At 58.9% G+C, this 677415-nt stretch carries 601 protein-coding genes, 7 tRNA genes and 3 pseudogenes (1 of these 611 running past the window's edge); 328 read left to right on the top strand and 283 right to left on the bottom strand.

Annotation, left to right across the window (positions count from 1 at the left end; translation table 11 throughout):
- Positions 1–77: 77 nt before the first annotated feature.
- The 5 genes from ACYVIT_RS17750 to ACYVIT_RS17730 are packed head-to-tail and all read right to left on the bottom strand — an operon-like array spanning position 78 to position 5363.
- Entirely contained in the window at positions 78–881 is an 804-nt protein-coding gene (locus ACYVIT_RS17750; RefSeq protein ID WP_415808297.1) for a crotonase/enoyl-CoA hydratase family protein, read from the bottom strand.
- A gap of 13 nt (positions 882–894) precedes the next feature.
- Entirely contained in the window at positions 895–1989 is a 1095-nt protein-coding gene (locus tag ACYVIT_RS17745; RefSeq protein ID WP_415808298.1) for an acyl-CoA dehydrogenase family protein, read from the bottom strand.
- 2 nt (positions 1990–1991) lie between these two features.
- Positions 1992–3140: an acyl-CoA dehydrogenase family protein gene (locus tag ACYVIT_RS17740; RefSeq protein ID WP_415808299.1), complete on the bottom strand. Its 1149-nt coding sequence runs from the start codon at positions 3138–3140 to the stop codon at positions 1992–1994.
- Between the two features lies 1 nt (position 3141).
- Positions 3142–4365 carry a CaiB/BaiF CoA transferase family protein gene (locus tag ACYVIT_RS17735; RefSeq protein ID WP_415808300.1) on the bottom strand — a complete coding sequence of 408 codons (1224 nt, stop codon included), beginning with the start codon at positions 4363–4365 and terminating at the stop codon, positions 3142–3144.
- A gap of 32 nt (positions 4366–4397) precedes the next feature.
- Complete coding sequence (locus ACYVIT_RS17730) at positions 4398–5363, bottom strand: tripartite tricarboxylate transporter substrate binding protein (protein ID WP_415808301.1); 966 nt, start codon at positions 5361–5363, stop codon at positions 4398–4400.
- A 127-nt stretch (positions 5364–5490) separates the two neighbouring features.
- Here ACYVIT_RS17730 and ACYVIT_RS17725 point away from each other — a divergent pair, with 127 nt between their 5' ends.
- A complete protein-coding gene (locus ACYVIT_RS17725; protein ID WP_415808302.1) occupies positions 5491–6399 on the top strand; it encodes a LysR family transcriptional regulator in 909 nt (302 codons plus the stop codon).
- A 35-nt stretch (positions 6400–6434) separates the two neighbouring features.
- Here the strand turns inward: ACYVIT_RS17725 and ACYVIT_RS17720 are convergent, their stop codons facing one another.
- On the bottom strand, positions 6435–7376 hold the full coding sequence (locus ACYVIT_RS17720; protein ID WP_415808303.1) for a LysR family transcriptional regulator: 942 nt from the start codon (positions 7374–7376) through the stop codon (positions 6435–6437).
- A 110-nt stretch (positions 7377–7486) separates the two neighbouring features.
- Here ACYVIT_RS17720 and ACYVIT_RS17715 point away from each other — a divergent pair, with 110 nt between their 5' ends.
- Together ACYVIT_RS17715 and ACYVIT_RS17710 are read left to right on the top strand one after the other, a co-directional pair.
- Positions 7487–8461, top strand: coding sequence for a Bug family tripartite tricarboxylate transporter substrate binding protein (locus tag ACYVIT_RS17715; protein WP_415808304.1), 975 nt, complete (start codon positions 7487–7489; stop codon positions 8459–8461).
- 32 nt (positions 8462–8493) lie between these two features.
- Positions 8494–9504: a 4-hydroxythreonine-4-phosphate dehydrogenase PdxA gene (locus ACYVIT_RS17710; protein ID WP_415808305.1), complete on the top strand. Its 1011-nt coding sequence runs from the start codon at positions 8494–8496 to the stop codon at positions 9502–9504.
- 121 nt (positions 9505–9625) lie between these two features.
- Here ACYVIT_RS17710 and ACYVIT_RS17705 read toward each other — a convergent pair whose 3' ends face one another.
- Both ACYVIT_RS17705 and ACYVIT_RS17700 read right to left on the bottom strand, forming a co-directional pair.
- Positions 9626–10615, bottom strand: a complete 990-nt coding sequence (locus tag ACYVIT_RS17705) for a Bug family tripartite tricarboxylate transporter substrate binding protein (protein ID WP_415808306.1) — start codon at positions 10613–10615, stop codon at positions 9626–9628.
- Between the two features lie 57 nt (positions 10616–10672).
- On the bottom strand, positions 10673–11479 hold the full coding sequence (locus ACYVIT_RS17700; RefSeq protein WP_415808307.1) for a class II aldolase/adducin family protein: 807 nt from the start codon (positions 11477–11479) through the stop codon (positions 10673–10675).
- Positions 11480–11648: 169 nt separating this feature from the next.
- Between ACYVIT_RS17700 and ACYVIT_RS17695 the strand changes: the two genes are divergently transcribed.
- Both ACYVIT_RS17695 and ACYVIT_RS17690 read left to right on the top strand, forming a co-directional pair.
- Positions 11649–12533, top strand: a complete 885-nt coding sequence (locus tag ACYVIT_RS17695; protein WP_415808308.1) for a LysR family transcriptional regulator — start codon at positions 11649–11651, stop codon at positions 12531–12533.
- A gap of 65 nt (positions 12534–12598) precedes the next feature.
- Positions 12599–13042, top strand: a complete 444-nt coding sequence (locus ACYVIT_RS17690; RefSeq protein ID WP_415808309.1) for an acyl-CoA thioesterase — start codon at positions 12599–12601, stop codon at positions 13040–13042.
- Between the two features lie 69 nt (positions 13043–13111).
- Here ACYVIT_RS17690 and ACYVIT_RS17685 read toward each other — a convergent pair whose 3' ends face one another.
- The 5 genes from ACYVIT_RS17685 to ACYVIT_RS17665 all read right to left on the bottom strand — a co-directional run bounded on the left by ACYVIT_RS17685 (position 13112) and on the right by ACYVIT_RS17665 (position 19415).
- On the bottom strand, positions 13112–14875 hold the full coding sequence (locus ACYVIT_RS17685; RefSeq protein WP_415808310.1) for a gamma-glutamyltransferase family protein: 1764 nt from the start codon (positions 14873–14875) through the stop codon (positions 13112–13114).
- A 65-nt stretch (positions 14876–14940) separates the two neighbouring features.
- Positions 14941–15960, bottom strand: coding sequence for a Bug family tripartite tricarboxylate transporter substrate binding protein (locus tag ACYVIT_RS17680; RefSeq protein WP_415808311.1), 1020 nt, complete (start codon positions 15958–15960; stop codon positions 14941–14943).
- A gap of 32 nt (positions 15961–15992) precedes the next feature.
- A complete protein-coding gene (locus ACYVIT_RS17675) occupies positions 15993–17009 on the bottom strand; it encodes a tripartite tricarboxylate transporter substrate binding protein (protein WP_415808312.1) in 1017 nt (338 codons plus the stop codon).
- A 17-nt stretch (positions 17010–17026) separates the two neighbouring features.
- Entirely contained in the window at positions 17027–18049 is a 1023-nt protein-coding gene (locus ACYVIT_RS17670; RefSeq protein ID WP_415808313.1) for a dipeptidase, read from the bottom strand.
- An 82-nt stretch (positions 18050–18131) separates the two neighbouring features.
- A complete protein-coding gene (locus ACYVIT_RS17665) occupies positions 18132–19415 on the bottom strand; it encodes an NAD(P)/FAD-dependent oxidoreductase (RefSeq protein ID WP_415808314.1) in 1284 nt (427 codons plus the stop codon).
- A 176-nt stretch (positions 19416–19591) separates the two neighbouring features.
- Between ACYVIT_RS17665 and ACYVIT_RS17660 the strand changes: the two genes are divergently transcribed.
- Positions 19592–20356, top strand: coding sequence for an IclR family transcriptional regulator (locus ACYVIT_RS17660; RefSeq protein WP_415808315.1), 765 nt, complete (start codon positions 19592–19594; stop codon positions 20354–20356).
- Positions 20357–20425: 69 nt separating this feature from the next.
- On the opposite strand, the gene ACYVIT_RS17655 is transcribed toward ACYVIT_RS17660, so the two are convergent.
- The gene (locus ACYVIT_RS17655) at positions 20426–21157 is read right to left on the bottom strand and encodes a GntR family transcriptional regulator (RefSeq protein ID WP_415808316.1); all 732 of its coding nucleotides are present in this window, start codon (positions 21155–21157) and stop codon (positions 20426–20428) included.
- Positions 21158–21305: 148 nt separating this feature from the next.
- Here ACYVIT_RS17655 and ACYVIT_RS17650 point away from each other — a divergent pair, with 148 nt between their 5' ends.
- The 4 genes from ACYVIT_RS17650 (at position 21306) to ACYVIT_RS17635 (ending at position 24972) form a co-directional block, all read left to right on the top strand.
- Positions 21306–22196, top strand: a complete 891-nt coding sequence (locus ACYVIT_RS17650) for a dihydrodipicolinate synthase family protein (protein ID WP_415808317.1) — start codon at positions 21306–21308, stop codon at positions 22194–22196.
- Between the two features lie 33 nt (positions 22197–22229).
- A complete protein-coding gene (locus ACYVIT_RS17645) occupies positions 22230–23210 on the top strand; it encodes a Bug family tripartite tricarboxylate transporter substrate binding protein (RefSeq protein ID WP_415808318.1) in 981 nt (326 codons plus the stop codon).
- A gap of 140 nt (positions 23211–23350) precedes the next feature.
- On the top strand, positions 23351–24349 hold the full coding sequence (locus ACYVIT_RS17640) for a dihydroxyacetone kinase subunit DhaK (RefSeq protein ID WP_415808319.1): 999 nt from the start codon (positions 23351–23353) through the stop codon (positions 24347–24349).
- On the top strand, positions 24349–24972 hold the full coding sequence (locus ACYVIT_RS17635) for a dihydroxyacetone kinase subunit L (RefSeq protein WP_415808320.1): 624 nt from the start codon (positions 24349–24351) through the stop codon (positions 24970–24972). The genes ACYVIT_RS17640 and ACYVIT_RS17635 overlap by 1 nt, the downstream gene beginning before the upstream one ends.
- 46 nt (positions 24973–25018) lie before the next feature.
- On the opposite strand, the gene ACYVIT_RS17630 is transcribed toward ACYVIT_RS17635, so the two are convergent.
- The 8 genes from ACYVIT_RS17630 to ACYVIT_RS17595 all read right to left on the bottom strand — a co-directional run bounded on the left by ACYVIT_RS17630 (position 25019) and on the right by ACYVIT_RS17595 (position 31937).
- The gene (locus ACYVIT_RS17630; RefSeq protein ID WP_415808321.1) at positions 25019–25345 is read right to left on the bottom strand and encodes a putative signal transducing protein; all 327 of its coding nucleotides are present in this window, start codon (positions 25343–25345) and stop codon (positions 25019–25021) included.
- 71 nt (positions 25346–25416) lie between these two features.
- The gene (locus ACYVIT_RS17625; RefSeq protein WP_415808322.1) at positions 25417–26058 is read right to left on the bottom strand and encodes a fumarate hydratase C-terminal domain-containing protein; all 642 of its coding nucleotides are present in this window, start codon (positions 26056–26058) and stop codon (positions 25417–25419) included.
- Positions 26055–26924: a fumarate hydratase gene (locus tag ACYVIT_RS17620; RefSeq protein ID WP_415808323.1), complete on the bottom strand. Its 870-nt coding sequence runs from the start codon at positions 26922–26924 to the stop codon at positions 26055–26057. Before ACYVIT_RS17620 ends, ACYVIT_RS17625 begins: the two co-directional genes overlap by 4 nt.
- A gap of 37 nt (positions 26925–26961) precedes the next feature.
- Complete coding sequence (locus tag ACYVIT_RS17615; protein ID WP_415808324.1) at positions 26962–27981, bottom strand: phosphoglycerate dehydrogenase; 1020 nt, start codon at positions 27979–27981, stop codon at positions 26962–26964.
- Between the two features lie 2 nt (positions 27982–27983).
- Positions 27984–28988 carry a Bug family tripartite tricarboxylate transporter substrate binding protein gene (locus ACYVIT_RS17610; RefSeq protein ID WP_415808325.1) on the bottom strand — a complete coding sequence of 335 codons (1005 nt, stop codon included), beginning with the start codon at positions 28986–28988 and terminating at the stop codon, positions 27984–27986.
- A 53-nt stretch (positions 28989–29041) separates the two neighbouring features.
- Positions 29042–29560 (bottom strand): 3-isopropylmalate dehydratase small subunit, encoded by a 519-nt coding sequence (locus ACYVIT_RS17605; protein WP_415808326.1) that lies wholly within the window; start codon positions 29558–29560, stop codon positions 29042–29044.
- A 1-nt stretch (position 29561) separates the two neighbouring features.
- A complete protein-coding gene (locus ACYVIT_RS17600) occupies positions 29562–30905 on the bottom strand; it encodes a 3-isopropylmalate dehydratase large subunit (protein ID WP_415808327.1) in 1344 nt (447 codons plus the stop codon).
- Between the two features lie 114 nt (positions 30906–31019).
- Positions 31020–31937 (bottom strand): LysR family transcriptional regulator, encoded by a 918-nt coding sequence (locus tag ACYVIT_RS17595; RefSeq protein ID WP_415808328.1) that lies wholly within the window; start codon positions 31935–31937, stop codon positions 31020–31022.
- A 263-nt stretch (positions 31938–32200) separates the two neighbouring features.
- Between ACYVIT_RS17595 and ACYVIT_RS17590 the strand changes: the two genes are divergently transcribed.
- Both ACYVIT_RS17590 and ACYVIT_RS17585 read left to right on the top strand, forming a co-directional pair.
- Complete coding sequence (locus tag ACYVIT_RS17590; RefSeq protein WP_415808329.1) at positions 32201–32854, top strand: DsbA family oxidoreductase; 654 nt, start codon at positions 32201–32203, stop codon at positions 32852–32854.
- A gap of 227 nt (positions 32855–33081) precedes the next feature.
- Positions 33082–34071: a Bug family tripartite tricarboxylate transporter substrate binding protein gene (locus ACYVIT_RS17585; protein ID WP_415808330.1), complete on the top strand. Its 990-nt coding sequence runs from the start codon at positions 33082–33084 to the stop codon at positions 34069–34071.
- A gap of 85 nt (positions 34072–34156) precedes the next feature.
- Here ACYVIT_RS17585 and ACYVIT_RS17580 read toward each other — a convergent pair whose 3' ends face one another.
- From ACYVIT_RS17580 to ACYVIT_RS17550, 7 genes are all read right to left on the bottom strand, one after another.
- Positions 34157–34786, bottom strand: a complete 630-nt coding sequence (locus tag ACYVIT_RS17580; protein WP_415808331.1) for a Maf family protein — start codon at positions 34784–34786, stop codon at positions 34157–34159.
- 32 nt (positions 34787–34818) lie between these two features.
- Entirely contained in the window at positions 34819–35289 is a 471-nt protein-coding gene (gene rlmH, locus ACYVIT_RS17575) for a 23S rRNA (pseudouridine(1915)-N(3))-methyltransferase RlmH (RefSeq protein WP_415808332.1), read from the bottom strand.
- Positions 35290–35441: 152 nt separating this feature from the next.
- Positions 35442–35846, bottom strand: a complete 405-nt coding sequence (gene rsfS / locus ACYVIT_RS17570; protein WP_415808333.1) for a ribosome silencing factor — start codon at positions 35844–35846, stop codon at positions 35442–35444.
- Between the two features lie 84 nt (positions 35847–35930).
- Positions 35931–36557: a nicotinate (nicotinamide) nucleotide adenylyltransferase gene (gene nadD / locus ACYVIT_RS17565; protein ID WP_415808334.1), complete on the bottom strand. Its 627-nt coding sequence runs from the start codon at positions 36555–36557 to the stop codon at positions 35931–35933.
- A gap of 20 nt (positions 36558–36577) precedes the next feature.
- Positions 36578–37489: an oxygen-dependent coproporphyrinogen oxidase gene (gene hemF / locus ACYVIT_RS17560; RefSeq protein WP_415808335.1), complete on the bottom strand. Its 912-nt coding sequence runs from the start codon at positions 37487–37489 to the stop codon at positions 36578–36580.
- 121 nt (positions 37490–37610) lie between these two features.
- Positions 37611–38912 (bottom strand): phosphoribosylamine--glycine ligase, encoded by a 1302-nt coding sequence (purD, locus tag ACYVIT_RS17555; RefSeq protein ID WP_415808336.1) that lies wholly within the window; start codon positions 38910–38912, stop codon positions 37611–37613.
- Between the two features lie 139 nt (positions 38913–39051).
- Positions 39052–39783 carry a YebC/PmpR family DNA-binding transcriptional regulator gene (locus ACYVIT_RS17550; protein WP_415808337.1) on the bottom strand — a complete coding sequence of 244 codons (732 nt, stop codon included), beginning with the start codon at positions 39781–39783 and terminating at the stop codon, positions 39052–39054.
- A 267-nt stretch (positions 39784–40050) separates the two neighbouring features.
- Here ACYVIT_RS17550 and ACYVIT_RS17545 point away from each other — a divergent pair, with 267 nt between their 5' ends.
- Together ACYVIT_RS17545 and ACYVIT_RS17540 are read left to right on the top strand one after the other, a co-directional pair.
- The gene (locus ACYVIT_RS17545; RefSeq protein WP_415808338.1) at positions 40051–41580 is read left to right on the top strand and encodes a helicase HerA-like C-terminal domain-containing protein; all 1530 of its coding nucleotides are present in this window, start codon (positions 40051–40053) and stop codon (positions 41578–41580) included.
- Between the two features lie 187 nt (positions 41581–41767).
- Positions 41768–42700 carry a 2-hydroxyacid dehydrogenase gene (locus ACYVIT_RS17540; RefSeq protein ID WP_415808339.1) on the top strand — a complete coding sequence of 311 codons (933 nt, stop codon included), beginning with the start codon at positions 41768–41770 and terminating at the stop codon, positions 42698–42700.
- Positions 42701–42880: 180 nt separating this feature from the next.
- Here the strand turns inward: ACYVIT_RS17540 and ACYVIT_RS17535 are convergent, their stop codons facing one another.
- The 6 genes from ACYVIT_RS17535 to ACYVIT_RS17510 form a co-directional block, all read right to left on the bottom strand.
- The gene (locus tag ACYVIT_RS17535; RefSeq protein ID WP_415808340.1) at positions 42881–43954 is read right to left on the bottom strand and encodes a tartrate dehydrogenase; all 1074 of its coding nucleotides are present in this window, start codon (positions 43952–43954) and stop codon (positions 42881–42883) included.
- 153 nt (positions 43955–44107) lie between these two features.
- Positions 44108–45697 (bottom strand): DHA2 family efflux MFS transporter permease subunit, encoded by a 1590-nt coding sequence (locus ACYVIT_RS17530; RefSeq protein ID WP_415808341.1) that lies wholly within the window; start codon positions 45695–45697, stop codon positions 44108–44110.
- Complete coding sequence (locus ACYVIT_RS17525; RefSeq protein WP_415808342.1) at positions 45694–46887, bottom strand: HlyD family secretion protein; 1194 nt, start codon at positions 46885–46887, stop codon at positions 45694–45696. The genes ACYVIT_RS17530 and ACYVIT_RS17525 overlap by 4 nt, the downstream gene beginning before the upstream one ends.
- Before the next feature lie 20 nt (positions 46888–46907).
- On the bottom strand, positions 46908–48326 hold the full coding sequence (locus tag ACYVIT_RS17520) for an efflux transporter outer membrane subunit (RefSeq protein ID WP_415808344.1): 1419 nt from the start codon (positions 48324–48326) through the stop codon (positions 46908–46910).
- 141 nt (positions 48327–48467) lie between these two features.
- Complete coding sequence (locus tag ACYVIT_RS17515) at positions 48468–48971, bottom strand: MarR family winged helix-turn-helix transcriptional regulator (protein ID WP_415808345.1); 504 nt, start codon at positions 48969–48971, stop codon at positions 48468–48470.
- A gap of 77 nt (positions 48972–49048) precedes the next feature.
- The gene (locus tag ACYVIT_RS17510; protein WP_415808346.1) at positions 49049–49906 is read right to left on the bottom strand and encodes a DMT family transporter; all 858 of its coding nucleotides are present in this window, start codon (positions 49904–49906) and stop codon (positions 49049–49051) included.
- A 154-nt stretch (positions 49907–50060) separates the two neighbouring features.
- Here ACYVIT_RS17510 and ACYVIT_RS17505 point away from each other — a divergent pair, with 154 nt between their 5' ends.
- Together ACYVIT_RS17505 and ACYVIT_RS17500 are read left to right on the top strand one after the other, a co-directional pair.
- Positions 50061–51011: a DMT family transporter gene (locus tag ACYVIT_RS17505; protein ID WP_415808347.1), complete on the top strand. Its 951-nt coding sequence runs from the start codon at positions 50061–50063 to the stop codon at positions 51009–51011.
- Between the two features lie 55 nt (positions 51012–51066).
- Complete coding sequence (locus tag ACYVIT_RS17500; protein WP_415808348.1) at positions 51067–52056, top strand: quinone oxidoreductase family protein; 990 nt, start codon at positions 51067–51069, stop codon at positions 52054–52056.
- Positions 52057–52219: 163 nt separating this feature from the next.
- Here the strand turns inward: ACYVIT_RS17500 and htpX are convergent, their stop codons facing one another.
- The gene (gene htpX / locus ACYVIT_RS17495; RefSeq protein WP_415808349.1) at positions 52220–53101 is read right to left on the bottom strand and encodes a protease HtpX; all 882 of its coding nucleotides are present in this window, start codon (positions 53099–53101) and stop codon (positions 52220–52222) included.
- 145 nt (positions 53102–53246) lie between these two features.
- On the opposite strand from htpX, the gene ACYVIT_RS17490 reads away from it, so the two are divergent.
- Together ACYVIT_RS17490 and ACYVIT_RS17485 are read left to right on the top strand one after the other, a co-directional pair.
- Positions 53247–54101 (top strand): DMT family transporter, encoded by an 855-nt coding sequence (locus ACYVIT_RS17490; protein ID WP_415808350.1) that lies wholly within the window; start codon positions 53247–53249, stop codon positions 54099–54101.
- Positions 54102–54194: 93 nt separating this feature from the next.
- Positions 54195–55070: a sulfurtransferase gene (locus ACYVIT_RS17485; protein WP_415808351.1), complete on the top strand. Its 876-nt coding sequence runs from the start codon at positions 54195–54197 to the stop codon at positions 55068–55070.
- Positions 55071–55094: 24 nt separating this feature from the next.
- On the opposite strand, the gene ACYVIT_RS17480 is transcribed toward ACYVIT_RS17485, so the two are convergent.
- Positions 55095–55958, bottom strand: a complete 864-nt coding sequence (locus tag ACYVIT_RS17480) for a LysR family transcriptional regulator (protein WP_415808352.1) — start codon at positions 55956–55958, stop codon at positions 55095–55097.
- Between the two features lie 216 nt (positions 55959–56174).
- On the opposite strand from ACYVIT_RS17480, the gene ACYVIT_RS17475 reads away from it, so the two are divergent.
- From ACYVIT_RS17475 to ACYVIT_RS17455, 5 genes are all read left to right on the top strand, one after another.
- The gene (locus tag ACYVIT_RS17475; RefSeq protein WP_415808353.1) at positions 56175–57248 is read left to right on the top strand and encodes a putative 2-aminoethylphosphonate ABC transporter ATP-binding protein; all 1074 of its coding nucleotides are present in this window, start codon (positions 56175–56177) and stop codon (positions 57246–57248) included.
- A gap of 112 nt (positions 57249–57360) precedes the next feature.
- The gene (locus ACYVIT_RS17470) at positions 57361–59043 is read left to right on the top strand and encodes a putative 2-aminoethylphosphonate ABC transporter permease subunit (protein WP_415808354.1); all 1683 of its coding nucleotides are present in this window, start codon (positions 57361–57363) and stop codon (positions 59041–59043) included.
- Positions 59044–59062: 19 nt separating this feature from the next.
- Positions 59063–59884, top strand: a complete 822-nt coding sequence (gene phnX, locus ACYVIT_RS17465) for a phosphonoacetaldehyde hydrolase (protein ID WP_460478239.1) — start codon at positions 59063–59065, stop codon at positions 59882–59884.
- A gap of 150 nt (positions 59885–60034) precedes the next feature.
- A complete protein-coding gene (locus tag ACYVIT_RS17460) occupies positions 60035–61057 on the top strand; it encodes a putative 2-aminoethylphosphonate ABC transporter substrate-binding protein (protein ID WP_415808356.1) in 1023 nt (340 codons plus the stop codon).
- A 16-nt stretch (positions 61058–61073) separates the two neighbouring features.
- Entirely contained in the window at positions 61074–62204 is a 1131-nt protein-coding gene (locus tag ACYVIT_RS17455) for a TIGR03364 family FAD-dependent oxidoreductase (protein WP_415808357.1), read from the top strand.
- 524 nt (positions 62205–62728) lie between these two features.
- Here ACYVIT_RS17455 and ACYVIT_RS17450 read toward each other — a convergent pair.
- From ACYVIT_RS17450 to ACYVIT_RS17440, 3 genes are all read right to left on the bottom strand, one after another.
- Complete coding sequence (locus tag ACYVIT_RS17450; protein ID WP_415806027.1) at positions 62729–65341, bottom strand: TRAP transporter permease; 2613 nt, start codon at positions 65339–65341, stop codon at positions 62729–62731.
- A 132-nt stretch (positions 65342–65473) separates the two neighbouring features.
- Positions 65474–66481 carry a TAXI family TRAP transporter solute-binding subunit gene (locus tag ACYVIT_RS17445; protein ID WP_415806026.1) on the bottom strand — a complete coding sequence of 336 codons (1008 nt, stop codon included), beginning with the start codon at positions 66479–66481 and terminating at the stop codon, positions 65474–65476.
- A 115-nt stretch (positions 66482–66596) separates the two neighbouring features.
- Entirely contained in the window at positions 66597–67538 is a 942-nt protein-coding gene (locus ACYVIT_RS17440; RefSeq protein ID WP_415806025.1) for a MurR/RpiR family transcriptional regulator, read from the bottom strand.
- Positions 67539–67904: 366 nt separating this feature from the next.
- Here ACYVIT_RS17440 and ACYVIT_RS17435 point away from each other — a divergent pair, with 366 nt between their 5' ends.
- The 5 genes from ACYVIT_RS17435 (at position 67905) to thpD (ending at position 71860) form a co-directional block, all read left to right on the top strand.
- On the top strand, positions 67905–68450 hold the full coding sequence (locus ACYVIT_RS17435) for a MarR family winged helix-turn-helix transcriptional regulator (protein WP_460478238.1): 546 nt from the start codon (positions 67905–67907) through the stop codon (positions 68448–68450).
- Complete coding sequence (ectA, locus tag ACYVIT_RS17430; RefSeq protein WP_415806024.1) at positions 68447–69007, top strand: diaminobutyrate acetyltransferase; 561 nt, start codon at positions 68447–68449, stop codon at positions 69005–69007. Before ACYVIT_RS17435 ends, ectA begins: the two co-directional genes overlap by 4 nt.
- A gap of 108 nt (positions 69008–69115) precedes the next feature.
- Complete coding sequence (gene ectB / locus ACYVIT_RS17425; RefSeq protein WP_094822031.1) at positions 69116–70423, top strand: diaminobutyrate--2-oxoglutarate transaminase; 1308 nt, start codon at positions 69116–69118, stop codon at positions 70421–70423.
- A complete protein-coding gene (locus ACYVIT_RS17420) occupies positions 70420–70821 on the top strand; it encodes an ectoine synthase (RefSeq protein ID WP_415806023.1) in 402 nt (133 codons plus the stop codon). Before ectB ends, ACYVIT_RS17420 begins: the two co-directional genes overlap by 4 nt.
- A 112-nt stretch (positions 70822–70933) precedes the next feature.
- On the top strand, positions 70934–71860 hold the full coding sequence (gene thpD / locus ACYVIT_RS17415) for an ectoine hydroxylase (protein WP_415806038.1): 927 nt from the start codon (positions 70934–70936) through the stop codon (positions 71858–71860).
- Positions 71861–72077: 217 nt separating this feature from the next.
- Here thpD and ACYVIT_RS17410 read toward each other — a convergent pair whose 3' ends face one another.
- Complete coding sequence (locus ACYVIT_RS17410; RefSeq protein WP_415806022.1) at positions 72078–72407, bottom strand: DUF4148 domain-containing protein; 330 nt, start codon at positions 72405–72407, stop codon at positions 72078–72080.
- 359 nt (positions 72408–72766) lie between these two features.
- On the opposite strand from ACYVIT_RS17410, the gene ACYVIT_RS17405 reads away from it, so the two are divergent.
- The 5 genes from ACYVIT_RS17405 to ACYVIT_RS17385 all read left to right on the top strand — a co-directional run bounded on the left by ACYVIT_RS17405 (position 72767) and on the right by ACYVIT_RS17385 (position 78097).
- Positions 72767–73795 (top strand): 2-keto-3-deoxygluconate permease, encoded by a 1029-nt coding sequence (locus ACYVIT_RS17405; protein WP_415806021.1) that lies wholly within the window; start codon positions 72767–72769, stop codon positions 73793–73795.
- Positions 73796–73797: 2 nt separating this feature from the next.
- The gene (locus ACYVIT_RS17400) at positions 73798–75171 is read left to right on the top strand and encodes a four-carbon acid sugar kinase family protein (RefSeq protein WP_415806020.1); all 1374 of its coding nucleotides are present in this window, start codon (positions 73798–73800) and stop codon (positions 75169–75171) included.
- Between the two features lie 2 nt (positions 75172–75173).
- On the top strand, positions 75174–76229 hold the full coding sequence (gene pdxA / locus ACYVIT_RS17395; protein WP_415806018.1) for a 4-hydroxythreonine-4-phosphate dehydrogenase PdxA: 1056 nt from the start codon (positions 75174–75176) through the stop codon (positions 76227–76229).
- Between the two features lie 4 nt (positions 76230–76233).
- Complete coding sequence (locus ACYVIT_RS17390) at positions 76234–77139, top strand: GntR family transcriptional regulator (RefSeq protein ID WP_415806016.1); 906 nt, start codon at positions 76234–76236, stop codon at positions 77137–77139.
- A gap of 85 nt (positions 77140–77224) precedes the next feature.
- The gene (locus ACYVIT_RS17385) at positions 77225–78097 is read left to right on the top strand and encodes an MOSC domain-containing protein (RefSeq protein ID WP_415806015.1); all 873 of its coding nucleotides are present in this window, start codon (positions 77225–77227) and stop codon (positions 78095–78097) included.
- A gap of 80 nt (positions 78098–78177) precedes the next feature.
- Here the strand turns inward: ACYVIT_RS17385 and ACYVIT_RS17380 are convergent, their stop codons facing one another.
- Together ACYVIT_RS17380 and ACYVIT_RS17375 are read right to left on the bottom strand one after the other, a co-directional pair.
- Entirely contained in the window at positions 78178–79323 is a 1146-nt protein-coding gene (locus ACYVIT_RS17380) for an aromatic ring-hydroxylating oxygenase subunit alpha (protein WP_415806014.1), read from the bottom strand.
- A 204-nt stretch (positions 79324–79527) separates the two neighbouring features.
- Positions 79528–80589, bottom strand: coding sequence for an acyltransferase (locus ACYVIT_RS17375; protein WP_415806013.1), 1062 nt, complete (start codon positions 80587–80589; stop codon positions 79528–79530).
- Positions 80590–80855: 266 nt separating this feature from the next.
- Here ACYVIT_RS17375 and ACYVIT_RS17370 point away from each other — a divergent pair, with 266 nt between their 5' ends.
- The 11 genes from ACYVIT_RS17370 (at position 80856) to ACYVIT_RS17320 (ending at position 90409) form a co-directional block, all read left to right on the top strand.
- Complete coding sequence (locus ACYVIT_RS17370) at positions 80856–81122, top strand: exodeoxyribonuclease VII small subunit (protein WP_415806012.1); 267 nt, start codon at positions 80856–80858, stop codon at positions 81120–81122.
- A gap of 6 nt (positions 81123–81128) precedes the next feature.
- Positions 81129–82040 carry a polyprenyl synthetase family protein gene (locus ACYVIT_RS17365; RefSeq protein WP_415806011.1) on the top strand — a complete coding sequence of 304 codons (912 nt, stop codon included), beginning with the start codon at positions 81129–81131 and terminating at the stop codon, positions 82038–82040.
- 7 nt (positions 82041–82047) lie between these two features.
- The gene (gene dxs / locus ACYVIT_RS17360) at positions 82048–83940 is read left to right on the top strand and encodes a 1-deoxy-D-xylulose-5-phosphate synthase (RefSeq protein WP_415806010.1); all 1893 of its coding nucleotides are present in this window, start codon (positions 82048–82050) and stop codon (positions 83938–83940) included.
- A gap of 199 nt (positions 83941–84139) precedes the next feature.
- Positions 84140–84934 (top strand): GTP cyclohydrolase FolE2, encoded by a 795-nt coding sequence (gene folE2, locus ACYVIT_RS17355; protein ID WP_415806009.1) that lies wholly within the window; start codon positions 84140–84142, stop codon positions 84932–84934.
- An 8-nt stretch (positions 84935–84942) separates the two neighbouring features.
- Positions 84943–85929, top strand: coding sequence for a DUF817 domain-containing protein (locus tag ACYVIT_RS17350; protein WP_415806008.1), 987 nt, complete (start codon positions 84943–84945; stop codon positions 85927–85929).
- A 131-nt stretch (positions 85930–86060) separates the two neighbouring features.
- Positions 86061–86438 (top strand): 30S ribosomal protein S6, encoded by a 378-nt coding sequence (gene rpsF / locus ACYVIT_RS17345; protein ID WP_094822015.1) that lies wholly within the window; start codon positions 86061–86063, stop codon positions 86436–86438.
- 35 nt (positions 86439–86473) lie between these two features.
- Positions 86474–86797 carry a primosomal replication protein N gene (gene priB, locus ACYVIT_RS17340; RefSeq protein ID WP_415806007.1) on the top strand — a complete coding sequence of 108 codons (324 nt, stop codon included), beginning with the start codon at positions 86474–86476 and terminating at the stop codon, positions 86795–86797.
- Positions 86798–86874: 77 nt separating this feature from the next.
- Entirely contained in the window at positions 86875–87147 is a 273-nt protein-coding gene (rpsR, locus tag ACYVIT_RS17335; RefSeq protein WP_415806006.1) for a 30S ribosomal protein S18, read from the top strand.
- 14 nt (positions 87148–87161) lie between these two features.
- Entirely contained in the window at positions 87162–87617 is a 456-nt protein-coding gene (gene rplI, locus ACYVIT_RS17330) for a 50S ribosomal protein L9 (RefSeq protein ID WP_415806005.1), read from the top strand.
- A gap of 410 nt (positions 87618–88027) precedes the next feature.
- Positions 88028–88867: a BUD32 family EKC/KEOPS complex subunit gene (locus ACYVIT_RS17325; RefSeq protein ID WP_415806004.1), complete on the top strand. Its 840-nt coding sequence runs from the start codon at positions 88028–88030 to the stop codon at positions 88865–88867.
- Between the two features lie 171 nt (positions 88868–89038).
- Positions 89039–90409, top strand: a complete 1371-nt coding sequence (locus ACYVIT_RS17320; RefSeq protein WP_415806003.1) for a replicative DNA helicase — start codon at positions 89039–89041, stop codon at positions 90407–90409.
- Positions 90410–90454: 45 nt separating this feature from the next.
- Here the strand turns inward: ACYVIT_RS17320 and ACYVIT_RS17315 are convergent, their stop codons facing one another.
- Positions 90455–91270, bottom strand: coding sequence for a BPSS1780 family membrane protein (locus ACYVIT_RS17315; RefSeq protein ID WP_415806002.1), 816 nt, complete (start codon positions 91268–91270; stop codon positions 90455–90457).
- Between the two features lie 137 nt (positions 91271–91407).
- Positions 91408–92376, bottom strand: coding sequence for a homoserine kinase (locus ACYVIT_RS17310; protein WP_415806001.1), 969 nt, complete (start codon positions 92374–92376; stop codon positions 91408–91410).
- A gap of 160 nt (positions 92377–92536) precedes the next feature.
- On the opposite strand from ACYVIT_RS17310, the gene dusA reads away from it, so the two are divergent.
- Positions 92537–93544 carry a tRNA dihydrouridine(20/20a) synthase DusA gene (gene dusA / locus ACYVIT_RS17305; protein WP_415806037.1) on the top strand — a complete coding sequence of 336 codons (1008 nt, stop codon included), beginning with the start codon at positions 92537–92539 and terminating at the stop codon, positions 93542–93544.
- Positions 93545–93688: 144 nt separating this feature from the next.
- On the opposite strand, the gene ACYVIT_RS17300 is transcribed toward dusA, so the two are convergent.
- Entirely contained in the window at positions 93689–94159 is a 471-nt protein-coding gene (locus ACYVIT_RS17300; protein WP_415806000.1) for a CBS domain-containing protein, read from the bottom strand.
- The gene (locus tag ACYVIT_RS17295; protein WP_415805999.1) at positions 94143–95504 is read right to left on the bottom strand and encodes a YihY family inner membrane protein; all 1362 of its coding nucleotides are present in this window, start codon (positions 95502–95504) and stop codon (positions 94143–94145) included. The genes ACYVIT_RS17300 and ACYVIT_RS17295 overlap by 17 nt, the downstream gene beginning before the upstream one ends.
- Positions 95505–95631: 127 nt before the next feature.
- Between ACYVIT_RS17295 and ACYVIT_RS17290 the strand changes: the two genes are divergently transcribed.
- The 16 genes from ACYVIT_RS17290 to ACYVIT_RS17215 all read left to right on the top strand — a co-directional run bounded on the left by ACYVIT_RS17290 (position 95632) and on the right by ACYVIT_RS17215 (position 113336).
- Positions 95632–96018, top strand: coding sequence for a DUF2069 domain-containing protein (locus ACYVIT_RS17290; protein WP_415805998.1), 387 nt, complete (start codon positions 95632–95634; stop codon positions 96016–96018).
- 125 nt (positions 96019–96143) lie between these two features.
- Positions 96144–97742, top strand: coding sequence for a protein adenylyltransferase SelO (locus ACYVIT_RS17285; RefSeq protein WP_415805997.1), 1599 nt, complete (start codon positions 96144–96146; stop codon positions 97740–97742).
- A 91-nt stretch (positions 97743–97833) separates the two neighbouring features.
- Positions 97834–98892 carry a chorismate synthase gene (gene aroC, locus ACYVIT_RS17280; RefSeq protein ID WP_415805996.1) on the top strand — a complete coding sequence of 353 codons (1059 nt, stop codon included), beginning with the start codon at positions 97834–97836 and terminating at the stop codon, positions 98890–98892.
- Between the two features lie 125 nt (positions 98893–99017).
- Positions 99018–99854 (top strand): M48 family metallopeptidase, encoded by an 837-nt coding sequence (locus ACYVIT_RS17275; RefSeq protein ID WP_415805995.1) that lies wholly within the window; start codon positions 99018–99020, stop codon positions 99852–99854.
- Positions 99855–100111: 257 nt separating this feature from the next.
- A complete protein-coding gene (gene leuC, locus ACYVIT_RS17270) occupies positions 100112–101515 on the top strand; it encodes a 3-isopropylmalate dehydratase large subunit (RefSeq protein ID WP_415805994.1) in 1404 nt (467 codons plus the stop codon).
- 13 nt (positions 101516–101528) lie between these two features.
- Entirely contained in the window at positions 101529–102179 is a 651-nt protein-coding gene (leuD, locus tag ACYVIT_RS17265; RefSeq protein WP_415805993.1) for a 3-isopropylmalate dehydratase small subunit, read from the top strand.
- 38 nt (positions 102180–102217) lie between these two features.
- Positions 102218–103294, top strand: a complete 1077-nt coding sequence (gene leuB / locus ACYVIT_RS17260; protein ID WP_415805992.1) for a 3-isopropylmalate dehydrogenase — start codon at positions 102218–102220, stop codon at positions 103292–103294.
- Positions 103295–103550: 256 nt separating this feature from the next.
- Entirely contained in the window at positions 103551–104681 is a 1131-nt protein-coding gene (asd, locus tag ACYVIT_RS17255; RefSeq protein WP_415805991.1) for an aspartate-semialdehyde dehydrogenase, read from the top strand.
- A gap of 218 nt (positions 104682–104899) precedes the next feature.
- Complete coding sequence (locus tag ACYVIT_RS17250) at positions 104900–106597, top strand: type IV pilus assembly protein FimV (protein ID WP_415805990.1); 1698 nt, start codon at positions 104900–104902, stop codon at positions 106595–106597.
- A gap of 5 nt (positions 106598–106602) precedes the next feature.
- The gene (gene truA, locus ACYVIT_RS17245; RefSeq protein WP_415805989.1) at positions 106603–107409 is read left to right on the top strand and encodes a tRNA pseudouridine(38-40) synthase TruA; all 807 of its coding nucleotides are present in this window, start codon (positions 106603–106605) and stop codon (positions 107407–107409) included.
- A 206-nt stretch (positions 107410–107615) separates the two neighbouring features.
- Positions 107616–108710, top strand: a complete 1095-nt coding sequence (locus ACYVIT_RS17240) for a TRAP transporter substrate-binding protein (RefSeq protein WP_415805988.1) — start codon at positions 107616–107618, stop codon at positions 108708–108710.
- A 213-nt stretch (positions 108711–108923) separates the two neighbouring features.
- Positions 108924–109547, top strand: a complete 624-nt coding sequence (locus ACYVIT_RS17235) for a TRAP transporter small permease subunit (protein WP_415805987.1) — start codon at positions 108924–108926, stop codon at positions 109545–109547.
- A gap of 2 nt (positions 109548–109549) precedes the next feature.
- Positions 109550–111217 (top strand): TRAP transporter large permease, encoded by a 1668-nt coding sequence (locus tag ACYVIT_RS17230; RefSeq protein ID WP_415805986.1) that lies wholly within the window; start codon positions 109550–109552, stop codon positions 111215–111217.
- 29 nt (positions 111218–111246) lie between these two features.
- Complete coding sequence (locus ACYVIT_RS17225) at positions 111247–111897, top strand: phosphoribosylanthranilate isomerase (RefSeq protein ID WP_415805985.1); 651 nt, start codon at positions 111247–111249, stop codon at positions 111895–111897.
- Between the two features lie 359 nt (positions 111898–112256).
- Positions 112257–113222 (top strand): glycosyltransferase family 9 protein, encoded by a 966-nt coding sequence (locus ACYVIT_RS17220; protein WP_415805984.1) that lies wholly within the window; start codon positions 112257–112259, stop codon positions 113220–113222.
- Between the two features lie 37 nt (positions 113223–113259).
- A tRNA-Val gene (locus ACYVIT_RS17215) sits at positions 113260–113336 on the top strand.
- 43 nt (positions 113337–113379) lie between these two features.
- Here the strand turns inward: ACYVIT_RS17215 and ACYVIT_RS17210 are convergent.
- The 5 genes from ACYVIT_RS17210 to ACYVIT_RS17190 all read right to left on the bottom strand — a co-directional run bounded on the left by ACYVIT_RS17210 (position 113380) and on the right by ACYVIT_RS17190 (position 116010).
- Positions 113380–113775 carry a pyrimidine dimer DNA glycosylase/endonuclease V gene (locus ACYVIT_RS17210; RefSeq protein ID WP_415805983.1) on the bottom strand — a complete coding sequence of 132 codons (396 nt, stop codon included), beginning with the start codon at positions 113773–113775 and terminating at the stop codon, positions 113380–113382.
- Between the two features lie 161 nt (positions 113776–113936).
- A complete protein-coding gene (locus ACYVIT_RS17205; RefSeq protein WP_415805982.1) occupies positions 113937–114176 on the bottom strand; it encodes a hypothetical protein in 240 nt (79 codons plus the stop codon).
- 116 nt (positions 114177–114292) lie between these two features.
- Positions 114293–114658, bottom strand: coding sequence for a hypothetical protein (locus ACYVIT_RS17200; RefSeq protein WP_415805981.1), 366 nt, complete (start codon positions 114656–114658; stop codon positions 114293–114295).
- A gap of 168 nt (positions 114659–114826) precedes the next feature.
- Entirely contained in the window at positions 114827–115258 is a 432-nt protein-coding gene (locus ACYVIT_RS17195) for a hypothetical protein (RefSeq protein ID WP_415805980.1), read from the bottom strand.
- A gap of 20 nt (positions 115259–115278) precedes the next feature.
- Entirely contained in the window at positions 115279–116010 is a 732-nt protein-coding gene (locus tag ACYVIT_RS17190) for a response regulator transcription factor (RefSeq protein ID WP_415805979.1), read from the bottom strand.
- Between the two features lie 381 nt (positions 116011–116391).
- On the opposite strand from ACYVIT_RS17190, the gene thrS reads away from it, so the two are divergent.
- The 12 genes from thrS to ehuA all read left to right on the top strand — a co-directional run bounded on the left by thrS (position 116392) and on the right by ehuA (position 127464).
- Complete coding sequence (gene thrS / locus ACYVIT_RS17185; RefSeq protein ID WP_415805978.1) at positions 116392–118344, top strand: threonine--tRNA ligase; 1953 nt, start codon at positions 116392–116394, stop codon at positions 118342–118344.
- A 20-nt stretch (positions 118345–118364) separates the two neighbouring features.
- The gene (gene infC, locus ACYVIT_RS17180; protein WP_415806036.1) at positions 118365–118910 is read left to right on the top strand and encodes a translation initiation factor IF-3; all 546 of its coding nucleotides are present in this window, start codon (positions 118365–118367) and stop codon (positions 118908–118910) included.
- Positions 118911–119059: 149 nt separating this feature from the next.
- On the top strand, positions 119060–120016 hold the full coding sequence (gene gshB, locus ACYVIT_RS17175) for a glutathione synthase (RefSeq protein ID WP_415805977.1): 957 nt from the start codon (positions 119060–119062) through the stop codon (positions 120014–120016).
- Positions 120017–120026: 10 nt separating this feature from the next.
- Positions 120027–120425 (top strand): PTS sugar transporter subunit IIA, encoded by a 399-nt coding sequence (locus tag ACYVIT_RS17170; protein ID WP_415805976.1) that lies wholly within the window; start codon positions 120027–120029, stop codon positions 120423–120425.
- A gap of 4 nt (positions 120426–120429) precedes the next feature.
- Positions 120430–120699 (top strand): HPr family phosphocarrier protein, encoded by a 270-nt coding sequence (locus tag ACYVIT_RS17165; protein WP_094821983.1) that lies wholly within the window; start codon positions 120430–120432, stop codon positions 120697–120699.
- Between the two features lie 19 nt (positions 120700–120718).
- The gene (ptsP, locus tag ACYVIT_RS17160; RefSeq protein WP_415805975.1) at positions 120719–122464 is read left to right on the top strand and encodes a phosphoenolpyruvate--protein phosphotransferase; all 1746 of its coding nucleotides are present in this window, start codon (positions 120719–120721) and stop codon (positions 122462–122464) included.
- Positions 122465–122617: 153 nt separating this feature from the next.
- Complete coding sequence (locus tag ACYVIT_RS17155) at positions 122618–122803, top strand: hypothetical protein (RefSeq protein ID WP_141217691.1); 186 nt, start codon at positions 122618–122620, stop codon at positions 122801–122803.
- A gap of 252 nt (positions 122804–123055) precedes the next feature.
- Complete coding sequence (locus ACYVIT_RS17150) at positions 123056–124216, top strand: ABC transporter substrate-binding protein (protein ID WP_415805974.1); 1161 nt, start codon at positions 123056–123058, stop codon at positions 124214–124216.
- Positions 124217–124433: 217 nt separating this feature from the next.
- Positions 124434–125372 carry an ectoine/hydroxyectoine ABC transporter substrate-binding protein EhuB gene (ehuB, locus tag ACYVIT_RS17145; RefSeq protein ID WP_415805973.1) on the top strand — a complete coding sequence of 313 codons (939 nt, stop codon included), beginning with the start codon at positions 124434–124436 and terminating at the stop codon, positions 125370–125372.
- Between the two features lie 15 nt (positions 125373–125387).
- Positions 125388–126029 (top strand): ectoine/hydroxyectoine ABC transporter permease subunit EhuC, encoded by a 642-nt coding sequence (gene ehuC, locus ACYVIT_RS17140; RefSeq protein WP_415805972.1) that lies wholly within the window; start codon positions 125388–125390, stop codon positions 126027–126029.
- On the top strand, positions 126026–126697 hold the full coding sequence (gene ehuD, locus ACYVIT_RS17135; RefSeq protein ID WP_415805971.1) for an ectoine/hydroxyectoine ABC transporter permease subunit EhuD: 672 nt from the start codon (positions 126026–126028) through the stop codon (positions 126695–126697). Before ehuC ends, ehuD begins: the two co-directional genes overlap by 4 nt.
- Positions 126694–127464 carry an ectoine/hydroxyectoine ABC transporter ATP-binding protein EhuA gene (gene ehuA, locus ACYVIT_RS17130; RefSeq protein ID WP_415805970.1) on the top strand — a complete coding sequence of 257 codons (771 nt, stop codon included), beginning with the start codon at positions 126694–126696 and terminating at the stop codon, positions 127462–127464. Before ehuD ends, ehuA begins: the two co-directional genes overlap by 4 nt.
- 159 nt (positions 127465–127623) lie before the next feature.
- Here ehuA and ACYVIT_RS17125 read toward each other — a convergent pair whose 3' ends face one another.
- Together ACYVIT_RS17125 and ACYVIT_RS17120 are read right to left on the bottom strand one after the other, a co-directional pair.
- Positions 127624–128256: a dUTP diphosphatase gene (locus tag ACYVIT_RS17125; protein ID WP_415806035.1), complete on the bottom strand. Its 633-nt coding sequence runs from the start codon at positions 128254–128256 to the stop codon at positions 127624–127626.
- Positions 128257–128392: 136 nt separating this feature from the next.
- Positions 128393–128953 carry a hypothetical protein gene (locus ACYVIT_RS17120; protein WP_415805969.1) on the bottom strand — a complete coding sequence of 187 codons (561 nt, stop codon included), beginning with the start codon at positions 128951–128953 and terminating at the stop codon, positions 128393–128395.
- A gap of 122 nt (positions 128954–129075) precedes the next feature.
- Between ACYVIT_RS17120 and ACYVIT_RS17115 the strand changes: the two genes are divergently transcribed.
- Positions 129076–130131, top strand: a complete 1056-nt coding sequence (locus tag ACYVIT_RS17115; RefSeq protein ID WP_415805968.1) for a metal-dependent hydrolase — start codon at positions 129076–129078, stop codon at positions 130129–130131.
- A gap of 98 nt (positions 130132–130229) precedes the next feature.
- Here the strand turns inward: ACYVIT_RS17115 and coaBC are convergent, their stop codons facing one another.
- From coaBC to ACYVIT_RS17085, 6 genes are all read right to left on the bottom strand, one after another.
- On the bottom strand, positions 130230–131435 hold the full coding sequence (coaBC, locus tag ACYVIT_RS17110) for a bifunctional phosphopantothenoylcysteine decarboxylase/phosphopantothenate--cysteine ligase CoaBC (protein ID WP_415805967.1): 1206 nt from the start codon (positions 131433–131435) through the stop codon (positions 130230–130232).
- An 83-nt stretch (positions 131436–131518) separates the two neighbouring features.
- Entirely contained in the window at positions 131519–132661 is a 1143-nt protein-coding gene (locus tag ACYVIT_RS17105; RefSeq protein ID WP_415805966.1) for a mandelate racemase/muconate lactonizing enzyme family protein, read from the bottom strand.
- 8 nt (positions 132662–132669) lie between these two features.
- Positions 132670–133644 (bottom strand): NAD(P)-dependent oxidoreductase, encoded by a 975-nt coding sequence (locus tag ACYVIT_RS17100; protein WP_415805965.1) that lies wholly within the window; start codon positions 133642–133644, stop codon positions 132670–132672.
- On the bottom strand, positions 133634–134545 hold the full coding sequence (locus ACYVIT_RS17095; RefSeq protein ID WP_415805964.1) for a fumarylacetoacetate hydrolase family protein: 912 nt from the start codon (positions 134543–134545) through the stop codon (positions 133634–133636). Before ACYVIT_RS17095 ends, ACYVIT_RS17100 begins: the two co-directional genes overlap by 11 nt.
- A 5-nt stretch (positions 134546–134550) precedes the next feature.
- A complete protein-coding gene (locus ACYVIT_RS17090; RefSeq protein ID WP_415805963.1) occupies positions 134551–135693 on the bottom strand; it encodes a mandelate racemase/muconate lactonizing enzyme family protein in 1143 nt (380 codons plus the stop codon).
- A gap of 8 nt (positions 135694–135701) precedes the next feature.
- Positions 135702–136667, bottom strand: a complete 966-nt coding sequence (locus tag ACYVIT_RS17085) for a Bug family tripartite tricarboxylate transporter substrate binding protein (protein WP_415805962.1) — start codon at positions 136665–136667, stop codon at positions 135702–135704.
- A 162-nt stretch (positions 136668–136829) separates the two neighbouring features.
- Between ACYVIT_RS17085 and ACYVIT_RS17080 the strand changes: the two genes are divergently transcribed.
- Entirely contained in the window at positions 136830–137534 is a 705-nt protein-coding gene (locus tag ACYVIT_RS17080) for a GntR family transcriptional regulator (protein WP_415805961.1), read from the top strand.
- A gap of 21 nt (positions 137535–137555) precedes the next feature.
- Here the strand turns inward: ACYVIT_RS17080 and lspA are convergent, their stop codons facing one another.
- Genes lspA through ACYVIT_RS17065 form a run of 3 tightly spaced genes read right to left on the bottom strand, consistent with a single transcriptional unit; the run spans position 137556 to position 141943 of the window.
- Positions 137556–138089 (bottom strand): signal peptidase II, encoded by a 534-nt coding sequence (gene lspA / locus ACYVIT_RS17075; protein ID WP_415805960.1) that lies wholly within the window; start codon positions 138087–138089, stop codon positions 137556–137558.
- 43 nt (positions 138090–138132) lie between these two features.
- Positions 138133–140988: an isoleucine--tRNA ligase gene (ileS, locus tag ACYVIT_RS17070; RefSeq protein WP_415806034.1), complete on the bottom strand. Its 2856-nt coding sequence runs from the start codon at positions 140986–140988 to the stop codon at positions 138133–138135.
- Entirely contained in the window at positions 140978–141943 is a 966-nt protein-coding gene (locus tag ACYVIT_RS17065) for a bifunctional riboflavin kinase/FAD synthetase (RefSeq protein WP_415805959.1), read from the bottom strand. The genes ileS and ACYVIT_RS17065 overlap by 11 nt, the downstream gene beginning before the upstream one ends.
- A gap of 48 nt (positions 141944–141991) precedes the next feature.
- On the opposite strand from ACYVIT_RS17065, the gene purN reads away from it, so the two are divergent.
- The 4 genes from purN to ACYVIT_RS17045 all read left to right on the top strand — a co-directional run bounded on the left by purN (position 141992) and on the right by ACYVIT_RS17045 (position 148311).
- Entirely contained in the window at positions 141992–142654 is a 663-nt protein-coding gene (gene purN / locus ACYVIT_RS17060; RefSeq protein WP_415805958.1) for a phosphoribosylglycinamide formyltransferase, read from the top strand.
- A gap of 446 nt (positions 142655–143100) precedes the next feature.
- The gene (locus ACYVIT_RS17055; RefSeq protein WP_415805957.1) at positions 143101–144564 is read left to right on the top strand and encodes an RsmB/NOP family class I SAM-dependent RNA methyltransferase; all 1464 of its coding nucleotides are present in this window, start codon (positions 143101–143103) and stop codon (positions 144562–144564) included.
- A gap of 256 nt (positions 144565–144820) precedes the next feature.
- A complete protein-coding gene (locus ACYVIT_RS17050) occupies positions 144821–146017 on the top strand; it encodes a DesA family fatty acid desaturase (RefSeq protein ID WP_415805956.1) in 1197 nt (398 codons plus the stop codon).
- The gene (locus ACYVIT_RS17045; protein WP_415805955.1) at positions 146014–148311 is read left to right on the top strand and encodes a UvrD-helicase domain-containing protein; all 2298 of its coding nucleotides are present in this window, start codon (positions 146014–146016) and stop codon (positions 148309–148311) included. Before ACYVIT_RS17050 ends, ACYVIT_RS17045 begins: the two co-directional genes overlap by 4 nt.
- A gap of 32 nt (positions 148312–148343) precedes the next feature.
- On the opposite strand, the gene ACYVIT_RS17040 is transcribed toward ACYVIT_RS17045, so the two are convergent.
- Positions 148344–149042 (bottom strand): GntR family transcriptional regulator, encoded by a 699-nt coding sequence (locus ACYVIT_RS17040; RefSeq protein WP_415805954.1) that lies wholly within the window; start codon positions 149040–149042, stop codon positions 148344–148346.
- Positions 149043–149337: 295 nt separating this feature from the next.
- Here ACYVIT_RS17040 and ACYVIT_RS17035 point away from each other — a divergent pair, with 295 nt between their 5' ends.
- Genes ACYVIT_RS17035 through ACYVIT_RS17025 form a run of 3 tightly spaced genes read left to right on the top strand, consistent with a single transcriptional unit; the run spans position 149338 to position 152144 of the window.
- A complete protein-coding gene (locus tag ACYVIT_RS17035; RefSeq protein ID WP_415805953.1) occupies positions 149338–149826 on the top strand; it encodes a TRAP transporter small permease in 489 nt (162 codons plus the stop codon).
- A 16-nt stretch (positions 149827–149842) separates the two neighbouring features.
- On the top strand, positions 149843–151120 hold the full coding sequence (locus ACYVIT_RS17030; RefSeq protein WP_415805952.1) for a TRAP transporter large permease subunit: 1278 nt from the start codon (positions 149843–149845) through the stop codon (positions 151118–151120).
- A 43-nt stretch (positions 151121–151163) separates the two neighbouring features.
- Complete coding sequence (locus ACYVIT_RS17025) at positions 151164–152144, top strand: TRAP transporter substrate-binding protein (RefSeq protein WP_415805951.1); 981 nt, start codon at positions 151164–151166, stop codon at positions 152142–152144.
- Between the two features lie 9 nt (positions 152145–152153).
- Here the strand turns inward: ACYVIT_RS17025 and ACYVIT_RS17020 are convergent, their stop codons facing one another.
- Positions 152154–154181, bottom strand: coding sequence for a TRAP transporter permease (locus ACYVIT_RS17020; protein WP_415805950.1), 2028 nt, complete (start codon positions 154179–154181; stop codon positions 152154–152156).
- A gap of 89 nt (positions 154182–154270) precedes the next feature.
- A complete protein-coding gene (locus ACYVIT_RS17015; protein WP_415805948.1) occupies positions 154271–155233 on the bottom strand; it encodes a TAXI family TRAP transporter solute-binding subunit in 963 nt (320 codons plus the stop codon).
- A gap of 291 nt (positions 155234–155524) precedes the next feature.
- Between ACYVIT_RS17015 and ACYVIT_RS17010 the strand changes: the two genes are divergently transcribed.
- Both ACYVIT_RS17010 and ACYVIT_RS17005 read left to right on the top strand, forming a co-directional pair.
- A complete protein-coding gene (locus tag ACYVIT_RS17010) occupies positions 155525–156271 on the top strand; it encodes an SDR family oxidoreductase (RefSeq protein ID WP_415805947.1) in 747 nt (248 codons plus the stop codon).
- A 39-nt stretch (positions 156272–156310) separates the two neighbouring features.
- Positions 156311–157168, top strand: coding sequence for a fumarylacetoacetate hydrolase family protein (locus tag ACYVIT_RS17005; protein WP_415805946.1), 858 nt, complete (start codon positions 156311–156313; stop codon positions 157166–157168).
- 129 nt (positions 157169–157297) lie between these two features.
- On the opposite strand, the gene ACYVIT_RS17000 is transcribed toward ACYVIT_RS17005, so the two are convergent.
- Positions 157298–158203 (bottom strand): LysR substrate-binding domain-containing protein, encoded by a 906-nt coding sequence (locus ACYVIT_RS17000; RefSeq protein ID WP_415805945.1) that lies wholly within the window; start codon positions 158201–158203, stop codon positions 157298–157300.
- Positions 158204–158317: 114 nt separating this feature from the next.
- On the opposite strand from ACYVIT_RS17000, the gene ACYVIT_RS16995 reads away from it, so the two are divergent.
- The 4 genes from ACYVIT_RS16995 (at position 158318) to ACYVIT_RS16980 (ending at position 165962) form a co-directional block, all read left to right on the top strand.
- Positions 158318–161812: an indolepyruvate ferredoxin oxidoreductase family protein gene (locus ACYVIT_RS16995; RefSeq protein ID WP_415805944.1), complete on the top strand. Its 3495-nt coding sequence runs from the start codon at positions 158318–158320 to the stop codon at positions 161810–161812.
- A 170-nt stretch (positions 161813–161982) separates the two neighbouring features.
- Positions 161983–162885: a LysR family transcriptional regulator gene (locus ACYVIT_RS16990; RefSeq protein ID WP_415805943.1), complete on the top strand. Its 903-nt coding sequence runs from the start codon at positions 161983–161985 to the stop codon at positions 162883–162885.
- 117 nt (positions 162886–163002) lie between these two features.
- Complete coding sequence (locus ACYVIT_RS16985) at positions 163003–163977, top strand: Bug family tripartite tricarboxylate transporter substrate binding protein (RefSeq protein WP_415805942.1); 975 nt, start codon at positions 163003–163005, stop codon at positions 163975–163977.
- A gap of 8 nt (positions 163978–163985) precedes the next feature.
- A complete protein-coding gene (locus tag ACYVIT_RS16980; protein ID WP_415805941.1) occupies positions 163986–165962 on the top strand; it encodes an aconitase family protein in 1977 nt (658 codons plus the stop codon).
- 134 nt (positions 165963–166096) lie between these two features.
- Here the strand turns inward: ACYVIT_RS16980 and ACYVIT_RS16975 are convergent, their stop codons facing one another.
- The 5 genes from ACYVIT_RS16975 to dapC are packed head-to-tail and all read right to left on the bottom strand — an operon-like array spanning position 166097 to position 172131.
- A complete protein-coding gene (locus tag ACYVIT_RS16975) occupies positions 166097–168052 on the bottom strand; it encodes an ABC-F family ATP-binding cassette domain-containing protein (RefSeq protein WP_415805940.1) in 1956 nt (651 codons plus the stop codon).
- Positions 168049–168939 (bottom strand): 50S ribosomal protein L3 N(5)-glutamine methyltransferase, encoded by an 891-nt coding sequence (prmB, locus tag ACYVIT_RS16970; protein WP_415805939.1) that lies wholly within the window; start codon positions 168937–168939, stop codon positions 168049–168051. The genes ACYVIT_RS16975 and prmB overlap by 4 nt, the downstream gene beginning before the upstream one ends.
- Positions 168940–168945: 6 nt before the next feature.
- Positions 168946–170085, bottom strand: a complete 1140-nt coding sequence (dapE, locus tag ACYVIT_RS16965; RefSeq protein ID WP_415805938.1) for a succinyl-diaminopimelate desuccinylase — start codon at positions 170083–170085, stop codon at positions 168946–168948.
- Entirely contained in the window at positions 170085–170906 is an 822-nt protein-coding gene (gene dapD / locus ACYVIT_RS16960; RefSeq protein WP_415805937.1) for a 2,3,4,5-tetrahydropyridine-2,6-dicarboxylate N-succinyltransferase, read from the bottom strand. Before dapD ends, dapE begins: the two co-directional genes overlap by 1 nt.
- A gap of 28 nt (positions 170907–170934) precedes the next feature.
- Entirely contained in the window at positions 170935–172131 is a 1197-nt protein-coding gene (dapC, locus tag ACYVIT_RS16955) for a succinyldiaminopimelate transaminase (RefSeq protein WP_415805936.1), read from the bottom strand.
- A 44-nt stretch (positions 172132–172175) separates the two neighbouring features.
- Here dapC and ACYVIT_RS16950 point away from each other — a divergent pair.
- Positions 172176–172262 (top strand) — tRNA-Leu (locus ACYVIT_RS16950).
- A gap of 231 nt (positions 172263–172493) precedes the next feature.
- Here ACYVIT_RS16950 and ACYVIT_RS16945 read toward each other — a convergent pair.
- On the bottom strand, positions 172494–173045 hold the full coding sequence (locus tag ACYVIT_RS16945) for a TIGR00645 family protein (protein WP_415805935.1): 552 nt from the start codon (positions 173043–173045) through the stop codon (positions 172494–172496).
- Between the two features lie 172 nt (positions 173046–173217).
- Here ACYVIT_RS16945 and ACYVIT_RS16940 point away from each other — a divergent pair, with 172 nt between their 5' ends.
- Positions 173218–173754 (top strand): PaaI family thioesterase, encoded by a 537-nt coding sequence (locus ACYVIT_RS16940; protein WP_415805934.1) that lies wholly within the window; start codon positions 173218–173220, stop codon positions 173752–173754.
- A 32-nt stretch (positions 173755–173786) separates the two neighbouring features.
- Here the strand turns inward: ACYVIT_RS16940 and ACYVIT_RS16935 are convergent, their stop codons facing one another.
- Positions 173787–174665, bottom strand: coding sequence for an NAD(P)-dependent oxidoreductase (locus ACYVIT_RS16935; RefSeq protein ID WP_415805933.1), 879 nt, complete (start codon positions 174663–174665; stop codon positions 173787–173789).
- A gap of 28 nt (positions 174666–174693) precedes the next feature.
- Positions 174694–175275 (bottom strand): TetR/AcrR family transcriptional regulator, encoded by a 582-nt coding sequence (locus ACYVIT_RS16930; protein WP_415805932.1) that lies wholly within the window; start codon positions 175273–175275, stop codon positions 174694–174696.
- Between the two features lie 175 nt (positions 175276–175450).
- Here ACYVIT_RS16930 and ACYVIT_RS16925 point away from each other — a divergent pair, with 175 nt between their 5' ends.
- The gene (locus ACYVIT_RS16925; protein WP_415805931.1) at positions 175451–175759 is read left to right on the top strand and encodes a hypothetical protein; all 309 of its coding nucleotides are present in this window, start codon (positions 175451–175453) and stop codon (positions 175757–175759) included.
- 64 nt (positions 175760–175823) lie between these two features.
- On the opposite strand, the gene ACYVIT_RS16920 is transcribed toward ACYVIT_RS16925, so the two are convergent.
- Positions 175824–176141, bottom strand: coding sequence for a DUF2513 domain-containing protein (locus ACYVIT_RS16920; protein ID WP_415805930.1), 318 nt, complete (start codon positions 176139–176141; stop codon positions 175824–175826).
- Between the two features lie 215 nt (positions 176142–176356).
- Between ACYVIT_RS16920 and ACYVIT_RS16915 the strand changes: the two genes are divergently transcribed.
- From ACYVIT_RS16915 to lon, 7 genes are all read left to right on the top strand, one after another.
- Positions 176357–176674: a hypothetical protein gene (locus tag ACYVIT_RS16915; protein ID WP_415805929.1), complete on the top strand. Its 318-nt coding sequence runs from the start codon at positions 176357–176359 to the stop codon at positions 176672–176674.
- Positions 176675–176942: 268 nt separating this feature from the next.
- On the top strand, positions 176943–177146 hold the full coding sequence (locus ACYVIT_RS16910; protein WP_012249703.1) for a cold-shock protein: 204 nt from the start codon (positions 176943–176945) through the stop codon (positions 177144–177146).
- A 291-nt stretch (positions 177147–177437) separates the two neighbouring features.
- Positions 177438–177644, top strand: coding sequence for a cold-shock protein (locus ACYVIT_RS16905; protein ID WP_094821944.1), 207 nt, complete (start codon positions 177438–177440; stop codon positions 177642–177644).
- Positions 177645–177871: 227 nt separating this feature from the next.
- Positions 177872–179182 (top strand): trigger factor, encoded by a 1311-nt coding sequence (gene tig, locus ACYVIT_RS16900; protein ID WP_415805928.1) that lies wholly within the window; start codon positions 177872–177874, stop codon positions 179180–179182.
- Positions 179183–179184: 2 nt separating this feature from the next.
- Positions 179185–179838, top strand: coding sequence for an ATP-dependent Clp endopeptidase proteolytic subunit ClpP (gene clpP, locus ACYVIT_RS16895; RefSeq protein WP_415805927.1), 654 nt, complete (start codon positions 179185–179187; stop codon positions 179836–179838).
- Between the two features lie 103 nt (positions 179839–179941).
- On the top strand, positions 179942–181240 hold the full coding sequence (gene clpX / locus ACYVIT_RS16890) for an ATP-dependent Clp protease ATP-binding subunit ClpX (protein ID WP_415805926.1): 1299 nt from the start codon (positions 179942–179944) through the stop codon (positions 181238–181240).
- Positions 181241–181439: 199 nt separating this feature from the next.
- Positions 181440–183899 (top strand): endopeptidase La, encoded by a 2460-nt coding sequence (gene lon / locus ACYVIT_RS16885; RefSeq protein ID WP_415805925.1) that lies wholly within the window; start codon positions 181440–181442, stop codon positions 183897–183899.
- A 114-nt stretch (positions 183900–184013) separates the two neighbouring features.
- On the opposite strand, the gene lexA is transcribed toward lon, so the two are convergent.
- Together lexA and ACYVIT_RS16875 are read right to left on the bottom strand one after the other, a co-directional pair.
- Complete coding sequence (gene lexA / locus ACYVIT_RS16880) at positions 184014–184715, bottom strand: transcriptional repressor LexA (RefSeq protein ID WP_415805924.1); 702 nt, start codon at positions 184713–184715, stop codon at positions 184014–184016.
- Between the two features lie 299 nt (positions 184716–185014).
- Positions 185015–186217, bottom strand: a complete 1203-nt coding sequence (locus ACYVIT_RS16875) for an amino acid aminotransferase (protein ID WP_415805923.1) — start codon at positions 186215–186217, stop codon at positions 185015–185017.
- Positions 186218–186293: 76 nt separating this feature from the next.
- Here ACYVIT_RS16875 and uvrB point away from each other — a divergent pair, with 76 nt between their 5' ends.
- From uvrB to iscX, 10 genes are all read left to right on the top strand, one after another.
- Positions 186294–188321, top strand: coding sequence for an excinuclease ABC subunit UvrB (gene uvrB / locus ACYVIT_RS16870; RefSeq protein WP_415805922.1), 2028 nt, complete (start codon positions 186294–186296; stop codon positions 188319–188321).
- A 326-nt stretch (positions 188322–188647) separates the two neighbouring features.
- Entirely contained in the window at positions 188648–189139 is a 492-nt protein-coding gene (locus ACYVIT_RS16865) for a low molecular weight protein-tyrosine-phosphatase (protein ID WP_094821936.1), read from the top strand.
- Positions 189140–189433: 294 nt separating this feature from the next.
- Positions 189434–189967, top strand: a complete 534-nt coding sequence (gene iscR, locus ACYVIT_RS16860; RefSeq protein ID WP_415805921.1) for a Fe-S cluster assembly transcriptional regulator IscR — start codon at positions 189434–189436, stop codon at positions 189965–189967.
- A 16-nt stretch (positions 189968–189983) separates the two neighbouring features.
- Positions 189984–191195 carry an IscS subfamily cysteine desulfurase gene (locus ACYVIT_RS16855; RefSeq protein WP_415805920.1) on the top strand — a complete coding sequence of 404 codons (1212 nt, stop codon included), beginning with the start codon at positions 189984–189986 and terminating at the stop codon, positions 191193–191195.
- A 31-nt stretch (positions 191196–191226) separates the two neighbouring features.
- A complete protein-coding gene (gene iscU / locus ACYVIT_RS16850; protein ID WP_415805919.1) occupies positions 191227–191649 on the top strand; it encodes a Fe-S cluster assembly scaffold IscU in 423 nt (140 codons plus the stop codon).
- Between the two features lie 3 nt (positions 191650–191652).
- Complete coding sequence (gene iscA, locus ACYVIT_RS16845; RefSeq protein WP_415805918.1) at positions 191653–191976, top strand: iron-sulfur cluster assembly protein IscA; 324 nt, start codon at positions 191653–191655, stop codon at positions 191974–191976.
- 2 nt (positions 191977–191978) lie between these two features.
- The gene (hscB, locus tag ACYVIT_RS16840; protein WP_415805917.1) at positions 191979–192491 is read left to right on the top strand and encodes a Fe-S protein assembly co-chaperone HscB; all 513 of its coding nucleotides are present in this window, start codon (positions 191979–191981) and stop codon (positions 192489–192491) included.
- A 64-nt stretch (positions 192492–192555) separates the two neighbouring features.
- Positions 192556–194472, top strand: a complete 1917-nt coding sequence (gene hscA, locus ACYVIT_RS16835; protein ID WP_415805916.1) for a Fe-S protein assembly chaperone HscA — start codon at positions 192556–192558, stop codon at positions 194470–194472.
- Positions 194473–194475: 3 nt separating this feature from the next.
- A complete protein-coding gene (gene fdx, locus ACYVIT_RS16830; protein WP_415805915.1) occupies positions 194476–194817 on the top strand; it encodes an ISC system 2Fe-2S type ferredoxin in 342 nt (113 codons plus the stop codon).
- On the top strand, positions 194817–195011 hold the full coding sequence (gene iscX / locus ACYVIT_RS16825) for a Fe-S cluster assembly protein IscX (RefSeq protein ID WP_415805914.1): 195 nt from the start codon (positions 194817–194819) through the stop codon (positions 195009–195011). The genes fdx and iscX overlap by 1 nt, the downstream gene beginning before the upstream one ends.
- A 167-nt stretch (positions 195012–195178) precedes the next feature.
- Here iscX and ACYVIT_RS16820 read toward each other — a convergent pair whose 3' ends face one another.
- The gene (locus ACYVIT_RS16820; protein ID WP_415805913.1) at positions 195179–196108 is read right to left on the bottom strand and encodes a LysR family transcriptional regulator; all 930 of its coding nucleotides are present in this window, start codon (positions 196106–196108) and stop codon (positions 195179–195181) included.
- A 116-nt stretch (positions 196109–196224) separates the two neighbouring features.
- Here ACYVIT_RS16820 and ACYVIT_RS16815 point away from each other — a divergent pair, with 116 nt between their 5' ends.
- From ACYVIT_RS16815 to ACYVIT_RS16805, 3 genes are all read left to right on the top strand, one after another.
- Positions 196225–196989 carry a 3-oxoacyl-ACP reductase family protein gene (locus ACYVIT_RS16815; protein WP_415805912.1) on the top strand — a complete coding sequence of 255 codons (765 nt, stop codon included), beginning with the start codon at positions 196225–196227 and terminating at the stop codon, positions 196987–196989.
- A gap of 96 nt (positions 196990–197085) precedes the next feature.
- Positions 197086–197700, top strand: a complete 615-nt coding sequence (locus ACYVIT_RS16810; protein ID WP_415805911.1) for an NADPH-dependent F420 reductase — start codon at positions 197086–197088, stop codon at positions 197698–197700.
- 35 nt (positions 197701–197735) lie between these two features.
- Complete coding sequence (locus tag ACYVIT_RS16805) at positions 197736–198947, top strand: MFS transporter (protein WP_415805910.1); 1212 nt, start codon at positions 197736–197738, stop codon at positions 198945–198947.
- 240 nt (positions 198948–199187) lie between these two features.
- Here the strand turns inward: ACYVIT_RS16805 and gudD are convergent, their stop codons facing one another.
- Positions 199188–200537, bottom strand: a complete 1350-nt coding sequence (gene gudD / locus ACYVIT_RS16800) for a glucarate dehydratase (protein WP_415805909.1) — start codon at positions 200535–200537, stop codon at positions 199188–199190.
- Positions 200538–200766: 229 nt separating this feature from the next.
- Positions 200767–201738: a Bug family tripartite tricarboxylate transporter substrate binding protein gene (locus ACYVIT_RS16795; protein WP_415805908.1), complete on the bottom strand. Its 972-nt coding sequence runs from the start codon at positions 201736–201738 to the stop codon at positions 200767–200769.
- Positions 201739–201946: 208 nt separating this feature from the next.
- On the opposite strand from ACYVIT_RS16795, the gene ACYVIT_RS16790 reads away from it, so the two are divergent.
- Both ACYVIT_RS16790 and ACYVIT_RS16785 read left to right on the top strand, forming a co-directional pair.
- Entirely contained in the window at positions 201947–202975 is a 1029-nt protein-coding gene (locus tag ACYVIT_RS16790) for a LacI family DNA-binding transcriptional regulator (protein WP_415805907.1), read from the top strand.
- Positions 202976–203103: 128 nt separating this feature from the next.
- Positions 203104–203991 carry a methylglyoxal synthase gene (locus tag ACYVIT_RS16785; RefSeq protein WP_415805906.1) on the top strand — a complete coding sequence of 296 codons (888 nt, stop codon included), beginning with the start codon at positions 203104–203106 and terminating at the stop codon, positions 203989–203991.
- Between the two features lie 723 nt (positions 203992–204714).
- Here the strand turns inward: ACYVIT_RS16785 and ACYVIT_RS16780 are convergent.
- The 6 genes from ACYVIT_RS16780 to ACYVIT_RS16755 form a co-directional block, all read right to left on the bottom strand.
- Positions 204715–205032, bottom strand: coding sequence for a hypothetical protein (locus ACYVIT_RS16780; RefSeq protein WP_415805905.1), 318 nt, complete (start codon positions 205030–205032; stop codon positions 204715–204717).
- Between the two features lie 15 nt (positions 205033–205047).
- Positions 205048–206571, bottom strand: a complete 1524-nt coding sequence (gene lysS / locus ACYVIT_RS16775) for a lysine--tRNA ligase (RefSeq protein ID WP_415805904.1) — start codon at positions 206569–206571, stop codon at positions 205048–205050.
- A gap of 5 nt (positions 206572–206576) precedes the next feature.
- Positions 206577–207332 (bottom strand): SDR family oxidoreductase, encoded by a 756-nt coding sequence (locus ACYVIT_RS16770; protein WP_415805903.1) that lies wholly within the window; start codon positions 207330–207332, stop codon positions 206577–206579.
- A gap of 57 nt (positions 207333–207389) precedes the next feature.
- Positions 207390–208494 (bottom strand): peptide chain release factor 2 gene (gene prfB / locus ACYVIT_RS16765; protein WP_141217689.1). Its coding sequence is split into 2 segments (ribosomal slippage): positions 207390–208412 and positions 208414–208494, totalling 1104 coding nucleotides; the frame shifts between segments, so codons are not numbered across the junction.
- 46 nt (positions 208495–208540) lie between these two features.
- Positions 208541–210241, bottom strand: coding sequence for a single-stranded-DNA-specific exonuclease RecJ (gene recJ, locus ACYVIT_RS16760; protein WP_415805902.1), 1701 nt, complete (start codon positions 210239–210241; stop codon positions 208541–208543).
- Complete coding sequence (locus ACYVIT_RS16755) at positions 210223–211203, bottom strand: hypothetical protein (protein ID WP_415805901.1); 981 nt, start codon at positions 211201–211203, stop codon at positions 210223–210225. Before ACYVIT_RS16755 ends, recJ begins: the two co-directional genes overlap by 19 nt.
- Positions 211204–211398: 195 nt before the next feature.
- Between ACYVIT_RS16755 and ACYVIT_RS16750 the strand changes: the two genes are divergently transcribed.
- Genes ACYVIT_RS16750 through ACYVIT_RS16740 form a run of 3 tightly spaced genes read left to right on the top strand, consistent with a single transcriptional unit; the run spans position 211399 to position 214156 of the window.
- Positions 211399–212631 (top strand): lipoprotein-releasing ABC transporter permease subunit, encoded by a 1233-nt coding sequence (locus ACYVIT_RS16750; RefSeq protein ID WP_415806033.1) that lies wholly within the window; start codon positions 211399–211401, stop codon positions 212629–212631.
- Entirely contained in the window at positions 212624–213331 is a 708-nt protein-coding gene (gene lolD, locus ACYVIT_RS16745) for a lipoprotein-releasing ABC transporter ATP-binding protein LolD (protein WP_415805900.1), read from the top strand. Before ACYVIT_RS16750 ends, lolD begins: the two co-directional genes overlap by 8 nt.
- 24 nt (positions 213332–213355) lie before the next feature.
- The gene (locus tag ACYVIT_RS16740; RefSeq protein WP_415805899.1) at positions 213356–214156 is read left to right on the top strand and encodes a TatD family hydrolase; all 801 of its coding nucleotides are present in this window, start codon (positions 213356–213358) and stop codon (positions 214154–214156) included.
- Positions 214157–214248: 92 nt separating this feature from the next.
- Here ACYVIT_RS16740 and ACYVIT_RS16735 read toward each other — a convergent pair whose 3' ends face one another.
- Entirely contained in the window at positions 214249–214932 is a 684-nt protein-coding gene (locus ACYVIT_RS16735; protein ID WP_415805898.1) for a GntR family transcriptional regulator, read from the bottom strand.
- 123 nt (positions 214933–215055) lie between these two features.
- On the opposite strand from ACYVIT_RS16735, the gene ACYVIT_RS16730 reads away from it, so the two are divergent.
- Positions 215056–216183, top strand: a complete 1128-nt coding sequence (locus tag ACYVIT_RS16730) for a phosphotransferase (RefSeq protein WP_415805897.1) — start codon at positions 215056–215058, stop codon at positions 216181–216183.
- Positions 216184–216193: 10 nt separating this feature from the next.
- Complete coding sequence (locus ACYVIT_RS16725; protein WP_415805896.1) at positions 216194–217489, top strand: aspartate aminotransferase family protein; 1296 nt, start codon at positions 216194–216196, stop codon at positions 217487–217489.
- Positions 217490–217526: 37 nt separating this feature from the next.
- On the opposite strand, the gene ACYVIT_RS16720 is transcribed toward ACYVIT_RS16725, so the two are convergent.
- The 16 genes from ACYVIT_RS16720 to ACYVIT_RS16645 form a co-directional block, all read right to left on the bottom strand.
- Complete coding sequence (locus tag ACYVIT_RS16720) at positions 217527–218552, bottom strand: histone deacetylase family protein (RefSeq protein ID WP_415805895.1); 1026 nt, start codon at positions 218550–218552, stop codon at positions 217527–217529.
- On the bottom strand, positions 218549–219334 hold the full coding sequence (locus ACYVIT_RS16715; RefSeq protein ID WP_415805894.1) for a GntR family transcriptional regulator: 786 nt from the start codon (positions 219332–219334) through the stop codon (positions 218549–218551). The genes ACYVIT_RS16720 and ACYVIT_RS16715 overlap by 4 nt, the downstream gene beginning before the upstream one ends.
- 78 nt (positions 219335–219412) lie before the next feature.
- Positions 219413–220465, bottom strand: coding sequence for a histone deacetylase family protein (locus ACYVIT_RS16710; protein WP_415805893.1), 1053 nt, complete (start codon positions 220463–220465; stop codon positions 219413–219415).
- Between the two features lie 5 nt (positions 220466–220470).
- Positions 220471–221844 (bottom strand): aspartate aminotransferase family protein, encoded by a 1374-nt coding sequence (locus ACYVIT_RS16705; protein ID WP_415805892.1) that lies wholly within the window; start codon positions 221842–221844, stop codon positions 220471–220473.
- A 59-nt stretch (positions 221845–221903) separates the two neighbouring features.
- Positions 221904–222899, bottom strand: coding sequence for a 2-hydroxyacid dehydrogenase (locus ACYVIT_RS16700; RefSeq protein WP_415805891.1), 996 nt, complete (start codon positions 222897–222899; stop codon positions 221904–221906).
- A gap of 30 nt (positions 222900–222929) precedes the next feature.
- Entirely contained in the window at positions 222930–224621 is a 1692-nt protein-coding gene (locus ACYVIT_RS16695) for an ABC transporter ATP-binding protein (protein ID WP_415805890.1), read from the bottom strand.
- Complete coding sequence (locus ACYVIT_RS16690; protein ID WP_415805889.1) at positions 224618–225517, bottom strand: ABC transporter permease; 900 nt, start codon at positions 225515–225517, stop codon at positions 224618–224620. Before ACYVIT_RS16690 ends, ACYVIT_RS16695 begins: the two co-directional genes overlap by 4 nt.
- Positions 225518–225529: 12 nt before the next feature.
- Positions 225530–226504: an ABC transporter permease gene (locus ACYVIT_RS16685; protein WP_415805888.1), complete on the bottom strand. Its 975-nt coding sequence runs from the start codon at positions 226502–226504 to the stop codon at positions 225530–225532.
- Between the two features lie 90 nt (positions 226505–226594).
- Complete coding sequence (locus tag ACYVIT_RS16680) at positions 226595–228157, bottom strand: ABC transporter substrate-binding protein (protein WP_415806032.1); 1563 nt, start codon at positions 228155–228157, stop codon at positions 226595–226597.
- 96 nt (positions 228158–228253) lie between these two features.
- Positions 228254–229066, bottom strand: coding sequence for a class II aldolase/adducin family protein (locus ACYVIT_RS16675; RefSeq protein WP_415805887.1), 813 nt, complete (start codon positions 229064–229066; stop codon positions 228254–228256).
- Between the two features lie 127 nt (positions 229067–229193).
- Positions 229194–229991, bottom strand: coding sequence for an SDR family NAD(P)-dependent oxidoreductase (locus tag ACYVIT_RS16670; RefSeq protein WP_415805886.1), 798 nt, complete (start codon positions 229989–229991; stop codon positions 229194–229196).
- A gap of 49 nt (positions 229992–230040) precedes the next feature.
- Positions 230041–230439 carry a PPC domain-containing DNA-binding protein gene (locus ACYVIT_RS16665; protein ID WP_415805885.1) on the bottom strand — a complete coding sequence of 133 codons (399 nt, stop codon included), beginning with the start codon at positions 230437–230439 and terminating at the stop codon, positions 230041–230043.
- A 1-nt stretch (position 230440) separates the two neighbouring features.
- Positions 230441–230974 (bottom strand): PPC domain-containing DNA-binding protein, encoded by a 534-nt coding sequence (locus ACYVIT_RS16660; RefSeq protein ID WP_415805884.1) that lies wholly within the window; start codon positions 230972–230974, stop codon positions 230441–230443.
- A gap of 38 nt (positions 230975–231012) precedes the next feature.
- Positions 231013–232662 (bottom strand): acyl-CoA synthetase, encoded by a 1650-nt coding sequence (locus tag ACYVIT_RS16655; RefSeq protein WP_415805883.1) that lies wholly within the window; start codon positions 232660–232662, stop codon positions 231013–231015.
- Positions 232659–233828, bottom strand: a complete 1170-nt coding sequence (locus ACYVIT_RS16650) for an acetyl-CoA acetyltransferase (protein ID WP_415805882.1) — start codon at positions 233826–233828, stop codon at positions 232659–232661. The genes ACYVIT_RS16655 and ACYVIT_RS16650 overlap by 4 nt, the downstream gene beginning before the upstream one ends.
- 54 nt (positions 233829–233882) lie before the next feature.
- Positions 233883–234689: an IclR family transcriptional regulator gene (locus tag ACYVIT_RS16645; protein ID WP_460478232.1), complete on the bottom strand. Its 807-nt coding sequence runs from the start codon at positions 234687–234689 to the stop codon at positions 233883–233885.
- Positions 234690–234898: 209 nt separating this feature from the next.
- Here ACYVIT_RS16645 and ACYVIT_RS16640 point away from each other — a divergent pair, with 209 nt between their 5' ends.
- From ACYVIT_RS16640 to ACYVIT_RS16615, 6 genes are all read left to right on the top strand, one after another.
- Positions 234899–235918: a TRAP transporter substrate-binding protein gene (locus ACYVIT_RS16640; protein ID WP_415805880.1), complete on the top strand. Its 1020-nt coding sequence runs from the start codon at positions 234899–234901 to the stop codon at positions 235916–235918.
- A gap of 9 nt (positions 235919–235927) precedes the next feature.
- Positions 235928–237814, top strand: a complete 1887-nt coding sequence (locus tag ACYVIT_RS16635) for a TRAP transporter large permease (RefSeq protein ID WP_415805879.1) — start codon at positions 235928–235930, stop codon at positions 237812–237814.
- A gap of 56 nt (positions 237815–237870) precedes the next feature.
- Entirely contained in the window at positions 237871–238668 is a 798-nt protein-coding gene (locus ACYVIT_RS16630) for an SDR family NAD(P)-dependent oxidoreductase (RefSeq protein WP_415805878.1), read from the top strand.
- Positions 238669–238769: 101 nt separating this feature from the next.
- Positions 238770–239387, top strand: coding sequence for a glutathione S-transferase family protein (locus tag ACYVIT_RS16625; RefSeq protein ID WP_415805877.1), 618 nt, complete (start codon positions 238770–238772; stop codon positions 239385–239387).
- Positions 239388–239412: 25 nt separating this feature from the next.
- Complete coding sequence (locus ACYVIT_RS16620) at positions 239413–240027, top strand: carboxymuconolactone decarboxylase family protein (protein WP_415805876.1); 615 nt, start codon at positions 239413–239415, stop codon at positions 240025–240027.
- On the top strand, positions 240024–240926 hold the full coding sequence (locus tag ACYVIT_RS16615; RefSeq protein WP_415805875.1) for an amidohydrolase family protein: 903 nt from the start codon (positions 240024–240026) through the stop codon (positions 240924–240926). Before ACYVIT_RS16620 ends, ACYVIT_RS16615 begins: the two co-directional genes overlap by 4 nt.
- Here ACYVIT_RS16615 and ACYVIT_RS16610 read toward each other — a convergent pair.
- From ACYVIT_RS16610 to ACYVIT_RS16585, 6 genes are all read right to left on the bottom strand, one after another.
- On the bottom strand, positions 240923–241912 hold the full coding sequence (locus ACYVIT_RS16610) for a LysR family transcriptional regulator (protein ID WP_415805874.1): 990 nt from the start codon (positions 241910–241912) through the stop codon (positions 240923–240925). The two genes, ACYVIT_RS16615 and ACYVIT_RS16610, sit on opposite strands and share 4 nt — an antisense overlap.
- Positions 241913–242007: 95 nt before the next feature.
- Positions 242008–242985, bottom strand: coding sequence for a Bug family tripartite tricarboxylate transporter substrate binding protein (locus tag ACYVIT_RS16605; protein ID WP_415805873.1), 978 nt, complete (start codon positions 242983–242985; stop codon positions 242008–242010).
- A gap of 33 nt (positions 242986–243018) precedes the next feature.
- Positions 243019–245349: an acyl-CoA dehydrogenase gene (locus ACYVIT_RS16600; protein ID WP_415805872.1), complete on the bottom strand. Its 2331-nt coding sequence runs from the start codon at positions 245347–245349 to the stop codon at positions 243019–243021.
- Positions 245346–246569 (bottom strand): CaiB/BaiF CoA transferase family protein, encoded by a 1224-nt coding sequence (locus ACYVIT_RS16595; protein WP_415805871.1) that lies wholly within the window; start codon positions 246567–246569, stop codon positions 245346–245348. Before ACYVIT_RS16595 ends, ACYVIT_RS16600 begins: the two co-directional genes overlap by 4 nt.
- 97 nt (positions 246570–246666) lie before the next feature.
- A complete protein-coding gene (locus tag ACYVIT_RS16590; RefSeq protein WP_415806031.1) occupies positions 246667–247458 on the bottom strand; it encodes an enoyl-CoA hydratase/isomerase family protein in 792 nt (263 codons plus the stop codon).
- Between the two features lie 26 nt (positions 247459–247484).
- Entirely contained in the window at positions 247485–248705 is a 1221-nt protein-coding gene (locus tag ACYVIT_RS16585; RefSeq protein ID WP_415805870.1) for a CaiB/BaiF CoA transferase family protein, read from the bottom strand.
- Positions 248706–248983: 278 nt separating this feature from the next.
- Between ACYVIT_RS16585 and ACYVIT_RS16580 the strand changes: the two genes are divergently transcribed.
- Positions 248984–249700 (top strand): 2OG-Fe(II) oxygenase, encoded by a 717-nt coding sequence (locus tag ACYVIT_RS16580; RefSeq protein ID WP_415805869.1) that lies wholly within the window; start codon positions 248984–248986, stop codon positions 249698–249700.
- Here ACYVIT_RS16580 and ACYVIT_RS16575 read toward each other — a convergent pair.
- Positions 249685–250260, bottom strand: coding sequence for a GNAT family N-acetyltransferase (locus ACYVIT_RS16575; RefSeq protein WP_415805868.1), 576 nt, complete (start codon positions 250258–250260; stop codon positions 249685–249687). The two genes, ACYVIT_RS16580 and ACYVIT_RS16575, sit on opposite strands and share 16 nt — an antisense overlap.
- Complete coding sequence (locus tag ACYVIT_RS16570) at positions 250257–250865, bottom strand: helix-turn-helix domain-containing protein (RefSeq protein ID WP_415805867.1); 609 nt, start codon at positions 250863–250865, stop codon at positions 250257–250259. The genes ACYVIT_RS16575 and ACYVIT_RS16570 overlap by 4 nt, the downstream gene beginning before the upstream one ends.
- A 295-nt stretch (positions 250866–251160) precedes the next feature.
- Between ACYVIT_RS16570 and ACYVIT_RS16565 the strand changes: the two genes are divergently transcribed.
- The gene (locus tag ACYVIT_RS16565) at positions 251161–253614 is read left to right on the top strand and encodes a DNA internalization-related competence protein ComEC/Rec2 (protein WP_415805866.1); all 2454 of its coding nucleotides are present in this window, start codon (positions 251161–251163) and stop codon (positions 253612–253614) included.
- A gap of 44 nt (positions 253615–253658) precedes the next feature.
- Here the strand turns inward: ACYVIT_RS16565 and ACYVIT_RS16560 are convergent, their stop codons facing one another.
- The 7 genes from ACYVIT_RS16560 to ACYVIT_RS16530 all read right to left on the bottom strand — a co-directional run bounded on the left by ACYVIT_RS16560 (position 253659) and on the right by ACYVIT_RS16530 (position 258942).
- The gene (locus tag ACYVIT_RS16560) at positions 253659–254453 is read right to left on the bottom strand and encodes an SDR family NAD(P)-dependent oxidoreductase (RefSeq protein WP_415805865.1); all 795 of its coding nucleotides are present in this window, start codon (positions 254451–254453) and stop codon (positions 253659–253661) included.
- A gap of 41 nt (positions 254454–254494) precedes the next feature.
- Positions 254495–255001: a 2,4'-dihydroxyacetophenone dioxygenase family protein gene (locus ACYVIT_RS16555; protein WP_415805864.1), complete on the bottom strand. Its 507-nt coding sequence runs from the start codon at positions 254999–255001 to the stop codon at positions 254495–254497.
- Between the two features lie 17 nt (positions 255002–255018).
- On the bottom strand, positions 255019–256041 hold the full coding sequence (locus ACYVIT_RS16550; RefSeq protein ID WP_415805863.1) for a LacI family DNA-binding transcriptional regulator: 1023 nt from the start codon (positions 256039–256041) through the stop codon (positions 255019–255021).
- A gap of 61 nt (positions 256042–256102) precedes the next feature.
- Complete coding sequence (locus tag ACYVIT_RS16545) at positions 256103–256633, bottom strand: VOC family protein (protein ID WP_415805862.1); 531 nt, start codon at positions 256631–256633, stop codon at positions 256103–256105.
- 12 nt (positions 256634–256645) lie between these two features.
- A complete protein-coding gene (locus ACYVIT_RS16540; RefSeq protein WP_460478255.1) occupies positions 256646–257410 on the bottom strand; it encodes an SDR family NAD(P)-dependent oxidoreductase in 765 nt (254 codons plus the stop codon).
- A gap of 25 nt (positions 257411–257435) precedes the next feature.
- Positions 257436–258392 carry a Bug family tripartite tricarboxylate transporter substrate binding protein gene (locus tag ACYVIT_RS16535; protein ID WP_415805860.1) on the bottom strand — a complete coding sequence of 319 codons (957 nt, stop codon included), beginning with the start codon at positions 258390–258392 and terminating at the stop codon, positions 257436–257438.
- 109 nt (positions 258393–258501) lie between these two features.
- Positions 258502–258942, bottom strand: coding sequence for an ester cyclase (locus ACYVIT_RS16530; protein ID WP_415805859.1), 441 nt, complete (start codon positions 258940–258942; stop codon positions 258502–258504).
- Between the two features lie 224 nt (positions 258943–259166).
- Here ACYVIT_RS16530 and ACYVIT_RS16525 point away from each other — a divergent pair, with 224 nt between their 5' ends.
- A complete protein-coding gene (locus ACYVIT_RS16525; RefSeq protein WP_415805858.1) occupies positions 259167–260105 on the top strand; it encodes an alpha/beta fold hydrolase in 939 nt (312 codons plus the stop codon).
- A gap of 74 nt (positions 260106–260179) precedes the next feature.
- Here the strand turns inward: ACYVIT_RS16525 and ACYVIT_RS16520 are convergent, their stop codons facing one another.
- Positions 260180–260875 carry an NUDIX hydrolase gene (locus ACYVIT_RS16520; protein WP_415805857.1) on the bottom strand — a complete coding sequence of 232 codons (696 nt, stop codon included), beginning with the start codon at positions 260873–260875 and terminating at the stop codon, positions 260180–260182.
- A 153-nt stretch (positions 260876–261028) separates the two neighbouring features.
- On the opposite strand from ACYVIT_RS16520, the gene ACYVIT_RS16515 reads away from it, so the two are divergent.
- The 6 genes from ACYVIT_RS16515 to greB all read left to right on the top strand — a co-directional run bounded on the left by ACYVIT_RS16515 (position 261029) and on the right by greB (position 268652).
- Positions 261029–261886, top strand: coding sequence for a cysteine hydrolase family protein (locus ACYVIT_RS16515; protein WP_415805856.1), 858 nt, complete (start codon positions 261029–261031; stop codon positions 261884–261886).
- Positions 261887–261916: 30 nt separating this feature from the next.
- Positions 261917–263116 carry a nicotinate phosphoribosyltransferase gene (pncB, locus tag ACYVIT_RS16510; protein WP_415805855.1) on the top strand — a complete coding sequence of 400 codons (1200 nt, stop codon included), beginning with the start codon at positions 261917–261919 and terminating at the stop codon, positions 263114–263116.
- Positions 263117–263144: 28 nt separating this feature from the next.
- Positions 263145–264866 carry an NAD+ synthase gene (locus tag ACYVIT_RS16505; protein ID WP_415805854.1) on the top strand — a complete coding sequence of 574 codons (1722 nt, stop codon included), beginning with the start codon at positions 263145–263147 and terminating at the stop codon, positions 264864–264866.
- A gap of 89 nt (positions 264867–264955) precedes the next feature.
- Positions 264956–265978 carry an NUDIX domain-containing protein gene (locus tag ACYVIT_RS16500; RefSeq protein ID WP_415805853.1) on the top strand — a complete coding sequence of 341 codons (1023 nt, stop codon included), beginning with the start codon at positions 264956–264958 and terminating at the stop codon, positions 265976–265978.
- 1270 nt (positions 265979–267248) lie between these two features.
- A complete protein-coding gene (locus tag ACYVIT_RS16495) occupies positions 267249–268094 on the top strand; it encodes a 3',5'-nucleoside bisphosphate phosphatase (protein WP_415805852.1) in 846 nt (281 codons plus the stop codon).
- 6 nt (positions 268095–268100) lie between these two features.
- Positions 268101–268652, top strand: a complete 552-nt coding sequence (gene greB, locus ACYVIT_RS16490; protein ID WP_415805851.1) for a transcription elongation factor GreB — start codon at positions 268101–268103, stop codon at positions 268650–268652.
- Positions 268653–268681: 29 nt separating this feature from the next.
- On the opposite strand, the gene ACYVIT_RS16485 is transcribed toward greB, so the two are convergent.
- From ACYVIT_RS16485 to ACYVIT_RS16470, 4 genes are all read right to left on the bottom strand, one after another.
- On the bottom strand, positions 268682–269101 hold the full coding sequence (locus ACYVIT_RS16485) for a barstar family protein (protein WP_415805850.1): 420 nt from the start codon (positions 269099–269101) through the stop codon (positions 268682–268684).
- Between the two features lie 142 nt (positions 269102–269243).
- Complete coding sequence (locus ACYVIT_RS16480; protein WP_415805849.1) at positions 269244–270272, bottom strand: DctP family TRAP transporter solute-binding subunit; 1029 nt, start codon at positions 270270–270272, stop codon at positions 269244–269246.
- A 62-nt stretch (positions 270273–270334) separates the two neighbouring features.
- On the bottom strand, positions 270335–271633 hold the full coding sequence (locus ACYVIT_RS16475) for a TRAP transporter large permease (protein WP_415805848.1): 1299 nt from the start codon (positions 271631–271633) through the stop codon (positions 270335–270337).
- On the bottom strand, positions 271630–272169 hold the full coding sequence (locus ACYVIT_RS16470; RefSeq protein ID WP_415805847.1) for a TRAP transporter small permease: 540 nt from the start codon (positions 272167–272169) through the stop codon (positions 271630–271632). The genes ACYVIT_RS16475 and ACYVIT_RS16470 overlap by 4 nt, the downstream gene beginning before the upstream one ends.
- 450 nt (positions 272170–272619) lie before the next feature.
- Here ACYVIT_RS16470 and purL point away from each other — a divergent pair, with 450 nt between their 5' ends.
- The gene (gene purL / locus ACYVIT_RS16465; RefSeq protein ID WP_415805846.1) at positions 272620–276702 is read left to right on the top strand and encodes a phosphoribosylformylglycinamidine synthase; all 4083 of its coding nucleotides are present in this window, start codon (positions 272620–272622) and stop codon (positions 276700–276702) included.
- A 478-nt stretch (positions 276703–277180) separates the two neighbouring features.
- Here the strand turns inward: purL and ACYVIT_RS16460 are convergent, their stop codons facing one another.
- Positions 277181–278377 carry an ABC transporter substrate-binding protein gene (locus ACYVIT_RS16460; RefSeq protein WP_415805845.1) on the bottom strand — a complete coding sequence of 399 codons (1197 nt, stop codon included), beginning with the start codon at positions 278375–278377 and terminating at the stop codon, positions 277181–277183.
- A 257-nt stretch (positions 278378–278634) separates the two neighbouring features.
- On the opposite strand from ACYVIT_RS16460, the gene ACYVIT_RS16455 reads away from it, so the two are divergent.
- The 7 genes from ACYVIT_RS16455 to ACYVIT_RS16425 all read left to right on the top strand — a co-directional run bounded on the left by ACYVIT_RS16455 (position 278635) and on the right by ACYVIT_RS16425 (position 285848).
- A complete protein-coding gene (locus ACYVIT_RS16455; protein ID WP_415805844.1) occupies positions 278635–279975 on the top strand; it encodes an aromatic ring-hydroxylating dioxygenase subunit alpha in 1341 nt (446 codons plus the stop codon).
- A complete protein-coding gene (locus tag ACYVIT_RS16450; RefSeq protein ID WP_415805843.1) occupies positions 279962–280498 on the top strand; it encodes an aromatic-ring-hydroxylating dioxygenase subunit beta in 537 nt (178 codons plus the stop codon). Before ACYVIT_RS16455 ends, ACYVIT_RS16450 begins: the two co-directional genes overlap by 14 nt.
- Positions 280495–281097 (top strand): cysteine hydrolase family protein, encoded by a 603-nt coding sequence (locus tag ACYVIT_RS16445; protein ID WP_415805842.1) that lies wholly within the window; start codon positions 280495–280497, stop codon positions 281095–281097. Before ACYVIT_RS16450 ends, ACYVIT_RS16445 begins: the two co-directional genes overlap by 4 nt.
- Positions 281098–281099: 2 nt before the next feature.
- Positions 281100–281945, top strand: a complete 846-nt coding sequence (locus tag ACYVIT_RS16440) for an SDR family oxidoreductase (protein WP_415805841.1) — start codon at positions 281100–281102, stop codon at positions 281943–281945.
- A gap of 99 nt (positions 281946–282044) precedes the next feature.
- Positions 282045–283238: an AraC family transcriptional regulator gene (locus ACYVIT_RS16435; RefSeq protein ID WP_415805840.1), complete on the top strand. Its 1194-nt coding sequence runs from the start codon at positions 282045–282047 to the stop codon at positions 283236–283238.
- A 147-nt stretch (positions 283239–283385) separates the two neighbouring features.
- On the top strand, positions 283386–284981 hold the full coding sequence (locus ACYVIT_RS16430; protein WP_415805839.1) for a phytoene desaturase family protein: 1596 nt from the start codon (positions 283386–283388) through the stop codon (positions 284979–284981).
- 84 nt (positions 284982–285065) lie between these two features.
- On the top strand, positions 285066–285848 hold the full coding sequence (locus ACYVIT_RS16425; RefSeq protein ID WP_415805838.1) for a cyclase family protein: 783 nt from the start codon (positions 285066–285068) through the stop codon (positions 285846–285848).
- 75 nt (positions 285849–285923) lie between these two features.
- Here ACYVIT_RS16425 and ACYVIT_RS16420 read toward each other — a convergent pair whose 3' ends face one another.
- The gene (locus ACYVIT_RS16420; protein ID WP_415805837.1) at positions 285924–286847 is read right to left on the bottom strand and encodes a LysR family transcriptional regulator; all 924 of its coding nucleotides are present in this window, start codon (positions 286845–286847) and stop codon (positions 285924–285926) included.
- 114 nt (positions 286848–286961) lie between these two features.
- Here ACYVIT_RS16420 and ACYVIT_RS16415 point away from each other — a divergent pair, with 114 nt between their 5' ends.
- The 3 genes from ACYVIT_RS16415 to ACYVIT_RS16405 all read left to right on the top strand — a co-directional run bounded on the left by ACYVIT_RS16415 (position 286962) and on the right by ACYVIT_RS16405 (position 290538).
- Entirely contained in the window at positions 286962–288017 is a 1056-nt protein-coding gene (locus tag ACYVIT_RS16415; RefSeq protein ID WP_415805836.1) for a hydroxymethylglutaryl-CoA lyase, read from the top strand.
- A gap of 217 nt (positions 288018–288234) precedes the next feature.
- A complete protein-coding gene (locus ACYVIT_RS16410; protein ID WP_415806030.1) occupies positions 288235–289374 on the top strand; it encodes a CaiB/BaiF CoA transferase family protein in 1140 nt (379 codons plus the stop codon).
- 105 nt (positions 289375–289479) lie between these two features.
- Complete coding sequence (locus ACYVIT_RS16405) at positions 289480–290538, top strand: tripartite tricarboxylate transporter substrate binding protein (protein ID WP_415805835.1); 1059 nt, start codon at positions 289480–289482, stop codon at positions 290536–290538.
- 88 nt (positions 290539–290626) lie between these two features.
- On the opposite strand, the gene ACYVIT_RS16400 is transcribed toward ACYVIT_RS16405, so the two are convergent.
- From ACYVIT_RS16400 to ACYVIT_RS16355, 10 genes are all read right to left on the bottom strand, one after another.
- Entirely contained in the window at positions 290627–292012 is a 1386-nt protein-coding gene (locus ACYVIT_RS16400) for an amidase (protein ID WP_415805834.1), read from the bottom strand.
- 40 nt (positions 292013–292052) lie between these two features.
- Positions 292053–292778: an ABC transporter ATP-binding protein gene (locus ACYVIT_RS16395; protein ID WP_415805833.1), complete on the bottom strand. Its 726-nt coding sequence runs from the start codon at positions 292776–292778 to the stop codon at positions 292053–292055.
- Positions 292779–292783: 5 nt separating this feature from the next.
- Entirely contained in the window at positions 292784–293500 is a 717-nt protein-coding gene (locus ACYVIT_RS16390) for an ABC transporter ATP-binding protein (RefSeq protein ID WP_415805832.1), read from the bottom strand.
- Positions 293478–294431, bottom strand: coding sequence for a branched-chain amino acid ABC transporter permease (locus ACYVIT_RS16385; RefSeq protein ID WP_415805831.1), 954 nt, complete (start codon positions 294429–294431; stop codon positions 293478–293480). The genes ACYVIT_RS16390 and ACYVIT_RS16385 overlap by 23 nt, the downstream gene beginning before the upstream one ends.
- On the bottom strand, positions 294428–295312 hold the full coding sequence (locus ACYVIT_RS16380; RefSeq protein WP_415805830.1) for a branched-chain amino acid ABC transporter permease: 885 nt from the start codon (positions 295310–295312) through the stop codon (positions 294428–294430). Before ACYVIT_RS16380 ends, ACYVIT_RS16385 begins: the two co-directional genes overlap by 4 nt.
- 119 nt (positions 295313–295431) lie before the next feature.
- Positions 295432–296538 carry an ABC transporter substrate-binding protein gene (locus ACYVIT_RS16375; RefSeq protein ID WP_415806029.1) on the bottom strand — a complete coding sequence of 369 codons (1107 nt, stop codon included), beginning with the start codon at positions 296536–296538 and terminating at the stop codon, positions 295432–295434.
- Positions 296539–296918: 380 nt separating this feature from the next.
- Positions 296919–297770, bottom strand: a complete 852-nt coding sequence (locus ACYVIT_RS16370; RefSeq protein WP_415805829.1) for an alpha/beta fold hydrolase — start codon at positions 297768–297770, stop codon at positions 296919–296921.
- Positions 297767–298153, bottom strand: a complete 387-nt coding sequence (locus tag ACYVIT_RS16365) for a hypothetical protein (protein WP_415805828.1) — start codon at positions 298151–298153, stop codon at positions 297767–297769. Before ACYVIT_RS16365 ends, ACYVIT_RS16370 begins: the two co-directional genes overlap by 4 nt.
- Before the next feature lie 152 nt (positions 298154–298305).
- Positions 298306–299520 (bottom strand): ABC transporter substrate-binding protein, encoded by a 1215-nt coding sequence (locus tag ACYVIT_RS16360; RefSeq protein WP_415805827.1) that lies wholly within the window; start codon positions 299518–299520, stop codon positions 298306–298308.
- 87 nt (positions 299521–299607) lie between these two features.
- Positions 299608–300501, bottom strand: coding sequence for an NAD(P)-dependent oxidoreductase (locus tag ACYVIT_RS16355; RefSeq protein WP_415805826.1), 894 nt, complete (start codon positions 300499–300501; stop codon positions 299608–299610).
- A gap of 266 nt (positions 300502–300767) precedes the next feature.
- On the opposite strand from ACYVIT_RS16355, the gene ACYVIT_RS16350 reads away from it, so the two are divergent.
- The 3 genes from ACYVIT_RS16350 to ACYVIT_RS16340 are packed head-to-tail and all read left to right on the top strand — an operon-like array spanning position 300768 to position 304091.
- The gene (locus ACYVIT_RS16350; RefSeq protein ID WP_415805825.1) at positions 300768–301757 is read left to right on the top strand and encodes a Bug family tripartite tricarboxylate transporter substrate binding protein; all 990 of its coding nucleotides are present in this window, start codon (positions 300768–300770) and stop codon (positions 301755–301757) included.
- A 16-nt stretch (positions 301758–301773) separates the two neighbouring features.
- Positions 301774–303204: an NAD-dependent succinate-semialdehyde dehydrogenase gene (locus ACYVIT_RS16345; RefSeq protein ID WP_415805824.1), complete on the top strand. Its 1431-nt coding sequence runs from the start codon at positions 301774–301776 to the stop codon at positions 303202–303204.
- Positions 303201–304091, top strand: coding sequence for an NAD(P)-dependent oxidoreductase (locus ACYVIT_RS16340; RefSeq protein ID WP_415805823.1), 891 nt, complete (start codon positions 303201–303203; stop codon positions 304089–304091). Before ACYVIT_RS16345 ends, ACYVIT_RS16340 begins: the two co-directional genes overlap by 4 nt.
- Here ACYVIT_RS16340 and ACYVIT_RS16335 read toward each other — a convergent pair.
- Positions 304088–305056 (bottom strand): LysR substrate-binding domain-containing protein, encoded by a 969-nt coding sequence (locus ACYVIT_RS16335; protein ID WP_415805822.1) that lies wholly within the window; start codon positions 305054–305056, stop codon positions 304088–304090. The two genes, ACYVIT_RS16340 and ACYVIT_RS16335, sit on opposite strands and share 4 nt — an antisense overlap.
- Before the next feature lie 139 nt (positions 305057–305195).
- Here ACYVIT_RS16335 and ACYVIT_RS16330 point away from each other — a divergent pair, with 139 nt between their 5' ends.
- Both ACYVIT_RS16330 and ACYVIT_RS16325 read left to right on the top strand, forming a co-directional pair.
- Entirely contained in the window at positions 305196–306662 is a 1467-nt protein-coding gene (locus ACYVIT_RS16330) for a M20 family metallopeptidase (protein WP_415805821.1), read from the top strand.
- A gap of 24 nt (positions 306663–306686) precedes the next feature.
- Positions 306687–307244 (top strand): DUF1415 domain-containing protein, encoded by a 558-nt coding sequence (locus ACYVIT_RS16325; RefSeq protein WP_415805819.1) that lies wholly within the window; start codon positions 306687–306689, stop codon positions 307242–307244.
- Positions 307245–307344: 100 nt separating this feature from the next.
- Here the strand turns inward: ACYVIT_RS16325 and ACYVIT_RS16320 are convergent, their stop codons facing one another.
- The 6 genes from ACYVIT_RS16320 to ACYVIT_RS16295 form a co-directional block, all read right to left on the bottom strand.
- A complete protein-coding gene (locus ACYVIT_RS16320) occupies positions 307345–308337 on the bottom strand; it encodes a bile acid:sodium symporter family protein (protein ID WP_415805818.1) in 993 nt (330 codons plus the stop codon).
- A 109-nt stretch (positions 308338–308446) separates the two neighbouring features.
- Positions 308447–309433, bottom strand: a complete 987-nt coding sequence (locus ACYVIT_RS16315) for a tripartite tricarboxylate transporter substrate binding protein (protein ID WP_415805817.1) — start codon at positions 309431–309433, stop codon at positions 308447–308449.
- Positions 309434–309681: 248 nt separating this feature from the next.
- Positions 309682–310830 carry a mandelate racemase/muconate lactonizing enzyme family protein gene (locus ACYVIT_RS16310; RefSeq protein ID WP_415805816.1) on the bottom strand — a complete coding sequence of 383 codons (1149 nt, stop codon included), beginning with the start codon at positions 310828–310830 and terminating at the stop codon, positions 309682–309684.
- A 130-nt stretch (positions 310831–310960) separates the two neighbouring features.
- Positions 310961–311863: an NAD(P)-dependent oxidoreductase gene (locus ACYVIT_RS16305; protein ID WP_415805815.1), complete on the bottom strand. Its 903-nt coding sequence runs from the start codon at positions 311861–311863 to the stop codon at positions 310961–310963.
- A 141-nt stretch (positions 311864–312004) separates the two neighbouring features.
- Positions 312005–313465: an NAD-dependent succinate-semialdehyde dehydrogenase gene (locus tag ACYVIT_RS16300; protein WP_415805814.1), complete on the bottom strand. Its 1461-nt coding sequence runs from the start codon at positions 313463–313465 to the stop codon at positions 312005–312007.
- A gap of 26 nt (positions 313466–313491) precedes the next feature.
- A complete protein-coding gene (locus ACYVIT_RS16295) occupies positions 313492–314472 on the bottom strand; it encodes a 2-hydroxyacid dehydrogenase (protein WP_415805813.1) in 981 nt (326 codons plus the stop codon).
- An 84-nt stretch (positions 314473–314556) separates the two neighbouring features.
- Between ACYVIT_RS16295 and ACYVIT_RS16290 the strand changes: the two genes are divergently transcribed.
- Complete coding sequence (locus ACYVIT_RS16290) at positions 314557–315345, top strand: FadR/GntR family transcriptional regulator (RefSeq protein ID WP_415805812.1); 789 nt, start codon at positions 314557–314559, stop codon at positions 315343–315345.
- Between the two features lie 157 nt (positions 315346–315502).
- Here the strand turns inward: ACYVIT_RS16290 and pdxA (ACYVIT_RS16285) are convergent, their stop codons facing one another.
- From pdxA (ACYVIT_RS16285) to ACYVIT_RS16270, 4 genes are all read right to left on the bottom strand, one after another.
- On the bottom strand, positions 315503–316483 hold the full coding sequence (gene pdxA / locus ACYVIT_RS16285) for a 4-hydroxythreonine-4-phosphate dehydrogenase PdxA (RefSeq protein ID WP_415805811.1): 981 nt from the start codon (positions 316481–316483) through the stop codon (positions 315503–315505).
- A 206-nt stretch (positions 316484–316689) separates the two neighbouring features.
- Positions 316690–318366 carry a PhoH family protein gene (locus tag ACYVIT_RS16280; RefSeq protein ID WP_415805810.1) on the bottom strand — a complete coding sequence of 559 codons (1677 nt, stop codon included), beginning with the start codon at positions 318364–318366 and terminating at the stop codon, positions 316690–316692.
- 57 nt (positions 318367–318423) lie between these two features.
- On the bottom strand, positions 318424–318888 hold the full coding sequence (locus ACYVIT_RS16275; protein WP_415805809.1) for a peroxiredoxin: 465 nt from the start codon (positions 318886–318888) through the stop codon (positions 318424–318426).
- Complete coding sequence (locus ACYVIT_RS16270) at positions 318885–319343, bottom strand: Mth938-like domain-containing protein (protein ID WP_415805808.1); 459 nt, start codon at positions 319341–319343, stop codon at positions 318885–318887. The genes ACYVIT_RS16275 and ACYVIT_RS16270 overlap by 4 nt, the downstream gene beginning before the upstream one ends.
- A 182-nt stretch (positions 319344–319525) precedes the next feature.
- Between ACYVIT_RS16270 and alaC the strand changes: the two genes are divergently transcribed.
- The 4 genes from alaC to ACYVIT_RS16250 all read left to right on the top strand — a co-directional run bounded on the left by alaC (position 319526) and on the right by ACYVIT_RS16250 (position 323961).
- Positions 319526–320713 (top strand): alanine transaminase, encoded by a 1188-nt coding sequence (gene alaC, locus ACYVIT_RS16265; protein ID WP_415805807.1) that lies wholly within the window; start codon positions 319526–319528, stop codon positions 320711–320713.
- 115 nt (positions 320714–320828) lie between these two features.
- The gene (locus tag ACYVIT_RS16260; protein ID WP_415806028.1) at positions 320829–322133 is read left to right on the top strand and encodes a homoserine dehydrogenase; all 1305 of its coding nucleotides are present in this window, start codon (positions 320829–320831) and stop codon (positions 322131–322133) included.
- Between the two features lie 52 nt (positions 322134–322185).
- Positions 322186–323595 (top strand): threonine synthase, encoded by a 1410-nt coding sequence (gene thrC / locus ACYVIT_RS16255; protein WP_415805806.1) that lies wholly within the window; start codon positions 322186–322188, stop codon positions 323593–323595.
- A gap of 144 nt (positions 323596–323739) precedes the next feature.
- Positions 323740–323961 (top strand): YgdI/YgdR family lipoprotein, encoded by a 222-nt coding sequence (locus tag ACYVIT_RS16250; RefSeq protein ID WP_094821814.1) that lies wholly within the window; start codon positions 323740–323742, stop codon positions 323959–323961.
- Positions 323962–324534: 573 nt separating this feature from the next.
- Here the strand turns inward: ACYVIT_RS16250 and ACYVIT_RS16245 are convergent.
- Positions 324535–325560, bottom strand: a complete 1026-nt coding sequence (locus tag ACYVIT_RS16245) for a class 1 fructose-bisphosphatase (RefSeq protein ID WP_415808035.1) — start codon at positions 325558–325560, stop codon at positions 324535–324537.
- A 111-nt stretch (positions 325561–325671) separates the two neighbouring features.
- A complete protein-coding gene (pepN, locus tag ACYVIT_RS16240; protein ID WP_415808036.1) occupies positions 325672–328383 on the bottom strand; it encodes an aminopeptidase N in 2712 nt (903 codons plus the stop codon).
- A gap of 195 nt (positions 328384–328578) precedes the next feature.
- Here pepN and ACYVIT_RS16235 point away from each other — a divergent pair, with 195 nt between their 5' ends.
- Positions 328579–329214 carry a DUF4136 domain-containing protein gene (locus tag ACYVIT_RS16235; protein WP_415808037.1) on the top strand — a complete coding sequence of 212 codons (636 nt, stop codon included), beginning with the start codon at positions 328579–328581 and terminating at the stop codon, positions 329212–329214.
- 177 nt (positions 329215–329391) lie between these two features.
- Here the strand turns inward: ACYVIT_RS16235 and ACYVIT_RS16230 are convergent, their stop codons facing one another.
- On the bottom strand, positions 329392–329760 hold the full coding sequence (locus ACYVIT_RS16230) for an H-NS histone family protein (protein ID WP_415808038.1): 369 nt from the start codon (positions 329758–329760) through the stop codon (positions 329392–329394).
- Positions 329761–329908: 148 nt separating this feature from the next.
- Here ACYVIT_RS16230 and ACYVIT_RS16225 point away from each other — a divergent pair, with 148 nt between their 5' ends.
- From ACYVIT_RS16225 to ACYVIT_RS16185, 9 genes are all read left to right on the top strand, one after another.
- Positions 329909–330727 (top strand): carbon-nitrogen hydrolase family protein, encoded by an 819-nt coding sequence (locus ACYVIT_RS16225; protein ID WP_415808039.1) that lies wholly within the window; start codon positions 329909–329911, stop codon positions 330725–330727.
- Between the two features lie 12 nt (positions 330728–330739).
- Positions 330740–332200, top strand: coding sequence for a metalloprotease TldD (gene tldD, locus ACYVIT_RS16220; protein ID WP_415808040.1), 1461 nt, complete (start codon positions 330740–330742; stop codon positions 332198–332200).
- A gap of 285 nt (positions 332201–332485) precedes the next feature.
- The gene (aroG, locus tag ACYVIT_RS16215; protein WP_415808105.1) at positions 332486–333559 is read left to right on the top strand and encodes a 3-deoxy-7-phosphoheptulonate synthase AroG; all 1074 of its coding nucleotides are present in this window, start codon (positions 332486–332488) and stop codon (positions 333557–333559) included.
- A gap of 51 nt (positions 333560–333610) precedes the next feature.
- Positions 333611–335020 (top strand): FAD-binding oxidoreductase, encoded by a 1410-nt coding sequence (locus ACYVIT_RS16210; protein ID WP_415808041.1) that lies wholly within the window; start codon positions 333611–333613, stop codon positions 335018–335020.
- Between the two features lie 107 nt (positions 335021–335127).
- Positions 335128–336627: an FAD-linked oxidase C-terminal domain-containing protein gene (locus ACYVIT_RS16205; protein ID WP_415808106.1), complete on the top strand. Its 1500-nt coding sequence runs from the start codon at positions 335128–335130 to the stop codon at positions 336625–336627.
- An 11-nt stretch (positions 336628–336638) separates the two neighbouring features.
- Positions 336639–337838, top strand: a complete 1200-nt coding sequence (gene glcE, locus ACYVIT_RS16200) for a glycolate oxidase subunit GlcE (RefSeq protein ID WP_415808042.1) — start codon at positions 336639–336641, stop codon at positions 337836–337838.
- A gap of 6 nt (positions 337839–337844) precedes the next feature.
- On the top strand, positions 337845–339074 hold the full coding sequence (glcF, locus tag ACYVIT_RS16195) for a glycolate oxidase subunit GlcF (RefSeq protein WP_415808043.1): 1230 nt from the start codon (positions 337845–337847) through the stop codon (positions 339072–339074).
- A gap of 405 nt (positions 339075–339479) precedes the next feature.
- Positions 339480–340616, top strand: a complete 1137-nt coding sequence (gene mnmA, locus ACYVIT_RS16190) for a tRNA 2-thiouridine(34) synthase MnmA (protein ID WP_415808044.1) — start codon at positions 339480–339482, stop codon at positions 340614–340616.
- Between the two features lie 273 nt (positions 340617–340889).
- Positions 340890–341714: a sulfite exporter TauE/SafE family protein gene (locus tag ACYVIT_RS16185; protein ID WP_415808045.1), complete on the top strand. Its 825-nt coding sequence runs from the start codon at positions 340890–340892 to the stop codon at positions 341712–341714.
- A 163-nt stretch (positions 341715–341877) separates the two neighbouring features.
- Here ACYVIT_RS16185 and ACYVIT_RS16180 read toward each other — a convergent pair whose 3' ends face one another.
- On the bottom strand, positions 341878–342495 hold the full coding sequence (locus tag ACYVIT_RS16180; protein ID WP_415808046.1) for a glutathione S-transferase N-terminal domain-containing protein: 618 nt from the start codon (positions 342493–342495) through the stop codon (positions 341878–341880).
- 156 nt (positions 342496–342651) lie between these two features.
- Here ACYVIT_RS16180 and purB point away from each other — a divergent pair, with 156 nt between their 5' ends.
- From purB to ACYVIT_RS16165, 3 genes are all read left to right on the top strand, one after another.
- Positions 342652–344028 carry an adenylosuccinate lyase gene (gene purB, locus ACYVIT_RS16175; RefSeq protein WP_415808047.1) on the top strand — a complete coding sequence of 459 codons (1377 nt, stop codon included), beginning with the start codon at positions 342652–342654 and terminating at the stop codon, positions 344026–344028.
- Positions 344029–344081: 53 nt separating this feature from the next.
- Complete coding sequence (locus tag ACYVIT_RS16170; protein ID WP_094838177.1) at positions 344082–344540, top strand: c-type cytochrome; 459 nt, start codon at positions 344082–344084, stop codon at positions 344538–344540.
- A 235-nt stretch (positions 344541–344775) separates the two neighbouring features.
- The gene (locus ACYVIT_RS16165) at positions 344776–345987 is read left to right on the top strand and encodes a tyrosine-type recombinase/integrase (protein ID WP_415808107.1); all 1212 of its coding nucleotides are present in this window, start codon (positions 344776–344778) and stop codon (positions 345985–345987) included.
- A 263-nt stretch (positions 345988–346250) separates the two neighbouring features.
- On the opposite strand, the gene ACYVIT_RS16160 is transcribed toward ACYVIT_RS16165, so the two are convergent.
- The 7 genes from ACYVIT_RS16160 to ACYVIT_RS16130 all read right to left on the bottom strand — a co-directional run bounded on the left by ACYVIT_RS16160 (position 346251) and on the right by ACYVIT_RS16130 (position 353927).
- Positions 346251–347738, bottom strand: a complete 1488-nt coding sequence (locus tag ACYVIT_RS16160; protein WP_415808048.1) for an efflux transporter outer membrane subunit — start codon at positions 347736–347738, stop codon at positions 346251–346253.
- Positions 347739–347748: 10 nt separating this feature from the next.
- On the bottom strand, positions 347749–348678 hold the full coding sequence (locus ACYVIT_RS16155) for an efflux RND transporter periplasmic adaptor subunit (RefSeq protein WP_415808049.1): 930 nt from the start codon (positions 348676–348678) through the stop codon (positions 347749–347751).
- Positions 348671–348865, bottom strand: a complete 195-nt coding sequence (locus ACYVIT_RS16150; protein ID WP_415808050.1) for a DUF1656 domain-containing protein — start codon at positions 348863–348865, stop codon at positions 348671–348673. Before ACYVIT_RS16150 ends, ACYVIT_RS16155 begins: the two co-directional genes overlap by 8 nt.
- Positions 348855–350990, bottom strand: a complete 2136-nt coding sequence (locus tag ACYVIT_RS16145) for an FUSC family protein (protein ID WP_415808051.1) — start codon at positions 350988–350990, stop codon at positions 348855–348857. The genes ACYVIT_RS16150 and ACYVIT_RS16145 overlap by 11 nt, the downstream gene beginning before the upstream one ends.
- Positions 350991–351110: 120 nt before the next feature.
- Positions 351111–352043, bottom strand: a complete 933-nt coding sequence (locus tag ACYVIT_RS16140) for a LysR family transcriptional regulator (protein ID WP_415808052.1) — start codon at positions 352041–352043, stop codon at positions 351111–351113.
- A gap of 131 nt (positions 352044–352174) precedes the next feature.
- A complete protein-coding gene (locus tag ACYVIT_RS16135) occupies positions 352175–353035 on the bottom strand; it encodes an EamA family transporter (protein WP_415808053.1) in 861 nt (286 codons plus the stop codon).
- A gap of 7 nt (positions 353036–353042) precedes the next feature.
- The gene (locus ACYVIT_RS16130; protein WP_415808054.1) at positions 353043–353927 is read right to left on the bottom strand and encodes a MurR/RpiR family transcriptional regulator; all 885 of its coding nucleotides are present in this window, start codon (positions 353925–353927) and stop codon (positions 353043–353045) included.
- Between the two features lie 75 nt (positions 353928–354002).
- Between ACYVIT_RS16130 and ACYVIT_RS16125 the strand changes: the two genes are divergently transcribed.
- A complete protein-coding gene (locus tag ACYVIT_RS16125) occupies positions 354003–354893 on the top strand; it encodes an oxidoreductase (RefSeq protein ID WP_415808055.1) in 891 nt (296 codons plus the stop codon).
- Positions 354894–355063: 170 nt separating this feature from the next.
- Here the strand turns inward: ACYVIT_RS16125 and ACYVIT_RS16120 are convergent, their stop codons facing one another.
- The 3 genes from ACYVIT_RS16120 to ACYVIT_RS16110 all read right to left on the bottom strand — a co-directional run bounded on the left by ACYVIT_RS16120 (position 355064) and on the right by ACYVIT_RS16110 (position 357016).
- Positions 355064–355756: a cytochrome b/b6 domain-containing protein gene (locus ACYVIT_RS16120; RefSeq protein WP_415808056.1), complete on the bottom strand. Its 693-nt coding sequence runs from the start codon at positions 355754–355756 to the stop codon at positions 355064–355066.
- Positions 355757–355931: 175 nt separating this feature from the next.
- Entirely contained in the window at positions 355932–356219 is a 288-nt protein-coding gene (locus ACYVIT_RS16115; protein WP_415808057.1) for a hypothetical protein, read from the bottom strand.
- Positions 356220–356629: 410 nt separating this feature from the next.
- Positions 356630–357016, bottom strand: coding sequence for a hypothetical protein (locus ACYVIT_RS16110; protein ID WP_415808058.1), 387 nt, complete (start codon positions 357014–357016; stop codon positions 356630–356632).
- 95 nt (positions 357017–357111) lie between these two features.
- Between ACYVIT_RS16110 and ACYVIT_RS16105 the strand changes: the two genes are divergently transcribed.
- From ACYVIT_RS16105 to ACYVIT_RS16095, 3 genes and pseudogenes are all read left to right on the top strand, one after another.
- Entirely contained in the window at positions 357112–357804 is a 693-nt protein-coding gene (locus tag ACYVIT_RS16105; protein ID WP_415808059.1) for a DUF3053 family protein, read from the top strand.
- A gap of 58 nt (positions 357805–357862) precedes the next feature.
- Positions 357863–358894 (top strand): annotated as a pseudogene (locus ACYVIT_RS16100) (AI-2E family transporter); the annotation flags it as partial.
- Positions 358895–359293: 399 nt separating this feature from the next.
- The gene (locus ACYVIT_RS16095; RefSeq protein WP_415808060.1) at positions 359294–359665 is read left to right on the top strand and encodes a hypothetical protein; all 372 of its coding nucleotides are present in this window, start codon (positions 359294–359296) and stop codon (positions 359663–359665) included.
- 17 nt (positions 359666–359682) lie between these two features.
- Here ACYVIT_RS16095 and ACYVIT_RS16090 read toward each other — a convergent pair whose 3' ends face one another.
- From ACYVIT_RS16090 to ACYVIT_RS16060, 7 genes are all read right to left on the bottom strand, one after another.
- Positions 359683–360648 carry a Bug family tripartite tricarboxylate transporter substrate binding protein gene (locus ACYVIT_RS16090; protein ID WP_415808061.1) on the bottom strand — a complete coding sequence of 322 codons (966 nt, stop codon included), beginning with the start codon at positions 360646–360648 and terminating at the stop codon, positions 359683–359685.
- Positions 360649–360744: 96 nt separating this feature from the next.
- Positions 360745–361923 carry a CaiB/BaiF CoA transferase family protein gene (locus tag ACYVIT_RS16085; protein ID WP_415808062.1) on the bottom strand — a complete coding sequence of 393 codons (1179 nt, stop codon included), beginning with the start codon at positions 361921–361923 and terminating at the stop codon, positions 360745–360747.
- A 30-nt stretch (positions 361924–361953) separates the two neighbouring features.
- Positions 361954–363234, bottom strand: coding sequence for a TRAP transporter large permease (locus ACYVIT_RS16080; RefSeq protein WP_415808063.1), 1281 nt, complete (start codon positions 363232–363234; stop codon positions 361954–361956).
- A complete protein-coding gene (locus ACYVIT_RS16075) occupies positions 363231–363833 on the bottom strand; it encodes a TRAP transporter small permease (protein ID WP_415808064.1) in 603 nt (200 codons plus the stop codon). The genes ACYVIT_RS16080 and ACYVIT_RS16075 overlap by 4 nt, the downstream gene beginning before the upstream one ends.
- A gap of 3 nt (positions 363834–363836) precedes the next feature.
- Entirely contained in the window at positions 363837–364865 is a 1029-nt protein-coding gene (locus ACYVIT_RS16070; RefSeq protein WP_415808065.1) for a TRAP transporter substrate-binding protein, read from the bottom strand.
- Positions 364866–364939: 74 nt separating this feature from the next.
- The gene (locus tag ACYVIT_RS16065) at positions 364940–365911 is read right to left on the bottom strand and encodes an SMP-30/gluconolactonase/LRE family protein (RefSeq protein ID WP_415808066.1); all 972 of its coding nucleotides are present in this window, start codon (positions 365909–365911) and stop codon (positions 364940–364942) included.
- A 15-nt stretch (positions 365912–365926) separates the two neighbouring features.
- Positions 365927–366865: a hydroxymethylglutaryl-CoA lyase gene (locus ACYVIT_RS16060; protein ID WP_415808067.1), complete on the bottom strand. Its 939-nt coding sequence runs from the start codon at positions 366863–366865 to the stop codon at positions 365927–365929.
- A 254-nt stretch (positions 366866–367119) separates the two neighbouring features.
- Between ACYVIT_RS16060 and ACYVIT_RS16055 the strand changes: the two genes are divergently transcribed.
- A complete protein-coding gene (locus tag ACYVIT_RS16055; RefSeq protein ID WP_415808068.1) occupies positions 367120–368004 on the top strand; it encodes a LysR substrate-binding domain-containing protein in 885 nt (294 codons plus the stop codon).
- Between the two features lie 112 nt (positions 368005–368116).
- Here the strand turns inward: ACYVIT_RS16055 and ACYVIT_RS16050 are convergent, their stop codons facing one another.
- Complete coding sequence (locus ACYVIT_RS16050; RefSeq protein ID WP_415808069.1) at positions 368117–369022, bottom strand: LysR family transcriptional regulator; 906 nt, start codon at positions 369020–369022, stop codon at positions 368117–368119.
- A gap of 84 nt (positions 369023–369106) precedes the next feature.
- The gene (locus ACYVIT_RS16045; RefSeq protein ID WP_415808108.1) at positions 369107–369922 is read right to left on the bottom strand and encodes a prohibitin family protein; all 816 of its coding nucleotides are present in this window, start codon (positions 369920–369922) and stop codon (positions 369107–369109) included.
- A 321-nt stretch (positions 369923–370243) separates the two neighbouring features.
- Here ACYVIT_RS16045 and ACYVIT_RS16040 point away from each other — a divergent pair, with 321 nt between their 5' ends.
- The 8 genes from ACYVIT_RS16040 to rhuM all read left to right on the top strand — a co-directional run bounded on the left by ACYVIT_RS16040 (position 370244) and on the right by rhuM (position 380526).
- Positions 370244–371278 (top strand): DNA/RNA non-specific endonuclease, encoded by a 1035-nt coding sequence (locus tag ACYVIT_RS16040; protein ID WP_415808070.1) that lies wholly within the window; start codon positions 370244–370246, stop codon positions 371276–371278.
- 170 nt (positions 371279–371448) lie between these two features.
- Positions 371449–373821, top strand: coding sequence for a type VI secretion system Vgr family protein (locus ACYVIT_RS16035; protein WP_415808071.1), 2373 nt, complete (start codon positions 371449–371451; stop codon positions 373819–373821).
- Between the two features lie 14 nt (positions 373822–373835).
- Positions 373836–376448, top strand: coding sequence for a DUF2169 family type VI secretion system accessory protein (locus ACYVIT_RS16030; RefSeq protein WP_415808072.1), 2613 nt, complete (start codon positions 373836–373838; stop codon positions 376446–376448).
- Between the two features lie 3 nt (positions 376449–376451).
- Entirely contained in the window at positions 376452–377510 is a 1059-nt protein-coding gene (locus ACYVIT_RS16025) for a pentapeptide repeat-containing protein (protein WP_415808073.1), read from the top strand.
- Positions 377510–378250, top strand: a complete 741-nt coding sequence (locus ACYVIT_RS16020) for a DUF3540 domain-containing protein (RefSeq protein WP_415808074.1) — start codon at positions 377510–377512, stop codon at positions 378248–378250. The genes ACYVIT_RS16025 and ACYVIT_RS16020 overlap by 1 nt, the downstream gene beginning before the upstream one ends.
- A 24-nt stretch (positions 378251–378274) precedes the next feature.
- Complete coding sequence (locus ACYVIT_RS16015; RefSeq protein ID WP_415808075.1) at positions 378275–378661, top strand: PAAR-like domain-containing protein; 387 nt, start codon at positions 378275–378277, stop codon at positions 378659–378661.
- A gap of 42 nt (positions 378662–378703) precedes the next feature.
- Positions 378704–379213, top strand: coding sequence for a hypothetical protein (locus tag ACYVIT_RS16010; RefSeq protein WP_415808076.1), 510 nt, complete (start codon positions 378704–378706; stop codon positions 379211–379213).
- 317 nt (positions 379214–379530) lie between these two features.
- On the top strand, positions 379531–380526 hold the full coding sequence (rhuM, locus tag ACYVIT_RS16005) for a RhuM family protein (RefSeq protein ID WP_415808077.1): 996 nt from the start codon (positions 379531–379533) through the stop codon (positions 380524–380526).
- Positions 380527–380579: 53 nt separating this feature from the next.
- On the opposite strand, the gene ACYVIT_RS16000 is transcribed toward rhuM, so the two are convergent.
- Positions 380580–380656: transfer RNA gene (locus ACYVIT_RS16000), tRNA-Met, on the bottom strand.
- A 225-nt stretch (positions 380657–380881) separates the two neighbouring features.
- Between ACYVIT_RS16000 and ACYVIT_RS15995 the strand changes: the two genes are divergently transcribed.
- Positions 380882–381040 carry a hypothetical protein gene (locus ACYVIT_RS15995; RefSeq protein ID WP_415808078.1) on the top strand — a complete coding sequence of 53 codons (159 nt, stop codon included), beginning with the start codon at positions 380882–380884 and terminating at the stop codon, positions 381038–381040.
- Between the two features lie 26 nt (positions 381041–381066).
- On the opposite strand, the gene egtB is transcribed toward ACYVIT_RS15995, so the two are convergent.
- The 5 genes from egtB to ACYVIT_RS15970 all read right to left on the bottom strand — a co-directional run bounded on the left by egtB (position 381067) and on the right by ACYVIT_RS15970 (position 387747).
- Positions 381067–382374, bottom strand: a complete 1308-nt coding sequence (egtB, locus tag ACYVIT_RS15990; RefSeq protein WP_415808079.1) for an ergothioneine biosynthesis protein EgtB — start codon at positions 382372–382374, stop codon at positions 381067–381069.
- Between the two features lie 43 nt (positions 382375–382417).
- Positions 382418–383395, bottom strand: a complete 978-nt coding sequence (gene egtD, locus ACYVIT_RS15985) for an L-histidine N(alpha)-methyltransferase (RefSeq protein WP_415808080.1) — start codon at positions 383393–383395, stop codon at positions 382418–382420.
- 218 nt (positions 383396–383613) lie between these two features.
- The gene (locus ACYVIT_RS15980) at positions 383614–385320 is read right to left on the bottom strand and encodes an FMN-binding glutamate synthase family protein (RefSeq protein WP_415808081.1); all 1707 of its coding nucleotides are present in this window, start codon (positions 385318–385320) and stop codon (positions 383614–383616) included.
- A 111-nt stretch (positions 385321–385431) separates the two neighbouring features.
- Entirely contained in the window at positions 385432–386712 is a 1281-nt protein-coding gene (locus ACYVIT_RS15975; protein ID WP_415808082.1) for an arsenic transporter, read from the bottom strand.
- A gap of 93 nt (positions 386713–386805) precedes the next feature.
- Positions 386806–387747, bottom strand: a complete 942-nt coding sequence (locus ACYVIT_RS15970; protein ID WP_415808083.1) for an AEC family transporter — start codon at positions 387745–387747, stop codon at positions 386806–386808.
- Positions 387748–387854: 107 nt separating this feature from the next.
- Here ACYVIT_RS15970 and ACYVIT_RS15965 point away from each other — a divergent pair, with 107 nt between their 5' ends.
- Entirely contained in the window at positions 387855–388295 is a 441-nt protein-coding gene (locus ACYVIT_RS15965) for a GNAT family N-acetyltransferase (protein WP_415808084.1), read from the top strand.
- A gap of 76 nt (positions 388296–388371) precedes the next feature.
- On the opposite strand, the gene ACYVIT_RS15960 is transcribed toward ACYVIT_RS15965, so the two are convergent.
- A tRNA-Leu gene (locus ACYVIT_RS15960) sits at positions 388372–388456 on the bottom strand.
- A gap of 153 nt (positions 388457–388609) precedes the next feature.
- Here ACYVIT_RS15960 and ACYVIT_RS15955 point away from each other — a divergent pair.
- Complete coding sequence (locus tag ACYVIT_RS15955) at positions 388610–389464, top strand: tRNA-uridine aminocarboxypropyltransferase (RefSeq protein WP_415808085.1); 855 nt, start codon at positions 388610–388612, stop codon at positions 389462–389464.
- Between the two features lie 41 nt (positions 389465–389505).
- Here ACYVIT_RS15955 and ACYVIT_RS15950 read toward each other — a convergent pair.
- Positions 389506–389590 (bottom strand) — tRNA-Leu (locus ACYVIT_RS15950).
- Between the two features lie 171 nt (positions 389591–389761).
- Here ACYVIT_RS15950 and rnr point away from each other — a divergent pair.
- The 4 genes from rnr to ACYVIT_RS15930 all read left to right on the top strand — a co-directional run bounded on the left by rnr (position 389762) and on the right by ACYVIT_RS15930 (position 395223).
- Entirely contained in the window at positions 389762–392239 is a 2478-nt protein-coding gene (rnr, locus tag ACYVIT_RS15945; protein ID WP_415808086.1) for a ribonuclease R, read from the top strand.
- A gap of 242 nt (positions 392240–392481) precedes the next feature.
- On the top strand, positions 392482–393219 hold the full coding sequence (gene rlmB / locus ACYVIT_RS15940; protein WP_415808087.1) for a 23S rRNA (guanosine(2251)-2'-O)-methyltransferase RlmB: 738 nt from the start codon (positions 392482–392484) through the stop codon (positions 393217–393219).
- Between the two features lie 123 nt (positions 393220–393342).
- Positions 393343–394584 (top strand): cystathionine gamma-synthase family protein, encoded by a 1242-nt coding sequence (locus tag ACYVIT_RS15935; protein ID WP_415808088.1) that lies wholly within the window; start codon positions 393343–393345, stop codon positions 394582–394584.
- Positions 394585–394950: 366 nt separating this feature from the next.
- Positions 394951–395223: an HU family DNA-binding protein gene (locus ACYVIT_RS15930; protein ID WP_003812968.1), complete on the top strand. Its 273-nt coding sequence runs from the start codon at positions 394951–394953 to the stop codon at positions 395221–395223.
- Between the two features lie 226 nt (positions 395224–395449).
- On the opposite strand, the gene ACYVIT_RS15925 is transcribed toward ACYVIT_RS15930, so the two are convergent.
- Positions 395450–395815 carry a MerR family transcriptional regulator gene (locus tag ACYVIT_RS15925; protein WP_415808089.1) on the bottom strand — a complete coding sequence of 122 codons (366 nt, stop codon included), beginning with the start codon at positions 395813–395815 and terminating at the stop codon, positions 395450–395452.
- A gap of 89 nt (positions 395816–395904) precedes the next feature.
- Between ACYVIT_RS15925 and ACYVIT_RS15920 the strand changes: the two genes are divergently transcribed.
- Positions 395905–396813: an alpha/beta fold hydrolase gene (locus ACYVIT_RS15920; protein ID WP_415808090.1), complete on the top strand. Its 909-nt coding sequence runs from the start codon at positions 395905–395907 to the stop codon at positions 396811–396813.
- A 120-nt stretch (positions 396814–396933) separates the two neighbouring features.
- Here the strand turns inward: ACYVIT_RS15920 and ACYVIT_RS15915 are convergent.
- The 7 genes from ACYVIT_RS15915 to ACYVIT_RS15885 form a co-directional block, all read right to left on the bottom strand.
- Positions 396934–397009 (bottom strand) — tRNA-Val (locus ACYVIT_RS15915).
- A gap of 118 nt (positions 397010–397127) precedes the next feature.
- Positions 397128–397502, bottom strand: coding sequence for a cytochrome o ubiquinol oxidase subunit IV (gene cyoD / locus ACYVIT_RS15910; protein WP_415808091.1), 375 nt, complete (start codon positions 397500–397502; stop codon positions 397128–397130).
- On the bottom strand, positions 397502–398128 hold the full coding sequence (gene cyoC, locus ACYVIT_RS15905; RefSeq protein ID WP_415808092.1) for a cytochrome o ubiquinol oxidase subunit III: 627 nt from the start codon (positions 398126–398128) through the stop codon (positions 397502–397504). The genes cyoD and cyoC overlap by 1 nt, the downstream gene beginning before the upstream one ends.
- A gap of 3 nt (positions 398129–398131) precedes the next feature.
- A complete protein-coding gene (gene cyoB / locus ACYVIT_RS15900) occupies positions 398132–400108 on the bottom strand; it encodes a cytochrome o ubiquinol oxidase subunit I (protein ID WP_415808093.1) in 1977 nt (658 codons plus the stop codon).
- Positions 400108–401016 carry a ubiquinol oxidase subunit II gene (gene cyoA / locus ACYVIT_RS15895; RefSeq protein ID WP_415808094.1) on the bottom strand — a complete coding sequence of 303 codons (909 nt, stop codon included), beginning with the start codon at positions 401014–401016 and terminating at the stop codon, positions 400108–400110. Before cyoA ends, cyoB begins: the two co-directional genes overlap by 1 nt.
- A gap of 361 nt (positions 401017–401377) precedes the next feature.
- On the bottom strand, positions 401378–401929 hold the full coding sequence (locus ACYVIT_RS15890; protein WP_415808095.1) for a response regulator transcription factor: 552 nt from the start codon (positions 401927–401929) through the stop codon (positions 401378–401380).
- The gene (locus ACYVIT_RS15885) at positions 401926–403152 is read right to left on the bottom strand and encodes an ATP-binding protein (RefSeq protein WP_415808096.1); all 1227 of its coding nucleotides are present in this window, start codon (positions 403150–403152) and stop codon (positions 401926–401928) included. The genes ACYVIT_RS15890 and ACYVIT_RS15885 overlap by 4 nt, the downstream gene beginning before the upstream one ends.
- 247 nt (positions 403153–403399) lie before the next feature.
- On the opposite strand from ACYVIT_RS15885, the gene ACYVIT_RS15880 reads away from it, so the two are divergent.
- The 7 genes from ACYVIT_RS15880 to ACYVIT_RS15850 all read left to right on the top strand — a co-directional run bounded on the left by ACYVIT_RS15880 (position 403400) and on the right by ACYVIT_RS15850 (position 410287).
- Positions 403400–403687, top strand: coding sequence for an Rdx family protein (locus ACYVIT_RS15880; RefSeq protein ID WP_415808097.1), 288 nt, complete (start codon positions 403400–403402; stop codon positions 403685–403687).
- A gap of 149 nt (positions 403688–403836) precedes the next feature.
- A complete protein-coding gene (locus ACYVIT_RS15875) occupies positions 403837–404670 on the top strand; it encodes an energy transducer TonB (RefSeq protein WP_415808098.1) in 834 nt (277 codons plus the stop codon).
- Between the two features lies 1 nt (position 404671).
- Positions 404672–405658: a MotA/TolQ/ExbB proton channel family protein gene (locus tag ACYVIT_RS15870; RefSeq protein WP_415808099.1), complete on the top strand. Its 987-nt coding sequence runs from the start codon at positions 404672–404674 to the stop codon at positions 405656–405658.
- Positions 405658–406197 carry an ExbD/TolR family protein gene (locus ACYVIT_RS15865; protein ID WP_415808100.1) on the top strand — a complete coding sequence of 180 codons (540 nt, stop codon included), beginning with the start codon at positions 405658–405660 and terminating at the stop codon, positions 406195–406197. The genes ACYVIT_RS15870 and ACYVIT_RS15865 overlap by 1 nt, the downstream gene beginning before the upstream one ends.
- A 327-nt stretch (positions 406198–406524) precedes the next feature.
- The gene (locus tag ACYVIT_RS15860) at positions 406525–407196 is read left to right on the top strand and encodes a response regulator transcription factor (RefSeq protein WP_415808101.1); all 672 of its coding nucleotides are present in this window, start codon (positions 406525–406527) and stop codon (positions 407194–407196) included.
- A 50-nt stretch (positions 407197–407246) separates the two neighbouring features.
- A complete protein-coding gene (locus tag ACYVIT_RS15855) occupies positions 407247–408368 on the top strand; it encodes an ATP-binding protein (RefSeq protein WP_415808102.1) in 1122 nt (373 codons plus the stop codon).
- A 17-nt stretch (positions 408369–408385) separates the two neighbouring features.
- Complete coding sequence (locus ACYVIT_RS15850) at positions 408386–410287, top strand: potassium transporter Kup (protein WP_415808103.1); 1902 nt, start codon at positions 408386–408388, stop codon at positions 410285–410287.
- Between the two features lie 146 nt (positions 410288–410433).
- On the opposite strand, the gene argG is transcribed toward ACYVIT_RS15850, so the two are convergent.
- Together argG and argF are read right to left on the bottom strand one after the other, a co-directional pair.
- The gene (gene argG, locus ACYVIT_RS15845; protein ID WP_415808104.1) at positions 410434–411771 is read right to left on the bottom strand and encodes an argininosuccinate synthase; all 1338 of its coding nucleotides are present in this window, start codon (positions 411769–411771) and stop codon (positions 410434–410436) included.
- A 518-nt stretch (positions 411772–412289) separates the two neighbouring features.
- Positions 412290–413231, bottom strand: a complete 942-nt coding sequence (gene argF / locus ACYVIT_RS15840; protein ID WP_415808599.1) for an ornithine carbamoyltransferase — start codon at positions 413229–413231, stop codon at positions 412290–412292.
- A 111-nt stretch (positions 413232–413342) separates the two neighbouring features.
- Between argF and ACYVIT_RS15835 the strand changes: the two genes are divergently transcribed.
- Entirely contained in the window at positions 413343–413633 is a 291-nt protein-coding gene (locus ACYVIT_RS15835) for a DUF3579 domain-containing protein (RefSeq protein ID WP_415808600.1), read from the top strand.
- A gap of 9 nt (positions 413634–413642) precedes the next feature.
- Here the strand turns inward: ACYVIT_RS15835 and ACYVIT_RS15830 are convergent, their stop codons facing one another.
- The 3 genes from ACYVIT_RS15830 to ACYVIT_RS15820 form a co-directional block, all read right to left on the bottom strand.
- Positions 413643–415751: a TonB-dependent siderophore receptor gene (locus ACYVIT_RS15830; protein ID WP_415808601.1), complete on the bottom strand. Its 2109-nt coding sequence runs from the start codon at positions 415749–415751 to the stop codon at positions 413643–413645.
- Positions 415752–416035: 284 nt separating this feature from the next.
- On the bottom strand, positions 416036–416992 hold the full coding sequence (locus tag ACYVIT_RS15825; RefSeq protein WP_415808602.1) for a 2-hydroxyacid dehydrogenase: 957 nt from the start codon (positions 416990–416992) through the stop codon (positions 416036–416038).
- A 42-nt stretch (positions 416993–417034) separates the two neighbouring features.
- The gene (locus ACYVIT_RS15820; RefSeq protein WP_415808603.1) at positions 417035–418006 is read right to left on the bottom strand and encodes a Bug family tripartite tricarboxylate transporter substrate binding protein; all 972 of its coding nucleotides are present in this window, start codon (positions 418004–418006) and stop codon (positions 417035–417037) included.
- Between the two features lie 200 nt (positions 418007–418206).
- Between ACYVIT_RS15820 and ACYVIT_RS15815 the strand changes: the two genes are divergently transcribed.
- The 4 genes from ACYVIT_RS15815 (at position 418207) to garL (ending at position 422267) form a co-directional block, all read left to right on the top strand.
- On the top strand, positions 418207–419292 hold the full coding sequence (locus tag ACYVIT_RS15815) for an SMP-30/gluconolactonase/LRE family protein (protein WP_415808604.1): 1086 nt from the start codon (positions 418207–418209) through the stop codon (positions 419290–419292).
- Positions 419293–419442: 150 nt separating this feature from the next.
- Entirely contained in the window at positions 419443–420150 is a 708-nt protein-coding gene (locus ACYVIT_RS15810) for a FadR/GntR family transcriptional regulator (protein ID WP_415808625.1), read from the top strand.
- Between the two features lie 107 nt (positions 420151–420257).
- The gene (locus ACYVIT_RS15805) at positions 420258–421379 is read left to right on the top strand and encodes an Ldh family oxidoreductase (RefSeq protein ID WP_415808605.1); all 1122 of its coding nucleotides are present in this window, start codon (positions 420258–420260) and stop codon (positions 421377–421379) included.
- Positions 421380–421499: 120 nt separating this feature from the next.
- The gene (gene garL, locus ACYVIT_RS15800) at positions 421500–422267 is read left to right on the top strand and encodes a 2-dehydro-3-deoxyglucarate aldolase (protein WP_415808606.1); all 768 of its coding nucleotides are present in this window, start codon (positions 421500–421502) and stop codon (positions 422265–422267) included.
- A 190-nt stretch (positions 422268–422457) separates the two neighbouring features.
- Here the strand turns inward: garL and rpsT are convergent, their stop codons facing one another.
- From rpsT to ACYVIT_RS15750, 10 genes are all read right to left on the bottom strand, one after another.
- On the bottom strand, positions 422458–422721 hold the full coding sequence (gene rpsT, locus ACYVIT_RS15795) for a 30S ribosomal protein S20 (RefSeq protein WP_094821746.1): 264 nt from the start codon (positions 422719–422721) through the stop codon (positions 422458–422460).
- A gap of 144 nt (positions 422722–422865) precedes the next feature.
- Complete coding sequence (locus ACYVIT_RS15790; protein ID WP_415808626.1) at positions 422866–423816, bottom strand: DUF4880 domain-containing protein; 951 nt, start codon at positions 423814–423816, stop codon at positions 422866–422868.
- A 133-nt stretch (positions 423817–423949) separates the two neighbouring features.
- A complete protein-coding gene (murJ, locus tag ACYVIT_RS15785; RefSeq protein ID WP_415808607.1) occupies positions 423950–425509 on the bottom strand; it encodes a murein biosynthesis integral membrane protein MurJ in 1560 nt (519 codons plus the stop codon).
- A 201-nt stretch (positions 425510–425710) separates the two neighbouring features.
- On the bottom strand, positions 425711–426469 hold the full coding sequence (locus ACYVIT_RS15780) for a 3-hydroxyacyl-CoA dehydrogenase (RefSeq protein ID WP_415808608.1): 759 nt from the start codon (positions 426467–426469) through the stop codon (positions 425711–425713).
- 74 nt (positions 426470–426543) lie between these two features.
- Entirely contained in the window at positions 426544–427200 is a 657-nt protein-coding gene (gene adk, locus ACYVIT_RS15775) for a nucleoside monophosphate kinase (RefSeq protein WP_460478228.1), read from the bottom strand.
- A 96-nt stretch (positions 427201–427296) separates the two neighbouring features.
- A complete protein-coding gene (gene kdsB, locus ACYVIT_RS15770) occupies positions 427297–428064 on the bottom strand; it encodes a 3-deoxy-manno-octulosonate cytidylyltransferase (protein ID WP_415808610.1) in 768 nt (255 codons plus the stop codon).
- On the bottom strand, positions 428061–428252 hold the full coding sequence (locus tag ACYVIT_RS15765) for a Trm112 family protein (protein ID WP_415808611.1): 192 nt from the start codon (positions 428250–428252) through the stop codon (positions 428061–428063). The genes kdsB and ACYVIT_RS15765 overlap by 4 nt, the downstream gene beginning before the upstream one ends.
- A 96-nt stretch (positions 428253–428348) precedes the next feature.
- Complete coding sequence (gene lpxK, locus ACYVIT_RS15760; protein ID WP_415808627.1) at positions 428349–429494, bottom strand: tetraacyldisaccharide 4'-kinase; 1146 nt, start codon at positions 429492–429494, stop codon at positions 428349–428351.
- A gap of 53 nt (positions 429495–429547) precedes the next feature.
- Complete coding sequence (locus tag ACYVIT_RS15755; RefSeq protein WP_094821739.1) at positions 429548–429961, bottom strand: ExbD/TolR family protein; 414 nt, start codon at positions 429959–429961, stop codon at positions 429548–429550.
- Entirely contained in the window at positions 429958–430578 is a 621-nt protein-coding gene (locus ACYVIT_RS15750) for a MotA/TolQ/ExbB proton channel family protein (RefSeq protein WP_415808612.1), read from the bottom strand. The genes ACYVIT_RS15755 and ACYVIT_RS15750 overlap by 4 nt, the downstream gene beginning before the upstream one ends.
- A gap of 355 nt (positions 430579–430933) precedes the next feature.
- On the opposite strand from ACYVIT_RS15750, the gene xseA reads away from it, so the two are divergent.
- From xseA to pcaF, 4 genes are all read left to right on the top strand, one after another.
- Positions 430934–432289, top strand: a complete 1356-nt coding sequence (gene xseA / locus ACYVIT_RS15745; protein ID WP_415808613.1) for an exodeoxyribonuclease VII large subunit — start codon at positions 430934–430936, stop codon at positions 432287–432289.
- A gap of 151 nt (positions 432290–432440) precedes the next feature.
- The gene (gene sodB, locus ACYVIT_RS15740; protein WP_094821736.1) at positions 432441–433019 is read left to right on the top strand and encodes a superoxide dismutase [Fe]; all 579 of its coding nucleotides are present in this window, start codon (positions 432441–432443) and stop codon (positions 433017–433019) included.
- A gap of 172 nt (positions 433020–433191) precedes the next feature.
- Positions 433192–434574, top strand: a complete 1383-nt coding sequence (locus ACYVIT_RS15735; protein WP_415808614.1) for a chloride channel protein — start codon at positions 433192–433194, stop codon at positions 434572–434574.
- A 144-nt stretch (positions 434575–434718) separates the two neighbouring features.
- Positions 434719–435924 (top strand): 3-oxoadipyl-CoA thiolase, encoded by a 1206-nt coding sequence (gene pcaF / locus ACYVIT_RS15730; RefSeq protein ID WP_415808615.1) that lies wholly within the window; start codon positions 434719–434721, stop codon positions 435922–435924.
- Positions 435925–436063: 139 nt separating this feature from the next.
- On the opposite strand, the gene ACYVIT_RS15725 is transcribed toward pcaF, so the two are convergent.
- Both ACYVIT_RS15725 and ACYVIT_RS15720 read right to left on the bottom strand, forming a co-directional pair.
- The gene (locus ACYVIT_RS15725) at positions 436064–436486 is read right to left on the bottom strand and encodes a DUF192 domain-containing protein (RefSeq protein WP_415808629.1); all 423 of its coding nucleotides are present in this window, start codon (positions 436484–436486) and stop codon (positions 436064–436066) included.
- Between the two features lie 246 nt (positions 436487–436732).
- The gene (locus ACYVIT_RS15720; RefSeq protein ID WP_006220277.1) at positions 436733–436978 is read right to left on the bottom strand and encodes a cold-shock protein; all 246 of its coding nucleotides are present in this window, start codon (positions 436976–436978) and stop codon (positions 436733–436735) included.
- Positions 436979–437198: 220 nt separating this feature from the next.
- Here ACYVIT_RS15720 and clpS point away from each other — a divergent pair, with 220 nt between their 5' ends.
- The 13 genes from clpS (at position 437199) to ACYVIT_RS15655 (ending at position 460226) form a co-directional block, all read left to right on the top strand.
- On the top strand, positions 437199–437513 hold the full coding sequence (gene clpS, locus ACYVIT_RS15715; protein WP_415808616.1) for an ATP-dependent Clp protease adapter ClpS: 315 nt from the start codon (positions 437199–437201) through the stop codon (positions 437511–437513).
- Between the two features lie 222 nt (positions 437514–437735).
- A complete protein-coding gene (locus ACYVIT_RS15710) occupies positions 437736–442931 on the top strand; it encodes an alpha-2-macroglobulin family protein (protein ID WP_415808617.1) in 5196 nt (1731 codons plus the stop codon).
- A gap of 43 nt (positions 442932–442974) precedes the next feature.
- The gene (gene pbpC / locus ACYVIT_RS15705; protein ID WP_460478253.1) at positions 442975–445107 is read left to right on the top strand and encodes a penicillin-binding protein 1C; all 2133 of its coding nucleotides are present in this window, start codon (positions 442975–442977) and stop codon (positions 445105–445107) included.
- 56 nt (positions 445108–445163) lie between these two features.
- Positions 445164–447473 carry an ATP-dependent Clp protease ATP-binding subunit ClpA gene (gene clpA, locus ACYVIT_RS15700; protein WP_415808618.1) on the top strand — a complete coding sequence of 770 codons (2310 nt, stop codon included), beginning with the start codon at positions 445164–445166 and terminating at the stop codon, positions 447471–447473.
- A 2-nt stretch (positions 447474–447475) separates the two neighbouring features.
- Positions 447476–448858 (top strand): paraquat-inducible protein A, encoded by a 1383-nt coding sequence (locus ACYVIT_RS15695; protein ID WP_415808630.1) that lies wholly within the window; start codon positions 447476–447478, stop codon positions 448856–448858.
- Positions 448859–448885: 27 nt separating this feature from the next.
- Entirely contained in the window at positions 448886–450535 is a 1650-nt protein-coding gene (locus ACYVIT_RS15690; protein ID WP_415808619.1) for a PqiB family protein, read from the top strand.
- Between the two features lie 3 nt (positions 450536–450538).
- Positions 450539–451192, top strand: coding sequence for a PqiC family protein (locus tag ACYVIT_RS15685; protein WP_415808620.1), 654 nt, complete (start codon positions 450539–450541; stop codon positions 451190–451192).
- Between the two features lie 142 nt (positions 451193–451334).
- A complete protein-coding gene (putA, locus tag ACYVIT_RS15680; protein ID WP_415808621.1) occupies positions 451335–455147 on the top strand; it encodes a trifunctional transcriptional regulator/proline dehydrogenase/L-glutamate gamma-semialdehyde dehydrogenase in 3813 nt (1270 codons plus the stop codon).
- A gap of 243 nt (positions 455148–455390) precedes the next feature.
- Positions 455391–456536: a branched-chain amino acid ABC transporter substrate-binding protein gene (locus ACYVIT_RS15675; protein ID WP_415808622.1), complete on the top strand. Its 1146-nt coding sequence runs from the start codon at positions 455391–455393 to the stop codon at positions 456534–456536.
- A gap of 57 nt (positions 456537–456593) precedes the next feature.
- The gene (locus ACYVIT_RS15670) at positions 456594–457583 is read left to right on the top strand and encodes a branched-chain amino acid ABC transporter permease (protein ID WP_460478227.1); all 990 of its coding nucleotides are present in this window, start codon (positions 456594–456596) and stop codon (positions 457581–457583) included.
- Between the two features lie 32 nt (positions 457584–457615).
- On the top strand, positions 457616–458701 hold the full coding sequence (locus ACYVIT_RS15665; protein WP_415808632.1) for an ABC transporter permease subunit: 1086 nt from the start codon (positions 457616–457618) through the stop codon (positions 458699–458701).
- On the top strand, positions 458698–459504 hold the full coding sequence (locus ACYVIT_RS15660; RefSeq protein ID WP_415808623.1) for an ABC transporter ATP-binding protein: 807 nt from the start codon (positions 458698–458700) through the stop codon (positions 459502–459504). The genes ACYVIT_RS15665 and ACYVIT_RS15660 overlap by 4 nt, the downstream gene beginning before the upstream one ends.
- A complete protein-coding gene (locus tag ACYVIT_RS15655) occupies positions 459501–460226 on the top strand; it encodes an ABC transporter ATP-binding protein (RefSeq protein ID WP_415808624.1) in 726 nt (241 codons plus the stop codon). Before ACYVIT_RS15660 ends, ACYVIT_RS15655 begins: the two co-directional genes overlap by 4 nt.
- 481 nt (positions 460227–460707) lie before the next feature.
- Here ACYVIT_RS15655 and ACYVIT_RS15650 read toward each other — a convergent pair whose 3' ends face one another.
- The 3 genes from ACYVIT_RS15650 to ACYVIT_RS15640 all read right to left on the bottom strand — a co-directional run bounded on the left by ACYVIT_RS15650 (position 460708) and on the right by ACYVIT_RS15640 (position 463921).
- A complete protein-coding gene (locus ACYVIT_RS15650) occupies positions 460708–461967 on the bottom strand; it encodes a CaiB/BaiF CoA transferase family protein (RefSeq protein ID WP_415808241.1) in 1260 nt (419 codons plus the stop codon).
- Positions 461968–461986: 19 nt separating this feature from the next.
- Positions 461987–462796 (bottom strand): enoyl-CoA hydratase/isomerase family protein, encoded by an 810-nt coding sequence (locus tag ACYVIT_RS15645; RefSeq protein WP_415808242.1) that lies wholly within the window; start codon positions 462794–462796, stop codon positions 461987–461989.
- Between the two features lie 129 nt (positions 462797–462925).
- On the bottom strand, positions 462926–463921 hold the full coding sequence (locus tag ACYVIT_RS15640) for a Bug family tripartite tricarboxylate transporter substrate binding protein (RefSeq protein ID WP_415808243.1): 996 nt from the start codon (positions 463919–463921) through the stop codon (positions 462926–462928).
- A gap of 130 nt (positions 463922–464051) precedes the next feature.
- Here ACYVIT_RS15640 and ACYVIT_RS15635 point away from each other — a divergent pair, with 130 nt between their 5' ends.
- Positions 464052–464762 carry a GntR family transcriptional regulator gene (locus tag ACYVIT_RS15635; protein WP_415808244.1) on the top strand — a complete coding sequence of 237 codons (711 nt, stop codon included), beginning with the start codon at positions 464052–464054 and terminating at the stop codon, positions 464760–464762.
- A gap of 118 nt (positions 464763–464880) precedes the next feature.
- Here ACYVIT_RS15635 and ACYVIT_RS15630 read toward each other — a convergent pair whose 3' ends face one another.
- A complete protein-coding gene (locus ACYVIT_RS15630) occupies positions 464881–465057 on the bottom strand; it encodes a hypothetical protein (RefSeq protein WP_415808296.1) in 177 nt (58 codons plus the stop codon).
- Here ACYVIT_RS15630 and ACYVIT_RS15625 point away from each other — a divergent pair.
- Both ACYVIT_RS15625 and ACYVIT_RS15620 read left to right on the top strand, forming a co-directional pair.
- Positions 465017–467743: an autotransporter domain-containing protein gene (locus ACYVIT_RS15625; protein ID WP_415808295.1), complete on the top strand. Its 2727-nt coding sequence runs from the start codon at positions 465017–465019 to the stop codon at positions 467741–467743. The two genes, ACYVIT_RS15630 and ACYVIT_RS15625, sit on opposite strands and share 41 nt — an antisense overlap.
- 327 nt (positions 467744–468070) lie before the next feature.
- Positions 468071–470149: an autotransporter family protein gene (locus tag ACYVIT_RS15620; protein ID WP_415808245.1), complete on the top strand. Its 2079-nt coding sequence runs from the start codon at positions 468071–468073 to the stop codon at positions 470147–470149.
- Positions 470150–470156: 7 nt separating this feature from the next.
- On the opposite strand, the gene ACYVIT_RS15615 is transcribed toward ACYVIT_RS15620, so the two are convergent.
- On the bottom strand, positions 470157–471455 hold the full coding sequence (locus ACYVIT_RS15615; protein ID WP_415808246.1) for an MFS transporter: 1299 nt from the start codon (positions 471453–471455) through the stop codon (positions 470157–470159).
- 95 nt (positions 471456–471550) lie between these two features.
- On the opposite strand from ACYVIT_RS15615, the gene ACYVIT_RS15610 reads away from it, so the two are divergent.
- Positions 471551–472258, top strand: a complete 708-nt coding sequence (locus ACYVIT_RS15610; RefSeq protein ID WP_415808247.1) for a TetR/AcrR family transcriptional regulator — start codon at positions 471551–471553, stop codon at positions 472256–472258.
- 24 nt (positions 472259–472282) lie between these two features.
- Here ACYVIT_RS15610 and ACYVIT_RS15605 read toward each other — a convergent pair whose 3' ends face one another.
- The 6 genes from ACYVIT_RS15605 to glnK form a co-directional block, all read right to left on the bottom strand.
- On the bottom strand, positions 472283–472618 hold the full coding sequence (locus ACYVIT_RS15605; RefSeq protein WP_094821715.1) for a ribbon-helix-helix domain-containing protein: 336 nt from the start codon (positions 472616–472618) through the stop codon (positions 472283–472285).
- A 161-nt stretch (positions 472619–472779) separates the two neighbouring features.
- A complete protein-coding gene (locus ACYVIT_RS15600; RefSeq protein WP_415808249.1) occupies positions 472780–474378 on the bottom strand; it encodes a GMC family oxidoreductase in 1599 nt (532 codons plus the stop codon).
- Between the two features lie 19 nt (positions 474379–474397).
- Positions 474398–475009 carry a tat (twin-arginine translocation) pathway signal sequence gene (locus ACYVIT_RS15595; protein ID WP_415808250.1) on the bottom strand — a complete coding sequence of 204 codons (612 nt, stop codon included), beginning with the start codon at positions 475007–475009 and terminating at the stop codon, positions 474398–474400.
- 79 nt (positions 475010–475088) lie between these two features.
- Positions 475089–475487, bottom strand: a complete 399-nt coding sequence (locus ACYVIT_RS15590; RefSeq protein ID WP_415808251.1) for a VOC family protein — start codon at positions 475485–475487, stop codon at positions 475089–475091.
- A gap of 207 nt (positions 475488–475694) precedes the next feature.
- Positions 475695–476930: an ammonium transporter gene (gene amt, locus ACYVIT_RS15585; RefSeq protein ID WP_415808252.1), complete on the bottom strand. Its 1236-nt coding sequence runs from the start codon at positions 476928–476930 to the stop codon at positions 475695–475697.
- 37 nt (positions 476931–476967) lie between these two features.
- On the bottom strand, positions 476968–477306 hold the full coding sequence (glnK, locus tag ACYVIT_RS15580; protein WP_012249555.1) for a P-II family nitrogen regulator: 339 nt from the start codon (positions 477304–477306) through the stop codon (positions 476968–476970).
- A 610-nt stretch (positions 477307–477916) separates the two neighbouring features.
- On the opposite strand from glnK, the gene ACYVIT_RS15575 reads away from it, so the two are divergent.
- Positions 477917–478174 carry an accessory factor UbiK family protein gene (locus tag ACYVIT_RS15575; protein WP_415808253.1) on the top strand — a complete coding sequence of 86 codons (258 nt, stop codon included), beginning with the start codon at positions 477917–477919 and terminating at the stop codon, positions 478172–478174.
- Between the two features lie 102 nt (positions 478175–478276).
- On the opposite strand, the gene ACYVIT_RS15570 is transcribed toward ACYVIT_RS15575, so the two are convergent.
- From ACYVIT_RS15570 to ACYVIT_RS15550, 5 genes are all read right to left on the bottom strand, one after another.
- Complete coding sequence (locus ACYVIT_RS15570; RefSeq protein ID WP_415808255.1) at positions 478277–479881, bottom strand: AMP-binding protein; 1605 nt, start codon at positions 479879–479881, stop codon at positions 478277–478279.
- 196 nt (positions 479882–480077) lie between these two features.
- Complete coding sequence (locus ACYVIT_RS15565) at positions 480078–480773, bottom strand: response regulator transcription factor (protein WP_415808256.1); 696 nt, start codon at positions 480771–480773, stop codon at positions 480078–480080.
- Entirely contained in the window at positions 480766–482343 is a 1578-nt protein-coding gene (locus ACYVIT_RS15560) for a sensor histidine kinase (RefSeq protein ID WP_415808257.1), read from the bottom strand. Before ACYVIT_RS15560 ends, ACYVIT_RS15565 begins: the two co-directional genes overlap by 8 nt.
- Before the next feature lie 77 nt (positions 482344–482420).
- The gene (locus tag ACYVIT_RS15555) at positions 482421–484103 is read right to left on the bottom strand and encodes an ATP-binding cassette domain-containing protein (protein ID WP_415808258.1); all 1683 of its coding nucleotides are present in this window, start codon (positions 484101–484103) and stop codon (positions 482421–482423) included.
- A complete protein-coding gene (locus ACYVIT_RS15550; RefSeq protein ID WP_460478226.1) occupies positions 484100–485146 on the bottom strand; it encodes a DUF1611 domain-containing protein in 1047 nt (348 codons plus the stop codon). The genes ACYVIT_RS15555 and ACYVIT_RS15550 overlap by 4 nt, the downstream gene beginning before the upstream one ends.
- Before the next feature lie 208 nt (positions 485147–485354).
- On the opposite strand from ACYVIT_RS15550, the gene ACYVIT_RS15545 reads away from it, so the two are divergent.
- From ACYVIT_RS15545 to ACYVIT_RS15505, 9 genes are all read left to right on the top strand, one after another.
- A complete protein-coding gene (locus ACYVIT_RS15545; RefSeq protein ID WP_415808259.1) occupies positions 485355–486329 on the top strand; it encodes an alpha/beta hydrolase in 975 nt (324 codons plus the stop codon).
- Positions 486330–486510: 181 nt separating this feature from the next.
- Positions 486511–488031: a YifB family Mg chelatase-like AAA ATPase gene (locus tag ACYVIT_RS15540; RefSeq protein ID WP_460478225.1), complete on the top strand. Its 1521-nt coding sequence runs from the start codon at positions 486511–486513 to the stop codon at positions 488029–488031.
- 273 nt (positions 488032–488304) lie between these two features.
- The gene (gene rpmI / locus ACYVIT_RS15535) at positions 488305–488502 is read left to right on the top strand and encodes a 50S ribosomal protein L35 (protein ID WP_012249552.1); all 198 of its coding nucleotides are present in this window, start codon (positions 488305–488307) and stop codon (positions 488500–488502) included.
- A 15-nt stretch (positions 488503–488517) separates the two neighbouring features.
- A complete protein-coding gene (rplT, locus tag ACYVIT_RS15530; protein ID WP_415808261.1) occupies positions 488518–488877 on the top strand; it encodes a 50S ribosomal protein L20 in 360 nt (119 codons plus the stop codon).
- Positions 488878–489154: 277 nt separating this feature from the next.
- Positions 489155–490177 (top strand): phenylalanine--tRNA ligase subunit alpha, encoded by a 1023-nt coding sequence (gene pheS, locus ACYVIT_RS15525; RefSeq protein ID WP_415808262.1) that lies wholly within the window; start codon positions 489155–489157, stop codon positions 490175–490177.
- Positions 490178–490190: 13 nt separating this feature from the next.
- Complete coding sequence (gene pheT, locus ACYVIT_RS15520) at positions 490191–492608, top strand: phenylalanine--tRNA ligase subunit beta (protein ID WP_415808263.1); 2418 nt, start codon at positions 490191–490193, stop codon at positions 492606–492608.
- 2 nt (positions 492609–492610) lie between these two features.
- Positions 492611–492952 (top strand): integration host factor subunit alpha, encoded by a 342-nt coding sequence (locus tag ACYVIT_RS15515; RefSeq protein ID WP_415808264.1) that lies wholly within the window; start codon positions 492611–492613, stop codon positions 492950–492952.
- Between the two features lie 57 nt (positions 492953–493009).
- Complete coding sequence (locus tag ACYVIT_RS15510) at positions 493010–493447, top strand: MerR family transcriptional regulator (RefSeq protein ID WP_415808265.1); 438 nt, start codon at positions 493010–493012, stop codon at positions 493445–493447.
- A 127-nt stretch (positions 493448–493574) separates the two neighbouring features.
- Positions 493575–493651: transfer RNA gene (locus tag ACYVIT_RS15505), tRNA-Pro, on the top strand.
- 73 nt (positions 493652–493724) lie between these two features.
- Here the strand turns inward: ACYVIT_RS15505 and ACYVIT_RS15500 are convergent.
- Positions 493725–493946, bottom strand: coding sequence for a hypothetical protein (locus tag ACYVIT_RS15500; RefSeq protein ID WP_415808266.1), 222 nt, complete (start codon positions 493944–493946; stop codon positions 493725–493727).
- Positions 493947–494164: 218 nt separating this feature from the next.
- On the opposite strand from ACYVIT_RS15500, the gene ACYVIT_RS15495 reads away from it, so the two are divergent.
- Positions 494165–495166, top strand: coding sequence for a Bug family tripartite tricarboxylate transporter substrate binding protein (locus tag ACYVIT_RS15495; protein WP_415808267.1), 1002 nt, complete (start codon positions 494165–494167; stop codon positions 495164–495166).
- A gap of 418 nt (positions 495167–495584) precedes the next feature.
- Here ACYVIT_RS15495 and ACYVIT_RS15490 read toward each other — a convergent pair whose 3' ends face one another.
- Entirely contained in the window at positions 495585–496346 is a 762-nt protein-coding gene (locus tag ACYVIT_RS15490; RefSeq protein ID WP_415808268.1) for an IclR family transcriptional regulator, read from the bottom strand.
- A 173-nt stretch (positions 496347–496519) separates the two neighbouring features.
- Between ACYVIT_RS15490 and ACYVIT_RS15485 the strand changes: the two genes are divergently transcribed.
- Genes ACYVIT_RS15485 through ACYVIT_RS15460 form a run of 6 tightly spaced genes read left to right on the top strand, consistent with a single transcriptional unit; the run spans position 496520 to position 504360 of the window.
- Positions 496520–497842 (top strand): ArgE/DapE family deacylase, encoded by a 1323-nt coding sequence (locus ACYVIT_RS15485; protein ID WP_415808269.1) that lies wholly within the window; start codon positions 496520–496522, stop codon positions 497840–497842.
- Between the two features lie 37 nt (positions 497843–497879).
- A complete protein-coding gene (locus ACYVIT_RS15480; protein ID WP_415808270.1) occupies positions 497880–499487 on the top strand; it encodes an ABC transporter substrate-binding protein in 1608 nt (535 codons plus the stop codon).
- Positions 499484–500461: an ABC transporter permease gene (locus tag ACYVIT_RS15475; protein WP_415808271.1), complete on the top strand. Its 978-nt coding sequence runs from the start codon at positions 499484–499486 to the stop codon at positions 500459–500461. The genes ACYVIT_RS15480 and ACYVIT_RS15475 overlap by 4 nt, the downstream gene beginning before the upstream one ends.
- Positions 500458–501297, top strand: coding sequence for an ABC transporter permease (locus tag ACYVIT_RS15470; protein WP_415808272.1), 840 nt, complete (start codon positions 500458–500460; stop codon positions 501295–501297). The genes ACYVIT_RS15475 and ACYVIT_RS15470 overlap by 4 nt, the downstream gene beginning before the upstream one ends.
- Positions 501297–502937, top strand: coding sequence for an ABC transporter ATP-binding protein (locus tag ACYVIT_RS15465; protein ID WP_415808273.1), 1641 nt, complete (start codon positions 501297–501299; stop codon positions 502935–502937). Before ACYVIT_RS15470 ends, ACYVIT_RS15465 begins: the two co-directional genes overlap by 1 nt.
- The gene (locus ACYVIT_RS15460) at positions 502927–504360 is read left to right on the top strand and encodes an amidase (protein ID WP_415808274.1); all 1434 of its coding nucleotides are present in this window, start codon (positions 502927–502929) and stop codon (positions 504358–504360) included. The genes ACYVIT_RS15465 and ACYVIT_RS15460 overlap by 11 nt, the downstream gene beginning before the upstream one ends.
- 26 nt (positions 504361–504386) lie before the next feature.
- On the opposite strand, the gene ACYVIT_RS15455 is transcribed toward ACYVIT_RS15460, so the two are convergent.
- From ACYVIT_RS15455 to ACYVIT_RS15445, 3 genes are all read right to left on the bottom strand, one after another.
- Positions 504387–505313 carry a 2-hydroxyacid dehydrogenase gene (locus ACYVIT_RS15455; protein ID WP_415808275.1) on the bottom strand — a complete coding sequence of 309 codons (927 nt, stop codon included), beginning with the start codon at positions 505311–505313 and terminating at the stop codon, positions 504387–504389.
- Positions 505314–505380: 67 nt separating this feature from the next.
- Entirely contained in the window at positions 505381–506688 is a 1308-nt protein-coding gene (locus ACYVIT_RS15450; RefSeq protein WP_415808276.1) for an NAD(P)/FAD-dependent oxidoreductase, read from the bottom strand.
- A 29-nt stretch (positions 506689–506717) separates the two neighbouring features.
- A complete protein-coding gene (locus tag ACYVIT_RS15445; protein WP_415808277.1) occupies positions 506718–507347 on the bottom strand; it encodes a cupin domain-containing protein in 630 nt (209 codons plus the stop codon).
- 173 nt (positions 507348–507520) lie between these two features.
- Here ACYVIT_RS15445 and ACYVIT_RS15440 point away from each other — a divergent pair, with 173 nt between their 5' ends.
- From ACYVIT_RS15440 to ACYVIT_RS15425, 4 genes are read left to right on the top strand one after another with little or no spacing between them, the layout of a single operon-like run.
- Positions 507521–509176, top strand: coding sequence for an ABC transporter ATP-binding protein (locus ACYVIT_RS15440; RefSeq protein ID WP_415808278.1), 1656 nt, complete (start codon positions 507521–507523; stop codon positions 509174–509176).
- The gene (locus ACYVIT_RS15435) at positions 509169–510830 is read left to right on the top strand and encodes a peptide ABC transporter substrate-binding protein (RefSeq protein WP_415808279.1); all 1662 of its coding nucleotides are present in this window, start codon (positions 509169–509171) and stop codon (positions 510828–510830) included. Before ACYVIT_RS15440 ends, ACYVIT_RS15435 begins: the two co-directional genes overlap by 8 nt.
- 46 nt (positions 510831–510876) lie before the next feature.
- Positions 510877–511827 carry an ABC transporter permease gene (locus ACYVIT_RS15430; protein WP_415808280.1) on the top strand — a complete coding sequence of 317 codons (951 nt, stop codon included), beginning with the start codon at positions 510877–510879 and terminating at the stop codon, positions 511825–511827.
- 23 nt (positions 511828–511850) lie between these two features.
- Entirely contained in the window at positions 511851–512729 is an 879-nt protein-coding gene (locus tag ACYVIT_RS15425) for an ABC transporter permease (RefSeq protein ID WP_415808281.1), read from the top strand.
- A 6-nt stretch (positions 512730–512735) separates the two neighbouring features.
- Here ACYVIT_RS15425 and ACYVIT_RS15420 read toward each other — a convergent pair whose 3' ends face one another.
- Both ACYVIT_RS15420 and ACYVIT_RS15415 read right to left on the bottom strand, forming a co-directional pair.
- A complete protein-coding gene (locus ACYVIT_RS15420; protein ID WP_415808282.1) occupies positions 512736–513617 on the bottom strand; it encodes a DUF2242 domain-containing protein in 882 nt (293 codons plus the stop codon).
- Between the two features lie 269 nt (positions 513618–513886).
- Complete coding sequence (locus ACYVIT_RS15415; RefSeq protein ID WP_415808283.1) at positions 513887–514567, bottom strand: S24 family peptidase; 681 nt, start codon at positions 514565–514567, stop codon at positions 513887–513889.
- Between the two features lie 898 nt (positions 514568–515465).
- Between ACYVIT_RS15415 and ACYVIT_RS15410 the strand changes: the two genes are divergently transcribed.
- The 4 genes from ACYVIT_RS15410 to ACYVIT_RS15395 all read left to right on the top strand — a co-directional run bounded on the left by ACYVIT_RS15410 (position 515466) and on the right by ACYVIT_RS15395 (position 517763).
- A complete protein-coding gene (locus tag ACYVIT_RS15410) occupies positions 515466–515690 on the top strand; it encodes a hypothetical protein (RefSeq protein WP_415808284.1) in 225 nt (74 codons plus the stop codon).
- 223 nt (positions 515691–515913) lie between these two features.
- The gene (locus tag ACYVIT_RS15405; protein ID WP_094821683.1) at positions 515914–516126 is read left to right on the top strand and encodes a hypothetical protein; all 213 of its coding nucleotides are present in this window, start codon (positions 515914–515916) and stop codon (positions 516124–516126) included.
- A 138-nt stretch (positions 516127–516264) separates the two neighbouring features.
- Complete coding sequence (locus ACYVIT_RS15400) at positions 516265–517371, top strand: AGE family epimerase/isomerase (protein ID WP_415808285.1); 1107 nt, start codon at positions 516265–516267, stop codon at positions 517369–517371.
- Between the two features lie 176 nt (positions 517372–517547).
- Entirely contained in the window at positions 517548–517763 is a 216-nt protein-coding gene (locus tag ACYVIT_RS15395) for a hypothetical protein (RefSeq protein WP_415808286.1), read from the top strand.
- A gap of 114 nt (positions 517764–517877) precedes the next feature.
- Here the strand turns inward: ACYVIT_RS15395 and ACYVIT_RS15390 are convergent, their stop codons facing one another.
- From ACYVIT_RS15390 to ACYVIT_RS15370, 5 genes are all read right to left on the bottom strand, one after another.
- Positions 517878–519758: an ABCB family ABC transporter ATP-binding protein/permease gene (locus ACYVIT_RS15390; protein ID WP_415808287.1), complete on the bottom strand. Its 1881-nt coding sequence runs from the start codon at positions 519756–519758 to the stop codon at positions 517878–517880.
- Positions 519759–519798: 40 nt separating this feature from the next.
- Positions 519799–520002: a hypothetical protein gene (locus tag ACYVIT_RS15385; RefSeq protein WP_415808288.1), complete on the bottom strand. Its 204-nt coding sequence runs from the start codon at positions 520000–520002 to the stop codon at positions 519799–519801.
- Positions 519999–521171 carry a PepSY-associated TM helix domain-containing protein gene (locus ACYVIT_RS15380; RefSeq protein WP_415808289.1) on the bottom strand — a complete coding sequence of 391 codons (1173 nt, stop codon included), beginning with the start codon at positions 521169–521171 and terminating at the stop codon, positions 519999–520001. The genes ACYVIT_RS15385 and ACYVIT_RS15380 overlap by 4 nt, the downstream gene beginning before the upstream one ends.
- Before the next feature lie 61 nt (positions 521172–521232).
- A complete protein-coding gene (locus tag ACYVIT_RS15375; RefSeq protein WP_415808290.1) occupies positions 521233–523899 on the bottom strand; it encodes a penicillin-binding protein 1A in 2667 nt (888 codons plus the stop codon).
- Between the two features lie 148 nt (positions 523900–524047).
- A complete protein-coding gene (locus ACYVIT_RS15370; protein ID WP_415808291.1) occupies positions 524048–525907 on the bottom strand; it encodes an alpha/beta hydrolase family protein in 1860 nt (619 codons plus the stop codon).
- A gap of 133 nt (positions 525908–526040) precedes the next feature.
- Here ACYVIT_RS15370 and ACYVIT_RS15365 point away from each other — a divergent pair, with 133 nt between their 5' ends.
- Entirely contained in the window at positions 526041–526478 is a 438-nt protein-coding gene (locus ACYVIT_RS15365; protein WP_415808292.1) for a BPTD_2524 family lipoprotein, read from the top strand.
- A 130-nt stretch (positions 526479–526608) separates the two neighbouring features.
- On the opposite strand, the gene ACYVIT_RS15360 is transcribed toward ACYVIT_RS15365, so the two are convergent.
- The gene (locus tag ACYVIT_RS15360; RefSeq protein WP_415808293.1) at positions 526609–527022 is read right to left on the bottom strand and encodes a PaaI family thioesterase; all 414 of its coding nucleotides are present in this window, start codon (positions 527020–527022) and stop codon (positions 526609–526611) included.
- A 248-nt stretch (positions 527023–527270) separates the two neighbouring features.
- Here ACYVIT_RS15360 and dinB point away from each other — a divergent pair, with 248 nt between their 5' ends.
- Entirely contained in the window at positions 527271–528362 is a 1092-nt protein-coding gene (gene dinB / locus ACYVIT_RS15355) for a DNA polymerase IV (RefSeq protein WP_415808294.1), read from the top strand.
- Positions 528363–528368: 6 nt separating this feature from the next.
- Here the strand turns inward: dinB and ACYVIT_RS15350 are convergent, their stop codons facing one another.
- The gene (locus ACYVIT_RS15350; protein WP_094821674.1) at positions 528369–528833 is read right to left on the bottom strand and encodes a GatB/YqeY domain-containing protein; all 465 of its coding nucleotides are present in this window, start codon (positions 528831–528833) and stop codon (positions 528369–528371) included.
- 1044 nt (positions 528834–529877) lie between these two features.
- On the opposite strand from ACYVIT_RS15350, the gene hmpA reads away from it, so the two are divergent.
- The 3 genes from hmpA to ACYVIT_RS15335 all read left to right on the top strand — a co-directional run bounded on the left by hmpA (position 529878) and on the right by ACYVIT_RS15335 (position 532917).
- Complete coding sequence (gene hmpA, locus ACYVIT_RS15345; RefSeq protein ID WP_415807331.1) at positions 529878–531098, top strand: NO-inducible flavohemoprotein; 1221 nt, start codon at positions 529878–529880, stop codon at positions 531096–531098.
- 18 nt (positions 531099–531116) lie between these two features.
- Positions 531117–531554 (top strand): RrF2 family transcriptional regulator, encoded by a 438-nt coding sequence (locus tag ACYVIT_RS15340; protein WP_415807330.1) that lies wholly within the window; start codon positions 531117–531119, stop codon positions 531552–531554.
- A gap of 115 nt (positions 531555–531669) precedes the next feature.
- Positions 531670–532917 carry a D-amino acid dehydrogenase gene (locus ACYVIT_RS15335; RefSeq protein ID WP_415807329.1) on the top strand — a complete coding sequence of 416 codons (1248 nt, stop codon included), beginning with the start codon at positions 531670–531672 and terminating at the stop codon, positions 532915–532917.
- 87 nt (positions 532918–533004) lie between these two features.
- Here the strand turns inward: ACYVIT_RS15335 and ACYVIT_RS15330 are convergent, their stop codons facing one another.
- The 3 genes from ACYVIT_RS15330 to imuA are packed head-to-tail and all read right to left on the bottom strand — an operon-like array spanning position 533005 to position 538595.
- A complete protein-coding gene (locus tag ACYVIT_RS15330) occupies positions 533005–536352 on the bottom strand; it encodes an error-prone DNA polymerase (protein ID WP_415807328.1) in 3348 nt (1115 codons plus the stop codon).
- The gene (locus tag ACYVIT_RS15325; protein WP_415807327.1) at positions 536336–537844 is read right to left on the bottom strand and encodes a Y-family DNA polymerase; all 1509 of its coding nucleotides are present in this window, start codon (positions 537842–537844) and stop codon (positions 536336–536338) included. Before ACYVIT_RS15325 ends, ACYVIT_RS15330 begins: the two co-directional genes overlap by 17 nt.
- Positions 537774–538595, bottom strand: a complete 822-nt coding sequence (gene imuA, locus ACYVIT_RS15320; RefSeq protein WP_415807326.1) for a translesion DNA synthesis-associated protein ImuA — start codon at positions 538593–538595, stop codon at positions 537774–537776. Before imuA ends, ACYVIT_RS15325 begins: the two co-directional genes overlap by 71 nt.
- A 94-nt stretch (positions 538596–538689) precedes the next feature.
- Here imuA and ypfH point away from each other — a divergent pair, with 94 nt between their 5' ends.
- A complete protein-coding gene (gene ypfH / locus ACYVIT_RS15315; RefSeq protein ID WP_415807325.1) occupies positions 538690–539394 on the top strand; it encodes an esterase in 705 nt (234 codons plus the stop codon).
- Positions 539395–539661: 267 nt separating this feature from the next.
- On the opposite strand, the gene ACYVIT_RS15310 is transcribed toward ypfH, so the two are convergent.
- Both ACYVIT_RS15310 and ACYVIT_RS15305 read right to left on the bottom strand, forming a co-directional pair.
- Entirely contained in the window at positions 539662–540900 is a 1239-nt protein-coding gene (locus tag ACYVIT_RS15310) for a PrpF domain-containing protein (RefSeq protein ID WP_415807323.1), read from the bottom strand.
- Positions 540901–540976: 76 nt separating this feature from the next.
- Entirely contained in the window at positions 540977–541693 is a 717-nt protein-coding gene (locus ACYVIT_RS15305) for a GntR family transcriptional regulator (RefSeq protein WP_415807322.1), read from the bottom strand.
- A gap of 149 nt (positions 541694–541842) precedes the next feature.
- On the opposite strand from ACYVIT_RS15305, the gene ACYVIT_RS15300 reads away from it, so the two are divergent.
- The 3 genes from ACYVIT_RS15300 to ACYVIT_RS15290 are packed head-to-tail and all read left to right on the top strand — an operon-like array spanning position 541843 to position 544507.
- Positions 541843–542811 (top strand): Bug family tripartite tricarboxylate transporter substrate binding protein, encoded by a 969-nt coding sequence (locus ACYVIT_RS15300; protein ID WP_415807321.1) that lies wholly within the window; start codon positions 541843–541845, stop codon positions 542809–542811.
- Positions 542808–543632, top strand: a complete 825-nt coding sequence (locus ACYVIT_RS15295; RefSeq protein ID WP_415807320.1) for an alpha/beta fold hydrolase — start codon at positions 542808–542810, stop codon at positions 543630–543632. Before ACYVIT_RS15300 ends, ACYVIT_RS15295 begins: the two co-directional genes overlap by 4 nt.
- Before the next feature lie 23 nt (positions 543633–543655).
- The gene (locus tag ACYVIT_RS15290; RefSeq protein ID WP_415807319.1) at positions 543656–544507 is read left to right on the top strand and encodes an amidohydrolase family protein; all 852 of its coding nucleotides are present in this window, start codon (positions 543656–543658) and stop codon (positions 544505–544507) included.
- 5 nt (positions 544508–544512) lie between these two features.
- Here the strand turns inward: ACYVIT_RS15290 and ACYVIT_RS15285 are convergent, their stop codons facing one another.
- Genes ACYVIT_RS15285 through ACYVIT_RS15265 form a run of 5 tightly spaced genes read right to left on the bottom strand, consistent with a single transcriptional unit; the run spans position 544513 to position 549544 of the window.
- Complete coding sequence (locus tag ACYVIT_RS15285; RefSeq protein ID WP_415807335.1) at positions 544513–545952, bottom strand: efflux transporter outer membrane subunit; 1440 nt, start codon at positions 545950–545952, stop codon at positions 544513–544515.
- Positions 545952–546830, bottom strand: a complete 879-nt coding sequence (locus ACYVIT_RS15280) for an efflux RND transporter periplasmic adaptor subunit (RefSeq protein WP_415807318.1) — start codon at positions 546828–546830, stop codon at positions 545952–545954. Before ACYVIT_RS15280 ends, ACYVIT_RS15285 begins: the two co-directional genes overlap by 1 nt.
- Positions 546831–546834: 4 nt before the next feature.
- Positions 546835–547047, bottom strand: coding sequence for a DUF1656 domain-containing protein (locus ACYVIT_RS15275; RefSeq protein WP_415807317.1), 213 nt, complete (start codon positions 547045–547047; stop codon positions 546835–546837).
- Positions 547044–549098, bottom strand: a complete 2055-nt coding sequence (locus tag ACYVIT_RS15270; protein WP_415807316.1) for an FUSC family protein — start codon at positions 549096–549098, stop codon at positions 547044–547046. The genes ACYVIT_RS15275 and ACYVIT_RS15270 overlap by 4 nt, the downstream gene beginning before the upstream one ends.
- Positions 549095–549544, bottom strand: a complete 450-nt coding sequence (locus ACYVIT_RS15265; RefSeq protein ID WP_415807315.1) for a MarR family winged helix-turn-helix transcriptional regulator — start codon at positions 549542–549544, stop codon at positions 549095–549097. The genes ACYVIT_RS15270 and ACYVIT_RS15265 overlap by 4 nt, the downstream gene beginning before the upstream one ends.
- A gap of 108 nt (positions 549545–549652) precedes the next feature.
- Between ACYVIT_RS15265 and ACYVIT_RS15260 the strand changes: the two genes are divergently transcribed.
- On the top strand, positions 549653–549973 hold the full coding sequence (locus ACYVIT_RS15260) for a 4a-hydroxytetrahydrobiopterin dehydratase (protein WP_415807314.1): 321 nt from the start codon (positions 549653–549655) through the stop codon (positions 549971–549973).
- A gap of 92 nt (positions 549974–550065) precedes the next feature.
- On the opposite strand, the gene ACYVIT_RS15255 is transcribed toward ACYVIT_RS15260, so the two are convergent.
- The gene (locus tag ACYVIT_RS15255; RefSeq protein ID WP_415807313.1) at positions 550066–550662 is read right to left on the bottom strand and encodes a helix-turn-helix domain-containing protein; all 597 of its coding nucleotides are present in this window, start codon (positions 550660–550662) and stop codon (positions 550066–550068) included.
- Positions 550663–550857: 195 nt separating this feature from the next.
- Between ACYVIT_RS15255 and ACYVIT_RS15250 the strand changes: the two genes are divergently transcribed.
- Both ACYVIT_RS15250 and ACYVIT_RS15245 read left to right on the top strand, forming a co-directional pair.
- Positions 550858–551646, top strand: a complete 789-nt coding sequence (locus tag ACYVIT_RS15250) for an aldolase (RefSeq protein WP_415807312.1) — start codon at positions 550858–550860, stop codon at positions 551644–551646.
- A gap of 13 nt (positions 551647–551659) precedes the next feature.
- On the top strand, positions 551660–552745 hold the full coding sequence (locus ACYVIT_RS15245) for a TRAP transporter substrate-binding protein (RefSeq protein ID WP_415807311.1): 1086 nt from the start codon (positions 551660–551662) through the stop codon (positions 552743–552745).
- A gap of 10 nt (positions 552746–552755) precedes the next feature.
- On the opposite strand, the gene queD is transcribed toward ACYVIT_RS15245, so the two are convergent.
- Genes queD through ACYVIT_RS15230 form a run of 3 tightly spaced genes read right to left on the bottom strand, consistent with a single transcriptional unit; the run spans position 552756 to position 555020 of the window.
- On the bottom strand, positions 552756–553199 hold the full coding sequence (gene queD / locus ACYVIT_RS15240) for a 6-carboxytetrahydropterin synthase QueD (protein ID WP_415807310.1): 444 nt from the start codon (positions 553197–553199) through the stop codon (positions 552756–552758).
- Positions 553200–553230: 31 nt separating this feature from the next.
- Positions 553231–553863 carry a 7-carboxy-7-deazaguanine synthase gene (gene queE / locus ACYVIT_RS15235; RefSeq protein WP_415807309.1) on the bottom strand — a complete coding sequence of 211 codons (633 nt, stop codon included), beginning with the start codon at positions 553861–553863 and terminating at the stop codon, positions 553231–553233.
- 38 nt (positions 553864–553901) lie between these two features.
- A complete protein-coding gene (locus tag ACYVIT_RS15230; protein WP_415807308.1) occupies positions 553902–555020 on the bottom strand; it encodes a LacI family DNA-binding transcriptional regulator in 1119 nt (372 codons plus the stop codon).
- A 126-nt stretch (positions 555021–555146) separates the two neighbouring features.
- Here ACYVIT_RS15230 and ACYVIT_RS15225 point away from each other — a divergent pair, with 126 nt between their 5' ends.
- The 4 genes from ACYVIT_RS15225 (at position 555147) to arfB (ending at position 559296) form a co-directional block, all read left to right on the top strand.
- Positions 555147–556121, top strand: a complete 975-nt coding sequence (locus tag ACYVIT_RS15225) for a Bug family tripartite tricarboxylate transporter substrate binding protein (RefSeq protein ID WP_415807307.1) — start codon at positions 555147–555149, stop codon at positions 556119–556121.
- Between the two features lie 15 nt (positions 556122–556136).
- Positions 556137–556937, top strand: coding sequence for an HpcH/HpaI aldolase family protein (locus ACYVIT_RS15220; protein ID WP_415807306.1), 801 nt, complete (start codon positions 556137–556139; stop codon positions 556935–556937).
- A gap of 31 nt (positions 556938–556968) precedes the next feature.
- Positions 556969–558729, top strand: a complete 1761-nt coding sequence (locus tag ACYVIT_RS15215) for an IlvD/Edd family dehydratase (RefSeq protein WP_415807305.1) — start codon at positions 556969–556971, stop codon at positions 558727–558729.
- Positions 558730–558879: 150 nt separating this feature from the next.
- Entirely contained in the window at positions 558880–559296 is a 417-nt protein-coding gene (gene arfB, locus ACYVIT_RS15210; RefSeq protein WP_415807304.1) for an alternative ribosome rescue aminoacyl-tRNA hydrolase ArfB, read from the top strand.
- 14 nt (positions 559297–559310) lie between these two features.
- Here arfB and ACYVIT_RS15205 read toward each other — a convergent pair whose 3' ends face one another.
- Genes ACYVIT_RS15205 through ACYVIT_RS15195 form a run of 3 tightly spaced genes read right to left on the bottom strand, consistent with a single transcriptional unit; the run spans position 559311 to position 561568 of the window.
- The gene (locus tag ACYVIT_RS15205) at positions 559311–560081 is read right to left on the bottom strand and encodes an NRDE family protein (RefSeq protein WP_415807303.1); all 771 of its coding nucleotides are present in this window, start codon (positions 560079–560081) and stop codon (positions 559311–559313) included.
- Between the two features lie 38 nt (positions 560082–560119).
- Positions 560120–560602 (bottom strand): YbaK/prolyl-tRNA synthetase associated domain-containing protein, encoded by a 483-nt coding sequence (locus tag ACYVIT_RS15200; protein WP_415807302.1) that lies wholly within the window; start codon positions 560600–560602, stop codon positions 560120–560122.
- Positions 560603–560647: 45 nt separating this feature from the next.
- A complete protein-coding gene (locus ACYVIT_RS15195; protein ID WP_415807301.1) occupies positions 560648–561568 on the bottom strand; it encodes a LysR family transcriptional regulator in 921 nt (306 codons plus the stop codon).
- Between the two features lie 149 nt (positions 561569–561717).
- On the opposite strand from ACYVIT_RS15195, the gene ACYVIT_RS15190 reads away from it, so the two are divergent.
- On the top strand, positions 561718–562569 hold the full coding sequence (locus ACYVIT_RS15190) for an isocitrate lyase/PEP mutase family protein (RefSeq protein ID WP_460478224.1): 852 nt from the start codon (positions 561718–561720) through the stop codon (positions 562567–562569).
- 168 nt (positions 562570–562737) lie between these two features.
- Here ACYVIT_RS15190 and ACYVIT_RS15185 read toward each other — a convergent pair whose 3' ends face one another.
- Together ACYVIT_RS15185 and ACYVIT_RS15180 are read right to left on the bottom strand one after the other, a co-directional pair.
- Complete coding sequence (locus ACYVIT_RS15185; RefSeq protein WP_415807299.1) at positions 562738–564456, bottom strand: glycerol-3-phosphate dehydrogenase/oxidase; 1719 nt, start codon at positions 564454–564456, stop codon at positions 562738–562740.
- A gap of 236 nt (positions 564457–564692) precedes the next feature.
- A pseudogene (locus ACYVIT_RS15180) lies at positions 564693–565478 on the bottom strand (DeoR/GlpR family DNA-binding transcription regulator); the annotation flags it as partial.
- A 134-nt stretch (positions 565479–565612) separates the two neighbouring features.
- Here ACYVIT_RS15180 and ACYVIT_RS15175 point away from each other — a divergent pair.
- From ACYVIT_RS15175 to ACYVIT_RS15150, 6 genes are all read left to right on the top strand, one after another.
- Positions 565613–566812, top strand: a complete 1200-nt coding sequence (locus ACYVIT_RS15175) for an ABC transporter ATP-binding protein (RefSeq protein WP_415807297.1) — start codon at positions 565613–565615, stop codon at positions 566810–566812.
- Entirely contained in the window at positions 566812–567909 is a 1098-nt protein-coding gene (locus ACYVIT_RS15170) for an ABC transporter ATP-binding protein (protein WP_415807296.1), read from the top strand. Before ACYVIT_RS15175 ends, ACYVIT_RS15170 begins: the two co-directional genes overlap by 1 nt.
- A complete protein-coding gene (locus ACYVIT_RS15165; protein ID WP_415807295.1) occupies positions 567906–568787 on the top strand; it encodes a carbohydrate ABC transporter permease in 882 nt (293 codons plus the stop codon). The genes ACYVIT_RS15170 and ACYVIT_RS15165 overlap by 4 nt, the downstream gene beginning before the upstream one ends.
- Positions 568780–569592: a carbohydrate ABC transporter permease gene (locus ACYVIT_RS15160; protein ID WP_415807294.1), complete on the top strand. Its 813-nt coding sequence runs from the start codon at positions 568780–568782 to the stop codon at positions 569590–569592. Before ACYVIT_RS15165 ends, ACYVIT_RS15160 begins: the two co-directional genes overlap by 8 nt.
- Positions 569593–569605: 13 nt before the next feature.
- The gene (locus ACYVIT_RS15155) at positions 569606–569914 is read left to right on the top strand and encodes a DUF2160 domain-containing protein (RefSeq protein WP_415807293.1); all 309 of its coding nucleotides are present in this window, start codon (positions 569606–569608) and stop codon (positions 569912–569914) included.
- A gap of 89 nt (positions 569915–570003) precedes the next feature.
- Positions 570004–571734, top strand: a complete 1731-nt coding sequence (locus tag ACYVIT_RS15150) for an ABC transporter substrate-binding protein (protein WP_415807292.1) — start codon at positions 570004–570006, stop codon at positions 571732–571734.
- A 295-nt stretch (positions 571735–572029) separates the two neighbouring features.
- On the opposite strand, the gene ACYVIT_RS15145 is transcribed toward ACYVIT_RS15150, so the two are convergent.
- The 4 genes from ACYVIT_RS15145 to ACYVIT_RS15130 all read right to left on the bottom strand — a co-directional run bounded on the left by ACYVIT_RS15145 (position 572030) and on the right by ACYVIT_RS15130 (position 575084).
- Positions 572030–573172: a hypothetical protein gene (locus ACYVIT_RS15145; protein ID WP_415807290.1), complete on the bottom strand. Its 1143-nt coding sequence runs from the start codon at positions 573170–573172 to the stop codon at positions 572030–572032.
- Positions 573173–573291: 119 nt separating this feature from the next.
- On the bottom strand, positions 573292–573867 hold the full coding sequence (locus ACYVIT_RS15140; RefSeq protein ID WP_415807289.1) for a restriction endonuclease: 576 nt from the start codon (positions 573865–573867) through the stop codon (positions 573292–573294).
- Complete coding sequence (locus tag ACYVIT_RS15135) at positions 573864–574580, bottom strand: DUF502 domain-containing protein (RefSeq protein ID WP_415807334.1); 717 nt, start codon at positions 574578–574580, stop codon at positions 573864–573866. The genes ACYVIT_RS15140 and ACYVIT_RS15135 overlap by 4 nt, the downstream gene beginning before the upstream one ends.
- A 33-nt stretch (positions 574581–574613) precedes the next feature.
- Positions 574614–575084: a winged helix-turn-helix transcriptional regulator gene (locus ACYVIT_RS15130; protein WP_415807288.1), complete on the bottom strand. Its 471-nt coding sequence runs from the start codon at positions 575082–575084 to the stop codon at positions 574614–574616.
- A gap of 139 nt (positions 575085–575223) precedes the next feature.
- On the opposite strand from ACYVIT_RS15130, the gene ACYVIT_RS15125 reads away from it, so the two are divergent.
- From ACYVIT_RS15125 to ACYVIT_RS15055, 15 genes are all read left to right on the top strand, one after another.
- Positions 575224–576531 (top strand): D-amino acid dehydrogenase, encoded by a 1308-nt coding sequence (locus ACYVIT_RS15125; RefSeq protein WP_415807287.1) that lies wholly within the window; start codon positions 575224–575226, stop codon positions 576529–576531.
- Between the two features lie 96 nt (positions 576532–576627).
- Positions 576628–577743, top strand: coding sequence for a metallophosphoesterase family protein (locus ACYVIT_RS15120; protein WP_415807286.1), 1116 nt, complete (start codon positions 576628–576630; stop codon positions 577741–577743).
- Between the two features lie 67 nt (positions 577744–577810).
- Positions 577811–580441, top strand: a complete 2631-nt coding sequence (locus ACYVIT_RS15115) for an AAA family ATPase (protein WP_415807285.1) — start codon at positions 577811–577813, stop codon at positions 580439–580441.
- A gap of 285 nt (positions 580442–580726) precedes the next feature.
- Positions 580727–583630 carry a monovalent cation/H+ antiporter subunit A gene (locus tag ACYVIT_RS15110; protein ID WP_415807284.1) on the top strand — a complete coding sequence of 968 codons (2904 nt, stop codon included), beginning with the start codon at positions 580727–580729 and terminating at the stop codon, positions 583628–583630.
- A complete protein-coding gene (locus tag ACYVIT_RS15105; protein WP_415807283.1) occupies positions 583630–583974 on the top strand; it encodes a Na+/H+ antiporter subunit C in 345 nt (114 codons plus the stop codon). The genes ACYVIT_RS15110 and ACYVIT_RS15105 overlap by 1 nt, the downstream gene beginning before the upstream one ends.
- The gene (locus ACYVIT_RS15100; RefSeq protein WP_415807282.1) at positions 583971–585596 is read left to right on the top strand and encodes a monovalent cation/H+ antiporter subunit D; all 1626 of its coding nucleotides are present in this window, start codon (positions 583971–583973) and stop codon (positions 585594–585596) included. Before ACYVIT_RS15105 ends, ACYVIT_RS15100 begins: the two co-directional genes overlap by 4 nt.
- Positions 585596–586072: a Na+/H+ antiporter subunit E gene (locus ACYVIT_RS15095; protein ID WP_415807281.1), complete on the top strand. Its 477-nt coding sequence runs from the start codon at positions 585596–585598 to the stop codon at positions 586070–586072. Before ACYVIT_RS15100 ends, ACYVIT_RS15095 begins: the two co-directional genes overlap by 1 nt.
- A complete protein-coding gene (locus tag ACYVIT_RS15090; protein WP_415807280.1) occupies positions 586069–586350 on the top strand; it encodes a K+/H+ antiporter subunit F in 282 nt (93 codons plus the stop codon). The genes ACYVIT_RS15095 and ACYVIT_RS15090 overlap by 4 nt, the downstream gene beginning before the upstream one ends.
- A complete protein-coding gene (mnhG, locus tag ACYVIT_RS15085; protein ID WP_415807279.1) occupies positions 586347–586679 on the top strand; it encodes a monovalent cation/H(+) antiporter subunit G in 333 nt (110 codons plus the stop codon). Before ACYVIT_RS15090 ends, mnhG begins: the two co-directional genes overlap by 4 nt.
- A gap of 126 nt (positions 586680–586805) precedes the next feature.
- Positions 586806–587372 carry a hypothetical protein gene (locus ACYVIT_RS15080; RefSeq protein WP_415807278.1) on the top strand — a complete coding sequence of 189 codons (567 nt, stop codon included), beginning with the start codon at positions 586806–586808 and terminating at the stop codon, positions 587370–587372.
- 57 nt (positions 587373–587429) lie between these two features.
- Complete coding sequence (locus ACYVIT_RS15075; protein ID WP_415807277.1) at positions 587430–588278, top strand: HAD family hydrolase; 849 nt, start codon at positions 587430–587432, stop codon at positions 588276–588278.
- Positions 588271–588765: a tRNA adenosine(34) deaminase TadA gene (tadA, locus tag ACYVIT_RS15070; RefSeq protein WP_415807276.1), complete on the top strand. Its 495-nt coding sequence runs from the start codon at positions 588271–588273 to the stop codon at positions 588763–588765. Before ACYVIT_RS15075 ends, tadA begins: the two co-directional genes overlap by 8 nt.
- The gene (locus ACYVIT_RS15065; RefSeq protein ID WP_415807275.1) at positions 588762–589754 is read left to right on the top strand and encodes an LD-carboxypeptidase; all 993 of its coding nucleotides are present in this window, start codon (positions 588762–588764) and stop codon (positions 589752–589754) included. Before tadA ends, ACYVIT_RS15065 begins: the two co-directional genes overlap by 4 nt.
- A gap of 85 nt (positions 589755–589839) precedes the next feature.
- Positions 589840–591114: a YcxB family protein gene (locus tag ACYVIT_RS15060; protein WP_415807274.1), complete on the top strand. Its 1275-nt coding sequence runs from the start codon at positions 589840–589842 to the stop codon at positions 591112–591114.
- A gap of 29 nt (positions 591115–591143) precedes the next feature.
- Entirely contained in the window at positions 591144–591698 is a 555-nt protein-coding gene (locus ACYVIT_RS15055) for a hypothetical protein (RefSeq protein WP_415807273.1), read from the top strand.
- 386 nt (positions 591699–592084) lie between these two features.
- Here ACYVIT_RS15055 and ACYVIT_RS15050 read toward each other — a convergent pair whose 3' ends face one another.
- The 5 genes and pseudogenes from ACYVIT_RS15050 to ACYVIT_RS15030 all read right to left on the bottom strand — a co-directional run bounded on the left by ACYVIT_RS15050 (position 592085) and on the right by ACYVIT_RS15030 (position 598402).
- Positions 592085–592882, bottom strand: a complete 798-nt coding sequence (locus ACYVIT_RS15050) for an enoyl-CoA hydratase/isomerase family protein (RefSeq protein WP_460478223.1) — start codon at positions 592880–592882, stop codon at positions 592085–592087.
- 79 nt (positions 592883–592961) lie between these two features.
- Complete coding sequence (locus tag ACYVIT_RS15045) at positions 592962–595034, bottom strand: TRAP transporter large permease subunit (protein ID WP_415807271.1); 2073 nt, start codon at positions 595032–595034, stop codon at positions 592962–592964.
- Positions 595035–595126: 92 nt separating this feature from the next.
- A pseudogene (locus ACYVIT_RS15040) lies at positions 595127–595726 on the bottom strand (TRAP transporter small permease subunit); the annotation flags it as partial.
- A 257-nt stretch (positions 595727–595983) separates the two neighbouring features.
- Complete coding sequence (locus tag ACYVIT_RS15035; RefSeq protein ID WP_415807270.1) at positions 595984–597108, bottom strand: TRAP transporter substrate-binding protein; 1125 nt, start codon at positions 597106–597108, stop codon at positions 595984–595986.
- Between the two features lie 211 nt (positions 597109–597319).
- Complete coding sequence (locus ACYVIT_RS15030) at positions 597320–598402, bottom strand: glycosyltransferase family protein (protein WP_415807269.1); 1083 nt, start codon at positions 598400–598402, stop codon at positions 597320–597322.
- 108 nt (positions 598403–598510) lie between these two features.
- Here ACYVIT_RS15030 and rfbB point away from each other — a divergent pair, with 108 nt between their 5' ends.
- The 22 genes from rfbB to ACYVIT_RS14920 all read left to right on the top strand — a co-directional run bounded on the left by rfbB (position 598511) and on the right by ACYVIT_RS14920 (position 627199).
- Positions 598511–599587 carry a dTDP-glucose 4,6-dehydratase gene (gene rfbB / locus ACYVIT_RS15025; protein WP_415807268.1) on the top strand — a complete coding sequence of 359 codons (1077 nt, stop codon included), beginning with the start codon at positions 598511–598513 and terminating at the stop codon, positions 599585–599587.
- Positions 599584–600483 carry a dTDP-4-dehydrorhamnose reductase gene (rfbD, locus tag ACYVIT_RS15020; RefSeq protein WP_415807266.1) on the top strand — a complete coding sequence of 300 codons (900 nt, stop codon included), beginning with the start codon at positions 599584–599586 and terminating at the stop codon, positions 600481–600483. Before rfbB ends, rfbD begins: the two co-directional genes overlap by 4 nt.
- 21 nt (positions 600484–600504) lie before the next feature.
- The gene (gene rfbA, locus ACYVIT_RS15015; protein ID WP_415807265.1) at positions 600505–601383 is read left to right on the top strand and encodes a glucose-1-phosphate thymidylyltransferase RfbA; all 879 of its coding nucleotides are present in this window, start codon (positions 600505–600507) and stop codon (positions 601381–601383) included.
- A 6-nt stretch (positions 601384–601389) separates the two neighbouring features.
- Positions 601390–601941 carry a dTDP-4-dehydrorhamnose 3,5-epimerase gene (gene rfbC, locus ACYVIT_RS15010; RefSeq protein ID WP_415807264.1) on the top strand — a complete coding sequence of 184 codons (552 nt, stop codon included), beginning with the start codon at positions 601390–601392 and terminating at the stop codon, positions 601939–601941.
- A 9-nt stretch (positions 601942–601950) separates the two neighbouring features.
- The gene (locus ACYVIT_RS15005; RefSeq protein ID WP_415807263.1) at positions 601951–603951 is read left to right on the top strand and encodes a capsular polysaccharide biosynthesis protein; all 2001 of its coding nucleotides are present in this window, start codon (positions 601951–601953) and stop codon (positions 603949–603951) included.
- Positions 603952–604153: 202 nt separating this feature from the next.
- Positions 604154–604990, top strand: coding sequence for a UTP--glucose-1-phosphate uridylyltransferase GalU (gene galU, locus ACYVIT_RS15000; protein WP_415807262.1), 837 nt, complete (start codon positions 604154–604156; stop codon positions 604988–604990).
- Between the two features lie 51 nt (positions 604991–605041).
- Positions 605042–605956 (top strand): glycosyltransferase family 2 protein, encoded by a 915-nt coding sequence (locus ACYVIT_RS14995; RefSeq protein WP_415807261.1) that lies wholly within the window; start codon positions 605042–605044, stop codon positions 605954–605956.
- Positions 605957–605963: 7 nt separating this feature from the next.
- The gene (locus ACYVIT_RS14990; protein ID WP_415807260.1) at positions 605964–608105 is read left to right on the top strand and encodes a glycosyltransferase family 2 protein; all 2142 of its coding nucleotides are present in this window, start codon (positions 605964–605966) and stop codon (positions 608103–608105) included.
- A 120-nt stretch (positions 608106–608225) separates the two neighbouring features.
- Complete coding sequence (locus tag ACYVIT_RS14985) at positions 608226–609023, top strand: ABC transporter permease (protein WP_415807259.1); 798 nt, start codon at positions 608226–608228, stop codon at positions 609021–609023.
- A gap of 3 nt (positions 609024–609026) precedes the next feature.
- Positions 609027–609683 carry an ABC transporter ATP-binding protein gene (locus tag ACYVIT_RS14980; RefSeq protein WP_415807258.1) on the top strand — a complete coding sequence of 219 codons (657 nt, stop codon included), beginning with the start codon at positions 609027–609029 and terminating at the stop codon, positions 609681–609683.
- Between the two features lie 15 nt (positions 609684–609698).
- On the top strand, positions 609699–610814 hold the full coding sequence (locus tag ACYVIT_RS14975; protein ID WP_415807257.1) for an ABC transporter permease: 1116 nt from the start codon (positions 609699–609701) through the stop codon (positions 610812–610814).
- A gap of 106 nt (positions 610815–610920) precedes the next feature.
- Complete coding sequence (locus ACYVIT_RS14970; protein WP_415807256.1) at positions 610921–611919, top strand: polysaccharide biosynthesis/export family protein; 999 nt, start codon at positions 610921–610923, stop codon at positions 611917–611919.
- Positions 611920–612082: 163 nt separating this feature from the next.
- On the top strand, positions 612083–614068 hold the full coding sequence (locus ACYVIT_RS14965) for a glycosyltransferase (RefSeq protein ID WP_415807255.1): 1986 nt from the start codon (positions 612083–612085) through the stop codon (positions 614066–614068).
- 138 nt (positions 614069–614206) lie between these two features.
- Positions 614207–615373 carry a nucleotide sugar dehydrogenase gene (locus ACYVIT_RS14960; RefSeq protein ID WP_415807254.1) on the top strand — a complete coding sequence of 389 codons (1167 nt, stop codon included), beginning with the start codon at positions 614207–614209 and terminating at the stop codon, positions 615371–615373.
- A gap of 31 nt (positions 615374–615404) precedes the next feature.
- Positions 615405–615977 (top strand): hypothetical protein, encoded by a 573-nt coding sequence (locus tag ACYVIT_RS14955; RefSeq protein ID WP_415807253.1) that lies wholly within the window; start codon positions 615405–615407, stop codon positions 615975–615977.
- Positions 615978–616002: 25 nt separating this feature from the next.
- On the top strand, positions 616003–618816 hold the full coding sequence (locus ACYVIT_RS14950; protein ID WP_415807252.1) for a glycosyltransferase family 2 protein: 2814 nt from the start codon (positions 616003–616005) through the stop codon (positions 618814–618816).
- A 58-nt stretch (positions 618817–618874) separates the two neighbouring features.
- On the top strand, positions 618875–619678 hold the full coding sequence (locus tag ACYVIT_RS14945) for a glycosyltransferase (protein ID WP_415807251.1): 804 nt from the start codon (positions 618875–618877) through the stop codon (positions 619676–619678).
- A gap of 313 nt (positions 619679–619991) precedes the next feature.
- Positions 619992–620900, top strand: a complete 909-nt coding sequence (locus tag ACYVIT_RS14940; protein WP_415807250.1) for a hypothetical protein — start codon at positions 619992–619994, stop codon at positions 620898–620900.
- 103 nt (positions 620901–621003) lie between these two features.
- Positions 621004–621270, top strand: a complete 267-nt coding sequence (locus ACYVIT_RS14935) for a hypothetical protein (protein WP_415807249.1) — start codon at positions 621004–621006, stop codon at positions 621268–621270.
- A gap of 115 nt (positions 621271–621385) precedes the next feature.
- A complete protein-coding gene (locus ACYVIT_RS14930; RefSeq protein ID WP_415807248.1) occupies positions 621386–622474 on the top strand; it encodes an SGNH/GDSL hydrolase family protein in 1089 nt (362 codons plus the stop codon).
- 421 nt (positions 622475–622895) lie between these two features.
- Positions 622896–625892 (top strand): polysaccharide pyruvyl transferase family protein, encoded by a 2997-nt coding sequence (locus tag ACYVIT_RS14925; RefSeq protein WP_415807247.1) that lies wholly within the window; start codon positions 622896–622898, stop codon positions 625890–625892.
- Positions 625893–626302: 410 nt separating this feature from the next.
- Positions 626303–627199, top strand: a complete 897-nt coding sequence (locus ACYVIT_RS14920; protein ID WP_415807246.1) for an alginate lyase family protein — start codon at positions 626303–626305, stop codon at positions 627197–627199.
- Between the two features lie 232 nt (positions 627200–627431).
- Here the strand turns inward: ACYVIT_RS14920 and ACYVIT_RS14915 are convergent, their stop codons facing one another.
- Positions 627432–628769, bottom strand: a complete 1338-nt coding sequence (locus ACYVIT_RS14915; RefSeq protein WP_415807245.1) for a hypothetical protein — start codon at positions 628767–628769, stop codon at positions 627432–627434.
- A 761-nt stretch (positions 628770–629530) separates the two neighbouring features.
- Here ACYVIT_RS14915 and gmd point away from each other — a divergent pair.
- From gmd to ACYVIT_RS14895, 4 genes are all read left to right on the top strand, one after another.
- Entirely contained in the window at positions 629531–630652 is a 1122-nt protein-coding gene (gmd, locus tag ACYVIT_RS14910) for a GDP-mannose 4,6-dehydratase (protein ID WP_415807244.1), read from the top strand.
- Between the two features lie 18 nt (positions 630653–630670).
- A complete protein-coding gene (locus ACYVIT_RS14905; protein ID WP_415807243.1) occupies positions 630671–631597 on the top strand; it encodes an NAD-dependent epimerase/dehydratase family protein in 927 nt (308 codons plus the stop codon).
- Positions 631594–632760, top strand: coding sequence for a DegT/DnrJ/EryC1/StrS family aminotransferase (locus ACYVIT_RS14900; protein ID WP_415807242.1), 1167 nt, complete (start codon positions 631594–631596; stop codon positions 632758–632760). The genes ACYVIT_RS14905 and ACYVIT_RS14900 overlap by 4 nt, the downstream gene beginning before the upstream one ends.
- Positions 632761–633229: 469 nt before the next feature.
- A complete protein-coding gene (locus tag ACYVIT_RS14895; RefSeq protein WP_415807240.1) occupies positions 633230–634636 on the top strand; it encodes a hypothetical protein in 1407 nt (468 codons plus the stop codon).
- 237 nt (positions 634637–634873) lie between these two features.
- Here ACYVIT_RS14895 and ACYVIT_RS14890 read toward each other — a convergent pair whose 3' ends face one another.
- Together ACYVIT_RS14890 and pgi are read right to left on the bottom strand one after the other, a co-directional pair.
- On the bottom strand, positions 634874–635797 hold the full coding sequence (locus ACYVIT_RS14890; RefSeq protein WP_415807239.1) for a glycosyltransferase family 2 protein: 924 nt from the start codon (positions 635795–635797) through the stop codon (positions 634874–634876).
- A gap of 50 nt (positions 635798–635847) precedes the next feature.
- Entirely contained in the window at positions 635848–637464 is a 1617-nt protein-coding gene (pgi, locus tag ACYVIT_RS14885; RefSeq protein WP_415807238.1) for a glucose-6-phosphate isomerase, read from the bottom strand.
- 376 nt (positions 637465–637840) lie between these two features.
- On the opposite strand from pgi, the gene ACYVIT_RS14880 reads away from it, so the two are divergent.
- The gene (locus ACYVIT_RS14880) at positions 637841–639208 is read left to right on the top strand and encodes a capsule biosynthesis protein (RefSeq protein WP_415807237.1); all 1368 of its coding nucleotides are present in this window, start codon (positions 637841–637843) and stop codon (positions 639206–639208) included.
- Positions 639209–639306: 98 nt separating this feature from the next.
- Positions 639307–640728 (top strand): glycosyltransferase, encoded by a 1422-nt coding sequence (locus ACYVIT_RS14875; RefSeq protein WP_415807236.1) that lies wholly within the window; start codon positions 639307–639309, stop codon positions 640726–640728.
- Between the two features lie 106 nt (positions 640729–640834).
- Here ACYVIT_RS14875 and ACYVIT_RS14870 read toward each other — a convergent pair whose 3' ends face one another.
- The 4 genes from ACYVIT_RS14870 to ACYVIT_RS14855 all read right to left on the bottom strand — a co-directional run bounded on the left by ACYVIT_RS14870 (position 640835) and on the right by ACYVIT_RS14855 (position 646843).
- Entirely contained in the window at positions 640835–641782 is a 948-nt protein-coding gene (locus ACYVIT_RS14870) for a Hint domain-containing protein (protein WP_415807235.1), read from the bottom strand.
- Positions 641783–642166: 384 nt separating this feature from the next.
- The gene (locus ACYVIT_RS14865) at positions 642167–642391 is read right to left on the bottom strand and encodes a hypothetical protein (RefSeq protein ID WP_415807233.1); all 225 of its coding nucleotides are present in this window, start codon (positions 642389–642391) and stop codon (positions 642167–642169) included.
- A 134-nt stretch (positions 642392–642525) separates the two neighbouring features.
- Positions 642526–644817 (bottom strand): glycosyl hydrolase family 28-related protein, encoded by a 2292-nt coding sequence (locus tag ACYVIT_RS14860; protein ID WP_415807232.1) that lies wholly within the window; start codon positions 644815–644817, stop codon positions 642526–642528.
- A gap of 415 nt (positions 644818–645232) precedes the next feature.
- On the bottom strand, positions 645233–646843 hold the full coding sequence (locus ACYVIT_RS14855) for a hypothetical protein (protein ID WP_415807231.1): 1611 nt from the start codon (positions 646841–646843) through the stop codon (positions 645233–645235).
- Positions 646844–647143: 300 nt separating this feature from the next.
- On the opposite strand from ACYVIT_RS14855, the gene ACYVIT_RS14850 reads away from it, so the two are divergent.
- The 3 genes from ACYVIT_RS14850 (at position 647144) to ACYVIT_RS14840 (ending at position 649525) form a co-directional block, all read left to right on the top strand.
- Entirely contained in the window at positions 647144–647413 is a 270-nt protein-coding gene (locus ACYVIT_RS14850; protein ID WP_415807230.1) for a hypothetical protein, read from the top strand.
- A gap of 245 nt (positions 647414–647658) precedes the next feature.
- Positions 647659–648045, top strand: coding sequence for a hypothetical protein (locus ACYVIT_RS14845; RefSeq protein WP_415807229.1), 387 nt, complete (start codon positions 647659–647661; stop codon positions 648043–648045).
- Entirely contained in the window at positions 648014–649525 is a 1512-nt protein-coding gene (locus ACYVIT_RS14840) for a hypothetical protein (protein ID WP_415807228.1), read from the top strand. Before ACYVIT_RS14845 ends, ACYVIT_RS14840 begins: the two co-directional genes overlap by 32 nt.
- Positions 649526–649682: 157 nt before the next feature.
- Here ACYVIT_RS14840 and ACYVIT_RS14835 read toward each other — a convergent pair whose 3' ends face one another.
- Entirely contained in the window at positions 649683–651506 is a 1824-nt protein-coding gene (locus ACYVIT_RS14835; RefSeq protein ID WP_415807227.1) for a hypothetical protein, read from the bottom strand.
- 298 nt (positions 651507–651804) lie between these two features.
- Between ACYVIT_RS14835 and ACYVIT_RS14830 the strand changes: the two genes are divergently transcribed.
- A complete protein-coding gene (locus tag ACYVIT_RS14830) occupies positions 651805–652257 on the top strand; it encodes a glycoside hydrolase family 19 protein (RefSeq protein ID WP_415807226.1) in 453 nt (150 codons plus the stop codon).
- A 162-nt stretch (positions 652258–652419) separates the two neighbouring features.
- Entirely contained in the window at positions 652420–653034 is a 615-nt protein-coding gene (locus ACYVIT_RS14825; RefSeq protein WP_415807225.1) for a hypothetical protein, read from the top strand.
- Positions 653035–653065: 31 nt separating this feature from the next.
- Here the strand turns inward: ACYVIT_RS14825 and ACYVIT_RS14820 are convergent, their stop codons facing one another.
- The 5 genes from ACYVIT_RS14820 to ACYVIT_RS14800 all read right to left on the bottom strand — a co-directional run bounded on the left by ACYVIT_RS14820 (position 653066) and on the right by ACYVIT_RS14800 (position 657050).
- The gene (locus ACYVIT_RS14820; protein WP_415807224.1) at positions 653066–653860 is read right to left on the bottom strand and encodes an aminoglycoside 6-adenylyltransferase; all 795 of its coding nucleotides are present in this window, start codon (positions 653858–653860) and stop codon (positions 653066–653068) included.
- A 203-nt stretch (positions 653861–654063) separates the two neighbouring features.
- Positions 654064–655041 carry a Bug family tripartite tricarboxylate transporter substrate binding protein gene (locus ACYVIT_RS14815; RefSeq protein ID WP_415807223.1) on the bottom strand — a complete coding sequence of 326 codons (978 nt, stop codon included), beginning with the start codon at positions 655039–655041 and terminating at the stop codon, positions 654064–654066.
- Between the two features lie 90 nt (positions 655042–655131).
- A complete protein-coding gene (locus ACYVIT_RS14810) occupies positions 655132–656049 on the bottom strand; it encodes an NAD(P)-dependent oxidoreductase (protein WP_415807222.1) in 918 nt (305 codons plus the stop codon).
- Between the two features lie 36 nt (positions 656050–656085).
- The gene (locus ACYVIT_RS14805) at positions 656086–656877 is read right to left on the bottom strand and encodes an SDR family oxidoreductase (RefSeq protein ID WP_415807221.1); all 792 of its coding nucleotides are present in this window, start codon (positions 656875–656877) and stop codon (positions 656086–656088) included.
- A complete protein-coding gene (locus ACYVIT_RS14800) occupies positions 656874–657050 on the bottom strand; it encodes a hypothetical protein (RefSeq protein WP_415807220.1) in 177 nt (58 codons plus the stop codon). The genes ACYVIT_RS14805 and ACYVIT_RS14800 overlap by 4 nt, the downstream gene beginning before the upstream one ends.
- A 127-nt stretch (positions 657051–657177) precedes the next feature.
- On the opposite strand from ACYVIT_RS14800, the gene pcaC reads away from it, so the two are divergent.
- Together pcaC and yihU are read left to right on the top strand one after the other, a co-directional pair.
- Positions 657178–657588, top strand: a complete 411-nt coding sequence (pcaC, locus tag ACYVIT_RS14795) for a 4-carboxymuconolactone decarboxylase (RefSeq protein ID WP_415807219.1) — start codon at positions 657178–657180, stop codon at positions 657586–657588.
- 84 nt (positions 657589–657672) lie between these two features.
- Positions 657673–658626, top strand: a complete 954-nt coding sequence (gene yihU, locus ACYVIT_RS14790) for a sulfolactaldehyde 3-reductase (RefSeq protein ID WP_460478222.1) — start codon at positions 657673–657675, stop codon at positions 658624–658626.
- A gap of 72 nt (positions 658627–658698) precedes the next feature.
- Here yihU and ACYVIT_RS14785 read toward each other — a convergent pair whose 3' ends face one another.
- Both ACYVIT_RS14785 and ACYVIT_RS14780 read right to left on the bottom strand, forming a co-directional pair.
- Positions 658699–659406: a GntR family transcriptional regulator gene (locus tag ACYVIT_RS14785; RefSeq protein ID WP_415807217.1), complete on the bottom strand. Its 708-nt coding sequence runs from the start codon at positions 659404–659406 to the stop codon at positions 658699–658701.
- Between the two features lie 68 nt (positions 659407–659474).
- Entirely contained in the window at positions 659475–660512 is a 1038-nt protein-coding gene (locus ACYVIT_RS14780) for a TRAP transporter substrate-binding protein (RefSeq protein WP_415807216.1), read from the bottom strand.
- A 150-nt stretch (positions 660513–660662) separates the two neighbouring features.
- Between ACYVIT_RS14780 and ACYVIT_RS14775 the strand changes: the two genes are divergently transcribed.
- From ACYVIT_RS14775 to ACYVIT_RS14755, 5 genes are all read left to right on the top strand, one after another.
- The gene (locus ACYVIT_RS14775; protein ID WP_415807215.1) at positions 660663–662759 is read left to right on the top strand and encodes a TRAP transporter large permease subunit; all 2097 of its coding nucleotides are present in this window, start codon (positions 660663–660665) and stop codon (positions 662757–662759) included.
- Between the two features lie 4 nt (positions 662760–662763).
- On the top strand, positions 662764–664140 hold the full coding sequence (locus ACYVIT_RS14770; protein WP_415807214.1) for an MmgE/PrpD family protein: 1377 nt from the start codon (positions 662764–662766) through the stop codon (positions 664138–664140).
- A gap of 10 nt (positions 664141–664150) precedes the next feature.
- Entirely contained in the window at positions 664151–665104 is a 954-nt protein-coding gene (locus ACYVIT_RS14765) for a tripartite tricarboxylate transporter substrate binding protein (protein ID WP_415807213.1), read from the top strand.
- Between the two features lie 124 nt (positions 665105–665228).
- On the top strand, positions 665229–665588 hold the full coding sequence (locus tag ACYVIT_RS14760; protein ID WP_415807212.1) for a type II toxin-antitoxin system RelE/ParE family toxin: 360 nt from the start codon (positions 665229–665231) through the stop codon (positions 665586–665588).
- On the top strand, positions 665585–665872 hold the full coding sequence (locus tag ACYVIT_RS14755) for a helix-turn-helix domain-containing protein (protein ID WP_415807211.1): 288 nt from the start codon (positions 665585–665587) through the stop codon (positions 665870–665872). Before ACYVIT_RS14760 ends, ACYVIT_RS14755 begins: the two co-directional genes overlap by 4 nt.
- Positions 665873–665922: 50 nt before the next feature.
- Here the strand turns inward: ACYVIT_RS14755 and ACYVIT_RS14750 are convergent, their stop codons facing one another.
- Positions 665923–666849 (bottom strand): LysR family transcriptional regulator, encoded by a 927-nt coding sequence (locus tag ACYVIT_RS14750; RefSeq protein ID WP_415807210.1) that lies wholly within the window; start codon positions 666847–666849, stop codon positions 665923–665925.
- Between the two features lie 280 nt (positions 666850–667129).
- On the opposite strand from ACYVIT_RS14750, the gene ACYVIT_RS14745 reads away from it, so the two are divergent.
- From ACYVIT_RS14745 to ACYVIT_RS14730, 4 genes are all read left to right on the top strand, one after another.
- Positions 667130–667819: a hydrolase gene (locus ACYVIT_RS14745; RefSeq protein ID WP_415807209.1), complete on the top strand. Its 690-nt coding sequence runs from the start codon at positions 667130–667132 to the stop codon at positions 667817–667819.
- A gap of 232 nt (positions 667820–668051) precedes the next feature.
- Positions 668052–669956 carry an amidohydrolase gene (locus ACYVIT_RS14740; protein WP_415807333.1) on the top strand — a complete coding sequence of 635 codons (1905 nt, stop codon included), beginning with the start codon at positions 668052–668054 and terminating at the stop codon, positions 669954–669956.
- 20 nt (positions 669957–669976) lie between these two features.
- Positions 669977–670420 (top strand): DoxX family protein, encoded by a 444-nt coding sequence (locus ACYVIT_RS14735; protein WP_415807208.1) that lies wholly within the window; start codon positions 669977–669979, stop codon positions 670418–670420.
- Positions 670417–672024 carry an MFS transporter gene (locus ACYVIT_RS14730; RefSeq protein WP_415807207.1) on the top strand — a complete coding sequence of 536 codons (1608 nt, stop codon included), beginning with the start codon at positions 670417–670419 and terminating at the stop codon, positions 672022–672024. Before ACYVIT_RS14735 ends, ACYVIT_RS14730 begins: the two co-directional genes overlap by 4 nt.
- A 62-nt stretch (positions 672025–672086) precedes the next feature.
- Here the strand turns inward: ACYVIT_RS14730 and ACYVIT_RS14725 are convergent, their stop codons facing one another.
- The 6 genes from ACYVIT_RS14725 to ACYVIT_RS14700 form a co-directional block, all read right to left on the bottom strand.
- The gene (locus ACYVIT_RS14725; RefSeq protein WP_415807206.1) at positions 672087–672845 is read right to left on the bottom strand and encodes a LamB/YcsF family protein; all 759 of its coding nucleotides are present in this window, start codon (positions 672843–672845) and stop codon (positions 672087–672089) included.
- A gap of 10 nt (positions 672846–672855) precedes the next feature.
- Positions 672856–673869: a 5-oxoprolinase subunit C family protein gene (locus ACYVIT_RS14720; protein ID WP_415807205.1), complete on the bottom strand. Its 1014-nt coding sequence runs from the start codon at positions 673867–673869 to the stop codon at positions 672856–672858.
- Positions 673866–674543 carry a 5-oxoprolinase subunit PxpB gene (gene pxpB / locus ACYVIT_RS14715; protein WP_415807203.1) on the bottom strand — a complete coding sequence of 226 codons (678 nt, stop codon included), beginning with the start codon at positions 674541–674543 and terminating at the stop codon, positions 673866–673868. The genes ACYVIT_RS14720 and pxpB overlap by 4 nt, the downstream gene beginning before the upstream one ends.
- A complete protein-coding gene (locus tag ACYVIT_RS14710) occupies positions 674540–675940 on the bottom strand; it encodes an amidase (RefSeq protein ID WP_460478220.1) in 1401 nt (466 codons plus the stop codon). The genes pxpB and ACYVIT_RS14710 overlap by 4 nt, the downstream gene beginning before the upstream one ends.
- Positions 675941–675956: 16 nt before the next feature.
- A complete protein-coding gene (locus ACYVIT_RS14705) occupies positions 675957–676625 on the bottom strand; it encodes an RraA family protein (RefSeq protein ID WP_415807201.1) in 669 nt (222 codons plus the stop codon).
- Positions 676626–676694: 69 nt separating this feature from the next.
- Positions 676695–677415: the 3' portion of a TRAP transporter large permease gene (locus ACYVIT_RS14700; RefSeq protein WP_415807200.1), read on the bottom strand. The gene runs 554 nt beyond the window's last position; only the last 721 of its 1275 coding nucleotides appear in the window; its start codon lies beyond the right edge, outside the window; it ends in the stop codon at positions 676695–676697.

Here is a 677415-nt window from a genome sequence, read left to right as displayed (position 1 = left end):
GGTCATCGTCAGGCTCTTATCCTCAAAACCCCTCCAGCTAGCGCTGCGAGGGGTTTTGTCTTTGTGGCGGCGAGCTCTTATTGCGCGTGATAGCTCGGCGAGCGTTTTTCTAGAAATGCCGCTACCGCTTCGTCGTGGTCTTTTGTATGGTGGGCCAGTGCCTGATAAGCCGCAGCAAGTTCTAATGACGATTGCAGTGATGCAAACTGGCTTTCTCGCAGCAAACGCTTCGTCAGGCGCAGCGTCAGCGGCGGTTGTTGAGCAACGCGTCGTGCGAGCGCATGCGCCTCGGTAAGCAAATCATTGCTTGCGACCACGCGTGTGATTAGGCCGATTTTTTGGGCTTCATCAGCATTGATGCGATCTCCGGTGAGCATCAGTTCCAATGCTTTAGGCGCGCCTAGCACGCGCGACAGTAGCCAGGCGCCGCCGTCGGCAGGGACTATGCCCAGCTTGATGAAGCTCGCCGCAAACAGCGCACTATCTGACCCGATGCGTATGTCACACATGCAGGCCAGGTCCAAGCCGGCACCGATGGCAGGGCCGTTGATGGCAGCAATCGTTGGAACATTCAGATGATAAAGCGCCAATGGGATTTGCTGGATACCACGGCGGTACGCATCGCAAACCTGTATCGGTGATCCTGCAGAGAAGCTTTTCTTATCGCGCATGTGTTTGACATTGCCGCCAGCAGAAAACGCAGACCCAGCACCGGTAAGCACGACAGCGCGTACCGTGTCATCGCGTTCTAGACGATGGCAGGTTTGCACAAACTCCAACATTTCGTGTTCTTCGGACAACGCATTGCGTTGTTCGGGGCGGTTCATGGTCAGGGTGACGATACCGTGCTCGTCACGTTGTTCTATCAGAAAATCTGTCATCGATAGCCTCCAGTTAGAGATTGAGTGCGAATTCATCAGACGTCGCGATGGGCCACCACGATTCGGGCGTGGCGGCACATATTGCTTGTCCTAATCTGAGTGCCCACCAGCCTTGCGAGCCGAATTCGCTGCGCCATGACCACAAGCGACGTGTGGCATATTGCAGGCTGTGCTCATAGGTAAAGCCGATCGCGCCATGGACCGCGTGAGCCAAGGACGCCGCTTTGCCTGCAGCCCGGCCAGCGCGGATTTTGGCCGCGGCAATAGCGAGATCCGCTGTGCCGTGATCGGCTCGTTCAAAGGCGTAGGCGGCTGCGCTAGCAACGGCTGCGGCTTCGCAGCCCAGTTCTGCAATGTGATGCTGGATCGCTTGAAATTTCGCCAAAGGCCTGCCGAATTGAATGCGCTCGCTGGCGTAATTGACGGTTTGATCCAGAATGCGCTCGATGGCTCCGGCCATTTGAGCTGCGCGCAGCATGGCGCCATAACGCATGGTGGCGGCACGCCCGAGGCAAGGAGCCGCACGCCATTCCTGTATGGGTAGGTTTTGTAATTGCAGGGTGTCACGAGGCTCGCGTGCGATATTCAATTCTGTCTGCGTGAGTGGGGCAGAGGTGTTCGATCCTGGCGTATTGCTCATGTCTATCCATCCTATGTAAGGCACGCCTTGGATCTCGGTGTTCAGAACGATGCGCTGAGCTTGATGTGCGAAAGGAATGTCCGTCAGCGATGCTGTGATGGTTGTCGTATTGTGTAGGGGCTTGATGGCATCGACGGGTACCGACGCAATCGTCATGACCATTTCTCCATCGGTCTCGGCACATCCCGCTGTTTCCAGAAGATAATTGGCCAACAGCGTCTCGGCTAATGGCACAGGCAACGCATATCGGCCGGCAGCGTGCAGCAGCGGATACACCTGTGCCCATGACATGGCGCTGCCCCCTCTTTGCTCGGAACACATCGCCAACGTGAACCCTTGGCTGACGACGGCGTTCCACAGCTCTTGCTGGAATTCACCCGATTCCGCGCGTTCGAGGGCAACTGCCGTGACCATGTCGTTGAACAAAGCGTTCGCGCTGTCTTGCAGCATGGATTGAATGTCGTCCATGATTATCTAGCTCCCAGTCCGCGAGCGATGATGCCGCGCAGGATTTCGCGAGTACCACCGCGTAGAGAAAAGGAAGGTGTGACTTGTGTGAGATAAGCCAGTACCTGTGCACCCTCGGAGCCACTGCCGACACGGGGTTCGATATCGAATAGGGCGTGCGCGGCTTCGGGTAGCGCTTGTTCAAACAGCGTGCCCAGGTCTTTGACGCAGGCGGCTTCGACTTGTGGATCCTCGCCGCGCTCCAGGCGGCTGGCAATCGTCAACGACATCTGACGCAGCGTTACGACATCCGCCATGAGTTTGCCTATGGTTTCCATCGCGCGTGAATCGCCGTGTTTGGCAGCCCATCCAATCATGACCGTCAACAGAGCTGCCCCGCTTAAATATCGCTCTGGACCGCTGCGTTCAAACGATAGCTCCGCCATCACCTGGGCCCATCCATCGCCAGCTGTGCCGATGAGCTGATCGTTGGCAACGAAGACATCCTGGAAGACCACTTCGTTGAAGTGTGCATCGCCTGCCAGGTCGCGGATAGGGCGAACGGTGACGCCAGGCGCCCTTAGGTCGATGATGATCTGAGACAGACCCTCGTGTCTTTCGCTTCCTGGCGTTGTTCTGACGAGGGCGATCATCCATTGGCAACGATGGGCGTTGGTCGTCCAGAGCTTGGTACCGTTGATGCGCCAACCACCCACCACCGCCTGGGCTCGTGTGCGGGTAGCCGCGAGGTCCGAGCCTGAGTCGGGTTCCGACATCCCGATGCAGAAGTACGATTCGCCTCGCGTGATGGGCGGCAGGAATCGTTGTTTTTGAGCTTCGGTGCCATACCGCAAAATCAATGGGCCGCTTTGGCGATCTGCTGTCCAGTGGGCAAGTACCGGCGCACCTGCAGCCATCAGTTCTTCGGCCAATACATAGCGGTCCAGTGCACTGCGAGCCTGTCCGCCGTATTCGCGAGGCCATGTCATGCCGATCCAGCCTTTGCGGCCCAGAGCGCGAGTGAATTCCGCATCGAAACCCATCCAGGACATCATGCGAGAGGTTGGGCGAAATTGGGCGCCCAAGGTTTCATGAAGAAACTCGCGTACTTCTTCGCGCAACGTCTCGCTTGCCGGCGGCAGGCCGATGGGCATGAATCTGTTGGACCACATGCTAGAGCACCCCTTGAGAACGAAGATGATCGACTTCGGCATTCGACATGCCCAGCACATCCATAAGTACCGCGTCGGTGTGCTGGCCCAGTAGGGGCGGGGCATCTCCATACTCGATCGGATGGGCGCGAAATCGTATGGGATTGGCAACCAGCGGGACGGTTGCCCCTACCGGATGGCGCATGTTCATACGCATGCCGCGATGCAGGACTTGCTCGTCGTTGAAGGTCTGGTCGAGCTGGTTGATGGGGCCGCACGGCACAGCATGGCGTCCGAGGATTTCACACCAGGATGCAGTCGTGCGCCCGCGCATGGCATCGGCAATTAGCGGCGCCAGTTCATCACGGTGGGTGACGCGGTCGGCATTGGTACGAAAGCGGGCGTCAGTGGCCAAATGATCGAGTCCCGCCAAGCCACAGAATCGTTGAAACTGTCCATCGTTGCCGATCGCCAGGATGATATGGCCGTCCGCGCTGGGAAAAGACTGATAGGGCACCACGTTGGGATGGGCGTTGCCATAGCGCTTGGGCACGCGTCCCGAAATCAAGTAGTTTTGCGCTTGATTCGAAAGCATGGCGACCTGGCAGTCGAGTAGCGCCATGTCGATGTGTTCGCCTGTACCCTCGCGATCGCGACGGGCAAGCGCGGCGAGAATAGCGACGCACGCGTACATGCCTGTCATCAGATCTGCTACAGGAACGCCGACTTTTTTAGGCCCGCCGCCAGGTACATCGTCAGCGTCTCCGGTGAGGCTCATCAACCCGCCCATGCCCTGGATCATGAAGTCGTAGCCTGCATGACCGCTCATTGTCCCGGTTTGCCCGAAGCCCGTGATCGAGCAGTACACGAGGTCTGGTTTGATCGCGCAAAGCGAGGCGTAATCCAACCCATAGCGTGCCAGATCGCCCACTTTGAAGTTTTCAATGACTACATCAGCTGTGGCGACCAGGCGGCGAATAATTTCCTGACCCTTGGGCGTGGCAATATCGATGGTGACTGATCGTTTGCCGCGGTTGGCGCATAGAAAATACGCGGTTTCAGAGGTGTCCCGGCCATGGTCATCCTGCAGGAAAGGCGGCCCCCATCCCCTGGTGTCATCCCCATAGCCTGGACGTTCGACCTTGATGACTTCTGCGCCGAGATCGGCCAGCGTTTGTGCGGCCCACGGGCCCGCCAGGATTCGAGAAAGATCAATGACTCGCAAATGAGAAAGCGCTCCGGACATCAAGCGGCTCCTACGAAAAAAAGATTAGAGGTCTATTGCTGAACTGCGTCGGCTTGCTTGCGATAGCGTTCTCGTTCTTCGGTGATGCGTTTTTCCCACTCGTCGCCCGGTAAGAAAGCGAGAAACGGCGCATCGACCTTGGCGGCTTGCAGATACTCGGGATCTGACATGGCTTCTTTGATGCTTTTTTGCAGGCGCGCAATGATTGCAGGAGGAACTCCCTGAGGCATGGCAAAGCCACGCTCGGCCGTCATTTCCACCTGTAGTCCGCTTTCGAACGTGGTCGGTACCTGAGGCAGCGAGCGCAGGCGTTGCGGGACGAATTGCGCCAAGAGCTGCAGGGGCACCGCCTCGGCGTCGGGCGTCTGCACTTCCGAGGCTGAAACAAAAGCCAAATCGATATGGCCGCCTCCGAGATTCACTTTTTGTTCTGCCGTGCCTTTGAAGGGAATGGCATTGAATCGCACCTCTGCGGCATCCTGCATGCTCAGCATGGCCAGATGACCATTGGTGCCGATGCCGTTATGGCCAGCCGACAATGTCCCCGGCTGTGCAGACAATTGCTGGATCATTTGTTTAAGGTCATGCGGGCCCTTGTCCTTGCGCGCGACTAGCACGGTGGGGTCGGATACGATGCGGGCGACCAACTCGATTTGATCGGGGTCGTAGGCCGCCTTCCGGTACATGGGCAGAAAGAAGTATCCAGGAAGGTTGACGACGGCCATGGTGTAGCCGTCGGGATTGGCGCGTTGCATATGGGACACCGCCAGCTCGCCCGATGCGCCTGGGCGATTGACGATCACCAGTTGGGATTTCCCGCCCAGATGTTTTTGAATATAAGGCGCCAAGGTGCGCGTCATGACATCGGTGGTTCCACCGGCAGCAAATCCCACCAAGATTTCGATCGGGCGATCATCCGGCCAGGCGGCGAGGGCCGTACTCTGAACAACCGCCAGACTCAGGGCCGCCAATAAGCAATGCCATCGGTGCTTTTTCATTTGTCTCTCCATTGTCGTTTTATGTGCCGGTGTTTCCGGCTCGCAAAGAGTAGGCAGTTGCATGTCGCAAGAAAAGCGATTATTTTTAAATTCGATATATTCAAAAACCGAATGTGTTGAGCCGGGAATGACGCTGAAACAGATCGAGGCCTTTTATTGGGCCGCCACGTTGGGCAGTTTTGGTATCGCCGCAGGCCGGTTGCATATCACCCAATCCTCTTTGTCCAAACGTATTGCGGATCTGGAAAGTGAGCTGGATCGCGACTTGTTTGACCGGAGCGCAAAAAAAGCGGTGCTGACCGAGGCTGGACAACGGCTGTTGCCGCGTTGCCGGGCCGCGTTGGATGTAATTGAGACTATCGGTCGTAGCGATGATGCGTTCGATGAGCGGGCGCTGACGGGCACATGCAAGTTCGGTATCAGCGAGCTCTCCGCCTCGACATGGCTGCCGCGCTTTGTTGATAGAGTGCGCGCGTCGTACCCTAAACTGGTGCTCGAACCTCAGGTCGTGCTGACCCGTCAGCTGGAACGCCTGGTTCAGCGCGGCGAGCTGGATTTTGCGGTCATTGCGGGCACACCGGTCAGTTCGTCCATCGATAGCCAGGTAGTCGCCCAGGTCCCGTTTTCATGGGTGGCGTCGCCAAGGTTCGTCCGGGCAGGCCAAAGGCTGGTGGGTGAGGATTTCGGCCGCCTGGATATTCTGACGCATCCTCCGGAGTCTGGATTGGCTACGGTGTTCAACAGTTGGTTGACTGTACATAACCTGAAAGTCCAACGAGCCATCGTTTGCAACAGCCTGACGACGATCACCGGTCTGACGGTGTCAAACATGGGGCTGAGTTTTCTGCCGAGCGAGTACGTGCAACCGCTCGTCGAACGCGGCAAGCTGGTCACGCTGTCTAGTGAGCCGGCGCTGCCGGCGCTGGACTACAACTTCATCTGGCTGCGTGATGATATACGCCCCATGACGCACTTAATGAAGACGCTCATCTTGCCTGCGATCGACTTTTCGATTCCGAATGAGTTGTGGCTGTAGTCCGACCAGTACAAAAGATAACCCCTGCCTGCGACTCAGTTCAGGCCTTCCTGTGCCAATGCTCTGACCAGCGGAGCAAAATGGGCGGCCGCGGCGCTCAAAGGTCTGCCCGCTGGCGTGATAAGGCTGATGGCCGGCAAGCGCATGGGCGTGTTCAGCGGCAATGCGCGCAATGCGCCGAGTCGCCCATAATGCGCGGCTAACGACGTGGGCATCACGGCCACCATGTCGGAGATCTGCAGCAAGGCCGTCGTCAAGACCGTCGACGAGGTCTCGGTGATATTGAGTTGTCGCGTGATGCCGGCCTCGCGCAGTGCCGCGTCCAAGCGGGTGCGCTGGGGTGCGCCTGGCGGCTGCATGATCCAGTTGGCAGAGATCAGTTCCTTGAGTGAGACGCTGCTCTGGGCAAGCAAGGGATGGCCTTGACGGACGACCACCACTAAGGCTTCCTCCGACAACGGGCTGACGTCATAGCCGCCGGCCACATGCTGGTCGGTGAGACGTCCTAACACCAGGTCGACTTCGCCGCGTTCCAGCAGATGCACGATAACGTTGCTGGTGTCTTCGATCACCCCTACTTGCACGTTTGGGTGCCGGCGTTTGTACTCGATCAGGGCCGGTGCCACGAGAGAGGGAACAGCCCCGGGTACGCTGCCGATGCGCAAATGACCTTTTAGCCCGGAGGTAAGGGCGGCCAGTTCCTCGCGCATGATTCCGAAATCGCTGAATAGCGTGCGCACATAGCGCACGACAACTTCGCCGGCGGTCGTGGGCAGCATGCCGCGTGCGCTTCGCTGAAATAGGCGAACGCCGAGCGTCTCTTCCGCCTGTTGCAGCAGCTTGGTGGCTGCAGGCTGGCTGATGTTCAGTGCAATGGCCGCACGGCCAAGGTGGTGTTCGACGTCCAGCAGGCGAATCAACAGCAATTGGCGGGTACGCAGACGCAGCAGCAGTTGGGCATCGGTGAGGGCAGTCATGCCCGTCATGATATACAAAAATATATGGCCAGGCGCTAAAAAGCGATTGGATTGGGAATGTTGCGGCTTGCTATTCTGCGCGGCATACCAATGACGATATCGAGACAAACATGAATGTATTCTCCCGTGCGGCGGTCGCATGTGCTGCCGTCGTGTCAATGTGGTCCTGTCATGTTGCTGCGGCAGAAAACTACCCCTCCCAACCGGTACGCATCCTGGTCGGCTCTCCCCCTGGCGGTGGCACGGATATCTTGGCTCGTCTCTTGGCCGAACGCTTTGGCAAGGATTTCGATCAGTCGGTTGTGGTGGAGAACCGTCCTGGTGCGTCTAACACCATCGCCGCCGACGTTGCCGCGCGTGCGGACAAGGATGGACTGACGTTGCTGCTGGCAACGACAACGGCGCAAGCCATTGCACCGCATATCCTCAAGCTGAAATATGACCCGCTACGAGACTTGCAACCTATCGGTTTGGTCGCCGTCATGCCGAGCGTGCTGGTGGTGTCTGCGAGTTCGCCTTATAAGAATGTCGATGGCCTGTTGCAGGCCATGCGTCAGCAGTCTCAGCCTTTTCGATATGGTTCATCGGGCATGGGCAGCACCCAGCATGTGAGTGGCGTAGCCTTTGCTGCGGCGACGGGTTTACGTCTGGACCACGTGCCTTACAAGGGCAGCGCCCAGGCTCAGATCGACCTGATAGGCGGACAGATCGAGATGATCTTCGACAGTTCATCCTCGGCAATGCCTCAGATCCGATCCGGCAAGCTGCGTCCGTTGGCTGTCAGCGCGCAGAGCCGAGCGGCCGAGTTGCCCGATGTTCCGACCCTGACCGAGCAGGGTGTTAAAGGCGCCGATGTAAGCATATGGTATGCGCTCTATACGACGGCAGGTACGCCGGCACCTATTGTCCAGAAGTTGAGCGATGCGCTGCAGGCTGTTCTTCAGACGCCCGAGGCACGCGAGCGTATTGCTGCCTTGGGCGGTGAGATCCGTCCGATGAGCATCGAGCAGTTTGCTCAGTTCAACAAAGAAGAATTCGACCGCTATGGCAAACTCGTCGCCAATGCGGGCCTCAAAGCGCAATAACCCTAAAGCCTCATTCTATGTCCGCAAATTCTATGTCTGCTGTTCCGCCTCTCGCCGTACTGCTCGGTGACCCCGCCGGTGTCGGCCCTGAGATGGCCGCTCGACTGCTATCCAATCCTGACAACCTGAATCGTTTTCCGCTGTTTATCGTCGGAGACGCATGCGTTTGGGAGGATGCGCAGCGTGTGGCTGGCGTTCGTATCGACACCACGATAGTCCGTGATATCAAAGACATCCGTCCGGTTTCGGGTCAAGTTGCACTGCTGGAAATTGACGCATTGGGCGGCCGGCTTCCCGAGCGTGGCCAGTCGACCGAGCTCGCCGGGAGAGCCGCCTTTCTGGCGTTGGAGCGTGCCATCGAGCTGGTGTCGGCCGGCCAGGCATCAGGTATTCTGTTTGCGCCGCTGAACAAGCATTCCCTGAAGTTGGGCGGGCTCGAGGCAGAGGACGAACTCCGTCATATGCAAGAGCGTTTTGGTGTTTCTGAGTTCGTCTGCGAATTCAATATTACCGATGCCTTGTGGACCTCACGCGTCACATCTCATGTTCCGTTGCGTGAGGTGGCTGATCATCTCAGTACCGAAGGGGTGATCGAAGCGATCAACCTGATTGACGATGCGTTGCGTCGCAGTGGGCTGTCCGAACCGCGTATCGCGGTGTGTGGACTGAACCCGCATGCGGGGGATGGCGGTTCTATTGGCAGAGAAGAGATCGATCTCATCGGCCCCGCAGTGAGCGAAGCGGCGGCGCGGGGTTTGATCGCATCCGGACCTTATCCGTCTGATACCGTGTTCATCCGCGCGCGGCGAGGCGATTTTGATGCTGTCGTTTGCATGTATCACGACCAGGGGCAGATCGCCATGAAGCTCATGGGCTTTGATCATGGTGTCACTTTGCATGGCGGCCTGCCTGTGCCGGTGGCGACTTCAGCTAGCGGTAGTGCTTTTGATATTGCCGGTAAAGGTGTCGCCAACGTACAGGGTTTACAGCGCGCTTTTGATTTGTGTGTGCGTATGGCCAGCGCGCCGCGATCGCTGCAATAGCATCCGCACATTCTCGGCGTTCACGTTGGATCAGCGTTTCGGTCAACATTCCTTGTATCGGGCGTGTTGACCGAAACGAACCTGATGCGGGCCCGCCATATTACGTGGATAGCGCCATGCATTACTGCGCCGGAAGGCGGCCGCTTTGTTTGAGTTCGGCTGCCAGCCGGTTCAACGAAGGTTTCGCTGCATTGATATCCTCTTGCCATGCTTGTCCGGCTTTATAGGCGAGGATGGCTGAGAACGCTTTTGCCGATTCGAGAAAACCTGGGTCTTTCAATGCCGCTTCCAATGCGGTCTGCAATTGATCCCGAATATCGGATGGCACGCCTTTATCTACGGCCAAGCCGCGATCCGAGGGAACAACGACATCGAATCCTTCTTCTTTCGCGGTAGGTACGTTTGGCAGCATGGGGGCACGGTCCTGCACGAACTGCGCCAGGATGCGCAGTTTGGTCTGCTCTCCTGCCGGATCAGGCACAGCAGTATGGCTGGCGAAAATCATGTCTACATGTTTGCCCATCAACGCGATCTTTGATTGGCCGGTGCCGCCGAATGGCACCTCGGTAAACGACGCGCCGCTTTCCAGCATCAGGACATTCAGTGCGACACCGCCGTTGCTGCCGAGTCCGTTCTGGCCGATCGAGACGCTCTCTGGTTTGGTTTTCACCGCTGCGACAAGCGCTTTGAGAGAGGTATAGGGACTGTCGTCACGTACCACTAACAATGTGGGATCACTGACGACGCGGCCGATCAATGCAAACTGGTCTGGATCGTAGGGCGTAGATTGCACCAAGGGCATGAAGTTCATCGGTGGCGTATTGACCATCGCCACTGTGTAGCCATCCTTCGGTGCGCGCTGCACGTAGGAATTCGCTATTGCTCCGGATGCACCAGGCTTGTTGACGACGACGATGTTGGCCGCATTGGACAAATGCTTTTGCATGAACGGTGCCAGCGTGCGTGCCAATACGTCCGTCTCTCCGCCCGCGGCGAAGCCTACGACGAGTTCGATGGGTTTATCGTTGGGCCATGCTGCCCAGGCAGGTGTACAGAGGCCTGCTCCGGCGAGTATTGCGACGAACAGCGTTGAGCGGCTGGGGAATGCCATGGTTATTCTCCTTTGTTTCATTTATTGTTGTTCGGGGCCCACTTCGAGGGCCCGTGATTACAGCAGGCAATCGGGCTGTTCGCGCACGATGGCATCGTAGATAGGCTGAAAGTACAGCCATGCCATAAAAGGCGTCGCCAAGTGATTTTTCGAGTGCAAGGCCGCTTCGCGATTGATCATTTTTAGCGGCTTGCCGGTGGCCTCCGCTTTGAGCTGAATTTCGCAGGCGCGCTCTGCGGCAATAAACCACCAGGCCGCTTCTTCGATCGTTTCCCGTCCCGCTGAAAAGAGACCGTGATTTTGGTGGATCGCGATTTTGGCGTTGCCGAAGGCATGCGCGACAGCATGACCCTTGGCATCCTCCACCACCACTGCGCCAGCTTCCTCGGTAATCAGGGCCTGGTCTTCGTAGAATCCGCAAGCGGTCTGAGTGATCGGGTCCAATGGCCGTCCCAACGCGGCCCATGCCATGCCGTTAGTGGTGTGGGCATGGCATGAGGCCATCACATCCGGGTTGGCTTCGTGAATGGCGGAGTGCAGGACAAAGCCCGCCCGGTTGACCGCCCATGTACCTTCCAGGACGGTGCCAGCATGGTCTACCAACATCATGTCGCTGGCGCGCACACGTCCGAAGTCCATGGCAAAGGGGTTGGTCCAATACAGGTTGGGATGTTCCGGATCTCTGACCGTGACATGGCCTGCAAAACCGTATTCGTAGCGGAACTTCGCAAATACGCGACAGACCGCAGCCAGACGCTGACGGCGGTGCCAGCGCTCTGCCTCGATGGAGTCGAATGTCGGATATTTCGGGAAATACAGGTTCTCTTGCTTGGGACGGTAGACGGTTTCCTGTGTTGAGGACATGAGGGCTCCTGGTAGGTCTGTGGCAGAGGCCGGGCAACGCGCTGTGGGTTGTGCCGTCCGTCTGCTGAGGCTGATGAATGCCTGGATTCTAGGCAGTGCTCTAAGATAGTGACCAATCACATAAATAGTGCCGGTCATAAACGTGGCTTATGGAGACGTCGGGTTCGCTATGCTTGCTCGCATTCAATTACGCCATTTAGAGGCGTTTCATGCTGTCATGATGTCCGGGTCGATCACGGGCGCGGCGGCGTTGTTACACGTGACGCAGCCTGCAGTCAGTGCGACGATCAAACACTTTGAGCAGCGCCTGGGATTCACGTTGTTTCGGCGTCAAGGAGGCCGACTGGTCCCGACTCCGGAGGCGCGCGCGCTTTTGCCGGAGGTGCAGGATATTTTCGGGCGTGTTGCCGGTTTGGAACGCTTTAGCCAGGATCTTGCCGAAGGCATTCGGGGATCGCTGTCTATCGCAGCCAGCTCGCCGATTGCCAATGCATGGTTGGCGCAGGCCGTCGTCGAGTTCGTCAAGATACGTCCAAAGGTTCGCATTTCGCTGCAATCGATGGACTCGAATCTGATTACAGAAAAGCTCATTAATGAGCAGATAGATCTCGGTGTCGCTTTCGCACCGGGAGAGCACGAGGGCGTGCAGTCGCTGCCCATGGGGCATGCGGAGCTCAGCTGTATTTTCCCTGAGACGCATCCGCTGGCCGCACTCGAGTCGATTGCTGTTGAGGATCTGTCTCCTTATCCGGTGATTACTTATGTGCCTCAAGCATTGCTGCGCCGTTGTCTGGCTGAATTCTTGAATCCGCCTCCGAACATACAGGTCGAAGTCGCGACGTCGATGACGGGCATAGTGCTGGCCTTTCACGGTGCAGGCGTCGCGCTGGTCGAATCGAGTCTGTTGAACGCGTTGCCGGTGCCGGGGCTGACAAGCCGGCCATTGACGCCTGAGGTTCAGGTGCATAGCTATCTGCTGTGGAGTACGCTGCGGCCACAGACCGAGCTCGCGCGCACGTTTATGCTGCATCTGAAAAGCTCGCCGGTCGCGTAGCGACGACGTGACGCCGGCGTTTTGGCAGGCATCTTTTTTACTTTCCCCTCATTGAGCCAGATAGTATGAGCAGACCACAACCCACCAGCCGTAACGACTATCCGGTCTTTGTCCCGATCCAGACGCGATGGATGGACAACGACGTGTATGGTCATGTCAATAACGTGACCTACTATTCATACTTCGACACGGCGGTCAATCACTACCTGATCCAGCGTGGCGTGCTCGACTTTACATCGGGCAGTACGATTGGTCTGGTCGTTGAAACTGGTTGCCAGTATTTCGCATCGGTGTCCTTTCCCGATGCGCTCGAGGCAGGCCTGCGTGTGGCGCATATTGGGCGATCGAGTGTTCGATACGAGGTTGGTATCTTTAAAGTAGGCGACACAGAGACGCGTGCGGCGGGGCACTTTGTGCATGTCTATGTCGACAAGGAAACTCGTCGGCCAGCATCGATTCCGGCTGATTTTCTGGCTGCGCTTGAGCCATTGTTGAAGGTTGGCGTTTGAGTTGGCTCACATCCATTTTCTGATTTGAATAGCGCTGCTGTTTGATCCGCCGTTTAAGTTTTTTTTACGTCACCAACCACTGGCATACGCCGGTCTGCGCGGGTCCGCCGCGCCCCATCGAATGCCTGTCTGTTGGTCATATTTCACCGCGCACATGGCGCCGGCGCGCCAACTGCGGTCCGCCCACCACTGCACGGCGTGGCCTAGCGCCGTCAGTTCATCGCCGACGCTGCGGTCCACGATGTCCTCGATCATGAGACGGCCGGGCATGGCGTTATGGGGTTCAAACGACGACGGAAAACTGAATGTTGCAAAGCGGGGGGCTTCGATAGCCTGTTGCAGTTCCATGCCGAATACTTCGATATTCAGGAAGGTTTGCAACATCGCTTGGCACTGCACATCTCCGCCGGGCGTGCCAAAGGGCATGACATATTGTCCCGGCCTGATTGCCAAGGATGGATTGGGGGTCAGGCGAGGGCGGCGTCCCGCAGCGACCTGGCAAGGGTGCTGCGGGTCTGCCCAGGACTGGCTGCCGCGGCCGGAGGCGCATAACCCTGTGCCAGGAATAATCGGTGTGTTGTACGAACCATCACTGGGTGTGGCGGAAAATGCATTGCCTTCTTTGTCTACGACGGCGACATACGATGTATCCAGTCGCGGATCGGTACGGGCCGTATCGTCCGCCGTTGCCGGCTGCATATTGATCGGACGATTGTGTGGCAGGCTGCCGGCCGCCGGCATGTCGGGGCCGGCACGATCCATTGCAATCATGGCAAGACGTTCAGCGGCATAGGCTTTGGACAGGAGGTCCTGTTGCGGCACAGTGGCGAAACGCGGGTCGGCATAATGGACTTCCCGATCTGCAAATGCCAGCTTGATGGCTTCGGTCAGCAGGTGTATGTACGGCGCCGAGTTATGACCGAGCGCCCGCAAGTCTCGCGATTCCAGGATGTTCAGCATCTGCAGCAGCGATGGGCCCTGGCACCAGAATCCACAGCTATGTATCTGCGTGCCTCGAAAATCGATGCTCAGCGCGGGGTCGACTTCGACGGAGAAGTCGCGCAAGTCCTCACGGGTCAGCCAACCGCCTTCCTGCTTGTGATAGTTCACCATCGCGGTTGCGATATCGCCTTCGTAAAAAGCGCGGCGTGCGGCTGCGAGACCTGCCAGACGCCCGTTGCCTTGGCAGGTGCGCTCTTCGTCCGCCATGTATTGGAGGCTGGCCGCGAGATCTGTCTGGCGGAAGATAGACCCGGCGACAGGAGGCTTTCCGCCAGGCAGGTAGACGGCAGCGCTCGAGGCCCAGCGGGCGTAGTTCCTGGCGTTGTCGGCTATCACCTCTGCCATCAGGGGATACATGACAAAGCCCTCACGAGCCAGCCGTATGGCGCCGGCGGCGACCTCGCCAAAGCGCATTGTGCCAAAACGCTCCAGCGCCGTGATCCACGCGTCCGGGGCGGCGGGAATGACTGTACGCAAAACGCCAGCGGGAATGGTCCCGCCGAATTTCTGCATGAATGTTTCCAGGCGGGTAGCGCGAGGCCAATATCCCAGACCGGAAATGCTCCACACTTTATTTGATTTGGCTTCGTAAACCAGGATGGGCGCCACGCCGCCAACGTTGACGATATCGCTCTGGACTACCCCTAGCGCAATGCCTGCTGCGACACCGGCATCGATGGCGTTGCCGCCTTGCTGTAGAACATCCATACCCGCCTGCGTGGCGAGATAGTGGCCGGCCGATATCATGTGGTTCAGGCCAGCCAGGGTGGGGCGCATCGATGAGGGGGCGCTGCCGGCAGTGAGGTCGGGAGCGTATGTCGTCGTGGACATGGCAATCTCTAGTAGGTAGTCAAGCGTTATCGTCTTCGGCAAGTACAGACGGTATCAATGTGCGGCTATTGCGGCGTGATGCCGAGTTTTTGCGTGACCGATTTCCAACGGTCGAATTCCGCGGTCAGGTATTTCCGAAACTCCTCTGGCGAGCTGCCCTCGATAATGACGTCACGATCCATCATTGTGCGCCGGACTTCGGGATTCTGCAGTGCACGCTTGGTGGCTTTGTACAAGGCATCGACGATTTCAGGAGGCGTGCCTTTCGTTACGAGCAGGCCGTACCACGAGCCGCCTACCAACTGTGGAAAGCCGCTTTCTTTTGCTGTCGGAATGTCTGGCGCTCGATCCAGGCGTTGTTCGCTGAATACGGCCAGCGCCTTGAGTTTGCCGTTTTTGATCAGAGGCAATGTCGTGCCCGGGGTATCCAGGGTGTATTGCACCTGACCCGCCATGGTGTCGTTCAACAGGGCTGAACTGCCTTTATAGGGAACGTGCACGGTTTGAATGCCCGCGTCCATATTCAGTTGTTCGGAAAAGAAATAATTGGCGGTCATGATGCCCGGCGAGGCGTAGTTCACCACGCCGGGATGCGCTTTGGCGTAGTCGACCAGTTCGCGCAGATTATTGGGCGGAAATTTCGGGTTCGCGACCAGGATGAATGGGCCTCCGCCGATGCGTGTGACGGGCACGAGATCATTCATCGGATCATAAGTAAGCCCTTTTACGGTCAGCGGCGCGCCTGTCAATGGCGATGCGGTGGCGAACATCACGGTATAGCCATCGGGCGCGGACCTGACGACTTGCTGGGCGGCGATGGTTCCACTGGCGCCGCCCCGGTTCTCGACCACGACGGTCTGGTTGAGCTCTTTGCCCAACTGTTGTGCCAAGACGCGCGCCACGGTGTCGGTGCCTCCACCGGGCGGGTAGCCGACGATCAGGCGTATCGGTTGCTCAGGCCAGGATTCGGCTGCCTGGATGGTGGCTGGCAGGCATGTCGTCAATAGCGCTGCAAATGCGGTGAGCCATGCGGTGCGACGGATACTGGATGGCAGTTTCAAGAACACAGCTGAACGAGTCGTCATGGTGATCTCCTGAATGCGTGGGGGGCAGGCGGCTATTTCGAAGCCAATCCCAGTTTCTGAACAATCTCGGCTTCTTGCTGATACTGCTCTTTCGCATAGGCAGCGTAATCCTCGCCATTCATATAGACCAGTTCCTGTCCATACTGCGTCAGGATTTGTTTGAAGGCATCAGATTCTGCGATGTCTTTGAATACGGCATTGAGCTTGGCGACTGTTTCGGGCGGCATGCCTTTGGGTCCTGCAATACCAAAAGGCGCATTGGCAGGCGGGGTGCCATCCAGTTCGTGCAAGGTGGGAGTCTGGGGGTATTGCGCACTGCGCTGCGTGCCCCAGGTCACCAACATACGCATTTTTCCAGCCTGCACCAAGGGCTGTACCGTTGTTGATCCGGCGTATGCAGTGACTTGGCCGCCCAGTACTGCCGTGATGACATCGGACTCGCCCTTGTATGGTATGTGACGCCACGTCAAGCTGTTGCGGGTCGCGATTTGTTCCATCATGACATTCGAGGCGCTGCCCACGCTCGCCGTGCCGTACGTGATCTCGTTCGGATGCTGTTGGGCAAAGCTGATGAATTCGCCCCATGTCTTATGAGGCGATGCCGTAGGTACCGCAACACCCAATGTATACCCGCTGAGCATCATGATATAGGTGAAGTCGCGAGTGGGGTCATAGCCCATATCCTGGATGTGCGGCATGCGATATACGGGGCTGGGCAGGATAGCGAGCGTGTAGCCGTTGGGTTCTGCAGTTTTGATGGCGCGCGCGCCGAGTGTGGCGCCTGCACCGCCCCGATTCTCGATAACGATGGATTGCCCCAGTTTGGGCGCAGCCAGCTCGGCAAATTTGCGGATGACGGTATCCGTCGATCCGCCCGCTTGATAAGGCACGATGATATGCACCGGGCGCGTGGGGTAGTTATCCGCTGCGAACCCCGTGATAGGGGCGAGTGCAGCCATAGTGGCGACCAAGGCGGCGGTAATGCTGGCGCAACGGGCGCTGGACTGTTGTGGCGCCGCATGGCGAATGCTGCTGACGAGCGATGTCATGTTGATCTCCGCAAGTTTCAGTTGGCAGCCCAGGCTTGCGCAAATGCGCGGGCGAAATTGCCGCCCAGCACGCCCAGAATCTGGCTGTCCGTCAACCCGGCCTGATGCAGCGCTTCGGTAAAGGCGGGAAACTGTGCCGGGGTAGGCATCTCGACGGGGTATCGTGCTTCCATCACATCGCCGAAGGCATCAGAGAAGTCTCCACCGGATCTGGCGTATTTGGTACGCGACATCACCATCACGTGACGCACGGCCTCATACGTGTCGACGGACGGATAGTCGGTGCCTATGCCCACATGCTCGTAGCCGACCAGGTCTCCGATATATTTGACGTTCGCGACGAAGTCCGACAGCAATGGTTGTTTTTTTGGATCGCCATTCCAATTGAGGTAGGCGTGAATGCTGCAGCCGATCACGCCGCCCGTGGATGCTACTGCCTTGATGACGTCGTCCGATTTATTGCGCGGGCGCTTGATCACTGCGTTGGCGTTGGCATGGGTCAGAAAGACGGGCCGAGTGCTGCGTGCCGCGGCGTCGAGGCAAGTCTGGGGCGCACAATGACTCAGGTCGATCGCTATGCCGACGCGGTTCATCTCGTCGACCATATTCAGTCCCAGGTCGCTCAAGCCTGCATTACGTTTTTCGAGGCATCCGTCGCCGATCAGGTTTGCCTCGTTGTAGGTCAGCTGAATGACACGAATACCGAGTGTGTGAAAAAGCGCGACACGATCGATCTGATCGCCGAGAGGCTTGGCATTTTGCCAACCCATGATCAGGCCGAGTTTGCCAGTCTGCTTGGCGCGTGCAATGTCTGCGGCATTTTCGACAAGCAGCCAGGGGCTATCAAGCGCCGCACAACGTTGCCGCCATAACATGGCGTCCTTGAGTGCCTGCTCGAAATCGGCGCCCATGTCGCTGATCGTGACATTGATGGCGCTCACGCCGCCGGTCAACATGTCGCGGGTACTGCCATCACTGAAGAAAACCAGGCCATCGACAATGGTGGCTTGACGGTGCAAATCGGCGGTGTGGCTGACCATGAACTAATTCCCTTGCTATTGAGATGATTATTTGGACTGAACGAATGAGGGCGGGGCGCCAGCATGGCGCTAAACGTATGGGCTAGTGACGGTATCGGTCATAGCGGAATGGCTTCAAGTCAACGGTGGTCTGTTTGCCTTGAATGAGCTGCGCCATGGCCTCGCCAGCGGCGGGTCCGATACCAAAGCCATGACCGGAAAACCCCGATGCCAGAAACAGGCCGGGCACATTGGGAACGGCGTCCATGACGGGCATCGCATCGGGTGTGACATCGATGTAGCCCGCCCAGGATTGCGCGATGCGAGCGTTGTGGAACGCCGGAAAGGCGTCAGTCAATTTTTTCCAGGCATGGGCGTTACCTCGCATCGACGGATGCGGGTCCAGTAGGCGATGGCGTTCGAATGGCGACTCGCGATCCGCGGGGTAACGACGAGGCAGGGACAGTTCTTCGAAAAAACGTTTGCCGAATCTCAACCGCACAAAGCTGCGATTGGCCAGCCACGTGCGCATGAAATAGCGCATCAACCTGAAACTATCGGGCACGACATCTGCCATCGACGCGCCGAATTGCGACACCGTGTAGCCGCCGTCCGCACGTTTGCGGCAGGTAAAGTCCTTGCCGTTGATCGCCGCAGTCGAACCAGTATCGATGGGTGTGGTGCGCAGTACCGAGCCGCGCACCTTTAGCTGGGGAAAGTCAGCACCGAGGTTCCCGCAAAACAACCTGGACCAGGCGCCGGCGGCGATCAATACCGTGGCGGTTTCGACGCGCCCCTTTTCGGTGAGCAGGGCGGATACTCGCCCCGCGGACTGCTCCACGCCACGCACGGCGCAGTCCTCCAGAATTTGAGCGCCTGCGGCGCGCGCCAACGCGGCGATTCCGTTGGTCGCCAGTTGGGGTTCGGCAACGCCGTCAGTGGCGCTGTACATGGCCCCGGTCCAGGCCCGGGCAGTTTGGGGCAGCAGGCGTTTGGCTGCCGCACTATCGAGCAGGCGCGCGTCGGTGCCATAGGCTCGTGCGTTGTCGATCCAGGTTTGGTGCGAGGAGGCGTCCGCCTCACTGTCCTGCAAGTACAGCATGCCTGTACGGCGAAATCCTACGTCGATTTGTTCCTGGATTTCGCCCCAAATCCGGTTCGAACGTATCGCCAGCGGGACCTCTGGCAAATCGCGTCCCAGCGTTCTGACCCATCCCCAATTGCGGGACGACTGTTCACAGCCTAGCGCCGCTTTTTCAAATACCGCTGTCCGGACGCCCGCGCGGGCGAGGGCGTAGGCGGCACTGATTCCGATGATGCCGCCGCCCACAATGGCGACCTCGACATGATCCGGAAATGCGGCTGAATGACTGCTGTTGTGCTGCAACGCTCACCCCTTGTTCTGCTGTTAATTATCGTTATTCGATAAATAAAAGCGTATAGCGATATAATGCTTGGAATTTATACTGCAAGCCCGCGGCTGCGGCAACGTCTGGGTTTCCCTAGGAAAGGCGATGGCCGGGGCTGGCTACTATCTGCGTCTCGCCATTTTTTGGAGTTTGAATGTCTGAGCCTTCCGCGCTGATGATTCAGTCATTGGAGAAAGGACTGTTGGTACTCGAGTCGTTTCGAGCCCATGCCTCGCTGAGTTTGCAGGAGATCGCCCAGATCAACGGCATCACGATGGGTTCGGCGCAGCGCGTGGCGTACACGCTGGAGCGCACAGGCTATTTATCGAAGGACGCGCGCAGCAAGCGTTACAGCGTGACCGTCAAAGGCGTCGGGCTGGGGTACAGCTATCTGTATCGGCAGCCGTTGTTCCAACACGCGCATGCCGTGTTGCATCAGCTGAATCAGGAATGCGGAGAAATCGTCAACCTGAGCGTCCCCGATGACGGGGATAACATGGTCTTTGTGATGCGGGTCGCCCCGGCTCGCCATATCCCGGAGTACATGCCCGTCGGCACGAGTATTCCTTGCATATCCTCTGCGTCGGGGCGTGCTTTATGGGCGCATTTATCGCCCGCGGAACTCGATCAGAAGCTGAGGACCGTCACACCGGTCAAGCACACGCCACGCACCACCACCGACATGGCTGCGTTGCGAGCGTTGATTGAGCAAGCTCGCCATGATCAGTATGGCTATGCGGATGAGGAGTTTTATGCGGGGGACGTGAACGTCGCGTCTGCCATCTATGACGAAACGGGTACGCCGATAGGAGCCGTGAATATTTCCGTACCCAAGCCGCGTTGGTCATTGGATCGCGCGCGGCAAGAACTGGGGCCGTTGGTCATGCGTGCGGCGAGGGTCATCAGCAAGCGCAAATAGAGCGGTGTCGCGATTGAGCGATCAAGGCGTTGCGTTTTCCTCACCGCAGGACAGCCCGATATCTGTTTATCATGCCTCGCGTTCTAGTCCGAACATGCCCTCCAGCACACGGTGTTTCGATTGCTCGATGTGCTGCATCATGTTCGCAAGCGCGCGTTCGTGATCGCCGGCAGCCAGGGCTCTCAGGAACCCCAGATGTTCTTCCATGGCGGGTACGACTTGGACGGGCCTCATCGACTGGGCGTCGTAGCGAATCAACCGCACGTGCAGGCTGTTGACCCGATAGATCTCCGAGAGGATTTCATTGCCGATGGCGTCGACCATCTGGTCGTGCAGCCCCCAGTCGACGGATTGGGCATCGCGCTCCAGTGCGTCGTCCGGTGTGGACGCAAGGGCGCGCTTGAGGATCGCCTCGTGGCTTTCGATGAGCTCGTTGATCGAGTTCTGATTCACGACTCTGCAGAAATTGATCACCGCCTCGCGCTCGATCATGGTGCGGACTTGCCAGGCATTGCGGATCAGCTTCATATCGACCGTAGCGATCTGCAGGCCTCTTTGCGGAACGGTCTTGATCAACCCCGCCGCTTCTAGACGTGGAATGAGTTCCCTGACCGCAGCAAGCGGCATTTCCAGCATTTCCATCAGTTCGCGTTGAGAGACGAACTGGCCCGGCAGGATGCGGGCGTCGATGATCTGCTGGCGAAACCCTTGGTAGGCGAGGGCGCGCTGGCTGAGCGATGGCGTGGCAGCAGTGCCGCTGGATGCCTTTGCCGGGCGGGGTTTAACAGAGGTTGTGTTCATGGTTCGAATACAGCAAGCCGGATATAAATTTGATTGTGCCTGATCTACGGGTTATTACTAACATCTAACTAACATGTTAGTTGGTGTATAGTTCGAGCTCAGCGAAGGGATAGTACCCCTATTGATTGTTTTTGCAAACGGAGTGTGTATGGGATTGGATCTCACCGGCGTTATTCCGCCGCTCGTTACCCCTTTTACGGCAGATGGCAGCATTGACGAGGCTGCATTGCGCAAGGTCATTCGGTTCAATCTCGACAAGCAGGTACATGGTGTCTGCCCTGGTGGGAGCACCGGCGAGGGCCACACGCTGACGATTGACGAGTTCAAGCGCGTGATGGAAATCACGGCTGCCGAGGTGGCCGGACAAGTGCCTGTCGTGGCGGGGATTATTTCCAATAGCACCCGGGACGCCATCAATCGCGCCAAGGCCATCGAGCATCTGTCGGTCGCTGCCTTACAGGTGACTCCGGTGCATTATCTGTTCAAGCCGGATGAGCAGGCTACGCACAATCATTTCAAAGCGTTGACGCAAGCCGTGGATACGCCGGTCATTATCTACAACGTGGTGCCGTGGAATTATCTGAATCCTGCTCAGATGATTCGGTTGATGACTGATTTGCCGGGGGTTCAAGGCATCAAGCAGAGCCAGGGCGATCTGAAGCTGATGGCTGATCTGCTGCTGGGCGTGCCCGACGGGTGCAAGGTGTATTCCGCTGTGGACGCGTTGCTTTATTCGTCGTTCGCGCTCGGTGCGCATGGCACTATCGCTGCAACGCCGGCTGCGTTGCCTGGTGTATGCGTCAATCTGTGGAACACCGTCAAGACCGGTGATCACGTGAAGGCTGTCGAGATGCATGCCGCCATGCTGGCATTTTGGAACGCGCTGGTGGGTGACAACTTGCCCGCGAATATCAAGACGTCGATTGCGCTCCAAGGCTGCGAAGCAGGGCTGCCACGTGCGCCGATGCCGGCGACGTCGCCCGAGCAACGCCAACGTATCGAAGCGGCGATGGCGGCAGTGCTGCGCTTTGACCGTTAAACCATACGCGTTCAATAAGAGAGGAGACGACAGATGAATATTCAACGCCGCAGCATGATCAAGCTCGGGGCGGGTTTATGTGTGGGCGCCGCGATTGGTCGGCCTGCCTGGGCGCAGTCTTATCCGAGCCGGCCTGTTACGCTGGTCGTGCCGTTTGCACCGGGTGGAAATACTGACATTGTGGGGCGGACGATTGCAACTGCATTGGCAAAAGTGCTTGGCCAATCTGTGGTGGTGGACAATAGGGGCGGCGCTGGCGGATCAATAGGAGCGTCGCAGGTCGCGCGCTCTGATCCGGATGGTTATACCTTGCTGTTATGCGGGGCAGGGGTCATTGTCACCGTTCCGCAGATGGTCAAGACCAGTTATAGCCGCGACAGTTTTACCCCGTTGGGCTTGGTGAACAAGAGTTCAATGGTGTTGCTGGTCCGGGGAAATGACGAGCGTTTTAAAACCCTGAAGGATTTCGCCGAATATGCCCGCGCGGAACCGCGGCGGGTCAATGCGGCGCACTCGGGGCCCGGAACGCCGAATCATTTGGCGTTGCTGCAGACCGAAAGCGCATTGAAAGCGCAGTTCACGGTACTCAGCTACAAGGGCGCGAACCCTGCATTGATCAGTCTGCTGGGCGGGCAGATCGATGCCATGTTCGATCAGGTGCCCAGCTGCTTGCCGCACATAAAGAGCGGTGCACTGAAAGCGTTGGCGGTGTTGGGCCCAGAGCGGGATCCGATTATTCCCGATGTGCCGACGATCGCCGAATTGGGATTCGGCAATGTCGATGGCACGACGTACGTGGGCATATTGGGGCCGAGCGGTATGCCCAAGGCGCTGCAGGATCAATTGGCGAATCTGATCGCGCAGGCAGTCAAAGATCCACAAGCCATCAAGAGCGCAACTGAGCTTGGCAGTGTGGCTTATTCCAGCACGCCGCAGGAATTCACCGAGGTGTTGAATGCGGAGTATGCCGTCGCGGCGCAGGCGGCAAAAGACGGCCGTCTGAAAGTCGATTGAGGTTGCGTCACATCGGCGGTGATTGAGGCAGGCTGTGTCCGCGGCCTGTCTCAAGCCGTAATCCAGCGCGATGCTGCGATCTTGCGCTCATGATTGCTGGTGCCACCCAGTGTTCACACTACATCCATATTGAATATCCCGTGAAGAAAATTCTCAACAATCCTCAACACTATGTCGACGAAATGCTGGAGGGGCTGTGTGCTGCGCATCCTGAATTGCAACGGATGGGTGAAGACGGGCGAGTGATCGCACGCAGCCAAGGCGCCGTTGACGGAAAAGTCGGTATCGTGACCGGAGGCGGCTCAGGGCATTTGCCTGTATTTCTTGGTTATGTCGGCGAGGGCTTGCTGGACAGTTGCGCTGTGGGCAATGTCTTTGCCGGTCCTCGGATGGCGGATTGCATGGAGGCAGCACGTGCTGCGGATGGGGGCGCGGGGGTCTTGCAGCTATACGGCAATTACGGTGGCGACCGTATGAATTTCGATATGGCGGCAGAGATGCTTGAGCTGGAGGGGATTGCTACGGCGTCTGTGCGTGTGACAGATGATGTGGCGAGCGCGCCAGCCGATCAGAAAGACAAGCGTCGCGGCGTGGCGGGGCTGGTGTTGGTCTACAAGGTGGTTGGCGCGAAAGCTGCCGAGGGGGCGTCGCTGGAGGAGGTAACCCGGCTTGCGCGTAAGGCAAATGAGGCTTGCCGTTCTATCGGTGTGGCGATTACGCCGTGCGTGGTGCCAGAATCGGGCAAGCCGTCGTTCACGATTCAGGATGGCGAGATGGAGTTCGGCATGGGGATCCACGGAGAGCCGGGACTCTGGCGTGGACCTCTGAAGACTGCCGATGAGCTGGCCGATGAGATGCTCAGCCGTTTGATGCCTGAGTTGGACCTTCGTCAGGGGGATCAGGTTGGCGTCGTCGTCAACAGTCTGGGTGCGACTCCTGCAGAAGAACTGTATATCTTGTTCCGGCGTGTGGCTGCCGTGATGCGACAAAAGGGGATTGATATCGTGCAGCCGTTGGTCGGCCGATATGCAACATCTATGGAAATGACGGGTGCGTCGTTGACGCTGATGAAGCTGGACGATGAGCTCGAGCGGTTATTGACGGCGCCGGCGGATTGTCCCTTCTGGAGGGTGTATTGATGATGTTGTCTCAGCCTGAGTTGAAATCGTCCATGGCCGGTTGGTGCGTCGCGATGCGTGCGGCCGCGCCGGAGTTGAATGAATTGGATGGCAGGTTGGGTGATGCCGATCTCGGGGCTACGCTGGAGAAATGTGCCGTTCTAATTGAGCAGGAACTAGGCAGTCTCCCTGATGATTTGGAGGGGGCATTTAAAAAGCTGGCGCAGGCCTGCGCGAGAGCGTCAGGCTCGAGTTTCGGGACGCTTTTGACAGTGGCGTTTATGACCGCGGCGAAATATAGCCGCAATAAAACGAGCCTGAGCCGACAAGATATCGTGGACCTGCTCAACACCGTGATTGAGACGCTGTCTGCCAGAGGAGGCGCTAGTCTGGGAGACAAAACAGTTCTGGACGGGCTCCAGGCGATTTATGTGGCCTTGCAAACATCGGCTGACGAGGGCTGTCTATTGCCGCTCGCCCGTGATGCTGTGCAGCGGGCGCTCGATGAATTCCGTGGCAAGCCGAATCGGATCGGGCGCGCTCGTATGTTTGCCGAGCGCACTGTCGGCATGGATGATCCAGGAATGGTGGCACTGTTGAGGATGGTGGAGGGGATTTGTGTAAAGCGTGATGTGCTTGGTTAAAGCACGCACGACTTTAACGCCCACGCCGTTCTTGGATGAATCCGAACTACTCGTCACCCGGCGGGCGTGCCGCGCCGCATTGCCAGCAAGTCGTGAATTGCGGCTCCAGCCATTCTCCGCAATCGTCGCACTGCCAGTTGAATCTCGCGCCGAATAGTTCGTTCTTTACAGGCCCCTCGACAATCTGCATGGCGGCTGCTTTGTCGTGCTCGTTCTCCAGCCAGATGTCTGGGCCGCACTGATCCACAGGGATTTCCCCGGCGCCGCCTTGCATGTAGCGGTTTGTGAGATGGCAGGGGATGCCGGCTTGGGTCAATAGATTGACCCAGTGTTGAGCCAGCATTAAATCGGGGGCCCGCATTAGTCGAATCATGGGTGCGTCCGGATGATGGCAGACGCGTCAATCATAAAGCAAGCGAGGTCTGATTCAAGGGGGCATGCAGACTAGGGGTGGTTCTTGCAGAATTCAGCACGGCCGGCGTCCAGCTCCGACAGGATGGCATCCATGGAGGTGCTGGCCTGCGTTTGTGCATCGGCATAGCAACTATTTCCGTGCGCATCTATGGCTACGGTGACTGGCCCTAGCCCTTCGACCCGTAGGCGCACTACACGGTAATGGGTCAGCATATCAGGCCAGCCGATTTCCACTACGCCGCGCAGCGCTTGAGACAGCAGCGTGCAACCTCCTCCTAGAAAGGAAAGATAAACGCAGCCGGTTTCTTTCATCGCCTCGACTGACGCCGCATCCAGCCCGCCCTTGCCGCCCACGGCATGCAAACCCAGCTGGCGGATCAGCGTAGGCATGTACGGATTGAAGCGGGTGCTCGTGGTGGGATTGATATAGAGCACCTGGAAACCGCCGTCGGCTGCCTCCTGGCTGTAGCTGCCGATGTGAAACAGGCAGCCGTCGTGCAATTCCAGCGGTAGCGGTTCGGCCCCGTCGAGCGTTTTTAGCAGGCGCTGGTGCGTGGGCAGGCCGGCCGTTACTACTATTTCGCCATCCAAGATCAATTGGTCACCGGCACGAAGCGAGCGTGCGTCCTCGGCCGACAGCGGGAAATTCATACGATGCGTGCGTATGCTCATTCTACGATTTCCACTCGGTTGTCGTTGTAGATCCGCGCGCGGGTGCGCCGGTTGATCCAGCAGTTGAAAGCCACGGCCACCGGGGTAAAACCATGGCCGGCACAGTAGTTCACGTTGACTGATAGGGCGGTACTGTCGCCGCCCGTCCCCATGGGGCCGAAACCGGTTTTGTTGATGGCTGCAGCCAATCGACGTTCCATGTCGGCGACCAGTGGTTCGGCATGGCGCTCTCCGATGGGGCGCAAAGTGGCCTCTTTTGCCATCTTGGCGGCGTAGTCGAAAGAGCCGCCCACGCCTACGCCGATGACCACTGGCGGGCAGGGCTGCGAACCCGCCTTGCAGACGGTGTCGATGACGTATCGCTCGATAGTCGCCAGATCGGGAAAACTGAAGATTTCCAACGCTTCCCACCGTCCCGAACCCAGCGCCTTGGGGCTACAGGTGATGTCCACGCAGTCGCTGCCATCGACGAGGTCAAAGGTAGTGATCGGCATGCCCTTGCCAGCATGGCCCCGCTCTAGCGTGAGCGGGTGGGTGACGTGGGGCAGCAGGGGAGGTTGGATGTTGCCTACCAGGTCCGCAAAGCCGTCGGTGATGGCCTGGCGGACATCACCCGCGAAGCGCGCCTGGGTGCCGACCCGCACAAAGAACACCGGCACACCGGCGTCCGAGCAAATGAAGTGATTGTCGCGTGCCGCCGCGTCTGCGCTTTCTACCATGATGCGCAGCGTGTGCCTGGCGGTTTCGCTGCGATCAGTGGCTTCCAGTGCGAGGAGGGCTGAACGGGTATCGGACGGAATTCCGCGCAGCGAGCGGTCGTAGAGCGTTGCTGTGACACGGCGAATGGTTTCGGGTTGGATGGACATTATGCTGCCTTGACCGAAAAAGATGGATGAGCTCGCCTCACGGCATTGACTCCTCGAGTACGGATCGATCCCACGCTGTGGGATTGATCACATGGCGCGGCATTCTGCCGGCTAGTGCGGTGATGACGCTCTCAGCCACGGACATCGCCACCCGCTCTATGGATTCGTGCGTAAAGGTGGCCATGTGGGGCGTGACGGTGATGCCTTCGACACCGATCAGGCAACTAGGACTGCCTACCCCCTGTTGCTGCAGGACATCGACGGCTACACCTGCCAGGTGGCCACTGCGGATGGCTTGCACAACGGCTTCTTCGTCCAGTAAACCGCCGCGCGAGGTGTTGATCAGATAAGCACCCCGTTTCATCTGTGCCAGCGTACGGGCGTTGATCATGTGTCGGGTGGCGTGATCGAGAGGCAGATGCAGCGTCACGATGTCTGCTTGCGCCAACGCGTCATCGAGCGAGCAGAAACGTACACCGTGTTCCCGGCCGAACTCCAGGTCCAGCCGCGGACAGACGGCGAGCACCTCCATGTCGAAGCCGCGAGCGCGTTTGACCACACCTCGGCCAATGCGGCCCAGACCCACGACGCAGATTTTCTTGCGCCAGGCCTCGGTTCCTGTGAACCGCTCCCATCCATGTGCTCGCACGCTCGTCGACGCGCGGGAAACGCCGCGCATAGCTTCCAGCATCAGGGAAAAGGTGAAATCGGCGACACTCTGGTCGTTGGTCCCGGCCGCGATGCTGACGATCACGCCTTTGCGGGTCGCGGCCTCCAGATCCACGTTGTCGTAGCCGACACCCGGCCGGGCGATCAGTTTGAGCCGGTTGGCTGCTCCGATTACGGCTGCGTCCATGGGCTCCATGGCGAACACCAGCGCGTCGATGTCCCGTACCTGTTCTACCAGCCAGGCCTGATCGATTGGGGCCGGCGTGTTTTGGACGATGACTTCATGGCCCGCTTCACGCATTAAAGCGATGGCTTTCGGGGACTGGGCCACGCTCTTGGCTGTGACGAGTACCCGGCCGGGGGCGCCATTGCCGATTTGCTTTTGCATGATCACTCCATCTTGATGTCGAGACGTTTGAGCACGGGCTTGAGACGCTGCTCTTCCGAGTCGATGTACTGGGCCAGCGCTGCCGCATCGGTCACCCGCAATTCGACGCCGGCCGCCGCCAGCCGCTCTCGACGGGCCGGGTCGGCGGCGGCAGCCTGCATGCCCTGCAGCAGCTTGGCACGGATGTCCGCAGGCGTGCCGGCGGGGACAGCCACGCCGTACCAGGACTCGGAAATGAACCCGGGCATTCCGGCCTCGGCAGTGGTGGGAACGTCAGGTAACAAGGGGGAGCGCTGGGGCGTAGACACCGCCAGGGGCCTGATCTTTCCGTTCTTCACGAAGGGCACTTGCGGCGGGATGTTGACGAACGACACCTGGACCTCGTTACTGACCAGAGCCATCACGGCCGGCGATGCCCCCTTGTACGGAATATGGGTGATGCGAGCCCCGGTGAGGTCCTTGAACATCTCGCCAGCCAGGTGTGGGCCGGTTCCCGCGCCTGCGCTCGAATAATTCAAGCTGCCAGGATTTTTCTGGGAATAGTCGATCAGTTCCTTCAGCGAATGTACGGGCGTTTCGGCATTTACAGAGACCATGCTGCCGATGACGCTCCACATGCCCACCAGCTCGAAATCCTTCTTGGCGTTGTAGGGGATCTTGGGATTGATAAGGGGCATGATCACATGTGTGGCCGGACCGATCATCAATACGGTGTAGCCGTCCGGCGCCGAATTGACCACTGCGACGGCGCCTACGATGGTGCCGCCACCTGGTTTGTTGTCGGTAATGACGGCTGCGCCGTTGAAAGCCGTCTTCAGGCCGTCAGCAAGTTCGCGAGTCAGCAGGTCGCCCGCGCCGCCTGCTGCATAAGGGTGCACGAGACGGATCACCTTGTCCGGGTATTCTGCGCGTGCCAATAATGGCGAGGCCGCCACGGCGCCACATAGCAGTGCGGCAGCGACACGCCGCACGCTGGCTGGCAAAAATGCCGAGTACTTGATTTGCATATTGTCTCCATGGATATTATTGATAGGGTCCATGCAATCGCAGATGAGAGCCTTCAGTGTTGTTGAAATTCGTTTTGAAGGGCTCGGACCAGGCCGCCTGCTCGCCAGATGGCCAGCATTCGCTCAGAAAATGGTTGCGCCGACAGTGTCGTACCGTCGGCCAGGGTGATCAGGCCACTGGCCGGATCGACCTCGATGATGTCTGCGTCGCTGACTTGAGCCGTGATGCCGGGGACGGTCAATATCGGCAAGCCTTGGGATAAGGCACGTCTGACAAACCCGGATTCGCAGGATTCCACGATAACCACTGAAATACCGGAGAGTTTGATGGCTGCACTGACTTCGATATGGTTATGGTGGGCAAAATTCTTGCCGGCCACCACGATGTCGCCCTCTTGTACTTCCGATGGAAACCGTGGATTGAGCCTGCGAAAACACATGGACCGCAGTAGTGGCGCATCGAAAGGCTTGCCAAAGCCATCACGCACAGCGGAAAAGTCAATGATCCCGTCGTCGCCGGAGACCTGATCGCCGAATTTCCAGACTCGTCCCTTCAGTTGGGTGTCTTGCATATCAGCTCACTTTCATCAGTGTGTTCGAGGGATGTGCTTCTCCCAACAAAATGCGTGGGTCTACGATTTCCCCGCAGACCGCGGAGGCGGCTACGGTCAGAGGTGAGGCCAGAAAAATGCGGGCGGTTTCCGCGCCATTTCTGCCCTGGTAGTTGAATTGATGGGTGGATATGGAGTTTTCGTTCTCGTTCAACACGCCGAGATAACCCCAGCAGGTATTACAGCCAGGGGAGAGTACGGTTGCGCCAGCGGTGGCAAACACTTCCAGCAGCCCTTCGCGGGCAGCCTGTGCGTACACGTTCTGACTACCTGGCGAGATGTACAGGGCGATTTTTCGGGCAATCGTGCGGCCGCTCAGGATGGTGGCCGCGTCACGCATGTCCTGCAGCCGATTGCCGGCGCACGATCCAATGGTTGCCTGATGGATAGGGGTACCGGCGAGCGCGGACACCGGTTGAGCTCCGGTGAGTTCGGGCGGTACAGTGACTAATGGCTGAATGCAGGACAGGTCGATGTCGATGATGCGTTCGTACTGCGCATCGGGATCGCTGAAAATGGTTTCGTAGGGGCGGCCGTTTGCGCGTTCCTCGACATAGGCGAGTGCCATATCGTCCACTTCCATGATAGCGGTGTCCGACATCGTGTGAAAGGTCGAGGCCAGAATCGTCTGGCGGTCGTCAAGCGTGAGGCCCTGCAGCCCGGGACCGCCATATTCAACACAGCATTGAAGGAATTCCCCGCTGCCATAATCTCGGATGATGGATTGAACGACATCGCGGGCAGAGACGCCGAATGCCAGCTGACCGGAAAGATTGATACGAACGGTCTTCGGAACGCGAAGCCAGTTCTCATCCTTTAGCAAGGGCACGAGAATATCGGCGGATGTCGGTATGTTCAATGCGCCGACAGCGCCAATGCTGGCGATATTTCCTTCGTCAGAGAACACCAGCGAGCCGGGTCTGGCAAATCCCCGTTCCACGAGCACCAGATGGCGCAGGCCGGTATTGGGTCCAAAGAAATTCTCGATGCCGAATTTCTCGGTGAGTTCCTTGAGCAGCTTGTGGGTTGCGGCGTGCCGAGAGCCTACGGCGGCTGCAGAGGTATGGTCGATGACGATAATGGCCTTGTCGGGTCGAGCAAATCTTTGGATGCCGATTTTTTCGAGGTTCTCTTTATGCGTGGGCCAATAAAGTTCCTGCGTTACTACATGGTCTGGAACGCAGCTGAGATACTCGCCCACCGCGACGTGGTCGCGCCCGGCATGGCGTGCGATGATTTTCTGTGCGATGGTTTGTCCGCGGCGCGCAATAGGGGCGGCAGGCGGTTCGCCGACGTGAGGGGGCATGGGGCAGTCTCCGTTATCGGCTGCGGCTGGCAGCCGGTTCCGCACAGGCGGATTTGTTCGGGAGAAAGTCTAGATATGCCCCTCAGTAAGATCAAATGAATAGTTGTGCGCTATTCATGCATACGAATCATCTTCTTTCGTTGTCAGATGCATCTTCAATAGAGCCATTGCCTGATTGCGCAGCCATTGCTCCTGTGTGCTCGGCGTATCGTTTCCGCGGGACAGCAGACACAGCGTCCGTTTGACGATCGGCGCCCTGATAGGCACGACAGCGACGCCGGAGTTGGGCGGGACGAAGAGACGCGGCACGATGGCTAGTCCCAGACCGGCGCGCACCATATCCAGGGCCATGGCGTTATGGAGCGCTTCATAACGCCAACGCAAGCGCTCACGCAGGCGGCCGAGTGCGCTGTCGATGGTCGCGCTGTTACCCGAAGTCAGGCTGATGCGAATCATGGGCTCGTTTTCCAGGGTGGAACAATCGACGTTCGGTTGTTGGGCAAACCGGTGCTGCGGCGGACACGCGAGTACGAAATGTTCGTCGCCTATCGGCTCGACCTGTAAATCACCATAGCCCTGTTGCAGCACCGACACTCCAAACGACACGACGCGTGACTCGAGTAGCTCGACTATCTCTCGGACCGAGGTATCGAAGACTCTGACGAGTGCGTCCGGCCAACGGTCTTTGGCTGCCAGGAGTAAAGGACTTACCAGTCCGTGGCTCAGGCTAGGGAGGCAAGCAAACGCCAGCCAATCGGGCGCATTTTGACCGTGTTTGCGGATGGCGTCGCAAGACATCCCAAGCTCCTTCACCGCACTGCGCGCGGTGGGAAGCAACGCGCGGCCAGCTTCGGTGAGCGTGACGTCGCGTGTCGTACGGGCAATCAACTTGACGCCGAGTGTTTCTTCCAGCTTCCGCATACGGTGGCTGACCGCTGTTTGGGACAAGCTGAGTTCTGTTGCGGCCAGTTGAAAGCTGCCAGTTTCAACAATTGCCAAGAACGCTTGAATGCCAAGGAAGTCGATATGCATATTCTTTGTCGTCCACGTGAGCCACAAGCATTGTGAATCGCTCGCAGGCGGGTCGTGAGCATCGATGGGCGGCGTTTTTGCGTACCTCGGCGTGTTGTCTTTGGGGAAAACTGCCGCCTTCTGTCTCAATTATCCGTACCTTCAACGTTAACAACTTTTTACTGTGCCTGGAATCTCGGCAGAGTCCTTATATACTGGTCAAGCTCGTTTCTTGGTATGTGATGCCGAGATTTACTCCATCAGCGCATTGTCCGGAGCCATTCATGTCCCAAAAAATCAAAATCGATTTCGTATCCGATGTCGCCTGTCCATGGTGCGCTGTAGGGCTGGGCGGGTTGTTGATCGCTATCGACCGCATTGGCTCCGAGGCGCAGTTCGACATTCATATGCAGCCGTTCGAGCTGAATCCGGATATGCCCAAGGGCGGGCAGAATACGGGCGAGCGTTTGATGAAAAAGTACGGCTTTGACCAGGCGCGTTTGCAAGAGAACCGCAAGGTGATCGCAGAGCGCGCGGCGGCGGTGGGGATGCCGATGCATCAGACCGAAGAGAGCCGTTCCTACAATACGTTCGGCGCGCACCGATTGCTGTATTGGGCAGGCACGCTGGGGCAGGAGCAGCAAGTCGCGCTCAAACGGCAACTGCTGAAGGTCTATCACTTTGATAACTACGACACCAGCGAGACCGAGGTATTGGTGCAAGCCGCACAAGACGCGGGGCTGGATGCAGAGGCCGCTCGCGATGTCGTGGCGTCTGGACGCTATACGGATGAAGTCCGTGCGGAGCAGGCGAAATGGCGGGACTTGGGGATTACCTCTGTGCCGTCAGTGATCATTAATGATAAGTATCTGGTGTCTGGCGGGCAGCCGCCCGAGGCGTTCGAGCAGGCGTTGCGCCAGGTCGCGTCGGAGACGTGAGGGCTAGCGCTTCGTCTTTAACGACGTAATACGTGATTTGATGGTGTCGTAGTCAGACCGGCTGGTATCGCTACGCGTCTGTGGTTTGCTTGCGTCAGTGTGATGTCGTGGCGCAATGCTGCTGACATTGTCAGCTCATCGTGGCGACCGTACGCCGCTGGGGGATTGCGCTATCGTAGCGATCCTTTCTGTTCCCATTTCGGTTTTTCTGATCAGGCATTTTTACTATGACCACACTATTGCGTCGTTATAAACAGGTTGCATTGGCACTTGCTCTCGGTCTGTCCGCTTTGTCCGCTCAGGCAGAGTCGGTGGACAGCTATCCGAGCAGACCCGTCACGATGATTATCGGTTGGGCGGCTGGCGGGCCGGCGGACGGCGTAGGCCGCATGGTGGCGGCCGAAATGGGCAAGCATTTGGGCCAGTCCATTGTCGTGGACAACAAAGGGGGGGCAGGCGGCAATATTGGCTCGGTGGCTGCTGCGCGCGCTCAGCCTGATGGCTACACCATCATGCTGGCGACTGTCGCCTCGCATGGACTGAATTCGGCGCTCTACGACAATATCGGGTATGACCCGATCAAGGATTTTGCGCCGGTAGGGTTGATCAATACCTCGCCTTCGACGATGTTGGTGCCGCTGGATTCCCCGTTCAAAACGGTTCAGGATTATGTGGCTTATGCGAAAGCGAATCCGGGGAAATTGACCTACGGCTCCGGCGGAGTGGGCTCGTCGCAGCATCTGGCGGGAGCGAGTTTCAAGACACGTACCGGGATCGATATTTTGCATGTACCGTTCAAGGGCACTGCGCCCGCGTTGACGGATGTGATGGCGGGCCGTATCGATATGATCATCACTACGGGTGCGATGGCGCCGATCGCCTCGGGCAAAGTGCGTCCGCTGGCGATCACAGCGAAATCGCGGATCGCCGCGTTGCCGGATGTGCCGACGTTTGATGAAGCAGGCGTCAAAGGGTTTTACATGGATTCCTGGTATGGGCTCGTGGCGCCTGCCGGGACGCCGCGTCCGGTCTTGATCAAGTTGAATGAAGCCTTGACCAAAGCGCTGCAAGATCCCGAACTGCGTAAGAAGTTCGTAGATCTAGGTTCGGTGCCGGCTGAACCTATGTCGATCGATGCGTATTGGGACATGGTGCAAAAGGGAATGGTGGAGGCAGCGGAACTGGTGCAGATTTCCGGGGCGAAAGCGGAAAAGTAATTCTGCTGCGGTTATCTGAACAAAAAATGGCCAGCCTGCGGATCGCGCAGGCTGGCCATTTTTGATTGGGACGGCTCTGATGAGGCTACGGCAGCAATATGCCCACGCGGCGCAGCAGGTTCGCCGTTTCAAATACGGGCAAGCCCATGACGCCGGTGTAGCTGCCGGAGAGATGGGCGATGAATGTGCCTGCCAGGCCCTGGATGCCGTACGCACCCGCTTTGCCAAAGGGTTCGCCGCTGTCGCAGTAGCGGGCGATATCGTCGGCGCTCAATGTCCGCATATGGACTTCGGAGATTGATACGTCTTCGTGCAGTTGGCCGTTGTGCCACAGTACGACGGCGGTATGAACGTGATGAGTGGTACCGGACAGGCGGCTCAGCATGTCGATGGCGTGGGCGCGGTCGGTGGGTTTGCCCAAGACCTCGTCGCGCAGGATGACAGTGGTATCGGCCGCCAGGATGGGCAGCGCTGGTAGTGATTGGGATGTCATCCATTGCTGTCCGCGCTCAGCTTTTTCGCGTGCCGTGCGTTTGACGTAGTCCGCTGCCGCTTCGCCGGTATGCTGCGGCTCGTCTTCCCCTGGAGGCGCGGGGACTTGTAATACTGTGTGGGCTACTCCGATCTGGGTCAACAGTTCGCGGCGGCGCGGGCTGGCCGAGGCTAGATAGATCTGCGGGGTCATGGTGTTGGGAGTCGGGCCAGGGTTGGCCATGAGTGCGTCGGATGATCTGGCGCCAGGCAATTTCAAGCTCGATGATAGGGGTGATTGGTCATGATGGCCCAGGCGCGATATAGCTGTTCTGCCAGTACGACACGTACCATGGGGTGTGGCAAGGTCAGCGAAGACAGGCGTATTTGCCCGTCGCTGGCGGCCTTGAGCGAGGCGTCCAGGCCATCCGGGCCGCCTACCAGGAACACCACGTCCCGGCCGTCACCGCGCCATTGCTCAAGGCGTTGCGACAGTGCCATGGTGGTCAGGTCGCGCCCGCGCTCATCCAGTGCGAGTTTCAGGGCGCCAGGGGGAATGGCCGCCTCGATACGGCGGGCTTCTGCCGCCATCATTTGTGCTGGCGTTTTACCCGTCGTGCGCGGCTCGGGTTTGATTTCCCGCAGTTCGAGGGCGCAGTCGGCAGGCAAGCGTTTCGCGTAGTCGTCCCAGGCGGTTTCGACCCAGTCGGGCATGCGGTTGCCGACGGCAATGACGATGAGTTTCACGTGATGGCCTCTGGCTGGAGAGAACTCACACGATGCCGTTCGACGAGCGGTGAGTTCGGGCTACGGCAGATTCAGTTTACGGCTACGGTGGGTTCGGGCACGAGCATCAGGCTGTGGCGAGGCGCGCCGTAACGAGCAGGCTAACGAGGATTTCAGCCCTCGTCGACGTCGCCGGTATCGCGGTCAGCGGCATGTACGGGGGCGCCTGACCCCGGCAGCAGTTTGACACGAACGGGCTTGTCGCCCCAGATTTCCTCGAGGTTGTAGTACTGCCGGATGGCCGGCTGCATGACGTGGATGACGATGTCGCCCAAGTCGACGACGACCCACTCGCCGGTGTCTTCGCCTTCGACGGTGATGCCGGTCAGGTCCAGGGCACGGCCGCAATTGGCTACGCTGGAGGCCAGGGCGCGGGTTTGCCGGTTGGACGTCCCGCTGGCAATAACGACACGGTCGAACAGGCTGGTCAGGTGCGTCGTGTTAAAGACTTTGATGTCTTGGGCTTTGACGTCTTCGAGGGCGTCAATGACGGCGCGTTGTAGTTTTTGAATATCCATGGATGTAAATATAACCCGCGAGGGGAACTGGTGGAGCCGGGCGAGGGCAGCAAGGAGGCTGGTTGCTGTGCCGGACTATTGGAATCAGCGATAGAGGCCGTGAGCGGCGATGTAACTGGCTACCGGCGAGGGCAGAAGGCCCTCCGTTGCGTCGCCGCGAGCCAGTCTGGCACGGATGTCAGAGGCGGAGATCGCCATGGGGGTAAAGGGCAGGGTGGTCAGCTGGCGTGTTGGGCGGTCTTGGCGGTCCTGACTGGCTAGCCAATGCGTCAGTTCGTCGGGGGGAATCAACGGCGTGCCGGGGCGTGTGGCGACGGCCAGGTCTACTCGGGCCGATATCTCTTGCCATTCATGCCACGTGCAGAAATTAGTCAGCTGATCGGCGCCGAGGATCCAGACGTAACGGGCGCCAGCCGGCAGGGCGCGTAGGGTATCGACGGTGTAGGTAGCGCCGCCGCGTTCGATTTCGATGGGATTGACGGCCATGCCGGGCTCGCCCTCGATCGCCAGCTCGATCATGCGCAGACGATGCTCGGGCGCGGCGTTAAGGGGCGCGCGCTGCCATGGGTTGGCAGCGGGGATGAATTGCACCTGTGTGAGGTGCAGTTCACGCAGGGCGGCTCTAGCCAACGCCAGGTGCGCGAGGTGAATGGGGTCGAAACTGCCGCCCAGCAGGCCAATACGGGGTTCGCGTTCTGGATGGACAGGCATGATGGACGGTGGCGCCGGGATTACACCCAGTCTCGGGGTTTCAGGAAGGCAGCGAGCTCGGATTCTGGTGTGCCGGGCTCGGGATGCCAGTCATAGCGCCACTGTGCCATGGGCGGCATCGAAAGCAAAATCGACTCGGTGCGGCCACCGGATTGGAGTCCGAATAGCGTGCCGCGGTCAAACACGAGATTGAACTCGACATACCGTCCGCGCCGATAGGCCTGAAAATCGCGTTGGGCCTGTTCGTAGGGGGTATGACGGCGGCGTTCGACGATGGGCAGGTAGGCAGGCAAAAGCGCGTCGCCAACCGAGCGCAGCAACGCGAACGAGGCGTCAAAACCAGGCTCGTTGAGGTCGTCGAAGAACACGCCGCCAATGCCGCGGCTTTCCTGGCGGTGTTTCAGGAAAAAGTACTCGTCACACCAGCGTTTGTAGCGGGGATAGTACGTATCGCCGTGGGGCGCCAGCGCATCGTGGCAGACCTGATGGAAATGCCGTGCATCGTCTTCGAACGGGTAGTAGGGCGTCAGATCCATGCCGCCGCCGAACCAGAATACGTCGTCTTCGTCTTGGCCAGGCCGTGCCGCGGCCGTGAACATGCGCACATTCATGTGTACGGTGGGCACGTAGGGGTTGCGCGGATGCAGCACCATCGACACGCCCATGGCTTGCCACGGGCGGCCAGCCAGCTCGGGGCGATGTGCGCTGGCGGAGGGGGGCAACTGGGTGCCCTCGACATGACTGAACAACACGCCGCCTCTTTCGAGCAATTGACCGCCTTCGATCAAGCGAGATACGCCGCCGCCGCCCTCGGCACGCTGCCAGGCGTCGGTGCGAAAATCCTCGCCGCCGGCTTGCTCGAGCGCTTGCACGATGCGCGCTTGCAGGCCGGTCAGGTAGTCTCGTACGTCGGAAACGGGGATATTGCTCATGCGGTGTCCAGATGGGATTCAGGCTGATTGCTGACGACGATCGTCAGCGGTGTGGGACGCGGCGGTCGCCGCGTGACCTGGATAGCTTAAGCCTGTGGGGTCACCAATGCTTTGCGTTTGATTAAGGTTTGGCCTTTTGCTGGGACGGCTTCAGTGCGCGCCAACCGATGTCCGTCCGGTATTGGCGGCCATCGAATTGCACGCCGTCCACGGCGGCATAGGCACGCTCGCGCGCCATGCGGACGGAGTCGCCCAAGGCGGTGACGCAAAGCACGCGGCCGCCGGAGGTTTTCAATTGGCCATTTTCCAGGCGGGTGCCCGCGTGGAAAACGGCGCAGTCTTCGGTCTCTGCCGGCAGCGCCGCAATGGTGTCGCCGTTACGCGGTGTGCCAGGATAGTTGTGGGCAGCCAGGACGACGCCCAGGGCGGTACGGCGATCCCAGGTGATGTCGGCCTGGTCGAGCGTGCCCTCGACGGCGTGTTCCAGCGCATCGAGCAGGTCGCTTTTGACGCGCATCATGATGGGCTGGGTTTCGGGGTCGCCCATGCGGCAATTGAATTCCAGCGTCTTGATAGCGCGATCCGGATCGTCGCCCGGAGCAATCATCAGGCCGGCGTACAGGAAACCCGTGTAGGGAATGCCGTCGCGCGCCATGCCCTGAACGGTGGGCAGAATGATTTCGCGCATGATGCGGTGATGCAGTTCCGGCGTGACGATGGGGGCGGGGGAATAGGCGCCCATGCCGCCCGTATTGGGGCCGGCATCGCCGTCTTTCAGGCGCTTGTGGTCCTGGCTGGTGGCCAGCGCCAGGACGTTGCGGCCATCGCACATGACGATGAAGCTGGCTTCTTCGCCGACCAGGCATTCTTCGATGACGACGCGGGCGCCGGCCTCGCCCATGCTGCCGTCGCCGAGCATGGCGTCAATGGCGGCGTGGGCCTCGGCCAGATCGGCGGCCACGACGACGCCTTTGCCGGCGGCCAGGCCGTCTGCCTTGATCACGATGGGGGCGCCTTCCTGGTCGACGTAGGCGTGGGCCTTGGCCGGATCAGTGAAGGTTTCGTAGCGGGCCGTAGGAATCCCGTGGCGCACCATGAAGGCCTTGGCGTAGTCTTTGGAGCTTTCCAGCTGTGCCGCGGCCTTGGTCGGGCCGAAGATTTTCAGTTTGCGTTCACGAAAAACATCGACGACGCCGGCCGCCAGGGGCGCCTCGGGGCCGACGACCGTCAGAGAAACCCCTTCGCGCTCGACGAAGTCAGCCAGATCCTTAGGGCTGGTGAGGGGCACGTTTTGCAGCAGGTCACCCTGCTCGGTGCCGCCATTGCCGGGCGCGACATAGACCTTGTGGACACGGGGCGAGCGGGCCAGGCGCCAAGCCAAGGCGTGTTCGCGGCCGCCAGAGCCGATTACCAGGAGTTTCATTTTTCGATGACTTCTTAAAGAGGCCAGGGCGTTGCCGCCACAGGCTTGGCACAAAAGGCTGACGGGTCGCCCCGTTTCGCCGGTCGGTTTTTACTGCAGACCCGCCCGGGGACGCATGTCCCTGGGGGCATGGCGGTTACTACTGGGCTTCGTCAAACACAACGGTGGTATAGACTTCCTGCACGTCGTCCAGGCCCTCCAGCGCGTCGAGCAGTTTTTGCATCTTGACGGCGTCGTCCCCGGTGAGCTCGGTCTCGTTTTGCGGCTTCATGATGATGCCGTCGACCTCGGCCTTCAGGCCGGCCGATTCGAATGCCTGGCGCACGGCAGCGTAGTCTGTCGGGGCGCAGATGACTTCGATGACGCCTTCGTCATCGGTGGTGATGTCTTCGGCGCCGGCTTCGAGGGCGGCTTCCATGACGGTGTCCTCGGGGGTGCCCGGGGCGAACACGAATTGACCGCAGTGTTTGAACATGAAGGCAACGGAGCCTTCCTGGCCGAGGTTGCCGCCGTTTTTAGAGAATGCGTGGCGGACTTCGGCAACGGTACGGGTGCGGTTGTCGGTCATGCAGTCGACGATGACGGCAGCGCCGCCGATGCCGTAGCCCTCGTAGCGGACTTCTTCGTAGTTGGCGCCATCGGCACCGCCTGCGCCGCGCTGGATGGCGCGTTGGATGTTGTCCTTGGGCATATTGGCGTCGGTGGCCTTGTCCCAGGCCATCCGCAGGCGCGGATTGCTGTCAGGATCCGGGCCGCCGGCACGTGCCGCGACGGTGATCTCACGAATGATTTTGGTCCAGAGCTTTCCGCGTTTGGCGTCTTGGCGGCCTTTGCGGTGCTGAATATTGGCCCATTTACTGTGTCCGGCCATGGTGTCCCAGATGAAAATGTCGGCAAAACCGGCATTTTACCGTGGTTGACGAACAGACGGAGCGGCCAGATGTGCCTTCTTTGCCCATGCCAGACCAATGCACGGCCGGTGATTGACAATTCCTGCCGTTTTCCCACCTCCGAAGTCCGCACAAGACGTGGCGAACGCTCTACACTTGCGTCACTGTTTTTGTGCCGCCAGCGCCCCTGCGGGCAGTGAGCCGAAGGCGCGGTGCGGTGCCCTAGTTTTGCTTGCCGGAGAGCACGGATGCCTGATCCCATTGTCATTGCAAAAAATAACGAGACTCAACTGGCCTTGTTGCCCGCGCTGGCGAATCGCCATGGTTGCATTACCGGGGCGACAGGAACGGGCAAGACCGTCACCTTGCAGGTACTGGCCGAGGCCTTTTCCCGCATGGGTACGCCGGTGTTCCTGGCTGATATCAAGGGCGATCTGACGGGGGTTTCCCAGGCAGGGGGGGCGTCGCCCAAGCTGCAGGAACGCTTGAAGAACAACGATCTGCCCGAGCCGGTCTGGGGGGCGAACCCCGCCGTGCTATGGGATGTGTTTGGCGAGCAGGGCTTGCCCGTGCGCGCCACGATCTCTGACATGGGGCCGCTGCTGTTGTCGCGCATGCTCGAGCTGAACGACACCCAAGAGGGCGTGTTGACCTTGGTGTTCCGCGTGGCCGACGACGAAGGACAGTTGCTGCTGGATCTGAAGGACCTGCGCGCCATGCTGCAAAACGTGGCCGATCGGGCCGCGGAGCTGAAGACCAAATATGGCAACGTGTCCTCGGCATCGGTGGGCGCGATCCAGCGCAGCCTGCTGACCCTGGAATCGCAAGGCGCCGAGCTGTTTTTTGGCGAACCGATGCTGGACGTGGCAGATCTGATGCGCACCGACGCGCAGGGGCGCGGCATCATCAATATTCTGGCAGCCGACAAGTTGATGCAGGCGCCACGTCTGTACAGCGTATTCCTGTTGTGGATGTTGGCCGATCTGTACGAAAAACTGCCCGAAGTCGGTGACGTGGAACAACCCAAGCTGGTGTTTTTCTTTGATGAAGCGCATTTGCTGTTTAACGATGCGCCCAAGGCGCTGTTGGACAAAATCGAGCAGGTTGTGCGTCTGGTGCGGTCCAAGGGGGTAGGCGTGTATTTCGTGACGCAGAATCCCTTGGATATTCCGGATACGGTATTGGGGCAGTTGGGCAATCGTGTGCAGCATGCGCTGCGGGCATTTACGCCACGTGACCAGAAGGCCGTCAAAACCGCGGCAGAAACCATGCGTCCGAATCCGGGACTGGATATCGAAGCGGCCATTACGGAACTGGGCGTGGGCGAAGCCCTGGTGTCGCTGCTCGATGCCAAGGGCCGGCCGGAACCCACGCAGCGCGCATGGATCATGCCGCCGGGCAGCCGTATCGGCCCGGCCACGGATGCGGAGCGTCAGGCGCTGCGTCAGGATCCCACCATGTCTGCCAAATATGCCAAAGCGATCGACCGCGAGTCGGCGTACGAGGTCTTGACGGCCCGTGCCAGCACCGATGTCGCAGATGCTGCGGCGGGATCTGCGGCGGACAAGACTGCCGGCGCTCAGAAAGGGTCGGCTGACCAGAGTGAGTCTGGCGGCGTGATGGACGGCTTGAACGAGCTGCTGTTTGGTTCTACCGGCCCACGTGGTGGCAAGCGCGACGGCGTGGTGCAGTCGGTGGTCAAGAGCACAGCACGTTCTATGGCTCGGCAGTTGGTGCGCGGGGTGCTAGGGTCGTTGCTGGGATCGAAGCGGCGTTGATTGCGGGGGCCGAGCGCTGCGCTGACGCGTGGCGCCGGCGTGATTTGTGCCCGCGGACAAGATTCGCCTGCGTGGGGATCCATGCTCAGCGGGGCCAGATTTGCCTGCGCGAGGATCCATGCTCAGCCGGGTCGTATTGCAAGACTATGGCAGCATAGAGGGTTGATGCTGATACGAGGGCCTTGCAATGAAAGTTCTGGTTGTTTCGACGAATAGTGCCGCGCAGGAAAAATGGGTCCAGCCGCTGGCTGCGGCGATGCCGCATGCCGAGGTGGCGCTGTGGCACGCCGGTTTGCCGCCACAGGATGCCGACGTTGCGGTGGTGTGGTCGCCGCCAGCCGAGTTTTTTGAGCGTGAGCGCAAACTGCGAGTGGTATTTAACCTGGGCGCGGGCGTTGATGGGCTGCTGAAACTGCCCTCGCTGCCGGCCGATCTGCCTCTCGTTCGCCTCGAAGACGCCGGCATGGCCGTGCAGATGGCAGAGTATGCCGTCTGGGCGGTGACACGTGCGAGCCGGCAGTTCGATGATTATGTCGCGCAGCAACGTGCGCTCGTGTGGCAACCGTTGCCCGAATTGCGGCGTGAAGCATGGCCGATTGGCGTGTTGGGCACCGGGGTCATGGGAACCAAGGTCGCGCAGACGCTGGCCGCGTTGGACTATCCCGTGGCAGGATGGTCGCGCAGCGGCAAAGTGCCCGCAGGAGTAGAAAGCTTTGCGGGACTGGAGCAATTGCCCGCCTTTCTGGCGCGTACGCGGGTGTTGATCAACACCTTGCCGCTGACGCCCGATACGCGAGATATCTTGCGCCGCGAGACGCTAGAGCAGTTGTTGCCGCAGGCGCACATCGTCAACATGGGGCGCGGCGATCATCTCGTCGAAGAGGATCTGCTTGAACTGCTGAAGACGGGGCATGTACAGGGAGCGACGTTGGATGTGTTCCGCCAAGAGCCTTTGCCTGCCGATCATCCGTTCTGGACGCATCCTGCAGTCACCATGACGCCGCATGTTTCGGCAATCACCTTGCAACATGAGACGCTAGCGCAGGTGGTCGACAAGATCGAGCGCTTTTTCAAGGGTCAACCATTGACGGGCTTGATTGCGCGCGAGCGCGGTTATTGACCGTAGCGTTCGTGATCGCCGCTGGGCGGTGACGATTGGAAGCCCGGACGAGGGCGATGAAACGCCTCGGGCACGTGGATGAGGTGTCCTCCGGAAATGGAACGTCATTCCAATTTCTGCGAGACGTTTTATCCACGTGCCCGAGGCGTACGCATGGCCGGATATCCGGCCTGATGCGGTTTATTTGCCAGCAGCGATGATCGCGGCGATGGCTTTGCCGACTTCTTCCGTGGACGCGGTACCCTGCATGTCGCGGGTGCGCGGGCCTTCGGCGAGTACGGTTTCAATGGCGCTGACCACGGCCTTGGAAGCGTCCGGGTAGCCCAGGAAATCGAGCATCAGCGCGCCGCTCCAGATCTGGCCGATCGGGTTGGCGATGCCTTTGCCGTAGATGTCGGGGGCCGAACCGTGCACGGGCTCGAACAAGGACGGGAATTTGCGTTCCGGGTTCAGGTTCGCTGACGGTGCGATGCCGATGGTGCCGGTGCAGGCCGGGCCCAGGTCAGACAGGATGTCGCCAAACAGATTCGAGGCGACGACCACGTCGAACCAGTCCGGGTGCTGCACGAAGTGTGCGCACAGGATGTCGATGTGATATTTGTCCCAACGCACGTCAGGGTACTGGGTAGCGATGTCTGCGACGCGCTCGTCCCACCAGGGCATGGAAATCGAAATGCCGTTGGACTTGGTGGCTGCGGTGAGGTGTTTGCCGCGCTTTTGCGCCAGGTCAAAGGCGAATTTCAAGACGCGATCGGCGCCGATGCGGGTAAAGACGCTTTCCTGGATGACGACTTCGCGCTCGGTGCCGGCAAACAGGCGGCCGCCGCTATTGGAGTATTCGCCTTCGGTGTTTTCGCGGACGATAAAGAAATCGATATCACCGGGCTTGCGATTGGCCAGGGGCGAGGGCACGCCGGGCATCAGGCGCACGGGGCGCAGGTTGATGTATTGGTCGAAATGGCGGCGGAACTGGAATAACGAGCCCCACAGCGCCTCGTGATCCGGGACAGTGGCGGGCCAGCCAATGGCGCCAAAGAAAATCGCTTCGTGCCCGCCGATCTGGGTCGCCCAGTCGTCAGGCATCATTTTGCCGTGCTTGGCGTAGTAGTCGCAGCTCCAGTCGAAATGATCCCACTGAAAATCAATGCCAAAGCGCGTTGCCACCGCGTCCAGGACACGCAATCCCTCAGGAACGACTTCTTTGCCGATGCCGTCGCCGGCGATGACTGCGATTTTGTGCTTGGTTCCTGCCACCACTGTTCTCCAGATGTTGTTCGACTGATGGGGTGTGCGAGCGGGAGTCTACAGCGGGCCAGAGGTTTCTGGCCCCGCCCGTTGTGTTCCACGTTTTATGCACACAAAGATGGCAGTTTATCGCTGTCGGGCTTCTGTGTGTCGTTCGGGACCTCAGTGAGCGCCTGCGGCCGCTTCGGCAGCCCCGCCGTCGCCACCTGCCGCGGTTTTCTTGCGGCCGTGCGCAAACCACACCAGTCCGGTCAGCAGAATGAAAATCACGCCCGAGGCGTAGAACACATCCACGGCAGACATGGTGAACGCCTGTGTATTGATCAGACCGTCCAATCGAGCGAGGGCGGCTTGATGCGACATCCCTACGCCGTTTTGCAGCGTATCGAGCGCTTGGTCAAACGGCTGATGGCCAGGGCTGGCGATTTCGGTCAAACGAGCATGGTGTTGCGTGGCGCGATTTTCCCATAGCGTCGTGGCGATCGACGTGCCGAACGCGCCGGCGGTCAGCCGGGCGAAATTCGATAGCCCGGATGCAGCAGGAATGCGCCATGGTTCCAGGCCTGACAAGGTAATCGAGGTCAATGGCACAAAGAACGCAGCCATCGCGGCCCCCTGGATGACCGTCGGAATCATCAAGGTGCGTATGTCGACATCGGTGTTGAAGTTCGAGCGCATGAAGCACACGAGCGCGAATACGATGAACGCAACGGTGACGATGAGCCGGGCATCCCGGGTCGCCAGCATTTTGCCCACGAATGGCGTCAGTAAAATCGCCAGAATACCGACGGGAGCGGTCACCAGGCCCGCGTAGGTCGCGGTATAGCCCATATTGCTTTGCAGCCAGAGCGGCAACAGCACGACGTTGCCAAAGAACACGCCATAGGCCACCGCCAGCGTCACCGCCCCGACGGTGAAGTTGCGTTCTTTGAACAAGCGTAAATCGACAATGGGGTGCGCGTCGGTGAGCTCCCAGATCAAAAAGAAGACGAATGCGACAACTGCCACTAAGGCAAGCAACTGGATGGTCTGACTGGCAAACCAATCGAGCTCTTTGCCCTTGTCCAGCATGATTTGCAGGGATCCCACCCAGATCACCAGCAACACCAGGCCGAGCTTGTCGATGGGGAGTTTTCTCGTGGGGGATTCGCGGTCGCGGTATATCCGCCAACTGATCCATGCGGCCAGCAATCCCACGGGAACGTTGATATAGAAAATCCACGGCCACGTGTAGTTATCCGAGATCCAGCCGCCCAACAGTGGCCCCGCGACAGGGGCGACGAGGGTGGTCATAGACCAGATGGCCAACGCCATGCCGGCTTTGGATTTCGGGAAACTGGACAGCATCAGCGCTTGCGACAGCGGGATCATGGGCCCGGCGACCGCGCCTTGCAATACGCGAAAGGCGATCAATGCCTCCAGTGATGGCGAGAACCCGCACAGCCATGACGAGAGTACGAACAGCAAGGTGGAAATGATGAATAAGCGGACTTGGCCGAACCGCTGCGTCAACCAACCTGTGAGTGGTACCGTGATGGCGTTGGCGACTGCGAACGAGGTAATGACCCACGTGCCCTGGCTGGAGCTGACCCCCAGATCCCCGGAAATCGTCGGGATCGAGACGTTGGCGATCGAGGTGTCCAGCACGTTCATGAACACCGCAGTCGACAGCGCGATGGAGCCAATGATGCGGGTAGCCCCCTCCAAAGGGGGCGGCGCGCTGGGCTGTCCAGAGGAACGGGGAGCGCTCATGGTTCTAGATTGGCCTTGATGATTTTGTCGATCAATGCGTCTGCACCAGCCTGGGTATCGGTGAATACATGGGTTGACCAGGCGGGTTCGTGGCGCGGCTTGGCTTGTGCGCCGGATGACGTCTCTTTCTGGCTGATGTCCACCTCTACGTCCATCGACAGTCCGACGCGCAAGGGATGGGCTTTGAGCTCCTCGGGATCGAGTTCGATACGTACCGGTACGCGTTGCACGACTTTGATCCAGTTGCCCGTGGCGTTCTGTGCGGGCAGCAGCGAGAACGCGCTGCCCGTGCCAGCATCCAGACCGACGATGGTGCCGTGATAGACGACGTCGTCACCGTACAGATCGGAGATCAGCGTGGCGCTTTGGCCTGGGTGCATGTGGCGCAATTGGCCTTCTTTGAAGTTGGCCTCAACCCAGACTTGGTCGAGGGGGACGACATTCATCAGGGTATTGCCAGGGGCGACGCGCTGGCCGACCTGGACACTGCGGCGGGCGATCAGGCCATCGACGGGGGCAGGCAGGACCGTGCGGGCGTGGGCGAGCCATGCGTCACGCAGCTTGGCAGCGGCTTGCCGGACATCTGGATGATCGGTGACGGTCGTGCCGTTGGTCAGCGCTTGGTTGGTGGCCAATCGGGCCTGAGCGGCGGCCAGTGTGGCCTGAGCTTGCGCCAGGCCGGATTGTGCGGATTTCAGTTCGGTCTGTGCGTGCAGCAGTTCTTCGCCGCTGACGCCACCCGATTTGGCCAGCGTCTGGCGTCGCTGCAGATCGCTTTGCGCGCGTTTCAGGTCAGCCTGCGCGCGCTCGATGTTGGCGCGTTGAACGTTGACATCGGCCGCCAGGGAGTCATTTTGCACGTACAGGGTGCGGACCTGGCGCACGGTCTGGGCCAGTTGGGCCTGGGCTTGTTGCAGGGCGATTTCGGCATCGGCCGGGTCCAGCCGGATCACGGCCTGGCCGGCCGAGACGTGTTCGGTGTCGCCCGCCTCGATAGCGATAACGGTTCCCGGAACCTGCGGGGTGATTTGCACCAGGTTGCCGTGCACATAGGCATCGTCGGTGCTTTCCACATGAGAGCCAAACAAGACCCACCAGATGGCATACAGAACGGCCAGCACAATGAACACGCCAGCGGCGATCAACAGCAGGCGTTTGCGGGCAGGATGAGTTACAGGAGTTGCGGTCATGACGTCGGGGTCCGGGTCGGTCAATGAGAAGAAGAGGCTGCCGGTGTGTCGGCGGTGGGCGCGTAGCCCCCACCCAGGGCATAGGCCAGGTCGGCATCGAGCTGGTAGGCGCGAAAGCGCACGTCGGTATCCAGCCGGGTCTGGGTGAGTACGCCGGTCTGAGCGATCAGCACCGTGAGGTAGTTGCCCATGCCTGCCCGGTAGCGCTGCACGGCCAGGTCATAGGCGGCATCGATGGCTTCGCGGGCCTGGTGTTGCTGGTCGATTTCGCGGTCGATCAGGCGCAGGCCATCGATAGCATTGGCGGTCTGATGCACGGCGTCCAGCACGGTCTGGTTGTAATCCGAGACCGCCACGTCCGCGTCTGCCTTGCGGCCCGCCAGGTTGGCATTGAGTTCGCCGCCATGGAAAATCGGCAACGTGATGGCAGGGCCAATGCCGGCGGTGCGGCTGCCGGCGTCCAGCAGATTGCCGGTCCCGAGGGCTTGAAATCCGGCAAAAGCCACTAGATTGATGTTCGGGTAGAACTCGGCGCGGGCGGCCTCGATCTGGCGTTGGGCCGCCTCGGCGCGCCAACGTGCAGCGGTGATGTCCGGGCGATGGCCCAGTAAGTCGAGCGGTACGTTCTCTGGTATGACACCCGCACGAGCCGACAGGACGACAGGTTGCAAGGACTGGCCACGTATCGGACCAGCGCCGGCCAGCGCGGCGACCTGGTTGCGCAGTTGGGCCAGATTGCTTTCTGTCTGCGTCAGATCGACCTTGGCTGCGGCGACCGATGATTCGGCCTGCTTGACTTCGACTTGTGTGTCCAGGCCTGCGCGTTGGCGATCGCGCGTCAGTTGCAGAACATCGGTACGTTGCTGCAGGATGCGCTGCAGGACTTGTCGCTGCGCAAATGCATTCTGCAAATTCAAATAGCTGCGCACCATAGCGCGGGCGAGCACGTTTCGCGCTGCCTGAGTGTCAGCTTCGGCGGCCGCGCGTTGTGAAATCGCGGCATTGAGCCGGGCGCGGTTTTTGCCCCAGAAATCCAGCTCATAGCTAAAGTCCAGCGCAAGCCGGTTATCCGAAACGACAGATCCCGCCATGGGCGCCTGGTAAATGTAGTTTTCGGGTAAGTGCTCGCGGCTGAGGGAGTAGTTCGCATCGACGCGCGGCATCAACGGCGCGCGTGCGCCGCGCACGACTGCATTCGCCTGAGCCAGGCGGGCCTGCGCCGATGTCATGGACGGGCTGTTGGCCAAGGCCTCATCAACCAGCGTATTCAATTGCGCATCGCCATAGCGGTGCCACCACTGGGTGTCAGGCCAAGACACAGACGCGTTCTGCAAGCCGAGCTGTGTGGCCTCGAGCGGGGCCACGGGCTCGGTGGTCGGGTCCATTGATGCGCAGCCTGCCAGGACCAGCAGCAGCGCCACGGGGAGTAGAGGTTTCATCAGTTGTCGGGAGTAGTCAATCTGACGTTTTGCTGAATATTGTTGATTAAACTGTATTTGCCTAGGCAAGTATTATGGCGTAAAAAAAACCTGGTGAGAGGAATATCCCCATTTCGATCCAGGGTTTGGTGTTGCGTGAAATCAGGGTTCGGGGGATTTTCCGTCCGAGCCGTTGGCCAGCATTCGGCAGAGCAAGTGCCGCAATTGCGAGTGCTCCTCGTTGGAAAAGCCTCGCAGATGATGGTTCAACACGCGGGCAATACAGGCAGGAATGGCTTTTGCCGTTTCATGGCCCAGTTCGGTGAGCTCGATCTTGACGACCCGGCGATCCTCGTGACTGCGTATCCGGCGCAGCAGCCCTTTGCTTTCCAGGCGGTCCAGGGTGCGAGTCATTGCGCCGGTATCGACACCGTTCAAGCGCGCCAGCTCGGCCGGCGTGTCGGCAGTGCCGCGCGCAATCAAGGCGATGGGGCGCCATTGGATGGCTGTCAGCCCCAACGGAGCGGTTTCCATGTCCAGCAGGCGGGTCAGCGAGTGATAGACCTGCTTGATCATGAAACCGACATTGTCGTCAGAGGTACAGCGCGACGTAGCGCGGTAGTGCACAGGCGTGCCGTCATCGGGGGCGGAGCGGGGGGCGTTCATGGAGCGTATTTTATTGCCTAGGCAATAATTGTCAATGCAGAAAATGGCGGCGTTAACAGGCCAAGGCGTATAAGGGTCTAATGCGCCGCCTTGCGCAGCCCCGACCACACGATCGCCGTTACGATCAGTATGGCTCCCGCGATCATGCGCAGGCTGGGTTGTTGCGAGAACAATACCCAGGCAAAGGCGATGGCGTACACCGGTTCCAGTGCAATCACGAGGCCCGCAGTGCGTGCATTGAGCTTTGTCAGGCTGGACACGAACAAATAGTGCGACAGGCCGGTGCAGAAAACGCCCAGCAAGACAATCCAGAACAGATCTATGCCGGCGAGATGCGGCAACTGGCTGGCAGCAAAAGGCAACATGGCCAGCACCACGACGATGTTCTGGCCGCAGGCGACCTGCATGGCGTCCAGCCCGACGGTGGAGCGCCGGTTGCTGAGCGCCAGTAGCGCGAACGACAGGCCGGACAGAATGCCCCAGGCCAAGCCCACCGTGCCCTGGTCAGCGAAATCGAACGACGGCGTCACCAGGACGAGCCCGAGCGTGACCAACCCGAGCACCAGCCATTCCGCCAAGCGGACTTTTTCACGAAACAGCAGGCCCTCGAACAGCGTGATGAACGCTGGAAAACTGGCAAAGCCCAACGTGGCTACCGCAATACCGCCGACCTTGACCGAGATGAAGAACGTCACCCAATGGCCCGCCAGCAGGCAGCCGGCGATAATCAACATGAATAATTGCACGGGAGTCAGCGACGTGAACAGGGGCTTGCGCTGCAACCGCGAAAAGCCGAGCAAAGCGACGACCGCAAACAAGGCGCGGCCCAGCGTAATGAGGGCAGCGCTGGCCTGGATGAGTTCGCCGAAAACGCCTGTCAGGCCGAACAGCACAGCGGCAATGTGGATATAAACTAGGGCGCGTTGACGGGTCATGCGTGAGTCGTGAGGAGCGGGGACCGGATTGGCTTGGTTGTCGCCGTTCCTAGGAACCGACGATTATAGCGGTGTGACTTCGGCCGTTTTGCTGCAGGCGCCGTGCGGGATCTGTTCGTCTTCGCCGTAATGCCGTGGCTTCTTAAAGTCTCTGATGAACCTTCCTCCTCAATTGCGCTTTACTACGATTGTTTCGCCTCGCGTCCTTGGGTTCTTCCTGGCGACGGTGGGAGCCGTGCTCTTTGCCGCCAAGGCCATCGTCGTGAAATTCACCTATCGCTACGGCATCGACGCGGTCACATTGATTGCTTTTCGCATGCTGTTTTCCTTGCCGTTCTTTGCCGCGGTGGCGTGGCGCGAGTCCCGTCGGGCCGCCCAGGGCGAACTGCCCGTTTTGACTGGGCGAGAGCGGGTTGTGCTGTGTTTGCTGGGATTGCTGGGGTATTACTTGTCCAGCTTTCTGGATTTTCTGGGCTTGCAGTACGTGACGGCCAGCCTGGAGCGTCTGATTTTGTTTTTGTCTCCTACGCTGGTGGTGCTGTTGTCGGCCTGGTGGCTCAAGCGTCCGGTTTCGCCCCGGCAATGGGTGGCCATGGTGGTTTCGTATCTGGGCGTGATCCTGGTGTTCGCGCAGGATCTGGCGCATGGCTCCGGTTCCCATGTGGCGCTTGGGGCTTTGTTTATTTTTGGCTCGGCGCTCAGCTATGCTGTGTACCTGATTTGTTCGGGCGAACTCGTCAAGCGCGTGGGGGCAACGCGGCTGGTGGCTTATGCCATGACGGTATCGTGCATCGCCTGTATCGTGCAGTTCTTTGTCGTCCACCCGCCATCCATGTTGATCCAGCCCTTGGGCGTATATGGCTACTCGTTTGTACACGCCACGTTCAACACGGTGATGCCGGTGTTCATGCTGATGTGGGCGGTCGCGCTGATTGGCGCGCCGACCGCGTCGCTGTTGGGTATGGTGGGACCGGTGTCGGTCTTGTTTCTGGCTGCGTGGTTGTTGGACGAGCCGATTACGCTATGGCAGCTGGGAGGAACCGCGCTGGTGTTATGTGGAATATTGGTACTCATGGGCGGCCGCCGTCCAGAGCCAAAGCAATGACGCGGTATGTCGCCGCAGGGCAGTTTGGAAATTCATCACAACATAGGAGGCTGGTATGACCAGCAATGTCGTCAAGGCAATCCGTATTGAGCAACATGGCGGACCCGAAGTCCTGAAACTCGTGGACGTCGAGGTCCCGCCGCCCGCTGCCAACGAGATCACGATCCGCCAACATGCGGTCGGATTGAATTTCATCGATATCTATTACCGTACGGGCTTGTATCCGCATCCCTTGCCGCATGGCCTGGGTTTTGAGGCCGCGGGCGTGGTCGAGGCCGTGGGCGCGGACGTCAAGCACCTGAAAGTCGGCGATCGCGTGGCCTATGGCCAGAGCCCGATCGGCGCCTATGCGCAAGCGCGCAACGTGCCGGCGGCACAGGTCGTCAAGCTGCCCAAGGGCGTTGATTTCGACGATGCGGCTGCGCTGATGCTCAAGGGTCTGACCGTGCAGTACCTGTTTCGCCAGACCTATCGCCTGCAGGGTAATGAAACCATCTTGTTCCACGCGGCAGCGGGCGGCGTGGGCCTGATTGCCTGCCAGTGGGCCAAGGCGCTGGGCGTCAAGCTGATCGGCACGGTGTCCAGCCCCGAAAAGGCCGAGTTGGCCCGGGCCAACGGCGCATGGGAAACCATCGATTATTCGCGTGAAAACGTGGCCGAGCGCGTGCTGGAGCTGACCAACGGCAAGAAAGTCCCGGTGGTGTATGACGGCGTGGGCAAGGATACCTGGGAAACCTCGCTGGACTGCATCGAGCCGCGCGGGCTGATGGTCAGCTTTGGCAATGCGTCGGGACCCGTGTCGGGCGTGAATCTGGCGACGCTGAATCAAAAGGGCTGCCTATATGTGACGCGTCCGTCGCTGGGGCTGCACGTCAATACGCACGAGAAACTGAATGCCGCAGCCAAGGAGATGTTCGACCTGGTCTTGAAGAAAAAGATCAAGGTACGCATCGACCAGCGCTATCGCCTGGAGGATGCAGGCGAGGCGCAGACGGCGTTGGCCGCGCGCAAGACGACTGGGGCGACGGTCCTGACCTTGGATTAAGGGGTAGGCAGTCACAGACCCTCGCGCAGCGCCTGCGGCCTGGCGCGAGGGCCGTGGGGTCTTGCAGTGCCTCATCAATAAAAAACCGGCTTGACGATTTTGACGTCAAGCCGGTTTTTTGCTGGTGGTCAGCGAGCGTTACTGACCACCTTGACGAGCCGTTTCAGGCCACGCGCATTTGCTGCAAAGCGGCGATACGGGCCTGAATGGGCGGGTGCGAGGCAAAAATAGCAGCCAGACCGCCTTTGCCGGCGATACCCGAGGCCTCGAAGCTCTTGGGCAATTCGCCTGGCTCCAGGCCCCCCAAACGGGCCAAGGCGCGCATCATGGGTTCGCGCGAGCCCATCAGTTGAGCGGAACCCGCATCGGCACGGTATTCGCGTTGGCGCGAGAACCAGGCCACGATGATCGAGGCCAGGATGCCGAAGACGATCTCACAGACAATGACGGTGACGTAATAGCCGATGCCGACGCCGCGTTCGTTTTTGAACACCACGCGGTCGATGAAATAGCCGACCAGGCGCGCCAGGAATACGACGAAGGTGTTGACCACGCCCTGGATCAGGGTCAGCGTGATCATGTCGCCGTTGGCCACGTGCGCCACTTCGTGGCCGAGGACGGCGGCGACTTCTTCTTCGGTCATGCTGTCGAGCAGCCCGGTGGACACGGCCACGAGCGAATCGTTTTTAAAGGCGCCCGTCGCAAAGGCGTTGGGCGCACCCTCGTAGATGGCGACCTCGGGCCGGCCGATACCGGCGCGGTCGGCCAACTGGTGCACCGTATCGATGAGCCACGCCTCGCGGGGGCCCCCGGGAGCATTAGGGTCGATCACCTGAGCGCCCGTGCTCCATTTGGCCATGGGCTTGCTCATCAGCAGCGAGATGATGGCGCCCGTAAAGCCCACCACCACCGAAAAAATCAGCAGCGCCTGGACGTTGAGGCCTTGGGCCGTGATCATGCGGTCCACGCCCAGGATGCGGAGCGTGGCCGATAGCACCACCATGACGGCTAAGTTGGTGACGATAAACAGAAAAATGCGTTTCATGCTTGGGGTATTCCTCTGCGAGCGATGAGGGCCTTTTGGACTGGGAAAAAGCACGGCAGTTCCCGTCCGGCCAACGTTGATTTTCCGGACCCGGAGTATAGTAGCGCTTTCCCCTATTTTTCTTCATTTTCATCGCGTAGCCCCCATGCAGGCTCTTTGGATGTTGGTGGCGTCGGCCATGTTTGCCCTCATGGGGTCATTTGTGAAAATGGCCACGGAGTACGGCGCGTCGCTGCCCCAGATCGTCCTTTTCCGTGGATTCCCGTCGGTTGTACTGCTGTTGATCTGGGCTCGTGCCGGACGCCAGTCCATTGTGCCGACCAGTTGGCGCCTGCACGTGTGGCGCAACGTGGCTGGGGTGGCGTCCATGTGGCTGGGCTTTTTTGCGATCTCGCATCTGCCGTTGGCGACCGCGACCAGCCTGAATTACACGGCGCCGCTGTTTATTGCCTGCTGGATGCTGGGATGGGGCGGATCGCAACGCGACCCGGTACGGATCCTGGCCGTGGCGCTGGGGTTTGCCGGGGTGATTTCCATATTGCGTCCCAGCATCAACCCCGACCAATGGATGGCGGCGTTGTTTGGTTTGTGCGCCGGGGCGACGTCTGCCGTGGCGATGATGCAGATCCGCCTGCTCGGCCGCGTCGGTGAGCCCGAATGGCGCACTGTCCTGTTTTTCTCGCTGGCGGTGTGCCTGAGCAGCGCGCTGGGCCTGACGCTCGAGGGTTGGGGGCAAGTCGGTTGGGAGGGCTACGCATCGCTGGTCGGGATCGGCGTGGCGGGCCTGTTCGGGCAACTGACGATGACGCGGGCCTTTGGTGTCGGCTCGGCGCTGTTGACGGCTGCCTTGCAATACACCACGATCATTTTTGCCGCCTTGCTGGGCATGGGGTTCTGGGGCGATCAACCCGACGGTCTGGCATGGGCGGGGATGGGCCTCATCATCGCCGCGGGGCTATTGTCAGTGTGGCGTACCATGCGCATGCCCGCCGGGTCGTGAGACGGGCAGTGGCGACTTTTCGTCGCCGGGCAACAAGCCGAAGGCGCAGCGTGGGGGCTTTGTTATTTTTTTAATTTGCCGGAGCGAAGACGGATGACTACGACCTTGATTTCCGCGACCGAGCTCGCTGCTCGCCTGGATTCTTCCGATCTGCGGGTGTTCGATGTGCGCCACGACCTGATGGATCATGCCGCGGGGCGGCACGCATATGAGCAGGGGCATATCCCGGGGGCGCGCTATCTGAATCACGAAACGGAACTCGCCGCGCCGCGCACGGGCAAAAATGGCCGTCATCCTTTGCCTACGCGCGAGGCGCTGGCCGCGTTGCTGAGCGCGCATGGCGTGGGGCCGGATACCTTCGTCGTCGCCTATGACGCCAGTGGCGGCATGTTTGCCGCCCATTTGTGGTGGATGCTGCGCTGGCTGGGGCACGAGCGGGTAGCCGTGCTGGACGGCGGCTGGCAGGGATGGACGGCGGCGGGCCTGCCTACGAGCACTGAGGGTCAAGCCGCCGGCAGCACCGCGTCGTCTCACGCCGAGCAGACCGAAAATGCCTCGCTGTTGGGCCAGCCATTGGCCGATACGGTTGATGCCGATGCGGTACTGGCAAACCTGGCTGCGCCGGCTTTTACCGTGCTGGATGCCCGGGCGGCGAACCGCTATCGCGGCGAAGTCGAGCCCATGGACCCCGTGGCGGGCCATATTCCGGGAGCCTTGAATCGTCCCAATGGCCAAAACCTGCAGGCAGATGGGCGGTTCAAGGACGCGGCTCAGCTGCGCGCCGAGTTCACAGCGCTGCTAGGCGATCGCGACGCCGCGACGATCGTGCATCAGTGCGGCTCGGGGATTACGGCTTGCCACAATCTGCTGGCCATGGAGGTCGCGGGATTGACCGGGTCGCGTCTGTATCCGGGCTCGTGGAGCGAGTGGTGCAGTGATTCGGCCCGCCCCGTGGCGCGCGACGTGTGACGATTCGGGGAACGGCGCGGTCTCTCAGCCCGCCGTGGGCGCCATTTCCAGAAACCGTGCAATCAATTGCACGGGCTGGCGTTCGCGCAGGCAATAGAGGTATTCATTCATCACGATGGTCGCGTCGGTAATTTCCAGCGTGACCAGGTCGGGGTGTGTCGGCGCTTCACGGGAAGGAATCAGGCTGATACCCAGGTCGCACAGAATGGCCTGGCGTATCGATTCGCGGCTGCCGATTTCCAGGATGCGGCCGACAGTGACGCCGGCGGCCTCCAGCGCGCTCTCTGTCAATTTCCGCGTCATCGAGCCCGGTTCGCGCAGCAGCAGGGCGTAGTGGGACAGGTCGGATAACTGGACCTGGCTGCGGCGGGCAAGGGGATGCTCGCGATGCGTCACGATGCGCAATGGGTCGGCGGCGATCATTCGGCGATAGAAGTGTTTTTCTTCGCTCAGATACGATGAGGTGGCAACCTCGATACGGTAATCCTGCAGGGCTTGCAACATGGCCTGCGAGTTGCCGATCGTGAGCGTCAAATCAATACCCGGGTACCGCTGGCTGTACCGTTGCACCGTATCCATGATGTAAAACGGCCCGGTGGCGCCGACGCGCAAGTGGCCTTCACGCAGCTCGCTGGCGTCACGCAGCCAAAAATCGATCTCGGTTTCCTGTTGAACCAGTTTTTCAGCCAGCGGCATCAGGCGCTGGCCGGCATCGGACAGGTGCATGCTGCGCCCATGGCGATAAAACAGCTCGATGCCATAGCGGGACTCCAGCTGGCGTAGCTGGCCGGTGACGGTAGGCTGGCTGATGCCCAGTTGCGCAGCGGCCTTGGTGACAGTGCCCCAGCGGGCGACAGCGTAAAAAGATTTGAGTTCGGCGACGAGCACAGTGTCCTGAATATCAATGAGGCAAAAGCCCGCACGTTGAGCCCGGGGGCTGCTGCCCCGCAGAGGGGAGGCAACCCGGTGGCTAAAAAGGGACGTGAGGCCAACCCCTAAGTAAACCAAAATTATTTGATATTTCTATTACGACATTTTTGCGTAGTGTCATAAACACACAATACGCGGTTCTCATACTGCCTCTGTCTTTTACGCGGAGGCACTATGCCCCAACCCGGCCAAGCATTTCTTTCTGTCAGGCACCTCGTCAAGCGATTCGGCGCGCATACGGCTTTGGCCGATGTGTCGCTCGATATCCGCGCAGGCGAGCTGGTCTGCCTGCTGGGGCCGTCGGGCTGCGGCAAAACGACCTTGCTGCGCGCCATCGCGGGCCTGGAGCGGCAGGATAGTGGCACGATCGTGTTGTCGGGGCGCGATATTTCTCACGTTCCGCCCCAGGAGCGCGATTACGGCATCCTGTTTCAGTCGTATGCCCTGTTTCCCAATCTGACTGTTGCGCAGAACGTGGCCTATGGCCTCAGCGGTAAACGCGCGCATCGCAAACACGTAGAGCACCGTGTCGAGGAGATGCTGACGCTGGTTGGGCTGGAGGGGGCGGCAAAGAAATATCCCGGGCAGATTTCAGGCGGGCAGCAACAGCGCGTCGCGATGGCTCGCGCCCTGGCGCCGTCGCCGTCGTTATTGCTGCTGGACGAGCCCATGTCCGCGCTGGATGCCCGCGTCCGTGAGCATCTGCGCGTTGAACTGCGCGCATTGCAAAAACGTTTGTCGATCACCACGCTGATGGTGACCCATGACCAGGAGGAAGCCATGGTCATGGCCGATCGTATTGCGGTCATGAATGGCGGCGTGATCGAGCAGTATGGAACGCCGCGCGATCTCTATCGCCAGCCCGGTTCGGCATTCATTGCGGATTTCGTGGGCGAGGCCAACTGGCTGCCGTTCCAGCGCGTCAATGCGCATCGTGCGAGGGTAGGGCGCCAGGAGCTGGCCGTGGAATCGGCGCTGGACTTCGAAGCCGGCAAACTCTTTGTGCGTCCAGAGGCCGTGCGCGTCAGTACGGTCCGTCCCGACGAGTCCAACGCCGTGTTGGCCCAGGTGCTGGATGGTGTGTTCCTGGGCCGCAGCTACCGTCTGGCGCTCCGTCTGGACGGCGTGCCCGGTACGACGTTGCACTCCATCGTTTCCCCTGAAATCGGAGACGCCCTGCTGGGCCCTCACGCTGCCAGCCGTTGCTGGGTGGAGCTGCCTCGCCATGCGATACGCGCCTACGCTTGAGTCTGCGACGACTGAGCCGTCTATGGCGAAGCCGCTTGCGACAGGGACGAGAGTTGTGCCTGACCATCATTTCGCTTCACAGGGAACTCTGGATGCGTTGGGCAGACGCCCCATGCCCGCATGGATTGGTACCTGGGGCCTGAACGCGGGGCAGGGAGCCCTGGTGCTTGGGCTGCTGATTTTCCTGGCACTGCCGTTGCTGGGAATTCTGGCCAAGTCAGTCATGGACAGCGAGGGCAATTGGACGGGATTGTCGGTATTGGCCGGCATCATCGGAGCCGACGGCTTCCTGGCGATGGTGGCGCGCAGTCTGGCCGTGGGCGTGGTGACGATGGCGGTGGTAGTGCCCTGCGCGTACGCGTTTGCCTATGCGCTGACTCGCACGCGCATCGTGGGCAAAAGCCTGTTGCGTACGATCGCGCTGCTGCCATTGCTGGCACCGTCGTTGTTGCCGGGAATTGCGTTGGTGTACTTGCTGGGCAACCAGGGTTTGTTGAAAGAGTTGTTGGGCGGCGTCACGATTTACGGGTTCTGGGGCATTGTCCTCGGCGAGGCGTTTTACACGTTCCCCCATGCGCTCATGATTCTGTTGACCGGCTTGGCGCTGGCCGACGGCCGGCTCTATGACGCAACCCGTGCGATGGGGGCGGGCGCGCTGCGCACGTTCTGGACGGTCACGTTGCCAGGGACGCGCTACGCGGTGTTTTCCGCCTGCTGCGTGGTTTTTACCCTGACTGTGACGGATTTTGGCGTGCCCAAGGTCGTCGGCGGTGACTATAACGTCCTCGCCATGGAGGCCTATAAAGCGGTCGTCGGTCAGCAGAATTTCCCGAAGGGCGCGGCCATCGGCATCATGCTGTTGTTGCCCGCGATCCTGACCTTTGTGCTGGATCGCCGCTTGCGTGCCCGCCAAGGGGCACAAATGAGTGGCCGTGCGCAGCCCTACGTGGCCGAAACGAATCGCAAGCGCGATACCGTGTTCTTGGCGCTGGCCGGCATTGTGGCGGCGTTCCTGCTGCTGATCATCGGTGTGGCGGTCTGGGCGTCGTTCGTCAAGATGTGGCCGTACAACTTGTCCATGTCGCTGCGTTCATATGATTTCAACAATATGGATGGAGGCGGTTGGTTGGCGTGGCGCAATAGTCTGCAGTTGGCGTTCTGCACGGCAGTCGTGGGCACCATGGTGGTTTTCGTCGGTGCGTGGATGATGGAAAAGGTCCCCGCTCGCGGCGTGGTGGCGCGCGGCTTACGCGGCCTGGCCGGCATGCTGGCGCTCATGCCGATGGCAGTGCCGGGGTTGGTGTTGGGGCTGGGCTATATCTTCTTTTTCAATAGTCCGTCGAACCCCTTGAATGTGTTGTACGGGACGATGCCGTTGCTGGTGCTGTGCACGGTGGTGCATTTCTATACCAGCGCCCACTTGACTGCGGCCACGGCGCTGAATGCGTTGGATCCTGAATTCGAGGCGGCCTCTGCATCGCTGAAAGTCCCGCGCGTCACCACCTTTTTGCGGGTGACGCTGCCGATGTGCTTGCCCGCTGCGCTGGATATTGCTCGTTATCTATTCGTGTCGTCGATGACGACCGTCTCTGCGGTGGTGTTTTTGTATAGCCCGTCTACGGTGTTGGCGGCCGTGGCGGTGTTGAACATGGATGATGCTGGATTCATAGGCCCTGCTGCGGCGATGTGCACGGTGATCATGGCCAGCTCCGCCATCGCGGCTTTGGTGATGCATGTGGCCAGCCGCACCCTGGTGGCTCGCACGCAAGCGTGGCGTCGTCCGGTCTCCGTCTAATTTTTCTGGAATAACTATCATGACAGTACCGTCATTGCCCGTCCGCCTGGAGGCGGTGATTTTTGACTGGGCCGGCACCTTGGTCGATTTCGGTTCCTTTGCGCCGACCAAGGTCTTTGTCGAAGCGTTTGCGCAGTTCGGCATGAATGTTTCGCTGGAGCAGGCGCGTGGCCCGATGGGGATGGGCAAATGGGATCACATTCGCACGCTGTGCGACGAGCCTGCAATTGCGAGCCAGTACGAGGCAACGTTTGGCCGCCTGCCCACGGACGATGATGTGACGGCCATCTACGAACGTTTCTTGCCGATGCAGTTGGAAAAGGTGGCGCAGTATTCCGCCGCCATTCCCGGTGCTGTCGAGGTGTTGAATACGTTGCGTGACCGGGGTTTGAAAATCGGTTCCTGCTCGGGCTATCCCCGCAGCGTGATGGATCGCGTCATCGAGCGCGCCGCTACAGAAGGCATCGCACCGGAATACATCGTTGCCAGCGACGAAGTGCCGCGCGCCCGTCCTGCGCCTGCGATGGCGCTGAAGAATGTCGTGGAACTGGGCCTCGCAGACGTAGCCGGCTGCATCAAAGTTGACGATACCGCGCCGGGGATCGAAGAAGGGCGTCGAGCGGGCATGTGGACGGTTGGCCTGCTGCTCTCTGGCAATGCCGCCGGTTTGACGTTGGAAGAATATCGGAATCTGGATGCAGCCGGCCGAGATGCGGCACGTGCACGCGCCAATCAAGAGCTGTCTGGCGTTGCTCCGCATTTTGTGATCGACACCATTGCCGATTTGCCGGCCATCATCACCGAAATCGAGTCGCGTCTGGCCGCAGGCCAGCGTCCCTGAGTGTCTGGGCTGCATTAGGGATGACTTAGGCGCTGTTCACAGCACCAGGCCCTGTTCAACGCGCTCAACCTGAATCAGATCAATCCTGCAGCCTCGCGGCTGCGCCTGTTTTCTGTGCGGCATGAATGCCGGAATCTATCGGAGCAAAAGATGAAACACTACACGCTACTCGCCCTGGCTGCTGCACTGACCGGTGTCATGGGCACCGCCTCGGCTGCGACCACGCTGACCGTTTACACCGCGCTTGAAGCCGACCAGATCAAGGCCTATCAAGCCGCATTCGAAAAGGCCAATCCCGATATCAAGATTCAATGGGTGCGTGATTCCACCGGCATCATCACCGCGAAATTACTGGCCGAGAAAGCCAATCCGAAAGCGGATGTAGTCTGGGGCCTGGCGGGAACGTCGCTGGGCTTGATGGACAGCCAAGGCATGTTGCTGCCGTATGCGCCCAAAGGTCTGGATCAGATCGCCGCCAACATGCGCGATGCCAAGGCCGAGCCGAGCTGGGTCGGCATGGATGGTTTCGCCGCCGCGATCTGCTTTAACACCATCGAGGCGGAAAAGCAGAAACTGCCCAAGCCCGCGTCATGGCAAGACCTGACCAAGCCTGAGTACGCCGGCAAAATCGTGATGCCGAATCCGGCCTCGTCGGGGACGGGCTTTTTGGATGTGAGCGCCTGGCTGCAGATGTTTGGCGAAGAAAAAGGCTGGGCATTCATGGATGCCTTGCACAAAAACATCGGCTCGTACACGCACTCGGGCTCCAAGCCTTGCAACATGGCGGCTGCCGGCGAATTTCCTATCGGCATCTCGTTTGACTATCGCGCCGCCAAGCTGAAAGCCGATGGCGCGCCTGTCGAGGCCGTATTCCCGTCGGAAGGCCTGGGCTGGGAAGTCGAGGCAACGGCGATCATCAAGGGCACCAAGAATCTGGATGCTGCGAAAAAACTGGCGGATTTCTCGGCCAGCCGCGAAGCCAACGAGTTGTACAAAACGAACTTTGCCGTGTTGGCGATCCCATCCGTCGCCACGGCAAATCCCAATCTGCCGGCAGACCTGAGCTCGCGCATGATCAAAAACGATTTCACGTGGGCTGCCACCAATCGCGATCGCATCATCGCGGAATGGACCAAGCGCTATGACGGCAAGTCCGAAGCCAAGAAAAAATAAGTTGGGTTCTTTAGAAATGAAAAACTTCGACGTCATCGTGGTCGGCGCCGGTATGCTCGGCGTCGCTCACGCCTGGGCCGCGGCCAAACGTGGTCTGTCTGTGGCCGTCATCGAACGCAGCCGTCAAGCGCATGGGGCCACCGTCCGCAATTTTGGCCAAGTCATCGTCACGGGGCAACCTCCCGGCATGATGTTGTCGCATGCGCAGCAGGCGCGCGAGCTCTGGTTGGAACTGGCTGCAAAGGCCGGGTTTCATGTACGTGCCAACGGTGCGCTCGTGCTGGCGCGTAATGCCGACGAGGCGGACGTATTGCAGGAATTTGCGGATACGCGATTGCACCAGGAAGGCTATCGTGCGCAGCTATTGTCCAGCCGCGAGCTCGCTCGCCTGTATGGCGGCAGGCTTGCACACCATTGCGCTGCGATACAAGGACACGACGATCTGCAGATCTATTCGCGCGAAGCGTTGCCGGCGATCACCCGCTATCTGGCGGAATCGTTGGGCGTGACGTTCATTACCGGCACGTTGGCGCGTGCAGTGCAGGGCGGTCTTGTCAGTACGACGGCGGGGGATTTTCAGGGCGGGCATGTATTTGTATGCCCGGGGCATGATTATCTGACCTTGATGCCCGAGTTGTTCGCACCGATGGACCTGGAGGTGACGCGGCTGCAAATGCTGCGTGCAGTATTCGAGTCCAATCCTATCGAGCAACTGGACCGTCCGGTGTTGACGGGGCTGTCATGTGTGCACTATGGGGCGTTTTCGGATCTGCCCTCGGCGCAGGTGCTGCGTGACATCATCCAGGAGCGTTCGCCGTATTTGCTCGAGAATGGGATTCATCTTTTGATCAGCCCTACGCCTTATGGGGAATTGATCATTGGAGACTCGCATCGCTATGGGCAGGATGCGCCGCCGTTCAATGATGAGGCAGTGGATAACGCGATGCTCGAGCTGGCCTCGCAGGCGTTGGGGGCACGGTTGCGGGTTGTCGAACGCTGGCAAGGGGTTTATGGGGCGCATGGGCCGGCGCCGTTTTCTGTGATGCCGGTTGATGAGGCTACCACTGTGGCGGTGATGCATTCGGGGGTCGGGATGACGGTGGGATTGGCGATTGGGGAACGGACTGTTGCGGGGCGTTTGGGGTAGTGGGGGTGTTGTTGGCTGTTTGCCGGTGAAGGGTAAGGTTCTTTTGGCGCCAGGCCTCGCCGTGTAAAAGGGGCACCGGGCCTATCGCACGGACTCGGCCCATGACCAGGGGCCTCGGCCTCGCTGCGCGAGGCTGAGTCCGCGCTCTACGGCCCGGTGCCCCTTTTACACGGCGAGGCCTGGCTCGCAGCGTCTCTTATTCACGGCAGCTTTCAACATCTACATGCTCGGCACGTCATCAGCATTTGTGGCAAGCCCTTCGGTAGCGTTGGCGTGCAATTGACAGACGTGGAGTTTTACTAGTTGCTTCGGCTTGAGTCCAGCATTCGTGGTTCATCTCTACTGTGAGTTCCTGCCGGGGGCAAAACGCCACGCGGGCCTTTTGAGCGACGGGCAGTCCCCGAAGGGGACCTCGGCGCCTGGTGTTGCGCCGAGCCGTTGCGATTAGGCCCGCGTGGCGTTTTGCCCCCGGCAGGAACGTGTTCACAGAGAACGTCCCCGCAAGCACAAGATCAACTCTTCAACTACGCCACAGAAGGCGTTAACTCCCGACGCTGCCGACGCCCCTGCAATCCCCACACGGCTGCCAGCAGCGCCAACGCCGGGATATACACCCAGAACTCCGACGGCCGATGCGGATTCGGAATCTGGACGCTGACGACATCCCATCCTTGCTCCCATCCTGCCTTGCGCGCGCGGCTGCCGAATTGCACAGCGCCGATTTGGACTTGGTCGCCCAAGGCTGTGACCATGAGACCCGCGTCGCTGAGACGCTTGCGTCCTGCGGCGACACCGGTGCTGGTATCGCCTTCGGGCAATGGCGATAGCGTCACGGCCACAGTTTTCGTGAGTTCGTCGCCCTCGATGTTCATGCCGTGCAATACTGCGACCAGCCGACCGCTGTCAGGCAGTTCGGATGCGACCTGATTGATCTGGGATGCCGGCAGGCTTTCGTATTTGCCATAGAGATGGTTCATGAACCAGTCCGGCCGGAACAGCATGAACGTCACCAGCAGCAGAACCGCGATCTCGACAGCTGAGCAGCGCACACGGAACCAACCCAGCGTCGCTGCAGCAAAGGTCAGGGACGCCAGGGTCGCGCCAGAAATCACCAACAACAACTCCCACCATCCGTGCACATCGATCAGCAGCAGCAGCGGGTTGAATACAAACATAAAGGGCAGCACGGCTGTGCGTAATGCATAAGTCGCACCCTTGATGCCGGTTTTGATTGGGTCTTCCCCTGAAATCGCCGCCGCGGCGAAGGTAGCCAACCCCACCGGCGGTGTGATGTCAGCCATGATCCCGTAATAGAACACGAACATGTGCACGGCGATGAGCGGGATCACGAGCCCGTTCTGCGCACCGAGTTCGACAACTACAGGAGCCATCAAGGTGGCCATCAAAATGTAGTTGGCGGTGGTCGGCATGCCCAGACCCAGGATCAGGCACACGATGGCGGTAAAGATCAGCATCAGCAGCACGTTGCCCATCGAAACCAATTCGACGAACGCAGTCATGCGCAAGCCCAGGCCGGTGAGCGTAATGGCGCCTACGATCAGTCCTGCCGTACCGCAGGCGATGGCGATGCCGATCATGTTGCGGGCGCCGTCTTCCAGTCCGCCGATAGCCTCGCGCCAGCCACGCCGCAAGGCAGGCGCGACCGGTTGTTGCCGAAACCAGGCCGTGAGCGGGCGCTGCGTGATCATCTGCACCACCATCGCGATGGCGGCCCAGAATGCTGACAGTCCGGCAGAGAGTTCCTCGATACTCAGGCACCATACGAGAATGCCGATGGGGATCAGGAAATGCAGGCCTGCGCGTACGGTGGGCCAGGGTTCGGGACGCACCGGGTTTGTGACGTTGATTTCCTCGGATAAATCCGGATAGCGTGCCGCAACGCGCAGCAGCCAGACGTTCAGGATGACCAGCAGCGCCAGCAGTATCCAGACCGCAGAGGCGCCTGCTACCGCTTTGACACCCATCCCGATCCAGTACACCAATCCCATGACGATCAGTGTGCCGCAAATCCCCATGCCCCAGCCTGCGAGCTTTTGCAATGGCGTACGGGGTTTGCCGCCAGCCATCATCGGCTGGATGCCGAGCTTGAGGGCCTCCAGATGGACGATGTAGAACAGGGCGATGTACGAGATCGAGGCCGGCAGAATCGCGTGGCGAATGATGTCGGTGTAGGGGATGCCGACATATTCGATCATCAGGAATGCCGCTGCACCCATGACCGGGGGCATGATCTGTCCATTGACCGATGATGCGGTTTCGATAGCGCCTGCACGAATGCCGCCATAGCCGGCTTTTTTCATCAGCGGGATCGTGAAGATCCCGCCAGTGACGACGTTGGCGACCGACGACGCAGATACCAACCCATTAACCGCCGACGAGACGACGGCGACTTTGGCGGGACCGCCACGCAGGTGACCCAGCAGCGCGAACGAGACTTGCATCATGTAGTTGCCCGCGCCGCATTTGTCCAGCAGCGAACCCAGCAAGACAAAAATAAAGATGTACGACACAGACACGCCCAGCGCGACGCCGTAGACGCCTTCTGTCGTCAGCCACATATGCGAGGCGAGTCGCTCAATGGAGGCGCCGCGGTGCGCGAGCACGTCGGGCAGCCAGGGGCCAGCCAGTACGTACAGTACGAACACGGCGCCGAGCACCGTCATGGGCAGGCCTAGCGAGCGGCGTGTGACCTCCAGCAGCAGCACCAGGCCGATGGCCGCGGTGGCCACATCCATCGTGGTGGGCTGGCCAGGCCGGCCTGCTAATTCTTTGTAGAACAAAAACAAATACGCACCGCAAAAGGCTGCGACGATTGCGAGTATCCAGTCGTGCCACGGCATGCGATCGCGCGGCGAGCTCTTGCGTGCGGGATAGGCCAGATAGCCTAAAAACATGGCGATGCCCAGGTGCAGTGCGCGCGCCTCGGTGTCGTTGAAAATGCCCCAGCGCAACGAGAACGGCAGCGGCGAGGCATACCAGAGCTGGAACAGCGACCATAGCAGCGCACCTATTGCCAGCGTGGCGCCGGCGATGCCGCCTGCTTGGCGTCCGCCGCGATCGACGTCCGCAACCAACTGCTCTAGATCAGCGGTTGTGGTGGACGGCTCAGTTTTCATCGGATTCCCCTACATGGTTGATCAGCCTGGCAAGCATGCGCGATGTGATAGGTCTTTGACGCAGCCAGGCGAATTGCTGAATACGGTCTCGGGGCGATGCGTTGAGCACGCGCTCCGAGACCGTATCCGTATTTACAGCAGGCCTTTTTCTTTGAAGTACTTCTGGGCGCCGGGATGCAACGGCGCCGACAGGCCATTCTTGGCCATGTCTTCGGCCTTCAGGTGGGCAAAGGCAGGGTGCAGTTTCTTGAAGTCTTCCAGATTATCGAAGACGGCTTTGACGATCACGTACACCGTTTCTTCCGGCACGTCGGCGGAGGTCACAAAGGTCGCGGTGACGCCATAGGTCTTGGTGTCATTGGGATTGCCTGGGTAGAGTCCGCCTGGGATGGTGGCATGCGCGTAATAGGCGTATTTATCGACCAGTTTGTCCACGGCAGGGCCGGTCAGAGACACCAGTTGCGCGCCGCAGGTCGTCGCGGGATCCTGGATGTTGGCAGACGGGTGGCCGACGCCGTAGAAGAAGCCGTCGATCTTGCCGTCGCACAGTGCCGAGCCATGCTCATCGGGCCGCAGCTCAGACGCCAGCGAGAAATCTTTCAGGGTCCAGCCCATCGTGGCCAGCAGTTCCTCCATGGACGCGCGTGTACCCGAGCCCGGATTGCCGACGTTGAAGCGCTTGCCTTTGAAGTCTTCAAACGATTTGATGTTGGCGTCTTTGCGAGCGACGACAGTAAACGGCTCGGGGTGGATCGAAAACACCGAGCGCAGCTTGTCGAATTTGCCGGCGTCTTTGAATTGGCCGACGCCGTTGTAGGCGTTGTAGCCCACATCCGACTGCACGACGCCCAGATCCAGCTCGCCAGCTTTGATGGTGTTGACGTTGAATACCGATCCGCCGGTGGACTCGACAGAGCAGCGCACGCCGTGCGATGAACGGTCCTTGTTGACGAGACGGCAAATCGAACCGCCGGCGGCGTAATACACCCCCGTCACGCCGCCGGTGCCGATGCTGACGAACTTCTGTTGTGCCGAGGCGGGCGATGGCGCGGCAAATGCCAAGGCCATGGCGGCGCACATGGCCGCGAGAGCCCCCGTTTTTCTCTTGTTGTCCAAAGCGGGTTTGACGAACTGACGCATACAAACTCCTTTTGAGGATTTTCCCCGTGAAAACCGCCGGTGTTCCGGCAAATAATGCACCCGAGCCAGGGTGCGTGATGGGTGCGGCGCCTGATGTTCCGAGGCCGCGTGATAGTTAGCGATCCGGTGTTGCGGCAGAAGCCGACCAAAACACTTTGTCGGCATGCATACGTGCTTCGATTTCACTCAGTCGATTCAATACTGCTTCACCGCCTCGGGCAGTGAGGCGGGCAATGAGGTGTTCGGCCAATCCCAGCAATCCTGCCGTCGTATGGAAAAACGATCCGGGACCTCGTCGCGCGGGCCGCTGTCCGACCTGCTCGCGATCCGCGCGATCAAACGTCAGGACGTGTCGGGCATCCGCGGCCAGGGGAGACAAGGGGGTGTCGGTCAAGGCAACGATGGCAACGCGTTGCTGAGCCGCCAGGCGCGCTAGACGAACCGTGGCAGATGGGTAGGGCGCCTGTGAAATGGCAATCAACGCATCGCCTTCGCGCAGGTTGTCGATGGCCTCGGCCTGCAAACCTCCCAGTCCATCGATCAATATGCTGTTGGGTCGTACCAGTTGATAGGCATAGTGCATTTGAAACGCAATGCCAAAGGCCGAGCGCGTGCCTAAAAATCCGACGTGACGCGCCGTGAGCAAGGTTTTGACCGCGGCATCGAATGTCGCCGGGCTGTTTACCGAGACGATAGATCCGATGGCATTGGCTTGTATTTCGGTCAGCCTGTCGTGGCCTGGCACATTGCTTTGGTCTTGAGTCGCCTGCAGTTCTGCAGCGCGTTCACGCAGTGTGCTGGGACGTTCGCCGGCCAAGGCTGCCTGAAACGGCGCCCGAAATGCCTCGTAGCTGTCGTATCCCGTCGCGCGCGCCAGTCGCAGCATCGTGGCTGGCGCAACACCCAAGACCTGGGCTTGGCGCCGCATGGACCACAGGCTGACCTCGGCGGGGTGATCCACCACCCAATGCGCTGCCCGCCGCAGCTCTGGCGGCAATTGATCCAAGAGGTTTTGCAGGCGCTGCAATACCAACGGTGGAGCAGAAGGAGGAGGCATGGAAGAACGGCAGTCCGCTACGAAAAAACATATGAGAACGGATGTGAAATGTAGAAAACGTTTGTTTTTTAGGCAATCAGGGTATTCCTGAGGGAACGCAGATAGCCTTCTGGCGTCGGGCTTCGTTTGATGCCCCTGAATCGCACGTCTTTTGCGGTGGCAATCAGGGCCTCAAGGCGTCCGATTCGTCCGGAGGCTTTTCCCCGGGAAAAATAAAAAAGTTCATATTTTTCTTTATCTTCTGTAAATATGAGCTTATTTATTCATTTTTTCTGGATAACACGGGTTGACCATAGCGGCTCATCCGCATATTATCTGGGTAGAATCATTTGAGTAGAAATTAATCCTGCTGAACTATTTTCAGTCATGAACACCATACCTACGCCCGATCCGTCACAGCAGTACGACCTGCGCATTCTGCGTGCCTTGCGCCGCATCACGCGCTCGATTGCGCTGCATTCGCGCCAACTGGCCGCAGTGAGCCACATCACTGCGCCGCAGTTGATGTGCCTGCGCACGGTCATTGCCAATGGCCCTATGACGGCGACGGCGATCAGCCGAGAAATCCACGTCAGCCCCAGTACCGTGGTGGGCATTCTGGACCGCCTCGAGGACAAGGGATTCGTCCGCCGCGAACGCGGCCGCGAAGACCGCCGCATTGTTTTCGTGACTGCGACCGACGCTGGCCGCGATCTCGCGGCCGGGGCGCCGTCGCCATTGCAAAAGCATCTGGCTGACGGCCTGAATGCCTTGCCCGAACTGGAGCAGGCCACTATTACGCTAGCGCTGGAGCGCATTGTGAATCTAATGGAACAAGAAGGCCATGTGACTGAAGCACATGGCGATGTGTCCTCGCCCATTCTCGAGGTCCCCACTGGCGGTGCGCCGCCCGAGTCGGGGTTGGTCGTATGAGGGGGCAGGACCTGACCCCCTCTCTGCCAGCCTCGGCCGCTCAGCCGGCCAATTCATCATCGCGTCTGCAGTTCAGGCAGCCGCGCCGCACCGACGGTGCCGCATTGCACCGTCTGGTCTCCGAGTGCCCGCCACTCGATGTCAACTCTTTATATGCCTATCTGTTGCTGTGCGAGCACTTCAGCGCCACGTGTGTGGTGGCCGAGAGTGCCGGCGGCCGCATTGATGGGTTCATATCCGCATATGTGCCGCCAACCCGGCCCGACGTGATTTTCGTCTGGCAGGTTGCCGTGCACGCCCGAGCACGCGGCCAACGGTTAGGCCGCGCCATGCTTCGAGAGCTCTTGCAACGCGATGAGCTCAAGCATGTTCGTCATCTTGAAACCACGGTAGGCCCTGATAACCAGGCCTCGCGCCGCACGTTCACCGGCTTGGCCGGCGAACTGGGTGCGCACGTCTCCGAGCAGCCGTTCTTCGATCGGCAGTTGTTCGGCGGCGCAGACCATGACGACGAGATGTTGTTGAAGATAGGCCCTTTCACACTGCCGCCCCAATAGGGGAGTGTGTTTGCGGTCTATTGGAACCGGGACGCAGTGTTGCCCGAATGCCCTCTATGGCATCGGTGTGGCTGTGTCTGTCAATTCACGAGATGAAGGGAGGATTCTATGGACTTGAAAATTTTTGACCGGATGGAGTCGGAGGTGCGTGGCTACATCCGGTCGTTTCCGGTCATATTCAGCCAGGCGCGCGGCTCGCTCCTGATCGACGAAGAGGGGGGTGAATACATCGACTTCTTCAGCGGTGCAGGGACGCTGAACTACGGGCATAACAACCCTGTCTTCAAAGAGAAACTGCTCGAGTATCTGGAATCGGATGGCGTCGTGCATGGCCTGGACATGGCCACCAGCGCCAAGAAACAGTTTCTCGAGACCGTCGATCGCGTGTTGCTCAAGCCGCGCAATTGGCAATACACCTTGCAGTTCACCGGCCCCACCGGTACCAACGCGGTTGAGGCGGCGCTGAAGATTGCCCGCCAAGTCAAAGGCCGATCCAACATCATTTCGTTCACCCATGGGTTCCATGGCGTCAGCGGCGGCTCATTGGCGGCGACCGCCAATATGAAGTTCCGCGATGCGGCCGGCTATGCCTTGGGCAATACGACGTTCATGCCTTATGACGGTTATTTTGGTCCCGACGTCGACACCATCGCTTACCTCGAACGCATGCTTGATGATCCCAGCAGCGGCTTGGACAAGCCGGCTGGCGTGATTGTCGAAACGGTACAGGGCGAGGGCGGTGTCAACGTCGCTACCCTGCGTTGGCTGAAAGAGCTGGAAAAACTCTGCCGCCGTCATGACATGCTGCTGATCGTCGACGACATTCAAGTCGGTTGCGGCCGTACGGGCAACTTCTTCAGCTTTGAGTCGGCGGGGATTCGCCCCGACATCATCACGCTGTCGAAGTCGCTGTCGGGCTTTGGCCTGCCGATGTCACTGGTCCTGATGCGTCCTGAACTGGATATCTGGAAACCCGGTGCGCACAGCGGCACGTTCCGCGGCAACAACCTGGCATTCGTCACGGCGACGCAGGCGCTGGATTCCTACTGGGCCAGCGATGCGTTTGCCAGCGAAGTCCAACGCAAAGAACGCCTGGTGCGTGATTGGCTGGAAAACCTGGCACACAGTTATCCCAACGCGGGTCTGGCCGTACGCGGCCGTGGCCTGATCCAGGGTCTGGTCGCCACTGCCGAGCCGGCACTGGCCAACCGTATCGCGCAGCAAGCCTTTAAACGGGGTGTCGTGATCGAGACCTCGGGGGCGCAGGACGAAGTCCTGAAGCTGTTGCCGGCGCTGACGATCGAAGACGAGCTGCTGACGCGCGGTCTCGAAACGATCGAGGCCTCTGTGGCCGAAGCGCTGGGCGAGTCTGGGCAATCTGCCCGTGTTCTGAAATTTGGAGGAAAACGTCGATGATCGTACGCAATGTGAAAGATGTGATCGGAACCCAAGACGAAGTCCGGACCGACACCTGGGTCAGCCGCCGTGTGCTGCTGAAGAAGGACGGAATGGGGTTTTCGTTTCACGAGACCACCATTTTTCCGGGCGGACGGACCCACATCCACTACAAGAACCATCTTGAAGCGGTGTGGTGCATCGAGGGCGATGGCTCTATCGAAACCATCGCCGACGGCAAAAAATACGACTTGGGCCCTGGTGTGGTCTACGCCCTGAACGAAAACGACGAGCACTGGCTGTGCGGTGGCAAAGAGCCGCTGCGCGTCATCTGCGTTTTCAATCCGCCGCTGACCGGCCAGGAAGTGCACGACGCCGAAGGTGTGTACGCATTGCCCGCAACAGCAGAAGCGGCGTAATCGATCGATCGCCCGACGGTCACCAGCTCGTAGTCCAGGCTCTGATGTCTACGGCAGGTGACTCGAGGGCGCAGCGATCAATCCAGTGATTAACGAATTAAGGAGGCTAATGATGATCTCACCTGCACAGGATCCGTACGCCTCACGTACGGATCGCAGCTCAGCCATCATCGCCCGCCAAGACCCTGTGGTGTATGGCGATGGTACTTATGCCGACGCGTTGTCGGCCGAACAAGTTGAAAGCTATGACCGCGATGGTTTCCTCTTGCTGGAAAACGTGTTTTCCGACGCCGAGGTCCAGGCGCTGATTGCCGAGGTCGATCGCATGACGCGCGATCCGGCGATCGTGCGCCGCGAGGAATCCATCACCGAGCCAGGCAGCAACGCCGTGCGTTCGATCTTTCGTGTCCACGTGCTCAACGCCATGTTGGGACGTCTGACCCGCGATCCGCGTCTGGCCAATGTCGCGCGCCAATTGTTGGGTTCCGAGGTATATATCCACCAGTCTCGCGCCAATATGAAGCCCGGCTTCAAAGGCAAAGAGTTCTACTGGCATTCGGATTTCGAAACCTGGCACGTCGAGGATGGCATGCCGTCGATGCGTGCGTTGAGTTGCTCGGTGCTGTTGAGCGACAACAATGAATGCAATGGCCCGCTGATGCTCGTGCCAGGATCGCATCGCCATTTCATTTCATGCGTGGGCGAAACGCCGAAAGAGCACTACAAGCACTCGCTGAAAAAACAGGAGTACGGTGTGCCTGATGCGGTCAGTCTGCAGTTACTGGTCGAGCAGGGCGGCATCCGTACCATGACGGCCAAGGCTGGCTCGGTGGTGTTCTTCGATTGCAATACCATGCATGGCTCGAACAGCAATATCTCGCCGTGGCCGCGTGCGAACGTGTTCATGGTCTACAACAGCATGGAAAACACGCTGAATCCGCCGAAGTATGGATTGGATCCACGGCCAGAGCATATTGCGACCCGCCAGGCATTCAAGGCGGTGACGCCGTTGGATGCGCTGAAGCTCGTCGAGTCGTAAATTTAATGCGCGGAGGCGGCACCTAGCCATGCCGTCGACCGCCTGCACAGTCTTTTTGCTAAAGACGGCGCGAGTCAATCAATTCTAATCATCGACTAGCGCGCAGGTCTCCGAGCACCGGGATGCAAAAAACCCTGCCATGCGCAACGCAGGCAGGGTTTTTTTTTGCTGCTACCACTTACTTAAACGCGCCTTTTGGGGGCGTTATTGCTCGTGCTTAGCGAACAACCGGATAGTCCAGGTCGCCGAAGGAGTACTCGCCATTGGCCTTGGCTTGAGCCAGCTCGGCAACGACTTGGCCGCGGCTCTTGTTCGAGTGGCTGGCGATTGCTACGGGGTACTCTTGTTCGCCGTAGGTCACCAGGCCAGCAGCCTTGGCTTGGGCCAGGTCGGCCACGACTTGGGCGCGGGTCGGGGCGTTGGCATCGACTTGGCCATAAACGCCTTGGAAAGGTACGTTGTTAGGTTCGATATTGGGGGAGGCGGCGTAGGCGCCGGCGCTCAACAGGCTCATCGAAACTAGCAGGGCAGAAGTTAGGGTTTTCATGATAAGACCTCCATTTGTCTGTGAATTTGGGATGGAATCCGGCGGCCTTCCGTCGTGGTTCGTGTTTGTTTCCCAGTGACTGCATTCTGCGCTTGCCAATACCTGGGATAAACCCGTATTTGTTGGAAATATATTTCCATTTTTACGTGTAATAGGTTTTATTAGAGCGATTTTTGTCGTAAATCGGGATAAATGTCGGGATTCGGGACGTCGCTTTACGTAGTCGCCGCGTGTTAGTTATTTACAAATTCTGTACGTACAGCCTGTACGTATCAGTTGTACACTACGCGTTTTCCGCACCCGGCATCCGGTTTACAGTGGACGAGCCGGCCTATGACAAAAGCGTTGGAGACGCCTCTATGAACCCCGAAGTTTCCCGTTTCCCCATGTTCTCGGCGATGATGAAGGTGCCGGGCGGGTTGATGCTGCTACCGCTGATTCTTGGCTCCCTGATCGGCACGTTTGCGCCTGACGCGCTGGCGGTGGGGGGCTTTACCACGGCGTTGTTCAAGAACAGCGCCATGCCCCTGATTGCGTTGCTGATTTTCGCGACGGGTACACAGGTCAATATGCGTACCGGTGGCCCGATTCTGGCGACGGCGGGCACGATCTTGTTGATGAAGACCATCGTGCCGGCCTCATTGATCATCCTGCTGGGCAGTTTTGTCGGGCTGGACGGGATATGGGGCGTGTCGATCCTGGCCCTGCTGGCCGCTTTCGATAACAGCAACGGCGGCCTGTGGCTGGCCTATACCGGGCAATACGGCGACAGCCGCGACCGCGGTGCGTACGTTGCCAGTGCCGTGAATGATGGCCCGTTCTTCAGCCTGTTGTTTCTCGGTGCCTCGGGGCTGGCTGACATTCCCGTCACCGCTTTGATAGCCGCCCTGGTGCCATTTCTGTTGGGCGTGGTGGTCGGCAACCTGGACGTGCAATGGCGTAATGTGCTCAAGCCGGTGCCGAATATCGTGATTCCGTTTTTTGCGTTCGCATTGGGAACCGGGATCAACCTCGGTTCGGTGGTGTCAGGCGGGATGACCGGCTTGGTCCTGGGGCTGTTGATCAGCCCGGTGACCGGCTTCCTGGTGTACCTGGGCTATCGCTATATTCTGCGCCGTGGCGGCAAGAGCGGTATCGGCTTTGCTGCCGGCACGACCGCAGGTAATGCGATCGCGACTCCCGCCGTTGTTGCTGCTGCCGATCCATCGCTGCAGCATTATGTCGGGACGGCGACTGCGCAGGTGGCTGCATGCGTGCTGATCAGTTCGATCCTGGCTCCGTTGTTGGCATCGTATTTCCTGAAGCGTGCGGGTGAATTGAAACCCGCTGATGATGTGGCGGTCATGCTCGGCGAAAACACGCCGGCGGTTGCCGACGCAAAGGTGTAATCGTGACGTTGTTCATCGCTATCGTTGCGGATGACCTGACTGGCTCTGGCGACACCGCTGTGCAATTTGTGCGGGCCGGGTGGCCCACGCAGCTGTCGGTCGGCCGAGCCGAGCAGGCGTTGGCCGATCCCGCTGCCAGCCAGGCCGAGGTGGTCGCCGTCACGACGCATAGCCGCGCGTTGCCGGCCGAGCAGGCCGCGGCTGTCGTGCGCGAGGATGTGGCGGCCCTGCGGGCCGCTGGCGTAAAACGTCTGTACAAAAAGGTCGACTCGACTTTGCGCGGCGCCTTCAAGGCCGAGATCGATGCTGCCCGCCAGGCATGGCGTGACGATGCGATCGCCGTGGTCTGTCCGGCGTTTCCCGATACGGGCCGTACGGTGCGCGGCGGTGTGCTTTATGTGAACGACAAGCCGGTGACGGAGACTTCGGCGGCGACGGATCCCGTGACCCCCGTGACCGAAAGCCATATCCCCACGCTGTTGGGCGGGGCACAGGTCGAGATCGTGGCGGACGAAACGCCCCGTTCATTGGCCGATCGGATTCTGACCGCCGGCGATGTCGTCGTAGTTGATGCCGCGACGGCGCAGGATATGGATCGCCTGGCCCGCGCGCTTGCGTTGATCGGTGAACGTGCGTTGCCCGTCGGTTCCGGCGGCTTGGCTGCGCCGTTGGCCCGTTTGTGGGCCGGTGCTGAAACCCAGGGTTCGGTGGTTGTCGTGGTGACGTCGCAGCACAGTGCCGCACGTCGCCAGGCTGCGGCGCTGCAGGCCGATGGCGCACACACATGGTCCCCGACGCTGGCGCAGTTGGCCGATGATGCGGCTTGGGCGGAGTGGTCTGCCGAAGTTTGCCAATCCGCCGCCTCGACGTCAGCACAAGCAACTTTATTATTACTGGCGCCCGAAGGCCGCTTGGCGGGACTGGATTCGGATGCCGTTGCCGCTCGCCTGGGAGAATTGGCGGGTCAACTGATTCGGCGCGGTTTAAGCACCGATGGAGACAGGTGCGCGAGCGAGGCGGTGGTCAGTCATGTGGACGAGGGCAATGCCCGTCCGGCAGGCGATGGCGCCATCACGCACGCCGAGGGCAGTGCAGCCCGCCTGGGCCGCGACGCGACAATCGCTGCTGCCGCGGATGGCAGTGCCGGCAAAGTCGCAGGTGTGGTCGCCACGGGCGGCGATGGCGCCAGCGCGGTGCTGGCTGCGCTGCAGGCTGGCGGCATCGCATTGGTAGACGAAGTCACCGGAGGCGTGCCGCTGGGCACGTTGACCGGCGGGCCGGCCGCAGGGCTGCCCATTGTGACCAAGGCCGGTGGCTTTGGCACTGACGATGTATTGATCCGGGCCGCGCGTGCGGTCCGCGAACGGAGATTCTGAATATGACGCAAGACGCAACCCCCAACCGTATTCCCACCCTGGCGGTCACGCTGGGTGATGTTGCAGGTATTGGGCCGGAGATCACCGCCAAAATGCTGTTGGGCCATGACGATCTGCGTCAACGTGCGCGCCTGGTCGCGGTGGGCGACGCTGCTGCCTTGCGTAAAGCCGCCCAGGCGTTGGGCGCCGACGCTTCTCGCGTGGTCGTCGTCGACGGCCCGGAGCAGGTGAAAAACGCACCCGGGATGATCGAAGTCATTCAGGCAGGCCCCTCGTTGGAGCATGTTCCCTCTGGTCAGTTGAGCGCCGATGCGGGCGCGGGCTCGGTGCGTTTCGTCACAACCGCCTGCGAGCTGGCCCGCCAGGGCCGTATCGACGGCATTGTGACGGCGCCGTTGAACAAGGCCGCTATGCACCTGGGTGGCCACAAGTGGCCGGGCCACACCGAATTGCTGGCCCACGAATTCGGTGTGAAGACTTTCTCGCTCGTATTGTCCGCCGGCGATTTGTACATTTTCCATGCCACGACGCATGTGTCCTTGCGCCAGGCCATTGACGATGTGACGCCGCAGCGTATGCGCGCCGTATTGCGTCTGGCGGGTTCGTTTGCAAAAGCGCTGGGTCGCAGCGACGAGCCGGTTGCCGTCGCGGGCCTGAATCCGCACGCCGGCGAGAACGGCATTTTCGGTACCGAAGACGCCGATATTCTGGTGCCCGCAGTGGTCGAGGCCAATGCTGCCGGTATTCTCGCCGCTGGCCCAATTCCTGCCGACGCCTTGTTCCCGCAGGCGGTGCGCGGCAAATGGAAGTTCGTGATTGCCTGCTATCACGACCAGGGGCATGCGCCGTTCAAGTCGGTCTATGGTGACGATGGTGTGAACATCACGGTCGGCCTGCCGGTGGTGCGGGTGTCCGTGGATCACGGCACCGCCTTTGATATCGCCGGCAAAGGCATCGCACGTGAAGACAGCCTGGTATTGGCTGCCGAGCGTGCAGCGCATCTCGCCCCGGGTTGGTCGCAAGTATGGGAAACTGCGCGCTCCACCACCGGAGGCTGATTCCATGGCGTTGAGCGCCAACCCCGGGGCATCGCTGGATCGATCCAGCGATGCCCCTCTGCATGTACAAGTTGCCCAGGCGCTGCGCCATGATATTCAGGCGCGGCAATTGGCGCCGGGGACGGCGTTGCCGAGTGAGGCAGGATTGTGTCGTCAGTTTGGCGTGGCGCGCAGTGTGGTGCGCCAGGCGCTGGCGGCGTTGGTGGCCGAGGGCCTGATTCGGCGTGAACCTGGCCGGGCTCCCACGGTGGCGCCGCCGGTAGAGCACCATCGTATGGTGCAACGTTCCACGGGATTGTTCGAGCAGTTTGCCAGTACGGGGACGACCCTGCGTACGCGGGTATTGCGGCTGGAGCCGGCGGCACCTCCTCCCGAGGTGGCGGCGTTTTTTGGTTCTGAAGATACGTTGTTGTTAGAGCGTCTGCGTCGTGTGGATGACGAACCCCTGGCGTTTGTCCGCACATGGCTGCCACGTACGCGCCTAGCGGGGTTGATGGCCGATCACTTGCAGGACGCGTCGTTGCATCGCATCCTGGTTCAACGCTTTGGTTTGCACCCTGGTCGTGGCCGTAACCGTATCCGGGCAGTGGGCGCCGATGCGGCGTTGGCCGATGCGTTAGAGGTCAAGAAGGGCAGTCCATTGCTCATGCTCGAAGGCCAAGGGCACGACCAGCATGGCCAGGCGCTCGAGTGGTTCACGACCTGGCATCGCGGCGAAAAACTGGTGTTCGACGTCGATGTGACGCCCGTCGGTGAGCGTATTCATGCGGCCTTGCCCGACAGCGTCAAACATTCCGCGGCTGGCTCGTCGGCCGAGGCTGTGCCGCCGAGCGCTGCATCACTGGCTGCTGCGGAGGCTGCACTGCAAACCGCGTTGGAAGTGCTGCGTCAATTGCGCGAAGGTAAATAGCCGGAGCGCTGGCTTGCCCGTCATCCTGCGAGATGCGCGCCGATGCTAAGCTTGGCGCATTCCTCTTCGCTCATGGGCCTCCGTCATGACTGCTCGCATACTCAGCCTGCATATCTATCCCATCAAGTCTTGCGCCGCTATTGATTTGTCCGCGTCGTCGATCGACCGAGCGGGTCTGCTCGGTGATCGCCGTTGGATGATCCTGACCGCCGACGGTCAGTTCATGACGCAGCGCCAGTGGCCCGCGATGGCGCGGATTCGGCCGGCGCTCACTGATACTCATCTCGAGCTGCAGGCGCCCGATCAGCCCTCCCTGCAAATTCCGCTCGACGGTTCGCAATTGAGTGACAACGTGCGCGATGTGGTCGTCTGGAAAGACACCGTCCTGGCCCGCGAGGAGAGCTCCGACGCGGCCGCATGGCTCAGTCAGGCGCTAGGCGTGAACTGCGTGCTGGTCAAGGTCGATGTACAAGCGCAACGGCCTGCCAAAACCGACTGGGTTGATCGTTGGCGAGAGGCTCACCCAGAGTTTGCCGAGGCCTTTGCCGGCGATCACGTGTTCGGATTCGCAGATGGCTTTCCACTCTTGATTGCCAATCAGGCTTCGCTCGATGATCTGAATGCCCGGTTGGTTGCCAAAGGTCAATCTCCTGTGCCTATGGATCGATTCCGGCCCAATATCGTCATCGAGGGCGAATGGGAGGCCTTTGACGAGGATGTCACCGCGTTGGTGTCGGTCGGCGATGTGCGCCTGGCCTTGGTCAAGCCTTGCACGCGTTGCCCTATGCCCAATATCGATCAACTGACAGGCGAGCGCTACGAGGAGCCTGGTCGCACGTTGGCGACTTATCGCCAATTGGAAATCGGCGTCGTCTTTGGTCAGAATGCGATTGTGAGTGCGCCAGAGGGCGGGCGATTGAGCGTGGGCGATGAGGTGGAAATCGAGCTCGATTTTTAGCGGTTCTAAAAAACAAAGGGCACCTCTATCGAGATGCCCTCTGCAAACAATAACGCTATAGCGGTTCACCGCAAGAAGGCTCACCCTTCTTGCATCACCCGCCGATACCACTCATGGAAATGCTGCATGCCATCTTCCATTGGTGATTGATAAGGCCCAGTCTCGTTAACGCCACGCAGCATCAAGGCCTTGCGCCCGGCATCCATGCGTTCGGCAATCTCGTCATCCTCGACCGCCGTTTCCATATATGCCGCACGTTGCGCCTCGACGAACTCGCGTTCGAAAGCCGCGATCTCCTCGGGGTAGTAGAACTCCACCACGTTCACGGTTTCTTGCGGGCTCTTTGGATACAGCGTCGACAGTACCAGCACATGCGGGTACAGCTCGATCATGTGCGTCGGGAAATACGTCACCCACACTGCGCCAAAATCCGGTGCATCGCCCTCGCGGAACGATAGCAAGCGATCATGCCATTGCTTGTAGACGTCCGAGCCGGGTTGCGCCAACGCATTGTGTACGCCGACCTTTTGCAGGCTGTACCAGTCGTTGAACTCCCACGTCAGGTCGTCGCACGTCACAAAGCGGCCCAAGCCCGGATGGAACGGGCCGACGTGATAGTCCTCGAGATAGACCTCGATAAAGGTCTTCCAGTTGTAATTGCACTGGTGGATCTCGACATGGTCCAGCACGTAATCGCCAAAGTCGAACTCGGGACGCGAAAACAGCGGCGCCATATCCGAAGCCGGGTCACGAGGACCCTCGAAGAGCAGGCCATGGCAATCGCGCAAACGGTATTTCTGCAAATTCATGCAGGGCGTTTGTTCGAACTGAGGCGCGCCCAACAACTCGCCTTGGTTGTTGTACGTCCAACGGTGCAGGGGGCAGACAATATTGCCGCCTGTGGATTTCAGGTTGCCTTTCGTGTTGCAGTTGCCTGCGACATTTCCGGCCTCGCCGCCGAGCATCAATGCCTGACGGTGACGGCAGACATTTGAGATGAGTTCAACGCTTTGCTGGTTGCGAACCAGCACGCGCCCTCCGTTTTCTTGAGGCAACGTACGCCAGTCGCCGACCTCGGGTACCAATTTCTGGTTGCCGACGTATAGAGATGACTGGTTGAAAATGAGTTCTTGCTCGCGCTTGAAGCGGGCTTCGTCAAAATACGCGTTGACGGGTAGCTGGGTGCGAGCCGGCACAACATGCGCCATCCGACCAATGTCGGTCATGATTCCCTCCGCTCGGATAAAAAAGCCAGGACGGCAGGGTTTCCGTTCTGGCGCGAAGAAAAATCGGTCCGGCCGATCAAACGTTGGAGTTTACCCTATTCAAGGAATCCAGGGGGTAAAAACGGCAGCGAAATGCGAATCAACTCAGAAAAAATGACAAAAGTTAGAGGGGGTTAGGTCAGAAACGTGTCATAAATCACAATATCACACCAGTTTTCGTGTAGCCGGGTGACGCCGCAACAGCCAGCAGCTCGCCGCCGACAGGGCGAATACGGTGACGGTTTGCACCGGCAGACTCCAGGCGGCGCTGGGCGTGATGACCGGTCCTGTGCGGTCTGCCAGATCCAAAAACAGGGGGTGGATCAAATAGACCCCGAATGTCAGCGGCGCCAACGTCGAAAGCGACGGCAGCCGGGGGCTATTCATGATCCATTGGAATGCCGCCAGCGACATGAACGGCACGGTAATGCTGAAATAGTCATAGAAGTACAGGTTCAGCTTGCCTGAATCCGACAAGGTGAAGACCCCCCAGGCGGTAGCCAGCACGCTGAGCACCAGCATCAAGCCGGGGCGCGGAATACGCAGCTCACCGTCGTAGATCATGCGGCCGGCGACAAAATAGCCGAGGTAAGGCAGGAACCATGTCAGGAAAAAGCCCTGTCCGGTGTCCAGCGCCTGCCGATATAACGCGTCCAGAATCGCCACGCCTAAAATACCGACCACCCAGAGGCGCCGCACAGCAGGCTGGCTGCGATGGTAGAGCGCCTTGATCATCGGGGTAAAGAGATACAGCCCGACGATCATGTACAGATACCATAGGTGGTAATAGGGGGCGCCTTCTGCGATTTTGCGTGGCCAGAACGACAAATCCATGCGGCCGTCGTCCCACCAGTCGAGCAGGCTGCGCCATGCCAGATAAAACAAGGTCCAGAAAATCAAGGGCGCGCAGATGCGCGCGGCGCGGCGCGCATAAAACTGCCGGGCATCCAGGGGCTTGTCGTGATTGAGCAGCAGAGCGCCGCTGATCATGACGAATACCGGCACACACCAGCGCACCGCCGAGTCATAGAGATTGGCTGCCAGCCAGTCTTTGGTGCCATACGCATTCGCATCCGATACCGCCTGCGCGGCACAGTGCAGTAACACGACGGCCAGTGCGGCCAGCCAGCGTGCGGCATCCAGCCGATCCAGGCGGTCGTTGAGAGCGGAAGGGGAAAGCGCCTGGGCGGCGGTAGACGCAGAAGAAGCGTTCAGACGTTGATGCATGCGGTCACCATAGCAGTGCCGCCGTGAGGCAGTGTTTCCAGCCGTTAATCGTGGCATATAAATGCAAATACAGGCCCGGGCATGGCGGTTGCTGGCGCGTTTTTTTACAAAGCGTCTCAGGATGAAAAGGGCGTTGAGTGCGAACAGCAGGCCGCAGTTGCGGTATAGAGGCTTTATTTATTTCACACGTCCGTATACGAACGGGCAGGGTTCGCGATCTCGTACAATTCACAAATTAATGACTCTTTTTGCGCTCGGAGCCCCGTTTGGCCATTTCCTCGCACACCGATATTCCTCAAGACGACCGTCCTCTGCCTCAGGATTTCGAGACGGCGTTGGCCGAGCTCGAAACGCTGGTCGCCACGATGGAGGGGGGATCGCTGCCGCTAGAGCAATCGCTGGCAGCCTATCGCCGCGGCGTCGAGCTTACCCGTATTTGCCAAGAGCGCCTGGCGCAGGCGGAGCAGCAGGTCAAAGTCCTCGAGGACGGTCTGCTGCGGCCCCTGGACCCCCATGCGCTGGACGAAGAATAAAATCGAATGACTCAACAACATCTTGCGTTCGCGGATTGGCTGCAGGGCCGCGCACAGCATATTGAAACCGTGCTGGACGACTGTCTGCCGTCGGTGGATACGCAACCCGCACGCTTGCATGCTGCCATGCGTTATGCCGTGCTGGGCGGTGGCAAACGGGTGCGTGCTGCGCTCGTCTATGCGGCAGGCCAGGCGTGCCCGGTCAATGGCAGTACTGTCGCTGTACAGGCCTCGATGGATCGCGCCGCTGCGGCGGTCGAGCTCATTCACGCGTATTCTTTGATCCACGACGATTTGCCGTGCATGGACGACGATGTGCTGCGTCGCGGCCGTCCTACGACGCATGTGCAGTTTGACGAGGCTACGGCTATGCTGGCGGGCGATGCGCTGCAGCCTCTGGCGTTTGAGCTGTTGGCCGAAATGCCCATCGCACCTGCCCTCGTCGTGCAGGCTACGCGCGCACTGGCCCAGGCCGCCGGTAGCCTGGGAATGGCGGGCGGGCAAGCTATCGATCTAGATAGTGTGGGCCGCTCGCTGTCGCGCGATGAGCTGCAAACCATGCACACGATGAAAACCGGCGCTATGCTGGCATGCAGTGTGGCATTGGGCGGCATTGTGGCTGGCGCCAGTTCGGCGACGCGCGAGGCGCTCGACGACTACGCCCATGCCATTGGCCTGGCGTTTCAGGTAGTCGATGATATTCTCGATGTGACTGCCGACACCGCCAGTCTGGGCAAGACCGCGGGCAAGGACGCCGCGGGCAACAAGCCCACTTATGTTTCTTTATTGGGGCTGGACAATGCCCGTGCGCTGGCCGAAGAGCTACGCGCTGCGGCCCATGCGGCACTGGTCCCGCTAGGGGATTCCGCCTCGATGTTGGGCCGTCTGGCCGACTACATCGTACTCAGAGATCGCTGAACCGAGCATGACGACAGAAATACTGGACCGTATCCACACCCCGGCGGACCTGCGCCAACTAGATCGCCGTGAACTCAAGGTTCTGGCGCAGGAGTTGCGCGGCTTTGTGCTGGAATCGGTATCCAAGACGGGCGGCCATTTGTCGTCGAACCTGGGTACCATCGAGCTGACATTGGCGCTGCATCGCGTTTTCGACACACCGCATGATCGCATCGTGTGGGATGTGGGCCATCAGTCTTATCCGCACAAGATCCTGACGGGCCGGCGCGCCGGCATGGCGCATCTGCGCCAGGCGGGCGGCATTTCAGGCTTTCCCAAACGCAGCGAGTCCGAATACGACGCGTTTGGCACGGCGCACTCGTCCACCTCGATTTCGGCCGCGCTGGGCATGGCGGTCGCCTCGCGCAACGCTGGCATCCAACGTCAGCATATCGCCGTGATCGGTGATGGGGCGATGTCGGCCGGGATGGCCTTTGAGGCAATGAACAACGCCGGCGTCACGCCGGATATCAATTTGCTGGTGGTGCTCAACGACAACGATATGTCGATCTCGCCGCCGGTGGGCGCGTTGAATCGCTATCTGGCGCGTCTGATGTCCGGACGCTTTTATGCGACCGCAAAAAATGTCGGGCGGGCAGTGTTGCAACATGTGCCGCCTGTGCTCGAGTTGGCACGCCGCTTCGAAGGGCATGCCAAGGGCATGGTCACACCGGCCACCTTGTTCGAAGAATTCGGCTTCAACTACGTCGGCCCCATTGACGGCCACGACCTGGATGCCCTCATTCCGACCTTGCAAAACCTCAAGGCCTTGCAAGGCCTGCAGTTCGTGCACGTGGTCACGCGCAAAGGGCAGGGGTACAAGCTGGCCGAAGCCGATCCGGTGCTGTATCACGGCCCCGGAAAATTCGACCCGACCGTAGGCATCCAGCAGGGCAAGCCGTCGTCGCGCAAGACCTTTACTCAGGTGTTCGGGCAATGGCTCTGCGACATGGCCGAGAAAGACGAACGCCTGGTGGGAATCACGCCTGCGATGCGTGAGGGCAGTGGTTTGGTCGAGTTCGAGAAACGTTTTCCGCGCCGTTATTTCGACGTGGGCATCGCCGAGCAGCATGCGGTGACGTTTGGCGCAGGCCTGGCGTGTGAGGGTCAAAAGCCGGTGGTGGCGATTTATTCGACCTTTTTGCAGCGTGGTTACGATCAACTCGTGCACGATGTGGCGTTGCAGAACCTGGATGTGACCTTCGCGCTGGATCGCGCCGGTCTGGTCGGGGCCGACGGGGCGACGCATGCCGGCAATTACGATATTGCCTATCTGCGTTGCATTCCCAATATGGTGGTGGCGACGCCTTCTGACGAGAACGAGGCACGGCTGCTGCTGTCGACCTGTTACCAATATCCCGGCCCGGCGTCGGTGCGCTATCCCCGCGGCGCCGGATGCGGTGCCGAGATTACCTCCAGCCTGGATACGGTGCCGGTCGGTAAAGGCTTGGTCCGGCGCGAGGGCAAGGGCATTGCCATTCTGGCGTTCGGCACCCTGTTGCACGCCGCGCTGGCTGCCGCCGAGTCGCTCGATGCGACGGTGGCAGACATGCGTTTCGTCAAGCCTATCGATCGTGAACTGATCCTCGATCTGGCTGCGCGCCACGATGCGCTGGTCACGCTCGAAGAAGCTGCCATCATGGGCGGAGCAGGCAGTGCCGTGACAGAACTGCTCAACCAAGAGGGCGTGCAGGTGCCGGTCTTGCAATTGGGGTTGCCCGATCAGTTCATCGACCATGGCGATCAGGCGGCCTTGCTGGCTGGCGTCGGCTTGGACGCAACGGGCATCGAGAATGCCATCCGCGCCCGTTTTGTGCGGCAAGACGCCACTGCGGACGCCGTGCCGGCCTCGCAGTCATAACCTCCGGAATGGCCGCTTGGCGCCACATGCCGTGGTGCCTGTGCGCCGTCTCGGCGTAAACTCCGGGCTGCCAGTCGGGTGGGCTAACCTACTGGCAAGAGGGTTTTCCCGGCCCTAACGCCATGTTTTCGGTAATAATGGCCCCCTTGACATATTTCAGGGCAGTGGATTTTTCTTTTTTGCCCTGACAGGTAATCCTATGAATTCTCCGATCGATTCCGCCCTCGTGATGCCCGATGTCCAGAGCTCGGCTGATACGCGGCACATCCCGATTCAGCGCGTAGGCATCCGTGGCGTGCGCCATCCCATGCTGGTGGCGACGGCCGACGGCCCGCAGCCTACCGTGGCCAACTGGACCCTGACGGTGGCTCTGCCCGCCGAGGAAAAGGGCACGCATATGTCGCGTTTCGTGGCATTGTTGGAAAAATACCGCACCGTCCCGATGACGCCGGCGCTGTTCTCCGAAATGGCGCGCGACATGTTGCCCTTGTTGCATGCCGAACGTGGCGACATTACGGCAGCTTTCCCGTATTTCATCAACAAATCCGCTCCGGTATCGGGCGTGCAAAGCCTGCTCGATTACGAGGTGCAATGGATCGCGCGTGCTGCTGGTGATCAGGTCGAATTCGAGTTGGTCGTGCAGGTGCCTGTGACCAGCCTGTGCCCGTGTTCCAAGGCCATTTCCGAATACGGCGCGCACAACCAGCGCTCGCACGTAACGGTATCGGCCGTATTGAATGGCGACGTTGCGATGGATCGCATCATTCGCCTGGTCGAAGACGAAGGCTCCTGCGAGCTGTGGGGACTGCTCAAGCGGCCCGACGAGAAATACGTCACCGAGCGCGCCTACGACAATCCCAAATTCGTCGAAGACCTGGTCCGTGACGTGGCTGCGCGCGTGGCGGCCTATCCCGGTGTGGCGCGTTACCGCGTCGAGGCCGAAAACTTCGAATCCATTCACAACCATTCCGCTTACGCTGTTGTAGAAGGCTAAGCGCGCGAATGAGCGGCTCGTCCGCCTCTGGCTCGCCGCCTGTCGGCCAGCCTGCACAGGGGGCGGTAGCCGCAGCTCCGTCTCGCCTAGACTCGGTCGAGGCGGACCCTGCCGCGCGTGACTGGCCGCTGATCGCGCGGCTCGAAGGCTGGGAAACCGGATTGGCTCAGCGCTGGGCTGGCCACAGCCGTGTACGTACGGCTCTCTATGAGTTTTTCCGCTTCGGTGTCAAACAGGCCTGGGCTTGCCTGTTTGGCGGGTTGATGTGCGCTCTGCTGCTGGCCACGCATTGGTGGTATCCAACGGACGCTGCGCTGGCGCGCTATGATTTTCTGACCTTGGCGGCGCTAGGCATTCAGGCCGTGTTGTTGATGCTGCGCATGGAAACCTGGGCCGAGGCCCGGGTGATTTTGATGTTCCATGTGGTGGGCACGATCATGGAGCTGTTCAAAACCTCGGTGGGGTCCTGGATCTATCCAGAGGCCAGTGTCCTGCGCCTGGGCGGTGTGCCGCTCTTTACCGGTTTCATGTACGCCGCCGTCGGCAGCTATCTGGCGCGGGTCTGGCGCCTGTTTGATTTCCAGTTCACTTCTCATCCGCCGCTGGCAGCCACGCTGTTGTTGTCGGCGCTGATCTACGCCAATTTTTTCACGCATCATTACATCGTCGATCTGCGGGTCGTTCTGTTCGCGTTGACTGGCGTGCTGTTTGCGCGCACGTGGGTGTATTACCGTATCTGGCGGGTCCACCGGCGTATGCCTCTGCTGGTGGGTTTCGCACTGGTGGCATTGTTTATCTGGTTTGCCGAAAATATCGGTACCTTTGCGCGGGCCTGGAGTTATCCGAACCAACAGCATGGCTGGGATTGGGTGTCGCCTGCGAAGCTGGGGTCCTGGTTTCTGCTGATGATCATCAGCTACGTCATGGTGAGCATTGTCAACCGTCCTGTCCGCTACCGCTGTGGCGGGGGCGCAGGGCTGCATATTGCTTCATGACAAAAAATCGGCGATAATTAAAAGCTTTCTTGCTCGATTGCCCATGTTTTTTGGGTGGCGGGCTGCCCCTTGGCGGGGAACGGCGTGTTCAGCGTCGCTTTTCGTCAGGACATCCTCAAGGAGTTTTACCTATGCGTCACTACGAAGTAGTGTTCATCGTCCATCCGGACCAAAGCGAGCAAGTGCCCGCCATGGTCGAGCGCTACCAAGCGCTGGTTACTGGCCAAGGCGGCACCGTGCATCGCCTGGAAGACTGGGGCCGTCGCCAACTGGCTTACCCCATTCAAAAGCTCGTCAAGGCCCATTACGTCTGCATCAACATCGAGTGCGGCCAAGCCACGCTGGATGAGCTCGAGCACTCGTTCCGCTACAACGACGCTGTTCTGCGCCACCTGGTCATCAAGACCAAGAAAGCCCAGACCACGCCCTCGATCATGATGAAATCGGTCGAGCGTGAAGAGGCCCGCAAGGCCAGCGCCGAAGCCGCGGCTCCTGCTCAGGCTCAATAACCCGACGATACTGTTTTTTCACCACGATCTGGCGGATGAATACCCTGGAACTCAGCGCCCGCGTTCTCGAATGCGAGCCTTTGCGCCACACTCCCGCCGGCGTGCCAGCGCTGGAAATGCTGCTGGCCCACGAATCGGAAGTCATCGAGGCAGGCCATCCGCGCCGCGTCGAGCTCACGATTACCGCTGTGGCCTTGGGCGATCTGGCACAACTGCTGGCCGGCACCCCTCTGGGGACCGAGTTGCTGATACAGGGCTTTCTGGCCGCTGCTCGCAAAGACTCGGTAAAGGTCAAGCTGCATATGCAGCAGGTCCGTAAAGTCGGTGGTAGTGCAGGGCATGACCCGTTGGTGGCTTAACAGAAACATCGGATTCAGACATCAGATTTTGGGCAAGGCTAAACAACACCTGGCCCAGCTAGACTAAGAGGCACATCATGGCTTTCTTCGGAAAACGCAAAGAAAAACGTAAATTCACGCAGCAGAACCCGCTGTTCAAGCGTCGTAAGTTCTGCCGCTTCAGCGCCGCTGGCGTCGAAGAGATCGATTACAAAGATCTGGACACGCTGCGCGACTTCGTGCAAGAAAACGGCAAGATCATCCCGGCTCGTTTGACCGGCACCAAGGCTCACTACCAGCGCCAGCTGGACAGCGCCATCAAGCGTGCGCGCTTCCTGGCCCTGTTGCCTTACACCGACAACCACAACTAATCCGGGGCACTGAAATGCAAGTTATCCTGCTCGAAAAAGTCGTCAACCTCGGCAACCTGGGCGAAGTCGTCCGTGTTCGCGATGGTTACGCTCGTAACTTCCTGATCCCTCAGAAAAAGGCTCGTCGTGCTACCGACGCCGCCCTGAAGGAATTCGAAGCCCGCCGCGCCGAACTGGAAAAAGTCCAGGCTGAAAAGCTGGCTGCTGCCGAGGCTCTGGGTGCCCGCCTGAACGGCTACCAACTCAAGATCCAACAAAAGGCCGGCGTTGACGGTCGCTTGTTCGGTTCCGTGACCAACGGCGACGTGGCCGAAGGCCTGAAGAAAGCCGGCTTTGACGCCGTCGAAAAGGCTCAAGTCCGCTTGCCCAACGGTCCGTTGAAGGCCGTCGGCGAATACCCCATCCAAGTCGCGCTGCACGCGGATGTGTTGGTGGACGTGAACGTGCTGGTCGAAGGCGACATCTCCTAAGCACCACTCGGTTCACACCTGCAAAAAAGCCGGCGGTGCCGGCTTTTTTGTTGCCGGGCCGTCCCAAGACAAAAAACGCCCCCTCGGGGGGGGGGCAGCAAGCCGAAGGCGCAGCGTGGGGGCTTTTTTTGTTGCCGGGCCGCCCCAAGACAAAAAACGCCCCCTCGGGGGGCAGCAAGCCGAAGGCGCAGCGCGGGGGCTTTTTTTCTTGCCGGGCCGCCCCAAGACAAAGTGCGGCATAGGGCTCTCGATATTGTTTTGTTTGAGAATGGTAGCCTATGGTTTCAGCTGATCGATTACTCGATCTCATGCCCGTCCCATCTCTTTCGACCTATTCCGCGACGCCGGATCCGCATTGGCATACCTGTTGCGGCCTGTGTTCATTTATCTGAGTCCCTCTGAGCCGACCTTTGTCTAATCATCCTGCGACGTCCCCTCATCATCATGCCCCCGCTGGCCTGCAAGCCTGGCTGGACAGCGTCGACGCTGCGCGTGAGCCCTCTGTGCGTGAAGTCGAGATAGATGGCGTGGCGTGCGTGGTAAAGCGCCGCCGGGCGAGCGTGATGCAGGGCCTGAGCTATGGCCTGCGCTATCTGCGGGCGCTGGGTCTGGCAGTGGGCTGCAAAGTGTTTTTGGGCGAGTTTCCGAACCCCAGTGTGCTCTTGCGTAATGGCTTGGCTTACGAGGCCGAACGCCTGCGTCGATTGTCCGAGGCTGGATGCCGCGTCCCCGACGTGTGGATGGAGGCCCCCGGATTGTTGGTGCTGGAGCATGTCGGCGAGGATTTTGCCAATCTGATCCGGCATGCAGATCCTGAACAGCGCCGGCAATGGGTGCGTGATCTGGCCGTGGACCTGGCTCAGTTTCATGCGCAGGGACACTGGCATGGCGGTGCCCAGATTCGTAATGTGACATTGCGCGACGGCCTGCTATGGCGCATCGACTTCGAAGAAAACACCGGCGGGGCGTTGTCGCTGCCGCTCGCCCAGGCCTATGATCTGTACCAGTTATTGTCGTCTCTGCTCGGCTTGCGCAAGTTGGACGATGCAGACCCCGTAGGGCTTGGCAAACTGATGCTGGCTGCGTACTTCGCCGCCTATCCTGCCCCTGAGGTCCGTGCCCGTCTGAAACGCCTGGCGCGCGTCATTTGCGGCAGCACGGCCGTACTGCGTCCTGTGGCAGGACGTCTGCCGGGACGTGATATCCGGGGTTTTTTCCAGGTAGCGGACACGTTGCGTACCTTGTTCTAGCCGTACCGCTGGCGACTACGTGATTTCTCGCGAGAAATCCAGTCGTAAGTGACTTATTATTGACACTGTCTTTCGCCGCCGCCTCAGAGCAGTCGATCCTATCGGGTGTTGAAATACCGAGGATCATTCGGCTTCCCGCGATGCTTCGCCGCCCGCATTCTTGCCTTGCTTATGAATACTCCTGCCGATCCCCAATTAGATTATCTACGTGTCCCGCCACATTCGATCGAGGCCGAGCAGTCGGTCCTAGGTGGATTGTTGTTGGACAACACCACCTGGGATCGCATCGCCGATGTACTGGATGAACAGGATTTCTATCGCCATGATCATCGTCTGATTTGGCATCATGTTGCACGCCTGATTGGTCTGGCGCGGCCTGCCGACGTGATCACGGTCAACGAGTCCCTGGTCAGCGCGGGCAAGGCCGAGGACACCGGCGGCCTGGCCTACTTGAACGCTTTGGCCCACAACACGCCGTCAGCGGCCAACATCCGCCGCTATGCGGAAATCGTGCGCGAGCGCTCCATGCTGCGCAAGCTGGTGTCCATCGCTGACGAAATTTCTGCTGCGGCATTCAATCCGCAGGGCAAAGAGGCACGCCAGCTGCTGGACGAAGCCGAGTCCAAGGTCTTCAAGATCGCCCAGGAGGGGGAAAAGGGCTCTGCCGGGTTCCAGGAGATCCAGCCGCTGCTGACGCAGGTGGTGGAGCGCATCGACGAGTTGTACCACCGCGACTCGGATTCTGACGTGACGGGTGTGCCGACAGGTTTCGCCGATCTCGACAAAATGACTTCGGGCCTGCAGCCCGGCGATCTGGTGATCGTGGCGGGGCGCCCGTCGATGGGTAAAACCTCGTTCTCAATGAACATCGGCGAGCACGTCGCGATCGAGCAGGGGCTGCCTGTCGCCGTGTTCTCGATGGAAATGGGCGCGGTGCAATTGGCCATGCGTATGCTGGGTTCGGTGGGGATGCTCGATCAGCACCGTATGCGGACCGGGAAACTGGTCGCGGACGATTGGCCCCGCGTGACACATGCCGTGCAATTGATGCAGGACGCGCAGGTCTATATCGACGAGACCCCGGCGCTCAGCGCCATGGAAGTCCGGGCCCGTGCACGCCGCCTGGCGCGCCAGTGCGGGCAATTGGGCCTCATCATCATCGACTATATGCAGCTGATGGCAGGCAGCGGCGGGGAAAACCGTGCGACCGAAATTTCGGAAATCAGCCGCTCGCTTAAAGGTCTGGCGAAAGAGCTGGGTTGCCCCTTGATTGCGCTGTCGCAGTTGAACCGCAGTCTGGAACAGCGTCCCAACAAGCGTCCCGTGATGAGTGACTTGCGTGAATCGGGCGCTATCGAACAGGATGCTGACCTGATTCTGTTCATTTATCGCGACGAGGTTTACAACCCCGATTCGCCCGACAAAGGGACGGCCGAGATCATTATCGGCAAGCAGCGTAACGGCCCGATCGGTACCGTCCGCTTGACGTTCCAGGGGTCGAGCACGCGCTTCTTGAATTTCACTGGCGCGCAGAGCTATTGAGCGCTATCAGCGCGGCGGCAGATATCTGCCTCGCCGCGCTTTATCTCATGTTTCCGACTGTGGCCTGTCGTTCGATTGATGGTCGGGGTGGGCATGGGTGTCTTCGATCCCGAACACCGACGTGTAGACGGGATAAAAGCTGCAGTACAGCACGCCGCCGGCCGCGATATTGAAGGGAATCTGCAGCGTGCCGGCTATCTGTGGAGATAGTCCGATGCTGACCAGGATCCCCGCGCACAGGTCGATGAGCAGAAATGCCAGGATCCAGGTGATGCCATACACCACGAACGGCCATTTATTGCGCCAGCACGCCACGCCGGAAAAGAATAGCGCCTGACCCAAGCGCAAGCCGTGCCAGGCCACCAGCGCAGGCGCATGCCAGAATAGTGCCGCGATGATGACGTACAAGATGCCGAACAGTGTCAGCGGGACGGTCATGGCGCTGAGAAAGGGCGTCAAATTCTGCTCGATCGACGCGATGCGCAACCCTTCGGTCAACTCCGCCGAAAAAGGCAAAAAGGTAATCAAGCCCGCTGTAATGCTGAGCCCCGCATACACCGCGCCCATGATCAGCAGTTTTTTAAACACGCCGGGCCGCATCAGCGGCTGAGGCCACATCGAGGGCAGCATGATGCGGCCCGCCTCGATATGTTTGCACGCAGACAGTGTCATCAAGGTCACGACGGGCATCAGCGCGACAAAGAGCAGTGGGCCCACTGGCGGGGTAAAACTGGCAAACATCACCAGCAGACTGATAGCCAAGGCCCAGGTAAAGACCGCGAGCGGTTGCTTCATGAACAACTTCAGGCCGTCTCGTACCCATTGCCAGCCATAGGATGCGGGTAAGGATGCTGCTTGCATAAGTCTCGATTAGCGTTAGATGGATGTCCCCGCAGTCAGGCTTGGCCTGGACTATCCTCAACATGAGGGCGAGGACGTTCGGAATGGCCCAGATTTTCCCGGGCGCACGTTACATTCTATTATGCGGGCCTGTTCATTTAGGGCAAGGCGGGCAGCGCCTCGCGGTGGCGCGCTTGCAACACTCGTTCAAAATGGCGCGGATCGTGCGGCTTGAGTGTCTGGGCCGGGCGAGGCAGATAGTAGTCGTACAGGCGCGAGAGCCAGAAGCGCAGCGCGGCGGCGCGCAGCATGGTCGGCCAGGCCTGCCGCTCGGCGTCGGTGAAGGGGCGCACGTCGGCATAAGCCTGCAGCCATGCCTGTACCAGCTCGGGGATGAAACTGCCCGTCTCGCGCTCGATACACCAGTCATTGACGCTGACGGCCACGTCGAACAGCCAGGTATCGCAGCCCGCAAAGTAGAAATCGATGAAACCGCCCATGAGCGGGCTATCAAAAGTGCCCGCAAACAGGACGTTATCGCGAAACAGGTCGCAATGTGCCGGCCCGGCGGGCATGCTTTGCCACGCGGGGCTCTGGGCAGCCTGTTGCTGAGCCGACAATTCCTGGGTCAGCAACTGAGTTTGGGCCGGGTCCAGAAAAGGCAGGACTTTGGGGGCAGTCTCGACCCACCAGGCTAGACCGCGCAGATTGGGCTGCTGCAGGGGGAAATCCTGGGCGGCCAGATGCGCGCGGGCCAGGGTGGCGCCGGTCAACGCGCAATGAGCCGCACCCGGTGCGGGCTCATAGCCGCCGGGCAGGCGCGTGACGATGGAACACGGCTTGCCATGCAGTGTGGTCAGGCGGCTGCCGTCACGCAATGTCTGAGGCTGCGGCACGGGTACGCCGCGCGATGCCAGATGGTGCATCAGCTCGATGTAAAAGGGCAGCTGCGCCTGAGTCAGCACCTCGAATATCGTCAATACGTACTCGCCACGTGTCGTGACCAGAAAATAATTGGTGTTTTCGATGCCGGCGGTGATGCCGCGCAGCGACACCAGGTCGCCTAGGTCAAAATGCGCCAGCAAGGCTCGGGCGTCGTTATCGGAAACAGGGGTAAAAACGGCCATGGATCAGCGAGTAAGGGTGGACGTGGGGCAGCAGCCCGGCGGGGCGCTGCCTGGAGCGGCGCCACAATTTTAGTCTACGCGCCAACCGGGCCGCCGGGCGATGCGGCCGATTTTGGCGAACGCCGTAAAATACGGCATTCCTCTTGTGCGTTACGTAATGTTGAACCCCTCTGACTGGCGGCTCTGTGTCGCCCCCATGATCGATGTGACAGACCGGCACTGCCGTTATTTCCACCGGCTGCTGGCGCCGCGCGCGCGTCTCTATACCGAGATGATCACGACCGGCGCGCTGATGCACGGCAACGTCGAGCGTCATCTGGATTTTGACAAGGCCGAGCATCCCGTGGCCCTGCAGGTCGGGGGCAGCGAGCCCGACGCACTGGCGCAGGCGGCGCGGTTGGGGCGCCAATGGGGATACGACGAGATCAACCTGAATTGCGGTTGCCCGTCAGAGCGCGTGCAACGGGGCGCGTTCGGGGCGTGCCTGATGGCTGAGCCGGCCCTGGTTGCCGATTGCATCAAGGCGATGCAGGACGCGGTCGATATCCCGGTGACGGTAAAGCATCGTCTGGGTCTCGATTACGACGAGTCTTATGCCTTTGTACGGGATTTCGTGGGCAAGATTCACGACACCGGTTGTCGGGTATTTGTCGTGCACGCGCGCAATGCCGTGCTGAAGGGCCTGTCGCCGAAAGACAATCGCGAGATCCCTCCGTTGCGCTATGACGTCGCAAAGCAGCTCAAGGCGGATTTTCCCGACAGCATTTTTGTGCTCAATGGCGGCTTGGCGGATGCGGATCAGTCGGTAGCGGCTGCGAATGAGTTCGATGGCGTGATGTTGGGGCGCGCCGCCTGGCACACGCCGCGCGTGTTGTCCGAGGTGTCATTGCGGCTTTGGCCGTCCGGACGTTTGCCCACGGACGCACAAGTCGTTGACGCCATGGTGCGTTACGCGGCGGAGCAGGTGAGCCGTGGCGTGCCGCTGCGTGTGATGACGCGCCCTATGCTGGGATTGGTCAATGGCCAGTCGGGAGCGCGGCGCTGGCGGCGCATGTTGTCCGATCCGGCGCGTCTGGCGGGCAATGAACCAGGGTTGATTTACGAAGCGTGGCGCAGTCTGCAGAGCTCATCGCATGTGCCGGCCGCCGTCGCGATGCCGGCCGGCTAGGCGGATAGACCAGTGCTGATGGCGTAATCCGTTCACAGTATCAGGCGCACACAGCCTGGCTGCGTCAGCCCCGGGGGCTGTCTGCAATCAATTTTGATGACAGCCTGGTCCGTACAGGTTGCCTGTACGGACCGCATATGCCGCTCAGGCGGGCTCTGCAGAGGCGTTGTTGCCGTCAACGGGCCAATCGCGGATATAGGCCTTCAGCATGTTGTTTTCAAATTGCTGCGCGGCCACGATGGCCTGGGCCATGTCGTAGAACGAAATCACCCCCATCAGCATGGGGCCGTCCATCACGGGGATATAACGCGCATGCTTTTCCAGCATCAGGCGCTGGACCTCGTCGGCGCTGGTGTTGGGGGACACGCTGACCGGCGCGTCGTCCATGATGGCGCGGATAGTGGTCTTGCCCCATTCGCCGTCCGTGTGGTCATGCAGGTGGCGGATGATTTCGCGAAAGGTCAGCATGCCCGTCAGCATGCCGGACTCCATGATGACCAGCGAGCCGATGTCTTGCTCGCTCATGGTTTGGACGGCCAGGGCCACGGACATATCGGGCGAGGCCGTATAAAGCGTGTCGCCCTTTACTCGTAGGATTTCACTGACTTTCAACATGATGCTTCTCCTGGGGACTGTTGCCCCGATTTGTATTCTGGCTTGCGAGCGGCGGCACGGGCGCAGCCGCGTCCATAGGCGTATTGTGCGCCAGCTGAGAGAGTTCTTCCAGTGTGGGGGTGTCACGTCTGGCCAGGGCGGCCGCTGCGACGTCCAAAATGTGCGGATCGTCCTGCAGCCTGGGCTGTTGCCGATCGAGCAGAAAATGGTCAACCACGGGCGATAGCGGGATCTTGCGCGGATCGCAGGCCAGTATCCAGCGTTGTTCGGACGTGCGGGCGATGATGTCCAGCTGTTCGAGTTTTTCCAGGACGGCATTCAACTCGTCGTGGTGCAGATGCAGGCGCTTGGCCAAGGAGCTGGTGCTGCGGCCGGCGGGCCTGCGTCCCTGGGCAGCATGCAGTGAGCGCAGGACGGCCATGGCGTCGATGTACGGCGCACCGGGACTGCGGTTGATTTCCCAGCGGCCCAGACGGATCAACGGCACGCTGGCCGCCACGGTGGCGCCAAACAGCACCGCCAGCCACGACAGATAAATCCACAGCAGAAAAATCGGCAGTGTGGCAAACGCACCGTAAATCACCGTGTATGTTGGAAAACGTGTCAGATAGTACGCAAACGCGGCTTTCATGAGCTCGAGCACAATTGCCGTCCCGAAACCCCCTGCCATGGCGTCGCGCCAAAACACCTGGCGATTGGGTACCACCACAAACAAGGCCGCAAAGCCCAGCCCCGTCAGGATGACGGGGACAAACGAAATGATCAGGCTCAGGATTTCCGGCACATCGCGCACCAGGCCCATGGATTCGCGAGTCACGAAAGAGGTCGCCCACAGGCTGGCACCTGCCACTACCGGCCCCAGTGTCACGACGGCCCAGTACACCAGGGCGCGCTGCGGAATCGGGCGTTGACGCGTCACATGCCAGATATCGTTAAAAGTCTTGTCGATCGTCATGATGAGCAGGATCGACGTGACCACCAGAAAAGCCCCGCCAATCGCGGTGAGGCGCGTGGCCTGGAGGGCGAACTGATTCAGGTAGTTCATGATGTTGTCGGACACGGCCGGCGGCATCAAGCTGTGCGTGAGAAAATCCTCGAGCGCCAGCCGAAAATCCTGGAACACCGGAAAGGCCGTGAACAGCGACAGCACCACTGCCAACATGGGGACCAGCCCTAACACGGTGGTGAAAGTCAGACTGGACGCCACCTGCAGCAGCCGTTCCTCGTCAGCCCGTTGAGCGGCGAAACGGAACACTCGGCCGACACGCGTGATCCAGGGGGTACGCGTGCGCGTGACTGGGGGCGGCTCCGGCGCAGCGGTAGCGGGCTCGGCAGAGGGGCTCATCGGGCGATAATAGCAGTTTGGGCGTTTCTTTCCCGGCATCTTCCTGGCCTGCGTGCCGGGATGCTTGGGGCAGGTGTAGACGGCTTCGCACAGGATTGAGCCGGGACCTTACTTCTCGAGACCACTGATGAACGTTGAGTTGAATCCCAATCTGCGGCGTCTGGCGTCGGCAGCCTTGCTGGCCCTGATTGTCTTGTGCGTGGCATGGGAAACGGTGCTGGCGCCGATCCGGCCGGGCGGTTCGTGGCTGTTTCTCAAGGCGCTGCCATTGGCCTTTCCGTTGCGCGGCGTATTGCGGGGCAATCTCTATACCTATCAATGGGCGTCAATGCTGGTATTGCTGTATTTGATGGAGGGCGTCGTGCGGGCCATGTCCGACCCCGCGCCGATGTCGGCTGCCCTGGCAGGCCTGGAAATTGCGCTGTCGCTGGTGTTTTTCATCGCTGCTATCCTGTATGTACGGCCTGCCAAGCGCGCGGCACGTGCCCGGGCGCGTGCCGGTGTGCCGCGATGACGTACCTGCTCGGACCCGCGTGTCGCATCGCGGGCCACCCTTGATCCCGCTTCGCGCGTGGATCTCCGTCCACGGGCCGAGATACCACGGCAGCCTCTGCGATTCCTGACGATTCATTTTTCACTATGACCGATTCACCGACCTTGCTGCATCAACTGGACGACTTACGGCTGGACAATTCCTTTGCCGCGCTGCCGCCTGCGTTTTACACACGGCTGGCGGCGCAGCCGTTGACTGCGCCCAGGCTGTTGCATGCTAACGAGCAGGCCGCTGAGTTGATCGGCCTGGCACCCGAGGCCCTGCAATCCGAGACGTTTCTGCGTGTCTGTTCAGGCCAGCAGCCTCTGCCGGGCGGCGACACGCTGGCTGCCGTATATAGCGGTCATCAATTCGGCGTATGGGCCGGGCAATTGGGCGATGGCCGTGCGCATCTGCTGGGCGAAGTGGCAGGACCCCACGGCAATTGGGAATTACAGCTGAAAGGCGCCGGGATGACGCCATATTCCCGCATGGGCGACGGACGGGCCGTGCTGCGTTCGTCCGTGCGCGAATATCTGGCCAGCGAGGCCATGCACGGCCTGGGAATCCCTACCACGCGCGCCTTGGCGCTGGTCGTCTCTGATGATCCCGTCAGACGCGAAACGATGGAAACGGCGGCGATCGTCACCCGCATGTCTCCCAGTTTTGTTCGATTCGGGTCGTTTGAGCACTGGTCCTCGCGTCGCCAGCCGGATGAGTTGCGGGTGTTGACCGACTATGTCATTGACAAGTTTTATCCCCCTTGCCGTGACGCCGAAACGGGCGGCGCATCGGGGGCTGACGGTGCGATATTGCGTCTGCTGGCCGAAGTGACCCGCCGCACGGCATTGCTCATGGCGGACTGGCAGGCCGTAGGCTTTTGCCATGGGGTGATGAACACCGACAACATGTCCATTCTGGGTCTGACGCTGGATTATGGCCCGTATGGATTCATGGACACTTTCAGACTGGATCACGTCTGCAACCATTCAGACACCGAAGGCCGCTATTCCTGGAACCGGCAACCCTCGGTGGCGCTGTGGAATCTCTATCGTCTGGCGGGCAGCTTGCATACCCTGGTGGCCGACGTCGAGGCATTGCGTGGGGTGTTGGATGGCTACGAGGCGATTTTTATCCAGGCCTTTCATCAACGCATGGCCGCGAAACTCGGGCTCTATCGCTGGCAGGCAGACGACGAGGCGCTCCTGGATGCGCTGCTCAAGCTCATGCACGATCAACGAGCCGATTTCACCCTGACATTCCGTCGCTTGGCCGACGCCGTTCGGGGCCGCCCGCAGGGTTTTCAGGATCTCTTCATTGACCGTGAGGCGGCCCGCGCGTGGTACGAGCGCTTGGCGGCACGCCATGTGCAGGATCCCATTGACCGAGATAACGCATCTGGCGGCTCAACGGGCCAGACAACTCGCGAGTCAACCCCTGAGGCCGCTCCCTCGATCGGGGCGAGCCAGCCGGATGCTGCGGCCCAGGCACGGGCCCAGGCGATGGACGCCGTCAACCCGCTCTATGTGCTGCGCAATCACTTGGCCGAGCAGGCGATCCGTGCGGCGAAAACCGGCGACGCCGGCGAAATTGATACCTTGCTGCACTTGCTGCGCGACCCCTATACCGAGAAAGCCGGCTACGAAGCCTACGCGGGACTGCCACCGGATTGGGCGGGGGGAATCGAAGTCAGTTGCTCGTCATAAACGCGTCTTTTGCATCGTCCCGCGCAGGCAGCCGCCCGTCAATGTCATAATCAGGCCTGCCTTCTAATGCTTTTCTGATTCCTTAACGTCCATGTCCGGCAATACTCTCGGTACTCTTTTCTGCGTCACAAATTTTGGCGAATCCCATGGCCCCGCCATCGGCTGTGTGGTGGATGGTTGCCCGCCGGGCCTGGCGCTGGAGGCTGCCGATATCCAGGCCGAACTGGATCGCCGCCGTCCGGGCACCTCGCGCCACGTGACACAGCGCCAGGAGGCCGACCAGGTCGAGATTCTGTCCGGGGTGTACCAGGGCGTGACGACCGGCACGCCCATCGCGCTGCTGATTCGCAATACCGATGCGCGCAGCAAGGACTATTCCAATATTGCCGATACCTTTCGCCCCGGGCATGCCGATTTCACCTATACCCACAAATACGGCCTGCGCGATCCGCGTGGCGGTGGGCGTTCCTCCGCGCGTCTGACGGCGCCTACCGTCGCCGCCGGAGCGATTGCCAAAAAATGGCTGGCCGAGCAGTACGGTATTCGTGTGCGCGGTTACATGAGCCAGTTGGGGCCCATTCCGATTCCATTCGTGTCCTGGGACGAGGTGCCCAACAATGCCTTTTACGCGCCGAATGCCGGCATTGTGCCCGAGCTCGAAGCCTATATGGATCAGCTGCGCCGCGATGGGGATTCGATCGGCGCACGTGTCGAGGTCGTCGCGGAAAACGTACCGGTCGGCTGGGGAGAACCCATTTACGACCGTCTGGACGCCGATATCGCGCACGTCATGATGGGCCTGAATGCCGTCAAAGGCGTGTCGATCGGGGCGGGTTTTGGTTCTATTACGCAGCGTGGTTCCGAACATGGCGACGAGATAACGCCCGAGGGTTTTATCGGCAACAACGCGGGCGGTGTGCTGGGGGGGATTTCCACCGGGCAGCCGGTGACGGTATCTCTGGCGATCAAGCCGACCTCGAGCATTCGCGTCGAGCGCCACTCGATCAATAGCGAGGGCGAACCCATCATGGTGCAAACGCTGGGCCGCCACGATCCTTGCGTCGGCATCCGTGCCACGCCTATTGTCGAGGCGATGTTGGCGCTGGTGCTGATGGACCATGCTTTGCGCCATCGGGCGCAATGCGGCTGATGGCACAAAGGCCATGCAGCGGTGATGCTGATACGTCTGTCCTGCACCTCTGGTCCGGGACGATAGATCGGTCGCCTTCGCGGCGCGTTGCGTTGGTCCGACAACATTGATGAGGAGGAGCACACATGAACACAGGATTTCGAACGGTGTGGCGCAAGCTGCTCGGAGCCATCGCCGTGGCGGGCACCATGGCCGTGACCGGTTGCGCCAGCGTGCAGACCACACAATCCGGCACAGTGGGCGTTGAACGCACACAGTACATGTCCAGCATGGTGCCGGAAAAAGAGCTCGAGCAAGAAGCCAACCAGCAGTATTCCGACCTCATCCAGCAGGCCAAGGCTCAGGGCGCGTTGGATCGCAATGCCGACCAGGTATCGCGAGTGCGTGCAATTTCCAAACGGTTGATTGCACAGGTAGGGGCGTTCCGACCCGATGCGGCCAATTGGGCTTGGGAAGTGCACGTCTTGTCTTCTGACGAGGTCAACGCATGGTGCATGCCGGGTGGAAAAATAGCCGTCTATACCGGACTGTTGACGCAAATCAAGCCCACTGATGCTGAGCTGGCAGCCGTCATGGGGCATGAAATTGCGCACGCTTTGCGAGAACACGCACGCGAGCGTATGTCGCAGCAGATGGTCACCAACGTTGGCCTGTCTGTGCTGTCGATTGCCACCGGCGTATCGACGGATCTGGGCAGCAAGCTTACCGACGTCATGTTTACCCTGCCCAACAGCCGGACTCACGAGAGCGAGGCCGACATGATGGGTGTAGAGCTCGCTGCGCGGGCCGGATATGATCCCCGTGCCGCGGTGACGCTATGGCAAAAAATGGGGGCCGCCAGCAATGGCGCACCGCCAGAATTCCTGTCCACGCACCCCTCTGCGGCGACGCGCATCAGCGAATTGCAGGCTGCGTCGGAACGGGTGATGCCGCTATACGAGCAGGCCAAGGGCAAAAAGTAGCGGTGCGATGACGAGTGCGTCACGCAGGTACCCCCGACTTACGGCCTCGGATCCTTGGCTATTGATAAAAAACCGCCCCTTTTGATGGGGCGGTTTTGTCTGGGACGGCAGCTTTTCCTCTATCGTCGCGTGGGAAAGGGTGGTGCTTCCAATACTAGGATAAATGCTGCCGTTGTACTAGGTTGAGAGCATGGGCATAATGAGACATCGATTCTGATGTCCCTACCGGCCCAGCCGGATATTCCGCGAGTCTATTCATGGCCCAAACCCTCTACGACAAACTCTGGAACGCGCACGTCGTGAACCAGGAATCCGACGGCACCTGTTTGCTCTACATTGACCGGCACCTGTTGCATGAGGTGACCAGTCCGCAGGCCTTCGAAGGCCTGACCATCGCTGGCCGCAAGCCCTGGCGCATCAGTGCCAACCTGGCAGTGGCCGATCACAACGTGCCCACGATCAACCGCAATCGCGGCATCGACGATCCGATTTCGAAACTGCAGGTCGACACGCTGGATGCCAACTGCGACAAATACGGGATCACCGAATTCCGCATGGCCGATCTGCGCCAAGGCATCGTGCACGTCATCGGGCCGGAGCAGGGCGCGACGCTGCCGGGCATGACAGTGGTGTGCGGCGACTCGCACACCAGCACGCACGGCGCCATGGGGGCATTGGCCTTCGGTATCGGCACCTCCGAGGTCGAGCACGTGCTCGCCACGCAGACGCTGCTGATGAAAAAGAACAAGAGCATGCTGATCAAGGTCGAGGGCGAGTTGCCCTTCGGCTGTACGGCCAAGGATGTCGTGCTGCATATCATCGGCATCATCGGCACGGCAGGCGGCACCGGCCACGCGATCGAATTCGCCGGCAGCACCATTCGTGGCTTGTCCATGGAAGGCCGCATGACGGTCTGCAACATGGCCATCGAGGCCGGTGCACGTTCCGGCATGGTCGCCGTTGATGACAAGACCATCGAGTATTTCCGTGGCCGTCCGTTCTCGCCCACGGGCGTGTTGTGGGATCAGGCGGTTGCCTACTGGCGCACCTTGCATAGCGACGCGGGCGCCAAGTTCGACCGCGTCGTCGAGGTCAATGCGAAAGACATCAAGCCGCAAGTCACCTGGGGCACCTCGCCCGAGATGGTCTTGTCGGTGGATTCCCGTGTACCCGATCCCGATCGCGAAAAAGACGATGTACGCCGCAGCGGCATGGAGCGTGCCTTGCAATACATGGGCCTCAAGCCCAACACTCCGTTGACCGACATCCGCGTGGATCGCGTGTTCATCGGATCGTGCACGAACTCTCGCATCGAAGACCTGCGCGAGGCCGCCGCCGTCGCCCGTGGCAAACACGTGGCCTCCAATGTCAAGCAAGCCATGGTGGTGCCGGGCTCGGGCCTGGTCAAACAGCAAGCCGAACGCGAAGGCCTGGACAAGATCTTTATCGAGGCCGGTTTCGAATGGCGTGAACCGGGCTGCTCGATGTGCCTGGCGATGAACGCCGACCGCCTCGAGCCCGAAGAGCGCTGCGCATCGACCTCGAACCGCAACTTCGAGGGCCGCCAAGGGCAGGGTGGCCGCACCCATCTGGTCAGCCCTGCGATGGCAGCAGCTGCTGCTGTAGCCGGCCATTTCGTCGACGTCCGCAACTTCCGCTAAGAGCTCAGACATCATGCAAGCATTTACCACTCACGAAGGCCTGGTGGCCCCGCTCGATCGCGAGAACGTCGACACCGACCTCATCATCCCGAAGCAATTCCTGAAGTCCATCAAGCGCACCGGCTTTGGTCCGAACCTGTTCGACGAACTGCGTTACCTGGATCACGGCGAGCCCGGCATGGACAACAGCAAGCGTCCGTTGAATCCGGATTTCGTGCTGAACCAGCCGCGCTACCGGGGCGCTTCGGTATTGTTGGCGCGCAAAAATTTCGGCTGCGGCTCCAGCCGTGAGCACGCACCGTGGGCGCTGACGCAGTTCGGTTTTCGCGCCATCATCGCGCCGTCCTACGCCGATATCTTCTTTAACAACAGCTTCAAGAATGGCCTCTTGCCTATCGTGCTGTCCGAACTGGAAGTTGCGCGTTTGTTCGATGAGGTCAAGGCATTCCCCGGCTACAAGCTGCGCATCGATCTCGAACGCCAGGTCGTGATCGCGGCGGACAACCGCGAAATGTCGTTCGATATCGAGCCGTTCCGCAAATACTGTTTGATCAATGGTTTCGATGACATCGGCCTGACCTTGCGTCAGTCCGACAAGATCCGTGCGTTCGAGGCAGAACGCCTGGCCCGTTATCCCTGGCTGGAAAGCCGCCCCATTGCTTAAGCCTTGAGGCTCAGTTTCACCACATATAGGTTTTTTTCATGACACATAACATTGCAGTGCTGCCGGGTGATGGCATTGGTCCAGAGATTGTCGAGCAGGCTGTGCGCGTACTGAGTGCACTGAATTTGCCGCTCGATATTCAACAAGCCCCCGTGGGCGGCGCCGCCTATGACCAATTCGAGCATCCGCTGCCGCCAGCGACACTGGAGCTCGCGCGCAAATCGCATGCCGTGTTGTTCGGTGCCGTAGGCGACTGGAAATACGACAGCCTGCCGCGTGAATTCCGTCCCGAGCAAGCCATCCTGGGCCTGCGCAAGGCGCTCGGCCTGTTTGCGAATCTGCGTCCTGCGATCCTGTATCCCGAGCTGGCCAGCGCCTCCTCGCTCAAGCCCGAGATCGTGTCGGGCCTGGATATCCTGATCATTCGCGAACTGACCGGTGATATTTACTTCGGCACTCCGCGCGGTGTGCGTACTGCCGAAGACGGTGTTTTCGCCGGCGAACGCGAGGGTTTTGACACCATGCGCTACGCCGATTCCGAAGTGCGCCGTATCGCGCGCATCGGTTTCGAATCGGCTCGCAAACGCGGCAAGAAACTGTGCAGCGTGGACAAGGCCAACGTGCTGGAAACCTCGCAGTTCTGGCGCGACATCGTCATCGAAGTCGCACGCGACTATCCCGATGTCGAACTCTCGCACATGTACGTCGACAACGCCGCGATGCAACTGGTACGCAACCCGCGCCAGTTCGACGTTATCGTGACCGGCAACCTGTTCGGTGACATCCTGTCGGACGAGGCCGCCATGTTGACGGGCTCGATCGGCATGCTGCCCTCGGCTGCGTTGAATGAGTCGGGGCAGGGCCTGTACGAGCCCAGCCACGGCTCGGCGCCGGACATCGCGGGCCAAGGCATTGCCAATCCCCTGGCGACGATTCTGTCGGCTGCCATGTTGCTGCGTTATTCGCTGAACCAGAACGCCCAAGCGGATCGTATCGAAGCCGCCGTGCGCAAGGTGTTGGCCGATGGCCTGCGCACCGCCGATATTTACGAAGCAGGCACCACCAAAGTGTCTACCTCGCAAATGGGCGATGCCGTGGTGAAAGCACTGGGTTGATTATTTCCCGCTTGATTGAATCGCCCCTGGCATGATGTCGTGCCGGGGGCGGTGCATTATTATACGCAGCGCAGCGGGGTCGAGATTTCTCGCGCGCATTGCATGCTGCTGCCGTCTCGGTGGTGCTTTCACAACGCCAATAGGGGCCATGGTTTGTCCCTAATATCATCGCAGTGCAACATAGTCCCGCTTATTCTGATAAATTGTCGGGATCGTTAGCTTTTTTTCTTATTTATCAACCTCAAGAGCATTGAACATGACGCAAGCAGTAGGCCTGGTCGGCTGGCGCGGCATGGTCGGTTCCGTTCTCATGCAGCGCATGCGTGACGAAAACGACTTCGCCCTGATCGATCCCGTATTCTTTTCCACCAGCAACGCTGGCGGTGCCGCGCCCACGTGGGCTGAGGGCGCTGGTCCGTTGCAGAATGCCTACGACATCGATGCTCTGAAAAAACTGCCGATTATCGTGACCGCCCAGGGCGGTGATTACACGACCGAGGTCTATCCCAAGCTGCGCGGCGCGGGCTGGAATGGTATCTGGATCGATGCCGCCAGCACCCTGCGCATGAAAGACGACGCCATCATCGTGCTCGATCCGGTCAACCGTCCGGTAATCGACGCGGCGCTCAAGCGCGGCGTGCGTAATTTCGTCGGTGGCAACTGCACCGTCAGCTGCATGCTGATGGGTCTGGCCGGCCTGTTCAACAACGACCTGGTGGAATGGATGACCTCCATGACCTACCAGGCCGCATCGGGCGGCGGCGCGCAGCACATGCGCGAACTGCTGACGCAATTCGGTTTGCTGAACCAGGCTGTGAAGCCTCTGCTGGACGATCCGGCTTCGGCCATTCTCGAAATCGATCGTGGCGTGTTGACCGCGCAACAAGACCCGGCTCTGCCGCAAGAGCACTTCGGCGTGCCGCTGGGCGGCAACCTGATCCCCTGGATCGACAAGGACCTCGGTAACGGCATGTCGCGCGAGGAATGGAAAGCCGAAGCCGAGACCAACAAGATCCTGGGCCGCGGCGAGGCTTTTGGTACGCCCGCCACGCCGATCGACGGCCTGTGCGTGCGTATTGGCGCCATGCGTTGCCACAGCCAGGCACTGACCATCAAACTCAAGCGTGATGTGCCGCTGGATGAAATCGAAGGCCTGATTGCCGAAGGCACCCAATGGGCCAAGGTCATCCCCAACACCAAGGAAGACACCGTGCGTGCGCTCACGCCGGTGGCGGTGACGGGAACCCTGGATATCCCGGTTGGCCGTTTGCGCAAGCTGTCCATGGGTTCCCAGTACCTGGGTGCGTTCACGGTAGGCGACCAATTGTTGTGGGGTGCGGCCGAGCCGTTGCGCCGCATGTTGCGCATCGCATTGTCCGAGGCCTGAACGTCATAGGCAACGGCGCCGGCTGCTTGGGCGGCAGCGCCGTTGCGCATTCAGGCTGGCCCGGTTTTGGCCGGGCCAGGTAAAGGCACCTGCGGGTGCCTTTCTGCTATTTTGTCCTTGCCGCAGCCTTGATGGCAGGTTTGTGAATCAAGGTCGATCTATTACACTTTCGCCCAGCATTGGCCGGTAACCCGATTCGTCCAGCAGGATTTCCCAATATGACATTGCGTTCACGTCGTTTTTCGCCGACCCACCGTATCAAAGCTTCGCAATGGGCCATCGCGCTTGCATTCGGTGTCTCGATGGGCGGGGCGGTGCATGCCGCGACTGTGGGGCATTCGCGTGTGGTTTCCGCGCCGGGGGCGCCTTTGCAAGTCGTGGTGCCGCTCGAGAATATTACGGCCGAGGAGCTGGCCTCACTCAAGGTATCGCTGGCCGATGCCGCCGCGTGGCAACGCGCCGGGATGCAGCCTCCTGTGCCCCTGAATACCGCGCGTGTGAGTGTTCAGGATGGCCCGCAGGCCTCAGGCAAAAATATCCGTATTGAGTCCTCGCAGCCCCTGACGACATCGGCTGTGGATCTGTTGCTCGATTTGCAATCCAGCTCGGGCCATCGCCAGGTCCAGGTCACCATTCTGGTGCCGCAGCGTGCGGCCGCTGCGCCGGTTCAGTCGGCGCGTATTGGGTCCGTCAGCGCAGACCGTGCGGCGCCTGCCTCGGCAGAGACGGTGCGTGCGGGCGACAACCTGTTCCGCATTGCCCGTCGTAATGACGTGTCGGACGCCAGTGTCTATCAGATGCTGGTAGCCATATGGCGCGCCAATCCGCAGGCATTTATCCAGAACAATATGAACCTGGTGCGCGCGGGAGAAACGCTGACGATTCCCGACGCTGCCACGGTACGTGCGATTGATCCCGCCGAGGCGCGTCGCATCTATGTCGAACAGGCTGAAGCGTTTGCACGTTATCGGGGCCGCGCTGGCGCAGCCGTCGCGGGTGCGGCTGCGGTTGGCGAGGGCGTCAATGCCGGTGGTGGTCATGTGAGCGCGGCGTCGCCATCGGGCGGCAGCGCGGGTGCGAGCTCGCAAGACCGTTTGCGTCTCAGTTCTGCGGATGCGGCGGGCGCCCAGGCCGATGCACAAGCGGATGCACGTACGTCCGAACAACATGCTTTGCAGGATGCACAGCAGCGCGTTGAGACCCTGCAAGGTAACGTCGAGGCCCTGAACCAGGCCGCGGCTGGCGGTACGGCGGGGAGTGCAGCCAACCAGAATGACGCGGCAGGCACTGGCGCCGCCGGCGCTGACGGTACCTCGGGCAGTGGCGCGACGGGCGCAGGCGCGGGGGCTGCCGGCAGTGGTGCGGCAGGTGCAGGAACGGCTGTTGGCGGCAGCGGTGCTGCGGGCGCCGGAACAGGTACCACGGGTGGCGCAGCCGCGGGCGCAGGAACAGACGCTGCAGGTGCCGGAACGGCCGCAGGCGCAAATACAGGCGCTGCCGGCGGCCCCGATGGTGCGGCGGCTGGATCCAGTGGCGCAGGCGCAGCAGGTGCCGGTACATCAGGCTCGAACGCAACGGGCGCGCCCAACATCGCCGGAACCGAAGCCGCCGCTCAGGATCTCGCTGCTGCTTCGGGCACCAATACCGGGGGGGCCACATCCACCACAGGCAATTGGCTGACCGACAATCTCTTGGTGGTCGTGACCGCCATACTGGCATTGATCGTATTGATCATCGCGTGGCTGCTACGCCGTGCCGGTGCTCGCCGTGCAGATGAAAACGAGGACGAAGACGCGTCCTATGGCGGAGAACCCGTTCTGGACACCACCTTGCTCACTCGCAAGCTGGACGGCATCGATCTGGATCTGAATAAACCTCCCACCGACGAGCCGCCCGCTCGCGGACCGCGCGTCTGACACTCATGGCGCGTATGGCATTGGGGCTGGCTTATGACGGCTCCCCCTGGCAAGGCTGGCAGACACAACCTCATCGTCAAACGGTGCAAGATACGCTGGAAGCGGCGCTGGGCCGTTTCAGCGGGATCGATGGCATCGTACCCACGATTTGCGCGGGCCGTACAGATACAGGCGTGCATGCAGCCATGCAAGTCGTGCATCTGGATACGCCGCTCACGCGCCGCGACGAATCCTGGGTGCGCGGCGTCAACGCCTTTCTGCCGCCCAGCATTGCCGTCCAGTGGGCGCAATCGGTCCCTGATGATTTTCACGCGCGCTTTTCGGCACGCTCGCGCACCTACATCTATTTGCTATGGCGCGGCCGCGTGCGGCCGCCGCTGTGGGCCGCGCGGGCAGGCTGGTGTTTTCAGCCGTTGGATGTGGACGCAATGAGGCAAGCGTCTTCGACGCTGCTCGGCGAACACGATTTTTCCAGCTTCCGCTCCTCGCAGTGTCAGGCTCGCCATCCCGTGCGCACGCTGCATCAACTCGACATCCAGGAGCGCGGTCCTTTTCTTGTATTCACATTGCGCGCGAATGCTTTTTTGCATCACATGGTGCGCAATCTGATCGGAGCATTGCTGCAAATCGGACAAGGCCGCGAATCCGTTTCCTGGATGCCTGCGCTGTTGGCGGCGCGAGACCGCCGTTTGGCCGCACCTACCTTTTCTCCTGATGGACTTTACCTGTCCGCGATCGAATACCCTCCTGAATTCCAGCTGAAAGAATTGGACGGTGGCGCGCATTTATTGTCGCCTTTTACCTCTGCTTAGGGTTATCAGCAGGGGGGCAGCGATCAATTGTCACTATATGATTGCGGACGCAAAAGGCCGACGTTTGCTGCGATGCGGCGACGTTCTGACAAGGCCCCAGCATTACACACAAACAACGGCAGCCCTTACATGAGCTGCCACAATGCGCGGCAGCTCCACACGAGCGGCCTGCGTTTGCAGCGTTGTCCAATCAGGAGACTCCCTTCATGCAACGTCGTTCGTTCCTCAAAAAGGCCACGTTAGGTGCCGCCGCTGGCGGTGCAGCGCTCGCCGCACCCGTTCTCGCACAAGAATCCCCCACACTCAATTGGCGCCTGGCGTCCAGTTTTCCCCGTAGCGCCGACGCGATCTTCAGCGGCGGTGAGAATCTGGCCAAGTACGTTGCCGAGGCAACGGACGGCAAATTCAATATTCGAGCCTTTCCCGCCGGCGAAATCGTGCCGGCGCTGCAGGTGCTCGACGCTGTGCAGAACAACACCATCGAATGCGGCCACACGGCGTCGTACTACTACTACGGCAAAGACCCCGCGCTGTGTTTTGACGGCGCCGTGCCTTTCGGCCTGAATACGCGCCAAATGAACGCGTGGATGCGCCATGGCAATGGCCTGAAGCTCACGCGCGAGCTCTTTCAAAAGTACAACATCGTGAATTTCCCATGCGGCTACACCGGCACCCAGATGGGCGGCTGGTTCCGCAACGAAATCAAAACGGTCGATGACCTCAAGGGGCTGAAATTCCGCGCCAGCGCATTTGCCGGCGCCGTGTTGTCCCGCTTGGGCGTGGTGCCGCAGCAGATTGCGGGCGGCGACATCTATCCGTCATTGGAAAAAGGCACGATCGACGCCGCCGAATGGATCGGCCCGTACGACGACGAAAAGCTCGGTTTCCACAAGGTCGCCAAAAACTATTATTTCCCGGGTTGGTGGGAAGGCACGCTGCAGGTTTCGTTGTATGTGAACCAAGAGGTCTACAACAAGCTGCCCAAACATTATCAGGCCGTCTTGGCGCAGGCTGCCGCGGCTGCCACCAACGACATGATCGCCACCTACGATGCCGAAAACCCGGCTGCGCTGCGCCGCCTGGTCTCGCAGGGCGCCCAGCTCAAGGCTTTCCCCAAGCCGGTCATGGAGGCCTGCTACGCCGAGGCCGTCAAGGTTTACGAAGAGTTGTCCGCCAAGGACCCCACCTTCAAAAAGATCTACGACGACATGGTGGCGTTCCGTGACAACGAGATCCCGTGGTTCCGCGTGGCCGAGGGCAGCTTCGATGGCTTTATGGGGACCATTGGCCGGGGTAAGTAACTCGGCCCTCCAGGGCTGGGCGGCAGGGGAACGAGCGTAACGTTATAAAATCTCAGGTTTCCGCTCGTTTTCGTGTCCGCCAAAAGCTGGGGCGACAGGAGTGGCGCATTGCCGAAGTCTGTCGCCCGGCCACCCCGGGCGAGGCCCCGCATGCTCGTGCGCTATGCCGTATTTGGCTAGTTGCGACCTTCTATCTAGCTCATTATTCCCATCATGAAAGCATTACTCGCTTTATCGCGCGCCATCGACGCGCTGAATGTGCGGGTTGGAAAAGCCGTGACATGGGTCACCCTGTTGGTGGTGCTGGTCAGTGCCGGCAATGCGGTGGTCCGCAAGGTATTCGGAACCAGTTCGAATGCCTGGCTGGAACTGCAGTGGTACATGTTTGGTGCCATGTTCCTGCTGACCGCCGGCTACACCCTGCTCAAGAACGAACACGTCCGGGTGGACATCCTGTCCTCCCAGCTTTCCAAGCGTACGCAGATTTACATCGAGATTTTCGGGGTGCTGTTTTTCCTGCTCCCTATGGCAATCTTGATCATGTACCTGTCTTGGCCGATGTTCATGGATTCGTATATTTCCAACGAACAGTCGTCCAACTCCGGCGGTTTGGTCCGCTGGCCGGTCAAACTGTTGATCCCGATTGGCTTCGCGCTGCTCGTTCTCGCGGGGATATCGCGCTTGATCAAATGCGTAGGCTACTTGCGCGGCCAGGCGCCGGATCCGCTGGCGCGCGCCGAAGGCAAGAGCGCCGAAGAGCAATTGGCAGCTGAGATCGCCCGCGAAGCGCAAGATCGCGAAGCGGCGGCCCTGCAACAACAGAACAAGGGCCAATGATCATGGAGTTTTTCATCGCAAATATGGCGCCGATCATGTTCGGCACCTTGGTGGTGTTCTTGCTGCTGGGCTTTCCGGTGGCATTTGCATTGGCCGCGAACGGCATTCTGTACGGCTTGATCGGTATGGAATTGAACCTGTTCAGCGCGTCGCTGTTTCAGGCCTTGCCTCAGCGGGTGTTCGGTATTGTGTCCAACGATACCTTGCTGGCGGTGCCGTTCTTTACGCTGATGGGGTTGGTGCTCGAACGATCGGGGATGGCGGAAGACTTGCTCGAGACCATCGGTCAGGTGTTCGGGCCGCTGCGTGGCGGCTTGGCGATTGCCGTGGTGCTGGTGGGGGCGATGCTGGCCGCGACAACCGGCGTGGTGTCCGCCTCGGTCATTTCGATGGGCTTGATCTCGCTGCCCATCATGCTGCGTTACGGTTATGACAGGCGCCTGGCCTCTGGCGTTATCGCGGCATCCGGCACGCTGTCACAGATCGTTCCGCCGTCGCTGGTGCTGATCATTCTGGCTGACCAGTTGGGCCGTTCGATCGGAGACATGTACCGTGCCGCGATGGTGCCGGGGTTTCTGCTGGCGGGCTCCTATATCGCCTACATCGTATTGATGTCTTTCATCAAGCCGTCTTCGGCTCCTGCTTTGCCCGAAGAAGCGCGCACCTTTCGTGAGCCGAATGGCTCCCGCGGCGGACGTTCGTTATTGGTGCTGATGTTGATTTCGGCCGTGTCGGCGTATTTGCTGACGCAATGGCTGGAAAAAGACGCTGCACCGGTTGATGAGAAAGTCGTTCTCAGCCTGCTGCTGTGGGGCCTGACCGCCTTCATCATCGCCATGGTCAACAAGGTGTTCCGCCTGAAAATGCTTTCCGCATTGGCCGAGCGCGTCACCTTCGTGATGATCCCGCCGCTGTTCCTGATTTTCCTCGTGCTCGGGACGATCTTCATCGGTATCGCGACGCCCACAGAGGGTGGTGCCATGGGTGCTGTGGGTGCCATCGTCATGGCGTTGATCCGCGGACGGCTGACCCTGGATCTGTTGCGCCAAGCCATGGATACGACCACCAAGCTGTCCTGCTTCGTGGTGTTCATCCTGGTGGGCTCGACGGTATTCGGCTTGACCTTCCGGGGCGTCAGCGGTGACTTGTGGGTCGAGCATCTGCTGATCGGCTTGCCTGGCGGAGAATGGGGCTTCCTGATCGTAGTCAGCGTGCTCACGTTCGTGTTGGCGTTCTTCCTGGACTTCTTCGAGTTGGCATTCATCATCGTGCCGCTCTTGGGGCCGGTCGCCGACAAGCTGGGGATCGATCTGATCTGGTTCGGCGTCATCCTGGCCGTGAACATGCAGACCTCGTTCATGCATCCGCCGTTCGGTTTCGCGCTGTTCTACTTGCGCTCGGTGGCGCCCAAAGACGCCTATCGTGACAAGGTCACAGGTCAGCGTATCGAGCCGGTCACGACGGGGCAGATCTATTGGGGTTCGGTGCCTTTCATCATCATCCAATTGGTCATGGTCGCAGCTGTTATGATTTTCCCTGGTATGGTGATGCACTATAAGGCGGGCCAGTCCACGGTGGATCCCAGCAGCGTCAAGATCGAAATCGACACGACCTATGGCACCAGCATTTACGGTGACGAGAGCGGTGACCCTGCCGCCGCATTCAAGTAACCTTGCTCAACCGGTTTTCAAATAGCGTTATGCGTACTCGCGTCAAAATCTGCGGCTTGACCCGCGAAGCAGACATCGCCTCGGCCGTGCAGGCCGGGGCGGACGCGATCGGTTTCGTGTTCTATCCGCGCAGCAAGCGTTACGTTACCCCTGCGCAGGCGGCAGTCTTGCGCCGCACTGTGCCGGCATTTGTCGACGTGGTGGCCTTGTTTGTGGATCCGGACCCTGCCGACGTTCGCGCCGTGCTGGAGCAAGTCGGTCCCGATCTGCTCCAATTCCACGGTAACGAATCCGTCCAGGATTGCACGCGTTACGGCACGCGCTTTTTGCGGGCCTTCCGTGTCGGCGCCCCTGGGCTCGATACATCCGACGGTCTGGCCGAGACGTGCCGCGCCTACGGCGAGGCGGCAGGGTGGTTATTCGACAGCTACAGTGCGGCCTATGGCGGCAGTGGTCAGGCTTTTGACCATGCATTGCTATCGACCGTCCGGGCTGATACGGCCGCACGGCCCATTGTCCTGTCAGGGGGGCTCAATGCCGATAATGTGGCTGCGGCCATCCGGGGCTTGCGCCCTTGGGCAATCGACTTGAGCAGCGGAGTGGAAACCGCCCCTGGTGTGAAGTCGGCAGACAAGATCGACGCCCTGATGCGTGTCGTTCGGCAGGCGGACGACTGCTGACGCCAATAGCGCATCGTGCCGTTCGCTGGGCAATAGCTGCGGCGCTGATCACTGAGCATCACAATACATTTACCGGCTGCCAGCCGGTTTTTTCGTCTGGGGCTGTTTCATTGTAAAAATGCCTGCCCCCATGGTCAGTCGCCAATGCAGTGCGAACGTTTTTTGCTGACGCGAAGGATTTTGTAACAGTGCTGGATCTTGATGGAATCATTGGCGATGCTGGCTGTCCCTGTAGGGGAATTGTGCTTTTTTTACATCTCCGTGCTGTAATGTAACCAAACAGATCTGCAGGGGTCCTATTTTGTCTGTTCTCTGACCGGTTTTGGCCGCTCCTGGCTTGGTAGAGGTATTTTCAACGCATGGCAACGCTTCTTTCCGGCGCATCTTGTTATCTGGCTGCCGAACATCAGCAGCATTTAAAGCAAGCCACCAGAGTAGCCATACTCATGGCGCCGCGCCTCGGGGATACGTTGCTCATGATGACCATGGCGCAAAACCTGGCCATCAACGGACGTGGCGTGACAGTCTTTGGTGACTATGCGCACCAATTGCGCACCTGGTTTCCTGATATCGATGTTCGTCCGTCTCTGCCAGAGTCTGAGGCCGCTCAGGTTTTGTCCGAATACGACTGCGTGGCTCAAATGCATGTGGGATGGCCTTATGCGCTGCACCGCTATGCCCGGCGTTATTTTTACTATGACGCCCATGTCGTCATCACAGGCAGGGGTTTCGTCAAGCTGAATCAAATCCGGGATTACTGTCGCGATCAGCTGGGTTTGAAAAATAGCGAGGTCGGCAACGGCCTGGTGCCGATGATGGGGCTGCGTCATCGGCAGTACGCCAGACGGGTTGCCGTACATCCTTCATCAACGAGTGAACAACGATGCTGGGCAGCGTCGCACTTCGTCGAGCTTGGCCTGCGTCTGAAGCGTTCTGGCTATGATCCGGTTTATATCCTGGCGGAGCACGAGAGAGCGCAGTGGCGCTGCCTCGAAGACAACGGTCTGGCGATTTTTCAATCGGAATCCCTCTCCGATGTCGCGAAGTTCATTCATGAATGTGGCTGGTTCATCGGCAATGAATCCGGGGTAGGGCATCTCGCCTCCAATCTGGGGATTCCGACATTGACGGTGACCGGCAGGCCGACGCGTACACGCGCCTGGCGTCCCGGCTGGTCGCCATCGCAGATTGTGTATCCCGCATACATTCCCGGAGGCCGATGGCGCGACCTGCTTTGGCGTCGTTGGCTACGGCCGGGACAGGTGTTGACGGCTTTTCGGCGGTTGATGATTCAGTACGAAAGACAAGCCGACTTGCACAGGTAAAAAAACTCGTGCATAATCTCGTTTCTTCGCAGTTCGCAGGCGGTTAGCTCAGATGGTTAGAGCGCTACGTTGACATCGTAGAGGTCGTTGGTTCGATTCCAATACCGCCTACCAGGATTCTGGTAGTTCATCACTACCCTCCAAAAAAGCCGCCAAATCACAACTTGGCGGCTTTGTTGTTTTCGGCGTCTTGGCGCCGCTCTTGGATTCGTTCACGGTTCAGGCGCTGGGCTTCTGCCGTGGGTTTCCAGCTTCCCCAGCAATCGTCTGGAATGGCCGGAAAGTCTTCGCGCCGTATACCGGTAAAGGTCGGTTTGTAGCCCCGGCGCCGCATCTCCTCGATCAGATCGGCATGTCGGCGGGCCAGATAATCCAGCCGCGTGTAAAAGAAAAGCAGGTGGCCTTTTCCGAGCGTATAAGTGCAGGGTTGAGCCTTTATGCCGCGAGCGGCTGCCTTTTGCGCCAGCGCAAAAACGCGGGGCAATTCTCGGTATTCCGCAACCAGGTGGGGGCCGCTGAGTTCTTGTACTGGAACGCAATTGATACGAGTCATAGGTTTATTCAAATCGAAATGGCAGCGATATTTAACTGCGTCATTTTTCGATGATGATCCCATGGATTCGTATGGCCGGAATATAAAAAAGCCGCCATCGATAACCATGGCGGCTTGTTTATTCGGCCGGGTTTGCAATCGCTGCGGCTATCAGCTTTTCGCTATCGCGATTTTCCATATAGCCGGCTTAGCAGGGCGCCCGCATGGCCATAGCGTGTCAGGCTCATTTCCTGCATGTATTCGCGCAATTGATGTTCTGCAGAGGCAGCAGCCGCGGCGGGGGCCGCGGGGGTGGGCTTGGCCAGGAGACGCTCAGCAGCCTGCAGGGTGCGTTGCGCTCGCGCTTCAGCGGAGGTAGATAGGTCGTCTGTCCAGCCAGGATTGGCGCTTGCGATACTCATGGGCGGCTCTCCTTTGCAACTCAATCAAACAGGTTATTTACTGCTTACGACCCTTATTATACTCAGAATATTTCAATCTGTAAGATTGGAAATGGGAGTTTTTATCATTTTGCTGATTAAGCGACTGCTCGCAGATGTTTGCGCGTCGATGGAGCGTTAACCGGGCGGCGAATTAAAAATGCCGGAATGCTGTCCAGTTCGTGACGGCCCGCATGGTTGTCGCTGAGACTGTCGCATAACAACTGCGAGCGTATGCCAACGCGTTGCGAAGCCATACGAATCTGCTTGGCGAGGCCCAATGCTTGCCGCTCTGCCAAGTCTCGGGATGCTGCGGTATTTGTGCAGTATTCGGATTTGGAGGAGGCGGGTACGCCGGCTTGGCGTTCTCGAATATCTACATACCCACGAAACAGACCCGTATCGATTTCGAGTACGCGGGGGCGCAGGGTTTGAATACGATCGGTGCGATTAAATGGTTTCATGTGACTAGCCAAGTGAATATCGACCTGACGAGTCTAGTAAAGGAAAAATATTACGTAAGCATCGAGTTGAAATGAGATGATGCCCAGATACCCGAGATGACACAGAACGTGTCTGAATCGCAAAGATTTCTTGATACTTGACTATCCTTTAGATTTTCAGCGTTTTGATTATTCGCTACGGGCGCCGGTTTTGTTGTTTTCCAGCGTCTTGACCAGGGCCTGTATCGATATTTCCAGGCTCAGCAAAATTGATTCTACGGCTTTGAATGCGCGCCGGACGGTGGCAGGCATCGGTTCGACAGTATGCGGCTGTCCGGACGTATCCCCATGCAGGGCGGTATCAGGCTGGTCGCCATTTGCATTTTTCAAGGCCTGCGTCAGTTGATCGAATTGCTGCAAGGCCTGCTTGTCAGCGCCGAGAAAACTGGCCGTGCCCTTGGCCTTGTGGGTATGGTCCAGGGCCGCCTTTCGATCGCCGGTTTTGATGGCATCGCGCAGCGAACTCAGGTCGGCTTGTGTGTGGGCCAGTGCCTGCGACAGCAGCAACAACCGGGTGGCATCATCCGGATATAGCGACAGGACGGTGTCTATGTGCAGCATGGATCGGCGCTGATAGCGGGTCAGGGGCCGGCAGGCTGATCGAATTTCTCTTTCAGGTACAAGGCCAAAGACAGGTCGTCCGCGACGCCCAGCTTGGCCATGGCGCGGCGTTTGTGTGTGCTGACGGTTTTTTTGCTGCGTAGCAGACGGGCGGAGACCTGTGTGACTGACAGCCCTCGGGAGATGAGGCGCAGGACTTCGATTTCCGCGAGAGTCAGTCGCGTATCGGGGTGGCGAGGCGGCGTCATGTTTAGCGCGCCGTTTTTGTGCGTGATGAAACCGTCGATATTGGCATTGCACGAGGCGCGGATGACCTCGACCAGTGTGGGCAGCGGGGCGGATTTGGGCAGATACCCCGTCGCGCCAGCCCGAAACGCTGCGTATTCGGTTTCGTCAGCAGCACCCGCGGAAAAAGTGATGATCGCCATTTTGGGGTGGTGACGGCGCAGGCGCCGGATGAAATCCACGCCATCCACGGTCTGTCTGGGGAGGTAGAAGTCGACCAGTGCGACGTCGCAAGGATGCTCATGCAAGTTTCGCAGCAGAGCCTCGGATGAGGTGTCGGTATGGACGATATCAAAATCGGGTTGTGCCCGCAGATAGGCAGCGACGCCCAGCGTGATGACCGGGTGGTCGTCCAGTATGGCGATACGGACTCGATGGTTGGTGCCGGATAGCAGCAGGTAACGCCGCTCCACGTATGGCGAGGTCGCAGCGTGCTCGGGGGAGGTCGAAGGCGTAATGGCTGACATAGTCCTGGTGTGTGGCCAGAGGTGGAGAAACGTTCCATTGCGGACCTTATCTAAAACGACGCGGGCGTTGAGGCGCAGGACCTGAATTGACCGATAAATAAGACCTATCTGAAGTTAAGTATTGTTGGGTGTCGAGTGATACAATAGAGGAATCCAGGCACGCGCCCGATGATTGTTGTTCCCGTTTTTGCGTGCCAGCCTCAGGTGGCCAGCACATGATTATTCGCCCGACACGAACTACGACCGGAAACTTCCGCCCCATGCCGCGTTAGTTTTATCCAGCGTCGGGTTCTCGTCAGGTAGACGGCAGGCCCCAACAAGCAACCAGACAAAACGCGGCCGATAGCCGCGTTTGTTGTTTCTTCCCCCAGGAAATTTTCGATGGTACAGATCACATTGCCCGATGGTTCGCAGCGTCAGTTCCCGGCACCGGTCACGGTGGCCGAGGTTGCGCAGTCCATCGGCACCGGGCTGGCCAAGGCCGCGCTGGGCGGCCGTGTCACGCTGCCTGGCAATGAAGCCAAACTGGTCGACACGAGTTTTCGCATCGATCAGGATGCCCAACTGGCCATCGTGACGGCCAAGGATCCCGACGGCCTGGATTTGATCCGTCACTCGACAGCGCACTTGCTGGCCTATGCGGTCAAGTCCTTGTTCCCCGATGCGCAGGTCACGATCGGTCCGGTCATCGAGAACGGTTTTTATTACGACTTTTCCTACAAGCGTCCCTTTACGCCCGAGGATCTGGCGGCTATCGAGAAAAAGATGACCGAACTCGCCCGCAAGGACGAGATCGTGACGCGCGAGGAATGGACGCGCGACGACGCGGTGGCTTTTTTCAAGAGCATCGGCGAGGCCTATAAGGCCGAGATCATCGCCTCGATCCCGTCCAACGAGACGCTCAGCCTCTACCGCGAGGGCGAATTCATCGATCTGTGCCGCGGGCCTCACGTCCCGTCCACGGGCAAGCTGAAAGTCTTCAAGCTCATGAAGGTCGCTGGCGCCTATTGGCGCGGCGATAGCAACAACGAGATGCTTCAGCGCATCTACGGCACTGCCTGGGCGACGAAAGACGAGCAAGACGCGTATCTGCATATGCTCGAAGAAGCCGAGCGCCGCGACCATCGCAAGATCGGCCGCGAGCTGGATCTGTTCCATTTCCAGGACGAGGCGCCGGGCCTGATTTTCTGGCACCCCAAGGGCTGGTCACTGTGGCAGCAGGTCGAGCAATACATGCGCAAGGTCTATCAGGACAACGGCTACCAAGAAGTCAAGGCCCCGCAGATTCTCGACATTTCGCTCTGGAAAAAGACCGGCCATTGGGACAACTATCGTGAAAACATGTTCACGACCGAGTCCGAAAACCGCGTGTATGGCCTCAAGCCCATGAACTGTCCGGGCCACGTGCAGATCTTCAACGCCGGCCTGCATTCCTATCGCGAACTGCCTTTGCGCTACGGCGAGTTTGGCCAATGCCATCGCAATGAGCCTTCGGGCTCGTTGCACGGCATGATGCGCGTGCGTGGCTTTACGCAGGATGACGGCCATATTTTCTGTACCGAAGACCAATTGCAGGACGAATGTGCCGATTTCACGGCGCTCTTGCAAAAGGTGTACCGCGATTTCGGTTTTACCGAGGTGCTGTACAAGGTCGCGACGCGTCCCGAAAAACGCATCGGCACTGACGAAGTCTGGGACAAGGCGGAAACGGCGCTCATGGAGAGCCTGCGCCGCACGGGTTGCGAGTTCGAGGTTTCCCCCGGGGAAGGCGCATTCTATGGTCCCAAGATCGAATACACGCTGAAAGACGCGATCGGCCGTCATTGGCAGTGCGGCACGATTCAGGTCGACTTTTCCATGCCCGTCCGCTTGGGCGCTGAATATGTCGACCAGCAGGATCAGCGTCGTCCGCCGGTGATGCTGCACCGGGCGATCCTCGGTTCACTCGAGCGTTTTATCGGCATGTTGATCGAAAACCATGCCGGTGCGATGCCGCCCTGGCTGGCGCCCGTGCAGGCCGTGGTGTGTTGTATTTCCGAGCCGTCGGCCGAATATGCGGCGGAAATCACGCAAAACCTTAAAAAACAAGGCTTTAGGGTACAGTCCGATTTGCGTGGTGAAAAAATCACCCGTAAAATCCGCGAGCACAGCCTGCAAAAGGTGCCATATATCCTTGTCGTGGGCGACAAGGAAAAGCAGAATGGCACTGTAGCGGTGCGTGGTTTGGGCGGGCTGGACCTCGGCGTCATCACGCTGGAGGCCTTCTCTGACCGCCTGACCCTGGACGTCGCCGCTCGCCGGGACGTCGTCAATACCGATAGCAGTGCTGCTTAAATCTTTTAGGAGTTGTCAACATCGCCACTGAAAAAGCCAATCGCATCAACGGTGAGATCCGTGTCCCCGAGGTGCGCCTGATAGGTCTGGACGGAGAACAGCTGGGCATCGTAAAGCTCGCCGACGCGTTCCGTCTTTCCGAACAAGCCGACGTGGATCTGGTCGAAATCGCGCCCAACGCGGATCCTCCAGTCTGCCGTCTGATGGACTACGGTAAGTTCAAGTACCAGGAACAAAAGCGCCAAGCCGAAGCTCGCGCCAAACAAAAGGTCATCCAGGTCAAGGAAGTCAAATTCCGTCCGGCGACCGACGAAGGCGACTACCAGGTCAAGCTGCGCAACTTGCGCCGCTTCCTGGAAGAAGGCGACAAGGCCAAGGTCACGCTGCGGTTCCGCGGCCGCGAAATGGCTCACCAGGAGCTCGGCATGCGCGTTCTCGAACGTGTCCGCGACGATCTGACCGAGTTGGCCCAGGTCGAAGCCATGCCCAAGCTCGAGGGCCGTCAAATGGTCATGGTGCTTGCTCCTCGCAAGAAAAGCACGCCCGGCAAGGCTGACGCCGCCTGAGGATGCTTTGGGGCATGGCGAGTCGTGCGTGGCGCGACTCGCCATGTTGCCAAAAAGGTCACCATGCCGCCCGGCGCGGGCGGGTCATTTACGCTACGATGGCGGTATGACGCGTGGGGTTGTGTTCCACGCGCGACCGGGATATCTTTATGCATGTCTTATTCGTTATTGACCCCTTGCCGCGCCTGAAGGCCTACAAGGATAGTTCGGTTGCCATGATGCGCGCGCTGGTCGCGCGCGGCCATACGCTGAGCGTGGCATTACAGGGCGATCTGTTCATCGACGCGGGCGTTGTGCTGGCGCGCAGTACCGCGATCGAGCTGGTCGAAGGCGCCGATCTGCACGGCCATGATTGGTGGCGTGACAGCGGCGAGGCTCGTGACGTGCCGCTGTCGCAGTTCGGCGCTGTGCTGATGCGCAAGGACCCTCCATTCGACATGGAGTACGTCTATTCGACGCACATGCTCGAGTATGCCCAGGCCCAGGGCGCCAAGGTCTTTAACGACGCGGCAGCGATCCGCAATCATCCAGAAAAATTGGCGATTACCGAATTCGCCGATCTGGCAGCGCCCACGCTGGTGACGCGCGACATGGAGCGGATCAAGGCTTTTCATGCCAAGCATCAGGACGTCATCGTCAAGCCGCTGGATGGCATGGGCGGCACGGGTATATTCCGCCTGCAGGCCATTGAGCCCAATTTGAACGCCATCCTGGAAACACTCACCGACAATGGCGAGCGCACCATCATGGCGCAGCGCTACATTCCCGAGATCGTCCAAGGGGACAAGCGCATTTTGCTGATCGGTGGTGAGGCGGTGCCGTATTCGCTGGCGCGCATTCCTTTGGCGGGCGAAACGCGCGGCAATCTGGCCGCCGGCGGCCGAGGCGTGGCACAGCCGCTGTCGGCCCGCGACGCAGAGATCGCCGCACAGGTGGCTCCCAAGCTAGCCGCACGTGGCCTGCTCTTGGTGGGGTTGGACGTCATCGGCGATTATGTGACCGAGGTCAACGTCACCAGTCCGACCTGTTTCGTCGAGATCGCCGAGCAAACCGGTTTTGATGTGGCCGACATGTTTGCGGCGGCCCTCGAACGCGCGGTGGCATAGAGGCTCGGTCATGACGGGTATAGTCATTGTCGTGCACGCGCCATTGGGCGAGGCGATGCGTGAATTCGCCGTCCACGTGCTGGGCGAGGCGGGCAACCGCATGTCGGTGCATGATATCCAGCCCGAGGATATGCCCGATGAACAGGTGCCCTCCCTATTGCGCGACATCCGGGCTGCCGACGAGGGGCAGGGGGTGTTGGTGCTGACCGATTTGATTGGCGCCACCCCAGCCAATATCGCAAAGCGTGCCGTGGCAGAGGCCCAGGCGTTGGGCACGCAATGCTGTGTGGTGGCGGGATTGAATACTTCGATGTTGTTGCGGGCCTTGACCTCGCGTGATCAAGGCTTGGCGCAGGCGCGAGCCAAGGCATTGGCCGGCGGCGTGCAAGGCTGTTTACAGGTAGACTGACTCTATGCCTATTTCTGACATCACCATCTCCAACAAGCTGGGCCTGCACGCACGAGCTGCTGCCAAATTGACGCAATTGGCCAGCAAGTTCGGCAGTGAAATCTTCATCTCCCGTGGTGCTCAGCGTGTCAACGCCAAAAGCATCATGGGCGTCATGATGCTGGCTGCTGGCAAGGGGATTACCGTACGTCTAGAGGCCTCAGGAGGCGATGCCGACCAGGCGCTTTCTGAAATTCAGAACTTGTTCGACAGCAAATTCGGTGAGCACGAATAACACCAGCCTGGAATGTCCCATGACGGCGCCTCCTGCTGCCGAGATCAGTGCCGTGGTCGCGTTGCAGGGCAAGGGTGTGGCGCGGGGATACGCGATAGGGCGTGCAGTAGTGATGGGCGCCGCCTCGCTTGAGGTCGCTCACTATCGTATTGCTCCGGAAGACGTCGCCTCAGAAAGCGAACGCCTGACGCAAGCGCTGACCGTCGCGCTGGCAGATCTGCAGAAAATGGCCGATAGCCTGCCGGCGGATGCGCCGCGCGAACTGGGCGCCATGTTGAACGTGCACTGCCTGTTGTTGGCCGATCCGTTGTTGGCCGAGCAGACCCGTGCACTGATCAGCGAGCGCCATTACAACGCCGAATGGGCGTTGGCCGCGCAAGGTCAGATTCTGGGCGAGCAATTCGAGGCCATGGAGGACGAGTATCTGCGCGAGCGTGGCGCCGATGTGCGTCAGGTGATCGAGCGGGTGCTGCAAGTCTTGTCGGGCAATCCTGTGATCCTGCCTGACGCAGGGGCTCTGGATGGCGACGATCCTTTGATCGTCGTGGCGCACGACATTTCTCCGGCTGATATGCTGCGTTTGCGGGGCGGCCGTTTTGCGGCGTTTGTGACGGACCTGGGTGGGCCGACATCGCATACCGCGATCGTGGCGCGCAGCATGGGTGTGCCGGCAGTCGTTGCATTGGGTCATGTGCGCGAGCTGGTGCGCGATGGTGACACGGTGGTGGTGGACGGCGCCACGGGCGCGGTGTTGGTCAATCCTTCGCCACGCATGCTGCAGGAATACCGCGACCGTCAAGTGGCTTACGCTGCCGAGCGCGCCGCGTTGGCGCTGTTGCGCGATGAACCCTCCGTCACGCTGGACGGTATCGAAATTGTGCTTCATGCCAATATCGAATTACCCGATGAGGCCGAGGCTGCCTTGGCGGCCGGCGCCCATGGCATCGGCCTGTTCCGCAGCGAATTTCTGTTCATGGGACGCCAGACGCTGCCCAACGAAGAAGAACAGTACCGGGCTTATTCCTCTGTCGTGCAGACCATGGCGGGGCGGCCGGTGACGATCCGCACGCTGGACATTGGCGCCGACAAAACCCTGGATGACGAAGCTACTGTCGCGATGAATCCTGCGCTCGGGCTACGGGCGATTCGCTACTGCCTGGCGCATCCGGATATGTTTGCGACGCAACTGCGCGCCATTTTGCGGGCGTCGGCGCATGGTCATGTCCGGCTGCTGCTGCCCATGGTGGCGCATATGCACGAGGTCCGGGCAGCGTTCGCCGCGATCGAGGCGGCCAAACGGGAACTGGACGCACGCGGCCAGTCCTACGCCGAACGGATCGAGGTCGGCGCCATGGTCGAGGTCCCTGCCACCGCGATTGCGATTGAGCCCTTTGCGGAGGCCCTGGATTTCCTGTCCATCGGCACCAACGACTTGATTCAGTACACCCTGGCCGTTGACCGGGGGGATCATGACGTGGCGAGTCTGTATGACCCCCTCCATCCTGCCGTATTGCGGCTGGTCGCTAATACGATCAACGTCGGTGCCCGTATGGGCAAGCCTGTGGCCGTGTGCGGCGAAATGGCCGGAGACGCCCGTCTGACGCGCCTCTTGCTGGGACTCGGCCTGACCGAGTTTTCCATGCATTCCCAGCAAATACTGGACGTCAAGCGCGAGATTCTGCGTGCCCATACCAATGACCTCCGGGTCAAGGTCGCGACGCCGTTGAATCGCGCGTTGCGCGTCGATCTGGATCGTCTGGAATAACGAAGCGGCCTGTTTTGCTGCGCCGCAAAAAATCGTAATTCACCGTGCTGTTGCTCGTTTGCCATAGTGCAATACAGTTTATGTTGTGCTGCAACAAAACCCGGCGTAAGATGACTCTTGTGGTTCCCTTTCATTCTTCTCAAGGAGTAGGTCATGGAAGTTTCCACAAGCAGGGCTACGCCGCCGGGCAAACCGGCCGGTGGGGCACCAGGCGGTTGGCGTGGTTTTCGAGATGGCGTGACCCATTTCCTGGAAGCCATCGGAGAAATACTGCACGGTATGGATGAGGCCCGCCAGGCGCATCCGATCATCTCCTCTTGCCGCGTTATACGCCGCTGATCTGGCTTATCTGCCAGCCAGACAAAATGCCAGCGCCAGCGCTGGCATTTTGCTTTTGAGCGGCCTGAGACCAGTTACGGCCGCTGGCAACCCCGATTTCCGCCCAGCCTTCAATGCGTCTTAATTAACTATTTAACGGGGCGTGTCGGCGCGACGACCAGGTTCCGGCAAAATAATGGTTTGTTTTGGATATCATCCGTGGCACGGATGCGCATCCATTCATTATTTTTCACTACTCTGCCGGACTCCCTCATGCCTAACCCTTTATTGCGCCTGGCTGCGTTGGCCACTACTATTGCGCCTTTGCTGTCTTGGTCCGCTCAAGCCGAAGTCGTCATCGGGGTCGATATCTCGTCGACCGGACCCGCCGCTGCGATTGGTATTCAAACCAATAATGCGGTGCGCCTGTGGCCGGCCACATTGGGGGGAGAGCCCGCACGGTATGTCATTCTGGATGACGGCACTGACGTGAGCCGCGCGGTAAAGAATTTCCGCAAGCTGACTTCCGAAGACAAGGTCGACGCGATTGTCGGCCCCAACATTACGGCATCGGCGCTGGCTGGCCTGGATGTCCTGGCTGAGACCGGCACTCCCATGATTGCCCTGGCTGCCTCGGCGGTCATCGTCGAGCCTGCCGATGATCCCAAGCGTCGCTGGGCCTTCAAGATGCCGCAAAACGACTCGCTGATGGCGTCGGCGCTAGTGGATGATATGCGTACGAAAGGCATCAAGAATGTGGCCTTTATCGGATTTGCCGATTCCTACGGCGATAGCTGGTGGGCCGAATTCAACAAGGCCGCCGGCAACGATATCAAAGTCGTCGCCCAAGAGCGCTTCCAGCGCACTGATGCGTCGGTGATGGGGCAGGTGCTCAAGGCCATGGCGGCAAAGCCCGATGCGATCCTGATCGCTGGTTCGGGGACGCCCGCGGCCTTGCCGCAAAAAACCTTGATCGAGCGCGGCTACAAAGGCCCCATTTATCAGACCCATGGCATCGGCACGCTGGAGTTCCTGCAAGTGGGCGGTAAAGACGTCGAAGGCACGTTGTTCCCCACGGGGCCTGGCGTGGTGGCGCGAGAACTGCCGGACAGCAACCCTGTTAAATCGGTGGCAGTCGCTTTTGCGGACAAGTACGAGGCTCAGCACGGCCCCCACAGCCTGACGCAGTTTGCGGGGGATGCCTATGGGGCATGGATGCTGTTGGATTCCGCGGTGGGCCGCGCCCTGAAAACGGGCGCCAAGCCGGGGACCCCCGAGTTTCGGGCGGTTTTGCGCGATGCGTTGGAAACCACGCGGGATTTGGTGGTGCCCAATGGGGTGCTGAATATTTCCAAGACCGATCACCAGGGCTTTGACGAGCGCGCCCGCGTGATGGGGGTGATTCGCGACGGGCGTTTTTCTTACGCTCAATAGGCGATAGGCAGTGTCCTGCCGCTGACAGGCGGCTTAATGGTTTTTGCCCATTGAACACGGCAGCGAGCAATCGCTGCCGTGTTTTTTGTTTTGCCGAGTTCAAGACGTCAAGCGTGCTCGATTTTTGTCATCATATACTTTGTGTTGAAATGATTAATTGACGTACTATTTCGTGTGAATTAGTTCTGTCTATAAATATTTTGAAAGGGAGCCTCGCATGACACACATTCTGAAGACGACCAAATGGGCTGTATTGGCGCTCAGTCTGGGATTGATGGCGGCATGCTCCGATTCGGACTCCGATGACTCTGCCGCGAAACCCTCCGCCGCCAATAATCCCCCAGCGGCACAAAGCACGCTGGAGGCCGCCAAAGCCGCGGGCACCATACGCATCGGCTACGCGAACGAAGCGCCTTATGCATATATGGACAGCAATTCCAATCGCATTACTGGCGAAGCGGTGGAGATCGCGCGCGTTGTCCTCAAGCGCATGGGCATCAACGAGGTCGAGGGCGTGTTGACCGAATTCGGCTCGTTGATCCCTGGGTTGCAGGCCAAGCGTTTCGACATCATTGCCGCGGGCATGTACGTCACCCCAGAGCGTTGCCAGCAGGCGGCTTTTTCGAATCCCACCTATGGCGTGGGTGAATCGTTCCTGGTGCAAAAAGGGAATCCCAAAGCGCTGCACAGCTATGAAGACATCGCCAAAAAAGACGATACGAAATTGGGTGTAGTGGTGGGGGCTATCGAAAGCGAGTACGCCCGCAAGATGGATATTCCGCTTGATCGCGTTGTGGTGTTTCCGGATGTGGTGAGTGCGTTGTCCGGTGTGCAGGCCGGCCGAGCCGACGCCTACGCGGCGACTGCGATGACGGTGAACGACCTGATGAATAAGTCGGCGACTGGCGACCTGGAAAAGGCCGAGCCATTCACGGACCCTGTCATCGACGGCAAGAGCGTGCGGGGCTACGGGGCTTTTGCGTTCCGCAAAGACGATCAGGCGTTTGTGGATGCCTTTAACGCCGAGCTGGCCAAGTTCATCGGTACCGAAGAGCACGCCAAGACCGTTGAGCCGTTCGGTTTCACCAAAGCGGAACTGCCCGGCGACGTGACGGCAGCCAAGCTCTGCGCTGGTGAACCGGCCGCTGGTAAATAAGGCGTGGCTTTTTCAATGGAAGGGTTCGCCACGCTATTGCCGCCGCTGCTCGACGGCTTATGGATGACGTTGCGTATCACGGCAGGGGCGGCGTTGCTGGCCGTCCCGTTGGCGCTTGCAGCTGGCCTGGCGCGGTTGTCTACGCATCGTATCGTCAGCGCCATTGCGCTGGTCTATGTCGAGATATTCCGGGGGACTTCTGCCTTGGTGCAGTTGTTCTGGTTTTATTACGTGCTGCCGTTGTTCGGGTTGAAATTGCCCGCTGTGACGGTGGGCATTGTGGTGCTGGCGGCGAATGCGGGCGCCTATGGCGCCGAGGTGGTTCGTGGGGCGATTTTGGCGGTGGCGCCTGGCCAGCGCGAGGCCGCGGTTGCATTGAATATGACGTCTGCGCAATCCCTGCGCCGTATCGTGCTGCCGCAGGCGTTTCCCGCGATGTTGCCGCCTGCAGGCAATTTGCTGATCGAACTGCTGAAAAATACGGCGCTGGTGTCGTTGATCACCATTACCGATCTCACTTTTCGCGGTCAGATGTTGCGTGCAGAGACGTTGCGCACGACTGAGATATTTCTTTTGCTGCTGCTGTTGTATTTTGCCGTGGCGCTGGTGATCACGGCGGGCATCCGCTTGCTGGAGCAGAGGTTTCGCGTCCGATGACTCCTATTTTCGATTGGGCATTTGCCTGGGAAATTCTGCCGGCCTTGGGCTCGGCATTGATCATCACGATACAAGCGACCGTACTCGGCATGGCCTTGGCCATCGTGCTCGGGCTGGTGCTGGCCATGTTGCGGCGTATGCGTTCGCGCTGGATCTCGGTGCCGGTTGCGGTGTTGATCGAGTTCGTGCGCAGCACACCGTTGCTGGTGCAGATGTATTTTCTGTTTTATGTGTTGCCGCAAAGCGGCCTGCAACTGTCTCCGTTGGTCACAGGCATTCTGGCGCTGGGCTTGCATTACGCGGCCTATTGCGCCGAGGTCTACCGTGCTGGTATCGAGTCGGTGCCGCGTGGGCAGGTCGAGGCGGCGACCGCGTTGAATCTATCGCCGTGGCGCACGGCGGTCGGGGTAGTGCTGCCGCAGGCGATTCCTCCTGTCGTGCCTGCGCTGGGAAATTATCTCGTCGCGATGTTTAAAGACACCCCGCTGTTGTCGGCAATCACAGTGGTCGAGTTGTTGCAGCAAAGCAAGATCATTGGATCAGCGACGTTTCGCTATACCGAGCCGTTGACGCTGGTCGGGGTGCTGTTTTTGCTGTTGAGCCTGATTGCCGCCTGGGGTGTCCGGCGCCTGGAGGCGTGGTTGAAAAAATTCGGAGGATCAAGATGAGCGCGAGCATTCGCCTGAATCAGCTATGCAAACGTTATGGCGAGTTGGAGGTGTTGCGTGGCATCGATCTGGAGATTCCTGCCGGGCAGACCGTGTCGGTCATCGGGCCTTCAGGCTCGGGAAAATCGACTTTGCTGCGATTGTTGATGACGCTGGATCGCCCCACCAGTGGCGAAATTCTGATCGATGATGAGTCGATGTGGAGCGATGCCCAAGGACGTGAGATGGGGCCGAATTCGGCGCATGTGCGGCGGGTGCGTGGCAAGATCGGTATGGTGTTTCAGCACTTCAATCTATTCCCGCACAAGACCGCGCTGGGTAACGTCATGGAGGCGCCTATTCATGTGTCCGGCGTGCCTCGTGACGAGGCTGCGCAACGCGCAAAGGAATACCTGGAACTCGTGGGTCTCGGTGACAAACTCGATGCCTATCCTGCCCAGCTCTCTGGCGGGCAGAAGCAACGCGTGGGAATTGCCCGTGCCCTGGCCATGCATCCGGAAATCATGCTGTTCGACGAAGTCACGTCGGCGCTGGATCCAGAGCTGGTGGGCGGGATTTTGCAGATTTTGCGAGACCTCGCCGCCAAGCGCACCATGACCATGATCATCGTGACGCACCAGATGGGTTTTGCCGAACGCAGCTCGGATCGCACGTTGTTTTTCGATCAGGGCAACATCGTCGAGGACGCAGAATCCAGCGTGCTGTTTTCCAGCCCCAAAGAAGAACGCACGCAGCAATTTCTGCAAACGGTGATTGAGGCGGATTGATCCGGAGCGATTCCGGCCAGTATGACCCGAACGAGCGGGGCGAGACTGCCTGAAACTGCCTTTGCGCGAGGGCGTTGTGGATCGAAGGATGCCGGTGTTCCCAGCATGCGCTGGGACCGGCCGGCATAGCCGGATGTTTTTACGGCACTGATCTAGTGATCAGCGAGTCGCTTCTGCGTAGGCCTGTTGTAGACCCGCATGCAGCGCGTCGGCGAAATCCGGACGGGCCGGGTCCAGCGCCGACATCAAACGAGCGAGGACGACGTTGTCTTCTTCGCCTTGCCAGATCTTGACGTAGGTGCCGGTCTTGTAGCCATTTTCCTGGCGGAACAGGTTCAGCACGTTCTTTGATACGTATTGCGTAAAGGCGTCCTGCCACGTCAATTCGCAGCGCGCCATGGTGTGTTCCAGCGTTTTATAGCTGGCGCGGCCGCAGACGGCCAGGCCGCCGATCAGCTCCAGCAATTGGGGCACATCCAGATCGGGCAGGCGATAGGTGTGGCCGTCCAGCGCAATCGCCTCGGGGGAGGCCAGGTCCGCGACCAGCATGAGCGTGGCATCCGGGGCGGAGCCTGCTGCGGATACGAGAGTGTGCGACAAATAGAAATGCAGGATGTCGATCAACTCCATCTGCACCTGGGGCAGATCGATCGTCTGTTTTTTCCACCATTTCCAGCCGTGGTGTTCGAGGGCTTCGGCGGACTCGACAAAGGCCGCCCGCAGAAAACGTGCGCCTCCGTTCACCCAGTCAGGGTTGATGATGCTGTTGAGGCGGTCTTGCAGGGTCAGCATCGTTGCTGCCTGGGCAGCGGTCAATCCGGCTGGGGTGTGGCTCACGTTCGCTCCGTAAAATCAACTGGCCTGGCGGCCATAGGCCCGAAATGTTAGCACCAACTGTTTGGGCGCCGAACCCCTGTGCCCGATCCGGCTATTTCCCCGGTTTCCGGCCCATGTGGACGGTCGTGAGCGGCGGCAGCTTGACCAGAGGCTTGTTCTGTTTCCGGCGTGCGCCGCGGGCGCCTTTGAACAGCATCCAGGCGCATATCGATAGAAAAACGATCGGCACCATGCTGTCGAGGTCGAGGCTGCGGGTATTGATAGCCGTGATCAGTCTGTGTACGGCGTTCCACAGCGCGATCGCGCCCGCGATGCCCAGGCCTAGCGACAGATGCCGCTGACCGCTGCGCGCCGCCAAAGTGGTCTCTGACTCGTCGTCGTTATCTCTCGTTGCGCCGGGGGACGCATTGCGCGTATAGGCGGTTGACGAGGTATCTGAATCCGGCGAATAGCTCGGCGTCGTCGACTTATTCCGTGGCGCATAGGTATAGACCGATTCCGGCGTGTCGGCTTGTGTCGTCTCGGCAGGCCGTGCGTTCGGCTTGGCATTGCGCTGGCGTGGCAAGACCTGGCCAGGACTGCCGGTCTGCCGATTCAGCGTCTCGATATAGCGTACGAAATCGCCGTTCTTGGGTTCGCCGTAAATGGCCATGGGATTTGTCCGGTGAAAACAGGCGGAAGGATCTGTGCGGTATCTTAACGCTTGTTGCCCCGGGATGGTCTGGGCGAGTCGGCGCGCGGGCGCTGCGTTTTTTAGAACAATATCCTGAAAATATGGATTCGATTACTCAAGCAGTATTGGGCGCGGGCATTCAGGGCGCATTACTGGGCCGCAGTCAGGGCCGCAAGGCTTTGCTGTACGGCGCTTTGCTGGGCACGTTGCCGGATATGGACGTGTTGGTGCGTTATGCCGATCCGGTGTCGCAAATGACGTTTCACCGAGGGTTTTCTCATTCGGTGTTTGTCCTGACGGCCTTGGCCTTGGTGTTGGCGTGGCTGATACGTAAAAAGTGGCCCGATGCGCCCTATAGTGGCGGGCGCTTGTTGCTCACGCTCTGGCTGGTGCTGGTGACACATCCCGTGCTGGATGCATTCACCGTGTATGGCACTCAGCTGTTTTGGCCGTTGGCGCGTATTCCCGAAAGCTGGTCGGCGGTGTTCATCATTGACCCGGTATATACGGTGCCATTGGTCGTGACGGTGCTGGCGGCAGCAGTCGTCGGATGCACGCCGCGAGCCCGGACGGCGCTGGCTGCTGCATTGGTGTTCAGTACGGCCTATCTCGGTATATCGCTGGCGGGGCGTTGGCATGCCGAGACTCGGGTCGAACAAGCGTTGCGGGAGCAGGGGGTGCAGCCGACGGCGGTGTTGGCAACGCCGATGCCTTTTAATACGCTGTTGTGGCGTGTCATCGCCAAGGACGGTGCGAACAACTACTACGAGGCCGTCAGTGGCTGGTTCGATCGCGATCGCCCCGAGATGGTGCGCTTGCCGCTGCATGTGTCACAGGCAGGTGTCCTGGACGGCGTGCCCCTGCATGAGCGCTTGCGTTGGTTCACGAATGACTGGCTGCGCTACGACGAGCTCGGAGATCGATTGGTCGTGACGGATCTGCGCATGGGAATGGCAGGCTATTACACCTTTCGTTTTGTCATGGCCGAGCGAGCCGCCGATGGTGTTTGGCACCCCGTCACGCCGTACATCTGGCCGAGTGAGCGTGGCGGATGGGCCCAAATGAAAATCGTGCTGGCCCGTATCGTCGATAGCGCGACGCCGCTGCCATTGGCGCAATGGGCCGAGCGTGCGATCCAGCCTGCCTTGGCGCAGTAACGTGTCGTCCACACTGGCGTGCGGCGCCTTGTTCTTTCCAGCCGAGCGAGCATCTGACCGCTCGGCGGTTGGCACGTCGCGTGCTGTGTGAGACGCTCTTATCGCCGGGCCGCAGGCAGCCGCGCGGCGATTTCCGCGATGAGCCGGCGCGCGGCGTCCAGCTTGGATCCCGCCGGCATGGGGTGAGACCCGTGGGCGTCAAAAAGCACCAGTTCTGTCGTGTCGGCGTCCATGACTTTGTGCGCGAGATTGCCGACCAGCAGGGGAATGCCTTTACGTACTCGCTTGGCCTCGGCGTGTTCCGCGAGCTTTTCTGTTTCGGCGGCAAATCCCACGCACCAGGGACCCTTGGGTAGCTTGGCCACCTCGGCCAGAATATCGGGATTGGGCTCGAACTCCATGACCGGCGCGCCGCCGCCTTCGCTGGTTTTCTTCAGCTTTTGATCGCTGACATTTTTGACCCGCCAATCCGCTACTGCGGCGACGGCGATAAAGACGTCGGCGTCGTGCACATTGGCCATGACGGCATCATGCATTTGGCGCGCGGTGTTGACCGACAGAGCCGTCACGCCCCGCGGCAAGGGCAGGGCGGTCGCCCCTGTCACCAGGGTGACGCGCGCACCGGCTTCGCGCGCCGCGCGGGCCAAGGCATAACCCGTCTTGCCGGACGAACGGTTGCTCAATACACGTACGGGATCGACGGGCTCCGATGTCGGCCCGGCGGTCAACAGGATATGGCGTCCTGCCAGGACTTTAGGCTGGAAAAAGGCCACCAGGTCGGTCAAGAGCTCGTTGGCCTCGAGCATGCGGCCGTCTCCGGTCTCGCCGCAGGCCTGTTCGCCCGATGCCGGGCCCAGCACACTGACGCCGTCGGCGCGCAACTGGGCCACATTGCGCTGCGTCGCTGGATTTGCCCACATCTCGCGATTCATGGCGGGCGCCACCAGTAGCGGACAGGCACGCGCCAGACACAGTGTCGAGAGCAGATCGTCGGCCAGGCCGTGCACCAGCTTGGCCATGAAATCGGCGCTGGCGGGGGCGATCAAGACCGCATCCGCACCGCGCGTCAGTTCGATGTGCGCCATGTTGTTGCCAATGCGGGCATCCCACGCATCCACAAACACCGGACGCCCCGACAGCGCCTGCATGGTGACAGGCGTGATGAAGTGCGTGGCTGCTTCGGTCATGACGACGTCGACGACGGCGCCTTGTTCGGTCAGGCGCCGCACCAATTCGGCGATCTTGTAGCAAGCAATACCGCCGGTCAGGCCGAGGACGATGCGTTTGCGGGCGAGGTCGAGCATGGGGATATATGAAAATTCCGAATTTCGCCATTATGCGGCAAAAAACCTCCGGCTCGCCCGGCAGCCCCTGGGACGGGTGGGGCTTAGACGTAGCAAGGCCCCTCGATAAGCGGATGTTTGGCGAGGAAATCCGGGTCGGGACGCAAGCCTATGCCCGCGCCGGCCAGCGGTTGTACGCAGCCTTGGGCGTCCAGGCGATAGGGCAGCACGTCCGCCAGATGGTCGCGAAACGGATTCAACTGGGTCACGTCGGCCTCGAAATAGCCCGGATTGTCGACCGCGCACAGATAGTGGATCGAGGTCGCCATATTGATGGCGGTCGCCGATGTATGGGGGTTGACCGTCAGTTTCTGTGCGGACGCCATGGCGGCGATGCGCATGCCCTCTGTGATTCCTCCGGTCTTGGACAGGTCCGGTTGCAGGAACCCGACGCTGCCGTCTTCTAACAACGGGCCGAATTCGTAACGGGTGTAGTGGTTTTCGCCTGCTGCCAACGGGACGCGGCCCAGCCGGGCGGCGTTGGCGTAGGCGTGCCTGTCCCAGGCGGGAAAGGGTTCCTCGAGCCAACTGACGCCGAGTTCTTCGTAGGCCGGCATGACGCGGCGTACGTCATCCAGGGTATAGCCCGTGTTGGCGTCTACCAGCAGATCGATGTCGTCGCCCAGCGCTTGCCGTACAGCACGTACGCGTTCCACGTCGCGGCCTGCCGTGTCGCCCACACGCAGTTTTAACGCGCGAAAGCCCAGTTCCACCAAGGCGCGAGCCTCGTCAACGAGGGATTCCGGCGCCTGCCATCCCAATGCGATACCGCCCGCATAGGCTTTGATCGGCTTGGGCGTGCCGCCGAGTAACTGGCACAGCGGCCATTGGGTCGCCTGGCAGCGGATGTCCCACAACGCCAGGTCCAGTCCACTGAGCGCCAGCGCCGCTGCGGCGCCCATGCCATGGCTGGCCAGTTGCATTTTGTAGACGCGATGCCAGACGCCCGCAACATCCGTTGCGTCCATGCCCAGCACCAGTTCGCGCAGGGTGGTGTCGATGAGGCGTGCAATGGCGCCAGGGCAACGACCGTGATGGGCTTCGCCCCAGCCCACCAGGCCGTCGTCGGTTTCGACGCGCACCAGCACCGCATCGCGCTTGACGCTGCGGCCGATGCCCAGACGTACCGATTTTTCAGCAGGAACAGGAAAGGAGATGGGTACGGCGCGTATGTCGGCAATTCGCATGACGGATCTCACGAGATGGATTGAGGGGAAGACAACACATGAGGGTTGACGATGTTGGGCGCGACGTCGCCGCGCAAGAGCGCCAATAGATTGGCAATCGCGCCTTCGCTCATGCGCCTCATGCTGGAGTCGGTGATCCCTGCAATGTGCGGCGTCAACAGCAGATTCGGGGCGTCGAGAGCCGGGCTGTCTGCAGGCAGCGGTTGAATGTCATGGACATCCAGTGCCGCGCCGCCTAAATGGCCGCGACGCAAGGCATCCAGCAACGCAGCGGTCTGCACGACGGGGCCGCGCGACACATTGATGAGGATTGCGCCAGGCTTCATGCTGTTGATCATGTCGGCATTCGCCAGGCCGCGCGTCTCATCAGTCAACGGGCAGCACAGCACAATGATGTCAGCGTTGGCGAACAAAGCCTCCCGCGTAGCGGGCTGTACGCCCGGCGGCAAGGATTCCGGACGGCGTGTCAGGCCTAGCACCGACATCCCGAGGCCGGCAGCGGCCTGCGCCAGCCGGCTGCCGATTGCGCCCACACCTACGATGCCGCACGTCATGCCGTCCAGTTCGGCGGTGTGATCCGCCAATGGCCGTGCGGCGCTCCAGCCGGCATGGCGCAGCTCGGCGTCGATAGCAGCGAGCGGCCGGCGCAGGTTGAGCATGGCCGCCAGGCAATACTCGACCACGGCAGACGTGTTCGATCCGGGAACATTGGCGACGGGGATTCGATGTTGATTGGCCGCATCCATGGGGATCATGTCCAGTCCGACACCATGCCGAACCACGGCTCGCAAGTGGGGCGCATGATCGAAAATATCGGCGGGCAATTGGGTGCGGACGACGAGACCATGTACGTCCGCAACGTATCGCCGCAGCGTGTCCGCGGACGTGTCGGGCGCGACAATCAGATCCACCTGCGCCGCGAGTTTCGGTTGGATATCGGGATGAATAGGATTGGTGAGCAGAACGCGAGGCTTAGCGGTCATCTGATGCTCCGGCGGCGACGGGATTACTTAATGTGCCCAGTTTGCTGAGCGATATCGACACGCTATTGCCGGCTTTCAGCCATGCCGGGGGCTGATGGGCACCCGCAACGCCGGCTGGTGTGCCCGTGGCAATGATGTCGCCCGGATCCAAGGGCATGCGTGCCGAGGCATACTCAATCAGTTCGGCAATGTTGAACAGCATGCTGCGCGTGCTGGACCGTTGCAGCACACGTCCGTCGACGTCCAGGTGGATATCCAGGGCATAGGGATCCGGGATCTCATCGGGCGTTACGAGCCATGGTCCCAGCGGGCCGGACGTCGGTTGATTTTTCCCCCGTACAAAGCCCCCGTCGGCTTTGACCAGTGTTGTGGCGCTGACATCGTTGATGATGGTGTAGGCGGCCACGTATTCCATCGCCTGTTCACGCGACACGCGCAAAGCGGGTTTGCCGATGATGGCGGCGAGTTCGGCTTCGTAGGTGACATTGCCCGCATCGGGGAGCACGCGAATGACATCATTGGGGCCGATGACAGTGCGCCCCGATTTGACAAAGATCACCGGTTCCGCAGGCGGCGCCATGTCGCGCTCGGCTAACGCGTCATGGTAGTTGAACGCGGCGCCGACGATCTTGCCGGGGCGGGGCAAGGGTGCCGCCAGGCGCAACGTGGACAACGGCAATCGTGCGCTTTTGTCGACAGGTGCAGCGGCTGCAAAACGCTGAGCGATGTTGATCAGCCCATATTCGACCCAGCCCATCAGCGTGTCCGGCAAGTCCGCATAATCGGCCGAGCAGGCGGGATGCCGGACATCGGCCACCCAGGCTTCCGGGGCTGTGGGATCACCTGGCAATATGCCGGGCACGATACGTCCGGCTGCGTCATAGTAGGAAACGAAGCGCATAGTCGTCAGGCCACGCGATATTGGTCGAGGATTTCACGCCGTATATCGATACCCAGCCCCGCGCCGGTCGGCACCTGTACGATGCCTGCTTGTTGCACGATGGGCTCGGTCGACAAATGATCGCGAAACGGGTTCTCGCACTGTTCGAACTCGAGCAGTGGCGGCATGGGGCGAAAGCTCGGCGGTTGATCCGGCAACGCTGCTAAAAAGTGCAACGTTGCTGCCAGCCCGATGGCCGAACCCCATGCATGCGGCACGCATTCGACGCCATGCGCGGCCGCCAGCGTGGCGATCTTGCGGCATTCGCTGATGCCACCGGCAGCACATACGTCGGGCTGCACGATATCCATGGCCTTACGCACGACCAGATCACGAAAACCCCATCGGGTGAATTCGTTTTCGCCGCCCGCGACTGCCATATCCAGCGCGCGCGTGACTTCGACATAGCCATCGACGTCTTCGGGCGAAATGGGCTCTTCGAACCATTCCACATTCAGCTGTTCCAGCTCGCGTCCCAGGCGTATGGCCGCGGGCACGGTGAAACAATGATTGGCATCCACCATCAACCGCACATCATCCCCGATGGCTTTGCGCACGGCGGCCACGCGCTCGATGTCCAGCTTGGGCGAGCCCAGGCCGATTTTCATCTTGATGGCGGTGAAGCCTTCTTCCACGTAGCCGCGCGCTTCGTCGACGGCTTCGTCGATGAGCCGGTCCATATCGATGAAATACAGGCCGGTCGCGTAGGCGGAAACTTCGGTCCGGTAAGCACCGCCAATGAGTTTATGAATGGGCTTGCCGCATACCTTGCCGATGATGTCCCACAGCGCAATGTCGATACCGCTCAGTGCAGAAATCGCCATGCCCTTGGATCCGTAGTCTTTGATACGGTTGTAGAGGTCTTCCCAGATCACCTCTACATCGAAGGCATCGCGTCCGACAATACGAGGGCCGTATTGCGAGTCGATGTAGGCGCGTGCGACCTGGGCGGGACCATAGCATTCACCCCAGCCGACTACGCCGTCCGTGGTTTCGATTTCGACAATGCATGAGCCGCGCGTTTTGTACAACCATCCGCGCGACGAGGTAAAGGGACGCTCGACAGGCGCGCTGACAACATGGCAAGTGACTTTCTTGATGGTGCTCACATCCGACCTCATTTTGCTTTGAAGACTTTGGTTCCAACGTCATCCAGTGTTTTCTGGACGGCCAATACTTCTTTCTCGAGTTGATCTCCTGCCAGGCCATCCACCAGAAAACCGTTCTGTTCGGAAAAAGTCTTGAACGTGGGGCTCAAGATCGCTTTTTCGAAAGCCTGAATGAGCTTGTCGCGTACCGGCCCTGGCAGACCGGCGGGGCCGACTACATAGGCCATCTGTACCAGCGGACCGTAGGGAAAGACGTCATAGCCTTTTTCTTTGAAGGTCGGCACATCCGGCCAGACTTGCAAACGTTGGGTATCGAACACCGCGATGGGTTTGACGTAACCGGCCTCGATCTGGCCGCGACTTTCCGAGGGTTTCAGCACAGCGGCCTGGATTTGCTTGCCGGACAAGTCCGCGATCACTTTGGAGCCGCCGGGGTAGGGCACATTGACGTAAGGCACGCCGGCAACACGGGCCGTCATCTCGGCAAAAATATGGTTCAGGTTATTGGTGCCCGGTGTGCCGATAGAAACCTTACCCGGGTTCTTTTTCATGTAATCGAGGAATTCTTCCAGCGTCTGGGCGGGGCCGGACGCGGGCACCAACAAGATGAGCGGGTCGGTCGAAACCCGAGCAATGTGGGTGAACTGGTCATTGCGCAGGGGCGTCATTTTCTGGGCAATCTGAGCCAGCGTCGAACTCGTGCCCATGCCAATGACATAGCCATCTGGCGGAGCATTGGCGACCTTGGTCAGGCCTATGGCGCCGGTAGCGCCCGGGGCGTTTTCCACCACGATGTTGAACCCGTCTTTTGCCAAAATCTGCTGCAGTGCGCGGGCGGCAATGTCGTTCGAGCCGCCTGCATTCCAGGGCACGATAAATCGAATCTCCCTGGACGGATAAGCATCGGCAGACCAGGCCGGCAGGGATGCAGCAGTCAGTGCAACGGCAAAAAACGCTTTCTTTATCAAGGACATGGTTGTCTCCTCCTTGGGGTTGGCCGATTTTTCGGCTTGCGGTTTTGCTGTGATGCTAGCATTCGTTATAACAAACAACAATAGGGAGGTTGGCAATTTGCCAAGCGAGGCAGACAGTGCGAACATCCCGGTTCGCTATTCGTTGTAACAAAGGGGTTTTACGTGGGCGCAACCGGCCTGAAGCAAATCGAGAAATACACGCTGTGGGACCGGGCGTATGCGGAATTACGGGGCGCGTTGCTGGCGGGACGTTTCGTACCGGGCCAGCGCATATTGCTGCGCGACGTGGCCGGCGAGTTGGGAATCAGCCTGACGCCTGTACGCGATGCTGTGAATCATCTGATCGCGGAGCGCGTGCTCGAGCGTGGTACCGGGGGGCAGGGAGGCGGCGCAATCGTGCCGCCTATCGATCCAGATCAATTCCGGCAGTTGACCATCATGCGTGCGGATCTGGAGTCACGTGCCGCCTACGAGGCCGCGGCTCATGCGACTGACTCGGATATCGCGTTATTGCGCCAGCACCTGGTGCAGATGACGGATCACATCAATGAAGAACGGCGAGATCATTATCTGGAGATGCATCGCCGCTTTCATTTCGGTATTTATGCACTGGCGCGCATGCCGATCATTCAGGATGCCATCGAGACGCTGTGGCTGCGTTGTGGCCCGGTCTTGACCATCGTCTTGCCGGAATATGTACCGTATTTGAAAAAGACGGACTACCATGCCGCGGCGTTGGATGCGTTGCAGCGCAAGGATGCGCAGGGCGTGGCGGACGCCATTCGGCGCGACATCTCCGAGGCGGGGACCTATATCCATCAATTATTGTGCCGCCGGGAGGCCACGGCAGACACACAGGCGGGGTAACAGCCGCCGCCTGTGCAGGCCTCAGTTGCGCGGCTTGCGTGCGCGCAACAGTTCGTCCAGTACCAGCAGCACTGCGCCACAGGTGATGCAGACATCGGCAATGTTAAAGGCGGGGTAGTACCAGTCGTTCCAGTAGAACAACAGAAAATCGATGACGTGGCCGTAGACCACGCGATCGATCACATTGCCGAGCGCGCCGCCCAGTATCAGCGTGAGCGCCAGGCAAAAGCGCGGCTGCGCCGTATTGCGGCGTAGCAGCCAGACAATGACGACAGACGCGACGACGCCCAGCGCGGTGAACAGCCACCGTTGCCACCCGGCTTCGGAGGCCAGGAAACTGAACGCCGCGCCGCGGTTGTACACCAACGTGAAATCAAAGATCGGCAGCACGTTGACGCGTTGGCCGTACGTGTAAGCCGAGTCGAAGTACAGCTTGGTGACTTGGTCCAGGACGATCAGCAGCAGGGCGATCGATAACCAGCGCCCGGTGGTACGCGGCGCTGGTTGGACAGGCTGTCCTGGCTCACGGCCCGGCTGCCGGCTCGCGTTGTTCACGGAGCCTGCCGAGGATTGGCTTGGTACCTCATGCGACATGGTGTCAGGCCTTGTCGCGTGGCTCGCCCGAGCCAAACAAGTTGGACACGCAACGGCCGCAGATCTCGGGATGGTCCGCATCGCTGCCTACATCCAGACGCCAGTGCCAGCAGCGCTCGCATTTCTTGTTCGTGGACGGCGTGATCTCGATGCGCAAATCGCCCGTACCTGCATGGACCGTGGCACGAGAGACGATCAACACGAATCGCAGGTCGTCGCCCAGGCTTTCCAGGATGGCGCGATCGTCACCGTCGGCATGCAGATCGACTTCGGCCTGCAACGACGAGCCGATACCGCCTGCCGTGCGGACCTCTTCGAGTTTGCGTTGCACGTCGGCACGGATGGCGCGCAGACGCGCCCATTTCCCAGTCAACCCCTCGGCGTACGGCGGCAGCGTGTGAAACACCTCGGTGAAAATCGTGACGCGCGGCGCATCGGCTTGGTGCTTCAGTGCGGAATCGGCCAGGACTTTCCAGGCCTCTTCTGCCGTGAACGACAGAATGGGGGACATCAGCTTGAGCAGCGTCTGCGTGATTTCCAGCAGAGCTGTCTGTGCCGAACGTCGCGCCACGCTGTCGGTGGCAGTGGTGTACAGACGGTCCTTGAGAATATCCAGATAGAACGCGCCCAGATCCTCGGAGCAGAACGTCTGCAGACGCGAGACGGCAGGGTGGAAATCATAGCGCTCGTATTGCGCGATGACTTCAGCCTGCATTTGCGCCGTCATAGCCAATGCATAGCGGTCGATCTCGAACAGCTCGTCATATGGCACGGCCTGACTGACAGCGTCGAAGTCGGCCAGGTTGGCCAGCAAGAAGCGCAGCGTGTTGCGAATGCGGCGGTAGCCTTCGACCACGCGCTTGAGGATCTCGTCGGAAATCGACAGCTCGCCGGAGTAGTCTGTCGATGCGACCCACAAGCGCAAGATCTCGGCGCCGAGCGAGTCGGACACTTTTTGCGGGGCGATGACGTTGCCCACCGACTTGCTCATCTTGCGGCCTTGGCCGTCGACCACGAAACCGTGCGTCAACAGGGCCTTGTACGGCGGTTGACCATACAGCATGCAGCCGGTCAGCAGCGACGAGTGGAACCAGCCGCGATGCTGGTCGGAACCCTCGAGGTACAGATCAGCCGGCCAGGCCAGCTCGGCGCCGTGCGAGCCGCCCAGAGCCTGGTCTTTGCCGCCCAGCACGGTAGCGTGCGTGGTGCCCGAGTCGAACCAGACATCGAGCGTGTCGCGATTCTTTTCGTACTGATCTGCTTCGTCACCCAGCAGCTCGCGCGGGTCCAGCGACTGCCAGGCCTCGATGCCGTGTTGTTCAACGCGCTGTGCGACCTGTTCCAGCAATTCGACCGTACGCGGATGCAGGGCGCCGGTTTCCTTGTGCACAAAGAACGCCATGGGCACGCCCCATTGGCGTTGGCGCGACAAGGTCCAGTCGGGCCGGTTGGCGATCATGGCATGCAGGCGGGCGCGGCCCCAGGAGGGATAGAACGCCGTTGCATCAATGCCGGCCAAGGCGCTTTCGCGCAACGTGGGGCCGCCATCGGCGGGCTTGACGTCCATGCCGGCGAACCATTGGCTGGTGGCGCGGTAAATGACCGGGGTCTTGTGGCGCCAGCAATGCATGTAGCTGTGCGACAGTTTTTGCACGTCCATCAGCGACCCGGCGGCCTTCAGGGCCTCGACAATGCGCGGATTGGCGTCCCAGATGGACAGGCCGCCGAACAGCGGCAGGCTCTCGGCATATTTGCCATCGCCCAGCACGGGATTCAGGATCTGGTCGTCGGGCAGATCGTGCGCCTTGCACGACACAAAGTCCTCGATACCGTAGGCGGGAGCCGAGTGCACGACACCGGTGCCGGTGTCGATGGTGACGTAGTCGCCCAGGTAGATCGGCGAGGTGCGCGCATAGCCGGCATCGGCCGACGCCAGCGGATGATGGAAACGCAATCCGTCGAGCGCTGCACCCGCGGTGGTGGCGATGATTTCGCCTTGCAGGTTCCAGGCTTTCAGGCAGGCTTCCACGCGCTCGCTGGCCAACAGCAGCAGTGATCCATGCGCCGTTGCCGGGGTGACGCGCACCAGCGCGTATTCCAGTTCAGGATGCACGTTCAGGGCCTGGTTGGCCGGAATCGTCCACGGCGTCGTGGTCCAGATCACCACCGCGCCATCGTCGACCGCATCCAGGCCGAAGGCCTTCGCCACGCCCGGCTTGTCTGCGAACGGAAACGCCACATCGATGGCCGGATCCACGCGATCAGCGTATTCGACCTCGGCCTCGGCCAAGGCCGAGCCGCAGTCGAAACACCAATTCACGGGCTTCAGACCACGGAATACGTAGCCCTTTTGCAGGATGCCACCCAGCGCACGGATCTCGTTCGCCTCGTTGCTGTAGTTCATGGTCAGGTAGGGGCGATCCCACTCGCCCAACACACCCAGACGCTTGAAGTCCTGGCGTTGACGATCAATCTGTTCCAGTGCGTACGCCCGCGCCTTGGACTGGACTTCCGTCACGGGCAGGTGCTTGCCGAATTTCTTTTCGATCTGGATCTCGATCGGCATGCCGTGACAGTCCCAGCCCGGCACATAATGCGCGTCGTAGCCCGCCATGTTGCGGCTCTTGACGATGATGTCCTTCAGGATCTTGTTGACCGCGTGGCCAATGTGGATGTCGCCGTTGGCATAGGGCGGTCCGTCGTGCAGCACAAAACGCGGCCGGCCACGGCTGGCAGCGCGTATGGCTTGATACACGTGGTTTTCTTCCCACTGGGTGACCCAGGCAGGTTCGCGTTTGGCAAGATCACCTCGCATCGGAAAGGAGGTGTCGGGCAGATTGAGGGTTTTTTTATAGTCCATGAACGGCAAAATAGGCACGCGCGTTTTGCGCGTCGTCGGCGATGGCGGCTGTCAGGGAAGGCAGATCGGGAAATTTTTCTTCGTCCCGCAACTTGTGCAGGAACTCAACGCGTATGAGTTTACCGTATGCGTCAGCCGGGCCATCGAGCAGGTGTGACTCTAATAGCACACGTCCGTGATCCTCGACGGTGGGGCGCACTCCCAGGCTGGCGACGGCGCGGCGCGGTTGCTCGCCCAACCCATGGACTCGTACTACATAAATCCCCGAGCGCGCGGCACAGCGTGGCGCAACGCGCAGATTCAAGGTGGGAAAACCCAGCGTACGGCCGAGTTTCTGGCCGTGGATCACGTGTCCGCTGATCTGGAACGGGCGCCCCAGCAGATGTTCGGCGCGAGCCAGATCTCCCACGGCAAGCGCGGTGCGGACCTCCGAGCTCGATACGCGATGCCCTTGGCGGTCGGTCACGTCAGCGATCGTCTGTACCTCGAACCCGTGCACCATGCCCGCCTCGCGTAGCAGGTCGACGTCGCCGCTGCGCTTGCGGCCAAAGCGGAAATCTTCTCCCACGAGCAGCCAACGCGTCTGCAGGCCGCCCACCAAGAGTTCCTCGATGAAGGCATTGGCAGACATATCCGCGAATCGCGCGTTGAATCGCTCGATGACGATCTGCGCCATGTCCTGGCTGGCAAGCGCTTCGAGTTTGTCGCGCAAACCAGAGATACGCGTCGGCGCGAGTTCCGGCCGCTGGTTCAGCGTGGCGAAATATTCACGGGGATGCGGCTCGAATGTCAGCACCGAGGGCAGCAGCCCGCGTTCGCGGGCCGCCTGCCGCACGCGCGCCAGAATGGCCTGATGACCGCGATGGACGCCGTCAAAATTGCCGATTGTCAGCGCGCAGGGGGATCGCCGCGCAGGCGGCGGGACCGATCGATAGAGTTGCAGCAAGGTTTTCACGACCGAGAGTTTACAATTTTAGGTTGGTTTGCCTTGGAATATCTCATCTTGCCGGAATCCTCACCTTTAAAACGTCGCCTGGTTATCCTTATTTCGGGACGTGGCAGCAATATGCAAGCCCTGGTTCACGCCTGTCGCGACCAGGCATGGCCCGCCGAGGTCTGCGCCGTCATTGCCAGCCGCCCCGATGCGGCGGGATTGTCGTGGGCGCGCGAACAGGGCATCGCCGCCGGCGCGCTGTATCACAAGGATTTCCCTAGCCGGGAAGCTTTCGATACGGCGCTGGCCGAGGAAATCGACCGGTACCAGCCCGATTATGTGTTGCTGGCTGGTTTCATGCGCGTCTTGACGCCGGGATTCGTGAATCACTACGCGGGCCGGTTGGTGAACATTCATCCGTCGTTGCTGCCCATGTTCCCCGGTCTGCATACGCACGCTCAGGCGTTGGCGACAGGGGTGCAGTTGCACGGATGTACGGTGCATTTCGTGACGCCGGTACTGGATCACGGCCCCATCATCGCGCAGGGCTGCGTTCCTGTCCGTGCAGGTGACACACCTGATATCCTGGCTGACCGCGTGCTGGCCGTGGAGCACCAGGCCTATCCCGCAGCGGTTCGCTGGCTGGTCGAGGGCAGGGTGCGCCTGACGGTCGATCATCGTGTCGAGGTCGATGGCGATCCGCAACGTCTGTTTATCGAGGGCGAGGTCTGACGGCCAGGCCGTATCCCCATCGCAACCTCTCGTTATCATCCGCCGAGGCAGTTTGTCTCGGCCCTGAATTTTGACCGGTCAAGGCGCAGCCTCGGCCTTATGGAAAAACAATGAGCAAGAATCCCGCCTCTCGGCAGCGTCCCGCAGGCGCTTTTTCCACGAACCGATCTGAAACCGGTCCGCGTGGTGGAGCCCGTCGCACATCCAGCGGGCCATTTCGGTCCGAAGGGCGATCAGGCTATTCGGACCGGTCTCGGCCCGAAGGGCGCTCGGGTGACTCGGATCGGTCCAGGCCCCAGGGACGATCGGGCTATCCGGATCAGCCTCGCTCCGAGAGGCGATCGGGGTACTCGGAGTCGTCCCGGCCTCAGGGTCGCTCCAGCCAATCTCGGTCGCCCGGTCAATCGCGGTCTCAGGCCGACTCCCAACCGCGCACGCCGCGTGCCGTGATCCGCATTGATCAGGTCCAGCGTGTTTTGGGCGAAATCCTGCAATGGACCTACCCGGCCGATGCCACCTTGTCGCACTGGTTCCGTGCTCACCCCACGCTGGGTGGTCGTGACCGTGGCGAGGTTGCCGAGGCCGTGTACGACGTATTGCGCCACCTGCGCCGTTACCGTCAGCTCGCCGAAAGCGGCAGCGGTCCGGCGTCGCGCCGCCTGGCGATCCTGGGCCTGACTGCCACCTTGGGTGCGGCGTTTTTAGAAGACGGCCTGGACCCCTCCGAGCGCGATTGGCTGGAACGCGTCAGCCGCATAAATCCCGCTACATTGCCCCGTGCTGTTCGTACCAGCATGCCTGACTGGCTGGACGAGCGCCTGGGCACGCTGGACGATCCGGAATCTTTGATGTCGGCGCTGAATCGTCCGGCTGCACTCGATCTGCGAGTCAATCCCCTCAAGGTGGAACGCGACGCGGCGCTGGCTGCCTTGGGCGACGGTCCCGCGGCGCGTTTTGAGCCTCAGCCTACCCCGTATTCCCCGTGGGGTATCCGGCTGGCCGGCCGGCCAGCGGTCAATCGCTGGCCCCTGTTCGAGAACGGCAGTCTCGAGGTCCAGGACGAGGGCAGTCAATTGTTGGCCTTGCTGGTCGGCCCGCGCCGCGGCGAGATGATCATTGATTTCTGCGCAGGGGCGGGTGGGAAAACGCTACTCCTGGGCGCGCTGATGCGTTCTACCGGGCGTTTGTACGCCTTTGACGTCTCGGCTGCCCGGTTGGCGCGTGCCAAACCCCGTTTTGCCCGTAGCGGGCTATCCAACGTGGTGCCGGTGGCCATCGAAAGCGAAAATGACGCGCGCGTCAAACGCCTGGCGGGCAAAGCGCAGCGCGTACTGGTCGATGCTCCTTGCAGCGGAATCGGCACATTGCGCCGCAATCCCGATCTGAAATGGCGCCAGCATCCCGAGGCCCTGGCAGAATTGGGGGCGCTACAGACGCGTATCCTGAATAGCGCCGCGCGGTGTGTTGCCCCGGGCGGGCGCCTGGTGTATGCCACCTGCAGCCTGCTGGCCGAGGAAAACGAGGTCCAGGTTCAGCAGTTCCTCGACACGCACCCCGATTTCGAGCGTCTGGATGCGGCGGAAATTCTGGCCAGCCGCTGCCCGGAACTCGATCTCGAGGGCCCCTACGTCCAGTTGCGCCCAGACGTACACGGCACCGATGGATTTTTTGCCGCAGTGTTGGAACGTAAAAAGGCGAGTGCTGTGGCACCCGTGTCCGATGAGGCTGCGTCCACGTCTGATGGGGCAGAGTCTGCCTCCTCGGATAATGAATCCTTGGCTATAGAGAACGAGGTCGCCGCCGATAACGGGCCCGCTACCGCTCAGACCGAGCCTGCCTCTGTTGACACAGGCTCGACACCCGCAGGAGGCAAACTTGCTGCTCCCGACACCAAGCCGTCCGCGGAATAACCCTGTCACCGAGACGGAAAAGCCACAGTTCGTCCGGTAGTTTGTTGCAAAATGTGTTTTTAGTGGGGCATCATTGACATGCCGCCTCGCCCCGGGGCAGAACCCCTCAGGGGGTCGAAATTCTCCCTCCGGGCCGAGGCGCCGCTGCTTAGTCCTTGATTTATCACAAAAACTATTTTGAAATCCCGCTGTCATAAGCAAGTCAGGTACGCTAAACTGCGTTCCATTCCTTTATGCGAGGGTCGCAAAAAGCTTTATGGATCAATTCCTTTCCTTCCTCTCCGGCGGATTTACCCAAGCCAGCTGGTGGCAGATTGTTCTGTTCACCCTGGGGATGACGCACGTCACCATCGTGGCTGTCACGATCTTCCTGCACCGCAGCCAGACGCACCGCGGTCTCGACTTACACCCCGCAGTAATGCATTTCTTCCGGTTCTGGCTCTGGATGACGACGGGCATGGTCACAAAGGAATGGGTCGCCATTCACCGTAAACACCACGCCAAATGCGAAAAAGAGGGCGATCCTCATTCGCCGATGCTGTTCGGTGTCTGGAAGGTATTGTTCCGTGGCGCTGATCTGTATCGCGTAGAGTCTGCCAACAAGGAAACCATGGCTAAATTCGGCCACGGTACGCCGGACGACTGGCTCGAGCAGAACGTCTATGCCAAGCACAGCCTGTGGGGCGTGCTCACCATGCTGGCCATCGACGTGGCCCTGTTTGGCGCGATCGGCCTGACGGTCTGGGCGGTGCAAATGGCCTGGATTCCGTTCTGGGCGGCCGGTGTGGTCAATGGTATCGGCCACTTCTGGGGCTATCGCAACTACAACAGCCCGGACACCAGCACCAACGTATTCCCGTGGGGCATCGTGATCGGTGGCGAAGAGCTGCACAACAACCACCACGCTCATGGCACGTCGGCCAAGTTCTCCGCCAAATGGTATGAGATCGATATCGGCTGGGGTTACATCCAGGTCCTGAAATTCTTCGGCCTGGCCAAGGTCCGCAAGGTCGCGCCCAAGCTCAAGCTCGAAACGAACACCAAGGCCATCGATCTGCGTACGCTGCAAGGCGTGATCACGCACCGCTACGAGGTCATGGCCCGTTACGGCGAGATCATCAAGACCACGCTGCGCGAAGAGCTCGGCAAGATCAAGCCGGCCCATGACGACCACAGCGCGTCGCGCTTGCAGCGTGTGCGCCGTTGGCTGCACCGCAACGAGGATGTCCTGCATCCCGAGCAGCGCGCCGAGGTCGATCAGGCCATCGCACACAACAAGTCCTTGTCCACCCTGGTGCAAATGCGCCGTGAGTTGGGCCGCTTGTGGGAAAGCTCCAGCGCCAGCAGCGAGCAACTTTTACATGACCTGCAGGCCTGGTGCCAGCGCGCCCAGCAAAGCGGCATCGCCGGGCTCGAGCAATTTGCACAACGTCTCAGCCGCTACGCGGCATGATGCTAGAGCAACTCAATCCCGAACAACGCGCCGCAGTAACGCTTGATCCGCAGCACGCCCTGGTTCTCGCCGGGGCGGGCAGCGGCAAGACACGGGTCTTGACGACCCGCATGGCCTGGCTGATTCAAACCGGCCAGGCCAGTCCATTTGGGCTGCTGGCTGTCACGTTTACCAACAAGGCTGCGCGCGAGATGCTGTCGCGCATGTCGGCGATCCTGCCGATCGATACGCGCGGCCTGTGGATCGGCACCTTTCACGGGCTGTGCAATCGCATGCTGCGTGCACATCATCGTGATGCCGGTCTGCCGCAATCCTTTCAGATTCTCGATACCTCCGATCAATTGGCGGCCATCAAGCGCCTCTTGAAGGCCAACGGTATCGACGACGAAAAATACCCCCCTCGCGACGTCCAGCGTTTTATCAGCGGCGCCAAAGAGGCGGGTGAGCGTCCCGGCGATATCGAGGCCTACGATAGCCATCGACGCCGCTTGATCGAGATCTATCAGCTCTACGAGGCGCAGTGCCAGCGCGAGGGCGTGGTCGATTTTGCCGAGCTGCTATTGCGTGCGTACGAGCTGTTGACACGCAACGCTCCCGTGCGCGAACACTACCAGCGGCGTTTCCGCCACATCCTGGTCGACGAGTTTCAGGACACCAACACCCTGCAGTACAAATGGCTCAAACTGTTGGCCGGGGGTGGGGCAGCCATTTTTGCGGTGGGCGACGACGATCAGTCGATTTATGCCTTTCGTGGCGCCAACGTGGGCAACATGGCGGATTTCGAGCGCGACTATGCGCGCGGCACCGTCATTCGGCTGGAACAAAACTACCGGTCCTATGGCCACATCCTGGACTCGGCCAATGCGCTCATCGGCCACAATAGTGGCCGCCTGGGCAAGAACCTCTGGACCGAACAGGGCGAGGGCGAGCCCATCCGCGTCATCGAGCAACCCTCGGATGGCATGGAGGCCCAATGGCTGGTCGATGAGGTACGCTCGCTCATCAACGAGGGCAGCCTGCGCCGCGAAATCGCCGTTCTGTATCGCAGTAACGCGCAATCCCGTGTGATCGAGCATGCGTTGTTTTCGGCTGGTATTCCCTACAAGGTCTACGGCGGTCTGCGCTTTTTCGAACGCCAGGAAATCAAGCACGCCTTGGCCTATTTGCGTCTGATGGCCAATCCCCATGACGACACGTCGTGGATGCGCGTTGTCAATTTCCCCACGCGCGGCATTGGCGCGCGCACGCTGGAACAGTTGGCCGATGCGGCCCGCACGCTCGATACCAGTCTGTATGGTGCCGTGGCCCGCGTGCCTGGAAAAGGCGGCGCCAACCTGGCGCAGTTTGCGCAACTGATTGGCCGTTTGACTGACGAAACCCGCGAACTGCCGCTGCCAGAGCTGGTCGAGCACATGCTGGAGACCAGCGGCCTCGTCGAGCACTACAAGGCCGACCGCGACGGTGCCGAGCGTCTCGAAAACTTGAACGAACTGATCACGGCCGCGGCAGTGTTCGCCTCGGAGGAAAACTTCGACGGCTTGCCCGCCGGTATCGTGCCCGAAGGCGCCGTCGATAGTACTTTGATGCCCGGTGTGGTCGATGCGCCAGCCGAGATCCCGACCGGCATGACGCCGTTGGCCGCGTTCCTGTCGCACGCCTCGCTGGAGGCCGGTGACAACCAGGCGCAGGCTGGTCAGGACGCCGTGCAATTGATGACCGTACACGCCGCCAAGGGCTTGGAGTTCGACGCGGTGTTCATCACCGGTCTCGAAGAAGGCTTATTCCCCCACGAGAACAGCATTCTCGAGGACTCCGGGCTCGAGGAAGAACGCCGTCTGATGTACGTCGCCATTACGCGCGCACGCGAGCGTCTTTACCTCACTTTGGCACAGAGCCGCATGCTGCACGGCCAGACTCGCTACGCTATGCGTTCGCGGTTCCTGGACGAGATTCCGGAGCAACACCTGAAATGGTTGACCCCGCGGGGTGGGGTGGGTCATGCGCACGCCGGCTTTGGCGAATCGGCGGCTCGTGTCAGCCATGGCGACGCGTTCGGGCGCCGTTCGACCGGAACGATCTCACCGCGTACGCCACGCGGCGTGACCTCTGGCGTGACCGTGGGCGACAAGCAATTCCGCATCGGCCAGGGCGTTCGCCATGCTCGATTTGGTGACGGCACCATCATCGGCCTGAGCGGTTCCGGTCAGGATGCCCAGGCGCAAATCCAGTTTCGCGATGTGGGCGCCAAAACATTGGCGCTGGGCATAGCCAAGCTGGATATCGTCCAAGGCTGAGCTCGCCGTCTCTGCCAACCCAGAAGCAACAGTCAGGTCGACGCGGGAGCCGCATTCCGCGTCGGAATCTGCCCGCGCGAGGCGACGAGATAGGCGTCGCGGGTGCTCTGGATATGGCCTCGCAAAATCGTTTGCGCGCGACGCGTGTCCAGATTGCGGATAGCCTCGACCACCACGCGATGGTTGTCCTGGCAATGCCTGACCTGAGCGTTGTCGACGGGCAGTCGATAGCGCAGAGCCGTAATCTGCGCTGAGACGAGCTTGAATGCGTCCTTGAGGTACCCGTTCTCGCAATGGTCCACCAGCGTGTTGTGAAAATCAGTGTCCAGCCGGGGAAAGGCAGCCTGATCATTGCGGGCAAACGCTGCACCCATATCCTCTAAACATCTATCGAGCGCATGTACCAGCGGTCCGTGGCGGTGCTTCATCGCGTCGGCCAGGGCTTCGCATTCAATCATGGAGCGAAACTGGCAGATATGCGCCACCTCGGTGTCATTGAGCTGAAAAACAAAGGTGCCGCGCTGTGGGTGGATTTCTACCAGTCCTTCGAGCCGCAAGCGTAATAACGCCTCACGCACCGGGGTCTTGCTCATGCCCAGCATGTTCGATAAGACGAGCTCGGACAACGCCTCGCCAAACTGCAGGGGGCCAGTGACGATAGCGCTGCGGATGCGCTCGACAGCGAGGTCGGTGAGCGATTTCGGGCGTTCGACGGGTTCTGCAAAATTCATGGGGCCGCCTACTGTGGGATAGCGTGCATCTTACCATTATTGCGATGAGCGAGTCGGCAGCTGAACATATGATATCTGGTATATCAGATGAAAATATCCGCTCGGCGCTGGACGCCAAAAATAATTATAAGTCATTGTTTTTTAAGTAAATTAACAATGAAAATACGCCGTTTTTACGAGGATTGATATCCCGGGTTTTTACTGATGAAGAATCTGATATATCAGGTACCATGTTCGTTCTTCATTTTCTAAGACGTGACCGACAGGCCCTTGGCTTGATGCGGTCCAAGGCCCCATGAAATATCTGCAGAAATTCAGTGAGATCGTGTTGGTGCTGGGTCTAGGCGGGATGGTCGTGATGGTGTTCGGCAACGTGGTGCTGCGCTATGGATTTTCCTCGGGCATCACGTTTTCAGAGGAAGTGTCGCGCTTCATTTTTGTCTGGATCACCTTTCTCGGCGCCATTCTGGCGTTTGCTCAACGTGGCCATATCGCCATGGAAAGCCTGACGCGCCGTTTGCCGCCTGCCACACAGCGCATCGTGGCAATCGTGTCGGCGTTATTGATGCTCGGGTGTTGTGTGCTGATGGTGATCGGTGGCTGGAACCAGACAGTGATCAATCTGGCGAATTTCGCTCCTGTTTCCGGCATTCCCCGCGGTGCGATCTATGCCGCGGCAGTCGCGGCCGGTATCTGCCTGGGGGGACTCATCCTGCGTGATCTCTGGCGCCTGTTACGCGGAGCCTCGCTGGATCAATTCGAGCAGCATTCGACGACTGAATAGGGCCGGGGCGCAGGACATGACCATACTTGTCTTTATCCTTTCCCTGCTCGGCGCAATGGCGCTGGGTATGCCCATCGCGTTTGCGTTAATGGTCTGCGGCGTCGCGCTCATGTGGCAAGTCGGAATTTTCGACGCGCAGGTGTTGGCGCAGAATCTGGTCGACGGCGCCGATAGCTACCCGCTGATGGCCATTCCGTTCTTCATGCTCGCGGGTGAACTGATGAACGCAGGCGGCTTGTCGCGCCGCATCGTGGACGCGTTGCTCAGCCTGGTCGGCCATGTGCCGGGTGGCCTGGGATATGTCGCGGTGATCGCCGCCTTGATCTTGGCCAGCCTTTCCGGTTCTGCGATTGCAGACACAGCCGCGCTGGCCGCGTTGTTGATTCCCATGATGCGAGATGCGGGCTACAACGTCCCGCGCGCAGCCGGTCTGCTTGCCGCAGGGGGGGTGATAGCCCCCGTTGTACCGCCCTCAATCGGCCTGGTGCTGTTCGGCGCGATCGCGGGCGTGTCGGTGAGCAAGCTCTTCATGGCCGGCATCATTCCAGGCATCACCATGGCTGTTGCACTGATGGTTACCTGGTGGTGGTTATGTCGCAACGATGCGCCGCCAGTACGCCCACGCTGCAGCCGTGCAGAAACCTTCCATGCTATCCGGCAGGCGGGGTGGGCCATGATATTGCCTGTGATCATCATTGTCGGCGTGAAGTTCGGCGTATTCACGCCGACCGAGGCAGGCGTGGTCGCTGTCGTTGCCGCCATGTTGATCGGTGCATTTGCCTATCGTGAGTTGACCTGGAAAAGTATCTATCACTGCATGGTCAGCGCTGCCAAGGTATCGGCGGTCGTGATGTTCCTGGTTGCTGCCGCGTTGATCTCGGCGTGGCTCATCACCGTCGCCAACATCCCCGATCAACTCATCGAGCTGCTGCAGCCGTTCATCGATCGTCCCGTGTTGCTGATGATCTTGATGCAGCTCATCGTCTTTATCGTGGGCACGGCCTTGGATTTCACGCCTACCATCCTGATCCTGACGCCGGTGCTCATGCCCATCGTCAAACAGGCCCATATCGATCCGGTCTACTTCGGCGTGATATTCGTCATGAACAATGCGATCGGCCTGTTGACGCCGCCGGTCGGTAACGTGCTCAACGTGGTGTGCTCGGTAGGCAAGGTGCCCATGAATGACGTTATCCGAGGGGTGATGCCCTTTTTGGTGGCCGAAGCCGTGGTGCTGCTGCTAATGAGTATTTTCCCTTCTCTGGTGCTTGGTCCGTTACGTTGGCTGCACTGATTTCACCGCTGATTCATTCAATAAATAATATCGGAGACTCAACATGCGCAAGCTCATTCTCAACGTCCTGTTGGCCACCGGAGCCGTGGTGTTCAGCACAGGTGTCCACGCACAGATGGTGGCGAAATTCGGCTATGGCGCGACGGAGGATCACCCTCAAGGCGTCGCAGCTCGCAAATTTGCCGACCTGGTAAAAGAAAAGACCAACGGCCGTATCACCGTGAATACCTTCGGCAGTGGCAAGCTGGGCTCCGATCCCTCACTGCAGTCCCAGGTTCAAGGAGGCACGTTAGAGTTCATGACTGGCCCCACGTCGAATCTGGTTGGTCAGATCAAGGGGTTCGCGCTTTTCGATTTGCCCTATTTGGTCGCCAATTACAAAGAGGCCGACGCATTGCTCGACGGTCCGCAAGGCCAAGCGTTATTGGCCAAGCTCGATAGCGTGGGCCTGGTGGGACTGGGCTACCAGGAAAACGGTTTTCGCAGCATTACCAATTCCAAACACCCCATCACCAAGCTGGAGGATCTCGCGGGACTCAAAATCCGTGTCATCCAGAATCCCGTTTTTATCGACACATTCAAAGCACTGGGAGCGAACCCTGTACCCATGCCCTATACCGAGTTGTACGGCGCACTCGAGTCGCGTGCGGTTGACGCGCAAGAAAATCCCGTCGGTTTGATTGCCTCTGGCAAGTTCTACGAAGTTCAAAAGTATTACTCATTGACCGGCCATGTGTACTCGCCCTTTATCGTGATCGGCAGCAAGAAATGGTTCGACAAATTGTCGGACGCCGATAAAGCTGCAGTACGCGAAGCCGGCATCGAAGCCAGCAAATTCATGCGCCAACTCGAGCGCGAACAAGAGGTCAAGCTGCGTGCCTCATTGGAGGCCGAGGGTCTGAAGATCAACGAGCTAAGCCCCGAAGAATTGGCTCGCTTGCGTGAGGCAGTCAAGCCGGTAGTAGCAAAGTACGCGACAGAGCTGGGCGTCGATATCAATCAGTTGCAGAGTTCGCTCAAGTAATCCGCTGAATTAACTCGTTCGTACCGTCATGCGCCGGCGCCATCCGTACAACGCCAGCGCAATCGCTACCAGTACAAAGCCTATCGTGGTCGAGACCGGATCGGGATACACCAACGCGAAACCTGCCACGATCAACATCGTGCGCTCGAATGCGTTGACCCGATCCAGCAGCCATCCTTGAAAGCCAATCGCCAATGCGAAAATACCGCTTGCTGCAGTGAACGTGACAGCGGCGACGCTCCACCAGTCAGCTCCCGCCAGGGCTTTGGTCGAACCCATCAACAACAACCCTTGGCCACTGGGGTCGAGCACGAAAATAAAGGGCACGAGAAAGGCCGGGATTGTGTATTTCCAACACTGCATGGTGGTCTTGTACGGGTCTCCGCCGGTGATCGCCGATGCAGCGAATGGCGACAGGGCAGTGGGCGGTGAAACTTCCGACAAGACGGCGTAGTAAAAAATGAACATGTGCGCGGCGAAATCTGGCACGCCGAGCTTGATCAACGCGGGCGCCGTGATGACGGCGCAGATGATGTATGACGCCGTCACAGGCACGGCCAGGCCGATGATCCAGACGACCAGCGCGGTATAGATCGCCGTCAGCAGCAACGACCCGGCCGCGTAGTCGATGACAATGCCGCTGAATTTCAGGCCGAGTCCAGTCAGCGTGACGACGCCGACGATGATGCCCGCGCCGGCACATGTCGCGCCTACGCTCAGCATTCCGAGCGAACCGGCTTTCAACGCCTGTATCAGCGGTGAATTGAACAGATGATCGGCTACCCGCCCCTTGCCGCGGAACAGATCGCGCGAGATCATCGCCGTTTCCGGACGCAAAAAACTGGTCAGGAAAGACACCACCGTGGCCCAGAATACAGACAGCACAGGCGAGAAACCCAGCAACATGAACGCGATGATGGAAACCAGCGACAGAAAGTGATACCAATACCGCCGCGTCAGATTCCAGACTGTGTCTACGCGCTTGATGTCGACGTTGTGCATCCCGTACTTGTGCACATCGATCTCGACCATGAAAAACAGCGCGAGATAAAAGAGCAACGTCGGGATGACCGCCATCAGCAGCACGTCCAGATACGAGATGTGCAGGAACTCGGCGATGATGAAAGCCGCAGCGCCCATCACGGGCGGCGAGATGATCGCTCCCAAACCACCCGCCGACAGCAGACCGCCTGCCGCATTACGCGCATAGCCGACTTTGGCCAACATCGGCCATGCCACGGTACCTAGTGTCACTGTCGTCGCTACGCCCGAGCCTGACGGCCCGCCCAGCAGGAAAGAGGCCAGCACGACGGTGCGTCCTGCCCCGGCAGGTTTGCCCCCCATGGCCGAAAATGAAAAGTCGATATAGAACTTGCCTGCGCCGGAGAACTGCAAGAAAGCGCCAAAAATCGTGAACAGAATGATCAACGACGAAGACACGTCGACGGCTACTCCGTAGATGCCCTCTAGCGTCATGTACATGAAGCCCACCAGCCGCCCCAGATCGTAGCCCCGGTGCGTCCAGGGATGCGGCAGATAGTTGCCCAGAAAGGCGTACAACAGAAAGCAGCTCGATATGACGGGTAGAATCCAGCCTATCGTGCGACGCATTGCTTCCAGGACCAACAGAATCAAGGCCGAACCGAATGCGATGTCCCAGGCATCGGGCATGGTATTGCGGTCGGTGAACTCATCTCCGCCCAGCAGCAGATAGACCACGATAGCGACCGCCAGCGCCGCCATCAACCAATCCCACCACATGATGCGATGCCGATAACGTTTGGCGATGGGGAACATCAGAAAGCACAGCGCGAGCACCATGCTCACGTGCAATGGGCGCAACGCCTGCGTGGGCACGATCGCGTAGGCAGCATATAGGTGGAAAAGCGACATCAATACTGCCAGCGCTGCCAGAGACACGCCCAGCTTGCCGCCGATATGATTGATCGCGCCTTCTTCTTCCTCGATGTATTGCTCGGCCTTGCGCAAGGCCTCGTCACTGACCTGTGCGGAATTCTGTTCTTGGGATTCGATCATGCCGGGGCCTCTCTTCCAGGATGCGGTTACGGCCGTGGTGTGCCGATGCCGGCCCGCCTGCGGCGAGACCGGCATGATGCGTAGCCTGCTTAATCAAGCGAGGCGCCGCGCTCCTGGAAATACTTGGCCGCCCCGGGGTGAAAGGGAATGGGGCTGGCGGCCGACTTTTGCTTGTCGAGCGCAAAATCCGCCGTGATCTTGTGTACGGCGATCAGATCATCACGGCTTTCAAAGATGGTCTTGACGATGTTGTAGGCCGTCTTGTCATCCATCTCCTCGTTAGCCACCAACAGGTTCATCACGTTGGCATTCTTGTTGTCGGTCTTCATGCCGCGATAGACGTCTTTACCGATGACCGATTGCACGTAGAGTTTGCCGTACTTCTCGTTCATGGCTGGCACCAGTTCGGCGTTGTCTATCATCAACAACGTGGTGCCCGGTGTGTTGGCCAAGTCTGTCACCGCTGCAGTGGGCAGGCCCCCAACCCAAAAGAACGCGTCGATCTTGTTGTCTTTCAGGGCGTTGACCGATTCGGCCACGCTCAGGCGTTCGCGTTGGACATCCTTGTCACGATCCAGTCCGGCAGCCTCCAACTGGCGAAACGCCATGACTTCGGTCGCGCTGCCGGGCGATCCCGTCGAGATGCGTTTGCCTTTCAGGTCGGCGAATTTTTCTATGTTTTTGCCCTGCAGCGTGACGACATGCATGCTGTTCGGATACATGATCATCAGCGTACGCAGTGCCTGTTTATTCCCCTTGAATTTGTCTTTCCCCTGATAGGCGTCCAGTGCGGCATCGGACATGGTCATACCGATATAACTGTCATCTGACCCCACCAGTTTGAGATTGTCCACCGATCCGCCGGTGACTTCGGCCGTGGCCTCCAGGCCTGGGACTTTTTTGGACAGAATGGATGCCATGCCCCCGCCGATCGGGTAATAAACCCCGCCCGTGCCGCCCGTTGCAATGGAGAGGTTCTCGGCCCCTGCCGTTTGCACGGCCAGCAGTGAGAAACCCAGGATACATGCAAACCTCTTTATTGAAAGCTTCATGCGGTCTCCTTGTGCGCTGGGTCAGACATCACCGCTAGAGGGGCGTCCGCCCGTTTGCGCTTTTTGCTTGTGTGGACTCGGGCGAGTCCTGCCCTTGTTTAACTCGCGGCCAAGCGAAGCGTCAATCGGGATTTTCTCGCCGCACGGTGGCACAACAACGCCTTGCCCTCGGCCTCACAAATCCTGGAAGGTCAAAAAATACTATAGTAGTTGCGCGAAAATAGGCGGCGCATACTGGAAAGTATTCCCATATATAAAAATAAACCCATCCATTCAAAAACCGGAGACATGATGGCTGATCGTTTGGCAGGAAAAATCGCGTTGGTGACAGCGGCGGGCCAGGGCATAGGCCGAGCAACGGCCGAATTGTTCATCGCGGAGGGCGCGCGCGTCATCGCCACCGATCTCAAACCGGACTTGCTGAGTGACCTCCGTGGTTGCGAGGCGCGGCAACTGGACGTGACGGATTCCCGGGCGATCAGCGCGCTGGCGGCCGAGTTGGGCGATATCGATGTGCTGTTCAATTGCGCGGGTTATGTCCATGACGGCAATATCCTGGGTTGCGATCGCCAGGCCTGGGATTTTTCCTTTGCGTTAAACGTCACCGCCATGTATGAGACGATCCGCGCGTTTTTGCCCGGCATGCTGCGTCGGGGCCGTGGTTCTATCATCAACATGGCCTCGGCTGCGTCCAGCGTCAAGGGCGTGCCGAATCGATTCGCATACGGCGCCAGCAAGGCCGCCGTGGTCGGCTTGACCAAATCCATCGCGGCGGATTTTGTCGGGCAGGGTATACGCTGCAACAGTATTTGTCCCGGCACGGTCGAGTCGCCGTCCTTGCAGGAGCGCATTGCCGGCCAGGCGGACAAATACGGAAAGTCCGTAGAACAGGTGCGGGCCGATTTCGTGTCCCGCCAACCTATCGGGCGGGTGGGAAAACCGCAAGAAATTGCCGCTCTGGCGTTGTATCTTGCCTCAGACGAGTCCAGCTTTACGACTGGCACCACGCAGATCATCGACGGCGGCTGGTCGAACTGAACCGAGTAGAAAGTCCTGCATCTTGATAAGGAGTTTGTGTTGAAACTGTTGCGATACGGCCCTGTGGGCCAGGAAAAACCCGGTCTGTTGGATGCCCAAGGCGTCGTGCGTGATCTGTCGGGCGTGTTGCCGGATATCACGGCCCAGACCTTGTCACCCCAGGCGCTGGATACACTGCGCAAGCTCGATCCGGGCAGTCTGCCGGCCGTGGCACAGCCCGGCCGCATGGGCACGCCCTATGCCGACCCCGGCAAGTTTGTCTGCATAGGTCTGAACTACAGCGATCACGCTGCCGAGACAGGCGCCGAGCCACCGGCCGAGCCCATACTGTTCAACAAATGGTCCCGCGCATCGGGCGCCAACGATCCCATCGTGCTGCCCAAAGGCTCCGTGAAAACGGACTGGGAAGTCGAGTTGGGCGTGGTGATCGGCACCAAGGCGCGATACGTCACCCTGGAGGAAGCGCTCAAGCATGTTGCCGGCTACTGCGTGATCAACGACGTGTCCGAACGCGAATATCAGATCGAGCGCGGCGGCACCTGGGACAAGGGCAAAGGCTGCGATACGTTTGGCCCGATCGGTCCGTGGCTCGTGACCCCGGACGAGATCGCTGATCCGCAAAATCTGGCCATGTGGCTCGAGGTCAATGGCAAGCGCTTCCAGGACGGCAGCACCAAGACCATGATCTTCAACGTGGCGTATCTCATCCACTATGTCAGCCAATTCATTACCTTGTACCCCGGCGACCTGATTTCCACGGGAACGCCGCCTGGTGTGGGCCTGGGCCAAAAGCCACCTGTGTATCTCAAGGACGGCGATGTGGTGCGGCTGGGTATCGAAGGGCTGGGCGAGCAAACGCAGCGCGTCCATGCTTGGAACGCCGAGTTGCTGGACTGATGGGTGTTCTCGCCGCAGGCATGTACCTGCGGCGAGCGTTGTATGGCGCGTTGCAACGCGGCAATGTGTTGCGGCGTGCCGTGACGTTTTCCAGAAGGGCTGTTCAATCCACCGATGCGCGCGCGCAGCTCAGCTGCCTGCCGCATGAATCATGAAATCCCGAAACGCGCTCGCCGGCCGCGCCATGGCCGCGCGCGGATGCCACAACAACCCGGCATCCATTGGCGGCACCGCATCGGGCAACGGAATCGCTTCGATCTTCTTGCCCTCTAGCGACCAGGGCCGATACACCATATCCGACAGAATCGTGACGCCAAACCCGTGCGCCACCAGGCCGCGCAGCGCCTCCATGGATCGCGTGCGAAAAGCAATATCGGGCTGTAATCCATGCGCCCGCCAATAACCTAGCGTAGAGCGTTCGCCCTCATCCATCTCGAGCAGAATATAGGGCAGCTTGGACACATCGGCGAGGGACGGCGTGGCTTGTTCTAGCAACGGATGACCGGCAGGCACCCACAACTGCCGGCGCGATTTGACCAATACGTGTTTGCTCAGCGTGTTGCGCGTATCCGAATTAGACAGCAGGGTCACACCGAGCTCCACATCGCCGCTCGTGATGGCAGCCTCGATCTCGGGGCGGTCCATATCCACCAGGTCCAGCACGATATCGGGATAGCGGCGGCGAAAGCGTGCCAGCAACTCGGGCAAAAAATAGCCCAGCACCGTATAGGACGCCGCAATCCGGACCGAACCGCGCAAGGTATAGCGCTGGAATCCGGGCTCGCGCAGCGCATCATCGAGAGCGTCCAGGATTTCGCGCGCGCGCTGATGGAAATGATGCCCCTCGGGTGTCAGCGTGACGCCATGCGGATGACGATCAAACAGGCGAATGCCCAATTGGGCCTCCAGCGCCAGGATGGCGTTGGTCACGGCCGACTGCGATACATGCTCGTCGGTCGCCGCCATCGACAAGCGGCTTGTGCGTGCAGCCGCGGTGAAATAACGCAATTGCCGTACGGTGACGTCTTTAGCCATGCGGTCTCCGGATATTAGTTTTATATATACCAGCTAACTGAATATATGAATATACGATAACCAGCGGGCTTTCTACACTCCTAGCAAGCCAATCAATAGGCATCAGGAGACACAGTGAACGCCCCATTGCCCACCCATGTCACGCTGGACGATAAATATACGCAAGAAAGCGGCCGCATCTATCTGAGCGGCACACAGGCCCTGGTACGGCTGCCCATGCTGCAACGGGCGCGCGATCAGGCGATGGGGCTGAACACCGCGGGTTATATCTCCGGCTACCGCGGCTCGCCGCTGGGCGGGCTGGATCTGGCGCTCTGGAAAGCCAAAGGCCATTTACAGTCGAATGACATCGTGTTCCAACCCGGGCTGAACGAAGACCTGGCCGCGACGGCCGTCTGGGGAACGCAGCAACTGAATCTATTCCCCAACGCGACGCGAGATGGGGTATTCGGCATGTGGTACGGCAAAGGGCCGGGCGTCGATCGTTCTATCGACGTGCTCAAACACGCCAATTCCGCGGGTACAGCAGCCCACGGGGGCGTGCTGCTGTTGGCAGGCGACGACCATGCCGCCAAATCGTCAACCGTGGCGCATCAGTCGGAACATGTCTTGATTGCCGCAGGCATCCCCGTGCTGTATCCGTCGAATGTGCAGGAATACCTGGACTATGGTCTGCACGGCTGGGCGATGAGCCGCTATACCGGCTTGTGGGTGGCGATGAAATGCGTCACGGACGTGGTCGAATCCAGCGCCTCGGTCGAACTCGATCCTGCGCGTGTACGCGTGGTATTGCCCGATACCGAACTGCCCGCGGGGGGATTGAATATCCGTTGGCCGGATACGCCCGTGGCGCAAGAGACCCGTTTGTTGAATCACAAATGGTACGCCGCGTTGGATTACGTGCGTGCCAATGGCCTCAATCGCGTCGTGCTGGACGCGCCGGATGCGCACTTCGGCATCATGACGGCGGGCAAAGCCTATCTCGACGTGCGTCAGGCGCTGATAGATCTGGGGCTGGACGACGAGGCCTGTCAGATCGCGGGCATTCGCTTGATGAAGGTCGGCTGCGTCTGGCCCCTCGATGCGCAGGGGGCGCGTGCTTTTGCGACAGGCCTGAAAGAAATCCTGGTGGTCGAAGAAAAACGCCAGATCCTCGAGTACGCACTAAAAGAGGAACTCTACAACTGGCGTGATGATGTGCGGCCCCGTATATTCGGCAAATTCGACGAGCGCGACAATGGCGGCGGCGAGTGGTCCATGCCGCGTGGCACGCCGCTATTGCCCACGGAATACGAGCTTTCGCCTGCGCTGATCGCCCGCGCAATTGCTGCACGCCTGGACAAGGCAGCTTTGCCTGACGAACTCAGGGCTCGCATCGCCGCGCGCCTGGCCATCATCGACGCGAAAGAGCGCGAGGCCGCCAAGCCCATCATGGTCGAGGAGCGCAAGCCCTGGTTCTGCTCCGGCTGCCCGCACAATACGTCGACGCGCGTGCCCGAAGGCTCGCGTGCTGTCGCCGGTATCGGCTGCCACTATATGGCGATATGGATGGATCGCAATACCGATACCTTCAGCCAGATGGGCGGCGAGGGCGTCGCGTGGCTGGGGCAAAAGGACTTCACCAGCGAGCGCCATATTTTTGCCAATCTGGGAGACGGCACGTATTTCCATTCGGGGCTGTTGGCTATTCGCGCCGCCGTGGCCGCCAACGCACCCATTACCTACAAGATCCTGTACAACGACGCCGTCGCGATGACAGGCGGCCAGCCCGTCGATGGCACACTGACCGTGCCTCAGATTGCCGCGCAGGTCCTGGCCGAGGGCGTCAACCGAGTCGTGGTCGTCAGCGACGAGCCCGATAAATATCATGGAGCGCTGCAGTTGCCCGCCAATGTGGCGGTCCACCATCGCCAGGAACTCGATGCCGTGCAGCGCGAGTTGCGCGATATCCTGGCCACGACGGTGTTGATCTACGATCAGACTTGTGCCACCGAAAAACGCCGCCGCCGCAAGCGTGGCGATTACCCCGATCCGCTGCGCCGCGCCTTTATCAACGAGGCCGTATGCGAGGGCTGTGGCGACTGTTCCGTGCAATCCAACTGCCTGTCGGTCGAACCCTTAGAGACGTCGATGGGCAGTAAGCGGCGCATCAACCAGTCGTCTTGCAACAAGGATTTTTCCTGTGTACAGGGATTCTGCCCGAGCTTTGTCACAGCAGAGGGCGCCACGGTGCGCAAGCCCCGTCCGGTAAACACGGCGACGGCGTTGGCCGAGGCCCCCGAGCCGGCCATCGTGCCGCTGAAAGCCGGCCACGCTCATCGTCTGGTCGTAGCAGGCGTCGGCGGCACGGGCGTGGTCACCATCGGCGCCTTGCTGGGCGTGGCCGCCCATATCGAAGGCAAGGGCGTCACCGTATTGGACATGGCCGGGCTCGCCCAAAAGGGCGGCGCCGTGCTCAGCCACGTGCAGTTGGCGTCGACACCCGAGGACTTGCAGGCTACGCGTGTTGCCTTGGGCGAAGCCGATTTGGTGATCGGTTGCGACGCCTTGGTCGCGGCCTCGCCCGAGGTCTTATCGCGTTTGCGCCCCGATGGCGGCCGAGCCGTGGTCAACAGCACGGCTGCACCGACGGCCTCGCTGCTTTCTCAGCCCGCGTGGACATTTCCTGGCGCCCAGGCAGAGGCCGCTTTGCGCCGCAGCACCTCGGGGCAATGCGATTTCATTGAGGCGGGCCCATTGGCAGAAGCTCTGTTGGGCGACGGCATCTATGCGAATCCTCTACTGTTGGGCTATGCCTGGCAAAAGGGCAGCATCCCGCTATCGCGCGACAGCCTGCATCAGGCCATCAAACTCAATGGCGTATCGGTAGAAAAGAACCTCGCCGCTTTTGAACTGGGCCGTCAGGCAGCGCACCATGGCGTGGCTGCATTACGTCCCGCCAAGCCGGTAGCCGTATTGCCTGAATCCCTGGATACCACGATTCGCCGTCTGGCAGATCATTTGCGTGCCTATCAGGATGAGGCCTATGCACAACGCTATGTGAACGCCGTAGCCGCCATCCGTGATCGCGAGTCCCGCTTGCCGGGCGAGGCGATATTGACGCGTGCAGTGGCAAAGAATCTGGCCAAACTGATGGCATACAAAGACGAATACGAAGTCGCGCGTTTGCACACCGATCCGACATTCAAGCAGCGTTTGCGAGAACAATTCGAGGGCGAGCCGGGCAAGGATTACCGTGTGATTTACCACTTGGCGCCGCCCGCATTGAGCGGTGGCAAGAAACGGGCCTTCGGACCCTGGGTCGAATGGGTATTCCGCGCGTTGGCGCCAATGAAGCGTTTACGTGGAACAAGCCTGGATTTTTTTGGCAAAACCGCTGAGCGTCGTATGGAACAAGCCCTGGTGCGCGATTATTTTGACCTGATCAATGAGTTCGGCCAGAGCCTCGACGCACTGAATCGAGATGCCGCAGTCCAGCTGGCCGAACTGCCCGACAGCATCCGCGGTTATGGCCACGTCAAGGCGCGCAACGTAGAGCGAGCCGCCGCGCGGCGTGAGGCATTGCTGCGGCAGTATCGCGAGGGTTCAAGCGTCGCAAAGGCGGCTTAAGCCATCGAGTACCCCGTCGTATGATGCGCTTGCGGTCTCGGCTGACGCCGAGGCCACCCGTTTTGTGTGAGTGCCTGTATGACCATGCCGTGCCGGATTCGCGAGCCTCGTTGCTACCCGTGTAGTACGATCATCTCCTCTGACGAGGACGATGCACGACCGGCGACGGCATGGAAAATTTATTACGCAAACTCGACCTGACGTCGTTGCGGCTTTTCGTAGCCGTTTGCCAAGAACACAGCATCGCGCGCGCGGCCGAGCGTGAGTTCATCGCGCCCTCGGCGGTCAGCCGCCGCATCGCGGAACTCGAATCGCTGATCGGCCTGCCGCTCATTCAACGCCATACGCGAGGCGTGACGATTACCGAGGCCGGGCGGACTGTCTTGCACCATGCGGGCAAACTCATCGGCGACGTCGAGGCCATGGGCGCGGATCTGTCCCGGCTGTACTCAGGCGCCAAGGGGCATGTGCATGTTGCCGCCAACCTGTCGGCCATCGTGCAGTTTCTACCCGAGGATGTCGCCGCTTTTCAACGGCTGTTTCCCGACATAGACATCGAGCTCGAGGAGTGCCACAGCCCCGATGTACTGCGTCGCGTACGTGAGCGCGACGTGGATTTCGGTATCTGCAATAAGACGGCTGATATCGAGGGCCTGCACGCATTGCCATATCGCCGTGACCGGTTGGCCGTCATGTTGCCCGCATCGCATCCCAAGGCCGCTGCCCGTCAACTGAGCTTGCAGGATATCGCGGGGGAAACCTTCGTCGGTCTGGGTCCCGACAGCGCGCTGACGCAGATGTTGGCCGCTCGAGCGCAGACCATGGGCACGACGTTGACCGTCAAGATCCGCGTCACCAGCCTGGATGCATTGTGCCGGATGGCGCATGCCGGATTGGGCATCGCCATCATGCCGCAGCAGGTGGCGGAGCTGTATCTCTCTGCGTTGGATGTGGTGGTAAAGCCCTTGTCCGATTCTTGGGCGCGGCGAGAAATGAGCATCGTCTGTATTGATCCAGAACAACTGTCAGCCAGCGCCTCGGTGTTGCTGCGATTCCTGGCGCAGGACGCGTAATCTCCGCTCACGATGTCAGCCATGCCGAGACGGCACTTCGGATTGTCTCAACGTCTCCTTATAGTCTCAGCCACAGGGCAATAGACCCCGTATGCACCGAATGAGGAGACTCGCTTGATGATCGCTCGAACGTTGGCGGCCTGTACGCTCGCCATTTCAACCGCATTGTTCCAGACACCCGTCGCGCAGGCGGCGAACTATCCCGATCACCCGATCCGGCTGATTGTGCCTACGTCGCCAGGCTCCACCGCAGACGTGGTCGCTCGTGTGGTTGCGGATCATCTGGGCAAGGCGCTGGCCCAGCCCCTGATTGTCGAAAACCTGTCAGGCGCGGCCGGTATCCCCGGCACCCGGCAATTGGTGTCCGCTAAATCCGATGGCTATACCCTGGCGATCGTGTCGTCGAATCACGCCATCAATCCCAGCTTGTACAAAGACATGCCGTACGACAGCGTGCGCGACATCACGCCTATCTCGATGATCGGCACCACACCGCTTGTCGTTGTCGTGTCGGATACCTCGCCGTATCGCGATATCGGGGCTTTGCTGTCGGCAGCACGGACTCACCCCAAAGAGATCAACTACGGCTCATCGGGAACGGGCAGCGTCCTGCACCTGGCCGGCGAGCTGCTCAAGTCGCAAGCGGACATCGACATGACCCACATTCCATATCGAGGCGGCAACGCCTTGATTACTGATGTGATGTCCGGCCAGATTCAAACGGCATTTCTGGCCGTGCCCTCGGTATTGGCACAGATTCAGGCGGGCAAGCTCCGCGCATTGGCCGTCAGTACGCCAGAGCGTCTGACGGTGCTGCCAGACATTCCTACATTGGCCGAATCGGGCGTAAAAAATTACTCCTATGACGCCTGGATCGCCTTGATTGGTCCTGCCGGCATGGCGCCGGAACAAGTGAGTCAGTTGCAATCCGCCACGGCGCGTGTGATGAAAGATCCCGACGTACTAAAAGCCTTGCAACCCCTGGGATTCGTGTCGCAAGGAAGCACAACGGAGCAGGCCCGTAAAGTCCTGGATGATGAGGTCACTAAATCCCAAGGCCTGGTATCCGCCGCAGGAATCTCTGTTGAATAGTGTGAAGCATGTCTGAAACTCTGGTACTAGATCGTCCTGCGCGTTTTCTGTTTTTGTCCCGCGACCCTGCGCAGATCGCTGCGCAGCTCGCCGGGAAGCCCTTGACCCTGAGCCAGGCAAGTCCTTTGCGCGACGATGTGTCCACCGATGAGATCACGCCGGTGACCATCCTGACGCACTTTGACGAAAGCCTGGGGCGATTTCCCTATACCGGGTTGCAGGTCGCAGGTCAGCGCCCCATTGCAGAGAATGCGATTCGTCAGGCAGGGATCAACGTCGTCGTCGGTGGTAACCGCTACGGCAAGGGCTCGTCCCGTGAGCACAGTCCGATGGCGGAAAAGTCGGCGGGGGTGCGTCTGGTCATTGCCGAGAGTTTCGAACGTATCTATCGGCAGAACGCCGACAACATAGGCCTGTATACCAGCACCGATATGGGCCTGGTGGAGCGCCTGCAACGCGGCGAGCGCATTACTGTCGATGACATCGTCGCGGATCGCGACGATTTGGCGGCTGCAGTCGTGCGCGAGGGCGGATTGCTGGCGTTCGGACAGCGACATCTGCGGATAGCGGCGCAGCAGGACTCGACAGACGCGGTGCCACAAACCCTGTTCGAAAAAATCATCCGCCGCCACCTGTTGCGTACGCCCGTGACGTCGACGGCATTGGCGATAGGCGAGGGCGTCTTCGTACGAGCGGATTGGCGATTCATCCACGAGTACTACACCGGCATGGCCGCCCATATGTTGCATGCGCGTTTCGGCCGTCCGTTGACGCTCGTCGATAGCGCCAGCATCGTGGTATTCGAAGACCACACCTCGTATGTGGACGAGAGCCCGAATCATGTGCGTATGGGTTTTGTGCCCAAGGTGCGCTTCATGTGCCAGGCACAACGTGACTTCATCCACGACTATGGTCTGCGACAGCATCGCACTTTGACGGATGCCGAAGCCGCCCTGGATCCGGGCACGAACGTTGCCGGCATTTCGCACGCGATGATGGCCGAGCACTATGCCTCGCCGGGACAGGTGGTGGTGGGGACTGATTCGCATACCCCGCACAGCGGTGCCCTGGGTTGCGTGGCATTCGGTGTGGGCACGACGGATATGGCCAACGCGTTCATGACCGGCACTATCCGATTGACAATGCCCGCGAGTCTGCAGATCGACTTGTGCGGCCGGTTGCCGCCCGGCGTCACCGCAAAGGATGTCGTGCTGCATCTGTTGGCGCTGCCTGAAATCCGGGCAGGGGCGGGAGTAGGAAAAGTATTCGAGTTCACCGGACCCGCTGTCCGGGCCATGTCGATCGACGAACGCGCGACGTTGACCAACATGACGGCAGAGCTGGGCGGTTTGACCGGCATCGTTGCGCCCGACGAGGTGACCTGTGCCTTTTTGCGTGAACGTCGAGGTGTGCAAACGGACGTCGAACCGTGGATGCACAGCGATGAGGGCGCCGACTATGCGGCGACATTCACCGTCGATTGTGCTGCGCTATCGCCCTACGTCGCTGCACCTGGTGATCCCGGCAATGGCATGCCGTTGGCCGAACTCAATGAACGTCCACGCGTCGAGATCGCGTATGGCGGCTCATGCACGGCCGGAAAGCGCGAGGATTTCGATCACTATCACGACGTGCTGGCATGGGCGTTGGAAAACAACCTGCGTATCGCCGACGGCGTGACGCTTTTTCTGCAGTACGGCACAACCGCCGTACGCGATTACTGCCAGGCAAAAGGCTATGACCAGACTTTTGCCCGCATGGGGGCGCGCATCCTGCAGCCATCATGCGGCGCGTGTGCAAACTGCGGTCCTGGCTCATCCACCGACGCGAACCAAATCACCGTCAGCGCAATCAACCGCAATTTTCCCGGCCGCTCGGGGCCGGGCAGTGTGTGGCTGGCCAGCCCGCCGACAGTGATCGCCAGTGCGTTGGCTGGGGAATTGATGTCCTTTGAGGAAATCAAGGCACGCTACAAGGCGGCTTGAGCGGCAGCCACTGCGGCCGATGACTGAATTCGTCAGAGGAAGTGCTTTACGCTAGACGCCATCACCGCAGCTGGCTATCGACACGAGCATGGTGAGGCCCCCATTCGATGCAGCCTCGGACACGTTGAGGCTGCCTATTCGCTCGTTCCCTGCTCAATCTCTTCGAGCTCCGTCTGGATCTCCAGCCATTGCTCTTCGAGATTGTCCATCCGTTTGCCCAACTCGCCATGCTCGGCCATCACCTGTTGGCGCTCGGTACGGCGCGCGTCGGAATACAGGTCTGCATCTGCAATCAGCGCATCCAGCACCTGCAACCGTGCCCGCAGTTTGTCCATCTCGCTTTCCACTTTCGTCAGCTTGCCCTGCAAGGGTTTGCGTAACGCGGCCAACTTCTGGCGTTGCTCGGCTTCCAGGCGGCGTTGGGTCTTGCGGTCTACGGTCGCATTGTCTGCGCCGCTTGATGCAGCTTCCCCGCGTGCTTCTGCCCGCGCTTCCGCGCGAGATTCAGCTTGGCGCGCGTTCAACCAATCCCGGTAATCCTCTAGATCGCCGTCGAACTCGCGCACCTGTCCATCGGCAACAATCCAGAAACTATCTACGGTCGTGCGCAACAAATGGCGATCGTGCGAGACCAATAGCATGCTGCCCGAAAACTCGGCCAACGCTGCGGCCAGCGCTTCGCGTGTTTCCACATCCAAGTGGTTGCTGGGTTCGTCCAGCAGCAGCAGATTGGGCTTTTGCCATACGATCAACGAGAGCGCCAGACGCGCTTTTTCGCCGCCCGACATGGGGCCGACCTTGCCATTGACGGTGTCGCCGGAAAAACCGAAACCGCCCAGGTAATTGCGCAGTTCCTGCTCGCGCGCGTCTGGCGCGAGACGTGCCAGATGCTCCAGCGGCGTGCCATCCAGGTCCAGCATATCCAATTGATGCTGGTGAAAATAGCCGATCGCCAGACCTTTGGAGGCGCGGCGTTCTCCGGCTTGTACCGGGATTTCCTCGGCCAAGGTCTTGATCAGCGTACTCTTGCCGGCGCCGTTAGCACCCAGTACGCCGACACGGGCGCCTGCACGCACCATCAGCGTGACGTCTTTCAAAATGGAAACGTGCTGTCCATCCGCGCCGGTATAGCCCGCTGCCACCTTTTCCAACACCAATAGCGGATCCGGGGTGTGTTCAGGCGAGGGAATACGTATATCGATGCCGGCCTCGGCGTGCAGCGGCGCCAGCGTTTCCATACGCGCCAGCGCCTTGACCCGGCTTTGCGCTTGTTTAGCCTTGGATGCTTTGGCCTTGAAGCGATCAATAAAACTCTGCAGCCGCGCGGCCTCGCGAGACTGACGTTCATGCGCAATGCTGACCAGGCGTAACCGCTCGGCGCGTTGCGTCAGGAAATCTTGATAGCCGCCGCGATAGCGCACCAGCTTGCCGTGGTCAAAATGCAAAATGATCCGCGCCACCGCATCCAGGAACTCGGTATCGTGCGAAATCAACAGCACCGTGCCCGGATACGCCGCCAGCCATTTTTCCAGCCACAACATGGCGTCCAGATCCAAGTGGTTGGTCGGCTCGTCCAGCAGCAGCAATTCGGACGGCGCCATCAGTGCCCGGGCCAGGGCCAAACGCATACGCCAGCCGCCCGAGAAACTCGCGACGGGCTTCATCCATTCATCCGGTGCGAACCCCAGACCTGCCAGCAGTTGCTCCGCGCGCGAGTTCGCACTCCACACGCCGGCTTCGGCCAGCGCTGCCTCGAGTTCGGCGATGCGTGTGCCGTGATCATCATGCACCGCTGCGCGTTCGGCTTGCAGCGCCCGCAGATGCGTGTCGCCGTCAATCACGAATTCGCGGGCAGGGCGTTCGTCGGCGGCGATTTCCTGCTGCACGCTGGCGATGCGCCATCCTGCAGGGACATCCAGCGTGCCGGCATCCTGGTCCAGGGAGCCCGTCAGCAAGGCAAACAGTGAGGATTTGCCTGCGCCGTTCTTGCCGACAAAACCTACCCGTTCGCCAGGGTTCACTACAAATTCCGCGCCATCGAGCAGTACCTTGGTACCGCGGCGCAGCGTCAATCCTGATGCTCGTATCACAACTGTTCGCGGGTCAGTAGCAAGATCTGGTCCGACGCTTCTTCGGTGTCCAGCCAAATGGGTTCAAGTTCGGGGAACGCGGCCTCGAAATGATCGCGCTCATGACCGATTTCCAATACCAGCACGCCCTCGGGCGACAGGTATTGCGGGGCGGCTCGCAAAATGCGCCGCACCAGATCCATGCCATCCGTGCCGCCTGCCAGCGCGAGCGACGGCTCATGCCGATACTCGTCCGGCAGTTCGTCCATTGATTGGCTATTCACATAAGGCGGATTGCACACGATGACGTCATAGGCCGCTGCCGGCAACGCATCAAATAGATTGCTGTGATGCAATGCCAGACGATCCTGCAAGCCGTACTCATCTACATTCCGGCGAGCCACCTCCAACGCATCGGTCGACACATCGACGGCATCCACCTCTGCGTTCGGAAAGGCCAGGGCAGTCAGAATCGCCAGACACCCGGAACCCGTACACATATCCAGCGCGCGCGTGACCTCGAACGGATCGCGCACCCAGGGAGACAGACCTTGATCCAGCAATTCCGCTATTGGCGATCGCGGCACGATGACGCGTTGATCGACATAAAAACGATGACCGCGCAACCAGGCTTCGTGCGTCAGGTATGCGGCGGGCAATCGTTCGGTCACGCGGCGATCAATCAAGTCCAGTACGCGGGTACGCTCATTGGCCGTGACGCGCGCATCCAGAAATGGATCCAGCGTGTCGGGCGGCAGATGCAGTCCGTGCAACACCAGATAGACGGCTTCGTCCCAGGCATTGTCGGAACCATGGCCCAGCGCAATCCGAGCCGCGTTAAAGCGCGACACGCCATAGCGAATCAAGTCACGCAGGGTCTGCAATTCTTGGCGATCAGATGACGACATAGCGCCTCAGTGAGCCAGCAGCAGGTTTTCCAACGTGCGCCGGTAAATATTCTTCAGGGGATCCAGGCTATCGAGTGCGATGCACTCGTTGACCTTGTGGATCGTGGCATTGCAGGGACCAAACTCGATGACCTGAGGACAGATCTTGGCGATGAAGCGTCCATCCGAGGTTCCGCCCGTGGTGGACAGCTCAGTCTTGCGGCCTGTCTCGGATTCGATGGCCGCAGACAGGGCATCGGTCAACGAGCCACGCGGGGTCAGGAACGGCTCACCGCCCAATTCCCATTGCAGGTCGTATTCCAATCCGTGGCGATCCAGTACCTCATGCACACGCGCCTTCAAGGAATCCGGCGTGCTGGCCGTGGAAAAACGGAAATTAAATAGGGCGACTGCTTCGCCAGGCACCACATTCGTCGCGCCCGTACCCGCATTCAGATTCGACACTTGGAATGTCGTGGGCGGGAAATACTCATTGCCCCGGTCCCATTCGATATTCACGATCTCGGCCAGCGCGGGCGCGAGTTGGTGCACCGGATTGCGGGCCAGATGCGGGTAGGCCACGTGTCCTTGAATGCCCTTTACGGTCAACTTGCCCGACAGTGATCCACGGCGTCCGTTCTTGCAGACATCGCCGATCTCTGACGTCGACGTCGGTTCGCCCACAATGCAGTAATCGAGCTGCTCGCCTCGCGCTTTCAAGGCATTGCAGACGATTACCGTACCATCGATGGCGGGGCCTTCTTCGTCAGAGGTGATCAGGAAAGCAATCGAGCCAGAATGCTGCGGGTGGGCCGCCACGAACTCCTCGACCGCCACCACAAAGGCAGCGATCGAGCTTTTCATGTCGGCCGCACCGCGGCCGTACAGAAACCCGTCACGCTCGGTCGGCACAAAGGGATCGCTATTCCATTTTTCACGCGGGCCGGGCGGCACGACATCCGTGTGCCCGGCAAAGACGGTGAGCGGTCCTTCGGTGCCACGACGGGCCCAGAGATTCGTCACACCGCCTTGCGCGATGGTTTCGCAATGAAAGCCGATGCGCGATAGACGCTCGGCCAACAGGCTTTGGCAATCCTCGTCGACAGGCGTGACCGAGGGGCGGGCGATCAGGTCTTTGACCAGATCCAGTACGGCGGATTGACTCATTAAGCTCTCAGCAAATCGTTGATGCTGGTCTTGGCGCGCGTTTGCGCATCGACACGCTTGACGATGACGGCGCAAGCCAGGCTGTGCGAGCCGTCTTCCGAGGGCAACGAGCCCGGCACGACCACCGAGCCCGAGGGCACGCGGCCATAGGTGACTTTGCCCGTGGCGCGATCGTAGATCTTGGTGCTTTGCGACAGGAACACGCCCATGGCCAGCACCGAGTTTTCTTCGACCACGACACCTTCGACGACTTCGGAACGAGCGCCGATAAAGCAGTTGTCTTCGATGATGGTGGGATTGGCTTGCAGAGGTTCCAGCACGCCGCCGATGCCGACGCCGCCCGACAAGTGCACGTTCTTGCCGATCTGCGCGCACGAACCGACCGTGGCCCACGTATCGACCATCGTGCCTTCGTCAACATAGGCGCCGATGTTCACGTACGACGGCATCAGCACCACGTTCTTGCCGATAAAGGCGCCACGGCGGGCCACTGCCGGCGGCACCACGCGATAGCCGCCGGCCTGGAAGGCCGCATTGCCGAAGTCCGCGAATTTCGTCGGCACTTTGTCGTAGAACGTCAACGGAGCTTGGCCCATGACGGCGTTGTCGTGCAGACGGAACGACAGCAGCACGGCCTTTTTGATCCACTGATGCACAATCCATTCACCGGTCGATTTGTCGGCCACGCGCAGGCGGCCCTGATCCAGGGCGGCGATGGTGTGCTCGACCGCATCACGCACTTCGGCGCTTGCGTCGGAGGGTGACAGGTTGGCCCGGGCTTCCCAGGCTTGTTCGATAGTGGTTTGCAGGTCGAGAGTCATGACGCTTTATTTACGTAGAAAAGGTTGATCAAACAGAGGTTTTGACAAAATGCGCGATGCGTTCGGCCGCCTCGACGCATTGCGCCAAAGGAGCCACCAGCGCGATGCGGATTCGGCCCGCACCCGGATTGATTCCGTGCGCCTCGCGGCCGAGGAAACTGCCGGGCAGTACGGTAACACCAGTACGGCCGTAGAGGTCGCGCGCAAAGCTGGTGTCCGACGCTGGCGTGGGCACCCATAGATAAAAAGACGCCTGCGGCATGCGCACGTCCAGCACGCGCTGCAGAATGGGCACGACGGCTTCGAATTTCGCCCGATATTGCCTGCGATTATCGGCAACGTGGGTCTCGTCGGTCCAGGCTGCGACGCTGGCCGCGGCGATCACCGGGCTCATCGCGCTGCCATGATACGTGCGATACAGCAAAAACTGCCCGATCAGTTTGGCATCGCCCGCGACAAAGCCCGAGCGCATGCCCGGCACGTTCGAACGTTTGGACAGGCTGGAAAACGCCACCAGATTGGCATAGTCATCGCGCCCCAGGCGGCGCGCCGCCTGCAGGCCGCCCAGCGGCGGGTTGCCTTCGTCGAAATAGATCTCGGAATAGCACTCATCCGAGGCAATCACGAAACCATGACGATCAGACAGCTCGAACAGCACCCGCCATTCGTCCAGCGACATGACGTTGCCGGCCGGGTTGCCGGGGGAACACACAAAAACCAATTGCGTCCGTTTCCACACATCCTCCGGCACGCTGCCCCAGTCGCAGCCGAAATCGCGCGCCGGGTCGGCATTGACGTAATACGGCGTCGCGCCAGCCAGCAGCGCCGCGCCTTCATAGATTTGATAAAACGGATTCGGGCAGACCACCAGCGCGTCTGCGTTCGGGTCCACGACGGTTTGCGTAAAGGCAAACAAGGCTTCCCGCGATCCCAGCACCGGCAAGACCTCCCGGTCGGCGTCCGGCGCAGGAATGCTGTAGCGCTGTGCCAGCCATTGCGCGATCGCCTGGCGCAACGCGGCATCGCCCTTGGTCGCCGGATAGACCGACAGACCCTGCAGCGCGCCGCATAGGGCTTCGCCCACGCGCGCGGGGGCTGCGTGCTTGGGCTCGCCGATAGACAGATTGATCGGCGTCAGTCCCTCTGGCGGGGTGCCGGCCTCGGCCAGCAAAGCCCGCAATTTTTCAAAGGGATAGGGGTGCAGGGAATGTAATCGGGGATTCATAAGCAAGATTTTAACAAGCAAGCTACAATAGCGGGCTTGGTACCGCGAAGGTGGCGAAATTGGTAGACGCACCAGGTTTAGGTCCTGACGCCGTAACAGGTGTGGGGGTTCGAGTCCCCCCCTTCGCACCACGAATTATGTACGACTCGGTTGGCCTTGTGCTGACTTTCTGACGATCCCCCCTGGCATTCCGATGTCTTTGGGGGATTTTCTTTTGGTGCGCTTGATGATCGGCCGCGCGCCGTTTTTTCATCGCGACCGCCTACTAGCACCTGCCAGCTGCCAAAAAGAGAAACCCGCCAGGGCTGTGTTTTTTCCACAGCCCTGGCGGGTCTTTTGCAGCCCAGACGTGCAGTGCCGGCTCAATGCTCCTTGACCGGCGCCGCCAGCAATTTGTCGACATAGGCAATCCCGACTGCCGACAGAATAAACGTCACATGAATGATCGTCTGCCACATGACCCCGGTCTCGGTGAAACGTGAGTTGGGCGAGCCAATATTGCCTGCCTCGATAAAGGTGCGCAGCAGATGAATTGACGAAATCCCGATGATGGCCATGGCCAGCTTGACCTTCAGCACGCTGGCATTGACGTGGCTCAACCACTCCGGGCTGTCTGGGTGGCCTTCCAGGCGCAGCCTGGACACAAAGGTCTCATAGCCGCCGACGATGACCATGACCAGAAGGTTGGAGATCATCACCACGTCGATGAGACCCAGCACAATCAGCATGATCTCCATTTCGCCAAAGCTTGTGGCGTGTGAGACCAGATGCCAGAGCTCCTTGAGAAAGAGCATCACATAGACGCCCTGGGCAATAATCAAACCCAGATAGAGCGGGAGTTGCAGCCAGCGCGAGCTGAAAATCAATGCCGCCAGAGGAGCCAGGCGGCGGGACGTACGATCAGACGAATTCATGGTGTTTCAGGAATCTGTAAGAAAACAGGCAGGGAGCGATTCTACCAAGCGCGGGCGTCGATAGTGTGATCGTCGTGTGCGAAATGCTACTTGGGGACCAGGCGCCATCGGGTGGGCGCCCAGGTCGATTAAGCTCTCGCATATCTAACGATGCTGATGACGAGGAGTGCCGATGGACATTGAACAACAAATCGCCCAATGGGAATCCGAAGAACAAGCCGTGCGCGCGCGTCTGATGTCCGCGGACAGCCGACCGTCCGCGAGCATCGCCGGCAAGACCGGGATGGAACTGTTGCAGGCGATTTTTGCCGGGGAATTGCCCCCTGCGCCCATCGGTGCGACGCTGGATTTCGTGCCGGTCCATATCGAGCCGGGTGTTGCTGTATTCCAGGGGCGGCCCCAGCGCAAACATTACAACCCGCTGGGCAGCGTGCACGGCGGCTGGTTTGCCACATTGCTGGATTCGGCGGTCGGCTGTGCCGTGCATTCGACCTTGCCCGCCGGCAAGGGTTACACGACCTTGGAGCTCAAGGTCAACATGGTGCGGGCCTTGAGCGACCGAGTGCCTCTGGTGCGAGCGGAAGGCAAAGTCATCCACGCCGGGCGTCAGGTGGCGACAGCCGAGGGCCGGCTAGTCGGCCCCGATGGCAAGCTGTACGCCCATGCCACGACTACGTGTTTGATTTTTGATCAGCCCGGGGCGGCCTAGCGTCCTGATGCCGCGTCATGAGACTGTTTGAGTCATAGCTGGCCTGCGCGCCGAGCGGCCGTGCGCGACAGCGCAGCCCAATCCAGATGTCCCTCTCCATGCGCCAGGCTCTCGATATGTGTGTCACGCAGTGCACTGGCGATAGGCAAGGGGACGTTTGCACGTTCTCCCGCCGCCAGGGTCAGGCGCACGTCCTTCAAACCGAGCGACAATTTGAAGCCTGCTGGTTCGTATCGATCCTGAGCGATGGCCCCCCCATAACCTTGGTAAACAGGCGCTGCGAATACGGTGGAGGTGATCAAGTCCAGAAACTCCGTCTTGGCTACATCATGGCCTTGCACCAGCGCGACGGCTTCGCCCATCGTGCCAATGGCGCTGGCGATCATGAAATTCACAGCCAGCTTGACGGCATTGGCCTGTTCGGGGCGAGCGCCGCATTTCCAGGTTTTTTGGCCTAATACGTCGAATAACGGTTGCGCCGTCGCCAGTGCCTGCGCGTCGCCGGCTGCCAGAATATTGAGTTGACCTGCTTCGGCTACATTCACCCGGCCGAGCACGGGGGCGGCGACATACTGCACTCCCTTGTCCTGATGCTCCTGTGCCAGGTTGCTGGCCAACTCGACTGAAATGGTTGCCATGTTGATATGCAATGCTCCCGTTTTGAGAGTGGCGAGGACTTGCCCATCGAGAATCGTCGCACGTACCGCCTCATCGTCAGCCAATATGGAGATCAGGATATCTGCATCCGCGGCTGCCTCGCGCGCGCTCGCTGCTGCACTGGCTCCACGTTCGGCCAGCGTTGCTAGCGGGGCAGGGGATCGATTCCACGCGTGGACCGTATAGCCGGCCTTGAGCAGATTGCTTGCCATGGGCAGACCCATGGTGCCCAGGCCGAGAAAGGCGATTTTCATGATGATGCTCCTTGTGGAAATTAGGGATTTATCGATGCTTCGTCAGCCCATCGGGCTCCAGCGCTTTCAGCGCCACGTCGACAACGGCCTGCATGTCCTGACGCGAGCGTCCAGTCTTGCCGATAACGCGCATACCTTGTGTGAGACACAACAGCATGCGCGCCGCCGCAGCGCTATCGACGTGCGCGGCAATCGAACCATCGGCTTGCCCTTGTTCAATCACGCCAATCAACAGGCTCTCATTGCGACTCAGCGCGTCCGAGATATGCCGGGCGACATCGCGCTCAAATGCGGACAGCTCCGTCGCACTGGCGACGACCAGGCAGCCTTGGCGGCCAGCGGCACCCTGCGAAGATGCGACATAGAACTCCAATATCCCGCGCAGTCTCGCCAAGCCATTTCCCGTCTCGCCCACGAAATCCTGCAGCTTGCGGGCGCGTGCCGCACGATAGTGCTCAAACGCCGCCAGAAATAGCGATTGCTTGTCCTTGAATGCTTTGTAGAGACTGCCTTGCGTCAAGCCTGTCTCTGTCGTCAGGTCGCTGATCGAAGCGCCGTGATAACCGCGTTTGCTGAACACGCGTACGGCCCGATCCAACGCCTGGTCCATGTCGAATTCGCGGGGTCGGCCTCGCGAACGAGCCGAGGTGTTTGATGCTTGCCGGATTGCAGTCATATCGGTGATTTAGAAAATGATCGTTTTCTAAATTAGTCCAAATCGCCGCCGTTTGCAACGCCCATGCTATTCTGGCCGCCACCTATCATTCACAAGGCGAGTCACTATCGTGCAGTCTTACGAATCCATTTTCTGGGGAATGGCGATTGTGGTGCTGTTGGCGTTGGCTGGCGGCGCGTTGATGGGACGGTCAGCCCGGGTCACGCATAGTCTGGCGGGCGTGGCCGCCCAGTCCCTGGTTGTAACGGCGGTCGTGGCCTATTTGGCAGCCGACGCCGGGGCAGGAGGCATGACAGCGCTGCTGGCTATTGCCTCCTCCATGTTTTCGTTGGTCATCGGCACGGCCGCCGCTTTGTTGACCCGTCGCGTACTGCGCGAGCGACGGGCCTCTGTGAACGGGTCGGATTCCCAGGGGTGATCCAGTCATGCATGCATCCACAGTACATTCGTGCGGAATGTGACTTGATCAGTGTCCGACAGCGTCAATTTTCGTCGTCGTCCTCATCCTCATCGTCATAGTCGTCCTCGTCTTCATCGTCTTCTTCTTGCTCCAGCGCATCGTGACCCTTCCAGGTCAGTCGCCAGTAGGTCTCTGCATCACGGTCATCGGTGGCAGGGACCAGCGTGATCAATCCCGCATCCGACAAGATATCCAGATGGTGCGCGATCAATGGGGCCGGGGGCGCATCCGGCATGCTTCCTTGCACAGCCGCCTCGATGTCCTCTTGCGATAGCGCCGCCGTATCCGCGTCACGCAGTTCGCCCAGAATGGTGACAACCAGATCGAAATCACGTTGCATAGTCTCAGGTCCTTTTCGTTATTGAATGCGCTGTCCAACCCTTTGGGCGACAACAAAGCCAAGTATGGGGCGAGGGCACCCACGGAAAAACAGATTCGGCGATAAATTAGGGTAAATCCGAACCCCATATAACTATCGATTATGACTACATAGTTCGCTCTAGGCTGGTATAGTCGCGTCCCTTGCGTACCAAAGCATGAAGGAGGGGCACGCACATGGACATCATCAGCACACAGACCGCCGAAATTTCAGGCGGCGTTGCGCTGGAGACCACCATAGACGGCGAGCGCATCAGCACTTACGTCGTCACGGGGGTGTCCGACCTGGAGGCCATTGCCGATATCGTGCCTCACGAAAAAGTTGATGCAGGCGCGGAAATTCACGTGACTGTCGTCGACGACATCGATTCGGCGCAAGATCAAATCGACCAAGTGCTCGACAATCTCAATCCTGGCGACGTGGCCGTCTTCCTGTGCGCAGACGAAGACGCCTATAACGCCGCGCTGGATTTGTTGGGACTTCCGGTCGACTGATTCCAAAATCAGCGCACGACCCGTTCTTGCGCAAATAGTTCCGAAAATACGACCTTGCAGTTGCGCTTTGTTGCATTATTGGTACGTATTTTTGAGGATTATGTTGACTTGTCAGGGGAACCTAACGATAGTGACGGCACACGATCTCAAGCGTTGTGATTTTCGATCAGTGCAGTGCCTTTCCGGCCGGCGTTATTGTTCTACTGTCCCCTTCTTGATTGATTCGTGACTCCCGGGCATTTTGCCCACAACATTTAGGAAATACAGTATGGAAACCGGCGTTGTTAAGTGGTTCAACTCGGAAAAAGGCTACGGCTTCATCACCCCGGAAGCGGGTGGCAAAGATCTGTTCGCGCACTTCTCGGAAATCCAAGCCAATGGCTTCAAGTCCCTGGAAGAAAACCAGCGCGTCAGCTTCGTGACGGCTAATGGTCCCAAGGGCCCGCAAGCAACGAAGATTCAAGTTCTGTAATCAGATCTTGATGAAAAAAGAAGCCCCTGCGGGGGCTTTTTTGTTATCTACGCTCGGTTTGTAACGGTCATGCCCTCTTTGGAGGTAGCATTTCGGCAACGATTTGTCGGTTTTGTTGTGTCAATTTGCAAAGTTTGACGTTCTGCAAGACCCCACATACACTGAGCAAGCGAGATTTTCAAGCGACGCGGTCGTTATTCCTGTCGCCGTCATGGTACCCAGTTAGTTGCCCCTCCTTGATCATCTGGCGCTCCCGCGAGCAATCGCTACTAGAAGGTGAAGGACACAGTCATGGCAACAGGTATCGTCAAGTGGTTCAACTCGGAAAAGGGCTATGGTTTCATTACGCCCGATGATGGCAGTAAAGATCTTTTCGCCCACTACTCGGAAATTCGCAGCGACGGTTACAAATCTCTGCAGGAAAATCAACGCGTGACGTTCGAAGTGGGCCAGGGCCCCAAGGGTCCCAGCGCTAAGAACATCAAAGTGACGGCCTGATCTGGCCGGACCAGGCGCTTTGCAGCCTGTTTGCGCTCCTGGCGGCGGCCGCTGCCAGGAGCGTTTTGCTTAGGCCCGTAAAATCCCCGGTTTTCCTTATCTAAAACGAGTCCGGGTCAGGGCTTTCCCGAGGCAAAACCTCTCCTTTGGCAGAGGTCTTGAACTTTCCGGTAAAATCACCTGTTAACCCGTTTGTTCACACTTCACTTATTTCTCGGATAATTTTGATGCAGCCTGTGGTTGAAACCCTCTCTGGTCTGGAACGCCGCGTAGATCTGTCGGTTTCCGTGGCCGACGTCGAAAAGGAAGTCCAGGCGCAATTGAAGCGCGTAGCCCGTACGGCCAAAGTGCCCGGGTTCCGTCCTGGCAAGGCTCCTCTGGCTATGCTCGAGCGCAGCCATGGCCCCGGCATCCGCTACGACGTGATCAATGGCCAGGTCGGCCGCGCTTTCGAACAAGCCGTCGACGGCGCCAAGCTCCGTGTGGCCGGCGCGCCCACGCTCGAGCCCAAGACCGAAGGCATTGCCGATGACACGCTGGCCTTCACGGCCACCTTCGAGGTGTATCCCGAAGTCGCCGTGCCTGATCTGTCTGCGCTTGCCGTTACCCGTTACGACACCGCCGTTTCTGACGCCGAAGTCCAGCAAACCCTCGACGTGCTGCGCAAGCAACGCGCCACCTACGAGGCCCGCGAAGGCCGCGCCGCCGCAGACGGCGACCGTGTCACACTCGATTTCGCCGGCACCATCGACGGCGTTCCCTTCGAGGGCGGCAAAGCCGAAGACTTCCCCTTCGTGTTGGGCCAAGGCCGCATGCTGCCCGAGTTCGAGGCGGCTGCCAAAGGCCTGAAAGCCGGCGAAACCAAGGTGTTCCCGCTGAGCTTCCCCGAAGACTACCAAGGCAAAGAAGTCGCCGGCAAAACGGCTGAGTTCACCATCACCGTCAAAGAAGTCGCCGAAGGCGTCCTGCCTGAGGTCGATGGCGAGTTCGCCAAGGCCCTCGGCCAAGCTGAAGGCGACGTCGAGAAACTCAAGGCCGACATCCGCACCAACATCGAGCGCGAAGTCAAAGCCCGTTCGCAAGGCCGTACCAAAGCCAGCGTCATGGACGCCCTGGTCGAGGCCGGCAAATTCGACGTGCCCAAAGCCCTGGTCGACAGCGACGTAGAGAGCCGTGTCCAGGCTGCCCGCGAAGAGCTCAAGCAGCGCGGCATCCCCAACGCCGAGTCCGTGCCGATCCCGGCCGAAGCCTTCACGACTGAATCCGAGCGTCGCGTGCGCCTGGGCCTGCTGGTTTCCGAACTGGTCAAACAAGCCCAATTGCAAGCCAAGCCCGAACAAGTCCGTGCTCGCATCGAAGAGTTCGCGCAAAACTATGAACAGCCTGCTCAGGTTGTCAGCTACTACCTGACCGACCGCCAGCGCCGCGCTGAAATCGAAGCCATCGTGCTCGAAGACAACGTCGTGCAACACGTGCTCGAAAAAGCCAAGGTCACGGAAGAGCAGGTACCTTTCGATCAGTTGATGGGGATGGCGTAAGCATGCAGCGGTTTACCGATTTCTATGCGGCAATGCATGGCGGGGCTTCGGTCACGCCGACCGGCCTGGGTTACATTCCCATGGTCATCGAGCAGTCCGGGCGCGGTGAGCGCGCCTATGACATCTATTCGCGCCTGCTGCGCGAGCGTTTGATCTTTCTGGTTGGCCCCGTCAATGACAATACGGCCAACCTGATCGTGGCGCAGCTGCTGTTCCTGGAGTCGGAAAACCCCGATAAGGACATCTCGTTGTACATCAACTCGCCCGGCGGGTCGGTGTATGCCGGGATGGCCATCTTCGATACCATGCAGTTCATCAAGCCCGATGTTTCGACGTTGTGCACAGGCCTGGCCGCCAGCATGGGTGCATTCCTGCTGGCAGCGGGCAAAAAGGGCAAGCGTTTCACTTTGCCCAATTCGCGTATCATGATTCACCAGCCCTCCGGCGGTGCGCAGGGTCAGGCCTCTGATATCCAGATCCAGGCCCGGGAAATTCTCGACCTGCGTGAGCGTCTGAACCGCATTTTGGCCGACAACACCGGCCAACCCGTCGACCGTATTGCCGTAGACACAGAGCGCGACAACTTCATGTCGGCCGAAGATGCGGTATCGTATGGTTTGGTGGACAAGGTTCTCGCATCCCGTTCCGAGGGCTAGGCTCGCGAAACACCGGGCCTAAGCAGTGCCGTGACGTCCAAGTAAGCGTTGAATGCGCCGGCCTTGATCGGCGGCGCATTTTCACCAGAGATACGAAACACATATGCCTGATAAAAAGGGACCGGCCGACGCAAAAGTGCTGCACTGCTCGTTCTGCAACAAGAGCCAGCACGAAGTCCGCAAGCTGATTGCAGGGCCATCGGTGTTCATTTGCGATGAGTGTATTGACCTCTGCAATGACATCATCCGCGAAGAAGCGCAAGCTTCAGCGCGTGCCGCTATACGGTCTGAGCTGCCTACGCCGACCGAAATCAAGACCTTTCTGGACCAATACGTCATCGGCCAGACGCTGCCCAAGCGCATGCTGGCCGTGTCGGTGTACAACCACTACAAACGCATTCGCCACGGCGAAATCAAAGGCGACGAGGTCGAGCTCTCCAAGAGCAACATCATGCTCATCGGGCCGACCGGCTCGGGCAAGACGCTCCTGGCCCAGACCTTGGCCCGCATGCTGAATGTCCCGTTTGTGATGGCCGACGCCACCACCCTGACCGAAGCCGGTTATGTGGGTGAAGACGTTGAAAACATCATCCAAAAGCTGCTGCAAAACTGCAACTACGAGGTCGACAAGGCTCAGCGCGCCATCATCTATATCGACGAAATCGACAAGATCTCGCGCAAGTCCGACAACCCCTCCATCACCCGCGATGTCTCGGGTGAGGGCGTACAGCAGGCATTGCTCAAGCTCATCGAAGGCACCGTCGCGTCCGTGCCGCCGCAGGGTGGCCGCAAACACCCCAACCAGGATTTCGTCCAGGTTGATACCACCAACATTCTGTTCATCGTGGGTGGTGCGTTCGACGGCCTGGAAAAAGTCATCCGCGACCGTACCGAAAAGTCCGGCATCGGTTTCTCCGCCTCCGTCAAGGCAAAGTCCGAGCGGGGCGTAGGCGAGTTGTTCAGCGAAGTCGAGCCCGAGGATCTGATCAAATTTGGTCTGATTCCCGAGTTGGTGGGCCGTCTGCCCGTCGTGGCGACCCTGGACGAGCTCGACGAGGCTGCGCTCGTTCAAATCCTGACCGAGCCCAAGAACTCGCTGATCAAGCAGTTCCAAAAACTCTTCGCCATGGAAGGCGCAGAGCTCGACATACGCCCCGGTGCACTCAAGGCCATTGCCCGCAAGGCGCTCAAGCGCAAAACGGGCGCTCGCGGCCTGCGTTCCATTATCGAAGGTGCCTTGCTCGATACCATGTATGACTTGCCTTCTCAGGGCAACGTCAGTCGCGTGGTGCTTGACGAAAATGTCATCGATGGCGACGGCAAACCCTTGCTGATCTACGCCGACGAGACGGTGACCTCCGACAAACCGGCTCAACCCCAGGTGCGAGGCGCAGCTGCTTGATTCGTTGCTTCGTCAAGCAAAGCAAAATCCAGCAAAAAAACCCGTTTTGTAACGGGTTTTTTTGCATTTAGGGGGTTATGCGGACGACGACGGCTTGAATTTTCGGCTATTGTTCCCATATCAGACGTAACGGATTCGGATAACCAGCTCTGCTTGGGATCCGATCTACATTACGCCGAGTCAAATCAAGGAATCCTATATGTCTGCCAGTCAGACCCTGCCATCCGAACCCATCGACCTGCCGCTGCTGCCTCTGCGCGACGTGGTGGTGTTCCCGCACATGGTTATTCCGCTATTTGTGGGCCGTCCCCGTTCGATCAAGGCGCTCGAAGTCGCCATGGAATCGGGCAAAAGCATCATGCTGGTGGCGCAAAAATCCGCCGGCAAAGACGATCCTACGCCCGAAGACGTCTACGAAATCGGCTGCGTGGCCAGCATTCTGCAAATGCTCAAATTGCCTGACGGCACCGTCAAGGTGCTGGTTGAGGGCACGCAACGCGCACGTATCGATACGATCGACGACGCCGAAACGCATTTCGTGTGCCAGGTGACTCCCGTCGAGCTCGATCCTGCGCAAAGCTCAGAGACTGAGGCGCTGCGTCGCGCGATCGTGGCCCAGTTCGAGCAGTACGTCAAACTCAACAAAAAGATCCCGCCCGAGATTCTGACCTCGCTGGCCGGGATCGACGATGCCGGCCGTTTGGCCGACACCATCGCCGCGCATCTGCCGCTCAAGCTCGAGCAAAAGCAGACAATGCTGGAAATCCTCGGTACTTCCGAGCGCCTCGAGGGCTTGCTGACGCAGCTGGAAACGGAAATCGACATTCTCCAGGTCGAAAAGCGTATCCGTGGCCGCGTCAAAAAGCAGATGGAAAAGAGCCAGCGCGACTACTATCTGAACGAGCAAGTCAAAGCCATTCAGAAAGAGTTGGGCGAGGGCGAAGAAGGCGCCGACATCGAAGAGCTCGAAAAGAAAATCATTGCTGCGCATATGCCCAAAGATGCGCGCAAGAAAGCCGACGCCGAGCTCAAAAAGCTCAAGCTCATGTCGCCCATGTCGGCCGAAGCCACCGTGGTGCGCAACTACATCGATACGCTCATCAATCTTCCCTGGAAGAAAAAGAGCAAGATCAACAACTCCATCAGCAACGCGGAAAACGTGCTCGATGACGATCACTATGGCCTGGAAAAGGTCAAAGAGCGCATCGTCGAATACCTTGCCGTGCAACAGCGTGTAGACAAGGTCAAGGCCCCGATTCTCTGCCTGGTAGGCCCTCCTGGCGTCGGTAAAACCTCGCTGGGACAATCCATCGCGCGTGCGACGAATCGCAAGTTCGTCCGCATGGCTTTGGGCGGCGTACGCGACGAGGCCGAGATCCGTGGCCATCGCCGCACCTACATTGGCTCCATGCCCGGCAAGATCGTGCAGAACATGAGCAAGGTCGGTGTGCGTAACCCGCTATTCCTGCTGGACGAGATCGACAAACTCGGTATGGATTTCCGCGGTGATCCCGCCTCGGCATTGCTCGAGGTGCTCGATCCCGAGCAGAACCACACGTTCCAGGATCACTACATCGAAGTCGACTTTGATCTGTCCGACGTCATGTTCGTGGCAACCAGCAACACGCTGAACATCCCGCCCGCCTTGTTGGATCGTATGGAAGTCATTCGTCTGTCGGGCTACACCGAAGACGAAAAAATCCATATCGCTCGTGACCATCTGCTGCCCAAGCTGATGAAGAACAACGGCGTCAAGGAATCCGAGTTGGTGGTCGACGATTCGGCCCTGCGCGATATCGTGCGTTACTACACTCGCGAGGCCGGTGTCCGCGCACTCGAACGCGAAGTCGGCAAGATCTGCCGCAAGGTCGTGAAAGAGTCATTGGCTCAGGCCGACAAGGCCAAGACCGAGGGCAAGGCTGCGTCGCAAGCACTCGAGCCCGTCAAGGTCGACGCCGAGAACCTCAGCAAATACCTGGGCGTGCGTCGTTATACCTTTGGCATGGCAGAAAAGGAAAACCAGATTGGTCAGGTCACCGGTCTGGCCTGGACCGAAGTCGGCGGCGATTTGCTCACGATCGAAGTCGCCGATATGCCGGGCAAGGGCGTGATTCAACGTACCGGTTCGCTTGGTGACGTGATGAAAGAGTCGGTAGAGGCCGCCCGTACCGTCGTGCGCTCGCGTGCACGTCGTCTGGGTTTTGCCGACAGCGTGTTCGAAAAGCACGACATGCACGTTCACGTCCCTGAGGGTGCTACGCCCAAGGACGGCCCATCGGCCGGTATCGCCATCACCACTGCCATGGTCTCGGCCCTGTCGCGCATCCCGGTGCGTGCTGATGTCGCCATGACGGGTGAGATCACCCTGCGTGGCGAGGTCTTGCCGATCGGCGGCCTGAAGGAAAAACTGCTGGCGGCTCACCGTGGTGGTATCAAGACGGTGTTGATCCCCGAGGAAAACGTCAAAGACTTGGCCGATATTCCGGACAACGTCAAAAACCACCTCGAGATCGTGCCGGTGCGTTGGATCGACAAGGTGCTCGAGCTCGCGCTCGAACGCCAGCCCGAGCCACTGTCCGACGAAGAAGTCGTCAAGGAACCCTTGGTCGCCAAAGCAGCGGAAAACGCTGCGCCAAGTGATCCCGTGTTCAAGCACTAAGCCTTAAGCAGTTCGTGCCATGCCAAATGGTATGGCACAAAGGCCCCCGGACTCATTACAAGTCACGTATGAGTCCGGGGGCCTTTTGCTGCTAGCGGCAAGTAGAGCGGTTAATTAATGCAGTGCCTGCGTGCGGATCAGGCCGACGGCAATGCCTTCAAGTGCAAAATCTAGTGTCCCATCCACCACGATCGGCGAGAAGTCTGGATTTTCGGGCAGGAGTTCGATGTGTCCCTGGCGGTGCTGCAGCCGTTTTACCGTAACGTCGTCGCCCAGGCGGGCAACGACGATCTGACCATTGCGCGCCTCGCTGGCTCGTTTGACGGCGAGCAGATCGCCTTCGAGGATGCCGGCGTCGCGCATGCTCATGCCGCGTACTTTCAACAGGTAATCGGGCGTCTGGGCAAACAGCCCCGGATCCACCCCAACCTCGCGCTCGACATGCTCGGCGGCCAGAATGGGGCTGCCTGCTGCTACACGACCTACCAGCGGCAGTAATAACCGGCTCATGGCTTCTGCGGCAAATCCTGCGAGGCTTGGTGGTGCTGAGACGCCGGCAGCCGATGTGGCATGGGAATGAGAAGAACTAGCGGGATCAACGGACTCTATCAGTCGAATGCCGCGCGATGCGCCTGCCGTCAATTCGATGGCCCCCTTGCGTGCGAGGGCCTTGAGGTGGTCCTCAGCGGCATTGGGAGAACGAAAACCCAATGCTCGGGCGATTTCGGCACGAGTAGGAGGAAAGCCGGTGCGTGCCACCGTTTGCCGGATGTGGTTCAGGATTTCCTGTTGGCGTTCGGTAAGTTTGGTAGCCATGGCAATGATCCGCTTCGGACTGTATGAATATACAGCTGGATTTTGGACGAGCCTGTATAAAAAAGCAAGTCAGGTGGGGGCGAATAGGACCGCAGGAAAGATGCACATCGCCAAATGCTCGCCGCAGATGGCAGGCATTTGGTAGGCAGGCCGCGCAGAAAGTAAGCAGAATGTCCGCCTCCTGTAGACGAAGGCGGGTCCCTCGGAAGGGGGGAGGGATGCTGAGATGCGCAGGCTAAAAGAAAAAGGACCCGTTCTTGCGTCCGGGTCCTTCAGTCAGGCGTCGATGCGTCTGCGATTTACTTGATCACCGCCGCGATTGCCTTGGCGACTGTATCGATATTGTGGCTGTTGAGCGCAGCAACGCAGATGCGGCCGCTGGATACAGCATAGATGCCGTGTTCTTCACGCAGGGTGTCGACTTGTGCCGAGGTCAGGCCAGAATACGAGAACATGCCGCGCTGTTCGCGTACGAAGCTGAAGTCTTGCGAGGCGCCCGCAGCCTTGATTTTATCGACCAGTTGTTCGCGCATCAGGCGGATACGGTCACGCATGCCGGCAAGTTCCTGTTCCCACAGCGTGTACAGCTCGGGCGTATTCAACACCGACGACACCACCGTGCCACCGTGCGTGGGCGGGTTGGAGTAGTTGGTGCGGATCACGCGCTTGAGCTGGCTCAGCACGCGTTTGGCTTCGTCCTGATTGCCTGCGACCACGGTCAGGGCGCCCACGCGCTCGCCATACAGCGAGAACGATTTCGAGAACGACGAGCTGATCAGCATCGTCAGGCCCAGATCGGCAAACAGACGCACGACGGCAGCGTCCTCTTGCAGACCGGCGCCAAAGCCTTGGTAAGCGATGTCCAGGAACGGCACCAGGTTGCGCGACTTGACCACCTGGGCGATCTGTTGCCACTGCTCAGCCGTCGGATCAACGCCAGTCGGGTTGTGGCAGCAGGCGTGCAACACGACGATGGTTTGTTCAGGAGCGGCCTGCAGCGAAGCCAGCATGCCCTGAAAATCCAGGCCGTGCGTTGCGGCGTCGTAATAGGTATAGGTGTCGACCGGGAAACCTGCACGCTCGAACAGGGCGCGGTGGTTTTCCCAGCTGGGATTGCTGATCAGCACTTTGGACTGGGGCAGCAATTGGCGCAGGAAATCTGCGCCGATTTTCAGTGCGCCGGTGCCGCCCAGAGCCTGGGTGGTCAGCACGCGGCCTTCGGCGGCCAGCGTGGAATCAGCACCCAGCAACAGCGTTTGAGCGCCCTTGTTGTAGCCGGCAATGCCCTCGATGGGCAGATAGCCGCGTGCCGCGGCGGCTTCGATACGCGCAATTTCGGCCTTGCGCACAGCAGCCAGCAGGGGAATGCGACCGTCGTCATCGTAGTACACGCCCACGCCCAGATTGACTTTACCAGGGCGGGTATCAGCGTTGTATTGTTCGTTCAGACCCAGGATGGGGTCGCGCGGCGCAAGTTCGACGGAATCGAAAAGAGAGCTCATGAGAATTCGCTAAGGGTAGATAGACGCGGAAGGCACTGCTGTGGATAATGGGGGGTTTACCCTCAGACAGTCTAGCATGACAGCTCCTGGATTCGTCGATTTCCCCGACAGCCCCTTTTATTTGTATCAGCCCTATCCGCCCGCAGGCGACCAGCCTGGCGCGATCGAGGGGCTGAGCGAGGGCATTCGTGACGGTTTGATGTGCCAGACCTTGCTGGGTGTGACAGGCTCGGGCAAGACCTACACCATGGCCAATATCATCGCCCGGCTCGGTCGGCCCGCGTTGGTATTGGCGCCAAACAAGACGCTGGCGGCCCAGTTGTATGCCGAAATGCGCGAGTTCTTTCCCAAGAACGCCGTCGAGTATTTCGTGTCGTACTACGACTACTATCAGCCCGAGGCGTACGTCCCCACGCGCGATCTGTTCATTGAAAAGGATTCGTCCATCAACGAACATATCGAGCAAATGCGCCTGTCTGCGACCAAGAGTCTGCTGGAGCGGCGCGACACGGTGATCGTCGGAACCGTCTCGTGTATCTACGGTATTGGTAATCCCGGTGATTACCACGCGATGGTGTTGATTCTGCGCTCTGGGGACCACATTTCCCGGCGCGAAATCCTGGCTCGCCTGGTCGCCATGCAGTACACGCGCAACGATGCGGACTTCACGCGTGGCACATTCCGTGTGCGCGGCGAGACGATCGATATTTTCCCGGCGGAAAGCCCCGAATTGGCGCTGCGCCTGACGCTGTTCGATGACGAGATCGAGGCGCTGGAATTGTTCGACCCGCTGACGGGCCGCGTGCGCCAAAAAGTCCCGCGCTTTACCGTCTACCCGGGTTCGCACTACGTCACGCCGCGTGATACCGTGCTGCGCGCCATCGAGACGATCAAGGAAGAGCTGCGCGAGCGCCTGAAATTTTTGACTGCCGACGGCAAACTTGTCGAAGCGCAGCGCCTGGAGCAGCGTACGCGTTTCGATCTGGAGATGCTGCAAGAACTCGGGTTTTGCAAGGGCATCGAGAACTACTCCCGGCATTTGTCCGGGGCAGCAGCAGGCGAGCCGCCGCCTACGCTGATCGACTATCTACCGTCCGATGCATTGATGTTCATCGATGAAAGCCACGTCACGATCGGGCAACTGGGGGGTATGTATCGGGGGGACAGGGCGCGTAAGGAAACCCTGGTGCAGTATGGTTTTCGGCTGCCTTCTGCGCTGGACAACCGCCCATTGAAACTCGAGGAATTCGAGGCGCGTATGCGCCAGTGCGTGTTTGTATCGGCGACGCCTGCTGCGTACGAGCAAGAGCATGCGGATAACGTGGTCGAGCAGGTTGTACGGCCGACCGGGTTGGTGGATCCTCAGGTCGAAGTGCGCCCCGCGCGTACCCAGGTCGACGATTTGCTGGGCGAAATCAAGCAACGCGTGGCCGCTCAGGAACGGGTGCTGGTCACGACCCTGACCAAACGCATGGCCGAGGATTTGACGGATTATCTGTCCGAGCACGGCGTTCGGGTTCGCTATTTGCACTCCGATATCGACACAGTCGAACGGGTCGAGATCATTCGTGATCTGCGATTGGGCACCTTTGATGTGTTGGTCGGCATCAACTTGCTACGCGAGGGGTTGGATATCCCTGAGGTGTCGCTGGTCGCCATCCTCGATGCTGACAAAGAGGGCTTTCTCCGTTCGGAGCGCAGCTTGATCCAGACGATCGGCCGCGCAGCGCGAAACCTCAACGGCCATGCCATTTTGTACGCCGACCAGATCACTGCTTCCATGCGGCGAGCCATGGACGAAACAGAGCGCCGGCGCAACAAGCAACTGCAATTCAACGTGGACAACGGCATCACCGCGCGTGGCGTGAACAAGGCGGTGCGCGAACTCATCGACGGCATCGTTGCCCCGGTTCGTCACGATACGCTGGAGGCGGCCATCGGCCCCGAGGTCTTGGCCGACGAAAAGGCCGTGGCGAAGGAGATTCGCCGCCTCGAAAAGCTCATGACGGACCACGCCCGCAACCTGGAGTTCGAACAAGCCGCCGCTGCGCGAGACGCGCTGAACGCGCTCAAGCAACGCGTCTTGTTGGATGGGGCGGCCTAGCGGGAGGGCCTGGAACGTGCACCTTTGGGCTCCGCGACGCGGGTCTCATCGTGCCGTTGCGCAGGCTCGAGAGGGGCGGTCAATAGCCTTAACGAGGCGGTGCTTCAGCGCATCGACCGGCGGCAGTTACAGGTCGCTGCTGCGCTGCGGTCAATCCAACGGGTTTGTTACAAGCAATGGTCCAAATAGCTGATGTTTTACTTGTAATTATTGTTTTATGTCATTGACTTTTAACGTAAAAATTACAGTAACACTAAAGAGCGGCCCAGTTGCGCAATTGCAAAAAAAACTTGCTATATTCCGGGTTTTCCCGCAGACTTACACCCATGATGACCAAGGTACTTTTCGTTTGCATGGGTAACATCTGCCGCTCCCCGAGCGCAGAGGGCGTTTTTCGCCATTTGGTGAGCGATGCCGGTTTGGGGGACGTGGTGCGTGTGGATTCCGCTGGTACGCATGCCTATCACATTGGCGAGGCGCCTGACGCCCGCGCCCAGGCGGCCGCTCGCAAGCGCGGCTACGAGATCAACCATTGCGAGGCCCGCCAGGTGACGGCGGACGACTTCCGCGAATTTGATCTCATTTTGGCTATGGATTGGGACAACCTTTCCGCGCTGCAACAGCAATGCCCGAAAATTTATCAGCACAAGCTGATGCTGTTGATGCGCTTTGCCAACGAATTCGAAGAAGCCACAGTGCCTGATCCGTACTATGGCGGCCTCGATGGCTTCGGCAAGGTCCTGGATTACCTCGAGGATGCCTGTCAGGGCGTACTGGAACTGGTCCGCAAGCGGGCTACCCAGTACCAGGCAGCCTAATCATTGGCTATAGCTTAAGCTGGTTCGGCCAGCCCAAAAACCGCGCCTCGGCGCGGTTTTTTATGGTGGATGCGTGCCTCCCGATTCTGGGTGAGGGGCGTTGTGCGGGCTGTAGGGTGTGATCTCTGTGGCCGGCTGCGAGCCGGGTCCGGGTGGTCTCCTCGCTATCTGGCTTATATGTATATTCCCGAAGATGACTTAGCAATTTAGTCGGGAATTTGCTATACTTGACGCAATTACTCAGGTATTGGTTGCCCGGTGATGGGCGCCAGCACGTTTCCACAGGAATCCACCATGCGGCTCACTACAAAGGGGCGTTTCGCGGTTACCGCGATGATCGACCTGGCCATGCGGCAGCACAGCGGTCCGGTAACGCTCGCGGCGATCAGTCAGCGCCAGAATATCTCGCTTTCTTATCTCGAGCAGCTCTTCGGCAAACTGCGCCGGCACGAGCTGGTCGATAGTGTGCGCGGCCCTGGCGGCGGTTATTCGCTGGCCCGTCTCGCGCGCAATGTCACGGTTGCCGACATCATTTTTGCGGTAGACGAGCCGCTGGACGCCACTAGCTGTGGCGGCAAGCACGACTGCACCAGCGGTCGTGACGGCAAGTCCGGCAAGTGCATGACGCACGAGCTCTGGACCACGCTGAACCGCAAAATGGTCGATTACCTAGATTCCGTTTCCCTGCAAGATTTGGTCGATCAGCAACGTCTGCGCCAACTGCAGGAGGCCTCCAAGGCGGCACAAGGTTCCACCGTACGGATGGAGCGGGGGACGGGCGAAACCGTCGCGACCGTGTCCGCCGTAGCCGCCGACGCCACCGTATAAGCAGGAGTAGCACTTCATGACCACTCGCCCAATTTATCTCGATTACTCTGCCACCACGCCAGTCGATCCGCGCGTGGTCGACAAAATGGTGCCTTGGCTGTACGACAACTTTGGCAACCCCGCATCGCGTAGCCACGCCTTCGGCTGGGAGGCCGAAGAGGCGGTCGAAAACGCCCGCAACGAAGTCGCCAAACTCGTCAACGCCGATCCCCGCGAGATCATCTGGACGTCCGGTGCGACCGAGTCGGATAACCTGGCCCTCAAGGGCGCAGCCAATTTCTACGCCGAGCGCGGCAAGCACATCATTACGGTCAAGACCGAGCACAAGGCGGTGCTGGACACCTGTCGGGAGCTGGAGCGCCAAGGCTTCGAGGTTACCTACCTCGATGTGCGTGATGACGGTCTGCTGGATCTGGACGTTTTCAAGGCAGCGCTTCGTCCCGACACCATTCTGGTTTCGGTGATGATGGTCAACAACGAAATCGGCGTGATCCAGGATATCGAGACACTGGGCGAGATCTGCCGCGAAAAGGGCATTATTTTCCACGTGGATGCGGCGCAGGCTACCGGCAAGGTCGAGATCGATCTGCAAAAGCTGAAAGTCGATCTGATGGCGTTCTCGGCACACAAGACTTACGGTCCCAAGGGCATCGGCGCCTTGTATGTGCGTCGCAAGCCGCGTGTGCGTATCGAGGCGCAGGTCCATGGCGGTGGTCACGAGCGCGGTTTCCGCTCGGGCACGCTGGCCACGCACCAGATCGTCGGTATGGGTGAAGCATTCCGTCTGGCGCGCGAGGAGATGGGCACTGAAAACGAACGCATCCGCATGCTGCGCGATCGTTTGTGGGCAGGTCTGTCGCAGATCGAGGAAACCTACCTGAACGGCAGCATGGAGCATCGCGTTCCGCACAATCTGAACGTCAGCTTCAACTATGTCGAAGGCGAGTCGCTGATCATGGCGATCAAGGAACTGGCCGTTTCCAGCGGCTCGGCCTGCACCTCGGCCAGCCTGGAGCCGTCGTATGTGTTGCGGGCGCTTGGCCGCAATGACGAGCTGGCGCACAGCTCCATTCGTTTTACGCTGGGTCGCTTCACTACCGAGCAGGAAGTCGACTTCACGATCGAACTCATCAAGAGCCGCGTGGGCAAATTGCGCGATATGTCGCCTCTGTGGGAAATGGCCCAGGAAGGCATTGACCTGAATAGCGTGCAGTGGGCTGCCCACTAAGCTGCCCCGCGACAGATACAGGAGAAACATCATGGCATACAGCACCAAAGTTCTGGATCACTACGAAAACCCCCGCAATGTGGGCTCGTTCGAAAAGGGTGACGACTCGATCGGCACCGGCATGGTCGGCGCGCCGGCTTGCGGCGACGTGATGAAGCTGCAAATCAAGGTGAACGATTCGGGCATCATCGAAGACGCACGTTTCAAGACCTATGGCTGTGGTTCGGCCATTGCGTCCAGCTCGCTGGTGACGGAGTGGGTCAAGGGCAAATCGCTGGACGAAGCCCTCAACATCCGCAATACGCAGATTGCCGAAGAGCTGGCTTTGCCGCCCGTGAAGATCCACTGTTCGATTTTGGCCGAAGACGCCATCAAGGCTGCCGTCCAGGATTACAAAGACAAGCATGCTGTGCCCGCGCAAGCTGACGCAGCGGCGGTTGCGACGGCGGGCTGAGCGATGGCCGTAACCTTGACCCAACAGGCGGCCTCGCATATTGGGCGCTACCTGCAAAAGCGTGGCAAGGGCGTTGGCCTGCGCCTTGGCGTGCGTACCACGGGATGTTCGGGCATGGCTTACAAGCTCGAATATGTCGATGACCCCGCATCCGAAGACGTGATCTTCGAAAGCTTTGGCGTCAAGGTGTTCGTCGATCCCAAGAGTCTTTCGTATCTGGACGGCACTGAGCTCGACTATGCGCGCGAAGGCCTGAACGAGGGCTTCAAGTTCAGCAATCCCAACGAAAAGGCGACCTGCGGCTGCGGCGAGTCGTTCACGGTGTAGTCTTGGCCGCGGACGATCACTTCAGTTTGTTTGGTTTGCCCGCGCGATTCAATATCGACGGACAGGCACTCGAGAGCGCGTGGCGTACGGTGGCTGCACAGGTGCATCCCGATCGTTTTGCGACGGCCAGTCCGGCCGAGCGCCGTGTCGCGATGCAGTGGGCGGCGCGTGCCAACGAGGCTTATCGGCAGTTGCGGGACCCGTTATTACGGGCGCGTTATTTGTGCGAGCAAGCAGGCGTCGATCTGCAAACCGAAAGCAATACGTCGATGGACGTGTCGTTTCTGATGCAGCAGATGCAATGGCGCGAAATGCTGGACGATGCGCGCAACGATCCTGACGCGTACGCAGCGCTCGGAGCCGAGTTGACTCAGGCGCGCCAGCAGATGCAAGACACCCTCACGACATTGCTCGACGAGCGCCAGGACTACGCCGCCGCGGGCAGCAAAGTACGAGAGTGGATGTTCGTCGAGAAACTGGCGCAAGAACTCGCCGCGGTGCAAGTGACCCACTAGCGGTTATAGTGCCGGCGTTGCGCGACTTGCGCCGCTTTTTCGTTTTTCGATTCGAAGCATAATCATGGCCTTATTGCAGATTTCCGAGCCTGGCGAATCGCCAGCGCCACACCAACGCAAGCTGGCAGTGGGCATCGACCTGGGAACGACAAATTCCTTGGTCGCCGCCGTGCGCAGCAGTGCCTCAGAGGTCCTGCGCGACGCCGATGGCCAAGCCTTGCTGCCATCCGCCGTCCGGTATTTTGCCGATGGCAAAGTCAACATCGGCCGGCAAGCATTGGCGCAGCAGGCTGCGGATCCTTTGAACACTATTGTGTCGGTCAAGCGCTTCATGGGGCGTTCGCTCGATGAGGCTGTGGCCAGCGGAGCGCCGTACGAGTTTGTCGACGCACCGGGCATGGTGCGGCTGCGCACTGTACAGGGCGATTTGAGCCCGGTCGAGATCTCGGCACAGATATTGGCTACCTTGCGCCAACGCGCCGAAGACGTGTTGGGCGATGACTTGGTCGGTGCTGTGATTACCGTGCCCGCGTATTTCGATGATGCGCAGCGTCAGGCGACGCGCGACGCGGCACGTTTGGCGGGTCTGAATGTTTTGCGCCTGTTGAATGAGCCTACCGCTGCGGCGATCGCTTATGGCCTGGATCAGGCTGCCGAGGGCACTTACGCTGTGTATGACTTGGGCGGAGGCACGTTTGATGTTTCCATCCTGCGTTTGACCAAAGGGGTGTTCGAGGTCGTTGCTACCGGAGGCGATACCGCATTGGGCGGCGACGATTTCGATTGGCTCATCGGCGAGTATGCCTACGCGGCTTTGGCGGGTGAGGGCGCTGCGGGAGCAGTGTCCAATGCGTCTCATGATGGTCAATCGTCGCTCAGGTCGTTGGCCCCCGCCGATCGTCGTGCTTTGCTCGTTGCCGCCCGTGCGGCGCGCGAGGCCTTGTCTGACGCTGACAGCGCGACGCTGAACGTGGTGTTGCAAGACGGCCGTGCGTTGAACGTCACATTGAGCCGTGCCCAGTTCGAACAGTTGGCGCAGCCGCTGGTGCGCCGTACGTTGGATCGTGCCCGCGCGGCATTGCGTGATGCGGATTTGACTGTGTCCGAGGTCAAAGGCGTCGTGATGGTAGGCGGAGCCACTCGTATGCCGGTGATCCGTCAAGCGGTGGGTGATCTGTTTGGAACGCAGCCTCTGGTCGATCTGGATCCCGATCAAGTGGTAGCGCTGGGCGCGGCATTGCAGGCCAATTTGCTGGCCGGCAACCGTATGCCTGGCGAGGACTGGTTGCTATTGGATGTGACGCCCCTGTCGCTGGGTTTGGAAACCATGGGCGGCCTGGTCGAACGCATCATTCCTCGCAACAGCACGATTCCGGTGGCACGCGCCCAGGAGTTCACCACGTTCAAAGACGGCCAAGGCGCCATGAGCGTGCATGTGGTGCAGGGCGAACGTGAGTTGGTGTCCGACTGCCGTTCGCTGGCCCGTTTCGAGTTGCGGGGCATTCCCCCCATGGTGGCAGGTGCGGCGCGGATTCGCGTGACGTTCCAGGTCGACGCCGATGGTCTGTTGAGCGTGACGGCGCGCGAGCAAAGCACCGGTGTCGAGGCCTCAGTGTCGGTCAAACCCTCGTACGGCCTGTCGGATGACGAGATCACCCGCATGTTGGCCGATAGCGTGGCGCAGGCGGACAGCGATGCGCGAGCCCGCATGCTGCGTGAGCAGCAGGTCGAGGCCCGTCAACTCGTTGAATCCGTGCAGGCCGCGCTGGCTGCCGATGGGGACTTGTTGGACACGGCGGAACGACAGTTGGTGGACGAGCGTGTCGCGGCTGCCGCCGCTGCGCAAGGCGCTGACGATGTCGACGTCGTACGCGCCGCTGTGCAAGCCTTGTCCGATGCCACCGAAGAATTCGCCGCCCGCCGCATGGATCGTGGTATCCGTGCAGCGCTGGCTGGCCGTAAATTAGACGAACTCGCCTGACGTATGCCTAAACTCACCGTATTGCCTCACCCGGAATTGTGCCCCGAGGGTGCCGTCATCGAAGACGCACCCAAGGGTCAGTCTATCTGCCGTGTCCTGCTCAACAATCACATTGATATCGAGCATGCGTGCGAATTATCATGTGCCTGCACGACCTGTCATGTGATTGTGCGCGAAGGCTTTTCCTCGTTGGAGGATGCGTCGGATAGCGAAGAAGACATGCTGGACAAGGCTTGGGGATTGAGCTCGACTTCTCGTCTGTCGTGCCAGGCGATTGTCGAGGACACCGACCTGACGGTCGAGATCCCCAAATACACGATCAATCACGCGAAAGAGGCACACTGATGAAGTGGGTAGATACATACGATATCGCCGCCGCCTTGGTGGATACGCATCCGGATGTCGATCCCAACACCGTGCGTTTTACGCAGCTGCGTGAATGGGTCATCGCCTTGCCCGGGTTTGATGATGATCCCAGCCGCAGCGGGGAAAAAATCCTCGAGGCGATCCAAATGGCATGGATCGAAGAAGCGGATTGATTTTCCGCGCGGCGTGCGAGGTCACGTCAAAGAATGAAACCCCGACACTGGGACATGCGCTCAGTGGCCGGGGTTTTTTGTTGCGGGCCGCAAGGCACCGATCATGAAGGAGTTCTGCCACACCTTCATGGAGGACTGCTTGCTATCGGTGAGGCATTCATACGCTCTTATCCCAAGCTACCGGCAAAGCGACGTGCGTAGTCTTCACGTTCGAATGCCTCGATCACGAAGTCGATAAAGACTCGCGTCTTGCCCGGGAGCAGGTCGCGACTCGCATAGTAGAGCGAGATTGCGCCCGCATCGGCCCACCAGCGCGGCAAAACTCGCACAAGCTGCCCCGACTCCAATCCTGCTAGCACATCAGGCACGGCCAGCATGGCGATACCTAAGCCTAGCTGCACCGACTCCCTCAGCGCAGCAGGGTCGTTGACCACCAAAGTCTCGCGCATCAACGCGGCAGCCTGATCGCCTTGTGCGTTGCGCATATTCCAGGTACGGATGCGGCCCGACTTGAGTGAACGCATGACGATTCCGTCCAGCTCAATCAGTCCGGATGGGTCAGCAGGTGTCGTGCGTCGGGCCAGATAGGCAGGAGATGCGACGGCGATGATGTGCGCTGGTGCCAATGTCCGGGCGACCATGCCGGGTGTGAGCTCGAAGCCACCACCAATAGCGGCGTCGTAGCCTTCGGCGATCAGGTCCACCTCGCGGTTCTCGAAATGCCACTCGGGCTTGATGCGAGGGTAGCGCTGCAAGAAGTCCGGCAGTAGCGGCAGAATGTGGCTCATCCCGAAGGTTGGCGGCAGGCTGATCTTGAGCACGCCCGCAGGCTGTCCGTCATCTGCCGATACCGACGCAATGGCGTTTTGCAAAGACTCCAGATTGCCGCCGATCGCGCTCAAGAATGCTTCACCCGCCTCGGTCAGCGTCAACTTGCGGGTTGAGCGATGGAACAGCCGTACTTTTAGGTTGCGCTCCAGCATGGCCACGTTCCGGCTTACTGCTGCCGGCGTGAGCGCCAACCGCCGCGCCGCAGCCGAAAAGCTTCCGCTCTCGGCACTGCGCACGAATGACTCCAAGTTGGCCAAGGTCTCCATCTGTGGATATTAAACTAATGCTTGAAGATAATCCAAGTCATTTGATACTAATCAACGAGCAATAAAAGCGCGAAAGTTACTCCACCGAATATCTCGGCATTTAAACGGAGTGACCTATGAACGACACAACTTCTACCCAATCGCTTCCGCTGGTCGGCAAGACGGCTTTCGTCACCGGCGGTTCTCGCTCAATCGGGGCGGCCATCACCAAGCAACTCGCTGCGGACGGCGCCCAGGTCGCCTTTACCTACCGCGGCTCGCCTGACTCGGCCAAGCAAACGATCGCGGATATCGAGTCGGCCGGTGGCCGCGCGCTGGCCATCGTCGCCGATGCTGCGGATCCGGACGCCGTGCGCGCGGCCATCACCAAGACGGTCGAGACATTTGGCGGTCTGGACATTCTGGTGAACAACGCCGGAATCGCGTCGGCGAGCCCGATCGACCAGATTACGTTCGAGGACTATCAAGCGATGCTCGCGGTCAACGTCACGGGCGTGTTCGTTGCCACGCAGGAAGCCGTACGCCACATGAGGGAAGGCGGCCGCATCGTGCACATCGGTAGTTCGGCGACGAAGTATGCCGGTGTGCCCGGCCTCTCGGTGTACGGGCTCACCAAGGGAGCCATCGCTGGTTTTAACCGCAGCTTGGCATACGACCTGGGCCCGCGTGGCATCACCGTCAATACCGTGCACCCCGGGCCCGTAGACACGGACATGAATCCGGTCGATAGCGAGTGGGCCAAGTTGCTCATCCCCGGTATCGCCGTCGGCCGTTACGGCAAGCCGAATGAAATCGCCAGCGTCGTGGCGTTTCTCGCCAGTCCACAGGCATCCTATGTCACGGGTGCCGACATCCTGGTCGACGGCGGTTTCACGTCTTGAGCGCCTCTGGAGTGGACCCGTTAGTCCGCTCCGTACGACTGCAAAGCCAATCTTCATCATCAGACAGCACTTCATCTTCGGTCGAGGAGATTCATCATGAACCCGTCGCTTCCTTCTATCGGCATCATCGGTGCAGGTCATATCGGCGCGGCCTTCGCGCGCGCGCTGGCACGCTGCAACATCCCGGCCATCCTGTCCAACAGCCGCGGGCCGGAGAGTCTGCAAGTGCTGGTGCAGAGCATTGGTCCCGGCATACGCGCCGGCACACGAGAGGAAGCGGCCGCGCAGGCCATCGTGTTGGTCGCGGTGAACTGGTCGAAGTTGCCGGGTGCCCTAGCCGGGCTGCCTGATTTCGAGGGGCGCATCGTTATCGATGCTAACAATCCGATCGAGGCGCCGCTGTTCAAGCCCATCGACCTTCATGGTCGCACATCGAGCCAGTCATTCGCTGATCTGGTGCCGGGTGCGCACGTTGTGAAGGCATTCAATCATCTCCGTCCCCAACTGCTCTTCGCCGATCCAGCGGAGCGCGGAGGGCGACGCGTTCTGTTCTTCGCGGGCGACCACCACCCCGCCAAGGCGCAGGTCAGTGCGTTGATCGATCAACTGGGCTTCGCGGGTATCGATCTCGGCACGCTGGCCGTGGGTGGACGCATGACGCAGTTCCCAGGTGGGCCGTTGCCCTCGCTAGAACTGGTGCAGTTTGGTTGACAACCGCACCCCAATACCCAATCGAGGATCAATGCATGTCTGATACTACCGATTCAACCGCTCTGACCCAGCCTGCTGCTGTGTCGCATGCCGCATGGTTGGCAGTCTTTTCTCTGGCATTCGGAGCTTTCGGTCTGGTGACGGCGGAATTTCTGCCTGTTAGTTTGCTGACTCCAATGGCAGTTGAGCTAGGCGTCTCCAATGGCATGGTGGGCCAAGCCGTTACGGCCACGGCCGTGATCGCTGCCATCGCCGGTCCGCTTCTTATTCTGGGCACGGGCCGACTGGACAGGCAGAAGATCGTCTGGGGACTGATGGGAATGCTCGTTCTCTCCAACGTTCTCTCGGCTTATGCACCCAATATCACGATCCTCCTGATAGCCCGAGCACTGTTGGGGTTCGCCCTTGGCAGTTTCTGGGCCATGATGGCTGCGCTCGCCCTGCGGCTAGTTCCTGCTGACAAGGTACCGCGAGCGATTTCAATCATCATCATGGGCATTTCGGTCGCGACAGTCTTCGCCGCGCCGTTGGGCGCATTTCTGGGAGAACTGTGGGGATGGCGAGCAACCTTTCTGGCTGCGTCCGGCATTGGCGCGGTAGCGCTCGTCGTCCAGATGCTGACTCTACCCAGGCTTCCAGCCACTTCGGCCCCTGGCCTTGCCTCTTTCAAGGCGGCGCTATCGCGCCGCTCGGTGGCAATCGGTCTGGCAACAGCACTTCTTGTCGTCTCCGGGCACTTCGCAGGTTTCACCTTCATCCGCCCCTTCCTTGAGGAAGTGCCTCGTCTTGAGGTTTCGACCGTCTCGCTCGCTCTCCTGGTTTTCGGGCTCGGCGGGTTCCTCGGCAATTTCGCCGGCGGAGCCATCGCCGAGCGCAGTCCTGCGTGGGCGGTAGCCAGTGCATCGTTCCTGATTGCCGGCGTCGCCCTCGCGCTCAGCGTCTTTGGGACGATCGCGGGCGTCGCGTTCACGGCGACCGCGCTCTGGGGGTTCGCGTTCGGCGCATTTCCGGTCTCGATCTCGATCTGGAACGCGCGTGTGGCACCCGATCACGCCGAAAGTGCTGGCGCGCTCTTGTCATCGATTTTCCAGGTTGCCATTGCCATGGGCGCGGTTTTAGGAGGCTTGATCATTGACAGGTCCGGCTCAGAGGGCGTGATCGTGTATGTGATTTTTGCAGCACTCGCCGGGGCTGGCGTGATGTTCATCTCCGGACGCGCTGTAGAACGTAAAAGACGGGATGCATAGCCATTCAACGTCTGCAATCTTCGCGCTGGCGGCCCGCGGCCAGCTCTGCGATATCAAATATCTCGATGGGGACGAGGGACGTACCGGAGAACTTTCAGCCTACGCGAGAGAGCACTCGATCCAGTTCCTCTACGACGATCAGCCAGCACGGAATCGCATTGCTTGGCGTCACCATCCCGCCCCCTGTTGCCAGCCAGCTTTCGTATTACGGTGATGCCGGTAGCCACCGCGTGGGGGGCATCAACGCACCAGGCAAGGTAGCTTGTTATTGAATTTCCAGTTCGGCACGAGATACTGCATGGCCATGGCGTCGTCGCGTGCGCCCAGACCGTGCTGCAGATAGAGTTGATGGGCGCGCTCGATGGCGTCCATGTCTAGTTCGATACCCAATCCTCCGGTCTGCGGCAGCTCGATGTACCCTTGTTTGATCTGTAGCGGATTTTGCGTCAGGTATTGGCCGTCTTGCCAGATCCAATGCGTGTCGATCGCGGTGACACGGCCGGGGGCGGCAGCGCCCACGTGGGTGAACATGGCCAGCGAGATGTCGAAATGATTGTTCGAGTGCGAGCCCCAGGTCAGGCCGAAAGCCTGGCAGGTCTGCGCGACGCGCACCGAGCCTTGCAGTGTCCAGAAATGGGGATCGGCCAGCGGGATATCGACGGATTGCAGTGAAAGCGCATGCGCCATTTCGCGCCAGTCAGTGGCGATCATGTTGGTCGCGGTAGGCAGGCCCGTAGCGCGGCGGAATTCGGCCATGACTTCACGGCCGGAGAATACGCCCTCGGCGCCGCAGGGATCTTCTGCGTAGGCCATGACACCATGCAGGTCGCGGCACAGGCGGATCGCGTCTTGCAATAGCCAGCCGCCGTTGGGGTCCAGCGTGATGCGGGCTTTCGGAAAGCGTTCGTGCAGGGCACGGATAGCTTCGACTTCTTCTTCGCCACGCAGCACGCCGCCTTTGAGTTTGAAGTCCTCAAAGCCATAGCGCTGGTAGGATGCCTCGGCAAGTTTGACGATGGCTTCAGGGGTCAAAGCCTTTTCATGGCGCAGGCGCAGCCAGTCGTCCGCGGCGTCGGATTCGCTGTTGTAGGGCAGGGGCGTGGCGTTGCGGTCGCCGACATAGAACAGATAACCCAGCATTTGCACGGAGGTGCGCTGCACGCCTTCGCCTAGCAGGGCGGCCAGCGGGACTTGCAAATGTTGACCCAGCAAGTCCAGCAGCGCTGATTCTGCTGCCGTCACGGCATGAATGGCGACGCGCAAATCAAAGGTTTGCTGGCCACGCCCCGCGCTGTCGCGATTGGCGAAGGCTTGGCGCATTTGGTTCAACGTGCGGTTGTAGTCGCCGATAGCGCTGCCTACGATGATGTCGCGCGCGTCTTCCAAGGTGTCGCGAATCTTTTCTCCGCCGGGCACTTCCCCCGCGCCGGTGTTGCCCGCGCTGTCCGTCAGAATGATCAGATTGCGCGTGAAATACGGGGCGTGTGCGCCGCTCAGGTTGAGCAGCATCGAGTCCTGGCCCGCCACAGGAACGACGCGCATGTGAGTGATGACAGGAGTTTGGCGAGAGGGAGTGGCAGCGGTCGACATGGTGGTTTCTTTAAACAAAGCCTGCTACGGGAAACGTGGTGGCAGAAAATAACGGCGAGAGGTAATCGGCGGGTGTAGAGTGACGGCGTTGGCAGATATCGGTGTGCAAGGGCGGGTATTGCAAACGACTGGCAGGGATGGCGCCCTTGATCGAGCATCGGGATGATAGATCGCTACGTATGGGGACAGGCCCGGGTAGCGATCTATTTTTACCGCGACCGACGGTGATTTATTGCACGGTAATGTTGCCGGTTTCGATCACGTTTTTCCAGCGTTTGCTTTCGTCTTGCTGGAATTTCGTAAAGACCTCTGGAGAGTTGGCGACGACTTCCAGGCCTACGTCGGTAAAGGGTTTGCTGACGGCTGGATCCTTGATGGCCGTGGCCAGGGCTGCGGAGAGTTTGTCGCGGATGTCTGCCGGCAGGTTCTTGGGGGCAACAATGCCTTGCCAGGCATAGACTTCGACACCCGGGACGTTCAGTTCGGCCAAGGTGGGCACGTTCGGCAACACGGGCGAGCGCTTGTTGCCGGTGATGGCGATGGCTTTGAGCTTGCCCGATTGGATGTGTGGCAGCACCGCATTCACGTTCTGGAACGACATATCGACCTGGCTGCCCAGCAGATCGGAGATGGCCGGTGCACCGCCTTTATAGGGGATATGCAGGCCTTTGGTGCCGGTTTTCTGCCAGAACAATTCGGCCGTCAGGTGGTCGGATGAGCCGGAGCCGGAGGTCGCAAAGCTGATCTCGCCGGGTTTGGACTTCAGCAGAGCCAGCACGTCCTGAATCGAGTTGATGCTGGGCGCCAGTTTGGGGCTGACGACCAGGACGTTCGGCGTTTGTACCGCGACGGTCAGGTAGGTGAAATCCTTTGCCGGATCGTAGCTCAGGCCCTTCATCAGGTGGGGAGCGACGACCAGCGGAGCCAGCGAGGTCACCATCAGGGTGTAGCCGTCAGGGGCGGCGCGGGCGACTTGAGAGGCGCCGATGGTGCCGGTGGCGCCCGCTTTGTTTTCCACCACAAAGGATTGCTTCAGTTGTTCGCCGAGTTTGTTCGCAACCGCGCGGGCCACGGAATCCGTCGCGCCGCCCGGCGGAAAGGGGACAACCATGGTGACCGGTTTGTCGGGCCAGGCTTGTGCAGCGCCGGCTGCCAACATGAGGGTCAGGCCTGTGAACCAGTTACGTGCACGCTGGTGCATGTGTCTCTCCTGTAAGTGTTATATCAATGGCAACGTTACCATTGTTGTTGGTAACGTTGTCATTTGATTTGGTAACGTTGTCATTTGGGTTCGATAGAATACGAATATCAGCTTCGGGCGCGATATCAGTACAAACCCTAGGTGCCTGATCTCCCTATTCGAGAGGCGAGAGGTTAGGCTTGTTGGCCTTGTCACTTCCACATTGAAAATGTCCTCTGAGAAACCGAATCCTTCCCGCTCCAGCGAACGCGCCAGTGTGACGGTGCGCGATGTGGCTCGGGCTGCCGGGGTGGCGATGATCACGGTGTCGCGTGCGATCAACACCCCGCAGGCGGTCTCGCCCCAGACCCTGGAAAAGGTCAATGCGGCGATTCAGTCGCTGGGTTATGTGCCGAATCTGATGGCCGGCAGTTTGCGGTTGTCGCGCAGCCATTTGGTGACAGTGTTGGTCCCGACGATCGCGGGATCCTTGTTCAGCGGGATGATTACCGCATTGACGCGATCTCTGGGGGCAAAGGGTTATCAACTGATCGTGGGACAGAGCGGCTATGACATGCCCAGCGAGGACGCTTTATTGCGCGCCATCATTGGCCGGCGTCCGGATGGCATTGTGTTGACGGGCGTGATGCACTCTGAACAAGGGCGGCAATTACTCAAGGCGTCGGGCATTCCGATCGTAGAGACATGGGATGCGACGCCCGCGCCCATCGATATGCTGCTGAGTCTGTCGCATGATGCGATTGGCGCCGCGGTCAGCAGGTACCTGCATGAACGCGGCAAAACGCGTCAGGCGGTGCTCGCCGGCGATGATGAGCGTGCACGGTTGCGTGCGCAGAGTTTTGTGCGTACGGCGGTGGCGCTCGGCTCGCCTGAGCCGAAGGTGATCCATATGCGTGCGCCGACCACGCATGCGCAGGGTAGAGACGGGTTGCGCCAATTGCAGGCTATGCAGAAAGACATCAATGCGGTGTTCTGTTCCTCTGATTTGATGGCTGCTGGTGTGCTGACAGAGGCGATCGCGCAGGGCTTGCGCGTGCCGGATGATTTGGCGGTCGTGGGTTTTGGTGACATGGATTTCGCCGCATCGATGTCGCCATCGATCACATCGGTGCATGTCGATGGCGTGGCGATAGGCGAGCAGGCCGCCGAGATGATCGATGCTCGCGCCAACGGGCTGTGGCCCGCACAGCAGGTCGTCGAGATTGGCTTTCACATCGTTGCGCGCGAAAGCACGTAATATGGTTGCTGCTGCTGGTGTCTGCTCTGTGCAGATGCTGAAGCCGACGCTTCTGCGGGTCGATATTCAGCATGCGAGCGCGCTGGCAGTATATGATTTCCCTTCTATCTATCTTATTTTCTAGCAATATGACCGTGCCTCATCTCCGCTTCGGCCTGGCTGCCAACCGGCTTCATCACGAGACGCCTGACGCGGCGTTGTTTACTTGGTTGCGTGCGTCGGGAGCCTCTATTCGCGAGATGGGGATCGAGCTGCACACGGTGGGCCGCACGCACGATGCCATCGTGCGCGAGGGAATGCTGCAAGGCTATCGCGGGCTGATCCGCTACCCCTATGGCCGCGAAGGCGGTTTGATGAAACTCGTTGCCCGCGTGACCGAGGGGCGCGATGGGCAAGCGCCGTTCGATGGCGCGATTTACCTGATTGATCCCGTTGATCCTTCCTCGATTTTCCCCGAGGCGCTGGCATTGAAACGTCAATGCATCACGCACGGCCGGCCGTTCATTTCGACGCTCGCTGGTGCAATTGAATGGATAGAGGTCGAGCGCGTATTGGCGGATTTGCCGCCGGATCCTGCTTTGTCGCGATTGTTCAATTTCGAAGGGCAGACCTTGGCATTGATTGCCCACGATGCCTTGAAAGACGAGATGGTGGCATTCGCCGACGAGCATTTCGAGGTGTTGTCGCAGTATGCGCGCCGTGTGGCGACGGGGACAACGGGCGGCCGCTTGAACGACTTGGCATGGTCGAGAGGCTGGCCCAAGGACACGCCCTGGGTGACACGCTACCTGAGCGGCCCGCTCGGCGGCGATGCCCAGATCGCCGAGCTGGTGCTGGAGCATCAATGCCAGCGCGTGATCTTTTTCGAGGATCCTCATGTGGCGCGCCAGCACGAGGCCGATATCCAATTGCTGGAGCGTGCCGTGCGTGTCGTGACGGAAAGCGCTACGTGCGCGACCTCGCCCTCTGTCGCGCGACGTTGGGCAGAGGCGGTGCGTAAGCGGCAGGGAATATGAGGGTCTGCGGGGGGGCTTGTATTGTTTTGATGGCGTGAAGTTTGTGTGCTTATGGACGTCGAGCCGAGGCAATCGGGCCGTGAGGGCTTCACAAAGCCGGTCCGGCGCGCGGGCGCCGGACACCGTATTCGCTCACCTCGTCCGCGCCTTCGCGCTCCCTACGGTGTCCGCCCCACTCGGCTTTGAGGCGCCCTCACGGCCCGATTGCCTCGGCTCGACTCGCAGTATTCAAGCTCATGACATCGCCGGCACGGTTGTCTTGCTCGTCTACGAGAAATCGTTGCTAGAGAGATCTTCTGTTCATCCCCGATGCCAAAGCCCTCGCATGCCGATCACGAACGCTATGCATGGGCGCGCCCGTAGGCGCCCATGCATAGCAGCCCTGCAAGATCTTCATCCTTGCAAAAGCCAGTGCCTACGAAGCCTACGAAGACCAGCCGTCCCAGCGGCGAGGGAATCAGAGATGCTGCGAGTCGAGGCGGGGCAGTGACCGTGTTGGCGCGCCTCGTGGCCGAGCGAGTGGATACCGTAGGGAGCGCGTAGGCGCGGACGAGGTGAACGAAGCGGTGTCGGACGCGCAGGCGGCCGACCGGCCACGTGAAGCGCCAACACGGTCACTGCCCCGCCTCGACGTCCAACAGAACTCATATTCCATCCCACCCCCGCCGCAACACGCAAGAGAACTAATCCCCCCACGCAACGTCGGACTTGCCAAGCTTTGGATCAGCGCGGCCGCTTGGTCCATGCGGCCAGCGCGCAGGCAATGGCGAGGACGAACAGCACGCCGCCGATACGCAGCAGGCCAGTGCCATTGAGCACCTCGCCGCCGCCCGTGATGACGCCCGCCAATCCGCCAAGCCAGAGCAGCAAGCAGAAGAGCGCGAGGATGAATAGCAGTGTGGCCGCGCTGGCGAACAGGTTCAGGGCCAGCCGGCTGCCGCGTGTGGGTGCGGTTGATACGGCAGAGACGCGGCGCTTGGGCAGCACCACGTACATGATGAGGACGATGAAGACCGCGATGATCAGTATTTTGACGAGCATGGCGGTCCGGTCCTATCAGTCTTCGCGTCGCAGGTGAGGGAACAGCAGCACATCACGGATCGTGGGGCTGTCGGTCAGCAGCATGATCAGGCGATCGATACCGATGCCGCAGCCACCTGTCGGAGGCATACCGTATTCCAGCGCACGAATGTAATCGGCATCGTAGTACATGGCCTCTTCGTCGCCGGCGTCCTTGGCTTCGACTTGGGAGCGGAAACGTTCGGCCTGGTCTTCGGGGTCGTTCAATTCCGAGAAACCATTGGCGATTTCACGGCCGGTCATGAACAGCTCGAAACGCTCGGTGATGCCGGGGCGCGTGTCAGAGGCGCGGGCCAGTGGCGAGACCTCGACCGGGTAGTCGATGATGTAGGTCGGATTCCACAGTTTGGCTTCGGCCGTTTCTTCGAACAGCGCGAGTTGCAATGCTCCGAGGCCGGCGCGAGCAAGTACGGGACCCGCGACATCGGCGCCCAGGCGCTTGAGTTCGCCACGGACGAAATCGATGTCATCCAGTTGAGCCTGCGTGTAATCAGGCGCGTACTTGAGGATGGCTTCGCAGATGGTCAGGCGGTCAAAAGGCTTGGACAGGTCCAGCTCGCGTTCCTGGTACGTGAGCACGGCGCTGCCGGTGGCGGCGATGGCCGCTTCGCGGATGACGTGTTCGGTGAAGTCCATCAGCCAGCGGTAATCCGCATAGGCCGCGTAGAACTCCATCATCGTGAATTCGGGGTTGTGACGCGGGCTGACACCCTCGTTACGGAAATTGCGGTTGATTTCGAAGACACGCTCGAAACCTCCCACGATGAGGCGCTTGAGGTAGAGCTCGGGCGCAATGCGCAGGTACATTTCCATGTCCAGCGCATTGTGGTGCGTGACGAAAGGCTTGGCCGCGGCACCGCCGGGAATGGGGTGCAGCATGGGCGTCTCGACCTCGAGAAAACCCGAGTCCAGCATGACCTGGCGGATGCTGCCGATAGCCTTGCTGCGCGCCTCGAAGGTGCGGCGCGTGCCTTCGGTCATGATCAGGTCGACGTAGCGCTGACGGTAACGCAGTTCCTGGTCGGCAACGCCGTGGAATTTGTCGGGCAGGGGGCGCAGCGATTTCGACAGCAGGCGTGCCTGAGTCGCATGCACCGAGAGCTCGCCCTTGTTGGTTTTGAAGACCGACCCTTCGATGGCGATGATGTCGCCGATGTCCCATTGCTTGAACGCCGCGTAGACGTCCTCGCCCAGCGTGCCGCGTTCCAGATAGATCTGAATGCGGCCGCTGCTGTCCTGGACGGTGGCAAAGCTGGCCTTGCCCATGACGCGCTTGAGCATCATGCGGCCGGCGACTTTGACCTGCACACCGGCGTCAGCCAGGGCTTGTTGTTCTTGTTCGCCGTATTGGCGGTGCAAGTCGGCTGCACGGGCATCCGGGACGAAGTCGTTGGGATAAGCGACACCGGTTTCGCGGAGTTTGGCGAGTTTGGCGCGCCGCTCGGCGATCAAGCGATTTTCATCTTGGGCGGACGGGGCGGCGGGCGTGTGGTCGGTCATGGTGATTACTGGTAATTGCGGATATCGTCGATTTCGGTGGTGCCGAAATCGTCACGGTCTAGATAGGCCAGGATGCGAGTGGCGACGTCGGCGGGGGAGGCCAATTTGCCGGTGGCGTGGAATTCCTGGAATTTGGCCAGCGCCGGGAAAGCGGCGGGGTCGCTGGCGCGGAGGGTTTCTTGCATGCCGGTGTCAACGATGCCGGGAGCCAGGGCGACGGTGCGTACGCCGTTGCCGCCTTGTTCCTGTTTGAGCACTCGGGTGTACATGTCGAGGGCGGCCTTGGTGGCGCAATAAACGCCCCAGCCTGCGTTGGGGTTGCGGCCCGCGCCCGACGAGATATTCAACACGCGGCGATCGGCTTGCAGATTCTGTACGGCGGCGATAAAGCGGGCCGTCAACAGGATCACGGCAGACACATTCAGCGTAAAAGCTGTATTGATGGTGGCGCCGTCAGTCAACGCGCCTACGGCCGCGACGGGCTCGACGGTACCGGCATTGTTGATCAGCAGATAGCGCTTGGCATCGCGAGGCAAGGCGGCGCAGACGCGCTCGGCAGTCTGCTCGGCGGCTTGCAGATCGGAAAGGTCGACCTGGATTTGTTCGAGCTCAACGCCCTGAGACTGTGCCAGGGCGGCCAGCTCCGGGTCGGCGCGGCGCGCCAGGGTGATCAGCCGCGTACCTGGACGGACCAGGCCGCGAGCCAAGCCCGCGCCAATACCACGTGAGGCGCCAGTCAAAATTGCAATCGTATCGGTCATGCGCTTGCCCTCTTCAGGAGTGAGGCTTGCACCGTGATGAGGTGCAAGCCTATCGGATCACACGCCTTGCTTCAGGCTGGCCTGGATGAATGGATCCAGGTCGCCGTCCAGGACCTTCTGCGTGTTGGAAATTTCCACATTGGTGCGCAGATCCTTGATACGGCTCTGGTCGAGCACGTACGAACGGATCTGGTGGCCCCAACCCACATCGGTCTTGGAGTCTTCGAGCTTTTGTTGTTCCGCCATGCGGTTGCGCATCTCCAGCTCGTAGAGCTTGGATTTCAACATCTGCATGGCTTCAGCACGGTTACGGTGCTGTGAACGGTCGTTCTGGCATTGCACCACGATGCCGGTAGGCATGTGGGTCAAACGCACGGCCGAGTCGGTCTTGTTGATGTGCTGGCCGCCCGCGCCGCTGGCACGGTAGGTGTCCACGCGCAAGTCGGCCGGGTTGACCTCGATTTCGAACGAGTCGTCGACCTCGGGGTAGACGAACACGCTGGCAAACGAAGTGTGGCGGCCGCCCGACGAGTCAAAGGGGCTCTTGCGCACCAGGCGGTGCACGCCAGTTTCGGTGCGCAAAAAGCCGAATGCATACTCGCCTTCGAATTTGATGGTGGCGGATTTGATCCCCGCGACTTCACCCTCGGATTCTTCGAGCACCTCGGCTTTGAAGCCCTTGCGTTCGGCGTATTTCAGATATTGCCGCAGCAGCATCGAGGCCCAGTCCTGGGCTTCGGTGCCACCGGCGCCGGCCTGGATGTCGAGGAAGCAGTTCATCGGATCGGCGGGATTCGAGAACATGCGGCGGAACTCGAGGCCCTCGAGTTTCTCTTGGAAACCGTCGGCGTCGCCTTCGATGGACTCCAGCGTGGCGTCGTCGTCATCGGCGGCGGCCAGCTCGAAGAGTTCCTGTGCGTCGGCGATGCCGCTATGCAGCGCGCTCAGCGTTTCGACGACGTCTTCGAGGGATTTTTTCTCGCGCCCCAGATCCTGGGCGTGTTTGGGGTCATTCCAGACCGCGGGGTCTTCGAGTTCTGCATTGACGACCTGCAGGCGTTCGGCCTTCAGATCGTAGTCAAAGATACCCCCGTAACGCCAGCTCGCGCTCTGCGTAGTCGGAGAGGCGGGCGGCGAGTTGGTTCTGACGTTCGGCTTCCATGATGAATCCTGATAGCAATTAAGCGAAACCCGGCATTTTAGCGTGATTACTCCGCGTGCTCGACGACGAGCTGGGCGGATACGACGCCATTCCAGACGTTGGGCTCGAGACGGTATGCGACCTGGACGTATTCTGGTAGCGATTGGTCGTGGCCGAACCAGATGGCGTCAAAGCGCTGATGGCCCCGTTCCAGAGACAGTTTCAGGTGCTTTTCGCCCACCAGACGCTGATTGCGGACGATGAATTCGTCCAGAAACAAGGGGGCGGCAAAGCCTGCGCCCCACACTTGCTGTTGCAGCAGGGTGGCCACCTCGGCATTGGCATAGCCGGATTCCAGCGACCCGTCGGTTTCCAGCAGGGGCTCAAAATGATTGCGCCCCGTCAGTTCCTGGACCGCAGCGTCAAATGCGGGGGCAAAAGCCGGAAAATCCTGGCGTCCCAGCGTCAGGCCCGCCGCCATGGCGTGTCCGCCGAACTTGCGGATCAGCCCCGGATGGCGCTTGGACACCAGATCCAGGACGTCTCGCAGATGCACGTCGGGAATAGACCGCCCAGAACCCCGGATTTCGTCATCGTCGGCCGGTGCAAAGGCCAGAGTAGGGCGCCAGAATTTCTCTTTCAGGCGCGAGGCGACCAGCCCTACCACCCCCTGATGCCAGCCTGGATCAAATACGCAGACCGTTGCGCCGGGGGAGGCCCCGGCATTTTCCATGGCGGCCAGGGCCTGTTCGCGCATTTCCGCCTCGATGCCGCGGCGTTCGCGGTTGATCTGGTCGAGTTGGCGCGCCATGTCCAGCGCCTCGGCCTCGTCATCAGTGGTCAGGCAGGCGATACCCAGGCTCATGTCCGCCAATCGCCCGGCCGCGTTGATGCGAGGACCGATTGCGAATCCCAGGTCAAAGCCGCTGGCATTGCGTGGCTCGCGCGAGGCGACGGCAAAGAGGGCGCGCAGCCCGGGCTGCATCCGTCCTGCCCGCATGCGTTGCAGACCCTGGGTGACCAGCAGGCGATTGTTGTTGTCCAGTTTGACCACATCGGCCACGGTGCCCAGGGCGACCAGATCGGATAAAGCGTCCAGGCGAGGGCCGCCATCGGCCGGGTAGACCCCGCGCCGGCGCAACTCGGCGCGGACAGCCAGCATTACATAGAAAATGACGCCCACCCCGGCCAGGTTCTTGGAGGGAAAACCGCAACCCGGTTGATTGGGATTGACCAAGGCCAACGCGTCGGGCAGCGTGTCGCCGGGCAAGTGGTGGTCGGTGACGACCACGCCGATGCCGGCGTCATTCGCCGCAGCGACGCCGTCCACGCTCGCGATTCCATTGTCTACGGTAATGATCAGGTCCGGCTTGCCATTGCGGTGAGCGCAGGCCAGATCGACCACGGCGGGCGACAGGCCGTAGCCGGTTTCAAAACGGTTCGGCACCAGGAAATCGACATTGGCCCCAAAGGCGCGCAACGCCCGTAACCCGACGGCGCAGGCGGTGGCTCCATCGCAGTCATAATCGGCGACGATCAACAACCGTTTCCCTGCCAAAATCGCGTCGGCCAGAATGTGGGCGGCGTGATCTACGTGGGTAAGGCCTCCGGGAGGGATCAGTGCAGGCCAGGCCATGCGGGTCTGATCGGGGTGGGTTACTCCCCGTGCCGCCCATAGCCGGGCTAGTAACGGATGAATGCCCGCAGCCTCCAGCGAGAGCCGGGCATCGTGATTGGTCGAGCGGACGGTTAAACGGGGCGAGACCACCAGGAATTCCAGTTCTTTTTGGGCGCAGGCAGCCAGGCGAGCAGGCGGCTGCGCGGTTGCAGGGTAAGCGTGGCGCGCCGGTCGGCGCCCAGCAATATGAGTTGTGTCGGCTGCTCTGGCAGACCGGAGGAACCGCTGAGCGGTTGAAGATGATGCTTGTCCAGATAGGCCAGAGCATCAAGCCAATTGGCCCAGTCTTCGGTGCGATGGGCGGCATCCAGTTCGGTGAGGATATGCGTCTGGCCTTTCGATGCGACGGAATCACTTGCCGTGGGCGAACTCGTCGCTGTTCCTGACCAGCGACGTGCGCCTCCATATAGCCATAGTGCGTTCACGGGAGGCAACCCTCGCTCTGCCCGGGCCTCGTTGGCCGGATGCTCGTACCAGGCCATCTGTATTTCATTGAGCAAACGCCGCCAGGGCCGCATGGCGGCGTCCTGGCTCCACCAGTCGCGCAATGGTTGGCCAGCGACGGCGGCAGGGCTGCCCGTGCGGGGTTCCAATTCATCGGGTAGCGTCAATCGCCAGCGTTGTGGCGTCAGAACAGTGACCCCAAATCCGGCGGCCTCTATGCTGGGCAGCGCGGTGGCCAACAGTGCCTCGGCTTCGTCGGCTCGGATATCCATCACTCCCGGATCCAGCAAAACGGCTTGATCTGTGCCCAATGAGAGATGCGCCAAGTCGGCCAGCCATACTGGATGATTGTCGTTGATGGCGTCGCCCGCCAACAAGGGCCCTAATCCCGCGCCTGAGGGTGTCCCGGCAGCGGGCCGATAGCCGGCTTGCTCGAGCTGCCAAGCCTCATAGGGCGTACAGCCTTGCGCGCGGACATCAAAGCCGTCCACTTGGGCGGCCGCCGCCAGCAGCCAGCCGTGCAGGACTGGCGCGCGCTGCGGCAGCAAGCGCGCCAGCTCGGCGGCAACAGGCAAAGAGGGCAGAGCGCCCGGAATTACGATCAGCATGGCAACGATTGTAGTCGCTGCCCGTCCATGACTATGTCGAGGCCATTTCCGTCCACATATTTCCGAATGTTGTTTCCTGGAACATCCGGGAACTGCCCCGGCCTTCGCAGCTCAAACTCACCTCCCAGTTAATGCCATAATGCACGCGTGCTGAAAATACCTTACGAACTATGGATCGGCGCCCGCTATGCGGGGATGGCCCGACTCCGCAAACGCCGTGGCCGCCGCGATGGCTTCATCTCTTTCATTTCTGCCAGTTCCATGGTGGGTATTGCGCTGGGCGTCGCCGCCCTGATCGTGGTGCTGTCCGTGATGAACGGCTTTCAGAAAGAGGTGCGCGACCGCATGTTGTCGGTGCTGCCGCATATCGAGCTGTACATCCCGGGCGCTGCGCCCGAGCGCGTCGTCGAGCAATGGCAGCGATTTGCCAGCGTGGCCGAGCGCAATCCCGAGGTCAAAGGTGCTGCACCTTTTGTCGCCGCGCAGGCCATGGTGGTACGCGGCCAGACACTGCGTGGCGCGCAGGTCCGTGGTATCGACCCCGAGCGCGAAGGGCAGGTATCGGATCTGCCCCAGCAAATGGTCAGCGGCAAATTATCCGACCTGAAACCCGGAAGCTTTGGCGCTATCCTGGGTAGTGACCTGGCCAACATGATGGGGGTCAAGGTCGGCGATACGTTGATGATGATGGCGCCGCAGGGCTCGATCAGCCCGGCAGGTTTTGCGCCGCGCATGCGTCAGTTCACGGTGGCCGGCATTTTTTCATCCGGCCATTATGAGTACGACTCCAGCCTGGTTTTCGTCGATGACGAAGACGCGGCAAAGATGTTCCGCGAAAGCGGCACGGGCGGCGTACGCCTGCGAGTGCAAGACATGCAGCGCGCGCCGCAGGTGGCGGTTGAGCTTTCCAAGACCTTGCCGCCGTATGTGATGGCAAGCGACTGGTCGCGCAACAACCGCACCTGGTTCGCCGCCGTGCAAACCGAAAAACGCATGATGTTCCTGATCCTGGCGATCATCGTCGCGGTTGCGGCTTTCAACCTGTTGTCCTCGCTGGTCATGGTGGTCAAGGACAAACAATCCGACATCGCGATCTTGCGCACCTTGGGTGCCAGGCCGAGCGTGATTGCACGCATTTTCCTGGTGCAGGGTATGTTGATCGGGGTAGTTGGGACAATCATGGGCGTGGTGTTCGGCATCCTGATTGCCTACAACGTGGATGTCATCGTGCCATTTATCGAAGGCCTGCTCGGCGTTCATTTCCTGCCTCGCGAAATTTATTTCATCAGCGAGTTGCCGTCCGATCCGCAATCCCAGGATATTGTCGTGATCGCTGTGACGTCGTTCGTGCTGTCGTTGCTGGCCACCTTGTATCCCAGTTGGCGCGCCTCGCGCCTGCAACCCGCACAGGTGCTGCGCCATGACTGATAACGATTTGACACGACAGGCGGGTACCCCCGCCTTGCAGGCCAGCAAACTGAGCAAGGTCTATGACGAAGGTCCCGCCCGCATCCAGGTGCTGGATGACGTCAGCCTGACCGTTGAACGCGGCGAGATGGTTGCGATCGTCGGCGCCTCTGGTTCAGGCAAGAGTACCTTATTGCACATCCTGGGATTGCTGGATGTGCCGAGCTCCGGCGAAGTCACGGTTGACGGCGTGTCAGCCGCTGGGTTATCCGAGGTCCAAAAAAGCGCCTTGCGTAATCGCAGTCTGGGGTTCGTGTATCAATTCCACCATCTGCTGTCGGAATTTTCTGCGCTGGACAATGTCGCGATGCCCTTGATCGTGCGCCGCGAAAATCGTGACACGGCGCGCGAGGCGGCTCGCCAAGTGCTGTCGCTAGTGGGCTTGGCCGAGCGCGCCGAGCACTACCCAGGGCAATTATCTGGCGGCGAGCGGCAGCGTGTGGCGCTGGCGCGTGCGCTGGTCACACGGCCCGCCTGCGTGTTGGCCGACGAGCCGACCGGCAACCTGGATCGTGGCACCGCGCACAAAATGTTCGAGCTGCTGACCCAGGTAAATCGCGAGTCCGGCACGGCATTTGCTATCGTGACGCATGACATCGAATTGGCTGCACGCGCCGATCGGCAATTGCTGATGGAGCGCGGGCAATTGGTTTCGGGGTAACCCACTCATCGGCACGAGGCTGCCATGTTGATCGACACGCACTGTCATCTCGACGCCTCTGAATTCGATCCTGACAGGATGCAGGTGGCTGAGGCAGCATGGGCGGCCGATGTGCGCAGGATCGTGATTCCGGCGGTCGAGGTCGCAAATTTCGCGACGGTACGGGACCTGGCCGCACAGATCCCGGGCGGCGCGTATGCGTTGGGTATCCATCCGCTCTACGTGAGCCGTGCCCAGGACGCCGATCTGGATACCTTGCGCCAAGCCGTCATCAGCGCATTGGATGATCCGCGCTTCGTGGCGATAGGCGAGATTGGACTGGATTTTTTCGTCCAGGACATCGCATCAGGCAAGCCGCGCGAGCGCCAGGAATATTTCTACGATGCGCAGTTGGCCCTGGCCGCGGAGTTCGATCTGCCCGTGTTGTTGCACGTGCGCCGGTCGCAAGACATCCTGCTGAAATACTTGCGGCGCCGCACGGGTGTGCGCGGCGGCATCGCCCACGCCTTTAACGGCAGTGCTCAGCAAGCGCATGCCTTTGTGGACCATGGCTTTGCGTTGGGGTTGGGGGGCGCAATGACTTACCCTCGTGCCCTGCAGATCCGCCGTCACGCTGTGGATGTTGGACTGGAACATCTGGTCCTGGAAACCGATGCGCCGGATATTCCTCCTGCCTGGTTGTATACACCGCATCGGCGCAATTCCCCTGATCAATTGCCACGTATTGCTGAAATCCTCGCCGAGTTGCGCGGGCAGAGTGTGTCCGACATTGCCGAGGCGACGACAGCTACCGCGCAGCGTGTGCTGCCACGCCTGGCGCATTAATTGGTCAGGCCGCTGACGGCGCTGGGAGACAGGGCCAGGGCGGGGCAGGCGATTCGTAGGGGCGTCAAGGAATAATCAGAGATAGCCGTCTTTTACGACGCTTGCTTTTTCAGCGCCAGAATCGATTGCCCACCCTGCAGAATGTCCGTCTGTACGGCAATGCGCGCGGCCTGCCCGTCGCGTTGGCGCATTGCGCCTAACAGCGCATAGTGCCCGTCAATCATGTCGCGGCCTCCCTGCACATAGCATTGGGCGATCAACGGACCCATCTTGAGCCATAGACGTTCCAATATGTCCAACAGTACGGGCATGTTGGCGAGTCGGCAATACTCAAAGTGAAAACGTTGGTTCAACCGGATCGCAGCCGCGACGTCGCCTGCGGCCAGAGCCTGCTCGTTAACGGTGATCAATGCTTCGAGACGGGCGATATCTGCGTCGGTGGCGGAGACAGCGGCGCGTGCCGCTGCCATTCCTTCGAGTTCCAGACGTATGTCGCGGATCTCGAGATATTGCGCCAGGTCCACTTGCGCCACGCGAATATCCCGGGCGCTGCGCATGACCAGCGCGCCGTCTTGCACCAGTCTCAAAATCGCATCGCGCACCGGAGTGACACTTGTCCCGATTTCGGCAGCGAGCTCGCGGATACGCAGTCGGTCGCCTGGCTTGAGCTTGCCTTCGATTAAGGCTCCGGCGACTTGCTTATAGACCCGGTCTCCCATGCTGTCGTATTGCACAGTAGAAAATCGGGACGTTTCGATCTCGGTCTCAGGCGTCATGGTTCTGGTGAGTGAATGGCCTTGAAATTCACGATGATGCATCATAATCGGGAATATACTAGTTCAAACCCCAAAGTAACAGATTCATAATGCATCAAACATTAGGATCTATGAGGGCATGCCGTGGCATCTCAGGGCGTCGCAGAGCAACAAGTACCGGGCGATATCAGAGCATTGTTTACGACGTCACCGCCTCCCGTGTCGTCGGAAGACGCAGAGCGCGTAGCGCGCGCATGTTTTCCCGGCAGCGTCGCCTGCGCGCCGCTATCTGGTGAGCGAGATGCCAATTTCCGGGTGACTCGGGCCGACGGATCGATCCTGACGCTCAAATTCATCAACTGCGCCGAGCAAGTCGCCGAGACCGAGATGCAGGTGGAGGTGCTCAAGCACCTGCGAGACACCATGCCTGTACAGGCGCCTCATCATCAGCCTATCGATCCTGCCGGATTGGCTGCCTTATCGGGTTCCCAAGCGGGACAGGCGAGTACGGGCCCAACCTTGGACTGGATTCAATATCGGCCATTGTCAGGCGGACACCGAATCCGTGTGCGGGCCTATGGATATTTGCCCGGCGCGCCGGGTACCAATCTCCAGGCCGATCCGCGGTCGTGGCGCGCTGTAGGCCGGACTGCAGCCATCCTGGACCGTACACTACAGCAGTTTGATCACCCGGCAGCACACCGGAAATTCCTTTGGGATGCCTGCCAAGTCCTGGATTTGCGACCGCTTTTGAATGCGGTAGAGAGTCTGGCCGTACGGCAGGTGATTGCCGAGTTCCTGGCGTTGTTTGAGCATCGAGTGACGCCGGTGTTGGATAAATTGCCCAGGCAAGTCATTCATAATGATCTGTCACCCAGCAACATCCTGGTCGAAGAGGATGGATTGGAGCTGGCCGGCATACTCGACTTTGGCGATATGGTCTATGCCCCGCGTATTGCCGAGATCGCTATCGCCGGGTCATATTTAATGACCTACTCGTTGGATCCGATGAGGGCGCTCGATGGTGTGGTGACCGGCTACTGCGAGGTGTCTCCCTTGCACGCGATGGAGCACGCCCATTTGCTGGATCTCGTGTTGGCGCGGCTTGCACAACGCATGGTCATTACTGCGTGGCGAGCGGCGCGCTTTCCGGGTAACCGGGATTACATCATGCGCAGTCATGATGCTGCTACGGCTTTGTTCAATCGTCTCTATCCAGATTGGAGAGCCGCGCAGGGCTCGCGATCGTTTCCTTCAAATGCTGAAAGCTGAGGTATGACTCATGTCATCAATGACCCATGCGACTGCCCCTATCACTGAACTGCGGGAAAGACGCCGTATATTGGGCCCGGCTTATCGTTTGTTCTACGATCAGCCAGTCCATCTCGTGCGCGGCGAAGACGTTTGGTTGTTTGATACGGCCGGCAAGCGATATCTGGATGCCTACAACAATGTGCCGGTAGTCGGGCACGCCAATCCTGCGGTCGTTGAAGCACTGGCGCGGCAAGCCTCGGTATTGAATACCCACACGCGGTATTTGAGCGAAGGCGTGGTCGAATACGCCGAGCGTTTGCAGGCACATTTCCCCGCGGCGTTGGACACTGTGATGTTGACCTGCACAGGCAGCGAGGCCAACGACCTGGCGCTGCGCATTGCATTCGAGGCTACCGGCCGTCGAGGCATTATCGTCACACGCAATGCCTATCATGGCGTGACGCAGGCGCTGGCCGACATGTCTCCTTCATTACGCCCCGTTGCGTCGCACGTGCGCACCATTGAGGCTCCTTGCCATCTGGCTGGTTCACCCGAACAGGTGGCTGATCAATTCGCTCTGTTGGTCGACGAGGCCGCGCGCGATTTGGCACGAGCGGGCATCCCCGTTGCAGTGCTGATCGTCGATACGGTATTTGCCAGTGACGGTATTCATATCGGCTATGACGAGGTCCTGTCACGCGCTGCCGCTCAGGTGCGCCAACATGGTGGAATATTCATCGCGGACGAAGTGCAGGGCGGCTTTAGCAGGATCGGCCGGCATTGGTGGGCATTCGAGCGCGACAACGTCATCCCCGATATGGTCTCTTTGGGAAAACCGATGGGCAATGGACATCCGATGGCGGGTCTGGTTGTACAGCGTTCGCTGGTCGAGGCGTTTGGCAAGAACTGCCGCTACTTCAATACGTTTGGCGGCAATACGGTTTCTGCCGCGGTCGGCCTGGCCGTCTTGAATGAGCTGGAGCGCATGGAGATGCCAGCACACGTTGCGCGCGTTGGTGAGGTGATGGCAGACCGGTTGTTGCATTTGGCGAAAACGGTCCCTTGCATCGGAGCGGTGCGCGGACAAGGGCTGTACTGGGGAGTTGACATCCGTGATCCCGGTGGAGACAGCGCGCGTAACGGGCTGCTGGCTCAGGCAATTTCCAATGGATTACGGCGCGAAGGGATCCTGATAGGTGTATCCGGACATCAAGGAGACGCGCTCAAGATTCGTCCCCCACTGACGTTCCAGACCGAGCACGTAGACATTCTCGTGTCCGCATTGGCCCGTCAGTGCCAAGCCGTACTGCCCGCCGTATCGTGAGCGCCGGACAGAACCGATCACAGCGGAAGCGAGGCAATCAGGCTTGTTCGAACCCACGCAACGCGCTCTCCAGATTCAGCCCCAGGTCTTCGCTGAGGTAGCCGCCTTCTTGCACGATGACTGTTGGCAGGCCGAGCTGAGCGATGTTTGCGGTTATGCGAGCAAACCCGGCGGTGTCCACCGCCAAGGCCCGATAGGGGTCCCGTTCATGGGCGTCCAATCCGAGTGCCAGCACCAGCGCACCGGGTGAGAATTGACGGATACTGACCAACGCGTTTTCCAGCGCATCGAGGTATTCGTCTGTTGTCGTGCCGCGGCCTAGCGGAACGTTGATGTTATATCCGAAACCTTCGCCATCACCGCGCTCATGAGCATGGCCCGTAAAAAACGGCGTGCAGAAATGCGGATCGGCATGGATAGATACGGTAAGCACATCGGCCCTGCGCCAGAAGATTCCTTGCGTGCCGTTGCCGTGATGGACGTCAATATCCAATATCGCGACACGCCCATATTTGCCGCGCAAATGCTGGGCAGCAATGGCGGCGTTGTTCAGGTAGCAGAAGCCATTGGCGCGGTCTACGTAAGCGTGATGTCCGGGCGGGCGGCATAGAGCGTATACCGCACGCTCTCCCTGCAAGATCAGTTCGGCAGCGTGCGTTGCGCAATGGGCGGAGTTGATTGCGGCATGCCACGTATGTTCGCCGATGCTGCAGGCGCAATCGCCCATGTGATAGCCGGCCTGGCCCACGATATGATCGGGATAGGTGAAAGGCTGGCCGGGGAAGGGAAATACATTGGGCAATACTTCCATGGCCGCATCGGGCAGCTCGCGCCAGCGCTGCCAGGCTGTTTCGAGAAAACGCAGATAGGTCGGGGTGTGGACTGCTGCCCGTGGGCCGGGCCCGAAATCCTCTGCGAGGATGGGTTGATGCCCCGCCGTTTCTGCCGCGCGTAGCAGAATATCTGCCCGTTCGGGCTGTTCGTTGCTTCGCTTGAGCTGTCCCCGCACCATGAATTGTTGAGGGTCGTGATCGCGGTGCTCGTGACTATAGATGAATTTCATGACTTGGCTGGCTTTGGTCGAGAGGAGGCGCGAGTCGGCTTCGCCTTGGGATCGGCGGGCTGCATGTCGTCGTCTAGAAGTTGAGCGTGGGCCTTGTCGTGAGCGTCGTTCAGATGTATTCGAAGCGCGTCTTCAGCGGCTTGTGCGTCACGGCGTAGAATGGCATCTACGACAGGCAAATGGGATTGCGCGATGAAAACCGGATCGCGATACTGCCGTTCAATAAAGCCCTGGCAGATACGGATTTCCGTTTGCATGTTGGCAAATAAGCGTTGGAGATATTCATTGCCCGACAGGCGGCTGATGGTGGTGTGAATGCCCAGGTCCATGGCAATGCGTTCTACATTGGTGAGAGTGGTCGCACGGCGCAGCATGTCGTCGGCGTAGGCTTTGAGTTCGGCCAGTTGTTCGTCGGTGGCGACTTCGCAGGCCAGGCGCGCTGCCATGATCTCCAGGCTCACACGAACCTGGAACAGATCCTTGATTTCCTTGGTGCTGAAGGTGCGAACCGCAAATCCCCTGCGCGGTTTGGCGGTAAGCACGCCTTGGCTCTCCAGCCTGCGGGCCGCTTCGCGCAACGGCGCGCGGCTGACGCCCATCTGGCGAGAAAGCTCGGCCTCTACGATTCGAGAGCCTGGCGGCAGGCGGCCTTCAAAGATGGCCTGGAGCAATTGCCGTTCCACGAGCTCCACCAGATCAGGCATGCGGATGGAAGAGAAACCTGCGCTGTCTGAGTCTCCATCCGTCAGTGCGAAAAGGGCGTTTTTTGAGGTTGTTGTCATAGTGTTTCAGCGGTCGGGATGCGAATGAACGGCAGGCCTTCAGGCGCATCGGGTCCCGGCGAATACGTCCAGGTTGAATCAGCCATTCAGTCCATCCAGAAATGCTACTAAGCCCGGGCCGATCGCCTCAACCAGATACCCCCCTTCCTGTACGACGACCAGCGGCAATTGCAACGCTTTCAGTTTGCGCCCCACTTCGTAGTAAGCGTCAAAATCGACTCGCAACACGCTGATCGGGTCATCCTTGAAGGTGTCAAAGCCCAGCGCCAGTACCAAGGCTTGCGGCGCATAAGCGCGCACAGCATCAATACCCTCGTCCACGGCAGCCAGGAATTCCAGATTGCCGCTGCCGTGCGCAAGAGGCAGGTTCAGATTGAAGTTCTCGCCCGCGCCACTGCCGCGTTCGCTGGCGTATCCGGTGTAGAAAGGGTAGTAGGTCGTAGTGTCCGCATGTACAGACACAGTCAGGACATCATCGCGAGCATAGAATATGCTCTGCGTGCCGTCGCCATGATGCGCGTCTACATCCAGAATCGCGACACGGCCAAAGTGCTGCACCAACCGAGCCGCCGCGCAGGCATTGTTGTTCACATAGCAGAAACCGCTGGCGCGATCCCGGTGTGCATGATGGCCGGACGGGCGGCATAGCGCGTAGGCGGCAGCCGCCCCATTAATGACTGCATCAGCCGCTGCAACGGCGCTATGCGCGGATCGCAAGATCGACAGCCAGCTCTGCGGGCCTAGCGGGCAGGACAGATCGCCCAGGTAATAACCCGTTTGAGGGATGAGCGCAGGCGACGGGCAGGGAGGGCGGTGATGTCCGGCCGGCACGCCGGCGTAAGGCGAGAGATTTGCCAATACTTCCGGGCCGACGACGGCACCTTGGTCGGCCATGGCTTGCCAGCGCGGCCAGGCCGTCTGCAGATAGTCGAGATAGTGAGGAGCATGGACTTGCTCCAAGGGTTCTCTCCCCATCTCCGGCGGCTCGCTCACGTCAAGGCCGGCCTTTTGCAATGCCAGTGCGAGAGCTTGCGCGCGGCCGGGAAGATCGGGCGCCGGCACGAGTTTTCCCAGCTTCATGAATTGACGGGGAGTGTGCAGGGCTTGAGCAGGGCTGTAGAAAGCTTGCATGTCGCTTATTTCAAGGTGGCTTGCAGTTTGTCGACGGCGCGGTCCAGACGATCAAACATCTCGGTCAACTCTGTATCAGTGATGATGAGCGGCGGGCACAGCGCGACGGCGTCACCCATGGCGCGCACGATGAGGCCTTCTTCCAGCGCATACTGGGCCAGGCGCGCCCCTACTTTGAGATCGGGGGCAAATGGTGCTCGTGCGGTCTTGTCTGCAACCAGCTCTATTGCACCAATCAGGCCTACGCCGCGGGCTTCTCCCACGTGGGGGCGATCGAGATAGCTTTGCAGGCGATTCTGGAATAGAGGACTGATAGCGTTGACATGGTCCAGGATCCGGTCTTCCTCATAGACCTTGAGTGTTTCGAGCGCTACCGCGGCCGCTACCGGATGACCCGAATAGGTATAACCGTGTCCGAACGTGCCGATTTTGCCGCTGTTGACGGCCATGGCGTCATAGATGGCCGGCGACACCATGACGGCAGAGATGGGAATATAGCCGGACGAAAGCGCCTTGGCGCAGGTGAGGATGTCCGGTTGAATGCCGAAAGTCTGCGAGCCGAACATTTTGCCAGTGCGTCCAAAGCCGCAGATGACTTCGTCGGCCACCATCAGCACGTCATATTTGCGCAGCACCGACTGGATCTTTTCGAAATAAGTTTCGGGCGGCACGATCACGCCGCCCGCACCCATGACAGGTTCGGCAATAAAGGCGGCGACGGTCTCGGGGCCTTCCTGCAGAATGCGCTGCTCGAGTGCCTGCGCCATACGTGTGGCGAAATCGGCTTCGCTTTCGCCTGCCAGCCCGTAGCGATAGTGGTGCGGGCACTCTACATGGCCGATATTCGCGATCGGCAGATCAAAGTCTTGGTGGTTTGCCGGGAGCCCTGTGAGACTGGCGGAGGCCACCGTGACGCCGTGGTAGCCGCGCTGGCGCGAGAGAATTTTCTTCTTCAGCGGTTTGCCGATGGCGTTGTGGTAGTACCAGATGATCTTTATCGCCGAATCGTTGGCCTCTGATCCCGAGTTTGCAAAGAACACTTTGGCCATGGGTGAGGGCGCCAGCTGAATGAGGCGGTCGGCCAGTTGTGCAATCGCCGGATTCGAGCGGTGATTGAACGTATGGTAGTAGGGCAGGGTTTGCAGTGCGTTGATGCCGGCCTGAACCAGCCGTGGATGGCTGAATCCCAGCGAACTGCACCACAGCGCTGACATGCCTTCTATATATTTGGTGCCCTTGTCGTCAATGACGTGAATGCCATCACCGCGTGTAATGATCAATGGACCAACGTCTTCGTGTGCGGCCAAGTTGGTGTAAGAGTGCAAGTGGGCGCCGATGTCCAGTGCGCTCAACGTGCGGTTCTTGTCTGCTGTATTCATTTCGCTCTCCTGCCTTTGATAAGTCGATTGTCACTTGCAGCCAGCATGCCGATGCTGGCTCAGTAGCCTCGTTCCAGGTCTACCGCTACTTCCTTTGCTCTGCCCTTGCTGATTGCAGCGAAATTGAGGGCCGTTTGCTGCGCAATGACTCGGGGGGCCGTGCGCGTGGCAATATGCGGGGTGATCAGAATACGTTCATCATTCCAGAATGGATGTCCCGGCGGCAATGGTTCGATGTTGAAGGTGTCCAGTGTTACGGCGCCGACCTGGCCCTCGTCAAGTGCTGTGAGCAGGTCATCCTCGACGAGATGCGCACCGCGGCCCACATTGATCAGGTGTGCGCCACGAGGCAATTGCCGCATCAGCGCCAGATCCAGAAATCCCGCCGTTTCGCCGGTCAGCGGCAATAAGCAGATCAGAGTGTCGCAGCCACCCAGAAACTCCGCTTTTTGCGTTTCGCCATGGAATGCTTTCAGATCTGCCGGCAGGCCCGTCTTTGGCGAACGGCTCCAGCCACGCACGTCGTAGCCAATGGCAAGCAACGCCCTGGCACAGCTCAGGCCCAAGGAACCCATGCCCGCAATGCCTACGCGATGCCGCACCGGAGCAACAATGGGCTCCTCTTGCCAGCGACGGTTGGTGGCGTGCTCGATATATCGATCCATATGACGTTGCCGGTGAATCACAGCCCAACACACAAACGCGGTCATGCCGCTGCCCATTTCGGTATCGATGATGCGGCATACTGGCACAAACGGCGCCAGCGATCCGAGATCGATATGATCGATACCGGCGGCAATTGATTGCACTAGCTTCAGTCCAGAAAGCACAGCCAACTGTTCTGCTGGGGGATGCCAACATACTGCGACATCAATGTCATCACTATGGCCCGAGGCGATCAACGCCTGCAGATCGTCACCCAGATAAAGCGCCGCATCAGGAAACTGTTCGCGGTAGGCGGGCACGAGGAAATCCATCGCGAGCGTCTTGCTCAGGAAGGCAATATGGCGCGGTGCAGACGATTCTCGGACTGGACGAGTATTTTCGGATGTCATGGCATCAAATCAACCGGACAATCATGCAGCTCAAGAAACTGCGGGCGCTTCGGAATCGAATCGTTGCTCCAGCGAAGGAATGGCATCGATCAGGCTTCGTGTATAGGCATGCTTCGGCGAGCCAAAAACCTCTGCCGTAGGGCCATATTCCACGATGCGGCCTCGCTGCATGACCGCCATATGATCGCACATCTGGCTGGCGACTCTCAGATCGTGCGTAATGAACACCATGCTCAGATTAAAGCGCTGGCGTACCTCGGTAAAGAGCTTGAGGACTTGTGCTTGTACGGATACATCCAGCGCCGAGACGGGTTCGTCGGCTACGAGCAGCGAAGGCTCCATGGCGAGTGCGCGTGCAATGCCGATGCGTTGCCGCTGGCCACCTGAAAACTCATGGGGATATCGGTCAGCGGCCTCGGGCCCCAGGCCCACCAGAGCGAGCAGTTCCATGGTGCGTTTCATCGCCTCGGCCTTGGACACGCCCTGTGCGACCGGTCCGCTGGCAATGGCCGGGCCGATCCTGTGCCGGGGATTGAGCGAGGCATATGGATCTTGGAACACCATCTGAATTCTGCCGCGCGCCTGGTGACGCAGCGATTCGCCAGCGCTCAGGTGTTGACCGTCAAAAATAATATCGCCGCTGTCAAATGGCGCCAACCCTACGATGCAGCGTCCGAGTGACGATTTTCCTGAACCGGACTCTCCCACGACGCCCAAGGTTTGCCCACGTCCCAGGTCGAAGCTGATGCCCTCGGCCGCAATTACTTCACGACCGGGCTTGAAAAGGCCGCCGCCGCTGCGATAGGTCTTGTTCAGATTCTTGATCTGCAAAATGGGTGCTGCTGGCGACGGCTGCGTATCACGTACGCGGCCGTGTGGAATCGCTGCCAGCAGTTTCTGCGTATAGGGGTGTTTCGGTTGGCGCAGAACAGCGGCGGCAGGGCCGGCTTCCACGATCTCACCCATCTGCATCACGATCACATGATCGGCGATTTCGGCCACCACGCTAAAGTCGTGGGTAATGAAAAGCATCGCCATGCCGCGCCTTTCCTGCAAGGCACGCATCAGTTTCAGGATCTGAGCCTGCGTCGTGACGTCCAAAGCGGTGGTGGGTTCGTCGGCAATCAGCAGACTGGGCTCCAGCAACATGGCGATGGCGATCATCACGCGCTGGCGCTGTCCGCCAGAAAGCCGGAACGGATAAGCATTGACCAATCGTTCCGGTTCAGGCAACCCGACGTCCGCGAGCGCCGTGATGATCCGGCTGCGTTTTTCGTCCGCGTCGAGCTGTAGATGCGCGTCCAATGCCTCGCTCATTTGTTCACCGATGCGCATGACCGGGTTGAGCGCCGTCATTGGTTCCTGAAAGATCATCGCCATGCGGCTGCCGCGCAGTTCGCGCAACGCTTCTTCCGGGAGCTTTAGCAGGTCATGGCCTTCGAACAGAATTTCTCCTGCCACGGGTTCGACCTTGGGGCGGGGCAGCAGACCCATGATCGCGTTGGCGATCATGGACTTGCCCGAGCCGGATTCTCCGACGACGCACAGCGTCTGGCCGGGAGCAATCTGCAGATTGGCGTTATTTACCGCCAGCGTTCTGTCCGAGCCCAAGGGCAGCCGGATGTCCAGTCCGCGTATTGCGATGACCGGTGCCTGCCGGCTTGTTTGCTTTTGCTCGCCAGTATCGAGTGCATGTCTGGTTTGGTATGCGTGGGCATTCATCTTGTTTTCCCATCCTGACGCGCGTTGAGACCGTCGTTCAGACCTTCTCCGACGAGATTGAATGCGAGAACCGTGAGCAAAATGGCGACGCCGGGGAACACCGCCATCCACCAGGCCTGGCGCAAGACGGTACGGGCCGAGCCGATCATATAGCCCCAGCTCATCAGGTTCGGATCCCCCAATCCCATGAAACTGAGGCTGGACTCCAGCAAAATGGCTGTCGCTACCATGAGCGAGGCCATCACCACGATAGACGATGCCGCATTGGGCAGGATCTGCGTCAGGATAATGCGCGGGGTGCTCTGACCTGCCAGCTGAGCGGCCGCGACGAAGTCGCGCTGACGCAGGGTCAGGAACTCGCCCCGCACCAGCCGCGCAACGGGTGGCCAGGAAACGAGAGCGATGGCCGCGATGATGGAATACACGGAAGGCTCAAAAATCGCCACCAGCACCAGCGCCAGTGCAAAGCTGGGAACAGACTGGAACATTTCGGTAAAACGCATCAGGAACGCGTCCACCCAAGTGCCAAAGTAGCCCGATATCGCCCCGATACTGACACCGATAAGTAGTGACACCAGCGTGGATATCACGGCGATCAGCAGCGACACGCGCGCGCCGAGCACCAGGCCGGAGAAAATGTCGCGGCCCAATGTGTCAGTCCCCAATGGGAGGCTGGCGTTCTCCATCGGTGCGAGAAAGGGTTGATCGACCATATCCCAGGGACTGTTGGGGGCGATGAATGGGCCGATGCACACGAGCAGCGCGACGGTAAACAGGATGATCAGACCAACGAGCGCGCCACGGTTTCGGCAAAAGCGCTTATAGAACGTCGAGCGGTGTTTATTGCTGGCGGGCGGTGTATCCGCGGCCGAGGATGCATGAGTGGTGGCAGTCATGGAGGCTCCGGTTCAGCTCAGCTCGATGCGGGGATCGACCAGTGTGTAGACAAAGTCGGTTATCAGGTTGAACAGCACGGCAACCGCTGCGGCAACGAGAAAGCAGCCCAGCAAGAGGTTGTAATCGCGTTGCAGCAGTGAATCGAACATGAGCCGGCCAATACCGGGCCAGGCAAACACCGTTTCGGTCAACACGGCGCCACCGATGAGTCCGCCCGCCTGGATGCCGGCGAGGGTCACAATGGGCAAGAGCGCATTACGCAGAATGTGGTTGCGCTGGATACGCCCTGCGCGCACGCCCTTGGCGCGAGCCGTCTTGACGAAGTCCATCTGGGCGACCTCCAGCATTGCGGCGCGGGTCATGCGTGCATAGACGGCCATGTAAAACAGCGCGAGCGTCAGCGCGGGCAGTACCAGATGCTGGGCAATGTCCCATACGTGAGCCAGGCCTGTGGCGTTGCTTCCCACCGTGAAATAGCCAAAGCCCGGAAGCCAATTCAAATGTACCGAGAACACCAATACTGCCATCATTGCCAGCCAGTACAACGGCGTCGCATAAAACACCAGGGCGACGAAGGTGATCACGCTATCGAGCCATTTTCCGGCATGCCGGCTGGCCGTCGCACCCAAGGCTATACCGAAAATCAGCGACATGACGAAGGCCGTTCCCGTCAACAGCAGTGTCGCGGGCAGGCGCTCTGCGATCAGATCCAATACAGAGCGCTGCTGCCGGTACGAGTAACCCAGGTCAAGCTGAACAACGTGCGAAAGGTAAGTCGCCAACTGTGTGGTAACCGGCTTGTCGAGTCCGAACTGTTCGCGCAACTGGGAGACGAACTGCGGGTCGGAAGCGCCGGCTTCTCCGGCGATCACCGCGACCGGATCTCCTGGCGCCGCGCGTATGAGCATGAAATTGACGGTGGCAATGCACAGCAGAACGAGCACACCCTGCAGCACGCGGATCGTCATGTATCTGAGACGGTTCATGATTGGAGACCTGACGCTGGACAACAAGTAAAGTGCTGCGAACGCCAGCGTAGGCGGACGTCCGGCACCGGCATACAGTGAAATACTTCGTCAGCCGATCGAAGCCCGGCTCAATCCATCATTCAGGCCCACACTGGAACTGATGGGATTTTTGATTTTGGTGCGATAAAGCGTGGGAAAGTTGATCTCATGCAGCCACGCTACGGGCACCTCATCGGTCAGCAGCTGTTGTACCTCTGCGTAGGCCTTGGCACGGTCTGCGTCTGACAGAGCCTTGGCGCCCGCGTCAAAGAGTTCGTCAGCCTTGGGGTTGACGTACCCTTCGATGTTGTTGAATGGCGAGCCTTTGGCGATATTGTGGCTGGTGTACGTACGCGCGACGCCCAATGCGGGATCTGCGTATTGATAGACATAGATGATCGCCATGTCATAGTCCCACTCTGACGTACGCTGGTTCCAGCCAGCGACATCGGTACCGACGGTTTCCACCTTGATACCGGCTTGAGTGAGGTTCTGCCGGATCATTTCGGCCAGACGCTGCCATGATTCGCCATAGGGCAGGGGAAGCAGCTTTACCGTCTCGCCCTTGTAGCCAGCTTCCTTGAGCAGTGATTTCGCCTTGTCCAGGTCGTGAGGGTATTGGGTGACCTTGTCAGACGCAAATTTCACATGGCTGTTGAACGGTCCCGCCGCCGTTTTCGCAAAACCCTGCCACGCCACCTTGGTCATGGCGTCGCGGTTCATCGCGTACATGACTGCCTGGCGGAACTTTACATTGTCGAAGGGGGCTTTACGATTGTTGAGCACCAGCCAGGAATGCGGCGAATAGAACTCCCATCCCTTGGTAGTTACCGCCGCGCCAGGCAATTTGGACAGACGTGCTACGTCAAAAAATTCTACCGCGCCTCCGGGCACGATATCTACCTTGCCCGACTCGAATGCCGCTGCTCGGGATGCCGCATCGGGAACGACATGAAAGTAAAGGCTTTGCACTACGGGCTCGCCTTTCGTGTGATAGGCCTCGTTTGCGACAAGCTGGATGTAGGAGCCGCGGACCCATTCTTTGAACTTGAACGGGCCGGTGCCAATCGGATTGGCGTTGGCCGGGTTGGTGGCAAAGTCAGTGTTTTCGTAGATGTGCTTGGGCACCATGGGCATGGTCCCCGTCTCGAACATGCTGATGAATGGCCCAAAGGGATATTTGAGCTTGAACTCTACCGTCAGCGGATCCACCGCACGTACAGTATCTAGCGCGGCCAGGCCGGAGCGCAGGCGGGCGTGGGTCTTGCGCAGAAACTTGTCGACCGAAAATACCACGTCATCGGCAGTAAACGGCTTGCCATCATGCCATTTCACATCGGGTTTAAGCTTGAATGTATACGTCAACCCGTCGTCGGATCGGTTCCACGACGTGGCCAATAGTGGCTGCGGATTCAGTTTCTCGTCATATCTGAGCAGGCCCTCGTAGATATTGCCTGACACCAATTGCGTCGGTCCGTTTTGCACCAGACCCAGCATCAGTCCTGAGGGCTCGGGTTGCACCAGTACATTGATAGCGGTCTTATTCTCTTGTGCGAGCACCGATAAGGGGACTCCAGCAATGCTCAGCCCCGCGCTGGCGACTGCGTAGGAAATGAATTCTCGCCGATTGATCATGCTTTTCTCCTGTTCCTAGGAAAGCTTGTCCTGCGTCCCGGTGATAGGACGAGGAATGCCGCCAGGCAGCGCGGCGGTTTGGGGGGGCGTTGCTCAGTCGCGATAGCTGCTGTGTTCAGGCGAGCGAAGAAAACCGAGCAGTCCTTGCCACTCGCGCTCGTTCGGATCAGCGCGGCGCTGTTGATTGGGCATGACATCCGTGTCGCCGCTCTCATACTGCCGGGCAGTCAGCTCGCAGACTTCGGGTGACAGGGGGTTGATTTCTTGTCCACTGGACTGAATGGCCAGTTGTACCTTGCAGGCACGGTCCAGATTGAGCATCAGGATGAATGCCTCTGCCACCGTGCGGCCCAGTGTCAACAAGCCATGGTTACGCAGAATCATTGCCCGGGCTTTGTCGCCGAGATCCGCAACCAGATGCTCGCGTTCTTGCAAGTTCAACGCGATGCCTTCGAACTCATGGTAGGCCACGCGGTTATAGAACTGCAGTGCCCATTGATTGCATGGTTGCAATCCACACTTTAACGACGATACCGCCACGCCTGCGACGGTATGGGTGTGCGCCACGCACATCGCGTCATGGCGGGCGGCGTGCACCGCACTATGGATGGTAAATCCTGCGGGGTTGACATCGTAGGGAGTGTCTTCGATGACGCGGCCTTCGGTGTCTATTTTCACCAGCGAGCTGGCCGTGATGTCCTTGAACAGCATACCGAACGGATTAATGAAGAACTGATCCGTGCGGCCGGGCACTCGGGCCGAGATATGGGTGTAGATGCTGTCGTCCATCCCGAAATGGGCGACGAGCCGATAGGCTGCGGCCAGGTCTTCACGAACCTGCAATTCCTGCTCTATCTGGGACTTCTCCGCTCTGCGTTGAGCTTCGGTATCAGACACTGCTGGCATATAAGGCCCCTTGGCTATGTCGATTGTTATTCATCGACTGTCGTCTGTCGACAGATTGAAAAATAACAGAAAGAACAAGCCCGGGAAAGGGATGGTGACTAGGTGATTTCCTTAGGGTGGCTCGTCACTAATGCGTCGCAAACGCATGCGGCACCGATATCCCTACCGCCGTGAAGCCGCCATCCACGGCAATCACCTGTCCTGTCACGAAACTCGATGCAGCATCGTCCAATAGCCAATTAATGGTGCCGCACAGTTCATGTGCCAAGCCATAGCGGCGCAGTGCGACGGCGGTCATCCAACTCTGGCGCGTTGCTTCGGTATGGACGGCTTTGGTCAGCGGCGTTTCTATGGGGCCGGGTGCGACGGCATTGACGCGGATTCCGTATTCAGCGAATTCGACGGCCATGACTTGAGTCATGGTGAGGATCGCCCCTTTGGACGATCCATAAGCCACGCGGCCGTAATTGCCGCGCATGCCCGACACCGACGCAATGTGCACGATCGACCCTGTGCCGCGCGTTCGCATCCGCCGTGCGGCGGCGCGTGCAGTGATAAACGAGCCGACCACATTGACGTCCAGTATCCTGCGAAATGTCGTGACATCCGTGTCCAGGCAGGGAATCTCCGCCGCGATGCCGGCAGAGTTCACCAAACCCGCGATAGGGCTGAATTCCTTTTCACAGTCATCCAAGGTTTTTTCGATGCCGTGCTCGTCGGTGACATCAACAGTCGCCAGCATCAGCCGGGAGGGATCGGGTCCGTGCAGTTGTGAGCGTGCGGCCTCGATGCGCTCTGGCTGGATGTCCAGCGCCAACACGCGCCAGCCGTCGTCCAGCAGGCCCTGAGCCAACGCCAGGCCTATGCCAGAGGCGCCGCCAGTAACGACAATCGCACCGTCGTGGCTTGCTTCAGCTGTGTTCATGAATTTGCGTCTCCAATCTTATTTATGCTGATGTTGCGGGCAGGTGGCTTTAGTCCAGTGTCAGGGTCTGGTCCACAATCCATTCTTCGATGACGGCCTCGACCGTCATGCAGGCAGGATTGCGTCCACTGACAAAGGCTCCCGCATGGAATTGGCCGTTCATGTCCATGACCGTGCCTGTCACATGCGCCGACGGGGCGCCGGACTCAGTGCAGCGGATCTCTCCGTTCATGTTCAGTATCTCTATCGCGGGCCCGTCCAGCTCCAGCGTGCCGTGCGATCCGCGTTGAAAGCTGCAGTGCGCCAGACTGCCGACACTGCTGCGTACGATGGCTCGGTTCAACTTCGATTCAATAAACGTCTTTTCCAGGCTTTGTACGAGGTCTTCGTTAGGATGGATGCGTATATAAAAAATGCGGCCTGTGTGGCCCTGTTCCATGATGGTCATCTCAGGCCTCCCGGTAGCTGGGCTGAAATACCGGGGTGCGGATCTCGGGGTCTATGCCTATGACCAGATTCATGTAGCTCATCGTGTGCATGTAGGCCACGCCGTCTTCGGCCAGAATGCAATGTTCGGTCAGGAAATGGCCTCCCACCAACAGTCCCGAGTCTGCCACGGCCAGGCCGTGGCAATGGATGGCGTATCGGCCCTGGTCCGTGGTGCCGATGGTGATGCCGGCATTGACCAGCGTCGCGGGCTCATGGAAATCGAGTGGAGTGGTGTAATTCGCGACCGGCTCTACATTGGGATCGCTCACAATCAGAAAATAGCGAATATGGCTGAATGTCGCGCGACCGATGTGCAGCGATGCGGCCGTGGCGCCCGTGCAGGAGATGGTGCTGGCAACGCTGTCATATAGGCTTTCTCCGGCTCGCAGCGTGATGCGGTAGGTCTTCTGATTTTCGCCAACCATGACGTCACGCCTTGTGGGTGCAACCGGGCCGGGATGTTTCAGCAACGGGACTGCAGATGGGGTAATCATCTTTTTGCCTTCTTTGTCGAAACAAGAGCGGATAGCTCTCAGGGTTGAGAAAGAGCTCCCTGGTTCAAGAGCTCTTGGTAAACGATTTTCTTGGTGACTTTGCCATAGCCCGATTTGGGTAGTTCGGGCCAGATGACAAACCGGCGAGGGTGTTTGTAGCGCGCGATATTCGCGTCAAGCCATGCTTGAAAAGCGTATTGATCCCACTGCACGCCGTCTTTGAGCACACCGACCATGACGCCGATTTCGCCCCAAACCGGGTCCGGCACGCCGAGTACGCAGACCTCTTTGATGAGGCCTGCCGCGAGGATTTTTTCCTCTATTTCGCGCGGATAGATATTGGAGCCGCCCGAGATATACATGTCGGATTCCCGGCCGGTAATGTAGAGGTAGCCTTGGGCATCCTGGTAGCCGATATCGCCAGTGCGGAACCAGCCGTCGCGAAAAGATTTGCGATTGGCCTCCGGGTTGTTGTAATAGCCGGCAAACACAGCCGGACCGCATACGCAGATTTCTCCGGTTTGATCCGGGGGCAGGCGATTACCGTCGGCGTCCTGGATGCTGATCTCCATGCCGGTGCGTGCATAGCCGCAGGACCCCAGGCGTGTCATTGCCTGATCATCGGCCGAGTGGTCACACGGAGGCAGCACCGTGATATTGCCTGTCACTTCGCCCAAGCCAAAGTACTGCACCAGTATGGGACCGAGTTTCTCCAGTGCTTGTTTTTGGTCTGCGCGATACATGGGTGCCCCTGCATAGATGATGTAGCGCAGGGTGTCGTGGTTGTAGCGATCCACGCTTTCGTGTTCGATCATCAACTTGAGAATTGTGGGCACGGTAAAGAAATTGCTGACGCGGTGGCGTTCGATGGTGGCCCATGCCGCCTCGGGGGAAAACCTCACGTTGGTGGAGAACAGTGTGCACGCTCCACGTACCAGCTGCGTCAAAAAGTGGATGCCGGCGCCATGCGACAGCGGTGCCACGACCAGACTGCGGTCATGATGTGTGGTGCCAGGCATCAGATCGCACAGATGATTCGTCAGGACAAAGGCCATCTGCCCATGGGTCAGGACCGCGGCCTTGGGTTTACCTGTCGTGCCAGAGGTAAAGAAGAACCAGCAAGGATCATCGTAGTCCACACGTGCCGCGGGCAGGGCGGCTGATACGTCGAGATGTTGGCCAATCAACCCGTTGATGCCGGGTGTATCACTGGTGCAGGCGGTATCGGCCCTCTCCGGCGTCGGCTCGATGCTCGCTGCCAACTTGAGCCCGAGGAGGTTTTTCGCGAGCTGCGCATGGTCTGGAAATCCTGCATGGCAGATGAACGCCGACACGCCCGCGCTTTGGGCGAGATACTCGACTTCGCCGGGCGTGATACGAAAGTTCGTCGGTACCCATATGCCACCAATCCGGAATGTAGCCAGCATGACTTCGATCAGCTCGCGGCAGTTCGGTGAATGTGTGAGGATGCGGTCGCCTTTGACGAGTCCCGCTGCCAGAAACGCTCTGGCAAGGGCTTGTACGCGCTGCTCCAGTGTTTTCCAATCTGTCGTCTGCCCGTCAATGATCAGCGCGGGCTCATCGGGCAGACGCGCTGCCGCCTGGCTGAGAAAGGTGGACAGATTCATGACACGGCGCGACACCGGCATCAAGCCGCCCGCGGGCGTGCTTTGTTGCACTGCTGTCATTTCACGCGCTCCAGAATGCTGACATAGTTGGTGACTGCGGCGCCTCCCATGTTGAAAACCCCCGCTAGTCGCGCGTCTGGAATCTGCATATCGCCGGCGCTATGGGTCAGTTGCATGCAGGCCATGATGTGCATGGAAACGCCGGTCGCGCCAATCGGATGTCCCTTGGATTTCAGTCCTCCGGACGGATTGATCGGCAGTCTGCCGTCTTTTTGTGCAATCCCTTCCCGTACGACCTTGTAGCCTTCGCCGCGCGCGGCCAGGCCCATGGCCTCATATTCAAGCAATTCGGCGATCGTGAAGCAGTCATGCGTTTCGACGAAACTCAGATTATCGACGGTGGCGCCTGCAGTTTGCAGTGCTTGACGCCATGCTCGCGTCGCGCCTTCGAATGCCAGCGGATCACGCCGGCTCAACGGCAAAATATCATTGACATGTTGACGGGCACGAAAGCCGATGGCGCGGGGAAATTCGGCGGCAAGCGATTCGTCGACCAGCACAATGGCCGCTGCGCCGTCAGAAACCAGAGAGCAATCCGTGCGGCGCAATGGCGGGGCCACATAGGGGTTCTTTTCTGACACTTCATCGCAGAACGCTACCCCGAGATCCTTGCGGATCTGTGCATAGGGATTCGCAACGCCGTTGTGATGGTTCTTGGCAGCAATCATCGCCAGTTCGCGGCTGCGATCGCCGTAGCGCGCGAAATACTCGCTGGCAATCTGGCCAAATACACCGGCGAATCCACCTTGGATGTCAGCTTCTTCCTTGCGGTAACTGGCATTGAGCAGCAAGTCGCCGATCTCCGGTGTGGGGCGGGAGGTCATTTTTTCTGCGCCTACTACCAAAGCGATACGGCCGCGTCCAGACTCGATGAAGTCCATAGCGCTATATAGGGCCGCAGAACCTGTCGCGCAGGCGTTTTCCAGACGTGTGGCAGGGACGTGAGCCAGGTCGGGATCAGCAAGCGCCACCAGGGCGCCCTGGAAATCCTGCTTTTGAAATCCATTGTTCATAACCCCGACATAAATGCCGTCGACGTCCTTGCCCGTGATGCCTGCATGCTCGAGCGCGGCACCAGACACGCGCGCCATCAGGCTCTCGGTATCCGGGTCTGCGAGTTTTCCAAAAGGGATGTGGGACCATCCCGCAATTACGGCTTTAGTCATTGTGTCGTCCTCGAAGTAAGTTGATCTTTGTTCGGCCGCATTCAGGTGCGGCCCTCAAGTTGCAAATGCGCGTGGCAGTCCCTGTTCACGCAAGTGTTTTTCCAGCATGTCGGCTTCTTTCTTGAGCAGGCGATATAACAGTGCCTCGCGCTCAGGCGACATGCGGCTCTCTACTGTCGCGATGCTATAGGCGCCAATCACATTTCCGTCGGGGTCCCGCACGGCGACGCCTATGCCCCAGGATCCCTTCAGTACCATGCCCGGGTTGACGGCATAGCCTTGTGCACGGCTGCGATGCACGAGGGCTTCCAAGGCGGTACGGTCAAATTGGGAATACATCAGACGAATGTCGTCCATGTTCAGGTCCAGGCAATACGACACCTGTCCGTCATCCAGCGCGGCCAGCATGGATAGCGTGCCGCCGCCCACGCCAAGCGGATGCCGGTCTCCCGCCTGCAGTACATGTGACTTCAGCGGATAGCTGCCTTCCTCACGTATGAGGCATAGTCCATGGGCCCCTTGCCGAACGGAAAAAAACGCTGCATCGCCGCTTTCTTGTGCCAGCCGTCGAACCGGCTGGTCGACAACGTTGTGCAAGCCAAATCGCGGCGAGGCGACTAAACCCAATGCATAGCATTCGGCTCCCAAGCAATAGCGTCGAGTGTGTTCATCCTGTTGAACGAGTCCCTCGGCAATCAAGGCGGTTGTCAGCCGATGCACCGTAGATTTATTCAGTCCCGTTTGCTGACAGATAACTGACAGTCCTGTACCGCCAGTTCGGCCGCGAGCGATGCTGCGCAGCACGTTGACTGCACGATGTATTGCTTGCGTTCCCGACAAACGCGGGTCATGTAGAGCCACATTGTCTCGTTCCATAATATGAATCTATAACGTGTTTGCTCGTGTTAATTCATTATGTGCGAAATGCGGATTAACGGTACACCCTATGCCGCTCTACTATGGAATGCCCTAATCATGTTGGGTTCACAATCTGGAACTTCGTGACTATTGCGATAACTCGCTGCGTACAATCGAACGGCATCAAATAAAGATAACCACGGAGACAAACCATGCCTATTTCCCGTCGTTCGTTCATGCTGTCAACGGTTGGTGTTGCGGGTGCAGCGATGATTGGCGCACCGATTCAATCTGCGTTTGCGGCCAAGACGTATCGCTATAAATACGCCAACAATCTGCCGCCGTCGCATCCGATGAATTTGCGTGCCAAGGAGATGGCGAAGAAGATCGAGGAGGAAACCAACGGTGCGTTCAAGCTGCAAGTGTTTCCCAGCAGCCAGCTTGGTTCCGATACCGAGACATTGAATCAACTGCGCTCCGGGGCTGTCGAGTTCTTTACGCTGTCAGGTTTGATTCTCTCTACATTGGTGCCGGCCGCGGCCATCAGCGGAGTCGGTTTCGCTTTTCCCGACTACGACACCGTCTGGAAATCCATGGATGGAGAATTGGGTTCCTACATCCGCAGCGAGATCGAACGCCATAACCTGGTGGTGATGGAAAAAATCTGGGATAACGGCTTTCGCGAAATCACCACCAGCAATAGGCCCATTGCTTCACCCGACGATTTTCGCGACCTCAAAATTAGGGTGCCGGTGAGTCCGTTGTGGACCTCCATGTTCAAGGCGCTGCAGTCCTCTCCCGCTAGCATCAATTTCAACGAGGTCTACTCCGCGCTGCAGACCAAGGTTGTGGACGCGCAGGAAAATCCGTTGGCGATCATTCAAACGGCCAAACTGTTCGAGGTGCAGAAATACTGCTCGCTGACGAACCACATGTGGGACGGGTTCTGGTTCCTGGGCAACAAAGATGCCTGGCATCGTCTGCCCAAAGAGATACAGACGGTGGTGGCCAAACACATCAACGAGGCAGGGATGCAAGAGCGTGTGGATGTGCATGCGCTAAACGACGAATTGCAGAAAAAACTCACCACGGAAGGTATGCAGTTCAATACGCCGGATACGGCACCCATCCGCGCGCAACTCAAACAAGCCGGTTTCTATTCTGAATGGAAAAAGAACTTCGGCGACAAGGCATGGGCCATCTTGGAAGGCTCCGTCGGTTCATTGGCATAAAGGTGAGCCATGTTCAATCAAGCCACCATGCCTCGGCAAGCGATCGAGCCGCGCGCCGGAAAGCCCTCCGGATGGATCAAGCAGGTAGACGTTTTTCTGGGATACCTGATAGAGATTCCCGTGGCGCTGCTCGTTGTTGCCGAAGTCGTCATATTGTTTTCAGGTATCTGTGCACGGTATGTATTCAATACACCCTTGATATGGTCTGATGAGTTAGCTTCGCTGCTGTTTCTGTGGCTGGCGATGCTCGGCGCTGCCGTGGCGTTCAGGCGCGGCGAGCACATGCGCATGACGGCTTTTGTTAATCGGGCCTCCGCGTCGACGCAGGCCTTCCTGCACGTGTTCGCCATTTCGGTATCGCTGTTTTTTGTCCTGCTGGTGTTGGGGCCTAGTTACGAGGCAGTTGCAGAACAAGCCGTCATCACCACCCCCGCCATGGGGCTAAGCATGGCGTGGCGGACGGCAGCCCTGCCTACCGGTCTGACCTTCATGACGATCTTTGCGGTGTTGCGTCTGGTCGAGCTTTCCAACTGGCGGCTTGTCGGAAAAACACTGGCATTGATGGTTGTGATCGGGTTGGCGTTGTATGCGATGACGCCGTTGTTTGAGGAGCTGGGCAACTACAATCTGTTGATCTTCTTCGTTGCGCTGGTTGCGCTGGGCGTTTTTACCGGCGTGCCTATTGCCTTCTCGTTCGGCATCGCGGCCTACGCCTATTTGTCGCTGACAACGTTCATGCCCGTCACGGTCTTGGTGGGGCGTATGGACGAAGGCATGTCTCACCTGATTTTGTTGGCGGTGCCGCTGTTTGTGTTTCTGGGTTTGTTGATCGATATGACCGGGATGGCACACAGGATGGTGTCATTCCTGGCGAATCTGTTGGGCCATGTGCGAGGCGGCCTGTCGTATGTGTTGATCGGCGCCATGTATCTGGTATCAGGCATCTCTGGCGCCAAGGCCGCCGACATGGCCGCGATCGCTCCCGTGCTGTTTCCGGAAATGAAGGAAAGAGGCACCGACGAGGGAGAGCTCATTGCATTGTTGTCGGCAACCGGCGCACAGACAGAGACCGTTCCTCCCAGCCTGGTGTTGATCACTATCGGGTCTGTGACAAGTGTGTCCATCACTTCGCTGTTTATCGGTGGATTGCTGCCGAGTGCGGTGCTCGGCGTGATGTTGTGCCTGGTGGTGTGGTGGCGCAATCGTACGGTGGACTTGAAAGGCGTAACTCGTCAGTCGCCTGGCGAGGTAGTCAAGAGCCTGGTGGTCGCGCTGCCTGCGCTGGCTTTGCCTTTCGTCATTCGGGCGGCAGTCGTGGAGGGCGTCGCCACGGCCACCGAGGTATCGACTATCGGTATTGTGTATTCGTGCATCATCGGCGTCTGCGTATATCGTCAATTCGATGTGAAGCGGCTCTATCCCATTCTTATCGATACCGCGGTCTTGTCGGGCGCCATCCTCCTCATCATTGGCACGGCGACAGGCATGGCATGGGCGTTGACACAGTCGGGATTCTCGGCAGATCTGGCTGAGTTCATGGGTAGCTTGCCAGGGGGCGCACTGACCTTTATGTGCGTGTCGATTGTGACCTTTATCGTGTTGGGCAGCGTGTTGGAGGGCATTCCCGCTGTCGTGCTGCTGGGGCCACTGTTGTTTCCGATCGCCGAGGAGCTGGGCATCAACGATGTGCACTATGCCATGGTCGCTATCCTGGCCATGGGCATTGGGTTGTTCGCTCCGCCGTTCGGGGTAGGGTACTACGCAGCATGCGCCATCGGCCGTGTCGCGCCCGACAAGGGCATCAAGCCAATTGTCGGCTATCTGTGCTCGATTTTCATCGGTTTGCTGCTCGTGGCTGCGATTCCGTGGCTGTCCACGGGGTTCCTTGATAAATAGCCGTTTGCTGGCGTCAGGATGATGGTGCAGAGATAATGGACGTTGGATCGATAGCGATGAACGACAGACAATTCGCAGGGCGTGTCGCCTTGGTATTTGGGGCCGGCTCGGTGGGTGAGGGATGGGGCAATGGCAAGGCAGCGGCAGTCGCCTATGCGCGCGAAGGCGCCCATGTCGTCGCCGTGGATCTGAATTTCGAGTCGGCCAACCAGACGCGCGACATCATCGTCAATGAGGGCGGACTGGCCGAGGCGCATACGTGCGACGTCACGCAATCCGAACAACTCAGTGCGCTCGTCGACTCGATCCTTGCGACGCACGGCCGCATCGACATTCTGCACAATAACGTTGGCATGGCGATGATGGGAGGTGTCACCGATCTGTCCGAGGCACAATGGGACAGGGCGATGGACGTGAACTTGAAAAGCGCCTTTCTGGCCTGTAAATATGTGCTGCCTGTGATGCAGGCCCAAGGGCATGGCGTCATCATCAATATCTCCAGCCTCGCTGCGATCCGCTACACCGGCTATCCCTACCCGGTGTATTACGCTTCGAAAGGCGGACTGAATCAGTTCACCGTGGGCTTGGCATTGCAATACGCCAGACAGGGTATACGGGTCAATGCCATCATGCCCGGTTACATAGACACACCCCTGATCTACAAGGACATTTCCGGTCAGTACGCCAGCCGGGAAGACATGGTGAACGCGCGTAATGCCCATTGCCCCATGGGGCATATGGGGACGGCCTGGGACATCGCCCGTACGGCGGTGTTCCTGGCTTCGGATGCAGCGGCCTATATCACCGGCGTATGCCTGCCGGTCGATGGTGGAGTGCATCTGACTTGCGCATAACGACTCATCATCCTGGCATCCTGCATAGCTGATTTGCCGTTCCTCGCATAGCCTGGCCCTGGAATGTCCCCTAACATAGCGGATACTTTCAGGAGGGTCGAATGAAACTGCATTGGTCGCCACGCTCGCCGTTTGTACGCAAAGTCATGATCGTGCTGTACGAAGCCGGCATAGAACATCAGGTGACATGCGTACGCACGCCTGTCGCGATGGACAAACCCAATCTGGATCTGATGCCTGACAATCCGCTGAGCAAATTGCCGACATTGGTGCTGGATGATGGAACGGCCATTTACGACTCGCGTGTGATTTGCGCGTATCTGGATGGCGTGGCAGGAGCGGGGTTGTTGCCCGCTGAGCCCAGGGCACGTTTGATTGCCGAACGCCGTCAGGCATTGGGTGACGGGTTTCTCGATACGTTGTTGTTGTATCGCCAGGAGCGCAATAAACCTCAGGAGCGGCAGACGCCAGCATGGCTGAGCGCCTTCGGCTTGAAGGCGAAGGCGGTCGTGGCCGCGTTGGAAAAAGAGGCTCCCGAGCTGGAGACAACCCCTTTTGACCTGGGCTTGATCTCGATAGGCTGTGCGCTGTCGTACCTGGACTATCGATTTGCCGATCTGCCGTGGCGCGATGGTCATCCGGCGTTGGCGGCATGGCATCTTCGTTTCAACGAGCGGCCCTCTGTGGTCCGCAGCCAACCAGACGATGCCGCAGCATGAGTGCCGGCATAGCCAGGAGAATTTCGTGAGCCGTATTCCATTTCCCTCGCCCGACACGATGAACGAGGCGCAGCGTAGCGTCTACGAACGTATCGTGTCCGGGCCTCGAGGCCGATTGGTGGGGCCGCTGCGCGCCGCGCTGCACAACCCTGAGTTGGCGGAACGCTGGCAGGCCTTTGGCGCCTTGCTGCGATTCGGGACCAGCCTGCCACCCCGAGTGAGCGAGTTGGCCATCGTCGTCACTGCACGGCGTTGGAATAGCCAGATCGAATGGCATATCCATGCACAGGCTGCGCTGGACGCCGGCATCGATGCTCGTGTCCTGGATGCCATCCGGGAACGACGCGTCCCGGAATTCGAAACGGCCGCCGATGAAATCGTCTACGAATATACCCGGCAACTGCAGGAAACCAGTCGCGTGGAATCGGCTCTGCACGCAAAGGCAGTTGGTCAATGGGGTGTCGCGGGCGTGGTGGAGCTGACAGCCGTCATTGGCTACTACACGCTGGTATCGATGACCCTGAACGCCCATGAAATACCCATGCCAGACGAGGCGCCAGAGCCTTTGGACGTGCCGCTCGAATCTGGCCAACCGAGCCTGAGCACGTTGCCGACGATCGCGAATCGGGATAAACCATGACGATCGAATCGCAGGCGATCTCGTACGTTCCCGAGACCATTGAAACGCCTCGCATGCCCGGCCGACCGCGCCATGTACTGCCAGCGCAGGCGTGCGACGCGCATTGCCATGTGTTTGGTCCGTATGACCGATTCCCATTGCAGCATGCGTCATCGTACGCTGCACCGGACGCATCCGCCGAGCGTTACCTGATGATGTTGGACACATTGGGGGCGCAGCGGGGTGTGCTGGTTCAGCCAGCGCCTTACGGCACGAATCCCGCTGCACTGCTGGACGCCCTCGCGCAAGGCCAGGGGCGGTTGCGAGGGGCCGCTGTCGCGGATGCCAGCGTCAGCGATGCCGAGCTTCAAGCGATGGCCGACGCAGGGGTACGGGCACTGCGCTTTGTCGAGGCGAGAGACCCGGCTGGCCGGTTGTTTCCCGGCAGCATAGGTTTTGAACAGGTGGCAGTACTCGCTCCGCGTATGAAGCAGTTCGGCTTGCATGCTCAGCTATGGGGGCCTAGTGATGTCTATGCGCAGCATCTGCCGTCTCTTGCGCGGCTGGACTTGCCGCTGGCGATCGACCATATGGGCAGCCTGACGCCGGCACGCGGCTATACCGACGAGGTGTTTGAACTGCTATGCGCGCAACTGGCCGAGGGAACGATCTGGATGAAATTGAGCGTGTGCCGGGTTGGGACAGCGCCTGGGTATGCCGATGTCAAACCGCTGCACGACGCATTTGTCGCTGCGAATCCGGATCAGGTCGTGTGGGGATCGGATTGGCCGTACGTGCGCATGGGTGCGAATGCGCCAGCTGCTGACGCGCTGATTGATCTGGCGTGGGACTGGCTGGGAACCGATGCGCTGCGTCAGAAGGTATGGGTAGACAATCCGGCGCGCCTGTACGGGTTTTAATCTTGTCGCTGTGGCGCGTCCGCCTGCGGGCTGGCGTGCCAAATTCCCTCATCACCGATTTCCTGCACCAATGCCTCGATTTGATCGGCGACCTCTTTGACCGTGCGGCCAGGGCCCTTGCTGCGAGCGTAAGCCATGGAAATAATCCGCCCCATGGTCGGGTTGCGCAGTGCAGCGACGCTGAGCCTTCCTTCGTGCACCTCCTGCCATACCGCGTGCAGTGGCAGGACCGTGTACATGTTTTCGTGTTCCACGATGGACTTCATCAAGGGCAGCGAATCGGCCTCGATCAGCGGTGAAATAGTGATCTTGCGTGCTCGCGCCAGGCCATCCAGCGTATTTCGCAAACCATTCGGCGCACCCGGCAAAATGAACGGCAGACCGTCCAGCGTATCGAAATCGATCTCAGCGGATTGCGTGAGAGGATCGTTCGCCGCGCCAATCAAATACGAGTCCACATAGGCCAGCGCCGTCTCCCCAGGCGGGCATTTTTCCGCATAACGATACAGGATCGCGATATCCACCCGGCTATCGGTGAGCCATTCTTCGATCTGTCCACTGGAACCCTCGAATATCCTCAGATGGACTTTAGGAAACTGTTTACGCAAACGTGAGAACAGCCTGCGTATCATCGGGTGTGCGGTCGATGGCAGCAGGCCCAGCCTGACCTCGCCAGCGGGTTCGCGAGCCTGGCCGTTGACCTCGAGCTCCAGGCGTTCGGCATCATCCAATAGTGTCCGAACGAGCGGAAAGAGCCGTTGCCCGACCTCCGACAGATGCACGCCGCGGCCGGTACGATTGAACAGGCGCGCATTACACTCGCGCTCGAGCGCGTTGATACGGCGGCTGAGCACGGACTGGTCTTGATCGAGATGCAAGGCGGCCCGTGTGATGCTGCCTAGTTCCGCAATGGCGATGAAAGCACGCCATTTATGCAGGTCGGCAGTCAGGTCCAGACTGGGGCTAGTGGCTTTGACAGAGGGCATGGTCGTTCGCAGAGCAGGGGGCGATCACACTATACGGCAGCACGCGGCGGGGCGCAGCCTCAATAGTGTGTGCCCTCGTTATCAGGACAGTTTCTTTACTGCAGTCCCAATTTGCCTCGGCGGATGACGTCCCCCCATTTCTTTGACTCGGCCTCCATGAGCGAGCGGTATTCGTCCGGCGTGGTGGCTGCCGGCACGGCGCCCTGATCGATCATCTTGCGATGCAGCTCGGGATCGGCAAGTGATTCGGCAATCGCCGAGGCCATTTTGTTCACAATATCCGGGGGCGTACCGGTCGGGGCAATGACACCATAGTTCGATTCGACCTGTACGCCGGGAAATCCCAGTTCCTTGGTCGTAGGGATATCGGGCAGCCCCTCAAAGCGTTCGGTGCTGCCGACAGACAGTGCGCGCAATTTTCCGGCCTTGATGAACCCCAGCACTGCCGAAGCATCGCCAAGGAACAATTGCACCTCGTTGGACAGCAGCGCCGTGACGGCTGGCGCGGCGCCTTTGTACGGAATATGCGCGATATCGATTCCCGTCTGTTGCTTCAGCAATTCCACCCCCAGGTGTGGCGTGGTCACATTACCTGCCGAGCCGTAATTGTATTTCCCGGGATGCTGTTTCGCGACATCGACAAAGGCAGGCAAGGATGTTTCCGGCAATGCGGGGTTGACCACGAACACCATGGGAATACGCGCGACGAGCGACACGTACTGGATCTTGGACACATCGTAGGGCACCTTCATCACGTGCGGTAATCCCGATATCGCGCCTGGGACGCCGAATCCAAACGTCGATCCATCCGGTGTGGCGCGTACCGTGGCGTCTACGCCGATGGTGCCCGACGCGCCCGCCTTGTTTTCTACAACAACGGTTTGGCCCAATTTTTTGCCCAGGGTAGGAGCCAGTACCCGTGCAAGGCTATCGACCGAGCCGCCAGGCGGATAGGGCACGATCAGGCGTATCGGTTGATTGGGCCAGGCTTGAGCCGCCAGTGCGGCAATGGGTTGTGCTGCACCTAGTGCCAGGGCAAAGGCGGCGGCCAGGATGGCGCGAGTGTTTTTCAAGAATGTCTCCTTGTGGCGCGATGGTTGCGCGAGTTATGCCACGTCCAAACCCAGAACCTGTTTGGCGTAGATATTGCGTTGTATTTCGTTGGTGCCGCTGAAAATAGTGGCCGCCATGGCGTTGATATACGGAGCCAGTGCGTACACTGTTCCAGGTGCCTCTTCGATCGCCGCGCCGCCATACTCTTCGGTGGCTTGAATCAACAGCGCGCCCAGACGCTCGTGCGTTTCAGTGGCCCAGATTTTTAGTAACGACAGTTCGGGTGGCAACGGCTGGCCGGCACGAGCCATGTCGGCAAAGACCTCGTACATCGCAGTCAAATCAGCCGCATCCATGCGCAGTTCGGCCAAGCGGTCGCAAAAGGCGGGATCCGTCAGCAAGCCTCGCTGGCGTGCGAGCTGGAATATCTGCTGCAACGTGTGATTGGCATGCTTGGGGCTGCCGCTGAACAAGCGTTCAAAACCGAGCAGGGCCTTGGCAATGGTCCAGCCGGCGTTCAACTCGCCCACTATGTTGCTGCGTGGGACGCGGACTTGGTCAAAGAACACCTCGCAAAATTCTTCGTGGCCCGCCAGTGTCCGGATCGGGCGGCGGGTGACGCCCGGTGTGCGCAGATCGACCAGCAGGAAACTGATGCCCGCCTGTTTTTTGACTGTCTTGTCGGTACGTACCAACATGAACATATGCGAGGCATCCTGAGCCAAGGTAGACCAGGTTTTCTGCCCGGTGACAATCAGATCGTCGCCGTCAATGACAGCCTCGCAGCGGACTGCCGCCAGATCCGAGCCCGCGTTAGGCTCTGAATATCCCTGGGCCCAGACATCTTCGCCTGACAGGATGCCGGGCAGAAATCGGTCGCGCTGTGCCTGAGTGCCGTAGCGAAACAGGATGGGCCCCAGCATGACCAGGCCTTGATCCGGGGCGCGTGCTACGCCGTAGCGTTCGGCTTCTTCGATGTAGGCGATCAACCGCGACGGAGACAAGGCCATGCCGCCGTGTTCCAGCGGCCAGGACGGTGCGATCCAGCCCTGGCGGGAAAGCGTGAAATACCAGTCTTTGATTTCACTCCAATGCAACCGCCGCGCCACATGGCGCAAGTGCGACGGGTAATGGCGCCGGAAAAAACGCTGAAGCAGGGCGCGAAACTCGTCCTCCGGCATTGTGTTCCAGTCGGCATGACGGGGAAAGGACTCGTTCGCGACCGGGGCCTCGTGATCGTCTTCATCCGTTTGTGGGGGAATAGGCGTCAACGCTTGAAACCGCTGCCGATGTGCCGTGGCGTTGCCCAGCCACGAGGCCAGATGCAAAGCGTTGTTGAAATACAGACTGACGTCGCATTCGTCGGTGTATCCGATGGCACCATGCAATTGCACTGCTTGACGCCCGGCTTGCACTCCGGCTTTGGCGGCGCGTGCTTTTACTCGGCTGGCAGTCGCGCGGACGGCAGCGCGATCACCTTGCTCGAGGTTATTCAGCGCATTCAACAGGCTCTTTGCCGCCAACTCGACCTGCAGCGTGGTATCAACGAGCCGGTGTTGCAAGGCTTGGAACGAGGATAACGATTTGCCAAATTGCTGACGCGTATTCAGATAGGCGACCGTGTCCGCCAATACCTGACGAGCCGCGCCTATCAATTCGGCAGATTGCATGAGACGGCTCAGGTCCAGTGCAGTGTCAATCGCGTCTGCCACGTTATGCCGGGCAATCAATGCTTCAGGAGGTACCGCGACGGACTCCAGTACCAGATGGCAGGCCCGGCTGCCGTCTGCACGCGTATAGGGGTGGACGTGCACGCCGGGGGTTCGGGCTGCAACGTAAAACAAGGCGAGCCCTTGTTCTCCGTCGGCGGACACGAGCCAGCCGTCAACATCGTTGCCTGGAATGACGTGGCGTTTTTCGCCATTGAGCACATAGGTGTTCTCGAGCCAGGTGACATTGACGCCAAACGCGCCTGCGGCGTCTTCGGTCTCCAGCTGGCCGTCGGTTTCCTGCCATGCGAGTGCGACGATACGTTCACCGGCGCAGATATCCTGTATCAGAGATTCGCGGAGATGCGCGCCCTGCGGGTCGTCCAGGCGGGACAGGACAGCAGCAGGCAGTATGGCAGCGCCGATCAGGGGTTCGGGCAGCTGGGCTCGACCAGTTTCCTCCATCACGGTTGCCATGGCATGCCAGCCTAAACCCAACCCTCCATGTTGTTCGGGCACTGCCAGCCCCAGCCAGCCGACATCCGCGATGGCACGCCAGTAGTCCCGGTCGAGCGGCGCATGCAGACGTTTGCGCTTCTTTTGATCCAGCCGTTGCAGAAAGTCTCGTGCGCTATCGCGAATTTCTTCGATCAGAGAGGGATCGGGGCAGGTCATACGATGCCGTCCTGTTGTAGTTGCGCGATTTCTTGTGCGGTGAGTCCCAATTCATCGGTCAGGACCTCGGCCGTGTGTTCTCCCAGCAAGGGAGGCGGCCGGTCCGTTGTCACTGGCGTGCCCGAAAAATGAATGGGGTTGCGAATGAAAGGCATGGACCCCAGGCTGGGATGCGGCATCTGTCCCAATACCTGTCTATGCTTGACTTGAGGGTCTTCGAATACTTGATCCATCGTATAGATCGGCCCGCACGGCACCTTGGCCTGTTCCAGCGCGATGATCCAATCACCGACTTTTCTCGTGAGCATGGCCGGTTCTATCAGGCTGGACAGTTCGATCTGTTTCGCTGCGCGCTTTGGATTGGTGACAAAGCGCGGATCGTTGGCCAACTCAGGTAGGCCGATTACGTTGCAGAAACTCTGAAACTGGGTGTCATTGCCAACCGCCACCATGAGATGTCCATCTGCGCAGGCAAAAGCCCTGAACGGCGCCGTGATTTGGGAAGACGACCCCGTACGCATAGGCAACTCGCCCGTCGCCAGATAGTTCATGCCGATATGCGACATGGCCGCGATCTGGGCGTCCAGCAGCGCCAGGTCGATGTGCTGTCCACGGCCGGAATGCTGGTCGCGATGATGCAGGGCGGCCAACATGGCGCACACGGCGTAGAACCCCGCAGTCAGGTCGGATACCGAATAGCCTGCTTTGACGGGGCCGGCGCCCGGTTCGCCGTCGGGGACGCCGGTGACGCTCATCAAGCCACTCATCGATTGAAAGATCGGGTCGTATCCGGGCATATGGCTATAGGGACCGTCCTGTCCGAATCCCGTAATCGAGCAATAGACGAGCCGCGGATTCAGTTCCGATAACGCTGCATAGTCCAGGCCATAGCGCCGCAAATCGCCGGCCTTGAAGTTCTCAATCAGAATGTCCGCTTTCTGCGCCAGGCGGCGAACCAAGTCTTGGCCTTGCGGGCGCGAAATATCGATGGTCAGCGATTGCTTGCCCCGGTTCATGGCCACAAACGACGAAGTTTCACTGCTGGGGGCGCCATCAGGACCTGGCATCTTGTAGCCCTGATGGCGCACGTCGTCACCGCGGCCAGGGCGTTCGACCTTGATGACATGCGCACCGAAATCCGCCAGCATCTGGGCAGCCCAGGGGCCGGAAAACACACGGCTCAGATCCAATACCTTTACGCCGTCCAGCGCTCCTGACATGAATGTCTCCTTGTTTGTTGGAATCGTGGCGGGCAGGGCCCTAAACAGGCTTTTTGCCTCGTTACGGTGCCCGCTCTTGGCGAGCGGATCGGATGACTTATCGACCTTGGAAAACCGGGGGGCGTTTTTCCAGAAAGGCGCGCCGCGCTTCTTGTGCGTCTTCCGTCTTTGCAATGGCGGCCGTCATGTCCTGTTCGTAGCGATAACCATCGCGCAGGCTCATTTCCTCGATGGCATTGAGCGTTTGTTTCGCCAGCACCGAGGCGAGCGGGCTCTTGGAGGCGAGCTCGCGCGCCAATGTCATGGCCTCGTCCATCAGCGTGTCGGACGGCACGGCAGCCTCGACAATGCCCAACCGGTATAGCTCGTTTCCATCGACTCGCAGTCCCGTCAGCATCATGCGGCGCAGCCGTGAGTGGCTGAACAAGCGCATGCCGTGACGGCCGCCGCCCAACAGCCCGACATTGATTTCCGGCAGGCCTACCGTGGCAGTCGTCGCGGCAATCAGGATGTCGCAAGAGGCCACGATCGCCAGGCCGGCACCCAGGGCTGGGCCATTGATGGCTGCGATGACCGGTTTGGCGCATTCCCGGATGGCGTGAAAACACTCTCGCGTCCTGCGCGAGTGCTGGGGCAGGTCGCCCGGTCCTTTGATCGTGGCGGCACGGTTCTTCAAATCGGCGCCGGCGCAGAACGTCTTGCCTTGCCCCGATAGCACCACCGCTCTGACCTCTGGCGTCTCGGAGATGCGGTCCAGCACCCACGACAGTTCGTTCATCATCTCTGTCGAGAGCGCATTGACGGGCGGATTGGCCAGCAGAATCACGGCGACACCGTCGTCCAGCGTGACATCCAGGGCGGTATAGGGGCCTTGCAGAGCGGGGGGCATAGTCAAAGCTGTCTCCTTGTAATGAATCAGATAATTTTTCGGGCGCGCAAATCCTGGATGCGTTCGGCACTCATTCCCAGCTCGTTGAGAATGTCTTCCGTGTGTTCACCCAATAGCGGCGGAGCGCGATCGACACGCAAATCCGAATGGCCGAAGCGCAGGGGGTTCATGACCTGGGGGACCGAGCCCGCGACGGGATGAGGCAGGTGGCGCAGCATTGCGCGATGCTGCACTTGCGGGTCATCGAAGACCTCGGCAACGTTGTTGATAGAGCCGGCCGGCACACCTGCCTGCTTGAGCTTGTCCAGCCAATATGCCCGGGGCTGGCTGGCAAAGACGGCATCCAGTATCGGATCCAGGCTTTCCAGGTTTTTGACACGCTGGCTATTGGTCGCATAGCGGGCGTCCTGGGCCAATTCTGGTTGCTCAATGACATCGCATAAGGCGACAAATTGCGCGTCGTTGCCGACCACAATGATGATGTCACCGTCGGCGCAACTGAACGTGCGCTGCGGTTGAATATTGGGGTGAGCGGTACCAGTGCGTTTGGGGATGCGGTTACCCAGTAGAAAGTTCATTGCCTGGTTGGCCAGCAGGCCTACCTGCACATCCAGCATCGAGACATCGACGTATTCGCCTTGGCCGGTCTGGGTGCGGCGCAGCAATGCCGCCACAATGCCTAGCGCGGCGTAAACGCCTGTACTGAGATCCACAATAGGAACGCCGACCTTCTGCGGGCCTCCGCCGGGTTTATCATCCCGTTCGCCGGTCACGCTCATCAAGCCACCCATGGCCTGGATGAGAAAATCATAGGCAGGCTCCGCCGCGCGCGGGCCGGTCTGCCCAAAACCCGTGACAGAGCAGTAAATCAGTCGCGGATTGATAGCAGACAGTGCGGCATAGTCCAGGCCCAGGCGCGCCAGCGTCCCGACTTTGTAATTTTCCAGCACCACATCGGCGTCGCGGCATAGCGTTTTGACGAGCTCTTGCCCCTCCGGAGTCTGCAGATCCAGGGTCATCGAGCGTTTGCCACGATTGGTCGCAATGAAATACGCCCCATCGCTGGTGTCCTCGCCTGCGCCGTTTTTCAGAAAAGGCGGCCCCCAGGATCGGGTATCGTCGCCGCGTCCGGGCCGTTCCACCTTGATGACGTCTGCGCCCAGATCGGCCAGAATCTGGCTGGCCCAAGGGCCTGCCAACACACGACTGAGATCCAGCACTTTGATATTCGACAACAGCGCAGGCAAGACCCTCTCCTTGATTCCTGTAACGTGTTGCCAGTCTAGGAATTCCCGTTGCGAAAAGGCAGGGGTCCGATAGACAAAGCTGTTATGTGGTTGGCGTCAAGGTGGGGCGATGGTTGGCATGGGAGCCATAACGAGAGGCCTCCGGACACAGGCCAGGACTGACATGCGTATCACGCGCCGTGGATCAGAATAAATTCGACCGCAAAGACCGGGGTGTCGTGCATGACGCAGGGTTTTTATACTGATCTCATCCTGTTAGTCCACGGGGAGGGATACCGGTGAAAACCACAGCCAAACGCGAACGGCCTGCCTTGACCTGCGATTGGGCGGACATCGAACATTCGCTTGATACTCATGGAAATGCGGTACTGCCCGGGCTATTGAACGCAGAGCAGTGCCAAGCCCTCGCCGCGCTTTACGCCAAAGACGACGCGTTTCGCTCGCGCATCGTCATGGCCCGTCACGGATTTGGGAGGGGGGAGTACAAGTACTTTGCTTATCCATTGCCGCCGTTGATAGACCAGTTGCGTCACGAGCTATATCGCGGCCTGGCCCCGATCGCCAATTGCTGGAATCAGCAGCTAGGGATCGATGTGCAGTATCCAGACGAACTGGATGCCTTCTTGCAGCGGTGCCACGACGCTGGCCAAACGAGGCCAACGCCGTTGATGCTGCATTACACCGAGGGCGATTACAACTGCCTGCATCGCGACCTGTATGGCGAGCATGTTTTTCCGCTGCAGGCGACCATGTTGTTGTCCAAGCCTGGCGAGGATTTCACCGGCGGGGAATTTGTGATGACCGGTCTGTCGGCGAGAAGCCAGCGCGTAGAGGTGGTGCCGTTGAAACAAGGCGATGCGGTGGTGTTTACCGTGAATCAACGGCCCGAAATTGGCAAACGCGGCATCCGCAAAGCCGCCATGCGGCATGGCGTCAGCCGGCTTCGAAGCGGAGAACGATACACGGCGGGCTTGATCTTTCACGACGCTCGATGAGACTGTGTGCCTGCTGTTCGGGATTTCGTTTCCAGTAGCTTGTAGTAATAAGTCGTCCCGCTCAACGTCCCATCAGGCATCAATGCATAGTCAGGCACGCTGCCCACCCGTTGCCAACCTGCGCGGGCGTACACGCGCTCTGCGTCCCCGCCTGTCGTGGTGTCCAGCACCAGCACGCTCTTGCCCTCATGCCGGGCGACCTGTTCAATCTCGGCCATCAATAGCGCGGCTATGCCTTGGCGGCGTGCGCGGCGGTGGACCAGCATTTTTGCGATGTCGGCGCGGTGTGGCTGATTCTCTGGCTGGTCCATGATGAGTTGCACGGTGCCGACGGCTTGCCCCTGCGCGTCCTCAGCAACGAGCAGCACTCGTTCACCGCGTGCGACGCTATCGGTCACATTTTTCCAAAACCGTATTGCCTTGTCGTGCGAGAGGGGCAGCATGAAGCTGACCGAGGCGCCGCCTTCTACGCAATCTATCAGAATGTCGGCCAAACCTGGTATGCAGGCCTCGGCGTCATGGCCATCGACTCGGCGTATGTTGATTCCGCTGCTGTTCATGATTGTTTCCGGGGTTTATTAAACGCCAATCGAGCCAGTGCTACGAGATAGCGCGCGGGCTTGTTGGTGGGGTTGTGGTAGACGATAGGGCTGTCCAGACGCATGGCAAGACAGTCGCCGCGTTTCAGCCGCCATTGTTCAGCACCCACTGAGATATCCATGGTGCCTTCGATCAGCCAGACTTGTTGATAGATATCCGTATCGGGAATGGCGGTGTCGTAGGCGACGCGTTGCTTGGCCGGAAACTCGACTTCCACGAGTTGGATAGGCGAAGGAAACGAGGGCGATAAATTGCGGCGTATGTAGCCCGAGGACGGATCGGCCCACGAATGCTGTTCGCCTGCCCGCGACAACGGCGAAGGGGCCGTTTCGCTTTGACACGCATCAGGCTCGAACAGCGAGGCCAGCGGCACATTCAGCGCCATGGCGAGTTTGTCGAGTACGGTGGCAGTGGGGCTGCTTTGTGCCCGCTCGATCAGCGAGATAGCGGAGCGGCTGACCGTGCTGCGCTCCGCTAATTCGTCGAGCGACCAGCCCTGACCATCGCGCAATTCGCGTAATCGCCGGGCGATCAGAGTGTTGACGTCCTGGGATGAATCGGTCATTTCTACAATATTGGAAATTTATTTCTAATATTCTAGATATCTGAGGTGAGACCTGTCAACATGATGTTGCTAGAGCGCTCCCCGCGGCATCTCTGCATTGAAACACTGACAGTTTTTACACCGATGTGACTTTCATTCATGGCAGGCGATATTTTCAGGCTGCGGTATTTACGCACGGATATTTTTATTCACTGCCTCTACCTACGTCTGAACGTACTTCCTATGCTGTGCATTTTGGGAGTCGAACATTACTGGCCGTTTGTTGTTGCTGGGCGTTGTCGCGGGAGCGGGGTGGGTGCAGTGCCTGCCGGTCTTGCCGCAGCAGCGGTGGTTCGCGCCGACGCTATTGGCGTTGACGCTTATGGCAGGAGTGTCGTGGTATATCGCAAGGGCGTGGTTTGCAGCGCCAGTTGCGTCCCCATCTATACATCGATTCACGTCGCTTTTGCTGCTGGCTCGTCTTGGTTGTGCATCGGTATTGGGTCTATGCATCGGCGCTGCTTCTGCCTTATGGCAAGCTCAACTGCGCCTGGACGATGCGCTAGCCTGGGCTCATCATGATGTGGTCAGCCGCTTGATTGTGCGGATCGCTGATTTGCCGCAAGGCGATGGAAAACACTACCGATTCATGGCGGACGTTGATGAACCTCGTCCCGAAGGCATTCCGTCGCGTATTGCTGTGAGTTGGCATGCACAGTCTGGTGCCCCATTGCCAGCGCTGAAGCCCGGTCAGATCTGGCGCATGGCGCTGGTGCTGCGTCAACCTCATGGCGCGCGCAATCCTCACGGTTATGACGCTGAGGGACGATTATTCGCAATGGGAATTCGCGCGACGGCGACGGTGCGCGGCGTGCCTCGCTTGTTGGGGGATGAGCCTTGGCATAGCCCTGGCATCCTGATCGAGCGTGTCCGTCATTGGATGCGGGATGGCATGCGACAGGCGTTGGAGAAACGCCGTTATGCACCGGTATTGATCGCTTTGGCTATGGGGGATCAAGCCGCCGTTGAGCGTGTCGATTGGCAGATATTCAACCGCGCAGGCATTACGCATCTGGTGTCGATCAGCGGCATGCATGTCACCTTGATCGCGGCAGTGGGTGGGGTGGCGACCGCTTTTTTATGGAGGCGCGCACGTTGGCGAACTGTGCGGGTGGCCGAGTATTTGCCTGCGCAGGTCGTAGGTGCAGCTGCTGCGTTATGGGTCGCATTGTTGTATTGCTTATTGGCAGGGTGGGGCGTGCCCGCACGCCGTACCTTTTTCATGCTGGCGGTAGTGGCCTTGGCTGCCATGGTGCGCTTGCCTTTGTCGCCCTCGCGGATTCTGGCGCTGGCAGGTGCCGTGGTGTCGCTATTGGATCCCTGGTCGGTGCTGGCGCCAGGGTTCTGGTTGTCGTTTGGCGCTGTGGCGATCTTGTTGCGGGTAGGGGCATCGATGGATTCAGGCGGGCGACGCGAACGCCCCGATTGGAGGGGGCGGTTGCGCGCGGCCCTTGTAGAGTTCGGCTGGGTACAGTCGGCCATTACATTGGGTCTGGTGCCATTGCTGGCCTATCTGATGCAACAGGTGTCTTTGGCATCGCCCCTGGTCAACGTGTATGCCATCCCTATTGTGAGTTTTCTAGTGACACCACTGGCGTTGGCCTGTGCGCTGTTGAGCACCATACCCGGATTGCAGTGGCTGGCTCATGGGGCCGGCATTCTCGGGCACGGGATTTTCGATGCCATGATGGTGCCAGTAAAGTGGATGAGCGCCTCGAACTGGGCAGTGTTGGATGTCGCCGCCGCGCCATGGCCCTGGATGGCGTTGGCATTGTTTGGCGTGGCGTGGGCCGTGCAGCCGTATGGCTTGCCTTTGCGTACGGCCGCATGGTTGTTGATGCTGCCGATGTTGTGTTGGCGGCCTGAGCGGCCTGCTCCTGGATACTGGACGTTGACGGCGCTGGATGTGGGGCAGGGTAGCGCTATCGTGATCGAGACGGCGACACAGGTGTGGCTGTTCGATACGGGGCCGATGACGCGGCAGGGGAATGATGCTGGAGAACGCGTTGTCGTGCCATATTTACGTGCCCGAGGGCATCGGGTGCTGAATGGGCTCGTGGTGTCTCACGCAGACATGGATCATGCCGGTGGCGTGCGCAGCGTGTTGTCCTCGTTGGTGGTGGACCAATCCTATAGCTCATTCGATTTATCGGCGTTGATACGCAAGCACGGCGCGGGCAAAACGGCATCAGCGCTTTTCACCGAGGTGCGAATGCCTCAATCCATGCAGCGTTGTCATGCTGGACAAGCATGGACCGTAGACGGCGTGCAGTTTCGATTTTTGCATCCCGATGCCGCGATTAAAACCGACGGCCCGGGCAACGCGCGCAGTTGTGTGTTGATGATTCAAGGCAAAGCGCATACCGCATTGCTGCCAGGCGATATCGGCATTGCGCAAGAGCGTCGCATGGTGCATGGCCTGCCGCGCATGGATGTGGTCATAGCACCGCATCATGGCTCAGCGACATCGTCCGGTCAGGCGTTAGTGTGGGCGGCCGATGCAAAGCATGTCATTGCGCAGGCCGGGTACATGAACCGGTTCGGGCATCCTGCGGCCGCGGTGCAAGCGCGTTGGCGCGAGGCTGGGGCGACTTTCTGGCGTACTGATCATCATGGTGCCACTGTGGCTATTTCCGACCGGGGACGAGGACTGCGCATCGAGGCGCAGGCGGATGTCTCGCGCAGATACTGGCATCGGGAACCACAATAGACGGTGGTGCGCTTACATGCTGCGTCGTGCATGCGATTGATGCCTCACAGACTCGACCCGCCGTCCACCACTAAAAGTGTGCCCGTGACGTAGGCGGCTTCATCAGAGGCCAGGAATAACGCGGCATTTGCGATGTCCCAAGGGGTTCCCTGGCGGCCCATGGGGCATCGCGAATCCCGGAATTCGTGGCCTTTTGCTGCCTCGGCCTCATTGGCGTACAGCGCGTCAGCGTGCGGCGTGCGTATCATGCCCGGAACGATGCAATTACAGCGGATCTGTTCATTGGCATATTGCCGGGCAATGACGCGCGTCATGTGGTTGAGGCCGGCTTTCGCCGTGCTATACGACAGAAACTGCATTGGGCTCCATTTCAGGCTGGCCGTAGAAGAGACGTTGATGATCGAGCCACCTGCGTGCTGACGCATGTACGGTACGACGGCGCGGGACATGGCCATTGTGCCGCGCAGATTGACGGCCATCACTTGATCCCACTCGTCGTCTTTGACAGCGAGCAGATCACCCTGAATCTCTATTCCCACGTTATTGTGCAGAACGTCGATGCCGCCGTGACGGCTGGCGATATTCCTCACGACCTCGTCGATCTGCGGGGTGTCGGTGACGTCTAGTGCCAGCGCAGCAGCGTCTCCGCCTTCTGCACGAATCATTTCAACCGTTTCTTGAGCAGCATCCAGCGATCTGTCCGTGCAGATCACTTTGGCGCCTTCTCGCGCGAACCGTATGGCACAGGCTGCACCGTTGCCTACCTGATCGGCAGAGGTAAAGGATTTCTTCAGTGTTCCTGCACCTGACACCAGGGCGATCTTGCCTGCCAGTCTCATTTTTTATCTCAACGTGTTTGGGACTGCGGGATGCACATTTATTAATCGCGCGTGAATTCAGCGCCGCCCTTTGGCCTGATGTAGCGGGGAATAGGCAGGCCTGCCTTTTTGGCAGCGGCGAGGATGGAGTCTTCAATGGCGCCGGCATCCCGGATATTGGCAAACTCGTTATCGACGAAATTGATATTGGCGCCGAATACCACCATGAAACCCTCGGCGTACTCTGTGGCGTCTTCGGGCACAGAGAACGTATGCACGGAGCCGCCAGGTTCGTAGAGATAGCTCCCCGCCGTCTGCGGATCGTTCGGGTATTCGAGGTAGTTCCATTGACCTTTGGTGGTAAAGAAATGAACCACTCCGGTATGGAAATGCGTAGGCAGCCGAGTTCCCGGTGCGAACTTTCCATAGAGCACCCAGACGCCGTTTTCTCGGTCGAGAAAGAGCGGCGTGATGGTCGAGCCGGGGGCGGAACCAGGCAGTTCGACGCCGTCAGCGATGTTGACGCTCAGCAGACGATCCTGGTGGGTGATGGTATCGGGTAATGCCATGACTACTCCTTGAAAAATCAACTGGGTGGTGTGGCAGGGGCGCATGATTCGCGCAGTATCAATTGCGTTTTGATGGCAATGCGGTCGGTCGCGGCGGTGGGTAATTGCCGGTCCAGGTGCTTGAGAACCAACTGCGCTGCGCAGGTCCCCATGACTTCCAGGTCCCAACTCAGCGATGTGATGGTGGGACTGAAAAGCTGGGAGAGATCGGTATCCCCGATGCTGATGACGCTGACGTCTTGCGGAACGGAGTGACCGGTATGGCGGATGGCTTGGAGAACGCCTGAAAGAATTCTCGTACCGAGGCACAGGAATGCGGTTGGACGTTCTGCGTGCGACAGCAGCGACATCGCTTCGGCAAAGGCGAACTGCATGGCAGAGCGTTCGGCTCGAATCAAGGCTGAATCGGGAGTCAGGCCTCGGGCCTCGAATGCCTTGCGGAATCCCGCAATCCGTTCTTTACCCGTTCGGAGTTCTGTCCCTGGCGTCAGCAGGGCGATGCGGGTGTGTCCCAGATTCAATAGATACTGCGTGGCCTGAAAGGCCCCCGCGCAATGATCTACCAGGACGCCGACCGAGCCGGCGCTAAAGTCGCGATCCAGAGCGACGACGGGTAGATCCTGGCTCAGCTTTTCAATGAGCTCGGCAGATTCTCTCTCGCAGGGTCCCAGGATCAAGGCATCGACACGCCTGCCGCGGAAAATCTCGATCAGGGATTCTTCCCGTTTGCGTTCATTGTGTGTGCTGGCCACGAGCAGGGAATATCCCTCTGCCTGCAAGGCAGCCTCGGCAGCGGTGATGATCCTCGCATACAGAGGGTTGGCCAGATCGGACACGAGCAAACCGATGACGCCGGACGAGCGGGTGCGCAGGCTGCGTGCGACGACGTCCGGCTTGTAGTCAAGCTCACGCGCGGCTTGGTTGACCGCGGCGATGGCGGCATCGCTCACCCTGCCTGTACGATTAAGCGCGCGTGAGGCCGTGCCGAGCGAAACGCCGGCCTTCTTCGCAACATCGCGGATAGTGATACGGTCTTTCATGTTTGCATTTGCCCGTGCCAAAATTGGCTAACATACACTGTCTTCAGGCTCGTGACCTACCTTATGATCGTCGGCGAATGGGGGCCGAGCCATCCCAGCCGTCGCTGGCTTTCCTGATCTCATCGAAATATTCGCCTTTACCGCCTTTCATTTCAGAGATTTCGATCATGCCGCTGGGCAGGTCCGGGTGAACGAAATAGGCGAAACGGCCTCTCGTTCCCATTTGCCCGCCATGGCCCTCCACGTAGCCGTGTTCCAGCAACCTGGCGGTAAAGGCGTCAAACTCATTCAGCGTCCAGTACGCGATATGCTGCGCGCATTCGCCAGCCTGCTTTAGCGAGTCCATATACAGTGAAGGCGCATTGTCACGTTGCTGGATGAGTTCGATTTGCAGGTCGCCAGAGTTCGCCAGTGCGATGGACAGCCGAGGCGGTTCAGAGGCTTTGCCGTAGTATCGAAACTCTGTCGTTCCGACCTCTTCTTTATAGAACCAGGGGCCGACGCCGAGTACATCGGACCAATGCTTCATGGCTTTTTCGATGTCTCGCACCACGTAGCCGACCTGGCGTGCGCCTTTAAAGAAAATACTCATATCGGTCTCTCATCAATTCATGTGGGCGCCGCCGTTGATATCCAACGTGGTGCCGGTGATATAGCTGCTCAGGTCGCTCGCCAGGAATAGGCACCCGCCGGCGATTTCATGGGGGCGCCCCGCTCGCTGCAATGGCCAGATCTGTGCGGCCTGGTCTTTGCTCTCGTCGGACCGCCCCGTGCGGGAAAAATCAGTCGTAATCAGTCCTGGGGCAATGGCATTGGCGCGGATGTTGTGAGCGCCGAGTTCTTTGGCCATGGCCCTGGTCAGCCCTTGCACACCGGCTTTGGCGGCGCAGTAGTGTGCGCCGCCAAAGACCCCACCGCCGTTCTGCGCGGACAGTGAGGAGATGCTGATGATGCTGCCGGCAGACTTCTCGATCATGAACGGCACGGTGGCTTTGCTGAGGTTGAAGACACCTTTGAGATTGACGCGGACGAGCCGGTCAAAGTCGTCATCAGCGATGTCCTGGAAGACTGCTTTTTGTGTGATGGCCGCATTGTTCACCAAGATATCGATTCGGTCAGCCGACCATGTGCGGACGTTATTTACCGCGCGTGCGCATTGTTCAGGATCGCCAACGTCGCACGTCAGTGGCAATAGGCTGGACTCGTCTGCGCCCAGATCGCGCGCGCTTTCCCTGATCGCGTCTTCATTCAGATCGACTATGGCGACCCGTGCGCCGTGCTCCAGGAACAAGCGTGCGGTGGCTTTGCCAATTCCTTTGGGATGCGACGCGCCGGAGATAATTGCGACACGGCCTTCGAGCAGTTTCATAGGCATTGGGGATGTCTTCACTGACTTATTGCGGTTTGATTCCGGCCTCTTTGGCGACGGCGCGCCAGGCCTCGATGTCTGCCGCGTTGGCTTTTTCGTGTTTGGGTCCGGATATATAGTTCGCGGTGATCCCCAGGCCAAGCAGTTTCTGGATAACGTCCGGTTCTTTCAGAACCTTTTCCAATGTCGAGGAGAGCCGCTGGACAACGGGGGCAGGGGTACCGGCGGGGACATACATTGCCCAGTTCAAATCCCGGTCGAAATCAATCCCCTGTTCCTTGTAGCTGGGTACGTCCGGTGTGCTCGGGGATCGCTTGGTACAGACTGCCAGCGCTTTTACTTTGTGCTGCGTGACCATGGGCGTGGCCGTGGCCATGTCGACAAAGCCCAGATCGATATGCCCGCCGATCACGTCGGTCATGACTTGCGTGGTTCCTTTATAGGGCACATGCGTGAGTTTGACGTTGCCTTTCTGCGCCATGACTTCACCGCAGAAATGGCCCGTCGAGCCGACTCCCCAGCTGGCATATTGCACGGGTTCTTTCCTGGAATCAGCGAGCTTGCGCAGCTCGGCAACATTGTTGGCGGGGAAGTCGTTGTTGGCGATGACGATGATCGCCGAGTTTCCGATTGCGCCTAATGAGGTAAAGCTCTTGATAGGGTCATAAGACAGATTCTGGTAGACCAATGGGGAAAGCACATGTGTGGTCATTCCGCCGATGGTGATGGTATAGCCGTCAGGCGCGGATCTGGCCACCGTGGCTATCCCGATGGTTCCGCCCGCCCCGGGCTTGTTTTCCACGATGACGGGTTGCTTGAGTTCCGCGGCGAATCGTTCGGCGAGAATGCGCCCCAACGTATCTCCGCCTCCACCGGCGGAGAACGGCAAGAGCATGCGAATCGGACGATCGGGGTAGTCGGCATGTACGGCGCCGGATATGAGCAAGCCCGCCATCATTGCAGCGGCAGATAGTTTCTTCATTTTTGGTCTCCTGAGAGGTCGTTTTTTCCGTGCGCTCGTTGACGCCGGTTTATGTCATGCTCGATAAGCGACAGGCGACGCCGCCTCCTTTTGACAGCGCCGATGAGCTTTACAGCAACCCTAGTGAACGCAACTTTGCGTTCTGACAGCTGTAGGGGCGTTCGCAAATGATTCTGTCGGAATTGGGCGCGAATTCGAATGTCGCAGCCATACGCACGCGAAAGGTGCGGCCTGTGGGCTCATACGTTTTGCCGTCAACGGAGAAGGGGCCCTTATGCGTACCGGTGAGCCAGAACTCAACCAGGACGGTGTCTGTCCCCTCGGCTGCGGCGACCGCGATGATCTCGTTTTTCAGGTCAGGAAAAGAGGCGCGCGAAGAATGAAAGTAGCCCATCACCTGATCGACGCCGTCAAACGTTGCACCGCTTGAGTGCATTTCATAGCGGGGGTGCTCGAACGTGTCGATGACCTTATCCCATTCCTGTACGCATTCGAGCGCCATGTGATCGATCACGGTTTGTACACGAGCCGCCTGGAGTTCCTGATTCATTGTCTGCCTTTGATTGATATTGTGGAAACGTTTCCACAAATTATCATGGCGTTTTAAGCGGCTATTAATTAGGGATAACCATGATTTTGCGGAAACGATTTTATTGTTTCGGCTCAGAGCCGGCCTGGTGGTGACACAGGGGGGGATAGTGGGGGGATATGAGGACGGGGCTGGGATCTACCTGCGATAAGATGTCTGCTCCCCCAAAACGGTCAGGAGCCCCCATGCTGGAACCCAGATTCGATTACGTCACCTGCGCCAGTCCCGCGGGATTGCATCGCATGGCTTATAGCGAATGGGGGGATCCCGATAATGATCGCGTTTTGCTCTGCGTACATGGATTGACCCGTACGGGCCGGGATTTCGATTCTTTGGCCCGGCGAATGGCGGGTGATTTCCGGGTGGTCTGCCCGGATGTCGCGGGGCGCGGCCGTTCCGATTGGCTGCCCACGCCGGCGCTCTATAGCGTGCCGCAGTACGTCTCGGACATGGTGACCTTGATCGCGAGGCTACGGCCCGCCTCGTTGTCGTGGGTGGGGACGTCGATGGGGGGCTTGATCGGGTTGGGCTTGGCCGGCATTGCTACCTTTGCCCGCATGATGCATGCTGTGCAGCCGCGTCCCGAGGCTTGGCCGGCCGATCAGGATATCCGCTTTGATCGGATGGTGTTAAACGACGTGGGACCCAGGTTGAGCCCCGAAGCCCTGGGCCGCATCGGTCAATATGTCGGCCAGCCTGTCGAGTTCGAGTCGTTTGCTCAGGCGGTGCAGGCCGTGCGCGAAGTATCGGCGACGTTTGGGCCGCATACGGATGCCCAATGGGAAGACCTGACGCGTAATGTATATGTCCAGCGTGGCGACAAATGGGTCAAACACTACGATCTGAATCTGGCTGTGCCTCTGGCATCGCAGGCGGTCGAGGCGTATTCCACGGGCGAGCAGATTCTGTGGAATGCCTATGATTCCCTGGATTGTCCTATTCTGATCGTGCGAGGCGCCGAATCGGATTTGTTGAGCGAGGCGACCGCGCACGAGATGGTGGCACGCAATTCCCGAGCCAGTCTGGTCACTGTCCCGGGCGTGGGGCATGCGCCGACGCTCATGGACGATGCGCAGATCGATCCCGTGGCGAGTTTTCTGCACGGGCAGCCGGTATCGTCGTGATGGTAGGTGTGCCCGACGCATACTGAAACACGCGCGACGCGAGAGTCATGCTTCGGTCAAAGCGGTACGGCGCATTATTTGGGTAACAGCGACGGCTCCAGCGTCGCGAGCACATCATCGCGTCTGGCGCGATACAAGCGCGCAGGCCGATGGCCCTCGGTTCTTGTACGGCCGGTTTCCTCCAGCGCGTTCATCTCCTGGATTCGGCGGATGAATCCGCGGGGCTCCAGCGTACCGCCCAGCAGCTGTTCATATGCCCCGCGTAATTCCGAAATCGTGAACTCGGGCGGCATCAGATGAATGGGCAGCGCGGAATAACTGGTCTTGGACTGCACACGCTCGACGGCGGTACGCAAAATCGTGGAATGGTCAAAAGGCAGGGTGCGCTTTGTGATCTCGCTGACGGGTTCCCATCGGAATTTATCGTTGCCTTCAGGCGCGATGTGCGGCGCCACCAACGCGTAATAGACGATGGAGGCCGACCACCCACGCGGGTCGCGTGCCGCGCCCGCGAACGTGGCGAGCTGCTCGAGATAAGGGCTTTGGACGCCGGCTTTTTCCTGCAGGACGCGCATCGCCGTGTGCTGGGCGTCGTGATCGGTTTGCGGATGCACAAATCCCCCGGGCACGGTCCATGCCTGAAAAAAGGGCTCTTGCGGATTGTCACGCCGAACCAGGCCGACCTGAAGGCGGCGATCGAGTAACGTCAACAGTACGACATCGACGGTCAGGATCGGGGTAGGGTGTGAGGTGGAAGAAATATCGCTCATAGCCAAGCCAGAATCGGATTCCAGGATATTAACGGCGAAAACGCGGTATGTCACATATTTCTACATCAATTGGCGTTTATGTCTTATGGCAAATATGCCGTAAGTATGTATAATTTGATCAAGCCTACCCAGATGCCTTTGTGGAGAACCATCATGAGCCAGCAGATTCACCTCTTGATCATCGATCCGCAGAATGACTTTTGTGATTTGCCGGCTGATGCGCGGCCGCAGGTGCGGGGAATAGCCGCGTCGCCCGCTTTGCCGGTTTCTGGCGGGGATCGGGATATGAAACGGCTGGCCGATTTTGTGACCAGAATGGGGCCGCGTCTGCGCGACATTACGGTTACGCTGGACTCTCACCCCCATGTCGCGATCGAGCGCACGACGTTCTGGAAAGACCGTGATGGACAGCCCGTTGCGCCCTTTACCCTGATCTCGGCGGATCGGGTCGCGGCAGGGGATTTCGTGCCGGCCAGTCAAGCAGATCTGGTGTTGCGGCAATTGCGCGCATTGGAGCGCGCCGGGCGATATCAACTGGTGGTGTGGCCCGTACATTGCGTCACGGGCACTTGGGGCCACAACATTCACGCCGAAGTCGCCGAAGCCCTGGCCGCCTGGGAATTGCAGTCACACAGTACGCCGCACAAGGTATTGAAGGGTGAATACCCATGGAGCGAACATTACGGTGCATTCGAAGCCGAGGTTCCCCTGGATGAGGTGCCGTGGACGCAATTCAATATGCCATTGGCTCAGCGGGTCACCGAGGACGTCGATCTGCTTTTGGTAGCAGGCTTGGCCTCTAGTCACTGCGTGGCGGCGAGCGTGGACCAATTATTGGGCGCGTTGCCGCGCCTGCCGCTCAAACCCGGGTTTCAGGTGATGTTGCTGTCGGATTGCATGAGCCCGGTCGGCGGATTCGAGGCGCAGGCGGAGCAGTTCTTGCAGCGCGCGAGCGCCGCAGGCGTGCAGCTGCAGACGGCTCAGCAGGTGCTCGATGCTTGCACGCGCTGATTACCCAACAGTCTATTAAAGAGAATCGCGATGTCCCAATACTTTCGTCCCGTCATTCAATCACTGTTGGAAACTGATCTGTACAAGTTCTCGATGCTGCAAGCATTGCTGCACAAGTACCCGACCAACACTGCGGAGTATCGATTCGTATGTCGTAACCAGCCGGCTTTTCCATTGGCTGACTTGGCCGACGAGCTCAACCGGCAGTTGGATTATCTGTGCACGTTGCGGTTTTCGCCGGACGAGTTGAAATACCTGGCCACGCGCAGCTATTTCAAGCCGGACTTCATCGAGTATTTGCGCATGTTTCAGTTGCACCGCCCGTTTATCGAGGCGCGGGCCGAAGGCGATCAGCTCTCGATCATCGCTCGTGGGCCGCAGGTGCATGTCATGTTGTTCGAGATTTACGTACTGGCGATCGTGAACGAACTGTATTTTCGCCGCTTGCAGATTGAGGACATGTCAGAGGGACGCGCGCGGTTGCGCAATAAGGTAGCGCAATTGCGAGACGCCTTGGCTGACCTGAAGCTGCGTCACCCCTTTGAGTTTTTTGATTTTGGTCTGCGCCGCCGTTTCAGTGGCGCTTGGCAGGAGGAGGTGGTGGCGACCTTGGCTACCGAATTGCCGGCCTATTTTCGTGGTACGTCCAACGTGTATTTGGCCAAGAAATTCGACCTGGTGCCGATCGGCACGATGGCACACGAGTATTTGCAGACCTTTCAAGCGGTAGGCGTGCAACTGCGTTTGTCGCAAAAGGCGGCCTTGGAGGCCTGGGTGCAGGAATATCGTGGCGACCTGGGCATCGCGCTGACCGATGTGATCGGCATGGATGCGTTCCTGGCGGATTTCGATCTGTATTTTGCCAAGCTGTTCGACGGCCTGCGTCATGACTCGGGCGACCCTGTAGTATGGGGGGAAAAGGCCTTGGCGCACTACAAATCGCTGCGTATCGATGCCCATACCAAACGCCTGACGTTTTCCGATGGGCTCGACGTGCCGAAGATGTTGTCGCTATATGCGCATTTTGGCGATCGCTGCCAGTTGGGTTTTGGGATTGGCACGAATCTGACGAACGACGTGGGGGCGACGCCTTTGAATATCGTCATGAAGCTGGTGAGTTGCAATGATCAGCCGGTGGCCAAGTTGGCGGACTCGCCGGGAAAGACCTTGTGCGATGACGAGACGTTCCTCGCGTATCTGCGGCAGGTGTTTAACCGCACGGCGGATTGAGCGGAATTCTTTATATAAGGATCGAACCATGCAAAACCAATTTTCGATCACGGTAGGCCAGATCAATCCCACGGTCGGGGACATGGACGGCAACATCGCTATGATGTTGGCGGTCGCACAGCAGGCGCAGAAAACGGGCGCCGACATGGTAGTGTTCCCGGAACTCGCGTTGACGGGTTACACACCAGGCGACCTGCTGGACGATCCGCTTTTTGAGCGTCGTCGCGCGGCTGCGCAGGCAAAACTCTACGAGACGAGCCGTCAGACGCCGGATGTGTATTGGGTGGTCGGGCTGCCGATACGGCGAGAGGGCACGTCTGGAAAGCCTTTTTATAACGGCCTGCAGGTGCTGTTGAACGGTGAAGTCGTACACACGCAATATAAACAGTTATTGCCCACCTATGGGGTGTTCGATGAACAGCGGCACTTCGCTCCCGGGCCGGATACCGCCAAAATACTGCGTCTCCGGGGGGCGACGATCGGCTTTCTGATTTGCGAGGATGCCTGGAACGATGAGGCTCAGGATTATTCGGTGAATCCTTTTCAGCGCTTGGCAGATGCAGCGCCGGATCTGGTGATTTCTATCAACGCCAGCCCCAGCAGTAAGGGGAAACGCCAAGTGCGCCATCAATTGTTCTCCAAAGCGTGCGCGCGTCACCAACTGCCGGTGTTGTATGTCGCCCAGGTAGGCGGGCATGATCAGTTGGTGTTCGACGGAGCCTCGTTTGCAGTGGATGCGGCTGGGACGGTGGTGTTCGAGGCCAAACGGTTTGAGGTCGATTCGCCTACACTGCGCTTCGATCTGAGCAGTCAGAAATTCTTCGACGCGCAGGGGCAAGCGCTGCAGCCGGTGCCACGCGATGGCCTGCCTGTGCTGGAGTTTTATCGCCAGCAGATCGTGCTGGGCCTGCGCGATTATGCGCGTCGTTGCGGGTTCGACAAGGTCCTGGTGGGCTCGTCTGGCGGCATAGATTCCGCGCTGACGATCGCGTTGGCAGTGGAGGCGCTCGGGCCGGCAAATGTGATTGCCATCACCATGCCGTCGGTCTATTCGAGCGAGGGTAGTGTGTCTGACTCGGTGTTGTTGTGCCGCAATCTGGGGGTTACGCTGCACGAGATTCCCATACGGGACATCGTGTCGCAGTTTTCGGCGTCGATGCAGGACAGTACGGTTGGTGCGGCGCCGAGCGGTTTGGCGCTGGAGAACCTGCAAGCACGCGTTCGTGGCACGTTGTTGATGACGTATTCCAATCAATATGGTCCGTTATTGCTCACGACGGGCAACAAGTCGGAGCTCTCTGTCGGATATTGCACGCTGTATGGTGATACGAACGGCGGCTTGGGTTTGATTGGCGATCTCTACAAGACCGAGGTTTTTGCCCTGTCGTGGCATATCAACAAGACTGCGGGCCGGGAGCTGATTCCGCAGAGCATCATCGAAAAAGCCCCGTCGGCGGAATTGGCTCCCGATCAAAAGGATACGGACTCGCTGCCGCCCTATGAGGTGCTGGACGAGATCCTGAAGGTGCTGATCGAAGGCACCTTGCTTGATGCCGACGATCTGGCGGTCGCGCAGAATACGGTCGATGCGTTGACGCAGACCGAGACAGGACGGCAGACGCTGGACAAGGTGCAGCGGCTCATCGCACGCAGTGAATACAAGCGCCGCCAGGCGCCGCCTATCATTCGGGTACGTGCCCGTGCGTTTGGAACGGGCAGGCAGGTGCCTATCACGGCGCGGCAGTATTGAGGGGCTTCGGTGTTGGCTTCTGTTCAACTCATTTTTCTGAATTGAAACGGATTGGGGCGGACATTGTCTAGAAAATCAGGAATGTTGTGATGTCATCTACTTATCGCTATCCGGTCACTGTCGTTATCGGCCGCTGGCAGTTGCCCCACTTGGCGCACAAGGCGCTGATCGAACACGCGTTCGATACCGGTGAACGCGTGATGATCGTGATTGGATCTTCATTTCGATCACGCAATGATAAAAATCCATTTCGTGAATTCGAACGCCGCGCCATGCTGGAGAGTATGTTGACGCAGGCGCAGCTCGCACGTGTGGAATTTGTGTATGTGCGGGACTATTACGATGATCGGCGTTGGGCGGATGTTTTGCGAGAGGAGGTACGAGCGCGCGCCTCGGGTCAACGTGTCGCTCTGGTTGGTTTCAAAAAAGATGCTTCGGGCTACTACCTGGATCTTTTTCCCGACTGGGCCTATGAAGATGCAGGCAGCATCCAGCCGCTGGATGCGACGCGTTTGCGCGATGTCTATTTTGGCGAAGGCTCGCTGTCCTCCAGCATTCAGGTCTTGGAACCCTATGTCGATCCAGGCGTGCTGGACTATTTGCGATCATGGGCCGCATTGCCGGAATACGAGGTGCGGCGCGCCGAGCACCAGGCGATCAAGCGCTACAAGGCAAAGTACACGGGGCCGTATTTTCTGACGGCCGACAGCGTGCTGCAGGTGAATGATCACGTCCTGCTGATCAAGCGTGGCGGCGAAATGGGCCATGGGCAGTGGGCATTGCCGGGCGGTTTTGTCGATCCGGGGGAGCAGTTCTATGACGCCGCGGTCCGCGAGTTGAACGAAGAAACGCGCTTTGCCGCATTACCCGGAGTGATGAGGGCGGCCCTGAAGAGCAGCGCCGTTTTTGATCACCCGGACCGCAGTCCTCGCGGGCGCCTCATCACACAGGCTTTTCACTTTCGTTTCAGTCGAGATGAACTGCCGCAGGTACACGGCTCGGACGACGCCAAGGAAGCCGTGTGGTGGCGCATCGAGCGTTTGCCTGAAATCGAAGCTGATCTATTCGAGGATCATGCTGTGATTCTGGACCATTTCTTTGGCTTTCGTTGACTGTGAGGCACTAGGGGGATGAACTGAGAGCTGATCAGGTTGGCATGTCTTTGGCTCTGCGTAATCTTGCTATCGCATTATGTAACGCGGTCTTCAGTGATCGAGTGAGTAGGATTTGCAGGAGGTTGGAGTGCTTATTGGACGTCGAGCCGAGGCAATCGGGCCGTGAGGGCTTCACAAAGCCGGTCCGGCGCGCGGGCGCCGGACACCGTGTTCGCTCGTCTCGTCCGCGCCTTCGCGCTCCCTTCGACGTCCGCTCCACTCGGCTTTGAGGCGCCCTCACGGCCCGATTGCCTCGGCTCGACTCGCAGTAATTCAAGCTCATCACATCGCTGGCACGGTTGTTTTGCTTGGCATTTTTATGCTGCTGTGTTGGCAAAGAGAAAGATCTTGCAGGGCTGCGATTCGCGTGTGCCCTGCACACACGCGAATCGCGGTCGGGCCGGGCATGCGACGGGGTGGCGTGGTGCCAGGTTGGAAGATCTGCTTGGTGATAGTTGATGCCTGCGACGATGACGCATGGAACGTACGATGAGATGTAGAGCGTTATGACGCATGGAATGATGGTACGTAGAACGTCACTACACGTAGAGCATCAGGATACGCAGAACGTGCGAAGAGGTGTCTCACCTCTTTGGATATCACGAAATCGTCATTCGAAAGATCTCTTGCTTGTCTGCGAGAAATCGTTGCTCGAGAGATCTTCAAAATGTCACTGATGCCAAAGCCTTCGCATGCTAATCACGAACGCTATGCATGGGCGCGCCCGTAGGCGCCCGTGCATAGCAGCCCTGCAAGATCTTCATCCTTGCAAAAGCCAGTTCCTACGAAGCCTACGTAGACCACTCGTCCCAGCGACGAGGGAACAAGAGATGCTGTGAGTCGAAGCGGGGCAGTGACCGTGTTGGCGCGCCTCGTGGCCGAGCGAGTGGAGGTCGAAGGTAGGCCCGAAGGGGCCGTACGAGACGAACGAAGCGGTGTCGGCCGCGCAGGCGGCCGACCGGCCACGTGAAGCGCCAACACGGTCACTGCCCCGCTTCGACGTCCAACAGAACTCATGTCCCCGTCCTACCCGTGCTGCAACGTCCGAGAGAACTCAAATCCTCCGTCAACGGGCCATCTAAACCGACCAGGCCAGAAAACCAGCACTGTCATAAAGCCGCGTTATTCCGGGCGAGATAAGCCAGCTCAAAAAAGGGGATGACCCAGAAAAACTGGCGAAAATTGAACAGGTGGTCCAAGACCTACCGACGGCCGTACAATAGTGCTCATGTACACCACCACCTTGAACATCGATCTGCACTGCCATTCCACTGTGTCCGACGGCATTTTGCCGCCGGCCGAGGTGGCTCGCCGTGCGCACGCCAATGGCGTGGATGTCTGGGCGTTGACGGATCATGACGAGGTAGGCGGTATCGCACAGGCCGGCGAGGCTGCGCGCGAACTCGGGATGCAGTTCATCACGGGTAGCGAGGTCTCGGTCACCTGGGCTGGGCAAACGGTCCATATTGTCGGCCTGGGATTTGACCCCGAAAATCCCGCGCTGCTGGCGGGCCTGCGCAATACGCGCTCCGGCCGTTCCGAGCGGGCGCGCCGCATGGGGCAGCGTTTGGCGGACATGGGTATGCCCGATGCCTATGAGGGAGCCATTCCCTTGGCCGGCAATCCGGACCTGGTCAGCCGTACCCACTTTGCGCGTTATTTGGTGCAAGCCGGGTATTGCCCGGATGTGCAGACTGTTTTCAACAAATACCTGGGCGACGATTGTCCGGGGCATGTCCCGATGCAATGGGCCACATTGCAGGACGCGGTGAGCTGGATCATTGGTGCAGGCGGACGTGCTGTCATTGCGCACCCTGGCCGCTATAAATACTCGTTGTTGCAGTTCAATGCGCTGTTCGACGAGTTTTTGCAGCTGGGCGGCGTCGGGATCGAGGTGGTGACGGGGAGTCACACCGCCGACGAGGCTCGTCACTACGCGGGCGTGGCTCGACGCTTTGGATTTCTGGCCTCGCGGGGTTCGGATTTTCATAGCCCGACAGAGAGCAAGGCGGATCTCGGTTCGTTGCCCCCATTACCCGACGATTTGAAGCCGGTCTGGCACGACTGGTTCTAGACAATAATGAACAAGGCTTTTGTTAAAGAGTCGGATCGCGACGGCGACGATGATTTGCCCGAGACACAGGCGTTGCCGGCGGGTACTCGCAACTACATGACGCCAGCGGGCTATGCCCGTTTGCGCGATGAGCTGGCTCACTTGATGAATGTCGAGCGTCCATCTGTCGTGCAGGTCGTGTCGTGGGCAGCCTCGAATGGTGATCGTTCTGAAAACGGCGATTATCTGTACGGCAAAAAACGCCTGCGCGAAATCGACCGGCGCATGCGTTTTCTGACCAAGCGCCTGGACATCGCCGAGGTGGTCGATCCCGCTGCGCAACCGAATCGCGATCAGGTTTTTTTCGGTGCCACCGTGACCTATTCGGACAAGGCTGGCGAGGAGCATGTCGTCACCATTGTCGGGGTCGACGAGGCCGAACCGTTGGCGGGCAAAATCAGCTGGATCTCGCCTGTGGCCCGCGCATTGATCAAAGCTCGCGAGGGGGACACTGTTGTCCTGCGCACGCCAGGCGGAGTCGAGGAACTGGATATTCTGGAAGTGCAGTATCCCGAGTAACGGCGGTCGCTGTGTCAATGCCTATGCCGCTAGCGTGGAGCCGATGAGGCGTCGTCCTGGCTACGCAGTGTGATATTGGGATGATCTGCGATGATCTGCTGCACAGTGTCGAAATAGGTGGCGCCTGTGCCGTTTTCCAGTGACTCCAGGTTTTTACGGAAGAGCGCCACGTTGAATTGGTCTGGATGCTTCAGTTTTTCCAGGTAATACTCCCGCGTGGCGGCGATACCGAGATCTGCACGGTTTTTTTCCATGTTTCGCCAGATCAGGACAATCGATTCTTGTCCGTGAGCTGCGCCATAGGCGCCATATAGCATGTCGTCCAACGCATCCAGGCTTGGCCCGAGCTGCCAGTCTTCGTTTGCCATGAACACGCGATTGATCTCCGCGTAAAACGATGGAATATCGTGAATATTGTTTCCGTCGAGAGTCAGGGTTTTGGTCGGCATGGCTGCTACGGCGTGTGGCGTCGGGCGTTGAACATAACAATAAAAAACACGGACGCCGATCGGCGTCCGTGCTGGAGGCGGGCTCTGTTGTCCGTGCCTTCCGGTCGGCGGCTGGTGCCGCCGTATCCCCTTGGGTTGCTGCTTATTTCTTGCGCGCGGCGATGGATTTTTCCGCGAGGTTGACCAAGTCTTCGCCGACACGTGGTTTCCACTTGTCGTAGACGGGCTTGGTCACGGCGACGAATGCCTTATGTTGATCCTCGGTCAGCGAGGTGACCGTCACGCCATGGCCTTCGATTTCCTTGAGTAAGGATGGGTCTTCGGGGGTCACGCCTTTACGGGCGATCGCGATTTCTTTTTTGCCGGCTTCGATGGCTGCTTCGCGGACGATCTTGCGATCGGCTTCAGACCAGGATTCCCAGACTTCGCGATTGACGACGAATACCAACGGATCGGCAACGTAATTCCACAACGTCAGGTATTTCTGAGCGACATCGTAAAGCTTTGCGCCGGTATAAATCGATAGGGGATTCTCCTGACCATCTACCGCGCCGCTGGCCAGGGCGGGCTGCGCATCGGCCCAGCTCATTTGGGTCGGGTTCGCGCCCAGCGCGGTGAAGGTGTCGATGTAAAGCGGCGAGCCGACGACGCGCAGTTTCAGGCCTTTCAGATCCTCGGGCTTGGAGATGGCGTGGCGCGAGTTGCTCAGCTGACGATAGCCGTTTTCACCCCAGGCCAGCGGCACGACGCCGGCTTTTTCAATGACTTTGAACAGCTCTTTGCCGACTTCGCCCTGCACGAGCGCGTCAATGGCGGCGTAGTCGGGCATCAGGAAGGGCAGGGAAAACAGGTTGAGCTGTTTGACTTGCGGCGACCAGTTGATGGTCGAGCCGACGGCCATGTCGATGACGCCCTGGCGGATAGCGGTGAACTCACGCGTCTGATCGCCCTGGACCAATGAGGTGCCGGGATAGACCTTGATGTTGATGCGGCCGTTGGTGCGTTCGCGCACGAGGTCGGACCAGATCACCGCGCCCTGGCCCCAGGGAAAGCTGGTGCCTACGACGATGGAGAGTTTGTATTCCGATTTGTAATTCTGGGCGTGCGCCGGGGTCAACGCGAATGCGGCTGCCGCGCACAAGGCGGCGCCGATCAGGTTGCGTAGCTTCATGGGGTTATCTCCTCGTGTTTGTGAAATTTATGCGTTATCAATGCAACGGCTGGGTGCGATGATCAATACCCCAGCTTGTGCGGCAGCCACAGCGCCAGTTGCGGAAACACCAATACCGAGACCAGCACCAGGAACATCGCCGCCAACAGCCACAGTACCCACGGGATCGTGGATTCCATAGGTACCCGGGCAATGCGGCAAGATACCATCAGATTTACAGCCAGGGGCGGGGTGAATTGACCCAGCGCCACTTTCAGCGTCAGGATGACGCCAAACCAGACGGGGTCCCAGCCATAGGCGTTGGCGATGGGCATCAGGAGCGGCACAAAGATCAAAAAGATCGATATGCCGTCCAGGAACATGCCCATCGTCATCAACAGCAGGATCAACAAGGACAGCACGCCCCATTCACCCAGGCCGGAATTGACGATGGCATGGGTGATCGGGTCAATGATGCTCAGTGTGGACAGCGCCCAGGCAAAGATGCCGGCCAGGGCGACCACCATCATGATGACGGCCGAGAGCTCCGCGGCTTCGCGCAATATGATGAACAGGTCGCGGACCTTGATCGTGCGATGGATGAACATGCCGACGAACAGGCCATAGAACACGGCAACGACGGCGGCCTCGGTCGGCGTGAACCAGCCCATCCGCATCCCGCCCAGGATCAGGACGGGGGCTGCCAGGCCCCAACTGGCCTCGCGCAGGCTGGCCCAAAAGGGCGGACGGGGCAGGTGGGCTTCCTGGATGCCGAGTTTGTGTTTGCGTGACAACCATACCGCGGGCACGATCAGGGCGATACCGGCCAAAATGCCGGGCACCATGCCGGCGGCGAACAGCGCGGGCACGGACGCGCCCGGCACCAGCACCGAATAGATGATGAATGCGATAGACGGCGGGATCAGGATGTCGGTGGCGGCGCCGGCCGCGACGACCGAGGCCGAAAACGGCGCGGGATAACCCGCTCGCGACATGGCGGTGATCATGACGGCGCCGACGGCTGCCGCGCACGCTGGCCCCGAGCCCGAAATGCCGCCCAGGAACATGGCAACGGCAATGGCGATCAGCGGCAGCATGCCGGGGCCGCGCCCGACGATGGCGATGGCCAGATCGACGAGCCGGCGAGCTACGCCAGACCGGTCGAAAATCGAGCCGACCAAGACAAACATCGGAATGGCCAACAAGGGATATTTGGCCAAGCCCGCGTAAAAGTTCTGAGGGACGGCCAGCAGGCCGAACCACGCGACATCGTGATTGGATATCGCAATGGCCAGCGTGCCCGCCACGCCCAGCGACACGCACACTGGGACGCCGATGACCATCAGGATGGCGAAGACGATGAAAAGCAGGGCAGCGATCATTGCGTTTTTCCCTGCAGAAGACGGCGCAGCGTGCCCAGCGTACGCAGCGCAATCGCCGCCGCCATGGCCGGCAGCCAGATCGAATACCACCACGTCGGCACGCCGATGGCGGGCGAGGTCTCCTCGTACATATATTCGTCCAGCACCAAGCGGACAGACAGTACGGTCAGCAAGATGAAAAACAGCAGGACGACGGTGTGCGAAATGATGGCCAGGCGTCGCTGGCGGGCCGGCGAGCCGCTATCGGCGACCGCCTCGATACGGATATGGTGGTTGCGGACAAATGCGCTGCTGCCCCCCGCCATGGTCAGCACGATCAACAGGAACACCGAGATTTCTTCGGTCCAGGCAAAGGACTGGTCGGTGAAATAGCGCACCAGCACGTTGACAAAGGTGATCAGGGCGAGAATGGCCAGTACGCCGACGGCGAGCCAGTCTTCGAGAGCCAGGGGGACTTTGACGTCAGGATCGGGGGCGGCGGGGATGATGGGTTCGGCGGGATTGGCCGAGTCGACGGGGACGTCTGGGAGGGACATGGGCAACAGCAGCTTGGAATAGGGCAGTAATCGGAAAACAGGAAACGCAGATAACCCGGGATAAACAGCAGCCCGGCTAGCGCACGCATGCCTATGCAAACCGGCCGGAGCAAGCCATGCAGGCCATACGGGCCAGGATCGCAGCATCCTACCGTTGACGGCGTCCCGCGTTAGTGCGTGTTTTCCCGTGGATGAAGGGCTTTCGCAACATGTTGCGGCACGGAAATTACCCGCGATTTGGCCTCAGGAGAGGAGATTTTCTGGCCGATCTTCCAGGGGCGGTGATCGTTTGCTGCATAGCGGCATCAGGGGGTGGCGTGATTTTGAATTATTTTGTAACTCCGGCATGAGAGGGTTTCTGCATAACTTTAGGGGGATTCGCTCCGGAAATCCCTGAAAAGGTAAAATGCCTGTTTTGCTTCTTTCCACTTTCCAAACGGCGCCCGCATCGTGTCTCTCGTCCAGCATTTGCCCGGTTCTTCTGTCCTTTCCGCCTTTCGCCGCGAGCGTCTCCTGGCACAGCTGCAAGAGGCGGGCCTGCCTGTCGCAGACGTTTCCGCCCGCTACGAACATTTCATCAGCACGGATACCGCCCTGGATGACGCCCAGCAGCAGCAATTGACGCAGTTGCTGGACTACGGCACCCCCGTAGCCGGCGAGGCGCCGGCCAAGAGCCTGACACTGCTGGTGATCCCCCGCCTGGGTACGATTTCCCCGTGGGCCAGCAAGGCGACCGATATCGCCCACAACTGTGGCCTGGCTGCGGTGCGGCGTATTGAGCGCGGCGTGCGTTATTTCCTGGTGCCCGAGCGCGGCCTGCTGGGCGCGAAAACGCTGGATGATGCGATGTTGGCCCGTGCGGCCGATTGCTTGCACGACCGCATGACGGAAACAGTGGTGGGAGCGGATTTTGACGGTCAGGCGCTGTTTCAGACCCTGGCAGGCAAGCCCATGCGCACGGTCGCCGTGCAGGCCCAGGGGCGCGATGCTCTGGTCGAGGCCAACACGACATTGGGCTTGGCGCTGTCCGAGGACGAGATCGATTACCTGGCGCAGTCGTTCACCAGCCTGGGGCGCGATCCTACCGACGTGGAACTGATGATGTTCGCCCAGGCCAATAGCGAGCATTGCCGCCACAAGATTTTCAACGCCCAATGGGTGATTGACGGCCAGCCGCAGTCGGAAACGCTGTTCGGCATGATCCGCGCTACGCACAAGGCCCAGCCTCAGGGCACGGTCATTGCGTATTCGGATAACGCAGCCGTCATGGAAGGCGGCGCCGCGCAACGTTTCCAAGCCGGTGTGCCGTCGTCTGACGGGCAGGGCAGCGAGGCTGCGCGCTATGTGCGGCGCGATGCCACCGTGCATACCCTGATGAAGGTCGAGACGCACAATCACCCCACGGCGATTGCGCCTTTCCCTGGAGCCGCGACGGGTGCGGGCGGAGAAATCCGCGACGAGGGCGCTACGGGCCGTGGATCTAAACCCAAAGCCGGTCTGACGGGCTTTACCGTGTCGCATTTGCGTTTTCCGGATGCCATGCAGCCCTGGGAAGCCGATCATCACGGCTTGCCCGACCGTATCGCGTCGCCGCTGTCCATCATGATTGATGGTCCCATCGGCGGTGCGGCGTTCAATAACGAATTCGGCCGGCCGAATCTGTTGGGTTATTTCCGGACGTATGAGCAAACCGCGGGCGATACGCGCTGGGGTTATCACAAGCCCATCATGATCGCAGGCGGTCTGGGCAGTATCGATGCCGAGCTGACCAAGAAAGAAATCATTCCTCCTGGTGCCTTGCTGATCCAGCTGGGCGGCCCGGGTTTCCGTATCGGGATGGGCGGCGGCGCGGCATCCAGTATCAGCATGGGCAGCAACTCCGCCGAGCTGGACTTTGATTCGGTGCAACGCGGCAACCCGGAAATCGAGCGTCGCGCGCAAGAGGTCATCGATCGTTGCTGGCAGCAAGGTACGAACAATCCGATTCTGGCGATTCACGACGTGGGCGCGGGCGGCCTGTCCAACGCGTTCCCCGAGCTGGTCAATGATGCCGGCCGTGGCGCGGTGTTCGATTTGAAGCGTGTGCCGCTGGAAGAGTCCGGTCTGTCGCCGGCGGAAATCTGGAGCAACGAGTCGCAAGAGCGCTACGTGCTGTCGATCTTGCCGCAGGATCTGGAGCGTTTCGACGCGATCGCGCGTCGTGAGCGTTGCCCCTATGCGGTGGTGGGCGTGGCGACCGAAGAGCGTCAATTGCGTGTGGTGGATGGCGAAGGCCTGCCGGGTGTGGATACGGCTGCGGTCGGTGAGAGCGCGGCGGTTGTGGACGCTGCGGCCGCGGGCGACACCAATGCACGGCCAGTCGACGTACCGATTGATGTGATTCTGGGCAAGCCTCCGCGCATGACGCGCGATGTGCAGCGCTTGCCTGGCGTGTCGGAGCCCTTGGACCTGGTGGGCATCGACTTGACCGAGGCGGCTTATCGCGTGCTGCGTCATCCGACGGTGGCCAACAAATCGTTCTTGATCACCATTGGTGACCGCACGGTGGGTGGGTTGTCCAGCCGTGACCAGATGGTTGGACCATGGCAGATCCCGGTGGCGGATTGCGCGGTCACGTTGGCCGATTACGAGGGTTTCCGTGGCGAGGCCATGGCGATGGGCGAACGCACGCCGCTGGCGGTGCTGAATGCGCCGGCATCGGGCCGTATGGCTGTTGCCGAGGCGCTGACCAACCTGGCTGCTGCCGATGTGGCACGCCTGGAGGACATCAAGCTGTCGGCCAATTGGATGGCTGCGTGCGGTGTCGACGGTCAGGACGCTGCCTTGTATGACACGGTGTCTGCGGTCAGTGAACTGTGCCAGGCCACGGGGCTTTCGATTCCGGTCGGTAAAGACTCTTTGTCCATGAAGACATCGTGGAATCAGGACGGTGAAAATCGCCAGGTCGTGGCACCTGTATCGTTGATCGTGACGGCGTTTGCGCCGGTCGGCGACGTGCGTGCCAGCCTGACGCCGCAGTTGCGGGCCGAGGTGGGCGACAGCGTGCTGATCGTCATCGATCTGGGGCGTGGCCGCCATCGCATGGGCGGCTCTATCCTGGCGCAGGCCTACAACCAGGTGGGCGAAAGCGTGCCGGATATCGACGAGCCGCAGGATTTGCGCGCTTTCTTCGTGACGATTCGCACGTTGGCCGAGGCCGGCGTGTTGTTGGCGTATCACGATCGTTCCGACGGCGGTCTGTTTGCAACCTTGTGCGAAATGGCGTTTGCCGGCCGCACCGGGATTTCGGTCAACCTGGACATGCTGACCTTTGATGCAAACTCGGCGGATTGGGGCGATTACAAGATCCGTCCCGAGCAGGTCGCGGTGCAACGTGATGAGCTGACGCTCAAGGCACTCTTTACCGAGGAAGCCGGCGCGGTGATCCAAGTCCCCGCATCCGAGCGCGATGCGGTGATGCAGGTTCTGCGCGGCGCGGGTTTGTCGGCGCATTCGCATGTGATTGGCGGGCTGAACGATACCGACACGGTCGAGTTTTATCGTGACGGTAAAAAGATCTGGAGCGAGCCGCGTGCCGATCTGGGTCGTGCGTGGAGCGATGTCAGCTACCAGATCATGTCGCGCCGGGATAATCCTGCTTGCGCACAGGCAGAGTTGGATACGTGGAACGATGTCAAGGATCCGGGTCTGTCGCCGCGCGTGGCCTTTGATCCGCAAGAGGACATCGCCGCGCCGTTCATCGCGACGGGCAAGCGTCCTCGTGTTGCGATTTTGCGTGAGCAGGGTTGCAACAGTCAGGTTGAAATGGCCTGGGCGTTTGATACGGCGGGTTTTGATGCGGTCGACGTGCACATGACCGATTTGCTGTCGGGCCGTATTGATCTGAGCACGATGCAGGGTCTGGTGGCTGTCGGCGGCTTTAGCTATGGCGATGTGTTGGGCGCCGGTGAAGGTTGGGCGCGTACGATTCGCTTTAATAGCCGTTTGTCGGATCAGTTTGCGGCGTATTTCGGGCGTTCGGATACCTTTGGTCTGGGTGTGTGTAATGGTTGCCAGATGATGGCGGCATTGGCGCCGATGATTCCTGGTGCGGAGTTCTGGCCGCGATTCACGCGCAACCAATCCGAGAAATACGAGGCGCGTTTGTCGCTGGTCGAGTTGGCTGCGTCGCCGTCGATTTTCTTCCAGGGAATGGAAGGGACGCGAGTGCCTGTGGCGGTGGCGCATGGCGAAGGCTATGCGGACTACAGTAAGCAAGGCGACGCGGGCAAGGTGCTGGTCGCTGCGCGGTTTATCGACAACCATGGCAAGGCGACGGAGGCTTATCCGTTCAACCCGAACGGCAGTCCGGATGGACAGACGTCGGTGACGACTGCGGACGGACGCTTTACTGTGATCATGCCGCACCCTGAGCGTGTGACGCGTAATGTGATGATGTCTTGGGCGCCTCAGCAATGGGGGACCGCAGATAGTGGTGGTGCTTATAGCCCTTGGATGCGGATGTTCCGTAATGCTCGGGTTTGGGTGGGGTGAGCGTTACCTCTTGAGGTGAAAAAGGCCTGGCTTTTTAGCTAGGCTTTTTTTTTGCCAGGATGACCTAAAACAGAAATGCCCTCCTTAGGGCCGCTAATCGACGGTGCAGAGTCGGTTGTTGTTGGGGTGGTAAAGGCGGTAACGTTGGCGTTCTTTTGGACGTCGAGGCTGCGCAGTGGCCGCGTGAGGGCTTCGTGGGATCGGTCGGACGCCTTCGCGTCCGACACCGCTTCGTCAACCTCGTCGCTACGCTCCTTCGGTTTCCCTCGCTCGATCCCAAGGCGCCCTCACGCGGCCACTGCACAGCCTCGACTCATAGCGTCTCGAGATTGCTGCGTCTCAAGATGGGTCTCAATATCGCTGCGTTTCAGGATTGATGCGTTTCGAGATTCGAGCGTCTCAAGATTGATGCGTTTCGAGATTAGCAGCGTCTCAAGAATTGATGCGCTCAGTATTTGCTGCGGGACATTTGGTGGGGTTAAGGCATTTTGCATTCGGCGGCGAAGGCGTCTGCGTGCTGGGTCAGCGTGGTGCCGACGAGTTTGTTTTGCAGTTTGCCATCCGCGGTGCGCTGGACTTGGCGCATGTAGATGTCCTGGATCGGATATTGGTTGGTGTTGAATTTGAAGCTGCCGCGGATGGATTGAAAGTCTGCGGCTTTCAGGGCTTGCCTGAAGGCGGCTTTGTCCTGCATCTTGCCGCCGACTTTGCGTACGGCGCTGTTGATGAGCATGGCGGTGTCGTAGGCTTGGGCGGCGTACATGGTGGGTGTGCGCCCGTAGGATTTTTCAAAGTCGGCGACGAATTTCTTGTTGGCGGGGTTGTCCAGGTCGGCGGCCCATTGCGAGGCGTTGTACAGGCCTTCCATGGCGTCACCGACGGCACGGATGGTGTCGACGTCGGCAGAGAAACCCGGGGTGAGAATGGCCATTTGCTTGTCCATGCCGGCCGCGCCCATCTGCTTGATGAAGTTCACGCCCAGGCCGCCCGGCAGGAACAGGAATACGGCGTCGGGTTTGGTGGCGCGCAGTTGCGCCAGTTCGGCGGAAAAGTCGAGTTGGCTGAGTTTGGTGTAGACCTCGTCGGCGATGGTGCCTTTGTAGAGGCGTTTGAAGCCATCCAGCGATTCGCGTCCGCCAGGGTAGTTGGGGGCGATGAGGGCGACGCTTTTGTAGCCTTTTTCGGTCGCGAATTTGCCCATGGCGGCGGGGATGTCTTCGTTCTGCCAGGCGACGGCGTAGAAGCGCGGGTCGCATTTTGCGCCGGCGTAGTCTTTGGGGCCTGTGTTTACCGATAGATAGACCGTGTCGCTGCGCAGGATTTCAGGCAGCACGGGCAACAGGACATTCGAGAACACGACGCCGGTCACCACATCGACTTTGTCGCGTTTGAGAAAGCGCTCGACCGCGCGGCGTGCGGTTTGCGGGTCTTGGTGGTCGTCCTCGATTTCCAGTTCAACGGGCACGCCGCCGAGTTTGCCGCCTGCATGCTCTACGGCGAGGTTGAAGCCGTCGCGTATTTCATTGCCCAACGCGCTGCCGGGGCCGGACAGCGTGGTCAGCAGGCCGATTTTGACGGCGTCTTCTGCTTGGGCGGGACAGAATGCCAGGCTGGCGATCAGGGCGGCAGCGGTCGCTGTGGCGCGCACGCGTGGAAAGGAGGCAGCTTTGCTCATGGTGTCGGGTCCAGGTTTGTGGCACTGCAATACGCCGGCGGAAGTCGCCAAGCCTCGTGCAGATTGTGCGCAAACCCGTGGCGGCGGACTATCCGATTTTGGCGGGTTCGCGCTCAGTCTTGTCCGTATCGTGCAGCGAGGCGCATTTTTGCCAAACGTGGATACCGGATTGCGAACTCTGGCTATTTTGTGGACCAGGATGTCTCTAGATTGTCGGGTATCTGGTGTTAGGTCTCTGGACCTTTTGGGAGATTGCGATGACGCTTTCCAATGAAGCACTGGCCGAGTTGGTCCGGCCGGATAGCGTAAACAAGCGGGTATATACGGACCCGGACATCTTTAACCTGGAAATGAAGCGCATCTACGGCAAGGCCTGGATTTATGTCGGGCACGAAAGCCAGGTGCCCAATACCGGTGACTATCACACGACACGAATTGGTGATCAGGATGTCATCATGGTGCGCAGTACAGGCGGTGCCGTGCACGTGCTGTACAACCGATGTCCGCACAAGGGCGCCAAGCTGCTGGCCGATGGGGATGGCAATACCGGCAAGTTCTTTCGCTGTCCGTACCATGCGTGGACCTACAAACTGGACGGCAAGTCATTGGCGGTGCCGTTAAAGAATGCCATGGAGGGCACTTGCTACGATCCTGCGCATCCCGATTTTTCGATGAGGAAAGTCGCCCGGGTCGAGAGCTATCGTGGCTTTGTGTTTGCGAGCCAGTCGGCCGAGGGGCCGGATCTGCGCAGCTTTCTCGGGGGTGTGATCTCGTCGATCGACAATATGTGCGACCGCTCGCCGATAGGCGAAGTCGAGGTGGCAGGCGGGGTGTTCCGCGTACTGCAGCCCTCAAACTGGAAGGTGTTTTACGAGAATCTGCACGACACCATGCATGCACGGGTGACGCACGAGTCCTCGTTTCAGGCAGCGCGCGACGAGGCCGCGGTGTTGGGCGAAATGCCGTTTGAGCTGTTGATCATGGACGGCAATGGCGAGCCCTACGAGTTCTGGGAAAAGCTGGAACTGCGTGCCTATGACAATGGTCACGGCTATATGGAGGGCATCTTCGATCCCGCCGCGGCGACGCGTGATCCTGTGTCGCGCGCGCATTTCGAGTCCTTGTCCTCGGTACACGGCGAGACACGCGCGCGTGAAATCCTGGGGATGAACCGGCACAACACCATTATCTATGGCAGCGGCTCGCCGCATACGGTGTTTCAGCAGTTTCGTGTGATACGCCCGATGGCGGTCAATCGCACGATGGTAGAAATTCAGACCTTTCGCTTGAAAGGTGCGCCGGATGGCGTGTTTGACCGGGCGCTGACCTATGCGAACGTGATCAATTCTCCCTCATCCAATGTCATGCCCGATGATGTCGAGGTCTACAAGCGTTGCCAGGAGGGCAACCAGACCGACGGGGGCGATTGGGTCAGCCTGCATCGCTACATGGGTACCGACAAGGTTCTGCCGGATGGCATGGTGTCCACCAATGGCACCAGCGAATTGCCCATGCGTAATCAGTTCAAGGCATGGCGCCAGTACATGCTGGAGACCGGATCAGAACATATCCAAGGAGCGGGCCGTGCTGTTGCTTGATCGTAATTTTGATGTCTCGGTAACGCCCGTGTCGCCCGCCGCGTTGAGCGCCGACGAAATACGCGGTGTGGAGCAGTTTTTGTTCCAGGAAGTCCAGTATCTGGATGACCGGGATTTTGAGGCGTGGCTCGCGTTGTGGGACGAGGATGGCCGGTACTGGGTTCCCCGGTTTGAACACCAGGCGAATCCCTTTGAACAGGTGTCGTTGTTCTGGGAAGACAAAATGCTGCGCGAGGTGCGGGTCAAGCGATTGAGCAACGCCCGCAACTGGTCGCAGCAGCCACCTACGCGATGTTCGCATCTGGTGGGCAACGTGGCGGTCAAGGGCTTGGACTCGGCAGGGCATCTGATCGTGCGTTCCAGCGTGCACCATACCGAGTGGCGCGGCGAACAGCGGCATCTGGCAGGGACCGTGCATCACAAGTTGGTGCGCGATGGAGCGGGAGGATGGCGCATCCGTCTCAAACGTGTCGATCTGGTCAATTGCGATAGCGTGTTTGCGAACCTCGAGGTCTTTATATGAGCCGAGTCCCGACGGCGTTGCTGGCGCTGCACTATCAGAACGAGGTATTGCATCCCGACGGGCTGATCCGTGTGGGGATTGCCGACGACGAGGTGCGCACAGCGTTGATCGAACGGGCGTCGGCGTTGTTGGCTGAGGCGAGGCTCCGCGATTGGTTGTTAGTGCATGTGCGTATCGCCTTTCGGCCCGACTATGCAGACATGCCGCGCAATATTCCGATTTTTTTGCGGACCGAAGCCCTCGGTGCGGTAAAGGACGGAGAGTGGGGCGCGGAGTTTTATCCGTCACTGGCGCCACTGAGCAGCCGGCGTGAGTTTGCCTTGAAGCACACCAGCATCAGTGCGTTTCGTGGCACGGCGTTGGATCAACTGCTGAGGTCGCATGGCATTGTGCGTGTGATGGCGGCGGGAGTTGCCACGCATTCGGTGGTCGAAGGCACTGTGCGCGACGCTGCGGAGTCGGGCTACGAGGTCACTGTTGTTGCGGATGCCTGTGCCGCAGCGGCTCGTGCGACGCACGAGGCCGCATTGGCATCGATGGCGTTGATGGCGCAGGTGACCACGGTTCAAGAGCTGATCGCATCAGCGGAAAAGGAATGATCATGGAGCAGCACATTGCGCCTGCACAGATTTCTGGCAACGTCCCCGCCCGCTTGGCGGGAAAAGTGGCACTGGTGACCGGCGGCACGCAAGGACTCGGGGCCGACGTGGCCCGCCAGCTCGCCGCTGCGGGCGCCGAGAGAGTCTTTGTCGTGGGGCGGGGCAAGCAGGCCGGCGAGGACGTGGCGGCCTCGCTGGGCGGGGCCGGCGTGGCGATAGAGGCCGATATCACCGACGACACGGCATTGGCCCGTTGCGTGCAGATCGCAACCGGCTATGCCGGCCGCATCGATATCCTGGTCAACTGCGCTGCCGCGTATGACGACGCAGGGCTGGCCTCGACGCGTGAGCAGTGGCTCAGCACCCTGAATGTGAACCTGATCTCGGCGGCCATACTGACACAGATGGTCACACCACATATGCCGCGTGGCGGCGTCGTGATCAATATGGGCAGCATCGGCGGCAAATTCGGCGCGGCAGGGCGAGCCATTTACCCTGCCTCGAAAGCCGCGCTGCTGCAGATCACCAAGAATTTCGCGGTTACCTTGGCGCCAGCGGGGATTCGGGTGTTGTCGGTTTCTCCCGCCTGGACCTGGTCGCCGATGCTGGCGCAGATGAGCCAGGGGTCCATTGAGCGGGCCGATCAGGTCGGAGCAGCCTTGCATCCTCTGGGCCGTGTCGGCCGAGGCGAGGAAATCGGCAAAGCGGTGGTTTTCGCGGTCAGCGACGAGGCCTCGTGGATGACGGGAACGGATCTGGCCGTCGATGGGGGATTCAGTTGTCTGGGTCCCGATCAGGGGATGTCCGCCAGACGTTGGTTCGAGACGGCGCCACGGAACACGGACTAGGGATTTGCACGAATAGTTTAGGGCTAAACTAAGCGTTATCGTCGGATGTTTCATGGCACGCGCTGCCTGATTCAGACTTTATGCATCCGGGGGGAACGCATGATGGACGTCAGATGGAATCTGGATTTATCTAAGATTTATCGTGCCCCGATATTCCAGACGCGTTCGGCCAGAGACGCGCAATACCAGCTCAGCCGCCAGTTGGTTGACCACGGCTTACGGTGGTTTCCGGGCGAGGTGTCGGCCTCGTTGTATCGCCGCGAACTGAATCGCATCAGCCTGATGATTTTGCAATATGGCACTGAGGTCGAGGTTTCGCCCTTGACGTTCGAGGATTTCACCCTCGTGCAGATGCCGCTCAAGGGCGCGGTGCAGATCGAGTCTGCGGGTACCTGTATTCGGGTCGTTCCTGGCGAGGTCGCGGTGGTCCCGCGTGGATGCCCGGTACGTTTGCTATGGGAGCCTGGATGCGAGCAACTCATTTTGCGTTTGCCGGATAGTCTTTTGGCCGATGCTGGCGACACACCTCATGGCGTAGCGTCATTGGCCGGCGCCCGTCTGCCGTCCGGCCTGGCCGCTGGCGTCCATTGGTGCCAGGAGCGCACGAGAGAGGCCCCTGGCTCGCATCGCGGCATGGCGGTTCCTCTGGCGGGCAGCTCCAAACCGAACTGGACGGACTCCGTCTACAAAATCCGGGCGGATCTGATTGATCCTTGGATCGGGATGCTGCAGCAGGCGGTGAGCTTGTTGCCGGCAGGGAATACGCACTTGCTGCATCCTGCATGGCTGAACCAGTTCGAGCAAACACTGGCAGGATTCGTCTATGCCCATCAGCCGACCGTATTGAAGGCCGCCGAGCGGTTCGATGATGGCGGGCCCGATGAGGTGACGCCCGGATATCGTGCTGGACAATGCTCGCAACTGGACCGGCTGGAGGACTATATTCGCAGCCGGCTGTTTGCGCCGCTTTCGCTGGCAGATCTGGCCCGCGCCGCGGGCGTCACCGCGCGGACGCTGAACGTCGTGTGTCATCGGCACCGTGGTGTCGCGCCGATGACGCTAGTGCGCAATCTGCGGCTGGATGCGGCCCGCCAGCGTCTGTTATCAGGCTTGCCCGTCAGCATCACCGAGGTGGCCATGGAGTATGGGTTTGGACATTTGGGCCGATTCTCCGCCTACTACCGTGAGCGTTTTGGAGAGCTGCCCAAGCAAACCGGTCGCGCGCTGAAAGAGGCGCAATGTGCCCAGTCGCCACAATTGGACTCACGGCGTCTTGCTGCCATGGCATCGTGAGGGCAAAACTGGATAACCCTTTGCGTTTTGCGGATAGTTTGCCTGGATCGAGGACGCCATGATTGAGGGCATCAGGCCAGCTGTCATCGCCGGCCGCAACGTCTCTTTCAGCCTCGGCAATCACGCCGGGGATTTTCGGAACCTCTGATGGCGCCATCCTCTGATCCTGTATTCGATGTCATCGTCGTAGGCAGCGGCATAAATTCCCTGGTGTGCACGGCGCTGCTCGCGCGCAGCGGCCGCCGGGTGTTGATGCTGGAGCGCGAGGCGCAATTGGGCGGCTGCATCCGGACCGACGAGTTGACCTTGCCCGGCTTTCACCATGACACCTTGTCGACTGCTCATCCGCTGTTCATGGTGGGGCCAGCGTATGCCGCGCTGGGAAAGGCGCTGCACGAAGCCGGGCTGGAATACTGCAACACATCGCAGCCGACGGCGGTATTGCTGCCGGATGGCCGGCATCTGACTTTGTCGACGTCGCACGAACAAAATCGGGCGGCATTCGAACAGGCACACGCCGGCGACGGGCAAGCGTACGCAGCGGCGCTGGCCAACGTGCAGGCGAACGCACCGCTGGTCTTTGGCTTGCTCGGCAATGCGTTGTGGCGCTTGAAGACGCTGCGCACCGTAGCAGGGGTGGCCTGGAAGCAGGGGCCACGTCATCTGGTCGGATTTATGGGCAGATCACTTACCCCTGCGTCGTCATGGTTGCGTCAGGACTTTAAATCCGATTTGACGGCGGCATTGCTGGCGCCGTGGGTGCTGCACTGCGGTCTGAGCCCGGATGCACCGCTGTCCTCATTGATGGCGCAGGTCGTGGCGATGACACTGGAGGGAGTCGGTTTGCCTATCGTAAAAGGCGGTAACGCCAATACGGTGCGGGCGTTCGAACGGTTGATCCGTGACGCGGGCGGCGCGATTGAAACACAGGCCGATGTCGTCAAGGTGTGCGTGGAACAGGACCGAGCGGCCGGGGTGGCGTTGGCCGATGGCCGCGTCTACCGTGCGGCCAACGTGGTGTGCAACGTGACCCCGACCCAGTTGTATGGGCGCCTGTTGGACGAGGCTGAGGTGCCTGACGCAGTGAGGGCCGAGGCACGGGCCTGGCGCTATGGCAAAGGCAACATGCAGATTCATCTGGCCTTGGACGAGGCGCCACAGTGGAACGTCGAGGCTTTACGAGACGTCGGCTATGTTCACATCACCAGCGGTGTCGATGCGGTGTCCAGGGCGGTGAACGAGGCCGAACGGGGTCTGCTGCCCGCTGCGCCGACGATTTGCGTGGCGCAGCCGACCGTGTTGGACCCAACTCGGGCGCCACTCGGCAAACATATTTTGTGGGTGCAACTGCCGGAATGCCCGCGTCATCCAGTGGACGACGCATTAGGCGCGCTGACGATTCCCGAGCCGGGAAACTGGACCGTTGCATTGCGCGAGGCGTATGCCGATCGCATCATCGACACGTTGGCGCAGCATATCCCGAATCTGCGTCGCAGCCTGTTGGGGCGTGCCGTGTTGTCGCCGGCAGATCTGGCGGCGATGAATATCAACCTGGTTGGCGGCGATCCCTATGGCGGGGATTGTGGCCTGGATCAATCCTTCTTTTGGCGTCCCTCTCGCGTGAATCGCAATCACTCGACATCAGTGCAGGGGCTATGGCACATTGGTGCGTCCACGCATCCGGGGCCAGGGCTGGGAGGCACATCCGGTTTTCACGTGGCGAGCGCGTTGGGGGCAACGTGACGCCGTTTTTTTTCAGTTCGTGCGTGCGCCGATGATGCGGGCCCATGAGCAGACGAATCGCAGATATTTGGATAGGAGTTCAACATGACCGTTTCAATGACGCAGTTCGCCCAGGACGTCGCGAGCGGGGCGTTGCGTATCGTCGATCTGACGCACACGCTGTCGCCCGAGTTTCCCGCCCTGCAGCTGCCTGCACAGTTTGCCCAGGTCAGCGCATTCAAGATCGAACGCATCTCTCAGTATGACGAGGCCGGCCCGGGTTGGTACTGGAATAACTTCACCTGTGGCGAACATACCGGCACCCATCTGGATGCCCCCGTGCATTGGGTCACGGGAAAGGACTATCCCTCGAATACCGTCGAGACGATGGATCCCCAGCGCTTTGTCGGGCAGGCGTGTGTGATCGACGCCAGTGCTCAGGCGGCGCAAGACGAGGATTTTGTGCTGACGGTGGAGTTTCTGCAGCAGTGGGAAAGTCAGCACGGACGGATAGGCGAAGACGAATGGGTGTTGCTACGCACGGATTGGCATAAACGTATGCCTGATGCGGCCGCCTTTTTGAACGTGCGCGAAGACGGCGCCCACACACCCGGCCCGTCACAGGAAGCTGTCCAATGGCTGATCGATGCGCGCAATGTGCGAGGATTCGGGGTCGAGACGATCAATACTGATGCGGGTCAATCCTATGCGTGGCCGATGCCTTTCCCATGCCATACGCTGATGCACGGTGCGAACAAATTGGGTTTGCAGTGCCTGACCAACCTGAATCAGTTGCCCGCACGCGGAGCATTGATTGTGGCTGCGCCGTTGAAGATTCAGAACGGATCGGGATCGCCGCTGCGGGTGTTCGCAGTAACTCCGGCGTGATCATCGGGACAGGAGCGAGCCGGCCCGTGATCATTCAACAGCATCCATACTGTCCATTGTTCTGATCGAGCGACGTTATGGAGCCGGCTCGTTCAATGGCGTTTTGGCGGCTTGCTCCAGATGCGTCAACAACAAGCGGGCTGCGCCAGATAGCGAGGCTTCGTCGCGCGTGACTAAGGCAAAGCGCCGATAGGCCCAGTCATCGGTCAGATCGATAATGCGCAATCCGTTCGCTCTGGCATAAGGCTCGGCAATCTCTCGTGGGGATACGCTGATGGCGAGGTTGGCGCGCACCACCCGAAAAGCCGAGTCCAGGTTCGAGACTGTGACGCGGTGCCGCAGTATTTTCCCGGCGCGAGAGGCCGCCTGTTGCAGCATGAGCAGGACAGCACTGGCCGGCGGCATGTTGACGTGTTCGTAGTCGAGCGTCTCGGCAAAACTGATAGTGTGATGCGCCGCGATCGGATGGGAGGGATGGGCGACGATGGCCAGACGGTCGCTGCGATAAGGCCGGGTCTGCAGTTCATCAAAATCCGCCGCGTCCCAACAGATACCTAGCGAGGCTACGCCATCGCGTATCCCGCGTATCAAATCTCGGGTCACGCGTTCTTCGAGCTCGATCTTGATGTCGCGGTGTTGCGGGTCCTGCAGAAACACGGCGATGTCCTCGGCGAGTGACTCTGCCAACGCCGAGGCCGACGCCAAAATGCGGACATTACCGCGTATACCGGACGCATACGCCGACATATCCCGATCGATCCGTTCCGCACTGGCCAGCATGTCGCGGGCGTGTTCGAGCAAGGTCTGGCCGGCCACGGTCGGCTCGACGCCATGGCGCCGCCTCGTCAGGAGCCGTACTCCTACCGTTTCTTCGAGCTGGGCCAGCCGTTTACTGATGGCCGAGCCGACAATATTGGATTGCTCGCCCGCGCGGGCAATGTTGCGCGTTTCGCAGACGCGTACGAATAGGCGCAGGGTGGTGATGTCCAGGTCGCGCATGGTGGGATCGTTATAGATATTCTGCTTTGGAACTTTTAGGGTTCCAAATTACCACTTTTTTAATTTTGAGGAATATCTAAACTGAGACCGTTTCGATTACGGTGTTACAGCCTCATGACCCGACATACCCGCAACCCACAGGCAGGGCAGTCGTCTGCGCCATTGCCGCAGTCGGACTCAACCGTTTCCCGCAGTGCCACGGCATCACCCTGGCCCGCCCGCGCAGTCGTGCGTGAGGTGGGATTGCGCGATGGACTGCAAAGCATCTCGCTCGTCCTGCCGACACAGCAAAAGCAACAATGGATATGCGCCGCCTATGACGCGGGACAACGGGAAATCGAGGTCGGCTCCTTTGTTCCTGCGCGCCTGTTGCCGCAATTGGCGGATACCGCCGAGCTGGTACGGTTTGCCAAGACGCTGCCGGGGTTGTTCGTATCCGTGCTGGTGCCCAATCTGATCGGTGCGCAGCGGGCGATGGACGAGCAGGCCGACATGATGTTGATGCCGTTGTCTGCCAGTCACGCGCACAGCGTGGCAAATCTACGCAAAACGCCGAAAGAGGCTATTGCCGAGGTGGCGCGTATGCGTGCAGAGCGAGATGCCAGAGGGTCTCGTACGCGTTTGGAGGTCGGCATCGGTACGGCATTTGGCTGTACGTTGCAGGGCAGGGTGGAGCCTGATGACGTATTAGCGCTGCTGCAGGATGCGCTCGATGCGGGAGCCGACCAGGTCAGTCTGGCCGATACGGTAGGACATGCCGATCCGGCCTCCGTGCTGGCGTTGTTCAGGGCTGCTCGCGATGTAGCGGGGAATCGTCTGTGCTGCGGTCATTTTCACGATACGAGGGGGCTAGCGCTGGCAAATGTGATTGCTGCATTGCAAACCGGCATCGAACGCTACGACGCCAGCCTCGCCGGTATCGGGGGCTGCCCGCATGCGCCGGGCGCCAGCGGCAATGCTGCGACTGAAGACCTCGTCTACATGTTGCAGACCATGCATATCCAGACAGGCATAGATTTGCCGCGTCTGCTTACGCTGCGCGAGCAGGTGGCGGGCTGGTTGGCCGGAGAGCCGCTACACGGTACGTTGTGGCGGGCGGGGATTCCTGAGCATCAGGCGCAGGCGTTTTCTTCATCAATTCAGGCACGAGCATCGTCGGCGTTGATTTGATACGCCGTTGCGATCATGACGAGCCAACAATTTTTTGGAAATAGACATGCAGCAACCCAGTGGCACTTCATCCTTTGACATGGCAGCGTCGTCCGGTACGACGGCATCACGTGACGATGCGACCGGCTCTGACGCAGTGACATCGTCGGCGGACGGTCGCCAGGCGGCGCCACGTGCATTGCCGCTGCAAGGGCTGCGTGTCGTCGAGTTTACGCACATGGTCATGGGCCCAACGTGCGGCATGGTGCTGGCCGACCTGGGTGCAGAAGTCATCAAAGTCGAGCCCGTGGGCGGTGACCGTACGCGCCATTTGCTGGGCGCGGGCGCAGGGTTTTTCCCGCTATTCAATCGCAACAAGAAAAGCATCGAGCTCGATCTGCACGATCCCGAGGGCGCCGAGGCAGCGCGCCGTTTGGCGGCCAGCGCCGATGTCGTGGCCGAGAACTTCAAACCGGGCACGATGGCCAAATATGGCCTGGACTACGCGTCCCTGAATCGCGTGAATCCCCGCATCATTTACGTGAGCCACAAGGGCTTTTTGCCAGGCCCATACGAATTGCGCACTGCCTTGGACGAGGTGGTGCAGATGATGGGCGGACTGGCCTATATGACCGGCAGGCCGGGCGACCCCTTGCGCGCAGGCACCAGTGTCAATGACATCATGGGCGGGATGTTCGGCGCGATCGGTGCGATGGCCGCATTGATCCAGCGCGGTATCACCGGGCGCGGCCAGGAGGTGCAGTCGGCTCTGTTTGAAAACAACGTGTTCCTGGTCGGCCAGCATATGCTGCAGTATGCGATCACGGGCAAGGCGGCATCACCCATGCCGGAGCGTATCTCCGCCTGGGCGCTCTATGACGTCTTTACGGTGAAAGACGATGAGCAGATTTTCCTGGCGGCAGTCAGTGACGCGCAATGGCGCACGTTTTGCGATGCATTTGGTTTTGATGATTTGAAATCCGCTGCGCACCTGGCCACTAATAATGATCGCGTCATTGCGCGACCCACGTTATTGCCTGAACTGCGCGAGCGTCTGAAAAACTATAGCGCCAGTGAGCTCTCTGCGATTTTCGAAGCGCAAGGGCTGCCTTTTGCACCCATTGTGAAACCCGAAGAGCTCTATGACGATCCGCATCTGCGCGCGACGGGCGGTTTAGCGGAAATCCGTCTGCCGGACGGTGATCGTGCTGGTGAAATGACCCGCACGACGCTATTTCCGCTAACGCTGGATGGCCAGCGTCTGGGCGTACGACTGGACCCACCCAGACAGGGAGAACACACGACCGAGTTGTTGACCGATCTCGGGTACGACGAACAGAAAATCGCCGAGCTCAAAGCGCGAAAGGCTGTGGGATAAGCTTTTGCTCAGTGAATGGGCACATAGGGCAGGGCCCTGCCAGCCGTAGGGTGGCAAGATCCTTCGATAGAGAGGACGGCAGGGTTGAAAAACGACGGAGGTGACATGAAAAAATCAAAAGACATACTGAATAAAACCGGCGATAACGGCATCAAACTCGCGAACAATCTCTGTTCTACGCAGCAAACCGGATGGTCGCGCCGCCAGATACTGATGCATATGGGGGCGGGCCTGGCTGCCTTGGCTGCGCCCGGACTGCTGCGTGCCCAAAGCGATCGGCCGATCAAATTCATTTTGCCGGTGGGTGTCGGCTCGGGCGTCGATACCATTACGCGCAGTGCCTCGGAGGCGCTATCGCGCGCGTTCGGACATACCGTAGTGGTGGAGAATCAACCAGGCGCCGGTGGCATCGTAGGCACCTCCGCATTGGTGAGGTCCCCCGCAGACGGTTATACGCTCAGCGTAGTATCGAACAACCATGTGATTTTTCCCAGCGTATACAAGTCCCTGCCATTCGATCCGCTGGCCGACATCACCCCGATCTCAGTGGTGGGCACATCACCCCTGGTGCTGGTCACCAATCCTGCACGGATCAACGCCCAGACCGCGCCCGAGTTGATTGCGCTCTTGAAAGCGCATCCGGATGACTACAACTACGCCTCGTCAGGTAATGGCACCATTCTGCAATTGGCCGTAGAAATGTTCCTGCTGCAAAGCGGCACAAAGGCGCGCCATATCCCGTACAAGGGGGTAGGCCCCATGGTGACTGATCTGTTGAGCGGCCAGGTGGACCTGGGCGTGCTGTCGGTGGCGTCGATTCGTTCGCACTTGGAAAGCGGTGCGTTACGGGCCATTGGCTACTGTGGCACCGAGCGCAGCACTGCACTGCCGAATATTCCCACCCTGCGCGAGCAGGGAATGTCCAATTACAACGTCGAAGGTTGGATCGCCGTCGTCGGGCCGGCAAAGCTGCCCGCGGAAAATGTGCAACGCGTGTACCGGGCCTTTACTGAGGCGTTCAACACCCCAGAGGTCAAGGCGGCCATGACGACTCAGGGTAACGTTATTAAACTTATGCCGCCTGATCGCACGAAGGATTTCTTCAAAAGTGAAATGCGGAAATATGCGGAGATTGTAGAGGGCGCGCATATCGAGAAAATGTAGAAAATACTGATGTAGAGCGCACACTGGAACGGCGGCGGGCGTCATCCCCTGATCAAGGGGATAAGGGCTGCCGCTCAACGTCAAAAAATCAAGCTTGCTGAGCAAGCGATGCTTCGACTTCGACCGCTATTTCCAACAGTTTTTCATCGGCGTCAGGAGCAGCCATTAATTGATAACCGATGGGCAGGCCGTCAACAGGCAATGGCAGGGATACGGCGCATAGCCCCAAATAGTTGGCGGGCTGGGTGTTTTGCGTCATGCCCAGGGCCAGTGTCATGCCTTTTTCAGGGTCTTCCAGATCAGACACCAATGGCGCGAAGTCTGCAGTCGTCGGGCTTACCCAGGCATCAAATCCGATGAATCTGTCGGCAACGGCTTTCCTGCTCTCGGTCCTTTTGTCCTCAAGTGCAAGGAATTCATAGGCTTTTACCTCAAGCCCCGACTCTATCCGCTTCGCAATAACGGGATCCATCAGATGCTTTTGCGAGAGAAAATTGTCTTTGCCCAGGATCGACAGCAAGGCGGATGGCATCGAGACGGGGAAATAGCCGGCGCGCTCGGGGGCCTCAGGTACGGCTAGATTTTCAAACAGGCATCCTCTTTCCTGCAGATGCTGATTCGTCTTTTGAAAGGCATTGCGGATCTGCGGATTGACGTTGTCGCCGAAATGGTTTTCAGGAACGCCAAGGCATAGCCGATTCAGGCGGACACCCGATCGGCGAGGCTGATACCCGCAGCCGAACAGAATCGACGATATGGTGTTAAACGCCAGCAACGCGTCTTTGGCTGATCGCGTCAATAGACCGATGGAATCAACCCTCGGATCCAACGGAAATGCACCATCGACAGGCCAGAGACCCGCGGTCGTCTTTAAGCCGAATACGCCATTAAAAGCGGCAGGAACGCGAACCGAACCGCCGGAATCCGTGCCTATGGCAAATGCGCATAGTCCTGCGGCGATGGCTACACCAGAGCCTGAGCTGGAGCCTCCTGGTGCGCGATGGTTCTCCATGTCCGATGCGTTCCAGGGAGTGCCCCGGGGAGAGGAATGGCCGGTGATGCCCAGGCAGAATTCCACTGCCTTGGTCTGTCCCAGAAACACGCAGCCGGCCTTTCTGAGCGCTTTAATGAATGTGCCTTCTTCGGATCCCATGACATCGGGTAGATCGATGTTGGAGCCTACTTTCGGACCAGGCATCTGCGAGATAACGAAGACATCCTTGATCGCAACAGGCACCCCCATCAAGGGGCCCAGGTCCGTTCCCGATTGGATCAACAAATCCATGGCCCGCGCAGTGGCCAATGCTCTATCAGCAGCGACGGTCTCGTATGATCCGAGCTTGGCATCTATTGTCCGGATACGTTCGAGATAGATCTTCGTGACGGCTTCCGAGCTTACCTTTCCTGCGCGGAAGTCCCTTGCAAAGCCCTCCAGGCCGCCCTTGTTAAATGGGTCAAGCGGCAGATCATCCATTGTTTTCGCCTCCGAAAAATCGAATCGTTTGAGTATTGCTCTATAGACCTAAATAAGCTTTCCGAATCATGGGATGGCCCTCCAGCGTAGAAGAGGCACCCTCCAACACCAGTTTGCCGTTTTCCAGAACATAAGTACGGTGGCTGAACTGAAGCACTTGCTTGATGTTTTGCTCGACGAGCAAAACAGGAAAACCGAGATCGGCAATCTGACGGATCGCCTGCATCACCTGTTTGACGTACAAGGGCGATAGACCCAGACTCGGCTCGTCCATGATCAGCAGATCGGGCTCGAGCATCAGCGCTCGGCCGATCGCAACCATCTGTTGTTGCCCTCCGGACAGGGCGCCTGCTGCCATATCGGCAAATTTCTTGATGTCGGGAAACAGGGCGAAAACCTTATCCAGGTTCCTGTTTCTGTTTTTTCGCAGACGAGGAAGATATCCTCCTAGAAGGATATTGTCCTTGACGGTCAGATTGGGAAAGAGCTGCCGGCCCATCGGTACGTGGGCCAAGCCCCGTTCCGCCATTTGGTGAGGTTCCAGTCCGGCGATTTCCTCACCCTTGAATAGAATCTTGCCGTGCCATGGCTTGATCATGCCGGACACCGAACGCAGGATGGTCGATTTGCCGCTGCCATTGCCACCGACCAGGCCGACCAATTCGTTCTTTTTGACTTCAAGAGAGACGTCAAAGACGACCTGCAGCGTTCCGTATCCGAGGCTGACTCCCTCGACTTTCAATACGGCTTCATCTGTGTTGCTCATGTTTATCAGTCCGTTCCCAGATAAGCTTCAATGACTCTTGCGTCGTTAATGACATCCGTAGCGGAACCTTCTGCGATCTTGTTCCCACTGGCCAGGACAATCACATGGTCGGCGAGTTGGATGATCGCCTCCATGATGTGTTCGACCATGACAATCGACATGCCTGTAGTGGTGAGCGTTTGCAGGAACTCGATCATCTCTTTTAGCGCCGGCGGATTCAGGCCCGCCATGATTTCATCCAGAAACAGGACCTGGGGCTCCAGCGCCAGGGCTCGAGCGAGCTCCAGCCGTCGCAATCTCGCCAGATTCAGATCGGACGACAATTGGTTCGCTCTATCGAGCAGGCCCACTTTCTCCAAGGCGGACAGCGCAACCTTTTCGGCATTCTCGCGTTTTGGATGTTTCAGGAATGCCGCAACCAGTACATTTTCGAGCACGGTCAGGTCGTCGTATGGCCGCTCCGTCTGAAAAGTGCGTCCCATGCCATTTCTTGTTCTGAGATAGGGTGGCAGCCTTGTGACGTCTTGCCCCAGAAACGAGACAGTGCCAGAGCGCACGGGAGCAAAGCCGGTCATGGCGTTGAACAGGGTTGATTTCCCCGCTCCGTTCGGCCCGATCAGTCCAAGGATTTTGCCCTTTTCCAGCGAGAGCGAGACGTCATTGACAGCGATCAGGCCGCCAAATTGCACTGTTACGCTGTCAGCCTTGAGCACGGTTTGCATATTGTCTCCTGATCAGCTTGTGGGCGTACTCGCCTACCACGCCGCGTGGCAGAACCAGTATGACGACTAATATCAGCACGCCATAAACCAACATATTGGCTTGTGCAAAGGCCGTTCTGAATATTTCCCCGGATATCACCAGCAGGGCGGCGCCGACGGCCGGCCCCCAGATGGTGCCGCGCCCGCCGATGATCACGGTCAGCGCTATCTGTATGGAAAACAGCAGGTTGAAAATGATGTGGGGCTCTATGAATGACAAGAAGATGCCATAGATCCCGCCACCTAGAGCCGTCATCGTGCCGGACAGGACAAATGCTTTCAGCTTGACGGCGTTGGGATTGATCCCCGCTGCCATCGCGGCTTCTTCGTTGTCCCGGACTGCCTTCAATTGATAACCGAAGCGCCTGCTGGAAATGAATATCGTCACGGCTATCGTGATCGCCGCGTAGAGCAGGGCGAGATAGTATTGGGTTTTCTGATCGAAGAGGTCCACGCCAAATGGCTGCGGCAGAGTATCGATGAACACGCCCGATGCACCGCCGGTCAGCCAGCTCTCATTGATCGCGACGAGTCTGAGAATCTCGGCAATAGCGATGGTGGATAAGCTGAAATAGGGGCCTCGCAGGCCGAATGTCAGCTTCCCCCAGATCAGGGCCATCACGGCTGCCACGGCCATCGCTATCAGTATCGACCACCATGGTGCCAAGCCGAATTGCGCTGACCCAATGGCGACGAAGTAGGCTCCCATGCCGACAAAGCTGGCGTGTCCCAGGCTGAGTTGCCCGGCCCAGCCCCCGAGCAGATTCCATGAGGTGGCCCAACCGGTAAAGAGCAGCACCGAGATACCAACGGTGATATAGGCCGACGACGTGATGGGATAAAGGGCGGCGATGATAATGAGACCGGTAAGAAATAAGAAGTTCTTGTTCATAGTCTTTTCACCGATTTACCAAAGAGGCCTTCGGGTTTGACCAATAGCACGACGACGAACGCCAACAGTCCATACGCATCGCGATAAGCTGAGTCGAGATAGGACGCGCCCATTACTTCCACGATCCCCAGTAGTACGCCGCCGATAATCGCGGCACCAATATTTCCCAGTCCACCCAGCACCGTCACGACAAACGCCTTTAGTGTGAACAGCGCTCCGGTAGTCACCGGAGACGCGAAAAGCAGCGGAATCAACGAGACCCCGGCTGTTACGGCTAACGCCATCCCCAAGCCAAAAACGATGGCCTGAATTCTCTTTGTGTTGATCCCGATCAGTTCTGCGCCTAGCCTGTTCTCTGCCGTTGCTTTGATGGCTCTGCCTACCTCTGTTTTATTTAGCAGGAGATAGAGCGCAACAATGACGGCCAGGGTCGCCAGGCCCGCAAAAAGGAGTACTACCGAAATATTGATGGGGCCTAACGTCAGCGTGCTGGATGAATACGGCACGTTGACCGATTTGGGCTCGCCGCCGAAAGCCAGCAACAAGAGGTTGGCGATGACAAGCGAGAGGCCAAGCGTTGCCAACATCATGGTCTCCGGTTTGGCATCAATGACGCGCGTCAATATGGCTTTCTGGATCAACGCACCAACGAGAAACCCCAATGGAATGGCGGGAATCAGGGTCAAGTAGGGGTCCCATCCGAACGCGTAATTAAGTGTCACGGCGAAGTACATGCCTAGAACCACAAAATCGCCATGCGCAAAATTGATCGTTCTCATCACACCAAAAACCAGCGTAAGTCCGACGCCGATCAAGGCGTAGACAGCGCCGATCAAAATCCCGTTTGAGAGATTCTGAAAAAAGGAAACGTAGTCGATCATGGAGCACCTTTGGCCGATCTACATTGGCCATCAGATTTAGACAGCGATAGCTGCCAGGCAGGCATCGCCGCATATTGGCGTATAGCCAATACGCGGCATTTCTTCTTTATTGTTGTTGATCAGTTGGCGAGTTGTGCTTTCTGCGAAGCAAGATTCTCGGGGAACACGGTCACATGCTTGCCATTCTGAATTTGAATGATCACGCTCTTGATGGGATTTTGTCCCTTGAAGCCGTCGTAGTTTTCGAACTTGACATCAGTGACGGGAGTCTTCAGATCCGTTTTTGTCAGCGCGTCCCGTACTGCATCCCGATCCAGGGATTTCGCTCTACGCAGCGCGTCTGCGGCAACCGTCAAAGCGAGATAGCCCTCCGCTTCATAAAAAGAGGGGTCTTCTTTGGCTTTCTGTTTGAGGCGTTCGTATAGCTCTGGCGTGCCCTCGTATTTGACGTCGGGGCTCCAGCTGACGGCGGAGACAATATTCTCTGACGGATTTCCAACTTGTTGGATGAAGCTCACCATGGACGACGCCGTATCGATCGCTACCACCTTGGTATTAAGCCCGACTTCTTTGATCTGACGGGCAATCGCGATGCCATCGTCGGCATACGAGCTGGTGAGCAGGATATCCGGTTTGGCGGTCCGGAACTTGTTCAGAATCGGCCTGAAATCGGTGGTCCCTTGGTCATAGGCTTGTTTCCCGACGATTTCGTAGCCTCGCTTTTCTGCCTGACGGATGCCTTCTTCACTCATGGACGTAGGCCACGCGCCATTGCCATACATCACCGCGATCTTCTTGATCTCGGGATTATTCTTACGAAGGTTGTCGAAATAGTCGAAATAGGCCTTTGCGACAATCGTAGAGTTATGCTTTGCGCGGAATACCCAATCCGATCCGGGCTTTGTGATCGAATCGTCAGCGCTGCCGAGCACAATCAACGGAATTTTCTGGCGAGTGGCGACCTTGGATATCGGTCCGGTAATGCCGGATGCATAAGAACCGATGATCAATGGAACCTGTTGCTTATTCAGCGATTCGACCGCTGCCAGTGCGCTTTGCGCTTCCGAGCGATCATCCTGAATAATCAGCGCTACTTTTTCGCCGTTGATTCCGCCGTTCGCATTGATTTCTTCCAGGGCGACCTGCATGCCAGTGTTGTACCGCTGGCCGAATGCCGCGAAGTTGCCGGATAGGCTATTGATGACTCCGATCTTTACGTCTGCCATGGCTGACGTGGACAATATAGATGCGCACAGAGCTGCCAAGACGCCGACTTTCAGGGATTTTGTTTTCACTTTCACGCTTGTCTCCAGTACTTATCAAAAAAATGAGTTCATGAAGCATGCATTGATGAAATGACCGTTTCCTACCTCGTGTCAGCCGCCACCGTGGAATAGGGGCCACGAATGCTTTTTATAGGGTGTCTATTTCCATTCGATGTGGCATGCTCGCAATCTTATTCGAATACACGGGTCAAAGCGATCTGCTGATCAACGGATCACGTTTTCCCTAGGTCTAGGCGTTGTTGACCGCGCAGGGGATCGCAAAGATGTGAAGGGCCGTGACGCACAAGATGGTGCATCACGGAGGCTCCGCGCTAATCCCTTCAGACGATTTCGTCGAGAACCGGTAACAGGTAACTCAAGAATCGCTCCGGATCCTCGCTCATGGGGAAATGGCCCATGCCTGTCATGATTTGCCACTTTGAACCTGGTATGGATTTCCCCAACAACGCAGTGTCTTCGGGTGTGCATGAGTAATCGTACTCACCCGTCAGCAGCCATAAAGGACAGTCCTGCGTATTGATCAGGGTCAGGTCCTTTCGAATGTCGCCATCGGCCGTGTAGAAATGCAGATCGCCCTTGAAAACACCGGGTCCGCTTTGCATGTAGTGCCAAAGCGTTTCCCATCGATGTTCTGTGGGACTGGATGGGCCGACGAGCCCGGAAACGATGCCGGCACACATCTCGCCGCCGTGGACATCGGGGCGATGCAGCCAGTCCAGATCGTAGTAGGGATCGACGTGAGCCCCGGATTGCAGGCCGATCAGGCCCCGGAAGTTTTTCGCATGGTGCAAGGCCAGGTGCAGCACAATCCGGCCGCCGATCGAGCATCCCATGACCACCGGCCGATCCAGCGAGAGTGCATTCGCGACGGCTAGAATGATGCCTGCATACTCTTTCGACCCGAGTTGGTAGCGTTCTTCGTGCCAACCGGCGGGAGGGGAGGATTTGCCATGCCATGGCAGGTCGAAACAGATCACTCTGAATCGCTGCGTGACCTGCGCCTCGTTCATGAGCGCCCGATATTGGCGGGTATCGGAACCTGCGGTATGAAGGCAGAGCAGGGGAATGCCTGCTCCCGCCTCTTCGAAATAAATCCGATGCGGCTTGCCGTTGAGCGTGATTCGGAGATATCGGCCGATGATGGGTTCGATTTCAACGCCAGAGGTGCTCATTTCGTTGCTCCCGGGATCCGGACGGTTGACAGCAGTTCCTTGAAATAAAGCAGGTTCGACATGAATGGGTAGATGTTTCCTTGAATCGACATTCTGCGCGCCTTGGACAGCGCCATGACGTCGTGATATCCGGGCGGGGGATGAGGTGACCAGAATGCCTGCCACGTGTCCTCGTCCGCTCGAATGCAAAAGTCCCACTCGCCCATGATGAAAGGTCCCGTCTGGACCGCGGCTACCTTGCCTTCCACAATCTGAATGCGATAACTGGCGTCACCCGACATTAGCAAGAAACGGGTGTTCAGCCGTTTTGCATGCTGTACAAAATAGAGTTTCTTGTTGAATCGTTCTGGTAACTGAGCCAGCGACTCCTGGATATCGATCACTGTTGTTCTCCTCATGGATTCTGTTCGAGAATCTCTGTGTAGCGCTATCTGTGGCGTACTAGGCCGGATCCTGGTGCAGGCAGTAAATCTCGCTGCCGTCGCCGCCTATGGCAGGATATTGCTTGGCGACGAGCGGATCGTGGCCGGGTCTATCAGTTCTTGAGCAAAGGGCATTTGCTTTCAGAGGGCGGCATGAATGCCTGCTCGCCGCCGACCGTTTTTACGATGTTGTAGTAGTCCCAGGGCTCTTTAGAGTCCGCTGGCGATTTGATTGAAACGAGATACAGGTCATGCAGCAGCTTGCCATCTTTCCTGAGCCGGGCGTTTCTGGCAAAGGCATCGTGGATTGGCATATCCTGCAGGGTTTTCATGACGTCTGTCACGTTGTCGCTGCCTGATTTTTCGACAGCTCTTAAATAATTGAGAACGGCCGAGTACTGGCCCGCTTGCAATGCCGTCGGCATTTTGCCGAATTCTTTATAGAACTTCCGGGAAAATGTTCTTGATTCATCGTCGAGATTCCAATAGAAGGTCTCGGCGAAGTTCATGTTCTTGGCGGCATCCAAGCCCACACCGTGAACGTCGGTGATGCTCATCAGCATGGCGACGATTTTCTGCGATTCTGTCAGCCCGAATTCGTTGGCCTGTTTGATTTCGTTCTGCAGATCCGCGCCTGCGCTCGCCAGAGCGACACCTTGGGCGCCGCTGGATTGAGCGGAAAGCAGGTAAGACGCAAAATCAGACCCCGGAAAAGGGTATCTGGACGAGCCCAGGACCTTGCCTCCGGCCTCTTTGATAAACCGGGAACCATCATTTTCCAATGAGTGGCCGAACGCATAATCGGCGGTAATGAAATACCAGCTCTTCGTACCCGACTCGACCAGCGGCATCGTGCCCACCTTTGCGAGGGCATAGGTGTCGTATACCCACTGTACATTGGTGGGCTTGCATTCTTCGCTGGTGATTCGGGTTGCACCGGCTCCGGTCACCATCGTCATGCGTTGTTTGTTCTCCGCGATATTCATTACGGCTAGCGCCACGGCGCTGTTGCCCAATTCGGTGATGACATCCACCTTGTCTTGATCCAGCCATTCCCGGGCCTTGGCCGAGCCGATATCGACCTTGTTCATATGGTCGGCGACGACCAGTTCGATCGGTTTCCCGAGCACTTTCCCGCCGAACTCGGCGATGGCCAGCTTCGTGGCCAGCACTGAGCCGGGTCCCACGTTGCCCGAGTAGGCGCCCGACAGATCCGTGAGGACGGCGATTTTCACGACATCATCGGAAATCGCTGCAGACGCTGCGGCGGACGTAGCCCCTAATACGACGAGCAGGCTGGCTAAAGGCAATCGTTTGTTGGCAGGCATGTGCTGTCTCCTCCGTGTCGGCGCGGGGTCCAGGTTTGGCTCGCGCTACAAAAGTTTTGTGCTTATTGTTTTGATGTTTGGTAGTGCTTAACTCAACCGCGGCTTGGCGCAGTTGTTTACTTCGGCCCAGAAATCAGTGAGGCATGAGGTGTCTTGGCCCGCCTTTCCTGCGGCTAGCGCCATGCGGAAGATATTCTTGGTGGTGTCGCATACCGGTAGTGCTATCTGGCTCGATGCCCCGGCGTTGGAGGCCAAGGAAATGTCTTTGTAGCCTAGCGCGAGATCAAAGCCGGGCGAGAGATCGCCTTTCAAGACTTTTTCAGGCCATTTTTGTTTTAACTGTCCGTTGCTGGCGGTAGTGCTGGTCAGCACATTGAACGTATTGTTCAGATCCAGTCCCAACGACTGGGCCAGGACCAGGGCCTCGGAGTTGATCTGGCAATAGCACAGGACCATCATGTTATTGATGAGCTTGGTGCGAGTGCCCGTTCCCGCGCCGCCGCAGTGATAGACGGTGGTGCCCATCTTGTACAGCACGGGTTCGACCTGCGGGAGATGCTCACCGTCAATGCCGAGCATGAAGAGGGACTCTCCCGTGTCGGCATGCATGGCCAGCCTGCCGACTGGTGCATCGCCGAATGCGATTCCCTTTGCGGTGAACGCCTGCGAAAGCATGTCGACTGTATCCACATCGACGGTGCTCATATCGATATATATCGCGCCATGGGGGATGTGATTGATGATCCCTTCTGCGCCCAGCGCGACTTCTTTTACTTGCTTCGGCCCTGGCAGCATCGTAAACACGATGTCAGATTGTGTGCACAGGTCAGCCACAGTGCGGGCACGTTGGGCGCCTTGCGCCTCCAGCTTCTTGGCGGCGTCCTCATTCAGGTCAAAAACGCAGACTTTTTCGCCTTTGTTGACCAATGAACGTGCCAACGAAAATCCCATTCTGCCCAAGCCGACAAACCCTATATTCATGATGCCTCCTGTTTAACGCGCAAAGTGTATCGACGTTCGATCGCACCTTGCGGGGACTTTTTGTCCCCTTGATAGTCCTTTAAGGAATATCAATCGTCTGGCGTAATGGGTCCTCCGGAGAGCAGGTTGCTGATAGTCCAAAAAGGCATATTTGGCAGACGAAAAGTGAGCCCAGGCCGCAGCGCTTGATTGATAGACTGCGGCGAAATTGCACTGAAACAATGGTGCGTCTCGTCAATAAATCAACAATGAATCAGGAGACTTTTGTGGCCATCAATCGCCGTGCCATACTCAGCCTTGCTGCTGCTTGCGCAGGTGCCGCTGCGCTCAGTATGTCGTCTATCGCTCATGCTGCCGCGTACCCGGAAAAGCCCGTTACGCTCTACATTGGTTTTTCTGCCGGCGGGCCCACCGATATGGTCGGTCGTTTGTTGGCGGACAAGCTCAGCCAAAAGCTCGGGCAGACATTTGTCGTTGAAAACAAGGTCGGAGCCAGTGGCGTCGTCGCTGCCAATCTTTTGAAGAAAGCCAAGCCGGATGGTTATACGCTGATGCTCGGCAGTAGCAGCACGCTGTCCATCGTCCCGTACGTCCAGAAGGGTATCCAGTATGACGCGCTGAAAGATTTCACGTCCATCGCGCTGGTGGCCAGTTATCCGTATTACCTGGTAGTACCGGCAAATTCGAAGTTCAAGACCTTTGACGATCTGATCGCTTATGGCCGTGACAAGAACAATCGGCTGACCTACGCCTCCGCCGGCACAGGGGCCGTCAATCATCTGGCCGGCGAGTGGCTGAAGGATGAGACGAAGATCAACGCCTTGCACGCTCCTTACAAGGGCGATTCGGCGGCGATCCCCGACCTGATTGCCGGACGGATAGACTATGCATTGCTGGCGGGGATTGTCGCGCTGCCTCAGGCTGAAGCAGGAAAGCTCCGGATTCTGGCGTCGGCGAGTTCGTCCCCCGACAAAGGTGCTCCGAATATCGAAATCATCGGACAGAAAAAAGTCCCGGGATTTGAGGCTGAGCCATGGAACGGCCTGATGGGCCCGGCCGGTTTGCCACAGGAAGTCGTGACTACGTTGAATACGGCGGTCAACGAGGTGCTGTCTGATCCAGAGGTAAAAGCGCAGCTTCTGAAACTGGACCAATATCCTTTTTCGAGCACGCCGGATGAGCTCAGAGAGCGCATCAAGGATCAGTCCGCCCGTTGGGAAGGAATCATCAAGAAAGCGAACATCGTGATTGAGTAATCTGGGAGCCTACAGCATGCGGTATTCACAATATATTGGCGGCAAGTTTCGTGACGGCACTGATAATGCCGAATTGACCGTTGTATCACCGGGAACCGGGCAGGAACTGGGGCGATATCGTGGCGCGTCTCAAGGCGACGTAGAGCAAGCCATCGCCTGCGCGCAGGATGCGTTTGATGCATGGCGCAAAACCGGGGTAACGCGGCGCTCGGAATTGCTGCGCAATGTGGCAAACGAAATGCGTCGTGATCGAGACAATCTGGCTCGCCAGATCTCGGCGGAGCTGGGAAAACCCTTGTCCGAGGCACAGAAGGAAGTGGACACCGCCGCCGAAATGTTTGAGTGGTCGGCGGAAGAGGCGCGCCGCTTGTACGGCAGGCTGATTCCCGCCCGGGCGCCCGGCATACAACAGTTGGTGCAATTAGAGCCATATGGTGTCGTGGGTGCATTCTCGGGATGGAACGCGCCAGCCATCACGCCCGCTCGCAAGATCAGCGCCGCGCTGGCCGCAGGTTGCACCATTGTGTTGAAACCGTCTGAGGAGACAATCGGAGTCGCGTTGTTGATCGCGCAGGCCATCGAGCGGGCAGGATTGCCTGCTGGTACGGTGAACATGGTGTTCGGCGATCCTGCGTTTATTGCCGATCAGCTTTGCACATCGCCATTGGTCTCCATGATTACGTTCACGGGCGGCACCGACGTGGGCAAGCAGCTCGGTGCCAAAGCCGCGTTGCACATGAAAAAAGCTACCCTGGAGCTTGGCGGGCACGCGCCAGTTGTGATCTGGAAGGATGTCGATATCGAGAAGGTTGCCCGGGCCTGCGTAGCAACGAAATTCCGGAATGCGGGCCAAGTATGCACGTCGCCTACGAGATTTCTCATCCAAAGGGAAATCTACGACGAATTCTGCGAACAGTTTGTCAGGCACGCGAACGGCCTGCGGGTAAAGGATCCATTTGATCCCGACTCAACGATGGGCCCGTTGAAAAACAAACGGCGTCGGGATGCGATTGATCGATTGGTCAATAACGCGGTGGAGTCGGGTGCCAAACTGCTGACGGGCGGTAAGGCGATCGAAGGACCCGGCTATTTCTACCAACCGACGGTACTGGCTATTCATGACAGAAAGGCGGACGTCTGCAGAATCGAGCCTTTCGGCCCCGTAGCACTGCTGATCCCGGTAGAAACCGCAGATGAGGCGATTGCCGAAGCGAATGCGTTGCCATTTGGTCTGGCTGCGTACGCATTTACTGAGAACATGAAGCTGGCTCATCGATTCGCCAACGAAATCCAAAGCGGGGTCGTTTGCATCAACGAGCTGCAGGCATCGCTGCCCGAAACGCCATTTGGCGGCTACAAGGACAGTGGCCTGGGCTCCGAAGGCGGAATCGAAGGCCTGCGGGAATTCCTGCGCGTAAAGTGCGTGCGCCAAGGAGGACTGGCATGAAGACTACCCTGGGGTTTATCGGCTTGGGCGCGATGGGCGGCGGCATGTGTATGAACCTCGCGCAGAAGTCAGGATGCGAGGTGTTGGCCACTGACCTGGACATGCAAAACGTTTATGCCTTGTCCTCCTTTGGCGTCATCGCAAGCAACATAGCCGAAATAGCCAGCCGGGCGGATACGGTCTTTCTATCGTTGCCTTCGATTAATGAAGTGGAGCAGGTCTGCCTTGGAGAGCAGGGGCTGTTGGCGAACTCCGGATCCTTGAAGACGATTGTCGACATGAGCACAAGTGAGGTCGAGCGTGTTCGCGCGCTGGCTTCTACACTGCAGGAGCGTGGGGTCAGCCTGATTGATGCGCCGGTCGCAAGAAGCCGTGCTGCCGCAAAAAGCGGAACGCTATTGATCACCGTCGGCGCACAGCAGGATCAATTCGACCGGTTGAAGCCCTATCTCGACTGTATGGGCAGCGACGTTTTGCTGTGCGGCCCGACAGGTGCAGGACAGGTGGTCAAGGCCATGAACAATATGGTCCTGATCAACACCGTGCATGCATTAGCCGCCGCGTTTGCGATATCGGAACGCTCAGGGGTTTCAAAGGACCTGTTGGCCCAGGCCCTGGGGCTGGGTTCGGCAGCGTCGTTTGCTTTGAAGCTCACCGGCGAAGACTATCTGGCCAAAGACACGTTCCCGGAGAAAATGTTCTCGGCATCCTATGCGCTCAAAGACCTGAAACTGGCGCTGGGGCTATCTGCTTCTGTGGACGTCGATAATGAACTCACGGCAGTGACGGCCAGGAAGTTGCAGCAGGCGATCGATGCCGGCTATGCAGACAACTACTATCCCGTCATGTACAAGACAATGTCGTTGAACGCTGAAAACAGCCTTTAACAATCCGGCAACAAAGACTGGGTCGTCGCTGCCTGTGCGAGGATCCAGTCTCTGAACAGGGCCGTTTTCCGGGATTCTCGTCGAACTGTGGGCCGCAGCAGATAAAAGGAAAGGCCGGTTCTGACGGGTTGATTGAATGGCGCGAGCAGTTTTCCTTCGTGAAGGTCTTCGAGTATCAAGGCCTTTTGGCCTATGGCAATTCCTAGACCGTCCATGGCCGCTTGCCAGGTCAGCACCGAGCTGCTGAAGTTCATTTGCGGCGTATCGGAAATTTCCGACGAGTATGCGCATGCCTGCGCCCACATGGCCCATTCACCTTTTGGACGATAGTGTGAAACCAGCAGTCGTGTGCGCAACAGGGCTTGGGGGTAGAGTGCTTCCGGGGCATGCTTTTGCAAAAAATCGCGGCTGCATACCGGTTCGATGATGTCGTCGAACAAGCGGTCGGCTATGGTGTCTGTCTGGTCTCCCGTTCCCAACTGGATGCTGAAATCGATGTGATCCTTTTCAAAATCGGTATTGTGTACCGAGTTGGTGATCAGTACCGACAGGTCCGGGTGCTGTTTGTGAAAATCCTCGAGCCTGGGGATCAGCCATTTGGCGGCAAAGGTCGTGTAGGTACGCACCCGGATTTTGTTGTCATCGCCGTGTTCCAACAGGCTGTCGGTTGCACCAGATATCTGCTCAAAGGCCGGAATAATGCGATCGGCGTATTCCTGCCCCATATGAGTCAGGCTGATTCCTCGTTGTTCACGGCGGAACAGTTTTACGCCCAGATACTTTTCCAGTACATCCAGTTGCTTGCTGATGGCCGATTGACCAACATGAAGCTCTTTCGCCGCTTTGGTCAAGCTCTTGGCGCGCGCTACGACGTAGAACGCACGGAGAGGATTCATGGGAGGAAATTTTTTTGACATAAAAGGCGTACTGGCTGTTAGGCTCAAATTGTAGTTATTGCACTGCAAGCGCTTGTCGGCAGTAACCCGGGCTATGCGCCATAGCTCGCTATGGACGGACTTGACGTTCGGGCATTCACATCGTTGCTAATGATAGGCGATAGCATAAAATCCAGGTTTACCCCTTTTTTCGTACAGGATCTGCGCCATGAACGCTCGCATTCCCGACGACGCTTTGCCGCCTACCTTAGACCCCGACGCCCTGCAGGCGTTTGTGGACCGCCAATGGGACGACGAAATCATCCCGGCCCTGACCGACTACATCGCCGTGCCCGCCAAGAGCCCGGCATTTGACGCGGATTGGGAAAAAAATGCTTACATTGAGCGCGTCGTGCGCGATGCGGCGCAGTGGGTCGAGTCGCGCAAGGTCGCTGGCCTGAAGCTGGAGGTCGTGCGTTTGCCTGGGCGTACGCCTGTGATCTTTTTCGATGCACCAGCAACGCGCGCCGACAACGGGGACACCGTGCTGTTGTATGGTCACCTGGATAAGCAGCCTGAGTTTTCGGGCTGGCGTTCGGATTTGGGCCCCTGGACGCCTAAATACGAGGACGGCAAACTGTATGGCCGCGGAGGCGCCGATGACGGCTATGCCATCTATGCGTCGATCACGGCCATCATGGCGCTCGATGCGCAGGGCATTCCACGCCCTCGCTGTGTGGGTATCGTGGAGACCTGTGAGGAGTCGGGCAGCTACGATTTGCTGCCCTACGTCGACGCGCTGCGGGACCGCCTGGGAAATGTGGCATTGGTGGTCTGTCTGGATTCCGGGGCCGGCAACTACGATCAATTGTGGATGACCACGTCGCTGCGCGGGATGGTCGCCGGCACGCTCGAGGTCCAGGTGCTGGACGAAGGCGTGCACTCCGGCGATTCGAGCGGTGTCGTACCCTCGAGTTTCCGCATTCTGCGTCATTTGCTGGATCGCCTGGAGGATAGCGGCACAGGGCGCCTGTTACCGCAGAGCCTGCATTGCGAGATTCCGACGGCTCGCCGCGAGCAGGTCAAGGAAACTGCCCGTATCCTGGGTGATGAAGTCTGGCGCCGTTTTCCCTGGAGCTGTGGCGCTGACGGCAGTTTCGTCCTGCCGATGACGACCGAGCCCGAAGAAGCCTTGCTGAATCGCACCTGGCGTCCGACGCTGTCGGTGACCGGTGCCGAGGGCTTGCCGCCGCTGATGAGCGCCGGGAATGTGCTGCGTCCGCGGACGTCGTTCAAACTATCCTTGCGTTTGCCGCCGCTGGTGGATGCCGCTGCGGCGTCGGATGAAATCAAACAGTTGCTCGAGGCCGACTCGCCCTATAACGCGAAAGTCATTTTCGACGCCCAGCATGGCGCTACGGGCTGGAATGCGCCTGAGTCCGAGGCTTGGCTTACCCAGGCGCTGGACGCGGCATCGCGCCAGTATTACGACGCACCTTGCGGCTATATCGGGCAGGGTGGCACGATTCCTCTGATGAGTCTGCTGCAAGAGGGTTTTCCCAAAGCTCAGTTCATGGTCTGCGGCGTGTTGGGGCCACGCTCCAACGCGCACGGTCCCAACGAGTTCCTGCATGTGCCATACGGTAAACGCCTGACGGCGTCAGTGGCGCAAATCATGGCGGCGTTGCCGGTTTGATGTCTGGCGATTGAGTACATTCCTATGATTCATATCGACGGCGCTTATCAGCGCATCATCGACGAAACTCGTCTCTGGGTGGAACGGGCCGTGATCGGCCTGAACCTGTGTCCCTTTGCCAAAGCTGTGCAGGTGAAAAACCAAGTTCGCTATGCGGTCAGTGACGCTACGGATGCGGAGGGCGTGCTGACGGACTTGGAAAGCGAACTATTGTTGTTGTCCGAGACGGATCCAGATCAAACCGACACGACGTTGTTGATTGTGCCGGATGCGTTGAACGATTTTTATGAGTTCAACGATTTTGAGGATTATTCCGATCGGCTGCTCAAGCGTATGCGGTTGGTGGGGGAACTGCAGGTGGCGACGTTTCATCCGGATTTTCAGTTCGCGGAGACTGAGCCGGATGATGTTGAGAACTGTACCAATCGGTCGCCTTATCCTGTTTTGCATATCTTGCGAGAGGATAGTATCGATCGTGCCGTGGAGGCGTTTGAGGATGCGGCGGAGATTTATGAGAAGAATATTGCTACGTTGAGGGGGCTGGGGTGGGAGGGGTGGCGGAAGTTGATGGCTGCGGAGTAGATGACGGAGTAGAGGTTCTGTTGGTCGTCGAGCCGAGGCAATCGGCCCGGCCGGGCTTCACAAAGTCGGTCCGGCGCGCGGGCGCCGGACACCGCGTCGCTCACCTCGTCCGCGCCTTCGCGCTCCCATGCGGCCGCTTGGCAAATCGGCTAGCCAGCATCGCGCAAACCATCAGTTGAATCTGATGAAACAACATCAATGGCAGCACAATGGCTCCCACTGCCTGTCCTGCAAAAATGACCTGCGCCATGGGAATTCCGCTAGCCAGGCTTTTCTTTGAGCCGCCGAATAATAGCGTGATGCGGTCTTCGATATTGAATTTGAAGATCTTGCCCAGAATCACGCATCCCAGCAATGCCAAGGCCAGCAATACGGCGCAGGAAAATACCAGGCCGACCAAGGCAGGCGCGGGGGTGTTATGCCAGAGCCCTTCGTTGACCGCTTCTGAAAAAGCCGTATATACCACCAGCAAAATCGAACCCTGGTCCACGAATTTCAGCAACGCCTTGCGTTTGTGTACCCACGCACCGATCCAGCGGCGCATGATCTGGCCCAGGATAAACGGCAGCAACAGCTGCAACATGATCTGGCCCACGGCATCAAAGGAAATCGGTGCGCTCGCACTGGCTACCACCACAGTGCCCGCCAACAGCGGCGTGAGGAAAATGCCCAACAGGCTGGATGCCGACGCGCTGCAGACCGCAGCGGGCACATTACCCCGGGCCATCGACGTGAAGGCGATCGCGGACTGCACCGTCGCGGGCAGGCAGCATAGGAACAGGATGCCGGTATAGAGCTCTGGCGTGACCAATGGCTGCAACAGCGGTTTGAGCGCCACCCCCAGGATCGGGAACATGATGAACGTCGCCGAAAAGACTGTCAGATGCAGCCGCCAATGCATGACGCCTGCAATAATGGCCTCGCGCGACAGACGTGCGCCATGCAGGAAAAATAGCAGTGCGATTGCTAGATTGGTGATCCAGTCAAATGCCACCAAACCCTGGCCATGGGCGGGAAGCAGACTGGCAAGCAGGACGGTCGTAACAAGGAGGAGGGTAAAGCGGTCGGGCAAAAATCGGGTGTAGCGGGACATTGGAGATAAGCTGCTAAACGATCGCCGACGTGGCGGTCAAAGGCCGTTATTGTAGACCGCCACGTCAGGTGCGATATTCAGCTATTTGTAGGGTAATCGTCCCGGCGGATTATTCGATTTTGATCCCGGCCCGGTCGATGACCCCCGTCCATTTCTTGACCTCGTCATGGACCAGCGTTTTGAATTCCGCTGGCGTGCTCGCGACAATTTCAACGCCCTGTTTGCCGAATCGATCGACGACATCCTTTTCATGCAGCATCTTCACCATGTCGGCGTTGATCTTCTGCACGATGTCAGCGGGGGTGCCGGCCGGTGCTTGCATGCCGAACCAGACGTTGACTTCGTATCCAGGAACGCCTGCTTCGACAACGGTGGGAATGTTGGGCAACAATGCCGGGCGCTTGGCGCCAGTCGCTGCGAGCGCGGTCAATTTGCCTGCCGTGATGTTGGGATAAACGTTCGGCAAGTTATCAAACAACACGTCGATGTCCCCAGCCAATAACGCCGTGACCGCTGGAGCACTGCCTTTATAGGGAATGTGCGACATCTTGGTGCCGGTCAATTCCAGAAAGAGCTCCATGGAGAGATGGTTCGACGAACCGGAACCCGTTGATCCGTAATTGAGTTTGCCGGGATTGGCCTTGGCGTATGCGATGAGCGATTTGACGTCTTTGAACGGGGAGTCGGCGCGTACCGTCAGGATATTCTGTGTGCTGCCTGCCCAGATGATGGGCTCAAAATCTTTGAGCGCGTTGTATTTCATCTTGTCTCGATACAGTCCGGGCAGGGCCGAAAACGGCAACGGCGTGATCAGCAGGGTATAGCCGTCCGGCTTGGATTCTGCGACGAATGTATTGCCAATCAGGGTATTCCCCCCGGGTTTATTCTCGACAATGACAGATTGCTTCCATGCCTTGGTCAGATACTCGCTCGCGGTCCGGGCAAGCGTGTCGTTGAATCCTCCTGGCGTATAGGGAACGACAATGCGTACGGGTTGGTTGGGATAAGGCGACGCGGCTTGGGCCGCTGGCGCGACGGCAGCGGCGATGATCAGGCTCAGGCTGCCCAGCATTACACTCAGTTTTCCAATCGTCATGATGTGTTATCTGACCGCCTTTGGAGCTGGCATAGCGGTGTGACGAAGGCAGGATGGGATAGGGGTGCAGCGTCAGATCCAGCCTGTATTTGCCTTCGCATCCAACTGCTATGCAGCGCTTCGGCGATCTGTCTCCGTTGATGTTGTTGTGGATCGATCGTCATTCAGCACAGTCAGTCGTGCGGACTGGCATGGCTGTGCCTTGGTGCTGCAATGGACGGGCGATATGCCCGTCCGGTGTTGCTGATTCAGAACTTCACTACATAGCCGGGGCCGTCAACCATGGGGAATTTGTCGAACAGGGATTCGTCGACTTCTACGCCCAGGCCCGGACCCGTGGGCGGCTCGACGCAGCCATCCTTGCCGATGGTGAACGTCGGTCCGAACATGTCCCGGAATGGGTTGAAGTGAGAAACGCAGGCCTCGAAATATCCCGCGTTTTCGGTCGCCGCGAGAAAATGCAAGGTCGCGGCATGGTTCAACCCTGTTGCTGAACTATGCGCGTTGATGGGGATACGGAAGGCCGATGCCATCGCGGCGATCCGTACCGACTCGGTGATACCGCCCGTCTTGGACAGGTCCGGTTGCCACACCTGGACGGCGCCTGCCTCCAGCATCTGGGCGAACTCGAACCGCATGAAATGGTTCTCTCCTGCGGCCAAGGGAACCAGCGGCGTGATCTTGGCGGCCTCGCGATAGGACGCAAAATCGTTGCAGGCAAAGGGCTCTTCCAGCCAGCCTGCCTGAATGTCGGCCAATGCTGGTAATACGCGGCGCGCCTGGGCAATGGTGTACGCGGTGTTCGCGTCGGTCAGGATATCGATCTCGTCGCCCACCATTTTTCTGACGTGTACGCAGCGGGCAATGTCGTCTTTCACCGTATCGCCGATGCGCAGTTTGACCGCGCGATAGCCTTGCTCGATGTATGACAGTGCTTCTTCGGCAAGCGTTTCCGGGGCCTGATAACCCAATGCGATCCCGCCGGCATACGCAGGCAGGCGTTTGCGCGAGCCGCCGAGCAGTTCGTATAGAGGCATGTTGGCCGCCTTGCCGCGGATGTCCCACAGGGCCATGTCGATACCGGACAGCGCCAGGGCAGCACCCGCGCCCAGGCCGTGGCTCGAGAACTGCATGCGGTGTATGCGTTGCCATGCACCGACGACATCGGTAGCGGACATGCCGACCAGCAAGGGTGACAAGGTGTTGTGGATGTGGCTGACGATCGCGCTGGGACTGCGTCCCGGATGCGATTCGCCGTATCCGGTGATGCCTTCGGACGTTTCGACGCGCACGATGATGGCGTCGCGTTTCAAGGTGCTGCCTACGCCCATCGTCACCGTTTTGCCTTCAGGCAAGCGGTAGGAAATGGGGATCGCAGTAATGCGGGTAATTTTCATATTGTCTCCTCGTTGATGTCGTTTTGATTGTTGACGGCATGATCGGGGTATCCCTGGCTGCAGGCTTGATAGCGCCATCAGCCAGGGTACGTCAATCAGACCTGTCGGGACCTGCAGTAGAACGTCGTGACTATTTCGCCGTGCCTGTCGGCGATGTTGCCAAATAGCTGACGAGGGTAGGCACGGGCGATTGGCTCAAGCCCGTCTCCGCGGCCTGCTCGTACAGCCGTTTGACACCGCTGGCCAGCGCGTTATGCGAATCCTGTTCTTCAGCCATGGTGCAGTAGTAGCCCATGTCCTTCAACGCGTTGGAAATAGAGAACACGAAACCCGATGAGTCTTCCGACTCGATGTAGGGGCGCAGTCGATTGAGCACCACGCCGCCACCGCCGCCGGCGGCCAGGATGTCGCAGAACACTTTCGGATCGGTCCCCGCCTGACGCGCGCAGGCGGCTGCCTCGGCCAGGACGGCGGAAAATCCGAGTGACACGTAGTTGTGCAGCAATTTCATCTGATGGCCGCTGCCCACACCGCCTGCGTAGGCGATGTTTTCGGCGTAGCTCTGCAGCACGGGCAGGCATTTTTCAAAGACGTTCTTGTCGCCGCCGACGATCAAGTTCAATCGGCCCTCCGCGGCTTCTTTGGGCGTGCGCGTCATTGGGGCGTCCAGGAACGCGCAGCCCGCCTCCTGGACCGCTTGAGCGATTTTGCGTGTGGAAGAGGGGATCGCGGTCGAGCAATCGATCACCGTGCTGCCGGGACGCAGGCCTTGCAACGCGCCGTCTGCGTCAAACAGTACGGCCTCGACCTGAGGTGAGCCCGTGACGCAGATGATCAGGATGTCCGCCTCGGCGGCCAGTGCGGATGCCTTCGGCAGCGTTTTTGCGCCGGCCGCAAGCAGTTTGTCCAGCGGCTGGTTGCCCGGATGTTCGAGGATGGTCAGTGGGAAACCGTTGCGCAGCAGGCTGGCGGCGATGCCCGATCCCATCAGGCCGGCGCCAATCAGGCCAATTTGCGGTTTATTGGATGTCATTCATTGCTCCGGGAATCCCCGGCAGGAATGCCGGGGAGGAAGGAGGCGCAGCCATCAGGCTGCGAGCCTCGTCGGGTTTGAGTGGTATGCGGGTTCTATGTGCAGTGTGAGTCGAGTTCTGCTCAGGTGTTGGAGCAACGCTCAGACCTTGCCCAGGCCGCCCGCGCAGATGTATTTGATTTCGACATAATCATCGACGCCGTATTTGGAGCCTTCGCGGCCGACGCCGGATTCCTTGATGCCGCCAAACGGGGCCAGCTCGGTCGAGATGATGCCTTCGTTCAAACCTACGATGCCGGTTTCAAGCGCCTCGGAGACGCGCCATGCGCGGCTATAGTCCGACGTATAGAAATAGGAAGCCAGGCCAAACGGCGTGTCGTTGGCGAGGTCGATGACTTCTTGTTCCGTGCTGAATCGGATGAGCGGTGCAACCGGACCGAAGGTTTCTTCCTGCATGAGCTTGGCGTCTCGCGAGACGTTCAACAGAATCGATGGCTCATAGAACAGGCCTCCCAACGCATGGGCGCGGCCGCCGGTCAAGGCGGTGGCACCGCCTGCGATGGCATCGTCCACGTGTTCCTGGACCTTCTCGACGGCGGCCTGGTCGATCAGCGGGCCCAGGTCGATGCTGTCTTGCAGGCCGTCACCGACTTTCAGTGCCAGCACTGCCTGTTTCAGGCGCTCGGCGAAGGCATCGTAAATGCCGTCCTGCACGAAAATACGGTTGGCGCAGACGCAGGTCTGGCCAGCGTTACGGAATTTGGACGCCATGGCACCGGCCACGGCCAAGTCCAGATCTGCGTCATCGAACACGATGAATGGCGCATTGCCGCCGAGCTCCATCGAGACCTTTTTGACGGTGCCGGCGCATTGCTCCATCAGCAGTTTTCCGACGCTGGTCGATCCGGTAAAGGACAGTTTGCGCACCAATGGGTTGCCGGTGAGTTCACCACCGACCGTGCCAGAGTTGCCCGTCACGACGTTCAGCACCCCTGCGGGAATGCCTGCTTCTTCTGCCAATTCAGCCAGTGCCAGGGCGGAATAGGGCGTTGCCGTTGCCGGTTTGATGACGATGGTGCAGCCCGCAGCCAGCGCTGCGCCGGCTTTGCGCGTGATCATCGCATTGGGGAAATTCCACGGCGTAATGGCGGCGACGACCCCGACAGGCTGTTTGATCACGACGATACGGCGATCGGCCGAGGCGGCGGGAATAATGTCGCCATAAATGCGTTTGGCTTCTTCTGCGAACCATTCCAGGAACGACGAGCCGTAGGCAATCTCGCCACGCGATTCTTTCAGCGGTTTGCCTTGTTCCAGGGTCAACAGCGTGGCCAGGTCTTCCTGGTTCGCCATGCACAAGTCGAACCAGCGGCGGATCAACTGTGAACGTTGCTTGGCAGCCATGGATCGCCATGCGGGCAGTGCCTTGTTTGCCGCCTCGACTGCTTGCCGTACGTCCTGTTGCGTCAGCGAGGGGACGGTGCCGAGCGTGGAGCCGTCAGCGGGGTTGGTGACGTCAATGGTCTTGCCGCCGGAGGCATCGATCCATTTTCCTCCGACGTAGCATTGTTGGCGAAATAGTGAAGGTCGTTGCAAATTCATCGTAAACCTCATGAAAAAAGGGCATCTCAGCGTGGGCTGAGCAAGTTGTCGGGAGTCGTGCCTTGGTACAGGGCGTCCAGGCCGTTGATCAGCAGCCATCCCATGGCGTCACGGGTTTCGTGTGTGGCGCTGCCGATGTGCGGAGACAGAAACACGTTGTCCAATTCACGATATCGTGGGTCGATATTCGGTTCGTTGGCGTACACGTCCAGACCCGCAGCAAAAAGCTTGCCTGAGGACAAGGCCTGGATCAGGGCATCGTCGTCCACCAGTTCGCCGCGTGAAATGTTGATCACTACGGCGTTTGGGGGCAGTTGCGCAATGCGTTCGGCATTGATGACGCCTTTCAGTTCGGGCGAGCCAGGTGCGGCAATGACCAGTACGTCGGCATTGCGCAGCCCATCGTCAAAGTCCGCGTGGTAGATCGCGCCATGTGCCAGATCGTCGGAGAGCGGGCGGCGATTGTGGTAATGGATTTCCATGCCAAAGGCGCGCGCCCGGGTGGCGATTTCCCTGCCGATGCGGCCCATGCCGAAAACCAGCACCCGCCTGCCTTTGAGGCCCAGGCCCAATAGTTGGGTGGGGCTCCATCCGGGCCAGCGGCCGGTACGGACCATACGATCGGCTTCGTATCCGCGGCGGCAGGCATTGAGCATCAACATCATGGCGATCTCTGCGCACGCGTCGCTCAACACGTCGGGCGTATGCAGGACGCCAATTCCCAATGCCTGGGCCGTCGCCATATCGATGTGGTTGTACCCCACGGACAGTGTGGCGACGTAACGCAGCGTCGGGGCCAGTTGGCGCAGCACGTCTGCGTTGATTTGCTCGGTCGCGCTGGCAAACAGGATTTCGGATCCTTGCGCGGATTGCGCGATCTGGTCCGGCCGCAAAATGCTGTCGTCCGTATTGACCTGAAGCTCATAGCGCCCGCGCAAAGCGGCTTCGACCGCTTTCGGAAAACGGCGGCATAGATATGCCTTGGGTTTGGTCGCAGTAACTGTCATTGCCTGCAATGCCTCCTTTGTCTGTTTTTTGGTACTATCAATTTGTACGACAAATTTGTCAAGAGGGAATCCGTTACCCCAGCCATGCCAGAAAAAAAAACACCCCATGAAAGGACGCTATCCGATCAGCTGACGGATATGCTGGCGCAGGAAATCCGGCGTGGTGCGTACCCCGTCAATGCCAGGCTGCCCACGGAAAAATTCATGATGGAGCAGTATGGCGTGAGCCGCACCGTGATCCGGGAGGCGATTTCGCGCCTGAAATCCGCGGGCTTGGTGGACACGCGTCAGGGCAGCGGCACGGTGGTGCTGGATCCGGCGTCCAGCGATGTGTTTCGGCTGGGCACGCCCGACGAGGATCCCGCGCGCGGGGTGTTGCGCATCATCGAGTTGCGTCGCGGCCTGGAGGCAGAAATGGCCGCATTGGCCGCCGAGCGGCGCAGCGACCAAGATATGGCGCGCATCAATCAGGCACTGGCGGAGATCCATCACGCTGTCGCCAAAAACGGCGACGGGGTGGAGGAGGATCTGGCGTTTCATATCGCGATCGCGCAGGCGACCGGCAATCCGCATTATCCGGAACTGTTGGGGATGCTGACCCGCGCGCTGAAAGACGCTATCCGCGTGACGCGTGGCAACGAAGCGCGCCAGGAACAATTGGCCGATCAGGTGCGTAACGAACACGAGGCAATACGTGCCGCCATCGAGCGGCGCGATATCGAGGCGGCCAGAGCCGCGGCCTTTCATCACATGCTCAGCACAGCGACTCGCATACAGAATGTCGACGCTGAATATTGGCAGGGATCGAATCGCGCGGCGGCAGGCAGACTGGCGCGAACCCGATTGGTGTCCGAGATCAGGAAAAGCAAGTAGGCCGAGTAAGAGTCAGCCGTTAACCGTCAATGGCCGACAGTTCGCGAGTAGCGGGCCTGGCCAGCGACCGTCTGCCGGTCATCGGCAGACGTCATTAATAGCCAAGCACGGATCAGCATGGCCGGCATCAGGCCAATCGGTTTGTGGCCGGCAACAACTACGGCGTCATGGCCAACGCCAGATCAAACGCTGCAACCAGCGACGCATGATCCGCGATGCCTTTACCGGCAATATCAAAAGCGGTGCCGTGATCCACGCTGGTGCGTACGAAAGGCAGTCCAACGGTCACATTGACCCCATGATCCACGCCCAGGTACTTCACCGGGATCAAGCCCTGGTCATGATATTGCGCCACGACGATATCGAATTCACCGCGTCGCGCCCGCATGAAGATCGTGTCGCCGGGCCACGGACCGGAAACCTCCAATCCCTCGGCACGGGCCTGACCGATTGCCGGGGTAATCACATCCAGGTCTTCGCGACCGAATTTCCCGTCTTCGCCAGCATGAGGGTTCAGCCCAGCTACTGCGATGCGGGGGCGTGCAATGCCCATTTGCCGGCAAGCCAGATCGGCCAGGCGAATGGCGCGAATCTCGGCTTGCGGTGTGACAGCTTTGGGGACGTCCGCCAACGCCATATGGATGGTGACCAGCAGCACGCGCAACTCGTCGTTGGCCAGCATCATGGCGAAATCGGTCGTGTTTGACCGTTCTGCCAGGATTTCGGTGTGGCCCGGCTGATCGATGCCTGCCAGATGCATGGAATGCTTGCTCAATGGCGCGGTGACAATGGCGCGAATCAAGCCCGCCTGCGCATCGTCGATCGCTGCGCAGAGATAGTCGTAGGCCGCCTGTCCGGCGGCCGCGCTGGTTTTTCCAATAGGTAAATCGGGGGGCAGCGGGGCGCCGCAGGGAATGACGTCGATGCGGCTTGGCGTTTTGCTGGCTTGGCTGGCATCTGCAATTTCGACCACGTCCAGGCGGGCCCCGAGTTGACCCGCCGCACGGCGCAAGGCGCCTGCGTCGCCGTAGACGACCACGGGGGCGCGCAAACCCTGCGCACAGGCTTTGACGATAATTTCCGGGCCTATGCCGGCGGCATCGCCCATGGTGATGCCAACAGGAAGCAATTCAGACATGATAGTTAGATGATTATTTCAAGGTAATGCTGGCAGGCATCGCAGCTCTCTTCATGCATCGTACGCCTCTTGATCGCACCTGTGTCCAGCATGAAACAGAACAGCCCCCTCCAACGTAGAGGGGGCTGTGCACGATTGCTGCTTGTCCTGTCTGTGATGAAGCAGTCTGGCGCACAGTGACGAGGCGCGCCAGACTGCCTTAATCGTTACAACACGTCGCCTGCATAATCCGCCAGACGCGAACGCTCACCACGTTGCAGCGTGACGTGTCCCGCGTGCGGCCAACCCTTGAACCGATCCACTACAAACGTCAGGCCCGAGCTGCCTTCGGTCAGATAGGGCGTATCGATCTGTGCCACGTTGCCCAGGCAGACGACCTTGGTGCCGGGGCCTGCCCGGGTGACCAGTGTCTTCATCTGTTTGGGCGTCAGGTTCTGGGCCTCGTCGATGATCAGATATTTGTTCAGGAACGTACGGCCGCGCATGAAGTTCAGCGATTTGACCTTGATCCGCGAGCGGATCAGATCCATCGTCGCAGCACGGCCCCAGTCGGCACCGCCTTCGCTGTCGTTCATGTTGAGCACGTCGAGGTTGTCTTCCAATGCGCCCATCCAGGGCAGCATTTTTTCTTCCTCGGTACCCGGCAAAAAGCCGATGTCTTCGCCAACCGGAACCGTCACGCGGGTCATGATGATTTCGGTATAACGCTTGGTTTCCAGGACCTGGGTGATCCCGGCGGCCAGCGCCAACAGCGTTTTACCCGTGCCTGCCTGACCCAGCAGCGACACAAAGTCACAGTCGGGATTCATGAGCAGGTTCATGGCGAAATTCTGTTCGCGGTTGCGTGCGGTAATCCCCCAGACGTTGTTTTTGCCATGGGTATAGTCGCGCAACGTAGCCAGTACCGCGGTCTTGCCGCTGACTTCGCGAACCTGTGCATACAAGGGCATCTGGCCCTCGAAATACACGAATTGATTGACCATGAACTGCGAGCATAGCGGACCATGGATACGGTAAAACGTGGTGCCGCCTTGTTGCCAGGACTCGACGTCCTTGCCATGGCGATTCCAGAAATCCTCGGGCAGTTGCATCACGCCCGAGTACATCAGATCCGAGTCTTCGAGAACGTGATCGTTGTAGTAGTCTTCGGCCGCCATGCCCAGGGCGCGGGCCTTCAGGCGCATGTTGATGTCCTTGGACACCAGCACCACCTCGCGCTGCGGGAATTTTTCCTGCAGCGCGCGTACGACGCCCAGAATCTGGTTGTCGGCCTTGCCCATCGGCAAGTCAGAGGGCAGCGTGCTGTGGATCGCCGTGGTCTGGAACATCAACCGGCCGGTGGCGTCCTTGTTGCCCAGCGCGCTGAGTTCCAGCCCTTCGTCCAATTGCTCGGCGTCATTGACCAGGGCGTCCAGCGAACGGCTGACTTGGCGCGCGTTGCGCGCGACCTCAGACATGCCTTTCTTTTGATGATCGAGCTCTTCGAGCGTCATCATGGGCAGGAAGATATCGTGTTCCTCGAAACGGAACAGCGAGCTCGGGTCATGCAGCAGGACGTTGGTATCCAGCACGAACAGCTTGCGTACCTCGGACTGGGCGCGAGCTTTGAGTTTGCGGGCCGGGGCGGCGGGCTTGGCTGCGCGAGTTGTGCGCGATTTGGCCGCCACGGGCGCAGGGGCAATACTAGGTACCGTTGCAGGTGCGCTGGCCTGGGATTTGAGGCCGTCTAATTCGGGTTGTACAGGGAGGGTGTTGACCGCCTCGGCGCGTGCCGAGGGTGCCGTTCCCGCAGCTTTGCTGGGTCGGGCTTTGGGTCGGGCGGTTTCGCCCGAGGGGAATGTCAGGATAGCTGCGGGTCGGGAGGGCAACTTGGGTAGCGGCATATAGGGGGTTCTCCTGGTGGGCCGGCTCTAGCGCCTGACGATGATGCTCAGACAGACTTAACCAATACTGCGGGCAGCTTGCAGGACTTCATTGGCGTGATTGGGCACCTTGACCCCGCGCCATTCCTGGACAAGCCTACCGTAAGCGTCGATCAGAAACGTACTGCGTTCGATACCACGTACCTGTTTACCGTACATGTTCTTCTGCTTGATGACACCGTATAGATTGCAGACGGCCTCATCGGTGTCCGCGATGAGGGGGAAGGGCAGCTCGTACTTTCCCTGGAAATTCTGGTGCGATTTCAGCGAGTCGCGCGAGATCCCGATCACGACGGCGCTGGCCTCGAGGAAGTCGGCATGCAGATCGCGGAAATTCTGGCTCTCGGTCGTGCAGCCCGGGGTGTTGTCCTTGGGGTAGAAATACAGCACCACGGCGCGGCCCTGGCATTGTTCGAGGCTGATCGGGCCGATGGTGCTTTCAGCGGTAAAGAGAGGGGCAGGTTTGCCGATGAGCGTGGTCATGTGGGGAGATCTCCTTGGGTCGGCAGCAGGGCGACGACCACGCGTCGGCCCTCGGCCATCAGGATGTTGTAGGTGCGTGCGGCGGCCTGGGTGTCCATGACTTCGACCCCGATACCGGCCGCCAATAGCGGGCGCAGGACGTCCTGGCTCAGCATGCGCTGGCGGCTTCCTGTCCCGACGAGCAGCACCTCGGGGCCGATACCCTTTGCGAGCGTGCCGGTTTCAGGCTCGTCCAGAAACGCCAGCGGGTCGCGCTTGGCCTCGGAGAGTCCGGCGGCTTGTTGCAGAAGAGGCGCGGTAATGTCCGCGGCGCCTTGGACAGGCCATTCGGAGACCGTGCCTTCGGGGCCGAAGGCGACGGCATGGGAAAATCGTACCTGGTTGACTTCAATGTACCCATCACCGTAGGCGGTGACGGTATTCAGGGCCGATGCTGGGTCGGTGTGCAGCTTCAATAAAAACTCCAACTTGATGCTTCCGATAATAGCGCATCGGGATGTCGGTTTGTTGCCGGGTAACTACCGGTAGAGGGACAGAACGTGTCAATTTGCCGACGGGGCCTGCATGCGCTAGATTACTAAGTTTTGCTGCGCTGCAAATCCGCGTCATCCCGCCCCATATCAAGGAATGGTCCCCCATGAGGAAGTTCTCCCGCATCGAGCGTCTGCCCCCGTATGTGTTCAACATTACCGGCGAGCTCAAGATGGCCGCCCGTCGGCGGGGCGAGGACATCATCGATATGTCCATGGGCAATCCTGATGGCGCTACCCCCAAACACATCGTCGACAAAATGGTTGAGGCCACGTTGCGGCCCACCACTCACGGCTATTCCGTGTCCAAAGGCATTCCGCGCCTGCGCAAAGCCATCTGTGATTGGTATCAGCGCCGCTATGACGTCGAATTTGACCCGGATAGCGAGGCCATCGTCACCATCGGTTCGAAAGAAGGCCTGGCGCACTTGATGCTGGCGACGCTGGATCGCGGCGATACCGTTCTGGTGCCCAATCCCAGCTATCCCATCCATATTTATGGCGCGGTGATCGCCGGCGCCAATATCCGCTCGGTGCGTATGACGCCGGGCGTGGATTTTTTCGAAGAACTCCAGCGCGCAGTTCGCGAGTCGATTCCGAAGCCCAAGATGATGATTCTCGGGTTCCCCAGCAATCCGACCGCGCAATGTGTCGACCTGTCGTTTTTCGAGCGCGTGGTGGCGCTGGCCAAGGAGCACGACATCCTGGTCGTGCACGATCTGGCCTACGCCGATATCTGCTTTGACGGCTACGTCGCGCCGTCCATCATGCAGGTCCCGGGCGCGCGCGATGTCGCGGTCGAGTTCTTTACCATGAGCAAAAGCTACAACATGGCTGGCTGGCGCATCGGCTACATGGTGGGCAATCGTGACCTGGTCAATGCGCTGGCGCGGATCAAGAGCTATCACGACTACGGCACGTTCACGCCGATTCAGGTGGCCTCTATTGCCGCCCTGGACGGCCCGCAGGACTGTGTCAACGAGGTCGTCGAGCAATACCGCAATCGCCGCGACGTGCTGGCGCGCGGGCTGCACGAGGCCGGCTGGAACGTAGAGATCCCCAAAGCATCCATGTACATCTGGGCGCAGATTCCCGAGCCATACCGAGCCATGGGTTCCCTGGAATTCTCCAAGCGCGTGTTATCCGACGCCAAGGTCGCCGTATCGCCGGGCATCGGCTTTGGTGAATACGGCGACGAGTACGTACGCTTTGCCCTGATTGAAAACGAACAACGCACGCGTCAGGCGGTGCGTGGTATCAAAGAAATGTTCCGCAAGGACGGCTTGTTGAAATGAACCTGGTTGTTGCCGATCCCGGCATCACAGACCAGCCACCGTATTCTGGAAATTGGAAATGACAAACGCTGCAAGTACCCAGCCCGCCTCCGGGGCAGTTCATCCGGGCGCCGACCTGAAACCCATCAAGATTGGCCTGTTGGGCTTAGGTGTCGTGGGCGGTGGCACCTGGAGCGTGCTCACCCGCAACGCCGAAGAAATCGCCCGCCGTGCCGGACGTCGCATCGAGATCAGCCGCATCGCCGTGCGTGACGTAGCCAAGGCGCGCGGCCGTATCGGCGAGGCCATCCCGGTGGACACCGACGTGCAGGCCTTGGTGCGTGACCCCAATGTCGACATCGTGGTCGAGCTCATCGGCGGCGACACGCTCGCGCGCGAACTGGTGCTCGAGGCCATCGCAAACGGCAAGCATGTCGTTACCGCCAACAAGGCCTTGCTGGCCAAACATGGCAACGAGATTTTTGCCGCCGCATCTGCCCAAGGCGTGATGGTGGCGTTCGAGGCCGCTGTCGCGGGTGGCATCCCCATCATCAAGGCCATTCGCGAAGGGCTGACGGCCAATCGCATCGAGTGGGTCGCGGGCATCATCAACGGCACCACGAATTTCATTCTGTCTGAAATGCGTTCGCGTGGCCTGCCTTTTGCCGACGTCTTGGCAGAGGCGCAGCGTCTGGGTTATGCCGAGGCTGATCCTACCTTCGACGTCGAGGGTGTCGATGCGGCCCACAAACTCACTTTGCTGGCATCGCTGGCCTTTGGCGTGCCGGTGCAATTCGACAAAGCCCACATCGAGGGCATCTCGCAGCTCGCCCAAGAAGACATCGCCCACGCCGAGCGTCTGGGTTATCGCATCAAACTGCTGGGTATCACCAAGCGCCGTGCCGATGGCATCGAACTGCGCGTGCATCCGGCATTGGTGCCCGCCGAGCGTCTGCTGGCCAATGTCGAGGGCGCGATGAACGCCGTGCTGGTCCGTGGCGATGCCGTCGGCCCGACGCTGTACTACGGCCAGGGCGCGGGCGAGGAGCCTACTGCCTCTGCCGTGGTCGCCGATCTCGTTGACGTGACGCGTCTGCATACCGCCGATCCGGGTAACCGCGTCCCGCACCTGGCATTCCAGCCTGACGCCCTGTCGGATCTGGCCATTCTGCCTATCGATCAGATCAGTACCTCGTATTACCTGCGTTTGCGCGTCGACGATCAGCCTGGCGTGTTGGCCGATATCGCACGTGTGCTGGCCGATCTCGAAATCTCCATCGGCTCGATGATCCAGCAACCCTCGCACATCGGTGGCGCCGACATCATTTTCCTGACGCATCAAGCCACCGAAGGCAACGTCGACAAAGCCATCCACAGTATCGAACAACTGCCGTTTGTACGTTCCAGCGTCACGCGCCTGCGCGTAGAAACCTTGAATTGACAATGTTCCTTTATCTTTCCGGCATGAATATCGAGGTTTCTCGAGGCTCCCGATGAAATATATCTCTACCCGCGGCGGCATGGCGCCGCAAGCGTTCACCGACATCCTATTGGAGGGCCTCGCGCCCGATGGCGGATTAGCCGTTCCTGAAACGCTGCCGCAAATCTCTGCCGATACGCTCGAATCCTGGCGCGGCCTGTCCTACGCCGATCTCGCCTTCGAGGTGCTATCGACGTTTGCGACCGACATTCCCGCCGACGACCTGCGTCGCTTGACGCGTGCCGCGTATCGCGAAGGCATCTTCAGCAGCGCAGACATCGTGCCCTTGCGGCCGCTGGATGGTGGCTTGCAACTATTGGGCTTGTCTGAAGGGCCCACCTTGGCTTTCAAAGACATGGCCATGCAGTTCCTCGGCCAGGTATTCGAATACGTCCTGACGCAACGCGGCGCGACATTGAACATTCTGGGTGCGACCTCCGGCGATACCGGGTCGGCTGCGGAATATGCCCTGCGCGGCAAACGCGGCGTATCGGTGTTCATGCTGTCGCCGCATGGCCGCATGAGCGCGTTCCAACGCGCACAAATGTATTCGCTGCAAGACGAGAACATTCACAACATCGCCGTGCGCGGTGTGTTCGACGAGGCGCAGGACATCGTCAAGGCACTGGCCGGCGATCTGCAGTTCAAGACCCAATATCGTCTGGGCGCAGTGAATTCCATCAACTGGGCGCGGATTGCAGCGCAGGTCGTGTACTACTTCCACGGCTGGTTGCGCGCCACGACAGGCCGCGGCCAACAAGTCTCGTTCGCCGTGCCGTCGGGCAATTTCGGCAACATCCTGTCGGGCCACATCGCCCGCAGCATGGGCTTGCCCGTACGCCGTCTGGTGTTGGCCACGAACGAAAACAACGTGCTCGAAGAATTCTTCCGCACGGGCATCTACCGTCCTCGCGGCGCAGAGCATACCTACGCGACCTCCAGTCCCTCCATGGACATCTCGCGCGCGTCGAACTTCGAGCGCTTTGTGTTCGACTTGGTCGGTCGCGATCCGCAACGTGTCAAGGCTCTGTGGGCCGATCTCGCGCGCGATGGCTATTTTGATCTGTCCTCGCTCAAATCCGCATTCGAATCGCAGTATGGCTTCGTCGCAGGTACAAGCACGCACGACGATCGCTTGTCCGTGATTCGCGCCACGCATGCAGCAACCGGCGTATTGATCGATCCCCATACCGCCGACGGCGTGAAAGTCGCACGCGAGCATGTGGAGCCAGGCGTGCCAATGCTGGTCCTGGAAACCGCCTTGCCCGCGAAGTTCTCCGAAACTATCGAAGCCGCCCTGGGTAAAAGGGTCGAACCCCCGGCGGCCTTGGCCGATCTGGAGTCCTTGCCCCAGCGAGTCGAGGTCATGGATTGCGACGCACAGTTGGTGCGACGCTACATTGAGGCGAACGCCAAGGTGTAAGAGGCGTTGCAGGCTGTTTTATGACACCGCCCGCCCGGGCGGTGTCATTACAGTCTTATGCATTTTGGCCACATCCGGTCACGGAATAGGCGGGGTTACGACCTAAAGTGAAGCTTCGTTCAAGATTGACGGAGTTACCGCTATATGAAATTCAAAACCCTGATGCTCGCTTCGACCATTACCGGAATCGCTGTTCTGGCTGGATGCTCAACGCCCTCAGTGATCCAAAAGCGCGATGGCAGTCAGGTTATGACTTCTGACAAGCCTGAATATAACGAGGACACTGGCTTTTACGAGTACGATAAAAACGGCCAGAGAGTGCAAGTTAACAAGGACGATGTGAAGACCATCGAAGAAGTTAAGTAGTCTTGGCTTTGTGTATTAAAGAAAGACCCGAGCGGGTAGTTGCTTGCTTGGGTCTTTTTTATGCGATTCGAATCTGCCAGTCAGTTGGGTGCATAGGTCTTCTCTGTGAAGACGTCCCTGTCGGGCGCCTGGAAGCCACACCGGGCCTATCGCCGCGACTCGGCCCATGACCAGGGGCCTCGGCCCGCTTCGCGGGCTAAATCGCGGCTCAACGGCCCGGTGTGGCTTCCAGGCGCCCGACAGGGACTCGCATGAAGGCATGCCGCGGATGCTGGCTGTTGAAGGCCTGAGTGTCGTCGGCAACGCGAGCCGGGGGCCGTCATGTAAAGGCTGTGCCGGCCCGTTGAGTCCGCCGAACCATCCTTGTCAGGCGGGGGGTAGTCGGCTGGGCATGTTTGAGCGCAGCGTAGCGGAGCGAGTTTGCCCAGCCGCCCCGCCTGGCGAGGATGGTGAAGGGCAGTCTGGTCGCGCAGGCGACCAGACCGGACGATAGGGCCGGCGCAGCCTTTACATGACGGCCCCCGGCGTTTTAAGAACTCTTACGCCGCATATCTGCGACGCCCAGAGTCCCCGTCAAGCTCCCGCAGACGCCTCAGCGTGATACCGCCCCACACGCTCGACTTCATTCTTCGACCCGAGCACCACACTAACCCGCTGGTGCAGTTTCTCCGGCTGAATATCGAGAATCCGCTGATTGCCGTCAATCGATGCACCGCCTGCCTGCTCGACGATCCAGCTCATCGGATTAGCCTCGTACATCAAGCGCAGTTTGCCCGCCTTGCCCGGTTCACGCGCATCCCAGGGATACATGAAGATCCCGCCACGCGTCAGAATGCGATGCACATCCGCCACCATCGAGGCGATCCAACGCATGTTGAAGTCTTTGCCCAAAGGCCCCGTTTTACCGGCCAGGCATTCGTCGATATAGCGTTTGACCGGCGGCGCCCAGTGACGCATGTTCGACATGTTGATCGCGAATTCCTTGGTGTCCTCGGGAATGCGGATGTTTTCATGCGTCAACACCCACGAACCCATCTCGCGATCCAGCGTAAAACCAACGACGCCATTGCCGATGGTCAGCACCAACATCGTTTGCGGCCCATACACCGCATAGCCAGCGACAACTTGTTGGCTGCCCGGTTGCAGGAAATCCTGTTCGCAGACTTCGTCCGCACCGGACACGCGATGCGGTGCGCGCAAGACCGAGAAAATCGTGCCGATCGAGACGTTGACGTCGATGTTCGAGGAGCCATCCAGGGGATCGAACAGCAGCAGATATTCGCCCTTGGGATAGCGGTTCGGAATCAGGTGGATGGTTTCCATTTCTTCGGAAGCCATGGCCGCCAGATGACCGCCCCATTCGTTGGCTTCCAACAGAATTTCATTGGACAGCACATCGAGTTTTTTCTGGACTTCGCCCTGAACGTTTTCGGATTCCAGGGCGCCCAGCACGCCGCCCAGCGCGCCCTTGCTGACAGCGTGGCTGATGGCCTTGCAGGCGCGCGCCACGACTTCGATGAGCAACCGGACTTCCGGCGCCAGGGCCTGGGCAGAGCGCTGCTGCTCGACCAGGTGTTGGGTAAGGGTTTTGCGTTTCAAGAGGGATCTCCGTAATCAACGTAAAACAGGTGAGCCGCACAAGCTGCCGCGAATAAGCAGGCAGGGGGCAAGACCGAGGGCCGGGACATCTGCGCCCTCGGTGACGTGGTGTTAGGCCGCAAACTCCAGGGCCTTTGATACGATCTCCAGCACGTTGCGCGACAAGCCGGCGTGGTTGCGCACGCGTTGCAGCGCCGCTTGCATGGGGGTGCGCAACTCGGGCACGAAGCGTGCCCAGTTATCCAGCGCACGCGTCAGGCGGGCAGCGATCTCAGGATTCAGGGCGTCGAGCGCCAGGACTTGTTCGGCCCAATAGTCGTAACCAGCGCCATCAGCCCGATGCAGCCCGCGCGCATTGTTCAGGCAGAACTGAAAAACCAGCGCTCGAGCGCGATTCGGGTTGCGCAGCGTAAAGGCGGGATGAGCCATCAGCGCGCGCACGCTGTCGACATTGCTGCTCAAGGCAGTGGCTTGCAGCATGAACCATTTGTCGATGACCAGTGGATCGTCTTTCCAGCGCGTATAGAACGTGTCCAGCGCTTGCGCCGCAAGCTCGCCAGGGGCGTAGTTCACAAGGGCGCCGAGCGCGGCCAGGCTGTCGGTCATGTTGCCGGCCTGGTCGAATTGCGCCTGGGCCAGCGCCTGCGCACCGCCGACCTCGGCCGCCATCAAATGACCGAGCGCCTGATTTTTCAGGGCGCGCTGGCCGGCGGGGCCAGGGGCGGGGCTGTAGGTGCCAGGCGTCTGGTTGGCGTCGAAAGCCTCGCGCCATTGCGCCGCCAACTGCCGTCCCAACTCCCTGCGCAGGAAGTCCCGAGCGGCTGCGAGGGCAGGAGGGTCGATGGCTTCCTGACGCTCTGCCAGGGTCTTTTCCGAGGGCAAGGCCAAAGCGCGTGCGCGATAGCCCGCATCCAGGGCAGGATCTGTCAGCAAGGCGCGCCACGCGTCGATAAAGGCGGCGTTGACCTGCAGCGGCGCACCAGCCTGATGCTGGGCCGCCAGGGCCAAAATCTGGCGAGTTGCCAGTTCCTGGCCGGCTTCCCACCGGGCAAACGGGTCGCGGTCGTGAGCGGAGAGCAGCGCCAGCTCTTCATCCGTCCAGTCGTACTCCACAATGACAGGCGCCGAAAAACCGCGCAGCAATGAAGGAATCGGTTTAGCGGGAACGTTCTCGAATACCCATTGCTGACGGGGCTCGGTCAGTTCCAGCAGCGCCGTGTCCTGTGGTTGCGAGGAGCCGTCGAGATGCAGCGGCAGGGCGCGTCCCTCGGCGTCGAGCAAGCCCAGGGCAAAGGGGATGTGGAAAGGCGCCTTGACGTAGTCGCCACCTGCGCGTTTTTCCACGCCGACCAGCGGGCAGCTCTGGCTCAACGTTACCGTGCAACGTTGTGCCGCGGCATCGTAATCCAGTGTTACCGCGACGCGGGGCGTACCCGCCTGGCGATACCAGCGACGAAATACGGACAGGTCGCGGCCCGGGTTCAAGCGGGTATAGACCGACTCCATGGCGGCGACAAAATCATCGCACGTGACCGCCTGGCCATCGTGGCGGCGGAAATACTCGTCGATCCCTGCACGGAATCCCTCTGCGCCCAACAGCGTATGCTGCATCCGGATGACCTCGGCGCCTTTTTCGTACACCGTCGCGGTGTAGAAATTGCCGATCTCCTGATAGCTTTCCGGGCGAATCGGGTGCGCCATGGGGCCCGCGTCTTCGGGGAACTGGGCCGCTCGCAGCGTCACGACATCGTCGATGCGCTTGACGGCACGGGCGCTGGCCGCAGCCGCCGCGTCCAGGCCGCGCGCCATCATATCGGCAGTGAACTCCTGGTCACGGAAAACCGTCAGACCCTCTTTCAGGCTGAGCTGGAACCAATCACGGCACGTGACGCGGTTGCCGGTCCAGTTGTGGAAATATTCATGGCCAATGACTGCCTCGATGCCCTCGTAATTGGCATCTGTCGCCGTGTGCGGGTCGGCCAGCACGTAGGCAGCGTTGAAGATATTCAGGCCTTTGTTTTCCATGGCGCCCATGTTGAAGTCGCGCACGGCGACCACCATGAAGCGGTCCAGGTCCAGTTCCAACCCGAATCGGGTTTCGTCCCATTGCAGCGCACGTACGAGGGACTCCAGTGCCCACTCTGTGCGATCCTCGGCGCCCGGATCGCTATAGACCTGCAGCAGGACAGGGCGCCCGGACGCCGTCTTGACGGTGGTTTCCCGGTGTGTGAGCTGCCCGGCCACCAGGGCAAACAGATAGCAGGGTTTGGGAAAGGGGTCTTCCCATTGGGCTTCCTGGCGGCCGTCGGGCAGGGTCCGCGTGGACAGCAAGTTGCCGTTGGACAGCAGCACGGGGTACGCGTCGCCAGCCCGCAAGGTCACCTGATAGCGCGACATGACGTCGGGCCGGTCGGCAAAATAAGCAATGCGGCGAAAACCCTCGGCTTCGCATTGGGTAAAGAAATTGCCACCCGACACATACAGACCCATCAGGGTGGAGTTGGCGCTGGGCTGGCAACGGCTGACGATCTCGACCGTCGCCTGGGCGGGCAGATTTGACAACACCAAGGCCGCGTCATCCAGCGTGTACTGTTCGGTCGGCCAGGGTTTGCCGTCGACGTGCAGCGACACTAATTCGAGTTCGGCGCCATCCAGGACCAGCGGCGCGTTGGCCGGCGCGTCCGCTTTGCGCTCGACCTGCAGCGTGCTATGCACCAGGGTGGCTTCGGGATCCAGGTCGAACGCCAGAGCCACCGTCGGGATGGCATAGGGGTAGGGCTGATAATCTTTGCGATATACGGTTACAGGCGTTTCGGTGCGCATGCCTAGATCGGATCAGAATAGGTAATGCCCTATTGTAGTAGTAGGCTGCCAGGCATTCGGTGGATAGAAATATCCAGTTGAAAAACTTTTGCTCGCCGGAGATGTCGAAGTCTGCCCAGGTATGATGAGTTTCGTGTGCCCACGGAGACGCTGGACGGATCCACGCCCGGCCCTGGGGCCTCTAGGAGACCCGCTATGTTTGAATCCCGCAAATGGCTAGGCCTGTGCCGTCTGGCGGGTGTGGCCACCGTGTTGTCAGCGACCATTCTGGTGACGGGATGCGCCACCCCGACAGTACAGGCCAGAGTGACGTCGTTCCAGCATTGGCCCTCTGATGTGGTGGGGGCGACCTATCGGTTTGTGGACGCCACGCCCGGCCAGGCGAATAATCTCGAATATCAGGCTTACCAGGACGCGATGCGCGCCAGTATCGGGCCTACGGGTTTGGTCGAAGCGCCACCGGGCGCCTCAGCGCGGTTTAATGTGTCATTCAAATACGGCACTGAGCAAACTCAAGTCATGACGCGGCAGCCGTACGATCCTTATTTCTATGGCGGATTCGGCGGCTTTTATGGGCCGCCATGGTGGGGCCCAGGCTATTGGGGGCCTAGCTGGGTAGACGTGCCGACCGTGGCCTATCGTAATCGTTTGACGGTTGAAATTTACGACAACGCCAACAAGGGAGCGGAAGTTTACCGTTCGTCGGCCTATATTTTGAGTGGCCGGGAGAACCTCGTGCGCACCATGCCCTATTTGACGCGGGCGATATTCGATAATTTTCCCGGGAATAATGGATCGGAGCGCGAAGTCGAATATCCCGTTAATCGTTAACTGTTTTCCATTAACAGCAATAATCAGGCTGAACCGCGCGGGGAATAATCCCTATGTAATATGTCGGACTATGTCACGGCGCAGCTTAGGCGAGCCGATTTATTCAAGGATTTAGGGACGGATTAAAACTGGGATTGGTCCGAAATTACTGCCCCAGGGGTGGCCTGGGGCAGTAATTCATTCGGTAATGAGAAAGGTTTCGCGGCTATTGCCGGCGGCTTCTTCGGCAGCGAGCCAGCGAGGCGCTTTGCCGCGGCCGCTCCAGGTTTCACCGCTCTGGGGGTGACGGTATTTGGGAGCCACTTGGCGCTTGGCTGCCGTGGGTGCCGAGGCCTTGCGGCCGCCGGAGGCGCGGGGGGGTTTGGCAGCACCACTGAATGCTGCAGCGATTTCTTCCGGAGTGATATTGTATTCACGCATGGAAGACACAATCGAGGCAATCACCGGCTTACGGCGTTTCGTTTGGAGTGCTTCAGCTTTTTTCTGCAACTTGCTGATTTCTTTTTCTATTTTGGCTTGCAAGGTGGCGTAAGTTTCACGGGGCATGACTTGGTCCTGACGAATAATCAGACAGTTTTTGAATAGGGATATTGTGCCGGATATTGTTTTGATACGGCTATATCACCAATAATACCTAAAATAACCCATAAATGGATAGGTGAGTCAAGCTCATCGCATTAAAAGTAGGTGGTGAATGAGTAACTCCAAATTGAATTCGATATCAGTAGCTGCTATTCAGATGGTTTCCAGCCCGGACGTGCAGGATAATCTGCGCCAGGCTGGCGAATTAATTGAAATGGCAGCTGATTCGGGGGCAAGGCTGGTGTCATTACCCGAATATTTTTGTTTTATGGGAACCGCTGATCTGCAAAAACTTGAGATTAAGGAGCAACCCGGTTCCGGGCCGATTCAAGACTTTCTGGCCGAACAGGCTGCCAAACACCAGATCTGGTTGGCAGGCGGCACCCTGCCTCTGGCGTGTCCGGATGCCGGGCGCGTGTTCAATACCACGTTTGTTTATGGGCCAGACGGAAAGTCCGCCGCCCGATACGACAAAATCCATTTATTCAATTTTCAACGCGGCGCGGAGGCTTATGACGAATCGATTGCGATTCGCCCCGGAGACGCCGTGCAAACCGTGCAGACCCCCTGGGCGCGTGTCGGGCTGTCGATATGTTACGACCTGCGGTTTCCCGAACTTTATCGGGCGTTGGGCCAGGTGGACTTGATTTTGGTGCCGGCCGCCTTCACCTACACTACAGGGAAAGCCCATTGGGAATTATTGTTGCGTGCACGTGCCATCGAGAACCAATGCTATGTGCTGGCGGCCGCCCAGGGTGGGCATCACGTCAATGGCCGGCGCACTTGGGGGCATTCCATGTTGATTGACCCGTGGGGCGAGATAATTGACGTGTTACCCGAGGGGCCAGGCGTGGTCAGCGGTACGATAGAGCCTGAGCGCCTGACGCAAGTGCGCGCCTCGCTGCCTGCGTTGCGCCACCGAGTCCTGTAAAACAGAGATTTTATGAACCTGATCGATCCCGATATCCAATCGTTGGCTACGGCCAAGTCATTATTGCTGGACCCCTGGGGCTTGACTGAGTCCGACATGGCGCGCGCGCTAGGGGAAATTTTCACCCACAAGGTCGATTACGCCGATCTGTATTTTCAATATACCCGTAGCGAAGGCTGGAGCCTCGAAGAAGGTATCGTGAAAACCGGCAGTTTTTCGATCGGGCAGGGCGTGGGCGTGCGTGCCATCAGCGGCGAGAAAACCGCGTTTGCCTATTCCGATTCCCTGTCGCCGGATGCCTTGTTGTCGTCGGCTCGTACGGTGCGCGGCATTGCCCGCCGTGGCGCTGGCAAGGTCAAAGTCGCAGCCCAGGTTCCTCCCCTGGCTGGCCGTAGCCTGTATGCCGACCTGGACCCGCTGACGACACTGAGCGCCCCGGACAAAGTCGCATTGCTTGAGCGCGTGGAGCGGATGGCGCGCGCGCGGGATCCGCATGTCATTCAGGTCATGGCTGGCCTGGGGGCGGAATATGATGTGATTCTGGTGGCGGGCAGCGATGGCCGTTTGGCTGCTGATGTGCGCCCGCTGGTGCGTTTGTCTCTGACCGTGATCGCCGAGCGTAATGGCCGTCGCGAGATGGGGCACTCCGGCGGCGGCGGCCGCACAGGGTTGGCCTATTTCTCGGACGAGATCCTGCAAGGCTATGTAGAACGCGCCGTGCACGAGGCCATGGTCAACCTGGAAGCGCGTCCCGCTCCTGCCGGCGAAATGACGGTGGTGCTGGGCTCGGGCTGGCCGGGCATTTTGCTGCATGAGGCCGTCGGCCATGGCCTGGAAGGCGATTTCAATCGCAAGGGTTCCAGCGTGTTTTCGGGCCGCATTGGCGAGCGCGTCGCGTCCAAGGGCGTGACCGTGATCGACGACGGCACGCTGCCGGATCGTCGTGGCTCGCTGAATATCGATGACGAAGGCAATGCCACGCAACGCAACGTCCTCATCGAAGACGGCATTTTGCGCGGCTACATGCAGGACACGCTGAACGCCCGGCTGATGAAAACGTCCGCCACAGGTAATGGCCGGCGAGAATCCTTTGCTCATCTGCCCATGCCTCGCATGACCAACACTTATATGTTGGCAGGCCAGACGCCGCCTGAGGAAATCATTGCCTCGGTCAAGCACGGGCTTTATGCCGCGAACTTCGGGGGCGGGCAGGTCGACATCACTAACGGTAAATTCGTGTTCTCGGCCTCTGAGGCCTACATGATCGAAAACGGCAAGATCACCTACCCGGTCAAGGGCGCGACCTTGATCGGCAACGGACCGGATGCCATGAACCAGGTCAGCTTGATCGGCAATGACCTGCAATTGGATTCCGGTGTCGGCACCTGCGGTAAAGACGGCCAGAGCGTGCCGGTTGGGGTCGGGATGCCTACTGTGCGCATGGATGGCCTGACAGTCGGCGGAACCGCCTGATCAGCGGCCGGGGGGATGTTGTGCCGGGGATGGGATGGCCGTCCGATCCCTGAAGCCCCCTGGTTTTCAAAAGTCGTAGACGATGTTTGGAAATTTGTGCTAGAGTCCCTCCCTATGAAATTCGCGTCCCCCGCTTTTTATTTTTATTTTTTTGGTTTTCTGAAGCCGCTGGCGGAGGAAGGGACGCACTTAAACTAAAGTCGTACAAAATTCCTTAAAAAAGCCGCCAGCTGCCCTGGCGGCTTTTTTGTGCCGCCAGCCTGGTGGGTCACCCAGGAGTCTCTCGTGTCACACAACACCGACGATCTTCGCATCCGCGAAATCAAAGAACTGAATCCGCCCTCGCACGTCATGCGCGAGTTTTCCTGCACCCAGGAGGCATCCGAAACGGTATTCGCCGCGCGACAGGCGATGCACCGCATTCTGCATGGCATGGATGACCGTCTGATCGTGGTCATCGGGCCATGTTCGATTCACGACACCAAGGCCGCCCTGGAATACGCCCAGCGCCTGAAGCCCGTACGCGATCGCCTGAAGGGCGAGCTGGAAATCGTGATGCGTGTGTATTTCGAAAAGCCTCGCACGACTGTGGGCTGGAAGGGGCTGATCAACGATCCGGGCCTGGACGGCAGTTTCGACATCAATCGCGGCATTCGTGTCGCCCGTGAGTTGTTGCTGGACATCAATAGCCAGGGGCTGCCGGCAGGCTGCGAATTTCTGGACATGATCACGCCGCAATACATCGCCGACCTGGTGTCCTGGGGCGCCATCGGGGCGCGTACGACCGAAAGCCAAGTTCACCGCGAGCTGGCTTCCGGCCTGTCGTGTCCGGTCGGTTTCAAGAATGGCACGGATGGCAATGTGAAGATCGCCGTGGACGCGATCAAGGCGGCATCACAGCCCCATCATTTCCTGTCGGTGACCAAAGGCGGGCATTCGGCCATCGTCTCGACGGCTGGCAACGAGGACTGCCACGTTATTCTGCGCGGCGGCAAGGCGCCTAACTATGACGCGGCCAGTGTTTCGGCAGCCTGCGCGGATATGGCGAAATCCGGTCTCGCGCAGCGCGTGATGATCGATGCCAGCCATGCCAACAGCAGCAAAAAACCGGAGAACCAACCCTTGGTTGCGGACGATGTCGCGCGTCAGCTCGAAGCAGGCGATACGCGTATTGTCGGCCTGATGATCGAAAGCCATCTGGTCGCCGGCCGCCAGGATATGGTGCCGGGAGAGCCGCTGGTGTACGGCCAGAGCATCACCGACGGCTGCATCGATTGGGATGCTTCGGTGGCGGTATTGGAGCGGCTCGCCGGTGCGGTGAAAGCCCGGCGGCTGGCCGCGGCAGTTGTGGGGAAATGAGGCCGCGCAAGGCGTAGAATAGGTTTTTTACTTTCTACGCCGTTGCCTGCCATGAATGCTCCTGCCCATACCGAATCCTTGCGCCGACCTGTTCCCGCTGCCTGTCTGGATGCGCTGCGCGAGCGGTTTGCGGATCGCCTCTCTGTGGCCGAGGCTGTGCGCGAGCATCACGGACGCGACGAGTCGCCGTATCCGCCTATGCTGCCCGATGCGGTGGTCTTTGCGCAAAGCACCGAAGAGGTAGCTGCGGTCGCGCGGTTGTGCAATGAACACCGCGTGCCGCTGATTCCCTATGGCGCAGGGTCGTCGATAGAAGGACATTTGCTGGCGATCCAGGGCGGTATCAGTATTGACCTGTCGCAGATGAACCGGTTGCTGGTGGTGAATGCGGAAGACCTGACCGCGACGGCGCAGGCAGGCGTGACACGCAAGCAGCTGAACGAAGAAATCCGCGATACCGGTTTGTTTTTCCCGATTGACCCGGGCGCCGATGCCAGTCTGGGTGGCATGGCGGCTACACGAGCCTCGGGCACCAATGCGGTGCGTTACGGCACCATGCGCGAAAACGTGGTGTCGTTGACGGTGGTGACGGCCGATGGCCGTATCGTTCGCACCGCGAGCCGCGCCCGCAAATCCTCGGCGGGCTACGACCTGACGCGTATCTTTGTCGGCAGCGAAGGCACGCTGGGCATCATTACCGAAGTCACGGTACGCCTGTATCCGCAGCCCGAGGCGGTGTCCGCTGCGATCTGCAATTTCCCGTCGTTGAACGACGCGGTGCAAAGCGTGATCGAGATCATCCAGATGGGCGTGCCGGTGGCTCGCGTCGAGTTCATGGACGAGGCCGCCGTGCGTTCGGTCAATCTGCACAGCAAACTGACGCTGCGCGAGACTCCCTTGCTGGTGTTCGAGTTCCACGGCAGCCCGGCGGGCGTGCAAGAACAAGCCGAGATCGTGCAAGGCATTACGGCCGATCATGGCGGCATGGATTTCGAATGGGCCGAGCGTCCCGAGGATCGCAGCCGATTGTGGGCGGCACGGCACGCTGCCTATTTTGCAGGCCTGCAACTGCGGCCGGGCTGCCGGGCGAGCACGACCGATGTGTGCGTGCCTATTTCGCGTCTGGCTGACTGCGTGCGCGAGACGGTTGACGAACTGGACCGCGCCAGCTTTCCCTATACGATCGTCGGCCACGTCGGGGACGGTAATTTTCACGTCCTGATGTTGCTGGATCCCGACAATCAGGCGCAGTGGCGGGAATCGGAAACGATTAATCACAATTTGGTCAGACGTGCGATTGCAGCCGATGGCACGTGCACGGGCGAGCATGGGATCGGCCTGCACAAGATGCAATTCATGGCAGAAGAGCACGGCGAAGACGCGCTGGCGCTGATGCGTAGCCTGAAACACGCCTTCGATCCCAATAACATCCTCAACCCCGGCAAAATCATCAACTGGTAGACCGTGGCGCCGCGGCTTGTAGAGCTGCCGGTTTGGACAAGGATGATGTGGCGGATGCGGGTAAATCCGCTCTGCCACGATTGATAGCGACACGCTATTGTGTAGAGATGAACTCATTGGTTGAGCCCAATTTGCGTCACACTGAGCAATCGTTTTCCGCGAGTCCGGTCCTGGACGCGCTGCGCGGTGTGTTACCCACGCATTGCATCCTGCATCGCGAGGAGGACACGCGTCCTTACGAATGCGATGGCTTGTCTCTCTACCGGGCGTTGCCGCCTATCGTGGTGCTGCCCGAGACCGAGGAGCAGGTCATTGCCGTCATGCGAGTTTGCAAACGGTTGAGTGTTCCTATCGTGGCGCGCGGCGCAGGAACAGGTCTGTCCGGCGGCGCCATGCCGCACGCACAAGGTGTGCTGCTGGGCCTGGCGAAATTCAACCGCATTCGGCGCGTGGATCCCGTCAGCGCCACGGCGGTGGTTGAGCCTGGTGTACGCAACTTGGCGATTTCCGAGGCTGCAGCGCCTCATGGTTTGTATTACGCGCCCGATCCGTCCAGCCAGGTCGCATGTTCCATCGGCGGTAATGTGGCGGAGAACTCCGGGGGCGTGCATTGCCTGAAGTACGGTCTCACGGTTCACAACGTATTGCGAGTGCGTGTGGTTACCGTAGATGGCGAGGTCGTCGAGTTGGGATCCGAGGCGCCGGATGCGCCGGGTCTGGATCTGCTGGCCTTGTTCATCGGTTCCGAAGGCATGCTGGGTGTGGTGACGGAAATCACCGTCAAGCTCATACCAAAGCCCGCATGTGCCCAGGTCGTCATGGCCAGTTTTTCCAGTGTCGAGACCGCCGGACAGGCCGTGACCGACGTGATTGCGGCTGGAATCATTCCTGCCGGCCTGGAAATGATGGACCGCCGCGCCGTGCAAATGGTCGAGCCTTTTGTGAAGGCCGGTTATGACGTGACGGCCCAGGCCATTCTGCTGTGCGAGTCCGATGGCACGGTCGAAGAGGTCGCGCACGAAATCGAGCGCATGGAGGCGATCTTTGGCCAGGCAGGCGCGACGCGTTTGCAAGTCTCGCGCGATGAGGCCGAGCGCTTGTTGTTCTGGGCCGGACGCAAGAATGCCTTTCCTGCAGCAGGGCGTATTTCGCCTGACTACTATTGCATGGACGGCACGATTCCTCGCCGTCATCTGGCGCGCGTGCTGGGTGCCATCGAGCAGATGGAAGACGAGTTCGAGCTGCGTTGCGCGAATGTCTTTCATGCGGGCGACGGCAATCTGCATCCACTGATCTTGTTTGATTCAAACAAGCCCGACGAGGTCGAGCGGGCAGAAAAATTTGGCGCGGCAATTCTCGAATTGTGCGTGCAAGTAGGAGGCACCCTGACTGGGGAACACGGGGTGGGTATGGAGAAGATAAATCAAATGTGCGTGCAATTTTCGCGTGATGAGCTGGAGGCATTCCTGGCTGTCAAGCGGGCGTTTGATCCGCCCGGTCTGTTAAACCCTGAAAAAGTCATTCCGACCCTGGCACGCTGCGCCGAATACGGCAAGATGCATGTACACGGCGGAGAGCTGCGCTTTCCTGATCTCTCGCGCTTTTAGGCCCGGCGCGTATGGAATTCGTTCTGTCTGAGCTGTGTGATCAGGTCATGACCGCGCACGCCGGTCACAAGCCGTTATTCGTCTGTGGCGGCGGCAGCAAATCGTTTTACGGCAACCACCGCCCGGTGACGCCGCAAGACGGGCACTGCCTGTTGGATATGACCGCCTATAACGGCATCATCAATTATCAGCCGTCTGAGCTCGTCGTGACGGTGCGTGCCGGCACGCCGCTGGCGATGCTCGAGGCCGAACTGGCCCAACAAGGCCAGATGCTGGCGTTCGAGCCGCCCCATTTTAGCGCCACGGCCACGGTCGGCGGATGTGTGGCGGCGGGCTTGGCGGGGCCGCGCCGCATGACGGCAGGCAGCGTGCGTGACTTCGTGTTGGGCGCGCGTCTGCTGGATTCACAAGGCCGTCTCTTGTCCTTTGGCGGAGAGGTCATGAAAAACGTGGCAGGCTACGACGTATCGCGCCTGCTCGCGGGATCGTTGGGCATCTTTGGAGCGATCGTCGACGTTTCTCTCAAGGTCCTGCCCAAACCCTTCGAAGAATGCAGCTTGCGATTCGAGGCGACGCAGCAAGAGGCGCTGACGTACTTTGCGCAATGGCGTAGTCAACCGTTGGCGATCTCGGCGACGAGCTGGAGTCCCGCTGATGGATACGACGCTGGCACTGCACAGGCGGATCATGGCGCCAACGCGGCCATTGGTGCTGATGCTGCGAATATGGTCAACGCTGCCGGCAACGCCAACACCGCAGGCTATGTCACCGTGCGGCTGTCGGGGGCACCGCCCGCCATCCGTGCCGCCAAGGCAAGCATAGGCGGTGACGAGTTGGACGCCGAGCAAGCCCATCTGTGGTGGACGTCTTTGCGCGAACAAGTGCATCCTTTTTTCAAACAAGATCGACCGCTGTGGCGCGTCGCGTTGCCTCCGACCACACCGGCCCAGGACTTTGGCGTGCCGACCTTGGTAGAGTGGGGCGGTGGCCAGCGTTGGCTGAGCGGCAATCTCGATGCGCAGGCCGTGCGGGCGAGGGCGGAGCAATTGGGCGGGCATGCCACGTTGTTCCGCTCTGCCGGCAGTGCGATTCCGGCCGATGGGGTCTTTCATCCCCTATCGTCCGGTGTTGCCGCCATCACACGGCGATTGAAACAAGAACTGGATCCTGCGGGATTATTCAATCCTGGCCGAATGGTGTTGGAGCTATAGCGCAGCATGCAGACTAATTTAGCTTCCTGGGTGCGAGACACGAATGAGGGCCGCGAAGCCGACGCCATTCTGCGTCGTTGCGTGCACTGCGGATTTTGCACGGCGACGTGTCCCACCTATCAGGTGTTGGGCGACGAGCTCGACAGTCCACGCGGCCGTATCTATTTGATCAAGCAGGTCCTGGAGGGCGCCGAGCCGACGCAGGCTACGCAGCAGCATCTGGACCGCTGCCTGACATGCCGCAACTGCGAGACCACGTGCCCGTCGGGTGTGCAGTACGGGCACCTGATCGATATCGGCCGCCATCTCGTCGACCAGAAAGTCAGCCGATCCTGGTCGGATCGTATGCGCCGCCTGGTGTTGCGCAAAGGCATTAATTCGTCGTTGTTCGGCCCTGCGATGCGTCTGGGGCAGGCGCTGCGTCATGTGTTGCCGGATGCGCTCAAGCGCAAGGTTCCCGTGCGTCGTGATCCTGGGCAGCTGCCCACTGTGGCACAGCACACACGCCAGGTGTTGATGCTGACTGGCTGTGTGCAGCCCTCCATGATGCCGACCATTGACTCCGCGACGATTCGCGTGCTCGATGCGATAGGCATTGGTGCGCGATTGGCACCTGGCGCAGGATGCTGTGGCGCTGTGAATTTTCACCTCGATGCGCAAGCAGACGCGCTCGATCAGATGCGCGCCAACATCGATGCGTGGTGGCCACTGATCGCAGCGGGCAACGTTGAAGCGATTGTGATGAATGCGTCTGGCTGCGGTGCGATGGTGAAGGAATACGCGCACCATTTACGCCATGATGCCAATTACGCTAGTCGTGCGGAACATATTGTGTCTTTAGTCAAAGACGTTGCGGAAATCGTTGCGCCTCATGCTGAGGTGCTGCGTGCGCGACTGGCGCCGGGCGGGCGGGCGGCGTTTCATCCGCCATGTACCTTGCAGCATTGGCAAGGGTTGCGTCCGTTGAGTGAAAGGCTGCTCCGTGATTTGGGTTTTGAGTTGCAGCCGTTTGCGGATACGCATCTGTGCTGTGGGTCGGCGGGGGCGTATTCGGTGCTGAATCCGGAGATGGCGTTGACCTTACGGGCTCGCAAGCTTGCGGCGATTTCTCAGGCGGAGCCGTCGGTGATTGTTTCGTCGAATATTGGGTGCGTGTCTCATCTGCAGAGTGGGACGGATGTGCCGGTGCGGCATTGGATTGAAGTGGTGGATGAGAGGCTGGCGGCGCGGGGGTGAATAGGTCTTTGCGCATAGGGCTGGTGGCATGTGTAATTCTGGGTTCTTAAAGCGCCGCGTATTGGCGGGCAAATGCCATGCCGGCCCTATCGCCCGGTCTGGCCGCCTGCGCGGCCAGACTTCCCTTCACCTGCCTCGCCAGGCGGGGCGGCTGGGCAAACTCGCTGCGCTCAAACATGCCCAGCCGACTGCCCCCCCGCCTGACAAGGCAGGTTCGGCGGGCTCTACGGGCCGGCATGGCATTTGCCCGCCAACACGCGGCTCACGTTGTCTTCAGGTTGCGGATGCTTGCACGGCATTGAGCATCAGACTTCCTCGGCGGGCTCACTGAAACAAAAACACCCTGTTATCCGCATGGGAATACAAACAAGGGAATCAGGCAAGACGCGATAAAATCCCGTCATCATGTCTTTAACTTCCCATTCTCCCTCCGGCAAAGGCCGCGTCGTCGTCGGCATGTCCGGCGGCGTTGACTCTTCGGTAACCGCTTGGCTGCTCAAGCAGCAGGGTTACGAGGTCATCGGCCTGTTCATGAAAAACTGGGAAGACGACGACGATTCCGAGTACTGCTCGACCCGCCAGGATCTGCTGGACGCAGCCAGTGTGGCCGATTTGGTCGGCGTGGATTTCGAATACGTCAATTTCGCTGCCGAATACAAAGACCGCGTCTTTGCGGAATTTCTGCGTGAGTATTCCGCAGGGCGTACGCCAAATCCCGACGTCTTGTGTAACGCCGAGATCAAATTCAAGGCGTTCCTCGATCATGCCATGACGCTGGGCGCTGACCACATCGCGACCGGGCATTACGCGCGCGTGCGCGCCGTCGAGGGTCAGCACGGCCCCGAATACCAGTTGCTAAAAGCCCTGGATGGCAGCAAGGACCAGAGTTATTTTCTGCATCGCCTGAACCAGGCGCAGCTGTCGCGCACGTTATTCCCCTTGGGCGAAATCCATAAAACCGAGGTCCGGCGCATTGCGCACGAAATCGGTTTGCACAACGCGGCCAAGAAAGATTCCACCGGCATTTGTTTTATCGGTGAACGGCCTTTCCGCGAGTTTCTGAATCGCTATTTGCCGACTGAGCCGGGCGATATCCTGACGCCAGAAGGCAAACGGGTCGGACGCCATCACGGTTTATCGTTTTATACCCTGGGTCAGCGCAAAGGCCTGGGCGTGGGCGGTGTCAAAGGCAGTCAACGCGACGACGGTACGGCGGACGCCTGGTATGTCGCCCGCAAGGATCTGGCGCGCAACGTGTTGTACGTCGTCCAAGGCCATGATCATCCCTGGCTCTTGTCAGACCGTTTGCAGGCGCTCGATGCCAGCTGGATCGCGGGCCGGCCGCCCGAGGCAAAGGATTACGGTGCCAAAACGCGCTATCGGCAGCCCGATGCGGCCAGTCGTGTGGTGTCGGCCGACTTGAGCGCGTTCGAGTTGTCGTTCAGCCAAGCGCAATGGGCTGTGACACCCGGTCAATCGGCGGTGTTGTATGACGGAGATGTCTGCCTGGGTGGAGGGATTATCGCGTCCTCCGAGACGTAGTTTGATGACGGAGACGGCGCGTCGCTCATGATCTGGCGCCACAACGGGCAGATTGGCGCAATGTACTTTCCAATGCCATGACGGACAATACGCGTTGTCCGTCATTACGCTATAAACCGGGATCGCTCGATGCGTTTCCTGGTGCAATGCCACGATGCAGCTTGAGCGCATCAGATGATTTGATCCGCCGTCCGGAGGGGACTGCGTTGTTACCTGAGTCACGGCACATGCTGCGATGGTCTCAGGTGTGTCGTTAACGAAGAGGAGGTCGAAGTGGATGTCAATGTCGTGCTAGTGGTGTGCTTGCTGGCGTTGGGGGCGGTTGCCGGGTTTGCGGCAGGGTTGCTGGGCATCGGCGGTGGAATGTTGTTGGTGCCGTTCTTGACGATGTTGTTTGCCTGGAATGGCATGCAACCAGACTTGATCGTGCATGCTGCGATTGCCACGTCGATGACCTCGATTCTGTTCACTTCGCTATCGAGTGTGCGGGCGCACCAGCGCAAGGGCACCATCCAGTGGAAGATCGTCCTCGCCATGGCGCCTGGCATTATCGTGGGCGGCCTGTTGTCGGGCGGCGCGGCATTTGCCGCGATCAGCACTGCCTGGCTGTCGCTGTTTTTCGCCTTGTTCGTCAGTTACTCGGGCTGGAACATGCTGCGTAACTCCAAGCCCAAACCATCTCGTCAAATGCCTGGCATCGTCGGTACCTCCGCCGCGGGGGTGGGGATAGGGTTCATATCCGGCCTGGTGGGGGCAGGGGGCGGCTTTCTGTCCGTGCCTTTCATGGTGTGGTGTAACGTCGCTCTGCATGCGGCGGTATCGACGTCGGCTGCCTTGGGCTTTCCGATTGCGCTGGCAAATAGCGCGGGATATATCATCTCGGGCCTAGGCCAGAGCATCTCGCAGCCGGGTATGCTGGGTTATATCTATTGGCCCGGTTTGCTGGCGTTGGTGGCTACCAGCGTATTGACGGCCCCCGCAGGCGCCCGTATGGCGCACCGATTGCCGGTCAGCACGTTGAAGCGGGTTTTTGCCTGCCTGTTGTTCGCCCTGTCGGCCTACATGCTGTTCAAGGCCGTGCAGGCTTTCAGTCACTGAGCGATGAGCAGGGCGCGGGCTGTTTTTTCACGAGACGGCCCTGCGCAGACAATCAAGTTTCAGGAAAAAGCAGCCCACACTGTGCCGTGTTGGCGGCCCGCTCAAAAAAAAGCCCCGCAGACCGGACTCGACATCCGGCATGCGGGGCTTTTTTTAGCCTTGCTCAGGCTGCGGGAGGCGGCGGGACGCTATCGATAAACGATTGGCGTGCCGAGAGTTTTTCGTAATGGCGTGCCAGGTTGGCATGGCTTTCGCGCCAGTTCAGGTGCGAAAAACGCAAGTCCAGATAGCCGAGGGCGCAGCCCACGGCGATGTCCGCCAGGCTGTAATTGATGCCCATGCAGTGAGCCTGTTCGCCCAGGCTCTCGTCCATGGCGTGCAGGGCGGCGTCGATTTTGCCATATTGGCGTTCGATCCAGTCAGCGCTGCGTAGCGCCTCGGGGCGCAGGTTTTCGCGAACGATCAGGATGCCGGCGTCCAACAGGCCATCGGCGATGGCCTCCCAGCATTTCACCGCGGCGCGATCGCGGCCAGATTGAGGAATCAGCCGCGCTACAGGCGAGAGCGTGTCCAGGTACTCGACGATCACGCGCGAATCAAACAGCGCGCCGCCGTCTTCCATGACGAGGCACGGCACTTTGCCTAGCGGGTTGTAGGTTTGGATTTGCGTGTCGGGTGACCAGACATTTTCGAGTTCGAGCTGATAATCCAGCTTTTTCTCGGCCATGACGACTCGCACTTTGCGAACGTAGGGGCTAGTGAGTGAACCGATTAGTTTCATGAGGGCCACAGGCGAAGTCGAAAGCGGGCGAAGTATAGCAGGGCAGACCCCGCAAAAATGCAAAGATCGGCCTACGTGACGTTTTTACCGCATGCTGGCCCGGTCCTGGGTGATAAAATCACAGGTTGCCTATCTCTTTTTTCATCCGTTCACGCCATGCAGATCGCCGACCAAATCAGTCACCTCAATGCTCTTTCGCCGCTAGATGGCCGCTATGCCTCGCGCGGGGATGCGCTGCGGGGCTTGTTGTCCGAAGCCGGCTTCATGGCGCACCGCGTCGAGGTCGAGGTCGCCTGGCTGGTGGCGTTGTCGGATGCCGGCCTTCCCGAGCTGCCGAGCTTTTCGCAGGGCGCACGGGCGCGCCTGGCCCAGTTGGTCAGCGACTTTTCCGAGGCCGACGCCGCTCGTATCAAAGACATCGAGCGCACCACCAATCATGATGTAAAAGCGGTCGAATATTGGCTGAAAGAAAAGGTCGCCGGCGATGAAGAACTGGCCCGCGCCGCCGAGTTCATTCACTTTGCCTGCACTTCCGAGGACATCAACAACACGTCCCACGCCCTGATGTTGACGCGCGCTCGCGCCGAGGTCGTGGTGCCGCGTTTGCGCCAGATCGCGGACACGCTGGGCGGCATGGCACGCCAGTATGCCGACCAGCCCTTGCTGTCGCGGACCCACGGTCAACCCGCCAGCCCCACCACGCTGGGCAAGGAATTCGCCAACGTCGCCGCGCGTCTGCAACGCGCGATCGTCGCGATCGAGGCCGTCGAACCGCTGGCCAAACTCAACGGCGCCACGGGCAACTACAACGCGCATCTGTCGGCGTATCCCGAAATCGATTGGCCCGCTTTCAGTGCGCGCGTGCTCGGCGGACTGGGTTTGACACAAAACCGTCATACCATTCAGATCGAACCGCACGACTGGATGGCTGCCTTGTTCGATGCCGTGGCTCGCGCCAACGTCATCGTGCTGGATCTGGACCGTGATATCTGGGGCTATGTGGCGCTGGGCTATTTCAAGCAGCGCTTGAAAGAAGGCGAGGTCGGTTCGTCCACCATGCCGCACAAGGTCAACCCGATTGATTTCGAGAATTCAGAAGGCAATCTCGGCCTGGCCAACGCCGTGTTGCGCCACTTGTCGGAAAAACTGCCCGTGTCGCGCTGGCAGCGTGATCTGACCGACTCGACGGTGCTGCGCAACCTCGGTGTGGGCTTGGGTTACTGCCTGGTGGCATGGGATTCCTGCCTGCGTGGCCTGGGCAAGCTCGAGGTCAACGCCGCCGCCATCGATGCCGACATCGACGCCTGCTGGGAAGTCCTGGCCGAGCCCGTGCAGACCGTGATGCGCCGCTATGGCCTGCCGCAGCCGTACGAGCAACTCAAGGCCCTGACCCGCGGCAAAGGCATTACCGAAACCGCCTTGCGCGAATTCGTCAGTGGGCTGGCCTTGCCTGACGAGCCCAAGGCACGTCTGTTGGCCATGACGCCGCGTTCCTATATCGGGCTGGCCGCAGGTCTCGCACGAGAGGTATAGTCGTGTGTGCCGGCTGGTCCGGCACCTCGTCGCACCTATCGGGAGATCCCCCTATGAAGCAATTCCCCTTGCTGGCCGCTGCGGCCTGTACGATCGCTGTGTCTTTGTGGTCCGCGCCTGCGCAGGCGCAGTTTGCCAAGCCGGCTGACGCTATCAAGTACCGCCAGGCCGCTTTGACACTGATGGCCTCGCATTTCGGCCGCATGCAGCCTGTGATCAAGGGGCAGGCCCCCTATGATGCCGAACAGATCAAAGCCAATGTGAAATTGCTCAACACGCTGGCCGAACTGCCCTGGGCAGGTTTCGGACCGGGTACCGAGGGCGGCGAGGCGCGCCCGGAGGTCTGGAGCGACGCCGCGGGTTTTCAGCAAAAGCGTGACGCACTGAAAGAAAATCTGGCCAAGCTGCAGGTGGCGGCCGACTCCGGCGACCTGGACAAGGTCCGAGCGGCGTTTGGCGGCGTAGGCTCCAGCTGTAAATCCTGCCACGACAGCTATCGCGAAAAGAAATAAGCATGTAGCAAATGGCCTGTAGACCCACCCGCTGCATCAGGCATGGGTGGGTTTTTTCATTTCACACTGACTCCAGTACCGCATTTCGCTGGACTGCGCCGAAGCTCGATACAGCAGGTTTATCAATAGCTTAGGCGCGTGCACCATATGCCGGTGCTTTCCGAAACCTGACCCGGCTTCCCTGCTGATGGTCCTCATGAGGCTCCTGGGAATCGGGTCGTTCCGAGGAGTCATCATGGCGAAAATCAAGCTCACCAAGTCCGCAGTCGATGCGGCACAACCCCAAGCGCAGGCCATCGAACTCCGGGATACGCTGGTGCCCGGCTTCTTGTGCAAGATCACCCCAGCGGGCCGCAAGGTGTTCATGCTCCAGTGTCGCACGAATGCGGGCGAGCGCCGCAAGCCTGCCTTGGGCCAGTACGGGGAATTGACCGTCGAACAGGCCCGCTCGCTGGCGCAGGAATGGCTGGCCCAGGTGCGCCGAGGCGGCGACCCCGCCGCCGACAAGGCAGCCGCCCGCAAAGCGCCCACGGTCAAGGAATTGTGCGCGAAGTTCATGGAGGACTACTCCAAGGTACGCAACAAGCTCAGCACGCAGGAAGGCTACCAGAGCGTTATCGACCGCAACATCGTCCCGCTGCTGGGCCGCATGAAGGTGCAGGAGGTGAAGCGCCCGGATGTGGCCGCGATGATGAAGAAGATGGCCCACAAACCCGCCGACGCGAACCGGACATTCAGCGTCATGCGCCGCATGTTCAATCTGGCCGAAGTGTGGGGCTATCGGCCCGACGGCACCAACCCGTGCCGTCATGTCCCGATGTTCCCCAACGGTAAGGCCACCCATCTCATCAGCGACGAGGACATGGGCAAGATATTCCGGCAACTGGACAAGACCGATGCCGAGGGACTGGAGAACTACGCCGTCCCGCTGGCGATCCGGCTGCAATTCGAGTTTGCCGGTCGGCGCGGCGAAATCGTTACGCTCCAATGGGCCTGGGTGGACTTCGAGAACCGGCGTGTCGTCTGGCCTGACAGCAAGGTCGGTGGTATGTCCAAACCCATGAGCGAAGAAGCCCATCGGCTGCTTTCGACAGCGCCACGCGTGGAAGGCGGCCTCTATGTCCTGCCGTCCCCGACCCATCCCGGCCAGCACCTGACCACGGGCGAGTATTACAACGGCTGGAGCCGTGTACTCAAAGCCGCTGGCGTAACTCATGTGGGCACCCACGGCATCCGCCACCGCTCCGCAACCGACATTGCCAATTCGGGTATCCCGGTCAAGGTCGGGATGGCGCTGACGGCGCACAAGACCGTGGCGATGTTCATGCGCTACAAAGTGCCACTGTGGCTATGTGCTGTAGACATGGAAGTAGGCCGCATCGAAGACGCATCGATCCGAGCTGCCTACCACACCGGGAAAAAGCTCAGCCTATGTATGCGAGTGTAAGGAATATTCAGTAGAATGCACTAATCGTCAAGGGGACGATTAGTGCATTGACGTAATAATACGGATAGCAATGGTCACAAAAACAGCAGCCCAAAAGGCACCTTCCAATAAGCGGCCCCGAAGCACATCAAACTTACATCGCTTTGAGCCGGCAAAGCTTGACTCGCTATTTGTTGTACTGGGCGAAATGGAGTTCTTCGGCAACGGCCAGGAAACAGCGAAGATGACGTAGCTCCATTGAGCACCTCCTCTGCCTCAAAGGGTCATTGCGTCGCCGCTGTTTCTGCGGCGGCGCGTTCGTCAGGCTCCGGGACCAACACCGTGTCCGTCCCTCCCGCGCCCAGCGCCTTGTACAAGGCAATGCCGCCTTGCAACTGCGCCAGTTGGCTGAGGGCAAGCGCATCGCGTGCCTGGTTCAGGCTGCGCTGCGCCACCAGCACCGGCAAGTAGGCGCTCAATCCCCGCGCGTAGAGTTGGGCGGTCTGTTCCAAAGCTTGTTGGCTGTCGACCAGTGCTTTCTGTAACGCTGCTTGCCGCTGGCGTTCGCTGGTCCATGCCGTCAAGGCATCTTCGACATCGCGCAGCGCCGATCGCACGTCCCGTTCGTAGACACGCCGTACGGCGTCGGCGTTGGCCTGCGCCGCTGTAACGCCGGCTTTGGTGCGTCCTGCGTCGTAAAGCGGCTGGCTGCCCTGCATCGCCGCCGACCACGCCAGGCTGGCGCCGGAGAACAGATCATGGATGACGCTGGCTGTCGTGCCGATTCCCAGAGGAATGCGGAACGTGGGAAAGCGTGCGGCCTCGGCTACGCCGATCTGCGCGGTGGCGGCGGCCAGGCGTCGTTCGTCCGCACGCAGGTCGGGGCGTTGGCGAATCACTTCCGAAGGGAGTGACAGCGGCAAGTCGGCCGGCATGGGCAATGCCGGTGCAGACGTGGCGAGGTCGGCATGCCAATCCCCGGGAAAGCCGCCCGCCAGCACACCGATGGCATGGCTGAAACGCGCGATGTCCGCTTCCAGCAAAGGCGGTTGCGCCTCGGCCGTTTCTCGCTCAGCGCGGGCCTGAGTGACGTCGGCCAGCGTGCCCAAGCCGCCGCGGTGTGCATGTTCGGCCAGGCGTTCGGCTTCGGCCAGCGTACGGATACTGTCTTGCGCAATGGCCAGACGCAGTTGCGCGGCGCGCAGCCCGGCGTAGTCGGATACCAATTCGGCCACAAGACTCACTTGCAGCGCGCGATGGTCTTCGGCGAGCGCCTGGATGCCGGCGTCAGCGGCTTCGACCGCGCGGCGCGTGCCGCCGAACAAGTCCAGTTCCCAACTGGCATCGAATCCCAGGTGCCAGGTTCGTGCCCGCCCGCCGGGCTGCGCGCTGAGTGCCTTGCTACTGCGCACCGCCTCGCCGGCGGCGCCGACCGAGACTTCGGGCATGGCGGCTGATGCGATCTGCACGCGTTCGGCGCGTGCCTGGCGCAGGCGTGCCAAGGCAATATCTAGGTCCTGGTTATGTGTCAAGGTCTGATCGACCAGGCGGTCGAGCAACGGATCCTGCAAGGCGCGCCACCAGGTACTACGTAGGCCATCGTGGTCGCCCTCGGACATGGCGGCGTCGGCCTCGATCCAGTGCGCGGGCACATCCAGCGTCGGCGTGCGGTAGTCCGGGCCCACGGTGGTGCAGCCGGCCAGGGCGGCCAGCAGTGAGGCCAGCATTGCCTGCCGAAGGCGCGGCTGTGTGCAGGGGATGGGTGCATGCATGGCTTTGTCCTCACATCCAGCGGTGTAGCAGCGAAATCAACCGGCCTTGCGGTACCGGCGTGCCTGCCGAAGGCGTGACCTCAATGCTGCCGGTCATGCCTGCGGCCAGCACGACCTCGTGCGGGACATGCTCGAACTCGACGCGTACGGGAATGCGCTGCGCCAGCCGGACCCAACTGAAGCTGGGCTCCACGCTCGGCAGGCCCTGCGCGTCGGCCTGCTGGTTGCTGTCGGTGATGCCGCGCCCGATGCTGGCCACCCGTCCTGGCAACACTCGGTCGAAGCCCATCAGGCGGATTTGCGCCGCCGCGCCGGGCTTGATGCCGCGCAATTTGGTTTCCTCGAAATAGCCGGTAATCCAGAAGCTATGGGCGTCGATCAGGGCCAGGTTCGGCTGGCCCGCCACGGCGTAGTCGCCCTTGTTCAAGCGCAGGCGCGTGACGTAGCCATCGGTTGGCGCACGCAGTTCGGTGCGCGCCATATCCAGCTTCGCCCTGTCCACGGCGACCCGTGCACCGCGAAGTTCGGCCTGGGCGATGGCTACGGCCTGATTCGCTCGCTGGATGTCCTCGGCAGGCACCAGGCTTTCCATACCCCGGCGGCGGCGCGCCTCCTCAGTCTTCTGGCGCAAGGACACCTCGGCCGCCGCCAGCTGCGCCTCGGCCTGGGCCAATGCCAGCGCGAAGCTGGCATTGTCGATGCGGTAGAGCACCTCACCCCGTTTGACATATTGATCGTCCGCGACCGAGACCTCGGCGACGGTGCCCGACACCTCGGGAGCGATGCGCACGATCTGCGCGCTGACGCGGCCATCGCGGGTCCAGGGGGCTACGACGTAGGCGCGCCACAGCGCACTGACCAGAAACCCGGCGGCAACGACCACCGCGAGAGTGAGTCCTGCCCGCAGCAGGCGCTGGGCGGAAAATGAGCGTTCAGACATAAAGCACCAACAGGGAAACGAGGCAAAGGGAGATGGCGAACTCGAACAGACCTGGATGCCACACCCAGCGCAGCACCCCGCTGCGCGCGAGCACGAAGCGAAGGCCCAGATAGACCGGCAGCGCCAGGCAGGCGTAGGCAAAGAACGGCGGCAGGTAGATGCCGCCCAACGAGAATTCACTGAGCATGGGTTTGGCCTCCAGAGGGGAACGGAACGTCGTTCGCATGACGCTCCAGCAATGCGGCGATGTCGAGCAATACGGCCGTCACGCGCCGCACGTCATCCATCGCGGCGCTGGGCCGTACCGGCAAACGCGCCAAGGAGGCCGCCGCGTGGCGGGCATGGCGTGCGGCCCGCGCGGGGTCACCGGTCCGCTGACGCATATGGAGCAGCGCGCGCGTCGCCACGCGCGGCCACTCGGCGTCCTGGGGCGCCTGGCGCAGCCAGCGGCGAAGGCGTAGCACCTCTCGGCCCAGGTGCAGACTGGTCAGCGCCTGGGCAATGGCACGATCCATCGCCTGCGGCTGCGCTTTGAGCAAGGCGCCGAGTTGCGCGATGCGGTGCTGCTGACGCCATTGCCAAGCCGGCGCATCCGTCGGCTCCCCGCGTAAGGTGCCCAGCGCCGAATCGCGGATTCGCAGGCGCAAGCGCGTGACGTCACGCCCCCCGTTGCGCGGCAGCACGATCCTGAAGCCCAACAGCGTGAAACACGTCGCCAGGATCCAGGCCACAGCCCCATTGAGGAACACTGCAAAGTCGTAGCGCATCGGGTTGTCCGCCGCTGCGAGTGTCGTGAATGCCACCAGATAAGCCACGCCGGCCAAGGCATAGCGTGGCATCGTGGTGGCAAGCACGCCGGGCAGCCAGAACAGGCTCAGGGTTACCAGCAGCAGCGGCAGGCCCGAGACGTGCGGCAGCACGATGAAGGTGCACAGGAAGGCCATCGCCACGGCGGCCACCGTACCCTTGATGAATTCGACCGCACCCAGTGCGGGATTGGGCGCGGTGGACAGCAGCGCGCAGGCCGCCGCCAACCCCGCCAGCATCATGTTGCCTTCCGTCCAACCGGTGGCGATCCAGAAGGCGCCGCCCATCAGCACGGTCAACAAGGCGCGTGCGCCGTTCTGGAGGGCTGCCACCGTGTCGCGGTGGAACGGCACGGACACGCGAGCCGGCGCCGGCCTGGGTTGGTGGAAACGTTCGATGCCTTCGAGGGCTTGCAGGTAATCGTCGAGTTGCTCGATCAAGCGATCGCCCGCGATCATCATTGTGGCTTGCTCGGAGGCGTCGTCGAACGAGGTGGCAGTGAGCGCGTCCACCAGCCGGGCGCGCAGGTCGGTCAAAAGCCGGATAGCACGTGCTCTTTCGGCCGTGCCAGATTCCTGCCCCAGCGAGTCGCCGACCTCCCGCCATGCCTTTTCCCAGTCCGGCTGCAACCCTTTCAGTACAGCGAGGCTGGCGCTTGGCCCGTGCAGGGGCGGCGCACCGCCCACAAGAGCGGAAAACAGCGACACCATTGCGTGCCGCACCGTGCCGGCACGATGGGCCAGGTCGGCGGATTCGGCCTTGCCCAGAGCCAGCAGATCGTCCACGCCATAGACCTCGGTGATGAGGGTGCGCCGTGCGGCATCGAGGGGCTTGGCATCTGGTCCGTCGCTACCTTGAATGGCCTGGTGATGCGTCGCAAGCACGCCGGCCGTGGCGCCCGCAAGGCGGTCGAGCACCGCGGCTAAGCGGCTGTGCACGCTGCGGCTGCTGAACAGGGCCGAGACCAGCGCCAGGCAGACCACGCCGATCATCACGGATGCCCCGCGTCCCATTACCTGGTCGAAGGTGCGTTCCGGATGCTGCATGGCGCCGTAGGCCGCCAGGCCCACGGTATAGCCTGCCAGCGTGGCACCATAGGCCCGGAAATGACGCAGCAGGGTCATACCCACCACACACACACCCAGCCACAGGCCGAAACCGAGCAGGAACAACCAGGGCATCTGGCCGAAGGCGCTCATCAGCACGAAGGCCGCCAGCATGCCGATCAGCGTGCCCAGTACTCGCCACACCCCCTTGCCGATCACGCCGCCCTGGACGGGGTTGATGACCAGCAGCACGCTGGAAGCCGCTGCGTAGGGCGCGTGCAGTTCCAGCAGATAGGCCGCTACCAAGGCCAGGCAAGCGGCCAGGATCGAGCGCATCACATAGGTCGCTCGTGGCGTGGTCAGATCGAGATAAGGCAGGCCACGCGCCAACCGCTGCCGCAACCGGGAGAGGTGTAAGGAGACGCCTGAATCCGCGTCAGGCACGTTTGCCGAATGCACGATGCAACCCTTCCACAGTGATCAATATGCATCACTGTAGGCAGGGTCGAGCATTCCGAAAAGTGAATTTATTGCACTCAGATGAGTGCGTAAAACGCATTCATAGAGCCAGTCGCCTAGTTAGGGCTTGGCGCGTTTGGCCGCTTGCGCCTGGCTCTCGTTGCATAGTGTATGGATGGTCTGCCGCAGCCATTGATGGGCCGGGTCGCCCTCCAGGCGTGGGTGCCATGCCTGTGTCAGCAGCACCGTTTCCAGCGGGGTCGGCAGGTCGAACAAGCGAATACGCAGGCCCGCGGACAGCGCAGTACTGGCCAGATGCCGGGGCATCGGCAAAAGCAGATCCGAATCTTGCAATGCGAACAACGCCGTGTACGGATTGGGCAGCACCAGCGCAACGTGTCGGCGCAGCCCCTTCGCCTCCAGCGCGGCATCGACCGGCCCGGCGGCCTTGCCACGCCGCGACACGTTGATGTGCTCCCAATGAGTGAGGCGTTCGGGCGTGATTTCTTCGTCGAAAATCGGATGGTTGGCACGCGCGACACCCACGAACGTGGTGGTGAACAGGGACTGCACGCGAATCTCCGGCACCAGCTTACGCGAGGCGCTGATGAACAGGTCGATGCGACCGCTGCGCAACGCTTCTTCGTCCACATCGTCTTCCTCCGGCGAAAAGCGCAGCATCGCCCGAGGCATCTCCCGCGCCATCGCATCCAGGAGATGGCCCAGGTGGATGCTCACGAACTCATCGGTAGCGCGGATATTGAACCGCCGATCCAGCGATTTGAGGTCGATCTCGGCGTCGGAGGCGAACACCTGCGAGGCCTGATCGACCGCTAGCCGCACCTGCTCGCGCAGCGCCAGCGCCCTGGGCGTGGGCACGAGCTTGCGGCCGACCTGGACGAACACCGGATCGCCAAGCGCCTCACGGATACGGCTCAAGGTGCGGCTCATCGCCGGCGCGCTCAGATGCATGCGGCGCGCGGCGCCGATGACGCTGCCCTCGTCGAGCAGCGCATCCAGCGCCAGCAGGAGATTGAGATCAGGACGCGACATGGCTGGCCCTCCTATAATTTACCTTCATGCAATCATAGGCTCTTTCGTATAGCGAACGAAGCATTCAACGGCAAGCCTGCCTTCAGTTCATCATCAATTGATGAATGCGCACCAGCGCGCGGCAAAAAGCATCACAGACTGATTGCCGCGATTCCGATCAGCACGACGACCGCACCCACGATGCGGCGCGCGAGATGGTCTTCACGAAAGAGCAGATACGCGAAGAGGGAACCGATGATGATGGACGACTCGCGTAAGGGTGCGACGAGTGCAAGGGGAGCCGCCAGCATGGCGTTCAGCACCAGGATGTAGGCCAGTGGGGAGAAGATAGCCACAACGAGAATAGGCACGGCATTGGTACGAAGTGCTGCGGGGATGTGCCGTTGATACCGCAGTGCGCCCGGCGTCAGAGTCAGGCTTTGGAGCAGAAGCGTTCCCGCGTAGTAGCTCACTGGCGCGACATGCAGCGACGTGACCGCGTAACTGTCCCAGACGGTATAGCTGGCGATGGTGGCACCTGTGGCGGCCCCCCAAAACATGCCCTGGAGCGGGCGGCGACTGCCGCTTCGGAACGGGTTGCCTGCGACGACAAGCACGCCTGAGACGACCAGGAGCGCTCCGAACAGCGCGACGACGTTGAGCCGCTCGTCCAGAACAAGTATCGCGAACAGCATCGTCAGCACTGGCCCCGCGCCACGGGCGATCGGATAAACCACCCCAAGGTCGGCGCGATCGTAGCCAGCCTGCAAGGTCAGCGAGTACGCAATGTGCAATGCCGCCGAAACAGCCGCTGCCACCGCCAACTGCCCATCTATCGTCTGCTGCCCTTGCTCCATGAGACCGACCGCGATAGGGATCCACAACAGTGTCGAAGCGCAGCTGTAGGCCCAGACGAATAGCAAGGTGTTTCCCCGCTTGTACTTCGACGCCAGATTCCACACCGCATGCGCTACCGCTGCGGCAAGAACCATGGCAATGGTGTCGGGCTGCATCAGGGCATCAGGAAATGTCAGGCAGATCAATGCCTGCCCGCTCCGCCAAGCGGCTGCGATCTGGATCGCGCAGCGCAAGGGTGGCGACCAGCGCGTCAAGAACGACGAGTTGCGCCAGCCGACTTCCCGCAGCGGCCATCTGTGCCGGTAGCGGCGCGCCGCCGACGACAAGTGCGACGTCCGCGAGGGTTGCTAAAGGCGTGTCGTACTGGTTGGTGATGGCAATCAGCGAGGCGCCGGCCGATGACGCTGCGTCGGCGACGGCAAGCGTGGATGACGTGCGGCCAGTCGAACTGACGGCGATGACGACGTCCTCGGCGCCCAGGAGCCGCGCTGCAATCATGGCCGACAAGTGATCTGTGATGCCCACCGTCATCACGCCGACCGCGCGCAGACGGAAGACAGCATCGGCGGCCACCGTCGAGGAAGGGCCGGCACCGAACGCAAAGACCTGCCGAGCGTGTTGGATCAAACCCACGGCCTTATCCAGCGCAGAGAGTTCGATGGCCCCGCCCAGCGCAGTGAGTGCATCGGCACCGGCACGGATGGAGGTTTCCAGCACGGAGGCCAACGTCGCATCCGCGCTGAGCACTTCGGGCGGAGCGAAGAACCGGGCTGTACCGCGAGCACGGGCAATTTCGATCTTCAGTTCGGGAAAGCCGCTGAACCCAAGCGCACGCGCCGCGCGGATCACCGTCGGCGGCGAAACGCCGGCCCGGGCAGCAACCTGGGCGGTCGTGCTGGCCCCAATAAACAAAGGATCGGTGAGCAGCAGATCGACAACCTTCGCCTCGCTCGCGGCGAGGTCACCGCTCCGCGCTTGAATGCTGCCGATCCATTGCTGCAATCGTCGCTCGCCTTCTGTAATTTCATTACCAATATCTTTATTCATGTGTAATATATTACATGCTCAGCATGAGTGGCACAACGGTCCCGTGCACAGATGCCGTTAAAGGAATTCGCTTTCATGAACACTGAAATCAACACTGCTGTCGTGGGGCCCGGTGCGATTGGAACCACGCTCGCGGCGATGCTGCATGAGGTCGGCCGCACGCCCTTGCTGTGTGGACGGACACCCCGCGATCACCTGACTTTGCTGGAGGGAGGCCGCTCCATGACCATCCCCGGTCCGGTTCGGACGAGCCAGAAGCAGATAACTCGCACGGCTGATCTTGTCTTTCTGTCGGTCAAGGCCACGCAGATCGAGGCGGCGGCAGAATGGCTGGCGGCACTGGTCGGCCCGCAAACCGTCGTGAGCGTCTTGCAGAACGGTATCGAACAGGTGGCAAGGGTTCGCTCACACGCGCCTGGCGGGCGTATCGTTCCCGCTGTCGTGTGGTTTCCGGCACAGGCGCAATCCGATGGCTCGGTCCGCCTGCGCGGCAAGGCGCGTCTGACTCTGCCGAATACGTCTGCCGCGCACGTTGTGGCCCAGGCACTGCAAGGCACACGGTGCGCCGTGGACTTGGCAGAAAACTTCAGCGCACTCGCCTGGCGCAAGCTGTTGCAGAACGCGGTGGCGGGCCTCATGGCACTCACGCACCGTCGCTCGGGCATGTTCGGCCGCGCCGACATCGCCGGGCTGGCACTGGCCTATTTGCGCGAATGCCTGGCCGTGGCACGCGCAGAGGGCATTGAACTTGGCGAGGACGTGCTGCAAGAGATCCTCGGCAAGTTCCAGTCGGCCCCAGCGGACATGGGCACCTCCATCCTCACGGATCGGGAAGCAGGCCGGCCACTGGAATGGGATATCCGCAACGGCATCATCGCGCGTCGCGGACGGGTTCATGGCGTTCCGACGCCGATCAGCGACATCCTGGTGCCGCTGCTTGCGGCTGCGAGTGACGGTCCTGGCTGACCCCTTAGGGTCGATGCTCTCCTAACGCTTATTTTCCTCCTCGCCCTTGGCGCAGTCCTCAGCGGTATGACCCATAAAGCTTTTCCTGCACCTGCCCGGCCCTCAAAAAGTCTTGACACCGGACATTTTCATTGTCGGATGGTGCAGGATGGGCGTGGCGACTCTGCAGCCTATGAAAACGAAAAATCCGCCACGATTTCCAGCGAGCGGATCCACAGCACCAGGGCGGTTACCGCGGCCGCGATGATCGCCGCGCGCAGCCAGATCATGGGGCCATCCTCGGTTGGCGGCGTGCCGGCCGGCAGGTCCTGAGGCCGGGCGTTACCGGTAATCATCGGACCTACGATACGCCGCCGGCGCATCGCGACGTACCAGATGATGGCGACCAGATGCAGGGCAACCAGCGCGATGATGATCCATTCATTACGCTCATGCCATGAGGCGAGCCAGGACGAGATCCCCTCATCGACTCGGCCGTATAGCGGGCCCTGCGTCATGATGTCGTCGGTGATGAACAGGCCGCTGACCGCCTGAAAACCGAGTACCGCCAGTATGGCGATGACGGACAAAGCGCCCAGGGGATTGTGGCCGGCAGAGGCGGCAGCGCCTTGCAGATAGCGTTTGATAGCGCCGGGACCTCGGACAAAAGTGGAAAAACGCGCGTAGCGTGGCCCGACCAGCCCCCAGATCACGCGGAACATAATCAGGCCCAGCGTGGCCAGTCCGAAGCGGACATGCCAGTCCATGTACAGGCCGCCCAGCTTGACGCTGACGTAGGCGCCGGTGACGCAGATGGCTAAGGCCCAGTGGAATAGGCGAGTGGGAAAGTCCCAGATACGGATACAGGAACGCGTGTGCAGCATGGGCGGAGCCGGCTCGGAAAAGGGAAAACCACTTTATCACGGGCTCGTTGCTTTCTGCGCTCCGAGGTCAGTGCTTAATCGTCCAACGCAGGCAGTGCGAGGCCCAAGCTTGCCGTATCAAGTGCCGTGCGCTCGGGCCGGCTGCCGTTGGACTGAACCGATCATTTGATGGGAATCAGGCCGCCTGTTTGCGGACAGGTTCGATCCGATGCACGTGTTCGTGACGGAATCGAATGCGCATGCCTGACTGATCCGAGCAGCCACGAGGGCGCACGACGTCGGTCGTGTAGGTCACGGTACCGTTGATCGGCGCGTTGTAAATCACCGTGGCGCGAATTGCTGGGCCATTGGCCGGACGCAGGTGCACGATATCGCCGACGTGGATCGGCACCTGATCGAGATTGGTATGTGCGCGGCGAGGCAGCAGTTCAGACGGCGTAATGGGGTGAATGTAGTGGTTCATTTGAGTTCTCGTTATGGTTATGGAAATGCAATGACAAGCCTTGAGCAAGCTGCGTAAAAGCAGGAATGACAAAAGGGTGTCAATCTCTAGTCGCAAATGCTGCACGGACGTTGGCCGTATGCGTTGCGGCGTATGCCTCGGTTGGGGCGGGGCGATTTAAACAAATGGCCAATGGCCACGGAATCAAGGCAGGATGGCGGATTGATGTTGGGTATATTTCGCCAAGACTGCCGTCGGGGATGGATTATGGATTTAAATAATGTGCCAGGCGTTTTGCCTGGCGTATCCCTGTGGCGCTTACTGCCAAGCTTTCTAATATAACGCTAAATTATTGTTTTGGCAAGAGTTTTCTTGGCTGGGTGGCATCATGGACCTGCTGGCGCAAGTCCACGGCAATAAATGACAAAATATTACTGACCGATTGCGGCCTGCTGGTGCGCCAGGCGTTGGGCTTCGATGATCTGGTCTTCGAGCTCCGGCGACATTTCCAAGGCGACTTGGGGCGTGGCGCCAGGCGCCGTCGTATCCAGTTTCAGGAGGATGCGCTGGCCATTGAACGCCGCGGGCGCAGCCTGGATATCGACATACCGTTGCACCAGAGCGTCGACCGCTTGTTGTGCGCGGGCCATGGCGGGGGCGTCCAGCGATTGGCCGGCTAACTCCTGGTTCACTACGCGAGCGAGATCCGATGTGAAAAACAGGAATGCCGACGAGCCCCGGCAGTCGGGATGGGTGTAACCCCAGGGTTGCGATTCGCTGGAGCCGGTAACAGAAGGCGAAGAGTTGGATGCGTTCATGTAGCCATTGTAGGGTAGTCTATGCGGCGTAAGCGATCCGGCTGCGGCGTGAGCGCCCCGCGGCCGGCGCAGTATCGGCGTATTTCAGGAGAATCATGCGGATCGCCTTTCAGTTCATCAGCATTGTCCTGCTGAGTATGGCCATTGCCGGCTGCGTCAATAAAGAGCCGGAGCAACGTGCCGCGTTTATTGCATGGCTGCAGACACAGGTAATTGATACGGCCGATCGCCGCGTTCCCGCCCTGGACGAGACACAGCGTGATGCGTTGGGTGATTATGCCGACCAATATGCGGTGCTGAGCGCCGTGGACAATGCTGTCCAGCAACAGATGCAGAATCTGGCGAATGCTTTCGAGCACGAGGAGCTGGTATCGCTAGCGCAGCTGCAGGCTCGCCAGCAGACCCTGCTGGCAGACCGCCAAGCCTTGGCTGCCGGACAAGAGGCACTGCACCAGGCACAGGCTCATGCGCAGTCCGAGCGTGCCGAATGGGAGCAGCCTGCGGATCTGCAGCCGGTATACACCAACGCCTACGACAAAATCGTGACCCAGCCTGTCGGCGTCCTGGACGAGCTGACCGCCACGGCCCTGGCTTCTTTGGACGACGCCCTGCGTGCAGCGGATTTCATCACCAAGCACGCGGATCAGATCACGATCGACGCCGACTCTGCCGCTGTGCGCGATCCCTCTGTACAACGCGAACTCAACCAACTGCTCGATACGTTGAATAGTCACGCTGCCGCTATCGAGCAGGCACAAGCCCGTCTGCAAACCTTGCAGCCCCTATGATCCGACCATTTGTACAATCGCAGCAATCGCGGCCAACGCCGCGCATGGAATTCACGCTATGAATGGCTCCAGCCTGCATTACCGCTTTTTCTTGTTTCTCCTGGTGGTCGTGTCGATCGCCTTTGTCTGGCTATTGTGGCCGCTGTATGGCGCCGTGTTCTGGGGCGCGATTCTAGCCATTATTTTTGCGCCGATTCATCGGCGCATCGCCGCCAAACTAGGCGGCAGGCGCAACCTCGCGGCACTGATCTCATTGATGCTGGTGTTGGTGGTGGTGATCGTACCGGTGACTTTCATTGCCGGCTCGCTGGTGCAGGAGGGCAGCAGCCTGTATCAACGCGTCAAGTCAGGGAATTTGAACTTCGGTTCTTATGTGCAGCAGATCCTGGATGCGATGCCTGCCAGCGTGCAAAACATGATGGACCGTTTCGGGATCGGCGATCTATCCAGCATGCAGGACAAGCTGACCGCGGGCGCCATGCAAGGCAGTCAGTACATCGCCACGCAGGCGTTCAATATCGGCCAGAACACCTTTGAGTTTCTGATCAGCTTTGGCGTGATGTTGTATTTGTTGTTCTTTTTGCTGCGTGATGGCTCGGTTGTGTCGGCGCGATTGCGTGAGGCGATTCCCTTGAGCGACACACACAAATTGCACTTGCTGCGCAAATTCACTACCGTGATCCGGGCAACCGTCAAAGGCAACATCGCTGTGGCGGCTGCGCAGGGTGCGTTGGGCGGCGTGATTTTTTACATACTTGGCATCCAGGGGCCCGTGTTATGGGGCGTAGTGATGGCATTTCTATCATTGCTGCCCGCCATCGGCGCAGGCCTGGTCTGGGGGCCGGTTGCAGTCTATTTCCTGGTCTCGGGCGAGCTGTGGCAGGGCGTGGCGTTGGCCTTGTACGGTGTGCTGGTGATCGGCATGGTCGACAACGTATTGCGTCCCTTGCTGGTCGGTAAAGACACCAAGCTCCCCGACTATGTGGTGCTGATTTCCACGCTGGGAGGGATGGGGTTGTTCGGGCTGAACGGTTTTGTAATCGGACCGTTGATCGCCGCGTTGTTCATTGCGTCGTGGGACTTGTTTTCGTCGGATTTTGCGACCTTGACGGGTCAACGAAAGACGGGGCAGCGTTCGCAGCGGCGTGACAGCCATGAATGGCGTATGCCGCATGATGGATCGTCCAGCCAAACTCGTCCGTCTCAAGCGCCTCGTGTGGCCCATGCGCAACGTTCTACAGATACAAAATCGGCGGATTCCACGTCGGAATCGCAACATTCCGACCAAAATAAACAGTCCCGTCAAAGCGCTCACTCTCGGGGAAGACGGCGGTCCAACAAGATTTGACGTCAAAAATCGGGCGCGAATGTACTGAATTATGGCTTATGTAACTTTTTCGTAATGGTTTTCAAAGATTGCAAATGGCCATAGTTTGATCATCTTATTGATCTACTCTGAATGGGCAGGACATCATCAGGGAGATCCGCTATGGACACTTATGCTGCGTTCGCTTCCAAGGTGAGCTATACCATTCGTCCTCGTGTGCACGAAGCCGACTTGGGCGAATATCGGGGATGTGTCGAGGTCATTGGCCGCGAATCCGATTGGACCGTCAGCTTTACGCGTTTTTGCGAGGTTGCCCGTCCCAGCCGTGAGCGGGCGGAACATGACGCCATGCGTCTTGCACAACATCTGCGGGACACCGAGTGCGGTGATGGCAAGAGCTGGATCTTGCCCGGGCAGATCAGCCAAGCAGGTGAGCAAGCGCTGCTCGCTGATATCCCGAGCAGCCTGCTCAATCCCAGCCCCACCCCGGTCACGGGCCGCCGCGGCAAGCGGCATCTGCGTGTGGCGGCGTAATCCTCGGAATCAGGCCGTCAGTCCAGTTTGAGATTGGCTGCCTTGATGACCGGTTTCCATTTTTTGAGATCGTGCTCGATCGTTTGCGCAAATTGTTCGGGCGTCGTCGGCATTGCCGTTGCGCCTTGAGCCGCCAGCGCGTCTTTAATGTCCTGGAGCGCGAGAATCTTGTTCAGCTCCGTGTTCAACGTCTGCACGATATGCTTGTCCGTCTGAGCCGGCGCCAGCAAACCGTACCAGACGCGCACGTCGAAATCGGGATAGCCCAGCTCGGCAACGGTCGGTACGTCTGGCATGGCGGGGCTGCGCTTGGGTGAGGTGACCGCCAAGGGGATCACGGTGCCTGCTTTGATCTGCGGCGCTGATGAAGGTATCGACGTAAAGATGATGGGAATCTGTCCACCCAACAGATCGGCCATCGCCGGACCCGAGCCCTTGTAGGGCACATGCACCAGTTTGATATTGGCCTTTTGTTGCAGCAGTTCCGCAGCCAGATGGGTAATAGTGCCTGCACCGGGCGAGCCATAGTTGATCGTGCCGGGTGCCTTCTTGGCGGCTGTGATCAAATCGTCCAACGTCTTGTAGGGGCTGTTCTTGCCCGCCACGACGATCAGCGGGGCTTCGCCTACGATGCCGATGGGCGCAAAGTCCTTGATCGGGTCATAAGTGAGTTTGCTATAGAGCGAGGGGGCGACCGCCAGATTGTCGGTCTGGCCCATGACGATTTCGTAGCCGCTGGGTTGCGCGCGTGCTGCGGCCGAGATGCCAACCGTGCCGCCTGCGCCTGCGCGGTTTTCTGCGACGACGTTCCATTTAGTGGTCTCGGCCAATTTGGCCGCAACGGTACGCGAGAGAAAGTCGGTACCTCCGCCAGGGGTGAACGGTACGATGATGCGAATCGGTTGGTCAGGATAATTCTTTTGCGCAACGGCGGGCATTGCAAGGGCCATAAAGCAGCCCGCTAGTAGGGTTGCACGTAGCATGATGTCGATCTCCTTTGGGGTTTGCGCTGGTCGTGGCGCCAGTGTCGTGTATTACTCGATGCAAATAAGGCCCTGGCACAGGCCTTGTGTAGTATTTCAGATTTTGCCGGCTTGGCGCAGTTGGGCGATGTACTCGCGAGCAAGCCCCAGCTCGGTGAGCACGTCGTCGGTGTCACCACCGAGTTCGGGAGATGCGCGATACGCCCGGCAGGGGGCTTCAGTGAATTTCACGGGAAAGCCCAGCATACGCACCTGCTGGCCGTCAGGATGCGGGACGTCAATCGCCATTTCCTGATCCGCGACTTGAGGATCGGCAAAGACTTCTTGCAGGTTCATCACGTGTCCGCACGGGACGCCATAGCGATTCAAGCGTTCGATCCAGTAGTGTGTAGCTTGTTGCCGGGTGCGCGCCTCGATGATGGCTTTGATCGAGGTCCGGTTCAGCATGCGATCGGCGTTTGCCTGAAAGTCTGGGTGGGTGCGCAATTCCTGTAATTCCAGCGCATCCAGCAATTTTTCATACATGGCGTCGTTCGACGGCGCAATCGCCACCTGACCGTCTGCCGTTTCGAACAGACCATAGGGCGCGACGATGCCGTGATCGTTGCCTGTGCGGGCAGGTAATTGTCCGTTGGCGAAATAGTTTGCCGCGTGAAAACTCAGCAGGCCTATCATGCTGCTCAGCAGGCTGACGCTGACCGTGTCTCCGCGGCCCGTGCGCTCGCGCCGCAGCAACGCTGCCATGACACCCAACGCGCCGTTCATCCCTGCAATCAAATCACTGATGGGCGGTGCGGCACGCATGGGGGGATCGCTTTCCGCGCCATTCAGGCTCATGAAGCCGCTCATGGCCTGAGCGATGAAATCGAACGACGGCCGGTCACGATAGGGACCCGATGTGCCGAATCCGTTGATACTGCAGTGAATGATATCGGGCCGCAGGGCCTTCAGTGCGTCGCTGCCCAATCCCATTTTTTCCATGATACCGGGGCGGTAGTTCTCGATGATGACATCGCAGCGTGGGATCAGGCTGCGCAGAATGTCTTTGCCTTCCTGGCTGTACAAGTCCAGAGTCACGGACTTTTTGTTGCGGTTGTAGTTCGCGAAATACCAGCTCAGGCCGTCGCGGATGACACCTTGGCGGCGTACGGGATCACCTTCGCCCGGTGTTTCGATTTTGATCACCTCGGCGCCCATGTCCGCCAGAATCGACGTGCAGTAGGGGCCGGAGATAATTCGAGTCAGATCGAGAACGCGAATTCCCGATAATGGCATGTTCGTGTCTTGTTCAGATGGATGCATGTGTCAGCCGCCCAGGCTGGGTAGCCATAAAGTCAGTGGAGGAAAGGCGCAGATCAACGCGAGTACGATCAGCGCCCAGATAAAGAATGGAATGACCTCGCGTACGATGGGGCCGATAGGCGTGCGGCCCACAGCAGACGTCACAAAGAGCAGAATGCCGACGGGCGGTGTCAGCATGCCGGTCATGAGATTCAGGATCAAAATCATCGCGTACTGGATCGGGTCCATGCCTAGTTGCGCGCCGATCGGCAATAGCGCGGGCAACGTGATGATCATGGCGGGCAGGGGTTCCAGGATCTTTCCCACCAGGATGAGAAACACATTCACCGTCAACAGGATCACCCAGGGTTGATCCGATATTCCGAGAATGGCATTGGCAATCGTGGCCGCGACACGCGATTCGCTGATCAGCCAGCTGAAAGGGCCTGCCGCCGCCAGCAGAAACAACACCACTGCCATGGTGCGCCCGGCCGAGTAAAACACTTCGCTCAAATTTCCCGGCTTCAGTTCGCGGTAGACCATCAGGCCCACCAACAGGGCATAGACTGCGACAAAGGCGGCTGCCTCGGTGTCCGTCAACAGGCCGAAACGAATCCCCACAATGATCAATATGGGCATCATCAGCGCCCAGATCGACGCACGCGTCACGCGAGCGCGCTCAGGCCAGCTGGCTTTAGGCCGCGAACGATAGTGATGACGGCGCGCCTGCCATGCGCATATCGCCATATAGCCGGCCAGCAGCATGAACCCCGGAATGATGCCTGCGAGGAACAGGCGGATGATCGATAAATTGGCCAGCACCGCATACACAATCATCGGGATGGAAGGCGGCAGGATAGGGCCTAGCATGGCGCCACAGGCGATGACCGCTTCGGGATAGCCGCGCCGATAGCCCTCCTGTTTCATGGAGGGAATCATCGCTGTGCCAATGGCGCTGGCATCGGCAACGGCCGAGCCGCTGATGCCGGCCATGACCAGATTAGTGGTCAACGAGACTTGCGACAGGCTGCCGCGCAGATGGCCCACCATGGCCATGGACCAGTTGATCAAACGCAGGGTGACACCGCCGCGGTTCATCAGCTCGCCTGCCAGAATAAACAGGGGAATGGCTACCAAGGCCGTTTCGTCGATGCCACCGAGCATCGTCAGCGGCGCCTGCACAATGTCGACGCCGCCGCCCGATTTGAACAGCATCCCTACCATCGCTGCCGTGATCATCGAAAAGCCAATGTCCAGGCCCATCAATATCAGCACGATGAACAGAATGACCGAGCCGATGATCATGATGGGTCTCCCGGCGATACGGTCGTGTTGCCCATGGCCGGCTCGGTGTGAAAGATATCCTCTGGAGCAGGCGCCTGGGGAATGATCAGGCGCAGCACCAAAAACAAGATGAAAAACACCATGCCCGTTGTCAGCGAGGCATAGCTCACGGCATAGGTAAACGGCGTACCGACGATGTCTTGAAACTGGCCGACGGCGACGACATCCAGTCCTTTGACGAATAGCGTGATGGCCAATACGAGCAACAGCGCGTCAAAAAGTTTGTCCCGGACGTTACGCACGCGTTCGGAAAGGTGGCGGTCGATGATATCGATGACCACGTTGCGGCGTTCCCTCAGTGCCATCGCTGCGCCTACAAAGGCGGACCACAGCATGCCGATACGGGCAATCTGATCCCATGCATCGAATTGAGTCTTCAACGCGTAGCGGTCCAGCACCTGGCAAAAACATGAAACCAGCACCACGGCCAGCGTCAGGACGACGCTCAATCTGCCGATCCAGCAGATCACGCGGTCCGCGCGCAGTACCCACGAGCGCCAGCCGCTGGGGGTTTGCAGGGCGGCGGAAGATGGTGCAGTGGCGCGTATCGGCACGCTCATGGGCTACTCCTGCATTTTCTGAATGCGTTCGACCATGCCTTCGGGCCAATCTTTGCCTTCGTATTGTTTGTAGACGTTCGCCAGCGCGGCCTGGAACGCGGCTTTGTCGGGTTGCGTATAGGTTACGCCGGCATCTTTCAGCAGCTTGATGGCGTTGTCGTCCAGCTCTTTGTCCAGTTTCGTCGCGACCTGGCCGCCGGCCTTGGCAGCGGCGACCAGAGCAGCACGCTCTTTGTCGCTCAGGCCCTGCCAGGTGCGTTCGGAAATGAACCAGCCTGTGAGTTCATAGGCATGGTCTGTCGCAGCCCAGTATTTGGCTTCCTCGTGAAAGCGCAGCGGGATGGACAGATCAAAACCGTTATCCTGCCCGTCTATCATGCCTCTGCCCAGGGCGGTATAGATTTCTGTCATTCCCAACGGTACAACCTGGGCGCCCAGCGTTTCGAACGTGGTCTTCAGGATAGGAATGGACGGAATGCGCAGTTTCAAGCCTTGCACGTCTTCTGGTTTGTTGATCGCGCGTGAGACGGTTTGCAGCGCGCGGGGCGAGCGAATGCCGAACGCGGCAAACACCCGTACGCCGGACTTTTTGGCGACCTCGTCGAAAAGTTTCTGAAATTCTTCGCTGTTGACGATACGTTCGGCTTGTTCGCCGCTTTTGAATAAGTAAGGTGCGTACAGAATGTTCAGGGGCTGTGCGCCGCGTAGAAAGACCACCGAGCCCAGACCAAAATATCCCATGTCCAAGGTGCCCAATTGCATGGAAGAGAGGATCTTGCTGATATCTCCCAGTTGCCCGTCGGTATAGACATGCACCTTGAGGTCGTCTTGTGATTGTTTGGCCGCCTCGTCAGCAAAGGCACGCATCGCGTGATCCCATGGACTGTTCGATGCGGCGATGGTGGCGATCTTCATCTCGCGCGCCTGCACATCGTCTGCGAAACCTAATGTGCCTGCGACGAGCGCGGCGGCCACCGATACAGTCAGGAATATTTTTTGTCTGCAGGCCTGCGTAAGCCGTTGCTGTTTCATGATGTCTCCTCCTTGGGGGCTCGTCGTCTACGGACGTATTGCCTTTGTGATGCGCATTAACATTGCGCCGATCTTTACCAGTTCCAGTGCACGGGTTTCAGCCCAGCGACGGGGGCGTCGAATATCGCTAACGAGGTGCCGTTGATGCAACCCATATACGCCGTTTTTCTATCAGGTCCGCCAAAGGCCAGGCTGGTGATGTTCTGCAGCTTTACGCTGTGGTTGTCGTACACCAGGGGGCGGCTCAGGCGATTCGCCAGGTATTCGGTTTCCAGCTTGTCGATATGTGCGGCATCGAGGTCTTCGATGATCAGTTGTTGTTTGCCTTCGGGACTGACGCGGATGACTCGGTTGGACACGACGCTGATGATCCAGATATGGCCTTCTTCGTCTACCGCCATGCCATCAGGATAGGCGCCTTTGCCAAATTCGGTAATGACGGTGCGCTCACTCAGCGCGCCGTGCGCCCCGATGCGAAAGCGCAGCAGGCGGCGGCCAAAAGTCTCGTTCACATAGAGGTACTGTCCTGTGGGATCCGTACGGCATTCATTGGTCCAATGTATGTCCTGTGCGACGACGCGCACGCCTTGCTGGTCCTGTACCGCGATGAATCCATCGGCAATATCACGGCGGAACTGATGATCGCCTTTACGCACCGTGCTGACACAGATCCATAGCCGTTCGGCATCATCCAGCCAGACAAAATTCACACTGGGCAGGGCGATGCCATCGATCTCCTGGATATGGGGCGCGGCCTGCCCATTGCGGGTAATGCGCCATACACCGCCGTTATCGGCCAGATTGGCGACGGTAAAAGATCCGTCGCGCATCAGCGCAAATCCATTGGGAATCAGGCCAGGCTGGGCACCGATCAGGCGCGCGTCGCCATTGGACTGGATGTGTCGAATACCGCCAGCCTTATCCGAAACATAAAGATCTCCCGCGGCAGTACAAAGCACGCATTCCGGACGGTTGAGGTTGACGGCAGTTTCACGTATTGCGGAGATCGGCAGTGCGGCAGGCGAGAGACGGGTCGTATCGTTCATCGGAGCTCCTCGACGTTAACCCACAGCGGCAGTGGCGGCATGCACATCATGCAAATTGAGACGGGGGCCCGCCTTCATCAGTTGCCCTGGCAGGCGCCTTCCCACCACGGTTTCCAGGCGCTGTGCAATGCGGATCAACGCCTGCAGGTCAATGCCGCTGTCTATGCCCATTTCGTCCAGCAGATAGACCAGGTCCTCGGTACAGATATTGCCTGTGGCGCCGGGTGCGAACGGGCATCCGCCGAGGCCGGCCAATGAGGACTCATAGGACGTGATGCCTGCGCGCAGGCCTTCGACGACATTGACCAGGCCAATGCCGCGCGTGTTATGAAAATGCAGGGATATCTTCATGTCGGGGGCTTCGGCGCGCAGGGCTTCTACCGTCTGTCGTACCAGTTTCGGTGTCGCCATGCCCGTGGTGTCGCCCAGCGTTACCGCGTTGAATCCGAGGTCTACGAAGCGATTGAAGATTGTCTTGACTACAGCCAGGTCCACGTCGCCTTCAAATGGACAGCCAAAGGCGACGGCGATGGCGCCATTGCGTCGCAAAGGTTTGTCCTTGAGCACTTCGGCGATCTCTTCGATGTCGCGCAGCGATTGCTCGATAGGGCGGTTCAGGTTCTTCAGGTTGTGGCTTTCCGTGGCCGATAAAAACACGACCACTTCGTCTGCCTGAGATTCCAGCGCACGCTCGACGCCTTTGCGGTTGGGGGCCAAGGCGCTCAGTACCACGCCCTGTTTTTTGCGCACCCCTGCGAGTACGTCGACTGCATCGCGCATCTGCGGGACGGCGCGCGGAGATACAAAGGACGTGGCCTCAAAATGCCGCACACCGGCGTCTATCAAGGCGTTGAGAATATCGACTTTCGTTTCGGTAGGCACAAACTCGGATTCGATTTGCAATCCGTCGCGCAGGCCTACCTCCACGATGTCGACTCGATCGGGAAGCGTCACGATGTCTGTCTCCTGATGGCCAGGCTCGCAGCGTCGAGCCCGGCGTGCTGATGTCGGTTTTTATGTTCGGAGATCAGCGCTGATGCGACAATTCGTGAATATTCGACGGGCCATCGCCAAACGCGATGGCTGATGCAGCAAAAATGGACCCGCTGCTGCTTCAGAGCCTGGAATGGGTGGCCTGGATACTTGAGTGGGTTGGCGTACTACAGCGTTATAGTAGCGATGCGTCATTAGCGTAAGACCCTTTACACATGGCTCGTCGCGACTTACTTCCTCCCCTGAATCCCGCCCGGGCCTTTGAGGCCACGGGACGGCTGCTTAGTATTTCCAAGGCAGCCGACGAACTCTGCGTGACACCTGCGGCGGTCAGCAGGCAGGTACACGCTCTGGAAAGCTTTCTCGGGACACCCTTGTTCGTTCGCATACGTGGCGGGCTCGAACTCACTCCCGCGGGCGCGCGTTATCTGTCTGATTTGATACCGCTATTCGCCGCCCTGCGGGAAGCCACACTGGCTATTACTGGCAGCGCCCAGGGCCGCAACACCTTGCGGATACGGTCGCCCGCCACATTCGCCGTGCGGTGGCTGATTCCGCGCCTGGCAAGTTTTCATCAACTGCACAAGAACATCGACGTCCAGGTCATGACGTCGTTCGCTCCTCTGGATTTTCAGCGCGAAGACATCGACGCCGGCATACAGTTGGGCGAGGGGCGTTGGCCGGGGATGCGTACGTTGCGGCTGGTGCGCAACGAGCTTATTCCCGTAGCGGCGCCCGCCATGCGTTTGACGAACAAGAAGCAGCTGGCGACGCAGACGTTGCTGCATTCCATGGCCCGCCCCGATGACTGGGCCACGTGGTTGCAGGCTGCCGGCCTACGCAACGTCAACCCAGCGCAGGGCATGAAGTACGGGACATCCTTGCTCGCCTATCAGGCCGCCATAGAAGGGCATGGCGTCGCCATTGCACAGAAAGCGCTGATTGAAAAAGAACTGGCCGACCATACCCTGGAAGCCCCGCTCGGCCTGGTGTTGGATCGCGAGGACTATACCTATTACTTCGCGTGGCCCACCGGTAAGCCATCGTCCGGGGCGCTGCGCGCGTTTCGCGAGTGGCTGTCCAGCCTCGTCACCCCCTGAGCTGCGACTGCATTCACTGCTGCTTATACAAAAAGTCAAAGCGACGGGCGATAAAGTCGATTGCCCGCCTGGATTCTCCGGCCGTACGGAGCTGGCGCCGAGTTTTTCGCTCTCAATCCACTTGGGAAGCCGCCTGCAATATCAGGTGGTCCAGCAGTAGCTTTGCCGCGCCTGACAGTGTTTCGTTGCTGCGCACGCACAGTTTCAACTGGCGCTGGGCCCAGCCGTCTTTGAGCGGAATGATGCGCAGGTCCTCAGCCGCGTGGATGGACAAGGCCTTTACGGGCACGATGCCCAGTCCCAGATTCGCTCGTACCATGGCAACCAGGGCATCGTAGGAGGTGACCTGGAAACGTAAGCGTAACGTTCGATTGATCGCCGCGGCTTCCCGGGTAAATAGGTAGTTTGCGGCGCTGCCTCGGTGCATGCCGACGTGGTCGAAGTCCAGGGTTTCCGCAAAAGCAACGGACTTGCGACGTGCCAACACGTGGCTGCGCGGGACCACCACAGCCATCACATCGCGATGATAGGGATAAATGTCCAGGCCCTCTTCATCGTCGGATTGTGTATACACGCCTATGTCGGCGGCATTGTCGGCGACCGCTCGGGTGACGCCCGAGCTGATGGATTCTTCCAGGTCTATCTGCACATGCGGATGCTGGTCCATGAAGCGCCGCAGCTCCATAGGCAGAAACTGTGCGATTGACGATAGGTTGGCCGCCACCCGGACACGGCCGCGCAGGCCGGTGGAATAATCCTGTATCTCTGCAGCCAGGTCTTGTGTTTGATGCAGCAATGCACGGGCACGCCGAGCAAGGGCGCGAGCGGCGCTGGTAGGTTCGACACCGCGCGCATGGCGTTGGAAGAGGATGACGTCGAGCGTGCGTTCCAGTTCAGACAGGCGCTTTGACAGTGCCGAGGGGGCGATGTGTTCGCGCACTGCGGCAGCAGCGATGCTGCCTTCTTCGAGTACTGCCAAGAAGACCTGCAGCGAGTAGAGGTCCAGCCGAGTCGTCATACTTCGCAAGTTTACGTGCCATGCGCCCCAGAATCCAGACGCTGACGTGGGGGGAAACGTCAGCGGTGGCCTGCGATATAGCGGTTACTTGATCCCGATGAACGGCAGGGCAGATCCTGGCACTTGCGTTTCCGGAAGCTTGCCGTCCCATTTCTCGACCGCGTTCAAGTTCACGAGATTGGTGTTGGTGGCCAATGCGCGGGCCTTGGCCTCGATCGCGGCTGCTTCGGCATCGCCGCGCAGCTTGATCCCGTCGGCCTCGGCTTTGTAGGAGGCCACGCGGGCGCGGGCGGCAGCCTCTGCCTGAACGACCTGGATTTCTGCCTGAATTTCCGCGGTCTGCTTTTGCTGGCGGGTCGTTTCGATCTGCACCTGGGCCAGCATGCGTTTTTCGATACTGTCTTCGTAGGCCTTTGAGAAGCCGACTTCTTCGATTTGTACGCTCACGACGTTGATGGGCACGTCCTGCAGCGCCGCACGCATGGCAGTGTTGGCATCCATGCCCATTTTCTCGCGCTGTTGAATCGCGCTGGCCGCGGTGTATTTACCGAAGACGTTCTTGATCACGTCGAAGGTGCGGCGCTCGATCACGCGCTGTTCCACGTTTTCGAGGGTTTGATATTCGGAATACAGTTCAGCGACCTTGGCGGGCGGCACCTGATAGGTGATCGACACGCGCAGCGTGGCCGGTTGCTGGTCATAGCTGTAGGCTTCCAGCGGCGCCGAATGCTGGCCGCCAAAAGTAATGGTGTGATCTCGCACGGAAATCGGATGCACCGCATCGATGACCGGTATTTTGAAACCCAGGCCGGGCTCGGCCACCGCCACGATTTTGCCGTTGCGCAAAACCACACCACGATCGCCTTGATCCACCTGGAACCACGATCCGAAAACGAGCATCAAGATGATCGCAAAGATCACGATGCCCAGGAATCCCCATTTCACTGCCCCGCGCGCCTGCTGTGCGACGTTTTCCATTTGCTGCTTGGTTGCCATGAGGCTCTTCTCCGATTATTTGAAACGGTTGCCGTTGCGTTCGGCAAAATAGGCCTTGATGCCTTTGACCAGAAAGAAAGCGACCACGGCTATCCCGATCAATATGAATACGGTACGCATGCGTATTATTCCTTTTTTGCTGGTACGGGCCGAATCATACGTCATCTACAATAGGGCGCTGTGCAGGCGATAGAGACGCGCCGGCCCGCCGCCTCATAAAGCAGTATGACCCGCCCCAAGAAATCAGCCCCGAAAAAGAAACGTTCAACTTCCAAGAGTCAATCCAGACCCGCCAATCGCCTGATGCGATTTACGCGGGCGTTCGTCGTTGCCGGGATAGCCGGTTTCAGTGCCGGCACGTATTTCCTGAATCCGCAATGGGACATGCCGTCTCAGTGGCGGTTGCCGAGTCAATGGCAGCTACCCGCATCGGCAAAGGAAATTCTGGCTCATTTGGGCTGGCCATGGGAGCGACTGACTCAGGGCGTCGGGCACGGGACATCCGCCCAGAGCGCGCCCGCCGTCAAACTGAGCGGCCCGTCGGTTCAAACTCAGTTTTTCGCGTGCCCGCAGTTTTTCCCCAGCCAGCATCCGCCCATCGTTCCGGCAACACAAGGCTTGCGGGAACTGTGTTTTTCCGGATTTGCCATCCTGCATAGTGGCCAGACCAAAACCCCGGTTTTTGTGGCCGAGCGCTTGAATCGCCAGTTGTTGACACAGGCGCAAGGATTGCAACGGACCGATAAGTTCTATAGCGAAGCGCGTTTGCCTCAGGCCGAGCGAGCGGATCTGGACGACTACAAGGGTTCGGGTTATTCGCGTGGCCATATGGCGCCTGCTGCGGATATGTATAGCTCGCAGACCATGGCGCAGAGTTTCTCGTTGGCCAATATGGTGCCGCAGGACCAGACGCATAATGCCGGTCCTTGGAGCCGTATTGAGCAGGATACGAGAAAATATGTGATGAGGGCGCCGGGCGACGTTTATCTGTTTACCGGGCCCGTTTACACCGAAAATCCCAAAGCCATCGGCGCCGGGGTCGCGGTGCCTGGCTATCTCTACAAACTCGTCTACGACGCGACGACAGGGCGGTCCTGGGCATATTGGCAGGCCAATAGCGCCAATACCAAGGCAGGCCCACCGATTACTTACGACGAATTGGTCAAACGAACCGGGATACAGTTTTTGCCCACAAGGGCCGCCGGAACTGCATCGGCAATGCGGGCCGGCGGGGCCGCTTCAGCCGCGTCAGCTCACTGACGGCCGGCGCCGTTGGGCGTCGGATGAGTATTTTCTACAGAGATGCTTCAAATGTAATCTTTGTTAACTGTCATATGGCTGGCATCTCGAAAATCTAGCATGGTCCCGAAAATGTCATAGTCGGATCAGGGTTATCCGCACTCATCTAACACCTGGATCGAGTTAGGGTCATGAATAGAGTCGTTGTTGCAGAGACCGCCCTGGGCGCGGTGCTGGAATTCAAATGCATGCATGGACGGGAAGCGCTGTCCGAACTGTATGAGTTTGAAGTAGAGCTCGTCGCGAAGACAACGGCCATCAGCGGCACCTCAGTATTGGGCAAGCCGCTGACGCTGGAAATAGAGACCGAGGGTGGCGCAAAGCGTTATCTGAGCGGCGACGTGGTCCGGTTTGCTTATGTGGGACAGGAATCGGGCGGTCGGCGCCTGGCACGCTATCGCGCCACTGTCAGCCCTTGGCTGTGGTATTTGACGCGCAACCGCGACTGCAAGATCTATCAGAACAAAAGCGTCGTCGAGATACTGGACGAGGTGCTCGGTTCATATGCGGGCTACGTTTATGAGAAACAGCTGCAGGGCAGCTATCGGACCCGCGAATATTGCGTCCAATACGAAGAAAGCGATTTCGATTTCGTCAGCCGGCTGATGGAACACGAAGGGATTTACTATTATTTCAAGCACGAAAAAAATCAGCATATCCTGGTGCTGACCGACGATATTGGCGAGCACAAGCCTTTGCCGGATTATCCTGCTTTGGATTATTTTCCGCGGGACAGGAATGTCCTGGCCAGCGAGCAGACGATTCATGCCTGGAGCAGCGGCGAAGAGTTGCGCGGCGTGGAATACGTCGTTAATGACTATAACTTCAAGAAATCCAGTTTGAACCTGCATAGCCGTCTCAAAGAGGCTTATCCCGTAGCGCAGGCCAATCGCGAGATCTATGAATGGCAGGGCGGCTACGCCGATATTCAGGACGGCGAGCATTACGTCAAGATTCGGCTCGAGGAAACGCGCTCGGCCAGTGAGCGCAGCAGCGGCAGCGCCAATGTGCGCGGGCTGGCTCCCGGCTATACGTTCCAGTTGCGGCGCAGCCCGCGCAAGGTGGATATCAAGGAATATCTCATTGTCTCGGTCGAGTATTTTCTGACCGAGGCGGGCTATCACTCTGGCAGCGATGACGGTGAATATCGATTCGACTTTACGGTTCAGCCGACGAGCTTGCCGTTCCGGGCGCCCGTGATCACGCCCATTCCCAAAACCACTGGCCCGCAGACGGCGGTCGTGACGGGCCCATCGGGAGCAGAGGTTTATACCGACGAATACCAGCGCGTGAAGCTGCATTTTCGCTGGGACCGGTATAACCAGCCCGATGAGAACAGCTCGTGCTGGGTGCGCGTCTCGAATGATTCGGCGGGCAATGGCTATGGGGCGGTCAGCACGCCGCGGGTTGGCCAGGAAGTCGTGGTGGATTTTATCGGCGGCAATCCCGACCGCCCCTTGGTGACGGGGCGCGTCTATAACGATCGCCAGATGCCGGCGGGCGGATTCACCCCGTCACCGACTATTGTGGGATTCAGCAGCCGTTCCCACCATGGCACGCCTGCCAACGAAAGCTATTTTTATATTGAAAACAAGCTGGGCGGCGAGTACGTGCGACTGCACTCGGAAAAAGATCTGCACGTGGTCGTCGAGGGCCTGGAGACGCGTGATGTGGGGGAATCGCGTACCACCACGATCGGTGATTATGAGGACAATACGGTTGTCGGATACCAGAAGAACCTGGTCAAGTCCTATCGGGATACGACCATCGAGGGATACGACAAGCTGACGGTCACCGGTGGTGATCGAGAGGAAATCTTCAAGCACAAATACAAGAACACGACGACATCGGACATCGACATGACGTCGACCTCGGGTCATGTCCACATTAAAGCGGACAGCGGCTATGGCGTATTCGAGGCGGATAACTATATACGCGTCAAATCGACTGGCGACAATAGTGTCTGGCTGCAAAAGGGCGGACCGGATCATCAGTTGGAATTCGCCGGCGACAACGCCACCCTGAAAGCGCCTACGGACGTTTACCTAGATGCCACCGGCGGCAAGGGCGAGTTCACGACGGCCACCAGCATGAAGCTGTTCTCGGATGCCGGGCCGCTGGATATTCAACGGGGTAGTGCAGCGCATTCGATCAATATGACGGGTGACGATATGACGCTGAAGGCGCCTACCAGCATCACCTTGTCGTCGGACAAGATCGTGATGGATGCGCCAACGGTCAAAGAAACCCACAAGAAACACTTCACCTACGGTATATGGAAGGGGGAAGCGTTCGTCGAGATTTTCCAATTCCGGGGATTTCATCAATCCGTCACGGGGTTTCGCCATCAGGCCAGCATTTCACAGAACACGTATTACGCAAAGAAAACCGACCTCGGAGCGCTGAAGATCGATTGCGGTTTTATTGGTGTCAAAGGCTTTTCCCAGGAACATGAGTTCGGGGCACTCAAGACGGTGTTCAAGGCGCTTTTTCTGATCGTCTGAGTATTCGCCGATTAATGAAAGTCATTAAACCCAATCGTCTGTCTTGTCTGACTCGACCCTACAGGTATTTGAACAACGATTATCTGGCCATAACTGGCTATGTGATGGTGGAATTTTCCTCGGAGTTCTACCTGGAGACTGAACAACGGTTATGGGGCGTCTTTAATGAAGAGTCTGTACTGAATTTCGGTGCGGAAGCGCTGGATTTTGGTATCCCGAAGCGCACTCCGGAAATTATTCTGAATGCCTACGGTTTTGGAGAGTACGCTGTCAACGGACGGACGGCGGTATCGGTGACCGTCAACAATGTCAGAAAGGATTTATGGGTGACGGGGGATCGCTATTGGTCGGATGGCAAACCCAGTCGAGCGCTTCCTTTCAGGAAAATCCCGATTAATTGGCGCAATGCCTACGGCGGTGCAGGTTTTGAACAAAACCCTCTGGGAAAGGGTTTTCAGGAAACGGACGTCAATGGCCTGCGTGCCCGATTTCTGCCGAATATCGAAGAGCCCGCCAATCCCATTATTCGCGAAGGCCAGCACTGTCGCCCGGCGGGATATTCAGCGATTGCCATCGAGTCACCGGACAGGAATAGGCTGCTGGGGACCTATGACGAGCAGTGGCGGATTCAGGAGTTTCCGGGATTTGCCCGCGATATCGATTGGAGCTATTTCAATCAAAGCCCGGATGGGCAACGGCTGAATCGTCTGGAGGTCGGAGACGAGATTACGTTCATCCATATGCATCCGGAAAAGGACAGGCTGGTCACGGCTGTTCCACCGCTGGCTGTTAAAGCGTTGATCAAGCGAGAGGCAGATACCGCAAAAAATGACTTTCTGAAAGATGTTCCGATGAGTCTCAGGACCTATTGGGCCTACCCGCACCTTGAAAAAGCGATACTGGTGTATCAGGGCGTTGTGGAGATCAGTGAGGATGACGCCAGTGACATTAGCCATATTGTGTATGCGGTGGAGCACTGCGACTCGCCCAAGACATTGATGTACTACGAGGACATTTTCCGCAAGCGCACTCATCCTCAAGAGGGAGGGTTTCATGCGCTGCTGGATAAGCAACTCGTTGATGCCCGTTGGATTCGTGCGACCTCGCTGGACGAGGTGGAGCTTTCTCCGCTGCTGCACAACAAGCTCAGGAAACTGGAGAAAGAGCTGACGAACAACGTTCTGCAGTACGTACCCAAATCAGAGAAATCCGCAGCGGTTCTAGAGGTCGAGTCAGAGCTCGCGTGGCTGAGAAAAAGCCAAAACGGAAAAATCGCGCAGGACGACATCATTGAAGAGATGCTCACTCGGCAGCGGGAAACCATGACGCTCAAGGCCGCCAAGGAGCGGTTCCGCAAGGGGCGTCAAAAGCCCAAGCCCACCTCCGATGAAGTGCCTCAATCGATGACCGACGCGCACCAGCGCTTTCTGAAGGAGCAGCAAGAAGCACTATTGGTGTCCCTCAGGGAAGAGGCCCGGAAGCAAGTTGAAGCCGTCGGGGGTGCGCAGGCCACGACCACTGGCGCCGCGCATATTCAATTGCAACAGTTACGGCAACAGCAACTCGAACAGTTCGAGGACACCGTGGCAAGAGCGCCCGGCGCACGGACCGGAAAGCGCGATTATTCCGGTAATCCGAGGAACTTGTATCGTATTTTTGGGTTGAATCAGCGCAATACGGAGCCGCTGCCTGCGGGTTTTGATGGCTACGGGTTGCACGAATTTATCGCAACCAGCGCCTCCTACTCGGGCTGGGACGTGAGCGGCTTGGTCATCAGTGATAGCCGAATCTCTGATTGTGATTTCAGCAAAGCGAAGATGGCGTGCTGTGATTTTGATCGCGTCGTTTTTACGGGATGCGATTTTTCATCGGTAGACTGGAACCGGGCGCACTTTAATGAGTGCCAGTTTATCGATTGCCGACTGTCTGGTGTGCAATCGGACAAAGCGAGGTTTGAGGGCTGCCGCTTTGTTCGGTCGGATCTGCAGGAGTGGATGCATTTCAGGATCAGGCTGAAAGACTGCCGTTTTGAGCACTGCCGCTTTGTCAATTTCCCCGTCGTGCGTGGCAGATTGGAGCGTGTCGCTTTTGAGCATTGCCATTTTTTGAGGCACACCTTTCTCAAAGGATCGATCGACGGGCTGCGCATGGAGGCTTGCCATATCGATTCGATGACATTCGTCGAGATGCAGAAGTTGCGGGCGTTTCACATGATCGAAAGCAATGCATCCAAACTCTATATTGCCCCCTCGACCACGATCGACGAGCTGGAAATTTCCCACTCGATTATTTCGGCATCGAGCTTCAGGAAACTCGATCTCACCCGAGGAAAGGTCATGGCCAGTGATCTGAGTACATGCGATTTCTCAGAGACGAGGATGCATGACGTCAGTCTGGCGGATAGTTTCTTTAAACAGAGCCTGTTTATCCGAACGGATTTGTCTGGCGCACACATTAGCAATTCGGATTTTAGCGAGGCGCAAATGAAGTCCGCCGATTTGCGTGCTGCGCGGATGCAGCACGTGTCTTTTTTCAGTGCCGAGCTGGCCATGATCAAGGCCGATTCAGGCACAGTTCAGCGCGATATGTTGATGGAACGATCCAACATTTATCCGTTGCGTAAATAAATCATGGAGCAAGCAGTAGTACAGCAGCAGTTTCTATCTAAAGTGAACGATGGGGAATCCATCGAGGGTTTGCTATGGAAAGACCTGCATTGGCAAGGGGGCGAATGGCACGGCGCGGAAATCCGGAAATGCATTTTTGAGCACAACAGATTTATCGGGATGGACTGGTGGTCATGCCATGTGGACACCGTCGTGTTCGCCGGTATCCGCTGGTCGGAAACAACGCTCAGGGATTGCGTATTTACGAGCTGCAGATTTGTGAACTGCATTTTTGAGAGAACGATTTTTAAAGCGCATCAATTTGTCGAGTGCGCGTTTGATGCCTGCGTATTCACTGAGTGTCAGTACCTCGAGGGGACGCTGGCCAATTCGCCCATGCTGGATTTGAACATAGAGGCCTCGCGGATCGAAAAGTTGGTCGTGACCGGCAGCAGGCAGGTAAGCCTGCGGTTCAAGGAGTCGACCTTTACGCATCTCGTTCTGACGGACTTTGATTTCACGTATCTGACCTTGGAAAATGCCGCCTTCACGAATCTGATTGCACTGGAATGCACGGCGAAGAACTATAGTTTTCAAGGCGTACAGTTGACCCAAAGCCAGTTTACGGACAGCGACATGTCGGGCAGCGATTTTTCGCACGCGAACTTAGTTCAGGCTTGCTTCAAGGGATGTGGTTTACAGGAGTGCCGATTCGATCATGCAGATATGCGCCAGGCCTTAATGATCGACGCCAATGCTGCTCACGCGGTTTTTGCAGGTGCGCAGCTAGAGTGCGCTAATCTGTCCGGCACCAACGGCGAACGTGCCGTATTCCGTGGTGCCAATATGACGATGACAGCGCTCAATCGCTGCAATCTGCAGTATGCGGATTTTTCCGATTGCAGCATGGAATTCACGGATTTCTCGTACGCCAATATCAGTCATGCTGATTTTCGTGGCGGGCGTTTCATGCGCAGCAAACATCATGCGGTGATCGACGACGGAACTCGTTATGGGTCCAAGCAAGGCATTCTCCCGCCGGATCACGAATTATTGCGTGCTGAACAATGGGTGAAATTGTGATGAATCATCGTCAATCGGATAGCGACGTGCAGATTGGTCTCGATAGCGAGGCGGGCAATCAGGTGGGGCGGCCGGATCCGTTGCAGCCGCTACTGCAAAAGAGGGCGAATACGCTCAATGGCGATACGCATGTTCATAGCGCGTTTCTGGTAGAGGCGCATGACCGTGCCCATTTCACGGTCAGCAATCGTGAACACGGACGTCAGTACGAGGTCAAGCGCGCGGCGAGTTGCCTGTTGTTGCCCGAGCCGGGCGACAAAGTCCTGGTATCGGGAGACGCCGCAGGCGGGCTGTATATCATTGCCGTATTGGAACAACGTGTGGCCGGCAACACGACCTTGCAGGTAGATGGCGCACTGACCGTATCCGCCGACGAGCTGTCGTTGCAGGGGGGGCGCCGTCTCGCGATGAATACGGAAGCCTTCAGCCTGGCTGCCGGTGCTGGGACCGTGGATGCGAAAAGCTGGGCAGTCAAAAGCCATTACTACATGCTGGCCAGTGCTGAGCTCAACGTCGTGGCGACGGCATCGAAATATAGCGGCGACCAACGAGAGTCGTATTACCGGTCGGTCACGGAAACGGTGGGCCAATCGTCACGATACGTGGCAGGCACGGACACGGTCAAAGCCATCAATCTGGACTATGCAGCGGATTTCGTCGCCCGGCTCAGCGGCAACACCACGCTCATCAACGGTGAGACGGTGGTGAAGGCCGACGGCAAACAAATTTTGGTGGGTTGATTAACTCCCGCAAAGGAAAACGTCATGTTTGCAAATGCACAGTTTGGCGGAATGGATCTGGGTTTCCCGGATGTCTGCAAGACGCCTATTCCACCGATTCCCTATCCGAATATTGCGCTGGGGCCGTTGACTATCCCCATCGCGTTCAATGTCTTGGCCGGTGGCGGACCATGGCATAACCTGATGAGCGCCCGTCCGTTGACGATGGGCGATACGCCGGGGATTGGCCTGGGGCTCGTTTCACAAACCGTGATGTCCCGGCAGCAGCATGTCACGGGCGCATTTACGGTTATCGTGAGGGGGACGCCGAGTACGCGGGTGACCAGTATCGGTCCGGCAAACCTCATCAATTGCCCGCTGTCATGCCGCATCGTTCCCAGCCAGCTGAAAGTGCTGGTGTGTGCGCCTTGATGAGTATGCAGGCGGTGTGATGGCTATCACGGATTCATCGCAATGACCGAAACACTGATTTCGTTGCTGGTGTGGATGACGGACGAGGTATGGCCGTTTCCAGTTTTTATTCTCGTTCTGGTGTTCGCTGTATTGTTGATTGCCAGGTTGATGCGCGTGCCTCAATCCAGCAAGTCGCTGCTTGCCGTACTGGTGGTGTTGATGCTTTTCATCCCATTTGGCACGCCGGCCTTGCTTATTTTTGGCTCCAGCCTGACCGCGCCATTGATCTATCACTATGGCGTCCCGGGGCAGGCGGTAATCGTCTCCAGCGCGGAGACCAGCAACATCTATAACAACCAGCCTGTAGAGCGTTATACCGTCGAGCTGCAAAAAGCCGACGGGCAAAAGATGGCAACGCACTTTGATAGCTCGGACTTCAACGTCTATCCGCCACGAAACCAGGTGCGTTATCCGGCAGTGGGCCAACCATTCGCGGTGCATTATCTGGCCAGCCGTCCGCAGAGTTTTGTGATTTTGTTTGAAGAACGGCAGGGGCTCTATAGAAAATAGATGCGCTGATGCCAGGGCGAAAAAGGGCGTCGCTCCTCCTTGCAGGATTGGTCCGGTTCCAACGTTATTCTGGATAAATAACCAGTTATTTGGTTTGGCATGGATAGTATCTCGGGGATGCAAACTAAATGCGTCTACCGATTCCGGATCGATCCGACTCTCGCGCCAGTATGATCGCCTTGGGTTACATCGGCGCGCGCTTGTGTTGCGCAATATATGTTGATCGTGACGATGGGCGTTGAGTCATCAGTTTGCGCGAGGCGAACTCTAGAAAGGTTAAAAACGACTTACAAGCGAATAGGCCTATGGGGCTATAAATGACTGAACAACAGATCCAGATTTTTGTCAGCGGGGATGGCAATGCACAGTTGGAAGTCACTGTAGACCAAGACACAGCCTGGCTTAGTCTTGATCAGATGGCTGCTTTATTTGATCGTGATAAATCAGTAGTCTCACGCCACATCCGTAATGTGTTCAAAGAGGGAGAACTTGAGAGGGGTTCAGTTGTTGCAAAAAATGCAACAACTGCGTCTGATGGCAAAACTTACCAGGTCGATTATTTCAACCTTGATGTCATCATCTCTGTAGGCTACCGAGTGAAGTCCCAGCGCGGTGTGCAGTTCCGACAGTGGGCCACCCGTGTGCTCCAGAGCCATTTGATACAGGGCTATAGCCTGAATCAGCGCCGCTTGGCCGAGCGTGGCATTGAGTTTGAGCAGGCGGTTAACTTGCTCAGCCGTACGCTTAGTAGTCAAGGGTTGATGTCCGCTGAGGGTGAGGCGGTGGCCAGAGTCATTAGCGACTATGCGCGCTCCTGGAGTTTGTTACAGGGCTACGACGAGCAAGCGCTTGGGGAAATCGCCCTCAATCAGTCGGACATGCACCCGCTGGATCTGAGCGAGGCCTTGCCCGCCATTGCCGAATTAAAGCAAACCTTGATCGCTAAAGGCGAAGCGACCGAACTGTTTGGACTGGTGCGTGGCAATGGCCTGGCATCTGCCTTGGCAACAATTGAACAGGGGTTTGACGGGGAGTTGTTTTACCCCAACGTGGCTAGTCGCGCGGCGCATCTATTGTATTTTCTGATCAAGAATCATGCTCTAGCCGACGGCAATAAGCGCTGTGGTTCTTTCTTGTTTCTTTGGTACCTGCGTCGTAACCGGCATTTGCTGGCTCGGTCTGTGGAGCAATTAATCAATGACAATACCCTGGTAGCGCTGGCATTGTTGGTGGCCGAAAGCCTGCCGGACCAGAAGACTCTGATGATCCGGCTGATTGAGCACTTTATCCTGTTAAAGGAGTCTGCTTCGTGACAGCGTAAAGCAAAACAAAAGGCCCACAATCGCTTGTGGGCCTTGGTATTCTTTGGTGGCGCATCCCTGATTCGAACAGGGGACCTGCGGATTATGATTCCGTCGCTCTAACCGGCTGAGCTAATGCGCCTTTGCATCCGAGGTGGCCAATGATGTCGGCTGGGCCTCTGCTGCAGTCTTGCGAAGCGTCGTGCTAAGCAAGAACAAAATTCTAGCACGAAAATTTTTACGTATGCAAATCGACATGGCCTAAAAGAAAAAAGATTCCTCTAGTAAAGGTCGTTACAAAGTGGCCCGCCTGGTTTCCTTATTTGGCAATACACTTGCGTCGCCTCAAATTTTCGGAAATAGGTTGATGAAACTCCTCTGTACCTTGGCCGTACTTGCCGGCCTCTTGGGCGGTTGTGCGGTCTACACACCGGACGGCGCCGTGATCGTGGACCCGCAAGGTGTGGGCGGTGGCGGCGGTGGTGGGTTCTGCCCGCCGGGCCAGGCTAAAAAGGGCAACTGTTGATCGGGTGATGTAGGCAGGCGCTTTGCCTACACATCCCGCGCCAGCCGTATCCCTGAGAATTGCCAACGTGCCTCGGGCGGAAAGAAGTTCCGATACGTCGGCCGGATATGGCTGGCCGGCGTTACACAAGATCCGCCGCGCAGCACATATTGATTGCACATGAATTTGCCGTTGTATTCGCCAACGGCGCCGGCGGGGGGTGCATAGCCAGGATAGGCATCGTAGGCGCTGCAGGTCCATTCCCAGACGTCGCCGAATAGCTGTGCGGGATTGCCGCCCGCAGGGGCAGCGGACGCAGCGATGGGACGCAGATGTCCGCTTTCCAGCAGATTGGCGGCCTGGTTGTGATCGCCGGGCATTTGCTGCGCCGCATGTTCCCATTCCGCCTCGCGCGGCAATCGCACGCGCGCCCAGCGTGCATAGGCGTCGGCTTCGAAATAACTGACGTGCGCGACGGGCGCCTGAGGCTCCAGGGGGCGCAGGCCGTGCAGCGTATAAATCTGCCAATTGTCCTTTTGCCCTTCCCAGTACAACGGCGCGCGCCATTGTTCGGCGCAGACTCGATCCCAGCCTAACGACAACCAGAGATCGGGACGTCGATATCCTCCGTCACGAATGAATTCCAGATATTCGCCTTGTGTGACGAGGCGATCAGCCAGGTAGAAGGGCAATAATAGGACGTCATGGGCAGGACTTTCGTTGTCAAAGGCGAATCCTGCGGATTGGTGGCCGATCCGTGTGCGGCCGCCTTCGTAGCGCACCCAGCCTGGCGCCGCGCTCGTGGCGGCAGCAGTGTCGTTTTGCGGCATGTACGCAGGCTGCAGCGGATTCAACGATAGCGCGTGCTTGATATCGGTCAGGATCAATTCCTGATGCTGCTGTTCATGATTCAGGCCCAGTTCCACTAATTGATCAAAGACAGGATCGGTGCCGGCCATGCGAATGAGCAGGCGGCGCATCGCCTCATCGACGACATTGCGATAACGCCAGATATCGTCCAACGGTGGGCGGGACAGCAGTCCGCGCTGGGGGCGCGGATGCCGGGCGCCGATCGCGTTGTAGTACGAATTGAACAGCATCCGGTACTGGGGGTGAAAGGCCGGCCGGTCAGGTTGGAAACGGCTCAGGATGAAGGTTTCAAAAAACCACGTCGTGTGTGCCAGATGCCATTTGACGGGGCTGCAATCAGGCATGGACTGTATCTGGCAGTCTTCGGGGCTGAGTGGTTCGGCGAGCAGGCGGGTCTGCTGGCGTATCTGCTCATAGCGAGCGGCCAGCGCGCGTGGGGAGTCTTGGCGCGTCATCGGATGGGTCAGCAGGCAGGCGGGATCCATGAAAGGAAGGGTTCCTGTTCTGTCGCAAGTGGCATGCCTAGGGTCAGGCGCGTGCGCTGAATACGGAAAACCATCCGCACGCATCCGACCAGTGTTCGACGTACGAAAAGCCAGCTCGCGTCAGGAGATTGCGAAAACCCTCTGGCGTGTATTTGTACGAGTTCTCGGTATGGATGCGTTCGCCTTTGCAAAACGCTCGATGTCCATGGGGCCACTGAATAGTCACGTCGGTTTGGGCTTGCAGGTGCATTTGAATTCGAGAATGGGCTTCGTCGTAATGCGCGACGTGTTGCCAGTGCTGTACATCAAAATCACTGCCAAGCCGTTGATTCACGTGACGCAATAGATTCAGATTGAACGCGGCGGTCAGATGCAGCGCGTCGTCGTAGGCAGGCTCCAGGATGTCACGCGATTTGACGCGGTCTACGCCTATCAGCAGGCCACCCTCGTCACAGTATGTCCGGATGCGGGTCAGCAGTGCCAGCGCGTGATCGGGGTCCAGATTCCCGATGCTGGAGCCAGGATAGAAAAACAATCGACCCGATTGTGGAATGGTATCGGGGAGCCTCAGATCATGATGAAAATCTTCACCAATCGGAGCGATTTTCAGATCGCGGTACGTGTTTTTTAAACGTTGTACGGCGCTATGAAGATACTCGACCGAGATATCAATCGGGACATACATTTCAGGACGCAGTGACGGAAACAGCTTTTCCGCCTTGATGCAGTCGCCTGCGCCCAAGTCAATCAATGTTTTGACTTTGCCTACGTGCCGAGCGATGCCTGCGGCATGATCTCGCAATATCTCAGCTTCGCATCGAGTGGGGTAATACTCGGGCAACTGCGTGATCGCGCTGAACAGACTGGATCCCAGTGCGTCGTATAAATACTTCGGCTCGATGTGGGCAGGGCGGGCTAGCAGTCCCGCCTGCAATGCTTCGATAGCGTGCGGAGGGCCGTGAAAAGGCGGCGCCACATAGTCGGACGGCGCCGTGGCTAGCATGCTGCTGGACTGGAACATATGGTGGTTCCTTGCAGAGTTGCATTGGCGAAGCCTATTGTGGCCTAACCCCCCTTTGCATTGTCAAGTTCTGCGGTGCTTTGGCACGCCCATTGGCATTTTTGTTTACTGCTGTTTCATACTGTTGTGCGCTGCCCGTCGTAAATGGGATATGGCCACGCTGCATTGGGGTACTGTGGTCGGTACCTCAATGCAGCGCAGGATGCTCCCGCAATACATTAGGGCGTCGCCGGTGCGGCAGCATTTGGCGTGATCGCGGCGGGAGGCGTCGTCGCGTTGGTCTGGGCCAAATGTATGGCGGCCAACGCTGCCGTCACGTCGTGCGCAGGCTTGAACGAATCTGCGCGCGCCATCGACCAACCCACTCTGAATACCGTGTGGCGGAACTCTCCGCGCAACAGTTCGCCCGGCTCCAGCTCGGGAAATAACGCAGACAGCAGACGAACCTCGCTGGGCGAGATGCGGCGGGCGATGTGATGCGGACGCAACTGATTGGGATGCGTGAGGCCGGCGGCTTGCAATAGCTCGGCCAGCGCGTGCAGGCTGTTGCGATGAAAATTCGCAGCGCGTTGCGCCTTGTCGGGGACGACGAGGGCGCGTTGGCGCACAGGGTCCTGGGTGGTGACGCCGGTCGGGCATTTGTCCGTGTGGCAAGCCTGTGCCTGGATGCAGCCCACGGCGAACATGAAGCCGCGCGCCGCGTTACACCAGTCGGCGCCCATGGCCATCACGCGGGCCATATCAAATGCGGTGATGATTTTGCCTGAGGCCCCCAGGCGGATGCGGTCACGCAGATTGACGCCGATCAAGGTGTTGTGCACGATGCGCAGGGCTTCGCGCAACGGTGTACCGACATGATCGACGAATTCGACGGGCGCTGCACCCGTGCCGCCTTCGGCGCCATCGACGACGATGAAGTCGGGCGTAATGCCGGTTTCCAGCATGGCCTTGACGATGGCGAACCATTCCCAGGGATGGCCCATGCAGAATTTGAATCCGACGGGTTTGCCTCCGGACAGCTTGCGCAACCGCGCCACAAATTGGAGCAGGCCGATAGGCGAATCGAATGCGCTGTGACTCGACGGCGAGTTGCAGTCCTGGCCGATGGCCACGCCGCGGGCTTCGGCAATTTCTGCGGTGACCTTCGCGCCGGGCAGGATGCCACCATGGCCGGGCTTGGCGCCTTGTGACAGCTTGATCTCGATCATCTTGACCTGCGGCGTACAGGCGTTGCGGACAAAGGCTTCTTCGGAAAAGGCGCCGTGTTCGTCACGGCAGCCAAAATAGCCCGAGCCGATGTTCCATACCAGTGCGCCACCCGGTTGGCGGTGATAGCGGCTGATGCCGCCTTCGCCAGTGTCATGCGCAAAATTGCCTTGGCGCGCACCCTCGTTGAGGGCGAGAACGGCATTGGCCGACAGGGCGCCGAAGCTCATTGCCGAAATATTGAACGCCGACATCGAGTAGGGCTGCTCGCAATCGGGGCCGCCGACGGTGACGCGAAAGTCGGGGTCGTTGATCTGTGCGGGGACCAGGGAATGGTTGATCCACTCGTAGCGATCGCCGTACACGTCCTCCTGGGTGCCAAAGGGCCGTTTGTCGACATCCTGCTTGGCACGCTGATAAACGATCGATCGCTGCGCGCGCGAGAACGGGGCGGCGTGTGTGTCGTCCTCTAAAAAGTACTGGCGGATTTCGGGACGAATGAATTCGAACAAAAACCGCAGATTGCCCAGCACGGGATAATTGCGCCGGATCGCATGGCGAGGCTGGATCAGGTCGTAGACCCCTAATAGTGCCAACAGGGCCAAGGGGACGGCGGCCCACCACCATGCGGCGGATAGCGACAAAGCCAGCGTCGATGTGACGAGGGCGCCTAGTAGTACCAGAATAAATGTCGTGTACCGGCCGGCAATCCAGCTCATTGGGAACTCCAGGGCTTTCGAATGGTAGGCAACCATAGCAGGGTGGCCGCCTATCGGCTAGCCCTGAGCCTATTTCTGGCAGGGAACAGAGAGTTCCATTGTTGACAACGATTATTGCAAACGCAAGGCCAGTGCAGCCAAGGTGACCAGTAACACCGGCAGCGTCAAGACAATGCCCACCTTGAAATAATAGCCCCAGGTAATACGCAGGCCCTTGCGCGCGAGGACGTGCAGCCAGAGCAGGGTGGCCAGACTGCCGATCGGCGTGATTTTGGGGCCCAGGTCGGTGCCGATGACATTGGCGTAAATCATGGCGTCGCGAATGACATCGGTCGCTGTTGTGTCGGCAATCGCCAGTGCGCCTACCAGCACGGCAGGCAGGTTATTCAATACGGAGGCCAGAAGGGCCGTTACCAGCCCCGTGCCCAGCGAGGCGGCCCAGACGCCATGGTGGCCGAAGACCTCCAGCAATTGCGTCAAGTAGGCCGTCAGGCCTGCGTTGCGCAGTCCATAGACGACCAGGTACATGCCCAGCGAGAACACCACGATATGCCAGGGGGCCTCGCGCATGACGCGACGTGTGCCGACGATGTGCTGTTGGCCGGCGACCAGCAGCAGTACCAGTGCGCCCACTGCTGCGATGGCGCTGACGGGGATGCCCAGAGGCTCCAGGATGAAAAATCCCGCCAGCAGCAATGCCAGGACCGCGATACCGACGCGAAAGGTAGTGCGGTCACGGATGGCAGACTGCGGGGACGGGATTTGCGCGACGTTGTAGCGCGCCGGAATCTGTTTGCGGAAATAGAGGAACAAGATCGCCAGCGATGCCGCGACCGCTGCAAAATTGACCGGGACCATGACCGATGCATATCGATCGAAGCCGATACCGAAAAAATCGGCCGATACGATATTGACCAGATTCGACACCACTAGAGGGGTACTGGCCGTGTCGGCGATAAAGCCTGCCGCCATGACAAAGGCCAGTGTTGCGCCCAATCCAAAGCCCAACGCCAGCAGCATTTCCATGACGATGGGGGTCAGGATCAGGGCGGCGCCATCGTTGGCAAATAAGGCAGAGACGGCTGCGCCCAGCAGCACGATCAACGCAAACAGCCAATGGCCGCGCCCGCCGCCCCAGCGGGCGACATGCAGTGCAGCCCATTTAAAGAAACCCGCGGCATCGAGGATGATGCTGGTGATGATGATGGCGATAAAGGTGGCTGTTGCATTCCACACGATGTGCCAGACGGCGACGACGTCGTTCGGTTGAACAACGCCGGTCAGCAACGCAACCACAGCGCCTGCCGAGGCGCTCCAGCCGATGTTCAGGCCTCGAGGTTGCCAGATGACCAGAATCAGTGTGGCAATGAAAATGGCGGCGGGCAGCAACATGATGGGGCAGGTGATTAGAAGGGAAAATTGTCAGGAAACGCAGTTTGTTGGTGCAGGCGATGCTTTATGTGACGCAATGCATGCTTGACTGCCTTAATGCAGAGCTTGTTTGCTGATCCACGCCACCAATAATGAAACCGTGATCACGGACAGTATCGTCGACAGCAAGATTGCGCGCGATGTGGCACGCGCATCGCGTCCGTAGAGTTGAGCCAGCATGAATGGTCCGGTTCCTATCGGCAGAGCGCTCATGAGCACTGCGCTCCAGGCCCATAGCGGTGGCACGGGAAAGACCCAAAAGACGAGGATGGCTGTGGCTGCGGGTTGCAGCAGCAGCTTGCCGGCGACGAGTTTACCGACGGCCTCGTGATCGCCGCCGGGCGTTGCCTGGGCCAGGAACAGGCCGATCGTCACTAATGCGCAGGGGCTGGCCGACGCGCCCAATAATTCGACATAGCGATCAATACCCAGGGGCAGCGTCAGGCCCGATAAGGCCCAGGCCAGTCCGGCCAGAGGGGAAATCAATAGGGGATTACGGATCAGTGCGCGAGCGACTTTCAGCAGTGTGGTTCCGAGGCTGCGATCGCGATGTTGATCAAATTCGATCAAGGCGATGGCAACGCCGAACAGGACGCAGGCCGTCATCAGGGTGCAGATGATGGCGGGCGCCAGGCTGGCGGGTCCGAGCAATGCCAGGCATAGCGGGATGCCCATATACCCCGCGTTGGCGTAGGAGGCAGCCAAGCCGTGGATGCTGAGATCGGTCAGGCGGATGTCGTGCCGGCGCGAGACCAGGCAGGTGATTGCAAAGGTGATGGCGATGCCGCCGGCCACCGACACCACGAAACGCCACGACATAAGGCTTAAGTCGGCCTGCGCCATGGCGCGAAACAGCAGCGCGGGCAGCGACAGATAGGCGACGTAGCGATTGAGCGCGTCAGTTGCTGCCGGACCGAGTACGCCGCAGCGGGCCGCCAGCCAGCCTGTCAGGATGAGGGCGAATACCGGCAAAGCGGCGGTGACAACGGCGTCCATGGTGCGGGGCGGAAGGAAAGAGCGGACATTCTACTGTGGCTTTATCATTAGCCATGCGGCGGTGTGTACGCCGGGTATCTGTTTTATGAGCAACGCAGGAGAACGTCATGCCTAAACCCCTTCCTATCCGTATCGTCTTGGGAACCTGGGATCGTCTGCGTGATGATGCGTATCTTGTCCGCCACGAGGTCTTTGTGGTCGAGCAGGCCGTGCCGGCCGAGGTTGAGCTGGACGATGATGATCCGTTGTCGGTGCATGCCGTGGCCTACGGGCCTGACAATGTCCCGGTCGCGACGGGCCGCTTGTTGCCCGATGGACACATCGGCCGCATGGCAGTGCGCAAATCGGCCCGCGGGACGGGGGTGGGTGGTCAGGTGCTGGATGCGCTGATTACCCAAGGGCACGGCGATGGACATCGGATGCTGCTGTTGCACGCACAGACCCATGCCCGTGGGTTTTATGAGGCACACGGTTTTACCGCCAACGGCGAGGAGTTCATCGAGGCAGGTATCGCGCACGTCGCCATGACCCGTGCTCTGGGCAACTGAAAAAGAAAAACCCCGATGCGGTTAAGCAATCGGGGTTTTTTCGGCGCACCGCGAAGGTAAGTCGCAGTGTAGTAATTGGTGCCCAGGAGAGGACTCGAACCTCCACACCTTGCGGCACATGGACCTGAACCATGCGCGTCTACCAATTCCGCCACCTGGGCGCTGTTGTTCTGGCACACTGTTGTCAGTGCGTTTGAACATCAGAGGACGCGCATTATGCACACTTTTTTTGAAGTGTGCAAATAGGCGGGCAAAATAATGTGAAAATTGCCGCCCTTAACAGGTAGGGCCAAGCAGACAGGGCCAAGGTGGCCATGGTTCAGCCTGTACGTCAGGCGGGGGTATCGGTATTGATGGCGGCGAATGGGATTGGCGGGAACGGGTATGCAGGCGGCGGTGGCGCGGATGATGCGTCGGCGAACAAGCGGCCCAAGTGCGAGCGTTGTCGGCGGCCGATGACGCATTGTTTGTGCGCGCTGATTCCTTCCCTGGATAGCCGCACGCGCGTGCTGGTGCTGCAGCATCCCGAGGAATCCCGTCACGCGCTGAATACCGGGCGGTTGGCGGTGCTGGGGTTGCGTAACGCGGCGCTGCATGTAGGGCGGAAGTTTGATGCGGCGCTCTGGAGTGCAGGGCAGTACGAACCCTGTTTGCTGTTTCCGGGCGAGGAGGCGCGGGTGTTGGTTCGCGACGCTGCCGTCCCGGACGGCGCAGCAAGGGCGTCGTCACGAGGTGCGGCGTCCGGTGGGCGCGGGGGTGATGCGCACGCAGCCGCCGCAGAACCCATCGGACCAGGCGCTCGCCTTGGCGCAGTGGCGCGTCCTGTTTTACTGGTGGTGCCTGACGGTACCTGGCGGCACGCGCGCCATTTGCTCGCGACGCATGCTGATCTGGCGGCGTTGCCAAGAGTGACCTTGCCAGAAGGCATGACGACGCGATACCGGGTGCGTCATGCAGGAGAATCGGCGGCCCTGTCCACCGTCGAGGCGATTGCGGCCGCGCTGGATGTATTGGAGGCGCCGCGATCGTTTGCGGCATTGTTGGCGCCGTTCGAGGCGTTGGTCGCCGCGCAGATCGCCGCCATGGGGGCTGAACGTTATGAGAGGCACCACGTGAGGCGGGAGGGTAGCCGTGAGGAGCGCACAAAAACAAACCCCCGGGAACCATAAGGTTGCCGGGGGCGTGCGACGATCGAATCGTCTGAATTCCGTGGTGCCCAGGAGAGGACTCGAACCTCCACACCTTGCGGCACATGGACCTGAACCATGCGCGTCTACCAATTCCGCCACCTGGGCACTGTGCAAAAATCTACGGGTTTGTGTGATACGCTTCGAAGAAATAGAGACGCATCAGCAGCTCCCAGACCAATTAGTGTTTTAAACTTTAAATCACCGCTTGGTTTTTGCTACAGTGATCAGCCTAGGGCAGACCACAGAAGCAAAAGATTATATACAGGATTTTAAACTTTGGCAAAACGATCGAATAAAGACTCCAATAACAATAACAACGGCAGATCCGGATCCGTCTTGCCCGAACCTCCCCCAGACTTTGATCCCGATGTGCCGAGCCGAGAGACCATTCTCAAGGCGCTGCGCTCGGCCGGGGCACCCCTGTCGCCGACCGAGCTGGCCGAGCGCATGGGCGTCGAACGGCCAGCGACGCTGGTGGGATTCGAGCGCCGCCTGAATGCCATGGAGCGCGACGGGCAGCTCATGCCCAATCGCAAGGGAGTGTTGCTGCTGGCCACGAAGCTCGATTTCGTGGCGGGCAAGGTGCAAGGGCATCGGGACGGTTTTGGATTTTTGTTGCGCGACGATGGCGGGCAGGATCTGTTTTTGTCGCCGCGGGAAATGCTCAAAGTCCTGCACGGCGACCGTGTGCTGGTCAAGCCGTCGGGCGAATACCGCGGCAAGCCCGAAGGCGTGATTGTCGAGGTCATCGAACGCCGCACCAACAAACTGGTGGGGCGTTTCCTGCATGAGCACGGTCTGTCGATTGTGGTGCCGGAGGACCAGCGCATCAAGCACGACATCCTGATTCCGCCAGGCGATACCAATGGTGCCCAACATGGCCAGGTCGTGTCGGTGCAGATCATGGAGCAGCCCACGCGTCATACGCAGCCGTTGGGACGCGTTTACGAAGTCCTGGGTGAAATCGATGATCCCGGTATGGAAATCGAAATCGCGGTGCGCAAGTTCGATGTGCCGGTGGATTTTTCCGAAGCGGCTGCCAAGCAGGCTTCGCGTTTGCCGGACGTGGTGCGCAAGGCCGACCTGAAAGACCGATTCGATTTGCGCGATGTGCCGTTGATCACGATCGATGGCGAGGACGCACGGGATTTTGACGATGCGGTGTACTGTGAGCCTGTCGAATTGGGCACCGGGCAGCGCAAGCGTCCCGGATGGCGTCTACTGGTGGCGATTGCCGATGTCAGTCACTATGTGACGCCCAACGACGCGTTGGACGATGACGCGCTCGAGCGTGGCACCAGCGTGTATTTCCCGCGCCGGGTCATTCCCATGTTGCCCGAGTCGCTGTCCAACGGCTTGTGTTCGCTCAATCCCAACGTGGACCGCCTGGTGCTGGTCTGCGATATGGTGATCCCGGCGACAGGGGCCAAGGCCGGTACGATTTCGGCCTATCAGTTTTATAACGCCGTCATCCATTCCCATGCGCGCACGACGTATACCCAGATCTGGGAGGCTCTGCAGCAGCCAGGCGGTCCGGTCGCCAATAGCTTGAGCGCGGTGATGCCGCATGTGCGCCATTTGCATGAGTTGTACCTGTTGCTGGTGCAGCAGCGTAAAAAGCGCGGCGCCATCGATTTCGATACTGTCGAGACCAAGATCGTGTGCAACGAGCTGGGCCGCATCGAACAGATTGTCGGGCTGGTACGTAACGACGCTCACAAACTCATCGAGGAATGCATGCTGGCCGCCAATACGTGCGCGGCGGATTTCATGACTCGCAGCAAGCACCCTGGGTTGTATCGGATCCATGAGGGCCCGACGCCCGAGCGTCTGACGTCGCTGCGTGAGTTCTTGCGCACGATGGGACTGTCGCTGGGCGGCGGCGATGCGCCCACGGCCAAGGACTACGGCGAGTTTCTGGATTCAGTGCGCGGCCGTCCTGACTTTCAGCTGTTGCAGACCATGTGTCTGCGCTCGATGCAACAGGCGATCTACAGTCCGGATAATGTCGGCCATTTCGGGCTGGCGTATCCGGGTTACAGCCACTTTACGTCGCCCATCAGACGTTATCCTGACTTGTTGACGCATCGCGTCATCAAGGCGCTGCTGGCAGGCAAGCGTTATGTGCCGGGTCTGGAGGATCAACCGCTGGTCATTGGTCGTACTCAACGTGAGCACGAACACGCCACTTGGGAAAAACTGGGCTTGCTGTTGTCTGCCAGCGAACGCCGTGCCGATGAGGCCTCGCGCGATGTCGAAGCGTGGCTCAAATGCTGGTTCGTCAAAGAGCGCGTGGGCGAGGATTTCAGCGGCACAGTGACGGGTGTGGCCAGCTTCGGCATATTCGTGACGCTGGACACGCTGCACGTCGAGGGTCTGGTGCACGTGTCTGAGCTGGGCGGCGAGTATTTCCAGTTCAACGAGGCGTTGCACGAGCTGCGTGGCGAGCGTACGGGCCTGCGATATCGCTTGACGGACAAGGTGCAGGTCCAGGTTTCGCGGGTTGACCTGGAGGCGCGCCGTATCGAGTTTCGTCTGGTCAAGGGCACGAGCTTTGACGCCTTGCGCAAGGCCGCGTCGCGCAATCCTGACGAACCGCGCAAGATCAAAAAGGCCGCCGCTCCCAAGCCGGCCGCCCTGAAAGGGCAGACCGCCAAGCAGAGGCGCGCTCAAGCGAAAAAAACGGCCAAACCCGCTGCGCCGGCGAAAAAGCGTTCCGCAGTCAAACAGGCACCGGCGCGCGGGCGTCGTTGAACTTTGCCTGATGCCCCGTTCGCGGGGCTTGCGCGCCGGCGGTATCTTTCTTCTGCATGCGTGTGATGCGCCATGGCCTCGCGGACTCGCGAGGCCTCGTTGGCCGGTCAGTTGCCGGCAGGTTGCGCACGCTGGCGGGCCACGCAGTAACATGACGGTTGCGCCGGGGATGCGTAGGCATCCGACTCGGCGGGCGGGCGCATTGGCGCCGGCTTTTCTTTACGCATATAAGGTGAATATTCATGGCGTCAGCCCAAGTCCTGGCGGGGTTTCATGCGGTGGTGGCGCGACTGCGGCACGCACCCGAATCCGTCAAAGAGATCTACGTCGAGGCCTCGCGCCGCGACAAACGCATGCAAGGGCTAATCGAGCAAGCCGAACGCGCGGGGCGCCGTGTGCATCCCGTGACCATCGAGCGGCTGGACGGTCTGGCGCGCGGGACGCGCCACCAGGGCGTGGTTGCACTGGCCGAGGAACGGCTCTTGGCAGTGGATGTCGACGAGGTATTGGACACCATCGAAGGTCCCGCGTTGCTGCTGGTGTTAGACGGCGTGACTGATCCGCACAATCTTGGGGCATGTCTGCGTACGGCCGACGCGGCTGGCGTGCATGCGGTGATTGCGCCGCGGGATCGCGCGGTCGGCCTCAACAGCACTGTGCAGCGCGTGGCTTGCGGTGCGGCCGATACGGTGCCTTACATCATGGTGACGAATCTGGCGCGGACCTTGCGTGCGCTGAAAGAGCGCGATGTCTGGGTGGTTGGCACGGATGATCAGGCGAGCGAAAGTCTTCATGCCGTTGACGCACGCCGTTCCATGGCGTGGGTCATGGGGGCCGAAGGCGAGGGGATGCGCCGCCTGACGCGCGAGACCTGCGACCAATTGGTGACGATTCCGATGCTGGGCTCTGTCGAGAGCCTGAACGTCAGTGTGGCCAGCGCGGTGTGTCTGTACGAATCCGTACGGCAGCGGCAGGCGTAAACTTTCACACGTAACACGCAAGGAACCGGGCATGCCCGGTTCCTTGCTCCGTCGTGGGGCCGTTTGAGTCGAGCCCGGTCCCGCGTGCCGTCATCGGCCATTTACTTTTCTCAGTCATTCATCATGCATAAGAACGGCTTTACTACTACGATTCTTCATTCTGATCGTCGCCTGTCCGTCGAGCACGGCGCTGTGCATAAGCCTATTCACACCTCGTCCGAGTTTGCCTACGCCGATGCACGCGAGCTGGCGGCGGTGTTTCAGGGCAAGGCAGGCTTCACCTATGGCCGCCAGGGCACGCCGACGACGACTGCGCTGGAAGCGAAAATCACCCAAATGGAAGGCGGCGCGGCAACGGTCTCGTTCGCAACGGGGATGGCTTCGCTGGCGGCGGTGTTTTCGACTTTGTTGCGCAAGGGCGATCATCTGCTGTCCAGCCAGTATGTGTTCGGCAACACGAACAGTCTGTTGGGCACGTTGATTGAATTGGGAATCGAGATCACCTACGTGGATCCTACCGATCTGGATCAGGTGCGTGCGGCGTTGCAACCCAATACGCGTATGGTGTTTACCGAGACGATCGCCAATCCGGGTACCCAGGTGGCAGACCTGGCGGGTATCGGCGAGCTGTGCCGCGAGCGCAATCTCGTTTATGTGATCGACAATACCTTGACCTCGCCCTGGCTGTTCCAAGGCCGTTCGGCCGGCGCATCACTGGTGATGAACTCCCTGTCCAAATACATCAGCGGCCACGGCGATGCGCTCGGCGGGACGATCACGGACACGGGCCTGTACGACTGGGCAAGCTATCCCAACATTTACGATAGCTACCGCAAGGGGCCGTCTACCGGCTGGGGGCTGTTGCAGGTCAAGAAGAAGGGCCTGCGCGACATGGGCGGCACGTTGTCGGCCGATTCCGCGCATCGCATCGCCATCGGCGCGGAAACCTTGGCGTTGCGTATGGCGGCGCATTGCAGCAATGCCTTGGCGCTGGCGCAAATGCTCGACGCCCATCCCGGCGTGACCAAGGTGCATTACCCCGGCTTGCCCACCCATCCGCAGCATGAGCGTGCGGCAGCATTGTTCGGCGGCCGATTCGGCGGGCTATTGGGCATAGAGCTGGCAGACGGAATCGATTGCTTTGATTTCCTGAATCACTTGCAGATCGTGCTCAACGCGACCCATTTGGGTGATACCCGCAGTTTGGCGCTGCCGGCTGCGCACACGATTTATTATGAAATGGGTCCGGAGCGTCGTGCCCAGATGGGTATTGCGGACAGCCTGATCCGGGTGTCCGTCGGGATCGAGGACCAAGCGGATCTGCTGCACGATTTTGATCAGGCCTTGCAGGCTTGCATGGGCTGAGGCTGGTGCACCCGACCGGCGTTCCATGGGTTTGCAGCGTCTTGCGAGATTGTTGCGGAAATACGCGCAGATTGGGTGCATATTACGAAAACACCTGGAAGCCAGTATCCACGCGGCTTACAGCGGAGTCTTTCCCCTTGACGCCGTCGCAACGAGGGGCCTAATATGTTCCTGCGTCGCTGATGTTTTAGCACTTTCTCTGGTGCGAAAGACATCCGCGACGTAGCAATTTTGCCGTTGCGCTTGGCAAGGCACTGGGATATGCGCAGTGCCCAAGAAGCATATCTACCTCCGTTTGCCGGCACCTTGATTGTTCTGGTGTCGGCGCGCATCCGACAGAACCAACACCTTGAGGGGTAAACCTGAATGAACAAAACCGAACTCATCGATCATATCGCCAGCAAGGCCGATATCTCCAAAGCTGCCGCCGGCCGTTCGCTTGATGCCCTGATCGGTGCCGTAAAAACCACGCTCAAAAAGGGCGGCACAGTGACGCTGGTTGGCTTTGGCACGTTTGCTGTGTCGGCACGCGCTGCTCGCACGGGCCGTAACCCTCGCACTGGCGAGACCATCAAGATCAAAAAGGCCAAAGTGCCGAAATTCCGTCCGGGCAAAGCCCTGAAGGATGCCGTCAACTAATCGACGGTCGCGATCCTGCGGCGAGCACCATCGCCGCAAAACACGAAAGCCCTTGGAGACAGCGTGCTGCGCTGAATATTCAAGGGCTTTTGTGTTTGTGAGCAGGTAGGGACGGACGGCGGCCGGGCAAAAAAAAACCGCGCTGCGCCATGCTGCCCCCCCGAGGGGGTGTTTTTGCCTTGGCAATCAAGCAATCAGTTCAGGGCATCGTAATGCAAACGGCGGGCTAGACTCCTTCCGTCAGCATCCCGCGGAGTCGTGCACGCCGCTGCTCAAGATCCGCGATCTGTCGCTCTATGGAAGCGAGTCGTCGGCGTTGCACTTCGGTCGTTTCGGGGCACGCCGCAGCGCCTTCGATCATGCGCATGCAATCGGGAAACCCGCGGATTTCCACCAGGCTGAAGCCTGCGGCGATCAGCCTCTGGATCTGGCGAACTTGCGTCACGGCTGCCGGGGGGAACAAACGATAGCCATTTTCTGCGCGTACAGAGGTCAGAAGTCCGTTGTCGTCGTAATGCCGGATTGAGCGCAGGCTTGCTCCTGTCTTATGGGCAAGCTCGCCAATGGTCATAGGGCCTTGGGGTTTGGACATGGACACACGATACCACTTTTCCGCTTGACACTCACATCAATGTGAGGCTTGAGACTGTGCGCATCCCAAAAACCCAGGAGTATTCGCTCATGTCTCTGTCGAAGCTTCATAGTGCACTCGGCGCACTGATCGTGGCACTCGCGGTCCTGGCAGCCTCGCCGGCTGCGTTTGCCGGAACCAAGGACTACACCGTCACTGCGCCCGATGGCGTGGTGCTGGCCGTGCAGGAAGCCGGTGATCCCGACGGCGCTCCCATCATTTTCGTTCATGGCCTGCTTGGCAGCCGGCTGAACTGGACCAAGCAACTGCACGACCCTCGATTTCAGCACTACCGATTGATTACCTACGACCTGCGTGGACACGGCCGGTCAGGCAAGCCAACCGAAGCCGATTCCTACACTGACGGACGCCGGTGGGCTGACGACTTGGCCACGATCATCGAATCGACGCACGCCCACAAGCCGGTGCTCGTGGGATGGTCGTTAGGCGGTGCGGTGATATCGAACTACCTGGCCGCCTACGGCGACAGCGGCATCGCCGGTGCCGTATATGTCGATGGCGTGATCGAGCTGAAGCCCGACCAGATCGTGGCGCATCCCGAGGTCTATCGCGACATGATCGCTTCGGACTTGAAAACCCATTTGGATGGCGAACGCGCATTCCTGCGACTGTGCTTCTATCGCCAGCCCGATGCGGCCACGTTCTCACTGCTGCTAGCCAACGCTGCACTGGCGTCGTGGGATATGCAACGTGCCGTGCAATCAATGACGGTCGACGCAGCCGAGGGGCTGGGCAAGGCCGACGTTCCGTTGCTGCTGATCTATGGGGCCCAGGATGCGCTGGTGAAGGCCAAGCCCAGCATCGCCAGGGCCAAGAGCCTCAACCCACGGATTCAGAGCAAGCTGTATGCTGCCTCGGGACATGCGCCGTTTCTCGAAGAGCCAGACCGCTTTAATCGCGATTTGTCGGATTTCATTCGTTCGGCCGTGTCGCGTTAGCAACTGGCAGAGCGAGTCGAGTTCGGTCTTGAGCGTGGCCCGGTAACAAAAAAGGCACCTGGAATAATCCGGTGCCTTTTTCACATCCAGCCCAGTGGCCGGGTGTTTTATTCGGGGGACTGGTGGGTGCTACAGGGGTCGAACCTGTGACCTACGCCTTGTAAGGGCGCCGCTCTACCAACTGAGCTAAGCACCCCCGAGTGCTGCGTGATGTCGTGCATCACGTTCAACGAGGACGGCAGTATACCGGAGCAAAACGAGTTCGGCAAATGCAGTGCGGCGTTGATCATGATGCATGACATTCACACGTGGCATTACATGCCGGGCATCGGGTGCATCATGTTGGCGTTCATGTTGTGCAGCACCCAGACCGAGCCCACCACGATGATCGCGATCACGAACACGGCGAAGATGAAAGCCGACAGATTGTCGCGCTGGGACTTCGAGGTGCCCATGTGCAGGAAGAACACCAATTGCACCAGCAGCTGTGCCACGCACAGCACGATGATGCCGGGCAGGATAATGCCGCGCGGGACGCCTTCGACCATGAGCAGACCGAACGAGCCCAGGGTCAGGATGATGGACAGGATGAAGCCTACGATGTAGGACTTCAGCGAGCCGTGATCGGCGCTGTCGTGGCCGTGATCACCGTGACCATGGCCTGCAGTAGAGGTCGTGTGGTGCGACATTAGATCGCTCCCATGAGGTAGATGAAGGTAAAGACGCAGATCCAGACGATGTCCAGGAAGTGCCAGAACAGGCTCAGGCACGCCAGGCGACGTTTGTTGACCGAGTCCAGGCCGTGGCGGCGAACCATGTCGATCATGATGATGATCCAGATCAGGCCGAACGTGACGTGCAGCCCGTGGGTGCCGACCAGCGTGAAGAACGCCGACAGGAAGGCGCTGCGATCGGGACCGGCGCCGATGTGGATCAGGTGATGGAATTCATAGATTTCCATCCCGATAAAGCCTGCGCCGAACAGGAACGTCACCATGAGCCAGCCGATCACGCGGCCTTTGTTACCGGCGTGCATGTTCAGCATGGCCATGCCGAAGGTGAAGCTGCTGATCAGCAGCAGCATGGTTTCGACCAGCACGAACGGCAGTTCGAACAGTTCTTTACCGGTGGGGCCACCGGCGGTGGCGTTGAACAGTACGGCGAACGTGGCGAACAGCACGGCGAAGATGAGCAAATCGCTCATCAGATAGATCCAGAATCCAACTACGGTCTTGGATCCATCGTCGTGATGCTCGTCATGGTGTCCGGCGTGAGCGCCGGACCCGTGGGGGAGGGATGTTGCAGCGTGAGTCATGACTCAGACGGCCTTTTGAATAGAAGCAAGATGGGCGGAGTCGATGCGCTCGACTTCTTTTGCGGGCACGTAGTAGTCCACGTCGCGGTCGTAGGCGCGCACGATGAACGAGCCGATCATGCCGACGAAGCCCACGATGGCCAGCCACCAGATGTGCCAGACCAGGGCGAAGGTCATTACCAGGCCAAAGAAGCCGATGACGACGCCAGCACCGGTGTTACGCGGCATATGGATGTCTTCGTAGCGGGCCGGACGGGCATAGGCCGTGCCGTTTTCTTTGTCTTCCCAGTGTTGATCCAGATGGTCGACCTTGGGCAGGTGGGCAAAGTTGTAGAACGGTGCGGGCGAAGCGATCGACCATTCCAACGTACGGCCGCCCCAGGGGTCACCGGTGACGTCCAGGTTTTTCTTGCGGTCGCGGATGCTGACGAAGATCTGCAGCAGGATGAAGCCAATACCGGCGGCCACGAAGCAAGCGCCAATGAAGGCCACGATCAGGTAAGGCTGCCAGGTCGGGTCGTCGTAGTGGTTGATACGGCGCGTCATGCCCTTCAGGCCCAGGATGTACAGGGGCATGAAGGCCAGGTAGAAACCGATGAACCAGCACCAGAACGAGTATTTGCCCAGACGCTCATTGAGCTTGAAGCCAAAGGCCTTGGGGAACCAGTACGTCATGGCGGCGATACAACCGAACACCACGCCACCGATGATCACGTTGTGGAAGTGAGCAATCAGGAACAAGCTGTTGTGCAGCACGAACGACACGCCCGGGATGGCCATCAGCACGCCGGTCATGCCGCCGATCACGAAGGTGACCATGAAGCCGATCGTCCAGAGCACGGGGGTGGTCATTTCGACACGGCCGCGGTACATCGTGAACAGCCAGTTGAAGATCTTGACCCCGGTCGGGACCGAAATGATCATCGTGGCGATACCGAAGAACGTGTTGACGTTGGCGCCGGCACCCATGGTGAAGAAGTGGTGCAGCCACACCATGAACGAGAGCACGCCGATGGCTGCCGTGGCATAGACCATCGATTTGTAGCCGAACAGGGGCTTCTTCGAGTAGGTGGCGATGATTTCCGAGAACGCACCAAAGCAGGGCAGGATCAGGATGTAAACCTCGGGGTGGCCCCAGATCCAGATCAGGTTCACGTACATCATGACGTTGCCGCCGAGATCGTTCGTGAAGAAGTGCATGTCCAGATAGCGGTCAGCCGACAGCAGGGCCAAGGTACCGGCCAGCACAGGGAAGGCGGCCACGATCAGGATGTTGGTCACCAGCGCGGTCCAGGTGAAGACCGGCATTTTCATCAGCGTCATGCCCGGCGTACGCATACGCAGGATGGTGACGACGAAGTTGATGCCGCTCAGCGTGGTACCTACCCCTGATATCTGGAGCGCCCAGATGTAGTAGTCGACCCCGACGCCCGGGCTGCCCTCCAGGCCGGAGAGCGGCGGATAAGCCAGCCAGCCGGTCGCGGCGAATTCGCCCACGAACAGCGACAGCATCATCAACACGACACCGACACAGAACAGCCAGAAGCTCAGCGAGTTCAGGAACGGGTAGGCCACGTCGCGCGCACCGATTTGCAGCGGTACGACGACGTTCATCAGGCCCGTGATGAAGGGCATCGCCATGAAGAAAATCATGATGACGCCGTGGGCCGTGAAGATCTGGTCGTAATGGTGAGGGGGAAGGAATCCGACTGCGTCGGCAGCTGCGACAGCCTGCTGGCCGCGCATCATGATGGCGTCGGCAAAGCCGCGCAAGAGCATGATCAGCGCAACGATGATGTACATGACACCAATGCGTTTGTGATCGACGCTGGTGAACCATTCGGTCCACAGGTATTTCCATTTACCGAAATAGGTAATCGCGCCCAATAGCGCAACGCCGCCCAGTATCACGGCAGCCATCGTCACCATGACGATAGGCTCGTGATAAGGAATGGCCTCTAGTGTGAGTTTGCCGAACATCAGTTGTTTCCTGCGATCAAATTCTTCGACGTGGGCGTGCAGCTAGCCGGGTCCAGGCCAGCTATCTTGCTCATCGTGTTGTGCATGATGTTGTCGAACATGCCGGTCGGGGCGCTGGAATACAGCGTGACGGGGTTGTGTTCGCTGGGCTGAACCAGGGCCTGGTACGACTCGGGCGTCAACGGGTTGTTGGCTGCCTTGGCCTGGTTGATCCAGTCCTGGAATCCTTCGTTGCTGGTCGCGATGGCGCGGAAACGCATGCCGGAGAAGCCGGCGCCGCTGTAGTTGGCCGAGATGCCGGCGTAGTCGCCAGCCTCGCGGGCGATCAGGTGCAGCTTGGTTTCCATGCCGGCCATCGAGTAGATCTGGCTACCCAATTGCGGAATGAAGAATGAATTCATCAACGACGACGAGGTGATGCGGAAATTCACCGGTGTATCGACCGGGAACGCAATCTGGTTGACAGTCGCGATGTCATAGTCGGGGTAGATGAACAGCCATTTCCAGTCCAGCGACACGACATCGATGTTGATCGGTTTGACCGAGGACTCGATGGGTTTGTAGGGGTCCAGCGCGTGCGTCGACTTGTAGGTCAACACGCCCAGAATCGCCACGATGATGCAGGGGATGGTCCAGACGACCACTTCGATACGCGTCGAGTGCGACCAGCGCGGCATGTACACCGCTTTGGTATTGCTCGCTCGGTATTTCCAGGCGAAATACAGAGTCATGATGATGACAGGCACCACGATGAGGAGCATGAGCCCCAAAGAGGTGAGAAGCAGCGTTTTTTCCTGGGCGCCGATGTCTCCCTTGGGCGACAGCACTTCCATTGTGCAGCCGCTGAGCAGCATGAGCGCACCAATACCGAGCGTGCGCCCGACGGTGGTGAAGTGGGGGTGTTTCACGTACAACCTTGAGGGTTAATTGCCGAAGCCGGCAAGAATGCACAACGCGTCTGATGAGGACGCAAAGATGCGGTGAAGCCGCAATGCTAGCCGTTTGTTGCGGCGCAAACCTGCGACGAAAGGTCGCATCGCGGGAAAAGCGCGGGCATTGTAAACGGCAGTAACGCCATTAGGGCAAGGTATTTGTGCGCAGCAGCAGGGGTGCGACAATGTGTCGCATTGAATTTGAGGGGTGGCGCCGGGGCGTCGCCGAATCCGACGCGATCCGTTGAATGGGGCGGCGGAATTGACGGTGGGGCAGACCGCGGCCCGCGCGCGAGGCTGTCAACGCGCTGAATGCAGCTGGAAGGTATCCAGAGAATCAATCAAGGACGAGATCACGTTCGGGGCCGGGCTTTTTGGCGAGCTTGCGTTGCAACGAACGCCGATGCATGCCCAGCAGTCGGGCGGCGGCGGAGACATTGCCACTGCACTCGTGCAGTGCCTGTTGAATGTGTTCCCATTCCAGGCGGTGCAGAGGCGTCATGGTGGCTTCGATGGCGGTCGATTCGGCTTTTACCAGCCCCAGGGCGCGCAGGATCATGGGGGCGGTGGCGGGCTTGGGCAGGTAATCGTCCGCGCCGCGCTTGATGGCCTCGACCGCAGTCGCCACGCTGGCGTAGCCCGTGACCAGCAAGATGCGCATGTCGGGACGCAAGGCGCGCAGCGGCCGGATCAGTGTGAGTCCGGAGTCTTCGCCCAGGCGCAGATCAACCAGCGCAAAAGCGGGCAGGGTTTCTTCGGCCACACGCAAAGCCTCGGCAATGCTGGTGGCGACGCGCGTGTCCAGGTGGTGCCGCGTCAGGCTGCGCTGCAAGGTGCGCACATAGAGTTCGTCATCGTCGATCAGTAGGCCGACATCAGAGGCATTCATAATTGGGTTCCGGTGCCACGCGTCGCGAGTGGCGTCAGAGGCAAGTGAAAACGGATGCGAGTGCCGCCGCCCTCGGCGGGGGCCATTGTCATGTCGCCGCCGAGCTGTTCGACGGTGGCGTGTGACAGGGCCAGCCCAACGCCGAGTCCGCCCGGTTTTTCGCTATTGAATAAGCTGGTGGCGGGCAGCAGCGAATGGTCGGGATCGAAGCCGTGACCGTGATCGCGCACCTCGCCTTCGAGGGCGCCGTTGCGATATTCCAGGTGCAGGTCGACCCGCGAGTGACCCGCGGTTTCGCCGGCATCGGCGGCATTATTGAGCAGAGCTTGTATCAGGTGCGAAATCGAGGGTTCCACCCGTAGCGCAGCGGGCAGCTCGCCCGTGCGATGCAGGTCGATGGTAGGGCGCACGAGACGCCATTGGCTGACTTCGCGCACGAGATCGACCTCGGTGGGGACGGCCAGATTGCGGATGCGCTCACGGCACAGCGCCAGCAGTTGGCCAAGCAGCTCGGCGTCGGCGCGCAGATCGTCTGTGTCGACTTCGGCGGCGATCTCGTCGGCCAACAAGGTCATGGTGGCCAACGGCGTATTGAGCTCGTGCGCCATGGCGGCGGCATGGGTGGCCAGCGCGACAATGCCCTCGTTGCGGGTGAAACGCTCGCGCAACGCTGCCAGTTCGCGTTCCCGGCTGCGCAGATCGGCCGCCAGGCGACTGGAGAAATACAAAACCACCATGGCAGAGATCAGGAAGCTGGCGGCAATGCCCGAAACGATGAGTGCATAGGGGTTATGGTGACCCTCGAGCGGCCGGCCCAACAGGCCCGAAACGAGATAGCCGATCAGGCAAGCCATCGCTGCGGCCAGGGCCCAACTGCGCGGCAGCGCCAGGGCGGCCAGCGCGATCAGGATCAGGAACATCAGCCCAAAGGGGTTATGGATGCCGCCGCTCCAGCCGACCATCCAGCCCAGGACGATGATATCGACGAGCAGGTGGGCGAAGGCGACAGCCGGGGAGATCTCGCCGCGGCTGTGCAGCACTCGCAGCGTGGCATACAGGTTGAACGCCACCAGAATGCCGATGCCGCTCCAGAGGGCAACCAAGGGCAATTCCAGATCCAGCAATTCGCTGGCGACGAGCACGGTCGTGGCCTGACCAGCGATGGCCAGCCATCGCAGTGTGCATAGAGAGCGCAGGAACGAATTGGCGGAACTACCAGGCATAACAAAATTCAGGGCCAAGCGTAGGCGCGAACGCCAGGCGCGGGGGCTCTGGAGAAGCAAGGACCTGCAGTGATGGGGCAAAGCAGGGGCGACGCCCTGGGGTAGGCAAGCAGACCCTATTGTATTGCGATTCGATGCGCACTGCTGCGCTGCAATGAGGGACGGTTGCCGGCCACTCGCTGGCGCAAGCATACTGGCGGCTGTGGCATCGAGTGGGATTGCCGTAGAGTCTGGCCCGGAGTGTTTCATGACTGTCGAATCAAATCATCCTCAAATAACGATCACGTACTGCACGCAGTGCCAGTGGCTATTACGGGCGGGATGGATGGCGCAGGAACTGCTGTCTACGTTCGGCACCGATCTGGGATCGGTGACCTTGGTGCCTGGCACCGGCGGTGTTTTCCGTATTCATTACGATGGCGACCTCATCTGGGACCGCACGGTGGACGGAGGGTTCCCGGACGCCAAAATATTGAAACAACGTGTACGCGATCGCCTCGATCCTCAGCGGGATTTGGGGCATATCGATCGGTAGGCATAGGGGGCGCCGCTTTTTGCATAGAAGCATGTGCGAATCATTCGCATTTAAGCTATCATGTCGGACTTGGAATTTGCCGGTTCTGGCGTTTCCGGCGTGGTGCCGGTTGCGTGGCCGGCGACACTTCGACGTTTTTTGGCTGATTCATGCCTCGTCTTCAACACGGTTGGTCTTCTGGTCCACAATCCTCTGCTGCTTTACGTATTGGCGCCGGTCTCACGGTGCTGGCAGTGCATTTGGCGGTGGTGGGGGCGATTTACTGGATGCCCGACGAAACTCCGCCTGAACTGCTGGAACCCGAAGCAGTGATGGTCAGCGTCATTGAAGCGCCGGTGCCTGAAATGGCAAAGGCTGAACCTGCCGTTGAGCCGCAACCGGAGCCGCCGCCACAGCCCGAGGTAGAACCGCCGCCTCCAGAGCCGGAACCGGAGATTGAGCCGGAGCCGGAGCCCGAGCCTGAGCCCGTGGTCGAACCTGAGCCCGAGCCCGAACCGGTCATCGAAAAGCCTGTGGAGCCTGCTCCCAAGCCAAAGCCTAAACCGAAGCCCAAACCCAAACCTAAACCCAAGGTCGAAAAACCGGTCGAGAAACCAAAACCGCCCAAGCCTACGCCGCCGTCCGAGGCGCCGCCTACCGGCGCGCCCGAAGGGGCCAAGGTGACGCAGGCTCCGGTTCAGGGCCCGCCGCCCGATGAGCCGATCCTGGTGTCCAGTGTCGAGTATGCAGGGCGTCGTCCGATGCCGAACTACCCGACCATGTCCAAACGCTTTCGTGAAGAAGGGCGGGTCGTGATCTTGGTCGAGATCAACACCATCGGTGTCGTGGAAAAGGCAACGGTGGATAAAAGCTCGGGCTTTGATCGTTTAGATGAGTCTGCTCTGGCAGCGGCGCGTAAAGCACGCTTTAAACCTTTGATGCGCAATGGCGTGCCGTATCCCGCCAAGGCCAAATTACCGTTCGATTTCGTACTAAGGAACTGAGATGTCCAACGCTATGCATAATGCCATCCTGGTGGCGCAGGCAAGCACCACGCCGACAGCGCCCGCGGCCTCTGGCGCTGCGGCGGCTGCAGGCTCTGTCGCTCCAGCCGCTTCCGGCGCCGCTCCTGCCGTGCCTGGCGCGCAACAAGCCGCCGATGCGCTGCATCAGGCAGGTCCCGCCCTGTCGCAGGCAGGCGATACGTTGCAGCAGGCCGCTGGCGCGCTGCCGCCCATGCCCACGGTGCCGGACATGGGTTTCCTGCATTTTGTCGCGCAGAGCGATTTTGTCGGCAAGACCTTGTTCGCCATCCTGATCATCATGTCGCTGGTGACGTGGTATCTGATTCTGGTGAAGTGCGTCAGCAATGTGCGCATGCGCCGCCGTTCCTCTGATTTTCTGAACAAATTCTGGAATTCCAGTTCGTTGGAACAGGTGGAAAATGAGATCGTGACGCACGGCGCGCGTGATCCATTCTCGCATTTGGCCAGCCATGCCATGCATGCGCAGGCTCACCACGCCAAGTTCGGCGCGACCAAGCTCGAAGAGTCGGGCGCCAATGGCGAGTTCGTGACGCGCACGATGCGTAAAGTCATCGACGAGGAAACCGCCAAGCTCGAAAACGGCTTGACGGTGCTGGCCTCGGTCGGCTCGACAGCGCCTTTTGTCGGCTTGTTCGGTACGGTGTGGGGGGTGTACCACGCGCTGGTCGGTATCGGCCTGGCCGACGGTGTGACGATCAACCGTATTGCCGGCCCCGTGGGCGAGGCGCTGATCATGACCGGTCTCGGTCTGGCAGTCGCTATCCCGGCAGTGTTGGCCTATAACGCATTTGTGCGTAATAACCGCGTGTTCCTGTCGCGTCTGGACGCGTTCGCACATGATTTGTTTGCCTTCCTGAGCACGGGCCAGCAGGTGGAATTGTCTGATGGCAAAGTGCGCGCGTTGCGCCGTCATGGCCAGGGCGGGAACGGCCGAGGAGCGGAATAATGGCTTTTGGCAGCTTTGACAGTAAAGGTCCGGGCAGCCACGCGGTGTCGGAAATCAACATGGTGCCGCTGATCGACGTCATGTTGGTGCTGCTGGTGATTTTCATCATCACGGCACCTTTGATGGCGCACTCGGTGCGCATCAATATGCCGCAGGTCAGCTCCGAACCGATCGACCAGGAACCCAAAAGCGTGGATCTGGCTATTGATCCCGCCGGGGCATTGTTCTGGGACGATAAGCCCGTGGCGATGGATGATTTGCCCAACCGTTTCTATACGATGGCGCAAACCAAGCCGCAGCCCGAGCTGCGCATTCGCGCTGACCTGAATACGCGCTACGAGACTTTGGCCAAGGTCATGGCGGCGGCGCGGCGCTCGGGCCTGTCGCGGATAGGCTTTATCACCACGCCGGCGGCCCAGGGCGGCGCGCCAGGCAGCGCTGCACCAGGCGGTGCACCCGCCGGTGCCGGAGCGCCGTCTAGCGGATCGCCCGCACCGTCTGCCGCGCCTGCGGTACCGGCGCCCGCGGCGGCACAGTAAACCGCTGCCGAAGGTCGGCATGACACACGCTGTGATGTTCATGCCCAAACGTGCCAGACTCACCGGGTCTGGCACGTTGCGTTTCAGCCCTTTGTCAGCGCGGCGGCGCGCTGGCATGTCCCGTTTCGGCATCTGGGCATGAATCTGGGCATGACTGTCACAAGTGTGACGCAGTGCATTTCAGCGGCTTGGCATATCATGTCGCGGATTTGGCGCTTGGTTTCCAGAGTCTTTGCAGCGCCCATCTCAATCTTTAACCGCGGCAGATACGGCCGGGCGCCTCACGGCGAATTTCTTCTAAACCATACTTCGCGCTAGAATTCCGCCATGCGAGTACTTGTAATCGAAGACGACATGACCCTGGGCCACGCGCTCCAGGAGTTTTTGGCCGACCAGGGTTATGCGGTCGATTGGTTAACCGACGGAGACAAGGTGCTGGGCGCCTTGGCCGGGCAGACCTACGATCTGCTTTTACTCGATTTGAATCTGCCGGGCCGCAGCGGGCTGGATGTATTGCGCCAACTGCGCCAGGATGGCAATCAGGTTCCCGTGTTGATCGTGACGGCCCGCGACGGGCTGGATGATCGGGTGGCGGGGCTGGATGCCGGGGCGGATGACTACGTGACCAAGCCCTTTGATTTGCCAGAGCTGGCCGCACGCGTACGTGTTTTCGGACGCCGCCGCTCGGGTCAGGCACAGCCGTTGATCGAGGCGGGCACGCTCAGTTTCGATACGGTCGGGCGCGAGGTTCGCGCCAATGGTCAGCGTTTGTCCTTGTCGGTACGTGAGCTTTCCGTGCTGGAAATGCTGATGGCGCGCGCGGGACGCGTGGTGACCAAGCGCCAGATCGTCAATTCTCTATCGGCCTGGGACGCAGACTTTAGCGAAAACGCGGTCGAGGTCTATGTCTACCGTTTGCGCAAGCGCCTCGAAGGCACGGGCGCCAGTATCCAGACGGTACGGGGTTTCGGCTATATGCTGGAAACGCAAGCAGCGTGAATACCCATCGCAGGTCCGCGCACGCTGTGCCCCGACCTGCGTCTTCCACTATGCTGGATTCTCATTCCTCTATTTCGGACGCGTCTGCGACGGGGCGTTGGCATTTTGCGCGCGGTTCGTTGGCGCGCTATCTGGTCAAACGGCTGCTGCCGCCCATCCTGGTGCTGGTGGCGCTGGATTTGCTGGCCACCTGGGTCATCAGCCATAAATTCGATATGGCCGGCTGGATGCTGGAGGATTTTTTCTGGGTCATGGTCCTGGGCCAGGCGGTACTGGTGGGGGTGTTCGCCGCCGTGATCGTGCAGGGCGTGCGATCAGGATTGCGTTCGGTCAATCATCTATCCGAAGAAATCCGTCAGCGATCCATCGACGATATGCAGCCGCTGGAGGTCGCGGGCGTGCCGGCCGAGATCGCGCCCTTGGTGACGCACACCAATGATCTGTTGCTGCGCCTGGACGCTTCATTGGCCGCGCAGCGCCGGTTCATCGGCCATGCCGCGCATCAATTGCGTACGCCGTTGAGCGGGCTGCGCATGGAATCCGAACTGATGTTGGCGCGTCCGCTGCCGGACGATGTGCGGGCACGTGCCGAGCGTATCAAAGCCGTCAGCGACCGCATGATCCGGCTCGGGCAGCAACTGCTGGTATTGGCGCGATCGGATCCGAACGCGCGTCCGCAGGACAGTTTTGTCCGCATCGACCTGTGTGAATGGGTGCGGGTGAGCGGCGCGGAATGGATACCGCATGCCCATGCGGCACATTTCGATATTGACCTGGTGGCGCCGGATCATCCTGTCTGGATCGATGGCGATCCATTGCTGCTGGATGAGCTGCTGGGCAATCTGATCGACAATGCGGTGCGCTATGGCAATGGCAGTGGCCGTATTACGCTGACAGTCAGCGAGAATCCGCCGACATTGATTGTCGAGGACGACGGCCCCGGGATCCCTGGCGAAGAACGCGAGCGGGTATTCGAGGCGTTTTATCGTTCGCCCGGCAGCACTGCCGGCGGTTCGGGATTGGGGTTGGCCATCGTGCGCGAGATTGCGCATGCTCATGGCGCGTGGTGGAAACTGACCAGTCGGCCTGAATATCCCGGTACGCGTTTGTCTGTCGCTTTTCCCGGCCCTCGTAAAGGGGCGCAATTGACCCGTCAGGATCGTACTGTTTGACTCACTGGGAGTAACGGATGAGTTCGCCTGTGCAGGCCCCTATTTCAGGCAACGAGCATGTTGCGTCGTCGAAAGCCATGCTGATGCTGGGGGCGCTGGGGGTGGTTTATGGTGATATCGGCACCAGCCCGCTGTATACCTTGCGCGCCTGTCTGGTCGGCTTTGCCGATGTTGAACCTGATCATATTCTGGGTGTGCTGTCGATTCTGTTCTGGCTGTTGATGCTGGTCGTCTCGTTCAAGTACGTCATGTTGGTGCTGCGCGCCGATAACCGGGGCGAGGGTGGCACGCTGGCATTGCTGGAGCTTGCCGTACGCGGGCGGTCGGAGCGCTCGCGGTGGCTGTTGGTGGTGCTGGGGATTTTCGGGGCATCGCTGTTTTACGGCGATAGCATGATTACCCCGGCTATTTCGGTGTTGTCCGCGCTGGAAGGCATCGGCGTGGTGTCGCATACGCTGGATCCCTGGATCGTCCCGTTGGCGCTGGTGGTCCTCATATTGCTGTTTGTGATCCAGTCCAAAGGCACCGGGGCCATGGGCAAGTTGTTCGGCCCCATCATGGCGCTGTGGTTTACGACGCTGGCGATATTGGGCGGATGGCAGATCTGGCAGGCGCCCCAGGTGTTGCAGGCCTTGAATCCCGCGTGGGCGCTGAGCTTCATCGATGAGTTTCCTTTGGGTAGTTTCCTGTTGCTTGGCGCTGTGGTGTTGGCGCTGACCGGGGCCGAGGCGCTTTATGCTGACATGGGCCATTTTGGCCGTCCGGCGATCCGGCGTGCCTGGTTCTCGATGGTGTTGCCGGCTTTGGTGCTGTGCTATTTCGGTCAGGGCGCGTTGTTGTTGCGTGACCCGCAGGCCATTCGCAATCCGTTTTTCCTGATGGCGCCGGAATGGGGGCTGGTACCGCTGGTGATCTTGGCGACTATTGCTACGGTCGTAGCGGCTCAGGCTGTGATTTCTGGTGCGTATTCCGTGACGCGCCAGGCGGTGCAATTGGGCTTTTGGCCGCGGATGCAGATTTTGCATACGTCGGCGGTCGAAAAAGGCCAGATCTATTTGCCGCAGGTCAACGCGTTGCTGCTGGTGTCAGTGTTGGTTCTGGTTCTGGTGTTCCAGGATTCTGAAAACCTCGCTGCGGCGTATGGTTTTGCAGTCACTGGCACCATGTTGGTGACAACGGTGCTGGCATTTGCGGTATTGCCGCGCGGTGCGACTGGCGGCAAGCGGATGTTGTGGCTGGCGACACTCGGTGTGTTGCTGGTGGTGGATATCCTGCTGTTCGGCGCCAATATTTTCAAAATCCACGAAGGGGGTTGGCTGCCTTTGTTGGTAGGTGCGATCGTCTTTTCTTTGATGATGACGTGGCGCCGGGGCCGCCAATTGCTGGCTCAGCAGCAGCGCCGCGACCAGCAGCCGCTGAAAGAATTCATGGTGCAACTCGAAGAGTTTCCGCCTGCAAGGGTGCCGGGTACGGCAATTTTCATGACCATGAGCCCAGGTCTGGTGCCGGCTGCTTTACTGCATAACCTGAAGCACAACAAGGTGCTGCACGAGCATGTGTTGTTCTTGACCGTCGCGGTCGCAGATGTGCCGTATGTGTCGGCGCATGAGCGCTTTACGGTTGAACAGATCAGTGCGTCGTGCTGGCAGATTGTGGTGGATTATGGGTTTAAAGAAGATCCCAATGTGCCTGATGTCTTGAGACAGGTGGCAGAGGCTTATCCTGAAATTGATCTGGAGCCTATGCGGACGTCGTATTACCTGTCGCGTCAGACGGTCGTGGCGGCGAGAAAGCCTGCGATGTGGCGTTGGCGGCGCGGGGTGTTTGCATTTATGGCGCGCAACGCGACGCGCAGTACGAAGTTTTTCAAGATTCCGCCGAATCGCGTGGTGGAGATGGGGATGCAGGTCGAGGTTTAGGCGGGGCTGCGTGGTGGCGGAGTTCTTTAGCCGTCCCCGGCGACCGGCAGGAACTCATAGAGGTGGCTGGCAAGCGGCTGGAACCCGTCGTGATCGAAGCGCATAAAAAAACCGCACATCAGTGCGGTTTTTTTATGGGAGGACGTTTACTTCTTGTTGTTGTCCTTCAATTGGGGCAACGCCGTGCCAGAGGCGGCCAGCAGGCCGGTTTGCACGTAGGTGAAGAGCTTGGCGCGTGTGTCGGTGATGTCGAGGTTGCGCATGGTCAGTTGGCCGATGCGGTCGGCGGGCGTGAACGGTGCGTTTTCGACTTTTTCCATGGACAGGCGCTCGGGCGCGTAGGTCAGGTTGGGCGACTCGGTGTTCAGGATCGAGTAGTCGTTGCCGCGGCGCAGTTCCAGGGTGACTTCGCCAGTGACGGCGCGGGCGACCCAGCGTTGGGCCGTTTCGCGCAGCATGATGGCTTGCGGATCGAACCAGCGGCCTTGGTACAGCAGGCGGCCGAGCTTGCGGCCGCTTTCGCGGTATTGCTCGATGGTGTCCTCGTTGTGGATGCCGGTGACCAGGCGCTCGTAGGCGATGAAGAGCAAAGCCATACCGGGGGCTTCGTAGATGCCGCGGCTCTTGGCTTCGATGATGCGGTTCTCGATCTGGTCGCTCATGCCCAGGCCATGACGGCCGCCGATGCGGTTGGCTTCGAGCATCAGTTCGACGGGGTCGTCGTAGGCGACGCCGTTCAGCGCAACGGGCTGGCCTTCTTCGAAGCGGACGGTGACTTCTTCGGCTTTGACGGCGACGTCATCGCGCCAGAACGCGACGCCCATGATGGGCTTGACGATGCGGATGCCGGAGTTCAGCTGCTCGAGGTCTTTAGCCTCGTGCGTGGCGCCCAGCAGGTTGGAGTCGGTCGAGTAGGCCTTTTCGGCGGACATTTTGTAGTCGAAGCCAGCCTGGCGCATGTACTCGGACATCTCCGAACGGCCGCCGAGTTCGTCGATAAAGCGCTGGTCGAGCCAGGGCTTGTAGATCTTCAGTTCCGGGTTGGTCAACAGACCATAACGGTAGAAACGCTCGATGTCGTTGCCCTTGAACGTGCTGCCGTCCCCCCAGATGTTGACGTTGTCTTCTTTCATGGCGGCCACGAGCATGGTGCCGGTGACGGCGCGACCGATGGGCGTGGTGTTGAAATAGGTGATGCCGCCGGTGGAAATGTGGAACGCGCCCGATTGCAGGGCGGCGATGCCTTCGGCCACGAGCTGCGGACGGCAATCGATCAGGCGGGCGCTTTCAGCGCCGTAGGCGAGCGCCTTGCGCGGGATTTCGTCGTAGTCGGATTCGTCGGGTTGGCCCAGGTTGGCGGTGTACGCGTAGGGGACGACGCCGTTATTGCGCATCCACAGCAGGGCCGCGCTGGTATCCAGGCCGCCCGAAAAGGCGATGCCGACTTTCTGGCCGATGGGCAGATTGGGAAGAATAGTGGTCATGGTGTGTAAATCGCCTACGGGACGACGGACGAATGAAACGGAAGAAGAACCGCTGGACGCGCTGCGGCAAGGCAAAGCGGTGCGTACGCGGAATTTTCCATTTTAACGCGTTTGTCTGGAGTGGTCGTAACTCGTCTCCGGACGTGGTGCTTCTTGTTTAAGCGTCCACTTTTCAACGCCCTTGAGAGCAAAAAAGCAGCCGTTCCTAATTGTGAGTTTGCCGCAGCCGGGGGGCAGTGGCGGGCAGGCCTGTCGGAGGCTGCCGAGTCCGCGAACCATCGGCGGGGGTAGTCCGGGGGCCATGTTTGAGCGAAGCGAGTTTGGCCCCCGGCCCGCCGATGGTTCGCGGACGTAGGCCGAGTCCCCGTTGAGGGGACGAGTCAGCCGACCAGGCCTGTCCGCCACTGCGCCCCGGCTGCGGCAAACGGCTCAAGAACTCGCTTTTCCCGCCGCACCGAGGGCGTCAAAACCTATGTGCCGAGGGCCAAGAGCTCAAGCATCTCGCGCCCGAACGGATTTCAATCGATTTTGCCCAACAACAGGAATTCCATCAGGGCTTTCTGCACGTGCAGTCGGTTCTCTGCCTCGTCCCAGACGACGCTTTGCGGGCCGTCGATGACTTCACCGGTGACTTCTTCGCCGCGGTGAGCGGGCAGGCAGTGCATGAATACGGCCTGGGGATCGGCGGCAGCCATCATTTCCGCGTCGACGCACCAGTCGGCAAAGGCGGCGCGGCGGGCGTCGTTTTCGGCCTCGTAGCCCATGCTGGTCCAGACGTCGGTCGTCACCAGGTGAGCGCCCCGGCAGGCCTCGATGGGATCGGCAAACTGGCGCAAGACGCCCTCGGGCGGGGTGCCAATGCGATTGGGCTCGAGCTCATAGCCCGACGGCGTGGACACATGCAGCGTAAAGCCCAGCATTTCGGCCGCCTGCAGCCAGGTGTACGACATGTTGTTGGCATCACCGATCCAGGCAACGGTCTTGCCGGCGATCGGGCCACGATGCTCGATGTAGGTGAAGATGTCGGCCAGAATCTGGCAAGGGTGGAATTCGTTGGTCAGCCCGTTGATGACCGGCACGCGCGAATGCGAGGCAAAACGCTCGATGCGGGTCTGCTCGAACGTGCGGATCATGACGATGTCGACCATGCGGGAAATCACGCGGGCCGTGTCTTCGATGGGCTCGGAGCGGCCCAGTTGCGAATCGTTGGACGTCAGGTTGATGACAGAGCCGCCCATTTGGTACATCCCGGCCTCGAAGGAGACGCGAGTGCGGGTGCTGGCTTTCTCGAACACCATGGCCAGAGTGCGGTCGTGCAGCGGCATATGGGGCTCGTAGCGCTTGAACTTGTCTTTGATCAAGCGGGCACGGTCGAGAACATAGGCGATTTCACTGGGGGAAAAGTCCCGGAACTGCAGGAAGTGCCGCAACGGGCCAGTCTGGTGCGCAGGAGGTGTCATGATGAAAAGGGCGAAGCCAAAACATCAATCATATACAATTCGCGGCGCGGGCCGCATCTTTGTCGTTTGTCCGATCCGGACGCAGCGCACGCCGCCCGTGGTGAAAAATTCATGACAAATCGCGTCAAACAATTCGTTATTCACGGTGTCACCGAGAGTGGCTCCCGTTTTCGTCCCAGTGATTGGGCCGAGCGCCTGGCCGGCGTGATGGCCCAGTTCCGGCCGCCCGGCTCGGCTGGCAGCCATCTGACTTATTCGCCCTATGTTTTACCGATGTTGATCGATGGAGTGCGGGGCGTGGTGGTGGATCTGCGGCTGCGGGACCTGGAGCCGCTGGCCTACAAATTCGTGGTGGACTTCGCCCGCGACAATAACCTCAGGACCGAGGAGCGCGAGGTGTGACGCCTCGGCCTAATATTGGTACCCCAGTGTCAGCATGGCGGTGCGGCCGTCTCCCAGCGCGACGGCGTTACGCAAGCCGCCGGTGAAGTAGTCCTTGTCGAACAGGTTTCGCACGGTCAGCGCCGCTCGCCAATGTGCCGCGTGATACGCGACACCGACGTCTGCCACGGCGTAACCGGGAATTTCGTACCCGTAGGCATGACGGGGGCTTTCTCCCCGTACGGCGCCGTTGAGTTCCCAGCCTAGCAGCCGGTCCTGCAGGCGATATCGCGCCGTCAGATTGAAACTGTGCCGCGGCACGTTGTCCAGCCAATCTCCCTCTGTGGAAGGCGATTGACCGCCGTCGTCGGTGATGATGGCAGCGGTATAGGCATAGCCTCCCATCAGGCTCAAGCCGTTGCCCAGATCGGAGGCAAAGCCGATTTCCGCACCCCGGGTACGTTGTTCACCTACGGCGATACTGAAGCCGTCGTTGAAGGGGTCGGATTGCAGGACGCTGCGACGGCGCAAATCGAAGGCGGCCAACGTCAAGCTGGTGGCCCCATCATCCAGATCGAATTTCACGCCGATTTCCCATTGCGATCCTTTTTCGGGATCAAACACATTGCCATCGACGTCGGTTCCGCTGTTGGGATAGAACGAGGTCGCATAGCTGATATAGGGACGCACGCCTGGCCACATTTCGTACATGATGGCTGCAGAGCCGGTGGTGGCTTGAGACGGATTGTCTGCGCGCTCGCCGTTCAAATGGTTGGTGGAGTAGGTCGCGGCTTGGTCGCGCCTCAGGCCTGCTACGAATTGCCAGCGCTCGCCGAACTCCATCTGGTCGCGTAGATAGACGCCCAGTGTGCGTAATGTCGACGTGGTATCGGTTCGGGGATTGGCGGGGCAGGTGATATCGCTGCCGTAGACGGGGTCATAAACATCCAGCGTGCCTACGCTGCAGGTGTACGACAACGCGTTTTCCCGTGACCGTAGATAGTCGATCCCGACGGTGACGGTATGGCGGCCCAGCGGGGTGTCGAAAAGGCGCTGGGCATTGGTGTCGAGGGAAAAGGTGTCGCCGTCCCAGGCCTGGTCTGTCGCCGTGCGCCGCAGCGTTCGATTGTCCGCATTCAGCGTGCCGTTGGCGATCAACTGACCCGTGACCGAGAACTGTTGCCAGCGCAGATTTTGATTGAGAGTCCAACCATTGGCAAAGCGATGGGTGAGGGCATAGCCGATGCGGCTCTGGAATGCCCGATAAGGGTCCTGGTCCGGTTCGCCGATGAATCGGCTGCGGGCGATGCTGCCCAAGGGGTTGGGCAATACGGAGCCCGCCAGTGGTAGACCCTGCTGGCGGATGTAGCGGCGTTCCTGGTAGCTGGCCAAAATCGTAAAGTCGGTGGCGGCGCCCAGGTCCAGCGATAACGAGGGGGCGATCCAGCGATTTTTGAACCACACATAGTCGGTCGCGTCGTGGGAGTTCATCGCGAGTGCGTTCAAACGAAACGCTGCCTTGCCGTTGTCGGAGAGCGGAGTCCCCATGTCCAGCGTGCCCTGGTAGAAATCATGGCTGGCCACCGTGACATCGGCGCGGGCAAAGGCCTCGGCTTGTGGACGTTTGCTCACCATGTTTACCAGTCCGCCCGGCAACACCAAGCCATACAGCAATGACGCGGGCCCTTTGAGGACTTCGACTTGGTCGACGCCGAACAATTCTTGTGCGACACGGTTGCTGTCTGAGACGCGCAGGCCGTCCAGAAAAATGGAATCCGATGCCACTTGACCGCGAATGATCAGATCGTCCCAGCCGCGGCGACCAAATTGATTGCTGACCACGTCCGGCACATTATGCAGGGCATCGGCCAGGGTCTGCGCCTGTTGGCTGTCGAGCACGGCGCGTGGTACTACGGTGATGGATTGCGGTGTCGCCGATAGCGGAATAGAGGATTTATTGACTTGTGGCGGGGTGACCGGATTGAATGCCTCGGTATCGTCATTGCCGGTTATCTGTACTGCCGGCATTTGCGCGATGTCATTATCGGGATGGCCTGTAGTGGTGGACTGCGCGATGGCGAGGGCGGGGACGAGTACGATCAGGCAAGCAAGGGGACGTTGCGGCAACGGCGAGGGCATGGCGTGATTTGAAAGGCAGCGAGGTGAGGGGGGCGAGGCGAGAGCAGAGGTCGATATCTACTCGGGAATAATAATTATTGCACTAATAACGATAATCGTTTTTATTTAGCATTTTGACCCATCGTCGATGAGGTGTAATGATGTTGGACGGTCTTTGAGGGACGCGCCTGAGTCCGTAAGGAAAGAGACCGGATTCAGGTGCAATAGCGGGCGTTGCACCCGCTTGGCAGACCAGTGCCGGCACGAGAGTGAGCCGTTGCACGGCTCACTGTGCGGCTGAGGTGTTATTCGACCGGCGTGACCAGTTTGCCGTTCTGGAAATACGATGCCAGGTTTTCCAGCATCAGGTCTTCCATGGCAAGACGGGTTTCGTAGGTGGCGCTGCCAATGTGAGGCAGCAAGACCGTGTTATCGCTGTCGATGAGGGCCTCGGGCACTTTGGGTTCGTATTCGAACACGTCCAGGGCGGCGCAACCGAGTTTGCCGTTCTCGAGGGCGGTTGTCAGGGCTTGTTCGTCAATGACGGGACCGCGCGCGATGTTGACGATGATGCCTTTGGGACCCAATGCCTCGATGACCTGCTGATTGACCAGATGGCGGGTTTCCGGGCCGCCGACGGTCGCAACGACCAAGAAATCGGCCCAGGTAGCGAGATCGATCAGCGAGGCTTCGTAGCCGTACGGCACATCAGTCCGTGCACGGCGGTTGTGATAGCGGACTTCCATGTCGAAACCGTCACCGCGGCGGGCGATGGCCTGGCCGATGCGGCCCAGGCCGATCACACCCAGTTTTTTGCCGCTGACGCGGGTGCCCAGCGGGATGTTGCCATGGACCTGGCCCCAGCGGCCGGCGCGTACAAAACGGTCGCCCAGGCTCATGCGGCGCGCCCCGGCGATCATCAGCCCCCAGGCCAGATCGGCCACGCAGTCGGTCAGGACGTCGGGCGTGTTGCTGACGAGGACACCACGGGCACGGGCGGCTTGTACGTCGATGGTTTCGTAGCCCACCCCCCAACTGCAAATGGCTTTCAGATCAGGCAGCGCATTGATCAGGTCGGCGTCGGCGCCCATGGTTGCCGAGGTGACCACGGCGGTGATGCCTTTGCCGTGGTCGGTGAGGGCGGCTTTGCGATCCCCGTGTTTCCAGAGCTCGAAGACGTCGTAGTCGTTGGCGAGCCGTTGGTTGGCAGAAGGAGAGCCGGACAGAGAGCCGACCTGAAGAATGCGTGGCTTGGTGGTCATGTCGTTGATGATTGGGGTGGGAAAAAGCAAATGCTACTTGATTTATTGCAACTCAATGCCGCCTTCTTTGATGACCTGTTTCCAACGGGCGACCTCGGCTTTTTGGAAGGCGGCGAACTCTTCGGGTGTGTTGGCCACGACCTCAAAGCCCAGGCCTTGCAGCGTTTTCGTCACGCCGGGATCACGCAGCGTGGTGCGCAGTGCGTCGGAGAGGGTTTTCACGACAGGGGCGGGAGTGTCTTTGGGCACGGCAAAACCTTGCCACGAGTACACCACCATGTCTTTGATGCCGGCCTCGGCCAGCGTGGGCACGTTGGGCAATTCCGGTGAGCGGGTGTCGCCGGTGATGGCCAGGGCCTTCAGTTTGCCAGCCTGTACATGTTTCTGTACTGCGCCGAGGTTCTGGAACGAGACGTTGACCTGGGCGCCCAAAAGGTCGGCAATGGCCGCGCCGCCGCCGCGGTAGGGGACGTCTACACCGGTCGTGCCGGTGCGCTGACGAAACAGGATGGCAGACAGGTGGTCCGAGGATCCTGTGCCGGATGAGGCGTACGAGACTTTGCCGGGATTTTTCTTGGCGTATTCCACCAGTTCGGCGACGGTGTTGGGCGGGAACGAGGGCGGTGCAACCAGGATGTTGGGGTTGCGCACGGCCTGAGTCAGATAGGTAAAGTCCTTGCTCGGGTTGTACGAGAGTTCTTTGTACAAGGCCTCGTTAATGGCAAAGGTGCCGATAGAACCGACCATCATGGTGTAGCCGTCTGGCGTGGAGCGTGCGAGAGCCTGTGCGCCGATGGCGCTGTTTGCGCCGGGTTTGTTTTCGGCTACGAAGGTCTGGCCCAGGAGCTTTTGCATCCCCGGCAGGACCGAACGCGCCGTGATGTCGGATGAGCCGCCAGGGACAAAGGGCACGATGACGGTGACGGGCTTGTCGGGATACGAAGCCGCATGGGCAGCAGTGCCGCCGAGCAGGGTGAGGCTGGCGGTTGCGATGGCGCTAATCAGTTTCTTCACGATGTCTCCTGTGCGCGTTGGGCGCATCTTGTGAGAAGGGAGTCTTGTAAAACAAGACCAAGCGTTGAGAGTATGCTTGTCAAACAAGTATACTTTCCGAGGCCGTATCGTACGGTGATAAGCACGGCATTTTTAGCAGTAGATACCCTAGTGTGAGCATGCTCGCACTGCGAAGATAACGATAAGCCGGAGACAACTTTATGCGTGATATTCCTGCTCCACAGTCCACTGCCGTATCCGAATCAAAGCAGACGAATCCTGAAGCCGAGACATTGGCCAGTAATGGGCGTCGCCGTTGGTTGGCGGGGGTCGGCGCAGCGGCGGTGACGTTGCCCGCATGGGCGCGTGCCTGGGAGCCTGCTGCAGCGTATCCCGACCCTTCGGTACAGGTGCTGGACGCTACGTTTGAGCCCTATCGGTTGTTCAATGCGGGCGTGGAGCGCATTGCGACAGGCATGCGCTGGAATGAGGGGCCGGTGTGGTTTGGCGATGGGCGGTTTTTGCTGTGGAGCGATATTCCCAACGACCGCATCATGAAATGGGATGAGTCCACGGGCGCGGTCAGCGAGTTTCGCAAACCCTCGAATTACTCCAATGGCAATACGCGCGATCGGCAGGGCCGTCTGGTCACGTGCGAGCATCTGACGCGCCGCGTCACTCGTACGGAATATGACGGTTCGATCACGGTGCTGATGGATAGTTACGAGGGCAAGCCGCTGAATTCGCCCAATGATGTGATCTGCCATTCGGATGGCTCGATCTGGTTTTCGGATCCTCCGTTCGGGATTGGCGGTAATTACGAGGGCCGCAAGGCCAAGGCTGAATTGCCGCATACGGTCTATCGTATCGATGCGCAGACGGGCAAGGGCGAGGCCATGATCACCAATCTGAAGGGAACCAATGGTCTGTGTTTTTCCCCTGATGAGTCGCTGTTGTATGTGGTAGAAGGGCGCGCTACGCCAAATCGCTTGATCCATGTGTATGACGTGACCGAGGGCGGCAAAAAGCTGTCTGATGGCCGGGTGTTCCTGGATGCCCAAGGTGGCACCATCGACGGGATGCGCTGCGATGTGGACGGCAATCTGTGGCTGGGTTGGGGCATGGGCGAGGGCAAGGACGGCGTGATGGTCGTCTCGTCTCAAGGCAAACGCCTGGGCCATATTCATTTGCCCGAGCGCTGCGCCAATCTGTGCTTTGGCGGTGCGCAGCGCAATCGCCTGTTCATGGCCTCGTCGCACTCCATTTATGCCTTGTATGTGAATACGCAAGGGGCGGTTGGCGGTTAGTGCGTCATGTCGCCTACACGTAAACGAACAGCGAGGCCGGGGGCGGGCACAACGAATGCCAGCTCCTTGATTCCAGCCGCGCAGGCGGGGGTCGGTGCACTCGCTGACGAGGCGAACGCACCCGCGGCTGAGAAGCAGGGCAGCGGTGCCTTGGTCCTGGAGCGAGGCCAGCGCGTGCGTCTGGCAGACCAGCTGTATGGCCAGATCTTTGAGCAGATTGTCGAGGGCGGGCTGAATGTCGGCGACAAGCTGCCATCGGAGCACGAGATCTGCGAGCGTTTTGGCGTCTCGCGGCCGGTGGTGCGCGAGGCGCTGCTGCGCTTGCGTGCTGATGGGTTGGTGACAGCGCACCAGGGTTTGGGGACGTTTGTCAGTCATCAGCCCGCACCGCGTTTAAAGACGTTCAGCGATGTGCGGAATGTGGGAGCGTATCTACGTGCCCAAGAGATCCGTGTTGCGCTGGAGGGCGACGCCGCACGTCTGGCCGCCATGCGGCGCACGGACGAGGAATTGCATCAGATCGAACAGGCGCATGCAGCGTTCGTGGATGAACTGGAGCGTGGCCGTATTTCGGCTGAGGCGGACCTGGCCTTTCATGCCTGTATTGCACAGGCGACGGGTAATGATTATTACCTGGGGGTGCTGGAATCGATTCACGAGTCGATCAGCGGTTTCATGCGCCTGACATTGAGCCTGACGCGTACCGGGTCGCGTCAACGTGCACAACGTGTTGTGGACGAGCACGCCGCCATTTTGTCGGCGATACGCGAGCAGGACGGAGAGCGGGCGCGGGTGGCGATGCAGTTTCATCTAGGTCAGGCGCGTCATCGACTGGTGGATCGTGAACGGGATCAATGAGAATCGAATGGCTGGGCGCGGCTCAGCGTGGTTCAACGCATGTATGGTGGCAATACGAGTGGAATGCCTGTTGAGAACAAGGGTGTGAAGCCCGAAGGAGAGCGGCAGTGAAGGGTGGTAGTAGCCAAATAATCAATGTGCCGGCGCAGCAGGTGCGTCAGCAGATACGGTTGGTGTTGATGGCGTGGGGGATGCCGGAGGATCTGGCCGTCACCACATCGGACCTGATGGCGGAAACGGATTTGCTGGGAATCGATTCGCACGGCATTTCCATGTTGCCTGCGTACGAGGCCAAGTTGCGTGCGGGCACGTTGCAGATCGGTGCGCGGCCTCGTGTGGTACGTGAGGCTACGTCTACTGCGTTGCTCGATGGCATGGCGGGTCTGGGGTACCCCGTGGCGGCGCAGGCGATGAATCTCGCGGTAGACAAGGCCTTGGAGCATGGTGTAGGCGCCGTTTCGGTACGAAATTCGCATCACTTCGGCGCGGCGGGTGTTTACGCGCGTATGGCCGTGCGGCGTGGCACAGTGGGATTGGTGACCAGTAGTGCGACGACGCTGATCATGGTTCCCACGCATGGCGCGTTTCCGATGCTGGGGACCAATCCGATTGCGTTTGCAGCCCCGGCGGCACAGAACGAACCCTTTGTGCTGGATATGGCCACGACCACGGTCGCTGCGAACAAGGTCAAGGTGTACGACTTTCATGGCAAGCCCTTGCCCGAGGGGTGGGCAGTCGATGGCCAGGGCGGCAATGTGACCGATTCGGCTGAAGCGATGCGCTATATCTTTGATCGTCGCGAGGGCGGCTTGACGCCGTTGGGCGGCACCGCCGCCATGAGCAGCCATAAAGGCTATGGTCTGGCGATGATGGCGCAAATCCTGGGCGGCACGTTGAGCGGCAGTGCGTTGGCGGCGCGGCAGGCCGCGGTGCGCCGGCCGGGCGATCCCGATGATATCGGGCATTTCTTTTTGGCACTGAATCCGGATGCATTCCGGGACTCGGGGTCATTTGAAGACGAGCTGGACGAGGTGATCGACACCTTGCATGAAACGCCACCGGCCGATCCGGCCAAGCCCGTGCAGGTGGCCGGAGAGCCCGAGGCGGTCGAGCGGGAGCGGCGTTTGCGCGAAGGTATTCCGATTCCATTCGCGTTGGAAGAGCGCCTGCGCGCTATTTGTGAGCGTAGCGGCGTGGACTATGTGCTGAGTGCCGCCAGCGCAGCCTGAGCCTCTGACGCCGCGCTTGATGGACGTTTTTCCAGGAGCGCATGTCGCGCCACGTTTTTGGCTCTCGTTGCCGGATTCCGTGCAGCCACGAGGGCTTTCTACTTAGCCAAGGAAGTGATTATGAATTCACCGTTGCCTAACCGTTTTCGCCAGCAGATCCTGGCTCGCGAGCGGCTGATCGGCTTTTGGATGTGCATGTCCAACCACATTACTGCTGAACTGGCAGGCCTGGCCAACTACGATTGGTTGCTGATCGATGGCGAACATTCGCCCAACGAAGTCCCGTTGATGTTGCAGCAGTTGCAGGCTCTGCAGGGCAGCACGAGTGCGGCAATTGGCCGGCCTTCTTGGAATGATCCGGTCGAGATCAAGCGTTTGCTGGATATCGGGTTTTATAACCTGTTGATCCCGTTTATCGAGACGGCGGAAGAGGCGCGCCGCGCCGTCGCTGCTACGCGCTATCCGCCGCAGGGGATCCGGGGTGTGGCGGGGGCACAGCGCAGCAACCGCTATGGCACGGTGCCGGATTATCTGACGACGATCAACGACAACGTCTGCGTACTGTTGCAGATCGAGAGCCGAGCCGGTGTGGATGCCGTCGATGAGATCGCGGCGGTCGAGGGCGTGGACGGCATCTTTATTGGACCGTCGGATCTGGCGGCGGGCTTGGGGCACCTGGGCAATCCAGGGCATCCAGAGGTGCAAGAGGTCATTCGCCATCTGTATGAACGCGTCACTGCTCAGGGCAAGGCTGTAGGCACCTTGGCGCCTGTGCAGGCAGATGCACGCCGCTATCTGGACATGGGGATGCACTTTGTAGCGGTGGGCACGGACCTGGGCGTGTTCAAGCAAGCGACCTTCGCGCTGCGTGAGGCGTTTGCGAAGTAAGTGAAATCGGCCGGTAATCCGGCCGATTTGTTTGCTGGCGCATGTCGTGCAGGCACGCATTGGCTGGCAGCGGGTTGCGATCAGTCATGACCAGCGAAATCCATTGCTGCAATAACAAAAGGATGCCCACGGGCATCCTTTTGTTTTGCCGTATTCATGCAGCCCTGCAGAGCAGGGGCAGCAGAATGGCTTAGGCCAGCGCCTTGATGGCGGCAGCCAAGCGGCTCTTGTGGCGAGCGGCCTTGTTTTTGTGAATGATGTTCTTGTCAGCCACGCGATCGATCACGCTGGTGGCTTTTTGGAACACTTCGCTAGCCGCCGCCTTGTCGCCGGCTTCGATCGATTGGCGTACGCGCTTGATGGCGGTGCGCAGCATCGAGCGCAGGCTGGAGTTGTGCTTGTTACGCTCGACGGATTGGCGAGCGCGTTTGCGGGCTTGGGCGGTATTGGCCATGTGTTAATTAATTAAGTGAATTCGGCAAAGTCCAACATTGTAGCAAGTTTGCCGGGGATTGCAAGGAATTTCTAGTGTTGTGTCTTAAGAGTCTGCCCTGAGCCCCTAGACGCGTCGCACGGCAGCCGCCTAGGCAGTGTTACGTCAGGCCGAGGCAACGGCTATGGAGGTGACCCAGGGCGTGAAACGCTGCACGGTGATGGGCAGATGCTGTTCGAGGCTGCGTAATGTTCCACTGACATCATCTAGTGAGTATTCGCCGGAGACGGGTAGTCCCCCTGCCGCGACGGTAACGCGTAACGTCCCCGAATAGTAAGGACGTAAGGTCTCGACAATTTCATTCAGTGTAACGTCCCGCGCCACGATGCGTCCATGTTCCCAGGCGGCTCGGGTAGCCATTTCTCGGCTGGGTTCACCCAGGCGAAGTGCATCAAAGCGTATGCCCATGCCGGGTTGCAGAACAGTATGTGCGCCAGCACGGGTCTGGATTTCGATAGGCTCGTCATGAGCGACAACCAGGGTGCGGTGCGACTGTTGGCGCACCATGTAGCGCGCACCATGCGATCGGATCAGCCCCTCGGCCGTCTTGGTCAGGAATGGCCGGGATTCATTTGTAGCGGCTTCGATCGTGACCGCGCCGCTTTGCAAATTGAGCTGGCGCAGGTAGGGGGTGTAGCTCAAGTCCAGGGAACTGCGTGCATCGAGCAGCAGGCTGCTGCCGTCGGTGAGCGTGTAACGGCGCCGTTCGGAGGTACCGGTCGCAGCGTCCGACGCCAAGTTTTGCAGCGGGTAGACCGCGTTGCACGCATACGCTGTAGCGCCGCCAGCGAGCACCGTCAGCCCCGCGCGAGTCAGGAAGCGGCGCCGGCTATACGAGGCGGTCGTGGATGGGCGAGACGAATCGTCCGCTTGATCAAAGGCCGCACCATCGATGCTGGTGGTCAAATTTTGCCAGGCTTGATGGTGCTGAGGGTGCGCGTCGCGCCACGCCCGAAACTCGGCGTAGTCGTGCTGCGTGGCACGACCTGATCGCAGCAATAACAGCCAGTCGATGGCTTGGTTTGCCAGAGGGGATGCGTGGCTGAAGGGAGGCATCATTCCCATAAGCGAATCCGAACGGCTATGGAAGGTTAAATAGTAATGCTATTTTTACTTTAGTTTACATTAATTGTGAAAATTCTTTTAAATGAAGTTAAAAAACTTTTTGTTATTAACAATGCAAGGGGGATTATTTGCTGCGCCGACGGCCGAAATCGCGTAGGCGGAAACCAAAAATGAACAGCGCAGCAAAATACGCGATGCCGCTTGCGGCCAGGACGGCAGCTAACCACAGCGCGCGTTGCGCGGGGTGGCTTTGTAAGGCTATCCAATCCAGATGATGATCAGCGTAGTAAAGAACGGCAGCCAAGGCTGCCAACGCCGGCACCAGGCGCAGCGCGAATGTCAGCCAGCCCGGACCGGGACGGTACGTCCCTCGGCGCAAGAGGCCGAACAATAACGCCAGGGCGTTGAGCGTGGCGCCCAGACCGATAGCCAGCGCGAGGCCGGCGTGAGCCAGTGCCGGGACCAAGGCCAGGTTCATGAGTTGGGTCACAATCAGCACCATGACAGCGATTTTGACCGGTGTGCGGATGTCCTGTTGGGCATAAAAGCCGGGCGCCAGGATTTTCACACTGAGAATGCCGATCAAGCCGACGGAATAGGCCATCACGGCCAACCGGGTCTGTATGACGTCCTGGGCCTGAAAGGCGCCGTAATGAAAGAGCGTGGCGACCAGCCCGTCCGATAAGAGCGCCAGGCCCAGCGCGGCAGGCAAGCCCAGCAATATCACCAGGCGCAGCCCCCAGTCCAGCAGGGCGGAATAGCCAGCCTGGTCTTGTTTCGCATGTGCGGCCGACAGGCTGGGTAACAGTACGGTGCCCAACGCGACACCCAGCAGTGCAGTGGGAAATTCCATCAAGCGATCGGCAAACGATAGCCATGTGACACTACCTGGCGTGAGCCACGTGGCGATATTGGTATTTATCAACAGCGATATTTGCGCGACCGATACGCCGAGGGTGGCGGGCGCCATTTGTTTCAGGATGCGTTTGACGGTGGCGTCGCCCCAGGCCAGCCGCAGATTGGTCGCAAAGCGGGGCGTCAGGCCCAGACGCGCCAGGGCAATCCATTGCATTACCAGTTGGGCCACGCCGCCCGCCATGACGCCAACCGCCAGAGCGTATATCGGGATATCCATGCGCGGAGCCAGCCATAGGCAGGCTCCAATCATGGAGAGGTTAAGCAGAACAGGAGTGAAGGCCGGCACGGCAAAGCGCCGCCAGGTATTGAGAACCCCCGAGGCAAAGGCCACCAGCGACATGCACAGGATGTACGGGAACATCATTCGCGTCATCCAGACTGCTGCGCCGAACTCCGTGCCGCGGGCTTCGCCGCGCAAGCCGCTGGCCATGGCGGTGACAACCCACGGTGCGGCGAGAATGCCGATGAGTGTGACGGCCATCAGGGCCAGCGTCAGCAGCAGCGCCACGCGATCGAGCAGGGTGCGCACCTCGGCGTCTGTGCGTTCGGTGCGGGCGGCACCCAGGATGGGCACGAAGGCCTGAGCGAATGCGCCCTCGGCGAACAGGCGCCGCAACAGATTCGGAATCCGGAAAGCGACCCAGAAGGCGTCTGTCAGCGGCCCGGCGCCAAAGGCGCGTGCAACCAGAATGTCGCGAACCAAACCGGTGATACGCGACAACAGCGTGAAGCTACTGACCGTAGCGGCCGAGCGAAACAGACTCATGGGGTGACAAGAAAATTAAACGGTAAAAAAGGCCCCACGCTGCACCTTCGGCTTGCGGCCCCGCAAGGAGGCTTTTTTGCTTTGGACTCGGCCCAGCGGCAAAAATCCCCCTGACGCGGGTTGCCGCCAGGGGGAGTGTTGTTCCGGGCGCGCCCGGGACGACATGGTGCGCACCCGCAGCGTCGGCGCGCAGGGCTTGTATCATTTTGGCGGCATGCGGATCGCGCCATCCAGACGGATGGTCTCACCGTTGAGCATGTCGTTGGTGACGATACTGTGCACCAGCTTGGCGTAGTCCTCGGGACGACCCAGGCGTGCGGGGAACGGGATGCTGGCAGCCAGGGAGTCCTGGACCTCTTGGGGCATGCCGAAGATCATCGGTGTGCCGAAGATTCCCGGCGCGATGGTCATGCAGCGGATACCGGCTTTGGATAGATCGCGCGCGATCGGCAGGGTCATGCCCGCGACGCCCGCCTTTGAGGCGGCGTAGGCGGCTTGGCCGATCTGGCCGTCGAATGCCGCCACGGAGGCGGTGTTGATCAGGACGCCGCGTTCGCCGGTGGGCTCAGGGGTGTTGGCGCTCATGGCCTCGGCAGCCAGACGCATCATGTTGAAGCTGCCGATCAGGTTGATCGAGACGACTTTCTGGAACAATTCCAGCGGATGGGCGCCATTTTTGCCGACGATCTTGGCGGCGGGGGCAACGCCTGCGCAGTTGACCAGGCCGAACAGTGCACCGAGTTCCAGCGCAGCAGCGACCGCTTGCTGACCGTCAGCCTCTTGGGTGACGTCGCAATGCACGTAACGTTGGCCCAGTTCTTTGGCCAGGGCTTCGCCGGGTTCGTCTTGAACATCGGCGATGACGACTTTCGCGCCGTTGTCGACCAGCATGCGCACGGTGCCGGCGCCCAGGCCAGAGGCCCCGCCAGTCACAATGAATACCTTGTTCGCGATTTCCATACGAGTTCTTCAGAGGGAGAGGTTCAAAGAAACGCCGTGGCATGCCACGGCGCCCAGGGGGGAGCGCGAGAGCCTTAGCTGGCCAGCGCCTCGAATAGGCGGGCTTTGATTTCGTCAACCGCGCCTACACCCGAAATCTTGCGGTATTTGGGTGCTTTGGCATCGCCTGCTTCGGCCCAGGACGAGTAATAGTCCACAAGCGGGCGCGTCTGGCTTTGGTAGACAGCCAGACGGTTGCGTACGGTGGCTTCGCTATCATCGTCGCGCTGGATCAATGCCTCGCCGGTGATATCGTCAACGCCCGCAACTTTGGGCGGATTAAAGCGTACGTGATAGCTGCGGCCGCTGGCCGGGTGGACGCGGCGGCCGCTGATGCGTTCGATGATGTCTTCTTCAGGGACGGCGATTTCGACGACGTAGTCGAGTGCGACGCCCGCGCTTTTGAGTGCATCGGCTTGGGGAATCGTGCGCGGAAAGCCGTCAAACAAGTAACCGTTGGCGCAATCCGGTTGTTTCAGGCGGTCTCGCACCAAGCCGATGATGATGTCATCAGAGACCAGGCCTCCTGCGTCCATGACCTTTTTGGCTTCCAGGCCGAGCGGGGTGCCGGCCTTGACGGCCGCACGCAGCATATCGCCGGTGGAAATCTGCGGGATGGCGAACTGCTGGGTGACGAAGGCGGCCTGGGTGCCTTTGCCGGCGCCGGGCGGACCGAGCAGGATGAGACGCATGGGAGGAGCTCCTGAATAGTGGATGAATTTTAAGAATGAGGACGATTATGCCGCAACGCGGTGGACGGTGTGATTACGAGAATCAGGGAAAACCCGTCATTGTGGGCGATTGGCATACCAGGCACGGACTCTTTCGAGGTCTGCGGGGGTATCTACGCCAGCCATAGGCGGTTGCGGGGTGCGATGTACGACAATGGTGTGGCCGTGCTCGAGTGCGCGCAGTTGTTCGAGGGCCTCGAAACGCTCCAGCGTGCCCTGGGGCAGATTCGGAAAACGCCGCAAGAAAGCTACGCGGTAGGCATACAACCCAATGTGATGCAGTGCCGGTAATCCTGGGGTCAGCACGCGTTCGCCGCTGGCCAGGGCATCGCGAGCCCACGGAATCGGTGCGCGGGAAAAGTACAGGGCACGCCCATCGGCGCCGCAGACGACCTTGACCACGTTGGGATTGAAGAGGGATTCGGCATCGGCCAAGGGGCAGGCGCACGTCGCGATGTCGGCATCGGGATGATCGCGCAGCAGCGCCGCCACGGCATCGACGAGGGTGGGATCGATTTGCGGCTCGTCGCCCTGGACATTGACGACGATGGCGTCGTCGGCCAGACCCAGTTGTTCGACGGCCTCGGCCAGGCGATCGGTGCCGGTGGGATGATCTGCTCGGGTCAAGACGGCCTGGTGACCGTGCTCGCTAGCCGCCTGCTGTACGCGAGTATCGTCAGTGGCGATGATGACTTGCGCAGCCTGTGAGGCCGCGGCTCGCTCCGCGACGCGCACAACCATGGGTTTGCCGGCAATATCGGCCAGTGGCTTGTCGGGCAGGCGCGTGGACGCCATACGCGCGGGGATGAGGGCGATGAAACTCACGATGTCGCCGTGTCGGGGCGAGGGGTGTCCAGCGACCGCGCTTCGGATTCGAGCATGACGGGAATGCCGTCGCGCACCGGGTAGGCCAGGCGGTCGGCGCGGCAGGTCAGTTCGGCCTGGGTGCGGTCGTAGTCGAGACGGCCCTTGCAAAGCGGGCAGACGAGCGTATCAAGTAGGCGGGATTCCATAGGCGTAATTCTAAAGCAGTTTGGGGCCAGAACGGACGCTGCACTACCTGAGATGCGAGCTTTGGTGTGACGTTTTTAGCCTGGGGAGCCGTGGTGTCAACGTGCGTCGGCGATTCTACGCAGGCGCTGGTCGAGCCAATCAAACAGGGTTGGGTCGGAGAACTGTGCCTGGACCGGGATTTCCCAGAGGCGCGCGTCACAGTGATCCCGGCATTTGATGGCGTCTTTCGAGGTGATCAAGATGGCGTCGGCCTGCACGGCTTCGAACGGAGACTGCCGATAGTCGTAATGATCGGGCAGCGCCAGGCACGGGGTAGGCTGTATACCGGCCGCCTGCAAGGTCGCGAAAAATCGGTCGGGATTACCGATGCCGGCTGCCGCGGCAACGCTGCGAAAGGCTGATGGATCGGCAAAGTCGGCCAGGGGCCGTTCTACGCCCGTGGAGATCTGGCGGGCAGCGTCGGGGCGCAACTGCATGTCGGTCTGTCTGGGGGCAGCCGGGCTGTTCGCCGTCGACGGTCCCGAGGATGACTCAGTGGCATTTGACGCGGCCGACTGTGTCGGCTGCCAAACATGGGCACCAGGCGGCGAGGGCTGGCGGTCCGAGGGAAACGACGCCGCGGGTGACGCGTGTAGGTTCGTGCCGTTGGCCGAGCGATTCGTGATGATGGCGTCCACCGTATTCAATCGGGACGCGGGTTCGCGCAATGGCCCGGCCGGCAACAGGTGCCCGTTACCGACGCCGCGTTCATCCTGCACCACGATTTCTGCGTCACGCGCCAGCGCCAAGTGTTGCAACCCGTCGTCGGACACGATGACATCCGTTTGCGGGTACCGCTCAAGCAGGGCCTGGGCGGCCAGGGCGCGGCGCGGATGCACGGCCACAGGGGCGCCGCTTGTGTGGGCGATCAGGGCCGGTTCGTCGCCAAAGTCAGCGGGATTCAGTTCGCCATGGCCGACTCGCGGTTGGGGGCCGATCTTGGCGCCGTATCCGCGGCTGACGACGCCGGGTGTCCAGCCACGTTCGCGCAATGCCTGTACGGTCGCGATCACCACGGGTGTTTTACCGGTACCGCCGACATAAATGTTGCCGATCACGACCACTGGCACGGGGGCGCGATAGACCGGACGCCGGCCATTCACGTACTGCGCACGCCGTCGTTTCACATGCCAGCTCGTCAGGGCCGCAAGCGGGCGCAGCAGCATGGCCAGCCAGCCGTCATGCTGCCATTGGCGTTGCATAAAGCCTGAGGCAGACGGCGAGGCGGACGAGCTGTTGCGCGGCACGGAGGGAGTCACCGGGCGTTCTGAGCCGCAAAATTGACGCGGCTGATACCTGCCAGGCGAGCCGCCTCCATGACGTTGACCACGGCCTGATGGGTGGCTTGCGCATCGGCGTTGATCAGCAGCATGGGGGATTCTTTCCCCGCAGCGGCCAGGGCGAGCATGTTGGCGATGTCGCTGGCGTTGGCGGCGTCGATCACGGTTCCGTTCAAGGCATATCGGCCATCGCGACTGACGTCGAGCGTGATCTCGGGAGCCGTGTCCTGCTCGATGGCGGCCTCGGGCAGGGTAATCTGCAACTGCGTATAGCGGGCAAAAGACGTGGTGGCGGCCAAAAAAATGAGGATTACCAACAAGACATCGATCAAGGGGATCAGATTGATGTCGAGTTCATCACGGTCGCCGCGCCGGCTGCGAAAATTCATGGCTGGGCCCTGGGCGGAATGGTAGGGCGGCTCAGCCGTGCGAGGCGCGCCGCGGCTTGTTCCATATCGTTGAGCAGGTTGTCGGCCCGGCTGCGCAGATAACGATGGCCAATCATCGCGGGGATGGCGATCAGGATGCCGAAGGCGGTGTTGTACAGCGCAATGGAAATGCCGCGCGCCAACTGGGCGGGGTCGCCTCCGGCGGGCGTGTACGACGCAAAAATCTCGATCATGCCCACGACGGTGCCGAACAGGCCGAGCAACGGGGCGATGACGGCAACTGTGCCGAGCGCGGCAATGTACCGGTTCAGGTCGTGTGCGACGGCTCGGCCCACGTCTTCGACGGCAGCGCGCTGGACTTCGCGTGGTTGATTCCGGTGGCGCAGGACTTCGGCCAGAATGCGTCCCATGGGCGAATGCTGTTCCAACCGGGTCAGCGCCTCCGGGCTGTCTTGGCCGTTGCGCTGCATTTCCAGCACTTGCTCGGCCAGGCCTTTCGGCAAAATCAAATTACGGCGCAGGGAGAGCAGCCGTTCGACGATCAACGCCAGGCCCAGGATAGAGGTGATCAGCAGCGGCCAGATTGGCCAGCCGGCTTCGCGGAAAATGGACAGCAAAAGAGGGCTCCGGGAGAGAGCTGCGGTAAAGGTCGCAGCCGATTTAAGCGCGCACTGTACCGGTCAGAAGGGGACTATGGCAAGGCCGGGACGAGGTCGGGGGATAACCGCCAATCTATCCACAGATTTTGTGGATAATTCTGTGCAAAACTAAGGCTAAACATGGATAGATGCTGGCTTTGCGCTGGATTGTGCCCGCCGCCGTTATTTTGTTTGCGCGAATTTATTCATATAAAACAAACTCTTAGTACGAATTTGCTAGCGTTGCGGGCAGCGCTGCACGATTTGCGTGCTTACGGTATCATCGCGGCCCACTTGGCGCGCCCTGTGGACAGTTATCTCTCTGGAAAGCCTTATGACAATTGAATTTCCCGTCACAAACGACGTATTTACGCGGGATATCCTCACAGTCGCCCAGTTGAACCAGGCTGTAGGCCAATTGTTGGAACGCAATGTCCCGCCGTTGTGGGTGCGCGGCGAGATTTCCAATTTCACCCAGGCAGCGTCAGGACATTGGTACTTCACCTTGAAGGACAACCGGGCCGCTGTGCGGGCAGTCATGTTTCGCGGCCGCGCGTCCGCCGTCGGGTTTGTGCCCAGAGCCGGCGATCAGGTCGAAATCCGCGCTCGCGTCTCGCTATACGAGCCCCGAGGGGACTACCAATTGCAAGCCGATGCCATGCGGCGGGCGGGCCTGGGCAATTTGTACGAGGCATTTCTGCGTCTGAAGACCCAACTGGCCGCCGAAGGCTTGTTTGAGGATAGCGTCAAGCGCAAGCCGGTCGCTCTGCCGCGCGCCATCGGGGTGATTACCTCGTTGCATGCGGCGGCATTGCGGGATGTGCTGTCCGCTTTGGCACGCCGTGCACCGCAAGTGCCGGTCGTGATTTATCCCGCTCCGGTCCAGGGCGCTGATTCGGCGGCCAGATTGGCGGCCCAGGTGCAATTGGCGAATGCCCGCCAAGAAGTCGACACGCTGTTGTTGGTGCGTGGCGGAGGCAGTATCGAGGACCTATGGAGCTTTAACGACGAGACCCTGGCCCGGCTGGTGGCAGCGAGTGCCATTCCTATTATTAGCGGGGTGGGGCACGAAACCGATTTCACGATCGTGGACTTTGTGGCCGATGTGCGGGCGCCGACGCCGACGGCGGCCGCAGAGCTGGCCTGCGTGCCGCGAGCGGATTTGCTGGCACGTATCGGCCATGCCGTACAGCGTTTGAGCCGGGGGCAGCAGCGCCGCCTAGATCAGGCGGCGCAACGCCTGGATCGCGCCGCGGCGCAGTTGGTGTCGCCCGCGCGCCGCCTGGCGCATCAGGCCGAACGCCTGAATACGCTACGTCATCGTTTGCATTCTGCGTGGCAAGGTCCTTACGGCCGGCGGACGGCGCGCTTGGGAATGTTGGTACAACGCCTGGCGCACGCTACCCCGGATACCGGGCGGGCAAGTGAGCGCGTGGCCGCGCTGGCCCGCCGCCTGCATCAGGCCCAGGAACGCCAACTGGCCACCCGCCAGGCTCGGACTGCTGCCGTCAGTGCGCATTTGCGTGCCCTGGACCCGCAACACACCTTGGCGCGAGGCTATGCCATCGTGCGCGACGCCGAGGGCCGGATTCTGCGTGACGCTGCGCCGTTGACCAAAGGTCAGGCGCTGAATTTGACGTTCGCGCGTGGCGGGGCTCAGGTGGAAGTGCTGGATACGCAAGACACGTGATGTCACCGCCTCGGCGAGTGCGGCGCAGATCGCTTAAGACTGATTCTTCTTTCGCGTAACCCCGCGCGGCACTGGGTTAACCCCGAATGCAGGACAAAGAGCCGATACAATCTATCTGCTTGATCGTGCAATCAACCAAGAAGGAACTCTCATGGCATTTACGCTTCCTCCCCTGCCTTATGCGCTGGACGCCCTGGCGCCGCATATCTCCAAAGAAACCCTCGAGTTTCACTACGGCAAGCACCATCAGACCTACGTCACGAACCTGAACAATCTGGTCCCGGGCACCGAGTTTGAAAACGCTTCGCTCGAAGACGTCGTCAAAAAGTCCTCGGGTGGCGTATTCAACAATGCCGCACAAATCTGGAACCACACGTTCTACTGGAACAGCCTGGCTCCCAACGCTGGCGGCGCACCCTCGGGCGCACTGGCCGATGCCATCAACGCCAAGTGGGGCAGCTTTGACGCTTTCAAAGAAGCCTTCAACAAATCGGCTGCCGGCAACTTTGGTTCGGGCTGGACCTGGCTCGTCAAGAAGGCCGACGGCTCGCTGGACATCGTCAACACCAGCAATGCCGCTACCCCGCTGACCACCGCAGACAAGCCTCTGCTGACCTGTGATGTGTGGGAACACGCCTACTACATCGACTACCGCAATGCCCGTCCCAAGTACCTGGAAAACTTCTGGGCACTGGTGAACTGGGACTTCGCTGCGAAAAACTTCGCCTAAGTCGTATCCGGTTTCGATGAAAACGCCCAGCCTAGGCTGGGCGTTTTTGTTGAGCCGTATCACTGCGTTTGCACCAATCTGGCCTCCATCGACATGGCACGCAGTGTTTTTCTTGCGCCATACTTGACGGCCCAATCCGTCTGTTTCGTGACGATTCTGGCAAAATGCGGCGATGTCCACGACCTCGCCTCCTCGCAGTCTGTTCTCACGCGTGTCTCTACTCGCCCGTCGTAAGTTGCGGCAGTTCGGCCGTCTCTCGCGCAAGAGTCTGCAGCTCAGTTTGCTGTTGGGCGGCGCAGCCTTGGTGGCTCTCGTGTCGCTGGGGTTTGCATGGTTGGCCGATCTGGCGCTGGAATGGAACCATGCGTGGACTTCGCGTGCAGGTTGGCTGGCGTTCATCGTGCTGCCCGTGGCCTTTGGGATTCTGCGCTGGATGACGATCCGTTGGGCGCCCAACGCGGCAGGCAGCGGGATTCCGCAAGTCATCGGCTCCTTGTCGTTGCCGCCCGGCGCTGCGCAAAGCAGCCTGGTTTCGATGCGGCAAACGCTGCTGAAAATTCCATTGACCTTTTTTGGGCTGGCGGCGGGCGCTTCCGCGGGACGCGAAGGCCCGTCCGTGCAGGTGGGCGCGGCGGTCATGCTGGCTTGGGGAAACTTTTGGCGCAGCAAAGGGGTCCCGTTACGCGGTTTTCATGCCAATGAGCTGATCGCGGCGGGTGCGGCCGGAGGTCTGGCAGCCGCTTTTAACGCGCCGTTGGCCGGCGTCATTTTTGCGATCGAGGAGCTGGGGCGCGGCACCATCTTGCGTTGGCAGCGCCTGGTATTGATCGGCGTGCTGGCCTCCGGGTTTCTCGTTGTCGCCGTCGTTGGAAATAACCCGTATTTCGGCACCTTTGGCGGCGAGCCGCTGCCGAACTATATGGTGTTATGGGTGTTGCTGTGCGGCCTGGCTAATGGTGTACTGGGCGGTCTGTTCAGCTGGTTGCTGAGCAAGGGGGTCTCAGGGGTTGCCCCCATGAATTGGCGTGGCTGGATCCGGCGGCATCCTGTTTATACGGCTGCTGCCATGGGATTGATTCTGGCGTGTCTCGGCGTATTGAGCGGTCAGACTGTCTATGGCACGGGATATGGCGTGGCCAGCGGCCTGCTCTCAGGCGAGACCGAGGGGCCGGCGGCCTTTGGCCTGGCGAAACTGGGGGCGACCGTGGCGTCATACTGGGCTGGAATCCCAGGCGGCATTTTCACTCCAGCGCTAACGACAGGGGCGGGCGTCGGCCAGCATATCTGGGAACTGACCGGTGGCGAGATTGACCGCCGTGTGCTGGTGTTGATATCCATGGCGGCGTTTCTGGCGGCGGCAACGCAGTCTCCGTTGACGGCGAGCGTCATCGTGATGGAAATGACGGGCAGCCAGCCGATGCTGTTCTGGCTATTGGTGGGCTCGCTGTCGGCGTCGGTGATTGCGCGGCAGTTTTGTCCGCGGCCGTTTTATCATTTTGCTGCAGGACGCTATCGTCGCCAGGCTCAGGTTGAGGCCGGACGCACCACGACATAGGGCGGCCGTAAAGCAGGTGTCCATACACTGGACTGCGTCCATGTGGTGGACGCTCGGGCATGGCACTGCGCCGGTGCACGGTCGCGTGGCGTAAGATCGCATGCTATCTTTTTTGTCATTCACTTTTCTTACGAGCTTCGATCCATGACCGTGCACGCTTATATTTGTGATGCCATCCGTACTCCTTTTGGCCGTTACGGCGGCGCTTTGGCGCCCGTGCGCGCCGACGATCTGGCGGCTGTGCCTATCAAGGCCCTGATGGCGCGCAATCCGGGCGTGAACTGGGAAGAGTTGACCGATGTGATCTTCGGCTGCGCCAACCAGGCCGGCGAGGACAACCGTAACGTCGCCCGCATGGCGGCATTGCTGGCCGGACTGCCCGTCGATGTGCCCGGCGGCACGGTCAACCGCCTGTGCGGCTCGGGTCTGGACGCCGTGGGTACGGCGGCTCGCGCCATCCGTGCCGGCGAGGCTGGCTTGATGTTGGCGGGCGGTGTCGAAAGCATGAGCCGTGCGCCGTTCGTCATGGGCAAAGCCGAGAGCGCATTTTCTCGCAGCGCCTCGATTTATGACACGACCATCGGCTGGCGCTTTGTCAACAAACTGATGAAGGCGCAATACGGCGTGGACTCCATGCCGGAAACCGCGGAAAACGTGGCGGACGATTTCAAGATCAGCCGCGAGGACCAGGATAAATTCGCGCTGGCCAGCCAGTCCAAAACGGCCCGCGCTCAAAAAGAAGGCTATTTCGACGCTGAAATCACCCCGGTGTCGATCGCTCAGAAAAAGGGCGACCCTATCGTCGTGAATACCGACGAGCACCCGCGTGAAACCAGTCTGGAGGCCCTGAGCCGCCTCAAAGGCGTGGTCCGCGAAGGCGGCTCGGTGACGGCCGGCAATGCGTCGGGCGTGAATGACGGTTCGGCCGCGCTCTTGCTCGCAGACGAGGCCAGCGCAGCGCGTCATGGCTTGACGCCGCGTGCGCGCGTCGTAGGCATGGCTACCGTCGGTGTGGCTCCGCGCATCATGGGCATGGGCCCCGCACCGGCCACACGCAAGGTCTTGGCGCTCACTGGCCTGACCTTGGATCAGATCGATGTCATCGAGCTCAACGAAGCCTTTGCCGCGCAGGGCTTGGCCGTTCTGCGAGACCTGGGCATCGCCGACGACGATGCGCGCGTGAATCCGAATGGCGGCGCGATCGCGTTGGGCCATCCGCTGGGTGCCAGCGGCGCGCGTCTGGCGACGACCGCCGTCAATCAATTGCATCGCACCGGCGGCCGCTATGCGCTGTGCACGATGTGCATCGGGGTGGGGCAGGGCATCGCCGTCGTGCTCGAGCGCGTGTAATACCGTGGCAGCGGCGGCGTTTCGGCGTCGCCTGCCCAAATAAAAAAGCCGGTTTTACCGGCTTTTTTTCGTTAGATCACCCCACCCACACGCTGACGCCATTCACCCGTCGCGCATTCCGGCAGCGTATCAAACGCGTTTACTGGGAAATGCCTCCCAGCCGCTGGCCCGCTGCCACGCCATGGGTGTCGAACCAGCCTTGCGCCATTTCCAGCGCATAGCGCACCGGCTGTTCCGAACAATGCGGATCATCGGTCTGCGGCGCCATATCGGCCATATTGACGATAGTGCCATCATCGGCGATGAATGCGATGGACAAGGGCACCAGCGTATTGCGCATCCAGAAACACTGCATCTCAGGTTCTTCGAACACGAACAGCATGCCGTTATTGTCCGGCAGGCTTTTGCGCAGCATCAAGCCGACGCGCCGGGTCTCGTCGGTATTGGCGACTTCGGCTCGGATCACGTGGATCCCTGCGGTCAATTCGGTGATGGGCAAGCCGGTTTGCGGGCCGGCAGGTGTTTGCGCTGCCGCGGGGATGCTCGCCGTGGTCAGGAGCATGCACGTTGCCAGCGTGGTCACCGTGCGGGCGTTGCGCAGCGGCAAGTGAAAGGAAGATTGCCCTGTGACCAGACGGGAGAGGGCGCGTGCAAACTGCGTGAAACGATGAGTCAACATGAGGCCGAAAACAGCAAAAAATAACAAGGCGGGGCATGTCGCCCCGCCTGGGTAATGACGCCGCCTTCTAAAACAATCCCACCGTAGGTCTGGTTTGTCTATCGTTCGGCGCGATAATGATACTGGGCGTCAGGCCGCCGTAATATTCAGCGCCTGTTTGCCTTTAGGTCCCTGAATAATTTCGAATGCCACTTTCTGGCCTTCTTTCAGGGTTTTGAACCCATTCATCTGGATCGACGAAAAATGTGCGAACAGATCTTCACCGCCATCGTCAGGCGTAATGAAGCCAAAACCTTTCGCGTCGTTGAACCATTTGACGGTGCCCGTCGATTTGGGATTGTCCCCTTGGACGGCGGTTGCGGTCGTATCAGACATGCGGACTGCCTCATTTTGAATCGTATATTTGACAGAAACTTTTGGCCTAAACCATTGCCTCCCGGCTCCGAAGACGCTTGTTGACACAAGATAGCCCTCGGATGCGTGGATAATGCTCTGCTTTTCTTTAAACCGTCAAGTGTGGAAATTACGCATCTGTACGTGTAATTTTAAGTAATACGCGGCGTTGCCGCCCATTGTTTCAATACAATTCCGCCTTATGAGTTCGACCTTTGATACACAGCATGACCTCGTCGTGGAGAAACAGACGGCCCGTACCGCGCCGCCGCCCATGTACCAGGTATTGTTGCTCAATGATGATTACACCCCCATGGAGTTCGTGGTGAAGGTCCTGCAAAAGTTCTTCGGCAAGAATCAAGAAGACGCTACCCGGATCATGCTGCAGGTGCACCATGAAGGGCGCGGCATCTGTGGTGTTTATCCGCGAGATGTGGCGGCGACGCGTATTTCCCAAGTCGCGCAGTATGCGCGAGAACGCCAGCATCCATTGCAGTGCGTGATGGAGCCTGTCTAGCAGCTGCACAAAGAACAGTAATGACAGCCAACGGGCCGTTCAGATAGGGACGAACATCGCGGGGTATCAGACCTGTTGCGACGGGTAGCACGTTTATGCCTGATGGGCGCTTGGTACGTAGTAGTGATCTTGTAATTGGCGTATAGTCGCGGCGCGCTGGCGCGTGCCGGGCGAGGATTCGTGGGCGTGTGGCGCCCTAACATGTTGTACAGAGGCAAAGCCATGGGTAAAAAGAGTGGCGTGATCGGAGTCGTGGCGCTGGTGATTGCCATCGCTGTGGGTGTCGGGGTATGGCAATGGCGCAGTGATGCGCCGCCTAGTGCGGATCCTCCCGCGGCCCCTGCGTCGCAATCCGGTGCGGCGAGCGGCACAACCCAAACGGCGAGTCCCTCGGCATCAACGCCACAGCCATCGGCCAGCTCTACGGCCACTATTGGCCAGAACGATCCCTTTGCCATGCTGGATTGCAAGCCGCGCCAGTTCCGCGATGCGATGGCGTTGGCCGTCACCTTTACCCAGCCGGTGGGCCGCGAGACAGACCTGACCCGCTATTTCAACGTGATCGACACTGGCGAAGCCAAGCCCGCCGAGGATGGCGAGCAGTCGACCGTCGGACAAACCGCCACTGTGGTGCCACCGGGGCAGGCCGCACCCGCAGGCAAGGCTGTCGAGGGAGCATGGGCGGTTGGCGACAATCCGCGCATCGTCTATTTCCCGTATGTGCAACCGCAGCGAGCCTACACCATCCGCGTGCGCTCCGATTTCCCGGCTGCCCAAAAAGACACCACGTTGGGCGACGAGCGCCAGTGCAGCGTGCAAACCGAGGCCATGCCGCCGTCGTTTTACTTTGCCAGCCGCGGCGTCGTGCTGCCGGCGGGCCAGAATGGCGGCTTGCCCGTGGCGACCGTCAATATGCCCGAGGTCGATGTGCAGTTTCTGCGCGTCTCGCCCGAGCACATGCCTGAATTTTTCGACGATGTCCTGGGCCTGAGTCCTTCCAACGAGGATGACGAGGACGATTGGCGTTATTCCGACAACCGCAGCCTGAAGGGCCTGGTCAGCAACTGGGACCTGGATCGCCTGCATAGCCTGACGACCAGCGTCTATCAGGGCCGTTTCATCACCGATGACAAGCCCAATCGCCGTCATGTGACGTTCCTGCCGGTTGAAAACATCCAGGAATTGCGTCAGCCCGGCATTTACGTGGCGATCATGAGCGAGCCCGGCCGGTTCCGCTACGAATATCAGGTGACCTATTTCTACATCAGCGACATGGGTCTGCACGTGCGTCGTTATACCGATCGCACCGAGGCCTATACCATTTCGCTGAAAACGGGTCAGCCTATCGCCGACGCTGAAGTCGAACTCGTCGATGGCTCGGGCAAAGTCCTGGCAAAGGCCGCGTCCGACAAGGGTGGCCACGTCCGTTTTGACGGCGATTCGTCGCGCGCGCGCCTGATCCGCGCCGTGCGCGGCAGCGAATTGACCATGTTGTCTCTCGGCGAGCCTGCCCTGGATTTGTCCGAATACGACATCGGTGGCCATACGTCCCGGCCGAATAACCTGTTCGTGTATTCCGGCCGTAATCTCTACCGTCCCGGCGAAACATTCCACGTATCCGTATTACCGCGTGACCTCGACGGCCAGCCGCTGAAGGCCGCGCCCTTGACCGCTGTCCTGAAACGCCCCGACGGCAGGGTGGTGCGCAGCGAGCTCTGGCAACCAGATAGCAAGGTCGCGAACTATATCGAACACGCGATCACTCTGCCGGTCGATGCCCAGACCGGTAAATGGCTGCTCGAACTGCGTGTCGACCCGGCCGCCAAGGTGCCTGATGCTGCCTGGTGGTTCCAGACCGAGGAATTCCTGCCCGAACGCATGAAGCTGCATCTGGACTCCAAGCAACCGGTGCTGTCGCCGGGAGAAGCCTGGACAGTGGATGTGCAGGGCGATTACCTCTATGGTGCGCCCGCCGCTGGCAATCGCCTGTTGTCGAGCTTCCAGGTCAAACGTAATCGCTATGCGCTCGCGCAACAGTGGCCTGGTTTTATCTTTGGCGATGTGGCCGACGACACGCTGCGTCACTACGAGGAAATGCCCGAAACCACATTGGACGACAGCGGATCCACGCAACTGACGATCGATCCGCAGTCTGCCGGCAAGGCGAAATCGCCGCTGAGCGTGCGTTTGTCCGCGAGCCTGTTGGAATCCGGTGGCCGCCCGGTCGTGCGTTCGATCGAACGCAGCGTCTGGCCTGCCGACAAACTGATTGCTGTGCGCCCGTTATTCAACAATGACGTGACCCGCGAAGGCTCGCCTGCGAGTTTCGAGGTCGTGCGCGTCAATGCCTCGGGCGAGGTAGTGCCGCTGCCGGAAGCCCAGGTGCGTCTGTTCCGCGAAAACCGCAATTACTACTGGCGTTATGACGACCAACGCGGCTGGAACAGCGGCTATACCGATACCGAAGACCTCGAGGACTCGCGCACGATCGCGTTGCCCAATCGCACCGCGTTGACTCTGCCCGTCAGTTGGGGCCGCTATCGTCTTGAAATCACCGATCCTGAAACCGGCGAGGTGATGCGTTACCGTTTCTACGCAGGCTGGGACGCCCAGGATGCCGATTCGGTGGGTAACCGTCCCGACCGCGTCCAAATGAAACTCGAGGGCGTGCCCGCACGCCCGGGCGACAAGGTCAAGCTGACTGTGACGCCGCCGCATGACGGCCAGGCGTTGGTCACCGTCGAAGGCGATCGCATGCTGTGGTCGAACTGGGTGGACGTCAAGGCGACTGGCACCGAGGTCAGCATCCCGATCGACGAATCGTGGAAACGTCACGATCTTTACGTCTCTGCCGTGGTGTTCCGTCCGGGCAGCGCCGGGGATCGTGTGACGCCTGCGCGTGCCGTCGGTCTGGCGTTCCTGCCCATTGCCAGCGACGATCGCAAGCTGAACGTCACCCTGACGGCACCCGCCAAAGTCGAGCCTGAAAAGCGGACCACGGTGCGTGTGAAAGTCGACGGTGCGAAAGGGCAGAGCGCCCACGTCACGCTGTCTGCGGTGGATGTCGGTATCCTCAATATCAATCAGTACGCGACGCCGGACCCGATGGATTTCTTCTTTGGCAAACACCGTTATGACGCCGAATTGCGCGACATGTACGGCAAGCTGATCGAGAAAATGGACGGCACCCAGGGCCGACTGAAATGGGGCGGCGATGCCGCCATGCGCGGCGACAGCCGCAGCCTGCCCAAAAAGGTCAAACTGGTCGATCTGTACTCCGGTCCGGTCAAGCTGAACGATCAGGGCGAGGCCGATATTCCTCTGGATCTGCCCGATTTCAATGGCACGCTGCGTTTGATGGCAGTCGCATTTACCGACTCGCACTACGGCCATGCCGATCAGGAAATGGTAGTGGCTGCGCCTATCGTGGCGGAACTGAACATGCCGCGTTTCATCTCGCCGGGTGATCGGGCGACGGTGGCGGTCGATGTGGCCAACCTGAGCGGATCGGCACAGCAAGTCACCGTGACGCTGCAGGCCTTGGACCCCTTGTCCATCGCCGACGGCGGCACGCGTACGCTCACGCTGAAAGATCGCCAACGCACCACCGTGCGCTTTACGGCTACCCCGACGGGTTCCTATGGCCTGGGTCTGATGCGCCTGGTGATCGATGGCAAGGGCGGTGCAAAACCGATCCATATCGAACGCGAGTCCGTGCTGCAGGTGCAGCCGTCGCATGCCGCCGAGCATATCGTCAAACGGGTGCGTCTGGCCCCGGGCGAGAGCTTTACGCCGGGTGCTGGGGTGATGGCGGGTTATTACCCCGACTCCGTCACCGCCAACATCAGCCTGTCGAATCGCCCGCCGATCAACGTCTCGCGTCTGGTGCAGGACCTGTTGCGTTATCCCTACGGTTGCACCGAGCAGACCATCAGTTCGGCGATACCGTGGGTGCTGCTGGACGAAACCGACGGCAAGCGTTTTGGCCTGCCTGTGCAGACGAAAGAACAGCGCGCCGAAAAAGTCGCCGTCGCAGTGGGACGGCTGGCCGGTATGCGTAACGCAGCAGGCGGATACTCGCTGTGGGGCAATGAGGCCTCGGCGCGGGATGTCTGGCTGACCTCGTATGCGGTCGGTTTCCTGCAGGACGCGCGCGATCAGGGCTTTGACGTGCCCGAACAATCGCTCGATCGTTCGCGGCAATGGCTGCAGGAGCAATTGCAGCAGAGCTCGGGATCGTTCGGCACGTGGCCGGATGCGTTGCGTAAGTCGCTGCAGAATGGCAGCGTCGAGAGCGGCTATATCGACATGATGCGCGGCGATCATCGCCGTTTCGCAGGCTATGCTGCTGCCGCACTGACCTTGGCGCGCGACAAACAGGCTTCATTGGCGACGGTGCGTCAGCTGTTCGATCGTTACCAGGAGCGCGCCTTGTCGCCTCTGCCGTTGATTCAATTGGCGGCGGCATTCCAGTTGATGGGCGACACGGGACGTATGGAAAAAGCCACGCAGCAGGCCATGGAGCGAGCCTATGGCTACCCGATCAAGGGCAGCTACTACTATGGCGCCTGGCTGGGCGACTACGGCAGCCCCGTGCGTGATTACGCCTTGGGCTACGCCATCGCGAGCAAGTATCAGCTCTCGCCGCAACGTCGCGAAACCTTGATGATGCAACTCGATGACCATTTGCGCGGCCGCTCATACCTGTCGACGCAAGAGCAAATGGCGCTGGTGCTGGCGGCCCGCGCTGCGGGCGGTGATGCGGCGAAGCCCTGGGCGGCGACCATGGCTGCGGCATCGGGAACGAAAAACCTGACTAGCGCCGAAGACGAAACCGTCGCGTTGAAAGCGGACGATTTGTCTTTGCTGCAAGTGACCAATACGGGTTCGAATGTCCTGTTCGCCGAGTTTGATCTGCAAGGCACGCGACAGGATCCCCCGGCGCCGCGCAGCGACGTGATCTCCTTGCAACGTCGTTGGTACACCCCCGACGGCCGTTCGTGGGATGGCGGTGTCCTGCGCACGGGCGATATGCTGGTGGTCCGCCTCACGGCAAGCGCGAACCAGACGATTCCTGACGCGCTGATCGTGGACCGGGTGCCGGCAGGCCTGGAAATCGAGAACCTCAACCTGTCGCAGAGCCCCGACATGCAAGAGTGGGAAATCGGCGGGGTGCGCGTGGCCGAGGCCATGTCGAATTCGGCGATCAAGCATCGTGAGTTCCGCGACGATCGATATGTCGCTGCAGTATCCTTGACCCGTAGCAGTGTCGACGTGTTCTACATGGCGCGCGTGGTGACGCCGGGACGCTATGCAGTGCCGTCCACGGTGGCCGAGGACATGTACCGACCCGAATTGCGAGGCGTGGGCGAACGGTGGAGCCCCATCGAAGTCCGTGATCGCGCGGCCGCTCGGTAAGGGTATTTGAGGGACCGGTTTGGTGAAATATTTCCGCCGGGGGGTGATAGGGCTGGCCGGCACGCTCGTCGTACTGGCTGCACTGCTCTTCATCCTGGATCGGCTGTTTCCTTTACCGCCGGTGGGCAGCGGCGGCGCCTCGGTCGTGATCGCTGCCGACGGCACGCCGCTGCGTACCTATCCCAGCCGCGACGGCATCTGGCGTTACCCCGTGACGCCGGAGCAGGTCTCGCCGTATTACCTGCAAACGCTGCTGGGATACGAAGACCGTTGGTTCTACTGGCATCCAGGCGTCAACCCCGTCTCGCTCATGCGTGCTGCGTGGCAGTGGGCCGCGCACGGGCGTATCGTGTCTGGCGGGTCAACCATCACCATGCAGGTAGCGCGTTTATTGGACCCCGAACTCGCGGGACAGCCCTCGCGTTTTCTGTCGGCCAAGCTGCGCCAGATGGCGCGCGCGGTGCAGTTGGAACTGCACTACAGCAAAGACGACATTCTCGGCATGTACCTGACGCATGCGCCGATGGGCGGCATTGTCGAGGGGGCGGAGATGGCCTCACGCATGTGGCTGGGCAAATCGGCGATGGACCTGAGCCCGGCCGAGGCCGCGCTGCTGACCGCATTGCCTCAATCGCCATCGCGGTTGCGTCCGGACCGCCATCCACAGGCCGCCCAGGTCGCGCGCGATAAAGTGCTGGATCGCATGGCAACCAATGGCATCTGGAGCGTTGCCGAGGTCGCCGACGCCAAAATCGAAAACGTGCTGGCTCCGCCGTTGCGCGCGCGTTGGCTGGCGCCATTGGCAGCGCAGCGCCTGCAAACCGAGCAGCGCCGCAGCGGTGAACGCGCGGCGATCGTGCAATCCACGCTGGATGCGGATATTCAGACGACTGCGGAGCACATGCTGCTGGATCGTGTCGACGCATTGCCCGCCAAAGTCTCCATGGCGGTGCTCGTCATGGATAACGACACGCTGGAAATCAAGGCCTATGCCGGATCGGCGGATTTCTCCGACGAGAGCCGTTATTCCCATGTCGATATGGTGCGCGGGGTACGTTCGCCCGGATCTACGCTCAAACCGTTTTTGTATGCGCAGGCCCTGGATGACGGGATCGTGCATTCCGAAAGCATGTTGCTGGATGCGCCACTTTCGTTCGGCGGTTACGCGCCGGGGAATTTCCAAGCCGCATTTTCCGGCCCGGTCAGCGTGGCGCAGGCCTTGCAGCGTTCGCTGAATGTGCCGGCCGTCGATCTGCTGGACCGTGTCGGGCCGAACCGATTTGCGTCGATGATGCTGGCCGGTGGCGTGCAATTGCGCTTGCCGGCGGGGGCGTCACCGAATCTGAGCTTGATTTTAGGCGGGGGCGGCACCACTTTAGAGGAACTGGTCGGTGCTTATCGTGCGTTGGCGCGTGGCGGCCTGGCCGGGCGGCCGCGTCTGTCGCCCGATCAGCCTCGCGTCGAGTCGCGCATGATGAGCGCTGGCGCGGCCTGGATTGTGCGTGACATCCTGGAGGGCGGCGGGCATCCCGACCGTCCCCTTGAGCAGACCGGACGCCGATTGGCCTGGAAAACGGGCACCAGTTTCGGTTTTCGCGATGCCTGGGCGGTTGGGGTGACCGACAATTGGACCATCGGGGTCTGGGTGGGGCGACCGGATGGCACGCCTAATCCGGGTTTTTTTGGCGCCAATGTGGCCGCACCGTTGCTGAGCGATCTAGTAGCCGCGTTACCACCAGGGCCATTCTCTGCACGTACCCGACCGGTTAGTGTAAAACCGGTAGTGACGTGTTGGCCTTTCGGATGGCGGCAGGGCAGTCTGCAGGCTGGGCAGTGTGCGCAGCCGCGTGCAGCCTGGTCGTTGGACGAGACGGTGCCGCCGACCTTTGCGGGTTATGCTGATGTGGCGAATGGTCCGCTGCGTTTGCAGGGCATTGCGACCGGGTCGGTGTTGCGTCCCGTGCCGGGGCGTCATGGTGTGTCAGTGGATGTCAGTGTGCAAGGTGCACGCGGACAGGTATGGTGGATGCTGGATGGGCGTGTTCAACAACGTGGCGAGGCTTCTGAGTCAGTGAAACTATCTATGGTGCACAATGGCCGGTATACCTTGACCGCGATGGATGAACAAGGCCGATACGATCGTGTGGTTTTTGAAATCACTGGCGTTACGCCCTGATCAGCTTAGAATATGAATCGTGTATTTCGATCGCTTCAATGCGTTATGGAGGAAGCGTGATTTCCCAAGAGCTTGAAGTCAGCCTGCATATGGCTTTCGTCGAGGCCCGTTCGGCCCGGCATGAATTTATTACCGTCGAGCACCTGTTGTTGTCGCTGCTCGACAATGCGTCGGCCATCGAGGTGCTGCGCGCCTGCTCGGCCAATCTCGATGATTTGCGTCGCAATCTGCGTCAGTTCGTGTCCGAAAACACGCCGGTCATTCCCACCGGCGCCGAAGTCGACACACAGCCGACGCTGGGTTTTCAGCGCGTGATTCAACGCGCCATCATGCACGTATCGGCGGGCGGTACCGGTAAAAAACCGGTCACGGGCGCCAACGTGCTGGTCGCCATTTTTGGCGAAAAAGATTCGCATGCGGTGTATTACCTGCAACAGCAGGGGGTGACACGGCTGGACGTGGTCAACTTCCTGTCGCATGGCATCACCAAGCAGCCCCAGGAAGAATCCGCCTCCGCCACGCCGAAGGAACAACCTGGCGCCGAAGAAAACGCCGAGTCGCGCCAGTCGCCGTTGGATCAATACGCCACCGATCTGAATGCCGCTGCACTGGCGGGGCGTATCGATCCGCTGATCGGCCGCGAACACGAAGTCGAACGCGTGATCCAGGTCTTGTGCCGCCGCCGGAAAAACAATCCCCTGTTGGTGGGCGAGGCTGGTGTGGGCAAAACCGCGATTGCCGAGGGCTTGGCCTGGCGCATCACGCGCGGCGAAGTCCCCGAGGTCCTGCAGGCTGCTCATGTTTACGCATTGGATATGGGCGCGTTGCTCGCTGGCACCAAATATCGCGGCGATTTCGAACAGCGCCTCAAAGGCGTTCTGAAACAGATCCGCGGCAATCCCGACGCGATTTTGTTCATCGACGAAATCCACACCCTGATCGGTGCCGGATCGGCATCGGGCGGTACGCTGGATGCGTCCAACCTGCTCAAGCCTGCCTTGTCGTCCGGGCAGCTGAAATGCATTGGCGCCACGACCTATACCGAGTTCCGCGGCGTCTTTGAAAAAGACCACGCGCTGTCGCGCCGGTTCCAGAAAATCGACGTGCCCGAGCCCAGCGTCGAGCAGACCGTGCAGATTCTGCGCGGCCTGAAGAGCCGCTTCGAAGAACACCACAGCGTGCGCTATTCCGCCGCGGCGTTGAGTGCTGCTGCGGAACTGTCCGCGCGCTACATCAATGATCGTCATTTGCCCGACAAGGCCATCGACGTCATCGACGAGGCAGGCGCTGCGCAACGCCTGCTGCCGCGCTCGCGCCAGAAAAAAGTCATCGGCAAGATCGACATCGAAAACATCGTGTCCAAGATCGCGCGCATACCGCCGCAATCCGTGTCCAACGATGACCGCAGCAAGCTCGCCACGCTGGAACGCGATCTGAAGACCGTCGTGTTCGGTCAGGACAACGCCATCGAGGCGCTGGCGGCCTCTATCAAGATGGCGCGTTCCGGCCTGGGTAAACCAGAGCGCCCCATCGGGTCATTCCTGTTTTCCGGCCCCACGGGCGTGGGTAAAACCGAAGTCGCCCGTCAACTCGCGTTCACCTTGGGCGTCGAGCTGCTGCGTTTCGACATGTCCGAGTATATGGAACGTCACGCTGTGTCGCGCCTGATCGGCGCGCCGCCGGGATATGTCGGGTTTGACCAGGGTGGCCTGTTGACCGAGGCGATCACCAAGCAACCGCATTGTGTGTTGCTGCTGGACGAGATCGAAAAAGCGCATCCCGATGTGTTCAACATCCTGCTGCAGGTGATGGACCACGGTACGCTGACCGACAACAACGGGCGCAAGGCCGATTTCCGCAACGTCATCATCATCATGACGACCAATGCGGGGGCCGAAACCCTGAATCGTCCCACCATCGGCTTTTCGAACAGCCGCGTGGCGGGCGACGAGATGGCCGAGATCCGCCGCGTGTTCACGCCCGAGTTCCGCAACCGTCTGGACGCCATCATTCCGTTTGCCGGTCTGTCGCGCGAAATCATCCTGCGCGTTGTCGACAAATTCCTCATGCAGCTCGAGGACCAACTGCACGAACGCCGTGTCGAGGCTGTCTTTACCGAGGCTTTGCGCGCTCATCTGGCCAAAGAGGGCTTCGATCCCCTCATGGGCGCGCGGCCGATGCAGCGCTTGATCCAGGACACGATCCGTCGTGCCTTGGCCGACGAACTGCTGTTCGGCAAGCTGGCCGACGGCGGTACGGTGACAGTCGATTTGGATGCCGACGGCAAGGTGCAGCTGAGTTTCGACGGCCGCAAATCGTCGGACTCAGGCGCCCGTGATCGACAGGAAGTCGAGTTGGTCGATTGAGCCTGCCCACAGAACCGCTGATTGCCTGCGAACATTGCGGCAATATTTTCCGGCGGCACGAGTTGCAGCGCGGCGAAACGGCGACGTGCGCGCGCTGCGGCACGGTTTTGTGGAAGTATTGCGGAATCAGTCTCTCGAGCTGGTTGGCGTTGTGCCTGACTACGTTGATCGTTTTTGTCGTGGCCAATGCCTATCCCGTCATGAGCATGTCGGTGCAAGGCATGACCCGCGACGCCTCCTTGCTCGACGCGGTCATCATGACTTGGAACCAGGGGTACGTGCTTACAGCCCTGATGACGGGGTTGGCCGGGTTCGGCGTGCCGTTGGCGAGCCTGGCCCTGTTGCTGTGGGTGTTGTTCCCGCTGACGATGGGACGAGAGCCCGTCGGCTTTCGTCCCATCATGCGTTTGTTCGGCGCATTACGCCCGTGGGGCATGGTGCCAGTCTTCTTGCTTGGTGTGTTGGTGTCCGTGGTAAAGCTCGCGGGCATGGCGTCGGTCAGTCCGCAGCCGGGACTGTTCGCGTTCGGGGCATTGACCATCCTGATGACGATCCTCTCCCGCCTGTCGCCGCATGCCTTATGGCGTTATGCCGAGCAGGAAGGCGTAGTGCCGGTCTATGCGCCGAGACGCGAGGCGGGCAAGGTTCTGACCGGTTGTCACGTGTGCGGGCAAGTGCAGACGGTGCCCGCTCAGGCCGGTGACCATTCGCACAGCGAGATGCATCATTGCGTCCGTTGCAACGCAGTAGTGCATCAGCGCAAGCCCGCCAGCCTGGCGCGCACCTGGGCACTGCTGTTGGCTGCCGCGGCGCTCTACGTGCCGGCCAATGTACTGCCCATCATGAACATCAACTCGGTTTTCCTGGGCGATAGCGGCCATACCATTCTGGGTGGGGTGGTCGAGCTTTGGCATACCGGGTCGTGGGATATCGCGGTGATTGTTTTCATCGCGAGTATTGTGGTGCCATTGACGAAAATGTTGGCCCTGGCGGTGTTGGCCGCTGGCGTAGAACGCTGCATCCCGTTTAATTTGCGCCAGCGGACGCGTATGTACGAGATGATCGAATTCATTGGCCAATGGTCCATGTTGGATGTTTTCGTTGTCATTCTGCTGGCGGCCTTGGCCCATTTCCAGGGGCTCATGGAGATTTCAGCGGGCCCCGCGGCGGCATCTTTCGGTCTGGTCGTGGTGTTGACAATGCTGGCAGCGATGAGCTTTGATCCTCGTATCGCGTGGGACAAGGAAGTGCAAGATGAATCTGATAATGTGTCACCCCAGCAGGGGACTCAGGACGGGCGGCGTCATGAGTCTTTGAGTGCTGAATCTCAGATTGGGCGTGACTCCGGACGCCAGTCTGCGGCTTCCTTGCAAGACTCTGCATAGCAAAAATAACAGGCGCGCATTCATACTATGGCTGAACAAAACCCTTCGAATCCCGACGACGAGATCGCCGCCCCCGAGGTCGTACGTAAAAAAACACGGCGTATCGGCTGGATATGGTTGGTGCCGGTCGTCGCTGCCGTCGTCGCGCTCTCGCTGGTGTTGCGCACCTGGATGCAGGAAGGCCCGGAAATTTCCATCGTGTTCAACACGGCTGAAGGCCTGGAAGTCGGTAAGACCCAGGTCCGCTATAAGGACGTCGTGATCGGCATGGTGCAGGGCATTCATTTCAACGAGGATCGCTCCAAAGTCGTTGTCAAGGTTCAGTTGTCCAAGAACGCAGCGGGCTTGGCAACCTCCGGCACTAATTTTTGGGTGGTTCGGCCACGCCTCGGGTTTAGCGGTGTGTCAGGTCTGGGGACACTGCTGTCGGGGGCGTATATCGATGTCGATGCCCGGAATGCTGGCGGTACGTCGACCTCGGCCACGCAATTCGAATTCGTTGGTCTGGAGACGCCGCCGCCGGTGACCCACGATCGTAGCGGCAAACGCTTTATCCTCAAGGCCCGTGATCTGGGGTCCTTGGACATCGGCTCGCCGGTGTATTTCCGGCGTATCAATGTCGGGCGCGTCATTGGGTATAACCTCGATGAGAGCGGCGACTCGGTGAATGTCGAGGTCTTTGTCGATGCGCCCAACGACAAATTTGTCACTGCAGGCACACGTTTCTGGAATGCCAGCGGTATCGATTTGCAGGTGGATGCCGGGGGAGTGCAGTTGCATACGCAGTCCTTGCTGTCCCTGGCGCTTGGCGGTGTGGCTTTTGCGCCCGTCAATGTCAGCCAACAAGACATGGCCAAGCCGGGTGCGAAATTTGAACTGTATGACAGCGAGAATGCAGCGAAAGCCAATCCCGACGGTGATCCGTTCCCGATCCGGATGCGTTTCGATCAGTCTATCCGTGGGTTGGCCGTCGGAGCGACGATCGACTTCCAGGGTATTACCTTAGGGCAAGTCACCAAGATCAGTATCGACTTCGACAACGACAAAAAACGGTTCTTCGCGGTGGTCGATGCCGTCACGTATCCTGAGCGTCTGGGTCCGGTCTACGACAGAATGCACGCGCGTGCCGAAGCCGATGGCGACGCGGGCGGACGCCTGCTGGGTGTCATGATCAGATACGGCCTGCGTGCCCAACTGCGAACCGCCAACCTCCTGACGGGCCAGTTGTACATCGTGCTAGAGAATTTCCCGAAAGCCGAGCCAGTGGATTTCAAACTCACGGATCCTGTGGTGATCCCCACGGTCCCGGGCAATCTCGAACAACTGCAGCAGCAGATCACCAACATCGTCGACAAGATCGACAAAATCCCGTTCGATCAAATCGGTCGCGATTTGCGTACGACCTTGTCGAGTACGTCACGCTTGCTCGAGAACCTGGACCAGCGCGTCGCGCCCGATCTGCGCAATACCCTGCAGGCCGCGCGTAAATCGCTCGATAGCATTAATGAACTGTTGGCGCGTGACGGGTCGCTGCCGGTTAACGCCGAACAGGCCATGACGGAGCTGGGGCGTGCAGCGCGTTCGCTGCGTAGCTTGGCCGACTATCTGCAAGTCCATCCCGAGGCCTTGATCCGTGGCCGTGGCGAAGACCCGATACCCGGTCAAATCAGGAACTGATCTATGTCTGCTACACGACGCATTCCGTTGTTGTCCGCCTTGATGCTCTCGGCCCTGCTGGCTGGCTGCGGGGGCTCGCCTTCGGTGCGCTACTACACGCTGCAATCCGACCCGCAAACGGCGGCGCGCAGCGTGCCGCGCGTGGATTATCAAATCGAGGTTGCGCCCGTGAACGTGCCGCAACAGGCCGATCAGCCGCAAATCATGTTGCGGCCGGGGCAGGGCGACGGCGCCCTGACGCCCATGTATTCCGACCGCTGGAGTGCGCCGCTGGCCGATGAAATACGCTCAGCCTTGGCCGACACGCTGACGCGCACCCTGGGCGCGCTGGATGTGCAGACACTCACGCCTGCGCCGGACGTGCCGGTGTGGCGGATCCAGGTCGATGTGCAGCGCTTTGACATGGTCGTGGGCGGCCCGGCACGGTTGGATGCCACCTGGCGCGTGCGGCCGCTCAACATGAAAGGGGGGCGCGCGTTGCTATGCCGTTCGGTGGTGCAGCTGCCGGCGGATCAGTTCAACGCCGTGGATTCGCTGGTGCAGGCCCAACAACAGGCTGTGGTGCTGCTGGGAAATACGATTGCCTCGGCGATTCAATCCGGTGGTGCGCGCGCTACGCCGGCAGCAGAGCAGGTACAAATGCTGGGATGTACTTGAAACACGGGTTAACCCTTAAAGGTTAACCATTATTTCAAACCGGTTGTATCTTCCTTAGTATTCGGTTTTACCGAAACAGCAACTCAGTGCCGTGGCGCGCGACGTCTACGCACGGGCTGCTTCACTGAGGATTTGCGTCATCATGACCAGCACCACACTGGGCGTCAAGGTGGATGACACCTTGCGCGATCGCTTGAAGGCCGCTGCGCGGAAACTCAGCTGCACCCCGCATTGGCTGCACAAGCAGGCGTTGCTGGCCTATCTGGACAAAATCGAGCGCGGCCAATTGCCGGCCGAAATTTTGCATCTATCCTCTGACGAGCCGGATGCCGAGGACGCCGACGCGGCGACGCAGGCCATGACGCCGCCGTTCTTCGAGTTTGGTCAGGACGTGCAGCCGCAATCCGTCCTGCGTGCTGCGATTACGGCCGCTTATCGCCGCCCCGAACCCGAGTGCGTACCGTTGTTGCTCGGTCAGGCTCGCATGCCCCATCCCGAAAAAATCCACGCCATGGCTACTCACCTGGTAAAAGCCCTGCGCGACAAGCGCGGCGGCGGCGGGGTCGAGGGCCTGATTCAAGAATTCTCGCTGTCCAGCCAGGAGGGCGTTGCGCTGATGTGCCTGGCCGAGGCCTTGCTGCGTATTCCTGATCGTGCGACGCGCGATGCGCTGATACGCGACAAAATCTCGCGCGGCGACTGGCGTTCGCATATGGGCGGTTCGCAGTCCTTGTTCGTCAACGCCGCGACGTGGGGGCTGATGCTGACCGGCAAATTGGTTGCGGTCAACAGCGAGCAGTCCCTGTCCAAGGCCTTGACGCGCTTGATCGGCAAGGGCGGCGAGCCTCTGGTGCGCAAAGGCGTCAACATGGCCATGCGCATGATGGGCGAACAATTCGTGTCGGGCCAGACGATTTCCGAGGCCTTGGCCAACAATCGCAAACAGGAATCCAAAGGTTTCCGCTATTCCTACGACATGCTGGGCGAGGCCGCCACGACCAGCGAAGACGCGGACCGTTACTACGCCTCGTATGAGCAGGCCATTCATGCCATCGGCAAAGCCGCCGCGGGCCGCGGCATCTACGAAGGCCCCGGCATCTCCATCAAGCTCTCGGCCTTGCACCCCACGTACTCGCGCGCTCAGCGCGAGCGCGTCATGCGGGAATTGTTGCCGCGCGTGCGCTCGTTGACGATCTTGGCGCGTCAATACGACATTGGCCTGAACATCGATGCAGAGGAGGCCGATCGCCTGGAAATTTCCCTGGATCTGCTCGAAGCGCTTTGCATGACCCCTGAACTCGAGGGGTGGAACGGGATCGGATTCGTCATCCAGGCATATCAAAAACGTGCGCCGTTCGTCATCGATTACGTTATCGATCTGGCGCGCCGCAGCCGCCATCGCATCATGGTGCGGCTGGTCAAGGGCGCCTATTGGGACACCGAAATCAAACGCGCGCAGATCGACGGCCTGGAGGGCTACCCGGTCTATACCCGCAAGGTCTACACCGATGTCGCGTACCTGGCTTGCGCACGCAAGCTCTTGGCCGCGCCAGAGGCTGTCTATCCGCAGTTTGCGACGCATAATGCGTACACCTTGGCCGCGGTGTATCAACTGGCCGGCCAGAACTACTATCCCGGCCAGTATGAATTCCAATGCCTGCATGGCATGGGCGAGCCCCTGTACGAAGAAGTCGTCGGCCCGGTCGCCAATGGCAAACTCAACCGGCCGTGCCGCATCTACGCGCCAGTGGGCACGCACGAAACCCTGTTGGCCTATCTGGTGCGCCGTTTGCTGGAAAATGGCGCGAACACGTCCTTCGTCAACTTGATTGGCGACGAAGACATCTCGATCGATACGCTTGTTGCAGATCCCGTCGATGTTGCCATGCGCATTACGCCGTTGGGCGCGCCGCACGAGCAGATCCCGTTGCCGCGCGAACTCTATGGCCCGGCCGGCAGCGGCGCCCGTCTGAACTCGGCTGGCCTGGACCTGACCAACGAACATCGCCTGGGCTCGCTCGCGGCGGCGTTGCTGACCAGCGCGGCGACACCCTGGCAGGCCATGCCCATGCTGGGCGAATCTCATGGCGCCTGGGATGCCGAGCGTGCGATCGAGGTGCGCAATCCGGCCGACCATCGCGATCGCGTCGGTTATCTGATCGAGGCCCAGCCTGCCGAAGTCGAACAAGCCCTGCGCGTCGCAGAAAGCACGGCACCGATCTGGCAAGCGACGCCTGTGGGGGAGCGCGCCCAATGCTTGCGCCGTGCCGCGCAACTTCTTGAAGAGGGCATGCAGCCATTGTTGGGCCTGATCGTGCGCGAGGCGGGCAAATCTCTGCCCAACGCCATTGCCGAGGTACGCGAGGCCGTGGATTTCCTGCGGTATTACGCGGACCAGGCCGAACGCGAATTCAACAACGATACTCATCGTCCATTGGGTACCGTGCTGTGCATCAGCCCCTGGAATTTCCCGCTCGCCATCTTTACCGGCCAAGTCGCGGCTGCCCTGGTTGCCGGCAATAGCGTGATCGCCAAGCCCGCCGAGCAGACCTGCCTGATCGCGGCTCAGGCCGTACAGATTCTGCGTGCGGCAGGGGTGCCGAGCGGCGCGGTGCAATTGCTGCCCGGCCGTGGCGAAACCGTCGGCGCCCAGTTGGTCGAAAGTCCTGCGATCGATGGCGTCATGTTCACCGGATCCACCGATGTGGCGCGCCTGATTGCGCGTACCCTGGCGCGCCGCCTGGACGATCAGGGCCACACCATTCCGCTGATCGCAGAGACGGGCGGGCAAAATGCCATGATCGTGGATTCGTCCGCCTTGGCCGAGCAGGTCGTGTTCGATGTCCTGAACTCGGCCTACGATTCCGCGGGCCAGCGTTGCTCTGCGTTGCGCGTGCTGTGCTTGCAAGAAGACAGCGCCGATCACATCCTGCACATGCTGCGCGGCGCGATGCGTGAATTGCATGTCGGCAATCCCGATCAATTGGCCGCCAACGTCGGCCCCGTGATCGATGCCGAGGCGCGCGACAACATCCTGCGCCATATCGAGACCATGCGTACTGCCGGCCATCGCGTCGATCAGGTCGAGCCTGACGCCAACTGCCGTTATGGCACGTTTGTGCCGCCGACCTTGATCGAAATCGGCAGCATCGACGAGCTCACGCGAGAAGTCTTCGGCCCGGTATTGCATGTGCTGCGTTACCGGCGCGATGCCCTGGACCAGGTGCTGGATCAGATCAATGCCACAGGCTACGGATTGACCTTTGGCGTGCACAGCCGTATCGACGAAACCATTGGACATGTCACCGGGCGCGTGCATGCCGGCAATATGTACGTCAATCGCAACATCGTCGGTGCGGTGGTGGGCGTGCAACCGTTTGGCGGCGAGGGGCTATCAGGGACGGGGCCAAAGGCCGGCGGCCCGTTGTACCTGTATCGTCTCCTGGCCGTGCGCCCCGCGGGGTTGCCGCCCTGCGTGGACGGGACATCCTTGCCTGCCGTGCAGATCCTGCCTGGTCCGACAGGCGAACAGAACACCTATCAGTTGCAGTCCCGCGGGACGGTGCTGTGTGTGGCCGCTACCGAGACCGGCGCACAGGCCCAGTATGCGGCCGCGCAGGCCTCGGGGAACAAGGCCATGTTCCTGGATACGCCAGCCGCCCAGGCGTGGCGTGCCGCAGGGGGCGCAGGCGCGAATGTGACGCTGTTGACTGACGACAAAGTCGACGACACTGCATTCCAAGGCGTATTGTTCGAAGGGGACGGCGACGATCTGCGTGCCTGGAACGAGCGCATTGCCGCGCGCAATGGCCCGATCTTGATTGTGCAGGGCTTGACCCCGGATGCTCTGGCCGCTGGTGCTGCCTATACGCTGGAGCAGCTCGTGGCCGAGCGTTCCATCAGTGTCAATACGGCCGCGGCAGGGGGCAACGCCAGTCTGATGTCTATCGGGTAATCGCAGTTCAGCCGTCTGACGCTGCGCATCAGTTTCGGCGTTGGCGGCAATGGTCTGCAGTCGTACGGCTGATCGCCGTTTGGTTGTAGAACAACGCGCGGGTTATCGCCAATAGCCGAAAGGTTGTACTCGATCAAAAATCCGGTGCAACTTTTTTCGGTACAAATCCAGAAGAGTCAGGCCGCTGCGCCAAAAGCAGTAGTGTGCCTATGCAGTACCTTATTCACACAGGAGGGTATAGAGATGACATTCGCATTTTCCCGGCCAGTTCTACTGGCAGCGTTGGCCGCAGCCAGCCTCGTCAGCGTGGCGCACGCCGAAGACATCAAATTCGGTTTTGCAGCGCCCTTGACCGGGCCGCAATCGCACTACGGCGAAGACATGCAGAACGGGCTGACGCTGGCCCTGGAAGAAGCTAACAAAAAAGGCATCAAGGTAGATGGCGAGACCGCCAAATTCGAGTTGGTGTCGCGTGACGATCAAGCCGATCCGCGTACCGCTGTGCAGGTCGCGCAGCAACTGGTCGACGAAGAAGTCGACGGCATTCTCGGCCATTTCAACTCAGGCACCACGATCCCGGCTTCGCGCGTCTACAACGAGGCCGGCTTGCCGCAGATCGCGATGGCGACCTCACCGGAATACACCGCCCAAGGCTACGACACGACGTTCCGCATGATGACCAGCGACACGCAGCAGGGCGCTGCCGTGGGCCAGTTCATCGTCGAGAAACTCAAGGCCAAAAAGGTCGCCATCATCGACGACCGTACCGCCTACGGACAGGGCTTGGCCGACGAGGTCGAAAAAGCCGTCAAAAAGGCCGGTGGTGAAATCGTGCGCCGCGAATACACCACGGACAAGGCCAACGATTTCACCGCCATTCTGACCAATATCAAGGCCGCCGCGCCGGACGCGATTTTCTACGGCGGCCTGGACGCGCAGTCCGGTCCCATGAAACGTCAATTGGTCAGCCTGGGTGTCAAGGCGCCATTGGTATCGGGCGAAATGACCCGCAGCGACACCTTCCTGAAACTGGCCGGCGATGCCGCAGAGGGCACCTATGCGTCGCTGGCTGGCGTACCGCTGGACAAGATGACAGCCGGCAAGGATTTCGCGCAACGCTATGAGGCCCGATTCAAAAAGGCTCCTGGCGTCTATGCCCCCTACGCCTATGATGGCGCCTGGACCATGATCACCGCGATCGAACAGGCAGGTTCCGCAAATCCCGACGACTATCTGCCCAAGCTGGCCAAAATAGAGCGCAAAGGCGCCACCAGCGAACACATTGCCTACGACGACAAAGGCGATCTGAAAGAAATCTCGGTCACCATTTACGAAGTCAAAAACGGTAAATGGGAAATGGTCGAGACCATGGTCAGCCAAGCCAACTAAGCCTGGCTTCGTCTGCGGGCGCCTCGTGCCCGCAGCGCCGCATCAGTGCCGCGCGGCATGGCGTCCGCGCGGTGCGGCAACCTCTCTTTACGAGCACATCACAGGCTCAGTATTCCTATGGATATTTTCATTCAGCAGCTCATCAATGGCCTGACGCTGGGCAGCGTATACGCGCTCGTCGCGCTGGGCTATACGATGGTGTACGGCATCATCGGGCTCATCAATTTCGCGCACGGCGATGTGGTCATGATCGGGGCCATGGCGGCCACCATGATCGCCACCGCACTGATCGGCGGCGATCCCACTGTCTCAGCCTTTGCCGTGCTGGGAGTGGGCTTATTAGTGTCGGTGCCTTTGTGCATGGCCGTGGGCTGGACTGCCGAGCGCGTGGCCTACCGGCCGTTGCGCCGCGCGCCGCGCCTGGCCGCATTGATCACGGCCATCGGCGTTTCGATCATTCTGCAAAACCTCGCCATGATGGTGTGGGGGCGCAACTATCTGAACTTTCCCCAGGTCCTGGAACCACGTGTGTTCGAGCTGGCCGGAGCGCGCATGAGCTCGCTGCAGATGGCCATCGTGCTGATCGCCGCGTTGATCATGGGGGCGCTGCTCGCGGTCGTGCATAAGACGCGATTGGGCACCGCCATGCGCGCCACTGCACAGAACCGTGAGGTGGCGGGCCTGATGGGCGTCAACATCAATACGGTGATCTCGGCAGCGTTTTTAATCGGTTCCGCCTTGGCCGCAGTCGCCGGCATGATGGTTACCACGTATTACGGGGTGGCGCAATACACCATGGGGTTCATGCTGGGCCTGAAGGCCTTTACCGCTGCGGTGTTAGGCGGGATCGGTAATCTGGTCGGCGCGATGGCGGGCGGCTTGCTGCTGGGCATCATCGAGTCCCTGGGGGCCGGTTATATCGGCGACATTACCGGCGGATTCCTCGGCAGCCATTACCAGGATGTGTTTGCCTTCGTCGTGCTGGTGCTGGTGTTGATTTTCCGTCCGTCGGGCTTGCTGGGCGAACGGGTAGGGGATCGGGCATGACGAACGCGACATCTTCGAGCGGGAAACCGGGCATGCGGACTGCGGCATCCTCTCGCGGCCTGTCGAGCCGCAATCTATTGGGCGTCGTCCTGATAGGCGTTGCCTTGGCCGTGCTGCCATTTGTGCTGGGCATTGCCGGGCAAAGCTGGGTGCGTATCGTCAACTTTGCGTTGCTATACGTGATGCTGGCGTTGGGTCTGAATATCGTCGTGGGTTTTGCGGGCCTGCTGGATCTGGGCTATATCGCGTTTTATGCCGTGGGCGCCTATGCGTGGGCGCTATTGGCGTCGCCGCATTTCGGCCTGCATTTGCCATTCTGGGCGATTCTGCCCATCAGCTTGGGACTGGCCTGCGTGTTCGGCGTGTTGCTGGGCGCGCCGACATTAAAGCTGCGCGGCGATTATCTCGCTATCGTTACGTTGGGCTTTGGCGAGATCATCCGCATCTTTCTCAATAACCTGAACGCCCCTGTCAACATCACCAACGGGCCGCAAGGCATCAATCGCATCGATGGATTCAAAGTCGGCGAATTCATGTTCAGCCGATCAGAAACCATCATGGGCATGCGGTTCACCAGCCCCGAGAAATACTACTACCTGTTGTTGGGCATCACGCTGTTGATCGTGCTGGTGTGCATGCGCCTGCAGAATTCCCGCATCGGCCGCGCCTGGGAGGCCATACGCGAAGACGAGATCGCCGCCAAGGCGATGGGCATCAATACCCGCAATGTGAAGCTCCTGGCATTCGCCATGGGCGCCTCGTTTGGCGGGGTCGCGGGGGCGCTTTTCGCGTCGATGCAGGGCTTTGTCAGCCCCGAGAGCTTCAGCCTCACCGAATCCATTTCCGTGTTGTGCATGGTCGTGCTCGGTGGTATGGGCAATATTCCGGGCGTCATTCTTGGTGCGATTCTGCTGGCGGCGTTGCCCGAGTTCTTGCGCGCCGTTGTCGAGCCCGTGCAGCGTTTGATTTTTGGCGAGGTCGTACTCGACCCCGAGGGCATCCGTATGTTGTTGTTTGGTTTGGCCATGGTGTGCGTCATGCTGTTCCGCCCCGCAGGGTTGTGGCCGTCTGCTGTGCGTAAGCGCGAGTTGGCCGGCACGAACGGAGGCCAGGCATGAGCATCATTTTGCAAGCCGAAGGCCTGGGTAAACGCTTCGGCGGCTTGCAGGCGCTATCGGGCGTCAGCTTCGATATCCAAGCCGGCGAAATCTACGGCCTGATCGGCCCGAACGGTGCGGGTAAAACGACACTGTTCAACGTGTTGACCGGCCTGTACATCCCTGAAGAAGGCCGCTGCACGTTCAACGGCGAATCCCTCACCGGCCGCAAGCCGCACGAGGTCGCCGAAGTCGGTCTCGCACGTACCTTTCAGAACATTCGTTTGTTCGCCAATCTGAGCGCGATCGAAAACGTGATGATCGGCCGTCACGTCCGCACGCATGCGGGCGTGTTTGGCGCGGTGTTTCGCACTCGCGCCACGCGTGCAGAGGAGTCCGCCATCGAACAGCGTGCGCACGAGTTGCTCGACTACGTCGGCATTGGCGCGCGCGCCAATGATGTAGCACGCTCGTTGTCGTATGGCGACCAGCGGCGCCTGGAGATTGCGCGAGCGCTCGCCACCGAGCCCAAGCTGCTCGCGCTGGACGAACCTGCCGCAGGCATGAATGCATCTGAAACCGTGGTCCTGCGTCAACTGATCGAGAAAATCCGTAACGACGGGATCACCGTACTGTTGATTGAACACGATATGAAACTCGTCATGGGACTGTGCGATCGCGTGCTGGTCCTGGAATACGGCAAGGTCCTGTCCATGGGCAAGCCGGCGCAGGTCCAGCGCGATCCCAAAGTCATCGAAGCCTATCTGGGTGCGGGCGCGGCCCAGGATACCCAGGCGATTCCTGCGGAGCATCCCCAATCATGAGCGCAACCCAACCTTTATTGGATCTGCGCAGCCTGGAGGTTGCCTATGGTGGTATCCGTGCCGTGCGAGGTATTGACCTGCACGTCGATGCGGGCGAACTCGTTTGCCTGATCGGGGCGAACGGCGCAGGTAAGAGCACGACGCTGCGAGCGATATGTGGCCTGGTGCCGCTGGCAGGCGGCGATGTCCAGTACGATGGCCAATCCATCAATGGCCGGAAATCGTTTGAACTCGTACGCCGCGGCCTGATAATGGTTCCCGAGGGACGAGGCATTTTCGGCCAACTCACCATCGAAGAAAATCTGGCGATGGGCGCCTATACGCGGCGCGATGCCGCGCAGGTACGGCAAGACACCGAGCGTGTGTTCACGCTGTTTCCGCGCTTGGCCGAACGCCGCAAACAGGCGGCTGGCACGCTATCCGGCGGTGAACAGCAGATGGTCGCCATGGGCCGCGCCATGATTGCGCGTCCCAAATTGCTGCTGCTCGACGAGCCTTCGATGGGCCTCGCACCCTTGATGGTGGAAAAGGTCTTCGAAGTCGTACGCACCATTGCCAACGAGGGCGTGACCATCTTGCTCATCGAGCAGAATGCCAAGCTCGCGTTGGAACATAGCCATCGTGGTTATGTCATGGAGTCTGGTGAATTGACTCTCTCGGGACCGTCAAAACAGTTGCTGACGGATCCGAAAGTCCGGGCGGCGTATCTGGGCGAGGTGTAAGTTGGTTGTTGCGCTGATTAAACCTCTTTTTTGATAGAGTCGGCTTTTGCGCTGTTGCGTTGGGGTGGGTTGCTGATGAGGGGATGAGTTCTTATGGACGTCGATGCGGGGCAGTGGCTGCGTGGGGGCTTCACGTTGGCGGTCCGGCGCGCGGGCGCCGGACACCGCGTTCGTTCGTCTCGTCCGCGGCTTCGCGCTCCCTTCGACATCCACTCCGCTCGCCAACGAGGCGCCCCCACGCAGCCACTGCCCCGCATCGACTCGCAGTAACTCAAGCTCATCACATCGCTGGCATGACTTTCTTGCTTGGCGTTTTTCTGAATCAGCCTGGGTGAAGAGAAGGATCTTGCAGGGCTGCGATGAGCGGGTGCCCTGCACACCCGCTCATCGCGTTCGGGATTTGCATGCAGAGGCTGTGGCACCGTTGCTGGGCAAAAGATCTCTCGAGTCACGTTGACATAATGTCACGCACGGCGCTCGTCTAAGCCGTCGCACCCTCACGATCAATCGCCGCCACGACTCCTGCATTGATCAAATCATCAATCTCAGACTCGCTATAGCCAAACTCCCCCAGAATAGCGACCGTGTCCTCACCCAGCTGCGGAGCAGGCCGATGGTACTGCGCCGGCGTGGCCGACAACTTGACCGGCATCCCCACAGTACGCACCGTGCCCGCGACGGAGTGTTCCTGTTCCACCACCATGCCGCGCGCCAATGTCTGCGGATGCGACAGCGCTTGTGCGATGGAATGCACGGGCCCGGCCGGTACGCCAGCTTCATCGAAAATATCCAGCCATTCCTGCGCACTGCGGGTTTTCAAGATAGCGGACATACTTTCGACAAGCTCATCGCGATTGTTCATCCGGTCCCGGTTGCGTGCAAAGCGCGGATCCTCGGCCCATTCAGGTTTGCCCAACGCGGCGGCAATACGCTGCCAGTTCTTTTCGTTCGCCCCGCCGATGATGATCCAGTCTGTTCCTGTCGGAAACGCCTGGTACGGTGCGCTCAAGACGTGCGCCGACCCGGTAGGTCCAGGCGATACGCCGCTGCCAAAATAAATCGCGGCATGCCAATACAACTGCTGCAGGCTAGCCTCCAGCAACGAGGTCTCGACGATCTGGCCTTCGCCTGTGCGTTGTTTGTGTTGATATGCCGCCAACACGCCAAATGCCGCTAACAAGCCCGCATTGATATCGGCCACCGAATTCCCCGTACGCAGCGGCGGCCCGCCAGGTTCGCCGGTGATGGCCATCAAGCCCGAGAAACCCTGCGCGACCAGATCAAAGCCACCCTTGTCCGCATAGGGACCCGACAGGCCATAGCCCGATACTGCGCAGTAAATCAGGCCCGGATTTTCCTTGCGCAGCGTCTCGTAGCCCAGACCCAGCTTCTCCATCGTGCCTTTGCGAAAATTCTCCGTCACCACATCGGCATCGCGGATCATGCGCAGCAGGACTTTCTTGCCCTCGGGATGTTTCAGGTCCAGCGCGATGGCGCGTTTGTTCCGGTTCAACATCAAATACGGCGCCGAGATCCCATTGATCTGCGGGTCGCGATACTGCCGCGAATCGTCGCCGCCGTTGATTTTTTCGACCTTGATCACGTCTGCGCCCAAGTCGGCCAACATCATGCCGCAGGTGGGGCCCGCCATGATCTGTGACAGCTCGATCACGCGCATGCCTGCCAGCGCGCCTTTCGCAGCGCCGGTCGCGGAGGAGGGATTGGATGCGTGCTTTTCCATAGTGTTTCCTGAAACGGGATCAGCGTCCGTTGAACTGGGGTTTTTCTTTCGCCAAAAACGCGCGATAGCCGGTGCGGAAGTCTTCCGTATCAAAACAATCGAAAGCCTCGTCGCGATCGGCATCGGTCAATGGCGTGCCCGCCATCAGATTGCGGACGAATTTCTTGTGCCAACGCGCTACCAGCGGCGCGCCTTCAGCGACGCGGCGTGCGGTTGCCTGGACTTCGGCGGCGACCTGATCGTCCGCTGCTACCCGCGTGACGACGCCCAGCCGCAGGGCCTCGCTGGCGTCGAAAATCGTGCCTTCCAGCAGTACCTGCAACGCTACCGTGGGCCCCACCAGACGTACCAGGGGCGACAGTTCCGAGTATGACATCACCAAGCCGAGATTCTTGATCGGCACGCCAAAACGCGAGCTCTCGCCGCAGATGCGGATGTCGGCCAGGCTGGCGATTTCCAGCCCGCCGCCCACGCAAATCCCGTGAATCTGGGCCACGATCGGATGACGGCAGTTCGCCAGTGATTCGATCGTGCGGCGCATGACAGCCCCGTACGCGACGGCTTGTTTTTTGTTGCTGCGCGAGGTTTCGAATTCGCTGATGTCGTTGCCGGGCGAAAAGGATTTTTCCCCAGCGCCGCGCAATACGATGCAGCGTACGCTGTCATCTTCATTCAGTTCCAGAAAGGTATCGCCCAGCAATCGCCAGCCATCGATGGTGAAGGCATTGAGCTTCTCGGGACGATTCAGGACGACGGTCACGATGCCGCCATCGCGTTGCACCTGGACCAGCGATTCGCCGGCGGCGTTGGTGGTGGAAGTTGTGTTCATGGGTTCTCCGATCGGGCTCGATATTGATACCGGGTGGGGAAAAGGGCGCAGCCGCCAGGCTGCAGGATCAGTCAAAAATGTTGCGTATGGCATCTAAGGCTGGCAGCCATCGAGCTGCGCCGGCAGGGTCTACTGCTTGCTCAAGCCCAGGCTGCTGGTGATTTTTCCGTATTTGCTCCATTCGTCCTTGATGTAGCTGGCGAACTCGGCCGGCGTCTCGGGGCCGTCGCCCAACTCCATGCCTTGGTCGGCCAGTTTCGCCTGGATATCAGGATCGGCCAGTGTCTGTGCCATGGCTTGGTCAAGCTTGTCCAGGATCGGTTTGGGTAATTTGGCAGGCGCCAGCAAGGCATACCATTGGATGATGTCCATTCCCTTGATGCCGGCTTCAGCCAGGGTGGGGACCTCAGGCAAACGCTTGCTGCGCTTCGCGCTGGTGACCGCCAGCGGGCGCAATTTGCCGGCCTGGACCTGGCCGATCGCGCCTGGCAGCGTATCGAAATTCATGTCCACATTGCCGCCCAGCAGGTCCGTCATCGCCTGGCCGCTGCCCTTGTACGGCACGTGTTCCATCTCCACGCCGGCAATTTGCGAGAACCGCGCGGCGCTCAGATGTTGCGGGCTGCCCTGGCCGGATGAGGCGTATAGCAGTTGTTTGGGATGAGCCTTGGCGTCGTCGATCAGATCCTGTACCGTCTTGTAGTCGTGCTTGGTGGGGTTGATCACCAACACATTCGGCACCGACCCGATGTAGCGCACGGCGGTGAAATCCCTGATCGGATCGATATCCGACTGGACCACATAGGGTGCGGACACCGTCGACTGCATATTGGCCAGCATCAGGGTATAGCCGTCGGGATCCGCCTTGGCCACATAATCGGACGCGATCAAGCCCGAGGCGCCCGGTTTGTTTTCCACGACGATCTGTTGGCCTAGAACGCTGGAAAGTTTCGCCGACAGAATGCGCGCCGATACATCGGTGCCGCCGCCGGGTACAAACCCGACAACCAGGCGGATCGGCCGTTCAGGCCATTTCGACGCGTCCTGGGCTAGAGCAGGGGCGCCGGCGGAAATCAGCGTGGTGATCGCCAGGGCGCGGGCCCAGGCACGAACGGGGGTATGCATAGGGTATGTCTCCTCGGTAAGTGAGCCTGTCCGGGCATTGCTTGCTCTATGATTGGTACAGGCTTGGTATTCCTTTGGTGTTTGGTATACCAGATACAACAATAGACGATTTAGGACGTGCGAACAACCCATGGCTAACGCTGAAGCTTCGGTTTCTGACCAATCTCCCCTGGATTTGGCCATTCACCATCCCACTTTGCCGGCCGTCGTGGCTGAACGGCTGCGCCAATTGATCATCGATGGCACGCTCAAGCCGGGCACCTGGCTCAACGAGCGGGACTTGTGCGACCGCCTGAAAATTTCGCGTACGCCGCTGCGCGAAGCCTATCGGATGCTGGCTTCTGACGGGTTGTTGACCCTGCAGCCCAAGCGCGGCGCCATGGTGATCGAGCTGTCTGCCGACGACGTTGCGAATATCTTCGATGTATTGGCGGTACTGGAAGGCTTGGCCGCCCGCAGTGCGGCCGAGCGGGCCACGGACGAAGAACTCGCGCACATCGCGCAGTTGCACGAGCAGACCCGCGACCACTACAACAACCGGGACATCCGTGCCTATTACGCCACCAGCATGGGCACGCACATCGCGATCAATCGCGCAGCGCACAATCCTGCGCTGACGCATGCCTATGACCGGTTCAATCTGCAAGTCCAGGCACTGCGATATCGCTCAAACTTCGATCTGGACGAATGGACCAAGGCGATGAACGACCACGAGGCATTTGTGGGCGCCCTGCTGCGGCGCGATGGGGAAGAGGCGGAGTCCTTGATCCGTGGTCATCTGAAGGGGCGCAAGTCCTATCATATGCGGACAGTGCGTACGACGCCGGCCGCGGCATCGTGAGCTGTGCCATCGTGCGTGCCCCGCGCCCGATAAAGGGGGGATAACCTCATCGCCGATTGCGCACGATCGGCCTCGTTGTTTCTACTCGTCCGAATTCTTGCCTCGTGAACCCCTTTTGCTATTGACCGGATGCGGTATTGACCACAATCACGCCCATAGCAATACGCTCGGCGGCATGGGGAATGAGTTCAAGAAACGCTACCTTCGCGTTCAGATATACGTCGACGATAGTGGTATCGGTATGCGTATTGGCGATGGTGTTCAATACGGTGCGGGCGCAGCCTTCCAGCGACAAGCTTAGACAAAAAACTCGTGTTTTTCTTGATGGAAACAACAGAGTTGTATGGCGGGTGGACCTCGATGAGGTTAGCGAGCTGCGCCTACCTTCCTTCTCGGTTCCTGATTGGCCGCTTAAAGGCACCATTACGCCGCCTCCCGTTTATGCGTCGGATTTCACCGGAGAGGGAGTCAAGGTTGGGATATCCGATTTTGGTTTCGATACGCTGCGAGACTCCCCGCATTGGCTGGCGTTGAGCGGAGTGATACACGAGAATCTACCGATTAGAAAGATTGGCGACCCGTCCGTTCATGGTGCGATAGTCGCCCGCATCGTAGCAGGCAAACCCCTCGGAGATGAATACGCTCAGGGTATTGCTCAAGGCAGTCGTCTATACGTGACCGACGCCCGTACCACATATAAGAAATTATTCGCCAACGATGTCACTATCATCAATCATTCTTGGGTGTTGACTGGTCGTGGTCACGACGGGATTCGAGAACTAGGCAATGCCGACGAGGCGACTTTGTTAAAGAGGTTCGTTGGTGAAGAGGAGATCACGCTGCACCAGGCCGTTTGGATAAATGACGTCCTCATGATTTGGGGCGCCGGGAACGCTGCAGCGTCCGCCCCTTCATACCCCGGACTGCTTCCCGGTCTGCTGCCTACGCTGCAAAAAGGATGGCTCGTCGCTACGTCGATTCATTCCGATGGGACGTTACGTTCCTATGCCAACGCGTGCGGCGAGGCCGCTAATTGGTGCATCAGTACGGTGGAGGGGCGCGCCGGCGACTACAAGGGAACGTCATTGGCCGCGCCGGTGGTGACGGCCACAGCGGCGTTGGTTTCCGAGGCACACCCTTGGATGGATAACAGCGCGTTGCGGCAAACCTTGCTTTCCACGGCGGATGATCTTGGAAAACCTGAAATCTATGGATGGGGGCGTCTGAATCCGGATCGTGCCGTGCGCGGCCCGGCCTTGTTTGATTCGCGGCTTACCTTGGGTGGGGATTTCATTGCCGATATCCCGAGCTCCGCACCGTCATCCGGTTTTTACAACAATATCGCCGGTGATCGTGGGCTGATCAAAAAGGGCGGCGGCAGATTGGCGTTATGGGGGGAAAACACGTACACCGGCGGCACGCAAGTTTTGGACGGAATTCTGGAACTCCATGGCAGCGTTGCAGGTTGGCTGTCTCTTTCTCAGGGGGCCATACTCATCAGCAACGGAGGCAGGATCGGCGGGGATTTCGTGAATGCCGGAAAGGTGTATCTCGAGGGAAAGGGCTTGCACGTGCAAGGCGATTACATCGAGATGGGACGGACGCGGCGCGTCTATATACCCGTCGACGCCGTATTCGAAATTGACGGGCGGGCGTATATCGGCGACTCGAGCTTGCATATTTTGTCGCCTAGTCAGATCTACATATCAACGGCGGCCCGAATGTTAATGCGTGCGGGCGAAATCATTGGCGAGTTTGGCGCTGTCGCGATAGATGGCTTGTACCAGGCCACGGTGAGGTATGGTTCCGAACAGATCGATGTGCTGATCGACAGATATAACGTTGCTACCGCGGCGCGGGCGTCGTTCGCTGAGGGGCGCGTATTGCACGCCAGTGCGCTTGCCGTCGAGACATCATTTGCAGCAGTAGATCGCAAGTTGCAAGGCGAGTCCGTCGATGTGAGCGATGCGTTCATATCGCAGGCAGCGATACTGCAACACATCGATTCCACGGAAACCTTTGAAATCACATTGAATAGTCTCACGGGCGAGGTCTACGCCTCGTCCCAAGCATTGAGTTTTCAGCAAGCGCAGATTGTCAATCGCGCATTGTCCAACCGTGTCGATGCGTTGAGTCGTACGCACGACGGCGGCGGACTATGGATCAACATGCTGGGCGCCGATGGCAAACTGCAGCAATCGGGTTATGCCAGCGCCGATACGCATCTGTTTGGCGCGCAGCTCGGGGCCGACTATCGCTTGAACCCGCATACGATCATCGGCGCGGCATTCTCATGGTCGCAGGCGAATGCGGTATTTGATGGACCAGGCGGACGTTCCAAGGGGCGCAGCGTAGGGCTTTCTGTCTATGGCCGCCATGGCGGAGCTACGGGAAATTATCTGGTTGGCCGCCTGGGTCACGATTGGATTCATACCGACGTTTCACGCGACATCATGATTGGGCAGAGCGAGCATATCGCCAGCAACCGTCATGACGGTATGACGTCCGCCTACGCAGAGCTGGGCTATGTTCTGTCCGCGGGATCATCGACCTACACGCCTTTCGCAGGCATCGAATACAGCCGTCTGCATCGCGGCGCTTTTCATGAAACCGGCAGCCAGTTTGGATTGAGCGCCCGACACGCCTCGTATGAACAAGGCGCGGCATTGTTCGGCATGCGACATCAATCCGGGCCGATGCGATGGACGGCTGGTGAGACGACATTCACGGGGTCCGCTGCTTATCGCTACGGCAATCCGGGCAGCCTGAGGTTTTCCGCGGCGTTCAACGGTGCGCCCGATGCCAGGTTCACGCTGCAGGGGATCGGGCTGCCGCGACATAGCGGTTGGCTGGGTTTCGGCGTTGTCACGCGGCAGGACTCCTCCCATCTCGACTGGTTCATCAATGTCGATATGCAGCTCGACCATCATGGTGTGAACAGCAAGGCGATTTCGGCAGGGCTGCGCTACGAATTTGGATAGATGGGCTGCGCTTGCCGCGGCGATGGGGCGTTTGTTGCCGTGCGCCGTGGTTGCAATGAGTGGGCTGGCACTGTCAGTTCGTCTCATTTCTGGGCTTGAGTCGGCACATTCCCACGGTTTTCGAAACGTCGTGGCTCAATGGTTCGCGTCATCTAACTGAGAGGGAGCGAGCTAATGATCACGATCTGCAAACTCAAACGGAACTCGAGTGTCCGCGGATGGGTGGTGTCCCCGGCAATGCGTAAGCGCCGACCAAAGCCATCCGCAGTGGCCGCGTCGTACGTATTGCTGGCATCGTTGTCTCTGCCCTGCGCCGCACAATCCGTGATGGGTCCGCATGTCGGTAATGATGTCCGCCGGTCTCATGTGGTTCCTTTTTCTGAGCTACACAGTGAAGAGCAGTCTTGGTCTGACTGGGTTACCTTAAAACGACCCAAGGTTTTGTTCGGCTCTCAAACCGTGATCGTCCGTGACGGTATGCGTACGCGCGATGATTTCTCGTTCGACGAAGTGCACGTTGTCGGAGATAGCCTCAGCAAATTGATCACCAGGGGCGGGGACGCTTCCAGGCCACTGACCATGCATGACAACGACTTCAACGGAGAAATCATCGTCAAAGCGGGCGCACTACAGGTGGACGATAGCCGCATCGCTGCAAAGCGGATCACGGTACAAAATGAGGCGTCGTTACTAGGGAACGGCGTGGCTGCACCCGACTATGGGCCTGGACGGCAGCGGGATCAGCACATTCTGATAGAGCGCGGAGGGTCGTTGCAGGTCGGCTCGTTAGCGGCGAGAACAAAATATCAGGCAGAAAGTTTCGTTATTAAAGGCAATCTCGCCGTCCATGGGGACGTATGGATTCATAATTTGCCAAGCGGAGCCGGCAGTACGCTCTATGTGCAGGGGGATTACCATGGGGAGAAAGGGAGTGTCGTGCATATGGCAATTGACGAGCGTGCTCGTTTGGTGAAGTTGATCTCCCCGTCGCGCAGCATGGCTCACGACAAATTGGTAATCATGGGAAATAGCAGCGGCGAATCCCAAGTCAGAATTATCAATTTGGGTAGCGGCGCCGATATTGATTACGCTCGGGGCGTTATCAAGCTGATTACCGTACGCGGGGATTCAGCGGCGGAGTTCACCCTGGCGGGGCGCGCCGTGGCGGGGTCCTATGAGTACCGTCTGGCACGACGAGATGATCGCGACCCAGCCTCCGGCTCAAGGAAGGACTGGTACCTGGTGAGTGATACGTCGGAAAATAAGGATCAATCAGACGGATCCGCAGGCGACTCATCCAGTTCAGAGGGCCGCACGTCTCCCAAGCAGATCTCCGAACGACCTCCCTCGGACGAACAGAGCGCTGCGGCTGATCCTGGTAATTCATCAGACTCAAAGCCCGACACCACAAACGAGAATGCCCTCATCATCCGGGCACCTCTAGCGCCACGTACCAAAGTCATCCGCCCCGAGGCAGGCTCCTACAACAGCAATGCCCTGGCAGCCAACACCATGTTTCAGATGAACCTGAACGACCGGCTCAGCAGCTACTACCAGGGCGAGGCCCCCGGCCATCATGGCAGCGTATGGGTGCGGTACAACGGCTCGCGCAATCACCTCAATGACGCCTCGGGGCAACTGCGTATCCGGGGTGACAAAAACATGGCGATGCTAGGCATCGATATGCTGGCGAGCTCGACCAACCTGCTCGATCAGATCACCCTCGGTGTCATGGGCGGATACGGACAGTACCATGGACACACGACATCGCGTGTGTCGGGCTATTCGAGTCACGGCAAGGTGGACGGTCACAGCGTGGGGATCTATGGCACCTATCAGCAAAACGCCGATATCCAGAGCGGGATATACCTGGACAGCTGGGTGCTATGGAACCGCTTCAACAACAAGGTCAAGGGCGATGACTTGCCGCTCGAAAAATACACCTCAAAAGGCGTCACGGCGTCGGCAGAACTCGGCTACAACGCCAAGATCGCCGAACGGAATAACGTAAAGTACGTGCTGCAGCCCCACGCGCAGATCATTTATCAGAACGTACGCTCCGCTAATCTGCAGGAGGCGAACGGTACGCGTGTCCACTTCCTGAATCGTGGCCGTACGCAGACAGTCGTTGGTTTACGGGCGGCCGCACACATCCCCAGCGGCTTGACCTCGACCATCACACCGCACCTCGAGCTCAACTGGCTGCGCTCCAGCAAAAACTACGCGGTGCGTATGAATGGTGTGGGCGCCGAGATGCATGGCGGGCGCAACACGGGTCAATTGAAATTGGGCGTAGAGGGCGACATCAATCAGCGTGTCTCACTCGATGTTGCCTTGTTCCGCAATCAAGGCAACTCGGGATATCACGAGACAGGGGGAAATCTGGCGTTGAAGTATCGCTATTAATCTCAGCTCAGGTTGCTGCCAGCGGAATCGGCTCGGGCGCTCTGCCCGAGCGCCGAATCATCAGCGCCAGGATGGCCGCGATGATGCCGGTCGCTCCTGCCAACACAAACGCCACCAGATAGCTGCCTTGCGTGTCGCGGATATAGCCCGCCATCCATGCCGCCGACGCAGCGCCGACTTGATGGCCCGCGACGATCCAGCCAAATACGATCGGCGCATCGCGTTCACCGAACGCCTCGGTGGTCAGGCGCAATGTGGGCGGGACGGTCGCGATCCAATCCAGACCGAAAAATATCGCAAAAATCGACAGACTGTAGAACGAGAAATCGGAATAGGGCAGATACATCAGCGCCAATCCGCGCAGCCCGTAGTAAACAAACAGCAGCTTGCGCGGATCATAGCGATCCGTCAGCCATCCGGACGCCGTCGTGCCGATCAGATCAAAAATCCCCATGACGGCCAATAGTCCTGCGGCACGCACCTCGGGAATGCCATGGTCGCCGCACAGCGCGATCAGATGCGTGCCCACGAGACCATTCGTCGTAAAGCCGCAGACGAAAAACGTTGCGAACAAATACCAGAATGTGCGTGTGCGAATCGCACGATTCAACGCACCGAATGTCGCGGCCAGTAAACCGGTGCGCGGTGCCGGTGCCGCCAATGGCGTATCGGGCGCAGAACCATAGGGCGTCAGGCCCACGCTGGCCGGCCGGTCACGCACTAGCCACCAAGCCAGCGGCACCAATGCTGCTGTCGCCGCAGTCACCGCCCACACCGCACGCCGCCAGTCGCCAGACGAGGCCAGGGCGGCCAGACCGGGCAAAAACAGCAATGTCCCGGTCGCCGTACTGGCGGTCAGCAATCCCATCATCAGGCCACGGCGTGAAGCGAACCAGCGGTTGACCACCGTCGCACCCAACACCACCGCCACCGCGCCCGAGCCAATACCGGAGAACACACCCCAGCTCAGTAACAAATGCCAGGGTTCGGTCATGAAGCTGCTCAGCCCTGTAGATATCGCCATCAAGCTCAATGCAGCGACCAACACACGGCGCACGCCAAACCGTTCCATCGCTGCCGCAGCGAACGGCCCCACCAGGCCATACAGAAAGATCCCCACGGCGGCCGACAATGAGGTAGTGGCGCGGGTCCACCCAAAGTTTTCCTCCAACGGGATGAGCAACACGCTCGGGGTAGAGCGCAGGCCAGCCGAGACTAATAGGGATAGAAAGATGACGGCAACCACCACAAAGGCGTAGCGTTGCCCATAGTGCTGAAAGGGGCGAGGGAGCTGGGATATACTCATGTTACTGACTGGTACGTATCGGGAACTCGTATGCTACGTACCGGTCAGTAACATCGTCAAGTAAAAAATATTGATCCGATGTCAGGAGTATCGCCATGACCCGTAAAACTGCTTCCTCTGCCGCGGCTGAGTTGTCCCCCCAATCGGCGCCCCCCAAGCTGGCGTCCGAGCGTATTCGCGAGACCGCGCGCCGCATGTTCTATGAGGATGGCATTCGCGCGGTGGGTGTGGACGCCTTGGTGGCCGAGGCGGGTGTGACCAAGCCCAGTCTGTATCGCAGTTTTTCGTCGAAAGACGAATTGGCAGCGTCGTATTTGCGCGACTACGAAGTCGAGTTCTGGGCCAAGTTCAATGAGGGAGCGCCCCTGCACCCCGATGACCCGCGTGCTGCGTTGATGGTGTATTTCGAAGGCCTGGCTCAACGCTCGGCGGGCAGACCCGTAGCGCCGACCTCGGATCGCGTCGCGCGAGACGAGAGCAGCCTGCCTGTGGCCACCACACGTTATCGCGGTTGCGGCTTGACCAACGCCGTCGTCGAGTATCCCGAGCCCGATCATCCTGCGCATCAAGTCGCTGTGAGGCACAAGGCTGATCTGCGTGCGCGTATGGTGGAACTCGCGGTGGACATGGGGGCCGCGGATCCGGATGTCCTGGCCGACGGATTGATGTTACTGCTGGAGGGGGCGTTTGTGTCTGGCCAGATATTCGGCGAGGGCGGACCGGCGCGCTATCTGCCCGAAGTTGCCAGCCGTTTGATAGATGCCAGTATCGCACCACCGCAGCCGGCGCCGCGCAAAAGCTGAGGCGGCCAGCGGTTCAAGGGCGCGTCACCGCGCATGCGCCAATACCGGCTGAAACCGCGTCGCATCACGCCCATCGCATAAAGGCGTGAGATCGGTGTTCTTCTGCGATAAATATCGTAGACAGCAAACACGCAAAAACGACGCAAAGCTCATCGGCATATCCCCGTGGCGAGCGAGCAATTCATCATGCAATTTGATCGCAAACTGACTCGTCGTCAGGTCTTCGCGTTCCGCGATTTCCTGCAAGACGTTCCAGAACAGATTTTCCAATCGGACCGTCGTCACCACGCCGTGAATGCGTAACGAACGCGTGCGGGATTCGTAAAGAATCGGATCCGTATTTACATAGATCTGGCACACGATTGTCCTCCTATCTTGAAAAAGCGGGACCCGGTCGAGCGCCGGGCTTGCCGCATTGATGTTACGCCGATTCCGCGGTTCCCGGTGCCGGGACGGCAATCGGCGTCCGTGCTGCCGGCTGGCGCGCTCGGGCGCCCCCTCTCTGTGATGGCCTCAAGACTTTAGATCGCTCCGTGCTTCATCTGTTCAGCAATGTAATCCGCTTGGCGAATTGCCAACGATACGATAGTCAGCGTGGGATTTTCCGCTCCACCCGTTGTGAATTGACTGCCGTCCGAAATAAATAGATTGCGGATGTCATGCGCTTGGCCATGCTTGTTCACGACACCGTCTTCGGGTTTGTCGCTCATCCGTGCCGTGCCGAGATTATGCGTGGAAGGATAGGGCGGTACACGATAGGTATCCTTGGCCCCCACCGCTTTATACAATGCCTCGGATTGTTTGAAGCCATGTTCGCGCATGGCAACATCGTTTGGATGGTCGTCGAAATGTACGTCTGCGGTCGGCAGGCCGTATTGGTCCTTCAGCTCGGAGTTCAAGGTAATTCGGTTGGAGGCCTGGGGCATGTCTTCGCCCACGATCCATAGTCCCGCAGTGTGCGCATACTGATCCATCGCATCCGCGAATTTCGCACCCCATGCGCCCGGATCTAGAAACGCCGCGTAAAACGACAATCCTAGAGATATCGTCTCCATGTGATAACCGCCTGCAAACCCGCGCGACGTGTCGTGGCGCGCCTCGTCCTCGACGATGCCGGCCATCACCGTGCCCTTGTACATGTCGACTTTATTTGCAAACGTGGCATAGACCGAACCAGTCGTATGCCGCATGTAGTTGCGGCCCACCTGATCCGAGCTGTTTGCCAGTCCATTGGCAAACTTCGCCGAGTGCGAGTTCAGTAACAGACGGGGCGTCTCGATGGAGTTACCTGCGACCGCAACCGCACGGGCTTTTTGCCGTTGAAGCGCTCCTTTGGAGTCGTAGTACAGCACGGCATTGACCTTGCCCGCCTCATCATGTTCGATACGCGCCACATGTGCCTCGGTACGCAATTCCGCATGCCCGGTTTCAATCGCGCGTGGCAGCTCCGTATACAAGGTGGACCATTTCGCGCCGAATCGACAGCCTTGAAAACAGAACCCGCGCTGATAGCAGTGAGCCCGATCATCGTTGGCCACGCTATTGATCGCCATGTGGCCCGTGCTGACATGCTTGTAGCCTATCTTGGTGGCGCCTTCGTGGAATATTTTGAAATTGTTGTTGCCCGGCAAGCCTGGCAAGCCATTCGTACGGGTCACACCGAGTTTCTTCTCGGCACGAGTGTAATAGGGATCCAGATCCTCGCGCGTGATCGGCCAGTCGAGTAATGTCGCACCATCGACTTTTCCATATGTCGTCAGCGCCTTGAATTCATACGGCTGAATACGCAGACTGGCGCCGGCCCAGTGCACCGATGTGCCTCCGACGGTTTTACAGATCCATGCAGGCAGGTTGGGAAAATCTTTCGCGATACGCCACGAGCCAGATGCAGTACGCGGGTCGAGCCACGACAATTGCTGAAACGACGCCCATTCATCAGCCAGAAAATCCGCTTGCGTATGCAATTTTCCGGCTTCGAGGATGACGACGTCTACGCCTTTCTGCGCGAGCTCATTGGCCAATGTTCCGCCGCCTGCGCCCGAGCCGATCACTACGACGACATGATCATCGTCGAGGGAAAATTTTTTGCCGGGCTGTTCTGGAGTATTTGTGTTCGCCATGTCTGTCTCCTCGTTCTAATTAGTTTGCCGGGATAGGGCCGCTGTCTTGTTCCGGGGGATTCGGCAGCCACGCCAGATCATTGAATCCCTTGTATAGATAGCCGCCATCTCCCGCCTGTGCGCCATAACCGAAATGGGCATAAGCCAGCGCATTGGAGTAAAGCGAGACCACTGCTGTCGAACGTACGGTCTGGAAAAATGGCGTGTCCGCCAACGCGGCCACGTCACGGTCCTGGTCGACGACAGCACGAGTGGACCAATCACCACCTGCCTGCGTATCGAGTTTGCGTATACCCTCGGCCAGTTGATCCCGTACCGCGGCAGCACCCGCAGCTTTGCCGTCAAGGTCTTTGACGACGAGTGCATACACGGCGTCATCCAATGTGGTGTGAGGATAGATGCGCTTGATCAATGCAAGCAGGACCTTTCCCTGATGCTCATCGAGGCTTTTTAATTCCAAGGCCCAGGCCCGGCTCGGTGCGATGAGGGTCAGCGCGGACGACATCGCCAATGTGCCAAATAACACGCCCGTGCCTTTCAACAGGGCTCGGCGTGTGAGCGAAATACAGGACTTTTCTGTGGCGGGTGACGGCTCTCGCTCAAGGGCGAGAGCGATGTGTTTGGATTGCATGTGTGTCTCCTTATCGTAGCCTTGAGCAGGCTTTTCTTGGTCACGGGCTCGGGTATTGCCATAGCCTGGCATCGTTGAGCTACTGATAGTGCCCGTGGCGTTCGAGCACTTCGATCTTGTAATTGTCAGGGTCTTGAACGAAGAAATAGCGCGCGATCAATGCGCCGTCTGCGGCGAAGAATTCTTTGAGGTCATTGGGGGTGAATCCCAGTGCAGTCAGGCGTTCGCGCTCGTGGACGGCATCGTCCACCACAAAGGCGACATGTCCGTATCCATCGCCGTGCGTATACGGTTCGCTTTTGCCCTTGTTCCACGTGAGTTCGATTTCCGTTTCGCTTTCGCTATTGCGTAAATACACGAGCGAGAAACTGTCAAAATCCAGTCGATAGCTGGGCTCGAGCCCAAATGCGGTTTGATAGAACGCCAGCGATTTGTCGAGATCGCGCACACGCACCATCGTGTGAATCAGTTTTGCCATGATGCAGGTCTCCAGTCATTTTTGTGGTGAGCAATGCGCTTTGCCATTGCGGTATGGAGAGCAGTCTAGGCAGATTTGATCGAGGATAGGTAATAGCGGGCTAAATACTGACGCAAATAAAAAACCACCGATGCTTTCACATCGGTGGCTTTTCCCCTTGGGGAGACCGTTTGCCGCCATATTCAGCGCGGCGTCAGCCCCTTCCTTTTAACTGTGGTATGCCGATTCGCCGTGGCTGGTTACGTCCAGGCCTTCGCGCTCCTGGTCTTCCGGTACACGGACACCGCAGAGCATGTTGGCGATCTTGTAGGCCACCCATGCCACCACGCCCGACCACACAATGGTCAACAGCACGCCTTCCAACTGCACCCAGAGCTGAGACATCACCTCGCCGGTGCCGGCACCGAGACCGCCGAGCGCCTTGGCATTGAACACACCGGTCAGCAGCGCACCGACGATACCGCCGACGCCGTGCACGCCGAACACATCCAGCGAGTCATCTGCACGCAACATGCGCTTCAGGCCATTGACACCCCATACGCAGACAATGCCAGCCAGCACGCCGATGATGAGCGCGCCGCCCGGGCCGACGAAACCCGCTGCCGGCGTAATACCCACCAGGCCTGCGATAGCGCCAGAAGCAGCACCCAGCATCGAAGGCTTGCCCTTGATTGCCCATTCGGTGAACAGCCAGGCCAGAATCGCGCCAGCGGTCGCAATCATGGTGTTAAAGAATGCCAGCGTAGCGCCTTCGTTTGCGGCCAGTGCCGAGCCACCATTGAACCCGAACCAACCCACCCACAGCAGGGCGGCGCCGATGAAGGTCATGGGCAGGTTATGGGGTTGCATTGCTTCGCGGCCATAACCCACGCGTTTGCCGATGACATACGCACCAACCAGACCGGCGATCCCCGCGTTGATATGCACCACCGTGCCGCCGGCGAAATCCAATGCTTGGCGGGCATTGAGCAAACCAGGCGCGGTCTCCGAGGCGAACCACACCATGTGCGCAATGGGCACATAGGCAAAGGTGAACCAGATGACCGTAAACACGAGCACGGCGGAAAAGCGTGCACGTTCAGCAAAACTGCCCACGATCAGTGCGCATGTCAGCCCGGCAAACGTCGCCTGGAACGACGCAAACAGCAGTTCGGTCAACGAGCCGGACATGGCGTAGGTGCCATCTGCGGAATTGAACATCCCCGAGAAAAACGCGCGCGACAGTCCGCCAAAAAAGGCATTGCCCTCGGTAAAGGCCAACGAATAACCGTAAACAAACCACAGCACGACGCCCAATGCGAACGTGCACAACACTTGCAGCATGACAGACAGCACATTCTTGCTGCGCACCATGCCGCCGTAAAACAATGCCAATCCGGGCGCTGCCATCATCAGTACCAACAGCGTTGATACCAGCATCCAGGAGATATCCGCTTTATCCATTTTTCAGGCTCCAATGCTTCTTGCTTTGTTGTTGTGCTTACAGGGCGGCTTCGCCGGATTCACCTGTCCGAATACGAATGACTTGCTCCAGCGGAGCGGTAAAGATCTTGCCGTCGCCGATCTTGCCGGTACGGGCGGCTTGCTCGATCACGTCGATCACTTGGTCCACCAGGTGATCCGGCACGGCGGCTTCCACGCGCAGCTTGGGCAAGAAGTCCACGGCGTATTCCGCGCCGCGGTACAGTTCTGTGTGTCCCTTTTGACGGCCAAAGCCCTTGACTTCGGTGACCGTCAGCCCCTGTACGCCGATCCCGGAAAGCGCTACTCGTACTTCGTCGAGCTTGAACGGCTTGATGATGGCGATGATGAGTTTCATGGCAGTTCCTCTGATGGTTGCATTCACGCATGAGCAATAAAGCAATATGCGTGCCATCTTTTGGCTGCCGCGCCGCCGCAGGATAAAAAAACCCTGTCAGGGCGCAAATTCGCTATGACTGCAGTGGGAACGCCGACCGGCGACACCGTTGATGCCGGGGACGCGGCGGGCGCCGATCAGTTTTTGACCAGACATAGTGCGTCATTGCACTATTGTGGTGCATTCATGCCCTGAGATGATCCCCTGATTGGTGCGCGGCACCGGGGTAGGGACGGTTGAAACAAAACATTTGCCAACGGCTGGGGTTGTATCGAATTGCTGCGTCTGTTTCGGCGTTTCGCAGCAATGTATCGAATTTGTTGATACGCGGCATTACACCCAGTGGCTTGTTGTCGGCGGCAACGTCAGGAAGAATCGAACCGTACCAGATGCAGTGCGACGGGCACTCGGACAGTGTGTCTATCGCAAGCAATGGCTCTGGTGCAATTCGATTTTCTCCTGTGCTTTGAGGCGGTGCCGTGTACGGCCCGCCCATTTTTTTTGTTGTAGGGTTTGGTAGGGCTAGAGCGGCTACACTCTATACATTCAGAACATCGAATGCGAGGACGTCATGAACCGCACCCAATGGCTCGAAGATTTCCAGAAAAATCTTTCCGACTTGATCGCGCGCAGCCCGGCCGCTGATCTCGAACGCAATGTAAAGGCGATGATGGGGCAGGCCTTTACGAAAATGGACCTGATCACCCGCGAGGAATTCGACGTACAGGCGGATCTGCTGGCTCGTGCGCGCGAGCGTGTGGATCAACTGCAAGCTCAGGTGCAACAGCTGGAGTCGCGTGTTGCGGCTTTGGAGAGCAAGCCGGAATAGGTTGGAGTTTGTCCAGGCCGCAAAAGGCGCGCACGAATAGATAGCGATCGCTGTCCCCGCCTAAAAGGCAGGCCGAACGCACAGATTGGCCGACTTCAGCCCTCACAGCGCGGCGTGCCGATCTCCGTCAAGCAGTCTCTGCGCCATTTTTCTGAGTTCGTGCTTCTGCACCTTGTTCGAGTTGGCGCTTTGCACCATTGGAAACTGCTGCACAAACGCGACTCGTTCAGGGACTTTGAATTTTGCCATTGAGGCTTGACAGGCGCGAATGATGGCCGCCTCGGTCACGTCTGCCCCGCACGAGGCAATGGCAAATGCCACCGGTACGGTTTTTCCCTCGCGTTCGGCGCCCACGACTTGCACTGCTTGAACGCCGTCGAGCTCGCGGATGAACGCCTCGATTTCCATCGGGTTGACCAGAAAACCTGCCAGACGCAGATGTTCTCCGTCTCTGCCCTGAAAAACAAACGTGCGTTCATCCACCGTGAAGCCCAGATCGCCTGTGCGGAAAAATCCATCGGGATGGATGGCTTTGCGGGTGGCTTCAGGATTGTCCAGATACTCTGACATCAGGCTGGGGGCCTGGATTTCAATCTGTCCGATGGCGCCGTGCGGCAGCGTGTTGCCATGCTCGGGATCTACCGCACGGACCCTGCCGGCTGGCGAGGCCAGGGTTCCTCCGGCGGCACGTCGATATTGCCAGTCCATATCGAGCCGCTGGCCCGCCACCAAGGCTTGGAGTTCGCTGGATCCATATAGCCCGGCAATGGGTATCCCCGCCTGTAGCGCGCGTTCGGGCAGATCGTCCATAGAGGGGGCAAAGCTGGCATAGCCCACATACTGCAGCGTAGGGAAGGGCCGGCCATTGCCCGCCGTTTCCTTCAGCAGCAGATCAATGAGTTCGTTATTGGCAAAGGTGTGGGTCACCGCGTGATCGGTGATTTGCCGCACGGTAGTGCTGGCATCGAATACTGCCAGCGATACCAAGGAGGCGCCGGGAACCAGGCCACTGAGCATCGTGGAAAAGCCAAACGCGCCGCACATCGGCGCAGCAATGAGCACCACGCTCTGCGCAGTGACACCATAGGCCGAGGCCGCAATGGCTCCGTGATTGATCAGCCCCTCTTGCCGATGCAGGACGAGCTTTGGCTCGGATGTGGTGCCCGAGGTGGTGTAGACCAATGCTCCGTCACGGGCTTGTCCAGGATCCGAAATGGGAAACGTGGTGTCAGTGTTCGCGTATGAGATCAGGTCAAGCGCCGGCCACGCATCGCGCAAGGTATGGGCGACGTCTGCGTTGGCTTGAACGGCAATGACGCCTTTCAGTTGGCCAACGATAGCAGCGTCCACGCATTTGAGCGTATCGACAAACGGCAACCCTTTAAAGGCCGGCCAGAATGCCAGCCAGCGGCATTGCCCGCGTTGCAGCAGTTGGCCGACTTCATGTTCCTTGAACCGGGTGTTGACTGCGACCACCATCATTCCCAATCTGGCACATGCGAGAAACGTCACGAGCCATTCGACACAATTTGGCATCCACAGCGCCAGACGGTCTCCGCGGCGAGCCCCGCGAGACGCCATCAGTGCCGCCATACAGTCCACTTCAGCCAACAACTCCGCGTAGTTCAGCTGGCGGGCGTTATCTTGAAATGCGATCCGTGCCGGCGCCGTCCGAGCATGCTGTGAAAGCAGGGAATAGAAGTCCACTTTGCACTCCTTAGACCACGGAGATCAGCGTCATGAGTCTGTGTCCCATGGCTCGGCCGATACCCTTGCCGGCACCCGTCACCGGTACTCGCTTTGTGCTCATGCGCGTCTCCTTGAGTTCTTGCCGCTTTTACTTTATTGGTCCAACTCTACTAGATTGCTGCAGCATCTTCACGAAAGGCCGAATCGGTTTTTTTTAATCGGCCTTTTCTGCACCGATGGTATAGCCAAAGCCGCGGGCGGTGCGCAGTAGCGGCAGTTCTCCTTCCTGCTCGATCTTGCGCCGCAGATAACGGATATACACATCTACCACCTTGGTGCCGGGATCGAAGTCCATTCCCCAGACGTCGCGCAATATCCGTGCGCGGCTGACCACTGTGCCGGCGTGTTCCATCAGATAGGCGAGCAGCGCGAATTCGCGCGCGGTCAGTTCGATTCGGCGTTCGCCCCGATGCGCAGTTCGGGCTGCGAAATCCAACTGCAGATCGCCGACGCTGAGAGTCGTGTCCAGGGCACGGCCATCCTGGCGCCGGCGCAGCAGGGCCTGCATGCGTGCCACCAGTTCGTCGAATGCGAACGGCTTGGCCAGGTAATCGTCGGCCCCTTGCTTTAATCCCTGGATGCGCTCTTGCAGTTCTGCTTTGGCTGTCAGCATCAGAATCAGGCAACGACAGCCCTCCGCGCGTAACCGGGCGCAGACCTCGACGCCTTCCATCCGCGGCAACATCCGGTCCAGGATGATGAGATCGAATTCGCCGTCGCGAGCGGTTTCGTACCCGTGCAGCCCATCGCGCGAGACTTCGACGCTGTAGCCTTCGGCTTGCAGGCCGCGCTGCAGGAAAGAAATAATGCGAGGGTCGTCCTCGATCAGCAAGACTTTGGCGTTATACATGTTGATGTCTCAATGGCAGCCGAACGGTGAATGTCGAGCCTTCCCCGACGGTACTGCTGAAGTCGACGGTTCCGTGGTGCTTCTGCACAATCCAGCGAGCGATCGACAGGCCCAGGCCGCTACCAGCCGCCCAGCGCTCGCGCGCCGCCGTACCGCGGTAGAAGCGGTCAAAAACATGGGGCAACTCTTCGGCAGCGCAGCCCACGCCGTGGTCACGGATGACCAGCTCCGCCCGTGCGCCTGCGCGCACCGCGATCTCGACCGTCGTGCCGGCGGGCGAATACTTGATCGCGTTGTCCAACGCGATCATGGCGGCCTGCTTGAGCCGTGCCCGATCGCCCCATATGGGCACGCCTTCCGTTGGCGTATCCTGGCCCATCATCAGCCGCACCTCCCGGTGGCGTGCCAGCACGTTGGTGTCATGGATGGCCGCCAGCGCGATTTCCTTCAGGTCCAGGGCGTCTTTTTCGAACGCGATATCATCGCCTTCCGAACGCGCCAGGAACAGCAGGTCCTCGATCAGATGTCCCATTTCCTGCGCGCGCGCCACCACCGCGGTCAGAGCCTCACGGTACATCGTTTCGTGCCAGGCCTTGCCGCGCAGCGCAATCTCGGCCTCGCCCCGCAACGCGGTCAGCGGGGTGCGCAGTTCGTGGCTGATATCGGCTAGTAGGCGCACGCGCTGCTGGTCTACCAGGGTCAGCCGATGATTGGCCTGGGCCAGGTCGCGTGTGCGTTGTGCAACCTCTCCTTCCAATTGGCTCTTGGAGGCGAGCAATTGCGCGTGCTGCGCATGCAGTTGCTCGGCCATTGCATCGAAGCTGCGCGACAATACACCCAGTTCATCACGCGCCTGGCTGCCGATGCGGTAGTGCAGCGAGCCTTGTTCAATCGCGCGTGTGCCTGCTGCCAGGGCACGAATAGGGCGGCCAATGGAGCGAGTCAGCAAATAACCCGACACAGAGATCAATGCCAACAGGGCTGCCAGCAAACTCAGCATGGACACCGTCACCTTCTGTCGCAATTGTTCGGTGACAGACTCCAGCGCGTCGACCTCGGCCTGTTTGCTGCGGACATTCTCGGCAATCAGATATTCGAGCTCCGAATCCAGCCGGTTCTCGATCTGATAACGGAACAGAGCAATGGCCTCATCGCGCTTGCCGATCAAGGACAGCGCGAGCAACTCATCCACGGAGCCGCCAATGCTGTCGATGAGCAGATGCATGCGCTCATAGAGCGATAGCGTCATGATGTCGTCGCGCTCCGATTCTGCCTTGATGCGCAGATCCAGCTGCTTCAAGTCGAAGAACGATTTATAGACGTCGGCACGGGCGCTTTCGAAATCAGATAGTTCCGCAGGGCCGATCAATATCAGTTCGGCGATCTGCTCCGCGTAGCGATTCGCGTTGATCGCCAGGTCAGACGTCAGGGCCAGTTCTTTGCGTGCATGCAAAAGCCGATCGAAATAGTCCTCGGCCGTACGCGTGGCAAAGACAGAGGTGATCGCCATGACAATGACGGAAAAGGCGACTATGGATTGGAACACCCAGATCCGAGTCTTGATACTCAAGTTGTCCTCATACACTCAGAGTGCGCGAATGGGCCGCGCATCATACTTCTGCGGAGGCGCCCGGCGAGGGCATCCTTTTATATATTTACTTCCGCACATGTATGTTCTGATGTATGTAGATGTTTCGTCTCTTTAACTGATTCGAGTTGCCCTGCATCCAGACGCCATACGGCGTCGGCCGCCGACAGCCATTGCGGATCGCTGGTGACCAGCAGAATCGTTGTGCCGCGCCGGCGCAGCACTCGCGCAAGCGTACCGGTACGTACCTCGTCGAGCATGGCGTCGGCATCATCGATCAACAGCAGGCGCGGCTCACCCATCACGGCTCGTGCCACGATCAGCCGTTGCCGCAGCGCTGCGGGCAGATCGGCGCCGCGCTCGGCGATCCGAGTGTCCAGGCCACGCGGCAGGGCAGCAATGGCCTGGTGCAATTCGCACAGCTGCAAGGCGTCGGCAATCTCGGCATCATTGGCGGCACTCGCCCGGTAAGTCAGATTGCGCCGGATAGAGCCGCGCAGCAGCGGCAGGTCGGGCGAGATCATACCCACAGCCTGGCGGATAGAGGTGAGGTCATGCTCGGCCAGCGCTTGTCCATCCAATCGCACCGTGCCTTGGTCGGGATCGAACATGCGGGCAGCCAGTCCCAGTATCGTTGACTTTCCTGCGCCGCTGCTGCCTGTGACGGCGATCAGCGAACCTGCGGGCGCCTCGGCGCTGACCTGCGTGAGCGCACCCGCCACCGATACCTGGTCCAACGCCAGATGGCCCGGCCCAGGGCTCAAGGGCGGCAAGCGCCGGCCGGATGCCAGCGTGGGCAGGCGCAAGAAGCCGCCCAGCACATCCCGCGCCGCGCGGAAATTCTGCCAGAACACGAAAATACGCCCCAGATCGCGTAACGGCGAATCCAGCAGGTTGACGACCAGAATGGCCGCCAACAGGGTGCCCCAGCCCGCCTGCTGCACGCGTAGCAGGCCCGCCGCCAGCACCAACGCGGTCAGGATGGTCGATGCGGCATCCGGCACCGCACGCAGCAAAGCGGCCAGGCGAGCCTGGGATACGGCCGCCTGGGCCAGCCGCGAACTTTGTTTCTGCAGGCGCGAGCGCTCGCCGCGGGTGCGGCCGAATACGCGCACCGGCGAATAGACATTCAGTTTTTCACCCAGATTGGCAGCCATGCGGCCGCGCGCGCGCCGCAGTTCGCGCACGCGCAGGTACAGCGGCGATCCGGCGGCCGCCAAGGTTGTCACCGCCACCGCGATCGCCCCGGCGACACAGGCTGCAATGAGCGGATCGAGCCAGGCCAACACGCCCACGGCCGACACGATCGTAATCGCCGCCACCGCCAGCCGAGCCAGCCCGCGACTGACCCAGTCATTGAGCGCATTGAGGTCGGCGACAAAACGCACCATCAGGACACCCTGAGTGCGTTTTTGCAGCACGCGGCTGGGCAGATTGTTCAGATGATCGAAAAGCCGCAGACGAGTCGCCGTCAGATAACTCTGGCCCAGCCTTTCCGCCGTGGTCCGCTCTGCCATACGCAGCCACATCAGCGCGAGGCCCAGCACGGCAATTGCCGCGGCATGGGCCAGCACCACATTCGGCACAACTTCCGGTTGATGCAGCCCGTCAAAGCCATGCCGTGTGGCGATCGCGATACCCGCCATGGTGGCCGCTTGCGCGATCCCGTTGGCCAGCAGCCACGCCATCAGTCCCCGCCGGCTGCCCGCCAATACGGCCGGAAGCGGCCCGCGGCGCTTCACAGGACGGCCTGCACCGATTCCGCGCCGGTCAATTCTTCCAGCATGACCGGGTCGCCCAACGCATCCAGGCCCAGCACTGGCAGCCCGACCGCCTCAGTGGCCTCTTGGATGGCCAGGGGGGCAATGGTGATAATGCCGCTGATCGCCAGCGTCTTGAGTTGATGCCGCGCCAGCCAATCGACGCCGGCCTTGGCACCGAGCGCGTCGCGCGCGGCAAAAAACACGCCGTCGACCAACTGCTGGAATTCCGGTGATTGCAGCAGCATCGCCGTTTCCCGCTGATATAGCCCGTCGGCGATTTCCAGCACCAACACATCGATACCGGTCCTCATGGCATGCGAAGCCAGGGTGAAGCAGATGCGCAGCAGCTCAGCGTGCTCTACCTTATACGTGGACACCACGCCGGCAGAGGTGAAGTCCAGCGCAGGGCGGGCGCCGGCGTCCATCATGCGCCACAAATCGCCGCCTGCTCCGGTCCCCGTGACTTTCGCAGAACCGACGCGATATCCCGCGGCGCGAAAGCCACGTATCAGGCTCACAGCGGTCGTGGTCTTGCCGGCGTTCATCGACGCGCCGATGACGGCGTAGACGCGAGCGGTCTTGGGCTCACGCAAAGCCGGCAACGCCGCATCGGCCACGTTCAGCACCCGGCCTGTGCGATCGGCCAGCAATCCCACGGGCGTGATGGCAGTCGCAGCACCGGTTTTCGCGCTGCGCGACAACACGTTGGATGCGATGCCGCCGGCCGCGACCAGATCGCATGGGCCCAGGTCGCCGCGGATTTCTGCTTCGAACTGATCGGGGGCGTAGCGATTACCGTAAGCCACCACGATTTCGTCGCCGACAAACAAGGTGGAGCGCCGGCCATCGCGCGATTCCAGCGCCTTGTGATGGCCGAGCTTGCTCACAACCGCGAGGACCAGGTCGCCGGCGCGCGGGCTGGTCGTGGTGACCAGATCCGTAGCCATGGACAGATCCACATGGCGGGTGCTGTATGCCGTCTTGCAATGCTGCAATCGCTGGTGCAGGTCGATGTCGTACATGTCTATCTCCGCAAAATATTCGATCGTGAAAAGTTGATGTACTCACGATATCAAGCCCACCGCGCGCGCAATTGAGAAATAGAAAAGCGCCAGATTAAAAACAGGTAAGAGCCCCACGAGCTTCAAATCCGCGTGCTACAACGATTTCGCATCATCAATTCGCGCGGCACGGTGCCGCGCTGCGCACGAGGTAGGAGGCGAATCCGGTTTGAACCTGCGACACGTTTCAGATGCCGGGCATGCGCGCCGCCTCTGGCTGCGCGAAGGCCTGGCTTGCGTCTATATCAGCGACAGCACGTTGGACGAACCCCAGCCTGGCATACGTCGTGCAGTACTGGTCGTCCATGGCACCGAGCGCGACGGCCACCGTTATTGGCGAGCCTTGGACCGGGCCGCGCGCCTGGCGGGAAGCGGCATCCGCGACCAGACGTTGCTGGCTGCGCCGCAGTTCTACACGCGACGCGAGGCCCGTGCGCGGGGCCTGGGCGCATCCACGCTGGCCTGGGCGCCGCAGGCCTGGAAACAGGGCGATGCATCGCGCCACGGCACAGGTGTCAGCGCGTTTTCAGTGCTCGACGCCATGGTCCGGCGCCTGGCGTGCCGAGAACGCTTTCCCGATCTGGAACGCCTCGTTATCGTGGGGCATTCGGCGGGAGCACAATTCGTGCAACGCCACGCGGCAGCGAGTTCCGTTCCTACGTTGGCCAGAGAGCTGGGCATCGCGCTGCGCCACATCGTAGTGGGACCGTCGTCGTACCTATACCTGGACGCCGCTCGCCGCGGTCACGGACCCGGTGGCGCGTACGGCCAGCCATCAGGGCAGGCCTTGCTGCACTGCCCGGATTACGATCACTACAAATACGGCTTGCAACGGCCCAACGCGTATGTCGCCTGTGTGGACCCGGACGAGCTGCGCCGCAGCTATGCCGGCAAAGAGGTCGTCTATCTGGTGGGCGAGCACGACAATGATCCCAACGATCCGCACCTGGACCGCAGCGCAGCGGCCATGCTGCAAGGCAGCGACCGGCGCGATCGCTGTCTCGCCTACCGAGACTATCTGGCGTATTTGTATGGCGGTCTGCCGCCCAGTCATGTGTTCGAGATCGTGCCGCGACTGGGGCACGAAGGCGCTCGCATTCTGCGCTCTCCGATCGGTTTGCGCTGGCTGTTTGATATGGCGTGATGGCGGGGCGCGTTTCGTTGCGTAATTCAGGAACGCCATCCATTGCCGCCGCAAATCAGATGAAGCATTTCCTGCGCCACAAAAAAAATGCCTGAAAAGCGTGACATCGCTATCACCCTGGCACTGCCCAAACCGAGTGCATTTACGCATACTGGCCGTCGTTTTCACTTCAGACGCCGCCATGACTCTAGCCATCCTTGCCAGCCGCGCCTTGTCCGGCGCCGACGCGCCTGCCGTGCGCGTAGAAACGCATTTGGGCGTGGGACTGCCGGCCTTTACCGTGGTGGGTCTGCCAGATACCGAGGTCCGCGAGAGCCGTGAACGGGTGCGTGCCGCGATCATCAATAGCGGCTTCGAATTCCCGAACGGCCGTATCACGGTCAATCTGTCGCCCGCCGACCTGCCAAAGGCGTCCGCGCGTTTTGATCTGCCCATTGCCTTGGGCGTTTTGTTGGCGTCGGGTCAAATCGCGGTGCCAGGTGCGCATGGCGATGCCGCGCCATCGGGATTACAGAATCTGGTGTTTGCCGGGGAATTGTCGTTGACCGGGGCGTTGGTGCCCGTTGGGGCTCCCCTGGCATTGGCGCTGGCCGTTGCCCGCGATCAGCCCGGCAGCACTATGATCTTGCCTACAGCCAGTGCCGCCATGGCGGCGTGGGTTCCGGATTTGTCGGTGCTCTGTGCTGACACTCTGGCCGACGTGGCGGCGCATTTGACCGGCAGCGCGACACTATCGGCGGCGCAACCCAGTCCCTGGACCGAGGCGGTGCATCCGCCTTGCCTGTCCGACGTACGGGGCCAGCCTCTGGCCAGACGGGCGTTAGAGGTTACTGCAGCAGGCGGGCACAGCTTACTGATGGTCGGTCCGCCAGGCGCTGGCAAGAGTATGTTGGCGCAGCGGTTGCCTGGCCTGCTGCCGCCGCTTTCTCGAGTACAAGCCCTCGAAACCGCAGCATTGTCGAGTTTGGCAGGAGCGCTCGCTGCTGCATTGCCGGGCCAGCCGCCGTTTCGCGCGCCACACCATGGCGCCTCAGCCGCCGCCTTGATTGGCGGCGGCGCTTTTCCCAGGCCGGGCGAAATCAGCCTTGCCCATCACGGCGTCCTTTTTCTGGACGAGCTTCCCGAATTCAACCGCAGGTCGCTGGAGTCGCTGCGAGAGCCGCTGGAGACGGGCAGGGTGGTCATCGCCCGGGCCAGGCATACCGTCGAGTATCCTGCGCAGTTCCAGCTCGTTGCAGCCATGAATCCCTGTCCTTGCGGCTGGCGCGGGCATCCCAAACGTCCCTGTGCGTGTACTCCCGATCAGGTGGCCCGATATGTCGGCAGATTGTCCGGCCCACTCGTTGACCGGCTCGACTTGTTGATCGAGTTGCCGGCCACAGGCACAGACTGTCTCTCCTTGCCGGCCGGCGAACCCTCCGAGTCCATACGCGAACGCGTCGCCCGTTGCCGCGAGCATCAACAGCAGCGTCAAGGATGCACCAACGCCCAACTCCACGGCCCCGATATCGATTCTCACTGCGAGCTGGATGCCGAGAGCCAGCAGTTGCTGATTCAGGCCATACAGCGTTTGCACGGCTCTGCCCGGGCCACCCACCGCGTGCTCCGCGTGGCCCGCACGGTCGCCGATCTGGACGAACAGCCCCGTATACAGGTCCGCCATGTCGCCGAGGCGCTGCAGTATCGTTGTCGTTTGCGATAGGCTGCTGCAGCCAGGATCCTGTATCGGCCCCCCGTGAATGAGGAATAGGGGACATAGTGTTCCCGGGATTGAGCGCTGCCTTGGACATTGGCCGCAATCAAATTAGACAAAAATCCCAAAACCACCATATAATCAAAGGCTTTCCCGGATCTTTCGGGGAAAACCAGAAGTGGATCCAGGTTCGGCAAGCCTTGCCGTGCCGGCAGGCGATGTGTCTGCCAGCCCGTCGAGCACCTGTGCGTCCATATTAAATTAACAAACGTAGGAATCATCATGCCCAAGATGAAAACCAAGAAAAGCGCATCCAAGCGCTTTCAGGTTCGCGGCAGCGGATCGATCAAGCGTGGCCAGGCTTTCAAGCGCCACATCCTGACCAAGAAGACCACCAAGAACAAGCGCCAACTGCGCGGTTCGGCTGCGGTCCATGAAACCAACGTGGCTTCCGTGAAAGCCATGATGCCTTTCGCTTGATAACGGAGATCTACTATGCCTCGCGTCAAACGCGGCGTTACCGCCCGCGCCCGTCATAAAAAAGTCATTGCCGCCGCCAAGGGTTACCGTGGCCGCCGCGGTAACGTATTCCGCATCGCCAAACAGGCGGTCATGCGTGCTGGCCAATATGCCTATCGCGATCGCCGCAACAAAAAGCGCACGTTCCGTGCTCTGTGGATCACCCGTATCAACGCCGCTGTGCGTGAGCAGGGTATGAGCTACAGCGTGTTCATCGCCGGCCTGAAAAAGGCTTCGATCGAACTCGACCGCAAGGTTCTGGCCGATCTGGCTGTGCGCGACAAGGCCGGCTTCGCCGCCATCGTGCAACAGGCCAAGGCAGCATTGGCCGCCTAACGTGCGCTGATCGTATCGCGCATCGCTGCAAACGGGGCTTTTTGGCCCCGTTTGCGTTTTGTCTGGGGCTGTTCTTGGACGAAGCACCCTTGTGGGGCAGCAGGCCATCGGGCGTAGTATCAGGGCTGAAGCGCCCATCGAACTGCGTCTTTAGGCAAAATGCCTCTTCGAGGCTTAGTTGCGTTTTGCCGTCGGGCCGCCCCAAGGCAAAACAGCCCCCCAGGGGGCAGCAAGCCGCCAGGCGCGGCGTGGGGGCGCATTTTATGGCACTGACTCCATGACTTTATTGGCTGAAGACCTGGTCTCCCAGGCCCAAGAACGATTCGCCGAGGCCACCGACGCCGCGGCTCTGGAAAATGCCAAGGCGCGTTTTCTGGGCAAAGAGGGCGCTCTCACCGCGTTGCTCAAGGGTCTGGGCAAGCTCGACCCCGAACAGAAACGCGAAATGGGTGGCCGTATCAATCAGGCCAAACAGCAGATCGAAGCCCTGCTGAACCAGCGTCGTGCTGAACTGGTTCAGGCCGAGCTCGATGCTCGCCTGGCTGCCGAAACCATCGATGTCACCTTGCCCGGCCGTGGCCGTGGGATGGGGGGCATCCACCCTGTGGCCCGCAGTTGGGAGCGTGTCGAGGAAATCTTCCGCTCCATTGGTTTCGACGTGGCTGACGGTCCGGAAATCGAAAACGACTGGACCAACTTCACCGCGCTGAACAACCCCCTGGACCACCCTGCGCGATCCATGCAGGACACGTTCTACGTCGATCTGCAAGACGGCGATGGTTTGCCGCTGCTGTTGCGCACGCACACCAGCCCCATGCAGGTGCGCTATGCCCGCATGAACAAGCCGCCCATCAAGGTCATCGCTCCAGGCCGTACGTATCGCGTCGACAGCGATGCGACGCACTCGCCGATGTTCCACCAGGTCGAGGGCCTGTGGATCGCCGAGGACATCTCCTTTGCCGACCTGAAAGGTGTCTACACCGATTTCCTGCGCCGCTTCTTCGAGAGCGACGATCTGGTCGTGCGATTCCGCCCGTCCTTTTTCCCGTTTACCGAGCCCTCGGCCGAGATCGACATGATGTTCACCTCGGGCCCGAACCGCGGCCGTTGGCTGGAAATCTCCGGTTCAGGCCAGGTGCACCCGCAAGTCGTGCGCAACTTCGGTCTGGATCCCGAGCGTTACATCGGCTTTGCGTTCGGCTCCGGCCTCGAGCGCCTGACGATGTTGCGCTACGGCGTCAACGACCTGCGCCAATTCTACGAAGGCGACCTGCGCTTCCTGCGCCAGTTCAACGTATAACCGACGGCTGATCATGCAATTTCCTGAATCTTGGCTCCGCGCCCTGGTTAACCCCACGATCACTACCGACGAACTGGCCCATCGGCTCACCATGGCCGGCCTGGAAGTCGAAGAAACCACCACTGCTGCGCCGCCGTTTACGGGCGTGGTCGTCGCGCACATTGTCTCGATTGCGCCGCACCCCGATGCCGACAAACTGCGCGTCTGCCAGGTTGATGACGGTTCGGGCGAGCTGCTGCAAATCGTATGCGGTGCTCCCAATGCCGCCCAAGGCCTCACTGTCCCCCTGGCCCGCGTCGGCGCCGAATTGCCCGGCGGCATGAAAATCGGCGTTGCCAAAATGCGTGGCGTCCCGTCTGCTGGCATGCTGTGTTCCGCTCGCGAACTGGGCCTGTCCCAGGATCACGCCGGGCTGCTCGAGTTGCCCGGCAGCTTGACCCCCGGTCAGTCGATCCGCGAGGCGTTGGGTCTGGATGACACGCTCTTTACCCTGAAGCTCACGCCCAACCGTGCCGATTGCCTGTCGATCCTCGGTGTCGCACGCGAGGTCGCGGCCCTGACCGGCGCTGCGCTGTCGGTTCCCACCGCCGTCGCCGTACCGGTCACCTTGCAGGACCGTTTGCCCGTGACCGTATCCGCGCCGGACCTGTGCGGCCGTTTTGCCGGCCGCGTGATCCGTGGCGTCAATGCGCGCGCCGCGACGCCTGAGTGGATGAAAACCCGCCTCGAGCGGGCAGGGCAGCGCTCGATCTCGGCGCTGGTGGATATTTCCAACTACGTCATGCTCGAATTGGGCCGTCCGTCCCACGTCTTCGATCTGGACAAGATCGGCGGCGATATCGACGTACGCTGGGCTCGCGAGGGCGAAACCCTCGAGCTGCTCAACGGCCAGACCGTCGAGCTCAACCCCAAGGTCGGTGTCGTCGTGGCCGGTGACCAGGTCGAAAGCCTGGCTGGCATCATGGGCGGCGAGGCGACCTCTGTCACGCTGGACACCACCAACATCTATCTTGAGGCCGCGTTCTGGTGGCCCGAGTCCATCGCCGGCCGTGCACGCCGCTACAAATTCAGCTCCGAGGCCAGCCACCGTTTCGAGCGTGGCGTCGACTACGCCAGCATTCCCGAGCATCTGGAATTCATCTCGCGCTTGATCATCGACATCTGCGGTGGCCAGGCCGGTCCCGCTGACGACCAGATCGTGAATCTGCCCACTCGCCAACCGGTGCGCATGCGCCTGTCGCGTTGCCATCGTGTGTTGGGCGTCCCCGTGCCTCAAGCCGAGGTCGCACAGATTTTCAACAGTCTCGGTCTGTCGTTCCAGGTCGACGGCGACGACTTCATCGTCGAGCCTCCTTCGTATCGCTTCGACCTCGAGATCGAAGAAGACCTCATCGAAGAAGTCGCCCGCATCTACGGTTTCGAGCGTCTGCCCGATGTGCCGCCCATCGCGCGTGCCCAGATGTTCTCGCAGCCCGAGCAACGTCGCGGCCCGCATACCTTGCGCCGCATGGCCGCCGCCCAGGACTACCAGGAAGTCGTCAATTACAGCTTCGTCGAGGCCGACTGGGAGCGTGACTACGCAGGCAATAACGAGCCTGTACGCCTGCTCAATCCCATTGCCAGCCATCTGTCGGTCATGCGTTCCAGCCTGATCGCGGGTCTGGTCGCCAACATCCGCTACAACGCCAATCGCAAGCAATCGCGCGTGCGCGTCTTTGAACTCGGCCGCGTGTTCCTGCGCGACGCGGCGCATCAGGATGGTCCGCTTGATGTGGCTGGTGTGCGCCAGCCCTTGCGTCTGTCGGGCGCTGCCTGGGGCCCGGCCGTTGAGGAACAGTGGGGCACGCCGACTCGTCAGGTCGATTTCTTCGACGTCAAAATGGACGTAGAGGCCCTGTTCGGCGCGCGCGCCAGCGATTTGCGCTTCGAGGTTGCGACGCATCCTGCGTTGCATCCTGGCCGTAGCGCTCGCATCGATCTCGATGGCCAGCCTGTAGGTTGGATTGGTGAATTGCACCCGCGTTGGGCGCAGCAGGCCGACCTGGCGCATGCTCCCGTGGTTTTCGAACTCGACGCTCAGGCCCTGTCGCAGGGGCAATTGCCCCAGGTGCGCGAGCTCTCCCGCCAGCCCGTGGTCGTGCGCGACTTGGCCTTGTGGGTCGATTTGTCCGTCAGCGCCCAGGCGATGCTGGACACCGTTGCCGCAACCGTCGCAGCAGATGCTACATTGGCTGTGGTGCAGGACACGCGCCTGTTCGATGTATGGCGCGACAAGCCCCAAGACGGCAAGCCCGTCACCGAGAAAAGCCTTGCTTTCCGTTTCTGGCTACAAGACACTGAAGTCACGCTGGACGAAGCTCGTGTTGCCGACTGCCTGGCCCGCATTACTCAGGCGCTCATCAGTGAACACGGCGCGCGTCAACGCACTTGATCATGGGAACCTCTATGCTTGCTGAGCCGCGTACCTTGACCAAAGCCGAACTCGCCGAATTGCTGTTCGAGCGAGTCGGCCTGAATAAGCGCGAAGCCAAAGACATCGTCGATACATTCTTCGAGGAAATCCGCGATGCCCTGGCGCGCGGAGATGCCGTCAAGCTATCGGGATTTGGCAATTTTCAGGTGCGCAACAAACCTCCCCGTCCTGGGCGCAATCCCAAGACGGGCGAGACGATCCCCATCGCTGCGCGGCGCGTGGTTACGTTTCACGCCAGTCAAAAATTGAAGAGCGTGGTCGAGCAGACCGAGCCGACGTGTGCGGACTCCAACGAGGAGTGATACGCTTTGTCGGCAATTGTTATCGGCTTAACGTCCATCACGGCATAAAATCAATCCATGACTCGTCCCGAACCCACCGTTGCGCTTCCGCCCATTCCCGCCAAACGCTACTTCACCATCGGTGAGGTCAGCGATCTGTGTCTCGTCAAGCCTCACGTGCTGCGTTACTGGGAACAGGAGTTCACGCAACTCAGTCCGGTAAAGCGTCGCGGCAACCGCCGCTATTACCAACACCACGAAGTCCTGCTGATTCGCCGTATCCGTTCCTTGTTGTACGAACAAGGCTTCACGATCAGTGGCGCGCGCAATCGTCTGGGCGATACACGCGACACACCGCATGATCAGGATGCTGCAGTGCGCTTGAGCGGGGCAGAGCTGCAGTCGCTGCGTACCGAATTGGGCAACATCTCAACGATGTTGGCAGAGGCGCTGAATTCCTCATCGGGTGGCGCTGCTCCGGCCGTTCCGACGGGGCAAGCCGGTAGCAATGCATAAGCCAGGTTGGCATATCGAAGGCATCAAGTCGGTATCGCGAAAGCCCTAAAAAATTTTCGTATTTTTCTTAAAAAAAGCCTGCATTTCGATGCAGGCTTTTTTTATCTCTGCTATACTCTTTTTCTTTCGGGGCGTAGCGCAGCCTGGTAGCGCACTTGCATGGGGTGCAAGGGGTCGCGAGTTCGAATCCCGCCGTCCCGACCAGCAATACCGAGGGCCTACAGAGTTTTCTCTGTAGGCCCTTTCTAGTTTCTGAGCGAGCAGTTCTGCGGCTATCTCACTCGCTGACATGCAGAAATTTCACCGAATTCGGATCGACGCCTCCATGTCGCAGTCGTGCATCGATATCCTCTGACTGTCCATCATTGGTCTCCACCACAGGCAGACCCTTGGCATGGGCCAATTCGCGTTTGGCGTGTACCAGGTCGGAAATGGCTCCATCGACAAGCGCTACGCCATCGCTTCCATCAGTGCTCTTGAAGCTAATCTGCGTCTTCATTTTTGTCTCCTTGATGGGTGTTCGCACAATAACCGTAACACCATTTGGGGTTGAGACCCAACTCGGTACGACGATCAACAATCCTGATCCACCGATGCCAAAATTCTATTTGAAGGATCAAGGGATTGATTCCTACTATTGCAGCTCCGGCATCCTGATCCTTGCTGCTTCTGCCATGGGATGCATCTATTACCTATACAAAAAACGGAGACATCACCATGCAGAATCCCTCACGCCGCCAGCTATTGCAGGCTGGCGCTTCAGCGATGTTCGGGCTGGCATTCTCGCCAGTCCTGGCGCGGTCCTCTGATTCTGTACTACCCAAAGGACCCATTAATCTGGTCGTCCCGTTTGCCGCAGGCGGTGCCACCGATGTCGTTTCCCGTCTGGTGGCGCAAAAGCTCGGGGACCGTATCCAGCGCACCGTGGTGGTGGAAAATCTATCCGGAGGCGGCGGTGCAATCGGTGCGGCGAAAGTGGCGCGTGCGACGCCCGACGGTCATACCTTATTGATGGGCACCATCGCCACGCACGTGATCAATCCGCTGTCTATGGGGCAGCAGTTGCCATACCGTGCTCAGACCGATTTCACGCCCGTGTCGTTGGTCGTCACGGTGCCCAACGTGCTGCTGGTAAACAAGTCGGTCAAGGCCACCAACGTACGAGAGTTGATCGCTTTGGTGAAGGCGCAGCCGAATCAATTCAGTTATGGCTCGTCGGGTGTGGGAACGCCACCGCATCTATCCGGCGAGCTGTTCAAATCAACGATGGGATTGCAGATGACCCATGTGCCATACAAGGGCGGTGGCCCTGCAATGACCGATCTCATCGCAGGCCATATTCCGATTCTGTTCGACGTATTGAGCGGCGCGGCATCGCATATACGCGCGGGCTCGGTGCGCGCGCTCGCGGTGACCACCAGCGAAAGAGTAGCGTCTTTTCCCGATCTGCCCACGATGGTGGAATCCGGTGTGCCGGGCTACGAGACATGGACATGGAACGCCGTATTCGGGCCGGCCGGCATGCCGCGTCCGATGGTCGACGCGCTGAGCGGCGCCTTGCATGAGGTGGTCGCGCAACCAGATGTGCAGGCCCAGCTCAAGGATCTGAGCGCCACTCCCGTGGGCTCAACGCCTGACGCATTGACGCAATTGGTCGATTCCGAGACTCAAAAATGGCAGGCGGTGATCAAATCGATTGGGGGGCTGAAGAAGGATTGATGGATTTGCTATGCTTGATGGCATAGCTACTTGGAGCAGCATCATGCATATCCATCGTTTGACATCATCGCGAGTCCCGTTGGCGATAATGTGTGCGTTGCTAGTCTCATGCGCCAATACAGCGTCCGAGCCTGCCGAGGTACAGGGTTCATCGCCGCCGGACTACACCTATACTGCAAAGGACGGCGATACCGTACATGTTGCGCCGAAGCCCCGGCTGACGATCCAGTCGGGTGAGGGCGAACGATTAAATCTCCCATGGTTCATCAGGGATGCACAGAACTTGGTCAACGAGTAGTTGCTGCGTTCAGAAGCCACGGTTTGCAGGTTGTTCCTATTGAGGCTAGGGGCTTCGGATTTGTGCCCGTTCACGATGTACTGCGCGAGCGAGTGTTGCGCCGAATGACTCCAGTCGGCCTCACTGCTTGCTCAGCGCCTGTGCCGCGTTGATCACCAAAGGCCCATAGCGTTGGGCGAAATCCTCTGGCTTCCATTGAGACAACAGGCCGTAGATGTGAATTGCCGCGATGGGCTGGCCCGTGATATCCAGCACAGCCGACGACACGGCGAGTTCACCCAGCAACGATTCTTGAACGGTCATGGCAAAACCGTCCTGGCGGGCCTGTGAGATTTTTTTCCAAATGGCGCGCGGCTCGATGAGCGTATGCGGCGTGGCTGCCACGAGGTCGGAACGCGCCAGGATGTCATTGACCTGCTCCTCGGACAAGTGCGCCATGATGGCTCGGCCCGCGCATGCCCGGTACATCGGCATCGTGCGTCCGACCAAGGTCGCGAAATAGTAGCGGCGCCGCGTTTGCCGGCGCAGTGCGTACACAATGTTCAGATCATTCGGCAGGCTCAGGTCTACCCCTTCGCCGGACTCTTGCTGCAGTTCGATCAGCACCGGATTGGCGCGCTCGATCAACGGGTTGCCGCGCAGATAATCGAACGTCCGGTGCAAGATTTTTTTCCCCAGCGTGTAGCCGCGTTGGTTCGGGCCGCGTTCGAGATAGCCCAATGCCACCAACGTGTGCAGCATACGTAATGTCGAATTGCGATCCAGATTTGAAATCTCGACCAGCTCATTCAAGCTCAATATGCCGGGCTTCACGCTGAAGGCTTCAAGGATGTCGAATGCCTTGGCTACGGATTGATTGAATCGAGTATCCACACTGCTCATTTATTTGTCTCCTGCTGACAGGGTAGCGATTGTCGTACCACTGTCGATGTTAGGGAAATCTCTCATTCCCCAGACCTTGCCCGGTTTTATATACGATCCTAAGATATCACTAATAGGCACGTAAGTATCAATATCTGATACTAGTATTTTACCGACAAAATCATGGAGGTGAAATGAACGAAGTCCAGGCGCAAAAGTTGTCCCCACAGGACATCGAAACGGCAGTCGACAGGTTGGAGCACTACATGACCGACACCTTGTCGCGTTTTGTGCAATGTCGCAGCCTCCTAGGCGAAGAAATCCCGGCAGCCGAGTTCCTCGAGGCCGAATTGGCAGCGTTGGGCCTGCAGAGCGAACGCATCGCGCTGCGCACCGAGGACATCGAAGGACTGCCTCTCTATTCACCGGCCTGCTGCCCCGATGGCGGGCGTTTCAACGTGTTGGCATGTCATGAGCCGACGCGCAGCACGGGGCGATCCGTGCTTTTCAACGGCCACCTGGATGTCGTTCCCACGGGGCCGGAGCATCTCTGGGCAGAGTCGCCGTTTAAAGGCAGCCTGCATGACGGCTGGCTCTTTGGCCGTGGCGCGGGAGATATGAAGGCGGGCATCGTGTGCTCGCTGGCTGCATTCAAAGCATTGCAGGATCTAGGCATGCAACCCGCTGCGCTCGTCGGTTTTAACGGCGTGCTCGAAGAAGAAAACACCGGTAACGGTACGCTGGCCACGATATCGGCGCTGAAAAGCGCGCTGGGCGTCGCCAAACTCAGCTCGTTCGACGCAGTGTTGATTCCTGAACCCACGCAAGAGGGCCTGATGTCGGCTCAGGTGGGCGTGTTCTGGATGTATGTAGATATCATCGGCAAGCCGGCCCACGCGTCTTTGATGACGACGGGGATCAATCCGGTGGACCTGGGCGTGCGCGTCGTGGATGCGATCAAGCAAATCGAGCATGAATGGAATCTGCCCGAGAATCGCCATCCTGCATATCGGGATCATGCGCACCCGATCAACTTCAATCTCGGCCAGATCCATGCCGGCGATTGGAATTCGTCTGTGCCCAGTGTCTGCACGCTGGGCCTGCGCCTGTCGTGCTATCCGGACATGCCGGTGGAAACGGCGAAGGCTCGCATCGAGGCCTGCATACGCCAGGTCGAACAAGAAGTCGCACAACCCGACACTCAGTTCATCATTCGCTACGAAGGTTTTCATGCGCCGGGATGCGAATACGACCTGGACGTGCCGGCGTTGCGGCTATTGGCCGATATGCATCGGCACGTAGCGGGCGAGGCGCCTGAATCGATTGCGCTGACCGGCACGACTGACGGCAGGCATTTCCATTTCATGACCGATGTGCCGGTTACCTGCTATGGGCCAGTCTCGCGCAACTATCACGGGTTCAACGAAAGCGTCAGCGTGCAGAGCATGCTGCGCGTTGCCAAGACGTTTGCGCTCTTTCTGAACGAGTGGTGCGGGGTCGAACCCAAGCGCAGTTGATGCTTTCCGTTGATCCGCGTCTTTCATGGAGAACAGGATGAAACTGGTCAGTCAGGCCCGTCGGGCCATTGTCAAATGCGGGTTTGCGTTGGCCGCTGCCGCTACGCTGGCACAGCTGCCCGCGCACGCTGCCGAAACGCCACAATCCGGTGGCGTACTCACGGCAATTTTGCATCCGGAACCGCCCAGCCTCATCCTGGCACTCCAGCAGGTGGCCGGGACGCAGATGGTCGGTGGCAAGATTTTCGAGAGCCTGCTGACCTATTCGTTTGATCTGAAGCCATTGCCCAGCCTTGCTAAATCCTGGGAGATTTCGGACGACAAGCTGACGTATACCTTCCATCTGCAGCAAGGCGTGACCTGGCACGATGGCCAGCCTTTTTCCTCGGCAGACGTCGTGTTTTCGTATGAAAAAGTGTTGTCCCAGACACCTCGTACTCGTGGCCTGATGCAAAACGTCGAGTCGATCACGGCGCCGGATGCGAACACCGTCGTGTTCAAGTTAAAGGAACCCTATGCGGCGTTCCTGTACGGACTCGACATCGGCGGCGGTGCCATCTTGCCCAAGCATCTGTACGACGTGGACACGCCCATCGGCCAAAATCCGAATAACGCGCATCCGATCGGCACCGGTCCCTTCAAGTTCAAGAAATGGGAACGCGGCTCGTATGTGGAGCTGGTCAAGAATGAGCATTACTGGAAAGCCGGCCGCCCGTACCTGGACGGTATTACTTATCGCGTGATCCCCGATGCCGCTTCGCGCCGATTGGCCATCGAGCAGGGCACAGTGATGCAGGCCTGGCTGCAAGACCTGGAGCCGATGGATGTGCCGCGCGTGGCAAAGCTGCCCAACATGACCCATACCAACAAGGGTTACGAATACTGGTCAACCATGCAATGGATCGAGTTGAACAACGCGAAAGCACCGTTCAACGACAAGCGTTTCCGCCAGGCATTGATGTACGCGATCAACCGCAAGTTCATTGCGGAAAAGATCATGGTTGGCCAAGGGATACCCGCCACCGGGCCGATCCACCACAATACGCGCTTTTACGATTCGAACGTCAAGAAGTACGACTACGATCCCAAGAAAGCCATTGCTCTGCTCGACGAAATGGGCTTGAAACCGAATGGCGATGGCGTGCGGGTCACCGTCAGCATGATCCCATTGCCCTATGGCGAGATGCCGCGGCGCGTGGCCGAATACATCAAGCAGAACTTGTCCAAAGTCGGTATCGCGTTGAACCTCGAGAGCACCGACGTAGGCGGATGGGTGTCGCGTGTCGGCAACTGGGACTACGACATGGCGGGCAACGGCGTTTTTCAATATGCCGATCCCGCCATTGGTGTGGCGCGTACCTATGTGAGCACCAATATCCGCAAGGGCGTGATGTTCAGCAACACGTCCCAGTACAAGAACCCGAAAGTCGACGAACTGTTCAACCTGGCTGCGAAAGCCGGCGACGATGCGCAACGGCAGCAGTATTACTCCGAGGTGCAAAAAATTCTGGTCGAGGACGTACCGCTGGTGTGGCTGGTGGACACCAATTACGGCACAGTCTTGAACAAGCGCGTGCATGACGCCATCACCACAGGCCTAGGCGTGGTCGACACCTACAGCGACGCCTGGTTGTCGAAAGAATGAGCAAGGTCGCCGGATTTCTGGGCAGGCGCGTGATCAAGAGCATCCTGGTGCTCTTCATGATCGCTATATTCAATTTCTTTCTCGTTCGCGCCGCACCGGGAGATCCTGCCGAAATCCTGGCAGGACAGTCCGGGGCAGCCGACGCCGAATACATCGAAAAGCTGCGCCAGGATTTTGGACTGGACAAGCCCTTGGTGGTACAGCTCGGGTCTTATCTCAAAGACGTGGCCACGTTTGACCTGGGCTATTCCCATCGGCAGCAAGCCCCCGTATCAACACTGATCCTGGCGCATTTGCCCGCCACCCTGGTGCTGGCATTAACGTCGTTTGCGTTCGCGCTTTTTGCCGGAGTGGGGTTGGGTATCCAGGCCGCACTACGCGTGGGCAAATGGGGCGATACCGTCATCACGACACTTGCCATGCTGGCCTACGCGACGCCGATATTTTGGGTGGGGTTGATGCTGGTGTTGGTGTTTTCGGTGCAACTGCAATGGTTGCCGTCCTTCGGCTACGAAAGCGTGGGCGCCAATCTGACGGGGCTGGCACGTGTCGCCGATATAGCGCGCCATTTGATCCTGCCGACGATCACGTTGGGCATGTTCTACATGGCGGTGTATGCACGGTTGACCCGCGCCTCCATGCTGGAGATCCGCCAGCTCGATTTTGTGAAGACGGCGCGCGCCAAGGGGCTGGCGGAACGCACGGTGATCATGCGGCACGTCTTGCGCAATGCCTTGCTGCCCATCATCACCTATGCGGGCATCCAGGCGGGCCACCTGATAGGCGGGTCTTTGCTGGTTGAGACCGTGTTCGCCTGGCCTGGCATAGGGCGGTTGGCGTTCGATGCCCTGGTGCAGCGCGATTACAGCGTGCTGCTTGGCGTGTTCTTCGTGGCGTCCATTGTCGTTGTCGTCGTCAATCTGTTGACCGACATTCTCTACACGATTGTCGATCCCAGGATAGAGCTGAAATGAAAAGCTTCTTTCGCGCGTTTTGCCGCAACAAGGGCGGCCTGATGGGCTTGGCTGTGCTGGCACTGGTCAGCCTGCTCGCCCTTTGTGCCAGTTGGCTATATCCCGACAGCCCATGGGACATGGTCAACGCGCCATATATGCCTCCCATGTCCGAGGATGCGCTATTGGGTACCGATACCCTGGGCCGAGATATCGCGAGCGGCATTGCCTATGGGGCTCGGGTCACATTGGTGCTGGCGCTGATTTCCACCGCGGTGTCGGTTTTGGTCGGCATCACAGTTGGGGCCATTGCCGGCTTCTATGGCGGCAAGGTGGATCAAGTCATCGTCGGATTCATCGAGCTGTTCCAGACGATTCCCGGGTTTTTTCTGGCTGTCGTGCTCGTGGCCATTTTGACCCCCAGTATCGGCACGGTGATTTTTGCGATTGCGCTGGTATCCTGGCCACCGCTGGCGCGGCTGGTCCGCGCCGAATTCATGAGCATGAAACATCGGGAATTCGTCGAGGCAGCAGTCCTGAGCGGTCAGTCCAATCTCCGCATTATTCTGACCCAGATACTGCCCAACAGTCTGTCGCCTGTCATCGTGTCCGGCTCATTGATGGTCGCCAGCGCGATCCTGCTGGAATCGGCGCTCAGTTTTCTGGGGCTGGGCGATCCCAACACCATGACATGGGGATACATCATCGGAGCATCGCGCAGCGTATTGCGCGATGCATGGTGGATGAGCGTGTTCCCGGGCATTGCCATCCTGATCACGGTTCTGGCTTTCAATTTGGTGGGCGAGGCACTCAACGATGCGCTCAATCCCAAACTGGCCCGTAAAAGGACTGGCTGATGTCTGCGCTACTGGAAATCCGCGATCTGTCTGTCTCTGTGGTGCAGGACGGTCCCTCGACGCGCGTCGTGAAGAACGTGTCCTATACCGTTAACCGAAACGAAATCCTGTGCGTGGTCGGCGAATCCGGTTCAGGCAAATCCGTGACTGCGCATGCCCTGATGGGGCTGTTGCCCGACGGCGAATTGCGGGTCGACTCGGGCAGCATTCTTTATCGCGGCCGCGAGCTGGTCGGGCTGACGCCGAAAGATTGGTACGGCTTGCGAGGCAAGTCCTTTGGCATGGTGTTCCAGGAACCCATGACGGCACTGAATCCCATCATGCGCATTGGGCGCCAGGTCGACGAAGTACTCGAACGCCATACCAGTCTTTCTGTCGAGGCGCGTCGTGCCAGGATATTGCAGCTGTTTCGCGACGTCATGCTGCCTGAGCCCGACAAGTTGATGAATGCCTATCCATTCCAGTTGTCGGGCGGCCAGCGTCAACGCGCGGTCATCGCGATGGCGCTGGCGATGGAGCCGGATATTCTCATCGCCGACGAGCCTACGACGGCGCTGGATGTCACCACGCAGGCGCAGATCCTGGCGATGATCAAAGACATCCAGGCACGGATGGGCATAGGCGTGATTTTCATCACCCACGATTTTGGCGTCGTTGCAGAGATTGCTGATCGCATCGTTGTGATGCGGCATGGCCAGGTGGTAGAGCAGGGCGCCGCCGACGACATCCTGAATCGGCCGCAAGCCGCCTATACCCGCCAGTTAATTGCTGCCGTTCCGCATAAGCCCCAGGGCAAAGCCGAGGCAGCCGTGGCGCCGCCGCTGATCGTGATCGACCAATTGCGCAAGATCTTTCGTTCGGACAAGGGACGTCAGGTACTGGCGCTGGACGATATCTCTCTGACGATTCAGCAGGGCGAAACGGTCGGGCTGGTCGGCGAATCGGGATCGGGCAAGTCCACCCTGGGCCGCACGCTCACTGGCTTGATCACTCCCGATAGCGGCAGCGTGAAGCTCGACGGGACGGAGCTCGTGGGCCTGTCTGCCCGTCAATGGCGCGAGCATCGGCGTCAGATCCAGATGGTTTTTCAGGATCCGTATGCCTCATTGAATCCGCGCCATCGCATCGTCGATGCCGTGGCGCAAGGACCTATCGCGTTTGGTGAGCCACGGCGCAAAGCGTTGGCCCACGCGCGCGAATTGCTCGAACTCGTGGGCTTGGGGGGCGATGCCGGTGATCGCTATCCACACCAGTTTTCAGGGGGGCAGCGGCAACGGGTAGGCATTGCCCGCGCATTGGCGTTACGCCCTAGGCTGCTCGTGGCCGATGAGGCGGTGTCGGCGCTCGACGTGTCCATCCAGGCGCAGGTGCTGGAACTGCTCAAGACCGTCAGCGGGCAATTCGATCTGTCGGTCCTGTTCATTACGCACGACTTGCGCGTCGCCGCCGAGATATGCGACCGCATTGCGGTGATGCGGCAAGGCGAGCTGGTCGAGCAAGGACGGGCCACCGATATTTTCTATCGCCCACAGCACGAATACACGCGTCGATTGATCGACTCCATTCCCGGTAAACAGTGGTCCAAGCCGGATCTCTCCCGAGCCGGCTCCTCAGAGGAACCTACAGCATATGCAACATGACGACTATGAATCATTGGACGGTTTGGATATGGCAGCCCGACTTCAGTCGGGGGACGTTTCCTCCGAGGAATTGATGCGCTGTGCAGTGGAGTTGGCGCGCAGTCGCGGAAAGGCACTGAATGCGCTGCGCTACGAACAGTACGAAACCTCCATCGAGTTGGCGAAAACCTGGCAACAGAGGGGAGCCTTCGGTGGTATTCCTTTTTTGTTAAAGGATTCGGGGCTGCCGTCCACGCGGTTTCCGTCAAGTGTGGGTTCGCGCCTGCTAAACGACACGACCTACGACTGCAATGGCACGCTCACGGATCGTTTCGAACAAGCGGGCCTGATTGCGTTTGCTCGTACCACCGTGCCGGAGTTCTGCATGGTGGCGACGACCGAGGCCGTGATAAACGGGGGGCCCACCCTCAACCCCTGGGACCGAAGCCGCTCGGCGGGTGGCTCTAGTGGCGGTGCGGCGGCTGCAGTGGCGGCACGTATCGTCCCGGTGGCTCATGGTAGTGATGGTGGTGGTTCGATTCGCATCCCGGCTGCGTGCTGTGGCGTGTATGGTTTAAAAGCATCCCGTGGTCGCGTACCGATGGGGCCTTTGCGTGGCGAGGGATGGGGAGGCATGGCGACCGACGGCGTGCTTAGCGTGACCGTCCGGGACACTGCCGCCGCCATGGATGCCATCTCCGGCTACGAGCCTGGTGCGCCGTACGCGGCGCCGCCCAAGACAGGGGCTTATCTGGATGCGGTGGCCGAGTCGGCCGTCAAACCATTGCGGATCGCTGTATGGCGTTCGGCGTGGAACGATATCGCGATTGCGCCAGAGCCATTGCGCGCCGTGCAGCACAGCGCTGACTTGCTGAGCAGCCTGGGGCATACGGTCATCGATTCTGCGCCGCCCGTCATCGACTATGACGCCTTTGTGTTGGCGCATGCATGTATTTTGGCCAGCAATATCGTGCTTGCGGTGGACACGCGCCTGGCATCGACGGGCAGGGCGCTGCAACGCGACGATCTGGAGCCCATCATGCTCTCGGGTTACGAACTGGGCAAGCGCCTGATGGCAAAAGAATACATCGCCAGTGTGAACCGTTTGCACGCCATCGGCCGCGCGATGGAAGCCTACATGAGTGACTTCGACCTGATTTTGACGCCGGCATTGACCGAATTGCCAGTGAAGCTCGGAGAGCTGTCCACGCAGCGCGGAGAGTTTCTCGATCTGCGTAAAAGGGTCTCGCGATATGCGACCTTTATGGCGGCATTCAATGCGTCCGGCCAGCCGGCCGCCAGCCTGCCTTTGTTCGCCACGGCAGAGGGCGTGCCTGTTGCCACGCAGCTCGTGGGACGCTTCGGGCGCGAAGACCTGATATTGAGCGTTTCAGCTCAACTTGAACGGGCAGCGCCATGGCAACACCGTAAACCTGCCTTTTAGCGTTTGTTGTTTCAGCTTTGGGGCCGTCAATACCCCCGTAAAGAATCGACGAGCCCATGAGGATCTTCACCCGCCAGTATCCGCTGTATATTGGCGACCGTCGCTGCAGCTGCGCTGTCAGCGCGCGTATGCGCGGCGATATGCGGCGTCAGCACGACCTTTGCGTGAGACCACAGCGGATGATCGGCGGGCAGCGGCTCTGGCTCGGTCACGTCGACGAACGCGGCTTCCAATTGTCCGCTATCGAGCGCTGCCAATAGCGCATCTTGGTCCATGTGCTTGCCACGACCCACTTGAACGAGCGATGCCCCGCGAGGTAATTGCGCAAAGCATTCGGCGTTCAAGATGTGGGTGGTTTCGTTGGTGAGTGGCAGCAGGCAGATAAGGATATCGGTTGCGGCCAGCATGGCCTGCAATCCATCAGCGCCATGATATGAACGGATACCCTCGATGTTTTTTGGGCTGCGGCTCCAGCCGGCGAGTTGGAATCCGAACGGCTTGAGCGCCTCGAGCGACGCACGGCCGAGCTCGCCCAGGCCCAGTACCGACACACGGCGTTGATCTGCCCAGACGAACTCGAGATTTATCCATTCATGGCGCCGCTGTTGCTCCAGATAAGCCGGCAGGCGGCGATGCAGCGCCAATACGCTCATCACGACATAGTCTCGCATCAGACTAGTCAGGCCGCTCTCTATCATGCGCACCAGCTTTGCCCCAGGCGGGATCGGCGTCTGAGCGACCTGATCGATACCCGCACCCACAGAAAAAATCACTTCGAGATTCGGATAACGGTCAGACAGATCATCTGGAAACGTCCAGGTCATCAGATAGCGCACGGCATGCGGGTCGACCTGCGCCGCGTCGCTGTAGAAGGGAACGTTGGGCAAATCATGGGCGAAAGCGCGGCGAAACACTTCGACGCGTTCGGGATAGGACAGCATGAGAAAGGCCATCAGACATCCTTGTGAAATCAAAGCAGCCGAGCACGGGCCAGGCTGGAGCCACGCAGGCAGAACGTATTCAGCGCTCGGCGCGCGCCAGCGCGAGGCGATCCTGCAGCCGATAGACCTGGATCAGTGCAGGCATAAAGTATGGCTTGCCGGCGTAGAGAGGAATGGCTGGGATAGGCCGGAAATCAAAAGCCGATTTCCGTTGATCGTCCGCCAATAGCTTGTGCGCCGCGCGGCTGCCGATCCAGGGTGCCCACACGACGCCCGAGCCGCAAAAGCCCGTGGCGTAAGTCAGCCCATTGTGTTCAAAGATTCGAGGCAGCATGTCGCGGTGCATGGCGACATTGCCAAACCAGCTGTGGCTCAGCTTCACATCCGCGAGCTCGGGGAAAAGATTGATCAATCCGTCGCGCAGTTGCACGGTTGATGCCGTGGGGTCTCCGCTTTGCGATGCATCGCGACCGCCCAGAAGGATGCGTTTTCCGTCGGGCGAGGGGCGATAGTAATAGCCAAGCACCTTGCCTTCGCCGCACATCATTCTGCGTGGCATCAGCTCTGCCATCAGTTCTGAGGGCAGTTCCTCGGTGGCGATGATGCGGCTGCGTACGGGCACCAGGCGGCGCCGCAGCCACGGATTGGCGCCATCGGTATAGCCATTGGTGCAGATCAGCACCTGACGGCCAATGATGGTGCCGGCCGCGGTCTCAACCCGAAAGCCCGCACCATTGTTCGTGATGGACTTGACTGCCGTGTCGGAATGTACGGTGACGCCGGCCGCCAGTGCCACGCGCAGAATCTCTGCATGGTATTTACCGGGATGCAGTCCGCCTATATCCATGCGGACCGAGCCGCCTCGATAGTAATCGGTGCCCACATACTGGCGCTGCTCGGCATACGGAACCGCATAGGACTCGATTCCCAGCGTTTTCTGCAGCTTTTCGGCGCTGCGGGCCATGGTCTCGTATTGCGCCTTGCCGATGGCGCCGTAAAAACGACCGGTCAAACTGAAGTCGCAGTTCAGGTTTTCGGTGCGAATAAAGTCGTAGATGAATTCGCGCGCGGCCTTGCCCTCGGCTTCGATAGCCATGGCGCGGGCTTCACCATATTTCCGCACCAGTTCGGCATAGCTCAATCGGATGTTGCCGCTGGTGATGCCGCCATTGCGCGACGATGCACCTTCGCCGGGATTCATCTTGTCCAGCACCACCACGCGGCGGCCCGCACGCGCCAGCGTCAACCCCGCTGTCAGCCCAGCGTAGCCCGCGCCCACGATCACGACATCGGCTTGTTTGTCCAACGGTTGTGTCGGCAGCGGTCGGACCGGTGCGGCTTCCCACCAAAAAGGGGTGCTCTTGTGGGCGATGGGGGGCTGTTGCATGGAGAATCTCCTTGTGCAGGAATAGGGGGCTAGAGGAAACGATCGAACTGGACTGCTCCGATGATCCACAGAACCTCAGTCGGAACATCGCTGGTGTTGCGCAGGGAATGCGGACGGTTGCTGTCAAAGACGAAGCTGTCACCGGTCTCCAACTCAGAGGCTTCATCATCGACGGTGAGAACCACCTTGCCTGACAGGACAAGGCCGCCTTTCTCTGCCGGATAGCTCAGGGCATGGCCGCCCGATTTACCGCCAGGCTCCAGCCGCAGGATCATGATCTGCAGGTTTTGCCGGTCAGGTGGCGTGAGGAGTTCTTTGTGCAGCATGCCCAGGTCGATGACTGGCCGCTGTGCACGGCGACGCACAAAAGAGGGTTCCCCCGTCTTGAGCGCCTCGCTTTTTGTTTCGCCAAATAATTCCTGCATGCTGATGTTCAGCGCCCTGCGCAGCGAGGTCAGCAGCCGCATCGAAGGGTTGGCGATACCGCGCTCGACCTGGCTGATCATTCCCATCGAGACCCCCGAGGCCTGAGCGAGGCTCTCGAGCGACATTCCCTTTTGCTTGCGCAGTTTTCGCAGATTGGCGCCGACATGAAACTCGGGCGCATCCGCATGATGGGCGGTGGCACGCTGATCTGCGTTTTTCCCGGATGCCGGCATCGAAATCCCCTATTGACAGGAAATGAGCGTTTAGCAAGATAATGAAGATATCTACCAGATTTTCAATATATCCTAAATTTTTACTAACACGCCATCACTATCACTACAGGGTAGGGGGATTTGTGGCTTCTATACCGGCAAGCAGTACAGCAGCCTCTGAGGCGACACTTTCGGTGCGCAATCTGACCGTCAGTCTGCCCGCTGGCATGGAACGCGCTCATGCCGTGGACGACATTTCATTCGATCTACTGAAAGGACAGATTCTTTGCATCATCGGGGAATCGGGCTCCGGCAAGTCCGTTACCGCCAATGCCATCATGGGCTTGCTGCCCAGGGTGATTCGTGTCACTGAGGGTTCGATCCTGCTGGGTGATACCGAGATCATCGATGCCGCACCCGAGCGGTTGCGCGACTTGCGTGGCCGCGTGGTTTCCATGATTTTTCAGGATCCGCTGTCGGCATTGAACCCTCTGATGACGGTAGGCGAGCAAATTACCGAGGCCCTGATGGCTCACGCCGTGGGCACCGCGGATAGTCGCAAGGAGCGCGCCCTCAAACTGTTGACCGAGGTCGGTTTGCCAGACCCGGCGTTGATGTTTCACCAGTATCCGTTCCGTCTGTCCGGCGGACAACGGCAACGGGTGATGATCGCGATCGCACTGGCGCTGGAGCCCGCCATCCTGATCGCGGACGAGCCGACGACTGCACTCGATGTGACCACGCAGGCGCAGATCCTGGACCTGATCCGCGATATCCAGCGTCGCAAAGGGATGAGTGTGATGTTCATCACCCATGACTTCGGTGTGGTTGCAGAGATCGCCGATAGCGTGGTGGTGATGGAAAAGGGAAAAATCGTCGAGCAAGGGCCTGCAGACCGGGTGCTAAAGACTCCAGAGCACCCCTACACCCAGCGTTTGATCGCCGCCGTCCCGCATCTGACCGGGACCGACCGCGTGCTGTCGCGCACGGCCGAAACGCCGATTCTGAAAGTCGAGAATCTGGTCAAGACCTATCGCAGTGGCAGCCGTCTGCTGCGCAGTGAACGCATCGTCAAGGCCGTCGACGATGTCTCTTTTGAGCTGAAACCCGGTCGCACGCTTGGCGTCGTGGGAGAAAGCGGTTCGGGGAAAACCTCGCTTGGGCGGTTGCTGATCAAGCTGATGGACAGCGATAGCGGCCGGATCTTCTTTGAGGGCGCGGATATCGCCCCGATGAGCGAGGACAAGTTTCGTGCGATGCGCCCAAAGATCCAGATGATTTTTCAGGATCCTTTCGCGTCGCTCAATCCGCGTTCGACCGTTGCACATATCCTGACCGTCGGACCGGTCGCGTATGGCATGCCCGTCGCGCAGGCCCGCGAACAAGCCAAAGCGCTGTTGTCGCACGTAGGCCTGGATGCGGGAGCTTTCGAGCGTTATCCGCATGAATTTTCTGGCGGTCAGCGTCAACGTATCGGCATCGCCCGCGCGTTGATGTTCAAACCCAAGCTGCTGGTGGCCGATGAGTCCGTCTCGGCACTCGATGTGTCGATTCAGGCGCAAATCCTGATGTTGCTCGATCAAGTGCAACGCGAGACCGGCGTATCGATGGTTTTTATCACCCATGATTTGCGCGTCGCCAGTCAGATTTGCGACGAGATCGTCGTGATGCAGAGGGGCAAGATCGTCGAGATGGGACCACCCTCGCAGATCTTTCTCAATCCCCAATCTGCCTATACCCGCGAGTTGGTGGCTGCCATTCCGGGCCAGGAGCCGGGCCAGCGGGAGCCGGTCACTGAAGACTTCAGCGCTAACCATGCCGTATTCCCACGGAGGAATTCCAATGACTGACACAACCACCTCGATGAGCCGTCGTTCCGCCCTGAAACTGATGGGGCTTGCTGGCGCGACGGGTTTGTTTGCAACGAATCTGCTGGGCAAGCCTGCTTTTGCCCAGACGCCGCCTGCCGCGCCGACAGGGCGAGTCATCGTTGGACTGTCGCAAGAGCCAACGGTGTTCAATCCGTTGATGTTGAAGATCGAAGTCGATGATGGTCTGCATTTTTCGGTGTTCGACGCGCTGTTTCGCACCATGCCGGATGGCTCGATTGTGCCCAACCTCGCGACAGAGGTGCCGAGCCAGGAAAACGGTGGGCTGTCTGCCGATGGTCTGCAATGGCGAGTGAAGCTGCGCGACGATGTGAAGTGGCATGACGGCACGCCCATGACAGCCGAGGATGTCAAATTCACCCTCGAGCTGATCGTCGATCCGAAATTCCGCAGTTGGCGCACCGCTGGGCACAATCTCGTGCAGGACATTACCGTCGTCTCTCCGACCGAATTGACCTGGAAGATGAAAGAGCCTTTCGCTCCGTATATGTCGTTCCTGACAGAGACGTTTATCGTTCCCAAGCATGTGCTGGAGAAAGAGGCCGACAAGAACACGGCTGCATTCAACCAAGCCCCGATCGGCACTGGCGCGTTCAAATGGGGCCGTCGCGTCGCAGGCGACCACGTCGAGTTGGTCGCTAATGCCAACTACCACGGCGAAGGGCCCTACATCGAGCAGCTGGTATTCAAATACATCCCCGATCTGACGGTGTTGTATACGCAGTTCAAGAGCGGCGATATTGATCTGGTGGGACGTCAATACATCACGCCCGATAACTACGCAGAGGCCAAAACGCTGAAAAACAGGGTCGTTGAACTGCAACCAGCGCCCACCGTTGAGCAGATCTATCTCAATCTGGAACGCCCGGTATTCAAGGAGCTCGCCGTTCGCCAGGCGATCTATGCCGCCATCGATAAACAAGCGATCATCGACGCGCTGTACTATGGCTTGCCCGAACCCGTCGAGTCTTATATGCCGCGCGGTTCGGTCTACTACAACCATGATTTGCCCAAACACGAATTCAGTCTCGATAAAGCCCGCAAGCTGCTCGATGATGCCGGCTGGGTAAAAGGCTCGGATGGCATTCGTGCCAAGAACGGCGTACGGCTCGCCTTCAGTTGCTCCACCACATCGGGCAATCACCTGCGCGAACAACTGCAGCAGTTCGTCCAGCAGACCATGAAGGAAATCGGCATCGAGATGAAGATCTCGAATCTGCCGGCGGCTGTGATCTGGGGAGATTTCTGGACGCTGTCGCAATATGACTCCGTCGTGGTGGGAATCAATTATCTGGTGGGCTCCGATCCCGATGTATTCAACCGGTTCCATACGGGTGCGATCCGCGCCAAGGGCGGGCGCGGCTCCAATACGGCGCAATACAGTAATCCGCGTGTAGACAAATTGCTGGAAGAGGGCGCCCGCACCTTTGATCAGAAGCGCCGCATTGAGATCTACAAGGAAATCCAGGCGCAGGTGCGTGCCGATCTGCCTTTTCTGCCGCTCTTCTCCGAAAACGTGGTCCGGGGACGGAAATCCGATATCCAGGGTACGGCCAGCAATAGCAATACGCGTACCGAGTCCTGGCATGCGGCTGGGTGGTTTCGGGGCGCTTGATGAGGCTCCTGGTAGTGCGTCTTTTGTAATCCGTCGTGAGGGATGAATGGCCGGATTTCTGCTTAATCGTTTGTGGCAAAGCATCATTTTGCTGTTGATCGTGTCGATCATCGGCTTTGGGGTGCTGAATATGATCCCTGGTGGCCCGCTGTCGCAATTCGCGCTCGATGCGAGTATGACGCAGGCGGATATCGATCGCCTGACGCGCCAGCTGGGCCTGGATCAGCCTTTGCCGCTGCGGTATCTCGATTGGGCTTGGCAGATGCTGCAGGGCGACTGGGGGCGCTCTTATCGTGATGGCACGCCGGTTCTGCAAGTCATCGCGCGCCATTTACCTGCGACGCTGTTGCTGATGGGAACGTCGACCGCCATTTCCATTGCCATTGGCACATGGATCGGTATCCGCGGGGCGACGCACCGCTATTCGGGCTTTGATTATGTTGCGACCATCGGCGCCATGGTGGCATTGTCGATCCCGACCTTTTGGTTCGGCTTGGTCGGGATTTATCTATTTTCGCTGAAACTCGGGTGGGTGCCCGCGGGCAATATGTACACCATCGGGGATCAGTCGTGGTTGAATTACCTGCATCACCTGGTGTTGCCGAGCCTCGTGCTGTCTCTGGTGCATGTCGCCACGTGGAGCCGCTACATGCGATCGGCCACGCTGGACGTGATCAATCAGGATTTCATTAAAACCGCTCGGGCCAAGGGGGTACCGGAGCGCCGCGTTCTGATGAAGCACGTGGTGGGCAATGCCTTGCTTCCCATGATTACGTTGGCGGGGATGCAATTGCCCACGATTCTGGGAGGCGCGTTGGTGACGGAGACGGTGTTCACCTGGCCCGGTATGGGGCGCTTGTTTCTCGATAGCCTTGGTTATAGCGATTATCCGGTCATCATGGGGCTGCTGATGCTGTCCGCCTTTTTGACCCTGCTTGGAAACCTCATCGCCGACATTATTGTCGCGACGGTTGACCCGCGTATCCGGCTTAGCTGAACCCATCCGCTCAGGACCTTGTCATGACTACTATCGCAGTCCCCTCAGACCGTACCCATTGGTGGCAGAGCCGAGCCGTGCGCAGGTTCGCGCGTCACCGGCTGGCGTTGGTGGGCATGGTAATGATTACGGTGTTGGTCCTGGCCTGCATCGTGGGGCCTCTGTTATTGCCGTATGACTCGCTCTATGTCGATCTACGCGCGCGTTTCGCACCACCTTTTTCGGGGCTGCATTTTCTGGGCACCGACCCGCTGGGACGCGATCAGACGGCCCGTTTATTGGAGGCCGGACGAATCTCGCTGCTGGTGGGATTCTCCGCAATGGTGCTGTCTACGATTATCGGCACGGCCGTGGGCGTGATCGCAGGCTATCGTGGCGGCCGGGTAGGGGCCGCGTTGATGCGGATGGTCGATGCTTTTTTGGCATTCCCGTCGATCTTTCTCGTGCTGGCGCTCGCCGCGTTGTTAAAGCCCAGCCCGACCATGATCACGGTGATCATAGCGATCACCAGTTGGATGGAAGTTGCGCGCATTGTCGAAGCCGAGGTGCGTTCGCTGCGTGAGCGGGAATTCGTGCAGGCGGGGCGGATGCTGGGCTTGAGCGGCACCCACATCATGTTTCGCGAGATCCTGCCCAACGTCGTGGGGCCGATTATTGTGGCCGCGACGCTCACCGTGGCGCGTGCGATCTTGCTTGAAGCCTATGTCAGTTTTCTCGGCTACGGGATCCAGCCGCCGTTGCCGAGTTGGGGCAACATGCTGAACGGAGCGCAACAATATCTGGCCAGTGCGCCTTGGCTGGCCATCGTGCCGGGGATAATGATCACGATGGCGGTTACCAGCTTCAACTTCATTGGCGACGGATTGCGCGACGCCTTGGACGTACGCAACGATCACATGTGAGTGTGGTCAGTTGCCACTGCCAGTGCCCGACGCCGGAGCCGTCGAAGCATCCGTGGGCGCAGGCTGCGCAGACGGGCTGGTTGCGCCGGATTTAGCAGGTTCGACTGCATTGGTATCGACAGGCGTTGTGGCCGATGGCAATGGCGATGATGTGGACGGCGTCGGGGCCGCGGGTTTTGCCGGCTGTGTCGGAGCGGGGGCGTTCGTTTGCGTTGGGGCTGTTTGGGGCGGCGTAACACGCAGACCTGGTTTGTCTATCTGCTGCTTCGCAGCTGCACCAGCCGCTTTGGGATTCTGTCCGGGCGTTGTGCCCGAATCGATTGCAGCTTTTGCTGACGTCAGATTCTGTTCCAATTGTTGAAAGAATCCTTCGTAGAACACGCCACGCGAGATGGTTTCGCTGGACGTTTTCACCAGCGAATCGTCGCTCGCGCCCAGTGGCATGGACACCGAACCCAGCACGCTCAGGCCCACGCTGGCCGAATTGCTCGACCGCTTCATCGTATACAGCTCACGCAGCGCGTTGGCATATACCGTGGCCTCGCCGGAACCGCTCGTCGTGCAATTTACGTTGAACAGAATCTGTCCATGTTGATTGTCGTTTTCTTTATCCTGGTAGTTCTTGTGCCCGCTGACCTGGTTGGGTTCGGCTTTGTCGATGATGTATCCCTGGCCCAGCAGTGCGCGCCGTCCGGCTTCGCACGCCGCTTGGCTGGACGTGCCTGCGAAGCGATGGGAATAGGTGGTTTCCTGCGTAAAGGAATCGCGCTCGTCGATGGTCGGGGTAGGCGCACAAGCTGCCAGCAGCACGACAGAGGCCAGCAAGCCCGCCCGCCCAGCGACTGACGAATATTGGGTGGATTTGAGGCGGAGAGGCGGAAAACGCATGGAGTTAAAACCCTGGCAGTGATGAAAATTCATTATTTCCGATCGCTGGACGCGCGCCTACGTCTAAAGGTGTACATGTCGCTATATTTGTTACCGCTCGCGGTGACTACCTGCGCGTCCGAAGGATGCAACGAGATGCTTAACGAGTAGTCGATTGAATCAGACCAATCCTGCCGTCTTGGGAGGGGGTTTCGATCTTGCGGGAGTCGTCAGACAGATGTATAGCCGCGATAATAGTGGGCACCGCGTGAACTTATCGAGCCGATGTTCTACAGATCAAACCCGCACCAAAACACCCGGCCGACGATACGGTCGTCGGGTTCAATCTGGATATCCGGGTAGTCGTCGGCTTGCGTGGCGTTGTGGGATCTGGCGTACCAGACACCTTTTTGTTTGATCAATTGCTTGACGTACAAGTGGCCGTCCAGCCACAGCACGTAGACTTTTTTGGATATGGGGTCGGTTTTTTTTTGATTTGCCAGAACAACTGCGCCGTCGATGATATGCAGGTCCAACATGGACGTGCCGTCAACGTGAAAGGCGAGGGTTTCTTCAGGGATGGCGTCGTGTTTTGTCAGCCAGTCGCGCCGAAACATCAGCGTCTTGGCGGCATCATCCGAAAAGACGAGTTTGCCCTTGCCGGCCGACGCCTTGGCATCCACCACCCGGATCGGTGTGTGATCGTCGGCGACAGGAGGCGGAGGATCTATATGTTTGGGTTTCGTGCCGTCAAACAACCATTTTGCACTCACGCGCATCAATGGTGCGATCTTCATGCAGGTGTCCATGTCTGCACCATTAGAGCCGTCAAACCAGAACGTGGCAGCTGCAGAAGTCATACCTGCCGCCTTCCACAAATCGGTTTTTGTCAGACGCGGTGCTTCCTCCGCTTTGCGGCGGTGGTTTTCCTCATTGAAGGCAGTTTGAATGCGGTCTTTGAACAGCAACATCTTAGTAGGCTAAACAAATTCAATCTTAGTTGGCTGTGATTTGGTTGCTAATACGCTATTAGTCAACTAAAATTTAAACATGGATGAACAGAAAACTGATGGTGACTTAATTGACGCGCTGGGCGGCACCAGTGAAGTTGCGCGTCTGTGCGACCTGACAACGGGGGCCGTGTCTCAATGGCGGAACAACGGTATCCCACGTGCATGGAAAAAATTCCTGAGGTTGGCAAAGCCCCGTATCTTCAAAGCGTGGGAGCGGGCTCGGTAGCATGCGTGCCAGGGTGATTGGAGGGGCTTTGTCATATGGGATCAGTCCGATTTTGTCGGTGCGATCGCGACCGAGACGAAGACGCCTGCGTCCAGGCATTATCTGCCCATTGCGAGCCACTACACGTCCGGTTTTGATCACCCAGCTGCGTGGTGGAAATCCGGTCACGGCGGCTTGCAGATTCTCTGCCGGCACGGAAAAGAAATCGGCACGATTACCCACGGCAATACCGTAGTCATTGATTCCTAACGCCTGCGCAGGAAGCCTGCTCCATGCACTACACAGCGCTGCCGTAGCGTCAGCCCAATGAAGAGCGCCCCAGCTCGAGATGAGTCTGGGGCGCTCCTACCAAGCTTCGTACGCATTGGGTATCAGAACACTTGGTGAATTCAATGTAGCGCTGCGATTTTGCGGATGCAAGCACTAAATTGTTTCCAGCGCGGGAAATCTTCTGTTGCCGGGCCGCCCCAAAACAAAAACGCCCCCTTGGGGGGCAGCAAGCCGAAGGCGCAGCGTGGGGGCCTTTTTTGGCGCAAAGGCAACAACGCATTCTGGCCGGGTTCCGGCTCGGCGCAGCGGGGCGCATGCTATCGTAGCCTCCGGTTTTGCACATCTATTCGGACACCCGTTATGCCGCGTATCAACGTTCAACAAGGCGAATTAGCCCAATGGTTACAATTCATCTCGGATGGTGAGGAGGCAGGGGTATCTCGAGATCAAATTCCGTCACATGTCGCCGAGGGTTTGTTGATTCTGCTGTGCATAAAAGAAACCGATCAGGGCAAGGTGATCCTGACCGACAAAGGGCGTCTGGCGCTACGCATGGAATCCCCCGGCGCAATACATCTCGGATAGTGCGCGCGTGCACTTTGCAATGCTTTGCATTTTTCGGCTGCAGAACTAGGGAATGTCCCAGGGGATTTGGTCACGTTTGCGACATGGTTTGAGTATCGCGGCCGACAACTAGTGGGTAAGATGAACTTGCGTGACAAAGACGTGTCCAACTTGCATCTGCATTGGATCCCGCTCTCTGTTGCGCGTGGATTCACGCGTTTGGATAACCGACTGGGAGGAAGCCATGCAGCATCAAGACCAGGAAGTGCTGATCGACGTATCCACAGCAGCCATGGATACCGGCGGGTACGGCGTACTGCTGACGGTAACGGCTGAGGGAGGCACCGAAGTCGATGCCGCCTTTTCCTATCTAGGTGTTTGTTCTTCATTGCACGAGGCGCGTGACCGCGCAGAGATCTTCGCCCAAAACTGGGTCGAGGAAAACATCGTTCGCTAACATGGGTAGGTGAAAACTTGATGCAGGTCGCGCGCGCCGAATGAGGTCGGAACGACGCCGGTTCTGGTGGTAGCATGATTCGGGTTATCGTCGTTACTTCGTCATTTTCGGCGCGCGCTGATTGCGCGCCATGTCCCGATGGCTATTTCTGTCCCTACTGATCTCGCGCGCACCGTTCAGGCGCTGCGACAGCATTTCAATGATGTGATTTTGCCCTTGTGGGCAGGCCGCGGCTTTAACGAACGCATGGATCTGCCTTACGAGGCATTGGCCGGCGATACCGGACTGCCGTTGCCCGTGCAGCGCTATCGTGCGATGGCGTGCGCGCGTCAGTTGTATGTCTATGCATGTGCCCCGGGTGCGGCGTATGCGCATCACGCGGATCGTCTATTCGATGCGCTGCTGCGGCATTTCCGCGATGACGTGCATGGCGGATGGCGCTATAGCATCGATGTCGAGGGACTGCCGTTGGATGATGCACAGGACCTGTATACACACGCGTTTGTGGTGTTTGCATGCGCCGCGTATTTCGAGCGCTCGCATCGGGCCGAGGCCAGACAAGCGATGCTGCAAACGGCGCAACAGATCGAAGCGCGATTTCGACGTGAGGATGGCCGCTATCACGCGTCGATGTCAGCGGATTGGCAGCAAGCGCTGGCCGGCCCGGCGCAAAATCCCGTCATGCATCTGACCGAAGCCTATCTGGCAGCGTCGCGCGTGGCGGAGCCCGCCTGGTTTGCGCAGACGTTGCGCGGCCTGGCGCAAAGTGTTGCGGATACTTTTTTGCATGCGCCGACCTTGTGTATTACTGAAGCGCCGTCCGGGCAAGCCGACAATCACATAGAGCCCGGACATCAGTTTGAATGGTTTGTTTTGCTCAATAGTGCACCGGCCGTGTTTGCCGATCTGGAACTGCCCCTGATGCTGCCGCGCGGTTGCGCCTGGGCACGAGAGCAAGGGGTCGCAGTCAGGACCGCTGGCGTGTGCGCCGCGCTGTACGAGGATGGCCGCATCAAGGACCCGACGGAACGCATCTGGGCGCAGGCCGAGTATGCGCGTTATCTGGCAGCGTCGGGAGAATGGGCCGAATTGACGCGGCAGTTGCAGCAGTTCCAGAGCCGCTTTCTGCATCCGGGTGGCTGGCGCGAATGTCTGGACGGCAGCGGCCGGCTCGCACGGGCGGATATGCCCTCGTCAACGCCTTATCACTTGGCTACGTGTTACGCGGCATTGCCTACCGTTTGAGGGGCAGGGGATGTTACGAGTTTGGCGTCGGCTGTCGATGGGGACGCTACAACAATGAGGTTTTTTTGCCGCAAAAACAGCCGCCAGGGCAGGATCTCCGGGGTCCAATCACGAATGAGATGTCAATAATTGGTGTAATCACTTACAATTTGCCAATTATCGTTCAGAGATTGGTCATGAGCATCATGTGTCCAGCGTGCCAGGCAATCATGCCAAGCGTACCGGGAACAGAACCCCACGGTGAGTTGGGGCATCAGGGCTTCATATACTCTACCCAAAGGGGGCGAGAGGGCAGTCGCGAGGATCGTTTCCGCTGCCTGGCTTGCGGGGCCAAGTGGCTGCGCGAGACCGACAAATGGGGCACTGATCTCGGATTCAAGCTGGCACCCTGACAGGGGCATGCAGTGTGGTCTTGACGCGATCGAGCACGATTGCGGTCCCGACCCATTTCGCGTTCGGATTATCGTGAAAGAGGCGCTGCGTTTTTGCCTTTGGCGAATCTACAGTCACTGGCGCATCGGGTTACCTGACTCTGCCGAGTCATCGTCTGCATCACCGCCTCGATCAACATCCTCCACGGCGGCGCTGCTTCCTTGGGCCTGCTGTCTGCGCCACATGGCTGCATAGATCCCATCGCGCATGAGCAGCGCCGTATGGTGGCCTTGCTCCACAATCTGCCCATCGCTCAACACAATGATCTCGTCGGCATCGGCGACCGTAGACAGCCGATGCGCAATGATCAGCGTAGTACGTCCCTGGCTGACCTCACGTAAGTTGGCCTGTATTTCCCGCTCGGTATGCGTATCCAGTGCACTGGTCGCCTCGTCAAAGAGAAAGATCGAGGGATTTTTCAGCAAGGTGCGCGCGATCGCGACGCGTTGTTTCTCACCCCCCGACAATTTCAAGCCGCGTTCGCCCACCAGCGTTTGATAACCGTCCGGCATAGCCATGATCAGTTCGTGAATATGTGCCAAGCGGCCTGCGGCATGAACGTCCGCCTCGGTTGCATCGGGACGGCCATAAGCAATGTTGTAGTGAATCGTGTCGTTAAACAGCACGGTATCTTGCGGCACGACGCCAATCGCTGCGCGCAAGCTGCTTTGTGTGACCTCTCGAATGTCTTGCCCGTCAATCAGAATGGCACCTGCCTGCGCATCATAAAAGCGGAATAGCAGTCGGGCCAACGTCGATTTTCCGGCTCCGGACGTGCCCACCACTGCCAGCGTACGGCCAGCGGGAATCGTAAAGCTGACGCCTTGCAAAATCGGGCGGCGCGGATCGTAGCCAAACGCGACGTCGCGAAACTCGATACGGGCCCCAGACAACTGCAATGTGCCAGCGTCGGGTGGATCGCTGATCTCGCGATGTTGATCCAGGAGCTCGAACATGCGCTCCATGTCGATAAGCGACTGTTTGATTTCGCGATAGACAAAGCCAAAGAAGTTCAGCGGACCATACAATTGCAATAGATAGGTATTGACCAATACGAAGTCGCCCAGCGTGTAGCGGCCGTCGGCAATGCCGCGTGCCGCCATCCACATGACAAGTGTCAGCCCCACGGAAATGATGGCCGCCTGGCCGACATTCAGAATGGAGAGACTGACTTGGCTACGCACGGCAGCCTGTTCGTAGCGTGTCAGCGATGCATCGTAGCGGCGAGCTTCGTGTTCCTCATTGCCGAAATATTTGACGGTTTCGTAGTTCAGCAGGCTTTCGACAGATTTGGTGTTGGCCTCGGAATCCGTTTCGTTCATCAAGCGGCGGAACTTGGTGCGCCATTCGGTCACGACCAAGGTATAGGCCAGGTACAGCACGATCGTCACGATAGTTGCTGTCGCGAGCCAGATATCAAAGAGTTTCCAGAGCACCCCGCAGACCAGCGCAATCTCGAAAAAGGTGGGCAGGATGTTGAATAGCGTGAAAGACAGCAGGGTCTGGATGCCCTTGGTGCCTCGCTCGATGACACGTGTCAGTCCCCCTGTCTGCCGCGACAGATGAAAGCGTAGCGAGAGAGCATGAAGATGGCGAAAAATCTGCAAACCCACGGCGCGGATCGCATGCTGGCCGACGCGGGCAAACACGGCATCGCGTAACTCGGAGAACAGCAGGGACAGCACGCGAGCGGCACCGTAGGCCAGAATAAGGCCCACCGGGACGACGACAGCGGCACCCGCCGTATTTTTGCTGAGTTCATCGATGGCCGATGCATAGAGCATCGGCACATAGACGATGGCGAGTTTGGCCGCCAGCAGGCAGAGCATGGCGACGACCACGCGCACCTTGAGCCCCGGCCGGTCTTTGGGCCACAAATAGGGCAGCAAGGTGCGCAGCGTGCTCAGGCCGCCGCGAGGCGGAGAAGCGGGAGAACCGGGTTTTACAGTGGCCATTGGGGGGCGTAGCGGGTGGCCTGGACAGGCCACGCCGATCTCAGCGCCGGGCAGTCGAGCCCGCTGGGTTTGCCGGGAAGCACCAGTACTTGACGATGACCACCAGTAGAATCGCGAGCGAGATCCACGAGGCCCAGTGCCATAGGCCGGTACCCAGCAGGGCCGCCAGCAGTCCGAAGACGCTGAGCACGCCCAGCACAATGGGCGCACCCCATACGAATAAAAAGCGGCTGCGTGAACTCATGCGGGGGTTTGTTGCGGTTTGAGTTGTTGATGACGCCGGACGAGCTCTGCGATGCGAGCGTTGTTTGCCTTGCGGCGAGCGATCCAGAGATACAGGCCGCTACCCAGCACCACGATGGTGATGAGGTCGAGCAGGGTCCACAAAATTTTCAGCGGCATGCCGCCATAGTCGCCAAAGTGCAGGGGGCGCGAGACTTCGAGGGCCGTCAGGTACCAAGGCATGCGCGCCACGGCGCTGAGATCACCGCTGACGCCGTCCACCAGCACGGGCGTATTCAGTTTCGAGGTCAGAGGGGTGTCGCCCTTTAGCCAGACAATATAATGATGCGGGCTGCCGTAGGCATTGCCGGGATAGGCGATGAACGAGACTTCGCGTCCTGGCAGGGCTTTGATTGCCGTGTCGGCGGCGTTTTGCACAGAGGCCAGGTCCTTGGGCACGCTGCGGCCCTGATAGGGCTCCAGAATGCGCGGCAGTTCGGAGGCTTGCCACATACGGAACAGGGGCGTGGACAGTTCATTGATCACGCCCGTCACGCCGACGACAAAGGCCCAGACGAGCGTGACGATACCCAATAGATTATGCAGATCCAGCCATTTCAGGCGAGTCGAGCGTGCGGCACGTACGGTGCCGAACTCCACTTTTTTCATAAAGGGGCCGTAGAGGACGACGCCTGAGACGATGGCGACCACGAAAAGCAGGCCCATGAATCCCAGGAACAATTCGCCAGGCAGCCCCGCGAACAGGTCTACGTGCAGCGCCAGCATGATGCCCATGAACGAGAAACGATCCTCGGAATAGGGCGGCGCATCATGCAGGACTTCGGCGGTGCGCAGATCGACACGCACGGCGTGGCCTTTTTCTACCGCAGTGCCCAGCTCGGGGGCAAAGCCTACGTAGACCTGGGGCTCGTGATCGTCCAGATAGACGTAGTCGACGTACTCGTCAGGATATAACGCCTTGGCCGTGGCGACGATTTTGTCCAGGCTGGCGGGCGGCGTGCCCTCGGGCAAGGTCGCGACGGGTTTGCCTTCGTCGAACAGGTGCTCGATTTCGTGATGAAAAATCAGCGGCAGCCCGGTCAGGCAGATGATCAGCAGGAATACAGTACAGACAAGGCTGGTCCATTTATGGACCAGATACCAGGTTTTGATCGTGGTGGCGGCAGTCATGGTCGTTGCGGAACAGAGTTGACCTAGTTCGCAACGATATCACGAATAATATTTATTCCTATCAATATCCTGTGGCAGGCTGGGGATTTGCCGGTGGCGGAGCCAGCGGAATGGGAATGGCCAGTGCGGCATCGTGTTGGCCTGACGAGGTGCCGCCAGGCGTGACTGGTGCGCGGTTGGCGGTCGAGCCCACTGTGTCAGGACCGGTTTGCCGGGGGGCCGGGGACGGGCTGGGGGTTGCCACGACCGGAGCACCCGGCATGGGCAGATTCCCCTGGCTCAGCGGCGCAGCCGGGCTCGCCGGAGCAGGCAGGCTGCCGCCGCCGGGGGCGTTCAGCGGACGCACTTGCGTCGGGGCGCCATCGCTGGGCCGCATGTTATTGAGGAAGTCGGTCAACTGATCGCCGGTGGGCAGATCCAGCGAAGCGATAGCCTGGCCGGGCGGGAATTCCGAGTAATAGTATTCGCCGTTATCGACCAGCAAGCCGTCGGGACGGGGGCGCTGTGGTTGTTCGGGCACGCCTTTGAGCACGGGCTGCATGTAGTCCAGCCAGGTCGACAGCGCCAGGCCGCTGCCGAACGCATTGGTGCCCAGCGACTGCGGTTGATCGAAGCCCATCCAGACGGCGGTGGCCAGTGCTGGGGTGTAGCCTGCAAACCAGACGTCGACCGCGTCATTGGTGGTGCCGGTCTTGCCCGCGACGTCGCTGCGTTTGAGTGTGCGCTTGGCACGCGCCGCCGTGCCGCTGGTGGCCACGCCACGCAACATGTCGTCCATGACCCACGCGGTACGCGGATCGATGGTGCGAGCGGCCTCGTCGCCCGCTACGACCGGTTGGGCCTGCATCAGGACATTGCCCGAGCGGTCCATGACTTTGTCGATCAGATAGGGCGGCACGTGGTATCCGCCATTGGCGAAGACTGCATAGGCGTCAGCGACCTGCAATGGCGTTGCGCCGCCTGCGCCCAAGGCCATCGGCAATACCGCAGGCCAACGATCTTTCTGGAATCCGAAACGCGTCAGGTAATCCTGGGCGTATTGCGGCGTGATGGCCTGCAGGATGCGGATGGACACCATGTTTTTGGACCGATACAGGCCCTGGCGCATGGTTTGCATCGGCTGATAGTCATTTCCGTCGTTCTTGGGCGTCCAGGGACGAGAGCCGGTCTGTTCTACCGACAGCGTAAAGGGCTGATCCGATATCTGCGTGGCGGGCGTCATACCGCGCTCGAGCGAGGCCGCGTAGATGAACGGCTTGATGGTCGAGCCAGGCTGGCGCCATGCCTGCGTTGCACGGTTGAAGCTGCCGCTATAGAAATCGAAGCCGCCGATCAGGGCGCGGATGGCGCCGTCTTTCGGGGCCAACGAGACCAACGCGGCTTGCAGCGTCGGCATATTCAGGATTTCCCATTGATCACCGTTTTTATGCAGACGCACGACCGAGCCGCGCTGAATGCGCTGCGTTTCGCTGGCCTGCGGATTGAGGGCCCGCGCCACGATGGCCAGGGCCTTTTTATCGGAGATGGTGATGATCTCTTTGGCGCTGCGCGCCACTTTGACCTCGGTGGGACTGGCCGAAAGCACCACGGCGGTCAGCAGATCGCTGCTGTCGGGCGTTTCGTCTTGGACGCCATCGAGGATTTCTTCGAAGGCTTGCGGATCCTGTTCGATGCCGGCGGGCAGGTCGATCTGGTCTTCGGGGCCCGGGTACGCGGCGCGGCGGGTGTAGTCCAGGACGCCCATGCGCACGGCCTGATAGGCCGCCTGTTGGGCTTTTGAGTCGATGGTCGTGTAGACATCGATGCCGCGTGTGTATGTGCCGTCCTGGAACAGGCCGTACATGATCTGGCGCACCAGTTCCGCCGGATATTCGCCGTGGACTGTGAAGTCGCCGCTTTGGTCGCCTGCGCCGCCGCGAATCTGCAGCGGCTGCTCGCGGGCAGCTTGGGCTTGTTCCGGGGTCAGATAGCCCAGCGCTTGCATCCGTCCCAGCACGTAATGTTGACGGACGACGGCGCGATCGAGGTTCGTGATGGGGTTGGAGCGCGAGGGGGCTTTGGGAATCCCTGCCAACAAGGCGGCCTCGGCCGGGGTGACTTCCGCCAGCGGCTTGCCCAGATACGTGCGCGAGGCGGCCTCGAAGCCATAAGCGCGGTGACCCAGGTAAATCTGGTTCATGTAGAGCTCCAGGATCTGGTCCTTGGTCAGCTCGGATTCAATCTTGAAGGTCAGCAGCAGCTCGTAGAATTTGCGCAGATAGGTCTTGTCGGACGACAGATAGAAATTGCGCGCGGCCTGCATGGTGATGGTGCTGGCGCCCTGGCTTTTCGACATATGGACCAGATTGGTCAGCATGGCGCGCGCCATACCCATCCAATCGATACCGCCGTGGGAGTAGAAGTCGTCGTCCTCGGCAGCCAGCATGGCTTGTTTCATCACCAGCGGAATGTCGTCAAAGGGCACGACGTTGCGGTGTTCCTGGCCAAATTCGCCGATCAGGACGTGATCGGCGGTGTAAATACGCAGCGGCACGCTGGGCCGGTAGTCGGTCATGGCGTGCAGCGGCGGCAGATTGGGCCAGGTCAGCGCGACGGCGAGGCCCACAAGCACCGCGCCGCACACGCCCAGGCCCGCCACGCCGACTGCCGCCTGGGCCACGATACGTTTGCGCAGAAACTGCTTGATGCCCCGACGGGGGGCCGAATTCGATTTTTCAGGGGTATTCATTTGCTGCTGATTCTAGGCCAGAACCAGATAGACACGCCCTCGGCGGATTAGGTTTCCGTAACCAATCGTGGCAAAGGGCGATTTATTCGCCCCGGGGCGGGGCGGTGTTGAGACTATTTTATCGGGGATCGTCCCTGTTTTGGATGATTCAGGGTTTGAGATGTGCGACGAAAAACGCCTCCATGGCCTCATAAAACTCGAATTTGTTCTCGTCGTTGTGGAAACCGTGGCCCTCGTTGTCCTTGACGAGGTATTGCACTTCGACACCACGTTCGCGTAGCGCTTGTACCACTTGATCGCTTTCGGCCTTGTTGACCCGCGGATCCTGGGCGCCCTGGGCGATCAAGAGCGGTGTCCGGATGCGATCGACGTGCAGCGCAGGCGAGGTCGCCGCCAGGCGTTCCTGATCGTGCTCCGGGTGGCCGACCATGTCGTACATTTTGGCCAACAGGGGTTTCCAATAGGGCGGGATGGTGTTCATGAAGGTGAACAGGTTGGACACGCCCACGTAGTCCACCGCAGCGGCATAGAGATCGGGGGTAAAGGTGATGCCGGCGAGCGTGGCATAGCCACCGTAGCTGCCGCCATAGATGCCGATGCGCGCGGGATCGGCAATACCCTGGTCGATGAGCCAGCGTACGCCGTCAGTGATGTCGTCCTGCATGGCCAGGCCCCATTGACCGAAACTGGCTTCCCAGAAATGGCGGCCATAGCCCGTGGATCCACGGAAATTCATCTGCAAGACGCAGAATCCGCGGTTAGCCAGAAACTGGATCTCGGGGTTGTAGCCCCACCCGTCGCGCGCCCACGGACCGCCGTGCGGATTGATGATGCAGGGCAGGCCTTTCGGGTCGCGGCCGGCCGGCAGCGTCAGATAGCCGTGAATTTCCAGGCCGTCGCGGCTGGTGTAGCGGATGGGCTGCACCGGCGACATCTCCGCCTCGGGAATGGACGGGTTGATATCCGCGAGCTTGTGCAGCGCGCCCGTTGCCGTCTGGAACAGATAGCGCGCGCCTGGCGTGCGGTCGTTGTAGGCCGCAACGATGAAGGTGTCCTCATTGCGATTCAGCCCCTGGATGGCCAGGTCGTAGCCGGGCAGCAGGTTTTCCAATTGCTGGTATAGCGCCTCGGTCTCCGCGTCGAAATAGTGACGGCGCGGTTTGTCGGTTTGATAGGCGGCGACAGTCAGGACGTGGCGCTTGCGGGAATAGCCGGCGGCATCGAGGTCGACCTCGTCGGTGGCGAATATCAGTTCCTCGTGATCGGGCGTGGCCGGGTCGATGATGACTAGCGCCAGCTTGTCGCGGCCACGATTGCTCAGGGCGTAGAACTTGCGATCATCAAAGGTGAAAAATGCCGGGCTGACGGTGGTGCGGTAGTCGGTGGTGATCAGCGGTTTGAAAGGCGCAGCCTCGTCGTCACGATAGAGCAGGGTCGTGTCCAGCCCATCACTGGTGATGGCCGCGCGGACTTTACCGGCGTGATCGGTTTGCCAGCCTACGACATTGCCGGGGTTTTGCGCGACGAGGACTGCTGCGCCGGTGTGGACGTTGACGCGATAGACGTCGAATACCTGCGGATCGCGCTGGTTGTGGCTGATCAGGACATGGTCCGGATCGTCGGGCAGATCGTCTTCGATGCCGGCCCGGACGTTTTCGTAGGGGGTCAGGTCGTGGGCTACACCGGTTTGCGCGTTGACGGCCAGGACGTGGAAATTTTCGTCTCCGCCGAAATCTTTCTGATACAGGACGATGTCGTCGCCTTTCCAGAAGAAATTGCTGATATCGCGGGCGGTTTCGCTGGTCAATCTGCGCGGTTCGCCCACGGGCTGGGCGTTTTGCAGGGCTTGCACAAAAATATTCATGCGGGCCGGCTGACCGTCCAGCGCCACAGGCTGCATGAACCCGAGTGTCTTGCCGTCGTCGGCCAGGCGGAAATAGCCACGGTCGGGGTTACGGAAAAAGTCTTTCAGGGGGTATTTTTGGGGCAACTGCGTGGTGTGAGGCAAAATCGGTCTCCTGGGCGGCATTCGGGCCGGCGGGGTTTACCTATTGATCATGCCATAGGGGGCAGGGTTCCGTCGAACCGTGGGACGTGTGCGCTGGTTTGCGGGATAATCGCGGCTGGTTATTGGAGTGAACATGATCAGAATTGCAGTGGCGGCGCTCGCCGTGGCCGGCCTGGCGGGCTGCTCGACCGGGATTTCATCGGGCGGAAATATGCCGTCGGATAGTTTGACGGTGCAGTCGGATTACCGTTCGACATACGAGGCGGCGACGGCGCAGGCCGAGCGGTGCCTGCGCGGGACCGGGGCGTATACCGTGCATGGCACGGTGGACGATGCGAGCCGCAGCGCATTGATGCGGGTCGAGGCGCCGTTTACGGGTGACGACGTGGCGCGGGTGAAAATCACCGGCCAGGGCGATCGTGAGTCGCAGGTGGACATCCTGATGTGGGGGCGCGGCATCTGGAACGAGAACGCTGTCCGCGCCATGCGTGCGGCGGTGATTTACCAGGTACCGTCGTGCACGACGTATATGCCCAAGGATCCGCCTGCGGAGCAAAAGTCCCGAAAATAAGGGCAGCAGGCAGTGCGACAGCGAATGATTCGCTGTCGTTTTGACTGCGGTCGTGGCTATGCTGAGGTAGAGGCCGGGTGGGCTGGCATGAGGCCATTTCACCGCTTGCCGCGTCGCTCAGCCATGCTGGTCAGTCACTGCCGGGCCGGCGTTTGATGACTTTGAAGGTAGCCGAGGCTTTGGCGACGATCTGACCCTCGGCATTGAGGATTTCGCCTTCACAGAAGGCGATCGATGTGCCCAGGCGCAGACAGCGGGCTTCGATGACCAGGTCGCTGTTGCCGGGAGACATGAAACTGGTGGTCATGTCGATGGTGGCCATGCCCAGCTCGGGGTCGCCACCACGAGCGGCGGCGCTGAGCGTGAAATCGAGCACGCTCATGAGCGTACCGCCATGAATATCGCCGCGGCTATTGGTCAGATCCTCACGCCAGGGCAGTCGCGTACGCGCATGGCCAGGGCCGATGCTTTCTGGAATCACACCCATCAGGTGCATCAAAGGAATCGTCAGGCCAAAATAGTCAGTCGTGGCAGGCGTGGTCATGGATACGAGAAGATCAGCAAAATTGTTAAAAGCGCGATGCGATAGCGCGTCATAATATTCTTTTTTTTGATTGCGCTGCCGGCGGGCGTGACGATTATCGGTCTGCTTGCCTGGGGGCACTAGCGTAATTTTGTCCGCACGGTGGTCATCCGCATGCGGTAGCCAGCGTGATACCTGCTTATTAGCGGGTCCGCGCGTTGCCGCGAGTGTGATGCCGGTTTCCCGGCAGATTGTTATCTCCATTTGTCATGCTTTCGTTTTCGCGCAAGATCGTACATGTAGACATGGATGCGTTTTATGCATCGGTGGAGCAGCGCGATAACCCATCGCTGCGCGGATTGCCCGTGGTCGTTGCGTGGGAAGGACCGCGTTCGGTGGTCTGTGCGGCCTCGTACGAGGCGCGGCGGTTCGGGGTGCATTCGGCCATGTCGGTGGCCCGCGCGCAGCGGCTTTGCCCCAATGCCATTTACGTGCCGCCCGATTTCAATCGATATCGCGAAGTCTCTCGCCAGGTGCGACAGGTTTTTGCGCGCCATACCGATTTGATCGAGCCGTTGTCGTTGGATGAGGCTTATCTGGATGTGACGGTAAACAAGCTGGGTCTGGCATCGGCGACGGAGGTTGCGCGTGTGATCCGCAGCGAGATCTTGCAGGAGACGCGTTTGACGGCCTCTGCGGGCGTTGCACCCAATAAATTCCTGGCCAAAATTGCCTCTGACTGGAATAAGCCCGACGGTCTGTTCGTGATCAAACCATCGCAGGTGCTCGCGTTTCTGCAGCCGTTGCCGGTGCGCAAAGTGCCTGGGGTGGGCAAGGTTATGCAGGGCAAGCTTGACGCGCTGGGCGTGCAGACTGTGGGCGATTTATCGCGTTTTACTGCGGTCGAGCTCGAGCATCATTTTGGGCGCTATGGGGTGCGATTGCACGAGCTGTCACAAGGCATCGACAATCGCGCTGTGCAACCTGATGCGCCATTGCAGCAGATATCGGCGGAAACGACGCTGATGGTGGATCAGCCGATCGAGGCATTGGATGAGGTGCTGGGGCGTCTGGCGATCAAGGTCTGGGATCAGGGACTGAAAAAGGGCGCGATCGGCCGCACGGTAGTCCTGAAGCTGAAGACAGATCGTTTTCGTATCGTGACGCGCACGTTGACACTGACGCGCGCGCCAACCTCGGCCCACGATCTCGCGATGGTTGCTCAGCAGCTCTGCCTGCGTGTGGATTTGCCCGGCACGACCCGATATCGCTTGGCAGGTGTGGGTATGAGCAATTTTGAGGATGTTGCCGAACAAGCCCGACAGGCAGATCTGGATTTGTTCGGCGAGGCGGCTTGCTGAACAGGGTCAGCCGTTCAGGCGCTGTTTGACCTGTTGCGATACTTCGGACATGTCGGCTTTGCCGGCCAGTGCGGGCTTGAGAATGGCCATGACCTTGCCCATGGCAGCACCGCCGCTCAGGCCCTGTGCCGCGACTTCTGCGAGGGCGGCGTCCACTGCCGCAGCGATTTCCTCGGGGGAGGCTGCTTGCGGTAGGAATTCACGCAGCACATCCAGCTCGGCGGTTTCCTGTGCCGCGGTTTCCAATCGGCCGGCTTGCTCGAACGCGGCAATCGATTCGCGGCGTTGTTTTACCTGCTTCTCGATGATCGCCGTGATGTCTGCATCGCTCAGTTCTTTGCGTTCGTCGACTTCTTTCTGTTTGACCGCGGCAACGAGAAAACGCAGCGTGGACAAGCGCTGGGCGTCACGGGCGCGCATGGCTTCTTTGACGGCGTCGGTTAGGCGGGTTTTGAGCGTAGTGGTGCTCATTGGGAAACCTTTGTTTTAGATACGGAGGGGGAGGGGTAAGTGTAAACCGGGCTTGGGGTGTTGGGGGAGTTAGGAGTGCTTATGGACGTCGATGCGGGGCAGTGGCTGCGTGGGGGCTTCACGTTGGCGGTCCGGCGCGCGGGCGCCGGACACCGCGTTCGTTCGTCTCGTCCGCGCCTTCGCGCTCCCTTCGACATCCACTCCGCTCGCCAACGAGGCGCCCCCACGCAGCCACTGCCCCGCATCGACTCGCAGTAACTCAAGCTCATCACATCGCTGGCATGACTTTCTTGCTTGGCATTTTTCTGTATCAGCCTGAGTAAAGAGAAAGATCTTGCAGGGCTGCGATTCGCGGGTGCCCTGCACACCCGCGAATCGCGTTAGGGATCTGCATGCAGAGACTGTGGCACCGTTGCATGACAAAAAATCTCTCGAGTCACATCGACGTAATGCCACGCATGGCACCCGTTGTAGCGCGATCATGGTGAGCGCAAATCATATCCGCAGTGGTGCTCTGATCCAGAGTACGAGCATGCTACGGATATGCCGCCGGAAAAGTGCCCTACGCATCATCGTCGCAAGACTCAATCACAGCCAAGTAGATCTTCCAACCAGGCACCACGCCACCCCGTCGCATGCCCGGACCGAACGCTTGAGGTGGCCGCGCAGGGCGGCCGCCGAAAGCAGCACCGTAAGATCTTTCTCTTTACTAACGCGGCTGCGAAAAAACGCCAAGCAAAATGATCGTGCCAGCGATGCAGAGAATTCTAATTGCTGCCAGTCGAGCCGAGGCAATCGGTCCGGCCGGGCGCCTCAAAGTCGAGTGGAGCGGAGGTCGAAGGGAGCGCGAAGGCGCGGACGAGACGAGCGAACACGGTGTCCGGCGCCTGCGCGCCGGACCGACTTTGTGAAGCCCGGCCGGACCGATTGCCTCGGCTCGACGACCAATAGAACTCCCACCTCACTTCACAACTCCACGCGCACCTTAAATATGTATAATAAATACATGTTTAAAGTTTTCTAGTAGCCGAAGGAGCTAGCATCATGTTGAGCCAGGAAGTCCGCGATCTGGTAAAAGCCACTGCGCCGGTATTGAAGGTCCACGGTGAAACGCTCACCTGTCACTTTTATGCCCGCATGTTCCGCCACAACCCGGAACTGAAGCAGGTGTTCAATCAAGGCCACCAGGATGGCGGACAACAGCAGCAGGCCTTGGCTGCGGCCGTTGCCGCGTATGCGGAGCATATTGATGATCCTTCGGTGTTGATGCCGGTAGTGACCCGCATCGTGCACAAGCACGTCAGTTTGGGGATACGGCCTGAGCATTACGCGATTGTCGGCAAGCATTTGCTGGCCTCGATCAGAGAGGTCCTGGGCGCAGAGGCCGCGACCGATGAGTTGATTGCAGCCTGGGCTGCGGCCTATGGTCAGCTGGCCGACCTGCTCATCGCCGAGGAAGCCAAACTGTACGCACAATCCGCCGGCAAGGACGGCGGTTGGACCGGCTGGCGTGGTTTCCGCGTCGATAGCAAAGTCCCGGAAAGCGCCGAAATCACGTCGTTCTATCTGGTCCCAGCAGATGGCGGCTCTGTGCCGGATTATCTGCCCGGGCAATACATTTCCCTGCGCGTCTATGTGCCTCAATTAGGCATCATGCAGCCACGTCAGTACAGCTTGTCGGATGCGCCGGGCAAAGGCCGTCTGCGCATTTCGGTCAAACGCGAGGATGGCACCGGCAATACGCCGGCGGGCAGCGTGTCCAATGTATTGCACGCCAACGTAAAAGAAGGCGACGTGGTGGATCTGGCTCCCCCGCAAGGTGAGTTCACCTTGAACGATCAAGGCGCCGCACCAGTCGTGCTGTTGAGCGGCGGCGTCGGGTTGACGCCCATGATGTCGATGTTGAATCACCTGGTGGCACGCGACGATGGCCGTGAGATTCGATTCGTACACGCTTGCCGCGACCGTTCGGTGCATGCCATGAAATCGCATGTGAATGACATTGCGAATTCGCGGCCCAATGTGCGTAAAGTGGTCTATTACGAAACCGTCTCGCCGGACGATCAGCAGGGCCAGGATTATGACTACGCAGGCCGTATGAATCTGGAGGCAATCCGCGATGTTGCCGTGCTGCCGGACGCGGATTACTACTTGTGCGGTCCTTTGCCCTTTATGAGTGCGCAGCGTCAAGCGTTGACCTCGTTGGGCGTGGCGCCGGAGCGTATCCATGCCGAGTTGTTCGGCACGGGCGGGCCGGGCGCTTAACCGGTATAGTGCGACCGCATGCAACTGACCAAATACACTGATTTCGGCCTGCGCGTCATGATGTACCTGACGCAGGGCAATGGCCGTGGAACGCCGGTGACGATCCCCGAGATCGCCGAACGGTTCGACGTGTCGCGCAATCATTTGGTCAAGGTCGCGCATTTCCTGGCCCAGCAGGGCTGGGTGACTACCGCCCGGGGCAAGGGCGGTGGCTTGCGGCTGGCACGAGCGCCAGCCGAATACCGGTTGGGTGACCTGGTGTATGCCCTGGAAAACCAGAAAGCTTTGGTGAATTGCGGGGAGCCTGTTTGCGCACTGCAGGGGGTTTGCCTGCTGTCGGGCGTACTGGCAGACAGCCTGAAGACCTTTTACGACGAGTTGAATCGCCATACCTTGGCCGATCTGGTGCGAGCCCCGACGGGCGAGGCGATTGTGAGGCTGCAATTGGTGGCGTGACGGGCTAAGGGTAAACCTTAGGTTATGACTACCCGTCAGATTGGCATTGGCAGGACCGGGGCCAAACTCGCAGAATAGGAAACAGCGTAAATGTCTCTTATCAGCCAGGGTTGCGATGAAAGTTTGTGTAATTGGTGCCGGCGTCACCGGCGTGACGTCGGCTTATTTTCTGGCGCGCCAAGGCCATGACGTCGTGCTGGTGGATAGCCGCGCGCGTCCTGCGACGGTGTCCAGTTACGCCAATGGCGGGCAACTGAGCTATAGCTATGTGGCTCCGTTGGCAGGGCCGGGCGTGTTGCCCAGTGTGCCGGGTTGGCTGTTGCGGTCCGATTCGCCATTGCGGTTCCGGCCACGTCTGGACCCGCATCAATGGTTTTGGTGCCTGCAATTCGCATTGGCTTGCCGCGCGTCGGTGGCCCAGGCGTCGACCGCACAATTGCAGTCTTTGTCGTATCTGAGCCGGGATGTATTGCACCGCCTGCTCGAAGAAGAAAACCTCGATTTCGGTCATGTCCGCAACGGCAAACTGATTGCCTATCGCAGCCCTGAATTGTTGGAGAAAGCGCGCCGATTGGTGGACTATCAGGCAGCGTTGGGGGCTGAGCAGCGGGTCTTGAGCGCGGCCGAAACGGTTGCATTGGAACCTGCCTTGTCTGGGCTGGGCGCAAATCTCGCGGGCGCCGTCTACACCCCCAGCGAAGAGGCGGGCGATTGCCGTCAATTCACCGAGGGTTTGTTCCGGCGTCTGAAAGACCTGGGCAATGTCGAATGCCGCATGGCAACACCCGTGCAATCGTTGCGTCGCGAGGGCCGCAAGGTTGTGGCGGTTGAAACCGCGAATGGGGATATACCGGTCGATGCGGTGGTGTTGGCGGCGGGCGTCGCATCGCGTAGCCTGATCAAACCGTTGGGCCGGGATTTGCCGCTGTATCCGTTGAAAGGCTATAGCCTGAGTGTGCCAATGGAGCCCGGCAATGACACGGCGCCCGAAATCAGTGTGACGGATTACGAGCGGCGCATTGTGTATGCGCGCATCGGACGCGTATTGCGCATTGCGGCCATGGTGGATATCGGCAGCCCGAATGCCGATATTGACCCGGCGCGTATTGCATTGCTGAAACGGCAAGTGCGCGAGGCCTTTCCCCAGCTGGATCTGACCCAAGCCGTACCGTGGGCAGGGCAGCGCCCGGCGACGCCCACCGGCAAGCCCTTGATTGGCGAGAGCCGCGTCGCTGATAACCTGTGGTTGAACCTGGGGCAGGGCGCGTTGGGCTTTACCTTGGCCTGCGGCAGTGCGGCGTTATTGACGGCGCAGATGTCGGGATTGGAATTGCCGATTGACGCGATGCCGTTTCGACCTTGATATGTGTGCTGATGGCTGATCGTCGATATCCGGTACTCGTAGTGGACTTTTCTATAGCGCATGTTTGGCGGCGATAGTCGGCGTGCCTTAATGAAAATCCCGGCTCCGTGCCGCCAGTCCGCCCAGCAATGACGATAGATCGACCAACCGTTTCGCAATGAGATGGCGGATGCCCTGGACGCTTTGCCACGTGCCATAAACCCCTAGCAACGTGGACCCGAGAAGCTCCCGGCGTTGACGCTCCATGAGTTCGGGACGTACGACGACGTTTACAGAGCCGGTTTCGTCCTCGAGGGTGAGGAAGATGACGCCTTTGGCAGTTTGGGGGCGTTGGCGCATGGTGACGAGACCGCAGGCGCGCGCCAGGCGCCGGTCAGGATAGGTGTTGAGTATCTCGGCGGACTCAAAGCGCAGGCTTTGCAGATGCGTGCGCAGCAACGCCAGCGGATGGCGCCGCAAGGTCATGCGCAAGCTGCGGTAGTCATCGATGATCGCCTGGCCTTCTGTTTGGGTGGGCAAGGACGGTGTTTCGCTGTCTATGATATCGGCGTGTCGCAGCAGATCGCGGCTGGCTACGCTGGCGCTGGCCTCCCAACTGGCCAGCCTGCGATGGCCGGCCAAGCTGTGCAGCGCATCGGCTGCGGCCAGCACATCGAGGTCGTGGCGCGTGAGTTCAGCGCGGCGGGCGAGGTCCTGGATGTGAGTGAAAGGCTGTATGGCGCGAGCATGTTCGATGCGCAGTGCGGCGGCTTCTGAGAGGCCTTGGATTTGGTTCAGGCCCAGGCGGACGGCAGGACGTGGCTGAGCGTATGGATCGTCCAGCAGTGACGTGCGATGCGCGTCAATGGCGTTTGCGAGAGGCGATGTGTCGCAATGTGCACTGTCTGATGCCGCTTGATGCGGCGTCAACGAGGGCAGTGGTGTAGCGATAGGCGATGTTCCCTCAGGCAAGGTTTCTATTGCCAAGGGTTCCAATGTGGCTTCCCAATTGCTGATAGTGACATCGGTCGGTAACACGCGTACGCCATGGCGTTGCGCGTCTTGGATCAATTGCGCGGGGGCATAAAAGCCCATGGGCTGGGAATTCAATAGCGCTGCCAGAAAGGCCTCGGGTTCATTGCACTTTATCCAAGCGCTCGCGTAGGCCAGCAGGGCAAAGCTGGCGGCATGGCTTTCCGGAAAACCATATTCGCCAAAGCCTTCGATCTGCCGGATGATGGCGGCGGCGAATTCCTCGGTATAGCCGTTGTCAAGTAAACCTGTGACGAGTTTGTCATTGAATTTGTCGATGCCGCCTTTGCGTTTCCAAGCGGCCATGGAGCGTCGCAGTTGATCGGCTTCGTCAGCGCTAAAGCCCGCCGCGACCATGGCGATTTGCATGACTTGTTCTTGGAAAATCGGCACACCCATGGTGCGTTTTAATACGCCTCGTACATCTTCGCTGGGATAGGTTTCGGGCTCTAAACCCTGTCGCCGTTTCAAGTACGGATGCACCATCCCGCCCTGAATGGGGCCGGGTCGCACGATGGCGACTTGCACGACCAGATCGTAATATTCGCGAGGCCGTAGACGAGGCAACATGCTCATCTGCGCGCGAGATTCGATCTGGAATACGCCTATCGTGTCGGCCTTGCAGATCATGTCGTAGGTTTTGGGTTCCTCTTTGGGAATATCGTGCAAAGCCCACGATACCCCTCGTCGTTGGTTGACAAAATTCAATGCCCGACGCAGAACAGACAACATACCCAGCGCCAACACATCGACCTTTAATAGGCCCAATGTATCGAGATCATCTTTGTCCCATTGCACAACGCTACGATCCGGCATGGCTGCGTTTTCGATGGGCACCAGACGGGCCAGATTGCCCCGTGAAATAACAAATCCGCCAGGATGCTGAGACAAGTGGCGCGGAAAATTGATCAAGGTTTCGGCCAGAATGGCCCAGTGTTTGGCGACGGTCGAGTTGGGATCCAAACCACAGCCACCTAATGTACGCAACATGGCGCGTTTACCGTCCCACCATTGATGCGCACGAGCCACCGCATCAATGACTCCTGGGTCGATGCCCAGCGCGCGGCCAGTATCACGCAACACACTGCGGGGCCGATAGGAAATGACAACGCCAGTCAGCGCCGCGCGACGTCGGCTATATTTTTTATAGATGTACTGGATGATTTCTTCGCGACGTTGATGTTCGAAATCGACATCGATGTCGGGCGGTTCGCCACGTTCTTTACTGATAAAGCGTTCGAATAGTGCCTGACTGCATTGAGGATCGACGGCAGTAATACCCAGGCAATAGCACACGACAGAGTTAGCGGCAGATCCTCGCCCTTGGCAGAGAATCTTTAGGCGGTCTGCCTGTTGCACAATGTCGTAGACCGTCAGGAAATACGGTTCGTATTTCAACTCGGCGATGAGCGAAAGTTCTTTTTCGATGGTATCGCGAACAGACGTAGGAATGCCTGCGGCAAAGCGCTTTGCCGCACCTGCATAGACCTCTCGTCTCAAATAACTGGTGGGCGTTTCCCCCTCGGGCACGATCTCATCGGGATATTCATAACGCAAGGTCCGCAGCGAAAACGTGCAACGCTGTGCGATGGCTACGGTTTCAGCCAATATTTCGGCTGGATAGAGCGATGACAGACGCAGGCGGCTGCGTAGATGCTGTTCAGCGTTGGATTGCAAATCGTAGCCACACTGCGAGACAGTGCGCTTGCTGCGGATGGCCGTCAACGTGTCATGCAGAGGTTTGCGCGAGCGCACATGCATATGCACATCCCCGAGCGCGGTGACGGGCAGCCCAGTGACACGCGCGGCATGTTGGATGGCGTTGCGATGTATATCGTCGCGTGCATGATGCAGTAATGTCATACCGATCCAGGCCCGGCCAGGAAAGGTGCGTGCCAGCCATTGTGCCTGTTTTGCGATGGTCTCTGCTGGCGTGCCCTGGGGGGGTGACAAAATCGCCAGACACTCGGGCATATGACGCAGGTGCGTATACGCGGGTGTGGGGGCAGAAACGTCATCCAGATAAAGTTGATACGCGCCTTTTTCAGCGCGTGACCGACCCAGCGTAATCAACTCGGACAGATTGCCATAGCCTTCGCGCGTCTGTGCCAGCAGCACGAGTGACAGAGGGGGTGTCTGTGGCGATGAAGGAGCGGCATGCAGTCGCAGCGTACTGCCGATAATGAGGTGAATCTTTCGTTGTTCCTCTTTAGCCAGTTTTTCCACCTCGGCCAGTGCGCGCACCACACCGGCCAACGAACACTCATCCGTGATGGCAATCGCGCTGTATCCCAATTGCGCGGCTTGCTCGACCAGCTCCTCGGGATGCGAGGCGCCTTGTAGGAACGAGAAATTCGACAGGCATTGCAATTCCGCATAAGCGGGCAAGCCTGGCAGGGCTGGCATATCAGGCATACCGTCCATGTAAAAACCACCGTGCGTGTTCGGTATCGCGCTCGCGGTAAATCCAATAGCGTGCGGACGCTGCGTCCTCGGCGACAAAGTAGTCGCGCACCGTCAACGCAGCATCCCACCAGCCGCTTTCGATACGCTCGGGTCCACGCACGAGCCGCAACGGTTGGCCGGAATAGACTGGACGGTGTTGCTGGACCTGCAACGGAATCGGAGGGTCGAGCAACCAAAAGGGACGATCCATGAAGGCGAACGGGGGCCGTGATAGCGGATCGGTGTGGCTCGATGCGTGCTGGACAGAGTCAGGGCTCTTTTTGGCGTCTTGAGCCGCACACCAGCGATTCGCTGTCTCGGGACGGTGGTCCGCAACCGGTTGCGCCTGCAACACGCGTTCGCGTCCCAGACGTGCGCTGAGCAGGTCCAGCAAACGGGCGTGCTCCGCCGGCGAGCCACCGGGCTCGGGAAACAGGCATGTGCTGGCGGCAGGTTGTTCTACGGTGTCATCTACACGCAGGCTCAATGCGATGGCAGGTGCCTCCAGCGGTAAACGCCCAAGCTTTTCACGCAGCAGATTTCGCAGATGCGAGGCCTGCCACGCGGGCTGCGCCAGACTGATCGGCAATGTGGTTGGCGGGCGAGCATGTCGGCCGCGCTCGTGCTCCAGCGCCAGCGTCAAATGCTGAACCGCACGGCGTCGAGCGACGAGCCAGCCACAGAGCGGCTCGATGAGCCGTTGCGCCCAGGACAAAACTGCCTCGGCATGCTCGACGTAATCGGGTAATTCCAGACGTTGAAAAAATCGGGCGGGTGGCTGTATCCAGACGTGGCACTCGGGCGCGTCGCCATAAGCCGCATCCAACGTATGGAGCAACTCGGTGCCGCAACGACGTTGCAGTCCGGCACGAGGTAATCGACGCAGATCGCCGAGGGTGCGACAGCCGATGCTGTGCAACCATTCCCGGCGAGGCTCCGCACTAGACAATAACGTATGGGACAAGGTATCGAGCCGACGCGCCAAGGTGTGAATTTGCAGCGTACGTCTCGGTGTTCGGATCGAGGATTGATGCGCTAACAACCATGCGCCTTGTGCCGTGGGAGCCATGCCTAAAGACGTGTGCAGACTCATGCCCTGCAATGTGGTGGCGATGCGTTGATGCAGGCGGCGAGGGCCGCCAAAATACATCAGGCTGGCGCTGACTTGTAAGAGCAACGTATCCGGCGCTGCGATGGCAAGGTCGGGCGTGTATTGCAGCAAAGCGAGCGCGGTTTCGTGCAGCAAGTGCTGTTCAGCCAAGGGATCACGCGTCAAGAGCGGAACGTCCGGCGCGATCGCAGCGGCGCCAGCGCGACGCATGCCGGTATGGATGCCCATCGCCGCAGCCGCTGGCGTCAGCGCCGCAACACGAGCTTGCTCCAACACCGCAAACGCCGATTCAGGAGACCATCGTGGATGAACGGCGTCGAGCGGCAGGCTGCGCAGAAAGGTGGCGATCCAAAGAGACATGATCAGAAGACAAGCTTTTTAACGCGTCAGGAAGCAGGGTTCCTGATGTGAGAATGGGTGTCGCGACCGTATCCTCGGTCGATTCCACGGAGGGCAGGACCGATGGCACTGCACCTGCATCGGTATCCACCCCGGTATTCGCCGGAGATTCGAACATCAACGACAGCGGCTCTGCGCAACTCGGGCCGCGGCGTTTCAGAATATGCACAGATAGCCCGCCGGAGGTGGGGGCCAGGGCCAGTCGTAATGGCGCGGGTGACGCCTGTTGCGCAGCGGTGGCCGGACGCAACACAAAGCACAGCGTTTCGGCCATCTGCGCTGCCAGATGCAGGCGGCGCAAGGATTCCGGCCGCACACGCGGCAACCAACACAGCAGCGCGCCGCAACTGCCGTGTTTCAGAATCTGTTCGGCTGCCCAGAGCGCATCCAGCGGGCGTTCGGGAGCGACCCAGAGTAATTGCGCAGGATTCAGACGCCAGCCTTGCCAGCAAGCCAGATGTGGCACATGAGGCGGCTGCACCAAGGCAATCGGATGCCGGCGGTCGAGTTGCGCCAGCGCGGGCTGCAGCAGGCGGATTTCGCCGATGCCGGCGTGTGGCGTCAGGAGCTCGATCAAGGCGCCCACCGGCCAGCCGCCGCCAGGCAACTGGGCCGACAGCGCCGCGTAGCCGGTGGAAATGCCACGATTGGCGCTATGCGCCAATTGAGTAGCACGCCATAAAGCAGGATGGATATGTTCTGGGGACGGCATGATAAATCTCGTTTTGCTGTACAAATATACAGTATTTTGCGAGGAGATTTACAATGGCTTATTGGGGCCAGGTCGATGCCCCTTGGAGCACCCCATGACAGAGCCCGCCACCCTCGAATTCCTGCCTGACGCCGATACCGAGATCAAACAACTCTTTATCCTGCTGCACGGCGTGGGCAGTACGCCGCACAGCCTGGCGGCCTTGATTCAGGCTGTACGCACGGCATTTCCGGCGGCAGCGATTTTGGCGCCGGCAGGGTTTGAGCCCTATGACGGTGGGGGCGAGGGGCGTCAATGGTTTTCGGTGCGCGGGGTCGACGAGGACAATCGTGCGGAACGCGTGGCTCGCGCTTTGCCGCCGTTGGTGGATTACGTCCGCGCCGCACAGGCCCGATTTGGCCTATTGCAGTCCGATACCGCGCTGGCCGGTTTTTCGCAGGGGGCAATCATGTCGCTCGAGGCCGTGCAGGCACATGATGGTCTGGCAGGGCGCGTGCTGGCGTTTTCCGGCCGCTATGCCCAGTTGCCTAAAGTCCCGCCGCAATACACCACGATCCATTTATTGCACGGGGCCGATGATCACGTGATGAACGTGTCGTATGCCCAAACGGCGCAGGCATGGCTGGATTCTCTGCACGGTGATTGCACCATCGACGTGGCCAGCCGCGTCGGCCACGAACTGCATCCGGCCTTGATTCAACGCGGAATCGAGCGCCTGCAGACCTGCGTCCCGCTGCGCAGTTGGGAAGCCGCGCTGGGGCTGGATCAGGCGCCGTCAAAGGGCGAGACGCTGCATTGATCCGTAGTATTAAAGCCAGGCATTAATGTGTGGCCGGCAGGGGCATTGAGTCATCTTCCTGATGACGGATCCATTTCAAAAATGCCTGGATTTGGCCTGAGTGACGGCCGGTCTCCCGATAGAGCACATAAAAGACCCCCTGGCTTTTCAGGGTCCCGGCATAAGGACAAGCATTTCTGGATCCCATGCCGCCAGGGCCGGACGCGTTCAAGCGTTTTCTGGAGGTTGAGGTGAAACAATGGAAGAGCGTTGTCGCTGAGACGGGAGTTACGTTTGACAAGCTGTAGGTTGAAGCAATGCATCGCTCAACGCGTTGGTTGCGCGATAGAGAGGGACATGTCCTTTGAGCAGGACTTGTGCCGACCTCCTGTATGCGACCTTCGAAATCTTTAGCGTTTTACCATCACGTCGTGCGACAACGGTGGCATCGAGCGTGCCAGCAGGATTTTCGATGCTGACCACGACATTGCAAGTTTGATCCGCCACCGTTGGCAAGCCTGTTGCGACGTCGGCGGCCACGCTGCCTTTGATCAAGCAGGCCGCGGCCAGGCAACAGCCCCCTGATACGGCCATCGAAGCATGTCCCGTCTGTGGGGTGAAGTACCTCGTCGACAAGGTGCCGCCATTCGTTGCTGATCCGACGATGCAGACTTTGGGAATGGTTTCGCTGGTTGCGATGTCTGTCTCACTCATCAAGGTGCCGTCGCGGCGGCGCAACTGCATCAGCATGCCTGCTTGAATCCAGACATGCCGCAGTCGCGTCATGAAAGCGGGATCGCTTTCCAGTTCGTCAATGGATTCGTGTGCCGTTTTTCCCAGATCGCTTGCCTTGATGATGACCATGGGTACCGCAACATCGACGCACGAGACTGGAATACCATCTATGACATCGACGGGGCTGCCAGTCGGCAATAGTTTGCCTGTTTTCGATCCGACGGGATCATGCAGGAACAAGTCGACAGACGGATATTGCCCATATACCCCTGGGATTTCGTTATGGACGAGTGCTCCGCGTTCATCTCTCAGCAGTCGTCCCGTAGAGATCACGCCGGTATTCGTATTGCGGATCTCCAGTTCGTCATCGACATCGGCAAGTGCGACCAGGCCGCTGTCCAGCAGCCATAACGGCAATGCTGAACTCATATTGCCGCAATTGACGCTCCAGTCGATCCGCGAATGGGTGGCTGCCAACTGCGCCAACGTACTCACCAGCCGTTGGCGGCCGTTGGCCCGCTCGAGGCTGACGAAGAATACTTTGTTGCTGGTTGCTGGGCCTCGTCCGAGGCCCGTAATCTGTCGATTGGCGGCCAAGGATCCTGATAAAGGCACCCCCATGAGGTGCTTGAGCAGTTCCTCGCGCAGTGCTTCATCCTTTGGCGCAAAGGCTTCCCAGATAACCAGACCGGTGGAGGTTCCGCCCCGCATATGATGCACCGGGAACTCGACAATGCCGCTAGCAGCCTGGAGCCGAGGCCTATCGAGCAAAAGGATCGGATCAGTTGTCATTTCAATAACCTGCGCGTAATGAGGGAAGAGTGCATCGAGCGAAAAATGTTTGCCGAGGCGCTCGAATATGAATGGCTCAGCGGATCTCGGCCGTGTAATGGAACCGGTCACTGGGCACATAAGAGATGCGCCATTCGATCACGTCGCCGTTGAGATCGCGCATGGCGCGTTGAATGCGCATACATGCAGAACCGGCAGGAACATTGAACAGCGTCGCGTCGGTCTCGGGCATGTGGTCCATTTCGAGCTCATCTAAAGCGCGGACCGCGCGAACGCCGCAGATCTCGTCATAGACGGGATAGAGCAGGGGAGGCGACTCTTTCTGAAGATGTGCGACGAGTTTGGAGAACAGTTTATGGGAAAGCCATATATGTTCCGCCAGAATCACATCTTCTCCATCCAGCCGTATCCGGTGCATGTAAATAACCTTTGCTCCGGCCTTGATATCCAGTTTTTCGGCAATCCGTGCATCGGCCTCCTGAACCGTCAACGTCAGGATTTTGGCGCGCGGTATCCGGCTCTGGCTAGGATTCGTGAATCGCACAAAGCGCAGCATCGAATTGCGCTCATAGGCGCTGGTGATGAAAGTCCCTTTGCCTTGCTTTCGTTCAAGAACGCCTTCATGCACCAGTCCTTGAATGACTTTGCGCATGGTGCCGACCGAGACGGAAAACTCCTCTGCGAGCCGGTCTTCGCCGGGTAGCGCTTCTCCTGATTTCCATACGCGATCGGCGATACGGCCCATCAGCTTGTCTCGGATCTGGATATGCAGGGGAAGGCGAGGATCGATCATGGAGCCATTTCTCAATGGAGAAAACACGGAAGTCTGTGTCCGAAAAAATTGTAACACACCTATGACCCAATAGTTATGTATATATATACTCCTGTATAGGTGTTGATTTGGCGATGACGATTTTACCCATTACCCATACAGGAACAGCAATGATTGACAGCGTTAAACGGCGAACCATTCTCGGGGCACTGGCTTGCGCCTCGTTTTTTACGGCGCTACCGGCGCAGGCTCAATCCGGTTTTCCGGAAAAGACCGTGACGATCGTCGTTCCCTTTGCACCCGGAGGCAGCTTCGATGTCATTGCGCGCCAGCTCGCCGTCGAGTTGGGCAAAGTCTGGCAGCAGCCCGTTGTGATCGACAATCGCTCGGGTGCTGGCGGCAACCTTGGGGCGCAGGCGGTGATCAAGGCCAAACCCGATGGCTATACCTTGCTGTTCTGGGGGGATGGCGTATTGACCAATCCCTTGCTCTATGCCGATCCCCCATTCGATGCGATTCGCGATATTGCTGGCGTAACCTTGGTGGCGACAACGCCACAGGTGCTGGTGAGCAATACCCAGTCGCCAGTCAAAACGATGTCTGACGTGATCCATTCGACGCAACCGTTGAACTACGGTACGGCGGGCAACGGAACGCCGGGACATCTGGCGGCGGAATTGATGCGGCGAGAGGGGGCTGATCAACTGGCGCATATTCCGTATCGCGGCGGTGGCCCGGCATTGACAGATCTATTGGGTAATCAGATACAGCTGGTGTCGACCGGCCTGCCTGCGACGCTGCCGTTCATACGCAGTGGCAAAGTGCATCCTATTGCCGTGACATCAAAAGAGCGGCTTGAGATCCTCCCCGACGTGCCAACCGTTGGCGAGACGATCAAAGGCTATGAGGTCGACACCTGGTTTGGCATGATGGCTCCGCAAGGCACGCCCCTGGATATTCGTACAAAGATCGCCTCGGACATCGAACAGATACTCGCCTCACCCCAACTGAAGAAGCAACTCGCAGAAGGAGGCTTCCTGGTCCGCACAAGCACACCGGCCGAACTGGAGCAGAAGATGGCCAAAGATCTGGCCTTCTGGAAGGAGCAGGTCACGAAATCGGGGGCACGTGCAGAATGATTCCCCCTCTGTTGGATGATACGGTGGAGCGAGTCGTTGTGGAGGACGGTTGCAGGATTGCCATACGTACCCTGCGCACCGGCAGTGCGCCGATCCCCGTACTGTTTGTACACGCCCTTGCCATGAACGGAGAAATGTGGCGCCGCGTTGCACAGAAACTGAATGTGGATGCACCGCTTTATGCGATCGATTGTCGAGGCCATGGGGAATCAGACCGTGCGGCAGGCCCCTATACCACTGAGCGCTTTGCGAAAGACATTAGTGATGTGCTGGACCATTTGAATACGAGGCAAGTGCATCTAGTGGGATGCTCGATGGGTGGGACGGTCGCATTGGCGTTTGCGGGACGGTACACCGAGCGGGTTGCCAGTATGACGATTATCGATTCGACGGCCTGCTATGGCGAAGACGCCCATATTTCCTGGGATGAGCGGGCGTTGCGGCCTCGGCAGGAAGGCTTCCAGGCCATGGTGCCGTTTCAAGTCAGCCGCTGGTTTTCGCCGGAGTTTGCCGAGCAAGAACCAGCCCTCGTCCAGGAAGCCGTGAAGGTTTTTTTGGCGAACGAAGCCGATGCCTATGCTGCGACCTGCCGTATGTTGGGCTGCGCGGATGAGCGGCATCGCCTGTCACGGTATACCGGACCTGTTTCGGTCGTCGTGGGCGAGGAAGACTATGCCACTCCGGTGGCGATGGCCAGGGAACTGGTCAGTCTTTTAGCGCAAGCCAAATTGACCATCCTGCCCAAGCGCCGTCATTACACACCGATCGAATGCCCAGGCGAAGTCGCTGTGGCAATAGACGCCACCATACTGCGTGGCTAAGAAACAAACCAGGAGGAGACCACATGATTGACCGTCGAGGATTCTTGACCGCCGTTGCCGGCCTCGGTGCAGCAGCGGCTGGCGGTACGCTGCTCGGATGCGTGCATGTATCAAATGAAAAGCAACGGGTTTTTGATGCGCATTGCCACATCATCGACCCTCGGTTTCCCCTTGTACCCAATCAGGGCTACGTTCCGCCGCATTACACCATCCCTCAGTATCGCGCCGATGTGGCGTCGCTGAATGTCGTCGCAGGCGCTGTGGTGTCGGGCTCGTTTCAGGGGTTCGATCAGACCTATCTGGTCTCCACCTTAAAGGAGCTCGGGCCGGACTGGGTAGGCGTTGCACAAGTACCGCCGGATATTTCCGATGCGGAAATTCGACGCCTGCGGGACGCTGGAGTGCGTGCGGTACGATTCAATTTATATCGGGGAAAGGTCGATAGCATGAGCGAAGTGGCCACCTTTGCACAGCGCGTCTACGACCTGGCTGGATGGCATGCTGAGTTATATCTGGACGCCGCTAAGATGCGATCCCATTTGTCGCAACTGGCGAAACTGCCGCAAATCGTCATCGACCATTTGGGCATGACGGAGGAGGGCGTCCCGGTCTTGCTCGATCTGGTCGACGCAGGCGCCAAAGTCAAGGCGACGGGGTTTGGCCGTGTCAGCATGAATGTGCCGATGGCCCTCGAACGCATTGCACAGCGTAATCCGAATGCGTTGATGTTTGGGACAGACCTGCCGTCGACCCGAGCGAAGCGACCTTTCAACCCCGCTGATCTCGATCTTGTTGCCCGTGTCCTGGGAAAAGAAAACGCCCGCAAGGCGTTATGGGATAACGCCTACGCGCTATATTGGCCTGGAGCCCGGTAGTATCGTCAAATCGGCGTATCCTGCCATCCACCCCCCAACGCTAGGAACACATCAATCTGGTCCCCGCTCAGCGTAGCCTGCGAAGCCGCGAGCGCGCTTTCGTCCGTCGCCAGAGTACGCTGCGCATCCAGCACGTTCAGATAATCGGTTTTCCCCGCATGGAATAACTGCTCGGCTTGCTTGGCTGCGATGGCGCTTTGATTGCGCGCCTCTTGCAGTGCGGCGTGTCTATCGAGTTGCCGGGCATAGGCGACCAGCGCGCTCTCGGTTTCACGCAATGCACCCAATACCGTGTCGTCGAAATTGGCCAATGCCGAACTCGCGACCGCCTTAGCCTGGGCGATTTGTGCCTGAGCAATCCCGGTGTTGGGGATGGTCCAGGAAATCAGCGGGCCCACGCTCCAGCTATACGTGCCGCGTTCGCCTATCATCGTCATGGGAGCCGCGGACGAACCAGACAGCCCCAATGAAATCGTCGGATATAACGACGCCGTAGCCACGCCGATGCGTGCGGTAGCAGCAGCGAGCTTGCGTTCGGCTTCGCGGACGTCGGGGCGGCGGCGCAGCAGGGCAGCGCCGTCTCCGACCGGAATCGCTTGCGTCAGGCGCGGCGGCGTATGGCATTCCAATAGTGCAGTCGGCATTTCGGCCGGCGTACGGCCGGTCAGGGCGGCCAGGCGATAGAGCGCCTGGCGTTGGCTGGCCTGAAAGGGCGGCAGATTGGCTTGTAATTGCTCTAACTGGCTGCGCGCACGAGTGACATCCAATGCGGTGCCGCGGCCGGCCTGTTGCAGGCGTTGTACCGCATTGAGCGAATCGCGTTGCACGGCGACGGAATGCTGGGCCGAGGCGAGCTGCATACCGCTGGCGCAGATATCGGCATAAGCGCGCGCCGTTTCCGCGACAACGGTCACGCGCGCGGCATCGTAGGCAGCCTGCGCGGCGGCTTCATCGCCTTCGGCGGCTTCGATGGTGCGGCGGATTCTGCCGGCGAGATCGATCTGGTAGCCAATACTGATGCCACCCGAATACGACCAGCGATTCTTGGGACGCGTGTCCGGCGCCAGCACCGATACTCCCGACGAATGTCCGTACGTGGCGGGGGAGGCGTTCACACCTAGGGTGGGCTGTTGCGCGCCGCGGGCTTCTTCGGTCACGGCCTGCGTGCGTTCCAGATTCGCCGCAGCCATGCGCAAACTGGTATTGGCTTGCAGCGCCTGGCCGATCAACTGGTCCAGCGTCGGGTCCTGGTATAAACGCCACCATGTGCCTGGCACTGCGTTCTGCTGAAAGACGGCTTCGTGAGATTGCTGAAATTCGCCAGCCGCGGCGGGGCGATTCACGGCAGCATCCTCGGGGACTTTGTAGTCGGGGCCGACTGCGGCGCAACCCGCTATTGCCAGGGTGATGGCCAGTGCCAATGGCGTTAACGCACGAGAGAAGATCATTGTGGGTTGACCTCCACCGTTGCAGTTTGCCCGGCCACCAGACGCACGCCCTCGGGGACTTGATCGATGTGGATGCGCACGGGGATACGCTGTGCCAGGCGGACCCAGTTGAAATTGGGGTTCACGTTGGGCAGCAGGTTGGCGCTCGTGCTGCGATCGCGATCCGCGATGCCCATCGAGATGCTTTCGACATGGCCCTGGATCTGGCGCGATTCGCCCATCAGCGTGACTGTGGCGGCGTCGCCCTCGCGGATGTGAACCAGTTTGGTTTCCTCGAAATAGCCTTCGACGTAGAACGAGTTCGCATCGACCATGGCCATGACGCCTCGGCCCGCCGTGACATAGGAGCCGACGCGCAGATCCAGATTGGTCACGCGGCCATCGACCATGGAGACCACGCGGCTGCGATCCAGATTCAGTTTGGCAGTATCGAGTTGAACGTGCGCCTCGGCCAGTGCGGCCTCGGCTTGCTGCAGCTTGGCCTGGCTTTGTTCGACGTCTTCGGTCGAGACCAAGGAGCCTAGCGAGCGATTGCGCTTGACGTCCCGTGCGGCTTGATCGCGCGCAACTTGCTGTGAACGCAAGGCCGCCTCGGCTTGATTCAGCGCCAATTGGAAACGGGCGCGATCGATCTCAAAGAGGACATCGCCTTTTTTGATGTCCTGGTTGTCGTGCACGGGGACGGCGGTCACCAGGCCGGATACATCAGGGGCGACCTGCACGACGTAGGCCTTGACGCGGCCATCGCGTGTCCAGGGGTCCATTTCATAATGCACCCATAATTGCCAGCCAGCATAGACCGCCACGCAGACGGTCACTGCCGTCACGAAGAATTTTCCTAGACGGCGAAAACGCGGCGAATTGAGGATTTTCATGGAACTACTGCTTGAATATATAAGGTGAAATCAAATACACGCCATAGAGCAAGACCACATACAGCGCGACATCGAACAAGGCCGGATGCCATACCAGTCGATAAAAGCCGACACGCGCCAATACCCGGCGCACAGCCCAGGACACGCCCAGCGTGATCAGCCCCAGCACTAATGGCCAGGGAAAATAAATGCCGTAAAAATTAAACTCGCCGATCATGATGCGCGGGCCGGCTGCAGAATGCCGGATTGATAGTCGGGGGCCTCGGGAAACAAGGCCCGGCGAACCCCGACCAGGGCCACGACGGCACGCTCGCGCGCGACCAGCGCGCCCGGGGACGCCGTGACACGCGCCAATGCGCGGTCGATGTTGTCGAGCAAGTTCGGGAAATCAGAGGCCTTGCGATGATGGGTTGAACGTTGACGGAAAAAATCGGCCAAGCCTTTCAATACTGGTCGAACACTGGGGTCAATAGCCGGCAGGATACGGCGGGCGCGCTGCAGTTCCGCAATATCATTGCCCACACGTAAATCTTTCAAGGCATCGTCGGCCAGGAGATCGTCTGCGCGCTTGGCCAAGGACAATCGCGGCTGCAGCATGCCGATCCGGTCCAGCATCCGCGCGGCGTAGGCCGAGCGCGAGGGCACCTGGTTGGCGCTGGCCAATGCCACCAGTTCTCTCCAGTTGGCGATCTGGATGCGGCGTGCGCCGCGATCGGCACTGATGGTACGGAAAATCGCGGCGATGATGGCTGCGGTCGCGACACCGATGATTTGTGCCGTCGTCGTATCGACAAACGACACCAGGTCGGCCGTGTTCGTATCGTGCAACGCAAGCGTGCCCAGAAAACCGAACAGCAATGCCATGATTTTGCCGGTGTAGGCCGGACGGGGCAGCAGTACACCCAGCGCCAATGCCACAGGCGCCATTACCAGCGCCAGCATTTCGAATGAATGGACTGCCGGCAAAATTCCCAACAGATACAGCGCCGAGATGGGGATCGAGTAAATGGTGTAGACGAGGAACTGCATGATGCCCGGCACGGGGTTGTCCTGCGCGGCGAAAAAGCAGCTGAAAATCGCAGCCATCATGACGGCAGTGGATCCGTTGGTCCATGACGTCTGGATCCAGAAAATGCAGCATACCGACACGGCCAAACCAGCAGCCAGCGCCGACAGGAAGGCCAGGCCATGGTCGCGGTGCATGGCCGAGCCGCTGCCAAAGCGGGCCTGGCGGCCCGACTGGCGGGGGACACCGGCCAGGCCGTCACGAATGTCGTGTCGCAGTGCCAGGCAGCGATCATAGCCGTCGACTAGTTCACGCAGTCGATTGACCAGACTGACCATCAGTACGTCGTGCCAATTGGAGGCAGGGCCGATCTCGGGGCTGAGCGCTGTCAGCGCGGTACGCAGCGTATGTGCTTGCGAGCGATCGGCTTTGGGGCCTGCATCGACCCAAGCGGCAATGTCCTGCAGGATCGCGTTGACCGCCTCGGGTAGCGGCTGCCCATCCTTTTGCAAAGCGTGCAAGCGATCGTCGACGGCTGACACCAAGGGCGTCAGCGCAGCGATCTGATCCTGCATGGCGCGCACCGCACCTGCCGTCCAGCGGATATTGCCGGTATCGAACGGGACGTGGGTAGACAGCATGCGCAGTTGCGACAGGTCTTCGGCCAGGACGCGGCGCTCTTTGCCACGCTGCACGGTTTCGCGATTGGTCAGGATGTCATGAACCCAGTTGCGCGCATCTCGTACGGTGGCGTCCAGCCGGGCCATCAACGGGCCGGCGATGCCGCGCGGGAAAATCAAGCTATGGGCCAGCGTTGCACATACGATGCCCAGACAGATTTCCTCGACCCGGGCGAGCGCTGTATCGAATACCGTCAAGGGATCGGTGACGCTGGGAAAGCCGATCATGGCGGCGGTGTAGCCCGCCAACATGAACAGGTACGAGCGTGGTGTGCGGTCGAGCACCGAGATATACAGGCACAGACCGATCCACAGCGACATGACCAGCACCATCAGCAGGGGCTGGTTGGACAGGCGAGGGACCAGATAGACAACGACGGCGCTGCCAAAGAACGTCCCACCAAGCCGGAAAACAGCCTTTGAGCGGACGGCGCCGGCCCAAGGCTGCGCTACGACATAGGCCGTCGTCATTGCCCAGAATGGACGCGGCAGCCCGATCGTGTACGACAGATAAAGCGCCGTGATGGCGCCTATGTAGCACTTGACCGAGAACAGCAGCTCGTTTCCATCGGGCAGTTTCATGGCCGCTGTTCCTTTAGTGCAGGAACGGCATCGTCGCGGCCTAGCGCTGTTTTTAACGTGTCGAACACCCGCAGGCACGCCTGCAGATCATCATGACTGACATCCCTGAAAATTTCGCGGCGCAGCTTGACCAGGACTCCCTCGACTTGCTCGCGCAGGGCATGGCCATCGGGAGTCAGATGGATGGTACGGGCACGGCGGTCGTTGGGGTCCTCGCGGCGTTCGATCAGGCCTGAGGAAACCAACTGGTCCAGCACACGGACCAGCGAAGGACCCTCGACGCCAAGGGCCTCGGCCAGCGCGCCCTGGCGTACGCCATCGCCCAGCCGGCCCGTCAGGATAACGGGCCAGGCGGTCGCCTGTGACAGGCCGTATTCAGACAGGGCGTTATCAGCTACGCTGCGATAAGCACGCGATAACACCATCAGGCTGGCGGTGGTGGCCATGAGGCAGGAGTCGGTGTGTGGATTCGGCATATTTGTATTGTATGCTATTTATTAGCATCCTATCAATATATTTGAGCGAAATGATTCGGACCGTACAGGAGCGCTATTGTGAACAAACCATCCTTACCCCGGCTCGGCGCGCAGAGCGTACTGTCCGGCCTTGCCGGCTGGCGGGCGCATGCCGAGCGTGACGCTATCCAGAAAAGCTTTCAGTTCAAAGACTTCAACGCCGCCTTTGGTTTCATGGCGCGCGTGGCCATGTATGCCGAGAAGCTCGATCACCACCCGGAATGGTTCAACGTGTACAACCGCGTCGACGTGGTGCTGTCCACCCATTCGGCTGATGGCGTGACCGAGTTGGATGTGCGCATGGCCCGTTTCATGGACGAGACGGCGATATCCATGGGAGCGGCTGCCGTGGCTGGCTGAAGGCCTCTCTACTGCGGCGCGCCTCGCTCTTCATTGCGCGGGACCGGAGCGGTTGTCATGTGATGGCGGGGCGCCGGTCAGGCAAGGCGCTATCAGGCCTGATCGCTGGCGATAATGATGAGTGCCCGTGCGGTCTTGCGGCCTTCGGCACACAGGCTGTGTGGCAGATAGCCGGGAAAACGCACGCTATCGTCACGCTCCAGCAGCACCGTGTGTTCCCCGAAATGCACGCGGACGCGGCCTTCCAACACAAAGATCAATTCATCGCCGCCATGGTGGGCCACCGTGCGCTCGCCATGCGTGCCGACCTCTACGACCATGACGGAGAGGCCGCTGTTGCTGGCCCCCATCGTGATGGCTTCATAAGTGTGTTCGCCCGGCTCTGTGCCTGACGAGCTCAATCGGTGCCGTTCGCTTGCGCGCACGATATGGATTTCGTCTTTGGGATCGGCCTCGCCGAGCAGAGCGGATAGTGGCGTCCCCAATACAGTCGCCACCGTGTGCAGCGTGCCGACCGACCCGAATTTTTCGCCACGTTCCAGGCGCGACAGAAATCCCTTGTCCAGGCCGGTTTGCTCCGCCAGTGCGGTCAGCGTCAATTTGCGCTGGCGTCGTGTTGCCCGGATACGTAGCCCCACTTGCTGAGCATCGGGGGGCGGGGCGGCTAGAGGCAGACGTTTGGGCGGCATGGAAAGGCGGCAACTATCTCGGGCGAAAACGCGATGATGCCACTTTTGGGCGCTGCGCACAGCGCGGACTTGAGGGTTTCCCCTTGTTGTTTATGTGGGCAATAATTTGTACTTTGGGCAACATGTTGCCTACAAGGCAAAGCAGACGAGATGGCCGGTACGCGTTGTCTCTCCCTGGAATGAACGGATATCAAGATGTCGGATTACGCTTTTCAAGATAAAGATGCCCTGCGCAGCCGTGTCGATCGCGAGATCGAATCGCGTGCGACACCTTCGGCGCATTGGACCTCGGCGCAAAAAATGGCCCTGGCTTGCCGGATGCTGGCAGCGCAAGGTCATTGGCATGGCGGCCTGGCTGGTCAGATCACTTCGCGGGGCGATGAGCCTGGCACGATCTGGACCTTGCCTTTCGGGATCGGCGCCGACGAGGCGCGTGCCAGCGAGCTGATTCTGATCGACGAAGACATCAATCCCCTGGACGGTAAATCGCTGCCGAACCCGGCCAATCGTTTCCACGCCTGGATTTACCGGCATCGCCCAGAGGTCCAGTGCATCGTGCATACGCATCCTCCGTCCGTGTCGGCCTTGTCGATGGTGGGCGAGCCGCTGGTGGTGGCGCACATGGATGCCACGCCATTCTTTGATGATTGCGCCTATCTGCCCGAGTGGCCCGGTTTGCCCATCGGCGACGACGAAGGCGAAATCATCTCCAAGGCATTGGGTAACAAGCGCGCCATCCTGTTGGCGAATCACGGTTTGCTCACCGCCGGCAAATCGGTCGAGGAAGCCACGGTGATGGCGATCTGGCTGGAACAAGTCGCCGCGCTGCAATTGCGCGCGCGGGCGATCGGGCCGGTCAATCCCGTGCCTGCTGACCGCGCACGCGAATCCCACGATTTTCTGGTCAAGCCCAAGATACTGGAACTGACCTTTGCCTATTTCGCTCGTCGCGCGTTGCGCGAGGCGCCTGACTGTCTCGATTAAGAGGAGCTTTGCCATGCAACGCCGCCGTTTCCTAACTTTGGCAGGGGCGGGTGGGGCCCTGTTGTCTGCGCCAGTCGTGGCGCAAGAGGCCCCCACCATCAACTGGCGTATGCCGAGTAGTTTCCCACGGTCTCTGGATACCGTATGGGGGGCTGCGGAATACCTGACGAAGCGGGTCTCCGATCTGACGGATGGGAAATTCACTATCCGGGGATTTTCCGCGGGCGAGATCGTGCCGCCGTTGCAGGTGCTGGACGCCGTGCAGAACGGTACGACCGAGTGCGGGCACACCGCAGGTTTTTATTACCTGGGCAAAGAGCCTGCCTTGTCATTTGATACAGGCGTGCCGTTCGGACTGACACCGCGCCAGCAGACGGCATGGCTATTGCATGGCGGCGGCGGTGCATTGATGGACGAGTTGTACGCCCGCTTCAATGCCTTGGCGATTCCTTGCGGTAATACGGGCGCGCAGATGGGCGGCTGGTTTCGCAAAGAGATCAAGACAGTCGACGATCTGAAGGGACTGCGGATACGTACGCCTGGCATGCTGAGCATGGTGTACGAAAAACTCGGCGCCATTCCGCAACAGGTGGCGGGCAGCGATATTTATCCCGCGATGGAAAAAGGGGCGCTGGACGCGGTCGAGTTTGTCGGGCCGTACGACGACGAGAAACTGGGCTTTGCCAAGGTCGCGAGCTACTACTATGGCCCCGGCGTCATGGAGCTGGGGGCCAATCTGTGCCTGGCGATCAATCGCGACAGCTGGGCCAAGCTGCCGCCTCGCTATCAAGAGGCATTGCGTGCCGCTAGCGCGATGGCGGCCGACGATTTGCTGGCCAAGTATGACGCCAACAATATCGTGGCGCTCAAGCGCCTGGTGGGGCAGGGCGTCAAACTAAAGGCGTGGCCGCGCGAGGTCATGCAAGCAATGCAAAGCGCGACCAAGCAGGTCTTGGACGACTATGCGGCAAAGAGTCCGCAGTTCGCCAAGGTCTTTGCCTCGTGGCGAGAGTTTCGGGCGGATCAACTGCTGTGGAACAGCGTGAACGATGGCGCGGCGGAAAACTATCTGATGGCAACGCGAGAGAAGGGCCTGTGACGAGGGCGCTTCAGGCCTCGCAATCCGCCCAGCAATTGGGCGTCTCGTACAGGCGGACACGGGTGAGGCGCAGTTGTGCGCCATAGTGCCCATGGTAGTGCGGCGCCAGGGTGCGAAAAACAATGCTGGCCAGGTTTTCGACCGTAGGGATGCAGTCGAGCACCACGGTCTTGTGGCCCGGCAGCGTGTCCAGAAAGCCGCGCACCGTCTCGTCGCCGCGATACACCAGAAAGGCATGATCCCAGGGGTCGACGATATGCTGCTTGGCGATGGATTTGATTTCTGAGAAATCCATCACCATGCCGTTGTCGGATTCCCCCGGCGCGTCGACGATATCGCCGGTGAGCGTGACCTCGAGGACATAGCGATGGCCATGCAGGTTGCGGCATTGGCTGCGATGATCGGGGATGCGATGCCCGGCATCGAATTCCAGCTTGCGAGTCACTGAGATCATCGCAAGCCTCGCTGGGCGTGAGGGGTCGTCATTAAGGAATGCCTATGTATTTATGGGTTTGCAGGCTGAGCCGCCATTGCGGGTGCTGCAGACAGTATTGAACGGCCTGTTCGGTGTTCGCGACGCGCGCCGGCCCATCCATGGGCTGCAGGAAAAAATGCTCGAAATCCAGGTGGGCGTAGGTTTCGGGCAATGCATTGGCTTGCGGGTAGACCAGCTTCAGTTCGTGGCCGCGTTCGATCACGACGGGCGCGGTGCCTTTCGGGCTGACGCAGATCCAGTCGATGCCTGGGGGCGGCGGCAGCGTGCCGTTGGTTTCGATGGCGACGGTAAAGCCGTGCGCGTGCACGGCCTCGAGCAAGGCCTCGTCGAGCTGCAACAGTGGTTCGCCGCCGGTGAAGACGACATAGCGGTCCTGGGTATCCGGGCCCCATGTCGCCGCGATGGTATCGGCGAGCAGGGCGGCCGTGGCGAATTTGCCGCCGCCCTCGCCATTGGTGCCGACAAAATCCGTGTCACAGAACGTACAGGCGGCACTGGCCCGGTCGGCCTCGCGGCCAGACCACAGATTGCATCCGGCGAATCGGCAGAACACGGCGGCACGCCCCGCTTGGGCGCCTTCGCCTTGCAGGGTTTTGAAGATTTCTTTGGCGGAATAAGTCATGCGAGAACGGCGGTGCCGATCTAGGGTAATCCAGTATTTTACCGGAGCCGGCTGCTGTCGCGCACGACCAGCTCGCATGGCACGTGATGGATGGTGGGTGCCGTGATTTCCTTGGCTGAATTTTGCAGAGCAGCCACCAGCGTGGCAGCGGCTTGTTTACCGATTTTGTACGGCTGCGTGCGTACAGTGGTCAGGCCGGGTTCGACAATGCTGGCCAGCGGGACGTCGCCAAAGCCCGCGATTGCGCAGTCGCGCGGGATGGATAGACCCAATGTCGGCGCGCGCAAGAGTGCTGTGAGCGCCAGATGATCGTGCGCAAAGATGACGGCCTGGGGGCGTTGTTCTGCGGGTTCCTGGGCCAATCGGGTCACGTGAGCCAAGCCCGCCGCGTAGTCATCGTCGGCAGCGACGCGCACGATGTCGCTGCTGAGTCCCGCCTGCCGCATGGCCTGTGAATAGCCTTGCGCCCGCCGCTCGGCGCGTGTGTCCTGCGCGCCGTGCGCTCCCTGCGCCATGGCAAAGCGAACGCGCCGCGCGCCTTGCTGCAGAAAGTGCTCAGCCAGCATCAGCCCCACATCGTGCTGAGAAAAACCGACTTGGTGATACGGGCGGCCTTCCAGGATTTCCCAGGCCTCTACGATAGGGATCTGCAAGGTCTGCATCAGGCTGTCGATGGCAGGGGAGTGATCGCCACGGGTCAATATGAGGCCGCTGGGATGCCATCCCACAAAGGCACGTATCGCGCGCGATTCGGTGTCCACCGAGTATTCGGTATTGGCCAATAGCAATTGCAGGCCTTGCGCCTCGAGCGCATCGGTCATCCCACGCACCATTTGGGCGAACGTAGGGCTGCTGACGTTCTGCATGATCGCACCGACAGGGCCACCGTGAGTCGAGGCGAGCCGCCGCGCGATCTGATTGGGGGCATAGCCGGTCTGGGCGATGACGGCATCGATGCGCTCGCGCAGTTTTTGCGAGACTTTATGCGGCGCATTGAAATAGCGGGACGCGGTGACAGACGACACGCCTGCCAGCGCGGCCACGTCATGAATCGTGTAATGGCCGAGTTTGGGGCGGGTGCGGGACCGTGGCTGAGATTCAGCAGAGGGGTCGGCCGCGTGGTCAGCGTCCAAAGGGGGCGGGGGTACGTGCGTCATAGGATCGAACTATACCTCTTGCATGTGCAAAATGATACCGGTACCATATAAAATGAAACCGGTATCATTTGACCGGGCCAGCAGATAAAACGACAACCCGCTGATCCCCCAGACAGGAGACAAACCATGATGATTTCGCGTCTAGGCCGCGCTGTTTTTTCCGCGATGGCGTTAGCCGCCGCGTCGCTCGCCCACGCGGCCGACTATCCCCAGAAGCCCGTCACCTTGGTGGTGCCGCAACCGCCGGGCGGCGCTGCCGATGCCGTTGCGCGCCCATTCGCGCAGGCCCTGGCCGCCCGCCTGGGTCAGCCCGTCGTGGTCGAAAATCGGGCAGGGGCCAACGGCAACATCGCTGCAGCCTATGTGGCGCAGCGTCCTGCTGATGGCTACACCATTTTCTATGGTTCCATCAGTACGCTGGCGGTCAATCCGCATCTCTACAAATCTCCGGGGTTTGATCCGTTCAAGGATTTTCAGCCCATCACGCTGACGAACCAGACGCCGAACGTATTGGTGGTCGGTGCGCAGACGCCTTACAAATCCGTGGCCGATGTGGTCAAGGCTGCAAAAGCCGAACCTGGTCAACTGGCGTTTGGTTCTGCAGGTAACGGCAACACCATGCATCTGACCGGCCTGCAATTCGAGGCGAGTACCGGAACCAAACTGGTGCATGTGCCGTACAAGGGCGGACCCGCGGCCCTGACCGATGTCATGGGTGGGCAGATCCCCATGATGTTCCATAATCTGTCGGCGGTGTTGCCGGTGGCGCAAGCGGGCAAAGTGCGTATTCTGGCGGTGGCCGACGAAAAACGTTCGCCGCTGGCGCCCGACGTACCGACGATGGCAGAGGCCGGCGCGCCTGGCACCGTACAGATCGCGTGGAGCGGCATGTTGGTTCGCAGCGGTACGCCGGCGCCCATCGTCGATCGGCTGCACAAGGAAATGGCCGCCATTCTCGCCACGCCGGAGTTTCGCAAACCGCAAGAGGCGCAAGGCAGTGAGATTCTGTCGTCCACACCGCAGGAGTTCGAGGCGCGTCTGAAAGCCGATTCCCAACGCATGGCCGAGGTCATCAAGGCCGGCAACGTCCACATCGATTGAAGTTTCTATTTTCCTATGCCTAGTCCTAATCTTTTCAAACGTGCCTTGCAGGCGCGGCAATCACAGATCGGCCTGTGGTCGACGCTGCCTTTTCCCATGGTGTCCGAGCTCATCGCGGGTGCGGGTTTTGATTGGCTGCTGATTGATACCGAGCACACGCCCAGTGATCCCATTGTGGTTCAGCAGCTATTGCAGGCCGTGGCCGCGGAACATGATCGGCCTGCATCCGCCGTCGTGCGGCCCGCGTGGAATGACACGGTGCTGATCAAGCGGCACCTGGATGTGGGGGCGCAGTCGCTGTTGCTGCCTTTTGTGCAGAACCGCGATGAGGCCGAGGCGGCGGTGGCGGCGACGCGTTATCCGCCGCGAGGCGTGCGCGGGATGGGAGGATCCATGCGAGGTTCGCGTTTCGGCCGCGACACGAATTACGTGCAAGAGGCCGAACGCGAGCTTTGCGTGTTGGTGCAGATCGAGACCATGGAGGCGTTGGATCAATTGGAGCAGATCGCTTCGGTTGATGGCATCGATGGCGTGTTCATTGGTCCCGCGGATTTGTCAGCCAGTATGGGCGTTCCTGGAGAGTTGCATCATCCCAAGGTGCGGGCAGCGATTGATAGCGCTATCCCCCGCATTCTCGCTTGCGGAAAGGCGCCCGGTATATTGATGCTGGACGAGCCTCGGGCGCGCGAGTGCCTGGATCTGGGCGCCTTGTTTGTCGCCGTGGCGACGGATCAGGTGCTGCTGCGCAAAGCCTGCGATGAGACGGCTGCCCGGTTCGCGAAACGCGGCGCCGATGTGACGCCTGCCACCTATTGACCTGTTCGACCTCAATCATCTGACCGTCCTCATGACCATACCCAAACGCAAGACACCAGAGACGCTGCGCAGCCACCGTTGGTTTGCCAGCGATGACATCCGCGGCTTCGCGCACCGCCAGCGCATGCAACAGCAGGGCCTGAACCGTGAGGAATTCATGGGACGGCCAGTGATCGGCATCATCAACACCTGGAGCGATTTATCGCCGTGCCACGCGCATTTGCGCGAACGCGCCGAGGCGGTCAAGCGCGGTGTATTGCAGGCGGGCGGCTATCCGCTGGAACTGCCCGCACTGAGTCTGGGCGAAGTCATGGTCAAGCCCACCACCATGCTGTACCGCAACCTGCTGTCGGTAGAGTGCGAGGAGTTGCTGCGCAGTCTGCCCATAGACGGCGCGGTGCTGATGGGAGGCTGCGACAAGACGCCGCCTGCCCTGGTGATGGGCGCGTTGTCGATGGACTTGCCCGTCATTTTCATGCCGGCGGGTCCGATGCTGAATGACCGCTATCGCGGCGAAGCCGTTGGGGCCGGCACGCATACTAAAAAGTTCTTTGCCGAGTACACCATTGGCGCCATCGACAAATCGCAATGGGTAGCCATGGAATCGCGTATGACGCGCAGCGTGGGGACCTGCAACACCATGGGGACGGCCAGCACCATGACCGCCATCGTCGAGGCCCTGGGACTATCGCTGCCGGGCTCGATGGCGATTCCGGCGGTGGATGCTGCACATACGCGCATGGCATGGCAGTGCGGCCATCGCGCGGTTGAAATGGTGTGGGAGGACTTGAAACCCTCGCGGATTTGCACGGCTGCGGCATTTCGCAATGCCGTGGTGACGTATGTCGCGCTGGGCGGTTCTACCAACGCCGCAGTGCATTTACCCGCCATGGCGGGCAGGGCTGGGATTGCGTTGAGTCTGGACGAGATTGATGCGATTGCGCGAGACGTTCCGGTGATCGCCAATCTTTACCCATCGGGTACGCGTTTGATGGAGGATTTTTTCTACGCGGGCGGTTTGCCGACGGTATTGCGCAAGGTCGCGGCTCATCTGGATCTGTCCACGCTGACCTGTACGGGCCGTACCTTGGGAGAAAACCTGGCGGACTGGCCGGAGGTCGAGGAGGACGGCACGATCCTGGATCCGGCCGCTCCGCTGAAACAGGGCGTGGGAGATTGTGCCGAGGCCGGTCTCGCGATGGCGGTGGTGCGCGGCAACCTGGCGCCCAACGGCGCCGTCATCAAGCCATCGGCGGCGAGCCCGCATCTGCTGCGCCATACAGGCCCTGCGCTGGTATTCGATTCGAACGCGGAAATGTTCGAGGCCATGGCAGACCCTGATCTGGATGTGGACGAAAACACGGTCTTGGTGCTACGTAACGGCGGACCTATTGGCGGGCCTGGGATGCCGGAATGGGGCAATCTGCCGATTCCTAAAAAGCTGCTGCAAAAGGGCGTGCGCGACATGCTGCGCATTTCCGATTCCCGCATGAGCGGCACGCACTATGGCACATGCGTATTGCATGTGTCGCCCGAATCGGCCATCGGCGGGCCGCTGGCGTTGTTGCGTACAGGCGATATGGTCCGATTGGACATCGGCGCACGCAGCCTGGATATGCTGGTGTCCGATGAGGAGCTGGCTGAACGCCGTCGCCAATGGTCGCCGCCGACTCAACCATATACGCGTGGCTTTACGCGTATCTATCAAAACGAGGTGACGCAGGCCCATCTGGGTTGCGACTTCGTCAGTCTGTCAGGTAATGACCCCACGCCGGAGCCCCCCATCCATTGATGCGTTCAGGTATTGCACTTGATCCGATAAGCATCAGAATGTGATCGATACTTCACAAAAACAGAAAATAACGATGAAATGTGATCTGTAGTTCTCATTTTGATCGAGAGCGGCGATGGATTCCTCTAGCGCCGCGCCGATTTTCTATTCATGTATCACATTCAAGACGACCTATACCTCGACGAGCGCGATATCGAGTTCGGCATGATCCGCGCTCAGGGAGCGGGCGGCCAGAACGTCAACAAGGTCTCCAGCGCAGTGCATCTGCGGTTTGATGTGCGGGCATCGAGTCTGCCCGATCACATCAAGGATGCGCTGTGCGAATTGCCGGATCGGCGCGTGTCGAAAGAAGGCATCATCGTCATCAAGGCGCAGGCTTATCGCAGCCAGGAAAAGAACCGCGCCGAGGCGCTGGAGCGTCTGGCAGAGATGGTGCGTGCGGTGGCTCGGCCAGTAAAAGCCCGGCGGCCAACGCGACCGACACGCGCGTCGCAGCAGCGCAGGGTGCAGCGCAAGGTATTACACGGCGAAATCAAGCGCCTGCGCGGAAGAGTGGCGGGAGACTAAGCTGCAGCTGCGGTTTATGCCTGCCAACTGAACGTCAAATCGCTATCGCCGACCGGCTCGCCGTCCGGACTGTAGCGGCGTTCGTGCAGTTCACCGCGGCCATCCGCGTGCAGGGCCAGCACAGTCGAGGCGCGGGTGCCGTAGTTGGGACTGACGATAAAGGGGCTGCTGAGCAGGCGTTCGCGGTCCAACGGAATACCGGTCGCAGGCAGGTCCGCGTCGTCAGCGGGCGTGCGGTCAAAGAGATTGGCGTAGAGTGCGGCGACGTCGGGTTGCGGCGTGGCCTGCAATATGCGTTCAAAGCCGATCCTGGTGCGCGTGAGTTTAGGCCAGGGCGTATCCAGCAGATGATTCGAGAGGGCGTAGATCCCCGGTGGCAGCGCACGCGGTGCGCCGTCGCGATTGCTGAGATAACAGGCGCCGGCGATATCGCCTACGATCAGGTTGAATCCGTTGTAGTGGGCATCGCGCTCATGCACCGCGGCGAGATAGTCTGCCGGACGCGCATCGCTGCGTAGAAAGTCTTCGACCAATGCGCCACGGGACGGGGCGTCGTTCAGCAGGTGTTGCGGGTCGCGAAAATTGGTGACGATGGCGTAGCGGCCGTGTTCGTTCACGCCCATCCAGGTGCCTCCTGCGCGCAGATCGCGACCCGCATAGATGCGAGGCTCGCCCGGCCACATTGATGCCGCTTGCGTCGGGCGTTCGTGAAACTCATCGCGATTGGCGGCAATGAGGACGGGAATGCCGGTGAGATGATGCAGGGCGAGGACAGCGAGACACATGGAATGATTCAGTGAGATGAAGGAGTCAGCATGCCACGTCAAGCATGCACAAAAGTCGCCTGTACCGGCTGAGCCAGAAGAAAATAATCTTCTGTGCGCATGACGATGGATGCGTCCAATCGCCCCGCATTGAAGACAATTTCGTCATGCCGTTCGCGCAGCGAAGGGTCTACCAATAGCGATAGTTCCTCGTTGAACGAGAACGGAGGAATGGCGCCGATCTCGCAGCCCGTGAGTTCGCGCGCGAGGTCTTGCGAGGCCAGCGAGGCCTTTTTACCGCCAGCGGCTAACGCAATCGCGGCCAGATCGGCCTGTTTATCGGCCGGAAAAACCGCCAGGACATTTTTGCGCTGGTTAGACGTGATCTTGACGCGGCACACCAGCGCCTTGGCGCCTTGGCTGACGGCCGTGCCGCGGATGACGGCGACCTCTTCGGATTTGCCTGCGGGCTCATGGCGCAAGAGGCGATAGGAAATCTGGTGATCGGTCAGCAGAGTTTGCAGTTGCTGAAATACATCCATGGCAGGTGAGCGGTGCGATAGTCGACCCCGAGATAATACGCCCTCTCAATGGGGCGGGCTATCGAGCGGGCCGGGTAGGGCAGCGTTGATCTCGCTCATCAGTTGCAGCAGATTCGATACCACACGGGACGTTTCGTCGCGGCGCGTGGCTAAACCAAGTACGGCTCTGGGCCAGGATGAGTCCAGAGGGCGATAGGTGACACCCGTTGGTTGCATGCAGCGCATGGAGGCTGGAATAACGGCGATGCCCATGCCGGCGGCGACCAGATTGACAGCGGACGACAACTGCGGTGCGCGCTGTCCGATGCTGGGGTTGAACCCGTTTTGGCGGCAGGCGGAAATGATGTCGGCGCTCAGGCCATAGCCCGATTTGCGGGCATAGATGATGAAGCGTTCTGCGTGCAGATCCCGCAGTTGCAGGCTGGTGTGGGCGGCGAGGGGATGGTTGTCTGGCAGAACAACCACGAGCGATTCCTCGGCAAGCTTTACAAAATGAATGCCGCGGGCCACGGAAAAAGGCGGCCGTACAAACACGGCGTCGATCGTCTTGTCACCGAGAGAGGCGATCAGTGACTCGCTATCGCTTTCCTCCAGGCTGACTTCGACCTCGGGATGCCGATGTTGGTACAGACTGATGGTGTGCGTCACCAGATCGTTAAAGGACGCGGACTCGGTGAAACCGATGCGCAGCACGCCGGCCTCGCCACGCGCGGCACGCTGTGCCGTGTGCAGAGCATCATCCACGCGCGACAAGATATCGAGGGCGCGTTCCAGGAACACTTTGCCGACGCTGTTGAGCACTACGCCACGCCCGACGCGGTCGAACAGTGGGGCGCCTATTTCCTTTTCCAGCTCGCGTATCTGCTGGCTCAGGGGAGGTTGAGCAATACCCAGTTGCTGCGCGGCGCGGGTGAAATGTTCCGCCTGCGCGGTGGCAACGAAGTAACGCAGATGGCGTAGTTCCATATTGGTACTTATAAAGTATGAATTATCAGTTTTCAATATATTAGACGTAATGATTCGGCCGCGCCATAATTTGCGCCGTGATCGAGATGGCCCGTTGTGCGGGATAGCGTCGGGTTGGCCATTCAGACTTAAATGACGAGGAATAGAAAATGAAAGCGACGCAGCAGTTGCGGCAGGCATTGACGACGGGCAAGACCTTGGTAGCGCCGGGCGCGTTTGACGGGCTTTCGGCGCGTTTGGTCGCGATGGCGGGTTTTGATGCTGTCTATGCCAGCGGCGGGGCGATCGCCCGCGCCGCCGGGGTGCCCGATCTCGGGCTGCTGAGTTTTACCGAGGTGATGGACAGGGTCGAGAAAATCGTCGAGGCCAGCGGCTTACCGGTGATCGCCGATGCCGATACGGGTTTTGGCGGATCGGCCAACGTCGAGCGTACTGTGCGCGTCATGGAACGTGCCGGCGTGGCGGCTTTCCATCTGGAGGATCAGTCATTTCCCAAACGTTGCGGCCATCTGGACGACAAGAGTCTGGTCGACACAGACGAAATGGTGCGCAAGATCAAGATCGCCCGGCAGACTCTCACTGATCCGGATTGCCTGGTGATCGCACGCACTGACGCCATCGCCGTCGAAGGCTTTGAATCCGCACTGGTGCGCGCCGAGCAGTACGCTGCTGCTGGCGCAGACATGTTGTTTGTCGAGGCCCCAGAGACCATCGAGCAGATCCGCGAGATCGCGCGCCGGATTCCGGGCCCCAAGCTGATCAATATGTTTTACGGCGGCAAGACGCCGTTGGTGCCTGTCGATGAATTGTCGGCCCTGGGCTATCAGATCGCCATCATTCCATCCGATTTGCAGCGTGCTGCCATCTACGCCATGCAGACCACCTTGCAGGAAATCAAGCGCAGTGGTGATAGCAGCGCGTTGGCTGCGCAACTGACCAGTTTCAAGGAGCGCGAGCAGATCGTTCAAACCAGCCGGTATCTCGATCTGGACAAGCTGTAAGTTGTAGACCCGAGGGCGAGTTCACGATGAGCATCGCTCATGCGGGAGGCTGGCCTCGGCTACATTGAGATGTACTGACAAACGGCGCGGGAAACGGCGCCGTTTGTCATCGTCGTATCTCATCTTCCGTATTTCACCGCTCGTACGCGGAGGATCTACGAGTAGGTGTTATTTGTCGAGACGATAATGCGCCGCCGTGTGCATGAAAGCCTCTAATGTCGCGCGTTGCCAGGCGGCGTCATGGCCCAGTTCTTCCGCCAGAATGCGCGCGACTTCGGGGGCTGCGAGGACGGCGGCTTCGCTATCGAGGAACAAGGCGCGGTTGCGCCGAGCGAGGACGTCTTCGGCGGTGCGCGCCAGCTCGTGTCGCGCAGCAAAGCGCACGTGAGCCTCTGTCAGGCCGCTGGCGCCGACCAGCACATGATCGATGCCGGGCAGGGCACGCAGCAGCGGCAGATCCGTGCCGTAGTAGCTGTCGGGCGTGCCATGGGCCGGTTGATGCGCGGACGGCGAGGCCGTGGTGTTGCGCGTTGCGTCGGCATGGGAGCCGGTGCTCGAGCCCGCAGACAATGTTGCCCCCGTACTGGCCCGGCCAGGTTGTGCTCCCACCGGGTTTGCGCCATGCAGGGGTAAATCCGCGGTTCGGCAATGCGCCTGAGGCAACAGCTGATGTTGAATGGCGGTGTCGATGACGTCCTGAGCCATCCGGCGGTACGTCGTCCATTTGCCGCCAGTGACGGTGACCAGGCCGTTGCGCGACACCAGGATCGTGTGTTCGCGCGACAGCGTTTTTGTCGCGGTCTCGCCGGTCGCCTTGACCAGCGGACGCAGGCCTGCCCACACGCTCGTCACATCCGCGCGCGTGGGTTTGCGGCTGAGATAACGGGCCGCCGTTTGCAGAATGAAATCGATGTCGGCGTTCGACGCGACGGGGTCCAACGGCAGATCGTCGCGCGGCGCATCGGTGGTGCCGACGATGGTATGGCCATTCCATGGAACGACAAAAAGCACGCGGCCATCGTCGGTCTTGGGAATGAGGATGGCTTTGTCTCCCGGCAGAAAGTCGCGCGGCAGCGTCAGATGCACGCCTTGGCTGGGCGCCACCATGGTCTGAGCCTGCGGGTCATCCATGCGGCGTACGCTATCGACCCATACGCCGGTAGCGTTCACCACACAGCGCGCACGCACGGTGTATTCCGTACCGCTGAAAACGTCCTGCACGATCACGCCTTCGATGGCGCCTTTACTCTCACGGACATCGCTGCCGCGCAGCAGGCCCGCGGCACGTACGTAATTGATCGCGGTGCCACCCAGATCGAACAAGGTGCGCATTAACGCTATCGCCAATCGAGCGTCATCGAATTGGCCGTCGTAATACAGCACGCCGCCTCGCAGACTGCGGCCGCTCACGTCCGGGGCAATGGTGCTGGCCGCGGCCAGGGTCTCTTTTTTTGAGAGCCAACGGCTGGGCGCCAAATTGAGTTTGCCGGCCAGCATGTCATACATCTTGAGCCCGACGCCATAGAATGGCTGATCGAATAAACCGTAGGCCGGCACGACAAACCCCAGGGGCCACACCAAGTGCGGTGCGTTGCGATTAAGCAGCCCGCGTTCGTGCAGGGCCTCGCGCACCAGGCTGATATTGCCTTGTGCCAGGTAACGCACACCGCCGTGTACGAGTTTGGTGGCCTTGCTGGATGTCCCTTTGGCGAAATCCTGACCTTCGACCAGTAACGTGCGGTAGCCGCGTGATGCGGCATCAACCGCAGTCCCCAGCCCGGTGGCACCCCCGCCGATCACGACCACATCCCAGGTCGCGTTGTCATTCAGGGCGCCCAATAGGGCATCGCGACGGGGAATGGCTTTGGGAACGGGGGCGGTGTTCATGGTGTTTTTATCGGTTTGGGCAAAGAGGGGAAATGGTGCATAAAGCGCTATGGCCGCCCGCGGTGGGAGCGAGGGGCTGTGGGGGCATCGGCGGCTGCACGATGTTGAGAGGGCTCAGAAAATCCCGTCGCCATCTGGACGCCGTCATGTGCGTTCGTGCCTGAGTCGCGGACGTCAGTGTCCCTGCCTGAGGGGCTCGCCTCAGCAGCGCTCATGCTGCCCGTATTCGAGGGATCTGCGTCCAAAGCATTTGCGTCCGCTTCGGCGATCACGCAGCGCACGCCGGATTCCTGCAGTACCTGTGCCAGGGGTGGCTGGGGATAGGCGTCTGTAAAGAACCTGTCGATCTGCGAAATATGCGCCAGCTCGACCATGGCTTGCCGTTGGAATTTGCTGCTGTCGGCCGCCAGCCAGACCTCGCGCGACTGATCGATGATGCTGCGCGCAACGCGCACTTCGCGAAAATCGTAATCGCGCAGCGTACCGTCGGCCTCGATGCCGGAAATGCCGATGAGGCCGATATCGACCTTGAACTGGCGGATGAAGTCGATGGTGGCTTCACCGACAATGCCCCGGTCGCGCGGACGCACAACGCCGCCCGCGATGATGATTTCGCAGTCGGGGTTGTCGGACAGGATATCGGCCACGTGCAGGTTGTTGGTGATGACGCGCAGGCCCCGGTGATGCAACAGCGCGCGGGCGATGGCCTCGGTCGTGGTGCCTATGTTCAGAATCAGCGAACAGCCATCCGGGACGGCTTTCGCGACGGCCTGGGCGATGCGCTGCTTGGCCTCGGCATGCAGGCCCTGGCGCTTGCGGTAGGCGATGTTTTCGATGGTGGACGACTCGATGCGTACGCCACCATGAAAACGTGACAGGAGGCCGGCCTCAGCCAGCAGATTGACATCGCGCCGCACGGTCTGCAGTGTGACGTCAAAATGCCGAGCCAGGGACTCGATGCTGGCCGACCCGTGGGAACGGACGAGTTCTACCAGTGCGCTTTGGCGAGGATTCAGGATCATTTCTGTATATTAAAACAACAAAAGCGAAAAATAATGACGCACTGCAAGATTGTTTTTCTTTCGTTTGTTAGGTAAAACGCAAAAAAGCAAAAATACAACGAAAACGCAGCGAATCCGTGATCCGGAGGAGAGCAATGCAGTTGACGCTGGACCAGGTCGCTCTGCAGGAGGGGGCGCAAACGCATCTGTATCCGATGAGTTTGGCGCCAATTCCCGGGGCAATGACCGTATTGCTGGGGGTGACCCTGGCCGGCAAGACCTCGCTGATGCGCCTCATGGCCGGGCTGGACCGGCCGACCTCGGGGCGGGTGCTGGTCGACGGGGTGGATGTCACCGGGGTGCCGGTACGCCGCCGCAACGTGGCCATGGTGTACCAGCAATTCATCAACTATCCGTCGATGTCGGTGTACGACAACATCGCCTCGCCGCTGAAGCTGCGAGGCGCGGCAGACATCCGGGCCCGGGTTCATGCGATGGCCGAGCGCTTGCATATCGAACATTTGCTGCAACGCTATCCGGCCGAATTGTCGGGTGGTCAACAGCAGCGTGTGGCGTTGGCGCGGGCGCTGGCCAAGCAGGCGCCGCTGATTTTGCTGGACGAGCCGCTGGTCAACCTGGACTACAAGCTGCGCGAAGAGTTGCGCGACGAGCTCGGCAGTCTCTTTGCCGAAGGGGAGTCGACCGTGGTGTACGCCACGACCGAGCCGGCCGAGGCCTTGTTGCTGGGCGGCTATACGGCGGTGATGGATGCGGGCGAGTTGCTGCAATACGGCCCTGCGGCAGAGGTGTTTCACAAGCCGGCGTCTTTGCGGGTGGCGCAGGTGTTCAGCGACCCGCCAATGAATTTATTTGCTGCACAGCGGCAGGACGGCGGCATCGTGTTGCAGGGGGGCATAGTGGTGGCGGAGCGTGTGCCGGACAGCAGGGGGCAGGCTGCGCTTGCCGCAGGCTCGCCGGCTGACGCAGGCGCCGGCGCGCGTGATTTCGTGCCGGGCCAGAACCCCGGTGCTGGCCGACCTGCGACAGCCGCGCAGCCGCATGCCGGCACGGGCCAATCCGAAATGACGGCAGGACTGCGGGCAGGCGCCTTCAGTGTCGAGCCGGTCGCGGGCCGGGTGGCGTTGCAGGGCACAGTAAAGCTCGCGGAGATTTCCGGGTCGGATACCTATGTGCATGCCCAGACGGCGGCGGGGCCCGTGGTCGCGCAGTTGGCAGGCGTACACCGCTATCAGTTGGAGGATTCGTTGACCCTGTATTTCGATCCTGCGAGTTTGTACACCTTCGACGCGGCGGGCCGGTTGCTGGCGGCCGGTAATCCGGCGGGGGCTGCCTGATGGCCGCGATCGAACTGGATTTGGCTCATGCGTATGTCAGTCATCCCCAATCGGATGACGATTACGCGTTATTGCCCTTGCGTTTTACGTTTCGCGACGGCGGCGCCTATGCCTTGCTCGGGCCATCGGGTTGCGGCAAGACGACGCTGCTCAATTGCATTTCCGGTCTGTTGAAACCGTCGCAGGGCCGCATTTTGTTCGACGGCCGCGACGTGACGGGGATGACGCCGCAGCAGCGGAATATCGCTCAGGTGTTTCAGTTTCCAGTGGTGTACGACACGATGACCGTAGCGGACAATCTGGCTTTTCCGCTGCGCAATCGCGGTATGCCCGAGGCCCATATCCGGGAACGCGTCGGCCGCATTGCCGAGATGCTGGACATGTCCGCGCAATTGAATCGTCGCGCGAGTGGACTGAGCGCCGATGCCAAGCAAAAAATCTCCCTGGGCAGGGGACTCGTGCGTAGCGATGTATCCGCGGTGTTGTTCGACGAGCCCTTGACCGTCATCGACCCGCATCTGAAATGGCAACTGCGGCGCAAGCTCAAAGAGATTCATCAAGAACTGAATCTGACGCTGATCTACGTCACGCACGATCAGACCGAGGCGCTGACGTTTGCTGAACAGGTCGTTGTCATGTCGCGCGGCAAGGCCGTGCAGATCGGCACACCTGAGGATCTGTTCGAGCGTCCCGCGCATACGTTTGTGGGGAATTTTATTGGCTCACCGGGAATGAATTTTTTGCCGGCGCAATGGCGAGACGGTGTCTTGACGGTCGGGACCAGTCGCCTATGGGACGGCCATGTCGGTTGGGCACCAGACAGGGCAGCACGACTGGCAGACGCTGGCGAGGTCCGATTGGGCGTGCGGCCAGAATATTTGCACCCTTGCGCGGCCAGTACACCCGGGGCCGTGCCTGTACGGGTCTCGCGAGTGCAGGACCTGGGGACCTATCTGCTGCTGAGCGGCGAGTTCGAGGGCACCCTGTTGCGCGCTCGTGCGCGTGCCGGCAGTGCGGTCGCGGTGGGCGATACGGTGTGGCTGCCTTTGCTGAATACGCACACGTGCTTCTACCGGAACGAGGAGCTGCTGACATGAAACCGATTAATCAGCGTGCCTGGCTATTGGTGTTGCCGGTGGTGATATGCGTGGCGTTCTCGGCGATTCTGCCGCTGATGACGATCGTCAATTATTCGGTGCAAGACATTCTGTCGCCGGACCGGCGCGTGTTTGTCGGCACGGAGTGGTATGCGGCGGTGCTGCAGGACGAGGAGTTGCACAGTGCCTTGCTGCGGCAGATCGGTTTTTCCCTGGCGGTGCTGGCCATCGAAATTCCGTTGGGCATTCTGTTGGCCCTATGCATGCCAGCCACGGGGTGGCGCGCATCTGCGGTGCTGGTGATCATTGCACTGTCGTTGTTGATCCCATGGAACGTGGTCGGCACGATCTGGCAGGTATTCGGGCGCACCGATATCGGCCTGATGGGCGCCGCGCTGACGTGGTTGGGCGTGCAGTATCAATACACGGGTGATCCGCTGGATGCCTGGCTGACGGTGCTGGTCATGGATGTGTGGCATTGGACGCCGTTGGTGGCGTTGCTGTGCTATGCCGGGCTGCGTGCGATTCCCGAGGCGTACTACCAGGCTGCCCGCATCGACGGCGCCACGCGGTGGGCGGTGTTTCGCTATATCCAGTTGCCCAAACTGCGCGGCGTGCTGATGATCGCGGTGCTGTTGCGTTTCATGGATAGCTTCATGATTTACACCGAGCCCTTTGTCTTGACCGGTGGCGGGCCAGGCAACGCCACGACGTTCCTGTCGCAATACCTGACACAGAAAGCGGTGGGCCAATTTGACCTGGGGCCGGCGGCGGCATTTTCTATCGTGTATTTCCTGATTATTTTGCTGCTGTGCTTCGTCCTGTATAACTGGATGCAGCGCGCTGGCACGGCCACGCAGGAGGACGTTCATGGATAACCGAGGCCGAGCCTGGCGTACAGGCTTTCTGTTGCTGTATCTGGTGTTCGCCATCCTGCCGCTGTATTGGATGTTGAACATGTCGTTCAAGACCAATACCGAAATCGTCGGGGCCCTGACCCTATGGCCGCGTGATTTCACCTTTGAACACTATCTCACCATTTTCACGGACTCGGCCTGGTATTCAGGCTATATCAATTCCCTGATTTATGTGGTGATCAATACCTTGATCTCGTTGGCAGTGGCGTTGCCCGCCGCCTACGCGTTTTCTCGTTATCGCTTCATCGGCGACAAGCATGTGTTTTTCTGGCTGCTGACCAATCGCATGACGCCGCCGGCGGTGTTTCTGTTGCCGTTCTTTCAACTGTATAGCTCGCTGGGGTTGATGGACACGCATCTGGCGGTCGCGTTGGCGCATCTGGTGTTCAACGTCCCGCTGGCCGTGTGGATCCTGGAGGGCTTCATGTCCGGCGTGCCGCGCGAGATCGATGAAACGGCCTATGTCGACGGTTATTCGTTCCCTCGGTTTTTCCTGACGATTTTCTTGCCGCTGATCAAATCGGGCGTCGGGGTGGCCGCGTTCTTCTGCTTTATGTTCAGCTGGGTAGAGCTGCTGCTGGCGCGCACGCTGACGTCGGTCAATGCCAAACCCATTGTGGCGACGATGACGCGGACGGTGTCGGCATCCGGCATGGACTGGGGGGTGTTGGCCGCCGCAGGCGTGTTGACCATCGTGCCCGGCGGCATTGTGATCTGGTTCGTGCGGCATTACATCGCAAAGGGCTTTGCGATGGGCCGGGTCTAAAGGAGCGCGCACCATGTTTCAGTGGATGGTATGGACTACGCCGGTTGCGGTGTTCTTCATTTGCATCGTGCTCATGCTGGCCGGTATGACGGTATGGGAATTGAAATCGCCGACGCGATTGCGTAAAGGCTTTTTGCCTATGGCCACGACGCGCGGCGATCGGCTTTTTATCGGTCTGATGGTGATGGCCTGGATCAATCTGGCCTATGTCGGTTTTGGCGAACATTTCATGGAATGGTTCGAGTTGGATGATCCGCCGACATTGTGGATCAGTTTCGCAATCTCGCTTGTGGCGCTGGCCTGGATCATGCGCAAGGGTTGAATAAAAACAGCAGGGAACCGACCGTCGGCCGAATTCTTCCCAGGCCCAGGTCCGCAGCATAACGGGAAGTTATTTCGAGGAGATGGGGCATGAAATTGCGTATGCGGACGATGGCCGTGGCCATCGCGTTGATCGGGAGCACGACGGCCTGGGCCGGCGCTCCCGAGGCAGAAAAGTGGGTGAATTCAGAATTCCAGCCATCGACCTTGTCCAAGGACAAGCAAATGGCTGAAATGCAGTGGTTCATCGACGCGGCAGCCAAACTCAAGGCCAAGGGCGTCAACGAAATCAACGTGGTGTCCGAGACGATCACGACCCACGAATATGAGTCGAAAACGCTGGCGCGCGCCTTTACGGAAATCACCGGCATCAAGGTCAATCACGATCTGATCCAGGAAGGCGACGTGGTCGAGAAACTGCAGACCTCGATGCAGTCGGGCAAGTCTATTTACGACGGCTGGATTTCCGATTCCGATTTGATCGGCACGCATTATCGCTATGGTGCGATTCTGCCGCTGTCCGACTATATGAGCGGGGACGGCAAGGAATGGACCAATCCCGATCTGGATATCAAGGATTTTATCGGCACGAGTTTTACGACTGCGCCTGACGGCAAACTCTATCAATTGCCCGATCAGCAGTTTGCCAACGTGTATTGGTTCCGTGCGGATTGGTTTGCGCGGCCAGACCTGCGCGAGAAATTCAAAGCCAAATACGGCTACGACTTGGGCGTGCCCACAAACTGGTCGGCCTATGAGGATATAGCCGATTTCTTTACCAATGATGTGAAAGAACTCGACGGCAAGAAGGTCTATGGCCACATGGACTACGGTAAAAAAGACCCGTCGCTGGGCTGGCGCTTTACCGATGCGTGGCTGTCGATGGCGGGCGCCGCTGACAAGGGGCTGCCAAACGGAATGCCGGTAGATGAGTGGGGCATTCGCGTCGCTGACGATAAATGCACGCCGGTGGGCGCGTCGGTCGAGCGGGGCGGGGCGACTAATAGCCCGGCCGCGGTCTATGCGCTGACCAAATACATCGATTGGATGAAAAAATACGCGCCGCCGCAGGCGATGGGCATGACGTTCTCTGAATCGGGGCCCGTCCCGGCGCAGGGACATATTGCACAGCAGATCTTCTGGTACACGGCCTTTACCGCGGATATGACCAAGAAGGGCCTGCCTGTGGTGAACGAGGATGGCACGCCGAAATGGCGCATGGCGCCATCGCCGTATGGCCCGTATTGGAAAGATGGCATGCAAAACGGCTATCAGGACGTGGGCTCGTGGACGTTCTTCAAGTCCACCGATCCGAATCGCCTGGCTGCCGCATGGCTCTATGCGCAGTTCGTGAACGCCAAGACCGTATCGTTGAAAAAGTCCATCACCGGGCTGACCTTTACGCGTGACAGCGATATACACAGCGATTACTTCACGAAAAATGCGGCCAACTATGGCGGTCTGATCGAGTTCTATCGCAGCCCGGCACGGGTGGCATGGACGCCTACCGGCAACAACGTACCCGACTATCCCAAGCTGGCTCAACTGTGGTGGAAGAACGTCGCCACGGCCGTCACGGGCGAGCAGACACCGCAAAAAGCCATGGACAACCTGGCAGACGAGATGGACAAGGTGATGGCGCGTCTGGAACGCGCGGGGATGGCGCAGTGCGCACCGAAACTCAACAAGAAGAGCGATCCGTCCAAGTGGCTGTCGGACGAACATGCGCCTTGGAAGAAGCTGGCCAACGAAAAACCACAAGGCCAGACCATTCCGTACGATCAACTGCTGCAAGCCTGGAAAGAAGGCAAGGTACGTTGAGTTGACTGAGGCAGGAAGCCGCGGTGGGACATTTTTTCCGCCGCGGTTGCTGGCTGTGGCATGCGTAGTGTGGCGTTCTTTTGACGCAGGAGATCGGCGTGTAAAAGCCCCGCCGGGCCTATCGCCGCGACTCGGCCCATGACCAGGGGCCTCGGCCCGCTTCGCGGGCTAAATCGCGGCTCTACGGCCCGGCGGGGCTTTTACACGCCGACCTCCTGCTCGCAATAGCTGCCGTTGACGGATGTCATGCGCTTTGCTGTATCAACGCTGTTGAGTTACGTTGTGAGGCTATCGGCTATGGGCAATCCGGTAATTTGATTTGCGCGGTGCCGTGCAGGATCCATTGCACGCATTCCCGCGTTGCATCGATGCAGCCGCCTTCGGCATATACCCCTTGCGGGTCACGTCGCCGCAGCATGCGATCGAGTACGGCCTGCAGTGCCGCGGGATCTTGTTGGGTCTGGGCCGTGCGGGCTTCTACGATGGTCTCGTCGATGATCAGGCGGTCTTGCTCATCGGTGCGTGCGCCATCGCGCCAGTGATAGATCTCCACGCATTTGGATGTCAATGTGTAGGGCTGATCGCGTTTCCAGAAATTGTTGAACCGGCCATCGCCCAGATAAAACACCCAGGACCCTTCATAGCCCTCGACATTGGATGAGTGGGAGTCGGGGTTGCGAAACCACAGGCGGTCGCCGGGCACGTAATATTTCGATGGCAGCGGCTCGTCCATCGACCCGTATTCGCGCAGAAAGACTTCGTGAAAAGCCCCCGACATCACGGCACGGGTTTCCCATTGCTGTTGCAGTTTGGCATAGAGTTCGGGATGGGCGTCGCGTAATTCCAGCGCGATGCCCAGCAGCGTGACATATTCGGTGGCTCGATAGCACGAGAACGCATAGCGTTTGTCCGAGGCATCGGGCTGCGTGGCTTTGGTCAGGGCCTCGATCAACGACACGCCGGGTTCGATGGTAAAGCCGCGCGCCTCGTCGTAACGCCAATAGCCGGCAGGGCGTTCGGCCTGTTCGGTATCGAATGCCAACGCTGTCTTGCGCGCGGCCTGCACGATGTGTTGACGAATGCGTACGGCGCTGCGCAGTTCCGCCGCGCTGGGAAACGGGAACGCCACCGGCCCCAATAGCATGGCCAGCACGATTTCGCGCGCGAGATCGTCAGGGCGATTCTCCGTGTCCAACTGCAGCGTCGTACATAACGCCGTCGTATCGCGTTGCGGCGCCAGAGCCAACAAGGCCTCGCTCGGCTCGAAATGGACTGCGTTGGAGCCATCTGGCACCGTCGTCAGATAGGCATTGAGGTCCAGCGTCTGTAACCAGCCCAGGGCGGCTTCAGTTTCAGTGTGCAGCGCGCCAGGTACAGGCGTGACGATGCGGATGCCTTGCCGCAGGGCAGGATCGCGAGAGGATTCGGGTGTGGGCATGCGAGGGCTCCGTAGACCGGAGCGGTCCCCATCGTTGGGGAGAAAAAGCGCGCCGTGTCTGGCGCGAGAAATTCTACTGCTGGCGCGCTTTCGTGAGGGAGGAGATCAGTCGGATTTTTTCAAAGTTTCTGATGACGGAACAACTGCGTCAGCGATTCGGCATCCATGAACTGGATATTGTTTTGCGTCGCGTAGTCTTGCGCGGGGTTCGAAATATCGCCCAGCGTGACGTAGATGCCCTCGCTGGCGCCTGTTGTGCTGCGTGCCGCTTGCAGGCGTTGCAGCGGTTCGACACCCGTGTGGGCGGCTTTCCAGCGGCGGGCGGATATCAGCGCACGTCCGGCGCCGGGGCGTGCGACTTCGAAGTCGGCGGCCTCGGTTTTCAGGCGTTTGACCTGGCAGCCATCATGACGCAATGCGGCCTCGAACTGATCGGCAAAGATGGACCAGGACATGGCAGACAGTGCCTGTGCCGTTTGCTCGACGCGGGCTGACGAGGGCTTGTTGCGTTGTTTCCAGGCGGCAATGCCGGAAATGATGATGAACGGCACCGCGCCACAGATAGGGAAGAGCGCATAGGCCGGCGGCACGACTGCAACGGCGACCAGAATCAGCGCAGCCGCCACCAGCAAGCTGATCCACCATGACGAGCGGAGCAAAATCGCAAACAGCGAATTCTTGGCCATCAATTTCATGGGTTCCCCTCATGGGGCGTACCTTGCTGCGTCTGCTGCGGCGGCGCAGGGCGCACGCCCGGGACGGGCTCCTGCGGTGTGCCGCCCGATGAGGGCGGATTCGACGAGCGTCCACTCGCCGCTGAGTCACCTGGCGCACGAGCCATCCAGGCAATCAGCGAGGCCCGCATGGCTTCCTCGACTGACATATCGATGGGTTGGACCCAGTCGGTCGGGACAAAAACCGTATAGCCGCCGATCATGTACCCCATGGGTAAATAAACAGCGACCCGTTCTCCGGGCAGAAAACCCTCAGGCAGCCCCTCGGTACTGCGCCGCGTGATCAGCCCGACCAGCTCGAGCGGTTGACCCGGAATACGCAGCACGACGACGTGCTGGGTATCGGCTTTCGCACTGGGCGAAAAATAATCGGCAAAGCTTTTCAGCGATGAATAAATGCTTTTGACGACCGGGATATTGGTAAACGGCATTTCCACAAAATGGAATATCCGTTGCATACGCTCTTTGGAAACCAGATAGCCAACCGCCAAAATGCCCAGGACACCCAGGGCCAATCCCATGCCGGGGATATAAAAGCTGCCAATAAAGGGGCTGAGCAAGGACAGGGCGGCAGCCTCCGTCCATGCCAGAAAGATGAACAGCAGATATAGCGTCAGTGCAATCGGCAGTACGGTAATCAGCCCGCGAAAAAAATATCGAGACAAACGCGTCATCATAGGGGTGAAGCTCCGGTAATACGTAGTGATTCAATGGCCGGTGACAGGCAAACCCAAGGTTTCCTTGATTTCTTCCATGACCACGTAGCTATGTGATTCGGCCGAGGCGGGCAGGCGTTTCAGTATTTCGCCCAATAACCGCCGGTATTCATTCATTTCACTCAATCGTGCTTTGACAAGATAGTCAAAATCTCCGGATACCAGATGGCATTCCATGACCTCAGGGACATACAGCAATTCCTGTTTGACCCTATCAAAGACGTCGCCCGATTTGGCCGACAGCTTGATTTCCAGAAAGACCAACAGATTCAGTCCCAACGCGGCGGGGTTGACGCGAGCATGATACCCGGTGATGACACCTTCGCGTTCCAGACGCTTGACGCGTTCGGAACACGGCGTCGCCGACAGGCTGATCCGCTCCGCGAGATCGGTGATAGATATCCGCCCATCGCGCTGCAATATATCCAGAATTTTCCGGTCGATACGATCGAGTTCGCGCATTTCACTTTGAGGGGGGCCATTCAGCCCCTGTTGTCAGTAAAAGTACATTTCAGAACCGCTGATTTTAGTGCTTTTCACTGCTCACATCGTCCTAGACTATTGATTCATCCATAAGAGATGCCTAACTCAGGGGATTTGCATGCATGTCATCGTCTTGGGCAGTGGTGTGATTGGCACGACCACCGCGTATTATCTGGCACGCCAGGGCGCCAAAGTGACGGTATTGGACCGCCAGTCCGAGGCGGCCAGCGAAACCAGCTATGCCAACGCCGGCCAGGTGTCGCCGGGTTATTCCACCCCCTGGGCCGCGCCCGGCATTCCCCTGAAGGCGCTGAAATGGATGTTCCAGAAAGACCACGCCCCTTTGGCGATCCGTCCGGACGGCACGCTTTATCAGTGGCGCTGGATGGCGGCGATGTTGGCCAACTGCTCGGCCAGCCGTTACGCCGTGAACAAGGAGCGCATGCTGCGCCTGGCCGAATACAGCCGCGATTGCCTGAAGGCCCTGCGCACTGAGACGGGCATTCAGTACGAGGCGCGTACGAAGGGCACATTGCAGCTGTTTCGCACCGAGCACCAATACGAGGCGGCGCAGCGCGATATCCAGGTATTGGAGGCGTGCGGCGTGCCATATGAATTGCTGGATCGCAATCGCCTGGAAACTGCCGAGCCGGCTTTAGCCAGCACCGCGCACAAATTGACCGGTGGTCTGCGTCTGCCTAACGACGAAACGGGTGATTGCCGTCTGTTTACACGACGATTGGCGCAGTTGGCAGCGGAGCTGGGCGTGGAATTTCGCTATGGCCAAAACGTCACGCGTCTGGAGACCGCGCGCGGGGAAATCACCGGCGTGCGTATCGGGGACGAAGTGCTGACCGCAGATCGCTACGTCGCGGCATTTGGCAGCTACTCGCGTGGTTTTCTGGCGCCGCTGGGATTGGATCTGCCGGTTTACCCGGTCAAAGGCTATTCCTTGACGATTCCTTTATTGGACGCGGATGCTGCGCCGGTCTCGACCGTGTTGGACGAGACCTACAAAGTGGCGGTCACGCGTTTTGACAACCGTATTCGCGTCGGCGGCATGGCGGAGCTGGCCGGCTTTGATCTGCGTTTGCATCCGGAGCGCCGCCGCACCCTGGAGTTCGTGGTCAATGATTTGTACCCGGGCAGCGGCAAGGTCGAGCAAGCCGAGTTCTGGACCGGTCTGCGACCCATGACACCCGATAGCACGCCTATCGTTGGTGCGACGCGCTATTCCAATCTATATGTGAACACCGGGCATGGCACCCTGGGTTGGACCATGTCTTGCGGCTCTGCCAAGCTCTTGTCGGATCTGGTCATGGGCCAACGGCCAGAAATCCGCGCCGATGATCTGGCGCTGTCGCGCTATGGCGCGGCCGCCAAGCGCCAGTCTCGCGTGGCACTAGGCGGGCACGCCGCAGCCTGAGGGCTGGATTCGTCACGCTGCCTGCTTGCCGTCGCCTGCCTTTGTGCCACAATCGCGCCATGACGCCATCATGGCGCAGGCACTTGCAGGGGCTCCGTGACACATCTCATCCATACCGCTGATTGGCAGATCGGACGGCAGTACGGTCAGTTTGAAACCGACGATGCGGCCATGTTGGCCGAGGCGCGCTATGAAACCGTCGCGCGCATTGCCGCCCTGGCGGCGGAGCGCCGCGCCGATGCCGTGCTGGTGGCGGGGGATGTGTTCGACACGCAGGCCGTATCGGACCGTAGCATTCGGCGCCTGTTTGACGCGCTGGCCGCGTTTGCCGGTCCGTGGGTCATGATTGCCGGGAACCACGATGCCGCCTTGGCCGACAGTGTCTGGTCGCGTGCGCACCAACTGGGATGCATCGGGCCCAACGTCCATATTCCCCTGCGCCCAGGCGTGGTCGATTTGCCTGGGCAGAATCTCGCGGTATTGGCGGCGCCGCTGACGCAACGCCATACCTACGATGACACGACGGCCATTTTTGATGCCTTGGAGACCGCGCCTGGGCGGCTGCGCGTGGGCCTGGCACATGGCAGCGTGACGGGCCGCTTGCCGGACACTGTGGATTCGGCCAATCCCATTGCAGCCGACCGGGCTGCTCGCGCGCGGTTGGATTATCTGGCGCTGGGCGACTGGCATGGCACCTTGCAGATCGATGCGAGGACTTGGTATGCCGGCACGCCGGAACCGGATCGTTTCCGGTCGAATGCCAATGGCAGCGTGCTGGACGTGCAGCTCGCAACAGGGGCGGAGCCCGTGGTGCAGAGCGTGCCTGTCGGGCGATTTCGCTGGACGTTGTGGGCCGAGTCGCTGATCTTGGCGTCCGACGCCGAGGCGCTGGCGCATCGATTGCAGGATATTGGCGCCGAGGATGTGTTGCGCCTGGAGCTGTCGGGGCAATTGCCGCTAGAGGCGTGGGATGCACTGCAGGCTGCTATTGCGCGTGCCGCGGCACGCAGCCGGGCATTGTTATTAGAGACAGACGGTTTGTCCTTGGCTCCTGACGCGCAGGATCTGGCAGCGTTAGGGGCGAGCGGCTATGTCGGTGAGGTCGCGGCACAACTGCAGGCCATGCAGGATGATCCGAGCCAGGCAGCCGCCGCGCGCCAGGCGCTGCGGCTGCTGGTGCAATTCCAGCGTGAGCGGGAGGAGGCACAATGAAGCAGCACCGCATCGTTGTGCTGGCGTCTCCCGTTGCACGATTCCACGTCACCCTGCGGGTGTCGCTATGAAGCTGCATCGCATTGCGCTGCAAGAGTTTCGAAAATTCCGCACCCCGGTCGTGCTCGATGGCTTGGCCGAGGGCCTCAATGTCATTGCAGGGCCGAACGAAGCCGGCAAAAGCACCCTGGCGGCGGCGATTCGTGCGGCCTTTCTCGAGCGCTACAAGACAACCAAAGTATCCGACCTGGCGCCGTGGGGCATGTCCGGCGCTCGGCCTTCGGTGGAAATCGCGTTCGAGCACGACGGCCATGAATATCTGCTGCGGAAATCATTTTTGAGCCGTGCGCGTTGCGAGCTGCTGGTCGACGATGGCGCTGAGCGGCACGAGGGCGAGGCGGCAGAAAACGCCTTGGCAACCTTGCTAGGATTCGAGTTCTCGGCAAAGGGCAATAGCCGCCCGGAACACGGTGGCATTCCCGGGCTGCTCTGGATCGCTCAGGGCGAAGGGCAAAACCTGTCAGAGCCCGCAGGTTACGCACAAAGTCACGTCCGGGAAGCACTGACACGATTGACGGGCGAATTGACCTCGGCCGATGGCGATTCCCTCTACGAGAGGGTCGAGGCCGAGCGCGCTGCCTTGCGCGACGGGCGCAGTGGCCGCCCCAAAGGGGCCTATAAAGACGCCGAGGATGCGTTGCAGCGCGCGGAGGAATCCGTCGCCACCTTGACCGCCTCGAAACAGGCGCTCGATGCCGACGTGGATCGCCTGGCGCTATTGCGTCGCGATCACGACAAAGCCGAGCAGGAGCAGCCTTGGCTCAACCTGGAGCAACGCGCCGCCCAGGCGCGCGCCCGCTTGGCCGAAATCAGTCGCGAGCGGGACGCTCTGGCCGGTTTGCAGCGCGAGCTGACACAGGCCGATGACACCTTGGCTCTGTTGCACGAGCAGGTCGAACGCGATCAGCGCGATACTGCGGCCCTGGTGACCTTGCAGGCCGATGCGGAGTCGGCCGCCGCGAGTCTGGTGCCTGCGCGCGAGGTTCTGGATCGGGCTCTGCTGCAACAGCAGCGTACTGCCCAGAATCTGGCACAGGCCAACGCGCAGGTAGCCGGGGCCCAGCAGGCGGCCCAGCGGATGGATTGCCTGGCGCAGATCGATCGGTTGAACCAGGAATTGCGACGGGCGCAGGACAGCATCGCGCAGGCCGAGCAACTTGCCGAGCAGGTCCGGACTCTGCAAGCCTCGGCCACGCAGCTGGAAATCGATGACAAGGCACTGCGCACCTTGCGCCAGCTAGAGCAGCGGTTGGCGCAGTTGCAGGCTCAACAGAATGCCGGTGCGACGCGGGTGCGTCATCGTTTGCTGGACGGCCAGACACTGCAGTTGGCCGGCCGGGATATCGCGGGCGAAGGCGAGGTCCTTGTTTCCGAGGCCGCCGAATTGCAGATCCCGGGGATCGGCGTCTTGCATATCGAGCCGGGCGGCAGCGACTTGCCGGCCGTATTGACGGCTATCCAGCAGACACGGGCTGAGCGCACCGCGTGTCTGGCCCGCTTGGGCGTGGCGTCGCTGGCTCAGGCCGAGGCACGAGCCGTGACGTATGAACAGACCCGGCGCGATCTGGACATGGCCCGCCAGACCTTGCGCATCCAGGCGCCGGAGGGTATCGAGGCATTGCGCGAATTGCAGTCGCAGGCGCAATCGCGATTGACGCAATTGCAGGGACAGCTAGCCGGGCTGCCGGAGAACGCGGCACCTGCCGTGGATTTGGCCCAGGCGCAGCAGGCTTTGCACGCCGCGACGGTCGAGGCCGACCTGGCGGGCCAGGCGGTGACAGCCGCCCGCACCGCATTGGATACCCAGCAGACCAAGGCGCAGATTTTTCAGACGCAGTGGGCTGCACTCCAGGCGGAACTGGGCGCGGCGAGCCGGGTAGAGCAACGTGAACAGCGAGGCGCCAGGCTGGTCGAGGCGCGCGCGACCCGTGACACCCTGGCGCAACGCTATCAGGCGGCGCAAGCCGCCTTGCAGGCCCTGCAGCCGGAACTGATCGAGCAGGATGCACAGCGTTTCGAGCAGTCCGCTCGCCTGCAGCGCGAGGAACAGCAGCGCCGCCATGCCGAATTACTGCAGTTGCAGGGCAAACTCGAACAAGCACAGGCTCACGGCCTGGGCGAGCAACTGCTGCAGGCGCAGGCCGAGACGCAGCGGCTGACCCGGCGGCGCGACGAGTTCGCGACCCGGGCGCAGGCATTGGACCTGTTATGGCAATTGCTGGGGCAGCGGCGCGCCGACGCGACGCAACGTTTGCTGGAGCCGCTGGCCCAGCGTCTGCAACACTATGTCGGGCTGTTGTTTCCAGGGGCGCAGTGGCGCCTGGACGATGCGCTGATGCCTGCCGCCGTGGTGCGCGGGTCAGGGCCCGATGCGACGGAAACGTTGAGCGCCTTGAGCTTTGGCACACGCGAGCAGCTCGGCGTGCTGGCGCGTTTTGCCTACGCAGATTTGTTACAGCAAGCTGGCAGGCCCACCTTGCTGGTATTGGACGATACTCTGGTACACGCGGATCAGGAACGGCGAGAATTGATGAAGCGCGCGCTTTACGATGCGGCCTCAAGGCATCAGGTATTGCTGCTGACCTGTCATGGAGAGTCGTGGCAGGACATGGGAGTAGGGGTTCGGGCGGTGCCCTGATCGGGTCGGTTGTTTCATTTGGTTGCCAGCTAAATGAGTCAAATTAACGCGAAAAATGCACTTAAAGCACTGATCAACCATAAAAATCACTTACATCGCCATGCGAACCTTACAAGAATCTGATATTTTTCGGGGTGGATACTTGATTGGCGCTTGTCGGCAGCGTGACACCGGATCGGCGGTGTTGCGGCAACGATCGGTTCAATTTCGCATCTGTATAACGTCACCCCGGTCTGAGATCTGGCTCCTGCCCAAGAGCCAGGCCGCCGGCCCTCCCGGAATACCATGTCGCTGATTCTCATACTCGCTCTGCCGTTCATCGGCAGCCTGTGCGCCGCGCTGTTGCCTTCCAACGCCCGTAATGCCGAGGCGTGGTTGGCAGGCCTGATGGCACTGAGCTGCTTCGTCCTGGTGGCCAGTCTCTATCCTCAGGTCGCCGATGGCGGAGTGGTTCGTGCCGATCTGGAATGGGCACCGGCGCTGGGCCTGCAGTTCACGCTGCGTATGGACGGTTATGCCTGGTTATTCGCCTTGATTGTCTCGGGCATGGGCGCATTGGTGGTGCTCTATGCACGCTATTACATGTCGCCCGAGGATCCGGTGCCGCGGTTTTTCTCGTTTTTCCAGGCATTCATGGGGGCCATGCTGGGCGTGGTGCTGTCGGGCAATCTGATTCAGCTGGTGCTGTTCTGGGAAATGACCAGCCTGGCGTCGTTCATGCTGATTGCCTATTGGCATCATCGCCAGGATGCCCGGCGCGGTGCACGGATGGCGTTGACGGTCACAGGGGCGGGCGGCTTATGTCTCCTGGCTGGCGTCTTGATCCTGGGCCATATCGTGGGCAGTTACGACATGGACCGGGTACTGGCCGCGGGTGACGTGGTTCGCGCTGATCCCTGGTATCCCGCCGTGTTGGTGCTGGTAGCGCTCGGCGCGCTGACCAAGAGCGCACAATTCCCGTTTCAGTTCTGGCTGCCCAATGCCATGGCGGCGCCGACACCGGTTTCGGCCTATTTGCACTCGGCAACAATGGTCAAGGCGGGCGTGTTCCTGCTGGCGAGGTTTTGGCCGGTGCTCTCGGGCACAGAAGAATGGTTCTGGATCATTGGCGGAGCAGGGCTGTGTTCGCTGGTGCTGGGCGCCTATGCCGCGATTTTCCAACAGGACATGAAGGGCGTGCTGGCGTATTCCACGATCAGCCATCTCGGGTTGATCACCTTGTTGTTGGGGATGAACAGTTCGCTCGGCCTGGTCGCCGCGATCTTCCACATGGTGAACCACGCCACGTTCAAGGCATCGCTGTTCATGGCGGCCGGGATCGTCGATCACGAGACGGGTACGCGCGATCTGGGCAGACTGAGCGGGCTCAGGCGCGCCATGCCGATTACCGCGACCTTGGCCGTGGTGGCGGCCGCAGCCATGGCGGGCGTGCCGCTGCTCAACGGCTTCATTTCCAAGGAAATGTTCTTTGCCGAGACGACCTTTGTCAGTGGCGATCCGATGATTCAATATGGTCTGCCCGCGATGGCGGTGCTGGCCAGCGCGTTCAGCGTGGCCTATTCGCTGCGTTTCATCCTGCAGGTGTTTTTCGGTCCGCCGGCAAAGGATTTGCCACGCGCGCCGCATGAGCCGCCGCGCTTCATGCTTGTGCCCAGTGGTCTGCTGGTGCTGATGTGTCTGGTCGTGGGCGTCATCCCCGGGCTGACAGTCGGCCCCTTTCTGCATACCGCAGCACAAAGCGTTCTCGGTGCTGACATGCCCGAATACAGCCTGGCCGTATGGCATGGGGTGAATCTGCCACTGGTGATGAGTTTTGTCGCCATGCTTGCGGGCATTTTGCTGTATGCCGGATTGCGTGCGCGTCAGCGTGCGTTGCCAGGGCAGGTGCCATTTATCTACCGCTTCGATGGCCGGCGCACGTTCGAATTTTTGTTCGACTATTCCAGCGTTGCCGCCAACTGGGTGCTGGGCCGTGTCTCGTCGCCACGCATGCAGATCCAGATGGTGCTGATCGTGCTGGGCGCGCTGCTCGTGGCTTGGCTGCCATTGCAGCGCGGTCAGTGGAACGACGCGCCGTCGCCCATCACGCCGCTGGATCCTGCTTTTGCCGTGCTGTGGGTGGTGGGTGCGATTTGCGCGGTAGGGGCGGCCTTCCAGGCCAAATACCATCGGTTGGCAGCATTGATTCTGGCGGGCGGGGCAGGCCTGGTGACCTGTCTGACATTTGTCTGGTTTTCCGCGCCCGATCTGGCATTGACGCAATTGGCGGTCGAGGTCGTAACCGTCGTGCTGTTGCTGCTGGGGCTGCGGTGGTTGCCGCGCCGTATCGAGGGCGGTGGCCTGGATGGGAGCGCCCGCGCCCGTGCACGCCGCGTGCGCGATCTGGTGATTGCCACGGTGACGGGCACGTCCCTGGCCACCTTGGCCTATGCCATATTGACCCGTCCGCCGGGGCAGACAGTGGCCTCGTATTTTGTGGAAAAAGCCTTGCCCGAGGGCGGAGGCACCAACGTGGTCAACGTGATTCTGGTGGATTTCCGCGGTTTTGATACCTTTGGCGAGATCACTGTCGTTGGGATTGTCGCGCTGACGGTGTATGCCTTGCTGCGTCGTTTCCGGCCAGCGGCGGAAAGTGTCGATCTGCCGCGTCAGCAGCGTGACCAGGGGGAGCCTGTCGTAGCGCCCGATATCCAGGCACTGTTGCCGGAGAACGCCTTGGCCCTGCCTGCCGTGCTGGTGCGTCTCCTGTTGCCGATTGCGGCGATGGCGTCGGTGTATCTGCTTTTGCGTGGGCACAATGCGCCAGGCGGCGGCTTTGTTGGCGGCCTGGTCATGGCAACCGCTGTGATTTTGCAATACATGGTGGGTGGCGTGTACTGGGTGGAGTCGCGCAGCCGCCTGAATCCACAGCATTGGATCGGTTTGGGCCTGCTGTGCGCGGGCCTCACTGCGGTGTCGGCCTGGTTCGCCGCGCGTCCCTTTCTATCGGCCATGGCGTGGGATGTTTCCTTGCCCCTGATTGGCCACGTCCATCTTTCCAGCGTGTTGTTCTTTGACTTGGGCGTATACATGCTGGTCGTGGGCGGCACCGTGCTCGTGTTGGTGGCCCTGGCTCACCAATCCTTGCGCGCACAACGCAAGGCGGCCGCAGAAGCTCAAGCCGCCGCAGAATCCGGGAGTCCTGCCTAATGGAATTGATATATGCCATCGCGATTGGCGTGTTGGCTGGCTCTGGCGTGTGGCTGATCCTGCGGCCCCGCACGTTTCAGGTCATCATGGGGCTGACCTTGATGTCCTATGCCGTCAACTTGTTTATTTTCGGAATGGGACGGCTGACCGTCGGCCGGCCGCCTGTCATTGATCCTGCTGTCACGCCGGATCCGGCCGCCATGGCTGATCCCGTGCCGCAGGCGTTGGTGTTGACGGCCATCGTGATCGGATTCGCAACCACCGCATTGTTTCTTGTCGTATTGCTGGCTTCTCGCGGGTTGACTGGCACCGACCACGTTGATGGCAGGGAGTCGGAATCTTGATTGATTGGTTGCAACACGCGCCTATATATCCCATTGCCGTCCCGCTGATTGCGGGCGCGGCGATGTTATTGCTGGCGGACAAGCGCCGGGGTTTACGGGCGGGGATTGCGCTGGCGGCCAGCCTCGCTCAGCTCGCGGCGGCGATCACGTTGCTGGCACTGGCTGGCGGTGTCGGCGGCGTCTGGCCCAATGGCATAGGCGTGTATCTACCCGGAGATTGGCCGGCGCCGTTCGGCATCGTGCTGGTTGTTGATCGATTGTCGGCCGTCATGTTGACATTGACGGCCGTGCTCGGCTTGGCTTCGCTGATCTATTCCCTGGCGCGCTGGGACCGCCTGGGCGTGCATTTTCATTCGCTGTTCCAGTTCCTGTTGATGGGCCTCAATGGGGCATTCCTGACGGGTGACCTGTTCAACTTGTTCGTGTTTTTCGAGGTCTTGCTGGCTGCGTCGTATGGTCTGATTCTGCACGGATCGGGGGTGGCGCGGGTCAGTGCCGGCCTGCAATACATTGCGGTCAATCTGGTGGCGTCGTTCCTGCTGCTGATCAGTATTGCGCTGATCTATGGGGTCACGGGCACCTTGAACCTCGCCGATCTGGCTGTGCGCGCTGGCGTCCTGGGGGGCAGCGATCGCTTGTTGTTCGAGACCGGTGCGGCGGTGCTGGGCCTGGCGTTTCTGGTCAAGGCCGGGGCCTGGCCGCTGAATTTCTGGCTGGTGCGCGGCTACAGCTCAGCCAGCGCACCGGTAGCGGCCGTGTTCTCCATCATGACCAAGGTCGGCATCTACGCCCTGTTGCGCATCGGTTCGCTATTGTTGCCCACGGGCGCGCCGGCGGCATTCAGCCTGGACTGGATGTTTGCTGTTGGCCTGGCGACCTTGTTTTTTGGGGCCATCGGCTTGCTCGCGACCCAGCGACTGGATCAGTTGGTCAGTTATTGCGTGATCCTTTCCGCCGGCACGCTGCTCACCGCGTTAGGCATGCCGGGCGTGCGGCTGACAGGGCCGGCGTTGTTCTATCTGCTGAGCTCCGTGCTGACCACGGGCGCATTTTTCATGCTGGTCGAGTTGGTCGAGCGCACGCAGACTTTCGGGGCGAACGTGTTGGCGGTCACGCTGGATCTGTTCGACCTGGATGATCCAGAGAGCCCGAACCGTTCCGATGATGTAGTGGGTGTGGCTATTCCTGCGGCAATGGCCTTTCTGGGATTGGCGTTTGTCTCGTGCGCGTTGCTCGTGACCGGGTTGCCGCCATTGTCCGGTTTTGTGGCCAAGTTCTCGCTCCTGTCCGCGGCGGTTGCCGAGGCCAATACCTCGACCCAGCCGGCGGATGCCTGGATCCTGGTGGCTGCCGTGTTGACGGCGGGGTTGGCAGGCATCGTGGCGTTTGGCCGCGCCGGGATGCGGATTTTCTGGGGCAACGAGGAACGCACAACGCCGCGGCTGCGTGTGTTCGAGGCGGGGCCGGTTGCCGTGTTGATTCTGTTGTGCGTCGCACTCGCGGCGGGCGCAGGGCCGGTGTCGGCTTATCTGGATGATGCGGCGCGCTCGCTCGATCAACCTGCGCTATACATCGATGCGGTGTTGTCGGCCAACCCGGCGCGTACCTTGGGGGGGCATTGATGCGGCGTTGGTACAAACTCCTGCTGCCTGCGGCATTGCTCGTCCTGTGGCTGTTGCTCAACGAGTCGCTGTCTGTCGGGCAGATCGCATTAGGCTTGGCGCTTGCGCTGTGGCTCGGTTTTGCGTCCAGCCGCCTGCGCCCGCTGCGCGGGCGTCCTCATAAATTATGGTTGCTGCTGGGGCTGAGTTGGCGCGTGGCGATCGACATCATCCGGTCGAATATCGCGGTCGGTAAACTGATCATTGCCTATCGGCGCGAGTACACCCCGGGATTTGTGCATATCCCGCTGGATCTGCATGACCCGCATGGCCGTGCGTTGCTGGGCTGCATCCTGACCTATACGCCGGGCACGGTATGGGTCGATGTGTCCAACAATATTCTGACATTGCATGTGCTCGATCTGGAAAACGAAGCAGCCTGGGTCGAGTTGGTCAAACAGCGCTACGAGCGTACCCTGATTGAGGTGTTTCAGTGAACCTTGTTCTATTCTGGGCCGCATCCTTTGCCTTGTTGTGTTTTGTCTTGGGCATGGCGTGTGCAACGGTGCGGCTGGTGCGCGGTCCCACCGCGCAGGACCGCGTGCTGGCGTTGGATGCGTTTTACATCAATGGCATGTTGGCCATGCTGGCCTTTGGCATACGGTCAGGTACGCCGGTCTATTTTGACGTGGCCTTGCTGATCGCCTTGTTCGGTTTTGTCGGCTCTACCGCAATGGCCAAATTTTTGCTGCGTGGCGAGGTGATCGAGCCATGAACGTCGAGATTCCATTGTGGGCGGGCATCCCGGCCAGCATCTTGCTGGTCGCAGGGGGCGTCATTTCGCTGATCGGCTCAGCCGGGCTACTGCGTTTCAAGGATTTCGTCTCGCGTATTCATGCGCCGACGCTCGGTAATACCCTGGGCGCGGTTTGCGTATTGCTGGCGTCGATTCTGGTGTTTTCCTCGATACAGCAACGTTTCGTGATCCATGAAATTCTCATCATATTGTTGCTGTTCATCACCTCGCCGGTGACGGCCATGTTGCTGATGCGCGCAGCGGTCTATCGCAGCCGGCGGGACCGCGGCGATTTCAACGCGGAATAGGGCGGTTACATCGTCCGAATCTGCTAGTGTTTGTAACATCTGCACGCCTTCTGGCTTGCCGCTTTGGCGTACTGTAAAAACTTAGCTGGGCGCAGTAGCGGCTCGGCCAAGCTGAAGGAGCGGAAAATGAACCTACGTATGCACAATCGGTATTGCAGCCTGGCATTTGCGACGTTGAGCGCGTTGGGCGGGATGGCAGGGATTTCTGCCGCCAACGCGGCCGATGCACCGACGGCCGCCTCTATCCAATCTCAGTACGAATATGACGTGCAGCGCTGCAACAGCGGCCAGACCAATCAGAGCAAGGCCGTGTGCCTGCAAGAGGCAGGCGCGGCGCGCGATGAGGCGCAGCGCAAGCGGCTCGACGATGGCCAATCGGCGAATTACAGTAACAATTCCGTAGATCGTTGCACGAAATTGCCCCAACCGCAGCGTCAGGATTGCCTGCAGCAGATGCAGTCTCCGTCCACGGTAAAAGGCAGTGTAGAGAGCGGCGGCGTTCTGCGTGAAACGGTGATCCAGGTGCCCCCATCTGAGACGGGCACGACGCCGGGGACTTCGGGTGCCATGCCCGGTAGCTCCACCGCGCCGGGTACGGTCCCAGGGGCTGCGCCGGGCAGCTCGACGACACCAGGCACGGTAACCACGCCACCTGCCGGGACACCCGCGACACCCGTGCCCGTGCAGCAATAAGACGGCAGAGTCGGGATCAGGCAAAATGTCGCCTATTACCGACTCTTTGCCGCATCCATGTCTGACGTCATCGCCCTGATATTCGATTTCGACGACACGCTGGCGCCGGACAGCACATCTGGCTTCCTCGACAGCCTGGGGGTGGATACGGCTGCGTTCTGGAAAGACAGAGTCGGTCCGTTGCTCTCCGATCAGGATTGGGACCCGGTGCCGGCGTATCTGTACGAGATGATCGAACTGTCGCGCAGTGGCGCGCACGGTTTGATCACGCAACAGCGATTGCGAGACTGGGGCGCCAGACTGCCCCTGCATGACGGTGTCCCGACACTGTTTCAACGTCTGCGTGCCGCGGTTCGAGCCGAACACCCTCAAGTGCAACTGGAGTTTTATTTGATCTCCAGCGGCATCGGCGATGTAGTGCGGTCCACGCCCATCGCCCACGAATTCACCGAGATCTGGGCATCGGAGTTTGTGTACGGCTCCGACGGCGGGATCATTTTCCCGCGTCGCCTGGTCAGCTTTACGGACAAGACCCGTTATCTATTCCACATCCAAAAAGGCATCATCGGACGCGAGTTTCGCAACAAGCCTTTCGAAGTCAACCGCAAAATCCCCGAAGACCGCCTGCGCGTCCCGTTTGACCAGATGGTCTTTGTTGGCGACGGCTACACCGACATTCCGTGTTTTTCCTTGATCCGCAAAGCCGGCGGGTTCGCCTTCGGCGTATGGGACCCGAAACACCGCGACAAACGCAGTCGAGCATGGGGCTTTATCGAAGAAGGCCGCGTGTCGAATTTGAATCAGGCTCGCTACGGCGAAGACGCCGAGCTCTATCAATGGCTCGAAGAGGCCGTCACCAGTCTGGCCGGACGCATCGCACTGAAATCCCGGGTGTATCGTGGTTGATGAGGTGACGCTGGCGTCGCCGGCGGATGAACGATTCATGGCTCTGGCGATCGAGCAGGCCGAGGCTGCATGGCGCGTGGGCGAAGTCCCCGTCGGCGCGGTCGTCGTCGATGCAGAGGGTCAAGTGCTTGGCACTGGTTATAACCGCACCATTACCGATAGCGATCCCACAGCGCATGCAGAGATCGTCGCATTACGCGCGGCCGCGCGGCATTTGGACAATTACCGTTTACCTGGGTTGAGTCTGTACGTCACGCTGGAACCCTGCGTCATGTGCATCGGCGCCATGTTGCATGCGCGTTTGGCGCGCGTCGTCTACGGCGCTTCCGATCCCAAGACCGGCGCCTGCGGCAGCGTGCTGGACGTCGGCGCGGTAGAGCGATTGAATCATCACACGACTGTTATCGGCGGCGTGTTGGCGCAGCCCTGCGGCGATATGCTGCGGCGGTTTTTCCGCGAACGCCGCATAAAGGAATCTGCTAAATGAGTACCTCTATACATCCTGCACACGGACACGATGGGCATGATTGCGATGATGATTGTGGTCACGATCATGACCACTCGCATCATCATCATGCCAAGCCTGCCGGCGGGATTTATTTGATTTCGCCTTCGTCTGCGGTGCGTGACCCGGACACAGTGGCGTTGGCGTGCGAGCGCCTGGCACAAGAGGGATTCAAGACTGCGGTGGATCGCGCCGCCTTGGCGGTGCACCAACGTTTTGCCGGCACGGAAAAGCAGCGCTTGGCAGGCATCACTCGCGCGTTGAAGCAAAAACATCCGATTGTGATGGCCACGCGTGGCGGTTATGGGCTCAGCCGTTTATTGCCTCAGATCGATTGGCGCGCTGTTGCGGATAGTGGCAAGCGTTTCGTGGGCTTGAGCGACTTCACGGCGTTCAATCTCGCCTTGCTCGCGCAGACGGGTGCGGTCAGCTACAGCGGCCCGACAGCCGTCGCGGATTTTGGTGGTAAAAAGGTCGACGATCTGACGGCTGCATTGTTCGGTGAGATCATGCGCGGCGAGCTCGAGATCCTCAGTTTTGAGACACAGGACGCTGATTCCGTCGATGCGCGCGGCGTACTGTGGGGCGGTAATCTGGCGACCTTGATGTCCTTGATGGGCACGCCATATATGCCTAAAGTGCGCGGCGGCATTCTGTTCATTGAGGATGTTGCAGAGCATCCCTATCGAGTGGAGCGCATGCTGGCTCAACTGTGGCAGGCGGGCATACTGCAACGCCAAAAAGCCATCGTATTTGGTCATTTCACGGACTATCGGTTGGCGCCGCATGATGCCGGGTACGACATGCCCGCCGTCGTGAAATGGCTGCGCAGTGTCGTCAAAGTCCCCGTCATCACTGGGCTGCCCTACGGGCACATCCGCACCAAGGCAACGCTGCCCATTGGTCAAAAGGTCGGCATCGCTACCGAGACAGGTATGGCGCATTTGGTGATCGACGAGCATCAACATTGAGACGGGCTCTGCGGTTCTGAACCTGTATCGTCGAAACTGATATCGAGATAGACATAAACATTCACGATGCCGAACTGAACCAGCGATGACGAGCACGAACACGACACCGTCTATTCAAACATCCGGAACCTCAGCATCGTCAGAAGCCTTTGTCGTTGAGTCCTCGATCGAGTTGCCCGAGCGGCTCGCGGGCTCACTCTTTGTCTATGCAGATCTGTTTGAGGCCGCCCGGCGGCGGTTGCTATACATTCTGTTCTGGGTAGTGCTTCTGTTGGTGGTGCTGATCGGTTTCTCGTCCTGGCAGGATAGCGGTGATCAAGGCTTCGGCGCCTTTGTTTCCCGTTTGGGCGGCAAGCTGTTTGGCTTGGATGGCCTGGTGATCCTTCTCGTTGTCGTGCCGACGCTGGCCTACTATGCGATCCAACCGATGATCTTTCGACGCCGGTTAAAGCGTTGGTGCCACGATGAACAGCTCGATCGGCCTATGGCCGTCACCTATCGCTTTGAGCCGGGCGGCATCACTGCGTACACGCCGGGACACTGCAGCGCTATTGCTTGCCAGCGCATCAACGGTTTGACCGAGGGGAACACGCATTTCTTCATTCGGCTAAAGGATATCGAGGATGTCCTTGTCTTGCGGCGCAGTGCATTGTCCGATGAACAGATCGTACGCATCAAGACATGGGCTGCATCGTGCCAGGTTGGCGGCGCTGGGGAAGCCCGGGATTTTCAGGGACTGGAAGATCAAACTGACTCGCAGCCATTGATGACTGTGCGTTTCGAGCAAACTGCTGCGGATCGCGCCATCGCACTCGGTTGGCAAATGGAGCGTCCCGGCATGCGCCGACGCCGCCGCCGAGGCTTTGCGCTGGCCTTTCTAGTGACTGCACTTATTTGGCCGGCGATTTTGGTCTTTTTCTGGTTGCTGGATGCAGACCGCGTTCCTTTTCGCTATGCGTTTCCGCTTTTCCTCCAGATGCTTGCGAGCTCTGTTTGGCAGTATGTGCTGGGTTTTTGGGCAATCATTGTTGCCATCATCGTCTTGCACCCGTGGGCGAGGGGCCGGCATGTGCACCGGCTCGCCGAGCAACTGCACAAACGGATGCGGGTCTATGAGCAAGAGGTGCGGCTTTATGAGGACAGGCTCGACATTTGGCAAGAGGGGCTGCTGAATCGTTTCGAGATGATCAGCTTTGAGCGCGTCGAGCGGCGGAGTGAGCATTTTCTGTTGCTGCGGCGGGTCGGCGAGCCGGTGATCGTGCCGTTACGTGCGTTTGATGACGATAAACAGGCTGCTTTCGAGCGTTTTGTGGCGCGTCGTATTGACGAGGAAAACCATCGACTGGAGGCGGGCGTATGAGGCATCCTGTTGCCGCTCGCGTTATTGCGATGCTGGCTTTTTCGTTGGCGGCGATGGGTTCATGGGCTGAGACCGTTGTTATGCCCAATGGACTGTCGGTTGAGCTTCCCGAGGGCTGGTCCTTGAAGGGTTCGCCGCAGGGCATGCTGGAAAAAAGCGGGCTGCGCCGTGTGCAATTCGTTTGCGAGACCGAGGCCTGCGAGCAGACGCAGGAGACTTGCACGATCTTGATGCGTAATGAGTCGCTGCCAGGCGAGGACGATGCGGACAAGCTGCGTGAATATTATGCGTCGCCGTTCAAGCGTTATTTCCGTCTGCGGGCGGTGCTGCGTTCGACTGGGCCGGATGCTGATATTCGCCAACCGCTTGAATTGGTGCGGATCGGCGATCGGGAATGGTACCGGGTTGAGACGGATGCGCGGCACAATTATCGATCAGGGGTGTTTGCTGAGACAGTGGTGAATGGGCGCTATGTGGGCGGGATTTGCAAGTCTTGCGAGACGGGGGAGGAGCGGCATCTTGGGGGGATGCGGATCTTGATGAGTTTGAAGTCTCGTGGTGCTTTGGGGGATGACGCGGAGTAGGTGTGGGGCTTTGGTTGGTGTTTTGGGCTGATGCAGATGGTCTTTCTTGACGCGTCCCTGCCAGGCGCGTGTGGGTGGCGCCGGCCCTATCGCCGCGACTCGGCCCGTGACCAGGGGCCTCGGCCTCGCTGCGCGAGGCTAAATCGCGGCTCAACGGGCCGGCACCACCCACACGCGCCCGGCAGGGACTCGCGATGAAGGCTGACCATGGTTACAGGGCAGAACAGGTGCCACTTTGTATGATGTCGGAGCGATCAGCAAAGCGACGATGCGCCAGTTTGATGCCATCTGCATGGGAATTCATGTAATGGCTCGGCGACGCGATATTGCCAACAACGTGAGAAGGCCATTTGCGTAGAACTGCCCCTCAGGACACGTGCCAGCGGCTAGGATGGTTCTTGGTCGGGTACCCAGGACGGTGTGCGTTTTTCCAGGAAAGCGGCGATACCTTCCCGGCCGTCGGGAGTCGCGCGCAGCGCGGCCAGGCGGGTGGCGGTGTCTTCCAGGATGGCGTCGTCGATGGGGGGCTGAGAGACGTCATGGATCAGACGTTTGGATTCTTTCAGTGCATTGGGCGAGGCCAGCATGAGTTTGCCGAGTAATGCATTGATGTGTGCGTCCAGTTCTTCGGCTTCGCAGATATCGTGAATGAGGCCGATGCGCCAGGCTTCGGCGGCATCGAAAGTCTCTGCTGTGAGGAACCAGCGGCTGGCGGCTCGGGGGCCGATGGCGCGCAGGACGTAGGGCGAGATCATGGCGGGGATGAGGCCCAGGCGCGTTTCGGTGAGGGCGAAACGCGTGTCGCGGCTGGCGATGGCGATGTCGCAGGCGGTGGCCAGGCCGAGGCCACCGGCCATGCAGGCGCCATGTACGCGCGCGATGGTGGGTTTGGGGCAGGTGTAGATGGTGTGCAGCAGGGTGGCTAGCGCCAGCGCGTCGGCGCGGTTGTCGGCTTCGCTGGCCTGGGCGCTGTGGCGCATGGCGTTGAGGTCGGCGCCAGCGCAAAAGACTTTGCCGTGGCCTGCCAGGACGATGGCGCGTATTTCGCTATCGTCGGCGAGTGTCATGAATGTCTCGGTCAATTCGGCAATGAGACGCGCATCCAATGCGTTGCGCACCTCAGGGCGGGACAGCCAGATGACAGCGGTTTGCGGACCATAGGCTACTTCCAGCGTTTGCAGCATGTGAACGGATTCCTTTAATGGTTCAAAGCATGGTCGCAACGATGCGGCACGTGCAGCAGGGGTGCATCGCTCGTCGATTTCAACGATACAACACTGTCGGCAGCCAAAGCCCGATGCCCGGGAACATGTACAGCAAGAAAATCGCCACAACCTGGATGCCCATGAACGGCAGCATGCCCAAGAATATCTGATTCAAGGTGACATGAGGCGGCGATATGCCTTTCAGATAAAACGCAGACATGGCGACCGGAGGCGAGAGGAATGCGGTCTGCAGGTTCAACGCCACGAGCAGGCCAAAGAACAGCGGGTCGATCTGGAACGTGATCAACAGCGGCACGAATATCGGCATGAAGATGACGATGATTTCGGTCCATTCCAATGGCCAGCCCAGCAAAAAGATGATGATCTGCGCCAGCAGCATGAATTCGATCGGCGTCAGTCCCAGCGATAGCACCCATTCTTCGATGATGCGTTGGCCGCCCAATAGCGCAAACGCGGCGGAAAAGATCGACGATCCCACGAATAGCCAGCACACCATGGCGCTAGTTTTTGCGGTCAGGTAGACCGATTCTTTCAGCACGGGCATGTTGAGCCGTCGATAGGCCAGCGCCAATAACGCGCCGCCCATGGCCCCCATCGCGGCGGCTTCACTCGGGGTGGCGAGTCCGAACGTGATGGAGCCCAATACCGCGGCAATCATCAATGCCAGGGGAAAGAACGACCCCATCAGCATCTTGAAGATTTCCAACCGCGCCCAGGTCAGCAGCAGATAAAAGACCGCCAGGATGGCCAGGCAGATGCCGAAGAATATCCAATAGCCGGTGGGAGCAGGGACCCTTGCCGGGCCTGTGTCGGACGGCGACGATGCCGCGCTGGCCGTACTGGCAGCTGTAGGATTAGTTGCCGCAGCGCTGCCCGGGGGCTCACTCAATCCGGAAGATGAGGCACCTGGAGGCTCTGCGACACCACTATTGGCGGGCGGCTCCGCGACGCCATTGTTCATGGGAGGTTCTGCCAAACCACCATCCGCAGGCGGCTCGCTTAATCCGCCTTCCATCGGCGGTTCACTCAAACCTCCCTCAACAGGCGGTTCAGCCAATCCCCCTGCCATCGGAGGCTCAGCGAGTCCACCATAGTCATCGCCGCCGCTGCCCAACCGCAACTCATCAGGGATCTCATACACCGTCGGCGGTTGCGTCACCAGGTAATAGACCGACCCAGTCAACACCGCGAACGCCAGCAATGGCGTCAACGCCAACATCGTGTATCGCGACAGAAATCCGAACGATACGCCGGCATTGCGGCGACCCTTGAACAGGGTTCCCAATAGTCCGTTGACAGCATGGGTATAGCCTTGGCGCGCTATTGCATCAGCCTCTGCAGGCAGGGCAATACGCCGTTCTTCGGCCGTCAATGGCGGCGCCATATCGGGCCGCAGTTTGGCGACAAGCATGACGTACAGCACATACAGGGCGGCCAGCATCAGGCCCGGAAAAAGCGCCCCGGCATACAACTGCACGACCGACACGCCCGTCGTTGCACCGTACACGATCAACATCACCGACGGCGGCAGCAGAATACCCAGGCATCCGCCAGCGGTAATCGAGCCGGCGGTCAATCGAACGCTATAGCCGGCCTTTAGCATTGCCGGCATCGCCAGCAACCCCATCAACGTGACCACAGCACCCACGATGCCTGTGGCCGTCGCAAATATGGCGCACGTTGCGAGCGTCGCCACTGCCAATGCGCCGGGTAGTCTGGACAACGCCAGATGCATTGACCGAAACAGCTTTTCAATCAGGTTCGCACGTTCGACCAGATAGCCCATGAACACAAACAACGGCACCGAGATCAACGCATCATTGGTCATCGTGGCGTATGTTCGCTGCACCATCAAATCCAAGGTCTGATGAATCGAGCGCTGCACATCCGGATTCTGCAGGTAATACGCGAGAAACGTGAACAACACCCCCATACCCATCAGCGTAAACGCCGTCGGAAAGCCCAACATGATGGCGACCACAATCAACGCCAACATCAACAACCCCAAATGTCCCGTCGTCAGATCGTGCCATGGTGTCAAGAAACCTATCATCGCCAGCACAATGCCGATACACGTCAAACCAAACCACAGTGCTTTGTGAATTTTCATTTGGTGCGCTCCTGGTCATTGGCGGAGCGGCCTGATTTGCTGCGTGCTTCGTCTGTCACCGCGGGATCCCGTTCACCGTGTTGTTCATCAATGACATAGCGATCCAGCTTTGCGATGTCCTCGTCTTTGACGTGCACCATTTTCTTGAGCTTGTCGACGTCGACTTCCTCTACGTCCTCTTCGCGTGAGGGCCACGCGCCATCGCGCAGGCAGAGCAGGCAGCGCCCGATTTCTGCGAAGCCTTGCAACAGCAGTACGGCCCCAGCGACCGGGATAAACGCCTTAAAGGGATAAATCGGAGGTCCATTCGCCATCAACGACGAGTGCTCACGAATCGCAATCGACTCTCCTGCGTAATACCATCCGGCCCAGACCAGCGCGACGACACCCGGAATAAAAAACGCGATATACAAGATCACGTCCAGCCCTGCCTGCACGCGCGGAGGCAAAAATCCATACAGGATGTCGCCGCGCACGTGGCCGCTTTTCGCGAGGGTATACGCACCCGCCATCATGAACAGCACACCGTAGTACATGAGTTGCAGATCAAACGCCCAGGCGCTGGGCGTGTTGAATATGTACCGGGCAGACACTTCCCAACATATATGCACCGTCAGCACGACGATCAGCCAGGCAAAGGCCTGCCCGACAAAAGTAGACAAGCGGTCCACCATGCGTATCAGCTTTAGCATAGGGCTTGATCCAGGTCAGGAGAAAATAGGGTGGTCACAGCGGGGCGGTGCAGCAGGACGGCGGCATCGGAAGACACTGCATTGCGGCAACGGCATCGAGGCATTCTCATCGAAGTACTACATCGAATATCTCGAAGTACCTACATCGACTCGGCGATACAGCGCAGGCACGACCTCGCACCCGTTCGCCGCACTGGGCTAATGCCCGGCGTGGCGAACGGGTGCGAGGTCGTGTTGCAATATCAACCGAAGGCCCTTCAACCCGCAGGCTTGCGCGCAAAATAATGGTTGAATGCCATCCGGAAATTTACCGAGACGTCGTTCTGCCAACGTCCGGCCCGTTGTGCAAAATCGCGCTGTGATTCCAGCACCTTTTTGAACAAGGGATTTTCCGCCGAACGTTTTTCGATCATGGTGTCCCAGATCTTCAGCTGTTCTTGCAGAATCGAGTCGGGTGTTTTGTAGAACTTGACGTTGTGGTCTTTCTGCAGCTTGATATAGTCGGCCGAATAGCGATTGGCCGCCTTCCAGGACATATCGGCGCTCGCGGCCTGCGCGGCATAGGCGAGGATGTGCTTCAAGTGCTTGGGCAATGCTTCGTATTTATTCTTGTTGAACAGGATCTCGAACTGCTCCGCGCTCTGGTGAAAGCTTTGCAGCATGCAGATCTTTGAGACATCCTGAAAGCCCAGGGCCAGGTCGGACGACGCATTATTGAACTCCGCGCCATCGAGCAGCCCGCGATCCAGCGCGGGCACAATTTCGCCGCCGGGCAGGGCGTTCACCGCCGCACCCATCGCGGTATACATATCGATCGCCAGACCCACCGTACGGAACTTCAGCCCTTTGACGTCCTCGTATTTCGTGATCGGCTTTTTGAACCAGCCAAACGGTTGCGTCGGCATCGGGCCGTACATCAACGACACGACATTGACGCCCATCGCCTTCTGGATTTCGACCAGCAGCTCTTTGCCGCCGCCATATTCGTGCCAAGCCAGCAGCATGTTCGCGTCCATGCCGAACGAGGGGCCCGAGCCCCACAGCGCTACCGCCGTATTCTTTCCGTACCAATAGGCCACCACGCCATGGCCGCCATCCAAGGTGCCGGCGGACACTGCATCCAGCAGGTCAAAGGCCTTGACCACGGCGCCTGCCGGCAGCACTTCGATCTTTAACTGACCCTCGGCCATATCGTTGACCTTGCGGGCGTAGTCCTGTGCGAACTCGTGAAAAATATCGTTGGCTGGCCAGGTGCTTTGAAATCGTAGAGAAACCGGTGAACCCTGGGCACGAGTGACAGCCGGAAATCCCAGCGCCGCAGACCCTGCGATAGTGGTGGCCCCGGCAATGAAACGGCGACGAGATGACGCATTGTTTAGCATGGCTTGTTGTCTCCTGAGTGAACTGCATGAACCAGCTTGTTATGAAACAGCTTTAAAGGTGCAGCAAGAACAAAGCGCAATGCATGAGACTGGACGGCGCAGCCATCGACCGATCAGATTGAGTACCGGGTCGTACTACGACTTACCGCTACTGGATTAAACCTTGCTGAAAGGATCCTGACAATTAGTTGATATGTGGGGATAACCCGCATCAAGCCTGTGCGGTCTGCAACGCCTGGCCCAATATCGCAGCGGACTCTACCATCGGCGTCGCGTGTCTCTCGATGGCTGCGGCGCGCAGGGCATTGAGCCTGGCGCGATCGTTCACGAGCTCGTGAATCGTCTCCACCCACAAGTCCGGGTCATTTTTTAACAACAACCCGTCTTGCCCGTCCGCGATCGCATCCACATAGGGGCTCGGCGTCGAATAGACCCCGACCGCGCCGCAGCGCGCGATGTCGTAGATCTTGCTATGCGAACGGCCCATATTGAAAGGCGAGGGCAGTATCGGCGCCAGGCCAATATGGCCATGCAAGGTATGGCAATGGCTGATGTAGTTATGCCAGGATAGCGGATGCAAAATCCGGGTACGAGGCAAATGGCGGAATTTCTGATTGATTGTGTGATTGCCGATTAACTCGAAATGCAGATCCGGGCATTTTTCCAGCAGCGACTCGATAATCGGGAACAGCCATTCCATCTCGGCCTGATGCGTGGCCGAGCCGTGATAAAACATTTGAATAGGGCCACGTTCACCCAAGGGATGTAGCAAGCTCGGGCCGTATGCATCCCCCACCAAGGGACGAGGGGAAATCACCTGCGCCGTTTTAAACGAATATCGCTGACGCAATTCCTCAGTAGAAAACCAATATTCCGATGACAGCGTCAGGATATCCGGAATAAACGTGCCGCAATATTTATTTAGTTTTTTGACATAAGCCCGCGGCAAACCTACCCAATGCTTCGGACGCAGTAAATCATCGTCCATAAAATACGCCACTTGGCTGAGTTGGCTGCGGTGCGTGCGTAACGCCGACACCCACCGGGAATTTAAATATCGAACAATCACCACCCCCGTTCCCGGCGCCAGATCGCCGAAATGGGGCAGGTCCTTATCGATGTTTTTATATGAGACCGGCAGCCCGGATTCTTGCAGCCGAGGGCGAATGTAATAATCAGTAGAGGGGTTGTCACTTTGTTGCAATACCAGCCATTGACGCAGCGTATTCTGCGGCCAATGCGTTTGGCCGCCTCGCGAACGCATCAGGCGGGAAAATAGACGGGACAACGGCACCGTTATTCCTAACAACAGTGAAGGTTTATACTACCGATGGTCGCAATAGTACATTACCGTCCCGTACGATACCTTTGCCGCGACCGAGTTTTAAGAAATAATTGAACAATGACGATACTTGTTACGGGCGGCGCCGGATTTATTGGCGGCAACTTCGTTCTGGATTGGTTGACGCAATCAGATGAGCCGGTGGTCAATCTGGACAAGCTCACTTATGCGGGCAACTGCGACACCTTGGCATCCCTGCAGGACGATGCGCGGCATCACTTTGTCCGCGGCGACATCGCCGATCGTGCGTGCATTGACCAGCTGTTAGCCCAATACACCCCGCGTGCTGTCATCAACTTTGCGGCCGAGTCCCATGTGGACCGTTCCATCGATGGTCCGGCGCCGTTCATCCAGACCAACATCATTGGCGTATTCACCCTGCTGGAGGCTGTGCGCGCCTATCACGCGTCGCTGCCGCGTGCGCAGCAAGACGAATTCCGTTTGCTGCACGTCTCCACCGACGAGGTCTATGGCTCACTGGCCCCGTCCGACGCGCCGTTCACCGAGACGCATGCGTACCAGCCCAACAGCCCGTATTCCGCCTCAAAGGCCGCGTCCGATCACCTGATCCGCGCCTGGCACCACACCTACGGCCTGCCGGTGGTGACCACCAATTGCTCAAACAATTACGGTCCCTACCAATTCCCGGAAAAACTGATCCCGCTCGTCATCCTGAACGCCCTGGACGGCAAACCGTTGCCTATCTATGGCGATGGCCAGCAGGTGCGCGATTGGCTGTACGTCAAAGACCATTGCAGCGCTTTGCGGCGCGTCCTGCAGGTGGGCAGGCTCGGCGAGACCTATAACATCGGCGGCGCCAGCGAGCGTGCCAACCTCGATGTCGTCCACACAATCTGTACGTTGCTGGATGAACTGCGGCCGCGCGCCGACGGCCGATCCTACGCCCAGCAGATCACCCACGTCAGTGACCGGCCCGGACATGATCGGCGCTATGCCATCGACGCCAGCAAAATCGCCCAGGAACTCGGATGGACCCCGTCCGAAACCTTTGCATCCGGATTGCGCCGGACCGTCGTGTGGTACCTGGATCACCCCGATTGGGTAGAGGGCGTCGTCAGCGGCGCCTATCGTGAGTGGGTTGCACAGCACTACGGCCCAGCGGGAGCAAACGTTTGAAGATTCTGATCATTGGTAAGAACGGCCAGGTCGGTCACGCCCTGCAAGGCAGCCTGGCTCCCTTGGGCGAGCTCGTCGCGGTAGATCGCCAGGACTGCGATCTGGCCAACCCAGCGACCATCCAGGCCACGCTCAACGTCCACCAGCCCGACATCATCGTCAACGCCGCTGCCTACACCGCCGTCGATCGCGCCGAGGCCGAGCCCGAGCTCGCCATGCAGATCAACGGTATTGGCCCGGAGTTATTGGCCAAAGCGGCCAGCGCATCCGGCGCGCTGCTCGTGCACTACTCGACCGACTACGTCTTTGACGGACACAAACCCGCGGCCTACGTCGAATCCGACGAGGTCGCCCCGCAGTCCAGCTATGGACGCAGCAAGCTCGCGGGCGAGCAGGGCATCGTCAGGCATCTGCCGCAGCACCTCATCCTGCGTACCAGCTGGGTGCACAGCGAACACGGTGGTAACTTCATCAAGACCATTCTGCGCATCGCGCAGAACCAGGAACAACTGAACATCGTCGCTGACCAGGTCGGCGCACCTACCAGTGCGGCGCTGATCGCCGACGTTACGGCGCAACTCATTGCGCGGTATCAGCAGAGCAAAGGCACAACCGGCAAGTTCGCCTACGGTTGCTATCACCTGACGGCGGCGGGCCATACCTCGTGGTACGAATATGCCCGCCTGGTGGTGCGATTGGCACGAGAGGCCGGTATGGCGCTGCAGGCATCGCCCGATACCATTCGGCCGATTCCAGCCTCGTCATATCCATCACTCGCGCCCAGACCTGCCAATTGTTGCCTGGATACCTCTAAACTACGTCAGACGTTTGATGTATCTCTGCCGAACTGGGAAGACGGCGTTCAACAAACGATTGCGCAATTAGCGCGCCGATAAGATACGCAAGGATCACACTCAATGAAGAGGCGCAAGGGCATTATTCTGGCGGGTGGTTCGGGTACACGTTTGTATCCCGCCACACTGGCCGTCTCAAAACAGCTATTGCCCGTTTACGACAAACCGATGATCTACTATCCGCTCAGCGTGCTGATGCTGGCGGGTATTCAAGACATCCTGGTGATTTCCACGCCGCAGGACATGCCGCGGTTCGAGCAACTGCTGGGCGACGGCAGCCAATGGGGGCTGAACCTGCAGTACGCCATTCAGCCCAACCCCGAGGGACTGGCCCAGGCCTTTCTCATCGGCGACACATTCCTGGATGGCGCGCCGTCCGCGCTGGTCCTGGGCGACAACATCTTCTACGGCCACGACTTTTCCAAGCTGCTGCACGACGCGGCCGCCCAGGAAACCGGGGCGACGATTTTCGCCTATCACGTCCATGACCCGCAGCGCTACGGCGTCGTCGAGTTCGACAAACATGGCAAGGCCCAGAGCCTGGAAGAAAAACCCCTGCGGCCGCGTTCGCACTACGCCGTCACCGGGTTGTATTTCTATGACCATCAGGCGCCCGAGATCGCCAAAACCATCAAGCCGTCCATTCGCGGCGAACTCGAAATCACCGACCTGAATCGGGCCTATCTGCAGCAGGACAAGCTTGACGTCGTCACCATGGGGCGCGGTTATGCGTGGCTGGACACCGGCACGCATCAATCCATGCTCGAGGCCAGCCAGTTCATCGCCACTATCGAGGCCCGCCAGGGCCTGAAAGTCGCGTGTCCCGAGGAAATCGCCTATCGCCTGGGCTACATCAATGCCCAGCAACTGGTGCATCTGGCCGAGCCCTTGAGGAAAAACGGCTATGGCGAATACTTGATGAACATCGTGACCGAAATCTGAGCCTCCATGAACGTCATTCGAACTGCGATCCCCGAGGTATGTGTTGTTGAACCTCGCGTGTTCGACGACGAGCGGGGCTTTTTCTTTGAAAGCTTCAATCAACAGAGCTTCGAGGCTGCCGTCGGCCGTCCGGTCTCGTTCGTCCAGGACAACCATTCCCATTCTGTGCGCGGCGTGTTGCGCGGCTTGCACTACCAATTGAATCCGCACGCCCAGGGCAAGCTCCTGCGCGTCCTCTCGGGCGAGATCTACGATGTCGCCATTGACCTGCGCCGCGGTTCGCCCACGCTGGGGCAGTGGGTAGGGGAAATCCTGTCCTCGGAAAACCGCCGCCAGCTCTGGATCCCCGAGGGCTTTGCGCACGGCTTTCTCGTTCTGTCCGATTCCGCCGACGTGTCATACAAGACGACCGACTATTGGGACAAAAACTCAGAGCGCGCCATCGTCTGGAACGACCCCCAGCTCAAAATCGACTGGCCTGCGAGCCCGCAGCTGATTCTGTCTGCCAAAGACCTGCAAGCCGGCACCTTTGCGCAGGCAGAACTGTTTGAATATTGATCCTCGCCGATGACGCAGCCCCGCCTCATCATCTGCTCGGCAGGCGTACGCCGCAATGCGACCCTGGCCGCCTTGCTGGATGATTTCGACCTGGTCTATCCAAAGCCCTCGCAACCCCGGCCCGGCGATAGCGTGCTGGCCTGGGGGCAGCGTCCTAGTGCGCAACGCGCACAGCGCTATGCGGAGCGGCATGGTCTGCGCGTATGGCACATCGAGGACGGCTTTCTGCGTTCTGTCGGCCTGGGTTTCACGGACCCGCCTTTATCGGTGGTCATGGACGATCAAGGTCTCTACCTGGATGCGGGCCGCCCCACACGGCTAGAGGCCCTGATCAAACGGCCCCTGGATACCGCCCAGCAACAGCGCGCGCAGGCGCTGATCGCGGCCTGGTGCCAGGGCAGGGTGTCCAAATACAACCACACCCGCGACGCTCATGCGCCACTGCCTACAGGGTACGTATTGGTCGTCGACCAAACCTACGGCGATGCGTCCGTCACCGCAGGCGGCGCCAGTCCCGAGGATTTTCGGCGCATGCTCGAGGCCGCTTTGGCCGAGCATCCCGAGCGCACCATCGTCCTGAAAGTCCACCCCGACGTCGTTTCCGGCCGTAAACGCGGCTATTTCGACGTCGAGCAGGTGCGCGCCATGCCGCGCGTCGTACTGATGGACCAGGACGTACATCCGGCGGGCTTACTGTTCGACGCCCACGCCGTCTACACCGTGACATCCCAGCTGGGTTTCGAGGCCCTGTTATGGGGCAAGCCTGTCCGCGTATTCGGCATGCCGTTCTATGCAGGCTGGGGCCTGACCCATGACGAACAGCTCGCGCCCGAGAGGCGGCGACAGGCCGTCTCGCTGGCACAACTGACCCACGCCGCCTTGATCGATTACTGCCGCTACGTTGACCCTGAAACGGGCCGTCGCTGCGAAGTCGAAACCGTCTTGGCCTGGATCGCCCTGCAGCGCCGCATGCGCCAGCGCTTTCCCGAACACATCACCGCGGTTGGATTTTCCGGCTGGAAACACGGTTTTGTCCGAGACTTCTTTGGCGGCAGCCGCATGCATTTCACCTGGTTCGCCAAACGGGCGAGCCAACACGATAGCGTCGCCAGTTGGGGCCGCAAACTCGACGCGGCCCTGGCGAGCCGTCCGCCGGAAAAGCCCGTCATTCGGGTCGAAGACGGCTTTCTGCGATCCGTAGGGTTGGGCGCCGACCTGATCCGGCCCGTGTCCTGGGTGCAAGACGACGTGGGTATCTACTACGACGCCACTCGCGCATCGCGGCTAGAGCAGATCCTGGTCCAGACTGAGTTTTCGGCACCCTTGCTGGCCCGTGCTGCCGCATTACGCGAGACCATCTGCGCATCCGGTATCACCAAATACAATTTGGCGGGGCAGACCGCGTGGTCGCGTCCGCCTCAGGCGCAGCGAGTGCTCCTGGTCGTGGGCCAGGTCGAGACCGACGCCTCGATCCGCTATGGCGCCAGCACCATTCGACGCAACATGGATTTGCTGCGCGCCGTGAGACAGGGCTATCCCGACGACTACGTCTTATATAAACCACATCCCGACGTTGCGGCTGGGCTGCGATCATCCGGCCAGGGCGAGGGCGGGGCGCTCGAATGGTGTGATGAAGTCATCGGCAAAGTTTCGTTGGAACAACTATTCCCCCAGGTGGACGAGGTTCATGTCCTGACCTCCCTGGCGGGTTTTGAGGCGTTGCTGCGCCGTATACCGGTCGTGACCTACGGTCAGCCGTTTTATGCGGGCTGGGGATTAACCGAGGATAGGGCGTTAATCGACGAAGTATGTCGCAGACGTGATCGATTGTTGACGCTGGACGAGTTAGTGGCCGGTACCTTGATTCTGTACCCCACCTACGTCAGCCGGATCACCCGCCGGTTTGCTACTCCCGAGCGTGTGTTGCAAGAATTAATTGATTGGCGGCAAATGCCAAAACAAACCAACCGTTGGCGTCATTGCATTGCGAAAGTATTTCGCGAAAAATGATGCGTCATATTGCAGGGAAGGTGCTCTAATCGATAGAGTGTGAAGAAAAAGTACGACTCAGTTACAGAATTGATAGATTGTTTCGTAGTGTGCCACTTCAAACCGTCAGAATGCTCAGTTAGTTTCCCGAAGTCATGTTTGCCTTTCCTTGCAGTTTCGCCCGTTAACTTCCTTCATACTCGCGTTTTCTCCGTAGGTCGCTATGAAACCAATCCGTAAAGCAGTATTCCCTGTCGCGGGCCTCGGCACTCGTTTTTTGCCGGCCACCAAAGCGATGCCCAAAGAGATGCTTCCCGTGGTGGACAAGCCTCTCATCCAATACGCGGCTGAAGAAGCCGTCGCGGCTGGCATTACCGAGTTGATTTTCGTAACTGGGCGTAACAAACGTGCAATTGAGGATCATTTCGATACGATGCCCGAGCTCGAGGCCGAGCTGGAAGCGAAAAACAAGCAGCAGCAACTGCAGGCGATTCGCAGCATCCTGCCGGCGCATGTGAACTGCGTTTATATCCGTCAGCCGGCTCCCCTGGGGTTGGGGCATGCGGTGTTGTGCGCGGCGCCTGTGGTGGGCAATGAGCCGTTTGCTGTGTTGCTGGCGGATGACTTGATTGACGCTGAAGTTCCTGTGACGCGCCAGTTGGTGCAGGTTGCCCATTCGTGCGAGGGCAGCGTGCTGGGGATTCAGAACGTTGAGCGTCATGAGACGAATAAGTATGGGATTATTTCTGGCAATCAGGTGGATGGTGATACGTGGCGTTTGGACGGCATGGTTGAGAAACCTGAGCCCGCTCAGGCACCGTCCACTCAAGCTGTGGTGGGTCGCTACGTGCTAGAGCCGGAGATCTTCGAATATCTGCGCCAAACGGGTCAGGGTGCTGGTGGCGAAATCCAATTGACCGATGGTATCGCCGCCATGTTGCGTGACCGCGCGGTTTTTGGGTATCAATACGAGGGTACGCGTTACGATTGCGGTAATAAACAAGGTTTCTTTTCCGCCACCGTGGCCTTGGGCAAAAAATATCACGGCTTTACCGAATAATCGCGACGCCGTTTTGATAATCACCTCAACAGCCATTTTGATCATCATCCTATGAAGTTTGCTGTGGGTGCGATCTTCAAAAACGAAGACGCATATGTATTGGAATGGCTGGCGTTCCACAAGATCGTCGGGTTCAGTCAGTTTTTGATTGCCGATAATGGCAGCACTGACCTGACTCGACAGATACTGTCGATCTTGCAGAAGCATGAGCCTATTACGCTGGTGGATTATCCGGATGAGCCGGATGTTCGGCCGCAGTTGGGTGCATATAACTTACTGACGAAGATGTGTCCGGCGGATATTGATGCGATTGCGTTTGTCGATGCGGATGAGTTCATCACGCCGATGGATGGCATGCAATCAATCGTGCCAAAGCTGACAGAAATATTCTCAGATCCAGGTGTGGGCGGCTTGGCGCTGAACTGGGCGTGTTTTGGATCCGCAGGGCAGAAATTTTGGGAAGAGGGCTTGGTTATTGAGCGTTTTTTGCGGCGATCATTAGCGAAATTTCCTGTGAATCAGCATTATAAGGCTGTGGTTAGGCCGACGAGTGTTGATCACTGGGCGACACCACACCACGCTGTGTTGAGAAGTGGGCGGTATGTCGATGCGTTGAGTAATGACTTAGTTTGTCGTGATGGTCGGCAGGACAGCTTGAGCAAGTCGGTTATCTGGTCGAATATGCGCATTAATCACTATGTCGTAAAATCATTCGAAGAGTTTGTGTTGCGCAAAAGTCCAAAGGGCAGCGCTACTAAAATCGGTCGTATTAAGCATCGTAAGTATTTCGAACTGCACGATAAAAATAACGAACAGTGCGACGATATGTTGATTTTTGTACCTGCCGTTAAAAAAGAGGTCGCTCGCTTAGAGGCCCTGGTTGCCCCCGAGTTGGACGCTAGAGCGCCGGGCTCGGCTTGGCGACAGTGGTTACATAGTTTGAAATCCGGCTTGCAACGGGGTTAGTTAAGCGATGTTTTCCGAGAGCACTGTTTTCACGCAACAGGCCCCAAATGCCTGGCTGACTCCGGCCAGGCAGGGAGATGGTGCATCAGCTGGTGGTGTCTACTTGATTAAAGGCAAGGTTTCTGGGCACGACCGCGCCTATAGCGCCGTACTGAAACTGAGCTTGATGGATGGGCAAACGGTAGATGTTGATATTCTAGTGACTCGACGTGGCCAGATACAAGAGATGGTCAATGTGCCGGGCGGTATTCGAGCTCTGAAAGTCAATCCTGCATCCGATTTAACGACACCAGGTAATATCTCTGTGTCATTGCAGCGTTTGTCTTGGCTGGAATATCGTTTTCGGCAGTTGCGGCGGATAGTACCCGTATTTTTTCGACAATCACAGCAACGTCGGGCTCGAGCTGGTCTTAAGTTGCGCACTTTGTTTACCAATCTGAATCATGCCTATGGCGTGTCTTGCCGGTTTAGGGCGAACGCATATATGCGTAGCTACGCGGATTGGCATGCCGAATTCTATAGCGTGTCTCCAGAGGACCGCCATTTAATGCTCAAGCATTTGCGCCACTGGGCGCAGCCTCCTCATTTTCAGATATTTATCTTAACTAATGAGAGTCATGGGGCGAGTTCGTTAGCCGACCAAACCTTGGATAAACAGATCTATCCGCATTTTTCACGGATCCGCCTGCCTTACAAGGGCTGGGTTCAGGCGTTGGTAGCATTGTCTCAAGCTCCTGCGCTAGATGCGATGCCGGGGGGCGCCCAAGCCCCTGTTCTAGGTACTGCGTGGACGATCATCTTGCGGCACGATACGCAGTTGTCTGAGGCTGCCCTGTATTGGTTTGCACATCGTATTGTAAATGCCAACCACCCGGGAGTTATTTACGCAGATCACGATAGCATTGGGGTTGATAATCGCCTGTCGCAGCCGGTCTTCAAGCCTGATTGGTCGCCCGAGCTACTTCGCGCAACTAACTATATAGGCGAAGTGTTCACGTGGCGTACTAGGCCGTTAGCGCCTATTTGGGACGTTGCACAGGCTGCGAGTTATAGCACAACGGGTGCGTTGCATAGCTTGCTATTGGCCCTAACAGCTGATACGCCGCGGGTGGAGCATGTACTTGCGCCAATTTGTCATTTAAATGAGGAAACTCAACGCCGCGTCATCAGTCTCGATACAGAAACCCGCGATGTTGTTGCAGCACATCTGCAGAGGCAAGGCATTAGGGCGTCGGTGGAGGCTACCGGCACAGGCCGTTGTCATGTCCGTTATGACCTGCCAGAGCCTCTTCCCCTGGTTACCATCGTGATTCCAACACGAGATGGTTTGGCTCATCTGCAGTGTTGTATCGATAGTCTTTTGCAAAAGACTTCCTATTCTGCGTACGAGATTATCGTCATGGATAATCAGAGCGTTCAGCCCGAGACTTTGGCGTATCTGAAGGCAATTGCGTTCAAGCCAAACATTCGCGTTCTATCATTTGACGAGCCATTTAATTATTCCAAAATAAACAATCGCGCTGTTGAACAGGCTCGGGGTAAGATTATTTGTTTGTTGAACAACGATACTGAAGTGATATCACCTGAGTGGCTGGACGAAATGGTTCGTTTGCTGATGCAGGACGGTATAGGTGTCGTTGGTGCTAAGCTATTATATGAAGACGACACCGTTCAGCATGGTGGAGATACGGTTGGGCCTGGTGGATGTGCAAATCATCTACACACAGGTATTGGAAGAGACGAGCCGGGCTACTGTGGCCGAGCGTTGGTGTCACAAGAATTGTCTGCGGTGACGGCTGCGTGCCTATTGACGCACAAGTCTCTGTATCAAGCCTTGGGCGGTTTGAACGAGATTCATCTGACCGTTGCTTTCAATGACGTAGACTTCTGTTTGCGCGTACGAGACAAAGGCCTGCGGGTCGTATGGACTCCACATGCGCTGCTCTACCATCACGAATCGATCACCCGTGGTAAAGATACGAGTCCGGCGCAGATCTTGCGTGCACGGATGGAAGTGGAGTATATGCGTATGCGTTGGGCTCATTTGATGCACCATGACCCGTTCTATAACCCAAATCTTAACTACCAACATCCTGATTTCAGTTTGAGTGGCATGCCACATGTGATGTTGCCTTGGGATAGAAAGTAGATCGCCCACAGGATGGAGTAAAGCGCTGTTTACTTAGCAGTCTGCAACACTCTCTGAACGTACTTCTATGTTTTATAGGTATACTGCGATGCAACATCGATCTACTAGAGTTCCGTCCTTATGACTCCACGTACTTCGTTCCAAATTACCCGTGCCGTAATTTTCGCATTGGTGTTGCGTGAAATGCGCACGCGCTTTGGTCAGCGGCGGATGGGGGCATTTTGGATGCTAGCTGAACCCATTATTCAGCTGATAGTCATGGTTGTCGTGATGGGGATAATTCGTGGCCGCGGACCTACTCAAGGCATCCCATTCCCCGTATTTCTGTTAACGGGTGTTGCGCCCTTTGTTATGTTCAGAGGTATCGCAATGCTAATTATGGAAGGCCTATCCGCCAACCGTGGGTTATTTGCGTACAAGCAAGTGACTCCGATGGATACTTTCGTGGCGAGAACGATAATGCAGTGTTGTATCGCCAGTATCTCGTACATGTTTGTATTAGCCGCCTTCGCTTGGTATGGATATGATGTGAGTATTCATAGGCCTTTGGAGTGGCTTGGATTGTTGCTGATAGGGATTGCCTTGTCTTTTGGCATGGGTATGGTGCTTGCCGTGATTGCGGATGCAATTCCTGAAATACGCACCTTTGTTCGCTTCTTCTTTATGGTGCTCTATTTCTCGTCTGGTGCAATATTTCCTGTGTCACGTTTTCCGAGCTATATTTTGCCGTATTTGGCTTGGAATCCGTTCCTGCATATGACGGAATTGATACGACAGGCTGTCTTTCCATTTTATCAAGCCCTTGAATTAGTGTCTCTCCCGTATGTGTTGATTTGCATGGCACTCCTTCTTTGCGTCGGTCTCGGACTATTTAGAATTAGACGTTCGAGGATGTTGGCGATTAAGGGGATCGTCTAGTCGATGTTTACTTTAGATAACATTACGAAATCGTATCTCACTGGTAGTGGGAGGAAATTTATTTTCCGAAACCTATCCATGGTAGTGCCGCCAGACAAAAATATAGGTCTAATCGGTAAGAACGGTGCAGGAAAGTCGACGCTAATGCGATTGTTGGCTGGGGTGGACACTCCTGATTCCGGTGTAATTCGAACTGACAAGAGTATTTCATGGCCGGTAGGACAGTCGGGCGGCTTTCAAGGAAGCTTAAGTGCGCGAGATAACGTAAAGTTTGTCTGCCGCATTTATGGTTTTGTTGGCGAGGAAATGACGCGCAGAGTGCGTTATGTTGAAGAGTTTGCAGAAATAGGGGCTTGGTTTGATGAGCCCATCCGCACGTATTCCTCCGGGATGCGTTCCCGTATCGCATTTGGCCTAAGCATGGCCTTCGAGTTTGATTACTACTTGATTGACGAAGTCATGGCTGCCGGGGATAACTCTTTCCGGAAAAAGTGCGAAGAAGTATTTCGTGAAAAACTGGGGAAATCAAAAATTTTTCTCACTACGCACAATATGAAGGAAGTGGAACGCCTCTGTGATATTGTGCTTCTGGTGGATAACGGGGAGTTAAAGCTTTATGACGACGTTGCGAAGGGTATCGAAGCATATCGAACAAAATGATGCATGGAATAGATAATGGATCGAAATAACAAACGACGAAATAAGCTTCTCCAGCTATTTATTATTGTGGTGCCAATGGCCATTGCAATAATTTATTATGTTTTTTTTGCGGTTAATCGTTATGCTAGTACCGCGCAGGTGGTAGTGGTCGATTCAACTGGTGGGGCGTCCAGCTTGACTCAACAGACTGCTGGAGCTGCAATATTAGCTTCTACTGCTAAACAGGTTTCGAAACAAGAAACCATTTTTTTGCTCTCTTATTTGACTTCGCCAGATCTGCTGAAAGTGCTGGAAGAAAAGCTCAAATGGCATGAACATTTCGCTGAGCAGTTATCTGATCCGTTCTATTGGATCTCTCAGAAAGTATCACGCGAAGACTTGCTAAAGTACTACCAACGCCTGACAACGGTTCATGTTGATGAGTTGACCGGCCTATTGACAATCGAAGTTCAGGGACTAACGCCGGAGTTTGCGCATTTAACCTTGATGGAAATGTTAGGGCAAAGTCAAAAATTCATTAATGATTTATCGCGTCAGCTAGCAACGGATCAAGTACGTTTTGCAGAAAATGAATTAATTAAGGCACGTACTGACTATGAGAGTAAGCGAGCTGCATTAATTGATTTTCAAAGCAAGAACAGCATATTGGATGCAGAAGCGGCAGCCAAATCCCAAGCAGGGATAATTGCTACGCTGGAAGCGACGTTGGCGACGGAGCAGGCTAATTTGAACGGGTTGCTGGCAACGCTCAATTCAAATTCTCCGCAGGTTCGCCAACAGAAGAATCGCGTGAACGCAATAGAGAAACAATTGGCCTTTGAGAAAAAAGCCCTTGTGTCCTCATCGGTGGACGGTCATCTGAACGTGGTCGCAGCTGATTTTAGAAAATTAACTGTCGATGCGGAAGTTGCGGAAGAGGCCTATAAGCTTAGCGTTTCAGCATTGCAAAATGCCAAGATTGAAGCGAATAAAAATATACATAGCTTGGTGACGGTGGTTCAACCGAATATGCCGGAAGACTCGTCTTATCCTCGGAAAATTTATAATCTATTTACTTTTTTTATTGTCTTGCTATTCATTTATGGAATTACCCGATTTGTAATCGCCAGTATTGAGGATCATCGTGACTAGCCATATCTTTTCTTCGAGATGCCCCTCTCGAATTTTTGGGGCGCTGGGTATGTTAGTACTACTGTCCGGTTGTGCTGGAGGGATTTTATCGGGTGCAGGACCACGCATGACGACTATCGTGTCGACTGATGTGGAAGACCGGACAGTGCCATATGAATTAATAGAGCTTGGGCCTGAGACAATCGCTGCTTATGCCCGACCTATTAATGAGCCAGTTGCAACGACAGTGTCTCCGACAAAAGCCTTTGAGATCCGGTTGGTGCCAGGTGACGTGCTGCAGGTCATCATCGCTGATATTGGTGAGCAGAATGCCATGTTTGCACCGTTGGCGACAGGCGGGACAAAGTTCGAAGCTCGTGTTGATTCTGCCGGGAAAATCTCGCTGCCATATGCCGGACGTTTTTCGGTAGCCGGCAAAACGCCGGAGGGAGTGGTGAGCGAAATCCGGGGCCGTTTGCGTAATGTGGCGACTGATCCACAGGTAATGGTCAGTCTACTCGGGGATGTTTCGGGCTCAGTTTTGGTTGCCGGCGCTGTGAAGCAGCCTGGTAGATTTTCTGCTCTTCAGGGCCCGCTGACGTTATTGGACGCTATTAATTTGGCGGGCGGTCCGGTACTAGAACCGCATCTTGTTGATGTGACCGTACGCAATGGTAAAGATGCGCAAGTGTATTCCTACCAAAGTTTGCTGAATGGACTGAATAGGCCTGTTTCACCACGTTCGGAAATTGTGGTGTCCAGATCGAAGAAGCGTTTCGTTGCCATGGGTGCGGTCGGCCAACCTGGTTTGCATGATCTCCCCTCAGATCAATCTAGCTTATTAGAGGTGCTTGGACAAGCAGGATGGTTGGATGAAGCCAAGGCTGATCCTCATGGGGTTTTCGTGTTCCGGTTGTCACGAATGCCCGGTGCGGCCGAAGCCACCCCCGAGGTGTTTTCCCTCAATATGCGTGATCCGGCAGCAATATTTTTGGCAAAACAGTTTTTGGTACAGCCTGAAGACGCCGTGTATGTGACGAATGCTGCAGTCTATGAATGGCAAAAAATAATTACGCCGATCGTTCAGGCTATAGCAGCTGGCAGAACATTGCAGAATGGGTTTTAACCGCACTTCGGATCAGCTGACTTTAAATAAATGTCATCTGAAATATGTCACTTGGCTTTGTTTGGGTTACGACATCCTCGCCAACGCTGTAGAGGCAAGAATATAGGACAGCAGCACGATACGATCCCATCTAGCTATTGGTGGTATCCATATTATTGAGTCAATGATGATTTTTCGACGCCGTAATCAGAGCCCGCCAAGCGCAGAATCAGTCGCGTGCAGTTTGATCAGGAATAGCGACCTTTTTGATTCTGCTTGGTATCTTGACCAATATCCCGATGTTCTGAAAGCTGGGTTTGATCCGGTGTTGCACTATGTGCGTCACGGTGCACTCGAGGGAAGGAAACCCGGGCCTTGGTTTGATGTCGATAGCTATTGTGAGCTTATGGGAGATGGGGTCGAGAACGATAACCCACTGTTAGATTATCTTGAGCGACGGGAAGTATTTGCACGAAAAAGTATACAGGGGAAGAGAGGTTATTCAAATTTGGCGGACTTTCTCAAGGTCATGCTATTGAATCCCGTGGTCTCTGCCCCTTTCAGAGAAGAGGATAGGCGCTGTTTTGCTGTAATGGAGGGCCTTGCACGACATCTCGTTGGCCAACTGAATGGAGAGCAGCCCCTCAAGGTGTCTGTCATTATGCCGGTACGAAACCGTCGCCAGACCTTGCCAGCCGCTATTCAGTCAGTACTCCTGCAGCGATACAGCAATTTTGAACTGATTGTTATTGATGATGCTAGCGATGATGGCTCTTGTGCGCTGGCGGAGAAAATTGCTGAAAGTGACCCGCGAGTTTGTGTGCTGAAATTCAACGAGCACATAGGCGTTTGTGCTGCCCGCAACGCGGGCTTGGACAATTCGACGGGCGATGTAATTGCATATTTAGATTCGGATAATCTGTGGTTGGAAGATTATTTGGGTGCATCCGTTAGTGCGCTTAACAGATTACCGCTCGCGGATGCTGTTTACAGCGGACAATATGTATACGCCGAAGCAGATCTGAGTAAGCTCTCTGCAATCCGCTTTGGGCCCATGAATGTTTCGTTATTAGAGCAGCATAATTATATCGATCTAAACTGTTTTGTTCATCGTCGTTCTGTAATTGAGAAAAAAATCCGTTTTGACGAAAATTTGCAACGTTTGGTTGACTGGGACTTTATCTTAAAAATAAGCGACGTTTCTAAAATATGTTCTATTCCAGTTCTGTTGTCCAAGTACTATTTGCATGCTGCAGAAAATACTATAACAAAAACAGTGCCTGTGGGCTATCCCACTAATCGCATATTGCTGGCTCGGGAAAAACAAAAAAAAGTATCTTCTGAAATTCAGTTGTCAAAAAAGGTATGTGTAATTATTCCCAGCTATCGGGCTCTCGATCACCTTCAAAAGTGTGTGAGGTCGTTGGCTCCCTATCTAGCGAATCCGGGCTTTGAAGTAGTTATTGTTGATAACAATTCAACGGAAGATGTTAGAGAGTATTTGAGAGGGATAGCTGGGAATAAGATAAAAATAGTTTTGAATCGTACGAACTACGGCTTTTCGTATGCGGTAAACCAAGGTGTTGATCGTGCGTCTGCTGATGCAGATGTGGTTATTTTGAATAACGATGCTTGGTGCGAAGGCGATAGTTTGGAAATATTGCAACAAGCTGCTTATGAGAGCCCAGATATTGCGATAACGATACCACGGCAAATCGTGCCAGGTGGTACGGACAATATAAACTTGCATGTTCCATATGCTACGTCAAGTGTGGCGTGTGATGTAAGCCTTTCATCCCATCATAGAAATATTGAGTCGGTGGGGCTCTTTCACGATGGGGTTAGGGTTGAGCTAAATTTTGCACCTTTCTTTTGTGCCTATATAAAGAGATCTATATGGGATATTTGCGGAGGCCTTGATTATGAGAATGGTCGCCATTATCGATCGGACCGCATAATGTGTGATCTTGTTAGGCAGGTGCATAACAAGCGAATTGTCTATATACCTGATGCAAAAGTGCATCATGCAGTACAAATATCTACGAATACATTAAGTAAGAATTCTGAAGATATAGAGAATGAGTATCGCACTATGCTAGTGAATAATATATGGCCTGATCAGCTCAAAGATGAGTTGAAAATCCGCTCTCGGCCATGGGATTGTAGCTAGTGCGGTGCTATCTACTGAACAGCTGACACTCCGACTGTTTTATTGATTAGTCCGTACGAACTTGATACGTTCTATGTGTCATTAGTTTCCAGGAATATGTTGTTCATTGGCGTTTCGGGCCAATATTAAGGAATATTTATGAAGATTGCTATTGCGGGTACTGGTTATGTTGGGCTATCCAATGGAATACTGCTTGCTCAGAATCACGAGGTTGTGGCATTAGATATCATTCCCGAAAAAGTTCAAATGCTCGAACGTAGAGAATCTCCAATCGTTGATTCTGAAATTGAGTTTTATTTAAAAAATAAGCCATTGAATTTTAAAGCGACCCTCGATAAGACGGAAGCTTATTTGGGAGCTGACTATGTAGTTATTGCGACCCCAACCGACTACGATCCAGACACCAACTACTTTAATACCAAGTCTATCGAAGCAGTTATTCGGGATGTTATCGCCATTAATCCAAACGCAGTCATGGTTATAAAGTCAACTATTCCTGTTGGCTACACAACACGCATCAGCGAAGAATTCGGCTGCGACAAAATAATTTTTTCCCCTGAGTTTTTGAGAGAAGGTAAAGCGTTATACGATAATTTACACCCCTCGAGGATCATAATCGGTGAAAAATCGGAGCGAGCCGAAATTTTTGCGCGAATGCTTTGCGAAGCAGCTCTCGATGAAAACATTCCAGTGCTTTATACCGGATCCACAGAGGCGGAGGCGATAAAACTATTTGCCAACACCTATTTGGCTATGCGAGTATCATTTTTCAATGAGCTAGATACCTATGCCGCAATTCATAATTTAAGTACGAGACAAATTATTGATGGTGTATGTTTAGATCCCCGCGTAGCGCCGGGATACAATAATCCTTCGTTTGGTTATGGCGGATATTGTCTTCCCAAAGATACTAAGCAGCTTCTAGCAAATTACCAAGTTGTGCCGCAGAACCTGATTCAGGCAATTGTTGCGTCTAATACCACACGAAAGGATTTTATAGCGGACGACGTGTTGAATCGAAACCCCCGTATTGTTGGCATTCATCGACTTATCATGAAAAGTGGGTCTGATAATTTTCGTTCCTCTAGTATTCAGGGCGTGATGAAGAGAATCAAGGCTAAAGGCATTGAAATCGTAATTTACGAGCCTACTTTTGATGGGGACGAATTTTTCCACTCACGGGTTATAAAAAGTTTCGACGAGTTCAAGGAAATGTCAGATGTGATTATTACTAATCGCATGTCAAATGCACTCAATGATGTTGCTGCCAAGGTTTACACGAGAGATATTTTCGGTAGTGATTAATTTATCTGACGATAGGTAGCAGAATACAACTATGAAAGACTTGCCGAAACCCCATAAACGCGCAGCGGGGAAGGGGCTAGCCAAAGGACCAGGCCTGCTTGCAAAACCAAGCCGTCCTGAAATGAGCCCTAAAGATAAGAGTGCGGTTGAGCATATTAAGGACTTGTCTGAACAGTTGGTTAATGCTCAGACGTTGGCGGATACTAGATTGCAAGAGATTGTTATTCTCAGCAAAATAGTATTTGATCTCAGAAAAAAAATCGAATCGTCAACTCAGGTGGTAGAACCAAAGCTCCATAAAGCTCAGAAACGGAAATTATGGGGAATTTCCTCTTATTTTCCTCGCCGAGTATCGTCGAGCCACAAAAACGATCTTGCTCTACTAAAGCAGAGTCCCCTTTTTGATAAAGACTGGTATCTGGAAAAATATCCTGATGTCCGAGAGAGCGGTATTGACCCAGTCTGGCATTATCTAAAATTTGGGGCTAAGGAGGGGCGGAATCCGGGGCCAAAATTTAATACCTCAGAGTATTTGAGAAGAAATTCTGGTCTGGCTGAGTCAGGTGAAAATCCGTTAATACATTACATTAAGAAGAATGGCTAACAATTGCGCAAAAGAGAAGTGATCAATGGATAAAGTGATATCGACTATTAGGAATTCTGATCTTCTGGACCAGAAATGGTATCTGTCAGAATATCCTGATGTAGCGGCTATGAACATAGATCCAGCCGTTCACTACGTGCAATTGGGCGCTTTACTATATAGGGATCCCGGCCCAAAATTTTCGACTAGCGCATATTTGGCCGAGAACCCAGATGTGTTGAGCGCCGGAATTAATCCTCTCTATCATTATCTGGTTTGGGGGGAACAGGAAGGACGGGAAAGTAAGAATGCTGGTAGACGTTTTTCAGAATTAAGCAAGAAATCTTTGTCATCGGCTTTTGACTCCTCATTGCTCGAGGGGTTGGCGAAATCTGATGAAAATGAAAATCTAATTAAATTACCAGATTGGCATCTGCCTCGTGCGACCTTGATTTCTAAAGATCAAGTGCTGACTCCTTTTTCAGTGATGGATCTTGAAGTTAAGCTATGGGGAGGATACTCGTCGTATGCCATCTCAGCGTTGGAACGGATGAAATTTTCTTCCTCCACCAGTGTTGTTGAAAAGATAAATATTGGCTGGCATTTGGCCAGATGGTATTTTGTTGAGGGAAAATACGAAGAGGCGCTAAAGAATGTGCTGCTCTCTAAATACTACTGCATCAAAAACTATCGAAAATTGACTGTTCCGCTAATGAAATTGGCAGTAGTGGAGAGTCAATGCCTGACTAAGATGGGGCAGTTGAAGCGAGCTAGAAAGTCGCTAGTGAATATTACGTCACGTATGTCAGGAAGTTCGAATCTAAATTTGGCTTGGGCTGCCGTTGCTGGGGAAAAAAACGTCATAGACGAGCATTCTATGCCGGACAGAGATGCGCCGTTGCCGTGGATTAATCGACTTTTTGAAGAACGAGGGTTGGCCGTATTAAGAAAAAGGGATGAAACTGCGCCACTCAGTTTTTTCAATTTTACGGCGGTGGACATCGCTCCTCTGCCATCGTCTGAAACACCAGAAAAAATATCGGTGATTATCCCTGCATATGGAGCGGAAGAGACAATACATATTCCAATTGAGAGCTTACTAAAGCAGACTTGGTCAAATTTGGAAATTATTGTAGTCGATGATTGCAGTCCTGATGCCACCGGCGAGATAGTCAAAGAGCTCGCTCGGAAAGATAGTCGAGTAAAGTTGATCCGTATGGAAATGAACGGCGGAGCATATCCCGCCCGTAATCTTGGGTTGAAACATGCGACCGGTGATTTCATCATGGTGCACGATAGTGACGACTGGTCGCATCCGCAGAAATTAGAAATCCAGATGAACGGATTTAAAGCGGCAGATAACCCAATTGCTGTAGTGTCGCATTGGGTTAGATTTGATCAATATCTTAGACCGCTCGGTGCGTGGCGTCCGACTGGTAGTTTTTTTGACTTGAACTTCTCCTCCTTAATGTTCAGACGCGAAGTTCTGGATGAAATCGGCGGATGGGATGAGGTGCGTGTTAGTGGCGATGCAGAGTTTCGGGCGCGAATAGCCCGTAGGTATGGAAAAGAGTCAATAGTCAAAATATCTCAAGGCTATCTGTTATCCCTGTCCTTAATGAGAGACGACTCGTTAACTCAAACGAAAATAACGCATTTGAGGAGCTTGGATTTTGGGCTGCGTTGGCTCTATCGGGACGCATATCAATATTGGCATGGCTCTGATTATTTCAAACAGAGTCCGACAATAAAGGCCAAATCCGCTCGCCGTCCGTTTCCTGTGCCAACGATTCTTCGATCCCGCTCAAATCAAGAGAGTACATTTGATTTTCTGATAGTGAGTGATTTGAGTGTAGAGAGTTGGGTCCCGGATCTCTTGTTGTACATTAGCGCAGCGCACCAAGCAGGTTGGAGCACGGCGCTATGTCACTGGCCTCGATACGACGGATACGTACATATGCCAATTGACCCCCGTGTCTATGAGGCATGTCAGCAATTCGATATAGAAATTATCACTAATGGTGACGTCGTTCATGTGCGCTCTGCTCTCGTGCCTCACCCTGAAATTTTTGAATATAGACTTGATCAATTTCCGCAGGTAAAAGCAAAGCAAGCGACTATCATAGCTACTGAGACTGTGTTTAAAGATGCTCGAAATGCGTCGCGCACAGACACGGTTTCTGACGCTATAAAGTCCCATTTGCAAGAGTTTCTAGGTACTGAGGGTCAATGGCAGCCTATTTCTATGGCTGTTCAATCGAAACTTAAAAGTATAGAGCCCAGTCTGCGTGTTGCTAACGATATTTGGTGGCCATTATTCAAATTTTCGGAAAAATCGAATTGGCGGAAGTCTAAGAAAGAGACTCCAACTCTGGGGCGCTATTATGATGAAGTTACGATAGGCGAGACGTGGCCTATGAGCTTTAGAGATGTGAAGCGAGCATATTGCGCTGATAGTGCGATGAAAATCCATTTCGTTGGTAATCCTGACATAGTATGCAGTCATTTTGGCAGAAATCCCGAAAATTGGAGATTTGAGCTCACCGACGACACGAGCGTCGAGGATTTCATACGTCAACTTGATTTTTATCTTTATTACCCAGACCGTAATTACGACGGCGCATGTGACCCCATAATGTTGCAAGCTATGAGCAACGGTATTCCTGTAATTACATACCCAAAGTTAGAGAAAATATTTAAGGACGCGGCAATCTATTCCGCGCCGGAACGGGTCTCGTCTATTTGCACTGAATATTGGATGGATACAGAAAAATATTCTGAAGCTAGCAAAAAATCAAAAAAATTCGTTAGTAAGAATTGTGACGTAAAGAGCTTCATGGGTCGATTCCGCGCCCTTTAAGAAAATATATCGATCCTAAAGTGCTCAATTTTAATTATATTTGATATTTTTCTACGACATGTCACAACATATCTATGTAATGATTCGGTACTCGGTCCTCTCAAAAAATATCGGCGATACCTGGGTGGTGGGTAGAACCGGTTTCGAGGAGTATAGAGAAAAACTGTTTGCTTCAGAGCGGCTAAATGCAAGGCAAGATCTATTCGAAAAGATAACTTTGCCGTCGTTAGTTCATCAGTCAAAAACGCCTTCGGCAGAATGGCTAACAGTATTTCTTTTAATTTCGGAAGAGATGCCCGTTCAGCATAAAGATGCGTTAACGAGCTTAGTCTCCGGCTACGACTGGATCAAGGTTGTGCCGTTGCCTGTAGAGAACACCCTTTTAGGGCGTCCGGTGAAAGCCGCGATAGCGGAAAAAAAAGGCGAGTTGACCTACGCAACTGTTCGTTTGGATGATGATGATGCGTTGGCATTTGATTATTTTGAGAATTTATTGAGGTACATAAGGCCGCAGTTTAATGGATTTTGTATTTCTTTCGGGAAAGGCGTGGCAGGACTAATGACGAACGGAAAATTTACGTCTTTCCGTGATTACTATGCTCCCAAAGCTGCAATGGGTATGGCTTTTGTGAACTATAAATCGAAGAATGGGCCTGTGAGGTTCAAATCTGTATATGGTATTGGCAATCATCTGAAAGTCGACCAGAAAGTGCCGACTATTTTGGATTCCAAAAGCCACAGTTTCCTTCGCACGATCCATGAGCATGCAGATACGCAGATAGAGAGAGGCGCTAGTGTTTATTTAAAAATGAAGGAGATGGAGGCGAGTGATATTGTGGATAAATTTAATATTATTTTATAAGCACACTATATTTAGATCAAATTGGTCGCCCCGAATTGCATAGGCAAAAGTAGGTTGAACTGGCTCTTTACAAATTATCTGCGTTAATTGGCGGCATATGGCACGGACCGTATCTCCTTCGCGGCCTTGATGTGATTATTAGACGATCTCTGCTTGATATTTCTAGCGGATACGAAGGTCCGCTCAGTCTGGATTGAAGATTTCTAAATAGCATCCCTACAAGGCTCATAAGTAGAGCAGATGATTGTGCTAGGATTCGTTACTAGTTGATTTTGATTTATATGTACTACCTATGTTACAGGCCAAGTAAGTTATGAGCGAGACAATACAAATTCCATCTAAAGCACCGGGGAAGTCGGGCGCGGCATCGTTGCAGCAATTGGAGCGCATTCATCTGCAATCTTCAAGCCTTCCGAACGACTTGAATAAGGGTCTGTACACGTATGCTGAAGATAATTTCCAATATGATTTCATTTATCGGCCATCAAGTACACGACGACTTTTTGTGCTCTTAAGTGGTTACGTTGATCGAAAACTACTTTCTCCGCCAGTTTTTCAACGATGGTCATGGGCAAAGTATTTTCCCGGGCATAGCCTTTACATCGCTGATCCTAGTTTGAATTTGGAGGCGAACTTAGGATTAGCATGGTATGTGGGTACAGAAGCGAATTATATTCTTCCGTCCGTGGCCGAATTGATTCTGCGGGTTGCAAAGAAAATTGATATTCCGTTGAGTGACGTAATAATTTATGCTTCGTCAGGGGGAGGGTTTGCCGCATTGAAATTGGCGGCATTAATTCCGGAGGTAACTTCCGTCGTGATCAACCCTCAGACTGAGATTACGAAGTACGACAACCCGGGCGTGGAGAGATTTCTCCGTACTTGCTTTAATGGATTGACTCGGGAGCGAGCGATTGAGCAGTATCGAAATCGGCTTAGCGTGTTTCCTGATATTGAAAAACTCAAGGCACGAAAAATAATCTACGCTCAGAACTTAATAGATACTCATCATATTAATGATCATTTTCTCCCTTTTGCTGCCCAGGTAGGATTAGAGAAAGAATCATCTTATTCTAATAAGAACATAAAGACGATTTTTTTTGAAAATGAAGGTGGGCATGGAAAAGGGGAATCGCCGGAGGTATTTCCGAGTTTGATTCGTCACGCGATAAATATTAGTGCTGCTCCCTTGCAGACATTTCCTGGTGAAACAACGGGTTAGGGTCGGCCTTCCCAGACACCGTGGCTTAATCTCGCTTGCAAGTGAGATGAGTGGCATATTTGCGTAGTTCTTTTTTAAACAACCAATTTGAGAGAGTAAAGTCATGGCAACTCGTGTTTCCAAAGCTGCTGCCGCACCGCTGTCCAATCAGCAGTTAGCACTCGAGCTTGTAAAAACTACTCTGGCGGGAAATGTTAGGGCTGGTTTTTCAGACGAGTTGATTCTTGAAAATATCAAGCATGCTAATAAACTCGTAGCCGAGCGAGCGCGTTTAGATGGCGCGTACGCCGTAGGACTGTACAGAAATATTTTGAACAGACTGGAACAGCCTCCCGTCGAGAAAAAGAACCTAGATAATAGTGATCAGTAATTTTCGTGCGTTGACCCGGTAGGTTTATTCATTCTATATATCCAATTAGATTTATTTTGATGCCGTCAGGGGATCGTGGTCGTATTTAATCAACGTTCGAAGGTAATCCCAGATTATGAATTTCCTTTTTGTTGGTGGCTCTAATACCCTAATGCAGCGGGGTTATGTTTATCAGTTTGAGAAGCTATATAAGACATTTCAAAATGAAGAAATAAATATAAAGAATATTGCAATAGGGGCAAATAGTTGTGTGCACGGACTTGAGTTGCTAAAAAACGAAAATAGTCTTTCTGGGTATGATTGTATTGTCGTAGAGTATGTGGTCAATGATCATAAGCTTGCCCCTAGCAGCACAATTGACACTTGGAGACAAGCATATGAAGGGATAATCCGCTTCTTGATAAAAAATTGCTCGCCTGAAGTGCGGATTATCAGTCTGATTCTAGGCCGCCGTGACCCCAAAACATTTTTTCGACAAAAAAGACTGGCGAAGGAAATACACGGCCTTTCAAAGAAATATTCCAAATATGCTAACGTAGAAGTTCTCGATGCAACCAAGATATTGTGGGAGATTTCCGAAAATAGAAAAGATCTTTATGCATCTATGTATAAAGATGGCGCGCATTATAGTTTGCCGGTCGCCGCGTCATTGATTGGTAGTTTATTGCTTAATCACTACGTTGCCGGCTTGCAAAAAGGGAAAATTGAATTTTCCTCGTTGGAAAGCGATCAGGCAACCAACAGTTTTGAACACAGTGTCGTTATTCCGGCTCGCCAGTTTGGGGCCGCGCATAGATTATTTAAGAATAGTAAGCTCGAAGTTTCTGCGCTTGTTATAGGTGCCGGTAATTCTGTAGAGCTAGATGTTCCTGGCTCAGTTGTTAGTTTTAGTTTTATTTCTACTTTTGATTGTTTATCTGTTCTTGTAGAAGAGGAAGGAGAAACTCCGTTTTTTATTGATTGTCGTCATAAATGGGTGCAGGCAGACCACTCCCGATTTACACTGAAGAACTTACCGTTGGCGTGGAAGCGTTGGGGGAGTTGTGTTGGGCGTAGGAAAATTCGATTTACTGCTATTGCCGAAGATGTCCGCGCCAATTTAACTCACAAATACGTAGGTCAATATGCATTCGCGGCGCCTGACCCAGTGCCAATTGATAATGCTGCCTTCTATTTGGTTAGTATTCTTTCCCAGAATGCGTAATGCATATCGTTTCATAACAGCTGTGGCATACCGACTTGTCCGTGATATAGCTTACAAGCGATGGCAAGCCGGTACGATGGATTTACAGAGTTTTACGCTATCGCCTCGGTATACGGTTTGACTCAAGCATGAGTTGAAACCATCATAGTAGCAATGAGCTTGAAATATCGAGAGGGTCAAATTTAGGATGCAGACATGCGCGTAGAATCCGAGGATTCTCGGTTTATCACGAGGACAGCGGTGAAAGTATGTGATCTCCTGTGTGACTTTTTTCTCAGGCCTGATCTCCAGGCGATGGAGCCGACGCCTGACCGGGTATCTAGTCGGTGGTGAGAGGTTTACGGTATCATCGATAAGATTAGAAGAACGTCGTCAGTTCTCGGTAGTTACCCGTTATATTTAGAAAGGTTGGTACCAATACATGTTCAAAGAGATATCAGGAAAGCTTAGTTCGTTTCTGCAAAGGACTGGATTGGACCAGCACGTTGTCAGAAAATGGGTGTATAGAAAAGTATCTTATGTTGTAGATTTTATTTATCGAGATGTTAAGTTCGGTTTTGATGTATCTCCGTTGGCCAACGGGCAGTTCCTTTTGGAATTGATTGAGCGCCGCCACGACGCCGATATTGTCTTAGTCGACGCTGCGAATAGAAAGCAACTTCTATCTAGAAGTGCGTCTGCGAATGAAGTTGTGAAACTAATTGGCGAGCGTGCTGCGCAATTGGTCGCGGATATCGATGCCTATCACTCTCGGTCACATCCTGGCGCTTTAAGTGTTAACGTAAGAGTAAATCGCCCAATAGTCTCAGCAAAGAGCCTCAGGGTAGGAATTCTTACGTTACCGCTTAACAGCAACATAGGCGGTAACCTGCAAGCTTATGCAATGATGGAGTCGCTGAGACGGTTAGGGCATTCGCCTGTTTTCATTAATAGTAAGCGCTTGCCGAGTGATGCTACAGGGAAATCTTCCCTTGGCTCGCCAGATCTGTCACGACCTCTTTTGACAAAAAGTGTCGGCTTGGGGCGAGCGCAGCCGAATACGAAGTTTGTAGACAAGTATCTTGTCCCAATCACTGTGCCTTTTAATTCGTCGGAGCTGCTAGCACGGGACGTAGAACGCCTTGGGCTTGATGCGATCGTGGCCGGTAGTGATCAAATATGGCGTCCGAGATATGCAAGAGCTCACCTGGGTAGCTTCTTTTTTAACTTTCTGTCGCCGGAAAGTAAAATCAAGCGGATCAGTTACGCTGCTTCTTTCGGGGCTTCTACTTGGGAATTCAGTGACGAACAGACCCGTGATGCTTCTCTATTAGTAAAGCATTTTGACGCGGTTGGAGTTCGCGAGGATCGAGCTGTTGAGCTTTGTGCCAAACACTTGGGAGTTGAAGCCCAGCTCGTTCTGGATCCGACGTTGTTGCTTGACCGAGATGCCTATGCGCCGATAATTAGCGAAGCGCCGCAGCGATCGAATGCCGGGCAGATCGTTGCTTATGTTCTTGACGTGACTCCCGGGAAAGTTGCGGTTGTGCAGGAACTCGCAAGAGAGCTCGATCTGCAGGCATTTGCTACTACAGGGCAGTCGTTTCCGGGCGGGGAAGAAACGGAGAATGAAGGGGCAGACAAGTCTGTCCAACATTGGCTAGCTTCGTTAAACGAAGCAGCTTTTATTGTCACTGATTCTTTTCATGGTGTAGCTTTCTCCATTCTGTTTAACAAGCCTTTTATTGCATATGGAAATCCAAGCCGAGGTATGTCCCGCTTTACTTCGTTGCTAAAAATTGCTGGATTGGAGAGTAGATTAGTTACCAAATCATCTGATGTTGACGTCAGTCAGATGATGCAACCCATTGATTGGGATTCAGTTAATGAACGGCTCGCTAAGTGGCGAGCCTCGTCCTATGAGTTTTTAGCGAATGCACTCGCTGGTAAGGGAAAGGCGCGTGTAGTCTCCCCGGCAGTGGCGTTGCCCAAAACTAATGAAATTCTCAAAGTTCGAAGTGAGTTCGTACATAATACTTCAGCTTGGTCCGTGAACAAGTTACGGCAGGGAGTCGAACTCTCGGTCGCAGAAGGAGCGGCAGCCAAGCTCCGTAACCTTGTTTGGTGTGAGTTACCTGTGCGGCTTCAAGCCGGCTCGTCCTACCGATTATCTATAAAGTGGTCGGTATCTTCTACTGGTTCGGTGGTTAAGCCTTGCATTCGCAATCCTAAGACCGGGAAGATTCACACACTGGCGGCTATACGTATGAAAGCTAAGATGGCTGAGATGCATACGGATACTATCGACTTCTCTCCACCGGGTGACGGTTTCTCGCAGTTTGTATTAGGGGCCGCTAGTTTCCCTGGACCAAGTGGCGGGGCGAAAATCGAGGCTATGACCTTACAGCAATTGGCGGTTTCAGTCGCGGAGCCGAATGAATCTTTATCTCCTCGTTCGGAATACGCGGATAAAGCTCGTATGCTTGCTCTAAGGGACAGCAACCGTTATTCCGCTGCCTATGCTCATGGTGACCCGTTGGGCAGAGCGCGAGGCCGTCTCATGTATTCTGCTCACTCGATTGAAAAGGGGCTGAGTCACGCCAATTTTCGAGCAGGATTTGGAAAAACAGCAATTGAACGTTTGGCTAACGGGACTCGCCAATGGCTGGCGATGAATAATAGCATCGACGATCCGTTCTTTAAATCGGCAATTTCTGTGATGTATTCCTATTTTGAACGTCACAGGCAAATCAACTTTGACGTGTCACACTTTCACCAGCAGTTTTCGCCTGCTGTCCAAAAGATGATCGCTGAGGCTGATAATATTTATGGTGGCGTCGCTCCGGCTGCTGCCAATCGAGAGCCTATCATCAATGCGGGAGAAGATCGTACATTTATAGATGTTGTTTATAGTCGCCGTAGCGTCCGAGAGTTTACTGATGCAAAGGTTGAAATTGCAGATATCCGACGTGCGGTACAGATTGCGTCTCAAGCGCCGTCGGTTTGCAATCGACAAGGTCCTCGTGTGCATCATTTTAGTGATCCTGAGCAGATTCGCGCGTTGGTGGACTTACAAAAGGGGTTTGGCGGGTACAGTAAACCGCCCATATTGCTTCTAGTTACATGCGACCTGACCGCGTTCTTTCTGGCTAAGGAGCGAAATCAGGCCTTTGTTGATGGTGGTTTATTCTTGATGGGGTTGCTGTTAGGACTTGAGCAAGTTGGCTTAGGTGCTTGCCCGCTCAATACTACAATGGACGCAGATCGTGAGGATGCCATCAGGAAAGTATCGAGAATCTCCGAAGACGAGGTGCTGATCTCGTTTGTTGCGGTGGGACATTACGATTCGCAAGTCCTGGTGCCTCGTTCTGTCCGATATTCTGTAGAGCATTTACTTTGCATGCATAAATCAACATCTAGTGAAAAGGTGGTGTCTTAGAACTCATGAGCTGGCTGGCGATTTGTATACGTCGTTGACGGTCGCGTCAAAAGAGCTACGGCTCTTTTCTTACGGCCGTTTTGAGAAGTGTTGAGTGCAGATCAGTGACGTGCTACAAATAAAATCGTCATCTTATTAGAAGCCAGGATGCAGTGACTAGTCAGGCGCAAATAATTGCTCGTCCTGGTTGTTTTTCATGTGCTATGTTGCTTAAATAGAAAATGGTAAAGCAGGGGAAGTATTTTTTTGTGTGTCTAATATCGGCTGCTGACTAAGCCGACATAACGTGAAAGGTGTAGACTCTGCGTACATTTCGAACCTCCAGCCCTTTAACACATCGTGGATTGAGAATTGCTGTATGCGCAGGGGCTTTCCTTGCTACGGCACAGGCTTATGCATTCTCTTGCCCTATGGCACCAGCAGCTGTAAAGAATATTGAGACACGTGCCGTCTACGTCGATAAACGTGGATCGATCGTGGACCCTGAGAGAGAGTTGGCGAACGAAAAGGTACGTGCCCCCATTAATAAATTCATAGATGACATTCAAAATGTCGCTGATGATTATTATCGAAAGCCATCTCCAGAAAAATTGGCGTGCGGGAAGAGCTATCTGGAGAAATGGGCCGAAGAGCAGGCGCTGATCGGTGGTAACGTTTCAAACCAGGGGAAGTTAGTAAGGTTTTGGGCTGCAGGGTCGATTGGCGTCGCCGTATTGAAGCTGGGCTTGGACGAGAAGAGCCTTTCACCGGCCGTTCGTGATTGGTTGCGTGCTCTTGGCAACGAAATAGAAGATTATATCAATCAGAGAGAAGTGAAAAATAACTTGTACTATTGGTCGGGCTATGCGCTCGGTGTTATGGGGCGAGTACTTCACAATGCCGATTATCAGAAAAAATCTCTAGAGATTTTTAATTTTGCGCTGAGTTCTATAGAGCCTGATGGCACTTTGTCTTTCGAGTTGGGAAGGGGGCAAAGAGCTTCAATTTATCATGGGTTCGCAGCACAAGCTATTTTTGGTTTAGCCTTAATTCATGATGCGAATTTTAGTGAGCTAAATAAAGGTAGATTTGGGAATTTAGTTGAATTGTTGAAAAAGACTGCCGTTGATCCTGGCTATATAGCAGAAAAAGCTGGAGTAAAGCAGCAACGAATTTCTAAGGCTTCATGGATCAATGTTTATGAACGTCTGGTCGCTGGGGAAACGAATTTTCTTGTACGCAGGGGCGTCAAGTGCCCGGATATGTTAAGGCTGGGTGGAGACGTTTGTAATTTTGCGGCCTTATCTCTGAATACAAAGCCGAAGTAATTGCGAGTGCTCACCACGGTGTTGGTTACTCAAATCTAGGAGTATGAAGTGCGATTCATCAGCTGAGGCAATAAATATACTTTATGCCGATCGCCCCATAAGATGGGGCTCTCTGATGTTCTACATCCGGAATTTGCAATGTGAAATTTGGAAAAGCGTTATTGTTGAATGACTTAGTCTAATTTAATAGCGTATCTATTATTAGATAGAAACGATCAGGGTAATTGCAGAGTTAAAAATATTCTCGGGCATGCGGCATATACGCATGTAATGGTAATCGGTCATGATAACTGGTGCCAAAAGGATGGCGTGTTCGTATTTGCCCGCGTGGAATATCGCTCGTCCGAGTTCGTTTAAGTTTGCGTACGTGGTGAGAGTTGAGTGCATAATCTACGGAACGGTGGGGGCCCGGCTCAACAGCAGCGCTCATTTCTAATGTCACGCACATGCCTTTGTCGACTATTCGTACAGCAGTGATGGGCACTTCCTCGCCCTTACCATTGTAGACATTAAAGCCCCAATTCCCCGGGTCTTTTATGGTCTGATCACGTGCTACTCTGATCGACGGAGTCATCCGAATAATGTAGGCCTTCGAATCATATTCAACGGAATCCCACTGGAGAATTGCTTTCTCTCGTTTTTGATAAAGCGCTCGCGCCAAACATAATCCGTTAAATTCCCCCTTCATTGCGTGGCTGTGTTCGCGCCGATGTAGCAAGTCAGGCTGGTAAGGAAGATGGTAGCTTGGGCCTGTCTGGATGAACTCGCGAGGTCGAGCTTTGCATAACGCATATTGGCCTCGAACCATCTCATGACAATCGACCACGAAAGACGATGGCTGCGCGAGGAGCCAAGGAATGTCCGTATGCTGCCCAGTACGCAACATGACATCAGCATTAAAGCGATCTCGCAGCGCGATAATGGCGCTGTCCCAGTATTGATGTGTGCTGTCAGCTTCCCCTTGATCAAAATCAATGTATTCGACGTATGGCTTAAAACCTTGTGCTTCTAGTAACGAACAAACCCGATCGAGCGCTTTTTGTGCATCTTCGTATAGTTCAGTGTCCGGGGAGAGGGCCTTAATACTGCTTCCGCCCCATGCGAGGTTGACCACGACGCTCTTTGGAATTCGTTTGTGCACGCGAGCCCAGTATGCGCATACTTGAAACGCTGCTCCCTCGGCGATAGTAGTGCTTTGCGTTCGCTTCAGACTCGGCTGAGAAACCAATGGCCGGAATCCCTTGGTTTGATCAGGTTGCAGGCGTGACACTGGGCCACGACGGTGCAAGCCCATGCCGATCCCTGTGTCCGGCATCCATAATGCCTCGGGCCAAGGGTTTGTTCGATAAATAGGGTTTGGAGCAGATCCGGGGATGGCCCCGAGCGCATTGGATTGCCCGTAGGCCACCCGAATAGCGACCGGTGTGGCCTCTTGCTTGAATGGTGGCGGGCGAGGCCTTCGCAAGAAGGGCGACGATATTGCCGAGATAAGCGTTACCAAGCGGGGCAGCATTGATACATTCAGAAAAAAATAGATCCTAATAATATCTTTTTCTTCGCCCAAAGTCATGAGTGTAAATTTGTGTTTCGTCGCTTGATTGGGAGGTTCAAGGTGCACCTGGGACTAGGGCGCGTCGTCTAACAAGTGCGAGGACATACGGCGCGTCGCAGCGACGCACGCCCCGCACGCACGCGACAGCGGATTGAGTTCTTCAGTGGTTGACAACACTCGAGAAATTACTACGACTCTGTATTGAATAGTTACGTTTCCAATGCGAATGTCGAATCGAGCATGCGGTTCATCCCCAATGACTTGCAGAGTTTTACGGAGGTTGACAGGCGAGTGAGTAGGCCAGGAAAGGTTCTCTGTAGCTTTTCATGGGGTCTGCAGGCATATCCGAACGAATTAGGCGAATGACGGAATCCGGACTGCCGGTAGCATCGGACTGGCCTTCGGTCGATCGTTAGGCCGTTCGATGAGATCGTTGTGATTTACCGATGTATGTCAAGTTGATTGAACGTCATCCGCGACATGACTGGGCCCGGCGTGTGTGCCGCCAGCCTACTGCGCAGCCGTCGCAATAAGCGATACACAGTGCCTGCTCCCAAGCTCTTAACTGTTCCAGATTTTGCCGTGCCCCGTGTGGGGGATTGCTCGCTCCGCACGTTCGAGGATCTGTTGTTTGCAAACGAGCAGCGATTAACAGAGTTACTAGGTTGCCGCGATCAAAGGTTTTTTAGTAATAAGATTGTGGTAATGTAACTAAAGTGCGGTACGTTAGGCGGCAGTAGAAGCTTTCTATCCTTGCTCAAGGAAATTTTGGAGTGCATATGCCCAAAAGAGCTTTATTAACTGGAGTAACCGGCCAAGACGGCTCTTATCTAGCCGAATTTTTGCTTAACAAAGGCTACGAAGTACACGGTATCAAACGCCGCGCCTCCTCCTTCAACACGCAAAGGGTCGATCATATTTTTCAAGACCCCCATGAAGACAATCCAAAGTTTTTCTTACACTATGGGGATCTGAGTGACTCGTCGAACCTGATACGCATAATCGGGGATGTCAAACCTGATGAAATATATAACCTTGGTGCTCAATCGCACGTTGCAGTGAGTTTTGAGGCGCCTGAATATACGGCTGATGTTGACGCTATGGGCGTATTGCGTATATTAGAAGCTATACGACTATTGGGTCGAGAAAAGAGCACACGCTTTTACCAAGCCTCGACATCAGAATTGTACGGGCTAGTGCAAGAAATCCCTCAAAAGGAAACTACCCCGTTTCATCCGCGGTCACCGTATGCGGTAGCAAAATTATATGCTTATTGGATCACCGTTAATTATCGCGAAGCCTATGGCATGTATGCATGCAACGGAATTCTCTTTAATCACGAGTCTCCTAGACGCGGCGAGACGTTCGTCACCAGAAAGATAACTCGTGGATTGGCCAATATAGCCCAAGGCATCGAGCGTTGCCTATATATGGGAAACTTGGGGGCGTTGCGGGATTGGGGGCATGCCAAGGATTATGTGCGCATGCAGTGGCTGATGTTGCAGCAGGAAGCTCCTGATGATTATGTCATCGCGAGCGGCGTGCAGTACTCTGTGCGTGACTTCATTCATTGGTCAGCGGAGGAGTTAGGCCTCCGATTGAGATTTGAAGGTGAGGGTGTAGACGAGATCGGAGTGGTGGAGTCTATTATTGGTGATTCAGCCCCAGCGTCAAAGGTTGGTGACGTCGTTGTGCGAGTCGACCGACGATATTTCCGCCCTGCCGAAGTGGAGACGCTGTTAGGTGATCCCACCAAGGCTAAGAGGCAACTTGGCTGGACTCCAGAAATATCGGTTCGAGAGCTATGTCGAGAGATGGTGATGCACGATCTTGAAAAAGCAAAACAGCATGCGCTGCTTAAGAGGCATGGTTTCGATGTACATATCGGTGTTGAACGCTAATATAAACGAGCCTGGGAAATGAAGATATTGCTGACGGGCAGTACAGGCATGGTGGGCCGCAATTTGCTTGAACATCCAAAGGCTGCCAAATTTCAATGGCTCACGCCGTCTCATGCAGAGCTCGATTTGGCGATGTTTTCAGCAGTATCTGATTACATTGGCTCGAAGCGACCTGACGCCATTGTGCATGCGGCTGGCAAGGTAGGCGGCATCCATGCGAATATTCGTGAGCCTGTGCGCTTTCTTATAGATAATCTAGATATGGGTCGCAATGTGCTACTTGCGGCCCAACAGCACTCCGTCTCGCGTTTAATTAACCTCGCAAGCTCCTGTATTTACCCACGAAATCGCCAAAATGCCCTTGTTGAAGAGGAGGTTCTGACGGGAGAGTTAGAGCCCACTAACGAAGGGTATGCTCTTGCAAAAATTGCGGTGGCAAGGCTCGCTGATTATATTTCACGAGAACGCCCCGAGCTTTGTTACCGTTCCCTTATTCCATGCAACTTGTATGGAAGATACGACAATTTTGACCCTATAAGGTCGCATTTGATCCCTGCAATCATACACAAGACGCACCAAGCTAAGATGCAGGGAATAGGCGAAATAGAAATATGGGGAGATGGTTGCGCTCGGCGGGAATTCTTATACGCCCAAGACTTGGCGGGGGCGGTGTTAGCCGCTGTCGAAGATACTCGAAATTTGCCGAATATGCTGAATATCGGATTGGGTGTGGACTATACGATTAACGAGTACTACGAAGTCGCTGCTGAAGTAATTGGCTTCACCGGTTCTTTTAAGCACGATCTCACTAAGCCGGTCGGTATGAGTAAAAAGCTAACCAGTATTGAAAAAGCAAGAAATTGGGGATGGTCTCCCACTACGACGCTTAAAGCAGGACTGGAGGCCACGTATGAATTCTATCTTAGCGAGCTCCGAAAAAAATGACTATTCATTATCCTTTGGCGACTACTACTTGGGACGATGCAGAATATGCTGCAATTCAGCGAGTTGTTGAATCGGGCATGTTCACTATGGGTAAGGAGGTTCTAGAGTTTGAAAAGCGATTTGCCAGCTTTGTAGGCAGCCAATATGCAGTTATGGTCAATTCAGGGTCGTCTGCAAACTTACTGATGATTGCCGCGCTGTTCTTCAAGAAGGAATCACCGTTAGCTCGCGGGGACGAGGTAATTGTCCCCGCTGTGTCTTGGAGTACAACTTATTACCCCCTTCAACAATATGGTTTGAAGGTAAAGTTCGTGGATGTTGATGCGAAAACTCTAAATTTTAATTTGGCTGATTTGCGTGAGGCAGTAAGCGCAAATACACGCGCTATTCTCGCAGTAAATCTGTTGGGAAACCCGAATGATTTCTCGGCTATTAGGGAAATAATAGGCGATCGAGATATTATTTTGCTCGAAGATAATTGTGAGTCATTAGGCGCCACGTTGGGCGGCACCCAGGCGGGTACTTTTGGTTTAATGGGGACGTTTAGCAGCTTTTTTAGTCACCACATTGCGACGATGGAGGGTGGGGTACTAGTTACTGACGATGAAGAGCTGTACCACATTTCGCTGTGCCTTCGTGCTCACGGATGGACTCGAAATCTACCGCAGAACAACCTAGTGTGTGGAACTAAAAGTGACAACGCTTTCGAGGAATCATTTCGTTTTGTACTGCCGGGATACAACTTTCGCCCTCTTGAGATGAGCGGAGCTATTGGCATAGAGCAATTAAAGAAATTGCCGAGCATTATTTCTGGTCGTCGAAAAAATGCGGAGAGGTTTCAGGCGCTTTTTAGAAATCATCCATGGCTCGGTATTCAAGAGGAAATAGGTGAAAGCAGTTGGTTCGGTTTTGCGTTGATTATAAAACCCGATGCGAACGTCGATCGAATAAACTTGATGAAGAAATTAGAGCACGCCCGCGTGGATGTTCGTCCTATTGTGGCTGGTAACTTTGCCAAAAATGAAGTATTAAAATGGTTTGACTATACTTCGGTGGGAAATCTTGACGTCGCTAGCTATATAGACGAGAAAGGTTTTTTTGTAGGAAATCATCACTACGATGTATCGAACGAGCTTGAGTATGTGAGAAATTTATGTGAGTAAGTGGAAAGTACAATAGAGATGGGATGTGTATTTGAGCGACGAACGTTTTTAGTGCGTAGTTTTGGCGGCGCCACTTGTTTCTATTGATTTGATCGCTTATCAAAGAGATAGGAATATTATTGGAAAAAGAATAATTGGCCCGCTCAGGGATATTGGTTTATGTCTGGCGGACGGGCTCATAATAATGAGCGCATTAGATAATGCTTTTTTAGAATCCCGAGAATGGCATTAGGTGTGCCCTATCGCCGGCATGATGCTTCTTGACGATGTGTCCGGCTATATTAGGGGGATTGGCAGGCTCAGTACTACAATGCTGAAATAAAAATAGGGCGCTCCGAGGGATTTCCTCATGCCCGAGTATGTAGGCCTCGTGGCATATTGTTGATTAGATACGTTTGTGCAGTGAGAGTAGACAGCCAAGTGAATACCGGTCGTTATATCAAAAAAAATATTATTTGGGGCGCATAATATGAATCTGCAAGTAGAGAGTGAGCGGTTGGCAACTCCGCAAGAGACGATTGATAAAAATATTGTTGTAGCGCGTACTGATGGCTTGGGTGCAAGACTATTGGCGATTGTCAATGGTATTTCCTTAGCCTCGATCTTGGGTGCTTCATTCAAGTTCGCCTGGCAAACCCGCGGCAATACTGCTGCGCAGTTTCATGCCATAGCTGCGGCAAAAGATATGTTTGCAGCGGGGTTTCTCGAGAAGCATTTCCTGGCATCGTTTGATGATGCGGGCTATTCGAGAATGAGTCTAAGTAAACAAACTCTGAAGCAGTTACGCGAGCAGTTGGCGCTAGAAGAGCGCCGCGGCTGGTTTATATCTGGCTTAGAGGATATTGATTCAATTCTGCTGAAAGGTGGGGCCCTGTCGCAAGCGGAGGCATTCTCCCTAATTAAATTTCATCCAGATGCACAAAAATATATAGATTTTGCCTATCAACTTACCCTTCCAGATAATCCGGCTGCAATTCATTTACGTGCAGGTGATTTGATTTACGGCCCACATCGACATAGGGGGGAGTTTACTAACAAGGCGATCTCAGTGCCTGTCGCAAAGAGAATAATTGAAAAACTCCAGAAAGATGGATATTCGATAATACTATATGGCCAGGACAGCGAGACTATCAGCTATTTGCAGAAAGAATATTCCGTTTTCTTGGCTGACGATTTTGAGTTGCCAGGAGATACAGCGGACCATCAAAAAGCCCTTTTTGAAATTGCCTTGATGTCGCGTTGCCAACTTATTGTTGCTGGCGACAGTCGTTTCGCCGAGATAGCAAGCAAGATGGCGAGCGTTAAGATACATGAACCACGAAAATTTTTTCGTGGTCGCGAGCAGTCGTCAATCATTATTGATGACTTGAATGTGAACGCTGAAAAATATACCTCATTACAGACGGCATTTGCTTATTGGTCGGCATTCTATTGGGGGCGAGAGAAGCTAGATTCGGAGAGTATTGATCACGTTTTGAGTAAAGCGGTATCTTTCGATCCGCAAAACGGATTCTATGCCATGAATCGTTTGTTTAGTGCTGTCGAGAATATGGCGTATTCCCGATGCGAGAGCATTTTGGAGTCTGCATTCAGGAATGCTTCGTTGAATGGGAGCATACTGAACGACTACGTTATTAAAGCGGCTTTTATTAGAAGAGTTAGCAATAAGAAACGATATTACTTCCAGCCAAAATTTAATTTTGTCTTCTCAGTGAAAGGTGATTACCCTTATATTAAGTTGTTTAGCGCTATTTTGAGGGTCCAGATCATGCAAGATGCTGACGGTGCTGCGATTGATCTAGCTTGCGCGCTACAACACGGTGTTGATAAGGATATACATAGAAAGTTGGAGTTGGAAATGGGCGTAACGTCCTAAGCGGCATTGGCCTCTTTCGTGCCCTAAATCAATTCAGGCCAGGAAATACGGGGCATTGCCCGAACGACGAGGGGCCGCTAAGTTCCTTTGAGTTATCCTGGGCAATGTCATAGAGGGGCAGCGCCTCGCATGGCTGGAAGCCTGCCATGATCATGGTCGTTATTCCGCTATGCACAGCGTTTTATCAATTGGCGTCTCGACGGTTGACCTGGCAGTGTGTGGTTCGAAGTGCCGTCTCTAGCCTATATTTTTTTGTCGTAAGCGTTGAGTTAGAGCATGCCAACGAGATGTAAATGGTGGTTTTTTCTCTGGCCGGCTCAATTTCGCTTCAATCAATTCTCTTAATCTTTCATGTTCTACACGCACTTGAGGACTGAATTGTTTTGCGATCAAGCATTCCTCTTCGTTACGATCATGGCTGGTAAAGTATTTTTTGTGCTTAATGCGAGCCTTTTTCGTAGCGCTCCCGCGGCGGCTCTTGCCAACAAGAAATTCTTCAAGAGATTTAGTCGCGTAATGATTTATACGTGCGCCGATCCATACGATCTCGCTACTCAGGCCTTTGCCGTGTTTGGTGTGTGGCGCGATATCGCCGCCAGTGGCGTCAACGTATCGACCGCTAGATAGATCTACGAAGTGAGGGTTTGCAAACTTTAGGCCACGTTCGGGGCGCAGCAGTGTCTTGATGTGGAAATTGACGCCGAAGTTTTGCTTTGCCCTTTTAGTGAACCGTTCAATAACAAGCCCGTCCTCAGCAAACAAGGCGCCGCCAGATCCGAAGTTTGCCCAATTTAGGCCTACGGCACTAACGTCTGGACGGGCAAACAGTTGATCGATGAGAGGGAGGAGAGATGTGCTGCCATCCGTTGGCAATAGATATTCGTCTGCATCAATGAAAGCGACGACGTCACATTTCCCTCTTGCGTTCGCTAGAAGTACTGCGTAGGCCGGCATTTGCACATTGCCGTTCTCAGGGGTGGGGAAGGGAATCCGCTGCACGAGTCCAAGCTCGGCCAGCGCTTCCAGCATTTCGCTAGTGCCGTCGGTACTATCGTTATCGGCAATAAAAAAGCTCTGTACGCCGATAACGCGATGAAAGGCTATCCATTCCAGCAATGAGTCGGCCTCGTTTTTTACGATGGCCGCTATACTTAATTTCAAAGACACTCGGTGGATTTGTTATTGTTGGACAACTAATGAGTATATCTCGATCAGCTATTTTCCGGTGAGGCACGTGGGGCGAAGCGTTGTAACCAATGCTGCGTCGATGCATCATGGGACATCTTAGTGAGGTTCTTCCCATCCGCCATATTTTGCCAATCTTTGCGTATACGTGCGGTTAGTGTTTTGCCCAATTCGACGCCCCATTGGTCGAAGGGGTTGATTCCCCAAATGAGGGCTTGCACAAATACCTTGTGTTCGTATAGCGCTATCAATGCCCCGAGCGTATATGGGCTTAGGCGCGGCAGAACGATCAGGCTAGAGGGTCTCCCTCCGGGATATACCTTATGCTTAGCCAACCATTTGGCATATTCGGGGTCGCTATTCTTGTCCATTTCGGCCAGCACATCTTCGTACGATTTGCCGCGAAGCAGCGCCTCTCGTTGTGCCAGGCAGTTAGCAATTAGCTGTTGATGGTGATCGGGCCAGCGATGGTCAGCTTGCTGGCAAACGATGAAATCCACGGCAGCGCCGTCACCCTGGTGTAACCATTGAAAGAACGTGTGCTGTGCGTCTGTGCCTGGCATACCCCATACAGCGGGGCCGGTCGGGACGCCCACCGGCTCACCGGCGAGCGTGACCGACTTACCGAGGGATTCCATTTCTAATTGCTGCAGATATGGCACCAAATGAAATAGACGTGAATCGTAGACGGAAATATTTAGAGAGCTAAATCCAAGCACACTGCGGTTAGCCACGCCTGCCAAGGCGAGTTGGACGGGCGCATTGCGATTGATGGGGGCCGTGCGAAAATGCTCGTCCATAGCATGAGCGCCTGCCAGCATACCTGCCATGACGTCGGTGCCTACGGTCAGTGCAGTAGACACGCAGACCGAAGACCAGAACGAAAATCGCCCACCTACCCAATCCCAGAATGGGAAAATCTGGTCCTTGGGCACACCAAATTTCCGCGCCATCGTCGGACGGGCAGTAACGGCTACCAGTTGGCGTTCTGGGTGTTTTACACCAGCGGCTCGCAACCACTCGATCGCACGCTGGGCGTTTTCTAGTGTTTCCGCGGTGGTGAACGATTTGGATGCGATCACCACCACTGTCTCGTGTGGATTCAGGCCTGATAGGCCCCCCTCGATGGCATGGCCATCAATGTTGGCGACGAAGCGTATATCACGCCATGTCCCGGTGTAGCCGAAGGCCGCGACGGTCAACCGCAATCCCCAGTCGCTGCCACCGATGCCAATATGCAACACATGGCGCCATCGGCGTTCGTTGTCGGCGCGCTGCACAAATTGCAGCAGGCGATTGCGTTCGTGTGCTACCTCCGGCGTCGGGGAAGGTTCGCGTAACATGGAGTGCCATGCAGCGCGGTCTTCTGTGTGATTAACAACGCCGCCTTCTAGCAGCTGGCGACGCATTTGTTTGAAGCTACGAGCCCGCAGCAACGCATGAGACGCCTCGGTAAAGGCTTCCGATGTGGGCTGAGCGCTCAGATCGATACTAAGGCCGGCCGCTTCAATGATGCGCAGTGTTTCCCCCTTGCGGTCCGCTTGCTGTGCCGCTTCTTGAAAAGCTTGCCATTCGGGCATCGTGGGCAGAGCAGGAAAGTCAGTTGCAGGAACAGGGGTCAAGATAGAGGCTGAGTCTTTCATCGGTATTTGCTGCAGTCGCGGGAGGGGTGAAACCTAAGTCAAGTCATGCTCGCTGCGTGCTAACGGCGGCGTCGCGGCGAGGATATCAGGCTAAGACACTACGCCCTTTCTATGAAGGTAATGTAACCATTTTGTATGGCTTTGTGATCAGGCTGGATTTGAAATAGACGACCTCGTTGCAAGATTATGATACATAAATAGAAGAGCCGGGGGAACATAAAATCTTGCAACGCAATATATGCCATGAAAAAAATTAGTAACATTCATCTGACCCGATAGCATTGGGGACAGGCATTTTCAGTGTTGATCTTGTATGCTACCGAGTATAATCAGCCGCTTTTCTTGTTGGCATTTGTGCCCTGGTTAGCAGTCGCGAATGATAGCTGATACACAGCGTAGAATCCTGTTTTTGCAGGGCCCCCCATCCACATTCTGGCGTCAGCTTTGCGATCATTTTGAGTCGTCAGGCGCCATTACGCGCCGCATCAATTTTTCGATGGGAGACTGGGTTTATTGGCGCAAGTCGGGAGCGGATAATTATCGAGGGCGGTTCAGTCGGTGGGGAGGGTTTCTACGAAAGTATTTGGTTGAGCACCAAATTACTGACATCCTGTACTACGCCGATCGGTTGCCATATCACGCGGTAGCGCGGGAGATTGGGGCGTCTTTAGGGGTACGTACTTACGCTGTGGAGTTTGGGTATTTGCGGCCTGATTGGCTGACTCTTGAGCGCGGTGCAATGGGGGCTTTATCTCATTTTCCCAACGACCCGGAAGCTATCCGACACATTGCTCGACAGGTGCGCAGTTTTGTGCAGCCCAAGGAGCACTTTACGCATCGCTTTGCCCAAGAAGCTACCAACGAGGTTGTCTATAACTTGTTGACGGCGTTGGTACCTTATGGGTATCCGTTTTACCGAGCGGATAAGTATTATCATCCGTTGGTGGATTATTTAAGTTGGTTACCCAGTGCATTGCGCAAAGTGATCACAGAACGCAAACGTTCCGAAGCAGCTTTGCGATTACGTCTTGAGCGCAAGCGTTATTGGATGCTGGCTTTGCAGATTCAGGCTGATTACCAACTGCGCACGAACGCGGCTTATCGGCGTCAGGCCGATATGATTGCCGAGGTGATTGAGTCCTTTGCAAGACACGCACACCCTGAGGGGCATCTCATTGTGAAGCTGCATCCGCTGGACAATGGGATTGAGCGTTGGGAACGTTTGGTTAAACGGCTGGCAGAGCGGCACGGGGTCGATGATCGTGTGTTGGCGGTTAGCGAATGTGATTTGAAACGTACGATACGGCGGAGCCGCGGGGTTATCACCATCAATTCGACCGTAGGGTTGCATAGCTTGCGTGCAGGTACTCCAGTAAAGGTGTTGGGGGTGGCGGTCTATGACATTCCCGGTTTAACACATCAGGGATCGCTTGATTTATTCTGGCGCAAACCGCAGAAAGTCGATAAGACACTGCGTAACGCACTGGTGAGTGCGCTAGCAGCCACGATTCAAGTGCATGGGTCGTTTTATCACCCAGAAGGGAGGCTGTATGCTTGTAGAGAAATCGTTCATCGAGTGATGAACGATCTAGTGAATGAGCCGGAAGCCTTTGTGGATCCACCGCCACGCTTGGCCAGCGCATTGGAGCGCAATGTGCCAATTTTCAGTCCGTTGAAGGACAGCGGGGTGCAGGTGAGCGGAACCATTTCTCTTCAACCGACAGTACCAATGGTTAAGTCCTGATCACGCGGATGGTATTGATATTTATTGCCTTGCGTTAGTTCAAGATGCGGTGTTGCAGGAATGACGACAACAGATAAGTAGGTGCTGACTGGTTCGACATGAAGATCAATGTCATTAATTCACGAGTCTACGGTAATCCGTATCAAAAGCTGCTTTACGCCGCAATTGGATCAAGATACCAAATAGCGTCGGGCACCTTAAGCAAGGCGATTAGACAACAATTATTAACTAAGCGCTCCGTATACCATATCCATTGGGAGGAATCCTTTTTTGCGAAGTGCAGGAGTGTCGCGCAGGCAGTTCGAGTGCGGCGTGAGTTCATAGAAGCGTTGGGTCAGTACGTTTCCTTTGGTGGCAAAGTTGTATGGACTTTGCACAATATTCGGCCTCATGAAGGACGTTTCACCCAGACTTTTTTGTCTTTGCGCAAAGATCTTGCAGTGTTATCCCATCGTATTCTGGTCCACAATCGGTCAGCGTTGACAATATTGCAAGAGCAAACAGGGCTGAGCGATTTATCCAAAGTCACTGTTTTACCGCATCCCGCGTACTTTGATATCTACGAACCTGCAGATAAAACCATGATTCTCGCTGGAGCGCCGCCAGCGAATCCACGCACGTTGTTGTATTTTGGTCTGATCCGTGCATATAAAGGTATTCCTAGCCTAGTGCGGAAATTGCCACGAGAATTTATGGTAAGTCAGAAGTTGTCGCTGCATATTTGTGGTCAGCCTTTGCGCGCAGACTCCTTTTTGGCCGACTTACTCGAGCAAAGTCGCAATCGCCCGGAGATAAAATATAGTCTTGATACAGTGCCTACTGATGAGGTGGCAGACTTATTAAGATCCAACGCCGGGTTAGTAATTCCTTATCACAATGTGCTTACCTCCGGTGTGACGGTGCTTGCGTTGACCTTGGGTGTTCCGACAATTGCACCTAACACTTCTGCAATGAGGGAGTTGTTTCCAGAGTCTTCGCATCACTTATTATTTAACCCGCGCTCCCCGAAAGATTTCCGTCGGGCAGTATTGGCGCTTGTAAATATGCCTATAGAAACGCGTCAGAAAATAGCGAGGGATTACATCGGGCAGGCTCTTTCTTATCACCCCCAAGAAATTAGCAATACTCTAGGCGAGATATATGACGGGTTATTGGGGTTCACTGATAGTAGCGAGCCGCTCGGGCCAAGATGTTTTTGGCCCCAAGGCCTTGACGACGTCATTATGGGGCCTCGTGCCTACTCTCAGTTTCACTTTTTTTTGGAGAATGGCCCAGAAGCGACTTGTGGCCCTAACGCCGCCTCGACTACGCTTTCCAACGCGCAACTTGCACTCGAACTTGTTAGGGCCACATTAATCGGTAATGTACGAGCGGGCATCTCGGATGAGCTGATTTCAAACGGCGTAAAAGATGCTAATAAGCTGGCGACGGAGCGAGCCAAGCTGGATGGTGTGTATGCCGTACAGCTTTACGCAGACATTCTAGGTCGGTTGGATCTACACTCGAAAGACGAAGGGTAGTTAGCGTCCGGGCAGATGTGAGTGCTAGCGTCGTCATGGCCGAAGGTTTTGAAGCACAGTGGGGCTGGCCGGGTAGCGGGCCCGCGGCAAAGGTTCGTGGCCGACGTCAAGCAGCCTTTGATGTCGGTTCGATAAACAAGGCTGCGGCGCGTGCTGCAATTCGTTCGTGAATGACGGCGATGTCATCAGCTTTTCTCAGCGCCTTAAACCCTGGTCGACGAGCCTTGCGGCGTTGCATATCTTCGGGGCGTAGAGTAGTGACATCCACATTTTGGAAGAAACTGCGATTCCCTCCATCGGCCCAGGACTCAGAAAACACCCCATGAGCAAGGATCACATCAAACCGATCCAGTTCTACATGGTAGTAGCCGAAAGTAGTTACGTTCGTTTCCTGCAAGATAGATCTGCCATTGATCAAGTCCTTTGCGCGAATCAGCACGCCATCGATAAACAGATGGTGCCACGGAGAGACGCGCAAGTCCTGGCTAGGCAGGTTATCGCTCAGCGCCCCTGCCAAAATCCGTACAGGTAAGGAATCCGACCGTTGCTCTGGGGTGCACAGTGAGATGGCCTTGTAGTTACGCCAGCCCACCCACTTAACTGTCCGCAACCCCGTACTACTGACTATCTTGTCGCCAATTGCGAGACACTCAACGGCGACTGGACCACTATCTGTCTCAATCAGCGTTCCTTTGAGAAAGCAGACAGGAGTACCGGGGAATGGATCCGTATTGTAAGTCACTACCTGGCGGGGAACATATTCATCGGCGGAATCGGTAAGCACCAAGGCGTAGGCATCCGGATTCTCGGGATCCCCGTCGTCCTGATAATGATAGATTATGCCCTCATTAACGAAACCCACTATCCTCCCAGTGACGAATTCTCCGCCGCCCACTACGTCCCAAACCTGAACGTGCTCCCCCGCTGTAAAGAATTGCTCATTTTCACTTCTGAGATAATTGCCCTGGAGTGGGGTGTAACCATTGCGGACGATTAGTTGCCCATCTTCCCCGAGCTCTAATGCATAGGCTTTTGAAGCGACAAATTGGATCATGACCAACCCTAGTATGAATGATTGACTTTAAAATTTCTCTATTTGTACTAAATATTGTATGTTTTGTGCGGCTATTTTGATTCAAACTCGATGAGTGCTCGTCCGTGCCCCGTCCATTGTCCTTGCTAGTGAGGGATTCGAACTCACCACTGGACAGCGTTCTACTTTTCTCCCGCGTGAGGCTAATAACTCTTGGCTCTTAGAAGCAGGGCGTTCGTTGCTATTTTAAATAAAATGAAATAAAAAGTGGGGCACCGAGGTGAGTCAAGATCGGATTGCGAAACACGCAGCACAGGCTTTGTCCGAGTCCGCCGCACTCGCAGCTCGCTGTGCCGTAACCTCCTCATGGGTAGCCTGCTGGTAGGCTTACGCTGTTTAACGCAACTAGCCTAGCCCAAATCGAGCACGGATTTCATCGCCGCAGTTGCGCCCATTCAACGAATAGCGGTCTCCTATTTCGGCGCATTCCTCAGCTATTGATAGAGCGAAAGCCATCAGATCCGTTGGTTCAATATCTTCAATACCAGCTGCCTCTGCAAAAGCTGACAGATCTTCCGCACTTAAGCCGAATTGATCAGAATCCCGCGTTCTATCATCATTCTTTTCCATCGTCGTGTCCTTGGTAGGAATCTACGGCGTTGTTCAAAGGAGCGCAGCTTAAACGCTCCCATGAAGGTTTTTTATACTTGCAGTGTACGAGTTTAGGCCAAAAATAAGGGCTATGGTTAGATCCCCCGCAACTTCTATTTTGCCTCTAACGCCGCCACGCGAGATGCCAGATCGTCCTGCGCTGCCACGACGCCGCGCATGATAAATGCACCAAGCTCGTCCCAGCGGAACGAATACACATCACCAGCAGGGCGGGCAGGGCGTACGACAGTAGCTTCTCCTGTCTCGTCATCGGTGTATTTCACCTCAGGCTCAGCCTCATATTCGTCATAGCATATTGCCCCGTAAGCATATGGGTCCAGGTCATGAGATCGAAACACTTCGATCGCACGTTGAACTGTCATACCAAAATGACGGCGGGCGTCGGATCCCTTGTCTGCGACCTGTTTGAGCCACTTGTACCAGCCAATCTCACGCGCTAACGCCTGGGCGCAGACGATTTCTGCGGATGAGAGTGGGGTGACTTCCGTCTTTAGTCGCGCATCAGATGTATTGATAGCACCTGTGGCCGCATATACCTCAGACCAGCGATAAGCGGCGGAACCTAGTTGCCGACTATTGTCGACGCCAGGGCGAAAGCCTCCTCCCGTTATACGAGCAATTTCAAATACTTCGTCCGTCGCGATGGTCGAAGCATCGGTTACCAGAAAAGCGATCCCGGTCTGGCTGGCATTGGCACCGTTCTGTACTGAGGCAATCGCTGCTTTACGGCGCTCTACACCGATACCTCGAAACGAGATCGAGCCGCCATAGTTCCCCTGTCCGGTAGTACCCGCACAACGCAGCGCCAATGTTCCCAGAGAGCCTCCGCCATTACCAGGTACAAAATTGTTTGCATCAAGAACCGCCACGCGATTCACTAGCCCCGGATTCTGTGTGGCATCTTTTGCCAGCAGACTTATACTGACGCCGGGCGTGTTATTCACGTTGTTGATGTAGGCATTGCTGGTTCTGGCTACCCCGTTGACTGAGATGGGGCCTGTAAGTGCAGAGGGCACGTCCACGGTGAGGGTGTTGCTCGCGGGCGCATCGATGTCCACACCAGAGACGTGAATGTTTCCGATGCCGATATCGTTGCTGTCGCGGACATTGATGCAGCTGCCAACCGAATTTCGGAGAGTGAAGCCGTTAAAGTAGATGTTGTGGCAAGGGACCGGAGTCGAGATCCCGGTTTCCTTGTCGACGACGAGTTGAGTCGTGATGTCAGTCCCGTGCTCTGCCGGGGTATCAACATAAAATCCATTGATGTAGACATTCGAACATCCGGCTATTACGGCACCAACGTTGCATGATTGATCTTTCAACGTCTTCATGACTCGATAACCGGACACGAGTACATCAACGCATTGTTCGAGCCGCAACCCGTCTTCATTCGGGCCCGTCCTGTTGCCGGAGGCGCAGTCGTTGACAACGATGCCATGGATGTTTAGCGCGTGGTATCCCCTGATCTTAATGCCACATCGACCCGTGTTTTCCAAGGTTATGTTGCTTATCCTCACTCCACGTGGTTGTGCGGCCGGGTTTGAGAAATAGATGCCATGTTCTCCGGACTCTTTGATGTAGATGTCTGAAATACTGCACCCGTTTCCGGGGGCGCCACCGATGGCGTTATAGCCTGGGTCTTGTTTGGCCGTGGGGGATTTTCCGACAAATGAACCTGAATGGATTCGGGCATTGGTCACGCTCGCAAAGATGATGCCCTTTCCGTAGGATGTGATCTTGAATCCGTCTATTTCCACATTATCAGGGACGAAATTAGGGTGATAAATCCTGACAGGAAGCTCCCAGTTATGGATTTGTAGGTTGCGTAGGCGAACGTTATTGCGGAATGCCCAGATGCATGCGTCTTGGTTGTCGCCCCCGAGCGGCTGCTGGTCTGCGCTACTGATAGTGAGTCCATCGGCGGAAGCACCCTCTCCGAACGATGCAAACCGCTGAATTACAAATCCAGTGGGAACATGCAGGGCCAGGTTTAGGACACGTGTATAGTTGCCGAAGCTGAACTGAGTAGTGTCACTTGAATCAGAGCGCGCATAGGTAATCGTTGAACCGTTACCGTAAAGGGTCACACCTGCAGGTAGAGGTACGAGCCGTTGCGTAACTAGATAGTTTTTACCTTGCTCAAGCCACAAAGGACGGGGTGTGCCAGCTAGGACGGCATAGGCAGCTTGAAACGCTGCGGTGTCGTCCGTAACGCCGTCACCTACTGCGCCAAAGGCTTCGATTCGTAAGGGGGTGCTGCTCAATTGGGCAAACACCGTGTCATCCGGCGATGAACCTGTGCCGCCATAATATCCAACCAATGCAGCACCCTTCGTTGGGTCGGTTGCGTTAGCGAGGTCGCCGCGTAGTGCATCGTCTGCCATGGAAATCTCCTAGCTTTCAGTCGTTGTAGACATGGGAATCAGGATACGAACATCCGAGATGATTGGGCCCATTGCCTGCCCGTGCTGCTGACAGATATCAGGGGGAGTGAGTGTGGAGCCTGAAGCCGCGTGATTAAACGCCGCGTTTAGGCGAATCGCGGGTGGGTTGTTCGCGACAGCGAGGGCTCGGGGGCCATCGTTCCTCGGGACAATTATTTGAGAGCGTCTACCAGAGTCAGGTCCGTAGCGTTCGCAAGATCACTTCGCAACTCATCGTCGGCCATTGAAGCCTCCCGGTTATGGTGTGTCGTGGATTGGATAGTCAGTAATTGGGCAGATTTGAGATGATGTCATTGCGGCTGCCCCTCTTTGCGAGTAGAGGAGATAGCCGACATTTCTCTTCATCGATACTCGGTCAGGTCACGCGGATTTTGATAATGCTACCTGTGCGGTACAGACTGCCAACTGCTAACCCGCCAGCGCTTGCTGCAGCATCGTCGGCATACTCAGGAATGCCGTTCGGAATACGCCATGTCTCACTGGCGTGGGCGTATAAGAGCTTAGCGTTGGCCTGAGATTGGAGAACGATATCTCCGGTTGACCGCATAGTTAAGGCGTTAGCGGTCCTGCTTCCTCCAGGCATAGGGAAGCAGAGTGTCGAATCCCACCGGGAATTGGCAGCGTTCCAAACAGGGTTTGGCAAGTCGCGCATATCCAGGACACGCGGGAATAAGGTCTCGTTGGTGGAGTTTATTCGGGCCTGAATATTGGCAAGGCCAGATGTTCGATTCGGCCCGCCCATAATGTTTATCTCGTTACGAGCCGCAGATCCATTGTTAGAGAACAGCCACAGACCGCTGTTGTCGTAGCGGGAGATATTGAATTGTTGATCTGGAGAGCTGCTATAGATAGCGTTAGCATCAGCTGGTGTGTCGTGAATTACCAAGTCATATGTACACCGTGTATTGAACCCCGCAATTGCCAGAGCACCACTTGTCCCAGAGCCGCACCCAACCATGGTGATGGACGCATAAGTCCCACTGGCCTTGTTTGTGCTCATGGCCGCACCGCAGTTATACGCCGTTCCGGTAATTCTGGAGTTCTTGGCGCCAATGCCAACACCGCTGCTGCTATCGTCTGATAGGACAACGGCAATCCGGCAATTTGTGGCGATGAAATCAATGATGGAACAATTGATGCAATTGTTTTTCAGGTCGAATGTATAGGCAGTGTCGTCAGAGGTCCCGGTGTTGTTCTTCGCTGTCGGCCGAATCATCATGGAGTCGGAGAGGTTCGCAAACAGGAACGATGAGCTAGCAACTCCTGCTCCATCGGTGCCGCAATCGATGATGAGGTTATTGCTGCAGTCTGCAGCAGAGTCTCGGTTATTGTTGTACCAGAGGAGAGCAAACCCCCGTGTGTCTGTAAAAATTAGTTTATCGGCAACACAGTTTTTAGGACTTGCGAATGAGATACCCTGCCCATCCGTCGCGGCAGCATTGCCTGTTAACCCAAGCTGTCCGCCCTCAATCCTGAAGTCGCGAAGCTCTACGCCGTTGGGATTGGCACCGTTGATTAAATTTGTAGTGCCCCCGTATCTACGAAATCGTAGAACGCCACCATCTCCGATGAAGCGAATGCCTTTCGCATTGGAGCCAAATGACAATGCATTTTCGCCGAATATGTAGATCGAGTCGGTACCTGGGCAATATATGGTCAGGCCTCCCTTTGTCTTGCCCAGATTCAAGGCAGCCTGGAATGCTGCCCAATCTAGCTCATCAGTCAATGCGGTGGCATGTGGATAGACTTGCTGGGCAAGCGCTAGACTCGCGAATATGGTTGACAGAGGACGACTAACACCATCACCGATAGCTCCGAAATCAAGAACGCTAACTCGTTCAAGGAGTTTGTCGGCGGTCGTACGTCCGGTTGAGCCGTTGAGTGGGGGAATATATCCCACTAATGCTGCGCCCTTAGTTGGGTCACTGGCGTTTGCGAGATCACTGCGTAGATTGTCATCTGCCATTTTTCAATCTCCCAATTTGCGGCCGCTGTCGTGGGGCGGTTAATTATTGCGCTGAAAAAAAGATCTTGAGGTGACTTTACGGTGACGCTGTCGTTACTGGGAAGCTGAAGGACTGGGCAGTTAAGGGATCGCAACTGATCCCACATGCCCGCATGCTTCTTTCATCGAACGGTTATATACCGCGGAGTGAAGTTAAGGCAAACTACTACAAGAATTGGCTCACTGTCCGACGGGGTCGTTTTGCCTTGTTAAATGGGCTTCGCGACCTCTATAGCGTCAAGATACATTAGGAGAGCTCAAATGGCGGACGATGCATTACGAGGTGACCTTGCCAACGTTTCCGACGCTGCAAAAGGCGCGGCCCTGGTAGGGTATTTGTCATCAGGGCAGGGGGCCATTGGAAATACGGTTTCCGACAAGCTCAACGAGTGTGTCTCCGTTCTGGATTTTGGTGCGCGTCCGAATAATGCTCTTGATCCTGTATCCGTTTGGCTGAGCGGCACGGAGCCTCGTTTTGCCTCGTTTGCGGATTTACAGACTGCATATCCCCATGTGACGTCGCTCACATAGAGTGTCAACTGGGCCGCCTTCCAAGCGGCGGCGAACTATTTCAATCAGCGTGGCGGGTATGGCGAAATCATCATTCCTGCTGGTCGCGATGGATATCTCTATCACTTGGACGACGAGGTGGTCATCCAAGTTAGTGGGGTTACCGTGCGTGGCACAGGCGGGAAAATCATTACGAGATTTCCAAACACCAGCCAAAAAGCTTTTTTCGATTTGAGTCTCCAGTCGCTCCCGGTCAATGGTATGAGGTGACTGCTGTTCCAGCACCATCCAACATTTTTAATGAAGGTCGCCGTACGCTGACAACGGCGGTAGCGACGTCTTTTCAGCCAGGCGACCAAGTTGAGATTCTCTCATCCAACTACTTTAGTGGAATAGCAGGGCAGTCGGGATACGCTATCAAGCCGAAAGGTGAGCACAATGTCATTCAGTCCGTGTCGGGCAATACGGTGATTTTGAGTGAGTACTTAAAAGACACGTACGTAATAGGAGACGGTGAAACCTTAAGGATCAGAAAGGTAACGCGCATCACCGATTGCGCTATTGCCGGATTGAAGGGCAAAGGGAGTGGTGTCACGCCTGAGCATCAAGCCCAGAATGCCTATGGTGTTCGTTTTTTTATGCAAACTAGTTGATAGATTATCCGTCTGCGATAACGATGGCGAGGGATTTAGCCGATTTTTTGGCCAAGCGAGCAACTGCCTGAACGTCATAGGGCATAACAACAGGATGCATGGATGGAATTTGGCTCTCGAGGGAGATAGGCCAGCGGGAACAGTTTGGTTTACTGGCATCAATCTATCAGGATGTGAATCCGTTTCCATTCGAGGCAACACTGCTACCAACATGCGTCGTCCGTGCGATATGGATAGTGCTTTCGAGGCTGGAGTAGGGTACACCATACCGACGCGTTCTATCACCATTGAAGGCAATACGTCGGTACGCTGTCAGAACGTGATTGGCGGACATTTTGCCGTCGACATCACGATCATAGGAAATACCGGGGTCGGTTGTGTACATGGCATCGGTTCACGTGGCTACAACGTGACCATCATCGGGAATACCGTCGGTCGAGTGTATGGCACGGTCATTGGCGTCGGGCAGGCCCCGGACGATATGACGTACACAGAGAGCCCAACCGCCGGGAGAGTGACGATCATCGGCAATCGCGGTTCCGGGGCAAACGGCGTGTCTGTCAGCGCTCAATTTGATTCGATGCTTATTAAAGATAATACCTTTTCTGATATCTATGAGTACGCAGTCGGCTTCCATTCAAAAGTGATTCGAAATGCGCTCATTACTGGCAACGTGTTCAATTCGAATACTAATGTGTCAAACGCGCAACTGGGTATTGTCCAGTACAATCCGTTCGCGGATGCCACCAAAAAAATCCGCGGGCTAGTGATTGCAGACAATGTCTTAAACGGTTTCCCGAAGGCCGTCATAATATCTGGCTGCGCTAAAGAAACGCCCGCTGAAGACGTCATCATCGAACGAAACCACTTCAACGATACGGTGAATCAGGATATTGAGCTTGGCTCGAGTCAGGCCGGCGAGGGTGGATGGTTTGGGCGGAACGTACGTATTGTTCGCAACTACTTATCCAAGTCGACCTTTTCAAGTGGAATTCACATCAGTCGAAAGGCTTTCGACAGCAGTCTGAGATTCGCCATCGAGCCTCGACTAGAAGAGAACATAGCTCGCCGAGATAATGACAGCGATATTACGCTGGCAGGATTTATTCAGCCAACGACCATAGGGTTTTCTGATGCGACGTATTCACGCGGCGCACGCTTACGTGAATATGGTCCGTCTGCTGGTGGAGTAGTCGAACAGGTGTGCGTGACGGCGGGCACTATTGGAACAGTGGTGGGTACGACAGGGTCTATTTCCGCAGGTACCAATCAACTGACTCTGAGCAATCAGGCCTTATCGATTGGAAACTATATTTCCATTGCAGGGGCAGGTGCCAATGGCGGGGTAATGAGTACCCGTGTTCTTGCGACGACAGGAAGTGTTGTAACCGTCGCCAATAATGCGCTTACATCGGTCACTGGCGGAGTTGTGTCATTCGTCCCGCCTGTGTTTAAGGCCGCGGGAACGCTCGCGACCTGACTGAACGGCGGCTGCGTGAGGTCAATTCAACGAGACAAGGCATTTCTTCAGAGCCGACTCGTGTCCACATATAGAGAACATGAGTCGGGTCATTTCATGGCAGACTTTCTGCATCAAAGCGTGTTCGTAGCTACGATGGATATGTCTAGTTCAGTAGTCATATAGGGTTTACAGATAGTGCGCCGTTTGCAATTGTCACTCTGTATTTGTTCCCGTTCGCATCTGGCATGATCAGTCCACCTCCGACGTATGTCAGCTCCAGGAAACCATCGTATCGGAACGTGCCAATTTTTCGCATGGCGCTGGTTGGGGTTTGATCCCCTCCAGCCCATACGCTCAGGCCGGTGTAGGGAGCAAAGGTAGAAATTTGCTCCATCGCGACGGCTGCGCCTCGTCTTGTGCTTCCAGGGCGCGCGAACTCTAATGCTGAGCCGAAACTGCCCGGTCCAGCCACGCTATCAGGTGAGGTTAATACCGTGGTCATACTGGACTCTGGGACATTGCCGGGATCAAATACGGGGGTTCCTGTAGCTCTGTACGACGCGATTCTGCCTGTGACGTGACCTTCATAAATCCTAGCGCCAACCCTTACACGCACTTGTACGTCATCTGTTTCCAAGAAATATCGCTGCGCCGCTCCGCCTCTTGCACATACATCGAGGAAAACGGGTCCATTTAGCTTCGTAGTGCCGTCAGAGGCCCCTTGCGCATAATAGGTATAGCTGCCGGATAACGTGGCGCGGATATACACGTCTCCCACGTTGTATGAAGTCTTTTGAATCTGGATGGCGGCTGTGGCACTGCATTGCGCTGATCCGTCTAGAATTTGAAGCCCAGTCACATCGCCAGGGCCATCGCCTTCGTCAACAAACCGAACGAACTCTCCGCAATTGTCGATGCTTATGTGATTTATCCGAACGTTTTCAGTGCCATTGAGCTGTACGGCACAAGTCAAGAGGCTGGTTTCTATACATCTATGTGAGCCGTACCCAAAAGAGATGTCTTGGCATCCCGATAGTCGAATGAATTCTCGATTGCGCCCCGCTGTGTTGTAGCCGGCATCCTCGCTAATTAAAGTGTCTACGTGTCCCCGGCGCGTAGGGAATGTATTTCCGGGATTGATTTTAAAGGAGCAGCCTCCGGTTCGCTTGGTTCTTACATCCCCAAAGAACCAATCTGTTGACTCTCTGTCTATGTCGCCGCCAAATCGGATAGCGTGTTCTCCCGAGTCTGCTATGGATGCACGAGGTATTCTGAATCTCTGGCATCCGTTGATCAGCACTCCGTTGTGCGCCGGTTCAAAGTTAGCGTCAGGCGATTTCCCCGAAAAATCCAATTCCAAGTTCCAATCGTCAGCGGCGTCTATCCGCAATGCTCGAATGTAATTCTGCGCCTTTAGTCGGCCGTTCAGACCTGTCCCTCCCGCTAATACATTTGTGCGATTTTGTACGTGAAATGGACGATCCACATTTACAGCTTCGCAATCTATGTAAGCTGCACTAGGATGTATAAACAGAGTTCCGTCAATAGCAGGAAGGCTACTGATAATTCGACCACCTTTAAGGGACGCACCCACCTGCATCATCATGGAACCGATATTCGTCCGGTCTGTGGTCACCAAAAAGTCTTCCACGCAGGCATGCTCGCCGATGTTGAAAGTGTAAGTCGAGGTATTACCTAACGCCTTGAACTCAGCTCCGTGCCCCTCTAGGATCGCACCTGCCGGGATTACCAAACCATCGAAGCCGTATACCGCGCCTCGCTCAAATCGGGCTGGATATCCAATAGCCGCCATATCAGCAAGATACGCGTTTATCGCTTGAGTCTCATTGCTGCCATTACCCACAATTCCGTAATTGGCAGGAATCGGAACGGTGCGGAAAATTGCGGCCGCCGTGGCGTGTTTATATCCGACCAGTGCCGCACCCTTTGCAGGATCGGTCGCGTTTGCAAGATCACCTCGTAGTGCATCATCAGCCATTTCAGCCTCCCGATAGAACTCGTTGCAGATCCGGATTCGGCCAGTTATAGCACCGAAGCGTGTCAGTTGCGTAACGGGTAATGCGGGGCGTTGGATGGCACAGCTGCCGCATAGAACGGCTAGGAATTGGTTTCTTGGACTGCGTTGGAACGTAATCCCAAATTACGTCACTACACCCTCAAGCAAGCCCTCAGCGCCACCAACGTACCTAATCCCCATGCGCAAATCCGATTTCGCAAACGCAGCCTTACTACCCCCGTACCGAGCCACCCGCTGGTACCACCCCATCGAACAATCCATGATGGAGTTCGGAATCATCTCACCCCTCCGCGCCGCGATGTATATCGCCACCCTGGGCCACGAATCATGCGGATTCACTTACACCCGGGAAATCTGGGGCCCCACAGTGGCGCAACGGCGCTACGAGGGCCGAACTAGCCTAGGCAATACCCACCCCGGCGACGGATTCCGATACCGAGGACGCGGCCTGATCCAGATCACCGGACGCGCGGTGTCGAATGGGCTAGACGTTGACTACATTACCCATCCAGAATGGCTCGAACGCCCTACGGACGCCGCCAGAGGCAGCGGCTGGTGGTGGCTGAACAAGGGTTGCAACGAGATCGCCGATAGCGGCGATTTTTTGCGCCTGTCCATACGAGTCAATGGCAGGACTGCCAGGGGCCTGCCTAACGGATGGAACGATCGGAACCGCAGGTATGCCGCGGCCTGCATGGCACTGGGCGTGTGACGCTGACTGTCATTGGGATGCACAATCATTGCATCAGAAATTCCCCTCTCTGCACGCTGCGGACTTTTGTTAGACAATTGAAGAAAGGTCGGCGTACTGCCAGTTGTTGCATCTGGCACATGTCCCTCACCGGATTCGCAGACGATTTCCAGGAAAGCCCGTATGACGCTCTCGATAGGAATAACGGCAATCCTCGTAGGTATCATCGCCTACGGCATGGGCAAGCTCAGCGTTTACGTCCAACAGGACCACGAGCGCGATCCGGCTTTGCCCCACGACCCTGCGCTGGGCTGGGGGCAGCGTCAGTTCGAGCTGTGGAGCCAGGCTCAGGAAAACGCAGTGACGGCGGAACGCGAATTGGCAAAACTGATCTCGACGCTGTCATTGGCCGGTATCGCTGGCGTGGTTGCATTGGGCGAGTTGAAAATCATCGGCGCCATGGGTGTCCGTGTGTTGATTCTGGGTTTTCTCGCGTCGGTGTTGTGCTGCGTTGCCAATCTGCAAATGCGCCAATCCTGGTTCCACAAACGCGCGCGCCGGATCCAGGAAGCCCTCGATCAGGGGCAACCGGCACATCGTTTGCTGCGTGATGCCGTGGGGCATCGTATCGTTTCTGCGGTGTCGATGATCGGAGCGATCCTGTTTGCCATTGCGTTAGTGTTGACTGCATTGACCGTGGCCGCCGGCAGCACCGATTGCGCGGGTCCGATCGCCAAATACAGCGTGAAGCAGCTGTATTGCAGCGTTCCCGTTCAGGAATTGGCGCGCAAGGACTGATGGCACCTGGCTGGAATCATGGCTGCGGTTGCTAGGCATTTGCAAGAATGCGGTGAATTTCCGACTGGACCTCGCGGTGATTGAAATCGACTAAATCGGTCAAGCTGGCAATTCTTGAAGCAGTTTTTTCAAATAAAACCAGTGAAGCCAATAGCGCTCGACGGCTGTCCGACAGGTCGAAGGAGGCCCAGCACTCTTCTAGCATTGTCTGGATATCCGCATCCATCCATTGTCGCATTCTGGTTCCAAGATACCGGACATCCCGCTTACCGTTATACCTGATGATATGGTCCCATTCGATCATTCGCAGGAGTTCTGCTTTTAGATCGTTGTCACGGAATTTCACCGACCAAGGCTCATTCCTGACGATGGCCTTGGCAGCCATCAACGCTGCTGCGTAGCCCCAGTTCGCACATTCGTTGAACGTTTCTTGCCTCGGAGGCTCAGGTACTTTGCTGGAGAATTGAAAGCCGGACGCATCCCCGTCCTTGTCGAGCAATACCTTGAAAGGCCGATCATACGTTCCACGCTCGTCATTGATACTGACGAGCGTAAAATCGAGCTTTCCGCCGGCATAATAGACAAGCCGCGTCGTTTGGCCGCTGCTGTTCTCCAAGCGCTCAACTGCAAGTACCTTGCCTAGTGTTTCCCACCACGTATCGTCAGTTTCCAGGATTTTAGGATCGCGAACGTGAAGTTCTATGTCGCGATCAGAAAGTGAATGTGCGCCTGATGCCGCAGCTGAGCCCGTGAGGATCACACATCGAATGTTGTCGTTACTCTTGGCCCATGAACTAATTGTCTGCAGTACATGTTCATAATCCATGAACGTGATCTCCAACGATGTGACCGAACGCTTCTACCCCGAAAATCCCACGTTTTGAGGGCCAATTCTACAAAAGTTCTAAGGGAGGTAGGCTTTCGCGCTTTACACCAAGGTCTTCCTGTCAGCTCGTGATGTCGAGCTGTTCTTGTGTGCAAGCATTCATCGGCGCAAGATCTGGACAAGCCATATTGCATCAGCGCCTGCTATTCAAGCTTGATCCCCGCATCCTTCACAACCTTGAGCCATTTCTCAATCTCCGCCTGCAGCGAGCGATTGAATTCCTCTGGCGTACTGCCTACGGTTTCGATGCCGTCTTGAGCGAGGCGTTCCTTTAATGCCGGATCGGCCAGGACCTTGACGATAGCGGCTTGCAGCGTCTGTATGACCGGCTCGGGCGTGCCGCGTGGTGCTAATACGCCATGCCAGGCAGAGGCCTCGTAGCCGGGAACACCCGCCTCGGCCACCGTAGGCACATCAGGCAGCAGCGGCGAGCGGCGCGCACCTGTGACGGCCACGGCCTTTACGTTACCCGCCTGCGCCTGTTTTGAGGCCGATGCAGCGTCGCCGAATGTCATGTCCACGACTCCGCCTACGACATCGAGCAGGGCAGGGCCTGCACCTTTGTAAGGCACAGGAATCAGCGAGATGTCAGCCTGCCGCATGAACAGCTCGACCGCCAGGTGCGCAGAGCTGCCTTGGCCCGCCGTGGATAGCGTCAGCGTACGAGGCTGACGTTTGGCGAGTTCGATCAGTTCTGCGAGGGTGTTGACGGGCAGTTGTTTTTTCACTGCTACGACGTAGGGATAGCTGGTCAACTGCGTGATGGTTGCAAAATCCCGGCGTGCGTCATAGGGCAGTTTGCTATAGACCGAGGGATTGATCGCATTGGGTCCGCTTTGCCCTAACAATAGGGTGTAGCCGTCGGGGGCGGCTTTTGCGACGGCATCTGTGCCTATGATGCCGCCGGCACCGCCACGGTTGTCGATGATGAAGGACTGGCCTAGTTGTTCGCTGACGCCTTTAAATACGAGGCGTGCCACGATGTCCGCACCACCTCCAGCCGCGAAGGGCACGATGACCTTGACCGGGCGGTCGGGGTAGGCCGCCTCGGTCCGGGTGGCGCCGAGTGCGGCGAAACAGATAGCCAGCGTTGGTACGAACGTCTTGAAAATGCTGCGCATGAGATGTCTCCTGTGTTGTTTTTGTAATGTGTTGGCTTATGGCGTGTTGGTGGCGGGAACGCCGCCGGCGTAGGTGCGGTAGCTGACGCCCTATGCCTGGTTTGCCGCCGCTTTGCCGCGCACTTGTACGCCTGCGGTGTCTTCTACGTAGCGAATGATTTCGGTCAGGTCTGCGTCGCTGCCGAGTTTGTCGCGTGCGTCGTTGAGCAGCTTGCGCGCGGCATCGCCGACTCGCAGCGGTACGCCGAGCTGCTCGCTTTCTTCGAGGCAGAGGCGTACGTCTTTGGTGGACAGGCCTATTGCAAAACCGAAGTCAAAGCTGCGGGTCAGCACGAAGCGTGGGATTTTGTCTTCCGACGCATTGGTGCGGCCCGAACCGGAGTTGATGATTTGCACCATGACGTCTGGATCGAGGCCAGCCTTGACGCCCATCACCATCAGTTCGGAGGTGATGCTCAGTGCGGTCACGGAGATCAGGTTGTTGATGACCTTCATGGTCTGGGCCATGCCGGGCTTTTCACCGACGTAAACGGGTTTGCCCAGCACGTTGAAGATGTCCTGCAGTTGCTCGAAACGCTCGCGCGGACCGGAAATCATGAGCGCCAGGGTGCCGCGTGTGGCGCCTGTGACGCCGCCGCTGACCGGGCAGTCGATGCTCTGGATATTGGCTGCTGCCAGGCCATCGGCCAGGGTACGCGCCGCGGCGGAGCCGCTGGTGGACAGGTCGATCACGGTACGCACCGCTTTGCCGCGCGCCAGACCCTGTTCGCCCAGTGCCACGGCGATGACGATATCGGGGGTGGGCAACGATACCAGCACGGTGGCGGCGCTGTCGGCCACGGCTTTGGGGGACTCTGCGATGAGCGCGCCTTTGTCTTTCAGCGCTTGCAAGGCCTCGGGTTGCGTGTCGTAGATGGTCAGGGTGTAGCCTGCATTCAGCAGCCGTTCTGCCATCGGGGTGCCCATGCGGCCGATGCCGATAAAGCCTAGATGTTTTTCCGTTGTCATGATGTGTCTGTCACTCGTGCAAAAGGGGAAGGGGATTCAGGCGGCCGTCCAGCCGCCATCGATGGGCAAGGTCGCGCCGGTGATATCGCTGCCGGTGTCGGCGCAGAGAAAACAAATCAGGGCAGCCACGTTTTCCAGGGCCACAAACCGGCCGGTTGGTTGGCGTGCCGCGAGATAGTCGCGCTCGGCTTCCTCGACGCTTTGGCCCGACTGTTTGGCGATGGCGGCGATCTTGCTGACGATGGCGGGCGTAGGGGCGGTTCCGGGGGCGACGGCGTTGCAGGTGATGCCGCTGCCGGCGGTCTCGATGGCCAGGGCGCGGGTCATGCCCAGCAGCGCGGTCTTGGTGGTGATGTAGCCCACGCGGTTCGGCGCGGCGCCGCTGCCATAGACCGAGGATAGATTGATGATGCGGCCCCACTGCTGGGCGAGCATGCCGGGCAGGGTGAGGCGTGCCAGGTGAAAGGGGGCCGAGAGATTGACGGCGAGTCCTTCGTCCCAGTGGCCGCGAGGCAATTGATGGGCCGGCTCGAAATGCCGGATCACGGCGTTGTTGACCAGGATGTCGATGCGGGGAAATTGGGTCAATGCCTGGGCCGCCATGGCTTCGATCTGGTCTACGTCACGCAGGTCGGCTTGCAACAGCTCGACTTTGGCGCCGTGACGGTCTGCGATGGCATCGCGGGCTTGGCGTGCTTGGTCGTTGGCGTTGAGGCAATGCATGACAACCGACGCCCCGGCCGACGCCAATTGATCGGCGATGGCATATCCCAGACCGGCTTCGGCGCCGGTGACGAGTGCGTGGCGGCCTTTCAGCGGCGGATTCATGCGACGTCCCCGGCGGCCTTGGCCGGCATGGCATGTCGCACCAGCCGGATGTAATAGTCCAGGTCGCACGCTGCATCATGAAAATCCACGTTGCCTCGGTGGTTGCCGGCTGAGGTTCGGCCGGAGCGGCGCGCGTAGCGAATCGCGCACACGCTGAAAGAAGCGTATTCCAATGTCTGTCTCCTCCTGGTCGAGGTGTTGGTTTTTATTCAAATACAATAGGATTGTATTATAGTAATACATCATGCGGTGGCAAGAGGATGGTCCGGCGCCGCATCTAATTTGTGGAGAAAAACTATCATGGCATTAAGGCCCGAATTCCAATCCGAGCAGTTCCAGAAGGGGCTGGAGGTGCGTCGAGCTGTTGTAGGTGACGCCTATGTCGACAAGTCGCTAAACAGCGCCGACGACATGAGCGCGCCGCTGCAAAAGCTGGTGACGGAGTACTGCTGGGGGGATGTGTGGACCCGGCCCGGGCTGGAGCGCAAAACCCGTAGTTTTCTCAATCTGGCGATGTTGATCGCTCTGAATCGGCCGAACGAGTTGCGGTTGCATATGCGTGGCGCTGTCAATAACGGCGTGACGAAGGATGAAATTGTCGAGGTGATTCTGCAGGCGGCTATTTATTGCGGTGTGCCGGCGTCGTTGGATGCCATGAAGGCGGCGCATGAGGTAATCGCTGAGATGGAAAAAGAAGGCGTATTGCCGTAAAGCATCATCGGCGCTGCTGCAGATATGCCAGATGCGTGCCGATGGCGAAGAGCTGTCGGCACGCCATAACGAGGAGACATCAGTATGAAGAACGATTCGATCGCGTTTATCGGTCTAGGGGCGATGGGCCTGCCGATGGCGCGTAATCTCGTCAAGAACGGGTTTGCGGTGACGGGATATGACTTGAATCCGCAGGCGCTGGATGCGCTGGTGCAGGCGGGTGGCAAGCGCGCCGCAAGTGCGCGCGAGGCGGTGGCTGGTGCAGGGCTGGTGATCACGATGCTGCCCACGGCGGCGCACATTCGTGCCGCGCTGGAGGGCCCCGATGGCGCGTTGCAATCGCTCTCGGAGGCGTCGCTGTTGATCAATATGTCGACCATCCTGCCGCATGAGACGGATGCCATTGCCGCGCTGTTGGAGGCGCGCGGCCTGAGGATGCTGGATTCCCCGGTGGGGCGATCTGCGATGGAGGCAGAGCGAGGCACCTTGCTGATTCTGGCCAGTGGCGCGGCCGGCGACAAGGCTCGCGCAGAGGAAGCATTGCTCTGCATGGGCAATCAGATCATTGATTGTGGCGAGGTGGGCGGTGGTTCTCGTGTAAAGGTGATCAACAACTTCATGGGGATCTCGCTCAATGCCTTGACGGCCGAGGCATTGACGCTGGCCGAGGCATGCGGGCTGAGCGTGGAGCTGGCGTTGCAGGTGATGCGTGGGACGATCGCAGGCCAGGGCCATATGAATATCACGTATCCGAACAAGGTGTTGCGCGGCGACTTGTCGGCAGGTTTTCAGGTCGACCTCGCGCATAAAGACCTGGGCCTGGCCCTGGAGCTGGCATCGCGCAGCCGTGCGTGTGTGCCGATGGGTAGCGCCGCGTATCAGTCGTATACTGCTGCGCGGGCGCAAGGCAGGGGCGCGCAGGATTACAGCGCTATTTATCCCTTGATGCGCAGTCTGGCAGGATTGCCTGAGGCGCTGCCATATATCGTGGATACGCCGGTCAATGCGGATCCCTTTGGAAAGTCGGCGGCGCGTTGAGTGGCGCCGGCGACTTTCGGGGCGATCATCGTTCGTGGGCGTTGATCGTTTTCGGCTTGGTTAATCGGCTGGTTAGTCCGCGCTCTCGGACTGTAGCGATTCCTGCAGGATTTTGATCGCGACGTCGGCGGCATTACGCACGTGGCGTCGCGCCGCTGCGCGTGCGGCCTTGCCATCACGCGCCTCTAGTGCCTGCAGCAGCTCGGTGAGCTCGGCGATGCTGTGTTTGGATCGGCCAGGGGCCTGGATTGAGGTCGAGCGCAGCAGCATGACGCGGGAGTTCAGCAGGTGCAGGCTGTTGGTCAGCGCCTCGTTGCCCGCCCCATCCAGCAATTGCTGATAAAAGGCGTTTTTCGCGGCCAGCTGCTGCAGCGCGGTGCCACGGGGCAGGGTGCGTTTCATCGCCTCCAGGGCTTTGCGCAATGCGATCAGTTGCGCCTGCGTGGCATGCTCGGCGAAAAGCTCACAGGCCAGGCCTTCGAGTTCCTCGCGGACTTGGTAGATGCCGCGCGCCTGTTCGGGCGAGAGCCGGGCGACGACGGGGCCGCGATGAGGAATGACGAGGATCAGGCCCTCGGATTCCAGCTGGCGCAAGGCCTCGCGCACCAAGGTCCGGCTGACACCGGTCATCTCGCACAGGTCACGCTCGGGCAATCGTTCACCGGGCCGGAACCTGCCGACCAGGATGGCGTTGCGTATATTTTCTGTCACGCTGTGCCTCAGCACTGAAGCGACGCGTTGGACCTTGAAATCGTCTTGTGGCTCTACGTGGGCAGTCATGGGCGTAATGCAAAAGGTATCCAGAGCATATTTCGAGCGCCCCGGATACCGTTGGGTGCGCCCGTCGATTATTGCGTCTTGCCTAATACCTTTCGAACACGATCCAGGTAGGCAGGGCCATCGAATCCAACTTGCTGGGCACGTTTGTTCCAAGCATCGTATGCGGATCCTATATATTGCGGCTGCATTAGTTTAGCCCTTTCTTCATCCGGTGCGACCCAGAAGGTCACGCCGTTCTTTTCCATTGCTTGGCGTGCGTTGGCGACAAACTGGTCGTATTGGCTGAAGGCGTCGTGTTGTACGCCGTCCATGGCGTTTTGGACCTGTTTCTGCACGTCGGGCGGCAGTTTTTCCCAACTGTCGGGGTTAACGAGTATGGCCCAGCCGTTGATCGGGCCGAGGCTCCAGTTCTGGACGTTCTTGGCGATGCGCCAGAATTCCAGCGATCCGCCCACGCACATCGAGATAAACAGGCCGTCGATGACGCCACGCTCCAGCGCCGGGAAAATCTCGGTGGTGGGCATGGCGACCGGCTTGCCGCCCAGGGCGTTGACGACTTCGGCGGTCTGGGGATTGTGCACGCGCAGGCGTTTGCCCTTGAAGTCCTCGATCTTGTGGATGGGGTCCTTGGAAAACAGCTGTTGGGTGCACCAGGTGCCCTCGGCGAGCACGATGGCGTTCCATTTGTCTTTCCAGATTTTGCGGGTGTCTTCGCACCAGAAGGCGTCGCAGACCTGTTTGTACTCTTTGATGTCGTTGATGAGCCCCGGTAGGTTAAAGATGCCCATGCGTGGCTCGTCGGCAGCCAGATAGGTGTGCAGGGCAGCGCTCATGTCCACGCGGCCTTCGCGAACCGCGGTCGCCATTTGGGCGGGCGGCACCAGCGAGTCGCTGACGGTGACCTTGACCTTGCCGCCGGTGGCTTTGGCGACGCGATCGGGAACGGACGCGGTGAGAATGGAATAGCCGTCGCCGGGCGAGGTGATGACAGCCATGGTCAGGTCATAGGTCTGTGCCTGCGAGGCGCCGGCCCATAGGGTGACACCGAGGGCGGCAGAGAGCGCTAATGACCGTAGCCGCGAGGGCGGGCGAGTGGGGTGATTCATGTTGCTCCTCCTGGATGGTGCGCGGTGCGCTGTGTGAATTTGTGATCATTCGATAATACAATATGCCTATAATATCGTCATAGCATTTCTCGGGCGATCGGTCTCGCTCAGGGAAAACACCATCGCGCACAAAGCGTCGAGGAGACAAACATGAGCAGCATTGATATGCCGATGCAGGCGCCGGCAGAGGCGGCCATATCGCCAGGCGCGTCGCCTTATCCATTGGATGGCAGCGCAGATTTCAGCCTGATTCGAGGGATGGTTGGTATTACCCGATGCTCCGGGGCGCTCGCGACGGCAGCACTGCTGTTGATGGCGCTGTCGATGTGCTATGAGATTTTTTCGCGCTACGTGTTTAATTCGCCGACTTCGTGGGCGACGGAAATCTCGGGTTATCTGCTGGTGGCAACGGTGTTTTTTGGATTGGCCGCGGCGCAGTCGGCGAATGCGCATGTCCAGGTGGAACTCTGGATCGACCGGGTGTCGTCATCGACGCGGGTGCAGCTCGAACTGCTGGGGCAATGGCTGGCGCTGCTGTTCAGCGTAGTGCTGGGATGGCAAATGGCCAGCTTTAATTTTCGCGAGTATGTGAATGACACGCGGGATTGGGGCCTGTTGTCGACGCCGCAGTGGATACCGCAGTTGTCTGTGTCGCTGGGGATGCTGACTTTCTGTCTGTCTATCCTGGTGGATATCTATCGTTTGCGTCCGCCCGCAGAGCATTGGCGTCGTTGGTTGGCGCCCGTTGTTTTGGGCATCATGGTCCTCGCGCTCGTGGGTTTAGGGGCCAATCCCGTGTCTATTGCCGGCAGCCGGATCGATTGGGGAATGGCGGTGATCGCCGTGGCGTTCATCATCGCGATGGGGGCGTGGAGCGGCAAGACCACGCTGGTGCAGTCGTTGATTCTCATCGGCGGGTGCGCCGCCTTGTATGCCTTGGTCCGTGGACAGTCGCTGGGCTGGGTGGCTGCGTTGCTCGTCGGCAGCATGATGCTGCTGCTGTTTCTCGGCGTACGTATCGGTGTGGCGCTGGGCATGGTGGGGTTGTTGGGCGTGTACTTTTTGTTGTCGCGTCCACAGCTTTCATTGCTGGCCGAGCGGGCCTGGAGCAGTACGAATACTTTTACGTTGACGGCCGTTCCCATGTTTATTTTCATGGGCGGACTGCTGCTGCGCAGTGGGATTACGTCCGGCATGTTTGACGCATTGGTGCGCTGGTTCGGCCGCGCGCCGGGTGGCCTGGCGCATGCCTCTGCGGGGGCGTCTGCGATCTTCGCTGCCGTGTCCGGATCCAGTCTGGCCACAGCCGCGACGTTGGGGAAAGTCGCCTGCCCGGACATGATCGAGCGCGGCTATAGCCCGAGGTTGACGTATGGAGTCGCGGCCGCGGGCGCGACGCTGGGTATTCTGATTCCACCTAGTATCCCGATGATCATCTATGGGACGACGGTGGGGGCTTCGGTGACTCACCTGTTTCTCGCCGGCATGATTCCGGGTCTGTTGCTGATGGGCGTGTTTATGCTGGGTGCGCTGGTATGGGCACTGGCGGTGCCGGGGGCAGCGCCGCCCGCGCGCGCCTACACCATGCGTGAAAAGCTCACGGCCTCGCGCGGCATGGTGCCGTTCGTGATTATCATCGGCGCGGTACTGGGTTCTATGTATGCGGGGATCGCCACGCCGACCGAGGCTGCCGCCATTGGCGCCGTCAGTGCGTTCGTGCTCTGCCTGCTGCGCGGCAAACTGAATTGGCGAGCGCTGGTGGAGATCGCCTATGACGCGGCGAAAGTCACAGCCTTGTTGCTGCTGATCGTAGTAGGCGCGGGTATTTTCAGTTGGGTGTTCGACTATCTGAGGTTGCCGCGCGAAGTCGTCAACCTCATTCAGGGAGCTGATTTCTCGCCCATCGTCGTGATGGGGGCGATGGTGTTGATTTATCTGGTCCTGGGCATGTTCGTGGAGTCGATCGCGATGATGCTCATGACGCTGCCGGTGACCTATCCGATCGCCATGGCTCTCGGGCTGGATCCGATCTGGTTTGGTGTTTTTCTGGTGCTGATGATCGAGGTGGGTCTGATCACGCCGCCTCTCGGCATGGTGCTGTTCGTGTTGCGCAGCATGAATGATAAGGCCCGGTTCGGTGACATTCTCCGCGGCGCGTTGCCGTTCGTGCTGATCATCCTGCTCTTTTTGGGCCTGATTTACGCCTTTCCGCAGATCGTAATGTGGCTTCCTGAACAAGTGAAATGAAACCATGACTCAAACCGCTGATTCCGATGCGATTTCCCCGTCTGTTCAACTATCGCGTTTCGTCGCTGGCTCGCGTTGGGAGGATGTGCCGGCAGAGGTACGACATGCCGCGCGCCGGGCGATTCTGAATTTTTTCGCCGTGGCGATTTCTGCGGCACGCACGCCGTCGCTGGATATTGCGGTGCGTACGTATGCGCGCTTTTCGGCGGGACCGCAGGCGAGTCTGGCGGGCCGGCCGGATCGTGTGGATGTGTTGAGCGCTGCCGCATTGAATGCGATGGCGGCGAATGTGTTCGACTTTGACGACACGCATCATCCGACCATTATTCATCCCTCGTCGCCGATTGCGCCGGTGTTGTTCGCCTTGGCAGAGACGCGGCCCATGAGTGGACAGGAATTGCTACATGCCTTTGTGCTGGGGGTCGAGGTGGCCTGCCGTATCGGCAACGCGATCTCGCCGGAACATTATGCGCGTGGCTGGCATATCACCTCGACGTGCGGCGTGTTTGGCGCAGGGCTGGCAGCGGCAAAATCGCTGGGGTTGGATGTGCGGCAGAACGTGCATGCATTAGGCGTCGCTGCGGTGCAGGCGGGTGGTTTGGTGGAGGCGTTAGGTACCGGAGCCAAGAGCGTCAGCGTGGGCAATGCTGCACGCAATGGGTTGCTGTCGGCGTTTCTGGCTGCTGAGGGTTTTGATGGGCCGGCGCTGCCGTTGGAAGGAGAGCGCGGGTTCTTGAGAGTCGTCAGCGACAGTCCGCGGCTGACTGCGATGACAGAACGGCTCGGGGATAGCTGGGAGCTGTTGAATAACGCATACAAGCCGTATCCCTGCGGCGTGGTGCTGAATCCCGTCATAGATGCCTGCCTGGAGCTGTCCTCGGATCCGCGTATCCAGGATGGCGGATGGCGCGGTATTTCCCGTATTGCGTTGACGGGTCATCCCTTGTTGCGCCAACGGACGGATCGTCCCGATGTCACGAGCGGCCGCCAGTCTCAAGTGTGCGCGCAACATGCCGTGGCTGTGGCATTGGTGCGTGGCTGCGCCGGTCTCACGGAGTTTTCGGATGAGGCGGTGGCCGATCCTGTTTTACGCGGACTCGGTCAGCGGCTGGTGTTCACCGACGATCCCGCCATGTCGGTCGATGCGGTCAAGTTGCGCATTGAGTTCAGCGACGGCTCGGTGTTGCAGCGTGAGGTCACCGAACCGCGCGGCTCGTTGGCACGTCCGCTGGAGGACGACGCCATCGAGCAGAAGCTGCGTGACTTGGTGCGGTATGCCGGCGTGGACGTCGATGCCGATCGTCTGATTGATTCGGTCTGGTCATTGGAGACGGCTGGCGATGCCGCGTTGCCTATGCGCCTGGCCGCCACACGTAAATAGGAGACATTGCATGAAAAAGAAAATCATCGGGGCGATGATGGCCGCGTTGTTGATGGGCAGCGCCGCCCGGGCGGAATTTCCCGACAAGGCGATACGCATTGTTGTTCCCTTCGCTGCCGGTGGCGGTGTGGATACATTGGCCAGGCCATTCGCAAAGGAACTGGGTGAGATTCTCGGTCAGAGTATCGTGGTCGAAAACAAGGCCAGCAATACGGGGCAGATCGGCGCAATCGATGTTGCTCGATCGACGGCTGACGGCTATACATTGCTGTTGAGTTCGGCGGCTTTCGGGACGACGCCCGCGTTCTATCCGCAGGTTCCGTATGACCCGATCAAGGATTTCAGCCCGGTGATGATCATGGCGGCTGCGCCGCAAGTGCTGGTCGCCAGCAATAATTTCAAGGCAAAGTCGCTGCAGGATGTATTGGCTCAGGCCAAGCAGTCTGACAAGATCAATTTTGCCTTGTCCGCGAGTACCGGGATTCAGGCGCTGGCAACGGCAATGCTGGCTAAGCAGGCTGGTGTGGATTTCACGAAGATTCCGTACAAGGGCGCTGGCGCTGCTTTCGTCGACTTGATCAGTGGCGAGGTGGACCTGATGATCGACAATCCTGCGTCTTCGTTGGTGCACGTGCGCTCGGGAAAACTGCGGCTGTTGGCGACGACAGGCGCGAAACGGATGAGCATTTTGCCGGATGTTCCGACGGTGGCGGAAACCTTGCCGGGGTTCGAGGCTCGTAATTGGTTCGTGCTCGCGGCCCCGGCCGGAACGCCGCCCGCCGTCATCGACAAGCTGAACGCAGCGGCACGGACGGCACTGAGTACGCCGGCAATGAAGGAAATGCTGGCACGTGACGGGGTAGACCTGGTGGCGAACAGTCCGGCGCAGGCTTCAGAATTCCTGAGGGCGGAAGCCGCAAAGTGGGGCGCCTTGGTCAAGGAGTCGAATCTGCAGGTGCAGTAGACGTGATGATTGATTCGCGTTGCGGCAACTGCGCATGGATATAAACGTTCACTGCATCTTCCGATAGCGTGTCTTGAGATCGATAGTGGAGGCACGATCTATACAGCTGTACGGAACTAATCCAATGGATTACAATCGTAATTTGAATTGCGTAGTGGAGGTGCCTTCGTTCATTCGGCTTGCCGACAAGCTGCTCTGCCATGATGAGTATGCTGCTCTGATCACATATCTGGCTGAGCACCCCAAAGCGGGTGACTTGGTAGAGGGAACCGGCGGCGTGCGCAAATTGCGCTGGGGCAGAGGCGGGCAAGGCAAGAGGGGTGGGGTTCGTGTTATCTACTATTTTTACAATAGCTCCATGCCGCTTTACCTACTGACATTGTTTGCCAAGGGTGACAAGCTTAATCTCAGTAAAGCTGAACGTAATGAATTAGCGGATATGGTTGGCCTATTGGTAAAAATTTGGAAAGGACGAAAGTCATGAACAAGGCATTCGACATCATCAAGCAAGGCTTGCAAGAGGCCATTGATGACGCTCGTGGTAACGAGATTGGTGTCAGGGTGCATCGACCTCGGCCTGTTGATGTGAAGGCAGTCCGAGCCAAGGTGGGCATGACCCAGGAACAGTTTGCTGGGTGGTTTGGTTTTTCGACAGCAACACTGCGGCACTGGGAGCGCGGTGACAGAGTGCCTCGTGGCCCAGCGTTGGTATTGTTGAACGTGATTGAACGTAATCCTGGTGCAGTGATAAAAGCATTGCAGTCTTGACAATCCGAAGAGCGCGCGAAGGGGCTGTTCGTCCCTGACACGGAGTTCTCTCAAGCCCCCTCATCCCGTCTAGCCCACGGCTGACTGGCGTAGCATTGCGCCAGATAATCGATGAAAGCCTGCACGCGGGCAGGGCGTTTGCGTCCTGGTGGCGTCAGGATATGCAAGGCGATGGGTTCGACCTGCCATTCATCCATCACGGTTTCCAGACGGCCTGCCTCGATATCCTGCCAGACCAGGAACTCCGGCTGCAGCGCCAGGCCGAGGCCGGCTGTCAGCGCATGCGTCAGGGCTTCGGCGTTGTTGACGCGCAAGGGCGTATGCATGGATAGGCTGAATTCCCCATCACGTTCATGTTGAAAGCGCCAGCTGGGCCCTTTGTGGGAATACGCATATTGCAGGGCACGGTGCTCGGCGAGTTCGCTCGGATGCCGGGGCCGGCCATGGCGCTCGAAATAGGCGGGTGAGCCTACCAGCAGGAGGCGCACGTTGCATAGACGTTTGGCCAATAGGCTGGAATCAGACAGATTGGAAATGCGCACGGCAACATCGAATCGATTCGCGACGAGGTCTTTTTGCTCGTCGCTGAATTCGATGTCCAGACTCACGTCGGGATGGGATTCCATGAATTGAGGCAGGATGGGCGCCAGATGCGAGAGCCCGAAGGACATTGGCGCGGCAACGCGCACGAGACCGCGCAGGGCGGTGGCCTGTTCGGCCAGATCGGCCTCGACGGCTTCGCCCTCCTGCAGGATGCGGGTGGCGCGCTCTAGTGCAGCCAGTCCGCTCTCGGTCAAGGTCATGCGGCGGGAGGTGCGATGAAACAGCATGGTTTTCATGCGTGCTTCCAGACGCGTGATGGCTTTGGACACCGTGGCCTGCGACAAGGCGAAATCGCTGGCGGCGCGGGCAAAGGATCCTGTTTCGGCAACCTTGGCAAAGATCGCCCAGGCTTCCAGGTCTGGCAGTCTGTTCATGGATATTGGCGAAAGAGAGTGTTGTGCTGGATTCTACTGACCGCATGGCGCTGGGGGCAATGTGTCGCAGTCCGTTTGCCCAGGTGAGAGGGATCTGCTGATTGCTTCGCAAAGAGGCCGTTCCAGGCACGCGTGAAGAACGTGGCCTTGGCGTAATGACGAGTTCATGTCAATTTTGGAAAGGATGCTTTTCCAGTTTGACCCTTCTGATGACATCTATGGAGCCCTACACTGCTGCGCTGCGGCACTTTATTCGATCATCAACGAAGGGAGCAATGCGATGTCCAAGTATCTCGAAGTCCTGACCCCCCAGAATAGCCAGATCATTTTCATCGACCAGCAGCCGCAGATGGCCTTTGGCGTCCAGTCGATCGATCGTCAGGTGTTAAAGAATAATGTAGTGGGCTTGGCTAAAGCCGCGAAAGTGTTCGATATCCCAGCCACCATCACCACTGTGGAAACAGAAAGCTTCTCCGGCTTTACGTATCCCGAGTTGTTGGCCGTTTTTCCGGATCATCCGATCCTGGAGCGTACATCGATGAACTCGTGGGATGATCAGAATGTGCGTGATGCACTGGCCGCGCATGCTGCGCAAGGCCGCAAGAAAATCGTGGTTTCCGGCTTGTGGACCGAGGTCTGCAATACGACGTTCGCGCTGTCATGCCTGCATGACACGGACTATGAGATTTACATGGTGACCGATGCCTCAGGCGGCACCTCTGTCGACGCGCATAAGTACGCCATTGACCGCATGGTCCAGGCGGGCATTGTGCCGGTGACGTGGCAACAGGTGTTGTTGGAATGGCAGCGGGATTGGGCTCGCCGTGACTCGTACGATGCGGTGATGGGTATCGTCAAGGAACATTCCGGCGCTTATGGCATGGGTGTGGACTATGCCTATACGATGGTGCACAAGGCCCCCGAGCGTGTGAAGCACGGCGAGCGTATTGGCCCGAATCCGGCCAAGTAAGCGGAATCTAGCCAAGACCAGCCCCGGGCCTGCGCGGTCTGGGGCGCTTGCCATGCCTGCCGGCGTTTACCGGCGGCATCAAGAAAAGCTCCACAATCAGGAGAAAAGCATGACAATGTCAACTCGTCGAAAAATCCTCGGCGCGGCCACGACGCTGGCTGCTACGGCAGCGTTCAATGGCGCATGGGGCCGCAATGCGGCGGCCGAGGCACTCCGGAAAGGAGCTTCAACCGTGTCCGATGCCAGTCCTGACGTTATTTTCCATAATGGCCAGATCACGACGCTGGATCGTGCCAAGCCGGTGGTCAACGCCATCGCGATCAAGTCCGGCCGTTTTGTCGCGGTGGGCACCAACGAAGAGGTCACGCGGCTGGCGGGACCGAATACCCGCCTGATCGACTTGAAACGCCGCCATGTGCTGCCCGGGCTGTTCGACAACCACACGCATGTCGTGCGTGGTGGGTTGAACTACAACATGGAGCTGCGTTGGGATGGCGTGCGCTCGCTGGCCGACGCGCTGGAAATGCTGAAGCGCCAGGTCGCCATCACGCCCGCACCGCAATGGGTGCGTGTGGTGGGCGGGTTTACCGAGCAGCAGTTCGTCGAGAAACGGCTGCCGACGATCGACGAGATCAACGCGATTGCGCCTGATACGCCGGTCTTTTTGTTGCATCTGTATGACCGTGCACTGCTCAACGGGGCGGCGTTGCGGGCGGTGGGGTACACCAAGGACACGCCGGATCCGTTGGGCGGGCAGATCGTGCGCGATGCCAATGGGAACCCCACGGGCTTGCTGCTGGCAAAACCCAATGCCACGATTCTCTATTCGACCCTGGCCAAAGGCCCGAAGCTGCCGCTGGACTATCAGATCAATTCGACGCGCCATTTCATGCGCGAGTTGAATCGCCTGGGTGTCACGGGAGTGATCGATGCGGGTGGCGGTTTCCAGAACTATCCAGAGGACTACGAAGTCATCCAGCAACTGGCCGATGCCAACCAGATCACGGTGCGGCTGGCCTATAACCTGTTTACGCAAAAGCCCAAGCAGGAAAAGGAAGATTTTCTGAACTGGACCAAGTCGGTCACGTATAAGCAGGGCGATGACTATTTCCGTCACAATGGGGCGGGGGAAATGCTGGTGTATTCGGCCGCGGATTTCGAGGATTTTCGCGTCGAGCGTCCGGATATGCCGCCGCAGATGGAAAGCGAGCTCGAAGACGTCGTACGCGTCTTGGTGCAGAACAAATGGCCATGGCGGTTGCACGCGACTTATGACGAAACGATTTCGCGCGCGCTGGACGTGTTTGAAAAGGTCAACCGGGATACGCCGCTAGAGGGTATCAATTGGTTTTTCGATCATGCCGAGACGATTTCCGACAAGTCCATCGACCGTATTGCCGCACTAGGTGGCGGTATTGCCGTGCAGCATCGCATGGCTTACCAGGGCGAGTATTTCATCGAACGCTATGGTGCAAAGGCGGCCGAGGCCTCGCCGCCAGTCAAGCGCATTCTGGAGAAGGGCGTCAAGGTGTCGGCTGGTACGGACGCTACGCGCGTCGCCTCGTACAACCCCTGGGTGTCACTGTCGTGGATGATCACGGGCAAGACCTTGGGCGGTACGCAGATGTATCCCCAACGCAATTTGCTGGATCGTGAGACGGCATTGCGCATGTGGACGGAGAATGTCGCCTGGTTTTCGAATGAGGAAGGCAAGCGGGGCCGTATTTCGGTCGGTCAGTTGGCGGACTTTATTGTGCCGAGCAAGGATTTTTTCAGCGTGCCTGAGGATGACATTTCGTTTTTGACGTCACACCTGACCGTCGTGGGCGGAAAAGTGGTCTACGGCGAGGGCGAGTTTGCCCAACACGACGATAATCCGCTGCCCCCGGCGATGCCCGACTGGTCGCCCACGCGCTTGTTTGGCGGCTATGCGGCCTGGGGGGATCCGGAGGGTGCAGGCAAAAATTCGCTGTCGTCTTCGTCGTACCGGCGTTATCAGGCAGTGGCCGGTTGCGGTTGCGCCAGTGCATGCGGGATGCATGGGCATAACCATGCGAACGCCTGGGCATCGAAAGCGCCCGTGTCGGATTTGAAGGGCTTTTTCGGCGCACTGGGTTGCTCGTGCTGGGCCGTCTGATACTCGATATGAGAGCGTCCATGCCTAGGCCTTATTCTGTGACGGGTCACGGTCTGAGTGCCGCTGTGCGGCCGGTGTTTGCCAGCCGCGCCGCGCGTTTTCTTGCTTATCTGGCCTTGTGTTCGGCCTATCTGCAAGGCGGGTTCGTGAAGCTCACCGATTTTTCCGGTGCTGTTGCTGAGATGAACCATTTTGGCCTATCGCCGGCTCCGCTGTTCGCGGGGGCGGTGATTGTGCTTGAATTGGGGGCTTCCATGATGATTCTCACCGGCCGGCTACGGTGGCTGGGCGCGCTCGCTCTGGCAGGGTTTACCTTGCTGGCGACCGGTATGGCCCTGCGGTTTTGGGAGTTGCCGGCAGGGCAGGCGCGTTTCATGGCCGCTAATTCGTTTTTTGAACATCTGGGCTTGGTCGGCGGCTTTTTGCTGGTGGCCTGGCTGGATTTGAGGGAGCGGCGGGCATGACGCGTACGGACGAACCCCCGTCAGGCAGCTTTGCGCCGCTACGGCAGACGCTGTTTGCGGTGTTGTGGGTGGCAACGGTCATTGGCAACACCGGCAGTTTCGTGCGCGACGTCGCCAGCGCGTGGCTGATGACTGATTTGTCTTCATCGCCCACCGCGGTGGCAATGGTGCAGGCTGCGGCTACGTTGCCTGTGTTTTTGCTGGCGATTCCTGCGGGCGTGTTGGCCGACGTCCTGGATCGACGCAAGTTTCTGGTTGGCATCCAGTTCCTGTTGGCTGGCGTCAGTGTGACGCTGATGCTGCTGTCGGCTGCGGGACTGCAATCGGTGGCGTCGCTGGTGGCCTTGACGTTTCTGGGTGGTATCGGTGCGGCGCTGATGGGGCCGACCTGGCAGGCCATCGTTCCTGAGTTGGTTCAAAAGAAAGATCTCAAGAGTGCGGTGGCGCTCAATTCGCTGGGCATCAATATCGCGCGTGCGGTCGGCCCCGCACTGGGCGGTTTGATTCTGGCTAGCTTTGGGGCGGCCTTCACGTATGGCGTGGATGTGATCAGCTATGTGTTTGTGGTTGCCGCGCTGTTGTGGTGGCCGCGGCCGCAGGCGGCGGACGATGAGTTGTCCGAGCGTTTCGTCGGCGCTTTTCGTGCCGGACTGCGCTACGTTCGCGCCAGCCGCGAGTTGCATGTGGTGTTGGTGCGGGCGTTTTTGTTTTTCGCGCTCGCCAGCTCGATCTGGGCTTTGTTGCCTTTGGTCGCACGTCAGTTGTTGGGCGGCGGCGCCGGTTTTTATGGCATTTTGCTCGGCTCGGTCGGTTTGGGTGCGATTGGCGGTGCAGTGGTCATGCCGAGCTTGCGTGCGCGCCTGGATGCGGATGGATTGCTGCTGGCGGCGGCGTTGGTTACTGCGGCGATCATGACGTTCCTGTCGTTCGCCCCGCCACAATGGGCCGCCGTGGCTGCGTTGCTGGTGCTGGGGATGGCTTGGATCACCGCGTTGACGACGCTCAATGGTGTTGCGCAGGCGATCTTGCCGAATTGGGTGCGTGGACGGTCGTTGGCGGTGTATCTGACCGTGTTCAATGGGGCGATGACCGTGGGTAGCCTGAGCTGGGGCGCGGTCGCGCAATGGACCTCGGTGCCGGTGGCGCTGTTGGCCGGCGCGGCAGGACTCGTGTTGGTTGGCCTGATCGCGCACCGTATCAAGCTGCCTGCCGGTGAGGCCGACTTGGTGCCGTCGAATCATTGGCCCGAACCGCTGACCGCGGCACCCATCGAACATGATCGCGGGCCGGTGCTGATCCAGATCGAGTACCGCATTGCACCTGCGGATCGTGCGGATTTTCTCAAAGCGCTGGCGCGGTTATCCGCAGAACGCCGCCGCGATGGCGCCTATGCGTGGGGCGTGGCAGAAGACTCTGCCAATCCCGAACTGATGCTCGAATGGTTCCAGGTCGAGTCGTGGGCCGAGCATTTGCGCCAGCATAGGCGGGTGTCCAAGGCGGACGCCGATGTGCAAGGGGAGGTCCTGCGTTTCCACCAAGGAGAACAGCCGCCTGTCGTGCGCCATTTCCTGGCGTTCAATCGTCCGCATCAAGGACGGGCGTAGGCTGGGGCGGCGGGCGTGACAGCAGATTTGGCCATGCGGCGAGCCTTTGGTGACGCTTGTAGTCAGGCAAACGCCGCGATCCGATAGCCGATATCTTGCGCGGCCTGGCGGATGGTACGGGCGATTTCGATGGAATCCGGTGTGTCGCTGTGCACCAGGATGGAGTCCACCGGCATGTCGAGATCCGTTCCGTCGATGGCGCGGACTTTGCCTTCTTGCAGTATGCGTTGTACACGTTCGCGGATCAGGGCAGGATCGTGAATGACGGCGCCGGGTGTTTTGCGGCTGACCAGTACGCCCTCGGGCGTGTAGGCACGGTCGGCCAGGAATGACGCGACGATCTCCAGGTCCAGTTTCTGCGCTACGCGATAGGCGGCCGTGTGGGGCAGGGCGACGAACTTCAGCGTCGAGTCAAAGGCCTTCACCGCGCTCAATGTGGCAAAGGCAACGTCCTCGTCGACGAAGGACAAATTGCCCAGTGCGCCATGAAAATTCGCATGGGTGAGCCGGGATCCTGCGTGCTCGGCGATGGCGCTCAATGCGCCGAGCTGATATATCGTCATCAGCTCCAGCTCCTTGGCGGTATAGGCGATATGGCGGCGTCCAAAGCCCTGGATGTCGGGATAGCCGACATGAGCGCCGATACTGACGCCGTTCTTGTTTGCCAGCACTGCAGTCTGATGCATCGTCATGAAGTCGCCGGCATGAAAGCCGCAAGCCACGTTGGCCGATGTAATGAGACCCAGGATGGCGGCGTCGTCGGCTTTGGCATAGTCGCCGTAGCCTTCGCCCAGGTCGGAATTGATATCGATGGTTTTCATGTCGGACTCCTTAGTGAAAGCGTCGGCGCGTCAGTTCGCAACGCAGCGCAATGTCGTCCAGGAATTTCTGATGGCGTGTGGCGATCGCGGCAGCATAGGCGATATCGCACAACGCGAAGCGCACGGGCGTGCCCGGACGCAGTTGGGCGAACATATGCAAGTCGGCCTCGATCACGGTGGCGATAACGGGATAGCCACCGCTGGTGTTGCCATCGCAGAGTTGGACGATGGGCAGGCCTGCGGGGGGCAGTTGCACGACGCCAGGCATGATGCCATGGGATCGCATCTCGTGCCGTCTCTGCATTTGCAGGGTGGGGCCTTCCAGCCGGCAACCGACGCGGTTGCTTTGGGGGGAGACTTGCCAGGTGGTATTCACTAATTGCTGCTGTGCAGCTGCGGTCAGGTCAGGCCATTGCGCGGCAGGCAGAATATGCACCAGGGGAACGATAGCCTCGCCATCCGGGATGGCGGCCTGATCCGGCCGGTCTCCTTGATGCGCATAGGGTGCGTGTTGCATGACGGGCAAGCCAAAACCGGTATTGCGATGCCTCAGGGCAGGCATGGGGCACAGGTCCAGCGTGTCGCCGTTCTTGAGGGCACGGCCTTGCATCCCGCCGAATCCGCCTTTCAAATCCGTGGAGGCGGATCCCAGTACCGAGGGCACTGCGAGCCCGCCGCGAACGGCCAGATAGCTGCGTACGCCGGCGTTGACGGTGCCCAGTCTCAATTGCTGGCCAGCTCGTACGCTCAGTGCCCACCAGTTGGGTAATGGACGACCATCGAGGGAGGCATCGACGGTGGCGCCTGATAGCGCGATTTCAGTGTCGGTGTGGAAGGTCACGCATGCATGGCCCATGGTGATCTCCAGGCCCGCTGTGTCAATGGCATTACCCAGCATGAGGTTGGCGACAGACAAGGCCACAGGATCCATGGCGCCGCTGAGGCCGACGCCCAGATGACGCCAGGATTTGCGGCCCAGGTCTTGTACCGAGGTATAAAAGCCCGCCTGATTGATTTCAATCATGGCAGGACTTCCTGGATGTCGAAGCGCACGGTATCGCCGGGCGTGAGCAGGGCGGGGCGTTCCTGAGTGTGGTCAAAGCAGTTGAGCGCGGTCTTGCCGATGATGTGCCAACCCGATGGCGTGGTGCGGGACAGGATGGCGGCCTGGTTGCCGCCTACGATGACGGATCCGGCCTCAACACGGGGCCTGGGAACATCGCGCCGCGGCACGGCCAGGCGTGGGTCCAGTCCGCCCAGATAAGCGAATCCCGGTTGGCTGCCCAGCGCATAGACAACATAGGTGGCCCGCGCATGCAGATCGATATAGTCTCGCGGCGACAATCCAGCGTGACGCGCGACGAGCTCGAGGTCTTCTCCATCCGGCCCGCCGTACACGACTGGAACGGCAATCTGGCTGCCTTGTGATGCGCTGGCCGGGGCGGTCTCCCAGGCGTTGTGAATCAATGCCTGGCAGGCATCGAAGTCATGCTGGATGCTGCGGAAGATCACCAGCAGATTGTTCATGCCAGGCACGACTTCGAGCACATCTTCGCGAGCCGACAGGCAGGCGGACATGCCCCAGACTTTCTGCTGCACGGTGAGGTCTGCGGTAGATGCGGTGGGAATGCCGAGGTCGCAGAGGATGGCGTATTCGCCTTGCCTGGAGCAGATCGGTTTGACGGCAGGATGAGTCATTGGGGCAGCGTTGGCGTGCGCAGATGCCACTGTGTACGCGATTGATAGATTTCGCCGATGTCGAGGATGCTTTCTTCGCTGTAAGGGCGGCCGATGATCTGCAGTGACAGGGGCAGACCGTGTTGTGTGGCACCGTTCGGCACTGCCAGGGCCGCTAAATTGAAGAAGTTGGCAAACCGCGTGTAATAGGCGGGGGTGGAGTTCTGGTCGACTTCCGTCAGCGGTAATGGTGCGGTGGCGGTGGTGGGTGTCAGCAGGGCATCGACCTGTTCGAAAATGGGTTCGAGCTCGCGCTGCATGGCTTGCCGGCGCCGTAGTGCGTTCAGATAATCTGCCGCGCGCACGGTGCGGCCTTTTAGCAGACGGGGGCGTACGTCTTCGTCCAGCGGCTGAGACGGATTGTCAAGGAGCTCGGCGTAGAAACTATAGCCCTCGGCATTCATGATCAGGCTGTTGAACTCGGCAACTTCGGCAAAGCCATAGGGTAGCGTGATGTCCACGATGTCGGCACCGGCTGCACGCAGCACCTCGAGAGAGGCGTCATAGGCGGCCAGGACCTCTGCCGTGGCAACGGCGCGCTCGTTGTCTGGCAGACGGGCCAGGCGCAGTCCTTTCAGGTCGTTGCGCGGGCGTGCCTGCACGATACGTTGTGCATGGTGTGTGGTATTGGTGCGGCTGCAATCGTCGTGCTCGCGTAACGCGTGGTAGAGCAGGCGCGCATCGCTCACTGTACGAGTCATGGGGCCTGGGGTGTCCAGTGTGGTGCTCAGCGGCAGTACGCCCTCGGTACTGATTCGCCCCGTGCAGACTTTCAGGGCGGTCAGGTTGCACCACGAGGCGGGCAAGCGCACTGATCCGCCCGTATCGGTGCCGATGGCCCAGGGCGCAAGGCCCGCCGCGACGGCCACACCCGAGCCGCTACTCGAGCCGCCGGGTGTGCGCGGGACGTCCAGATCCCACGGGTTCAGAGGCGTCCCTAGACGAGTGTTGGTACCCCATCCGCCGGTGGCGAACTCGACGGTATGCGTTTTACCCAGGATGATCATTCCTTGTTGTCGCAGGCGTTGCACCAGGGCTGCCGTGACGATGCTGCGGCGGTTCTGGTGGGCGGCGCAGCCGCCCATGGTGATACGTCCTTCGATCTCGATCAGGTCTTTGAGGGCGATGGGAATGCCATGCAATGGACCGAGTGAGCTGCCAGCTTGGCGAGCGAGGTCAGCGCTTTGTGCGTGCTGACGGGCTTCTTGCGCATAGGTGCCTACAAACGCGTGCAGGCGGTCGTCCTGGTCTGCAATGCGTTGCAGATAGTGCTCTACCAGGGTTGCGGATGATAGCGTGCCTGCCTCGAGCTGGGCAGAGAGTTCAGTGACTGTCGCGAATGGGTTGGATAATGACATGGCACGGGTTCCCTGTTCAATGCTGCGCCAAGTGTTGTGCGATGATTGCCGAAGTACCGAGAATATCAGGGTATTTCTCGCCGGCGTCTACGCGTTGCAAGGTTTGTTTTTCCCCGGTTTGCAGGCCCACGGCTTTGTTGGCGGCAAATTCGATGAGCTCGGGCCGTAGGACGAGGACGCCGTTTTCGTCCGCCAGTATGGCATCTCCAGGGGATACCGCTACGCCGCCGCAGGACACGGGGATGCAGAATTCCCCGCCTATGCCCAATGTTTTTACGGTAATCGTGGTGAGTCCCCGTGACCAGACTGGCAAGCCATAGCGTCGCAGTTCTTCGATATCGGTGACGACGCCGTCCACGATGATGCCTACGACCCCGGCTGCACGCGCGGCATAGGCCAATGCGCCGCCGAGGCTGGCGTGACGCTGGTCGCCGCAACGGTCAATGACCAGGATATCGCCCGGACGGGCCTGGCCCACGGCGTAATGCGCCATCGCGCCATCGGGGCCGGGGTAGCGCACGGTCACGGCAGTGCCCGCGATACGTTTGGGCGGCAGCATCGCGCGGATACCGCTATCCATGAAACCCGTGTGCAGAAAATGGCCGATCGTGGCGGGCTCTGCCCGGCTGAGCAGTTCAATGCGTTCGGGAGCGATGGGTTCGGGAAGCGATTTCAACAGGTACATGAGAACTGTCTCCAGATTCAGGTGTGGGAGCCGATGTTCGGTTCGGCTGAGCGTTGATAAAACGATGGTCTATCGATACCAGAGAGCGACTTCAGGCCAGACGATGAGGATCCCTACCAAGGTCAGCAGTGCGAGCAAGTAGGGGGACACGCCGATGAATACGTCCATGAGCGAGCCACGTCCGCGTGTGGCTTGCACCACGTAGCAATTCATGCCGACGGGCGGTGTGATGAGACCGGCCTCGGTGGCGAGGATGACCATGATGCCGAACCAGACAGGATCAAACCCCAGTTTGGCCATGATGGGCGCGAGCACGGGTACGGTCAGGACCGTCAGCGACAACCCCTCCAGAAAGCAGCCCAGGATCAGGTAGATGAGCACGACCAGCAGGACCAGCGCGTAGGTGCTGAGATTCAGGTCGAGCACAAAGCTCTCGAGCAGGCGCGAAAAGCCAATCATGCCCAGAGCAAAGTTCAGCAACGCGGCAAAGATGATGATGATCATCAGAATGGCATTGGTCTTTGCCGTGGCAAATAGCGCCGAGTTCAGAATGCTGAAAGACATTCGGCGTCTGACGAGTGCCAGCACGACGGTCGCAATGACACCGAGCGCAGCGGCCTCGGTTGGCGTGGCAATGCCTGCATAAATGGAGCCCACCACCACCAGGAACAGCCCTAAGGGCGGCAGCAGCTTGGGCAACGTGGCAATGCGCATGCTCCAGTCGGTCTCGATAGGTTTGCCGCTCCATTCCGGTCGCAGGATGCACAGAATGGTCGTCACCAACATGAAC

Source organism: Bordetella muralis (assembly GCF_054781015.1).
This window is presented reverse-complemented; position numbering and strand designations above follow the sequence as displayed.

Excerpts from the sequence above, each read along its gene's own strand:
- ACYVIT_RS17750 (WP_415808297.1), bottom strand. The coding sequence starts at position 881 with ATGACAGATTTTCTGATAGAACAACGTGACGAGCACGGTATCGTCACC.
- ACYVIT_RS17745 (WP_415808298.1), bottom strand. The coding sequence starts at position 1,989 with ATGGACGACATTCAATCCATGCTGCAAGACAGCGCGAACGCTTTGTTC.
- ACYVIT_RS17740 (WP_415808299.1), bottom strand. The coding sequence starts at position 3,140 with ATGTGGTCCAACAGATTCATGCCCATCGGCCTGCCGCCGGCAAGCGAG.
- ACYVIT_RS17735 (WP_415808300.1), bottom strand. The coding sequence starts at position 4,365 with ATGTCCGGAGCGCTTTCTCATTTGCGAGTCATTGATCTTTCTCGAATC.
- ACYVIT_RS17730 (WP_415808301.1), bottom strand. The coding sequence starts at position 5,363 with ATGAAAAAGCACCGATGGCATTGCTTATTGGCGGCCCTGAGTCTGGCG.
- ACYVIT_RS17725 (WP_415808302.1), top strand. The coding sequence starts at position 5,491 with ATGACGCTGAAACAGATCGAGGCCTTTTATTGGGCCGCCACGTTGGGC.
- ACYVIT_RS17720 (WP_415808303.1), bottom strand. The coding sequence starts at position 7,376 with ATGACTGCCCTCACCGATGCCCAACTGCTGCTGCGTCTGCGTACCCGC.
- ACYVIT_RS17715 (WP_415808304.1), top strand. The coding sequence starts at position 7,487 with ATGAATGTATTCTCCCGTGCGGCGGTCGCATGTGCTGCCGTCGTGTCA.
- ACYVIT_RS17710 (WP_415808305.1), top strand. The coding sequence starts at position 8,494 with ATGTCTGCTGTTCCGCCTCTCGCCGTACTGCTCGGTGACCCCGCCGGT.
- ACYVIT_RS17705 (WP_415808306.1), bottom strand. The coding sequence starts at position 10,615 with ATGGCATTCCCCAGCCGCTCAACGCTGTTCGTCGCAATACTCGCCGGA.
- ACYVIT_RS17700 (WP_415808307.1), bottom strand. The coding sequence starts at position 11,479 with ATGTCCTCAACACAGGAAACCGTCTACCGTCCCAAGCAAGAGAACCTG.
- ACYVIT_RS17695 (WP_415808308.1), top strand. The coding sequence starts at position 11,649 with ATGCTTGCTCGCATTCAATTACGCCATTTAGAGGCGTTTCATGCTGTC.
- ACYVIT_RS17690 (WP_415808309.1), top strand. The coding sequence starts at position 12,599 with ATGAGCAGACCACAACCCACCAGCCGTAACGACTATCCGGTCTTTGTC.
- ACYVIT_RS17685 (WP_415808310.1), bottom strand. The coding sequence starts at position 14,875 with ATGTCCACGACGACATACGCTCCCGACCTCACTGCCGGCAGCGCCCCC.
- ACYVIT_RS17680 (WP_415808311.1), bottom strand. The coding sequence starts at position 15,960 with ATGACGACTCGTTCAGCTGTGTTCTTGAAACTGCCATCCAGTATCCGT.
- ACYVIT_RS17675 (WP_415808312.1), bottom strand. The coding sequence starts at position 17,009 with ATGACATCGCTCGTCAGCAGCATTCGCCATGCGGCGCCACAACAGTCC.
- ACYVIT_RS17670 (WP_415808313.1), bottom strand. The coding sequence starts at position 18,049 with ATGGTCAGCCACACCGCCGATTTGCACCGTCAAGCCACCATTGTCGAT.
- ACYVIT_RS17660 (WP_415808315.1), top strand. The coding sequence starts at position 19,592 with ATGTCTGAGCCTTCCGCGCTGATGATTCAGTCATTGGAGAAAGGACTG.
- ACYVIT_RS17655 (WP_415808316.1), bottom strand. The coding sequence starts at position 21,157 with ATGAACACAACCTCTGTTAAACCCCGCCCGGCAAAGGCATCCAGCGGC.
- ACYVIT_RS17650 (WP_415808317.1), top strand. The coding sequence starts at position 21,306 with ATGGGATTGGATCTCACCGGCGTTATTCCGCCGCTCGTTACCCCTTTT.
- ACYVIT_RS17645 (WP_415808318.1), top strand. The coding sequence starts at position 22,230 with ATGAATATTCAACGCCGCAGCATGATCAAGCTCGGGGCGGGTTTATGT.
- ACYVIT_RS17635 (WP_415808320.1), top strand. The coding sequence starts at position 24,349 with ATGATGTTGTCTCAGCCTGAGTTGAAATCGTCCATGGCCGGTTGGTGC.
- ACYVIT_RS17630 (WP_415808321.1), bottom strand. The coding sequence starts at position 25,345 with ATGATTCGACTAATGCGGGCCCCCGATTTAATGCTGGCTCAACACTGG.
- ACYVIT_RS17625 (WP_415808322.1), bottom strand. The coding sequence starts at position 26,058 with ATGAGCATACGCACGCATCGTATGAATTTCCCGCTGTCGGCCGAGGAC.
- ACYVIT_RS17620 (WP_415808323.1), bottom strand. The coding sequence starts at position 26,924 with ATGTCCATCCAACCCGAAACCATTCGCCGTGTCACAGCAACGCTCTAC.
- ACYVIT_RS17615 (WP_415808324.1), bottom strand. The coding sequence starts at position 27,981 with ATGCAAAAGCAAATCGGCAATGGCGCCCCCGGCCGGGTACTCGTCACA.
- ACYVIT_RS17610 (WP_415808325.1), bottom strand. The coding sequence starts at position 28,988 with ATGCAAATCAAGTACTCGGCATTTTTGCCAGCCAGCGTGCGGCGTGTC.
- ACYVIT_RS17605 (WP_415808326.1), bottom strand. The coding sequence starts at position 29,560 with ATGCAAGACACCCAACTGAAGGGACGAGTCTGGAAATTCGGCGATCAG.
- ACYVIT_RS17600 (WP_415808327.1), bottom strand. The coding sequence starts at position 30,905 with ATGCCCCCTCACGTCGGCGAACCGCCTGCCGCCCCTATTGCGCGCCGC.
- ACYVIT_RS17595 (WP_415808328.1), bottom strand. The coding sequence starts at position 31,937 with ATGCATATCGACTTCCTTGGCATTCAAGCGTTCTTGGCAATTGTTGAA.
- ACYVIT_RS17590 (WP_415808329.1), top strand. The coding sequence starts at position 32,201 with ATGTCCCAAAAAATCAAAATCGATTTCGTATCCGATGTCGCCTGTCCA.
- ACYVIT_RS17585 (WP_415808330.1), top strand. The coding sequence starts at position 33,082 with ATGACCACACTATTGCGTCGTTATAAACAGGTTGCATTGGCACTTGCT.
- ACYVIT_RS17580 (WP_415808331.1), bottom strand. The coding sequence starts at position 34,786 with ATGGCCAACCCTGGCCCGACTCCCAACACCATGACCCCGCAGATCTAT.
- rsfS (WP_415808333.1), bottom strand. The coding sequence starts at position 35,846 with ATGGATATTCAAAAACTACAACGCGCCGTCATTGACGCCCTCGAAGAC.
- nadD (WP_415808334.1), bottom strand. The coding sequence starts at position 36,557 with ATGCCTGTCCATCCAGAACGCGAACCCCGTATTGGCCTGCTGGGCGGC.
- hemF (WP_415808335.1), bottom strand. The coding sequence starts at position 37,489 with ATGAGCAATATCCCCGTTTCCGACGTACGAGACTACCTGACCGGCCTG.
- purD (WP_415808336.1), bottom strand. The coding sequence starts at position 38,912 with ATGAAACTCCTGGTAATCGGCTCTGGCGGCCGCGAACACGCCTTGGCT.
- ACYVIT_RS17550 (WP_415808337.1), bottom strand. The coding sequence starts at position 39,783 with ATGGCCGGACACAGTAAATGGGCCAATATTCAGCACCGCAAAGGCCGC.
- ACYVIT_RS17545 (WP_415808338.1), top strand. The coding sequence starts at position 40,051 with ATGCCTGATCCCATTGTCATTGCAAAAAATAACGAGACTCAACTGGCC.
- ACYVIT_RS17540 (WP_415808339.1), top strand. The coding sequence starts at position 41,768 with ATGAAAGTTCTGGTTGTTTCGACGAATAGTGCCGCGCAGGAAAAATGG.
- ACYVIT_RS17530 (WP_415808341.1), bottom strand. The coding sequence starts at position 45,697 with ATGAGCGCTCCCCGTTCCTCTGGACAGCCCAGCGCGCCGCCCCCTTTG.
- ACYVIT_RS17525 (WP_415808342.1), bottom strand. The coding sequence starts at position 46,887 with ATGACCGCAACTCCTGTAACTCATCCTGCCCGCAAACGCCTGCTGTTG.
- ACYVIT_RS17520 (WP_415808344.1), bottom strand. The coding sequence starts at position 48,326 with ATGAAACCTCTACTCCCCGTGGCGCTGCTGCTGGTCCTGGCAGGCTGC.
- ACYVIT_RS17515 (WP_415808345.1), bottom strand. The coding sequence starts at position 48,971 with ATGAACGCCCCCCGCTCCGCCCCCGATGACGGCACGCCTGTGCACTAC.
- ACYVIT_RS17510 (WP_415808346.1), bottom strand. The coding sequence starts at position 49,906 with ATGACCCGTCAACGCGCCCTAGTTTATATCCACATTGCCGCTGTGCTG.
- ACYVIT_RS17505 (WP_415808347.1), top strand. The coding sequence starts at position 50,061 with ATGAACCTTCCTCCTCAATTGCGCTTTACTACGATTGTTTCGCCTCGC.
- ACYVIT_RS17500 (WP_415808348.1), top strand. The coding sequence starts at position 51,067 with ATGACCAGCAATGTCGTCAAGGCAATCCGTATTGAGCAACATGGCGGA.
- htpX (WP_415808349.1), bottom strand. The coding sequence starts at position 53,101 with ATGAAACGCATTTTTCTGTTTATCGTCACCAACTTAGCCGTCATGGTG.
- ACYVIT_RS17490 (WP_415808350.1), top strand. The coding sequence starts at position 53,247 with ATGCAGGCTCTTTGGATGTTGGTGGCGTCGGCCATGTTTGCCCTCATG.
- ACYVIT_RS17485 (WP_415808351.1), top strand. The coding sequence starts at position 54,195 with ATGACTACGACCTTGATTTCCGCGACCGAGCTCGCTGCTCGCCTGGAT.
- ACYVIT_RS17475 (WP_415808353.1), top strand. The coding sequence starts at position 56,175 with ATGCCCCAACCCGGCCAAGCATTTCTTTCTGTCAGGCACCTCGTCAAG.
- ACYVIT_RS17470 (WP_415808354.1), top strand. The coding sequence starts at position 57,361 with ATGCCCGCATGGATTGGTACCTGGGGCCTGAACGCGGGGCAGGGAGCC.
- phnX (WP_460478239.1), top strand. The coding sequence starts at position 59,063 with ATGACAGTACCGTCATTGCCCGTCCGCCTGGAGGCGGTGATTTTTGAC.
- ACYVIT_RS17460 (WP_415808356.1), top strand. The coding sequence starts at position 60,035 with ATGAAACACTACACGCTACTCGCCCTGGCTGCTGCACTGACCGGTGTC.
- ACYVIT_RS17455 (WP_415808357.1), top strand. The coding sequence starts at position 61,074 with ATGAAAAACTTCGACGTCATCGTGGTCGGCGCCGGTATGCTCGGCGTC.
- ACYVIT_RS17450 (WP_415806027.1), bottom strand. The coding sequence starts at position 65,341 with ATGAAAACTGAGCCGTCCACCACAACCGCTGATCTAGAGCAGTTGGTT.
- ACYVIT_RS17445 (WP_415806026.1), bottom strand. The coding sequence starts at position 66,481 with ATGCGTCAGTTCGTCAAACCCGCTTTGGACAACAAGAGAAAAACGGGG.
- ACYVIT_RS17440 (WP_415806025.1), bottom strand. The coding sequence starts at position 67,538 with ATGCCTCCTCCTTCTGCTCCACCGTTGGTATTGCAGCGCCTGCAAAAC.
- ACYVIT_RS17435 (WP_460478238.1), top strand. The coding sequence starts at position 67,905 with ATGAACACCATACCTACGCCCGATCCGTCACAGCAGTACGACCTGCGC.
- ectA (WP_415806024.1), top strand. The coding sequence starts at position 68,447 with ATGAGGGGGCAGGACCTGACCCCCTCTCTGCCAGCCTCGGCCGCTCAG.
- ectB (WP_094822031.1), top strand. The coding sequence starts at position 69,116 with ATGGACTTGAAAATTTTTGACCGGATGGAGTCGGAGGTGCGTGGCTAC.
- ACYVIT_RS17420 (WP_415806023.1), top strand. The coding sequence starts at position 70,420 with ATGATCGTACGCAATGTGAAAGATGTGATCGGAACCCAAGACGAAGTC.
- thpD (WP_415806038.1), top strand. The coding sequence starts at position 70,934 with ATGATCTCACCTGCACAGGATCCGTACGCCTCACGTACGGATCGCAGC.
- ACYVIT_RS17410 (WP_415806022.1), bottom strand. The coding sequence starts at position 72,407 with ATGAAAACCCTAACTTCTGCCCTGCTAGTTTCGATGAGCCTGTTGAGC.
- ACYVIT_RS17405 (WP_415806021.1), top strand. The coding sequence starts at position 72,767 with ATGAACCCCGAAGTTTCCCGTTTCCCCATGTTCTCGGCGATGATGAAG.
- pdxA (WP_415806018.1), top strand. The coding sequence starts at position 75,174 with ATGACGCAAGACGCAACCCCCAACCGTATTCCCACCCTGGCGGTCACG.
- ACYVIT_RS17390 (WP_415806016.1), top strand. The coding sequence starts at position 76,234 with ATGGCGTTGAGCGCCAACCCCGGGGCATCGCTGGATCGATCCAGCGAT.
- ACYVIT_RS17385 (WP_415806015.1), top strand. The coding sequence starts at position 77,225 with ATGACTGCTCGCATACTCAGCCTGCATATCTATCCCATCAAGTCTTGC.
- ACYVIT_RS17380 (WP_415806014.1), bottom strand. The coding sequence starts at position 79,323 with ATGACCGACATTGGTCGGATGGCGCATGTTGTGCCGGCTCGCACCCAG.
- ACYVIT_RS17375 (WP_415806013.1), bottom strand. The coding sequence starts at position 80,589 with ATGCATCAACGTCTGAACGCTTCTTCTGCGTCTACCGCCGCCCAGGCG.
- ACYVIT_RS17365 (WP_415806011.1), top strand. The coding sequence starts at position 81,129 with ATGACTCAACAACATCTTGCGTTCGCGGATTGGCTGCAGGGCCGCGCA.
- dxs (WP_415806010.1), top strand. The coding sequence starts at position 82,048 with ATGACGACAGAAATACTGGACCGTATCCACACCCCGGCGGACCTGCGC.
- folE2 (WP_415806009.1), top strand. The coding sequence starts at position 84,140 with ATGAATTCTCCGATCGATTCCGCCCTCGTGATGCCCGATGTCCAGAGC.
- ACYVIT_RS17350 (WP_415806008.1), top strand. The coding sequence starts at position 84,943 with ATGAGCGGCTCGTCCGCCTCTGGCTCGCCGCCTGTCGGCCAGCCTGCA.
- rpsF (WP_094822015.1), top strand. The coding sequence starts at position 86,061 with ATGCGTCACTACGAAGTAGTGTTCATCGTCCATCCGGACCAAAGCGAG.
- priB (WP_415806007.1), top strand. The coding sequence starts at position 86,474 with ATGAATACCCTGGAACTCAGCGCCCGCGTTCTCGAATGCGAGCCTTTG.
- rpsR (WP_415806006.1), top strand. The coding sequence starts at position 86,875 with ATGGCTTTCTTCGGAAAACGCAAAGAAAAACGTAAATTCACGCAGCAG.
- rplI (WP_415806005.1), top strand. The coding sequence starts at position 87,162 with ATGCAAGTTATCCTGCTCGAAAAAGTCGTCAACCTCGGCAACCTGGGC.
- ACYVIT_RS17320 (WP_415806003.1), top strand. The coding sequence starts at position 89,039 with ATGAATACTCCTGCCGATCCCCAATTAGATTATCTACGTGTCCCGCCA.
- ACYVIT_RS17315 (WP_415806002.1), bottom strand. The coding sequence starts at position 91,270 with ATGCAAGCAGCATCCTTACCCGCATCCTATGGCTGGCAATGGGTACGA.
- ACYVIT_RS17310 (WP_415806001.1), bottom strand. The coding sequence starts at position 92,376 with ATGGCCGTTTTTACCCCTGTTTCCGATAACGACGCCCGAGCCTTGCTG.
- ACYVIT_RS17300 (WP_415806000.1), bottom strand. The coding sequence starts at position 94,159 with ATGTTGAAAGTCAGTGAAATCCTACGAGTAAAGGGCGACACGCTTTAT.
- ACYVIT_RS17295 (WP_415805999.1), bottom strand. The coding sequence starts at position 95,504 with ATGAGCCCCTCTGCCGAGCCCGCTACCGCTGCGCCGGAGCCGCCCCCA.
- ACYVIT_RS17290 (WP_415805998.1), top strand. The coding sequence starts at position 95,632 with ATGAACGTTGAGTTGAATCCCAATCTGCGGCGTCTGGCGTCGGCAGCC.
- ACYVIT_RS17285 (WP_415805997.1), top strand. The coding sequence starts at position 96,144 with ATGACCGATTCACCGACCTTGCTGCATCAACTGGACGACTTACGGCTG.
- aroC (WP_415805996.1), top strand. The coding sequence starts at position 97,834 with ATGTCCGGCAATACTCTCGGTACTCTTTTCTGCGTCACAAATTTTGGC.
- ACYVIT_RS17275 (WP_415805995.1), top strand. The coding sequence starts at position 99,018 with ATGAACACAGGATTTCGAACGGTGTGGCGCAAGCTGCTCGGAGCCATC.
- leuC (WP_415805994.1), top strand. The coding sequence starts at position 100,112 with ATGGCCCAAACCCTCTACGACAAACTCTGGAACGCGCACGTCGTGAAC.
- leuD (WP_415805993.1), top strand. The coding sequence starts at position 101,529 with ATGCAAGCATTTACCACTCACGAAGGCCTGGTGGCCCCGCTCGATCGC.
- leuB (WP_415805992.1), top strand. The coding sequence starts at position 102,218 with ATGACACATAACATTGCAGTGCTGCCGGGTGATGGCATTGGTCCAGAG.
- asd (WP_415805991.1), top strand. The coding sequence starts at position 103,551 with ATGACGCAAGCAGTAGGCCTGGTCGGCTGGCGCGGCATGGTCGGTTCC.
- ACYVIT_RS17250 (WP_415805990.1), top strand. The coding sequence starts at position 104,900 with ATGACATTGCGTTCACGTCGTTTTTCGCCGACCCACCGTATCAAAGCT.
- truA (WP_415805989.1), top strand. The coding sequence starts at position 106,603 with ATGGCGCGTATGGCATTGGGGCTGGCTTATGACGGCTCCCCCTGGCAA.
- ACYVIT_RS17240 (WP_415805988.1), top strand. The coding sequence starts at position 107,616 with ATGCAACGTCGTTCGTTCCTCAAAAAGGCCACGTTAGGTGCCGCCGCT.
- ACYVIT_RS17235 (WP_415805987.1), top strand. The coding sequence starts at position 108,924 with ATGAAAGCATTACTCGCTTTATCGCGCGCCATCGACGCGCTGAATGTG.
- ACYVIT_RS17230 (WP_415805986.1), top strand. The coding sequence starts at position 109,550 with ATGGAGTTTTTCATCGCAAATATGGCGCCGATCATGTTCGGCACCTTG.
- ACYVIT_RS17225 (WP_415805985.1), top strand. The coding sequence starts at position 111,247 with ATGCGTACTCGCGTCAAAATCTGCGGCTTGACCCGCGAAGCAGACATC.
- ACYVIT_RS17220 (WP_415805984.1), top strand. The coding sequence starts at position 112,257 with ATGGCAACGCTTCTTTCCGGCGCATCTTGTTATCTGGCTGCCGAACAT.
- ACYVIT_RS17210 (WP_415805983.1), bottom strand. The coding sequence starts at position 113,775 with ATGACTCGTATCAATTGCGTTCCAGTACAAGAACTCAGCGGCCCCCAC.
- ACYVIT_RS17205 (WP_415805982.1), bottom strand. The coding sequence starts at position 114,176 with ATGAGTATCGCAAGCGCCAATCCTGGCTGGACAGACGACCTATCTACC.
- ACYVIT_RS17200 (WP_415805981.1), bottom strand. The coding sequence starts at position 114,658 with ATGAAACCATTTAATCGCACCGATCGTATTCAAACCCTGCGCCCCCGC.
- ACYVIT_RS17195 (WP_415805980.1), bottom strand. The coding sequence starts at position 115,258 with ATGCTGCACATAGACACCGTCCTGTCGCTATATCCGGATGATGCCACC.
- ACYVIT_RS17190 (WP_415805979.1), bottom strand. The coding sequence starts at position 116,010 with ATGTCAGCCATTACGCCTTCGACCTCCCCCGAGCACGCTGCGACCTCG.
- thrS (WP_415805978.1), top strand. The coding sequence starts at position 116,392 with ATGGTACAGATCACATTGCCCGATGGTTCGCAGCGTCAGTTCCCGGCA.
- gshB (WP_415805977.1), top strand. The coding sequence starts at position 119,060 with ATGCATGTCTTATTCGTTATTGACCCCTTGCCGCGCCTGAAGGCCTAC.
- ACYVIT_RS17170 (WP_415805976.1), top strand. The coding sequence starts at position 120,027 with ATGACGGGTATAGTCATTGTCGTGCACGCGCCATTGGGCGAGGCGATG.
- ACYVIT_RS17165 (WP_094821983.1), top strand. The coding sequence starts at position 120,430 with ATGCCTATTTCTGACATCACCATCTCCAACAAGCTGGGCCTGCACGCA.
- ptsP (WP_415805975.1), top strand. The coding sequence starts at position 120,719 with ATGACGGCGCCTCCTGCTGCCGAGATCAGTGCCGTGGTCGCGTTGCAG.
- ACYVIT_RS17155 (WP_141217691.1), top strand. The coding sequence starts at position 122,618 with ATGGAAGTTTCCACAAGCAGGGCTACGCCGCCGGGCAAACCGGCCGGT.
- ACYVIT_RS17150 (WP_415805974.1), top strand. The coding sequence starts at position 123,056 with ATGCCTAACCCTTTATTGCGCCTGGCTGCGTTGGCCACTACTATTGCG.
- ehuB (WP_415805973.1), top strand. The coding sequence starts at position 124,434 with ATGACACACATTCTGAAGACGACCAAATGGGCTGTATTGGCGCTCAGT.
- ehuC (WP_415805972.1), top strand. The coding sequence starts at position 125,388 with ATGGAAGGGTTCGCCACGCTATTGCCGCCGCTGCTCGACGGCTTATGG.
- ehuD (WP_415805971.1), top strand. The coding sequence starts at position 126,026 with ATGACTCCTATTTTCGATTGGGCATTTGCCTGGGAAATTCTGCCGGCC.
- ehuA (WP_415805970.1), top strand. The coding sequence starts at position 126,694 with ATGAGCGCGAGCATTCGCCTGAATCAGCTATGCAAACGTTATGGCGAG.
- ACYVIT_RS17125 (WP_415806035.1), bottom strand. The coding sequence starts at position 128,256 with ATGCTGACCCTGCAAGACCGCCTCAACAGCATCATCAACCCTGACTGG.
- ACYVIT_RS17120 (WP_415805969.1), bottom strand. The coding sequence starts at position 128,953 with ATGGCCATTTACGGCGAACCCAAGAACGGCGATTTCGTACGCTATATC.
- ACYVIT_RS17115 (WP_415805968.1), top strand. The coding sequence starts at position 129,076 with ATGGATTCGATTACTCAAGCAGTATTGGGCGCGGGCATTCAGGGCGCA.
- coaBC (WP_415805967.1), bottom strand. The coding sequence starts at position 131,435 with ATGCTCGACCTCGCCCGCAAACGCATCGTCCTCGGCCTGACCGGCGGT.
- ACYVIT_RS17105 (WP_415805966.1), bottom strand. The coding sequence starts at position 132,661 with ATGCGAATTGCCGACATACGCGCCGTACCCATCTCCTTTCCTGTTCCT.
- ACYVIT_RS17100 (WP_415805965.1), bottom strand. The coding sequence starts at position 133,644 with ATGACCGCTAAGCCTCGCGTTCTGCTCACCAATCCTATTCATCCCGAT.
- ACYVIT_RS17095 (WP_415805964.1), bottom strand. The coding sequence starts at position 134,545 with ATGCGCTTCGTTTCCTACTATGACGCAGCCGGACGTATCGTGCCCGGC.
- ACYVIT_RS17085 (WP_415805962.1), bottom strand. The coding sequence starts at position 136,667 with ATGTCCTTGATAAAGAAAGCGTTTTTTGCCGTTGCACTGACTGCTGCA.
- ileS (WP_415806034.1), bottom strand. The coding sequence starts at position 140,988 with ATGGACTATAAAAAAACCCTCAATCTGCCCGACACCTCCTTTCCGATG.
- ACYVIT_RS17050 (WP_415805956.1), top strand. The coding sequence starts at position 144,821 with ATGGATCAATTCCTTTCCTTCCTCTCCGGCGGATTTACCCAAGCCAGC.
- ACYVIT_RS17045 (WP_415805955.1), top strand. The coding sequence starts at position 146,014 with ATGATGCTAGAGCAACTCAATCCCGAACAACGCGCCGCAGTAACGCTT.
- ACYVIT_RS17040 (WP_415805954.1), bottom strand. The coding sequence starts at position 149,042 with ATGAATTTTGCAGAACCCGTCGAACGCCCGAAATCGCTCACCGACCTC.
- ACYVIT_RS17035 (WP_415805953.1), top strand. The coding sequence starts at position 149,338 with ATGAAATATCTGCAGAAATTCAGTGAGATCGTGTTGGTGCTGGGTCTA.
- ACYVIT_RS17030 (WP_415805952.1), top strand. The coding sequence starts at position 149,843 with ATGACCATACTTGTCTTTATCCTTTCCCTGCTCGGCGCAATGGCGCTG.
- ACYVIT_RS17025 (WP_415805951.1), top strand. The coding sequence starts at position 151,164 with ATGCGCAAGCTCATTCTCAACGTCCTGTTGGCCACCGGAGCCGTGGTG.
- ACYVIT_RS17020 (WP_415805950.1), bottom strand. The coding sequence starts at position 154,181 with ATGATCGAATCCCAAGAACAGAATTCCGCACAGGTCAGTGACGAGGCC.
- ACYVIT_RS17015 (WP_415805948.1), bottom strand. The coding sequence starts at position 155,233 with ATGAAGCTTTCAATAAAGAGGTTTGCATGTATCCTGGGTTTCTCACTG.
- ACYVIT_RS17010 (WP_415805947.1), top strand. The coding sequence starts at position 155,525 with ATGGCTGATCGTTTGGCAGGAAAAATCGCGTTGGTGACAGCGGCGGGC.
- ACYVIT_RS17000 (WP_415805945.1), bottom strand. The coding sequence starts at position 158,203 with ATGGCTAAAGACGTCACCGTACGGCAATTGCGTTATTTCACCGCGGCT.
- ACYVIT_RS16990 (WP_415805943.1), top strand. The coding sequence starts at position 161,983 with ATGGAAAATTTATTACGCAAACTCGACCTGACGTCGTTGCGGCTTTTC.
- ACYVIT_RS16985 (WP_415805942.1), top strand. The coding sequence starts at position 163,003 with ATGATCGCTCGAACGTTGGCGGCCTGTACGCTCGCCATTTCAACCGCA.
- ACYVIT_RS16980 (WP_415805941.1), top strand. The coding sequence starts at position 163,986 with ATGTCTGAAACTCTGGTACTAGATCGTCCTGCGCGTTTTCTGTTTTTG.
- prmB (WP_415805939.1), bottom strand. The coding sequence starts at position 168,939 with ATGTCGTCATCTGATCGCCAAGAATTGCAGACCCTGCGTGACTTGATT.
- dapE (WP_415805938.1), bottom strand. The coding sequence starts at position 170,085 with ATGAGTCAATCCGCCGTACTGGATCTGGTCAAAGACCTGATCGCCCGC.
- dapD (WP_415805937.1), bottom strand. The coding sequence starts at position 170,906 with ATGACTCTCGACCTGCAAACCACTATCGAACAAGCCTGGGAAGCCCGG.
- dapC (WP_415805936.1), bottom strand. The coding sequence starts at position 172,131 with ATGAATCCCCGATTACATTCCCTGCACCCCTATCCCTTTGAAAAATTG.
- ACYVIT_RS16945 (WP_415805935.1), bottom strand. The coding sequence starts at position 173,045 with ATGAATTCGTCTGATCGTACGTCCCGCCGCCTGGCTCCTCTGGCGGCA.
- ACYVIT_RS16940 (WP_415805934.1), top strand. The coding sequence starts at position 173,218 with ATGGACATTGAACAACAAATCGCCCAATGGGAATCCGAAGAACAAGCC.
- ACYVIT_RS16935 (WP_415805933.1), bottom strand. The coding sequence starts at position 174,665 with ATGAAAATCGCCTTTCTCGGCCTGGGCACCATGGGTCTGCCCATGGCA.
- ACYVIT_RS16930 (WP_415805932.1), bottom strand. The coding sequence starts at position 175,275 with ATGGACCAGGCGTTGGATCGGGCCGTACGCGTGTTCAGCAAACGCGGT.
- ACYVIT_RS16920 (WP_415805930.1), bottom strand. The coding sequence starts at position 176,141 with ATGCAACGTGATTTCGATCTGGTTGTCACCATTCTGGGCGAACTGCGT.
- ACYVIT_RS16915 (WP_415805929.1), top strand. The coding sequence starts at position 176,357 with ATGGACATCATCAGCACACAGACCGCCGAAATTTCAGGCGGCGTTGCG.
- ACYVIT_RS16910 (WP_012249703.1), top strand. The coding sequence starts at position 176,943 with ATGGAAACCGGCGTTGTTAAGTGGTTCAACTCGGAAAAAGGCTACGGC.
- ACYVIT_RS16905 (WP_094821944.1), top strand. The coding sequence starts at position 177,438 with ATGGCAACAGGTATCGTCAAGTGGTTCAACTCGGAAAAGGGCTATGGT.
- tig (WP_415805928.1), top strand. The coding sequence starts at position 177,872 with ATGCAGCCTGTGGTTGAAACCCTCTCTGGTCTGGAACGCCGCGTAGAT.
- clpP (WP_415805927.1), top strand. The coding sequence starts at position 179,185 with ATGCAGCGGTTTACCGATTTCTATGCGGCAATGCATGGCGGGGCTTCG.
- clpX (WP_415805926.1), top strand. The coding sequence starts at position 179,942 with ATGCCTGATAAAAAGGGACCGGCCGACGCAAAAGTGCTGCACTGCTCG.
- lon (WP_415805925.1), top strand. The coding sequence starts at position 181,440 with ATGTCTGCCAGTCAGACCCTGCCATCCGAACCCATCGACCTGCCGCTG.
- lexA (WP_415805924.1), bottom strand. The coding sequence starts at position 184,715 with ATGGCTACCAAACTTACCGAACGCCAACAGGAAATCCTGAACCACATC.
- ACYVIT_RS16875 (WP_415805923.1), bottom strand. The coding sequence starts at position 186,217 with ATGAGCTCTCTTTTCGATTCCGTCGAACTTGCGCCGCGCGACCCCATC.
- uvrB (WP_415805922.1), top strand. The coding sequence starts at position 186,294 with ATGACAGCTCCTGGATTCGTCGATTTCCCCGACAGCCCCTTTTATTTG.
- ACYVIT_RS16865 (WP_094821936.1), top strand. The coding sequence starts at position 188,648 with ATGATGACCAAGGTACTTTTCGTTTGCATGGGTAACATCTGCCGCTCC.
- iscR (WP_415805921.1), top strand. The coding sequence starts at position 189,434 with ATGCGGCTCACTACAAAGGGGCGTTTCGCGGTTACCGCGATGATCGAC.
- ACYVIT_RS16855 (WP_415805920.1), top strand. The coding sequence starts at position 189,984 with ATGACCACTCGCCCAATTTATCTCGATTACTCTGCCACCACGCCAGTC.
- iscU (WP_415805919.1), top strand. The coding sequence starts at position 191,227 with ATGGCATACAGCACCAAAGTTCTGGATCACTACGAAAACCCCCGCAAT.
- iscA (WP_415805918.1), top strand. The coding sequence starts at position 191,653 with ATGGCCGTAACCTTGACCCAACAGGCGGCCTCGCATATTGGGCGCTAC.
- hscA (WP_415805916.1), top strand. The coding sequence starts at position 192,556 with ATGGCCTTATTGCAGATTTCCGAGCCTGGCGAATCGCCAGCGCCACAC.
- fdx (WP_415805915.1), top strand. The coding sequence starts at position 194,476 with ATGCCTAAACTCACCGTATTGCCTCACCCGGAATTGTGCCCCGAGGGT.
- iscX (WP_415805914.1), top strand. The coding sequence starts at position 194,817 with ATGAAGTGGGTAGATACATACGATATCGCCGCCGCCTTGGTGGATACG.
- ACYVIT_RS16820 (WP_415805913.1), bottom strand. The coding sequence starts at position 196,108 with ATGGAGACCTTGGCCAACTTGGAGTCATTCGTGCGCAGTGCCGAGAGC.
- ACYVIT_RS16815 (WP_415805912.1), top strand. The coding sequence starts at position 196,225 with ATGAACGACACAACTTCTACCCAATCGCTTCCGCTGGTCGGCAAGACG.
- ACYVIT_RS16810 (WP_415805911.1), top strand. The coding sequence starts at position 197,086 with ATGAACCCGTCGCTTCCTTCTATCGGCATCATCGGTGCAGGTCATATC.
- ACYVIT_RS16805 (WP_415805910.1), top strand. The coding sequence starts at position 197,736 with ATGTCTGATACTACCGATTCAACCGCTCTGACCCAGCCTGCTGCTGTG.
- gudD (WP_415805909.1), bottom strand. The coding sequence starts at position 200,537 with ATGTCGACCGCTGCCACTCCCTCTCGCCAAACTCCTGTCATCACTCAC.
- ACYVIT_RS16795 (WP_415805908.1), bottom strand. The coding sequence starts at position 201,738 with ATGCACCAGCGTGCACGTAACTGGTTCACAGGCCTGACCCTCATGTTG.
- ACYVIT_RS16790 (WP_415805907.1), top strand. The coding sequence starts at position 201,947 with ATGTCCTCTGAGAAACCGAATCCTTCCCGCTCCAGCGAACGCGCCAGT.
- ACYVIT_RS16785 (WP_415805906.1), top strand. The coding sequence starts at position 203,104 with ATGACCGTGCCTCATCTCCGCTTCGGCCTGGCTGCCAACCGGCTTCAT.
- ACYVIT_RS16780 (WP_415805905.1), bottom strand. The coding sequence starts at position 205,032 with ATGCTCGTCAAAATACTGATCATCGCGGTCTTCATCGTCCTCATCATG.
- lysS (WP_415805904.1), bottom strand. The coding sequence starts at position 206,571 with ATGACCGACCACACGCCCGCCGCCCCGTCCGCCCAAGATGAAAATCGC.
- ACYVIT_RS16770 (WP_415805903.1), bottom strand. The coding sequence starts at position 207,332 with ATGACCGATACGATTGCAATTTTGACTGGCGCCTCACGTGGTATTGGC.
- ACYVIT_RS16755 (WP_415805901.1), bottom strand. The coding sequence starts at position 211,203 with ATGCTGATCGTAATTCCGGGCGCTCTGCCCTCTTTGCCTGTTGCCGCC.
- ACYVIT_RS16750 (WP_415806033.1), top strand. The coding sequence starts at position 211,399 with ATGGCCCGACTCCGCAAACGCCGTGGCCGCCGCGATGGCTTCATCTCT.
- lolD (WP_415805900.1), top strand. The coding sequence starts at position 212,624 with ATGACTGATAACGATTTGACACGACAGGCGGGTACCCCCGCCTTGCAG.
- ACYVIT_RS16740 (WP_415805899.1), top strand. The coding sequence starts at position 213,356 with ATGTTGATCGACACGCACTGTCATCTCGACGCCTCTGAATTCGATCCT.
- ACYVIT_RS16735 (WP_415805898.1), bottom strand. The coding sequence starts at position 214,932 with ATGACGCCTGAGACCGAGATCGAAACGTCCCGATTTTCTACTGTGCAA.
- ACYVIT_RS16725 (WP_415805896.1), top strand. The coding sequence starts at position 216,194 with ATGTCATCAATGACCCATGCGACTGCCCCTATCACTGAACTGCGGGAA.
- ACYVIT_RS16720 (WP_415805895.1), bottom strand. The coding sequence starts at position 218,552 with ATGAAATTCATCTATAGTCACGAGCACCGCGATCACGACCCTCAACAA.
- ACYVIT_RS16715 (WP_415805894.1), bottom strand. The coding sequence starts at position 219,334 with ATGACAACAACCTCAAAAAACGCCCTTTTCGCACTGACGGATGGAGAC.
- ACYVIT_RS16710 (WP_415805893.1), bottom strand. The coding sequence starts at position 220,465 with ATGCAAGCTTTCTACAGCCCTGCTCAAGCCCTGCACACTCCCCGTCAA.
- ACYVIT_RS16705 (WP_415805892.1), bottom strand. The coding sequence starts at position 221,844 with ATGAATACAGCAGACAAGAACCGCACGTTGAGCGCACTGGACATCGGC.
- ACYVIT_RS16700 (WP_415805891.1), bottom strand. The coding sequence starts at position 222,899 with ATGACATCCGAAAATACTCGTCCAGTCCGAGAATCGTCTGCACCGCGC.
- ACYVIT_RS16695 (WP_415805890.1), bottom strand. The coding sequence starts at position 224,621 with ATGAATGCCCACGCATACCAAACCAGACATGCACTCGATACTGGCGAG.
- ACYVIT_RS16690 (WP_415805889.1), bottom strand. The coding sequence starts at position 225,517 with ATGACTGCCACCACTCATGCATCCTCGGCCGCGGATACACCGCCCGCC.
- ACYVIT_RS16685 (WP_415805888.1), bottom strand. The coding sequence starts at position 226,504 with ATGAACCGTCTCAGATACATGACGATCCGCGTGCTGCAGGGTGTGCTC.
- ACYVIT_RS16675 (WP_415805887.1), bottom strand. The coding sequence starts at position 229,066 with ATGCCAGCAGTGTCTGATACCGAAGCTCAACGCAGAGCGGAGAAGTCC.
- ACYVIT_RS16670 (WP_415805886.1), bottom strand. The coding sequence starts at position 229,991 with ATGAACACAGCTGAAGCAAGCCACGACGGTGCGATTGTCGTTACTGGC.
- ACYVIT_RS16665 (WP_415805885.1), bottom strand. The coding sequence starts at position 230,439 with ATGACCATCATGGAACAGGGCCACACAGGCCGCATTTTTTATATACGC.
- ACYVIT_RS16660 (WP_415805884.1), bottom strand. The coding sequence starts at position 230,974 with ATGATTACCCCATCTGCAGTCCCGTTGCTGAAACATCCCGGCCCGGTT.
- ACYVIT_RS16655 (WP_415805883.1), bottom strand. The coding sequence starts at position 232,662 with ATGACAGCAGTGCAACAAAGCACGCCCGCGGGCGGCTTGATGCCGGTG.
- ACYVIT_RS16650 (WP_415805882.1), bottom strand. The coding sequence starts at position 233,828 with ATGACTAAAGCCGTAATTGCGGGATGGTCCCACATCCCTTTTGGAAAA.
- ACYVIT_RS16640 (WP_415805880.1), top strand. The coding sequence starts at position 234,899 with ATGCCTATTTCCCGTCGTTCGTTCATGCTGTCAACGGTTGGTGTTGCG.
- ACYVIT_RS16635 (WP_415805879.1), top strand. The coding sequence starts at position 235,928 with ATGTTCAATCAAGCCACCATGCCTCGGCAAGCGATCGAGCCGCGCGCC.
- ACYVIT_RS16630 (WP_415805878.1), top strand. The coding sequence starts at position 237,871 with ATGAACGACAGACAATTCGCAGGGCGTGTCGCCTTGGTATTTGGGGCC.
- ACYVIT_RS16625 (WP_415805877.1), top strand. The coding sequence starts at position 238,770 with ATGAAACTGCATTGGTCGCCACGCTCGCCGTTTGTACGCAAAGTCATG.
- ACYVIT_RS16615 (WP_415805875.1), top strand. The coding sequence starts at position 240,024 with ATGACGATCGAATCGCAGGCGATCTCGTACGTTCCCGAGACCATTGAA.
- ACYVIT_RS16610 (WP_415805874.1), bottom strand. The coding sequence starts at position 241,912 with ATGCCCTCTGTCAAAGCCACTAGCCCCAGTCTGGACCTGACTGCCGAC.
- ACYVIT_RS16600 (WP_415805872.1), bottom strand. The coding sequence starts at position 245,349 with ATGACCTGCCCCGATCCCTCTCTGATCGAAGAAATTCGCGATAGCGCA.
- ACYVIT_RS16595 (WP_415805871.1), bottom strand. The coding sequence starts at position 246,569 with ATGTCAGGAGCGCTGGACGGCGTAAAGGTATTGGATCTGAGCCGTGTG.
- ACYVIT_RS16590 (WP_415806031.1), bottom strand. The coding sequence starts at position 247,458 with ATGCCCCCCGCTCTGCAAGGCCCCTATACCGCCCTGGATGTCACGCTG.
- ACYVIT_RS16575 (WP_415805868.1), bottom strand. The coding sequence starts at position 250,260 with ATGAACAGCAGCGGAATCAACATACGCCGAGTCGATGGCCATGACGCC.
- ACYVIT_RS16570 (WP_415805867.1), bottom strand. The coding sequence starts at position 250,865 with ATGACCGATTCATCCCAGGACGTCAACACTCTGATCGCCCGGCGATTA.
- ACYVIT_RS16560 (WP_415805865.1), bottom strand. The coding sequence starts at position 254,453 with ATGAGACTGGCAGGCAAGATCGCCCTGGTGTCAGGTGCAGGAACACTG.
- ACYVIT_RS16555 (WP_415805864.1), bottom strand. The coding sequence starts at position 255,001 with ATGGCATTACCCGATACCATCACCCACCAGGATCGTCTGCTGAGCGTC.
- ACYVIT_RS16550 (WP_415805863.1), bottom strand. The coding sequence starts at position 256,041 with ATGAAAGACCGTATCACTATCCGCGATGTTGCGAAGAAGGCCGGCGTT.
- ACYVIT_RS16545 (WP_415805862.1), bottom strand. The coding sequence starts at position 256,633 with ATGAGTATTTTCTTTAAAGGCGCACGCCAGGTCGGCTACGTGGTGCGA.
- ACYVIT_RS16540 (WP_460478255.1), bottom strand. The coding sequence starts at position 257,410 with ATGAAACTGCTCGAAGGCCGTGTCGCAATTATCTCCGGCGCGTCGCAT.
- ACYVIT_RS16535 (WP_415805860.1), bottom strand. The coding sequence starts at position 258,392 with ATGAAGAAACTATCTGCCGCTGCAATGATGGCGGGCTTGCTCATATCC.
- ACYVIT_RS16530 (WP_415805859.1), bottom strand. The coding sequence starts at position 258,942 with ATGAATCAGGAACTCCAGGCGGCTCGTGTACAAACCGTGATCGATCAC.
- ACYVIT_RS16525 (WP_415805858.1), top strand. The coding sequence starts at position 259,167 with ATGCTGGAACCCAGATTCGATTACGTCACCTGCGCCAGTCCCGCGGGA.
- ACYVIT_RS16520 (WP_415805857.1), bottom strand. The coding sequence starts at position 260,875 with ATGAGCGATATTTCTTCCACCTCACACCCTACCCCGATCCTGACCGTC.
- ACYVIT_RS16515 (WP_415805856.1), top strand. The coding sequence starts at position 261,029 with ATGAGCCAGCAGATTCACCTCTTGATCATCGATCCGCAGAATGACTTT.
- pncB (WP_415805855.1), top strand. The coding sequence starts at position 261,917 with ATGTCCCAATACTTTCGTCCCGTCATTCAATCACTGTTGGAAACTGAT.
- ACYVIT_RS16505 (WP_415805854.1), top strand. The coding sequence starts at position 263,145 with ATGCAAAACCAATTTTCGATCACGGTAGGCCAGATCAATCCCACGGTC.
- ACYVIT_RS16500 (WP_415805853.1), top strand. The coding sequence starts at position 264,956 with ATGTCATCTACTTATCGCTATCCGGTCACTGTCGTTATCGGCCGCTGG.
- ACYVIT_RS16495 (WP_415805852.1), top strand. The coding sequence starts at position 267,249 with ATGTACACCACCACCTTGAACATCGATCTGCACTGCCATTCCACTGTG.
- greB (WP_415805851.1), top strand. The coding sequence starts at position 268,101 with ATGAACAAGGCTTTTGTTAAAGAGTCGGATCGCGACGGCGACGATGAT.
- ACYVIT_RS16485 (WP_415805850.1), bottom strand. The coding sequence starts at position 269,101 with ATGCCGACCAAAACCCTGACTCTCGACGGAAACAATATTCACGATATT.
- ACYVIT_RS16480 (WP_415805849.1), bottom strand. The coding sequence starts at position 270,272 with ATGAAGCTACGCAACCTGATCGGCGCCGCCTTGTGCGCGGCAGCCGCA.
- ACYVIT_RS16475 (WP_415805848.1), bottom strand. The coding sequence starts at position 271,633 with ATGATCGCTGCCCTGCTTTTCATCGTCTTCGCCATCCTGATGGTCATC.
- ACYVIT_RS16470 (WP_415805847.1), bottom strand. The coding sequence starts at position 272,169 with ATGTCCCTCCCAGACGTCCCCGTCGACTCGGCCAATCCCGCCGAACCC.
- ACYVIT_RS16460 (WP_415805845.1), bottom strand. The coding sequence starts at position 278,377 with ATGAGCAAAGCTGCCTCCTTTCCACGCGTGCGCGCCACAGCGACCGCT.
- ACYVIT_RS16455 (WP_415805844.1), top strand. The coding sequence starts at position 278,635 with ATGACGCTTTCCAATGAAGCACTGGCCGAGTTGGTCCGGCCGGATAGC.
- ACYVIT_RS16445 (WP_415805842.1), top strand. The coding sequence starts at position 280,495 with ATGAGCCGAGTCCCGACGGCGTTGCTGGCGCTGCACTATCAGAACGAG.
- ACYVIT_RS16440 (WP_415805841.1), top strand. The coding sequence starts at position 281,100 with ATGGAGCAGCACATTGCGCCTGCACAGATTTCTGGCAACGTCCCCGCC.
- ACYVIT_RS16435 (WP_415805840.1), top strand. The coding sequence starts at position 282,045 with ATGATGGACGTCAGATGGAATCTGGATTTATCTAAGATTTATCGTGCC.
- ACYVIT_RS16430 (WP_415805839.1), top strand. The coding sequence starts at position 283,386 with ATGGCGCCATCCTCTGATCCTGTATTCGATGTCATCGTCGTAGGCAGC.
- ACYVIT_RS16425 (WP_415805838.1), top strand. The coding sequence starts at position 285,066 with ATGACCGTTTCAATGACGCAGTTCGCCCAGGACGTCGCGAGCGGGGCG.
- ACYVIT_RS16420 (WP_415805837.1), bottom strand. The coding sequence starts at position 286,847 with ATGCGCGACCTGGACATCACCACCCTGCGCCTATTCGTACGCGTCTGC.
- ACYVIT_RS16415 (WP_415805836.1), top strand. The coding sequence starts at position 286,962 with ATGACCCGACATACCCGCAACCCACAGGCAGGGCAGTCGTCTGCGCCA.
- ACYVIT_RS16410 (WP_415806030.1), top strand. The coding sequence starts at position 288,235 with ATGGTCATGGGCCCAACGTGCGGCATGGTGCTGGCCGACCTGGGTGCA.
- ACYVIT_RS16405 (WP_415805835.1), top strand. The coding sequence starts at position 289,480 with ATGAAAAAATCAAAAGACATACTGAATAAAACCGGCGATAACGGCATC.
- ACYVIT_RS16400 (WP_415805834.1), bottom strand. The coding sequence starts at position 292,012 with ATGGATGATCTGCCGCTTGACCCATTTAACAAGGGCGGCCTGGAGGGC.
- ACYVIT_RS16395 (WP_415805833.1), bottom strand. The coding sequence starts at position 292,778 with ATGAGCAACACAGATGAAGCCGTATTGAAAGTCGAGGGAGTCAGCCTC.
- ACYVIT_RS16390 (WP_415805832.1), bottom strand. The coding sequence starts at position 293,500 with ATGCAAACCGTGCTCAAGGCTGACAGCGTAACAGTGCAATTTGGCGGC.
- ACYVIT_RS16385 (WP_415805831.1), bottom strand. The coding sequence starts at position 294,431 with ATGAACAAGAACTTCTTATTTCTTACCGGTCTCATTATCATCGCCGCC.
- ACYVIT_RS16380 (WP_415805830.1), bottom strand. The coding sequence starts at position 295,312 with ATGATCGACTACGTTTCCTTTTTTCAGAATCTCTCAAACGGGATTTTG.
- ACYVIT_RS16375 (WP_415806029.1), bottom strand. The coding sequence starts at position 296,538 with ATGGCAGACGTAAAGATCGGAGTCATCAATAGCCTATCCGGCAACTTC.
- ACYVIT_RS16370 (WP_415805829.1), bottom strand. The coding sequence starts at position 297,770 with ATGAGCACCTCTGGCGTTGAAATCGAACCCATCATCGGCCGATATCTC.
- ACYVIT_RS16360 (WP_415805827.1), bottom strand. The coding sequence starts at position 299,520 with ATGCCTGCCAACAAACGATTGCCTTTAGCCAGCCTGCTCGTCGTATTA.
- ACYVIT_RS16355 (WP_415805826.1), bottom strand. The coding sequence starts at position 300,501 with ATGAATATAGGGTTTGTCGGCTTGGGCAGAATGGGATTTTCGTTGGCA.
- ACYVIT_RS16345 (WP_415805824.1), top strand. The coding sequence starts at position 301,774 with ATGCGGTATTCACAATATATTGGCGGCAAGTTTCGTGACGGCACTGAT.
- ACYVIT_RS16340 (WP_415805823.1), top strand. The coding sequence starts at position 303,201 with ATGAAGACTACCCTGGGGTTTATCGGCTTGGGCGCGATGGGCGGCGGC.
- ACYVIT_RS16330 (WP_415805821.1), top strand. The coding sequence starts at position 305,196 with ATGAACGCTCGCATTCCCGACGACGCTTTGCCGCCTACCTTAGACCCC.
- ACYVIT_RS16325 (WP_415805819.1), top strand. The coding sequence starts at position 306,687 with ATGATTCATATCGACGGCGCTTATCAGCGCATCATCGACGAAACTCGT.
- ACYVIT_RS16320 (WP_415805818.1), bottom strand. The coding sequence starts at position 308,337 with ATGTCCCGCTACACCCGATTTTTGCCCGACCGCTTTACCCTCCTCCTT.
- ACYVIT_RS16315 (WP_415805817.1), bottom strand. The coding sequence starts at position 309,433 with ATGACGATTGGAAAACTGAGTGTAATGCTGGGCAGCCTGAGCCTGATC.
- ACYVIT_RS16310 (WP_415805816.1), bottom strand. The coding sequence starts at position 310,830 with ATGAAAATTACCCGCATTACTGCGATCCCCATTTCCTACCGCTTGCCT.
- ACYVIT_RS16305 (WP_415805815.1), bottom strand. The coding sequence starts at position 311,863 with ATGACATCCAATAAACCGCAAATTGGCCTGATTGGCGCCGGCCTGATG.
- ACYVIT_RS16300 (WP_415805814.1), bottom strand. The coding sequence starts at position 313,465 with ATGAATTTGCAACGACCTTCACTATTTCGCCAACAATGCTACGTCGGA.
- ACYVIT_RS16295 (WP_415805813.1), bottom strand. The coding sequence starts at position 314,472 with ATGACAGTTACTGCGACCAAACCCAAGGCATATCTATGCCGCCGTTTT.
- ACYVIT_RS16290 (WP_415805812.1), top strand. The coding sequence starts at position 314,557 with ATGCCAGAAAAAAAAACACCCCATGAAAGGACGCTATCCGATCAGCTG.
- pdxA (WP_415805811.1), bottom strand. The coding sequence starts at position 316,483 with ATGTCTGAATTGCTTCCTGTTGGCATCACCATGGGCGATGCCGCCGGC.
- ACYVIT_RS16280 (WP_415805810.1), bottom strand. The coding sequence starts at position 318,366 with ATGCCGCTACCCAAGTTGCCCTCCCGACCCGCAGCTATCCTGACATTC.
- ACYVIT_RS16275 (WP_415805809.1), bottom strand. The coding sequence starts at position 318,888 with ATGACCACGCTCATCGGCAAACCTGCCCCTCTCTTTACCGCTGAAAGC.
- alaC (WP_415805807.1), top strand. The coding sequence starts at position 319,526 with ATGAGGAAGTTCTCCCGCATCGAGCGTCTGCCCCCGTATGTGTTCAAC.
- thrC (WP_415805806.1), top strand. The coding sequence starts at position 322,186 with ATGAAATATATCTCTACCCGCGGCGGCATGGCGCCGCAAGCGTTCACC.
- ACYVIT_RS16250 (WP_094821814.1), top strand. The coding sequence starts at position 323,740 with ATGAAATTCAAAACCCTGATGCTCGCTTCGACCATTACCGGAATCGCT.
- pepN (WP_415808036.1), bottom strand. The coding sequence starts at position 328,383 with ATGCGCACCGAAACGCCTGTAACCGTATATCGCAAAGATTATCAGCCC.
- ACYVIT_RS16235 (WP_415808037.1), top strand. The coding sequence starts at position 328,579 with ATGTTTGAATCCCGCAAATGGCTAGGCCTGTGCCGTCTGGCGGGTGTG.
- ACYVIT_RS16230 (WP_415808038.1), bottom strand. The coding sequence starts at position 329,760 with ATGCCCCGTGAAACTTACGCCACCTTGCAAGCCAAAATAGAAAAAGAA.
- ACYVIT_RS16225 (WP_415808039.1), top strand. The coding sequence starts at position 329,909 with ATGAGTAACTCCAAATTGAATTCGATATCAGTAGCTGCTATTCAGATG.
- tldD (WP_415808040.1), top strand. The coding sequence starts at position 330,740 with ATGAACCTGATCGATCCCGATATCCAATCGTTGGCTACGGCCAAGTCA.
- ACYVIT_RS16210 (WP_415808041.1), top strand. The coding sequence starts at position 333,611 with ATGAATGCTCCTGCCCATACCGAATCCTTGCGCCGACCTGTTCCCGCT.
- ACYVIT_RS16205 (WP_415808106.1), top strand. The coding sequence starts at position 335,128 with ATGAACTCATTGGTTGAGCCCAATTTGCGTCACACTGAGCAATCGTTT.
- glcE (WP_415808042.1), top strand. The coding sequence starts at position 336,639 with ATGGAATTCGTTCTGTCTGAGCTGTGTGATCAGGTCATGACCGCGCAC.
- glcF (WP_415808043.1), top strand. The coding sequence starts at position 337,845 with ATGCAGACTAATTTAGCTTCCTGGGTGCGAGACACGAATGAGGGCCGC.
- mnmA (WP_415808044.1), top strand. The coding sequence starts at position 339,480 with ATGTCTTTAACTTCCCATTCTCCCTCCGGCAAAGGCCGCGTCGTCGTC.
- ACYVIT_RS16180 (WP_415808046.1), bottom strand. The coding sequence starts at position 342,495 with ATGAAACTAATCGGTTCACTCACTAGCCCCTACGTTCGCAAAGTGCGA.
- purB (WP_415808047.1), top strand. The coding sequence starts at position 342,652 with ATGCAGATCGCCGACCAAATCAGTCACCTCAATGCTCTTTCGCCGCTA.
- ACYVIT_RS16170 (WP_094838177.1), top strand. The coding sequence starts at position 344,082 with ATGAAGCAATTCCCCTTGCTGGCCGCTGCGGCCTGTACGATCGCTGTG.
- ACYVIT_RS16165 (WP_415808107.1), top strand. The coding sequence starts at position 344,776 with ATGGCGAAAATCAAGCTCACCAAGTCCGCAGTCGATGCGGCACAACCC.
- ACYVIT_RS16160 (WP_415808048.1), bottom strand. The coding sequence starts at position 347,738 with ATGCATGCACCCATCCCCTGCACACAGCCGCGCCTTCGGCAGGCAATG.
- ACYVIT_RS16155 (WP_415808049.1), bottom strand. The coding sequence starts at position 348,678 with ATGTCTGAACGCTCATTTTCCGCCCAGCGCCTGCTGCGGGCAGGACTC.
- ACYVIT_RS16150 (WP_415808050.1), bottom strand. The coding sequence starts at position 348,865 with ATGCTCAGTGAATTCTCGTTGGGCGGCATCTACCTGCCGCCGTTCTTT.
- ACYVIT_RS16140 (WP_415808052.1), bottom strand. The coding sequence starts at position 352,043 with ATGTCGCGTCCTGATCTCAATCTCCTGCTGGCGCTGGATGCGCTGCTC.
- ACYVIT_RS16135 (WP_415808053.1), bottom strand. The coding sequence starts at position 353,035 with ATGCAGCCCGACACCATTGCCATGGTTCTTGCCGCAGCGGTAGCGCAT.
- ACYVIT_RS16130 (WP_415808054.1), bottom strand. The coding sequence starts at position 353,927 with ATGAATAAAGATATTGGTAATGAAATTACAGAAGGCGAGCGACGATTG.
- ACYVIT_RS16125 (WP_415808055.1), top strand. The coding sequence starts at position 354,003 with ATGAACACTGAAATCAACACTGCTGTCGTGGGGCCCGGTGCGATTGGA.
- ACYVIT_RS16120 (WP_415808056.1), bottom strand. The coding sequence starts at position 355,756 with ATGCTGCACACGCGTTCCTGTATCCGTATCTGGGACTTTCCCACTCGC.
- ACYVIT_RS16115 (WP_415808057.1), bottom strand. The coding sequence starts at position 356,219 with ATGAACCACTACATTCACCCCATTACGCCGTCTGAACTGCTGCCTCGC.
- ACYVIT_RS16110 (WP_415808058.1), bottom strand. The coding sequence starts at position 357,016 with ATGAACGCATCCAACTCTTCGCCTTCTGTTACCGGCTCCAGCGAATCG.
- ACYVIT_RS16105 (WP_415808059.1), top strand. The coding sequence starts at position 357,112 with ATGCGGATCGCCTTTCAGTTCATCAGCATTGTCCTGCTGAGTATGGCC.
- ACYVIT_RS16095 (WP_415808060.1), top strand. The coding sequence starts at position 359,294 with ATGGACACTTATGCTGCGTTCGCTTCCAAGGTGAGCTATACCATTCGT.
- ACYVIT_RS16090 (WP_415808061.1), bottom strand. The coding sequence starts at position 360,648 with ATGCTACGTGCAACCCTACTAGCGGGCTGCTTTATGGCCCTTGCAATG.
- ACYVIT_RS16085 (WP_415808062.1), bottom strand. The coding sequence starts at position 361,923 with ATGCCATTATCGGGAATTCGCGTTCTCGATCTGACTCGAATTATCTCC.
- ACYVIT_RS16080 (WP_415808063.1), bottom strand. The coding sequence starts at position 363,234 with ATGATCATCGGCTCGGTCATTCTGTTCATCGTGCTGATATTGATGGGC.
- ACYVIT_RS16075 (WP_415808064.1), bottom strand. The coding sequence starts at position 363,833 with ATGAGCGTGCCGATACGCGCCACTGCACCATCTTCCGCCGCCCTGCAA.
- ACYVIT_RS16070 (WP_415808065.1), bottom strand. The coding sequence starts at position 364,865 with ATGAAACAGCAACGGCTTACGCAGGCCTGCAGACAAAAAATATTCCTG.
- ACYVIT_RS16065 (WP_415808066.1), bottom strand. The coding sequence starts at position 365,911 with ATGAACGATACGACCCGTCTCTCGCCTGCCGCACTGCCGATCTCCGCA.
- ACYVIT_RS16055 (WP_415808068.1), top strand. The coding sequence starts at position 367,120 with ATGGCTCGTCGCGACTTACTTCCTCCCCTGAATCCCGCCCGGGCCTTT.
- ACYVIT_RS16050 (WP_415808069.1), bottom strand. The coding sequence starts at position 369,022 with ATGACGACTCGGCTGGACCTCTACTCGCTGCAGGTCTTCTTGGCAGTA.
- ACYVIT_RS16045 (WP_415808108.1), bottom strand. The coding sequence starts at position 369,922 with ATGCTCGTTTTCGGATCGTGGTTCCAGGTGGATCAAGGCGATCGTGGT.
- ACYVIT_RS16040 (WP_415808070.1), top strand. The coding sequence starts at position 370,244 with ATGACCCGCCCCAAGAAATCAGCCCCGAAAAAGAAACGTTCAACTTCC.
- ACYVIT_RS16035 (WP_415808071.1), top strand. The coding sequence starts at position 371,449 with ATGAATAGAGTCGTTGTTGCAGAGACCGCCCTGGGCGCGGTGCTGGAA.
- ACYVIT_RS16030 (WP_415808072.1), top strand. The coding sequence starts at position 373,836 with ATGAAAGTCATTAAACCCAATCGTCTGTCTTGTCTGACTCGACCCTAC.
- ACYVIT_RS16025 (WP_415808073.1), top strand. The coding sequence starts at position 376,452 with ATGGAGCAAGCAGTAGTACAGCAGCAGTTTCTATCTAAAGTGAACGAT.
- ACYVIT_RS16020 (WP_415808074.1), top strand. The coding sequence starts at position 377,510 with ATGAATCATCGTCAATCGGATAGCGACGTGCAGATTGGTCTCGATAGC.
- ACYVIT_RS16015 (WP_415808075.1), top strand. The coding sequence starts at position 378,275 with ATGTTTGCAAATGCACAGTTTGGCGGAATGGATCTGGGTTTCCCGGAT.
- ACYVIT_RS16010 (WP_415808076.1), top strand. The coding sequence starts at position 378,704 with ATGACCGAAACACTGATTTCGTTGCTGGTGTGGATGACGGACGAGGTA.
- rhuM (WP_415808077.1), top strand. The coding sequence starts at position 379,531 with ATGACTGAACAACAGATCCAGATTTTTGTCAGCGGGGATGGCAATGCA.
- ACYVIT_RS15995 (WP_415808078.1), top strand. The coding sequence starts at position 380,882 with ATGAAACTCCTCTGTACCTTGGCCGTACTTGCCGGCCTCTTGGGCGGT.
- egtB (WP_415808079.1), bottom strand. The coding sequence starts at position 382,374 with ATGGATCCCGCCTGCCTGCTGACCCATCCGATGACGCGCCAAGACTCC.
- egtD (WP_415808080.1), bottom strand. The coding sequence starts at position 383,395 with ATGTTCCAGTCCAGCAGCATGCTAGCCACGGCGCCGTCCGACTATGTG.
- ACYVIT_RS15980 (WP_415808081.1), bottom strand. The coding sequence starts at position 385,320 with ATGAGCTGGATTGCCGGCCGGTACACGACATTTATTCTGGTACTACTA.
- ACYVIT_RS15975 (WP_415808082.1), bottom strand. The coding sequence starts at position 386,712 with ATGTTGCTGCCCGCCGCCATTTTCATTGCCACACTGATTCTGGTCATC.
- ACYVIT_RS15970 (WP_415808083.1), bottom strand. The coding sequence starts at position 387,747 with ATGGACGCCGTTGTCACCGCCGCTTTGCCGGTATTCGCCCTCATCCTG.
- ACYVIT_RS15965 (WP_415808084.1), top strand. The coding sequence starts at position 387,855 with ATGCCTAAACCCCTTCCTATCCGTATCGTCTTGGGAACCTGGGATCGT.
- ACYVIT_RS15955 (WP_415808085.1), top strand. The coding sequence starts at position 388,610 with ATGGTTCAGCCTGTACGTCAGGCGGGGGTATCGGTATTGATGGCGGCG.
- rlmB (WP_415808087.1), top strand. The coding sequence starts at position 392,482 with ATGGCGTCAGCCCAAGTCCTGGCGGGGTTTCATGCGGTGGTGGCGCGA.
- ACYVIT_RS15935 (WP_415808088.1), top strand. The coding sequence starts at position 393,343 with ATGCATAAGAACGGCTTTACTACTACGATTCTTCATTCTGATCGTCGC.
- ACYVIT_RS15930 (WP_003812968.1), top strand. The coding sequence starts at position 394,951 with ATGAACAAAACCGAACTCATCGATCATATCGCCAGCAAGGCCGATATC.
- ACYVIT_RS15925 (WP_415808089.1), bottom strand. The coding sequence starts at position 395,815 with ATGTCCAAACCCCAAGGCCCTATGACCATTGGCGAGCTTGCCCATAAG.
- ACYVIT_RS15920 (WP_415808090.1), top strand. The coding sequence starts at position 395,905 with ATGTCTCTGTCGAAGCTTCATAGTGCACTCGGCGCACTGATCGTGGCA.
- cyoD (WP_415808091.1), bottom strand. The coding sequence starts at position 397,502 with ATGTCGCACCACACGACCTCTACTGCAGGCCATGGTCACGGTGATCAC.
- cyoC (WP_415808092.1), bottom strand. The coding sequence starts at position 398,128 with ATGACTCACGCTGCAACATCCCTCCCCCACGGGTCCGGCGCTCACGCC.
- cyoB (WP_415808093.1), bottom strand. The coding sequence starts at position 400,108 with ATGTTCGGCAAACTCACACTAGAGGCCATTCCTTATCACGAGCCTATC.
- ACYVIT_RS15890 (WP_415808095.1), bottom strand. The coding sequence starts at position 401,929 with ATGAATGCCTCTGATGTCGGCCTACTGATCGACGATGACGAACTCTAT.
- ACYVIT_RS15885 (WP_415808096.1), bottom strand. The coding sequence starts at position 403,152 with ATGCCTGGTAGTTCCGCCAATTCGTTCCTGCGCTCTCTATGCACACTG.
- ACYVIT_RS15880 (WP_415808097.1), top strand. The coding sequence starts at position 403,400 with ATGACTGTCGAATCAAATCATCCTCAAATAACGATCACGTACTGCACG.
- ACYVIT_RS15875 (WP_415808098.1), top strand. The coding sequence starts at position 403,837 with ATGCCTCGTCTTCAACACGGTTGGTCTTCTGGTCCACAATCCTCTGCT.
- ACYVIT_RS15870 (WP_415808099.1), top strand. The coding sequence starts at position 404,672 with ATGTCCAACGCTATGCATAATGCCATCCTGGTGGCGCAGGCAAGCACC.
- ACYVIT_RS15865 (WP_415808100.1), top strand. The coding sequence starts at position 405,658 with ATGGCTTTTGGCAGCTTTGACAGTAAAGGTCCGGGCAGCCACGCGGTG.
- ACYVIT_RS15860 (WP_415808101.1), top strand. The coding sequence starts at position 406,525 with ATGCGAGTACTTGTAATCGAAGACGACATGACCCTGGGCCACGCGCTC.
- ACYVIT_RS15855 (WP_415808102.1), top strand. The coding sequence starts at position 407,247 with ATGCTGGATTCTCATTCCTCTATTTCGGACGCGTCTGCGACGGGGCGT.
- ACYVIT_RS15850 (WP_415808103.1), top strand. The coding sequence starts at position 408,386 with ATGAGTTCGCCTGTGCAGGCCCCTATTTCAGGCAACGAGCATGTTGCG.
- argG (WP_415808104.1), bottom strand. The coding sequence starts at position 411,771 with ATGACCACTATTCTTCCCAATCTGCCCATCGGCCAGAAAGTCGGCATC.
- argF (WP_415808599.1), bottom strand. The coding sequence starts at position 413,231 with ATGACACCTCCTGCGCACCAGACTGGCCCGTTGCGGCACTTCCTGCAG.
- ACYVIT_RS15835 (WP_415808600.1), top strand. The coding sequence starts at position 413,343 with ATGACAAATCGCGTCAAACAATTCGTTATTCACGGTGTCACCGAGAGT.
- ACYVIT_RS15830 (WP_415808601.1), bottom strand. The coding sequence starts at position 415,751 with ATGCCCTCGCCGTTGCCGCAACGTCCCCTTGCTTGCCTGATCGTACTC.
- ACYVIT_RS15825 (WP_415808602.1), bottom strand. The coding sequence starts at position 416,992 with ATGACCACCAAGCCACGCATTCTTCAGGTCGGCTCTCTGTCCGGCTCT.
- ACYVIT_RS15815 (WP_415808604.1), top strand. The coding sequence starts at position 418,207 with ATGCGTGATATTCCTGCTCCACAGTCCACTGCCGTATCCGAATCAAAG.
- garL (WP_415808606.1), top strand. The coding sequence starts at position 421,500 with ATGAATTCACCGTTGCCTAACCGTTTTCGCCAGCAGATCCTGGCTCGC.
- rpsT (WP_094821746.1), bottom strand. The coding sequence starts at position 422,721 with ATGGCCAATACCGCCCAAGCCCGCAAACGCGCTCGCCAATCCGTCGAG.
- ACYVIT_RS15790 (WP_415808626.1), bottom strand. The coding sequence starts at position 423,816 with ATGCCTCCCTTCAGCCACGCATCCCCTCTGGCAAACCAAGCCATCGAC.
- murJ (WP_415808607.1), bottom strand. The coding sequence starts at position 425,509 with ATGAGTCTGTTTCGCTCGGCCGCTACGGTCAGTAGCTTCACGCTGTTG.
- ACYVIT_RS15780 (WP_415808608.1), bottom strand. The coding sequence starts at position 426,469 with ATGGAAATCGCGAACAAGGTATTCATTGTGACTGGCGGGGCCTCTGGC.
- adk (WP_460478228.1), bottom strand. The coding sequence starts at position 427,200 with ATGCGTCTCATCCTGCTCGGTCCGCCCGGCGCCGGCAAAGGCACCCAG.
- ACYVIT_RS15765 (WP_415808611.1), bottom strand. The coding sequence starts at position 428,252 with ATGGAATCCCGCCTACTTGATACGCTCGTCTGCCCGCTTTGCAAGGGC.
- lpxK (WP_415808627.1), bottom strand. The coding sequence starts at position 429,494 with ATGCAACGCCAATGGCAGCATGACGGCTGGCTGGCCATGCTGCTGCGC.
- ACYVIT_RS15755 (WP_094821739.1), bottom strand. The coding sequence starts at position 429,961 with ATGAATTTTCGCAGCCGGCGCGGCGACCGTGATGAACTCGACATCAAT.
- xseA (WP_415808613.1), top strand. The coding sequence starts at position 430,934 with ATGACAATTGAATTTCCCGTCACAAACGACGTATTTACGCGGGATATC.
- sodB (WP_094821736.1), top strand. The coding sequence starts at position 432,441 with ATGGCATTTACGCTTCCTCCCCTGCCTTATGCGCTGGACGCCCTGGCG.
- ACYVIT_RS15735 (WP_415808614.1), top strand. The coding sequence starts at position 433,192 with ATGTCCACGACCTCGCCTCCTCGCAGTCTGTTCTCACGCGTGTCTCTA.
- pcaF (WP_415808615.1), top strand. The coding sequence starts at position 434,719 with ATGACCGTGCACGCTTATATTTGTGATGCCATCCGTACTCCTTTTGGC.
- ACYVIT_RS15725 (WP_415808629.1), bottom strand. The coding sequence starts at position 436,486 with ATGCTCCTGACCACGGCGAGCATCCCCGCGGCAGCGCAAACACCTGCC.
- ACYVIT_RS15720 (WP_006220277.1), bottom strand. The coding sequence starts at position 436,978 with ATGTCTGATACGACCGCAACCGCCGTCCAAGGGGACAATCCCAAATCG.
- clpS (WP_415808616.1), top strand. The coding sequence starts at position 437,199 with ATGAGTTCGACCTTTGATACACAGCATGACCTCGTCGTGGAGAAACAG.
- ACYVIT_RS15710 (WP_415808617.1), top strand. The coding sequence starts at position 437,736 with ATGGGTAAAAAGAGTGGCGTGATCGGAGTCGTGGCGCTGGTGATTGCC.
- ACYVIT_RS15690 (WP_415808619.1), top strand. The coding sequence starts at position 448,886 with ATGGCTGAACAAAACCCTTCGAATCCCGACGACGAGATCGCCGCCCCC.
- ACYVIT_RS15685 (WP_415808620.1), top strand. The coding sequence starts at position 450,539 with ATGTCTGCTACACGACGCATTCCGTTGTTGTCCGCCTTGATGCTCTCG.
- putA (WP_415808621.1), top strand. The coding sequence starts at position 451,335 with ATGACCAGCACCACACTGGGCGTCAAGGTGGATGACACCTTGCGCGAT.
- ACYVIT_RS15675 (WP_415808622.1), top strand. The coding sequence starts at position 455,391 with ATGACATTCGCATTTTCCCGGCCAGTTCTACTGGCAGCGTTGGCCGCA.
- ACYVIT_RS15670 (WP_460478227.1), top strand. The coding sequence starts at position 456,594 with ATGGCGTCCGCGCGGTGCGGCAACCTCTCTTTACGAGCACATCACAGG.
- ACYVIT_RS15665 (WP_415808632.1), top strand. The coding sequence starts at position 457,616 with ATGCGGACTGCGGCATCCTCTCGCGGCCTGTCGAGCCGCAATCTATTG.
- ACYVIT_RS15660 (WP_415808623.1), top strand. The coding sequence starts at position 458,698 with ATGAGCATCATTTTGCAAGCCGAAGGCCTGGGTAAACGCTTCGGCGGC.
- ACYVIT_RS15655 (WP_415808624.1), top strand. The coding sequence starts at position 459,501 with ATGAGCGCAACCCAACCTTTATTGGATCTGCGCAGCCTGGAGGTTGCC.
- ACYVIT_RS15650 (WP_415808241.1), bottom strand. The coding sequence starts at position 461,967 with ATGGAAAAGCACGCATCCAATCCCTCCTCCGCGACCGGCGCTGCGAAA.
- ACYVIT_RS15645 (WP_415808242.1), bottom strand. The coding sequence starts at position 462,796 with ATGAACACAACTTCCACCACCAACGCCGCCGGCGAATCGCTGGTCCAG.
- ACYVIT_RS15640 (WP_415808243.1), bottom strand. The coding sequence starts at position 463,921 with ATGCATACCCCCGTTCGTGCCTGGGCCCGCGCCCTGGCGATCACCACG.
- ACYVIT_RS15635 (WP_415808244.1), top strand. The coding sequence starts at position 464,052 with ATGGCTAACGCTGAAGCTTCGGTTTCTGACCAATCTCCCCTGGATTTG.
- ACYVIT_RS15625 (WP_415808295.1), top strand. The coding sequence starts at position 465,017 with ATGGTGTTCAATACGGTGCGGGCGCAGCCTTCCAGCGACAAGCTTAGA.
- ACYVIT_RS15620 (WP_415808245.1), top strand. The coding sequence starts at position 468,071 with ATGGGTCCGCATGTCGGTAATGATGTCCGCCGGTCTCATGTGGTTCCT.
- ACYVIT_RS15615 (WP_415808246.1), bottom strand. The coding sequence starts at position 471,455 with ATGAGTATATCCCAGCTCCCTCGCCCCTTTCAGCACTATGGGCAACGC.
- ACYVIT_RS15610 (WP_415808247.1), top strand. The coding sequence starts at position 471,551 with ATGACCCGTAAAACTGCTTCCTCTGCCGCGGCTGAGTTGTCCCCCCAA.
- ACYVIT_RS15600 (WP_415808249.1), bottom strand. The coding sequence starts at position 474,378 with ATGGCGAACACAAATACTCCAGAACAGCCCGGCAAAAAATTTTCCCTC.
- ACYVIT_RS15595 (WP_415808250.1), bottom strand. The coding sequence starts at position 475,009 with ATGCAATCCAAACACATCGCTCTCGCCCTTGAGCGAGAGCCGTCACCC.
- ACYVIT_RS15590 (WP_415808251.1), bottom strand. The coding sequence starts at position 475,487 with ATGGCAAAACTGATTCACACGATGGTGCGTGTGCGCGATCTCGACAAA.
- amt (WP_415808252.1), bottom strand. The coding sequence starts at position 476,930 with ATGGATAAAGCGGATATCTCCTGGATGCTGGTATCAACGCTGTTGGTA.
- glnK (WP_012249555.1), bottom strand. The coding sequence starts at position 477,306 with ATGAAACTCATCATCGCCATCATCAAGCCGTTCAAGCTCGACGAAGTA.
- ACYVIT_RS15575 (WP_415808253.1), top strand. The coding sequence starts at position 477,917 with ATGAACCGCACCCAATGGCTCGAAGATTTCCAGAAAAATCTTTCCGAC.
- ACYVIT_RS15565 (WP_415808256.1), bottom strand. The coding sequence starts at position 480,773 with ATGTATAACGCCAAAGTCTTGCTGATCGAGGACGACCCTCGCATTATT.
- ACYVIT_RS15550 (WP_460478226.1), bottom strand. The coding sequence starts at position 485,146 with ATGTACGACATCGACCTGCACCAGCGATTGCAGCATTGCAAGACGGCA.
- ACYVIT_RS15540 (WP_460478225.1), top strand. The coding sequence starts at position 486,511 with ATGACTCTAGCCATCCTTGCCAGCCGCGCCTTGTCCGGCGCCGACGCG.
- rpmI (WP_012249552.1), top strand. The coding sequence starts at position 488,305 with ATGCCCAAGATGAAAACCAAGAAAAGCGCATCCAAGCGCTTTCAGGTT.
- rplT (WP_415808261.1), top strand. The coding sequence starts at position 488,518 with ATGCCTCGCGTCAAACGCGGCGTTACCGCCCGCGCCCGTCATAAAAAA.
- pheS (WP_415808262.1), top strand. The coding sequence starts at position 489,155 with ATGACTTTATTGGCTGAAGACCTGGTCTCCCAGGCCCAAGAACGATTC.
- pheT (WP_415808263.1), top strand. The coding sequence starts at position 490,191 with ATGCAATTTCCTGAATCTTGGCTCCGCGCCCTGGTTAACCCCACGATC.
- ACYVIT_RS15515 (WP_415808264.1), top strand. The coding sequence starts at position 492,611 with ATGGGAACCTCTATGCTTGCTGAGCCGCGTACCTTGACCAAAGCCGAA.
- ACYVIT_RS15510 (WP_415808265.1), top strand. The coding sequence starts at position 493,010 with ATGACTCGTCCCGAACCCACCGTTGCGCTTCCGCCCATTCCCGCCAAA.
- ACYVIT_RS15500 (WP_415808266.1), bottom strand. The coding sequence starts at position 493,946 with ATGAAGACGCAGATTAGCTTCAAGAGCACTGATGGAAGCGATGGCGTA.
- ACYVIT_RS15495 (WP_415808267.1), top strand. The coding sequence starts at position 494,165 with ATGCAGAATCCCTCACGCCGCCAGCTATTGCAGGCTGGCGCTTCAGCG.
- ACYVIT_RS15490 (WP_415808268.1), bottom strand. The coding sequence starts at position 496,346 with ATGAGCAGTGTGGATACTCGATTCAATCAATCCGTAGCCAAGGCATTC.
- ACYVIT_RS15485 (WP_415808269.1), top strand. The coding sequence starts at position 496,520 with ATGAACGAAGTCCAGGCGCAAAAGTTGTCCCCACAGGACATCGAAACG.
- ACYVIT_RS15480 (WP_415808270.1), top strand. The coding sequence starts at position 497,880 with ATGAAACTGGTCAGTCAGGCCCGTCGGGCCATTGTCAAATGCGGGTTT.
- ACYVIT_RS15475 (WP_415808271.1), top strand. The coding sequence starts at position 499,484 with ATGAGCAAGGTCGCCGGATTTCTGGGCAGGCGCGTGATCAAGAGCATC.
- ACYVIT_RS15470 (WP_415808272.1), top strand. The coding sequence starts at position 500,458 with ATGAAAAGCTTCTTTCGCGCGTTTTGCCGCAACAAGGGCGGCCTGATG.
- ACYVIT_RS15465 (WP_415808273.1), top strand. The coding sequence starts at position 501,297 with ATGTCTGCGCTACTGGAAATCCGCGATCTGTCTGTCTCTGTGGTGCAG.
- ACYVIT_RS15460 (WP_415808274.1), top strand. The coding sequence starts at position 502,927 with ATGCAACATGACGACTATGAATCATTGGACGGTTTGGATATGGCAGCC.
- ACYVIT_RS15455 (WP_415808275.1), bottom strand. The coding sequence starts at position 505,313 with ATGGCCTTTCTCATGCTGTCCTATCCCGAACGCGTCGAAGTGTTTCGC.
- ACYVIT_RS15450 (WP_415808276.1), bottom strand. The coding sequence starts at position 506,688 with ATGCAACAGCCCCCCATCGCCCACAAGAGCACCCCTTTTTGGTGGGAA.
- ACYVIT_RS15445 (WP_415808277.1), bottom strand. The coding sequence starts at position 507,347 with ATGCCGGCATCCGGGAAAAACGCAGATCAGCGTGCCACCGCCCATCAT.
- ACYVIT_RS15435 (WP_415808279.1), top strand. The coding sequence starts at position 509,169 with ATGACTGACACAACCACCTCGATGAGCCGTCGTTCCGCCCTGAAACTG.
- ACYVIT_RS15430 (WP_415808280.1), top strand. The coding sequence starts at position 510,877 with ATGGCCGGATTTCTGCTTAATCGTTTGTGGCAAAGCATCATTTTGCTG.
- ACYVIT_RS15425 (WP_415808281.1), top strand. The coding sequence starts at position 511,851 with ATGACTACTATCGCAGTCCCCTCAGACCGTACCCATTGGTGGCAGAGC.
- ACYVIT_RS15420 (WP_415808282.1), bottom strand. The coding sequence starts at position 513,617 with ATGCGTTTTCCGCCTCTCCGCCTCAAATCCACCCAATATTCGTCAGTC.
- ACYVIT_RS15415 (WP_415808283.1), bottom strand. The coding sequence starts at position 514,567 with ATGTTGCTGTTCAAAGACCGCATTCAAACTGCCTTCAATGAGGAAAAC.
- ACYVIT_RS15410 (WP_415808284.1), top strand. The coding sequence starts at position 515,466 with ATGCCGCGTATCAACGTTCAACAAGGCGAATTAGCCCAATGGTTACAA.
- ACYVIT_RS15405 (WP_094821683.1), top strand. The coding sequence starts at position 515,914 with ATGCAGCATCAAGACCAGGAAGTGCTGATCGACGTATCCACAGCAGCC.
- ACYVIT_RS15400 (WP_415808285.1), top strand. The coding sequence starts at position 516,265 with ATGGCTATTTCTGTCCCTACTGATCTCGCGCGCACCGTTCAGGCGCTG.
- ACYVIT_RS15395 (WP_415808286.1), top strand. The coding sequence starts at position 517,548 with ATGAGCATCATGTGTCCAGCGTGCCAGGCAATCATGCCAAGCGTACCG.
- ACYVIT_RS15390 (WP_415808287.1), bottom strand. The coding sequence starts at position 519,758 with ATGGCCACTGTAAAACCCGGTTCTCCCGCTTCTCCGCCTCGCGGCGGC.
- ACYVIT_RS15385 (WP_415808288.1), bottom strand. The coding sequence starts at position 520,002 with ATGAGTTCACGCAGCCGCTTTTTATTCGTATGGGGTGCGCCCATTGTG.
- ACYVIT_RS15380 (WP_415808289.1), bottom strand. The coding sequence starts at position 521,171 with ATGACTGCCGCCACCACGATCAAAACCTGGTATCTGGTCCATAAATGG.
- ACYVIT_RS15375 (WP_415808290.1), bottom strand. The coding sequence starts at position 523,899 with ATGAATACCCCTGAAAAATCGAATTCGGCCCCCCGTCGGGGCATCAAG.
- ACYVIT_RS15365 (WP_415808292.1), top strand. The coding sequence starts at position 526,041 with ATGATCAGAATTGCAGTGGCGGCGCTCGCCGTGGCCGGCCTGGCGGGC.
- ACYVIT_RS15360 (WP_415808293.1), bottom strand. The coding sequence starts at position 527,022 with ATGACCACGCCTGCCACGACTGACTATTTTGGCCTGACGATTCCTTTG.
- dinB (WP_415808294.1), top strand. The coding sequence starts at position 527,271 with ATGCTTTCGTTTTCGCGCAAGATCGTACATGTAGACATGGATGCGTTT.
- ACYVIT_RS15350 (WP_094821674.1), bottom strand. The coding sequence starts at position 528,833 with ATGAGCACCACTACGCTCAAAACCCGCCTAACCGACGCCGTCAAAGAA.
- hmpA (WP_415807331.1), top strand. The coding sequence starts at position 529,878 with ATGTTGAGCCAGGAAGTCCGCGATCTGGTAAAAGCCACTGCGCCGGTA.
- ACYVIT_RS15340 (WP_415807330.1), top strand. The coding sequence starts at position 531,117 with ATGCAACTGACCAAATACACTGATTTCGGCCTGCGCGTCATGATGTAC.
- ACYVIT_RS15335 (WP_415807329.1), top strand. The coding sequence starts at position 531,670 with ATGAAAGTTTGTGTAATTGGTGCCGGCGTCACCGGCGTGACGTCGGCT.
- ACYVIT_RS15330 (WP_415807328.1), bottom strand. The coding sequence starts at position 536,352 with ATGGACGGTATGCCTGATATGCCAGCCCTGCCAGGCTTGCCCGCTTAT.
- ACYVIT_RS15325 (WP_415807327.1), bottom strand. The coding sequence starts at position 537,844 with ATGTCTCTTTGGATCGCCACCTTTCTGCGCAGCCTGCCGCTCGACGCC.
- imuA (WP_415807326.1), bottom strand. The coding sequence starts at position 538,595 with ATGCCGTCCCCAGAACATATCCATCCTGCTTTATGGCGTGCTACTCAA.
- ypfH (WP_415807325.1), top strand. The coding sequence starts at position 538,690 with ATGACAGAGCCCGCCACCCTCGAATTCCTGCCTGACGCCGATACCGAG.
- ACYVIT_RS15310 (WP_415807323.1), bottom strand. The coding sequence starts at position 540,900 with ATGACAACTGATCCGATCCTTTTGCTCGATAGGCCTCGGCTCCAGGCT.
- ACYVIT_RS15305 (WP_415807322.1), bottom strand. The coding sequence starts at position 541,693 with ATGATCGATCCTCGCCTTCCCCTGCATATCCAGATCCGAGACAAGCTG.
- ACYVIT_RS15300 (WP_415807321.1), top strand. The coding sequence starts at position 541,843 with ATGATTGACAGCGTTAAACGGCGAACCATTCTCGGGGCACTGGCTTGC.
- ACYVIT_RS15295 (WP_415807320.1), top strand. The coding sequence starts at position 542,808 with ATGATTCCCCCTCTGTTGGATGATACGGTGGAGCGAGTCGTTGTGGAG.
- ACYVIT_RS15290 (WP_415807319.1), top strand. The coding sequence starts at position 543,656 with ATGATTGACCGTCGAGGATTCTTGACCGCCGTTGCCGGCCTCGGTGCA.
- ACYVIT_RS15280 (WP_415807318.1), bottom strand. The coding sequence starts at position 546,830 with ATGAAAATCCTCAATTCGCCGCGTTTTCGCCGTCTAGGAAAATTCTTC.
- ACYVIT_RS15275 (WP_415807317.1), bottom strand. The coding sequence starts at position 547,047 with ATGATCGGCGAGTTTAATTTTTACGGCATTTATTTTCCCTGGCCATTA.
- ACYVIT_RS15270 (WP_415807316.1), bottom strand. The coding sequence starts at position 549,098 with ATGAAACTGCCCGATGGAAACGAGCTGCTGTTCTCGGTCAAGTGCTAC.
- ACYVIT_RS15265 (WP_415807315.1), bottom strand. The coding sequence starts at position 549,544 with ATGGCCACCACCGCCAGCCTGATGGTGTTATCGCGTGCTTATCGCAGC.
- ACYVIT_RS15255 (WP_415807313.1), bottom strand. The coding sequence starts at position 550,662 with ATGCCGCCCAAACGTCTGCCTCTAGCCGCCCCGCCCCCCGATGCTCAG.
- ACYVIT_RS15250 (WP_415807312.1), top strand. The coding sequence starts at position 550,858 with ATGTCGGATTACGCTTTTCAAGATAAAGATGCCCTGCGCAGCCGTGTC.
- ACYVIT_RS15245 (WP_415807311.1), top strand. The coding sequence starts at position 551,660 with ATGCAACGCCGCCGTTTCCTAACTTTGGCAGGGGCGGGTGGGGCCCTG.
- queD (WP_415807310.1), bottom strand. The coding sequence starts at position 553,199 with ATGATCTCAGTGACTCGCAAGCTGGAATTCGATGCCGGGCATCGCATC.
- queE (WP_415807309.1), bottom strand. The coding sequence starts at position 553,863 with ATGACTTATTCCGCCAAAGAAATCTTCAAAACCCTGCAAGGCGAAGGC.
- ACYVIT_RS15230 (WP_415807308.1), bottom strand. The coding sequence starts at position 555,020 with ATGACGCACGTACCCCCGCCCCCTTTGGACGCTGACCACGCGGCCGAC.
- ACYVIT_RS15225 (WP_415807307.1), top strand. The coding sequence starts at position 555,147 with ATGATGATTTCGCGTCTAGGCCGCGCTGTTTTTTCCGCGATGGCGTTA.
- ACYVIT_RS15220 (WP_415807306.1), top strand. The coding sequence starts at position 556,137 with ATGCCTAGTCCTAATCTTTTCAAACGTGCCTTGCAGGCGCGGCAATCA.
- ACYVIT_RS15215 (WP_415807305.1), top strand. The coding sequence starts at position 556,969 with ATGACCATACCCAAACGCAAGACACCAGAGACGCTGCGCAGCCACCGT.
- arfB (WP_415807304.1), top strand. The coding sequence starts at position 558,880 with ATGTATCACATTCAAGACGACCTATACCTCGACGAGCGCGATATCGAG.
- ACYVIT_RS15205 (WP_415807303.1), bottom strand. The coding sequence starts at position 560,081 with ATGTGTCTCGCTGTCCTCGCCCTGCATCATCTCACCGGCATTCCCGTC.
- ACYVIT_RS15200 (WP_415807302.1), bottom strand. The coding sequence starts at position 560,602 with ATGGATGTATTTCAGCAACTGCAAACTCTGCTGACCGATCACCAGATT.
- ACYVIT_RS15195 (WP_415807301.1), bottom strand. The coding sequence starts at position 561,568 with ATGGAACTACGCCATCTGCGTTACTTCGTTGCCACCGCGCAGGCGGAA.
- ACYVIT_RS15190 (WP_460478224.1), top strand. The coding sequence starts at position 561,718 with ATGAAAGCGACGCAGCAGTTGCGGCAGGCATTGACGACGGGCAAGACC.
- ACYVIT_RS15185 (WP_415807299.1), bottom strand. The coding sequence starts at position 564,456 with ATGAACACCGCCCCCGTTCCCAAAGCCATTCCCCGTCGCGATGCCCTA.
- ACYVIT_RS15175 (WP_415807297.1), top strand. The coding sequence starts at position 565,613 with ATGCAGTTGACGCTGGACCAGGTCGCTCTGCAGGAGGGGGCGCAAACG.
- ACYVIT_RS15170 (WP_415807296.1), top strand. The coding sequence starts at position 566,812 with ATGGCCGCGATCGAACTGGATTTGGCTCATGCGTATGTCAGTCATCCC.
- ACYVIT_RS15165 (WP_415807295.1), top strand. The coding sequence starts at position 567,906 with ATGAAACCGATTAATCAGCGTGCCTGGCTATTGGTGTTGCCGGTGGTG.
- ACYVIT_RS15160 (WP_415807294.1), top strand. The coding sequence starts at position 568,780 with ATGGATAACCGAGGCCGAGCCTGGCGTACAGGCTTTCTGTTGCTGTAT.
- ACYVIT_RS15155 (WP_415807293.1), top strand. The coding sequence starts at position 569,606 with ATGTTTCAGTGGATGGTATGGACTACGCCGGTTGCGGTGTTCTTCATT.
- ACYVIT_RS15150 (WP_415807292.1), top strand. The coding sequence starts at position 570,004 with ATGAAATTGCGTATGCGGACGATGGCCGTGGCCATCGCGTTGATCGGG.
- ACYVIT_RS15145 (WP_415807290.1), bottom strand. The coding sequence starts at position 573,172 with ATGCCCACACCCGAATCCTCTCGCGATCCTGCCCTGCGGCAAGGCATC.
- ACYVIT_RS15140 (WP_415807289.1), bottom strand. The coding sequence starts at position 573,867 with ATGAAATTGATGGCCAAGAATTCGCTGTTTGCGATTTTGCTCCGCTCG.
- ACYVIT_RS15135 (WP_415807334.1), bottom strand. The coding sequence starts at position 574,580 with ATGACGCGTTTGTCTCGATATTTTTTTCGCGGGCTGATTACCGTACTG.
- ACYVIT_RS15130 (WP_415807288.1), bottom strand. The coding sequence starts at position 575,084 with ATGCGCGAACTCGATCGTATCGACCGGAAAATTCTGGATATATTGCAG.
- ACYVIT_RS15125 (WP_415807287.1), top strand. The coding sequence starts at position 575,224 with ATGCATGTCATCGTCTTGGGCAGTGGTGTGATTGGCACGACCACCGCG.
- ACYVIT_RS15115 (WP_415807285.1), top strand. The coding sequence starts at position 577,811 with ATGAAGCTGCATCGCATTGCGCTGCAAGAGTTTCGAAAATTCCGCACC.
- ACYVIT_RS15110 (WP_415807284.1), top strand. The coding sequence starts at position 580,727 with ATGTCGCTGATTCTCATACTCGCTCTGCCGTTCATCGGCAGCCTGTGC.
- ACYVIT_RS15105 (WP_415807283.1), top strand. The coding sequence starts at position 583,630 with ATGGAATTGATATATGCCATCGCGATTGGCGTGTTGGCTGGCTCTGGC.
- ACYVIT_RS15095 (WP_415807281.1), top strand. The coding sequence starts at position 585,596 with ATGCGGCGTTGGTACAAACTCCTGCTGCCTGCGGCATTGCTCGTCCTG.
- mnhG (WP_415807279.1), top strand. The coding sequence starts at position 586,347 with ATGAACGTCGAGATTCCATTGTGGGCGGGCATCCCGGCCAGCATCTTG.
- ACYVIT_RS15080 (WP_415807278.1), top strand. The coding sequence starts at position 586,806 with ATGAACCTACGTATGCACAATCGGTATTGCAGCCTGGCATTTGCGACG.
- ACYVIT_RS15075 (WP_415807277.1), top strand. The coding sequence starts at position 587,430 with ATGTCTGACGTCATCGCCCTGATATTCGATTTCGACGACACGCTGGCG.
- ACYVIT_RS15065 (WP_415807275.1), top strand. The coding sequence starts at position 588,762 with ATGAGTACCTCTATACATCCTGCACACGGACACGATGGGCATGATTGC.
- ACYVIT_RS15060 (WP_415807274.1), top strand. The coding sequence starts at position 589,840 with ATGACGAGCACGAACACGACACCGTCTATTCAAACATCCGGAACCTCA.
- ACYVIT_RS15055 (WP_415807273.1), top strand. The coding sequence starts at position 591,144 with ATGCTGGCTTTTTCGTTGGCGGCGATGGGTTCATGGGCTGAGACCGTT.
- ACYVIT_RS15050 (WP_460478223.1), bottom strand. The coding sequence starts at position 592,882 with ATGCTGCAAACGCTGGAAGTAGCCTATGGTCCGCAAACCGCTGTCATC.
- ACYVIT_RS15045 (WP_415807271.1), bottom strand. The coding sequence starts at position 595,034 with ATGAAAATTCACAAAGCACTGTGGTTTGGTTTGACGTGTATCGGCATT.
- ACYVIT_RS15035 (WP_415807270.1), bottom strand. The coding sequence starts at position 597,108 with ATGCTAAACAATGCGTCATCTCGTCGCCGTTTCATTGCCGGGGCCACC.
- rfbB (WP_415807268.1), top strand. The coding sequence starts at position 598,511 with ATGACGATACTTGTTACGGGCGGCGCCGGATTTATTGGCGGCAACTTC.
- rfbA (WP_415807265.1), top strand. The coding sequence starts at position 600,505 with ATGAAGAGGCGCAAGGGCATTATTCTGGCGGGTGGTTCGGGTACACGT.
- rfbC (WP_415807264.1), top strand. The coding sequence starts at position 601,390 with ATGAACGTCATTCGAACTGCGATCCCCGAGGTATGTGTTGTTGAACCT.
- ACYVIT_RS15005 (WP_415807263.1), top strand. The coding sequence starts at position 601,951 with ATGACGCAGCCCCGCCTCATCATCTGCTCGGCAGGCGTACGCCGCAAT.
- galU (WP_415807262.1), top strand. The coding sequence starts at position 604,154 with ATGAAACCAATCCGTAAAGCAGTATTCCCTGTCGCGGGCCTCGGCACT.
- ACYVIT_RS14995 (WP_415807261.1), top strand. The coding sequence starts at position 605,042 with ATGAAGTTTGCTGTGGGTGCGATCTTCAAAAACGAAGACGCATATGTA.
- ACYVIT_RS14990 (WP_415807260.1), top strand. The coding sequence starts at position 605,964 with ATGTTTTCCGAGAGCACTGTTTTCACGCAACAGGCCCCAAATGCCTGG.
- ACYVIT_RS14985 (WP_415807259.1), top strand. The coding sequence starts at position 608,226 with ATGACTCCACGTACTTCGTTCCAAATTACCCGTGCCGTAATTTTCGCA.
- ACYVIT_RS14980 (WP_415807258.1), top strand. The coding sequence starts at position 609,027 with ATGTTTACTTTAGATAACATTACGAAATCGTATCTCACTGGTAGTGGG.
- ACYVIT_RS14975 (WP_415807257.1), top strand. The coding sequence starts at position 609,699 with ATGGATCGAAATAACAAACGACGAAATAAGCTTCTCCAGCTATTTATT.
- ACYVIT_RS14970 (WP_415807256.1), top strand. The coding sequence starts at position 610,921 with ATGACGACTATCGTGTCGACTGATGTGGAAGACCGGACAGTGCCATAT.
- ACYVIT_RS14965 (WP_415807255.1), top strand. The coding sequence starts at position 612,083 with ATGATGATTTTTCGACGCCGTAATCAGAGCCCGCCAAGCGCAGAATCA.
- ACYVIT_RS14960 (WP_415807254.1), top strand. The coding sequence starts at position 614,207 with ATGAAGATTGCTATTGCGGGTACTGGTTATGTTGGGCTATCCAATGGA.
- ACYVIT_RS14955 (WP_415807253.1), top strand. The coding sequence starts at position 615,405 with ATGAAAGACTTGCCGAAACCCCATAAACGCGCAGCGGGGAAGGGGCTA.
- ACYVIT_RS14950 (WP_415807252.1), top strand. The coding sequence starts at position 616,003 with ATGGATAAAGTGATATCGACTATTAGGAATTCTGATCTTCTGGACCAG.
- ACYVIT_RS14945 (WP_415807251.1), top strand. The coding sequence starts at position 618,875 with ATGTCACAACATATCTATGTAATGATTCGGTACTCGGTCCTCTCAAAA.
- ACYVIT_RS14940 (WP_415807250.1), top strand. The coding sequence starts at position 619,992 with ATGAGCGAGACAATACAAATTCCATCTAAAGCACCGGGGAAGTCGGGC.
- ACYVIT_RS14935 (WP_415807249.1), top strand. The coding sequence starts at position 621,004 with ATGGCAACTCGTGTTTCCAAAGCTGCTGCCGCACCGCTGTCCAATCAG.
- ACYVIT_RS14930 (WP_415807248.1), top strand. The coding sequence starts at position 621,386 with ATGAATTTCCTTTTTGTTGGTGGCTCTAATACCCTAATGCAGCGGGGT.
- ACYVIT_RS14925 (WP_415807247.1), top strand. The coding sequence starts at position 622,896 with ATGTTCAAAGAGATATCAGGAAAGCTTAGTTCGTTTCTGCAAAGGACT.
- ACYVIT_RS14920 (WP_415807246.1), top strand. The coding sequence starts at position 626,303 with ATGGCACCAGCAGCTGTAAAGAATATTGAGACACGTGCCGTCTACGTC.
- ACYVIT_RS14915 (WP_415807245.1), bottom strand. The coding sequence starts at position 628,769 with ATGACTTTGGGCGAAGAAAAAGATATTATTAGGATCTATTTTTTTCTG.
- gmd (WP_415807244.1), top strand. The coding sequence starts at position 629,531 with ATGCCCAAAAGAGCTTTATTAACTGGAGTAACCGGCCAAGACGGCTCT.
- ACYVIT_RS14905 (WP_415807243.1), top strand. The coding sequence starts at position 630,671 with ATGAAGATATTGCTGACGGGCAGTACAGGCATGGTGGGCCGCAATTTG.
- ACYVIT_RS14900 (WP_415807242.1), top strand. The coding sequence starts at position 631,594 with ATGACTATTCATTATCCTTTGGCGACTACTACTTGGGACGATGCAGAA.
- ACYVIT_RS14895 (WP_415807240.1), top strand. The coding sequence starts at position 633,230 with ATGAATCTGCAAGTAGAGAGTGAGCGGTTGGCAACTCCGCAAGAGACG.
- pgi (WP_415807238.1), bottom strand. The coding sequence starts at position 637,464 with ATGAAAGACTCAGCCTCTATCTTGACCCCTGTTCCTGCAACTGACTTT.
- ACYVIT_RS14880 (WP_415807237.1), top strand. The coding sequence starts at position 637,841 with ATGATAGCTGATACACAGCGTAGAATCCTGTTTTTGCAGGGCCCCCCA.
- ACYVIT_RS14875 (WP_415807236.1), top strand. The coding sequence starts at position 639,307 with ATGAAGATCAATGTCATTAATTCACGAGTCTACGGTAATCCGTATCAA.
- ACYVIT_RS14870 (WP_415807235.1), bottom strand. The coding sequence starts at position 641,782 with ATGATCCAATTTGTCGCTTCAAAAGCCTATGCATTAGAGCTCGGGGAA.
- ACYVIT_RS14865 (WP_415807233.1), bottom strand. The coding sequence starts at position 642,391 with ATGGAAAAGAATGATGATAGAACGCGGGATTCTGATCAATTCGGCTTA.
- ACYVIT_RS14860 (WP_415807232.1), bottom strand. The coding sequence starts at position 644,817 with ATGGCAGACGATGCACTACGCGGCGACCTCGCTAACGCAACCGACCCA.
- ACYVIT_RS14855 (WP_415807231.1), bottom strand. The coding sequence starts at position 646,843 with ATGGCAGATGACAATCTACGCAGTGATCTCGCAAACGCCAGTGACCCA.
- ACYVIT_RS14850 (WP_415807230.1), top strand. The coding sequence starts at position 647,144 with ATGGCGGACGATGCATTACGAGGTGACCTTGCCAACGTTTCCGACGCT.
- ACYVIT_RS14840 (WP_415807228.1), top strand. The coding sequence starts at position 648,014 with ATGGTGTTCGTTTTTTTATGCAAACTAGTTGATAGATTATCCGTCTGC.
- ACYVIT_RS14835 (WP_415807227.1), bottom strand. The coding sequence starts at position 651,506 with ATGGCTGATGATGCACTACGAGGTGATCTTGCAAACGCGACCGATCCT.
- ACYVIT_RS14830 (WP_415807226.1), top strand. The coding sequence starts at position 651,805 with ATGATGGAGTTCGGAATCATCTCACCCCTCCGCGCCGCGATGTATATC.
- ACYVIT_RS14825 (WP_415807225.1), top strand. The coding sequence starts at position 652,420 with ATGACGCTCTCGATAGGAATAACGGCAATCCTCGTAGGTATCATCGCC.
- ACYVIT_RS14820 (WP_415807224.1), bottom strand. The coding sequence starts at position 653,860 with ATGGATTATGAACATGTACTGCAGACAATTAGTTCATGGGCCAAGAGT.
- ACYVIT_RS14815 (WP_415807223.1), bottom strand. The coding sequence starts at position 655,041 with ATGCGCAGCATTTTCAAGACGTTCGTACCAACGCTGGCTATCTGTTTC.
- ACYVIT_RS14810 (WP_415807222.1), bottom strand. The coding sequence starts at position 656,049 with ATGACAACGGAAAAACATCTAGGCTTTATCGGCATCGGCCGCATGGGC.
- ACYVIT_RS14805 (WP_415807221.1), bottom strand. The coding sequence starts at position 656,877 with ATGAATCCGCCGCTGAAAGGCCGCCACGCACTCGTCACCGGCGCCGAA.
- pcaC (WP_415807219.1), top strand. The coding sequence starts at position 657,178 with ATGGCATTAAGGCCCGAATTCCAATCCGAGCAGTTCCAGAAGGGGCTG.
- yihU (WP_460478222.1), top strand. The coding sequence starts at position 657,673 with ATGAAGAACGATTCGATCGCGTTTATCGGTCTAGGGGCGATGGGCCTG.
- ACYVIT_RS14785 (WP_415807217.1), bottom strand. The coding sequence starts at position 659,406 with ATGACTGCCCACGTAGAGCCACAAGACGATTTCAAGGTCCAACGCGTC.
- ACYVIT_RS14780 (WP_415807216.1), bottom strand. The coding sequence starts at position 660,512 with ATGAATCACCCCACTCGCCCGCCCTCGCGGCTACGGTCATTAGCGCTC.
- ACYVIT_RS14775 (WP_415807215.1), top strand. The coding sequence starts at position 660,663 with ATGAGCAGCATTGATATGCCGATGCAGGCGCCGGCAGAGGCGGCCATA.
- ACYVIT_RS14770 (WP_415807214.1), top strand. The coding sequence starts at position 662,764 with ATGACTCAAACCGCTGATTCCGATGCGATTTCCCCGTCTGTTCAACTA.
- ACYVIT_RS14765 (WP_415807213.1), top strand. The coding sequence starts at position 664,151 with ATGAAAAAGAAAATCATCGGGGCGATGATGGCCGCGTTGTTGATGGGC.
- ACYVIT_RS14760 (WP_415807212.1), top strand. The coding sequence starts at position 665,229 with ATGGATTACAATCGTAATTTGAATTGCGTAGTGGAGGTGCCTTCGTTC.
- ACYVIT_RS14755 (WP_415807211.1), top strand. The coding sequence starts at position 665,585 with ATGAACAAGGCATTCGACATCATCAAGCAAGGCTTGCAAGAGGCCATT.
- ACYVIT_RS14750 (WP_415807210.1), bottom strand. The coding sequence starts at position 666,849 with ATGAACAGACTGCCAGACCTGGAAGCCTGGGCGATCTTTGCCAAGGTT.
- ACYVIT_RS14745 (WP_415807209.1), top strand. The coding sequence starts at position 667,130 with ATGTCCAAGTATCTCGAAGTCCTGACCCCCCAGAATAGCCAGATCATT.
- ACYVIT_RS14735 (WP_415807208.1), top strand. The coding sequence starts at position 669,977 with ATGCCTAGGCCTTATTCTGTGACGGGTCACGGTCTGAGTGCCGCTGTG.
- ACYVIT_RS14730 (WP_415807207.1), top strand. The coding sequence starts at position 670,417 with ATGACGCGTACGGACGAACCCCCGTCAGGCAGCTTTGCGCCGCTACGG.
- ACYVIT_RS14725 (WP_415807206.1), bottom strand. The coding sequence starts at position 672,845 with ATGAAAACCATCGATATCAATTCCGACCTGGGCGAAGGCTACGGCGAC.
- ACYVIT_RS14720 (WP_415807205.1), bottom strand. The coding sequence starts at position 673,869 with ATGATTGAAATCAATCAGGCGGGCTTTTATACCTCGGTACAAGACCTG.
- pxpB (WP_415807203.1), bottom strand. The coding sequence starts at position 674,543 with ATGACTCATCCTGCCGTCAAACCGATCTGCTCCAGGCAAGGCGAATAC.
- ACYVIT_RS14710 (WP_460478220.1), bottom strand. The coding sequence starts at position 675,940 with ATGTCATTATCCAACCCATTCGCGACAGTCACTGAACTCTCTGCCCAG.
- ACYVIT_RS14705 (WP_415807201.1), bottom strand. The coding sequence starts at position 676,625 with ATGTACCTGTTGAAATCGCTTCCCGAACCCATCGCTCCCGAACGCATT.